The sequence below is a fragment of the Arthrobacter sp. StoSoilA2 genome, assembly GCF_019977195.1.
Lineage (GTDB): Bacteria > Actinomycetota > Actinomycetes > Actinomycetales > Micrococcaceae > Arthrobacter.
Genome location: NZ_AP024643.1, coordinates 511,272 through 1,434,017, shown reverse-complemented (window position 1 = coordinate 1,434,017; position 922,746 = coordinate 511,272). Strand labels below are relative to the sequence as shown.

Annotated in this window: 831 protein-coding genes, 9 tRNA genes, 3 rRNA genes, 1 other RNA gene, 1 pseudogene and 6 riboswitches (2 of these 851 running past the window's edge); of the genes and pseudogenes, 351 read left to right on the top strand and 494 right to left on the bottom strand. The window is 62.1% G+C overall.

Annotation, left to right across the window (positions count from 1 at the left end):
* Positions 1–700, top strand: partial view of a peptidoglycan bridge formation glycyltransferase FemA/FemB family protein gene (locus LDN82_RS06705; RefSeq protein WP_224091625.1) — the 3' portion only. It extends 236 nt beyond the left edge of the window; only the last 700 of its 936 coding nucleotides appear in the window; its start codon lies off the left edge, out of view; its stop codon occupies positions 698–700.
* A gap of 160 nt (positions 701–860) precedes the next feature.
* Here LDN82_RS06705 and glpX read toward each other — a convergent pair whose 3' ends face one another.
* Positions 861–1,883: a class II fructose-bisphosphatase gene (glpX, locus tag LDN82_RS06700; RefSeq protein ID WP_216924934.1), complete on the bottom strand. Its 1,023-nt coding sequence runs from the start codon at positions 1,881–1,883 to the stop codon at positions 861–863.
* A 200-nt stretch (positions 1,884–2,083) separates the two neighbouring features.
* Here glpX and LDN82_RS06695 point away from each other — a divergent pair, with 200 nt between their 5' ends.
* From LDN82_RS06695 to LDN82_RS06685, 3 genes are all read left to right on the top strand, one after another.
* A complete protein-coding gene (locus LDN82_RS06695; protein ID WP_224166828.1) occupies positions 2,084–2,767 on the top strand; it encodes a DUF4245 domain-containing protein in 684 nt (227 codons plus the stop codon).
* Between the two features lie 56 nt (positions 2,768–2,823).
* Positions 2,824–3,438 (top strand): carbonic anhydrase, encoded by a 615-nt coding sequence (locus LDN82_RS06690; protein ID WP_224091623.1) that lies wholly within the window; start codon positions 2,824–2,826, stop codon positions 3,436–3,438.
* Between the two features lie 87 nt (positions 3,439–3,525).
* Positions 3,526–4,953, top strand: a complete 1,428-nt coding sequence (locus LDN82_RS06685; protein WP_224166827.1) for a class II fumarate hydratase — start codon at positions 3,526–3,528, stop codon at positions 4,951–4,953.
* 127 nt (positions 4,954–5,080) lie between these two features.
* Here LDN82_RS06685 and LDN82_RS06680 read toward each other — a convergent pair whose 3' ends face one another.
* The 3 genes from LDN82_RS06680 to LDN82_RS06670 all read right to left on the bottom strand — a co-directional run bounded on the left by LDN82_RS06680 (position 5,081) and on the right by LDN82_RS06670 (position 6,739).
* Complete coding sequence (locus LDN82_RS06680; protein ID WP_224166826.1) at positions 5,081–5,557, bottom strand: NUDIX domain-containing protein; 477 nt, start codon at positions 5,555–5,557, stop codon at positions 5,081–5,083.
* A gap of 4 nt (positions 5,558–5,561) precedes the next feature.
* Positions 5,562–5,999 (bottom strand): META domain-containing protein, encoded by a 438-nt coding sequence (locus tag LDN82_RS06675; RefSeq protein WP_224167483.1) that lies wholly within the window; start codon positions 5,997–5,999, stop codon positions 5,562–5,564.
* Between the two features lie 194 nt (positions 6,000–6,193).
* Positions 6,194–6,739 carry an A24 family peptidase gene (locus LDN82_RS06670; protein ID WP_224166825.1) on the bottom strand — a complete coding sequence of 182 codons (546 nt, stop codon included), beginning with the start codon at positions 6,737–6,739 and terminating at the stop codon, positions 6,194–6,196.
* 143 nt (positions 6,740–6,882) lie between these two features.
* On the opposite strand from LDN82_RS06670, the gene LDN82_RS06665 reads away from it, so the two are divergent.
* The gene (locus LDN82_RS06665; protein ID WP_224167482.1) at positions 6,883–7,608 is read left to right on the top strand and encodes a hypothetical protein; all 726 of its coding nucleotides are present in this window, start codon (positions 6,883–6,885) and stop codon (positions 7,606–7,608) included.
* Positions 7,609–7,744: 136 nt separating this feature from the next.
* Positions 7,745–8,389 carry a GNAT family protein gene (locus tag LDN82_RS06660; protein WP_224166824.1) on the top strand — a complete coding sequence of 215 codons (645 nt, stop codon included), beginning with the start codon at positions 7,745–7,747 and terminating at the stop codon, positions 8,387–8,389.
* Positions 8,390–8,514: 125 nt separating this feature from the next.
* On the opposite strand, the gene LDN82_RS06655 is transcribed toward LDN82_RS06660, so the two are convergent.
* Together LDN82_RS06655 and LDN82_RS06650 are read right to left on the bottom strand one after the other, a co-directional pair.
* The gene (locus LDN82_RS06655) at positions 8,515–9,909 is read right to left on the bottom strand and encodes a PhoH family protein (RefSeq protein ID WP_224166823.1); all 1,395 of its coding nucleotides are present in this window, start codon (positions 9,907–9,909) and stop codon (positions 8,515–8,517) included.
* Between the two features lie 237 nt (positions 9,910–10,146).
* Positions 10,147–10,953, bottom strand: a complete 807-nt coding sequence (locus LDN82_RS06650; protein WP_224091617.1) for an isoprenyl transferase — start codon at positions 10,951–10,953, stop codon at positions 10,147–10,149.
* Between the two features lie 108 nt (positions 10,954–11,061).
* Here LDN82_RS06650 and LDN82_RS06645 point away from each other — a divergent pair, with 108 nt between their 5' ends.
* Positions 11,062–11,703, top strand: coding sequence for a hemolysin III family protein (locus LDN82_RS06645; RefSeq protein ID WP_224166822.1), 642 nt, complete (start codon positions 11,062–11,064; stop codon positions 11,701–11,703).
* Here LDN82_RS06645 and LDN82_RS06640 read toward each other — a convergent pair.
* The 3 genes from LDN82_RS06640 to mca form a co-directional block, all read right to left on the bottom strand.
* On the bottom strand, positions 11,696–13,858 hold the full coding sequence (locus LDN82_RS06640) for a thioredoxin domain-containing protein (protein ID WP_224166821.1): 2,163 nt from the start codon (positions 13,856–13,858) through the stop codon (positions 11,696–11,698). The genes LDN82_RS06645 and LDN82_RS06640 overlap by 8 nt on opposite strands.
* On the bottom strand, positions 13,836–14,135 hold the full coding sequence (locus LDN82_RS06635) for a hypothetical protein (RefSeq protein ID WP_224166820.1): 300 nt from the start codon (positions 14,133–14,135) through the stop codon (positions 13,836–13,838). Before LDN82_RS06635 ends, LDN82_RS06640 begins: the two co-directional genes overlap by 23 nt.
* A gap of 109 nt (positions 14,136–14,244) precedes the next feature.
* Positions 14,245–15,150 carry a mycothiol conjugate amidase Mca gene (mca, locus tag LDN82_RS06630; RefSeq protein ID WP_224166819.1) on the bottom strand — a complete coding sequence of 302 codons (906 nt, stop codon included), beginning with the start codon at positions 15,148–15,150 and terminating at the stop codon, positions 14,245–14,247.
* A 77-nt stretch (positions 15,151–15,227) separates the two neighbouring features.
* On the opposite strand from mca, the gene LDN82_RS06625 reads away from it, so the two are divergent.
* Both LDN82_RS06625 and greA read left to right on the top strand, forming a co-directional pair.
* On the top strand, positions 15,228–15,686 hold the full coding sequence (locus LDN82_RS06625) for a DUF4307 domain-containing protein (RefSeq protein WP_224166818.1): 459 nt from the start codon (positions 15,228–15,230) through the stop codon (positions 15,684–15,686).
* A 151-nt stretch (positions 15,687–15,837) separates the two neighbouring features.
* Positions 15,838–16,332 carry a transcription elongation factor GreA gene (gene greA / locus LDN82_RS06620; protein WP_216924913.1) on the top strand — a complete coding sequence of 165 codons (495 nt, stop codon included), beginning with the start codon at positions 15,838–15,840 and terminating at the stop codon, positions 16,330–16,332.
* 135 nt (positions 16,333–16,467) lie between these two features.
* On the opposite strand, the gene LDN82_RS06615 is transcribed toward greA, so the two are convergent.
* The 4 genes from LDN82_RS06615 to LDN82_RS06600 are packed head-to-tail and all read right to left on the bottom strand — an operon-like array spanning position 16,468 to position 20,660.
* Complete coding sequence (locus tag LDN82_RS06615) at positions 16,468–17,082, bottom strand: rhomboid family intramembrane serine protease (protein WP_224166817.1); 615 nt, start codon at positions 17,080–17,082, stop codon at positions 16,468–16,470.
* A gap of 14 nt (positions 17,083–17,096) precedes the next feature.
* Complete coding sequence (gene ilvA / locus LDN82_RS06610) at positions 17,097–18,335, bottom strand: threonine ammonia-lyase (RefSeq protein WP_224091594.1); 1,239 nt, start codon at positions 18,333–18,335, stop codon at positions 17,097–17,099.
* A gap of 3 nt (positions 18,336–18,338) precedes the next feature.
* A complete protein-coding gene (locus LDN82_RS06605) occupies positions 18,339–19,619 on the bottom strand; it encodes an AI-2E family transporter (RefSeq protein ID WP_224166816.1) in 1,281 nt (426 codons plus the stop codon).
* A 57-nt stretch (positions 19,620–19,676) separates the two neighbouring features.
* A complete protein-coding gene (locus tag LDN82_RS06600) occupies positions 19,677–20,660 on the bottom strand; it encodes an aldose 1-epimerase family protein (RefSeq protein WP_224166815.1) in 984 nt (327 codons plus the stop codon).
* An 81-nt stretch (positions 20,661–20,741) separates the two neighbouring features.
* Here LDN82_RS06600 and galT point away from each other — a divergent pair, with 81 nt between their 5' ends.
* Genes galT through LDN82_RS06585 form a run of 3 tightly spaced genes read left to right on the top strand, consistent with a single transcriptional unit; the run spans position 20,742 to position 24,351 of the window.
* The gene (gene galT, locus LDN82_RS06595; RefSeq protein ID WP_224166814.1) at positions 20,742–21,902 is read left to right on the top strand and encodes a galactose-1-phosphate uridylyltransferase; all 1,161 of its coding nucleotides are present in this window, start codon (positions 20,742–20,744) and stop codon (positions 21,900–21,902) included.
* Complete coding sequence (gene galK / locus LDN82_RS06590; protein WP_224166813.1) at positions 21,899–23,059, top strand: galactokinase; 1,161 nt, start codon at positions 21,899–21,901, stop codon at positions 23,057–23,059. Before galT ends, galK begins: the two co-directional genes overlap by 4 nt.
* A 53-nt stretch (positions 23,060–23,112) precedes the next feature.
* Positions 23,113–24,351, top strand: a complete 1,239-nt coding sequence (locus tag LDN82_RS06585) for an acetyl-CoA C-acetyltransferase (protein ID WP_224166812.1) — start codon at positions 23,113–23,115, stop codon at positions 24,349–24,351.
* Between the two features lie 94 nt (positions 24,352–24,445).
* On the opposite strand, the gene LDN82_RS06580 is transcribed toward LDN82_RS06585, so the two are convergent.
* A complete protein-coding gene (locus LDN82_RS06580; RefSeq protein WP_224091585.1) occupies positions 24,446–25,369 on the bottom strand; it encodes a Bax inhibitor-1/YccA family protein in 924 nt (307 codons plus the stop codon).
* Positions 25,370–25,648: 279 nt separating this feature from the next.
* Between LDN82_RS06580 and LDN82_RS06575 the strand changes: the two genes are divergently transcribed.
* The 4 genes from LDN82_RS06575 to LDN82_RS06560 all read left to right on the top strand — a co-directional run bounded on the left by LDN82_RS06575 (position 25,649) and on the right by LDN82_RS06560 (position 29,852).
* Complete coding sequence (locus LDN82_RS06575; RefSeq protein WP_224166811.1) at positions 25,649–27,046, top strand: branched-chain amino acid ABC transporter permease; 1,398 nt, start codon at positions 25,649–25,651, stop codon at positions 27,044–27,046.
* 9 nt (positions 27,047–27,055) lie between these two features.
* Entirely contained in the window at positions 27,056–28,024 is a 969-nt protein-coding gene (locus LDN82_RS06570) for a branched-chain amino acid ABC transporter permease (protein ID WP_216924904.1), read from the top strand.
* Positions 28,025–28,134: 110 nt separating this feature from the next.
* Positions 28,135–29,085 carry an ABC transporter ATP-binding protein gene (locus tag LDN82_RS06565; protein WP_224093904.1) on the top strand — a complete coding sequence of 317 codons (951 nt, stop codon included), beginning with the start codon at positions 28,135–28,137 and terminating at the stop codon, positions 29,083–29,085.
* Positions 29,082–29,852 carry an ABC transporter ATP-binding protein gene (locus tag LDN82_RS06560; RefSeq protein ID WP_224091581.1) on the top strand — a complete coding sequence of 257 codons (771 nt, stop codon included), beginning with the start codon at positions 29,082–29,084 and terminating at the stop codon, positions 29,850–29,852. Before LDN82_RS06565 ends, LDN82_RS06560 begins: the two co-directional genes overlap by 4 nt.
* Before the next feature lie 154 nt (positions 29,853–30,006).
* Here LDN82_RS06560 and LDN82_RS06555 read toward each other — a convergent pair whose 3' ends face one another.
* The 24 genes from LDN82_RS06555 to LDN82_RS06440 form a co-directional block, all read right to left on the bottom strand.
* Entirely contained in the window at positions 30,007–31,362 is a 1,356-nt protein-coding gene (locus LDN82_RS06555; protein ID WP_224166810.1) for an ABC transporter substrate-binding protein, read from the bottom strand.
* A 237-nt stretch (positions 31,363–31,599) separates the two neighbouring features.
* Positions 31,600–31,673: transfer RNA gene (locus tag LDN82_RS06550), tRNA-Leu, on the bottom strand.
* Positions 31,674–31,694: 21 nt separating this feature from the next.
* The gene (locus tag LDN82_RS06545) at positions 31,695–32,615 is read right to left on the bottom strand and encodes an N-acetyltransferase (protein ID WP_224166809.1); all 921 of its coding nucleotides are present in this window, start codon (positions 32,613–32,615) and stop codon (positions 31,695–31,697) included.
* Between the two features lie 60 nt (positions 32,616–32,675).
* Positions 32,676–34,139, bottom strand: coding sequence for an FAD-dependent oxidoreductase (locus LDN82_RS06540; RefSeq protein ID WP_224166808.1), 1,464 nt, complete (start codon positions 34,137–34,139; stop codon positions 32,676–32,678).
* Positions 34,140–34,177: 38 nt separating this feature from the next.
* Complete coding sequence (locus tag LDN82_RS06535) at positions 34,178–35,551, bottom strand: S8 family serine peptidase (RefSeq protein ID WP_224166807.1); 1,374 nt, start codon at positions 35,549–35,551, stop codon at positions 34,178–34,180.
* The gene (locus LDN82_RS06530; protein ID WP_224166806.1) at positions 35,548–36,504 is read right to left on the bottom strand and encodes a Ppx/GppA phosphatase family protein; all 957 of its coding nucleotides are present in this window, start codon (positions 36,502–36,504) and stop codon (positions 35,548–35,550) included. The genes LDN82_RS06535 and LDN82_RS06530 overlap by 4 nt, the downstream gene beginning before the upstream one ends.
* Entirely contained in the window at positions 36,501–37,184 is a 684-nt protein-coding gene (locus LDN82_RS06525; RefSeq protein ID WP_224166805.1) for a DUF501 domain-containing protein, read from the bottom strand. The genes LDN82_RS06530 and LDN82_RS06525 overlap by 4 nt, the downstream gene beginning before the upstream one ends.
* Positions 37,185–37,253: 69 nt before the next feature.
* Entirely contained in the window at positions 37,254–38,060 is an 807-nt protein-coding gene (locus tag LDN82_RS06520; RefSeq protein WP_224166804.1) for a septum formation initiator family protein, read from the bottom strand.
* Between the two features lie 181 nt (positions 38,061–38,241).
* Positions 38,242–39,522: a phosphopyruvate hydratase gene (gene eno / locus LDN82_RS06515; protein ID WP_216924896.1), complete on the bottom strand. Its 1,281-nt coding sequence runs from the start codon at positions 39,520–39,522 to the stop codon at positions 38,242–38,244.
* A 116-nt stretch (positions 39,523–39,638) separates the two neighbouring features.
* Complete coding sequence (locus LDN82_RS06510) at positions 39,639–40,337, bottom strand: MazG nucleotide pyrophosphohydrolase domain-containing protein (protein ID WP_224166803.1); 699 nt, start codon at positions 40,335–40,337, stop codon at positions 39,639–39,641.
* Positions 40,315–41,457 carry an adenosine deaminase gene (locus LDN82_RS06505; protein WP_224166802.1) on the bottom strand — a complete coding sequence of 381 codons (1,143 nt, stop codon included), beginning with the start codon at positions 41,455–41,457 and terminating at the stop codon, positions 40,315–40,317. Before LDN82_RS06505 ends, LDN82_RS06510 begins: the two co-directional genes overlap by 23 nt.
* A gap of 28 nt (positions 41,458–41,485) precedes the next feature.
* Positions 41,486–42,193 carry a DedA family protein gene (locus LDN82_RS06500; RefSeq protein WP_224167481.1) on the bottom strand — a complete coding sequence of 236 codons (708 nt, stop codon included), beginning with the start codon at positions 42,191–42,193 and terminating at the stop codon, positions 41,486–41,488.
* Positions 42,194–42,386: 193 nt separating this feature from the next.
* Positions 42,387–43,055, bottom strand: coding sequence for a DedA family protein (locus LDN82_RS06495; RefSeq protein ID WP_224166801.1), 669 nt, complete (start codon positions 43,053–43,055; stop codon positions 42,387–42,389).
* A gap of 11 nt (positions 43,056–43,066) precedes the next feature.
* Entirely contained in the window at positions 43,067–44,377 is a 1,311-nt protein-coding gene (locus LDN82_RS06490; RefSeq protein ID WP_224166800.1) for a thymidine phosphorylase, read from the bottom strand.
* Positions 44,374–44,787 carry a cytidine deaminase gene (locus LDN82_RS06485; protein ID WP_224091549.1) on the bottom strand — a complete coding sequence of 138 codons (414 nt, stop codon included), beginning with the start codon at positions 44,785–44,787 and terminating at the stop codon, positions 44,374–44,376. Before LDN82_RS06485 ends, LDN82_RS06490 begins: the two co-directional genes overlap by 4 nt.
* A gap of 2 nt (positions 44,788–44,789) precedes the next feature.
* Positions 44,790–46,055: an ABC transporter permease gene (locus LDN82_RS06480; RefSeq protein ID WP_224167480.1), complete on the bottom strand. Its 1,266-nt coding sequence runs from the start codon at positions 46,053–46,055 to the stop codon at positions 44,790–44,792.
* A 20-nt stretch (positions 46,056–46,075) separates the two neighbouring features.
* Entirely contained in the window at positions 46,076–47,437 is a 1,362-nt protein-coding gene (locus LDN82_RS06475; RefSeq protein ID WP_224166799.1) for an ABC transporter permease, read from the bottom strand.
* Positions 47,427–48,947, bottom strand: a complete 1,521-nt coding sequence (locus LDN82_RS06470; protein WP_224166798.1) for an ABC transporter ATP-binding protein — start codon at positions 48,945–48,947, stop codon at positions 47,427–47,429. The genes LDN82_RS06475 and LDN82_RS06470 overlap by 11 nt, the downstream gene beginning before the upstream one ends.
* A 185-nt stretch (positions 48,948–49,132) precedes the next feature.
* Complete coding sequence (locus tag LDN82_RS06465) at positions 49,133–50,200, bottom strand: BMP family ABC transporter substrate-binding protein (RefSeq protein ID WP_224093895.1); 1,068 nt, start codon at positions 50,198–50,200, stop codon at positions 49,133–49,135.
* Between the two features lie 287 nt (positions 50,201–50,487).
* Positions 50,488–51,513, bottom strand: coding sequence for an NADP-dependent oxidoreductase (locus LDN82_RS06460; protein ID WP_224166797.1), 1,026 nt, complete (start codon positions 51,511–51,513; stop codon positions 50,488–50,490).
* A complete protein-coding gene (locus tag LDN82_RS06455; protein ID WP_216924886.1) occupies positions 51,510–51,941 on the bottom strand; it encodes an organic hydroperoxide resistance protein in 432 nt (143 codons plus the stop codon). Before LDN82_RS06455 ends, LDN82_RS06460 begins: the two co-directional genes overlap by 4 nt.
* Positions 51,942–51,994: 53 nt before the next feature.
* The gene (locus LDN82_RS06450) at positions 51,995–52,429 is read right to left on the bottom strand and encodes a MarR family transcriptional regulator (RefSeq protein WP_224166796.1); all 435 of its coding nucleotides are present in this window, start codon (positions 52,427–52,429) and stop codon (positions 51,995–51,997) included.
* Between the two features lie 123 nt (positions 52,430–52,552).
* Positions 52,553–53,758, bottom strand: coding sequence for an amidohydrolase (locus LDN82_RS06445; RefSeq protein ID WP_224091535.1), 1,206 nt, complete (start codon positions 53,756–53,758; stop codon positions 52,553–52,555).
* Between the two features lie 108 nt (positions 53,759–53,866).
* Entirely contained in the window at positions 53,867–55,000 is a 1,134-nt protein-coding gene (locus tag LDN82_RS06440) for a mannose-1-phosphate guanylyltransferase (RefSeq protein ID WP_224166795.1), read from the bottom strand.
* 309 nt (positions 55,001–55,309) lie between these two features.
* Here LDN82_RS06440 and sdhC point away from each other — a divergent pair, with 309 nt between their 5' ends.
* The 5 genes from sdhC (at position 55,310) to LDN82_RS06415 (ending at position 59,717) form a co-directional block, all read left to right on the top strand.
* On the top strand, positions 55,310–55,645 hold the full coding sequence (gene sdhC / locus LDN82_RS06435) for a succinate dehydrogenase, cytochrome b556 subunit (protein WP_231343329.1): 336 nt from the start codon (positions 55,310–55,312) through the stop codon (positions 55,643–55,645).
* Positions 55,646–55,648: 3 nt separating this feature from the next.
* Positions 55,649–56,125: a succinate dehydrogenase hydrophobic membrane anchor subunit gene (locus tag LDN82_RS06430; protein WP_216924882.1), complete on the top strand. Its 477-nt coding sequence runs from the start codon at positions 55,649–55,651 to the stop codon at positions 56,123–56,125.
* Between the two features lie 106 nt (positions 56,126–56,231).
* The gene (gene sdhA / locus LDN82_RS06425; protein ID WP_224091532.1) at positions 56,232–58,031 is read left to right on the top strand and encodes a succinate dehydrogenase flavoprotein subunit; all 1,800 of its coding nucleotides are present in this window, start codon (positions 56,232–56,234) and stop codon (positions 58,029–58,031) included.
* Entirely contained in the window at positions 58,031–58,813 is a 783-nt protein-coding gene (locus LDN82_RS06420) for a succinate dehydrogenase iron-sulfur subunit (protein ID WP_224091531.1), read from the top strand. Before sdhA ends, LDN82_RS06420 begins: the two co-directional genes overlap by 1 nt.
* Before the next feature lie 127 nt (positions 58,814–58,940).
* Positions 58,941–59,717, top strand: coding sequence for an alpha/beta fold hydrolase (locus LDN82_RS06415; RefSeq protein ID WP_224166794.1), 777 nt, complete (start codon positions 58,941–58,943; stop codon positions 59,715–59,717).
* Between the two features lie 76 nt (positions 59,718–59,793).
* Here LDN82_RS06415 and LDN82_RS06410 read toward each other — a convergent pair whose 3' ends face one another.
* On the bottom strand, positions 59,794–61,095 hold the full coding sequence (locus LDN82_RS06410) for a sugar ABC transporter substrate-binding protein (protein ID WP_224166793.1): 1,302 nt from the start codon (positions 61,093–61,095) through the stop codon (positions 59,794–59,796).
* A 117-nt stretch (positions 61,096–61,212) separates the two neighbouring features.
* On the opposite strand from LDN82_RS06410, the gene LDN82_RS06405 reads away from it, so the two are divergent.
* Positions 61,213–63,429, top strand: coding sequence for a hypothetical protein (locus LDN82_RS06405; RefSeq protein ID WP_224166792.1), 2,217 nt, complete (start codon positions 61,213–61,215; stop codon positions 63,427–63,429).
* Positions 63,430–63,523: 94 nt separating this feature from the next.
* Here the strand turns inward: LDN82_RS06405 and LDN82_RS06400 are convergent, their stop codons facing one another.
* The 14 genes from LDN82_RS06400 to glyA form a co-directional block, all read right to left on the bottom strand.
* Positions 63,524–63,676 carry a hypothetical protein gene (locus LDN82_RS06400; protein ID WP_224091527.1) on the bottom strand — a complete coding sequence of 51 codons (153 nt, stop codon included), beginning with the start codon at positions 63,674–63,676 and terminating at the stop codon, positions 63,524–63,526.
* Between the two features lie 25 nt (positions 63,677–63,701).
* A complete protein-coding gene (locus LDN82_RS06395) occupies positions 63,702–64,787 on the bottom strand; it encodes a YihY/virulence factor BrkB family protein (RefSeq protein ID WP_224166791.1) in 1,086 nt (361 codons plus the stop codon).
* Positions 64,714–65,391 carry a 2'-5' RNA ligase family protein gene (locus LDN82_RS06390; RefSeq protein ID WP_224166790.1) on the bottom strand — a complete coding sequence of 226 codons (678 nt, stop codon included), beginning with the start codon at positions 65,389–65,391 and terminating at the stop codon, positions 64,714–64,716. The genes LDN82_RS06395 and LDN82_RS06390 overlap by 74 nt, the downstream gene beginning before the upstream one ends.
* A 4-nt stretch (positions 65,392–65,395) precedes the next feature.
* Positions 65,396–66,406 carry a tryptophan--tRNA ligase gene (trpS, locus tag LDN82_RS06385; RefSeq protein WP_263422300.1) on the bottom strand — a complete coding sequence of 337 codons (1,011 nt, stop codon included), beginning with the start codon at positions 66,404–66,406 and terminating at the stop codon, positions 65,396–65,398.
* Between the two features lie 135 nt (positions 66,407–66,541).
* Positions 66,542–67,375: an exodeoxyribonuclease III gene (locus LDN82_RS06380; protein WP_224166788.1), complete on the bottom strand. Its 834-nt coding sequence runs from the start codon at positions 67,373–67,375 to the stop codon at positions 66,542–66,544.
* Between the two features lie 10 nt (positions 67,376–67,385).
* Positions 67,386–67,952: a hypothetical protein gene (locus LDN82_RS06375; protein WP_224091521.1), complete on the bottom strand. Its 567-nt coding sequence runs from the start codon at positions 67,950–67,952 to the stop codon at positions 67,386–67,388.
* 65 nt (positions 67,953–68,017) lie between these two features.
* Positions 68,018–68,851, bottom strand: a complete 834-nt coding sequence (locus LDN82_RS06370) for an ABC transporter permease (protein ID WP_224166787.1) — start codon at positions 68,849–68,851, stop codon at positions 68,018–68,020.
* Positions 68,848–69,645 carry an ABC transporter permease gene (locus LDN82_RS06365; RefSeq protein WP_346347117.1) on the bottom strand — a complete coding sequence of 266 codons (798 nt, stop codon included), beginning with the start codon at positions 69,643–69,645 and terminating at the stop codon, positions 68,848–68,850. The genes LDN82_RS06370 and LDN82_RS06365 overlap by 4 nt, the downstream gene beginning before the upstream one ends.
* An 82-nt stretch (positions 69,646–69,727) precedes the next feature.
* Complete coding sequence (locus LDN82_RS06360; protein ID WP_224093888.1) at positions 69,728–70,657, bottom strand: ABC transporter ATP-binding protein; 930 nt, start codon at positions 70,655–70,657, stop codon at positions 69,728–69,730.
* 149 nt (positions 70,658–70,806) lie between these two features.
* Positions 70,807–71,121: an SHOCT domain-containing protein gene (locus LDN82_RS06355; RefSeq protein WP_224091519.1), complete on the bottom strand. Its 315-nt coding sequence runs from the start codon at positions 71,119–71,121 to the stop codon at positions 70,807–70,809.
* Between the two features lie 150 nt (positions 71,122–71,271).
* The gene (locus tag LDN82_RS06350; protein WP_224166786.1) at positions 71,272–71,937 is read right to left on the bottom strand and encodes a response regulator transcription factor; all 666 of its coding nucleotides are present in this window, start codon (positions 71,935–71,937) and stop codon (positions 71,272–71,274) included.
* Positions 71,934–73,082, bottom strand: coding sequence for a histidine kinase (locus tag LDN82_RS06345; RefSeq protein ID WP_224166785.1), 1,149 nt, complete (start codon positions 73,080–73,082; stop codon positions 71,934–71,936). Before LDN82_RS06345 ends, LDN82_RS06350 begins: the two co-directional genes overlap by 4 nt.
* A gap of 104 nt (positions 73,083–73,186) precedes the next feature.
* The gene (locus LDN82_RS06340; RefSeq protein ID WP_224166784.1) at positions 73,187–74,080 is read right to left on the bottom strand and encodes a bifunctional methylenetetrahydrofolate dehydrogenase/methenyltetrahydrofolate cyclohydrolase; all 894 of its coding nucleotides are present in this window, start codon (positions 74,078–74,080) and stop codon (positions 73,187–73,189) included.
* A 160-nt stretch (positions 74,081–74,240) separates the two neighbouring features.
* Positions 74,241–75,536: a serine hydroxymethyltransferase gene (glyA, locus tag LDN82_RS06335; protein ID WP_224166783.1), complete on the bottom strand. Its 1,296-nt coding sequence runs from the start codon at positions 75,534–75,536 to the stop codon at positions 74,241–74,243.
* A gap of 235 nt (positions 75,537–75,771) precedes the next feature.
* Here glyA and purU point away from each other — a divergent pair, with 235 nt between their 5' ends.
* The 3 genes from purU to LDN82_RS06320 all read left to right on the top strand — a co-directional run bounded on the left by purU (position 75,772) and on the right by LDN82_RS06320 (position 77,910).
* Complete coding sequence (gene purU / locus LDN82_RS06330) at positions 75,772–76,632, top strand: formyltetrahydrofolate deformylase (RefSeq protein WP_224166782.1); 861 nt, start codon at positions 75,772–75,774, stop codon at positions 76,630–76,632.
* A 21-nt stretch (positions 76,633–76,653) separates the two neighbouring features.
* Entirely contained in the window at positions 76,654–77,319 is a 666-nt protein-coding gene (locus tag LDN82_RS06325) for a class I SAM-dependent methyltransferase (RefSeq protein WP_224166781.1), read from the top strand.
* Positions 77,320–77,391: 72 nt separating this feature from the next.
* Complete coding sequence (locus LDN82_RS06320) at positions 77,392–77,910, top strand: gamma carbonic anhydrase family protein (protein WP_224166780.1); 519 nt, start codon at positions 77,392–77,394, stop codon at positions 77,908–77,910.
* Between the two features lie 85 nt (positions 77,911–77,995).
* Here the strand turns inward: LDN82_RS06320 and LDN82_RS06315 are convergent, their stop codons facing one another.
* Positions 77,996–79,702: an NAD(P)/FAD-dependent oxidoreductase gene (locus LDN82_RS06315; RefSeq protein ID WP_224166779.1), complete on the bottom strand. Its 1,707-nt coding sequence runs from the start codon at positions 79,700–79,702 to the stop codon at positions 77,996–77,998.
* The gene (locus LDN82_RS06310; protein WP_224167478.1) at positions 79,702–81,183 is read right to left on the bottom strand and encodes an amino acid permease; all 1,482 of its coding nucleotides are present in this window, start codon (positions 81,181–81,183) and stop codon (positions 79,702–79,704) included. Before LDN82_RS06310 ends, LDN82_RS06315 begins: the two co-directional genes overlap by 1 nt.
* 140 nt (positions 81,184–81,323) lie before the next feature.
* On the opposite strand from LDN82_RS06310, the gene alr reads away from it, so the two are divergent.
* Positions 81,324–82,571: an alanine racemase gene (gene alr, locus LDN82_RS06305; protein WP_224166778.1), complete on the top strand. Its 1,248-nt coding sequence runs from the start codon at positions 81,324–81,326 to the stop codon at positions 82,569–82,571.
* Entirely contained in the window at positions 82,561–84,210 is a 1,650-nt protein-coding gene (locus LDN82_RS06300; protein WP_224166777.1) for a PucR family transcriptional regulator, read from the top strand. The genes alr and LDN82_RS06300 overlap by 11 nt, the downstream gene beginning before the upstream one ends.
* On the opposite strand, the gene LDN82_RS06295 is transcribed toward LDN82_RS06300, so the two are convergent.
* Complete coding sequence (locus LDN82_RS06295; protein ID WP_224166776.1) at positions 84,183–84,989, bottom strand: carbon-nitrogen hydrolase family protein; 807 nt, start codon at positions 84,987–84,989, stop codon at positions 84,183–84,185. The two genes, LDN82_RS06300 and LDN82_RS06295, sit on opposite strands and share 28 nt — an antisense overlap.
* A 254-nt stretch (positions 84,990–85,243) precedes the next feature.
* Here LDN82_RS06295 and LDN82_RS06290 point away from each other — a divergent pair, with 254 nt between their 5' ends.
* The 4 genes from LDN82_RS06290 to LDN82_RS06275 all read left to right on the top strand — a co-directional run bounded on the left by LDN82_RS06290 (position 85,244) and on the right by LDN82_RS06275 (position 90,584).
* Positions 85,244–86,434 (top strand): ROK family transcriptional regulator, encoded by a 1,191-nt coding sequence (locus tag LDN82_RS06290; RefSeq protein ID WP_224166775.1) that lies wholly within the window; start codon positions 85,244–85,246, stop codon positions 86,432–86,434.
* Positions 86,435–86,563: 129 nt separating this feature from the next.
* Positions 86,564–88,120 carry a multiple monosaccharide ABC transporter ATP-binding protein gene (mmsA, locus tag LDN82_RS06285; protein WP_224091501.1) on the top strand — a complete coding sequence of 519 codons (1,557 nt, stop codon included), beginning with the start codon at positions 86,564–86,566 and terminating at the stop codon, positions 88,118–88,120.
* A 44-nt stretch (positions 88,121–88,164) separates the two neighbouring features.
* A complete protein-coding gene (gene mmsB / locus LDN82_RS06280) occupies positions 88,165–89,433 on the top strand; it encodes a multiple monosaccharide ABC transporter permease (RefSeq protein WP_224091500.1) in 1,269 nt (422 codons plus the stop codon).
* Between the two features lie 53 nt (positions 89,434–89,486).
* A complete protein-coding gene (locus LDN82_RS06275) occupies positions 89,487–90,584 on the top strand; it encodes a sugar-binding protein (RefSeq protein WP_224091499.1) in 1,098 nt (365 codons plus the stop codon).
* A gap of 96 nt (positions 90,585–90,680) precedes the next feature.
* On the opposite strand, the gene LDN82_RS06270 is transcribed toward LDN82_RS06275, so the two are convergent.
* Positions 90,681–92,207, bottom strand: a complete 1,527-nt coding sequence (locus LDN82_RS06270) for a pectate lyase (protein ID WP_224166774.1) — start codon at positions 92,205–92,207, stop codon at positions 90,681–90,683.
* Positions 92,208–92,507: 300 nt separating this feature from the next.
* On the opposite strand from LDN82_RS06270, the gene LDN82_RS06265 reads away from it, so the two are divergent.
* Together LDN82_RS06265 and LDN82_RS06260 are read left to right on the top strand one after the other, a co-directional pair.
* Positions 92,508–93,935: an FtsX-like permease family protein gene (locus LDN82_RS06265; RefSeq protein WP_224166773.1), complete on the top strand. Its 1,428-nt coding sequence runs from the start codon at positions 92,508–92,510 to the stop codon at positions 93,933–93,935.
* Between the two features lie 2 nt (positions 93,936–93,937).
* On the top strand, positions 93,938–94,630 hold the full coding sequence (locus tag LDN82_RS06260) for an ABC transporter ATP-binding protein (protein ID WP_224166772.1): 693 nt from the start codon (positions 93,938–93,940) through the stop codon (positions 94,628–94,630).
* On the opposite strand, the gene LDN82_RS06255 is transcribed toward LDN82_RS06260, so the two are convergent.
* The 3 genes from LDN82_RS06255 to LDN82_RS06245 are packed head-to-tail and all read right to left on the bottom strand — an operon-like array spanning position 94,608 to position 97,617.
* The gene (locus LDN82_RS06255; RefSeq protein ID WP_224166771.1) at positions 94,608–95,789 is read right to left on the bottom strand and encodes an ABC transporter permease; all 1,182 of its coding nucleotides are present in this window, start codon (positions 95,787–95,789) and stop codon (positions 94,608–94,610) included. The genes LDN82_RS06260 and LDN82_RS06255 overlap by 23 nt on opposite strands.
* Complete coding sequence (locus LDN82_RS06250; protein WP_224166770.1) at positions 95,786–96,508, bottom strand: ABC transporter ATP-binding protein; 723 nt, start codon at positions 96,506–96,508, stop codon at positions 95,786–95,788. Before LDN82_RS06250 ends, LDN82_RS06255 begins: the two co-directional genes overlap by 4 nt.
* An 11-nt stretch (positions 96,509–96,519) precedes the next feature.
* Entirely contained in the window at positions 96,520–97,617 is a 1,098-nt protein-coding gene (locus tag LDN82_RS06245) for an efflux RND transporter periplasmic adaptor subunit (RefSeq protein WP_224166769.1), read from the bottom strand.
* A gap of 139 nt (positions 97,618–97,756) precedes the next feature.
* Here LDN82_RS06245 and LDN82_RS06240 point away from each other — a divergent pair, with 139 nt between their 5' ends.
* Positions 97,757–98,827: a Gfo/Idh/MocA family oxidoreductase gene (locus LDN82_RS06240; RefSeq protein WP_224166768.1), complete on the top strand. Its 1,071-nt coding sequence runs from the start codon at positions 97,757–97,759 to the stop codon at positions 98,825–98,827.
* 78 nt (positions 98,828–98,905) lie between these two features.
* Here the strand turns inward: LDN82_RS06240 and LDN82_RS06235 are convergent, their stop codons facing one another.
* Positions 98,906–99,346, bottom strand: coding sequence for a DoxX family protein (locus tag LDN82_RS06235; protein WP_224091487.1), 441 nt, complete (start codon positions 99,344–99,346; stop codon positions 98,906–98,908).
* A gap of 156 nt (positions 99,347–99,502) precedes the next feature.
* Here LDN82_RS06235 and LDN82_RS06230 point away from each other — a divergent pair, with 156 nt between their 5' ends.
* A complete protein-coding gene (locus LDN82_RS06230; protein WP_224166767.1) occupies positions 99,503–100,603 on the top strand; it encodes an FAD-dependent oxidoreductase in 1,101 nt (366 codons plus the stop codon).
* A 58-nt stretch (positions 100,604–100,661) separates the two neighbouring features.
* Here LDN82_RS06230 and LDN82_RS06225 read toward each other — a convergent pair whose 3' ends face one another.
* Entirely contained in the window at positions 100,662–102,881 is a 2,220-nt protein-coding gene (locus tag LDN82_RS06225) for an NADP-dependent isocitrate dehydrogenase (RefSeq protein WP_224166766.1), read from the bottom strand.
* 320 nt (positions 102,882–103,201) lie between these two features.
* On the opposite strand from LDN82_RS06225, the gene LDN82_RS06220 reads away from it, so the two are divergent.
* A complete protein-coding gene (locus LDN82_RS06220; RefSeq protein WP_224166765.1) occupies positions 103,202–104,203 on the top strand; it encodes a hypothetical protein in 1,002 nt (333 codons plus the stop codon).
* A gap of 103 nt (positions 104,204–104,306) precedes the next feature.
* Here LDN82_RS06220 and purH read toward each other — a convergent pair whose 3' ends face one another.
* On the bottom strand, positions 104,307–105,977 hold the full coding sequence (purH, locus tag LDN82_RS06215; protein WP_224166764.1) for a bifunctional phosphoribosylaminoimidazolecarboxamide formyltransferase/IMP cyclohydrolase: 1,671 nt from the start codon (positions 105,975–105,977) through the stop codon (positions 104,307–104,309).
* 177 nt (positions 105,978–106,154) lie between these two features.
* On the opposite strand from purH, the gene LDN82_RS06210 reads away from it, so the two are divergent.
* From LDN82_RS06210 to LDN82_RS06200, 3 genes are read left to right on the top strand one after another with little or no spacing between them, the layout of a single operon-like run.
* Entirely contained in the window at positions 106,155–107,102 is a 948-nt protein-coding gene (locus LDN82_RS06210) for a BadF/BadG/BcrA/BcrD ATPase family protein (RefSeq protein ID WP_224166763.1), read from the top strand.
* Positions 107,077–108,036, top strand: a complete 960-nt coding sequence (gene murQ / locus LDN82_RS06205) for an N-acetylmuramic acid 6-phosphate etherase (protein WP_224166762.1) — start codon at positions 107,077–107,079, stop codon at positions 108,034–108,036. Before LDN82_RS06210 ends, murQ begins: the two co-directional genes overlap by 26 nt.
* Positions 108,037–108,086: 50 nt before the next feature.
* Positions 108,087–109,439, top strand: coding sequence for an MFS transporter (locus LDN82_RS06200; RefSeq protein WP_224166761.1), 1,353 nt, complete (start codon positions 108,087–108,089; stop codon positions 109,437–109,439).
* 61 nt (positions 109,440–109,500) lie between these two features.
* Here the strand turns inward: LDN82_RS06200 and LDN82_RS06195 are convergent, their stop codons facing one another.
* Positions 109,501–110,436 (bottom strand): hypothetical protein, encoded by a 936-nt coding sequence (locus tag LDN82_RS06195; protein ID WP_224166760.1) that lies wholly within the window; start codon positions 110,434–110,436, stop codon positions 109,501–109,503.
* A 120-nt stretch (positions 110,437–110,556) separates the two neighbouring features.
* Positions 110,557–111,126: a phosphoribosylglycinamide formyltransferase gene (purN, locus tag LDN82_RS06190; protein WP_224166759.1), complete on the bottom strand. Its 570-nt coding sequence runs from the start codon at positions 111,124–111,126 to the stop codon at positions 110,557–110,559.
* Between the two features lie 11 nt (positions 111,127–111,137).
* Here purN and LDN82_RS06185 point away from each other — a divergent pair, with 11 nt between their 5' ends.
* Entirely contained in the window at positions 111,138–111,587 is a 450-nt protein-coding gene (locus LDN82_RS06185) for a hypothetical protein (protein WP_224166758.1), read from the top strand.
* Between the two features lie 32 nt (positions 111,588–111,619).
* Here LDN82_RS06185 and LDN82_RS06180 read toward each other — a convergent pair whose 3' ends face one another.
* Positions 111,620–112,951: a DUF6350 family protein gene (locus LDN82_RS06180; protein WP_224091470.1), complete on the bottom strand. Its 1,332-nt coding sequence runs from the start codon at positions 112,949–112,951 to the stop codon at positions 111,620–111,622.
* 128 nt (positions 112,952–113,079) lie between these two features.
* Between LDN82_RS06180 and LDN82_RS06175 the strand changes: the two genes are divergently transcribed.
* From LDN82_RS06175 to LDN82_RS06165, 3 genes are all read left to right on the top strand, one after another.
* Positions 113,080–113,550, top strand: coding sequence for a DUF4383 domain-containing protein (locus LDN82_RS06175; protein WP_224166757.1), 471 nt, complete (start codon positions 113,080–113,082; stop codon positions 113,548–113,550).
* Positions 113,551–113,862: 312 nt separating this feature from the next.
* Positions 113,863–115,347 carry a flotillin family protein gene (locus tag LDN82_RS06170; RefSeq protein ID WP_224091468.1) on the top strand — a complete coding sequence of 495 codons (1,485 nt, stop codon included), beginning with the start codon at positions 113,863–113,865 and terminating at the stop codon, positions 115,345–115,347.
* Entirely contained in the window at positions 115,340–115,579 is a 240-nt protein-coding gene (locus tag LDN82_RS06165; RefSeq protein WP_224091466.1) for a hypothetical protein, read from the top strand. The genes LDN82_RS06170 and LDN82_RS06165 overlap by 8 nt, the downstream gene beginning before the upstream one ends.
* 31 nt (positions 115,580–115,610) lie before the next feature.
* Here the strand turns inward: LDN82_RS06165 and LDN82_RS06160 are convergent, their stop codons facing one another.
* The 3 genes from LDN82_RS06160 to LDN82_RS06150 all read right to left on the bottom strand — a co-directional run bounded on the left by LDN82_RS06160 (position 115,611) and on the right by LDN82_RS06150 (position 117,077).
* Positions 115,611–115,988 (bottom strand): hypothetical protein, encoded by a 378-nt coding sequence (locus tag LDN82_RS06160; protein WP_224091464.1) that lies wholly within the window; start codon positions 115,986–115,988, stop codon positions 115,611–115,613.
* Entirely contained in the window at positions 115,985–116,428 is a 444-nt protein-coding gene (locus LDN82_RS06155) for a DnaJ domain-containing protein (RefSeq protein WP_224166756.1), read from the bottom strand. The genes LDN82_RS06160 and LDN82_RS06155 overlap by 4 nt, the downstream gene beginning before the upstream one ends.
* A 226-nt stretch (positions 116,429–116,654) precedes the next feature.
* A complete protein-coding gene (locus LDN82_RS06150; protein WP_224091460.1) occupies positions 116,655–117,077 on the bottom strand; it encodes an Hsp20/alpha crystallin family protein in 423 nt (140 codons plus the stop codon).
* A 142-nt stretch (positions 117,078–117,219) separates the two neighbouring features.
* Here LDN82_RS06150 and LDN82_RS06145 point away from each other — a divergent pair, with 142 nt between their 5' ends.
* The 3 genes from LDN82_RS06145 to LDN82_RS06135 all read left to right on the top strand — a co-directional run bounded on the left by LDN82_RS06145 (position 117,220) and on the right by LDN82_RS06135 (position 118,393).
* On the top strand, positions 117,220–117,672 hold the full coding sequence (locus LDN82_RS06145; protein ID WP_346347113.1) for a MerR family transcriptional regulator: 453 nt from the start codon (positions 117,220–117,222) through the stop codon (positions 117,670–117,672).
* A gap of 118 nt (positions 117,673–117,790) precedes the next feature.
* Complete coding sequence (locus LDN82_RS06140) at positions 117,791–118,054, top strand: hypothetical protein (protein WP_224166755.1); 264 nt, start codon at positions 117,791–117,793, stop codon at positions 118,052–118,054.
* Positions 118,055–118,180: 126 nt separating this feature from the next.
* Positions 118,181–118,393 (top strand): hypothetical protein, encoded by a 213-nt coding sequence (locus LDN82_RS06135; RefSeq protein ID WP_224166754.1) that lies wholly within the window; start codon positions 118,181–118,183, stop codon positions 118,391–118,393.
* A 99-nt stretch (positions 118,394–118,492) separates the two neighbouring features.
* Here LDN82_RS06135 and LDN82_RS06130 read toward each other — a convergent pair whose 3' ends face one another.
* The 4 genes from LDN82_RS06130 to LDN82_RS06115 form a co-directional block, all read right to left on the bottom strand.
* Positions 118,493–119,122 carry a hypothetical protein gene (locus LDN82_RS06130; RefSeq protein WP_224166753.1) on the bottom strand — a complete coding sequence of 210 codons (630 nt, stop codon included), beginning with the start codon at positions 119,120–119,122 and terminating at the stop codon, positions 118,493–118,495.
* Between the two features lie 899 nt (positions 119,123–120,021).
* The gene (locus LDN82_RS06125) at positions 120,022–120,735 is read right to left on the bottom strand and encodes a class I SAM-dependent methyltransferase (RefSeq protein ID WP_224166752.1); all 714 of its coding nucleotides are present in this window, start codon (positions 120,733–120,735) and stop codon (positions 120,022–120,024) included.
* A complete protein-coding gene (locus LDN82_RS06120) occupies positions 120,728–121,228 on the bottom strand; it encodes a hypothetical protein (protein WP_224166751.1) in 501 nt (166 codons plus the stop codon). Before LDN82_RS06120 ends, LDN82_RS06125 begins: the two co-directional genes overlap by 8 nt.
* A gap of 260 nt (positions 121,229–121,488) precedes the next feature.
* A complete protein-coding gene (locus LDN82_RS06115; protein WP_224166750.1) occupies positions 121,489–123,180 on the bottom strand; it encodes an FG-GAP-like repeat-containing protein in 1,692 nt (563 codons plus the stop codon).
* A gap of 363 nt (positions 123,181–123,543) precedes the next feature.
* On the opposite strand from LDN82_RS06115, the gene LDN82_RS06110 reads away from it, so the two are divergent.
* From LDN82_RS06110 to LDN82_RS06070, 9 genes are all read left to right on the top strand, one after another.
* Positions 123,544–124,710, top strand: a complete 1,167-nt coding sequence (locus LDN82_RS06110; RefSeq protein ID WP_224166749.1) for a glycosyltransferase family 1 protein — start codon at positions 123,544–123,546, stop codon at positions 124,708–124,710.
* Positions 124,707–126,056: a UDP-glucose/GDP-mannose dehydrogenase family protein gene (locus LDN82_RS06105; RefSeq protein ID WP_224091450.1), complete on the top strand. Its 1,350-nt coding sequence runs from the start codon at positions 124,707–124,709 to the stop codon at positions 126,054–126,056. Before LDN82_RS06110 ends, LDN82_RS06105 begins: the two co-directional genes overlap by 4 nt.
* Before the next feature lie 152 nt (positions 126,057–126,208).
* Positions 126,209–127,030, top strand: a complete 822-nt coding sequence (locus tag LDN82_RS06100; protein WP_224167476.1) for an SGNH/GDSL hydrolase family protein — start codon at positions 126,209–126,211, stop codon at positions 127,028–127,030.
* A gap of 159 nt (positions 127,031–127,189) precedes the next feature.
* Positions 127,190–127,651 carry an Hsp20/alpha crystallin family protein gene (locus LDN82_RS06095; RefSeq protein ID WP_224166748.1) on the top strand — a complete coding sequence of 154 codons (462 nt, stop codon included), beginning with the start codon at positions 127,190–127,192 and terminating at the stop codon, positions 127,649–127,651.
* 66 nt (positions 127,652–127,717) lie between these two features.
* Complete coding sequence (locus LDN82_RS06090) at positions 127,718–127,939, top strand: hypothetical protein (protein ID WP_224091444.1); 222 nt, start codon at positions 127,718–127,720, stop codon at positions 127,937–127,939.
* Positions 127,940–127,988: 49 nt separating this feature from the next.
* Complete coding sequence (locus LDN82_RS06085) at positions 127,989–128,294, top strand: hypothetical protein (RefSeq protein WP_224166747.1); 306 nt, start codon at positions 127,989–127,991, stop codon at positions 128,292–128,294.
* Positions 128,295–128,570: 276 nt separating this feature from the next.
* Positions 128,571–129,164: a hypothetical protein gene (locus LDN82_RS06080; RefSeq protein ID WP_346347112.1), complete on the top strand. Its 594-nt coding sequence runs from the start codon at positions 128,571–128,573 to the stop codon at positions 129,162–129,164.
* Between the two features lie 81 nt (positions 129,165–129,245).
* Positions 129,246–129,662 carry a polyketide cyclase gene (locus tag LDN82_RS06075; RefSeq protein WP_224166746.1) on the top strand — a complete coding sequence of 139 codons (417 nt, stop codon included), beginning with the start codon at positions 129,246–129,248 and terminating at the stop codon, positions 129,660–129,662.
* Positions 129,662–130,090: a MarR family winged helix-turn-helix transcriptional regulator gene (locus tag LDN82_RS06070; protein ID WP_224166745.1), complete on the top strand. Its 429-nt coding sequence runs from the start codon at positions 129,662–129,664 to the stop codon at positions 130,088–130,090. The genes LDN82_RS06075 and LDN82_RS06070 overlap by 1 nt, the downstream gene beginning before the upstream one ends.
* Before the next feature lie 13 nt (positions 130,091–130,103).
* Here LDN82_RS06070 and LDN82_RS06065 read toward each other — a convergent pair whose 3' ends face one another.
* From LDN82_RS06065 to LDN82_RS06045, 5 genes are all read right to left on the bottom strand, one after another.
* Positions 130,104–131,363 carry a plasmid pRiA4b ORF-3 family protein gene (locus tag LDN82_RS06065; protein ID WP_224166744.1) on the bottom strand — a complete coding sequence of 420 codons (1,260 nt, stop codon included), beginning with the start codon at positions 131,361–131,363 and terminating at the stop codon, positions 130,104–130,106.
* A 309-nt stretch (positions 131,364–131,672) separates the two neighbouring features.
* Positions 131,673–132,938: an APC family permease gene (locus LDN82_RS06060; protein ID WP_224166743.1), complete on the bottom strand. Its 1,266-nt coding sequence runs from the start codon at positions 132,936–132,938 to the stop codon at positions 131,673–131,675.
* Between the two features lie 82 nt (positions 132,939–133,020).
* A complete protein-coding gene (locus LDN82_RS06055; RefSeq protein WP_224166742.1) occupies positions 133,021–135,579 on the bottom strand; it encodes a LuxR C-terminal-related transcriptional regulator in 2,559 nt (852 codons plus the stop codon).
* 413 nt (positions 135,580–135,992) lie between these two features.
* Positions 135,993–136,196 carry a cold-shock protein gene (locus tag LDN82_RS06050; protein WP_011773907.1) on the bottom strand — a complete coding sequence of 68 codons (204 nt, stop codon included), beginning with the start codon at positions 136,194–136,196 and terminating at the stop codon, positions 135,993–135,995.
* Between the two features lie 246 nt (positions 136,197–136,442).
* Positions 136,443–137,081: an MBL fold metallo-hydrolase gene (locus LDN82_RS06045; RefSeq protein ID WP_224166741.1), complete on the bottom strand. Its 639-nt coding sequence runs from the start codon at positions 137,079–137,081 to the stop codon at positions 136,443–136,445.
* A gap of 211 nt (positions 137,082–137,292) precedes the next feature.
* Between LDN82_RS06045 and LDN82_RS06040 the strand changes: the two genes are divergently transcribed.
* The 6 genes from LDN82_RS06040 to LDN82_RS06015 all read left to right on the top strand — a co-directional run bounded on the left by LDN82_RS06040 (position 137,293) and on the right by LDN82_RS06015 (position 141,787).
* A complete protein-coding gene (locus tag LDN82_RS06040) occupies positions 137,293–137,658 on the top strand; it encodes a TfoX/Sxy family protein (RefSeq protein ID WP_224166740.1) in 366 nt (121 codons plus the stop codon).
* A gap of 58 nt (positions 137,659–137,716) precedes the next feature.
* Positions 137,717–138,589: an SDR family NAD(P)-dependent oxidoreductase gene (locus LDN82_RS06035; protein WP_224166739.1), complete on the top strand. Its 873-nt coding sequence runs from the start codon at positions 137,717–137,719 to the stop codon at positions 138,587–138,589.
* 56 nt (positions 138,590–138,645) lie between these two features.
* Positions 138,646–139,419, top strand: a complete 774-nt coding sequence (locus LDN82_RS06030) for an alpha/beta hydrolase (RefSeq protein ID WP_224166738.1) — start codon at positions 138,646–138,648, stop codon at positions 139,417–139,419.
* Positions 139,409–140,653, top strand: a complete 1,245-nt coding sequence (locus LDN82_RS06025; RefSeq protein WP_224166737.1) for an NAD(P)/FAD-dependent oxidoreductase — start codon at positions 139,409–139,411, stop codon at positions 140,651–140,653. Before LDN82_RS06030 ends, LDN82_RS06025 begins: the two co-directional genes overlap by 11 nt.
* 388 nt (positions 140,654–141,041) lie before the next feature.
* Positions 141,042–141,290, top strand: coding sequence for a hypothetical protein (locus LDN82_RS06020; protein ID WP_224166736.1), 249 nt, complete (start codon positions 141,042–141,044; stop codon positions 141,288–141,290).
* A gap of 35 nt (positions 141,291–141,325) precedes the next feature.
* Positions 141,326–141,787: a nucleoside phosphorylase gene (locus tag LDN82_RS06015; RefSeq protein ID WP_263422285.1), complete on the top strand. Its 462-nt coding sequence runs from the start codon at positions 141,326–141,328 to the stop codon at positions 141,785–141,787.
* Positions 141,788–141,850: 63 nt separating this feature from the next.
* Here LDN82_RS06015 and LDN82_RS06010 read toward each other — a convergent pair whose 3' ends face one another.
* The 3 genes from LDN82_RS06010 to LDN82_RS06000 form a co-directional block, all read right to left on the bottom strand.
* The gene (locus tag LDN82_RS06010) at positions 141,851–142,195 is read right to left on the bottom strand and encodes a hypothetical protein (protein ID WP_224166735.1); all 345 of its coding nucleotides are present in this window, start codon (positions 142,193–142,195) and stop codon (positions 141,851–141,853) included.
* Between the two features lie 750 nt (positions 142,196–142,945).
* A complete protein-coding gene (locus LDN82_RS06005; protein ID WP_224166734.1) occupies positions 142,946–143,551 on the bottom strand; it encodes a dihydrofolate reductase family protein in 606 nt (201 codons plus the stop codon).
* An 854-nt stretch (positions 143,552–144,405) separates the two neighbouring features.
* Positions 144,406–144,888: an SHOCT domain-containing protein gene (locus LDN82_RS06000; RefSeq protein ID WP_224166733.1), complete on the bottom strand. Its 483-nt coding sequence runs from the start codon at positions 144,886–144,888 to the stop codon at positions 144,406–144,408.
* Positions 144,889–145,163: 275 nt separating this feature from the next.
* Between LDN82_RS06000 and LDN82_RS05995 the strand changes: the two genes are divergently transcribed.
* Positions 145,164–145,592, top strand: a complete 429-nt coding sequence (locus LDN82_RS05995; protein ID WP_224166732.1) for a barstar family protein — start codon at positions 145,164–145,166, stop codon at positions 145,590–145,592.
* 223 nt (positions 145,593–145,815) lie between these two features.
* Here the strand turns inward: LDN82_RS05995 and LDN82_RS05990 are convergent, their stop codons facing one another.
* Entirely contained in the window at positions 145,816–146,703 is an 888-nt protein-coding gene (locus LDN82_RS05990; protein WP_224166731.1) for a DUF695 domain-containing protein, read from the bottom strand.
* A gap of 354 nt (positions 146,704–147,057) precedes the next feature.
* Between LDN82_RS05990 and LDN82_RS05985 the strand changes: the two genes are divergently transcribed.
* From LDN82_RS05985 to LDN82_RS05955, 7 genes are all read left to right on the top strand, one after another.
* Entirely contained in the window at positions 147,058–147,291 is a 234-nt protein-coding gene (locus LDN82_RS05985; protein WP_224166730.1) for a hypothetical protein, read from the top strand.
* A 267-nt stretch (positions 147,292–147,558) separates the two neighbouring features.
* Positions 147,559–147,969: a hypothetical protein gene (locus tag LDN82_RS05980; protein ID WP_224166729.1), complete on the top strand. Its 411-nt coding sequence runs from the start codon at positions 147,559–147,561 to the stop codon at positions 147,967–147,969.
* Positions 147,970–148,306: 337 nt separating this feature from the next.
* Entirely contained in the window at positions 148,307–148,744 is a 438-nt protein-coding gene (locus LDN82_RS05975; RefSeq protein WP_224166728.1) for a hypothetical protein, read from the top strand.
* Between the two features lie 67 nt (positions 148,745–148,811).
* Positions 148,812–149,081, top strand: a complete 270-nt coding sequence (locus tag LDN82_RS05970) for a cytidine deaminase (protein WP_224166727.1) — start codon at positions 148,812–148,814, stop codon at positions 149,079–149,081.
* 143 nt (positions 149,082–149,224) lie between these two features.
* Positions 149,225–149,578: an ASCH domain-containing protein gene (locus tag LDN82_RS05965; RefSeq protein WP_224166726.1), complete on the top strand. Its 354-nt coding sequence runs from the start codon at positions 149,225–149,227 to the stop codon at positions 149,576–149,578.
* Between the two features lie 200 nt (positions 149,579–149,778).
* Positions 149,779–150,513 carry a TIGR02391 family protein gene (locus tag LDN82_RS05960; protein WP_224166725.1) on the top strand — a complete coding sequence of 245 codons (735 nt, stop codon included), beginning with the start codon at positions 149,779–149,781 and terminating at the stop codon, positions 150,511–150,513.
* Between the two features lie 253 nt (positions 150,514–150,766).
* A complete protein-coding gene (locus LDN82_RS05955) occupies positions 150,767–151,606 on the top strand; it encodes a hypothetical protein (protein ID WP_224166724.1) in 840 nt (279 codons plus the stop codon).
* Between the two features lie 311 nt (positions 151,607–151,917).
* On the opposite strand, the gene LDN82_RS05950 is transcribed toward LDN82_RS05955, so the two are convergent.
* The 3 genes from LDN82_RS05950 to LDN82_RS05940 all read right to left on the bottom strand — a co-directional run bounded on the left by LDN82_RS05950 (position 151,918) and on the right by LDN82_RS05940 (position 153,448).
* Positions 151,918–152,280, bottom strand: coding sequence for a hypothetical protein (locus LDN82_RS05950; RefSeq protein WP_224166723.1), 363 nt, complete (start codon positions 152,278–152,280; stop codon positions 151,918–151,920).
* Between the two features lie 182 nt (positions 152,281–152,462).
* Positions 152,463–152,663 carry a hypothetical protein gene (locus LDN82_RS05945; protein WP_224166722.1) on the bottom strand — a complete coding sequence of 67 codons (201 nt, stop codon included), beginning with the start codon at positions 152,661–152,663 and terminating at the stop codon, positions 152,463–152,465.
* 245 nt (positions 152,664–152,908) lie between these two features.
* Positions 152,909–153,448, bottom strand: coding sequence for a hypothetical protein (locus LDN82_RS05940; protein ID WP_224166721.1), 540 nt, complete (start codon positions 153,446–153,448; stop codon positions 152,909–152,911).
* Positions 153,449–153,652: 204 nt separating this feature from the next.
* On the opposite strand from LDN82_RS05940, the gene LDN82_RS05935 reads away from it, so the two are divergent.
* Positions 153,653–154,213 carry a suppressor of fused domain protein gene (locus LDN82_RS05935; RefSeq protein WP_224167473.1) on the top strand — a complete coding sequence of 187 codons (561 nt, stop codon included), beginning with the start codon at positions 153,653–153,655 and terminating at the stop codon, positions 154,211–154,213.
* Between the two features lie 222 nt (positions 154,214–154,435).
* On the opposite strand, the gene LDN82_RS05930 is transcribed toward LDN82_RS05935, so the two are convergent.
* Positions 154,436–155,284, bottom strand: a complete 849-nt coding sequence (locus tag LDN82_RS05930) for an alpha/beta fold hydrolase (protein ID WP_224166720.1) — start codon at positions 155,282–155,284, stop codon at positions 154,436–154,438.
* A gap of 416 nt (positions 155,285–155,700) precedes the next feature.
* On the opposite strand from LDN82_RS05930, the gene LDN82_RS05925 reads away from it, so the two are divergent.
* Together LDN82_RS05925 and LDN82_RS05920 are read left to right on the top strand one after the other, a co-directional pair.
* Positions 155,701–156,915 carry a transposase family protein gene (locus LDN82_RS05925; protein WP_224166719.1) on the top strand — a complete coding sequence of 405 codons (1,215 nt, stop codon included), beginning with the start codon at positions 155,701–155,703 and terminating at the stop codon, positions 156,913–156,915.
* Positions 156,916–159,001: 2,086 nt separating this feature from the next.
* Positions 159,002–160,291: a S1 family peptidase gene (locus tag LDN82_RS05920; RefSeq protein ID WP_224166718.1), complete on the top strand. Its 1,290-nt coding sequence runs from the start codon at positions 159,002–159,004 to the stop codon at positions 160,289–160,291.
* 506 nt (positions 160,292–160,797) lie between these two features.
* On the opposite strand, the gene LDN82_RS05915 is transcribed toward LDN82_RS05920, so the two are convergent.
* Positions 160,798–161,409 (bottom strand): dihydrofolate reductase family protein, encoded by a 612-nt coding sequence (locus tag LDN82_RS05915; protein ID WP_224166717.1) that lies wholly within the window; start codon positions 161,407–161,409, stop codon positions 160,798–160,800.
* A gap of 164 nt (positions 161,410–161,573) precedes the next feature.
* Positions 161,574–162,965, bottom strand: a complete 1,392-nt coding sequence (locus LDN82_RS05910) for an APC family permease (RefSeq protein WP_224166716.1) — start codon at positions 162,963–162,965, stop codon at positions 161,574–161,576.
* Positions 162,966–163,211: 246 nt separating this feature from the next.
* On the opposite strand from LDN82_RS05910, the gene LDN82_RS05905 reads away from it, so the two are divergent.
* From LDN82_RS05905 to LDN82_RS05895, 3 genes are read left to right on the top strand one after another with little or no spacing between them, the layout of a single operon-like run.
* Positions 163,212–163,811: a hypothetical protein gene (locus LDN82_RS05905; protein WP_346347111.1), complete on the top strand. Its 600-nt coding sequence runs from the start codon at positions 163,212–163,214 to the stop codon at positions 163,809–163,811.
* Positions 163,750–164,370: an RNA polymerase sigma factor gene (locus LDN82_RS05900; RefSeq protein ID WP_346347116.1), complete on the top strand. Its 621-nt coding sequence runs from the start codon at positions 163,750–163,752 to the stop codon at positions 164,368–164,370. Before LDN82_RS05905 ends, LDN82_RS05900 begins: the two co-directional genes overlap by 62 nt.
* Entirely contained in the window at positions 164,367–165,467 is a 1,101-nt protein-coding gene (locus LDN82_RS05895) for a hypothetical protein (RefSeq protein WP_224166715.1), read from the top strand. Before LDN82_RS05900 ends, LDN82_RS05895 begins: the two co-directional genes overlap by 4 nt.
* A 38-nt stretch (positions 165,468–165,505) precedes the next feature.
* On the opposite strand, the gene LDN82_RS05890 is transcribed toward LDN82_RS05895, so the two are convergent.
* From LDN82_RS05890 to LDN82_RS05875, 4 genes are all read right to left on the bottom strand, one after another.
* Entirely contained in the window at positions 165,506–166,120 is a 615-nt protein-coding gene (locus tag LDN82_RS05890; RefSeq protein ID WP_224166714.1) for a dihydrofolate reductase family protein, read from the bottom strand.
* Positions 166,121–167,180: 1,060 nt separating this feature from the next.
* Positions 167,181–167,798, bottom strand: coding sequence for a hypothetical protein (locus tag LDN82_RS05885; RefSeq protein WP_224166713.1), 618 nt, complete (start codon positions 167,796–167,798; stop codon positions 167,181–167,183).
* 711 nt (positions 167,799–168,509) lie between these two features.
* Complete coding sequence (locus LDN82_RS05880; RefSeq protein ID WP_224166712.1) at positions 168,510–169,700, bottom strand: McrC family protein; 1,191 nt, start codon at positions 169,698–169,700, stop codon at positions 168,510–168,512.
* Positions 169,701–169,765: 65 nt separating this feature from the next.
* Entirely contained in the window at positions 169,766–172,717 is a 2,952-nt protein-coding gene (locus tag LDN82_RS05875; protein ID WP_224166711.1) for an AAA family ATPase, read from the bottom strand.
* A 594-nt stretch (positions 172,718–173,311) separates the two neighbouring features.
* Here LDN82_RS05875 and LDN82_RS05870 point away from each other — a divergent pair.
* The 3 genes from LDN82_RS05870 to LDN82_RS05860 all read left to right on the top strand — a co-directional run bounded on the left by LDN82_RS05870 (position 173,312) and on the right by LDN82_RS05860 (position 177,021).
* A complete protein-coding gene (locus LDN82_RS05870; RefSeq protein ID WP_224166710.1) occupies positions 173,312–173,458 on the top strand; it encodes a hypothetical protein in 147 nt (48 codons plus the stop codon).
* 246 nt (positions 173,459–173,704) lie between these two features.
* Positions 173,705–175,651 (top strand): ATP-binding protein, encoded by a 1,947-nt coding sequence (locus tag LDN82_RS05865; protein ID WP_224166709.1) that lies wholly within the window; start codon positions 173,705–173,707, stop codon positions 175,649–175,651.
* 434 nt (positions 175,652–176,085) lie between these two features.
* The gene (locus LDN82_RS05860) at positions 176,086–177,021 is read left to right on the top strand and encodes a site-specific DNA-methyltransferase (RefSeq protein WP_224166708.1); all 936 of its coding nucleotides are present in this window, start codon (positions 176,086–176,088) and stop codon (positions 177,019–177,021) included.
* Between the two features lie 792 nt (positions 177,022–177,813).
* Here LDN82_RS05860 and LDN82_RS05855 read toward each other — a convergent pair.
* The gene (locus LDN82_RS05855; protein WP_224166707.1) at positions 177,814–178,824 is read right to left on the bottom strand and encodes a DNA cytosine methyltransferase; all 1,011 of its coding nucleotides are present in this window, start codon (positions 178,822–178,824) and stop codon (positions 177,814–177,816) included.
* A gap of 905 nt (positions 178,825–179,729) precedes the next feature.
* Between LDN82_RS05855 and LDN82_RS05850 the strand changes: the two genes are divergently transcribed.
* The 3 genes from LDN82_RS05850 to LDN82_RS05840 all read left to right on the top strand — a co-directional run bounded on the left by LDN82_RS05850 (position 179,730) and on the right by LDN82_RS05840 (position 183,860).
* A complete protein-coding gene (locus LDN82_RS05850; protein WP_224166706.1) occupies positions 179,730–181,151 on the top strand; it encodes a ParB/RepB/Spo0J family partition protein in 1,422 nt (473 codons plus the stop codon).
* 1 nt (position 181,152) lies between these two features.
* Entirely contained in the window at positions 181,153–182,940 is a 1,788-nt protein-coding gene (locus LDN82_RS05845) for a DEAD/DEAH box helicase (protein WP_224166705.1), read from the top strand.
* 212 nt (positions 182,941–183,152) lie between these two features.
* Positions 183,153–183,860: a DUF3883 domain-containing protein gene (locus LDN82_RS05840; protein ID WP_224166704.1), complete on the top strand. Its 708-nt coding sequence runs from the start codon at positions 183,153–183,155 to the stop codon at positions 183,858–183,860.
* A gap of 16 nt (positions 183,861–183,876) precedes the next feature.
* Here LDN82_RS05840 and LDN82_RS05835 read toward each other — a convergent pair whose 3' ends face one another.
* Positions 183,877–184,017, bottom strand: coding sequence for a hypothetical protein (locus LDN82_RS05835; protein ID WP_224167609.1), 141 nt, complete (start codon positions 184,015–184,017; stop codon positions 183,877–183,879).
* Between LDN82_RS05835 and LDN82_RS05830 the strand changes: the two genes are divergently transcribed.
* Positions 183,955–184,347 (top strand): substrate-binding domain-containing protein, encoded by a 393-nt coding sequence (locus tag LDN82_RS05830; protein ID WP_224167471.1) that lies wholly within the window; start codon positions 183,955–183,957, stop codon positions 184,345–184,347. The two genes, LDN82_RS05835 and LDN82_RS05830, sit on opposite strands and share 63 nt — an antisense overlap.
* 72 nt (positions 184,348–184,419) lie before the next feature.
* On the opposite strand, the gene LDN82_RS05825 is transcribed toward LDN82_RS05830, so the two are convergent.
* Together LDN82_RS05825 and LDN82_RS05820 are read right to left on the bottom strand one after the other, a co-directional pair.
* Entirely contained in the window at positions 184,420–187,320 is a 2,901-nt protein-coding gene (locus LDN82_RS05825; RefSeq protein ID WP_224166703.1) for an NPCBM/NEW2 domain-containing protein, read from the bottom strand.
* A 100-nt stretch (positions 187,321–187,420) separates the two neighbouring features.
* Positions 187,421–188,704, bottom strand: a complete 1,284-nt coding sequence (locus LDN82_RS05820) for a hypothetical protein (protein WP_224166702.1) — start codon at positions 188,702–188,704, stop codon at positions 187,421–187,423.
* 243 nt (positions 188,705–188,947) lie between these two features.
* Between LDN82_RS05820 and LDN82_RS05815 the strand changes: the two genes are divergently transcribed.
* The 6 genes from LDN82_RS05815 to LDN82_RS05790 all read left to right on the top strand — a co-directional run bounded on the left by LDN82_RS05815 (position 188,948) and on the right by LDN82_RS05790 (position 192,770).
* Positions 188,948–189,802: a VCBS repeat-containing protein gene (locus LDN82_RS05815; RefSeq protein ID WP_224166701.1), complete on the top strand. Its 855-nt coding sequence runs from the start codon at positions 188,948–188,950 to the stop codon at positions 189,800–189,802.
* A gap of 70 nt (positions 189,803–189,872) precedes the next feature.
* Positions 189,873–190,187 carry a metalloregulator ArsR/SmtB family transcription factor gene (locus LDN82_RS05810; protein WP_224166700.1) on the top strand — a complete coding sequence of 105 codons (315 nt, stop codon included), beginning with the start codon at positions 189,873–189,875 and terminating at the stop codon, positions 190,185–190,187.
* Positions 190,184–190,591, top strand: coding sequence for an SRPBCC domain-containing protein (locus LDN82_RS05805; protein WP_224166699.1), 408 nt, complete (start codon positions 190,184–190,186; stop codon positions 190,589–190,591). The genes LDN82_RS05810 and LDN82_RS05805 overlap by 4 nt, the downstream gene beginning before the upstream one ends.
* Positions 190,592–190,712: 121 nt before the next feature.
* The gene (locus tag LDN82_RS05800) at positions 190,713–191,633 is read left to right on the top strand and encodes an ATP-binding cassette domain-containing protein (RefSeq protein WP_224166698.1); all 921 of its coding nucleotides are present in this window, start codon (positions 190,713–190,715) and stop codon (positions 191,631–191,633) included.
* Positions 191,630–192,376 (top strand): hypothetical protein, encoded by a 747-nt coding sequence (locus LDN82_RS05795; protein WP_224166697.1) that lies wholly within the window; start codon positions 191,630–191,632, stop codon positions 192,374–192,376. Before LDN82_RS05800 ends, LDN82_RS05795 begins: the two co-directional genes overlap by 4 nt.
* 28 nt (positions 192,377–192,404) lie before the next feature.
* The gene (locus LDN82_RS05790; protein ID WP_224166696.1) at positions 192,405–192,770 is read left to right on the top strand and encodes a hypothetical protein; all 366 of its coding nucleotides are present in this window, start codon (positions 192,405–192,407) and stop codon (positions 192,768–192,770) included.
* Between the two features lie 28 nt (positions 192,771–192,798).
* Here LDN82_RS05790 and LDN82_RS05785 read toward each other — a convergent pair whose 3' ends face one another.
* The 3 genes from LDN82_RS05785 to LDN82_RS05775 form a co-directional block, all read right to left on the bottom strand.
* Positions 192,799–193,071 carry a hypothetical protein gene (locus tag LDN82_RS05785; RefSeq protein WP_224166695.1) on the bottom strand — a complete coding sequence of 91 codons (273 nt, stop codon included), beginning with the start codon at positions 193,069–193,071 and terminating at the stop codon, positions 192,799–192,801.
* Positions 193,072–193,267: 196 nt separating this feature from the next.
* Positions 193,268–193,699, bottom strand: coding sequence for a DUF305 domain-containing protein (locus LDN82_RS05780; RefSeq protein WP_346347115.1), 432 nt, complete (start codon positions 193,697–193,699; stop codon positions 193,268–193,270).
* 407 nt (positions 193,700–194,106) lie between these two features.
* Positions 194,107–194,571, bottom strand: a complete 465-nt coding sequence (locus LDN82_RS05775; RefSeq protein ID WP_224166693.1) for a DUF6153 family protein — start codon at positions 194,569–194,571, stop codon at positions 194,107–194,109.
* 218 nt (positions 194,572–194,789) lie between these two features.
* On the opposite strand from LDN82_RS05775, the gene LDN82_RS05770 reads away from it, so the two are divergent.
* Positions 194,790–195,197: a hypothetical protein gene (locus LDN82_RS05770; protein ID WP_224166692.1), complete on the top strand. Its 408-nt coding sequence runs from the start codon at positions 194,790–194,792 to the stop codon at positions 195,195–195,197.
* A gap of 18 nt (positions 195,198–195,215) precedes the next feature.
* On the opposite strand, the gene LDN82_RS05765 is transcribed toward LDN82_RS05770, so the two are convergent.
* From LDN82_RS05765 to LDN82_RS05755, 3 genes are read right to left on the bottom strand one after another with little or no spacing between them, the layout of a single operon-like run.
* Positions 195,216–195,824 carry a TetR/AcrR family transcriptional regulator gene (locus LDN82_RS05765; protein WP_224166691.1) on the bottom strand — a complete coding sequence of 203 codons (609 nt, stop codon included), beginning with the start codon at positions 195,822–195,824 and terminating at the stop codon, positions 195,216–195,218.
* A 27-nt stretch (positions 195,825–195,851) separates the two neighbouring features.
* The gene (locus LDN82_RS05760) at positions 195,852–196,697 is read right to left on the bottom strand and encodes an alpha/beta hydrolase (protein WP_224166690.1); all 846 of its coding nucleotides are present in this window, start codon (positions 196,695–196,697) and stop codon (positions 195,852–195,854) included.
* Between the two features lie 28 nt (positions 196,698–196,725).
* A complete protein-coding gene (locus tag LDN82_RS05755; RefSeq protein WP_224166689.1) occupies positions 196,726–197,718 on the bottom strand; it encodes an NADP-dependent oxidoreductase in 993 nt (330 codons plus the stop codon).
* Between the two features lie 270 nt (positions 197,719–197,988).
* Between LDN82_RS05755 and helR the strand changes: the two genes are divergently transcribed.
* On the top strand, positions 197,989–200,184 hold the full coding sequence (gene helR, locus LDN82_RS05750) for an RNA polymerase recycling motor ATPase HelR (protein WP_224166688.1): 2,196 nt from the start codon (positions 197,989–197,991) through the stop codon (positions 200,182–200,184).
* A gap of 29 nt (positions 200,185–200,213) precedes the next feature.
* Here the strand turns inward: helR and LDN82_RS05745 are convergent, their stop codons facing one another.
* The 5 genes from LDN82_RS05745 to LDN82_RS05725 form a co-directional block, all read right to left on the bottom strand.
* Entirely contained in the window at positions 200,214–200,552 is a 339-nt protein-coding gene (locus LDN82_RS05745; protein ID WP_224166687.1) for a YciI family protein, read from the bottom strand.
* 43 nt (positions 200,553–200,595) lie between these two features.
* Positions 200,596–201,576 carry a TIGR03086 family metal-binding protein gene (locus LDN82_RS05740; RefSeq protein ID WP_224166686.1) on the bottom strand — a complete coding sequence of 327 codons (981 nt, stop codon included), beginning with the start codon at positions 201,574–201,576 and terminating at the stop codon, positions 200,596–200,598.
* 24 nt (positions 201,577–201,600) lie between these two features.
* On the bottom strand, positions 201,601–201,936 hold the full coding sequence (locus LDN82_RS05735) for a metalloregulator ArsR/SmtB family transcription factor (RefSeq protein WP_224166685.1): 336 nt from the start codon (positions 201,934–201,936) through the stop codon (positions 201,601–201,603).
* Between the two features lie 371 nt (positions 201,937–202,307).
* Positions 202,308–203,681, bottom strand: a complete 1,374-nt coding sequence (locus LDN82_RS05730) for an MFS transporter (RefSeq protein ID WP_224166684.1) — start codon at positions 203,679–203,681, stop codon at positions 202,308–202,310.
* Between the two features lie 69 nt (positions 203,682–203,750).
* Complete coding sequence (locus LDN82_RS05725) at positions 203,751–204,488, bottom strand: GAF and ANTAR domain-containing protein (protein WP_224166683.1); 738 nt, start codon at positions 204,486–204,488, stop codon at positions 203,751–203,753.
* Positions 204,489–204,760: 272 nt separating this feature from the next.
* Between LDN82_RS05725 and LDN82_RS05720 the strand changes: the two genes are divergently transcribed.
* Positions 204,761–205,192: a hypothetical protein gene (locus LDN82_RS05720; RefSeq protein ID WP_224166682.1), complete on the top strand. Its 432-nt coding sequence runs from the start codon at positions 204,761–204,763 to the stop codon at positions 205,190–205,192.
* Positions 205,193–205,264: 72 nt separating this feature from the next.
* Here the strand turns inward: LDN82_RS05720 and LDN82_RS05715 are convergent, their stop codons facing one another.
* The 4 genes from LDN82_RS05715 to LDN82_RS05700 all read right to left on the bottom strand — a co-directional run bounded on the left by LDN82_RS05715 (position 205,265) and on the right by LDN82_RS05700 (position 207,794).
* Positions 205,265–206,503 carry a HipA domain-containing protein gene (locus LDN82_RS05715; RefSeq protein WP_224166681.1) on the bottom strand — a complete coding sequence of 413 codons (1,239 nt, stop codon included), beginning with the start codon at positions 206,501–206,503 and terminating at the stop codon, positions 205,265–205,267.
* Positions 206,500–206,757, bottom strand: a complete 258-nt coding sequence (locus LDN82_RS05710; RefSeq protein ID WP_224091342.1) for a helix-turn-helix domain-containing protein — start codon at positions 206,755–206,757, stop codon at positions 206,500–206,502. Before LDN82_RS05710 ends, LDN82_RS05715 begins: the two co-directional genes overlap by 4 nt.
* 146 nt (positions 206,758–206,903) lie before the next feature.
* Positions 206,904–207,074, bottom strand: a complete 171-nt coding sequence (locus LDN82_RS05705) for a substrate-binding domain-containing protein (protein ID WP_224166680.1) — start codon at positions 207,072–207,074, stop codon at positions 206,904–206,906.
* Between the two features lie 30 nt (positions 207,075–207,104).
* On the bottom strand, positions 207,105–207,794 hold the full coding sequence (locus LDN82_RS05700; RefSeq protein ID WP_224166679.1) for a hypothetical protein: 690 nt from the start codon (positions 207,792–207,794) through the stop codon (positions 207,105–207,107).
* Positions 207,795–207,962: 168 nt separating this feature from the next.
* Here LDN82_RS05700 and LDN82_RS05695 point away from each other — a divergent pair, with 168 nt between their 5' ends.
* From LDN82_RS05695 to LDN82_RS05680, 4 genes are read left to right on the top strand one after another with little or no spacing between them, the layout of a single operon-like run.
* Positions 207,963–208,724, top strand: a complete 762-nt coding sequence (locus tag LDN82_RS05695) for an SDR family oxidoreductase (RefSeq protein ID WP_224167470.1) — start codon at positions 207,963–207,965, stop codon at positions 208,722–208,724.
* 35 nt (positions 208,725–208,759) lie between these two features.
* Positions 208,760–209,191: a VOC family protein gene (locus LDN82_RS05690; RefSeq protein ID WP_224166678.1), complete on the top strand. Its 432-nt coding sequence runs from the start codon at positions 208,760–208,762 to the stop codon at positions 209,189–209,191.
* Positions 209,188–209,739: a DinB family protein gene (locus LDN82_RS05685; protein ID WP_224166677.1), complete on the top strand. Its 552-nt coding sequence runs from the start codon at positions 209,188–209,190 to the stop codon at positions 209,737–209,739. The genes LDN82_RS05690 and LDN82_RS05685 overlap by 4 nt, the downstream gene beginning before the upstream one ends.
* A gap of 21 nt (positions 209,740–209,760) precedes the next feature.
* The gene (locus LDN82_RS05680; RefSeq protein ID WP_224166676.1) at positions 209,761–211,878 is read left to right on the top strand and encodes an HNH endonuclease signature motif containing protein; all 2,118 of its coding nucleotides are present in this window, start codon (positions 209,761–209,763) and stop codon (positions 211,876–211,878) included.
* A 280-nt stretch (positions 211,879–212,158) separates the two neighbouring features.
* Here the strand turns inward: LDN82_RS05680 and LDN82_RS05675 are convergent, their stop codons facing one another.
* Entirely contained in the window at positions 212,159–213,013 is an 855-nt protein-coding gene (locus LDN82_RS05675; protein ID WP_224166675.1) for a PfkB family carbohydrate kinase, read from the bottom strand.
* Between the two features lie 98 nt (positions 213,014–213,111).
* On the opposite strand from LDN82_RS05675, the gene LDN82_RS05670 reads away from it, so the two are divergent.
* Positions 213,112–213,864: a metalloregulator ArsR/SmtB family transcription factor gene (locus tag LDN82_RS05670; protein WP_224167469.1), complete on the top strand. Its 753-nt coding sequence runs from the start codon at positions 213,112–213,114 to the stop codon at positions 213,862–213,864.
* Positions 213,865–213,951: 87 nt separating this feature from the next.
* On the opposite strand, the gene LDN82_RS05665 is transcribed toward LDN82_RS05670, so the two are convergent.
* Positions 213,952–214,950 (bottom strand): nucleoside hydrolase, encoded by a 999-nt coding sequence (locus LDN82_RS05665; protein ID WP_224166674.1) that lies wholly within the window; start codon positions 214,948–214,950, stop codon positions 213,952–213,954.
* 94 nt (positions 214,951–215,044) lie between these two features.
* Positions 215,045–216,475 (bottom strand): MFS transporter, encoded by a 1,431-nt coding sequence (locus LDN82_RS05660; protein WP_224166673.1) that lies wholly within the window; start codon positions 216,473–216,475, stop codon positions 215,045–215,047.
* Positions 216,476–216,608: 133 nt separating this feature from the next.
* Between LDN82_RS05660 and LDN82_RS05655 the strand changes: the two genes are divergently transcribed.
* Genes LDN82_RS05655 through LDN82_RS05640 form a run of 4 tightly spaced genes read left to right on the top strand, consistent with a single transcriptional unit; the run spans position 216,609 to position 219,021 of the window.
* Positions 216,609–217,382: a GntR family transcriptional regulator gene (locus LDN82_RS05655; protein ID WP_224166672.1), complete on the top strand. Its 774-nt coding sequence runs from the start codon at positions 216,609–216,611 to the stop codon at positions 217,380–217,382.
* 22 nt (positions 217,383–217,404) lie between these two features.
* On the top strand, positions 217,405–218,307 hold the full coding sequence (locus LDN82_RS05650) for a ribokinase (RefSeq protein WP_224166671.1): 903 nt from the start codon (positions 217,405–217,407) through the stop codon (positions 218,305–218,307).
* A gap of 58 nt (positions 218,308–218,365) precedes the next feature.
* Complete coding sequence (locus LDN82_RS05645; protein WP_224166670.1) at positions 218,366–218,632, top strand: type II toxin-antitoxin system prevent-host-death family antitoxin; 267 nt, start codon at positions 218,366–218,368, stop codon at positions 218,630–218,632.
* Between the two features lie 59 nt (positions 218,633–218,691).
* Complete coding sequence (locus LDN82_RS05640) at positions 218,692–219,021, top strand: PIN domain-containing protein (RefSeq protein ID WP_263422284.1); 330 nt, start codon at positions 218,692–218,694, stop codon at positions 219,019–219,021.
* Between the two features lie 9 nt (positions 219,022–219,030).
* Here LDN82_RS05640 and LDN82_RS05635 read toward each other — a convergent pair whose 3' ends face one another.
* The 3 genes from LDN82_RS05635 to LDN82_RS05625 all read right to left on the bottom strand — a co-directional run bounded on the left by LDN82_RS05635 (position 219,031) and on the right by LDN82_RS05625 (position 221,489).
* Positions 219,031–219,345, bottom strand: a complete 315-nt coding sequence (locus LDN82_RS05635; RefSeq protein ID WP_224166668.1) for an acylphosphatase — start codon at positions 219,343–219,345, stop codon at positions 219,031–219,033.
* A gap of 108 nt (positions 219,346–219,453) precedes the next feature.
* Positions 219,454–220,302 (bottom strand): glycosidase, encoded by an 849-nt coding sequence (locus tag LDN82_RS05630; RefSeq protein WP_224166667.1) that lies wholly within the window; start codon positions 220,300–220,302, stop codon positions 219,454–219,456.
* 155 nt (positions 220,303–220,457) lie between these two features.
* The gene (locus LDN82_RS05625) at positions 220,458–221,489 is read right to left on the bottom strand and encodes an adenosine deaminase (protein ID WP_224166666.1); all 1,032 of its coding nucleotides are present in this window, start codon (positions 221,487–221,489) and stop codon (positions 220,458–220,460) included.
* Between the two features lie 82 nt (positions 221,490–221,571).
* Here LDN82_RS05625 and LDN82_RS05620 point away from each other — a divergent pair, with 82 nt between their 5' ends.
* The gene (locus tag LDN82_RS05620) at positions 221,572–222,486 is read left to right on the top strand and encodes an MSMEG_6728 family protein (RefSeq protein WP_224166665.1); all 915 of its coding nucleotides are present in this window, start codon (positions 221,572–221,574) and stop codon (positions 222,484–222,486) included.
* A 134-nt stretch (positions 222,487–222,620) separates the two neighbouring features.
* Positions 222,621–223,028: a DUF1622 domain-containing protein gene (locus LDN82_RS05615; RefSeq protein WP_224093875.1), complete on the top strand. Its 408-nt coding sequence runs from the start codon at positions 222,621–222,623 to the stop codon at positions 223,026–223,028.
* 93 nt (positions 223,029–223,121) lie between these two features.
* On the opposite strand, the gene LDN82_RS05610 is transcribed toward LDN82_RS05615, so the two are convergent.
* The gene (locus LDN82_RS05610) at positions 223,122–225,554 is read right to left on the bottom strand and encodes a Tex family protein (protein WP_224166664.1); all 2,433 of its coding nucleotides are present in this window, start codon (positions 225,552–225,554) and stop codon (positions 223,122–223,124) included.
* Positions 225,555–225,640: 86 nt separating this feature from the next.
* Between LDN82_RS05610 and LDN82_RS05605 the strand changes: the two genes are divergently transcribed.
* Positions 225,641–225,937 carry a hypothetical protein gene (locus LDN82_RS05605; RefSeq protein WP_223936138.1) on the top strand — a complete coding sequence of 99 codons (297 nt, stop codon included), beginning with the start codon at positions 225,641–225,643 and terminating at the stop codon, positions 225,935–225,937.
* Positions 225,938–225,991: 54 nt separating this feature from the next.
* Here LDN82_RS05605 and LDN82_RS05600 read toward each other — a convergent pair whose 3' ends face one another.
* On the bottom strand, positions 225,992–226,426 hold the full coding sequence (locus LDN82_RS05600) for a CBS domain-containing protein (protein WP_224091308.1): 435 nt from the start codon (positions 226,424–226,426) through the stop codon (positions 225,992–225,994).
* Positions 226,427–226,764: 338 nt separating this feature from the next.
* Between LDN82_RS05600 and LDN82_RS05595 the strand changes: the two genes are divergently transcribed.
* The gene (locus LDN82_RS05595) at positions 226,765–229,035 is read left to right on the top strand and encodes a hypothetical protein (protein ID WP_224166663.1); all 2,271 of its coding nucleotides are present in this window, start codon (positions 226,765–226,767) and stop codon (positions 229,033–229,035) included.
* A 99-nt stretch (positions 229,036–229,134) separates the two neighbouring features.
* On the opposite strand, the gene LDN82_RS05590 is transcribed toward LDN82_RS05595, so the two are convergent.
* Positions 229,135–229,590 carry a nucleoside deaminase gene (locus LDN82_RS05590; protein ID WP_224166662.1) on the bottom strand — a complete coding sequence of 152 codons (456 nt, stop codon included), beginning with the start codon at positions 229,588–229,590 and terminating at the stop codon, positions 229,135–229,137.
* A gap of 108 nt (positions 229,591–229,698) precedes the next feature.
* On the opposite strand from LDN82_RS05590, the gene LDN82_RS05585 reads away from it, so the two are divergent.
* Entirely contained in the window at positions 229,699–233,277 is a 3,579-nt protein-coding gene (locus LDN82_RS05585) for a TM0106 family RecB-like putative nuclease (RefSeq protein WP_224166661.1), read from the top strand.
* A gap of 48 nt (positions 233,278–233,325) precedes the next feature.
* Here the strand turns inward: LDN82_RS05585 and LDN82_RS05580 are convergent, their stop codons facing one another.
* From LDN82_RS05580 to LDN82_RS05525, 12 genes are all read right to left on the bottom strand, one after another.
* Positions 233,326–234,045: a triose-phosphate isomerase family protein gene (locus tag LDN82_RS05580; RefSeq protein WP_263422299.1), complete on the bottom strand. Its 720-nt coding sequence runs from the start codon at positions 234,043–234,045 to the stop codon at positions 233,326–233,328.
* Positions 234,046–234,116: 71 nt separating this feature from the next.
* Positions 234,117–235,466, bottom strand: a complete 1,350-nt coding sequence (locus LDN82_RS05575) for an MFS transporter (RefSeq protein WP_224166659.1) — start codon at positions 235,464–235,466, stop codon at positions 234,117–234,119.
* A 153-nt stretch (positions 235,467–235,619) separates the two neighbouring features.
* The gene (locus LDN82_RS05570; RefSeq protein ID WP_224166658.1) at positions 235,620–236,384 is read right to left on the bottom strand and encodes an SDR family oxidoreductase; all 765 of its coding nucleotides are present in this window, start codon (positions 236,382–236,384) and stop codon (positions 235,620–235,622) included.
* 19 nt (positions 236,385–236,403) lie between these two features.
* Positions 236,404–237,393 carry a 3-hydroxyacyl-CoA dehydrogenase family protein gene (locus tag LDN82_RS05565; RefSeq protein ID WP_224166657.1) on the bottom strand — a complete coding sequence of 330 codons (990 nt, stop codon included), beginning with the start codon at positions 237,391–237,393 and terminating at the stop codon, positions 236,404–236,406.
* Positions 237,394–237,395: 2 nt separating this feature from the next.
* Complete coding sequence (locus tag LDN82_RS05560) at positions 237,396–237,878, bottom strand: ribose-5-phosphate isomerase (protein WP_224091300.1); 483 nt, start codon at positions 237,876–237,878, stop codon at positions 237,396–237,398.
* Positions 237,879–237,880: 2 nt separating this feature from the next.
* Complete coding sequence (gene dhaL, locus LDN82_RS05555) at positions 237,881–239,629, bottom strand: dihydroxyacetone kinase subunit DhaL (protein WP_224166656.1); 1,749 nt, start codon at positions 239,627–239,629, stop codon at positions 237,881–237,883.
* A gap of 3 nt (positions 239,630–239,632) precedes the next feature.
* Positions 239,633–240,634: a sugar phosphate isomerase/epimerase family protein gene (locus LDN82_RS05550; protein WP_224166655.1), complete on the bottom strand. Its 1,002-nt coding sequence runs from the start codon at positions 240,632–240,634 to the stop codon at positions 239,633–239,635.
* Between the two features lie 181 nt (positions 240,635–240,815).
* Positions 240,816–241,514 (bottom strand): GntR family transcriptional regulator, encoded by a 699-nt coding sequence (locus tag LDN82_RS05545; protein WP_224091297.1) that lies wholly within the window; start codon positions 241,512–241,514, stop codon positions 240,816–240,818.
* A gap of 227 nt (positions 241,515–241,741) precedes the next feature.
* A complete protein-coding gene (locus tag LDN82_RS05540; RefSeq protein ID WP_224166654.1) occupies positions 241,742–242,812 on the bottom strand; it encodes an alkene reductase in 1,071 nt (356 codons plus the stop codon).
* A 90-nt stretch (positions 242,813–242,902) separates the two neighbouring features.
* Positions 242,903–243,535 carry an SIS domain-containing protein gene (locus tag LDN82_RS05535; RefSeq protein ID WP_224166653.1) on the bottom strand — a complete coding sequence of 211 codons (633 nt, stop codon included), beginning with the start codon at positions 243,533–243,535 and terminating at the stop codon, positions 242,903–242,905.
* Positions 243,536–243,562: 27 nt separating this feature from the next.
* Positions 243,563–244,063: a hypothetical protein gene (locus LDN82_RS05530; protein ID WP_224166652.1), complete on the bottom strand. Its 501-nt coding sequence runs from the start codon at positions 244,061–244,063 to the stop codon at positions 243,563–243,565.
* A 237-nt stretch (positions 244,064–244,300) separates the two neighbouring features.
* Positions 244,301–244,522 carry a hypothetical protein gene (locus tag LDN82_RS05525; RefSeq protein WP_224166651.1) on the bottom strand — a complete coding sequence of 74 codons (222 nt, stop codon included), beginning with the start codon at positions 244,520–244,522 and terminating at the stop codon, positions 244,301–244,303.
* Between the two features lie 134 nt (positions 244,523–244,656).
* Here LDN82_RS05525 and LDN82_RS05520 point away from each other — a divergent pair, with 134 nt between their 5' ends.
* Positions 244,657–245,832: a zinc-dependent alcohol dehydrogenase gene (locus LDN82_RS05520; RefSeq protein WP_224166650.1), complete on the top strand. Its 1,176-nt coding sequence runs from the start codon at positions 244,657–244,659 to the stop codon at positions 245,830–245,832.
* A gap of 66 nt (positions 245,833–245,898) precedes the next feature.
* On the opposite strand, the pseudogene LDN82_RS05515 reads toward LDN82_RS05520, so the two are convergent.
* Positions 245,899–246,821 (bottom strand): annotated as a pseudogene (locus LDN82_RS05515) (SDR family oxidoreductase).
* 206 nt (positions 246,822–247,027) lie between these two features.
* Entirely contained in the window at positions 247,028–248,704 is a 1,677-nt protein-coding gene (locus tag LDN82_RS05510; RefSeq protein WP_224166649.1) for a hypothetical protein, read from the bottom strand.
* 208 nt (positions 248,705–248,912) lie between these two features.
* Between LDN82_RS05510 and bioB the strand changes: the two genes are divergently transcribed.
* From bioB to LDN82_RS05415, 19 genes are all read left to right on the top strand, one after another.
* A complete protein-coding gene (gene bioB / locus LDN82_RS05505) occupies positions 248,913–249,947 on the top strand; it encodes a biotin synthase BioB (RefSeq protein WP_224166648.1) in 1,035 nt (344 codons plus the stop codon).
* Between the two features lie 238 nt (positions 249,948–250,185).
* The gene (gene bioA / locus LDN82_RS05500) at positions 250,186–251,547 is read left to right on the top strand and encodes an adenosylmethionine--8-amino-7-oxononanoate transaminase (RefSeq protein ID WP_224166647.1); all 1,362 of its coding nucleotides are present in this window, start codon (positions 250,186–250,188) and stop codon (positions 251,545–251,547) included.
* Between the two features lie 8 nt (positions 251,548–251,555).
* Positions 251,556–252,734 carry an 8-amino-7-oxononanoate synthase gene (locus LDN82_RS05495; RefSeq protein ID WP_224166646.1) on the top strand — a complete coding sequence of 393 codons (1,179 nt, stop codon included), beginning with the start codon at positions 251,556–251,558 and terminating at the stop codon, positions 252,732–252,734.
* Positions 252,731–253,414: a dethiobiotin synthase gene (gene bioD, locus LDN82_RS05490; RefSeq protein WP_224166645.1), complete on the top strand. Its 684-nt coding sequence runs from the start codon at positions 252,731–252,733 to the stop codon at positions 253,412–253,414. Before LDN82_RS05495 ends, bioD begins: the two co-directional genes overlap by 4 nt.
* Positions 253,411–254,565, top strand: a complete 1,155-nt coding sequence (locus LDN82_RS05485) for a cytochrome P450 (RefSeq protein WP_224166644.1) — start codon at positions 253,411–253,413, stop codon at positions 254,563–254,565. Before bioD ends, LDN82_RS05485 begins: the two co-directional genes overlap by 4 nt.
* A 10-nt stretch (positions 254,566–254,575) precedes the next feature.
* Entirely contained in the window at positions 254,576–255,076 is a 501-nt protein-coding gene (locus tag LDN82_RS05480; protein ID WP_224166643.1) for a very short patch repair endonuclease, read from the top strand.
* A gap of 333 nt (positions 255,077–255,409) precedes the next feature.
* A complete protein-coding gene (locus LDN82_RS05475; RefSeq protein ID WP_224091274.1) occupies positions 255,410–255,790 on the top strand; it encodes an Hpt domain-containing protein in 381 nt (126 codons plus the stop codon).
* An 89-nt stretch (positions 255,791–255,879) separates the two neighbouring features.
* Positions 255,880–256,479: an XRE family transcriptional regulator gene (locus LDN82_RS05470; protein WP_223936112.1), complete on the top strand. Its 600-nt coding sequence runs from the start codon at positions 255,880–255,882 to the stop codon at positions 256,477–256,479.
* A gap of 163 nt (positions 256,480–256,642) precedes the next feature.
* Positions 256,643–257,974, top strand: coding sequence for an MFS transporter (locus tag LDN82_RS05465; protein ID WP_224166642.1), 1,332 nt, complete (start codon positions 256,643–256,645; stop codon positions 257,972–257,974).
* Positions 257,975–257,984: 10 nt separating this feature from the next.
* Complete coding sequence (locus LDN82_RS05460) at positions 257,985–259,349, top strand: FAD-dependent oxidoreductase (RefSeq protein ID WP_224166641.1); 1,365 nt, start codon at positions 257,985–257,987, stop codon at positions 259,347–259,349.
* Positions 259,346–260,599, top strand: a complete 1,254-nt coding sequence (locus tag LDN82_RS05455) for a CaiB/BaiF CoA-transferase family protein (RefSeq protein ID WP_224166640.1) — start codon at positions 259,346–259,348, stop codon at positions 260,597–260,599. The genes LDN82_RS05460 and LDN82_RS05455 overlap by 4 nt, the downstream gene beginning before the upstream one ends.
* Positions 260,596–261,402 (top strand): enoyl-CoA hydratase-related protein, encoded by an 807-nt coding sequence (locus LDN82_RS05450; protein ID WP_224166639.1) that lies wholly within the window; start codon positions 260,596–260,598, stop codon positions 261,400–261,402. The genes LDN82_RS05455 and LDN82_RS05450 overlap by 4 nt, the downstream gene beginning before the upstream one ends.
* A gap of 38 nt (positions 261,403–261,440) precedes the next feature.
* Positions 261,441–262,406 carry a dihydrodipicolinate synthase family protein gene (locus LDN82_RS05445; protein WP_224166638.1) on the top strand — a complete coding sequence of 322 codons (966 nt, stop codon included), beginning with the start codon at positions 261,441–261,443 and terminating at the stop codon, positions 262,404–262,406.
* Positions 262,406–263,218, top strand: coding sequence for an SDR family oxidoreductase (locus LDN82_RS05440; RefSeq protein ID WP_224166637.1), 813 nt, complete (start codon positions 262,406–262,408; stop codon positions 263,216–263,218). Before LDN82_RS05445 ends, LDN82_RS05440 begins: the two co-directional genes overlap by 1 nt.
* A 29-nt stretch (positions 263,219–263,247) precedes the next feature.
* Complete coding sequence (locus LDN82_RS05435) at positions 263,248–264,726, top strand: aldehyde dehydrogenase family protein (protein WP_224166636.1); 1,479 nt, start codon at positions 263,248–263,250, stop codon at positions 264,724–264,726.
* Positions 264,727–264,732: 6 nt separating this feature from the next.
* Positions 264,733–265,035: a ferredoxin gene (gene fdxA / locus LDN82_RS05430; protein WP_224166635.1), complete on the top strand. Its 303-nt coding sequence runs from the start codon at positions 264,733–264,735 to the stop codon at positions 265,033–265,035.
* Between the two features lie 85 nt (positions 265,036–265,120).
* On the top strand, positions 265,121–266,038 hold the full coding sequence (locus LDN82_RS05425) for an NADP-dependent oxidoreductase (protein ID WP_224166634.1): 918 nt from the start codon (positions 265,121–265,123) through the stop codon (positions 266,036–266,038).
* Between the two features lie 60 nt (positions 266,039–266,098).
* Positions 266,099–266,527 carry a hypothetical protein gene (locus LDN82_RS05420; RefSeq protein WP_224091255.1) on the top strand — a complete coding sequence of 143 codons (429 nt, stop codon included), beginning with the start codon at positions 266,099–266,101 and terminating at the stop codon, positions 266,525–266,527.
* Positions 266,528–266,733: 206 nt separating this feature from the next.
* Positions 266,734–266,967 (top strand): hypothetical protein, encoded by a 234-nt coding sequence (locus LDN82_RS05415; protein ID WP_224166633.1) that lies wholly within the window; start codon positions 266,734–266,736, stop codon positions 266,965–266,967.
* Positions 266,968–267,000: 33 nt separating this feature from the next.
* Here LDN82_RS05415 and LDN82_RS05410 read toward each other — a convergent pair whose 3' ends face one another.
* The 4 genes from LDN82_RS05410 to LDN82_RS05395 all read right to left on the bottom strand — a co-directional run bounded on the left by LDN82_RS05410 (position 267,001) and on the right by LDN82_RS05395 (position 269,516).
* Complete coding sequence (locus LDN82_RS05410; protein ID WP_224166632.1) at positions 267,001–267,333, bottom strand: DUF6510 family protein; 333 nt, start codon at positions 267,331–267,333, stop codon at positions 267,001–267,003.
* Positions 267,330–268,067: a ferredoxin reductase gene (locus LDN82_RS05405; protein ID WP_224166631.1), complete on the bottom strand. Its 738-nt coding sequence runs from the start codon at positions 268,065–268,067 to the stop codon at positions 267,330–267,332. The genes LDN82_RS05410 and LDN82_RS05405 overlap by 4 nt, the downstream gene beginning before the upstream one ends.
* Positions 268,068–268,077: 10 nt before the next feature.
* Complete coding sequence (locus LDN82_RS05400; RefSeq protein WP_224166630.1) at positions 268,078–268,668, bottom strand: molybdopterin-dependent oxidoreductase; 591 nt, start codon at positions 268,666–268,668, stop codon at positions 268,078–268,080.
* A 104-nt stretch (positions 268,669–268,772) separates the two neighbouring features.
* On the bottom strand, positions 268,773–269,516 hold the full coding sequence (locus tag LDN82_RS05395) for a response regulator transcription factor (RefSeq protein WP_224166629.1): 744 nt from the start codon (positions 269,514–269,516) through the stop codon (positions 268,773–268,775).
* A gap of 100 nt (positions 269,517–269,616) precedes the next feature.
* On the opposite strand from LDN82_RS05395, the gene LDN82_RS05390 reads away from it, so the two are divergent.
* Positions 269,617–271,287, top strand: a complete 1,671-nt coding sequence (locus tag LDN82_RS05390; RefSeq protein ID WP_224166628.1) for a sensor histidine kinase — start codon at positions 269,617–269,619, stop codon at positions 271,285–271,287.
* A 3-nt stretch (positions 271,288–271,290) separates the two neighbouring features.
* Here the strand turns inward: LDN82_RS05390 and LDN82_RS05385 are convergent, their stop codons facing one another.
* The 3 genes from LDN82_RS05385 to LDN82_RS05375 form a co-directional block, all read right to left on the bottom strand.
* Positions 271,291–271,536, bottom strand: coding sequence for a PLDc N-terminal domain-containing protein (locus LDN82_RS05385; RefSeq protein ID WP_224166627.1), 246 nt, complete (start codon positions 271,534–271,536; stop codon positions 271,291–271,293).
* Positions 271,537–271,593: 57 nt separating this feature from the next.
* A complete protein-coding gene (locus tag LDN82_RS05380; protein ID WP_224166626.1) occupies positions 271,594–272,802 on the bottom strand; it encodes an McrC family protein in 1,209 nt (402 codons plus the stop codon).
* Positions 272,803–272,881: 79 nt separating this feature from the next.
* Positions 272,882–275,116 carry an AAA family ATPase gene (locus LDN82_RS05375; RefSeq protein WP_224166625.1) on the bottom strand — a complete coding sequence of 745 codons (2,235 nt, stop codon included), beginning with the start codon at positions 275,114–275,116 and terminating at the stop codon, positions 272,882–272,884.
* Between the two features lie 189 nt (positions 275,117–275,305).
* Between LDN82_RS05375 and LDN82_RS05370 the strand changes: the two genes are divergently transcribed.
* Positions 275,306–277,024, top strand: coding sequence for a M23 family metallopeptidase (locus LDN82_RS05370; protein WP_224166624.1), 1,719 nt, complete (start codon positions 275,306–275,308; stop codon positions 277,022–277,024).
* A gap of 59 nt (positions 277,025–277,083) precedes the next feature.
* Here LDN82_RS05370 and LDN82_RS05365 read toward each other — a convergent pair whose 3' ends face one another.
* The 7 genes from LDN82_RS05365 to LDN82_RS05335 form a co-directional block, all read right to left on the bottom strand.
* Positions 277,084–277,299 (bottom strand): hypothetical protein, encoded by a 216-nt coding sequence (locus LDN82_RS05365; protein WP_224166623.1) that lies wholly within the window; start codon positions 277,297–277,299, stop codon positions 277,084–277,086.
* 48 nt (positions 277,300–277,347) lie between these two features.
* Positions 277,348–278,322 carry a UDP-glucose 4-epimerase GalE gene (gene galE / locus LDN82_RS05360; protein WP_224166622.1) on the bottom strand — a complete coding sequence of 325 codons (975 nt, stop codon included), beginning with the start codon at positions 278,320–278,322 and terminating at the stop codon, positions 277,348–277,350.
* 53 nt (positions 278,323–278,375) lie between these two features.
* The gene (locus tag LDN82_RS05355; protein ID WP_224166621.1) at positions 278,376–280,145 is read right to left on the bottom strand and encodes a beta-galactosidase; all 1,770 of its coding nucleotides are present in this window, start codon (positions 280,143–280,145) and stop codon (positions 278,376–278,378) included.
* Between the two features lie 74 nt (positions 280,146–280,219).
* Positions 280,220–281,575 (bottom strand): sugar ABC transporter substrate-binding protein, encoded by a 1,356-nt coding sequence (locus LDN82_RS05350; protein WP_224166620.1) that lies wholly within the window; start codon positions 281,573–281,575, stop codon positions 280,220–280,222.
* 90 nt (positions 281,576–281,665) lie between these two features.
* Positions 281,666–282,472, bottom strand: coding sequence for a carbohydrate ABC transporter permease (locus LDN82_RS05345; protein ID WP_224167468.1), 807 nt, complete (start codon positions 282,470–282,472; stop codon positions 281,666–281,668).
* A 156-nt stretch (positions 282,473–282,628) separates the two neighbouring features.
* Complete coding sequence (locus LDN82_RS05340) at positions 282,629–283,546, bottom strand: sugar ABC transporter permease (protein ID WP_224166619.1); 918 nt, start codon at positions 283,544–283,546, stop codon at positions 282,629–282,631.
* Positions 283,547–283,644: 98 nt separating this feature from the next.
* Positions 283,645–286,803, bottom strand: coding sequence for a glycoside hydrolase family 2 TIM barrel-domain containing protein (locus LDN82_RS05335; RefSeq protein WP_224167467.1), 3,159 nt, complete (start codon positions 286,801–286,803; stop codon positions 283,645–283,647).
* Positions 286,804–286,936: 133 nt separating this feature from the next.
* On the opposite strand from LDN82_RS05335, the gene LDN82_RS05330 reads away from it, so the two are divergent.
* Entirely contained in the window at positions 286,937–287,545 is a 609-nt protein-coding gene (locus tag LDN82_RS05330; protein ID WP_224166618.1) for a TetR/AcrR family transcriptional regulator, read from the top strand.
* A 17-nt stretch (positions 287,546–287,562) separates the two neighbouring features.
* Positions 287,563–288,726: a LacI family DNA-binding transcriptional regulator gene (locus LDN82_RS05325; RefSeq protein WP_346347110.1), complete on the top strand. Its 1,164-nt coding sequence runs from the start codon at positions 287,563–287,565 to the stop codon at positions 288,724–288,726.
* 29 nt (positions 288,727–288,755) lie between these two features.
* Here LDN82_RS05325 and LDN82_RS05320 read toward each other — a convergent pair whose 3' ends face one another.
* The 11 genes from LDN82_RS05320 to LDN82_RS05270 all read right to left on the bottom strand — a co-directional run bounded on the left by LDN82_RS05320 (position 288,756) and on the right by LDN82_RS05270 (position 306,227).
* A complete protein-coding gene (locus LDN82_RS05320; RefSeq protein WP_224166617.1) occupies positions 288,756–289,685 on the bottom strand; it encodes a carbohydrate ABC transporter permease in 930 nt (309 codons plus the stop codon).
* Positions 289,682–290,689 carry a sugar ABC transporter permease gene (locus LDN82_RS05315; RefSeq protein WP_224166616.1) on the bottom strand — a complete coding sequence of 336 codons (1,008 nt, stop codon included), beginning with the start codon at positions 290,687–290,689 and terminating at the stop codon, positions 289,682–289,684. The genes LDN82_RS05320 and LDN82_RS05315 overlap by 4 nt, the downstream gene beginning before the upstream one ends.
* A gap of 22 nt (positions 290,690–290,711) precedes the next feature.
* Positions 290,712–292,028, bottom strand: a complete 1,317-nt coding sequence (locus tag LDN82_RS05310; RefSeq protein WP_224166615.1) for an extracellular solute-binding protein — start codon at positions 292,026–292,028, stop codon at positions 290,712–290,714.
* Between the two features lie 281 nt (positions 292,029–292,309).
* Positions 292,310–296,695: a glycoside hydrolase gene (locus LDN82_RS05305; RefSeq protein ID WP_224166614.1), complete on the bottom strand. Its 4,386-nt coding sequence runs from the start codon at positions 296,693–296,695 to the stop codon at positions 292,310–292,312.
* A 168-nt stretch (positions 296,696–296,863) separates the two neighbouring features.
* The gene (locus LDN82_RS05300; protein WP_224166613.1) at positions 296,864–298,855 is read right to left on the bottom strand and encodes a DUF5107 domain-containing protein; all 1,992 of its coding nucleotides are present in this window, start codon (positions 298,853–298,855) and stop codon (positions 296,864–296,866) included.
* 100 nt (positions 298,856–298,955) lie between these two features.
* Complete coding sequence (locus LDN82_RS05295; RefSeq protein ID WP_224166612.1) at positions 298,956–300,500, bottom strand: glycoside hydrolase family 32 protein; 1,545 nt, start codon at positions 300,498–300,500, stop codon at positions 298,956–298,958.
* Positions 300,497–301,549, bottom strand: a complete 1,053-nt coding sequence (locus tag LDN82_RS05290) for a LacI family DNA-binding transcriptional regulator (RefSeq protein ID WP_224166611.1) — start codon at positions 301,547–301,549, stop codon at positions 300,497–300,499. The genes LDN82_RS05295 and LDN82_RS05290 overlap by 4 nt, the downstream gene beginning before the upstream one ends.
* A 15-nt stretch (positions 301,550–301,564) precedes the next feature.
* Positions 301,565–302,974, bottom strand: a complete 1,410-nt coding sequence (locus LDN82_RS05285; RefSeq protein ID WP_224166610.1) for a right-handed parallel beta-helix repeat-containing protein — start codon at positions 302,972–302,974, stop codon at positions 301,565–301,567.
* 46 nt (positions 302,975–303,020) lie between these two features.
* Positions 303,021–303,974, bottom strand: a complete 954-nt coding sequence (locus LDN82_RS05280) for a carbohydrate ABC transporter permease (protein WP_224166609.1) — start codon at positions 303,972–303,974, stop codon at positions 303,021–303,023.
* Complete coding sequence (locus tag LDN82_RS05275; protein ID WP_224091233.1) at positions 303,974–304,861, bottom strand: sugar ABC transporter permease; 888 nt, start codon at positions 304,859–304,861, stop codon at positions 303,974–303,976. The genes LDN82_RS05280 and LDN82_RS05275 overlap by 1 nt, the downstream gene beginning before the upstream one ends.
* Before the next feature lie 85 nt (positions 304,862–304,946).
* Positions 304,947–306,227 carry a sugar ABC transporter substrate-binding protein gene (locus LDN82_RS05270; protein WP_224166608.1) on the bottom strand — a complete coding sequence of 427 codons (1,281 nt, stop codon included), beginning with the start codon at positions 306,225–306,227 and terminating at the stop codon, positions 304,947–304,949.
* A 384-nt stretch (positions 306,228–306,611) separates the two neighbouring features.
* On the opposite strand from LDN82_RS05270, the gene LDN82_RS05265 reads away from it, so the two are divergent.
* The 3 genes from LDN82_RS05265 to LDN82_RS05255 all read left to right on the top strand — a co-directional run bounded on the left by LDN82_RS05265 (position 306,612) and on the right by LDN82_RS05255 (position 310,892).
* Entirely contained in the window at positions 306,612–306,794 is a 183-nt protein-coding gene (locus LDN82_RS05265) for a hypothetical protein (RefSeq protein ID WP_224166607.1), read from the top strand.
* A 179-nt stretch (positions 306,795–306,973) separates the two neighbouring features.
* A complete protein-coding gene (locus LDN82_RS05260) occupies positions 306,974–308,179 on the top strand; it encodes a NosD domain-containing protein (RefSeq protein WP_224166606.1) in 1,206 nt (401 codons plus the stop codon).
* A 124-nt stretch (positions 308,180–308,303) separates the two neighbouring features.
* Positions 308,304–310,892 (top strand): GH32 C-terminal domain-containing protein, encoded by a 2,589-nt coding sequence (locus tag LDN82_RS05255; RefSeq protein ID WP_224166605.1) that lies wholly within the window; start codon positions 308,304–308,306, stop codon positions 310,890–310,892.
* A 14-nt stretch (positions 310,893–310,906) separates the two neighbouring features.
* Here LDN82_RS05255 and LDN82_RS05250 read toward each other — a convergent pair whose 3' ends face one another.
* The 8 genes from LDN82_RS05250 to speB form a co-directional block, all read right to left on the bottom strand.
* Positions 310,907–311,674 carry a copper homeostasis protein CutC gene (locus LDN82_RS05250; RefSeq protein ID WP_224166604.1) on the bottom strand — a complete coding sequence of 256 codons (768 nt, stop codon included), beginning with the start codon at positions 311,672–311,674 and terminating at the stop codon, positions 310,907–310,909.
* Between the two features lie 9 nt (positions 311,675–311,683).
* The gene (locus LDN82_RS05245; protein ID WP_224093867.1) at positions 311,684–312,100 is read right to left on the bottom strand and encodes a thioesterase family protein; all 417 of its coding nucleotides are present in this window, start codon (positions 312,098–312,100) and stop codon (positions 311,684–311,686) included.
* 74 nt (positions 312,101–312,174) lie between these two features.
* Positions 312,175–314,250 carry an ABC transporter ATP-binding protein gene (locus tag LDN82_RS05240; protein ID WP_275965231.1) on the bottom strand — a complete coding sequence of 692 codons (2,076 nt, stop codon included), beginning with the start codon at positions 314,248–314,250 and terminating at the stop codon, positions 312,175–312,177.
* Entirely contained in the window at positions 314,247–315,980 is a 1,734-nt protein-coding gene (locus LDN82_RS05235; protein ID WP_224091220.1) for an ABC transporter ATP-binding protein, read from the bottom strand. Before LDN82_RS05235 ends, LDN82_RS05240 begins: the two co-directional genes overlap by 4 nt.
* Before the next feature lie 317 nt (positions 315,981–316,297).
* Positions 316,298–318,352, bottom strand: coding sequence for an MFS transporter (locus tag LDN82_RS05230; RefSeq protein WP_224166603.1), 2,055 nt, complete (start codon positions 318,350–318,352; stop codon positions 316,298–316,300).
* A gap of 9 nt (positions 318,353–318,361) precedes the next feature.
* On the bottom strand, positions 318,362–318,844 hold the full coding sequence (locus LDN82_RS05225) for a MarR family transcriptional regulator (RefSeq protein ID WP_224166602.1): 483 nt from the start codon (positions 318,842–318,844) through the stop codon (positions 318,362–318,364).
* Positions 318,845–318,983: 139 nt separating this feature from the next.
* Positions 318,984–320,687 carry a thiamine pyrophosphate-binding protein gene (locus tag LDN82_RS05220; RefSeq protein ID WP_224166601.1) on the bottom strand — a complete coding sequence of 568 codons (1,704 nt, stop codon included), beginning with the start codon at positions 320,685–320,687 and terminating at the stop codon, positions 318,984–318,986.
* Complete coding sequence (gene speB, locus LDN82_RS05215) at positions 320,684–321,754, bottom strand: agmatinase (RefSeq protein WP_224166600.1); 1,071 nt, start codon at positions 321,752–321,754, stop codon at positions 320,684–320,686. Before speB ends, LDN82_RS05220 begins: the two co-directional genes overlap by 4 nt.
* A gap of 232 nt (positions 321,755–321,986) precedes the next feature.
* Between speB and LDN82_RS05210 the strand changes: the two genes are divergently transcribed.
* Positions 321,987–323,960, top strand: coding sequence for an amino acid transporter (locus LDN82_RS05210; RefSeq protein ID WP_224166599.1), 1,974 nt, complete (start codon positions 321,987–321,989; stop codon positions 323,958–323,960).
* A gap of 34 nt (positions 323,961–323,994) precedes the next feature.
* Here LDN82_RS05210 and LDN82_RS05205 read toward each other — a convergent pair whose 3' ends face one another.
* Positions 323,995–324,570, bottom strand: a complete 576-nt coding sequence (locus tag LDN82_RS05205; RefSeq protein ID WP_224093801.1) for a cupin domain-containing protein — start codon at positions 324,568–324,570, stop codon at positions 323,995–323,997.
* 265 nt (positions 324,571–324,835) lie between these two features.
* Between LDN82_RS05205 and LDN82_RS05200 the strand changes: the two genes are divergently transcribed.
* Positions 324,836–326,377, top strand: coding sequence for a sodium:solute symporter (locus LDN82_RS05200; RefSeq protein WP_224166598.1), 1,542 nt, complete (start codon positions 324,836–324,838; stop codon positions 326,375–326,377).
* Positions 326,378–326,539: 162 nt separating this feature from the next.
* Positions 326,540–326,659, top strand: a riboswitch (SAM riboswitch).
* 15 nt (positions 326,660–326,674) lie between these two features.
* The gene (locus LDN82_RS05195; RefSeq protein ID WP_224166597.1) at positions 326,675–326,974 is read left to right on the top strand and encodes a hypothetical protein; all 300 of its coding nucleotides are present in this window, start codon (positions 326,675–326,677) and stop codon (positions 326,972–326,974) included.
* Between the two features lie 9 nt (positions 326,975–326,983).
* On the opposite strand, the gene LDN82_RS05190 is transcribed toward LDN82_RS05195, so the two are convergent.
* Positions 326,984–327,178 (bottom strand): hypothetical protein, encoded by a 195-nt coding sequence (locus LDN82_RS05190; RefSeq protein WP_224093790.1) that lies wholly within the window; start codon positions 327,176–327,178, stop codon positions 326,984–326,986.
* 278 nt (positions 327,179–327,456) lie between these two features.
* On the opposite strand from LDN82_RS05190, the gene LDN82_RS05185 reads away from it, so the two are divergent.
* The 3 genes from LDN82_RS05185 to LDN82_RS05175 all read left to right on the top strand — a co-directional run bounded on the left by LDN82_RS05185 (position 327,457) and on the right by LDN82_RS05175 (position 330,609).
* Complete coding sequence (locus LDN82_RS05185; RefSeq protein ID WP_224166596.1) at positions 327,457–328,620, top strand: VIT1/CCC1 transporter family protein; 1,164 nt, start codon at positions 327,457–327,459, stop codon at positions 328,618–328,620.
* A gap of 63 nt (positions 328,621–328,683) precedes the next feature.
* Positions 328,684–329,577: a matrixin family metalloprotease gene (locus LDN82_RS05180; RefSeq protein ID WP_224166595.1), complete on the top strand. Its 894-nt coding sequence runs from the start codon at positions 328,684–328,686 to the stop codon at positions 329,575–329,577.
* Positions 329,578–329,694: 117 nt separating this feature from the next.
* Positions 329,695–330,609: a matrixin family metalloprotease gene (locus tag LDN82_RS05175; RefSeq protein ID WP_224166594.1), complete on the top strand. Its 915-nt coding sequence runs from the start codon at positions 329,695–329,697 to the stop codon at positions 330,607–330,609.
* A gap of 34 nt (positions 330,610–330,643) precedes the next feature.
* On the opposite strand, the gene LDN82_RS05170 is transcribed toward LDN82_RS05175, so the two are convergent.
* Positions 330,644–331,780, bottom strand: coding sequence for a Rossmann fold nucleotide-binding protein (locus LDN82_RS05170; RefSeq protein WP_224167464.1), 1,137 nt, complete (start codon positions 331,778–331,780; stop codon positions 330,644–330,646).
* A gap of 74 nt (positions 331,781–331,854) precedes the next feature.
* Here LDN82_RS05170 and LDN82_RS05165 point away from each other — a divergent pair, with 74 nt between their 5' ends.
* Positions 331,855–332,658, top strand: coding sequence for a gamma-glutamyl-gamma-aminobutyrate hydrolase family protein (locus LDN82_RS05165; protein WP_224166593.1), 804 nt, complete (start codon positions 331,855–331,857; stop codon positions 332,656–332,658).
* A gap of 121 nt (positions 332,659–332,779) precedes the next feature.
* Entirely contained in the window at positions 332,780–335,686 is a 2,907-nt protein-coding gene (locus LDN82_RS05160; protein WP_224166592.1) for a chitobiase/beta-hexosaminidase C-terminal domain-containing protein, read from the top strand.
* A 388-nt stretch (positions 335,687–336,074) separates the two neighbouring features.
* On the opposite strand, the gene LDN82_RS05155 is transcribed toward LDN82_RS05160, so the two are convergent.
* The 3 genes from LDN82_RS05155 to LDN82_RS05145 form a co-directional block, all read right to left on the bottom strand.
* A complete protein-coding gene (locus LDN82_RS05155) occupies positions 336,075–337,100 on the bottom strand; it encodes a Gfo/Idh/MocA family oxidoreductase (RefSeq protein WP_224166591.1) in 1,026 nt (341 codons plus the stop codon).
* Positions 337,101–337,181: 81 nt separating this feature from the next.
* On the bottom strand, positions 337,182–338,201 hold the full coding sequence (locus LDN82_RS05150) for a sugar phosphate isomerase/epimerase (protein ID WP_224166590.1): 1,020 nt from the start codon (positions 338,199–338,201) through the stop codon (positions 337,182–337,184).
* Positions 338,198–339,385 carry a Gfo/Idh/MocA family oxidoreductase gene (locus LDN82_RS05145; RefSeq protein WP_224166589.1) on the bottom strand — a complete coding sequence of 396 codons (1,188 nt, stop codon included), beginning with the start codon at positions 339,383–339,385 and terminating at the stop codon, positions 338,198–338,200. The genes LDN82_RS05150 and LDN82_RS05145 overlap by 4 nt, the downstream gene beginning before the upstream one ends.
* Before the next feature lie 153 nt (positions 339,386–339,538).
* Here LDN82_RS05145 and LDN82_RS05140 point away from each other — a divergent pair, with 153 nt between their 5' ends.
* Positions 339,539–340,546 (top strand): LacI family DNA-binding transcriptional regulator, encoded by a 1,008-nt coding sequence (locus tag LDN82_RS05140; protein WP_224167463.1) that lies wholly within the window; start codon positions 339,539–339,541, stop codon positions 340,544–340,546.
* A 64-nt stretch (positions 340,547–340,610) separates the two neighbouring features.
* On the opposite strand, the gene LDN82_RS05135 is transcribed toward LDN82_RS05140, so the two are convergent.
* The 3 genes from LDN82_RS05135 to LDN82_RS05125 all read right to left on the bottom strand — a co-directional run bounded on the left by LDN82_RS05135 (position 340,611) and on the right by LDN82_RS05125 (position 343,669).
* Positions 340,611–341,537 (bottom strand): ATP-binding cassette domain-containing protein, encoded by a 927-nt coding sequence (locus tag LDN82_RS05135; RefSeq protein WP_224166588.1) that lies wholly within the window; start codon positions 341,535–341,537, stop codon positions 340,611–340,613.
* A 13-nt stretch (positions 341,538–341,550) separates the two neighbouring features.
* Positions 341,551–342,609: an ABC transporter permease gene (locus LDN82_RS05130; protein ID WP_224166587.1), complete on the bottom strand. Its 1,059-nt coding sequence runs from the start codon at positions 342,607–342,609 to the stop codon at positions 341,551–341,553.
* 64 nt (positions 342,610–342,673) lie between these two features.
* Positions 342,674–343,669 carry a substrate-binding domain-containing protein gene (locus LDN82_RS05125; protein ID WP_224166586.1) on the bottom strand — a complete coding sequence of 332 codons (996 nt, stop codon included), beginning with the start codon at positions 343,667–343,669 and terminating at the stop codon, positions 342,674–342,676.
* Positions 343,670–343,978: 309 nt separating this feature from the next.
* Here LDN82_RS05125 and LDN82_RS05120 point away from each other — a divergent pair, with 309 nt between their 5' ends.
* Complete coding sequence (locus LDN82_RS05120; RefSeq protein ID WP_224093760.1) at positions 343,979–344,719, top strand: GntR family transcriptional regulator; 741 nt, start codon at positions 343,979–343,981, stop codon at positions 344,717–344,719.
* 17 nt (positions 344,720–344,736) lie between these two features.
* Complete coding sequence (iolB, locus tag LDN82_RS05115) at positions 344,737–345,630, top strand: 5-deoxy-glucuronate isomerase (protein ID WP_224166585.1); 894 nt, start codon at positions 344,737–344,739, stop codon at positions 345,628–345,630.
* Positions 345,631–345,691: 61 nt separating this feature from the next.
* Here the strand turns inward: iolB and LDN82_RS05110 are convergent, their stop codons facing one another.
* From LDN82_RS05110 to LDN82_RS05050, 13 genes are all read right to left on the bottom strand, one after another.
* On the bottom strand, positions 345,692–346,564 hold the full coding sequence (locus LDN82_RS05110; protein WP_224093757.1) for a sugar phosphate isomerase/epimerase: 873 nt from the start codon (positions 346,562–346,564) through the stop codon (positions 345,692–345,694).
* A gap of 10 nt (positions 346,565–346,574) precedes the next feature.
* On the bottom strand, positions 346,575–347,588 hold the full coding sequence (locus LDN82_RS05105; RefSeq protein WP_224093755.1) for a Gfo/Idh/MocA family oxidoreductase: 1,014 nt from the start codon (positions 347,586–347,588) through the stop codon (positions 346,575–346,577).
* 51 nt (positions 347,589–347,639) lie between these two features.
* Positions 347,640–348,557, bottom strand: a complete 918-nt coding sequence (locus LDN82_RS05100) for a sugar phosphate isomerase/epimerase (RefSeq protein ID WP_224093752.1) — start codon at positions 348,555–348,557, stop codon at positions 347,640–347,642.
* Positions 348,558–348,642: 85 nt separating this feature from the next.
* Positions 348,643–350,154 (bottom strand): CoA-acylating methylmalonate-semialdehyde dehydrogenase, encoded by a 1,512-nt coding sequence (locus LDN82_RS05095; protein WP_224166584.1) that lies wholly within the window; start codon positions 350,152–350,154, stop codon positions 348,643–348,645.
* Positions 350,155–350,195: 41 nt separating this feature from the next.
* Positions 350,196–352,121 (bottom strand): 3D-(3,5/4)-trihydroxycyclohexane-1,2-dione acylhydrolase (decyclizing), encoded by a 1,926-nt coding sequence (gene iolD, locus LDN82_RS05090; protein ID WP_224167462.1) that lies wholly within the window; start codon positions 352,119–352,121, stop codon positions 350,196–350,198.
* 40 nt (positions 352,122–352,161) lie between these two features.
* Complete coding sequence (locus tag LDN82_RS05085) at positions 352,162–353,133, bottom strand: deoxyribose-phosphate aldolase (protein ID WP_224166583.1); 972 nt, start codon at positions 353,131–353,133, stop codon at positions 352,162–352,164.
* Entirely contained in the window at positions 353,130–354,149 is a 1,020-nt protein-coding gene (gene iolC, locus LDN82_RS05080) for a 5-dehydro-2-deoxygluconokinase (RefSeq protein WP_224093745.1), read from the bottom strand. The genes LDN82_RS05085 and iolC overlap by 4 nt, the downstream gene beginning before the upstream one ends.
* A gap of 162 nt (positions 354,150–354,311) precedes the next feature.
* Positions 354,312–354,716: a tautomerase family protein gene (locus LDN82_RS05075; protein ID WP_224166582.1), complete on the bottom strand. Its 405-nt coding sequence runs from the start codon at positions 354,714–354,716 to the stop codon at positions 354,312–354,314.
* A 221-nt stretch (positions 354,717–354,937) separates the two neighbouring features.
* On the bottom strand, positions 354,938–355,840 hold the full coding sequence (gene sucD / locus LDN82_RS05070) for a succinate--CoA ligase subunit alpha (RefSeq protein WP_224166581.1): 903 nt from the start codon (positions 355,838–355,840) through the stop codon (positions 354,938–354,940).
* A 12-nt stretch (positions 355,841–355,852) separates the two neighbouring features.
* The gene (sucC, locus tag LDN82_RS05065) at positions 355,853–357,022 is read right to left on the bottom strand and encodes an ADP-forming succinate--CoA ligase subunit beta (RefSeq protein WP_224093741.1); all 1,170 of its coding nucleotides are present in this window, start codon (positions 357,020–357,022) and stop codon (positions 355,853–355,855) included.
* Between the two features lie 264 nt (positions 357,023–357,286).
* Positions 357,287–357,976 (bottom strand): hypothetical protein, encoded by a 690-nt coding sequence (locus LDN82_RS05060; RefSeq protein WP_224166580.1) that lies wholly within the window; start codon positions 357,974–357,976, stop codon positions 357,287–357,289.
* Between the two features lie 23 nt (positions 357,977–357,999).
* Entirely contained in the window at positions 358,000–360,552 is a 2,553-nt protein-coding gene (pcrA, locus tag LDN82_RS05055; protein WP_224166579.1) for a DNA helicase PcrA, read from the bottom strand.
* Positions 360,553–360,628: 76 nt separating this feature from the next.
* A complete protein-coding gene (locus LDN82_RS05050; RefSeq protein ID WP_224166578.1) occupies positions 360,629–361,474 on the bottom strand; it encodes an inositol monophosphatase family protein in 846 nt (281 codons plus the stop codon).
* Positions 361,475–361,507: 33 nt separating this feature from the next.
* Between LDN82_RS05050 and LDN82_RS05045 the strand changes: the two genes are divergently transcribed.
* Positions 361,508–362,134: a hypothetical protein gene (locus LDN82_RS05045; RefSeq protein WP_224166577.1), complete on the top strand. Its 627-nt coding sequence runs from the start codon at positions 361,508–361,510 to the stop codon at positions 362,132–362,134.
* On the opposite strand, the gene LDN82_RS05040 is transcribed toward LDN82_RS05045, so the two are convergent.
* Positions 362,073–362,888 (bottom strand): DUF998 domain-containing protein, encoded by an 816-nt coding sequence (locus LDN82_RS05040; protein ID WP_224166576.1) that lies wholly within the window; start codon positions 362,886–362,888, stop codon positions 362,073–362,075. The genes LDN82_RS05045 and LDN82_RS05040 overlap by 62 nt on opposite strands.
* 311 nt (positions 362,889–363,199) lie before the next feature.
* Positions 363,200–363,991 (bottom strand): hypothetical protein, encoded by a 792-nt coding sequence (locus LDN82_RS05035; RefSeq protein WP_224166575.1) that lies wholly within the window; start codon positions 363,989–363,991, stop codon positions 363,200–363,202.
* A 106-nt stretch (positions 363,992–364,097) separates the two neighbouring features.
* On the opposite strand from LDN82_RS05035, the gene LDN82_RS05030 reads away from it, so the two are divergent.
* The 3 genes from LDN82_RS05030 to LDN82_RS05020 all read left to right on the top strand — a co-directional run bounded on the left by LDN82_RS05030 (position 364,098) and on the right by LDN82_RS05020 (position 365,052).
* Positions 364,098–364,170, top strand: a tRNA-Arg gene (locus tag LDN82_RS05030).
* A gap of 1 nt (position 364,171) precedes the next feature.
* On the top strand, positions 364,172–364,633 hold the full coding sequence (locus tag LDN82_RS05025) for a DUF6314 family protein (RefSeq protein ID WP_224166574.1): 462 nt from the start codon (positions 364,172–364,174) through the stop codon (positions 364,631–364,633).
* Positions 364,630–365,052 carry an NUDIX domain-containing protein gene (locus LDN82_RS05020; protein ID WP_224166573.1) on the top strand — a complete coding sequence of 141 codons (423 nt, stop codon included), beginning with the start codon at positions 364,630–364,632 and terminating at the stop codon, positions 365,050–365,052. Before LDN82_RS05025 ends, LDN82_RS05020 begins: the two co-directional genes overlap by 4 nt.
* 61 nt (positions 365,053–365,113) lie before the next feature.
* Here the strand turns inward: LDN82_RS05020 and LDN82_RS05015 are convergent, their stop codons facing one another.
* Positions 365,114–367,030 carry an ABC transporter ATP-binding protein gene (locus tag LDN82_RS05015; protein ID WP_224166572.1) on the bottom strand — a complete coding sequence of 639 codons (1,917 nt, stop codon included), beginning with the start codon at positions 367,028–367,030 and terminating at the stop codon, positions 365,114–365,116.
* A gap of 2 nt (positions 367,031–367,032) precedes the next feature.
* Positions 367,033–368,694: an ABC-F family ATP-binding cassette domain-containing protein gene (locus LDN82_RS05010; protein WP_224166571.1), complete on the bottom strand. Its 1,662-nt coding sequence runs from the start codon at positions 368,692–368,694 to the stop codon at positions 367,033–367,035.
* 279 nt (positions 368,695–368,973) lie between these two features.
* Between LDN82_RS05010 and LDN82_RS05005 the strand changes: the two genes are divergently transcribed.
* The 5 genes from LDN82_RS05005 (at position 368,974) to LDN82_RS04985 (ending at position 372,938) form a co-directional block, all read left to right on the top strand.
* Positions 368,974–369,696: a hypothetical protein gene (locus LDN82_RS05005; protein WP_224093722.1), complete on the top strand. Its 723-nt coding sequence runs from the start codon at positions 368,974–368,976 to the stop codon at positions 369,694–369,696.
* Entirely contained in the window at positions 369,693–370,400 is a 708-nt protein-coding gene (locus LDN82_RS05000) for a hypothetical protein (RefSeq protein WP_224093719.1), read from the top strand. The genes LDN82_RS05005 and LDN82_RS05000 overlap by 4 nt, the downstream gene beginning before the upstream one ends.
* A 242-nt stretch (positions 370,401–370,642) precedes the next feature.
* Positions 370,643–371,458: an amino acid ABC transporter substrate-binding protein gene (locus LDN82_RS04995; RefSeq protein ID WP_224166570.1), complete on the top strand. Its 816-nt coding sequence runs from the start codon at positions 370,643–370,645 to the stop codon at positions 371,456–371,458.
* The gene (locus LDN82_RS04990; protein WP_224093714.1) at positions 371,459–372,118 is read left to right on the top strand and encodes an amino acid ABC transporter permease; all 660 of its coding nucleotides are present in this window, start codon (positions 371,459–371,461) and stop codon (positions 372,116–372,118) included.
* On the top strand, positions 372,105–372,938 hold the full coding sequence (locus LDN82_RS04985) for an amino acid ABC transporter ATP-binding protein (RefSeq protein ID WP_224166569.1): 834 nt from the start codon (positions 372,105–372,107) through the stop codon (positions 372,936–372,938). The genes LDN82_RS04990 and LDN82_RS04985 overlap by 14 nt, the downstream gene beginning before the upstream one ends.
* 86 nt (positions 372,939–373,024) lie before the next feature.
* Here the strand turns inward: LDN82_RS04985 and LDN82_RS04980 are convergent, their stop codons facing one another.
* From LDN82_RS04980 to LDN82_RS04935, 10 genes are all read right to left on the bottom strand, one after another.
* The gene (locus LDN82_RS04980; RefSeq protein ID WP_224166568.1) at positions 373,025–376,051 is read right to left on the bottom strand and encodes a glycoside hydrolase family 38 C-terminal domain-containing protein; all 3,027 of its coding nucleotides are present in this window, start codon (positions 376,049–376,051) and stop codon (positions 373,025–373,027) included.
* Between the two features lie 171 nt (positions 376,052–376,222).
* A complete protein-coding gene (gene fdhD / locus LDN82_RS04975) occupies positions 376,223–377,089 on the bottom strand; it encodes a formate dehydrogenase accessory sulfurtransferase FdhD (RefSeq protein WP_224166567.1) in 867 nt (288 codons plus the stop codon).
* 1 nt (position 377,090) lies between these two features.
* Positions 377,091–379,400 (bottom strand): FdhF/YdeP family oxidoreductase, encoded by a 2,310-nt coding sequence (locus LDN82_RS04970; RefSeq protein WP_224166566.1) that lies wholly within the window; start codon positions 379,398–379,400, stop codon positions 377,091–377,093.
* Positions 379,401–379,457: 57 nt separating this feature from the next.
* Positions 379,458–380,798, bottom strand: a complete 1,341-nt coding sequence (locus LDN82_RS04965; RefSeq protein ID WP_224166565.1) for a molybdopterin molybdotransferase MoeA — start codon at positions 380,796–380,798, stop codon at positions 379,458–379,460.
* Positions 380,795–381,700: an NTP transferase domain-containing protein gene (locus tag LDN82_RS04960; protein WP_263422283.1), complete on the bottom strand. Its 906-nt coding sequence runs from the start codon at positions 381,698–381,700 to the stop codon at positions 380,795–380,797. The genes LDN82_RS04965 and LDN82_RS04960 overlap by 4 nt, the downstream gene beginning before the upstream one ends.
* A gap of 57 nt (positions 381,701–381,757) precedes the next feature.
* A complete protein-coding gene (locus tag LDN82_RS04955; RefSeq protein ID WP_216926047.1) occupies positions 381,758–382,258 on the bottom strand; it encodes an HNH endonuclease in 501 nt (166 codons plus the stop codon).
* Positions 382,259–382,584: 326 nt separating this feature from the next.
* A complete protein-coding gene (locus tag LDN82_RS04950; RefSeq protein WP_224166563.1) occupies positions 382,585–383,337 on the bottom strand; it encodes an NlpC/P60 family protein in 753 nt (250 codons plus the stop codon).
* 98 nt (positions 383,338–383,435) lie between these two features.
* Complete coding sequence (locus tag LDN82_RS04945; RefSeq protein ID WP_263422282.1) at positions 383,436–384,164, bottom strand: C40 family peptidase; 729 nt, start codon at positions 384,162–384,164, stop codon at positions 383,436–383,438.
* A 4-nt stretch (positions 384,165–384,168) separates the two neighbouring features.
* Positions 384,169–384,353: riboswitch (cyclic di-AMP (ydaO/yuaA leader) on the bottom strand.
* A gap of 124 nt (positions 384,354–384,477) precedes the next feature.
* Positions 384,478–385,308, bottom strand: coding sequence for a M23 family metallopeptidase (locus LDN82_RS04940; protein WP_224093692.1), 831 nt, complete (start codon positions 385,306–385,308; stop codon positions 384,478–384,480).
* Between the two features lie 4 nt (positions 385,309–385,312).
* A riboswitch (cyclic di-AMP (ydaO/yuaA leader) is annotated at positions 385,313–385,554 on the bottom strand.
* A 189-nt stretch (positions 385,555–385,743) separates the two neighbouring features.
* Complete coding sequence (locus tag LDN82_RS04935) at positions 385,744–386,439, bottom strand: metal-dependent transcriptional regulator (RefSeq protein WP_224166562.1); 696 nt, start codon at positions 386,437–386,439, stop codon at positions 385,744–385,746.
* Positions 386,440–386,743: 304 nt separating this feature from the next.
* On the opposite strand from LDN82_RS04935, the gene serC reads away from it, so the two are divergent.
* Positions 386,744–387,874, top strand: coding sequence for a phosphoserine transaminase (gene serC, locus LDN82_RS04930; RefSeq protein ID WP_224166561.1), 1,131 nt, complete (start codon positions 386,744–386,746; stop codon positions 387,872–387,874).
* Positions 387,875–387,958: 84 nt separating this feature from the next.
* Here the strand turns inward: serC and LDN82_RS04925 are convergent, their stop codons facing one another.
* Together LDN82_RS04925 and LDN82_RS04920 are read right to left on the bottom strand one after the other, a co-directional pair.
* The gene (locus tag LDN82_RS04925) at positions 387,959–388,597 is read right to left on the bottom strand and encodes a DUF3027 domain-containing protein (RefSeq protein WP_224166560.1); all 639 of its coding nucleotides are present in this window, start codon (positions 388,595–388,597) and stop codon (positions 387,959–387,961) included.
* 8 nt (positions 388,598–388,605) lie between these two features.
* Complete coding sequence (locus LDN82_RS04920; protein ID WP_216926040.1) at positions 388,606–388,989, bottom strand: cold shock domain-containing protein; 384 nt, start codon at positions 388,987–388,989, stop codon at positions 388,606–388,608.
* Positions 388,990–389,245: 256 nt separating this feature from the next.
* Here LDN82_RS04920 and LDN82_RS04915 point away from each other — a divergent pair, with 256 nt between their 5' ends.
* The 5 genes from LDN82_RS04915 (at position 389,246) to LDN82_RS04895 (ending at position 396,511) form a co-directional block, all read left to right on the top strand.
* The gene (locus tag LDN82_RS04915) at positions 389,246–389,461 is read left to right on the top strand and encodes a hypothetical protein (RefSeq protein ID WP_224093684.1); all 216 of its coding nucleotides are present in this window, start codon (positions 389,246–389,248) and stop codon (positions 389,459–389,461) included.
* Positions 389,462–389,548: 87 nt separating this feature from the next.
* A complete protein-coding gene (locus LDN82_RS04910; protein WP_224166559.1) occupies positions 389,549–392,020 on the top strand; it encodes a helicase-associated domain-containing protein in 2,472 nt (823 codons plus the stop codon).
* Positions 392,021–392,030: 10 nt separating this feature from the next.
* Positions 392,031–393,689 (top strand): DNA repair helicase XPB, encoded by a 1,659-nt coding sequence (locus LDN82_RS04905; RefSeq protein WP_224093677.1) that lies wholly within the window; start codon positions 392,031–392,033, stop codon positions 393,687–393,689.
* 185 nt (positions 393,690–393,874) lie between these two features.
* A complete protein-coding gene (locus tag LDN82_RS04900; protein ID WP_224166558.1) occupies positions 393,875–394,348 on the top strand; it encodes a hypothetical protein in 474 nt (157 codons plus the stop codon).
* A 12-nt stretch (positions 394,349–394,360) separates the two neighbouring features.
* Complete coding sequence (locus LDN82_RS04895) at positions 394,361–396,511, top strand: multicopper oxidase family protein (RefSeq protein ID WP_224166557.1); 2,151 nt, start codon at positions 394,361–394,363, stop codon at positions 396,509–396,511.
* A 23-nt stretch (positions 396,512–396,534) separates the two neighbouring features.
* On the opposite strand, the gene LDN82_RS04890 is transcribed toward LDN82_RS04895, so the two are convergent.
* Both LDN82_RS04890 and LDN82_RS04885 read right to left on the bottom strand, forming a co-directional pair.
* The gene (locus LDN82_RS04890; RefSeq protein ID WP_224166556.1) at positions 396,535–396,759 is read right to left on the bottom strand and encodes a hypothetical protein; all 225 of its coding nucleotides are present in this window, start codon (positions 396,757–396,759) and stop codon (positions 396,535–396,537) included.
* Positions 396,760–396,842: 83 nt separating this feature from the next.
* Positions 396,843–397,748 carry a LysR family transcriptional regulator ArgP gene (locus tag LDN82_RS04885; RefSeq protein ID WP_224166555.1) on the bottom strand — a complete coding sequence of 302 codons (906 nt, stop codon included), beginning with the start codon at positions 397,746–397,748 and terminating at the stop codon, positions 396,843–396,845.
* 68 nt (positions 397,749–397,816) lie between these two features.
* Between LDN82_RS04885 and LDN82_RS04880 the strand changes: the two genes are divergently transcribed.
* The 4 genes from LDN82_RS04880 (at position 397,817) to LDN82_RS04865 (ending at position 401,139) form a co-directional block, all read left to right on the top strand.
* Complete coding sequence (locus LDN82_RS04880) at positions 397,817–398,452, top strand: LysE/ArgO family amino acid transporter (protein WP_224166554.1); 636 nt, start codon at positions 397,817–397,819, stop codon at positions 398,450–398,452.
* A gap of 67 nt (positions 398,453–398,519) precedes the next feature.
* Positions 398,520–399,230 carry a response regulator transcription factor gene (locus tag LDN82_RS04875; RefSeq protein WP_026543233.1) on the top strand — a complete coding sequence of 237 codons (711 nt, stop codon included), beginning with the start codon at positions 398,520–398,522 and terminating at the stop codon, positions 399,228–399,230.
* Between the two features lie 2 nt (positions 399,231–399,232).
* The gene (locus tag LDN82_RS04870; protein ID WP_224166553.1) at positions 399,233–400,678 is read left to right on the top strand and encodes a HAMP domain-containing sensor histidine kinase; all 1,446 of its coding nucleotides are present in this window, start codon (positions 399,233–399,235) and stop codon (positions 400,676–400,678) included.
* A 170-nt stretch (positions 400,679–400,848) separates the two neighbouring features.
* Positions 400,849–401,139 carry a WXG100 family type VII secretion target gene (locus LDN82_RS04865; RefSeq protein ID WP_224093660.1) on the top strand — a complete coding sequence of 97 codons (291 nt, stop codon included), beginning with the start codon at positions 400,849–400,851 and terminating at the stop codon, positions 401,137–401,139.
* A gap of 159 nt (positions 401,140–401,298) precedes the next feature.
* Here the strand turns inward: LDN82_RS04865 and LDN82_RS04860 are convergent, their stop codons facing one another.
* The 5 genes from LDN82_RS04860 to LDN82_RS04840 all read right to left on the bottom strand — a co-directional run bounded on the left by LDN82_RS04860 (position 401,299) and on the right by LDN82_RS04840 (position 405,852).
* Positions 401,299–402,342, bottom strand: a complete 1,044-nt coding sequence (locus LDN82_RS04860; RefSeq protein WP_224166552.1) for a ribonuclease HI family protein — start codon at positions 402,340–402,342, stop codon at positions 401,299–401,301.
* A 197-nt stretch (positions 402,343–402,539) separates the two neighbouring features.
* Positions 402,540–404,165 carry a chaperonin GroEL gene (gene groL, locus LDN82_RS04855; protein ID WP_224093650.1) on the bottom strand — a complete coding sequence of 542 codons (1,626 nt, stop codon included), beginning with the start codon at positions 404,163–404,165 and terminating at the stop codon, positions 402,540–402,542.
* 313 nt (positions 404,166–404,478) lie between these two features.
* A complete protein-coding gene (locus tag LDN82_RS04850) occupies positions 404,479–404,682 on the bottom strand; it encodes a cold-shock protein (RefSeq protein ID WP_216926027.1) in 204 nt (67 codons plus the stop codon).
* A gap of 189 nt (positions 404,683–404,871) precedes the next feature.
* Complete coding sequence (locus LDN82_RS04845; protein ID WP_224093649.1) at positions 404,872–405,492, bottom strand: LytR C-terminal domain-containing protein; 621 nt, start codon at positions 405,490–405,492, stop codon at positions 404,872–404,874.
* A gap of 48 nt (positions 405,493–405,540) precedes the next feature.
* The gene (locus LDN82_RS04840; protein ID WP_224093854.1) at positions 405,541–405,852 is read right to left on the bottom strand and encodes a DUF3263 domain-containing protein; all 312 of its coding nucleotides are present in this window, start codon (positions 405,850–405,852) and stop codon (positions 405,541–405,543) included.
* A gap of 132 nt (positions 405,853–405,984) precedes the next feature.
* Between LDN82_RS04840 and LDN82_RS04835 the strand changes: the two genes are divergently transcribed.
* Both LDN82_RS04835 and LDN82_RS04830 read left to right on the top strand, forming a co-directional pair.
* Positions 405,985–406,752 carry a uracil-DNA glycosylase gene (locus LDN82_RS04835; RefSeq protein WP_224166551.1) on the top strand — a complete coding sequence of 256 codons (768 nt, stop codon included), beginning with the start codon at positions 405,985–405,987 and terminating at the stop codon, positions 406,750–406,752.
* Positions 406,753–406,804: 52 nt separating this feature from the next.
* The gene (locus LDN82_RS04830) at positions 406,805–407,644 is read left to right on the top strand and encodes a siderophore-interacting protein (RefSeq protein ID WP_224093647.1); all 840 of its coding nucleotides are present in this window, start codon (positions 406,805–406,807) and stop codon (positions 407,642–407,644) included.
* On the opposite strand, the gene LDN82_RS04825 is transcribed toward LDN82_RS04830, so the two are convergent.
* From LDN82_RS04825 to LDN82_RS04770, 12 genes are all read right to left on the bottom strand, one after another.
* Positions 407,641–409,128 (bottom strand): threonine/serine exporter family protein, encoded by a 1,488-nt coding sequence (locus tag LDN82_RS04825; RefSeq protein WP_224093640.1) that lies wholly within the window; start codon positions 409,126–409,128, stop codon positions 407,641–407,643. The two genes, LDN82_RS04830 and LDN82_RS04825, sit on opposite strands and share 4 nt — an antisense overlap.
* Before the next feature lie 27 nt (positions 409,129–409,155).
* Complete coding sequence (locus LDN82_RS04820) at positions 409,156–410,469, bottom strand: peptidoglycan bridge formation glycyltransferase FemA/FemB family protein (protein ID WP_224166550.1); 1,314 nt, start codon at positions 410,467–410,469, stop codon at positions 409,156–409,158.
* A gap of 106 nt (positions 410,470–410,575) precedes the next feature.
* Positions 410,576–411,664 carry a peptidoglycan bridge formation glycyltransferase FemA/FemB family protein gene (locus LDN82_RS04815; RefSeq protein WP_224166549.1) on the bottom strand — a complete coding sequence of 363 codons (1,089 nt, stop codon included), beginning with the start codon at positions 411,662–411,664 and terminating at the stop codon, positions 410,576–410,578.
* A 122-nt stretch (positions 411,665–411,786) separates the two neighbouring features.
* Complete coding sequence (locus LDN82_RS04810) at positions 411,787–413,763, bottom strand: ATP-binding cassette domain-containing protein (RefSeq protein WP_224166548.1); 1,977 nt, start codon at positions 413,761–413,763, stop codon at positions 411,787–411,789.
* A 2-nt stretch (positions 413,764–413,765) separates the two neighbouring features.
* Positions 413,766–414,905, bottom strand: coding sequence for a peptidoglycan-binding protein (locus tag LDN82_RS04805; RefSeq protein WP_224166547.1), 1,140 nt, complete (start codon positions 414,903–414,905; stop codon positions 413,766–413,768).
* A complete protein-coding gene (locus LDN82_RS04800) occupies positions 414,905–415,837 on the bottom strand; it encodes a hypothetical protein (protein WP_224166546.1) in 933 nt (310 codons plus the stop codon). Before LDN82_RS04800 ends, LDN82_RS04805 begins: the two co-directional genes overlap by 1 nt.
* Before the next feature lie 149 nt (positions 415,838–415,986).
* Positions 415,987–416,808, bottom strand: coding sequence for a DNA/RNA non-specific endonuclease (locus LDN82_RS04795; RefSeq protein ID WP_224093626.1), 822 nt, complete (start codon positions 416,806–416,808; stop codon positions 415,987–415,989).
* A gap of 38 nt (positions 416,809–416,846) precedes the next feature.
* A complete protein-coding gene (locus tag LDN82_RS04790) occupies positions 416,847–418,265 on the bottom strand; it encodes an L-serine ammonia-lyase (RefSeq protein ID WP_224166545.1) in 1,419 nt (472 codons plus the stop codon).
* Positions 418,266–418,699: 434 nt separating this feature from the next.
* Positions 418,700–419,086 (bottom strand): glycine cleavage system protein GcvH, encoded by a 387-nt coding sequence (gene gcvH / locus LDN82_RS04785; RefSeq protein WP_223935990.1) that lies wholly within the window; start codon positions 419,084–419,086, stop codon positions 418,700–418,702.
* Between the two features lie 275 nt (positions 419,087–419,361).
* Positions 419,362–420,495, bottom strand: a complete 1,134-nt coding sequence (gcvT, locus tag LDN82_RS04780) for a glycine cleavage system aminomethyltransferase GcvT (RefSeq protein ID WP_224166544.1) — start codon at positions 420,493–420,495, stop codon at positions 419,362–419,364.
* A 13-nt stretch (positions 420,496–420,508) separates the two neighbouring features.
* Positions 420,509–423,355: an aminomethyl-transferring glycine dehydrogenase gene (gene gcvP, locus LDN82_RS04775; RefSeq protein WP_224166543.1), complete on the bottom strand. Its 2,847-nt coding sequence runs from the start codon at positions 423,353–423,355 to the stop codon at positions 420,509–420,511.
* 185 nt (positions 423,356–423,540) lie between these two features.
* Positions 423,541–423,638: riboswitch (glycine riboswitch) on the bottom strand.
* Between the two features lie 93 nt (positions 423,639–423,731).
* Positions 423,732–424,271 carry a TetR/AcrR family transcriptional regulator gene (locus LDN82_RS04770; RefSeq protein ID WP_224093623.1) on the bottom strand — a complete coding sequence of 180 codons (540 nt, stop codon included), beginning with the start codon at positions 424,269–424,271 and terminating at the stop codon, positions 423,732–423,734.
* 73 nt (positions 424,272–424,344) lie between these two features.
* Here LDN82_RS04770 and LDN82_RS04765 point away from each other — a divergent pair, with 73 nt between their 5' ends.
* Entirely contained in the window at positions 424,345–425,895 is a 1,551-nt protein-coding gene (locus tag LDN82_RS04765; protein WP_224167461.1) for an MFS transporter, read from the top strand.
* Between the two features lie 64 nt (positions 425,896–425,959).
* On the opposite strand, the gene LDN82_RS04760 is transcribed toward LDN82_RS04765, so the two are convergent.
* Positions 425,960–426,610 (bottom strand): cyclodeaminase/cyclohydrolase family protein, encoded by a 651-nt coding sequence (locus LDN82_RS04760; RefSeq protein ID WP_224166542.1) that lies wholly within the window; start codon positions 426,608–426,610, stop codon positions 425,960–425,962.
* A gap of 108 nt (positions 426,611–426,718) precedes the next feature.
* Between LDN82_RS04760 and LDN82_RS04755 the strand changes: the two genes are divergently transcribed.
* Positions 426,719–427,945, top strand: a complete 1,227-nt coding sequence (locus LDN82_RS04755) for an amidohydrolase (RefSeq protein ID WP_224166541.1) — start codon at positions 426,719–426,721, stop codon at positions 427,943–427,945.
* Positions 427,946–428,030: 85 nt separating this feature from the next.
* Here the strand turns inward: LDN82_RS04755 and LDN82_RS04750 are convergent, their stop codons facing one another.
* The gene (locus LDN82_RS04750) at positions 428,031–428,252 is read right to left on the bottom strand and encodes a hypothetical protein (protein WP_224093621.1); all 222 of its coding nucleotides are present in this window, start codon (positions 428,250–428,252) and stop codon (positions 428,031–428,033) included.
* A gap of 365 nt (positions 428,253–428,617) precedes the next feature.
* Between LDN82_RS04750 and LDN82_RS04745 the strand changes: the two genes are divergently transcribed.
* The 3 genes from LDN82_RS04745 to LDN82_RS04735 are packed head-to-tail and all read left to right on the top strand — an operon-like array spanning position 428,618 to position 432,228.
* Positions 428,618–429,646 (top strand): nitrilase-related carbon-nitrogen hydrolase, encoded by a 1,029-nt coding sequence (locus LDN82_RS04745; protein ID WP_224166540.1) that lies wholly within the window; start codon positions 428,618–428,620, stop codon positions 429,644–429,646.
* The gene (locus LDN82_RS04740) at positions 429,643–430,668 is read left to right on the top strand and encodes an agmatine deiminase family protein (protein WP_224166539.1); all 1,026 of its coding nucleotides are present in this window, start codon (positions 429,643–429,645) and stop codon (positions 430,666–430,668) included. The genes LDN82_RS04745 and LDN82_RS04740 overlap by 4 nt, the downstream gene beginning before the upstream one ends.
* A 12-nt stretch (positions 430,669–430,680) precedes the next feature.
* The gene (locus LDN82_RS04735) at positions 430,681–432,228 is read left to right on the top strand and encodes an APC family permease (protein WP_224093606.1); all 1,548 of its coding nucleotides are present in this window, start codon (positions 430,681–430,683) and stop codon (positions 432,226–432,228) included.
* A 97-nt stretch (positions 432,229–432,325) separates the two neighbouring features.
* On the opposite strand, the gene LDN82_RS04730 is transcribed toward LDN82_RS04735, so the two are convergent.
* From LDN82_RS04730 to LDN82_RS04685, 10 genes are all read right to left on the bottom strand, one after another.
* A complete protein-coding gene (locus LDN82_RS04730; RefSeq protein ID WP_224166538.1) occupies positions 432,326–432,871 on the bottom strand; it encodes a hypothetical protein in 546 nt (181 codons plus the stop codon).
* 294 nt (positions 432,872–433,165) lie between these two features.
* Entirely contained in the window at positions 433,166–433,468 is a 303-nt protein-coding gene (locus LDN82_RS04725; protein WP_224093604.1) for a DUF4193 domain-containing protein, read from the bottom strand.
* 432 nt (positions 433,469–433,900) lie between these two features.
* Entirely contained in the window at positions 433,901–435,118 is a 1,218-nt protein-coding gene (gene lhgO / locus LDN82_RS04720) for an L-2-hydroxyglutarate oxidase (RefSeq protein ID WP_224166537.1), read from the bottom strand.
* Positions 435,119–435,241: 123 nt separating this feature from the next.
* Positions 435,242–435,736 carry a DUF805 domain-containing protein gene (locus LDN82_RS04715; RefSeq protein ID WP_224093600.1) on the bottom strand — a complete coding sequence of 165 codons (495 nt, stop codon included), beginning with the start codon at positions 435,734–435,736 and terminating at the stop codon, positions 435,242–435,244.
* Between the two features lie 257 nt (positions 435,737–435,993).
* Positions 435,994–437,544 carry a long-chain fatty acid--CoA ligase gene (locus LDN82_RS04710; protein WP_224166536.1) on the bottom strand — a complete coding sequence of 517 codons (1,551 nt, stop codon included), beginning with the start codon at positions 437,542–437,544 and terminating at the stop codon, positions 435,994–435,996.
* Positions 437,545–437,557: 13 nt separating this feature from the next.
* Positions 437,558–438,883 (bottom strand): MFS transporter, encoded by a 1,326-nt coding sequence (locus LDN82_RS04705; protein WP_224166535.1) that lies wholly within the window; start codon positions 438,881–438,883, stop codon positions 437,558–437,560.
* A gap of 52 nt (positions 438,884–438,935) precedes the next feature.
* Positions 438,936–439,391 carry a MaoC family dehydratase gene (locus LDN82_RS04700; protein WP_224093597.1) on the bottom strand — a complete coding sequence of 152 codons (456 nt, stop codon included), beginning with the start codon at positions 439,389–439,391 and terminating at the stop codon, positions 438,936–438,938.
* A gap of 61 nt (positions 439,392–439,452) precedes the next feature.
* A complete protein-coding gene (locus LDN82_RS04695; RefSeq protein WP_224166534.1) occupies positions 439,453–440,649 on the bottom strand; it encodes an acyl-CoA dehydrogenase family protein in 1,197 nt (398 codons plus the stop codon).
* Position 440,650: 1 nt separating this feature from the next.
* Positions 440,651–441,541 carry an amidohydrolase family protein gene (locus tag LDN82_RS04690; protein WP_275965532.1) on the bottom strand — a complete coding sequence of 297 codons (891 nt, stop codon included), beginning with the start codon at positions 441,539–441,541 and terminating at the stop codon, positions 440,651–440,653.
* The gene (locus LDN82_RS04685) at positions 441,541–442,479 is read right to left on the bottom strand and encodes an SDR family NAD(P)-dependent oxidoreductase (RefSeq protein ID WP_224166532.1); all 939 of its coding nucleotides are present in this window, start codon (positions 442,477–442,479) and stop codon (positions 441,541–441,543) included. The genes LDN82_RS04690 and LDN82_RS04685 overlap by 1 nt, the downstream gene beginning before the upstream one ends.
* Positions 442,480–442,618: 139 nt before the next feature.
* Between LDN82_RS04685 and LDN82_RS04680 the strand changes: the two genes are divergently transcribed.
* The 3 genes from LDN82_RS04680 (at position 442,619) to LDN82_RS04670 (ending at position 444,383) form a co-directional block, all read left to right on the top strand.
* On the top strand, positions 442,619–443,077 hold the full coding sequence (locus LDN82_RS04680; RefSeq protein WP_224093591.1) for a MarR family winged helix-turn-helix transcriptional regulator: 459 nt from the start codon (positions 442,619–442,621) through the stop codon (positions 443,075–443,077).
* A 233-nt stretch (positions 443,078–443,310) separates the two neighbouring features.
* Positions 443,311–443,553 carry a hypothetical protein gene (locus LDN82_RS04675; RefSeq protein WP_224166531.1) on the top strand — a complete coding sequence of 81 codons (243 nt, stop codon included), beginning with the start codon at positions 443,311–443,313 and terminating at the stop codon, positions 443,551–443,553.
* Between the two features lie 98 nt (positions 443,554–443,651).
* The gene (locus LDN82_RS04670) at positions 443,652–444,383 is read left to right on the top strand and encodes a DUF72 domain-containing protein (protein WP_224166530.1); all 732 of its coding nucleotides are present in this window, start codon (positions 443,652–443,654) and stop codon (positions 444,381–444,383) included.
* A gap of 40 nt (positions 444,384–444,423) precedes the next feature.
* Here LDN82_RS04670 and LDN82_RS04665 read toward each other — a convergent pair whose 3' ends face one another.
* The gene (locus tag LDN82_RS04665) at positions 444,424–444,885 is read right to left on the bottom strand and encodes a GatB/YqeY domain-containing protein (protein WP_224166529.1); all 462 of its coding nucleotides are present in this window, start codon (positions 444,883–444,885) and stop codon (positions 444,424–444,426) included.
* A 187-nt stretch (positions 444,886–445,072) separates the two neighbouring features.
* Between LDN82_RS04665 and LDN82_RS04660 the strand changes: the two genes are divergently transcribed.
* Entirely contained in the window at positions 445,073–445,366 is a 294-nt protein-coding gene (locus LDN82_RS04660) for a DUF3040 domain-containing protein (protein ID WP_346347109.1), read from the top strand.
* 2 nt (positions 445,367–445,368) lie between these two features.
* Here the strand turns inward: LDN82_RS04660 and LDN82_RS04655 are convergent, their stop codons facing one another.
* Positions 445,369–446,685, bottom strand: coding sequence for an FAD-dependent oxidoreductase (locus LDN82_RS04655; protein ID WP_224166527.1), 1,317 nt, complete (start codon positions 446,683–446,685; stop codon positions 445,369–445,371).
* Between the two features lie 183 nt (positions 446,686–446,868).
* Between LDN82_RS04655 and LDN82_RS04650 the strand changes: the two genes are divergently transcribed.
* Positions 446,869–447,672, top strand: coding sequence for a histidine phosphatase family protein (locus LDN82_RS04650; protein WP_224093568.1), 804 nt, complete (start codon positions 446,869–446,871; stop codon positions 447,670–447,672).
* Positions 447,650–448,573, top strand: a complete 924-nt coding sequence (locus tag LDN82_RS04645; protein ID WP_224166526.1) for an NAD(P)H-hydrate dehydratase — start codon at positions 447,650–447,652, stop codon at positions 448,571–448,573. Before LDN82_RS04650 ends, LDN82_RS04645 begins: the two co-directional genes overlap by 23 nt.
* Positions 448,574–448,592: 19 nt before the next feature.
* Here the strand turns inward: LDN82_RS04645 and LDN82_RS04640 are convergent, their stop codons facing one another.
* A complete protein-coding gene (locus LDN82_RS04640; RefSeq protein WP_224166525.1) occupies positions 448,593–450,269 on the bottom strand; it encodes a RecQ family ATP-dependent DNA helicase in 1,677 nt (558 codons plus the stop codon).
* 168 nt (positions 450,270–450,437) lie between these two features.
* Between LDN82_RS04640 and LDN82_RS04635 the strand changes: the two genes are divergently transcribed.
* Positions 450,438–451,706, top strand: a complete 1,269-nt coding sequence (locus LDN82_RS04635) for a cation:proton antiporter (protein WP_224166524.1) — start codon at positions 450,438–450,440, stop codon at positions 451,704–451,706.
* Between the two features lie 354 nt (positions 451,707–452,060).
* Here LDN82_RS04635 and LDN82_RS04630 read toward each other — a convergent pair.
* A tRNA-Thr gene (locus LDN82_RS04630) sits at positions 452,061–452,137 on the bottom strand.
* A 135-nt stretch (positions 452,138–452,272) separates the two neighbouring features.
* Positions 452,273–453,151 (bottom strand): thioredoxin domain-containing protein, encoded by an 879-nt coding sequence (locus LDN82_RS04625; protein WP_224166523.1) that lies wholly within the window; start codon positions 453,149–453,151, stop codon positions 452,273–452,275.
* Positions 453,152–453,328: 177 nt separating this feature from the next.
* On the opposite strand from LDN82_RS04625, the gene LDN82_RS04620 reads away from it, so the two are divergent.
* The 5 genes from LDN82_RS04620 (at position 453,329) to LDN82_RS04600 (ending at position 460,131) form a co-directional block, all read left to right on the top strand.
* A complete protein-coding gene (locus tag LDN82_RS04620; RefSeq protein WP_275965182.1) occupies positions 453,329–454,831 on the top strand; it encodes a trehalose-6-phosphate synthase in 1,503 nt (500 codons plus the stop codon).
* Positions 454,821–455,624, top strand: a complete 804-nt coding sequence (gene otsB / locus LDN82_RS04615) for a trehalose-phosphatase (RefSeq protein WP_224166522.1) — start codon at positions 454,821–454,823, stop codon at positions 455,622–455,624. Before LDN82_RS04620 ends, otsB begins: the two co-directional genes overlap by 11 nt.
* Positions 455,625–455,850: 226 nt before the next feature.
* Complete coding sequence (ugpC, locus tag LDN82_RS04610) at positions 455,851–456,933, top strand: sn-glycerol-3-phosphate ABC transporter ATP-binding protein UgpC (RefSeq protein WP_223935952.1); 1,083 nt, start codon at positions 455,851–455,853, stop codon at positions 456,931–456,933.
* A gap of 148 nt (positions 456,934–457,081) precedes the next feature.
* Positions 457,082–458,719, top strand: a complete 1,638-nt coding sequence (locus LDN82_RS04605) for a beta-N-acetylhexosaminidase (protein WP_224166521.1) — start codon at positions 457,082–457,084, stop codon at positions 458,717–458,719.
* Positions 458,716–460,131, top strand: a complete 1,416-nt coding sequence (locus tag LDN82_RS04600) for a DUF4032 domain-containing protein (RefSeq protein WP_224166520.1) — start codon at positions 458,716–458,718, stop codon at positions 460,129–460,131. The genes LDN82_RS04605 and LDN82_RS04600 overlap by 4 nt, the downstream gene beginning before the upstream one ends.
* A gap of 1 nt (position 460,132) precedes the next feature.
* On the opposite strand, the gene LDN82_RS04595 is transcribed toward LDN82_RS04600, so the two are convergent.
* Complete coding sequence (locus LDN82_RS04595) at positions 460,133–460,834, bottom strand: GntR family transcriptional regulator (protein WP_224166519.1); 702 nt, start codon at positions 460,832–460,834, stop codon at positions 460,133–460,135.
* Positions 460,835–460,868: 34 nt separating this feature from the next.
* Positions 460,869–462,335 carry a chlorohydrolase family protein gene (locus tag LDN82_RS04590; protein WP_224166518.1) on the bottom strand — a complete coding sequence of 489 codons (1,467 nt, stop codon included), beginning with the start codon at positions 462,333–462,335 and terminating at the stop codon, positions 460,869–460,871.
* A 148-nt stretch (positions 462,336–462,483) separates the two neighbouring features.
* On the opposite strand from LDN82_RS04590, the gene LDN82_RS04585 reads away from it, so the two are divergent.
* From LDN82_RS04585 to LDN82_RS04560, 6 genes are all read left to right on the top strand, one after another.
* Positions 462,484–463,518 carry an ABC transporter permease gene (locus tag LDN82_RS04585; RefSeq protein WP_224166517.1) on the top strand — a complete coding sequence of 345 codons (1,035 nt, stop codon included), beginning with the start codon at positions 462,484–462,486 and terminating at the stop codon, positions 463,516–463,518.
* 43 nt (positions 463,519–463,561) lie between these two features.
* A complete protein-coding gene (locus tag LDN82_RS04580; RefSeq protein WP_224166516.1) occupies positions 463,562–465,286 on the top strand; it encodes an ABC transporter substrate-binding protein in 1,725 nt (574 codons plus the stop codon).
* 82 nt (positions 465,287–465,368) lie between these two features.
* Positions 465,369–466,370, top strand: coding sequence for an ABC transporter permease (locus LDN82_RS04575; protein ID WP_224166515.1), 1,002 nt, complete (start codon positions 465,369–465,371; stop codon positions 466,368–466,370).
* Complete coding sequence (locus tag LDN82_RS04570; RefSeq protein ID WP_224093552.1) at positions 466,367–467,425, top strand: ABC transporter ATP-binding protein; 1,059 nt, start codon at positions 466,367–466,369, stop codon at positions 467,423–467,425. The genes LDN82_RS04575 and LDN82_RS04570 overlap by 4 nt, the downstream gene beginning before the upstream one ends.
* 8 nt (positions 467,426–467,433) lie before the next feature.
* Complete coding sequence (locus tag LDN82_RS04565) at positions 467,434–468,456, top strand: oligopeptide/dipeptide ABC transporter ATP-binding protein (RefSeq protein ID WP_224166514.1); 1,023 nt, start codon at positions 467,434–467,436, stop codon at positions 468,454–468,456.
* A 36-nt stretch (positions 468,457–468,492) separates the two neighbouring features.
* Positions 468,493–469,722 carry an amidohydrolase family protein gene (locus LDN82_RS04560; RefSeq protein WP_224166513.1) on the top strand — a complete coding sequence of 410 codons (1,230 nt, stop codon included), beginning with the start codon at positions 468,493–468,495 and terminating at the stop codon, positions 469,720–469,722.
* An 83-nt stretch (positions 469,723–469,805) separates the two neighbouring features.
* Here LDN82_RS04560 and LDN82_RS04555 read toward each other — a convergent pair whose 3' ends face one another.
* The 7 genes from LDN82_RS04555 to LDN82_RS04525 all read right to left on the bottom strand — a co-directional run bounded on the left by LDN82_RS04555 (position 469,806) and on the right by LDN82_RS04525 (position 479,716).
* Complete coding sequence (locus tag LDN82_RS04555; RefSeq protein ID WP_224166512.1) at positions 469,806–470,294, bottom strand: pyridoxamine 5'-phosphate oxidase family protein; 489 nt, start codon at positions 470,292–470,294, stop codon at positions 469,806–469,808.
* Positions 470,295–470,353: 59 nt separating this feature from the next.
* Positions 470,354–471,718, bottom strand: coding sequence for an MFS transporter (locus LDN82_RS04550; protein WP_224166511.1), 1,365 nt, complete (start codon positions 471,716–471,718; stop codon positions 470,354–470,356).
* A gap of 469 nt (positions 471,719–472,187) precedes the next feature.
* Positions 472,188–473,645, bottom strand: a complete 1,458-nt coding sequence (locus tag LDN82_RS04545; RefSeq protein ID WP_224166510.1) for an FAD-binding protein — start codon at positions 473,643–473,645, stop codon at positions 472,188–472,190.
* 92 nt (positions 473,646–473,737) lie between these two features.
* Positions 473,738–475,657 carry a glycoside hydrolase family 13 protein gene (locus LDN82_RS04540; protein WP_224166509.1) on the bottom strand — a complete coding sequence of 640 codons (1,920 nt, stop codon included), beginning with the start codon at positions 475,655–475,657 and terminating at the stop codon, positions 473,738–473,740.
* A gap of 2 nt (positions 475,658–475,659) precedes the next feature.
* Positions 475,660–476,598, bottom strand: a complete 939-nt coding sequence (locus LDN82_RS04535) for a sugar ABC transporter permease (protein ID WP_224166508.1) — start codon at positions 476,596–476,598, stop codon at positions 475,660–475,662.
* Complete coding sequence (locus LDN82_RS04530) at positions 476,598–478,301, bottom strand: ABC transporter permease subunit (protein ID WP_224166507.1); 1,704 nt, start codon at positions 478,299–478,301, stop codon at positions 476,598–476,600. The genes LDN82_RS04535 and LDN82_RS04530 overlap by 1 nt, the downstream gene beginning before the upstream one ends.
* Positions 478,302–478,417: 116 nt before the next feature.
* The gene (locus LDN82_RS04525; protein ID WP_224166506.1) at positions 478,418–479,716 is read right to left on the bottom strand and encodes a maltose ABC transporter substrate-binding protein; all 1,299 of its coding nucleotides are present in this window, start codon (positions 479,714–479,716) and stop codon (positions 478,418–478,420) included.
* Positions 479,717–479,921: 205 nt separating this feature from the next.
* Here LDN82_RS04525 and LDN82_RS04520 point away from each other — a divergent pair, with 205 nt between their 5' ends.
* Positions 479,922–481,679 carry a glycoside hydrolase family 13 protein gene (locus LDN82_RS04520; RefSeq protein WP_224166505.1) on the top strand — a complete coding sequence of 586 codons (1,758 nt, stop codon included), beginning with the start codon at positions 479,922–479,924 and terminating at the stop codon, positions 481,677–481,679.
* Positions 481,680–481,699: 20 nt separating this feature from the next.
* A complete protein-coding gene (locus tag LDN82_RS04515) occupies positions 481,700–482,722 on the top strand; it encodes a LacI family DNA-binding transcriptional regulator (protein WP_224094488.1) in 1,023 nt (340 codons plus the stop codon).
* A 44-nt stretch (positions 482,723–482,766) separates the two neighbouring features.
* On the opposite strand, the gene LDN82_RS04510 is transcribed toward LDN82_RS04515, so the two are convergent.
* Together LDN82_RS04510 and LDN82_RS04505 are read right to left on the bottom strand one after the other, a co-directional pair.
* Positions 482,767–483,210, bottom strand: coding sequence for an N-acetyltransferase (locus LDN82_RS04510; protein ID WP_224094487.1), 444 nt, complete (start codon positions 483,208–483,210; stop codon positions 482,767–482,769).
* 73 nt (positions 483,211–483,283) lie between these two features.
* Positions 483,284–483,778, bottom strand: coding sequence for an SRPBCC domain-containing protein (locus LDN82_RS04505; protein WP_224094486.1), 495 nt, complete (start codon positions 483,776–483,778; stop codon positions 483,284–483,286).
* Positions 483,779–484,030: 252 nt separating this feature from the next.
* On the opposite strand from LDN82_RS04505, the gene LDN82_RS04500 reads away from it, so the two are divergent.
* Entirely contained in the window at positions 484,031–485,101 is a 1,071-nt protein-coding gene (locus LDN82_RS04500; protein WP_224166504.1) for a patatin-like phospholipase family protein, read from the top strand.
* Between the two features lie 158 nt (positions 485,102–485,259).
* Here the strand turns inward: LDN82_RS04500 and rrf are convergent.
* The 6 genes from rrf to LDN82_RS04470 all read right to left on the bottom strand — a co-directional run bounded on the left by rrf (position 485,260) and on the right by LDN82_RS04470 (position 498,760).
* Positions 485,260–485,376, bottom strand: a 5S ribosomal RNA gene (rrf, locus tag LDN82_RS04495).
* A 147-nt stretch (positions 485,377–485,523) separates the two neighbouring features.
* Positions 485,524–488,677 (bottom strand): 23S ribosomal RNA (locus LDN82_RS04490).
* 555 nt (positions 488,678–489,232) lie between these two features.
* A 16S ribosomal RNA gene (locus LDN82_RS04485) occupies positions 489,233–490,755 on the bottom strand.
* Together the 16S, 23S and 5S rRNA genes form the textbook arrangement of a ribosomal RNA operon.
* A gap of 490 nt (positions 490,756–491,245) precedes the next feature.
* Complete coding sequence (locus LDN82_RS04480) at positions 491,246–494,902, bottom strand: 1,4-alpha-glucan branching enzyme (RefSeq protein ID WP_224166503.1); 3,657 nt, start codon at positions 494,900–494,902, stop codon at positions 491,246–491,248.
* 1 nt (position 494,903) lies between these two features.
* The gene (gene treS / locus LDN82_RS04475; RefSeq protein WP_224166502.1) at positions 494,904–496,700 is read right to left on the bottom strand and encodes a maltose alpha-D-glucosyltransferase; all 1,797 of its coding nucleotides are present in this window, start codon (positions 496,698–496,700) and stop codon (positions 494,904–494,906) included.
* Complete coding sequence (locus LDN82_RS04470; RefSeq protein WP_224166501.1) at positions 496,700–498,760, bottom strand: alpha-1,4-glucan--maltose-1-phosphate maltosyltransferase; 2,061 nt, start codon at positions 498,758–498,760, stop codon at positions 496,700–496,702. The genes treS and LDN82_RS04470 overlap by 1 nt, the downstream gene beginning before the upstream one ends.
* Before the next feature lie 152 nt (positions 498,761–498,912).
* Here LDN82_RS04470 and glgP point away from each other — a divergent pair, with 152 nt between their 5' ends.
* Positions 498,913–501,537: an alpha-glucan family phosphorylase gene (gene glgP / locus LDN82_RS04465; RefSeq protein ID WP_224166500.1), complete on the top strand. Its 2,625-nt coding sequence runs from the start codon at positions 498,913–498,915 to the stop codon at positions 501,535–501,537.
* 135 nt (positions 501,538–501,672) lie between these two features.
* Here the strand turns inward: glgP and LDN82_RS04460 are convergent, their stop codons facing one another.
* Genes LDN82_RS04460 through glgX form a run of 3 tightly spaced genes read right to left on the bottom strand, consistent with a single transcriptional unit; the run spans position 501,673 to position 504,628 of the window.
* Entirely contained in the window at positions 501,673–502,032 is a 360-nt protein-coding gene (locus LDN82_RS04460) for a barstar family protein (protein ID WP_224166499.1), read from the bottom strand.
* Positions 502,033–502,038: 6 nt separating this feature from the next.
* Positions 502,039–502,503 carry a ribonuclease domain-containing protein gene (locus LDN82_RS04455; RefSeq protein ID WP_224166498.1) on the bottom strand — a complete coding sequence of 155 codons (465 nt, stop codon included), beginning with the start codon at positions 502,501–502,503 and terminating at the stop codon, positions 502,039–502,041.
* Between the two features lie 10 nt (positions 502,504–502,513).
* Complete coding sequence (gene glgX / locus LDN82_RS04450) at positions 502,514–504,628, bottom strand: glycogen debranching protein GlgX (RefSeq protein WP_224167459.1); 2,115 nt, start codon at positions 504,626–504,628, stop codon at positions 502,514–502,516.
* Between the two features lie 240 nt (positions 504,629–504,868).
* On the opposite strand from glgX, the gene LDN82_RS04445 reads away from it, so the two are divergent.
* Positions 504,869–505,678, top strand: a complete 810-nt coding sequence (locus LDN82_RS04445; RefSeq protein ID WP_224166497.1) for a carbon-nitrogen hydrolase family protein — start codon at positions 504,869–504,871, stop codon at positions 505,676–505,678.
* Between the two features lie 333 nt (positions 505,679–506,011).
* Here the strand turns inward: LDN82_RS04445 and rlmB are convergent, their stop codons facing one another.
* The 6 genes from rlmB to LDN82_RS04415 all read right to left on the bottom strand — a co-directional run bounded on the left by rlmB (position 506,012) and on the right by LDN82_RS04415 (position 510,829).
* The gene (gene rlmB, locus LDN82_RS04440; RefSeq protein ID WP_224166496.1) at positions 506,012–507,001 is read right to left on the bottom strand and encodes a 23S rRNA (guanosine(2251)-2'-O)-methyltransferase RlmB; all 990 of its coding nucleotides are present in this window, start codon (positions 506,999–507,001) and stop codon (positions 506,012–506,014) included.
* A gap of 79 nt (positions 507,002–507,080) precedes the next feature.
* The gene (gene cysS, locus LDN82_RS04435) at positions 507,081–508,550 is read right to left on the bottom strand and encodes a cysteine--tRNA ligase (RefSeq protein ID WP_224166495.1); all 1,470 of its coding nucleotides are present in this window, start codon (positions 508,548–508,550) and stop codon (positions 507,081–507,083) included.
* 35 nt (positions 508,551–508,585) lie between these two features.
* Positions 508,586–508,942, bottom strand: a complete 357-nt coding sequence (locus LDN82_RS04430) for a hypothetical protein (protein WP_224094477.1) — start codon at positions 508,940–508,942, stop codon at positions 508,586–508,588.
* Positions 508,935–509,498: a 2-C-methyl-D-erythritol 2,4-cyclodiphosphate synthase gene (gene ispF, locus LDN82_RS04425; RefSeq protein WP_224166494.1), complete on the bottom strand. Its 564-nt coding sequence runs from the start codon at positions 509,496–509,498 to the stop codon at positions 508,935–508,937. The genes LDN82_RS04430 and ispF overlap by 8 nt, the downstream gene beginning before the upstream one ends.
* Entirely contained in the window at positions 509,498–510,280 is a 783-nt protein-coding gene (ispD, locus tag LDN82_RS04420) for a 2-C-methyl-D-erythritol 4-phosphate cytidylyltransferase (RefSeq protein ID WP_224094475.1), read from the bottom strand. The genes ispF and ispD overlap by 1 nt, the downstream gene beginning before the upstream one ends.
* A gap of 66 nt (positions 510,281–510,346) precedes the next feature.
* Positions 510,347–510,829: a CarD family transcriptional regulator gene (locus LDN82_RS04415; protein ID WP_011690592.1), complete on the bottom strand. Its 483-nt coding sequence runs from the start codon at positions 510,827–510,829 to the stop codon at positions 510,347–510,349.
* Between the two features lie 293 nt (positions 510,830–511,122).
* Between LDN82_RS04415 and LDN82_RS04410 the strand changes: the two genes are divergently transcribed.
* The gene (locus LDN82_RS04410) at positions 511,123–511,674 is read left to right on the top strand and encodes a hypothetical protein (RefSeq protein WP_224095159.1); all 552 of its coding nucleotides are present in this window, start codon (positions 511,123–511,125) and stop codon (positions 511,672–511,674) included.
* 102 nt (positions 511,675–511,776) lie between these two features.
* Here LDN82_RS04410 and LDN82_RS04405 read toward each other — a convergent pair whose 3' ends face one another.
* Complete coding sequence (locus LDN82_RS04405; protein WP_159704610.1) at positions 511,777–512,457, bottom strand: response regulator transcription factor; 681 nt, start codon at positions 512,455–512,457, stop codon at positions 511,777–511,779.
* 95 nt (positions 512,458–512,552) lie between these two features.
* Complete coding sequence (locus tag LDN82_RS04400) at positions 512,553–513,791, bottom strand: ATP-binding protein (protein ID WP_224167458.1); 1,239 nt, start codon at positions 513,789–513,791, stop codon at positions 512,553–512,555.
* A 199-nt stretch (positions 513,792–513,990) separates the two neighbouring features.
* On the opposite strand from LDN82_RS04400, the gene phoU reads away from it, so the two are divergent.
* Positions 513,991–514,644, top strand: coding sequence for a phosphate signaling complex protein PhoU (gene phoU, locus LDN82_RS04395; RefSeq protein ID WP_224094474.1), 654 nt, complete (start codon positions 513,991–513,993; stop codon positions 514,642–514,644).
* 162 nt (positions 514,645–514,806) lie between these two features.
* On the opposite strand, the gene LDN82_RS04390 is transcribed toward phoU, so the two are convergent.
* Entirely contained in the window at positions 514,807–515,553 is a 747-nt protein-coding gene (locus tag LDN82_RS04390; RefSeq protein WP_224094473.1) for a phosphoglyceromutase, read from the bottom strand.
* Between the two features lie 131 nt (positions 515,554–515,684).
* Between LDN82_RS04390 and LDN82_RS04385 the strand changes: the two genes are divergently transcribed.
* Complete coding sequence (locus LDN82_RS04385) at positions 515,685–516,506, top strand: class I SAM-dependent methyltransferase (RefSeq protein ID WP_224166493.1); 822 nt, start codon at positions 515,685–515,687, stop codon at positions 516,504–516,506.
* Between the two features lie 6 nt (positions 516,507–516,512).
* Here LDN82_RS04385 and LDN82_RS04380 read toward each other — a convergent pair whose 3' ends face one another.
* Both LDN82_RS04380 and LDN82_RS04375 read right to left on the bottom strand, forming a co-directional pair.
* Positions 516,513–516,854: a DUF2516 family protein gene (locus tag LDN82_RS04380; protein WP_216921243.1), complete on the bottom strand. Its 342-nt coding sequence runs from the start codon at positions 516,852–516,854 to the stop codon at positions 516,513–516,515.
* Positions 516,855–516,864: 10 nt separating this feature from the next.
* Positions 516,865–518,049: an aminotransferase class I/II-fold pyridoxal phosphate-dependent enzyme gene (locus LDN82_RS04375; protein ID WP_224094471.1), complete on the bottom strand. Its 1,185-nt coding sequence runs from the start codon at positions 518,047–518,049 to the stop codon at positions 516,865–516,867.
* Positions 518,050–518,123: 74 nt separating this feature from the next.
* Between LDN82_RS04375 and tmk the strand changes: the two genes are divergently transcribed.
* The 3 genes from tmk to LDN82_RS04360 are packed head-to-tail and all read left to right on the top strand — an operon-like array spanning position 518,124 to position 521,565.
* The gene (tmk, locus tag LDN82_RS04370; RefSeq protein ID WP_224094469.1) at positions 518,124–518,798 is read left to right on the top strand and encodes a dTMP kinase; all 675 of its coding nucleotides are present in this window, start codon (positions 518,124–518,126) and stop codon (positions 518,796–518,798) included.
* Entirely contained in the window at positions 518,795–519,946 is a 1,152-nt protein-coding gene (locus LDN82_RS04365) for a DNA polymerase III subunit delta' (protein ID WP_224094467.1), read from the top strand. Before tmk ends, LDN82_RS04365 begins: the two co-directional genes overlap by 4 nt.
* 8 nt (positions 519,947–519,954) lie before the next feature.
* Positions 519,955–521,565: an alpha/beta hydrolase gene (locus LDN82_RS04360; protein ID WP_224094465.1), complete on the top strand. Its 1,611-nt coding sequence runs from the start codon at positions 519,955–519,957 to the stop codon at positions 521,563–521,565.
* Between the two features lie 21 nt (positions 521,566–521,586).
* Here LDN82_RS04360 and LDN82_RS04355 read toward each other — a convergent pair whose 3' ends face one another.
* Positions 521,587–522,318, bottom strand: a complete 732-nt coding sequence (locus tag LDN82_RS04355) for an HAD family hydrolase (protein ID WP_224094463.1) — start codon at positions 522,316–522,318, stop codon at positions 521,587–521,589.
* Positions 522,319–522,535: 217 nt separating this feature from the next.
* On the opposite strand from LDN82_RS04355, the gene LDN82_RS04350 reads away from it, so the two are divergent.
* Positions 522,536–522,608: transfer RNA gene (locus LDN82_RS04350), tRNA-Thr, on the top strand.
* Positions 522,609–522,840: 232 nt separating this feature from the next.
* On the opposite strand, the gene LDN82_RS04345 is transcribed toward LDN82_RS04350, so the two are convergent.
* Genes LDN82_RS04345 through LDN82_RS04335 form a run of 3 tightly spaced genes read right to left on the bottom strand, consistent with a single transcriptional unit; the run spans position 522,841 to position 525,829 of the window.
* The gene (locus LDN82_RS04345) at positions 522,841–524,247 is read right to left on the bottom strand and encodes an amidase (RefSeq protein WP_224094461.1); all 1,407 of its coding nucleotides are present in this window, start codon (positions 524,245–524,247) and stop codon (positions 522,841–522,843) included.
* Positions 524,244–524,459 (bottom strand): hypothetical protein, encoded by a 216-nt coding sequence (locus tag LDN82_RS04340; RefSeq protein WP_224094459.1) that lies wholly within the window; start codon positions 524,457–524,459, stop codon positions 524,244–524,246. Before LDN82_RS04340 ends, LDN82_RS04345 begins: the two co-directional genes overlap by 4 nt.
* Positions 524,456–525,829 (bottom strand): amidohydrolase family protein, encoded by a 1,374-nt coding sequence (locus tag LDN82_RS04335; RefSeq protein WP_224094458.1) that lies wholly within the window; start codon positions 525,827–525,829, stop codon positions 524,456–524,458. Before LDN82_RS04335 ends, LDN82_RS04340 begins: the two co-directional genes overlap by 4 nt.
* A gap of 92 nt (positions 525,830–525,921) precedes the next feature.
* On the opposite strand from LDN82_RS04335, the gene LDN82_RS04330 reads away from it, so the two are divergent.
* Entirely contained in the window at positions 525,922–526,833 is a 912-nt protein-coding gene (locus LDN82_RS04330) for a polysaccharide deacetylase family protein (protein ID WP_224094456.1), read from the top strand.
* 95 nt (positions 526,834–526,928) lie between these two features.
* On the opposite strand, the gene LDN82_RS04325 is transcribed toward LDN82_RS04330, so the two are convergent.
* The 15 genes from LDN82_RS04325 to LDN82_RS04255 all read right to left on the bottom strand — a co-directional run bounded on the left by LDN82_RS04325 (position 526,929) and on the right by LDN82_RS04255 (position 539,957).
* A complete protein-coding gene (locus LDN82_RS04325; protein WP_224094455.1) occupies positions 526,929–527,648 on the bottom strand; it encodes a hypothetical protein in 720 nt (239 codons plus the stop codon).
* A 2-nt stretch (positions 527,649–527,650) separates the two neighbouring features.
* Positions 527,651–528,268 (bottom strand): cupin domain-containing protein, encoded by a 618-nt coding sequence (locus LDN82_RS04320; protein WP_224094454.1) that lies wholly within the window; start codon positions 528,266–528,268, stop codon positions 527,651–527,653.
* A 113-nt stretch (positions 528,269–528,381) separates the two neighbouring features.
* Positions 528,382–529,104 carry an aldolase/citrate lyase family protein gene (locus tag LDN82_RS04315; RefSeq protein ID WP_224166492.1) on the bottom strand — a complete coding sequence of 241 codons (723 nt, stop codon included), beginning with the start codon at positions 529,102–529,104 and terminating at the stop codon, positions 528,382–528,384.
* A 61-nt stretch (positions 529,105–529,165) separates the two neighbouring features.
* Entirely contained in the window at positions 529,166–529,591 is a 426-nt protein-coding gene (locus tag LDN82_RS04310; RefSeq protein WP_224167457.1) for a cupin domain-containing protein, read from the bottom strand.
* A complete protein-coding gene (locus tag LDN82_RS04305) occupies positions 529,591–530,523 on the bottom strand; it encodes a polysaccharide deacetylase family protein (protein WP_224094451.1) in 933 nt (310 codons plus the stop codon). Before LDN82_RS04305 ends, LDN82_RS04310 begins: the two co-directional genes overlap by 1 nt.
* 38 nt (positions 530,524–530,561) lie before the next feature.
* The gene (locus LDN82_RS04300) at positions 530,562–531,386 is read right to left on the bottom strand and encodes an MBL fold metallo-hydrolase (RefSeq protein WP_224166491.1); all 825 of its coding nucleotides are present in this window, start codon (positions 531,384–531,386) and stop codon (positions 530,562–530,564) included.
* Positions 531,383–532,156, bottom strand: a complete 774-nt coding sequence (locus LDN82_RS04295) for an MBL fold metallo-hydrolase (RefSeq protein WP_224166490.1) — start codon at positions 532,154–532,156, stop codon at positions 531,383–531,385. The genes LDN82_RS04300 and LDN82_RS04295 overlap by 4 nt, the downstream gene beginning before the upstream one ends.
* Positions 532,157–532,189: 33 nt before the next feature.
* Positions 532,190–532,867 (bottom strand): isochorismatase family cysteine hydrolase, encoded by a 678-nt coding sequence (locus LDN82_RS04290; protein ID WP_224166489.1) that lies wholly within the window; start codon positions 532,865–532,867, stop codon positions 532,190–532,192.
* 78 nt (positions 532,868–532,945) lie between these two features.
* On the bottom strand, positions 532,946–534,541 hold the full coding sequence (locus tag LDN82_RS04285) for an ABC transporter substrate-binding protein (protein WP_224166488.1): 1,596 nt from the start codon (positions 534,539–534,541) through the stop codon (positions 532,946–532,948).
* Positions 534,542–534,569: 28 nt separating this feature from the next.
* Positions 534,570–535,400, bottom strand: coding sequence for an MBL fold metallo-hydrolase (locus tag LDN82_RS04280; protein WP_224166487.1), 831 nt, complete (start codon positions 535,398–535,400; stop codon positions 534,570–534,572).
* Positions 535,401–535,409: 9 nt separating this feature from the next.
* Positions 535,410–536,237 carry a hypothetical protein gene (locus LDN82_RS04275; protein WP_224094443.1) on the bottom strand — a complete coding sequence of 276 codons (828 nt, stop codon included), beginning with the start codon at positions 536,235–536,237 and terminating at the stop codon, positions 535,410–535,412.
* A gap of 51 nt (positions 536,238–536,288) precedes the next feature.
* Positions 536,289–537,374 (bottom strand): ABC transporter permease, encoded by a 1,086-nt coding sequence (locus LDN82_RS04270; RefSeq protein ID WP_224166486.1) that lies wholly within the window; start codon positions 537,372–537,374, stop codon positions 536,289–536,291.
* Entirely contained in the window at positions 537,371–538,174 is an 804-nt protein-coding gene (locus LDN82_RS04265; RefSeq protein WP_224094441.1) for an ATP-binding cassette domain-containing protein, read from the bottom strand. Before LDN82_RS04265 ends, LDN82_RS04270 begins: the two co-directional genes overlap by 4 nt.
* Positions 538,175–538,176: 2 nt before the next feature.
* Positions 538,177–539,073 carry an ABC transporter ATP-binding protein gene (locus LDN82_RS04260; protein ID WP_224166485.1) on the bottom strand — a complete coding sequence of 299 codons (897 nt, stop codon included), beginning with the start codon at positions 539,071–539,073 and terminating at the stop codon, positions 538,177–538,179.
* Positions 539,070–539,957: an ABC transporter permease gene (locus LDN82_RS04255; protein WP_224094439.1), complete on the bottom strand. Its 888-nt coding sequence runs from the start codon at positions 539,955–539,957 to the stop codon at positions 539,070–539,072. Before LDN82_RS04255 ends, LDN82_RS04260 begins: the two co-directional genes overlap by 4 nt.
* Before the next feature lie 441 nt (positions 539,958–540,398).
* Between LDN82_RS04255 and LDN82_RS04250 the strand changes: the two genes are divergently transcribed.
* Genes LDN82_RS04250 through LDN82_RS04240 form a run of 3 tightly spaced genes read left to right on the top strand, consistent with a single transcriptional unit; the run spans position 540,399 to position 543,768 of the window.
* On the top strand, positions 540,399–541,373 hold the full coding sequence (locus LDN82_RS04250; protein ID WP_224166484.1) for a branched-chain amino acid transaminase: 975 nt from the start codon (positions 540,399–540,401) through the stop codon (positions 541,371–541,373).
* A 12-nt stretch (positions 541,374–541,385) separates the two neighbouring features.
* Positions 541,386–542,351, top strand: coding sequence for an acetamidase/formamidase family protein (locus LDN82_RS04245; protein ID WP_224166483.1), 966 nt, complete (start codon positions 541,386–541,388; stop codon positions 542,349–542,351).
* On the top strand, positions 542,344–543,768 hold the full coding sequence (locus tag LDN82_RS04240; RefSeq protein WP_224166482.1) for an amidohydrolase family protein: 1,425 nt from the start codon (positions 542,344–542,346) through the stop codon (positions 543,766–543,768). The genes LDN82_RS04245 and LDN82_RS04240 overlap by 8 nt, the downstream gene beginning before the upstream one ends.
* Positions 543,769–543,831: 63 nt before the next feature.
* Here the strand turns inward: LDN82_RS04240 and LDN82_RS04235 are convergent, their stop codons facing one another.
* From LDN82_RS04235 to LDN82_RS04215, 5 genes are all read right to left on the bottom strand, one after another.
* Entirely contained in the window at positions 543,832–545,409 is a 1,578-nt protein-coding gene (locus tag LDN82_RS04235) for a carboxyl transferase domain-containing protein (RefSeq protein ID WP_224166481.1), read from the bottom strand.
* Positions 545,410–546,675, bottom strand: coding sequence for a CoA transferase (locus LDN82_RS04230; RefSeq protein WP_224094435.1), 1,266 nt, complete (start codon positions 546,673–546,675; stop codon positions 545,410–545,412). It abuts the gene before it with no gap.
* 19 nt (positions 546,676–546,694) lie between these two features.
* Positions 546,695–547,924 carry an amidohydrolase gene (locus LDN82_RS04225; RefSeq protein WP_224094433.1) on the bottom strand — a complete coding sequence of 410 codons (1,230 nt, stop codon included), beginning with the start codon at positions 547,922–547,924 and terminating at the stop codon, positions 546,695–546,697.
* 49 nt (positions 547,925–547,973) lie between these two features.
* The gene (locus LDN82_RS04220; RefSeq protein WP_224166480.1) at positions 547,974–548,705 is read right to left on the bottom strand and encodes a hypothetical protein; all 732 of its coding nucleotides are present in this window, start codon (positions 548,703–548,705) and stop codon (positions 547,974–547,976) included.
* A 73-nt stretch (positions 548,706–548,778) separates the two neighbouring features.
* On the bottom strand, positions 548,779–549,555 hold the full coding sequence (locus LDN82_RS04215) for a DUF5058 family protein (protein ID WP_224094431.1): 777 nt from the start codon (positions 549,553–549,555) through the stop codon (positions 548,779–548,781).
* A gap of 272 nt (positions 549,556–549,827) precedes the next feature.
* On the opposite strand from LDN82_RS04215, the gene LDN82_RS04210 reads away from it, so the two are divergent.
* Positions 549,828–551,294: an amidase gene (locus LDN82_RS04210; RefSeq protein ID WP_224094429.1), complete on the top strand. Its 1,467-nt coding sequence runs from the start codon at positions 549,828–549,830 to the stop codon at positions 551,292–551,294.
* Here the strand turns inward: LDN82_RS04210 and LDN82_RS04205 are convergent.
* From LDN82_RS04205 to LDN82_RS04170, 8 genes are all read right to left on the bottom strand, one after another.
* Entirely contained in the window at positions 551,275–552,231 is a 957-nt protein-coding gene (locus LDN82_RS04205) for an AsnC family transcriptional regulator (RefSeq protein ID WP_224094427.1), read from the bottom strand. The genes LDN82_RS04210 and LDN82_RS04205 overlap by 20 nt on opposite strands.
* Positions 552,232–552,387: 156 nt before the next feature.
* Positions 552,388–553,227: an aldo/keto reductase gene (locus LDN82_RS04200; protein WP_224094425.1), complete on the bottom strand. Its 840-nt coding sequence runs from the start codon at positions 553,225–553,227 to the stop codon at positions 552,388–552,390.
* A 120-nt stretch (positions 553,228–553,347) separates the two neighbouring features.
* Entirely contained in the window at positions 553,348–553,800 is a 453-nt protein-coding gene (locus LDN82_RS04195; protein WP_224094423.1) for a hypothetical protein, read from the bottom strand.
* An 8-nt stretch (positions 553,801–553,808) separates the two neighbouring features.
* Positions 553,809–554,450 carry a bacterial proteasome activator family protein gene (locus tag LDN82_RS04190; protein ID WP_224094421.1) on the bottom strand — a complete coding sequence of 214 codons (642 nt, stop codon included), beginning with the start codon at positions 554,448–554,450 and terminating at the stop codon, positions 553,809–553,811.
* Positions 554,451–554,529: 79 nt separating this feature from the next.
* Entirely contained in the window at positions 554,530–554,721 is a 192-nt protein-coding gene (locus LDN82_RS04185; RefSeq protein WP_224094419.1) for a YbdD/YjiX family protein, read from the bottom strand.
* Positions 554,721–557,045 carry a carbon starvation CstA family protein gene (locus LDN82_RS04180; RefSeq protein WP_224166479.1) on the bottom strand — a complete coding sequence of 775 codons (2,325 nt, stop codon included), beginning with the start codon at positions 557,043–557,045 and terminating at the stop codon, positions 554,721–554,723. Before LDN82_RS04180 ends, LDN82_RS04185 begins: the two co-directional genes overlap by 1 nt.
* Before the next feature lie 153 nt (positions 557,046–557,198).
* Entirely contained in the window at positions 557,199–557,741 is a 543-nt protein-coding gene (locus LDN82_RS04175; protein WP_224094415.1) for a PadR family transcriptional regulator, read from the bottom strand.
* 61 nt (positions 557,742–557,802) lie between these two features.
* The gene (locus tag LDN82_RS04170) at positions 557,803–558,786 is read right to left on the bottom strand and encodes an NAD(P)H-quinone oxidoreductase (RefSeq protein ID WP_224166478.1); all 984 of its coding nucleotides are present in this window, start codon (positions 558,784–558,786) and stop codon (positions 557,803–557,805) included.
* 102 nt (positions 558,787–558,888) lie between these two features.
* Between LDN82_RS04170 and LDN82_RS04165 the strand changes: the two genes are divergently transcribed.
* A tRNA-Ser gene (locus LDN82_RS04165) sits at positions 558,889–558,979 on the top strand.
* Positions 558,980–559,076: 97 nt separating this feature from the next.
* Here LDN82_RS04165 and LDN82_RS04160 read toward each other — a convergent pair.
* A complete protein-coding gene (locus LDN82_RS04160) occupies positions 559,077–560,207 on the bottom strand; it encodes an IS1249 family transposase (RefSeq protein WP_224166477.1) in 1,131 nt (376 codons plus the stop codon).
* A gap of 271 nt (positions 560,208–560,478) precedes the next feature.
* On the opposite strand from LDN82_RS04160, the gene LDN82_RS04155 reads away from it, so the two are divergent.
* A complete protein-coding gene (locus LDN82_RS04155) occupies positions 560,479–561,264 on the top strand; it encodes a VOC family protein (RefSeq protein WP_224166476.1) in 786 nt (261 codons plus the stop codon).
* A gap of 224 nt (positions 561,265–561,488) precedes the next feature.
* Entirely contained in the window at positions 561,489–566,021 is a 4,533-nt protein-coding gene (locus tag LDN82_RS04150; protein WP_224166475.1) for an ExeM/NucH family extracellular endonuclease, read from the top strand.
* Between the two features lie 80 nt (positions 566,022–566,101).
* Here LDN82_RS04150 and cycA read toward each other — a convergent pair whose 3' ends face one another.
* Positions 566,102–567,589 carry a D-serine/D-alanine/glycine transporter gene (gene cycA, locus LDN82_RS04145; protein WP_224166474.1) on the bottom strand — a complete coding sequence of 496 codons (1,488 nt, stop codon included), beginning with the start codon at positions 567,587–567,589 and terminating at the stop codon, positions 566,102–566,104.
* A gap of 145 nt (positions 567,590–567,734) precedes the next feature.
* Positions 567,735–567,833: riboswitch (glycine riboswitch) on the bottom strand.
* Between the two features lie 74 nt (positions 567,834–567,907).
* The gene (locus tag LDN82_RS04140; protein ID WP_224166473.1) at positions 567,908–569,893 is read right to left on the bottom strand and encodes an FAD/NAD(P)-binding protein; all 1,986 of its coding nucleotides are present in this window, start codon (positions 569,891–569,893) and stop codon (positions 567,908–567,910) included.
* Between the two features lie 60 nt (positions 569,894–569,953).
* On the opposite strand from LDN82_RS04140, the gene LDN82_RS04135 reads away from it, so the two are divergent.
* On the top strand, positions 569,954–572,215 hold the full coding sequence (locus tag LDN82_RS04135) for a prolyl oligopeptidase family serine peptidase (RefSeq protein WP_224166472.1): 2,262 nt from the start codon (positions 569,954–569,956) through the stop codon (positions 572,213–572,215).
* 145 nt (positions 572,216–572,360) lie between these two features.
* Positions 572,361–572,448: transfer RNA gene (locus tag LDN82_RS04130), tRNA-Ser, on the top strand.
* Positions 572,449–572,525: 77 nt separating this feature from the next.
* Here LDN82_RS04130 and LDN82_RS04125 read toward each other — a convergent pair.
* Positions 572,526–573,959 (bottom strand): MFS transporter, encoded by a 1,434-nt coding sequence (locus tag LDN82_RS04125; RefSeq protein WP_224166471.1) that lies wholly within the window; start codon positions 573,957–573,959, stop codon positions 572,526–572,528.
* A gap of 175 nt (positions 573,960–574,134) precedes the next feature.
* The gene (locus LDN82_RS04120) at positions 574,135–576,300 is read right to left on the bottom strand and encodes a RecQ family ATP-dependent DNA helicase (protein ID WP_224166470.1); all 2,166 of its coding nucleotides are present in this window, start codon (positions 576,298–576,300) and stop codon (positions 574,135–574,137) included.
* Between the two features lie 140 nt (positions 576,301–576,440).
* On the opposite strand from LDN82_RS04120, the gene LDN82_RS04115 reads away from it, so the two are divergent.
* The 4 genes from LDN82_RS04115 to LDN82_RS04100 all read left to right on the top strand — a co-directional run bounded on the left by LDN82_RS04115 (position 576,441) and on the right by LDN82_RS04100 (position 580,133).
* Positions 576,441–577,859, top strand: coding sequence for a phosphomannomutase/phosphoglucomutase (locus tag LDN82_RS04115; protein ID WP_224166469.1), 1,419 nt, complete (start codon positions 576,441–576,443; stop codon positions 577,857–577,859).
* Between the two features lie 12 nt (positions 577,860–577,871).
* On the top strand, positions 577,872–578,327 hold the full coding sequence (locus LDN82_RS04110) for a hypothetical protein (RefSeq protein WP_224094405.1): 456 nt from the start codon (positions 577,872–577,874) through the stop codon (positions 578,325–578,327).
* Positions 578,328–578,350: 23 nt separating this feature from the next.
* Positions 578,351–578,821: an Rrf2 family transcriptional regulator gene (locus LDN82_RS04105; protein WP_224094402.1), complete on the top strand. Its 471-nt coding sequence runs from the start codon at positions 578,351–578,353 to the stop codon at positions 578,819–578,821.
* A 139-nt stretch (positions 578,822–578,960) separates the two neighbouring features.
* The gene (locus LDN82_RS04100) at positions 578,961–580,133 is read left to right on the top strand and encodes a globin domain-containing protein (protein WP_224166468.1); all 1,173 of its coding nucleotides are present in this window, start codon (positions 578,961–578,963) and stop codon (positions 580,131–580,133) included.
* 112 nt (positions 580,134–580,245) lie between these two features.
* Here the strand turns inward: LDN82_RS04100 and LDN82_RS04095 are convergent, their stop codons facing one another.
* Positions 580,246–582,072 carry a phosphoenolpyruvate carboxykinase (GTP) gene (locus LDN82_RS04095; RefSeq protein ID WP_224094400.1) on the bottom strand — a complete coding sequence of 609 codons (1,827 nt, stop codon included), beginning with the start codon at positions 582,070–582,072 and terminating at the stop codon, positions 580,246–580,248.
* A gap of 284 nt (positions 582,073–582,356) precedes the next feature.
* Between LDN82_RS04095 and LDN82_RS04090 the strand changes: the two genes are divergently transcribed.
* Positions 582,357–582,430: transfer RNA gene (locus LDN82_RS04090), tRNA-Arg, on the top strand.
* A gap of 221 nt (positions 582,431–582,651) precedes the next feature.
* Here the strand turns inward: LDN82_RS04090 and LDN82_RS04085 are convergent.
* Positions 582,652–583,380 carry a FadR/GntR family transcriptional regulator gene (locus LDN82_RS04085; RefSeq protein ID WP_224166467.1) on the bottom strand — a complete coding sequence of 243 codons (729 nt, stop codon included), beginning with the start codon at positions 583,378–583,380 and terminating at the stop codon, positions 582,652–582,654.
* Between the two features lie 353 nt (positions 583,381–583,733).
* On the opposite strand from LDN82_RS04085, the gene LDN82_RS04080 reads away from it, so the two are divergent.
* From LDN82_RS04080 to LDN82_RS04025, 12 genes are all read left to right on the top strand, one after another.
* Positions 583,734–585,356, top strand: coding sequence for an ABC transporter substrate-binding protein (locus LDN82_RS04080; protein WP_224166466.1), 1,623 nt, complete (start codon positions 583,734–583,736; stop codon positions 585,354–585,356).
* Positions 585,357–585,507: 151 nt separating this feature from the next.
* On the top strand, positions 585,508–586,413 hold the full coding sequence (locus LDN82_RS04075; protein WP_263422298.1) for an ABC transporter permease: 906 nt from the start codon (positions 585,508–585,510) through the stop codon (positions 586,411–586,413).
* Positions 586,414–586,416: 3 nt separating this feature from the next.
* Positions 586,417–588,528 carry a dipeptide/oligopeptide/nickel ABC transporter permease/ATP-binding protein gene (locus LDN82_RS04070; RefSeq protein WP_224166465.1) on the top strand — a complete coding sequence of 704 codons (2,112 nt, stop codon included), beginning with the start codon at positions 586,417–586,419 and terminating at the stop codon, positions 588,526–588,528.
* Entirely contained in the window at positions 588,525–589,331 is an 807-nt protein-coding gene (locus LDN82_RS04065) for an ATP-binding cassette domain-containing protein (protein ID WP_224094394.1), read from the top strand. Before LDN82_RS04070 ends, LDN82_RS04065 begins: the two co-directional genes overlap by 4 nt.
* A 37-nt stretch (positions 589,332–589,368) precedes the next feature.
* Positions 589,369–590,286, top strand: a complete 918-nt coding sequence (locus LDN82_RS04060; RefSeq protein WP_224166464.1) for a dihydrodipicolinate synthase family protein — start codon at positions 589,369–589,371, stop codon at positions 590,284–590,286.
* A gap of 18 nt (positions 590,287–590,304) precedes the next feature.
* Positions 590,305–591,282 (top strand): ROK family protein, encoded by a 978-nt coding sequence (locus tag LDN82_RS04055; protein WP_224166463.1) that lies wholly within the window; start codon positions 590,305–590,307, stop codon positions 591,280–591,282.
* 12 nt (positions 591,283–591,294) lie between these two features.
* A complete protein-coding gene (locus LDN82_RS04050) occupies positions 591,295–591,981 on the top strand; it encodes an N-acetylmannosamine-6-phosphate 2-epimerase (protein WP_224166462.1) in 687 nt (228 codons plus the stop codon).
* A 104-nt stretch (positions 591,982–592,085) separates the two neighbouring features.
* A complete protein-coding gene (locus LDN82_RS04045; RefSeq protein ID WP_224166461.1) occupies positions 592,086–593,543 on the top strand; it encodes an NAD(P)/FAD-dependent oxidoreductase in 1,458 nt (485 codons plus the stop codon).
* A gap of 69 nt (positions 593,544–593,612) precedes the next feature.
* A complete protein-coding gene (locus LDN82_RS04040) occupies positions 593,613–594,383 on the top strand; it encodes an ABC transporter ATP-binding protein (RefSeq protein WP_224166460.1) in 771 nt (256 codons plus the stop codon).
* Entirely contained in the window at positions 594,380–596,416 is a 2,037-nt protein-coding gene (locus tag LDN82_RS04035) for a YhgE/Pip domain-containing protein (RefSeq protein ID WP_224166459.1), read from the top strand. The genes LDN82_RS04040 and LDN82_RS04035 overlap by 4 nt, the downstream gene beginning before the upstream one ends.
* Positions 596,413–597,066 carry a TetR/AcrR family transcriptional regulator gene (locus tag LDN82_RS04030; protein ID WP_224166458.1) on the top strand — a complete coding sequence of 218 codons (654 nt, stop codon included), beginning with the start codon at positions 596,413–596,415 and terminating at the stop codon, positions 597,064–597,066. The genes LDN82_RS04035 and LDN82_RS04030 overlap by 4 nt, the downstream gene beginning before the upstream one ends.
* Positions 597,067–597,142: 76 nt before the next feature.
* On the top strand, positions 597,143–597,772 hold the full coding sequence (locus tag LDN82_RS04025; protein WP_224166457.1) for a hypothetical protein: 630 nt from the start codon (positions 597,143–597,145) through the stop codon (positions 597,770–597,772).
* A 42-nt stretch (positions 597,773–597,814) separates the two neighbouring features.
* Here LDN82_RS04025 and LDN82_RS04020 read toward each other — a convergent pair whose 3' ends face one another.
* Complete coding sequence (locus tag LDN82_RS04020; protein WP_224167456.1) at positions 597,815–598,726, bottom strand: EamA family transporter; 912 nt, start codon at positions 598,724–598,726, stop codon at positions 597,815–597,817.
* A 74-nt stretch (positions 598,727–598,800) separates the two neighbouring features.
* Between LDN82_RS04020 and LDN82_RS04015 the strand changes: the two genes are divergently transcribed.
* On the top strand, positions 598,801–599,718 hold the full coding sequence (locus tag LDN82_RS04015) for a LysR family transcriptional regulator (protein WP_224094382.1): 918 nt from the start codon (positions 598,801–598,803) through the stop codon (positions 599,716–599,718).
* Between the two features lie 68 nt (positions 599,719–599,786).
* Here the strand turns inward: LDN82_RS04015 and LDN82_RS04010 are convergent, their stop codons facing one another.
* Genes LDN82_RS04010 through LDN82_RS03990 form a run of 5 tightly spaced genes read right to left on the bottom strand, consistent with a single transcriptional unit; the run spans position 599,787 to position 604,822 of the window.
* Positions 599,787–600,695, bottom strand: a complete 909-nt coding sequence (locus LDN82_RS04010; RefSeq protein WP_224166456.1) for a polysaccharide deacetylase family protein — start codon at positions 600,693–600,695, stop codon at positions 599,787–599,789.
* Positions 600,692–601,390 carry a fumarylacetoacetate hydrolase family protein gene (locus tag LDN82_RS04005; protein WP_224166455.1) on the bottom strand — a complete coding sequence of 233 codons (699 nt, stop codon included), beginning with the start codon at positions 601,388–601,390 and terminating at the stop codon, positions 600,692–600,694. Before LDN82_RS04005 ends, LDN82_RS04010 begins: the two co-directional genes overlap by 4 nt.
* Positions 601,391–601,393: 3 nt before the next feature.
* Positions 601,394–602,695 carry an MFS transporter gene (locus LDN82_RS04000; protein ID WP_224166454.1) on the bottom strand — a complete coding sequence of 434 codons (1,302 nt, stop codon included), beginning with the start codon at positions 602,693–602,695 and terminating at the stop codon, positions 601,394–601,396.
* Complete coding sequence (locus LDN82_RS03995; protein WP_224166453.1) at positions 602,692–604,053, bottom strand: amidohydrolase family protein; 1,362 nt, start codon at positions 604,051–604,053, stop codon at positions 602,692–602,694. The genes LDN82_RS04000 and LDN82_RS03995 overlap by 4 nt, the downstream gene beginning before the upstream one ends.
* Positions 604,034–604,822, bottom strand: coding sequence for a sulfite exporter TauE/SafE family protein (locus tag LDN82_RS03990; RefSeq protein ID WP_224166452.1), 789 nt, complete (start codon positions 604,820–604,822; stop codon positions 604,034–604,036). The genes LDN82_RS03995 and LDN82_RS03990 overlap by 20 nt, the downstream gene beginning before the upstream one ends.
* A gap of 79 nt (positions 604,823–604,901) precedes the next feature.
* Here LDN82_RS03990 and LDN82_RS03985 point away from each other — a divergent pair, with 79 nt between their 5' ends.
* Entirely contained in the window at positions 604,902–605,561 is a 660-nt protein-coding gene (locus tag LDN82_RS03985; RefSeq protein ID WP_224166451.1) for a GntR family transcriptional regulator, read from the top strand.
* A gap of 34 nt (positions 605,562–605,595) precedes the next feature.
* Here LDN82_RS03985 and LDN82_RS03980 read toward each other — a convergent pair whose 3' ends face one another.
* Both LDN82_RS03980 and LDN82_RS03975 read right to left on the bottom strand, forming a co-directional pair.
* Positions 605,596–606,120, bottom strand: a complete 525-nt coding sequence (locus tag LDN82_RS03980) for a histidine phosphatase family protein (RefSeq protein WP_224166450.1) — start codon at positions 606,118–606,120, stop codon at positions 605,596–605,598.
* A gap of 222 nt (positions 606,121–606,342) precedes the next feature.
* The gene (locus tag LDN82_RS03975; RefSeq protein ID WP_224166449.1) at positions 606,343–607,209 is read right to left on the bottom strand and encodes a winged helix-turn-helix domain-containing protein; all 867 of its coding nucleotides are present in this window, start codon (positions 607,207–607,209) and stop codon (positions 606,343–606,345) included.
* 666 nt (positions 607,210–607,875) lie between these two features.
* Between LDN82_RS03975 and LDN82_RS03970 the strand changes: the two genes are divergently transcribed.
* The 4 genes from LDN82_RS03970 (at position 607,876) to LDN82_RS03955 (ending at position 612,179) form a co-directional block, all read left to right on the top strand.
* Positions 607,876–608,616 carry a response regulator transcription factor gene (locus LDN82_RS03970; protein ID WP_224094372.1) on the top strand — a complete coding sequence of 247 codons (741 nt, stop codon included), beginning with the start codon at positions 607,876–607,878 and terminating at the stop codon, positions 608,614–608,616.
* A gap of 3 nt (positions 608,617–608,619) precedes the next feature.
* The gene (locus LDN82_RS03965; protein WP_224166448.1) at positions 608,620–610,113 is read left to right on the top strand and encodes a HAMP domain-containing sensor histidine kinase; all 1,494 of its coding nucleotides are present in this window, start codon (positions 608,620–608,622) and stop codon (positions 610,111–610,113) included.
* A 109-nt stretch (positions 610,114–610,222) separates the two neighbouring features.
* Positions 610,223–610,407, top strand: a riboswitch (cyclic di-AMP (ydaO/yuaA leader).
* Between the two features lie 3 nt (positions 610,408–610,410).
* Positions 610,411–611,223 (top strand): hypothetical protein, encoded by an 813-nt coding sequence (locus tag LDN82_RS03960; RefSeq protein ID WP_224094370.1) that lies wholly within the window; start codon positions 610,411–610,413, stop codon positions 611,221–611,223.
* A gap of 197 nt (positions 611,224–611,420) precedes the next feature.
* A complete protein-coding gene (locus tag LDN82_RS03955) occupies positions 611,421–612,179 on the top strand; it encodes a MerR family transcriptional regulator (RefSeq protein WP_224094368.1) in 759 nt (252 codons plus the stop codon).
* Positions 612,180–612,189: 10 nt separating this feature from the next.
* On the opposite strand, the gene LDN82_RS03950 is transcribed toward LDN82_RS03955, so the two are convergent.
* Genes LDN82_RS03950 through LDN82_RS03940 form a run of 3 tightly spaced genes read right to left on the bottom strand, consistent with a single transcriptional unit; the run spans position 612,190 to position 614,759 of the window.
* Positions 612,190–613,581, bottom strand: coding sequence for a pyridoxal-dependent decarboxylase (locus LDN82_RS03950; RefSeq protein WP_224094367.1), 1,392 nt, complete (start codon positions 613,579–613,581; stop codon positions 612,190–612,192).
* Positions 613,582–613,631: 50 nt separating this feature from the next.
* Positions 613,632–614,336 (bottom strand): HAD-IA family hydrolase, encoded by a 705-nt coding sequence (locus LDN82_RS03945; protein ID WP_224094366.1) that lies wholly within the window; start codon positions 614,334–614,336, stop codon positions 613,632–613,634.
* A 45-nt stretch (positions 614,337–614,381) separates the two neighbouring features.
* Positions 614,382–614,759: a VOC family protein gene (locus tag LDN82_RS03940; protein ID WP_224094365.1), complete on the bottom strand. Its 378-nt coding sequence runs from the start codon at positions 614,757–614,759 to the stop codon at positions 614,382–614,384.
* A 166-nt stretch (positions 614,760–614,925) separates the two neighbouring features.
* Between LDN82_RS03940 and LDN82_RS03935 the strand changes: the two genes are divergently transcribed.
* Positions 614,926–615,645, top strand: a complete 720-nt coding sequence (locus LDN82_RS03935; RefSeq protein ID WP_224094364.1) for a hypothetical protein — start codon at positions 614,926–614,928, stop codon at positions 615,643–615,645.
* Positions 615,646–615,671: 26 nt separating this feature from the next.
* Here LDN82_RS03935 and upp read toward each other — a convergent pair whose 3' ends face one another.
* Positions 615,672–616,307: a uracil phosphoribosyltransferase gene (gene upp, locus LDN82_RS03930; RefSeq protein WP_224094363.1), complete on the bottom strand. Its 636-nt coding sequence runs from the start codon at positions 616,305–616,307 to the stop codon at positions 615,672–615,674.
* Positions 616,308–616,329: 22 nt separating this feature from the next.
* Here upp and LDN82_RS03925 point away from each other — a divergent pair, with 22 nt between their 5' ends.
* Positions 616,330–616,866, top strand: coding sequence for a nucleoside deaminase (locus LDN82_RS03925; protein ID WP_224094362.1), 537 nt, complete (start codon positions 616,330–616,332; stop codon positions 616,864–616,866).
* Between the two features lie 22 nt (positions 616,867–616,888).
* The gene (locus LDN82_RS03920) at positions 616,889–617,269 is read left to right on the top strand and encodes a VOC family protein (protein ID WP_224094360.1); all 381 of its coding nucleotides are present in this window, start codon (positions 616,889–616,891) and stop codon (positions 617,267–617,269) included.
* Positions 617,270–617,291: 22 nt separating this feature from the next.
* On the opposite strand, the gene LDN82_RS03915 is transcribed toward LDN82_RS03920, so the two are convergent.
* The 4 genes from LDN82_RS03915 to LDN82_RS03900 are packed head-to-tail and all read right to left on the bottom strand — an operon-like array spanning position 617,292 to position 620,930.
* Positions 617,292–618,515 (bottom strand): crosslink repair DNA glycosylase YcaQ family protein, encoded by a 1,224-nt coding sequence (locus tag LDN82_RS03915; protein ID WP_224166447.1) that lies wholly within the window; start codon positions 618,513–618,515, stop codon positions 617,292–617,294.
* A 4-nt stretch (positions 618,516–618,519) separates the two neighbouring features.
* Positions 618,520–619,563: a glycosyltransferase family 4 protein gene (locus LDN82_RS03910; protein WP_346347108.1), complete on the bottom strand. Its 1,044-nt coding sequence runs from the start codon at positions 619,561–619,563 to the stop codon at positions 618,520–618,522.
* Positions 619,527–619,925: a 6-carboxytetrahydropterin synthase gene (locus LDN82_RS03905; RefSeq protein ID WP_224166446.1), complete on the bottom strand. Its 399-nt coding sequence runs from the start codon at positions 619,923–619,925 to the stop codon at positions 619,527–619,529. The genes LDN82_RS03910 and LDN82_RS03905 overlap by 37 nt, the downstream gene beginning before the upstream one ends.
* A gap of 3 nt (positions 619,926–619,928) precedes the next feature.
* Positions 619,929–620,930 (bottom strand): zinc-binding alcohol dehydrogenase, encoded by a 1,002-nt coding sequence (locus tag LDN82_RS03900; RefSeq protein ID WP_224094354.1) that lies wholly within the window; start codon positions 620,928–620,930, stop codon positions 619,929–619,931.
* Positions 620,931–621,068: 138 nt separating this feature from the next.
* On the opposite strand from LDN82_RS03900, the gene LDN82_RS03895 reads away from it, so the two are divergent.
* Both LDN82_RS03895 and LDN82_RS03890 read left to right on the top strand, forming a co-directional pair.
* A tRNA-Ser gene (locus LDN82_RS03895) sits at positions 621,069–621,158 on the top strand.
* A gap of 236 nt (positions 621,159–621,394) precedes the next feature.
* On the top strand, positions 621,395–621,553 hold the full coding sequence (locus LDN82_RS03890) for a hypothetical protein (RefSeq protein ID WP_224094353.1): 159 nt from the start codon (positions 621,395–621,397) through the stop codon (positions 621,551–621,553).
* 233 nt (positions 621,554–621,786) lie between these two features.
* Here the strand turns inward: LDN82_RS03890 and LDN82_RS03885 are convergent, their stop codons facing one another.
* Together LDN82_RS03885 and LDN82_RS03880 are read right to left on the bottom strand one after the other, a co-directional pair.
* A complete protein-coding gene (locus LDN82_RS03885) occupies positions 621,787–622,635 on the bottom strand; it encodes a VCBS repeat-containing protein (protein ID WP_224166445.1) in 849 nt (282 codons plus the stop codon).
* A gap of 386 nt (positions 622,636–623,021) precedes the next feature.
* On the bottom strand, positions 623,022–623,603 hold the full coding sequence (locus tag LDN82_RS03880; RefSeq protein WP_263422281.1) for an aminoglycoside phosphotransferase family protein: 582 nt from the start codon (positions 623,601–623,603) through the stop codon (positions 623,022–623,024).
* Positions 623,604–623,615: 12 nt separating this feature from the next.
* Between LDN82_RS03880 and LDN82_RS03875 the strand changes: the two genes are divergently transcribed.
* A complete protein-coding gene (locus LDN82_RS03875) occupies positions 623,616–623,849 on the top strand; it encodes a hypothetical protein (protein WP_224167608.1) in 234 nt (77 codons plus the stop codon).
* A 94-nt stretch (positions 623,850–623,943) separates the two neighbouring features.
* Here LDN82_RS03875 and LDN82_RS03870 read toward each other — a convergent pair whose 3' ends face one another.
* Together LDN82_RS03870 and LDN82_RS03865 are read right to left on the bottom strand one after the other, a co-directional pair.
* Positions 623,944–624,615, bottom strand: coding sequence for a hypothetical protein (locus tag LDN82_RS03870; protein ID WP_224166444.1), 672 nt, complete (start codon positions 624,613–624,615; stop codon positions 623,944–623,946).
* A 237-nt stretch (positions 624,616–624,852) separates the two neighbouring features.
* Positions 624,853–626,133: an MFS transporter gene (locus LDN82_RS03865; RefSeq protein WP_224094346.1), complete on the bottom strand. Its 1,281-nt coding sequence runs from the start codon at positions 626,131–626,133 to the stop codon at positions 624,853–624,855.
* Between the two features lie 468 nt (positions 626,134–626,601).
* Here LDN82_RS03865 and LDN82_RS03860 point away from each other — a divergent pair, with 468 nt between their 5' ends.
* The 6 genes from LDN82_RS03860 (at position 626,602) to LDN82_RS03835 (ending at position 635,269) form a co-directional block, all read left to right on the top strand.
* Positions 626,602–627,144, top strand: coding sequence for an SRPBCC family protein (locus LDN82_RS03860; RefSeq protein ID WP_224095134.1), 543 nt, complete (start codon positions 626,602–626,604; stop codon positions 627,142–627,144).
* A 133-nt stretch (positions 627,145–627,277) separates the two neighbouring features.
* Positions 627,278–627,898: a hypothetical protein gene (locus LDN82_RS03855; protein WP_224166443.1), complete on the top strand. Its 621-nt coding sequence runs from the start codon at positions 627,278–627,280 to the stop codon at positions 627,896–627,898.
* Positions 627,899–627,998: 100 nt separating this feature from the next.
* Positions 627,999–628,736 carry a YcnI family protein gene (locus LDN82_RS03850; protein WP_224166442.1) on the top strand — a complete coding sequence of 246 codons (738 nt, stop codon included), beginning with the start codon at positions 627,999–628,001 and terminating at the stop codon, positions 628,734–628,736.
* Between the two features lie 114 nt (positions 628,737–628,850).
* Positions 628,851–629,480 (top strand): DUF4232 domain-containing protein, encoded by a 630-nt coding sequence (locus LDN82_RS03845; RefSeq protein ID WP_224094339.1) that lies wholly within the window; start codon positions 628,851–628,853, stop codon positions 629,478–629,480.
* Positions 629,481–629,535: 55 nt separating this feature from the next.
* Positions 629,536–634,446, top strand: coding sequence for an ATP-dependent helicase (locus LDN82_RS03840; protein WP_224166441.1), 4,911 nt, complete (start codon positions 629,536–629,538; stop codon positions 634,444–634,446).
* Positions 634,439–635,269, top strand: coding sequence for a DNA-formamidopyrimidine glycosylase family protein (locus LDN82_RS03835; protein ID WP_224166440.1), 831 nt, complete (start codon positions 634,439–634,441; stop codon positions 635,267–635,269). Before LDN82_RS03840 ends, LDN82_RS03835 begins: the two co-directional genes overlap by 8 nt.
* A gap of 8 nt (positions 635,270–635,277) precedes the next feature.
* Here the strand turns inward: LDN82_RS03835 and LDN82_RS03830 are convergent, their stop codons facing one another.
* The gene (locus tag LDN82_RS03830) at positions 635,278–636,330 is read right to left on the bottom strand and encodes a LacI family DNA-binding transcriptional regulator (protein WP_224166439.1); all 1,053 of its coding nucleotides are present in this window, start codon (positions 636,328–636,330) and stop codon (positions 635,278–635,280) included.
* A gap of 329 nt (positions 636,331–636,659) precedes the next feature.
* Here LDN82_RS03830 and LDN82_RS03825 point away from each other — a divergent pair, with 329 nt between their 5' ends.
* The 3 genes from LDN82_RS03825 to LDN82_RS03815 all read left to right on the top strand — a co-directional run bounded on the left by LDN82_RS03825 (position 636,660) and on the right by LDN82_RS03815 (position 639,920).
* Entirely contained in the window at positions 636,660–637,970 is a 1,311-nt protein-coding gene (locus tag LDN82_RS03825; RefSeq protein ID WP_224166438.1) for a sugar ABC transporter substrate-binding protein, read from the top strand.
* An 80-nt stretch (positions 637,971–638,050) separates the two neighbouring features.
* The gene (locus tag LDN82_RS03820; protein ID WP_224094329.1) at positions 638,051–638,992 is read left to right on the top strand and encodes a sugar ABC transporter permease; all 942 of its coding nucleotides are present in this window, start codon (positions 638,051–638,053) and stop codon (positions 638,990–638,992) included.
* The gene (locus LDN82_RS03815) at positions 638,976–639,920 is read left to right on the top strand and encodes a carbohydrate ABC transporter permease (protein ID WP_224166437.1); all 945 of its coding nucleotides are present in this window, start codon (positions 638,976–638,978) and stop codon (positions 639,918–639,920) included. Before LDN82_RS03820 ends, LDN82_RS03815 begins: the two co-directional genes overlap by 17 nt.
* A gap of 33 nt (positions 639,921–639,953) precedes the next feature.
* Here LDN82_RS03815 and LDN82_RS03810 read toward each other — a convergent pair whose 3' ends face one another.
* Entirely contained in the window at positions 639,954–640,646 is a 693-nt protein-coding gene (locus LDN82_RS03810; RefSeq protein ID WP_224166436.1) for a hypothetical protein, read from the bottom strand.
* Between the two features lie 60 nt (positions 640,647–640,706).
* Between LDN82_RS03810 and LDN82_RS03805 the strand changes: the two genes are divergently transcribed.
* The gene (locus LDN82_RS03805; RefSeq protein WP_224166435.1) at positions 640,707–642,161 is read left to right on the top strand and encodes a PLP-dependent aminotransferase family protein; all 1,455 of its coding nucleotides are present in this window, start codon (positions 640,707–640,709) and stop codon (positions 642,159–642,161) included.
* Here the strand turns inward: LDN82_RS03805 and LDN82_RS03800 are convergent.
* Entirely contained in the window at positions 642,158–642,661 is a 504-nt protein-coding gene (locus LDN82_RS03800; RefSeq protein ID WP_224094323.1) for a DUF4188 domain-containing protein, read from the bottom strand. The genes LDN82_RS03805 and LDN82_RS03800 overlap by 4 nt on opposite strands.
* A 79-nt stretch (positions 642,662–642,740) precedes the next feature.
* On the opposite strand from LDN82_RS03800, the gene LDN82_RS03795 reads away from it, so the two are divergent.
* Complete coding sequence (locus LDN82_RS03795; protein ID WP_224166434.1) at positions 642,741–643,316, top strand: TetR/AcrR family transcriptional regulator; 576 nt, start codon at positions 642,741–642,743, stop codon at positions 643,314–643,316.
* A 78-nt stretch (positions 643,317–643,394) separates the two neighbouring features.
* Here LDN82_RS03795 and LDN82_RS03790 read toward each other — a convergent pair whose 3' ends face one another.
* Complete coding sequence (locus tag LDN82_RS03790) at positions 643,395–644,087, bottom strand: SRPBCC domain-containing protein (RefSeq protein ID WP_224166433.1); 693 nt, start codon at positions 644,085–644,087, stop codon at positions 643,395–643,397.
* Complete coding sequence (locus LDN82_RS03785; protein WP_224166432.1) at positions 644,080–644,715, bottom strand: helix-turn-helix domain-containing protein; 636 nt, start codon at positions 644,713–644,715, stop codon at positions 644,080–644,082. The genes LDN82_RS03790 and LDN82_RS03785 overlap by 8 nt, the downstream gene beginning before the upstream one ends.
* A gap of 95 nt (positions 644,716–644,810) precedes the next feature.
* Here LDN82_RS03785 and LDN82_RS03780 point away from each other — a divergent pair, with 95 nt between their 5' ends.
* Complete coding sequence (locus LDN82_RS03780; protein ID WP_224167454.1) at positions 644,811–645,740, top strand: pseudouridine synthase; 930 nt, start codon at positions 644,811–644,813, stop codon at positions 645,738–645,740.
* A 45-nt stretch (positions 645,741–645,785) separates the two neighbouring features.
* Here the strand turns inward: LDN82_RS03780 and LDN82_RS03775 are convergent, their stop codons facing one another.
* Positions 645,786–646,382 carry an XRE family transcriptional regulator gene (locus LDN82_RS03775; RefSeq protein WP_224166431.1) on the bottom strand — a complete coding sequence of 199 codons (597 nt, stop codon included), beginning with the start codon at positions 646,380–646,382 and terminating at the stop codon, positions 645,786–645,788.
* Positions 646,383–646,459: 77 nt separating this feature from the next.
* Between LDN82_RS03775 and LDN82_RS03770 the strand changes: the two genes are divergently transcribed.
* Together LDN82_RS03770 and LDN82_RS03765 are read left to right on the top strand one after the other, a co-directional pair.
* Positions 646,460–647,389 carry an NAD(P)/FAD-dependent oxidoreductase gene (locus LDN82_RS03770; protein ID WP_224166430.1) on the top strand — a complete coding sequence of 310 codons (930 nt, stop codon included), beginning with the start codon at positions 646,460–646,462 and terminating at the stop codon, positions 647,387–647,389.
* Positions 647,390–647,425: 36 nt separating this feature from the next.
* Entirely contained in the window at positions 647,426–647,686 is a 261-nt protein-coding gene (locus LDN82_RS03765; protein WP_224166429.1) for a hypothetical protein, read from the top strand.
* Here the strand turns inward: LDN82_RS03765 and LDN82_RS03760 are convergent.
* Entirely contained in the window at positions 647,683–648,219 is a 537-nt protein-coding gene (locus LDN82_RS03760) for an O-acetyl-ADP-ribose deacetylase (RefSeq protein ID WP_224094318.1), read from the bottom strand. The two genes, LDN82_RS03765 and LDN82_RS03760, sit on opposite strands and share 4 nt — an antisense overlap.
* Before the next feature lie 53 nt (positions 648,220–648,272).
* Here LDN82_RS03760 and LDN82_RS03755 point away from each other — a divergent pair, with 53 nt between their 5' ends.
* A complete protein-coding gene (locus tag LDN82_RS03755) occupies positions 648,273–648,905 on the top strand; it encodes a DedA family protein (RefSeq protein WP_224166428.1) in 633 nt (210 codons plus the stop codon).
* A 7-nt stretch (positions 648,906–648,912) separates the two neighbouring features.
* Here LDN82_RS03755 and LDN82_RS03750 read toward each other — a convergent pair whose 3' ends face one another.
* From LDN82_RS03750 to LDN82_RS03715, 8 genes are all read right to left on the bottom strand, one after another.
* Positions 648,913–649,218, bottom strand: a complete 306-nt coding sequence (locus LDN82_RS03750) for a hypothetical protein (RefSeq protein ID WP_224094314.1) — start codon at positions 649,216–649,218, stop codon at positions 648,913–648,915.
* Positions 649,219–649,366: 148 nt separating this feature from the next.
* Complete coding sequence (ppc, locus tag LDN82_RS03745) at positions 649,367–652,165, bottom strand: phosphoenolpyruvate carboxylase (protein WP_224166427.1); 2,799 nt, start codon at positions 652,163–652,165, stop codon at positions 649,367–649,369.
* A gap of 115 nt (positions 652,166–652,280) precedes the next feature.
* Positions 652,281–652,592, bottom strand: a complete 312-nt coding sequence (locus LDN82_RS03740; RefSeq protein WP_224166426.1) for a hypothetical protein — start codon at positions 652,590–652,592, stop codon at positions 652,281–652,283.
* A gap of 61 nt (positions 652,593–652,653) precedes the next feature.
* Complete coding sequence (locus LDN82_RS03735) at positions 652,654–653,781, bottom strand: hypothetical protein (RefSeq protein WP_224094310.1); 1,128 nt, start codon at positions 653,779–653,781, stop codon at positions 652,654–652,656.
* On the bottom strand, positions 653,778–655,055 hold the full coding sequence (locus LDN82_RS03730; protein WP_224094308.1) for a glycosyltransferase family 2 protein: 1,278 nt from the start codon (positions 655,053–655,055) through the stop codon (positions 653,778–653,780). Before LDN82_RS03730 ends, LDN82_RS03735 begins: the two co-directional genes overlap by 4 nt.
* Positions 655,052–655,975 carry an ATP-grasp domain-containing protein gene (locus LDN82_RS03725; RefSeq protein WP_224166425.1) on the bottom strand — a complete coding sequence of 308 codons (924 nt, stop codon included), beginning with the start codon at positions 655,973–655,975 and terminating at the stop codon, positions 655,052–655,054. The genes LDN82_RS03730 and LDN82_RS03725 overlap by 4 nt, the downstream gene beginning before the upstream one ends.
* Positions 655,975–656,889: a PIG-L deacetylase family protein gene (locus tag LDN82_RS03720; RefSeq protein ID WP_224166424.1), complete on the bottom strand. Its 915-nt coding sequence runs from the start codon at positions 656,887–656,889 to the stop codon at positions 655,975–655,977. Before LDN82_RS03720 ends, LDN82_RS03725 begins: the two co-directional genes overlap by 1 nt.
* Before the next feature lie 111 nt (positions 656,890–657,000).
* Positions 657,001–658,590: a sigma-70 family RNA polymerase sigma factor gene (locus LDN82_RS03715; protein WP_224166423.1), complete on the bottom strand. Its 1,590-nt coding sequence runs from the start codon at positions 658,588–658,590 to the stop codon at positions 657,001–657,003.
* A gap of 209 nt (positions 658,591–658,799) precedes the next feature.
* On the opposite strand from LDN82_RS03715, the gene LDN82_RS03710 reads away from it, so the two are divergent.
* On the top strand, positions 658,800–659,495 hold the full coding sequence (locus tag LDN82_RS03710; RefSeq protein WP_224166422.1) for a hypothetical protein: 696 nt from the start codon (positions 658,800–658,802) through the stop codon (positions 659,493–659,495).
* A gap of 686 nt (positions 659,496–660,181) precedes the next feature.
* Here LDN82_RS03710 and LDN82_RS03700 read toward each other — a convergent pair.
* Positions 660,182–661,120 carry a hypothetical protein gene (locus LDN82_RS03700; RefSeq protein ID WP_224167607.1) on the bottom strand — a complete coding sequence of 313 codons (939 nt, stop codon included), beginning with the start codon at positions 661,118–661,120 and terminating at the stop codon, positions 660,182–660,184.
* Positions 661,121–661,428: 308 nt separating this feature from the next.
* Between LDN82_RS03700 and LDN82_RS03695 the strand changes: the two genes are divergently transcribed.
* Positions 661,429–662,256, top strand: coding sequence for a DUF1684 domain-containing protein (locus tag LDN82_RS03695; RefSeq protein WP_224166421.1), 828 nt, complete (start codon positions 661,429–661,431; stop codon positions 662,254–662,256).
* A 29-nt stretch (positions 662,257–662,285) separates the two neighbouring features.
* On the opposite strand, the gene LDN82_RS03690 is transcribed toward LDN82_RS03695, so the two are convergent.
* Positions 662,286–663,557 (bottom strand): acyl-CoA dehydrogenase family protein, encoded by a 1,272-nt coding sequence (locus LDN82_RS03690; RefSeq protein ID WP_224095130.1) that lies wholly within the window; start codon positions 663,555–663,557, stop codon positions 662,286–662,288.
* Positions 663,557–664,390: an SDR family NAD(P)-dependent oxidoreductase gene (locus tag LDN82_RS03685; RefSeq protein ID WP_224094298.1), complete on the bottom strand. Its 834-nt coding sequence runs from the start codon at positions 664,388–664,390 to the stop codon at positions 663,557–663,559. Before LDN82_RS03685 ends, LDN82_RS03690 begins: the two co-directional genes overlap by 1 nt.
* A gap of 90 nt (positions 664,391–664,480) precedes the next feature.
* Here LDN82_RS03685 and LDN82_RS03680 point away from each other — a divergent pair, with 90 nt between their 5' ends.
* The 4 genes from LDN82_RS03680 to LDN82_RS03665 all read left to right on the top strand — a co-directional run bounded on the left by LDN82_RS03680 (position 664,481) and on the right by LDN82_RS03665 (position 669,658).
* On the top strand, positions 664,481–665,638 hold the full coding sequence (locus LDN82_RS03680; protein ID WP_224166420.1) for a glycoside hydrolase family 76 protein: 1,158 nt from the start codon (positions 664,481–664,483) through the stop codon (positions 665,636–665,638).
* Positions 665,639–665,827: 189 nt separating this feature from the next.
* Positions 665,828–666,889 carry an iron ABC transporter substrate-binding protein gene (locus LDN82_RS03675; RefSeq protein WP_224094295.1) on the top strand — a complete coding sequence of 354 codons (1,062 nt, stop codon included), beginning with the start codon at positions 665,828–665,830 and terminating at the stop codon, positions 666,887–666,889.
* A gap of 4 nt (positions 666,890–666,893) precedes the next feature.
* On the top strand, positions 666,894–668,495 hold the full coding sequence (locus LDN82_RS03670; protein ID WP_224094293.1) for an iron ABC transporter permease: 1,602 nt from the start codon (positions 666,894–666,896) through the stop codon (positions 668,493–668,495).
* Positions 668,492–669,658 (top strand): ABC transporter ATP-binding protein, encoded by a 1,167-nt coding sequence (locus tag LDN82_RS03665; protein ID WP_224166419.1) that lies wholly within the window; start codon positions 668,492–668,494, stop codon positions 669,656–669,658. The genes LDN82_RS03670 and LDN82_RS03665 overlap by 4 nt, the downstream gene beginning before the upstream one ends.
* Here the strand turns inward: LDN82_RS03665 and LDN82_RS03660 are convergent, their stop codons facing one another.
* Positions 669,659–670,264 carry a YdeI/OmpD-associated family protein gene (locus LDN82_RS03660; protein ID WP_224166418.1) on the bottom strand — a complete coding sequence of 202 codons (606 nt, stop codon included), beginning with the start codon at positions 670,262–670,264 and terminating at the stop codon, positions 669,659–669,661. It abuts the gene before it with no gap.
* Positions 670,265–670,363: 99 nt separating this feature from the next.
* Here LDN82_RS03660 and LDN82_RS03655 point away from each other — a divergent pair, with 99 nt between their 5' ends.
* Both LDN82_RS03655 and LDN82_RS03650 read left to right on the top strand, forming a co-directional pair.
* Positions 670,364–671,083: a hypothetical protein gene (locus LDN82_RS03655; protein ID WP_224166417.1), complete on the top strand. Its 720-nt coding sequence runs from the start codon at positions 670,364–670,366 to the stop codon at positions 671,081–671,083.
* Between the two features lie 368 nt (positions 671,084–671,451).
* The gene (locus LDN82_RS03650) at positions 671,452–673,131 is read left to right on the top strand and encodes a prealbumin-like fold domain-containing protein (RefSeq protein ID WP_224166416.1); all 1,680 of its coding nucleotides are present in this window, start codon (positions 671,452–671,454) and stop codon (positions 673,129–673,131) included.
* Between the two features lie 97 nt (positions 673,132–673,228).
* Here LDN82_RS03650 and LDN82_RS03645 read toward each other — a convergent pair whose 3' ends face one another.
* The 5 genes from LDN82_RS03645 to LDN82_RS03625 are packed head-to-tail and all read right to left on the bottom strand — an operon-like array spanning position 673,229 to position 680,579.
* Positions 673,229–674,485 carry a M20 family metallo-hydrolase gene (locus LDN82_RS03645; RefSeq protein WP_224166415.1) on the bottom strand — a complete coding sequence of 419 codons (1,257 nt, stop codon included), beginning with the start codon at positions 674,483–674,485 and terminating at the stop codon, positions 673,229–673,231.
* A gap of 11 nt (positions 674,486–674,496) precedes the next feature.
* Positions 674,497–676,200, bottom strand: coding sequence for an amidohydrolase (locus LDN82_RS03640; protein ID WP_224166414.1), 1,704 nt, complete (start codon positions 676,198–676,200; stop codon positions 674,497–674,499).
* A 7-nt stretch (positions 676,201–676,207) separates the two neighbouring features.
* Complete coding sequence (locus LDN82_RS03635; RefSeq protein ID WP_224166413.1) at positions 676,208–677,614, bottom strand: gamma-aminobutyraldehyde dehydrogenase; 1,407 nt, start codon at positions 677,612–677,614, stop codon at positions 676,208–676,210.
* A 14-nt stretch (positions 677,615–677,628) separates the two neighbouring features.
* The gene (locus LDN82_RS03630) at positions 677,629–679,251 is read right to left on the bottom strand and encodes a thiamine pyrophosphate-dependent enzyme (RefSeq protein WP_224166412.1); all 1,623 of its coding nucleotides are present in this window, start codon (positions 679,249–679,251) and stop codon (positions 677,629–677,631) included.
* Positions 679,248–680,579, bottom strand: a complete 1,332-nt coding sequence (locus LDN82_RS03625) for an MFS transporter (RefSeq protein WP_224166411.1) — start codon at positions 680,577–680,579, stop codon at positions 679,248–679,250. Before LDN82_RS03625 ends, LDN82_RS03630 begins: the two co-directional genes overlap by 4 nt.
* Before the next feature lie 137 nt (positions 680,580–680,716).
* Between LDN82_RS03625 and LDN82_RS03620 the strand changes: the two genes are divergently transcribed.
* The 8 genes from LDN82_RS03620 (at position 680,717) to tgt (ending at position 688,411) form a co-directional block, all read left to right on the top strand.
* Positions 680,717–681,928 carry a helix-turn-helix domain-containing protein gene (locus LDN82_RS03620; RefSeq protein ID WP_224166410.1) on the top strand — a complete coding sequence of 404 codons (1,212 nt, stop codon included), beginning with the start codon at positions 680,717–680,719 and terminating at the stop codon, positions 681,926–681,928.
* A 182-nt stretch (positions 681,929–682,110) separates the two neighbouring features.
* A complete protein-coding gene (locus LDN82_RS03615; RefSeq protein ID WP_224166409.1) occupies positions 682,111–683,478 on the top strand; it encodes an MFS transporter in 1,368 nt (455 codons plus the stop codon).
* Positions 683,475–683,882, top strand: a complete 408-nt coding sequence (locus tag LDN82_RS03610; protein ID WP_224166408.1) for a RidA family protein — start codon at positions 683,475–683,477, stop codon at positions 683,880–683,882. The genes LDN82_RS03615 and LDN82_RS03610 overlap by 4 nt, the downstream gene beginning before the upstream one ends.
* On the top strand, positions 683,879–684,487 hold the full coding sequence (locus tag LDN82_RS03605) for an RraA family protein (RefSeq protein WP_224166407.1): 609 nt from the start codon (positions 683,879–683,881) through the stop codon (positions 684,485–684,487). The genes LDN82_RS03610 and LDN82_RS03605 overlap by 4 nt, the downstream gene beginning before the upstream one ends.
* 77 nt (positions 684,488–684,564) lie before the next feature.
* Positions 684,565–685,104, top strand: a complete 540-nt coding sequence (locus tag LDN82_RS03600; protein WP_224094275.1) for an NUDIX hydrolase family protein — start codon at positions 684,565–684,567, stop codon at positions 685,102–685,104.
* A 121-nt stretch (positions 685,105–685,225) separates the two neighbouring features.
* Entirely contained in the window at positions 685,226–686,236 is a 1,011-nt protein-coding gene (locus LDN82_RS03595; protein ID WP_224166406.1) for a DUF6707 family protein, read from the top strand.
* A gap of 91 nt (positions 686,237–686,327) precedes the next feature.
* Positions 686,328–687,038 carry an SRPBCC domain-containing protein gene (locus tag LDN82_RS03590; protein WP_224094272.1) on the top strand — a complete coding sequence of 237 codons (711 nt, stop codon included), beginning with the start codon at positions 686,328–686,330 and terminating at the stop codon, positions 687,036–687,038.
* Positions 687,039–687,085: 47 nt separating this feature from the next.
* Positions 687,086–688,411 (top strand): tRNA guanosine(34) transglycosylase Tgt, encoded by a 1,326-nt coding sequence (gene tgt, locus LDN82_RS03585; protein ID WP_224166405.1) that lies wholly within the window; start codon positions 687,086–687,088, stop codon positions 688,409–688,411.
* Positions 688,412–688,491: 80 nt separating this feature from the next.
* On the opposite strand, the gene LDN82_RS03580 is transcribed toward tgt, so the two are convergent.
* Positions 688,492–689,202, bottom strand: a complete 711-nt coding sequence (locus LDN82_RS03580) for a queuosine precursor transporter (RefSeq protein ID WP_224166404.1) — start codon at positions 689,200–689,202, stop codon at positions 688,492–688,494.
* 240 nt (positions 689,203–689,442) lie between these two features.
* Complete coding sequence (locus LDN82_RS03575; protein WP_224166403.1) at positions 689,443–689,943, bottom strand: isoprenylcysteine carboxylmethyltransferase family protein; 501 nt, start codon at positions 689,941–689,943, stop codon at positions 689,443–689,445.
* Positions 689,944–690,425: 482 nt separating this feature from the next.
* Between LDN82_RS03575 and LDN82_RS03570 the strand changes: the two genes are divergently transcribed.
* The 5 genes from LDN82_RS03570 to LDN82_RS03550 all read left to right on the top strand — a co-directional run bounded on the left by LDN82_RS03570 (position 690,426) and on the right by LDN82_RS03550 (position 695,878).
* Complete coding sequence (locus tag LDN82_RS03570; protein WP_224166402.1) at positions 690,426–691,829, top strand: MFS transporter; 1,404 nt, start codon at positions 690,426–690,428, stop codon at positions 691,827–691,829.
* 118 nt (positions 691,830–691,947) lie between these two features.
* Positions 691,948–692,610, top strand: a complete 663-nt coding sequence (locus LDN82_RS03565) for a response regulator transcription factor (protein ID WP_224166401.1) — start codon at positions 691,948–691,950, stop codon at positions 692,608–692,610.
* The gene (locus LDN82_RS03560; RefSeq protein WP_224166400.1) at positions 692,607–694,022 is read left to right on the top strand and encodes a HAMP domain-containing sensor histidine kinase; all 1,416 of its coding nucleotides are present in this window, start codon (positions 692,607–692,609) and stop codon (positions 694,020–694,022) included. The genes LDN82_RS03565 and LDN82_RS03560 overlap by 4 nt, the downstream gene beginning before the upstream one ends.
* A gap of 7 nt (positions 694,023–694,029) precedes the next feature.
* Positions 694,030–694,980: a TAXI family TRAP transporter solute-binding subunit gene (locus LDN82_RS03555; protein WP_224166399.1), complete on the top strand. Its 951-nt coding sequence runs from the start codon at positions 694,030–694,032 to the stop codon at positions 694,978–694,980.
* Positions 694,981–695,044: 64 nt separating this feature from the next.
* The gene (locus LDN82_RS03550; RefSeq protein WP_224166398.1) at positions 695,045–695,878 is read left to right on the top strand and encodes a hydroxymethylpyrimidine/phosphomethylpyrimidine kinase; all 834 of its coding nucleotides are present in this window, start codon (positions 695,045–695,047) and stop codon (positions 695,876–695,878) included.
* Here LDN82_RS03550 and LDN82_RS03545 read toward each other — a convergent pair.
* On the bottom strand, positions 695,875–696,804 hold the full coding sequence (locus LDN82_RS03545) for a cytochrome b/b6 domain-containing protein (RefSeq protein ID WP_224166397.1): 930 nt from the start codon (positions 696,802–696,804) through the stop codon (positions 695,875–695,877). The genes LDN82_RS03550 and LDN82_RS03545 overlap by 4 nt on opposite strands.
* 305 nt (positions 696,805–697,109) lie before the next feature.
* Between LDN82_RS03545 and LDN82_RS03540 the strand changes: the two genes are divergently transcribed.
* Positions 697,110–697,724 carry a TetR/AcrR family transcriptional regulator gene (locus LDN82_RS03540; protein WP_224166396.1) on the top strand — a complete coding sequence of 205 codons (615 nt, stop codon included), beginning with the start codon at positions 697,110–697,112 and terminating at the stop codon, positions 697,722–697,724.
* 89 nt (positions 697,725–697,813) lie between these two features.
* Here LDN82_RS03540 and LDN82_RS03535 read toward each other — a convergent pair whose 3' ends face one another.
* Both LDN82_RS03535 and LDN82_RS03530 read right to left on the bottom strand, forming a co-directional pair.
* Complete coding sequence (locus LDN82_RS03535; protein WP_224167453.1) at positions 697,814–699,115, bottom strand: serpin family protein; 1,302 nt, start codon at positions 699,113–699,115, stop codon at positions 697,814–697,816.
* 209 nt (positions 699,116–699,324) lie between these two features.
* Positions 699,325–700,812: an XRE family transcriptional regulator gene (locus LDN82_RS03530; protein WP_224094254.1), complete on the bottom strand. Its 1,488-nt coding sequence runs from the start codon at positions 700,810–700,812 to the stop codon at positions 699,325–699,327.
* A gap of 171 nt (positions 700,813–700,983) precedes the next feature.
* On the opposite strand from LDN82_RS03530, the gene aceA reads away from it, so the two are divergent.
* Positions 700,984–702,321: an isocitrate lyase gene (gene aceA, locus LDN82_RS03525; protein ID WP_224166395.1), complete on the top strand. Its 1,338-nt coding sequence runs from the start codon at positions 700,984–700,986 to the stop codon at positions 702,319–702,321.
* 91 nt (positions 702,322–702,412) lie between these two features.
* Positions 702,413–704,065: a malate synthase A gene (gene aceB, locus LDN82_RS03520; protein WP_224166394.1), complete on the top strand. Its 1,653-nt coding sequence runs from the start codon at positions 702,413–702,415 to the stop codon at positions 704,063–704,065.
* 192 nt (positions 704,066–704,257) lie between these two features.
* Here aceB and LDN82_RS03515 read toward each other — a convergent pair whose 3' ends face one another.
* Both LDN82_RS03515 and LDN82_RS03510 read right to left on the bottom strand, forming a co-directional pair.
* The gene (locus LDN82_RS03515) at positions 704,258–705,451 is read right to left on the bottom strand and encodes an MFS transporter (protein ID WP_224166393.1); all 1,194 of its coding nucleotides are present in this window, start codon (positions 705,449–705,451) and stop codon (positions 704,258–704,260) included.
* 85 nt (positions 705,452–705,536) lie between these two features.
* Positions 705,537–706,757 carry an ROK family transcriptional regulator gene (locus LDN82_RS03510; protein WP_224167452.1) on the bottom strand — a complete coding sequence of 407 codons (1,221 nt, stop codon included), beginning with the start codon at positions 706,755–706,757 and terminating at the stop codon, positions 705,537–705,539.
* 182 nt (positions 706,758–706,939) lie between these two features.
* Here LDN82_RS03510 and LDN82_RS03505 point away from each other — a divergent pair, with 182 nt between their 5' ends.
* From LDN82_RS03505 to LDN82_RS03450, 12 genes are all read left to right on the top strand, one after another.
* Positions 706,940–707,680, top strand: a complete 741-nt coding sequence (locus tag LDN82_RS03505; RefSeq protein WP_224166392.1) for a sugar phosphate isomerase/epimerase — start codon at positions 706,940–706,942, stop codon at positions 707,678–707,680.
* On the top strand, positions 707,677–708,834 hold the full coding sequence (locus LDN82_RS03500) for a Gfo/Idh/MocA family oxidoreductase (RefSeq protein ID WP_224166391.1): 1,158 nt from the start codon (positions 707,677–707,679) through the stop codon (positions 708,832–708,834). Before LDN82_RS03505 ends, LDN82_RS03500 begins: the two co-directional genes overlap by 4 nt.
* 42 nt (positions 708,835–708,876) lie before the next feature.
* Positions 708,877–710,202 (top strand): sugar ABC transporter substrate-binding protein, encoded by a 1,326-nt coding sequence (locus LDN82_RS03495; RefSeq protein ID WP_224094248.1) that lies wholly within the window; start codon positions 708,877–708,879, stop codon positions 710,200–710,202.
* 63 nt (positions 710,203–710,265) lie between these two features.
* A complete protein-coding gene (locus LDN82_RS03490) occupies positions 710,266–711,279 on the top strand; it encodes a sugar ABC transporter permease (protein WP_224166390.1) in 1,014 nt (337 codons plus the stop codon).
* The gene (locus LDN82_RS03485; RefSeq protein WP_224094246.1) at positions 711,272–712,111 is read left to right on the top strand and encodes a carbohydrate ABC transporter permease; all 840 of its coding nucleotides are present in this window, start codon (positions 711,272–711,274) and stop codon (positions 712,109–712,111) included. The genes LDN82_RS03490 and LDN82_RS03485 overlap by 8 nt, the downstream gene beginning before the upstream one ends.
* An 87-nt stretch (positions 712,112–712,198) precedes the next feature.
* The gene (locus LDN82_RS03480; RefSeq protein ID WP_224094244.1) at positions 712,199–712,975 is read left to right on the top strand and encodes a sugar phosphate isomerase/epimerase; all 777 of its coding nucleotides are present in this window, start codon (positions 712,199–712,201) and stop codon (positions 712,973–712,975) included.
* A complete protein-coding gene (locus tag LDN82_RS03475) occupies positions 712,972–714,111 on the top strand; it encodes a Gfo/Idh/MocA family oxidoreductase (protein WP_224094242.1) in 1,140 nt (379 codons plus the stop codon). Before LDN82_RS03480 ends, LDN82_RS03475 begins: the two co-directional genes overlap by 4 nt.
* Positions 714,112–714,129: 18 nt before the next feature.
* Positions 714,130–715,338, top strand: a complete 1,209-nt coding sequence (locus LDN82_RS03470) for a Gfo/Idh/MocA family oxidoreductase (RefSeq protein ID WP_224166389.1) — start codon at positions 714,130–714,132, stop codon at positions 715,336–715,338.
* Between the two features lies 1 nt (position 715,339).
* Positions 715,340–716,341, top strand: a complete 1,002-nt coding sequence (locus tag LDN82_RS03465; protein WP_224166388.1) for a sugar phosphate isomerase/epimerase family protein — start codon at positions 715,340–715,342, stop codon at positions 716,339–716,341.
* A gap of 12 nt (positions 716,342–716,353) precedes the next feature.
* Complete coding sequence (locus tag LDN82_RS03460) at positions 716,354–717,253, top strand: biopolymer transporter Tol (protein WP_224166387.1); 900 nt, start codon at positions 716,354–716,356, stop codon at positions 717,251–717,253.
* 4 nt (positions 717,254–717,257) lie between these two features.
* Positions 717,258–718,292, top strand: coding sequence for a Gfo/Idh/MocA family oxidoreductase (locus LDN82_RS03455; protein WP_224166386.1), 1,035 nt, complete (start codon positions 717,258–717,260; stop codon positions 718,290–718,292).
* On the top strand, positions 718,289–718,765 hold the full coding sequence (locus tag LDN82_RS03450; RefSeq protein WP_224166385.1) for a heme-degrading domain-containing protein: 477 nt from the start codon (positions 718,289–718,291) through the stop codon (positions 718,763–718,765). The genes LDN82_RS03455 and LDN82_RS03450 overlap by 4 nt, the downstream gene beginning before the upstream one ends.
* 60 nt (positions 718,766–718,825) lie before the next feature.
* On the opposite strand, the gene LDN82_RS03445 is transcribed toward LDN82_RS03450, so the two are convergent.
* From LDN82_RS03445 to LDN82_RS03380, 13 genes are all read right to left on the bottom strand, one after another.
* Positions 718,826–720,289, bottom strand: a complete 1,464-nt coding sequence (locus LDN82_RS03445) for an APC family permease (RefSeq protein WP_224094235.1) — start codon at positions 720,287–720,289, stop codon at positions 718,826–718,828.
* An 86-nt stretch (positions 720,290–720,375) separates the two neighbouring features.
* Entirely contained in the window at positions 720,376–721,041 is a 666-nt protein-coding gene (locus tag LDN82_RS03440; RefSeq protein ID WP_224166384.1) for a TetR/AcrR family transcriptional regulator, read from the bottom strand.
* A gap of 582 nt (positions 721,042–721,623) precedes the next feature.
* Positions 721,624–721,821 carry a hypothetical protein gene (locus LDN82_RS03430; protein WP_224166382.1) on the bottom strand — a complete coding sequence of 66 codons (198 nt, stop codon included), beginning with the start codon at positions 721,819–721,821 and terminating at the stop codon, positions 721,624–721,626.
* Positions 721,822–721,918: 97 nt separating this feature from the next.
* Positions 721,919–722,113, bottom strand: coding sequence for a hypothetical protein (locus tag LDN82_RS03425; protein ID WP_224166381.1), 195 nt, complete (start codon positions 722,111–722,113; stop codon positions 721,919–721,921).
* Between the two features lies 1 nt (position 722,114).
* A complete protein-coding gene (locus LDN82_RS03420) occupies positions 722,115–725,051 on the bottom strand; it encodes an FAD-binding and (Fe-S)-binding domain-containing protein (protein WP_224166380.1) in 2,937 nt (978 codons plus the stop codon).
* Between the two features lie 126 nt (positions 725,052–725,177).
* A complete protein-coding gene (locus tag LDN82_RS03415; RefSeq protein WP_224166379.1) occupies positions 725,178–726,146 on the bottom strand; it encodes a sugar ABC transporter substrate-binding protein in 969 nt (322 codons plus the stop codon).
* Positions 726,147–726,212: 66 nt separating this feature from the next.
* Positions 726,213–727,211 carry an ABC transporter permease gene (locus LDN82_RS03410; protein ID WP_224166378.1) on the bottom strand — a complete coding sequence of 333 codons (999 nt, stop codon included), beginning with the start codon at positions 727,209–727,211 and terminating at the stop codon, positions 726,213–726,215.
* Entirely contained in the window at positions 727,208–728,092 is an 885-nt protein-coding gene (locus LDN82_RS03405) for an ATP-binding cassette domain-containing protein (protein ID WP_224166377.1), read from the bottom strand. The genes LDN82_RS03410 and LDN82_RS03405 overlap by 4 nt, the downstream gene beginning before the upstream one ends.
* Positions 728,093–728,405: 313 nt before the next feature.
* A complete protein-coding gene (gene iolG / locus LDN82_RS03400) occupies positions 728,406–729,416 on the bottom strand; it encodes an inositol 2-dehydrogenase (RefSeq protein ID WP_224166376.1) in 1,011 nt (336 codons plus the stop codon).
* A 29-nt stretch (positions 729,417–729,445) separates the two neighbouring features.
* Positions 729,446–730,903 (bottom strand): APC family permease, encoded by a 1,458-nt coding sequence (locus LDN82_RS03395; RefSeq protein WP_224166375.1) that lies wholly within the window; start codon positions 730,901–730,903, stop codon positions 729,446–729,448.
* 33 nt (positions 730,904–730,936) lie between these two features.
* Positions 730,937–731,950 (bottom strand): D-2-hydroxyacid dehydrogenase, encoded by a 1,014-nt coding sequence (locus LDN82_RS03390; RefSeq protein ID WP_224166374.1) that lies wholly within the window; start codon positions 731,948–731,950, stop codon positions 730,937–730,939.
* Positions 731,951–732,021: 71 nt separating this feature from the next.
* Positions 732,022–733,782 (bottom strand): IlvD/Edd family dehydratase, encoded by a 1,761-nt coding sequence (locus tag LDN82_RS03385; RefSeq protein WP_224166373.1) that lies wholly within the window; start codon positions 733,780–733,782, stop codon positions 732,022–732,024.
* A 53-nt stretch (positions 733,783–733,835) separates the two neighbouring features.
* Entirely contained in the window at positions 733,836–734,603 is a 768-nt protein-coding gene (locus tag LDN82_RS03380) for an SDR family NAD(P)-dependent oxidoreductase (protein WP_224166372.1), read from the bottom strand.
* A gap of 186 nt (positions 734,604–734,789) precedes the next feature.
* On the opposite strand from LDN82_RS03380, the gene LDN82_RS03375 reads away from it, so the two are divergent.
* A complete protein-coding gene (locus tag LDN82_RS03375) occupies positions 734,790–735,974 on the top strand; it encodes a Gfo/Idh/MocA family oxidoreductase (protein ID WP_224166371.1) in 1,185 nt (394 codons plus the stop codon).
* Between the two features lie 72 nt (positions 735,975–736,046).
* On the opposite strand, the gene LDN82_RS03370 is transcribed toward LDN82_RS03375, so the two are convergent.
* From LDN82_RS03370 to LDN82_RS03325, 10 genes are all read right to left on the bottom strand, one after another.
* Entirely contained in the window at positions 736,047–737,402 is a 1,356-nt protein-coding gene (locus LDN82_RS03370; RefSeq protein ID WP_224166370.1) for an aldehyde dehydrogenase family protein, read from the bottom strand.
* Between the two features lie 78 nt (positions 737,403–737,480).
* Entirely contained in the window at positions 737,481–739,442 is a 1,962-nt protein-coding gene (iolD, locus tag LDN82_RS03365) for a 3D-(3,5/4)-trihydroxycyclohexane-1,2-dione acylhydrolase (decyclizing) (RefSeq protein WP_224166369.1), read from the bottom strand.
* A 184-nt stretch (positions 739,443–739,626) separates the two neighbouring features.
* Positions 739,627–740,760 (bottom strand): Gfo/Idh/MocA family oxidoreductase, encoded by a 1,134-nt coding sequence (locus LDN82_RS03360; protein ID WP_224094209.1) that lies wholly within the window; start codon positions 740,758–740,760, stop codon positions 739,627–739,629.
* Between the two features lie 102 nt (positions 740,761–740,862).
* The gene (locus tag LDN82_RS03355; RefSeq protein WP_224166368.1) at positions 740,863–742,623 is read right to left on the bottom strand and encodes a hydantoinase B/oxoprolinase family protein; all 1,761 of its coding nucleotides are present in this window, start codon (positions 742,621–742,623) and stop codon (positions 740,863–740,865) included.
* 2 nt (positions 742,624–742,625) lie between these two features.
* Entirely contained in the window at positions 742,626–744,716 is a 2,091-nt protein-coding gene (locus LDN82_RS03350; protein ID WP_224166367.1) for a hydantoinase/oxoprolinase family protein, read from the bottom strand.
* A 34-nt stretch (positions 744,717–744,750) separates the two neighbouring features.
* Positions 744,751–745,650 (bottom strand): fumarylacetoacetate hydrolase family protein, encoded by a 900-nt coding sequence (locus tag LDN82_RS03345; protein ID WP_224166366.1) that lies wholly within the window; start codon positions 745,648–745,650, stop codon positions 744,751–744,753.
* 2 nt (positions 745,651–745,652) lie between these two features.
* Positions 745,653–746,948 carry an aminotransferase class III-fold pyridoxal phosphate-dependent enzyme gene (locus LDN82_RS03340; protein WP_224166365.1) on the bottom strand — a complete coding sequence of 432 codons (1,296 nt, stop codon included), beginning with the start codon at positions 746,946–746,948 and terminating at the stop codon, positions 745,653–745,655.
* 53 nt (positions 746,949–747,001) lie between these two features.
* Complete coding sequence (locus LDN82_RS03335; RefSeq protein WP_224166364.1) at positions 747,002–747,949, bottom strand: C-terminal binding protein; 948 nt, start codon at positions 747,947–747,949, stop codon at positions 747,002–747,004.
* Positions 747,950–748,214: 265 nt separating this feature from the next.
* The gene (locus LDN82_RS03330; RefSeq protein ID WP_224166363.1) at positions 748,215–750,011 is read right to left on the bottom strand and encodes a helix-turn-helix domain-containing protein; all 1,797 of its coding nucleotides are present in this window, start codon (positions 750,009–750,011) and stop codon (positions 748,215–748,217) included.
* A gap of 30 nt (positions 750,012–750,041) precedes the next feature.
* On the bottom strand, positions 750,042–750,266 hold the full coding sequence (locus LDN82_RS03325; protein ID WP_224166362.1) for a hypothetical protein: 225 nt from the start codon (positions 750,264–750,266) through the stop codon (positions 750,042–750,044).
* A 131-nt stretch (positions 750,267–750,397) separates the two neighbouring features.
* Here LDN82_RS03325 and LDN82_RS03320 point away from each other — a divergent pair, with 131 nt between their 5' ends.
* Positions 750,398–751,060 carry a TetR/AcrR family transcriptional regulator gene (locus LDN82_RS03320; RefSeq protein WP_224166361.1) on the top strand — a complete coding sequence of 221 codons (663 nt, stop codon included), beginning with the start codon at positions 750,398–750,400 and terminating at the stop codon, positions 751,058–751,060.
* 317 nt (positions 751,061–751,377) lie between these two features.
* Positions 751,378–752,409 carry an LLM class flavin-dependent oxidoreductase gene (locus LDN82_RS03315; protein ID WP_224166360.1) on the top strand — a complete coding sequence of 344 codons (1,032 nt, stop codon included), beginning with the start codon at positions 751,378–751,380 and terminating at the stop codon, positions 752,407–752,409.
* Positions 752,410–752,498: 89 nt separating this feature from the next.
* On the opposite strand, the gene LDN82_RS03310 is transcribed toward LDN82_RS03315, so the two are convergent.
* The 3 genes from LDN82_RS03310 to LDN82_RS03300 form a co-directional block, all read right to left on the bottom strand.
* Complete coding sequence (locus LDN82_RS03310) at positions 752,499–752,924, bottom strand: ChaB family protein (protein ID WP_224167451.1); 426 nt, start codon at positions 752,922–752,924, stop codon at positions 752,499–752,501.
* Positions 752,925–753,015: 91 nt separating this feature from the next.
* Positions 753,016–753,684: a response regulator gene (locus LDN82_RS03305; RefSeq protein WP_224166359.1), complete on the bottom strand. Its 669-nt coding sequence runs from the start codon at positions 753,682–753,684 to the stop codon at positions 753,016–753,018.
* Positions 753,681–755,273: a sensor histidine kinase gene (locus tag LDN82_RS03300; protein WP_224167450.1), complete on the bottom strand. Its 1,593-nt coding sequence runs from the start codon at positions 755,271–755,273 to the stop codon at positions 753,681–753,683. The genes LDN82_RS03305 and LDN82_RS03300 overlap by 4 nt, the downstream gene beginning before the upstream one ends.
* Positions 755,274–755,556: 283 nt before the next feature.
* Between LDN82_RS03300 and LDN82_RS03295 the strand changes: the two genes are divergently transcribed.
* From LDN82_RS03295 to LDN82_RS03275, 5 genes are all read left to right on the top strand, one after another.
* Positions 755,557–756,567: a tripartite tricarboxylate transporter substrate-binding protein gene (locus LDN82_RS03295; RefSeq protein WP_224094198.1), complete on the top strand. Its 1,011-nt coding sequence runs from the start codon at positions 755,557–755,559 to the stop codon at positions 756,565–756,567.
* Positions 756,564–757,067: a tripartite tricarboxylate transporter TctB family protein gene (locus LDN82_RS03290; protein WP_224166358.1), complete on the top strand. Its 504-nt coding sequence runs from the start codon at positions 756,564–756,566 to the stop codon at positions 757,065–757,067. Before LDN82_RS03295 ends, LDN82_RS03290 begins: the two co-directional genes overlap by 4 nt.
* The gene (locus LDN82_RS03285) at positions 757,067–758,677 is read left to right on the top strand and encodes a tripartite tricarboxylate transporter permease (RefSeq protein ID WP_224166357.1); all 1,611 of its coding nucleotides are present in this window, start codon (positions 757,067–757,069) and stop codon (positions 758,675–758,677) included. Before LDN82_RS03290 ends, LDN82_RS03285 begins: the two co-directional genes overlap by 1 nt.
* Positions 758,674–759,066, top strand: a complete 393-nt coding sequence (locus LDN82_RS03280) for a universal stress protein (RefSeq protein ID WP_224094195.1) — start codon at positions 758,674–758,676, stop codon at positions 759,064–759,066. The genes LDN82_RS03285 and LDN82_RS03280 overlap by 4 nt, the downstream gene beginning before the upstream one ends.
* A gap of 86 nt (positions 759,067–759,152) precedes the next feature.
* Positions 759,153–759,683: a GNAT family N-acetyltransferase gene (locus LDN82_RS03275; protein ID WP_224166356.1), complete on the top strand. Its 531-nt coding sequence runs from the start codon at positions 759,153–759,155 to the stop codon at positions 759,681–759,683.
* 49 nt (positions 759,684–759,732) lie between these two features.
* Here LDN82_RS03275 and LDN82_RS03270 read toward each other — a convergent pair whose 3' ends face one another.
* Entirely contained in the window at positions 759,733–761,868 is a 2,136-nt protein-coding gene (locus LDN82_RS03270) for a glycogen debranching N-terminal domain-containing protein (protein WP_224166355.1), read from the bottom strand.
* Positions 761,869–761,908: 40 nt separating this feature from the next.
* Entirely contained in the window at positions 761,909–762,991 is a 1,083-nt protein-coding gene (locus LDN82_RS03265) for a glycosyltransferase family 4 protein (RefSeq protein ID WP_224166354.1), read from the bottom strand.
* A 219-nt stretch (positions 762,992–763,210) separates the two neighbouring features.
* Between LDN82_RS03265 and LDN82_RS03260 the strand changes: the two genes are divergently transcribed.
* Entirely contained in the window at positions 763,211–763,909 is a 699-nt protein-coding gene (locus tag LDN82_RS03260; RefSeq protein WP_224166353.1) for a DsbA family oxidoreductase, read from the top strand.
* A gap of 76 nt (positions 763,910–763,985) precedes the next feature.
* Here the strand turns inward: LDN82_RS03260 and LDN82_RS03255 are convergent, their stop codons facing one another.
* The 6 genes from LDN82_RS03255 to LDN82_RS03230 all read right to left on the bottom strand — a co-directional run bounded on the left by LDN82_RS03255 (position 763,986) and on the right by LDN82_RS03230 (position 770,732).
* Positions 763,986–765,524 carry an alpha-N-arabinofuranosidase gene (locus LDN82_RS03255; protein ID WP_224166352.1) on the bottom strand — a complete coding sequence of 513 codons (1,539 nt, stop codon included), beginning with the start codon at positions 765,522–765,524 and terminating at the stop codon, positions 763,986–763,988.
* A 49-nt stretch (positions 765,525–765,573) separates the two neighbouring features.
* Complete coding sequence (locus LDN82_RS03250; protein ID WP_224166351.1) at positions 765,574–766,470, bottom strand: carbohydrate ABC transporter permease; 897 nt, start codon at positions 766,468–766,470, stop codon at positions 765,574–765,576.
* Between the two features lie 2 nt (positions 766,471–766,472).
* The gene (locus LDN82_RS03245) at positions 766,473–767,420 is read right to left on the bottom strand and encodes a sugar ABC transporter permease (protein WP_224094187.1); all 948 of its coding nucleotides are present in this window, start codon (positions 767,418–767,420) and stop codon (positions 766,473–766,475) included.
* Between the two features lie 35 nt (positions 767,421–767,455).
* Entirely contained in the window at positions 767,456–768,790 is a 1,335-nt protein-coding gene (locus LDN82_RS03240) for an extracellular solute-binding protein (protein WP_224166350.1), read from the bottom strand.
* Positions 768,791–768,972: 182 nt separating this feature from the next.
* Positions 768,973–769,971: a LacI family DNA-binding transcriptional regulator gene (locus LDN82_RS03235; protein WP_224166349.1), complete on the bottom strand. Its 999-nt coding sequence runs from the start codon at positions 769,969–769,971 to the stop codon at positions 768,973–768,975.
* Positions 769,972–770,180: 209 nt separating this feature from the next.
* Positions 770,181–770,732, bottom strand: coding sequence for a hypothetical protein (locus LDN82_RS03230; protein WP_224166348.1), 552 nt, complete (start codon positions 770,730–770,732; stop codon positions 770,181–770,183).
* A 532-nt stretch (positions 770,733–771,264) separates the two neighbouring features.
* Between LDN82_RS03230 and LDN82_RS03225 the strand changes: the two genes are divergently transcribed.
* Positions 771,265–772,677, top strand: a complete 1,413-nt coding sequence (locus LDN82_RS03225) for an MFS transporter (RefSeq protein WP_224166347.1) — start codon at positions 771,265–771,267, stop codon at positions 772,675–772,677.
* Positions 772,678–772,860: 183 nt separating this feature from the next.
* Positions 772,861–773,532 (top strand): TetR/AcrR family transcriptional regulator, encoded by a 672-nt coding sequence (locus LDN82_RS03220; protein ID WP_224166346.1) that lies wholly within the window; start codon positions 772,861–772,863, stop codon positions 773,530–773,532.
* A gap of 16 nt (positions 773,533–773,548) precedes the next feature.
* Here LDN82_RS03220 and LDN82_RS03215 read toward each other — a convergent pair whose 3' ends face one another.
* Both LDN82_RS03215 and LDN82_RS03210 read right to left on the bottom strand, forming a co-directional pair.
* Positions 773,549–774,193 carry a LytR C-terminal domain-containing protein gene (locus LDN82_RS03215; RefSeq protein ID WP_224166345.1) on the bottom strand — a complete coding sequence of 215 codons (645 nt, stop codon included), beginning with the start codon at positions 774,191–774,193 and terminating at the stop codon, positions 773,549–773,551.
* Positions 774,194–774,215: 22 nt separating this feature from the next.
* Positions 774,216–774,515, bottom strand: coding sequence for a type II toxin-antitoxin system VapB family antitoxin (locus LDN82_RS03210; protein ID WP_062069994.1), 300 nt, complete (start codon positions 774,513–774,515; stop codon positions 774,216–774,218).
* Between the two features lie 136 nt (positions 774,516–774,651).
* Here LDN82_RS03210 and LDN82_RS03205 point away from each other — a divergent pair, with 136 nt between their 5' ends.
* Positions 774,652–775,572 (top strand): hypothetical protein, encoded by a 921-nt coding sequence (locus LDN82_RS03205; RefSeq protein ID WP_224166344.1) that lies wholly within the window; start codon positions 774,652–774,654, stop codon positions 775,570–775,572.
* A 107-nt stretch (positions 775,573–775,679) separates the two neighbouring features.
* On the top strand, positions 775,680–777,209 hold the full coding sequence (locus tag LDN82_RS03200; protein WP_224167449.1) for a stealth family protein: 1,530 nt from the start codon (positions 775,680–775,682) through the stop codon (positions 777,207–777,209).
* Positions 777,210–777,219: 10 nt separating this feature from the next.
* Here LDN82_RS03200 and LDN82_RS03195 read toward each other — a convergent pair whose 3' ends face one another.
* The 4 genes from LDN82_RS03195 to LDN82_RS03180 all read right to left on the bottom strand — a co-directional run bounded on the left by LDN82_RS03195 (position 777,220) and on the right by LDN82_RS03180 (position 781,028).
* A complete protein-coding gene (locus LDN82_RS03195) occupies positions 777,220–778,173 on the bottom strand; it encodes a phosphodiesterase (RefSeq protein WP_224166343.1) in 954 nt (317 codons plus the stop codon).
* 140 nt (positions 778,174–778,313) lie between these two features.
* Positions 778,314–778,796, bottom strand: coding sequence for a glutathione peroxidase (locus tag LDN82_RS03190; RefSeq protein WP_224094177.1), 483 nt, complete (start codon positions 778,794–778,796; stop codon positions 778,314–778,316).
* 100 nt (positions 778,797–778,896) lie between these two features.
* Positions 778,897–780,453, bottom strand: a complete 1,557-nt coding sequence (locus LDN82_RS03185) for a M23 family metallopeptidase (protein ID WP_224166342.1) — start codon at positions 780,451–780,453, stop codon at positions 778,897–778,899.
* Between the two features lie 197 nt (positions 780,454–780,650).
* Positions 780,651–781,028 carry a MarR family transcriptional regulator gene (locus tag LDN82_RS03180; protein ID WP_224094175.1) on the bottom strand — a complete coding sequence of 126 codons (378 nt, stop codon included), beginning with the start codon at positions 781,026–781,028 and terminating at the stop codon, positions 780,651–780,653.
* A 96-nt stretch (positions 781,029–781,124) separates the two neighbouring features.
* Here LDN82_RS03180 and LDN82_RS03175 point away from each other — a divergent pair, with 96 nt between their 5' ends.
* The 6 genes from LDN82_RS03175 to LDN82_RS03150 all read left to right on the top strand — a co-directional run bounded on the left by LDN82_RS03175 (position 781,125) and on the right by LDN82_RS03150 (position 787,786).
* Positions 781,125–782,564 (top strand): MFS transporter, encoded by a 1,440-nt coding sequence (locus LDN82_RS03175; protein WP_224166341.1) that lies wholly within the window; start codon positions 781,125–781,127, stop codon positions 782,562–782,564.
* Positions 782,565–782,655: 91 nt separating this feature from the next.
* The gene (locus LDN82_RS03170; protein WP_224166340.1) at positions 782,656–783,576 is read left to right on the top strand and encodes an oxygenase MpaB family protein; all 921 of its coding nucleotides are present in this window, start codon (positions 782,656–782,658) and stop codon (positions 783,574–783,576) included.
* A gap of 283 nt (positions 783,577–783,859) precedes the next feature.
* Positions 783,860–784,954, top strand: coding sequence for an extracellular solute-binding protein (locus LDN82_RS03165; protein ID WP_224166339.1), 1,095 nt, complete (start codon positions 783,860–783,862; stop codon positions 784,952–784,954).
* 1 nt (position 784,955) lies between these two features.
* A complete protein-coding gene (locus tag LDN82_RS03160; RefSeq protein WP_224166338.1) occupies positions 784,956–785,843 on the top strand; it encodes an ABC transporter permease in 888 nt (295 codons plus the stop codon).
* Positions 785,830–786,657, top strand: a complete 828-nt coding sequence (locus LDN82_RS03155; protein WP_224094166.1) for an ABC transporter permease — start codon at positions 785,830–785,832, stop codon at positions 786,655–786,657. Before LDN82_RS03160 ends, LDN82_RS03155 begins: the two co-directional genes overlap by 14 nt.
* 7 nt (positions 786,658–786,664) lie before the next feature.
* On the top strand, positions 786,665–787,786 hold the full coding sequence (locus LDN82_RS03150; RefSeq protein ID WP_224166337.1) for an ABC transporter ATP-binding protein: 1,122 nt from the start codon (positions 786,665–786,667) through the stop codon (positions 787,784–787,786).
* An 84-nt stretch (positions 787,787–787,870) separates the two neighbouring features.
* On the opposite strand, the gene LDN82_RS03145 is transcribed toward LDN82_RS03150, so the two are convergent.
* Positions 787,871–791,332 carry a bifunctional proline dehydrogenase/L-glutamate gamma-semialdehyde dehydrogenase gene (locus tag LDN82_RS03145; protein WP_224166336.1) on the bottom strand — a complete coding sequence of 1,154 codons (3,462 nt, stop codon included), beginning with the start codon at positions 791,330–791,332 and terminating at the stop codon, positions 787,871–787,873.
* 123 nt (positions 791,333–791,455) lie between these two features.
* Here LDN82_RS03145 and LDN82_RS03140 point away from each other — a divergent pair, with 123 nt between their 5' ends.
* Positions 791,456–792,355 carry a LysR substrate-binding domain-containing protein gene (locus tag LDN82_RS03140; protein WP_224166335.1) on the top strand — a complete coding sequence of 300 codons (900 nt, stop codon included), beginning with the start codon at positions 791,456–791,458 and terminating at the stop codon, positions 792,353–792,355.
* Positions 792,356–792,427: 72 nt separating this feature from the next.
* Here the strand turns inward: LDN82_RS03140 and LDN82_RS03135 are convergent.
* A tRNA-Ser gene (locus LDN82_RS03135) sits at positions 792,428–792,512 on the bottom strand.
* 306 nt (positions 792,513–792,818) lie between these two features.
* Between LDN82_RS03135 and LDN82_RS03130 the strand changes: the two genes are divergently transcribed.
* The 6 genes from LDN82_RS03130 (at position 792,819) to recR (ending at position 798,863) form a co-directional block, all read left to right on the top strand.
* Positions 792,819–793,169 carry a hypothetical protein gene (locus tag LDN82_RS03130; RefSeq protein WP_224166334.1) on the top strand — a complete coding sequence of 117 codons (351 nt, stop codon included), beginning with the start codon at positions 792,819–792,821 and terminating at the stop codon, positions 793,167–793,169.
* A gap of 9 nt (positions 793,170–793,178) precedes the next feature.
* The gene (locus LDN82_RS03125) at positions 793,179–794,093 is read left to right on the top strand and encodes a hypothetical protein (protein ID WP_224094157.1); all 915 of its coding nucleotides are present in this window, start codon (positions 793,179–793,181) and stop codon (positions 794,091–794,093) included.
* A 126-nt stretch (positions 794,094–794,219) separates the two neighbouring features.
* On the top strand, positions 794,220–794,885 hold the full coding sequence (locus LDN82_RS03120; protein ID WP_224166333.1) for a M15 family metallopeptidase: 666 nt from the start codon (positions 794,220–794,222) through the stop codon (positions 794,883–794,885).
* A 97-nt stretch (positions 794,886–794,982) separates the two neighbouring features.
* Positions 794,983–795,079: signal recognition particle sRNA small type (gene ffs, locus LDN82_RS03115), an RNA gene on the top strand.
* Between the two features lie 34 nt (positions 795,080–795,113).
* Positions 795,114–798,230: a DNA polymerase III subunit gamma and tau gene (locus LDN82_RS03110; RefSeq protein ID WP_224166332.1), complete on the top strand. Its 3,117-nt coding sequence runs from the start codon at positions 795,114–795,116 to the stop codon at positions 798,228–798,230.
* Between the two features lie 33 nt (positions 798,231–798,263).
* Positions 798,264–798,863, top strand: a complete 600-nt coding sequence (recR, locus tag LDN82_RS03105) for a recombination mediator RecR (RefSeq protein ID WP_216921891.1) — start codon at positions 798,264–798,266, stop codon at positions 798,861–798,863.
* Here the strand turns inward: recR and LDN82_RS03100 are convergent.
* Complete coding sequence (locus tag LDN82_RS03100; RefSeq protein ID WP_224166331.1) at positions 798,817–799,941, bottom strand: hypothetical protein; 1,125 nt, start codon at positions 799,939–799,941, stop codon at positions 798,817–798,819. The genes recR and LDN82_RS03100 overlap by 47 nt on opposite strands.
* Positions 799,942–800,140: 199 nt before the next feature.
* Here LDN82_RS03100 and LDN82_RS03095 point away from each other — a divergent pair, with 199 nt between their 5' ends.
* Positions 800,141–801,487 (top strand): aspartate kinase, encoded by a 1,347-nt coding sequence (locus LDN82_RS03095; RefSeq protein WP_224166330.1) that lies wholly within the window; start codon positions 800,141–800,143, stop codon positions 801,485–801,487.
* Positions 801,488–801,735: 248 nt separating this feature from the next.
* Here LDN82_RS03095 and LDN82_RS03090 read toward each other — a convergent pair whose 3' ends face one another.
* From LDN82_RS03090 to LDN82_RS03070, 5 genes are all read right to left on the bottom strand, one after another.
* Positions 801,736–802,953, bottom strand: a complete 1,218-nt coding sequence (locus LDN82_RS03090; RefSeq protein ID WP_224166329.1) for an FAD-dependent monooxygenase — start codon at positions 802,951–802,953, stop codon at positions 801,736–801,738.
* Positions 802,954–802,977: 24 nt separating this feature from the next.
* Positions 802,978–804,063, bottom strand: a complete 1,086-nt coding sequence (locus LDN82_RS03085; protein ID WP_224166328.1) for an NAD(P)H-binding protein — start codon at positions 804,061–804,063, stop codon at positions 802,978–802,980.
* Positions 804,064–804,198: 135 nt separating this feature from the next.
* A complete protein-coding gene (locus LDN82_RS03080) occupies positions 804,199–805,239 on the bottom strand; it encodes an NAD(P)/FAD-dependent oxidoreductase (RefSeq protein WP_224094152.1) in 1,041 nt (346 codons plus the stop codon).
* A gap of 7 nt (positions 805,240–805,246) precedes the next feature.
* Positions 805,247–806,149 carry an alpha/beta hydrolase gene (locus LDN82_RS03075; protein WP_224094151.1) on the bottom strand — a complete coding sequence of 301 codons (903 nt, stop codon included), beginning with the start codon at positions 806,147–806,149 and terminating at the stop codon, positions 805,247–805,249.
* A 57-nt stretch (positions 806,150–806,206) separates the two neighbouring features.
* Positions 806,207–807,022, bottom strand: coding sequence for an oxidoreductase (locus LDN82_RS03070; RefSeq protein ID WP_224094150.1), 816 nt, complete (start codon positions 807,020–807,022; stop codon positions 806,207–806,209).
* Positions 807,023–807,160: 138 nt separating this feature from the next.
* Here LDN82_RS03070 and LDN82_RS03065 point away from each other — a divergent pair, with 138 nt between their 5' ends.
* The gene (locus LDN82_RS03065) at positions 807,161–807,781 is read left to right on the top strand and encodes a TetR/AcrR family transcriptional regulator (protein ID WP_224094149.1); all 621 of its coding nucleotides are present in this window, start codon (positions 807,161–807,163) and stop codon (positions 807,779–807,781) included.
* Between the two features lie 237 nt (positions 807,782–808,018).
* Here LDN82_RS03065 and LDN82_RS03060 read toward each other — a convergent pair whose 3' ends face one another.
* A complete protein-coding gene (locus tag LDN82_RS03060) occupies positions 808,019–808,633 on the bottom strand; it encodes a TetR/AcrR family transcriptional regulator (RefSeq protein ID WP_224094147.1) in 615 nt (204 codons plus the stop codon).
* A gap of 147 nt (positions 808,634–808,780) precedes the next feature.
* On the opposite strand from LDN82_RS03060, the gene LDN82_RS03055 reads away from it, so the two are divergent.
* Complete coding sequence (locus LDN82_RS03055) at positions 808,781–811,279, top strand: glycoside hydrolase family 3 C-terminal domain-containing protein (protein ID WP_224166327.1); 2,499 nt, start codon at positions 808,781–808,783, stop codon at positions 811,277–811,279.
* A gap of 156 nt (positions 811,280–811,435) precedes the next feature.
* Positions 811,436–811,735 carry a DUF4193 domain-containing protein gene (locus LDN82_RS03050; RefSeq protein ID WP_224094141.1) on the top strand — a complete coding sequence of 100 codons (300 nt, stop codon included), beginning with the start codon at positions 811,436–811,438 and terminating at the stop codon, positions 811,733–811,735.
* Between the two features lie 101 nt (positions 811,736–811,836).
* Here the strand turns inward: LDN82_RS03050 and LDN82_RS03045 are convergent, their stop codons facing one another.
* The 4 genes from LDN82_RS03045 to LDN82_RS03030 form a co-directional block, all read right to left on the bottom strand.
* Positions 811,837–812,016 (bottom strand): hypothetical protein, encoded by a 180-nt coding sequence (locus LDN82_RS03045; protein WP_224166326.1) that lies wholly within the window; start codon positions 812,014–812,016, stop codon positions 811,837–811,839.
* A complete protein-coding gene (locus LDN82_RS03040) occupies positions 812,013–812,372 on the bottom strand; it encodes a LapA family protein (protein ID WP_224094139.1) in 360 nt (119 codons plus the stop codon). The genes LDN82_RS03045 and LDN82_RS03040 overlap by 4 nt, the downstream gene beginning before the upstream one ends.
* Positions 812,373–812,621: 249 nt before the next feature.
* Positions 812,622–812,852, bottom strand: a complete 231-nt coding sequence (locus LDN82_RS03035) for a hypothetical protein (RefSeq protein ID WP_224094138.1) — start codon at positions 812,850–812,852, stop codon at positions 812,622–812,624.
* Positions 812,853–812,972: 120 nt separating this feature from the next.
* Positions 812,973–813,197, bottom strand: a complete 225-nt coding sequence (locus LDN82_RS03030; RefSeq protein WP_224166325.1) for a hypothetical protein — start codon at positions 813,195–813,197, stop codon at positions 812,973–812,975.
* A gap of 87 nt (positions 813,198–813,284) precedes the next feature.
* Between LDN82_RS03030 and LDN82_RS03025 the strand changes: the two genes are divergently transcribed.
* Positions 813,285–813,773, top strand: a complete 489-nt coding sequence (locus tag LDN82_RS03025; protein WP_224166324.1) for a MarR family transcriptional regulator — start codon at positions 813,285–813,287, stop codon at positions 813,771–813,773.
* A 28-nt stretch (positions 813,774–813,801) separates the two neighbouring features.
* Here the strand turns inward: LDN82_RS03025 and map are convergent, their stop codons facing one another.
* On the bottom strand, positions 813,802–814,572 hold the full coding sequence (map, locus tag LDN82_RS03020; RefSeq protein WP_224166323.1) for a type I methionyl aminopeptidase: 771 nt from the start codon (positions 814,570–814,572) through the stop codon (positions 813,802–813,804).
* 65 nt (positions 814,573–814,637) lie between these two features.
* Between map and LDN82_RS03015 the strand changes: the two genes are divergently transcribed.
* The 4 genes from LDN82_RS03015 to LDN82_RS03000 are packed head-to-tail and all read left to right on the top strand — an operon-like array spanning position 814,638 to position 816,891.
* Positions 814,638–814,904: a helix-turn-helix transcriptional regulator gene (locus tag LDN82_RS03015; protein WP_223947860.1), complete on the top strand. Its 267-nt coding sequence runs from the start codon at positions 814,638–814,640 to the stop codon at positions 814,902–814,904.
* Between the two features lie 24 nt (positions 814,905–814,928).
* The gene (locus tag LDN82_RS03010; RefSeq protein ID WP_224166322.1) at positions 814,929–815,543 is read left to right on the top strand and encodes an SSI family serine proteinase inhibitor; all 615 of its coding nucleotides are present in this window, start codon (positions 814,929–814,931) and stop codon (positions 815,541–815,543) included.
* Between the two features lie 34 nt (positions 815,544–815,577).
* Positions 815,578–816,444 (top strand): 3-methyladenine DNA glycosylase, encoded by an 867-nt coding sequence (locus tag LDN82_RS03005; protein WP_224166321.1) that lies wholly within the window; start codon positions 815,578–815,580, stop codon positions 816,442–816,444.
* Between the two features lie 57 nt (positions 816,445–816,501).
* Positions 816,502–816,891 (top strand): serine protease inhibitor, encoded by a 390-nt coding sequence (locus LDN82_RS03000; protein WP_224166320.1) that lies wholly within the window; start codon positions 816,502–816,504, stop codon positions 816,889–816,891.
* Between the two features lie 68 nt (positions 816,892–816,959).
* On the opposite strand, the gene LDN82_RS02995 is transcribed toward LDN82_RS03000, so the two are convergent.
* Positions 816,960–820,037 (bottom strand): S8 family serine peptidase, encoded by a 3,078-nt coding sequence (locus tag LDN82_RS02995; protein WP_224167448.1) that lies wholly within the window; start codon positions 820,035–820,037, stop codon positions 816,960–816,962.
* A 349-nt stretch (positions 820,038–820,386) separates the two neighbouring features.
* Positions 820,387–823,311, bottom strand: coding sequence for an exo-alpha-sialidase (locus tag LDN82_RS02990; protein ID WP_224166319.1), 2,925 nt, complete (start codon positions 823,309–823,311; stop codon positions 820,387–820,389).
* Between the two features lie 260 nt (positions 823,312–823,571).
* Here LDN82_RS02990 and LDN82_RS02985 point away from each other — a divergent pair, with 260 nt between their 5' ends.
* Entirely contained in the window at positions 823,572–824,510 is a 939-nt protein-coding gene (locus tag LDN82_RS02985; RefSeq protein ID WP_224166318.1) for a phosphoglycerate dehydrogenase, read from the top strand.
* Between the two features lie 128 nt (positions 824,511–824,638).
* On the opposite strand, the gene LDN82_RS02980 is transcribed toward LDN82_RS02985, so the two are convergent.
* Complete coding sequence (locus LDN82_RS02980; protein ID WP_223935708.1) at positions 824,639–824,929, bottom strand: DUF1540 domain-containing protein; 291 nt, start codon at positions 824,927–824,929, stop codon at positions 824,639–824,641.
* Positions 824,930–825,050: 121 nt separating this feature from the next.
* A complete protein-coding gene (locus tag LDN82_RS02975) occupies positions 825,051–825,236 on the bottom strand; it encodes a hypothetical protein (RefSeq protein ID WP_224094129.1) in 186 nt (61 codons plus the stop codon).
* A 256-nt stretch (positions 825,237–825,492) separates the two neighbouring features.
* Between LDN82_RS02975 and purS the strand changes: the two genes are divergently transcribed.
* The 3 genes from purS to purL are packed head-to-tail and all read left to right on the top strand — an operon-like array spanning position 825,493 to position 828,825.
* Positions 825,493–825,744, top strand: a complete 252-nt coding sequence (purS, locus tag LDN82_RS02970) for a phosphoribosylformylglycinamidine synthase subunit PurS (RefSeq protein WP_011773385.1) — start codon at positions 825,493–825,495, stop codon at positions 825,742–825,744.
* Between the two features lies 1 nt (position 825,745).
* On the top strand, positions 825,746–826,519 hold the full coding sequence (gene purQ / locus LDN82_RS02965) for a phosphoribosylformylglycinamidine synthase subunit PurQ (RefSeq protein WP_224166317.1): 774 nt from the start codon (positions 825,746–825,748) through the stop codon (positions 826,517–826,519).
* Complete coding sequence (purL, locus tag LDN82_RS02960) at positions 826,516–828,825, top strand: phosphoribosylformylglycinamidine synthase subunit PurL (RefSeq protein WP_224166316.1); 2,310 nt, start codon at positions 826,516–826,518, stop codon at positions 828,823–828,825. The genes purQ and purL overlap by 4 nt, the downstream gene beginning before the upstream one ends.
* An 82-nt stretch (positions 828,826–828,907) precedes the next feature.
* Here the strand turns inward: purL and LDN82_RS02955 are convergent, their stop codons facing one another.
* The 4 genes from LDN82_RS02955 to LDN82_RS02940 are packed head-to-tail and all read right to left on the bottom strand — an operon-like array spanning position 828,908 to position 832,491.
* Positions 828,908–830,347, bottom strand: a complete 1,440-nt coding sequence (locus LDN82_RS02955; RefSeq protein WP_224166315.1) for a bifunctional diguanylate cyclase/phosphodiesterase — start codon at positions 830,345–830,347, stop codon at positions 828,908–828,910.
* Positions 830,344–830,847 (bottom strand): hypothetical protein, encoded by a 504-nt coding sequence (locus LDN82_RS02950; protein ID WP_224166314.1) that lies wholly within the window; start codon positions 830,845–830,847, stop codon positions 830,344–830,346. The genes LDN82_RS02955 and LDN82_RS02950 overlap by 4 nt, the downstream gene beginning before the upstream one ends.
* The gene (locus tag LDN82_RS02945; RefSeq protein ID WP_224166313.1) at positions 830,844–832,022 is read right to left on the bottom strand and encodes a GGDEF domain-containing protein; all 1,179 of its coding nucleotides are present in this window, start codon (positions 832,020–832,022) and stop codon (positions 830,844–830,846) included. Before LDN82_RS02945 ends, LDN82_RS02950 begins: the two co-directional genes overlap by 4 nt.
* A 34-nt stretch (positions 832,023–832,056) precedes the next feature.
* A complete protein-coding gene (locus LDN82_RS02940) occupies positions 832,057–832,491 on the bottom strand; it encodes a hypothetical protein (RefSeq protein WP_224166312.1) in 435 nt (144 codons plus the stop codon).
* Between the two features lie 129 nt (positions 832,492–832,620).
* On the opposite strand from LDN82_RS02940, the gene LDN82_RS02935 reads away from it, so the two are divergent.
* On the top strand, positions 832,621–832,914 hold the full coding sequence (locus LDN82_RS02935; RefSeq protein ID WP_224094124.1) for a DUF503 domain-containing protein: 294 nt from the start codon (positions 832,621–832,623) through the stop codon (positions 832,912–832,914).
* 19 nt (positions 832,915–832,933) lie between these two features.
* Here the strand turns inward: LDN82_RS02935 and LDN82_RS02930 are convergent, their stop codons facing one another.
* The gene (locus tag LDN82_RS02930) at positions 832,934–833,575 is read right to left on the bottom strand and encodes a GntR family transcriptional regulator (RefSeq protein WP_224094122.1); all 642 of its coding nucleotides are present in this window, start codon (positions 833,573–833,575) and stop codon (positions 832,934–832,936) included.
* A gap of 220 nt (positions 833,576–833,795) precedes the next feature.
* Here LDN82_RS02930 and LDN82_RS02925 point away from each other — a divergent pair, with 220 nt between their 5' ends.
* The 6 genes from LDN82_RS02925 (at position 833,796) to LDN82_RS02900 (ending at position 839,141) form a co-directional block, all read left to right on the top strand.
* Positions 833,796–835,136, top strand: coding sequence for an MFS transporter (locus LDN82_RS02925; RefSeq protein WP_224094120.1), 1,341 nt, complete (start codon positions 833,796–833,798; stop codon positions 835,134–835,136).
* Positions 835,137–835,224: 88 nt separating this feature from the next.
* Positions 835,225–836,019, top strand: coding sequence for a carbon-nitrogen family hydrolase (locus tag LDN82_RS02920; protein ID WP_224166311.1), 795 nt, complete (start codon positions 835,225–835,227; stop codon positions 836,017–836,019).
* A 51-nt stretch (positions 836,020–836,070) separates the two neighbouring features.
* Positions 836,071–836,757 (top strand): DUF2848 family protein, encoded by a 687-nt coding sequence (locus LDN82_RS02915; RefSeq protein WP_224166310.1) that lies wholly within the window; start codon positions 836,071–836,073, stop codon positions 836,755–836,757.
* A complete protein-coding gene (locus LDN82_RS02910; protein ID WP_224166309.1) occupies positions 836,754–838,241 on the top strand; it encodes a 4-hydroxyphenylacetate 3-hydroxylase N-terminal domain-containing protein in 1,488 nt (495 codons plus the stop codon). The genes LDN82_RS02915 and LDN82_RS02910 overlap by 4 nt, the downstream gene beginning before the upstream one ends.
* A gap of 2 nt (positions 838,242–838,243) precedes the next feature.
* A complete protein-coding gene (locus tag LDN82_RS02905; protein ID WP_224166308.1) occupies positions 838,244–838,615 on the top strand; it encodes a cupin domain-containing protein in 372 nt (123 codons plus the stop codon).
* A 1-nt stretch (position 838,616) separates the two neighbouring features.
* Positions 838,617–839,141: a flavin reductase family protein gene (locus tag LDN82_RS02900; protein ID WP_224166307.1), complete on the top strand. Its 525-nt coding sequence runs from the start codon at positions 838,617–838,619 to the stop codon at positions 839,139–839,141.
* Between the two features lie 94 nt (positions 839,142–839,235).
* On the opposite strand, the gene LDN82_RS02895 is transcribed toward LDN82_RS02900, so the two are convergent.
* The 10 genes from LDN82_RS02895 to LDN82_RS02850 all read right to left on the bottom strand — a co-directional run bounded on the left by LDN82_RS02895 (position 839,236) and on the right by LDN82_RS02850 (position 847,830).
* Positions 839,236–840,129 (bottom strand): carbohydrate ABC transporter permease, encoded by an 894-nt coding sequence (locus tag LDN82_RS02895; protein ID WP_216922004.1) that lies wholly within the window; start codon positions 840,127–840,129, stop codon positions 839,236–839,238.
* Positions 840,129–841,154 (bottom strand): sugar ABC transporter permease, encoded by a 1,026-nt coding sequence (locus tag LDN82_RS02890; protein ID WP_224166306.1) that lies wholly within the window; start codon positions 841,152–841,154, stop codon positions 840,129–840,131. Before LDN82_RS02890 ends, LDN82_RS02895 begins: the two co-directional genes overlap by 1 nt.
* Entirely contained in the window at positions 841,151–842,560 is a 1,410-nt protein-coding gene (gene ngcE / locus LDN82_RS02885) for an N-acetylglucosamine/diacetylchitobiose ABC transporter substrate-binding protein (RefSeq protein ID WP_224166305.1), read from the bottom strand. The genes LDN82_RS02890 and ngcE overlap by 4 nt, the downstream gene beginning before the upstream one ends.
* Before the next feature lie 177 nt (positions 842,561–842,737).
* Positions 842,738–843,364 (bottom strand): hypothetical protein, encoded by a 627-nt coding sequence (locus LDN82_RS02880; protein ID WP_224166304.1) that lies wholly within the window; start codon positions 843,362–843,364, stop codon positions 842,738–842,740.
* 116 nt (positions 843,365–843,480) lie between these two features.
* Positions 843,481–843,891 (bottom strand): MmcQ/YjbR family DNA-binding protein, encoded by a 411-nt coding sequence (locus LDN82_RS02875; RefSeq protein WP_224094109.1) that lies wholly within the window; start codon positions 843,889–843,891, stop codon positions 843,481–843,483.
* Positions 843,892–843,911: 20 nt separating this feature from the next.
* Positions 843,912–844,820, bottom strand: a complete 909-nt coding sequence (locus tag LDN82_RS02870) for a polysaccharide deacetylase family protein (RefSeq protein WP_224166303.1) — start codon at positions 844,818–844,820, stop codon at positions 843,912–843,914.
* A 96-nt stretch (positions 844,821–844,916) separates the two neighbouring features.
* Positions 844,917–845,342, bottom strand: coding sequence for a CoA-binding protein (locus LDN82_RS02865; RefSeq protein ID WP_224166302.1), 426 nt, complete (start codon positions 845,340–845,342; stop codon positions 844,917–844,919).
* A 9-nt stretch (positions 845,343–845,351) separates the two neighbouring features.
* Positions 845,352–846,200, bottom strand: coding sequence for a hypothetical protein (locus LDN82_RS02860; RefSeq protein WP_224166301.1), 849 nt, complete (start codon positions 846,198–846,200; stop codon positions 845,352–845,354).
* A complete protein-coding gene (locus tag LDN82_RS02855) occupies positions 846,197–846,751 on the bottom strand; it encodes a sigma-70 family RNA polymerase sigma factor (protein ID WP_224167447.1) in 555 nt (184 codons plus the stop codon). The genes LDN82_RS02860 and LDN82_RS02855 overlap by 4 nt, the downstream gene beginning before the upstream one ends.
* 638 nt (positions 846,752–847,389) lie before the next feature.
* Complete coding sequence (locus LDN82_RS02850; protein ID WP_224094103.1) at positions 847,390–847,830, bottom strand: DUF1801 domain-containing protein; 441 nt, start codon at positions 847,828–847,830, stop codon at positions 847,390–847,392.
* A gap of 250 nt (positions 847,831–848,080) precedes the next feature.
* On the opposite strand from LDN82_RS02850, the gene LDN82_RS02845 reads away from it, so the two are divergent.
* The gene (locus LDN82_RS02845; RefSeq protein WP_224094101.1) at positions 848,081–848,686 is read left to right on the top strand and encodes a TasA family protein; all 606 of its coding nucleotides are present in this window, start codon (positions 848,081–848,083) and stop codon (positions 848,684–848,686) included.
* A gap of 112 nt (positions 848,687–848,798) precedes the next feature.
* On the opposite strand, the gene LDN82_RS02840 is transcribed toward LDN82_RS02845, so the two are convergent.
* From LDN82_RS02840 to LDN82_RS02820, 5 genes are all read right to left on the bottom strand, one after another.
* Positions 848,799–849,911: an FAD-binding oxidoreductase gene (locus LDN82_RS02840; RefSeq protein ID WP_224166300.1), complete on the bottom strand. Its 1,113-nt coding sequence runs from the start codon at positions 849,909–849,911 to the stop codon at positions 848,799–848,801.
* Between the two features lie 48 nt (positions 849,912–849,959).
* The gene (locus LDN82_RS02835) at positions 849,960–851,021 is read right to left on the bottom strand and encodes a Gfo/Idh/MocA family oxidoreductase (protein ID WP_224166299.1); all 1,062 of its coding nucleotides are present in this window, start codon (positions 851,019–851,021) and stop codon (positions 849,960–849,962) included.
* Positions 851,021–851,818, bottom strand: coding sequence for an amino acid ABC transporter ATP-binding protein (locus LDN82_RS02830; protein WP_275965067.1), 798 nt, complete (start codon positions 851,816–851,818; stop codon positions 851,021–851,023). Before LDN82_RS02830 ends, LDN82_RS02835 begins: the two co-directional genes overlap by 1 nt.
* On the bottom strand, positions 851,815–852,603 hold the full coding sequence (locus tag LDN82_RS02825; protein ID WP_224166298.1) for an amino acid ABC transporter permease: 789 nt from the start codon (positions 852,601–852,603) through the stop codon (positions 851,815–851,817). The genes LDN82_RS02830 and LDN82_RS02825 overlap by 4 nt, the downstream gene beginning before the upstream one ends.
* Positions 852,604–852,694: 91 nt before the next feature.
* Entirely contained in the window at positions 852,695–853,561 is an 867-nt protein-coding gene (locus tag LDN82_RS02820) for an ABC transporter substrate-binding protein (RefSeq protein ID WP_224166297.1), read from the bottom strand.
* Positions 853,562–853,742: 181 nt separating this feature from the next.
* On the opposite strand from LDN82_RS02820, the gene LDN82_RS02815 reads away from it, so the two are divergent.
* Both LDN82_RS02815 and LDN82_RS02810 read left to right on the top strand, forming a co-directional pair.
* On the top strand, positions 853,743–854,840 hold the full coding sequence (locus tag LDN82_RS02815) for a LacI family DNA-binding transcriptional regulator (RefSeq protein ID WP_224166296.1): 1,098 nt from the start codon (positions 853,743–853,745) through the stop codon (positions 854,838–854,840).
* Between the two features lie 68 nt (positions 854,841–854,908).
* Positions 854,909–855,367: a hypothetical protein gene (locus LDN82_RS02810; protein WP_224166295.1), complete on the top strand. Its 459-nt coding sequence runs from the start codon at positions 854,909–854,911 to the stop codon at positions 855,365–855,367.
* Positions 855,368–855,486: 119 nt separating this feature from the next.
* On the opposite strand, the gene LDN82_RS02805 is transcribed toward LDN82_RS02810, so the two are convergent.
* The 6 genes from LDN82_RS02805 to LDN82_RS02780 all read right to left on the bottom strand — a co-directional run bounded on the left by LDN82_RS02805 (position 855,487) and on the right by LDN82_RS02780 (position 860,730).
* Positions 855,487–855,864, bottom strand: coding sequence for a hypothetical protein (locus LDN82_RS02805; protein WP_224166294.1), 378 nt, complete (start codon positions 855,862–855,864; stop codon positions 855,487–855,489).
* Between the two features lie 31 nt (positions 855,865–855,895).
* Complete coding sequence (locus tag LDN82_RS02800) at positions 855,896–856,444, bottom strand: SRPBCC family protein (protein ID WP_224166293.1); 549 nt, start codon at positions 856,442–856,444, stop codon at positions 855,896–855,898.
* Between the two features lie 88 nt (positions 856,445–856,532).
* Positions 856,533–858,182 (bottom strand): LuxR family transcriptional regulator, encoded by a 1,650-nt coding sequence (locus tag LDN82_RS02795; protein ID WP_224166292.1) that lies wholly within the window; start codon positions 858,180–858,182, stop codon positions 856,533–856,535.
* A gap of 67 nt (positions 858,183–858,249) precedes the next feature.
* Positions 858,250–859,374: a phosphatase domain-containing protein gene (locus tag LDN82_RS02790; RefSeq protein WP_224166291.1), complete on the bottom strand. Its 1,125-nt coding sequence runs from the start codon at positions 859,372–859,374 to the stop codon at positions 858,250–858,252.
* Positions 859,375–859,404: 30 nt separating this feature from the next.
* Positions 859,405–859,698, bottom strand: a complete 294-nt coding sequence (locus LDN82_RS02785) for a putative quinol monooxygenase (RefSeq protein ID WP_224094090.1) — start codon at positions 859,696–859,698, stop codon at positions 859,405–859,407.
* 33 nt (positions 859,699–859,731) lie between these two features.
* Entirely contained in the window at positions 859,732–860,730 is a 999-nt protein-coding gene (locus tag LDN82_RS02780; RefSeq protein ID WP_224166290.1) for a LacI family DNA-binding transcriptional regulator, read from the bottom strand.
* Between the two features lie 177 nt (positions 860,731–860,907).
* Between LDN82_RS02780 and LDN82_RS02775 the strand changes: the two genes are divergently transcribed.
* The 5 genes from LDN82_RS02775 (at position 860,908) to LDN82_RS02755 (ending at position 866,630) form a co-directional block, all read left to right on the top strand.
* On the top strand, positions 860,908–862,020 hold the full coding sequence (locus LDN82_RS02775) for a substrate-binding domain-containing protein (protein WP_224094087.1): 1,113 nt from the start codon (positions 860,908–860,910) through the stop codon (positions 862,018–862,020).
* A gap of 18 nt (positions 862,021–862,038) precedes the next feature.
* On the top strand, positions 862,039–863,085 hold the full coding sequence (locus LDN82_RS02770) for an ABC transporter permease (RefSeq protein WP_224166289.1): 1,047 nt from the start codon (positions 862,039–862,041) through the stop codon (positions 863,083–863,085).
* On the top strand, positions 863,082–863,876 hold the full coding sequence (locus LDN82_RS02765; protein ID WP_224166288.1) for an ATP-binding cassette domain-containing protein: 795 nt from the start codon (positions 863,082–863,084) through the stop codon (positions 863,874–863,876). Before LDN82_RS02770 ends, LDN82_RS02765 begins: the two co-directional genes overlap by 4 nt.
* A 138-nt stretch (positions 863,877–864,014) precedes the next feature.
* Positions 864,015–864,974, top strand: a complete 960-nt coding sequence (locus LDN82_RS02760; RefSeq protein ID WP_224166287.1) for a carbohydrate kinase — start codon at positions 864,015–864,017, stop codon at positions 864,972–864,974.
* A gap of 306 nt (positions 864,975–865,280) precedes the next feature.
* Positions 865,281–866,630 carry an MFS transporter gene (locus tag LDN82_RS02755; protein WP_224166286.1) on the top strand — a complete coding sequence of 450 codons (1,350 nt, stop codon included), beginning with the start codon at positions 865,281–865,283 and terminating at the stop codon, positions 866,628–866,630.
* Positions 866,631–866,682: 52 nt separating this feature from the next.
* On the opposite strand, the gene LDN82_RS02750 is transcribed toward LDN82_RS02755, so the two are convergent.
* The 10 genes from LDN82_RS02750 to LDN82_RS02705 form a co-directional block, all read right to left on the bottom strand.
* Positions 866,683–868,143: an NAD-dependent succinate-semialdehyde dehydrogenase gene (locus tag LDN82_RS02750; RefSeq protein WP_224166285.1), complete on the bottom strand. Its 1,461-nt coding sequence runs from the start codon at positions 868,141–868,143 to the stop codon at positions 866,683–866,685.
* 73 nt (positions 868,144–868,216) lie between these two features.
* Positions 868,217–868,960 carry an SDR family NAD(P)-dependent oxidoreductase gene (locus LDN82_RS02745; RefSeq protein WP_224166284.1) on the bottom strand — a complete coding sequence of 248 codons (744 nt, stop codon included), beginning with the start codon at positions 868,958–868,960 and terminating at the stop codon, positions 868,217–868,219.
* 59 nt (positions 868,961–869,019) lie between these two features.
* On the bottom strand, positions 869,020–869,361 hold the full coding sequence (locus LDN82_RS02740; protein ID WP_224166283.1) for a hypothetical protein: 342 nt from the start codon (positions 869,359–869,361) through the stop codon (positions 869,020–869,022).
* Between the two features lie 24 nt (positions 869,362–869,385).
* Entirely contained in the window at positions 869,386–869,898 is a 513-nt protein-coding gene (locus tag LDN82_RS02735; protein ID WP_224166282.1) for a RidA family protein, read from the bottom strand.
* Between the two features lie 13 nt (positions 869,899–869,911).
* Positions 869,912–871,090, bottom strand: a complete 1,179-nt coding sequence (locus LDN82_RS02730) for an FAD-dependent oxidoreductase (protein WP_224166281.1) — start codon at positions 871,088–871,090, stop codon at positions 869,912–869,914.
* A 1-nt stretch (position 871,091) separates the two neighbouring features.
* Entirely contained in the window at positions 871,092–871,859 is a 768-nt protein-coding gene (locus LDN82_RS02725; protein WP_224166280.1) for an amino acid ABC transporter ATP-binding protein, read from the bottom strand.
* Positions 871,856–872,788, bottom strand: a complete 933-nt coding sequence (locus LDN82_RS02720) for an amino acid ABC transporter permease (protein ID WP_224166279.1) — start codon at positions 872,786–872,788, stop codon at positions 871,856–871,858. Before LDN82_RS02720 ends, LDN82_RS02725 begins: the two co-directional genes overlap by 4 nt.
* 11 nt (positions 872,789–872,799) lie before the next feature.
* A complete protein-coding gene (locus LDN82_RS02715; RefSeq protein ID WP_224166278.1) occupies positions 872,800–873,723 on the bottom strand; it encodes an ABC transporter substrate-binding protein in 924 nt (307 codons plus the stop codon).
* A gap of 107 nt (positions 873,724–873,830) precedes the next feature.
* Positions 873,831–874,988, bottom strand: a complete 1,158-nt coding sequence (solA, locus tag LDN82_RS02710) for an N-methyl-L-tryptophan oxidase (RefSeq protein ID WP_224166277.1) — start codon at positions 874,986–874,988, stop codon at positions 873,831–873,833.
* 3 nt (positions 874,989–874,991) lie between these two features.
* A complete protein-coding gene (locus LDN82_RS02705; RefSeq protein WP_224166276.1) occupies positions 874,992–875,945 on the bottom strand; it encodes a succinylglutamate desuccinylase/aspartoacylase family protein in 954 nt (317 codons plus the stop codon).
* Positions 875,946–876,174: 229 nt separating this feature from the next.
* On the opposite strand from LDN82_RS02705, the gene LDN82_RS02700 reads away from it, so the two are divergent.
* A complete protein-coding gene (locus LDN82_RS02700) occupies positions 876,175–876,762 on the top strand; it encodes a GntR family transcriptional regulator (protein WP_263422280.1) in 588 nt (195 codons plus the stop codon).
* A gap of 55 nt (positions 876,763–876,817) precedes the next feature.
* Here the strand turns inward: LDN82_RS02700 and LDN82_RS02695 are convergent, their stop codons facing one another.
* The 12 genes from LDN82_RS02695 to LDN82_RS02640 form a co-directional block, all read right to left on the bottom strand.
* Positions 876,818–878,086 (bottom strand): MFS transporter, encoded by a 1,269-nt coding sequence (locus LDN82_RS02695; RefSeq protein WP_224166274.1) that lies wholly within the window; start codon positions 878,084–878,086, stop codon positions 876,818–876,820.
* Positions 878,083–878,457: a MarR family transcriptional regulator gene (locus LDN82_RS02690; RefSeq protein WP_224095110.1), complete on the bottom strand. Its 375-nt coding sequence runs from the start codon at positions 878,455–878,457 to the stop codon at positions 878,083–878,085. Before LDN82_RS02690 ends, LDN82_RS02695 begins: the two co-directional genes overlap by 4 nt.
* A 191-nt stretch (positions 878,458–878,648) precedes the next feature.
* Complete coding sequence (locus LDN82_RS02685; RefSeq protein ID WP_224166273.1) at positions 878,649–880,262, bottom strand: GMC oxidoreductase; 1,614 nt, start codon at positions 880,260–880,262, stop codon at positions 878,649–878,651.
* Positions 880,263–880,282: 20 nt separating this feature from the next.
* Positions 880,283–881,836 (bottom strand): MDR family MFS transporter, encoded by a 1,554-nt coding sequence (locus LDN82_RS02680; protein ID WP_224167446.1) that lies wholly within the window; start codon positions 881,834–881,836, stop codon positions 880,283–880,285.
* 93 nt (positions 881,837–881,929) lie between these two features.
* A complete protein-coding gene (locus LDN82_RS02675; protein WP_224166272.1) occupies positions 881,930–882,895 on the bottom strand; it encodes a fumarylacetoacetate hydrolase family protein in 966 nt (321 codons plus the stop codon).
* Positions 882,892–883,896 (bottom strand): amidohydrolase family protein, encoded by a 1,005-nt coding sequence (locus LDN82_RS02670; protein WP_224166271.1) that lies wholly within the window; start codon positions 883,894–883,896, stop codon positions 882,892–882,894. The genes LDN82_RS02675 and LDN82_RS02670 overlap by 4 nt, the downstream gene beginning before the upstream one ends.
* Entirely contained in the window at positions 883,893–885,029 is a 1,137-nt protein-coding gene (locus tag LDN82_RS02665; protein ID WP_224166270.1) for an FAD-dependent monooxygenase, read from the bottom strand. The genes LDN82_RS02670 and LDN82_RS02665 overlap by 4 nt, the downstream gene beginning before the upstream one ends.
* A gap of 29 nt (positions 885,030–885,058) precedes the next feature.
* The gene (locus tag LDN82_RS02660; protein ID WP_224166269.1) at positions 885,059–886,051 is read right to left on the bottom strand and encodes a cyclase family protein; all 993 of its coding nucleotides are present in this window, start codon (positions 886,049–886,051) and stop codon (positions 885,059–885,061) included.
* Between the two features lie 13 nt (positions 886,052–886,064).
* Complete coding sequence (locus LDN82_RS02655) at positions 886,065–887,054, bottom strand: fumarylacetoacetate hydrolase family protein (protein WP_224166268.1); 990 nt, start codon at positions 887,052–887,054, stop codon at positions 886,065–886,067.
* A gap of 133 nt (positions 887,055–887,187) precedes the next feature.
* Positions 887,188–888,204 (bottom strand): VOC family protein, encoded by a 1,017-nt coding sequence (locus LDN82_RS02650; protein WP_224166267.1) that lies wholly within the window; start codon positions 888,202–888,204, stop codon positions 887,188–887,190.
* A gap of 98 nt (positions 888,205–888,302) precedes the next feature.
* The gene (locus tag LDN82_RS02645) at positions 888,303–889,085 is read right to left on the bottom strand and encodes a hypothetical protein (protein WP_224166266.1); all 783 of its coding nucleotides are present in this window, start codon (positions 889,083–889,085) and stop codon (positions 888,303–888,305) included.
* On the bottom strand, positions 889,082–890,152 hold the full coding sequence (locus LDN82_RS02640) for a Gfo/Idh/MocA family oxidoreductase (RefSeq protein ID WP_224166265.1): 1,071 nt from the start codon (positions 890,150–890,152) through the stop codon (positions 889,082–889,084). The genes LDN82_RS02645 and LDN82_RS02640 overlap by 4 nt, the downstream gene beginning before the upstream one ends.
* Positions 890,153–890,257: 105 nt before the next feature.
* On the opposite strand from LDN82_RS02640, the gene LDN82_RS02635 reads away from it, so the two are divergent.
* Entirely contained in the window at positions 890,258–891,523 is a 1,266-nt protein-coding gene (locus LDN82_RS02635) for an ROK family protein (protein WP_224166264.1), read from the top strand.
* An 88-nt stretch (positions 891,524–891,611) separates the two neighbouring features.
* Positions 891,612–892,484 carry a ThuA domain-containing protein gene (locus tag LDN82_RS02630; RefSeq protein WP_224166263.1) on the top strand — a complete coding sequence of 291 codons (873 nt, stop codon included), beginning with the start codon at positions 891,612–891,614 and terminating at the stop codon, positions 892,482–892,484.
* A 52-nt stretch (positions 892,485–892,536) separates the two neighbouring features.
* Here the strand turns inward: LDN82_RS02630 and LDN82_RS02625 are convergent, their stop codons facing one another.
* Complete coding sequence (locus LDN82_RS02625; protein ID WP_224166262.1) at positions 892,537–892,965, bottom strand: hypothetical protein; 429 nt, start codon at positions 892,963–892,965, stop codon at positions 892,537–892,539.
* Between the two features lie 66 nt (positions 892,966–893,031).
* On the opposite strand from LDN82_RS02625, the gene LDN82_RS02620 reads away from it, so the two are divergent.
* Positions 893,032–894,102: a restriction endonuclease subunit R gene (locus LDN82_RS02620; protein ID WP_224166261.1), complete on the top strand. Its 1,071-nt coding sequence runs from the start codon at positions 893,032–893,034 to the stop codon at positions 894,100–894,102.
* Between the two features lie 246 nt (positions 894,103–894,348).
* On the opposite strand, the gene LDN82_RS02615 is transcribed toward LDN82_RS02620, so the two are convergent.
* Together LDN82_RS02615 and LDN82_RS02610 are read right to left on the bottom strand one after the other, a co-directional pair.
* Positions 894,349–894,987 (bottom strand): PIN domain-containing protein, encoded by a 639-nt coding sequence (locus tag LDN82_RS02615; RefSeq protein WP_224166260.1) that lies wholly within the window; start codon positions 894,985–894,987, stop codon positions 894,349–894,351.
* A gap of 37 nt (positions 894,988–895,024) precedes the next feature.
* Positions 895,025–895,486 carry a helix-turn-helix domain-containing protein gene (locus LDN82_RS02610; protein ID WP_224166259.1) on the bottom strand — a complete coding sequence of 154 codons (462 nt, stop codon included), beginning with the start codon at positions 895,484–895,486 and terminating at the stop codon, positions 895,025–895,027.
* Positions 895,487–895,715: 229 nt separating this feature from the next.
* Between LDN82_RS02610 and LDN82_RS02605 the strand changes: the two genes are divergently transcribed.
* Positions 895,716–897,317, top strand: coding sequence for a HAMP domain-containing sensor histidine kinase (locus tag LDN82_RS02605; protein ID WP_224166258.1), 1,602 nt, complete (start codon positions 895,716–895,718; stop codon positions 897,315–897,317).
* An 86-nt stretch (positions 897,318–897,403) separates the two neighbouring features.
* On the opposite strand, the gene LDN82_RS02600 is transcribed toward LDN82_RS02605, so the two are convergent.
* The 12 genes from LDN82_RS02600 to LDN82_RS02545 are packed head-to-tail and all read right to left on the bottom strand — an operon-like array spanning position 897,404 to position 908,983.
* Positions 897,404–898,408, bottom strand: coding sequence for a sugar phosphate isomerase/epimerase family protein (locus LDN82_RS02600; protein ID WP_224094061.1), 1,005 nt, complete (start codon positions 898,406–898,408; stop codon positions 897,404–897,406).
* Positions 898,409–898,436: 28 nt separating this feature from the next.
* Positions 898,437–899,621, bottom strand: coding sequence for a Gfo/Idh/MocA family oxidoreductase (locus LDN82_RS02595; protein WP_224166257.1), 1,185 nt, complete (start codon positions 899,619–899,621; stop codon positions 898,437–898,439).
* Positions 899,618–900,016 (bottom strand): DUF6379 domain-containing protein, encoded by a 399-nt coding sequence (locus LDN82_RS02590; RefSeq protein ID WP_224166256.1) that lies wholly within the window; start codon positions 900,014–900,016, stop codon positions 899,618–899,620. The genes LDN82_RS02595 and LDN82_RS02590 overlap by 4 nt, the downstream gene beginning before the upstream one ends.
* An 8-nt stretch (positions 900,017–900,024) precedes the next feature.
* Positions 900,025–900,795 (bottom strand): nuclear transport factor 2 family protein, encoded by a 771-nt coding sequence (locus LDN82_RS02585; protein WP_224166255.1) that lies wholly within the window; start codon positions 900,793–900,795, stop codon positions 900,025–900,027.
* 10 nt (positions 900,796–900,805) lie between these two features.
* Positions 900,806–901,831 carry a TIM barrel protein gene (locus LDN82_RS02580; protein ID WP_224166254.1) on the bottom strand — a complete coding sequence of 342 codons (1,026 nt, stop codon included), beginning with the start codon at positions 901,829–901,831 and terminating at the stop codon, positions 900,806–900,808.
* Positions 901,832–901,849: 18 nt separating this feature from the next.
* A complete protein-coding gene (locus LDN82_RS02575) occupies positions 901,850–902,953 on the bottom strand; it encodes a sugar phosphate isomerase/epimerase (protein ID WP_224166253.1) in 1,104 nt (367 codons plus the stop codon).
* Positions 902,950–903,345 (bottom strand): DUF6379 domain-containing protein, encoded by a 396-nt coding sequence (locus LDN82_RS02570; RefSeq protein WP_224166252.1) that lies wholly within the window; start codon positions 903,343–903,345, stop codon positions 902,950–902,952. The genes LDN82_RS02575 and LDN82_RS02570 overlap by 4 nt, the downstream gene beginning before the upstream one ends.
* A 52-nt stretch (positions 903,346–903,397) precedes the next feature.
* Positions 903,398–905,008: a GMC oxidoreductase gene (locus LDN82_RS02565; RefSeq protein ID WP_224166251.1), complete on the bottom strand. Its 1,611-nt coding sequence runs from the start codon at positions 905,006–905,008 to the stop codon at positions 903,398–903,400.
* On the bottom strand, positions 905,005–905,781 hold the full coding sequence (locus LDN82_RS02560) for a TIM barrel protein (RefSeq protein ID WP_224094047.1): 777 nt from the start codon (positions 905,779–905,781) through the stop codon (positions 905,005–905,007). The genes LDN82_RS02565 and LDN82_RS02560 overlap by 4 nt, the downstream gene beginning before the upstream one ends.
* A 58-nt stretch (positions 905,782–905,839) precedes the next feature.
* Entirely contained in the window at positions 905,840–906,676 is an 837-nt protein-coding gene (locus LDN82_RS02555) for a carbohydrate ABC transporter permease (RefSeq protein ID WP_224094046.1), read from the bottom strand.
* Positions 906,677–906,678: 2 nt separating this feature from the next.
* Positions 906,679–907,638 carry a sugar ABC transporter permease gene (locus tag LDN82_RS02550; protein WP_224094044.1) on the bottom strand — a complete coding sequence of 320 codons (960 nt, stop codon included), beginning with the start codon at positions 907,636–907,638 and terminating at the stop codon, positions 906,679–906,681.
* Between the two features lie 58 nt (positions 907,639–907,696).
* Positions 907,697–908,983: an extracellular solute-binding protein gene (locus LDN82_RS02545; protein ID WP_224094043.1), complete on the bottom strand. Its 1,287-nt coding sequence runs from the start codon at positions 908,981–908,983 to the stop codon at positions 907,697–907,699.
* 257 nt (positions 908,984–909,240) lie between these two features.
* On the opposite strand from LDN82_RS02545, the gene LDN82_RS02540 reads away from it, so the two are divergent.
* A complete protein-coding gene (locus LDN82_RS02540; protein ID WP_224094042.1) occupies positions 909,241–910,182 on the top strand; it encodes a LysR family transcriptional regulator in 942 nt (313 codons plus the stop codon).
* A 42-nt stretch (positions 910,183–910,224) separates the two neighbouring features.
* Here LDN82_RS02540 and LDN82_RS02535 read toward each other — a convergent pair whose 3' ends face one another.
* From LDN82_RS02535 to LDN82_RS02520, 4 genes are all read right to left on the bottom strand, one after another.
* The gene (locus LDN82_RS02535) at positions 910,225–911,703 is read right to left on the bottom strand and encodes a DUF6379 domain-containing protein (RefSeq protein ID WP_224166250.1); all 1,479 of its coding nucleotides are present in this window, start codon (positions 911,701–911,703) and stop codon (positions 910,225–910,227) included.
* A gap of 26 nt (positions 911,704–911,729) precedes the next feature.
* On the bottom strand, positions 911,730–913,025 hold the full coding sequence (locus LDN82_RS02530; RefSeq protein WP_224166249.1) for a DUF6379 domain-containing protein: 1,296 nt from the start codon (positions 913,023–913,025) through the stop codon (positions 911,730–911,732).
* Positions 913,026–913,116: 91 nt separating this feature from the next.
* On the bottom strand, positions 913,117–914,040 hold the full coding sequence (locus tag LDN82_RS02525) for an NADP-dependent oxidoreductase (protein WP_224166248.1): 924 nt from the start codon (positions 914,038–914,040) through the stop codon (positions 913,117–913,119).
* Positions 914,041–914,091: 51 nt separating this feature from the next.
* Positions 914,092–914,664 (bottom strand): TetR/AcrR family transcriptional regulator, encoded by a 573-nt coding sequence (locus LDN82_RS02520; protein ID WP_224166247.1) that lies wholly within the window; start codon positions 914,662–914,664, stop codon positions 914,092–914,094.
* Between the two features lie 98 nt (positions 914,665–914,762).
* Here LDN82_RS02520 and LDN82_RS02515 point away from each other — a divergent pair, with 98 nt between their 5' ends.
* A complete protein-coding gene (locus LDN82_RS02515) occupies positions 914,763–916,040 on the top strand; it encodes an MFS transporter (RefSeq protein WP_224166246.1) in 1,278 nt (425 codons plus the stop codon).
* Between the two features lie 196 nt (positions 916,041–916,236).
* The gene (locus LDN82_RS02510) at positions 916,237–916,668 is read left to right on the top strand and encodes a DUF4440 domain-containing protein (protein ID WP_224166245.1); all 432 of its coding nucleotides are present in this window, start codon (positions 916,237–916,239) and stop codon (positions 916,666–916,668) included.
* Here LDN82_RS02510 and LDN82_RS02505 read toward each other — a convergent pair.
* The 7 genes from LDN82_RS02505 to LDN82_RS02475 form a co-directional block, all read right to left on the bottom strand.
* Positions 916,665–918,059 carry an MFS transporter gene (locus LDN82_RS02505; RefSeq protein ID WP_224167445.1) on the bottom strand — a complete coding sequence of 465 codons (1,395 nt, stop codon included), beginning with the start codon at positions 918,057–918,059 and terminating at the stop codon, positions 916,665–916,667. The two genes, LDN82_RS02510 and LDN82_RS02505, sit on opposite strands and share 4 nt — an antisense overlap.
* A gap of 280 nt (positions 918,060–918,339) precedes the next feature.
* Entirely contained in the window at positions 918,340–919,629 is a 1,290-nt protein-coding gene (locus LDN82_RS02500; protein WP_224094034.1) for an adenylosuccinate synthase, read from the bottom strand.
* 226 nt (positions 919,630–919,855) lie between these two features.
* Complete coding sequence (locus LDN82_RS02495; protein WP_224166244.1) at positions 919,856–920,389, bottom strand: hypothetical protein; 534 nt, start codon at positions 920,387–920,389, stop codon at positions 919,856–919,858.
* Positions 920,386–921,072 (bottom strand): hypothetical protein, encoded by a 687-nt coding sequence (locus tag LDN82_RS02490; RefSeq protein WP_224166243.1) that lies wholly within the window; start codon positions 921,070–921,072, stop codon positions 920,386–920,388. The genes LDN82_RS02495 and LDN82_RS02490 overlap by 4 nt, the downstream gene beginning before the upstream one ends.
* Complete coding sequence (locus tag LDN82_RS02485; RefSeq protein WP_224166242.1) at positions 921,059–921,598, bottom strand: signal peptidase I; 540 nt, start codon at positions 921,596–921,598, stop codon at positions 921,059–921,061. Before LDN82_RS02485 ends, LDN82_RS02490 begins: the two co-directional genes overlap by 14 nt.
* Positions 921,595–922,254 (bottom strand): SipW-dependent-type signal peptide-containing protein, encoded by a 660-nt coding sequence (locus LDN82_RS02480; RefSeq protein ID WP_224166241.1) that lies wholly within the window; start codon positions 922,252–922,254, stop codon positions 921,595–921,597. Before LDN82_RS02480 ends, LDN82_RS02485 begins: the two co-directional genes overlap by 4 nt.
* Before the next feature lie 3 nt (positions 922,255–922,257).
* On the bottom strand, positions 922,258–922,746 hold the 3' portion of the coding sequence (locus tag LDN82_RS02475; RefSeq protein WP_224094029.1) for a SipW-dependent-type signal peptide-containing protein. The gene runs 129 nt beyond the window's last position; only the last 489 of its 618 coding nucleotides appear in the window; its start codon lies off the right edge, out of view; its stop codon occupies positions 922,258–922,260.

The following is a 922,746-nucleotide window of genomic DNA, read 5'->3' as shown; positions in this document are numbered from 1 at the left end:
GGAACCTGTGTCAGCAGGTTTCACAGCGTCCGAGGCCGACGCACTCCTCCGTGCCCGTGGCCTCCAGCCGGCGCCCGTGAACCTGCAGCCGGAGTTGAGCTGGATCGTGGACCTTGAGGGCGATTTCAAGGACGTTCTTGGCGGAATGAAGCCGACCAACCGGAACCTCTACCGCAACATCCACAAGAAGGGCGTGACGTTCCGGGCATCCCAGGATCCTGCTGACATCAAGGTTCTCCTGCATTTCCTCCACCTGACGGCAGCACGCAACGGCTTCAAGCCGCAAAGCGATGAGTACCTCACCCAGGTGGCTGAATGCTTGCTACCCTCCGGCGCCGGAACGCTGTTCATAGCTGAGCTGGAGGGCGAGCCGATCGCTGCCGCGTTCACCTACGATTCCTCGGACACGCGCACCTACGCCCATGCCGCGCTGGACGACACGCACCGCAAGCTCAGCGCCGGCATTCCGCTCCTGGTCAACCTCATGGCAGATGCCAAGGAGAAGGGCCTGAAACACGTGGACCTCTGGGGTGTGGCCCCTGAAGACCAGCCGGACCATAAGTGGGCAGGCTTCACGTCCTTCAAGAAGTCCTTCGGAGGCCGCGAAGTAGCCTACCCCGGCACCTGGGACCTCCCAGTGAACAAACTCCGCTACGGCGCCTACCAACTGGCCCGAAAGCTCCGCGACAAACTCCGCTGATCCCACAACAGCGCGAAGCCGGAAGCCGCGGCACTTACGCCTCCGGACAGCGAAAAGCGCCCCATCGCGGGAGCGGCATCAAATCGACGAGGTACGAGGAGATAGCCGCAGAGCGATGGGGCGCTATTTGCGTCCAAAGGCGCGTTACGCCAAGGGAAGGTTACGGCTTGCGCGCGTACGTCTCCCACTTGGATGCGTGGTGCTCAGCATCAACGAAGCGCACCGTGCCGGACTTGGAACGCATCACGATGGACTGCGTCAGGACGCGGTCCTTCTGGTAGCGAACGCCGCGGAGGAGGTCGCCGTCGGTGATACCGGTGGCTGCGAAGTAGCAGTTGTCCGAGGTGACGAGGTCGTTGGTGGAAAGGACGCGGTCGAGGTCGTGTCCGGCGTCAATGGCCTTCTGCTTTTCGTCGTCCGACGTGGGCCACAGGCGGCCTTGGATAACACCGCCGAGGGACTTGATGGCGCATGCGGCAACGATGCCTTCGGGGGTTCCGCCGATGCCCATCAGTGCGTCCACGCCGGTTCCGGACCGGGCTGCGGCGATGGCACCTGCGACGTCGCCGTCCATGATGAACTTGGTGCGTGCACCGGCTTCGCGGATTTCCTCCACGAGCGGGCGGTGCCGGTCGCGGTCCAGGATCATGACGTTGAGCTGGTTGACCTTGACGCCCTTGGCCTTGGCGATCAGGTGCAGGTTCTGCTTCACGGGCAGGCGCAGGTCCACCATGTCGGCAGCTTCGGGGCCTGTGACCAGCTTTTCCATGTAGAAGACCGCGGACGGATCGAACATGGAGCCGCGCTCGGCTACTGCCAGGACGGCCAGGGCGTTGTTGATGCCGAGGGCGGTCAGGCGGGTTCCGTCGATGGGGTCCACCGCGACGTCGCACTCGGGACCGGTGCCGTCACCAACCTGCTCGCCATTGAACAACATGGGGGCTTCGTCTTTTTCGCCTTCACCGATGACCACGACTCCATTGAAGTGGACGGTGTGAAGGAACGAACGCATGGCGTCGACGGCGGCGCCGTCTGCCTTGTTCTTGTCGCCGAAACCTACCCAGTGGCCACCGGCAATTGCCGCGGCCTCGGTGACACGGACGAGTTCCAGCGCCAGGTTGCGGTCGGGTTCGTCGGTGCCGACGGCGAGCGACGGCGAAATCGTGGAATACTGCTGGGTCATTGGTGCAGGAGACACTTGAACCTCTTCTTCGAGTGACGATTCACGGGACCGGACACGGTTGCACGAGGCAACCTGGGGTCCCTCTATGAACGATCATAGTCGCCGCATGCGTTTGGAGTCGCTGGATGACCACGGCGGGCAGTTCCTGTGGTGAGGTTCCCGGTTGTGTGTTCATAGCCGGGATGAGGGACTATGGAGGTGTGAGTGAAACGCAGGACAAGCCCGCCGCCGGCAACCAGCCCCAGGCTGCAGAGGCAAACCCCGGCAGCGTCCCGGACGCTGTGGATGCCCCCTATAAACCCGTCATTCCGGCAAAAGCCGCCAAGCGGGCCAATGCCTCCGTCATTGGCATGATCATTGCGCTGGTGCTGTGTGTCCTCGCATTCCTTCCCATTGTGTTGATGAACCCTGCACCCAAGGGTGAGGGCTTTCGGCCCGCCGTTGACGTTGCTTCCATAGCCCGCAACGCTGCCGATGTGGCGGGATTCACACCTGTCACGCCGGAAACCGGCGACACATTCAAGCCGAACTACGCCCGCTGGGAATCCGGCACCGGAACGGGCGTGCCCACTTGGGAAGTTGGTTACCTGACTCCCAAGGAGTCCTTCATCGGCCTCACCCAGACCAACAAGGCGAATCCCACGTGGGTCCTCCAGCAGACAGGTAACCTGCCCCTGACCGGCACCCGTAACGCCGGTGGCCAGGACTGGGAGCTCCACGATTCCGGCAAGGACAAGCGCAGCATGGTGCTCGACTACCGCGGAACCACCATCATTCTCAGCGGCACGGCGAACCTTGAAGAGTTCGCTTCCCTCGCCGCCGCTGTGGTTAAGTCCGCGGACCAGGCCGCTGCAGCTTCGGCCTCTGCAGCGCCGACCTCATAAGCACACGCAGCGCAACAGTTTTACGAGCCGCCGCCTCCGGGCCGTAAAGTAATCAGGTGCCTACCTATCTGACTCCCGCCCTTGCTTGGCGCCGCCTCCAAGAGGGCAATGAACGTTTTGTTTCCGGTGAATCCCTGCACCCCAACCAGGATGCATCGCGACGCTCCTCCCTGGTGGAGAACCAGAATCCCTTTGCCGTCATCTTCGGTTGCTCGGATTCCAGGCTTGCCGCAGAAATCATCTTCGATCTCGGCTTGGGCGACGCCTTCGTGGTTCGCACGGCGGGGCAGGTGATTGATGACGCCGTCCTTGGTTCGCTTGAATACAGCATTGCCGAACTCCGTGTTCCACTGATCGTCATTCTCGGCCACGACAGCTGTGGAGCCGTGAAGGCCACCAAGGCCGCGGTGGAAACGGGTGAGATGCCAATTGGGTTCATTCGTGACCTGGTGGAACGCATCACGCCGTCGGTATTGACGGCCAAGCGCAATGACCAGGAAGACGTCAACGACATGGTGGTGGAGCACGTCAAGCAAACGGCGGCCCGGCTGGCCGACAGTTCGCGTGTGATTTCCGACGCCATCGACGACGGCCGCGTCGCCGTCGTGGGTCTGTCCTACAAGCTCGATGAGGGCCGCGCGGCCCTCGTTTCCGGGATCGGCAAGCTCTAGCCGGCCGTGCTCCGGTCGTCAGGCCGGAGCACGTAGCACTCCATTCCTGGTTTTCTGTGAACCATTAAGTCGCCCTAAGCTAGCCCCATGACTTCCACCACTGAGTTCCGTATTGAACATGACACGATGGGCGAAGTTCGCGTCCCCGTGAACGCCCTGTACCGCGCCCAGACGCAGCGTGCTGTGGAGAACTTCCCCATCTCCGGCAAGACGCTTGAGCGCACTCACATCGAAGCCCTTGCACGCGTCAAGAAGGCCGCTGCACTGGCGAACGCCGAACTGGGGGTGCTCGATGGTGAGCTCGCCGAGGCCATCGCCGCAGCTGCCGATGAGGTAGCGACCGGCAAGTACGACGGCGACTTCCCGATTGACGTCTTCCAGACCGGCTCGGGCACTTCCTCCAACATGAACACCAACGAGGTCATCGCAGAGCTCGCTTCGCGTGCCCTCGCAGCTGCGGGCAGCGACAAAGTGGTCCACCCCAACGACCACGTGAACGCTTCGCAGTCCTCCAACGATGTGTTCCCGACGTCCGTGCACGTTGCCGCCACCTCGGCCCTGATCAATGACCTGATCCCGGCCCTGGAATACCTGGCCGATTCCCTGGACCGTAAGGCCGTGGAGTTCAAGGACGTCGTCAAGTCCGGCCGCACGCACCTCATGGATGCCACACCGGTGATGCTCGGCCAGGAGTTCGGTGGCTACGCCGCCCAGGTCCGTTACGGCATCGAGCGCATCAACGCAGCACTCCCCCGCGTCGCCGAGGTCCCCCTTGGAGGCACCGCTGTTGGCACCGGCATCAACACTCCTGCCGGTTTCCCGGAGCGCGTCATCGAATTGCTCGCAGCCGACACCGGCCTGCCGCTGACCGAGGCCCGCGACCACTTCGAAGCACAGGCAAACCGCGACGGCCTCATCGAGGGCTCCAGCCAGCTGCGCAACATCGCGATCTCCTTCATGAAGATCAACAACGACCTCCGCTGGATGGGTTCGGGCCCCAACACGGGCCTCGGCGAGATCGCCATCCCGGACCTTCAGCCGGGCTCCTCGATCATGCCGGGCAAGGTCAACCCCGTTATCTGCGAAGCCTCCATCATGGTGTGCGCCCAGGTTATCGGCAACGACACCGCGATCGCATGGTCCGGCACCAACGGCGCCTTCGAACTCAACGTAGGCATCCCCGTCATGGCCGCCAACCTCCTGGAGTCCATCCGCCTGCTGGCCAACACCAGCCGCGTGATGGCCGACAAGATGATCGACGGGATCACCGCCAACGTGGAGCGCGCCCGCTTCCTGGCTGAGGCATCCCCGTCCATCGTGACGCCGCTGAACAAGTTCATTGGCTACGAGAACGCCGCCAAGATTGCCAAGATCGCCGTCAAGGAGGGCCTCACCATCCGCCAGGCAACGGAGAAGCTTGGCTTCGTGGGTGAAGGCGACGGCAAGGTCTCCGAGGCAGAACTCGACAAGGCCCTGGACGTCACCACCATGACGTCCCCGGCGCACAAGGCCTGACGTTTGGCCTAAAACCCAAAGCACGACGGCGGCCGGCACCTTTCTTCGAAAAGGTGCCGGCCGTTGGCGTTCCCGGGCCATGGGCAGGAGCCCGGGCGGGCACCGGCTGACACCGGCGCCACATAGTTTAGTCCTCCACCTGGTACGCCACGGGGCCTTCGGGCTCCGTGGCAAGCCTGATGGCTTGAAGGTTTCCCTCGCTCATGTCAGGCAGTTCATCCAGGCCAAACCATCCGACGGCGATCGATTCATCATCGTTTACCTGGGCTTCGCCGGAAACATATCTGCAGCGGAAAGTGATGTCCAGGAAGTCGCAGATGTCGCCGTTCGGAAAGGTCACCGGACCTACAACCCCGACGGCGATGATCCGCTCAGTTTCGGCCACAACCGCAGTTTCCTCGAAGATTTCCCTGACCAGCCCGGGTGCGGGATGCTCGCCTGGCTCAAGGATGCCGGTGATCACCGTCCAGTGGTGATTGTCCACCCTTTGGCAGAGCAGCACCCGGCCATCGTCGTCGAAAACCACTCCCCTGACCGCCGGCAACCACAGGGGGTCATTCCCGATCTTCTCCCGAAGCTTGAGGATAAATTCCGGTGCGCCCATGGAGTTAGTTTTCCTTCAATTCGATCGTGGCATACGGGTTGCTCAACGTGAGCACGCCGCCATTGAGTTTCCATTGAACAGGTTGCTCGAAGAGCTTGGCGGTCCAGGCCTCGTGGCTGCCCTCAAGCTCCGGGCAGCCCATGGCAGAGGCGGCCATCGAGCGCATGGCCCAGGTATCGTCCTTGACCGAGATTTCCACATTGAGCACGTTGCACGGCGTCTTCACCAGTAGGGTCCATGCCCCGTTGATATGCGTCGCGCTGATCTGCAGCGGCGTGTGCCGAGCCAGGCTACATCTCCGGTGGCATCGCTTCCGTGTACCGACGTAAACGTGGAGCAACCCAGCGGACCGCCCTCGCAGAAAGGCTCCGGCTTCTGGGTTATGAGCGGTTGAATGCTGGGCCCGGGGGTTGCACCGGGAACGTTGCCCGATTGCCCGCATCCGGAGAGCAGCAATGCGCAGGCCACTGTGACACCCGGAACGGGCCAAAATCCACTCCGCTGCACCCTGGCCCCCTTCAGGCGTTCCTGAGCGATCAAACCATCTGGGCTAAGCATGCCGCAGCCCGGTGAACGCTGAGAATACGGGAAGCGTTGCAGTTCGGCCGCAGTTGTCTGCGGTGGCGACTGCAAGAATCAAGCAGGCAAAAGCACCATGCTCACCAAGGCTCCCGCGAGCATGAAGGGCCCGAACGGGATGGCCGAACCCAGCGTTCCGCGCCTGGACATAAGGATCACCAGGCTCCACAACCCGCCGAGCAAGAAAGCAGCGAAGGTGCCGGCGAAGACATGGGCCCACCCCAGGTAGCCGAGGTAGAGCCCAAGCACTCCGGCCAGCTTCACATCCCCAAACCCCATACCGGGGGGATAGACCAGGCGGAGCAGGAAGTAGAACAGCCACAGCACGCCGCCACCGGCCAGCACTCCTAGCCCGGGGATACCGAACATCGAGGCATCCAGCGCAGCATCCGGGCCGCCAAAGAACACCAGGACAGCAGCGCCCAGCAGCAGTACCCCGCCCACCGCATACGAGGGAAAGACAATCCGGTTCGGCAGCAGATGGCTCCGGATATCAATAATGGTCAGGCGAACGGCCATCACCACAAAGTACGCACAGGCAAGAACCACCAGCCAGAAGCCCAGTGGGCTGGCGTCCCAGAGGTCGGCGAGTCGTCGGATCACCCTGCAGATGCTATCCCGGATTGCTCAAAGGGCCGGGTTGAACGCGTAGGTAAACTGTGGATATGGGCCGATACAGTGCAGGTGGATCAGGTTTCGGAACAGGTTTTGGCCCGGCCAACGGCAACAACGGGCAACAGCAGGACTTGTCCTCCACATTCCGCAACCTTTGCCGTTCTTCCCCGTGGAAATGGACGAGTCTGCGTTTCGAATACCTCGAACGGCCCGGGACGGGCGCCAATCTGGTCCGTGCATGGCTCAGGCGGCCCGGCGCGCTGCGGCTGGAGACTCCTGACGGAAAGCTGCTGCACAGCACGACGGGCATCAACGATTCCCGGGACGACTTCTACGTCAGTGCGACGCGACGCTCATGGTTGCTTCCTGCCCACCTGGTGACCCCGGTCTATGATGGCGCTGGCTTGGTCCGGAGGCGCCCGGAGGCGGCATACGGTGAACCGTCCTTCGGCAACGGACGGCTGGCTGCAGCACTGGATCCGGTGGAACTTGCCGGCAATGCGCCCGTCCCGCTGGAGTTCCCGGATTCCAATCCCGTGTCCCTGGAAGAGCCCCGGGAAGTTGACCATGAGGGACGCTTGGCTCTGGAAACGGTGGTTACCCGTGGCCGGACCTACGTGCCCTTGGATCCTTCCCAACCTTTGGCCCATCCGGGGCGGACGCTGATCCGCGTGGATGCCGGGACGGGCGTCTGCGTGGCCAGCCAAAGCCTGGACGGCGATACGGCCGGCAAAGGTCATTGGCTAAAGATTCTGGCCGTTGACGAATACATGCTGGACGATCTTTTCCTTGCCGAATCAATGAACCTGACCGACGTTCGGCGCCATATCTCCTGGGACATCGGCCCAGCAGCCTGACATCCCCAGGATCTGCCAACGTGGTGAACCCGCTATTCCTTGGTTGGCCAACAACGGATTAGCGGGTTCACCACTCATGAGGCTGGCACCGGCCCTGTGACTCGCATGCCCTCGACAGCCGGGCTAAGCTGCACCGATGACCACGCTCACGGAAATCTGGCCGCCCTTCGGACTCACGCTCACGACGCCCCGGCTGACTCTCCGTCCAGTTCTCGACGCCGATATCCCGGCTGCCGTCGCGGCCGCCCGTTCCGGCGTCCACGAGCCCGGCAAGAGCCCGTTCAGCACGCCGTGGGCAGAACTCCCGGACGACGAACTCGCTCCCAACATGGCCCAGTGGTACTGGCGCTGCAGGGCCGGATTCACGCCTGACTCCTGGACCCTCCTCCTTGGCGTTTGGCACAACGACGACTTCCTGGGCGTTCAGGACATCGGCGCCAAGAACTTCAAGACGCTAAAGACCGTGGGCACGGGCTCCTGGCTCAAGCAGTCCGCGCAAGGCCAGGGCCTCGGCAAAGAGATGCGCGCCGCCGTCGTAAGTTATGCCTTCGACTACCTGAAAGCGGAAGTTGCGGAGTCCGAGGCTGCCGTCTGGAACAAGCAATCCCTGGGCGTCTCCCTGAGTCTGGGCTACGAACTCAACGGCCTCGTCCGCGACGGCTGGGGCGACAAAGTCGAAGAAGTCCAAAGAGTCCGCCTCACCCCGGAAACGTTCATCCGCCCAAACTGGACCCTAAAAGTCCACGGCCACGAAGCCTTTTCCCAATACATAGCCATCTAGCAACTTCCGGCGGGCCGCCTGACAAGGCGAAGGCCAGGGATCCGGCAGCGTGCGTCAAAAGCGAGGAACGAGCTAGCACGCAGAGGATGCCTGGCCTTCGCCGCTATGGCACCTGGTCGATGGGGTTAGATTTCGGCCCCTTCTAGGAGTTCCGTCACCAGGGCCGCGATCGGCGACCGCTCGGACCGGGTCAATGTGATGTGGCCAAACAGCGGATGTCCCTTGAGGGTTTCGACGACGGCTGCCACGCCGTCGTGCCGGCCGACACGGAGGTTGTCGCGCTGGGCGACGTCATGGGTGAGGACGATCTTGGAGTTCTGGCCGATGCGGCTCATCACCGTCAGGAGGACGTTCTTCTCCAAGGACTGGGCCTCGTCCACGATCACGAAGGCGTCGTGCAGTGAGCGTCCGCGGATGTGGGTCAGAGGCAGCACTTCGAGCATGCCGCGGTCCATGACTTCTTCCACGACTTCCTGGCTGACCAACGCGCCCAGGGTGTCGAACACGGCCTGCGCCCAAGGGTTCATCTTTTCCGATTCAGACCCGGGCAGGTATCCAAGTTCCTGGCCGCCTACAGCGTAGAGGGGCCGGAAGACGACCACCTTGCGGTGTTCGCGCCGCTCCAGGACGGCTTCGAGGCCCGCACAGAGTGCCAAGGCCGATTTGCCGGTGCCGGCCCGCCCACCGATGGAGACAATGCCCACTGCGGGATCCATGAGGAGGTCGATGGCGAGCCGTTGTTCCGCCGAACGGCCATGCAGGCCGAACACGTCGCGGTCGCCTTTGACGAGGCGGACTTGCTTGTCGGCCCCTACGCGGCCCAGTGCCGAGCCACGGTTGGACAGGAGAACAAGGCCAGTATTCACGGGAAGTTCAGCGGCGGAAGGGATGAAAACGGGTTCGTGGCCGTACAGCGTGGTTATCTCGTCTTCGCTGGCTTCCACTTCGGCTATGCCGGTCCAGCCGGAATCCTTGACCAGTTCGTTGCGGTATTCGTCTGCGTGCAATCCCATGGCCGAGGCTTTGACACGCATGGGGAGGTCCTTGGACACCACAGTCACGTTGTGGCCCTCGTTGGCCAGGTTCTTGGCTACCGCGAGGATGCGGCTGTCATTGTCGCCTCCGCGGAAGCCTGCGGGCAGGACCTCCGTGGAAATGTGGTTCATCTCTACCCGGAGCATGCCGCCGTCGGCACCGATAGGTATTGCGTGGTCCAGTCCGCCATGTTCAATGCGGAGGTCGTCCAGTAGGCGCAAGGCTTTGCGGGCAAAATACCCGAGTTCGGGATCGTGGCGTTTGCCTTCCAGTTCACTGATGACCACGATCGGGACGATGACCTCGTGCTCGGCGAAGCGCAGCAATGCGTGCGGATCCGAGAGCAACACGGATGTATCGATCACATAGCTGCGGCCTGTGGCGGATGGTGCGGTCCGCGCTTTTTGTGAGCCCCTCTTGGCGCGAGAGGTAGCTGCACTTTCCCCGTCGGAAACCATTGCGGGCAGTTGCTCAGAAATAGCCACATCGACTCCAGCCCCGGGCGGTCGCCCGGCCTAATGGTGAAGCGGCTCGGCCGGAAGGCCGGGCGTGGCCTCCCATGTAACTGGTGCGATAGTTCGCTCCATCTACTGGCCTCCCCGATCAGCGGGCGGTTTTGCCTGCTGATGGGATTAACGTAATCCTCGGCACATTCATTTCCGTAATGTGTCATCGGCAAGTCGCATGTCCGGATCGTAAAATTTTGGTGAACCGAAGCGCACCTAGGTTCCGTAGCGGCGTTGGCGCCCGGCATAGTCCCTGAGCGCCCGGAGGAAATCGACCTTGCGGAATGCGGGCCAGAGGGCTTCGCAGAAGTAGAACTCGCTGTAGGCGCTCTGCCACATCAGGAATCCGGAGAGCCGCTGCTCACCGGACGTGCGGATGACCAGGTCCGGGTCCGGCTGGCCGCGCGTGTAAAGGAACCTTGAGATGTCGTCCACCGAAAGTTCATCTGCGACGTCGGACATGGTCCGCCCCTTGGCGACGGCGTCGCGGAGGAGTTCTTTCACGGCATCGACGATTTCACGCCGCCCGCCATAGCCCACTGCCACGTTCACGTGGATTTTTTCGTGGACCGGAGTGCGGGCCGTTAGCTTGTTCAGGCGTTCGGCCAAGTAGTCCGGCAAAAGCTCTGGCGCACCCATGGCGTGCACGGAGACGTCCTCATTCTCGTCCAGCCGGTCCATGGTGTTGGCGATGATGCCCATGAGCAGGTCAAGCTCTTCGCCGGAGCGGTTCATGTTGTCTGTGGACAGCATGTACAGCGTCACTACCTTGACGCCAAGCTCCTGGCACCAGCCAAGAAATTCGTGGATTTTGTCCGCGCCGGCCTGGTGTCCCTGGCTGGTTGGCGCATTGAACTGGCGGGCCCACCTGCGGTTGCCATCCACCATGACACCGATGTGCCTGGGGATGCGGTCCTGCTTCAGGGAGCGAAGGAGCTGGCGCTCGTAGAAGCCATAGAGGAAACCGGGCAGCTCCACCGGACTCTCACCTGACTTCCTTGCTTTTACGACGACGGCGCACATCCAAGGCTACCTTCCCGAACTGCCTCGCAGGTGCAGGGCCGGGTCGCATTCACATCCAGTCAGGGTTACTAGTGAGTAACCTACCGGAGCGAAGGTTACTCTTTAACGATGGCCGAGCTGCTCACTATCAAGCCCGCATGGCGCGGTTGGATCCACGCCGTCGCCGCCCCTTTCGCCCTCGCGGCCGGAATCGTCCTGGTGGCGCTTGCCCCCACAACCGACCGAAAAATCACCTCCACGATCTATGCGGTAACAGGCGTCCTGCTGTTCGGCGTCAGCGCCGTTTACCACCGCGGTAACTGGTCCCCGAAGACCAGGCTGGTGCTCAAGCGCCTGGACCACACGAACATCATGTTGGTGATCGCCGGAAGCTACACGCCGCTGGCTTGGTCGCTTCTGGAGCGCTCCCAGGCCGTCACCTTGCTGTGGATTATCTGGTCCGCTGCCATAGCCGGAGTGCTGTTCAGGGTTCTATGGACCGACGCTCCGCGTTGGTTATACGTCCCGATCTACATTGCGCTGGGTTGCGGGGCGCTCTTTTACCTCCCCCAGTTCTTCACAGCGAACGCCCCCTCTGCCGCCCTCATCTGCATCGGCGGCGCCCTCTATATCGCCGGGGCGGTCTTCTACGCCATCAAGAAGCCAAATTTCAGTGTCCAGCACTTTGGGTTCCACGAACTCTTCCATGCCTTCACTGTCCTGGCGTTCGCGGCCCACTTCGTTGCCATCATGATGGCCGTCCTCAGCTAGCGCCGGAGGCCATCCGCGCCAGCATGGATTGCACCTCGGCGACAGTCCCCACGGGCCTCCCGCACACCATATCCCGGCACAAATACACTTGTGGCGAGCCATCTGGCGCACCCGTGCGATGAATCAGCAACGGAACCTCACCCTCACCAGCCGGGGACCCGGCGTCGTCCATTTGAACGGCAACCACCATGCCCGGGCTGGCGGACTTCAAGAGCGCGCCGTGCAGTTCCTGCCGCAGGGATGAGTCGGAACCAGCGATGGCGGCCTCCACCGGACCCGCCAGCGCCGCCTGCCCCGTAGCAAGGAGCCAACCGGCAACCCGGGGTGCGCGTGTGGCCAGCGGAGGGAGCAGGCCCAGGATGTTCCCGGCCATGAGCCGGTGCGCGTGCGAGCCCGAGTACGCCGAATACGTCAGCAGTACCCCAGCAAACCCGGCTGCCCCGCTGGGCGTGGCATTGTCGAACGGATCCAGGGCAGCACGCTGCCCCTGGGCGTTGAACACCTGCGCTGACTCCCCCGCCGAATCAGCAAGGTGTCCGTCGTCCACAAAACGCGTTTCAGCGGCCCGGATGAGTTGTTCCGCAAGACGGTACCAGTGCTTTGTCCCCGTAACCGAGTACAGGGAAAACAGGCCCTCTGCGCAGAACGCGTAGTCTTCCAGGAGTCCCCCGATGCCACGGGCCTTGGAATCGTGCGAGACCCGGACCAGCAGCCCGTCTTCGGCATTCCAATGCACCCTCTCAAGATAGGCAGCAACCTCCCCGGCGGCAGCCACGAGATCCGGGCGGTCCAGTACGCCTCCCGCCTCGGCAAGGCCCGCTATCGCGAGCCCGTTCCAGCCGGCCACGACCTTCTCGTCCCGCGCAGGCTGGTTCCGGAGATCGCGGGCAGCCAGGAGTGCAGGCCTCACCCGCTGCCAGAGCCTGGACTCTGAGGCGGATAAGGGCCGTCCGGGATGCAGCGGCGAACCCAATTCCGAGACGGTCCCCTGGGCGCCAACATTCATCATGCGGGCCACGTCCTGGCCATCAGCGGGGCCGAGGACCTCATGCAACGACCCCGGCGTCCAGAGGTACGATCCGCCCTCGTGGTGCACACCGTCCACCACCGTATCGGCGTCCAGCGACGAAGCCAGGCCACCCCCAGGCAGCCCCAGGGAGGCCAGCATCCAGTCCGCGCACCCGGACGCTACGTCCGCCGCTTCCTCAGCCGGGAACACCTCATTGCCTCCAAGCCGCACCCAGTGGGCATAGACGCGCAGAAGCTGGGCGTTGTCGTAGAGCATCTTCTCGAAGTGCGGCACGGACCAATCCGCCGTGACCGAGTACCGGGCGAAACCGCCGTCGAGTTGGTCGCACAATGCCGAACGTGCCATTCCGGCCAGCGCACGCCCAGCCATGTCCTGCGCATCCTCCGCAGTCTCCGACAGGGCCGCCGCTGCGTGGCGGATCAGGAACTCAAGAACCGCCGACGGCGGAAACTTGGGAGCGCTGCCGAACCCGCCGGCGTCGGGGTCTTCAGAGCGGGCCAAAACCCTTACTGCATCTGAAAGCAGCTGGGCATCCACCACCTCGGGCGGCCCGTCAAGCCGAACGGCAGAGGACAGCTGGGCGTTGGCCATGTTCGTGGCCAGTCCCCTCGCGTTCTGTTCAACAGCTTCGCGGCGTTCAACCCACGCCTCATGGACCGCTTCAAGCACATTCCGGAAGGACGGCCGGCCAGGCAAGGGTACGGGCGGGAAGTACGTGCCCGCATGGAAGGCCAGGCCCTCCGGCGTCAGGAAAACGGACATTGGCCAGCCGCCCTCACCACTGATGGCCTGCGTGGCCGTCATGTAGACGGAATCGACGTCCGGCCGTTCTTCGCGATCCACTTTGACGGGCACGAAGTGCGCATTGAGGTAGTCCGCAGTTTCCTGGTCCTCAAAGGACTCATGGGCCATGACGTGGCACCAGTGGCAGGCCGCATATCCGATGGAGAGGAAGACGGGGACATCCCGGGCAGCGGCAAGGGCAAACGCTTCGTCGCCGAAAGGACGCCAGAAGACCGGGTTACCTGCGTGTTGGCGCAAATAGGCAGAGGGCTCCGAACCCAGGACATTCGCAGCCCCGGGCCAGTTGTTTCCGCGTGGGTTAGCGGCTTCCGGGAGCGGCATCGCCGTTCTCATCCGTGGTGCCGGCGTCGCCGCCCGCACTATCAAGGGTTCCGCCTTCCGCAGCCAAGCGCGCCTCCTCAACCTGCGCACGGTACCGAACCCGGCGGATACGGCGAACCATGTCCACGATGAGGAACGTCGTGAGGATCACGATGAAGGCCGTGAGGACGAAGCCCCAGGTTCCGGGCGTCACCTGGTCCTCGGACAGGCCAGGCCGCAGCGTCCCGGTGGGGTCCGGCGACGGACTGACGGTCAAGGCGAGGATCAAGTGGTGCACGTTCAAACCTTCTACGGGAGCTGATGCATGTCGGTTGGCTTCAGCGTGGAACTGGGCTGTTCGATGGCCGCCGCCGATTTCTACAAACGATAGAAACTGATGGCAATACCTATCTTATCCCCGCAAACAGATCCTTTTCGGGTAGATCGCTGGACACCCTGGACTTGATCAGCGTGTAGTCCTCCCACGGCCATACCTTCCGCTGCAGGTCAGGTGAGACCGCAAAGAAGAAACCCATCGGATCGATCTGTGTCCGGTGCGCCCGAAGAGCGTCATCGCGGGCCTCGAAGAAGTCGCCACAGTCCACTTGCGTGGTGGTCTGGTGCGCGGGAGCGGGAGGAGTGTGGCCCTCGGCGTCTGCCTCAAGCCATGCCGCCAGCCGCTCAGCATAGGGCGACTGCAGCCCAGCCTCTTCCAGCGCAAAGTGCAGCGCGCGGAAGCGCTCCGGGCTGAAGGCACGGTCGTAGTAGAGCTTGCTGGGCGCCCACGGCTCCCCTGTTCCCGGGTAGCGCGCGGCGTCACCCGCTGCCTCAAACGCCTCGACGGCAACCTTGTGGGCCATGATGTGGTCCGGGTGCGGATAGCCACCGTTTTCGTCATAGCTGATGATGACGTGCGGCTTGAAGTCGCGGACCAGACGGACCAGCGGTGCCGTGGCACGCTCCAATGGCTGCAGGGCAAAGCATCCCGGGGGAAGCGGTGGAAGGGGATCGCCCTCGGGCAGGCCGGAGTCCACAAAGCCAAGCCATCGCTGCCGAATCCCAAGCACGGCGGCCGCACTCGCCATTTCCAAGCGGCGGGCACCTGCCATGTCGCGCTTGGGGTGCGGAGCGTCCACCATGCCAGGGTTCTGGATATCCCCTCTGGATCCATCAGTGCAGGTAGCGACCATGACGTCTACTCCTGCAGCGGCATACATCGCCATGGTGGCTGCACCCTTGCTGGATTCATCGTCCGGATGAGCGTGGACGGCGAGCAGCCGCAGCTGCTGCTCGGAACTGCTGGACGCTGTCACTTGACGGCTCCTCTTTCATGGATGGTGCGAAATCAGGACTGTGCAGGAGGCGCCGGGATCCGCACTAAACTGGATAGGTGACTTCAGAGGACCAATTGGCCAACGAACTACCGGCAAGCAACAGCCTAGCCAATCGCTACGGTGGTCAAAAGCGCGGCTTGACCCGCACATCGAAGCGGAACATCGTCATCGTGGCCCTGGTCCTTGGAATTGTGTTCTCAGCATGGGTGGCAACGTCCTCGGCACAAGCCCCCGTGACCTTCAAGGACATCGGCTACAGCACTGTGGATGGCACACGGGCCGAGGTAGATTACCAGGTCACTAAATACCCGGGAGCCACGGCCAAATGCGCCGTGAAGGCCATGGATTCGAAGTTTGCCGTGGTGGGCTGGAAAGTGGTTGAGATCGGCCCCAATGACCCCAAGGACGGTGCCGATGGCGGCAGCACAACAGCCCAACGCACAGTGTTGAGAACCGAGTCCCCTGCCGTCTCCGGAGTAGTGGATAATTGCTGGATCGTGGACAGCGGGAAATAACAATCGTGTGACCCACAACTCAACCAGTTTGGGTTCGTCCAGAGGATTTACTACAATGGATGAAACCTTCACCCCGTTAAGTTGGTTACTGAGTTTCACGAGTGGCCACCTCGGCGGGGTCTTTGCTTTGTCAGATCAAGAGGAGAAATCCGTGTCTACCACCAACAGCGCCACAGCAGCTTGGCTTACCCAGGAAGCTTTCGACCGCTTGAAGGCTGAGCTGGACCACCTTTCCGGCGCTGGCCGGGCGGAAATCGTCCAGAAGATCGAAGCCGCCCGCCAGGAAGGCGACCTCAAGGAAAACGGCGGATACCACGCAGCCAAGGAAGAGCAGGGCAAGATTGAAGCCCGCATCCGTCAGCTCACCGCGCTCCTGCGCGATGCCCAGGTGGGCGAAGCTCCTGCCGATGACGGAATCGTAGAACCTGGCATGTTGGTTGTTGCCCGCATCGCCGGGGACGAAGAGACGTTCCTGCTCGGCTCCCGCGAGATCGCCGGCGACTCCGACCTCGATGTCTTCAGCGAGAAGTCTCCGCTCGGTGCCGCCATCATCGGCCACAAGGAGGGCGACAAGCTCAGCTACACCGCCCCCAACGGCAAGGAAATTCCGGTGGAGATCGTTTCCGCCAAGCCGTACGTCGCCTAGGCAGCGCGAAAAAGCCCGACGCCGGTCCACCCCTTCACAGGGTGGGCCGGCGTTTTTCGTGCCTGCCTCCCCAACTAGGTCGCAGTTGAGCGCGTTTTGGGCGTTCAAAACGCGCTCTGCTGCGACCTAGTTGGCTCAGGCTGCGAGCTTGGACTTCGGACGCAACAGGAGGGCCGCGATAATCCCTCCAATGGCCCCACCCAAATGGGCCTGCCACGAAATAAAGCCCATGACGGTGGGCAGCACCCCGAAGAGGATGCTGCCGTACGCCATGAAGAGGACCACGGACAGCAGAATCTGCCACCAGTTCCTGTTGAAGAATCCCCTGACCAGCAGGAACGCGAAGAACCCGAAGACCAGCCCTGACGCCCCCACCGTGACTCCTCCTCCACCAATCAGCCATACCATCAGGCCTGAACCCAGCCAGCTGAAGGCCAAGGCTGTGAGGAAGACCCTGATACCGGCCAGGAAAACCAGGAAACCGAAGATGATGAGAGGCAGGGTGTTGGACAGCAAGTGGTTGAGGTTCGCATGCAGCAGCGGGAACGTCAGGATGTCCAGCACTCCGTCCATGCTGCGGGAACGAAGCCCGAAAGTACCGTTAAGGCCATGCCTCATCAGCGTGTTCAGGAACTCGATGACGTACAGCAGGATCACGAAGCTGCCCATGAACAGCAGGCCGCCCTTGGCTCGGCCCGCGAGTGTCTCCTTGGCCTCGGCCTTGGATCCATCAGGCGTTTCGAGCACCATGTCCGCGACTCCCGTCAGTGCACCACGATCGGCTGGAAGCCTTCGGCCCTCAAGGCGCCGAGGACCTGCTCGCCATGTTCGTGGCCCTTCGTTTCCAGGTTGATGGTGATGGAGACATCGCCCATGCTGATGGAACCACCCAGGCGCGTGTGGTCCAGGCCTGTGACGTTGGCGTCGTTTTCGGCAATGATGCGGGCGATCGTCGCCAGTGAGCCCGGGCGGTCGTCCAGCATCATTCGAACCGTCATGAACCGGCCCGCAGCCGACAGACCGCGCTGGATGACCTTGAGCATCAGCATCGGATCGATGTTGCCGCCGGAAAGCACGACGGCGGTGTTCCCCGGGTTTTCGATCTTGCCATCCATCAGGGCGGCTACTCCCACCGCGCCTGCCGGCTCCACGACCATCTTGGCCCGTTCCAGCAGGAAGATCAGGGCCCGGGCAAGGGAATCTTCGCTCACGGTCACAACATCGTCCACGAGCTCGCGGATGATGCTGAAAGGAAGTTGCCCCGGCCGGCCTACTGCGATGCCATCAGCCATGGTCGAAACCTTTTTCAGCGGCACCAGGGCGTCCGCAGCGAGGGACGGAGGATAAGCGGCCGCGTTTTCGGCCTGCACTCCGATGACGCGGATCTCGCGGCCGAGCTCTTTGGCCCGTGCCTTGATGGCCACTGCAACGCCTGCAAGCAGTCCGCCGCCGCCGACCCCCATGAGGATGGTGTCCACGTTGGGGATCTGGTCCAGGATCTCCAGTCCGATGGTGCCCTGGCCGGCGACGACGTCCACGTTGTCAAAGGGGTGCACAAAGACTGCGCCTGTTTCGTTGGCGTAGCGCTGGGCTTCAGCCAAAGCCTCATCCACGTTGTGGCCGTGAAGGATGACTTCGGCGCCATGGCTGCGCGTTGCTGCAAGCTTGGGCAGCGCGACACCGAGCGGCATATAGATGCGCGCGTTGATGCCAAGGCTCTTTGCGGCTACGGCTACGCCCTGGGCGTGGTTGCCTGCAGAGGCAGCCACCACTCCGCGCTTCTTTTCGGCATCAGTCAGGCGTGCCATCCGTACGTAGGCGCCGCGGACCTTGAAGGATCCGGCACGCTGCAGGTTCTCGCATTTGAAGAAGACATTGCCGCCCACGAGGCTGCCCAGCGCACGGGACGACTCCACTGGAGTCTTGGTAATAATGCCCTCGAGCAGCTCCTGCGCCTTGAGGACATCGTCCAGCGTGACGGGCAGGGTATCGAGGGTATTCACTGACTATTCTCCTTTGTTGGTGTCAACTGCAGGCTCCTGGACGGAGGTGTTATCTGCGGCCTTGGTCTTGCCGGCGGCGCTGCTGCCGCTGCGGGATCCGGCTCCAGGAAGGTGGACTTCCTTGAAGTTGGAGTCGCCATCAGTTTCCGACGATGCGTCTCCAGGCTGCAGCTCGGCCGCGCCCAATCCTTCATCATGTTCCCACGTCCGGCCGGCAATGTAGCGAACCGCCGTGTTTACTACGGCGAGCAGCGGAACTGCGAACAATGCTCCGGGAATGCCCGCGAGATAGGATCCGGCAGCTACCGAAAGGATCACTGCCACGGGATGGAGTGCCACAGCCTTACCCATGACCAGCGGCTGCAGGATGTGGCTTTCAAGCTGCTGGACCAGCAGGACGATGGCCAGCATGATCAGCGCATTCACGGGTCCGTTCGCCACAAGGGCCAGCAGGACGGCGATCGCACCGGTGACCAGCGCACCCACTACGGGAATGAACGAACCGATGAACACCAGGACCGCAAGCGGAAGCGCGAGCGGAACCTGGATGATCGCGGCACCGGCTCCGATGCCCACGGCGTCGACGAAAGCAACGAACATCTGGATCCGCACATAGCTGACCATGGAGGTCCAGCCGCGCCGTCCGGCACCATCAGCGGCCCTTCGGGCTGTCTTGGGCAGGAGCCGGACCAGGAAGCCCCAGATACGGCTGCCTTCGAGCAGGAAGAAGATCAGGATGAACAGGGCCAGGACCAATCCGGCGGCAAAGTGTCCGGCCGTGCTGCCAAAGGACAGGGCACCGCTAAGGATGCTGCTGCTGTTGTCCTGCAGGGCCGTGACGCCGTCGGAAATGTACTGGTCAATTTGGTCTGCTGTCAGGTGCAGGGGGCCGGCAGACAGCCAGTCCTGGATCTGCTGGATTCCCGTCAGCGCCTCGGTCCAAAGCTCCCCGAATCCTGAGACAAGTTGCCTGCCGACCAGCGCAAGGGCACCCCCGATAACCCCGATGAAACCCAACACTGTGATGGCCACCGCCGCACCGTTGGGCAGATTCCGCTTCCGTAGCCAGAGCACCACCGGGTAGAGGAGTCCGGCGAGGAGGGCCGCCACCATCACCGGAATGATGAGGAAGCTGACCTTGCCCAGCAGCCAGACCAGAGCGCCGATCATCAGCAGGATCAGGCCCATGCGCCACGACCATGCGGCCGCAATGCGCACCCCGTAGGGAATGTCTTGGGCTATTTGTCGGTCAGAACGTGATTTGGCGTCCGGTGTTGGCGTCATGAACCCATAATTCCGCAGCCCGCCCTGTATGGGAAACCGGCCCGCCGCGCAGGTGGCCTAGATGGAGGCGGTAATCCCCCACGCCATGGTGAAGGTCTCCCCCGGCGCAAGCCAACGCAAGCCATCCCCGCTGTTAAAGGCGTTGGCTGGACCGGTCATGGGCTCAATAGCGACTACTTTTGATCGCCCAGGGAAGGTGTCCGTGACGAACACGTGGACATACTGGCAGTTCTTGTCCTGCTCCAGCGACACGCTGCGTCCATCCGGCGCGGTCAGCGTATGGCGGGCCACACCGCCGTCGAACGTCAGGTCCGTCAAGGCGACGTCAATGTCCAAGCTGCCCAGCGCCCGACCTGCAGAAAGGTCAAAATCGCCCTCCACCTCAGCGGCGCTGCGGGGAATCAATCGCTCGTCCGCTACCAGGCGGGTGGCTGCCTTGACGGTCAGGACCAAATCTTCGGCGGCCACCTCCCCCAGCCGGAGATAGGGGTGGGCGCCCAGGACCACGGGAGCATCGTCCTGGGAATCGTTGACCATCGTCTGTGAGACACGAAGGTCCAGGTTTTCGTCGAGCTCATACCGAACGATGTGCCGGACAAGGAAAGGGTATCCGTGCTGGGGGAAGACAGTTGCTTCCAGTGTCACCGAGAACTCGGACTCGTCCACCAGGGTGTAGCCCGTGTTCCGGAGAAGTCCGTGGCTGGCGTTGTTGCGTGAGACCTCGGTGATATCGAGCTGCTGCTTCTTGCCGTTGAGGTACCAGACGCCATCCTCCACCCGGTTGGCCCACGGGGCGAGCGTGATGCCTGTGGCGCCTGGCGGAATCTCGGCATCACCGTAACTTTCGGTGAGTTGGATGCCTCCGCGGGAGTACAGCCGAAGGCCTGCAGCAAGCTCGGTCACGACGGCGAGCGCATCGTCCCGTCGAAGCTCGAATTGGCGGCCTGTGGCGAAGCGGCGGGGTGCTGATTCGGCCGGGCTTTGGGCGTCTGGCAACGATGCAGGGGGCGGAGAGGCAGGCATGGCAATACCGTACTGCATGCCTGCTCACTTCCCCGGATCAACTTGTTAACTTTTGTTTGAAACTATGCGTTTTTGATTACTTTGTGGGATGATGGACCCATGATCCGTATGACCCACACCCGCCTCGCTGACAGCCGTGAGTTGATCTACTTTGACGACCCCGGAACTCCCGAGCGCACACCGGACTCGCTGGTGGACCACCGCGGGCTTCCGGCACGTGGCGAGCCCGGAGAGGTCAGATACGACGCCCTGTCCGGCGAATGGGTAGCAGTGGCCGCCCATCGCCAAAGCCGCACCCACCTCCCCCCGGCCCACCAATGTCCTATCTGCCCCACCACTGCTGATAACCCATCCGAGATCCCCGCCCCGGATTATGACGTCGTGGTGTTCGAAAACCGATTCCCCTCACTGGGACCGGCACTGGGCGACATCCCGGAGATCCCCCGCAACGGACTCGCCGGCCACGGGGTCACCGGGCCCGCCTTCGGTCGCTGCGAAGTTGTGGCCTTCACGCCGCAGCACACCGGATCCTTCGCCGAATTGGGAGAGACCCGCGCCCGCACCGTCATCGAGGCATGGGCGCAACGTACAGAGGCGTTAAGTGCCCTGCCCGGCATCAAGCAGGTCTTCCCCTTCGAGAACCGCGGCGCCGATATCGGAGTCACGCTGCACCACCCCCACGGCCAGATTTACGCCTACCCCTACGTCACGCCCCGGGCTGCCACTCTGGGCGCGATAGCCCGCAAATACTACGACGACGTCGACGCGAAAGAAACGCTCGGCGCGTCACTGCTCAAAGCAGAACGCGAGGATGGCAGCCGCATGGTCCTCGAAGCCAAGCACTTCAGTGCCTACGTGCCTTTCGCCGCCCGCTGGCCTCTGGAAATTCATCTGGTCCCCCACCGCAGCGTCCCTGACCTCGCTGCCCTGACGGGTGAAGAACGCGACGAGCTCTCCCACGTCTACCTGGACCTGCTGAAGCGGCTTGATGCCCTCTACCCCACGCCCATGCCGTATATCTCCGCCTGGCACCAGGCACCGCTGGACCCGGCCCTGCGCCCCGCCGGCCAGTTGCACCTGCAGCTGACTTCACCGCGCCGCGCTGCCGATAAGCTCAAGTACCTGGCAGGCTCCGAAGCAGCCATGGGCGCGTTCATCAATGACACCACCCCCGAAGCTGTGGCGCAGCGACTCCGCGATGTCGCCGCAGCCGCCGACACCACACAGTTGACCGACACCCTGGAAGGCACCCGAGCATGAGCACCACCACTGACACCAGCGTGCTTTCGGCCCGCTTCCAGGAAACTTTCGGCTCAGTTCCCGACGGCGTGTGGCAGGCACCGGGGCGCGTGAACCTGATCGGTGAACACACGGATTACAACGAGGGCTTCGTCCTGCCGTTCGCCATTGATAAGACGGCCAAGGTGGCTGTTCGGGTTCGTACGGACTCCACGGTGCGGCTGCTGTCCCTGTTCGGTGGCCACGGCTTGGTGGAGGCGGACCTCTCAAACCTGGAGCCGGGATCCGGCAACGGTTGGTCGCGCTACCCGCTCGGCGTTGCCTGGGCTTTGAAAGAGCGTGGCATCGACGTTCCCGGTTTTGACCTGCTGCTCGATTCGGACGTGCCGCTGGGTGCCGGGCTCTCGTCTTCCCACGCAATCGAATGTGCCGTCATTTCCGCCCTCAACGACCTCACAGGGGCAGGTTTAGGCGCAGAGGATCTGGTGCTTGCCACCCAGCGCGCTGAGAACGTGTTCGTCGGCGCACCCACCGGCATCATGGACCAGTCAGCTTCACTGCGCGGAGCCAAGGGTCATGCCGTGTTCCTGGATTGCCGGGACCAGCACGTTGACCTTGTCCCCTTCGACGCCGAGGCATCGGGCCTGGTCCTGCTGGTCATCGATACGAAGGTGTCGCATTCACACGCCGACGGCGGTTACGCCTCCAGGCGCGCCTCCTGCGAGTTGGGTGCCGAAATTCTCGGCGTCAAAGCACTGCGCGACGTCGGCGTGGAATCCTTGGAGGAAGCCGCGGGCTTGCTGGATGAGACAACCCTTCGCAGGGTCCGGCACGTCGTCACCGAAAACGACCGGGTACTTCAGACCGTGGAAACCCTCAACAGCGAAGGCCCGGCCAGCATTGGTGCGTTGCTGGACGCCAGCCACGTGTCCATGCGCGACGACTTCGAGATCTCCTGCCCTGAGCTGGACCTCGCGGTGGAGACATCCAGGGCCAACGGCGCGATCGGCGCCCGCATGACCGGCGGAGGTTTCGGCGGCTCTGCCATCGCCCTGACTCCGGCAGGCCGGGAGCAGCAGGTGCGCGACGCCGTCGTGCGTTCCTTCACTGAGAGCGGCTTTACCGCCCCTGACATCTTCACGGTGACTCCGGCAGCAGGCGCCCTTCGCTTGGCTTGACCGCCCAGGCTTACGCCCGTCTTCATTCCAGATGCCGGGCGTAAGCTGGGGCCATGACTGAGGCTGTCATCGTTTCCACTGCCAGAAGTCCAATCGGGCGGGCCTTCAAAGGCTCCCTCAAGGACGAACGCCCCGACGACCTTGCGACCGCCATGGTGCAGGCCGCACTCGCGAAAGTTCCAGGTTTCGATCCTGCCGCCGAAAATGGAGGCGGCCTTGATGACATCCTGCTGGGATGCGCCGAACCCAGCGGCGAAGCGGGCTCCAACATGGCCCGCGTCGTAGCTGTCCTTGCAGGACTGGACCGCGTACCGGCAGCGACCATCAACCGGTTCTGCGCATCCAGCCTCCAGACTCTTCGCATGGCATTCCACGCGATCAAGACCGGTGAAGCGAACGCGATCGTCTCGGCCGGCGTGGAAAGTGTCTCGAGATACCAGAATTGGGCAGGGGCCGGACAGACCGACGCCGGCAACCACAACCCACTTTTCGAAGCAGCAGCCCAGCGGACAGCTGCCCGGGCGGCGTCGAACATTCCCTGGACGGATCCGCGGCTTGGCGGGAGGCTTCCCGATATCTATATCGCCATGGGCCAGACAGCCGAGAATGTGGCCACCAGCTACGGAATAGGCCGGGCAGAGCAGGACGAGTGGGGCGTGCTGAGCCAGAATCGCGCCGAAGCTGCCATCGCCTCGGGCTTCTACGCCCGCGAAATCACACCATACACGCGCAAGGACGGGACCCTGGTTGAGCAGGATGACTCCCCGAGGGCAGGAGTAACCTTGGAAGCCGTATCCGCCCTTGAGCCCGTTTTCCGGCCCCAAGGTACAGTAACCGCGGGCAATGCGTGCCCCTTGAACGATGGTGCCGCCGCCGTCCTGGTCATGAGTGACTCCCGTGCGCGCGAGCTTGGACTACAACCGCTCGCGCGCGTTGTCTCCACCGCCGTTTCAGCCCTCTCACCCGAACTCATGGGCATGGGGCCAGTTGAGTCAACGCGGCGGGCGTTGGCACTGGCAGGACTGACGATTGACGATATCGACCTCGTGGAACTCAACGAAGCCTTTGCGGTCCAAGTGGTTGCCAGCGCCCGTGAACTGGGCATCGACCCACAGAAGCTCAACGTCCACGGCGGCGCCATTGCCTTGGGCCACCCCTTCGGCATGACTGGAGCACGCATGACCACTACGCTCCTCAATGGCTTGAAAGAACGCGACGGAACCCTTGGCCTGGCCACATTATGCGTGGGAGGCGGCCAGGGAATGGCTGTTGTTTTCGAACGCCTGGGTTGAGGCCTTCTGGGACGGCGCCCATGGTTGAACCCGTTTAGACAAAAAAATGCCCCCGAAATAATTTCGGGGGCATTTTTCCTGAACCCGGGCGGACTTAGTCGTCGCCGCGCAGAATCGCCAGGAGCCGAATGATTTCGACGTAGAGCCAAACCAGGGTGACGGTCAGGCCGAAGGCAGCGATCCAGGAGTAGCGCTCCGGGGCGCCGGCACGGACGCCTTCTTCGATGCTGGTGAAGTCCATGATGAGCGAGAAAGCTGCCAGGCCAATCGCCAGGATGCCGATGAAGACACCCAGCGGGATGCCTGCAATCGTGATACTCGTGCGCAGGCCGAACGGTTCCTGGACCGCGCCGGTCCACATCATGACGAGGTTGATCAGCGCAAAGACCGCGTAGCCGATGGTGGCGATCATGAAGAAGCGCACCATCTTGGGCGTTGCCCGGACCTTACCGCTCTTGAACAGCAGCAGCGTAACGCCGAAGACGGCCAGCGTGCCGATGACCGCTTGGAGGCCCACGCCCGGGAACATTCCGTCAAGAATCCGGGTCAGGCCACCGAGGAAGAGTCCCTCAAGGCCCGCATAGGCCAGGATCAGCGCGGGAGAAGGCTGCTTCTTGAAGGTATTGACCAGTGCCAGGACGAAACCGCCCAGTGCACCGACAATCATGAGCATCGTGGACAGGCCCGGAGCCACAAAGAGCGTGATGCCGGCGCCGACGACCAGGGCCACAAGGCACGCGACGGTCTTCATGATGACGTCGTCGTAGGTCATCCGCCCGGTTTCGGCGGGTCCTGCTGCAGGCTGGTTGTACATCTGCTGCAGTTGTTCGTTGGTCATGTTCTGCTGCGGAGCGGACCAAGCTGACTGGGCGTCGAGGACCTGTCCGGGCGCGCGGCCAGGTGCCTGGTTAAACTGTTGGCCGTACGGGTTGGAGTACGGATTTTGCGGAACAGGCGGTGCCTGTTTGGCTCCACGGAAATTCTTTCCGTTGAAGATAGGGTTTCCGCCAAGTGCCATTGCGGGTGTCCTCCTGAAAAAGGGCTAAGTGATAATTCACGGTACCAATTACCACGCGCCCAAGGCAGGGAAAGTTCCCTTGTTCACCCAGACGAAACTCAACCGTGACACGAATGTGGAAGATTGCTTGTTGCCTATAGCTTCACAGTTGTTATCCGATCGCGATCTTCTGACCTCTATGCTGTGCATTTTTTAGCCGCACCGAGCGGTAACATAGGCCACACATGGGTGACTTAGATCACAATCGAGGCAGCTAGGCAAGAACTGTTCACAAGCCCCATGACCGTTCGCACCGGCTGCAATGGCGCAGCCGGGACCACCCCCACTGTGGAGGTTTCCATTTTGAGAAGCACACTGCGCGACCCGTCCATGAGACGGTCCAAGGGACTGCAGAGAGCCGTGGGGGCGTTCTTCGCAGCCCTCATTGCCACTCTGTTGATCGCCGCCCCCTCGGCGGAGGCTACCACCCCCTCGCCTTCGCCATCCCCAACGAATTTCCAGAACAATATCAGCGGCTTCCTCCGCGACGACGCCCGTGCTCCCATACCGGGCGTGAAGATCAAGGCCTCGGGCAACGGATTCGAAGGCGAAGCAACCTCCGGAGCCAACGGCGCCTGGAGCATTGGCGTCCCGGTGCAGGGCACGTACAGGGTTGAGCTGGATACCTCCACCTTGCCGGAGGGCATCAAGCTGGCCGACGGCCAGGAGAATCCCCGCGATGTCACGTTCAACCAAACGTCCAACCTGTCGGTGATCTTCGCGTTCGGCAAAGGCATCGTCGTCCAGCAGCAGGACTTCGGCCAAAACCTCCTCAATCGCCTCGTCGCAGGACTGAGCTTCGGCCTGCTCCTGGCACTTGCCTCCGTGGGCTTGTCCCTCATCTTCGGTACCACAGGCCTTACCAACTTCGCCCACGGCGAGATGGTAACCATGGGCGCTGTCCTGGTATTCATGTTCAACGGTTTTGGTTTGCCGTTCTGGCTGGCCATCCTGCTCTCGCTGATCGGCGGCGGGCTCTTCGGGTACGTCCAGGATGCCGGGCTCTGGCGGCCTCTGCGACGGCGCGGCTCGGGCCTGGTGCCCATGATGATTGTCAGCATCGGCCTGGCGCTGGCTATCCGCTACGTCATCCAGTTCTTCTTTGGCGGCGCAACCCAACAGCTGCCCGGAGCCCAAAGCGCAGAAGTCCAGATCGGGCCCATCTCCATCTCTCCGAACAACCTGTGGTCCCTGTTGATCAGTGCCGTGGTGATTGCCCTGATCGGCATCGTCCTGTTGAAGACCCGTCTGGGCAAAGCAACCCGGGCGGTGGCAGACAATCCTGCCCTGGCGGCTGCTTCCGGCATCGACGTCGACTCGGTCATCCGGCTCGTGTGGATTGTTGGCGGCGTCCTCGCTTCCCTCGGCGGCATCCTGTGGGCCTACTACCGGCCCGGCGTGACCTTCGACATGGGCTCGCAAATCCTGCTGCTCATCTTCGCCGGCGTGACGCTCGGTGGCCTGGGAACTGTCTTTGGTGCCCTCATCGGCTCCATCGTCGTCGGGATCTTCGTGGAGTTGACGACTGTCTTTGGCCTCCCCGCCGACCTCAAGTACGTTGGCGCCTTGTTCATCATGATTGTTGTCCTTCTGTTCCGACCGCAGGGTATCCTCGGCCGGCGTGAGCGTGTGGGTTAGGAGCGGGCCATGGACTTCGGATTTATTCTTTCCAGCGCCCTTGGCGAATTGTTCAGCCCGACGACGGCGGCCTACGCACTTGCTGCTCTGGGCCTCGCCGTCCACTTCGGCTACTCAGGCCTTTTGAACTTCGGCCAGGCCGGATTCATGGCAGTGGGAGCCTACGGCTTCGCCATCTCCACGTTGACCTTCAAGACGCCGTTCTTCATCGGGCTGCTTATCGCGGTCCTGTGTTCGGTGATCTTCGCCTTTATCCTGGGCATTCCGACCCTGCGCTTGCGGGCGGACTACCTCGCTATCGTCACGATCGCAGCAGCAGAAATTGTGCGCTACGTTGTCACCACCAACCAGCTCACCAGCGTCACGGGTTCGGCAAACGGACTGGCCGCGTTCGAGGGTGGCTTCTACTCCATGAATCCCTTCCCCGAGGGGTCCTACATGGGCATGAACAACCGTGACTTCTTCATCCGCGTTGTCGGTTGGGGCCTGGTCATTATCTGCTGCCTGCTTGTCTGGCTGCTGATGCGCAGCCCATGGGGCCGCGTCCTGAAGGGCATCCGCGAGGACGAGAACGCCGTTCGGTCACTTGGTAAGAACGTCTACTCCTACAAGATGCAGGCCCTTATCATCGGCGGCATCCTGGGTGCCCTTGCAGGCATGATCTTCACCCTCCCCCGCGGCGCCGTCCAACCGTCCAACTACGGCACGGAGCTCACGTTCTTCCTCTGGACCTGTCTCCTGCTCGGCGGCATGGCAACCGTCCTGGGCCCCGTGATCGGAGCCATGATCTTCTGGGTAGTGCTCTCGCTGACGCAGAGCCTGCTTTATGGGCTCATCGAATCCGGAGTCATCACCTGGCTGACCACCGTTCAGGCCGGCCAACTGCGCTACATCCTTGTTGGTGTGGCCCTGATGCTCCTGATGATCTTCCGCCCGCAAGGCGTCTTCGGCAATAAGAAGGAGCTTGCTTTCGCATGAGTGAGACCAACGAACACAACAGCAACAACCCAATGAACCCAGCTACGCCTTCCAGCAGTGGTAGTTCTGCCCACCGCGCTACGCCAAGCGACGAGGCAGGCATCGACTACATGACCGATTCCCGCCCCATTGCGGTCGGGGAAAACACCCCCGGCTGCAAAAAGCGCGATCCTATCGTCGTGGCCGAAAACGTCACCCGTTCCTTCGGCGGCATCAACGCCGTGGACGTGGAATACCTGGAAATTCCGCGCCACAAGATCACTGCATTGATCGGGCCGAACGGTGCCGGCAAGACCACACTGTTCAACCTGCTCACCGGCTTCGACACGCCAAACACGGGCAAGTGGCAGTTCGAAGGAAACAGCATTGCCGGCGTCTCGTCCTACAAAGTGGCACGCATGGGCATGGTGCGGACATTCCAGCTGACCAAAGTCATGGGCAAGCTGACAGTCATGGAAAACATGCGGCTCGGTGCCGCGGACCAGCCAGGCGAGCGTCTTTCCAAAGCCCTGTTCAAGGGCATCTGGGGCGGCCGCGAGAAGGAGATCACAGCACAGGCACACGTGCTCTTGGAGAAGTTCAAGCTGGACACCAAGAAGGATGACTACGCGGCTTCACTCTCCGGCGGCCAGCGTAAGCTCCTGGAAATGGCACGGTCCCTGATGGTCAGGCCCAAGCTCGTCATGCTCGACGAGCCGATGGCCGGCGTGAACCCGGCACTGACCCAGTCCCTCCTGGACCACATCAAGAACCTCAAGGCTGAAGGCATGACGGTCCTGTTCGTGGAGCACGACATGAACATGGTGCGCCACATCGCAGACTGGGTAGTAGTCATGGCAGAAGGAAAGATCGTGGCCGAAGGTCCTCCCGGCGAGGTCATGAAGAACCCTGCCGTGATCGACGCCTACCTCGGCGCACACCACGACGTCGACCTCGGTGACGCAGAAGGCATCAAGGTGCTTGAGGCAGAGCTCGAGGCCGACGAAGAGTCGGTGGTGGGAACGGAAGACGCAGGTATCCTCTCCGACATCGTAGAAACCAAGAAGGAGGACGGGAAATGAGCAGCACCAGCGCAATGCCCGCCTCAGCAGATGCACCCGCCAGCGATTCCGTCGTCAAAGTCACCAACCTGGTGGCTGGCTACATTCCTGGCGTTAACATCCTCAACGGTTGCTCCATCGAGGCCCGCAAGGGTGAGCTGATCGGAATTATCGGCCCCAACGGCGCCGGTAAGTCCACCCTGCTAAAAGCCATGTTCGGCCTGGTCAAGGTCCACTCGGGCACCGTGGTGGTGAGAGGGCAGGATCTCACCGGCCTGAAGGCCAACAAGCTTGTCACGCAGGGCGTCGGCTTTGTACCCCAGACCAACAACGTCTTCGCCACGCTCACCATCGAAGAGAACCTCCAGATGGGCATGTTCCAGCGGCCCAAGGACTTCGCCGAGCGGTTCGACTTCGTTGCCAGCCTCTTCCCCGAACTGGCCAAGCGACGTGCCCAGCGGGCCGGTTCCCTCTCAGGCGGTGAGCGGCAGATGGTAGCCATGGGGCGGGCACTCATGATGGATCCCGCGGTGCTCCTGCTCGACGAGCCATCGGCGGGCCTCTCCCCCGTCAAGCAGGACGAGACGTTCCTGCGGGTCCATGAGATCAACCGCGCCGGCGTCTCAGTCATCATGGTGGAACAGAACGCCCGCCGCTGCCTGCAGATCTGCGACCGCGGCTACGTCCTGGACCAAGGGAAGGACGCCTACACGGGCACGGGTCGCGAACTTATGAAGGACCCCAAGGTCATCCAGTTGTACCTGGGAACCCTGGCCGACGAGGTCTAGGAGCCGCATCACGCACGCACGGAGGGCCTTGGGTATACCCAGGGCCCTCCTTCATGTGCCGCCGTTGCCCCACAACACACCCCCATGAAGCAGAACAGGTCCCCTTCCGAGAGGAAGGGGACCTGTTCCGGTTGCGGTCTGGTCAGGATTTGGCTTAGAGCTTGCCGAACTCTTCGCGGACCGGCTTGTAGGTGTTGTTGTCCTGGTATTCGTAGATACCGATGTATGCCTCGGTGGGGTCACCGGCGTCGGAGAACGTTACCGGACCCGACTGGCCGTCGTAGTCGATGTCCTTGCCCTGGCGAAGCAGGGTTACGCAGGAGGCGAAGTCGGTGCACTTCTCGCCACCTTGGGAAACGTCCTTGAGCTTGGCTGCAATGTCCGTGCCCTTGGTGCTCTTGGCAGCTTCAGAGGCCAGCGAGATCAGGTTCACGGCGTCGTAGGACTCGCCTGCGTAGCTGTAATCCTTCAGTGCAGGATCGATGGCGAGGAGCTTCTGCTTGAAGGCGTCCTTGGCGAACGTACCGGGGATGGTTCCCTGTGCGCCCTTCAAGGTGCCGGCCTGGAAGTCCTTGCTGTAGTCCGATGTGTTGCCGTCAACCATGAACAGCTGCGTGGGCTTGATTCCCTTGCCTGTGATCAGGGGGACGATGCTCTTTGCCTGGTCGAAGGTGATCAGTGCGATGGCGTCGGGCTTGGCGGCGATGACCTTGTCCACCTGGCTGCTGAACTGCGAGTCACCCTCGTTGAAGAGTTCCTCGGCTACAACCTTGCCGCCAGCGGCCTCAAAGGCTTCCTTGACGTTCTTCTGCAGGCCCGTGCCGTAGGCGTCGTTGAGGACGATCATGCCCACGGTCTGCGCACCACAGGTAGCCATGTAGTTGCCCAGGACCTTGCCCTGCAGGACGTCGGAGGGAGCAGTACGCCAGTACAGGCCCTTGTCGTCCCATGTAGTGAAGTCAGGGGACGTGTTCGCCGGCGAGAACTGGATTACCCCAGCGCCCGTGATCTGGTTGATAACAGTCTTGGAAACACCGGACGAAGCTGCACCGATGATTGCGCTCACGCCCTGGCCCAGGAGGGCGGTGGTGGACTGGGTTGCGATGTCGGTCTTGGTGTCGCCGGAGTCACGGTGCACAACGGCAACAGGAGCGCCCAGGACGCCGCCGGCATCATTGACTTCCTTGATACCGAGGTTGACGCCAGCGATTTCGGGTGGGCCGAGGAACGCGAGCGACCCCGTCGTCGGCAGCAGCGATCCAAGCTTGAGAGGAGTGGCGGTAGTGGTGGTCGAGGGAGGTACGGGTCCCGTGTTGGTAGCAGCCTGGCTGTTGCCGGCTCCCGCCCCTGCACTCGGAGCCGGGCAGGAGATGCCTGCAGCGGCGGCGGAACTGGACCCGGTCTGGCTTGGCGTGGAGGACCCACCACAAGCTGTGGCCAGGAGGGCAACCCCAATGCCAAGCGCTGTAAGCTTGGCGGCTCGGGGCGCCGCTTGGGAAAGATCAAACATTCGTTGTCTCCTCGATCGAAAGGTGCGAACTGCCTTTGATGCGATAACTCAGGTGTTCCTGATTAAGACTCAAACTAGTGCAATTGATCCGGGAAGATAAGTGATTCAGGTCACATCCCTATAACACTCGTTGCCTGTGGGGAATCTACGAGCCTGCTGGGAAAAGTGTATGAAGAATGCTGCCAATAAACTGGGGCAAGAAATGGAAGGAGAGGTAACCTCCTCCCCTTCCATTTGTGCCCCAGGTGGGACTCGAACCCACAACACGCGGATTTTAAGTCCGCTGCCTCTGCCAATTGGGCTACTGGGGCGCCCGCACCATGGTATCCCAGCTACACGCGTTCGAATGGCGCCGCGTAGCGAAAGGTCCCCCGAACGCCGTCGGGCCATGCCGGAAGCGGCAGCAGCTGGAAGTGATCGCCCCAGGCAGCCTCGGGCGGTTCCACACCCAGGGAGGTGGCCGGAACGTACCCGAAGCGCGGGTAGTACAGGGGGCTGCCCAACAAAGCTATGGCAGGCTCCCCTGCCGCCGTGGCACGCGCGGCGGTTTCACGCATGAGGGCCGAGCCGACGCCGCGTCGCTGAAACTGGGGAAGCACTCCGATGGGACCCAACCCCACAAGTTCCAGGTCGCCGATCCAGCCACGGGTACTGATGGCGTGGCCAACAATGTCCCCGCCGATCTCAGCTACGATGCTCAACTCTGGAATGTACTCGTCGCACTCGAAGAGCTCGCGCAGCAATCCAACCTCCAAGGGCGTCCCCTGGACCGGTTCGCCGGTCACTGGAGACACCGAAAAGGCCCGGGCGGTCAGTTCCAGGATTTCAGGACGGTCTTCTGGCCGCTCTGTCCGCAGGACCACTCCCCGGGCCAGCAAACGCAACACGTCCAGCGCTCGGTCCGCTTCCGCTACGGGGACCAGCAGGTGGTCATGATGAAAGCCCGCCAGGACGTTGCAGCTGATGCCTGCGTGCGTCAGCGCCGCACTCACGGCCGCCGTCAAACCCACCGCCTCCAAGTCGGAATGGATCTGGAGCGTGATCCAGGCGGCCACGAAATCGTAGGAAAGACCAAGCCTGTCCGCTTCGTCGCGCCGCAGCACCACGGTCAAACCTTCGGCCTCCCGGACGGCGGCCTCGATGTCGCCTTCCAGCGGTTTGCCGTGCGGCCAGAGAGCGTACACATAGTCACCATCCCTGATGACAGGATGCAGGGACTCCAGGAGGGTCTTCAGATCGGTTTCGCCAGGCATGGCAACAGCTTAAACGACGACGGCCACTCCCCTGAGGGAGCAGCCGTCGTCGGACGTGTACTACTTGGCGTCAGCCGATACCGGAGTCTTGTCCTCGGCAGGCTTTTCCGCAACAGCAGGCGCGGGAGCAGGTGCAGGTGCAGCAGCCGGCTTGGGGGCCGGGGTTGCAGCTGCAACGAATGCGCCCCGTGGGTTGTCCAGGTCAATCAGCTGCGTGGTGTCGCGGCCAGCGAAGAAGGCCAGGATCCAGCCGAAGATCACGCGGAACTTGCGCTCAACCGTGGGCATCGCCATTCCGTGGTACCCACGGTGTGCCAGCCATGCGAGGCCGCCCTTGAGGCCGATGCGGCCGAGCAGGTTGATGTTGGCAACGCCCTTCCACTCGCCGAAGCCGGCAACAGCACCAAGGTTCTTGTGCTTGTAGTCGTGCAGCGGCTTGTCCCAGCGGGAAGCCCAGAGGTTCTTGGCGAGCTTCTTTGCCTGGCGGAGCGCGTGCTGGGCATTCGGCACACAGGTACCGTCCGGCAGGCCCTTGCCCGTGAGGTCCGGAACAGCGGCGATGTCGCCGGCTGCCCAAGCGTTCTCGACAATGCCTTCGTCACCGGCAATACGGAGGTCCGGGAGGACGCGGACACGGCCGCGCGGTTCCAGCGGGAAGTCCGTTGAGCGGATCATCGGGTTGGCCTGCACACCGGCAGCCCACACGAGGGTGTCAGCTTCGACTTCACCGGCGGACGTCTTGTCCGGGAGGTTGATCAGCTTGAGGTTGCCCTCTGCGCTGTCCAGGGAGGTGTTGAGGAGGACCTCGATATCGCGGCTACGCAGGTGCTCGACGACCCACTCGGCCTGGGATGCGGTGACCTCGGGCATGATGCGGCCCATGGCTTCGACGAGGATGAAGCGGACTTCCTCCTGGCGGACACGCGGGTTGTTCTTGACCGCTGCGCGGGCGAGGTCTTCCATTTCGGTGAGGCATTCGATGCCTGCAAAACCGCCACCGACAACCACGAAGGTGAGGGCCTTGGCGCGCTCTGCGGGGTCCGTCATGGTGGAAGCGGCTTCGATGCGCTCCAGCACCTTGTTGCGAAGTGCTACGGCTTCCTCAATGGTCTTCAGGCCGATGCCCTTGTCGGCGAGGCCCTTGATGGGGAACGTGCGGGTGATGGCACCGGCTGCGATGACGACGTCGAAGTACGGAACCTCGAACGGAGCTTCACCATTGGCAGGAGCCACAACCGCAGTGCGGTTTGCGTGGTCGATGCTGGTGACGCGGCCCTGGATGAGTTCGGTCTGCTTGAGGTGCTGACGGTGGGAGACGACGGCGTGGCGTGCCTCGATGTTGCCACCAGCGACCTCGGGGAGGAACGGCTGGTACGTCATGTAGGGCAGTGGATCTACGACGGTGACGATGCCACCTGCATTCGCGATCTTCTTCTGCAATTTAAGGGCTACGTACAGGCCGACGTAGCCGCCGCCGACGACGAGAACCCGGGGACGGTCAATGAGCTCTGGGGTGGTTGCCATGAAACCAGAGTACAGCACTTTGTGAAAATCTTCACTAGCTACTTCCGGGTGGGTGGATCCACCGCTTCCAGCGTTCCAGTTTCTGCCTCTTCCCCGGCAGTGGAAGGGTTCTTGGCGACCCTGCGCAACTGAATGGATGCGCCCACGATGATCACTGCGAAAATGCCGCCGAATCCGAGTACGACAGCGGCCGGAAGGGCATCATCCACTTGTGCAGGAGTGGCGGCGACAGGAACCGTCGGATCTGCCAAGGTGGGTGCAGCGCTTGTAGGACTGGCCACAGGGGCCTCGGAGGGCGTGCTGAAGTCACCTCGCCGATGGACGCGGATCCAGTCCGCGATCGATCCGAGTGGATTGGTGCTTGTTGTCTCTACCTGATCCTTCAGCGCTGCCTCTGCGTTGAGCACGCCGTAGCCGTAAAGGGGATCCTTGCCCGGGGCACCGGCATCCTTGGCCGTGCTGACAATCCTGTTGATGACCTGCTTCGCGCTCATGTCAGGCCACTTGGACCGGATGAGCGCAGCCACGCCGGAAACGATGGGCGCGGACCCGGACGTTCCAGCCCATTGCGCGTATCCGCCCCCGGGAAGGCCTCCCAACAGATTTTCTGCCGGTGCTGCAACGCCAATGCTGATCCCTTGGGAGGAGGAGTCGACGCTGGCCCGGCCATCGCCGTCGAGCCCTGCCACTGTGAGCACGCCGGGAATGGTGGCAGGAGCGCCAACCTGCACGTTGCCACCCACCCGGTTGCCCGCGGCGGCGACGATCACCACATCCTTTTGCTCGGCATACAGGAAGGCGGCATCCCAACTTTGAGGCCAAACCGGCGAGGTGCTGCCCAGGGAAATATTGATGACCTTCGCGCCATTGTCCACAGCCCAGCGCACGGCGTCCGGAATCTGTTCCTGATCCGTCTTGCCTCCCGGGTTGGGTGACCCCAGCCAGGTGGACACTGCCAGGATCTCCGCTTCAGGCGCGACGCCGATGATCCCGTCCGGTCCCCCGGCAGGAGGAACCGTCGGCGAGGCTGAGGGCGACGGGGAAGCTGTGGGCGTGGTGTGACCACGCCCGGCAAGCATGGTGGCCACAAGGGTTCCGTGCTCTGTCTTGGCGCCTATGCTTTTCTGTCCGTTGGGCGCGCCGGCTCCGGAAACGTCCGTTCCGCCCACGACGACGCCCTTGAGGTCAGGGTGGTTCCCGTCAACGCCGCTATCGATGATGGCGACCTTGACTCCTGCACCCTTGGAGACCTGCCAGGCATTCGTGATTCCCGATTCCTTGAGCCAGTACTCCTTGTCCCGCCAGGCGTCTGCCATCGCTGCCGGTGCAGTCAACAGCGCACCCGCCAACGCTCCCCCGGCCAGCATCGTGGCCAGGGCAGCAGAAAGCAGGCGGTGGTATCGCAGGGTCATGCGGAGTCCCGGATACTCAGGGCAATCCCGTCCAGGATGTCGTGCTCGCTCGAAATTGCACCGCCGATGGCACCGTTGCCCACGGCAGCAAGCCTTTCCAGGATGCGCCGCCACACCAGGGCTCCAGCTCCAATAACGTCCACGCGGCCCGGGTGCATGTAGGGAAGGACCGCCCGCTCGTCGCGGGTCATCTCCAGCAGGCTGGTGCACGCGTCGCTGATGGTTTCAATGTCCAGGTAGGCGCCGTGGATCCGGTCCGGCTGGTATTCGCTGAGGCCCAGGGCGTGCGCAGTGATGGTGGTGATGGAACCCGCGACGCCAACCACGGCTGTGGCACGGTCCAACGGGACTGTCTGAGCGGCGAGGTCGAGTGCGGCGTCGACGTCGGCCTCTGCCGCTGCAATTTGCGCCGCCGTAGGTGGGTCGCTGCGAAGGTGCCGTTCGGTCAACCGTACACAGCCAATGTCCACCGAACGCGCAGCAATCACGCCATGGGCATCGCCGAGGACGAATTCGGTGCTGCCACCGCCCAGGTCAACCACCAGCACGGCGTCATCCCCCGTTACCGGCAAAACACTGCTTGCCCCTGCGAAGGACAGCGCAGCTTCCTCATCACCCGAGATAACTTCAGGCTCCACACCCAGAAGGTCACGGATCCCGTCAACGAAAACCTGGCGGTTCCTCGCGTCGCGGGTGGCCGAGGTGGCGGCAAAGCGCACGCGCGTGGCACCGTGTTCGCGGATAAGCGCTGCATAGTCCGCTGTGGCGGAGAAGGTGCGTTCCAAGGCCTCGGGAGCAAGTTCTCCGGTGGCATCCACGCCCTGGCCAAGCCGCACCACACGCATTTCACGCACGACGTCGGTCAGCGGCCCAGTTGCCCCGTTCGCCGAGGCATCGGCAATGAGGAGACGGATGGAGTTGGTTCCGCAGTCAATGGCAGCAACGCGGCTCATGCGTCCTCCACCACTTCGCTGACGGACCCGGCCTTGGGTTTACGGACCGGTGCCGGGCGACCCACGATGTCAGGCAAGCCTTGAGGACCATGACGGCTAAGATCCCTCGAGGGCGCCTCGCCTGCAGTGTCCCAGGCGCCATCGCAGTAGCAACGATCCTTGGTCCACCACTCTGAAATTGCTTCCAGGGCCTCATCGCCCAGCGGGTTGACCCCGGGACCGGCAGCCAGCGAGTGGCCAACCAGGACGTGCAAGCACTTGACGCGGGTGGGCATGCCGCCAGCGGAGATCCCGTCGATTTCCGGCACGGCACCGGTCCCGGAACGTCCAGCGATCTCGTTGCGCGCCTGCAGGTAGGCCTCGTGGGCACCATGGTACGCATCCGCAAGTTCCTGGTCCGCGGTCAGCCGATCATTCATCTCATTCATCAGCCCGCCCGCTTCCAGGCGCGACACAGCGGACGTGATGACCGGGTGGGTCAGGTAGAACGTCGTGGGAAATGGTGTCCCGTTGCTGAGCCGGGGCGCCGTGGCCGCCACGAGCGGATTCCCACATACGCAGCGTGCGGGAATCTCCACCACGTCCCGCACCGGCCTGCCCAGCTGGCGGCTGAGGACATCGAGGTCGCGTGCTGATGGCTGGCGGGATTCCTGCGGCGTGGCTGCCGTGTTCTCTTCCACTTGCGCTGCCAACCTTCCTGCCCTTTTGGCCATGTCCCGGAAGGAACACGACGGCGGCGGGCACCGCGTCTAGTCTGTTGCCGATCGTCTGATTGACTCCCAGAGCGCATCCACCCAGGGCAGGTTTGCCGGGTTTGCGGATGAGCCGGAGCCGGTGCGGCCCCCAGGGGTACCGGCGGCTTCTTCCCCGCCAAATACCCAGTAACCCGTTTCACCCGGCATAACCATGTTAATGCGGTCGCGGGCCTGCTGTTTCACGTAGTTGGGATCCTGCCACCGGGAAAGCTGCTTGTTCAGCTCCGCCTGCTCTGCCTGCTTGCTGGCGATCTCGGCCTCCAGCGCGGAGATTTCGGCCCGTTTCTCCAGGAAAATCCGGACCGTGGGCGCCAGCATGATGGTGATGGCAATCATGACGACGGCCAGCGCGAGCATCCTGCCCGAGAACGCCTTGGCCGGTACGGGATCGAGGTCCTGGGCATCACCGGCACTGTTGCCGGAGGCCTTGCTTGAAGCTTTCGTGGACGCGGCGGGGCTCGTCCTGGTGGCTGGGCTCTTGCCGCTGCCCGTGGTTTTGGTGGCGGGGCTTCTGCCGCTGCCCGGGGTTTTGGGAGCCCGGGTTTTTCTGGCGGCCGTTGCCGGCGTCGAGGATTCCGCAGGGGCGCGGGAGGCGCCGAACTCTGCCTCGATGACGTCCCCGTCGGCATGGCCTGCACTGTTTGGCTTGCCTGCCGTAGCGGGCCGTGCCGGGCCGTTGGCCGTGCCTGCGCTGTTTGGCCTGCCTGCGCTGTTCGGCCTTCCTGCGCTGTTCGGCCTTCCTGCGCTGTTTGGCCTTCCGAGGGCGTCGGCCCTGGGAACCTTTGGACGACGGGTGGCCATGACACTCCTGTAATGCCCGGTGCTTGCCTGGCGGGTTGCTGCGCTTGCCCTGCGCGTAACGTACGTGTGCGGAACTTGCGTAGGTCCTGCTGTGCCCGCGGCTCCGCAGGCAAGCGTTAAAACAGAACCGGTGGCTATGGTCTTTCCACCATAGCCACCGGTCAGCTGTTTTCGCGGAATGCTAGCCCTTGAAACGCGGGAATGCGCTGCGGCCGGCGTAGCGTGCGGCGTCGTCGAGTTCTTCTTCGATGCGCAGGAGCTGGTTGTACTTTGCGACGCGCTCGGAGCGGGCCGGGGCACCGGTCTTGATCTGGCCCGCGTTGGTGGCAACGGCGATGTCAGCAATGGTGGTGTCCTCGGTTTCGCCGGAGCGGTGCGAGGTGATGGTGGTGTAACCGGAACGCTGGGCCAGGGAAACGGCGTCCAGGGTCTCGGTCAGGGAACCGATCTGGTTGACCTTGACCAGCAGGGAGTTGGCCGTGGCGGCACTGATTCCCTGCTGCAGGCGGACCGGGTTGGTGACGAAGAGGTCATCGCCAACCAGCTGGACCTTGTCACCGATGGTGTCGGTGAGGGTCTTCCAGCCTTCCCAGTCGTTCTCGTCCAGCGGGTCTTCAATGGAGACCAGCGGGTAGTCGGCAACGAGCTCGGCGTAGTAGGCGCTCATTTCCGAGGCGGTCAGTGCCTTGCCTTCGAACTGGTATGCACCGTCCTTGTAGAACTCGGAGGATGCAACGTCCAGGGCAAGGGCGATGTCCGTGCCCGGGGTGTAGCCGGCGTTCTTGATGGCTTCCTGGATCAGGTCCAGTGCAGCGCGGTTGGACGGCAGGTTGGGGGCAAAGCCACCTTCGTCGCCGAGGCCCGTGGAGAGGCCCTTTTCCTGGAGGACAGCCTTGAGGTTGTGATACACCTCAACGCCCCAGCGCAGGCCTTCGGAGAAGGTCTCGGCACCGATCGGGGCGATCATGAATTCCTGGATGTCAACATCGGAGTCGGCGTGCGAGCCACCGTTGAGGATGTTCATCAGCGGAACCGGCAGGACGTGTGCGTTCGGGCCACCGAGGTACTTGTACAGCGGCAGGTCCGAGGAAGCAGCGGCGGCGTTGGCAACGGCCAGGGATACACCCAGGATGGCGTTGGCGCCGAGCTTGCTCTTGTTCGGGGTGCCGTCGAGGTCGATCATGGCCTGGTCGATGCTGCGCTGGTCCGTTGCGTCGAAACCAATGAGTGCCGGCGAGATCTCGTCGATGACCGCGTCAACGGCCTTCTGGACACCCTTGCCGAGGTAACGGCCCTTGTCGCCGTCACGGAGTTCAACAGCTTCGTGCTCGCCGGTGGAGGCGCCGGAGGGAACTGCTGCGCGGCCGATCTGGCCGTCGGAAAGCAGGACCTCAACTTCTACGGTCGGGTTTCCGCGGGAATCAAGGATTTCGCGGGCGTGGATGGCATCGATAAGCGCCATGGATGTGCTCCTTATGGGCAAATTACAGGAATGTGGAGGGAAATTCTCAACGTCCTCGTCGCTACTAGCGTAGTCGAGAGTGGCTTAGGTTACGGAACGGGTTCAAACTCCTCACGTCATGAAGGCCGGGCCTTCCCGTTCTGAAACGATCGAACTGCTGCGCGGAGGGCACGCTCGGCGTCGAGCCCTTGCTCCCTGGCACCGGCAACGACGGCGAGCAACAGCTCACCGAGCGCCTCTTCCGAGTCTGGAACCGCAGGAAGCCCGACGGCGGTTGCCCGGCTTTGGGCGTCGACCGACAGACCCGCACGGGCAGCACGGTCCAGGGATTTTTGCGCCCCTGCCAAGGCAGGCAAGTGCGGTGGAATTCCCTCGAACGGATCGGCACGGCCGGGCTTCTCGGAACGCTTCACGGCATCCCACTTCAGGATGATTTCCTCGACCGTCGCCGGGAACGTGGCCTGCAGCGAACCGTCCGGCTTGAAGACGTGTGGATTGCGGCGGACCATCTTCGCGTTGATGCCGCGGGCCACAGCATCAAAGTCGAAGCTGCCGCGCTCCTCGGCAAGCCGGGCATGCAGCACCACTTGAAGCAGTACGTCGCCCAGCTCGCCGCGAAGCTCCTCGTCCCTGGCGGGCGAATCCCCGGCCTCAATCGAGTCCACAACCTCGTAGGCTTCCTCGATCAGGTACTCGACCAGGGACTCATGCGTCAGCGCACCCATCCAAGGGCAATGCTCGCGCAATGAGGCTATGGTCCGGATCAGCTCCGAAATGCCGTTGCCGGACTCCTTAGCCGAGGTTGGCGTAGGCATCGTTGATGTACTCGACCAAAGCTTCACGCTCGTCCAAGGGCAGGAAGGCGGCCTCTGCGGCGTTGAGCGTCAGTTCGAGCAAATCATCGAGGTCGTAGTCGAAAGTCTCCACCAGGAGCTCGAACTCGTCCGTCAACGTGACACCGCTCATGAGCCTGTTGTCCGTGTTGATGGTGACGTTGAAACCGAGCTGGAAAAGCATGTCCAACGGGTGGCTCTCGATGCCTTCGCCGAAGCTGGAGATAGCACCGGTCTGGAGGTTCGATGACGGGCAGATTTCCAGGGCGATTCCGCGGTCGCGCACCCAGGCGGCCACGCCGCCGAGTGTCACCATGCCGATGGTGTCCTCGCCGTCGTCGTCGGAGTTGTCCTCAAACTCCACCGCGATGTCCTCGGCAATACGCACCCCGTGCCCAAGCCGCAAAGCCCGTCCGTCCACGAGCGCCGACTGGATGCTGTCCAGGCCTGCGGCCTCACCGGCGTGGACCGTGGCCGGGAAGTTGTTCTCGGCAAGGTAGGTGAAGGCGTCCTTGAACCGTGAGGGCAGGAAGCCGTCCTCGGCCCCCGCGATGTCGAAACCGACAACGCCGTTGGCGCGGTGTCGAACAGCCAGCTCCGCGATTTCCTGGCCGCGGTCAGCGTGGCGCATCGCAGTGATGAGTTGCCCGACCTGGATCTGCTGGCCGCGTTCTTCAGCCGCATCCACGCCGGCTTCGAGGCCATCCTGGACCGCTTCCACCACTTCATCCAGGGTCAGGCCCTTCTGCAGGTGCTGTTCGGGGGCCCACCGCACTTCACCGTAGACGACGCCGTCCTCGGCGAGGTCTTCCACGAATTCCTTGGCGACCCGGAACAAGCCCTCCTTGGTCTGCATCACGGCAATCGTGTGGTCGAACGTTTCCAGGTACCGCACCAGCGAACCGGAGTCCGCGGATTCCCGGAACCATTGGCCCAAGGCAACAGGATCAGTGGAAGGCAGCGTGTGGCCGACGGCGTGCGCCAGTTCAATGATGGTTGCAGGCCGCAGTCCCCCGTCCAAGTGGTCATGGAGGGAAACCTTGGGAAGGCTCTTCAAATCGAAGTCGAGGGCAGGGGCAGCGTCAACAATGGGCTCAGTCACGTACTAACTGTAGGGGGACCGCAGGTGCTTAGCCAGCAGGCTTGGAGAGGTCGACGCCGGCGGCCGCCTTTGGGGTCATCTCCTGCGGGTTCGTCGTGGGCGCCATCGCAGTTGCCGCAGCGGCGGCAGCCCGATCCTTCTTTTCCAGGTCCTTCTTCTCCAGGTACTTGTGCCACCAGCGAAGGACGTGGTCCACGACAATGCCCAGGATCACCGCGAACGCCACTGCAATGCCCACGCCAAGCAGCGGGTTGTTGTGCACCCATTGCCCTGCGAGGAGTCCGATGCCGATGGAGTAGCAAACCCAGGTGACGCAGGCAAAGGCATCCAGGAAGAAGAATGTCCTGTGACGGAATCCCGTCTGTCCGGCAACGTAGTTCACAGCCACACGTCCCCAGGGAATATAGCGGGCCGTGAAGATCAGGACAGCCCCACGTTTGTCGAGCTCATACTGGGCCCAGGCGAACATCTTCCGGACCTTGGGACGCCGCATCCACTTCCAACGGTTCAGGCCAATTTTGCGGCCCAGCATGTAGGCCATGTTGTCGCCTGCCATGGCACCCACTAATGCGGTGCCGCCGAGGATCCACAGGTTGGGCTGTCCATTGTGGAGGGACAGTGCCGAGAGGCCAACGATGGCTGTTTCGCTGGGAAGGATGGTGGCAAATCCGTCAATGAAGAAGAAGACCAGAAGGACCGGATAAATCCAGGGCTGCCCTGCTGCATGCTCGAGCATTTGGTTCAAAAACTCCACGCGGCGGTAGCTCCTAGGCGAATATGACTTGACACTGTGACGGAAGTCGCTCTTAGTGTCCCATGGCCGGGACGTCGTTCGCTACGCCCCAGCCTCGGGATCACTGACTTAACGCTACTCGTGGACCCCGCGTTCCGGCCTCAGCCGCCGGACTGATCTTCCGGCGTCGTCCGTGTCATACCGTGGGTGGAGGCGGCGCTTCTTCCCCAGCGACATTCGTGCCTTCGGCGATGTTCTTGCGGTCCAGCGGAACCGATCCCCGGACCTTGCTGATGATGCGGTCGATGACGATTCCCAGGATCACCGCCACCACAATCGCAATCGCGGCACCCAATAGATGGTTGTGCTCGAACCAGACCCCGAAGAAGTACCCCAGGACCACGGAATAGCTGGCCCACAGGATGGCCGACATTGCGGTGAGCCCAATAAAGCGGCGGTGGTTGAAATGCGTGGCACCGGCCGTCAGGTTGACCGCCACCCGTCCGATCGGAATGAAGCGCGCCACCATGATGAGTGAGGCCGACCGCCGTCGAAGTTCCTTGCCGGCCCAGCGGAAGGCGCCCTGCATGCGCTGGGTACGCATCCAGCGCCAACGCTGGATCCCGATGCGGTGGCCGATCAAGTAGGCAATATTGTCGCCTGAGAAAGCGCCAATTGCTGCCACCACACCGAGCAGCCACACGTTGGGTGAGCCTCCGCCGCCGGAGACCGCACTCAAGCCGACCACCACGGACTCGCTGGGAATCGGTGGGAAGAAACCGTCGATCAGGCAGCAGGCCAACACAAGGAACAACACCCACGGCTGCCCGGCCGCGGCGAGGATGAAATCGTTGATGGCCTGCACAGGATCTAAGCCTAGGCGATCCTGTCGATGATCAGTTGATGGGCCGGTCTCGAGCCCTCAGGCGCAATCACCACGGCGTCCTGCAGCGCTTCCTTGGCCCTGTCAAACTTTTCAGGAGTGTCCGTCAACAGGGTCATCAACGGTTCGCCGGCCCTGAGCAGCGCGCCCGGTTTTGCGTGCAGCCGTACCCCGGCTCCGGCCTGGACTTTGTCCTCCTTGCGGGCCCGGCCGGCTCCGAGCCGCCACGCCGCAACGCCCACGGACAGAGCATCGAGCTCCACCAGGACGCCGTCAGCCGGGGCGTAGACCACCTCGGATTCCTTCGCCACCGGCAACGCAGCGCGCGGATCGCCACCCTGTGCTTCGATCATCCGGTTCCAGACATCCATGGCGCGCCCATCCTTGAGGGCAGCCGCAGGATCGGCGTCGTGAATGCCGGCCCCGGCCAGCATCTCCTCGGCCAGGCGGACAGTCAGTTCGACGACGTCTTCCGGACCGCCACCCGCAAGCACCTCCACGGATTCCTCCACCTCGATAGCGTTGCCTGCTGTCAGGCCCAGCGGCGTGGACATATCGGTCATCAGTGCCACTGTGTGAACACCCGCGTCCTTCCCCAAGGCCACCATGGTCTCCGCCAGCTCACGTGCCCGCGCCTCATCCTTCATGAACGCACCGGATCCCACCTTCACGTCAAGCACGAGCGAGCCCGTGCCTTCCGCGATCTTCTTGCTCATGATCGAAGATGCGATCAGCGGGATTGCCTCGACGGTTCCCGTGACATCGCGCAGGGCGTAGAGCTTCTTGTCGGCCGGCGCCAGACCGGATCCGGCAGCACAAATCACCGCTCCCACGTCCTGGAGCTGGGCCATGATCTCCTCATTGCTCAAGTTCGCGCGCCATCCGGGGATCGCTTCGAGCTTGTCCAGGGTGCCGCCCGTGTGGCCGAGTCCACGGCCGGACAGCTGCGGAACGGCGACGCCGAATACTGCCACCAGCGGAGCCAGCGGCAGGGTGATCTTGTCCCCTACCCCACCGGTGGAGTGCTTATCGCTGGTAGGTTTCCGGCCGCCGTCGGGCGTTGTCAGCGAGGAAAAGTCCATCCGCTCCCCCGAGGCGATCATCGCCGAAGTCCAGCGGCTGATTTCCTCACGGTTCATGCCGTTGAGCAGGATCGCCATGTTCAACGCCGCCATCTGCTCCTCGGCAATCACGCCGCGCGTGTAGGCATCGATGGTCCAGTCAATCTGTTCCGGTGTGAGTGTGCCTTTGTCACGTTTGATGGAAATGATCTGAACGGCGTCGAAGGCCTCGGTGCTTCTCACGTGCTTTCCTCCAGGTTTTCGGGACCAAAGGCATCAGGCAGCACCTGGTCCATGGACTTGATTCCCTGCGTCGTCATGAGCTGCATGCCGGGCGCCCGGAATTCGTAGAGCAACTGCCGGCAACGCCCGCACGGCATGAGGACGTTCCCTTCGCCATCGACGCAGTAGAAAGCCGCTATTCTGCCTCCACCGGTCATGTGGAGCTGGCCCACCAACGCGCACTCAGCGCAGAGCGTCAGTCCATAGCTGGCGTTCTCCACGTTGCAGCCGCTGACAATCCGGCCGTCCTCGGTGAGGGCCGCAGCCCCCACCGGGAACTTGGAATACGGGGCATAGGCCCGCTCCATGGCCTGTACTGCAGCTTCTTCCAGCGCATGCCAATCGACGCGCCTCTCATGAAGAGTCGGCATCGTCAACCCTTCACGTACGGTATGCCGCTTGCAGCCGGTGGCCGCGACCTACCCACCAAACCGGCGACGGCGAAAATGGTCACCAGGTACGGCAGCATGGCCATGAACTGGCTCGGAACCGGGGTACCAATGATGCCCAGAATCGATTGCAGGTTGTACGCAAAACCGAACAGCAGGGAGGCGAGGAAGGCTCCGATCGGATTCCACCGTCCGAAGATCAAGGCTGCCAGGGCGATGAAGCCACGGCCACCGGAGATTTCCTTGGTGAACGAGTCGATGGTCACCAGCGTGAACACGGCACCGCCGATGCCGGCGATCGCACCGCCAAGCGTCACGTTCCAGAAACGGGTGGCGTTGACGTTGATGCCCAGGGTGTCCGCAGCCTGCGGGTGCTCGCCGACAGCGCGGACGCGCAGGCCCCAACGGGTCTTGAACAGGCCGAACCAAACTACGGCCACGGCCACATACATGAGGTAGCCCGCGATGGACTGCTTGAACAGGATGGGCCCAATGATGGGAATGTCCGAAAGGAACGGAATCGGCAGGATATCCAGGCGGCCAGGGGTGTTGAACTGCTCCTTGTTGGGAACCATGACGGTGCCGAACAGGAAGCCCGTGAGGCCGGAGACCAGCACATTCAGGACAACGCCCACAATGATCTGGTTGACGAGGTATTTGATGCTGAAGACGGCGAGGACCATGGACACGATTGCGCCGGCGGCTGCGGCAGCAATCAGGCCGACGTACGGGCTGCCGGTCACCGTTGCCACCAAGGCGGCGGTGAAGGCTCCAAAGAGCAACTGGCCTTCAATAGCAATGTTGACCACGCCAACCCGCTCGCACAAGACGCCGGAGAGGGAGCCAAAGACCAAGGGAACAGCCAACGTCACCGAACCCGCAACCAGGCCGGCAAGTGAGATTGAGGGCTGGCGCGCACCGGCAACAATCCATACCAACAAGGCGAAGACGAAGACCACCGCAAACGCGATGGGCAACCACTTGGGTGATCGCTCTCCCCGCGTCCACAGGAAGATGGAGTAAGCGGCCATGGCCAGGAGCACGATGGCCAGGACGATGCCACCTACCTGGCCTGGAATCGCCAGCGCCGGGACGACAAAGGCATCGCCGGGATCGCTGATCTTCATCTCTGCTGTCTGGTCCGGACCCATGAGGCCGAAGAACACGAGCGCAATGAGTGCCAGGACGCCGAGCGAAACCGGGACCTTCAAGGAGGGGCGAAGTCCGGGCAAGGCTGTTGCTCCCGCCATGGGGGCGGTGGATGTCGCGCTCACTTGGCACCTCCGGCGGCGTTGGCAAGGACAGCTTTCCGAGCCGCCTTCGTTGTCTTGTTCTTCTTCTTGGGCTCAAGCCGGAAGATCGACCTGATCAATGGCGGTGCTGCGATGAACAGGACGATCAGCGATTGAACCACCAACACGATGTCGATCGGCGTGCCCGTTTGGATCTGCATCTGGACTGCACCGGCCCGGAAAGCACCAAACAGGAGGCCCGCAAAGAACGTGCCCCACGGAGTGCTTCGGCCAAGCAGGGCAACCGTGATGGCATCGAAACCGATCTGGGCTGCAATGCCACCGGTCAGGACTTTTTCCGTACCCGCCACCTGGGCAACTCCGCCGAAGGCTGCGAGCGCGCCGGCGAAGGCCATCACCAGGATGGTGGCCCGGGGTACCTTGACGCCGGCCGTCCGTGCGGCAACGGGGTTGGCACCAACAGCGCGGAACTCAAAGCCAATAGTGGAGCGGTTCAGCATCCACCACACGCCATATGTCAGCAGGACGGCCACCAGGAAGCCCAGGTGAAGCCGGGAACCCGGGATGAGCACGGGGTAGGTGGCAGTCTCATCCAATCGGGGTGAAATGGGGCTGTTGTCCCCCGGGCGCCGGAAGGCCGCCGTGTTCAGGAGGAAGTCCAAAAGGAACAGCGCGACGTAGTTGAGCATGATTGTCACGATGACCTCGTGTGCGCCGGTCCTGGCTTTGAGGATTCCAACAATCGCACCCCATGCAGCGCCTCCGAGGACGCCCATGATGATAACCACCAGCAGGTGGAGCCCGAAGGGCAGGTGCCACGTGAAGCCGACATAGGCAGCCAAGGTGGCGCTGATGATGATCTGGCCCTGGGCACCGATGTTGAACAGGCCTGCGCGGAAGGCCAGGGCAACGCCCAGGCCAGCGCAAATCAGGGGCGTGGCCACCGTCATCGTTTCAAGCAGCGGCATGAGTCCTTGGCGGGGGTTGAAGACCGAGCCCTGGAACAGTGCAACATAGCTCTTGGTCATGGCATTCCACAGCGCCAGCAGGAAGTCACTGGGCCGTGCGAAGAAGTAACCCGCGCTCTCGGAAACCTTCTTGTCCGTGCTGGCAATGAGCAATCCGCCCAGGAACAGCGCCACGATAACGGCCAGGACTGACACGAAGCCGTTGCCCATGACGATTCTGCGCATCGTGCTGGCTTGCCGGTGACCGGTGTCCCCGCTCTGCGAGGACACTGGAACGATGGACGGTTCGAGCGTGCCGCCAGCGGTGTCCAGTGCGACATCCGCCGCACGTACTTCCGAGGCAGATTCCTCGGGAGTCTGGTCCTTACCGGGGGTTTGGTCCTTACTGGGGGTCTGGTCGTTACTCGTCATGGGAGCCTCCTTCCGGGCCGACGCCGGCCATCATCAGGCCGAGCGTGTCGCGGGGAGTTCCGGCAGGGACAATGCCCACGAGCTTCCCCTTGTAAAGGACAGCGATCCTGTCCGCGAGTTCGATCACTTCATCGAGTTCCGTGGAAATGATCATCACGGGTGTTCCGACGTCCCGCTCGGCAACTATGCGTTTGTGCAGGAATTCGATGGAGCCAACATCCACGCCACGCGTGGGCTGGCTTGCGATGAACAGCCGCAAGGGCCTAGAGAGCTCACGAGCCATGACCACTTTTTGCTGGTTGCCGCCGGACAAGGTTCCGGCCGCTACTCCCGCCGAAGGCGTCCTGATATCGAACTCCTGGATCTTCGCTTCGGCATTTTCTGCAACCTTGGAGGGCTTCATGCTGATGCCGCTGGCGAACGGTGCTTGGTCGTAAAGGTCCAGCACCAGGTTCTCGGCAACAGAGAAGGGACCCACCAAGCCGTCCACTGTGCGGTCTTCCGGGACGAACCCGACGCCGGAGCGCAGCACGTCCTTGACCGGGAGGCCCAGGAGCTGCTTGCCGTCCAGCGTCACGGATCCCGTAACGTGCGGCTGGATACCGAGAATGGCCTCCGTAAGTTCCGTCTGGCCGTTGCCCTGGACACCCGCGACGGCGAGGATCTCGCCTTGGGCGATGTCGAAGCTGATGCCGTCAACCACGTTGGTTCCATTGGGGGCGCGGACTGTCAGGTCCTTCACCACGAACGTGGTTTCCTTGGGCTGGGCCGTGGCTTTGTCCAAGGTCAGGCTGACCGGGCGGCCCACCATCATGGAAGCAAGTTCCGTGGCCGAGGCCGTAGGTGGGGCATCTCCTACTACCTTGCCGCGACGGATGACCGTGATGACATCAGCGACGGCCTTCACTTCGCGCAGCTTGTGTGAAATGAACACGATGGATGTTCCGCCTGCCTTGAGTTGGCGCATGATGTCCAGGAGTTCATCGGTTTCCTGGGGCGTGAGGACTGCCGTGGGTTCATCCAGGATGAGCACTTTGGCCTCGCGGACCAGGGCCTTGATGATCTCGACGCGCTGCTGGACACCGACAGGCAGGTCCTCCACCAGGGCGTCGGGATCGACGTGGAAGCCGTACTTCTGCGATATGTCCCGGATCTTCTTCCGGGTTTCGTCAATGCTGAGGACCCCGCCGAAGGACGTTGGCTCCGCTCCGAGTGCCACATTTTCGGCCACTGTGAAGACAGGAACCAGCATGAAGTGCTGGTGGACCATGCCAATACCGGCGGCCATGGCGTCGCCTGGGCCCCGGAAGTTGACCGGCTTGTCGTCAATAAGGATTTGTCCGGCCGTCGGTTCATAGAGTCCGTACAGCACGTTCATGAGGGTTGATTTTCCGGCGCCATTTTCGCCGAGGAGGCAATGGATCTGGCCGGGTTCGACCACGAGGTCGATGTCTTGGTTGGCGTAGAAGGTCCCGAACGCTTTCGAGATCCCCTTCAATTCGAGTTTCACAACTCCCACCGTTCTTTGAGTCCGAGGGACGGCCGTACTGCTCAAAGCCATTGGCTTTGAGCAGAAGCCTATTCTTGCGAGGGCCAGCAAGATAGGCGCTGGGGTCCCCAAAATAGGCGCTGGTCAGGGCAAAAAACGAGCCGCCAGTACCGGCACTCGGTACTGGCGGCGCGTCCAGGAATTGTTTACTTCTTAGGGCTTGCCGCCGATTCAACAACCAGCTTGCCGGACACGATGTCCGCCTTCAGCTTGTCGAGCTCGGACTTGGTGTCTGCGGATACTGCGGAATCGAGGTCGTGGAACGGGGCGATGGCGACGCCCTCATTGGCCAGGGTGCCAACGTAGGCTGCGTTGCTGAACTTGCCTTCCTTGTCGTCCTTCACCACGGCTTCCACGGCTTGACCCATCTGCTTGACCACGGAGGTCAGCATGAGGTCCTTGTACTCAGGGGCGGTGAGGTAACCATCGGAGTCAACCCAGATGAGCTTGACGTCCTTGCCGGCTGCCTTGGCTTCCTTCAGCGCCGCGCCGGCACCCTTGCCTACAGGGCCCGCTACGGGCATGACGATGTCCGCACCCTGGTCCAGGAGGTTCTTGGTGATCTGCTTGCCGGTGTCCTGCTTCTCGAAGTCGCCCGTGAACGAGCCATCCTGGCTGGTCTTGTCCCAGCCGACAACCTGGACGGACTTGCCCTTGGCCTTGTTGTATGCCTGGACGCCGTCATAGAAGCCGTCCATGAAAATGGTGACCGTGGGAAGCTTGATGCCGCCGAAGGTACCCACCTTGCCGGTCTTGGTTGCTGAGGCAGCTGCGTAGCCAGCCAGGTATGCGGCCTGTGCGGTGTCGTAGACCACGGGCTTCACGTTCGCGACGGGGGTCGTGTACGAGTAGTCGATGATTGCGAAGTGCTTGTCCGGGTTCTTCTCCGCGGCAGCCTTGGTGGCATCGCCGAGAAGGAAGCCCACAGTGAAGGTCATATTGCAGCCTGCGGAGATCATGCCATTCAGGTTGGTCTCGTAATCACTGTTGGCCTTGGACTCAGCCGACTTCATGGTGATGCCGAGGTCCTTTTCGGACTTCTGCAGGCCTTCGAACGATGACTGGTTGAAGGACTGGTCATCGAATCCGCCGGAGTCGGACACAATGCAGCCGATGTAGTCACTCTTGGTGGCGGCGCCCGAACCGGCGTCGGGAGCTTGTCCGCAACCGCTGAGCAAGAGCGCTGCGGCTCCTGCGGTTGCAATTCCGGCCATTGAACCGCGCTTAAGGGTGGAACGCAGTGGGTTCTTCAATTTTCCTCCAGGAAGAAAGTGAGTCGCGCTACGACGGATGGTCAATGAGTGTCCGTTTCGAATACCCGAGGCAGAAATTCTGTTTTCACTGAAGTTCGCAGCACTGCGCCGAAGCGCCTTGATACCCCCAACACTAGTGGCGCAGACCACACGCAGGTAGCACAATCCGGCCCCCGAGGGCAGATTGTTGACCTTTTGTTACCAAGCAGTAGCCGGGTGTGCAAGTCACACCCGGCCCACCCCGCAGATCACAGCCGGACGAGCATCTTTCCGGTATTTGCGCCGTCCAGCAAATCAATGAATGCCTGTGGTGCGTTCTCCAGGCCGTCCACGATCGTCTCGTCGTAGCGAACCGTTCCGTCCGCCAGCCAACCGGCCATCTTCTCCGCGAATTCCGCCGCGTGCTGACGCTGGCCACCAACGAGGAATCCACGCAGTGTCAGCTGCTTGCCAATCGCCACGGCCAGGTTCCTTGGTGCAACCGGCGGCTCGGTGGAGTTGTATTGGGCAATGGCACCACACATGGCAACGCGCCCGCCCACGGTGAGCGTAGCCAGGGCGGCTTCAAGGTGTTCGCCACCAACATTGTCGAAGTACACATCGATGCCGCGCTCCCCCGCAGCTTCACGCAACTGCTCAAGGACGGGACCATCGTTGTAGTTGAAGGCGGCATCAAAGCCGAGCTCCAGCAGCCTGGCGACCTTCCCGGCAGAACCGGCACTGCCGATCACCTTGCCGGCTCCCGACGCCTTCGCAATCTGGCCCACCATGGATCCCACAGCACCCGCTGCTCCCGACACGAAGACGACATCGCCTTCTTTGAACTCGGCAACTTTGAGCAGGCCCGCATAAGCGGTCAGGCCCGTCATGCCCAAAGCACCAAGGAATGCCGATGTTGGAGCAAGGCCGCTTGGAACGGTGGTTGTCGCGGCCGCGTGCACCACCGCGTGCTCACGCCACCCCAGCTGATGCACGACGACGTCACCCACTTTGTGCGCGTCGGACCTGGACGCGATCACCTCACCTACCGCACCGCCGTCGAGCGCTGCATCCAGGCGGAAAGGTGCCGAGTAGGACTTGACGTCATTCATCCGCCCGCGCATATAGGGGTCCACGGACATGAACTGGTTCCGGACCAGGATCTGCCCGTCCTGAAGGTCCGGCAGCCCGGAGGCGGCCAGGCGGAAGTTCTCCGGCGATGGGCGGCCGACAGGACGCGAGGTGAGCTGGATTTCCCGGGTTTCCACTGGCAGGACAGTTGTTGCAGTGCTCATGCTGCAAACTCCACGAGCTTGAGGTCCACTGCCATGTTGCCGCGGGTGGCGTTGGAATACGGGCAGATCTGGTGGGCCTTGGCCATCAGTTCCTCGGCGGTGTCGCGATCCAAGGCGGGCAGCGCGATCTCCAGCTCGGCGGCCAAGCCGTAACCCTCGCGGTCGGTGAGTGCACCGAAGTGGACCTTGGCGGCAACGGCGGAATCGCTGAGGTCAACGCGTTCCTTGCGGCCCACCAAGCGCAGGGCGGAGTGGAAGCATGCCGCGTAGCCGGCGGCGAACAACTGCTCGGGGTTGGTGCCCTGGCCGTTGCCTCCGAGCTCAACCGGGCTGGCGAGGGCGACGTCGAGCTTGCCGTCGTTGGTGCGGGCGTTGCCGTCGCGGCCTTCGCCGGAGGCCAAAGCCTCGGCAGTGTAGAGAGTCTTCACGAATCTTCCTTTTCTCTTGGATATCAAAGGGCTTGTGGGTGGCTTTGGAAGTGTCAGAGTGACTTCTGCAGTGCCGCCGTGAGTTTGCCGAGCGTCGCATGCAGTTGCTCAATTTCGTCCGGGGACAGGCCCGCGGCATCAGCGAGGCGCTTGGGGACGGCCTGGGCGTGGGTGCTCAACTCCCTGCCGGCGTCGGTCAGGACGACATCCACCCGGCGTTCATCCTCAACGGATCGGTGGCGCTCAAGGAGACCAAGGGCTTCAAGGCGCTTCAGGAGGGGCGATAACGTACCGGAGTCCAGCCCGAGTTCGGCGCCAAGTTCCCGCACGCTGCGCGGTTCCTGCTCCCACAGGACCAGCATCACCAGGTACTGCGGATAGGTCAGGCCCAGCTCGTCCAGCACGGGGCGGTAGACCGCCGTCGCGGCTTTGGACGCTGAATACAGCGCAAAGCAGACCTGGTGGCGGAGGCGGGGTGCATCACTCATGAACAAAACGATAGTGCACAATTCAATTGTGCACAACTCATCTTTCCGTGCTGGTACCCAAGTAAGTCGCAGTTGAGCGCGTTTTGAGAGCTCAAAACGCGCTTAACTGCGACTCAGTTGGGGTCAGTCCTGGAGGTCGCGAATGGTGCGGAGGGCGGCTGCGGTCAGGACGCGGATGGCGTAGCCAAGGGCGCGTTCATCCACGATGAAGTCGCCACGGTGAAGGTCATATTCCTCGCCGCCGGGCGTGTGGGTGCCGAGCCGCATCATGGCTCCCGGGAGGTCGGCCAGGAACCAGGCAAAGTCTTCGCCACCCATGGACTGGGGTGTCAGGACGACGGCGTTCTCGCCGAGTTCGGCTCGCGCCGCCGCTTCAATCAGGGCTGTCTCATGCTCGGAGTTGACCACGGGAGGAACGCCACGGGTGTGCTCCAGGTGCACGTCCACACCGTAAGGAGCGGCAACCTGCTTCACGACGTCGTCCAGCAACTCCCCGGCACTGTGCCAGGCATCGCGGTCAAGGCAGCGCATGGTGCCAGCCATGTAGCCAGTGCCCGGGATGGCGTTGGGTGCCGAACCTGCTGAGATCTGGCCCCACACCACTGACACGCCGCTGCGGACATCCACGCGACGGGAGAGCACGGCGGGTACGTTGACCGCAATCTGCGCCAGGGCAAAGACCAGGTCTTCCGTCAGGTGCGGCCTGGATGTATGGCCACCCCGGCCCGTGAGCTCGATCTTGATGGTGTCCGATGCCGAGGTGATGGCCCCGATCCGGGTGCCGATCTTGCCCACGTTGATCCTGGGATCACAGTGCAACGCAAGGATCCGGGGAACGCCCTCCAGCACACCCTGCTCGATGCACGACAAAGCACCGCCGGGCATCGTCTCCTCGGCCGGCTGGAAGATAATGCGGACAGTCCCGCCCAGCGGGGTGTTCTTATGCATCCGCTGCAGCACCAAGGCAATGCCGAGCATGGTGGTGGTGTGGACGTCATGCCCGCAGGCGTGCGTGACGCCGTGGTTCTTCGAAGCGAACGGCAGACCCGTTTCCTCGATGATGGGCAAGGCGTCGATGTCACCGCGCAGCGCAGTGGCAATAGGGCCTTCGCCCACGTCAACCGTAAGTCCGGTTCCTTCAAGGCGGCGCGGCTGCAATCCTGCAGCTTCGAGCCGCTCCACGAGTTTGTCGGTGGTGCGGAATTCCTTGAAGGAAAGTTCAGGGTGCGCGTGCAGGTCCCGCCTGAAATCGATGAGTCCAGGCAGCAGCTCATCCACCCACGGACTTACAACGGGGGTCGGCTCGGTTTCAGTCGTGTAATTGCGCACGTCACAACTCTAGCCATCCGCGGCCTCCGAAGAACGAAAGCCACCTCTTGGTTACGCTGCGTTCAGGCGCAGGACAACCAAAGAGGTGGCTCACGGTATAAGGGATTGCTACAGGACGTCCGTATCGCCACTGGCTTTCAGGGCGTCGACAGTGCCCTTGACCAACTGGGCATGTTCCTTGGTAGTCACCAGGAGTGCGTCGGGCGTGTCCACGATGACCACGTCCTTGATGCCGATGAGGGCAATCACGCGCTTGGTATCGGACACCACCACGCCGCTCGCATTCTCGGCAAACACCCGGGCACCTTCGCCAAGAACGGTAACTTCATCGACGTCGCCCGCATTGTTCAGGCGGCCGATCGCGGCAAAGTCGCCAACGTCGTCCCAGCGGAAAGTACCAGGCACGACGGCGACATCGCCGGCTGCCGCTGCCGGCTCGGCAACCGCGTAGTCGATCGCAATCTTGGGCAGTGTGGGCCAGACACGCGCGGTAACTTCAGCGCGCTGTGGCGTATCCCAGGCTTCGGCAATTTCCTGGAGGCCCTTGAACAACTCCGGCTGGTTCGCTTCGAGGTGCTGGAGCATGAGCGCTACGGGAGCCACGAACATGCCTGCGTTCCAGACGTAGTCCCCTGCTTCTACATATTTCTTCGCGACTTCCTCGCTGGGCTTCTCAACAAACTCAGCCACGGCAAGCGCGTTCGGAGCGCCTTCCACGTTCAGTGCTTCACCGGAGCGGATGTAGCCGAAGCCGGTAGAGGGGTGCGTGGGCTTGATGCCGATCGTGACGATCTTGCCCGTGGCAGCGGTGTAAATTGCCTCGCGCACGGTCTCCTGGAAGAGGTCGTCAGGGCTGATCACCTGGTCCGCGGCGAACGAACCCATGATGGTCTCCGGGTCACGGCGGTGGAGAATCGCGGCGGCCAATCCGATGGCAGCACCGGAGTCCTTGGGCTCGCTCTCGAGCACCAGCTCGTCATCGCTCACCTCGGGGAGCTGCCGGCATACAGCGGCACGGTGTGCCTCGCCGGTCACAACAAGCACCCGGTCACCGGCCAGCGGCTCAAGGCGGTCATAGGTGGCCCTCAACAACGTGCTGCCGGAGCCGGTCAGGTCGTGGAGGAACTTGGGCGCAGCGGCACGCGAGAGTGGCCACAGCCGGGTCCCCACACCGCCCGCCGGAATAACCGCGTGGAAGCGGTTCAATGGAGATTCCGGGAATGTCGCGTCTTCTGTACTCACCGCAACACTTTATCCGACGCGGCTGCGAAGCCCCGCAGGCCTCCACACATGTGGCCTTCGTCTCACGAAGTACGGGAAATCGCCGAAATATCGCCTAAATACGGGTAGGAAACATGGAATTAACAACCAGAGAAGCGCGTCCTAAATTGAATAAGCTGGTAGCGAAGCCTAGATTTAGGCGTGAGCTACGAGTGCTCTCGCAGCAGGCGTTCCCCCCGCATGGATCCCATGCCAGCGCCGCTGTGTTGCAGGAAGGTTTAATCAGTGCCGACAAAACCAGCTGGCACCTTGTACCGCGGCCGTGAAGGCATGTGGTCCTGGGTTGGACACCGTATTACCGGTGTAGTGATCTTTTTCTTCTTGTTGGTCCATGTGTTGGACACCTCATTGGTGCGCGTGTCCCCCGAGGCCTACACGGCCGTCATTGGTGCTTACAAGAACCCCCTCATGGCCCTGGGTGAAACGGGCCTGGTCGCCGCGATCATCTTCCACGCCTTCAACGGCCTTCGTGTGATCGCCATCGACTTCTGGAAGAAAGGCGCGAAGTACCAGCGCCAGATGCTGTGGATCGTGCTTGCGCTGTGGCTCGTTACGTTCGCCGGCTTCGCTATCCGCCACCTTTCCCTCGCGCTGGGAGGCCACTAAACCATGACGACGATCGAATCCCCCCGCAGCGGAAAAATCGGTTCGGGCAAGATTGCTCCGAAGTACAACCGCACCGGCTCCAGCCGTGGCAACTTCGAGATGATCGCCTGGCTCTTCATGCGCCTCTCCGGCATCGTCCTGGTGGTGCTGATCTTCGGCCACCTCTTCGTGAACCTGCTGGTGGGTGAGGGTATCCACGCCATCGACTTCGGTTTCGTTGCCGGTAAGTGGGCAGATCCCTTCTGGCAGTTCTGGGACCTCGCGATGCTCTGGCTTGCCATGCTGCACGGAACCAACGGCGTCCGCACCATCATCAACGACTACGCGGAAAAGGACTCCACGCGCTTCTGGCTCAAGGTAGTCCTCTATGCAGCCACGGCTGTCATCATCATTCTCGGCACCTTGGTGATCTTCACGTTCAACCCGTGCCCCGTCGTCGACGGCGTTCAGCTGCCTGGCGGCTTCTGCCCGGCCCCGTAGCGGCTTCCTGGCGCAGCCGGCCGGCCCCGCAGGGAACCGGTTGCGCCTGACTTAGCGGAACAGCCTCCGCCGACCATCTGAATTTTTGAAAGAGAGAGCATCTGGTATGCAGGTCCATAAGTACGACGTCGTCATTGTCGGTGCAGGTGGCGCCGGCATGCGCGCCGCGATCGAATCCGGTCAGCGCGCACGCACAGCGGTACTGACCAAGCTCTACCCCACCCGCTCGCACACCGGTGCAGCCCAGGGTGGCATGTGTGCAGCACTGGCCAACGTCGAGGAAGACAACTGGGAGTGGCACACCTTTGACACGATCAAGGGTGGCGACTACCTGGTTGACCAGGACGCAGCCGAGGTCATGGCGAAGGAAGCCATCGACGCCGTGCTGGACCTGGAGAAGATGGGTCTGCCGTTCAACCGCACGCCCGAAGGCCGGATCGACCAGCGCCGCTTTGGTGGCCACACCCGCGACCACGGCAAGGCTCCTGTCCGCCGTGCTTGCTACGCTGCCGACCGCACGGGCCACATGATCCTGCAGACGCTGTACCAAAACTGCGTCAAGCACAACGTTGAGTTCTACAACGAGTACTACGTCCTTGACCTGCTGATCGTCGAAGAAGACGCAGTACGCGAAGACGGTACCCCGTACAAGCAGAAGCGTGTCGCCGGCGTAGTCTCCTACGATCTTGCTTCCGGTGAACTGCACGTTTTCCAGGCCAAGTCCGTAGTGTTCGCCTCCGGCGGTGCAGGCAAGGTCTTCAAGACGACCTCCAACGCCCACACCCTGACAGGCGACGGCATGGGCATCGCCTTCCGCCGTGGCATCCCCTTGGAAGACATGGAATTCTTCCAGTTCCACCCGACCGGCCTCGCAGGGCTGGGAATCCTCCTCACCGAGGGTGCACGTGGTGAAGGTGCCATCCTGCGTAACTCCGAGGGTGAACGCTTCATGGAGCGTTACGCCCCCACCATCAAGGACCTTGCACCCCGTGACATCGTGGCCCGCGCCATGGCGAACGAAGTGCGTGAAGGCCGTGGTTGTGGTCCGAACAAGGACTACGTCCTCCTGGACCTGACCCACCTTGAGCCTGCCCACATCGAGGCCAAGCTTCCGGACATCACCGAGTTCGCCCGCACCTACCTTGGTGTGGAACCGTTCACGGACCCGGTTCCGGTGTTCCCCACCGCGCACTACGCAATGGGCGGCATTCCCACGAACATCACCACCGAAGTCCTCCAGGACAACGACACGATCGTTCCGGGCCTCTACGCAGCCGGTGAAGTTGCTTGCGTATCCGTCCACGGCTCCAACCGTCTGGGCACCAACTCGCTCCTGGACATCAACGTCTTCGGCAAGCGCGCCGGCATCGCGGCCGCCGAGTACTCCAAGACGGCCGACTTCGTCGAGCTGCCCGAGGACCCGGAGGCCATGACGCGGGGCATCCTTGACGGCCTGCTTAACGGCAGCGGCACCGAGCGTGTTGCCCAGATCCGCAAGGAACTGCAGGACACCATGGACGCGAACATGCAGGTGTTCCGCACCAAGGAATCCCTGGAAAAGGTGCTCAGCGACATCGCCTCGTTCGAAGAGCGGTACAAGAACGTCACCGTCCAGGACAAGGGCAAGCGCTTCAACCTGGACCTGCTGGAAGCCGTGGAACTGGGCTTCCTCCTGGACATGGCCAAGGTCATGACCGTCGGTGCACTGCACCGTGAAGAGTCGCGCGGCGGCCACTACCGCGAGGACTTCCCGGACCGCGACGACGAAAAGTTCATGAAGCACTCCATGGCTTACCTGGACTCCTCCGTTACTGTCGACTCGTCGGCCGAATCCGTTGCGGGCATCCGTTTGGAGACCAAGCCCGTTGTCTTCACCCGTTACGAGCCGATGGAGCGTAAGTACTAATGACTACCGAAATGGCAGAGCCCGCTTCCAAGATCGAGCTTCCGGCGAGTGTTGCCGGCGACGGTGAAATCCCCACTTTCCACATCACCCTGCGCGTCCGCCGGTACGATCCCGAAATCTCGGAAGAAGCCCGCTGGGACGACTACAAGCTGACCATGTATGGCACGGACCGCGTTCTGGATGCCCTCCACAAGGTCAAGTGGGAGATCGACGGCAGCGTTTCCTTCCGCCGCTCCTGCGCACACGGTGTTTGTGGTTCGGATGCCATGCGCATCAACGGCCGTAACCGCCTCGCCTGCAAGACGCTGCTGAAGGACCTGGACACCACCAAGCCCATCACGGTCGAGCCGATCAAGGGCCTCCCCGTGGAGAAGGACCTGATCGTGGACATGGAACCCTTCTTCCAGTCGTTCCGCGAAGTCATGCCGTTCCTGATCAACAAGGGCCACGAGCCCACCAAGGAACGCCTGCAGTCCGTTGAAGACCGTGAGCGCTTTGACGACACCACCAAGTGCATCCTCTGTGCTGCCTGCACCTCGTCCTGCCCGGTCTTCTGGACCGACGGCCAGTACTTTGGTCCGGCCGCAATCGTCAACGCACACCGCTTCATCTTCGATTCCCGTGATGACGCCGGCGACATGCGCCTGGAAATCCTGAACGACAAAGAAGGCGTGTGGCGTTGCCGCACCACCTTCAACTGCTCGGAAGCATGCCCCCGCGGCATTCAGGTGACCCAGGCAATCGCCGAGGTCAAGCAGGCCATCCTGGCCCGCAAGATCTAGTTCGCCGGTCCCCCTAGGAACCAAACGACGACGGCGCCGCCCACCCCTGTTGGTGAGTGGCGCCGTCGTCGTTAATCACTTCACCAGTCCGGCTCCGGCCCGATAGTGCAAAAGCAAGGAGTCCAGCGTGTCACGCCCTGAGAAGATCACTTTCACTGGAAGTACGGGTGATGCCCTCGCTGGCATTGTAGACGTGCCTGAGGGCCCTCTCCGCGGCTGGGGCGTGTACTCGCACGGCCTGACCCTGGGCAAGGACAGCCCCGCTGCTTCCCGGATCTGCAAAGGGCTCGCGGAGCAGGGTGTGGGCATGCTCCGGTTCGACAACCTTGGCCTGGGCGGCTCTGCCGGGGAATGGTCCGCAGGCTCGTTCAGCGTCAAAGTGGCTGACACCATCCTCGCTGCCAACTTCATGCGGGAGCAGGGCAGGGGGATCTCCTTGCTGGTGGGCCACTCCTTCGGTGGCGCCGCGGTGCTGGCTGCTGCACGCGACATTCCCGGCCTCAATGCCGTTGTGACCGTGGGCGCACCTTACGAGCCAAAGCACGTCGAGCACATGTTCGACGCCGAAATTGACTCCATCCTGCGCGACGGCAGCGCCGTGGTTGACCTGGGCGGCAGGCCCATGGAAATCCGCCGGCACTTTGTGGAGGACGTGGAACGCGCCGACCTGCGCGACTGCATCCGCACACTCCATAAGCCTTTGCTGGTGATGCACTCCCCCACTGACAACACCGTGGGCATCGACAACGCCAGCGAAATCTTCCGGACAGCGCGGCATCCCCGCAGCTTCATTTCCCTGGAGGGCAGCGAGCACCTCCTGACGGGCAAAGGACAAGCCGCCCGGGTGGCACGGATCATCAGCGCCTGGGCTGATCCCTACTTGGAAGTCCGGGACGCCCACTGATTAAAGCAACGCGGGGTCACTTAGGGCCCATAATCCCCCTCCGGATGGGCCCTAAGTGACCCCGCGTTGGTGTTCCCTATTTGCCGATGGCCGCTTTGCTCTCATTAAGCCACTGCTCGGCGGCTTTCTCCGGCGTCAGCCGCTTGAAGAGGACTTCGGTGTTGATGCGCGCCGTGATCTCGGAGACTGCCGTGGAGCCCGTGGGACCAATAAAGGTGGGCGCGAAATCCATCTTGCCGATCTGGTCGATATAGGCGGCCTCTGCCTTGCCCTGCGGCGTCAGCAGATCCTGGATGGCCGTACGCATGCCGGAGTTGCTGGGTACGCCACGGTCGCTCTGGATGATTTTTGCTGCGGCCTCATTGTTCACGAGGAAATTGACCAGCTTGGCAGCGGCATCCGCGTGCTTGCTGCGGGCTGAGATGGTGTAAAACTGCGAAGACTGCAGCCAGATGCCGGGCGTGGGCGTCTCCCCGGGCAGTTTCAGCAACTTCAGCTCAGCGCCGGAGGCTTTGCTCAGTGCGGTCAGGGAGTTCGTCCAGGTGAGCATCATGCCGGCCTGCCCCATGCCCATAAGTGTCTGCTCAGTGCTGACGTTGAGCTTTTCTACCGTCTCCGAAGCGCTGGGGGCCGCGCCTGACTCGCTGAGCTTGAGCGAGAAATCGAAGTAGTCCTGCACGGTTTCCTTGTCCAGTCCCAACTGGCCGTCTTCTGTGTAAAGAGACTTGCCCCGCTGACGGGCGAAAGCGTCCAGCGAGTCATGCGTGAGGACTGTGGCTGTACCGTACGTTCCCTTGGGGCTGTTGGCCGTGATGTCCTCTGCGGTCTTTGCGAAGTCATCCCATGACCACGTGTTGTCATCCGGCAGGGAAACGCCTGCCGCCTGGAAAACAGCGGGGTTCACCACGATGGCCAAAGCGTTGGCACCGGTTGAGATGCCGTACTGCTTGCCCTTGACCTGGCCGTTTTCAAGGGCTCCCTGATCCATTTTGGAGAGGTCGAGTGAGCCCTCCACCTTGGACAGATCCAGCAGGGCGCCGCGGTTTGCATACTCGGCCGGGTAGGCACCTCCCATGGTGATGACATCGGGGGCGTCGTTGGCTGCCACCTGGGTTGCCAGCTTGTCGAAGTAGCCTCCAATGTCGCCATACTCCGGCTTGACCTTGATGTTGGGGTTGGCGGCCTCGAACTCCTTGATGGCCTGGTTGGTCAGTTCGGCGCGGGTGGCATTGCCCCACCACGAGAACCGTATTTCCACGGGCCCGTCCCCGGACTGGTTGGATGAGGGGCTGGAGCATGCCACGGTGAGCCCCAACAGGCTGACGGCAGCCAAAACTGCTACTGACTTTCGCATGCGACGGACAGATTTACGCGTCATTGGGTAACTTCCTTCAAGTCTGAGAAAACGGTTCCTGAAACGTATCAAGGGGGGTTATGCTCGTCAATAGTTATGACCATTAACTATTTCGATCACAAAACTGGGAGGGCGTGCGGAGTGCACACAATAGCCGGAAAAATCGACCGGAGGGCTCTCGTTCAGCGGCACAACGTCCATCAGAGTCGTCTCGATCCCGGAAGCCCGCTCTCCGTGGGCAATGGCGAGTTCGGCTTCACCGTTGACGTCACCGGACTCCAATCGCTGCCGGCCTCTTACCCTGTGGGCGCCCGCGATGACCTCCCGCCGGGCACGCTTCTGGGAACCCAGTCACAATGGGGTTGGCACTCCGTGCCGCCGCCGCAGCCGTACGACCTTGCCGACTCGATAGTCCTCTACGATTCCCCCCGCGGCCCAGTGCCCTACGTGGACATGGTGGGTGGCATCGTCAATGATCGCGAGACAGACACATCCACGGCTGAAACGTGGCTCCGGGCGAACCAGCACCGGCTGGACGTGGGGCGCGTCGGCTTCCAGTGGCTGGAGAATGGCACGGCGCGCTCCATCATTGAGGCTGAAATCACCGACACCGAACAAACACTCGATTTATGGTCGGGAGTAATCATCAGCCGCTTCACCTTGGCCGGACACCCCGTCAAGGTCACGACGGCGTGCCACCCGGACCGCGACGAACTCGGCTTCCGCGTGGAGTCGCCAGCACTGGGCGCCGGTCTGCTTATTGGCATCAGCTTTCCCTACGGTTCCGAAGCCTGGCACGACGCGGCCGACTGGAACAGTCCGGACGCCCACACCACCTCGGTAGACGGTCCCGTGATGTCCGAAGAGCATGATGGCTGCGCGACATGGACAGTCCACCGGGAACTGGATGAGGCCCGCTATCAGGTGGTGATCACCGGCCACAACCTGACAGTGGAACAGACCGGACAGCACCAACTCCGAGTAGCTCACGCCATGACCGCGCGTCCGGAAACCAACCAGATGCTGGACTTCACCGTCGCCTTCCTGTCCGCCGGAGATGGCGACTGCATCCCTCGAGGCAACAACAGGCCAACAGCCACGACGCCAGCGGTGAGCCCTGACGCCATTGGCCAGACCGGCGTCGGGCTTTCACCTGCCCTTAGCGTGACCGCAGCTTCGGAGGCCTATTGGCCCGGGTTCTGGTCCTCCGGCGGGGCGATCGAACTTGATGCGACCGACGATCCCAGAGCAAAGGAACTTGAGCGCCGGATTGTCCTTTCGCAGTATCTGACGGCGATCAATTGCTCAGGTTCGCTGCCTCCGCAGGAAACCGGACTCGTGTGCAACTCCTGGCGCGGCCGCTTCCACTTGGAAATGCACTGGTGGCATGCTGCACACTTTGCCCACTGGAACCGGGTGGAGCTGCTCCTGCCATCGCTACGGTGGTACTCCACAGTGCTGGAGGTATCGCGTCAAACGGCAAACGCGCAAGGATTCGACGGCGTCCGCTGGCCCAAGCAGATCGGGCCGGACGGCCGGGAAAGCCCAAGTCCGATCGGAACATTCCTGATCTGGCAGCAGCCACACCCCATTCACTTGGCCGAGCTTGCGTACCGGGCAAATCCCAGCCGTGAGGTGTTGGAAGAATTCGCGGAGATTGTGTTCGAGTCAGCTGCCTTCATGGCCAGCTTCGCCCATCCAACGCAGCGTGGATTCGAGCTGGGGCCACCCTTGATTCCGGCACAGGAAAGCTACGGCTCCATCCGGGCCAGGGTCACCAATCCCACGTTTGAGCTGGCCTACTGGCAGTGGGGGCTGCGGACCGCAGCTGCCTGGCGCGAGCGGCTGGGTCTGGAACCCGTGGAAGCGTGGGCTGACGTTGCGGACGCTTTGGTAAAGCCACGCGTGGTGAATGGCGTTTACGCTGCGATCGACGTGGAGCCCTTCACTATCCGCACGGACCACCCTTCGATGCTGTGCGCGCTGGGCGTCCTGCCTCTGACCGACCTGATTGATCCCGACATCATGCGCGCCACCCTGTCAGATGTCCTGGCCGACTGGGATTGGGGCAGTACCTGGGGTTGGGACTACCCAGTGATGGCCATGACAGCCGCCCGTTTGGAGGATCCGGAGGCCGCCGTCGACGCCCTTCTGCTGGACGCCGGTAAGAACAGCGTGCTGACAAACGGGCACAACCGTCAAACGGATTCGCTTCCGCTATATCTGCCCGGGAATGGTGGGCTGCTCGCCGCCGTCGCGTTGATGGCCGCTGGTTGGGACAACGGACCGGACCGCCACGCACCAGGTTTCCCGGCTGACTGGACCGTCAGGTGGGAAGGTCTGGTCCGGGCACCATAGCCGGATTGGAACCAACGCGGGGTCACTTACGGCCCATAATCCCCCTCCGGATGGGCCGTAAGTGACCCCGCGTTGCTATTCGCGGCGGGGTCCTCTATTCGCGGCGGGGTCCTACAGCCGCTCCAACCAAGGCGCCCAGGCCGAGGCCAACGAGGATTCCCACAAATGGAGAGTTGAAGACGAGCTGGCCAACCACCAGCCCTGCAGCGGTTCCCAGGAGGCAAGCGATCCACAACTGGTTGTTCATGAAACCTCCTGGAAGAAAGCAACTCTTACGTCTGGGGCGTTGTGCGGCGTGAACCGAGGACCTTCTTGCGCGGGGTCTCCCCTGCCTGCAGGTCAGCTTCGCGGATGGCGGCCCACGAAGCCGAAACAAGGTACACCTGGCTTACCAGGTTGAACCAGATCAGAAGGCCGATGATGATGGCGAACGAGGCGAGGACAGGGTTCTGTCCTGCCCGGGCGAGGAGTTCGGTACTGAACAGCTGAAGCACGGTGGTCCCGATGCCAGCCAGTGCAACCCCTTCGATGAACGCCTGGCGCCCCAGCTTTAGGCCACCGGCGATATGGAACAACACTGCCGCCGTCGCGCAGTTCAGCAGGAGGGGGACGACGACCTTGACGACGGCCGCCACGGGAGCCGCCACTGCCTCGTCCAACCGGAGGAGGTCGAAGATCCAGGCAGCAGCCGTGCCAAAGATCAGGGATGCGCCGGCGCTGACCACGAGGATCACGCCAAGGAGCAGGAGGGTGCCGGCGTCGATCAGTTTCTGCAGGATGGGGCTGCGCTGGAGCGGATCAGCATCCATCACGCCACGCAGGCCTTCCCTGACACTGGCAATCCACCCAAGGGATGTGAAGATGGTTACCGCAGCCGCGATGACCGCGGTCCATCCAAGCCCTGAGGGATTGAGCAGCGTTTGGGGATCGACCAGTCCCTCGCCGCCATTGACTTGGAGGAGTCCCGGAGCTGCAGAGGCAACGCTGCCAATGACAGCGTCTTCGAGCACCGGGTTGCCGCCCAGGACGATTCCCGCGATGGCGAAACCGGTGGTGAGCAGACCTGTGATGGAGAAGAACATGTTGAAGCCGATGCCCGCACTCAGAAGCGGTCCATGCTGCCGGGTGTAGTTCTGGAAGGAGCGCATGGCCCGGTTGGTGTTCAGCCTGGCAATCAGGAGGGCGAGAAGGGCTCCGGCCCTCTTCGGAAGGCCTTCTCCGGCACGTTTGGCATGGCCCCAGTCCTGCCGCTTGTGAAGAAGTTGAAGTTTGAGCTTTGCCAGCTCAGTTGGCAGCGGAGGACTTCCCGCCGGTGGATGTTGATTCCGCCTGCTGCGTTTCGTCAGTGTCGCCGCCAAAGTCGAGCTCTTCCCGTAGCTGCCAAATTCCATTGGTGTCGTGCTCGTAAAGTCCCATGCTAACCACTGGGAAGGTCGCCCGGTAATCTCTCAGGACCGTTTCGGCCTCGTCCAGATTTTCCTCGGCCACATCATGGGCCACGGTGACATGCGGGTGGTACGGGAAAGGAAGCAAACGCTCAAGCGGACCCGTCTGGAGCTTTTCGTGCAGTTGCACGCACTCTTCAAAGCCTTCTTCCACGTTGACGAAAACCACGGGCGAAACGGGCCGGAACGAACCGGTACCGGAGATGGTGATGGTGAACGGTTCCTGTGAGCGGGCGATCTCGCGCACGTGGTCCCGGGTGGCTGCCCAATCCTGGGTGGGCGTGGTGGTGATGAGGGTGATGTGGGCTGGGATGACTTCGGCCATGGGATCCCCAAAGGAGGCGCGCCAGGCCTGCAGTTCACGCGCGATCTCCGGCGGGAAGCCGAGGATCACCCCAACGCACATGGTGTCACCGGCACCGCAATCGGTGCCGGTGACAGCAGGCTGGCGCGATTCGTCCGGACCGACGCCTTGGGGGGTATCGGTCTTGACGTTAAGCTGGCCAGCTGCGCACATGAACTTAGCGGACTCCTTGCTCGCTGCGGTAGGCATCCCCGCGGTAGGGCAGGAAGCCTACCTTGGAGTAGACATCGGCGAGCGTCGCCGAGGCGATCTCACGCGCCTTGTCCGCACCGTGAGCCAGGAGACGGTCCAGTTCGGCGGGGTCCGCTAGAAGTTCGTTGGCCCGCTCACGGATGGGCGCAAGGCGTCCGGAGACGAGTTCGGCGAGATCTACCTTGAGGTGGCCGTACATCTTGCCCTGGTAGTCGGCCACGATCTTCTCCACCGGGGTACCACTGATGGCCGAGTAGATGGTGAGCAAGTTGGAGACGCCCGGCTTGTTTTCGCGGTCGTAGCGGATCTCGGTCTCAGTGTCAGTGACAGCGGATTTGATGCGCTTGGCCACGGTCTTGGGGTCATCCAACAGGTTGATGAGGCCAGCGGGTGATTCAGCGGACTTGGACATCTTGGCCGTGGGGTTCTGGAGATCGTAGATCTTTGCCGATTCCTTCTGGATGAAGGGCTCGGGCACCTGGAACGTCTCGCCGAAACGGCTGTTGAAGCGGTTCGCGAGGTCCCGGCTGAGCTCCACGTGCTGGCGCTGGTCTTCGCCGACAGGTACGCCGTGCGGCTGGTAGAGCAGAATGTCTGCAGCCTGCAGGATGGGATAGGTGAACAGGCCGACGCTGGCGTGGTCCGAGCCCTGCTTCTGTGCCTTGTCCTTGAACTGCGTCATGCGGCCGGCTTCACCCATACCGGTGATGCAGTTCAGTACCCACGCAAGCTGGGCATGCTCGGGGACCTGCGACTGCACGAACAGCGTGCACTTCTCCACGTCCACGCCGCCGGCTATGTACTGGGCAGCCGTAACCCTGGTGCGGCGGGCGAGCTCGGCAGGATCCTGCGGAACGGTGATGGCGTGCAGATCCGGAATGAAGAAGACGGCGTCGTACTCGTCCTGCATGCGAACCCAGTTGACCAAAGCGCCAAGGTAGTTGCCAAGGTGCAGGGAATCAGCAGAGGGCTGCATACCTGAAAGGACGCGCTGCTTGGCGCCAACGGCAAGCTTGGTGGAGGTCACGGTACTCCCGCTGGGCAGTGTGGCGGCTGGGGTGCCGGTTTCAGTCGTGATGGAGCTAGTCATTGAGCAATACTTTCGTGAAGCTTAAAGCCGGTAGTCCACTACCAGCGGTGCGTGGTCAGAGAAGCGGGTGTCCCACGAAGGCGCCCGATCCACGACAGCCGAGAACGCGGCTGCTGCAAGTCCGGGAGTAGCCAGGTGGTAGTCGATGCGCCAGCCTGTGTCAGTGTCAAAGGCCTTTCCGCGCTGGGACCACCAGGTGTAGGGGCCGGCAACATTTCCTGCCAGGCCCCTGTGGACATCCCTCCATCCGATTTCTTCACCCAGGAAGCGGTCGAAATAAGCGCGCTCCTCCGGCAGGAAACCGGCACGCTTGACGTTGCCCTTCCAGTTCTTGATGTCCAGTTCAGTGTGTCCGACGTTGAGGTCGCCAACTACCAGCGCGTGATCGCTGTGCTTGGCGAGCTCGGGGAGGCGGGTGGTCATGGCGTCCAGGAAGCGGTACTTGTCATCCTGCTTGGGCGTACCTGCCTCACCGGAGTGAACGTAGGCGCTGACCACGGACAACGTGGAGGATTCACCGCCGGTGTTCGTGACGATGAAATCCGCTTCAACCCAGCGGCCGGCGGTGGCGAAGTAGTCATCGCCGATTCCGATCCGGGTGGCTGTGGGTTCCTCGCGGGAAGCAATGGCAACGCCTGCGCGACCCTTTGCCTCAGCCTCGGCGTGGAGGATGTACCACCCTTCGCCGAGCAGGGTGTTGACGATTGCGTCAGGAGCGCGGACTTCCTGCAAGCAGAGGATGTCTACTTCGCGTGGCTCCAGCCATTCCGCCATGCCGTTCTTGTAGGCAGCCCGAAGGCCATTGACGTTGACCGATGCGATGCGAAGGAAGTCCTTCTTCAATGCCGTACTCACCCGGTCTACTCTAGTCGATGATGGTGCCGGCCACGGGCTCGTCCGAGCCACCTGAGGACTTGATCATGTCCCGGGCATTGGTGGCCGTGATCGCGATGGTTTCCAGCGCGCGGTTGATGGTGTCCTGGTTTGCCGCTGCACCCTTGGCGCGCTCCTCGTCCACAACGCGCACCTGCACCTGGACAATCTTGAAGGAGTGGTCCAGCTTGAGATCCCGTACTTCATCGGCCTGGCTGCGTTCAGCGACAACGCGGGTGCCGCCGCTGTCAGCCGAGGACGACGACGGCGCGCGGCCGGTCGCCGAGTTGAAGGCGGCTTGCGCTTCGCTCAATTTTGCTCCGGCGCGCCGCGCGGCCCTTCGAATGCTGAACACCACGAAGGCGGCGAGCGCGAGCCAGCCGAAGGCGACCACCGCAACTACCCAACCCACAAAATCGTTCTGGTTGGCCGCGAAAATAACAGCCACCACGAAAGCGATGATGACTACGGTCATCCCCAGGCCGCCGATGCGGAAGCCCTTGAAAAGGCCTTTACCGGACGAGGACGTGGACGGGTGCGGGTCGCCGAGAGATTGCATGAGTCAATTGTCGCAAACCCCTGAAGGTGCCTGTGCCGCTTCCACGGATGGCGAACACAAACCCATCACTTCAGGAACAGTTGACGCAGCCGTCCGGTGGTGAGCATGATCCCCAAGGCAATCATCACCAGGTAGTAGCCAACGTGGATGGCAGTGGCAGGACTGAATGAGCCCACGCTGATCTGCCGCAGCAACTCGACCCCGTGCCATAGGGGCATGGCCTGGATAAACCATTGGATGACCTGCGGGTAGACGCTGAGCGGGTAGAACGTGGCGCTGAACAGGAACATGGGCAGCAGGAAGAAGTTGATCCAGTCCATTTGCTGGAACGTCTTCATGAAGCTGGTAATACCCATGCCGAAGCTCGCAAAGCCGAAAGCGATCAGTACTGACGCAGGAATAACCAGGATGGCCCACCAGGTAGTGATCAGCCCCATGACTCCCATCACTGCTGTGAATCCCGTGGCGTAGAGGAGACCCCGCAACAGCGCCAGGAAGATCTCGCCCATGGCAACGTCCAGCGGGCCAAGGGATGTGTAGAGCATCCCTTGGTACAGCTTTGCGAAGTTCATCTTGAAGAAGACGTTCCAGGTGGAATCGTAAATGGCGCCGTTCATGGCTGAGACCGCCAGGAGTGCCGGCGCTATGTAGGCCGCGTAGCTGATGTCCGCGCCACCGGGTCCTTGGACTGTGCCCACGATCGAGCCCACCCCTACGCCCATGGCCAGCAGGAAGAGGACCGGCTCGAAGAACCCGGACAGCAACACCAGCCAGGTACTGGACTTGGCGGCCATGAGGCCACGGGCCACCACTGCCTTGGCATTTCGGGAGTAGAGCGGTCCGAACTTGCGTTCCCGGGCGATATCCGTGGCGCTGTGGCCGCCGGTCAGGATACTCATGAGCCCATCCTCTTCACGAACTGGCGCCTGACCAGCAGCCAGCCGGCCGTGGCGGTCGCCAGGAGGTACACCACATGTGTAATGGTCAGCAAGGGGTTCTCGTCCATGCCATAAGTGAAGACCCGCCCCAGCTCGGTTCCGTGCCATACAGGCGATATCCAGCCGATCCAACGGACAGCCCACGGCAGCGTGTCCAGGGGGAAAAACGTCCCGGAGAACAAGAACAGTGGCATGACGATGAATCGCTGCACTAACGCGAACTGCCCCTTGTCCTGGGTGATGCTGGCGGCATAGGCCATGAGTGGCAGGCCGAAGGACAATGCCGCCACGGTGGCAACCAGTGCGGACGCCCATCCCCAGGGACTCGGCGAGGCCCCGAACATGGCCACTACTGCTAAGTAGACCAGCGACTGCAGCAGGAACCTGAGCGTGCTTGCCATGATGTGGCCGCTCGCAATTTGCTGCGGTACCAGGGGCGAGGCATGCGGCCCGTAGAACACGCGCCGCCATTTGAAGCCGTCCATGATGGGGTAGGAGAATTCTCCCGAAGCCGTCATGACTGCCGCTGACACCAGCAGCGCTGGTGCCACGAATTCCAGGTAGCTGACGCCCCCGAAGACGGATTCGCTGTTCGCATCAACCAGGCTTGCCAGCCCGACTCCCATGGCGAACAAGTAGGCCACGGGCTGCCCCACGCTGTAGAGCACCACGGACCAGCCGTAATTGCGCATGACCCGGAGCACTTGTTCCGCGTAGAAGAAGGAACCCCAACGCCGCGCCCTGGCCGCCGACACGGCAGGCGGGTGTGCCCGCAACGGCTGCTCCGCCGTCGTGATTGGTTTGGCAGTACCTTCACCGAAAGGTCCCAACGGATCCTTAATCAACGAGGCTCCTGCCCGTGAGCCGGAGGAACACGTCCTCCAGGGAGGAACGGCGCACCAGGGACGTCATCGGACGCAGCCCCCGCGCCGAAACCTGCTCCAGCGCGGCCTCGCCGTCATGCGCGTAGATGAGCACCCGGTCAGGAAGTGTCTCGAGCCGCTCGCCGATGCCCTGAAGTTCGACGCCGATACGCGAGTTCCGCTCGGATCCGAACCTCAATTCAAGTACTTCGCGGGAGGAGTGCTCGCGGATCAAGCTGGCCGGCGATCCCTCGGCCATGATCTTGCCCTTGTCCACCACGATCAGGCGGTCGCAGAGTTGCTCTGCCTCGTCCATGTAGTGGGTGGTCAGGATCAGTGTGACGCCGTTTTCCTTCAGCCGGAACAGGCGGTCCCAGAGGATGTGCCGGGCTTGCGGGTCAAGGCCCGTGGTGGGCTCGTCCAGGAGGAGGATACGGGGTTCGTTGATGAGCGACCGCGCGATGGTGAGCCGCCGTTTCATGCCACCGGACAGCGCATCCACTTTGGAGTTGGCCTTGTCCGTGAGCTGCGCGAATTCCAGGAGCTCGTCCGCTTTGGGCCGCAGGTAGCTCAGCGGCAGGCCGAAGTAACGGCCGTAGACGATCAGGTTCTCGCGAACCTTCAGTTCTTCGTCAAGGTTGTCCTGCTGCGGAACGACGCCCAGGTGTGCCCTGACTTCGGGGCCATGGGATTCCGGGTCCAGGCCCATGATGTTCAGCGTTCCCGAAGTGCGCTGCGAGACTCCGCCGATCATTTTCATGGTGGTGGATTTGCCCGCGCCGTTGGGGCCGAGCAGCCCGAAGGACTCTCCCGCCGGAACATCGAAGGAGATGTTGTCCACGGCTGTGAGCTCGCCATAGGTTTTGGTGAGGTTCCGCGCGCTGATGACGGTGGGTGGGTTCATGTCGAAGCTGGTTTGCCACGATTCGGAGTGTGTTGCAGAGCCGGTTGCTTCATTGTGCACCCTCAGCAGACTAGTAGCGCCAACGAATATGTGAAAGGGCTCTTGCAGATATTTTTGCAAGAGCCCTCTCATTTTCGCTTTCGTCCAGGTCAGGACGGTGGCTGCGAGCGCAATACCTCCAGCCGCTGCCTGAACTCGGTCTCATCAATTTCGCCCCGTGCATAGCGTTCGCGCAGCACGCCCTCGGCACCCTGGGTAGCTACCCAGTGATGGTTGCGGCGCCAAGCCCTCCGGCCGACGAAAATGAACAGGAAGATCACGAGGATCCAGAACAGCGGGAACAGCAGGAAGAACGGCCAGTACGTACCGTCTCCCCAGGGACCATGCGCGACGACGGTGGCCGGCAACTGTGCCAGCGCTCCCGTGGTGGTCTCCCCGACGATTGAAGCCAATGCGGTGAACATGTCAGTGATCCAAACTCTCTCCGCCGTTTCCCGGCGCGAACCGTCTTTCGGCTCTGATTCGAGTCTGCCCGCGGACGGCCGGCGGGACGTCCGCCGTCGGGAGTCACTTGGAAGCGGCCCGCTACTCCGTGTGGAGTGGCCGGGCGGCGGTCAGCTGCTCCATCCTGGCCGGACCAGGCCCGATTCGTAAGCGAGCACCACCAGTTGCGAGCGGTCCCTCACCATCAGCTTGGTCATGATGCGCGAAACGTGGGTCTTCGCGGTCAGCGGGGTGATGAACAGGCGTTCGGCGATCTCTGCATTGTTCAGGCCCTCCCCCACCAAGGCCAGAACTTCGCGTTCGCGTTCCGTCACCTGCTCAAGGGGAATGACTTTTCCTGCCGCCCGACTCTGCGATGCCATCTGTGCCATGATCCGCCGGGTGACCGAGGGCGAAAGGAGCGCATCGCCGTCGTGGACGACCCGGACGGCTCGGATGAGCTCTGCGGGTTCGGTGTCCTTCACCAGGAAGCCGGCTGCGCCCGCGCGGACGGCCTCGGCGATGTACTCGTCGAGCTCGAAGGTTGTCAGGATGATGATGCGTGTGCCGGACAGGGTTGGGTCCGAGAGAATCCTGCGGGTGGCGGTGAGGCCGTCGTCGTCCGGCATCCGGATGTCCATGAGGATGACGTCCGGTTTGTCGCGCGCCGCCAGTCTCACTGCCTCCCTGCCGGTGCCGGCCTCGGCCACCACTTCCATGTCCGGTTCAGCGTCCAGGAGGGCACGGAAGCCTGCCCGGATAAGGGTTTGGTCGTCGGCGAGGAGGATGCGGATCATGGGCGGTTTCCTTCTGCCTGCTCTGTTATGGGCAACAGCGCCTCTACGCGGAGCCCGGGCCGGAGTTCGTGTAGCGTGAGCGTCCCGCCCAAGCCGACCGCCCTCTCGCGCATCCCCGTGAGGCCGTTGCCGGGGAGCGCCCGGCCCATGCCCGCGCCGTCGTCGTCTATCCGGACAGTCAGCAGCCCCTCACCGCTGGTGAGGCTCACGACGGCGGATTGGGCACCTGAGTGCCTGCCGACGTTGGTCAGGGCTTCCTGGATGATCCGGTACGCCGCTTCCTGCTGCGCCGGGCCGACGAGCTCATGGTTCGAGTGGTCCTCAAAGTGCATCTGCAAGCCACCCAGCTCCGCGTTCTTCACAAGTTCGGGGATCCTGGCAAGCGTAGGGCGGGCCGCAGGGGCAAGCGGCACGTCCTCCCGCAACACGCCCAGGAGTTGCCGGACTTCCGTGAGGGATTCCTTGCTGGCTGCTTTGATGGCTTCCAGTGCAGGCCGAAGCTTCTGGGGATCATCCGAGCCCACGTGCAACGCCACGGATGCCTGCACGTTGATCATGGACAACGAATGAGCCACGACATCATGGATATCGCGGGCGAGGGTGAGCCGGTACTCATCGCGTTCGGCCTTCCGGGCGGCCTCCCGGCGACGTCGGTATTCCGCGAACCGCTCGCGCCGGCGTCGGAATCCCTGTCCTATCAGCACCAGAATGGCGGCCCATGCCACGCCGGCTGAAGCACGGAGGGGCCAGTTGGGATCGCCGCCGAGTGCGGTCGCGAACACGACCGCGGCAGCGGCGATTCCGGCCCCCACCCACGCCTGCCACCGCAAACCCGCCGACGACGTCAGAACTATGGCCAACGCCAGCGAGAGCGGAATCGGACCCCAGGCATAGCCAAGGCCAACATAGGCACCCGTGGCCACCAGGGCGACGGGAAGCATAACCGCAGGCGCCCGCCTCCGGAACGCCAGTCCAGCGGGCCCGGCCAGCAGCAACAGGATCGCTAGCGCGTCCAACGGCCGTGGGGCGTCCTGATGGCTCGCGGAAAAAAGCGTCCCCGCCACCTGGATGAGCGCCACCGTGATGACGATGAAGCTCGTGGGTGGGCCCGCAAAACGGCGGCCACCAGGGAAACGGGGTTGCATACACCGAGCCTAGCTTTGCTCCGGGTGTTCGTCGTCGGATTAACGGAGCAGGGCGCCTACTCCCGGAGGAGTAGGCGCCCTGCATTTTCGACTGCTGGTACGCCTCAGGCGATGCCAGCTGCGCGCTCGGCGCTCTCCACAACGTTGGCGAGCAGCATGGCGCGGGTCATCGGACCCACGCCGCCCGGGTTCGGGGACAACCAGGCGGCGACATCGGCAGCTGCGGGGTCCACGTCTCCGGTGACCACAGCCTTGCCGTTGGCGTCCTCCACGCGGCTGACGCCGACGTCGAGCACTATTGCGCCCGGCTTGAGGTCTTCAGCCTTGATCATGTGCGGCACGCCTGCAGCGGCAATCACGACGTCGGCCTGCTTGAGTTCCGCAGGCAGGTCAACGGTTCCCGTGTGCGCCAGGATGACCGTGGCGTTGACTTCCCTGCGGGTGAGCAGGAGGCCAATGGGGCGGCCGATAGTGACACCGCGGCCCACTACCAGGACGCGCTTGCCGTTGAGATCAATTCCGTGCCGGCGCATCAGTTCCACGCAGCCCTTGGGTGTGCAAGGAAGCGGGGACTTCATTTCGCCACTGACGTTGGCCACCAGGCGGCCAAGGTTCATGGGGTGCAGGCCATCGGCGTCCTTGTTCGGATCCATGGCCTCCAGGATGACGTCCTGGTCAATGTGCTTGGGCAGCGGCAACTGAACGATGTAGCCCGTGCATTCCGGGTTTTCGTTGAGTTCGCGGACAACCTTCAGGAGGTCTTCCTGGGTGATGTCCTCGGGCAGGTCACGGCGGATGGACTGGATGCCCACCTCGGCGCAGTCCTTGTGCTTGCCGCCGACGTACCAGGTGCTGCCCGGGTCCGAACCCACCAGGATGGTGCCCAGGCCCGGGACGATGCCTTTTGCTGCGAGGACGGAAACGCGTTCGGTCAGTTCGGCCTTGATGGCTGCGGCGGTGGCCTTGCCGTCAAGGATCTGTGCTGTGGACTGTGTCATTCCATCTGCTCTTTCTGGTGGGTGACCTATTTTCGAAAGCCTTCGAGCAGGCTCATGCCAACGGGACCCGCCGCCGAGGGTGTGGCCGCGGATCCCGTTGGCTCCGGTTCAGTGCCCGGGTAATGCGTTTTTCAGCGCCTGTTGTCGCGGGAACCGCTGTTTACCACTGCTCGTGCTGCGGGTACAGCGGGAAGTCGGCAGCCAGCTTGTCGACGCGTGCCTGGAGGGCTTCGACGTCCGTTGCGGAGCCGGCCTTCAGTGCCGTGGCGATGATCTCGGCGACCTCGGTGAACTCGGTGGCACCGAATCCGCGGGTAGCCAGTGCAGGCGTACCGATGCGGAGGCCGGAGGTGACCATCGGCGGGCGGGGGTCGAACGGAACAGCGTTGCGGTTCACGGTGATGCCCACGGAGTGCAGGAGGTCTTCGGCCTGCTGGCCGTCCAGCTGCGAGTTACGCAGGTCAACCAGGACCAGGTGGACGTCGGTTCCGCCGGTGAGGACCGAGACGCCGGCTTCGGCGACGTCGGACTGGTTCAGGCGGTCAGCGATGATCCTGGCACCCTCGAGGACACGCTCCTGGCGCTCCTTGAATTCTTCGCTGCCGGCGATCTTGAAGGCAACAGCCTTGGCGGCGATGACGTGCATGAGCGGGCCACCCTGCTGGCCCGGGAAGACGTTGGAGTTCAGCTTCTTGGCCCACTCCTGCTTGGCCAGGATCACACCGGAACGCGGACCTGCGAGCGTCTTGTGCACAGTGGAGGTGACGACGTCGGAGTGCGGGACCGGGCTCGGGTGCAGGCCTGCTGCAACCAGTCCGGCGAAGTGTGCCATGTCCGTCCACAGGAGTGCGCCAACTTCGTCGGCAATGGAGCGGAAGGCGGCGAAGTCGAGGTGGCGCGGGTAAGCGGACCAGCCGGCGATGATGACCTGCGGCTTCTCGGCGATGGCCTGCTCGCGCAGCTTGTCCATGTCGATGCGGAAGCTGTCTTCTTCAACCTGGTAAGCAGCTACGTTGTAGAGCTTGCCGGAGAAGTTCAGCTTCATGCCGTGGGTCAGGTGGCCACCGTGTGCCAGGGACAGGCCCAGGATCTTGTCGCCCGGGGTAATCATGGCGGACAGCGCCGCAGCGTTTGCCTGTGCACCGGAGTGCGGTTGGACGTTGGCGTACTCGGCACCGAACAGTTCCTTGACGCGGTCGATCGCCAGCTGCTCCGCGACGTCGACGTATTCACAGCCGCCGTAGTAGCGGCGGCCCGGGTAACCCTCGGCGTACTTGTTGGTCAGGACGGAGCCCTGCGCTTCCATGACGGCGCGGGGGGCGAAGTTTTCGGAGGCGATCATTTCCAGGGTGCCGCGCTGGCGGCCGAGTTCCTGGTCGAGGACTGCTGCGATCTCGGGATCGAGCTCAGCGAGCGACTGGTTGCTGACAGACGCGGAAGTGGTGGTGGTAGGCACGGAGATCTCCTGGCTAGGCAACGGTGGTGCTACAGGTCAGGCTACCGGCAGCAGCATTCCCGCGTCCCCTTGATTACGGAGGCATCGGTCACGTGCATGCAGCGGTAAGACATGACCCTCGGCCCAGGCGTACGATCCGTGGTCTTCGTGATTGCCGCTCCCTGGTGGTAGTCCACCCAACGCCAGTTGCGACCCGTTAACAGTACAACAAGGCAGCACAGGTAGGCTTATCCGCGTGACTGAATCCGCCTTGCCTGCTGCTTTTGTTGTAACACTCTCCTGCCCCGACCGCCCCGGCATCGTCCACGCGGTAGCTGGAGCCTTGCTTGAGGCGGGTTGCAACATCGCCGATTCCCAGCAGTACGGAAGCCCCAGCACCGGCAACTTCTTCATGCGCGTGGAGGCTACGACGTCGTCCTCCCAGGACGAGCTGGCCGCCGCACTGCGGCCGGTCGCTGAGTCCTTTGGCATGACCTGGCAGATCAACCCGGTAGGCCGGAAGGTCCGCACCATCATCCTGTGTTCCAAGGATGCGCACTGCCTGAACGATCTCCTGTTCCAGCAGCGCACCGGAACGCTGCCTATCGATGTTCCGGCGATTGTTTCAAACCATCGCGACCTTGAAGAGCTGGCCCAGTTCTACGGGATCCCGTTCCACCACATTCCGGTGACGCCTGAGACCAAGCCGCAGGCCGAGGCCGAACTCCTGAAACTGATTGCGGAGCACGATGTCGAACTCACAGTCCTGGCGCGTTACATGCAGGTCCTTTCCAACGAGCTCTGCACGGAATTGAACGGCAAGGCAATCAACATCCACCACTCGTTCCTGCCTTCCTTCAAGGGGGCCAAGCCCTACCACCAGGCCCACGCCCGCGGTGTGAAGATCATCGGCGCGACGGCCCACTACGTGACGGCGGACCTCGATGAGGGGCCGATCATCGAGCAGGAAGTCATCCGTGTGGACCACGCCCGCACTGCCGCCCAGTTCGTCCAGATGGGCCGCGACGTGGAGGGGCGCACCCTGGCCCAGGCAGTCCAGTGGCACGCTGAACACCGCGTGCTTTTGGATGGCACCCGGACCGTGGTGTTCAACTAGCGCCACTCCTAAGCTGGGGGTATGCATGGCGTCCCCGAAGCTGACCACGAAGCTGACCTCGCAGTTTTCTACGACCGCCAGGCACCCGTCCGGAACACCCGCGCCCTCACCCCTCACCGGGTCGAGTGCCGGGAATGGTTCACCCGCCTCCTGAAGGAGGAACACCGGCACTCCGTGTTCGAGCTGGGCTGCGGCACGGGTGTGGAAGGGTTGGAGTTCGTCCGTGCAGGCCTGCACTACACAGGCGTGGACCTCTCACCGGAGAGCGTTCATGTGGCCCGCTCCCACGGGCTCGAAGTTACTGTCGCCAGTGGCCGCCAGTTGCCGTTCCCCGATTCGGTTTTCTCCGCCGTTTGGACCATGAGCACCCTCCTGCATGTCCCCAACAGCAGGATTCACGACGTCGTCAGCGAACTTGTGCGGGTCAGCGCGGCTGGCGCGCCGATCGCCGTCGGGCTTTGGTCCGGTGAGGATGTGGAGGTCCTCAACCCGGAGGACCTCGAAGAACCCCGCCGTTTCTTCAGCCGCCGCAGCGACGACACCGTGCGCCGGATCTTCGGAGAGCACGGCTCGATTGAGCATTTCAGGACTTGGCCGGAGGGCATCGGTGTCGAGTCCGGGCCGGGAGCGGGCAACTGGACGCAGCACTACCAATTCCTGGTCCTGCGCACCCCCTCCCCCAACTAGGTCGCATTTGTGCGCGTTATGAGCGCTCATAACGCGCTCTGCTGCTACCCAGTTGGGAACTAAGCTGGCTCCATGGCTCCCTCTTACACTTTCGCCGGGGACACCCCGGTCATCCATGAATCCGCCTTCGTGGCACCCACCGCATCGATCATCGGCAAGGCCACGCTGGCCGAGGACTCCAGCGCCTTTTATGGTGTGTCCGTGCGCGCAGATACGGCCGCGATCAGCGTCGGTGCCGGATCGAACCTGCAGGACAACGTGGTCCTGCACGCCGATCCCGGTTTCCCCTGCACGGTTGGCGAGCGCGTCTCCGTCGGGCACAGCGCAGTGGTCCACGGCTGCACTGTGGAGGACGACTGCCTCATCGGCATGAGTGCCACCATCCTGAACGGCGCAGTGATTGGCACGGGTTCGCTCATTGCAGCCGGCGCCGTGGTCCTGGAAGGCACAGTCATCCCGCCGCGATCACTCGTGGCCGGGGTTCCCGCCAAGGTACGCCGCGAATTGACCGACGAAGAGTTTGAGGGCGTCAAGCACAACGCCGCCCATTACAAGGATCTCGCTGCGGCGCACCGGGAAATGCACGCTTAGGCGCGAATGCGGGGACCTGCCCTGTGCCCTAACCCGGGGTTTGGGACGCAGGGCAGGCCCCGCAACGCATCTGGTCGAGGGAAATTCAGTCCAGGCTGATGGGACCGAACTCGTCCAGCAGGTCGCCCGGGCCCGGGTTACCGGCAACGGACGATCCGCCCAGATGGTTCACCACACCCCACACGGCGTTGAGGCCGGTGGTCACGGCGCCCTCGGCCCAGCCTGCGGTGAAGGAGACATCGTCACCGGCAAGGAAGATTCCGCGCTGGCTCTCCGGCAGCTGATCCTGCTTGAAGTGGGTGAAGAGCCGCTGCTGGTACCGGTAATGGCCCGGCAGGTTGGCTTTGAAGGCCCCCATGAAGTTGGGGTCCGCTTCCCAGGAGACAGTGATCGGCTGCCCCACGATGTGGCTGGCGATGTCCACGCCGGGGTAGATCTGCTCCAACGAATGCAGCATGAGCTTGACGCGCTCTTCGGCAGTGAGCGCAAGCCATTTCAGCGCGTCATCGTTCCATGTGTAGGACAGGAGGATGACAGCGGGCTTGTCAGGGCCGTCGTCGAGCAAGTATGTAGCCCGGTTGAGGCGGTCGGTGAGTGTCATGGACAGGACTTCGCGTCCGGTTTCGGGATCGATGTCCTTCCAGAAGGGCCTGTCCACCATCACGAATGTCTTTGACGACTGCATGTAGTGCGAGCGCTCGATCGCCGTCCACAGCTCGGCCGGGAACAAAGCCTCCTCGGTGTGGATGCGCGTGGATAGCAACCACGACTGGCAAGTGGTTACCACCGCCTGGTAAGTGGCTTCGCGTCCCCAGTTTTCGCGGACCACCAGGTCACCGTTGTCTGCCCGGCGGATGTTGTCCACCGCTCCACGCGGGGAGCCGGAGTGCAGCGACGACAGTGACGTGCCGGCCGGCCAGTATTTAAGGTCCGACGGCGCGTGGTTCCACAGTGCCTCGGGGAGCCTTTGCGCTCCTCCCGAAATGAGCCGGTGCTGGTCGTCTGCGTCGGTGTAGACAACGCGGAGGATCTCCAGGATGGAGTTGGGGAAATCGGTGTCCCAACCGCCGGTTCCGAAGCCCACCTGGCCGAACGCTTCGCGGTGGGCGAAGCCGGCTTCCTTGAAGGACTTGCTGGCTGCGATGAATCCGTAGAACGTCTGCTCGTCCAGTTCGGGCAGGAGTGCGTTCCAGAGTTCCTTGATCCGCTTGGTATCGCGGGCCTTGATGGCTTCCTGCATTTCAGCGAAGGCAGCGCCATCGTTGACTGCGGCCTTCCAGGCATCGGCCACTTCCTGGAAAAATTCCGGCAGCTCATCTGCTGTGGTGGCGTAGTGCTTTTTGCCCGCAAGTTCGATCACAGTGCTGGACGTCGCCGGGGCCATCGGGTTGGGGAAGTCCTGTGTTTCCAGGCCAAGAAGGTCCACGTAGTGGTAGAAGGCTTTGCCGGAGACCGGGAAACGCATGCCACCAAGATCGGCTACGACGCCGGGCGCAGAGGGGAAGCTTGCCGTGCGAAGACGGCCTCCGATCTGGTCGGCCTCGTAGATCACGGGCTTGAGGCCAAGTTTCATGAGCTCATAGGCGGTGACCAGCCCTGACAGGCCGGCGCCGATGACGGCTACTTCCGTGCCATAGAGCTCCTCGGGAATGCTTCCGAGTCCGTCCGGGTGTGCCAGGTAATGGTCATAGCTGAACGGGAAGTCCGGGTTCAGCATGGTGATGGGGGCTTCGCCTGCCTCCGCCGCGGAAGCGGCAACGTCGGCTGTGGGAAGTTCGGTAGCGATGGTCATCAGTTTGCGGCTTTCACAGGTTCCGGGCTCGCGGCCCTGGTGGTCAGTTCACGGTAGTCCTGTTCGCTGAGCGCGGCTACCTTGGAGTTCCGGCGTCCATAGCCGAAGTAGATGGCGATGCCCACCAGCATCCAAACACCGAACGTGATCCAGGTGTCTGCGCCGAGGTTGAGCATCAGGAAGGCACACATCAGCGTGCCCAGGATTGGGGTGATCGGGTACAGCGGGACCCGGAAGCTCCGGTCAAGGTCCGGGCGGTTGCGCCGGAGATAGATCACGGCGACATTGACCAGTGCGAAGGCGAACAGCGTGCCGATGCTGGTTGCATCGGCCAGGGCACCCAGCGGGACCAAGCCAGCGGTGAGTGCGACGGCGGTTCCCACTATCAGGGTCCCGGCGACTGGTGTTCCGGTGCGGCGGGAGACGCGGCCGAAGACTTTGGGCACCATGCCATCGCGGGACATTGAGAGCAGGATGCGGGTCTGGCCGTAGAGGACTGTCAGCACGATGCTGGCGATGGCAAGCACTGCACCGGCAGAGAAGACCAAAGCGATCCACGGCTGGCCGGTGATCTCGTGCAGGATCTGGACCAGGGCAGCTTCCGTGCCATCGAACCAGCCCCACGGACGGGCACCGATCGCGGCTACGGACACCAGGACGTAGATGCTGGTGACAATCACCATGGAGAGCATGATGGCACGTGGCAGGTCCCGCTTGGGGTTCCTGGCTTCCTCGCCGGCGGTGGAGGCGGCGTCGAATCCGATGTAGGAGAAGAAGACGCTTGATGCTGCGGCAGAGACACCGGCTGCACCCATCGGCATGAGGGGCTCGAAGTTTCCGGCATTGAAAGCGGTGAAAGCGACGGCGCAGAAGAAGATCAGGATGCCTACTTTGATGATGACGATCGCCGTGTTGATCCAGGCACTTTCACGGGCGCCCCGGACCAGCAGGATCATGGCAAGAACCACGATCACCATGGCGGGAACATTCACCACCCCGCCATCGCCCGGCGGCTGGCTCATGGCATCAGGCAGGACCTGCCCAAACGCCGCCAGTGTCTCATTGACGTACTGTCCCGCACCTACCGCAACAGCGGCCACGGACACCGCGTATTCCAGTACCAGGCACCAACCGCAGATCCACGCCATGCCCTCACCCATCGTGGCGTAGGAGTAGGAGTAGCTGGAGCCTGCCACCGGGACGAGCCCTGCCATTTCGGCGTAGGACACTGCGGAGAAGAGCGCAGCCAAACCAGCGATCACGAAGGAGATCCAGATGGCCGGGCCGGCCAGCGGCACGGACTCGCCAAGGATCACCAGGATGCCGGTGCCCAGTGTTGCACCGACGCTGATCATGGTCAGCTGCAGGACCCCGAAGCTGCGCACCAGCGGCGTGCCGCTTTCGCCGGTTCCGGCCTCGTTGACCATCTGCCCGATCGGCTTGCGGCGCAGGAGTTGGCCACCGAGGCTGGGCCTGGCCATGCTCGCCGCCGTTGAGTTTTGAGTGTTCACAGGCACAGTCACCCTTGACGTCCCTTCAAAGTAGTTTCGATTTCCCCTCCACAAGACTGGCATGTAAGCCACCTCACACAATGGTGCAAAATGACCTATAGTGTTCAACCATGAGACGTATTGCACAGTACCAAGAGGGCGGTCCACTGGCCCTCTCCGGTCAGGTCAGAGTGGACCTGTCCGCCATTTCAGACAACATCAAGGCCCTTAAGGACCGCACCAAGGCACCCTTCTTCATGGCCGTAGTGAAGGGCAACGCCTACGGGCATGGGCTCGTGGAAGTAGCCCGTACGGCCGTTGATTCCGGCGCCGACTGGCTGGGAACCGCGCAGCTCACCGAAGCCATCGCACTGCGCAAAGCCGGCATCACAGCACCGATCCTTTCGTGGTTGTATCTGGCATCCCAGACGAGCGACACCATCCTGGAAGCACTCGAAAACAACATCGACGTCTCCCTCGGAAGCGTCCACCAACTCCAGGTGCTGGCAGGCATCGCCGAACGCCTTGGCCGTCCCGCCGTCGTACATCTTGAACTGGACAGCGGGCTGAGCCGCGGTGGTGCGCGAAAGGAGGATTGGGCCGAACTTGTAGCCCATGCCCGGCAAGCGGAAGTGGACGGCACCGTTCTTGTCCGCGGCATTTGGACCCACTTGGCGTGGGCCGATGTGCCCGCCCATCCTGGGAATGCCAGCGCTGTTGCTGAGTTCGAAGACGCCGTACGTGAGGCACGCGCTGCCGGACTGAAACCTGAACTGAGGCACGTTTCCAGCTCAGCCAACATCCTGGACCGGCCGGAATTCCACTTCGACATGGTCCGTGCGGGACTGGCAATTTACGGCCTCGCCCCCGCAGACCACCTCAATCCGACCGACTTCGGATTACGGCCGGCCCTCAGCGTCACGGCCCCGCTGGTGATGGTCAAGAAGGTCCCCGCAGGCACTGGCGTCAGCTACGAGCACCAGGCCATCACCTATGAACCCCGCTACCTTGGGCTCATTCCCCTCGGCTACGCGGACGGCATCCCGAAAGGCATCAGTGGCCGCTCGGTGGTGAACATCGGGGGACGCAGCGTCCCGGTCATCGGCAAGGTCTGCATGGATCAATTCATGGTGGACCTCGGACCCGACGCGACCGGGATCGGCGTAGGCGATACTGCGGTGTTGTTCGGTGACCCGGCCACCGGAGCGGCGAGCGCCGACGATTGGGGCGCCGCGATCGGCAGCCACGGGGATGAGATCATCAACAGGATCGCGCCTCGACTGCCGCGCGTATACGCCTCCTTTACCCAAGAAGATGCAGCCTACGAGTGCCCCGACTACCAGGAGCCGGCAGCCGCCGGGCAGGACCATGTTGCCTGAGCCCGCCACCGCCCGCCTGAGTTTCGTCACGCTGGAACAGTTCCTGGAGCAGCTGCCGCCCGAGTTGAAAATGCTTCACGACGGCGGCAGCGGCGCCTCGCTGCTGCGGTGGGTGGAACCGAGCGAGCTCGAAGACCCCACCCCTTACCTTCCAGAGGGCGAGTTCCTGCTGACCGCCGGCCTGCCTTTCCTTGGGGACGGCGGCTCGGCGGCCAGCGTGGACGCGTATGTTCGGCGACTGGTGGGGGCGAAGGTGGCCGCCCTCGGATTCGGCATCAGGCCCTATTTCGACGCCGTCCCGGACGTCCTCCTCGACGCCTGCCGCAGGCATAACCTCACCCTGTTTGAGGTCCCTGAGTCCGTGCCCTTCGCCGCGATCGGCCTGGAGTTCTCCCAGCTCCTGGAATCGGACAACGCCCGCGTATTCCGGCAATTGGCGGAAACCAACCGCCAACTCATGCGGGCAGTCCTCTCCCCCAGACCAGAGCATGAATTACTGGCAGCCCTCGTCCAGCGCGTTCCCGTGTGGGCCGTGCTGGTCGGGGCGGACGGACGCGTGCGGGCGCGCGGGCACAATGCCGGCGGCAGCACCGGCGTCGAGCATTCATTGTTGGCGCCGCTGCTGGAACGGTTGCTGACCGGCAGCGGACCGCGCGTGGAGATGGATGGTTTCGAGCAGCCTGGGTCTGCCCTGGTGTTCGGTCATCCTCTGCGCAGTACAAAGGACGCGAACCTTGGGGCGCTGATTCTTGGCTCGGACGCTCCCCTGACGCCTGCGCAGAACAATGTGGTGCAGTCGGCGGTGGGTTTGCTGGAGTTGCTGGTCCGTCAACGAACCAGCGGATCACTTGCTCCGAGCCAGCTTGCCACCGCACTGCTCCTCCATCCGGACACCTTGTCCACAGGCGCAACCAAGCACGTCAACGGACTCAAAGACCTGCTGGCGCAGAGCCTTTCCTCGACGCGTTCGGGCCAGATGCGGGTAGTGCAGGGCATCAAGGCCGAATCCCCCGACTGGCCCGCCGGCGACGGCCCGGTCCGTGAGCTGCTGCAGTGGCGCAGGCTGTTCGATACCAAGCTCGTGGAAATAACCGACTACGGCTTCGCGGCCATCACCCGTTTGAAGGTGGATGACGCGCTGCTTGCCGACGTCGAAAAGCTTGGCTGGAGGCTGGCGATCGGCGAGCCCACCGAACTCACCGGGCTTGCGACGGCGTATCAGCGGGTAAGTTCGCTGCGCGGGCGGGTGTTGTCCAGCGGGAAGAGTGTCCGTGTGGACGAAGTGCAGTGGTCTGTAACCGGTCTTCTGGGACGCGAGGCAGGGACCATGCTGGCCGAGCGCCTCCTTGCCCCCGTGTTGTCCCTGGAACCTGACCGCCGTGATTCCCTCCTGTCGGTGCTGCGCGGCTGGCTCAGCGAAAACGGAAGCTGGGACGGTTCGGCCAAAATGCTGGGCCTGCACCGCAACAGCGTCCGCCGGCAAATAGGCGTCCTCGGTGAGCTGCTGGACAAGGACCTCAACCAGGCACAGGTCCGGGCAGAACTATGGATCGCGCTGCAGTACGCGGACGAGCTTGTTGCCGGGTTGACGGGGTCCGAGGGAGGCGCGGTTTATGCGCCCGCCTCCCATTCCCGGTAGAGCTCAGGGCGTCGTTCGCGCAGATACGGGACTTCGTCGCGTGCGGCCTTCACCGTCTCCGTGCCCACTTCCGCGAACAGGAGCGCTGCCGCCTCCCCCGCCGCCGCGAGCAACGAGCCATCGGGGCCGGCAACGACGCTGCCGCCGAGGAAGTTGTAGATGTCCTCGCGCCCGCTGTGGTTGGCGTACGCAACGTTGAGCTGGCTCTCCACCGCGCGGGCACGGATGAGCACCTGCGGCACGTTATCGAACCCCATTGACAACGCCGTGGGGACCAGCAGGAGTTCAGCCCCGCGGGTTGCAGCCGCCCGGACTGCCTCCGGGAACTCGACGTCGTAGCAAATCAGGATCGACGTTCGGATCCCGTTGAAATCCACGACGGCGGGAGGTGCTTGGGCGCCGACGAACGCCTTGCGCTCCTCCGCGCCAAAGAGGTGGACCTTGGCGTAATGGAGGAGTTCCTCGCCACTGCCGTCCACGAGGGTAGCGGTGATGTGCCAGGCGTTGTCCTCGGGAGATGGCGCCGGAAGGCTGTACACAAGTCCGATATTGTGCCGGCGGGCGATGCCAGCGAGGCGTTCGCGGATGCCGGGAAGTGTTGCCGGGTCCAACTCGGCGTGAAGCCGCAGCGGTGCGTAGCCCACGGGGAAGAGCTCCGGCGTCAGGAGCAACCCGGCCCCCGCCTGTGCTGCGCGCCGGGCGGCGTCGTCGATCGTGCGCAGGTTCGCCTCGACGTCCAGGACTGAAGCGTTGGCCTGCAGGACGGATAGCAGCATCATTACCACCTTGGTTGCACCGGGTACCGGACCGGTGAGGGCCGGAAGTCTTCTTTGTTTCCAGAGTAGGCCTGTGGTCTTACACGTGGAGCGGGGCATTTAGACCCGGAGGCGGGCGAAGCGGGACGCATTGCACGCAGATCAGGCCACACAACCAGAGGGATGTGGGACTTCTTGCGTTGGAGTATGTCGGGGAAGCTTGACTGCTTGTGTTCACTTCTTGACTACAAGGTGGCTTTTGGGGCAATCTTCTTGTCATGCCCGCTACGCAGCGCTCAACGAAGAGCCAACCACGAAAACCCGGCTCGCAGTCCGCGCTCCGGCACTTGAACCAGCAACGGATTATCGAGTGCTTGTTGAGCGGGCCGTCTACGCAGGCCGAGCTTTCAAGGCAGACCGGGCTCTCCACTGCCACCGTGTCCAACATTGTGAAAATCATGCAGGACGCAGGCCTCGTTTCCACCGAGCCAACCACTAGCTCCGGACGCCGCGCGACCAACGTGAGGTTGAACAGCAACGGTGCGGTCGCCGTCGGAATCGACTTCGGCCGACGCCACCTGCGGGTGGTTCTGGCCTCCCTCGGATATCACGTCATCGCAGAGGATTTCATCGAACTTCCACTGGGCCACCATGCGGAGGAAGGTATCGCCGCCGCAGTCCGGTTACTGGGGAGATTGCTCGCCGAAAACGGCATCGATCCAAGCGCTGTGGTGGGAGCCGGCGCGGGTATCCCTGGTCCGATCGACCGTAGATCGGGCACGGTGGCGCAAGGTGCCATCCTGCCCGAATGGGTGGGGATCGATATCCTGCATAGGCTTGAGGAAGCCCTGAATTGTCCCGTATTTGTTGATAATGACGCCAATCTTGGCGCCCTCTCGGAGGTGACGTGGGGACCTCATAGCGGCGTCTCCAACCTGATGTTCCTCAAGATCGGATCCGGTATTGGTTCGGGCCTGATTCTGAACGGCGTGCCCTACTACGGGAACGTGGGCATCACGGGAGAAATCGGCCATGCGACCATCCACGAGCACGGGCTGATGTGCCGGTGCGGCAACCGCGGCTGCCTCGAAACCATCGCCTCCACCACCACCATGATCGAGCTGCTGGGCAGGGGCAAAGAGACATCGCTGACGCCCCAGGACATTGTCCGGAATTGCCTCGCAGGTGACTCCGCAACCCAACGCGTGGTGGATGATGCCGGCCTTGCCGTGGGGCGCGCCTTGGGCAACGTGGCCAACCTGATCAACCCTGAAGTGATCGTCGTCGGCGGGCCCCTGGCGGGCCTTGGCGACCTCCTTCTCAACCCCATCCGCAGGGGCCTTGTTCGTCACGCTGTACCCGTGGTGGGCGAAACAACGCACCTCGCAATGTCGTCCTTGGGAGCACGTGCCGAAGCGCTTGGCGCGGCTGCCTTGGTGTTCCAACAAGCTGGAATTACGGGTAGGTAACGAAATCGTTAGCTGGTTCTTGTGTTCAAGTCTTGACGACAAGATAGGTGATCCAGTTTACTTTTTCATCAGACAGCTCCGCCATTCGGGGAGCGACAACGAAGTCATGCATTGGAGGCGTAAGGGCTGATGACAACCCCTGACACGCAAGACGAACCCATCCTCTTGGAGATGCGCTCGATCACGAAGGAATTCCCCGGCGTGAAGGCTTTGTCGAATGTGAGCCTGCGCGTAAAGGCCGGCGAAATCCACGCAATCTGTGGCGAAAACGGCGCCGGAAAATCCACGCTGATGAAGGTTCTTTCCGGGGTCTACCCCTACGGCAGCTACACGGGAGACATCGTGTACATGGCCGAAACGCAGCAATTCAAGGACATCCGCGCAAGCGAAGCCGCGGGCATCGTCATCATCCACCAGGAACTGGCGTTGATCCCGGAGCTTTCGATTACCGAGAACATCTTCCTGGGCAACGAGCCCAGCAAGTGGGGAATCATCGACTGGGCAGAAGCCCGGAAACGTTCCATTGAACTGCTGGCCAGGGTTGGCCTCCGTGAGGATCCGGACACCCCCATCAAGGAACTTGGCGTCGGCAAGCAGCAGCTGGTGGAAATCGCCAAGGCGCTGAACAAGTCCGTCCGCCTGCTGATCCTGGACGAGCCCACAGCGGCCCTGAACGAATCGGACTCCCAGCACCTGCTGGACCTGATCCTGGGCCTGAAGGGCAAGGGCATCACCTCGATCATCATTTCCCACAAGCTCAACGAGATCGAACAGATTGCCGATGAGATCACCATCATCCGTGATGGCAAGTCGATCGAGACACTGAACGTCAAGCGGGATGGCGTTGACGAGGACCGCATCATCAAAGGCATGGTGGGCCGGACGCTTGAGTCCCGGTTCCCGGACCATGAGCCCAAGATCGGTGAGATCTTCTTCGAGGTCAAGGACTGGACCGTCGGCCACCCGCAGATCCAGGACCGCCTGATCTGCAAGGGCTCCAACTTCTACGTACGCCGCGGCGAGATCGTGGGCTTCGCAGGACTCATGGGGGCCGGCCGCACCGAACTTGCCCGTTCCCTGTTCGGGCACTCCTATGGCCGCTACATCAAGGGACAGGTTTACAAGGACGGCAAGCCGGTCAACCTCCGCAGCGTCCGGGCGGCCATCGACGCCGGCTTGGGCTACGTCACGGAAGACCGGAAGTCCCTGGGCCTGAACCTGCTGGATGACATCAAGACCACCACGGTAGCCGCGAACCTCCGGGCGATCAGCAAGTACACAGTGGTGGACGACCGCAAGGAGTTCTCGGTGGCAGAGGAGTACCGAAAATCCCTGCGCACCAAGACCCCGTCCGTGGAGGAAGGCGTCGCCAAGCTCTCCGGCGGAAACCAGCAGAAAGTGGTGCTGGCCAAATGGATGTTCACCGATCCGGATCTCCTGATTCTTGACGAACCCACGCGGGGAATCGACGTCGGCGCCAAGTATGAGATTTACGGCATCATCCAGCGGCTGGCGAACCAAGGCAAGGGAGTGATTGTCATTTCCTCGGAGCTTCCTGAGCTCCTGGGCCTGTCCGATCGCATTTACACCATTTTTGAAGGCGCCATCACCGGTGTCCTGGACAAGAACGAAGCTAGCCAGGAAAGCCTGATGAAACTCATGACCTCCGCCCGCAAGACGGCCTGACCGTTGGCCCAGACTCACCCCTTCCTGACACAAGGACCAAAACAATGAACGCGCTCAAGAAGCTATTTGGTGGCAATACCCGCCAGTTCGGCATGATCTTCGCCCTGGTGGCACTTATCGTCTTCTTCCAGATCTTCACCGAGGGCCGGACGCTGACCCCGGGCAATGTGATCAACCTGTTCAACGGCAACTCCTACATTCTGATCCTGGCCATCGGCATGGTCCTGGTGATTATCGCCGGCCATATTGACCTGTCCGTGGGTTCCGTGGCCGCATTTGTGGGTGTTTCCGTAGCCCTCGCGATCCGGGACTGGGGCATCCCCTGGTACATGGGTGTGCTGTTCGGACTGGTGCTCGGTGCAATCATCGGTGCCTGGCAAGGATTTTGGACAGCATATGTGGGCATCCCCGCCTTCATCGTGACGCTGGCAGGCATGCTCCTGTTCCGTGGTTTCAACCAGTTCGTAGGCAAATCCAACACCATCCCTGTTCCCAGCGACTTCCAGTACCTGGGCTCGGGCTACCTGCCGGAAATTGGGCCAAACACGGGCTTCAACAACCTCACCTTGTTGTTGGGCATCGTGGCCGCGGCGTTTGTTGTCATCATGTCCCTGCGGGCCCGCGCTACCAACAAAGCCCTCGGCGCCGACGTTCCCGAGCTCTGGGTTGAGGTCACCAAGCTGGTGCTGATCTGCGGTGCCATCCTCTACGCCACGTACCTCTTCGCCACCGGCCGCCCCGGAACCTCCTTCCCAATCCCCGGTTTGATCCTGGCCGTGCTGGTCCTGATCTACGGTTTCATCGCTGACAAGACCGTCCTTGGCCGCCACGTCTACGCTGTTGGTGGTAACCGGCACGCAGCAGAACTGTCCGGTGTGCAGTCCAAGAAGGTCAACTTCATGGTCATGCTCAACATGTCCGTCCTTGCAGGCCTCGCCGGCATGATCTTCGTTGGCCGATCCACCGCATCCGGCCCCTTTGACGGCGTCGGTTGGGAACTGGACGCAATCGCAGCCGTGTTCATCGGTGGCGCCGCAGTTACCGGCGGCGTTGGCACCGTGATCGGCTCGATCGTCGGTGGCCTGGTGATGGCCGTGCTGAACAACGGCCTCCAGCTCCTGGGCGTAGGCGCCGACCTCACCCAGATCATCAAGGGCCTGGTGCTCCTGGCCGCCGTAGCCTTCGACGTCTACAACAAGATCCAAGGCAAGCGGTCCATCACCGGCCTGTTGATGAAGAACTTCCAGCGCAACAACGACATCAAGCCGGACGAGACCACGTCCACCAAAGAGGTCATCTCCAAGGAAGCCTGACCGGTTTCCGCCTGACTCGCTCCACCCCACCCACACAGAAAGTGAACCAAGATATGCGAATGTTTGGTAAAGCAGGAAAGGCAGCAGCAGTCGCTGCCATCGCGGCACTGGCGCTGACAGCCTGCGGCCGCTCTGACAGCGGCTCAAGCAGCAGCACTGCTGGCGGGGAAGCGTTCCCCAAGGACTCGATGATCGGCGTCGCCCTTCCGCAGAAGACCAGTGAAAACTGGGTCCTCGCGGAGAAGCTGTTCAACGACGGCCTCAGCGGCGCCGGGTTCAAGCCCGACGTCCAGTTCGCCAACGGCGGCGTGTCCGAGCAGCAGAACCAGATCAGCGCCATGGTCACCAAGGGTGCAAAGGTCATCATCGTTGGCGCAATCGACGGCGCCCAGCTGGGTACGCAGCTCAAGCAGGCCAAGGACTCCGGCGCCACGGTCATTGCTTATGACCGTTTGCTCCTGAACACGGAGAACGTGGACTACTACGTGGCGTATGACAACTTCAAGGTCGGTGTGCTGCAGGGCCAGGCCCTGCTGGATGGACTGAAGGCCAAGAAAGCTTCCGGCCCGTACAACATCGAGCTCTTCGCTGGTTCCCCGGATGATGCCAACGCCAAGGTCTTCTTCGACGGAGCCATGAGCGTCCTGAAGCCGAAGATCGACGACGGAACCCTGAAGGTACTCTCCGGCCAGACCACTTTCGAGCAGGCTGTTACCCAGGGTTGGAAGGGCGAAAACGCGCAGAAGCGTGCGGACACCCTCTTGGCAGGCAGCTACACCTCGGCCCCGCTGGACGGCGTACTGTCCCCGAACGACCTCTTGGCACGCTACATCCTGAACTCGGTCAAGGCCGCAGGAAAGCCGACGCCGGTCATCACCGGCCAGGACTCCGAGGTTGAGTCGGTCAAGTCGATCATGGCTGGCGAGCAGTACTCCACCATCAACAAGGACACCCGCAAGCTGGTTGAGCACGCCATCACCATGGTGAAGGACCTGCAGGCCGGCAAGCAGCTGGAAATCAATGACAAGGATTCTTACAAGAACGGTGTCAAGACTGTTCCGGCTTACCTGCTCCCGCCGCAGATCGTGACGGCAGCGAACGTCAAGACGGCTTACGTCGACGATCCGGTTCTCGGCCCGATCACCAAGTAGCACCGATCACCAAGTAACAGCTAGCTCCAAGTAACAGCAGAGCCCCGGTCCGCCAGCAGGCGGGCCGGGGCTTTCGCTTTGCCTGAACTGTAGGGGCTACTTCCCCTCTTGGACCTTGATCACCCCGGGTCCCGAAAAGTTCAGCACTGCCTTGCGGACTGCGTCCGGCGATTTCAGCGTCCGGTACTCGTAGTTATCCGAAGGTGACCAGCCGACGTCGGACGTAAAGTCACGCTGGGCCCATTCGGGTACGTCGGTGCCTGACTCAGCCGCGGCGGCTACCGCTTCCGCCTTGCGTTCGTCAAAGGAGTCTTGGGCGATGGCTTCCAGGTTGACGGGCTCACCGTTGAACCAGGAACCGGTATCACTGAACATATTGCCGTTGTAGCTGGTGACGGTTATGGATTCATCGGCCTCCGGCCCGGAGTAGTCAAAGGCGTTGTACTCGGAGAAGATCCGGGAATCGTAGCCCGCGCCGATGAAGTAGCTGGTGCCGCCCTGCTCCTGACTAATCATGGGATAGTCCGGGTCCTTGCTACTGCCGACGAAGTAGTTGTTCAGAACGTGCACCTGGCCGAAGCGGACGCGGGGACCACGCTGTTGGGTGTTCTCGAAGAGGTTCGAAATGAAGCTTACGCGCAGCTTTCCGCCGTCCTTGTCCACATGCTCGTCACCGGATCCCAGAAGGCTCGTCTTGTCGTGGTCCTTGAGTTGGCTGTTGGAGATCGTGACGAAGTCTGTTCCGTCCTTCAAATCCAGCAGGCCGTCGTGGCGGATGACGGGCTCGTTCTTGAAGTCCTTGGGCGCCTCGCTGTCAGGATAGCGGCCGTCTGTCACCAGGACATGGTCAATCCAGATGTGGTCCGAGGTTACGGCGGACAAGCAGTCGAAGCGGGCGTTCCAGGCGCCGTCGCCGTCGTCGGGAGACCACGTGGTGAACCAGTCCACGGGGGATTCAATGCTCAAGTTCCGAATCACCACGTTGCTGGCAACGTTCATGATCACGTTGGCTCCCACCAGCCCGGAGTCGTCGTCCAGTCCCAGCAGCGTGGTGTTGCTCGGAAGGTTCACCTCGATCTGCCGCTTCATGGCGTTGCTGCCCTGTTGACGCAATTGCCTCATTTGCTTGCAGTACGGGAACGCTTGGTCGCTCCAGGTCTTGCCATTGTCCAGAAAACAGCTCATGTACTTCTGGATGTTGTAGCCGGGAGCGTAGTCCTGCTCGCCAAGGATCTTTCCGTCAGGGGCTTCGTTACCGTTGATGGTCCCCCGGATGTAGATGATTTTGGGTGCCTTGGGGTCGCCGTTATTCAGCGTGGCTGCCTTGAGTTCTGCCAAGGTGCTCACCACGTGAACGTTCTCCGACGGGGCGTCGGACCCACCGTTGGTCCCCGGGCCGGCCGGGGTGCTGCCAACGGAGGCCCAACCTGTGGGAGCTGAATCGTGTATTGAGACTGTGGGCGAACCGTGCAGATCAACCGGTTCGGCGCTGCTCGGGGGCGCGCTTGCCAGCGTTGCCGCCAGCGCGATGCCTGCTACTGCTGCCACCGTGGCTGGAAGTCGCCGTAACGGGCGGTTCGGGAATCGGGAGTGAAGGTTGTTCGGGGATGTTGTGGACGTCATTGGCCTGTTTTCCGGCACGCCAAAGAGCACATGCCTGGTAGCGGGAATGGGCGATTCGACTAACTGCTTTTCCTTGCCCTCACTGCGAGAAAGCGCTTTCTCAAGGGGCTGTCCTATTATGCCTGTGCAGCTCGTCACGCTGTCAAGAGGTCGTTCGGAATCCGGACCTGCCTGACCTCCGCACATTTCACAGCCCACACATAGCTTCGGCAGGCTTCCCGCACAGCAGCGCTCAGCAGTGTTGGACCTGCAGCCCGCGAGCCAGCGGTCTGCGGAACCCAGCAGGTCCAAAGGAGAAACGTGAGCGTCCTTGCCCGAAGCGTAGGCAATGCCTTCCGCAACAAAATCAGAACGGCCGCGGTAGTCGCTGTGCTGGCCGTAGCGATCGGCCTGGCGTTGGCCATGCTTGTCGCCAACCAGGCCGTGGGTGCCAAGGTCCAGGAGCTCAATGCTTCCGTGGGCACCACCCTGACAGTGAATCCGGCTGGTGGGCAGGGCTTCGAAGGTGGCGGCGAACCGCTCACCGCTGCTCAAGCGCAGACGGCAGCCTCGGTCACCAACGTGACGTCCGTGGTGGGTACCAAGGCGCTGCGTCTGCAAACGGCGACGGCAGAAACAGGCACCACCGAGCAAGCCGTTCAGGGCGGTTTCGGTCCCGGCGGGCAGCAGGCCAGCGTCACCACCAACCTCACGGCAGCCATCGATGCAGGCACCCTCGGCAACCGCAACGGCTCCACCACCAACACCGGAGGTGCGGGCACCGCCCAACGGGTTCGCACCCTTCCTATTACGGCCACGGGCATCGGCGCCGAGGTCGACAGCACCGGCAAGGCCTTGGACATCACCAGCGGCACGGGCTTGGGCGACTACGCCACGGCCCAGGCAAAAGCGCTGGTAGGAACGACGCTGGCCGAGAAGAACAGCCTTACGGTCGGCTCGACGTTCACCATCCAGGACAAGACCTTCACGGTGGCGGGCATCTTCGACGCCGGAACCGCCTTCGGCAACAACGCCGTGTACGTGACATTGCCCGAGGCCCAGACGCTGGCGGGTACCCCTGACGAGCTCTCCACGATGATCGTCACGGTCAACAGCATGGAAAACGTCGACAGCACCAAGACGGCCGTCCAGGCCGCGTTGGGAACCGGCAAAGCAGACGTCACCCAAGGCCAACGCAACCTCGAAACCGCGGTCAGTTCGCTGGACAGCGTCAAGAACATCTCCCTGGTCGCGTTCATTGCTGCACTCGCTACCGCCGGACTCATCATCCTGCTGATCATGGTGATGCTGGTCCGGGAACGCCGCCGCGAAATTGGCGTGCTGAAGGCCATCGGTGCCCGGAACCGCACTATCGGCCTCCAGTTCGTCCTGGAATCGCTGGTACTTGTGGCTTTGGGCAGCGTGGTGGGTGCCGCCATTGCATCGCTCGCCAGCGGCAGTATCGCGTCCGCGCTGATCAGTTCCAACACAAGCACGACGGCGGCCCCAGCCACCCAGCGCGCGGGCGGCTTCGGCGGTGGAGGGTTCGCCGGTGGAGGTTTCGCCGGCGGCCAGGGCGGTCCGTTCGGCGGGGCCTCCCAATTGCTCACTTCCGTCACTGCGAGCGCCTCCCCCGGCGTCATCGCTGCAGGCATCGCCGCGGTCTTCGCGGTGGCCATCATCGGCGCATTGGTCCCGGCCTTGCTGACCGCCCGCATCCGTCCCATCGAAGTACTCCGAGGAGAATAGCCGTGATTGAAGTCAAGGACCTGGTCCGTCAGTTCAAGTCCGGTGACAGGACCATCAAGCCTGTCAATGGTGTGAGTTTCCAGCTGGAGAAGGGATCTCTTGCTTCCATCGTCGGCAAGAGCGGCAGCGGCAAAAGCACGCTGTTGTCGCTCCTGGGTGCGCTGGACAAACCAACCAGCGGAGACGTCGTCGTGGATGGCGTCAGCCTGGCGGGACTGCCGGACAGGAAGCTGACCGAGTACCGCCGTCGTGATATCGGCTTCGTGTTCCAACAATTCAACCTGATCCCGAACCTCAGCGCCGTGGACAACGTCATGCTGCCCATGGAGTTCGCCGGGGTCCGGAAGGCTGCGCGGCTGAAGCGCGCCAAGGAATTGCTGGAGCAGGTGCAGTTGGATCCGGAAAAGCAGTCGCGCCGGATCAACCGCCTTTCCGGTGGCGAGCAGCAACGCGTCGCGATCGCCCGGGCACTGGCCAACGAGCCCAAGCTGATCCTTGCCGATGAGCCCACGGGAAACCTGGATGAGCAGACCGGCGAGCACATCATTGAGCTGCTGAGCTCACTGAGCCGGGACCATAACACCACCATTCTGGTTGTCACCCACGACCGGAGCCTGGCCCAAAAAACGGAACGCTGTTTCCGGCTTCAGCAGGGCCGGCTCACGGAGGAGGTCAAAAGCGGATTGCATCGATGACCTTGACGCGCACCGCCACGAGCGCCGGGATGGCTCCGGCGAGTGCGCCCACAAGGACAGCCGCGCCAAGGCCCAGGAGCGCTGCGTCTACGGGGAAGGACGGATATTCGGTCAGGCCGGGCGCTACCTTTGACTCGATCCAAGGGTTCTTCACCACTGCGACAGCCAGCATGACGCCTGCTATTCCGGCAACCGCCGTGGCTACGACGGATTCCATCATGACGCCGAAGAAGATCCGGCCGGACGTCGCACCGAAACTGCGTCGGATGCCGATTTCCCTTACCCTGTAGCGCACGGTGACCATGGAAATGTTGAGCATTCCCACTGCCCCGAGCAGGAGCACCAGTCCGGCTACGCCGCCCACAATCCACTGTGCCGGTCCCAGCGGATCACCGTAGGCGGCGAAGTCGACGCGTTGGGCTTGAACGTAGTATCCCGGGAACTGTCCCTGCAGGTCCGCCGAGATGGCGGCGGTCAGTGCGGCGGCCTGTTCCTCCCCCACCCAGATCTTGAACTCGGACATATCAGCTTGCATACCGGTCATTGCCGCAGCGTTGGTGAGGATGAACGCGGATGGAGGAGAGTCGGGCCAGGTATCGGGAACGACGCCGATAATCACCGCCGTTGCCGGCTGGTCACCTGGGATGGTGACGGTGGGGTTGGTGGCCAGGTTGGGCCTGCCCGCTTGGTTGTAAAAGCCTTCGGAGACCACGACGGCGGGTGCGAGCCTTTGGTCGTCGTCGGCGGCGAACCACGTCCCTTGCGTGAGGGGCACGCGGTGTATGGTGCCATACCCGATGTCCACGATGGTCATGTTCACGGTGGTCACGCCGCGGGGAAACTGGAAGCCCGCCTGGGTGCGGCCCACATGTGCAGACGTGGTGATGCCGTAACGCTGCTGGATTCCTTCGTAGGCTTTCTCCAGTTTTTCGGCATCGGGAGCGGTCGGGCCGTTGACGCCCAGCGTCAACGTTGCCACGCGGCCTCCATCGCGTTCGGACTGCACTTTGATCCCTTCGCGTACCAGGCTGCCGAGGCCCACCACGGATGTCAGCGCAGCAACAGACAAGGCGACCCCAAGGAGGGCCAAGAGTATCCGCACCTTGTTGATCCGGAGTTCCTGCCAGGCTTCCACCAGCGTGGACATGAAGCCGGTCATGCGCTGACTCCTGCTGTTTCGGCAAGTGCCAGCGGGGTCAGTACGCCCGAGTCCAATCGATAGCAGGCACGGGCCAGTGCCGCCACATTGGTATCGTGCGTGATGATCACCAGTGCGGCCGCTGTTTCCGTGGCCACGGTGTCCAGCAAGGCCATGACAGCCTGACCGGTTTCCACGTCCAATGCGCCTGTTGGTTCATCGGCAAGGATGAGCCGTGGCCTGCGGACCAAGGCGCGTGCGATGGCAACGCGTTGCTGTTCACCGCCGGACAGCATGTTTGGCATGGTGTTGGCTCGGGCGGCCAATCCAACGCGGTCCAACATGTCCATGGCCAGTTCGCGGCGGCGCCAAAACTCCCTGCCCTTGGCGTAAAACAAGGGAGTGATGACGTTGTCCAAAGCATTGCGTCCCGGCAACAGATTGAACTGCTGGAACACGAAGCCAACTGTGGAACCACGCAGGCTGGCGCGGGCGTTGCTGCTCAACCGGTCCGCAGGGCTGCCGAGGAATTCCAGTTCACCGGACGTGGGGACATCCAGTAGCCCCAAGAGGTTGAGCAGTGTCGACTTTCCGCATCCTGACCGGCCGACAATGGCCGTGTGGTCACCGCTCTGGACCTCAAGATCGACGCCTCGGAGGATATGCAGTTGCTGCTCGTCCGGCAGCGTCACGGAACGGGTCACTGAGCGGAGGCTGACGAGGGTTTCGTTGGTGCTCATCGCGTCCATGCTTAACCCGCCGGAATGTAGGTGCCCTGCCCAGGGCCCATCATGGGGTCCGGGGCAGCCGGAGCGCCTGGCACGAACTCGAGGACCTGCTCGCCCTCGGTCAAGCCGGACGTCACTTCAACTACGTTGCCATCATTCAAACCAAGCTGTACGGTGCGCTCCTCCGGAGCAGCCCCGCTCCCTCCTGCGCCCGCAATCCAGACGATGCCGTCCTTCACGCTGCCCTTCACCGAGGTCAGCGGAACCGTCACCACATCGGCGGCGACGCCCGCACTGACGGTCATGGTCGCGCCAAGTCCGGCAAAGACTTCATGCCCAGCCGGGATGGCGCAGCTCAGCGTTCCCGTGGGCGTGCCACCGTCCTGCGACTGGCCGCCGCCCCCACCGGGGATTGCGACTGCCCCGCCGACACCCATGCCAGCACCTCCGCCTGTGGACGACAAACCACCCGAGGTGCCTCCGCCGTCGTCGGACGCGTTGTTCTTGAGCGTCACCTCGGTGCACTGGAACGGTGCCGGCCCGCCAACCAAAGCGATCTCTGCCGGGCCGGGCTTGCCGAGCAGGCGGTACTGCTGGGCGGCCGTGACCGAGCCGGCCACGGTGTACGTTCCGGGGTCGATCTTGCCGACACTTTCCCCGACGCTCACCTGCTGGTCGATCAGCGTGGTCAGGGACTGCAGGGTACCGCTGCTGGGTGCCAGGACGTCGAAGTAGTCATATACAGGCTTGGGCGCCGAGGACATTCCGTCCTTCGATGGCTGCGCGGATGTCACAGCGCGTTCTGCTTTGACCTGGAACAGGGCGTCGCCCCTGGCCACAGTGGCGCCTTGCTCCACGAAGACCTTGATGACCTTGCCAGCCGATGTGCTCCGTATGGCTTCAGCGGCGTCGCTCTGAACGGTGCCCTTGATTTCCACAGTATTAGTGACAGTTGCACGGGTGGCCGGGACCACCGGTATGTCCACTTGCGCCAAGGGCGCGGGCCCGGAATCAGATGGCTTAAGGCCGTCTACGAAAGCGATCTTGACCAAAGCCACCGCAATTATTGCGAAAACCACCAGCCAGGAAACCGGCAAAATGACGCGCCGAAAAATACCCATCCCTGCTCCATTTCGGTAACTCCCCACAGAACCTCTGCGAGGGATGATTCCCTCAGCCTAGGCGAGGAATATAGTTTGGCCTGACATTCGGGCGACTCGACAGAATGCTTACAGTGTCGGAAATGAGAGGATGACAGGCATGACTCTCCCTATCGCCAAGCCGTGGCTGTCCACCCAGACCAACCAGGATCCCCGTGCTGCAACCGGCCAGCGTTTGCGATGGGGAGTCGTGTCCACAGGCAACATCGCCAACAGTGTTTCCCTGGACCTTTCCCTGCTGGAGGACGCGGAACTCTACGCCGTGAGCTCAAGGACCCAGGCTGCCGCGGACGCTTTTGCGCACACACTTGGTTTCGCCAAGGCGTACGGGAACGACGCCGGTGTCCCCGGCTACGAGCGACTGTTCGAGGATCCCGCCGTCGACGTGGTTTACGTGGCCACACCCCACGCACAGCATTTCCAGATCGCCGCGGCGGCCATGCGTGCAGGCAAACATGTGCTCTGCGAGAAAGCACTCACCATCAACGCCCGCGAAGCCACCGAGCTGGTGAGGCTGGCCCGCGAGCACAAGGTGTTCTTCATGGAGGCAGTCTGGAGCCGCTTCCTGCCAAGCATGCAGCGCGCCTTTTCCATTGCGGCGTCAGGGGAAATCGGGCACACCCAGTGGGTCAGCGCGGACCTGGGCTTCCCTGCACCCTACGATCCATCCGCCCGCATCTGGGCACTCAACGACGGAGGCGGGGCACTGCTGGACATCACCGTCTACCCGTTGCTCTGGGCCTTGGGAACGCTGGGCTTCCCACAGTCAGTGACCGCGATCGGCACGCTGAACGAGGACGGCGTGGACACCCAGAATGCGCTGACGCTCGGTTACGCCAGCGGCGCCCAGGCGCAATTAACCTCTTCCCTGACGGCCCACGGTCCACGCACTGCCACGGTGGCGGGCGGGCTCGGGTATCTGCAGACGGTGGGCTCGGTGAACAACCCCCGGGAACTGCTGATCCGTGTTGGTTGGGATGAGCCGCGGCATGAACGATTCGATGTGGTGGGCGTCGGCTACACCTACGAACTCCGCGAAGTGACACGGTGCATTCAACAGGGCCTGCTGGAGAGCCCGGTCATGCCGCTGGAGGACTCCATCAACGTCATGCGCTTGTTCGACGGCGTGCGGTCTCAACTGGGTATCCGGTACCCGAACGACGCGCGGTGAGGTTACCGCGTTCGGCGTGTGCCGCCGTCGGGAGTTAACCCGGCTGTATTAACGTCGCTGGCCTTGACGCCACTGGCCTTAGCGACGTTGGCCGATCGGCTGCCTGGCCAGCTTGCGGTCCAGCGACCAGGCGCCGGGCCCGAGGAACACGAACGCCACTGAAATCGCGACGTAGACGATCAGGAGTTCGGCATTGACACCGGACTTGTCCGTAAGCAGCGGCTTGCCGGCTTCCGTGACGAACCAGATGCCGGCGAACATGATTGCCGCAAGGAAACCGGCCACCCTGGTCAGGGCCCCGAGGACCAGGAGCAGCCCCAGTCCAATCTCCCCTGCGATGACCAGCCAGGCAACGATCTCGGGCTTCTGCACGCCCATGGCAGCAACCGACGCAGCGAAGGCGGCGTGACCGGCAACGAACTTTTGGATGCCATGCACCATGATCAGTGCGCCGAACACCACGCGCAGGATCGTGACGCCGCGGGCAGAGGACTTGGGAGACGGGTGAAGGAATTTCACGGGTCCCAATCTTCCATGCCTTTGCGACGAGCGCCAACCCAAGTAAGTAGCAGCAGATGCCGTTTTGAGCGCTCAAAAGGGCATCTGCTGCGACCTGGTTGCACGGGTGGGGGCAGAATGGAACCTGATAGTGGGCCGAGGGTGGATGGAGCTGGCATGGTGGACGTCGTAGTTGTTGGCGGAGGAGCAATGGGATCGGCCGCCGCGTGGCAGTTGGCCCGGAGCGGTAAGTCCGTGGTCCTGCTGGAGCAGTTCGAGGCCGGTCACCACATCGGTGCCTCCCACGGCGCCACGCGCAACTTCAACACCGCCTACGCCGAGGCCGACTACCTGGACCTCCTCGCCGAGGCCAAGACCCTGTGGGACGAACTCGCTGCGGAAACAGGGGCGCCGCTGCTGGACCTGGTGGGGCTGGCGAACCACGGCAACGTCGAGCGGCTCCGGACCGTCCAAGCGGCCCATCAGGAACGCGGCATCGAAAGCTACTTCATCTCAGCCGATGAGGCCATGGACCGATGGCAAGGCATGAACTTCGCCACCGATGTGCTCTTCGTTCCCGGATCCGGACGGGTCCGTTCAGCCAATGCACTGGTGGCACTTCGAACGGCCGCCGAGTCCCATGGCGCCATCTTCAAATACTCGACGCCGGTCCGCGACATCCGCGTCGACGGTGCCGAAAGCGTGGTGGTCGTGACGGACGAGACCGAGTACACAGCCAACCGGGTGGTGGTCACCGCCGGCGCCTGGACGAACAAGGTCCTCGGCGACCACGCGAAGCTACCGCCACTGGTTGTTACCCAGGAGCAGCCTGCCCACTTCACCCCCGTGGACAACACGCTCGTGTGGCCAAGCTTCAACCACACCCCGGATTTTGACGATCCCGCGTACGAGTACTGGTACAGCCCTGTCTACGGCATGCTCACCCCCGGCGAGGGCGTCAAAGCGGGCTGGCATGGCGTCGGCCCCGTGATGGATCCGGACGAGCGCACGTTCCAGCCCATACCCGAGCAGCTCGACGCCTTGGTGCGTTACGCGCAAGAGTGGCTTCCCGGCGTCGACCCTTCAACGGCGGTTCCCATCAGCTGCACGTACACCACCACGCCCACGGAGGACTTTGTGCTGGACCGTTTTGGCCCACTGGTGGTGGGCGCCGGGTTCTCCGGGCACGGTTTCAAGTTCACGCCGGCTATCGGCCGGGTGCTGAAAGACATCGTCGACGGCGGTGTGGCGCCTCAGCGTTTCCTGGCCGACCGTTAGGAATATGTAGACAGATAATGCCCCCAAGACCGGGTCTCAGGGGCATTATCTGTAATGACTAGCTCAGGGTCGCGACGACCTTGTTGAACGTGGCCGACGGGCGCATGATCTCTGCGGCCTTGGCAGCGTCCGGACGGTAGTAACCGCCCAGATCGACGCCGGGACCCTGGACTGCGTTCAGCTCGCCGACGATGACTTCCTCGTTGGAGGTCAGGGCTTCAGCGATGGCTGCGAAGTCCTTGGCCAGCTCGGCGTCCTCAGTCTGCTTGGCCAGTTCCTGTGCCCAGTACATGGCCAGGTAGAAGTGGCTTCCACGGTTGTCCAGCTCGCCAACGCTGCGGCGCGGGGACTTGTTTTCCAGCAGGAAGGTACCCGTGGCGCGGTCCAGCGTGTCGGCAAGGACCTGGGCGCGGGCATTGCCCGTGGTGGTGGCAAGGTGCTCGAAGCTGACGGCCAGGGCAAGGAATTCACCCAGGCTGTCCCAGCGAAGATGGTTTTCCTTGACCAGCTGCTGGACGTGCTTGGGAGCGGAGCCACCGGCGCCGGTCTCGAACAGGCCGCCACCGTTGATCAGCGGAACGATGGAGAGCATCTTGGCGCTGGTGCCGAGCTCGAGGATCGGGAACAGGTCCGTGAGGTAATCGCGGAGGACGTTACCGGTGACGGAGATGGTGTCCTCGCCCTTGCGGATGCGCTCCAGGGTGAAGGCTGTTGCCTCCTCCGGGGACATGATCTCGATCTGCAGGCCCTCGGTGTCGTGGTCCTTCAGGTACTCGTTGACCTTGGCGATGAGGTTGGCATCGTGCGCACGGCCCTTGTCCAGCCAGAAAACGGCCGGGGTCTGGGAAGCGCGGGCGCGGGTAACGGCCAGCTTGACCCAGTCGCGGATCGGGACATCCTTGGTCTGGCATGCGCGCCAGATGTCGCCCGGGGATACCTGGTGCTCGGTGAGGACGTTACCCTTGCTGTCCACGAGCTGGACGGTTCCGGCTGCCTCGATTTCGAAGGTTTTGTCGTGGCTGCCGTATTCCTCGGCTGCCTGCGCCATGAGGCCCACGTTGGGCACGGTGCCCATGGTGGTTGGATCGAACGCGCCATTGGCACGGCAGTCGTCCAGGACTACCTGGTAGACGCCGGCGTAAGAGCTGTCCGGGATGACGGCGAGCGTGTCCGCTTCCTTGCCGTCCGGGCCCCACATGTGGCCGGAGGAACGAATCATGGCCGGCATGGAAGCGTCAACGATGATGTCGGACGGAACGTGCAGGCTGGTGATGCCCTTGTCCGAGTCCACCATTGCCAACGCAGGTCCGTCTTCGAGGCCCTTGGTGATGGCTGCCTTGACGCCTTCGCGGACGTCTTCCGGCAGGTCTTCCAGACCGCTGAGGATGGCTGCGAGACCGTTGTTCGGGCTGATGCCTGCGGCTGCGAGCTGCTTGCCGTAAGTATCGAAAAGCTCCGAGAAGTAAGCCTTGACCACGTGGCCGAAGATGATGGGGTCCGAGACCTTCATCATGGTGGCCTTCAGGTGTGCGGAGAAGAGGATGCCCTCTTCCTTGGCACGGGCAACCTGTGCCTTCAGGAACTCGTCCAGGGCGTCTGCGCGCAGAACGGTAGCGTCCACAACTTCACCGGCCAGGACGGGGAAGTCCTTCTTGAGGACCTTGGTGCTGCCGTCTTCGCGGACCAGCTGGATGCTGAGGGAATCGTCAGCCTTGAGCACAACGGATTTCTCGTTGGAGCGGAAATCATTCTGGCCCATGGTGGCAACGTTGGTCTTGGAATCGGCAGACCAAGCACCCATGGAGTGCGGGTTCTGACGGGCGTAGTTCTTCACCGACAGCGGTGCGCGGCGGTCAGAGTTGCCTTCACGCAGCACCGGGTTCACAGCGGAGCCCTTGATTTTGTCGTAGCGCGAGCGGATGTCCGTCTCGGTGTCCGAGGAGGGGTTGTCCGGGTAGTCCGGGAGGGCGTAGCCCTGGGCCTGGAGCTCGGCGATGGCAGCCTTGAGCTGCGGCACTGAGGCGCTGATGTTGGGCAGCTTGATGATGTTGGCTTCCGGCTGCTTTGCCAGTTCGCCAAGCTCAGCAAGGGCGTTGCCCGTGCGCTGCTCTTCAGTCAGGAAATCGCCGAAAACGGCGATGATGCGGCCGGCCAGCGAAATATCGCGGGTCTCGACCTCCACACCTGCGGTCGAGGCATACGCTTCCACAATCGGCAGGAATGAGTAGGTAGCCAGCATCGGCGCTTCGTCTGTGTGGGTATAGATAATCTTGGCCATTGGCGGGGTTCTCCCTGAAAGTCTGCAGATTTCAACATCTCTAAACTTACCCGAGTAGACCGGATTGGCGGCTCTTCGTGTCCGGGATCACGTGTTCGTTACCGCGCGGGAAAGCGATTTACCCCCCACGGTGGCCGTGCCGCCTGAGCTGCCGACCGGCGTCGTGCAGTGCTCCCCGCCGTGTGACAAGAAGTGAAAGCAAAATATCACAAACTATGAAATAACTCTTTACAAACTTGTCATACGTTGGGTAGCTTCGATTCCGTCAGTCGGCGGTCGCCATCACTGGCCGCCCCACTCCCTCGATAGGTTGGAAAAACGTGACAAAAACCAAGACCCTGGCCACAAGCCTGCTGAGTCTGTCCGCTGCCGCAATCCTTGCCCTGGTTGGAACCACCAGCGCGAATGCGGCCCCCGCCAAGGACATCGACTCCAGCGGCGTTGCGGTCAGCAGCCATGTAGCGTCAGACAACGGCGCCGCAGACTACTGGACCCCGGAACGCATGAAGAACGCCAAGTCCGGCGACATCCTCGCCAACAAGGCACTTGACCGCGGCCGGCTCCTCAACCTCGGAAAAGCCCCGGTCACCGAAGCCCCGGGCGCCCTTAAAAGCATAGAGGGCCAGCAAGCCTCCACCGACTCCAAGACCATCGACCGGAAGGTGAACCAGAGCGAAACGCCCGTAAAGCACATCGGCAAGATCTTCTTCACCCTCGGCGGCTCCAACTACGTCTGCTCCGGCAACTCCGTGACAGCAGCCAACAAGAGCACCGTGTCCACGGCAGGCCACTGCGTCAACGAGGGACCCGGCGCCTACGCCACCAACTTCGTGTTCGTACCCGCCTACCTCAACGGCTCCGCACCCTATGGCAAGTGGACAGCAAGGGCGCTGTACTCCCCCACCCAATGGGCATCCAACGGCAACATGCAGTACGACACCGCCTTCGCCGTCATGAACACCCTCAACGGCCAGCGGCTCGCCGATGTCGTAGGCTCCTCCGGTGTCCAGTTCAACGCCGCCCGCGGCCTGAGCTACAAGTCCTTCGGCTACCCGGCGGCTGCTCCGTTCAACGGCGAATCGCTCAAGAGCTGCTCCGGCACCGCCACCAACGATCCCTACAACCCGCAGTTCGCCACCCAGGGAATCCCTTGCAACATGACCGGTGGTTCCTCGGGCGGTCCTTGGTTCATCGGCAACAGCTCCGGCGGTTACCAGAACTCGGTGAACAGCTACGGCTACGGCAGCAACTCCAACACGATGTATGGCCCGTACTGGGGCTCCGTCATTCAGTCCACCTACACCACGGCGGCGGCTTCATAACAGCCTTCTTAGCGCGACCTTGTTAACAACGACGGCGGCCGTCCCCTACCCGGGGACGGCCGCCGTTGCGTTTCACTGGCTTTGGGCTGTTGCCCGCCGTTGTTTAGTGGAAGAAGTGGCGTGCACCGGTGAAGTACATCGTGATGCCTGCAGCGTTGGCTGCGGCAATGACTTCCTCATCGCGGACAGAACCGCCAGGCTGGACCACGGCGCGAACGCCGGCGTCGATCAGGATCTGCAGGCCATCAGCGAACGGGAAGAATGCATCCGAGGCTGCAACGGCACCGCGTGCGCGCTCAGGTGCGTTGGTCGCGTCGGCGTTCGAAGCGCCGCCAGCACCTTCGACGTCGGACTCCACCGTGACGCCCAGCGTGTTGGCGCGCTCGACGGCAAGGCGGCAGGAGTCCAGGCGGTTGACCTGGCCCATACCGATGCCCACAGCGGCGCCGTGATCTGCGATCAGGATCGCGTTGGACTTGGCGGCGCGGCAGGCAGTCCAGGCGAACGCGAGGTCCGCGAGGGTTGCTTCATCGGCGGCTTCACCGGCTGCGAGGGTCCAGTTGGCGGGGTTATCGCCGTCGGCGTCCACCTTGTCGCTCATCTGAACCAGCACGCCACCGGAGACCTGGCGCATTTCGGAGGGGTAGCGGCCGTAGCCCTCAGGCAGGGCAAGCAGTCGGATGTTCTTCTTCTTGGAAAGAATCTCCACGGCTTCCGGCTCAAAATCCGGAGCAATGACAACCTCGGTGAAGATGTCGGCAACCGTGCGGGCCATGACAGCCGTGACGGTGCGGTTCGCGGCGATCACGCCACCGAAAGCGGAAACGGGGTCGCAGGCGTGGGCCTTCGCGTGGGCGTCAGCGATCGGATCTGCAGCGTCGGCGGAACCGACAGCGACACCACACGGGTTGGCGTGCTTGATGATCGCAACGGCGGGCTCGGCGAAGTCGAACGCAGCACGGAGGGCGGCGTCGGCGTCGACGAAGTTGTTGTAGCTCATGGCCTTGCCGTGCAGCTGGTCAGCCTGCGCGATGCCGGCCGGAGCAGCCTTGTCCACGTAGAGGGCAGCCTGCTGGTGCGGGTTCTCGCCGTAGCGGAGGACCTCGGAACGCTCCAAGGACAGACCGGCGTAGGCAGGCCAGTCGATGACGCCGTCGCCGTCTTCATCAAGGAACTGGCTGGCGGTCCAGGTTGCCACAGCGTTGTCATAGCTGGCCGTGTGAGCAAAGGCCTTGGCGGCCAGGCGGCGACGCGTGTTCAGGTCGAAACCGCCTTCTTGTGCCGCAGCAACCACTGCGCCGTAGAAGTTCGGGTCCGTGACAATGGCGACGGCGGCGTGGTTCTTCGCGGCCGAACGCACCATCGCGGGGCCTCCGATGTCGATCTGCTCAACCACCTCGTCCTGTGCTGCGCCGGACTTCACGGTCTCGACGAACGGGTACAGGTTCACCACGACGAGATCGAACGTCTCGATCTCCATACCGGCGAGGGTTTCCATGTGGGCCGGGACGCGACGGTCGGCCAGGATGCCGCCGTGCACACGCGGGTGCAGGGTCTTGACGCGGCCGTCCAGCATTTCCGGGGAGCCGGTGACTTCTTCGACTTCCTTGACCGGGATGCCTGCGGCGGCGATCTTCTTGGCGGTGGAGCCGGTGGAAACAATGGCGACGCCGGCTGCGTGCAGGCCCTTCGCGAGCTCCTCCAGTCCCGTCTTGTCGTAAACCGAGATCAGTGCACGGCGGATGGGAACACGGTCAAGCTGCGTCAAGCTCACAAAAGTCTCCGTCTTAGTTCGCGTAAATGTCGCGGGTGGTGGGATACGGAGAGTTTATCGTGTTTCGTTGGCGCGCTCGTTTCGGGTCCTGGTTGGTCTTGCGTTGCGGAGCCCGGTCTGCGGCCCCATGCCCCACGTTTGCCACGCACAACAGGCCCCACAACATAGGGTTGAGCCATGGAAGCCACCGATGTCGTTCTCGCCGCCGATGTAGGGAAGAGCCGTTGCCGCGTGGAGCTGCGCAGCGGCACCGAATTACTTGGCGCGGCGGACCAGCACGGGTTCCCCGGAGTCCACATGGACAACGGCCCCACGATCGCTTTCGACCTCCTGCTTGAGACGGTCTCGATGCTTCCGCCCGGCCTGCCTGTGAGCACGTTGACGGGAATCGGCGCGGCAGTGGCCGGCGTCGAGGCTTCTGCGGAGAAGTCCCGTGAGCTGGCCTCCATGTTGTCGCAGCGCTTCGGCGTCCCGGCCGCTGTCCTTTCGGACGCCACCGCAGCCCAACTTGGAGCCCTCCAAGGCGCGCCCGGCACTACCCTGATCGTGGGTACGGGGGCGGTGGCCTTCCGGTTCGATGAAGCCGGCGTCCTTCATCGCGCCGACGGCTGGGGACCGTACCTGGGCGATCGTGGCAGTGGCCGTTGGATCGGCCAGCGGGGGCTTCAGGCAGTCTTGGAAGCGCACGACGGCGGCGCTGCCACTTCGCTTTCGGCTGCGGCAGGGGCTCTGGTGGACTCCCCGGAAATGCTCCCGGGATGGCTCGCGTCCGTCGAAAACCCGTACCGCGCCATGGCCCGGTTCGCGCCGCTGGTTCTGCACGCAGCGGAGGCGGGTGACGCCGTCGCGAATGTCATCGTGGACGAGGCTTGCCGCATCCTGACCAAGACCGTGCAGCTGGCCGCGGGCGGCGACTCCGGGAGCTCACGCCGTGTTGCCCTGCTGGGCGGAGTGGTCAGCTCCGGGTTCTTCGCGGAGCTCTTGCGGAAGTCCCTTGCTTCGGCTGGGATTGAGGTGGTGGCCCCGCTGGGCGATGGCTTGGACGGTGCTGCCCTCGCTGCGACGCGCCGCGGGCTCATCCAGGAAAGGTACATCCACCGTGACGGAACAAACTGGCCCGACTAGCCCCACTGACGCGGACAGGCTCGCCGGCCTGCGCACGGAACTCGCCGGGCTGGAGACCGAAGCCGCGGCCGAGAACCTGAGCGACCTGGACATCATGGGCACCGAGGAACTCGTCGCGGCCATGCTTGCCCACACTGCAGGAGTACACGCCGCGGTTGAGGCGGCGAGCCCTGCGATTGTGCAAACGGTCGACGCCGTTGCGGAGCGACTCCAGCGTGGAGGTCGCCTTCTCTATGTGGGGGCTGGAACGGCCGGGCGCCTGGGTGTGCTCGACGCGAGCGAGTGCCCACCGACGTTCGGCACCCCGCCGGGACTCGTCGTCGGACTTATCGCAGGTGGCGTCCAGGCGATCCAGAAGCCCGTTGAGTACGCCGAGGATAACGCGACCGCAGGCGCGCGCGACCTGCACGATATCAACGTGACGGAAGCGGACGCCGTCGTGGGTATTACGGCGTCCGGCCGGACACCTTACGTGATCGGCGCGCTGGAAGAGGCCCGGAAAAAGGGTGCGTTCACGGCGTCGCTGGCTTGCAACAAGGGTTCGGCTGTCAGCCATCTTGCGGATGTGGCGATTGAGGTAGTGGTGGGTCCGGAGTTCATTGCGGGCTCGACGCGACTGAACTCGGGCACGGCCCAGAAACTTGTCCTCAACATGATCAGCACGCTGGTGATGGTGAAGCTCGGCAAGACGTATGGGAACCTGATGGTTGACCTGCGGGCCACGAATGAGAAGCTTCTGGCCCGCTCGCAACGGACAGTGCAGCACGCGACCGGAGTGGACGCGCATGAAGCCGTGGCAGCACTGGACTCGGTCAACGGCTCGGTAAAAGCCGCCATCCTGGTGCTGCTCACCGGCATCGCACCAGCTCAGGCCAAGAGAGCTCTCGAAGAAGCCGGTGGTTACCTGCGAAGGGCGATTGAAAACCAGAAGTAACGCGAACATCGGTTTGGCCCGAGCGCATAAAGTTGCATGCAGGAGGGCAGATGAATACATACACAGCCGTGCCCAGCGGCGAACAAGTTGTGCAGGAACTGCCGTGGCGGTGGAAGGTCCAAGGCAGGATCTTCGTGATCGGTGGGCTCGGGTTCATGTTCGACGCCTGGGATGTGACGCTCAACGGCATCCTCATTCCCCTTCTGTCCAAGCATTGGTCCCTGCAGCCCGCTGACGCTGCGTGGATCGGTACGGCCAACCTGATCGGCATGGCTCTGGGCGCGTTTGCGTGGGGAACCATCGCCGACACCATCGGGCGCAAGAAGGCGTTCACGGCGACCCTCCTGATCTTCAGCATCTTCACCGTGCTCGGCGCCTTCGCCCCGGACATCGTGCGGTTCTGCATCTTCCGCTTCATGGCCGGGTTTGGGCTGGGCGGCTGCATCCCGGTGGACTACGCCCTCGTTGGCGAGTTCACGCCGCGCAAGCAGCGGGGCAAAGTCCTCACGGCGATGGATGGCTGGTGGCCCGTGGGCGCGGCTCTCTGTGGCTTCATCTCCGCAGGACTCGTTGCTGCCTTTGGCGACTGGCGGCTCACCATGCTGATTATGGTTCTGCCTGCGCTCCTCGTTTTCTGGGTGCGGCGTAGTGTCCCGGAGTCCCCGTTGTTCCTGATTCGGGCCGGCCGTCGGGCTGAGGCCGCGGCGGTGATTGATGGTTTGGTGGAAGCAACGGGCGCCTCACCCCGGGCGTACAGCCTGCCGGAACCCCAAGCCGCCCCCAGGCTCTCCCCCGGCAGCGCCTGGGAACAGCTGCGCAGGATCTGGACGTTCAATTGGAAAATCACCACTGCAGCCTGGGCCCTGTTCTTCAGCATCCTGTTGGTCTATTACCTGTCCCTGACGTGGATGCCCCGGATCCTCATTGGCGCCGGCTTCGAGGAGTACAAAGCCTTCGTCACCACAGCCGGGATGGCCGCCGTCGGGCTTTTGGGCGTGGTGGTCGCGGCACTGCTGGTGGAGCGGGTGGGCCGCAAGTGGATCCTCGCCATCACCGGTCCGCTTTCCGCGCTGACGTTGGTGATCGTCGCGTTTGTGGTGGACGTGCCGCAGGCCGCCGTGTTCTGGCTGTTGGTGTTCGGCTTCGTGGTCCAGGTGGCAATCCCGGTCCTCTACGCCTATGTGTCCGAGCTGTATCCCACGGAACTCCGGGGCTCAGGCTTCGGCTGGGCCTCGACGTTCTCCCGCATCGGCGCAGGCTTCGGGCCTTTGGTGTTCGCTTCGTTCTTCTGGCCCGAGTTCGGCTTGGCGCAGTCGTTTGCGATGGCCGGCGGGCTGGTGCTGCTCTCTGTGGTGTGGATGGCGTTCTTCGCTCCCGAGACGAAGCAGCGCGTGTTGCGTTAGCTTCCCCAACTAGGTCGCACTTAAGCGCGTTTAGAGACCGCTAAACGCGCACAACTGCGACTTACTTGGGTGACCAACCGCGTTGCTCGAGCGCCCGCCTCACCTTGGCCACCGCGGACCTCGCGCCGGTGGTCATGTGACGCTTGGAGATCCGGACCAGGATCCACCCTGCCCGGCTGAACTCCTCCTCGCGGGCAATATCCCGCACGATCTGCTCGGCGTCCGAATGGCCCTCCCCGTCGTATTCGACCGCCACCCGCCACTCGCGATAAGTTACATCCGATTGACGCACGACGCCGGGACCCAACTCCGTGGGCACGTTGACTTCCGCAGTCGGTAGCCCCGCCCGGTCCAGTGCCAGCCGAAGCCGCGTTTCGGGGGCCGAGTCGGCGCCGACGCACGCCTGTTCCAAAGCAAGACGGGCTTTGCGGATCCCCGGTGTTCCCCAGTGGCGATCCAACATTTCTTCCAGGTCATCCACCGTGCAGTAAGGCGCGCTGCGGCCCTCGAATTCCGGCCTCGGTATGCGCAGCAAGTGATCCGCCACCACAGTGATCTCGTCGATGTCCATTTTCCGCGCGCAGTCCAACCATGTTCGGGCTCTGCTCGTGATGTACAGGCCGTTGAGCGTGGTGATTTCGTCTTCAAAGAACTGGCCCCGGTGGCCAATGACGCCTCGGCGACGAGGAATTGCCATGGTGTGAGGGCGTGCGATGTGGATTCTTGGGTCATTGCTGCCTGGCAAGAACGCCGGAAACCCCCACAACAGGAAGGCAGTCGCGTGGGACGCGGCTGAGAACGGAGTAACAAGGGTCACCGGACGAACGGTTTCAGCAAGGGCGAGCGGAGCATCCGACTGAGGTATCCGAATCGCCCGGCTCGGTGAGACCAGGCTTCGGTGACTCAGCCGCCGTCGGGATACTCCCGCTGCAACGGCTTCCTGCCAGGTGAAAGGCAGCGAAGCGAGTGATTCAGGAAGGGGTCGCGGAGTCTTCATGCCCCATGCTGACAAACTTCCCTATGGGCGTGCGGCGTTATCCACAGGCAGAGGACGTCAACCGGAATCTAAGTAGCAGCACTGCGCGTTTTGAGGGCGCAAAACGCGCTTAAATGCGACCTAGTTGGGAGAAGCGGCGAGGTCGGCCAGCGTCTGGACCAGCAGGCGGCGCTCCACTACCTTGATGCGCTCGTGCAGGGTTTCCTCGGTGTCATTCGGCAGCACGGATACTGCCTCCTGGGCAATGATGGGCCCCGTGTCCACGCCGGCGTCGGCCCAGTGAACCGTGCAACCCGTGACCTTCACGCCGTAAGCCATGGCGTCGCGGACACCGTGGGCACCGGGGAAGGACGGCAGCAGCGCCGGGTGTGTGTTGACGTACTTGCCGTTGAAGGCTTCGATGAAGTCGGCGCTCACGATCCGCATGAATCCTGAAGACACCACCACGTCCGGGTTATAGGAAAGGACCTTGTCGCGGAGGGCGGCGTCCCATTCGGCGCGGGTTTCGAACGAGTTGAAGTTCACCACGAAGGTCTCAATGCCCGCCTCGTCCGAGCGCTCCACGCCGTAAGTATCGGGGCGGTCAGCGCCCACAGCGGCGATCTCAACATCCAGTTCACCCGACTTCACGGCGTCGATGACAGCCTGAAGATTGGAACCAGTACCGGACACGAGGACAACAATGCGCATTGCACTAGCTTATGGGCGGCTCGCGTAGGCTGGAAAACATGAATCCCGACGTCGGTCCCAAGCCGAGCCAGCAACCCCGCACCGCCGCGGAAAAGTCCGCTTTCGGCGTGACACAGATCCTGTTCCGCGCTTTCCTTTTGTCGGCTTTGGGATCGTTTTTCGTGTTCTCCCTGAACGTGAACTACGTGTGGTTGAGCGCCATCCTGACGATCGCCGGTTTGGTGCTCGGGATTGTGGTCCTGGTCCGGACGGTGAAGTACAAGCACCCTCGGCTGGTGTTGTTCGGCACCATCTCGGGACTCGTGGTCTCGGCGATCATGTGCCTGCTGATTCTGACGTCTGTGCTCTTCTTCAAACAAGTCACCACTTATCAGGATTGCGCTCGCTCGGCGCTGACCGAATCCGCCAAGACACAGTGCCTCACGCAGCTTGAGGACTCGATGCCGGGCCCGGTCCGCTAAAGCGAGCCCAACCAAAAGCCCAGCCGGCAACCTCAGGCGTGTTCGTCGTCGAACGCTACTTCGTCCAGGTTCGCCTCGCGCAGCTTCTGGCGGCGTTCCAGCCAAGGCCCCACTGCGTAACCGATCACGACGCCGATGCCCACTTCGGCGGCCAGCCAGACTGCCGTCCACAAGGGGTGGGGTCCGATTTCCGTGAGCCGGCCGATACCTGCTGAACCACGGGCGACCCATGCGAGCGCACCGCTCAGGACACCGGCGACAGCTCCAACGAACGCCCCCAGGAACAGTGTGGACGCCGCCGCGGTGAACCAGCGGGCCTTAATTTTGATGGAGAGCCATTCGTCGAAGTGGTTTTCGCCTTCGCGGAGGAACCACCAGCCGGCCATGATCCCCGCAACGACGGGGAGTGCGAGAGCCATGGCTCCGGCGTCGAGTTGTCCGGCGGGAAGCCCGCCGAAAACGGGGACGGCAGGCAGGGGTCCGACGGCGGTGCCCAGCGGCCCGGCGTGCGAGCCGACACCGAGCGAGAAGCCAGCCCCGGAGGACCAGGCCAAAGCGAAGACTACGAGGTTGGGAAGGAAGCCGAGTTGCGCGATCGTGAGGACGGCCCCGCCCAGAGCGCCGGCTTGGAGGCCTTCGTAAACAGCGATGATGTCCGTCCAGTGCCACACGATGTCCACGGCCAACAGGACCGCGGCCAGGCACACGGCGGCCATGGTCGCAACGAATCCGGCCTTCAGCGCTGAGCCGACGTAGGAGCCCGCCCACCGTGAGTGTTGGCTGGTCTTGGCGATCCAGGCGACGGCGTCCACACCGATGAGCCTGCTCCAGGAGCCTGCCTCACGCCGGGCGCCGACCACCAGGCCCAATGCGAAGGAGATCAGCGGAATGGTCATGGCGAACCACAGGTTGATGACCACCTCGGGGGTGCGGCACACGAATCCTGTCGCTGTCCCGAACGCGGCGTAAACAAGGCAGGCACCGAGGAACGCCTGCCACAGCTGGTCCGTGTAGGACGCGCGGGCAAGTCGTCGTCCCGCCCGCCATGCAAGCAGGAACGGAATGAGCGTCAGGCCCAAGGGAATCAGCGAAAGAAGACCAGTTCCAGGCTGGCCGGCTGTGCCCACGTTGACCTGTGCCAAGGTCAGCGGAACACCATGGATCAGCAGCCAGGCCTGCCCGGCCAGGCGCGCCAGGAAGTCCACGTTCCGGTTCTGGAATCCGTCGGTGGCCCACACTCCCACCAGGGGAAGCACAACAACGATGGCCGAAATGAAGGCTGCCTGTGCCGCTTCCAAACCGCCCTGTAGCCAAAGGGGCATCGGGAGGCCACGGTTTCCGGTCTGATCAGCGCGCAGTTTCATCGTGTCCTATCGTGCCACGGTAGGCAGCGCTCCCCCGGCAGGCGCCCTGTAATACCGCCAATTCCAGCGCTTTTTGCATGAACCGGCCGTAAAATGGGAGATGTTCGCAAAGGTGACTGGAGGACGACATGAGTACGTCTGCTTCACATGCACGCGGTGTCCATTTCGGACGGCAAGACATCCAGGTGGTAGGTCTGGGTGTGGGTGTCATCGTTGGGCTGGTGGGCATCCTGGGCTTCATTCCAGGCATCACCATGCAGTACCCGGAGCTGCAATTCTTCGGCCCGGACTCGCATGCGATGCTCTTTGGCGTGTTCCAGGTATCCGTGCTGCTCAACCTCGTACAGCTGGCCATCGGCGCGACGGGTTGGGCCATGTCCCGCACAGCACACGGCGCGCGGAACTTCCTGATGGGCTTTGGCGCCCTGTACATCGTGCTGAGCATCTATGGGCTGAGCGTCGGAGTCGATTCCGCAGCCAACTTCCTGTCGCTGAATTCTGTGGACAACTGGTCTCATATGGTGCTGGGCATCCTGATGATCGCCGCTGGTTGGATGTTCGCCCAGTACTTCACAGACGATAAAAAGGCCCGGAAATAATAGAAGCCGGGAACTAGGAGCGGCCAATGAACAGGTGTCACAACTAATAAACAGAAAGTCGTACTAGCAGCTGGTGCAGCCACCTACGGATTCTCTCCAAAGGTTGCACCAGCCTTCTTTGTTAAGGCTCGACGGCGGGTTGCCGGGTTGCGGGGCGAGGCTCCGGCCTGGCTGGGCGTCGTGGCACAAATGACGCACAAAAGTGCTGGACTTCCCTGCTGCAGCCCAACGAGACTGTGTACACGAACAGGCACATGGCCTATGGGGGTCAACGGATGAGGCCGGTTCACATCGTCTGAAGGGACAAGGTCAATGAACGACCTCTCGGCATTTTTCCCCTTGATCGCCGGCATTCTTGGCGTGGTTGTTGTCATCGGCTTTGTGTGGCTGGCAACCAAGGCGATGTGGAAGGTGGCGGAACCGAACGAGGCCCTGATCATCTCCGGGTTGACCCGTGGCACGCTCGAAAATACGGACGGCATGGATTTCAAGATCGTCACGGGCAAGGGCGCTTTGGTGGTTCCGGGGCTGCAAACGGTCCGCACCCTCGCGCTGACGCTGAATGAGACGGAACTCAAGGTTTCCTGTGTCACGTCCCAGGGCATCCAGGTGATTGTGGACGGCGTGGTGATCTACAAGATTGGCGACGCTCCCCCGTTCATCGCGAACGCTGCGCGAAGATTCCTGGGGCAGCAGCCGAAGATGGAGAGCCAGGTCTACAACGTGTTTGAAGGGCATCTCCGCTCGATCATCGGCAGCATGACCGTTGAGGAAATCATCCGCGAGCGCGACAAGCTCGCCTCACTCGTCCGCAGTGCCAGTGGCGTGGAGATGGAGAAGCTGGGCCTCGTGGTCGATTCGCTGCAGATCAAGGACCTGCAGGACCCCACGGGATACATCCAGAACCTGGCCAAGCCGCACATTGCCCAGGTCAAGATGGAGGCCCGGATCGCTGAGGCCACACGCAACCGTGAGGCGGCTGAGAAGGAAGCGGAAGCTGCTGCACTGATTGCTGATGCCCAAAGCCTGTCGGCCATCAAGCAATCCGCTGCGCAGGCGAATGCTGAACAGGCCCGGGCCAACGCTGCCCAGGCCGGACCGTTGGCCGATGCTACTGCCCGGCAGCAGGTGGTAGTCCAGGAGACCGAGGTCGCAAAGCTCGAGGCCGACCGCGAAGAGCAGAAGTTGCAGACAACGATCCGCAAGCCTGCCGATGCCAAGGCCTACGCCCAGAGGACCGAGGCTGAAGCGAAGAAGGCCGCTGATATCAGTGCCGCCGAGGCCCTCGCGAAGCGCATCGAACTGGACGCGCAAGCGAACGCCCGGCGCGTTGAACTCGAGGCCCAAGCCAATGCTGGAGCTGCGGCGGCAATGGCAGGTGCAACCCGCGTGACAGGTGAAGCCGAGGCCGCTGCGACGACGGCCCGAGGAAATGCGGCAGCATCCGCAGTCAAGGCCAAGGCGTTGGCTGAGGCAGAAGGCATCAAGGCCCGTGGTGAAGCGTTGGAGACAAACCAGGAAGCTGTCATCAACCAGCAAATCGCCGAGAACATGCCCGCCATCGTTTCCGCCGCGGCAGAGCCTTTCTCGCGCATCGGTCAGCTGACGGTGCTCAACGGCGGCGACGGGCTGAACAGCATGGTGGGTGGAATCCTGTCCCAGGTTGGGAGCTTCCTGCCGTCCCTGGCTTCGGCCTTGAAGGGGAACGGAGCCAACCGACCGACTGCGGCGCCCACCCGGCCCACGGCCGTGAAGTCCCCGCCGGCGAAGGCGTCAGATGCGGCGTCAGATGCATAGAGAGGTCAATCGGAGCCTCACCGGCAAAATTGGAAGGGTGACCGGGACCATCGCGCCGGGCACCATCGGCGAAGTCATGCTCCCCTTCCATGGCGGTACCAGCGCATTTTTTGCCTACCCGTTCGACAAGACGAGCGTCTTTCCTGTGGGCGAGAAGGTGCTGGTGATTTACTTTGAGCCGCCCCAGACCGTCTACGTCGACGAGCTTCCGGATGTACTTCGGGAACCCTGACGTGGGGACTGGGCCGACAACGCAAAAAATACTAGGGCTGCGGTCCGTAGATGAATTCCTTGGCGTGATGGACTGCCTTCTTGAAGGCGTCGTTACGCAACGAGACCTGCTCTTTGCTCCCACCCTTGCCGGGTTCGATGAACGTAGTTGGCCCTGGGCGGAGGATCCAAATATCCCCGGCCGGCGGAAGGTAAAAGACGCCGAAGGACCGATGTTCGGGATCGTCCGTCCAAATGGGAACCACGGCCACAGCCGCACCAGTATCAACATTGATCCATTGAGCGCGCGGCATGGGCTGCTCGTGGACTTCCGGGTCCAGGAACGGCGCCGTGCCCTTTCCCCAACGATTCTCGAATCGCTCGTAGAACGCGGGCATCAGATGGCTGTCGTACGAGCGCCAGGCACTCATAAGTATCTCCTTCGGACTTTGGGCGACGGGTATCCGGGGTTCGTCCCGGGCAGCGGTTCCCAGTGGACGGGGCCGAACACGAGAGGCTGCTGATCCTTTTGACTGGCAGCGGGAGTAGCCGGCGTCTTGTGGACGCGGACCTTTACCGGCTTCCCGGTGGAACCGCTGGACCCTGATGAGCCGGCCGACGAGCTACCCGTTCTCCGGCTGCGGTCGTACGCACTCCGTTTCGCCGGATCCGAGAGCACAACATACGCCTGCATGATGGCGTGCAGTTTCTGGAGGTCGGCCGCCTTGGTGGTGTCGCCGTCGTCGGCCTTTTTGCGGGTATCAGGGTGGTGGGTGCGGAGCAGAGAGCGGTAGGCGTGGGTGATTTCACGGGCTGTCGCGCCGGGAGCCACGTTCAAGATCGCGTAGTAGTCGGGTTGGTTGGTGCTCACTGCTGGTTCCGGATAAGTGCTGCGGATTTGGCGATGGCCCCCGGCATGGGCCGGGGGCCATCAATCGGGAGACAACGTCGGGGACCGCGTTTCATCTGCACGACAAGTGCTGTGGCGTGGCGCGAAGCCTGCGCCCATCTGTTCCGATGCGGTCGGTCTGAAGCTCCCGGCCTGACGCCCCGCTGGTCAGCCACCCCCGGGTGGAGCTCCAGCGGGGCAGCTTTGGTTAGGCGTTGATCTCCTGCCGTTGGCTGTTGGAAGAAATCTCGATACGCCGCGGCTTTGCCTTCTCGGCGACGGGGATGCGGAGTGTCAGCACACCTGCGTCGTAGCTGGCCTGGATGCCTTCGGTGTCCAGGGTGTCACCCAGAATGAGCTGCCGGCTGAAGACGCCTTGCGGGCGTTCGGCGGCAATCATCTCGGTGTTCTCGCCCGCAGGCGACTTACGTTCTGCCTTAACCGTCAGGACGTTGCTTTCGACGTCCAGTTCCACCGAATCAGGCGTGACGCCCGGCAGATCGAAGGCAACAATGAATTGCCCGTCCTCCTGCCAAGCATCCATCGGCATGCCGGCAGGCCTTGCTGTTGTGCCAAAAACCTGTTGGGCGAGCCTGTCGAATTCGCGGAACGGGTCTGTGCGCATCAGCATTTGGTTCTCACTCCTTCAGATCTTGATGCGGTTTTGTTGTTCTGCCAGCCTTCCAGATCTGTGTTGGCTGGTATAGATTTTTTATAGCACCGGTGAGAGAGTGGTGCAAGAGGTTTTTTCAAAGATTTTTTGAGAGGTTTGCATGGCTGGCGATGGTGACACCGAGCGTCTGGATCACGACGGCGGTACGCCCGCGGAGGCGGACGGCGCTGGCGCACGTGACGCTGCGGACCGGGACGGTCGTGGTGTCTACGCCATTTCCGTTGCGGCCGAACTGGTAGGCACCGGGCAACAGAACATCCGGCAGTACGAGCGCAAAGGGCTTCTCACTCCTGAAAGGACCGACGGCGGCACTCGCCGCTACAGCGAACAGGACCTTGAGACCCTCCGAAGGATTGGCGCACTCCTGGACGAAGGCCTGAACCTGGCCGGGGTGAAGCGCGTGCTGGAGCTGGAGGCCGCAAACCGGGGACTAACGGAGGACAACCGGGGCCTGGCCGACGACAATCGCGAGCTCCGGGCGGACAACCGCGGGCTCAAAGAAGACAACCGCGGGCTACGGAAGGATCTGAAACGGGCGCGGGGTGGGGACTGACACTGGGCGAGGCGTGGTTTTTCGATTCGGTGGTGAGTACTCCCAGTCGCGATGCCACCATATGCATCCGATCCACAGCGGTCCGACCTGTTCAATGACCGCCGTCGGGACTCGTACCGTGAGCACCGCACTTGGTCTCCTTCCCTGCCTAAAGGACGGTGCAGAAAATTCATCACCGCATCGCACAAAAATCGAGAACGTCATGAAAAACATGCTCACACTCAGGCTTGCGCCTGTAGCAGTATTGCTCGCCGCGTTGCTCGCACGGGCGGCGCCCGCACCGGCGCCAACTACACCATTTTCCTTCCCGCAGGACAGGTTGTTCATTCAATCTGGAGTTGAAAGCAACGAGTGGAAAACTCCAAACGAAAGAATTCACTGATGCCGACGGCAACGTCGTACGCCTACTTACAGCCGGCAAGGGCGTATTGCTGACATACACCAACTACGGGACGAAACCGAAGAAGGCGATTGCAGGCGAATAGTGTCCATCCGAACAGACGGTCCGGTGTCCAGCACACGAGTCAATGCCGATGGGACACTGACAGTCACCGCGACCGGCCACAATGGGCTGATCATGTCCCCCACCGATGAGACTGCAGGACCCTCGACCATTCACTACATTGGAAACTTGGTCTACATCATTGACCCGGCAACCGGCGTCTTTAAGTTCGTGAGCAGCTCGGGCCATCAGCGGGATATCTGCGCTGAGCTGGCCTGACCTAAGAGGGTGTACGAAACGACCAACTCCAAGAACTAGCGATGGAGGCCGCCTCCGTATCCGGACCGGCCTCCAGACTCTAAAATTGGTCCTGCCGTGCTACAGACCGGATCCGAAACCGATTATTGTGGGGTCGTTTCGGGATGGCGATGTAAAATCGACTTCCGAAAAGGCCAATCCGATGATCGATGACTTCGCCGGAACAAGATAAGCCCAAGTCATGGTCGATTCAAAACCCGGCTGCAGTTGAGCATTGCACTCAGGATTCCCCTTAATTTTGTAGGTGTCCTGAATGGGGCTGTACACCTGCGCCGAACCGTTGAAAACCTTGATGTCAATCGGGTAGCCACAGGTCAAGTCGATCGGTGCCTTGGCATTGTTCACTACGACTGCGTTCACGACGATGAAGCGGCCGCCGCTTTGAGCTGGAACATCTTCATACGTTTCGTATCCACTTCCAGCCCGGTAGTTGGAAGTGTTCATGCTGACCGCGGGAGACGAGACAGCTGAAGTCACCGTAATTTGGATGCCACCGTGGACCGCAGCATCCCCGATCTGAGCTATCTTCTTCGTCGGCGTCGGTGTCGGTGTTGGTGACTTTTTCTCAGTGGCAACGGCCGAAGCTGTGCTTGTCGTCGAGTCCACGGAAACTGGGGCAACCGCCGGAGAAGCGCACCCGGAGAGCACAACCAGGGTGCCAAGCGCCAGAAACAGAACTTTTCTTTTCAATGGATCCCCTTTTGAGTGATGATGCTCCAAGCGAACGGAGCAAACTCAGCATACGGAATACCGGTTTGTTTAAGGGCATATGACATGCGGCAATACCCGTCCCGCAGCATTCAGATGACAAACATGTGAGACGCTTCTTCATCAACTCGTCTCCAAATGAAAATCGCCCCCTTGAGCCTAAGCTCAGAGGGGAGCGATGTCTGATCACTAAAAGCTAACACAGGACGCCGACAAGCAAACTCCAAGGATCAACATGGATTTCGCTTGCCTTGGGCCCGGCCAAAAGTAGCTGGTTGGGTCAAAGGATGCCGTCATGCCTTCCCAGCCCTGGCCGATCTTTGTTGAGGCGTGCCATGCCGGACCGCCGCTGTTGACGAACAACCACAAAGACCCACGACTTGCCCTACGGCTGGAGATCCGGTCAACAACGATCCGAGCAGAGCCCCGATGACTGCCAAGGCGGCTCTTGCCCTTTTTCGTCAGGGCACAACAGAACGGAGCACGCGTGCGCGAGGTAACCAAGAACACGGAGACTCCAAGAAATTGTGAAGCGATTGTCGCATCAATGAGCGGAGCCTACAGCCCTGTCAGGGGACTCGAAGAATCGCCGTCATCCCGTTCCCGCCCCTTGCGCGACGCATTGGTGTGCACGCGTGGTTCGATGGACGTGCGATGGGTCAAAGGTAATCCACCGGTGGCCACCGCGTCGCTGAAAAACTCGTGGGCTCGGCCCGCTCTATGCCAAACACAGATACTATGGGCTGCCTCACAGCCGGCAAGGACATACGGTCCGCCAAGTGCGGTCTGACCGACTCATGTCTGGACTAACCGCTTAGCAGCAGACCGCGGCAGGTGGTGGATAACACATGGTAGTTGAAACCTTAGCCCTCAAACCTACGTCACCCTCTGATCGCTGAAAGAAGCAGGAACCTGGGGTTCCCTCCATGCGGGCCGGAAAGCTCCTTTATCTTTACATCGTGAAAACCAGCGTGGTATAGAGCCTCAAAATATCGACTCAGAGACCTGTGCACGTGAGTTGTCTTTTTCGTTAGAGTTTCCTTCGCAATTCTGAAGTCACCTTCAATGAAGATCTCAGCAGAATAGTCAAACCACGGCTCTTCGAAGTATCCAAGATACTTAGGCCAGAAGTAGGGATGGGTTATCGTAGCGTAGAAGCTCGAGCCGACCGCGAGAAGCGCATGTATAGCCTCCAGTGAAGATTCCAACGACGGCGCATCCATAAGGAACATATTGGCATAAGCAAAATCAAAGCTAGAGGTCGCATTCCGCGAATAATCCTCGATGGACGCATGCACGTAGTCAACATTTTCACTGTTGTTTTCAGAAGTAGCCACTCTGATGCTGTTGCCGCTGAAGTCAACGCCAGTCACATGATCCACACTGGTCGCCACGGCAGCCGTGAGGTCCCCGGTACCACAACCCACGTCAAGAACCCGACTCGGATTCCATTCCAAAACACAGGACATAATAGTCGGTGCAAGAACTGAATGAAAACTCTCATCTAAGCCGGTCGCGATCTGACGATGCCGTTCAGGGGCTACGTCATCCCACTCACCGGCAATCGCCTGCGCATCCTTAGATACCTTATACATTTGATTTTTCGTTTGATGCCCGCTCAAGCGTTTTCCTGAAAACTGTTAGCATGTCCTTGGCTATCAGCAGTGCAGGATCATCAACTTCACTGTGCCGGGTTATTCGGTGAAAGTTTCCCCTAGTACGTCCAACCGCAAGTTCAATGCTTTGACTATCTGTATTAATGAGCGTGAAGCGAGTATTGATTGCGCTATCAAGCGATGAACCATAGTAGTAGATGTTTGCACCTGCAATGACAAGTTCGCGACTTTTTTCGGTTTCCTCCTGCATGAAGATGGACAGCTCATTAGCCTCGGCCTTCACTTTCAAGAGGCCAATTGTCACAGCTCCCGCCCAACTCATGTCCCGGGTAAAGACCGCAACATTTCCTGAGTCTGAGAAGATTTTTTGCATGTGGTCTTCAACGTCTGCACGGAAGAACTTCCCTCTAAATTCGCTGATACCCGCTTTGGCGATCTTGATTTCGAACGCAAGCCCCCAAAGGATAGCCACGACACCTATCAGTCCAATTATTATAGCCACAAGATTTGGCGCCGGGACCGCCAATACCCAAGACAAAATTATTGCGCTAAGAGCCACTATGCTGCGAATTATAATCAAAATCATTATTACCCGGTTTCTCGATCGAGCTTATATAAGACTCGAAGACTTTATCAGTAGTCACCGCACTCTCCTTTCACACTGCGATCGGAGAAGGCCCAGAAAGGTGTCGTGGGTGAATGCCGTAGGTAGCCGTGCCGAACGAAGGAAACTCACAGAATCGCCGTCATCCCGTTCCACCCCGTGCCAACGCGGGAAGCCGACGGCCACCAGGATCCTCCTTGCCCCGAGTACAGCCAAAGTTCCCCGGCGCCGTTTCGGGCCAGGATATCCGCGCGCCCGTCGCCGTCGAAGTCTCCGGGTCCAACCAGGGAGTTCATGACGTTCCACCCTTGACCGATTGTCTGCCGAGACTGCCAGCTGCCGTAACCGTTCGGAGGGTAGAGCCACAGTGCACCGGCGCCGTCGCGGGCAGCGATATCGGACAGGCCGTCACCGTTGAAGTCGCCGACGCCAGTGATCTCGGACATGTCCGACCACCCTGAACCGACCCACATCCTGGGTAACCAGCCGCCGCTGCCATCTCCCCGATAAACCCAAAGGGCACCCCCACGGTCGCGCGCTGCAACGTCTACAAACCCCTCGCCGTGGAAGTCAATCCCCTCGATCGCGCTCATGCCTTCCCAGCCACTGCCGACCTGTACCCGCGGTTTCCAGCCTGCTGAGCCGTTACCCGGATACAGCCAGAGGAGGCCCCCTCCATCACGGGCAAGCACATCAGCGTGGCCATCGCCGTTGAAGTCGCCGGGAGCAACCAGTGCCGTCATGACGTTCCACCCTTGCCCGACCTGGAGGCGAGGCAGCCACCCACCCGCGCCGTTACCGGGGTAGAGCCACAGCACGCCGGAAGCTTCCCGAGCCAAAATGTCAGCAAAGCCATCGCCGTTGAAGTCATTCTTAACAGGCGCCGGCACCGTCCCATCGATCACCGACACGGAGTCGCTGCCATTGTTAGCCACGTACGCCTTTCCCGTAGACGGGTTCGCAGCCGCTGAAACCGGGTTCTGCCCCGTGAAGACCGCCGAGACACTGTTGTCGGCGCCATCGATGATGGTGGTTCCCCGGCCGGACATAGGGACGTAGATCTTGTTGCTTCTTTGATCCACCACTATGTCGCTGACGAGCGAGGGGGTGATGATCTGCACAATTTCAGTCAGGGTGGCCCCGTCAATGACTTTGACGTAGCCGTCCGTGGAGTTGCTGTCTGCAGCCACGTAGATCCGATTGGTGGCCGGGTTGACGGCTAACATTCCCACTTTGCTGGAAGATTCGATCTTTCCCGTGGTTTTATCGGTTGCGCCGTCAATCACGCCCACGCCGGCACCGTACCTACCCAGCGTGGTGTAGTACATCTTGTTGGTTGCCTGATTGACTGCGAGGGCGCGAATGAACCCAGCGCCGATGATGACGTCGCCGGTAACGCTGCCAGCAGCGTTGATGACTCTGATAGTTCCGCTGGAGTTTACGTAGACCTTGTTCGTGACGGGGTTGACCACGATGTCCTGTGCACCTCCCGAGAGAGGAACAGTGGAAATTGCGTTCGTAACACCGTCGATGATGGCAACGCCGGAAGCGATACCGACGTAGATCTTGTTGCTCGTTTCGTTCACCGCCACCGCGCCAGCCCCGGACCCCACGGGCAAAGACGTTACGGCGCGCGTCACGCCGTCAACCATCGCAACGGACCCACCAATCTCGCTGACGTAGATCTTGTTGGTCGCAGTGTTCACGGCAACGTCCACGGGCATGTCTCCCGAATACAAGACGTCTCCGCCAGAAGCTCCATTGATGACGAACACGCCCTCAAACGTGGCAACATACGCCTGGTTCGTCAGAGGGTTCACGGCAATTTTCCCAGGCTGGTCCCCCACAGGAACAACATTCGTCACCGCATCTGCAACAGCCGGCGAGACGGTCGTTGTCAAAGGACCAAGCGTTCCCAGCAACAAAGCCAAGCCCAATCCGACGGCGACTGTCCGCGCCGCCGCCCGGCGCCGATGTCGTACGCTTACTCCCCCAAGCGCGCGCGAATCATCAATAACAGCACCCATTTTGAACCCCCAAAGTCGAGACGCGGCGGCGCGTCATTGAACGGGAGTCTACCGGGCTGCTCCGACAAACAGGACACCCTCCTGTTAACCAACTCTTCCTCCACAGGCCACCCGTTCGAACCCGCAAAGCCAACCGCCCCGGCCACCGTTGGAGGCGTGAGGATCGCAATCGTCGCCGAATCATTCCTGCCACTGATGAACGGGGTAACCCATTCCATCCTGCGGGTGCTGGAGCATCTGCAGGAGCGCGGGGACGAGGTGATGGTGATCGCGCCGTCGACGTCGGACACTGATGTTTCGAGCGTCGTCAAAGGTGCGTATGTGCACAGGCTTCCGTCCGTGCCGCTGGCCGGTTACACGAATGTGCGGGTTGCGTTGGGTGGTGTGAATCGGGTCAAGCGAATCCTTGCCGATTTCGCCCCCGACGTCGTTCATCTCGCCTCGCCTTTCGTGCTGGGCTGGCGGGCTGTGCAGGCTGCGGATCAACTCGGCATCCCGACGGTCGCGATCTACCAGACCGAGGTTCCCAGCTACGCCGCCCGCTACGGCGTGCCGTTCCTGGAGAACTGGGCGTGGAACCGCGTGGACAACATCCATCTCCTGGCCACCCGGACACTTGTGCCGTCCACGTTCGCGCTGAACCAGTTGCGCGGACGCGGCATCCTCAGAGTGGATATGTGGCGCCGCGGCGTGGATACCGCGCGCTTCAACCCTGCGAAACGTTCGACGGCGTGGCGCAGATCGGTAGCGCCGCAGGGTCAGCGGATCATCGGCTACGTCGGCCGCCTCGCCGTGGAAAAGCAGGTGGAAGACCTCGCCGTGCTGGCGGACCTGCCGGATACGAAGCTGGTGATCGTTGGTGATGGCCCGCAACGGGAGGCACTCCAAGCGGCCCTGCCGAGCGCCCACTTTGCTGGTTTCCTCGGTGGGGATTCGTTGGCCCAGGCTGTGGCGGGCTTCGATCTCTTCGTCCATCCCGGCGAGTTCGAGACCTTCTGCCAGACCATTCAGGAAGCCATGGCTTCGGGCGTTCCTGTGGTCGCGACCGGCCGCGGCGGCCCCTTGGACCTCGTGGAAAACTCGCGCACGGGTTGGCTGTACGAGCCGGGGAACCTCGCTCAACTACGCGGCTACGTTCAGGACCTGATGGGCGACGACGCCAAGCGCCGCGCGTTCGCTGCGGCTGCAACCGCTTCGGTCCAGGGCCGGACGTGGCCCGTGCTCAGCGCCGACCTGGTGCGGCATTACAACGAAGTTGTCGCCGGCATTCCCAGCGAAGCCGGCCCCACCGAATTGACCTCAAGCAAAGGACCCTCGGCATGAAAATATCCGTGATCGGCTGCGGCTACCTCGGCGCAGTCCACGCCGCAACACTCGCGTCCATGGGCCACACCGTGGTGGGCATCGACGTCGATTCCCACAAGGTTGAGCAGCTCAACAAGGCGCTGGCTCCCTTCCACGAGCCCGGCCTGGACGAACTTCTCAGCGATGGACGCACCACGGGCCGGCTGAAATTCACCACTGACTTCTCAGCGGCAGCCGACGCCAAAGTTCATTTCCTCTGCGTGGGCACGCCGCAGTCCAAGACCTCTGACACGGCCGATCTCTCCTACCTGATGAGCGCCACGAAGAGCCTCCTGCCCCACTTGGCCAAGAGCGCCGCCGTCGTGGGTAAATCAACGGTGCCGGTAGGCACTGTGGAGACGCTGCGCGCGGTCCTGGCCCGCCGCTCGGACGTCCTGCTCGGCTGGAACCCTGAGTTCCTGCGCCAAGGTACGGCCGTCAAGGATTCGCTGGTTCCTGATCGCCTGGTTTACGGGGTCCCCGGTGGGAAGGGCGCCGCCGCAGGCGCTCCGGTGACCGCCGTTCTGGACGCGGTGTATGAGCCACTGATCAGCGCAGGTATCCCTCGATTGGTCTGCAACTTTGCGACAGCGGAACTGATCAAATCGGCGTCGAACGCGTTCCTGGCTACGAAGGTCAGCTTCATCAACGCGATGGCAGAACTGTGCGATGCCTCGGGTGCTGACGTCAGCGAGCTCAGCGAAGCGATGGGTTTGGACCCGCGTATCGGCAACCGGTACCTGCATGCCGGGCTTGGATTCGGCGGCGGGTGCCTGCCCAAGGACATCCGTTCGTTCCGCGCCCAGTCGCGCGAGCTTTCCGTACCGTCCGTGGACCGATGGATGGCCCTGGTGGACACCATCAACCTGGACCAGCGTAGCCGGGCCGTGGATGTGGCAAGGGAAATGTGCCGCGGTTTCCTGTCCGGCAGAACGGTGACGATCCTCGGCGCAGCGTTCAAACCGGACACCGACGACATCCGCGACTCCCCGGCCCTGGACGTCGCGCAGCAGCTCGCATCTGCCGGCGCACATGTAACCGTCACCGATCCCAAAGCCATCAACAACGCCTGGATCCGCTACCCGCAGATCCGTTTCGAGGCCTCAACCAAGCGAGCCCTTGAGGGTGCTGAGCTGGTGCTTCTGCTCACTGAATGGGATGAATACGTGTCCCTCTCGCCTTCGTTTGCGGGCTCGCTGGTACGACGCCGGATGGTGCTGGACGCCCGGAACGTACTGGACGCCGAGGCTTGGCGAAGTGCGGGGTGGACCGTCCGCGGGTTGGGAACTGGCGCGTCGGTGGTGGCGGAGGAAATGTTCCTCTAGCCGGCCCGAACTCCCGGGAACATCACGACAAGTGCTGCCGTTATCCACATTGTAAGAAACCTTTTTCCTTACAAGGAGGTAGGGCAATGAGGTGGCGTGGCCGGGTAACCCCCGAAGGCCTTGTTGATCTCAAAGCGGGTGCTGGGCAGAGTATCAAAGAGCCCTCGCACCCATGGAGCAGGTATGTGGCGCTTGGTGATTCCTTTACCGAAGGGATTGGGGATCCGGAACCAGGAAGCGTCGGAGGGCTGCGCGGGTGGGCTGACCGTGTTGCCGAAGAATTGGCAGCCGACCATCCGGATTTTGCCTATGCCAACCTGGCCGTGCGGGGTTTGCTGCTGCAGCAGATCCTCGACCAGCAGGTCGGACGGGCGCTAACTCTGAAGCCGGATCTGATCACCTTGTCTGCAGGCGGGAACGACATGGTTTTCCACGGCAGTGATCCGGACAAGCTTGCCAGCAAACTTGAGACCGGCGTGAGCCTCTTGGCTGAGACAGGCGCAACGATTGTTTTGTTCACGGGACCGGACTGGGGGTCCACCCCTGTACTGGGGCGAAACCGGGGGAAAGTGGCCATCTTTAACGAGAACGTCCACGCTATTGCTGCCCGCCACGGCACACTCATCACAGATCTTTGGGGGATGAGGCAACTCCGGGATCCGAGGATGTGGGACCCTGACCGGCTGCATCTCTCCCCACTGGGTCATCACACCGTGGCCATCGCCGTGCTGGAGACGCTCAATGTGCCGCATAGCCTGAAGCCGCTGGAACCCAAAGAGCTGCCCGAACGCAGCTGGCGTCAAGCCAGGGCTGGTGACCTCGCATGGGCAAAGGCGTACTTCGTTCCCTGGGTGTTCAAGCAGCTTCGTCCGCACGGTCCCGGAGAGGAACGCCGGGCGAAACGACCGTCTGCAGGCCCTGTGTTCGAAAGCGAGAACGCGTCGGGAGTGTCCGCGGCCATGGTGGAGGGATAGCCTTTTGCAGCCTCCTCGGAGGCTTGATCCTGCAAGATTCATGAGCCAAGGAGCGTCTTAACAACGTTGCGTGTTCGGCGTATTTTATTTGTGTAGATCCGATTAAGGCCCCGCCCGGGGTCGGTCCGCGGGGCCTGGTAATTAACAGGAGGCACCACGATGAGCAATCTACTTCGTTGGTCGGCCAGCGACATTGCCGATCCTGTCCGTCGGTTCCTTGAAGGAGAGACCGGCTCCTGGCTCCGGGTGGAGGAATACCGGGACGGCGGATCGATGGTGGTCAAAGCCGAGGTTCCTGGCATCAATCCTGAAAAGGACGTCGATATCACTCTGTCCGGTGACGAGCTGCAGATCAATGTGCGCCATGAGGAAAAGTCCGAGCACAAGGATAAGAGGGGGTACCGCTCAGAATTCCGCTACGGCACTTTTTCCCGAACAGTGAAACTTCCGATGGCGGTTTCCGAACAAGACGTCAATGCCTCCTATACAGACGGCGTCCTCGAAGTGCGGATTCCGATGCCGGAGCAATCGGAGAAACAGTCACGGAAGATACCCATCACGCGGGGCGCTTCTTCGGGCGCCGGCACCAGTACCAGCTCGGCTCCCACCGAAACCCGTTAGTCCGTAGCCTTGGTGCGTACACCGGGCAAGATCCTCTATTGGTAATTCAATCTTTGGGAGCTCACGGTGGACACCGGAGTGGTGACGGCTTATATCGCCGGTTATCTCATAACGGCAATCACGGTGTTCATTTTTTGCCTGCCAGCCATAGTGCTGTTTGTGATTCTGTTGCTGGCAGCCGGGGTTCTTCGGGTGTTGGTTTGGCCACTGGAACTGCTGATCCGGAAACTGCGCCGGCACCCGAAGGAAACCCAAACTGACCCATCGTGGTTGCTGGGCTCAGGTTAGGAGCCGTACAGGTCTATTAGCGAGTCCGTTAGCGAGAAGGAGGAAAACGATGAACATCGGACAAGAGCCGGAATCGCCGCGTGAAGTGCCGGAGGCCGATGCCCTTGAGCAACAAACGCCCGTCCTCCCGGAGGGTTCCGAGGAGTTCGAACTAACGAAACCGCTACCCGATGATGCCCCTGAGGCCGATGTTCTGGAGCAGCGGACAGACGTGCTTCCTGGCGGTTCAGCGTTTACGCGGCTCGAAGGCGTCTCTGAAGCAGAGGCTGCGGAAGCAGACTACATCGAGCAGGCTCTAGCGCCCTCCTTCGAAGAGGATGACGACTACCGCGAAGACAACGAGGAGGTTGGCTAGAAGCAGGCCTCCACCCCGTGCGATAAGTCATAGAAGACTTCTCCCGTTGGGGCCCATGTGACCGGTGTTACTGTCGCTCCACGCGCCTTTCGCATGGGCGCACTCCAAGGGGGCAACACATTGCACACACAACTTTCGCGCGCCGGAAAACACTCGCTTTTCGGCGGCAAATCGTCACGGGATTTTCGAAGTAAAGCACTCGGTATCACGGCCATCTGGTCACTGATGATTTTGCTTGCCGGTTGCGGTTCGGGGTCCGTGGGAGCTGCTGGATCGGTGAGCAGCACCAAGGAGTCGACGTCGGCATCTCCTTCGCCTACCCCTAGTCCAACGCCAAGCAATATCTCCGGGAAAGCCTGCACCACAGAGAAGAACACCCAATCCGTGGCCGGCGAAACGTACATCTGCACCATCGATCTATCCGGAAAACTCGCCTGGCTGGACTCCGCAACAGCAACAAAGCTTTCTGATCAACGGGCGGCAGACGCTGCTGCAAAAGCCGCGGCAGAGAAGGCGGCAGCGGACGCAGCCGCGAAAGCTGCAGCGAACAAGGCAGCGGCTGATAAGGCTGCCGCGGACCAGCTCGCCGCCGACCAAGCGGCCGCTGCCAAAGCAGCCGCCGATCAAGCCGCGGCAGATCAGGCTGCTGCCGCTGCTGCTGCCGCTGCGGCTGCGAAGCCTGCCCCAGCCCCTGCCGTTCAAAGTGGTTGCGACCCGAACTACGCCGGCGCCTGCGTGCCTGTCGCGTCCGACGTCGACTGTGCCGGCGGCAAAGGCAACGGACCCGCTTATGTCCGAGGCCCGGTGACAGTGGTTGGTTCTGACATTTATGGCCTGGACAACGACCATGACGGCATCGGCTGTGAGTAGGAGCTTCTGAATTTGCCACTGGACAGGATGATCTACGCATAGATAGTCTGTGCGTAGATCATCTAGCTTTGGGAGGCAATCATGTGGGACTACGAACACAGCGTTGAAACCACCGCGGCACCCCAGGCGCTCTGGCAGCTTTGGGCCGACGTCGAAAGCTGGGGTTCCTGGAACGCCGAAATTGAACGCGTTGAGATCGATGGCCCCTTCGCGGTGGGCTCGCAAATCCTTATGACACCACCCGGGGATGAACCCATCCAATTGCGAATCGCTGAAGTGGTGAACGGCGAGCTGTTCGTCGACGAAGCTCGCTTCGATGAGCTGCTGATCCGAACCGCCCACCGTTTGGACAGGCTCGACTGCGGTCGAGTCCGGGTGGTCTACAGGATGGAGATCACCGGTGCGGGTGCAGATCAGGTTGGCCCCGAGATCGGGCCTGCCATTACTGCCGATTGGCCGGAGACAATGGCTTCACTCGTCGAACTCGCCCAGCGCTGATGCCGCTCAACCCGGGCGAGAGTCCCGGTTTCCTGCTGTGGCACGCAACCTTGCGCTGGCAACGCGAGGTTGCTGCGGCATTGGCTCCGATCGGCCTCACTCACGTTCAGTTCGTTTTGCTCGCCTGCACCTGGTGGCTCAACAAAGAAGGCGAGCATCCCAATCAGCTCGCCGTTGCCCGCCAGGCCGGCACCGACGCGAAAATGGCCTCGCAGGTGCTCCGGACCTTGGAGGTGAAGGGTCTCATTGAGCGGGAAGTCGATCCCTCGGATACCAGGGCAAAACGGCTACGTGTTACTGAAGCGGGCTGCGAGTTGGCTCCACGTGCGATCGCCGCCGTGGAGCTCGCCGATGCCCAATTCTTCGAGCCGGCGCCCGTCGGTGACCTGGTGGCGCTGCTGAAAAAGCTGGCGCACCCGGGCGATTGATCCCTGCCCCTGGCTAGCCGTCGCCCAGGCGGCGCTGGACGTCGAGGAGGAACTTGGTGCCGGCGTCGGACAATTCACGCTCATACTGGCCCCATTTTTCGGAGCCCCAAAGCCTTAGGCAGTGGAATGCGCTGTGGACGTCCTGCTCCAATTCGCGAGCTACTTCGATGGGTATATCGGCGCCGTTCATCAACCGGAGGCCGCGCTCGTTGAGCGCCAACTGAACTACTTGGGCACTCAGGTTCCGTGGTGGGCGATTACCGGATAATTCCCAGTGCAGTTTGAGTTGGGTAACGACATCCAGTCCCGCACCGTCAGGTGATGCCAAACGGTCAGCAATGTAGTGCCACAGCATTGCCGGCTTGTTTACCAGTTTCCTGCCCGCCGGGGTCAAGACGAGCCTGCCCTTGTTCTTGCGCAGGAGTTTCCATTCCTGCAAGTGTTCGCGGACGATGCGCACTGGGGCAACGTGGATCTCAGTGGAACTATTTCCGTGCCAGACCTCGCGCCATCCCAATTCAGTCATTGCCCGCTTGACAACGATCGGCTTCAGGTAGCCAGCCGATGTCAGAGGGAATCCATCACGCTCCGCCTCCTTCAAGAACCAAAGAGCTGGCCCCAGAACAAATTCCATCTCGTCAGGGGTTACCTCACCTGGCCAGAGCCGCTGCGCCAGTCGATTCAGCTGCCCGTTAACAGCATCAAGGTCGAAGGCGTGGGCGTCGAACTTTGATGCCTTCTCCTGGGTTACCAGCTCAAGCCACTCAACAGCTTCCCCATGCTCTGGGTGCCTTGGATCTCCGACCACTCGCACAACGTTGGCGTATCCATGCACTCCCCCGGAATCCTCGATTGGGCCACGCATTGCCCCATCTGTGCACGTGATGGTCGATTCCTGAACCAAAGCGGGTCCTACGACGTCGATTTCATGAGTCCAGTTGTCGCCAAAGTCGTAGTCGTATTCAAAGGACGACTTTCCAGGCTGGCTTGAGTCGAACAACTCGCGCAGTTCTACGCCGCTGGCCTCCTCCGAGCCTTCTAGTGGGTCGTCGTCTTCGGCAATCCTGGTGATGATCCGTTTCTTGCCGGCCCGGTCATGGCCGACCACGGCGTAAAGATGCGCGTTCTTCCAATCGAAGGCGCATTGAATTGCACTGTGCAGATCGGCAACGGTGGCGCTCTCCGGGAGAACGAGCTGCCGCCAAATCAGCGGGTCCGTTTCACTAATGGAAATACGCAGCTCGACGGCGGGGACTTGGGTGGGTGACTCCATGCGCCAATTCTGCCAGCGCTCTTCGAGCGGGGTGCAATCGCGTCACACCACCTAGTCCGTCCCGGCGAACACTCATTTTTGGATTGAGGCACCCTCGATACCCTGAATTTGCTCGTATATGAGCACCTAGAGCGGACGAAAGAGCACCTAGACCGCTATTCCCGGCCATAGTCTCCTCTTGTGCCTTCGGGACGGGAAACCCGGTGTCCGGCGGGAACCCCACTCGTCCCAGGCGAAGGAGGCACAACGGCACGGCTCCACCTAAGAACCCCCAGGTGGAGTCGTGCCCAGCCGGCTTCCGGAGCAGGCCTATCGAAGGCTGGAGGAACTCCGGCGCAACCGGATCACCCGGAAAACGATGCCCACCACGAACATCAGCACACCCAGCCCGACAGACAGTGGCGGCAGTGTCGCAACCAACGCCACGCAGGCAACAGCTCCAGCAACTTGAAGTGCTTTCGGATACCGGCGGTCCTCGGCGGGCTGAGTGAAGGCCGCAATGTTCGCAACCAGGTAATACAGCAGCACACCGAACGACGAGAAACCGATGGCGCCCCTGAGGTCAGCCACGGCAATAATCAGGCAAATTGCTACGGCGAGCGTTGTTTCGGCCCGGTGGGGAACCCTGTACCGCGGATGGACGGCAGCCAGCCAATGCGGAAGGTCGTGTTCGCGGGCCATGGCCAGGCTTGTCCGGCCGAGCCCCGCGATCAGCGCGAGGAGGGCACCCAATGAGGCAACTGCGGCTCCGATCCGAACAATCGGAGCTGCCCAAGACATCGCACCAGCGTGGACAGCGTCGGCGAGGGGTGTCGGGGTCCCGGAAACACCCCCGGGTCCCAGTGCCGCCAACAACGTGACCGCTATCAGGGCATAGATGACGATGGTGATTCCCAGGGCGATCGTGATTGCCCTGGGAATGGTGCGGCGAGGCTCGCGAACTTCCTCACCCATCGTCGCAATCCGTGCGTAGCCGGCGAAGGCAAAGAACAACAGTCCGGCCGACTGCAATATGCCGTACCAGCCGTGTGCCAGCAGGCCCTCCCCCACAAAATTGCTGAAGTCAGGTCCCGACCCACCCCACACGGCGGCCACGGCTATCGCCAAAGCGGTCAGGACCGCGATCACCAAAATTCGGGTAAGTCCCGCCGTCCGAGTCACTCCGTGATAGTTCACAGCGGTCAAGATTACGACGGCGGCAATCGCCACCGGTCGCTCCCAACCTGCCGGTGCGGCATAGGCCGCGAAGGTCATAGCCATGGCCGCGGCGCTGGCCGTCTTGCCGATCACGAATCCCCACCCAGCCAGGAAGCCGTACCAGGGCCCAAGCCGTTCACGTCCGTAGACGTATGTTCCGCCGGAGGTAGGGTACCTGGCAGCGAGTTGCGCGGAGGACGTCGCATTGCAGAAGGCCACGAAGGCCGCAACAACCAGGCCAATAAGCAACCCGGATCCTGCAGCCGCTGCGGCTGGTGTGAAGGCAGCGAAAACCCCGGCACCGATCATAGAGCCTAAGCCAATGAGGGACGCATCGAAGGTGCCGAGGCGGCGGGCCAAGGCCGGGGAATTGCTCACGAGAACCCTCACGCATCAAGGTCTGAGCTCTGCCGGTATCACCGGAGACTCGTACTGGAAGATACGTTCAGCCTAGCTTGTGTCAGCGTGCCGCCATTGAATTGCCCACGAGGATGAAGAGGCCGTTACGCGAGGTTGCGCCGGTTTTTCGCAGCGCGTTGGAGATGTGGTTTTCCACTGTTCTCGCGCTGATCCCCAGATGTTCAGCAATCTCAACGTTCGAGCGATGTCCTGCCAACGCGGCAACCTCGATTTCGCGTTCGGTGAGTGGCGTCGTCCTGAAAGTGTTAAACGAGAGTTGCTCGTTGGTTGACGGAAACCTTGCCGCGAACAAAGAGGAAGCTTCGGCCATGGCCTCGGCCGCTGCTGTGTTTCCCTCCAGGACGTGGCGCTTGAGGGCACCTCGAAGGAGCATGCCGATCTGATAGTTATCGGCATCCAACTCGTAGTGTTTCAGGAGGAGACCGAGCAGCTTGTGATCGCCTTCCACAACGGCTGTGGCAACGGCCATCATCTGGTCGTGAGCCGTTACACCGCTGTCCCGCAGGATCTTGCGCAGGATATCCAAGACCGGTCCCCCGGGACACAGGCATGTGCAAAGGAGCGCCGTCATCGTTGCTTCCAGGATGTAGCCGCTCTTCAGCTGGCGTCTGATGAGCTTGACTGCATGCCGGTCAAAAACCGACGGCTGGGTAGTCTCTGCGGAAACGAGCTCATGTACACCCTTGCCGATACCGGGCAACGGCCCAACATCAGGAACCTCACTCCGCGCCTGCGACGCGATGGACAGCGCTGGCGAGATCGCCGTCGTCGCATGCCGTAGGCCTGCGAGCCGCAGCATGGCGTCATAAAGGACATCGACGACGAAGCCCGGACGGCCCATGGCAAAGACGCTGCTCATGAGGTACTCGGCTTCCTCGAAATAGCCGCGGTACAGCAGACCGTGCGCCGCAACATAGCTACTGGCCACGACGCCGAACTGATCGAGATTTCGGCGCGCCTCGGCGCGCCAATCCAGCGCGAAGACCAAGGAGTCCTCAATCCTGCCTGCTGCAAAAAGCGCGAAACCGTGCAGAAAGGGGCGCAGGTGCGGGAAGGCGTCGTCGTCCTCAGCCTTCTCTGTCACGTCGAGGACCTTACCCGGCTGAAAGCGATACAGCTCAAGCAAGCTCTTGACGAGTCCTTCCAAGCCCAGCGGTTCATGTTCCGAGCCCTCGGCGGAAGGTTCGGCACTTGGCGGAATCCGACCATGCGAGGCGTTGATGAAGAGGATCGCGGCCTCAGCCGTAGAGGCCTGTTCCGGGTTCTGCTCGGCGAATCCATTCAGGATGTCCACTGCCGCACTCACGCCCTGCCCTGAGTAGATTGCAAGGAAAGCCTTGGTGATCGCGAGGAAGAGAACGTCATTGGGGTCGCCGTTGAGCGTTGACGTCTCCTGGCAGACGCGGGTTGCCCGCATAACGTTCACCGGCGCTCCCCAGTAAACCCTGAGCAGAGCGGCAGCATTGGTCGCGGACTTGTTCGCTTGCCATCGTTCATAGCGCGTGCGTTCGCGGCCCGCACTGTGATCGTGAAAATGCCGGGCGGTTACGGCGTCATCGTTTCCCTTTTCGAGCCGCAAGGACCCCAGCACCCGGGAAAGGCAGTCAGCAGTGGTGGAATTGCCCTGCGCAGTTTGAGGCACCCCCTCAAGTGCACCAGCAATCTTGTTTCGCAAGAGGTGCCGGTCCCTGAGCGTCTTTTGGCCCCGGAAATAGTCTGCGATGACTGGCGGGCTTATCGCCGCGATCGGTCCGTTGTGGTGATCGTCCATGACTGACAGGAATCCCCGCCGTTCAAGGCCTTCCAGCACATCAGGCTGTACCACCTTTTGAAGAACGTCTACACGGGCGGTGCCAAGGATTGCCATGGTGTGCAGGGCAGTGACTTCTTCCGGTTCCAGGTCCGCCAGCAGCTCTTCGAGGGTTCCTCTCAGATGCTCGTTCCAGAGGCTGTCACCTGTCATCTGCCACTGCCGGCCACGCATAACCAGCAGCTCGCTTAAGGCCGCGGTCTCCGTAATGCGGACGATGAGCCGAGGGTTGCCGCCGGACTTGGTCAGGATTCTGGCTGTTGTGTCGGCATCTGCAGCAGCCCCCAGCACCTGCGTCACCAAAGTGTGTACCTGCTCAAAATGGAGTGGGTTCAGTTGCAGCAAAGCTTCGCGGCCACTGTTCATGACGGCCAGTTGACCTCTTGAGATCGAGCCGCTGTCCGGAGCCGTGACGACCAGCGGACAATCGGACCTGCGCCGAACGGATTCCAGGACCGCCAGCGATTCGATGTCCAGCAGCTGGATGTCGTCCACTATCAGGACGTGCTTTCCAGGCTTGGATATCTGGCTTGAGAGCGCATCTGCCATATCCATAACGCCGCTGCGGCCGGGCCGAAGCTCTAAACCCAGGCTCTTGATGGCTGCGTACGGAATTGAGCGATGTGTCCGAAGGCCGCTGATTAAGTGGATAGCGATACCGGTTTTTTCCAGGTTGGCCACGACGTTTTGCAACACCGTGGTCCTGCCGCTTCCGGGGGCTCCAATAATCCGCACGCTTATGCCGCGGCCAACGAAATCGAGGATGCGCTGAACCTCAGAATCGAACACTCGATCCAACCTTCTGTTTCTGTGGATGACCGACATGCGGCTCACTTCGCAGGTTAGATTTCGGAAACTGGACTAGGTGGCAAAACAGCCTTGCACAGGCCGTTTAAGGCCCGCCTAGGTGGCGATTCTGACAAAAATGAGTGCTCCCGCGACTCGCCTAGGTGCTGAGCCTGCTTCGAATGAGCTATTGGGAAAGAGTCGTTGGCAGTCTGTTCGTCCATGGAAGGCCCTCGGTTTCGTAGTTGATACCAACCACGCTACGGAGGTTCGAAGGTGAGTTACAGGGGTGTAATTTGCTATGTGGATATATGTTCTAGCAACCCTTAGGCAATGCGTATATATGTTCTAAGCGGGATGACAAGAAAAAACAGGGCCGGTCAATGACCGGCCCTGCTTTTTCGTTTATCCGAAGACTAGATAGCCTGGATGTTTACTGCCTGGGGACCCTTGGGGCCCTGCTCGACGTCGAAGGAAACCTTCTGGTTCTCTTCGAGGGAGCGGTAGCCCGAGGAGTTGATCGCAGAGTAGTGAGCGAAAACGTCCTGGCTGCCATCTTCAGGAGAGATGAAGCCGAAGCCCTTTTCGGAGTTGAACCATTTCACGGTACCTGTAGCCATTTTTTCAGTCCTTACTGAAGGTGGAGATGCTCCCGACTTTCGGGTCTCCGGTGTGGGGTGTTCTCCACCGTTACTTCAGAAGGTCGCGATCCAGATGGATCACGGGGACTGCCTGAACTACCAAATGCCAAACACAACAACACCGTCAAGTTTACATAGTTCTGAGCAGATAGCTAGTGGGACGTCAGATTAATCAATCCGATGGCCGGATTACCCCTTTGAAGAGGGCCGTCTTGAAGAGGGCCGTCAGTGGTCATGGGAGACTGAAGCTGCCGGTTTCCATGGGGTGTCCGCGTGCGAGAGCCAAACCATTGCAGGATTCAAGAAGCGAATGAGCTGCTGACCCTCGGTGCGTGGGTTATCAAGTTCGTCGAAAAAGACCGCTGTGTCACCGGCGATGATGGTAGGCGGTCCGTCCCCGTCAATGACCACAATCTGTGAGCCCTGAGTGTGTCCTGGTGTCCGAACGAGCCGAATCCCGGGAAGAAGTTCGAGTTCGCCATCGACGGCGACGTACTGCATCCCTGGTGGGTCGACCCATTCCGGGATGGTGTAGTCGTCCTGGTTGCGGGCGTCGTCGAGTTCCTGACGCTGAACGTAGACGGGCTTGCCCGCGAAGAGGTGGTTACCGCCGCAATGGTCAAAATGCAGGTGGGTGTTGACGACGATATCCACGCTGCTGATATCGAAGTCCTGCTCGTTCAGCGGATTGATGCGCGGCTCCATGTCGGCCACCGCCGGATGAAGCTGGGTCATGCCGGTGTCCACCAGCACGCGGCCCTCGGGGTGATCGATGACATGCACATACACCGGCATTGCCTCGCCTTCGGCCAGCAGCTCGGCGACACGAATGGCAGTAACGCGGATTGCAGCGGGAGGATTCAATTCTTCACCTCAGCCCCACATCAAGGCCGTGATGTGTCCCGGAGGCAACAGATCCTTCAGCCCAGCGCGCGCAGAGGTCTGTGGCCTTCCTCCAGAGTCCCATCGCTCGGCGCGTCCGTCGAGGAGGCAAGCCCAGATGGTGACTATCGAACCGCCCGGGCCGTAAGCTGCAGACGGATCTCTTCTCACGCCTAACCCAGGAGGACGAGCAATGCAGATGCCCAAGCCGTCGGATGCCGACAAGGAACGTTTCCGTTCAGTGCTTCCCGACCATCCCGACGTCGTCGTCAAACCCATGTTCGGCAACCTCGGCGCTTTCGTGAATGGCAACATGTTCGCGGGTCTCTTCGGCCCTACTATCGGCGTCCGCCTTTCGGAGGCTGACAAGGCCGAGCTCGAGTCGGACCACGAAACTCAACCGTTCGGCCCCGAGGAACGCCCCATGGGCGGTTATGTCGGCCTGCCGGAAGCGTGGAACGAGGACGCCGCGCAGGCCGAGCCTTGGGTGGCCAAGGCCTTTGACAATGTTGCAGCCCTGCCGCCGAAGGCACCCAAGAAAAAGGGCTCCAAGAACTAAGACCTCTTCAGCTCGACGGGCCCTCGCCAAACCTGCCAATAAGTGCTGAGATCGAGCTATGCCTTCGATGAATGGACGAACAGCGCTCGTGACCGGGGCCACGGGCGGCCTGGGTAAGGCCATCGCCACTGAACTTGCACGCGAAGGAGCGTCCGTCGTCGTGGTTGGACGTTCAGCAGCGCGGGCAGAAGATGCCATCCGGGATATCCGGGCCAAAGAACCGAACGCGGTTCTCGAACCGCTCGCTTGCGACCTCTCAAGCCAGGCCTCGATCCGGTCGGCAGTAGACGGGTTCCTGTCGCGCCACGACAAGCTGGACGTGCTGGTCAACGCGGCTGGAGTATTCCGCAAGGAGCGTCACGTGACTCCGGACGGGCTTGAACTGACGTTCGCCACCAACGTGATGGGCTACTTCCTGCTGACGAATCTTCTCTTGGACGCGCTCAAGCGCGGCGGTGGCGCGGACGGGGCGCGGACTTCGCGGATCGTCAACATCGCTTCCAAGTATTCGGGAGGCCCGTCCACCACCAAGATCGACTTCGACGATCTGCAAACCGCCAAGGGCAGTTACAGCTACCTGCGTGCCACGCCGCCAACAATGCTCGGTCGGGTCCTGTTGACGCAGGAATTCGCGGAGCGCCTTCGCGGATCCAACGTGGTGGTGAACGCCGTGCACCCGGGCCTGGTAAAGCACACGGCGCTACTGCAGGATGTTGGCGGACCTTTCCGCTGGATGACGAACACCTTCGGCGCGACTGCTGAGAAAGCTGCCGATACCCCCGTCTGGCTGGCCACCGCTCCAGAAACTGCCGCTGTGTCCGGGAAGCTCTGGGCGAAACGCAAGGAACTGCCGACGCCCGGCATGGGCTCTGATCCGGCGGCGCGGAAGCGGCTGTGGGAAGAGTGCACCCGCCTGGCCAAAATCTTGTGACATTCCGCCCCTGAACAGCCCTCCCGAAGCCGCATCTCCAGGCGTACAGTGCAGCCATGGAACCCATTCGAGTGGTCCTCGTTCCGGGCAGTGTCCTTCCTGCGGGGCCCGCCTACGGTGCGCTGCTCGAGGCCTTGGGCCCGGACGTCGACGCCGTGGCCAAGGACCTGGATCTCTATGAGGGCGACCAACCGCCGTCGGACTGGACACTCGACACCGAAGTCGACGGCGTCCTGCGCGAGGCGGGCGCCAAACAATGGGACAAGTTCCACCTCGTGGGCTACTCGGGCGGCGGGGCCGCGGCCCTCGCCTTCGCCGCCAAGTATCCCGAGCGGCTGCTTAGCCTCACGCTCTTGGAACCGGCCTGGGCGGGCGACTGGGGCTGGAGTCAGGCCCACTCCCGCTTCTGGGAGCAGCTGGGCGCGCTCGAGTCGCTGCCTCCGGAGCAGTTCATGCCGGAGTTCATGAGGCTGTCGGTGAGGCCCGACGTCGTCCTTCCGCCTCCGCCGGCGGGTGACCCGCAGCCGTGGATGGCCAAGCGGCCTGCCGGAATCAGGGCGTTCCTGAAGGATTTCCGGAACTATCACCTGGACCGCGAGCGCCTCGCTTCTTTTGAACGACCCGTGCTTTACGTTCTGGGCGGCCTGAGCAACCCGGACCAGTACGGTGACATCGCCGATCGCCTGTCCACTGTTTTCCGGGACTACCGTGTGGAGGTGTTTGAGGAACGCCACCACTTCGATCCCCCACACCGGATTGAACCCGGGAGGCTCGCGGGCATGTTGCGCGAGCATTGGCAACGAGCCGAGGGCAGCAACAATGCCGACTAAGCCCATAGACACGGTCATCATCGGCGCAGGGCAGGCGGGACTCGCGACGAGCTACTGGCTCACCCGGGCCGGCGTCGAGCATCGGATATTGGAGCGTCGGGATTCCCTGGGTGGCGCATTCCAGGATCGCTGGGACGGGTTCTATATGAACACGCCGAACTTCAGCCTGGACCTGCCCGGCATGCCCTACACCGGCGACGAGCCTGAGGCCTTCATTCCCCGCAACGCTGTGGTCAACCTCTTCAGGCGCTACGCGGAGGTGATCGGCGCTCCCGTCCACACCGGCGTGGACGTAACGCGGCTGGCCACATCCCCCGACGGCGGATTCAGTATTGAGTCGTCGCTCGGGCACATGAAAGCCTGCAAGGTGGTGTTGGCAACCGGCGCGTATCAGGTCCCCAAGGTCCCGGCCATGGCCGCCGGCCTTTCCAAGGAGATCGTCCAGCTCCACACGCACGACTACCGCAATCCGAACCAGCTGCCCGACGGCGCCGTCCTCATCGTCGGAACAGGCCAGTCCGGCGGTCAGATCGCCGAGGAACTGCACGACGCCGGCCGCGAAGTCCACCTCGCCGTCTCCACCTGCCCCGAAGCACCCCGCCGATACCGCGGCCACGACCTCATCTACTGGATGCTTGAAACCGCCAAACACGGCTCCGACTACGGCATCAACGCCCTCACCCGCGAAGCACTCCCCTCCCCCGCAGCCCGCTTCGCCTGCAACCCACTGCTCTCCGGCACCGAAGGTGGCCACGACATCCACCTCCGCGAACTCGGCCGCCGCGGCATGCACCTGCACGGCCGTTTGGAGAACATCGACGACGGCGACATCACCTTCACCGACGACCTCCCCGAACGCCTCACAACAGTCGAATCCAGCTTCCACCAACGGATGCGGAAAGCCATTGACGCCTACATTGCAGCGGCGGGGATTGATGCTCCAGGGCAGGCCCCCTTGCCCTCGGATGACTGGCTGCCCGCTGAGCCAGCGAGGTTGAACCTGGCCCAGGCAAACATCACGTCAGTCCTGTGGGCCACCGGATACAAACTCGATCTGTCCTTCATCGACATCCCCGTCCTTGACGAATGGGGCTACCCAAAGCACACGGCTGGCGTCACCGAACAGCCCGGCCTGTACGCGGTGGGCCTCCCGTGGCTGACACGCCACTACTCGTCGATCCTCGGCGGTGTGGGGCTGGACGCGGAGTACGTGGCGGGCAAGGTTGCTGAGTGAACAAATAGCCAACTACACCGGGCCCGCCGGAAAGAAGTAACCGACCTGCCCGCAGCTCTGTCGTTGCACGTGGGGCATTGGTGTTCAGCGCGCTACCGGCCTGAGTGGGACTGGGCAGCTCACGTTCCGGCCTTCGCAGGACGTCGGGTCAAACGACGCTGTGCAGCGAGATCCTGATCGCTCGTTGAGACGCGCCGATTTTCATTCCAGCCATACATAAGGAACACGGTTGCAGTAATCCCCCCATCATCGCGCATCTCATCGTGCGGTCTTATGTACGTGATCCACCAGCAACAGCATGGAACGTGTCGGCGGCTTCACTAGCACGATGATCGACCGGGCTACGGGCAGGGCGCGCCGCCGTTCGGGGCCTTGTTAGTGTGCTTATGTGACGATTCCACTCGAAGAGTTCGACGACACCGACGACTCCGTGCACCGCCCGAGACCGATTCCCATCGACGGACGCTTTCCGGATACCGCAGTCCTGTGCTTCTTCCGCGAAGCAATCGAAGAAATACGCGAGCAAGGGCGGCTCGTCCAGATCGGGAAGTTCAGTGACGAGATCGGAGGCGCCGGCATCTTCGCGACTCCTGACCGCTGCGTCGCAGTATTCCACTCCGTGTCGGCGGCCCGCTGAGTGCACATTGCCTCGAGCAGGCGATCGCAAGCGGCGTGATAACCGTTCTCGCCATCGGCGGTGCCGGAGCCCTCGTCGAGGAGTTCAGCAGGAACGACGTAATGGTCGTGGAATCAGCGATCCGCGACGAGGGGACGTCAGTCCATTACCTCCCGCCTGGCCGCCGCGTCGACTTCGATCCCGACGAGGTCCAGCGGATTGTCAGCGGGCTCGGCCAGCACGGGATCTCCGCCCGGACGGGCATCACCTGGACCACGGATGCAGACTTCCGTGAGACACATGCCCGGGTCGAACGTCGTCGGGCTGAAGGGTGCGCCGCGGCGGAGATGGAAGCGGCATCGCTGGCAGCTGTGTGCCAGTTCCGCGGCGTCAAGTACGCGCACGTGCTATATAGCGGCGACGCGCTTCACGGGGAGTTCTGGTCTGAGAGGGCATGGACAACGTCCACCAGACGCGGCCAGCTCCTGGAAGCAGCGATCGCATTGCGCATGCAGTAGTCAGGCCGGCCCCGAATCCCCGGCTTCAAGTAGTCCGGTAGGGGATCCTCAACCGGACGCTTGTCACGAAATCTGCCGTGGCTCCGGGGTTTGCCATCGAGCGAAGAACTTGTCGATCTCGTCAGGAGATGATTTATCGACGGACAACCATTCTGCGGCTGCCTTGCGTCCGATCTCCTCGCATGCTTCCTCCGACGCCGGACCGGCTGGATTGTCGTAAAGGTCGCTGATTTCCAACCAGAGGGCATATGCTCCACCATCGTGGGAGGACCCTAGGAACTCGCGAATGAACTGCTCGGCCTCTTCCATGACCAGGTCGTAGACTTGCTCACGTTCGGCCTCTAGTACCTTGTTGGCGACGTAGGTCATTGCTTGTAAAAAGCGAGACTCACGGATGGCATCTTCCATGTAAGTTCCTGTCATTCGGTGGACTAGTTATCAGTCATCCGCCTAATTGGACCAGATGACCCGTTACCTAGCAGGACACGCCACTGACGCATCCGGCCCTTACAGCCACAGCTTTGCCCGTCAACCCGTCGTCCATGCACGCATCTTCTGGCACATTACTTCATGGACGAACCATTCCTCAGATAGGCCGCCAAGAGCGATCCATGACACCGCTTTGCACAGCGCCCGCTCAAGGATCGGCTTGCGGCCGGTCGTTGTCGAGGTGGCAGCACTGGGCAGGAAGTAGACAGGCAGCGCTAGAATCGCAGGTCTTATTCATACACTCTGGCCGCGAGTAGCATCTGGGCGATGAGCCGCCAGGAAGGTACGTCGGGGACTGGCTCCCCCAGGTTTGCGAAGTAACCATCCATGTCACGCGTCCAAGCTGACAACGCCTCCAGGAAGCTTTCGAGGTCGCCATTCTCCCAGCTTCCAGGATCTTGTCTTAGCGAAAGCCTGAATTGATCGATGAAGTCAGCCAAGTCTTGACGACTCAGGTTTGGGTCCAGATTCAATTCGGATGGCATGTCTAATGCAAGCACACGCCGTCCACGTTCTATGAAACAGCTGCACGTACGGATGTGCGGTGGAGGATCCCTCAGCGGACGCTCAGGGATTTTACTGCTGGCCCCGCTGGGGAGACCTAGCGATTCAGAATGGGCAGTAGCCTTTCAAGTAGCTGCCGACCAGTCTGGTTCCTTAGCTGTGTCATCAACTTGCTGAAGCGTATTCGGGGCGACCGCCCACGCTGTAGGTGAGGGCGATGATGCCGGTATCGAACACGCGGGACTCGATTAGGTTGAGTGCGAAGTCGAGGCCGTGCTCGGGGAGGAGGCGTTTTCCTTCGCCAACGATCACGGGAAACTGGACCAAGTTCAGTTCGTCGACCAGCTCGTTTTCGAGCAGCCAACGCGCGAGTGCCGCGCTGCCCACGACCAGTAGTTCGCCGCCGGGCTGCGCCTTGAGCTCGCGGACGCGGGCCGTGACATCGCCGGAGATGACTGTGCTCTGCTCCCATGTCGGGTCAGTCACGGTTCTGGAGACCAGGTATTTCGGTTTCGAGCTGATCGCCTCGCCGAAGCCGCCGTCGTCGCTGCGGGCCCCCCAGTATTTCTCGAACAGACCGTATGTCTTCCGGCCGAGCAGGAAGGCGTCCGGACGTTGCCAGGTGCCGAGGATATATTGGACGGCCGCATCATCGTTGAACGGGAGCGCCCACCCGCCGCGTGTGAAGCCGGGATCCATTTCCTCGTTGTTACCGCCGTTCGCCTGAGCGACACCGTCAAGGGTGACCTGCAGGCTGATGCTGAGTTTCATGATGAGTTCCCTTCCTTCATCAGTGAGGAGCCCGGGACTTTGCCGATCACGACAATGTCCGAGAGCGGGTGAGCTCGTTTGTCTGGCCCCTCTCGGGCGGGCCCACCACCACTCTAAATAGGTCCCTCCGTTGTTCAAATGGCTTCAGACATTCAGTGCAGACGACTTCTGAAGCTGACATCGGAACTGACGGGGAAGTGTCCCGCGTGGGTGCCCCTGTTCTAAATAAAGTGAGACGCCGCGGCGGTCTCATGCAGGGTAATGCCCGTTCGAGAATCCTTTACCGGACACCTTCTGCTGGAACGCATGTACTCCATGCGTTGCGCCATCGGGAGTTCGTGCAGCGAACGGCAATGAAGGTGGCGTGTTTGAGCACTCTTTGTGTGTCAGCTGCCTACCGCCCAGCCACGACATCACGACTTCGGGCTAGGAGGTCATTGCACTCCAGGCCCAATGTCCGCTGACCAGGCCAACGAGCAAACCCACGAGCAGTATCGAGCCGCCAGCAACGAGGAAACAGGTCGCCCCAATTCTTAGGGTCTGCAGTTTCTTGGCGAAGTAAGTCGGCTTCTGCTCTTCACGGAGAAAAACATGCCATTCGGTCGCCCACCGTGACAAAGTACGCGAAAGCGCATAGATGAAGAGTCCGAACATCATGCATGTCGCGCCCAAGAGCATTGGTCCGATCATGCTTTTCCTCTGTTGTTCTTCGTTGACTACTGCCAGAAAGTTGCCGGCGAGCGATCCTTCAGCGGACGTTGAGGAGGGATCCCCGCAGTTCGCAAATGGTGGCAGTCTTCGACCTACGCAGGTAGCCGCCATCGAGCACGGGCCAGCTACGACCGCTCCAGGGGTCACCCGTCGAGCAGCTTGGCCTTTTGTTGCTCGAATTCGCTCTGCGTCACGACCCCCTGATCGCGGAGCCGGGCGAGGTGCGCGAGTTCCGTCGCGACCGACTGCGCCGGTTCGTCTGGGGCGCCATGGGCGGCCGCGGTCATGGCAGAGATCCGGCGGGCGCGGTTCCACAGGACGAACCCGAGGCAAAACACCACGGCGCCCAGAGCGATCACCGCCCACCATAGCGCCGACCACTGCGAGGCGGACGCCTTGCACACCGACTCGAAGTCCGTCTGGCGGTAGTTAATGCTTGGCGATAAATCCTGCATTAATGCTTGGCGATAGTCCTCCGTCAGCGCCGACTTCTGATATGGGGAGAACGCGGCGTCGCAGTGCACACCGACGGGAACGGTGAACCCGCAGAAAATGCCAGCGGCCCCGATGCCTACGCCGAGGATGAAAGGCCAGAAAGGTCCCGGGAGCTTCTTTGGTGTTTCCATGGTGTCCCCCAACTTCTGCAAGTCGCCAGTCTATTTGTGAGCAGCCGTTTCAGTGCGCGAAGCTGCGCGATGTGTGGCTCATCCTATAACTACATCTAAAAAGTTGAACTGGATCTTTCATCAAGGTTTGCTCAGGGTTCGACCTGCCCGTTAGCCGATCCTCAAATGAGATAAGCAACGTTCAATGAGCCAGCGGCTAATGCCGCCTCGTTGGACGATAGGTGTCAGGTTGTCGACGCCCGATTGAAGGAGGGGCAGGGAATAGAGTTCCATCTATGGCAACCTGGGACCTGGCCGACGAGCTGAACCATCCGTTGGATTTTCTTTTGATTCAGAACGGCTTCATCAATTTGTTCTGTCGACAGGCGGTCCTCGATGATGCGATCTCATGGCTACGAAACCACAGCTATAAAGTCGTACAGGTTGACTCTGCTGCGTGGCAATCGCAGGGCGACTTGCACCGGGACATTGCCCGGGTTCTTGAGTTTCCCGATTACTACGGCTCGAACCTCAATGCCCTCAACGATTGTCTAAGCGACGTCGCCGTCCAATCCTATGGATGGTCCCCAGAGGACACCGGGCTAGTTCTGGTGATTGACGGGTATGAGGCTTTCGCGAGCAAGGATGCGACGACTGCCCATCTCCTTCTGGACATTTTTTCGCGAAGCAGGCAACTTACGCCGCTCTGTTCGGACACCGCATGATGTGTCTAGCTAGGACCGCGGATCCAGGGCTGCAGATCCCTCCGGTTGGGGGCGTCGCCGTTCTTGGAATCATCGCGAATTCCTGAGCGCCCGGTAAAGGATCCTTTAGCGTGCATCATCCTGGTGCCCGCTGGGTAAGGCTAACTTGGCGTACTCTCCGAGCCGCTCTGCGGCAAAGAACGTACAGGGCTGGGCCTGTTTGGACGGAGCACCTCCTGGCTCGTTATGAGTATTGGCGCAGATCCTTCCATCCCGGATCGAGTGCTTGTGCAGTGGCAGCGCCCACTGGGCGGGCAGCTGCTTCGATTGCCGCGTGTCCATTCTGGTCGTCGGAATCAGTGTAATAGTGGAGCACTCGGGTTCCGGTCGCTGTTTCGTGGGCCAATAGGATCCCTCGCGGCCCGGGTGCGGCAGTGATGTCGTCCTCGATTTGGCGGAGTCGGTTCAAAGCGGTTTCGGTTGGCAGGCCATCTTCTCGTTGGTCTGTATACGTGAGGCTCACCTCTGTATGGAGGTCAAAGAGCGGGTAATCGATCCACCGCAGCGGCCTACGGGCCATGACAACCATCCGCTCGCCAGCCGATGTCGTACCCTGCAGAAAGGCCCACTGGTCGGGTTGCGTCTGGGTAGTAAGCCTGTTGATGGCTTCGATGAGATCAGTTGCTGTAGCGGTGGCTACATCGGCGCTGGTGGTTGTGTTGATTGCTCCCACCCACCGTTCCACGCCGTCTTCACCCAGAAGCCAGTCAAGGAACAAGAAGGAGACCCGCAGAGGCTCATCCCCTAACATTTGGCCGAACAGAGGGTGGTAAACCTCGAGATCGATACATTCGCGCTGGTCATGCGCGTTTAGGCCGAACCGGATGTCCCGGAGCGGGAACTTAGTGCCGTTGATGTCCAGGACATTCTCGGTGACGCCGGGCACGGGCTGACGGGCCGAGGCGAAGTCCCAAACCTCGTCAGCGGAAGGTGCCGCGCGCAGCCATTGTGCGGCGACTCTGCGTAACGCAGCATCACCCTCAGCACTGACAACCAGAAGATGGTCCGAGCGATGACCGCGACCCGTGTCCCACGCCAGGTCAGGATGCACATTGGCGAGTTGCTGCGTCATGACGCTTGGCAGATCGTCCCAGTCCCCCGTCTGCACGGCGATGCCGAAACGGTCTCTCCCCTCAGCGGTCCACCATTGCCAGAAAGCGCTAATTGGATGTACTGGGGTCGGAGTGCCCTTGCGCCGAAAAATTCCCATATCTACCTCTGCTTGGGCGGCACGATAAGCCGCAAGGCAGAATCTACCGGAAAATCCTGACAGATTTCCCCTTAAGGTCACACTCGTCTCCACAGCCGCCCGTAAGCCGATCCTTTACCGGACGGGTGGAGAGCTGTGCGGTTCGAGGTATAGGAATAGGGCACACTGCTCTGATGGCAACTCAGTACTACCGGAGGCCGTGGAACGAGTCCCGAGGTGACCAGTATTCCTCTTGGGGTCCCGCCACTTATTACTTCGAAGTCGGTGACGACGGCCGCCCGTCGCCAGATCGAGGTTTACGATTCTGGCCCGACTCTTCGTTATGACCGTGGACCTGTAGAGGACGATTTTGGTCTTCTGGCGCAGGAGCCGCTGGCTCCGCTGGACGAGTGGCAGCCATGGGCTATTACCGAGGCAGAGTTTGAACAGGCGTGGCATGACCTGCCCTAGTTCACTGCGTGTGTCCCTAAGGGATCCCTGAACGGGCGCTGATATGCGCCGTGACCCTGACCTGCCTTCACGACTCGACTGACTACGAGGAACCAGTAATCGACCGCGTCCGGAGTCATGCGCTGGACACCGCCGCCCAAGGCCTAGACCATAACCCGGAACGTTGCAATGGTTCGCGACGCGTCTGCCGTCGGGGAATCTACTGCTTCCAACGTCCCCGGCACTAGTCTGACGCTAGGAAATTCACCTGGATCCGGGAGCGAGCTCATGAATGAACGCAAGGCCGCCTTCACCGTCGCATTCCCGGAGGCAAGGAAACCCAGAACTGCCGGCACTCTAGCTTCAGTATTCCTCTTCGTGACCTGGATGCACATTGGTGTGGCAATGTTCGGGCCACCAGGATTTTCGGGCCTTCCTTGGATGACCGTCTCGGCCATCCCCTTTGCACTTTCTCTGGCATGTTCCATTTATGGAAGGCGGAAGCAGAAAGAGCTTGCACCCATCATCAATCACCGATTCGCAAAAGAGTTCGTCGCGCACACCAAGGATGCCTACCCGCAGGACGTGGACATCTTGACGGTGCAGCGATCCATAGCCGTCAAGAGGGATGACGGCTCTGTATTTCTCTGGGGCGTCGACTGGAAGAAAGACGCCTTCAACGTGTTTCCCATGAGCTGAAACCGCGACACAACGTCAACTAGGCAACAAGCCGGCAAGGATTTCCAGCACCCCCGATAGCCGATCGCTGAGCGGGCGCAACCGAAGGTAGTGTGGGCCTCAAAGGAGGCCTCCCGTGTGTGCCCTAAGTCATATAGCGGAAAGTCAACTGGCGGTGCGCCTTGCGCAATCACTCGATCCTACCGGCCAAAGAGTGACATCACTCGTCCCGCCTAGTTACGAGCGATACGTTCGGATTCTCAACCCGATTGAAAGTTACAACGGCTCGGTGAACATGTGGTCGGACATCGTAAGACGCGCAAACCTCAAGACGACTCCGTGGATGCAATGGGGTGAAGTGACGAGCCACCCCGACGCCTTGCCCGCCAATAATGAGCAACCCGAGATGGGCAGTCCCCATCCGACGGTCGCCCAAGCGCTGATACGCGTTCTGGACGTCGGATCGGGCCGCTATAACTTCGCATCATGGGAAGGCTACTCAGGGGAAAACGGCAAGGCCGTGATCCATTTCTCTCCAGTCAATCGAGGCATGGTCTTGTACTCCGGCAAGCTACTCGATGAAAAGGGGACCCCGGTTATTCCGACTACCGATAGCGGCCGCATTCCCATGTATTGGTGGCCAGATGATCTGCACTGGTGCATAGGCCAGGACATATACGCCCGAAGCCTCATGATCGGCTGTGATCAACTGACCGCCAGCAAGATCCTGGCGGACCAGGATCTAGACGCATATCTCGTCCAAGAAACAGACGCCGTGCCGTCAGAGGACCTTTGATTGGGCCCGCCCATGCGTCCGGTGAAGGATCGACTATCGGGCGCCTTGAGGCTCGCTCAGCCGTGGCATGCTGGTACTCATCCAACCCCTGGACATGGAACGGCGCGTCATTGAGGCAGCAGAGGTGCTGGCTCGGTCGCTGGGTAGCGACCCGAACCACACCGTGGCGGCCGCCGCCATGGATACCAACGGTCGGATACATACAGCTGTGAATGTTCATCACTTCACGGGTGGGCCCTGCGCGGAGCTTGTGGCGTTGGGCGTTGCCGCAACCGTTGGAGCTGGTCCATTGGTCGCGATGGCAGCCGCCGGCGATGGAGGACGTGGTCTGATCTAGCCGTGTGGCCGTTGTCGGCAGGTGATGCTCGATCTGCACCCCGATATTCTCGTCGCGGTCCCACCGACGCTGGCCCCCAGATGCGCCCCATCACCAGGCTTCTTTCGGACACATACTTCTTTCCAGATGCTCAGGCCGAGCGAGTGTTCCGCTTTAACCGGCGCTACTTCGACGCGGTTGCAGGCGGCCTGAAAACCTCTTCTGTCCGTTGGGATGAGCGGGTTGCAGTTGGTCCTGCGATTTTCTACTTCGAAGATGATGCGGCGTGTCCGCCGCTGCGCGGGGAGATCCTTGAGATCCAGCGGTATCGGATCAATGACCTGACTCCCGAACGGCTCCGCCTTTGGGACGGTGGAACGGTGGAGGGATACCTCGAAGGTCTTCGACGGCACTACCCGGCTATGCCGGCCGACGCGTTCGTCGACGTCGTCGATTTTCATGTAGCTCCGTCCGACTCCGCTCATCCTGACGAAGCACAGAACACCACCGCCCGGTAAAGGATCCTTCACCGGGCACGTTAGCGTCCGTTGAGCCACCGGCTTACGGACAAGCACCGAGTGCCACGCTTGGAGTGTGGATTCATCGCCGACCAGGTGATTTCAAGACTGGCCCCTACCCCTTGGGCCTGCCGTTCCTTTTCCTCGCTCGATGTCGAGTCCTTGTAAAACATGTCGGCATGACACGGCAGGATGGTTCAATGAGCAAGCTGAACCCTGAGTGGGCGATCAAAGAGATTGACCAGTTCCTTCATGTGACCGACCAGGTCGCGTACGACAATAACGGCGGCGGTGTCTTCATTGTTGGAACGCACATGCGCGGATCGCAGACTGAGGCATCGCAGCGCGCGCACGTAGTGGAGCAAATTCTTGATCGTGCTCTGCCGGGCTGGAGACAGGAACGGCCAGGAAAAGACGGGTCATTTAGGTGGCTCCGAGACCAAGCCTCTAGAGCCAAGGCCGCGTTACAAAGGGCAGCAGATCTCGCTGAAAACCTTGGAGATAACGCCCCGGACATGGACGCAGCCAATCTTCATCCTTGGGCGTGGGAAAACGGCAGGTCTTACTGGAACACGGGGCACTTTCACCAGGCTGTAATGCAGGCTGCGATCCGCATCAATGCTGAGACTCAAGCAAAGCTAGGACGCATGGATGTGTCGGAGACGGCGCTGTTCAACGAAGCATTCTCGCTGGATGCGCCGAAAGGTGGCGCACCGCGGCTCCGACTCACAAAGGACGACGGCGGAAGGACATATCAGAACCTCCATCGAGGTGCTCGATCCTTTGCTGATGGCCTCTACACAGCAATCCGTAACCCTGGCATGCATCAGCCCCAGGAAAGCGATGGAGGCGAAGAGCAACTTGCTCTTGAACGGCTAGCAGCCTTCAGTCTTCTAGCACGTTGGATAGACCAGGCTGACGTCGATAGCCTGTGACAGCATGCAAAGGGTCCCTCGTCTGCCGCCGAAGCACGGCTAGGTGTAGGGATCACTCTCAGGCGTCACCGGAAAGAGCTGAGGCAGACAGTGGTGGACGTCCCATGGCCAACTAACGGCGCTCCCTCGACGACCTCAAAGACTGTCGCGAACGCATACAGGACGGCTAAAGTTCTCTCGCAGCTCGGCTCCGGCAGCTAGTTTGACCACACCATGGAATTCGACTCACTCACCCAGCCGTAAAGAAGGAAAAATGGCTAGAAAGAATTTCGACGTCGAAGTTCCCGACGGACAACATCTCGGGTTCTCCCGAGACACTGACGGAGCATATCGTGCGCATCTCTTTGATAATGAAACGAATGGTCTCGTCGGTCATGCTGAGCTGTTCGAAACCGACGAAGAAAGCGTCCGTGAGCCGTGTGTTGAGTACGTATACGTTTCAGAACAAGCCTCGGGCGAGAGGCGGGAGCTTACAGACGATGAATTAGCTGAGTTACTCGGGGCCCTGGTGGGTCTAGGAATCATCGTGGCGGCGTTTGCAGCGGAGGCGGCCCCGCACCTGAAGAAGTGGTGGCAGGATACGGCCGCGCCAGTCATTAGGTCGGCGAGGAACAAAGCTGTTCGGACCTTATATGCTCCTTGGAAAAACGTGGCCACGAAATGGAAAGCGACCCCGCCTAAAGCTTCCCAAGTAATCCTCCCCGATGCCGAGGCGGCCCCCCAAACGCCGTCAACTGAACTAGAAGTAGCCTTCCAAAAATATCGGGCCTCTATGGGCAGCACCGAGGCAAGGGAGCGTTTCGTCTCTGCGCTCATTGCACGAGCATTCAGCGACGAACAGATGAGAGTACTGCGGAATGCCCGCATCGAAGACGATGCTGGCCCGGCTGATTTGCGAACAGCAGTGGAGACGCTTACAATGCAGCAGGTGGGTGAGACCATCAATTTAATGATTGAGAAGAATCCATCCCTACTCACTCAGGCCTCACTTATCGAGTTGAGGACGATCCTCGGAGGAAACCAGGTCGATGGTCGTTCCACGCCCCTGATTCTGGGCTTGTCGCCTCTGAAAGGTGAACACGAATCGTCTTAGGCCTTGAGACTTGAGAGTCTAATCAGCGTTGGTTTGAGGGCGATCGTCTATTTTCGGCATTCAGCGCCTCGGAGCATGGAGCTGCTTTACCTACTGAGCGAGGCGTCTCTCGGCTCGGGACCGCCACGCTCCGCGCAGAACATCGGCCAGTACCCGGGCACTTACGCCGCTAGCCGCATAGAATTGGCGCCCATAAGGCGGTGGCTCTCCGGACGCTCCAAGCGCGCGTTGAAGGATCCTCTATCGGGTCCCGATTGAAGGGTATTGCAGCGGTCGGTCCTGCCGTGGATTCCATTGACCCATGGTCTTTGTCATGACGAGCGCACGAAAGCCACGGCGAGGGACACAGCTACAAACAGGGTGCCAACGACCATGAAGCCTGCGCCTCCCAGGCGAAGAAAAGCGCGTAGCACCGATCCGGGGCCCACAGCCCCGAGCCTGGCAGCAGCTGAAGCCGAACCACGGTAGTCTGTGGCCAGAATCGCACCTAGGAAGAACGCGGCTAGCCCAACCACCCCGAAAGCAAACGGAACCGCCACCCTCAACACATCCGGGACTGCCCGCGGAGCTGCTGACAGACCTAGGATGGCGACCAGGATGGCACCAAAATTCGTCAGCCTCGCCACACGCAGCGGGATCGGAAGAAGCCCTAAAGTCTTCAGGTATTTCCCCATTGCCGTTCCTCCATCACTTGCCTTGGCCAGCCTCCGCATTCTCCCCCCTAAGAAGGCCGCCCTCGAGCCAACCATGAGTCACCATTGATCACGAAACTATTCGGACGAGAGGCCGCACACTGAAGGTTCGGCCTACAGGAATCGGATGCAGGACCAGATAGAGGCGGCGCATCTGAGTTAGGTCATTGGCTGCTGCTCCTGCGGCGTCTGTGGATCCAAAGGTTTCGGGCAACCTCAATGAGCACGAAGACAATCACGATTGTTCCCACCATCGCCGCAAAATTTGGATGATTCGGACGGAACATGAAGGACATGACCAGTACCGTCACGCCGATGCTAACAATCAGGCCCACGATGGATCCGATGATTTCTCGTTTAGTCATAAAGCCCCTTGGAGCCGGACAGCAGACGGCTTGGTGCGTTCTTGCGAGAAGCATATTCTCATGCCGCCCTACATGAAACGAGAGCGCCCGCAGAAGGTTCCGAAAACGCAACGGAGAAGCATTGAGGGCGGCTATCGACTCGCGGGCGTTTGAGGGCGCCCGGTTGCGGATCGGCTTGCGTGCTCAAGCAGCGGCACAGTTGGAGGCCGAAGAATCCGTGGATTGAGTGCTTTCCGTTCTGCCGGCTATTCATCGTGCTCCTGCGCGCCACCTCCTGCGGAGTGCAGTGACCTCTTGCCCAGGGCTACCAGGATCATCCAGAGAGCCAAGGCAGCAGCGCCGACGAGTGTGAGGGCGGCGCTTACCTCGGGGATGGCAGACGCCGGCTCGTCGAGTCTGCACGCGAACCAGGTGACGCCGATGAAGCCAAGCCAATAAGTCAGGAACGAAAACCCCAAGAGCGGCATGGCTGGTGCGGCTTCGCTCAATCCCTTGAGGTCGTTGTGCCTGAAGAGACTCAGAATCTTCCCGTAATCGGGGTCGGGCCCAGTCAGGGAGTTCACCGCGAAAATGAGGCCGAGGATGATGGAAGCCCCGAGCCCGAAGGCTAGCAGCCCGAGGCGCCCCGATGGTGGAGCCATGGCAAATAGCACCGCGGTGGTGCTGCTGGATAGCGCATCTGTGATGAGCACACCCAGGATGGTCAGGTTGGTCGCGGCGCAGATGCCGACGGCGACCCGCCCGATCACCGGAGTTGCCCCGACGTCTGACTCTGAGTCCCCCATGGCTGAAAGTTTAGGCTCTGCACCGCTATTGGTTGGGTTCTGCCAGTTGAGGGATAGATTGCTGCCGGTGACCATGACGGGACAACGTCCGGTAGCCGGTGGCCCACCGTACGCTACAGCGCGCGATTGGGGATCCACTTACGAACACACAACCTCAGTGCAGACGGCTTCTGACGTACGGTGGCCCCATGAGGTCAACAATTGATGTATGAATCAGTCGGAGCGTATCTGCTCTCCCGCTGGGGTTACCCAGCAGGGCGAATCAGGTTCGACCTCGAAGGACTTTCCATCCAGGTGTGGAAATGGGATGACGCGGCCACAGGAGAGGGAGTCGACGTATACGTGACCATAGGCGCCGCCATGTGTGCTCCTGGCAACAGCCCGGGCGCGGTAGGTCACCGTGCGGAGTTCCTGTTGGGCCTGCGGCCGGGGCAAGACGCAGTGGCCAGTGCATTCGCAGCCCTAGGTCTTTACGGGCGGCGGAGCGGTGCCATATTGGGGGACGGACACACCGTTCCGTCGGACGGTCCGCTCTGGCCTGGAACGGAAATGATGGCGTTCCTGGTCCGTGAGCAGGCAGCGATAATTCCGACTGTCCAATTATCGGATGGGTCGCACGTCCACTTTCTCCAAGCTCTTCCGCTGCACGAATCCGAACTGTTGTACAAGCGCCGACACGGGATGGATGCCCTGATGGCGCACTGGGAAAAACGCCTCGTGCCTTTCTGGGACTCTGAGCGGGGGCCTGACGCTCCGATGTTCTAACTTCGGGAGTGGCGCGTTGAGGGATCGTCTTACGTGCGCCCGGTGCGATACCGAGCGATCACAAAACTCAATAGGTGGGATCAAGTCACAACCTTGGGGAAGTGTCCCCGCTTGGAATGTACTGGTTCGAAGGAATGGGACACCACCAACATCGGTTGTGGGTGCTGCAAACCTTCGGACCTATCGGTGGGAACCGATAGGTCCGAAGCGGGATACTGCCTGCTACATGCACTGCGGGCGATACGTTGGATCTGCGGGGCCGCTCTGGAGGAGCGCGTTGGAGACGAGGGACCACACGTTCGGATCGTTAGGAGATTGATCGTGTTCGAAAGTGTCGAGAGGGCAGTAGTCCTGGAGCCCAAGGTTGGACACTTGCTTCCCCGGCCCAACAAGAGCCTGGCTCGTGTAAGGGGTAACGATCTCGTCGTAACGGGTTGAGATGACGGTGTAGGACGGGCCGGGTACGGTGTCGCCGATCGAGTTGAGCTCGGCCATGAACGCCGACCCGGCATGCTGGTCCGCGCACGCCTGGCACAGGGTGCTCGTTGCGGTCGTGTCGAGAATCATCCCCGCGGGCGACGGCGCGATGAGACCTTGAGTGCCATGGCTCGACGGCGCAATGCCGACGAGGTGGTGCACATACTTGGCGCCGCCGAGGAAGCCGATGTAGTACCGCGGCATCATCCCGCCTTGGCTGTGCCCGACCAGATCGACCTTCTTCGCACCCGTCGCGCCGAGAACTGATTTCACGAACGTCGCAAGCTCAGCTGCGGAGTTCCGAATTGCCCCGCTGGCGGGGACACCGTTGGCCACCCCATAGTTGAGCGCGAAGACGCAGTACCCCTGGCCCTTGAGCACTGGCGAAAGCAGCGCCCAGTTCTTGTACATTGTCTCGAACGTCCCCGGGACGAGGACCACCGGATATGGATGCACGCTCGAAGGCTTGCACGTCCAGTCATTGGCTCCGGGCGGGTCTGGCGAGATCGAGTCGGCCTGAGCCGCGGGAGCGGCGAAGAGTCCAATCATGAGCGCCGCAGCGGCGAGGACGGCGGTGAGTCGGAATCGGCGCATGGCCTGCCTTTCTCTTGGCCGCGAACCCCTATGTCCGCGGCATCCCTAGTTACTTTGCAGTAACTTACCGGCGGGTTGCAATAGGGTGCGAACATCTTGAGAAAACGTGCACACCTCACGCGGACCGGGTCTGCCGCACAAGCGCCCGTATACCGATCTTCACTGGGCGGCGCAGTAATCAGCAGCGCAGCAGGGTCCAGTAGAAGTCATTAACGCCGGCCTCGGCGGACCATGATCAAGGCAGCGAAGGCCATTGCATAGGCTGCCAGAATGAGGGTCCAACGGCAAGCCCACGCGTTGACTCATCAAAGATGCCCGCGTAGCGGTATTCGAGGAATCATTTGAGAATGCCCGCGTAGCGGTGTCCGCCGGGGCTGGTGTCCGCCGCTTCGGCAGTGTGAGCCATGGAGCTTTCGATGAGTGAACGCAGGGCTGTCACCAAGGCGATTGCCACCCGTTATGCCCGCTCGGACCGGGCGGCGAAGAAACAGGTTCTGAACGAGTTGTGCGCGACGACGGGCTGGCACCGGGACCATGCCCGGAAGGCTTTGCGGCAGGCTCTGGTGTTGAAACCGGTCCGGCCGCGGGCGCCGCGGCCTCCGCTCTACGGGGAGCCGGTGATCGAGGCGCTGCGGTTCTGCTGGGCGGTGCAGGGGACCCCGTGCGGGCGGCTGCTCGCAGCGGCCCTGCCTGATCTGGTGCCACGCCTGCGCCGGTTCAACGAGCTGCAGATCGATGACAGCACGGCGGCGCAATTACTGCGTATCGCACCGGCGACCATTGACCGCCGGCTCAAGCCGGACCGGGCAAAACTCGATCCCCGGGGCCGGTCCCACACCAAGCCCGGGACACTGCTGAAAGACTCCATCCCGATGCGGACCTGGGCCGAATGGGACGACGCGGTGCCCGGGTTCGTGGAAATCGATCTGGTGGGCCACGAGGTGGCAACCGGGGCGAGTTCTGTTTCACGCTGGATATCACCGACATTGCAACGGGCTGGACCGAGACCAGATCGGTGCGGGAACAAGGCCCAGAAATGGGTTTTCGCGGCCATCAAAGACGCGACCGCCGCGTTCCCGTTCCCCATCCTTGGCATCGATTCCGATAACGGCACGGAGTTCATCAACTGGGAGCTGCTGGCCTGGTGCGAACAGGAGAGCCTAACGTTCACCCGATCCCGCTCCGGGAACAAGAACGACGGGGCGCACGTGGAACAGAAGAACTGGCACATCGTCCGCCAGACCGTCGGCTACCACCGCTACGACACCGCCGCCGAACTGGAACTCTTGAACCTGATCTGGGCGCTGCAGCGGCTGCTGACGAACCATTTCGGACCGCAACAGAAACTCCTCGCGAAGGTCCGGACCGGGGCGAAGATCACCAAGACCTACGACGCGCCCGCGACGCCCTACCAACGTGTCCTGGCCGATACCGGCACTGTCTCACGGGACGTGAAAACAAGGCTGCGTCGTGAAAACAAGCCCTTGAGTCCGGCCGCCATCCAGCGCCAGATCCAGGCCCTCAGCGCCGACCTCCTGACCCTGACCACCGCCAAACGCGCAGCCAAACCCCAACCAACCCTCCGGGCAAAACCAAATGATTCCACGAATCAACCCAGACGGGCATCTTGACATGATTCTTCGGGGCCCAGCTTTCCTTGTTTACCGCGGTAATCGTGGCATTGCGACAAGTATCCCGACGGGAGAAGGCACAGAACGTTTCCCACAGGGGCGTCCCGTAAGCAGGTGGCTCAGTCGGACGATGCGTCCGATGAGGGCTCCAAACGGTCGTCTTTCTGCAGGAGTAGAGGAACCGGTGGGGAGAGACGGCCTGTCATCCGCTAGTCGAAACGTGGAGCTCGTCATCTCACACCCAGGTGGTGGCTCGCTTCTATAGAGCGGGCAGGGCGGGACGCGACTCCGGCTTGTCCACAAAAAAGTCCGCAACCGCGTAGTTGCCTATCAGTCTTGCCGAACCCAATGGGCTCTGGCCGCTTCGGCTGATATGCAGGGGGTCGGCTCACCGAGAACGCAGAAGAGCGATGAGTTCACCGCTGCCCTTCGAATTGAATACGGCCGTGAAGAGCGGTGCGTTTCCGAACGTTTTTCGATATCAACGGACGCGCCAGCTTCAAGCAAGGCAGCGGCGGCCGCCAGCGAGTACTCCTGGGCGGCGAAATGCAGCGGCGTGAGGCCCTGCTCGTCTTGAACGTCCGGGTGCGAGCCTTGCCTGATGAGATTTCCAATAGCTGAAACATCATCATCTAGAGCTGCGTAATGCGTCAACCAGTGAATACCGCTGCATCACGGCACCTTTGGGCGAGGCGACCACGGGCTCGATAAGTTGTAGGTTCGTCGGCACCACCCCATCGGCTAACACCTTCTTCCCACGACCAAGGAGGATCCGATACACCCGAAGGTCCCAATTTTTTTGACAACAACCGTTTCGCTGCTGGACTTCGTATTGGACCTCCTCACTATTTCGTCGCGGATCAGCTTCGGTGCACTGGTCGCGTTCTCGTTATCAATCTCTAGCGATCAAGCGAGATTAGGCTACGCGCTGCAGCATAGCTTGATGATCAACGGCCCGGTTGTCCGTCCGGGACGCTCCGGGTCCGTCCCAAGCCAGCCGAGAAAATTCTTTCCGTAAATCACGACAGAAACATGCCCCCAAGACCACTCTTCATATGTCAGACCAGCTGCCGAGCAAGTCGGACAGCCAAGAAGGACTACGTTTACGGATGGCATCATGATTTAGAAATGCAGATCAGTAATCGCGATGCCGTTCGTATCCCCACGACTCGATGTTGCGGACCCGAATCCCCGTAGGGCAAGAAATCGGGCATAATTACGAAACATTTCGGGAACACATTTCCGAAGTGATCAAAGCAAGTTAAAGAATTCCGCACGCACGAATGCATTTTAATCAGCAATCTTTGTAAGTTGCATCGATTATGCCGCTGGTATTCTTGCATTATGTTCGAATCAGCAGTAATCTGCGAGGACCAACAGCCCTCACATTAGTGAGGTCTGCAAAGCTCAATACTCATCGAAATCTTGATGGGCACAATGCTTGATCAAACATTCAGCTTGGGGAGGAACCATGGGGAACCGCCGAATGCTCGGAAGCATCCTTCTTCTCGCACTCGCAGCACTGGCAGCATCCTCTTGCGGAACTGGTGGATCACCGGAATCACTTCCGAATCAGTCCTCAGTATCGCAACTCCCTTCGACTGAATGCATGAAATTCCTGCCTGATGCGCCTTGCGGGAAGTTTAGAAGTACCGCTGGAACTGCTGCCGGAGAACCCATTTTCTGGGTGTCCGGAGGGGAAATAACAGCGCAATTGGACCGAGTCGGCGAGGACACCTATCTGACTGCCGTCCTTCCATGTGGACCCGTAAACGCTGCCGTCACGATGAACGGTTCGGATATGGTTCTGTCAGGGAAGATGGTTGTCGGAGCTTCCGGCTGTGTTGACGCCGCAAAGGATGAGCAACGAAGCTGGGCCCTGAACCTTCTCCAGAAGGGTGTTCAGCTCAATTACACGAACGGTGTATTGAGATGGACGAGCGGCTCGGACTCAATAACATTCGGTGCAATCTAGCTTGTTTAAACCCCTCGGCATTCTGCCGCCATCACGCTTCGCTCTACCTTGGAGTGATTCGTTACGCACGTGTCGATGAAACATCGACACAAGAGCATACGAGGGAATTCAGTGATCAAGAAATCATGGCCTATAGCGGCAAGTTCCTTGCTGCTGCTGCTCGGTATTGCCGGCCCAGCCGCGGCAGCGTCAGACTCACCCATTACTCCTCCTGGCGAGAGTGCCATTGAGGAATACGCAAAGAGTGTCGGGGTGGACTTTCTGGACAACCAGAAAAAGCTCTCTGAATTCAAATACTGGATCACGCAGCTTCCTGGAATCTATGATGCCGGCTATGTTGAACAAGTCAATAACGCGAAGATGCTGTCTGTGAAAGCTCTATGGAAGGGTGCTTCCCCGCTCCGCGAGACTGTAGCCACCGAAGGAAGGGTGCGGGGAATCACTGTGACATTCTCCGAGCGTCCGTACTCGATGCTGGAAATCAATTCGGCGACAGAGGCGTTGATGAGGAACGACAAAGCCTTTGAACCGCTGGGATTTAGGATTGCATCTATCGGTGGGATCGGTGACGACGCCGGGCAAATCGCGATACGCGGATACGCGCTGAAGAGTGAAGACAATTTGCTCACTTCGTCTGAGCGGACGGCAGTCGAGAAGGCAGCGCGCGAAATCACCAAGTTGCCCATTGAAGTTATCGATGGTGTCCAATCACGCCCGGCCACGAGAATGAATGACTATAGTCCATTCAACTCTGGCGCGTACTTGATCAACGCCAATGGCATGGCGTGTTCGACAGGGTTCGCTTTGAAGGGTACTACCGGACCAGGGAACTGGACCAGTACCGCACGCCATTGTGATGGCACGAGCTGGTGGTATGCGCGCGACAACTCCGGATCATCGGCCGGGATGCAGTGGCGGGATTCTCCAGACGGCCAGGCTGCACTGCTTTCAGCAGACGGCAGCATGCAGATGTTCGATGGGGCGTGGAACAACACGGCAGGGTACTCGAAGCCGGTCGCTGGATTCCATGATCTGTCCCTTGGTGACTACGTCTGTACGAGTGGCGGGAACTCGGGGGTCCATTGCAATATCGGTATCACGTATCTCAACTTCTCTTGGAACGACGGGTACGGTTACGCCTCTCAAATGGAAGGCTATCAAGCTACAGACGGTCAGTGGGCCGCAATCCAAGGTGACAGCGTCGGGCCAGTACTTGTTCCTTACGGTAACGGCAGCGTCGGAGCCGCAGGAATGATCCAGGCGGTCGCTGGCACCTTGTTCAACAATGGCAAGTGCGGAAGTGTTCGGGATGGAGGCGCGAACCTCTGCAGTCGATACGTTTGGTTCACCTCTACGCGCACGATTGCAAACAGCCTGGGAATGAACCTGGTGACCTGGTAGTTGCGGCACACTTCGCAGTAGCGGGGAATTCTTGAAGGTCTAGTTCCCATCCTGGCCTTCACGTTGCACCCGCGGCCAACCGCAGACAGAAAGCCCCATCTGGAACATCCGGGTGGGGCTTTTGGTTGGTACGGATTGGAATTTGGCCCACCACCACGTTTCGCTCGAGTCAGCGGGGGAGCGTCGTTAGATGGGGTTGGGGCTCAGGGGCACCGGAAAGTGGGAGCCGCTTCGCTCTAGCTGATGGTGGAATGTAAAGGGCCTTCTTGCCCATGCCCGGCTTGGATAGTGGACGCCAAATGCGGGTGAGGATCGGCTCCAACGGCCTGGTAATAATAGCCTGGGCGAAGAATTCTTGGGGACGCATGAATTTGGCGGATGCAGTCGTGGAGACTGCCAATAGCCTGATCGATAGGCAGACTTGGGACGCGGCATTTTCGGGCGCAGGAGGGCCCGTGGAGGTGTTTGAGAAGAGCAACCCCACCGACTGAACCCCTGAAGAAGGTTCATTGCTCGGTCATATCCCCCACCCCCGGCGTCCCCTCAACCAGCGCGTACCGCTGCATCACGGCACCCTTTGGCGAGGCAACCACCGGCTCAATGAGTTGAAGGTTCGTCGGTATGACACCATCGGCGAACACCTTTTTCCCGCGGCCCAGGAGGATTGGATACACCCACAGATTGAGCCGGTCGAAGAGCCGCTCCGCGAACAGGGTCTGCACAAAGTCCAGGCTGCCGATCACGTGAATGTTCTCGTGTTTGCCGCGCAGCTCGTGCAGGGAAGCCGCCACATCGGGACCAAGCTGTGAGGAACCATCCCACTCGAGGTTCAGCGACTGACGCGAGGCCACGTACTTCGGTATGCGGTTGAACAACCGCGCGATTCCATTGTCCTGGTGGGGCCAGTACGAAGCGAAGATGTCGTAGGTCCGGCGCCCGAGCAGCACCGCGTCCATCCCAACCATCCCGGATTCGATCTGTTCGCCCACCACATCATCAATCAGAGGCGCCTGCCAGCCGCCGAACTCGAAACCGCCTTCCGGATCTTCCTCAGGGCCACCGGGCGCCTGCGCGACGCCGTCGAGCGTGGTGAACAGGTCAATATGGATCAGTCCCATTTCAGGTTCCTTCCCTGCTGCCCGTCGTCACCCCGGCGACAGGATCATGTCGAGGCTTCCACACGAACCCCCGCGTGGCAATGGTCACCAGGGAAGAACGACGACGGCGACAGCACCTTGCGCTGTCACCGTCGCCGACGACGGGGCTGAGCTACGGAAGCCCTCTACGCTTCCTTCAAATCAAGCTGAGGTGCTGGCCGCCGGAACCCGCGGGTGAGGATGGCGAGGTAGACGAGGCCCACGCCAGCCCATGCGAGCCCAAACTTGAAGGACAATCCGCTCAGGCTCGTCCACAACCAGATGGTCAACGCGAAGCCGATTCCCGGCAGTATCAGGTTGTAGATCACTCCCCTGGTGCCGCGGTCCTTCCGGTCAAAGTAGTAGTGCTTGATGACCGACAGGTTGACGATGGAGAACGCGACCAGCGCTCCGAAGCTGATGAGCGAGGAGATGGTCAACAGGTCGAGCACGAAGGCCAGCAGTGAGACGCCCGATGTGATCAGAATCGGAAGAACGGGCGTTTGGAATCGAGCATGAAGCCTTCCCAAAGCTGGCGGGAACACGCCGCTGCGGCCCATGGAGTGGATGATGCGTGAGACCGAAGCCTGCGAGGTGAGCGCCGATCCGAGGCTGCCCGCGACATAGGCAGCCGTGAAGAAGGCGACGAGCAGCTCCCCACCTGCCTTGCCGATGACCTCGATGGCAGCGGAGTCCACATCGTTGAAGCTGCTGACCGGAAGAACCAGGTGGCTGATGTAAGCCAGACCGAGGAAGATGACGCCGGCCAGGATGGTGGTCAGCATGATGGCCTTGGGCAGGTTGCGCTTCGGGTCCTTGGTCTCCTCCGCGAAGGTCGAAACGGCGTCGAACCCGAGGTACGAAAGGCAAAGGATGGCAGAGCCGGCGAAGATCGGGGAGAGACCTTCGGCGCCCTCGGCCCCGGTGAAGGGAGCCATCAAGTCCAGGTTCCCTGCACCCGTGATGGAAGAGAGGCCAAGGGCGCCGAATAGAACGATGAAGAGCGCTTGGAGTCCCACCACCACGAAATTCGCCTTCGCGATCGCCGTGATTCCGAGGACGTTCAGTACCGTCACGGCGGCGATGGAGACAATCATGAACACCCAGGCAGGGATAGCCGGGAAGGCAGCCTCCATATAGATGCCGATGAGCAGGTAGTTGATCATCGGCAGCAACAGGTAGTCGAGCAGGAGCGACCAGCCGGCCATGAATCCCAAGCCGGCGCCGAACGACCGCGTCGCATACGTGTAAGCGGAACCACCGAACGGGAACGCCTGCGACATCCGACCATATGAGCGTGCCGTGAACAGCATGACCACGAGCGTCACGGCGTAGGCTGCCGATAGTCGCCCACCCGTGAGTTCCACGACGATGCCGTAGGTGCTGAAGATCGTCAGGGGCACCATGTAAACCAAGCCCAGCAACACCAGCGACGGAACACCGAGAACGCGGCGCCAACCCTGGTTTACGGTCTGAGCCGAAGTTGGCCCCACAGGCTTCTCGCCTGCCGGTGCATCTGTTTCAAATGTGGGGGTCATGGGGATCCTAAGTCGTCATGCTGGATTACTAACGAAGCTTCGGCCTTGCCGAAACTTCCTAGCTGAGACTGGACCTACGGGGTTCCCGCGATCCTGAGGTGCTGGATTGGCTCGAGCTCTACGGTTAAGGGCACGAGTATCACGCTAGAAATGAATAGCGTTCATTTATTGTGGCGGTGAGCCGGCTCACAGTCAATATGTGAAGGAGTGAAGGACCAGTCGGGCTTTGCAACAATCCCTATCGCGGTGCCGGGCACACAAGATCTCGAAGGCCATGGCCGCGGCATGCACCTCCACGGCCGCCTGGAAAACATCGACGACGGCGACGTCACCTTCAGCGACGACCTCCCCGAACGCCTCGCAACAGTCGAATCCAGCTTCAACCAACGCATGCGGAAAGCCATCGACGCCTACATCGCAGCCGCAGGGATCGACGCAGAACAACAGCCTCCAACACCGGAGGACGACTGGCTGCCCTCGGAACCAGCGCGCCTGAACCTGGCCCAAGCAAACATCACGTCCATCCTGTGGGCCACCGGATACAAACTCGATCTGTCCTTCATCGACATCCCAGTGCTGGACGAATGGGGCTACCCAAAGCACACGGCAGGGGTCACCGAACAACCCGGCCTGTACGCCGTGGGGCTTCCGTGGCTGACGCGGCACTACTCGTCGATACTCGGCGGCGTCGGGCTGGCCGCGGAGTACGTGGCGGGCAAAATGGCCCAACTTGGAAGACCTGGCTTTCCGGGAACCATTTCCCGAGCTGCGGACACTACATGGCATGAGGCAAATGGGGGAATCCGATCAAGACCTGTGGCAAGAGTGCGTCGCAGGCAACGCTGACGCATTCGGTGCCCTATTCGACCGGCATGCAGACGCGGTCTTCCGGTACTGCCTGAGCCGCTGCGGTTCATGGCACGATGCAGAAGAACTCGCGTCAATCACCTTTCTGGAGGCATGGCGGCAACGGAACAGGCTAAAGCTGGAACGGGATAGTGTCTTGCCTTGGCTTCTTGGGGTCGCAACAAACGCGAACCGCAACCGCGCCAGGGCAGCCAAACGGCATGCCGCTTTTCTTGCCAGGCTGCCGCACTCGGATTCACGTCATGGAGAACACGAAGCTGACCATGCGGAAGCGATCGCCACAAGACTCGACGCCGAACGCTCCGTTCGTGACTTGCTGGCCACGACGGCGGGACTAAGCGACGGCGAACGCGACGTAGTGATCCTGTGCCTACTGAACGGAATCGGTCAGGACGAAGCCGCAACAACACTAGGCATCCGCGCCGGGACGGTGAAGTCAAGACTTCACCGCGCCCGGGTGAAGCTGACCGCCTTTAGACGGTCAAAAGAGCGCATCGAACAAACCGACATCAAGATCGTTGAAACGAGACTGTCATGAACCTGTCTGAAGTGACTTATCCGAAGGACACCAAAAGCCGCGTCCAGATCCTTCTCGTCGAGGAAGCGAACCGGACATCCCGGTCCGCTCGTAACTGGCTAGAAATCACCGGGATCCGGGCCAGAACACTGCAGCCCCTCGGGGCCGACGCCCAAGATAGAAGTTCCGCCTCACGCGCCGAAAGCAACGGCGAAGCCCAAGCGCAACAGCTCTCGCAGCCGAAGAGGATAATCCGGAGGACAATCCTTGTCTCCGCAGCGGCAGCCGTGCTGGCTGGTGGTCTCGTGGCATCCGACGTGATTCATCTTGGAGGAAACACCATTCCGGCAACGGCTCATGCTGCTGAGCTGTTGAACAGGGCAGCCGACTCCGTCATTGCAACGACGGATCCGGCGGTTGGTCCGGGGCAGTACTTAAGGCTCGATATGGCCGAATCAACAATCGCTTACTCCGAAAGCGGTCTCACGTGGACCGCGCGCTCCGACAACCAACTCTTTGTTCCGTACGACCGGAACGGTGAATGGGTCCTTAATCTTGGTCCTCTTGAGCCAGCTGAGTACTTCGGCGCCGCCACCAAGGAAAAAATAGAAAACTACTATAGGTCCAAAGGGCTCCAAAGCCCTGAGCCCGGTCGACAACTACGCGGTCTGGGAGGCAGCGTCGTTTTCAGCGCGAATTCTGTGACATTTGGGAATCTGAGCCCAACGGAGGAAGCGACCATTCCGAGGGAGCCTGCAGCCTTGGTGGATTGGATCAAGGCCGAGATCAAAGGCACCGACGCCAGCGTTTGGAGCTTCATTGCAGGTCAGTTGGCCACCGGAGTCGTGCCGGCCGAGTGGAGGGCGGCGCTCTACCGGGCCGCAGCCCTCGTTCCCGGCGCCATCGTCACGGAACAGCAGATCACATTGGATGGCCGCTCCGGGACAGCCGTCGGCAGAACCGAGGATGGGGTGCGCACGGACGTCATCCTTGACCCGGCCAGCGGGCTGTTCATCGGCATGCGCGCGGTCAACGAAACAGGAAACTCAAGCGTCCCCGCCGGCACCACCACAGCTTGGACTTCCGTCCGAACATCAGTCGTAGACTCTATCGATTGACTGTTACCCGGTCCTAGGTGGGGCGCATGAGCGGAGCCTTAATCGATTTCGGTCATATCCCCCACCCCAGGCGTCCCCTCAACCAGGGCGTACCGCTGCATCAACGCACCCTTTGGCGAGGCAACCACCGGCTCAATAAGTTGAAGGTTCGTCGGGACAACCCCACCGGCGAACACCTTCTTCCCACGGCCCAGAAGGATCGGATACACCCACAGATTGAGCCGGTCGAACAGCCGCTCAGCGAACAGGGTCTGCACAAAATCCAGGCTGCCGATCACGTGAATGTTCTCGTGCTGGTTGCGGAGCTCGCGCAGAGAAGCCACCACGTCAGGACCGAGCTGGGAGGAACCATCCCACTCAAGCTTCAGGGACTGGCGCGAGGCCACGTACTTCGGAATCCGGTTGAACAACTGCGCGATTCCACTGTCCTGGTGAGGCCAGTACGAAGCGAAGATGTCGTAGGTCCGGCGGCCGAGCAGCAGCGCGTCCATCCCCACCATCCCTGATTCGACCTGCTCGCCAACCGCATCGTCAAACAGAGGCGCCTGCCAGCCACCAAACTCGAAACCGCCCTCGGGATCTTCCTCAGGGCCGCCGGGCGCCTGCGCGACACCGTCGAGCGTGGTGAACAGGTCAATATGGATCAGTCCCATGTCGGATTCCTTCCCTGCTGCCCGTCGTCACCCCGGCGACAGGATCATGACGAGGCTTCCACACGAACCCCCGCGAGGCAATGGTCACCGGGGAACATCGACGACGACCTTACGTCCCGCTGTTGCGGCCGGCATGGGCCTTGAGCAGCAATAAATCCCCCTTCCTTCATATCAAGCTGAGGTGGTGGCTTCGCAACCGGCAAGTGAGGGCGGCGATCCAAAGGGCACCCCATTATCAGTCCCGGCCTGAGGATTAAGCACCGCACCTTGCAGTCGCAGCTTTGGCTTCATAGCACGAATAGATCCCGTACCAACTCAGCGCGTTCAAGCTGAAAGAACCAGCGAGCAAGCAGCCTATCGTCAGCAAATCGGTTACACAGTTGGTTAGAGCTACGAGAAGCCCCGCCACAAACAAAAGGACTACCGTCACCGTTAGCCACTGACGACTGGACCACCCACGAACACGCACGCCGGCCCCGTCATGCCACCAAAGACCTATGCGTCGTGTCATTGGCAGTTTCTGAGCAAAGACAAAATGCTTCATCGGGCTAGCTTTGCACCGACCGCCGACAATTCCTGGCTACGTCGCGTAGTCTGTGATTCCATGCTCTGGAGTCCGTCTTAATCACCCACCCTGTGACTGCGAGGGCCCAGCTCAGCACCGGATAGTCGGTAGACAAAATTCCGCAAAGGGCAAAATAATACCAACGCCCTATGTCTCTTCGCGGATGCCTAACACGGCGACGACCCCGAAGGTTTCCTACCCCCGCACCGCCGTAGAAGATCTGCTCGGGCGATACGCCGAAGTGTTCAGCGCTTCGGTCCATACCGACGTCGATGGCAACCCAACTGTCTGCAACGGCGGACGCCGCCTTCAGACTCGAAACATCACAGGGCAACGTGAAAGCCAAAACGTGGTCCTCACAACCGGTACCCACCACGTGCCCATCATGGCCGCCGAACTTTCCAAGGAAGTTCAGCCAGCTCCACACTCACGCTAATGGGTTTGCTGCAAACCAAGCGTCAAGCTCAAGCAACTACCAGGATCAGCACCCCGGTGTCACTGCTTAGCCCAATTTCCACATCCTTCGGTGTCAAACGTTTGACCAGCAGCAAGGGTAACCATCGGGAAGCCACCCTTGACGTAGAAATCATGGTCTATGTAGTCACTTCCGTTACTTCCTGTGCGCGTAATTACCCAAGAACAGCTGTCCGATACCTCCTGGGTTGTCCTGTAAACGCCAGGAACGATGTCCTTTCCGACGGTCCAGATACCTTCCTTGATCGTGTTTGCCTCAGCGCCACCTTCTGCTGCGGCGACAGCCTCCTCCCGAGCCTTTAGAGCCTCTTCTGCCTTCCGGACATTTTCCTCGCGCTGGGCCACCTTCGCCGACACGTCAGCTTCAAGCTCAATAGCCGTCGTTGGCTGAGCTGCCGCTTCAGCCTTTCTGGATCCGTCGACGCCCGCCGCGATTCCGCCGAGTAGCGCCGCGCTAATCCCAGCTGTTGTCATGCAGATGGCTGCGGTCCGTCCTGGCAAAGCCGCCCAAGACCGTCGTTTGAAAATTAACGAGTAGAGTCCCGTGAGAAAAGCAGCGAGCCCCAAGAAGATCAGAATTGACTCACCGTGGCCCAAACCTGCATCGACGACGGCAATAAGACCTAGAAATGAACCCATTATCCAAAAGGCGGGACCAAAATTTCCCTTAGATTCGTCGGGTCCGCTCCGGTGTCCAGGGTGTTGTGGTGGCGGTGGCCCGCCAAAACCGTGGAATGGGAGTGGTTGCATGTAGTTAGGCTGCGCCTGGGCGTCCTGCTGTCCCTCGAACGGCTGGGCACTGCCCGGTAGACCCGAGCGCGGTGGAAGGTCTGGGTCATGCGTCATCAATTCCCCCATAAAGTTTGCGAAAGCGTGTCGGTGTCGTCGAAAGGTTAGCACCGCGGCTCAGCGGTAAGCCCATTGGTCGTTGCTGGACTCGCTCATTCATCACACATGATTTCAAATAGTGGGCGGGTTCGGACATCATTCCGAAGACCGGTCATCAGTTGCCGAGAGGTTTTGACGGCCTCGAGTAACCAGGTGACCCTGCTTCAAGTTCACCTTGTTAATGGCTCTCGAGTCCGATGCCGATTTGGATGACTGAATACGATTCGAGCGGACAGGATAGTGTTATAGGCATGGCTGAATACCGGATGATCTGGGTGCGGGATTACGTAATGACCGGTCAAGGTGAGATGTTGGTGGACGTCCCTAATGCCACCCACGTTCTAAATGAGTGGTGCAATGCTGGTTATGAGGTGGTAGCCATGGTCCCCGGCACTAACGCCCAGACTCACACAGGCATGTTCATCGCGTTCCGTAAGGGCTAGCGGCAACGTAGTGCTGGAATCAGCGATGACCAGCCGTTCCTAGCCAGGATGCCTCCTCTGGATCACTCGTCCGGAACCAGCTTCCATACGCATTTGCCGCGAGCTCCTCCACCCGCGCTAATAACGCCTCCGGCTCCTGCGACAAATCCAGTGGGAATTCCACCACGGACACCCCCGTGTTCAAGATTCGGCGAACCCGAGCATCACCCCTCCCGGCGTAAACGAGCCAAGCGCGGGGCACTCGGAGAGCAGTACAGTACGCAAGCATCTGATAGTGATCCGCATTGGGATAGGCGCCGCTTGCTGAGGCCGCCTTGTACTTGGCATCGAAGATCATCGCCGGTCGTCCTTGGACGGAATGCACTACGTCCACAAACATCCGCACCCGGTCGCTGCTCCGAAAACCCGGTTCCGATTCGTCCATGAATGCTTCGTATTGCCACTCCGTCAGCCCTGGATAAGGCTCGAGCGCCTCCTTCAAGGCAGTGCCTACAAAGTCCTCAAATACAGTGGCCATATTTACTGCGAAAGAGGCAACCATGCGATGACCCACCCCGGCTTCCGCGGACATGGTCTGAAGGATGATTTCGGACAACCTCAGTGCCGGCACATAGTGGCCATTGATTCTGGATTCGGTCCAGGCTGGCAACACGGCCCCGTGATTCAAAGTAGAAACACCCTCAAGCTTCGAATCCAGGTGAGCAAGACGTCCCAGGAGCGCGTCCGGCAGCCGAGGAACCTGCATCATCATCCGAATCGCGGCCCGGAGAATCTGGTTCTCAGTTACGTCAGCTGTGTAGTCGTCGTATGTAACTTCGAGAGGCAGGAGCAGTCCAGGACGCCTGCTCATCTGGTCACCGACACGTATTCGGCCCTTCACCGTCCGTAGCGCCTCTTCCAGAGACACGTAACCGTTCAGTGGCCCACGTTCAAGCGCTCGTTCGCCGTGCCTCGCAAGCGACTCACCCAGTGCAGCAAAGAGATCGTCATCTTCAGCACCAATTACGTTGTCCGGACGAAAGCCTGGGTCCGCCGCATAACCCAGCAGAAATAGCAGCCGGCTGAGACCCACCTTTTCCTTGGGCTTCACTCGAACCAACAAGTCGTCGATCTGGACGGCCCCAACTTTCCCGGCGGGCAGAATGGTCCAAGCATCCCCATGCGCGGGCACGACGGAAACCAGGCCAGTGTCCCGCAGCGTGGCAGCCACCTCACGGTCCAGCTCGACTGGCTCCGAATAACCCTGCAACTCGTCGAGTACGATTTCTCTCGGCATCAGACGATAGCTTCGTCGCCAAATTCCAGCACAGACGAGTCCGGCGCGCTATCAGTGGGTCCGATGTCCAGGCGCGCTCTACGCCGTATGGTCTCAAGTCCGAACTTCTCACGAATCTTTTCCCGACTCAAACGCCCAAAGTACTGCTCCTCAAGCAAAGGCAACAACTCATATTTCCAGATCTCAGCCAGTCCTTGGTCCGTCTCAGCGTGCGGCTTCATGAAGTACGACGGCCCAATCATCAAGTCGCGGTTCGTGGCCTCGATCTCGCTGTTCAACGCATTCAAGAGTTCAGCCCGTAGGGCCGGCTTGCCTGTGGCCTCCAAGAAGCGCTCGAGCATCCCGGAGATCATGCCCTCCTGAGGATGCAACTCCACAAAGGCGAACCGTCGGCGAATGGCAGCGTCCACTAGGGCAATGGAGCGATCCGAGGTGTTCATCGTGCCGATGATGAAAAGATTTGGAGGCAAGACGAATGTCTGCTGTGGGTTGTACTGCAGATTGATGCCTTGGTCGCGATACTCCAGGAGGAAGTACAGCTCACCGAAGATCTTCGCCAGATTGCCCCGGTTCATCTCGTCGATGATCAGGAAATAGGGCTTGTCCCGGTTTCCGTCCAATGACGCCTCAGCGGCGATTCGCCGTAAAGGGCCAGGTTCGAGACTGAAGCCGACATTCGCGCCGTCGGACTTGGCCGGACGGTAGCCCTCGAAAAAATCCTCATACGCGTACGACGGATGGAACTGCACCGTCTTGACATGGTCTCCATGTTCCTCGCCCGCGAGAAACCGTGCGATTTTCCCCGCCAAGTACGTCTTACCAGTCCCTGGCGGACCGTAGAAAACGATCTGCTGCCGTGTCTGGAGCAGGCGAATAACTTCCTGTACGTCGTCGCGCTGAACATGCAGCTTGGTCGCGAGATCGGTGGTTGCCTCGCGCAGTTGAGGTACGACGGCGGCCTGCGGCAGTGGGGCCGGCACCGGTTCAGTGCCACTCAAGACCGGTTCGGCTTCGAACCACGCGGTAATGATCGAGAGACCATCGGTCAGGTCAACAACAGAACCTTGCTCCTCCAACAGCCGTGGCATCGGTGCCGGAAGGTCATCATTGGCGATGGGTTCCTGTCGCCAGGCCACCTGTCGCCGCAACCCGGATGTCTCGTCGTCGGCGTACTCCGCTTCGCCGGTAATGACGCCAAGGTAGAGGTTGCTTTCGAAGGCTGTGAGGACGAAATCGTCCACAGTCATCTGAGTGAGGAAACGGTAGAACTCCTGGGCCCGCACTTTGCGTTCGGCGTAGTCGATGTGCTGGTAGCCGGCATTTACTGCCGCCTGTATTTGGTCAAAGTTGCTCCCCTGGGCAGGAGAGCCGAGGTGTTGAGCTCTGAGAGAGACGAAGTCTTGGCCAAGCCAAGAGTCCACCATCGCGATGCCGCCTTGGTTCTGGCGAACAAGCCAAGCCCGTCGCCCGGCATCACCGCTCGAAGGCTGCCATTCGCTTAGGTACGGTTCGTCGTACCACTCGATAAATTCTTCAGAGTCTCCCTGCTGGGCCTTCCGGATGTTGAGAAGGTCCTTTGCAATCTCGATCTCCGTATCGCCCGTCGGCCCTCCGATGATTCCTGCGAAAGCATTCCGGATCTTGATCCTGTGGTCTCTGCTCACAACGGGCTGAAGAGTATCCGGCCATGCCAGAAACTCAATGCTGTAACGGATTGTGGGCCAGTCCTTGGGGACGGAATGTGTGAGGGCAATGAATGCCCAAGGGTCTTCCAGAGCCTTATCTATGAGGCTTTCTGGCTGCTCGGTCACATGTTCCACAAACCGGCTGAGCCAGCCCACGTGGTCAGCGACTTGAATGTTGAAGCCCACTCCTCCGTTGAAGGCACCCTTGGCTTGCAGTCCTTCGCGCAAGCCCTCAGGCAACTCAACATTGGCCTCCGGCACCCACGACAGGACCTTCTCGACGCGGGCGATCTTCGTCCCGGCCGTCACGTTTTCCAGGGGAAGGACTTGAAGATAAACCAGTTCCGCCGCCAGAAGGACGGTCTCCCTTGCGGCGCCGTCCAGCTGCCGCTCCAGCTTGGCCATAAAAGAGCCAGGACCGACGTCGGTGTTCGTGCTCCGACGAGCCAAATCCTCCGCCGCTTCCGACGTCCATGTGTAAGTCCGGCCATCCAAGGGCGAAGGTTCCCCACGAAGGCCAGCACTGATGATCCGTCGTGCCGGCGTTTCGAGGGGGAGTGCGCCGCTAAGCCCGTTGTTTACAGTCTCTATTTTGTCGCCCCTCCAAGACCGAAACGCTTGACTGTCAGGGATGCTCCACTCCTCCGTTGGATCTACCTTCAACACGGTCCACATCAGTCCCTGGGCATCCAATCGGTCGCGGACCTTGATTCCATGTTCGGGAGCCAGCCGGACGATTTCGTCGAGCGCTTCCAACAGAAGTTCATAACGGCGAGCGGGGTCTCCGCTGGCGCCTCTGTCGTCCCAGCCAACCAGTTTTAGAAACTTTTTGGCTGCTTGTGCCCTGTAGGGCGGGAAGTTGTAGGGATCCCGCCCCATCAGCAGCAGCGACGCGAAACCTATGATGCCGCCGACCGAAAATTGCTCGGGGTTGTACGGGCGAAGAGCAAGTGTGAAATCATCGATGTCCCGGGTATCCAAGTCGCCCTCCCACAGCAAGGCGATCACCCGCCACAGCTCACCTGGCTTTGTCCTGCCTAGGTCAACCAGCCGCATCATGAAATATTGATTCATCAACCCGGATGAAGAGATGTCCCGCCGAAGCGCTTCGAACCATTCCGGATCCCGTCCGAGGAAGGTCTCCCGGGTCCTTCGGAGCCGCTCGGCAACCGCAATCTTGTGGCTGTACTCGTCAGCATCCAGATCGACAGTCTTAGCGAACAGTGCGCCGAACTCCATGAATTGACGCCACTTGGAATCGCTCATGCCGCGTTCCTCCTATGCAGCAACAGAGATCCGCGTTCGACACAAAGGGACATCAGGTACTCCGTTTTCTGCTCATTCGATGCAACCACAGCCGCACCGTGGGCGTGGTCCTTGAGGAACATCGCTCAGGCGCTCACGGCCATCTACATATCTAGCACCACAAATGCGCGAATCCGCGGAGGACACAGGACCATTGGCAATATGACGGCTCAACCCGCTCCTCACGACGGCTCCGGTCGTGAAGTCCATCTCGTCGTCTCTACCTGCCCGAAGCGCCCCGCCGATACCGGGGCCAGGGCTGGCTTCCCGAAACCGCCAAACACGGCCCCGACTACGGCGTATGCACCCACCCACGACGCGCTTCCCCCCTGCCGCCGGACTCACGTGGAACCGGTTGCTCTCCGGCACCGGCGGCGGTCACCACGACCACCTCCGCGAACTCGGCCGTCGCGGCATGCACCTGCACGGACATTTTAGAAACTATCTACGACGGCGGGTACATTTGGGGCCGCCCGCTTGGACGCGGCAGAAGAGGATCGCTTCCCGGGGACGCCTGACCGCCTTCAGAACAGGTCCAGGTGAATCGCCGATCTCGTGGTGTGGGCAACTGGGGTGGGACTGGACCTTTTCATCATCGACATCCCCGTGCTGGACGAGTGGGGCTACACACGGCCCACAGGCGGTATGACCGAGCAGGTCCTCTTGTATGCCGTTGGACTCCCGTGGCTTGCCCGGCACTAGTCGTCGATCCTTGGTGGCGTGAGGTTGGACGAAAATTGGTTACTGACAATGTTGCGCACCTGACGTGAGGTTCTTGCCCTTCCTTGAGATCCAACTATGGTGCCGGACGGCGGAGTCCACGAGTTTGAATAGGTAAGGGGCTCAGCCCTCGCGCCACCACTCACCCGTGGACAGCCGCGGTAAGATTCATTCGCTTCCGCCCAAGAAGCACACTCACCGGGACTCAGCCTAGGAGATAAAGCGACCGTGGATATATTCGGAGTCGGTTCACTTGATAGAAAATATCAGACAGAGCTAATAAGAAAACACCTACTAAACCTAACAACTTCATACTCTGACGAATCTGACGTATTCACCGAATTGATACAGAATGCAATTGATGCTATCAACCTGCGGTCGGCAAGCCAGGCAACAGACCGTGGCGAACTCACCCTACTCATCGGTCGCCGCAAAGGTCATGATCATTACATCTACGTTCAGGACAACGGTGTAGGCATGGCACCGGATCTAGTGGACAAAGTTTTCATTCCAGGCTTCTCTGCAGGAAAAAGCCAGGGTCGATCGATCGGTTATAAGGGCGTTGGCATGTCCTACGTTGTCGCCGTTTCAAATAATATGTCAATCCGTTCGATACAGAACAAAATCGCCTCAGAGCGCACGATTAAGTACACGCACGACTGGGTAGTTGATAGCGAAAAGTCAGAACCGATTGTCGCCGATACATTTCAAGCACCGCAACGAGTTAGAGACTTAGCTTCCGAAATAGAGTGTGGAACAGGAGTGTACTTTGCTTTTCACGCCGGCTCCACCCCTCGATCACTAGACCATACCGTAGTGGTTACACAAGGAATTCAAAAGGAACTCACATACTGGGCAGGATACTTGTGCGCAAAAACCGCTCTGGGGCTGGCTGAGCCTGCAAGTGAACACGAGACTTCCATTAGGGTCCGAATGATTTTGGACCTCGGAGAGGAGGGAACACACGAAGCTTCATTCGACCGCGAAGGCTTCTCTATTAGCAAAGGCAAGCTTGGCTATCCATTCCCTGAGAGCGTGTTTAGAGTCGGCGTGGATACAGACACTATCGATGCAACGCCCGAGGGGCAGCGGCACGTCCAACATGGCAGACGCCAACAGGCCGTGTATCACCGCTGGGCGGCTCCTGACCTTATCAACGACATGGAGAATCTCGACATTGAAGAGAGAGCCGGACTTTCAACCCACCTGCGCTGGGTCACTGGATATTTATCCTACAGCACCGGTGTAATGCAGGAGATTCGGAAGCAACTGGGAACACGCGCTCAGGTCGTACGCTATGGTGCCCGCCTAGTAGTTGACGGCGCTCCCCAGGGCCGCCCCCTTGAGCTGGCGCTGACGAGCGACCAAGGCCTGGACCGTCAGACTCACATTGTGCTGGGATTCAGCGACTTGGAGCTAGATACAGGCCGGAAGTTTGTATCGGACGAACGAACGCTCAGTGCTATAAATAAGGTTACGCAGCGCGTGGTCACAAGACTAAAGGACTATCGCTGGGCGTTGAAAGTGAAAGACGCGGAGCCAATTGATGCCAACCTGGCAGATTGGGTTAATACCATCATGAGCCGGGCCGGGAATTCTCAAATTCCCGAGTTATTTACTCATTTGAAGTCCATTCCCCCGGCTCGTGTAGATCCCGGTTCGGAGCAAGAGGTGATTGCTCTTTGGACCGCACTCCTTACTACAGGGTCGCTTCCGGGATATGCCATGAAGGCAATATCCGGCTTCAATCGCTATGACGCGCTTATCGACATCACCACGGAGGCCGCTAATGCGGTAGGGATGCTCGGCAGTCTCCGAACCGACTATCGCAGCAAGTCCAATGCCGTACTAGAGTTCAAACTTAGCTTTGACGATCTGATTACCGATTTTGAGAACAATAAGAAGATTCCCCGAGAAATGGATCTAGTAGTCTGTTGGGACTGCCCCGACATAAATATGAGAATAGGTCGCCTCAGACCAACGTATGGGGATTGGTCACACGAACGACCCCTCAGGGCCGTATCATATATCTGGTACGATGATGCCAACTCCGTGAAGCTTCCTGTTATTGCTTTGAAAAATGTCGTGGCAGAAATACTCAACGAAAATGGGAGCAAAACAGGGGCCGCCATTCTTGCGATACTGCAAAATCGCGATTCTGACAAACTTAAATAGTTTCGTCGCCCAAGATCCTTCCCTCAATACGGGACCACAGTTGCTCTGCCCAAGGGGGGCAGAGCAACTCATACGGTCAGGGCACCCACCGCAGCTACTTTTCGGCGGTGGCCGTCACCTCGCCCTGGGGTCGCTTCGCCCTCTTCGATACATCTCTGCGGGACCGCATAACACTGGGGAAGCGCCACACCTGGATAACCAAGACCGCAGAAAAGTCTGAGGTTCTGGAGCGCCGACAGTAGGCAACAACTGACAAAGCTTCTACACGATCCCAGGCCGCACAAGGCTTGCAGGGAAGCAGGAGTGAAAGTGTGCCGAGAGTTTGGCGCGTCCTGGCGTCAGCACGGCGGCCCCCTAGTCCTGATCGACACGCTTTTCACCTTTCTCCGCTGATTCTCGCCCTTTATAAACCGGGACGAAGTAGGGTTGTCGTCATGACCGAAGTGACAGCTGGCAAACAATCAAGAACATTTTCTTGGAGTCATTCTGGCCCAAACCTACTTATAGAAGCTGACAATCTACATGCACTCGGCTTGTTGTCCGATGAAACTTTCCGGCTGATTTACATCGACCCGCCTTTCAACACCGGAAGATCTCAAGTTCGGCACTCCATAAAAACAAACCGATCGCCAACCGGCAGCAGGCAGGGTTTCAGCGGTGAGCGGTACGAAACGATCAAGGGTGCTAAATTGGCGTACAACGATACTTTTGATGACTACTGGTCTTTCCTCCAACCGCGCTTGCTCGAAGCCTGGCGTCTGTTGGCCGATGATGGAACCTTTTACCTACACCTCGATTACCGCGAGGTGCACTATGCAAAGGTCTGCCTGGACTCAATCTTTGGAAGCGGATGTTTCTTGAATGAAATCATTTGGGCTTACGATTACGGAGCCCGCGCCCGTAAGAAGTGGCCAACAAAACACGACAACATATTGGTCTACGTAAAAAATCCCGACACATATCTCTTCAACGCACAGGCCGTCGAATATGACCTGTATAGGGCTCCCGGCATGGGTTCATCGCCGCCCGCTGCTGATGTTCTCCCCAGCGATGTCTGGTGGCACACCATTGTGTCCACGATGGGAAAGGAAAAGACGGGATACCCCACACAGAAACCTGAAGGGATTCTTCGACGCATCGTCCAGGCAAGCAGCGACCCGGGTGACTGGGTACTCGATTTCTTTGCGGGGAGCGGGACAACAGGAGCAGTCGCTCATTCGCTCGGACGGAAATTTGTGATGGTTGACCAGAACCCTGAGTCCCTAGTAACGATCAAGGCGAGACTTACCTCCCAGCTGAGAGGTGCCGACAACGCGGAGGGATCAGTCCAATTCGTGTCGCTTGCCCCAGCAAAACCCGACTGCGCCTAATGGATATAGACGACTACGAGGTTATGACATCCGCCTCTGCGAAGCTTCTCGGCAATATTGCGTTAAACGACGCATGGTCCGGGAGTCCTTTCGAGTGGATCCGCGGAGTCCCCTCCGCTACGAAGGGGCGAGTCGGCAAGGCCCTGATAACTGAGTGGGCTCGGGCGGTTGGACTTTTTATAGAGGGAGCACCAGACGGAAAAGGGGATCGTTGGATTAATGGACATTTAGTTCAAATCAAGATGTCGACCCTTTGGGACGCAGGGTTCTATAAGTTCCAGCAGATCCGAGACCAAGACTATGCGTACTGTCTTTGCCTTGGCATTTCCCCCTTCGAAGTGCACGCATGGCTGCTACCGAAAAACGTAATCAAAGAACACGTGATCGGCCACATGGGGCAGCACACGGGTTCCGGTGCCAGCGAAACATCTTGGCTGGAGGTACGACCCGGAGCGGTCCACGCGTGGATGCGGCCTTACGGAGGTACCCTGGAAAGCGTGCGATCCACCCTTGAACGGATACAAAAGTAGAGGGCTTGTCGGACACGGGACCACAGCTGCCAGGGTAGCCCGCTGTCTTCGGATGAAGCGGGATGGCGCTGAGCTTCGATAGGCAAAGACAGCGCCCCGGGGAGAACCTGGGCCTGCAGACCAGAGGTCATGACGCAAGTGGAATGACCTTGGTGGAAATTCGCTTCGGTGGCGGGCAATAGATGCTAGCGGTCACTGATGATCTTCTACCGCGCGATCGGTAGGAAGTTAACCCCTTCCCGCTAACTCGGCTGAGAAGGCGTCAGCTCACAGCCTGGAGATGACGGTCCACAAACTCGATGCCAATCTTGGCCGGACGGCTCTTCACTCCGAGAGCATGGGCTATGGAATTCCCGATTGCGCACGCGACGGGAGGGGGGAATGCATTACCAATTTGGCGGTAAACCGAGGTTTTACGGCCTGCAAACTGCCACTCCGGGGGGAACCCCTGAACGCGGGCGACCATTTCGTTCGTCAGCCGCGGTACATGATCATGCGGGGTGTCGGGGCCAGGAACCTCATTGGCAATCCCCTTACCATCGACGCCCAGCTGCAACCACGCTGCTTTCGCGCGGGTGGGACCGAGATCAGCGCCACCGTGTTTTTTTGAGCCCCCAACAACTGTAGGGGCGATGTAGTTAGCCCGTGCTGCCCAGGCCTCCGCCCCAGGCCAACCACCGCTCTTCATCAAAGGCAGCAAGATTTTTCCAACACTCGGAGGGGTCCCTTGCGCTGAGGGCCAGGAGAATTTCCTGAAGTGGCGCCGTTTCATGGCCACAAGGATGAATCGTGGGCGCAGTTGTGGGACACCGAACTCGCTGGAGTTGAACAACTGCCAGTCCGCGTCGTAGCCGAGCTTGTCGAGGGCCTCCAAAATTGATTGCCGATAAGGGGTGAATCGAGCAGATGCCAACCCCCTAACGTTTTCAAGCATGACGGCGCTAGGCGAGGCTTCGCGGACGAGGCGAAGGGCCTCAGGGAAAAGGTCGCGCTCGTCGTCAGCGCCCAGCTGTTTGCCAGCAATGCTGAATGGCGGACAGGGGACTCCGCCGGCCAGGAGATCGACCCCTTTGTACCCACTGCCACTGATTTCTCGCACATCCCCCTGATGCACGTCCCATTCGGGGCGGTTTAGGCGAAGAGTAGCCGCCGCATCTGCATCAATTTCTACGGCGAGGGAATGTCCGAATCCGGCCTTCTCCAAACCGACTGATTGACCTCCTGCTCCGGCGCAGATTTCGAGCACGGTGAGCTGTGAGGAGGATGCGATCATGTCGTCCATCCTCTCATTTCATTGGTAGTGGTTCTGCCGTCTGACACGCGGCGCTTTACTAAAGACCGACCGCAGCACGTGGACCGACAACGCTGCGCCTCAATTGGCTAGCTCCTCGAGCCTGGTCAGCAGATTTTCGCGCTCGCCCTTTGAAAGAAGCCTTACAAGGCCCCAAACCCTGTCAATCTGTCGCGGGGTTCTATGTCCAACCCGTATCCAATCCATTAGTAGCCGCATCTCATCAGGGACAAGGGTCTCGGCTGCTTCATAGGCGACATCGCTCGACCCAATTTCCGCGAGGGGATTCCGGCACCGTTTACACGTGGTCACATAACGTCCCCGTGGTGCAGCCGCGTCACACCATGTGACGTTTAGCTGGCCGGCGAGAGCAGGGTCATCGCTGTACGTTTCCCCAGCCCCTATGCCACAGAAAATGCAGGCGAAGTTGTCCCTCGCCAGTGTCTCACGGCGCTCACGGTCACTTGCGCGGGGAGTGTGATTAGATTTGTAGCCCGGTTCCCAGATATGACCGCCGATTTTGACGAGCCGAAGCTCGTCCACGGCCAGTGCCCGTTCCTGGGCATACGTGGACAAGATCCATCCGTCTTGCCTTAGGTCCCGCATACGGCGGTCGATTTGTTCAACTCCCGGAAAAGCCTCCCTCAGCTGTGCCTTCGTGAACACACCTCCTTCGCCAACCTGTGAGGCCAACCATAAAGCTGCTCGGGTGCGCGTCCCTGCAATACTCGTTCTCCAGTCCGGAAGATTCATGTCGCCAATCATCTTTGATTCCCAACCCTATAGACAACGCGAGACATACTTTGCGCTCAAATTTCCTCCTGAAGGGCTGACTACCGTAAGGACGTAGAATGCAATCGGGATCTTTACCTTAAAGGGGGGCAACCATGAGCAACGTGCCAGGGCGTGCGCAGGACAACAAGGCCATCATTGAAGAGCGCCTTGCGGCAAGCCGCTCTGCCGAGGGCGTACAAGAGAGCGTCTCGATTGAATGGCGTGGGAGCTCAGTGCACTTGCCGGTGATCTCCATGCCGGTGGAGATTCTGTATTACAATCCCGCCACACACCGCATACGGGCGCAGCGCAGTATCGACAGCGCGAAGGACCAAGAACTGGACAACGATCCTTACGGTGACCTGGGCCAGGCATACCTTCATCAGCTGCTCAAAGGTGACCCTACGAACCCTGAGTCGGTTGACCCGGCTTTTGAGGCGCTCAAAGAAGACTTGAAGGTACACGGTCAAAGCGATCCGGGAATCATTACTCGTAGCGGGGTTTTGATCAACGGCAACACCCGCCGTGCTGCACTGTCGGAACTAAAACAAGAGCACATCCGCGTCGGGGTACTTCCGCCCGATGCCAGTCTGGACGATCTACGGTCCATCGAACTTGCCCTTCAGCTACGCAAGGACCACAAGCGCGATTACTCATTCATGAACTTCCTACTCGCTATCGAGGAAAGGATCCTTCAGGGACGGCCAACATCGGAGATCACGGCTGACTTCCGAATAAAAGCGGCAACCCTCGAACGTCACCTATGGATCTTGAGCCTCATCCGAGAAGCAATCGACAGAAGCAAGATTGTCGGTTCGGACGGTCAGCAGGTTTCCTTGCGTCTGGTGGATTTCGAAGAGCAACAGGGGAAACTCGAAGAGCTCTACCGAACCTATTCGGCGCTAAAAATAAAGGCACCCGATGAAGCTGAAGCTCTCAGAGAACAGCGACTCTTGGCCATAGCCCTTAATAAATCCAAGACAGACCTGCGGTTGATCGAATCAGACTTTGTGGGTAAATACGCTAAGCCACTTATGCCGAAACCGAGCCCCACCGGGGGGACTGCTGTCCGCATCCCCGGTACGCAACTGTCGGCGCCCGGCCCGAGCGCGATGGTCGAAGCACTGAAGGCGTCGACCACCGCCGTACTGCAGGCTAAAGCCGCCACGCAGGCTCACGTGGATGTACCCAGCACGGAACGCGCAGCGGCCCAACAATTGTTGACAAGTACCCACAGCGCCCTGGATGACGGATTGGATCTGGCTGGCCGCCAAGGCAGAGTCCTAAAGAGGAAATTAGCAGCCACCGACCGATTGTCCGATGCGAACGACGCGCTTGAGCTGGTTCTTGAGGCCGTCTCAAGCGCCAAGGCAACAGGAAACTTCAGCGTGTCCGATCTGGAGGAGGAGATTGGAGTGATGCGTGAGAATCTCCACAAGCTTGCACAGATCGTCAGTCGTGGCCTTAGCGAACCGACGGACGGCGTTCGGTGGCTCCAGGCAATAACTCGCGTAGAAATCGGGGCGGAAAAATAGAGTGCTCGACCTCCGGTTTTCCCTCATGGCAGGGAGGGTTGATCTTTCATGCGACGAGGGCAATTCCCCTCATCTTCGGATGCTTGCAACCCGATTTTCGACGAGTCTGAGCCTGCACAAGACGTCCATCAGCATTGAACTAGATGATTTCCTCGTCAACCTTCGAGAATTAGCCCGATGGCCCGCTGACGACGTCGATGTCCGCTGGGATGGTGCACTCCTTCGACTCGTCGAAGGAAACGTTCAGGACTCCACATTGGTAGATGCTCGGCTCAATGCCGAGGAAGTCAATCAGCTGCCCGTCCCCGTTCTGCCGCCCAACTGGGTTGCTCCGCTCACCGAGCACCAGACCCGTGATCTGTCTAAACTCATGGCTCTAAATCACGGCGCAAACTTCAGTGTTCCTGGTGCTGGAAAGACCAGGGCGAGTATGGCCATCTACGCGGCTCGTCGCGCCGCCGGATCAATCGAACGCATGCTCGTTGTGTGTCCTAAATCTGCATTCGAAAGCTGGGAGTACGAAGCCGGAGTCTGCTTTCAAGGCGAGCCCATGACAACGCACGTATGGACCGGGGGACTTCCCCCGGATGCCGATATTCTTCTCGTCAATTACGAACGTCTGCCAAATTCACTCCCGCCCCTCATTACGTGGATGAAGGCCGCTTCAACTCTTTTGGTCCTAGACGAGGCCCACCGAATGAAACTCGGCAGCGCAGGGGCCTGGGGTAGCGCCTGCCTGACTCTCGGCCCGTACGCGACTAATCGTCTGATTCTGACTGGTACGCCCGCCCCGAACGGCTCTAGAGACCTAGAAAGCCTCTTCTCATTCGTATGGCCAGGACAGGGCAGGGCGGCGGTCCAACGAGCGGTGGCACACGAGGATTTGGCCGTAGCCAGCCGAGCCCTCAAACCGCTTTTCACGCGAACAACGAAGTCCGAGTTGGACTTACCCCCGGTGGACATATCGATCCGGCGAGTGGATCTACCGCCACTGCACCGAGAAATTTATGACGCCCTTCTTGGGCAAGGGAAGCTTGCATTAGCCTCTGAAGCCGGCGACATGGCCGCGCTCGGAAAAATTCTTCTCTACTTGTTGATGGCCGCCACTTCGCCTGCACTTCTTGCCGTTGGCTCGGATAAACACGAAGCGCTGCCCTACCGTGTGCCGCCCTATCTGGTTCCAGAGGGCGCTACTGCCATGGAGCTTCTTCGGGATCTACCACTCTACGAGCTCAACCCCAAGTATCAGGAGGTACGCAGCATTGTAGAAAAGAATGCGGCCAAGGGCAGAAAAACGCTTATCTGGTCGACGTTCGTTCGAAACCTCAAATCACTTGAAAGAATGCTCGCGGAATTCAATCCGGCCTTGATTCACGGGGGGACAATCGACCGGGACGAGGAGCTCAAGCGCTTCCGGCAAGACCCCACATGCGCGGTTCTGCTGTCCAACCCCGCCACGCTCGGCGAAGGAGTCAGCCTCCATCATGCGTGTCACGATGCCGTGTATGTTGACCGCGATTTTTCCGCCGGCCGATTCCTGCAAAGTCTGGATCGGATCCATCGACTGGGCCTGGCTCCTTCCACCATAACCAAGATCACCGTTCTGGCCGCTACAGGCACCATCGACGAGGTGGTCGAGGATCGGCTGGCACGCAAGCTGGAATTCATGGGCGGTATCCTCGACGATCCCAATGTGCGTGTTCTTGGTGACTTGGAAGAAGAAGTCGATGAATCGGTCGGAATGGATATGTCCGACCTGGCGGCACTTACTAGTTACCTCAACCGATGATTCCTGCTGAAGGAGTGATTATCGCTGCGGCTCGGTGGCTTGATTTGCTGGGACGCTCCACCGAGCTCCAAGCTTCCATCCTTATCCGGTCTAACTCCAGATACGCAGACCTGACTCCAACCCAATATTCCACTGCCCTCGAATGGTTACACTCGATGTCCTGGACCGGGTTGCCGAATAGCAGCTTGGACCGGTCGCAAGCATTGGGGCAAATGACATCCCAGAACAAGAGAGAATACCTCCTGGCGAGTTTGTTAAGAGCCGCGGACCCTCCGTGGCTGGAAAATGCTGACGTGCTGGTCCACAGTAGCGATGACCTACCGCAGGACATAGAGAGATGGTCGGAAGTTCTTGGTTTGTCGCCCGATTCAGGGTTACGAGTCGTACGACGGGTAAGTGCAAAGATAGATCTAGCCCGGCGAGCACAGGTGGGAAGCGCAGGAGAAATGGCACTCTGTGCACTGCTGGAGGCCAAGTGGCCCGGTGCGATCAATCACGTAGCCGCAACGGATGACGGGTTCGGATATGACATTTCAGCTTCACTTCCAGAGGCTGAATGGCATCTTGAAGTGAAATCGACTACTCGCAGAGGCCGTCTTTCCTTTTTCCTCAGTCGTCACGAGTTCGAGACGGGGCTATCCGACAGCCACTGGAAGTTGCTTGTCGTCGGCTTAGACGATGCCCTTGAAGCCAGCTGCGTTGCCGAGGTGGACAAGTCAGCATTGAAGCAGTTCGCCCCGACAGATCGAACTACGTCAGCAAGCTGGGAAAGCGCAAAATATGACCTGGAGGGAGCCCACCTCATGCCTGGCTTAGCGTTTCTCCCATGGGGTGAGGCGGACATGGCGGTGCATGGCTTGCTGGCATTGGGGACAAGCAACCACTCCCCATATTTCGCTTGGATGCCTACAAGAAGCTAAACGCATACGCCCACCGCTACCCCTCAATGACAGCGATGGACCCCAGCAGCCATAGCGTGGAGGTAGGTTGAAGGCACAGCAGGAAGATCCCGAAGTGCCGCTCCGAAGAGAGCTTGACCTGCACCCGCCAGACCTCGATATCAACGATGTTACCCACACCGACAGGCGCTGCTCGAGCTGGTGCCGTGGTTCTTCCGTAATCGCAAACAGGCTGCCGTCATGCCGCACGGAGAGGGGTCGGCAAGCTTCATCTACAGGAGCGGCGCACCCGGCCTTGACAGCCTCCCAGGAACAAATTCCCGGTCTCACCGCTATCTTCGCCGTGAGCGAAGAAATGAGCGCAGCGGTGGTCAACGAACTCCAACGCCACGACCGACGCGTCCCGAAGGACGTTTCTGTGCTCAGTTTCGACAGCACCTTCCACATCCCTGCACGTCCATCCGCCGCTCAGCATTGCCGCCCCACCACTTGCAGGCATGGGAAGTAAGGTGCGAACAGGCGCAGGACCCGCCTCTCCGGCGGGTCCCACACCTTTCCTGCTTCAATCAGCCGATGCGAATCACCCCAACCCCACCGGCAAATTCCCCACCGCAATATCCATGACGTTCAGCCCCTCATCCACCAGGGCACTCCCCTGCGGCAGCGTCACGCTAGACACCTCGAACGCCGGCGGAATGTCGATCTTCGTAGCGAACACGCGAGCGGGCTCATCCACACGCACAACGGTCGAAGACCCACCAATGTAAGCCTGCGTGTGCCGCTGGTGATAGGCCGACGAAGCCACCACAACGCTCGTATCCGAAGCGACCCCGGAGAGCCAGTTCGGTAGAGAAAGCGTCACCTGCCGGCTCTGCCCGTTCGTGAAGTGCACGGTCGCGACGCCCGAGGACACGTTCCCCGTGGAGAATCCCGTCACCAGCAAAGTCCGCCCCTTGCCCGAAACAAGCACTTCCTGCCCCGCAGCCTTCAAGGTATCCGGTGTCCCCACCGCCGTAGGATGCCAAACGGACGACACCCCAAATGCCGAATACCGTTCGCCCGAGACAAGCCCACCCGCCGCCAGAGCCTCCTCCGAGAACGTCCGCCGATCAGCCGTCACAGCCCCATTCCGCGGATTGGCCGCATTCGCCACCGACGTCTGGTTCACCAAAGAACCAAAGGGCAAAGCAGCAGGAGCAACCCCAGGCCCCTGGTAAGCACCGATGTTCGGCGCCCCAACAGACTCGGCACCAGAGGTGGGGTTCCCGAAGAAGTCCCTGCCGCCGTCGTCGTTAATCCGAACACCGGCACCAAGCAGCGGCGACCCGGAAAGCAGCCGATACCCCGGAACAGAAAGCGTAGTCTGCCCGCTCCCGCCAGCAACCAACCGAGGATCACCCAGCACCGAACCCGTCTCTCCAGCGGGCGGCAAGATACCGCCGAAGTACGCGTTGTTCGCATACACAGCCGACGCGACTTTCAAACCACCGCCCGGCGCCACGAAGAGGTTATTGCGGACCTCGCGCGGGCCGGTCATGTCGTCCAGGAAGGCGCGCGATGGGCAGTAGAAGGTGTTGTTGTAGAGGTAGTGCTTGCCCGTACCGCTGCTGCTTCCGCCCAACCGGCAGTCGTCCTGGGCGATGTTGTACCGCAGCACCACGTTCGCCGCGGTGGCCCCGCCGCCGCAGTTCGAGACGCAGTTCAGGTAGAAGCCGCCCGCGTTCCCGTACGAGTAGTTGTACTGGAAGAGGCAGGTTCCCACGATCTTCATGTCGCAGTCCCAGGCCGTGGAGTCGTACACAGAGGTGCTGCTGTTGCCCACAACGTTGAACTGGAATACGGGGTTCTTGGAGTTGTACGGCCACATGCCGGCGAAGTTGCCGCCTTCATAGGGGTGGGCGCCTTGGCCGAGGTTGAGTCCGCTGTTGTACTCGATGAGCGGTGCGTCGGAGTTGTGGATCACGATCGCGTCGCCGCCCACGTCGTGGATCTTGTTGCGCGCTACGTAGACCTTGGTGTTGTAGCGCTCGGTGGTGTCCGGGGCGGAGATCTTCACGCCACCGCCGGCGGCATCGTTCACCTCGTTGTCGGTGATGGTGATGCCGTCCACCGAGCCCTTGCCCCAGGAGCGCACCATGATGCCGGCAGACTGGGCAAACCCAGCGCCGTTGGTGGCCTTGTTGCGCCAGCCCGCCACGTCTTCCACGTGGTTTCCCGTGACCACGATTCCGGCGGTCTGCGCCGTTCCGCTGTTCTCAAAGAGGATGCCCACCCTGCGCACGGGAGTGTCCGACGGGTTCACCACATGCAGTCCGCTGACCGTCCAGTGGCTGGCATTGGTGATCTGGATGGCTGCCACCGCGCCGTTGCCGTTGATGGTGGGTTTGTCGCCGTCGCCGTAAGCGGACAGTGTGATCGGGTGGTCCGCGACGCCGGTGCCCGCGGGCGTGAGCGCGCCAGTGCAGTCAGCACCAGCCCGGAAGAGGACCGATTCGCCCGCGTTGAACGCGCCGTGGCCGTTGACCTGGGCGATCGAGTTGAACGGGCTGGCCTGGCTGCCGTCACCGGGACTGGCCGCCGAGCAGTCCACATAGAACTTCGCATCGCTGATCTGCACGATCAACGCGCCGACCCTGCCGGTGGTCGCCACGTCGAAGGGGCCAGTGCCGTTGGCGACGAGTTCCGTCGTCCCGCCTGCGGCTCCAGCAGGCACCACGAAGGTGATGGTTGCAACGCCGGTGGCGTCAGCAACGGCGTCGGCCACGTTTTCGCCCCGGAGGCTGAGACTGACGGGACTCAATGGCTGAAGATCACGCACGACGACGGTCGCAGGGGTCCCCGGGACGAGCGAGTTGAGGTTCGTCCCGGCTGAGCCCTCGATACGCAGCGGCGCGGCAAGGAACGCGTCGGAGCAGTTGATCCTGGCATCAGCCCAGTCGGCGTGATCGTTGCCGTTCCCTTCCGGGCCGGCCTCAACCTTCAGCTGCAGCGTGGTGCCGCCCCTCAGATCCACGTTGACGGGCAGGGCTCCGTCGGTGCCCTTCCGCTCCCCCGCGAAACGCTCCAGTCCATCCACCAGGACCTTGAAGTCCACCCGGCCGCGATCACCCTGGGTATCGTCCACACCCACCTGGGCGAGGAACTGCCGGCACTGCCCGCCGAGGTTATACGTAATGGACGACGCCGCGTGGGTGCCCAGACCCTTCGCATACACGGTGCCGCCGATGGTCAGCGGCGCGCGATTGGCGTCCGCGAGCGCTTGGCCGCCGTTGCTCATGTCCAGTTCGGCCGGACCCCAGCCGTTCGTCATGCTGGACCATGGGACGTCACTGGCATACACGACGCCGGTAGGCGGCGGAGGCAGTTCGGCTGCGGTTGCTGCGGGGCTGGCTGGGACTCCGGCGGCTACCAGCGTGGCAGCGATGAGCGCTGCGGATGCGGTGGTTGCGGCCAGACTTCTGGCCAAGGTTTGTGGGTGCAAGTGAGGCTCCTCATTGAGTGGGTTTCCTCAAGGAGTTTCTTGCGGTTGCACTGCGAAGGGCAACGAAATGCACAGGACTGAACAGGCGGGCGCAGCGCCCCTACAGCCTCACCTTGTAGACGTGATGCGTGGATTCAACGGAGAAGTCATCCGTGAACTTCCCGTCCTTCACGGCGATCGTGCGGTTCTCGTTCACCACCTCAACCGTCTTGGGAGTGACACCCGTTGGCAGGGTGAAGGTCCGCTGCCCGGTCAGCGCGTCCTGCGTCATCGCGAAAATGTAAGCGTCGCCGTTGTAGCTTTTCAGCATGGTGTCCAACCCGTCGCCAAAGTTCCATACATAGCTTTGCGTGTTCAGAACGGGTGCCAAGGCCTTCACTTCTGCGTTGATCTCACCCATGGCCTGCACTTGATCCCGAGCGCACGCCGCATCCGTGAGGCGGACCGTGGCGAGCGCGTCGCCGGTTTGGCATTCGTTAATTTGTGGCTGGTCCGGTGACTGCGTGAACCACATGATGCCCCGGGCTTCGTGGATGAGCGCCGCCCATACTTGGGCTTTGACTTGCGCCGGGGTGATCTGCCGGTAGTCGCCGGCGTCGCCGCCGATGGACACGACCTCTGGAAGCGCCCAGATGGGTGACTGGACACCCCGGTACTTGTTGATCTCTCTCATCAGCTCGGTTGACTTGGCGTACATGGACGCGGTGTGGCAGGTCTCCGTCCTTACGTTGTCGGTCCCGGTCAGTGACCGGAAGCGCGAGGCGCCGAGGCACGGCCATGAATAGTAATACTGGGCGACGGAGTTAACGTTGGATGTGTTCCAGTAGTCTGCGCTGAATTGCATGGACCGGTCGTAGGTGAGGATGCCGTTCGTCCAGTTCACGTACGTGAACATGCCCGTTTTTGCGGGGGCGTACTGCTCTGCGAGGCGCCGCATGTGGGCCAGTCCCTCTTCAGGTCCAAACCTGCCGTCCACCTCATCTTCCATCAGGGCACCGACCTGCGCGGCCCAGTTGTCGGGCGCGTTCTCCGGCTTGTAGAGGGTAAACATGCCCTGAGCTGCTACCGCGGCCGCGTCCGTGCCTGGGTTGCCTTGGGCGTAGAAGTTGATGCCCCTGGCTTTGTCGAACGTCATCTGGTCCGGGTTCACCGACCCGTACCAAACGCCAATCGGGAAAAAGTTCGGGTCGTCCCACTCTGCCGCATCGGCCTTGCTGAACTGCTTATAGAACGCCGGGCCGCCATCCCAAGGAACCCTGGCGAGGTCGGAGAGGGATGCTCTGGGGGTCGACGGGGGGGCGATCGGGTCCGCTGTTTCCGTACATCCGGAGAGTAGCAGGACGGCAACCGCTGCTGCCGCTGTGAAGTAGCCAACCCGCCTCATTGCTCCTCGATTCCGTCCCGACCGGTGAAACCTGAATGTCTCTAGGATGACAGGGCTTTCCGTCAACCCCTAACAAAACTTCGGCGATCCGGATAAGCTCCGGTCCATCGCGTGATGGCTATGTTGCTAATGGGGGTAACAGTGATGTTCCGATCAAGGTCGACTACTACTGCACGGCGCACTACTGCATTGCGAAGGGCTCGAAGCCGGAGGCGCCCACTTTTCCTTGGCGCAGCTGTGGCCATGGTTGCGGTCTTTTTCGTAGGCCTCGCAGTGGTTCCTGCCCAGGCAGACAAGACCGCCACCCGGGCTTTGAGCGTTCCCAACAACAACTGGGACTACGTCACCATCAATACCAGCTACTTTCACGACGTTCTTGCCCGCGACACAGCAGGCGACCTCTGGGTGTATCCCGGTGACGGCCTTGGCGGCTGGAAGAAACCCCGGTTCAAAATGGGCCAGGGGTGGAACGTCATGACCGCAATCGTCGGTCCGGGCAAATTTCAAAGCGAGTTCACGGACGACCTCCTGGCCCGGGACACCAACGGCGACTTATGGCTCTACCCGGGCACAGGCGGCGGAACTCTCAAGCCCCGGATGCACGTGGGCGTTGGATGGAACGTCATGACTGCCCTGGTGGGACCTGGGGACTTCAACGGTGATTACATGGCGGATCTCATGGCCCGTGATGCCGAGGGGCGCCTCTGGCTATATCCGGGAGATCACCGAGGCGGGTGGCTCCCCCGGTTCCAAATCGGCGAAGGCTGGAACGTGATGACTGCCCTGATCGGTCGCGGCGATTTCAATGAAGACCGGAAAATGGACCTCCTGGCCCGGGACACCAGCGGCCGCCTTTGGCTCTACCCCGGAAACGGCACGGGCGGGTGGCTCCCGCGGATGCAAGTCGGCGAAGGCTGGAACACCATGACGGCAATCATCGCCACCGGCAACTTCGACAACAACTACGAGGGGTATTCGCAGATCATTGCCCGGGACACCAATGGCATCCTCTGGCTCTATCCCGGCATTGGAAGCCGCCATCTGGAGCCACGGAAACAGATCGGCGAAGGCTGGAACGTCATGACGGCGCTGGTCTGATCCCCCTATCTTTGGCCGGCAAGAACCACCCAGATTGTCATTTCGGAAATTTCCGACATATCATCATCGAGTGCTACCCGACGTCTTCGGCGCCCTCGCGAACCCTTCGCGGCGCACCATCCTCGATAGCCTCCGTGAGGGTCCCTTGACGGCGGGCGATCTCACGGGCCGCCTGGACCTCAGTCGATCTACGGCGTCAGAGCATTTGGCGGTCCTGCGGGAAGCTGGCCTGATCCGCGAGGAGCGGCAAGGCCGGCACAGGATCTACCACCTTGAGGCCCAGGGCCTGCGGGAAGCCAGCAACTGGCTGAAGAACTACGAGCAATATTGGAACCAGCGGCTCGACGCCCTGGCCGAACTACTGGATGAGGAAAACACCCCATGACCGAGAACGCCATCCGCCTTGAGCGCACCTTCCCGCACCCCAAAGAGGCAGTGTGGGCTGCCCTGACAACCCCGGAACTGCTCGCCCGCTGGTGGGCTGCCGGGGATATCGCTCCAATCGTGGGCCATCGATTCACCATGGACATGGGTGGTTGGGGCCAGCAGCAGTGCGAAGTCACCGCCGTCGAACCCGGCACCTCCATCACGTTCGTCTTCGCCGAGGGTGTCCTGGACACCACCATTACCTGGGCTTTGGAGTCCACCGAAACCGGCACCGTCCTTCACTTCGAGCACGCCGGCTTCAACTTGAACACCCCCATGGGACGGCAGGCCATTGAAGGTATGGGCAACGGCTGGCCTGGTCTCCTGGCCCGCATCGACCAAGTCTTGGTCAGCGTTAGTTAAGGCGCCGGCAGGGAGGCGGGTCCGGCGTCGTACCTGCACAAACAATTCGTACTAAAGCAGCAATGCACTCATAGTGGGTGTATTGAAAGGGGGACTTCATGAATTCACGGGATGCGCTCTTATGACCCTGAGACTGGATAACATCTCGAAGTCTTTCGGAAACATAAAAGCCGTCCACGAGTTGAGTTTTAGCTGCGCCCCAGGGACGATTACCGGGTTCATCGGGCCAAACGGGTCCGGGAAATCCACCACGCTCAGAATGATCGCGGGGTTGACCCGGCCAGACACCGGCTCCATTACGATTGCTGGCTCGCCCTTCCATGAACTGCTGAACCCAGGGCAACAGATAGGCTTCCTGCTTGATCCTTCGGCACACCATCCCGGCAGGTCGGCCCGAGAAACAGTCACTTTGGCCGCCGCAATGATGGGGCTCCCGAGGCAGAGGGTGGATGCCGTTCTAGAGTCGGTGGGCCTGGCCAGTGCAGGTCGTCGAAAAGTACGGTCACTGTCCCTGGGCATGCGCCAACGCCTTAGTTTGGCCATTGCTCTTCTGGGCGATCCCAAGTACCTCGTCCTGGACGAACCAGCCAACGGGTTGGACGTCGAGGGAATGAGTTGGCTTAAGGCATCCATCCGTCGATTTGCCGCCGACGGTGGTGCCGTTCTCATCTCAAGCCATTTGCTGAATGAGCTTGAGTCCTATGTAGATCGCGTAGTCATCATTGACCGCGGCCGCGTGATCTCCAACTCCTCCATCGGAGACCTTGGAGGAACGGAAGTCACTGAAGTCGATGGCCCTCAGCGGTCTGAAATCAGGCGCGTCCTGCATGCCGAGGGAATCGCACTGGCCGACGCCCCTCATTCCGCCAGTGAGCGAATTTCAGTGATGTCGTCACCGGAGCGCGTCGGTGAAATCCTTTGGAGGAATGGCATCCAAGTGAGCCTGTTGCACAGAAAGTCGGTGGAATCGTTGGAAAGTTACTACAGTGAACTCACTTCCCCGGAGTTTGCAGCGGTCTCCAGGACGGAGGAGGGGAAATGAGCGGCATCAGCAGTCCGGTATCGAACCCCATCGGCGTTGCCGTCTACGTCGAAATGCGAAAACTCATCAATACCCGCAGCTCGCGATGGCTTCTCTTTAGCATGACGCTTCTAGGCATCCTGATGATCGTCGCGTTCGTAGCCGTCTCAGCCAGTCGCAACGAGCCGATTGACATGTCCATGATGCTTGCCGCGTTGGCGTTGCCCGCTGGCATCGGTGCTCCAATTATTTCGATTCTCGCGATCACTTCCGACTGGCAGCACCGCGACAATGTGAAGTTCTTCGTACTACAGCCAAGGCGGGGAGTGCTGCTCCTCGCAAAGTACATCGCTGTGGCCATCTTTGGTCTCGCCACAATGCTGGTGATTTGTGCCGTGGCTTTTGCTGTATCGGCGGGCTTCTCCGTTTTCACGAGCTCGGACATCATGTTCGGAAGCCTGAACAGGAGTGTCTGGCTACTGCTTTGCGCCACCCTGGTTGGCGTCATGTCCGGGGCTGCGGTCGCTTCCGCGCTCCTGTCCACGCCACTCGCGATTGTCTTTGTGCTGTTTCAATCTTTTGTTTTCGACTCGCTGATTGGTCTGGTCGCTGGCGATGCAACGCCATTTCTTCAATCCGCCACGTTCACCAACGTTCTGACCGAAGGCGGCAACGCTGCAGCTGCCGCATCTTCAGCTGTCATATGGATCCTTATTCCTTGTGTGATCGGTATCTGGAGAAACCGAACCAAGGATGTTGTCTAACCGCATCACGCGGGAATGGAGTAAGTCGATGAAAACCAGCACACAACAAGATCTTGTGTACGCATTGAGGCGCCGGGGAGTCGCTGAAAACATGATTCCCGGACTCCTCAAAGAAGCCGATGAAAAGAGTCTGAGCCTGGGCGATCAGTTCAGTGTGTCTGACTTCGTGTCGGGCGTCCCCCGCGGCACCGACCTATCCAAGGGCGCGAAGATTGGACGCATCGCCGCAGTTTTCATTCTGGTCGGGATCGCGGCGCAGCTGTTTCTCAGCGGAGTACTAGGGGTACACCTTGGATTTCCAGGCGTCCTCTACTATTACGGTGCGGTACTCGTGGGATTGAGCGTCCTTGTGTTCTCCGCATACCGCGTTGACCGCAAATTGCCGCTGCCCTAGCTCCAGGCAGGTCTGACGCCAAGGGCTCTCATTCCGTGCCGTATTCTTCTTCAAGCTCCGCGAGGACCTCGGCTGCTGTCCGGCTTCCGCCCTCCGCGTGGCGTCGAAGTTCCTCCACATCGCCGCGCTCTGAGGCAAGCTCAATGAGGAGGTCCACGGCGTCGGAACTCCCCCGCGCGGCAAAACGACGCAGCTCCTCAAGGTCGCCTCGCTCAGCGGCCAGTTCCACAAGCTGGTCAACGGCGTCCCGGCTGCCCTGGTCTGCCTGCGCCCGAAGTTCGGTCAAATCGTCATCGGTCATGGTCTGAACATTTCACATTTACCTGCCGTCCGGTAGGCCGTGCTGCGATGTGCGGGCTGGTGACTTGGACATTGGTTATCTAGGCATTTTCACGACGTCCGGACCGTGGTTGCGGTAGCCGTGCTGGTAGATGAACCAGAGGAGCAAGGCTGCAAGGGGCTGCCGGCCCTGTTCGGGCCGACAGCCAGAGCCTTGCTTAGAGGGTGGTCAGCAGTTGCTGCATCTCCTTGATTTCAGCTTCCTGCGCGGCCACGATGTCTTTGGCCAGTTGCACCGCATCGGCATTTTGACCGCTGCTGGTTTCTGTTTGGGCCATCACCACCGCACCCTTGTGATGGGCGATCATCTGGGTCAGGAACAGCTTTGCGGCGTCGACACCTTGGGCTGCTTGGAGTTTCGCCATGTCATCGGCGCCCATCATGCCTTCCATGCTATGGCCGCTGGGCATCTGCGTGGACTGGTTCCAGCCGGACAACCAGGAAGTCATTTTCTCGATCTCCGGTCTCTGAGCGTCCTTAATGCGGGTGGCGAGGGCGCTGACTTCATTGGGGATGCTTTGCTTGGCCAGGATCATGTCGCTCATTTCCACGGCCTGCGCATGGTGGGGAATCATCATCTGGGCAAACATCACGTCCGCTGCGTTGTGGTCTCCCGCAGCTTGCGATGACGTTGACGCAGCGGGGCTTGAGGAGCCCATGGAGCCGTGATCCATCCCCGGCATGGAGGTCCCGGTCGAACCCGGAGTGCCGGTACTGCAACCGGCAAGGGCCAAGGCCGCCGCGAGGGCAACTGCGGACAGGGGCAAGAGTTTTTGAGTGTTCATAAGTGGTCTTTCACAAGGAGGGGTGGGCGTCGATGCACCCACTCGGAAAGGTTGTGGTGATGCCCAGCAGAAGCCGCTGGGCAGTGGCACTGGCTGCGGCAGAAGAAGAGTGCCGCTGCCCAAGTATTCGGGCAGCCCGGTCATCCGGGCGCGCGCTGATCTCGGCGGCGCGCTGATCTCGGCGCGGCCCTGATCTCGGCGCGGGCGACCGATTATGTTCTGCTGATCGACAATTCACCCGGTGAAGGACTTCCGGGCTGGTAAGACCACAGTGTGCCGGAAGGATCGGCCTGGACCTGGAAGGTGGACGGCGCCGTGGTTGTGCTGTCCCGAACCGGCGCAGCCAGACCGCCGGGCCCGACTGAAGGGATGCAGGAACCGCCCGCCACATGCGCAGATGAGCAGTTCCCGGAGCAAGAACAATGCGCCAGCGGCGCCATACCCGTGTCTCCGCTCACAGACTGCGACGCGCCCGCATGACCGGTATGCGTTGCGGCATCGCCAGGGGCTGGGACGGCCGTAGCGGATGTGTCCGCCGCAGTGGTGATGACGGCGGTGTGCAGGGAGTGGGGGCCGACCATGATGTGCATGCCCAACAGTCCGGCGATCAATGCCAGGACCGCAGCCAGAAGGCCTGCTCTGAGGAAGAACCTGGTTATGGTCGGGCGTGGTTCCACAACAGTCCTTCCTTACGCGTGCCGGGTCAACGATGTGCCGGGTCAACGATCGTCGGTTTCAGCCTACCGGCCCCTCGCACCCCAACCTGCGCAAGGTGTGATCGGCGTCGGCTTCTTGGATGGACTCGTTTGCATCTCCCAAACAGGCCACGCGGATGCCCTTGAGCAGGTGATGCATTGAAGGCATCCTTGGAGGAAGGACCCCGTTGGAGGCTGCGATGGACCCATCAGACACAGGCGCACAGCCGGTGACGCCGGCCGGGCTGCTGGCGTCACTGACTCATATCGACAACGTCGGATTCCACGGGATCGCAACCACCCTCACCGGCCCGGCCCCAAAGATCGACCGGAACTGGGCTGCACTTATCCGCAACGCACACATCGCCGTCGCAGCGATCACTTGGCCGCCGGATCTGCAGGCCGCTGCCAGCCGGTTCACCCATGCGGCAGACGAGCTGATCGCTGTCCTTGAAAGGCGCGACACGGCCTCCGTTGGCGAGCCTGCCAAGGAACTCCACATCGCCTACCACGCATTGAGCGACGCCGGCTGGAGCCATCTTGCCGCGGCTGCGGGAATGACGACCGAAGGCGCCCACGACCACCACGGACACGGGCACTCCCACTAGAGACTGCGTCTGCGGCCGCTAGCTCCCTGCGGCCAAAACCACGTTGATCTGATCGCGGATCTCATCTCCGACCTGCTCGTCGGTGAGACCGCTATTGGCGGAGGAGCTCATGCTGACGAACATGATCGCCGAGATGACCCTTGCAATTTTCGCTGGGTCCCGGGCCGTCAATTGCTCATCCCGCCGCAACACCTCTGCGATGGCAGCTTCCGTGCGAATAGTCAGGGCAAGTGCCTCCGCGTGATGCGGTTCGGTGGGGTCGCCAAAGACGATCTCTTTCAGGTACGTCCGGCCGTTCTCGATCTGGACCCGGTTGCATTTGATGATGGGTCGGATGATCGCCATGATCCCGTCAAGGACAGCTTCTTCCTGTTCCGCGGCGGCGACGCCCGAGTTGAGCGCTTCAGCGTATTTGACGTTGTGGACAAGGAGAAGCAGCTCCGCCTTCGTCTTGGCGTACAAGAACAAGGTTCCCGATCCGACGTCGGCCTTTTCAGCCACTTGCTGGGTGGTGACCTCGTCTACGCCGTACTGGGTGAAGAGCTCGCGGGCGGCGGCGGTGATGCGGTCAAGTTTCTCCTGTTTATTCCGCTCGCGTCGGCCAAGGGTCTGGGGCACAGCCTGCATTCAAATACCGTATCAGCGCTTGCTGGATCATCGGCCAAGGAATTCGAGGGCAACGGGCACGAACTCCTGGTGGTACTGGAAGATGCCGCCATGCCCTGAATCCGGGTAGATGACCAGTTCACTGCCCGGAATCCGGAGGTGCATATCGTCGGAGAGTCGGGACGGAACCATGCGGTCGTTGTCGCCGTTGGCGATGAGGGTCGGCTGGGTGATCGCGCCCAGGTTGGCCGGTTCCGTGCGGCCCCACTTCTTGATGGCCTTGAGCTGCGTCTGGAAGGCTTTGGTCTTGATGGGTGCGTCCCGGTTGGCGGTGCGCTCGTTGAGTCGCTGGATAAATGCCCTCGCGGCGGGCTTGCCTGCAGCATTGCGGTTGAAGAACAGGAATTCCTTGGGGTCCTGCCGGGTCAGTGTTGCTCGCAGGACGTCGTAGTAGGTTACGCGGGCCACCTTGTCGATGTCCTTCCCGCCTGCAGGACCAGTGCCGGCAAGAACAAGCTTGCGCACCAGCTCCGGGTATTTGAGCACCAAAGCTTGGGCAATCATGCCCCCGAGCGAGAATCCAAAGAGGTCTACTTTCTGATGCCCGAGCGCCTTGATGAAGGTCGCGGCGTCTTCCGCCATCTCCTCTATGGTGCCCGGAACGTTGCCGGTTGTGGCACCGACACCGCGGTTGCTGAAGGTGATCACGTGGTGCTTCCGGGCGATGGGGTCGATGATGCGCGGATCCCAGTTGTCCATCGTGGCAGCGAGGTGGACCAGGAAGACGACGGGAATTCCACCCTTCGGGCCCAGCTCACGGTAACTGTAGGTGACGCCGCCGGCCGTAATTGTGCTGACCGGTGCGTCCTTGTAGGCGGTGATGACATTGCTCATGGTGTTTGTTCCTGACTAGTGGATTTACTTAGTGGCTGACGACTGTTTTGCCACGGACGCCGCCCTTGTCCAGCTCCGCAAGGACCTCCGGCGTCTGGTCGAACGGAACTATGCGGCCCACCACGGGGCGGATTTCGCCGGCGTCGATGAGCGCGGCAATCTCGCGCAGCTGGCTGCCGTTGGCGCGCATGAAGAGGAACTCATAGGTGACCCCGAGACGACGGGCCTTACGCCGGATGCCGGCACTAATGAGCGCGACAGCGCCCTTCATCACGGCGTTTGCTCCGAGCTCCTGGGCAAAGCCGGGATCCGGCGGGCCTGAGATGCCGATGGCCTTACCGCCCGGTTTGAGGACCTTCAGCGACCGCTCCAGATTCTCACCGCCGAGGCTATCCAGAACGAGATCGTAGCCATGGAGGATTTCCGCGAAGTCCTCCGTCCGGTAATCAATGACGACGTCGGCCCCGAGCTCGCGGACAAAGTCCGCGTTTGCGGCGCTGACCGTTGTAGCAACGGTGGCCCCAAGGTACTTGGCCAGCTGGATCGCGATGGAGCCCACTCCCCCGGCCCCCGCATGGATCAGGACCTTCTGGCCCGGGCCAACTTTGCCGCGTTCAACGAGCGCCTGCCAGGCGGTCAAGGCCACCAAGGGCAGGGATCCAGCCTCGTCCATACTGATCGACGCCGGCTTGATGGCAAGGTCCGCCTCGGCCACGGCGATCCGCTCGGCAAACGTACCGATGCGATCCTTGTCCGGGCGGGCGAACACCTCATCCCCTGGTTTGAAGGACTGTACTTTTGCACCAACACTGACCACCACTCCGGCGAGGTCGTTGCCAAGGATCAGCGGCAGCCTGTACGGGAGGACCTGCTTGAACTCGCCCTGCCGGATCTTCTCGTCCAACTGGTTCAGGCCGGCCGCCTTCACCTGAACCAGCACGTCGTGCTCCCCAACCAACGGCTCGGGAACGTCAACTTCCTGCAGGGGTTCTTTGTACTTTTTGAGGACGAAGGCTCTCATTGGGGGTCTCCTGACGAAATAACTGAGTTGACTCAATTCTGAGCTTACTCAGTTCTTAAGTCAAGAGAAGGCCGAGACCCCCTAAAACAGCCCAGCAAAAAGGCACGAAAAAAGGAGACACGTTGTGTCTCCTCACTTTCAATCTATACGGCACTGGGGGGCTTGCCGCAAGGCCCGGGGGTTGCTGCAAAATTGAGAGCCGACGCCGGGAGTACGCGCTGTTTCAAACGCGCGGTTCCGGCGTCATCAGCCCAGAAAGGAGCTGACAACGTGCCCCTCACAACCAGCGCGTTCAACCTTCCCGAGCACCTCGCACCCAAAGCAGATCCAGCCCTGATCGCTGCCGATGAGCAGCATTTCGCAGCCATCGCTGAAAGCCTTGAGCAGACCATCTCCGAGCTATCCGATCAGCTCGATGCCATCCGCAAAGCCCCAAGCCGCTTCGGCCAGGAGGCCGTGGAGAAGGACGTTGAAACCCGTCGGCTGACCGGTCGGCTTCGTGCACTACGTCGTTTCGGCCTGGACCTTTGCCTTGGCCGGATGGTCCCCGCCGGCAACACTGAACCTCTCTACATTGGGCGACTCGGACTCACGGACAGTGACGGCCGCAGGCTGCTGATCGATTGGCGTTCGCCCGCCGCCGAGCCTTTCTTCGGAGCCACCCACGCCAACCCGATGGGTCTGGCGGCCCGCCGTCGTTATCGCTGGACCCGTGGCCGGGTTACCGACTACTGGGACGAGGCGTTCACGGAAGACCCGGCCTCGGCGGAATTGCCCGGCAGCACCGCTGCGCTTGAGGACCTTTCAGCCTTCATCGCCAGCCTGGGCAGCAGCCGCTCGGCACGGATGCGGGACGTGCTCGGCACTATCCAGGCAGACCAGGACGCCATCATCCGCGCGTCTTCCCGGGGTGCTTTGGTGGTCGACGGCGGTCCCGGTACAGGGAAGACTGTGGTCGCCTTGCACCGCGCGGCCTATCTCCTCTACTCGGACCCCCGGCTCGGTCACCGCAGGGGCGGCGTCCTGTTCGTCGGCCCCCACCGGCCCTTCCTGGCGTACGTTGCCGATGTCCTTCCCAGCCTTGGTGAGGAGGGCGTGCAGACCTGCACCCTGCGCGACCTCGTGCCTGAAGGAGCCGACGCTGCCCTTGAAGCCGACGACGAAGTTGCCCGTCTGAAATCTTCTGCGGACCTGGTGAAGGCGATTGAGCCGGCCGTGAGGTTCTACGAGTCACCGCCGAAGGAGGGTCTGGAAGTCGAGACGCCCTGGGCCGACGTCTGGCTCAGCGCAGACGACTGGGCCGAGGCCTTCGACCTGCCAACACCAGGCACTCCCCACAATGAGGCGCGCGAGGAAGTCTGGGAGGAACTGCTCACCATTTTGGTGGACAAGTTCGATACGGACGAGGTTCCGGAGGACTTGCTTCGGCAGTCATTCGCCCGGAATCCGGATCTGGTGGAAGCGTTCAGCCGGGCGTGGCCGCTGCTTCATTACACGGATCTCGTGGCCGACCTGTGGCGGGTGCCTGCGTACCTGCGTCTGTGCGCCCCTTGGCTCAGTACTGAGGACGCGGGAAGGCTTCAGCGGGCCGATCCGAACGCCTGGACTGTGTCGGACTTGCCCCTCTTGGACGCAGCCCGGCAACGGCTGGGCGATCCTGAAGCATCCAAACGAAGGCGTCGACAGAAGGCCGAGGCCGCCGCCGAACGTGAACTCATGGATCGCGTTGTGGAAGACCTCGTAGCCGCTGACGATTCCGAAATGCTGGTCATGTCCATGCTGCGCGGCGAGGACATGCAGGAGAAGCTCATGGACGAGTCAGTATTGATCGCCGACCCTGACCAGCTCGCCGGCCCGTTCGCCCATGTGGTGGTGGATGAGGCACAGGAACTGACCGATGCCCAGTGGCAGATGCTCCTGCAGCGCTGCCCGTCCCGGAGCTTCACCATCGTCGGTGACCGCGCGCAGGCCAGGCATGGATTCATTGAGTCCTGGCAGGAACGCCTGGAGCGGATAGGACTGGGCAACGTGAACCTGACGCATCTCAGCATCAACTACCGAACGCCCGAGGAAGTGATGGCCGAGGCTGAACCTGTCATCAAGGCCGCCCTCCCCGACGCCAACGTGCCCACGTCCATCCGGAGCAGCGAGCTCCCGGTCGTCCACGGATCCGCTGCGGACCTGGACTCGATCCTCACCACGTGGCTTGACGCGCACGCCGATGGAATCGCTTGCGTCATCAGCAAGAACGACGTCGGACGCGGCTCGCTCCCAGCGTCGCCGCGCCTGCGTTGGCTGGCGCCGGAACTAGTGAAGGGTCTGGAGTTCGACGTCGTCGTCCTGATCGATCCGGAGGAATTCGGCACGGGCATCGAAGGGGCCGTGGACCGCTATGTCGCGATGACCAGGGCCACCCAGCAGCTGATCATTCTCACCACTGCCGGGTCCGCCCTGACCAATCATTGAGGAACGCGCCAATCGCTGAGGAACGCGAGCTACATTCCAGGGATTTCCTGCGCTTCGTGGACTTCGATCTCACAGCCACCGGGCATGTTCAGGTGCGGGTGGACTTTGGCGAGCTCAACGGCGGCGTCGAGGTTGTCGGCTTCGAGGATGCTGTAGCCAGCCACTTCACGCTTGCTGGGCGACGTGCTGCCGTCGGAGGCCACGCGGACTCCGTTGGCCAGCGGCGTGCCGAAGTCCACCAGGCGATCGCCCACCTTGGCACCCCAAGCGTTCCACTCCCCCATGACGGCAGCCATGTCATCCGGTGACGGCGGGGCGGCCTCTGCGGGGGTCATCGGTGCGTGGTAGATGAAAACATACTTGGACATGATGATCCTTCTTTCCTGCTGTTTGTTTTGGGGTTAAGGAGGTTTAGAGGGTGACAGTGCGGCCGGTGAAGGCTACGAGCCGTTCCAGACTGCTGGCTGTCTCCGCCGTCGGCTGCTCTGGCGCGAAGCTGCCGCCGGAGCGGACCTGCTCGGAGATGGTCTGCCGGGCAAGTTCCGTCACGTAATCGCTGACGACGTCGGACACCTCCACTTGCTGTCCCGTCGCCTTGGCGAAGTCCCAGGCGTGGACGAGCAGTTCGAGGTTCAGGATCCCGGCGACCGTGGTTGCCGGCAATTCGGCGAACTTCATGTCCACGGTTCCCTCAAGACCGCGCTTGCTGAAGGCTTCCAGCGCAGGCTGGGCCAATTCAGCGATCCGCACCTCGGGCGACGCGTCCGCGCGGTCCACGGGTGCTGCACCGAGCGCACGGCCGATGCCCTTCAGCGATCCGGCCAAGTGGTCCAGCAACTCGCTGACGTTGAACTCCTCGCAGGGCGTGGCTTTCGCTGTGTCCCCGGGAGTGACGTTGCGAAGCACGCCAAGAAGGATGGCCAAGGACGCATCAGCTGAGCTCAGCTGGTTGATGGGATCAGGTGCCCATGCCCAGTCGTCGCGGCCGGCGCCGTCCTTCGATGAAGCCTCAGACAGCAGCCGATCCAGGTAGTGGTTCCAGCCCATCGCATGGGATGTCTCCTGCTCCTCGGTGAGCCCTTCATGCAGCAACCGGAGGGACGTTCCGTCGGCATCCGGCTCCAAGGTGATGCTGATGGTGGAGGCACCCGGAGGCAGATCGCCCCCGCCTTCCCAGCCCCACGTGAAGACCACTCGCTTGCCCGGTTCGATTTCCTGGAACGTTCCGGCGGCATGGTGGCCGGGGGTAACGGTCCAGCGGAAATCCCCACCGATCCTGAGGTCCACCCGGGCTGCGACCGTTTGCCAGCGCCGCAGTCGCTCGGGCTGGGTGATGAGGGCGAAGGCCTCGTCGGCTGTGACCGGCAGGTGGATGGTTTTGTCGAAACTCATGTGCGTCCTCGCCTTTGGAAGTTATTAGTGGTCTGGGTGTTGTTGATGCTGATCGCCCCGCTGTTGGGCAAGAGCGGCGGCATCGGAAGCCAGCAGGTCCAGTTCGTTGGTCCAGAACTGGGAAACAAGATCACGGAGCCGGCCCATCCCCTGGGGATCGAGCCTGTAGTACCGGTTTCTCCCTTCCTTGCGGGCCATCACCAGGCCCGCTTTCTCCAACAACAACAGGTGCTGTGAAACCGCGGACCGGCTGACCTCGAAATGAGCCGCCAAATCACTGACCGCCTTCTCGCTGCCTGCCAGGAGATGAAGCAGCCGACGCCGATTGGGCTCGGCAGCTATCTCCAGGGCATCCAACACAAATAATACGTTAGTGGCCACTAACGTATTAAGCAAGGCATGTGGCTAGTGCCTCCCCCGGGGCAGCTCCCGCTTGCGGGAGCTGCGATGCCGCGGCCCCCTCGCACGCCGGCCTCGTTGCAACAAGGCAGAGAGTGGCAAGGCCAAACGGGAAACGACCACTGCGGCGAGAGCCACCAGGGTCACAAGAATGGCAACGGTGACCAGCATCAGCCACAATTCGGGCGCTGGCGAGCCACTGGGTATTTCCGGGGTATTTTCGAGTCCAAGCATCTACTTCTCCTGCAATCCGGGGCGTAACTATTGCAGTGGTGAGTACGAGTGAATGCCGGAACGTGTCGCGGAAGGCCCGATTCTTTGGGTCAGTTGTTTTATCGCGTGTCCGCGGTGGGCTTCCGCCACATCACGGCGAGCACCAACACCAGCACGTTCAGGCCCAGCATCACCAGGACCATGAGTCCCCAGTTCGCTTGATTCACGCCCGAGCCATACAGCACACCGATCAGCACGGTTGCAGTGATCGCGCCAAGGTAGCGGCAGGTCTGGAAGATTCCGGCAGCTACTCCTCGTTCTTCCGGGCGGGCAGAAACGTAGAGCCCTTGGTTCGAGGCCGTGCTCACCAACCCATAGGGAATGCCCATCATTGCGGTCAGCACGAACACCAAAGGCGCCCACAGCGACAACGTGAGCGCGCCAAGGCCGGCTGCAGCAACAGTCAGAATCAGCACACCTGTGATCAGGACGGAACGCACGCCGAACCGCTCCATCAGCCGCACCGTCAGTGGCGTCACCACAACCGACAACGCCGCAAGGGGCAGCATGAGCAGGCCTACTACACCGGCGTCGTAATGACCTGCTTCCTGAAGCAATTGCGGCAGTCCGAAGAAGGCAAAGTAGTAGACGCCGCTGAAAACCACGAACAGCAAATACACCAGCAACAGCGGCCGGTTCCTGCCCAGCAGGCGGAGGTCAAGGAACGGCGGGCGGAAGCGCAGCTCGCGCCAGGCGAAAAGCGCGCCGATCACAGTCGCAGCGGCCGAGAGCCACCAACGGTAGGCCGGCATCACGTTCAGTAACGCCATCATCGCGAGCATGAGCGACGTGACGAATGCGAGGATGCCGGGGATGTCGGAGTCGCGGATCAGAGCCGACAGCCTGCCCGTTTCGCGTCCGGAGTCGGCCGGCGCAGCCTTGTGCACCACAATCAGCGCAAGCAGCGCGATTGGCACATTGATCGCGAACAGCGCCTGCCAACCGACCAAACTCACCAACAATCCGCCCACCACCGGACCCACGGCAGCAGCTGATGTGTTTGCCATCTGGATCCTGCCCAGCGGCCGGGTGGACGGTAAGTTAGCCAGCTTGCTCAGTTCGGTGACCATCACGACGGCCGAGGGATACGCCGTCGCGGTCCCCACCGCCATCAGCGCGCGGGCCACACACACCAAAGCGAAGTTGGGAAGGAACGGCGCGATGGCGCAGGTGACGGCGACCAAAGCCATGCCGAAAGTGAACAAGCGGCGGGGGCCGAAGCGGTCAGCGAGCCTGCCCATGAGCGGCTGGCCGGCCGCGGAAGCGAGGTAGAACGACGTGATCACCCAGGTAACGGTGGCGACGTCGAGCGCGAAATCCTGCCGCAGCACTACCAGCGCGACCGCGATCATCGACGAGTTCAGCGGGTTCAGCGCCGTCCCAAGGCTCAGCGCAGCAATGGCGAGGCCGGGCCGGGGTCTATTCGTCGTCACCCACCCAAGTCTGCTCCATAGTTGCTTCGGGTTACGAAACGCGTTCGCGGGGCGGACATTCCTGGGGGGTCACTCCTCGAAGTGCGTCGTAATCTTCCCCGAGGACACGGCGGCGATGATCGACTGGGCCAAATGCCGCAGCTTGATGTTCCGATTGCTGGAGGCAGTCCGGAGGATGGTGAAGGCCTCTTCCTGGCTGCAGTGGTTCTGCGCCATGATCGCACCCACCGCGAGGTCGATCACCGTGCGCGACTGCATCGCAGCGGCAAGATCATTCCGCGCATCGCTGAGTTGCGCGATCTTCAAGGCGAGCCGCAGAGACTTCGAAGCGTGCGAAGCGAATACTTCGGCGCGTTCCACATCATCGTCACTGAATGCATTGGTCCGCTCTGAATAGAGGTTCAGGGCAGCGCGGGTATCCCCCTCGACCAGCAGCGGCACGCTCAAGATGGACCGAAGCCCCTGATGGGAGGCGGCCTGAACATACTCCGGCCAACGGTGTTCGCGAAGAAGATCCGGGACCAAAACTGAGGTCAGCTTGTCCATGGCCGTAAGACAAGGGCCTTCGAAGGTGTTTTGGAGTTCGTCCATGACGCGGGCACGGTCATCACTGCTTGCGGCCGTGGCCGACTTCTTGCGACGAAGGACTGTAATGCCGCAATAAACAGGAGACTTGCGGTGAGAGAGGCTCTCTGCCGAGAAAGAAGCGAGATCGCCGAGAAAAGCCTCGACGTCTTCACTGCCCAGGACCAGATCCAGAAAATATCCGTTCTGGAGAGCTTCCTGCTCGGGGCGGGGGTTGACCATGTGGCACGTTCCTACTGACTGAAAAGCGTCCCCAGCAGACAGCAAAGGAGCGAATATTGCCGCCCTCTGCAAAACGGTCTGAAGACACCATATCGCCCAACGTTCAACGGTACAAAGTGCGGCACGACATGCGCTGACCTGCACATACATGAATCAAACCGGGGCCCACTTTGTCAATCCGGGCGGGGTGTCACATCGAACAGAAAGTAAGTAGGCTTACTTTATTATTCGAGTCCGGCCACCGGACCCAATCGTGAAAAGGAGAACCTCTGATGGGCGTTGAAGACAGCATCCGTAAAGCCGCCGAAAACGCGATGGAAGACCTGGCCGGCACGTCCGATCCCGTTGACAAAGGGCAGGTTCCGGAGCCAAACGAGAAGGACGACGACATCCATGTCCACTCCTCCATCAGCGAAGGATCCAACGCGATGGACTCGGACACGCCTGAAGAGCAGGCGCAGGGAACGTCGGGCCGCTCGTTCGCTGTGGCCGGCGACGGCGAGGCCCACGAGGAACCCTCAGCCCGCACTGCCGGAGTAACAGACAGCGACATGAACCAGGACCGGGAAGGCGACCGCGACGTGCCCGCCGCATCCGGCGACGTCCCCGGACCCGCAGGTCTGCCCGACGGAACCCCGGACGAACTTCGGGCAGACCCCTCCGAGGGTGAACAGGACCCGTCCACGAGCATGGGCCGGGGCTAAGACGAAAGCACCACGCCCGGGACGTCAACGACCAATCGCCGTGTGGGCACCTACTCCCGCCTGGCCGACTTGCTACTCCCGCCTGGCCGACTTGCCCGCCAAAAGGTCGTCGGCACGTCTGGCTATAAGGTCCGGCAAGTGTTGGATTGCCTGCGGTGCAGGAACCCCGGCCTGCGCGAGAGCCTTCACGGTTTCCTCGATAACTCCACGCGCAACGTCCATATCCAGACCCCAGGCTGCAGCTTCCCGCCGCAGGTGATCAAGCGTGATGTAGTTGAGCCGCGCCTGCCCCGCGATGGAGTGACCCGCGTTCGAGCTACGCGCGTACAGCAACAAGGTGGGCGCCGCGTCGTACACGGGCGCTAGAGTAACTTCACCTGATTCGCCAATGAGGATGGAATAGTTCTTTGAGTGCGCGTCGCCGTTGCCAATGAGGACGTTGAAGGTAACCACTTTCAGCAAATCAGTCATGAAAACCTCAGGACTTCTTGAGTGAAATGCCGCCACTTCGACAACCTTGGTCAAGCGCGAAGGCGCAGTGGTCGATTGGTCATACTTCGCCGCCGAGGAGAGGCCTAACAACTGGGTAAAGTCCTCCTGGTGAATTCGGACGCTTTCGGCCGTGCGGTCATACCGCTCAACAATCAATGCATCCCGACTTCCGAAATGCTGGATCCATGTTTTTGCTGATGCCAATCCAGCAGTACTGGCCAGCTCCAGCGCCCAGTGCTCTGCGGCAAGGAGATGTGGAATGGGGGAATCCAGGGGGTCCGGTTTTATGATGTGGGTTGAGGCCGCTCCATTGGCTGGCCAACACCACTTGTCACCTTGCCGAGTCAACAGAACCTTGGACTGAACACCTCCCAGCGATGTTGAGATGGCAAAGTCGTCCGGTAGGTCCCAGGTGGGAAGGGACTCAACGGCGGCTACGACTTCCGCGTCCGACATTTCGAGCAGCTCGCCAACACCCGAGGGATCCACCCCTTCCGGAAGTACTTGGACCGCTCCAGCGCAGTCGGCACCCACCTTCGCCAAGAGCGCCTTAATGTCAGTGGTGGAAGACTTTGCCAAGGACGCAAGATGCGCCCGGACCTGACCTTCGGGCAGCAGTCCGTCGAAGAAGTTGTAGACCTCAGGCCCCACGATCGCTTCCCGCCGGAGTGGAAGGGACAGGGAGAGCAATGCCGCCCCCGCGCCGTACTCGGCCACAACCTCAGGAAGATACTCCAGTTTGGGCCGCATCGATGTGCCCGTCAGCCAGGCGATGTGTCGCCCATGGAGCCAAACCGCCAGGCGCTTCCCTGCGTTCACCTCTTCACGTCCAGTCTGGCGAAGCGTGGAATTAAAGCAACGTCCCGCATTAGCGTTCGCACGGCGGCCATGGCCGTCTCCAAGGAGACATTCTCGCCCTGCTCCAGTCGCACAATCGTGTGCCGACTGGCCTTGATGGCCGTGGCCAGCTCACCTTGGGTCAATCCGCGTTCTTGGCGGGCACCACGGATAGCCGCTCCAAAGGACTTGGCATCAATAGCTCGAAAGAAGGGTGTCTCCTCGGAATGTTGCATATATTCACCATATCAGCCCTTTCAAGAAATGTTGATGATAATGAACATTTACTGATGAGCGGTCTGTTGTTCAATATCTGGGACATAGTCGTGCCCCAGGCCGCTGTCCAGAGGCAGGGCTTTGAAACCGAAAACAGACGTTAGGGCTACTTGCCCGGACGTGGGGCCGCGGTGGAACCCCGCACCACAAGCTCCGTTCCGAGCTCGATCCGCTGCGGCAACTCCTCGTCGCCTTCAAGATGCCGAAGCAGCGCCCGCATAGCCGTCTCAGCCATCTGCACCACGGGCTGACGAACCGTGGTCAGCCCGGGATTCAAAGAAGATCGGGAAGCCGCGGGCTGTCCGCGTCAAGCGATCCGTGCGTCCGTGTCAGGGTCTTGCCGCGCACCGAGCATTCCAGCGATTCTGCCTTCGAGGGCAGCAACGGTCGCCTCCGGAAGGACGATCAGGCCATCGAGTTCCTTGCGCGCACGCTTGTACGCCGTTTGACGTTCTGCCGGGGTAGCTGCGGAGTCTTCTGCAATACGCAGCAGCTTCCGCGCCGTTGCCAGTCTTTGACGTTCCGGGCCAGTGAAGTTGCTGTCCTTGATGCGCCTGGCTTCGCGTTCGGCCACATCGAAAGCGAGTTCGAAGCTGTGGACGGCGGCCCGATACTCAGCCAGCCGGGCCGGCGTCGTTATGTCCTGTGCTGCGGCCGGACCTAGTCCGTCCGCCTCCTTTTTGGCGCGGAGAAATGCGACAGTCAGAGGTTCGCGGACGTCAGTCATCAGCGGATAGTCGATGAGCTTCCCAACGTCCAGCTCGTAGTCCAGCCATTTATGGTTCACGGCATCGTGAGTTGCCATCAACGAGACAACCTCGGCCTGGTTGGCTTGCTCGTGCACCGCAAGCTGGTTCTTCAGCTTGTACAACTCCACCTTACGGCGATGGCGCTCTTCGCTGGCTTTGGACCATGACCTTGCCCACCCGCCGGCCATCCCGCCGATAGGGAAAATGAGCCACCAGTAACTGCCAAGGAAGTCGAAGAGGGGTTCCACAGATTCATCCTCCCACTTCCGAGCCAACCTCGTCCGTGCTCTCAGACAGAGTCACAGCTGCGCGAGCATGAGAGATTCTTATGCTCAGGCCGTTTATTGATAAGTCAGCTTCATCACTCGGTAGGCTCCTTCTGACCACTTTTTCCTTTGGAAGGACACACATTGCCAATCACGAATGACCACAACGACGTGGCATCCGGCACCCCATCCACTCAGCCCCTCAACGTCGTCGTTGCGGGATCCACCAGTGCCGCGGGTCAAGCCGTGGTCGGCTCGCTGGTTGCTGCTGGAGCCCGTGTGGCCGCCGTGGATCTCGACGCTGCCCGTCTTGAAGCACTCGCTGCCTTCCACGACGGCGTGGTGCCGTACACCTGCAACCTTTCGGACCCCGAATCGGTAGAGGCCCTGGCAGGTTCCGTCAGGACCGAGTTCGGATCAGTGGATGGCCTTATCCACCTTGTGGGCGGATGGCGTGGCGGCGAAGGAATCGTTGGCCAGAAGGACGAGGACTGGGACGTCCTGCACACCAGCATCATGACGACCCTCCGCAACACCTCGCGCGCGTTCTACTCCGATCTGGAAGCATCGCCGCGTGGACGCCTGGCCATTGTTTCGGCTGTCGCTGCGGCAAAGCCCACAGCGTCTGGCGCCAGCTATGCCGCAATTAAGGCCGCCTCCGAAGCATGGGTTCTCGGTGTCGCAGACGGCTTCGACGCAGCCCAGTCCGGCCACAAGACTGAACCCAGGGAACAGACGTCGGCCGCAGTGGTCTTCGTGGTCAAGGCGCTGCTTGACGATGCCATGAAGGCAGCCGCTCCGCACCGCAAGTTTCCGGGCTACACCCACGTCAACGAGCTTGGCGACCACGTCTCTGCGCTCTTCGCGGCGCCGGCTTCCCACCTCAACGGCGCCCGTCAGCACCTGAGCTAAGTCCCGCCGTCGTACCCTGTCGCTAGCATGGCCGTATGGACCAGCGACTGCACTTCATCACGTTTGCCACAGCGGATCTCGACCGTGCCCGTTCGTTCTACAAGGATGGGCTCGGTTGGGATCCGCTCATGGACGTGCCCGGAGAGATTATCTACTTCCAGGTTGGGTCGGGGTTGGTGCTCGGGTTATTCGATGCGGAAAAGTTCGACCAGGACCTGGCCGGCAGCGCCCAACACGACGGTGTCAGCGGCGTAACGCTCTCGCACAATGTCGACTCCGCAGCCGAAGTTTCCAGCACCATCGAGCAACTTGTATCTGCCGGCGCAACCGTGCTGAAGCCTGCCCAGTCCAGCGCTTTCGGGGGCATTTTCCACGGCCACGTCAAGGATCCGAACGGCATTATCTGGGAGATCGCGCACAACCCGGGCTGGAGAATCGACGACGACGGCACGGTGGTTTTCGGATGAGCGCCTTCCCGCCGACCTTCGCTGACGACGTCATCAACCACGACGCCCGGGTCCAATTCGATGCGTTCCTTGATGAGCACCGTAGGGCCCTCAACGAAAGCCTCGATGGACTCACGGAAGAACAAGCACGACGACGGCTGGTGCCGTCGCGCACGACTCTTCTGGGCTTGGTGAAGCACGCGACCTTCGTGGAGAAGGTCTGGTTTGACGAGGCCATCACGTGCCGCTCGCGCACCGAAATAGGCATCCCCGCCACACCTGACGAGTCGTTCATTCTCCAGGACACCGACACGATCGCAAGCGTTCAGCGTGCGTATCAGGAGGCCTGCGAAGAATCACGACGGCGGGCTGCGGCCTTGGCGCTCGACGACTTGGTGCGTGGCAACCGGCGCGGTCCACTCCCCCTCCGCTGGGTGTATCTGCACATGCTCCGCGAGCTCGCACAGCACTGCGGCCACGCGGACATTCTGCGGGAGCAAGTCACTAGCAAACAGCCGCTATTTCCCGCGTTTCCTGGTTCCGCATGGAAGGGAGCTAATAATGTCTGAGCCTGGTGAGAGGGTTTATTCATGGGAAGCATTGGGGACATTCTGGCGCGTCGGGTAGCTCTGACTGGCGCCGCATTGCGCCCCCGACGCGTTCCCCTCGGAAGCCACTCCGGTCCTGCCCACGGGCAGGACTGTTGTGAAAGCCCGACGGCGGCAGTCACCGATTCGGAGAAGCTCAGGGCCATGGCGCTGCTTCGCGGCATTGAACCGAAATCCTTCACCACCACCTCTGAGGTCGACCCTGAAATTAGGGTCGATCCTGAAGTCAGCCCGGTTTCCCCAGGACTGGGCGGTTCCTTGGGACTTGGGAGTCCGCTAAGACATCAGGGTGCGCTGGGACTTGGGGATGCGCTCGGACTTGGGGATGCGCTGGCGGACAGCGTTGGGGCCTTGGAAAGTCTGCGTTCCGTCTCCGTGGCCGGTGCCCCGGGGTTCGGGTTTGCCGAAGCCGCGGGGTTCGCCGGGCGGGTGGAGGAGATCGCCCGCACCGTGGAATACCTGCAGGTCATCGCGGCGCACGCCGTGGAACGGACCCGCACCCAAGCCCAGCAGGCACGGCCCTCCTCCGCGGCCGGCACTGGATGGCAGACAGGCTGGACCAACCCCGTACCCACAGACCCTGCGGTCCCGGCCCCGGCAGCAGGACCAAACCCCGCCACCGCCACCGTTTCAGGGTCCGATACTGCTACTGGGTCCGCTACTACCGGGTTCAATACTGCTGCTGGGTCCGGTGCTGCTGCGGTGGCCGATGATGGCTACCGCAACGCCGCGGAATTCCTGCGCGTCCGCCTGAGGATCGGCATCAGCGAAGCCCGGCGCCGGCTCGCCCTCGCAGCCCAGGCACTCCCCCGGACCGGAATCGCCGGGCAACACATCCCGCCCCGCCGCGAAATCCTGGCTGAGGCGCTCGAATCCACACAAATACCCACCCGGTCTGCGAGCATCATCACCGCCGCCCTGGACAAAGTACGGCTCCTCACCGACGAAGAAACCCTCACCGGAATGGAACACGCCCTCACCCGCACCGCCGCCGGGTCCGACCCCGACTTCGTCCTGAAAATGGCCAAACGCTGGAACGACCTGATCGACCAGGACGGCCCGGAACCCAGCGAAGAAATCCTCCGCCAACTCCAAGGCACCTTCATCCGCAAACCCCGCCACGGACTGCACCACCTGGAAATCTTCGCCACCACCGAACAATACGAAACACTCACCACCGCCATGAACACCGCCACCAACCCCCGACTCACCACCGGAAACAGCGACACCACCGGAACCAACGCAGCCGGGCACAGCGAGGCCGCCGGAACCAAGGCAGCCACCATCGAAGGCGACGAGAGCGTTCACTGGAGCGGCGGTGGGAAGGATGACGGCGAAGCATCAGGATCCGCCCAGGGCAGTGACGGCGGGAACAAAGCCAGCGGGAACGAACCAGCCAGCCCGGACCTTGACCGCCGTTCCCGGGCACAGAAACTCCTCGACGGCCTCGTCGTTGCCTGCGGTGTGGCCCTGACCACCGGGAAACTGCCCGCCAACGGCGGACTCCGCCCCCAGGTCATGGTCACCATCAACCACCACGACCTCCTCCAGGAACTCAGGAACACAGCCAACACCCCCAACCGCGCAACCAACACCCCAACCCGTGCAACCAACACCCCGCCCCACCCAACCGGCACCCCCACGAATCAACCCGGCCCGCAACACCCCCGGCTCAGCTCCGGCTCCGCCACCTTCGCCGGCCCGATCCACCCCAACACCATCCGCAAAATCGCCTGCGACGCCGACATCCTCCCCGTCCTGCTCGGAACCGACTCCCGCGTCCTGGACATCGGCCGCACCACTCGGATCTTCCCGCCCCACATCCGCAGAGCCATCACCGCCCGGGACCAAGGCTGCGCGTTCCCCGACTGCACCATGCCCGCCCCCTGGTGCGAAGCCCACCACATCACCTACTGGTCACACGGCGGCCCCACCTCCACCGAGAACGCCACCTTGCTCTGCAGCCACCACCACCACCTCATCCACAAAGAACAATGGACCATCACCACCACCGGCGTGCCTTGGTTCACCCCACCCCCACACATCGACCCCCACCAAACACCACGACGCAACCACCACCACACACCCCTCAGAACATAAGAGAGCCTCAAAGAAGTAGAGGTCGTGTGCTCCTGAACTTTGTTGAGCTCAAGTTCATGACAATCGAATAGGCAGCATTCAATATCTTTACGCAACAACAACAGTCCACTAACTGAAACTGGAGCGTAATTATTAGCTGTTGTTGCAGCCAAGAATTGAGGAAACTCGGACTTTCAAACCTCTACGAGGCCGTGATGGCGCGCACGTAGAAACCGATACCTAGTTTTGTTTCCGATGAAATTCAGAAACTATCGGACTTGAAACCAGCCCTACCCAGTGCTCAACGCCCCAGCACCGGATGCAGATGCTCACTCTCAATCGCGACGCGGGCTTGAACCGCCCCCGCCTCGAGGGCATCAAAAACCGGTGCGCCCCGCAGGGTCGCAGCAAGGAAGCCGGCCATGAACGCATCGCCGGCGCCGTTGGTATCCACCACGTTCGCGGGAACGGCTGGAATCTCATGTTGAGTACCGTCAGCTTCCAAGGCGACAGCACCTTCCGCACCGAGAGTACACACTGCCAACCGGGGCCCGCGCGCAAGGCAGGAATGCATCAGCGCCCAGGGATCATCTGTCCTGTCGTCATTCATGAACACCACACCGGCCGCACTCAGGAACGGCTCATGGAACGTCGAGGTTCCGTCGTAATCATGAAGGTCCACCCATAAAGGCGTCTGGTGAACCTCTTCGCGCTCCAGCAGCAGCACCCCAAATTCACTGAGGTCAATAACGGCAAGATTAGCTGCAGCCACCGCGGCGGCCGCTGTCGCGAGATCCTCCTCGGCGGGGGTGGAAGGCACCGAGACGTAGAGCGATACCCGGCTGCCGTCGTCGGTCATGAGGTTGACGTGGCGCTCAGTCCGCTCGGAGGCAATCTTTTCTACAGTGACCCCGGCGTTGGTGAGTGCGCGGAGGACCCGCCCGCCGTCGTCGTCCGCTCCAAGTGGGGAGCACAACCGTACGCCGATGCCCAGGTCCGCAAGGTGCACCGCTTTCCCCGCCGATGTTCCGCCGACCGTCTCCCAGGCGCGTCGCGCGAACTGCATGTGCGGGACGGGCTCGGGAAGGTGGTCCAGGAGGATGAGCTGGTTCCACGACGCCGGGCCGCAGACGGCAACGCTCGGAGTAGCAGGCATGCGACTATCCAAGCACGGTCCAGGACCCTGTCCGCGGAAACTAGACGGCAAGTCCAAAACCGTTGACACGTGACTAAATGGTCACCTATTCTGAACCCATGGACGCCGTGTTCAAGGCGCTGGCAGACCCCACCCGGCGGGAACTGCTCGACGAACTCTTCCGGGAGGACGGGCAATCCGCCTCCGCACTCGGAGCCCGGTTCGAGATGACCCGCTTCGGCATCGCCAAGCACCTCAAACTGTTGGAGGATGCCGGACTGGTGGTCACGCGCCGCCGAGGACGTGAAAAGCTGCATTTCCTGAACCCCGTCCCCATCAGGCTCATCCACGACCGCTGGGTGAGCAAATACGCAGAACCATGGGCCGCTGCACTCAGCGACCTCAAATCCAGATTGGAAAGTCCCATGGAGAAGATCTTCGAGATTTACATCAAGACCACTCCGGAACGGCTCTGGGAAGCCATCACCAACAGCGAAATCCGCAGCAAGTACCAGTTCGGGAACACGTTCACGGCGGACTGGACTCCCGGCGGCCGGTTCGAAATGCGGAACGTCAAAGCGGAGGAGCCCCTGGGCGAAGGCGAGAACATCGAGGTCGATCCCCCGCGGCGGCTGGTCCAGACGATGCAAGCGTTGTGGGGCGAGGACGTCAAAGCGGAAGGAACGTCGCGGATCACCTGGGAAATCGAACCCGTGGGCGATTCCTGCCACCTCACCGTTACGCACGATCAACTCCGCGAAGGCGCCAACGAGCAGCTTTACGGCGGCTGGCCCATGATCCTCTCCGGGCTCAAGACGTGGCTCGAAACAGGCGAAACACTGACAACGCCCGGCTCGCTCATGTACGCCTAGGCACGTTTAAACCATGGGAACGGCTTAAACCCCGACGACGGCGGGACCTTCCCGCCGTCGTCGTTGCTACTTGTTGCCTCCCGCCAGTTAGGCGACGGGAGCGGTGAGCTCCTCTTCGGAGAGCCAGGCTGCCTGCATGGTGCCCAGCAGGTGCGGGGCGAAGTCTTCGCCAATTTCCAGCACCACGCGGCAACGCGCACCACGCTGGTCGGGGAACCCGAGGTACTGTCCACGGAGGTCGCACACGGTCTGTCCGCGGCTGGGACCGTTTGTTGTGTCGACCTCCACGCGAACGGTCGGCGCCACCGTCAACTCCACTCCCCTGACGGCAATGGCAGCGGCCAGGGGATCGTGCATCGCTGAGCAAGCCCGCCCGAAGATGTCCACATAGAAGCCGAAGTAGTAGCCAAGCATTTCGCCCAGTGCCTTCGAAACGGGGTGCTCGGATGCCAGCAGCTCCTGGCGGTGGGTTTCCTCCAGGACGTTGGTCATGGTGACGTCCAGCGGAACAAGGGTCACGTTCCACTCTGCGGTAAATACTTCCGCCGCGGCCTCGGGGTCGTTGGCGATGTTGGCTTCAGCAACGGGAGTGATGTTTCCCGGGGCCAAGGCCGCGCCGCCCATGATGGTAATTTCAGCGATGAGCTCCGGCAGCTTCGGCTCCAGCCGGAGTGCTTCGGCGATGTTGGTCAGCGGACCGATCGCCACGATACGCAGCTCCCCGGCATGCTTGTGTGCCAGCTGCACCAGCAGTTCAGCAGCCGTCGCCTCAACGGGCTCACGATCCGACGGAGCAAGCTCCACCCCGCCGATGCCGTTATCGCCATGGACATGCGGTGCACCGCCGTGGAAGCTGCCGACCTGCGGATCATGCGCACCGATCGCCACGGGGATGTCCGGATGCCCGGCCAGTTTCAGCAGGTCCAGGGTGTTCCGGGCACCACCGGCGGCGCTGATATTGCCGCTCACAGTGCCGATGCCAACGAGTTCCGCCCGCGGGGTTGCGAGCAGGTAGGCGAGGGCGAGGGCGTCGTCGATTCCCGTATCGCAGTCGAGGTAGAAGGGAGCTGCGGTGGTCTGGATCATGGTCTCTCGTTTCAGGATGATGCGGGCTGTTGTGAAGAGGGGCGTGTGAAGAGGAACGGGGCGAACGCGCGGTGCCGCGTGCCGCCGTCGGGCGTTAGATCTTTTCGCCCTTGGGTGCCGTGATGAACAGGCTGACAAGGAAGGCGAGGACGGTGATGGATACCGAGATCCAGAGCGCCGCCGAGTACCCGGCTGCGGTGCCCTGACCAGCGAACGGGGCAACAACCACGACGCCGAGGCTCGCCCCGATGCCGAAGGAGGCGCCGTTGATTCCCGGCAGTGCTGCCGGTGCCTCCTTGGGCGAGAGCAGGACGGATAGTCCGTTGATCGCAGTGAGGAAGAAGCCGTTGTAGAAGATGCCCAAGGCTGCAATGGCGATGAGGACGGCTACTTGGTTGTCGGCGAAAAGGGCTGCCGCGATGGCGCAGGCCAGGCTGGTGGCTGTACCGACGCGGACCGTCTTGATCCAGCCGCGGCGGTCGGCAATCCAGCCGGCGAGCGGGGCCGCGAACACGCCGATCAGGGCTGCCGGAGTCAGGAACAGCAATGCTGCCACCGAGGCCGACAAACCGAAGCCGTTGTCCTTGTCCTGGCTGAGAAGGACCACGGTGAAGTTGATGATCGCGAAGATGCCAGCGAGCGTCAGCACAGTGGTGGCGATGACCGGCCATACCTGGCGCGAACGGAGGTGGTGGACTGCGACCAGAGGCGTGGAGCGCTTCTTCTCGATGAGCCAGAATGCGGTGAAGGACGCGATGCTACCAGCGAGCAGGCCAAGCGCGGCAGGGGAGGTCCAACCGGCCGAAGAACCTGTAGAGACGAAGTACGTGATGAACACGAGGAACACAGACAGGGAACCTGCACCCCACCAGTCCATCCGCCCCGGAGCCACAGCGGACTTCCCGCCCGGGACTACTTTGATGACGCATACGACGGCGATCGCGGCCAGGGCGAGCACGGCAACGAAGATCGACTGGAAGCCAAGCGTTTCAGCCATCAGTCCACCGAAGTAGCCATCAACACCGCCCACACCGCCGTTGATGGCAGCGATGATGCCGATGGACGTGCCGAAGAGTCGGGCAGGCAGGTATTCATTGAGCACGATGTAGGAGAGCGCGAAGATGGCACTCGAGACACCCTGCATGAAGCGACCTGTGACCAACAGCGGCAGGTTCGGGGCGAAGATGCACAGCACAGTTCCAGCGCCCATGATGGCCAGGACCAAGAGCAGTGCGGTGCGGCGGCCGATGAAATCGCTCCAGCGTCCAATCACGGGTCCGGAGATGGCGCCCGCAAGGAAGAACATGGACTGTACCTGCGCCACCGCCTCGGGCGTTTCACCAAAGAAGGAACCGATGTGCGGGAGTGCCGGGGTGATCATGCTGGCATTGAGCTGGAACGACAATACGGCGAGAACCAGCGTGGTGATCAGCAGGGCTGCAGCACGACCGCCGGGGCGGGTCTCCGACGTCGCTACTGCGGTTTCGGAAGGCTGCGCCTCTACCGCGGTGTTGGGGATATTCACATCAAACTCCTTTGTCCGAGGGCGCTGGCGGCGCCACGAGATGTGAGTTGTTATACAAGCATGTATTACGAGCTTGTGCAACCTATCACATTTTTCCGGTACAGTGTCCGTAACCAAACCAAGTGAGGCACCCTTGACCGACAATGCCGTCCAGTTCCTGTCCCGACCCATTGCGCCGCAACCCGGCCAGCCTTTGCGCGTTGCGGCATACTCACGCATAGCCGAGGCAATCAGGACCAAGCTCCTCCCTCCCGGCTCGCTGCTCCCCACCGAGACCGAGCTGGGCGTCATGATGGACGTCAGCCGCACCGTGATCCGGGAAGCGCTGATGCTGCTGGAGGAAGACGGACTCACCAGGGCACGGCGTGGAGTCGGACGATTCGTGGCTGATTCGCTGCCACGGATCGGCATCGAACACATCCGCCCGTTCGATCAACTCCTTGGCGGCTCTGAACAGGACATCCAGGTCAAGCGCGTTGCGGCGATCAAACAGCCTGCCTCGGAATTCGTGGCGCCCGGAATCGGCGTTCAGCCCGGCGAAGACTGCTGGTTTTGGGAAAGCGTGCTGATCCGCAATGGCGAGCCCGTGGCACACCTGCAGGAAAACGTCGCCCAGGGAATCCCCGAGGCCGAGGCACTCTCAGAAGCGGCGGAAGCTCCCACCCTTTCGGCTTCCACCCTTTTGGAGGTCCTCAGCGGGCTTCCGGGGGCGTCACTTGGACCTGGCGAATGCGAAATCAGCCTGAGCACCGCCGGTCCCAGCCGCGCCAAGTTGCTGGACCTTCGCCCGTCCGAGCCGGTCCTGGTCCTCACTGAGTACGTCCGCCGCAACGGGTCTCCGTTCTACCTGGCCAAATGCCTCGTGGCCGCCAAGGCCGGCCACCTCTCCGTCATCCAGTCCTCCTGAATCCTCCCGAAAAGGTCCATCCATGAGCTCCTCCCCTCAGTCTTCTGCGCCCATTTTGACTCCCGCGAGCACCGCACTCACCGTCGTGGGCAGCATCAACCTCGACATCACCGCTACCGCAGACCGCCTCCCGACGCCGGGCGAAACCGTCGGCGGGGCCGTCCTCCGCCAGCAGCCCGGCGGCAAGGGCGCCAACCAGGCCGTGGCTGCGGCCCGGCTCGCCGGCGTCTCCCGCATGGTGGGGGCAGTAGGCCGGGACGAAGCAGGCCGCAGCCTCCTCGAAGCAATGGCGAGTGCCGGCGTCGACGTCCAGGACATCGCGCAGGTGGATGCTGCGACGGGCACGGCACTGGTCCTGGTGGACGGCGATGGCGAGAACCAGATCGTTGTGTGCCCCGGCGCGAATGGGGAAGTGTCCGTGCATGGAGTCTCCTTCGCCGACGAGGAAGCCGTGCTGTGCCAACTTGAAGTGGACCAGAGCGTGGTGCTTGAAGCCGCCCGGCGAACCAATGGCTACTTTGCCCTCAACGCGGCACCCGCCGCGCCCATCCTCCCGGAACTCCTGGAACGCTGCGACCTGGTGATCGTCAATGAAACCGAGTACGCCCTGATCCCCGCCCTTCGCACGGCACCCCTTGTTGCGGTGACGTATGGCGGCGAGGGCTCGGCGATCTTCGAGCACGGCGAACGGGTAGCCGAAGCTCCTGCAGTTCGGGTCACGGATATCGCGAACACGATCGGAGCCGGCGATGCTTTCTGCGCCGCGCTGGTCCTGGCCCTTCGCTCCGGACTTGAGCACAGCCATGCCCTGGCAGTGGCCAACGCCGTAGGTGCGGACGCTGTGCGGGATGCCTCGTCACAGCCTGCGTTGAAGACGTTGGCGCACTACATCGAGGCGACAGGACATACTGCGCAGACCGCCTGAGCTGTGCAGTCCAGCGGCTTCCTGCGGGGAGGTGCTACGATTGCTACGGAGGTCAACCATGACAACAATTCCGCACCGTGAACTACGCAATCAGAGCAGCAAGATCCTGGAGCGGGTAAAGAACGGCGAAATCATCGATGTCACCAATAATGGTGAAGTTGCCGCAACGCTGATTCCGCCGTCGGCTTCGCCGTTTGAACGCTTGCTGCAAGCTGGCAGCGTGCGGCCAGCCACCACGAGTCCCGTCGACTTCAAGATTCTTCCGCGTGGTGCCAGTGAGATGGATACTGCCGGGATTTTGGCGGATCTGCGGGGGGATCGGTGATCGTTTATGTTGACACTTCAGCCGTACTAAAACTCGTAGTGGAAGAGCGTGAGTCAGCTATGGCAGCCGCTCACCTTTCGGACATAACTGCTGCCGGAGGGCAGCTTGTTGCCTCAATGCTCTTATATACGGAACTCCATTGCGCCGCCCGTCGTAGGGACCTGCCGTTCGAAGTGGTTAATAGCGTCCTCGCAGGTATTAATCTGGTCGACGTGACGCGCTCGGACCTCATGTATGCCGCGGCCTCGCCCAGACGACTTCGGAGCGCTGATGCAATCCACCTTGCTACAGCCATCAGGCTCCAAGTCGACAGTCTGGTCGCCTACGACCAGGAACTGCTGCTGGCAGGAGTGGAGTCTGGACTCACAACGTCGTCTCCCGGGGCCTGACCAAAGGGTTTAGCCCACTATCCGGAACTCGTCGAACTCCCCCGTCGCCGGGGAAACGCCTGATTCCACGTTCTCCACCCTGCCTGGAGCGCGTGGTGAGTTAAGCCAGTCCAGGAAGCGGCCAACATGCGCCGTGGATCCCTCGGCCACGAGTTCCACAGAGCCGTCGTAACGGTTGCGGACCGTACCGGTGAGGAGGAGTTCGTCCGCTTTTCGCGCGGTCCAGTACCGGAATCCGACGCCTTGAACCACGCCGCTCACGCGAGCCGTGAGCCTCACAGCATCGTTGGCAGGACCAGGGTGCGTTTCTGGGGACTCAGCCATGGACCTAATGTAACCCCGCGAATCATCCCGCGTCAGGACGACCCGTTTCTCCAAGTCCCAACTCCAACTTGGAGCAAATTTGGAGTTGGGACTTGGAGGAGCCTGGAACTAGGCCGTCACGATGTCGTGCGTTGCGTGGCTGTACGTGAACGTGACAGGGCCGCCGTCGTGGTTTAGCTCGTGGTTGGCGCCGTCACGGACGCCGAACGCACCATAGTTCTCGTCCCACGAACGGTTCAGCGCGATCTTGTAGGTATAGAAACCGGCCGGCAGGTCGGCGGTCAGGGTCCATACCTGAACCAGCGGGTTGAACTCCATCTGGACTTCGTCGTACTGGGGAGCCCAGTCTTCGGGAGCGCCCAGGATTTTGTTGAAGTCACCGGCGATCGCCACGGCGTCCGGCTGCGGCAGGGTCTCGACGGCGGGAGCCGCCGCTGCCTTCGAAGGAGCCTTACGAGTGGAAGCCTTCTTCGCGGCCGGCGCAGCCTTGGTAGCGGCAGCCTTCGTGGTGGCAGCCTTGCTAGCGGCAGCCTTCGGAGCTGCAGCCTTCTTCGACGTTGCCGCACGCTTCGTCTTGGCCTTGGCGGGAGGGGCCGTAGGCACGGGAACATCGGCTGGTACCGGTGTTCCGGCGTCGAGGGCCTCTGCAAAAGCCGAAACGTCAGGGAAGGCGACTGTCGCCCGCAAGCCGTCTTCCGGGATGGTCCAGCCCGAACGTCCCTTGACCAGCCAGCCGGCCTTGACCAGCTTGGCCGAAGCCGACGTCAGGGTTTTGTGGCCGCGGGGAATGCCCCCACTGAGAAGTTCAGCCTCATGATCGTTGAAAGGAACGCGTCCGATGGCCTCTGCCAGGACTTCCCCTGCGTTCAGCGTGGCTCCAGACCATACGCCCTCAGCGAGGATGTCCAGTACGGCCTTCAGACGAAGGTTGGTGTTCTCGGCGGTGTTCGCGCCCATGCTTCTCCTTCTACGGTGGATAATCCCTTGCAGTTTGCCAATGAATTGTTAATTCGCGCGACTGATATTGGTAAACACCGTGTGTCGTGACCGAGTATGACATTCCAAGGGCCGGAAGTGATCGACGAGTCTCGCCTCCGGCGCCAATTCAGGGTTTATTGGGCAGGCGCAGACGCCTTGACCCACTCCGTCACTTCATCCAGCAATACGGCTTTCCGGGCGTCGCTGGCGAACGAGGATCGGATCGAGTTTGCCGCCAAAGTGGCCTGCTCCGGAACCGAGAACTCAAGGACCTTGGCCAACTGCTCGAAGTTGTCGTCCACATAGCCGCCAAAGTAGGCAGGGTCATCCGAGTTCACGCAAACGTTCAAACCGATGGCAAGCATCTCCGGCAGTGGGTGATCAGCCAGCTTGTCCACCGCACGCAAACGAACGTTGGATAGCGGGCAAACGGTCAGGGGCACCTGCTCCGCGACGAGCCGCTGCACCACCTCCGTGTCTTCCATGCAGCGGATACCGTGATCGATCCGCTCCACGTGCAGCAAGTCCAGCGCCTCGGTGATGTAAGCGGCCGGCCCTTCCTCGCCCGCGTGGGCGATCCTGCGCAAACCGGCGTCACCGGCACGCTGGTACAAGCGCTCAAACTTGGACGGCGGATTGCCCACCTCCGCTGAATCCAGCCCGATGCCGACGATGGGGGCGTGCATCGCGAGCAACTGGTCCAACACCTCAAGTGCGGATGCCTGGGACATGTCCCTGAGGAACGCTGCAATCAGGAGTGTCGAAACGCCGAAGTCTTCCTCCGACGTCGCCAGCGCATTCGCGACACCGTTGACGCACACCTCAAGCGGCACACCCCTGGACACGTGTGCCTGGGGATCCATCATGATTTCCGCGTGGCGCACTCCCCCGGCTGCGGCGCGCTGAAGATAAGCGCGCGTCATGTCAGTGAAGTCCTGCTCGGTCTGCAGAACGGCCATGTTCTCGTAGTACAAGTCAAGGAAGGACTGCAGATCCATAAATTCGTACCTCTCACGCAGTTCTTCGATGTCTTCATATGGCAGTTCAATGCCGTTGCGTTCGGCCAGGGCAAAGATCAGCTCTGGTTGGAGAGTCCCTTCGATGTGCAGGTGCAGTTCGGCAACCGGGGGCGCCGTCGTCGTCGTCTTCTCGCCAAAAGTTTCCACTCGACAACTCTAGGCCCCATCCGTGCACGTGTCCCGGAGCACTCAACTTGGTTCTTCGCCGCGGGACCCCCAAACTGAAAGGATGCAGACTTTCCTCCCTTTCGCCGATTTCCGTGAGAGCGCCGCGGCGCTCGACACCTCAAGGCTCGGCAAACAGCGCGTCGAAGCCCTCCAGGTCCTCCGCGCACTGGTCATCCCGGAGTACGGTTGGCAGCAGCACCCCGCCGTCCGTATGTGGATGGGCCACGTCCCCGCGCTCACCATGTACGGCCTCGCAATGGCCGACGAGTGGATCCAGCGCGGCCACCCGGACAACACCCGCAACAACATCGCGGAGTTCGCACCGCAGGCCGCCCACCCGGACTACGCCTCCAGGATCATCATGCCGCCATGGCTGGGCTACGAGGACCTGCACCTCAGCCACCGTTCCAAGCTCCTTGGGAAAGACCCCAAGTTCTACGGACCGCTCTTCCCGGGCGTCGAAGAGAAACTGGAATACATCTGGCCCGAGCCCAAGCACGAGTTCCACCCCGAAGACCCTGAAGAGGACCGTCTCTGGATCCTGCGCGCCAACGTGGAGGAACTCCGTCCAGAACAGCTCACCACCGTGAGCATGCCGCCGCATGGCAAGGCCAAGGCTGCCGCAGCTCCGGAATCCGACGAGTACCAATTCGTGTACGCGGAAGAGAAGTCCCGCCGCCAACTCAAGGGCCCCAAGAAGCGTCCTGCCAAGGTGCTGGAGAAGAAGCCCACGCGGAAACGCCAAGCCCAGGAAGCTGCGTTCAATACGCTTCCCGGCAAGACCGAGATCGCCGTTCCGTTCGATGACGGCCAGATCTTCGCTGTCGGCCTGATCCATGGACGGCCGATCACGGTTGAGGGCAAGTTCGCCCGCAACTTCGAAGTCACCGACGTGGTCAAGCGCACCGATTTCGATTACCCGGCACTGCTGCAGGATCCCCGGGTCTTCTTCCCGGTCCCCGCACCGGCACAGTAACACCAGCGCGCGACGGCGGCACGTGGGTTTCGTTTTTACACGGAACCCAGGTGCCGCCGTCGTTGTTATGGGTCGATTTCGTGGCGCCGTATGAGACGGTGGAGGCACACGGCGCGCACCACACGGGGAGGACCATGGATTTCCAGCACATCATCGAAGTAGTTGGCCGGTACATGGACTTTGCCGGCGTGGCCGTCATGGTTGTTGGAGCGCTCGTTTCGATTCCGCTTGCCCTCCGCGGTTACCAGCCCAAACGAGCCAGCGGCCTCGCCCCGTTTTCGCCTTATCGCGCTTACCGGCAATTGCTGGGACGGTCCATCCTGTTGGGCCTGGAACTCCTGGTGGCAGCCGACATCATCCGCACCGTCGCAGTAACCCCTACGTTCGAGAGCGTGGGCGTCCTGGCGATCATCGTGCTGATCCGGACATTCCTCAGTTTCTCCCTCGAGCTGGAGATCACCGGCCGTTGGCCGTGGCAGAAGGAAAAAGAGCACGACGGCGATGCCCACCTGCGGGAGCCGACGCCCTCAGCAACCCCCTAGCCCACTTGTCACCCCCTAACGGACTATTCACCAGCGCACGCGGTGGTGAATAGTCCGTTTGGGGGTGCCGTCCATCGGACATTGTTCGCCCGGCTACTTCCCGAGCCCAGCCCTGCGCAGAGCTTCGGCCATGGCTGTGTCGGCGGGGGCCTGGGACTGCTGGGGTTTGCCCTGGCGGCGATCACCCTGGCCCGGCTGCCCACTACCGCGCTGACCACCCGAGCGCTGGCCCGGCTGCCCACTACCGCGCTGGCCTCCAGCAACCCGCGCACCGGGGTTGCCTCCACCCGAGGAACGTCCACCGGAACCGCGGCCGCCCGCAGTGCCGGGTTCGTCGTCGAGCCTCAAGGTCAGGGAGATGCGCTTGCGCTCGGGATCGGCCTCAAGCACCTTGACCCGCACCACCTGACCGGATTTCACGATCTCGCGGGGGTCCGAGACGAATTTGTTGGACAGCGCGGACACGTGGACCAGCCCGTCCTGGTGCACCCCGACATCCACGAAAGCACCGAAAGCGGCAACATTTGTGACGGTGCCTTCCAGGATCATGCCCGGCTTGAGGTCTGAGATCTTTTCAATCCCCTCCGAGAATGACGCGGCCTTGAACGCGGGACGGGGGTCGCGGCCCGGCTTCTCGAGCTCGGACATGATGTCCTTGACGGTAGGCAGTCCGAACGTGCCGTCCACGAATGCCTGCGGATCCAGTGAAGTGGTGGGTCCGCCGCCGGCCGCGACGAGGATCTTGCGCGCAACGGAGTAGGCCTCCGGGTGCACGCTGGAAGCATCCAACGGCTCCGCTCCCCCGGTGATCCGAAGGAAGCCTGCGCACTGTTCGAACGCCTTCGCGCCCAGTCGCGGTACCTTCTTGAGGTCGCTCCGCTTGGCGAACGGGCCATTCTCATTGCGGTACGCCACAATGTTTTCGCTCAGCAAAGGCCCGACGCCGGCCACTCGGCTAAGCAGCGCGGGCGACGCTGTATTCACGTCGACGCCCACGGCGTTCACACAGTCTTCCACCACGGCATCCAGTGAGCGGTCCAGTTTGGCAGCCGTGACATCGTGCTGGTACTGGCCCACGCCGATGGATTTCGGTTCGATCTTCACCAGTTCGGCCAGCGGATCCTGAAGTCGTCGCGCAATGGAGACCGCACCACGGAGTGAAACGTCCATGCCGGGGAGCTCGGAAGCTGCGAGGGCCGATGCCGAGTACACGGAAGCGCCAGCCTCGGAAACAACGAGTTTCTGGACACCCTTGGAACCCGCGGCTTCGAGGGATTTGATGAGCTCGGTGGCCAGCTTGTCCGTTTCCCGCGACGCCGTGCCGTTGCCGATTGCCACGAGTTCCACGTTGTACTGCTTTGCGAGGCGTCCGAGGGTGGCCAAAGCCTCGTCCCATTTCTTTGCCGGCGCGTGGGGATAGATGGTGTCGGTGGCAACCACCTTGCCAGTGCCGTCCACCACTGCCACCTTGACTCCCGTGCGGAGTCCAGGGTCCAGGCCGAGCGTGGAACGGTTGCCTGCAGGCGCAGCGAGCAACACGTCACGCAGGTTTGCGGCGAACACGCGGACAGCCTCATCCTCGGCGTCTGCAAACATGCGTCCGCGAAGATCCGTGGTGAGACGGTCCAGAATGCGGCCGCGCCAGGCGAGCTGGGCAGTCTGGGTGAGCCAGAGATCGGCGGGACGGCCGTGGTTGGCGACCCCAAGGCACTTGGCCACAGCGTTCTCGTAGCGGCCCCGGGCGGCGGCCAGGGCGGCGTCGTCGGCGGGGTCCGCTTCGGCCAGGTCCAACTCAAGGACGCCGTCCTTTTCACCCCGCAACAGGGCGAGCACCCGGTGCGACGGCATGCCTGACGGGACTTGCCTGAACTCGAAGTAATCCTTGAACTTCTGGCCTTCGGCCTCCATGCCTTTCTTGACGCGGGAGACCATGCGCCCCTGCTTCCAGAGCCGCTCGCGCAGGTCCTCGGCCAGGTCAGGATCCTGGGCAACGCGCTCCACAAGAATGGCGCGGGCACCTGCAAGCGCGGCGGATGCGTCCTCAATGGAGTGCTCGGCGTTGAGGTACTTGGCGGCCTCGGTTTCGGGGTCCAGCTGCGGGTTCGCGAGCAGGACGTCGGCCAGCGGTTCCAGCCCGGCTTCGCGGGCTATCTGGGCTTTGGTGCGGCGCTTGGATTTGAAGGGAAGGTATATGTCCTCCAGCCTCGCCTTGGTGTCAGCACCCACGACGGCGGCTTCCAGTTCCGGGGTCAGCTTGCCTTGGGCTGCTATCGCTTCCAGGACGGTCTTGCGCCGCTCTTCCAGCTCCCGCAGGTACCGGAGGCGTTCCTCAAGATCGCGCAGCTGGGTGTCATCGAGCGTCCCGGTGACTTCCTTACGGTATCGGGCGATGAAGGGAACGGTGGATCCGGCGTCGAGCAGTTCCACCGCGGCCTTGACCTGCCAGGCCTTCACGCCGAGTTCGTTGGCGATGAGTTGATGGATGGCAGAATCGGCTGACTGGTGCTGGAGAGATTGAGTCACCATGACAGTTTGCCTCACATGACCGACAGTTTTCAGGTCCGGTTCCGCAAGGCCTATGCCGGGGGCGCTGTTAGTGCTGTAGTTGGACCATGCAGGAACTGCTCATCATCCTTCAGGACGGGTTTGTTTCCGATGACGTGAGCGTGACCGTCAACGGCAAGGAAGCCGTGTCCGAACGGGATGTGTCCACCAAGATGCTGTTGGGAATGGCCGACGAAATCACGGTGGAGCTGCCGGCGAAAGGCGCCACGGTGGGAGTGGAAGTCCGAAGCAGAAAGCTCAGCGCAACGAAAAAGCTCGCTGGCAAACCCAGGAGCCTGATCGTCTCGATAGAAAATGACGAACTCGTGCTGCGCGAAGGAACGGGCCGCGAGGCGTTCCTCTAACGGGAGCGCTTCGCGGCGGCTGGATTACCTGGATTACTGCCGGCTGGCTGGCCGCTAGTGGGACATATGCTCCTTGGCGGAAATGTGCTCCACCATTTCGCCCACGCGCTGTTCTGCGTAGTGGTTGCGGGCAATGTCTCCCTGGCTGATGATGCCTACGAGCTGGTGATCCTTGATGACGGGAAGACGGCGAACCTGATGCTCTTCCATCATGGCGATGGCTTCGTCAACATTGGCATCAGCGTCAATCCAATACGGCTTACCAGTGGCGAGGTCGCGGGCCCGGACTTCGCGGGCGTCCTTTCCCTCGGCCAGACACTTGACCACGATGTCGCGGTCTGTGATGAAGCCGGTGAGCTTGCCGTCATTGCCGCAGATGGGAAGTGAACCGCAGTCCAGATCCCTCATCATGCGGGCGGCGTCCTGGAGAGTTTGGTCCTCCGGGATGCACTGGGCATTTGTGGTCATGAATTCACGTACGACACTCATGGGTCCTCCTTCATCGAATGGGGTTCATCGACGCGGGGTCCTCCGGGATGGTCCTTTCGGCACCGACGCCGATGCTGCCAGCCTACGCTTGGCGGCTGCGGCTGACTAGGCGATCCGGCAGGTTGCCCGGCAGAAAATTAAGACACCTCCCTAGATATAATCCATTCGTTGGAGTATCCTCGTTTTGGGTTACACACGGCTTCTGGGCATGGCCACTTTCACCCCTCTGGGACTCCTCACCTGCATCGCCCCGCCCTGAACCGTCATGCCGTCCATCCGGTACATCCCGTGATGGGCGAACGCATATTGACTGCTTGCAGAGCGAGAAAGATCCTCACATGGACACCCCCAACGTCCCCGGCACCCACTACAACCCTGTCCCCGGCAACCCCTCTGAAATCCCGTTCCCACCCACTCGTGGGGCTGACGCTTTTGGACCCCACACCTATGGCCCCCAGCCCAGCACCTTGGCATGGCCCTCCGAAGAATTTTGGAGGTGCTGGCGCTCCGCTCCCGTGAGCGGTCGTTATGAAGGCAACCAGGCAGGCAACGGTCCTGTCGGCAGCGCGCTGGACCTCCGCTTGGATGTCGATCCCCGCCAGAGCGTGGAATCCCCGGTGCTGAACAAAGTCAGTGGCGATCTATACAGCACCCGCTGGGTCAAAGCAGGTGGGCTCAACCAACTCGTGAAGACGTATGTGGAGTCCTGGATCGTGGACGCCCCGGTGGTCACCATGACCCGTGCGCATGCACACATCACTGGAACGGTCCGTTACTGGAAAGGCACGCACCCCGCCACAACAGTGGAAATCGACGTGTCCTGGTCCCACGGCGCGATCACCGGCGCAGTGGCCACGTTCACGGCGGGCGGCGTTGCCGGGCAGCCATACGCCTGCGCCTACCGTTCGGGCTGCTTCCGCGATATGAACCTTGAACTCGACTACTGCACGTCCGTGGACATCGAACCCAAGGCGCCCGTCTACAACAGCCATTCACATAACAACCGCCCAGCAGACCTGGCTGAGCGCACCATCACCATCGAATCCTCGTACCTGGACGCGGGAATCGCCGTCACCATCGATCCGGTCCACACAGTGATCGATGACAGTGCAGCCGGCTTCGCCTCGTGGAACGTCGGCGAACTTCACGACGCCATGGAAACCTCCTTCGGCAAGTTCAACTCCGGATGGCCTGCCTGGAACCTTTGGGGCGTGCAGGCCGGCCTCTTCGATAGCGCCGGAGTTGGTGGCATCATGTTCGACGCCGCTGCAGGCTTTGGCGGCGCGGGCCGCGGTCCGGACCGCCAGGGTTTTGCAGTCTTCCGCAACCACTCCTGGTTCACCAACCTTGTCTCGAACCCCACCACGCAGGACCAGGCCTGGGCCATGCGCCACTTCCTGTACACGTGGGTCCACGAGGCAGGGCACGCTTTCAACTTCCTGCATGCCTGGGACAAGGCGAGGCCGGATTCGTTGTCCTGGATGAACTACGACTGGAAATACGATCAGCGCAACGGCGCCGATACCTTCTGGGGCAACTTCCGGTTCCGGTTCGACGACGACGAACTGCTCCACATGCGCCATGGCGACCGTGCATCCGTGATTATGGGTGGAGATCCGTGGGCATCCGGTGGGCACCTGGAATCCCCTGCCGGCTCCATGACCGTCTCCGGGCCGGGAAGCGATGTTGAATTGACCCTCTTAGCCAAGAGCCACTTCGACTACATGGAGCCTGTGTCCATCGAATTCCGCCTGCGAAACACCAGCGACGTACCAGTAGTGGTGGACGGCCGGCTGGATCCCAGGTTCGGAAACACCACTGTTTACGTGCAGAAGCCGGACGGAACGGTGGTCCTGCATGAATCAGTAGTCTGCTTCTATGGCCTCCCTGAACCGGTGACCCTGGAACCTGCCGCCGGCGCCACCAGTGATGGCAGCGACCGCTACAGCCAACTGGTCCAGCTGGCATTCGGAGTGCAAGGGTTCGCATTCGATGAGCCCGGCCAGTACCTGGTCCGCGCGATCTATTCAACGGAAGGCATTGTCCAGGCGTCCAACACCTTGCCTTTGCGGGTCGGCTTCCCGGTCACACGGGAGGAGGACCGGTTTGCACCGGAGTTCTTCACGCGGGAAGTAGGACTCACGCTCGCCTTCGAAGGGTCCATGTCACCCCACCTGAGCAAAGGGCTGGACGCCCTGACCGAGGCAGCCGAGCGATTCAGCGGTGAGCCCTTGGGCGTCAAGGCGGCTACCGCCGTCGCGCAATCCGTGGGTGATGACTTCTATCGCCGCAAGGAAGACAAAATGGTGAAGCACCACAGCGCCGATCCTGAGCGGGCGCTGGCGCTGACGGATGCCGGGCTGGCGAGTTACCAGAAGGGCAGCGGCGCAGCGAACAACCTGGCCTACAGGAAGCTCGTGGAACTGCGGACGGAACTGCACGTGAAGGCGGACAACACTGCAGCCGCAAAGTCAGAAGTGGAAACCCTCGCCAAAGACCTGGGCTCCCGCGGCGTAAACCCCACAGTCCTGGCCCAGGTCAAGGAACTGATCCCTTCAACTCCGGCGGCCCGTTCCCGTCGGTCGGCTCCGAGGAAGCCTGCCAAATAGTCGTCGGATGACCGTTTGGCATGTGGCTCCTCCGCAGCCGGCGACGGCGGCACCCTCCATCGCTCGAAAAGATGGGTGCCGCCGTCGCTCCCTTCGTGTCTACTCCGCGATATCCTCCGCCCAGAGTTCCGGGTGTTCATCCTGGAAGGTACGCATCATGTCCACGCACCGGGGGTCATCGAGGACAACTACTTCAACACCACGCGAACGCAGGAGATCGAATTCTCCCGGGAACGTCTCCGCTTCGCCCACCACCACGCGCGGAATCTTGAACTGGATGATGGTTCCGGTGCACATCGCACACGGCGCCAACGTGGTGTAAAGCGTCGTATCCCGGTAAGTCTTTTGCCGGCCGGCAGCGCGCAACGCGGACATTTCGCCATGCGCGATCGGATCGCCATGCTGGACACGTTCGTTGTGCCCGCTCGCGATGATCTTCCCACCGCGGGCCAACGCGGCGCCAATAGGGATCCCGCCCTCGCTGAGACTCTTTTGGGCGGCCTCATAGGCGGCTTCGAAAGCGGGATCGACGGTGGTCGGTGCTGTTTCAGTCATGGGTGCAGTCTAAATTGTCGGAGGCCGCTGATAGCTTGGCTTCATGGTCCACTTCGGAGTGGTTCATCCGGCAGCAGTGGTTCATCCGGCAACAGGGAGTAGGTCACGGTGTTCTTTCTCGATTCGGAGATAGCTGGCGCGCCGCAGGATTTGGTGTTCTCAGCCAGTGATCTGGTCATCGCTGCCACCTGTGAGTACCAGCTGCTCCGGAAACTCGACGAAAAACTGGCCCGCTCCCCCAAAGCTGAGTTCGCGGCAGATGCCATGTTGGATCGCACGGCCAAGCTCGGCGATGTCCATGAGCACAGGGTCCTGGACGAATTCCTAGCCGAGTTCGGGCCCTGGGACCCAGCTACCAGAAGAGGCGTTTACGACGTCGTTCCCGCCTCCGCCATGGACCGCGCCGCCCTTTTGGCCAAGCATGCGGAATCCATCGACGCCTTGCGCTCCGGAGCGGACATCGTGTTCCAGGCCGCGTTCTTCGATGGCCAATTCCACGGCCGTTCCGATTTCCTGGTCAAGCGTCCCGGCGGTCAGTACGCAGTCTTCGACACAAAGCTTGCACGGCATGCCAAGGTCACTGCACTTTTGCAGCTGGCTGCCTATGGCGATCAACTTCTTCAGGCAGGTATTACGCCGGATCCCACAGTCACCTTGGTCCTGGGCAACCGCGTGCACAGCGATCACCCGCTCGCGGAGATTTTGCCAGTCTTCAAGGAACGCCGCGAACGCTTTCTTGGAATGACCACGGCCCATCGGGCTGCTTCAGGACCCATCGAATGGGGCGACTCCCGCTTCTCCGCATGCGGCCGCTGCGACTACTGTGCCGAGCAAGTAAAACTGCACCGGGACCTCCTCATGGTTGCCGGAATGCGGATCAGCCGCCGTAAGAAGCTGATGGAGGCCGGAGTCACCACCATCGACCAACTCGCGGCACTTCCCGACGCCGCAGATCCCATCACGCTTCGGCTGCGCGAGCAAGCACAGTTGCAGACCGGCGTAGGGACTCCGGACGGGACAGTGAAGTACACGGACAAAGCAGGCGAAGCCAAAACGGTCAGCTACAAGATCCTGCCGGAGAACACCCTTGGCAGGCTCCCGGAACCGGATCCCGGCGATATTTTCTTCGACTTCGAGGGCGATCCTTTGTGGCAGGATCCCGTCACGGGCAAGTGGGGCCTTGAGTACCTTTTCGGCGTCATCGAAAACCCTGCGGAGCCCGGCGCCCAACCGGTCTTTCGTCCGTTTTGGGCGCATTCCCGGGAGGAGGAGGGCCAGGCTTTTGTTGATTTCCTGGAGTATGTGGCCAAACGCCGTGCCAGCTACCCAGGCATGCACATTTACCATTACGCCGCTTACGAGAAGACGGCCCTTCGCAACCTTTCCCTGACGCACGTGGTGGGCGAAACCGCCGTCGACGACCTCCTGAAGCAAGGGGTCCTGGTGGACCTTTACGACACCGTCCGCCACAGCATCCGCGTTTCCGAGAACTCGTACAGCATCAAGAAACTTGAACCCCTCTATATGGGCCAGCACCTCCGGTCCGGAGACGTGACCGACGCCGGTGCCTCCGTGGTTGCCTACGCGGACTTCTGCACGGCGAGGGACACCGGGCAGGCTGAGCAGGCCGCAGCCATCCTTGAAAGCATCCGAGACTACAACGAGTACGACTGTCTCTCAACCTTGGAGCTGCGCAATTGGCTTCTTGCCCGCGCCGCCGAGCGATCCATCGTCCCAGGCTCCATAACGCAGGAGGAGCCCACGCCTGAGGAGGACAAGTACCAGGCTGCGCCGGAGGAAAAGGCGCTGTTCGACTACCTTGACGGGCTCCCTGGGGAAGAAAGGGCATCAGCGGATTCCCGGGCGATAGCAATTGTGGCAGCGGGCGTTGGGTACCACCGTCGTGAGGACAAACAGCACTGGTGGGGGCACTTCGACCGCTTGGAAAAGCCAGTGTCCCAGTGGGAGGACGGCCGCGACATCTTTACGGTTGACCATGCGGAAGTGCTGCAGGACTGGGCCAAGCGCCCGCCTCGCCGGAACCGCGTACGGACAGTGAAACTCATTGGCCGTTCCGGTGACGGTGCCGGGTTGGAGCCTGGCAAGACGTACTTCCGGATGTATGGTCCCCCGCTGCCTGACGCCTTGGTCGGTAAGGAATCGTCAGTGCTGGGTAGGGCTGGTTGGAGCAAGACCGAGGTCATTGAGGTGGGCGAAGAAGGCGAGCTTGAGTCCGTGATCATGGAGGAAAGCCTGCGCAACGACTCCACCGAGTTCAAGCAGCTGCCCATTGCTTTGACGCCTGACGAGCCCCTCTACACCACCGGGCAGAGAGCCGCATTGGCAGCACTGGCAACAAAGCTCCGGGCCTCCCTGCCGTTGTGGCCGCGGGATTGTTCGCTGGATCTGGTTCGACGACAACCACCTAAGCTTCGCACGCTCGCGTCGCTGCCCGCCGTGGAACCTGGTCCCGATGGGTACATCGACGCCATCACTGCTGCTGTGAAGGATTTGGACAACTCGTACTTGGCAGTCCAAGGCCCTCCCGGCAGCGGAAAGACCTATGTTGGTGCCCACGTTTTGGCCCGGCTTGTAGCAGATGGTTGGAAAGTTGGCGTCGTCGCGCAATCCCACGCCGTGGTGGAACACATGCTTTGTGCGGCGGTGGAGAAAGCCGGAGTGGATCCGTTGCGGGTGGCCAAGGAAGTCAAGCACAACGAACCTGTGCCGTGGAACGGGTGCGCCAAGGGGGACGTGGAGGACATCCTGTCCAAGCCTGGCGGAGCCCTGATCGGTGGAACGGCCTGGACCATGGTGGGAAGTTCCGTTCCCGCGGGTTCCCTGGACCTGCTGGTCATTGACGAGGCCGGACAGTTTTCCTTGGCCAATACCATGGCCGTCAGCCGGGCCACAAAGAGCCTCCTGCTGCTCGGAGACCCCCAGCAGCTTCCCCAGGTCACCCAAGGAATACACCCTGAACCGGTTGACGAGTCCGCGCTGGGCTGGCTGTCCGATGGTTACAACACCCTTCCACCGGAGCTTGGCTACTTCCTCGCCTTGTCGTGGCGCATGCATCCGGCTCTCTGCTCTGCTGTTTCGGACTTGTCGTACGACGGCCGTCTGGAAGCGGCCCCCGCGGCTTCGAAGCGTCAGCTGGATAGAGCAGAGCCCGGGATTTCCTGCGTCTACGTTGACCACACAGGGAACTCGAGCTCTTCCCCCGAAGAAGCTGCCGAAGTGGTTCGGCAGGTCCGGGCACACCTGGGCCTCCAGTGGCTGGACCCCTCCGAAGAGGAGGAAGGCCCGCGGCCCCTCATGGAGACCGACATCCTCGTGGTCGCCGCCTACAACGCCCAGGTTCAGCTCATCAAGCACCAGCTCCGCGAGGCCGGGCTCACCAAGGTCCGGGTGGGCACGGTGGACAAGTTCCAAGGCCAGGAAGCGCCGGTGGTTATCGTCTCCATGGCCGCATCAGCTGCCGGGGAGGTGCCGCGCGGCATGGAGTTCTTGCTCTTGCGCAGCCGAATCAACGTGGCGGTGTCACGCGGTCAGTGGCGTGCCGTCGTCGTGCGTTCACCCGAACTCACCAACTACCTCCCGACGCATCCAGAGGGCCTGGAAAACCTGGGCGGCTTTGTGGCCCTATGCCAGCGCGGGTCACCTAAGCGCTTCGTCCCGCCCAACTGAGTCGCAGCAGATGCCGTTTTGAGGGCTCAAAAGGGCATCTGCTGCGACTCAGTTGGGCAGGGAGAGGGCCTCATCCAGCACACGGCCGAAGTTGGTGGCGTCGTGCGCGAAGCGGCCCAGGAAGAGCCCGGAAACCCCTTCCAGCTGCGGCAGGAGACCCGGCTTCGCCGAGCCACCGTAGATGATGGGCATCTGCTCCACCCCGTGGGCAGCGAGCAATACCCGCAGCTCAGCCACAACCTGGGAAACGTAGGCAGCCGACGCCGGCTCTGCAGCACCGATCGCCCACACGGGTTCGTAGGCGATCACTAATTGGGATGCGACGGACCAGTCCCCGGACACGGCTGCCTTAACCTGCCTGAACACGGCCTCGGCGGCAGTTCCAGGTTCATCTACCACGCTCTCCCCGACGCACAGCAATGGCGTCAGGCCAGCGTCGACGGCGGCACGAACCTTCAGGGCCACCATGGCATCGTCTTCGGCAAAGTGGCGGCGCCGTTCCGCATGGCCGATCTCCACCAGTCCGACACCAAGCTCGGCAAGCATCGACGGGGAGACTTCGCCAGTCCACGGCCCGTCCGACCAACCACAGTTCTGGGCCCCAAGGACCATTGTCGAACCCTGAAGCATCGCGGACGCTGCGGGCAGCACCGGAAATGAAGGGATCACAAACGGGACCACCCGCCCGGCCGCAAGGGCCGGACGGGCGTCCACTTCTGCCAGCAACTGCTCCAGCCACGCCAAACTCTGCTCGTAGCCCATGTACATCTTGGTACTGACCCCGATGAACAAGGCCCCGACAGGAGCAGCCCGGAAATCAAAAGCAGTCTTGTCCACGGCTACTTGTCCAGCAACTCGTCGGCTTTGTTGGTGAAGGCCCGGGTGCCGAACATCATCAGCGCGGCCAGGAAGGGCAGGACACCCAGGGCGTAAACACCCATGGTGCCCGTGTCCGAGGCCGTGACCTGGTTGACCGTGGTGCGAAGGATCGGTGCGACGAAACCGCCAAGGTTGCCCAGGGAATTGATCAGCCCGATACCGGCAGCCGCAGCAGTTCCGGTGAGGAACGCAGTCGGATAAGACCAGCAAATAGGACCGGTCGACAGGAAGCTGCACACCGCCAGCGTGATGAAGATGATGCCCAACGCCGGAAGGTGGTTGGCGCCGGCCCAGGCGGAACCGAAGATGCAGAGGCCTGTGGAGACGAACAATGCGGTCCCCCAGCGGCGGCGACGTGCCACAGTGTTTGCAGCCTTGCCAACGAAGTAGCAGGCAAAGATGCCGAAGAACCATGGGATAGCGGCAAGGAGTCCGACGGCGAGCCCCACCTTTTGGCCGGTGAGCTGGGACACCTGCTGCGGCAAATAGAACGTGACGCCATAGACAGCTACTTGCAGGCAGAAGTAGATGACGGTGAAGTACCAGACCCGGCCGTTACGCATGGAAGCCAGCACACCGCGCGGACCTGATTCTTCCTTGACGGTGTCTTCCAGTGCCATGACATCAGTCAGGGCTACCTTCTCTTCTTTGCTCAGGAACTTGGCGTCCTGTGGGCTGTTGATGAGGAAGAAGAAGGACGCGATGCCGGCCACGATGGCCAACGAACCTTCAACGAAGAACATGACCTGCCAGCCTGCGACGCCAGGAACCTGGTCACCGATGTTGATGAGCCAGCCGGACAGCGGAGCACCCAGCATCTGGGAGAGAGGCTGAGCCAGATAGAAGATGGCGAACATCTTCACGCGCACTTTGTTGGGGAACCAGGCGGCGAGGAACATGATGACGCCCGGGAAGAGACCTGCCTCGGTGACACCCAGCAGGAAGCGGAGAATGATGAAAGACGTCTCACCTTGGACGAAGGCGAAGCACGCGGACACTACGCCCCAGGTGATGGCGATGCGCGCGAGCCAGACTTTCGCGCCGAACTTGGTGAGCAGCAGGTTGCTGGGGATCTCGAACAATGCGTAGCCGATGAAGAAGATACCGGCACCCAGTGCGTAAGCACCTGCGGTGATACCTTTGTCCACCCCAAGGGCAGCTTCGGCGAAGCCCACGTTGGTGCGGTCAAGGAATGCCACCACGTACAGGATCACGAGCATCGGCATCAGCCGTAGCGAAGCCTTGGATATGGCCGACTTCAGAATCGGTGAATCCAGCAACTCCTTGGTGGAAGTTGAGGCAACGGACATTGAAACTCCTCTTTGAGCAATTCAGTTGGGGTTGCGATGGCTTAGGAAGCGCGCCATCAGCGCGGGAAGAAAATGAGCACCATGCCCACTGCGCAGGCAAGGACGCCCACGGCAAGGTAGATCTTGCGTTCTCTGGTCCAGGTCTTCATGGCCCTAGTGCATGTACAGCCCGCCATCCACATTCAGCGTCTGGCCGGAGATGTATCCGGAGTCCTCGCTGATGAGGAAGGCGATGGCGGCGGCGATGTCCCTGGTGGAGCCCACGCGGTTCACCACGAGGTCCTTGGTCAGTTCGTCCTTGCGTTCCTGGCTCAGCGTGCCGCCCATGATGTCGGTGTCGATGGGACCGGGTGAGATCGCGTTGACGGTGATGTCGTATTCGCCCAGTTCCCGGGCTGTGGCACGGGTCAGGCCGATCACACCGGCTTTGGCAACCGAGTAAGGGGTCTTGGAGAACGTTCCGCCACCGCGCTGGGCGGAGACCGACGAGATGTTCACGATGCGGCCGATCCGGTTCTTCACCATGGATTCAGCCACCCGGCGGGTGGCGTAGTGGACACCGTTGAGGTTGATGTTCAGCACGCGGTCCCACTCGGCAGGTTCGAGTTCCAGGTAGCCGATGGGCGAGCTGACGCCGGCAACGTTGGCCAGTGCCACGATCTGCGGCAGCTCGGCTTCCAGTTCATCGATGGCGGCCCGTACTTCGGCTTCGCTGGCGACGTTCGCCCCGACTCCGTGGGCCCGGATCCCATATTCTGCAGCAACTTCCTTGGCTGCAGCCTTGCAGGCGGCGTCATCCAGATCGATGATGCCGATGTTCCAGCCTTGGGCGGCCAGGTAGTTCACTGTGGCGCGGCCGATGCCGCGCTCGGAAACGGCGCCGGTGACGATGGCGGTGCGTTCAGCGGGGAAAGACATGTGTTTTCTCCTGAAAAAGTTAGTTGATGGGTGCCGGGCCGAGCTCTTCAATGAGCTTTTGCATGGCGACGTAGGCCTTGTTCCGGTATGCGATGAGTTCCGGGGTGCGCTCGGCGGGGACGTTGAGGAAGCCCGCGCCGGTCTTGGTGCCGAGCTTGCCTGCCTCCACGAGGTCCGAGAGGATCTTCGGCGTCGCAAACCGCTCCGGGAAGCCGGTCTGCAGGGACTTGTAGCAGAAGTTGTAAACGTCCAAACCGGCCATGTCCGCGATCGCAAACGGACCAAAGAACGGCAAGCGGAAGCCGAACGTCGTACGCACCAGGGTGTCGACGTCGTCCGCTGTTGCGATGCCCTGCTCCACCAGCTGCGCAGCTTCGTGGAACAGCGCGTACTGCAGGCGGTTGAGCACAAAACCCGTAACGTCCTTCACGACGGCGGTCTGCTTGCCGGCCGCGTGGACCAGCTCGCGGGAAGCGGCTACCGTGGCGGCGTCGGTGCCGGCGTGCGGAATCACCTCGACGCCGGGGATAAACGGCGACGGGTTGGAGAAGTGCACGCCCAGGAACCGCTCGGGGTTGGTCACGGCTTCTGCCAAGGCGGCAATGGAAATCGTGGATGTGTTGGAGCCGATCAGGGCATCCGGGCGGGCAGCTGCGCTGATCCGGGCGAGCGTCTGATGCTTGATTTCCAGGACCTCGGGAACGCATTCCTCGATGAAGTCGGCGTCCGCAACGGCTTCCTCAATGTCCTTCGCGGCCCACAGGTTCTGCTTGAGGATCTCCGTGGAACCTTCAGGGAAAAGGCCATCGGCAATGAACTGGTCAGACTCAACCAGGAGGCGGTCGAAGTTCTTCTGCGCGATCTCGGCAGATACATCAGCCAAAGCCACGCGCGCTCCGCCGAGTGCCAGGACCTGGGCGATGCCGCCACCCATGTAACCGGAGCCGACGACGGCGATCTTCCGGGCTTCGTTTTTCGCGGTGCCTTCGGTTGCTTCAGGAATGGTCATGATCAAACTGCCTTCGTGTAGTTGGGCTCGTAGGAGCAAATGGCGTCCACCTTCGCGGCGGAGGATGAGTTTTGGTCAAAGCGGTGGCCGAGCCACTCCCCTACGAGCTTCTTGGCCAGTTCCAAGCCAATCACCCGCTGCCCGAGCGTGAGGACCTGCGCATTGTTGCTCAAAACTGACCGTTCCACCGAGTAGCTGTCGTGGGCGGTCACCGCACGGATTCCGGGGACCTTGTTGGCCGCAATGGCCACGCCCAGCCCGGTGCCGCAGATCAGAAGGGCCCGATCGAACTCACCGTCAGCTACCTTGCGGGCGGCATCGACTGCAACGTGCGGATAGGCCGTTGAATCGTTGGCACCGACTCCGGCATCGGTCACTGCTGCAACGCGCGGGTCGGATTCCAGCAATGCCAGGAGTGCCTGCTTGTATTCCACTCCGGCTTCGTCGTTGCCGACGACGATGCGCCAGCCTTGTGTGTCGCTCATTCTTAGGCTCCGTTTCCGGCCGGAGACGCTGAAGCAGCGCTGGCCAGTAGTGAATCAATGTGTTGGGAGATCCTTGTGGCGATCAGGCCAAAGGAGACTGCGCCTGGATCCGGATGGCCGAGGCTCTTCTCGGCAAGTGGGCGCGCCCGGCCCTTGAGCGGCCGCAGTTCAGCGGTATGCGCGGCAGCCAATTCAGCAGCCGCAGCGGCTGCTGCCAGTGCCCGATCAACGGGAGCACCGCCGTCGAGCTCTGTCAGGAAGGCGTCCCGGAACGGCAGGAGGGCGTCCACCATGGTCTTGTCTCCGGGCTCGGCCTTGCCGAGTTCGGTGATGGCCAGGACGAAGGCCTTCACCGCGGCGGCGGCGTCGCGGGACGAATACGATTCGCGGTTGCCGAGTGCTTGGCCGGCCGCGATGACCGCCGAACCCCACAGCGCGCCGGATGTTCCGCCTGCCCGTTCGCTCCAGGCCTCGCCGGCCGCTGCAAGGACCCGCGCTACCGATGAGCCCGACTCGGCCTCGCCCGCAGCAGCCGCAGCGTCGACGCCGCGACGCATGCCGATTCCGTGATCACCATCGCCGGCGATAGCATCCAGCTTGCCGAGCTCGTCTTCGTGTTCGACGACGACATCGCGGACCTGGCCGAGAACCGCCACGGCCTGCCGCCCGAGTTCCGCCGCCGCCGGGGTGGGCTGTTCGACGTCGGCGGTTTCGGCGTCGACGATCGCTGCCTCGGCGCGCGCTGCGCGGGGTGCCATGCTGCCCTTGCGGAAAGCGGGAGTATCGGCGGGCGCGGCCCAATACTGTTCGAGTTCCTCGTCCAGCCAGAGCAGCGTCAGGGACAGTCCGGACATGTCCAAACTGGTCACCAGCTCGCCGCATTCCGGTTCAATAACGGTGAGGCCAGCGGCGGTGAGCAGCTTTTCGACCTTGCCGAACAGCAGGAAGAGCTCGTCGTACTTCACAGTGCCCAGGCCGTTGACGATCGCCACCACGCGATCCCCCGCGTCCTCAGGCTTGTCCGCGAGCAGCTTGGAAACCAGAAGCTGTGCAAGCTCGGACGCGGTGGGCATCGGGTGTTCAGAGATGCCCGGCTCACCGTGGATTCCAAGGCCCAGGGACATCTGCCCGGCCGGGACGTGAAACAGCGGATCCTTGGCACCAGGCAGCGTACAACCGTCGAAAGCCACGCCGAGGGACCGCGTCCGGTAGTTGGTCTTGATGGCCAAACGCTCGACGTCGTCAAGGTTCAGTCCCGCTTCGGCGGCGGCACCGGCAATCTTGAAGACTGTCAGGTCGCCCGCGATGCCGCGGCGCTTCCCTAGTTGATCGATGGGTGCACTGGCGATGTCGTCAGTGACGGTGACAGTGCGCGTTTCGATGCCCTCGGCGTTGAGGCGGAGCTGTGCCTGCCCGAAGTGCAGGACGTCGCCAGCGTAATTGCCGTAGCTGAGCAAAACCCCACCTCCGGCATTGGCCGCTTTGGCCACGCGGTATACCTGGCCGGCCGCCGGGGAGGCGAACATGTTGCCGCAGGCCGAGCCGGTTGCGAGACCGGGGCCGACCAATCCGGCGAAGGCCGGGTAGTGCCCGGAACCGCCGCCGACCACCAACGCCACTTGCCCGGCAGGTACTTCGGTGGAGCGGACCACGCCGCCATCCACCCTGGCAACATAGCCGCGGTTGGCAGCCACGAAGCCGTCCAGGGCTTCATCGGCAAAGTCTGCCGGGTTGTCGAAAATCTGTGTCATTCCTTAGACTCCTGCGAATTCTGTCGCGGGCTGTTGCCGGCCTTGCGCGACCTGGCTCGTGCCGAGTTTGTAACCCTCCGTCTTCGGCAGGACGTGGCGGCGCAGGTATTCCTGGTTGCTGGCCGTGACGCTGAGCCCGTCGCCACCGTAATGCTCGGTGCAGAGGATGCCCTGGAAGCCGACCGAGAGAGCGAACTTGAATGCCTCGCGGTAGTTGATAAGACCGCTTTCCATGGGTGCGGGCATGGTGATGTAGCTGTCACGGGCCACATCTTCGTCGCGGATGTAATTCTTCATGTGCCAGTAGTTGGAGTACGGCAGGGTCTTGGCCACCATCTCGCGCCAGTCCTCGATGGGACGGTGCAGGCGGATCAGGTTACCCAGGTCCGGGTTGAGGCCGACGTTGTCCAGATCGATGTCCTGGACCAGCTGTACGGAGGAATCAGCGGTGCCGAGGTAGGTGTCCTCGTACATTTCCAGGGAGATGAGGATGCCGGCTTCTGCTGCATGCTTGCCAAGTTCGCGGAGGCGGCTCACGGCGTTGCCCCACCGTTCCTTGTCCCCTACCGGGTCCTTGTAACCCTCCACCGTCCAGAACCACAACTGCTTCTGCTGCTCCGGCGTGATGGCCTGGTGAAGTCCGAAGGAGACAACCTCGCATCCGAGCTCCGCAGCGGCATCGATGGTGCGGTGGCTGTAGGCGAGGTTGTCGGCCCAGTCCGTCTGGTGGATGACGCTTCGGCGGATTGCCGAGATGACGGGCACTCCGATTCCCACTTCGTCAGCCGTCTGCTTGAACTCGGTCAGCCGATCCGTGCTGAGATCGCCCGGACGGACCCAGCTGTCGGTGAGGTCCGCGTTGGCGAACCCGGCTTCTTTTACTTCCTGGAGGACGCCCGCCCACACGGAGGCATCGGCGTCGTTGATGTGCCGCCCCGCAGCGTCGGTGCCGGGGAACTGCAGGAGGGCCGCGGTGATGGGCCAATTCTCGGCGGTATACGCCATGGTGAACACTCCTTCGTGAAATCCTGTTTCCTATAGGATTTACGAACCAAGCAAAGCTGTCAACCCTTTTCGCGAAACTTCCTAGATCCTATATGTCTTACATATGTCTGTGAAGGCGGTCACGCTGCACATGAAGAAGGCCCGCCGCGTTCGCGGCGAGCCCTTACGGATCGGTGGGTGTTCAGTCTTCAGGGGCGTCAGCCATGGCCCTACCCCGCACCTTTTCCACGTGCTGGATCATTGCCTCCGCCGCTTTCCCCGGATCTCCGCTGGACATCGCGTCGAGCACGGCTTGGTGTTCGGCGATAGCCTGCTCCGCATCCGTGATACCCACTCCCCCAAACAACCGGAAGCGCTGGATCTGACCGCCCAGTGTGTTGTAAGCGGCGAGGAGGAACTGGTTCCTGGCTTGCGCCGCGATCAACTGGTGGAAACGCTCGTCAGCCTCCAGGTAACTGCGGTACTCGGCAAACGTACCGCCCCTGGGTGCCGTCTTGAGATCCTCAACGGCCTGCTTCAATGCGTCCAAGCCTTCCGAAGTCATTCGCTCGCACGCCAGGCGGGCATTCACAGGCTCTATCGAAAGCCGTGCTTCCATGAGTTCCGCGAAGTCCTCCCGCGTGAACACGGGGGCAACGCGATACCCCTTCAACGCCACGCGCCGCACCATGCCCGTATGCTCCAGTCGCGCCAACGCCTCGCGTACCGGAGTGGGGGAAACGTCCAGTTCCCGCGCCATTCCGTCAATGCTGACGGCCGCCCCGGGTTCGAGCCGACCATCCATGAGCCATTCGAGGAGGGCTTCATAAACGTGATCGGCCAGCACCTGGCGGCTAACGGGAAAGCCGGGGCGGGCAAGAGCCGGCGAAGGTTCAGACATGCCACAAATCCTATAGGAACGGGCGCGCACAAGCCCGGGACGTCTCCCGCACCAGCTATCTCACCCCGTCACATTGCGCCCCCACTCCCCCAACTGGGTCGCAGCAGAGCGCGTTTTGAGCCGTCAAAACGCGCGCTGCTGCGACCTAGTTGGGCAGGCACACGTTAAAGCACGACGCCGGCACTCGCGTGAGTGCCGACGTCGCAGTCTTGCTGGGTTCTGCGTGGTTAGTTGGAGTAGAACGGGTAGTCCGTGTAACCCTTTGCGCCCTCGGCATAGAACGTGGACGCATCCGGCTCGTTGAGCGGGAGGCTTTCACGCCAGCGGCGCGCGAGGTCCGGGTTGGCAATGGCGGGGCGGCCAACCACAACACCGTCCGCGAGGCCATCGGCCACCAATGCAAGAGCTTCCTCGCGCGTCGTGATTTGGCTGAAGCCAGTGTTCACCAGGAACGTGCCGTTGAAGCGTTCGCGAAGATCCTGGACCAGGGCGCCCTTGGGGTCGTGGTGCAGGATGCTGAGGTACGCCAGGTTGAGCGGCGCAATGGTCTCCACCAGCACTTCGTAGGTAGCGCGGACATCGGCTGCATCCGTCTCGGCGATTCCCTGCACATTGTGTTCCGGGGAGATACGGATGCCCACGCGGTTTGCACCCAGTGCCTCAACCACCGCATTGACGGTCTCGATCACAAAGCGCGCGCGGTTCTCCGGGGACCCACCATAGCTGTCGGTCCGGATATTGGAGTTGGGCGCAAGGAATTCGTGCAGCAGGTAACCGTTGGCGGAGTGGAGTTCCACGCCGTCAAATCCTGCCTCGATCGCGTTCTTGGAAGCAGTGACGATCTCCTGGATGACTGACGGCAACTCATCGGTGCGGAGTTCGCGGGGCACCGGGTAGGGCTGCTTGCCATTGGGCGTGCGGACATCGCCCTCGATGGCAACAGCACTCGGGCCCACGATTTCGTGGCCGCCCGTGATGTCCGCGTGCGAAACGCGGCCACCGTGCATGATCTGGGCGAAGATACGTCCACCCTCCGAGTGAACGGCGTCAGTGACCGTCTTCCAGCCTGCAATTTGCGCTTCCGTCACCAGGCCAGGCTGGCCCGGGTACGACTGACCCGCCGCCGTCGGGTATGTTCCCTCGCTGACGATCAAACCAAGGGACGCGCGCTGCCGATAGTGTTCGGCGATCAGTGACCCCGGAACTCCCTCAGCACCGGCCCGCAGCCGGGTCAAAGGCGCCATCACGAGTCGGTTGGGAAGTTCAAGCTCACCGAGGGCCAAGGGGGAAAACAGCATGCGCAGTTCCTTTCAGAATGAATCAGGTTCATTCTGGGCAACTGTGCAGCGTCTGCAACTATTCCGCTTGAGAGGCAGATCACAGGCTGCTTAGCCCTGGCCCCGTAGCTTCATGGCGTCGTCGAAGCATTCGCAAAGGGCCAGCACGGCAACAAGGTGCGCTTCTTCAGCGTGCGGCGGATCAGTGTCGATGCAGATCGCCTCGTTGACCGCCTGGGCAAGGTCTTTGGACTCCTTGCCGGTCAAGGCCCAAACGCGCGCTCCGGCGGCTTTGGCAGCGGCAGCGGCCTCCCGGAGATCATCCGTGATTCCCTTCGCAGCGAGCAACACCACGATGTCTCCGCGGCGAACCTGCCCTCGAATCTGGTCGCTGATGCTTGCGCGGTCGCCGTCATTGGCGCTACTGCTGACAGATATGGCCTTGAAGGCAGAGCCAGCGCCGGGCGAACCATGATTGGCATCGTGGGCCGCCAGTTCGGAGGTGAATCTCTGTGCCTCGTGGGCAGAGCCATCGCTGCCGGCAGCAAAAACGCTTCCGCCACGAAGACGGACACGGGCCAGTTCCTCACCCCATTCAGCGAGCCGCGACGATTCACGGCGCAGGGCCGCTACCGCGGGGCCGATCTCGCCCAAATGGCCAAGAACGACGTCAACTGCATGCCGCTTTTGCCTTGAATCCGTCGGGCGCACCACCTGTCCCGGTCGCCTTACCACGATGCTCACTTCCTGCCTCCGTTTCACCGTAGGAACTTACACGTTCCTATCTCCGTCCCGCCTGGAACTGTCCCGCACAGAGTCGTCCCGCAAAGGCTCTTCCCTGACACTTTCCCGTGCCGAGCGATCCCGTGTTAGCCGTTCCTCACGCGAACCCATGTCACGGTCACGTTCACGATCGGTGTCGTTCTCCCGGTCGCGGCCGGTCCTGACATCCGGGTCCACCTTGTCGGCATGGCGCAGGTGCTCCTCAACGCGGCCACTGGCTTCTTCGGCCTTTTCCGCGTGCCGGTCGGCTTCGCGCCGGAGCCGGTTGGCCTCGACTTCTGCCTGAACGGCAGCAGCCTCGGCTTGGGCCGACTGGGCCTTCGCCTGGTGTGCGCCGACGGCTTCCTGGTCTGCCTTCTCGCGCAGTTCCCCTGCCCGACGGCGATTGAGCTCGGTCTTCTTCTTACGCCCAACTACTACCGCAATAATCACAGCTGCGACTACGACGACGGCCAACACGATGATCAATACCAGTTGTCCTGTGTCCATGTGGATTGCCTCCCTCGCGAACGGCTTTGTTTGGGCGCCGCCCCTAGCCCATGCTGTGCTTAGTACCCAAAGTTGTACCCATCCCGTGCTCGTTCCAAACGCTTTCTGATCACGTGGACAGCTATCTCCTCTCAGCTTAACACCAATTATCAGGTTACTTACTAAGTGGCGCGCGCAGGTGACCCGGGACGGTCGCCGCGGACCGCCGTCGTTCTACTGCTGCAAAATCAGGCGCGTTTAGCTGCCCGTCGGCTCTGGATGCTCCCGGGCGCGCTTCTCCTCCGGCGTCTCGCGGCTTTCATCAGGGATGAAGGTAGGGTCCACTTCGGTAGTGAAGTCACCCGTCCCGGCGCTGCTGCCCTCGTGCTCGACGTCGGCAGGTACCGCGGGCTTTGAGGCTTCAGCGGGCGCTGCGCTTTCGGAAGACGTTTGGTCCGGTTCGCTCGATGCTTCGCTCATAGCCTCAATCTAGGCCCGGCATCCGGGGCTGTCGAGGCTACCGAAGACCTTGTGCGCCGCTGCCAACTCTGCTTCGCTGGGAAGGTCTCCTGCAGCGCGGGACACCTCCAGCCCCCAAAGCAGGGAGAGCGATTGTGAAAGCAGTGACGTGGCAAGGAAGACGCTCAGTGAGCGTTATTGATGTCCCCGATCCCACTATCCAGGAACCCACGGATGTCATCGTCCGAATAACATCTTCAGCCATTTGCGGCTCGGACCTGCACCTCTATGAAGTCCTCGGCCCCTACATGCACAAGGGCGACGTCATCGGCCACGAGCCCATGGGAATCGTCGAAGAAGTGGGTCCGGAGGTCCACCGGCTCAAGAAGGGCGACCGGGTAGTCGTGCCTTTCAACATCTCCTGCGGCCGGTGCTACATGTGCAACCAAGGCCTCCAGTCGCAGTGCGAAACCACGCAGGTCAAAGCCAAGGGCACAGGGGCCGCACTCTTTGGATACTCCGAACTCTATGGCTCTGTACCGGGCGGCCAAGCACAGTACCTGCGTGTGCCTTTCGGGGACTATGGGCCCATAAAAGTAGATTCAGACCTCCCCGATGAACGCTATCTGTTCCTCTCGGACATCCTGCCCACTGCGTCGCAGGCCGTGGAATACGCGAACGTCCCCGAGGGCGGCACGTTGGCGGTTATGGGACTCGGCCCCGTGGGCCAGTTCGCCTCCAGAATTGGCGTCCACAAGGGTTTCCGTGTCATTGGCGTAGATCCTGTTCCCGAGCGCCGGGCCATGGCGGAAGAACATGGGGTGGAGACGATGGACTATGGCCCGGACGTTGCAGCCCGGATCCGCGAACAGACCCTCGGCCGGGGCCCCGATGCGGTAGTGGATGCAGTGGGCATGGAAGCCCACGGCTCCCCGGTGGCATCATTCCTGCACCGGGCCGTTTCCCTGCTCCCTGACAAGCCGGCGCAGGTAGCCATGGAGACGATGAGCGTGGACCGCCTTGCTGCCCTCCACACAGCTGTGGATATGGTGCGCCGCGGCGGCACCGTTTCACTCAGCGGCGTTTACGGTGGCCAGGCCGATCCCATGCCGCTGATGACCATGTTCGACAAGCAAGTCCAACTCCGCATGGGGCAATGCAACGTCCGCAACTGGACTGACCAACTGCTCCCCTTGGTAGAGGACGACGCCGATCCGCTGGGAGTCATGCATCTGGTCACCCACACTGGTGGTTTGGACGATGCACCGGACTTGTACGAGAAATTCCAGAAGAAGCAGGACGGCTGCATCAAGGTGGTGCTCAAGCCCTGATTTCGTGAAGGATCCGATTGGTGGAACTGCCTGGCTGGCTATACCGGCTGGATACCGGGAGGCTCCCTATGCGAGGTGCCTTCCGCCGGTAACCCCTATAACCGAGCCGGAAATATAGCTGGACTCCTCTGTCGCAAGGAGCACATACGTCGCGGCAAGTTCAGCAGGCTGACCGGCCCGGCCGAGGGGCGTGTCCTGCCCGAACTTCACGATCTTTTCCTCCGGCTGGGTTGGTGGCTGCAACGGAGTCCAAACGGGTCCGGGAGCTACCGCATTGACCCGGATTCCCTTAGGACCGAGGGACTCTGCCAACGAGAACGTCATGCTGTTGATGGCTGCCTTGGTGGCGGCGTAATCGATGAGAGAGGGACTCGGATGGTAGCCCTGGATCGATGAGGTGTTGATGATCGAGGACCCCGGCTGCAAATGAGGCAAGGCCGCCTTGGTAAGCCAGAAGAGCGCATAGACGTTGCTCTTGAAGGTCCGGTCGAACTGTTCGCTGGTGAGGTCTTCGATCCCCTCGCTGGTCGTCATTTGGAAACCTGCATTGTTGACCAGGACGTTCAGCCCATCAAATTCCTCGATGGTTTGGGCGATGACTTCCTGGCAGAATTCCTCGTCCCGCAGATCCCCGGCAGCGCCAGGGCACGGCTGCCCGCGGCCTCGATCAACTGGACGGTCAATTCGGCGTCCTGTTCCTCTTCCGGCAAATACGTGAACGCCACATCTGCGCCTTCACGGGCGAAGGCAATGGCTACCGCCTTCCCAATCCCGCTGTCGCCGCCTGTAATCAAGGTCCGGAAACCCATCATCCGGTGATGGCCCACGTAACTTTGCTCCCCGTGATCCGGACGCGGGATCATCGCCTCGGTCCAGCCCGGGTAGTCCTGGGTTTGCGGTTCGAACTCCCCCGACGGATACATCGTCCGTGGATCTGACGCCTCTTCAGGATCCTCCGCCGGGTTAAGGACGTGGTTTTCCAACGCCATCACGATGTCCTCGTCGAGGTCGGTTGTTGACTCGACCTGCCCGGATTCCTCGACCTGCCCGGCCTCTTCGTTCCGCTCATCCTGTGCCATGCCTCATTCTAAGCACCCTGACTATTCGCACACAGCGTCAGCCCAACTAGGTCGCATTAGATGCCGTTTTGAGGGCCCAAAACGACATCTAATGCGACCTACTTGGGGCAGCGGGCCTATTTTTGGGCCGGCAGCACCAGTGCGCCTGACTTATCCGTGGACAAGGCAAGGGAAGAGATGAAGCGGGGTTCGCCGTCGGGACCGTCCTGGCCTGAGCGGAGCATGTCCGGGCGTTCGAACTCAAGTCCGGTGACGTGGCAGAGGAGCTTCTCGTCGCTGGGGTTTCCGTCGGCGTCGAACATGGGCAGGTCAATCCCGTCATCGGCACGGCGGAGGTAGTAGCGGCCACGTGTTGCCAAAGCCAGGACCGGGGGAAGTACCAAAGCAAGGACGACGGCGAAAATTGGCGAGTACGGCTGCACTCCGGCACCGAAAGCCCCAAAGAAGACCGCGATGGACACCCCCGCCGACACCAGCATGGAAACGAAACCGACCGGGTTGACGGCGTAAAGCATGCCCCGGCGGAACTCAGGAACCTTGGGCGAGATCTTCAGGAGGTACTTGTTGATGGCGATATCGGAGGCGACTGTGACCACCCAGGCCATGGCGCAGTTGGCGTAGAAGCCAAGGATCGTGTTGAGGAACTCGAACATGTTCGATTCCATCAGGACCAACGCGATCACCAGGTTGACCACCACGAACACCATGCGGCCCGGGTAGGTCTTGGTGATGCGGGTGAACGAATTAGTCCAGGCAAGCGAGCCGGAATAGGCGTTGGTGACGTTGATCTTGATCTGCGAGATGACCACCAACACAACGGCAAGGGACATCGCGAGCCACGCAGGCATCATCTCCTGGTACACGCCCAGGAACTGGTGGACTGGTTCGTTGGCGTGCACGGACGCGGCGGGGTCCAGCCGGGCGATCAGGTAAATGGCGATAAACATGCCCACCACCTGCTTGATGGCACCGAAAATAACCCAACCGGGTCCGGCAAGAATTACGGCACGCCACCAAGCGCCCTTGTTCTCCGCGGTCTTGGGTGGCATGAAGCGCAGGTAATCGATCTGTTCGGCGATCTGGGCCATCAGCGAAAGGCAAACACCGGCAGCCAGCATCACGGAGGCAAGGTTGGTCCCGCCCCCGCCCGAAGCACCGGTGTACGCGAAGAAGGCGTCGATGCTCTCCGGGTGTGACAGCAGCAGATAACCAACGGGAACCACCATGAGCAGCAGCCACAAGGGCGTGGTCCACACTTGCAAAGTGGCAAGGGTCTTCATCCCGTAGATCACCAGCGGAATGATGATGATGGTGGACACGGCATAGCCAAGCCATTGCGGGACGCCAAGCCCCAATTGCAGGCCCTGGGCCATGATGGAACCCTCGAGGGCAAAGAAGATAAAGGTGAAGGTCGCGAAAATGATGTTCGTGACCACTGAACCGTAGTAGCCAAAGCCTGACCCGCGCGTGATGAGGTCGAGGTCGATGTTGTAGCGGGCGGCGTAGTACGCCAGTGGAAAGCCCGTGGCGAAGATGATCACTGCGGCCACGATGATGCCAACGATCGCGTTCACGGTGCCGTAGGCGATGCCGATGTTTGCCCCGATCGAGAAGTCAGCAAGGTAGGCGATCCCGCCCAGCGCACTGGTCGCCACCACACCCGCGCTCCACTTCCGGTAGGAGCGCGGGGCGAACCGGAGCGTGTAGTCTTCCAGGCTCTCCTTCGCCGCGCTCATCGCATCGGCGTTCCCCGCCGTCGTAGCTCTTTGGGTGTCTGTCAGAACGTCGCTCATCCGGGCTCACTTTCAAGATTCGTGGTCGGTGCTTCGCCAACGACGCTAGTCACGCGGCGGGTCAAATCAGTCACAACGATGTTTCACAGCTGTAACTTCTGCACCAGCTCTTTCACCCCTAAGCCATAAGGGCGCTCCAAAAACCGTGAGGCCACTTTGTGCGGACCCCACAAAATCGCGTAACGCGCCCACGGATACCGTCAAGTCCATGACGACCCAAACAACTGATCGAACCCCAGCAGGCGCTGCCTACGCCATCCTGGACATCGCACGCGAGCAGGTCCTTGAGCGTGGTGAAGGCCTCAACGAAGCCCAGCTTGTGGAGATCCTCCAACTTCCTGACGAAGCGATACCCGCGGCCATGCAGCTCGCCCACGAGGTCCGGCTGAAGCACTGCGGCGAGGACGTCGAGGTTGAAGGCATCATCTCCATCAAGACCGGCGGCTGCCCTGAAGACTGCCACTTCTGTAGCCAGTCCGGCCTGTTCGATTCCCCTGTCCGAGGCGTCTGGTTGGATATCCCCGAGCTGGTGAAGGCCGCCAAGGAAACAGCCGCCACCGGCGCCACGGAGTTCTGCATCGTCGCAGCTGTGCGTGGCCCGGACATCAAGCTCATGAACCAGATCAAGTTCGCGATCGACCGCATCAACGAGGAAGTTGATATCAACATTGCGTGCTCCCTGGGGATGTTGACCCAGCGCCAGGTCGACCAGCTGGCCGAGTGGGGCGTCCACCGCTACAACCACAACCTCGAAACCGCCCGCAGTTACTTCCCCGAGGTCGTCACCACACACAGCTACGAGGAACGGCTGGACACCTGCAACATGGTCAAGGCCGCCGGCATGGAACTGTGCTGCGGCGCCCTGATCGGCATGGGTGAAACCCTGGAGCAGCGGGCCGAACTCGCCGCCCAGCTGGCGGCTTTGGAACCGCACGAAGTTCCGCTGAACTTCCTCAATCCGCGCCCTGGAACGCCGCTGGAAAACCAGGGCATCATGGACGGCAAGGACGCCCTCCGCGCCATCGCCGCCTTCCGGCTCGCCATGCCTCGCACAGTGCTCCGCTACGCTGGCGGCCGCGAACTGACCCTCGGGGATCTCGGAACCCGCGATGGCTTGCTCGGCGGCATCAATGCCGTGATCGTGGGCAACTACCTCACCACCTTGGGCCGCCCCGCCACCGCCGACCTGAACCTCCTGGTGGAGCTCAACATGCCCATCAAGGAACTCCAGAAGTCGCTATGACCGCGGTTGACGCAATGACGGCGGGCTACTGCGGGCATTGCGGGGGCGCGCTTGCCGGCACCCAAGGCGAGCGCCCGACGTCGGACCCCCACCCGACGCCGGACCCCCACCAGGGCTGCCACCAACGGTTGGCGATGGAACCGCCCAGGTATTGTGCGCAGTGCCGCCGCCGGATGAAGGTCCAGGTGACGCCGCTGGGATGGTCGGCCGAGTGCTCGCGTCACGGACGGTTGTCCCGATGACGTCGCTGATCGAGCGGGAGTCCCTGATCGAGCGAGGTTCCTTGATCGAGCGCGATCGGGCGAGCCTGTGGCATCCTTACGCTCCGGCGTCCGGGACGCTGCCGCTTTGGGAAGTTGAAGCGGCCGACGGCGTGGCGCTGCGGCTTCGGGACGAGGACGGCCGAACGCATGAGGTGCTGGATGCGATGTCGTCGTGGTGGTCGGTGATCCATGGGTATCGCCATCCTGTGCTGGATGCCGCGGTTCAGCGGCAGTTGGGGTCCTTCAGCCATGTGATGTTCGGTGGGCTGACGCATCAGCCTGCAGTGGATCTTGCGGAGAACCTGCTGGCGCTGGCACCAGGCGAGCCCGGCCGTCGGTTGGAGCGCGTGTTCCTGGCTGATTCCGGTTCCATCTCCGTGGAGGTTGCCCTGAAGCTGGCGGTGCAGTTCCAAACAGCGTCCGGGCGTCCACAACGGCAGCGTTTCCTGACGGTCCGCGGCGGCTATCACGGCGACACGTTCGCGGCGATGGGCGTGTGTGATCCCGTTGACGGTATGCACTCCGCGTTCCCTGGTTTGCTGGCGGATAACGTGTTCGCGCCGCGCCCGCCAGCCGCGGCGGCCACACCAGCAGCTATCAGCGAGTGGCGGACATCAGTCGAGGAGCTGGCCCGTGAGCATTCCAACGAGCTCGCGGCGATCATTGTGGAACCTGTCCTGCAAGGGGCCGGCGGGATGTTCATCTACCCGGCGGAGTGTGTGCGAATCCTCCGTGAGGTGGCTGACGAGTATGGCCTGCTGCTCATCCTGGACGAGATCGCCACTGGTTTCGGACGAACAGGCGAGTTGTTCGCGGCGAATCGTGCCGGCGTTGTCCCGGACATGCTATGCGTCGGCAAGGCGCTCACGGGTGGGTACATGACGCTGGCCGCAACGTTGTGCACGGGCGAGGTTGCCCGGGTGGTCTCCGTCGGTGCTGCCGGAGCGCTCCTCCATGGCCCCACCTTCATGGGCAACCCGCTCGCCTGCGCCGTTGCCAACGCGAGCATCGGACTACTGCGGGACAGGGATTGGCGTGCGGACGTTGACCGCGTAGGCGCAGGCCTCGCGGAGGGCTTGGCCCCGGCGTTGGGGCTCGACGGCGTCAGGGACGTCCGCGCGATCGGGGCGGTGGGCGTCATTGAGTTGGCGGACGCGGTGGATGTCGCTGCCGTGACCCGTGCTGCCGTGGAACACGGCGTGTGGATCCGCCCGTTCCGCAACCTTGTCTATACGATGCCGCCGTACATCAGCTCAACGTCCCAGATCAGGACCATCACCGCAGGCATGGTGGCGGCAGTCTCCGCCGCCGCAGACAGGCTGGGGGCCAGAGCATGAGCGTCTCCATGACCACTTGGTTGGAACAGCAGGCAGGGGTCCGCGAGCGCCGGGGGCTGGTGCGGAAGCCGACAGTGCGCGACCGCGCCCGCGCCAGTGATAGCGCCAGCCACCGCGGGATGATCGACCTCGCCAGCAACGACTATTTAGGCCTGTCCACCGACCCGCGTATGGCGGCAGCTGCCATGGACGCGATCAGGCGCTGGGGCACTGGCGCTGCATCGTCCCGGTTGGTCACCGGCACCACGGAGCTGCATCTTGAGTTGGAGCACCACCTTGCCCTGTTCACCGGAGCGGAAGCTGCGTTGGTGTTCTCCTCCGGCTACCTCGCCAACCTGGGTGTCACCACGGCTTTGGGTGGTCCCGGAACGTTGATTGTGGCGGATGAGTACTGCCATGCCTCGTTGATCGATGGTTTGAGGCTGAGCCGCTCCGAGGTGCGGGAATTCAAGCACAATGACGCTGCGGATGCGGCACGCCTCCTGGCGGAACGGACACAGCTGCGAGCCCTTATTGTTGTGGAGTCCATTTACAGTGTGGGCGGGGATGCCGCTCCCCTACAGGAGTTGTTCAGCCTGGCCCAGGAACAGGATGCCATGCTGCTGATCGACGAGGCACACAGCCTGGGCGTTGCCGGCGTTGGCGCCTTTCAGGGGCAGGGCGCCGTGGCGGGTACCAGCCTCGCGGACCATCCGGGCGTTGTCCGCACGGCCACCCTGTCCAAAGCATTGGGGAGCCAGGGCGGGGTAGTGCTCGGTTCCGGCCTGCTGCGGGAGCACTTGGTGAACCGCTCGCGGAGCTTCATTTTCGACACCGCGTTGGCCCCGCCCGCAGCGGCCGCTGCCATGGCCGCCGTCGGGATCATCCTGCAGGAACCTTGGCGCGCCGCGGCCGTCCATCACAACGCAGCCGCTCTCGCCGCCCGACTGCAACCCGCGTTGGGAGGCCCAGCCGCCGTCGAGCGGTGTGCCGGAGCGGTGCAATCCATCCCCATGCCATCAGCGGAAGCTGCCTTGGCTGCGAGCCAGGCCGCGTACGCTGCCGGCGTCCAGGTGGGCTGTTTCCGGCCACCATCGGTGCCGGACGGAATCTCCCGCCTGCGACTCACGGCCCGTGCCAATCTCACCCCCACCGAACTCGACCACGCCTGCGCAGTGCTGCGCGACATCCTGGAGCGAACCTCATGAAACTTCCCCGCATCATCCTGGTGACCGGTACCGATACCGGCGTCGGGAAGACCATCACGACGGCGGCACTCGCCGCGGCGCTGAAGCAACGCGGCTGTTCGGTAGCGGTCTACAAGCCCTGCCAAAGCGGCAACGTGGACGGTGATTCGGACTGCGCGGAAGTAGTGCGGCTTGCCGGCCCGCTTACGGCCGAGGCCGGCATCGTACTCGAACAGCCGTTGGCTCCCGTCCCCGCGGCTGCCTGTGATGAGGTGGAGCTGCCGCAGCTTGCCTCGCATGCCCGGCGAATCCGTGCACTGGCCAACACGCACGAGCACGTCCTTGTGGAAGGTGCAGGCGGGGTGCTGGTTGAGTTGGACCACGACGGCGGGACGCTGGCTGACCTGGGCACCCTCCTGGGCGATTCGGCTGGCTTCGCCGTTGTGGCACGGCCGTCGCTGGGCACGTTGAACCACACGGCGCTGACGCTCGAAGCCCTCGATCGGCGGGGCCTGCCGGTGGTCGGTGTTGTGCTTGGCAGCTGGCCTGCTGTCCCTGGCGCTGTGGAGCGCAGCAACCGCGCCACCATCTCCGACTGGCCTGTGCCGCTGCTGGGTGCCATCCGGCAGGAAGCCGCCGGAATGGACCCGGGCGTGTTCCGCGAACACGCGGCCTCCTGGCTTGCCGGGGTGCCGGCATGAGCACCGTTACTACATGCCCCTATAAGGTGCTGCGCGATCCGGACACCGTCCGCGAGGTCCTTCACCGGCCCGAAGACTTCAGCCCTGCCAATGCGCTTCTGGCAGTGACACCCCTGAGCGGTCAGGCTCTCCGCGTCCTGCAGAAGGCGCGCTTCGCCCTTCCACCCGTTCTGGCCAGCAACCACTCCCCCTCACATGCAGCTATCCGCAAGGTAGTGGCGGGCTTCTTCACGCCTGCCAAGGTGGCCGCCATGGAACCGCGCATCCGGCAGCTCTCCAGGGAGTCGGCCGCAGCCGCAGCCCAGGTCCTTGGTTCTGCGGGAAATGTTGATTTGGTGCAGGCAGTGGCCGCGTATCCGCCGGCAGTCATCATGTTGGAGATGCTGGGGCTTCCCGCCCGCGACCTCCCCCGGTTGAAAGCGTGGAGCCTGGACTCCCTTGAGTTGTTCTGGGGCTGGCCGGATTCTGAACGGCAGCTCCAGCTGGCCCAGACCGCGGCGGACTTCTACAGCTGGCTGCGGGAGCTGGTCCTGGAATCGGTGGAGGCACCGGTAGTTCCCGGCGCAACAAACCTGTTCAGGGCACTCGCAGACCACGGGCTGAGCACGCCGGAGATCTGTTCTTTGGGCTACTTCCTGCTCATCGCGGGCCAGGAGACCACTACGCAGCTCATCAGCACCACGCTGTTCCGTCTGGCCGAGGGCTCGCGGGGAATCTCCTGGGACGAGGCCTCCTCCAGCGCCAAAGCCCGCGGGATTGTTCGTCATGTGCTGGCCACCGAGTCTTCCGTGCCTACCTGGCGGAGGGTGGCCGCCCGCGATACCGAGCTTAATGGCGAGCACATCCTTGCGGGCGAGGAAATCCTGGTGGAGCTGACCGGGAACCACGGCTTTCCCTGGGCGGCCGGTGAAGGCAGCGGTGAGTCTGCCGGGGAAACCACCGACCATCAGGGACCCACGCCCTACGGCTTGGCCTTCGGCTCCGGAATCCATCGCTGCCTTGGTGCCAAACTCGCCGAGCTGGAGACCGTCGTCGTGGTTCAGGAAACCACCGCGGCGCTGAAGGGGGTCCGGCTCGGGGACCCCAACCCCGAATGGCTCCGTTTGCTATCGTTCCAGGCTCCCCGGACCGTAACAGTAATCCCTGGGTAGGCTGGACTGTATGGGCGAGAGCCGGGACTTGCTGACGCCGGAGCAGCGTAGCCGAAACATGTCCAGGATCAGGGGCAAAAACACCAAGCCCGAGTTACTGGTCCGCAAACTCCTGCATGCCAAGGGGTACCGCTACCGGTTGCATGGGCAAGCCGGCGGGACCAAGCTGCCGGGTCGGCCGGATTTGGTGTTCTCCGGCCGTCGTAAGGTCATTTTCGTCAACGGCTGTTTCTGGCACTTCCATGATTGCAAGGTCGGCCTGCACTCCCCCACTGCCAATGCGGCGTTCTGGGAGACCAAGCGCACGCGGACCCGTGAACGCGATCAGATACAGAGGGAACAGCTGCGCGCTGCCGGCTGGGACGTGCTGACGGTGTGGGAGTGCGAGTTGCGGGACAGCTCAGTCCTTGAAGAACGGCTGACGGGGTTCCTGGAGGGGCCGTTGGAGGGCCATTCGCCCTATGGCGCCTTCGGCCCGGCATTCCCGGCGGACCCAGCGGAGTCCGATTGATTAGTGCTGTTGTGTGAACCTTGCTCCCACAACGCATACGCTGACGTTCCACCAATACCCAGCAGCACCGTCAGGCACAACACGATGATGACCATGAGCCCCGCTGAGGGCCGAACATCACCGTTCATGCTGATTTCCAATCCTTTACCCACGCCTTGATCCCCCCGCTTCGGCGATTACTCCATTTCCTTTACTTACTTTCAGCGACTTCGATCAAGACTCCCTCTGAGTCCGCTCAAGATTGGATCAAGCTTTCGCTTTCGGGCATTTCGATAGTTCCCCGGGACCTACTGTTGAATCGTGCATCTATTGTTCGGAGGCGGGAGGGGTTTGGTGTCTGAGTATGACGAGTGCACAGACTCACTGGTTGATCCCACCGTCCTCACCGAACTCCAGGCAGAGCTTGGAGGAGACCGGTCCATCGTCACCAGGTTCGTCCGTAACTACATCGATCTCCTGCCGTGGCGGGTGGGTCGCCTGCATCACGCACTGAACAACCTGGACATTGAAGACGCCATGGACGCGGTACTGAGCCTGAAGACTTCAAGCCACATGGTAGGGGCCATCTGCATGCGCCGCTTGGCCACGGAGTTGGAAATCAGCATCAGGCTCCTCCCCAACGCCGGGCACCTTCAGGAACTGAGGGAGCAAGTGCAGACGATCGAGGCCTTCGTGTTCGGTACGATTTGCGAACTCCAACCCTCGATCTCGTAAAGATCTTCACGAAAATAAAGAAAACCATTGACTCGCTAAAAATCTTCACTATAGTTGTGTGAGTTAGCTCACCAACGAAGGATGCGGCAATGACTACCGAGACTCCTGCACCGCCAGCCACCAGCGAACTGCTGGCAACTGTGGGGAACAAGGTGCGCACCATGCGCAAGGCAAAGGGCATGACCCTCGCCCAGCTCTCGGACATCACCGGCCTCAGCCAGGCGATCGTCAGCCAAATCGAACGCGGAATGGCCAACCCTTCCTTCACCACCCTCGCCCAATTGGCCCACGGCCTGGACATCCCTGTAGGGAGATTCTTCATTGGCCAGGACCAATCCACCTCACCTGTGGTCCGCAGATCCGAGCGACGCAACCTCAAGAACGTCACCCGTGAATCCGTGGGCGAAGCCGTACATGAATTGCTGACTCCCAACCGCGACGGAAGCATTGAAGCGCAATGGATCAGCACGCCCCCAGGGCACGACACCAGCGCCACCCCTTTTACCCACAGTGGTGAAGAGTTCTGCTACATCATTTCCGGCCGTAAGGACGTCTATCTGGACGGCGTCTGCTACAGCCTGGAAGAGGGCGACTCGATCACCTACTCCTCAGAAATCCCCCACTGGTACAAAAACAGCTACGAAGAGGTATGCGTAGCCATCTGGGTCAACGCACCACACGCGTGGTAACACTGCCGCCCCTTAACGGCGCCAGCGTTTTCCCTTAACTGTCCGGACACGAACCGTGGCCGCAGACAATCCTTGCCACTTTCGCACGAAGCGCCTCCTCCAACAGGCGTTCCTGCGTCATACCCTCCCACGCCCTCCGGGGCGTCAGCGTAAGGACACTTCCATGCTCAACACCCAAACGACGGACAACGCCGTCCCGTCACCAAGCACCAGCCACTCCTCCCCCACAAAGAACCCAAAGTTCACTCCGCAGGTCCGCAAAGGACTGTTGGGGCTGGGCCTCGGCAACGCCCTTGAATGGTACGACTGGATGGTCTTCGGCCTCCTGTCAGCCTTCATCGGCCCGAACTTCTTCCCCAACACAGAGCCACTCTCCGCCACCCTGAATGCATTGGCCGTGTTCGCCGTCGGGTTCGCCTTCCGCCCTCTAGGCGGCATACTGCTGGGGACGCTCGCAGACCGGATCGGCCGGCGTCGGGTCATGCTGTTGTCCATCATGCTCATGGCCGGCACCACGCTGATCATTGCCATCACGCCCAACTACGCCACCATTGGCGCCTGGGCCGGCATCATCCTACTGGTGTGCCGCATCCTGCAGGGTATCTCCACAGGAATCGAAGCCCCACTCTCCACCTCACACGCTGTGGAGCTCGCTCCGGAAGGCCGCGAAGGCTACGTAGCCGGCATCATGTCCTTCTACGTGAACATCGGCATCCTCCTGGCCTCGCTGGTGAGTTTCCTCTGCAGCCTTGTCCTCGGCGGCGCAGCCATGGCCGATTGGGGCTGGCGCGTACCGTTCATCATCGGCGCAGCCTTCGGTTTTGTGGTCCTCTACCTTCGCCGCTCCCTGCCGGAGACGCTCAAGGCCGAGGAAATGGCCACGAACACGCCGCGTGCCGTGTGGTCCGGAGTCCGTAAGCACTGGCTCTCCGTCCTTGCCATCATCTTCGTGGTGGGTGCCGCACAGGCCTACAACTACGCCTGGAACGTTGGCCTTCCCACCGCAGCCCGCAGCGGTTTCAAGGAAGATCCCACCGCGGTCTTCGCCCTCACCACCATCCTGGCCGTCATCCTCGTAGTGGGCAGTTGGGTCATCGGCAAGCTGGCCGACGGCAAAGCAATGTCCCGCTGGTTCCTGGTGACCCGCATCCTCGCCATCCCGTCCGTGTTCCTCATGCTGATGTACGTCCAGCCGGGCATTGGCGGATTCGCAGCGGTCCTCCTGGGTGGCTCGATCGTCCTGGTCCTGAACATGACCCTCTACAACGTGGTCAGCTCATCCCTGATGCCCAAGAACATCCGCGGCACCGGCGTTGCGCTGGGCTACGGCATCGGCGTCGCCCTCTTCGGCGGCACTGCCTCCTACCTTCTGGTCTGGTTCCAATCCCTGAACCTCACCTGGGTCTTCCCGGTCTACGTGGCCGTCCTCTCCATCCTCAGCATCGTTTTCTACCTCGCCGCACGCCGCTCCAACGGCATCTTCGTCGGAAAGTAAGGACTCCATCATGAACTCGCTTGAACTCAGCACTACGACGGCGGACCTCACCGCCCCGGTCATCTCACGGTCCGACGTCCTGGTAGTCGGTGGTGGTCCCGCAGGCGTCGCTGCAGCGGTTACCGCCGCCCGCTCAGGAGCCAAAGTTACGTTGCTGGAACGCTATTCGTCCTTGGGTGGACTCGCTTCCGGCGGCATGGTCCTGGTGCTCGATGACATGATCAACGGCCAGGAAATCACGGTAACCGGCATCGTCTCCGAGTACGTGGAGCGCCTCCAGAAGCTGGGCTTGGCGATCGTTCCGCCAGCGGATGACCGCAAGACCTCCGAGGAACTCTGGAACAAGTGGGGCCGCTACGGCACCTTCGACTTCCACTCCCACACCAACCCGAAGCCCATCTGCTATGCAGCCGCTTTCGATCCCGACGGCTGGAAGCGCGTCTCCAACGACCTCGTCCGCGAGGCCGGCGTGGACCTCCGCCTGCACTCCTGGTTCTCCCGTCCCATCGTGGACAACGGCGTGATCAAGGGCGTCATCTGCGAAACGAAACTGGGCCCGCAGGCCTTCATGGCCGACGTCGTGATCGACACCACCGGCGACATCGACGTCGCCTCCCGCGCCGGCGCCAGCTATGCCAAGGACAACTACCTCACCACGCTGGTCTTCCGTTTGGGCAACGTGGATACCAACGCCGCCGAAGCCTTCGAACAGGCCAACCCCAAGGAAGCCCGCGCCATCAACCGCAAGATCAAGCGACTCCTCGGCGGCGCCTGGGAACTGTGGTGGCTCAAGACACCCATCGACGGCGTGGTCTGGTGCAACGCCCCGCACATGAGCGGATTCGACGGCGTCGATCCCGCCGACATGACTGCCGCGGAGTTCGCAGCCCGGGACCGGATCTCCGAGGCCGTGGAGTACGTCCGTGCGAACCTGCCCGGCTTCGAAAACTGCTACATGCTGGATGTCGCCTCCCAAATGGGTGTCCGCCAGACCCGGCTCCTGCAGGGCGAGTACGTCATGACCAAGGACGACGTCACCCAGCGCCGCCACTTCGCGGACACCGTTGCCCGCGGCCGTGACTACTACTACCCGTACCGCTCGCTGCTGCCCAAGGAAGTGGACCAGCTGCTGGTGGCCGGCCGCCACTACTCCGCCACTCCGGAGGCACAGAAAATGTCGCGCGAAATCCCACCCTGCATGGCAATGGGACAGGCCGTCGGCGTTGCAGCGGCCCTCGCCGTGGAAAACAACGTGTTGGTCCGCGACGTCTCCGCGCTGGATATCCAGCAGGGCATGCGCCGGCATGGTGCTGACCCAGGCGACGTCCCGTCGTCGAACGCTACCGTCGACGCAACAGCAGCGGTGCCGGCATGAGCACCGTAATTCTGGAACAGACAACGGAAAGCACGACGGCGGCACTCGCCGCCGGGGCTCCGGTACCAACGCCACTCCCGCTGGACGGCATCAAAATCGTGGACTTCACACAGGTGTTCATGGGCCCGTCCTGCACCCAACTGCTGGGCGATTACGGTGCGGACATCATCAAGGTGGAACGCCCCGGCGCAGGCGACATTTCGCGCAATTCCTTCCCGGACCAGGACGGCCAGGACAACCCGATCTTCCTGTCCATCAACCGGAACAAGCGCAGCGTCTCTGTGGATACCCGCACTGAGGAAGGGCGCGAGGTGCTGCACCGGCTCATGGCTGATGCGGACGTGGTGGTCAGCAACTTCCGCTCCGGAGTCATGGAACGCATGGGCTTCGGGTACGAGGACCTCAAGGCCACGAACCCCGGCATCATCTGGGCGTCGGGCACAGGCTTCGGTCCCGACGGCCCCTATTCCCACAAGGGTGGTCAGGACGCGATCGCGCAGGCCTACTCCGGTGTGATGTGGCGGAGGGAGTCCGAGGACACCAAACCCGCCATCTACCCCACCACCCTCTGCGACTACATCACGGGCATGCACCTCATGCAGGGCATCCTGCTGGCACTGCGCACCCGGGAAACGTCGGGGATCGGGCAGCGGGTTGAAGTGACCATGTATGACTCCATGCTGCACCTGCAGATGCAGGAAGCGTGCATGCAGCTCAACCGCGGCTACGAGGTCAACTGGGGTGCCATGCCGTTGAGCGGCGTCTTCGAAACCACCGATGGCGCCGTGTGCATGGTAGGCGGATTCACGCCTGACCCACTGGCACGGATCTCCGACGCCCTGGGCTTGGACGAGGACCTCACGCAGCGCCCCGAGTTCGCCAATCTCGAGCAGCAGTTCCAGAACAAGCCCGCGCTGCAGGCGATCTTCCGCGAGCGCATCGCCACCAACACCACCGAGTACTGGACGCACCAGCTTGAGGAGCAGGGGCTGCTGAATGCTCCTGTGCACACTTTGGAGCAGGCCCTTGCGGATGCGCAGACCGAGGCCAACGGCATGATCGTGGAAGCCGAACACCCTTCGGTGGGCACGGTGCGGATGCTGAATGCGCCGATCCGGCTTTCCGCCACCCCGCCCACTATTCGCCGTGCCGCACCACGTTTGGGCGAGCACAACGTAGAGGTCCTGTTGGAGAACGGCTTCGACGAGGAGACCATCGAACGCCTGCAGCAGTTGGGAGTCCTGCGATGACCGCGGTGGTTGAAGCCCCAGTGGATACCGTCACCCTGACCATTGAGAACCACGTGGCAACGGTGGTGATCGACCGCCAGCACGTCCTCAATGCCGTCGACGCCAACACCCACACCCGGCTCAACGAGATCTGGGAACAGCTGGAGAACGATCCTTCAGTACGTGCTGTGGTCATCACGGGCGCAGGATCACGTGCCTTCTCGGTTGGCGCGGACATGTCCGCCTCCGCCGTGGACAAGACGGGCCTGGAATACTGGGCCGGCCTGGATCCCAACGGCTTCGGCGGCCTGAGCCTGCGCACCTCCCTGGATATTCCGGTCATCGCCCGGGTCAACGGCTACGCCCTGGGCGGCGGCATGGAAATGGTGCTCGGTGCCGACATCGTGGTGGCGGCCGATACCGCGAAGTTCGGCTTGACGGAGCCTCGGGTTGGGCGGTTGGCGCTCGACGGCGGCATCCACCAATTGGTGCGACGGATCCCACACACGCAGGCCATGGGCATGCTCCTGACCGGCCGGAAAGCCGAGGCAGCGGAGATGCAGTCCATGGGGCTCGTCAACGAGGTTGTTCCTGCCGAAGAGCTCGACGCCGCAGTGCAGCGCTGGGTGGACCAGATCCTTGCGTGCGCCCCCACCTCAGTCCGGGCCGTGAAGCAAATGGTCACCCAGACTTCCCACCTGACGGCCAAGGAAGCCCGCGGCCTGCGCCTGCCCGCTCTCATGGCGGCGCTGGACAGTGAAGACTCCGCCGAGGGAGTGCGCGCTTTCCAGGAAAAGCGCGCGCCCGCCTGGCCGGGCCGCTAATGCCAATCATCACTTCGAACGAAGATAAGGAGATACCGATGCAGCCATCAGCTGCGCTCGAATCCCGGGAACACCCAATGCAGCACCCTGAATCTTTGTCTCCAGGCGTTTGGGGCGTTGTTGCCACGCCATTCCAGGGCAGCACGCTGGACGTTGACCTGGACAGTTTGTCCGAGCTCGTGGAGCACTACGAGGCCATCGGTGCCACGGGACTCACCGTACTGGGAGTCTTCGGCGAAGCAGCCGCACTGACGGCGGGGGAACGCCGGGAAGTACTGGAGACCGTCGTCGAATGCACCGCGCTGCCGTTGGTGGTGGGCGTGACTGCCCTGGCCACCCGGCCTGCCATTGAGGAAGTCCGGGTTGCCCAGGATGTTGCCGGAAAACGCCTGGCAGCTGTGATGGTACAGGCTAACTCGGCCAAGCCCGAGACAGTGATTGCGCACTTGGATGCCATCCACAGGGCTACTGGCGCCAAGGTTGTCCTTCAGGATTATCCGATGGCAAGTGGCGTCAGCATCCCCACGCCCGCTCTGATCAAGGTGGTGACGTCTTGTGACTTCGTCATAGCCGTCAAGGCCGAAGCACCTCCTACCAGCGTCGCGATCGCGGAGCTGAGTGCCGGCGTCGGGGTTTCAGTCTTTGGTGGCCTCGGCGGGCAGGGACTGCTGGATGAACTGATGGCCGGCGCAGCAGGCGCAATGACTGGTTTCTCCTACCCTGAAGCCCTCATAGCTTGCGTGCGGGCATGGCAGCAGGACGGCTATGAAGCAGCACGGCGCGAACTGCTCCCTTACCTGCCGCTGATCAACTTTGAGCAGCAGGCGAAGGTGGCGCTGGCTATTCGTAAGGAGTGCCTGCGCGAACGGGGACTCATCAAGGACCCGGGCGTTCGCGCCCCTGCAGCGGGCTTCCCCGAAGCCCTGCGCGGGAGTATGGGCACACATCTTCGCGAGGCAGCGTCAGCCCTTGAAAATGACACGACCCTTGCAAGGAGCCTGTGATGGATCTGGGAATCGCGGGCAAGACCGCTTTGGTTGCCGCCTCCACGGGTGGGCTGGGCCTGGCCGTAGCGCGTGCCCTGGCTGCCGAAGGCGTTCGCGTTGCCATAGTGGGCCGCCGTCGGGACCGTGCAAAGGAGATCGTCGCTGAACTGCAGGCCGCGTACGGAACCGGCTCATTTGGAACGAGCGGTTTCGACGCGGTGGCGATCGAAGCGGACCTCACAACGCCCGAGGGCATCGAATCGGCAGTCGAACAGACGATCGCTGATTTGGGACCCATCGACATCCTGGTCCTCAACGGCCCTGGCCCCAAACCCGGTGCCGCTGCCACGCTGAGCTCCGAAGACATTGCGGCGGCGTTTGATCTCCTGGTCAAACCGCAGCACGCTTTGGTTTCCCACGTGCTTCCCGGGATGCGGGAACGGCGGTGGGGCCGGATCCTGGCTATCGGGTCCAGCGGCGTGACAGCCCCGCTTCCCAACCTCGCGGTCTCCAACACCGGACGTGCTGCCCTTGCCGGTTACCTCAAGACCCTCGCTGCCGAAGTTGCCCTGGACGAGGTCACCGTGAACCTGCTCCTGCCGGGCCGCATCGCCACGGAAAGGGTCACACAACTTGACCACGCCGCCGCCAAGCGACGCGGGACCACGTTGGAAGACATCCAACTCGAATCCCGCAAGACCATCCCCGCCCGACGCTATGGAGAACCCGCCGAGTTCGGTGCCCCTGCCGCCTTCCTGTGCAGCGCGCCGGCGTCGTACATCACCGGAGTCGCGCTCAGGTGCGACGGCGGACTGATCCGCAGCCTCTAGCCTCCCCTCCCGAAATCCTAAGGAACCTCATGACTTCCACAGCAGTTGACCCCCAGGCGATCACCGACCCGCAGAGGGTTACCGCCCAGCACCTCATCAATGGCCAGTGGCTCGGAGACGCGGACACGCAGCGAATGAATCCGGCCCGGCCAGGCGAACTCGCAGCGCTGTCACCCAGCGGCACCGTCGAGGACGTGGACGCCGCTATCACCGCGGCCGCCGCAGCCCAGCCGTCATGGGCGGCCCTGCCCGCACCAGCCCGTGGCGCCATCCTCATCGCGGCCGGAAACCTGCTCAACGAGCGCCAACACGCAATCGCCGAGGACCTTGTCCGTGAGGAAGGAAAAACACTCGCGGAGGCAAAGGGGGAGGTCAGGCGTGCCTCGGACGTGCTGCGCTTCTTCGGTTCGCTGGGCTGGGCGGCAACGGGCGAAGTCCTGCCGAGCGGCCTGCCGGACACCACCATCACAACGCGTCGGGAACCGTTGGGCGTGGTGGGACTCATTACCCCGTGGAACTTCCCCATCGCCATTCCGGCATGGAAAACCGCGCCTGCCCTGATCAGCGGCAACGCCGTGGTGATCAAACCGGCCGAGCTCACTCCGTTGTCCACCACCCACCTGGCACGTGCACTGCAGGACGCCGGGCTGCCCGCCGGCGTGTTCAACGTGGTGCACGGCAAGGGCCGCGTGGTGGGTGACGCCCTGGCCCGCGATCCCCGCATTGCCGGCTTGTCCTTCACCGGCTCCACCAACGTGGGTCTTGGGCTGCAGGAGATCCTCAATGCCCGGCGCGCCCGGGTCCAACTCGAAATGGGCGGCAAAAATGGCGTGCTGGTGCTGGATGACGCCGACCCCCGCAAAGCTGCGCAAGTAGTCGCCGCAGGCGCGTTCGGCCTCACCGGCCAGGCGTGCACAGCAACGTCCCGCGTCTACGTAACCCCCGGCATCCGCTCCGCCTTCCTCGATGCCTTGGTTCAGGAGGCCGCCGCCTACACCACCGGTGACGGGCTTGATGGCGAGGTCCGGATGGGTGCCGTAGTGAGCAGGCAGCAATTCGAGCAGGACCAGGCAGCGGTGCGCACCGCCGTCGAACGCGGGGCCACACTCCTGCACGGACAGTACGACGGCGACCCCACCGGCGCGCTGTTCTTCCCGGCGGCGATTCTCACCGGACTGCCGTTCGACGACGCAGCCGTAACCGAAGAGATTTTCGGGCCGGTGGTGGCCGTTCTCGAGGTGGCAGACTATGAAACCGGCCTCGCAGCCATCAACGACTCCCGCTATGGGCTCACCGCCGGCATCTGCACCGACTCCCTGGCCCTCGCCACGGACTTCGCAGCCCGCGCGCAGGCAGGTGTAGTGAAGATCAACCGCCCAACTGCCGGGCTGGACCTGAACGTTCCCTTCGGCGGCGTGAAGGATTCCTCCACCAACACCTTCCGCGAGCAAGGCAGGTCCGCCCTGGACTTCTACACCTGGGGCAAGACCGTCTACACCGGTATTTAGTGCGCCATGAGCTACGTGATCGCACAGCCGTGCGTGGATGTGAAGGACAAGGCGTGCATTGACGAGTGCCCGGTGGATTGTATCTACGAAGGTGAACGCTCGCTCTACATCCACCCGTCCGAGTGCGTTGACTGCGGGGCATGCGATCCTGTGTGCCCCGTAGAAGCGATCTACTATGCGGAGGATGTCCCTGACGAATGGGCGGATTACGTCAGGGCGAACGCGGAGTTCTTCGAGGCCGATTTCCGCGAGGACGTGGGCCGCGATCATCCTGTGGTGATGGCGGAGCCGTTGCGGGTGGGCAGTTAGGCGGCGCCGGTTGTGGTGCCCGGTTGTCCGGGGCTGTTAAATGTGAATCCGCGGTGTTGGCCAGGATCGAGGACAGGAGCTTTTGATGAAAGCAGTTATTGTGTCGGACCAGTCTGCCGGAATGGCCGGGCTGAGAATGGCCGAACGGCCGCAGCCGGCGGCGGCCATAAATGATGTCATTGTTGAGATTCATGCCTCGGGATTCGTCCCAACCGAGGTGGAGTGGCCCTCGACCTGGACTGATAGAGCCGGCCGGGACCGGACACCCTCCATCATTGGGCACGAAGTGGCCGGGGTCGTAACCTCGCTCGGTTATGGGACGACAGGATTGACTGTGGGTCAACGCGTGTTTGGCCTTGCGGACTGGCACCGGGATGGGACCCTGGCGGAGTACGTGGCGATGGAAGCACGTAACCTTGCGCCGCTGCCGGGCGACGTCCCCTTCACAGTTGGCGCGAGCCTGCCCATCTCTGGCCTGACCGCCTGGCAGGGCTTGTTTATCCATGGCCGCATCCAGTCGGGGCAGAGCCTGCTCGTGCACGGCGCCGCTGGGGCAGTCGGAACGATGGTGACACAGCTGGCACGTGAAGCGGGCGCCTACGTCATCGGTACCGGACGAACTGCCGATCGGCAGAAGGCCCTCGACTTTGGAGCGCACGAGTTCATCGATCTCGCCAACGACTCCTTGCAGGATATCAGCGCGGTTGACCTGGTATTCGATGTGATCGGTGGCGATATCCAGAAGCAGTCAGCGGCCCTGATCCGGCCCGGCGGAACGCTGGTGAGCATCACCGGGCCGGTTGAAGCACGCCCTAAAGATGGTCTGGCAGTGGATTTCGTTGTCGAGTCGGATCGTGCCCAACTGGGTGAGATCGTCCAGCGAATCCGAGACGGACGGCTTCGGACAAACATCGGAAACATCGGGGAATTCGACGACGCGATCAATGCCCTTACCCCGGCCGCACGCCGGAATGGGAAGACGATCATCCAGATGCGTCGGTAGGGGACACGATCCAGACGTTAGAGTTGACGTACATCATGTACATGGCTCATCGTTGTATGTATGAGCACTCCTACACACGAGCGGCGGACTTTCGGTTTCGCCGGCGCCCGCAAGTCCTTCAAGACAATTTTGGATACTAGCGATCGCGGCGGCCTGTCCATCATTGAGCGTGGAGAGAGCTCCGCCTCTGTCGTGAACACCAGCTTGTTCAAGGAATTCTTAGTGAATAACCTTCCGGCAAAAGCGCAGGTCGTCAACGAGGACGGGGCATGGGCCATGTTCCTGCCCGGCTTGCCCCTGGCAGCCGAGGGGACGACGTTGGAAGAAGCGACCATTGATCTAATCGACGCTCTTCGTGAATACGCTGAAGACTGGGAGGACCACCTCCGCATGGCATCAAACCATCGAGGCAACTGGGCTTTAGTACAACTGATTGACTCCTCCACTGATGAGGAACTGGCCGCATGGCTGACCGGTAGCAAGAAGTGAGCCAAAAATATCCCCCAGGCACCCGAGATGATCACGAGACTTTCTGCAGGACGGAGGAATGGCAACCTGTGCTCAACGCCAAGGGCCAGAAGGTCCGTCACCACGCCACCTATGAGCTCGCCTTACATGACGGGAGAATTCTTCGGACTCGCATCTCACGGCCAGTGGACCGGACCGCTTATGGTCCTTCCCTCTGGGGTGAAATTTTGAAGAATCAACTGGACGTCACCCCGGACGAGTTCTGGGGTTGCGTGAAGGAAGGTGATCTGCCAGACCGCGGCCTACCCGAAGCGCCGACTACGGCCTTGCCTCTCGAGCTTGTCATACTCCTGACCAAGACAGCCAAGATCCCTGAGGCGACTGTTGCCACCATGAGCAAGGAAGAAGCCGTACAGGCAATGAACGCCTACTGGACCTCAACCGTCACGCCCGGGAAATAGGCCCAAGTCCACGTCTTCGGGATTGGGCAACCCTTATTCTTCGCGGTCGATCTCCAAGTAGCTGAGGCCGCTCAGATCCAGCCAATAACGCGTTGGTGTCTGGACCAATCGCAGCAGGACGCCCTGGCAGTCGCGGCACCGGACCACAATGCCGGGCGCGTCGGTGAAGACCATGGCCTCGCCAAAAGCCCTGATGGAACCGCAATGCCTGCAGCGCCCGAGCGCCGCGATGATGTCGATCCGGAAGACTTCGGACAAGGCGCCGGCAGCGGCGTTGCCGTCCACATACGGAATGGGGTCATGGGATCCTGCTGCAATGTCCGGGTCTTCGGACCCGGGGACGGGGAAGTCATCGGCGCTGGTCACCGGATACCTCCCGTCCCGCCAAACCGCTCGGTCTTGATCGACTCCGGCCGATAACCGGCCATTACAAGCCAGTCCGAAACGGTCTCCACAAAGACTGTCTGGCCGCAAACAAAAACATCCGGTTTCTCCTCTGTTGGGAAGATCTTGCCCAAAAGGCTCTCGGAGGTAAGGCGGCCTGGCGCTGCCGGCCAGCCCTCCGGCGTCGAACGCGTGTAGACATAATCGACCATCAGCTTGGCTGATTCCCGATCCAAACGATGCAGCTCGTCACGGTAGAGCGCAGCTTCCGGAGCCTTGAGGGAATAGAGCAACCGGAAAGGGGCTTCGCTGTCGGATGCCTGATGGGCACGGATCATCGACATCAGCGGCACCACACCCGACCCTCCCCCGATCAGCTGCACCGGGTTCGCATTGCCCTGCCGCCAGACAAACCAGCCACCCACCGGTCCCCGGATTTCCAACCGGTCTCCGACCGCCAGGTCCCGGACAAGGTAAGGCGACACTTCGCCGTCGGGCAGTTCGTCAACGGTGATTTCCAGATGCTCGTCGGCACTTGCCGATGCCACCGAGTAAGACCGGATGGCCGTATACCCGTCCTCGGCGGTGAGGCGGATATCAATGTGTTGGCCGGCCAGATATCCCATCAAACCATCCACGCGCAGCCTAATGGTCCGGGCAGTGGCGTTTTCCGGTTCCCCGCCCACCACTTCAGCGACCCGCCATACAGAACTCACGGCAAAGGCCTCACGAGTACCGCTCCTCGCTCCACGGATTGCCGTGAAGATGGTATCCGTTCGACTCCCAGAAGCCGGGAACGTCTTCCTCTGTCAGTTCCAGACCATGAATCCACTTGGCGCTTTTCCAGAAATACAAGTGCGGCACCAAAAGCCGCGCCGGACCGCCATGCGCCCGTTCAAGTGGTTCGTGATCGAACTCCCAAGCCACCCAGGCCTTACCGCCCAGGAGGTCCCACAGCGGAACATTGGTTGTGTAGCCGCCGAAGGAATGGGCAGTGGCGAAGTCACGGGTGGTTTCGACGTTTTCAAAAAGCGTGTCCACTGAAACTCCACGCCACACTGTTCCCAATTTTGACCAACTGGTGACGCAGTGAATATCTTCGGTGATCTCCTCCTGCGGCAAGGCCATGAACTCATCCCAGGACCACGCCAGCCGCTGGCCATCCTCCGCAGTAATGAAGAACTCCCATTCCTGAACGGGAATGAGCGGGGCGGGTCCAGCGGTCAGAACAGGAAAGTCCTGCGTTTCATGCTGTCCCGGAGGCAACGCAGGGTTCTCGGACCGTCGCCCACGGAAACCGGAAGAAATAATACCCATGATGCACCCTCCGCGATGGAGCTCCACCGGCCAACGACCGTTGATGCCCCAACCATAGGGCAACCTCCGGGCGCGGTCCAGCGGCACAGGGTGGGCAGTGATCCTTAGTTGCCCTGTGCCAGCGGCGCCAGCCGGTATCCAACGCCGCGCACGGTCTCGAGCCAGCGCGGGTTCTGGATGCTGTCGCCAAGTTTTTTGCGCAGGTTGCCCATGTGTACCTCAACGGCGCGCTCGTCGGCGTCGCTGACATAACTGCCGACGTCGTAGGGTTCGTTGCGAAGGCGCCTCGCCAGATCTGCCTTTGTCCGCACAATCCTGCCGGTTTCGAGGAGGGCAAGCAGGAGGTCGAACTCGGTGCGTGTCAGCCTCAGTTCCTTGCCGTGCAGGACTGCCGTCCGGGAGCCGGCCGAAACGGCAAGGCCGTTGTGGGTCATTTCGGGGTCGGTTGCTTCCGCAGCGGCTTTGGTCTCCGACGACGCGCGGGGCCTCCGCATCATGGCCTCGACACGTGCGCGAAGTTCGCGGGGACGGAAGGGCTTGGTGAGGTAATCGTCACCGCCGGCCTCAAGGCCCATGAGGGTGTCCAGTTCCTCCGCACGGGCGGTGAGCATGATGATGTAGGCGTCCGAGGACTTCCGGATCTGGCGTGCCACCTCGAAACCATCGATGTCGGGCAGCCCCAGATCCAGGGTTATGACGTCTGGATTCAGTTCGCGGGCTGACGTGACGCCTGCGGATCCAGTGGATGCAACGTGGACATCAAATCCCGCTTGGGAAAGGACCACACGCACCAATTCGCGAATATCCTGGTCATCTTCAATGACCAGCCCCACACGTACTTCACTCATCGCTGCCCCTCAGCCCCTTCGATAACCCTTCGAAGTATAACCATTATGGTTAGGCTGATCTCATGAACCGACTTTCTTCTCCATTCCAGGTGGTTGCGCCGTGACCCGCCCAACCACCTGGGATCTTGGCGAGAAGAAGAAACTCCTGGTTTTTCGGCGCTCATTCCACGAACACACCCTGCGAATGCGGGTGGTTCTCAGCCAATTGCCGCTATCCGTCTGCGTGTGCATTTCGGCGATTCTGGTGTGGCTGTTTTTCCCGGCCACCCTCGAAAATCCCCTGTTCCTCCTCTTCCTGCTCAGCCAGGCATTCCTGTTGGCGGTGTGCGTCATTGTGCCGTGGCACCGGTTGCCGTTCCCCAGCTTCCTGGTGATACCGATCCTGGACATGGTCTCTATTTCCTTCGGCAGGGAAGGAGGGCAGGAAGCGCTCACAGGGCTCAGTGTCCTGGTGGTCCTGCCTGTCATTTGGCTGTGTGCATCCGGCCTGTACCCAAGACTGGCCATTGCCTTGTCATTCGTCGGTCCGCTCTGCATTGTTTGGGCCCCCTTGTTCGTCAAGGGATCGCTGACCGAGCAGGATCTCACCAAGCCCCTGCTCTTCCCAATCCTCATACTTGGCATCGGCGTGTCCGTGAGTGTGCTGACCCTGAGCATGGTGCGCCAGCAGCGTGCATTGGAGCAAAAGGACGAGGAACTAAAGAAGGCGCTCAATGTCAGCACCAAGCAGGAACGGCTCTTGAACACAGTCATGGAAGCCTTGCCGCTGGGTGTGGTGGCAGTAGACGGCGAAGGTCATGACGTCCTCATGAACCGCCGCCAGCGCCAGACCCACTCGCTGGCAACTCCTCCGGGCAATGACGATCCAAACGAATCCGAACTGCTCGTCTTCGACCAGGACAGGACCACGCCGCTGCCCACTGACCGCCGTCCAGTCCGACGCGCGGTCTTGGGGGAAAGGTTCACGGATCAACTAGTGTGGCTTGGTTCCGGAGCAGACCAGCGTGCCTTCACCACAAGCGCCCGCCCCATGGTTGACGACGACGGGAACTTCGCCGGCTCGGTTGTTGTCTTTAGCGACGTCACTGATCTGGTCAATGCCCTGGCCGCCAAGGACGACTTCGTCGCCAACGTCTCCCATGAATTCCGTACGCCGCTGACGTCCATCCTTGGCTACGTGGAGCTCCTGCTGGATGATCCCCGTTCCCTGGATCCGTCGTCCCGGAGGCAACTCGACATCGTTCGAAGGAACGCCGAACGGCTGCTTACCCTGGTATCGGATTTGTTGGCAGTGCGTTCGGGCCAAATGGTCATTCAGCCGCACACGGTGGACGTGGCTGAGCTGGTCCGGGGAAGCGTGAGCTCAGCCGGTCCCCGGGCAGCCAAAGCGGGCATCCGGTTGTCCATGGATGTCCCTGAGTCCTTGGAGGCCCACGTGGACTCCTCACGAATAGCCCAGGTCCTGGACAACCTGGTATCAAACGCCATCAAGTACTCCCCCAAAGGCGCAGACGTGAAAGTTGCCGCGTGGGAGGACCAGGATTTTGTGTTTTGCCGCGTCTCCGATACCGGCATGGGCATGACGGAAGAAGAGCAGTCCGAGGCCTTTACCAAGTTCTTCCGGGCCGGCGGCGTACGCAACAGCACCATTCCCGGCGTCGGGCTTGGACTGCCCATCAGCAAGGCGATCGTTGAAGCGCACGGCGGAACCATCACGCTGGAAAGCGAACCCGGCCGGGGCACAACCTTCCTCGTGAAGATGCCCGCCTGAGCGTTAGCGCGCTGTGCCTGCTACTGCGGCATCACGACGGCGGCCGAAGAGGAAGTAGCTCACCGGTCCGAAAAAGTTGATGAACGAAACAGCGCGCCACATAGCCTTCTTCCCCCTGATTCTGGAGTCGGGGGTCTTTCCGATGCTCCGTTGCGCTGCACCCAGCAGTGCCATATTTATGGCTCCGCTGACAATGAGCATGATCCGCTGGCCCTTGCTCATATCGCGCCACGATTTCCTGCGAGCCATGATGCCTCCCTCGAAAATTTCCACTGCGCCGGAGTTCATTGAGCCGACGATCTCAGGCTAGTCTGAGGCCGTTCTTCCCGCCACAGCCTGACGCACTACCTCGCCCCACGATTGTTCCGCGAGATCTGCCACGGCGGCCAGGATCTCCGACGGCGGGAGGGACAGGTCCAGCGGATACTCCACGATGTCGATGTCCGTGTTCAGGATCCTTCGCAGCTTCATCTCCCCCGGCCCGGCGTAGACAAGCCATGCCGTCGGGACCCGGAGCGCGGTGCAGTACGCCAGCAATTGGTAATGGTCCGCATTCAGTGAAGCACCGGCATCTCCTGCCGCCGTGTACTTGGAGTCGTAGACCACCACGGGCCTCCCGCCCAGGAAGTGCACGGCGTCGGGGCGGACTGTCAGTCGATCCGTGTCCCGGACAGCCTCATTGAGCAGCGCCCCATACTGGAGGCGCATTTCCCCAGGATAGGCATTCATCGCATGCCGCAAAGCCGTGCCCACGAACTCCTCGAAAACCTGTGCCATATCCACCACAAAGGAAGCGGTCTGCTGCTTCCCTTCTCCGGCCTCGGCCGAGGCATTGCGCAGGATGACCTCCGAGAGCCGCAGAACGGCGTGGTACCTGAGATTCATTCGGTTGGCCCGCCAGGGCGGCAGGGGGGCTCCGGACTGAAGGCGGGTGACGGCGTCGAGCTTTCCCTTCAGTTGGCGCAAGCGGCTCAGGACGTCGGCCCGGACGCCTGGCACCTTCCCCATCCGTTCCAAGGCAGCGCGAAGGATGCGGTTTTCGGCGATGTCCTCGGTGAATTCGTCGTAGGACACTTCCAAGGGCACCATCATTCCGGGCCTGCGGGAGATCTGGTCCGAGATGCGGATGCGGCCTTTCACGGTCCGCAGCGATTCATCGATGGTGAGGTAGCCCTGAAGGACGCCGCGGCTCAGCGCGCGGTCAGCCAGCTGGGCCAGCGATTCGGCCAGGGCACTCCACAGATCAGGGTGCTCAACGGCTTCCACCGAGTGGTCGCGGAAGCCTTGATCGCCGGCGTAGCTGAGGAGGAAAAGCAAGCGGCTGAGGCCCAGCCGGTCCTTGGGGCGAACCTCGAGCTGGACGGTGGAAGTCCTTACCGAGCCGACTTTGCCGACGGGTTCGATCCTGTAGAGGCCCATGCCAATCGGTGACGCTTTCGCCAGCCCACTGGCGTTGATGAACGCAGCGGTTGGGGGGTCGAGCTTGTCAACGACTCCCCGTGAGAGCTCGTCCATGACGATGTGCCGGGTCCCGGCAGCCGTACGCGCCGTACCGGCACTTGCCGGTGGCCGCCGCGGGCGTGGCGGGACGGCCTTAGCGGGCAGCAAGTCGTCCCAGCAATTGGTCCAGGCCGAAGCGTTCCTCCAACTGCGCGCGGTTCAGTTGCCCGTGGTAGTGCTCCTCCAGCAACGGCATGAGCTCGTACTTCCAAATCCGGCGAAGCCCTGTGGGGTTTTGGGCAGCGTTCTTCATGAAGTAGGACGGCCCGATCATCAGGTCCCGGTCCCAGTCATCGATGGCGTCGTTGAGGGCGTCCAGGAGATCCGCGTTGAGCGTGTCCAGGCCGCGGGCTTGAAGGAAGCGCCGCAGCGAGCCCCTGACCGGTTCCACCTTGGGATGCAGCTCGATGAACGCGAAACGACGACGAATGGCGGCGTCCATCATGGCGATGGAACGGTCAGCTGTGTTCATGGTGCCGATGATGTACAGGTTGTCCGGCAGGCTGAAGGGCTCGTTGGGGCTGTACTGGAGGTAAATGCGGTCGTCACGGTACTCAAGGAGGAAGTACAGCTCGCCGAAGACCTTGGCCAGGTTGGCACGGTTCATCTCATCGATGATCAGGAAGTACGGCTTGTGCGCGTTCTCCGGCTTGGCTGCTTCCTCCGCGAGCCGACGCAACGGTCCGGCCACGAGCTTGAAGGAGACCTGGCCGTCGTCGGTCTTGTCCGGCCGGTAACCCTCAAAGAAATCCTCGTACGCGTACGACGGATGGAACTGCACCAGCTTCACGCGTTCATCGGTGCTGTCGCCGGCGAGCTCGGCAGCGAGGTGCTTGGCAAGGTACGTTTTGCCGGTACCTGGAGGTCCGTAAAGAACCAGTTGGCGGTTCTCTTCGAGCAGCTCGGCGATTTCCTTCAGCGGCTCAAGGTCCATGTGAAGGGAAGCTGCGAACTCTTCCGTCAACGGCCGGAAACCCTGCTGGACAACCTCGACGACGGCGGTGGGCGGCGCTTCGTCCTCGCCATCGGTTTCGGCTTCTACCGGAAGGAGTTCCTGCAACGCCTGAATGACCCTTGTGACGTCCACGATGATCCCGGGCGTGGACAATTGCCGCTGTGCATGGCGTGGGAGTTCGGTGATGGCGTAACTGTCCTCGAACCAGCGGACCTTGCGGCGGATGCGGCGGTTGTCCTCGTGGTGTTCGGGCTCGCCAAGGACGACTCCCACCCGGACGCGTCCGGCGTGCTGGTAGAGCGTAAGGTCACCGGGTTTCATCACCGTGAGGAAGGCGAAGACCGCCGTCTTGGTGTCCTCGCGCTCCACATAGCCCAGGTGCTTGTAATCCTCGTCCACGGCATGCTGGACCACACCGGCAGTGACTCCTGCAGTGAGCGAGCGGAGGTGCTCAACGTCCAGGGTGGCTTTCTCTTCAGCAACCCAGGCAGCCAGAAGGTCGGCGTTGTCGTGATGGGTGCGCAGCAACCAAGAGCGGCGGCCGGGGTCTCCCACCTTCCGCCATTGGCTGACCAGCTGGCGCGCGTACCAGTCGATGCGCTGGCCGGCTTGTTCGTCCAGGTGCAGCCGGATCCGATGGATGTCCGCAGTCACGTCCTCTTCGGTATCGCCCCCGGCGCCACCAACGAGTGAGGCGAAAGCGTCACGAATCTCCCGGCGCTCCACGTCAGCCACCACAGGCTCGAAGTAGCTGGGCCATACCAAATACTCAATACTGCGGCGCAGGGCCGGCTGGTCCTCTGGTGTTCCGACCGCAAGTTCATGGAACTTCAAAGGATCAGCGAGCGCCTGGTCGATGGTTTCCGTGCTTTGGCTGTCAACGTGCGCGACAAAGCGGCACAGCCATTTCAGGTGGTCCCAAATGGTCCAGTTGAACTCGGCGGTACGGTCGCGGATCACGCCGTGGTCCGTCATGCCCTCATAAAGCTGTTCCGGCAACTCGATCGGGGGCTCTACCCAGGAGGCAGCCTCCGCCACACGGGCACGCTTCACCCTGAGCGACTTGACCTCATGGGCCAGCGGCAAGGACTGAAGGAAGAGCAACTCCACGGCCAGCAGCTTGGCTTCCCGGGAGGCGCCTTCAAGGTTTTGCCGGAGGTTGGTCATCATGGGCGCTTTGGAATCTTCCACGCCGCGCTCGAGGCGTTCCAGCAGCTCCCCGGCGGCGTCTGCCGTCCAGGTCAGCGTGCGCCCGTCCAGCGCTGAAGGTCTCCCTTGAAGTGCCGGGCCCAGCACATACCAGGCCGCGTCCTCGATCTCCTTGGAGATTCCGGGGGCGCGGTCAATGGCAGGCTTCACGGAGGGGGTCACCATGCCAACTTACCTTGTTTGACTTAGCCAAGCATCTGGATTTGGAGCACCGCAGTATGCGGAAAGCCTTGACGTGGGCCTGTCATTCCCATAGACATGCAGTACCCGTAACATGCAGTGATCGGATCCAGACAATGGTGTGGACCTCCAACACTTTTCGCCGGGCACGGATCCATGTCAGGAGCGGGTTTGGTGAACAACAAGACTCCTGACAAAGGCCCGGCGCGGCTCCGTGGGCACGCCCGCTTTCCGTTAGCGGTTATCGCGGCCGCTGCCATGCTTGGCTGCTTCCAATCCGGAGCGGTCACCCCGGCGCCCCCAGCCGTCCAGCAGATCCGGACAGATTCATCCGGCGATGCGCCCTCAGCAGCGAACTGGTCCACGAACGACACTCCGAGTCAGGCCACCAACCCTTCGGGAACGGTTGAGCCCGCGCCTGCCAACCCCTTGGGTACTACGCTGTGTCAACAGACAGCGTTTGGACCGGCATCCACCACCGGCGCCCCTTCAGACGTCCAGCTCCGCAATGCTTCGGCCATCATGGTGGCCGCGGAAAAGCTGGGCCTGCCATCCGATGCCCAAATCCTGGGGGTACAAGCCGCGCTTGGCGAATCTTCCCTTGAAAGCAAGGATTACGGCGACGCCGCAGGGCCGGACTCCCGCGGGTTGTTCCAGCAGCGCGCCAACGGGGCATGGGGCTCCTATGCCGATCGAATGGATCCGTTCGTCAGCGCAACCAGTTTCTTCCTTGCCCTGAAGGGCATCAAGGACTGGCAGCTTCTGCCTTCCAGCCTGGCCATCCATCAGGTACAGCGGAACCAGGATTCGGACCACTACACCAAGTACCGGCAGCTGGCCCAGGAAATCGTGGGCTTCCTGAGTTCCCAGGGTCCGCTGACACTCCCCTGTTCCGGCCCTGCTTCGTGGCAAACATCGGTTGGGAGCCCCGCGTCCCGTCATGTGCGGCCTGGACCAGGCACGTTGATGTCACCCCTGCTGAACCTGCGTCCCAGTTCACCTTTTGGACGGCGCACCAGTCCCATCACAGGTGCTCCAGGGGAATTCCATACAGGGCAGGACTTCGCAGCGGCCTGTGGCACACCGGTTCATTCTGCCGATGACGGCTACGTGCGAGAGGTGGGCTGGCATGCCTGGGGCGGAGGCAACCGGATAGAGATCGATCACGGCAACGGGCTTATCACTACGTACAACCACCTGCAGGCGAGCGCCGTGCGCAAGGGGCAGGTAGTTGAAGCCGGGGACGTCATCGGCTTGGTCGGCTCCACTGGTTCGTCGACCGGATGCCACCTCCACTTTGAAACGATTGTGAATGGCGTGCTGGTGGATCCATCGTCGTGGAGCCTGATCCCGCTGGATGGAGAGTCGTCCGTGGATCTGCTCAGGCTCACAAGCTTCTCACCTGCAACAGGAACGACGCCGGTTGGCGAGGTTCCGGTGTGGTCGCTCGGGATCGCACTTGGCGAGCCGGAGACGTCGGCTCCCGAGCCGGCTGCGCCGCCTCCAGCACCCGCAGCTACCCCAACGCCGACGCCGACCCCAACTGCGAGCGCCACCCCGACCGCTTCACCAACACCGACCCCAACGGCGAGCGCAACGCCGACCGCATCACCAACGCCAACCCCAACAGCGACCGCGACACCAACCGCTTCACCAACGGCAACCCCAACTCCGAGCGCGACACCAACCGGTTCCCCAACACCGACCCCAACAGCGACCGCAGAACCCACGCCGACAGCAACGGCTGAACCCGCCCCAACGCCTATACCCACAGCTTCACCCACGCCAACAGCTACGGCCGCTCCCACCGCAACCATCACGACGACCCCAACAACCGACCCCACAGCGACCGCCACCATCACGGCTACGCCCACCCCGGCACTAACTCCGTAGCGTGTCCACCTTGCTGCCAGGCAGGTGCAGGAGGAATGAGGGTCCCTTGGAGCCTGCCCTTAGCTGTCCTTTCTCTCGTACGTGTACCCATAGGGGACTTCCGGCGACAGCTCCACCGTGAAATGCGCGTGGGCAACCCGGGTAACCAGGATTCCCCGGCGCCCTTCGTGGCGGGCGCGACGCTCCGCTTCCTGGATTGCGGCGTTGAGGTTGATTTCCATGGTGCTCTTATTCGTGGCTGTGACGGTTGCCAGCAGTTCTGCGGCCTCGATCATGGTGTTCCTTTGAATAGTGCTTTCGTGATGTGTATAGAAGGTGTCCTCCTACGAGGCGGAAATGGCCTGGTTTCCTGCAGCTGACCAGGCGCTGGAGATCATGTCCCGGAGCCGATGCCGCGGTTCCCATGCGATATCGCGGCGGGCAAGTTCGCCGGAGGCAACGATCCTGGCAGGATCGCCCGGACGGGCAGCGCAGATTTGCGGAGTGAATTGAATCCCGGTCACCGAGGCCATCTCTGTCATGATCTCCCGGACAGAAACCCCTGAACCACTGCCCAGGTTGTAGACCGCCTCGAGTTCCACGCCATCTTGAAGCTTCCTGGCAGCTGCCACATGAGCGGCGGCGACGTCGGAGACGTGTACATAGTCCCGCACGCAGCTTCCGTCGGGTGTGGAATAGGCGGTGCCAAAGATTTTCGGCGTCGCACCGTCCTTCAACGCTTGGAAGACCAAGGGGAAAAGGTTGTGCGGGCTCGTGTCGCTGACGTTCGGGCTGCCGGAGCCAACAACATTGAAGTACCGGAGTGAGGTGTGCCGCAGGCCAGTCGCCCTGGCTTGGTCCGCTATGAGCCATTCCCCGATGAGCTTCGATTCACCATAGGGAGACTCGGGGTTGGTAGGCGTCGATTCGGTCACGAGTTCCGCTGCCGTGTTCCCGTAGACGGCAGCGCTGGAGGAAAAGACGAGGGAGGACACGGACGCGGCTTCCATGGCTGCCAGGAGATTGCCAGTGCCGGTGACGTTCTGGAAGTAGGTGTGCAGCGGCCATTCGACCGAGACGCCCGCATACTTGAAACCGGCCAGGTGGATCACGCCGATAATGTCATGTTTCCCGAAAGTCTCCCTCAGGAAGTTGGCGTCCAGAAGCGACCCTTGCTCGAAGGCTGCCCTCTTCGGAACGAATTCGATCCGGCCGCTGGAAAGATCATCAATGACCACCACGTCGTGGCCGTCATCCATGAGTGCCCGGGCTACGTGCGAGCCGATATAGCCGGCTCCTCCTGTTACAAGCCACGCCATACTAGGTGTCTCCTCTTTCCGTTGTTAGTGCAGCTTGGTGGGTCCGCGACACCCTAGAACTCCGTATGTCCGAGGTCGTGAGAGCCAACAAAGGAAACAGCGCGGTGGGTGGATGCTTGCAGTTCAAGAACAGTGATGGTGTTGCCGCTGTTCTGCAGGATCGGTCCTGGAACGTAGAGCGTCGCTTGCGGACCACGGGACCAGTACCGCCCCAGGCAGAAGCCGTTGATCCATACGACACCTTTGGTCCAGCCCTTGGTGGAAAGGAAAGTATCGCCACCGCCAGGAAGGTCAAAAGTCCCGTGGGCGAAGACCGGTCCGGATACCGGGGCCTCAGGGAGCGCTGCTTGCTCCTCCAACAGGGACGAGATCAAGGAGATGTCGTCCAGTTGCAGGGGAAGGACATCCCAGTCCTGGAGCTGGTTCCCATTAAGCCGGGCAGCGCCGATAAGTCCCTTCGGCTCGCCCAATCGGGGCCCGTAGTCCACGCGTCCTTGGTCCTCCACCAGGACCTCCAGGGTGCCGGCTGCGTCATGGGGCAGCGGCAAGGCCTTCTCATGGTGATCCCGGGAAAGCACTCCCAGCGGTATCCGGTTCAGGAATACCTGTGCCCGGTCGCGGACTTCATCGAAGTCCAGGACCCCGGGGCCGGAAACATTGATTTCCCTGCGGTAGAGCGTGAATCCTGCGTAGTGGCCCAAGTCGTCGTGGGTTCGCAGCCCAGCGTGGGAGGTCCACGCACCAAGCTGGTCCAGGCACTCCCAGAGGGGCAGCGAACGCGGCAAGGACACAGTGAGCCCGGCGCCGGGCTGAGGTGCGGCGGGGAGGTCGTCGTCGTCCAGTTCGGTGTATTTGGCGATGACATCCCGGAAAGCCCAGTACTTCGGCGTCGGATTGCCGGCCTCATCCAAGGGAGCGTCGTAGTCGTAGCTGGTAACGATGGGTTGGTAGACACCCTTGTCATTCGCACCGTTGGTGAATCCAAAGTTGGTGCCGCCATGGAACATATAGATGTTGACCGATGCGCCGCGGGCCAGCAGGACATCAAGTTCCCGGGCGGACTGCTCCACGGTGGTGGTGTGGTGGTGTGCGCCCCAATGATCGAACCATCCCACCCAAAATTCGGAGCACATCAACGGTCCTGTGGGCTGGTGGCGCCGGAGTGTCTCCAGCCGTTCCGCGGCGCGGGAGCCGAACGACCCCGTCTTGTGCAATTCCGGAAGACTGCCATTGGCCAGCATGTCGTCCTGGGGTTGGTCAACGGTAGTGAAAGGTACGGTCAGCCCGATTTCGCGGTTGATCTTCACGAGCTTTTCCAAGTAAAAACGATCAGCACCGTAGGCGCCGTACTCGTTCTCGATCTGAATCAGGATGATGGGGCCGCCCGCGTCGATCTGGCGGGGAACCAGGATCGGCGCCAGCTGTTCAAGGTACTCGGTGAGGGCAGCCATATAGACCGGATCATCAGCCCTGATGGAGGCGGCGCCTCGACTAAACAGCCACGCGGGCAACCCGCCGTTGTCCCATTCCGCACAGATATACGGCCCCGGACGCACGATCGCGTGCAGGCCTTCCGCGGCGACCAAATCGAGGAAGTGCCCCAGGTCCAAGCGGCCCGTTGTGTCAAAGACGTCCGGCGACGGAGCATGGGCGTTCCAGGGAACGTACGTTTCTATCGTGTTCAGCCCCATCTGCCTGGCCTTCCGGATCCGGTCTGCCCAAAGATCCGGATGAACGCGGAAATAGTGGAGCGCGCCGGAGATGATGCGGTGGGGCTGACCGTCAAGCATGAAGTCCTGCTCGCCGATGGTGAAGGTTGGCATGGGGAAAATTTCCAATCTGAAATGGTGGATGGAGGTCCAGAGCCGTGATGGCGGCCCTGGACCCGCACCACGTACTACTTGGTGGTAACCGTGAAGCCTTGCTGCTGGCCGTACTTTGCGGTGGCATCCTGCCAGGTTTTCAGCCCGTCGTTCAGGTCGCCCTTGGAACCGTAGGCCTGGCCCACGGTGTCGCTGTAGATGCTGTTGGCGTAGGTCTGGAAGGGGAGGTAGTTCCAGCCCGGAACAACGTCCTTGGATGCCTGGACCAGGACCTCGTTGATCTTCTGGCCGCCGAAGTAGGCGTTCCCGGCGTTGAGGAAGGACTCGCTTTCCAGATCTGCGGTGGTGGAGGGGAAACCACCATTGGCGGCGTGGATCTTTGCACCTTCAGGACCGTTCGCGAACTCAAGGAAGCCGTAGGCGGCCGCCTTGTTCTTGCTCTGCTTCAGCACGGCGTCGCCGCCGCCGCCATTTTCAGCAGCAGCAGCCTTGCCCTTTTCGTAGGTGGGCATGGGAGCTACGCGCCACTTGCCGGCGGCTTCTGCCGCACCGGATTCGAGGTTGGCCGGCATCCAGGCACCGATGACCAACGTGGCAATGCTTCCGTCTGAGAGGCCCTTGTACCATTCGTCGCTCCAGCTGGTGACAGGGGCGACCAGATCATCCTTGAGCAGTTGGTTCCATGTGCCGGTCCACTTCCTGGCACCTTCGTCCTGCAGATCAATGCTGACTTTCGTGGTTCCGTCGAGAGTGTACGGCTTGCCCCCGGCCTGCCAGATCATGCTGGTGGTGAAGCCGGCATCTCCGGTGTCATTGGTGATGTATGCCTTGGGGTCTGCGGCGTGCAGGGTCTTTGCAGCGGCCACGTACTCTTCCCAGGTGGTGGGGACGCTGATGCCGTGTTTCTCGAACACGTCGGCGCGGTAGAACATTGCCATCGGACCGGAATCCTGCGGGAGGGCGTACACGCCGCCGTTGAGGTTCACGGAGCCCCACGTGGATTGGGTGTAGTTGTCCTTAAGCTCCCCTGCTCCGAAGCCCTTCAGATCCACCAAGGCATCGGACAGCGCGAACTGAGGCAAGGCGTTGTATTCGATCTGTGCCACATCCGGGGCACCGGTTCCGGCCTTCACTGCGTTCTGCAGCTTGGTGTAATGCGTGTTGCCGGTTCCTACATTTTCCAGGTTGACGTGGACCTTGGGGTATTTGGCTTCGAAGGCCTCTACGATCGGCTTGAGCTGCGGCGCCCAGCCCCACACAGTGAGGGTGGTCTCGGTCTGCAGCGCCTTCGCAACGTCTTCGGCGCTCGCGCCTTCCGCTGCCGCGTTACCGGTTGTTGCCGAGCCGCCGCAGGCAGCAAGGCTGCCCATCAAGAGGCTTGCTGCCAACGCCGCCGTGGCCACTCGTCGCAGTCGATGGTTGTTCTTCATGGCTTTGGTGCCTTTCAAATCGTTGTCCAAAGGACGGTTGATGCGGTGGGAGAGCGTCCGATGGCGGTGACTCGCCGCCGTCGGGCGTGTTTACTTGACGCTTCCGGCAGACAGTCCTGACTGCCAGTAGCGCTGGAGGAACAGGAAGGCACCCACGATGGGCACTATTGTCAGCAGCGATCCGGTGATGACGAGGTTGTAGATGGCGTCCCCGCCGGCCGTGCTGGCTTGGGCGTTCCAGCTGTTGAGGCCAACCGTGAGCGGGTACCAGGTTGATTGGCTCAGCATGATCAACGGCAGGAAGTAGTTGTTCCAGGTAGCCACCACGGTGAACAACAGGACCGTAATGAAGCCTGGGGCCAGCATGCGCAAGGAGATGGTGAAGAAGGTGCGGAACTCCCCCGCCCCATCCATGCGGGCTGCTTCGAGGACTTCAGTCGGAACCGACTCACGGGCGTAGATCCATACGAGATAGAGCCCGAACGGACTGATCAGGGATGGAATGATGACTGACCACGGGGTATTGGTGAGCCCCATCTGGCTGAACATCAGGAAGGTTGGCACCGCCAAGGCTGTCCCGGGTACGGCCACCGCACCCAGGACCACGGCGAACACGCCGCGTTTGCCGGGGAATTCAAACTTTGCCAGCCCATAGCCTGCCAGGGTAGCGAGGAATGTGGCGCCGCCGGCTCCCACCACGACGTACAACACTGTGTTGGCCAGCCAGCGGAGAAACTCGCCGTCGTTGTACGTCAGGGTGCCTGCCACGTTGTCCCAGAGGGCGAAGTCCCCGGAGAACCAGAGGCCGAAGGAGCTGAACAGGGATGACTGCGTCTTGGTGGAATTGACCAGGAGCCAGAAGAGCGGGAGCAGGGCGTAGACCGCCATCACGCCCATCAGGATGGTGAGCAGGATGGAGGAGCGCTTCCTGGTCACGCCTCGGCGCGTGCTCAGCTTCGGCGCCGCGGGCTTGGGCTTGGGCTGGCTGGTGGCTGCTGTCTGTTCCCGTGCCTCAGCCCGGGACTCCGGAATGCTCAAACGGACGGACATTGGCTAGGCATCCTTTCGTGAGCCGGAAATCTGGACGATGTAGGCAACAACTACCGTGAGGACGCCCATGATGATGGAGATGGCTGCTGCGTAGTTGAACTGCTGGCCTGCAAAGGAAAGATTGAACGCGTACATGTTGGGCGTGAAGTAGGAACTGATGGAGTTCGGTGCCAACGCCTTGAGAATGTTTGGTTCGTTGAACAGCTGGAAGCTGCCGATCACGGAGAAGATGCTGGCGATCCCGATCGCGCCCCGGATGGAGGGCAGCTTGATGCTGCTGATGACACGGAAAGTCCCCGCTCCATCAAGGTTGGCTGCCTCATAGAGCTCGGCAGGAATGACCTTGAGCGCCGAGTAGAAGATCAGCATGTTGTAACCGGTGAACTCCCAGGTGTTGATGTTCCCGATTGCGGCAAGGACCCAATTGGTGGAAAGCGGCTCAGGAAGGTCCATGCCGAAGAAGTCGTTGATGCTGCCGAACAGGCCGAACCTGGGGCCGTAGATGAACCCCCACATGAGCGTGGCCACCACTGCAGGAACGGCATACGGGAGGAAGACGGAAATGCGGAAGAACGACGCCGCGCGCAGGCGCCCGCTGTCCAGGGCCAAAGCGGCAAACAAGGCCAGGAACAGCATGATGGGGACTTGGACTGCGAGGAAGACGACCACCCTGATGACCGAGTCCCAGAACTGCGGATCCGCCAGCGCTTGGAGGTAATTGGCTCCTCCGACGAACTTAACGCCGCCCACCATCTGGTTCTGGAAAAGGCTCAAGTAGAACGCGTAGAGGACGGGCGCTACGAACACCAGCAGGAAGACGATCATGAACGGGCAAACAAATGCCCAGCCCGTCCATCGTCCAGCGCGTTTCCGGGATCCCACCACAGTCAGGGCGTCGGCCACGGGCGACGTCGTTGTCATGATAATTCTTCTCTTCTCGCTATGTTTACGCAAACATTCTCAGCAAGAAGATTAGCATGTTTAGGTGAACATGCAAGAGGTTAGGGCGGGGAATCCTGCTAGCTGGCCGCCGCGATCCTGAAGACAAGCGTGCGCGCCTCAGGTTTGAGGGCGAAGTCCGGCCACACGTCAGGTCCACAGGCGCGGGAGCCCAGGCCATGCTGGGCGGCGTCAAGATAGAGGAAGCAGTTCCGGCTTTGCGGCAATTCATGGGGGTGGGCCGCTGCCGAGACCTGCTGCGCAGTATGCCGGGACAACGTGAAGCCAGGCAGTCGGTCCCTGGAATCCCGAAGGGCATGGAACGTCACCCAGGAATCCCGGCCGTTGCGCAACTCCAGGGAACGGACACCACTGCGGTGCCCGGTCTCCTGCGGCCGGGCGTAATTCACGCCCAGTTCATCGATCGTCGCCGAGTAGCGGCCAACCATCGCGGCCCGCATGCTGTCCGGATACGATTCCCGGGGTCCCGTCCCGAACCAGGACGCGCCGTCCACTGATCCTGGCAGGTCAAACCGCACACCCACGCGGGGCCACACCATGTCCCATCCCGAGCTGGGAGCAATATCCACACGCAGCCACAGCTCTCCCCCGGATACTTGCCACTGCTCGTCCACTACTACCGAGCGTGCGTTGTCCGCGGCGGCATAGCGGGTGGTGACGAACACGCCGTCGTCGCCCTGCACGATCTTCTGGACGCGGGCCGTCAATCTATCCAGACCCGCCTTGAGCCACACATCCTGGTTGGAAGGAGCCGGGACGCCGTTGCCATTGTTGAGCCACGGGTCAGCGGGGTCATAACTGCCAAAATGCGAACCTTGGTCGTTGTCCGTTGGCGCCCGCCACAACTCAAGGCGCGGACCGGACACCGGCAGGCCGGCAAGGGCAACAAGCCTCCCATCTTCGAACTGCGCAGGTCCAAGGGACGCAGATCCAAGAGACGCAGGTCCAAGGGATAGGGCGGCGTCCGTCCCGGTCTCCCGGCGCCCAGCCGACGACAGGGGGCGCGGCGCCTTAGCGGGCCCGGCGGCAGGTGCAGAGAGGTCCAACTGGGCGGTCCAATCCAACTGCGCAGTCGAGATGACATGGCCGGCCGGAGCCCACGCAGTGTCCTCGCGCAGGGCAACCTCAACGGTGAGCCAGCGTTCGCCGGCCCCCACCTTACTGAAAGCCCTTAGTGCTGACTCGGGCAACTCCATGACTGTGGAGTCACCCGGGGCGAGTTGACCACCGGTGGGGGTCACGACGTCGAACGTCCCGGACGCGGTCAGCTCGCCGTCCGTTTCGGTGCGCCAGCGAATGACGACGTCGGACGCGTCTGCCGAGTGCCGCAGGTTGGCGACTGTAAGCAAGGGGCGCGTCACGCCGTCGGAAACGGCTGTTTCGAAGCCCAAACGAAGGGGCGCCACAATCTGTTTGAACTCGAAGAGTCCCGGGGTGGGCGTCGAATCCGAAAGAACCATGCCGTCCATGACGAAATTGCCGTCGTGGACAACCTCTCCGAAGTCGCCCCCGTAGGCGAAGAACTCCGTGCCGTCAGCGGTTGTGGTACGGATGCCGTGATCCCGCCATTCCCACACGAAGCCACCATGCAGCCGGGGGTACCGGTCCACGAGGTCCTCGTATTGGTCGATCGCACCCGGACCGTTGCCCATGGCGTGTACGTACTCGCACAGGATGAACGGCTTGCTGCGTTGCCGGGCCGATTCCGCTGCGGAGCAGCCAAGCAGCAGGGAGCCCGAGTCGTTGCGTCCTATGGCCTCGGTTTCCGGTATTGAGGAGTACATACGCGAGTAGACGTCCGTGTACGCGCCGGTGTAGTCGCCCTCGTAGTGCACGGGACGGCTGGAATCGCGCGCGTGCGTCCACGCGGACATTGCGGCGAGGTTGGCACCGGTTCCTGACTCGTTGCCCAGGGACCACATGACAATGGAGGGGTGGTTCTTGTCCCGTTCAACGGTGCGCTCCATCCGGTCCACGAACACGTCACGCCAGGCGGGATCGTCACTGGGATTTCCAGCCCAGCCCTGCCGCTCAAAGCCGTGCGTTTCCAGATCGCACTCCAGGATCACCCAAAATCCCATTTCGTCCGCAAGATCCAGCAGGCGCGGGTGCGGCGGATAATGGCTGGTGCGGATGGCATTTACGTTGAACTGCTTCATCATGGCCAGATCGGCGCGGGCAAATTCCTCGTCAAAGACGCGGCCGCGGTCCGGGTGCGTCTCGTGCCGGTTCACGCCATGGAACACCACCCGCCGCCCGTTCACCAGGAATTGGTCCCCCTTGATCTCCACAGTGCGAAAGCCAATATTGAGCGAGATGGTCTCGCCTTTGCTCTCCACCGTTGCGGCATACAGCCGCGGGACGTCCGCAGACCAGGGTTCGACGTCGGCTACAGCCACCGGGGCGACGTCCGCCGGAGTTTCCCACGTGAGATCCACATCGAGTTCGGGAACGCGGAGGCGCACAGGATAGGCAGCGGGAGCGGCCGTAATTTCGGCGTCGATGAGGCCTGAACCGGAGCGGGTGGTGCCCTCAAAGGGGGTCCGTAACCAGACGTCGTCGATACCCGCTTGAGGACGGGCCTGAAGCGTGACGTCGCGGAAGATGCCCGGCATCCACCATTGGTCCTGGTCCTCGAGGTAGCTCGAAGCAGACCACTGATGGACGCGGACGGCCAGGACGTTTTCGCCGGGGCGGACCGCCTCGGTGACGTCGAATTCCTGGGCCAGCCGGCTTCCAGCGCCGACGCCGATCACCGTGCCGTTGACCCAGACTTTGTAGCGGGATTCGACTCCGTCAAACCGCAGGACGATCCTCTCCGCAGCGGACCAGTCCGTGGGAATGGAGAAGGTCCGCCTGTAGTCACCCGTTGGATTCCCATCAGGCACGTGGGGTGCATCGGTGGGGAAAGGAAACTGGACGTTCGTGTAAATGGGACGGCCATAGCGGCCTTCCCCCTCCAGCACCCAGTGGGAAGGAACAGGGATCTGATCCCAGCTGGAATCATCCAGGGCCTCGTCGGCGACCCCCTCTACCTGCTCGCCGGCGGGCAGGACTCCCCTTCCGCCTGGTGTCCCGGGCGCGCCGGGCAGCAGACGGAATCTCCACAATCCATTGAGCGGGATCGTGGGAGCATCACTCTGCAGCCAGGAACGTGCCGGGAGCCGATTGCCGGAGCCGGCGCCACGGTGGGTGATGTAGGAAGTACCGGCAATCATGGCTGCAGATGTCGATTCCACGTGGCTCCTTCAAGCGTCCGTGCGGGGTCAAGTGTGACCACGCTAACACAAATTTCGAGTAAGCACTCTGGTTTCACCTCCGGCGTTCCCTCCCGCTGTACACTGACTTGCCATGACCACAAAGGACACGGCACGCGCCAAGCGGGGACCCTATGCGAAGTCGAAGGAAAAGCGGCAACTTATCCTCGACTCCGCGCACGCCGTGTTTGCCGCGAAGGGGTATTTGGGCGGCTCGCTACAGGACGTTGCCAACCAAGCGGGCATGAGCCAGACAAGCCTGCTGCATTATTTCCCTTCCAAAAGCGATCTTCTGATGGGTGTCCTGGAGTGGCGGGACGAACTGACCGGAAGCGCGAATCCGTCTGCTGAGGACGAGGGGTTGGTGGACGCCGTGATTCGCACAGCGCTCTACAACGAGAAGATCCCCGGCGTCATTGAGCTCTACACGGTGCTGTGCGCCGAGTCGATCACAGACTCCCATCCCGGGCGGGACTACTTCACCGGCCGTTTCGAGCGCTTGCGTGGCAGCTACACCCGTAGTTTCTCCACCCTGGCCCAGCAAGGCAGGCTCCGGCCGGGAGTGGATCCAGCGTGGGCAGCGATGTCCCTGGTGGCCCTGTGGGATGGTCTTCAAACCCAATGGCTGCTGGCCCCTCACACCGTAGATGTAGCAAAAGCCCTGCGTGCCTTCTTCGAATTGGTCCTCCTGCCCGAGGCCTGAGGGCATAGCATGTTTAGGTGAACACGCAAGAGGACAGCAGCACGAAGACACCAGGTACCGCCACCCCCAAGGGGAACCGGAAAACTGCGGCAACGAAAACGCGTGCCACCCGCGGTCCCTCCGTTGCGCGCGGTCCCTCCATTGCGGACGTGGCCAAGGCCGCCGGAGTTTCGGCCCAAACTGTCTCCCGGGTCTCCAACGGTCTGACGAATGTTGAAGAAAGCACCAGGAACCGCGTCCTCGAAGCGATGAAGCAGCTCGGCTACCGCCCCAACCGGGCGGCACGGGCACTGAAGAGCGGCCAGTTTAAATCCATCGGCGTCATCATGTTCACACTCTCCAGCTTCGGCAACATGCGCACTCTGGATGCGATCGCCACCGCCGCATCACAAGCCGGGTACTCGGTAACGCTCATCCCCCTTCAGGACCCCACAACCGGAACCGTTTCCGGGGCCTACACCCGGCTGCGGGAGCAGGAGGTGGATGGCGTGGTCATCATTTTCGAAGCCCATCTGCTGGACGATGCGGACATCACCCTCCCCGAGGACCTCCCTGCCGTAGTGATCGACTCAAACCCCGGGTACGGCTATCCCATGGTGGATACGGATCAAGCCCAGGGGGCCAGGTCCGCCACACAACACCTTCTCGACCTTGGCCATGAACAGGTATGGCACATTGGCGGCCCCACCTCCTCCTTCTCCGCTACACACAGGGAAGAATCCTGGAGGCGGACACTGCAGGAGGCCGGCATTGAGGCCCCTCCTGTCCACCATGGCGATTGGTCCACGGAATCGGGATATCGAATCGGGCGGGAGATCGGCAGCAATCCGGACCTGACCGCCATCTTTGCCGCCAACGACCAAATGGCCCTCGGAGCAATGCGCGCCCTGCATGAGCTGGGACGAGCCATTCCAGGGGATGTCAGCATTGTTGGATTCGACGACCTCGAAGAATCCACCTCCTTCTGGCCGCCCCTCACCACTGTCCGTCAGGACTTCCACGCCGTGGGACGCCTCAGCATCGAGAACCTGCTCCAACAGATCGCGGGACACAGTCCTGTCAACGACGCCACCCAGGTGCCCACAAGCCTGGTAGTGCGCAAGAGCACTGGTGCTCCCCCCAAGACACGCCAACGACGTTCCACTACGCGGGGCAAGAGCGAAGCTGCAGCCACCGGATAGTCCGGTGGCTGCCGCTCCTGGCCAGGTGGTTAGCCTTTGCTTGAGCCCAGGGTCAGGCCGGCAACAAATTGCCGTTGCAGGACCAGGTAGATGAGCAAGGTGGGAATCAGCGTGATCATTGCGCCGGCCGCAATCAGGTTGTAATTGCTCAGGAACTGCCCCTGGAGATTGTTGATGGCCGTGGTGATGGGCAGCCTGTCTCCGCTCTGGATGAACAGCAGGGGCCAGAAGAAGTCGTTGTAGATGAAGATGACTTCCAGCGTTCCCAACGCTGCGAGCGCGGGACGGCACAGCGGAAGGATGATGTTCCAGTACTGGCGCCAGATACCCGCCCCGTCCACCAAAGCAGCTTCTGTCAGGTCTGCAGAGAGCGCCTTCATGTAGTTGGAAAGCACAAACGTGCAGAAGCCAATTTGGAACGCGGTGTCCACGATGATCACGGCAATATACGTGTTCAGGAGGTTGCCGGAATCACTGAATGAGTAGGGCAGGGTTACGTGCTTGAACATTTCAAACAGGGGCGCCGCCAGGACCTGCGGGGGCAGGAGGTTACCGGCAGTAAACATGATCAACAGCGTGATGTTGAACTTCCAGTTGACGCGTGAAACCGCGAACGCCATCATCGAGGCGAACAGAAGTGTCAGCAGGACTGTGGGAACCGTGATCAGGACCGAGTTCAGGAAGTACTTCGAAAACCCGCCCTGGTTCCAGGCCTGGACAAAGTTCTCAAACCCGAAACTGCCGCCGAGGCTGAAATAGCCATATTTGTCCGTATCAGCTTTGGGCCTGAGCGCCGTGAAGAGGGACCAAACGAGCGGAATAAGCCAGATGGCAGCCATGACTATCAGGAAGATATGGGTGCCGTAATGGCGTTTGCCGGACTTCCCTGCGCCTGCGGACTTGCTGGGTTTGCCGGCCTTTCCCGTTTCGACGGGCAGCGTGGGCACTACGGCGCTCATGCCTCTTTCTCCTTGCCAAAAGTGCGGATGAGGTAAAAGACAATCGGTACCAAGGAGACCACCAGCAGAACGACCGCGAGGGCCGAACCGACGCCGATCACCTGTCCTTCACCGATCAGGTTTTGGATCACCAGGGCACTGAGGAGTTCAAGGCCGTTGGTGCCGCGGTTGATCACGTAGACGATGTCAAAGGCGCGCAGCGACTCGATGATGGTGATAACCACGATCACGATGTTCACGGGGCGCATTGCCGGGAAGACGACGCGGAAGAATGTCTGCGCAGCGTTGGCCCCGTCGATCGATGCCGCTTCCCTCAGGGATGGATCCACGCCTTTCAGGCCGGCCAGGTACAGGATCATGACATAGCCTGCATGACGCCACGTGGCAGCGATCATGGCTGCCCAGATGTTCACGTTGGAGTCGCCGAACCAGTCCACCGCTTGTGGCGTGCCTGCCGTCCCGAGGAGGTAGTTCAGCAGCCCGCTGTCGCGGTTATAGAACAATTGCCAGATGATCCCGATGAGAGCCAGGGACAGCATGACCGGAGTGAAGAAGATGCTCTGGTAGATCTTGCTTCCCCGGATCCTTTGGTCCAGCAAGACAGCGAGCAGCAACCCCAACGGGGTTGCTATGAGAGCGAGGAAGGCCAGCCAGAGGACATTGTGCTGGATAGCCGGCCAGAACGGTGGGTAGTTCTGGCTGATGAACTCGTAGTTGTCCAAACCGGCTTGCTTGAGGTCTTCAAGATCCAGTCCGTTCCAGCGCGTAAAGCTCAAGCCTATGGAGAAGAGGGTGGGCAGCCAGACAAACAGCAATTGAATCAAGGTGGGAATGCCAACCATCACTCCCAGGACAATCTTGTCCCGGCCGCTCAGGCGACGAACCCGCCGGGACCTGGTGCGCCCTTTACCGGAAACGGCCACTGCTGCGCGTGCTCCACGATGGGTGCCGCCATTGGGGGGTCCCCCGTTTTGCGAGGCCGGTTTTTCGGCTGTGGTACTCATTGGAAATTCCTTTTATTCAACGCTACTGGGCCGCGTAGAGGGACTTGGCCTGTGCTTCCAGGTTCTTCACATCGACACTTCCGTCCTTGATGAAGGACTGAAGGGCCGGGATCATCACGTTGTTCGCCATGGCGGGCAAAGCGTCACGGTCCAGGAACTGGCTGATGTACTTGGCGTTGGCGATGGTGTCGGCACACTTCTTGTTCAGCTCTGAGTACTTGGACGTATCCGCCCCCTTGGCCGTTGCAATGTTCGATGTGTCCACCGCCGCATACGCATCCTGGCCCTCGGCACTGCCCATGAATGCCAGGAAATCGTGTGCGGCCTGGTTCCCGCCACCCTTCTTGGACAACAGCAGACCGTCGATGGGAGCCTCGACGGCGTCCGTTCCTTCCATCGCGATCTCCGGGAATGGGAAGAAATCGATGTCTGCCAGTACCGCAGGATCCGTGAACTGCTGCGTGACGAACGAGCCAAGCAGGTACATGCCGGTCTTCTTGGCTTCAAGTGCCTTGGCCGCATCCTGCCACGTCTGGCCAAGGGCTGCAGGATCCTGGAAGGGCAGGAGTGCCTTCCACGTATCGAAGACGTCGCTGACCTTCTTCTGGTCCCAGCTCTCCTTGTGGGCCGTCAGGTCAATGTGGAACTGGTAACCGTTCAGGCGCATGTTGATGTAGTCAAACGTGCCCATGGCCGGCCACCCGTCCTTGTCGGCGAAGCCAATCGGAATAATCCCATCCGCCTTCATCTTCGCTGCCAGGGTCTTCAACTCGTCAAACGTGGACGGGACCGCATAGCCCCTTTCCGTCCACAAGCTCTTCCGGTAGAAGAAGCCCCAGGGGTAGTTGTAGTTGGGGACCAGATACATCTTGCCGTCCGGGCCGGTGGAGGCCTTCTTCATCGCGTCTGAGAAGTTGCCGCCGATCTTCTCCCAGACGTCATCCACAGGAGCCAGCAGGCCCTTGCCGGCGTAGTACTGCATGCGGTAGCCGGCGAACCACGTGAAAGCATCGTCCGGGCTGCCCTGCAAGTAGGAGTTGATCTTGTTCTGGAAGTCATTGTGGGGCACCACGTTTGTGGCCACCTCGATCCCGGACTTCCTGGTGAAGGCGTCCGTGACCGCCTGGTACGCATTGCGCGGAACTTCATCGGAGGAACCGGAGCCAAAGGTCAGGCTCTTGGATGAGGCGCCGGGTGCTGGACCCGAACCGCCCGTGCAGGCCGACAAGAGCGGAATTCCTGCGGCTGCAACCGCCCCGACTCCAAGCGTCTTGAGGAAGGTACGCCTGCCCGGAGACGATGCGCCGCCCGCCTGCGACGGGGTGGAATTTGTTGCCATGATGACTCCTTCTGGTGGTAAAGCTTTGCGCATCGTTGCGCAGGTGAGTGTCTTTGATCGAAAGTCGTTAGCCTTAGTGTGCCCCTCGAGGAGGCAAAAGTCGTTGCTTTTTTGTAACCCTGATTCCTCCGGTCCATTCTCATGTTTGCGTAAACATGAACGTTATGAGTTTACGTAAACATTTCGTCGCTGACAATAGCGTTTGCAAACCCCTATGAGTTCATTTGCCCGTCAGGCCATGCCAGCGGCCCGCTGAAGCAGCGGGACCGCTGGCATGCGGATCATTTGCAGGAGGTGGCTGTATAAGCAACTTGCTTCGTTGTGGTTACAGACTGCCCGTTGACCGTGCCTTTGGCCTCGACGCCAACCACTCCCCCTTGGATGGAAGCAGCCTGCGTGGAGAAGGAGTACATACCGGTCTTGCCGGCCTGGACAGTGACAAGGGCGCTGCCGAACACGGACGTGAACGTCACCTGCACGGAAGAGCTTTCGTTGTTCTTCGCCTGCACGTCCAGTACAACCTTCTTGCCTACGCATTTGGTGCGTGCCGTCGCGGTTACATTGAGGGTCGGGCTCGGCGTCGGGGTCGGTGAGCTGGTCGGCGTCGGGGTCGGTGAGCTGGTCGGCGTCGGCGTCGGAGAGCTGGTCGGCGTCGGCGTCGGAGAGCTGGTCGGCGTCGGGGTCGGGCTGGCGATCATCAGCCAGCTGAGCTGCACGTCGGGTCCCCGGGTGGGGCTGAGCGTAAAGGTGATCTTTCCATCGGTGCCCACGGTAACGTTCTGGTACGCCGCGGACTGATAGTCCCCGCTGTAGTCGTGGTCAGCTTCAACGACAGCCCCGTTGACGGTCACCTTCGCACCACGGTCATCCCACTGCGCCCAAGGATCGTAGTAGCCGGCGTATACGGTGTAGGTGCCGGGAGCGAGGTTGCTGAAGCGGTACGTCAGGTCACGCCCACCAGCGGCATAGCGCAGCGTGGTGAAGATGTTCCCGTCTGCGGTGCCTTCAACCCCGCTGCCTTCGCTTTCATATCCCCAGGTCTTGCCCGTTGCCGGGTCCAGGCCGTATGGCTGGTCGGGAGTGCTGTTGAGTACCGAGCCCGCAACTCCTGGGGCTGCCATCAAGGCTGTCCAGTCGGCGGTTTGCTTACCCCCGGCGTTGACGGCATACCGGACGCCGTCCGGGACAACGGGGATGGTGCGGGTGAAGGTGCGGTTACCGAAACCGGGAAGCGTGCCGGTCGCGGTAATGACTCCAACAGTGTTGGTGTCGCCGGTTATCTGCCAGGTCACGGGCTGGGTGGAGCTCTGCCCATTCTGTGAAACCGTCACGGATGTGACGTTGAAGGAGGCACCGACAGCCAGGCTTGACGGAACACCCGTGACGTTCCAGCCAGCGTTTGCATCGAGGTCCCCAAGCCGCCATTCGGACGGGGACAGGATCGTAATGGACTTGCCGCCCTCACCCATTTGGATTGGCAGCCAGACCATTGGCGCGGTTGCCAATGCCTGGTCGGATCCGCCGTTCCAACGGTCGCCCATGTAGATGAACTTGCCGTTTGCCGCATCCACCGGAATGACAGACGTGGGCTGCGAATTGTTGGAGTTCCAAGCGACGTCGCCGGTGAATGGGTTGGGCATCTCGGTCCACTCGCCAAGGATGTTGGTAGCGGTGCCATACTGCGCAGGGTTCGCCGCCCAGCCGGTGGTTCCGGAATTGATGATGAAGTAGCGTCCCTGATACTTGAATATGGCGGGCGACTCGCGGGAGTCGTTGACGAACGCGCGCCGGAAGTCGACGCCCTCCACTGCCGTATCGGGTGAGGCCGACAGGTAGGTGTAGTCAGCGTTGAGCTTGGAGATAAACATTGTCTTGTTCTCTTCGCTGGAATAGATGATGTATCCCGTACCGTCATCGTCCACGAAGAGGTTCATATCCCTGGCCATGCCCGGGTTGTTCGGCGCCAAATTCGTCGGGTCGCCGGCAGCTGCCTTATGCAGCCGGTAGCTGTCGATGTAGCGGAACGGGCCGAACGGCGAATCGGAGATGGCTACGCCGGCGTTGGCCTTGGCGTACTGGGCTGTGGAGGTCGCCGAGGGGCCATCGGCGTGGACCCACATGACCCACTTGTGGGTTGCTGCGTTGTAGATGACCTTGGGTCGCTCAAGGATGGGCGGAGTCTGACCATCTACGGGCACGGTGCCAAGGTCGCGGTAAACGGCGTTCTTCTGCTCGGTGGTGTAGCCGGAGTACAGGCTTTGGAAATAGGGATCATTCGTGAACTGGTCCGCGGATGACATTGCCTTCAGGGCAACTCCTTCATCCTTCCAGTTGTAAAGATCGTAGGAGCTGTAGGCGTGCACACCAGGTGAGGAGTGGTACCCATTGGTGCGATCCTCCCCGTAAAGGTAATAGATCGTACGTCCTTGCGGGTCCTTCGACGTCACTACCTGTCCACCGTGCGCCTGCAGGAGGTTTCCGTTGTTGTCCCGCCAATCCTCTCCAGGCCTGAAGCTCGTGTAGCCGACGCCCTCACTGGCGTTGCGCAGGGTAAACGCCTGGTTCGCTCCGCCATTGGAGGGCCAGAGACCAATCCAGGAACCGGAAGCCGTGGACTGGTTTGAGACATCAAGGACCTGTTGGCGCGCGGCGTTCAGCAAGCTGAAGGACGTTCCGTCAGTGGTGCTGAAGAGCCACTGGGCCGAGGGGTCCGCGCCGGCTTCCTGGTCAGTAAGAGTACGAAGGACCGTTCCGTTTGCATCTGCGGCCAATGCACGGCCGTCAGCAAGCCTCAGGACAAAGCGGTCACGGGTTGCGCCGTCTTCATCTGCAATGCGGGTAGCTTTCCAGACCTGCGTGGGTGAAGCCACGTTGTCACCAAGCACCGTAGCCGGTGAGCCGTCCGAAGCCGTGACTGCCCTGCCGCTCTGGACTCCGACGAAGCTGTAGGACTGGCCGTCCTTTACTGCGGGTGCATCGGCGGCCACATCGGATGCCCCGTTGATGACGAAAGTCGTGACGGACTTGGCAGGCACAGTCAGAGTCGCCGAGCGCGTTCCCGCGTCAACTGCCACTGCGTTCCCGCTCACCAGCGCGTTGGCGGTGGGGTTCGTCGACGGCGACCCGGTGGTGACTACGGGAGTAACCGTTGCCCCTGGTGCGATGGCTGCAAACTTTGAGAGGTCCAGCTTAACGGTCTTGGCTTGGTCGGAGTCGTTGGTGTGCACCATGACCAGCCCGGTCCCATTGTTCTTCACCGCAGAGGTGGTCTTGGCGTCGCTGGTGGGAATGATGCGGTCGCCTGGTTCGATGTAGTGGGTGAAGTTGCGGATGGCGTTGTATTTGGAGTTCACTTTGGTCCGGCAGGAAGGGTCCGCAGCACCATCGGCCAAACGTCGCGCGGAGTTTCCGTCGGCGTTGCAATCGAAGTCGATGAAGACTGATCCCCAGTTCTTCTTCTCACCGAGTTCCATGTTGTAGAGGTCTTCAACCGGCTGCCAGAGCACCCAGGATTCGGGGTCCAGCTCACGGAGGTCATCGGTGATGCGGGTGGCCATGCCCAGACCGTTTTCCATGCTGTCAGGGTTCCATGAGTCGCCGCCCCAGTTGCCCTCCACTTCGCTCATGGACAACGGCTTGCCAGTTGACTTGGCAATGTCGCGGACCCTGATCCGATCACCAGTGGAGTAAGTGTGGACGTTGAGCTGGCTCACGGCCTGCTTGGTTTCCGGAGTCCAGCCGTTCCAATCCTCGATGAACCGGCTCGGTGAGGTCTCGTCCGGCCCGGAGACCTTGGCTTGGGTAGTGGTTCCCGGCTCGGCGAGTTCTGCTGCCATGGCAGTCAACACCTGGGACTGCAGGGCCGGGCTGGCGTGGGCGCCTTCCTGGCCACCGCCGTTGGGCAGGCCATTACCGCCTAAAGTTGTCTTCCAATAGTCCGTATTGGGCTCATTGAGCGGATTGATGGTGTCGAACTGAATGCCTTGGGACTGCTCCACCTGCTGGGCCGCGGTCTTAAGGTAATTGGCGAACTTACCGATTGCCGCCGGCTTGATCTGGTCCGAGTTTCCGTTGAACCCACCGCTAACGTAGCCGCTTTCAGTCATGAAATAGGGCGGCGAGTTGCTGAATGCTTCCCACGTAGTGACCTTGTCCTTGATCGCAGCAATCCAGGCGCGCTGCGACGTATCCGCCTGGAGGTTGTAGTCGGAGGCGTTGTCCCCGGTCCACGCTGCCAGCATCCGGTCCCGGTCTGCGTAGCTGGATGTAATAGGACCATTTTGGTCAGAGAGTCCGGCATTGGGGTTCCACCAACCCGGAACGGCGCCGCCCGGCCTGAGGTAATCCGGGATATCGGTGGCGTTGCCACCTCCGATGTTGTAGCGCGCGATGTTGAGGTTGAGTCCATCGTCACCGAAGACCTTGTTGATGAGGTCATTGCGGATGGCTTCCGGGTACTGTCCGGTGGCATTTGCCATCCAGACCAGGCTGGTGCCCCATCCTTTGAAGGACGGCCCGGCCTGGGCAGGGTTGGGAGTCAGGAGCACAGGATCCTCCGCGGCGGCAGCCACGGAAGGTAAGAGGGGAAGTCCAGCCAGGGCGAGCGAGGATGCGGCAACCGCCGCTCCTATGCGATGGCGCCACGATCCATTCGAGGTCGACAACATTGTCTAAATCCAATCCGTTCATGTTTACGTGAACATAGATGAGTTTACGTAAACATATCGTGACGTGGATCACCCGTCAAGGGTTGATTTCTTACTCGCCCCGCCCGGCATTTTCAGGCCGAAGACGGGATAGCGCCTTCCCTTTTGGAATGGCGCGAAAGCAGTCCCCTAGTGCATTCCAAATTGGTAGTCGAAGGGCACTGGCTCACCGGGACAGACTTCTTCCCACAGCGCCGCTATGGCATCCTCGCCCTCGCGGAGGTCCGGTATCTCTACCCCTTCGCGCAGGATGGCTGCAGCATCGCCTGCCTTGCCCACACGGGCTAGTGCCAGGGCCTTGAGGAACCTCAAACGCCCGACGGCGCCGCCCTCCTTGGGCTCGGACTCCAGCTTGGGCTCGGACTCCAGCCTGCGCTCGGACTCCAGCCTGGGCGCGGACTCCAGCAGTTCCAGCGCCTGGGCCGGGTGGTCATGGCGGATGCTGAGTGTCACAGCCTCGGTGAGTAATGCCCTGTTGGAGGGGTCGGCCTGAACCCCGCTCCTGAGTTCATCCAGACCCTCGCCATCGATGCCGTCGGCCAATAACGCCAACCCCAATCCGCGATGGGCGAGCGCCAAAGTCCGCTGCTGAACGCCCTCGGCAGCAAGCACCCCACGGTAGGCCGCCTTGGCTCCCTCCAGATCCTGCCTGGCATGCCTCATGGTGGCCACGTGGAAGCGAGCCTCAGGACTTTCCTGTCCCGCCAGCAGTTCCTCCCAGTCAGCTCCGGCAACAAAGCCGGGCGCGCCGTCGAACGCTTTTCCTTTCAGCAGTTCCAGCCATGGTTCCTGCTCCCCCGTGATGCTTTCATCTACGAACGGGGTGCCGCTCTCGTCAATCCAGCCCTTGTCCGTCGTGCGGCGCCGTGCCCGCTCCACGACTCCCCAGCCACTGCCGTGGAGCACCATGGTGGATGGCGGGACGTCAGCGTCGGTGATGGCGGCGGGCAGCATTGCCTTCAGGTCCTCGTGCGCAAGGAGTTCCTCAAGCCGCTGGCCGGCATGGGCCACGGCCGCATCCCAATCCGATCCGTGGGACGTTTCCGGGTCCAGATGCCCGTTCCCGTACGCTTCCACCCACGACCATTCCGCACCCGCCGGCATGGACAAATGCTCAAACTGGGTTCTCGCCAGGCCAGCCTGGATCTCGGCGTAAGGGCCGGCACCCGGGCTCAACCACTGCTGCCACCGTTTACCGCCCTGGCCTTGTCCCCAGACGAAAAGCTTCTTGCCCCTCAGCCGGCTCGTGGATAGCATCGCCAGCCCGTCGCCGTCGTCGTCCGCAGCCACAACCCAGCGACGTTCGGATGGATCAATATCAAAGAAGAAATCGGCGGCGTGCGGGCTGTTGACCAACCACGTGCCGTCATAGCCGTTGTGGTTTGTCGGCCGGACGCGGGTGATGTCCGTGGCGTAGTCGCTGCCAAATGCTTCGTCGGCCGGCGCGATCACCCGGGTGCGGTCCGTCTCCGGAATGGCTGCGTTGCTCCACCAATACATGGGAACGTCATGGTCATTCGGGTTGCGGATGCGCACCGCCGCGAACAGCACCTCCGATTCGGCAGGCAACCATATGTCCACTTGGAACACCACTTCCCGGAGCCGTTCGAACTCCCACACGCGAAGGATGTGCTTTCCGTCCGCGGTGTGGACGATCGCCGTGTGCAGTGGATCGCAGCTGGTGGGCGAGTGGCCGCGCGTGCCAATGTTCCACTCCAAGCCTCCCGCGAACCACGCCTTTCGCAGCGCGATGTTGGCCAGCTGGGGCGCGTCGTGCGTGTGGAGGAGCTGCTTAGCCGTCGCTTTATCGAACAATTCCCAAATACGGCCGCCCAGGGACGGTATGACGGTCGCCTTGAGTTTGCTGTTCTCAAGCACGACGGCGGGCAGCTCCTTGGGTGCCGCCTCCCGGCTATAGCCATCCTGCATGAGGTACGGGAACACATTGGGCACTACACCGTAGCGGGCGGCCGCCTGAAGTTCTTCCGGCACTCCCTCGCCCACGGTGTACGGCTGATCGAGCTCCGCGGCCACCACGGGCAAGGGGTTCAGTGGGCCAATATCGGCCATCGTCAGAGAAATGGTGGTGACAGTGGGATGGGAAGGTGACGTGGCGGCCATGTCCGTATCCGTTCGTGAGGAATCAACGTCCACACCCACAGTCTCCTCGGACCGGGCAGCCGGCGCCAGACCTCCCTCTACCGTTCGGGGAGCCTCGGGATCAGGACAGTGAGCTGACGGCCAGTTTCCGGACAGTGGCCGTGCCGCCTTCCACGCGCAGATCTGTGCCCAGGCTCCCGGGCAGGGGAAAAACAAGATCACTCAGGACAACGCTGCCGTCTTGGGCGAAGACCTCCACCGACTGGTCCACGATAATACGCAGCCTCAGCACACCGCCGTCGAGCTTCACTGGCGCCGACTCTGCCGACGCAAACTTTTCGTGGAAGGCAGTGTTGCCGGAATTGCGGCGATCCAGGATGAGCTGACTCGTTACGGCATCAAAGCTGAGAACCGTTGCGGCGCTCCCGTCCGGGGCGCACAAAAGCCTGAACGCAATGGTCCGGGCCGAGCCGGGCAGGATCTCAGCCTCGATCAGCTGGGCTGATCCGGTCATGGCGTCGGGCAGTTGCACCGCGGAGTCGTGAAGTTCGGCATCCTGAAGAATGCTGGCCGGCGTCCCGGAATCCAGCGGCAACACCGGCAGAAGCACCGGCTGCTGCACCAGGCGCGGCAAGCCCTCTACAGTCGCGAGTTCAACCTCGCGGGCAAGCGACATGCCCGAGCGCCACGGGGCCGTAGGCAAGGAGTTGGCATAGTCCCAGTTGTTCATCCAACCGATCATGATGCGGCGGTTGTCCGGAGTGTCGCTGAAGGAGACCGCTGCATAGTAGTCACGTCCCCAGTCCAGCCACAGGCATTGCCTGAGATCGATGGTCCCGTCAGCGTCCGGTGAAACGAGCGAATCAGGATCGGCAGTAAACCGCACGCCATCGAAGTGGCCCACGAAGTACTGCCCTCCCGAGCCACCGGCCACGGCACCAGGATTGACGTTAACCACCAGGACCCACTTGACGTTCTCCGGATTGCCATCGACGGGGAGCGGGAACAAGTCCGGGCATTCCCATTCGCCTTCCGACGAGTTCGCGGGGCCGAAAGTACTCAGGTATTCCCAGTCCTTCAGATTGTCCGAGCGGTACATAACAACCTGCTGATGCTGGGCCTCCACGGCCACCATCACCCAGCAGGACCCGGCAGATCCCTCATAGCGGAAAACCTTGGGATCCCGGAAATGGGCCGAGCCCCGGCCAAGCACCGGATTGCCTGCATATTTGCTCCAGGTCATGCCGCCATCCGTGGAGAACGCGAGGGACTGGGCCTGTGTCCCTCGATGCGTCGAGCCTTCCTTGAAGGCGCTCGTGTAGATGGCCACCAACGCCGGATCTTCCTTTGTGCCGAAGCCCGACGTATTGCCGTGGTCCACCACGATGCTGCCGGAAAACACGTCTTCTTCCTCGTCGCAGGCGATGGCAACCGGGTGTTCAGTCCAGTGCAGGAGGTCTGTTGAGGTGGCATGCCCCCAGGACATGTTGCCCCAGACGTTGTCGAACGGGTTGTTTTGGTAGAAGAGGTGGTAGAGGCCCCCGTGCCAAACCAGTCCGTTGGGGTCGTTCAGCCAGGTGTTCCTGGCCGTGTAGTGAAGGATCGGGCGCACCGATGGGGCGGCGTCTTCGCCGGGACCGGCACGGTGGGTTGTTGTTTCAGTCATCGGAGGTCTTTCGGGAGGGATGCGACGGAATCGCGAAGAACCATGGGGCAGGGAAGAACGGTGGGGTGGGTGGCGAACAGCTGCAGGTCGGTTTTCCCTTCGATGGCATCGATCAGGTTTTCCGTTGCCCATGCGCCCATCTCGTAGTGTGGCAGTGCCACCGTTGTCAGCGCAGGGTAAAGGTTTTCGGCAATGAGCTCCTGGTTGTCGAAACCGACGAAGGAGATGTCCTCCGGAATCCTGAGACCGAGTTCCGCAGCGGCCCGGTAGGCGCCCATGGCCATGCGGTCGTTGTAGCAGAACACGGCCGTTGGCCGGCTCTCAGGTTTCAGCAGGCGCAGCGCCGCCTGGTAGCCACCAGGCATCTCCGAATGCTCGGACTGGACCAGTTGTTCGTGGAACGGCAGCCCGGCGTCTGCCAACGTTTCCTTGAAGGCGCGCAACCGGGAGTGGGTTGCAGGCACGTCGTCGGTGTTGTTCAGCATCCCGATCCGGGTGTGGCCGGCGTCGATCAATGTCTGCACGGCCGACCTTGCTCCACCCACCTCGTCGGGGATGACGGAGGAAACAGTGTGGCTGATGTCTTCGGAGTCCACCAGGACTGCAGGCAGTCCTGCCAGATTCCCGGGCACAGTCAGCTTCCGGTGATACATCGTGGCGTACAGGATGCCGTCCACTTGCCGGTCCAGCAGGTCCGCCACCTGGCTTTCCTTGGACTCCTGGGAGCTGGTGCTGGTGGAGTTGATGATCATGATGTTGTAGCCCCGGCGCTTGGCAGTTTCCTCTGAGCCGAGGATGATCCTGCCTGCATGCGGCGTGGTAGCGATTTCCTCGCTGATGAACCCGATCATCCCTGAACGTTGCGTCCGCAGGGCTTGTGCCAGCCGGTTAGGGCCGTACCCCAGACGGTGCGCGGCTTCCTGGACCCGTTCCCTGGTTCTGGCGCCGACCCGGGCGTAGGCAACATCGTTCAGGACGTGGGAGACGGTGGTGACCGAAACCCCGGCCTCTGCCGCCACATCCTTGATACCCACTGATCTATTGGTCATTGGTCCCCCACGTCCTCATGATGTTGGTGCTGATCCTGCGATCGAATCAGCATGTGCCGGCTGGAAACCGACTGTCGGCGTGGCCCTCAAGGCGTTGACAGTCCTATCTGCAATAACCTGCGCGTCAGTCCCGGAATCCAGGACCGTATTCCGGGCGGATCCGGATTCGACCAGGACGGCCGTAACAGCGAGCCCGTCGGAAGCACCTGTGGTCAGCAGGGCGTCCACCTGGGCAGAGAAGCAGGAATCACTGGATGTGGAGTGAACGTCCATCGCCACCACATGGTTGTTGGAGACGAAGTTTCCAGCCCCCTCCAACAAACGGATGATGACCGGCGTCGCACCTGCGGGACGGATGCTCTGTGCGTCGATGACCTCGGAGAAGTGGTTGCCCACCACAGAGTTGTTGCTCCCGCTAACGCAGAGAAGCCCGTAAAGATCGTCCAGACCGTTATCGACTCCCAGGAAGGGTGTCCAGGGCTCATGGTCACGCAGGAAGTGGTTCGTTGCCACCAGGTTCTCGGAACTGTTCGCGGCAAGGACCACCATCCCGGGGTAGAACGAGTGCAGACGGTTGTTGGTGACGCTTGAACGCGTGACGCCGTCCAAATAGACGCTGCTCGCACCCCTGGGGAAGATGTTGTTCGCGGTTATCAGGAGCCCGCCATGGTTCCTGGCGTAGATCGAGTGGCCCTTGAAACCTGCCCCGATCAAATTGTCGGTGATCTTGGACGCCTGTCCCCAACCGCGCAACTCGATGCAGCTTCCACACTCGGCGATGAAGTTATCGTGAATGGACAGCGCGTCGGCGTTATGGATCGTGAGGGCGTTCTCAAGGTAGATGAACCCCATCCCCGTGACGCGGAATGAGTCGTTGGCGCTCGCCACATAGATACCGGTCTTGCCATTCACATAAGTGTTTTCCGCTGGCAGCCCCGAGCCGTCGGGGGTGAAGTGCAAGCCGTCGATGCAGAAGTTGGAAAACTCCACCGAGCTGATCCGGGGGCTCCCGCTTCGCTCAATGTAGAAGGCCGCCCCCTTGGCTCCGTCCGAGCCCTCCCCGTCCCCGCCCTCCCCGTCCGAGGCGGGCGGAAGATCGACAATAATGCGACTTCCTCCGGGCCACAGCTCATGCAGATCAGGCCACTCCTCTTCAGGAACGTTGAACCGGATACTCGAAGACGTAAAGCCGTGTCCCGAGCCCTGGATCCTGAGGAAGCTGATATCGATCACCACCTGCGTACGGAGGTGGTAGTCCCCGGGTGGCAGGTAGATCACCGCTCCCGGCTTTCCTCCGTTGTTCACATCGGTGGCTGCCTGCCGGTCCTTGATATCGGCGATGATGCTGTTGATGACCTCGCCGACGTCCTGCGCCGGGTTGCCAACCGGCCACGTAGTCACGTCGTAGTAGTTGTTGCTTGACATAGCTTCTGCCCTTTTTGTGGTGTGGTTTCCCAGCCCTTGCCGGTTCTCAGCCCTTAACGGCGCCGAGCGTCATGCCTGCGACAATCTTGCGCTGCAAGAGAAGGGTGAGAAGGATGACCGGGATGGAGTAAACGGCGGCCAGCGCCGTCATGGATCCCCAGTCCAGGCCGAACTGGGTCTGGAAGTTCGCGATGACCACTGGGGTCGTCTGGGATCGGATGGCGGTCATCAGGAGTGCGAAGAGGAACTCGTTCCATGATGCGAGGAAGGCGAAGATCGCGGTGACGGCGATGCCTCCGGAAACCACCGGGATCACTACCCGCCAGAGCGCGCCGAGCCTGCTGCAGCCATCCACCGTTGCAGCCTCTTCCAGGTCGCGGGGAACGGCCTCGAAGAAGCTGGACATCAGCCAGATGGACAGCGGCAAGGAAATGGTGGTGTGGGCAATGGACAATGCGATCGGGGTATCCGCCAAACCAGCCGAAGCCATCATGGATGCCAGCGGAATGCCGATTGCTACCGGCGGCACCATGCGGGTGACCAGCGCGGCCATGATGAACACCCGGCCGCTCGGAGTCTTGTAGCGCGTGATGCCATAGGCTGCCGGGACGGCCAGGACCAACGACAGCAGGGTGCTGATGATTGCGGTCTGGATGCTGTTTATGAAGGAAGCCAGCACACCGCTACGGCCAAGGGCGTTCGCGTAATTCTCCAGGGTCCATTCTTTGGGGAGGATGGTAGGTGGAACGGCGATGGTGTCGATCGGGGTCTTGAAAGACGTAAACAGCAGGTACAAGAACGGGAATCCGTACAGCACCATGGCCGCGGCCAGCAGGATCCACAGAATGGTCCTGGTGCTGCGGCGGCCGGCTTCCAGGCCTTCGCGGTTGACGCCGCGGCGCTTGCGCGGGGCAACATGCGTGGCGGTTGAAACGGAACTCCTGGCACTCACGGCAGGCGCCTTCCCGCCGTCGGGCTTTGTTCGTTCGGCGACGCGCATCAGTTGTCCTTTCCTGGCCGCCAGATGGTGGCCACCGCGAAGAATGCGACGGCGAGCATCGCCAGCAGGTAGATAGTGCCCATGGCGCTGGCCAGGCCGGGATCGCCGAAGCGGATCATGGTCCGGTAGATCAACAGGCTCATGGTTTCGGAGGCGGACTGCGGGCCGCCGTTGGTTTGGATGAGGATTGTGTCAAAGGCCCGGGCGGCATCGATTCCGCGGACCACCAGTGCCACGGCGATCACCGGGCGGAGGAGCGGAAGGATGATCTGGAACAGGAGCGCCGGTGCCTTGGCGCCGTCCAGGCGGGCTGCCTCGATGAGGTCGCCGGGGATGTTTTGGAGGCCGGCGAACAGCACCAGGCACATGAAGGACGTCGTGAGCCAGATATCCGGGACGGCTACCGAGAACAGCACGATGTCCGGGTCCGAGAGCCAGCCGATCTGGTTGGGGTTTGAGAGGATGCCCGCTTGGTGCAGGAGCGTCCCGATGAGGCCGAAGTTATCGATCATCAGGAACTTCCAGAGCAGGCCGGCCACGATCGGCGCAATCATCAGCGGGTAAAGGAACACCGTTCGCCAAATCTGGGACTTGCGTCCCAGCGTGGTGAACAGGAGAGCCATCCCAAGGCCGAGCGCGAACTCGAGCGTCACCACCACCACTGTGTAAGCCAAGGTCCGCCAGCCGGCACCCATAAAGGCTTCGGAGGCGAACGCTGCCGCATAGTTTTGGAATCCGACAAAGTCACGCGGGCCGCCCGCGATGGGCGAGATCTTGAAGAAGCTGTCCGCGACGAGGCGGAATAGCGGGTAGGCCACGAACACGGCCAGGAACAGCGCCGCTGGGGTCATCAGGTATAGGGCGAAGCGGCGATCGGAGATACGCACGATTTTCTCTTCTGTTTGTTGGGGCTCTGTTGGTTGGGGCCGCGGCCGGCACCGGCTGAGTCTGCTGGTGCCGGCCGCGGAGCCTTTACTTGAGGAGGTCCTGGATCTGCTTCTTGGCGTCAGCCAGGAGGGTGGCGGAGTCGCCGCCGGCCACAGCCTTCTGCAGGAGCGGCACCAGCACGGTGTCCACAATCTGCTGCCACTTGGCTGTTGCCGGACGCGTTGCGGTTGCCTTGCCGTTGAGCGTTTCAATCAGCGGTTTGAAGCTCTCGTAGCCTGGCTGGTTCTGGTACTTCTCAAATGCTGAGATGCGGGAGGCGAGTCCAAGGCTGGATTCCACACCCATGCTGTTGTGGTCGTACGCGCACTTGATGAACTTCTTGGCGGCATCAGCGTTCTTGGTCGCCTTGGGTACTGACAGGTACCACGGGCCCGGAACACCCGCGACGCCGGCGCTGCCGCCAATCATCGCTGCAGCTCCAACCTTGCCTGCTACGGGAGAGTCCTTGGGGATCTGCCGGTAGGCGTGTGCCCAGAAGCGGGTCATAGCGGTCTTGCCCTGGTTGAACAGGTTCTGTGCCGCCGCCCAGTCAACCTGTGCAGCACCAGGAGGGGCGGACTTGGTGAGGCTGACGTAGAAGTCGAGCGCTTCCTTGTGGGCAGCGTTATCGATGAGCACGTTGTTGTTCGCATCAAGGACCATTGGCGAGCCTGCCTGCAGGACGTGTGCGAGCCATTCCGTTTCCACGGCGCCCTTCACGTCCGTGCCGTACATGCCGTCCTTGGTGAAGAATTCGGAAATGTCCTGGTACTGCTTCCACGTGGTGGGAGCTGCCAGTTCATAGCCGTACTTTGCCTTGAAATCTGCCTTGTTCTTGGCGTCCTCGAAGAGATCCTTGCGGTACAGGATGATCTCTGCGTTGGTCCAGGCAGGCATGCCGATGAAGTGGCCATCAACGTTGGCTTCCTTCACGAGGGCGGGGAAGATGTCCTTCTTCGCTTCATCTGTGAACAGTTCATCGATTGGCTGGACTGCATCCTTGAAGCTGGGGAGCCACACGGAGTCCAACGCCGCGACGTCGAAGGAAACGTTGCCGGAGGAGAACTCGCTGGAGAGCCGGTTGAACATACCGTCATAGGGCAGTTCGACGAAGTTGACGTTGAGGCCGGTGTCTTTCTTGCATTGCTCGGCAACGCCTGTGAGCTCGGCGTGGCCGCCTGCTTCCACCAGGACGTTGACAGTGCTGGACGCGCTTCCGGATGTTGGTGCGGGGCCCCCGGCACCGCAACCCGTAGCTGCTAGTGCGACGGCAGTGCAGAGGCCGCCGAGTGTGACGAGTCTGGAGATGGTCTTTCGAGTGGACATCGCTGTCGACTTTCTCTTTGAACGGGATGTGAAAGATTCCGTGGGGATGAAGAATCGTTTTGCCAAAACGACTTGGCAACACCATAGGCCCGATTTCCGGGGTATGTCAAGCGTCACATTTTGGCTCCCCCAAGCTCTTGACGAGCTTGATGGCCCACCCCTAGAGTCATCGTCGCAGGCAGCTAAACCGTTTTGGCATATTTTGGCTGATGTGGGCAGGTTTTGGCACGGGTTGTGCCTCTTCCGGCTCACGACTGTTCTTTAGGCCGACGCCAGTTCATTAGGCGGATCGTTATCCCGTCCGCCGGTTTCCACCCCTTGGTCCGGCCCCTTCCCACCTCTCGCCAGCGTCCCCGCTTGGGGACCCTATTCACAGGAGAACGCATGAAACCCATCCCGGACATCAGCCGACGAAGTGTACTCCGCGCGCTTACCGCATCGGCGGCAGTTGCCTTCGCCGTGGCAGCCACGGGCAGCGCTGCTGCCGCGGCACCAGGGCAGGTGGTCGCAACGCCCGACGCCGGTACTCAGCCCCAAGGGCACCGCCACCTGATCGGCGTTTTGTAAAGCAACCGTCTCTGTAGAACCACCCGTCTGTAGTACCACCGGGAACCACCGGAGGCGTGCGGCAGCATGCGTCTAAGCGAGGCACGAGCGAGCATGCAGAGCACGGCGCCGGCGGTTCCGGTCGCACTTGAAGAGAAGCAGCACAGTACAGTCCCCCAACGATGTGAGGAGAACCAGCTTTGACCACCGTCTACGACGTCACCGCCTGGAGCGTTCCAGGGAATCCGTCCGCCACCCCGTACAACGACATCGGGCTCATCATCAACAGCATCATCGCTGACATCAAGAGCCAGCAGACCAGCCAGGCGTCCAAGCCAGGTGCTGTCATCTACATCCCGCCGGGAGACTATTCCCTGAAGACCAGGGTGAATGTGGACATCAGCTTCCTGACCATCCGTGGATCGGGCCATGGCTTCACCTCGTTGAGCATCCGCTACAACGCTGGCAACACATCGGCCTGGCACGAGATCAACCCCGGCGCCAGCCGCGTCAGGGTGGAAAACACTGACGGGAACACGGACGCCTTCCGGGTCTACCGCACAGGTGATCCACGAATCAGTGGGGTGGTGTTCGAGAACTTCTGCCTTGACGGAGTCTCCTTCGGCTCCAACGAGAACGACTACACCAACGGGAAAACAGGCATCCGCTTCGACTCTGCCAACGATTCCTGCCGGGTGGAGCGCATGGGAATGGTGTACCTCGAGCACGGGCTTGTGGTGAGGGATACAGATGCCCTGAGCGTGAGCAGCAACTTCTTTGCTGAATGTGGATCATGCGTGGAACTGACAGGATCGGGCCAGGCCTCGAAAGTCACCGACAACCTCATTGGCGCCGGCTTCGTGGGATTCTCGATCTTCGCCGAGGGGCACATGGGCTTGCTGGTCACGGGCAACAACGTTTTCCCCCGGGGTAAGAGCAGCGTGCACTTCAAGAACTGCACGCGCTCCTCCATTACGTCCAACCGCTTTCATGCCTTCTACCCCGGCATGGTGAACTTCGAGGGCAGTTGCACCGAAAACCTCGTTGGGGCAAACCACTTCCTGCGCCAGATGGAACCGTTCGATCCCCTCAAGCCTTACAACAACGGTTTGGATGATCTGTTCGGCCTGGTGCACATAGCGGGCAGCAACAACACCGTCATTGGAAACCACTTCAGCTACGACGTCGCCTCGGGATCGGTCACGCCGTCGGGGCAGACGCCCACCATCATCCTGGTGGCATCCGGTAACAACAACTACATCGCCACCAACAACACCGTCTCGGCCATCGCGGTGCACACAGTGGTCCTGGACGCATCGACTTCAGGGTCCAAAGTGTTGGACAGCGGCGATAGCAACCAGGTGGTTCGCTACGCGTCCAACTACGCGTTCAGGGCAACGCCGTAACTTCACGGCGTCATCGCACGACGTGAATATGAATAGCGAATAGCACGACGGCGGGCGTCGCCCTTCAGGCGTGTCCGCCGTCGTCATCCTGCATCGCAAGCCCCTGACGAAAGGTCTGTCAACGATGACAAGACGCACCAAAGCCCTGATGTCGATTGGGGCGGCCGTGGCACTCACCGCTGCCTCATTCTCCATTGCCACCACCGCCCAGGCCACCGATCCTGATCCGGCCACCCAGCAATACCGCCCGTACCTGCACTACACGCCGGAAGCGAACTGGATGAACGATCCCAACGGACTCGTCTTCCACAACGGGAAATACCACATGTATTACCAGTACAACCCCAACGGAACACGGTGGGGAGACATGAGCTGGGGCCACGCTTCCTCCACCGACCTGATCCACTGGGAGGAACAACCACTCGCCATTCCACGGAGTTTCAACGCATCCGGCCAGGTGATCGAGGAAATCTTCTCCGGATCAGTAGTGGTGGACACCCAGAACACCAGCGGGCTGGGGAGTGTCCAGAATCCGCCATTGGTGGCCATCTACACGAGCAATTACACTGCGGCCCACCCCACCCTCGCCGGTAAACAGGCCCAGTCATTGGCATTCAGCACCGACGACGGACAGACCTGGACCAAGTACGGCAACAACCCGGTCCTGAACAGGAACACGTCAAGCTTCCGCGACCCCAAAGTCTTCTGGTACGACTCCCCCACCGGCCCGGACTACTGGGTCATGGCAGCCGTTGAAGCCGACGAGCACCGCGTCCTCTTCTATAAAAGCAATGACCTGAAGCAATGGAACTACCTGGATGACTTCGGTCCCGCAAATGCCACCGGAGGGCAGTGGGAATGCCCTGATCTGTTCCCACTCGCCGTCGATGGAGACCCGAACAACGTCAAGTGGGTCCTCTCGGTGAACATCAACCCCGGAGCCGTCGCAGGCGGCAGCGGCGGACAATACTTCGTAGGAACCTTCAACGGCACTTCCTTCGCCGCCGAAAATATCGATCCCCCGGGCCAGCTTCCCCCCGGAAACGTCCTTGCCGGCTTCAACAGTGGCAATTACAGCGGCTGGAACATCCAGAACGATCCTTCGAACAGTTCCGGGCCTTGGGGAAGCGCCCCCGCCTCCGGAAGTCTTTCTGGACAGATGGCGGTTACTGGCAACATCGGAGCCGGGCTGGTTAACGGCTTCCACGGTGGAGATGCTCCCGTGGGCACCATGGAATCAGCACCTTTCACGCTGGACAAGGACTACCTCAACTTCCTCGCCGGCGGCGGTAAACACCCGCAGGAAGCCGGCAAGCAGTCAGGAAACCAGGCGCCACCGGGCTATCTGCTCTTCGACGGCTTCGACTACCCCGGAACGCTCACGCAAGCTGGCTGGCAGCTAACGGGTGACTTCCAGGCGGCACTTAACCCCTCGACGTCGGGCGGTGAATTCGCCATTGGAAAACGGATCAACACCTTCGAAGGCGGCCCGAACCAGGACAACAACGTCGGCACCATCACGTCCCCTGAGTTTTACCTGACCAACACCAACATCGGCTTCCTCCTGGGCGGCGGCAACCGCAGCGGCGGCGAACTCCAGGTTGAGCTGCTGGTTGGCGGCGTGCCTGTGCGCACTGCCACCGGTACGAATTCAGGGGACCTGAACTGGCAGAATTGGGACGTTTCCCCCTGGTACGGCCAGATCGCCCGCATCCGAATTGTTGATAACGCAACCGGGCCCTGGGGCCACCTGACTCTGGACAACATGGTGTTAGGCTCGGAGCAGGCGAAGCCCAGGAGCGCTGAAACCACAGTGAACCTTGTGGTCAATGGCCAGACCGTCCGTACCGCCACCGGCAGCGATTCCGAACATCTGGAGTGGAAAGCCTGGGACGTCAGCGCCTACAAGGGCAGCCAGGCCACCATCAAGATCGTGGACAACAACCGCGGCGGCTGGGGACACATCCTGGCCGACGAGTTCGTTTCCTCCGATGCCTCCCACCTGGAACAGCACGATTGGCTGGACTGGGGCAGGGACTACTACGCCACGGTGTCCTTCAACAATGCTCCCAACGGCAAGCGCATCATGCTGGGCTGGATGAACAACTGGGACTACGGTCAGGACACTCCCACCACCACGTGGCGCGGAACCATGGCGTTGCCACGTGAAGTGGTACTAACCCAGACGTCCGCGGGTCCGCGGCTGCGACAGCAGGTGGTGTCCCAGGCCGATGCATTGAAGAACACTGCGGCCGCATACACGGCGTCAGCCCAGGACATCGCGTCAGGAACAACCACACTTCCCATTACAGGTGACGTGGTGCAGATTGACGCCGAGTTCTCTCCGGGGACGGCGTCGGCGTTTGGCGTGAAAGTCCTCGATAACGGAACCGAAGCAACCCGCATCGGCTACGTTCCGGCCACCAAACGCCTCTCCGTCGACAGGACCAACTCGGGCAACGAGGGATTCCATCCAGCCTTCAGCTCAGTAGAGGATCCGCGGGTCGAGTTGATCAATGGCAGGCTCCGCCTGCGCCTGTACGTGGACCGTGCATCAGTGGAGCTCTTCGCCCAGGACGGCCTGACCACCATCACGGACCAGGTCTTTCCAAGCGCCGGGGCCACCAGCATCTCGGTTTTCTCGGAAGGAGGAACCGCACGGCTCGAAAGCCTGGCGGTAACTCCCCTGAACCAGGCAATCTGGGGAGGCTGATCCGGCAGTGGAAACTATGCCGGAGGAGCACCGAGTTCCAGCGCGTTGATCTCGGCCCGCGCCATGCGGACCGTTTCCCGGTCCGTCACGGTATAGGCGGTGGGGTCGGCGCCGTCCTGCGTGCCAAGGGATATGGTTCGCTGGCCCAGCGTAGAGACGGTTCTCTTGGCGGACATATGAACTGCTGAGAGGCCGGCCGCGTGCATCGCCGGAATATCGCCGAGCTGCAAGCCGCCTCCTGCCATGATTTCGAGTGCTCCTCCCGCCCGCTCCACCATCTCGGAAAGGGTGGCAAGGCCTGCACCTGCTGTGGCCTCGTGGCCAGACGTGAGTACCCGCGTGAACCCGAGTTCCAGCAGTTGATCAAGGGCCGCCAACGGGTCCCGTGATTGGTCGATCGCGCGATGGAAGGTCAACTGCGCTTCAGGGCTCGCCAGCCGGGCAGAATCCACCAGCCGTTGGACCGCGTGAACATCGATATCGCCCTCTGCGGTCAGGGCGCCCACTACTACCCCGTGGGCGCCCTGAGCCAGCAGGTGACGTACTTCGTGCACCATGGTGTCCACGTCCGAGGCGGAATAGTGGAAATCGCCGGGGCGGCAACGCACCAGCGGGTGGATCTCAAGGCGTCCGTCAACATGTTCAATGCTGGCCTCCAGTAGTCCCTGGCTTGGCGTGATGCCGCCAAGTTCCAGGCTGCTGCAGAGCTCAATCCGATCGGCACCTTCGGATGCGGCCGTACCGGCACCCGTCGCGCTCACCACCGCGATTTCAAGTTTCATGGTGAAACTCTACGCGCGGTACCGCTCCAGCTTTTCCTTCTGGTCCGGGGTGAGCCTGAGGACCCTGCCGGTAGCCTCTGCCACGAAGGCCAGGTGCGTACTGGCTTTGACGCATTCTTCCTGTGTGACGGGGTCCTTGATGACGTAGTGAAGATCAAAGCTGGCCCCCTTGATGGCGCCAACCCAAATCTCCACCACGGCCGGGATGTTGCGGTATTCCAGAGTCCGCACGTACCGGACCTTGTGCTCCACAACCAACGTCATGGTGCCCTCCTCAACATCATTGAAGAGGGCCGCCGGTGGTTCAACGCCCGGAAGGCCAGCGCCCCGTGGTGGTCCGAAAGCCGCGATTCGGGCTTCTTCCAGCATCCGAACGATCTGCACATTGTTGATGTGCCCGTAGGCATCCATGTCACCCCAGCGCATGGGTACGAGTACCTCGATGCGCTGGGGTTCCACGGAATCCCGGGAGTGCAATCCGGTACTCAGGGAATTCGCGCTCAGCTGTGCACCGCCGTCGAGTCATCCACGGCGGTCTCTTCCTCACCGGCAAACTGGGACATGTACAGGCGGTAGTAGGCACCTTGGAGCGTCAGCAACTGGTTGTGGTTGCCCTGCTCAACGATCCGCCCGTTCTCCATCACCAAGATGGTATCGGCGTCGCGGATGGTGGACAACCGGTGGGCGATGACGAAGCTCGTCCGGTCCGTGCGGAGCGCAGCCATGGCCTTCTGTAGCAGCAGCTCAGTACGTGTATCCACTGAGCTCGTAGCTTCATCAAGGATCAGCAGCGAAGGATCGGAGACGAAAGCACGGGCAATCGTGATGAGCTGCTTCTCACCGGCGCTGACGTTGTTGCCTTCTTCATCGATGATCGTCTGGTAACCGTCCGGCAGAGCCCGGACGAAGCGGTCCACGTAAGTGGCCTTGGCCGCCTCCATGATTTGTTCCTCGGTGGCGTCAAGGTTGCCGTATTTGATGTTGTCGTAGATGGTCCCGCCGAAGAGCCATGCATCCTGCAACACCATGCCCACCTTGGACCGCAGCTCGGAGCGGCTGAGATCCTTGATGTCCACGCCGTCCAAAGTGATACGACCGGCATTGAGCTCGTAGAAGCGCATTACCAGGTTCACCAAGGTGGTCTTTCCAGCGCCCGTAGGCCCGACGATCGCTACCGTGTGCCCAGGCTCCGCACTGAAGGAGAGGTCCTCGATGAGGGGCCTGTCCTCCACATAGCTGAACGAGACATGCTCGAACTCCACATGGCCGTCGGTCTTTGCTGGCAGATGGCGGGTACCGGTCTCTTCAACTTCCTCGTCGGCGTCAAGGAATTCAAAGACGCGCTCGGCCGAGGCCACGCCGGACTGCAGCATGTTGGCCATACCGGCAATCTGGCCCAGAGGCTGGGTGAATTCACGCGAGTACTGGATGAACGCTGTGGCGTCGCCAAGACTCATGGAGCCCGAGGCAACCCGCAGGCCACCCACCACCGCAATGCCGACGTAGGACAGGTAGGACACGAAGTTCATGGCCGGGAAAATTACGCCGGAAACAAACTGGGCACCGAAGGACGCCTTGTACAAGGCCTCATTGCGTTCATCGAAGCGCACCAGCATGTCTGCATCACGGCCGAACACCTTGACGAGATCGTGTCCCGAGAAGGATTCCTCGATCTGGCCGTTCAGCGAGCCGGTGTTCTTCCACTGTGCAGCAAAGAGCTTCTGGCTCTTGGCACCAATGAAGCCAGCCATGACACCGGAAAGCGGCAAGGCGATCAACGCGATCAATGCCAGTTCCCAGGACACGATGAACATCATCACGGTGATTCCCACTACGGTGAGCACCGAGCTAACCAACTGTGCGAACGCCTGCTGAAGGCCCTGCTGGACGTTGTCGACGTCGTTGGTCACGCGGGAAAGGATGTCGCCGCGCTGACGGGTGTCGAAGTAGTTCAACGGCAGCCTGTTGAGCTTTGCCTGGACGTCATTACGGAGCTGCTTGATAACGCGCATGACAATCCTGTTGAGCAGCCAGCCCTGTGCCCACAGGAAGATGTTGGCCACAAAGTACATCAGGAGGACGATCGAAATGAGGAAGGTCAGCTTGGGGAAGTTGATCCCGTTGGTGAGTTCCATCTTGGAGACCATGTCCGCAAAGTTCTCTTGGCCTTGCTGGCGCATGAGCTCTACGAACTGTTCCTGCGAGACGCCCGGCGGGAGCTGCTTGCCCATGACGCCGCCGAAGATCACGTCCATCGCGGTGCCCAAAACCTTGGGGGCAATCACGTTCAGGACCACCGAGACCACCACAAGGCCGATCACGATATAAACGCCAACGCTCTCAGGCTTCAACAGGCCCATGAGGCGCTTGGCCGATGGCCAGAACTCCTTGGCTTTCTTGGCTGGAAGATTGCCGAACATACCGCCATCGGCCTCGGACGGGACGTATTCCTCCTCCACGACGTCATCGTCAAGTGCCTCGGTTGCCACGTCTGCCTCGGCCGTGGCCTTGGCATTCTTCGCGGCCTCTGCCTTGGCAGCCCAGCCACGCTTCTTCTGCTGGTCCTGCTCGCTCATGCGACTTCCTCTACACTCAGCTGGGATTCAACGATTTCCTGGTACGTAGGAGAGGTTTCCAGCAGTTCATCGTGCGTTCCGCGATCCACGATCCGGCCGTTATCCAGGACCAGGATCTCGTCCGCGTCGGCAATGGTCGAGACTCGCTGCGCGACGATGATCACTGTGGCGTCCTGCGTCTTGGCCTTCAAGGCCTTACGGAGCCGGGCGTCGGTAGCGACGTCCAATGCGGAGAATGAATCGTCAAACAGATAGACATTCGGCTTGGTCACCAGGGCCCTTGCAATGGAAAGGCGCTGGCGCTGGCCGCCGGAGACATTGGTGCCGCCCTGGGCGATGCGCCGGTTCAAGCCGGATGACTTTTCCTCTACGAAGCCCTTGGCCTGCGCCGTCTCCAGCGCCTCCCACAGTTCCTCGTCGGTAGCTTCGGGCTTGCCAAAGCGCAGGTTGTGCTCGATGGTGCCGGAGAAAAGGTACGGCTTCTGCGGAACAGCCGAGACGCGGCTGGTGATCTCCGACGCGTCCAGTTCGGTGACGGGGACGCCGTCGAGAAGGACGTCACCTGAAGCGACGTCGTAAAGCCGCGGCAGCAGGGAGACCAGGGTGGTCTTGCCAGCGCCCGTGGAACCGATGATGGCCAGGGTCTTGCCCGGCTCAGCGGTGAAGGAAATGTTGCTCAGCACCGGTGCCTCGGCTCCGGGGTACTTGAAGGTGACATCGCGGAACTCCACGTGGCCCTTCTTTTCCGCCGGAACCACGGGGGAAGCCGGGTTGTGGATGGAAGGCTCCACGTCCAGGACCTCGCCGATGCGGTCTGCACAGACGGAAGCACGGGGAATCATCATGGCCATGAAGGTACCCATCATGACTGCCATCAGGATCTGCAGGAGGTACTGGAGGAAAGCCGTGAGGGAGCCTACCTGCATGTCACCGGAGTCCACACGCTGACCGCCGAACCACAGCACCGCAGCGGTGGACAGGTGCAGGATCATGCCGATCGCCGGGAACATCAGGACAAAGAGATTGCCGATCTTCACGGAGACGGCGGTGAGGTCCTGGTTGGCGTCACCGAAACGTTTGGCTTCATAGGGTTCGCGCACAAAGGCACGGACGACACGGATACCAATGATTTGCTCGCGGAGCACACCGTTGATGGCGTCTATCTTGGCCTGCATTGACCGGAAGAGCGGCATCAACCGGACCACAAGGTAGCCCACCACTGCCACCAGGATGGGCACGGAAACCCAGACCAACCAGGACAGGCTGAGGTCCTCGCGGAGGGCCATGATGATGCCACCCACGCACATGATGGGTGTGGAGACCATGAAGTTCAGGCCCATCAGCACCAGCATCTGGACCTGCTGGACATCATTGGTGCCACGGGTGATCAGTGTGGGAGCACCAAAACGGTTCACGTCCTGTGCGGAAAAGCTGCTCACTTGACGGTAGACGCTGCGCCGGAGGTCCCGGCCGATCGCCATTGCCGTCCGTGCACCGAAGTACACGGCTGCGACAGCGGTGAGCACCTGGCCGAGTGCGACGGCGAGCATCATGGCGCCCGTGCGCCAAATGAAATCGGTATCGCCGCGGGAGACTCCCTCGTCAATGATTTTGGCGTTGAGGCTTGGGAGGTAGAGCGTGGCAATGGTGGACGCCAACTGGAATATGAGGACGGCCACTATCTGCGGCAAATACGGCTTGGAGTAGCGCCGTATAAGGGTGACAAGCATGCCCACGGGTCCTTAGAAAGAGTGCGTGAATGAAGTAAGAGAAGTGTTGCAGCAAGGGCTGACAGTATTAGCCTCCCTACTCTACGAAATCCGTTGCCTTGGCGAAACAACCCAGGGAAAAGATCATCCCAGCGGAGTATGTCCCGTGTCGGATCTGCTCCCGCTGGCGCAGTCATCACAGCCGATGCTGGCCGGATCAGCCGCTGTAGGCAACAAAAACGCCGGCTGGTCACAGCCGGCGCTTTCGGTCCCGCCCTCGTTCGCCACAGCCCGCTTAGTACGCCAGGAGTTTCGAACAAGGGCAGGATCCGTGGTGTCTAGCCCGCGTGCTTGCCGTGGTCCGGCCGCGCCTCCCGCGCTTCGACGCCTTGGAGGAGCAGCAATGCCATTCGCTCCTGCTGCCTGCGTTCGCGCTTGAGTTCCTTACGAATCGCGGCGAGTTCCTCTGCGGTGCTCGCCTGCTGCGCCGCGATGGTTTGCTGCTCCCGCAACCGTGCCTGCAGCTCAACGTTGGCCCGGCTGAGCTGCAATTGCTGTTCCGCCAGGACGTACTGGGTGCGGGACAACTGCTCCTGGACTTCCTTGACGTCAACCGTGGCGTGGGGGCGTTCCTGGGTCAGGATCCGCGCGAATTCGAGGTCAAGATCGGATCCGGAGTCCGTGGACCGAACCTGGCGGCTGGCCCCAGGGACGGAGCGATCGGCACCCAGGCGGGCGCCGCCGTCGTCCGCTTTCCCCGCATCCAAGGTAGCTGTATCCAACGACATGGCAGCATCTCCGGACGCCGTCGCCATGAGTTCGGACTCGGGCGCCGCGTCAACGGTGCGCCGCAGGGGGCGTTCCTTGATGAACAGCACAGCCAGGAGTGCCACCACACTGATGATGGCGGAGATCAGGAAGATCTGGGCAGTGGCGTCGCCGTAAGCCGCGCGCATGATTTCCGCGATGGGCGTCGGCATATCGGCCAGGTCCATGCTGGCACCGGACCCGCCGCCTTGGACCGGAATGCCCGCGGCGGCCATCCCTTCAACAGCCAGGTCCTTCACGTGGTTGGACATGATGGCACCCAGGACGGACACACCGATTGCGCCGCCTACAGAGCGGAAGAACGCAACCGAAGCGCTGGCCGTACCGATGTCCTTCGCTTGAACGGTGTTCTGCACGGCGAGCACCAGGTTCTGCATCAGCATGCCCAAGCCGAGGCCGAACACACCGGTGTAGATAGCTACGATCCAGAGTTCTGTGGTGTGGTCCATCGTGCCGGCGAATGCGAGGCCGCCGATCAGGAGCACGGAGCCGGCGATCAGGAACCGCTTCCATTTGCCAAAGCGGCTGATCAGGATGCCCGATGCCACAGAACCAATAAGGTTGCCGGCGATCATTGGCAGCGTGAGCAGCCCTGCCTCAGTCGGCGTGGCGCCACGGGCAACCTGGAAGTATTGGCCCAGGAAGGTGGACGAACCAAACATGGCGATACCGACCGCGATGGAAGCGATGATGGCAAGTGCCGTGGTGCGCTCGGAGATGATCTTGAGTGGAATGATCGGCTGGGCAACTTTGGTTTCCACCAGTACCAGGAGCGCCAGCAGCGCTACGCCACCGCCCACCATGAGCGCTGACTGCCAGGAGAACCAGTCGTAGTAGTCCGGGTTGCCGGCGAAGGAAACCCAGATCAGGAGCAGGCTCACGCCCGAAGTCAGGAGGATGGAGCCGAGCCAGTCGATCTTGGCGGGGCGCTTGATGTGCTGGATCTTCAGGGTCACCTGAAGCAGGATGAGTGCGACGACGGCCAGCGGCACGCAGACGAAGAACGTCCAGCGCCAGCCGAGCGGGCTGTCCACAATGAAGCCACCCAGCAGCGGGCCGCCGGCAGTGCCCACCGCCATGACGGCACCCATGTAGCCGGAGTATTTGCCGCGGTCGCGCGGCGGAATCATGGAACCGATGATTGCCTGGGCCAGGGCGGTGAGGCCACCCATGGCGATGCCTTGAATGACACGCGCAGTAAGCAGCAGCGGAATCGTCTCGGACAAGCCGGCCATGACGGAGCCTGCCACGAAAATGATGATGCTCAGCTGGACCAGGAGCTTCTTGTCGAAGAGGTCCGCGAGCTTGCCCCAGATGGGCGTGGTGGCCGCGTTCGCCAGCAAAGCGGCGGTGATGACCCAAGCGAAATCGGTTTGCGTGCCCTTGAGTTCGGACATGATGGTTGGCAGCGCGTTGGCGACGATTGTGCTGCTGAGGATCGCTGTGAAGAAGGCCGCGAGGAGACCTGTGAGGGCTTCCATGATTTGCCGGTGCGTCATGGGTGCGGCGGTTTGCCCCGGGGTGGCATTCTGAAGTGGGGTGGCATTCTGAACTGGTGTGGCCATGCGTGGCTCCTAAGCTGTGTGAGTAGTCGTCGTGGAGCCGGCCGCCGTTGCCCGGATTGAGTCCTTGAGGGACGTCGTGAGTTTGTTGATGACCTGGGAGGCCTCGAGAGCGTCCGCCTCGCTCCAGTCCGCCAGGTAATCCCGCAGCCTCACGCTGCGTTGTTCTTCGAAGTCGCGCAGCTTGGCCGCGCCATCCTCCGTCAGGGCAAGGAGCTGGGCCCTGCCGTCCGCCGGATCAGGCCGCCTGGCGACGAAGCCAAGATCCTCGAGTTCGGCGATATGCCTGCTGAGGACCGGCGCACTGACACCCAGGCGCGCAGCCAGTGCCGTTGCCCGGGTCTCCCCCTCGCCGATAAAGCGCATGACGCCTTGGACCGCCATCCCGACGTCGGGAACGCGGGCCATGTGGGCGGTCACCACGCAGCGCAGGGTGCGCTGGAGGTCGAAGATTTGATGCACAAGATCGGTTGCTGTGGCAGAACCGACGGACATGGAAGAACACCCCTTTTTTGTTTGCCTAGAGCAACTATAACCTATATTGATTGCTTTGGGAAACTAAAGAAGAGCCTGGGCTGTTAAATCAATCAAGCCCCCGCACGGAAAACGTGCGGGGGCTTGATGCTTTGGGTTCTTAGTGTTCCAGGTGGGTCGGGCCAAACATCTTTAGCAGCGTCTCAACCACGACGACGTTGGGACCATCCGCCTCGAAGGACGCCTTGAGCGCGTCCCCCACTTCCTCCGGGGAAACCCGGCGCGCCGGAACACCGAACGACTCGGCCAGCTTCACGAAGTCCGGGCGTGCGAGCTCAGTGGCCGTGGCCTTTCCGAAAGCACCCACCATGTATTCGCGGAGGATGCCATAGCCGCCGTCGTCCACGATCAGCCAGGTGACCGGGATATTGTGCTGCTTCGCCGTGGCCAACTCCGAGATGGAGTACATCGAGGAACCGTCACCGGAAACAGCAAGCACCCTGCCGGGCTTGCCGGTGGTTTCCAGGCCCACGGCACCGCCGATGGCTGCCGGGAAGCCGTAGCCGAGGCCGCCGGCACCTTGGGCTGAGTGGAATTGGCCCTCGCGGGCGTCCCAGCAACTCCATCCCCAGTACGCGGAGATGGTCATGTCCCAGAAGGTCTGCATGTCGGCGGGAACCGCTTCACGGATGTCGGCCATGAATTTCAGTTCCTTGGCCAGATCCTGGGATTCAAGGCGTGCCTTGACCTTGGCCAGGGACTCCTTGACCACATCTTCCGGGCTGGTGCCGTGCCAGGACCGAGTCACAGTGTCCGCGGCACCAGCTGCTGCCAGCGCCTCGTCCAAGGCTGCCAGGGCCTGGCCGGCGTCGGCACGGATGCCCAAGCCTGGCCGGTTGGATTCGAGGACGCGCGGTTCGGCGTCGATCTGGATGATGCGGCCGCGGGGTTCGAACGTGAAGTAGTTGGACGTAACCTCACCGAGGGATGAACCGATGACGATCAGCACGTCGGCATCTTCAAGGACATCGGTCATGTACCGGTCCTCGATCCACGACTGCAGCGATAACTCGTGCTTCCACGGGAATGCACCGTTGCCGCCAGGGGTGCAAATGACGGGGGCGCGCAGCTGCTCGGCAATGGACAGCAGCGACTTCTCAGCCCGGCCACGGCGCGTACCGCCGCCAGCGATGATCGCCGGACGTTCCGCCGTCGAAAGCCACTTCACGGCCTCCCGGATCAGCTCGACGCGCGGCGGGTTGTCTGCTGCCTCGGCGAGCGCGTCCTCCACCGGCGGGACCATGATGGGATCCAGCAGGACGTTCTGCGGAATCTCGATCCACACCGGCCCCTGCGGCGAGGAAATGGCCTCCGTCCAGGCGTCCTGGATGGCGGACGGGATGCCCGAGGCATGCTGGATCAGGCGCTGGCTCTTGGTGACGTTCGCGGCCGAAGCCTTCTGGTCGTCCAACTGGTGCAGCATGCCCTTGCGGCGAGCACCCAGGCCCTCAAGCGGAATCTGGCTGGCAACAACCACCATCGGAACACCGGTGGCATACGCCTCCTGCAAACCAGCAAGGGAGGTGAGCGCACCCGGACCGGTGGACAGGAACAGCACCCCCACCTCGCCGGTGGCGCGGGAGTAGCCATCAGCCGCAAACGCCGAATTGTTCTCCACACGCGAAGACACGAAGTGCAGGTTGCCGCGGCCCATGGCGTCAAAGAGGCCCAAAGCGTGCTGTCCGGGGATACCGAAGACCGTCTTGGCACCCAGCGCCTCAAGGGTCTCGACGACGAGGTCCCCACCATTGCGCTGATCGGTACCCCGCGTTGGGGCCGCAGTACCTGGATCGAAATCGATCATCGCGTCTCTCCAGCGGTGCCGGTTGCCTGGGCGAGTTCTGCGATGCGGGCACCGAGGGCCTGCTGGGCGTAGCCGTTCGGTGCACCGAGACGGTCGCCCTCCACGGCGTTGTCCGCCATGAGGGTTACCAGTTCATAAGCAACGTGGCTGCCGGCCACGCCCGTGATTTCCGCGTGGTCATAAGCCGGGGCAACTTCCACAATGTCAGCACCCACGAGGTTCATGCCACGGAATCCACGGATGATTTCGAGGAGTTCCCGGCTGGTGATGCCGCCTGCTTCGGGCGTACCGGTGCCGGGGGCGTGTGCGGGATCCAGGACGTCGATGTCCACGGAGATGTACAGCGGACGGCTTCCGATGCGGTCGCGGATCTTGGCCACCGTCTCCAGGACGCCCTGGTAGTAGACGTCAGCGGAGGTGACGATTCCGAAGCCAAAGCGGTGGTCGTCGTCGAGGTCCTTTTTGCCGTACAGCGGACCGCGGGTACCCACGTGGCTGATGGCCTCCGTGTCCAGGATGCCTTCTTCCACTGCGCGGCGGAACGGCGTACCGTGCGTGTATTCCGCACCGAAGTAGGTGTCCCAGGTGTCCAGGTGTGCGTCGAAGTGGAGCATGGCCACTGGCTCACCGGCTCGCTCCGCTGCTGCCCTCAGGAGCGGAAGGGCGATGGTGTGGTCGCCACCCAGGGTGACCAGCTTGCTGCCGCTGGCCGTAAGGTCCAGCGCGTTCTGCTGAATGGTCTCAATGGCCTCGTTGATGTTGAACGGGTTCACCGCCATGTCGCCGGCATCCGCCACCTGGATGTTCTCGAAGGGGCTGACATCCCAGGCAGGGTTGTACGGGCGCAGCAGGCGGCTGGCCTCACGCACATGGTTCGCGCCGAAGCGGGCGCCGGGGCGGTAGGAAACACCGGAGTCAAAGGGCACGCCGACAACGGTGACGTCAGCCTTGGAGACCTGGTCCAGGCGGGGCAGGCGGGCGTAGGTGGCAGCACCGGCGTAGCGCGGGATGCGGGACGAATCGATGGGACCAAGGTTCCCGTTGGCCTCAATACGGAGCTCTTCCAAAATGCGCCACTCCTTAGTGGATAGGTCGAGATGAATCAGTAACTGTGACACCCATCATACACTCAAAGTTTCCTAATAAGCATCATCTGTTTACAAGTTTCCTTCAAGGTCCCGGCCCTATGAGATGCCGGTCACATCCGGCGTAAAGATTCCATAAAAACCGGGGTCCAGGCGCAGAATGCGGCCATACGCTCCTTTGCGTGAGCAGCACCGTGCTGCCCGGAAGGACAACGTGACCACCCTGACGAGGCCGCCAGCCGACCCTGCCGACCGGCACAAAAAGGCATTCCACCTCAAATCATGGCTGCTTGAAGGAATGCCGGATACCTCGGGCAAGCGGCAGGGTCCCCACGGAAAGCCTGCGGAAGCCCACAAACCGCAAGCTTGGTGGAAGGTCATGTGCCTGACAGGCCTGGACTACTTCTCAACGCTGGGCTATCAGCCTGCCATCGCGGCCCTGGCTGCGGGATTACTGTCGCCATTGGCAACGCTGCTGCTGGTCTTCGTCACCTTGGCTGGCGCACTGCCTGTATACCGTCGAGTCGCCAGGGAAAGTCCTCGCGGCGAGGGTTCCATTGCCATGCTCGAGCGTCTGCTCCCCCGGTGGGGTGGCAAGTTGTTCGTCCTGGCACTCCTCGGCTTTGCGGCCACGGATTTCATGATCACCATCACGCTCTCCGCCGCCGACGCCACCGCCCACCTCATTGAGAACCCGTTCGCTCCACACTTCCTGGAAGGCCAGCAGGTTGTCATCACCCTGGCCCTGATTGCAGGACTGGGCATCGTCTTCCTGCGCGGATTCAAGGAAGCCATCAACGTGGCCGTCGTCCTGGTCGCCGCCTTTCTGGCACTGAACCTTGTGGTCGTCATCGTTTCCATCAGCCATGTCTTCACCGAGTCCCGGGTCATCTCAGACTGGTGGACCGCACTGAACACATCCCACGGTGATCCCATCCTGATGATTGCCCTTGCGCTGCTCGTTTTCCCGCGGCTGGCCCTTGGCCTCTCAGGGTTCGAGACCGGCGTCGCAGTCATGCCGCAGATCAAGGGAGATCCTTCCGACACTGAAGCCAAGCCGGCCGGACGGATCAAGGGCGCCCACAAGCTCCTGACCACCGCCGCCATCATCATGAGTTCGTTCCTCATAACGTCCAGCTTCACCACCGTCATGCTGATCCCGGCCGCTGAATTCGAACCCGGCGGCAAGGCTGATGGGCGTGCCCTGGCTTTCCTCGCCCACAAGTTCCTGGGCGACGGATTTGGCACGGTTTACGACGCCAGTACCATCGCTATTCTGTGGTTTGCCGGAGCCTCGGCCATGGCGGGCCTCCTGAACCTGGTCCCCAGGTACCTGCCGCGCTACGGCATGGCTCCAGCGTGGGTCCGCGCATTGCGCCCACTCGTCCTGGTCTTCACAGTCATCGCCTTCATCGTGACGATTATTTTCCAAGCCGACGTCAACGCCCAGGGTGGCGCCTATGCCACGGGTGTACTCGTCCTGATCACGTCCGCCTCCATCGCAGTGACACTGTCCGCCCGGAGAAAGAAACAACGGGCACAGTTCATCGGGTTCGGAGTGGTTTCCCTGGTCTTCATCTACACAACCGTGGTCAACTCGATCGAGCGCCCGGACGGCCTGAAGATCGCCGCGCTGTTCATTCTGGGCATCATGGTGGTGAGCTTCATCTCCAGGATCCGGCGTGCTTTTGAGCTCCGTGCCACGCATATCAAAATGGACCAGACTGCACTCGAATTCACTGCAAACAACGTCGACGGCCCTGTTCGGATCATCGCGCATGAACCAAAGCACCTCAGCGCCGGACGGTACCGGGAGAAGCTCCAACACGCGCAGCAGGCCAACCACCTGCCGCTGGATTGCGATGCGGTATTCATCGAGATCATTGTTGACGACAGCTCGGACTTCGAGCAGGAGCTGCAGGTTGTGGGCAAGAAACGGCATGGCTTCAAAATCCTGGAAGTCCACAGCAACAACGTGCCCAACACCCTTGCCGCCGTCCTGCTGCACATCCGCGACGTCACGGGTTTCATGCCGCACATCTACTTCCGCTGGACCGAGGGCAACCCCATCTCCAACCTCAGCAGGTTCCTTTTCTTTGGCGAGGGCGAGATCGCGCCGGTGACCCGCGAGGTACTGCGTGAGGCTGAGCCCGACATCACCCGGCGCCCCTGGGTCCACGTGGGCTGACCCCGCCGCAGCACCCTGCAGGATCGGGCAAGTGCTACTTACTCGCTGCGGGCACCAGAATCCAGAGGACCTCGACGGTTTCGTCCGTGGGATTGACCCAGGTGTGGGGTTCCCTGCCCGGGAAGGAGAGGGTGTCCCCTTCTTCGAGGTCGTACTCCTCGTTGGTCAGGATGAGCTTGATGCGTCCCTTCACCACATGAAGGACATCAACGTCGCAGTCCACGGCGTAGAGCTCGTTCTCACCACGGCCCCGTGGCTCGATGGTGGCCTGAAGGATCTGCAGGCGCCGCTCCGAACGGGCCGTTAACAAACGCTCCACAATGCCCTGGCCACCCAGCGAAATCCGGGGACCGTCGTCGCGCCTGGTCAGATGCGTTTCGGGAGCGGCAAACAGGTCTCCTACCGACACGGACAGGACCTGGCAAAGGGTTACGAGTGAAGCGACCGACGGTGACGTCAGATCCCTCTCGACACGGCTGAGGAAGCCCTTGGTCAAACCAGTTGCGTCCGCCACTTGCTCAATGGTGAGGCGCTGCGCCTGGCGGGCTGCGCGGATTCTGGAACCAATGGCAACGGGAACGTTGCTTGGTTCAACGGGGAGAGCCTTCATTCACGAACCTTTCAGGCCTGTCATTCGGCCCTGTCATTGCAGCAATAGTAGCGGGACCAGGGGCCGCTGGAGCCCTCAACAGCCCGAGGATGACCAAAGCCCCTTGACTGTTACTCCCATCACAACATATCCTCATAGGCAACAAGTGTTGTCTGTGAGGCACAACACGATCCCCAATCTCCCATCACCAGCACGGAGACTTCGACGCTTCCCAGGCGTATCGTCGAAAACCCAACCTCCGTGCACCAGCTCCAAGGAGCCACTCATGGACTCATCGTTCATAAACATCGCCATTGTGGTGGTGTACCTGCTTGCCATGCTTGCATTCGGCTGGTGGGGCAAGTCCCGCACCAAGAACAACAGCGACTTCCTGGTGGCCGGCCGCCGCCTTGGACCTTTCCTTTACACCGGCACCATGGCCGCAGTTGTCCTCGGTGGGGCATCCACCGTCGGCGGCGTCGGCCTGGGCTACAAGTTCGGCATCTCAGGTATGTGGCTGGTAGTCGCAATCGGCGCCGGCGTCCTCCTCCTGAGCTTGCTCTTCGCCGGCACCATCCAGCGCCTGAAGATCTACACGGTCTCCCAAATGCTGAGCCTTCGCTACGGCAGCAAGGCCACGCAGACCTCCGGAATCGTCATGCTGGCCTACACCCTCATGCTTTGTGCCACATCCACCGGCGCATACGCCACCATCTTTGTGGTCCTCTTCGACTGGGAACGCTGGATGGCGATCGCCGTCGGCGGTGCAATTGTGCTTGTTTACTCGACCATCGGTGGCATGTGGTCCATCACCTTGGCCGACCAGGTCCAGTTCATCATCAAGACCGTTGGCATCTTCTTCCTGATGCTCCCGTTCGTCATGAACGCGGCCGGAGGACTGGACGGCATCCGTGAGCGTGTCGATGCGAGCTTCTTCCAGATCGACGGAATCGGCGTCCAGACGATCATCACCTACTTCGTCGTGTACACACTCGGACTCCTGATCGGCCAGGACATCTGGCAGCGCGTCTTCACGGCCAAGACTCCCAAGGTTGCACGCTGGGGTGGAGCGACCGCCGGCGTTTACTGCATCCTCTACGGTGTGGCCGGTGCATTGATCGGCCTGGCCGCCCGCGTAGCACTGCCCAATATCGATGTCGCCAACCTCGGCAAGGACGTGGTCTACGCCGAAGTGGCAACCCACATCCTGCCCATCGGCATCGGCGGCCTGGTCATGGCCGCAGCTGTTGCAGCCATGATGTCCACCGCTTCGGGTGCCCTGATTGCCGCCGCCACGGTGGCCCGCGCAGATGTTGTTCCGTTCGTGGCCAGCTGGTTCGGCAAGACCATCAACACGGACGACACCGAAAACCCCGAGCACGACGTCAAAGCCAACCGTTACTGGGTTCTTGGCCTGGGCATCGTCGCGGTGTTGATCTCCATGGCCGCGCAGGACGTGGTTGTTGCCCTCACCATTGCTTACGACATCCTTGTGGGCGGCCTCCTCGTCGCGATTCTTGGCGGCCTGGTGTGGAAGCGCGGCACTGGTATCGCTGCTGCATGGTCCATGGCAGTGGGCTCGGTATTGACGTTGGCCTTGTTGATTCTGTTCGCCACTGGAGTCATTCCAAGCGTCGACGGCGTCTACGCCAACGAGCCCATCTACTACGGCCTCGCGGCCTCGTTCGTGGCCTATGTGGTGATTTCCCTCCTCACGCCGCCCACCGACCCCGAAGTCCGGGCCGCTTGGGACAAGCGCGTGGCCGGAGCGGTATCTGACGAATTGCCCTTGGAAGCCCACCCCGTCAGCAGCCACAACGCGAGCTAACGGCCCAGGGCCGCAAGGCATCAGGTAAGAACTGAACTGAGCAATGGTCGACGGCGGCGCCGCCCCTTCCCGGGGCAGCGTCGCCGTTGCGCTGTGCGGGGGCGAGCGGATCCGAGGGCCACACTTCTCCCGGACAGCACTCCTCCAGTACAGTGGTCCCAGCTTCAAGAGAGGTGGCGCCAAGCTCCGACTGGCCACACACCAACCCCATGTTCACGAGTGGTTCGGATGAGGAAGCGGCCCGCCCCGGACCAGAGACAACCGAGCGGGCAAGAGCACTCCCCAAAGGAGCAGTCCTTGCCGTACCAAGGCGTTACCACCCCAAGCCAAAGCACCCCCACCAAAACCGAAGCGCCCACTGTTCCGGTGATTCCCGGCGTCGACCTTGTCCTTGGGACGGTGACCCTGTTCCTGAACGGTGGGCTGGCCCGGTTCCGGCACCCCGAAGCGCGCCTGTTGGCGCATGCCCTTGCCCAGGCTGTGCGTCCATCGCGGTGGTGTGAATCGTCGAGGACGTTGACGGTGACTGTTGCAGCGCTCGGGCGTCCGGCGGGACTGGAGCGGCATTTCACCTTCGGTGAAGATGGCCCTGCCTAAGAAACGGTCCTAGAATTCCTCGTCTTCTTCCCCGCGGAATTCTTCGGTTTCATCCAGGGGGACAACCCGCTCGTCGTCATCCGGGACGTCGATTTCCTCCACCCAGGGTTCGTCGACTTCCTGGTCATCGCTGTAGTCGTAGGCGGGATCCGACTCGATGGTCTCCCGTTCGGGGTGGTTGGCGTGCGGTTCGGTGGTGTCCATGCTGCAACCTCCGTCTGGTGGGCTGGCAAGCAGCCTGCTGACCGAGTGCGGGGAGGGCCCCCGCCCCTGTCCTTCCATCTGAGCACTGTGCCTGAAGAGGGTCAAGGCAACGGCCCACATGGACCCAGGGAAAGGCTCCAGGCAGAGGATTGCAGCTTCGAAAATTAAGGCATGCCGAACATTCCAACTAAGGAATACCGGCCAAAAATCCGCGCCGATAAGCGGTACAGTGGGCGTGCAATGGGGCCGCAACTACCCCACCCAGCACAGGAGAAAAAGTGCAGAAGCACCAGGAATCCCACGGTTCGTCGAGCCCCGCTCCGGACCCCGCCCCCGGATCCGGAACACCGTCCCAACCAGCCCGGCCCACACCGGCGGACATCAGGCGCTGGCGTCAATACCTGGCCGACGAGCGTGCCGAAGCCGCCGTCTACCGGGAACTCGCCCAGCGTCGTGACGGCGAAGAACGGCAGATCCTGCTCGCCCTGGCCGAGGCCGAGGGAAGGCACGAGGCACACTGGCTCAAGCTCTTGGGAGAACACGCCGGAATGCCGAAGGGAGCTTCCACCCGCAGCCAGCTGCTGGGCTTCCTGGCCCGGCACTTTGGTTCCGTGTTCGTCCTCGCGTTGGCGCAGCGCGCGGAAGGCCGCTCCCCCTACGGAGCCGAACCTGCCGCGACTCCAGCCATGGTTGCCGACGAACAAATCCACGAAGAAGTTGTCAGGGGCCTTGCCACCCGTGGCCGCAACAGGCTCTCCGGTACCTTCCGTGCTGCTGTTTTTGGCGCCAACGATGGCCTGGTGAGCAACCTTTCACTGGTTATGGGTATGGCAGCAACCGGCGTTCCCAGCCCGGTGGTCCTCATGAGTGGCGTGGCCGGTTTGCTGGCCGGCGCCCTGTCCATGGGTGCTGGCGAGTACGTTTCGGTCCGCTCGCAGCGGGAGTTGCTCAGCGCCACGCTGCCCACGCAGGCAACCCTCACAGCCGCCCCTTCTTTGGACATCGAGCACAACGAGCTTGTGCTGGTGTACTTGGCCCGCGGCATGACCCGTGAGGCAGCCGAGCACCGTGCCGCCGAACGCATGGGACTCTTCAGCTGCGACTGCGATCCCAGCCTCTCCTTGCAACCGGAGAAGGAGCAACCCGCTGACAACCACGAAACCGTGGGGTCTGCCTGGGGCGCTGCGATGTCCAGCTTCTGCTTCTTCGCCTCGGGTGCGGTTGTGCCCATCCTCCCGTTTATCTTCGGCATGACGGGTGTGGCGGCACTGGTAGTAGCCGGTGTGCTGGTGGGGATCGCGCTCCTGGCGACCGGCGCCGTCGTCGGGCTGTTGTCCGGGACCTCACCGCTGAGCCGTGGCTTCCGGCAGCTGGCGATCGGCCTGGGCGCCGCGGCCGCCACCTACGGGCTTGGCCTCGCGTTCGGAACGATGATCGTCTAGGCGGTAATGTTGGTTCGTCCTCCGCGCGGCCCCGCGTGACCGGGGCGTAGGGAATGGAGAACCGTGGATTCGGAGCAGCCGCCATTGCGCGCGCCAAAACACCGTCGTGCGGGCACAACCCTCCGGATTCTTCGCGGCGTCCTCATGGCCGGTGTCGCCGCGGTGGTGGCTGTCCTTGTCAGCGGTTTGCTCCACGGCGATCCCCGGATCATCGGGCTGTTTCCGGGCGTGGCCCTGCCCAATTCGCCCAAAAGCGAGCCGATCCAACAGACCCCGGCACGCGCCCTGGACGCGCCGCCTCCAGGAATCGACGAGGCCGACGCCCCGCTCGCATCGCCGCCGCCCCCAGCCAACGCCAGCGATTCATATAAGTTCCTGGCAACCAACGACGACGGCACTCCGGTTGGGTACTCGCCGTGCCGTCCCCTGCACTACGTGGTGAACGACGCCACCGCGCCTGAGGGTACGGATTCACTGCTTGCCACCGCAATCGCCAATATTTCCGCGGCGTCCGGAATCCAGTTCATCAACGATGGCAGCACGGATGAGTTGCCCACCACTAAGCGCGAACCTTACCAACCATCCAAATATGGTGACCGGTGGGCACCCTTGCTCATTTCGTGGACCACGCCTGAGACTGCTCCTGCGCTGGCTGAGAGCGTCATCGGCACGGGCGGCAGCACCATGTACTCACTCAACAACGGTCCCAAGAGCTACATCACGGGCAGCCTGGAGCTCGACACCCCGCAAGTGGCGGAGCTTCTGGCCGAGGAGGGCGGTTCGGACTACGTGCTGGCGGTCATGCAGCACGAACTGGGGCACGTCATGGGTTTGGATCATGTTGATGATCCGGTTCAGCTGATGTACCCGGAGATCGGCGCCCCTGACGGTTTGGCTGCCGGCGACCTGAACGGCCTTCACCTCCTGGCCTCGGCTCCTTGCCGCAAGGACATCTGAAGCAGCGCAGCTTCCCAGGAATCGCCATGGACTGGCGGTCCCATGGGTTCTATCCTGACGGAAGCGGCCGACGGCGGCGCCCCACCGTCCGATTGGGCCGTCCCGTGAGGGGGTTCGATGGAACCTTATGGGTCGCCAGAGTGGCCAGACCCCTATCCCCCGCCGCCTTACCACCCGGATGCCAAGCCGCCGCCCAGGCCTCCCATCAAGCACAGCAGCATCGCGGCCATCCTGTTCCTGTTCGGCATCCTTGGTTTGGTCTGCGCCGGCGCCTACTTCAGCGGCGAACTTCAAAGGTTCTGGTCCGATTCCACGACGCAGAGCCAGGCGCCGCGGCCCGGGCTGGTTCCTTTTGGCCAGCGTCAGGATCCGCTGCCCGGATTTGAGGAAGCCGACGCTCCCCTGGGCACACCGGCGCCGTTGCTAAGGACCAGCAATTCTTACAAATTCCTGGCCGTCAAGGAAGACGGCACTCCCCTTGCCTACTCCCCTTGCAGGCCGATTCACTACGTCGTGAACTCAAACCTGGCCCCCACAAGCTGGTATTCCATGGTGGAGGAAGCAGTTCGGCAGGCCAGCCTCGCCTCCGGGCTGCAGTTCATTTATGACGGTCCGACGTCCGAAATCCCCAGCACCAACAGGGCCGGCTATCAGCCCACAACATACGGGGACCGCTGGGCGCCGGTGCTCATTGCCTGGACCACACCGGAGCAGGTGCCGCGGCTGACCGGACAAACGGTGGGCTTGGGCGGAAGTTCCTCCATCGGCCTGAGCAACGGCTATAAGGCCTACGTGACTGGGTCGGTGTCGTTGGATGCACCGCAGTTTGCCGGGATCATGGACACACCCCAGGGCAAGGAAGTGGGCACGGCCGTGATCATGCACGAACTCGGACACGTTCTTGGTTTGGACCATGTGGATGACCCCCGCCAGCTGATGTACGACCAAGCCTCGTGGGTTCGCGAGTACGCTGCCGGGGACAAGACGGGCCTTGCCCAACTCGGCTCAGGCCCCTGCAGTAAGGATTTCTAGCCGCAGCAAGGACTTCTAGCTGCAGCAAGGACTTTTAGCCCGCGGCCACGACCGCGAGCGCGTCCTCCACCGTGTCCACCAGGAAGATTCTGTTCGCCATGGGCCGCCCGGCCGCGAGGCTTCGCAGCATCGGCCAGGCCGGGTAGGTCCGTTCCCAATGATCGCGGCCCACCAGGACCATGGGAGTGATGGTTTCGGGGGCACCGTAATAGTTTTCGCACGCATCCTGGAAGATCTCCTGCACGGTTCCGGCGGAACCGGGCAGGAACACGATTCCGCCGTTGCAAAGCTCCAGGAGGATCGCTTCGCGGATTGCGTTGGCGAAGTACTTGGCGATGTGCGTGGCGAACAGGTTGGGTGGCTCATGGCCGTAGAACCAGGTGGGTATCCCCAGCGTCGGGGTGCCTTCCGGGTAGCGTTCGACGACGGCGGCTGCTTGCCGCGCCCAAGCCGTCACCGAGGGCCTGAACCCCGGTATGGAAGCGAGCGTTTGCAGCGCTGCGATGGAATCGGCGTCGGGCAGTCCGCTGAGGTAGGCGCCCATGTTGGCTGCTTCCATGGCGCCAGGGCCACCGCCGGTAGCTACTGTGAAGCCCGCTTGCGCGAGCAAGCGCCCCAGCCGCGCGGCGTCGGCGAATTCCTTGGTTCCGCGTTGCGCTGCGTGTCCGCCCATGACGCCCACGAGTCTGGTGCCTGCCAGGTCCCCATCTTGCAGCAGCTCGTCCAGGGCGTCGCCGATCGCGTGGTCGTGCAGGGCCGCGGCGAGCGTTGCGTCAAGGCTTGCCCGCTTTCCCGGAAGGATGCTCCACTGGTAAATCCTCGCATCCAGGGTGGCTTCATACTCTGCAGTGGAGATGTCCTCGTAAAGCTCCCTGGCCGTGTAGAGGGTGCCTCGATATGGGTTGAAGGGCACGCCGCGCATCTTGGGAAAGATGAGCGCGCCGCGGCTTCGAAGGCTCTCCTCGATGCCGTCGTCGAAAGTGCATCCGAGGAAGATCGCGCCCTGCGGGTCCAACATTTTCAATTCCCGCGAGCGTCCGCGAAGGTCCAGCGACTGCGCGTGCCAGCCGTGCATGGATCCCGCCCCGGACGTAACCAGTTTGTCGAAATGAACGATGCTTTCGACGTCGAGCGTCCGTGGACTTGGGTTCAAGGCACCGGAGGGATTCATGGCATCAGCGTAGTAGTGCTCAACGGCTTGAGTCCCGTTTACGCGCAGGGCGATGTTCCGTTGCATGATGAAGCATGAAGACTTCAGATGAGGGCGGCGCTGGCGCCCGGCCGCGTATCGGAGTTCCGATTCGCCTTAGCAGCTCGGACAATCCCGACGCCCGCGTGGGCGAAGCCAACCAACTCTTCACATTTATTGTGGATTTGCTCCGTGAAGCGGGTGCGCAGCCGGTGTTGCTGACCCCCGTGTCGGCCGACAGTGCCGGGCGTCTGGCTTCTGTCATGAAAACGCTCGACGGCGTGCTGCTGCCCGGTGGCGGGGACCTGGAACCGCGTCTTTATGGCCAGGACCCGGAGGATTCGGTGTATGACGTCAACCCGGAACAGGACCACCTGGATATTGACGTCGCACGGGCCACGATCGACGCCGGCCTTCCGCTGCTGGGGATCTGCCGCGGCCACCAGTTGTTGAACGTGCTTTACGGCGGGACGTTGATCCAGGACATGGCACCGTCTGCCGTGAACCACAACGGCTTGGATCCGGACGACCCCACTGCCGGTGAGTGGGCATGGCATGACGTTGTGCTTGCACCAGGATCGAAGACCGCCGCGCTCTATGGCGCTCCGGAGGGGACTTCCATCAAGATTGCTTCGGGGCATCACCAGGCGGTGGCCAGGGTGGGCGAAGGGCTGGTGGTTACCGCGATCGCCGACGACGGCACGGTGGAAGCGCTTGAGGATCCTTCCCGCTGGGTTGCCTCGGTGCAATGGCATCCGGAGGCGTCCCAGCTTCCCGATAACGAGCGGCTGGCACCTTTTAAGGCGTTCGTGGAAGTGTGCCGGAACCCTACCCAGGCCCGGCCTGGAGGAGTACAGTAGCGCTCACTGCATCGCTTTCAGCTCTGCTGAAAGCTCGGCCAGCGCATAACTCCATTCGAATGACGTCCCGTGGGCGTCGTAAGTTTGCCGGCTGGGGGGCCCAACATCTGCTCAAAGGAGCATGGTTGTGGACCGTCCAAAATACGTCCGTCGTCCGAATCGGCAACCCCGTCTCTTCAGCTTCCTGGGCTTGATGCTTGCTCCGGCTTTGGCCTTCGCGGGACTCATCGCATTTTCCATCGCCCCCGCGTCGGCGGCCGTTCCGCCGTGCGCAGGAACCGGCGGGGCCATGCAGATCGTGGCCCACACGGACGATGACCTGCTTTTCCTCAGTCCGGACTTCATGAGGGACATCCAGGCCAAACGCTGCGTCCAAACGGTATTCACCACGGCGGGCGAGGCTGGCGAGGGTGCCGTGTATTGGAAGAGCCTGGAAGCCGGAATCAGGGCCAGCTACTCCAAGATGGCAGGAGTGTCTGATTCGTGGACCACCTCGGATGCAGGGGTTCCCAACCGTCCGCTGACCATGCAAACCCTCAATGGTGCACCCAATATCTCGGTGGTGTTCATGCGCCTTCCCGATGGTTTCCCGAACGGTGACGGCAGTGCGGCGTACAACGACCAAAGCATCCTCAAACTCTGGGACGGGCGGCTTTCCTCCATCAGGCCCGTGGACAACGCCGCCACTTTTACCAAGTCACAGTTCCAGACCGCACTGAACCGACTGGTGGCCAACTTCCAACCGACCACGTTCCGCACACAGGACTGGACCGGCAACTTCAACAGCCCCTACGATCACAGCGACCATTGGGCAACCGCCAAATTCGCCCAACTGGCTACGCGCAGCTACACCGGCCCACACACCTCCCTGGCCTACGACGCTTACGTGATTGACGAGTACCCCCAGAACGTGACCGGTGCCGAACTCACCACGAAAGTGGACACCTTCGTGCGGTTCGCGGATTTCGACATGTACATCTGCAGCAGTCCCGGCGAAGGATGCCCCGATTCCCCCTACGATGAGTGGCTGAAACGGCAATACATCACAGCCATTGAGTGGGTGGGCAACGCTGCGAAATCGGCAGGGACCACCGTCACGGCGTCATCCCAGAAAGCAACAGCCCAGAGCCCGGAGAAAGCCCGGGACGGGTATGCGTGGGGCACCCCCATGGACGCAACGCGTGAATGGGTGACAGCCGCTGAAAAGGCGGGCAGCTGGATTCAATACAACTTCTCCCCCACAAGGACCATCAACTCGGTGACCTTGTTCGACCGGCCGCTCCTCTCCGACCAAGTGACCGGAGGAAACCTGTTGTTCTCGGATGGAAGCACTGTGGCAGTCCCGGCGCTTCCCAACAACGGCTCCGGGCTCACCATCAACTTCCCGTCCAAGACCGTGAGCTCGGTCCGTTTGAACATCACCTCAGTCAGCTCCACCACCACCAACGCCGGTTTGGCCGAGTTCGAGGCCTATCTCGGAACGGACAACGTCGCCCCCGTGGTCACGGCAACACCTCCGGGTGGAACATACGCGGTGGGCCAGTCCATCACCCTCTCCGCCAATGAGACGGCGACGATCTACTACACCACGGACGGCAGCAACCCCACCACGGCGAGCAGCAAGTACGCCAGTCCCATCCCGCTGAACGGCCCGATGACCCTGAAGTACTTCGCCGTTGACGGCGCGAATAATTCGTCTGCCGTGGCCACCCAGACGTATTCGACAGGCCCTGATATCACCAAGCCTGTGGTGACAGCCAGCCCTGTGGGCGGTGCCTACGCAGCGGGTACCACCATCACCTTGGCCGCCAACGAACCGGCGGAAATCCGCTACACCACGGACGGCACCGATCCCCTCACCGCCGGCCTGCTGTATACCGCGCCGATAACGTTCAATGGGCCGGACCCCATGACCCTGAAGTACTTTGCCAAGGATACGGCCGGAAATACCTCCGACATCGCAACGCAGACCTACACGATCCCGCCGGACACGACAGCTCCGGTAGTGACGGCCAGTCCCACCTCGCGGGCCTTGGCCAGCGGCGCCACGATCACGCTGACAGCCAACGAGCCTGGGGCGGCCATCTACTACACCACCGACGGCAGCACCCCCACGGCCACCGAGTCTGCTTCCAACATCAAGTACTCCAGCCCGATCATCATGGGCAGCTCCACGCTGACGTTGAAATACATAGGCGTGGACACGGCAGGCAACACGTCCTCCGTTGGTACCCAGACGTACACCGTTCCCATAGCCGGACCGCCGTCGGCCCATGACTTCAACGGGGACGGCCGCGCTGACGTCCTTGCGGCTGACACCGCCGGCAACCTGTACCTGTACCCGGGCAACGGCGCGGGCGGGCTCTCCCCCAGGCAACTCGCCTTGCCTGCACCGGCCTGGTCAACCAACACGGACACCATCACCCCTGGCGACTTCAACAGCGACGGAAAACCGGACGTCCTGGCACGATCCGGGGACGTACTGTGGTTCTACCCCGGTGACGGTGCCGGCAGCTTTGGCGCACGGAAGCAAGTCAGCACCGGTTGGAGCACCATGACACAGCTCTTCTCACCAGGCGATTTCAGCGGTGACGGAATACCCGATTTCATGGGACGCCGCAGCAACGGCGACCTCCGCTTGTATGAAGGAAATGGTGCTGGAGGACAGCGGGCTCCCTACACAGTCGGCTGGGGTTGGGGCGTCATGAACGCCATCTTCAGCACCGGCGATTTCAACAGTGATGGCAAGGCAGATGTACTGGCGCGGCGCACCGATACAGGCGCATTATGGCTATATCCGGGCAATGGTTCCGGGGGCTGGCTGCAATGGACGCAGATCGGGACGGGCTGGGGAACCCGCACTGCGCTGGCCGGACCACGGGACCTTGACGGCGACGGCAAGAACGACGTCGTAGGCCGCATCGGAGACACTTTGTGGCTCTATCCCGGATCGGGAAGCGGAACGCTCAGCAACGTTCCGCCCGTCAGCCTCGGCTCGGGTTGGCAGGCCATGAAGGTCATCGCCTGATCAGCCCCCATAGACCTGGCGCGGGTCGGAGTTTTCCCCCAGACTCATCCGGCCCGCGTCAGCTACGTCCGATCCTCTCGCACATCGGCCCCCTTTTCGGCCGATCCTCTCGCACATCGGCCCCCCTTCCGGCCGATCCTCTCGCACATCGGCCCCCCTTCCGGCCGATCCTCTCGCACATCGGCCCCCTTTTCGGCCGATCCTCTCGCACATCGGCCCCCTTTTCGGCCGATCCTCTCGCAGCTCCCGCGCGCGGTAGGACCCGACGTCGGCACCAGGGCCAAGTGCCGGCGTCGTGGCTTTCCTGAAGCAAGGGAGAGAGGAAAGCCGGCAATCCCCAAGGATGTGAGAGAACGTTGGGAAAAAGCCCGCAGGATGTGAGAGAAGATCAGGGGGCGACGCGGACCGGGAAGCCGGTTTCGAGGGATTCCTGGGCGGCGTCAGCAACCTTGGAAGCAGCGACGGCGTCCTCGGGCGTGCATGGATTCTTGCGCTCTCCCAGGACCAATTCCACGAACGCAGCCATCTCGGAACGGTACGCCTGGTCGAAGCGCTCAGCAAAGGTCTGATGGGACTTGCCGGAGGGGAACGCAACGCCTGGCTCAGCCGAACGGACAGCCATCTGGTCATCCATGCCAACCACCACCGAGCCATCCGAGCCTTGGAGTTCCAGCCGCACATCATGCCCGGCCCCGTTGTAACGGCTGGCCGAAACCGTACCCACCGTGCCGTCGTCGAACGTTACTACCGCCAGGGCGGTATCGACGTCGCCCACCTCACCGATCGCGGGGTCGCCATTGTTGGAGCCCTTGGCATAGACCTCCACAATTTCCTTGCCCGTGAGCCAGCGAAGGATGTCGAAATCGTGGACGGAGCAGTCCCGGAACAGGCCGCCCGAGGTTGCCAGGAACTGAACGGGCGGCGGGGTCATGTCGCAGGTGAGGGCGCGGACGGAGTGGATCCAGCCCAACTCCCCGGCTTCGTAGGCGCGCTTGGCTTCCAGATAGCCGGCATCGAATCGGCGTTGGTGGCCGATCTGCACGGTTCCACCCTTGTCGCGGATGTACTCAAGGACTGGCAAGGACTCCGCCACATTCACGGCCACGGGCTTCTCGCAGAACACCGGGATTCCAGCATCGACGCCCGCGCGGATGAGATCCGGGTGTGTCGCCGTTCCGGTTGCGATGACCAGCCCGTCCACCCCTGAAGAGATCAGCTCCGCCACTGAAGCCACGAATTCCGCTCCAGAGTCAGCGGCCACAGAACGGGCGTGCTCCTCCGCCACGTCGGTCAGCTTGAGTTGGACCTGGGCACCTTCCGGGTTCAGGACTTGGTTGAGCGAGGTGATGTTCCTGGCATGCATTACACCGATCCGGCCAACACCCACCAGGCCAAGGGTCACTTGCTTGATCATTATCTGTCTCCGTCAGTGCAGCAGAAGTTGAGTCTTAAGAGGGATTCTTGAGGTGACACTAAACCTTGTCAGTTTGTCCTGTCAAATGACATTAGCGGCAGAAGCGTTCAGTGCCGCGTCGGCTTCCTTAAGGACCTTTGCCGCAACTTCAAGTCCTTCGATGCGGCCAAGGGAAACGTCCTCGTGTTCGATGTTGACCAGCATGTTGGGGTCCACCTCGTAAAGGGCACGGAGGAACTCGGTCCAAAACGCTGTGTCGTGCCCGCGGCCCAAGGCAACAAAGTCCCAGGCGGAGTTCCTGGGCCATTCGTTGGCCCACTCGTCGCCGCCCAGATTGGTGCGGGGCTCATCCGGTGAGAGCCGGCGGAAGCTGTTGTCCAACACGCCGTAGAGCGCGGCGTTCTCCGTGTTTACGCGGACGTCCTTCGCCGCGGCCTGCAACACGAGAGGCCCGAGTTCACGGACCACGGCCACCGGGTCCATCTGCTGCCAGAACAGGTGGGAAGCGTCCAGTTCAACGCCCACGTGGGTGGCGCCGGTGAGCTCGATCAGCTTGTAGACATCGGCCGTGTTGAAGACGATGTTCTGCGGGTGCAGTTCCAGCGCCACCTTGACGTCGTGATCGGCAGCGAGGCGGTCGGTTTCCTTCCAGAACTCCGCAGCAAGACTCCACTGGTAGTCGAGCACATCCAGGGCCGCAGAGTTCCAGGCGTTGACCACCCAGTTGACGGTGGTGGCGTCAGGCTCGCCACCGGGCAGGCCGGACATGGTGACCACGCGGTTTTGGCCGAGGCGGTGGGCCAAACGAATGGAGCGGCGGATGTCTTCAGCATGCTTCTCACCGATTTCCCGCTTGGGGTGCAGCGGGTTGCCGTTGCAGTTCAGTCCCGCAATGGAAACGCCGGTGCCCTCGAAGATCGCCAGGTAGTCGTCGCGCGCAGCGTCGCTTTCCAGGATCTGGTCAAAAGTGGGGACGTGCACGGCAGCCAGGAACCCGCCGGTGTTGACCTCGATGCCCGTGAGGCCCAGATCGGCAATGACCTTCAGTGCTTCCGGGAGCGGACGGTCGTGCAGGATCGCGTTGTAGACGCCGAGCTTCATAGCGTGATCTTCTTTCCGTTGTTAAGGGCGGATTCGGTGACGGCTCCGAGGAGTTCCATGTTGCGGACACCTTCGTCAAAGGTGGCGCAGCGGGGCAGGGATGATTCTTCGTTGAGGCCTGCGACCTCTTCGAGGAATGCCCGTGCCTGGTAGCCGAAGGCGTCGTTCTGGCCGAAGCCAACTTCCGGGGCGTCCATGGCGAGGCCGCCGGCGATGTAGGGGTGGCCGGGGCCGAGGCTGACTTGACGGTAGCCGTTTTCATTTCCGGAACCATCGTTGAGGAACAGCTGGATTTCGGACGGCCGGCGCTGGTCGAACTTGGCGGCGCCGTTCTCGCAGAAGACCTCGAACTGGAGGCCGTTGGCGTGACCGGCTGCGACGCGGGAAACTTCGAAGCTTCCAGCACCATTCGCGAACTCTGCATTGAAGGCCGCGTAGTCGTCGTTCTCGACGGCCTCGAACGTGTCGCTGACGGCAACGTGGTCGTGGCCCATGACGGCCGCGAGAGGCAGGGGCCGCTTGTCGATCGCCGTGGCGAGCCGGCCACCGCTGATGGATTTGATGTCGCCGCACAGGAATTCGGAGACATACGTCAGGTGACTTCCGACGTCGGCAAGCGCACCGGAGCCGGGGCCGCCCTTGTAGCGCCAGCTCATGGGAGCCGAAGGGCTAAAGCCGTAGTCGGTCCAGTACCGGCCACTGAAGTGCAGGACATTACCCAGGACGCCACTGCGGATCAGGTCACGGATGTAAGCGATGCCCGGAGTCCGGCGGAACGTGAAGCCGATACGGGCCAGTGTTCCACGGGTTTCAGCAGCGCGGGCAGCGTCAGCCATGGCGCGGGCGTCTTCCAACGTGTCACTGAGGGGCTTTTCGCAGAGAACGTGTTTGCCGGCAGCAAGCAGGCCTTCCACCACTTCGCGGTGCAGCGAGTTGGCGATGACCACGCTGACGACGTCGATGTCGTCGGCTTCTGCGATGGCCTGCCATGACGTGTCGTTGCGTTCGTACCCGAAACGGCGGGCAGCGAGGGAACCGAATTCGGCGTTGACGTCACCGATCGAGACCAGGCGGACCGGGGGCAGCACGGGGCTGTAGAGGGCAGATGCCGTGCGGTATGCAGCAGCGTGGGCTTTGCCCGCCATGCCTGCACCGATGACGGCGACGCCGAGGCTTTCAGCCATTGATTTCTCCTTTGAAATTTCGCCGCCGCGCGGGGCGCTGGACGGCATTTTGTAGCGCTACAATTTTTGCACCGGGTTTGAGCGTAGCCATGTCTATATGTCCTGTCAATCCTTAACCGACTATCCTCAAGGACAGACAAGAAAGGCACACCGATTCCGTTGAACAGCGCACAGACCCGACGCCCCACCCTCTACGACGTCGCCACCCAGGCCGGAGTCTCGCCGTCGTTGGTTTCCTTGTTCCTCAAGGACCCGGGGAAGATCAGCGAAAAGCGTCGGGACGCCGTCCAAAAGGCCATCCACGATCTTGGCTACCGGCCCAGCCGCGCTGCCACAACCCTCGCCAGCAACCGCACCAAGAGCATTGGCCTGGTGATCGACGATTACCGGAATCTCTGGTTTGTAGACCTCCTCCGTGGGATGGAATCGGTTCTTTCAGACCTCGGCTACCAGGTCATGCTCGCGGACTCGCGGCCAGGAGAGAACCGCATCAAGGAAGCGACGGACGGCCTGCTGGCCATGCACGTGGATGCCCTGGTCGTTGCGGCCGAACCCAGCGAGTCCATGCTCACCAGGACGTGGGTCCCCACCGTGGTTGCCGGATGGCGGAAGGGCATCCCGACAGGTGCGGACCTGATAACCAACGACGACGACCGCGGGGGCTCCATGGCAGCGGACCACCTGCTGGGGCTGGGCCACAGCCGCATCGGCCACCTTTCAGGGTCCGACGGCGCGTCCGCACACCGGCGCGCCGGTTACCAACGCGCCCTGAAGGCTGCCGGCGTCGAAGTCGTCATCGGCGAGTCTGCAGGAACGTCGGAAGAAGACGGATACGGCTCCGCCTGTTGGCTTCTGGACCACTACCCGGCCACCACAGCGATCTTCGCCGCCAACGACACCATGGCGCTCGGCGCTTTCGCCGCCATCAAGGCCCGCAGACTTTCAGTCCCCAACGACATTTCGGTGATCGGTTACGACAACTCCCCGTTGGCCAAGTCGCGCTTCCTGGACCTCACGTCCATCGATAACCGAAGCGACCTTGTGGGCGTGGACGCAGCGCGAAGGCTGCTGGCCCGTATCGAAGATCCAACGCTGGAGCCGGAGCGGAAGCTCATTGAGCCAACGCTTGTACTTCGCGGCACGACGTCGGCGGTTCACTAAGGGAACCGGACACGACTCCGCCCGGAGCCATCAGGCGCTCCGGGCAGAAGTCCGCCGAACAAGCCTAGTGCCGCTTCGTGGCACCCTCCGGGGCAGCATCAGCCACACCCGCCACTTCGGCCTTGACCTCTTCAAGCGCATCGGAATGCCCGCCGAGCTGCTCCAGCTCATGGGCCAACTCCGCCAGCTCTGCACCGCCGGCCATTTGGGCCGTCAGCTCATCCAAGGTGATGTCCTTCTTGTCGTAATAGCCGATCGACCTGCCCCGCTTGAGCAGCAGGAAGCGGTCCCCCACAGGGAAGGCGTGGTGCGGGTTGTGGGTAATGAAGATGACGCCGAGGCCGCGGTCGCGGGCCTGCAGGATGTACCGAAGCACCACGCCGGACTGCTTCACGCCAAGGGCGGCTGTGGGCTCATCCAGGATCAGCACCTTCGCGCCGAAGTACACGGCCCGGGCGATGGCGACACACTGGCGTTCGCCGCCCGAGAGCTGGCCGATAGGCTGGTCAACGTCGCGGAGGTCGATTCCCATCTCGGCCAGTTCCTTCAGCGTGATGTCCTTCATCTTCTGGACATCCATGCTCTTGAACGGACCGAATCCGCTGATCAGTTCCGAGCCAAGGAAGAAGTTCCGCCAGATGGGCATCAGTGGAACCACGGCCAGGTCTTGATACACGGTGGCGATACCGGCGTCGAGGGCGTCCCTTGGTGAGTTGAACTTCCGGTCATCGCCCATCACCTGCAAGGTGCCTTCGTCGTGCTGGTGCAGGCCCGCGATGATCTTGATCAGCGTTGACTTTCCGGCGCCATTGTCTCCCAGGACGCAGGTGACCCGGCCGTTGTCCACCGCCATGGTTACATCGCGCAGGGCGATGATGTTGCCGTAGTGCTTGCCTACTCCCTCGAGCGAAAGCAGGTGCACGGGTGTGTGCGTCAACGGGTCCTTCTCGTTTTTCAGCAATGTCTGCTGGTCGATCTGTTGTGTGTTCATTGTTCCGGCCCCTTTACTTGAGCTCTGCCCGGCGCTTGACGATCAGGTTCACGATGGTGGCCAGCAGGAGCATCAAGCCCAGGAAGAACTTGAACCAGTCTGGATTCCATTGTGCGTACACGATGCCCTTGTTGGCCATGCCAAAGATGAAGGCACCGATAGCGCCACCTACGGCCGAGCCGTAGCCGCCTGTCAGGAGGCACCCACCGATGACTGCAGCAATGATGTAGAGGAACTCGTTGCCAACACCTTCACCGGACTGCACAGCATCGAAAGCAAAGAGGTTGTGCATGCCCAGGATCCAGCCGCAGAAACCAACAGCCATAAAGAGGCCGATCTTGGTCTTGGTCACCGGGACACCAACGGCGCGGGCAGCATTGGCGTCGCCGCCCACGGCGAAGATCCAGTTGCCTACGCGGGTGCGCAATAGGATCCACGATGCCACTGCCACCAGGATGATCCAGAAGAACACCGTGATCTTGACTTCCACTCCGCCGATGCTGATGGAGGAGGCGAAGACCGCCCGTGCCGATTCGAACCCGTCCAGCTTGGAGATCGACGGCGAGGAGACGCTTCCGCCGATAAGGCGGGTGAGTGCCAGATTGAGGCCTGTCAGCATGAGGAAGGTCGCCAGGGTGACGATGAAGCTCGGAAGTTTGGTCTTGACGAGAATCCAGCCGTTGATGAATCCAATGCCCAGCGAGACAACCAGTGCCAACGTGACACCAACCCATGCATTCAGTGAGAAGTTCCAGCTGAAGAGCGAGGCGGTGAGGGCGGAGGAGATCACGGCCACACCTGTGGAAAGGTCGAACTCACCGCCGATCATCAACAGGGAAACCCCTACTGCCATGATGCCAATGGTCGATGAACCGTAGAGCACGGTGGCCAGCGCGTTCGGTTGCGTGAACGTCTGGGAAACGGAGGCGAAGAAAATGAAAAGAACTACGGCTCCGACCAGTGCACCGACCTCGGGTCTCGCCAGGAACTTTTGGATCGGACTACGGCGTCCGACCCGTTCGTCGCCAGGGGCCTTGGCCCCCGCCGGCGGCAGAGTTGTTGTATTTGCCATAGGAATGACTCCTTGTTGGTCAGGCTGCGCGACGGTTCCCCGCCGCGCAGCCGGATGCCTGGATCTAGCGGACGCCCTGCTGGGCGAACTTGAGGACATCTGAGGCGTTGGTCTTGTCCACGATGGTTGGCCCGGTCAGAACAGGCTGGCCGCCGCCGATCTTGAAGCCGCCGCGCTTTGCCTGCCACAGGGCATCGACAGACATGTAGCCCTGAAGCCATGGCTGCTGGTCAACGGTGAAGATCACTTGGCCGTCAACGATCTTCTGGGCGAGATCGGCATTGAGGTCGAAGCTGGCCACCTTGGCCGAACTGCCTGCGTCAGTGACGGACTTGAGCAGGGTGAGGGTGATGGGGGCGCCAAGACCGATGATCACATCGGCATCTTTGGACGCCTGGAGTTTCGCTGTAGCCGTCGACTGGACCGCGGTCATGTCCTTGCCATCGACGTAGAGGATTTCCGTTGCCGGCACCTTTGCTTTCACGCCGGCGCAGCGCGCTTCCAGGCCGACGTGGCCCTGCTGCTGGATGACGCAAACGGGGTGCTTGTAGCCTTCTGCAGCGAGGCGGGTGCCCACCGCTTCGCCTGCAAGCTGCTCGTTCGATCCGAAGTGGGTGAAAGCGCCCAGCTGGCTGGAAACGGATTCACCGGCGTTCAGGCTCACAACCGGGATGCCCGCAGCGGTGGCCTTTTTCAGGACATCCTTCAAGGCGTCCGGGGTTGCCAGCGTGACAGCAATGCCGTCCACCTTCTGGTCGATGGCCTGCTGAACAAGCTGGGCCTGGCGTCCGGCTTCGGGATCGCTTGTGTACAGGAGTTCTACGTTGTCCTTGCTCGATGCTTCTTCTGCGCCCTTGCGGACAATATCCCAGAACGTGTCCCCGGCCGCCGCATGCGTAATAAGGGCTACTTTGATGCGCGCCGTGCTGGCCACCTGCCCGGCGGCTGCACCTCCCCCGGAATCTGCCGGTTTTCCGCCCTGGCTCGAACAGGCGCTCAGGGCCACCAATGGAACCACTGCTGCGACGACCGCCGCTTTGCGCCACGAGAATTTTGCCACCGTTATCTCCTTTGATGTCAGCTTCGGGCGTCCGGGGACTCGTGCCCGGATCGCCTGCTACCTCGATCATGGTGACTCGTCTCACACTTTGTCAATACTTTGTCCTGACATTAGGATGTTTTAACGTAAGCTCCTCGAGTAGATGTCACCGCGGCAGGGCCTGAAGCCACTTCCTTGACCAGCACAGCCCGGCTGCTATTATCAGAAAAAGGCAGTATGTCCTATCAAGAGAACATGAGCGGACATACTCATCCATCCGGCCGGGATACTGCTTTTCCCGGCCGGGCTTCCGCAGGCTAGGAGAAACCAGTGGCGAACCAACTCAGCCTCAGCATCGACCGTTCGTCCCCGGTGCCGCTCTATCACCAAGTGGTCCAGGGAATCGAAGCCGCCATCCACAGCGGCGTCCTGGAGCCGGGCAGCCGGTTGGACAACGAGATCGACCTTGCTGCACAGCTCAATCTGTCCCGCCCCACCATGCGAAAGGCCATGGACGAACTGGTCCGCTCGGGCCTCCTGGTCCGTAAGCGCGGCGTGGGAACGCAGGTTGTTTCAAGCCAGGTCCGGCGGCCACTGGAGCTCTCCAGCCTTTTTGATGACCTCAGTAACAACGGCAAGAAGCCCACCACGGACGTGCTTAGCTTCTCCCACGTGGAGGCCGACGCCGCAACGCTCACCGCGCTTCAGCTGCCGCCCGGGTCAAAGGTCTACCACTTCACCCGTCTCCGCAAAGTTGGCGGCAAACCCCTGGCGCTCATGGAGAACTGGGTCCGTGACGACATCACCAGCATGGATGAAGCCCAGCTCTCCAGCGAGGGACTCTATTCCATCCTTCGCCGCGGTGGCGTGAACTTCCGATTGGCATCCCAGCGCATCGGCGCCATGATCGCCAATGACTACCAGGCCCCACTCCTCGAAGCCGAGGTCGGATCAGCCTTGGTCACCATGGAACGCACCGCGGTGGACGATACCGGACGCATGGTTGAAACCGGACACCACGTTTACCGCGCCGATTCCTACAGCTTTGAAATGACACTCGTACAGCGCTAACGCAAGGACACAAACTTATGGCCAACTGGGTCTACCCGCTGGGAACAGCCACTGACGGCAAATGGGACATCTCGCTCGGCGCTTCCGATTCCACTCTCGCGATCGACGGCTGGGCCCATACGGGACTGAAGGTGGCGACGCTCGCGGCGGGTGCCGCCGTCGAGCTTCCTGCCGCCGCGGAAGAGCGCATCGTGGTTCCGTTGAGCGGTTCGTTTACCGTAACGGTCGACGACGGCGAGTACAGCCTCGCGGGCCGGCAGTCGGTTTTCCACGGGCCAAGTGACGTCCTGTACACAGGTATCAATAGGGCCGTCACCATCAGTTCGCACGACGGCGGCCGGGTTGCGGTTGCGACCGCACCGGCCAAGGCTGACTACCCTACTCGCCTGATCACGGCGGCCGAGACCCCCGTGGAGCTGCGGGGCGCCGGCAACTGCTCCCGGCAGGTCCACAACTTCGGCACACCGGCAGCGCTGGAAGCTGATCGCTTTATTGTTTGCGAGGTCATCACACCTGCCGGCAATTGGTCCTCCTACCCTCCGCATAAGCACGATGAGGAGAAGGAAGGCGAGACCAGCCTGGAGGAAATCTACTACTTCGAAACGCGGGTGGCCCCGGACTCCCCAGCCCCCGCGGATTCAGACGCAATCGGCTACGCCCGGGTCTACGCCTCTGACGACCGGCCCATCGACGTCTCCGCGGAAGTCCGGACCGGTGATGTTGTCCTGGTTCCCTACGGCTGGCATGGGCCGGCGATGGCAGCTCCGGGCTACGACCTCTACTACCTCAACGTCATGGCCGGCCCCGGACGGGTCCGTGACTGGCTCATCAGCGACGACCCGCACCACGGCTGGATCCGCAAGACCTGGGAAGGCCAGGACGTGGACGCCAGGCTCCCTTTTACGGCCTGACGCATGGATAACAGAATGCCCCTGTGACTCTTGGTCACAGGGGCATTCTTGGTGTTGAGCACTATTTGGCTTGGGCGATGTAGTCGTTCATCGTCTTGAGCTGGTACCTGGAAACGTCCTCGGCGTTCTCGTCTTCCGCGAAGACGCTGGAGACCATCACGGTGTTCTCCTTGTCCAGGAATCCGATCTCCTTCAAGCCACCGAAGAACTCGTCCCAGTTCACGTCCCCGTCACCGATCTTGAGGTGTTGGTGGACGCGGACAGCGTTGCCCGGCGGGTTGGTGATGTACCTGAGGCCGTGGGAGGCGTGGTGGTTCATCGTGTCGGATACATGCACCAAGCGGAGTTTGTCGCCCGCCGCCCGCATGATCTCCAACGGCTTGTTGCCCATGTGGAACGTGTGGGAGGCAACGTAGACCATGCCAATGTTCGGGGAGTTCACGCCCCGGATCACGCGCAGCGCGGCCAGTCCGTCTTCCACGAAGTCATCCGGATGGGGATCAATGAGCACGTCCATGTCTTCGCGCTCGATGATCGGCAGGAGTTCCTCCATGGAGCGGTAGAAGGCGCGTTCAGACTCCTCGGCCTTCTCCGGACGGCCGCTGAACTCCGTGTTCATGGTCTGGACGCCGAGGTCCACGGCGATCTGGATGGCCCGCTTCCAGTACCGGACCGCAGCTTCCCGGGCGTCCTCATCGGGTCCGGACCACCGCAGGACGGGCAGGACGGAGGCGATTTCGACGCCAGTGTCCTTGCACGCTGCCTTCAACTTGCCCACGAGCTCGTCATCAGCCTTCGGGTGGTTGAAGAACGGGATGAGGTCCGCATGCGGCGTCATCTGCAGGTACTTGTAGCCGAGATCCGCGGCGACGCGCGGGAACTCCAGAAGGCTGTGCGTGTGATGGAACGGTGTGGGATCAAGGGCAATCTTCATGTCCGTGTCCCTACTTGTAGAGATCCGGCTTGGTGTTCAACTGGACCTTGACCTTTTCGCCCGACTTCTGCGCTTCGACGCCGGCCTCGCAGCAAGCGGCCGTGGCGTAGCCGTCCCAAGCGGTGGGGCCGCCGATTTCGCCGCGGAGGGCGGCGTCCACCCAAGCCTGCACCTCGACGTCGTACGCTGCTCCAAAACGCTCCTCGAAGCCCGGGGTGACGCTGCCGCCCCACTTGCCAGAGGTCTGGATGTATGGGCCGCTGTCCCCGCCGATGCTCACGATGCCGTCCTCGAAGGACGCCTGAGTGGCAACCTGGTAGCCGAACTTTGCGTTGACGTAGATCTCGACGTCGGCCAACACTCCCGATTCAGTTTCAAGCAACACATGCTGGGGGTCGTGCTGGCCATTCGGGGCGTTGCGCGTCGGCTTGCCCAGACGGACCTGCACCGACGTGATTTCCTCGCCGGTGAAGTAGCGGATGGCATCGAACTCATGGACCACGGAGTCGTTGATCAGCATCTCATTGGTGAAGCCCTCCGGCGTGGTGGGGTTGCGGTGCTGGTGGTGCAACATCAACAGCTCCCCCAATTCGCTGTTGCGGATGATCGAACCCAGCGCCGAATACTCGGCATCAAAGCGGCGCATGAAACCCACCTGGATGCGCTTGTGGCCCAACGCCAGTTCAGCCTGGACAACCTTCCACGCGCTTTCTGCATCCGGTGTCAGCGGCTTCTCGCAGAGAATTGGGAAGTCCTTCTCCAAGGCCTTGTACAGGATTTCCTCATGCAGGAAGCCCGGCGTGGCGATCAGGACGGCGTTGACGTCACCATTGTTCAGCGCCTCATCGGCACTGGACAGTGCCACGGCGCCGTCGATTCCTTCAACGGCAGCCTGCGCGCGGGCAAGGTCAACATCGACGACGGCGGCTACTTCAGCGCCGTGGATGCGGGTGTTCAGGCGCTTGATGTGGTCGGCACCCATACGGCCTGCGCCGATGACGGCAACGCGGAGAATCTTTGTCACTTTTCTATCCTTCGTGAGGTTCGTTCTTGTTACAGGGCCCGCGTGCGGGAGCTACTGGACCCGCGTGCGCGAGCCGCAGGAAAGCAGGTAGTTGCGTGTTCGCTTGGCGATGGGCATCGGTACATCGAACGCTACCGGGTACATGTCCTGCTCCACGATGCCGAAGATCGGCCGGTTGAGGCCTTCCACAGCTTCAATAACGGCGCGCAAGTCCGGAAGCCCGTTGGGCGGCTCGGTCATGACGCCGGCCAGGTTGGCAGCAGCCCAGGTCATGTTCTTCTCGTTGACCTCTGCCAGGATCTCCGGGTTGATCTGCTTGAGGTGCAGGTAGCCGATCCTGTCCGGGTAATTCTTGATGAGCTCAAGGCTGGAAGCGCCACAGTATTCCGCGTGGCCCGTGTCCAGGCAAAGGTTCAGGTACTGCGGATCTGTTGCTGCCAACAGGGTTTCGATGTCCTGTTGCGCGCCAACGTGCGAGTCAGCGTGGGAGTGGAACTGCTGGTGCAGGCCAAAGTCCTCCAACAGGACCTTGCCCATCCGGTTGTGGCCTGCGAAGAGATCAGCCCATTGCTCGTCGGTCAGTTCGCCATTCTCTACGGCCTCACCCGTGACGTCGTCGCGCCACATAGCCGGGATAACCACAATGTGCTCGCCACCCATTGCCGCAGTCAGTTCGGCCACCTTGCGTGCCGGCTCCCAGGCTTCGTCGTACTGCCTGGCACCACGGTGGAAGGCAGTGAACACCGTTCCTGCAGTGACCTGGAGGTCGCGCTGCTTGAGCTCTTCTGCCAAGCGGGTGGGGTCGTTCGGCAGGTAGCCGTACGGACCCAGTTCGATCCATTTGTATCCGGATTCAGCAACCTCGTCCAGGAACCGTTCCCACGGAGTCTGCTGGGGGTCATCGGCAAACCACACACCCCAGGAATCGGGAGCGGTGCCGATGATGAGCTTGTTCTCGACGTCAGTCATGACAGCGGTGTCTTTCTCTATCAGGGCCCACGCCGCCAGGGTTCCCTGGCCGAGCTTGCGAGGCGAGGGTGGCGGTGGGGATGGGTTAGTTGGAGGGGAAGTTGTAGGAGGCGCCGGAGGCGTGGGTGGGTTCTGGCCAGCGGGAGGTGATGACTTTGCCGCGGGTGTAGAAGGAGACGCCTTCGGGGCCGTAGATGTGTTTGTCGCCGAAGAGGGAGTTCTTCCAGCCGCCGAAGGAGTGGTAGGCCACCGGGACGGGCAGGGGCACGTTGATGCCCACCATGCCCACCGTGACCGAGCGCTGGAACTTGCGGGCGTTCGCACCGGAGGAGGTGAAGATCGCGGTGCCGTTGCCGTACGGGTTGGCGTTGATCAGCGCGATGCCTTCCTCGAGGTCGGCGACGCGGACCACCACGAGCACGGGTCCGAAGATTTCCTCGGTGTAGGCGGTCATTTCAGTGCCCACGTGGTCGATCACGGTGGGGCCGACCCAGAACCCGTCTTCGTGGCCGGGGACTACGAGGTCACGGCCGTCCACCACCATGGCCGCACCGGCGGTTTCGGCTTCGGTGACGATCCTGAGGATGCGTTCCTTGGAAGCGGGGGTGATGACCGGGCCCATTTCGGCGCCGGGTTCGGTACCGTTGCCGACCTTGACGGCAAGGGCACGTTCCTGAACCTTCTTCACCAGCAACTCCGCAGCATCCCCCACAGCGACGGCGACAGAGATCGCCATGCACCGCTCCCCCGCGGAACCAAACGCAGCAGCCGCGAGGTGGTCCGCTGCGTTGTCCAGGTCCGCGTCGGGCATCACAATCGCGTGGTTCTTCGCCCCGCCCAGGGCCTGAACCCTTTTGCCGTGCTTGGTGGCGGTCTCATGGACGTACTGGGCGATCGGGGTGGAACCAACAAAAGAGATCCCGTCCACGTCCGGGTGGGTCAGCAGCCCGTCAACGGTTTCCTTCCCGCCGTGCAGGACCTGGAACACCCCATCCGGCAACCCGGCCTGCTTCCACAGCCTGGCCAGCAGCATCGGCGCGGACGGGTCCCGCTCGGAGGGTTTGAGGATGAACGCGTTACCCGTGGCGATGGCCATCGGCGCCATCCACAACGGCACCATCACCGGGAAGTTGAACGGCGTAATACCCGCAACCACGCCCAGGGGTTCGCGGAAGGAAAACACGTCGATTCCGGTGGAGACCTGGTCCGAGTAGTCACCCTTGAGCAGCTGCGGGATCCCACAGGCGAACTCGATCACTTCCAGGCCACGGCCGATCTCACCCTTCGCGTCGGAGATCACCTTCCCGTGCTCGGCCGTGATCAACTCAGCAAGTTCATCCACGTGCGCGGCGACCAGCTCACGGAACTTGAACAACACCGCCGTGCGCTTCGCCAGGGAAATATCACCCCAAGACTCCGCAGCTTTCTTCGCAGCAGCCACCGCAGAGTTCAGGTCAGCCTCGTTCGCCAGGCGCAACTCCGCCCTGACCTGCCCGGTGGCCGGATTGTACACCGGCTGGGTGCGGTCGCCCTCGCCCGTGGACTCGGCGCCGTTGATGAAATGGTTAATGGTGGTCAGTGTGGTCGTCGTCGACATGCGGACTTCCTTTGGTCTGTGGGACGTTAGCTTGGGGGAGGTTAGCCGAGCAGCTTGCGCTGGCGGTTCTTGTGCTGCGTGTAGGTCTTGTAGGCCTGCTGGGTGGATTCGAGGTCCGAGACCTGGGAGACGGGAACGTCCCACCAGGACTCCGAGCCGGGGGCGTCCAGCAGAGGATCGGACTCGATATGAATGACGATCGGGCCGGTTTCGGGAGCTGCTTTGGCTTCCTTGATGGCAGCGCCGAGGGATTCGATGACGTTCTCGCCCGGTTCGATCCGGATGACTTTCGCGCCCAGGGACTCGGCGTTGGTGGCCAGGTCGATCGGCAGGTGCTCACCGGCGTCGAAACTGTGCTGTTCCTTGTCAAGGACCCGGTACTGCGTCCCGAATCGCTGGGAACCGAGCGACTCGGACAGTGAACCGATGGAGGCGTAGCCGTGGTTCTGGATCAGGACCACGATCAGTTTGATGCGTTCGGCGACGGCGGTGACCAGTTCGGTGTGCATCATCAGGTACGAACCGTCCCCCACCATCACGACGACGTCCCTGTTGGGACCGCCGGCAGCGGCTTCGGCCAGAGCGGCGCGCTTTACGCCCAGCCCGCCCGGGATTTCGTAGCCCATGCAGGAGTAGGCGTATTCCACGTGGTAGCCGAACGGGTCGCGGACGCGCCACATCTTGTGCAGGTCACCAGGCAGCGAGCCCGCAGCGCAAATAACGACGTCCTGGTCATCCATGGCCTTGTTAGTGGCGCCGATGATCTCGTTCTGGGCCGGCAACGGCGTGTACCGGGTGTCGAAGGCCTCGTCCACGATCGCGTTCCAGCGCTTCTTCTCGGCTGCGACCTTCTCTTCCAGATCAGCACCCACGCGGTAGCCGCCCAGCGCCTGGTTCAGCTTCACGAGGGCCTTGCGGGCGTCAGCGACTATCGGGATGGTGGTGCCGTGCTTGTACGCATCGATCGGGGCGACGTTGATGTTCACGAACTTCACGTCCGGGTTCTGGAACGCCGTCCGGGACGCCGTAGTGAAGTCTTCGTAGCGCGTGCCGATGCCGATGATGAGGTCCGCTTCGGCAGCGATGGCGTTGGCCGCCGTCGTGCCCGTTGAACCAATGGCGCCAAGGGAGAACTTGTGGTCCCATGGCAGGACGCCGACGCCCGCCTGCGTGTTCCCCACCGGAATGCCGGTGAGTTCGGCAAAGGCTGCGAGTTCCTCGTTGGCGTAGGCGTAGAGCACGCCGCCGCCGGCGATGATCAACGGGCGCTTGGCTGCACGGATGGCCTCAACAGCGCGTCGGATGTCATCGTCCTCGGCCTCGGGACGGCGGATCCGCCACTCACGCTCGGCCAGGAACTCTTCCGGAACGTCGAGGGCTTCGGCCTGGACGTCCTGCGGCAGGGAGATCGTGACTGCACCGGTTTCGGCCGGGTCAGTCAGGACACGCAGGCCGTGGTGAAAGGCCGAGAACAACTGCTCCGGCCGGGACACACGGTCAAAGAACTTGGACAGCGGGCGGAAGGCATCATTGACTGTGATGTCGTATGCGTACGGCAGCTCCAACTGCTGCAGCACGGGATCCGCGGCACGGGTGGCGAACGTGTCGCTCGGCAGCAGCAGCACCGGCAGGCGGTTGGTGGTGGCCAACGCCGCACCCGTCAGCAGGTTCGATGAACCCGGCCCGATGGACGTGCTGATCGCGAAGGTCTGGCGACGACGCGTGTGCCGTGCGTAGCCAACTGCCTGGTGTGCCTGGGCTTGTTCGTTGCGGCCCTGGTAGTACGGCATGATGGACGGGTCCGTGGCCTGGTACTGCTTCAACGCTTGGCCAACGCCGGCAACGTTGCCGTGCCCGAAGATACCGAACATGCCCGGGATGAGGCGCTCACGGTATTCCTGGCCACCGATGGAATCCACGGTGTACTGCTTGGAAAGGAACTCGACCACGGCCTGGGCCACGGTCATCCGACGGGTTGCTGTTCCTGTTGAGGTCCGCATGGCGGGGCTACTCCGATACTTTCACTGGAATACGGTCTGACGAGGTGTGCTCCCCCGCAACTGGTGCGGGCCCGGTCGAAGGTGCAGTGCTGTGCAACAGCGAGGCGGCTGTCGCCACCGCACCTGCCACATCGCCGTCGTGCGGGTAGAGCAGCGTCCGGCCCACCGTGAGGCCGCGGACGCCCGGGAGCGCGAGGGCGGCCTGCCAACTGGCGAAGACTTCGTCCTGGGAGCCGTCGGGGTCACCACCCAAGAGCACAGTGGGAAGGGTCGTGGAGGCCATGACGCGCTCCATGTCGGCCACCACGGGCAGTTTCATCCACGTATAGGCACTCGTGGAACCCAGGCCCTCGGCGATACCAACGGACTTGATCACGGCGTCCGCGCGGAGGTCGTTGCGGACCTTGCCATGGGCGTCACGCACCGACAGGAACGGCTCCACCATGGCGATGAGCTTACGTTCGGCCAACGAATCGATGGCCTTTGCGGTCGCTTCAAGCGTGGCCACCGTGTCCGGGTCTCCCAGGCAGATACGCGTGAGCATCTTGCCGCCGTCGGCACCGAGTGCCTGCAAGGCGGCAGCTGTGTGGCCGGTGAACCGGTCATCGAACTCGTTGACCAGGCCAGCCAGGCCACCACGGTTCATCGAACCGAAGATCAGTTTGCCATCCAAAGCACCCAGCAGCAGCAGGTCATCCATGATGTCCGGTGAGGCAAGGATTCCATCCACGGCCGGATTGGCGAGGGCGATCTGCAGCCGGTCCAGGAGGTCCCGGCGATCGGCCATTGCCATCGGCTCCGGCCCCACCGACAGTGCGCCACGGGCCGGGTGGTCGGCAGCAACAATGAAGTTCTGGACCCCGTGCTTCAACCCAGGGTGGCGACGCCGGGTGGCAGCCGCGCGTGCGACGGCTTCCGGATCCTCGAGCCGGATACGGCTCAAGTGCTCGTACCGGCGGGGGTCATCGTTCAGGCTCAACGGACTGCTCCTTCTGCGAACGTGGGTGCTGCCGGCGTGGAAGCTCCCGGGATCCGCCGGCCGCGTTCCGCGAGCAGCGAGGTGACCTCATCCGGCGTCGGCATCGCATCCGCGCAGGATACGCGGGAGGCAACGATCGCACCCGCGGCATTTGCGTAATCCAGCACCTCGGACAACGGCCAGCCGGACAGCAGGCCATGGCAGAAAGCGCCGCCGAAGGAATCACCGGCACCCAGGCCGTTGACGGTTTCCACCGGCACAGGGGCCGAGACAACACGCTCGGTGCGGGTCTTGGCCATGACGCCTTCCGGGCCGAGCTTCACCACCGCGATCTCGACGCCGGCTGCCAGCAGGCGGTCTGCCTGCTCATCCGGCGTCCCCTCACCTACGGCTACGGCGCACTCTTTGTCGTTGCCGATCGCGACTGTGACGTGCGGGAGGATCCTGGCAACTTCTGCGCGGGCTTCCTCTTCCGAATCCCAGAACATCGGCCGGTAATCCAGGTCCAGGATGGTGAACTGGCCTTCCTTCAAAGCAGTCCGGGGCCGGGCCTCGTGGGCGGCGATGTGCGCGCTGCGGCTGGGTTCCTGGCAGAGGCCTGTCACCGTGGACCAGAAAATGCCCGCGTCCCTAATGGCATCCAGATCCAACTCTTCGGTTTTGATCTGCAAGTCCGGTGCCGTGGGGAAGCGTCCGTAGAAGTAGAGAGGGAAATCTTCCGGCGGCTTGATCGCGCAGAAAGTCACCGCTGTGGGGTACTCCTTGACCGGGGAGACGAACGAATCGTCAACATTGAACTTGCGCAGTTCCCGGTGCAGGTAGCTTCCGAACGCGTCGTCGCCCGTGCGGGTGATGACACCGGCGCGGCGGCCGTGGCGCGCAGCAGCGACGGCCACATTGGAGGGCGAACCTCCCAAATACTTGCCGAAGGACGTCACATCCTCCAGGTCCACCCCAATATCGTTCGGGTAGATATCAACGCTGATGCGCCCGATCGTAAGCAGTTCGTGGGTCACGATGATCGTTGACCTTTCTCTTGTGAACTCTGAACCTTTGAGCGCTGGGCCCCAATGCCTTGCCACCCCTCAGTGAGCGGGGCCACATGACTACTTTGCCCCAGATTTCATGTCCTGTCAAAGGTTTGTACTGACATATTTACAACATGACACGGACTGTATCTACTTGCGTGGGATGGCCAATTCTCCGGAGACATATTGGCTGCGCCCGAAGCCGAAAGACCAGTCGCCAGGAGAGTTCTCCATGTAGCCGATGAAGACATCCTCACCCTTGACACCAAGCCCACCAAGCCCTTCGGTGATGGCCTCGAAGAGCGAGCTCTTCGCCGTCTGGCTGCGGCCGCCCTGGGTGAAGATCTGGATCATGATCACGCCAAGGCTCCGCCCAAAACCCAACCCGGCATCCTGGGCCACGATTTGCCCCTCCGGATGTTCAGTGAGGATGTGGAAGTAGTCACGCTCAGGGATCTCATACTCAGAGACGATTGCATCGTGGATGGCCCGGCTGATGGCGACCAATTCGTCCGCCGACCTGCCCTGATTGACGTCGATTCTTACCAATGGCATGTTTGCGCGCTCCTTGGAAGTAGTTTGTCCTGACATACTAACAAAGATTCAGGCGGGAAGGTATAGGCCCACAACGCGCGTTAAAGCACGACGGCGGCCCCGCCACCTTCCGTGGGAAAGGTGCGGAGCCGCCGTCGTGCTTTAAAGAGCAACGCGGGGTCACTTTGAGCCCATTCCACAGTCAGGAATGGGCCGTAAGTGACCCCGCGTTGCTTTGGGTACTAGAGGGTTGCGTAAACCTCGCGCAGCAGCTTGGCAGTTTCGGACGGCGTCTTGCCGACCTTCACGCCTGCAGCTTCGAGGGCTTCCTTCTTGGCCTGTGCGGTTCCTGCGGAGCCGGAGACGATGGCGCCTGCGTGGCCCATGGTCTTGCCCTCAGGAGCGGTGAAGCCTGCAACGTAGCCAACAACCGGCTTGGTGACGTTGGCCTTGATGAAGTCAGCAGCGCGCTCTTCAGCGTCACCACCGATTTCGCCGATCATGACGATTGCCTTGGTCTCCGGGTCGGCTTCGAACGCAGCCAGGGCGTCGATGTGCGTGGTGCCGATGATGGGGTCGCCACCAATGCCGATGGCGGTGGAGAACCCGAGGTCGCGGAGCTCGTACATCATCTGGTAGGTCAAGGTACCGGACTTGGACACGAGGCCGATGGGGCCCTTGCCCGTGATGTTTGCCGGGGTGATGCCGACCAGGGCTTCGCCCGGGGTGATGATGCCGGGGCAGTTCGGCCCGATGATGCGGGTGATCTGGTTGCCGTCGGCGTCAACCTTGGACTGGGCGAGTGCCCAGAATTCGGCGGAGTCCTGAACCGGAACGCCTTCAGTGATGACTACAACGAGGCCGATGCCGGCTTCGATGGCTTCAACCACGGCGTCCTTGGTGAATGCCGGCGGAACGAAGACGATGGAGACATCTGCGCCGGTTTCAGCGATGGCTTCCTTGACGGTGCCAAAGACGGTGATTTCCTTTTCGCCGTGCAGGACCGTGCTGCCGGCCTTGCGGGCGTTGACGCCACCAACAATGTTGGTGCCGGCCTTGAGCATCAGTGCGGTGTGCTTGGTGCCTTCGCCGCCGGTGATGCCCTGAACGATGACCTTGGAGTCTTTGTTGAGGTAGATAGACATTGTCGCGTCCCTTTACTTAGCTGCGTTGGCGAGCTCGGCGGCCTTGTCGGCGCCCTCGTCCATGGTGGCGGCCAGGGTAACCAGCGGGTGGTTGGCCTCGGTCAGGATGCGGCGGCCTTCCTCGACGTTGTTGCCATCGAGGCGAACGACCAGCGGCTTGTTCGCAGCGGATCCCAGCTCTGCAAGCGCACCCACGATGCCCTTTGCCACAGCGTCACAAGCGGTGATGCCACCGAAGACGTTGACGAACACGCTCTTGACCTGGGAGTCGCCCAGGATGACGTCCAGGCCATTGGCCATGACTTCGGCGGAAGCTCCACCGCCGATGTCCAGGAAGTTGGCGGGCTTGACGTTGCCGTGGTTTTCACCAGCGTAAGCAACGACGTCCAGCGTGGACATCACAAGACCGGCGCCGTTGCCGATGATGCCTACTTCGCCGTCCAGCTTGACGTAGTTGAGGTCCTGCGCCTTTGCCTTGGCCTCGAGCGGGTCAGCCGATTCCTTGTCCTCGAGCAGTGCGTGGTGCACGTGGCGGAAGTCCGCGTTTTCGTCGAGGGTAACCTTGCCGTCGAGGGCAATGATGTCACCTGCGCCGGTGCGCACCAGTGGGTTGACCTCAACCAGGGTTGCGTCTTCCTTCTTGAAAACGTCCCAGAGCTTCAGAATGACGTCGGCCACTTTGCCGCGCAGTTCTTCAGCGAAACCTGCGGCTGCGACGATCTCGTCAGCCTTGGCCTGGTCAATGCCCACAGCGGGATCGATGGCGATCTTGGCCAGGGCCTCGGGACGCTCAACAGCCAGCTGCTCAATTTCCATGCCGCCTTCAACCGAGCACATGGCCAGGTAGTTGCGGTTGGCGCGGTCCAGCAGGACCGAGAAGTAGAATTCCTCGGCGATGTCCGCACCCTGGGCGATCATCACCTTATTAACGGTGTGGCCCTTGATGTCCATGCCCAGGATGTTGGTGGAGTGCTCAAGCGCCTCTTCGGCAGTCTTGGCAACCTTGACGCCGCCAGCCTTGCCGCGGCCACCAACCTTAACCTGTGCCTTTACGACAGTAACGCCGCCGATCTTCTCGGCAGCTGCCTTTGCTTCTTCAGGAGTGTGCGCCACGATGCCGGCGAGCACGGGTACACCGTGCGCTTCGAACATATCGCGCGCCTGATATTCAAACAGGTCCACGGTTTAGTGTCCTTCTACGTCGAAGTAGTTTTCTGTTCAGCCGGGAACCGCGATGACCGCGATAGCCAGCTGCGGAAAGTACGCGGTAACAACCAGGATTGAAGCCGGTCACATTGCGTAAGGTCCTCTCGGAACTTTAGCCCTTTGAGGAGTCCCGCCAGCTACACACTACCGGTTAAGTGAGTAACCTTACACTTCTATCGCGCGTAGAAAACTCGCAGAATGACGCGGTTTTTTGGCCGTTCATCGTCTGTTCAACGGCGATCACGACGCCTGTTTCAGGTTCCCCGTGACCTCTTTGCCGCCGTCGGAAATCAGTTGGTAGCCCTGCCTGCTGACAAAGAACGCCACGCCACCGGAGACATTCCCGCAGGCAACGCCGTCGTTATAGGCCGAGCACCGAAGGCCGTTGCGTTCGATGTTCTGGCCGTCGGCCAGCTCAGGCAGCTTGGAGATGGGGCCGCTCCGGCTCCCCTTGGGCCCGAACTCAGACTCCATTTGTGTTACGCCGGAACGACATGAGCCATAGACGGCCTTGTCCGGCGTCAGGAGAACCGTGCCACCGAGATAACCCAGCCCTGTGCCACCGCAGTCGTCTGCGACGTCGGTTGGCTCAGGTTTGGCATACTTCGCCAATTCGCAATGGACCACAGGCACCACGGCGAACTTGTTGTTGGCCGCATCGGAATACGTGTTCGCCTCATAGGGGATGTTGAGGTGGCCGCCCCTGGAGGAGGTCATGGCACACACGATGTTGCGGTCCGGCGTCACAAATGCAGTGACGCCCTCTCCGGCGGCCAGAGCGGTCTGCTCGGTAACCGGGACCTCCTTGAGCTGTTCCAGCGGAGGCAACGGCGCCGGCGGAACGTAGTCAGGGTCCTTCGTGGCGAACGAGCAGCCCGTGGCCAACACCAGGAGCAAAGCGGCAAGAATCCCCAATACAGTCCGTCGCATGCCACCAATTATGCCGTGAGGCGTCAGGCATCCAGTTTGGTCAGGGGCGCGTACCTCAGCAGCAGGCGCTTCTCACCGACGTCGAACTTCACCTTGGCGACTGTCTTGTCACCCGAGCCTTCGACCCCCAGCACCACGCCGTTTCCGAAGCTTGTGTGGTTGACCTTGTCCCCCACCACCACCGAAATGACTTCCTTTTGCGGCTGCACCCGGTTGCGTGCGACGGCGGCCGGAACGTCGGCGTCGAAACCGGCAGTTGCGCTGGCGGCCACCCCGCGTGACGTGCCTGCACCCCAGAAAGAGCCGCCGTAGCGGTTGGAGCCGATGGGAGCATTTCCCCAACCGCCACCTGCCGCTTGCCGGCTCATGCCTTCACGTTTCCAGTCCACCAGCTCGGAGGGAATCTCCTCCAGGAACTGGCTGGCGGGGTTGTATTGGCTTTGGCCCCACATGCTGCGCACCTCGGAGCGCGTGACGTAGAGCCGTTTGCGTGCACGGGTAAGGCCCACGTAGGCCAGGCGACGTTCTTCGGCCAGTTCCTTGGGGTCCGTGGCCGAGCGCTGATGCGGGAAGATCCCGTGCTCCATGCCGGTCAGGAAGACCACCGGGAACTCCAGGCCTTTGGCCGTGTGCAACGTCATGAGCGTGACAACGCCCATGCGCTTGGCTTCGGCCACCGCGGCGTCAATGTCCCCGCCGGGAGCATCAGGAATTTGGTCGGCGTCGGCCACCAGGGACACCTGCTCCAGGAATTCGCCCAGCGAACCGTCCGGGTTGTCGCGTTCATACTCGCGGACTACGGCCACCAATTCGGCGAGGTTCTCCACGCGGGACTCGTCCTGGGGATCGTTGCTCGCGCGCAAACCGGCAAGATATCCGGTCTGCTCGAGCACAGCCTCCAGGGCAGCGGCAGCACCGGACCCGGAAGCCACCTCAGCAAGGTCGTCCAGCAGCTTCACAAAGCCAAGGACGGCGTTCACCGAACGCGTTGCCATGCCGGGCGCCTGGTCAGCACGACGGGCGGCAGCCATAAAGGACGTCCGCTCGCGTTCAGCCAAGGCAGCGACGGCACCCTCGGCGCGGTCGCCGATCCCCCGTTTGGGTTCGTTCAGGACACGGCGGAGATTGACGTCGTCGTCAGGGTTCACAAGGACGCGCAGGTAAGCCAGGGCGTCTTTGATTTCCTTGCGTTCGTAGAACCGCGTGCCGCCCACAACTTTGTACGGCAGGCCCACCCGGACCAGCACGTCTTCAATGGACCGTGACTGTGCGTTGGTGCGGTAGAAGATGGCGACATCGCCAGGACGCAGCCCTTCCTCGTCCTGAAGCCGGTCAATTTCCTTGGCGATGAACTGGGCTTCGTCGTGCTCGTTCTCTCCGACGTAGCCCACGATCTTCTCGCCGTCTCCCTCTGCCGTCCACAGCCGCTTTTCCTGGCGGTTGGGGTTCCGGGAAATCACGGAGTTTGCGGCGGTGAGGATGTTCTGCGTGGAGCGGTAGTTTTGCTCCAGCTTGATGGTGCGCGCATTGGGGTAGTCGGCTTCGAACTCCACGATGTTGCGGATGTCCGCACCACGGAATGCGTAGATGGACTGATCGGAGTCTCCCACCACCGTGAGTTCGCTGGGCTCCACGTCAGTATCAGTGCCCAGGCCAACGATTTCCCTGACCAGGGCGTACTGGGCGTGGTTGGTGTCCTGGTACTCATCCACCAGCACGTGCCGGAAGCGACGGCGGTACGACTCGGCTAGCGCGGGGAAGGCCCGGAACATGTATACGGTCTCCGCGATGAGGTCATCGAAGTCCATGGCGTTGGCTTGGCGCAGGCGCTGGGTGTAGCCCTTGAACACGTCAGCCACGGCTTGCTCGAAGGGGTCGTTGTGGTTTGCCGAGGAGACGTAGGAGTCGGCGTCGATGAGCTCGTTCTTAAGAGCGGAGATCTTGTGCTGGATGGCCTTGGGCGGGAACTTCTTGGGATCAAGGTCCAGGTTCTTGGACACAAGTGTGATCAGGCGCAGGGAATCCGCGGAGTCGTAGATGGAGAAGTTCGAGTTCAGGCCCACATTTGCAGCCTCGCGGCGCAGGATGCGAACACAGGAGGAGTGGAACGTGGAGATCCACATGGCCTTGGCCCGCCCACCCACCAGGGCTTCGATACGTTCGCGCATCTCCGCGGCGGCCTTATTGGTAAAGGTGATTGCCAGGATTTCGCCGTGGTGGGCACGCTTGGTGGCGATCAGGTAGGCGATCCGGTTACTCAACACACGGGTTTTGCCTGAGCCCGCACCCGCAACGATCAGCAACGGACTGCCGGCGTGCTTCACGGCTTCTTCCTGCTGTGGGTTCAAGCCCTGGAGGAGGGCGTCGGCGGACGGAAGCCTACCGGCCTCCTGGTTACCCCAACCACCGGAGGCAGGACGTTCATTTGTTCCAGTGCTGGACCCACCGCTGCCCTCACCGAACCGGGCACGGGAAGCGCCGCCGCCCGCGTGCGAAAGCTCCGGGGCAGCCTTGGTAGCGGCTTTGGAGCCTGCGTTGAAGGGGCCGTCTGCGTAGGGGTCGAACAACATATCCATGGTGACTACCAGTCTAGGCGGTGCCTCTGACACTCAAGGGCCACCCCAAAGAGAGCACCGCCCACGCGATCAAAAACTACGCAAACTGCGGTACTGAGGTGAGGGCCCCACTCAGCTCGCGGACCGCCGTAGGGCCTCCTGCGATGAACCAGTTAATCCCGTTGACCTGCACGACGGCGGTGTCGCCGCCTGCAGCGCGGACGATCGCCTTGCCTGGGAGCCAGTCCCATTCGGGGCAGCTGTGCTGGAACCAGCAGCCGAGTTCTCCATCAGCCACACGGCCGAGGTCGCACGAGCCTGAACCGAACATCCGCAGTGATGCGGCGGAGACGGCAGCGGCATGCCAGGGCATGGCAGTGCGGGGGTCCGCCAACCAGGTGGGGTGGATGTAGGTTGCTGCGCAGATTTGGCCAACAGAGAGGTCTCCGGAACCTGAAATGCGTTCTCCGTTCAGGCTGGCCGGATGCTCTTCGCCGCCTAGCCAGAGCTTGTCCAGTTCGGGCTGGTAGATGGCCCCGAGCACTACGGAGGGATCACCAACGGGATTGTCGCCGTGATCTGAATCGTCGCGTTTAAGGGCAATGGCCGAGCACCAGTACGTGGAGCCATGCAGGAAGTTGTAGGTTCCATCCACAGGATCGATCACCCAGGTCCGGCCACTGGTACCGGCAACAGAAGTGCCTTCCTCGCCCAGGATGCCATCCTCCGGGCGGCAGCGTTGCAACTGTTCCAACACGTAAGCCTCGGCCGCATGGTCGGCTGCCGTGACGACGTCGGACACTGACGTCTTGCGCGTGCCCTGTAGTCCGCCCATCCGCATGAGCAGCGCCAGTTGCCCTGCCTCGCGGACCAGCGCGCTGGCCAATTGGTAGTCATCAAGTGATGGATCGAGTTCAGTTGCGGTGTGCCTGCCGGTGGTCATGGTCCCAGCTTATGTGGCGGGATAATGAATGACATGGCCAAGACACCAGCGCAGCGCATCAAGAAGCACGGAGCCAAGGCGGTGGTCCCTGAGCACACCCTCCCACCCGTGATCAATCCCACCACGCGGCGGACCCCCGAGAAGGCGCAGAGCAACTCCAAGCTGATTGTCATCGCAGGAGTTGTGGCCAGCTTGTTCCTGTTCTGGTACCTGCACTTGTTGACGCTGAACCAAATGACGCAGCTTTCAGGCGGGCTCGCCATGCCGGATTCGCTGATCGGCGGGTTCTCCCAGGACTACGTCGCCCAGCTTCGCGCGGCGATGGACGAGGCCGCCAGAGGCCAGTTGAACTACGTCCATAAGACTGCCGGCACGCTCTTTCCGCTGATCTTCGGCTTCAGTTGGCTCCTGCTCATCGGCACCAACGTTGCCCGAAAGTCGTGGCGCTGGGCATTGTGGGCCGCTCCCCTGCTTTTCGCCGTGGCTCACTTGTGGTCCAACGTCGCCATTGATTCGATGCTGGCTACGGAAACGCCCGACGCCGGTCAGGTTGCCCTGGCCTCCGCCGTCACCATTGCGTCGTGGGTACTGTTCCTGATCAGCCTGCTGTGCGGCGTGGCGGCTGTGTTCCTTGGACGGAAGAACGCGAAACAGCCCTGACAGCTTTCCGTTCCCTTGTGACGCGGTGAGCCACTACCAGGCCCACCAAGGACAACCCCAGGATGATCGGATACGCCATGGTGCGCTCGATGGCGCCCGGCTCCTCGACGCGCAACTGCACCGCAAGGACGTAGATGGTTGCTCCCAGGGAAACAACCCCGAACAAGAGCACCATCCCCCACATCTGCGTGTGCCCCCGCCATACCAGGCCCAGTATCACCAAGGACAGCGGTCCGGCGATGAAGTACAGTCCCGCGCCGGTCAGATGCAGCGCCAGGTCAGTGTCTTCCGGGATCAGGCCAACCATTGCCTGGCCGATGCCCGCTACGAGGACCAGCACCCTGACTGCCCCGGCCGCAATCCACGGAAATGCCGCGGCTGGTGATGCCATTCCCGGCCGGATAACCCGGGCACCGGATTCAGCCGCCACAGAGAGGACAGCCGAGCTCAGCAGCACTGCCCCGAGGACCATGGCAACCCCTTGGAGCACGAACGAGGCATTCATCAGCCAATTAAGCGGCGAGCACACCTCGTAACCGTTGAAGGGACCGCAGTGGGCCGCGCCAAGATCACTGATGACGTGGGCGCGCCGGTCATAGCCTGGATTGCCTTGCCACACAGCCATCGCCATGGCTTCCACCACGAAATAGTGGATGAGGGTAATCGCGGCCCAACCCCCAATCAGCTCGCGCCGGCCAGCGAGGTCAGGCAGAAGTCCCCGGTCCCTGCCGAGCGGACCACCCGCCGTCGTCATAGCGTCAGAATAGTCCCGGAGTCCCGCGGACGCACGCTTTCAACGGCACTGACGGCTGACGGCTGACGCCGGATGCGCAAGGCGGAAGAAGCGGGCAAAATAAAAACGATAGTGTTATCCCAGTGGGCCAACCGCCCACCCCTTCGTTAAAACAATTGACCCGCCGGCAAGCGGGTCATTGTTTAGGCGCAGGGCACCTATGTTGTGCGATCAAGGGTCTAGTCCTTGGTGCTCACACATCAAGACTAGGCCCCCGAGCGGATTTTCTCCCGCTCCTGCCGCCCCAGGACAGTTTTACCGCAGGACCTGATTTACCGCAGGGCCTTCGCCGCTTTCCGCACCGTTTGCACGCGCTGGGCGATGACCAGGCCGGCAGCTGCCAAGCCAATGGTGACGGGGTAGCCCATCAGTCTCTCCAGTGTCCCGGGCTGGGGCACCTCCATTCCCGTGATCCCGCCAACGATGAGTGCCCCGATACAGAGGGCGCCGCAGGCGGCGATGAACCAGCTCATCGGGGTCTGCCGGAACCAGAGGATGCCCAGCAGAAGCAGTGCGAAGCCACCGCCAATGAAGAACATCAGGGCGCCGGCAAAATGCCATGGGGAGCCCACATCCTCTGGAACCAGGCCAACGATGACCGTCCCGGCACCTGAAACACCCGTGAGTATTCGGATGGCCACAGCCATGATCCATGGTTTGGCCAGGACCCGGGTCCGGGGCTCTTTGTCGGCTGTGGCGGTGTGGAAGCGCTGGGCATGCACACCAGGACGCGCTGCCACGCACAAAAGTCCTGCCGTCAGGAACACCGCCCCAAGGATCAATGCCAGGCCCTGCACTACAAAAGAGGCGTTCATCAGCCCATGCAAAGGGGAGCAAACTGCCCGGTCTTCGTAGACCCCGCACGATACTGCGCCGAGGTCGCTGATGAACCCGGTAGCTCTGCTGTAGGGTTCAGGACCGGCCCAGGCCTCGATAACAGCAGCCTCGGCAACGAAATACTGGACCACACTCAACTGGGCCCAGCCGCCAATGTTTGCCCGTGTCGCGCGGACATCCGGGAGGAATGTGCCGGTGGTTTCCGGTGGTGTCGCATGCCCTCTCATGACCGCCAGCCTAGCCGTGTTCGGGCACTGGCCCGGCAGCTTGTATGCTTGTAGTCGTGTCCGGCCAAGGAGCTCCGTAACGGTACTCCCGGGGATGGACACGCAGGCCCTCGTAGCTCAGTGGATAGAGCACGGCTCTCCTAAAGCCGGTGTCGTTGGTTCGATTCCAATCGAGGGCACTTGAACCAGCAGCAGCCCATCCAGGACTTGCGTGCCTATTTGGCCGGCACGTGGAATGTGGAGCGGACACTCCTGGACAGGGCCTCCGGCACCCGCGGAACTTTTACCGGCGTCGTGCAGTACACGGAAGAGCCCGACGGCGATGGCCTTCACTACCGCGAAGACGGAACCATGCACTGGCCCACCCACACAGGCCCGGCGTTCCGCGAGTATCTCCTCAAGCCAGGCCCTGGACCGGATTCCATGGACGTCTTCTTCCCCGATGGCCGGCCATTCCATGTGATGAGCTTTGCGGAGCAGGCCAACCAGGACAAACACTGGTGCGATCCCGATGACTATTACGTGAACTACACATGGGAAGGCCCGGATGCGTTCAGTTTCACCTGGGATGTCCGCGGTCCCGCAAAGGATCTGCTGCTGGAATCGCATCTGGTCCGAACGAACGCCGGGAGGCAAGCATGAGCATTACTGATGTGATCGTGGTCAGCGCCGTGTGCGTTTACAACAAGGAGGGCCAGCTCCTGACCGTCCGCAAACGGGGCACGGACAAATTCATGCATCCGGGCGGCAAACCCGAGGCCGGTGAAACAGCGGCGGAAGCTGCTTCGAGAGAATTGTTAGAGGAAGTGGGCATCGAGATCGCCCCGCAGGACCTTGAACCCCTGGGCGCCTGGCTCGCTGTGGCTGCCAACGAGGCCGCAACCAACATTGAGGCCACAGTTTTCACGGCTCCTGGAACCTGGGAAGCACACCCTTCCGCCGAGATCGCCGAGGTCCGTTGGTTGGACCTCACAGCATCTCTGCCCGGGGATCTCGCACCACTGCTGACGGACCACGTCCTTCCTGCCCTCGCCTCGCCTCGCCTCGCCTCGCCTAAGTAGGTCACCCAAGTAAGTCGCATTTGTGCGCGTTTTGAGCCCTCAAAACGCGCACAAATGCGACTCAGTTGGGCTCCGGAACAGCTTCCTCGGCCACCGCCGTGGCTTCCGCGAACTGGGTCCGGTACAACTCGGCATAGCGGCCGTCGGCAACAAGCAACTCCGTGTGCGTGCCGCGTTCCACGATCCTGCCGTCCTCTACCACCAGGATGACGTCCGCGGCACGGATGGTGGACAGCCTGTGGGCAATCACGACGGCGGTACGCCCCTCGAGCGCTTCCCCCAAGGCTGCCTGGACGGCGGCTTCATTGGTGGAGTCCAGCGCTGCGGTTGCCTCATCAAGAATCACGACGCGCGGCTGCTTGATGAGCAAACGTGCGATGGTGAGACGTTGCCTTTCTCCACCGGAGAGCCGGTACCCACGCTCCCCAACGACTGTTTCCAGGCCGTCCGGAAGGGACCGGATCATGGGTTCCAGGCGTGCACGCCTGAGCACCTCCCACATGTCTTCTTCCGTGGCATCCGGCCGGGCCAGGCGCAGGTTGGAGGCAATGGTTTCGTGGAAAAGGTGGCCGTCCTGGGTCACCATTCCCAGGGTGTCCCGCAGGGAGTCAAAGCGGAGATCCCGGACATCCACGCCGGTGCCAGGTCCGCGCCCACCAAGACGCACGGCACCGGAATCGACGTCGTACAAGCGGGACAGCAGTTGGGCCACCGTGGACTTTCCTGCGCCGGACGAGCCCACCAAGGCAACCGTCTGGCCCGGCTCAACGCGGAAGCTGATACCGTGCAGCACTTCCTCGCCGCCGCGCGTGTCCAAGGTTGACACGTCTTCCAAGGAGGCGAGGGACACTTTGTCCGCCGACGGGTAGGAAAAGCGGACGTCGTGGAATTCCACGGCGACAGGTCCGGACGGAAGTGCCACGGCGTCCGGCTTTTCCGTGATGAGGGGTTGCAGGTCCAGGATCTCGAAGACCCGCTCGAAGCTGACAAGTGCGCTCATAATTTCCACGCGCGCGTTGGAGAGCGCGGTGAGCGGAGCGTAGAGACGCGTCAGGAGAAGGGCCAGGACCACAACGTCGCCTGGCGCCAGTTGTCCACCGAGGGCAAGCCAGCCGCCCAGTCCGTAAACGAGGGCCAGAGCCAAGGCCGAGACCAACGTCAACGCGGTGACGAAGGTGAACTGCAGCATGGCGGTGCGGATGCCGATATCGCGCACGCGGCCGGCCCGGGCAGCAAACTCCCGGGATTCCTCGTCCGGCCTGCCGAAAAGTTTGACCAATGTGGCGCCGGGAGCGGAGAACCTTTCGGTCATCTGCGTACCCATGGCAGCGTTGTGTGCCGCTGCCTCGCGTCGGAGGTCCGCCAGCTTGGAACCCATGCGTCGGGCAGGTATGAGGAAGATCGGCAGCAACACCATGGCCAGGACGGTGACCAACCAGGACGTGTTGAGCATGACCACAAGGGTCAAGGCGAGCGCCACGACGTTGCTCACCACACCGGACAAGGTGCCTGCGAACGCTGACTGCGCCCCGATGACGTCGTTGTTCAGGCGGCTGACCAGCGCGCCGGTCCGTGTCCGGGTGAAGAAAGCGATGGGCATACGCTGCACATGGTCGAACACGCGGGTACGGAGGTCCACAATGACGCCCTCGCCGATGGTGGAGGACAACCATCGGGTCACCAGTCCGATTCCAGCCTCGCCAACAGCCACAATCGCAATGAGGACGGCCAGCCAGATCACCGTGCCCACGCCGGCCTTGGCAATGATCGCGTCAACCACTTGCCCGGCAAGCACCGGCGTGGCGACGGCCAGGAAGGCTCCCGCAACCGAGGCGATAACGAAGGCTATGAGCTTGCCCTTGTGGGGCGCGGCAAAGCCCAGCACGCGCTTCAGCGTTTCCTTCGAGAACGGTTGCGAGCCGCTCTGGGCACGCGTGATCTTGTGCAGCGAGCTCCAGGCAACGCCATCCATGCTCATGGTTACTTCTCCTGGCCGGGGATGTGGTGCAGCTCCTGGACACGGCCGTTTTCCAGGTGCCATCGCGAATCGAGCCGAACGTTCTCCAGCAATCGCCGGTCGTGGGTGACCAGCAGGAGGGCGCCTTCGTAGCTTTCCAGCGCTTCTTCAAGTTGCTCGATCGCGGGGAGGTCAAGGTGGTTGGTGGGTTCGTCCAGCACCAACAGGTTCACGCCCCGGGCCTGCAGGAGGGCCAGCGCGGCGCGCGTACGCTCCCCCGGGGACAGAGAGTCAACTGTCCGCGAAGTGTGGTCCGCTTTGAGGCCGAACTTGGCAAGGAGCGTGCGGACGTCGGCACTGTTCCAGTCCACCAGCACGGCTTCGACGGCGTCGCCAAGCTGCCGTCCGCCGTCGAGCAGTCCGCGGGCCTGGTCGATTTCGCCGATGGCGACAGACGCGCCCATGGAGGCCTCGCCGTCGTCCGGTTTCCGGGTGCCCAGCAGCAAGCGCAGGAGAGTGGACTTACCGGCGCCGTTGGGCCCGGTGATGCCGATGCGCTCACCGCCGTTGAGTTGCAGGTTGACCGGTCCCAGCGTGAAATCGCCTTGCCGGACCACTACGTCACGAAGGGTGGCGACGACGGCACTTGAGCGGGGTGCCTGGCCGATGCTGAACTGCAGTTGCCATTCCTTGCGCGGCTCCTCCACCTCGGTGAGGCGGGCGATGCGCGACTCCATCTGGCGGACCTTCTGTGCCTGCTTTTCGGAAGACTCCGTGCTCGCTGCCCTGCGGATTTTGTCGTTGTCAGGGTTCTTCTTCATCGCATTGCGGACGCCCTGGGAGCTCCACTCGCGCTGGGTCCGTGCGCGGGACACAAGATCGGCCTTGGTGTTGGCAAACTCTTCGTAGCGTTCGCGGGCGTGGCGCTTGGCGACGGCGCGCTCTTCGAGGAAGGCTTCGTAGCCGCCGTCGTAGACAGCCACGGAGTTCTGGGCGAGGTCCAGTTCCACTACGGTGGTGACGCAGCGGGCCAGGAACTCACGGTCGTGGGACACCAGAACCACTCCTCCGCGCAGGCCCTGCACGAACGCTTCCAGCCTGGCCAGGCCATCAAGGTCCAGGTCATTGGTGGGTTCATCAAGAAGGACAACATCGAAGCGGCTGAGCAGCAGCGCAGCCAAAGCAACCCGGGCAGCCTGCCCTCCGGAGAGCCCTGTCATGAGGGCATCGGTGCCAAGTTCAAGCCCAAGATCCGCCAATACAGCAGGAATGCGGTCCTCCAGGTCTGCTGCACCGGATGCCATCCAGCGGTCAAAGGCCAAGGAATATGCATCATCTGCTCCGGGAGCACCGGAACCGAGGGCCTCGGCTGTGGCTTCCATTTCTGCGGTGGCCTGTGCACAGCCCGTGCGGCGCGCAATGTATGCTGCGATGGTTTCGCCCGCCGTGCGCTCGTGTTCCTGGGGCAACCAGCCCACAAAGGCGTCCGACGGAGCCAGGCTGACGGTCCCCTCCTGCGGCTGGTCCACGCCTGAGAGGATGCGAAGAAGCGTGGATTTGCCAGCGCCGTTCGCTCCGACGACGCCCACCACATCACCCGGCGCAACGGTGAGGGAAAGCTTCGAAAAGAGCGTGCGGTGGCCGTGGCCACCGGCAAGATCCTTGGCCACCAAGGTTGCAGTCATTCTCTATTCCTCTCGCAGCGCCAACACGGCGCTCGCGTCTACATCACCAGCACGGCAAACAAGCGTGGGTTCATCTATCAAACGCGGCTTCCATGCCCGTGATTCCCAAGGGCATGGAAAAACCCGCTGGTCCGGACTTGGGGGGTGTACGGACCAACGGGTTCAAGCATCAAGCATAATTCAATGTGGCGTCGGCGTAAAATCAATCCGTACCTTCGCTCCGGTTCCTTTTTGGAAGATGCCGGACTTGCCCGTTTGAAATACCCCAGAAAGCCCTCCATGCCCTTACCGTCCAAGGCGTTCCAACGCTGGCTTCACGGCGTTGCACCCAACGCCAGCACAGCGGACGTCTGCAGGATTTCCGGGATAAAACGGACAACGCTGGCCCAACAGCTGGTCCGCGGCAAGGTGGCGGAGTCAACGCTGGTCAGCATCAGCCGGGGTTACCACATCAGTCCCGTCCAAGCCCTGGCCACGTTTGACCTCTACGCAGACCTTCGGGGCGATCCCGTCCCACCCACGCCTGATGAACTGGTGAGCCAGATAGCCACCATGGATTTGCTGCGCGCGGTGGTGGAACGCAGTGAGCCAGGGTCCGTCTCCGTCACGGGACTATCGCCAACACCGCACCCCACCGCGGTGCGCAACTGGGTGGATGCAATCGACGACGGCGAGTTGCGGCACCGGGTCAGCGAAGCCACCGGGATCGCACCGCAGAACTTCTCCGCCCACTTGACAGCCAACAGGCTTCCTCCCGAGCTGGCCATCGCGACGTCGCGGGCTGCCGGCGTCGGACCAGCGGGCGGGCTGGTCGCCGGAGGGTTGATCACTGAAGCCGAAGCCGGCTGGTCGCCCAACGGACGCAAGGAAGCACTCGACCGGATGACGCTGGGCGAGCTGGTGACCTTGGCAGGCGAACGACTCCAGGCGCTGGGCAAAACGCTGCGCCGCCAAGAACAAGACCACGAACGAACTGAACGAATTTGGGAGAATCTCGGATGACGGCTGTCCTGCCTTGGGCAACGCTGATTGTGTGCCTGGCGATCACCATCGCGCGGATTCCGAGCCTGCTCAGGGGTGAGAACCGGGTGGTTTTCTACATTTTCGCGCTGATCACCCTGGATATCCTCCTCAGCATCGAAGGCCCATACCTTGCCATCGATGCCCTGCTCGGCGGCGTTAACGTAACGAACCTGATCCTGCGGTTCCTGCTCTACGGCACGTTCCTGCTGATGGGCATCAAGATTGCCATGGGTTTCGCTTCCAGATCAGCGGAACGGGCTATTCGTGGCCCTTGGGGGCTGACGGTCCTGGGAATCACGGTGGCACTGACCACGTTCTTCTTTGTCATCACAGACACGCGCGGTTCCACGGTGGGCATGACGGGGCTGACCTGGGGACCATCCATGGAGGCTTACGCGGCTCTGGGCCGCTTCTATCCCGGATACGTATCCGCCTGTTTGTTGCCCGCCATCTGGCGGACCGTCGTAGGCCGCTACCCCGCGTTGCTGCGTGCCGCCTCGGCCCTCCTGTTTGTTGGGCTGGCGTTGCTGTTGCTGTCCCAACTCTTCCCACTGATCCCGCTGGTGCACCTGTGGCTGCGTTCCTTGATTAACTACTCTGCCGTGCTGGCCACGGCCATTGGGCTTGCGGGGATCTGGTTTTCCAAGGCATTTGCCAGGCGCAAAGCAAGACGCACAGCGTAAGACTTTCACAAAACCATTAGATCGTGGCACAATCATGAATGTGTGAACGCGGTTGCAGCCTGGCGCCGGAATCAGAGAACGGGTTTCCGGTGAATGTGGCGCCCACGTGATCACAATTGGGGGGATGAGTGGTGGCGGGCTGTTGGGGACCGCCCCCACTCAGCCTTTTTAACCACCCCTTCCACAAGCCTCCAGGCCTTCCCTGCCGGGAATCCGCATTGGCCCGTGACTAAGATGGCTCCATGACCAGCCTTCGCTCCCGCCGTTCTCTTTTCGCCGCTACCCTGGCCGCCGCCGCCCTTGCGCTCTCTGCTTGCGGTGGCGGTTCCACTCCAGCCCAGTCCGGTGGCGATACATCCTTGTCCGATGTGAAATCCAAGGGCGAGCTCGTCATCGCTACGGAAGGAACCTACCGCCCGTTCAGCTTCCATGCCGAGGGCGCTGGTGAACTGACGGGCTACGACGTCGAGATTGCCAAAGCGGTGGCTGAAAAGCTGGGCGTGAAGGCGAGCTTCCAAGAGACGCAATTTGATGGCATTTTTGCGGGCTTGGACGCCAAGCGTTTCGATACAATCGCCAACCAGATCTCCATCAATGCCGAGCGCAAAGCCAAGTACGAGTTCTCCAAGCCCTACACCGTCTCTACCGGCGTTGTGGTGACCAAGAAGGACAATTCCAGCATCAACAGCTTCGCCGACCTCAAGGGCAAGACCACCGCGCAGTCGCTGACCAGCAACTTCTACAAGATGGCCGTAGAGGCCGGCGCCAACGTTCAGGCAGTGGAAGGCTGGGCCCAGTCGGCCACCCTCGTACAGCAGGGACGCGTGGACGCAACGGTGAACGACAAACTCACCTACCTGGACTACGCGAAAACCACACCCGATTCCGGATTGAAAGTGGCCGCCGAAGCGCCGGACAAGACCGAGAGCGCCATGGTGTTCCGGAAGGGTTCCTCAGAGCTGACCAAGGCTGTAGACAAGGCGCTGGATGACCTCCGGGCAGATGGAACCCTGACGAAGATCTCCGAAAAGTACTTCGGTGCGGATGTCACCAAATAAATGAACTGGGACCTCATCTGGAGTTCCTTCGGGCCGATCATCAGCGGTGCCGTAACGGGCACCATCCCCCTTACGCTGGCCTCCTTTGCTGTGGGCCTGGTGTTGGCTTTGGTGGTGGCGCTGCTGAGGCTGAGCTCGAATTGGCTGCTGTCCGGCATAGGTCGCTTCTACGTCTCGGTTATCCGGGGTACTCCCCTGTTGGTGCAACTGTTCGTGATTTTCTTCGGCCTTCCCAGCATTGGCATCCGACTGGATCCCTGGCCGAGCGCCATCATCGCCTTCTCCTTGAACGTGGGCGGCTACGCTGCCGAGATCATCCGGGCTGCGATACTTTCAGTGCCCAAGGGACAATGGGAAGCCGGTCACACCATCGGGATGTCCCGCCCCCAAGCGCTGGTGCGCATCATCCTTCCGCAAGCGGCACGCGTGTCCGTTCCACCGTTGTCCAACACCTTCATTTCCCTGGTTAAGGACACCTCGCTCGCTTCACTCATCCTGGTCACTGAACTCTTCCGCAACGCCCAGCAAATCGCTGCGTTCAGCCAGGAGTTCATGGCCCTGTACCTGCAGGCAGCCCTGGTTTACTGGGTCATCTGCCTGGTCCTTTCCACCGCGCAGTCCGCCGTGGAACGGAGATTGGACCGTTATGTCGCCCACTGATGCACCTCAACAGCGCGAACCACGCGTCACCTCGGTCCTCAAGGCCCGGAACCTCGCGAAAGCCTTCGGCAGCAACGTAGTGCTCCGCGACATCGATATCGACATCCGGCGCGGCCAGGTGGTGGCCCTCATCGGTCCCTCAGGTTCGGGCAAGACCACTGTCTTGCGCTCGCTTAACGGCCTTGAAATTCCCGACGCCGGTACTGTCACCTTTGGCGGCACGGGCCCCGGCTCCGGCCCTGCAAGCGAGACGTCTGATGGCCTCTCGATCGATTTCGGCGCCAGAGTGGGCAAGAGGGAGATCGCTGCGCTGCGGGACCGCAGTGCCATGGTGTTCCAGCACTACAACTTGTTCCCGCACATGACTGTCCTGAAGAACATCATCGAGGGTCCGGTCCAGGTACAGAAGCGCCCGAAGGCAGAGGCCATCGCTGAAGCCGAGCGATTGCTTGAGCGGGTTGGCCTGGCTGACAAGCGGGACGCCTATCCGTTCGAGCTCTCCGGCGGACAACAGCAGCGCGTGGGCATCGTCCGTGCGTTGGCGCTCCAGCCCCAGCTGCTGTTGTTCGATGAGCCCACCTCGGCTTTGGATCCTGAGCTCGTGGGTGAGGTCCTGAGCGTCATCAAGGAACTCGCCGAGGAAGGCTGGACCATGGTGATCGTGACCCATGAGTTGGCCTTCGCCCAACATGTGGCGGATGAGGTCATCTTCATGGATGGAGGCGTTGTGGTGGAGCGGGGCCCTGCTGCCGAAGTGCTGCGCGCACCCCGGCAGGAGCGGACCAAGTTGTTCGTGAAGCGCCTCCAGCACGACGTCTAAAGCTCTTCGCGCGGTCGCCCTGGCCCGCCCAGCCACCAGGCCCGCCCAGCCTTCAGGCGCGCCCGGCCTTCAGGCGCGCCCGGCCTTTATCGGGCGAACCGCAACGTGACCAATTGGAACGGGCGCAGGACCAGCTCGGCTGCGTCCTGCCCCACACTCACTCCAGGGGCCTCTACCGGCCGCTCCAGCAGGTCCGTGGCAACGACGCAATGAGCTTCAAAATTGGCCCTGACAACACCGGCTGAGCGTTGTCCCAAGGATTCGTAAAGACGCACAATGACGTCTCCGGAGCCATCCTCAGCCAGCTTCACTGCCTCCACTACCAAGGCAGGGTTGGACACGGACAGCAGAGGTTCCACTGGCTTGGCACCAGTGACATAGCGGGGCTTCAAGTTGGTGCGGTAGCCCTCCTCCACGGCATCCCCGATCCCGGCTCCAGGCCTAAGGGACAGCTCAAGTGTGTGCTCGCCGCGGTCTGCTTCAGGGTCCGGGAACCTGGCGGAGCGCAGCAGCGAGACACGGACGGTGGTGGTCGTCCCCCCGTCTCCGCGGACAGCCCTGGTGACGTCGTGCCCGTAGCTGGAAGCGTTGCTGACGGCTACGCCATAACCAGGCTCGGCAACGTGGATCCAGCGATGCGCGCAGATCTCGAACTTCGCAGCATCCCATGATGTGTTCGTGTGGGTCGGCCGGAACACATGGCCAAACTGGGTCTCGGAGGCCGAGCGGTCCGCGCGGACATCCAGTGGGAAGGCTATCTTGAGCATCTTTTCGCGTTCTTGCCAGTCCACTGTGGTGGAGATCCCCAGCGACTCCGCACCGGCGTCGAGCGTTATCCGTTGCGTGATGGTGGAGGCACCAACCGTACGTTTGACCACCACGACGGCGCCTGCCTCCGTGCGCTCAAGATCGATGGTATCCGCTTGGGTCAGTTGGGTGACGTTGCGCCGGTAGAACTCCTCGATGTCCCAGGCGTCCCATTCATTGGGAGTGTCCCTGAACAGCTCAAGCAGGTTGCCGGGCTGACCGGGCACCATCGCCTCACGGCCAGTGGCATGGTCCATGAGCGAGGTCAACAAGCCGTCACTGTCCACGATGGCGCGGATGATTCCGTTGTCCAGGACGTAGCCGCCATACTTCTGGCCGGCATCAACACCTGCCTCCGGTTTCACCGCTTCCGCAACGGCGAGTGCCGGCACGCCACCCCTCTTATGCGGGGCCGCATTGAGCAGGAACTGCTTGTCTCCTTGGCCGACAAGCGCCTGGGCGGCCTGGCCGATGATGGCCTCGAGATCGCGGGCGATCGCTTCGTAATTCCGCTCGGCGTCCTGGTGGACCCACGCAATGGAACTGCCCGGCAGGATGTCGTGGAATTGCTGCAGGAGCACCAACCGCCAGAGCCTCTTGAGCTCCGTTTCGGGATAGGCATATGCCTCGCCCAGGCGCACTGCAGCCGTGGAGCACCACAGTTCCGCTTCACGCAATAGGTGTTCGCTGCGCCGATTGCCGCGCTTGGTCTTCGCCTGGCTGGTGTACGTTCCACGGTGCATCTCCAGGTACATCTCGCCCACCCACACCGGGAGGTTGCGGTACTCGGCTTCGGCCGCCGTGAAAAAGTCCTTGGCCGTGCCCATCCGGACCTTGGGCGAACCTTCAAGATCTGCGGTGCGGCGTGCGGCGGCCACCATCTCACGCGTTGGACCGCCACCGCCGTCGCCATAACCGAAGGGAACCAGTGACATGGTTCCGCGGCCGTGCTCACGGTAGTTGCGCTCCGCATGCGCGAGCTCGCGGGCGTGGAGCTCTGCGTTGTACGTGTCTACGGGCGGGAAATGAGTGAACAACCGGGTGCCATCAATGCCTTCCCAGGTGAAGGTGTGGTGCGGCATCCGGTTCACTTTGTTCCAGGAAATCTTCTGCGTAAGGAACCATCGCAAACCTGCCGACTTGACGATCTGTGGCAGTGCTCCCGAGTAACCGAAGGAATCGGGCAGCCATGCTTCCTGGCACTCCACGTCGAATTCCTTTTGGAAGAAGCTCTTGCCTTCCACGAACTGGCGCGCCATGGCCTCGCCACCAGGCATGTTGGTGTCCGATTCAACCCACATCCCACCGACGGGAACGAACTGCCCGGCCCTGACCTTTTCCCGGATGCGGACAAAGAGCTCGGGATAGAATTCCTTGATCCAGGCCATCTGCTGGGCTGAGGAGCACGAGAAGACGAAGTCGGGGTCCTCGTCCATGAGTGCCACCACGTTGGAAAACGTGCGGGCACACTTGCGGATGGTTTCACGGACAGGCCACAACCAGGCGGAATCGATGTGCGCATGGCCAGTAGCCACAAGTTCGTGGGCCGAAGCATAGGCGGGCCGGCTCAGCACTTCTGCCAATGCCTCGCGGCCTGCGGCAGCCGTTCCCGCGACGTCATCCGGATCCATGATGTCCAGCATCCGTTCCAGGGCCCGAAGGATTTCGTGGCGGCGCGGCAGGTCCATGGGGAGCTCGTGCATGAGCCCGCTCAATGTCCAAACGTCCTGGTTGAGTTCCCACACCGTCTCGTTGAGTTCGGCAATGGCAATCCGGCCCAGACGGTACCGGGGCTCATTGCCGGAGGTCGCCTTATCCCCCAAAAGGGTAGGCGCAAATGACCAACCCTGCGCCACATCCGGGTTGGCTGCCGCCTCAACATAGAAGTCAACGGACAATCCGCCGCCGAGCAGCTTCAGCGGAACGTGGTAGTTACGCGGCGAGATCGCTTTGATGATGCTGGCATCGGCACGCCAGGCCGTGCCTTCACATTGGAACCCCGGCACGTCGCTGTTGAAACCGAGGTCCACGATGATTTCCACCGCCGTCCCCTCGGCTGAACCCCAGCCTTCCGGAACTTCACCCTGGAGCCGGAGCCACTTGGTACTCCACGGCTTACCCCAAGGTGCGCCCGGCTCCTGGGGCGTGAAAAGCTGGCGCATTGCCTCCGCTGCGGGCACAGGTTCTCCGGGCGCGTCCCAGCTGCTCAGCTGCAGCGGGACGGACCTACCGTAAATGGCCGGAAGAAGGCGTTCCCGAACGAATCGATCGAGACGCTGTTCAGTGATCCGGCGGTCGTCGTGCAATTAAAACCCCTTAGGCATTGGCTGGTGGCAAAGCGTCATGGCCGGCTGGCGGGCCGGTACGTGATGGACGGCGTTATTAGAGGACACGGCGATTCCAATCGATGGATAAAATCTACGTTGTTCCAGCTCAATAGCCAAGTGATCGAGGACTATCCGCAGCGAATGGGGGCCTCAGCCGGCCTCCACCCCTACGATCCTGTCCCTCCCCGCGTACACGTTCAGGCTGGTACTGCGGCTGAAGCCGACCAACGTAATCCCTGTTTCGTCCGCGAGCTCGGCGGCCAGGCTGGATGGAGCGCTGACCGCCGCAAGGACGGGAATGCCCGCCATGGCAGCTTTCTGGACGAGCTCGAAAGATGCCCGGCCGGATACTTGAAGAACTGTTCCTTTCAGCGGCAGCTTGCCTGCCCGCAAAGCCCAACCCACCACTTTGTCCACGGCGTTGTGGCGGCCAACGTCTTCCCGCAGGCACAGCAGCTCGGAAGTACCGTCGTCGTGAACCCTGAAAAGGCCCGCGGCATGGACGCCGCCTGTTTTGGCGAAGACCGCCTGCGCCTCACGCAACCGGTCCGGGAGGGCAGCCAGCGCTTTCACGGGGATGGTCACGTCGTCGTCCGCAGGACTGTGCCGCGAGGACTTCCGGACGGCGTCGATCGAGTCGGTGCCGCAAATGCCGCAGGAGCTTGAAGTGTAGACGTTACGGCCCGTGTCCGGACGTTCGACGTCGGGTCGCAGCTGTGCGTCCACGACATTGAAGGTCTGTACGCCGTTCTCGTCCTCCCCTGCGCAGAAACGTTCGGAAACGAGTTGCCCCGGCTCCCAGATGATGCCCTCGGAAACAAGGAACCCCGCCACCAGGTCGAAGTCGTCTCCGGGGGTCCGCATGGTCACCGAGAACGACATATCGCCGAGGCGGATCTCCAGGGGCTCCTCCACCGCGAGGACGTCTTCTTTGTACCGGACAGGGCGTTCCAGGGCCTGGGGCGATCCGTCAAGAACGAACTTATGCAGCTTTCGGCGCTGGGTCACACGTCCCATGTCAGGATCCGTTCTCCTCTGGGTGTTTTACGAACCGCACAGTCATGGCCTTGTAGCCGGGCGTGTTCGATTCGCGGGCCACAAGCTCGCGGTGCACCAGGGCGTTGGCTTCCGGGAAGTATGCGGCCGCGCAGCCCTTGGCTGTGGGGTATGCGATCAACCGGAACTTGTTGGCCCGCCGCTCCGTGCCGGCAAACGTGGAAATGACATCCACCAGGTCACGGTCTTTGAAACCCAGGCCAGCGAGGTCTTCCTCATGGACCAGGATCACCCTGCGGGCGTCCGAGACTCCGCGGTAGCGGTCATCAAGGCCATAGAACGTGGTGTTGTATTGGTCGTGGCTGCGCACCGTCTGCAGGATCAAGTGGCCCTCTGGAGCTTGAAGATACTCAAGCGGACTAACCGTGAACCGTGCTTTGCCGATGTCAGTGGCGAAGGTGCGGGTATCCCGTGGCGGGTTCGGGAGGACAAAACCGTTCTTCGTGCGGACCCTGGCGTTGAAGTCCTCGAACCCCGGAATAACGCGTGAGATGTGGTCCCGGATCACGTCATAGTCCTCAGCCATGGCGCGCCAGTCAACGCCGTGGTCATCCCCGAGTGTCGCTTGCGCCATGCGGGCCACGATGACGGGTTCGCTCAGGAGGTGCTCCGAGATCGGAGCCAGCCTGCCCTGCGTCTTGTGGATGACCGACATCGAATCCTCTACGGAGAGGAACTGCTTGCCCTTGGGGTGTTTGTCGTCCGTGTCCGTGCGTCCAAGCGTGGGCAGGATCAGGGATGTCTTTCCGTGCACCACGTGGGCCCGGTTCGGTTTGGTTGAGATGTGGACAGTCAGGCCGGCTGTTTTGAGCCCGGCTTCCAATGCTGATGTGTCAGAACCGGCTGCAGCAAAGTTTCCGCCCATGGAAACGAAGACATCCACCTCCCCCTTTTCCAGGGCGTGCTGGGTCTCCACGGAGTCATATCCATGCTCGCGGGGCATCCGGAATCCAAACTCCTTGTCCAGCGCGGCAAGGAAGGGTTCGCGTGGCTTCTCCCAGATACCCATGGTGCGGTCACCCTGGACGTTCGAGTGGCCACGCACAGGGCACGCGCCGGCTCCACGCTTACCGAAGTTGCCTTGGAGCAGGAGCAGGTTGATGATCTCCTTCAGCGTATCCACGGAGTGCGGCTGCTGGGTCAAGCCAAGCGCCCAGCAAATAATGGTTGCCTTGGACTTGGCCATCAGCCCCGCCACAGTGACGATTTCCTCGCGCGACAAGCCGGTTGCGCGCTCAGTCTCATCCCAGTCCAGCTGGGACCGTGCCTTGGCGTACGCTTCGAAGCCCTCGGTCTGCTTTCCGATAAATGACTTATCGACCACCGTCCCCGGGTTCCGCTTCTCTTCCTCCAGGAGCAAGTGGCCCAGCGCCTGGAACAGAGCGAGGTCGCCACCGACCTTGATCTTGAGGAACTCATCGGCGATAGTAGTGCCGCCCCCGATCACGCCGTTGAGGGACTGGGGGTCCTTGAAGTTCAGCAGTCCCGCTTCCGGAAGCGGGTTCACGGCAACGATCTTTCCGCCGTTGTTCTTGCAGTCACGCAACGCGGACAGCATGCGGGGATGGTTGGTCCCCGGATTCTGGCCCACCACGAACACCAGTTCTGCGTGGTGGATGTCTTCCAGCGAAACAGTTCCCTTGCCGATTCCGATGGTCGGGTTCAGCGCGCTGCCCGAGGACTCATGGCACATGTTGGAGCAGTCCGGCAGGTTGTTGGTGCCCAGGCTGCGGGCAAACAACTGGTACATGAACGCGGTCTCATTGGCCGTCCGGCCGGAGGTGTAGAAAACACAGCGATCGGGCGTGGTGGCATTGATATGCTCCCCGATCAATGCAAAGGCATCAGTCCAACTGATCGGGGAATAGTGGGTATCCCCCGGTTTGAGGACGACGGGCTCGGCGATCCGTCCTTGGCTTCCCAACCAGTATTCGGTCTTGTCTTCAAGATCTGCGATGGAATGTGCCGCCCAGAATTCGGCCCCCACCGTCCGCGTGGTGCTTTCCTCAGCGATTGCCTTGGCGCCGTTCTCGCAGAATTCAGCGGGACTCCGGCGTCCCGTGATGGATTCCGGCCAGGCGCAGCCCGGGCAATCAAAGCCGTCATGCTGGTTAACCCTGAGCATGGAGCGGACCGTGCGGGCTACTCCTGCCTGGGAGTAGCCCCTCTCAAGGGCGACAGTGACAGCCTTGAGGCCTGCCGCAGCTTTCTTGGGCGGGTGGATTTGCAGGTCATCTTCATTGATGTCCTGTTCGGGAGCATGCCTGTTCATGGGTCCATCATTGCAAGCCCGGGCACCCCGTTACCACCTGCGTCCATCCGGGGACCTTCAGGATTCCAGCGCGCTCCAGTCAACGGGACCGGAAGGGGCCTTCTTTTGTTGCCGGGCCGGCGCCTTTCGTTTCCCTTCACCCGCTTTGGGCGTGGGCAGAGGTTTGCCCCAAGGCAAGGGAAAGGCGGGGACCAACTCCCCCATCTGGACACCGTGTGGCGGGACCACCAGGACGCCATCCGCTCCTGCCAGCCCGCGCATCATCCCAGGACCTGCGTGCTGCGCGGGCGATGCCAATCCGTAGACCAGTTTGAAAGGCATCAGGCGCGTCCGTCCAGGATCGGCGTCGATCATTGCACCGCTGGGAACCTCACCAACGTCCTCCAGCTTCCCGTGGCCGAGCGCTGCGAGCAGCGGCCCCCCAACCGTGAAGAGCGCCATCATGGCGGCAAGCGGATTCCCGGGCAGGCCCAGCACGAAGCGCCCGTCCGGAAGCTCCGCCAATACGGCAGGGTGCCCCGGACGCATGGCAATGCCATCGATCAGCAGCCGGCCACCCAGTTCAGCCACGGCTCTCCTGAAATGGTCCGTCCCGGAGCGTCCGGTCCCGCCCGTAGTAATAACGACGTCGGCCGGCGGCTCCGCTGTGGCATATGGTTCTGCGGGTTCAGGCTCGGTGTCCTGCAAAGCCGCAAGCCAGTCGTCGTAATTGTCGCCTACCTTAAGTTGCTCCCCTGGAATGCCACCCAGGAGTTCGACGACGGCACCAAGTTGGGGTCCGAAGGTATCGCGGACCTTGCCCGGTAAGGGAACGCCCTGCGTCACAACTTCCGAGCCCGTCAGGAGGAACCGAACCAAGGGTTTCCCCAGGACCTCCAGCTCATCCAGGCCGGCCAGGGCAGCCAAGGCAATGTGCGCAGGATTGAGGATGGTTCCGGCTTTGAGCAGCACATCCCCCTCTGCAGCTTCTTCGGCAGCCTTGCGTATGTGCTGGCCATTGCGGGGCTCCCCCGGCTTCGCTGCCCCGCCAAGCGCAAGGATCGGAAGGCCGTCGTCGTCGGTGGTAATGACCCCGCTCTCGGTGCGCAAAACAGCCTTGGCGCCTGGCGGAATGAGTCCCCCGGTAACGATGGGACTGGCCTGGTGGGGAGCAAGCCTGTGTCCGGGCTCAACAAGAATCCAAGGACCTGTTCCGTTGACGGCCCAGCCGTCCATGGCGGAGGACGCATAGTGCGGCATGTCCTGTACGGCGACCGCGTCCGAGGCAAGCGTCCTTCCCAAGGCGGCCTTCAGTGGCACCGGGCTTGGCGGGATCGGAGCAGCGACGTCGAAGGCGCGCTGCCGGGCCTCATGCCATGTGTGTGCCGCGTGGTGGCCCTGTCCGGGGGCCTCGGTCATTCCGCCTCAGTCCCGGGCTCCAGGTATTGCTTGGCAACCTGGCGGGCCAGGTCAAGGGCTGCGCTCATGGCGGTGTCGTCCGCCGCCTGGCCGATTCCCCTGGCCATACCAGCAGCGTAACCGGCGATGAACGTAGTCAGGGGCGCGGCAGGCCGCACCACGGAGTGGGCGGCAACTCCTGCCACTGCGAGGACTTCATTGATATCCACGTCAACGCCCTCAAGCTCAAAGGCCTGCAACAGTGTGCGGCACCAGTCCTCGAGCGTCTCTTCCTGGCTCTTCATGTCCGCCTCCTGCTCGTTGTGTATGCCCAGGGCCGCAGCGTCCTCCCATGTGTCCACATCATCAGTAGATCCATCGGGAACAGTAACGGCCAGCAGGTTCAGCCTAGCAAGCAGCCGGAACACTGAAGAGTTCGTTAACCCCGAAGTTGCAGAAGCTGCGGAAACTTCCCGTTCCAAAGCCCGGGTGCTGTAAACCCCCAGGAGGGGCTGTTGCCGGCCATCGGCTGAAACGGCCATGGCGCCCTCCACTTCGGGGTGCGCACGCAATTCTTCCCACAGGGGCGCAATGCCCCTGGCGGCGTGCGGCATGTCGCAAGCCAGGACGAGCGTCCATGGCGCTGGGCTGACTGCCTGCCGAAGAGCGGCCGCCTCATGAAGGGCCGCCAGACCGGCAGCAATCGCAGCGGCAGGGCCAGCAAAGGCCGGCTCCTCCCGGGCACTAAGAACTCCAGCAGGCAGGACATCGCCGATACCAGAGGTGTCCGGACCAACCACAACCACCGCGGAGGCTCCGCGTGCGGCCTGCAGGGCATGCGAAAGGAGGCTGGCGCCGTCGAACGTTAATCCGGGCTTGGGCACGCCACCGAGGCGGGTGGCCCTGCCACCCGCCAGAATCACAGCGTTGAACTCCATCCGCCCAGAGTACCCGGACGGCGGGAGGGCAACAGAAATCGATCAGGCGGCGGATTCCGGCAACAGGAACGGGTCCCAGTCCGGCGCAGGTTTCTCGAGTTCTTTGATCTGCCACATGGTTCCTGTGGGCACGCCGGGTTTGAAACGAAGTTTCCAACCCATCTCGGCGAGCGTGTGGTCACTCTTGGCGTTGTTGCATTTCAAACACGCCGCAACCAGGTTTTCCCAGGAATCCGCGCCGCCCCTGGATTTGGGGTGGACGTGGTCTATGGTGTGGGCTGTTTTCCCGCAGTAGGCGCAGCGATGGCCGTCGCGGCGGAGTACCCCGCGGCGGCTCACGGCGGTGATCCTGTTGTACCGGGGCCGGATGTAGCGGTTGAGAAGGATCACGGATGGTCGTCCGAGAATCTCCTGTGGCCCGACGACAGGCTCGTCGCCTTCGGCCACTACGCTAGCTTTTCCAGTCAGCACAAGGACCAGCGCCCGGCGGAAGGTTACTACCGCCAGCGGTTCATATCCAGCATTCAGAACGAGTGTGCGCATGCACGTACCTCTTCACGGCCGCACCCGTCAGGGGCACGAGGGCCGGCTGCCCTCTGCTTGTACGGGCTGTGGATCGACAACACAAGGGTAAGCACTTGTATGCCGTATCAACGAATTTTTCTGTCGTTTCGGCTGTGGTGTTGGCGAAAATTCATGCGCGGGACACCTTGCAGAGGACGCGCACATTCCCTGAGGCCACGGAATCGGACTTGCGCCCCCCGGATTTGGGTGTCGGCAGCCCGCTTCTCTTGCTGTCACGAAAACTGGTGGTTAAAGCAGAACACCCCGCCGGCCTGAGCCTACGGGGTGTTCCGCAAAGTAAGTGATCAGCCGTTGACGCGGATGAAAACTGGGCCGGAGCCAACGTTCACGCTGAACAGTGCCGTGGTGGATCCGTTCCATCCACCGTGGACTGCCATGCCGTTGCCGACGTAAACCGCGATGTGGGCCATTCCGCCATAGCCGCCGTTGGCGTAGTAAGCGAGATCGCCGGGCTGGGCTTCAGCTGCACTGACCGTGCGGCCGAGGGAGAGATAGCCGGCCGGCCAGTCGTGGAAGTGAATACCGACCGCGGCCAGCGAGTTGGTCACCAGCATGGTGCAGTCCTGTGTGACGCCGAGCTGTGCGTAGGCCGCTGCAGCGATAGCTGCACCGAGGCCGCTGGATGCAGCGGGCGCCTTGGCTGCGGACGCGTCAGCGTTGACCGCCAAAGTTGCGGTGCCACCGGCAGCCGGAGCTTCCTTGGCAGCCGCCTTCTGGACGACGGGAGCCGGGGCTTCCTCAGTCTTGACCACCGGGCGCTCATAGGAGATGGCAACGCTGGAATCAGCAGCAATGGTGGCCTGGGCAACCGACTGCACGTCAAGCGTGGAGGCAGACGTAGATTCCCGCTGAACGTTGGTGTCCGCAGCATTTGCAGCGACTCCGCTGGTCAGGACAAGGCCCGACGCAGCTGCGATCACTGCTGCCTGACGGCCAACGCCACCGGCGTTGTCGCTGACAGCCTTGGCAATGACGGCAAGTGAGCTGGTCTTGGGGGCCTCAGCTCTATGCCGTGCAACCTTGTTTGCACTGGTCATGATTACTCTCTTTTCGTAGCCGCGCACGCTGGGACCGCACGCGGGTTATGGGCTGCCAGCACTTGGGGGGCATGCTGGCTTACCCCGAATGGGATTTCCTAGCGGAGGGTGTAGAACGAGGATGTGCCTGTGGAGGCCACGGAGTGCAGGAGCGTGCCCTGGCTGGGGTTCAAAGCGCTGATCATCATGCCGTTGCCGACGTAGATGCCCACGTGGGCTCCGCCGTTCTGAACGACGAGGTCGCCAGGGGCAGGGGTGCTGGTGGGGGTCATGATCGTCCAGGCATTGACGCGGGGGATGCTGATGCCGGCCTGGGCGTAAACCCACTGGGTAAATCCGGAGCAGTCCCAGCCGTTGGGGGAAGTGCCGCCCCAAACGTAGGGGTGGCCGATGCCGGTGTAGGCAATTGCTGCAAGTCCGGAGGCTGCCGCGCTTGAAGCAGCATCCTTGGCCTTGGAGGACAGGGCACCGAGGGTGCTGTTCGCTTGGTCTTCGGTCGACGTGCGCTGGGAGGCCCGCTGAACCTTGGGAGCTTCCTTGGTGACCACAACGGGGCTTTCGAAGGAAACCGTTGCGGTGGGCTCCGCGGTAACAACTGCGGTGGCGACCAACTGCTGGGTGCTGGAAGATTCCGACTTCGAAACGTCGGTGTCAGCGGCCTGGGCCGGGAGTCCAACACTGAGAACGAGCCCCGAGGCTGCGGCCAGAACGGCGGCTTGGCGGCCTACGGTGCCTGCATTGGTTGAGACAGCCTTGGAAAGGGTGTTCAACGGGTTCGTGCGAACCAATTCGGCGCGATGGCGCGCAGGGGTAGTGCGTGATGACACGAAGGTAGCCTCTCCCAATGCCTGCGAGGTGAGCTGTCGGATTCGGATGGGAGTCATCCGGCCGCGCGGCTTCAAGGAAGCTTTTGCGACTTAACCCCAAGGTCTTCTGACTCGAAGACCAAAATTGGTTCCCCCGCCCCTGCCAGACGATTTTTGCGAACGGACCTCGAGTGGTGGCAGAGCTAGGCAATCCACTCAAGTGCACCGGCCCCCTAAAAAGCCGATGCGCTTTAGACGGTACAACAGATGTTCGTGAATGTCACATTCAGGTCACGGGGCGTGTCATGGATGCGAGAGACAACCATCAAATTGCTCAGAGCCAGCCCATGGGATCTACGACTTCGCCGTTTACCTGGACCTCGAAGTGGAGGTGGCAGCCGGTAGATGCTCCTGTGGTGCCACTCAGCGCGACGGTATCGCCGCGGCTGACAGTCTGCCCCACCTTGACGTTGAAGGACGACAGGTGGTTGTACGTGGTCTCAAGGCCGTTGCCGTGATCAATCACAACGCGATTGCCTCCGCCGTACTCATGCCACCCGGCGAACGTGACCTTGCCTGCAGCGGCGGCGTGGACGGCGGTTCCGCACTGGGCCACGAAGTCCTGGCCACGGTGGAAGTCACCGGTGCCGCCGGTAAGGGGGCTGACGCGGTAGCCAAACGGCGATGCCGTGACCAGCTTGTCCAGAGGACTTCCCAAGGTGCCAAGTGAGGAAGCACGCTGAATGCTCCCCGCTGACTGGGCGCTCAACAGCTGCTTGAGCTTGCCGTCCGGGTCAGCGGCTGTGGCCACTGCGGCACGACTGAAATCGATTTTGGCAGAGGCTGCTGCAGAAACTTCGGGCTGGCTGCCACCGGGCACGGAGAGCGCCGCCTCGGTCTGGCCCGATTCCGACGTGGCCATGACGGGGCTTGTGGCAGGCAGACCTACAGTCAGGGCAAGTCCGGTGGCTGCAAGCGCGACACCGGCCTTCTGCCCTACACCACTGGCTGACGCGAAGTCGGCTACCTGGCGCAACGGGCTCTTACGGCGGCGCACCTGACGCGGGGTGTCGCGTGGCCGGATCTCCATTGCGGCGCGGGCTGGCCGCAGCTCAGCAGTGGGGCCGGACGCACGGCGACGGCCCCTGACGTTCTGCGATGTCAAACTCTGTTCCTCTCTGGAAAGCCTGCGAAGTTAGCTGTCGGATTCGGGTCAGAGAGTTCAAAGACCCGGTCCGCACGAAGCGCAAACGGCACACAGGTATCCCCGGAAGGACTTGCGTTAGTAGGCACTTCTGCTGCGGACTTCACCCCAAGGCTGCTTCTTTAGGCAGCCGCTTGTGGTTCCCCCGCCTCTGCCAGTAGTTGATGACACACCTGATCTGCTGGCAGAGCTCGGCTCCAGATCAGGTAACGCTTTGGTATCGGCGCTAGTAGATAACTATAGGTGATTAAAGCCCGCAGTAATAAATTCGTTATCTTTCCAAAACGACCGTGTTGCGGGTGCTCCATATCATCAGTCGCGGAAAGCCGCAGGTCACACGCGCGCCAACCACCACAAAGTGAGATCCGACACTCCCGTGGTCAGGGCAAGTCAGAGTCAGCTGACGGCGACGAAGACGTGCGCAGCGACCTCGGGAGGCAACTCCAGTGCTCCTTCAATGCCCGGAACGCGGACGGAGATGTACTCCCCCACCCGTTCCAAGGAGACGGTTGCGCCAGGACGAATTCCGCCTTCATCGAGCTGGGTGAGGAGCTCGGGCTCAACCTGGATGGGTTCAGCAAGCCGGCTGACCACTACACGCGAATCGGCAGCGTACCCGTCCATCGCATGCAGCAGGTTCACGTCCACGCGGGAAAGAGGCTTGTTGGCGAGGCCGCCAAGGGCTTCCAAGCCCGGAATAGGATTGCCATATGGTGACTCTGTGGGGTGCTCCAACAACTCATAGAGCCGCCGTTCCACCCGTTCGCTCATGACGTGTTCCCAGCGACATGCTTCGTCATGAACGTATGCCCAGTCCAGACCAATGACGTCCGCCAGGAGCCTCTCGGCAAGGCGGTGCTTCCGCATGACCTCGGTGGCCCGCTTGCGCCCGACTTCGGTCAGCTCCAGGTGGCGGTCGTTGGACACAATCACCAGGCCGTCACGCTCCATGCGTCCAATGGTCTGGGAAACCGTGGGACCCGAGTGCCGCAGACGCTCCGCGATGCGTGCGCGAAGAGCCACGATGTTCTCTTCTTCAAGCTCCAAAATGGTCCGAAGATACATCTCAGTGGTATCGATCAGATCCGTCATCCAGCTCAGCTCTCCTCGAACGCATTTCTTGCGTAATCTCCACCGTACCGCGTCCCAGCCAAGGTGGACGGTGTGCAACCGACACCTCCGGAACGTCAATCCAAGCCTAGCTTATTTGGAATTACTCTGGATAATTTTTCCCTGGGCCGGAATGCCTGTGGTGGTCCGGCATTCCACGTGGCGGACTATGACACCCGCAGATTCCTGACGGTGGGCCCGGTCAGGCAGAATGAGGGAGTCGAAGGGGCAGCCGATGCCACCTGCCCACCTCCCCCTCTCTAACCGATACCCATTGGAGCCACACGTGAGCGACAACAGCATCACTATTCCCGCCGACCTGCTGCCCAAGGACGGACGCTTCGGCGCGGGACCGTCCAAGGTCCGCCCGGAACAGGTCCAGGCCCTGTCTGCCGCATCGACCACCATTCTTGGCACGTCCCACCGTCAGGCGCCGGTCAAGAACCTGGTGGGTTCGGTCCGCGAAGGACTCAGCCAGTTCTTCCGTGCACCCGAGGGCTACGAGGTTGTCCTCGGCGTCGGCGGTTCCACTGCTTTCTGGGATGTAGCAGCTTTTGGGCTCGTTGAGAAAAAGGCCCAGCACCTTTCCTTCGGTGAATTCGGTTCCAAGTTTGCCGCGGCCACCAACAAAGCCCCCTTCCTGGATGCATCCTCCATCATCACGTCCGAGCCCGGCACGCGGCCGGTCTCCCAGGCGGAGGCCGGGGTTGACGTCTATGCCTGGCCCCAGAACGAGACGTCAACCGGTGTTGCAGCCCCTGTAAAGCGCGTCGAAGGCGCCGACGCCGGTTCGCTCGTCCTGGTGGACGCCACGTCAGCCGCCGGCGGGCTGGACGTCGACGTCGCCGAATCGGATGTCTACTACTTCGCCCCGCAGAAGAACTTCGCCTCTGACGGCGGCCTGTGGCTGGGCCTGTTCTCCCCGGCAGCGTTGGAGCGCGCGGCCCGGATCAAGGCCAGCGGCCGCTGGATTCCGGACTTCCTGGACCTGCAGACCGCTATCGACAACTCCAAACTGAACCAGACGTACAACACACCTTCACTGTCCACGCTGGTGACTTTGGATGCGCAGGTGCAGTGGCTCAACAGCAATGGTGGACTGGACTTCGCCAGCAAGCGCACGGCAGACTCTGCCAGCCGCATTTACTCCTGGGCCGAGGCGTCCGAGTACGCAACACCGTTCGTCGCGAAGGCTGAGGACCGCTCCAACGTCATCGCCACCATCGACTTCGATGACTCCATCGACGCAGCGGCTATCGCCAAGATCCTGCGTGCCAACGGCGTCGTGGACACCGAACCGTACCGCAAGCTTGGACGAAACCAGCTTCGCATTGCCACGTTCGTCGCTATTGAACCGGACGACATCTCGGCCCTGCTCGCCAGCATCGACTACGTCGTGGGCGAACTCAAGAAATAAATCTGAAGAAGTAACTGCCGCGGAATTCCGCGCAGGGGCAGGAAACGGCGTCGTCAGGGTTCTTCCCGGACGGCGCCGCTGCCGTTAATCGCCCAGGCGGGCGACGTCGTCGTCATCGTCGTCGTTATCCACCGCGTCAGGATCGGCGGCTTCGGCGGCAGCGTCTTCCTCGGCCTGCACGGCTTCCTCGGACACTTCCTCCACCGTCTCCTCCACCAAGGGTGTCTCGTCTTCCGGGCGGACACGCTTTGCCCACGGGACCCATTCCGGGGCAAGGATGGAATCCTCGGAGGGCAGGAGCCCCAGCTCGCTGACTGTGACGATCTTCGACCGGGAATTGCGCGTGATCACGGCATACCACTGCCACCCGCCGTATCCGGCAAGCTTGGACTCGAACAAGTGCGTGACCACGCGGTCGCCCTCGGACTTTGCGCCTACGTGGGCACCTACCTCGCCCGGGTTCGCGATAGTCTCCACCGCTTCCCGCGCGACGTCGACGGCGGCGGCCAGGAACGCATCCGGCTTGCCAGTGCGCCACACCGGGATGCCTGCCCGCGGCTTCGCTGCGACCGGCTTCCGCGCAGGGGTGTCGCTGTTTTCAGGGGCTTGCCCGTTGACAGGATTCCCCCCGGTGACAGGGACGTCGGCGGCAGAAGTGACGGCCCCAGGGCTGGCCTGTGCGTCCCTTCCGGCCTGTGTGTCCTGTGCGGATTCCGAAGTCATCGCGGTTCCTAGGCTTCCAGCTCGTCGGCAACCTTGCGCAGAGCCATACCGATGGCCTTGGCCTTGTTGCCTTCGGGGTACTTGCCGGAAGACAAAGTACCGGACAGGTTATCCAGCACGGTCACGAGGTCCTGCACCAACGGCGCCAGGTCCTTGGCGTTCATCCGCTTGGCCTTGGCGATGGAGGGCGTCTTGTCCAGGACCCGAAGGCCCAATGCCTGGGCACCGCGACGGCCATCTGCCACGCCAAATTCCACACGCGTACCGGCTTTGAGCTCGGTTACGCCTGCGGGCAGTGACGTCTTGGGCAGGAATACCTCCTGGCCGTCCTCAGCCGCGAGGAATCCGAAGCCTTTTTCCTTGTCATACCACTTGACCTTGCCGGTGGGCACGTAATCAACCTTCTTCGTTCTTGCTGTGGAGACACGTCGTGCCGCCACCGCATCCGCAGGGATTTGCGGGATCGAGGGAGACAGCACGGTCCGTGTTGGTCTGTTACTTCAAGGTTATCCTGCCGGACCACCTATTCATGCTTTGCCGCCGCTTTGCGGCGCCTTTGCTTCACGCGGTGCGGCGCCTTTGCTTCACGCTTGCGGCGCGGTTGCCCATGGGCCTGGTCCGTGTGGCCCTGCTGCTAGCGTTAGGCGCATGACTTCCCCGGGTTACCGCCGCCCCCTCATGATCGTTGCCGCCATGATCGCCGTCCTGTCCTTGGCCGCAGTTGGCGCGGTCATGGCCATCGCCTTTAACAGTGGAGTTGCGCCGGTGTGGATCACGTCCACCGCCCTCTATGGGCTGCCGGTTGCCTTCATGCTTGCAGTGGTCCTGGTGTTGGACGCCATCCGTCAACGGCGCCGGCAGTAGCGAATGAAGCACCGTCAATAGCAAATCAACCGGGGCAGCTTTGCCCTGGCCACGCACGAGCGGCCCGGTGGCGGTAACGTTGGATTGATGTCCCTCATTCGCGCGCTCAGCAAGGAACTGGAAGCGCGCAGCGACAATTCGCTGCGGGCCTTGTTTGCCGCGCGACCCGACCTGATTTCTCCCATGGCCCCGGACTTCGCTGCCTTGGCAGCCAGGGCAAGTGCGCGGGTCAGCGTTCAACGGGCGTTGGAGCGGCTGACGAAGCCCGAAATGCAGGTTCTGGAAACACTCCATCTGTGCACGAATGCCGATACCGGCCACAGTGTTTCCGCTGCCGGGCTCAAGAAGGTCATTGCCGGTTCCACGCTGTCTGCGCTGGAACCGATTCTCGCAAAACTTCAGGAGTTGGCGCTGATCCACCGGGCCGATCCTCCTGCGGCAGCAAACTCACAACCGAGTTCCCGGCAACGGTTCTACCTTCCAGTTGGAAGCCTGAAGGACGTGATCGGCATCTATCCGGCCGGCCTGGGCCGAAGCTACACAGAGCTGGTCAGGTTGCAGCCGGCTTTCGCCCAACGCGTGGTCCAGCTCGTAGCCGAGCTCCATCAGTGCGGCCTGGACATCCACCCCGCCAGCACGCCAATGGACGCGGCCTTGTCCCTGCAACGCTGGACGTCAAGTGCAGAGAATGTGCGCGCAATTCTGGCCACTGCGCCCGAAAGGACCGTCGGCTTACTGGACAAGTTCGGCAGTTGGGCCATGGGCGCGGTCCCCCAAGCTCAACGGCGGGCCTCCGTAACCCACGAAAGCGCCGACGTCGGGCCTGTTGACTGGCTGCTGGCCCGCGGCCTGTTGGTTCCATTGGACGCCGGCCACGTCGAATTGCCGCACAGTGTCGGCATAGCACTGCGCGGTGGTGCGATCATTGACGACTTCACCCTGACCCCTCCGGTTCCGGAACTGGGCCACACGAGTGCTGCCCTCCGACGCAACGCCGCGATGGGCGCCATCGCCGAGACACTACGGCTCACCAGCGAGGTGCTGTTCGCGGTCCGCGAGCAGCCATTGGCAACCCTCCGGAGCGGCGGCGTAGGCGTGCGTGAGCTGCGGCGACTTGCAGAATCCGTCCGGTGCGGCGTCCACGAAACTGCCCTCCTGCTGGAGTTCTGCGCACTGGCCGGCCTTCTGCGGCTGGACGTTGACAGTTCCACGTGGATCCAGCCGCCGTCGTTGGAATGGCTTTCCCTGCCGCGACAGGAACAGTGGCTCTGGCTGGTGAACGCCTGGTTGGCCAGCGAGCGGGCACCTTCGATGGTGGGCCAGCCCCTCCCGGGGTCGACTTCCGGTTCGCCATCCCATCCAGGTTCGGCCGGCAGCACCATCAATGCATTGTCCGCCGAGGCTCAAAGGCCCGACGCTCCAGTGGTCCGGCGCAGGATCCTGGAGATCCTCAATGAACTGACCGCTGAGGCGGCCGCTCCGGATGGCAAAGCACCTGTCCTTGACGCGCGCGCGGTGCTGCAACGCGCGGAATGGACGCAGCCCCGTATGTCCCGCCGGTTCAGCTCCCTGGTGAGGGGGATCCTGGAAGAAGCCACTTTGTTGGGGTTGATGGGCTCCGGGGCCTTCACACAGTTGGGGTCTGCCATCGCGCTCGGCCATCCGGAGGAGGCAATGACCCTCCTCGGTGAACACCTGCCAGCCGCGGTCAACCACATCCTCCTGCAGGCGGACCTCACAGCCGTGGCACCCGGTTATCTCGCGCCCGAACTCAGCGAAATGCTGCTGCTCATGGCCGACGCCGAGGGCCAGGGCCCGGCGTCGATCTACCGTTTTTCCACGGCAACCATCCGCAGGGCCCTCGACGCCGGGCAGGATGCGGAATCGCTGTTGACGTTCCTCCGGGAGCATTCAGCCACGGACGTACCGCAACCGCTCGAGTACCTGGTGCAGGACACAGCATCCCGACACGGACGTTTGCGGATCGGTTCCAGTGCCAGCTTCATCCAAAGCGACGACGAATCCGCCATCACTGACCTGTTGCAGGAGGCCCGCACGTCTGCACTGAGCCTGGTTCGGATCGCCCCCACCGTCCTGACGTCCTCTGCCAGCCCCAAGGAGACTGCACGTGTGCTGCGCGAGCTGGGACTTTCGCCTGCCGTCCAGGACGCGGAACCCGCCGTCGTCCGCTTTAAACGGACAGCGGCAGTGCCGGGCAGCGCGCGTCCGGTCTATACGGCACCGCGGACGGCCCCACCGGACGACGACGTCGAAGCCCAGCTTTCGGTCTTGCGGCAGCACCGTGGCGTCCCGGCTGATGCGACAGGCGAAGCCTCCACACAGCTCGGCCTGGAAACGCTGCAGAAGGCCATCCGCCTCAAACAGGCAGTCACCATGAACGTGGTGGACAGCCTGGGAAATGCGAACATCGAAACCGTGGTCCCTGTCTCCGTCTCCGGTGGCCGCGTCCGGGTCTTCGATCCCGGCAAGGAAACTGAGCGTGTACTGTCCATCCACCGGATCATCGATGTAGAACCAGCAGGAGAGCTGCGCAAGTGAGGATGCAAGAGTGACCGACGGTCCACTGATCGTACAAAGCGATAAAACCATTCTGTTGGAAGTCGACCACGAGCTCGCCACGGAAGCCAGGCACGCCATTGCGGCATTTGCTGAGCTGGAGCGCGCTCCCGAGCACATGCACAGCTACCGGCTGACGCCTCTTGGGCTGTGGAACGCCCGGGCCGCCGGACTCGACGCCGAGCAGGTGTTGGATACGCTGCTGAAGTACTCCCGCTTCCCGGTTCCGCATGCATTGTTGATCGATATCGAAGAGACCATGTCCCGCTATGGCAGGCTTCGCCTCGAAAAGGATCCACAGCATGGTTTGGTGATGCGTACTGACGACTACCCCGTACTGGAGGAAGTCATCCGCGCCAAGAAGATCTCCCCGCTCCTTGGGCCCAGGATCGATGGCGAGACTGTGGTGGTTCATTCCTCGCAGAGGGGCCAGCTCAAGCAGCTGCTCCTCAAGTTGGGATGGCCGGCCGAAGACCTTGCCGGATATGTCAACGGGCAGCCGCACCTGATCATGCTCGATGAAACAGGCTGGCAGTTGCGCCCTTACCAAAAGTTGGCCACGGAGAACTTCTGGGCCGGCGGCAGCGGAGTCGTCGTTCTTCCTTGTGGTGCGGGAAAGACCCTGGTGGGCGCGGCGGCCATGGCAACGTCCTCCACTACAACGCTGATCTTGGTCACCAACACGGTTTCGGCACGCCAGTGGAAGGACGAGCTGCTCAAGCGGACGTCCTTGACCGAAGATGAGATCGGCGAATATTCCGGTGCGGTCAAGGAAGTCAGGCCTGTCACCATCGCAACCTACCAGGTACTCACTACCAAGCGCGGTGGACTTTACCCGCACCTTGAACTCGTGGACGGTCATGACTGGGGCCTGATCATCTATGACGAGGTGCACTTGTTGCCCGCCCCGATCTTCCGGATGACGGCGGACCTGCAGGCCCGGCGAAGGCTCGGACTGACGGCCACACTGGTGCGCGAGGATGGCAGGGAGGGCGAAGTATTCAGCCTGATTGGACCCAAGCGCTACGACGCTCCATGGAAGGACATCGAAGCGCAGGGCTACATCGCACCGGCGGATTGCGTTGAAGTCCGCGTCGATTTACCCCGCGACGAGCGGGTGGCCTACGCCATGGCCGATGACGCCGACAAATACCGGCTGTGCGCAACCTCCGAGACAAAGACCCGACTGGTGGAGCAGCTCGTGGCGGCGCACAAGGGCGAGCAACTGCTGGTCATCGGCCAGTACATAGACCAACTGGACGAGATCGCCGAGCGGCTGGATGCTCCCTTGATCAAGGGGGAAACCAGCGTCAAAGCCCGGCAGAAACTCTTTGATGCCTTCCGTAAAGGCGAGATCCAGACTCTCGTGGTGTCCAAAGTGGCCAACTTCTCCATCGACCTCCCGGAGGCTTCAGTCGCCATCCAGGTTTCGGGTTCCTTCGGGTCCCGGCAGGAGGAGGCGCAACGACTGGGCCGCCTGCTCAGGCCAAAGCAAGACGGTCGTTCGGCCCGTTTCTACTCCCTTGTGGCCCGCGACACCTTGGACCAGGACTTCGCGGCCAAGCGCCAGCGGTTCCTGGCCGAACAGGGGTATGCCTACCGGATCATGGACGCCAAGGATGTGGGTAAAGACGCTCCCGCAGAGGAATAATCGCCGGGCCATTGCTATTTATCTCCAGCAATTTTAGGATTCCAAGTGAAGCTCTCCGCCCTTAGGGTTGCCCTTGGTCCAGGCAGCCTGGCGGCCAGTCGTCGGTAACGGGGGAATCCCGCAGCCAGGGTACCGGCGATTCGAAGGCCTTGAAGAATCTGTGATTTTTTACCAGAGGACTCCTTATGCGTAAAACCCTCCTGGTCCTGTCGGCGATCATCCTGCTATCAGGCCTTGCCCAGCTCTTTTTCGCCGGCTACTTCCATTTCCAAAACACTATTGAAGCCCAGCGCGAAGCGGGCGTTTATCACGTAATGAACGGCCAATATGTGCTGCGTTATTCGGCATTGCTGGCCGTGATCGTCGCGGCTATTGCCAAGGCCGGATCCCGGACCATCTGGCTGGCCGCCGGAATCTTCCTAATGACATGGGTGCAACTGTTTATCTTTATTATCGGCGGCATGCTCACTGGCTCGTCGGAGGATTTCATCACGCCCTCCGGCTCGTGGGTGGCTTCCATCCACCCCATCACGGGGCTACTGATCATCTTCATGTCCTACTGGTTGTTCAGGCGTGCCCGCGCCCTTGCACTTAATCCCCAGCCCCTTCCACCCAAGGCAGCAGCCTCGGATGCTTCCGCCTCTTCCGCTACGGCGTGATGAGCGGCGGCTGTGAATATTTCACAGCTACTGGCCGTCGATTTGGTGCTGGCCATCCTCGCCGCCGGCGCCTGGATGGCCGCCGCCTGGATGGCCATTTCTTCAACAGCTGACAGGAGGCCAGCCAAGCCACGCGGTGTCGACTTGGCGCTTCTTCTGCTGGGCCTGGCCGTCGTTGCCACTGCGGCGCGCTATGCCTTGCTCCCCGCTTTGGTGGCGGGCAGCTGGTGGTTTGCCAGCGAACGCACAACCATCAGCCTGCCCTTGACCGCCATCCCCGCGGCTTGGGCCGCGATGGCCGGTGTTCCGCACTTGCTGAGGAGGCGGAACACCGGCCCACCACGTTCGGGCAAGCTACCCGGACGCGCTGGCGGAACCCAGGATTGGGCTGTCCTCGCCATGGTGTCCGCCGCGGCTTCGGCAATTGCTTCACTTGCGCTGACCTTTGTCCTCGGCCCCTTCCCCGCCCCGTGGACGCTGGTGGTTCTCCTGTTCCTGGTTGCAGGGACCGTGATGCTGGCCAGGTTCGCGCTGGTCCCTCGCTTCCCGCGCCCGCCCGCTCCCGCCGCTCCCGCCGCTCCTGCCGCTCCGCCCGGCGGCACCGTCCCACCCGGCCAGGGCCGCATGGTTCGCAGGCGCACGACGGCGGCTGCTGCAGTCGCCGGGCTCATGGCCTGCACCGCTTTGGGCTCGGGAGTCTTTGCCTGGTTGGGTAGCCGTTCCGCTGATGGCGCGGTGATTGCAGCCGCAATCGGTCATCACCGAGGTGTCACCACTGCACCAGTGGTGGCCCCAACTCCGGTAACCAGCCTGGTGGGCGACCTCCCTGACAATGCCGTGGTCCGGCACTACGAACTCACTGCCCGCACCGAACACATAACCCTGCCCTCCGGGGAGTCTACCGATGCATGGACCTTTGGCAGCCTCCCGGGCCCTGGCATCGAAGCCCAACTGGGCGAGGTCATGGAAGTTGAGCTAAGGAACCAGGACGTGGGCGCTGGCGTAACTCTGCACTGGCACGGCTACGACGTCCCCAACGCCATGGACGGCGTGGCCGGGGCAACACAGGACGCCGTCATGCCCGGGCAGTCCATGACCTACCGGTTCCTTGCGGCGCAGGCCGGCACGTATTGGTACCACACGCACCAAGATTCAGCCGAAGGTGTCCGCAAGGGCCTCTACGGCACATTCGTCGCGCACAACCCCACACTGCCTCGCGCGGATACCGACATTGTGGTGGCAGGACACGACCTCGACGGTCTGGGGTTGCTGGGCTCCTCAGACCGTAGCAGTGTGCATGCGGCCGTCCCCGGCTCGAGCGTTCGCGTGCGCCTCATCAACACTGATTCCCTGCCACAGCGTTACCTTCTGGATGGAACGGCGTTCAAGGTTGCAGCCGTGGACGGAACGGAGGTGAACCAGCCCCAGGAGGTCAAGGGGAAGCTGTTGCGGCTGGGAGCCGGGGGAAGGATGGACGTCACGTTCACGATGCCCGAATCCGCGGTGACGCTCCGCTCTGACTCGGCGGCCAGCGCCGTCGTCGTGGTTGCTCCATCCAGCCCTGATGCCGCAATGAACGAAGCCGACATCCCTGTGAAAGCAGCCGACATCCCGGTGAAGGCGGTTGGCGTCCCTGAGAAGGCGGAGCCGGGCATCTTTGCGACGACCCCCGTCCTGGATCTGCTGGACTACGGTGAACCTGTGGCCGGCACACCGGCACCCGCAGAAAATGTCCGGGAGGAAGTGCTGGTGTTGGATCGCCAGTTCCGCTTTGTTGACGGAATTCCTCGCTACGCGTTTACGGTGAACGGCGCAGCCTATCCCCTGGTGCCATCCATTGAAGTGGCCGAAGGGGACACCGTAAAAGTGACGATCGTCAACCGCACCGCGGAGCCACACCCCATGCATCCCCACGGACACCACGTTCAAGTACTCAGCAGGAACGGCGTGGCCCCAAGTGGATCGCCGCTGATGCTTGACACCGTGGACGTGCTGCCGGGCGACGTATGGGAGCTGCTGCTGCACGCTGACAATCCGGGCATCTGGATGGATCACTGCCACAACCTGGACCATGCTGCAGAGGGAATGATGATGCTGCTGAAGTACGAAGGCGTGTCATCCGACTTCGTACACGGTGGCCATTCCCACAACCGGCCTGAATAGGACGGCTGGTGTAGCGTTCGTCCTCAGGCCACCATGCGGCTGGCGTGCGGGATGGCAACGTGATCCACTACTGCCCAGCAGTCGGCGTCATGGAGCTGTGCGCTGGCGAAGCGCTCGGCCGATGCCAGGTCCGGAAATTCCTCGCGCCGAATGTGGCCCGAGTCTGTATCCAGGTACGTCACGTGGAACTCGACGTCCGCGGCTTCTTCATTGTGATGAATGCTGATGGGGGCTGCTTCTTTTGCCATGCTTCCAGTGTGGAATGGGGCACTGACATTTTTAGGAGCATCCGTGGGCGTGTTCAGATCTTAAGCCTTGGGGATGTCCCGGGCTAGGGCGTTCGAAGGTACTCGGCGGAGACTTCGCGCACTATGGAGCTGACGACGTCGAGCACTTTTGATGCCGTCTTCCAGCGCTGCCAGTAGAGCGGAACATCAAAGGGGCGCGCGGGAGCGAGTTCAATCAAGCGCCCGTCGGCAATGTCCGGCCCGCATTGAACCTCCGGAATCAATCCCCAGCCCAAGCCCAGGCGAATGGCATCGCCAAAGTCCTGTGAAGCCGGCACGTAGTGTCGCGGCCCCTTCTGTTGTGCCTTTGAAGCACCCGGCCACGATTCCACGAAAGCCCACTGATAGGTGTCCTTTCGGTCGAAATCCACGGCCGGTGCTGTATTGAGCCGGCCTCCGTCCACCCCGTCCGCAAACCAGCGGTCCACAAAGACCGCAGCTGCCACTGCCCGGTAACGCATGACTCCGAGGCTCTCCACCCGGCAGCCCTGCACCGGGTCCGGAGTGGCTGTGACCGCAGCCATGACGGTCCCCGAACGCAGCATCGAGGTGGAGTGTTGTTCATCGTCGCGGTGCAGGTCAAAGGTGATGTTGAGATCGCTGGGCACACGGGCAAGTGCTTGCAGGAACCAGACCGCAAGCGAGTCCGCATTCACCACGATCGGCACAGCCAGCTGCGGACCGTCCGCGCCCAAACCCAACTCGACGCCTGCATCTGCCTCCAGCTGGGCTACTTGGCGGGCAAGGCGAAGCACCACTTCGCCCGCTTCCGTGGCCTGCGCGGGATTGCTCCGCTGGAGCAGGACCCTTCCGGACGATTGCTCAAGCGCCTTCAAACGTTGGGACACGGCCGACGGCGTGATGTGCAGCCGGCGCGCTGCCGCATCCAGTGTGCCTTCCGAAAGTACGGTGGCGAACGTCAACAACTGCTCAGAAGGAAACTGTGGCATAAGAAGATCTTATGCGACGTGAAAAACATTAGCTGGTCTAAGTTTCGTTCGCCCCATAGTTTTCAAGGGTGACTTTCTCTGACTTCTTCAACTCGGCAGGCCTCGGCCTTGCGACCGGTCTTGGCCTCATCGTTGCTATCGGTGCCCAAAATGCCTTCGTGCTGCGACAAGGAATCCTTGGCAAACACGTAGGTGCGGTCGTCGCAGTATGCGCTCTCTCAGACGCCCTTCTTATCGCCGCCGGCGTGCTTGGTACAGGCGCACTGATCGCGGCCGTTCCTGCCGCCGTCGTGATCTTGCGCTTTGTCGGCGCGGCATTCCTGGTGGCTTACGGGGTTCTTGCTGCGCGTCGCGCCCTTCGCCCACAGGCGCTCGATTCTTCCGATACGCCGTCCACCGGCGGCGACGCCAAACGTGGCCTCGCCGCTGTACTCACCACCGTACTGGCGCTGACGTGGCTAAACCCGCATGTCTACCTGGACATCGCGCTTATTGGTTCGCTGGCCAGTGCCCAAGGCAGTTCTTTGCAATGGTGGTTCGGAGCCGGGGCGATGCTGGGAAGTGTCCTCTGGTTCTGTTCCCTGGGCTTCGGTGCCAGATTCCTGCGCGGCTTCTTCGCGCGGCCCAAGTCCTGGCGGATCCTGGACGGCGGGATCGCTGTGACCATGGGAGCCCTCGGCGCAGGACTCGCCCTCGGAGTCTAAGCGGCGCGCAGCCTTCTCACATCAAGCATCCAGATAACTCACAGAAACTGGGAGCATCATGGGTGTCATGAAAAAGAACGGCCCCGAAGCCAAGCTCCTTGTCGTCGACGACGAACCCAACATCCGCGAGCTTCTCTCCACGTCCCTGCGGTTTGCAGGTTTCGAGGTCGTTGCCGCATCCAATGGGCGCGAAGCCCTGGCCGCCGCCGACCTCCACGCCCCCGACCTCGCGGTCCTGGACGTCATGCTGCCCGACATGGACGGCTTCACAGTGACGCGTCGGCTCCGTGCCGCAGGCAAACACTTCCCGGTCCTGTTCCTCACGGCGAAGGACGACACCGAGGACAAGGTAACGGGCCTGACTGTGGGCGGGGACGACTACGTCACCAAGCCCTTCAGCCTTGACGAAGTAGTGGCCCGCATCCGCGCCGTACTGCGCCGGACCCAGCCCCTTGAGGATGACGACGCCGTGATCCGCGTGGACGATCTCGAACTCGACGACGACGCCCACGAGGTCCGGCGCGGCGGCACGGTCATTGAGCTGTCCCCCACCGAGTTCAAGCTCCTGCGCTACCTCATGCTGAACCCCAACCGCGTTCTCTCCAAGGCACAGATCCTGGACCACGTTTGGGAATACGACTTCAATGGCGACGCCTCGATCGTTGAGTCGTACATCTCCTACCTGCGCCGCAAGGTGGACATCGACCCCGATGCCGCAGCCCTCATCCAGACCAAGCGCGGAGTGGGCTACGTGCTGCGAACGGCAGAGAAGCGCTGACCTTGCTGCAACGCTGGAAAGCGGCGTCCCTGAGGTCGCAGCTCGTCGCCATCATCATGGGACTGCTACTCCTCGCGCTGGCCGCGACGGGCGCCGGCACGCTGACGCTCGTCAAGAGCTACCTGCAAGGCCAGGTTGATGACAAACTCAAGGCCGCCGTCGCACTGGCCCAGGACCAGCAGTCATTCGACAAGCTGTCCGAGCCGAACCCTGCCGTCCCCACGGACTACTCGCTGACCCTGTATGTTCCGGGGCTTTCGCCGTATCCCTTTGGCGGCATGCAAAGCGACCGTCCGGCGATCGCGAACATCACTCCTGCCGAGGCCAATGCGCGCGGCAATGCCCCGTTCCAAGTGAGTGGCACCGCCGGCAGCAACTGGCGTGTCGTCGCCGTGGGCGTCGTGGCCAACGGGCAGAACGGCGTGGTCATTATCGGCCTGCCGTTGACGCCCGTGGACAAAGTCATGGAACACGCCGTATTGGTGGTGGTTGGTGTTGGCCTGCTGACCCTGGTTCTGGCGTTCTTCATCGCTACATGGACTGTGGCACGATCCTTCAGGCCCCTGGCCCGGGTGGAGAAGACAGCCGCAGCCATCGCCGCAGGCGACCTCTCACGACGCGTGGAAATCGACAACCCCCATACAGAGGTGGGCCGCCTCGGCGCTTCGCTGAACGCAATGTTGGCCCACATTGAGGCCTCCTTTGCGGCGCGCGCCGCTTCTGAAGCCCGGATGCGCCGCTTCGCTGCGGATGCTTCCCATGAGCTCCGGACACCCTTGGTCACCATTCGCGGTTTCTCTGAGCTTTACCGCCACGGCGCGCTGGCGACTCCCGAAGACGTCGCCACCGCCATGGGCAGAATCGAAAGCGAAGCCAAGCGGATGGGTTCCATGGTGGAAGACCTGCTCCTACTGGCCCGGCTGGACGAGCAGCGGCCGTTGCAGCTCAAGCCTGTGGACCTTCAGTTGTTGGCGCACGACGCCGTGGTGGATACCAAGGCCTCATCCGGCAACCGGAACATCACGCTCATCGGTCTCGACGGATCCTCCCCTACCCCGGCCCCGGTCCACGGCGATGAGGCCAAGCTCCGGCAGGTAATCGGCAACCTGGTGGGCAACGCCCTGCGCTACACGCCAGAGGGTACCCCCATAGAACTCGCCGTTGGTGTACGGAGCAGTCCTGAAGGCACGCTTTCGGTCATCGAAATACGGGATCACGGGGCCGGCATTCCGGAGGCTGAGACGAACAAGATCTTTGAACGCTTCTACCGTGCCGATACCTCCCGCACCCGCGAGACCGGCGGCAGTGGCCTTGGACTGGCCATTGTGGCCGCCATCGTTGGCTCGCATGGGGGCAGCGTCCGGGTGAAAGAGACCGACGGCGGCGGCGCAACTTTGGTGGTCAGCCTCCCGTTCCGCGAGGAGCCCGCGGAGCTGATATCGCAGTAACGCGGGTGTCCCCCGCATTGGCATTACCTGTATGACGGCTCATCAACGGAGCGGTTATCCACATAGCGACGAATGATTGTTCCCCGCCCCCAAGCGGCTGCCTAGGCTCGATGTTGTGGCCACGCACACCGCCGCGAGCAGCGGAACATCATCGTCGAAAGGCATCACCCATGAGCGTCATTTCCGTCGACACAGAGCTCCTTCAGCTCAAGTCGTCCAACGTTAAAGCAACCGTTGACCGCATCAGCACGGACGTGCAAGCCATGAAACTAGGACTGGACGAGCTCCAAGCCACGTGGAAAGGCTCCGCGGCAACGAACTTCCAATCGCTTGTCCTTGAATGGTCCCTGACGCAAAACAAAGTCGAGGCTTCACTGGCTTCCATCAACATGGCTTTGGCGTCGGCAGCCGCAAGCTACCTCGAAGTGGAGCAGGGCAACACGCAGCGGTTCGCCTACTAAGGGCTCCACGATCAAGCTACATTCACGGTCCAGCTAGCTATAAGCTCCTGCGGGGCCGGCTGTCTTCCCCCTGTGCAGCCGCCCCGCAGGTCATTAAAGCCCGTTGCTTCCTGCGCGCTGTACTTCCTCTGCTGTGCTTCCTGTTTGCTTCCGGTTGGGTCAGTTTTCGGGGGTTCCCTGGTGGAATCGGAGCCGCCACTGGCCTCGGTCCAGGAGCCAAACGGAACTGCGGAGGGCCGAACCTGAGTGCGCGAAACTGCGGTAGTTCAGCAGGATCGTGTTCTCACTCAAGCGATCGGCGCTAAGAACTTCCAGTTCAATCGGTTCGCCGGGGTCCTCCTCGAGGGCGACCATCATGGCGTCCCGGGTCCAGAAGCGACCGGAGCTGCCAATCTCGGCAAAGTCGGGATGAAGCAATACTCCAATCCTGCCGATGTCAGTCCTCACATCGGGGCGCAGGAGTTCGCGCTCCAGGGCAACCACGACTTCCTCCGCGGGCAATTCCCGCGCGGACGCATCCTCGTCCAGTTCACTGAAAAGATCCGGCTGGCCGAAGATACCCGACTCCCCAAACAGGGCGGGTTCCGAGTGGGATTGGAATCCGCGCCCGGCTCTGGCCGGCGGAACTGGAGTGGTCGTGGGAACGGCCCCTGCTGTGCGTACGGATCCGGCTGTGGGAACGGCCCCGGTGCCGGCGGCCGCTGCGGCAGGAACAGGTTCGGCCAAGACTTGGTGTGAGCCCGTAAACCCCGGTCCGATGGGAGCTGCCGTGCCCTGCTGGAAGGCGGTGGCTACGGCGCGTGCGCGCTCGTCTGCTGCCTCGTTGAGGTCATGTCCGGCGTGACCCTTGACCCATTCAAACGTGTATTTGCGCCCGACGATTGCTTGGTCGATGTCCTTGAGGAGGTCAACGTTCAGCACGGGCTTTCCGTCAGCCTTCCGCCAGCCCTTCCGCTTCCACCCGGGCATCCACTTGGTGATGCAGTTGATGACGTACTGGCTGTCGCAAAGGATCAGCAGTTCTTCCTGCGGTATGTGGGCCGTGGAACGGAACAGGTCCAGGACAGCCATGAGCTCGCCCATGTTGTTGGTGCCGTGTGGCCAACCTCCGGCGCGCCAACAGGAATCGTCAACGTACCAGGCCCAACCGGCCGGCCCGGGATTGCCGAGGGCAGAGCCATCGGCGGCAGCAATAATCGTCATGCCTTCAATCCTGCCAGACCGCACAGACACTGAAAGCGTGCTAGCGCCCAACCCAGTAGCAGCAGATGCCCTTTTGAACGCTGAAAAGGGCATCTGCTGCTACCTACTTGGGCGCGGACGCAAACGACGGCGGCCCCCACCAAATGGTGAGGACCGCCGTCGTTTGCTCTAAAGCGTGACGCTACAGCTTAGGAGGCTTAGAAGCCGCCCATGCCGCCCATGTCGTCGCCACCGGCAGCCGGAGCGTTCTTCTCAGGCTTGTCGGCAACTACAGCCTCGGTGGTCAGGAACAGACCAGCGATGGAAGCAGCGTTCTGGAGAGCCGAGCGGGTGACCTTTACGGGGTCGTTGACGCCAGCAGCCAGCAGGTCTTCGTAAACACCCGTGGCAGCGTTCAGGCCGTGGCCGGAAGGCAGGCCGCGAACCTTGTCTGCAACAACGCCCGGCTCGAGGCCGGCGTTGAAGGCGATCTGCTTCAGCGGAGCATCGATGGCAACCTTGACGATGTTGGCACCGGTTGCTTCGTCACCCTGGAGGGTGAGGTTGGCGAATGCCTTGGCGCCAGCCTGGATGAGGGCAACGCCACCACCGGCAACGATGCCTTCTTCAACAGCAGCCTTGGCGTTGCGGACAGCGTCCTCAATGCGGTGCTTGCGTTCCTTGAGCTCAACCTCGGTTGCGGCACCGGCCTTGATGACTGCAACGCCGCCGGCCAGCTTGGCCAGGCGTTCCTGCAGCTTCTCGCGGTCGTAGTCGGAATCGGAGTTCTCGATCTCGGCGCGGATCTGGGCAACGCGGCCTGCGATCTGGTCGGCGTCGCCGGCACCTTCAACGATGGTGGTCTCGTCCTTGGTAACGACAACCTTGCGGGCGGTACCGAGGAGATCCAGTCCAGCGTTCTCCAGCTTGAGGCCGACCTCTTCCGAGATGACCTGGCCACCGGTGAGGATGGCGATGTCGGCGAGCTGTGCCTTGCGGCGGTCACCGAAGCCCGGAGCCTTGACGGCAACAGACTTGAAGGTGCCACGGATCTTGTTGACGATCAGGGTGGCCAGGGCCTCGCCCTCGATGTCTTCAGCGATGATCAGCAGCGGCTTGTTGGACTGCATGACCTTCTCCAGGACCGTGACAAGTTCCTTCACGTTGGAGATCTTGGAGTTCACGATCAGGATGTACGGGTCTTCGAGGACCGTTTCCTGGCGCTCAGCGTCGGTGACGAAGTAAGCGGAGATGTAACCCTTGTCGAAGCGCATGCCTTCGGTGAGTTCGAGCTCCAGGCCGAAGGTGTTGGACTCTTCGACCGTGATGACGCCTTCCTTGCCCACCTTGTCCAGGGCCTCGGCAATGAGGCTGCCGATTTCCGGGTCGCCGGCGGAGATGGAAGCCGTAGCTGCGATCTCTTCCTTGGTCTCGATCTCCTTGGCGGAGGCGAGCAGCTCGGTGATGACGGCCTCGACGGCCTTCTCGATGCCGCGCTTCAGGGACAGGGGGTCGGCGCCGGCGGCAACGTTGCGCAGGCCTTCCTTGACCAGTGCCTGGGCGAGAACCGTAGCGGTGGTGGTACCGTCGCCAGCGACGTCATCCGTCTTCTTGGCAACTTCCTTGACCAGCTCAGCACCGATCTTCTCGTAAGGATCGTCCAGCTCGATCTCCTTGGCGATGGAAACACCATCGTTGGTGATCGTGGGGGCGCCCCACTTCTTTTCGAGGACGACGTTGCGTCCACGCGGGCCGAGGGTGACCTTGACGGCGTCGGCGAGGATGTTCAGGCCCCGCTCGAGGCCGCGGCGTGCCTCTTCATCAAATGCAATGATCTTGGCCATAACGGCGGTAGTCCTTTCGGGACAGTCGTTAAGAAGGAACCTGTCAGATAGGGTGCCCGCGACGGACGGTCCTTTGCTTGCGGCCTCTGTATGCCCCGCGCTCCGGACCTCACCCCACCAAGGTGTTTCTTGATCCTCCTGACGTTCCGAGAGCCATCTACTGCCGGCGTAAACCGGGCCGCAGTTAGCAGTCGAAGCGTAGGAGTGCTAAATCAATAATTAGCACTCGACCGGGGAGAGTGCAAGCAGAAGCGCCACTTTGCGCTATAAACAAAGGGGTTTCAGCCGTTAGCTGGCGCGACGGCCGAGGGGACTATGCAACGCGGACACTTTCGGCCTGCGGACCCTTCTGACCTTCGCCTAATTCGAACTCCACCCGCTGGCCTTCCTCAAGAGCGCGGAAGCCTTCCATCTGAATCGCGGACCAGTGCACGAAGACGTCGTCGCCGGAGTCATCCACAGTGATGAATCCATACCCTTTTTCGGCATTGAACCATTTGACGGTTCCCAAAGCCATGATGCCCACACTTTCACAGTAGCCAAGACCGGTTGCCGGGATCTCCGGACCGGAATCAATCCACTGTAACCACAGTCACTCGCCGCGCGCTGCTGCGGAGGGGTCCACCATGACTTTTGTTATTGAGGCTTAACCGAGTTGCCACTTTCGAGGCTGGAACCCCGGGAAAATGCTCGAAGATCGGCGGAACTACTGGTAGCCAGGTCCCACAACAACAACCAGCGGCTGCTGGATTTCAGGAGATTCAACAACGGCGGAAATACCCAGGAGCTTGCCCAGCGCTTCTGCGTTCGCCTTCTGGCCGGGAACGTTGTAGAAGACCACGGAAGACTGTTGCGGCAGGCCTCCCCAGTTCCCCACAGTTCCCAGCGTCCAGCCATCGCCTTGGACCAGCCCTGCGACGCGGCTCGCAAGCCCGGCCGTAGCCGTGCCGTTGTAGACGGCAACTGCAACGGTTTTGTCCACCGGTGCAGCAGAAGGAGTTGCCGAGGCTTCGCCGGAAGGTGTGGTGCCCGGGCTCGGCTCACCGGAAGCGATGGGCGCGTTGCTTGATTCGGTAGGTGCAGCCGAAGGGGAAGTTTCACTCTGCTGGGGCGCCGGCGTCGAAACGCTTGCGGACGCACCGGGGGCAACCAGGCCAAGCCGCGGAAGTATAAGGAAAGCGACGAGTCCCAGCACCAGTGCGACGGCTCCGACGGTCAAGACCGGCCACAAATTGGGGCGGGCTGTCTCTTGGGCGTCACGGTGAACACCCTGCCGGGAGCTGTTCTGTGGGACCCGGTCGAATTCATCCTTGGCAAATTTGGTCATGGTGAAGCCTTGTCCTTGCTGGTTGCTGCTGACTATCAGCCGGGCGATTTACGCGTCGGACCCCAGGCGGCGCGCTGTCCGCGCACGTTGGCGCGACGTACGTAGTCTACGCAATCTCTTCACAAGCATGGGATCGTGGGCCAACGCATCTTCGGTATCGATAAGTGCGTTCAGGATCTGGTAGTAGTGGGTGGCGGAGAGATTGAAGAGCTCACGGATCGCCTGTTCCTTGGCGCCGGCGTACTTCCACCATTGCCGCTCCAAGGCCAACATTTGCTGATCACGGTCACTTAAAGGTGAGTCACTGCGGGTCTCTGCCGCCAGGTCTTCAAGTGCCAAACCGGTAGACTGCGGCGCCATTGGTTCCGGTGCTGGTTCTGCCACGGCACACTCCTTGACGCTGGTTGGGGGAAAATGTCCTACCCCCATGTTACGGGCGAATAACAACGCTGTCATTCGCACCGCCGATGCCATGGAGGGGACAATGACAGGGTGACTGGCGAGGATGCACTGTTTGACCTGGAACCTGCCGGCGTTGCCGATCCGGGCTTCGACGAGCTTGTTGACCGACCCCTGGAAGAGCTGATGGCCGCGGATTGGGCGGACGCCTTGCGACCCGTGGAAGGCCAACTCCGTGAAGCTTTGGCCTTTGTTGCGGGTCAGGCTGCCCAAGGGATCCAAGTCCTACCCCCGGCTACCAACCTGCTCCGGGCTTTCTGCCGACCACTGGCCGACGTCAAAGTACTCATCCTTGGCCAGGACCCGTACCCAACCCCGGGACACGCCGTCGGGCTTTCCTTTGCCGTCTCGCGGCATACGCGGCCGATCCCCCGGAGCCTGGCAAATATCTATCGTGAACTCCACGACGACCTTGGGCTCCCGCCGCGCATCCATGGCGACCTCACAGCCTGGACGGACCAAGGCGTCTTGCTGCTGAACCGCGTCCTTAGCGTCGCAGCGGGAAACGCCGGCTCACACCGCGGCAAAGGCTGGGAGGCAATCACGACGGCGGCCGTCAGGGCGGTAGCCCATCGCACCGACGGCGCGGGACGCCGTAGTCCGCTGGTAGCGATTCTGTGGGGGAAGGACGCCGAAGCGGTCATGCCGCTGCTGGATGGCACACCGGCAATCACGTCAGTGCACCCGAGTCCCCTCTCAGCATCCCGTGGTTTCTTTGGTTCCAAGCCCTTCAGCCGCACCAACCAACTGTTGATGGAACAGGGCGCAGAGCCCGTCAATTGGGAACTACCCATCTTGTAACCTTCGACTCATACGCAGGTGGCACCCAACGAATTAGCTTAGGCTTGCCTACATGGCTGCTCTCCCCGTTACCTCGTCCGCCACCCGGAACACGCGTCCGCAGGTTAACCTGACCGTCCTGCGCAAAGAATGGCTCTCACCCCACATGGTGCGGATCGTCGCCGGCGGCCCAGGGTTCAGCGACTACGCGAACAACGAATACGTGGACCGATACGTCAAGATAGTTTTTCCGCAGCCCGGCGTTGATTACCAGCTTCCGCTGGACCTGTGGGGCATCCGCGAGTCAATGCCACGTGAGCAATGGCCGCACACCCGGACGTACACCATCCGCTGGGTGAACCTTGAAGAACGCGAACTGGCGATTGACTTCGTAGTCCATGGCGACGAGGGCCTGGCAGGGCCTTGGGCGGCGGCAGCAGAACCCGGAGACTCCCTGATTTTTACCGGCCCCGGCGGCGGCTACAACCCCGCGCCCGACGCCGATTGGCACCTCTTCGCCGGCGATGACGCCGCGATTCCAGCCATCGCAGCCTGCATAGAGGCCCTCGCCCCGGAAGCCCGCGGATATGCGTTCCTTGAGGTGGACAGCGCCGAGGACATCCTGCCTATCGCCGCTCCTGCCGGCCTGGAACTCCGATGGCTCCAGCGCAACGGAGTGCCCGCCGGATCAAGCGAGGTGTTGCTGGACGCGCTTCGCGAAATCCAGTGGCTGCCCGGCCGCGTAGATGTCTTTGCGCATGGCGAAAGGGGCTACATGAAGGGCCTGCGGCAGATCTTCTTCACCCAGCGCGGCCTGGAGCGTTCGCAGGTTTCACTCTCCGGCTACTGGGCACAGGGCCGGGTAGAGGAAGTGTTCCAGGCAGAGAAGAAGCTCCCCGTAGGACAGATCTAGCGGCGCCGTACCCTGCGGCGCTCGTTGCTGGATAGTCCCTTCGTAAGCGGCCGCGCCAGGTTATCGCCCAGCACGATGCCTGCTGCCACTCCCAGGACAATCGCGCCTGCGTTCAACATGCCCCCCGCGCCCTGCAGAATGTCCGCTTCCTCGATGGTCAATACATACATCGAACGGAATATGGTCAGGCCGGGCAGCAGAATCAGCGCGGCCGGAACAGCCACCACAAGTTGGGGAGCACCAAGTTTCAGCGCCACTACCCGAGCCAGCAGGCCGATAGCCACAGCCGAAACTGCCGGCGACAAGCGGTCGCCAAACCCGGCCGTAGTAGCCCCCCACAAGACGAAAAAGCCAACCAGGCCGACTGCCGCCGTCGGGAGTAACAAACGCATCTGTGTTTGTTCGGTGACCCCAATAGCTACCACCGCGATCGCGATCAGGATGGCTTGGCCCCACAAAGGATACGCGTCCGGGAATGTTTTGGTGACGTCCAGGACTTCGCTGCCCATGAGGGTCCCCACCACAACCGCGACGGCGATGCCGGCGACGATCGCGCCGAAGGTGAGCAACGTGGAGAGGAATCGTCCGGCGGCCGTGACGGGGAAGCCGTTGATGGCGTCCTGAACGGAAGACACCAGCCTGCCTGTGGGAAGCAACAACAGGATCCCGCCCGCAACCACAATGGACGGAGCGATGTCCGCGCCAGCCCAACGCAGCATGAGGGCGATAAATGTAACCAGGAACGAGCACGACAGGGTGATGAAGAAGTCCGGGGTGCGCCACCGGCTCAATTGACGCGCAACCAGGCTGATGAGCAAGTTGGAGCCAAATGCCAGGGCTGAAGCGCCCGGACCGCCGCCCAGTACGCCCACGAACACCGCGGCGAACACAGCGAAGGCAACGGTTACCATCCAGCGAGGGAAGGGCTTGGCGCTCCGGACGATGTCGTTGAGTCGACGGACTGCCTCGTCGCGGCCAACGCCTCCGGCCACGATGTCCGTGACCAGTTGATGCACTTGGGCCAGGCCGGCGTAGTTGTTGGTCCACGAGCGCACCACGCGCAACAACGTGATGGGGGTCTGGTCCTTCGGTGCATAGTTGATGGCCACCGACTGGTTGGTGATGTCCACTTCAACGTTCTTCAAGCCAAGAGCGGCAGTCACGGCAATCATGCTCGTCTCAACTTCAAGGGCACCTGCGCCGTAGCGGAACATGACTTCGGCCAGATGCAGGGCGAAGTCGATGGTCTTGCGCGCTGAAGCGTCGACGCCGACAACCTGGATAGTTGGGTTGGCGTACGGACTTCCCGCGAGCCGGTCCACTATGTTCATGGGGGCTGTGGGCGGACTATCGCCTTGCACCAAGCGCATCAGCATGCGTTTGGCATTGGCGTTCTGCCGGATTTGCGATGGCCGCATCGGCTGGGTCTTGGGCAAGCCGTCAGTGTGAGGCCTGCCGCCGGAGCCCTCAGGGCGTTCAGTCACGCAGTGTTCCTCCCTTGGCTTCGTTGATTAGTTCTTCCCCCGAAATTTCCTCAGCAGGTTTCCGGGCTCCGGCAATTTTGCCAGTACCGTCTTGGCGGCAGCTGCAAGCTTCCTGACCGCCTGGTAAGCAGTGAAGACCGGCAGATTCACCGGTGCAACGAAGTCGCCCACCAGTTGGACCACTTCGCCGCCGAAGCCCTTCTTGAATTCGTAGCCGCCGTGACCGGTTTCATCCTGTCCCTGAATGCCGAACGTGCCATAGAAGTTGTAGCGCGAGTAGCCGTTGTTCAGCGCGTGCAGCATCATGCCCCAGTAGAGCGACGTTGCCCCGTTGAAGTAGATGTAGTCCTGGACAGTGCCGCCGATCACGCACACGATTTCATCGCCGGAGCAAGCGAAGTGGATTGCCGCAACCGTAGCCACGCCAACCGAGTCGGGGAAGCGTTCGATGTCCTTCAGGCTCCGCTCGTAGCTGTCCACGAGATCCTGGACAACCTTGACGCGGTTGGCCTTCTTCTTGCTCCCGGTTTCCTCGACCTCTCGCTTGAGGTCCGCGAGGGTCTTGGCTTCGGCATCCAGGCGCTCGGTGATGGACGCCCGGTATTCGGGGATGTTGATCTTGGCCATCATGAGCTTGGTGAACTCATCCGAGGTATTGCGGAGCAGTCCCTCGTAGTATTCACGCTCGCGGTAGGTGAAGCCCTTTTCGTCGCCGGCCGTGCTCAGCGCGTTGTAGAAGTCGTCCAGCGTTTCCAGCGTGGCCTGCTCCAGGTAAACGCCGTTCTTTTCGGCCTTCCGAATGGCTTTGCGCGTGCGGTAGTTCATGCCCATGATGAGCTCTTCGGAATCGGCGATCCCGTCCAGCTTCTTGACGAACATCCAATTGATGTTAGCGAAATTCATGTCAAAGCCCTGGTGCATGAAGCCCAACCCTGCCAGTTCCTTCAGCAGTGGACGGTTGTCCTCAACCTCCGGGTGCTCCGCCCCGTCCTCGTCGCGGGCGATGTACTTGACGTTTGGCGAGATCCGCAGCTCAGCAGCCTTCTTGGAGGCCGCATGCTTTTTCAACTGCTCGACGACGAACCGCACCGTTTCGGCGTCGTTGTAGTCCAGCAGTGGTCCCTTTGCGCAGTCGCAGACCTTGTAGCCAAAACGGTTGGCTGTGTAGACGAGCTTTCCGGCGGCAATCAGGCTGCCGCCGCGGGTTACGCCAAAGAGCTCCACCTCCTGGCCGCGGGCACGCTGGAACCGCGCCAGGTCTACGGACTGGATGAAGCTGCCTTGCGGGTGTCCCTTTGCGAATGTCTCGAAATCAGCGTCATTGAGAATCACGAATTCCATGCCGGTTCCAGCCTCAATCGGAGTCAAAGAAATTACCTCACCTAGATAGATTTGCACCCGTTGGTGGCCGGGGCGGGCCTGAAGTGTGTTGGGTTGGTGCCGGTTCTTAGTAGAACTGTCCGCCGGTGCGCATGGTTTCCAGCCGGCGGAAGACGCGTTCGGCACCCTTGAGCCAGAGCTTATGCCGGATTCGTCCGAGGACGAGGTCGTAGCAGCCTACGAAGTCCGTAACGGTCTTGGTGAAACTCGTCTTGAACAAGCCCATGCCAAATAGTGGGTGGGTCTTGTCCTTGATCCGGGCGGCAGGTGGCGTGCCGCAGAAATCGTACTCAACGCAGCCCAGATCCTGCATCCGCTGGATAGCTGCCCACTGGACCAAATGCGAATCACCGTATTGCTTGCGGTTCTGCGTGGAGCCGCCATCCTTGTAGGTTGCCTTGGAGCCATAGTTGATAACGAAAGCACCGACGCTGGGTGTACCGTCCTCATAGACAAAGAAGAAGTGCCCCTGCCCGCGGCTGCAGAATTCGTGCCAGAAACGGGAGTAGTACTCATAACTCCGCAACGGCATGGCACCCTTGGCGTTCACGGTATCTTGCATCAGTGCGTAGAGCTTGCGGTAGGTCTCCTCGCCAGGCTCAGCTGGGAGAACTTTGCATCCTTCACGTTCTGCCCTGCGGACGGCGTTGCGTGCCCGCGATGAAATGCTCCGCAACACTTCGTTGGCGGGGGCCGAAATATCCAGCAGCGCTGTTGAGTCGTTGGATTGGATATTTGGCGCTTTAACCAAGCCCCCGGCTTTCAGCTGAGCCGCAACCTCAGGCGAGTCCACGACGTCGGGCTCAATCTTGATGGTGAAGACGTTCATCTTCTGTTCACGGGCCAGCGCAGCGATCGCGGTCAGCATGGGGTTGATGTCATCCACAGAGGCGGCGTCCGGGCCCTTGATCAGGTACCACAGGCGGCCAAGGACAGGGAACTTCTTCTCAAGAAGCAAGTTGTAGCTGGAGTATTCGGAGGTCTCCAGAACCAAGCGGCGGACCAACCAGCCGTTGCCATCCTTGACTGCCGCATAGGCGTCCGACTGCAGCATGTTGCCGCCATTGGGGTTGGCTGTGACGTGCTTGTCCCAGTTATCGATTTCCTCGGCGGTGGCAAAGCGGGCGGTAAATTCTCGCAAGGTGGCCGTGTCCAATCTCAGGGGTTTGGTGCAGTGTTCAAATCGGTGCTCAGAAGCAAGTGCGCATGCGGACATGCAGCCCCAAGTCTATCGGGCGTAGGAAAATAGCTTGACTCTCCGTGAGTTGCCCGTTCGAGCTAGGCGCGAATTGCCTGCGCCGGATCCGCTCTGGACGCCGCAATAGCCGGATACACCGCAGAAAGAACACCGGTGGCTGCGCCGGCAGCGATCCCAGTCCACACTGATTCAGGTCCCAGCACCGGCGTCCACTCCTGGCTCAGGCAAAAGGCCAGGACGCCGAGCACCCCCACCGCTCCCCCCGCCAGGCCCCCACCCAATCCCACCAGCAAGCCCTCAAGGATAAACATCCGGGCAATGCTGGCGCGACTCGTACCGAGGGCTCTACGGAGAGCGATCTCCGATCTTCGTGTTTGCACGGTCAAATACATGGATGTAGCAGCGCTCAGGCAGGCAAGAGCGAGCAACACCCAGGAGATGACACTGATCAATACGCCCAAATCATTGTTCACACCTCTTCGGAGCGAGCGAAGGTCGGCCACGGTGTTTACTGTGAAGTGCTCGGGATGGGCGGCGTCGAGGGCTAAAGGAATCACGTCGGCCAGTGGCGCTGGAAACCCAGGGAGGGTGCGGACCACAAATACCGGGTTATCAGAAGCAGTGGACGGGTAGGCCCCGATCCCCAGGATGATGCTGTCTGCCAGAACAGGGTTCCTTCCGGTCTGGCTGAGTATGCCCACGACGGGAACCGGCTGCCCACCGATCCAAATTTTCTGGCCTGGACCCGCAGAAGGTATCCCCAAACGCGTGGCCGTGTCCTGTCCCACTATTGCCACTGGCTTTCCAAAGGACTCGTCCAGAAGAGACAGCGCAGAGGCCGGTTCAACTACGGCCTCGCTAAGTTCCAGAAACGTGGAATCCACGGCCAAGAGGGATCCCGCGAAGTCGTCCTCTTGGATGCCTGTATTTGGCCGAAAGCGTGTGGGTCGGAATTCGGAAGTCGCCATCTCAACGCGCAAACCAACCGCAACGACTCCATGAAGGGCCGCTATTTTGTTCTGCTGATCCCGCAAACCTGCGAGGTCAGGGTTTCCGGGTTGAACCCCCGAGGGACTCCTCGAGGCTTGCAGTTCATCCAATGCGGCTTCGGCCAAGCGCTCGGAAACCTGCGCGGAGGCGCTTTGGCTAAGTCCAACCGAGGCAACCAGTCCACCGGATCCCAGCATGAACGCCAGAATGAGCAGGATTGCTTTACCTGTCCTGGAGGTAAGGGACGCCAAGGCATCATAGATCTCGTCCGCCAGTAGATTGAGCCGTCGCCCAAGAGGCGCTGCGGCGAGAATTTCAGCTGAATCCGGGCGTCCACCCCTGGCCTCATGATGGGCCGAGCCTTGCGAACTCTGTGCATCGGGCGTTTCCAACCGTCCGTCGTTGATAACGATCTGCCGGTCTGCCGCGGCGGCGACGATCGGATCATGCGTTATGACGACGACGGTCACGCCCGTCTGATTCAAGGCTTTGAGATCCGCGATGACACTCTGCGTATTGCCACTGTCCAGGTTTCCAGTCGGCTCGTCTGCAAACAGGATCCTGGGCCTGGTCGCGAGGGCCCGCGCCAAGGCAAGGCGTTGCCTTTCCCCTCCAGAGAGGTTCTTGCCGGGCACGTCCGTCCTGTGCAGCAACCCAACCCGACGCAGGGCCTCCGTCACCTGCAACTCCCGCTCCACGTGGCGGACACCTTGAACACGGAGGCCGAGCGCCGCATTTCGTGCTGACGATTCATCCAACATCACATGCGAGGCTTGGAAGACAAATCCAAACATCCGCGATCGCAACACGTCGCGCTGTTTCTCCGCCATCAGTGACACATCGGCACCGTTGATGAAGTACGTGCCCTCTGATGCGCGGTCCAACAGCCCAAGAATGTTCAGGAGCGTTGACTTGCCGGAGCCTGAGGGGCCGATGATCGCAACAAACTCACCCTCACCAATCTCAAGATTGACATCTTGAAGGGCAGCGGTGGGTACATCGGCTCCGCCATAGGAGCGCCCGATGCGTTCCAAGCGGAGCAGGGGAATCCCGCCGGGCGTTGGCATGTTCACGATACGTCGACGGCGGTTCCAGGCTCAAGGTCCGATGTCTCGGCCAAAGCAGCCCAGCCATCGCGCTGCCCCGTCACTGTCACGTCAATTCTCTCCACCGATGCGCCCTCACCAGTGTCCTTTTTCGAACTCGGCACCATCACGTACGTCCCGGTGTCGTCCTGTTTGATGGCAGTCAGGGGAACTGCCAAGGTCTCCTGGACCGGCTCCTTCACGTTGATAGAGACAGGCTGACCGGGTTTTGGCTTGTTGGGGTCCTCGGGAACAGAGGCGATGATGTCCATTCCGGGAAGCGTCCCCTTTTCCGCATTGCCTTGGTCGAAAACCCCGATGCTCTGAATGACGCCCTGAGCGTTGTAACCACTGGCTTCAAGCGCGACGGCCTGGCCAGCTTTGAGAGCTTCAGCCTGGGTAATGGACGCCCGTCCCACCACCACGTCGGGGGCAGTTTGCACTGTTGCTACCAAGAGATTGTCCGTCAGCACGGCTCCTGAAGCAGCAATGCTCGTCACCGAGCCCTCATCACCAGGAATTTGAACAAACTCCCTCCACCGGACCATGGTCTTCTTGTCGTCGGATTTTGGTGCTGGCTGATCAACGTCACGGTACAGAGCCGCCACGGATTCTTGGGTGTACTTATCAAATACTCCGGTCATGCTGGGCAGATACCCCATGGATTGAAGCCACTTTTGCAACGCGGAAACGTCTTGACCGTTGTCACCATCTTTGAGGTCGCGATACAGGGGGACGGACGTTGAGATAACAATAAGAGGGCGCCCGGACACAGTCGCAACGATCGTGCCGGGCTTTAGCGTGTCACCAACGGCAACCAGCATGCTCGTGATGACGGCGCGTTCAGTCCCTGAAGGTACTGATGCTGCGATGCCCACCGACGTTCCCGGAGTCATGCTCCCGGGGACGACCAGTGTGCTCGCCAAAGCCCTGCGCTCCACCGTGGCGGTCACCTGGACTGGAATGTTGATGGAGTCGAGGGCTGCAGACTGGGGTGACTTTATGTAACCTCCGGCAAGGAAGGCACCTGTCATTCCTGCCATGACTATGACCAGGAAGCCAATGATCCGCCGGAATCGAGGAACCCGCGGCACCTTGACTACCGCGTCCTGCTGCATCGGCATCAAGCGCCGCCCTTGCCGTGTTGCCGCAAAATCGTCCTGGCTTTTGCCAGAGCCTCGGTTTTATCAACGGCGAGCCTGTTCATGGCGGCTTGGTTGGCGGCGATCAGGGCAGATTGATACTGCGCCCGGATATCCGAGATGCGCTGCATTACCTTGGTTTCCTGCTTGCAGCCCGCGTCTTGTACAGCTGTCCTGATTTCGCCTTGCTTGTCCGAAGGGTATGAAGGAACCCAGGCATCGGGTGAATCCTGCCGCATTGAAATTCCGGCTTCTTTGAGGCAAGCAATCCAGTCATCGCGTGCTTTGCCCCACTCTGGATCCCGCTCAGATAATGCATTCGAGTCGTTGCTAATGTTCGTTAGCAATGAGTCCTGACCCGCGATTCTGCTACGGAAAGGAGGTATCTGACTGGACATAGTGGCGTTATCGCATTCAAAGTACTTCTTCACATTTGCGTCTGCTGATTCCCTCGTTTTGGAATCGTAAATGCCCGCTACGGTACGGATAATCGGCTTGTTATACCCGTACTGTGCCGCAAGTTCAGGAACCCAAACGCCATACGATTGGTCAGCCTTAACCGTCAGATCGCCGTGCTTCTCCGGCATGATGACACCGGCGTTTTTCATGCAATCTTCAATGACGTACATGTTGGCTGCCGTTATGAGCATTGATTCATCGGGCGTCGCTTCATACGCATCCATGGGCAAAGAAATGGTCGCCGTCGCCGGATCAAGTTTTGCATGCACGCCGGAAAATGCTGCCCGGTCCACGGAAGGCAAGGAGGCGGCGTCCTGTCCGGCGGGCTGCGAATTGACGCTGCATCCGGCCAATGCAACTACCAACACGATCAGACCCAGTGGATACCGCGCCATTTTGCCTCCCGGCGTCCCCACAGCTCCGGCTGAAACTGTAATGATGCCAAAAATAGCCACCTTGCGCGGGAACACCAAGCGCGACAATTTATTGGGATTTCAATGGTGAAACATTGGAGAATTCTCAGAAATAGTCATCTTTGGGCGTCACGAAGCTATTGGCCACGACACATGTAATGGGGACCTTCATGCCCTTACAGCTCGTGCCGTTACAGCCGGATCTGCTCAGCGCTCTCCAACTTGATGGCTTTGGGTTCCTTGCCGAGTTCCCGCTGGCCGCTCACAAGGCGGTCCGCGTTGGCCAGCCGGGTGAGGCTCAGACCGGTAAGGTCAGCGATCTGTCCGATGGGAACCTGGAAGGTCCGGAACGGCCCCAGGGGCGGCGGTTCGCCTTCCAGGAGCCGTTGATCGATCGCTTTCTTCAGTTCAACCTTGCCCAGCAATGGCGATTGGTCCAGCACAAACCCGGCGGCGGCCAGCTTGGCGTCGTTCGTCCATACGGCGATTTTCCAGAACTTCCGCGGAACCTGCACGCCCCTGTACGGGAGGTCGTCGTCGAGAAGAACGGGCCCCGTAAACACGGTTATCTTGGCATCGTGCGCGTCCGCATGGCCCAGCACGTGGTCCTCGAGCCCAACCCACAGTTCCTTGCCCTGGTTGAAGTCGTCCACTTGCGGCGCGGCATTGGTAAAGGCAAACGTATCCTGGTTGGCCTTCTTGGCCGTTGCCGGATCGCCCCAGACGGGATCCAGGCGACGAACCAGGTGGCCGCGATCGAACGCATTGTTTTTGTAGACGTCCGGGCCAGCCTGCTGCTCCTTGGGGATCCTGTCATCGAAATGCCAAGTCCCTTCCCGGGCCAGAGGGCTCAGTTCCCCGCCGCTGATGTTGACACCCACGATCGCCGCGAGCTTCCGGGGAGCCCGGAAGCGCACGGAGAAGTGCGTGTAGTCCAAAAGAATCGTCGTTGCCGACGGACTGGGCAGTTCAACGCGTGCCCGCAAAAAATCCTTGTCGTATCCCCCGCTCATGGATACAGCATGGCACTAGGGACAGACAGCGAACAGACTCAGCATTCGACGACGTTGACGGCCAGGCCGCCCATCGCGGTTTCCTTGTACTTGGAGGACATGTCCTTGCCGGTCTCGCGCATGGTCACGATCACCTCATCCAACGACACCCGGTGCGTCCCATCCCCCCACAACGCCATCTTCGCCGCGTTGATCGCCTTCGCCGCCGCGATCGCGTTCCGCTCAATACACGGAATCTGCACCAACCCCCCGATCGGATCACACGTCAACCCCAGGTTGTGTTCCATCGCGATCTCCGCCGCGTTCTCCACCTGACCCGGCGTACCACCCATCACCTCGGCCAACCCCGCAGCAGCCATCGACGACGCCGAACCCACCTCGCCCTGACAGCCCACCTCAGCCCCCGAAATGGACGCCTGCTCCTTGTACAACACCCCCACCGCCCCCGCGGCCAGCAGGAACTTCACCACCACATCGTCCTTATCCTTTTGGGTGGCCTTGTCCATGCCCGGCGCATAATGCAACGCGTAATACAACACCGCCGGGATAATCCCCGCCGCACCATTCGTCGGCGCCGTGACCACCCGCCCGCCGGAAGCGTTCTCCTCATTGACCGCCAACGCGATCAGGTTCACCCACTCCTGCCAATACTTCGGATCGTTACGGTCCTTGTCCTCCTTCAACAACCGCTCCAGCCAGTCAGGAGCACGACGACGGACCCTCAACCCCCCGGGCAACACACCCTCACGCTTCAAGGACGTCTCAACACACGCCTCCATCACATGCCAGATATGCAACAACCCCTCCCGGATCTCCTCCTCGGACCGGGACGCGCGCTCATTGATGAACATGATGTCGCTGATCCCCAACCCCTTCGAGGAGCACCGGCCCAGCAACTCAGCAGCCGTCCGGAACGGCAACGGCAACTCCGCCTTCGTCTCCTCCAACTCCGCCCGCGCCGCGTCCTCCTCGCCCTCACGGACAATGAACCCGCCACCAACCGAGAAAAACGTCGCCTCCCGCAACGTGGCGCCCTCAGCATCAACCACAGCAAACTTCATCCCGTTCGTATGCCGCGGCAACACCGTCAACGGATGCAACACCATATCCTCCACCGCATACCGCAACTGCACCCCCGCACCAGCAACGCCAGCACCAGCAAGATTCAACACACCCGTCTCCGCGATCGCAGCCAACCGCTCCTCCACCTCATCAGGCAGGATCAACTCCGGATGGTAACCCTCCAAACCCAACAGCGTCGCAGTCATCGTCCCGTGGCCACGGCCAGTCGCAGCCAACGACCCATACAAATCAACCCGCAACCCCGCCACCGAGCCCAGGACACCGGCGTCCTTGAGCTCACCAGCGAACACCGCAGCGGCCCGCATCGGCCCCACAGTATGCGAACTCGACGGGCCAATACCCACAGAGAACAGATCGAAAACACCAACAGCCATGGTCGGGATCCCTTAACAAAGCTTGAAAACGGTCCGGCAGATGGTCCTGCCGGAGGGCCGCCCCCCGCTTATGGCGGCAGGCGACCGAAGCACGACGCCGGATGGCCCCCAAAGGCGGCAACCCGGCGTCGCAATTTTATTCAGTTCTACAATCCCACGCTACGCCACAGTGGGCGCTGTATGGGCGCTTCGAGCCAACGTCCTCCGCGGACTCCAGCGGCCATTCGGGGCTCCTCTGCCGAACATGCCGTGCGCACGGCATCTCCGGCAGCAACCCCACGAAACGGACTGGCAATACCTCATCGGCTGCGGGAACGGGCCCATGGGACTGGCGTCCGGAAGCGTGCGTCCAAGGGAGCGTCACGTCCGCCCAGCGGGCGTCTTCGCGACCGAGCACGCGGAGGACGTCGGCCCCGACGGGCCAACCACTGACCCTACGAGAGGTCTCCGCCGTTCTTGGAGGCGTACTCCTCGGCCGAAAGCAGCGGGCCGTCGGACTCAGCCGCAACCTTGAAGAGCCAGCCGGCGCCATAGGGATCGTTGTTGATCAGGGCAGGATCGCCCACTACGGCGTCGTTGATCTCGGTGACCTCACCAGTGACCGGCGAGTAGAGGTCGGAAACACTCTTCGTGGACTCAACCTCGCCACAGGTCTCACCGGCAGTCACAGTGGAACCAACCTCAGGCAGATCGACGTACACGATATCGCCCAGCGCGTCGGTTGCAACCTCGGAGATGCCAACAGACACCAGGTTCCCCTCCCCGCGGGAAACCCACTCGTGCTCGTCGGAGTACTGAAGTTCAGGCGCTACTTTGGGCATTCTGTTTCCTTACTGTGGTTGATCAAAAACTATGGCTGGGTGGGGGTACGGCGCACCGGATCACCCCCGGCAGGTTGCCACTCCCCCAGCATTAAGCGGTTCACGAATCGCCAAAGTGGCCACGCGTCCTGGTGAGGTGCACGCCCCTTGCGGGGCCGGCCTCCGGCAGCATGCGTCCAAGGGAGCGTCGCGTCCGCCCAGCGGGCGCCATCGCGACCGAGCATGCAGAGGAGGTCGGCCCCGCCGGGCTTAAGGCGTGTCGGGACCGACCCGGCCTACTTTTGGCGCTTGTAGAACGGCAATGCAACGACTTCGAACGGCTCGCTCTTACCGCGCAGATCGATGTCCAAGGCAGTGCCAAGCTCGCTATGCTCAACATCCACGTAGGCAAGCGCTACCGGGTAGCCGAGCGTCGGGCTGGGCTGGCCGGAGGTGACTTCGCCTACCACTGCACCATCCTTGAGGACCGGGTAGTGGCTGCGGCCAGCGCGGCGGCCCAGGCCCTTGAGGCCTATGAGCCTGCGCCCGCTGGTGGAGCCGGCGCCGTCGGCCTTGAGCGCAGCGAGTGCCTCCTTGCCGACGAAGTCGCCTTCTTTGGAAAGTGCGACCACGGGACCGAGTCCTGCGGCGAACGGGTTTCCTTCGCGGGACAGTTCGTTGCCGTAGAGCGGCATACCGGCTTCGAGGCGCAGGGAGTCGCGGGAAGCGAGGCCAGCGGGAGTGAGCTCGCCTTCTTCCGCAGCGTCGGCGATGGCCTGCCAGAGGGCAGCAGCGGAGTCGTTGGACACAAAGATCTCGAAACCGTCTTCGCCGGTGTAGCCCGTGCGGGCGAGCAACAGGTCCTGAGTACCGCCGTCGAATGTGAAGGGCACCTCAACAGCGGCGTAGTACTTCAGTTCGGTGACCAGCGCGTGCTGCTCTGCGGGCACAAGGCGCAGGAGGATGGCTTCGGCGCGCGGACCTTGGACAGCAATCAGCGAGGTCTCGGCCGAGGCGTCCTGAACAACCACGTCAAAACCAGTTGCGCGCTCCAACAGCGCCTCAGCCACTACCTTGGCGTTGCCAGCATTCGGCACCACGAGGAACTTGTCCTCGCCGCGACGGTACGTGATGAGGTCGTCGATGATGCCGCCGTCTTCCTGGCAGATCAGCGAATACTTGGCCTTACCCTCGGCCATGGCGGAGATCTTGCCCACCAGGGCGTAGTCCAGGAACGCTGCCGCGTCCGGTCCTGTCACCCAGACTTCGCCCATGTGGGAGAGGTCGAACAAGCCGGCGGACTTGCGGACTGCGTGGTGCTCGGCCAACTCGGAGGAGTACTTGAGCGGCATCTGCCAGCCACCGAAGTCAGTGAAGGACGCGCCGAGTTTCTTGTGCTCTTCGTAGAGAGCTGTGTAGTTCTCAGTCATTGCGGGACCGTCCTTAGTCCTCGAACGCTTCGAGAGGCGGGCAGGAGCACACGAGGTTGCGGTCACCAGCAGCGCCGTCGATGCGTCCGACGGGCGGGAAGTACTTGTCCTGCTTCAGGTGGTGGACTGGGAACGCGGCCTGCTCCCGCGTGTATGCGCGGTCCCAGTCAGAACTTACGACGGCGGCAGCCGTGTGGGGTGCCTTGCGCAGCGGTGAGTTCTCAACAGTGAAATCGCCGGTGGCGACCTGCTCGATTTCGGCACGGATGGTGATCATGGCCTCGATGAAGCGGTCGATCTCCACGAGGTCCTCGGACTCGGTCGGCTCCACCATCAAAGTGCCGGCAACCGGGAACGCGAGTGTGGGTGCGTGGAAACCGAAGTCGATGAGGCGCTTGGCCACGTCCTCAGCGGTGACGCCTGTGCGGGCAGTGAGTTCGCGGAGATCCAGGATGCACTCGTGGGCCACGAGTCCGCCTTCGCCGGTGTAGAGCACCGGGAAGTGCTCGTTGAGGCGGGAAGCAATGTAGTTCGCAGCGAGCAGCGCGGACTTGGTGGCTTCGGTGAGCCCCTGGCCACCCATGAGCTTCACGTAAGCCCAGGAAATCGGGAGCACACCGGCCGAACCGAAACGGGATGCCGAAATCGGAACGTCGTTGCCTTCGGTCCAGGAAGCAGCGTCGCCTGGCATGAATGGTGCCAGGTGTGCCTTTGCAGCGACCGGGCCAACACCGGGTCCGCCGCCGCCGTGCGGGATGCAGAAGGTCTTGTGCAGGTTCAGGTGGGAGACGTCGCCGCCGAACTTGCCCGGCTGGGCGAGCCCAACGAGTGCGTTGAGGTTTGCGCCGTCGATGTAGACCTGGCCGCCGGCTTCGTGGATCGCGTCGCAAACTTCCCGGACATCGGCGTCGTACACACCGTGCGTGGACGGGTAGGTGATCATGATGGCCGAAAGGGCGTCCCGGTTGGCTTCGATCTTGGCTTTGAGATCCACGTGGTCGATGGTGCCATCGGGAGCGGTGGCCACCACTACTACCTTCATGCCAGCGAGCACAGCCGAGGCCGCGTTGGTGCCGTGGGCCGAGGCAGGAATCAGGCACACATTGCGCTGCTCGTCGCCGCGGGAAAGGTGGTAGCCGCGGATCGCAAGGAGGCCGGCGAGCTCACCCTGGGAACCGGCGTTCGGCTGGATGGAAACCTGATCGTACCCGGTGATCTCGGTCAGCTGGGACTCAAGGTCGGCAATGAGTTCACGCCATCCCGCGGTCTGGGAGTCCGGAGCGAACGGGTGGATGGAGGCGAACTCCGGCCAGGAGATTGCTTCCATCTCGGCGGTTGCGTTCAGCTTCATGGTGCAGGAACCTAGCGGAATCATGGTGCGGTCCAAGGCGAGGTCCCGGTCCGAAAGCTTGCGGATGTAGCGCAGCAGTTGGGTTTCGGAGCGGTGCGTGTTGAATACCGGGTGCTGCATGAAGTCGCTCGTACGCTCAACGAACGATTCCAGCGCAAAACCTTCAGCGGATTCGGTGACCGAAGCGCCGAAGACATCCAGGACGCCGCGGACAATCTCTGAGGTAGTGGTCTCGTCAACAGAAATGCCCACCAGATCAGCGTCAATCCCGCGCAGGTTGATTCCCTTGGCCTCGGCAGCGGCTACGATCCCGGCAGCTTTGCCGGGAACGCGGACGGTGATGGTGTCGAAGAAGGATGTGTGAAGGACCTCGACGCCGGCGCCCTTCAGTGAGGCTGCAAGGCTGCGTGCGTGACCGTGGGCGGTTTCGGCGATTGCCTTCAGGCCTTCGGGACCGTGGTAGACGGCGTACATGGAGGCGACGATGGCAAGCAGGGCCTGGGCCGTGCAGATGTTGGACGTGGCCTTCTCGCGCCGGATGTGCTGCTCGCGGGTCTGCAGCGCCAAGCGGTAGGCGGGGACACCGGCGTCGTCCTTGGAAACGCCCACCAGACGTCCCGGCATGGAACGCTCGAGGCCCTTCTGGACGGCCATGTAGGCGGCGTGCGGGCCGCCGAAGAACAGCGGAACGCCCAGGCGCTGGGCGGAGCCGACGGCGATATCGGCGCCCTGCTCGCCCGGAGGCGTGATGAGCGTCAGCGAGAGCAGGTCTGCAGCCACGGTGACGAGCGCGCCACGTTCCTTGGCGTCAGCGATGACGGCGGAGTGATCGAACACGCGGCCGGAAACGCCGGGCTGCTGCAGGACGACGCCGTTGATGGCGCCTTCCGGGAGGCCGAGCGAAAGGTCAGCGACCTCAACCTCGAAGCCGAGTGCCTCGGCACGGCCCTTCACGATGGCAATGGTCTGGGGAAGGCAGTCGGCGTCGAGGACCGTCTTGCCGTCATGGGCGGCCTTGTTCTTGTTGGCGCGGCGCATCATCAGCACGGCTTCGGCCACTGCCGTTGCTTCATCCAGAAGGGAGGCGTTGGCGATCGGCAGGCCCACGAGGTCCTGGACCATGGTCTGGAAGTTCAGCAGAGCTTCGAGGCGGCCCTGGGAGATTTCCGGCTGGTAGGGCGTGTACGCGGTGTACCAGGCCGGGGATTCAAGGATGTTCCTGCGGATAACCGGCGGCGTGACGGTGTCGTAGTAGCCCTGGCCGATCATCTGGACGGCGGTCTTGTTCTTGGACGCAAGCTTGCGCAGCTCGGCCAGCACCTCAACTTCGCTGAGCGCGTTTTCAAGGGTGAGGGCAACGTCCTGGCGGATGTCGTTGGGAACGGCTGTATCAACCAGGGAATCAACGGTGTCGTAGCCGACCGTCTTGAGCATGGTTTCAATGTCGGCCTGGCGGCGGGCGCCAATGTGCCGGTCGACGAAGGTGGTGGAGGCTGAACTAACCGTCACGAAGGAACTCCATTACTTGGGCGGCGTTGGGTACGCCACAGCGGCTCGGGTTCCTCCCCGCTCTGTATTGGACCTGAGAGTTTCCGCGTGTTGCTTGAACAACGATCGCTTGCACCGTCGGTGAGCACAGCACTTCTTCCGCGCCAAGAGGGCGCAGCAAAAGGCCTGCTACTTTCCAGAGTTGCCTCGCCGCGGCGGTGCGTGGGCCTGAGAGATTCCTGGGGAGGGTTTGCTCCTACGGCGCCCGCATCACTTGCTTGCGGGACTCTCCCGCCGCAGATCAAAGGCATATTCAATTTTTTGCGGGCCCCTGTGAAGACGCACCACAAGGCTCAATTGTCCTACGTCGGGGGCGTCGCCGCAAATGGATGGCCCGCTACTTGCGGAGCCGGTCCAGGATGCCAAGGAGGATCTCGACGTCGGCCTCCCGCCCGGCCTTGCCGCCTTCCTGGCCACCCTCGAACATGGCATTGAAATACAGGCCGTCGCCCATGTAACTGACGGCTTTGGCAACCTCCGGACCAACATCCTCGGCCAGGACGTCCAACCACTGCTGCTGGATTCCGGCAAACCTGCGGCGGGTCTCCTCATGCGCAACTTCGGCCAGTCTCGTGGCAGCGACCAAAGCCCGATCCATGGGGGTTCCCGCCCATAGGGAGGAGCGGATGAAGTAAACCGCAGAGCCGTCCGGCGCAGCCTTCATTTGCTCGACGTCTTCCTGGGCCAACCGATCCAGGCGCTCAAGGAGGGCGCTGATCAGCGATTCCTTGCTGGGGAAGTGATAAAGCAGCCCACCCTTGGAGACGCCCGCCCGCTTGGCAACGGCATCGAGGGTGGCGGCCCGCTCCCCCACCTCGATGAGGAGGGCTTCGTAGGCATCCAGGACCGCATCCCTGGCAACTGGTTTTCGTGGCATGTGTACATCATTCCCTACGGGGTCGGCGGCGCTTAATTTGAAACTGTACCGTCTGGACGGTACAGTAGCTGTCATGTTCACGCCGTCCTCGACCCAAGCTCCCCGTTCCGCTCGTCCTGTCATGGGTGGAGGCGCACCTTGGCGCGACTGGACGGCCCTGGCACTCCTGATGTTCCCGGTGCTGCTGGTGGCCGTCGACAACACCGCGCTCACGTTCGCCCTGCCCGAAATTGCCCGCTCCCTGGACGTGGGTGGCGTGCAGCTCCTATGGATCATCGACGCCTACCCGCTCGTGTTGGCGGCATTGCTGGTTTCCATGGGCAACCTGGGCGACAGGATCGGACGACGGCGGCTGCTGCTGATCGGCAGCACCGGCTTCGCTGCGGTTTCGGCTGCTACGGCGTTCGCGCCTTCCGCGGAATGGCTGATTGCCGGCCGCGCAGCCCTTGGCGTGTTCGGCGCGATGCTGATGCCGTCAACGCTGTCCCTGATCCGGAACATCTTTGCTGATCCGAACCGCCGGCGGCTCGCGATCGCCGTATGGGCCGCCGGATTCTCTGGTGGCGCTGCCCTTGGCCCGATCTTCGGTGGCTGGCTGGTTGAGCACTTCTGGTGGGGTGCTGTCTTCCTGGTGGCGACCTTCCTGCTCCTGCCGCTCCTCGCCTTCGGCAGGGTCCTCATTCCCGAATCCAAGGACGCCAACCCCGGCCGCGTGGACGTGCCCAGTATCGGGCTGTCCGTGATCACGATGGCTCCGTTCGTGTACGGCATCAAGGAATTCGCTGTTCACGGATTCGGGGTGTCGGCAGCGGCCTTCATGGTCTTCGGCCTGGTGATGGGCGTTCTGTTTGTCCGTCGCCAGCGGCAACTTGAGAACCCAATGCTGGATGTCCGCCTGTTCAGCAACCGGGTATTCAGCACAGCGATCGTGGCCAACGTCCTGTCCTTGTTTTCCATGACGGGCTTCATCTACTTCTTCGCCCAGCACTTGCAGCTGGTTGAAGGCCAGTCCCCCATGGAAGCGGGCATTGCAATGATTCTGGCGCTCCTGGCAACGGTCATCGCCGGTCTGGTAGTGGTCCCGCTGGTAAAGCGCATCCGGCCAGGATTCGTAGTGGCCGGCGGACTTACCCTCAGCGCTGCAGGCTATTTGGTGGTGGCTGTGGGTGACCACGGCAGCGGACCGGTGTTCCTCTTGTCAGCTTTGACTGTCCTGGCCGTTGGCGTTGGCGCAGCGGAGACCATCTCCAACGACCTCATCCTCGGCTCCGTACCGGCCGACAAGTCCGGAGCGGCGTCCGCAATTTCCGAAACCGGATACGAACTGGGTTCGCTCCTGGGAACGGCCGTGCTGGGCTCTATCCTCACCGCGTCCTACCAGCACAACCTCGTCATCCCGGAGGGCTTGTCCACGCAGGCGGCAGGGAACGCGGGCGAAACGCTGGCCGGCGCCGTGGATGCCGCAGCTGCACTACCCGCTCCTTTGTCCGATGCACTGACAGCCGCCGCCCGGGTAGCCTTCGAGTCCGGCGTCCACATCACTGCGGCGATTGGGCTGGTACTGATGGCCGGAGCGGCAGTGCTTGCCGCCGTCGTGCTCCGCAGGGTGCCCAAGGCGCGGTAAGCGAGCGTGCAGTAAGCGAGCGTGCAGTAGCCGGGTGTGCAGTAGGCCGGCGTTCCGTCGGGAATCAGTGGCCGTCAGTAGGTGCAGCCTTGTCATCTACGGCGGCCACCAGCTCGTCAATCCGGTCCAGGGCATCGCTGAGCCGGCCTACCGTTGCCCACAATCCAGGGTGCTTTTCCTTGATTTCATCAAGCGTCGCGCCCGCGGATCTGAGCGATCCGAGATCAAAGCTCACGTTGGTGCGGGCTCCTGCGATGGCTGCCCTGAGGGCTCCAAACCCCACCACGACGTCGGCAATGAGTGCTGGGTTCCCGTGGGCAGCAAGCCATCCCAGGTCCTCGATGGCGTCGATGGCATGGTCGCCGAGCACAGCGGAGGCCTTGGCTGCATCGACGGATGCGCGGTGGATTGCCTGCTCCCGGTCCGGGCCGGGTTCAAGCCGGAAGGCCGCACCGAAAGCCTTCGACGCCGTTGCATCCTCGTCAGCCAGCTTAAGGGCGGTTTCGCGGAGGGAGCGGGCCCGGACGTGCAGCTCGGCCAACTCCTGCCCGGACGCCTCTGTGTAACCCGCGACCATGGACGCCAGGGACGCTGCAACGGCCAGCATCACGCCCGTTCCCGCGCCTCCACCCGGTGATCCGCTGGACTCTGCCAGGGCCTTGGTCCAATCCTCGACTGTTGAGCCTTGGGTAGTGATCTCTTGTGAAGATTCCATGCAACCAAGTTTGCCCTGAAGCGCAAAGGTGTGGGTCGGCGTCGTTGCCTGATGACGTCGATACACTGGCCAGACCCTGCGGCGTCGACCTGTTAAGGAAAATTCCCCATGAGCATTGACCTGGAAGCCCTCTACCGTGATCTGCACTCGAACCCGGAGCTTTCCTTCCAAGAGGTCAGAACAGCCGGGATCATCAGCGGGCACCTTGAGGACTTGGGGCTGCTGGTCCACCGCAGCGTGGGGAAAACGGGGGTTGTAGGGGTCCTGGACAATGGCCCTGGACCCGTGGTGATGCTTCGTGCGGATATGGACGCGTTACCGGTCAAGGAGGACACCGGGCTGGACTACGCAAGTGCGGCAGTCGGCGTCGACCATGAAGGCCGTGAGGTGCCGATCATGCATGCGTGCGGACACGACGTACATGTCAGCTGCCTCCTCGGAGCAGTGGAAGCGTTGGCCGCACAGCGGCAGGACTGGCAGGGCACGCTGATCGCGGTCTTCCAGCCGGCCGAAGAATGGGGCGGCGGCGCCCAGGCCATGGTGGCGGATGGGCTCTTTGACCTGGTCCCCAAGCCGGACGTGGTCCTCGGCCAGCACGTGGCGCCCTTTCCTGCCGGATGGTTCGGCATCCGTTCCGGCGTGGCCATGGCCTCAGCGGATTCCCTCAACGTGACGTTGCATGGGCGCGGCGGCCACGGCTCCCGGCCTGAAACCACCGTTGATCCAGTCCTCATGGCTGCGGCAGCCACCATGCGCCTGCAGGGAGTGGTGTCCCGGGAACTGGCCGCCAGCGATTCTGCAGTGGTTACCGTTGGGCAAATCCATTCGGGAACAAAGAACAACATCATTCCCGAGACCGCAACCCTGGGCCTCAGCATTCGATCCTTCAGCGAGCCCACGCGGGAGAAAGTCCTGAACTCGATCGAGCGCATCGTTCGAAGTGAAGCTGCTGCCTCAGGCTCCCTGAAGGAACCCGACTTCCACTATGAGGAGCGCTACCCGCTGACGGTCAATGATGAATCGGCCGCCGGAAGGATCGCTTCGGCGTTTCGCGATAAGTTCGGCGCCGCGAGGATCATGGACCCCGGCCCGGTCTCAGGCAGTGAAGACGTCGGGGAACTCGCGACGTCGGCCGGCGCGCCCCTCGTTTTTTGGTTCCTGGGCGGGATCGAGGCCACCCACTTCAAGGAATGGGCGACGACGGGTCGCTTGCCGGAGGACGTTCCGTCGAACCACTCGCCCTACTTTGCCCCGATCATCCAGCCGACCTTGGCCCTTGGCACGGAAGCACTGGTTACTGCGGCCCTCGAATTCCTGGAGATTTCGGGAAGGTAGCAGCAAAAAACCCCGCCTAACGGACAATTCACCGCCGCACCCGGTGGTGAATTGTCCGTTGGACGGGGTCTTGCTCGAAAAACGCCTAGACCTTCTCGCGGATGCGGTCGATCCTCGGTTCTGAAACCTCAAATTCCCTGCGACGACGCGCCAGGAAAGTCCACAACGTTCCTTCTGTCTGCGGGCTCTTCTCGGCAGGGGCCTCAGGTGCCTGATCCTTGCTGGTCTCAGGCTTGTGCATCTCGGGCGTGCGCACGGAGTCCTTCTTCGTACGCCTCTCATAGCCCTCGTAGTACGAGTAGCACATACCCAACCTCCTTAGTGGCTGTTCTTTAATCGTCCTCGCACCTGGACCGTAAGTCGACTGCTAATTAATGCAACTCACCGTGAAACAAGGCCTTCAACGCGGCTGGCCGCCGTCGCCACAAAGGAACCCGTGGAACTCCTTACCCTCTTTGGGCAGCAGGGCGAGCGCATGCATGTCAGGGCGCGACTGAAGCGATAACCCCGCCGAGATGGCATTTGATGCCAATGGTGGCCGGAAACATTGGCATCAAATGCCATCTGGGGCGACCTCGATCCAATACCCCCTTGCATCCAGCCGTGACTACCGCCATACTAAATGAACGCTATTCATTTAGTGACTGTCGTCTCACCGGAGTACATGCCCCCATGATTGAAATTACCCGCCTCGAAGCCCCGACTTCCCTGGCCCGCACCGAGCCGTCCACCCGCACCCCACTGCGGGTCGGCGTCGTTCAGCACCGCTGGCACGCTGATGAAGCAGTCCTGCATGCCGAACTGAACGAGGGAATCGAACGCGCAGCCAAGCTGGGAGCCAGTGTTGTTTTCCTGCCTGAACTGACTCTCTCCCGCTACCCTGCAGACACCCGGCCGGAGAACAACCCGGCCGCTGGTATCCGCCCTTCGGACATCACCGAAGACCTGCTCACGGGCCCAACCTTCACGTTCGCCGCAGCGGCTGCCAGGACGTACGGCGTCTCGGTGCACGCATCGCTCTACCAGCGTGCCGAAAACCCGGACGGCACGGACGATGGCCTGGGACTCAACACAGCCATCCTGGTCTCCCCCGCTGGCGAACTCGTCGCACGCACCCACAAACTCCACATCCCCGTCACGGCCGGCTACTACGAGGACAAGTTCTTCCGCAAAGGCCCGGCCGCCGAGGACGCCTATGCAGTGCACGCTCCGGCAGAACTCGGCGGCGCACGCCTTGGCATGCCCACGTGCTGGGACGAGTGGTTCCCGGAGCTGGCACGCATGTACTCCCTGGGCGGAGCAGAGATCCTGGTCTACCCCACGGCCATCGGTTCCGAGCCGGACCACCCCGACTTCGACACCCAGCCGCTCTGGCAGCAGGTCATCGTGGGCAACGGCATCGCCAACGGACTCTTCATGATTGCCCCCAACCGCCACGGCAGCGAGGGCACACTGAACTTCTACGGTTCATCCTTCATCTCCGATCCCTACGGCCGCATCCTGGTCCAGGCACCCCGCGACGAATCCGCCGTGCTGGTTGCAGATCTTGACCTGGACCAGCGCAAGGATTGGCTCACGCTCTTCCCCTTCCTGGCCACGCGTCGCCCGGAAACGTACGGCCGCCTCACCGAACCGGTCAACCCCAACGCCCCGCTCGGCTCCACAGCCGGGGCCTCGCCGTACCAGGCAGTCTCCGCATGAGCGCCTGGCGCATGCCGTCCGAGACCGCTCCCCAGGACCGCGTCTGGATGGCCTTCCCGACCGGCGGCTACACCTTGGGTGACACCGAGGAAGAGGCCCACGCAGCGCGATCCACGTGGGCCGCCGTCGCGAACGCCATCCTTGAATTCGAGCCGGTCACCATGGTGGTACACCCCGACGACGTCGACACCGCCGCGCGCTACCTGGACCCTCGCGTCGAGGTACTCACCGCAGAGCTCAACGATGCCTGGATGCGGGACATCGGGCCGTCGTTCGTGCTCGATGCCAACAAGCAGCTTGGCGCCGTGGACTGGATCTTCAACGGATGGGGCGGCCAGGATTGGGCCGCATGGGACAAGGACTCGCTCATTGCTGCGGAGGTCAGCGGCCGCGCCGATGCCCACCACATTCCGTCGGGCATCGTGAACGAGGGCGGCGGCATCCAGGTTGATGGCGAAGGCACCGTCCTGGTCACCGAAACCGTACAGCTTGACCAAGGCCGCAACCCGGGCCTTACCAAGGCCGACATCGAAGGGGAACTTGCCCGCACCATCGGCGCCACGCATGTGGTGTGGCTGCCCCGTGGCCTCACACGCGACTCCGAGAAGTTCGGCACGCGCGGGCACGTCGATATTGTGGCAGCAATCCCCAGCCCCGGCACACTGCTGGTCCACTCCCAGCAGAACCCGGAACACCCGGACTACAACGTGTCCCGGGAAATCATCGACTTCCTGCGCACAACCCATGACGCAGCAGGCCGGGACTGGAACATCATCGAAGTTCCCGCCCCGGAAACCCTTACCGACGACGAAGGTTATGTGGACTACAGCTACATCAACCACCTCGTGGTCAACGGAGGGGTCATCGCATGCAGTTTCAATGACCCCATGGACGAGAAAGCACTCCGCATCCTCGCCGACGCCTACCCCGGACGCCGCGTTGTCAGTGTTGACGCGCGCGAACTCTTCGCCCGGGGCGGCGGCATCCACTGCATTACGCAGCAGCAGCCTACGGCCATCTAGAAAGGGCCCTTCATGAGCCAGACAATCCGTAGCACGGCCGCAGGCACCAGCCCGGCCGGCACGTCGCACGACATCAGCGGCAAGGGACTGAAGACGGGGCAGTTGGGGCTCCTCGCCGTCGTCGTTCTTGGCATTTCCACCATCGCCCCGGCGTATACGCTCACCAGCGCGCTTGGCCCAACTGTCAACGAAGCCGGGCTGCAACTGCCCGTGATCTTCCTTATCGGGTTCATTCCGATGATCCTGGTGTCCCTGGCGTACCGGGAACTCAACGCAGATTCCCCGGACAGCGGCACCACCTTCACGTGGGTCACCAAGGCCTTCGGCCCCTGGGTGGGCTGGATGGGCGGCTGGGGCCTGCTCGCGGCGAACATTATCGTCCTGTCCAACTTGGCGGGCGTCGCTGTTGACTTCTTCTACCTCTTCCTGGCCCAGGTTACGGGCTCGGCCGAGCTGGCCGACCTCGCCTCGAACAAGGTACTCAATGTTGCCACCTGCTTCGTCTTTGTAGCGCTGGCTGTTTGGGTGAGCTACCGCGGCCTGCACACCACCAAGATCGTGCAGTACGGCTTGGTCGGTTTCCAGCTGCTGGTGCTCGGCCTGTTCGTTGCCATGGCATTCGCCAACTGGTCCACGTCCGAGACCGCCGTTCCCTTCAGCTGGGACTGGTTCGACGTCACCAAGATTGAGACCTTCGGCCAGGTCGCAGCCGGCATCTCCCTCTCGATCTTCGTTTACTGGGGCTGGGATGTCTGCCTCACAGTCAACGAGGAAACCGCCAACGGAAAGAAGACCGCCGGCCTCGCAGGCACCCTGACCGCCGTCATCGTGCTGGGCATTTACCTCCTGGTCACCATCGCCACCATGATGTTCGCAGGCGTCGGAGACACCGGAATCGGCCTGAACAATGAGGAAAACCACGCCAACGTCTTTACGGCCCTCGCGTCTCCGGTTATGGGTCCGTTCGCGATCCTGATGTCCCTCGCCGTCCTCTCCAGCTCGGCGGCTTCCCTGCAGTCGACGTTCACCTCGCCCTCCCGCAGCCTGCTGGCCATGGCGCACTACGGCGCCTTGCCTGAGCGCTTCAGCCACATGAGCAAGAAGTTCTCGACGCCGGGCTTCGCCACCATTGCGGCGGGCGTCCTGTCCGCGGGCTTCTACGCCGTGATGCACGTGATCAGTGAGAACGTCCTCAACGACACCATCCTTGCCCTTGGCTTGATGATCTGCTTCTACTACGGACTCACGGCCATCGCCTGCGTTTGGTACTTCCGGAACAGCGTATTCTCCAGTGCCCGGAACTTCTTCCTGCGTCTCTTCTGCCCACTTCTGGGCGGGGTCGGCCTGTTTGTTGTCTTCCTGCAGACCGCGGTGGACAGCTGGGCCCCGGAGTTTGGCAGTGGTTCGGAAATCTTCGGAGTGGGACTCGTGTTCGTGCTCGGCATCGGAATCCTTGCCCTGGGTGCCGTGTTCATGCTGATCATGTCCCGCGTCCGTCCCGGCTTCTTCCGCGGTGAGACCATCCGCAAGGACACCCCTGCCCTGGTGGTCCCCGAGTAGGTCCTCAACGCGAAGACGCAGGAAAGCGGTCAGTTCCCCGGAAATCTCCGGACGAACTGGCCGCTTTCCTGCGTCCTCGCGTTGGCCGGCTACCCAATCACCAACGGTGGGCGACGTCCACCACAAGGCGCGAACCGCCGTCGGGCCCGTCCAACGTGAAGACGCGGAACGGAAGCCGGGCACGGACACCCAAACCGATGCTCGTGGTGCCTTCGAAGCTGCCCGCGTAAACCACCTGACGGAACGTCTGGTACCCGGAAACGTTGGACAGTTCAGCCTTGGCAGCCGGAGCGTACGTCAGTTGGCCGTTCTGGTCATAGGATGGAGCCGTCACCATAATCTGCAGGTCAGCATCACCGAGCACGGGGATTGGATAGCCGGTGGCATCCTGGACCACTACCGGGACATACTGCACTGAATAGCCGGCCACCTTGCCGGTCATATCGACCACCAGGCGGTCGTAACAGGTCTGTTGGCCCGTACGGACGTTGGTGACGTTGGCGGCGCTCATATCGGGGTCGGCCTTGGCCAGCGAGCCCCACATGATCCCGCAATATGGTGATGCCGAGGCCGGCCCCGGTGCCACCAGACCGAGTCCGGCAGCTGCAAGGACTGCTGCCAAACCCGCTCCAAATTTCCTCATTTTTTGTGCCCCCTTCAGGCGAAGTTGATACTTCAACAGTAGGAGTCGCTTGGGTTGTTTGGATGGGTTGTGGCCGCTTCGGCGCACAACCGTTAAAACGACTCCGGGGTGGTCACAGGAGAGTCATGGAAGGGGACATTTACGCCGGTTCAGGGACCAGTTAGTGGGTCTTCATGCATAGGTTCGTAATCGAAGATAACGACACCTGGGCGTTACAAAGAGTTGCGGACACGCAAAAGCCCCATCCGACCATCCATTGGCCTGACGGGGCTCGACGCTTTGCGGTGCCTGGGATTAGCCCTCGCAGTCCTTGCAATACTTAAGGCCGTTCTTTTCCAAGGCAACCTGGGACCTGTGGCGGACCAGGAAGCAGGAAGAACACGTGAATTCGTCAGACTGTTCGGGTACCACCACAACGGTCAGTTCTTCACCGGAAAGATCGGCGCCCGGGAGGTCGATACCTTCCGCAGTGTCGTTTTCGTCGATGTCGATGACTGCAATCTGGGCACCGGCTGCGCGGGACGCCTGAAGAGCCTCAAGCGAGTCCGCGGGAGTCTCTTCTTCTGTCTTGCGGGGTGCGTCGTAATCAGTAGCCATTGGGTTCGCTTTCGTTGCTGCATAGTGCCATTTCAGGCACCTCAGTGAAGCAGTTTAGGGCATAGCATCCGCGTTGGACGAAAAGTGTGCCCAAAACAACATTCAGCAGCTTTCAAGCGAACCTTTAGGGGTTACGGCGGACCATTCCCGAGTGGGATTGAATGGCCTGCGCACTGGCGACCGTAACCCCGCTAAGCGCCGGCAACCACGTCCAATCAGCGGGGCGCCCCTGAGCCCCTTGGCCCCCGGGATCGTTTACGGGTTCCACACAATCCAGGACGTATGCGGCCTCAATCCATTCGCCGATCCTGGAGCCAATCTTCGCGATATGTCCGGCCAACCATGATGCTTTCATGCGGCAAAGGTATCCACACGTCATGTGGGGCCGGTTTCTGCAGGGTCACGGGCTTGTTAACTTCCCCTTTTCTGCATTTAGTCCTGCAGAGCCTGCTGCACGACGTACTCCGCAATCGCCATCGACGACGTAGCCCCAGGTGACGGTGCATTCCGCACCAAAACCGTGTCCCGGCGTCGTGAAATCACAAAATCATCCACCAGGGAACCGTCAGCATTCATGGCCTGCGCACGGACGCCGCGCGTGCCGGGAAGAACAGTGGCACCCTCCAACGACGGAACAAAGCGTACGGCCTCCTTAATGAACTTCTTCCGGCTGACCACGGTCTGGAATTCGCGGACCGCCGATGGCACATTCTGCCGGGCAAAATTCCAGAAACCTGGAAACAGGGTGTAATTCAGGACGTCGCGCACATCGATGTCCTTCCACGAATAGGCCTCGCGCCCGAAGGAGATGAAAGCGTTGGGACCCAGCATCATTTCGCCGTCGATCCTTTTGGTGAGATGCACACCAAGGAAGGGATGCTTGGGGTCCGGCACCGGATAAATCAAGCCCCTGACTTTTGCGCGGCTTTCCTTGCCAAGGAGGAAGTACTGCCCAAAGAAGGGAACGATGCGCGGCGTTGCGGGCTCTCCAGTGGCTTTCGCCAACCGGTCGGATTGAAGCCCGGCGCACGCCACCACAAGATCGTAATGCTCGCCCCCATCCTTCGTGTGGACAACGACGCCGCTCCCCTGCTGTTCCAGCGAGGTGACTTCCTGCCCAAGCCGGATCTGTCCGCCTGCGTTGCGGACGTCGTCGGCGAGCGCATTCGTGATGGCCCTGTAGTCCACGATCGCCGTTTCCGGCGAGTGCAAAGCAGAAAGCCCGACGGCGTTCGGCTCCACCTCCCGTATTTGGTCACCGCGCAGCATGCGTGCGCCCGGCACTCCATTGGCCGTTGCCCGCGCGAAGATGTTCTCCAGCCGCTTGGACTCTTCGGGGGTCTGGGCGATCACCAACTTGCCGCAGGCCTCGTACGGCAGATCCGTGGTGGCACAGAATTCGCGAAGCAGTTCCACACCCCTGCGGCACAGCGTTGCCTTCAGCCCGCCGGGTTCGTAGTAGAGCCCGGCATGGACCACCCCGGAGTTGTGGCCGGTCTGGTGCTTGGCGAGCTGGTCTTCCTTTTCGTAAACGGTGACCTGGACGCCGTCGAGTTTGTTGGCCAATTCCCGGGCAACAGCCACACCGATGATCCCGCCACCAATGACCGCGCAGCGTTTGATGTTTTTCGGCGTTATGTTCGCAGACATGGGAACTCCTCGTCGGTGGGGATTGGTCCGCATCACTCCACAGCATTCCATGGAGTGGTTCCCCGGACACGTAAAAAGGGGCGGCACGTCGCGTGCCGCCCCTTTTACTTAGTGCGTGAAGTGCTAGACAGCGCTGGGCTGGTCGAAGCGCTGGCCGGCCGGGTTGGACGGCAGGAGTGCGAGAACCAGAATTGCGAGTCCGCCAAGGAACGGAATGAGGCCGAGCAAGGCGAGCCAGCCGCTGAAGTTGCCGTCGTGCAGACGACGGACCAGCAACGAAATGGACGGAATGAGTACCGCCAGGTAGAACGCAAAGATCAAAATAAGTCCTACAACTGCGCCCGGGCCGGGAACTGCCGTTCCGTTTGCCGAGACTGTAGAACCCGCAGCACCGAGGATGCCGGTAAGGATCTGCAGTACGAGGCCGATGACACCCAAAGCGAGGGCCACCCACCAGTATTCGCTGCGGCTCGCGCGGCCGGTGAAGGCGGTGTACTTCTTGAAGAAACGCTTTACGGCGGCGCCAATGGGTGCGCCATAGTAGGGAGCCCACAGCGGCGGTTCGCCGGTCTGTGCGCCATACGGCTGGGTTTGCTGTGGCTGTTGCTGGTAACTCAAGGTGTTCCCCCGGGGTTAGGTGTGAATAATGCAGTGAGACCTAAACTCTGTGAAGAGTCGTTGCTCATCGTAGTGCTCTCCGCGGTATTTATGCAGGTCGATGGACAAAATTAACCGGGATTTAGTCCGTTGACGGATTATGTCGCCCCAATCCCTCTCTCACATACCAACCCTTTTGCGCCAACCTTCTCTCACATACCAACCCTTAAGAGCCGATGTTCTCTCACATACAACAAGACGTGAGAGAACAACCGGGGTCAGGACGCGAATTGCTTTCGTAGCTCCATTTTGCGGATCTTCCCGCTGGCCGTTCGCGGCATTTCGTCAACGAACACTACGGATTTGGGAATCTTGTAGCGCGCAAGCCGCCCTTCCAGGTGCGAGCGCAGCTGCTCTTCGCTGAGCGAGGCACCCTCCCGCAGGGTGACGATGGCTCGCGGCACCTCGCCCCATTTGGGGTCCTCGATGCCGATCACAGCGACGCTCCCCACGGAATCGAGTTCGGCGATCGCGGCTTCGACTTCCGCAGGGTAGATGTTCTCGCCACCTGAAATGATCATGTCCTTCATGCGGTCCGAAATGAACAGGAAGCCCTCGTCGTCTTGGAAGCCCATGTCGCCGGACCGGAACCAGCGGGCATCAGCGTAGCTTTCCGCCGTGGCGTCAGGGCGGTTCCAGTACTCCTTGATCACGTTGGGCCCGGAGATCTGGATCTCACCGACGTGCCCGGCAGGCGTGGGCCCGCCCAAGGGATCGGTGATGCGGACGTCGGTGAAGAACTGGGGCAAGCCAGCAGATCCAGCTTTGTCCTTGGACCTTGACACAGGCAGCATGGTGGCTCCGGGCGCCGTCTCAGTCATGCCGTAACAACTCGTGAAGCCAATGCCGCGCTCCTCGTAGGCATCCAGGACCCGCCGAGGAACCGCCGAACCACCACAGGTGAGCTTGTCCAGGGAGCCAAGGTCCGCCGTCGGCCATTCAGGATGGTCGCAGAGCATCTGGAACGTGGTGGGGACTCCGTTGAGCGTGGTGACCCCATGTTGCCCGATGAGTCCCAGCACCTTGCCGGCCTCGAACTTGGTTTCCAGCACCACCGTTGCTCCCTTGAGCAGCATGGGCAGCAAACCCATGTCCAAAGAGGCCACGTGGAACAGTGGCGAGATCATCAGGGCGACGTCGTTCCGGTTCAGGTCCATGTCCACTACGGTGTTGATGCAGTTCCAGGTGATGTTCCCGTGCGTCAGCAGGGCGCCCTTGGGCTTGCCGGTGGTTCCTGAGGTGTAAAGGATCATGGCGCCGTCGTCCAGGCTGACGGCCTCGTCCTGCGGCGTCGAGGCTGCCGCTTGAAGCACTTCGTCATAGCGTTCGACGCCGGATGGCAGCTTTGCAGGGGAAACTTCCGTGGCGTCGTCGGCGGCCACCACCAGGCGATGGGTCACCGGGGTTTCTTCGACGGCAGAGGTCGCCAGGGTCTCCAATGCCTCGGCGTTGACCAGGAGCCGTGACCCGGAGTCCTGAAGTTGGAACTGCAATTCGGGGGCGGCGAGCCGGGTGTTCAGCGGGACGAAGATCGCGCCGAGCAGCCCACAGGCGAAGAAGGTCTCCACGAAGGAAGGATGATTCTCGCCGAGGAAAGCGACTCTGTCTCCCTTGGCCACTCCCCTGTCCTTGAGGGCGTTTGCCAGCCGGTCTGTCCGGTCGGCGAGTTCGCCGTAGCTCAGCGTGCGTGCCCCGGATATGAGTGCCGTCTTGGGTCCCGACTTGATCCGGCGACGGTGCAGCCAGGAACCAACTCCGTTGTTGTCCATGTTTGCAGTGCTCCTAACTGACCGAAGTGAGGTCGTTATTCTTAGACTCCCGCGTCAGCAGGATGAACACAATCGACACCAGTGCCATGACTGACAGGAACACCACCACGGGGACGATGCTCTGGCCGGAGTCCTTGTACAGGCCTGCGATGATGCCGGGGGTGAAGCCGGCACCTATCAGCGTGGCCAACTGGTATCCGACGGCGGCACCGGTGTAGCGGGACGTGGTCCCAAACTGCTCCGACACAAACGCTGCCAGTGGCCCGTACAGGGACGAGTGCAGGACGAGCGCCACAGTGAAGGCCAGGAAGATCAGGCCGACATTCCCGGAACCGAGCATCCCGAACATGGGGAACAGGTAGGCGATGAACAACGCCAAGCCCGTCACCATGACCGGCCGCCGCCCGAATCTGTCGGACAGCCTACCGCCTAGAAGAACGAACACGATGGAGATGGCCGAGGCTCCCGCGAACGCATAAAGCACGCCCTGTTGGGGTGCACCCTTGGACACTGCGTAGGTCACGGAGAATGTGGGCAGCACAACTTGAAGGCCGAATCCCGCGGCACCTGCGAACATGATCATGATCAATGCCTTGGGGCGGCGCAGCACTTCAAGCAGCGGGATCTTGCGCTTGGTGGTTTGGGTATCTTCCTTGGCTACTGCCTCGGCGAAAATCGGGCTTTCCGAGACTCGCAGCCGAACGAACATGCCCACAATCAGGAGAACGAAGGACAGCAGGAACGGCACCCGCCATCCCCACGCCAGGAAGGCGTCCTGCGGCAGTGCTGAGAAGATGCCCATCACTACGGTGCCAAGCACGGCTCCGGTAGGCGCACCGGCATTGACGAACGATGCCGCGAAGCCACGTCGCTTGGGATCGGAGTGCTCCAGCGCCATCAGCGCGGCCCCGCCCCATTCGCCACCAACCGCGATGCCCTGGCAGACCCGCAGGACCACCAGGATGACCGCACCCCACGGGCCGATCACGCTGGCGCCGGGAATCAGGCCGATGAGCGTGGAGGCGATGCCCATCATTGCCATGGACACGATGAGCATGCCCTTGCGGCCGATCCGGTCACCGAAGTGGCCGAAGATGATGCCGCCCAAGGGTCTTGCTACGTAACCGGCGGCGAAGGTTGCGTAGGCGGCGACGACGCCCACCCATTCATCCGTGCCGGCGAAGAAGACCTTGGGGAAGGCAACGGCCGCGGCCGTTGCGTACAGCAGGAAGTCGTAGAACTCGATGGTGCTGCCCAGATAGCTGGACAAGATGACCGTGCGCGCTTCTTTGCGCTTGGCGGCCGTGCTCAGAGGTGCGAGCGCAGTGTGTCCTGACATGGCTGTTCCTTGGGGAGGAGGGGTGGGGAGTCTTTCTTGTAAAACGGGGTTCCTACTTGTAGAAGCGGGCGAGGAACTCGGCCACGACGGCGGGGCGTTCCTGGCCTTCGATCTCGATGGTGGCGTTGACCTTGATCTGGGCGCCGCCCTTGACCTCGGTGACTTCGGCGATAGTGGCCTGCATGCGCACCTTGGAGCCCACCTTGACCGGGGAAGTGAAGCGCACTTTGTCCAGGCCGTAGTTCAGTTTGGTGGTGACGCCGTCGACGTCGAACAGCTCGCCCCAGAACGGGATGATCAGGGAAAGCGTCAGGAAACCGTGGGCGATGGGCGCACCGAACGGGCCGTCCTTGGCGCGCTCGGGATCAACGTGGATCCATTGCTGATCGTCCGTGGCATCAGCGAACAGGTTGATCTGCTGCTGCGTGATTTCGCGGTAATCGGTAGTGCCTAGGTCCTTGCCGGTCATGGTGGGCAGGGTGTCGAAATCGACGACGAGATTGGGCATCGTTGCCTCCTGGTAGTTGTTGATAGATAAAAAAGTGGGGTCAGTGGGTGAAGGCGCTGGACTATCTGGTAAAGGCACTGGCGCCCGTGAGGGCGCGGCCGACGATCAGGGCGTTGATTTCGTGGGTGCCCTCGTAGGAATAGACGGCTTCGGCGTCGGCATGGAACCGGGCGACGTCGGAGGCGAGTGTGATGCCGTTGCCGCCCACCACTTCGCGGGCGAGCGCGACGGTTTCACGCATGAACAAACTGGTCTGCATTTTCGCCAGGGCTGAATCCTGGTCCCGGTAGATTCCACTGCTCTGTTGTTCCGTTAGCCGGACCACGAGCGAGATCGAAGCCGTAATGCTTCCGAGCATGCGGGCCAACTTCTCCTGCACCAACTGGAAGGACCCCAATGGGCGTCCGAACTGTTGGCGTTCGTTGACGTATGCCAGCGCTGCTTCGAACGCGCCGGCTTGGATGCCGGTGGCGATCCATGCAACATCCGAGCGCATCGCCCGGAGCATGGCAGCCACATCCTTGAACGAGTTCACGTTGTGAAGGCGCATGGCCTCTGGAACCCGGACGTTTTCCAGGGTGATGTGGGCGTTCTGCATCATCCGCAATGACGTCTTGCCGCCGATCTTCGCCAGGCTGACCCCGGGCGCGGTGCGGTCCACCAAGAACGCTTTGACCTGCCCATCTGCTACATCCCGGGCGAACACGCACAGCACGTCGGCAGTTGAGGCTCCCCCGATCCAACGCTTCGCGCCTTCCAAAACCCAGCTGCCGCCGTCGAGATCTGCATCAAAGCGCACTGTGGTGGACAGCCCTCCGGCGATGTCCGAGCCGTGCTCCGGCTCGGTCAGCGAGAAGACGCCTTTGAGCGAGAAGTCGATAACCTTTGGCATCCATTCCTTTTGTTGGGGCTCGGAAGCACCGACCCGGATGGCTGTACGGAACAGCCCGGCTTGGGCTGTGTACCAAGTGGCCAGGGAAGCATCAGTTCGGGCAAGTTCGAAGATCCGGAAGCCGTGGTAAATTCCCCGGGCGGGCGCCTCGAACGGTTCCATGAGGTTGAGATCGATTAAAGGCTGCGCCAACTGCTCCGGGAACTCGCCCCGCTCCCAATAATCGGCCAGCAACGGCTTGGCCTCCTGCGAAAGGAAATCCCGGAGCCGGGCCAGGACGTGGCGTTCGTCGTCCGTGAGGAGGGATTCGGAGTCATACCAATCAGCAGCGGCGTAAAGCCGTTGTTCCAACGCCGTGGTGGACATCTCAACCATCCAAACCGAGCAGCCGGACAGCGTTCTCCTTGAGAATCTTCGGACGAACCTCGTCCTTCAGGGGAAGATCCTCAAACGCGCCGAGCCATTTCTGCGGAGTGATGAGTGGGAAGTCCGTGCCGAACAGCACCTTGTCCTGGAGCACCGAGTTTGAAAGGCGAACCAGGGACTCCGGGAAGTACTTGGGCGACCACCCGGACAGATCGATAAACACGTTGGACTTGTGCGTGGCGATGGAGTTGGCCTCGTCCTGCCAGGGCACCGATGGGTGGGCCATGATGATCTGCAGGCCCGGGAAATCCGCCGCCACAGCATCCAGCAGCAGCGGGTTGGAGAATGCCAGCTTGATGCCGTACCCGCCGGGAAGCCCCGCGCCCATGCCGTTCTGGCCCGTGTGGAAAATTGTCGGCAGCCCCAGTTCCTGCAGCGTTTCCCACAGTGGGTAGAACTGCTCGTTGGACGGATCAAAGCCCTGCAGCGAGGGGTGGAACTTGAAGCCGCGGGCTCCAAGCTCAATGGCTTGGTGCTTGGCCCCGGCGATTGCGTCCTCCCCCGTGCGCGGGTCAACGCTGCCGAACGGAATGAGCACATCATTGTGGCGCGCGGCGCCGGCGATCAGCTCCGGGATGCTGTTGGGTTCGTGCTTGAGCTGGGTCCGGGCGTCCACGGTAAAGACGACGGCGGCCATGTTCAGTTCGCGGTACATCGCGGCAATCTTGTCCAACGACGGCGTCCGGTCCTCGGCCTTGAAGTACTTCGCGGAGGCCTCAGTAAGCGCGTCCGGAAGCGATCCGTGGCCGCAACTGTCCACCTCAAGGTGGACGTGCATGTCGATCGCATCGAGCTTGGCGGCGTCGATGCCAGGTTCGTACCGGGTCATGATCAGCGGGCCTGTACTGGTTCGGGCTGCAGTTCGGCGGGCAACGGCAGGAATTCCTCGCCGTAGCCCTGCAACGCGTCCGCGCCAAAGAGGGAGCCGGCGTTTTCGCGCAGCGCCTCGTAGCTCCAGCCGCCGTCGCGGTATTCGGTGGTTGCCGCGGTCGGGTGCGTCCAGACCTGAAGCCGGTCACCGCCGGCGCCGATGGCCTGACCGGTGATGCCCGCAGCCTCATCAGAGGCCAGGAACGCAATCAGCCCGGCGACGTCGTCCGCGGTTCCGAATCCGAGGTCGTGACGGAAGAACGACGGCATGGCCTCGCCACGTTCATCCGCCTCCACGGCCTTCTGGAAGTACGGAACGGTCTTGGTCATGGCAGTGGCGGCCACTGGGATCACGGAGTTTACCGTGACGCCGGCCTTCTTCATTTCCAGTGCCCAGGTGCGGACCATGCCCACGATCCCGGCCTTGGCAGCGGCGTAGTTGGTCTGGCCGAAGGTGCCGCGCTGGCCTGTCGGGGAGCCGATGGTGATGATGCGGCCGGGAATGTTGTTTTCCTTGAAGTAAGCGAATGCTTCCCGGACGCACGTGAAAGTTCCGCGAAGGTGGACGTTGATCACCAGGTCAAAGTCTTCATCGGTCATTTTCAGCAGGCTCTTGTCGCGAAGGATGCCGGCATTGGTGACCAGGATGTCCAACCGGCTGAATGCCTCAACGGCACCGGCCACGAGCGCCTTGGCGGCGTCCGTAGTGCCCACCGGAACCACAACAGCGGTGGCCCGGCCGCCGTCGGCCTCAATCTGTGCGACGGCCTTCGCCGCCATCCCGGCATTGACGTCATTAACAACGACGGCGGCACCCTGGCGGGCGAGCTCCCTCGCGTAAGCAAGGCCAAGACCCTGCCCGCTCCCAGTAACAATTGCAACCTTGCCGTTCAAGCTCATGGCGTGCTCCTTCGCATGCAGTCACCGGCCGGAGCCGGTGGGGCCGATCCCACTGCGTCGTGAGATCCTTGTCATGATCAATGAGAATACGGATCATTGTAAAAGTCAATGATTGATTTTGTTTACTATTGGAGTTGTCATGGGCCTGCAAAGCACCGAAGTTGAGACCCCGCGCCTCGCGGCCGCCAAAATCGGCAACGACGTGGGCTTGTTGCTTGCCAAGCTGCACGCAACAGGCTCGGTCCTCAACAACAAGGCGCTGGCGGACTACGGGTTGCGCGAAAGGTCGTTCTCAGTGTTGACGCTGGCCTGCAGCGGCCTGGAACCCACCCAGCGCGAACTCGCCGACTTCCTCAGCCTCGACCCCAGCCAAGTAGTCAGCCTGGTGGACGACCTCGAGCACCGCGGCCTGGTGGAACGCGCTCAGGGCAAGCAGGACAGGCGTGCCAAGATCATCGTTTCCACGGCTGAAGGCCGGCGGATCCACACGAAGGCTCGCTCGGCCCTGGACGCGTGCGAGCAAGTACAGCTGTCTTCGCTGAGCAACGCTGAGGCGACGCAACTCAAGGCGCTGCTCAGGAAGGCCCTCTGGGGCTAGGATGGGGCCCACTCATCCCCCCGGTCACTCGCGGACGCTCTACCTGACCACTGGGGACGGCACATCGCGGCCAAACGGCTGAGACGACGGCGTAGCCCGCCACCAGGTAGTACCCCAGTGTCGGCATGGACATGTGCACAGTGGTTCAGGGTGAAGGTAGGCACCTGTCCATATCGCGCCGTTCGGGCATATGTCAGGATCAAAGTTCACATCCTGATACCCCGGAATGGACCATGAACCTCCCACTTTTCCACGACCCCCTTCAGGGCCGCGTCACCGCCGACGCCCCCGTGCGTGATCCAAGGATTGGACGCGATGGCGCGTTCCGTCGCGATCCCCGCACACGCATTTCTCCCGGCGCCACCCGGCCCTCCACGCACGCGGCCAAGTCGACACGGAACGCACGGCAGCGCGAGGTGGCCAAGGTTGCCGAAGATCTCCAGGCGTTGATTGCCAGGGCTGGGATCAAGTCCTGAGCAGAAGAGCATCCGAGCATTGATCGTGGCCTCCGGACGCCCCACCCGACGCGTGAAATGACGCATTTTTTGCGTTCGCCGGGACTACCATCCACAGCATGAGTATCCGCATCGGTACGTCCGGCTGGAGCTACGACCATTGGGAAAATGTGCTCTACCCGCCGGGTCTGCCCACGGCCAAGCGCCTGGCGCACTACGTGGCACGGTTCGACACTGTTGAGCTCAACGCGAGTTTTTATCGCTGGCCGCGGGACACCGCATTCAAAAGCTGGCATGATCGCCTGCCGGCTGGATTTGCGATGTCGGTCAAGGCACCCCGCGGCCTCACACATGGGAAAAAGCTGTACAGCCCTGAAGTGTGGGTGGAGCGCATTACCCGCTGTTGGCACGAACTCGGTGACAAAAGAGCTGTGCTGCTTGTCCAGCTTCCCCCTGATTTCGCCCGCGATGATGCCCGGCTCGATTACTTCCTGGCAGCCTTGCCGCATTGGATTCGTGTGGCGGTGGAGTTCCGGCACGATACCTGGGACCACCCTGACGTGTACGGCTTGCTTGAACGCCACGAGGCCGCCTACTGCATCATGAGCGGGGCCAATCTGCCGTGCATCCTCCGGGCCACGGCACCCTTCGTTTACGTCCGGCTTCACGGACCGGACCCCCATCACCTGTACGGGGGCTCGTATTCGGAGGAGGACCTTCGCTGGTGGGCGGATCGGATCCGTGAGTGGAACAGCACGGGCAAGGACGTGTACGCCTACTTCAACAACGACGGCGGTGGCAACGCCGTGCGCAATGCCGATACTTTGCGGTGGCTGCTTGGGAACGGCTGACTCGCCGGAGGGCGAGCCAGCCAGCGGATCCTAGTCGGCCCTAGCCCAGGCGGCCCCGCACGATCTCACTGACGGTCTTGCCGTCGAAGCGTCCTGCAACCTTGGCCGTAACCGGCTTCATGACGGCGCCGATGGAACGCATTGACAGTTCCTGCCCGTCGGCTTTCAAAGCTGCGATGGTTTCGTCGACGATGCCCTCTACTTCTTCCCGGCTGAGGGCCTTGGGGAGGTACGCCTCGATGATCTCAGCCTCCGCAACTTCGGCGGCTGCCCTGTCTGCTTCCCCGGCTTCGGTATAGATGCGTGCGGTATCGCGGCGCTTGGCAGCTTCCTTTTGAAGCAGTGACGTAACCTGCGCATCGTCCAACTCGATGGGCGTTTTGCCCGATTTCTCGCGGGTGGTGATCTCGCCCAGGACATTCCGCACGGTGGTGAGCGCTGTCTTGTTGCCCGCCTTCATGTGGCCTACGACGTCTTCTTTGAGGCGATCTTTCAGTGACATTGTGCTCCTTGATCGGGGTACCTACTTGCCATCGTAGCCAGTCCCCCAAGTGGACGCGGCCCGGAATGAAGGTCCGGAAAATTTTCCTTGCGGAGCATTTAGTAAGCATGCTTAGCTTATTGTGCCGCTGGAATTCCTTGAAGGAACCGGTTGGCTCACCGATCGCACCGAGGAGCCTTAGCTCTACATGGGAGGGACAACCATGCACCTAAACGAACGGGAGCGCAGGGTGCTGCAGCAACTCGAACGGGAACTTTTTATCCAGGATCCGGACTTGGCCCGTCAACTGGAATCAGGAATCCCGGCGCGTCGCCCCTATGAACCGCGGGCCCGCCACGTTCTTGCTGTCGCCGTTGGAGTGCTGCTGATGCTGTTGGCCATACCAATCAACCCGTCCCCGTTGGGATCCTGTGGCTTCCTTCTGGTGGCGTGGGGATTAGTGGCACATTTCGTTCAGAGGGCGCGTTCCACCTCCGGGTGAGCCTATTCCTTTTCCAGACCCGTATCGGTCGATGGGGCCGGACGTACTTCGGGAAGTGTCCGCATAGGGAGCTCCTTCTCGGTTGGCCCACTGACCACCACCTGCGCGGGGCTGTGCAGGAGGTATCCATTGAGCCAGGAAAATAGTGCACGGACTTTCTGCTGGACCCCGGACAAGAGGGCCAGATGGACCAGAAGCCAGGACAAGAAAGCGAAAAGGCCCTGCAACTGGATTCGCTTGCGGCCCAGTTCTGCTACTGCGGCACCGCGGCCCACCATGGCCATATAACCCTTATCAACGTAGCGGAAGGGAGTACGGCTTCCGCCAGTCAGGTCTGCAAGGATATTGGCTGCCGCCCACTTTCCCGATTGTTGGGCTACCGAGCCAAGCTGTGGCAACTTTGCGCCAGTGGAATCGGTGATGTTCGCTGCATCACCGATGACGTAGACACCATCCACATCCGGGGCGGTCAGGTCCGGACGAACATCGACGCGCCCACCTTTGCCCTGTGTCAGTCCCGAAGTGCTGATGAGGTCTCCTGCTTTCAGACCGCCTGCCCAAACGACGATCTGCGCGGGGACGAAGCTCCCGTCAGCCAGCGCCACACCATCTGTTCGCACTTCGGTAACGCCCACTCCCATATGCAGCTGGACGCCCACCTTCCCAAGACGTTCGGTGGCGTACCGCTGCGACCTCGTGGAGAACATGTTCAACACGCTGGGCACCATGTCCACCAGGTGCACGCGGCAGCGGGCGGCGAGCTCGGGAGAGAAGTACTTGCGGACCATGTATTTCACGTTTTCTGCCATGGCCCCGGCGGTCTCCACGCCGGTGGGTCCTCCTCCCACTACCACCACGTCTACCATGCCTTCTGAGCTTCTGTCGGCCTCATCCAGCAGCCGCGTAATGGCGGTGCCCAGCCTGGTGGCGTCGGTGACGGAGTACAACGGAAAAGCATGTTCCCCGGCACCTGGTGTGTTGAAGAAGTTGGGAACGGCACCTACCGCAATGACCAGGATGTCCGCCCGCAAAGTCACGCCATCGGCGGTAGTGACTGACCGTTGCGCGGCATCAATGGAGGCAACACCCGCCGTCAGGATTTTGACGGTCTTATAGCGGCGGAAAACGGAGCGCAGCGGCCGCGTGATGGCTGAAACCCCGATCTGGGAAGTAGCCAGTTGATAAAGGAGCGGCTGGAACTGGTGGTAGTTGTTCGAGTCAATCAACAGGACGCGTACGCCCTTGCGTCCGAGTTTTTTGGCTGCCGCGACGCCTGCAAATCCGGCACCCACCACGATGACTTGGTATGAGTCCTCCATGCGAGCAACTTACTTCACCATGGGTTCGGGCAACAGTACCGGACGGTCCCCTAATGTCTTTCAGGCTCGACGGCGGGTGGACGGCCAACGCAGGGACGGTAGCTCGCCGTCGTGCGTTTATTCTCTGGTCCCGTGGGTACGCAGTGAGTAGTGTTCTGCATTCGGCAAGCGCGCGCGAAGGAGTTGGTTTTTTTGAACGACGACGAGCGGACAAAGGCAAGGCAACTGACAGAGGCTGTGCAGGAAGCCGGGGCTGTTGAGTTGCTGCTGGTCCGGCATGGAGAAAGTGAAGGCAACGTAGCCGCGACGGAAGCCCGCCTGGCGCGGGCTGAGGTCATTGACGTCCCCGCCAGGGACCCGGACGTCAACCTATCGGATACCGGCCAGGATCAGGCCAAGGCATTGGGAACTGCGCTGTCCCGGATTGCGGAGGAGTTCCGCCCGGACACGGTGGTCTCCTCCCCCTATGCACGCGCCCTTCAGACAGCGGAAATTGCTGTTCAAACAGCTGGCTGGCCCCTGAAAGTCCACACGGATGAACGCCTCCGCGACCGGGAATTGGGCATTTTGGACAGACTCACCCGCTTAGGCGTGGAAACGCGTTACCCCGATGAGGCCGAGCGGCGCCTCTGGCTGGGCAAGCTGTTCTACAGGCCACCCGGAGGTGAATCCTGGGCTGACGTCGCGCTTCGCCTGCGATCCGTCCTGGACGAGCTCAACAATCTGGGAAGAGGACACCGTGTAATGCTCGTTTGCCATGATGCAGTGATCCTGCTGGTCCGATACGTCCTGGAGGGGATGTCCGAGCGCGAGATCCTGGATCTCGCCGCCAGCACAACGGTGCTGAACGCATCAATTACCCGGTACGTGCGCCCCTCTGGCGCTGGACCATGGATGCTCGAGAGCTTCAACGTGGCCGATCATCTCACCGAACAGGGCGTCACGGTCACCGAGCATGCCGGAGATGCCAGTGTCCACCCACAGTGATTTCCACGGCACTCCCGGCCCCACGCAAGTGACGCCATCGCTTCTGCGTGAGTGGCCGCTGCCCGCTCCTGGCGAAGATAAATATTCACGCGGCGCTGTTCTGATCATCGGCGGTGCACGAACCACTCCGGGCGCCACCGTCCTGGCCGGCATCGCCGCCCTCCGCGCGGGGGCCGGAAAGATTACGTTGGCTGTGGCCGAATCGGTGGCCGTGCAGGTGGGAGTCGCGTTCCCGGAGTGCGGGGCGGTGGGCCTGCCGGAAACTGCCGATGGGTCCGTTACCGGTGAGGGGCTGGACGTCATCTCAAGGAACTTGGAACGGGCAGACGCAGTGTTGGTCGGGCCCGGCCTGGATGATTCGGACTTGGCAGGGGAATTGCTCGCCAGGTTGTTGGAGCGGGAGGAACTCAAAGGCGAAGGGCCGGCCGTTGTCCTGGACGCCTTCGCCCTCGGCGGACTGGTGAAGCTAAAGGGGATGTTGGAACCCTGGCGGGGCCGGTTGATCCTCACTCCCAACCCGACTGAGGCTGGAGTCCTGCTGGGACAGGACGTAAACCACCTCGAAACCGACGTTGCCGCCGTCGCCGAACAGTACGGTGCAGTGGTTAGCTGCCAGGGCGTGATCGCACGCCCACATGGAGAAGACCCCGGGGACCCTGAACTGTGGAAGATCACCACCGGGTACGGAGGTTTGGGTACCTCAGGCAGTGGAGACGTACTGGCCGGTGCCATCACCGGTCTCCGGGCGCGTGGGACCACCGGCGCGCAGGCTGCCTGCTGGGGAACCCACCTGCACGCCGCCGCAGCCGACCGTTTGGCCAGCAAACTGGGCCCACTCGGGTTCCTTGCGCGCGAACTTGCCGACGAGTTGCCCGCCCTGATGCTGGAGCTGAACACCTGAAACACTGAGCCTCGTAGCGCTATGCAGGCTTCAGCAGTTCGTGTTCCACGACTGCCCTGCGGGAGAGAGTCTTGTACCCTTCCTGCTCGAACAAGACGGTGATGACGTCGTCCTCATGCCTCATCACCAGACCCGGCCCCCATTCCTTGTGAATCACAGCGGACTGCAGCGGGAATGGGTCGCTTTCGCCAGCCCGCTGTTCATTTGGGCTTTGACGCTTTGAGTTGCCATCGACAGCCCCGGAAGCAGCGGCGCACACATCACAATTGCCGCACGGCTCCGAAAGTTCCTCACCGAAATAGCCCAACAGAAACTGCCGTCGGCAGCTGTCCGTCTCCGCATAGGCGCGCATCATCGTCAGCCGGGACTGGTCAACCCGCTGCCGGGCCTCGGCCAGTTCGACGGCGCGTGCCACCAGGGCCGGGAGTTTGGCTTTGGATGCCAGGCGAATGCCGCGCTTGCCTGTGGTGACAGCGCCGGCTTCCTCCAACTGGTTGACGAGCCCGGTGAGGCGCCGCGCAGGGAATCCGGTCAGCTCCGCGAGCGCGCTCTTGGGGGCAGGAGCGCCTGCGGCTTTCAGGATCTTCAGGACTGCCAGGAGCGAATCCGGGTCCGGTGAATGCGTGCCGAAGAATTTCCGCAGGCCAAGATCCTCTTCGCGGTAATGCAGTGTGGCAGCGGCTGGTTCACCGTCTCGTCCGGAACGGCCGATTTCCTGATAGTAGGCGTCCAGGGATTCCGGAATGTCGGCATGCACGACGAACCGCACATTGGGTTTGTTGATGCCCATGCCGAAAGCCGTGGTGGCAACCACAACGTCCAGCTGATCGTCCAGGAACTGCTCATGGATGCGCTCCCTGTCAGCATCGGATCGACCGGCGTGGTATGCCTCCGCGCGGAGTCCTTCCTTAGCCAATTTGGTGGCGTACTTTTCCGTGTCCTTACGGGTAGCGGCGTACAGAAGGCCCCGTTCGCCTCCGCTGGCCAGCGTGGAAACCTGCTCCAGGACTGCTTGTCGCTTGCCTTTGTCCTCCTGATGGCGGACCACGTCCAGACTGATGTTGGGCCGGTCAAAGCCACGGACCAGAACCAGCGGATCCTTCATGCCCAGGCGTTCGAGAATTTCATCGCGTACTGGAGGTGAGGCAGTCGCGGTAAGGGCTGCAACCGGAGGGTTTCCCAATCGTTCGCGGACATTTCCCAGATCGAGGTAGTCGGGGCGGAAGTCATGGCCCCAAGAGGAGACGCAGTGGGCCTCGTCCACCACGAACAGGGTGATGTCCAGCTTGGCTATCCGGTCCACAGTCTCCTGTTTGGCCAACTGTTCGGGAGCCAGAAACACGAAAGTGGCTTTGCCGGACTCCGCCGCTTCCCAGGCGTCTTCCACTTCCGAGTCGCTGCGGGAGGAGTTGATGGCGACGGCAACGCCATCACCCAGCTGCCCGTTCAGTCCGTCCAGCTGGTCCTCTTGCAAAGCAATCAAGGGAGAAACCACGACGGCGGGGCGCCCGGTTTGGTTGAAAAGGTACCTGGCTGCCACTTGGTAGGTGGCTGATTTGCCGTACCCAGTGGGCATGACGGCCAGGACGTCGCGGCCGCCGGCGAGCGTAATCATGGCGGCGAGTTGGCCGGGGCGGAGCTTGGGGAGGGAAAAGGAAGACGCCGCAAGGGCGCCCAGGTCTGGATCATCGGACATTGGAAAACGGCTCCGCACAGTGGGTGTTGCGGCCGCTTGCTTCAGCCGAGGTAACCAGACTAACGCGGGCCGGGACCCGGCGTCGTGCGCTTCTTCCTGCTTGTGGATAACTCTGGCCGCCTACCGGGACACCGGCATCATGGCGTCATCGAAGGTGTGGCGGTAGCTTTGGAATACTTTTCCGTCGAAGCGGCCGGGGTAGAAGCGGCCGAGGTACCGGAGGTACCGCTGATGCAGGGCTTGTCTACATCCTTGGTTCTGATCGCACTCTTGGCTGTGGCGGCGCCCCTGGCGGTCCGCTTGCTTGACCGGGTGGTCAAAGTGCCGCTCGTGGTATTCGAGATCGTCCTGGGAATCCTGCTGGGTCCCAGCATGTTGGGATGGATCGAATCCACGCAGTTCACAGACACCCTGGCTGATTTCGGGCTGGCGATGCTCTTCTTCGTGGCCGGCAACGAGATCGATTTTTCCGATATCCGGGGCCGTCCCGCCATCCGCGCCTCTGCCGGTTGGCTGATCTCGTTGGCCGCGGGCGTTGGGGCGGGCTTTCTGTTGGCCCCCACGCCGGAGGCCGCGGTCATCATCGGGGTGGCGCTGTGCTCCACGGCGTTGGGGGCGTTGCTGCCCATTCTTCGTGATGCCGGTGAATCAAGATCCCCGATGGGTATCGCCGTCACGGCATTGGGTGCAGCTGGTGAGTTTGGTCCCCTGATTGCAATCTCGCTGTTTTTCAGCGGCAGGCAGCTGGGACCGGCTACGGCGGTGCTTCTCGGATTCGTTCTCCTGGCCGGCATTGCGATTTTCCTGGCTTCCAAGGCGAGGCACACGCTCTTCCACTCGCAGGTCACCCGGACTCTCCACACCAGCGGCCAGTTCGCTGTCCGCTCCATCATGTTCATCCTCACCGTGCTCGTGGTGCTGAGCATGGTCCTGGGACTGGACATGTTGCTGGGGGCATTCGCCGCAGGCGTCCTCTGGAAAGTGGCCATTGCGCGCGCACCCGAACGGGACCGGAAGGTGATCGAGACCAAACTCGATGCTGTTGCCTTCGGGTTCCTGGTGCCCATCTTCTTCATCGATACCGGCATAGATTTCGATCTCGGCGCGCTCACGTCCAGCCCGTCAGCCCTGGCAATGGTCCCGCTGTTCGTGCTCCTCCTGCTGATCATCCGGGGCCTGCCGTCGATGCTTGCTGCCCCGCCAAGGTCCACTTTTGCCGAGAAACGGGCCATCATGCTTTTCGGGGCAACCGGCCTGCCGATCATCGTTGCCGTCACGGCCATTGGCAGGGATCAGGGCTTCATTTCAAGCGGAATCTCGTCGGCACTGGTTGGAGCCGGCATGCTCTCCGTGCTCCTGTTTCCGCTGCTGGCACTTCGGCAGGGTCAGCGTGAACGCCAACGCAGGATCCCGGTGCCGCAGGAGGAAGTCCCTTAGACCGTGCAAGGCACGAATGAGTGTGCCGTAGATGGGCCCAGTACCGCTTCAGTTCGCCAGTTCGGCGCGTCGAAACCGCAGCTCGCGCAACGAGCCGTTCAACGGCGAGCCCGTGAATGGCAGGGATTCCAGGTCTATGCGTGCTGACAGGCCGCCCGCTGGACTTGAGATAGTCGGGAGTGTATGAAAAAACAACGCCGCCCCGATCCGTCCTGTCCGCAGGTGTCGGAAGAATGACTACAATCTCGGCGCACAAAACCCTCCCGCATGGCAGGGAGAAGGGATCCGGAAGTCTCCGGGAAAGCAAAACCGCGGCGCTACCGGACTTGGTCCCGGTAGCGCCGCGGATTTTTGTGGAGCCCCCTGTCGGATTCGAACCGACGACCCCCGCTTTACAAGAGCGGTGCTCTGGCCAACTGAGCTAAGGAGGCATGCGCCGAAAACGACGCTAGATAAGGTTAGCCCAGACCCTCCCCCTCACGGAAATCACGAAGGCGGCCAGCCACCCCAGGTTGAGCGCAAGGCACAAACCGAGGCGACCAGCCGCCGTCGTAAATTCCTAAGACCTAGCCCTTGGCGTCAACCGCGGTCTGGATTTCAGCGTTCAGGTCGGTGGATCCATCCCACTTCTTGCCGTCGATGAACACGGTGGGGGTGCCCGTGATGCCGATGGCCGCCGCTTCTTGCGTAGCCACCTTTACGTAGGGCCGGTATTGCTTGCTGTCCACGCAGGAGTCGATGTTCGCTGCACCTACCTCCTTGGCCATGGCCTTGAGGTCGTTGTCCGAGATACCGGCGCTGCCTTCGGAAGGCTGGCGTTCGAAGAGGAGGTTGAAGAAGTCGGCGTACTTCTCAGGCGAAGAGTTCACCACGCACGCTGCGGCATTTGCGGCGCGTGAGGAGTAGTTGGTGGTGGATTGCTGGTCCAGGAAGCCAAGGGGACGGTACTCGAGGGAAATCTTGCCTTCGTTGCGTAGTTTGGTGAGCGACTCCCCGTAGGTTGTCTCAAACCGCTTGCAAACCGGGCAGATGAAGTCGATGTAGGCGATCACCTTGACGGGCTTGCCGGCCTCGGGCTCACCACCGGGAACAGTGATCGTGGCGGGCTTGGTTGCCGGAGCCGAAGGGACGTCTGCCACGTTCACGGACGAGGCATCGGACTTTACGACGTCGGAGTTGGCCAGCAATGTTACGCCGCCGTGCACATTGCCATTCGCGGGAGTGGGACCCTGATCGGCGATCGGCGCGCTTTGCTGGATGCTGGTGGTCACTACCAACGCGATGACGGCAAGGATCGCGACAACGGCGACCACAATGCCCCAGCCGATCAGGAGTTTGTTGCGCTTTTCCTTTTTCAGCTGCGCTTCGCGGATTTCGCGCGCTTTCTCCCGTGCCTGGGCGGTGCGTTCAGCCTTGGAGAGGCGGGGTTCGTTTGCGGGGCTCATCAGTTCCTCGGATTACTCGACGTCGGTAGTGCATAGCTAGGGCAACGGGGTCAGTTTACGGGAGCAAACTTGAAGATTCGGCGCGCACGCAATGACCCGGTCGTTGAACGATCAACCGCCCTCTATGATTCCGCCGGTAGGCTGGGAGGTGAGTCACAGCAACCCCAGGGAGCAGTAATGCAGGATTTGGCAAGCGAAAAACTCAAGACGGAAGACGGCGTTAGGGCCTCTCCCACCAGGAAGCCAACGGCGAGCAAGTTCGACTTCATGGTGGTGTCCAACCGCCTGCCCGTCGATCGCTGCAGCAGCGATGGCAACGGCGATGGTGGCGGGGGCTGGCGACGCTCACCCGGCGGCCTGGTTACCGCGCTTGCACCGATGATGACAAAGTCCGACGGCGCGTGGGTGGGCTGGCATGGCGCCCCGGATGAAACCGTGCGCCCTTTCAGCCACGAAGCGATGGATCTTGTCCCGGTCCAGTTGAGCAGCCACGATGTCGAGCTGTACTACGAGGGCTTCTCCAATGCGACCATCTGGCCGCTGTACCACGATGTCATCGCCCCGCCGGAATTCCACCGCACGTGGTGGGATTCGTACCGCCAGGTAAATAAGAAGTTCGCCGACGCCGTCATCCGCCATGCCGCCGACGGCGCAACGGTGTGGGTCCAGGACTACCAGCTCCAGTTGGTTCCCCGCATGCTCCGCGAGGCACGGCCGGACCTGAAAATCGGCTTCTTCAACCACATTCCCTTCCCGCCTCCGGAGATCTTCGCCCAGCTGCCGTGGCGCCGCGAGATCATTGATGGCCTGCTGGGTGCGGACCTGCTGGGCTTCCAGCGTCCCAGCGATGCCGGCAACTTCATGCGCTCTGCCCGCCGCTTCCTGGGCGCCAGCGTCAAGCAGCAGCAAGTGCATGTCAAGGGCCCGGACGGCGAGGTCACCCACATTGCCCGGGCGCAGGCCTTCCCTATTTCCATCGATGTGGACCAGATCCGCGAGTTGGCCGGGAGGCCGGACATCATCGAGAGGGCCAAGCAGATCCGCAAGGACCTGGGCAACCCGAAGACCATCCTTCTTGGCGTGGACCGCCTGGACTACACCAAGGGCATCGGCCACCGCCTGAAGGCCTTCGAGGAACTCCTGCGTGAGGGCAGCATCAAGGTGGAGGACGCCACCCTGATACAGGTAGCGAGCCCCAGCCGGGAACGCGTGGAGCAGTACCGGCTTCTGCGCGAAGAAATCGAGGGCACCGTCGGCCATATCAATGGCACCTACGACACCATCCAGAACACAGCAGTCCGCTACCTGCACCACAGCTACCCCGTTGAGGAAATGGTGGCGCTGTACCTCGCCGCGGACGTCATGCTGGTGACGGCGCTGCGCGACGGCATGAACCTGGTGGCCAAGGAATACGTGACGGCCCGTTCCGAGGACGACGGCGCGCTGGTCCTGAGTGAGTTCGCCGGCGCTGCCGACCAATTGAAGCAGGCGCTGCTGATCAACCCGCACGACATCGATGGCCTTAAATCGGCCATTCTCCGGGCCGTTAACCTCTCCCCCAAGGAAGCCCGCCGCCGCATGAAGCTGATGCGGAAGCAGATCCTGGACCACGACGTCGATCATTGGTCGGCGGAGTTCCTGGCCGCCCTCGAGGAGAAGGTGGTGCGCGATGACAGCTGAGCAGACGCCCCTGTCTTTGTCCCCGGAACTATTGGACGCCATCCGGCGTATCGCTGGCACGGACCAACTCCTGGTGGCCTTGGATTTCGACGGCACCCTCTCCCCAATCGTGGACCATGCTGGTGACGCCCGGCCCCTTCCGCGATCGGCTGCGGCTTTGGAAGCCCTGGCTGAACTGCCGCGCACGACGACGGCACTCATCTCCGGGCGCGCCCTGGACAGTTTGCGCCTGGTCGCCTCGCCTCCTGTGAACACGTTGCTGATTGGCAGCCACGGCGCGGAGGTATGGCTGGGCGAAGGGTCCGTGGGCCTGGAGTTGGATGATGAACAACGTGCACGGCTCGCTTCGGTACGCGACGTCCTGGCCGGCATCGTCGATATCGCGCCAGGGACGTTGCTCGAGGACAAACCCGCCGGAGTCGTCCTTCACACACGGCTTGCCGACGACGACGTTGCGGAAGATGCAGTCGAGGCCGCCATGCGGGTTCTGCGCGAACATCCTGGCGTGTACGTAAAGACGGGCAAACGCGTGCTGGAGACCTCCGTTGTCAAGGCTTCCAAGGGCGAGGCAGTGGAGTTCCTCCGTCAAGCGACCGGCGCCACGGCCATTCTGTTCGCCGGCGACGATGTGACCGATGAGGATGCCTTGGGCCGGCTGATGGGCGACGACGTCGGCATCAAGGTGGGCTTGGATTTCACCCAGGCCGAGTACCGGGTGGAAGCCCCGGTGCAGGTTGCGGAACTGCTGGAAGCACTCCTGCGGGAGCGCCGCCGAGTCACTGCGCAAGCATGAGCCCGTCACTGGAAAGCATGAGCGGGACCAACGTCACATGTGACGTTCGTAACATTTGCGCAGTAAATCCAAAAGTCTGACATACTCTTGAACGTGATGTGACGCACAGTACCGTGCGACGTCACACGATCCTCCCCGGCCAATGGCCGGGGAGTTCAACTGAAGAAAATGAACCATTCACAACGGATCGTCCGGCACGTACCTGCCGGTGAAGGGATTGATAACTGTGGCTACAGTTACTTTTGATAACGCTACGCGTCTGTACCCGGGCACAGACAAGCCCGCCGTCGACAAACTCAACATCGACATCGCAGATGGCGAATTCCTGGTCCTCGTTGGACCCTCCGGTTGCGGTAAGTCCACCTCCCTGCGCATGCTCGCAGGTCTCGAGGATGTGAACGCCGGCCGCATTCTGATCGGTGACCGCGACGTCACGGATGTTCCGCCGAAGGACCGCGACATCGCAATGGTCTTCCAGAACTACGCTCTCTACCCGCACATGACTGTTGCGGACAACATGGGCTTCGCGCTGAAGATTGCAGGCGTCTCCAAGGAAGAGCGCGCCGAGCGTGTTCGCGAAGCCGCCAAGCTTCTTGACCTCGAGCAGTACCTGGACCGCAAGCCGAAGGCACTCTCCGGTGGTCAGCGCCAGCGTGTTGCCATGGGCCGTGCAATCGTCCGTAATCCCCAGGTCTTCCTCATGGACGAGCCCCTTTCCAACCTTGACGCCAAGCTCCGTGTCCAGACCCGTACGCAGATCGCGTCCCTGACCCGCCGCCTCGGCGTCACCACGGTTTACGTGACGCACGACCAAGTCGAGGCAATGACCATGGGTGACCGCGTCGCAGTCCTCAAGGACGGCCTGCTCCAGCAGGTTGACACCCCGCGCAACCTTTACGACCGCCCGCAGAACGTCTTCGTTGCAGGCTTCATCGGCTCCCCCGCCATGAACCTGCTGGAACTGCCGGTCGTCGACGGCGGCGTCCAGTTCGGTGGCACGGTTTACCCGGTCAAGCGCGACGTCCTCGAAGAGGCACACGGACAGACGGTTACTGTTGGTTCACGTCCGGAAGACCTCGAGACGGTCGGCAACGGCGAAGGCCTTCAGGTTGAGGTTGACGTCGTCGAAGAACTCGGCGCCGATGCCTATGTCTACGGCCACACCATCCTGGATGGCAAGAGCCACGACATCGTTGCCCGCGTTGACGGCCGCCGCCCCCCGATGAAGGGCGAGTCCATCTTCGTTCGTCCGCAGTCCGGCCACGTGCACCTGTTCGACACCAAGACAGGCCTGCGCCTGGGCGACTAATCCCCACCGGCACCCTAACCTCGCTCCGCTTCGGCCAGGGAACCCTGCCGGCGTGGGCCCAGCCACCAGAAGTATCCGCACTGTGACAGCGGCCCGACCCCTTCCGGTCGGGCCGCTCTCGCGTTAACCTTTCCGCAGAAAGAACGGCATGAACACCACGGACAACCTGATCCCCCGGCCCGTACACGTCGCGCCATCGGACGGTCAGGGCTTCACGCTTGCCCCTACGGCCCGGATCGCGGCAAGCGAGGCAGCCGTCCCGGTCGCGGAGCAGCTGGCGGTGCTGCTTCGCCGCGGCACAGGTTTCGCTCTTCCCGTCGTCGGGACAGCCGACGCCGGAGACATCGCCCTGGAGTTCGTGGAAACGCTCGACGGCGGTCCGGAAGCTTATCAGCTGACTGTCACCGATGCCGGTGCACGCCTCGCGGCAACAACCCCCGCTGGCCTCTTCAACGCAGTCCAAACGCTCCGCCAGTTGTTCCCGCCTGCTATTGAACACTCCCTCACCGGTGCGGACGATACGAACAACACGGATTCGAACAGCACGGATTCGTACGACGCGACCGGCGGCACCTGGGTGATTCCCGCCGTCGTGATTAAGGACGCGCCCAGGTTCGCCTATCGCGGACTCATGCTCGACGTCGCCCGGAACTTTTTCACCGTTGAAGAGGTGAAGGAGCAGATAGATGTCATGACCCAGTTCAAGCTCAATGCCCTGCATCTGCACCTTACGGATGACCAGGCATGGCGTATTGAGATCCGAACGCCGGAGGAAAATCCATCGGGCCTGGATTATGGCAAGCTCACGGAAATCGGCGGAGCAGGCGCGGTGGAGTTCCCCACAGCCGCACCAGTCCGCGGCCGGGAGGGGTTCTATACCCAGCAGGACCTCCGGGAGATCCAGGAATACGCCGCTGCCAGGAACGTGCTGGTGGTCCCGGAAATCGATCTGCCAGGCCACGTCAATGCGGCCCTTGCAGCCATACCGCAGCTCAACCCGGACGGCCATGCGGCAAGCATGAGTACCTCGGCAGCAGTGGGCTGGTCGACGCTGGATGCAGCCCTTCCTGTGACGTATGAGTTCGTCAGGGAAGTCCTTGAACAAATGGCGGCCATGACGATCGGCCCCTACCTGCACATCGGGGGTGACGAAGCGTTGGTAACGGATCACGAGCATTACGTCAGCATGACGCAGGAGTTCGCCCGCATCGCCGCCGAGACCGGCAAGAAAGTGGTGGGTTGGAACGAGTACGCCGCCGTGGACCTCCGTGAGGGCGACGTCGTGCAGTATTGGTTCGGCGACCTCCCCCCTTTGGTTCAGAAGGCAGAGTCCACGGGGTCCTTGATGATCATGTCCCCTGCGGCAAACACGTACCTGGACCAGAAGTATGAAGCAACGAGTCCCGTCGGCCTTGAGTGGGTGGACGGTGGGCCTTTCACGTGGGCCGAGTACTACGACTGGAATCCCGCCCAAGGGGGCGTGCAAGATGACAGGATCCTGGGCGTCGAAGGCCCGTTGTGGACGGAGACGGTCCGGAACAACCAACAGGCCTACTGGCTCATGTACCCCAGGGCAGTTTCCCTGGCGGAAGTGGCGTGGTCGGCCCAGGACGCGCGGGACCTTGGTGACTTCCGACGTCGGCTTGGCGCCTTGGGTGAGCGCCTCACAAGGCAGGGCGTCACCTTCCAGGCAGCACCGGACGTCCAGTGGTCCGCGATGCCCGAATCTCCCTTTCCCCCAGCAATGAACGCCAACACCGGCGAGTACGGAACAATTGAGGCATGAGCGAGCAAAACGGAGCCCAGTGGCACGACGAACCGACCGACTACGGGCAGATCGGCAAGCTCCCCCGGACTGAGGCGGCCAGCGCGCAGGACACAGCACCACCGGCCAGCGTTATCGGTTCCCTTAACATCACTGCCGCCGCGGCGGATCCGGAGTTGTTGGACCTGCCGTGGCACATTGCCCTTGAGGACTGGCCGGCCGAGAACCTCGCCGCCCTCCCCCGCGGTATTTCCCGGCACATCGTGCGTTTCGCGCACTTGGGTGGATCGGTCATTGCCATCAAGGAAACCTCGGAGCACGTGGCCCGCCATGAGTACCACATGCTCCGCAAGCTGGCCCGGCTGGACGTTCCTTGCGTGGAGCCGGTTGCTGTCATCACTGGCCGGACCACCGCGGACGGCAAGCCGCTGAACCCGGTGCTGGTCACGCGGCATCTGAAGTTCTCCATGCCGTACCGGGCGCTTTTCTCGCAGATGCTCCGGAAGGACACGTTAACGCGTCTCATCGACGCCCAGGCGTTGCTGCTTGTCCGCCTGCACCTCATTGGCTTCTATTGGGGAGATGTCTCGCTTTCCAACACGCTGTTCCGTCGTGACGCGGGCGCGTTCGCTGCGTACCTTGTGGATGCCGAAACCGGCGAGCTTTACCCGGACCTGTCCATGGGCCAGCGCGAGTACGATCTCGAGATTGCCCGCGTCAACATCGCCGGCGAACTGATGGACCTCCTGGATGGCGGGCTCATCGAGGAAAAGGTCGATCCCGTGGCTACCAGTGAACTCATCATGGACAGTTACCGCAGGCTATGGGCTGAGTTGACGGAGAAGGAATCCTTCGAACTCGGCGAGCGCTGGCGCGTGGGCGCCCGCATCCGCCGGCTCAATGAGCTCGGCTTCGACGTCGAGGAATATGCGATCAAGACCACGGCGGACGGTTCAACCATCCAGCTGCAGCCAAAAGTCGTCGACGCCGGCCATCACCAAAGGCGCTTGCTGCGGCTTACCGGGTTGGATGCCCAGGAGAACCAGGCCCGGCGGCTGCTGAACGATATGGACCAGTTCAGGGCAGACAACAACCCTGAACTGGATGAGGAAATCAGCGCCCACGCATGGGTCAGCCAGATCTTCGAGCCGATCGTGCGGTCCATCCCCAGGCACCTTGCCGGCAAGCTGGAACCGGCTGAAGTGGTGCACGAGGTCCTGGAGCACCGCTGGTACATGAGCCAGAAGCAGGACCGCTACATCCCGCTGGCTGAGACTGTGCAGTCCTATCTGGACACTGTGCTGCAGCACCGCAGGGATGAGGCCGCCATCATGTTGAACCCGGACACCGAGATGCTCAAGATCCTTGAGGTTGAGGTGGAGGAGTCAGGCCGGTACGACGAAGTGGACGAATACCCGGACGCGGACGACTAATTTAGGGTTCCAGGGTTTCCGCGAGGCCAGCCAGTACAGGTTCCCTGCCGAGTTCAATGTGCGTGTACGCCAGCGAGTACGCCAGGTCCGGCCGGCCTTTCAGGATGGCGTTGCAGAGCTCTTTGTGTTCGTCCCGTTGGAGCTCATTGCTGCGGTTGTGGGCCAGTCCGAAGATCCAGCGCATGCGGCCAAAGAGCGGCTGCACGGACTCGATGAGCAGCCTGTTGCCGGAGAGACGGACGATCTCGGCGTGGAGCTCGGCACTGATCAACGCGACGTCGTCTGCGCGATCCTCGTCGATGGCGGCGTTGGAGGATTCCATCAGTTCCTCGAGCCGGCCGCTTGAATGGCCTTCGGCAACGCGGGTGGCAGCCATCCTCGCGGCGAACGTTTCCAAGCAAAGGCGAACGTCGAAGAGCTCGTTGACGTCCGTGAGCGTGAGTTGCCGGACCACGGCGCCGCGGCGCGGGAAGGTGGCCACGAAGCCATCCTTCTCCAGGCGTTGAATGGCTTCGCGGACGGGGATCCGGGAGACGCCGTACATCTCGGAGAGTTCCCGTTCACGCAAGCGCCCACCCTGTGCGAAGGTGCCCGTGACGATTCCCTCCAACACAAGTTGGTAGACGTGCTCCGCACGGGCTTCGTCATCGCGGCCATTTCCGGTTTCCGGCATCGCCTCAGCCACTGTCAAACTTCCCTTCATGCCAGCGTCCGCTCCATTCGCCGGCCGGCGCCGGTCAGCGTTCCAACCGAGCATACACGGGTGGAAACAGCTCGTCGGAGGGGCGGTTCAGGGCATCCCTGAGTGTGTAGGCGTTGCGCATCCTGATGAAGAGTTCCTGCGCCTTCGACCGCCAGTAATCCAGGTCCACTCCCTCCATGAGACCATCGGCCATGATGGTCCGGCCGGCCACCACTGAAAGCACTGCCTGGCGGGCTGTTCCGTTGAGCGTGAGTGTCCTTAGCGGGTCTTCGTGAACCCCGTCCCGGATGTCTCCCAGGGAGAAGGCCACCATGTCTGCCTGGGCCCCGGGCTCCAACCGGCCCAGATCGGTTCGTCGCAGTGCCCGGGCTCCTCCGAGGGTGGCGGCGTCGAAGTATCCGGCGAGGTCGCCGGCGTCGTTGTTGCCTGCCAGGATCTTGCCCAGCTGCACGCCCGCGTCGATGCCCCGGACCAGGTCCGGCGGGAAGGAGTCGGTACCCAGGGAGATATTGATGCCTGCTGCCTTGTATGCGTTGAAGGAATCCAAGGTGCTGCCATAGCGCATGGATGTCAGCGGGCAGTGGATAATGCTGGCGCCGCTGTCTGCCAGCCGGGCGAGGTCGCCGCGGTCCTCTCCGAACACGGCTGGGTTGCGGTCAGTGTAGGTGGCATGCGGGATCAGCAAACGTTCGTTGAGCATGCCCACTTGGTCCAGGAGCTCCAGGGGCGTGACTCCATGCCGGTCCAGGATGAGCTTCCTTTCCACGAGTCCCTGGAGGGAGTGCAGGCGAACCAGGACGTCCCGCTCTTCCGAAGCGGCCGCCGTGGCTTTGAGCAGTTCGATGTCCAGGGTCTCGATGCGGCACGGGAGCAGGACGCCGCTGATTAGCGGGTCGTTCAGCTCCGTCGCATGGTCAATGAAGCGCAAGGCGTCCGCGAGCCCCTCACGGCCGCGGTCGACGTCGAACATGACCGAGCGTTGGCCGTTCTCCAACACGACATTCACGCCCGAGCGGTATGCGGGCCCAAGGTAGCCACGCAAGCCCAGCCGTCGGCTGCTCTCCGCCATACCCACGAGTTCCTCGAAAGACTCCGCCCACTCGGAATGGACCTCCGACGCAATGGGCATGTAGGTGGTGATGCCGTGCAGGACCAGTTGGATGAGGGCGTACTCACGGATCTGTTGGCGTTCCTCGGCGGTAAAGACGTCGGCCCGGGCGTTGCGGAAGTAGTCCTCGGACCATTGGTGTCCCTTTGCCTGCTCCGGCCCTGCCCAGCTGTCGAGGATGAGGTGGTCGATGTCGGTCAGGGCATCGAGGTCGATCAGGCCTGGCATCAGCAGTGCGTCACCGAGGTTGAGTTCCTCGTCTACGGGACCTGTGTAGTTGTGCCCGACGTATTCAATGGTGTCGCCGCTGTAGACGACGCAGGCATCCTCGAGCAGCACGTGTTGCCCGTTGTTGTGCCCCAGGACGTAGCGGGCAGTTGCCTTGATGGGCACGTGCACTCCTTTGCTCGAACAAAATAGCTATCTGGTATTCCAAACAGTACATTATTTGTGATTTACATCGCATCACTCCTGATCTAATCTAGTTTGGTATACAAGAATCGCGGAGTCAGCTCCCTGGATCATGAAACGAGCACAACCGTTGACCCAGCTACAGTCCATCGAACCGAATACCGGCAGTCCGCCGCCCACTCCGGCAACCTCGCCAGAGGGCAAAGCAGCCACCGCCGAGGCGCGCTCGCTGCTCGCCACGGCGTGGATGAGGATCCGGCGGAGCAAGATCGCACTCCTGAGCCTGTGCGTCGTGGTGGCCATCATGCTGTTCGCCATCCTTGCCCCCGTACTCAGCGCGATGTCCGGCAATGACCCCTTCACGTCCAACACCAGCCCCGAAGTATTGGACGACTTCCAGACGCCTGGCCTGCCGCTCCCCGGCTACATGTATCCATCGGCCGAGCACTGGTTGGGCGTCGAACCCGGCCTGGGCCGCGACCTGTTCGCCCGGCTTGCCTACGGTGGCCAGGTTTCCCTCACAATCGCACTGCTGTCCACTGCCGTTTCCGTAGTTCTGGGAACAGTGCTCGGTGCAGCCGCTGGCTACTTCGGTGGCAAGACCGATGCCATCATCAGCCGCATCATGGATCTGTTCCTTGCCTTTCCGCACCTTCTACTAGTGCTCTCACTGACGCCCATCCTGCAGTCGCGCCTCCGGGACACGCCGCTGGGTGAAGGCAGCTTCCTGCCCATGGCCTCGCTGGTGATCATCCTCGGATTCTTCGGCTGGGCTTATCTGGCCCGAATCGTCCGAGGCCAGGTGCTGAGCCTCCGCGAGCGCGAATTCGTCGAAGCGGCCCGTTCCTTCGGGGCCTCCCACCTGAGTGTCTTGTTCCGCCAGATCATCCCCAACGTCATGGGAGTCGTCCTGGTGTACGCCACCATGTTGATCCCCACCAACATTTCTGCTGAAGCAGCCCTCTCCTTCCTGGGCGTCGGCGTCAAGGACCCCACACCGTCGTGGGGCCAGATGCTGAACGCCGCGCAATCCGGCAACTGGTACCTCAGCGTTCCATGGTTCCTGGCCGTGCCTGGCGTCATGCTCATCGTCACCGTCCTGGCGTTCAACCTCCTGGGCGACGCCGTCCGGGACGCGCTGGACCCCAAGGCTTCCCGCCACTAACTTCCAACATCTCCCTCCACCCAACCCCTTCAAGAGGAGCATCATGAAAACCCCCACGAGAGCAGTGGCGCTTTCCGTGCTGATTGCCATGGCCGCAACAGGCTGCGCCGCTGGCCAGAACCAGCCCGGCAACACCAAGTCCGCAGAATCGGTCACGGAGTTGGCACCAGTGGTGGTGAAGTCCGGCTTCAACACCAAGGGCGGCAACCTCAACGTCCTGATGTCCTCGGACTTCCAGACCCTGGATCCCGGCAACAGCAACTACGTCCAGACCGCCAATGTGGGCCAGCTGTACTACCGGACCCTCACCATGGCCAAGGAAACCGCGGGCCAACCACCAACAGTGGTCCCCGACCTCGCGACGGACACCGGCAAAGTCTCCGACGATGGCCTCAGCTGGACGTTCACGCTCAAGGAAGGCGTGAAGTTTGAGGACGGCACACCCATCACCTCCGCCGATATCAAGTACGGCGTGGAACGCACCTTCGCACAGGATGTCTTCACCCAGGCGCCGCAGGAGTTGAATTCAGCGCTCGACGCCGGCGGGTACAAGGGGCCGTACAAGGATCCTTCCGCTGTGCTCAAGGCGGTGGAAACGCCGGATGACCGCACCATCATCTTCCACTTGAAGAAGCCTTTCGCGGAGTTCCCGGCCCTGGCATCCCGTTCCAATACAGCCCCGGTCCCGAAGGCCAAGGACACCAAGCTGGACTACACCAACCACCCGGTGTCTTCGGGGCCGTACATGGTGGAGTCGTACAACCGTGGCAAGTCATTGAAGTTGGTCCGCAACCCGCACTGGGATCCCGCTACGGACTCCAACCGCACTGCCCTTCCGGACACGTTCAGCTTCTCCCTCTCTACCTCGCAAGCCACCATCAGCCAGCAGCTGTTGGCTGACTCGGATCCAAATGCCATCACCCTCGATTCCAACGGCGCTCTCCAGACCTCGGATTCCGCCAAGCTGGCCGATGCCAAGGTAAAGGATCGCGTCGCATCCGGCCTTCTGGGCTGCAACGATGTCCTCAGCCTGAACACGGAAAAGATCAAGGACCCGGACGTCCGCAAGGCAATCGCCCTGGCCTTGGACCGCCAATCCATCCTGGTGCAGTACGGTGGACGACGCTTTGGCGAGATCACCCAGAGCCCGCTGAACTCCAAGATGCGTGGTTACGTCGAGACTGAGCTGGAGCTGGATCCTGCCGGCAAGCCCAAGCTGGAGGAAGCCAAGAAGCTCCTTGAAGGCAAGGACTACCCCAAGTCCCTCACATACGGCTACGCCAACAATCGCGATGCCTTCAAGAACACCGGCACCGTAGTCCAGCAAAACCTGAAGGCCCTGGGCATCGATGTTGAGCTGGTGGCCATCCCCGCGCCGAACTACTACTCGGTCCTCGCCAGCGAACAGCTTCCTGACATGGGCCGCTCGGGTTGGTGCGGCGGTGCCGATCCGGCTTCCGTCCGTACCTCAGCGGACCCATTGCTGGGACCGAACAACGAAGGAACCAGCTACGGCTTCTCCAACACCTCCCGCTACTTCGATCCCGTAGTTTCCAAGACGATGTTTGACCTGCGCAACACGGACGGTACTTCTGAAGAGCTGGGCAAGAAGTGGTCCGAGGCGTTCGGTACGGCCCTGAAGACGTATCCCATCGTCCCGCTCATCCGTAGCCACACCAACAGCGTGGTGGGATCCAACGTCCGTAACGCCCAGGTGGGCTACTTCTTCGGCGGCATCGACCTCTCGATCGTCGGCGTCGAGCACTAACCGGGCTTCGACAACACATCGGCATAGTCCAGAAGGAGAAGCGGGGCCGCCTGCTCCAGCAGGCGGCCCCGCAACCACCACAATGATGACTTTCATTCTTCGCAGGACCGGATCGTTGGTCCTGCTGCTCGCCGCAGTCAGTTTCATCACTTTCACGCTCTTCCAGCTTGGCCCCTCGGACCCGGCGGCCGCCGCCTGCGGACAGGAATGCACTCCCGAACGCGTGGCCGAGGCCCGCGTTGCCCTGGGCATGGACCAGCCCTTCTTTATCCAGTACATCGACTACATGCGCGGCCTTTTCTCACCCCGCATGATTGGTGCGCCCGGAGCACAGACGCTCTGTGAATGGCCATGCTTGGGCAAGTCTTTCCAGACCAATGAGAGCGTTGCGGACATCATCGCCCGCTCGCTCCCGTACACGTTCTCCATGGCCATTGGGGCCCTCATCCTGTGGACCATTACCGGCGTCGGCTTGGGCCTGCTCGCTGCGCTGCGCAAGGGCTCGCCCGTGGACAAGTTCATCGTCGGCGCGGCCTCGGTGGGCGTATCGCTGCCCATCCCGGTGACGGGCCTTTTCCTGCTGCTTCTCTTCGTCAACCAGCTGCACCTACTGCCGTTCACGACCAACGAGATCAATAGCCCCTTTGGTCCACACGGGCCGGGCGCGTGGGTGGCGAACTACCTGCTGCCATGGATTGCGTTGGCCGTCCTGTTCAGCGCCTCCTACATCCGCGTCACCCGGACCAACATGATCGAAACATTCGGCGAGGACTTCATCCGCACTGCCCGCGCCAAGGGCCTGGCCCCCCGGACCGTCACGTTCAAGCACGGCGTCCGTGCCGGGATCACACCTGTTGCCACCATGCTTGGCATGGACATCGGCTTGCTCTTGGGAGGCGCCGTCCTTACCGAGCAGATTTTCTCCGTCCCCGGCCTGGGATTCACTGCCGTGCACGCCGCAATCTCGGGTGACCTGCCGGTCACCATGGCCATCACCATGCTGGCCGCGTTCTTCGTCATCGTCGCCAATGTTCTGGTGGACCTCGCCTACGCCGCCATCGATCCCCGAGTGAGGCTCCAATGACCCACACACCACTGACGTCATCCCCTGCCCGCCGCCCAGCGGGCGCCACGGCCACCGCCCCCTTCCTGGACGTCCGAAACCTCTCCGTGAAGTTCCCCACGGATGACGGTCTGGTCTCCGCCGTTAACGGGATGGACTTCACCCTGGAGCGCGGCAAGACCCTTGGCATCGTGGGCGAGTCCGGCTCAGGAAAATCCGTCACCAGCCAAGCCCTCATGGGCCTCCTTAAGGGCACCTCGGCCCACGTCACCGGACAGGCAATGTTCCAGGGCAAGGACCTTGTCACGCTGCCCGAATCCGCCATGCGCCAACTCCGTGGCCGCAACATCGGCATGATCTTCCAGGATCCTCTTTCGGCGCTCCACCCCTTCTATACCGTGGGACACCAGATCGCCGAGGCCTACCTCGTCCATAACAAGGCGAGCAAAAAGCAGGCCCGGAGAGCCGCCGTCGACATGCTGGGAAGGGTGGGTATCCCCAGTCCCGAGCAGCGCTTCGATGAATACCCGCACCATTTCTCCGGCGGCATGCGCCAAAGGGCCATGATCGCCATGGCACTGATCTGTGAACCGGAACTGCTGATCGCTGACGAACCTACCACCGCGTTGGACGTAACAGTGCAGGCCCAGATCCTGGACCTCATGTCAGAGCTGCAGGAGGAAACCAATTCCGCGCTCATCCTCATCACGCACGACCTCGGCGTCGTGGCCGAAATCTGCGACGACGTCCTGGTGATGTATGGCGGCCAGTGTGTCGAATCGGGTCCCGTGGACGAGATCTTCTACGACACCCGGCACCCCTACACTTTGGGCCTGCTCAATTCGATGCCTACCCTGAACGGCTCCGCGAGCCAGCTGAACCCCATACCCGGCCAGCCGCCGTCGCTCCTTGACCTGCCCAAAGGCTGCATCTTCAGCGCCAGGTGCCAGTACGCCGAGCTGGTGGGCGACGGCGTCTGCGCCAAGCAGAGGCCTGAGTTTACGGTGGACGACGGGCATGGCAAGCGCTGCCACCTGAGCGGGCCGCAGATTATTACCATCCGGAATTCGCGTTAGGACCCGCCATGGAACATCAACCAATTCTCCAGGTGGAGAACCTCCAGAAGCACTTTCCGCTCAAGGGCGGCCTCCTGCCAGGGGCTCCCAAGCGATCGGTCAAAGCGGTCGACGGCGTCTCCTTCAGTCTCGCTCGAGGCCAGACTTTGGGACTCGTGGGTGAGTCCGGTTGTGGCAAGTCGACCACGGGACGCATGGTGGCACGGCTTATGGACCCGACGGGCGGGCGGATCATGGTGGATGGCACCGATATCAGCCAGCTGCGCGGCAAGGACCTGTACAACTTCCGGCGCAAGGTCCAGATGATCTTCCAGGACCCCTTCGCCTCCCTGAACCCGAGGCAGACAGTGGGCACAGCGATTGCAGCTCCCATGGTGGCGCAGAAGATCAATCCGCAGGGCGGCCTGAAGAACCGGGTCAAGGAACTCCTTGACCAAGTGGGGCTCAAACCTGAGCACTACAACCGGTTCCCGCACGAGTTCTCCGGTGGGCAGCGGCAACGCGTCGGAATTGCCCGGGCCATCTCCCTCAACCCGTCGGTAATTGTTTGCGACGAGCCCGTCTCCGCGCTGGACGTCTCCGTGCAGGCGCAGGTAGTGAACCTCCTGCAACAGATCCAGCGCGACACCGGCGTTTCCTACATCTTCATTGCCCACGACCTCTCCGTGGTCCGGCACATTTCCCATGACGTTGCCGTGATGTACCTGGGCAAGATCGTGGAACAGGGGCCCCGGGATGAGCTCTTCCAGAACCCGCTGCACCCGTACACCAAGGCCCTGCTCTCTGCAGTGCCCCTGCCGGATCCCCGGGCAGCACGCGAGCAATTGAAAATCCGTCTCCGGGGAGACCTCCCGTCACCGGCCAATCCGCCCAGCGGCTGCGTCTTCCGGACGCGGTGCCCTCTGATCGGCACTCTTCCCGAGGAACAGCGCCAACGCTGCATCGACCAGATTCCCACACCTGCCCAGCCCGCCGCGCCAGCCTGCCACCACACAGGTATGGCCGCGGCAGCCATGGCAGGCGTGCAATAGACGCAGGACATAGATTCACCAGCAAAGGAGCAAACATTGAACACCCTGATCCGCGCCGTCCGTCCTTGGGGGAACGCGCTCAGCGACGTCACCCTTGCGGCGGGCGAAGCAGGCGGCAAGATCACCGCCGTCGAACCCCATGACCCTGAGCGCGTCGTTCCAGATGGCGTGACCGTTGTGGAAGGCCGTGGACGCCTCCTGCTGCCGTCCTTCTCCGACGTCCACGTGCACCTGGACTCTACCCGGATCGGCCTGCCGTTCCGCGAGCACACCGGTGGCCCGGGGGTGTGGACCATGATGATGAACGACCGCCTCAACTGGCGCAACGCCGAAGTCCCCCTGCAGGACCGCGTCAATGACACCCTGGGCCGGATGATCGCCCGTGGCACGACGCGTGTTCGTTCTTATGCGCAGGTGGATGTGGACTGCCGGCTGGAGCGTTTCGACGCCGTTGCTGCTGCCAAGGAGAAGTTCGCCGGTCAGGCTTCCGTGGATATCATCGCGTTCCCGCAGGCTGGATTGTTGCTTGAAGAGGGGACGGTGGGGCTCATGGAGGAGGCGCTGAAGGCGGGTGCCAACGTCATGGGCGGGATTGATCCGTGCACCTTGGACCGGGATCCGGCGAAACACCTGGACATCGTGTTCGGCCTGGCTGAGAAGTACCAGGTGCCAATCGACATCCACCTCCATGAGCCCGGCGAGCTGGGCGTCTTCAGCACCGACCTCGTGTTGGAACGCACGCGGGCGCTGGGTATGCAGGGCAAGGTCACCATGTCCCACGCCTACGAACTGGGCAGCGTAAACGAGGCCACAACGCGCAGGCTCATTGATGCCTTCGCGGAACTTGACGTATCCATGGCTTCGGTTGCCCCCGCTGCCGCAGGCCAACTGCCCATACCGCTCCTGACAGAGGCCGGGGTGCGTTATGGATTGGGCGAGGACGGACAGCGGGACTACTGGTCCCCCTATGGCAACACGGACATGCTGGACCGCACCTGGCAGCTCGCATTCACCCATGGCTTCCGCAAGGACGAGTTAATCGAGCATTGCCTGGCGATCGCCACCATCGGTGGGGCGAGCATCCTTGACCCCAGCGCTACCAGGCTGAAGGACACTGCCCACCGTCCCGGCGTCGACGTCGGAGATTCGGCCGAGCTGCTTCTGGTGGACGGCGAGACTGTGGCTTCCACAGTCATGGACCGTGGCAAGGACCGCACGGTGATCCACGCCGGCAAGGTGGTGGCCGACCAACTGGAACTGCTCTAACTGCTACGGAACCCGCTCGTGTCCGAGCTCCCGACCCTACAACGGTCTGAGTGACGGACAGGAGCGGGTTCCGGCGTTAAGCGCTACTCGCCCCTGGCTGTGGGCGCATCATCCAGCGGCGTCCACCAGGTTGCAGGAGGCGTCACCTTGAAACGACGCCCGGAAACGTCCGATGGAACAATGCGTATGAACTGGTCCTTTTGCCCGGCCTCCCACGGAAACAGCAGCAGGCCGATGGTATCCAGCACGTCCTGCGTCAGCTTCACGGCGGAAGCCTGCCCCTTGACCACGACGCTCCAGGCCACTCCGGTTTGCGCATCGACACCGTCAGCCTCGATCGCAACAGGAGCATCACCAAGGGCTGCATGAAGCTTGGTGCCCTCCCCCGTGCGGAAGACCATGGTCCCGTGGTCCACTTTGTAATTCACCGGAAAGATGTCCGGGTGGTTGTCCACCCACACGGCAAGCCGGCCCACTGAAACTCCACGGAGGAGTTCCCAGCATTCGTTGGTCTCCAGGACTTCAGTGGCGGGAGTGCGGGGGGTGTTGTCGGCAGACGTTGAGTTGGTCATATCGCAGAGGATACGCCGGAGCATAGCCGGCCGACAGTGGTCGAACCCCGCCTGATGGACTATTCACCCCCGCGCGCGAGGGTGAATAGTCCGTTGGGGGATGCATTACGGCTTACCGGCTCAACATTCACTACGGGCCCACGTATGGCCAGGAAGCCTGCAGCGGCCAGAACCACCGCTTGGGCCGCGAGTGCCCAGAACGTCACTTCCCAGCCTCCGGTCCAGGTATGGAGCAGCCCGGCGACGAGTGGACCGAGCGAGGCAAGGGCGAACCCCAGCCCTTGGCTCATGGCCGAGAGCTTTCCCGCTGTCTGCGGACCTGAGGAGCGGATCACTACCAAAGCCATCGCCAGGCCGAACCCGGCGCTCTGGACGACTCCCAGGATCCCCACCATCACGAACTGCAGGGCGGACGGCGCCGCGAGGACTCCTAAAAGTGCCAGGGCAACGGCCAGTCCCAGGCCGGGTGCCATGATCCGCAGGATGGCAGGACGACCGGCCAGCACAGGAGCCAGCAGGCTCGCGGGGAGCCCCGCAAGGCTGAACCATGCCAGCAACGCAGCAGCGTCCGCCGATGACAGCCCCTTGGAGACGAGATAAACCGCCAGCCATGACGTGATCGCGAAGTAGAGCATGGCCTGAAGTCCAAAGAAGGCCGTGACAGCCCAGGCTGTGCGCTGCTTACGCAGCGGTGTGACTTGCAGCGGCGTGACTTCCGACGGGCTGACTGGCGCCGGGCTGACGGGCGCCGGGAATATAGAGAACGACGGCGCGCCCTGCGTCAGCGGCGAAACGGCGCCTGCCGCTGACCCCGCTTTGCGAGTGGAGGTGCCCGCCGGCGTCGACCGTCTTCCAGAGCGTTGGATGAGGCATGCTCCCAACAGTGCCGGGACGGCCCACACCGCCAGCGCCCAGGCGAGGCTCCCGCCGAAAGCCTGGGCAAGGGGCTGGACCAAACCTGCGCCGAGCGCTGCTCCAAGCCCAAAGCCCATGGTGCACAGCCCTGTCCACCAGCCGGAGCCGTGGTTCGCCTTGACGATCTGCGGAACCAGCACACTGGCCGTCATGATTGCCATGCCTGCAAGGAACGTGCCGGGCAGGAGGAGCGGGGGTACAAGGACCCTGACGATCAACGCGGCAGCGAGTACCAACAGTGCAAGCGCCACGGCAGGCCCCGTTCCAAACCGCCGGGCAAGCCACGGCCCAATCGGGCCGGAAACACCGAAGGCCAGGACCGGCAACGTACCCAAAACAGGGAGCATAGCCGGATCCAAGTGAAACGCCCCGGGGACCTGGTTCATCACACCGGCAATGGTGGTGATGGCAGGCCGAAGATTGACGGAAACCAGCACCAAAGCCAACAACACCACAACACGGGACACCCGAGAACGCCGCCCACCCAGCCCCAAACGCTTCTCGCGCACGCAATTCTCCTCATAGCAAATTTGGTATACCAAATAAGACTACGAGGAGCGCGGCTCAAAGTAAACCCACCAATTACCGCCCGATATATGCGACGCGAAAATGAGGGATCACTATTTGGAATACCAGTTCCGAAAGAAGATGGGGTGGCAAAAAGGGCCGCAGCGCCGGAACGCGGGCAGCGCGCGTGGCGAGCGAAACGAAATGGCCGCAGGGCTGGAACGCGGGCAGCGCGCGTGGCGAGCCGAACGACAGGGCCGCAGAGCCGAAACGCGGCAGCGCGCGTGGCGAGCGAAACAAAAGGGCCGCAGGGCCGGAACGCGGCAGCGCGCGTCTAAGGGAGGAACGACCGAGCGCGCAGAGCGTTTCGGCCCTGCGGCCCGCTTCCCCGCCATACGGGCCCGCTACCCCCGCCAAACCGGCCTGACACCCGGCCCGTCGCACGGCCCACCACCGCCGGACGAAAGACCCCTAAATAGCCTTCCCCGGATTAAGAATCCCCGCAGGATCGAACAACTCCTTGATCCGCCGCTGCAGTTCCCGCACCGGCTCAGGTTGCTCCAGTCCGAGCCATCGGAGCTTGTACTGCCCCACACCGTGCTCACCGGTAATCGTGCCACCCATTTCGAGGCCGACCCGGATCGATTCATCAAGGGCAGCGTTGAGGCGTACCAGGGCGTCGGCGTCTGTAGCGGGGTCTACCCGGTCCATCCAGAACGTGGGGTGGAGGTTTCCGTCTCCAGCGTGGGCCACCACTTTGAGGCGGACCTGGAAGCGGTCGGCCATGGCTTCGAGTTCAGCCACGAAGTCCACCAGCCTGGAGCGTGGAACAGCGATGTCCTCGCCTACCCTGAATTCGTCGTCCATTTCTACGCCGCGGCTGTTGCGGCGTAGTTCGACGAGCATTTCGGCTTCTTCGCTGGCTTCGGTGGTGACTTTGGCTCCGCCTTCGGCGAGTACTTGCCGGACGACGTCGGCTTCCGCGGCTGCCCCAAAACCGTCTGTTTGGATCAGCAGCAGGGATTTTCCGCGGGTTTGCAGGTCTGAGCCGTTCATCTCATCGAGCTGGATGAGTGTTCCGTTGTCCAGGAGCTCCATGATGGCTGGCTGGACCCGGGCTTTGCCTACTGCCAGGACGCCTGCGGCGGCGCTGCGGAAGTCCTGGTAGAACGCGGCGATGGTGTGGATTTCGCGTGGCAGGTACTTCAGGCGGACCGTCACGCCCACGACGATTCCGAGTGTCCCTTCGGAGCCGACCAGGAGTGCCGTGAGGTCGTATCCGGCAACGCCCTTGAACGTTTGGTGCCCGGTGTGGAGCAGTGAACCGTCGGCCAGGACAACGTCCAGGGCCAGCACAGAATCCCGTGTCACCCCGTATTTTGCACAGCGCAGTCCACCTGCGTTGGTGGCTACGTTGCCGCCGATGGTGGACATCTTGTAGCTGGCCGGATCCGGCGCATACATGAGCCCGTGTTCGGCGGCTGCGGCATTGAGTTCGGCGTTGATGACGCCAGGTTCGACGACGGCGGTCTCGTCGTCGGGGTTGAGGTCCAGGATGCGGTTCATACGTTCCAGGCTGAGCACGATGCAGCCTTGGGTGGCGTGTGCGCCTCCCGAAACACCCGTTCCGGCACCACGCGCGACGATTGGCACCTGGTAGGCTGCGCAACTGCGGACGATGTTTTGGACGTCTTCCACGGATTCGGCCCAGACGACGGCGAGCGGCAAATGCCGTTCCAGCAAGGGTCCTTGATCTACGGAATAGACCTTTCGGGTGGCTTCGTCTTCGGCGATCTGGCCGGCCCGGAGTCCGCCGGCAAGGCTCTCCAAGAACGCGCGCTGCCTGGCACTGTGGCCGGCGTCCGTTTGCACGGCTTCCGGGCGGCCGACAGTGCGGCCTTTGATGCTTTCCTCTGTTGTTCCGGCCATAGCCGTTTCGTCCGACAAGGTGGTCCCTTCACACATGAGCTCCGCGGACACGCCAAATCGGCAGTCTTCGCAGAGTTTTCAGTGCTCCCAGTCTAATCAGCGCCACCGACCACCGTAGGAACGCAGGTTCCGGGCAGGGACCAGATACCAGCAGAAATGCCGTCCGCGCATAGCAGTACGTCGCCCTCACTCCCCCGGCTCGTCGTGATGTTCCCAAAGCTGTGCAGGGGTGCGTCGGAAAGCGATTCGAGTTGCAGCTTGGAAAAAACCGCCTTATCCAGGCGGACCCGGGCGGAGTCGCGGACGGCCATGACCAGGACTGCAGAATCGGTGGTCTCACGCACGAATACCACGGCGTCCGCCTCCGCATGAATCCAGCGGAGCCCGCCTTCGGTGAGTGCGGGCAGCCCACTCCTGAGCTGCCCCAGAGCCGAGTAGAAGGAGCGCAGATCCTTGACGGGGTGGCGGCCGGATTTTCCTTCCTGCCAGCCCCACGGCATGGGCGTCCTGGAGTCCTCGCCGTTGAAGCCTTCAAGGCCGAACTCGTCTCCCGCGAACAGGACAGGAACGCCCGGCAGGGTGAAGGTGAGCAGCGCGCCAACTTCCTGGCCGCCGTCGAGCATTACTGTCGCTGCGCGTGCGGTGTCGTGTGTGTTGAGCGCATTCATCGTGTTATTTCGCACACCCCAGCTAAATCCCGCAGTGAGGTCCAGATGGGTGGCCAGGAAGGCTTCGGCCTCGATCTTGTTGGGTCCTGCCTGGGGCGACCCGAAGAAGTTTACGTGCGGTGCATCCCCCGCAAGCCAGGACCACAGTGGCCGGGTGAGGTTGGAGTAGGTCATGGCACCGTGCCAGTGCTCACCCGTGAAGTCCGGCGCGGCGTCGGATGTGGACTCGGCCAACAAAGCTGCATCCGGGTTGATCTCACGGACCCGCTCGGCGATGAGCCGGGCAACCTCGTGATTCAGATCCACGGAGCCAAGGCGTCCGGTCATATTGCCGACGTCTATCCTCCAGCCGTCCAGGTTGAAGGGCGGCTTGAGCCACCGGGCAACCACCGAATCCTCGTCCGTCACGAAACGCCGCCGGAGGGCGTCCGAAGACCAGTTAAGTTTCGGCAGCGACGGCACACCCCACCACGACTCGTACGTCGAATGGTCCTCGCTGAAGTAGTAGTAACCCGCTTCCTCCGAGCCGGGATCGGCGAGAGCCTTCACGAACCAGTCGTGTGCATCGCCCGTGTGGTTGGCGGTAAGGTCACCCATCACACGAATGCCCCGGGAATGCGCCGCCTCCACCAACTCCACCAGCGCTTGGTTCCCGCCAAGGAGCGGGTCCACGGAGTTGAAGGTGGAGGCGTCGTAGCGGTGGTTGGAACGGGCCGGGAAGAAGGGCGTCAGGTAGAGAACGTCGATGCCCAGTTCCTGGAGATGGTCCAGTTTCCCCGTGATTCCGGGCAGGTCACCACCGTAGAACTGAATGGGCGTTTCCCGCCCGGTTGCCACCACTGCTTCATCCCAGGAGCTGCCCACAGCCCAGTCCGGGAGGGGGTGCGCATCGGCTTGGGCAGAGCGGGCGAAACGGTCCGGAAACACCTGGTACATGGTGGACTGATGCAGCCACTGCGGTGCGGGGGCAAATGTGGTGAGGCGGAAGTCCGCTGAATCAGCAACGTCTCTGTTGAAAAGCCCTTGGGCGTTGAGGTTCCTATAGTGCCGCCCACTCGCGCTGCTGATCTCGATTTCCAGCAGGAACCGGTATTTCGCCACAGGATTGGCCACCAGCATCGCCGTTTCCCACCAGACCCAGCCATCGATGCTGCCGAGCCGGATTGCGGCGTCGTACCGCGGCTCGCCGTCCTGCACGGAACGGACCCAAACGCGGGACGCGGAACCCCACTCCTGCGGAACCCGCAGGCGAAGCCGAACAACCTCGCCCAATGAAATCCGACCGGGAGTATGGCTCGAAACATAAAGAGCGGATCCGTCGTGATGTGGAACGGCAAGCGACATGGTCATCCTTTCACTGAGCCAGCGGTAAGGCCGCTGACGATGTACTTCTGCAGGAAGAGGAACAGAGCCATGACCGGGATAGCCGCGATGACGGCCCCAGCAGCGAAGACGCCCCAATTCTCCGAACGCTGCTGTGCCACGTAGGAATAGAGCCCGACGGCGAGTGTCTGGCTATCAGGATCGGTCAGGACAACGCTGGCGATCACGAATTCACTGGAGATACCGATGAATGCCAGGAGTCCAACAACCGCCAGGATGGGAGTGACCAGGCGCAGGATGATGCCGAAGAAGATCTGGACGTGGCTGGCGCCATCGATCTTGGCAGCTTCGTCCAGGGACTGCGGGACCGTGTTGAAAAAGCCGTACATGAGGTACGTGTTCACGCCCAGCGCGCCACCGAGGTACACCATGATGAGCCCTAGTTGGCTGCCAAGGCCCAGGGCGGGGATCACCTGCGAGATACCGCTGAGGAGGAGGAAGATCGCGACGACGGCCAGCAGTTGCGGGAACATCTGCAGCAGGAGCAGGGTCAACAGTCCCACACGTCGGCCTTTGAAGCGCATGCGGGAGAACGCGTACGCGGCCATCGCCCCCAGGAAGACCGTGGCGGCGGAAGTCACCAGGCCCACCACCAGGGTATTGAGGAACCAGCGGCCGAAGGGACGGCTTGGATCGCTGAAGAGCGCAGTGAAGTTGCCGGTATCGAATCTGGAGAACAAACCGTTGGAGCCTACCAGGGTGCCGTTGGAGTCCAGTGCCGCCGACAAAACATAGAGCAGCGGGAACACGGCGAAGATGGTGGTGACGATACCGACGGCGTGCCGCCAGCCTTTGTCTTTGAACCAAACCCCAAAGGGACGCCGCTTTGGCACCAGCGATGCGGGACCGCCGTCGTGCGCCTGTTCAATGGTGGGGAGCGTGCGTACCTGTGCCTCGCTCATTAGTTCACGTCCTCGAGTGCTTTGGTCTGCTTGAAGCTAATGGCCGAAATCGTGGCCACGATGATGAAGATGATGATGGCGAGCGCGCTTGCCAGTCCGTAGTCGCGCCCTGTGCCTTGGCCGAACGCCACCTTGTAGACCAGCGTGATCAGGATGTCCGTGGCTCCGATATCGCGATCGGTGTCTGCAAAGCGCGGGCCGCCACCGGTCAACATGTAAATGACATTGAAGTTGTTGAAGTTGAACGCAAAGGAGGAGATCAGCAGCGGTGCCACCGAGACCAGCAGCAGCGGCAGCTTGATGGAGCGGAACACCCGCCATGGGGATGCTCCGTCCATGCGGGCAGCCTCGTCAATTTCTGTTGGCAAGGATTGGAGTGCCCCGGTGCATACCAGGAACATGTACGGGAATCCGAGCCACACATTGACCACCAGCACGCTGATCTTTGCCAGGACAGGGTCCGTGAGCCAGCCAATGTTCGCCCCGCCCAGCAATGTCTGGTTGAGCCACCCGAACTCGGGGTTGAGGATGCCCGACCACACCAACCCGGACAGGAATGCCGGGAATGCGTAGGGCAAAATCATCAGGATCCGGTAAACCTTTTTGCCGCGCAGATCCTCACGGTTGAAGGTGGTGGCCAGGAACAGCCCCATGGCGAACGTCAAGGCAACGGAGGCTACGGAGAAGGTGAAAGTCCAGAGAATGACGCCCAGGAGTGGACCACGGAGGCTCGGATCGGTGAAGGCCCGGGCGAAGTTCTCCATGCCTACGTCGATCTTCCAGCCGGTGGCCAACGTCTCTCCGTCAGCGTCCGCGAAGGCGCCCTTGCCGTTGTCGCGGTAGGCCGTACCGGTCTCGCTGTCAGTGAAGGTATCGGTGGCGGCGTCGTAGCTCAGCGCCGGCTTGAACTGGTAGGCGGTGCTGCCATCGGCCGTGCGCAGGGTTCCATCAGCGGGGTTCTCTGAGACGGGAACGGTAATCTTCAGGATTTCCTGCTGGTTGGCCACGATCTCCTGGAATTTCAGTGTTTCGTAACCGGGAAGGGAGTTGGCCTTGCCGGTGGCATCCTTTCCCGCCCCGGAGACGTCAGTGAGCGGCGCCTCGGTGCTGCCTATCTGAGCTTTGCCGGAGGGGTCCGTAAACAAGAGGTAGAACGTATCGCCCTTGGTCAGCACGGCCGCCTTGTATGTGGGCGAATCCGGGACGCGCTTCTGGGCAGTCAGCTGGATGGCCGCGATGGCGTCTTCCTTGGTGCTGTTATGCCCGTCGCCATAGTTGGTGAAGGCGATATACCCGCTGAAGAACACCACCAGGACCTGGAACACCAGCAGGAACAGCACACCAGGAGCCAGATACTTCGCCGGAAGCCCGCCCCCGCGCAAATAGAACCAGTTAATCGCCAGGACCACCAGCGAGGAGACAGCGAGCGCGGCCCATGATTGGCTCAGGAACAGCATCATCAGCACGTACACGGCAAAGGCATCCACCACGCCCAACAGGACGATCTTTAGGATGGTGCCCTTGATGGAGTCGGGGCCCCCGCGGACGTTCCCTATTTTCCGGCGTGCAGCCTTCTGGTGGGGAGCCTTCTGGTGGGGAGCCATCTGGTGGGGAGCCTTCTGGTGGGGAGCACCGCGAGGCGGCTGCACCGGCGTCGTACTGGCTGGACTGGCTGGCAGTTCGTGGAGATCTGGCTCTGGCATCTTTGATCCTTGGAGTAAAGCAGTTTGCGGCTGGCATGGGCCGGACGGTGGGTCCGGGGTCGGACGGCAGGCACCGTCCGGCCCCGGGCAGACCGGTGGAATCACCGGTTGCGGCGTCAGCCGCCGATCTTGGACTTGATGCTCGCGGCCATCTTGGTCCACGCTTCAGCGGGATCGCCCTGGCCCTTGATGATGGCCAGTTCCGTGGCGCCCCAGTCGGCCCAGACGGCGCTCATTTCGGGGATGGCCGGCATGGGCACGCCGGTGGCGCCGATCTTGCCGAAGGCCTCAACTACGGGATCGCTGGCTGCCTTCTCAAAGGATGCCTTGAGCGCCGGCGGGCGACCGCCGGCCGTGTACATGGAGTCCTGGGCGGACTCTGAGGTGAGGTAGTTGGTGACGAACTCATTGGTGGCCAGGGCGTTGGCACTCTTGGCGCTGATGAAGAAGCCGTTGACGCCGATGAATGGCTGCGCTGCCTCGCCACCGGCCGTGGGCAGCTCATCAACTGCGAACTTGATGCCCTTCTTCTGAACATCCGGCACGTTCCACGGGCCCGTCAGGAAGTAAGGAGATTCTCCGGCAAGGAACTTCTCCTTAGCGATGTCGCCCGTGATGTTGGAGTTGATGATTTTCTCGCCGGCATCGCCCCAAGCGGCCAGCTTCCTGGCGAATTCGACGCCGGCAGCGTCACCAATGAGCAGCTGCTTGGCATCGTAACCGCCGTCGGCGTTCTTACCGAAAACCTGCGAACCCATGGATGACTGCAGCGGGTACAGGTGGTACGGATCGCCCTGTTTGGGATCCATGCCCACCAGGAACGGGAACGTGGCTTTGCCTTCTGCAACGGCCTTCTTGCCGTTGGCCACTACCTCATCCAAGGTGCTCGCCTTGCTGTCCACGATGCTGGAGTTGCGCAGGAGGGCAATATTCTCGATCGCGTACGGTACGCCATAGACGGCGCCGTTGTAGGTCATGGCCTTGATGGACGAATCCTGGAACTGGCTGGCTTTGTCGCCCAGTTCCACCGGTGCGATCACACCATTTTGAACAAACTTTCCAATCCAGTCATGCGGTCCAACGATCAGATCCGGGCCTTGGCCGGTAGGAACCTGAGTGATGAAGTCATCGCGGACGGCAGCGAAATCCTTCACTACGAGCTTGACTTCGATGCCGGTGTCGGACTTGAACTTTTCGGTGATGTCCTTCAACGCCGGCGACCGTTCGGCGTCTACCCACATGGTGATGGTGCCGGCGCCGGCTGCCTTGAGGTCCTGCTTCGTGGCTTCCGAGCTAGGGGCGGTGGAGGCGCTGCCGCCACAGGCGCTCAGGGCCAGGGCTGCGACCACGGAGATCGCGCCGGTAGCGAAAACGCGGCGGGTGGTCTGAGTCGCGAGGGTGTTGTGCACCTTCATTGGTGTCCCTTTCCTTATGTGCTTCGACGACGGGGCTCTCGCCCAGAGGCAACGTCGGTGATGTGGCTCACAACTGCAAGCGCTTCCAAACAGTACATGCCAAAACGGTGATTGGTAAACCCCGGCGGCCCACAGCACTGTCACGTAAGGATAATTTTGACTGAAAGCGTTTCCAATCTGATGCCTGGTCTTCTACGATGTGTTCATGTCTGTTGATTCATTGCTTCCAGTTGAGGCGTCCGCGCCCTCTGCAGCTTTCACTGCATTGACCCCCGTCCACGAGGCCTCCCGGGCCCACGGATGGTGGCGCTCCGCAGTCATTTACCAGATTTATCCGCGATCCTTCCGGGACCTCAATGGCGACGGAATCGGTGACCTCGCCGGTATCACCCGCGAACTCTCCCAGCTCGCCGAACTGGGCGTTGATGCCGTCTGGCTCTCGCCCTTCTACCGCTCACCGCAGCGGGACGCAGGTTATGACGTCAGCGACTATTGCGATGTCGATCCGCTGTTCGGCAGCCTCGCGGACTTCGATGCCCTCATCTACGAAGCCAACCGCCTGCACCTGCGGGTCATTGCAGATCTTGTTCCCAACCACTGCTCCGACCAACACGCCGCCTTCCAAGCCGCACTCGCGGCTCCGGCCAACAGCCGCGAGCGGGACATGTTTATCTTCCGGGACGGCCAAGGACCTGACGGAAACGAACCTCCCAACAACTGGCAGTCCCATTTTGGCGGCCCCGCCTGGACCCGGATCATGGAACCGGATGGCCAGCCCGGACAGTGGTACCTGCACCTCTTTGATTCCTCCCAGCCGGATTTCAACTGGGACAACGATGCCGTGCACGCCGAGTTTGAGCGGGTCCTCCGCTTCTGGCTGGACCGCGGCATTTCCGGTTTCAGGGTTGACGTGGCCCACGCGCTGGTGAAGGCCGCCGGCCTGCCCAACTGGGGCGGACGCGCGGATGGCAACAGCTCCGATGGCTACCCCGGCCACGATGCCCCCATGTTCGGCCAACCCGCCTTGCACGATATCTACCGGCGCTGGCGCTCCATCCTGGAGGAATATGGCCCCGACCGGATCCTCTGCGCCGAAGCCAACGTCGATCCCCTTCCACGGCTGGCACAGTGGGTCCGGCCCGACGAAATGCACCAGGCCTTCAACTTCCCGTACCTGCACGCCGGCCTGGACGTGAACCGCCTGCGCCACATCATCACCGATTCGCTGGTCTCACTGGACGCGGTTGGCGCTCCCAGCACATGGGTACTGTCCAACCACGACGTCGTCCGGCACGCCTCCCGCTTCGGTTACGAGGGCCCCGGTCCCCGCGACGGCGACGGCATCGGTCCCGACGACGTACAGCCCAATGAAGAACTCGGACGACGCCGGGCTGCCGCGGCCACCATGTTCATGCTTGGCCTCCCCGGTGCTGCCTACCTGTACCAAGGGGAAGAGCTTGGGCTGCCTGACTCCACAAGCATTCCCGGAAGCATGCGTCAGGACCCAACCTTCGCCCGGACCGGCGGAGAAAGGATAGGCCGGGACGGCTGCCGCGTACCGTTGCCCTGGCGTTCGTCGGAGTTGCATGCCGGTTTCGGCGATGACCAGGAACCCTGGCTGCCGCAACCAGAGTCCTGGGCCGCATTGGCGAGGGACAAGCAACAGGAGGATCCGGCGTCGCACCTTAGCCTTTACCGGGAAATGCTCGCCCAACGCGCCGAACGTCGGTTGGGCCAGGGTTCCCTGGCATGGGTGGAGGACTACTGCACCGACTCCTCGCTCGCCTACCTCAACGGCGACACCCTGGTGATCATGAACGTGGGTAACCAGCCCCTGCCGCTTCCCGACGGCAAGGTAATACTTCGCAGTTCGGCAGCAGCCGGCGCCCATCCCATGGGCTCCGATCTGCACGGCACCGATCTACTAAGCTCGGGGGAGAGCATCTGGCTCACAACCAGCTAACTTTCCCACCGAGGAGCAGCATGACCGGCATCAAGGACGTAGCCGAGAGATCGGGACTCTCCGTTGCCACGGTTTCACGCGCGCTCAGTGGCAAAGGCAACGTCTCCCCCGCCAGCCGGGAACGGGCACGTGCAGCCGCAGCCGAGCTTGGCTTCGTGCTCTCCTATCACGCCTCGAGCCTGGCTTCCGGCCGCACCCACAACGTTGGCCTGGTGGTGCCCTCGGTCCACCGCTGGTTCTATTCAGCGGTGATCGAGGGTGCCTCCGCGGCGCTCCTGAGTGCCGGATACGACCTCACGCTCTACAACATCGGGGAAGACCCTCAACACCGGCACAGTGTGTTCAACGACTTCCTGCTGCGCAAGCGCGTGGACGCGGTCATTGCAGTCTCCCTGGAGCTCAGCGAGGACGAGATGCAGCAGCTCCTCGCCGTGCACCGGCCGATCGTTGGAATCGGCGGCCCCCTTCCGGGGGCGTCCACCATCCGGATCGATGATTCTGCGATTGCACAGCAAGCCACCAACCACCTGATCGGCCTGGGTCACACCAAGATCGCCCACATGACCGGCGAAGAAGCATACGAGCAGGACTTCCAGCTTCCGGGGACACGGCGCGGAGGTTTCGAGAAAGCAATGAACGACGCCGGCTGCCAGGTTCGGCCCGAATGGATCGTTTCCGCCGACTTCACTATCGAAGGCGCTTACGCCGCTGCCCGACAATTGCTGGGAGGCGCACCAGAGCGACCAACAGCGGTGTTCGCGGCATCAGACGAGATGGCCATCGGCACCATTCTTGCTGCGCGTGACTTCGGCCTGCGGATTCCAGAGGACCTCTCGGTCATCGGCATCGACGGACACGACCTCGGCAAGGTCATGGGCCTCACCACCATCGACCAGGACGCGAAGGGGCAAGGAGCACTGGCCGTACGCACCTTACTGGGCGCCATCAACAATGGCCTGGTCCTTGAACCGTCCGATACTGAACACCCCACCAGGCTCGTGGTTCGTTCGAGCACGGCCGTGCCCAGGAGCGACGCTACCTAGGCTGGCGCTCATCCCGGAAACCGGGCTCCCGCCTCAACCAACGGCTACTGCTCCAGGACCTTTTCCATGACCAGTTCCCGTTTGGACGTGTCCTGCGGATACGGCCGACTGTCCCCTGTCGTGTTGAAACCGTGCCGCCGGTAGAAAGCCAGCGCCCTAGTATTGTCCTCGTGGACGCCCAACTCCAAGACCTTGGCACCCAAATCGACCCGGGCAGCCTCGCACGCCTCGTGAAGGAGTTCATCAGCCAACCCCAAACCTCGATGTTCGGGGGCAACGTAGACACTTATCAGCATGGCCTGAAGGGGCTTCTGCGGGTCTTGAGGATGTTTCACGACAACCCTCATCAGTGCACAGAACGGACTTCCATCCACGCCGCCGTCAGCCACCAACGTCACGCTGGAATCGCCGGCCATGGCGGCAGTCCGCTCCTGCCACTGCGCATCCGTTTGCCGTCGCGCTGCCTCCAGGCTTTCGACATAAGCCATGGGCGTGTCCGTCAGCATTTCCAGCCGGACTTTCTTCAGGAGTGACCAATCCTCAGCACGAAGTCGCCTGACCCTAGGCAACTGTCCCGCCCATGAACCGTACATAGCGTTCCAGGACGCGAGGCCAACCTTCCGCATACGATGCCCGGCTGGCAGCAGGATCCTCTGCACCTTCCCAACCGTCATGAACCAACCGCACCTCCGTGCCACCCTCAACCGCCCTGAACGAGACCCTCAATTCCGTGGACCAGAGGGGCGTGCTCGCCGGATACCAGCTTGCATGGAAGGACAACGGCGGCTGCCAGTCATCGATGGTTCCCCAAACCGAAGTGCGCCCGTCCTCGGCCGTCTCCAGGATCAGGTTCTCCTCGAATTCCACGTGTGATCCCGCGCCGAACACACTCTCCTCCTCAAGCGGCCACCACAGATGGGGATGGTCCGTAAAACCCAAAAAGGCATGTGAAACGCTGGTTGGCACCACCACTGTCACCACCAGGGGTTCGAGGTCGTTGGTGTCCTGTGACGAGGGCTCAGGCTCCGGCTCGGGATGACTGAAAATACTGTCCATGACCACCAACTCTACCGGGGCCGAAACGCGCATTTCCCCCGGCAACCATGTCCACCCCGGCTGCTGGAGCATGGCTTTGTTGCGCAGCTTGTCAGCGCGGTGTTAGAGTCCCGTTGATCGTGATCTATCAACAGGAGGTGAGACCCATGAACGCAGTATCCGAAATGGGTGCTCCCCCGCAGGACACGATCTCGCGACTCAGCTAGTCGCCAACGGGAGCGCCACAGAGGCAATTCGCGAAAGGCGACTCCCATGAACACAACACCTTTTTCAACCCTGCCCGGCACCTCGACCACCACTTCCGGGCAGCCACGGTCTGCCCAGGACCAGCCGCGGGAAACACCCGCCACGATTCCCGGGCAAACAGCCGGACGAGCGCTGGTGCTTGGTGGCGGTGGATCCACGGGCAATGCGTGGCTGATCGGCGTCATCGCAGGAATGTTGGATGCCGGCTTGGATGTGACCACGGCCGACTTGACGGTGGGCACATCGGCTGGCTCCACCGCAGCGGCACAGATAGCTGGCGCGAGCCCGTCAGAACTGTATACAGCTATCCTTGCCGCGCCACCCCAGCCACGGCCGCCGCAGTCCTGGCCAGCACAGTCCGGTCCAGCACAGCCCAGTCCAGCACAGTCCGGTCCAGCACAGTCCGGTCCAGCACAATCCAGTCCAGTCCGGTCCGGTCCAGTGCGGCGTGTGGTGGATCAATTGGAACGAACACAAAAGATCATTGAGGCGTCGAAGGATCCTGCCGATATGCGTCGCAAGATGGGCGCTGCAGCGCTCGAGCTGCCTGCTAGTGCGGACGAATCAAGGCAAAGACAGTGGCGTGCAACAGTTGCCTCCCGACTCCCAAGTTTGCAATGGCCCCAGCGAACAGTGCTCATCACTGCCGTGGACGCCGTAACGGGTCAGCCGGTCCAGTTCGATCGTCACAGCGGAGTGGAACTGGTGGATGCTGTAGCCGCCAGTTGCGCCAGTGGGTTCGCCTACAGCATCGGTGACAGCCGATACATTGACGGCGGTTACCGATCCAACGCCGAGAATGCGGACCTGGCTTCGGTATACGCACGCGTCCTGGTGCTGTCACCATTTGGGGGCAGAACACGGACTCCGCTGGAGTGGGGCCTGCATCTCGCCGCGCAGGTCGACGAATTACGTGCCGGCGGCAGCCGGGTCGAAACAATCTTCCCGGAGGGCAGCTCCGAGCACATGTTCGGAGCCAATGCAATGGACCTGTCGTTACGTCCGGCAGCTGCGCATGCCGGTTACGACCAAGGCCGAACACTGGCGGAGCAACTCGATGGGTTCTGGAACGGCTAAACACGGGGCATAGCTAAACACGGGTTAAATGGGTCAAGCCCCGGCTGTGGTGGTCGGGGCTTGTCTTGAGTTGGTCTGTTTTTTCTCGTTTGAATGCAGTCGCTTTAATGCGGGAGACCCCCAACCCTGTGTGGGTTGGGGGTCTCTACCTAATGTGTGTCCGGCGGTGTCCTACTCTCCCACACCCTCCCGGGTGCAGTACCATCGGCGCTGTGGGTCTTAGCTTCCGGGTTCGGAATGGGACCGGGCGTTTCCCCCACGCTATGACCGCCGTAACCTTGTTACCCGTCCCGCGCACCGGTTTTGGGGTGTGGGGTGGGAAGACTGTGTGGTTACAACTGTGGTGTTGTGTATTCAGTTGTTGGTTCCTGGAACGGTTGTTGTTCGGGAACCACATAGTGGACGCGTGCAGTGTGTTGTGTGTGGTGTAAGTTGTTGGCCTATTAGTACCGGTCAGCTTCACGAGTCTTTGGTCCTCGCTTCCACATCCGGCCTATCAACCCAGTGGTCTGGCTGGGGGCCTCTCACACGTATTGTGTATGGAAATCTCATCTTGAAGCGAGCTTCCCGCTTAGATGCTTTCAGCGGTTATCCCATCCGAACGTAGCTAATCAGCGGTGCACTTGGCAGTACAACTGACACACCAGAGGTTCGTCCGTCCCGGTCCTCTCGTACTAAGGACAGCCCTTCTCAAATTTCCTGCGCGCGCAGCGGATAGGGACCGAACTGTCTCACGACGTTCTAAACCCAGCTCGCGTACCGCTTTAATGGGCGAACAGCCCAACCCTTGGGACCTACTCCAGCCCCAGGATGCGACGAGCCGACATCGAGGTGCCAAACCATGCCGTCGATATGGACTCTTGGGCAAGATCAGCCTGTTATCCCCGAGGTACCTTTTATCCGTTGAGCGACGGCCATTCCACAATGTACCGCCGGATCACTAGTCCCGACTTTCGTCCCTGCTTGAGATGTCTCTCTCACAGTCAAGCTCCCTTGTGCACTTACACTCGACACCTGATTGCCAACCAGGCTGAGGGAACCTTTGGGCGCCTCCGTTACTTTTTAGGAGGCAACCGCCCCAGTTAAACTACCCATCAGGCACTGTCCCTGACCCGGATCACGGGCCGAAGTTAGATGTCCAAAGTGACCAGAGTGGTATTTCAACGATGACTCCACCCGAACTGGCGTCCGGGCTTCAACGTCTCCCACCTATCCTACACAAGCCACTCCGAACACCAATACCAAACTATAGTAAAGGTCTCGGGGTCTTTCCGTCCTGCTGCGCGTAACGAGCATCTTTACTCGTACTGCAATTTCGCCGAGTTTATGGTTGAGACAGCGGGGAAGTCGTTACTCCATTCGTGCAGGTCGGAACTTACCCGACAAGGAATTTCGCTACCTTAGGATGGTTATAGTTACCACCGCCGTTTACTGGGGCTTAAATTCTCAGCTTCGCCCACAAGGGGCTAACCGGTCCTCTTAACCTTCCAGCACCGGGCAGGAGTCAGTCCGTATACATCGTCTTGCGACTTCGCACGGACCTGTGTTTTTAGTAAACAGTCGCTTCCCCCTGGTCTCTGCGGCCCACACCCGCTCACGGAGAGCAAGTCTCCATCACGGGGCAGGCCCCCCTTCTCCCGAAGTTACGGGGGCATTTTGCCGAGTTCCTTAACCATAATTCTCTCGATCGCCTTGGTATTCTCTACCTGATCACCTGTGTCGGTTTGGGGTACGGGCGGCTAAAACCTCGCGTCGATGCTTTTCTAGGCAGCATAGGATCACCGGATCCCCCCGAACGGGAGTCCCATCAGATCTCAGGATCGTGCTCGAAACACACAGGAACGGATTTGCCTATCCCTGACCCTACATCCTTGGACCGGGGCAACCATCGCCCGGCCCGGCTACCTTCCTGCGTCACACCTGTTAATACGCTTACCTCCCGGGATCAGGTCCCGCGCTCGGCCAAAACCCACACACCACAAGGGTGGGCGGGCAGGCTCCGGGCGGTTAGTATCCCCCGCTTGGCATGGGCGGTTTTTCGCCGGTACGGGAATATCAACCCGTTGTCCATCGACTACGCCTGTCGGCCTCGCCTTAGGTCCCGACTTACCCAGGGCAGATTAGCTTGACCCTGGAACCCTTGATCATTCGGCGGACGGGTTTCTCACCCGTCTTTCGCTACTCATGCCTGCATTCTCACTCGTGTAGGCTCCACCGCTGGTTTCCACCGCGACTTCACTGCCCACACGACGCTCCCCTACCACTCCACACCCCTGAACCACGAAGGCTAGGGTACCGTGTGAAATCCACAACTTCGGCGGTGTACTTGAGCCCCGCTACATTGTCGGCGCGGAATCACTTGACCAGTGAGCTATTACGCACTCTTTCAAGGATGGCTGCTTCTAAGCCAACCTCCTGGTTGTCTTCGCAACTCCACATCCTTTCCCACTTAGCACACGCTTAGGGGCCTTAGTTGGTGGTCTGGGCTGTTTCCCTCTCGACTATGAAGCTTATCCCCCACAGTCTCACTGCTGCGCTCTCACTTACCGGCATTCGGAGTTTGGCTGACGTCAGTAACCTTGTAGGGCCCATCGGCCATCCAGTAGCTCTACCTCCGGCAAGAAACACGCAACGCTGCACCTAAATGCATTTCGGGGAGAACCAGCTATCACGGAGTTTGATTGGCCTTTCACCCCTACCCACAGCTCATCCCCTCCATTTTCAACTGAAGTGGGTTCGGTCCTCCACGACGTCTTACCGTCGCTTCAACCTGGCCATGGGTAGATCACTCCGCTTCGGGTCTAGATCACGCCACTACACTCGCCCTGTTCAGACTCGCTTTCGCTACGGCTACCCCACACGGGTTAACCTCGCGACGTAACACTAACTCGCAGGCTCATTCTTCAAAAGGCACGCCGTCACAGTTACTTGTGATTACTCACGACTGCTCCGACGGATTGTAAGCACACGGTTTCAGGTACTGTTTCACTCCCCTCCCGGGGTACTTTTCACCTTTCCCTCACGGTACTGGTCCGCTATCGGTCATTAGGAAGTATTTAGGCTTATCAGGTGGTCCTGACAGATTCGCACGGGATTTCTCGGGCCCCGTGCTACTTGGGATCCTCTCCAGGCGGTACACAACATTACGGTTACGGGGCTCACACCCTCTCTGGCCGGCCTTTCAAGACCGTTCACCTATGCCTGCACCTCACCTCACCGGTCCGGCAGAACCAGTACGGAAAGTCCCACAACCCCGCCCATGCAACGCCCGCCGGCTATCACACATGGAAACGGTTTAGCCTGATCCGCGTTCGCTCGCCACTACTAACGGAATCACTCTTGTTTTCTCTTCCTGCGGGTACTGAGATGTTTCACTTCCCCGCGTTCCCCCCACGCACCCTATGTGTTCAGATGCGGGTCACACAATCACCCAAAAGCGTTGTGCGGGGTTTCCCCATTCGGACATCCTGGGATCAACGCTCGGTTATCAACTCCCCCAGGCTTATCGCAGATTCCTACGTCCTTCTTCGGCTCCTAATGCCAAGGCATCCACCGTGTGCCCTTAAAAACTTGACCACACACAAACCAGCAAACCCACAACAAAGGGGCCCACCGGTTCACGATGCATCATCTATTCGAGAGAACCACGGCCACAAAGGGCCAGGTTCATTCATAAGAAATTGCTGTAAGAACACACACAAACATGTGCGTGTTCTAGATGCTCGCGTCCACTATGTAGTTCTCAAACAACAACCCCGTCAACCAGACCCCCAACACCCACACAGGGTGCCGGTACGAACCGGAAGCAGGAACAAAAGAAACACCAGAACTGTGTCCCCCTGCATTGCTGCAAAAAGGTCCTGTTGCCTCAGGACCCAACAGTGCGCCAAACACAACCCACACAAACCACGCCCCGGCACGTTCCCAACAACACACACCCCCAAGGGGGCACGCACTGCCGTACTAACACCAGGACACAACCGGTCAGGCCATGCCAAACAAACGTTTGATTCGTTGATATTCCACCCATGAGCACCCACCGCAGAACATACGCCTGCGCAATGGGCAACACTGACAACCACCAGCCCCCGCATGCACGGGAACCAGACACGGTTGTTAGCAGCTCCTTAGAAAGGAGGTGATCCAGCCGCACCTTCCGGTACGGCTACCTTGTTACGACTTAGTCCCAATCGCCGGTCCCACCTTCGACGGCTCCCCCCACAAGGGTTAGGCCACCGGCTTCGGGTGTTACCAACTTTCGTGACTTGACGGGCGGTGTGTACAAGGCCCGGGAACGTATTCACCGCAGCGTTGCTGATCTGCGATTACTAGCGACTCCGACTTCATGGGGTCGAGTTGCAGACCCCAATCCGAACTGAGACCGGCTTTTTGGGATTAGCTCCACCTCACAGTATCGCAACCCTTTGTACCGGCCATTGTAGCATGCGTGAAGCCCAAGACATAAGGGGCATGATGATTTGACGTCGTCCCCACCTTCCTCCGAGTTGACCCCGGCAGTCTCCTATGAGTCCCCGCCATAACGCGCTGGCAACATAGAACGAGGGTTGCGCTCGTTGCGGGACTTAACCCAACATCTCACGACACGAGCTGACGACAACCATGCACCACCTGTAAACCGACCGCAAGCGGGGCACCTGTTTCCAGGTCTTTCCGGTTCATGTCAAGCCTTGGTAAGGTTCTTCGCGTTGCATCGAATTAATCCGCATGCTCCGCCGCTTGTGCGGGCCCCCGTCAATTCCTTTGAGTTTTAGCCTTGCGGCCGTACTCCCCAGGCGGGGCACTTAATGCGTTAGCTACGGCGCGGAAAACGTGGAATGTCCCCCACACCTAGTGCCCAACGTTTACGGCATGGACTACCAGGGTATCTAATCCTGTTCGCTCCCCATGCTTTCGCTCCTCAGCGTCAGTTACAGCCCAGAGACCTGCCTTCGCCATCGGTGTTCCTCCTGATATCTGCGCATTTCACCGCTACACCAGGAATTCCAGTCTCCCCTACTGCACTCTAGTCTGCCCGTACCCACTGCAGAACCGGAGTTGAGCCCCGGTCTTTCACAGCAGACGCGACAAACCGCCTACGAGCTCTTTACGCCCAATAATTCCGGATAACGCTTGCGCCCTACGTATTACCGCGGCTGCTGGCACGTAGTTAGCCGGCGCTTCTTCTGCAGGTACCGTCACTTTCGCTTCTTCCCTACTGAAAGAGGTTTACAACCCGAAGGCCGTCATCCCTCACGCGGCGTCGCTGCATCAGGCTTTCGCCCATTGTGCAATATTCCCCACTGCTGCCTCCCGTAGGAGTCTGGGCCGTGTCTCAGTCCCAGTGTGGCCGGTCACCCTCTCAGGCCGGCTACCCGTCGTCGCCTTGGTAGGCCATTACCCCACCAACAAGCTGATAGGCCGCGAGTCCATCCAAAACCACAAAAGCTTTCCACCACCATGACATGCGCCAGATGGTCATATCCGGTATTAGACCCAGTTTCCCAGGCTTATCCCAGAGTCAAGGGCAGGTTACTCACGTGTTACTCACCCGTTCGCCACTAATCCCCCCAGCAAGCCAGGGATCATCGTTCGACTTGCATGTGTTAAGCACGCCGCCAGCGTTCATCCTGAGCCAGGATCAAACTCTCCGTTGAAAACAAAAAATCAAACAGACACAACCACACCCACCGGAAATAACGGCGAACACGGCTGCACAAAATTCGAAACCAGCTGAAAACCAAACCACCACACACGGGGGTGCGCAGCAGCCTGGCCATAATTTCAACCAATCAAAAAAACAATCGGCATCAACAAACTTGGCACACTATTGAGTTCTCAAACAACAGGTCACTATTCCAAAGCAGTACCACCAGCCTTCGCTGGATCGCTCCGGAGCAACTTTTCAAACTTACCGGCTGGACCTCTCGGAGTCAAATCGGCAAGCATGACTTGATTTTTCCTTGCGGTATCTTGTCGGCTTGGCGATCTCCACTCGGGGACCAGCGCGGGTACTAACTATACCCCTACTCCAGCGAGATGGCAAAGCCCACTGGCAGAGGTCTCCTTCATCACCTCTGAAACCCCTGAAACACACGGAAGGAGGGCCCGGAGCGGCAAGCACCAGACCCTCCCTGTTCCACGGAACTAGTCAGCCAACGCGAACCACGAGGCTCCCAGCGGTGGAAGAGTCACGGTCAATGCTGCCGGCTGGCCGTCAGTCCCCGGTGACGCAGCCTTCAATGTTCCGGCATTGATGACACCCGAACCACCGTAGGTCCCGGAGTCCGTATTCAGGACTTCAACCCACTCCCCTGCTTCTGGCACTCCCAGGATGTAATCGTTGTGCGGGCCCCCCGAGAAATTGACTGCGCACACCAAAGGCTTGCCGTCGTGGTCCCAGCGAATGAAAGTCAGCACGTTGTGGTCGGCGTCTCCACCGTTGATCCACTGGAAGCCACCGGGTTCGTTATCGCGTACATGCAGTGCAGGCGTTGACTTGTATAGGTCGTTGAGGTCGCGGACCAGGAGTTGGAGCCCACGATGCGCCGGGATGTCAGCCAGGAACCAGTCAAGTCCGTACTGCTCCGACCACTCGGCTTCCTGGCCGAATTCGGTGCCCATGAAAATGAGCTGCTTACCGGGGTGTGCCCACTGGTAGGCGAAGAAGGCCCGAAGGTTTGCCAGTTGCTGCCAACGGTCACCCGGCATCTTCCGAAGCATTGATCCCTTGCCGTGGACTACTTCGTCATGGCTGATGGGCAGGAGGAAGTTCTCCGAGAAGGCGTAGACCATGGAGAACGTGATGGTGCCGTGGTGCCACCTGCGGTTGATGGGGTCTTCGGAGATGTACTTCAGGGAGTCGTGCATCCAGCCCATGTTCCATTTGAGGCCAAACCCGAGCCCGCCATGATTGGTGGGTGCCGTTACACCTGGGAATGCAGTGGATTCCTCTGCGATGGTGACGGCTCCGGGGTGCGTCTTGTAGACGGTCGCGTTGACCTCCTGCATGAAGGAAATTGCTTCGAGGTTCTCGCGGCCGCCGAACTTGTTGGGTTGCCACTGTCCTTCCTCGCGCGAGTAGTCCAGATAGATCATGGACGCCACGGCGTCAACGCGGAGTCCGTCAATGTGGAATTCTTCGAGCCAGTACAGTGCGTTGGCAACCAGGAAGTTGCGTACCTCGGTGCGTCCGAAGTCGAATATGAGGGTGCCCCAGTCCGGGTGTTCGCCCAGATTGGGATCCGAGTGCTCGTACAGTGCCTCGCCGTCAAAACGGGCCAGCGCCCAGGAATCCTTGGGGAAGTGTGCAGGGACCCAGTCCAGCAGGACACCGATGCCTGCCTGGTGCAGGGAGTCCACAAGGAAACGGAACTCGTCCGGGTGCCCGAACCTGGACGTGGGCGCAAAGTAGGACGTGACCTGGTAGCCCCACGAGCCACCGAACGGGTGTTCTGCTACGGGCATGAATTCCACGTGGGTGAAACCAAGCCACTTCACGTAGTCAACCAGTTCCTTGGCCAGCTCCTTGTAGCCCAGGCCAAGGCGCCAGGATCCCAAATGGACTTCGTAAACGCTCATGGGCGAGTTGTGCGGGTCCTTTTCGGCGCGCGCAGTCATCCACTCCGCGTCCTTGAAGCGGTAGCTGGAGTCCACCACGCGGGATGCCGTCAGCGGTGGAACCTCCGTGCCGAAGGCCAAGGGGTCCGCCTTCTCAACCCAGTGGCCGCCGCGGGTCAGGATCTCGTATTTGTAGCACGCCCCTGCTACAACCCCGGGAATGAAGATTTCCCAGACGCCGGACGAGCCGAGGGAACGCATTGCGTGGCTACGGCCATCCCAGCCGTTGAAATCACCCTTGACCCGAACCGCTTGGGCGTTCGGGGCCCAGACAGCAAAGGAAACACCGTCTACTTCACTCAGCGAAGAGCGGTAATGCTGGACGTGGGCGCCAAGGACATCCCAGAGGCGCTCGTGCCGGCCTTCGCCGATCAGGTGCAGGTCCACCTCGCCCACGGTAGGCAGGTAGTGGTACGGGTCATCAATGGTGACGGGTTCGGCGTCGTAGACCACTTCCAGCCGGTAGTCCGGCACATGGCCGTGTTGCAGCGGATCCAGGACAGCGGCCCAAATGCCGTTGGCCTCGTGCTCCATGGCAGTGCGTCCGGCCTCCGTCACCACCGTTACCGACGTGGCGAGGTGCTTCACGGTCCGGATGGTGACGTGGCCGTGATCGTCCAGGTGGGCGCCGAGCACGGAGTGTGGTGCGTGGTGGGCTCCAGCTGCCACGCGGGCCAAGGTCTCGGAGTCCACATGCAGGGGAACTCGGGGCCGTTCGGTGCGTGCAGAGCCTGTCATTTCATTACCTTCCGCTGTAGCCGCGGCGTGCTTGCCGCGGCTCGTGTTGTCGAGGATTTGCCGTGATGCGTTGACCGGAATGGACAGCCAGTCCGGCCGGTTCCGCAACTCATAGACCACCTCATATAAGGCCTTGTCCAGCCACAATGCCACAAAGAGCGGCGAGCGGCGGTCAATGGTTCCCGGCATGACTTCGCTGTAGCCGGCCAGGAACGCGGTGGAGCAGTCATCCGCCCATGTTGCGGGCACCTTGGCTTCGGCGTTCTCACGGACAGCGGCTCCTGCCGCGTAGTCGAAGGAACGGAGCATTCCCACGACGTCCCGCAAGGGGAGATCGGGAGTGTTGCGCTCGTTAATGGTCCGGAGGGGCTCGCCTTCGAAGTCCAGGATGGCCCACCTGCCCGGCGCCCCCGCCTTTCCGGGAACCTTAAGGATCTGGCCAAGGTGGAGGTCGCCGTGGACGCGTTGCAGCTGGCCCACATCGCTGGGATGAAGCGTGGCCAGCAGCTCTTCGAGGTTGCCCTCATAAGGCCCGACGGCGGAAGCCGCTTCTGCCCATGACTGGCGGACACGCCGGGCCAGGGTCGCAATGATGCCGGCGCCCTGCGTCTGTCCATCCAGTGTGCCGAAAGTTTCCGCGAGCCTGGCGTGGACCGTAGCTGTTGCAGCACCGAGTTCGTGGGCCTCTTTGGTGAAATCAGCGCCGGCTGCAGCGGCCTCGACTGCCAGCCTCCAGGCGTCCAGTCCCCCCAGCAGGAATTCATGGGCCACCGTGAGCTCGCCGGTCGCCGAACCGCCTGGGTCCTGGCCATCCCAGGAACCTGTGATCCAACCCAACGTTGCGGGCACCTCGGTTGTCCCTGCTGCCGTCAGCGCAGCGCCCAACTCCACCTCGGGATTCCTGCCGGCTGCCAACACACGGAAGATCTTCACGATCGCCGTCGAACCGCCGTCGTCAATGATGACGGACGTGTTGGACTGCTCGCCGGACAGCACGCGGACCGAAGTGGGTCCTTCCGGAAGGGCCACACGGCCGCGGGTGAGATGGCCCGCGGCGAGGCCGTCACCCACTGTGGCCTCCCGGCGCATGAGGTCCAGCCACGCCGTGATGAACTCGGTGTCGTACACGGCGTCGTACACGAGCCGGAGCCCCAGTTCGGGGTCCGTGATCTCCCCTAGCAAGGCAGTGGGAGCATCCGGCAACGGCTGGCTCCTGAAGCTCAACGGCACCTGGACGACGTCGGTCCGGGGACCGCCGTCGGCTGTCCGATACGTTACGGCGAGCAGTTCAACCTGCAAACCGGCGCTACCTTCGGGGTATGGGAGGGTGAAGCCGCCCACACGCTCCAGCGCAAAGTCGGGGCTCTTCACCGGGAACCAGCGTTTAGTGGGAAGCCAGCTCCGGAGAAGACTTTCGATCGAGGGGTTAAGTGTTCCCTTTTTCATCTCATCCTTTGGTAGACACCACGGGAATCGCCTGGGTAAATGGCGATGAGGGGTTGGAAAACGCAGAGCGCAGCCGCAGCCAATAGAAGTTGTGGCTACCCAGCATGACTGTTAGTTGGCCGTTGTCCCCAACGGCCGGGAATGGTTGGCCACCGAAAATGTCGCGGAAGCCCCTGCCGGCATATTCCGGCAGATCAAGGGTCGCGGCCACCGGATGCTGCGAAAGGTTGAAGACGCACAGGATAGTCTCCGCGTCCTCGCCTTCAGGATTGCCGGCGGGCAGTTCCCGGACATAGGCCAGGACGGCCTCGTGGTCCGCTTCGATGTGGCGGAAACTTCCCAAACCGAACACAGGGTGGTTCCTGCGCACGCTAAGGATCTGCCGGGTCCATCGCAGCAGGGAGCCTGAGTGCGCGGCCTCTGCCTCAACGTTGGCCATGCTGTAGTTGTAGACGAGGGACTGGATCACCGGCAGGTACAGCTTGCCCGGGTCCGCGCCCGAGAAACCCGCGTTCCTGTCCGGGTTCCACTGCATGGGTGTGCGGACGGCATCGCGGTCATCGAGCCAAATGTTGTCCCCCATGCCGATTTCGTCCCCGTAATAGAGGAAAGGGCTGCCTGGCAGGGAGAGCAACAGAGCGTTAATGAGCTCAATCTCAGCCCGGGAATTGTCCAGCAGCGGAGCCAGCCTCCGCCGGATACCAATATTGGCGCGCATCCTGGGGTCCGGCGCGTACCAGCCAAGCATTGCAGCGCGGTCGTCCGCGCTGACCATCTCCAAGGTGAGTTCATCGTGGTTTCGTAGGAAGGTCCCCCACTGGGCACCCTTGGGAATCTCCGGGGTCTCCCGCAGGGTCTGGATGATCGGAGCCGCCTTCTGGTCCCGGAGGGCATAGTAGAGCCGGGGCATGATCGGGAAGTGGAAGGCCATGTGGCATTCCGGGGCTTCCTCGGTGCCGAAGTACTCCACCACCTCATGGGGCGGCTGGTTGGCCTCGGCGATGATCACGCGTCCGGGGTAGTTGGCATCCACCATCCTGCGCAGGTCCTGGAGGAAGGCATGGGTGGCTGGAAGGTTCTCGCAGTTGGTGCCTTCCTCCTCAAAGAGGTACGGAACGGCGTCGGCGCGGAAACCGTCGATTCCCTGGTCGAGCCAGAACCGGATGACGTCATAGAGTGCCTCGACGACTTTGGGGTTCTCGAAGTTCAGGTCCGGCTGGTGGCTGAAGAAGCGGTGCCAGAAAAACTGGCGCCGGATGGGATCGAACGTCCAGTTGGATTCCTCCGTGTCCACGAAGATGATGCGCGCATCCTGGTACTTCTCATCCGTATCGCTCCACACGTAGAAATCGCCGTAGGGACCCGTGGGGTCCTTCCGGGATTCCTGGAACCACGGGTGCTGGTCCGAGGTGTGGTTCAGGGGGAGGTCGATGATCACCCTGACGCCGCGGGCGTGCGCCTCCGCCACGAGGCGCTTAAAGTCGCTGATCGTGCCAAACTCGTCCAGCACCGAGGTGTAGTCGGCGATGTCATAGCCGCCATCACGCAACGGGGAATGGAAGAACGGCGGCAACCAGAGGCAGTCAACGCCCAGCCATTGAAGGTAGTCCAGTTTTTCGATCAAGCCGTGGAAGTCACCGGAGCCATCCCCGTTGGCATCCGCAAAGGCCCGCACCAGTACTTCGTAGAAGACTGCCTTGCGGTACCAGTGCGGATCATGCTGGAGACCGGGGGCATTCAGCTCGAAGGTGTTCTTCGGAGTGAAGTACTGGCTCGGGTTTTGCGGAGAAAAACTCACTAAGGCTGCCTCCGGATGCTCAGGATGTGTGCGGGCTCCACGTGCGCGTCGAGCCTGACGTAGTTGTGTTCACCCCACCACCAGCTTTGCCCGCTGATCAGGTCATCCACCAGGAACCGGCCGTCCTCGTTGAAGTCCGCGGGATCCAGCTGCAGGGCAGCCAGGTCCAGGGAAACCGTGCTTTCGCGGGCGCTGTGCGGATCCACGTTAACAACGATGATCAACGTGTCCTTGGTGCCGTCCGGCAAGGTCTTGTGCTTGGAGTAGACGATGGTTGCGTCATCGGTGCTGCTGTGCAAAGTCAGGTTCTGCAGGTCGCCCAGGGCAAGGTGGTCCTTGCGGATGGTGTTCAACCTGGTGATGTACGGAGCCAACGTGCGGCCGGACGCGGCAGCGCCTTCCCAGTCCCTGGCCTTGTACTCGTACTTTTCGTTGTCGATGTACTCTTCTGCCCCGGGCCGGGCCACGTGTTCGTACAGCTCGTAACCGGCGTACACGCCCCAGAGCGGGCTTGCCGTCGCGGCAAGGACAGCGCGGATGCGGAAGGCCGCGGGACCACCGTACTGGAGGTACTCCGTGAGGATGTCAGGCGTGTTCACGAAGAAGTTGGGCCGGAAGAAAGCCGCGCTCTCGTGGCTGACCTCATGGAAATACTGCTCCAGCTCGGTCTTGGTATTCCGCCACGTGAAGTAGGTGTACGACTGCTGGAACCCTGCTCTGCCCAATGCATGCATCATGGGTGGACGCGTGAAAGCCTCGGCCAGGAAAACTACCTCGGGATTCTTTTTGTTGATCTTTCCAATCAACCATTCCCAGAACCAGACAGGCTTTGTGTGCGGATTGTCCACGCGGAAAATCTTCACGCCATGGCTGATCCACAACTGCACGATCCTCAGGATTTCCTTGGAAAGGCCCTCCGGATCGTTATCGAAGTTCAGGGGGTAAATATCCTGGTATTTCTTCGGCGGGTTTTCGGCATAAGCAATGGACCCATCCACACGCGTCGTGAACCATTCCGGGTGGGACGTTACCCAAGGGTGGTCAGGGGCCGCCTGCAACGCCAGGTCCAGTGCAACTTCGAGTCCGAGCTCGCGGGCATGGGCAACAAAAGCGTCAAAATCTTCAAAAGTGCCCAAATCCGGGTGGATGGCGTCATGGCCACCGTCTTTGGAACCAATGGCCCACGGCGAGCCCGGATCCTGCGGGCCCGGCGTCAGCGTGTTGTTGCGTCCCTTGCGGTGCTGGAAACCGATCGGGTGGATCGGCGGCAGGTAGATAACGTCAAAGCCCATCTCGGCAACCGCCTCCAGGCGCTTGGCCGCGGTGCGGAAGTTGCCCGACGTCCAGATACCTGTGGCGTGATCCAAAACCGCGCCCTCGGAGCGGGGGAAGAACTCGTACCAGGAACCACGACCCGCGAGGTCACGTTCCACCTGCAGCGGGAACGGCTCCGAAACCGTCACCAGCTCGCGGATCGGAACGCGTCCGACGGCGGCCAGCACCTCGGGGCTGAAACCGGCACCAAGGCGTTCCTCGGCAGATTTGGTGGTGTCGGCAAGGACGACTGAAGCGGCACGCAGGGTGCGCTTCTCCGCAGCGGTGCGACCGGCGTCGTCCTCTGCTGCCTCCGAAAGGAGGGCTGCACCCTCGGCGAGCATTAACTCGACGTCAATGCCGGCGCCCACTTTCACTTCAGCGTTGTGGTGCCACGTTCCATAGCGGTCATGCCAGGCCTCAATGACGAAAGACCACGCACCCGTGCCGGACGGCGAGAGCGAACCCTCCCAGCGGTCCAGGCCTTTCCAGCGCTCATCCTTGGCCGGCGCCATGCGGACCCGCTGGCGCTCCTTGCCCTTGGGATCGAGCAGGACGGCGGAGACGCCGAGTTGATCATGTCCTTCACGAAAGACGGTCGCACCGATGGCGAGATCCTCACCCGGAAGGGCCTTCGCGGGGAACCGGCCACCCTCAACCACCGGCTGGACAGCCGTGATGGGGAACCGGCCGAAGCGAAGTCCGGCGGTGATGTCCGTTTTCGTCTTGGATTTCAAAGCGGTCATGGTTCGCGAGGTATTCGTCACAACCACGACGTTAGCGACAAAAATCCAAGAATGCTAAGCACACGAGCCATCTTCGCGACGCAAGATGACTTTTACCTAAAAGAAACCCAAACCAGTTCCGACTGCCATGTGAGTCCGTTAGTGTGGCGCTCGTGAAGGCAATTCGAAGATTTACAGTCCGTACCGTCCTCCCTGAGCCCATCCGGCCGTTGGCCCGCTTGGCGACCAACTTGCGCTGGTCCTGGCACCGGCCCACCAGGGAACTTTTTGCGAGCCTTAACCCGGCTCTTTGGGAGGCCGCGCAGCATGACCCCATCGCCCTCCTGGGGTCCATCAGCAGGGAGCAGCTGCAGGACCTCGCCAGCAACGGCGAAGTCGTTAACCGGGTACAGGAAGCTGCGGCCGATCTGGACCGCTACCTCAGTGAGCCCCGCTGGTACCAGGGGCTTGGTGAAGAAGCTCCGGCCTGCATCGCCTACTTCTCGCCGGAATTCGGCATCACGGAGGTTCTGCCCCAGTACTCCGGTGGACTGGGCATCCTTGCTGGTGACCACCTCAAAGCCGCCTCGGACCTCGGTGTCCCGTTGATCGGCGTCGGGCTGCTTTACCAGGCCGGCTACTTCAAGCAGTCGCTGTCCCGTGACGCCTGGCAGCAGGAAACGTATCCGGTACTGGACCCGGACGGCCTGCCGCTGACTCTTCTGCGCCAGCCCTCCAAGGACGGCGTCCCCGGCAAGCCGGTGCACATTTCGCTTCCGCTTCCCAACGGCCGCGAGCTTCACGCGCATGTCTGGCGTGCCGACGTCGGACGCGTTCCGCTGCTGCTGCTCGACTCCAACGTCCCCTCCAACGACGAAGCCGCGCGCGGCATCACCGACCGCCTGTACGGCGGTGGCGGCGATCACCGGCTCCAGCAGGAACTGCTGCTGGGCATGGGCGGCGTCAAAGCCCTGCGCGTCTACCAGGAACTGACAGGTACGCCCGCGCCGGAGGTCTTCCACACGAACGAAGGCCATGCAGGATTCCTGGGAATCGAACGCATCCAGGAAGCGATGTCGGACGCCAACGATCCCCTCACCTGGGACGAAGCCCTCACAGCGGGGCGTGCATCCACCGTCTTCACCACGCACACCCCCGTCCCGGCAGGAATCGACCGTTTCGAGACCCTCCAGATCAAGCACTTCTTCGAAGCCGGGCTCGCCCCTGCGGTGCCCGTGGACCGGATCCTGGAACTCGGCCGGGAAAACTACGACGGCGGCAACCCTTCCGTCTTCAACATGGCAGTCATGGGCCTGCGCCTCGCGCAGCGTGCCAACGGCGTAGCCAAGCTGCACGGCGTGGTTTCGCGGGAAATGTTCTCCGGTCTCTGGCCAGGATTCGACCACTCCGAAATCCCCATCACCTCCGTGACCAACGGCGTCCACGTTCCCACCTGGGTGGACCCAAAGATATCCTCCCTTGCACGGCAGCAGTTCGGCGCAGAAGCCGAAGCCCTGGGCCGTTGGGACCTCGCCTACAACGTCAGCGACGAGGACGTTTGGGGGCTCCGCAAGGAACTGCGCACCCAACTCGTCGAAGACGTCCGGCGCAGGCTGCGCGCCTCATGGAAGACACGTGGTGCCGCCGACGCCGAGCTTGGCTGGACGGACAGCGTGCTGGATCCGGACGTCCTGACCATCGGCTTCGCCCGAAGGGTGCCCACATACAAGCGACTTACGCTGATGCTGCGCGACCCCGCGCGTCTGAAAGCCCTCCTGCTGGACCCCAAGCACCCCATCCAGCTGGTCATCGCAGGTAAATCGCACCCCGCTGACGACGCCGGCAAGAAAATGATCCAGGACCTTGTCCGGTTCACCGACGACCCCGAGGTTCGCCACCGGATCGTGTTCCTCCCGAACTACGACATCGCCATGGCCCGCACCCTCTTCCCCGGCTGCGACGTCTGGCTCAACAACCCGCTTCGGCCGCTTGAAGCCTGCGGCACATCCGGGATGAAGGCAGCCATCAACGGCTCGCTCAACCTCTCCGTCCTGGACGGCTGGTGGGACGAAATGTACGACGGCGAAAACGGGTGGGCGATCCCCACGGCCAACAACGGCGCATCCGCAGATGAGCGCGACGACATTGAAGCTTCCGCACTCTATGAGCTGCTGGAAACCCAAGTGGCACCGCGCTTCTACGGGACCACCGTGGCCCAAGGCGCCGGCGCAGCAGGACCCTCCGAATCCAGCCGCGAAACCGTGCCCACCCACTGGGTGTCCATGATCAAGCACACCCTGGCGAACCTGGGCCCGGCAGTCTCAGCCGAACGCATGCTGCACGACTACGTCAACAACCTGTACTGCCCCGCGGCAGTAGCCGGGCGTCGGGCCACCGCTGAATCGTTCAAGGAAGCCAAGGAACTCGCGGCCTGGACCTCCAAGGTCCGCAGCGCCTGGCCCGAGGTCGTCGTGGAACACGTCGACTCGGTGGGAGTGTCCGAAGAACCCCAGGTCGGCGACACCCTGCAGGTCAACGCATACGTGGCGCTCCACGACCTGACCCCCGACGACGTCTCCGTGGAGGTGGCGTTTGGCCGTGCCGAGGAATCCGATGAGCTTGAGGACATCGTCGTAGCGGAACTGGACTCCCTGGAGAACCTCGGCGGTGGACGCCACCTCTTCCACGGCGACCTGGTCATCAACCGCTCAGGGTCCTTCGGCTACACCGTCCGTGTGTTCCCGAAGCATTCGGCGCTGGCTTCCAAAGCTGAACTGGGGTTGATCGCGAACGCCTAGTCCGTAACCAGACGACATCCGCCGGATGTCAGTCATCCTCCGAGTGCTGCTCCTTCGTCGCTTTGACGCACGCTTCCGGATAACTGGCATCCGGCTTTGTTGTTTGATTCGGCGAGGCGTTGCGACTTATGAAATTTAGTTTTCGAAGACCGCAATCACCGCGAGGTCGCGGCCTGCGTAGCGCTCCGCGTCTTGGAGGATCTCGCAGACCACGCCGAAGGAACGGTCCGTTCGGTAGGCCGCCGGGACTTGCCAGATCATCGTGACGGGAGTGCCGTCGTCGTCGGACAGGGCGTCGGCAAAGTCATGCAGGGAGTCGTTGAGGGCGTCCAGGTTCACGCCGTAGTACTCCGGGAAGTCCAGGACCTGGCCAAAGACCTCCAGGACGCCCGATTTTGTTGTCGCCGGCGGGACGAGGATGGTCCTGCGACCGGCGTCTGCCACCTGCTCCTGAAGTTCTTCGATGGTCCAGGTGTCTGCGGAATAGATCTTCATGGGCTCCTACTTGCCTTCGACGATGAACTTGAACGAATCGTAATGGTCAGCGGTGTAGTACTTGGCCGTGTCCTTGCCAACAATGATTCGGCGAGCGCCGCGATCTGGCTCACCGGGTGTTGGGACCGTGTATTCCTTATAGAATCCGCTGGACTTCTTGGGCAGGAGTCCCTCGAAGTTTCCGAAATTCACGCCGTCCCTGTCATAGGGATAGGGCCTGCCTTTCGCAATCAAGGCAAGCGTCTGTTGCGCTTCCCTGGGAAGCTGCGAGGCGTTGATGGTGGGCAGCGCAGAGGGGTTTGCCACCGACGGCGGCGATGACGCGGAGCCAGGCTCCGCCGTCGTGGTTTGCGTGCTTGACGTTTCCTGAGGGGCGGTCAGCGGGCCGCCGCCCACCATTGCGGCCACAAGCGCGACGACGGCAATCACCAGAGCTCCGAAGGCCAGCAGTTTGCTGCTGATCCGTTTCATGCAGGGGCTCCTAGGTGCGATAAACGTTGATGGTGTTGGCCTGCAGGATATCCCGCTCGCCCGACGCCACCAGCGCACCCTTCCGGCGTTCATGCAGCACCGACGTTGTGAACCGGAGTTCGAACATACGCTTGCCGATGCCGGTTTCGCTCAGGATCTCGGGAAGCACCATCTTTACGTCCTGGTTGCTGCCGTTCACCACGATCAGGCCCCGGATTTCGCTGTCCTCATGACCCATCAGGAGCTGAATGGAGCGCGCGTTGGGATCATTCCAACGCGCGGGCGTCATGCGCTTTCCCTTGTCGTCGAACCATTGCAGGCTGGAATCATTCGCGTGGGCGGGGAAGCTCTCAGGCTGGTGGCGCAGGAACCACCGGCGAAGCCTGACAAGCTCCCTGGTGGTCTGGAACATGGCGTTGGCTTCCTGGGTCCGGCTCCAGTCCAGCCATGCCGTGGGATTGTCCTGGCAGTACGCATTGTTGTTACCGTGCTGCGTGCGCCCGATCTCATCACCAGCGGTGATCATGGGGACGCCGATGGACAACAACAAGGTGGCCATCAGGTTCCGGACGGAGAGCGCCCGGGCAGCTACGATTTCTTCGTCCTCGCTACGGCCTTCGAAGCCATGGTTGTAGCTGCGGTTGTCTCCGTGGCCGTCGCGGTTCTGCTCACCGTTGGCCTCGTTGTGCTTTCGGTCGTAGCTCACCAAGTCCTTGAGCGTGAAGCCGTCGTGAGCCGTGATGAAATTGACCGAGGCCAGGCGCGTTCGGCCGGACGGTGCGAACAGGCTCGCCGAACCCGCCATCAGCTCAGCCAGCGACGCGACTGAGCCGCCTTGGCCACCGGCTTCAATGGCAGCGCGGTCCGACAGCCAGAAGCGCCGGACGCCGTCGCGGAAATGATCGTTCCAATCTGACCACCCCGGCGGGAACCGCCCTGTCTGCCAGCCGCCGTAACCTACGTCCCAAGGCTCGGCGATGAGCTTGACCTCTGACAGGACCGGATCCTCGGCAATGGCCTGCAGGAAGGGGTGGTTGGGGTCGAATTGGTTGCCCGCGTCCCGGCACAGGGTCACGGCGAGGTCGAAGCGGAAGCCATCCACGTGGAAGTCATTCACCCAGTACCTCAGTGAATCCAAGGCAAGGTCCACCACCACGGGATCACTGAAGTCCAGGGTGTTGCCGCAACCGGTGGTATCCAGATACCGTCCATGCGCATCGTGCCGGTAGTAGCGCTTCTCCGCGAGGCCGCGGAAGCTCAGCGCAGGCCCGTCCGGTCCGGCTTCCGCGGTGTGGTTGTAGACCACGTCCAGGATGACCTCGATGCCGGCGGCGTGGAGCAACTTGATCATGCCCTTCAGCTCGTCCTGCACAGCGTGGGGACCGGCGTTCCGCGCGGCCTCTGTGGCGTAGTCGGAGTGAGGGGCAAAGTAGGCCGCGGTGTTGTATCCCCAATAGTTCGTCATGCCCAGGTCCTGGAGGTGTGACTCGTCCAGGTGGAAGTGGATGGGCAGGAGTTCCACCGCAGTGATTCCAAGCTCAGTCAGGTGCTGGATCATCACTGGGTGTGCCATTCCGGCATAGGTGCCGCGGAGGTGTTCCGGGATGTCCGGGTGAAGCATCGTCTGGCCACGGACGTGGGCTTCGTAGATTACGGACGTACGCATCGGCGTCCGCGGCGGCGCATCATCGCCCCAGTCGAAATCCGTTGCCATGTGGACGCTCGTAAGGAACTCGCCCCGCTGATCCACGGCGCGACCATAGGGATCCAGCAACAGGGACTGTTCGTCGTCGTCGTCAACATCCAGTGCCGGTACCGACATCGGCAGCCCGCCCTCGGGTGGAGCAGCGCGGAATCCGTACCGCGTGCCCGGCGGCATGCCGCTGACGATGCCAAAGTGCACACCGTCCTCCAGATTGGGAAGGGTGTGAACCCGCCAACCATCACCGGGCGCTTGGTATGCGACCTCAACGCGTTCCAGGTCCGGAGCAAACACTGCGACGTTGACGTTGTCTGTCTGCTGCGTGACGGCATCAAAGAAATCGGGCTGGGGCTCGCTCAGTCCGAGGGGCCTGGGGCGCGATGCATCCAGGGCGGCTGCTGGGTCCAAAATAGGCATAACCATTGCTTGCAAGTTTAGTTCCATACAGGATGAGTGCTGAGTTGGCCGCCCGTGTGACGGCGCCCACCACATCAAATTTCCGGCACGTACCGGCCGCGGGCCTCGTTCCGGGCCGCTCACGTGCTGGAACGCTCTGGACCGGGCAACAGCACACCCGTATCCGCTCCCCCGAATGTGTCGCCGCGGCTGTGTGTTGGCGGCAGCCTTGCCATACTGGGACTGGACAGAACTGGAGGTTCAATCGTGCGCGTTGCACTCGCTCAAGTCATCACCGGCCGGGACCTGGCTGACAATCTGCGGCTTCTGGAGGAGTACGCCCACCGTGCCAAGGACGGCGGCGCGGAGCTTGTCGTTTTTCCCGAGGCAATGATGCGCGCGTTCGGCAACTCCCTGCTGGACATCGCCGAACCTCTCGACGGCCCCTGGGCGGGCCGGGTGCGCGAGCTGGCTGACGAACTTCAGTTGGTGATCGTGGCTGGCATGTTCACGCCTGGCTCAGCTTCAGATTCGGGCGCGCGCCGCGTGCGGAACACCCTCCTGGTCACAGGCCCCGGAGTAGAGACCAGCTACGACAAGATCCACCTCTTCGACGCGTTCGGCTTCGCTGAGTCGGACACGGTTGAGGCGGGAACAGACCCAGTGACGTTCGACGTCGGCGGCGTCACCTTTGGTTTGGCCACCTGCTACGACATCCGTTTCCCCGCATTGTTCACTGCCAACGCGTTGCGCGGAGCCGTTGTAAACATCGTGGCGGCATCGTGGGGAGCCGGACCGGGAAAGGCCGATCAATGGCAGCTCCTGTCCCGCGCCCGGGCGGTGGACACCACGACGTTCGTGCTTGCCTGCGGCCAAGGAGATCCTGCTACGCAGGGTGTTGAGGTCAAGGGTGCCGCGCCCACGGGCGTCGGGTACTCCGCCGTCGTGTCACCCTTTGGGCAGGTCGTGGAAGCGCTCGACGGCGAACCCGGCCTCCTCTTCGCCGACCTCGACCCCGCCGTGGTGGAAGAAGCCCGCCAAAAGCTCCCGGTCCTGGCCAACCGCCGCGACTTCTGATCTTCTCTCACATCCAGCGGGCTTCTGGCCGATCTTCTCTCACATCCAGCGGGCTTCTGGCCGATCTTCTCTCACATCCCCTTGTCAAAGGGGACCGGACCGCCCGGGCCGGATGCCGCCGTCGTCGTCATTCCAGAGGACAGCAAACGCTCCCCCACCAGCATGAAGTGAGAGAGCGTTGGCCGAAAACGGGCAGGAAGTGAGAGAAGATCCGTCAAAAACCCGCGGGAAGTGAGAGAGCATCCAAGGGCGGCGCAAGGGGCATCCGGAAGCGTGCGTCAAAGCGACGGAGGAGCAGCACGCGGAGGATGGCGCTTGCGGCGCCTTGACGGATTAGCTTGCGCGCTGCCTCGAGACCTCGTACAGCGAGATGCCCACGGCCATGGATGCGTTGAGCGATTCCATGGCGGAGTCGATCGGAATCGAGACGATCTGGTCGCAGTTTTCGCGCACGAGGCGGCTGAGGCCCTTGCCTTCGGACCCGACTACGATGCAGACGGGCTCGGTGGCTACGGTGAGGTCGGGCAGCGAGACGTCGCCGTCGCCGTCCAGGCCGAGCACGTAGATGCCCATGTTCTTGAACTGCTTGAGCGCGTTGTTGAGGTTCGACGCGCGGGCCACGGGTACGCGGACTGCGGCACCGGCGCTGGTCTTCCAAGCGGAGGCCGTGACGCCGACGGACCGGCGCTCGGGAACGATGACACCGTGGCCGCTGAACGCGGAGACGGAACGGATGATCGCACCGAGGTTGCGGGGATCGGTGATGCCGTCGAGTGCAACGAAGATCGGGGCGTTGGAGATGTGCCCCTTCTTCCACTTGGCGATGGTGGTCTCTGCGAGGTCGTAGGCGTCCTCGTACTCGTACGGCGGGATCTGCAGGACGAGACCTTGGTGGACTGCGTCCTCGGTCATGCGGTCCAGTTCGGGCTTGCCGGTTTCCAGAAGCGGGATGCCGCGCTCTGCCGCAAGCTTGAGGGACTCTTTGACGCGGTCATCCATTTCGATGCGGATGGCAACATGCAGGGCCTTTGCAGGGATGCCGGCGCGCAGCGCTTCCACAACCGAGTTGCGGCCGGTGACCAGCTCTTCAGTTGCGCGGCCCTTGGGGCCGGAGCGGGCGCCGCTTCCCGGGCGCGCAGGACCGCGCTTGGCGGCTGAACGCTCGGAAAGCTGCTTGTTCTTGTACGCCTTGTGGTAGGTCCGGTCCTCGGCCTTGGGGGTGGGCCCCTTGCCTTCGAGGGCCTTGCGACCGTGGCCTCCGGTACCCGTGGAGGGGCCCTTCTTGCTCTTGCGGATTGCACCCGGGCGACCGTGGTTGGCCATTCTGTCCACCTTGCTTGAAATTAATGAGTCTGCATTCCAGTCTACTGACCCAATGCAATTCGGCGGTGGCGGCGGTTTGTCAGTCGCGTTTCAGGCTCCAGGTAGCGCCTTCCGCACCATCTTCGACGACGACTCCGGCGGCCGCGAGGGTGTCGCGGATGGCGTCGGACGCGGCCCAGTCCTTGTTGGCCCTGGCTGCGGCGCGGGCCTCAAGCTGCGCTTCCACCAAAATTTCCAGTGCCGCGTGTTCGCGGCTCTGCACGGCCTCCGGCCGTTTCACGGCGTCCAGGCCAAGGACATTTGTCATGGCGTGGACGCTGGAGAGAGCGTCTTTTACGGCGCCCAGGTCCCCGGCAGCCAGGGCTGTGTTGCCGGCCCGAACGGTCTCGTGCAGGACGCCGAGCGCCTGCGGGACGTTGAGGTCATCATCCATGGCCGCGATGAAGGCGGCCGGCATCGCGGCCTGCGCATCCTCGGCGTAGCTCTTCGGCTCACTGAGTTGCTGCCCCACCTTCGCGGCGGCTTTGGCGATAAAGCCATCAATGCGTTCGACGGCGGCCGCTGCTTCCTGCAGCGATGTGGGTCGATAGTCCAGTACGGATCGGTAGTGGGCCTGGCCAAGGTAGTACCGGACCACGCGGGGCGAGGCCAGGTCAAGCATCTCGGCAGGACTCACCGTATTGCCGATGGACTTGGACATCTTTTCGCCCTCGTAGGTGACCATGCCGTTGTGCATCCAGAAATTGGCGAATTCATCGCCTGCGGCCTGGGACTGGGCCATCTCGTTTTCGTGGTGCGGGAATCGGAGGTCCAATCCCCCACCATGGATGTCGAAGCGCGTGCCCAGGTATTTGGTGACCATGGCGGAGCATTCGAGGTGCCACCCTGGGCGTCCGGCTCCCCAGGGGGACTCCCATTTGGCAGTGACGGGTTCGCCGTCTTTGTAACCCTTCCACAGCGCGAAGTCGCGCGGATCCCTCTTGCCGCGAGGGTCGGCGTCGGGGGCGCCTTGCATGTCATCAATGTTCTGCCGCGTCAGCGATCCGTATTTGCTCCAGGAGCGCACGTCGAAGTACACGTCTCCGGAGTCGTCCAGGGCGGGGTAGGCATGGCCGCGGTCGATCAGCCGCTGGATCAGCGCATGCATTTCCGGGATGTGCCCGGTGGCTCGTGGCTCGTACGTCGGGCGCTGGACGCCGAGGGATTCGTAGGCGTTCTCGAATTCCTGCTCGTAGCGGTAAGCCAGAGCCCACCACTCCTCGTCCTTCCGCGCTGTCGGCTCGGCGGCCCAGTCGGGACCGAAGGATTGCTCGGACTTGGCCAGGATTTTGTCGTCGATGTCCGTGACGTTGCGCACTACCGTGACGCGGTGCCCACGGAATTCGAGCCAGCGCGTCAGTTGGTCAAACGCGATTGCGGACCTGACGTGCCCTACGTGGGGCATCCCCTGAACGGTAGCCCCGCAGTAGTACACGCTGGCCTTGCCATCTTCGAGGGGAACGAAGTCGCGGACTTCGGCGGAGGCGGTGTCATAGAAGCGCAGGGTCACCGCTCCAGATTAGCCGATGACGCGCCATGACTTGCCTACTTGCAGTACTCGCCGATTTTGTTGAAGTGCACGGTCAGCTGCTGTTGCTGTTCCTGCGTTGCCGCCCCGAGCGACGACGCCGCGGCTTTGTCCATGATGGCGGCCATCTCCTTGATGGGATCGCCAATTTCCGGAGCCAGCTTGTCTGCGATCTCGTGATAGTGGGCAGCGATCTGCTTGGACTGCTGCTGTTGGTTGCCATCGGGCTTGAAGGTGTCGTTGTTGAGGAACTCGCAACTGGCCTTCACATCCATCTTCGGTGTCCCTGCACAGCCCCCGAGCAGGAGCGCAGAAGTCACGGCCGCGGACAACAGCGCGGCGTAACGCACGACGCCGGAACGCACCTTAAGCATTCAGCCCACCTTCAGTGGAACCCGGCTGGATTGCTCCGTTGACGGGGTAAACGAGGGCGGTGGCAACCGCAGAAATTCCCTCGCCGCGGCCAGTAAATCCCAAGCCATCGCTGGTGGTGGCTGTGACGCTGACGGGCGCGTTTGCAGCTTCGCTCAGGACCTTTTGGGATTCTTCCCGGCGGGGGCCGAACTTGGGGCGGTTGGCTACGAACTGCACGGCGACATTGCCGATCTCGAACCCTGCGGCCCTGACTATCCGTGCAGCCTCATCGAGCAGCTTGACCCCGGAGGCGCCGGCGAACTCGGGCCGGTCCGTTCCGAAGTGGGTGCCGAGGTCACCTATTCCACAGGCGGAAAACAGGGCGTCGGCAGCCGCGTGGGCGACGCAATCGCCGTCGGAATGTCCGGAGAGCCCCTGCTCACCTTCCCAAAAGAGGCCACCCAACCAGAGCGGCTGGGGATCGTCCTCCGGCGCGAATGCGTGCACGTCGACGCCGATTCCGGTTCGGGGAAGTATCACGTTGCCGGCAAGGCCCGCAGCTTGCTGGGCGGCCATCAGCCTTCCACCCAGCGCATTCCAAGGGGGCCCTCGAGGAGGCCCTCGGCAATGATGAGATCCAGGGGCGTGGTGATCTTCAGCGACTGGCTGGCCCCGCGGACGGCGTGGACCGGAACGCCCAGAAGCTCAACAAGCATGGCGTCATCGGTGACTGCGGCGGCCTGTTTGTCATCGAAGAGCCCGGCGGCGTCGTGCGCGCGGCGCAACGTAGCGAGGTCGAAACCCTGGGGCGTCTGGACTGCCCTGAGCTGTTCACGGGGCGCTGTTCCAGTGACAACTTCCGGAGCGATGGAGGAGTCCGGGCCGTTGGTCTCAGCGACGGTCTTGATGGTGTCCACCACAGGCATGGCTGGAATGACGGCCTTGGCGCCGGAGGCCAAAGCATCGGCCACGCGCTGGAATACGCGCTCGGGGGTCAATGCGCGGGCTGCGTCATGGACCAGGACGGCTTCTGTCCCCTCTTCCAAAGCAGCCAAAGCGGCGCGGACGGAATCGGCACGGGTGGAGCCGCCGTCGACAACTGTCACCTCAGGGCCACCGTCTACCAGTTCAACCGTGAACGCGGCGATCAGTTGGCGGAGTTCCGCATCCCCCTTGGGCACGGCGACGCAGATCTGGCGTGCGACGTCGGCAGCGACTACGCCACGGAGGGCGTGCATCAGGATGGTTTCGCCACCCAGCGGAACTTTGGCTTTGGGCATGCCATAGCCGAGGCGCTCGCCCGAGCCGGCAGCCACCACGATTACCGCCGTAACAGCGCGCTTGGAAGGAATACTCATGGTGACAAGAGTACTTTGTGGCAAAAAGAAACCCGGCGGCGCTTTCGCACCACCGGGCATCAATTCTTAGGAAGCCAAGACTTCGTCGAGAACGCTTGCTGCCTTCTCTTCGTCTGTCTTCTCAGCCAGGGCCAGTTCTGAAATCAGAATCTGCCGCGCCTTGGCCAGCATGCGCTTCTCACCTGCGGAAAGGCCGCGATCGTGATCACGACGCCAAAGATCGCGAACGACCTCCGCCACCTTGATGACATCGCCCGAAGCAAGCTTCTCCAGGTTTGCCTTGTAACGACGTGACCAGTTGGTAGGCTCTTCAGTGAACTCGGCGCGGAGAACGTCAAATACGTGCTCCAAGCCTTCTTTGCCCACTACGTCCCGGACCCCAACAAGGTCAACGTTCTCTGCTGGAACTTCAATGGTCAGATCACCCTGAGCCACCTTGAGCTTGAGATACATCTTCTCTTCGCCCTTGATGGTGCGCATCTTGATTTCCTCAATTTTTGCTGCACCGTGGTGAGGGTAAACTACTGTCTCGCCGACCTCAAAAACCATGTGGACTTTCCCCTTTCCCGCAGACTAGTCTATCACGATTAAGGCATACGACTGGCACCCGACGGGCTGTCCAGCCGCGCCAATAAAGGGAAATAGGCCCCAAAGGGGCTCGCGATACCCCTTGACGCGAGCCAGGAAAGATGCTTCACGGAAGCAAGGAGCGCGTCGGATCTTCCCGGTCGCGTTCGCCACAATGCCTTCTCGAATCCTTATTTCGGCCGCTTTGCCGATAGGCTATGGCTGAAAAGTGTTCCAATGACTCTTGAGGAGTAGGTGTCGTGCGCATTACTGCGATGAACCCTGTCCAGCGCGGCAAGCTGGCAATTGCGGCGGCTGCAATCGGCGTCGGTCTTCTGTCCGTAACCGGCTGTGGCTTCGTCAACGCCCAGCAGACTTCCCACCAGTACTCAGCATCGGACGGGGTCAAAGCAGATCTCGGCCAGCTTGAGCTGCGCAACATGCTGATCGTCGCTTCAGGCGAGAACCAGCCGGGCCGCGTAATCGGCGCCGTGTTCAACAAGTCCAGCTCGGATGCCACCCTGACCATCAGTGGTGCCAATGGCGCCCAGACGGAAATCCCGGTCAAGGCCAACTCGGAGACGTACCTGAACGACGAAGCCGACGCCGCGGTCCTTAGCACCGCAGGCACCAGGCCCGGCGGACTGAGCCCGGTAACCATTCGCAGCGGTTCGGACTCCGCAACGATCAACGTTCCCGTGGTTGACGGCACGCTGCCGGAGTACAAGGAGTACCTGCCCTCCTCCAGCGCCTCGGCAACTCCGTCTTCCACTTCCACGGCAACGCCGACGCCGACGCACACCGAATCTGCAGCTGCCGGCCACTAGCAGGCCGCGCGCTGCAAGCAACGACAATAAAGGAAGGGTTCCGCTGCGGCGGAACCCTTCCTTTGTCGTTGTCTGCTGGCCGACGGTCAGCTGTTTGAAGCTTTACGGCTCGAACTTGTAGCCCAGTCCACGCACCGTCACCAAGTACCTTGGAGCGGACGGATCCGGCTCAATCTTGCTACGCAGTCGCTTTACGTGGACATCGAGCGTCTTGGTATCACCCACGTAATCTGAACCCCACACGCGGTCAATGAGCTGGCCCCGGGTGAGCACACGTCCGGAATTGCGCAGCAGCATTTCTAGGAGTTCAAATTCCTTCAACGGCAGTGACACCTGCTCGCCGTTCACGCTCACCACGTGGCGTTCGATATCCATCCGGACGGGCCCGGCCTGCACGGTGGAGGTGATCAGCTCTTCAGGCTCACCCTGCCTGCGGAGCACTGCGCGCACGCGCGCCACGAGTTCGCGGGAGGAGTATGGCTTGGTGACGTAATCGTCCGCACCCAACTCCAAGCCCACAACTTTGTCGATCTCCGAGTCCTTGGCGGTCAACATGATGACCGGCACACTGGAACGTTGGCGCAGTTGACGGCACACTTCCGTCCCCGGTGTTCCGGGCAGTTGGAGATCCAGCAGGACGAGGTCGGCACCATTCCGGTCGAATTCCACCAAGGCGTCGGTGCCGTTGTCCACTACCTCGACGTCGAAACCCTCTTTGCCCAAAAGGTAGGACAGGGGGTCGCTGAAGGACTCTTCGTCCTCCACTATCAAAATCCTGCTCAAGCGCTGGCTCCTTGCTCTTGGGCGCCGCTGGCGCCCCCTTGTTGATTAGCGTGACGGGTTGATTCGCGTGATGCGGTTAATGCGCATGACGCGGGTTAATTCGCGTGATGCGGTTGCTGAGTCGTGTGGTGGGGTCCGGCGGCGGCACCCGCCGCCGGAAGTTCAGGAGACGGAGCCGCGGTGGCAGCGGACGCCGGGAGGCCGGCGTCGTCGTCCTGGCCTTCCATCTCGGGCAACCGGATGGTGAACGTTGAACCTTGACCAGGCTGGGACCACACTGTGACCTCGCCACCATGGTTGGACACAACGTGCTTGACGATGCTGAGGCCCAGGCCGGTGCCACCGGTATGCCGGGAGCGGGCAGCGTCCACCCGGTAAAAGCGTTCGAAGACCCGTTCCTGGTCCTCGGGGGTCAGGCCCTCGCCCTGGTCCGTGACTGAAATAGCGACGACGCCCTCCCGCGTCCGGACTCCGACGCCTACGCGGGTGTTCTCCGGCGAGTAGCGGATGGCGTTGTCGATCAGGTTGCGCAGGGCGGTGACCAGCAGGTCCCTGTCACCGAACACCAGGGAGTCTGAATGGCCACCTACAACAATCTGGATGTTCTTACTCTCGGCCGGGAGCTGCGAGCGGTCCACTGCCTCGGTAATCACAGTGTTGATGTCCACCGTGTGGCCTTGCTGGGCAACATTTGCGCCCTGGAGCCGGGAAAGCTCAATGATGTCCTGGACCAGCGCCGCGAGGCGTCCGGATTCCTTATGCATGCGTTTGGCGAAGCGGCGCACGGCTTCTTCGTCGTCAGGCGAGGCTTCCAATGCCTCGGCCAGGAGCGAAATAGCGCCCACCGGCGTCTTGAGTTCGTGGGAAACGTTGGCCACGAAGTCGTTGCGGATCTCCTCGGTGCGGGTGATCTCGGTTCGGTCGTCGGCGAGCAGCAGGATGTACTCCCACCCGAGCATGGCTGCCCGCACCTGGACCACGATGGTGCCCTTGCCGAGGGGCCCCCGGGGAAGTTCGTATTGTTGCTCCAGAATCACGCCATCGCGGCGGACCTTTGCAGTCATGTCCAAGAGCTGCTTATGAACCACCGTGTGGCCGCGAACCAGGCCGTAGGCGTACGCTGCCGGACTCGCGCGGACCACGCCATCTATCGCATCGACCACCACAAACGCGCGCCCGACGACGGCAAGCACTTCCGCTGCACCTTCCGGAAGCAGGGGTTCGGTAACATCGAGGTCCACGATCCTGCGTTGCCGCTCGCTGATCCTGAAAGCGAGCATGCCAAAGACGCCCAGCGACAGGCCAACCAGGCCTGCAACGACACCTATAAGCAACGGATCCACATGTCCAGCTTATGCTCTGGAATCACGCCAAAGTGTTGATCCGGTGCCAAACGGGGGCGGTTCAACTAACGTTCATCTAAAGGTGCGCAACCGTTCACTGGCTCCTGACACAGTTAGTGGTTGGACTGCCAATGGTTTTTGAAATCCGTACCCCACCATGGGACAGGATTTCCAAGGAAAGGACGCCTTAGTGCGCAAGGTTTTTCAGGAGGAGCTCACCCAGGTCGGTGACGACCTCGTCGAGATTTCCAAACTGGTTCACGAAGCAATCACGAAGGCCACCACTGCCTTCGAAGGCGCCGACGTCGATCTTGCCCAGGACGTCATCGCGGCAGACGCGCGCATCGACTTCCTGCAGAACAGCCTCGACGAACGTGCCATCGACATCCTGGCCCTGCAAGGCCCGGTTGCCAGCGACCTGCGCATGATTGTTGGTTCGCTCCGTATGAGTGCGTCGCTGGAGCGCATGGGCGACCTCGCCCGCCACGTGGCGCAACTCGCCCGCCTGCGCTACCCCTCCACTGTCATTCCGACGTCCCTGACCCAGACCTTCAAGGCGATGGCCCAGCACGACATCGACATCACGGCCAAGGTCACCGAACTCCTCGAGACCCGCAACCTTGAGGTGGCCCGTGACATCCTCAAGATCAACATTGCCGTGGACGACCTCCACCTGAGCGTCTTCAAGGCGATTGCTTCCCCTGGTTGGAACGAAACTGCTTCCACCACGGTGGATGTGGCCCTGGCCAGCCGCTACTTCGAGCGCTTCGCGGACCACGGCGTTTCCGTTGCCCGCAAGGTTACATACCTCGTCACGGGCGAATGGCAGCCTGAGGGCTTCTAAGCCCGTCCCTGCATAAACAGCGACTCCCTGCATAACAGCAACGGCGGCCGATCACCTGGGGTGACCGGCCGCCGTCGTTAACACACTACGTAGCTGGTGCCGCGGGCAGGCTGCGTCCAAGGGAGGAACGACCGGGCAGCCGCCGCGGCAGTAGCGTAGAGCCTACTTCTTACCCTGGTTCGCTACAGCCAGGATCGCATCTGCTGCCGCCTCGGGGTCCAGGTACGTGCCGCCCGGGTTAATCGGCTGGAAGTCCTCGTCCAGTTCATACACCAGCGGGATGCCCGTGGGAATGTTCAGTCCTGCGATGGCCTCGTCGCTGATGCCGTCCAGGTGCTTGACCAGCGCGCGCAGGGAGTTGCCGTGCGCAGTAACCAGGACGGTCTTGCCGGCCTTGAGGTCTTCCTTGATGTCCGATTCCCAGTACGGGAGGAGGCGGACCAGGACGTCCTTGAGGCATTCGGTCCGCGGGAGGGCGTCACCGAGGTCCTTGTAGCGGACGTCGTGTGCCTGCGAGAATTCGCTGTCGTCCGACAGGGGCGGCGGCGGGGTGTCGTAGCTGCGGCGCCATTCCATGAACTGCTCTTCGCCGAACTCGGCGAGAGTCTGGGCCTTGTCCTTGCCCTGCAGCGCACCGTAGTGGCGCTCGTTGAGGCGCCAATCGCGCTTGACCGGGATCCAGCCGCGGTCGGCCTTGTCCAGGGCAATGTTGGCGGTGTTGATGGCCCGCTTCAAGAGCGAGGTGTACAGGATGTCCGGGAGGATGTCGTTCTCAACCAGGAGTTCCCCACCGCGCACTGCTTCGGCGCGGCCTTGGTCGTTCAGGTCAACGTCCACCCAACCGGTGAACAGGTTCTTGGCGTTCCAGTCGCTGTGGCCGTGGCGCAGCAGAATCAGCTTGTAAGTCATGGTTTTCATCCTAGCCGAGGGGTCCTGTGCCTTGCCGGGCGTTACGTTTCTCAACGCGGGGTCACTTACGGCCCATAAAGCCGCTCCGCATGGGCCGTAAGGGACCCCGCGTTGCAGGATAAAGTGGGGCCGTGGTGCAAAAAGCGGAACGGGTGAGTACTTCCCGAAGTCGAAGTGGGAAGCCTGTTGGCAACGTCACCCGCGGCACCACGAACCCCAACCGCATGCGCCGTTTGGATCGGTGGCTCGCCGGTCCGCAGGCGTGGCGGCTCCGCGCCGCCGTCGACCCCTTGGTTGTGGACCTGGGCTATGGCGCCTCGCCGGCCACCGCCGTCGAACTGTTTGAACGGCTGCAGGCCGTCCGTTCGGATGTGCGCGTCTGCGGGATCGAAATTGAGCCAGAGAGGGTGCGTACGGCCAAGGCGCTGGAACGCCCCGGGCTCAGCTTCCACGTAGGTGGGTTCGAAGTGCCGGTTCCCGGCGACCCCATACTTGTGCGGGCCTTCAATGTGCTCCGTCAGTATGAGGAGGCGGACGTGGCCGGGATCTGGAGCCTGGTTCAGTCCCGTCTGGCTCCGGGTGGCCTGTTCATCGATGGCACCTGCGACGAGATCGGCCGGTGTGTCACGTGGGTGGCCTTGGACCGTGACCGCCCCTTGAGCCTTGGTTTCTCGGTGCGGTTCGGCAGTTTTGAGCTGCCGTCGGAAATGGCCGAGCGGCTGCCCAAAGCCCTGATCCACCGGAATGTGCCGGGCGAACCCATCCATACGTTCCTGCGGGCCATGGACAAGGCATGGCTGGAGGTCGCGCCACTGGCATCGTTCGGCAACCGGCAGCGCTGGACGGGAATGTGCCGCATACTGCGCGACGCCGGGTGGCCGCTTCAGGATGGCCCGTCGCGGTGGCGTCTGGGTGAAGTTACGGTGGCGTGGGACGCGGTTGCGCCGAAGTAGCGTTGTTTACCAGGGTCCGTAGGGACCGACGTTGCGGTTGCCGCCGCTGCCTGCTTCGCGGACTGCTGGACGGACGTCAGCAAGGTAGACGCAGGATGCGGTTACTGCGGCAATGCCGAACAGGCCGAGACCGCTTCCACCGCTCAAGAGGGTCAACGCGCCGATGGCAAAAGCAACGCCGGTGAGGGCCAACCAGAACGTCTTGGTGCGCTTGGAGGCGGCCACGAACAGCGTCGGCCGGTGGCGCAAACAATCCACAAACGCCCACAGCTCAAGGACAACGGCCACCAAGCCAAGGATGAAGTAGACCGCGTTGGTGACAATCGCGATCAAGAATTTTCCGTCCACGCCCCTTAGCCTAACTGTCCAGCGACTTCAGCGCTTGCTCGAGGTCGGACCAGAGGTCTTCCACGTTCTCGATCCCCACGCTTAAACGGACCAGGTTCTCGGGGACACTGACCGGCTCAGCCGTGTGCCGGCGTCGACGTTCGATCAGCGACTCAACCCCGCCCAAGGATGTCGCCGGGAGCCAGAGCTGGAGCGCGCGGACCAGTTCGTCGGCGGCGTCAGCGCCGCTGCGGGACTCGTCACCGGCGATCTGGATGCACAGGATGGAACCGAATCCCTTCATCTGGTCCTTGGCGCGCTCATGCCCCGGATCCGTGGGGAGGCCCGGATAACGGATGGACTCTACCCTCGGATGGGTGCTGAGGCGCTCGGCGAGCACTGCCGCGGAGGCCTGCGAACGCTCGATCCGCAGCGCGAGGGTGCGCAGTCCGCGCAGCGCCAGCCACGCTTCGAACGGCCCGGCGATGCCGCCGTGGATGATGCGGTGGTGCAGGAGCGTGGCCCGCAGTTCCGGGTTGGAGGTCACCAAGGCGCCCAGTACGACGTCGGAATGGCCGGCCAGGTATTTGGTCACCGAGTGCAGCACGACGTCGGAGCCCAGGCTCAGCGGCTGCTGCACCAAGGGAGTGGAGAAAGTGTTGTCCGTGACCACGATCGCGCCCACAGCGTGGGCGGCGTCGGTGAGCGCCCGGACGTCGGCAATGCCAAGCATGGGGTTGGTGGGGCTTTCCAGCCAGAGCAGGTCCGCGGCTTTGCCCTCTTCCGGGCTGATCAACGCCTTCACGGCGTCCGTGTCCGCAATGTCCACGAGACGGAGCTCCAGGAAGCCCTTCTCCGCGAGTTCAGTCGCCATCACCAAGGAACCTGAGTAGCTGTGCGATGGCATGACTACAACTCCACCGGCTGGTACCAAGGAGAGAGCCGAGCTGACTGCAGCGAGCCCGGATGCGTAGAGCAAGCCGGGCAGCTTTGCGCCTTCCAGCTTGCCCAGGGCGTCCTCGAACGGGTCCCAGGTGGGGTTGGCGTAGCGGCCATAGCCGCGATCGCCGTCGCCAAGAGAACCGGTTCCAAAGTATGTGGAGGACAGGACGATGGGCGGATTCACCGGTTCATCGTGTTTGCGCTCGGGGCGGCCCGCAGCCACCACAACGGTTTCCGGGGACAAATCGGCTGCGCGCTGATCGGAAAGGCTCATGGTTTCAGGGTAGTCGTGGGCGAGCCTGTGGATGAAAGCCGTTACGGTTTGCCCCTGATCGGTAGGCTAGACAGGTGAGTATTCAGAGCCCCGGCCTTTTTATTGCTTTCGAGGGCGGAGATGGAGCGGGCAAGTCCACCCAGGCTGCCCGGCTCTGCGATGCCCTCGAATCGCGGGGCCTGTCCGTGGTGCGCACGCGCGAACCCGGCGGCACGCCCATCGGAGAAAAGCTGCGCTCCCTTGTGCTGGACCATGGCCACGGCACCATCGATGCCCGCACAGAGGCCCTGATGTTCGCGGCGGCCCGGGCAGCGCACGCCAGCCAGGTGATCCGTCCGGCGCTTGCAGCCGGTCGTGTGGTCATCACGGACCGCTACATTGACTCGTCCGTTGCCTATCAAGGTGTTGGCCGCGGGCTCGGGGCAGAGGGTGTTTTGTCCCTCAACGAATGGGCCACGGAAGGCCTGCATCCGGACCTGACTGTACTGCTCGACGTCGAGCCCTCCGACGGCCGCGAACGCCGCACCGCCGGTGCGGCTGCTGAGGACCGTTTGGAATCGGAGCCTGACGCGTTCCATTCCACCATCCGCCACGCCTTCCTTGATCTCGCCGCTGCTGCTCCCTCGGATTACCTGGTCTTGCCTGCCAAATCAGACATTTCGACGCTGGCCGCGCAGATCCTCGAACGGGTGGAATCCTTGCTGGCTGAGCGCGGGCTGGGCGAGCGTGTTTCCGGGAACCACCTGTGAGCGTTTGGGACGACCTCCAAGGCCAGGCGCCGGTCGTTGCCCAGCTCAAGCAGGCAGCGCAGGGCGAAACCGGCCTCACTCATGCCTGGCTCTTCACGGGCCCTCCGGGATCGGGCCGTTCCAATGCTGCCAAGGCCTTCGCTGCCGCGCTGAACTGCGAGCAGGACGACGTCACTTTGCGTGGCTGCGGCGAGTGCGCGGCGTGCCACACGATCCTGGGCGAGACCCATTCGGATGTCACGTTCGTGCGAACCGAAAAAGTCACCATCACCATTGACGAAGCCCGCGAACTTGTCTCAAAGGCCGGTGACCGGCCCGCCACTGGCCGATGGCGGATCATCATCGTTGAGGATGCGGACCGTATGGCGGAACGAACCACCAACGTCCTCTTGAAGGCCATCGAGGAACCAACTCCGCGTACCATCTGGATGCTGTGCGCCCCATCGCCGGCAGACGTACTGGTTACCATCCGCTCGCGGTGCCGTCCCGTCAGCCTGCGACTTCCGCCAGCGTCCGACGTCGCGGCATTGCTGGTAAGGCGCGACGGCATTGATCCTGAACTCGCGGACCGGGCTGCCCGAGCAGCACAAAGCCACATCGGGATTGCCCGCCGCCTCGCCCGGGACGCTGATGCCCGCGAACGCCGTCTGGAAACGGTTCGCATCCCGCTGGGGCTCCGTGGGGTTACGGCAGCGGTGATGATGGCGGAGAAACTCGTCAAGATCGCTACCGATGAAGCCAACAGCTCCAATGATGAACGCGACGCGGCGGAGAAAATTGCGCTTTTGGCAAGCCTCGGCGCACCAGAGTCGGGCACGCTGCCACCCTCAATGCGGAGTCAGGTGAGGCAGCTTGAGGACGACCAAAAACGCCGTGCCAAGCGCTCCATCACGGACTCCCTGGACCGCACGCTGACCGATCTGTTGTCCTTCTACCGGGACGTCCTGATCATCCAATTGGGGAACGCAGTGGAGCTGGTCAACGTTGAGCTCAAGAGCGATCTTGAAGAATACGCCGCCCGCTCAACCCCGGAAGCGACCCTCGCCCGGATGGACGCGATCAACAAGGCCCGTGTCCGCATTACCACCACCAATGTTGCGCCGCTGTTGGCGGTCGAGTCCATGGCGACGAGCCTCATCCAGCAATAGGAGAATGCATGAAGTCCGCACTTCGCCGGCCCGCCGGTGCCCGTTCAAGGGACCGGTCTGTCCAGCCTGCTGCGGGCGGGGGTGCTAGGCTGCGGGGTTTCGCGGCCCTCTGCTTGGCCCTTGCCTCCCTGCTGGTGCTCAGTGCCTGCTCGTTGCCTTTCCTGCCAACACCTACTGCGAAGCCGAGCACCAGCACTGTTGACCCGTCCATTGCGGCCTCGGCGCCTAAGGGACTCGAAAAGTATTATTCGCAGTCCGTGAAATGGAGCTCATGTGAGGATGGGTTCCAGTGCGCTGAAGTGAAGGTTCCCTTGGACTACGGCAATCCGGACTCCGCCGAAATCACGCTGTCCGCCATCAAATTGCCCAGCACGGGCACCAAGAAGGGTTCCATCCTGGTCAATCCGGGAGGTCCGGGCGGCTCCGGTGTCGACTTCGTCAAGGATGCGGGAAACACGCACTTCACCGAGAAGCTCCGGGCCAACTTCGACGTGGTGGGCTTCGACCCCCGCGGCGTCAAGCGGTCCGCTCCGGTCACCTGCATGTCGGATGCCGAACGGGACGCCGCGCGCGAGAAAGTATTCCGGAAGGAAACGGACCAGGGCCTGGCGGCGGCATTGGCCTTCAACAAGTCCTTGGCTGAGAAGTGCGTCGAGAAGACCGGACCCGTGCTCGAACACATTGATACCGTCAGTGCTGCCAAGGACCTGGACGTCCTGCGTGCCGTCGTCAACGATGCCAAGCTCAATTACCTGGGCTATTCCTACGGTACTTTCCTGGGTTCCACCTACGCCTCGCTGTTCCCGGAGAACGTCGGGCACCTCGTCCTTGACGGTGCCGTGGACCCGTCCATCAGCAACGAGGAACTGACTGCGGGGCAGGCAAGAGCCTTTGAAAAGGCCCTCCGCACCTACGTGGACGACTGCCTTCGTCAAAAGGAATGCCCCCTCAGCGGCTCCGTTGATAATGGAATCCAGGAAATCAGGGATCTCATCAACGCAGTGGACCAGAACCCGCAAACAGCCAAGGACGGAAGGCTGGTGACCGGGACCGAGTTTGTCAACGGGCTCTTCCTCCCGCTCTATGACAACCAAAGCTGGCCGGCATTGACCCAGGCCCTGGACAGCGCATTCTCCGGCGACGTGTCCCAGATGATGCGCATCGCCGATCTCGGGGCCGACCGCGAAGCCAATGGTACGTACAGTTCAAACTCGGCATTCGCGTTCCAGGCCATCAACTGCCTCGACTACCCAATGGTCACTGATACCGCTGGCATGAGGGCGGAGGAAACCCGCCTCAAGCAGGAATCTCCGACCTTCGGCGCATTCTTCGCCTACGGCGGGGTCACCTGCAAGGACTGGCCCTACAAGAACACCCGCACGCCTGCTCCCGTGGACTACACCGGCTCCGCCCCCATTGTCGTTATCGGCACCACGGGAGACCCGGCCACCCCCTTGGAGTGGGCGCAGTCGCTGCGCAAACAGCTTGAAAATGCCTCTCTGGTCACGTGGGAAGGCGAAGGGCACACAGCCTACGGCCGCTCGAACTCATGCGTCAGCACCGCCGTCGACGATTACTTTGTTGACGGAAAGCTGCCGCAGGACGGGCTCCAGTGCTAGGCCTGCCGTGACCTAAGGGTGCTAGACGCGCCTGGCCTCCCGTTTCTCCAGCAGGAGCGGCAGCTGCTTGATGGAATCCACGACGACGGTGGCGCCCGCTGCGCGCAGCGTCGCCTCGGAGTGGAAGCCTGTGAGGACTCCGGTAATCAGCGAAGCACCTGAGCGAACCCCCGAGAGCATGTCTGAGCTGGTGTCTCCGATGACGGCCACCTCACGAACATCGTCCAGGTCCAAAGCCAGCAACGCCGTCAGGATCATGTCAGGGAAGGGGCGGCCCCGTCCGGCATCTGCCGGACACAAACTGAGGTCCGCCAAACCCATCCAGCCCAGTGATTCAAGGACCATGTTCTGCGTGTGACGGCCAAAGCCTGTGGCAAGGCAGACCTGCATGCCGGACTCCCGCATCCAGACAATGGCATCCTCCGCACCGGGAATAGCGCGGATACCACCGTCCTCAATCAGCTCGTCATAAGCCCTCTCGAAGGCCTTGTTCGCGCTCTCTGCAACACCAGGGTCACCAAAAAGGTCCCCAAAGACGGCCATTTTCGAGAAGCCCATGGTGTCACGTGCATAACCGAGCATGCTCTCGAAGCGGGTGCTGCCTGGTTCTACGCCATGCTCCGCCAACGCCCGGGACAACGCCCGCTCCGTGCGCCCATTGTCGGTAATGGTGGTTCCCACCATGTCCACCACAGCCAGCCGCAGCCGCGTGTGGGTGTGGCTGGTATCCCTGGTCATTGCGTCCCCGGTCATTGCGCGGCTCCTTCGGCTGGTTTTGCGTGGCTGGATATAACCGCCACCGTTGATTTCCCAGCCTCCGGCGGCCGGGAAAAGGCCGCCTGAACCCGGCCCGACGTGCAAGTGAACATCCCCGCAACGGCCGCCACCGCCCTCGTTTTGACCCGGGCGCGGTGCCTCTATTACAGTTATGTCTTGCGTGATCGCCCGGGAAACCGGTGATGGACGCGGTGCTTCCTTAGCTCAGTCGGTAGAGCGTTTCACTCGTAATGAAAAGGTCATCAGTTCGATTCTGATAGGAAGCTCGGTAGAGAACCCCTGGAAATCAAAGGATTTCCAGGGGTTCTCGTGTTTTCGCTTGTTTCGCGCCCCAGCGGTTTTCGGTTTCGCCGGTTAGCGGTTTGGCTGGCGACACCCATATTCGTGCGCGCCACAACGATGGGTTGACGCCCCGGGAATCCAGGCGTCCTCAGCCCGTTTCAGGGTCCGTGGGGAATTTGGGTGTCATCGGCCAAGCACTCCCTGACGCGCAGATGCCTACCCAACAGTTTGTGGCAGCATATGGACCGGCACGAACCCCTTCCATTGCGTGGCGCGCTCATAGGCTTGGGCGATCGCGAGGACCCTGGCATCGGCGTGTTCCGGTCCCATGATGTGCAGACCAACGGGCTGCCCGTTTGAGAAGCCACAGGGAATACTCACCCCAGGCATGCCGGTCAGATTCGCAGCTGAGAGCATGCGAAGGGCAGCCGAAAGGGAGTCCTCTCCGGGGGAACCAGTCAGTTCAGAGGACATCGTCTGAGCCAAGGGGGCGATCGTCGGCAGCGTAGGTGACACGAGTCCATGTACTCCAGCCTGTGCCATGGCGCGCGGCAAGAACCACCGGAGGTGCGCCCTTACCTGCCACGCCAGGTGAAGGTCCTCCTCGGAAGCCAGCGCACCTGTTTCGATCATGATGCGGGTGGCGGGCAAGTATCGTTCCGCCGCGCTGCCCAGCCGGACGCGATGATGTTGGGCAGCTTCGGAAAGAGAGATTGCGACGCTGGCATGCAGGGCAAGGTCAAGCTCGGGAAGCGGAAGTTCCACGACCTCGAATCCAAGGTCCCTGAATACACGAAGCGCTCCTTCCACGGCCTCCGTGACTTCCGCGGTAACTCCCCATTCCGACCACATTCTGCGATCGACCCCAAGCCTGACCGGAACAAGGGGGGCACGGATTTGGGCTGAGACTGGCCCGCCAAGCAGCGCCATGCCCTGTGGCTCCACCATGCCGTCCAGAAGCGCCGCGCAGTCTTCGACGCTCCGGGCAATAGGTCCCACGTGATCCATGGTGTGGCTTACGTGAAGGATGCCAGTGGAAGAAGCGACGCCGTAGCTTGGCTTGAGCCCCACCAGCCCGTTGATGGCGGCCGGGTTCCGGACGGAGCCACCGGTATCAGTGCCCAGCGCCCCGGGAATTGAGCCCACAGCAACGGCAACGCCCGATCCAACGGATGAGCCTCCTGCGTACCGGTCAGGGCCCCAAGGGTTTCGCGACGGTGGAGTTCCTTGTCCGAAGGCGAACTCGTGTGTTTGAAGCTTCCCGAGGATCACGGCACCGCTTTCACGGAGTCGGCGTACCACTCCGGCGTCGTCCGGCGCGATATTCCCACGGAGGCTTTCGGAGCCGGCCTCCGTCGGCATCCCCTGGACGTCGATGACGTCCTTCATTCCGATGGGGATCCCGTGAAGGCTGCCTGCGAATTGGCCCCCGATGGCCAGGTCATCGGCGATGCGGGCCGCTTCACGTGCGCCGCGTTCGTCGATATGCGCCCAGGCCCGGGCATACTCCTCTGTGGCCCGGGCACGATCCAGAACAGCGTCGAGCAGTTCAACAGCGGACAAGTGGCGACGCCGGATGAGTACAGCTGCTTCCGCGATGCCCAGTTCCCACGCTTCCGTCAAGGATTCACCTCCCGTTTTGCGTCGGTCTCCTTTTCCAAAAGGATTTGCTGTTCAAAGGCAGCCTTCAGGGAATCCATCCCAGTCCGGAAGTCGCGGTAGGCACTCTCCAGCGCGGGAAGGTCCTGCTGGGCAATCGAAGCTCCAACCAGCTCATGGACGATTGCCAGTTGGTGACTGCTCAACGGCAGCGCCTTGTTGGATGCTTGACTCATCGGTGCGCCTCCGGGGTGAGCCGTCCATCGCGAACCACGCAGACGCCGTCTGCCAGAACAAAACGTACATCCCTGAAATCCCCGGCGTTGGCGACCACTACATCCCCGACTCGCCCAGCCTCGAGCCGCCCGCTTCCGGGTGCGATGCCCGGAACCAGATCAGCCACGGCAGAGGTTGCCATGGCGACGGCACCCGCCAGGGATCGGTGTCCGTGCGCCGCAATATCCTGGACGGCAGAGATTAGCTCGTCATGGTCCCCGTCGTGTCCATAGTCGGTCCCGATGACTGAGATCAGGCCGGTTTCCTGAAGCAGCAAGTCCCAGTGCTCGCGCGTAGTCACCGTTCGCCGGCGGTGCAGGAGATCAAACACTGAAGCCTCAGCCGGCCAACCCATTTTTCTGCCCAGGACAGCCAGTTCGTAGGCCTCGGCCGGCGTGTGGGACGGGTGGTTGGCGTGCGCGGCAATCACCGTGGCTCCCGTTCCAGCAAGCTCGGGCATCAGTTCCCTTAGAACGCTGGCGGTTGCTGATGCGCTGTGCACGATGGCCGGCACGCCAAACTTCGACGCCGCACGGACACCCTCCCGAATTCCTTCGATGGCCGGGACAAATGACGGCATCACCGTGTCCTTGACGAGCTTCACCAGCTGGGTTGCTGTGAAGGCGTCCGCCAGGCCAGCGTCCTGGGCCGCCCCCGCAAGGGCTGCCGGATCGAATGCGCGGACGTCGATGAACCTGCCCAGGACTGCTTCCTTGATGCGGCGGGCTTGATCAATAGTGACTCGAATGCTGGAGGCTTTTTGGATAGCCGCAGGGATGTAGACGAGGTCCTGCCCTCCGCCGCCCAGGGTTTGTCCACCGCCCAACTCACCGATGGCGACAGCGCCGTCGTCGAGTATCGCCTCAACGGTGAGTTCGCCCGCCTCGACTGTAAGACCCCGGCCGTCCGCCAGAGCTGCGGCCCGCAAGCAATGGGGTAGATGGGTCGTTGCACCACGGACGTGCACGGCGTGCCTTTTGTCTGCTTCGCGGACATCGTCCATGGAGGCGAAACCACAGAGGCTGAGCACTGTGGTGGTTCCCGCCAAAAGGTGCCTGTCCAGATTCGCCATCCATCGCTCGGCAGGCAGCGCCGGTGCCGCACTCGGGAACAGCGGGCCCGGGGTCACTCCGTGGGTGTGGATATTGATCAGGCCTGGCATGACCACGCACCCGGATGCCTCGATGACTTCGCCGTCAAACGGCTGACCTGCATCCCATCGGTGGAGCACATCCGCGATGCGGCCATCGCGGATGACTACCGCGCCGCCGTCGGTGACTGTGTCGCCGGACGCCGTAATAACGATGCCTCCACGGATGAGCGTAGACATTCAGGCCCCTCTCGGCTAGTTTCATCATATCGAAGTTTGCTTCACTATAGCCGTAACGCTGCGGCGCAGGAACCCCCGAGATGGAGAAGCCAATGGCACAGCCACCCACGCAGCGGGATTTCGTCGGATATGGCGAAACGCCGCCAGAGTTCCGCTGGCCGGGCAATGCCAGGGTGGCAGTTTCCCTCGTGATCAATGTGGAAGAGGGTGCCGAGCGCAGCATCGCCCGCGGCGACAAGGCCGACGACCTGGCGGCACACTGGATTCCCGCCCAGCCAGCAGCAGTACGCAACGTCGCCCTGGAATCAGCCTTCGAATACGGCTCCAGGGCTGGCATCTGGCGCTTGCTGAGGATCCTGCGGAAACACAGAGTCCAAGCGACCGCCTTCTGCTGTGCCGCAGCGTTGCAGCTCAACCCTCTAATTGCTGCAGCGTTGGTCCGCGACGGTCATGAGATCGCAGATCACGGGAACCAGTGGGACACGCACACAGACCTCGACGACGACGCGGAGCACCGCCTGATTGTCGCGTCCAAGGACGCGATTATGGAGAGTACAGGCCACGTCCCCACGAGTTGGTACTCGCGGGATGGCCTCAAACCGGGGACCCGCCAGGCTCTCGCTACCAACGGGTTCGCGTACGAATCGAACAGTTTCAATGACGACCTGCCGCATTGGGGCAGTGGCCAAGGAAATCCGCGCCTTCCAGTCCTGCCGTACGCGGGTGATACCAACGATTCCGGGCTGTTCAAGCAATTCCCCACCGCGACAGCGTTCGGCAACCACCTCACCGCCGCATTGGACATGCTGCTCGAAGATCCCCGCGGCGGCCCCTCCGTGATGAGCGTCGGACTACACCCCCGGCTCATTGGACGGCCGGGGTACGCAGTGGCGCTCGAGCGATTCATCTCCCACGCACGCCAGAAGGATGCCTGGTTCGCGACACGCATGGACATCGTCAATGCCTGGCTGGACGTTACGGCGGGCGGAGCAGACGACTGCTGAACACACGACGGCGGCGGGTCACCGGCGTTGCAGGGCACCTCATAGGGCTTCCGGGAAGCTGAGCTCGGGCCACTTCCATTCAGGGCCAGCCGCTTCTACTCCAAAGCCAGGAGCGCTCCCCATCCCGGGATCGGCCGGGCCACCCCGGCAATGCGGAGCAGATGCCAAAGAGTCGCGATGGCACTGTCGACTACGGGAATGCCGAACTCCTGCTCAAGGCCGGCGACGAAGTATCCCGAGCGAAGGTTGGTTCCGATGCACACCACGGCATCCATGTCCGCAGTGAAGGCGGGCCTCATCAGGCCCACGACTCCGGACTTGTCCAGTCGGGCTATTTCCGGGTTGGTCATCACCACCTCCGGAACCGAAATACCTGTGACGTCAATGCCGTGGGCCGCGTACTCCTCCTGAATCAGGGAAGCAATAGTGCCGGGCCCTGGAAAAACGAGGCCGACGCGCGTCGCCTTCAAGACTGCAAGGGCCTCGACGACGGCCACGGATGCGGTGGTTGCGGGCGCGCCGCACACGGACTCAAGCCCGGCACAAAGTCCGTGATCGCCTGCGATGCCCGTCCAGGAACCGGATGTGCCGTGGAAGGCGATGGCTTGCAGCTCGGCGTCATTCAACAGGGAAGGAGCCTCTCCGAGGACGCCCAGGTCAACTGGATCATCAAGCCGTGGAGGCAGACGGAAGCGGCTGTAGTGCACTCCAAGATCGGGCTGTTCCGCAAGGATCGATGCTGTGAGGGTTTCCGCATTCGAATTGCTCGACGGCACCAGGATGCCAAGCCTGGTCTTCGGGCCGGGAGCGCCCACGTTTAGTGCGCTTTGCCGAGAGAGGGCGGCGTGGAGATCGCGAGCATGACTGCGGCCGAATTCGTTTGGTTGCTCCACCAATGTGGCAAGGAAGCGTCGTACGTCAGGCTGTCGCCGGCTTCCAGCACGAAATCCTGGCCACCGATGGTCGCCACCAGAGTGCCGGCCTGCAGGATGACACATTCCTCGCCCTCGTGGGAGTGCGGAACGTGTGCGCCCTCGAAGTTGGCTGGAATGGTCATGCTGATGACGCCCAGCTTGCGCTCCGAATCCGGAACGATCAGCTCCATGATGATGCCCTGGGAAGGAATTTCGATGCGTCGCCGATCGGCCCGGCGTACCAGCATGTGGTCCTGGCCCTCATTCGGGTCCATGAACATGCTTGCCAGCGGAAGGTCCAGCGAATTGGCCAAGCGAAGCAGCGTCGCGAACGAAGGATTACCGATTCCGCGCTCGATCTGGCTAATGAGTCCCGCGCTGACGCCTGCGCGTTCAGCAAGCTCCTCCACCGTGAAACGGCCGAGGCGCTGCTGTTTGATCATGGCCCCGAGATGGGCAATCCAGAAGTCGCGTTCCAGGGACTCGGTTACTTCGCCTTGTGCTGTGTCTGTACCGTCCACGACGACTCCTTCATTAGTCCTCGGTTTTGCGTCAGTATATCGAAGATGATTTCGCTTGGATGCCTTTTTGAAGGCAACGGTTTCGACGGCGGATGCGTCCTTGGCAAGGTTGCTCACGCCGCCCGCAACCCGGCGTAACCGGTAAGCATGGAAGCAACCTCTTTCTCCCAATAGACGGCACAACGGTCAGCGCCACGGCTGAAAACAGTCGCCGCTGCGGACATCGCGGGCGCAGGAACTCCAATGCTGTAGCCAGCCCCTGCAACAATGTCGACCACATGCTTGATGGCTTCCTGCAAGGCTTCGGGGCGCTCTTCTCCATGTCGACGGAGATCCGTGCCCAGGTCAGTCGGACCCACCCACCCTCCGGCAAATGCGTCACTGTCAACGAACTCCTTGACCCGTTCCACAGCTTCTGCTGTCTCGAACAACACGGTCAACAAGGGAGAGAAGGAATAGTCCAACCCAAAGGACGAAGCGGGCGTGACTTGGTGGGGACGTGAACCCACGGGGGCGTACCTCGTAGCCTCGTAAGCCCGTTCGAGTTGGTCCACCGTGCGCAGCTGCGGAAGGACTATCTCGTCTACCCCGGTGTTCGCGAAGGCCACCAGTGTGTTCGGTTCCAAGTCCGGTACCCGCACTGCCACGTGCACCCCGGAGCCAGCCAGCCGTTGCACTGCATCACGGCATTGCCGGACGGAAATCCCCGTCTGTTCAGCGTCCAGGACAAGGAAGTCCACCCCGGCATGCGCGAGGAGTGCCAGCAAAGTAGGGGTGGGGTCGGCGGTGATGATGCCAACGCTGCGTTTCAGGGCCGGAGGCTGTTCCTGGTTCACGTGTGGTCCTCCTGAAAGTGATGATGACGAATGGATCTGGCCTTGGCGTCCGCTGGAGACTTCACTCATCCGGAACGAATTGCCAGTCAGCAGGCTTGCTCACACCAACCACGAGATCCACATTTTCTGAACCGTCGTTGGTGAGTCCGTGGGTAGTCCCGCGGGGGATATAAATGCCATCGCCCGGTTTTGCCCGGTAAGTGAGGTCGCCAAGATGGACAATCGGGGTCCCGCTGACGACAACATAGAACTCTGATGCGTCCGGGTGATGGTGGCACAGGTGGTGCTGGCCGGGAAGGATCCGGCCCCAGCTGACGCACAAATCATCTGAACCGCTGAGGTCCCGGGAGATGAGTGTGCTGACCAGGCCTTGGTCGCGCTGACCGTTGAGTCCTACCTTGTCCAAGGCAGTAAAGCCTTGCTCATGGACGTTGTGCACCAGCCGATCGATGTTGACTGTGGCTGTTTGCCCGTCTCCGGTTCCCATCACGCCGCCCCCTCGAAAGCAGCCTCGGCCGGTCTGGCGTTTACCTCCACGGGCGGGTGCTCCATCCACCACCGCGCAATCTCCTCACGGGTGGCGAACCAGACTCCCTCTTTGGCAAGGGCGTACTCAAGAAAACGGCGCACTCCGTGGGCAACGCTGGGCCGCCCGCCAATCCTCAAATGCAGCCCGACTGACATCATCTTGGGCACGGTTTCGCCTTCAATCAGCAGGCAGTCCAGAGAGTCCCTCAACACGTTGAAGAAATCCTCCGCGGTGCCCAGGCTCCCGTTGCCCCAGAAGCGGGCATCGTTCGTGTCACCCGAGTATGGCACCACCAAGTGATTGTGCGTGCCGGCCTTCACATAGTAGGGAAGATCGTCTGCGTAGGAATTGGAATCGTAAAGAACGCCTTCCTCGGCCAGGATGGTCCGGGTGTTCTCGGTGATGCCCTCACGGACATACCAACCCACCGGCCGCACTCCGGACACGGCCTCGACGGCGGCCAAGGACTTCCGGATTTCCTGCCGTTCTTCATCCGGCTCCATTCCCACCGTTCCGCGCCACTTGTAGCCGTGGGCGCAGATCTCATGACCATCCCGGACAATAGCAACGGCCGCGTCCGGATTCCGTTCAAGGGCAGCTCCACAGGCCATAACGGTTGCTGGAACGTTGTACTCCCTGAACATGCCCAGGTATCGCCAAATGCCGACGCGGCTGCCGTATTCGAAGAAGGACTCCTTCATAAGGCTGCGCCGCGAGGGGTCAGAGGACCATCCGCCAAAGATGGAAACGTCCTCGTCCCGCTCATCTCCTGCTTCGATGGAACTTTCAGCGCCTTCCTCGTAGTTCAGCACCAAGGAGACGGCAACCTTGGCACCGTGAGGCCAAGTGACAATCGGGGGATTCTCCCCATATCCAATCAGGTCCCGCATTGACTCTCTCCTTGCTGTTCATGGTGACGGGAGTTCATTTAGAGCCGCCGTCCTTCGTAAACCTTGCGGTGGGCCGCCAGCGATGTCTTGAGCATGCCCTGAACGTCATCAATGACGTTTCCGTGGGCGGGCCCTATCAAGGTGGCTGGGTAGTTTTCCAAGGATTCCTCGATGCTTCGGAACGCTCTGCCGACATCAACGAATTTGGTCCAGTACAGCGCACGGCCCGTGCCATACGCCGCCTGCTCCACGGACGGCGGTTCCGGCATCTCAGAGGAGAGCAAGCGGCACTGCCCTGGCAGATGCACGGGTTCGTCGTCCTCATCCGGTCCCGGTATGTCGTGGATATAGGAAAAGCCATCGGAAACAAACATGATCCCCGCACCGGAGTCGTAGCCCCAGAGAGTGTTCTCCAGGTCACGGATGTAAGCCGGAAGGAAATGGAACTCCCTGTCCCCCAGATCAATCGACTCCCCAGCACGTCTGGCCGTCAGACGGTCTGCATACTCGGGGAAATGGAGTGCATAATCACGAACGTCCCCAACTACGACAGCCGAGGGATAACGCTCCAACAGAACGGGAAGATTACCAGCATGCGGGATTTCCGGATGCGTCGGGAAGACGTAGTCCAGCGATCTGCTTCCAAGGGCATTCTCCAGTTCGGCCAGGACCGTATCCCTGTGCGCGGGATCTCCCGTGTCCACCAGGATGGATACTTCGGAGCCCATCACCAGATAAGACGAGACGTGGTAGTGGACTTCCTGTCCCTCGGCGCTGGCGGACAGGCAACCGCCCAGCCAATGCACACCCTCTGCGATGACGCGACCTTTGGTGGACTCCCCGCCTGAAACCTCGACACTCACTGGCTACCTACCTTCCTGATCGCCTCGGCCAGGATGGCGGCCTCGGCGGCAGATTCGCTAGCGCCAACGATGGGTTCGCCGTACCCGGGTCCGATCGCCTCAACCTGCCGCCGAAGGATTACTTCTTCAACGTCCCGCGCAATGTCCCTCGTATCCGCCTGGGCAAACCACTGGAACTTATGCAGTCCCGCCGCCGGGGAGCTCCCCACGGAGCTGCCTGGGGAGCGATGCGTGAATGCGTCCGAGGTCAGGAGCACCTTGGAGACTGGATCGAAGATCCAAAGTGTTGGCAGCAGCCGCATCAACGGCGATACGAACTCCAACGTCAGGCCGTCCATAACCTCCACTTCACGGGAGGTTCCAGGATTGACCATGATGCGCTGCGGTGATGCAGCCATCCTGGGCACCGTAATTCCCCCTGTGTACCAGACCGATTCGACATTGAACCGTGCTTCGAGGGCCGGAAGGTTCAGGCAACATTCCATTTCCGTTCGTGTCAGCACCACAACCAGGGGTTCCCCTTGTTCCAGGAGAGAGTCCAGCTGCCGGATGATGTCTGCCTCATGAAGCCGGATACCCGTATCCACCAGCACCGAGCCGTTGTCTCCCTTAATGAGGTAGCAATTGACAGCTTGGGTGGTTCGGGTACCGGGCGGGCACCAGCTGACGTTTTCATCCAGGACGATATTTGCTCCCAAACGATAAATGCGGTCTCCGATGAGGCTGTGGGGGCCGGTGACCGCCGCCCGTTGGGCTGTACGTGGATTCAACGGCTTCTCCTCTCCGTGGTTCCGTCGGTCGAATCAGGAGCTGGCGCGGGCCGAATCCCACACCTCAATGGCTTGGTCCAGCGTGCAGACATCGTGGCGGGCCCTCATGACAGTCAGCGCAGCGTCGTGGATCACGGTGTCGTAGGCGCCCACGGCGTCCTCGATCAGGACTGCATAGAAGTCGTTATGAACCGCGTCCCGCAGCGTGGCCTCGACGCAACCGCCTGTAGAGACGCCTACCAAAGCGACTGATTCGATGCCCTGGCTCCGTAGCAGGAGCGCCAATTCCGTGCCCACGAATGCGCTGGGGCGGCGCTTGGTGATGACGACTTCGCCTTCTTCAGGCATGCACTCGGCGCAGAATTCCGTGGCCGGATCGCCCTTAAGGCTGAGCCTCCCAAGATCGATCGGCCGCCCGTTGGCAGCCGTGTACAAAGCCCGCAGCCAAGCGGCGGGCGAGCTGGCGCCGTCGGGAAGGTTTTCGACCCGGATGTGGAAGATCGGCACGCCATTCTTCCGCGCAGACTCAATTGCCCTGCCGCAGTTCTTGGCCACGGCAGGCATCATGCTCAGGTCGTGGCCGGAATCGCCGATGGCGCCGCCGGCGTAGACGGCTCCTTCCTGCATATCGATAACCACAAGGGCCGTAGTGGCCGGATCCAGTAACTCCTGCAGGGTGTCGCGGACCTGCTTTCCGCAGATTTCAATCATCGAAGTCTTCCTTCTGTAGGGTGATGCCGGCCGGGTTTCGACGGCGACCGGCCGGCATCACGCGTAGCTACCGGCGGCCTAGCGGCCCAGGGAATTGAAGTAGATTTGGCCGTTGGTCAGTGGAACCGCACCCGTGAGACCGTCCCTGGTAACCAGCACTCCCCTGGTTTCAACGAGCGACAGAATGGCTGCGCCCTCGTCCACCAGCCCGGCCATCTTCTTCAGGAGGCCATCGCGCTTTTCCGTTTCCTGGTCCGGAGTGGCTGCGAGTTCGCTGCGTGCCTTATCGAACTCCGGGTTGGACCACCCGGTGCTGTTGCTGGGAGCGGCCGTGCCGTAGAACGCGTAGCTGTAGAAGGCGGGATCGGCAATGACGATCGGCTCCGAGTACAGCACCGCCTGGTACCGGCCATCGATGAGCGCCGTCGAGAAGTCGGTGGAGCTGGCCACATTCTGCAATTGGACGTCGATGCCGACTTCCTTGAGCATGGACTGGATCAGGACCGCCGACTTGGCGGCTACGGGTCCAGGACGCGTAACGCTGTAGCTAAGGGTCATCGGGAAGCCATTGCCATATCCGGCTTCGGTGAGCAGCTTCCTGGCCTCGTCCTTGTTGAACTTGTAGATCGGGGAGTCCCCGACATTGGGGAAGATCGAACCTGCGGGTTCACCAAAGCCGGCGTACGCACCCTTGATCAGCGCCTCGCGGTCGATGGCCATGGAGACTGCGTGCCGAACCTTGGGGTCGGCAAGCGGACCGGTCTTCGTGTTGATCATCATGGTGTCGCGGGTCTGGCTGGGGCAGTTCAGGACAGTCACGCCGGGAGACTTCTCCAGTGACTTGTACTGGTCGTATTCAAACCCATTGGCTACCTGCACTTCGCCGGTTTCCACCAACTGGCTGCGGGTAGCGGTGCTCTGGACAGCCTTGACGGACACGCGCTTAACCGTTCCGCGAGTGCCCTCCCACTGAGGATCGGCCGTCACCGTCAGGGAAGCTCCGGGAGTAAACTCTTCCAGCTTCCAGCCGCTGTAGTCGGCGAGGTTCTTGGAAAGCCACGCGTTGGCGGTGGGGTCATCCGCCGTGGCATGCTTCTTTGCCTCGGTGCTGTCGTGGATGTAGAAGAGGTTGTTTTGCAATGATTCTTCTGTGTAAGAGGTAAGCCCCGTGGTGTTCAACTGGAAAGTGCGCTCGTCGATCACCTTGACCAGATTGTCAACGTTGAAGCCGCTGCTCTTCAGCGTCCCCTTCATGACCGGCTGACGCTTCATGCCGATGTCGAAGCTCCATCGGACATCCTCGGCCGACAGTGTGTTTCCAAACTGGCTGGTGAGCTTGCGAAGGGTGACTATCACGCCCGTTCCGTCGGGGCTTGGTTTGGCGCTTTCGGCCAGCCTGCCCGATACCTCTGTGGACGGCGCGGGGCAAGACTTTCCGTCGCTTGTTCCAACCTTGTATTCGAGGAGTTGCGAGCCGAGTCCACTCAGCACCACGTGGGAGGCGCTGCCGCCCCACGGTGCGGGCGTCAGGCTGTCAGGCAGGGCGCCCACAGCAACAACAACGTTTTCAATGGATTTGGTAGCTGCAGTTTGCGGGGCTGGACCCCCGCAGGCAACAAGGCTTGTGGTGAGGGCTATTGCAGCGCCTCCGGTGAGCAAACGCAGACTTTTCATGAAGGTGGCTCCGTTTATTGGGGGGAAGCTACGGCTGTGCAGTCTCGTAGCGGTATGCCCGCTTGTGGCCGGCCCGGATGATGGGCTCCACATCGCGGATGTTGCTAATGAAATTGCCGTGGGTTGGGGCCACGGATGTGACGCCGAGTTCATCAATAAGGTGAAGGACGCGGTCATATACTGCGTCTGCGTCATTTGCGAAGCGTGCCCAATAGAGGGCACTTCCGGTGAAGAAGGCCGCATTCTCGACGGCGATGGGAACCTGCAGTTCGCCGGTGGTCAAACCGCATTCGCCCGGGAGGTGTACCGGGTCTTCGTCGTCGAGCTCGGGGCGGTGCATGTAACAGAAACCGTCGGCGGTGAAGAGCACGCCGGCTCCAGGCGCGAATCCCCATTGGGTGTTGGGCAAGTCCCGGATGAGGGCTTCCACCACCACAAACTCCTGCCCACCAAGATCCACCTTGTCCCCGGGCACCTTTGCGTGGAGATTCGGAACGATCTGCGGGTAAAACAAGTGGTAGTCGCGGATGTCACCCACCACCTGAATGTTCGGATACTTCTCCACGAGCCTTGGCAGGTTTCCGGTGTGCGGAAGCTCAGGGTGCGTGGGGAAGACGTAGGACAGCTCCCGTCCATCCAGCAGCTCATCCAGAGTGCTTGAAATGATCGGCCAACTGGACGGGTTACCGGTATCGACCAGGATGGACGAGTGTTCGCCCTGGACCAGGTAGGTGGAGTTATGGCCGTGGATCACGCGGTCGGCCAGGTGGAACGGGAGGCAGGAACTCATCCACGTGACGCCCTTCGCGACGCTGCGTGGGAGGTCGCTACTCATAGTCTCTACGAGTTGTTCTTCCATGATTCTCTCCTAAACCAACTGCGGGGTTAGCGCGTCGAGCATGAAATCGAGGTGCCGGCGAACCACGTCGCGGCCCTTGAGAACGCAGCCGCGGGAGGGTGCGATGATCTCTGGATCCAAGGTGTCGAACTTGTCCTGGAGCCACTCCCTCAGGGGCTCGCACGTGGAGCGCGGGATCCACTCGTACTTCGCATACAGGTGCCCGGCCACCTGTTCCACCGTGGTGGTGTCCTCCACTGTGGAGTCGATAATGCGCTGGCCGTCGGGCCGGTCCATAACGCCGTGCGTGAAGGTATCCGAGGTGAACAGCGTGCCCGTTTCCTGGTCCCAACCCCAGAAGGTGGGAAGGAGGCGCAGGAGGGGCGATTCCACCTGGAGCACGCGGCCGGGTGCTATCTGGATCTCGGCAGCCCTCGCCAGGGAGTCACCTTCTTCGGTTCTGTGCGCGTCGATCTGGTGGCGCCTCCCGCGCAGTGCCATCCTGCTCAGGTCATCGAAGGCATCGAAGGGGTTGATCACCCCGCCAGTGAAGAGCCGCTCGATGTCGAACCGCCCGGCGATGCGTTCGAGGTTGGACACACAGTCCATCTCGCTTCGGGTGAAGAAGATGGATACTCCCCCGCCTTCACCAATGAGCTCCGCCAGGTCGTCAAGGATCTCTTCGCTGTGGACAGCCAAACCTGAATCAACCAAAAGGCTGGAGGTTCCTTCGGCCAGGAGGTAGGCGTTCGACGGCTGGAAGCCTGTTGCACCTTGCGGAACCCAGCTCACGCGGCCGTCGAGCGGGATGTTCCCGCCAAGGACCGTCAACTTGTCTGCATGCAATGAAGTGAACATATCTTCAATCTATTGAATCTGGAGGGTTTGTCAAGGATTTTCTTTGGGCGCCTAACCCTGCTGCACGGCAGGCTCTACGACCGGCTCTGCAGCAGGGGCCGGTTTCGAGGTACGCCTAACGCCACTTTTTACGTTGTTGCGTGTCCTGGGATCCAGCAGCGTAATCAGGGTGTCCAACAGCACATAACCAAGGAGGCTGGTAGCACCCATGATCAGCACAAACCCCTGTATGACGGGTACGTCGCCCTTAAGCACCCCGTCCAATGACCAGCCACCAACACCTGGCCAGGAGAAGACACTTTCCACAATTGCCGCACCGCTCAACGCGGCGGCAAACAACAGCACCATGTAGGTCATCAAGGCTCCCCTCACGTCGCTGAGGGCGTAGCGGAACACCTGCAGCGGCTTCAGTCCGCAGGCCCTCGCAAATTCGATCTGCGGTGAGTTGAGGACTTGGAGGAGACCGGTCCTGACGGTCTTTCCAAAGGGAGCCGCAAAAAACAAGCCCATGGTGATAATCGGCAGCACTGCCCTGCTGAGGATGGATTGCATCGTCCCCCATTGCCCGGCGAGCATCGCATCCAGCGCCAAAGATCCCGTGACTTTAGGCGGCGGGATATCGGAGCTGGAAAGCATGCCCAAGGGTGCGGGGGCCAGATGGAGTTGCTGATAGAAGATAAAGAGAAGAAGGAGCGCCAGGACAAACTCCGGCATGGCCATGAGGACGGAGACCCCTGCAGTGAATGCCTTGTCTGCCACGCGCCCATATCGGTAGGCCGCAAGGGTACCCATTCCCATTCCAATGAGCAGGGCCAGCACCAGCCCAGGCACCAGATAGACAAGCGTGTTGGGCAACCGCGTCCAGATCTCGCTGGAAACCGAGCTTCCGGTGAAGAAGGAATTTCCCAGATCTCCGCTCAACGTCCGGCCAATGTAATCGAAGTAGCGGTCCCAAAAAGGCTTGTCCAAACCGAGCTGGCTATTGATCCGGGCGATATCGGTTTCAGTAGCGTACTCACCCAATAGCGCCACGGCCGGGTTACCGGGGAGCAGGGAAACCAATCCAAAGCTCAGGGTAATGAGTCCCAACAGGAGTAAAAGGGCAATAACAATACGGGAGAGGATGTACCGGATCATGCCATGGCCTCCTTGGCTCCTGGGTTGTAGGGAATGGGAGGCATTGCCGCGGACATCAGGGCCTGCGTGTAGGGCTCCTGGGGATTTGAAAGAACGTCATCCGTGGAACCTGTTTCAACGAACCGTCCGCGGTGCATGACAGCCACGCTGGTACAAAAGTGACGGACCGTATCAATGTCGTGGGAAACGAAGACATAGGTCAGGCCCCTGGCCACCTGGAGCTTGGCCAACATGCGCAGGATGGATGCCCGGATGGTCAGGTCCAGTGAGGACGTCGGTTCATCCAGGACCACCAGCGTCGGGTCAGTGACGAGGCAGCGGGCAATGCCCACCCGTTGCTGTTGCCCACCACTGAGGTTGGCGGGACGCCTGCCGAGGAAATCCTGCGACAACCCCACCTCTTCGAGCGTGTCCGTGACACGGCGCAGACGTTCAGCCCGGGAGCCATATGTCTTCGCAACGATCAGCGGCTCTTCGACGATTTGGCGGATCGTCAAACGCGGGTTCAGGGACGCGAAAGGCTCCTGGAACACAATCTGCCAGCGCCGGCGTCGTTTTCTTAGCTGCGCTTTCGACAAGTCCCGGATGTCCTCGCCCTCCAGGAGGATCGTGCCCGAATCGGCTTCAATGAGCCTGAGAATCAGGCGGCCCAGTGTGGACTTGCCGGAGCCGCTCTCGCCAATGATTCCCAAGGTTTCGCCCCGTTCGACGGCCAATGAGACTCCGTCCACCGCAGTGACGAGTTGCCCTTGGGGGCTTCGGAATGTTTTCCTGACATCCTTCAGTTCGATGATGGGCATGGTTAGGCACTCCTGGATGGAGAGAGAACGGTGGGATTCGTTGTGTCGGAAGTTTTCGGCTGCGTGCCGGCAGGCCTCTCGGCCTCCGGCTCTGCTTTGCCGGGCGCAGCGGCCTTCGGCTGCACCACTGAGTCAAGCAAGGACACGGTGTAGGGATCCTTCGGATGGACAAAAACCTCAGACACGGGACCATGTTCAACAATCCGGCCGCGGTACATCACCAGGACGCGATCGCAGTAATTGGCCACCACTCCAAGGTCATGCGTGACGATCAACATCGACCGTCCACTCCCTTTCGTCAACCGGGTGAGCGTGTCCAGTACCTGGCGCTGCACGGTGAGGTCCAGGGCCGTGGTCGGTTCATCCGCAATAACCAGACGTGGGTTGAGGTACAGCGCCATGGCGATGACGACGCGCTGAGCCATACCGCCGCTGAGTTCGTGCGCATAGCCACGCATTACCCGTTCGGGTTCGTTGACACCGGAGGAGGCCAATAAGTCGAGCGCCCGGCCACGTAATTCGGCGTCTGCCCTCAGCCCGTGGGCTTTGGCGATGTTTGCGAACTGCTTCTCGATGCGGACCACCGGATTCAACGCGCTGAAGGGGTTCTGCGCCACGAAGCCGATCTCTTTGCCACGGATATGGCGAATCTGCCGCTCCGGCAAACGGATCAGATCCTGGCCGTGGAATTCGGCAGTACCTTCCATGACACGTCCGGGAGGCATCAGCAGCTTGATCACCGAGCGCACAACAGTGGACTTCCCTGATCCCGACTCACCCACGATGCCCACGACTTCGTTGGCGCCGACATCGAAGGAGATACCGTGCAGGGCCCGCGTTATTCCGCCGCGGGAGTGGAACTCGGTGACGAGGTCCTGTACGTGAAGTCCTGTCATCATCGCGCCCTTTCCACTCGCTCGATCTTGGTTTCGATTCCCCCGGCGATCACGTTCAGGGAACCAATCGCCAGGAGCATGGCAAGCGTGGGAAAGGCAGCAGCCCACCATTCCCCGCGAATCAGCATGCTGACGCCATCGTTGATCATTGCCCCCCACGTGGGTGTAGGCGGCTTCACGCCTACACCCAGGAAGTTCAATGCAGCAATGGTTCCGAGCGCGTTGGCAGCGGTGAGCGTTGCCTGCACCAGGACCACGCCATATGCGTTGCGGAAGATGTGGTTGAAGGCGATGCGGATCGGAGAACAACCAATCGCTGCGGCAGCCTCCACATATCGCGCGGACCGAAGTGCCAGCGCCGCAGCGCGGGAAAGTCGCACAAACCTGGGCGCAGCCACAATAGCGATCGCAAGGACCACGTCCGTCGCCCCACCACCCATCAGCTTGATGGAGACCACCGCGATCACAATGATCGGAAGGGCTGCAAATGCGTCAATGACGCGCATGATGGCATCGCCGAGCTTGCCGCTCGTTGCGAACAGGCCCAAAGGAACGCCAACTACCAGCGACAGTGCCGTGGCGGCGAGGGCAACTGGAAGGTCCAGCTTCGCAGCCTCGATGGTGCGGGAGAAAATGTCCATCCCATTTCCATCAGTGCCAAACCAATGGGTGCCGTTGGGTGCAATACCGATTGCGTCCGTATCCGGACGCAATGGGTCGTGCGGCAGCGGAGCCACCATGGCCATAAGCGGCAATCCCACAATGATGGTCACCGCGATTGCGACCATGATGGTGCTCGACCGGTTCATCAGGAGGCTCTGGCCGCGGCGGGCCCACCCCGTGACGCGGAGGCCGGGCGATGTACGCGGAAGCCCTTGAATGCTCATGGAGCCTCCTCACGAAGTCCCCGGGAGTTTGAGAGGGAGTTGTTAGGTGTGCTCGCGTTGAGCCCACTCACAATGTATTGAAGATCGTCCTGGTTACGGACCGATGGCTGGTACATGTTCAGCTCCTGTTCGGACCTTGACGGGCGAGGGCCTCATATCAAAGTCTCATCACTTTATTGAATTTGACTGTAGCGCCAAGTGTGACGAATTGCACTCCTTTTTGGGAAAATCGCCGGATTGGCGCACTTAGAGGAGCTGCAGTGCGGATTCTGCCACGCTTGCCCCTCCGTGGCTACTTGCGCCCCTGGAGGCGGCCACAAGACAGTCGGAACCATTGACATCACCGAGAAGGGACTTCAATATAGTGAGCAAGTGCCGCTTGAGATGAAGCTGCTGGCTGTCATGCCCGCCAGCACAGATAGATGAGGAACGGAACCTACCATGGACGACTTTCAAGAAGCAGCAGCCGCAATTGGCACCAGGCAGCCAGCTCCCGGCCAGCCAGTAAAGTACCTCCTCCACGACGGCGAGCTGGTGGACTATGCCGATGCCCGCCTTCATGTGCTGAGCACATCACTGAAGTACGGCGTCGGGGTCTTTGAGGGCTTCCGCGCGTATTGGAGCGAGGACGACCAGCAACTGTACGCGTTCCGGGTGGCCGACCATATGAAGCGACTGATCGATTCCATGAGGGTCGTGGAAATCGACGGCCCACAGGACATCGACCAGCTCGGCGACCAGCTGCTCGGACTCATTCGCGCCAACGACCTGCGGGGCAACCTCCATATGCGGGCGCAGGTATTCGTCGATTCCAAGGATGGAAAGCCGGAAGACACGGGTCCCTCTACTGTCTTCATGGCAGCCATTCCCATGGGCAACTACTTCGGCGCAACCGGCCTGGATGTGCAAATCAGCAGTTGGGCCCGCCTCTCCGATCGGTCCATGCCGCCCAGGGTCAAGTCAATTGCCAATTACCAGAACGGGAGGCTGGCCCTGTTGGAAGCCAAGCGAAACGGCTATGACGCCGCGCTGCTTCTTACCGAAAGCGGACATGTGGCTGAAGGCGCCGGTTACAACGTCTTCATGGTCCGCCAAGGGAGGCTGTGCACTCCCCCCGTCACCGACAGCATTCTTGAAGGAATCACCCGGGACAGTGTCCTGCACCTCGCCCGGACGGAACTGGGGCTCGACGTCGACGTCCGGCCCATCGACCGCACCGAGCTGTACTCAGCTGAGGAAGTGTTTGTCTGCGGCAGTGCCGCAGAAGTAAACCACGTTGCCTCGGTTGACCGCACAACTATCGGCGACGGAACAGCCGGAGACCTCACCCGCAGCCTCCAGGACCTCTACCGTAGGGCCGTGATCGGGCAGGTCGCCCAAGACCAGAACTGGGCAATACCCGTCTACCCGTCCTGAATGGAGGCACGCATGAACGAAACGCAGACGCTGCAGGAAGTGCCGCGCGTCGGATTTGGCAACGCCTCACTATCCTTCGAGTCCGCAGCCAAACCAGAACTTACCGTCGATCAGGGCGAGCATTTCTGGCTGGATGCGCGCAGCCTGCTCACTGGTGGCCTCTTCGAGGAGACCGGGGAGTACGAGAAACTGTCCATCCCTGTCACTGGTCCGGTTGCCGTTCGCCGAGTGAACCCCGGCGATATTTTGCGAATAGACATCCACGAAATCAGGATCCACGATCGCGGTGCGATGGTGACGCTGCCAGGACGCGGCGGGTTCACCGACGGCCTGGGACGGGCAGGCCATGTAGTGGAGATCGCCAATGGCCATGTTGTGTTCGATGAGGACACAACCATTCCTGTGCGTCCCATGGTGGGGAAGATCGGAGTGGCACCTGTGGGTGCCGGCCCGAACTCCAGCACCGTAGGAATCCATGGCGGCAATATGGATTGCAAGGACGTAACTGCAGGTTCCGCCGTCGTGATCCCTGTCCAAGTAGCCGAGGCGATGCTGTACGCCGGCGACCTGCACGCGGCGCAGGGGGATGGCGAGTGCTCGCTGACCGCGGTCGAGGTCGAAGGCAGCGTGCGGCTCTCCTGCACGGTTGTTCCTGGGTCCACAATTCGAGTTGCAGACGGCATCCAGCGGCCAGTGGTCCTCAGCGGCGGTTCGGTCATAACAATCGGCGACGGCGACACCCTGGATGAGGCGGCAAGGCTCGCCTTGGACGACATGCTGGAACTGCTCCAAAGCGACAGGCAATGGTCGCGCGAAAAGACCGCGATGCTGCTGAGCGCGGCCGCGGACGTGTCCGTTTCACAACTGGTCAACGCCCGTGTCTCGGCCAAGGTCACGCTGGCCTCGCGCTATTTCAGTACTGAACCCTTCTCCTTGGAAACTCCCGACACTACGAATGCGCAGGTCCCCCATGTTTGATCTCCTCCTGACCAATGGGTTGGTCGTCACGCCCTCCGGAGCCAGCAAGCTGGATATTGGTATTTCCGATGGCAAGATCGTCTCGCTTCGGGCACCGGGCGCGGGCGCACCCGACGAAGCCCGGGAGACGGTAGACCTTAAGGGTCAGCTCGTGGTGCCCGGCGGCGTGGACCCACACGTCCACACGAATTCCGTCCTTCCAACCGCTGCCGAGAGCGGCATCATGTGCTTCGGACCGGACCGCGTCAGCGAGGGAGCCATTTACGGCGGGACCACCACGCTTGTTGATTTCGCACATTGGAAGCCCGGTGACGAACTGTCCGAATCGTTCGCGCGGAAGTCCGCCGAGTGGGCCGGCTCTACCTACACCGATTACGCGCTGCACGGCACGTTCAAGGAACCCGAAATTCCCTTCGAGGTTTTGGAGCAGATTCCTGACGCCGTGGCAGGCGGCCACGGCAGTTACAAGGTGTGGATGACGAATACGACGCCGACGCGGCCGAAACAGAAAACTGACTTGGGCAACATGTGGGGGCTGATGGAGCAAACGGCTGCCGCCGGCGCGATGCTCGCTGTGCACGCCGAAGACGACGACATCGTCATGTACTCCTACAAGAAGTTGCAGCGGGAGGGCAAGACCGGCATCGAGTACATGCATCACGCACACAACAACCTGTCCGAGAAACTTTCATTTCAGCGGGCGATTACGCTTGCCCAGCACGTAGGTGCACCCATCTACCTGATGCACGTCAGTGCGCGCGAAGGCGTGGACGCCATTCGCGAGGCCCGCGGACGTGGCCAGGCTGTATACGGAGAGATCCTTCCCCACTACGCCTATTTCACAGCGGACGACTACCGGCAGAAGAACGGCGCGATTTATCACACGTACCCGTCTCTGAAGTCCGAGGATGACCGTGACTCGATGTGGGAATCGCTGCTCAATGGCTCGCTCAGCACCCTGGCCACTGATGGAGTGTGCACCGATCTGGACGTCAAAACGCGTGGCAAGACCATATTCGACGCCACCGGAGGCCATGCCGGGGTGGAAATGCGGATGGCCGTGGCCTACACCGAGGGCGTCGCAAAGCGTGGCCTGGACCTGACGCGTTTCGTCGATATAACGTCTGCGAATGCGGCGAAGATCCTTGGCCTCTATCCACAGAAGGGCGTTATCTCGATTGGCAGCGACGCTGACCTCGCAGTCCTTGATACCAGTGCGGAACGCCAAATTACGGCCTCGGATCTTCACGAGGCAGACTACACACCCTGGGAGGGCTACAAAGTTGCGGCGTGGCCGAGCATGACCGTGCTCCGCGGAACAATCATGGTGAAGGACCGGAAGCTACTCAAGGGTCCCGGAGGTTCCCTGCTCAAACAACGCGTGTCCAGCGACGTGCTCAACCGGCCGGCTTGCTGACTGCCCCGCAAGGATAGGCTGAAGCCCTGCCCGCTGGCCAAGGAACGGGCAGGGCTCCGGCCGCTACGACACCAGCGCGCGATATTTTGCCCGTCGCTGCTGGAGCCCGGGGGCACCCCGCCGGGCAAGGCCTTGGAGCTCGACGGCGATCACGTCACCGATGCGGCGGCAGAAATCAACGGGTTCTTCCGCGGCGTCGGGATTCTCCTCCACCACCACGTCTACCACTCCGCTGGCTGCGAGCGCGGCGGCCGTGATGCCTTGGGCCTGCGCGAGTTCCGGAGCACGCGACGTGGTTCTGTGGACGATGGCGCTGGCACCCTCCGGCGGCAGCGGTGCGAGCCAGGCGTTCCGGGCAGCGATGGTCCGGTCGGCGGGCAGCAGTGCCAGTGCCCCTCCTCCGGTACCTTGGCCCACCATGACCGATAACGTTGGCGATCCGAGGCCCAACAGGTCATAGAGGGACCGGGCAATTTCGGTGGCCAGCCCACCCTCTTCGGCTTCCTTCGACAGTGCGGCACCTGCAGTGTCGATGATCGTGACGAGCGGCAGGTTCAGTTCCTGGGCGAGCCGCATGCCACGCCGCGCGTCCCTCAAGGAGGCGGGACCCATCGCTACGGGTCTGTCAACAGCAGCTGCATCGGAGCTGGTGCGGTGATGCCCCACCACCACACAGGAGGTCCCGCCAAAGCTGGCGAGTGCCACGAGCATTCCGTGGTCCTTGGCGCCATCGCCCGCACCGCGCAGCAGCACCACACCGTCCGCGGTCTCCCGGAGAAGCTCACCCGGAGACGGCCTGAGCGGATCCCTTGAGCGCAGCACGGACTCCCACGCGCCTACGTCCGAGGTCACTGCAGCCCCAGCATCCCGGGACGTGGCTGGGGCGTCCGCGCTGAGCAGGGAGGCAGCCATCGGGGTCACGGCAGCGTTAGGACGCAACAGGTCCAGAACACGCCCAAAGTAATCGCGCAGTCCTTCAGCGGGAACCACGGCGTCCACCAGGCCGTGATCGAACAGGTTCTCGGCGGTCTGCACTCCTGAAGGGAACTGCTCGCCATGCAGGGCTTCGTACACGCGCGGGCCGAGAAAGCCCAGGAGCGCACCCGGCTCAGCCGCGGTGACGTGCCCCAACGAACCCCACGACGCCATGACGCCCCCGGTGGTGGGATGCCGCAGATACACCAAATAGGGCAGCCCGGCCGAACGATGCGCCTGGACCGCCGCCACAATCTCCACCATGGCCAGGAACGCACTGGTTCCCTCTTGCATGCGGGTCCCGCCCGACGCCGGCATGGCCACGAGCGGGAGGCCCAGATCCGTTGCACGTTCGACGGCGGCTACGAGCCTTTGCGCCGCGTCTCGCCCGATCGAGCCGGCCAGGAAGGCAAAGTCAGATGCGACAACCACCACGCGGTGGTTGCGTATCCGGCCTTCGCCCGTGAGGACGGACTCATCACTGCCGGACTTCTCGTGCGCCGCTTCCAGGTCGGCAGCGTAGTCAGCGGACACAGCATCAGCCGAACCCGAGGAACCCTGCGCGCCACGAACCGGACGATCCCACGAAACGAAAGTCCCGGCGTCGAGCGTTTCCTCCAGCAGCTCCCGGACCCCAAGCCGACGGCGGGTGGCAGTTGTCGCCATTCAGCCCACCTCCCCGGCGGCGAGCCATTCGCGGATTCCGTCGCCGTGCTGGTTGAGCAGCGGCGGCGCAGTGTGGGCACGGCGCGTGGACTCAGCGCCGTCGGCGTTGTCGAAGAAGCGCAATGGAGGCCCCGGCAAAGTGACGGGCCCCAGAACGGGGTGTTCGACGTCCACCAGCAGTCCTTGCGAGGTAAGCTGCGGCCACTCGTAGACTTCCTTGAGTGTCCGGACTTTCCCGGCCGGAATGCCTGCGTCGCTGAGCTTGGCGAGGAGTGGCTCGGCGTCGTAATCGGCGAAGGCAGCCTCCACAACGTCGATGACACGGGAGCGGTTTCGGACCCGGTCCGCGTTCGTGGCCAGGCCAGGAGCGTAGGGGTCGATTCCAAAGGCGGCAGCAAACGCCGCCCACAGCTTCTCGCTCCCAACGCTGATCTGGACACTGCCACCCCGGCAGCGGAAGAGCCCGTACGGCGCAATGGACGGGTGATGGTTTCCCTGCGCTTCCGGGGCTTCACCGGCAACGGTGACCTTGGTGCCCTGGAAGGCGTGGACACCCAAAAGGGACGCAAGCAGCGACGTCCGCACCACTTGCCCGCGGCCCGTATGCTCCCGTTCCAACAAAGCAGCCACCACGCCATACGCACCGTACATCCCGGACAGGAGATCGGCGATCGGCACACCCACCCGCTGTGGATCATTGGGCCCGGAACCGGTGAGGGACATGAGCCCGGCTTCGCCCTGCAGGATCTGGTCATAACCGCTGCGGTGCGATTCAGGACCGTCATGGCCGAAACCCGTGATGGAGAGGATCACCAAGCGCGGGTTGATGCGGTGCATGGCGTCGGTGCTGAAGCCGAGCCGTTCCAGAACCCCTGGCCGGAAGTTTTCCACCACGACGTCGGCGCGCTCCAACAGTTGACGGAGGACGGTCCGGCCGTCCTCGCTCTTGAGGTCCAGCGTGAGGGATTCCTTGTTGCGGTTGCATGACAGGAAGTACGTGGCTTGCGGATCGTCCTCCGGACCCACGAACGGTGGACCCCACCCGCGCGTATCGTCTCCCGTACCCGGGTTTTCAATCTTGATGACCCGCGCCCCAAGATCGCCCATCATCATGGCGGCGTGCGGACCGGCAAGTGCCCGGCTGAGGTCCACCACGAGCCTGCCGGCGAGCGGGCCCTGGGCTGCTTGCAGGTTTGGGCTTACCGACGGCGGTGCGTCTGTGGCGCTTTGTGGTTGGGTCAAAGAATCTGTCAGAGCTGAAGTCATGGGAATGTCCTTGAAATTCTCAGTTGCCCAGCCGGGACATCAGCACGGCGACGGCGGCCGAGACGCCTCCGGCCAAGGAGCCTTCCAGCTCGGGGGCGAAGAACGGCGAGTGGTTCACGGGGATGGGACCGGGGCCCTCGTGCCCGGCTGCAGGAGTTCCGCCGAACATCCAGAACACGGACGGCACTCCGATCGCCGTTCCCAGGTGCCCGAAGTCTTCGCTGCCCATCATCGGCGGGGTGATTTCCACCGACTCAGTCCCCAGCTGAGCGCGCAGTGCCTCGATCACGGCAGGAACGGCGTCGGGATCGTTGAAGCATTGCGGGAAGCGGTACATCTCCTCGATCTCAGGCTTCGGCGCGCCGGATGCGGCAGCCTCGGCCTCGATGATGCGACGGACAGCGGACAAGACAAGTCCGCGGACGTCCTCGTCGAACGTGCGGATGTTCAAAGTGAACTCCGCCGACGCCGGGATGATGTTCTCCTTGAGCCCGGCATGAAAGGTACCGACCGTTACGACGGCGGACTTCCGCGGGTCCAGCTCGCGGGACACAATCCCCTGGAGCCGGGTGACCATGTGCGCGGCCATAACGATTGGATCGATGGCATCCTGCGGCTGGGAGCCGTGCGACTGCTGGCCGTGAACCGTGACGCGGAGCGAATCGGCCATGGCCGCCACGGGACCGCTTGAAATGGCGACCGTTCGCACAGGGCGCGGCATGACATGCTGCCCGAAGACCACTTCCGGCCGGGGAGCCTTGTCCCACAGCCCGTCGTCGAGCATCGCAAGTGCGCCTGCCGCGGTCTCCTCCCCCGGTTGGAAAATCAAGACCAGGGTCCCGGACCAGGCATCCCGGTTCCCTGCCAGCACCTCGGCGGCACCGAGCAGGCTGGCCACGTGCGTGTCGTGGCCACAGCCGTGCATTACCGGAACCGAGGTGCCGTCCGGCAGCGTTCCGGTGTCCTTGCTGGCGTAATCCAGCCCGGTGGCTTCCTCGATGGGCAGGCCATCGGAGTCCGCACGGAAGGCAACCACGGGACCGTCGCCGTTCCTGAGGATTCCCGCCACCCCTGTGCCACCGCAGCGGAAATGCTCAATGCCCAGTGCGTCCAACTGCTCCTCGATCAGTGTGGCGGTGGCGAACTCCTGCATGGACAGTTCCGGATGCGCGTGAAGGCGCCGGTACAACGAGTGGAGCTTGGTTGTCTGTTCGCTGTCGAGCTGAAGTGCGGTAGCTGTTTGGCTCATGGTCCTGTCTTCCTTGTTTGTCAGTCGGGAGTTGTTTCGGGCGTGGCCGCTACTCGATGTGGATCGGTTTGGCCTCCATGACCTGCTTTCCGCGGAAGAACCACGCCAGCAGAATGGTTCCCAGCACGGCGATGGCGGTGGACACCATGGCCAGCGACGGCAGCAAGGGGAGCACCACGAAGACGACGACCGCCGAGACCAGCAGCGCGAAGACCGTGGTGCGGGGCTGCTTCATGGACACGATGGCCTGCACCAGGACTGCACCAAGAACCGTGGGCAGAACATACAGGCGGGTCACGAGAAGTACAGACGGCGGAATGACGCTGATCAGCCAGCTGCCCAGCAGCCCGACGAAGATCGCGAGGGAGATCAGGTGGACTGCGGCAGCACCGCAGATAGCGACGACGGCGGCAAGCTCCGCACGCTTACTGCCCGGCTTGGCGCCGATGTTGGTTTGGGCGATCAAGGCCGCCGGCAGGAGCTTGTTGGAGATGTTGCCGATCATGAAGGCCTGGTACATGGCGGCTGGCCCGAGGATCGGGAAGTACGTGAGCGGCTCAACGATCCAGATGATGCCGAACGTTGCGGCGACGGCTGCGAAAGCGATCCAGAGTTGGGCAGGGCCGATGTCGAGGCCGCTGGCAAAGACCAGATACAGCGGCCCGGCGATGGAGATCAGCAATCCGCCGATCATGGTGATCTGTCCCCAGCGGGACGTGGTGCGGTTGAAGTCCGCCATGGCGGTATTCGTGGTAGCGGGAGCGGAAGTAATGGAAGACATGAGGGGTGTTCCTTTCGTGCTCAGTGGTCTGGCTGCAGGGCGGGAGTCGGGGTCAGGTGCTGGCGCCGTGCGCTCAGGCACCGACGGCCGGACCGACGGCGAGGTAGGCAGCGCCCAAGCCGATGACGATTGAGAATCCCAGTCCCCATTCGCGCAGCCAGCTCTTGCCGAGCTTCTTGGCCAACAGCAGGCAAATACCCATGACCGCCGCCGAGACAACGAAGGACAGGACGTGGATTCCGGATTTCGGCAGCTCGGTGAGTCCCAGGCAGGAGAACGCGCCGATCAGGGCGGCTGCCGGGACGATCGCCATGGCCGCCGGATTCACGGAACGGATCTTGGCGTCGCCCTTGCGGAGCAGCGGGGTCAGGATCAGGGTGGCAAGCATCCACATGGCGCCGCCGATGCTCATGGCGAAGAACGCGACCGCGAAGACGCTCTGCGTGTAACTGGCGTCGCCGAGTTTTGCTCCCATTGAACCGGCGGCGATGCCGGCTGCGGATACGTCGTAGGCGGCCGATCCGATCAGGCCAATCCTGGACAGGACAGCCGGCGCGCCAAAGAGCCCCAACAGGGCAATGGCCACGAGTGAAACGGCGAGTGAGGGTCCGATGGCCGAAACGGCTCCGGAGCGGAACGACGTCTTGATGTCCTGTGCGCTCATGTTCACGGAGGGAGCTGCGCGGCGGGCTGCCTTCATGAAAATGAGGGACTGGATGATGATGACGCCGAAGACGCCGGCAACGCAGATCCACAGGACGGGGTTGTTCGCGGTGGACAGGATGTCGGTTGAGCCGTTCGCGGCGAACGGTTGGAGTGCGAGGGATTGAAGTGCCAGGGGTTGATACATGGGGAACCTCCGGTTGGTGCCCGGCGCCAGTCCCCGGTCGACGTCCTTGTCCGGTAGGTACTGCGCTAAGGGCAAATCCTTGCCCAACGACCAGATCGGCCAGTGGGTTAGCAACACCTTCCGCTATGAGCCGGATCAGACACAATAGCTGACGGAATCAGCCATTTGATTGGCCGAAACAGTCAAACGAGGCCTCCTTGAAAGCTCCGACTTCCGCACCCTGATGTGACGGGGCACACTTTCAGGCAGAGAACACCCAGCAAAGGAGCACCATGACTGACACCATTGGCGAGCTGTCCGCCGTCGAACTCGCCGCCGCCATCCGGGACAAGAAGGTCTCGGCACGCGAAGCCCTGGCAGCCCATCTGGAGCGGATCGCCCAGGTGAACCCCGTCATCAACGCCGTGGTCACACTCGACCCGGAGGGAGCGGAGAACCTGGCACACCAGGCCGACCAGCTCACCGCCTCCGGTGCCGAACTCCCGCCCCTCCACGGCCTCCCCATGACGCATAAGGACACCAACAACACCGCCGGGATGCGCACCACCCAGGGGTCCCTCGCCTTGCGCGACTTCATTCCCGACGCCGACGACCTGATCGTGGCGCGCTTGAAGGCGGCCGGGGTGGTCAGCACCGGAAAATCCAATGTCCCCGAGTTCGGAGCGGGCTCCCACACCTTCAACGAGCTCTTCGGCACCACCACCAACCCCTACGCGCCCACCCTGAGCGCGGGCGGCAGCAGCGGCGGAGTAGCTGCCGTCGTCGCGTCCCGCGTCCAGAGCATCGGCGACGGCAGCGACATGGGCGGTTCGCTTCGCATCCCGGCTTCCTTCTGCAATGTGGTTGGCTTCAGGCCGTCGACGGCGGTAATCCCCATGCCCTCCGACGTCAACGCGTACGCGTGGCTGGGACGGACCGGGCCGATGGCCCGAAGCGTGGAAGACATTGCACTGTTCATGTCCGTGACCGCCGGCAAGGACCCCCGCGTTCCCCATCCGGCAGGCCTTGATCCGCAGGTATTCCGGTCCGGGCTGGAGACCGACATGCGCGGAGTGCGCATTGGCTGGTCACGGGACTTCGGGATTGGCGTACCCGTGGAGCCGGAAATTCTTGATCATCTTGAGCGGCAGCTGGCAGTTTTCGAGAAGCTCGGAGCGATCGTGGAAGAGGCCACACCGGATTTCAGCGAGGCCGACCTGGTATTCGGCAACACGCGGGCCATGGACTTTGCCGCCGGGCTTGGCCCGATCCTGGAACGAGCCGGGGATGTCATCAAGCCGGAAGTCCATTGGAATGTGAACAAGGGCTTGGCCTTGACTGCCCGGGATCTCATCGAGACCGCCGCGGCCCGGACCCGCCTTGAAAAGAGCGTGCAGGAGTTCTTCGGGCGCTACGATCTCTTCGCCAGTCCCTGCGCCCAGGTCCTGCCTTTTGATGCGACGCTCCGGTATCCCTTGGAGGTAGCCGGCGCGGCCTCCGAAACCTACCTGGACTGGATGCGCTCCGCCTGCCTGTTATCCGCCACAGGCTTGCCCGTCCTCAGCGTGCCCGCCGGGTTCAGCTCCGCCGGCCTGCCCATTGGCCTCCAGCTCGCCAGCAACCACTACACGGATATGCAGCTGCTCCGGTGGGGCCGCGCCTTCGAGCAGCAGACGGGGTACGCCGCCGTCGCTCCTGTCCTTGAGGCCGGGTCGAATGCTTCAACGGGCACTGCAACCCTTACGACGACGGCCGCATGAGCCGTCCGCCGCGCTTACGGGCATCAAGCAGGATGGAGACGTCGACGCCTGAAGCATACTGCGCCCAATCCGAGCCCGTGATGAAGCGGTAGAGGGAGGACATGTCCCCCACGGTCACGTCCGCAACGAGTTGGTAGTCGCCTGCGATCGCGGCTGCGTAGCGAACCACGGGAAGCTCCGCCAGGCCTTTGCCGAGCTGCTCAACGTGTTGCGGCGAAGCCCGGATCCAAAGCAACGCCTCTACTGCCAACCCAAAGGACGCGGGTTCAACCACCGCCCGGAGTTGGACCTGGTTGTTGGCCAGAAGCCACTCGCTGCGGCGCCTGGCAGTAGCCTCGGAGACGCCGACCCGCCGCCCGAGTGCCTCGAAACTCATTCGCCCATCCGCACACAACGCGTCCACCAGTTCAGTGTCCTGGCGGTTCAGTTCCTGCAGGGGCTCCAGGATGCCTGAGTCGGACGTCAAACCCGAGCGAAGCGCTTCCGCCCTGTCCGTGGTCAGGATCTCGGGCCGCCAGCCCCGGATCGTCCGGAAGTAGCGCAATACAGGGTAGCTGGTGGAGTCGCGCAGGCCGATGGTTGAGGGCAACTCATCGGAGAGGACATCGCCCATGCGGTTTGGTTCGGTGAGGATTTCGGCAACGCAATCGCCGGTGCCGGTGGTGGTGTAAACGAACGTGGTGTCGGTGCGCTGCGCGAGTGCTTGGGCTGCCGCCCGTACTGTTCCCGGGGTGCAGCGCATTTCCACGAGGACTGCAGTCGGCCTGGGGCGCACCCCCACCACGGCGACGGCCCCGGATTCCAAGAGCTGCGATCCCCGGCGGGCCACCGTCCGCTCAGCTTCACCGAGCACAGCCGCCATCTTGCGCCAAGGACAGCGCGGATCCAGTTGGAGGGCAGCGACAATCTGCCGTTCCAATGCGTCAAACACCACCATGCGAACTCCGTCCCTTGCGTCGCTCAATTTCACCACGGACTCAAGGTTCACCACGGACTTCGGGGCGCTTCGCCCCGGTGGCGAGTACCGGCGTCGGGCGTTAACGGCGAGTGCCCCACCCCAGGTCGGGGCGGGGCACGTGCTTAGGCTTCGGGTTTAGGCGAAGTCGGAGACTGCCGGGTCGGGGCCGATGCGGCCTTCGGCACCGCGGTCCAAGCCATTGATGGCCTCGACGTCGGCGTCGTCCAGCTTCACGCCCAAGGCGGCGAAGTTCTCCTGGATACGGGATTCCGTAACGGACTTGGGGATCACGACGTTGCCGATGGCCAAGTGCCAGGCGATGACTACCTGGGCCGGGGTGGCGCCATGCTTGGCTGCGATTTCGGCCACCGTGGCATTCTCCAACAGTTCCCCACCTTGTCCCAGCGGTGACCAAGCCTGCGTCAGGATGCCCTTGGAGGCGTTGAAGGCGCGCAGTTCGGCCTGGTTGAAGAACGGGTGCAGTTCCACCTGGTTGATGGCCGGGACAACTCCGGTTTCATCGATGATGCGCTGCAGTCCCTCAACGGTGAAGTTGGAAACACCGATGGACTTGACCCGGCCGCGCTTCTTGAGTTCGATCAGGGCCTTCCAGGTGTCCACGAACTTGTCCTGCTTGGGCTGCTGCCAGTGGATGAGGTAGAGATCCAATGTCTCAATGCCCAGGCGGTCCATGGATTCTTCGAACGCGGCAAGCGTGGACTCGTAGCCTTGATCGGCGTTCCAGAGCTTGGTGGTGATGAAGATTTCTTCGGCGGAAAGGCCAGAGGAAGCAATGGCGCGGCCCACTCCAGACTCGTTCCCGTAAATCTTTGCGGTGTCGATGTGGCGGAAGCCCGCTTCGAACGCCTGGCGCACAACTTTTTCGGCTACGTCGTCTTCAACTTGCCACACCCCGTAGCCGAGCTGGGGAATGGTGTTGCCGTCGTTGAAAGTAAGTGTTGGTGACGAAGTCATGTTTGTCATCCTGCCAGCAATGGGTTGCCTGAGGCACCAAATATTACAGAGATCAGCTATCCGCTTAACTGCTTGCAATCTGTAAATATAGGCGTGCGCCAGTATTTGCACACGCTTGCTTTATTGAACCTCTGGAGCCCGCAGTTGGCGTTCAGCGTCGGCAACCTGCTCGAAGACTGACTCCGCCCGGCGCCTGACAGACAATGCACCCACAGGGACGGGGCCAACGGCCAGCCGAAGCATGGCCGCTGCCTCGGCCGTGGTGGCCAAGGAATTCCCAGCCTTGGAAAGAGCGCGGTGAACACCGGCTAGAGAACCAGGAACGTCCAAGCCATCGCTCGGGGCCCTCTTTTGGGCTTCCACGCAGATGGTTCTCACACGAGGAGACAACTCGGCCAGCTCATTCGCGATCTCCACGAGCTCGTTGTAAAGCTGGTCGTCGTCGACACCCTCAAGGACCTGATGGTACCGGTCCAATCCGCGGTGAAAGCGATCGTGGGCGCGGCGCCAGAGCCCCTTACCCAGCTCAAGATCGTCCTTCCGCCCTTGCCGGACGGCCCCAAAGAAACCCACGGTCAAGCTCAGAGGTACTGGCCCGGGCCGTGGTCCGGATCTTCGGGTCGGCCCTGGGGCGCCGCACCAGGCGCACCCGGTGCAGCGGCGCGCTGCGGTTGACCGTTTTCGCCGATGACAATGCCGGGCGCAATGACAGTCCCTGGCGGAAGCTGACGGAGTTGCATCTGTGCCTTTGCGGCCTGCTGAGCCGCGACCGCAGCCTGAATGCCGTGGAAGAGGCCCTCCAACCAGCCCACAAGCTGGGCTTGGGCGATGCGAAGCTCTGCATCCGATGGCGCCTTCTCATCGGGGAAGGGAAGACTGATGCGTTCCAACTCTTCGATGAGCTCCGGCGCTAATCCGTCCTCGAGTTCCTTGATGGAGCGCTCGTGAATCTCTGCGAGCCGGCCGCGGGCAGCGTCGTCCAGCGGTGCGCTCTTCACCTCTTCAAGGAGTTGGCGGATCATGGTACCGATCCTCATTACCTTGGCCGGCTCGTCAACAAGTTCCTGGAGGTTCGCGCCCCGGGGCTTGGAATCCTTGACGGGTACCGCATTGCCCGAATGCTCTTCTGTGGGCGTGGTGGTGCCCTCGTCCAAGGTGGTTCCTTCCACAGGGGTGTCGTCCGAAGCCTCATCCGTGGGCTGAATGTTGTTCAGATCGCTCATCCGTTCATACTCTCATGCGGTTCACGGGAACCTGGGTCCAGGACCGGATTTTGGACTTCGTTCGTAGCGAAACTACACGTCAACAGCAGCGGCCCTGTGGATTGCTGTCCTGCCGGTCCATCCGGTCCCGCCAGAACTCACGTTCTGTCATGGCGGGACCGGAGTGGCCCGTGGACATGAAGTGGTCCAGGTATTTGCGGTAAGCGTCGGCACCCATGAGCGAACTCATGTAGGCGGCAAAGCCCTGGAATCCCCTGACGACGGCGTGCATTAGTGATGCCCCGCCTTTTGTGTCCGTTGCCCGGCCGGCAAGGCGTTCCAATCGGCGAGCAACTCCTTCTCTGCGGAGGTCGGGAACAGCCCGGCCGGGGCGAAGACCTTGGAGGCCACTGCCGGATCCTCGTGGTCCTTACCGCCCCCGGCACGGAACGCTTTGGCCGTTGCCACCACTGCGGTGATGATCACGATGATGCTCAGCGTCACGAAGATCACGGACAGCACGCCCTGGATCATGGTGTTACGCACTACCGCCTCCATGGCTTCCACCGTTTTGGCGGTGCCGAACGACGTCTTGCCATCTGCCAGGGCCTTCGCGAACGCCTGGTTGTTGGCGAAGTAGCCCACTGCGGGAACCGGCGAGAAGATCTTGTGGAAGCTGGCCGTGACGGTCACGACGGCGGCAAAAGCCAGGGGCACAGCCACGATCCACAGGTAACGGAAAGCCCCTCGCTTGGCCGCAATGGCCATGCACACTGCCAGGGCAATCGCAGCCAGAAGCTGGTTCGCGATGCCAAACAACGGGAAGAACGTATTGATGCCGCCCAGCGGATCCGTAACGCCCAGCAAAAGTACCGCACCCCAGGCTCCCACCATGACGGCGGTGCACAGCCAAGCGCCAGGGCGCCATGCGGGATCCTTGAACTTAGGCACGAAGTTACCGATGGAGTCCTGCAGCATAAAGCGGGCAACCCGGGTGCCGGCGTCCACTGCCGTAAGGATGAAGAGGGCTTCGAACATGATGGCGAAGTGGTACCAGAAGGCCATCATTGCCGGCCCGCCAATGAACTGCTGCATGATGTGGGCCAGGCCGACCGCCAAGGTGGGCGCTCCACCCGAACGCGAGATGATGCTCTCTTCTCCCACGTCCTTGGCAGTCTGGGCCAAAAGGTCAGGAGTGATGTTGACGTTGGCCAGTCCAAGACTGTTCACCCACTGCGCAGCCGACTCCACGGTGCCACCCGTAAGTGCCAGTGGAGCGTTCATGGCGAAGTAGATGCCGCGATCGATCGAGATGGCAGCCACCAGCGCCATGATGGCCACGAACGATTCCATCAACATGCCGCCGTAGCCGATGAAGCGGGTCTGGCGTTCCTTCTCGATCAATTTGGGCGTGGTTCCCGAGGAGATGAGCGCATGGAAACCGGACAACGCACCACAGGCGATGGTGACGAAGAGGAACGGGAAGAGCGCCCCCGAGAAGACCGGGCCGTTCTCACGTCCCGCGAACTCGCTAAAGGCCGGGACGCTGATTTCCGGGCGGACCACGATGATGGCGACGGCGAGCATCACGATCACGCCGATCTTCATGAACGTCGACAAGTAGTCACGCGGTGCAAGGAGCAGCCACACGGGCAGGATGGCCGCGATGAAACCATAGACGATGAGGCCCCAGGCGATAGTGACCTTGTCCAGGTGGAAGAAGGCAGAGCCCCACTCGGTGCCGGCCACGGCACCGCCACCAATGATCGCTGCCATCAGCAGAACGAAGCCGATGATGGAGACTTCCATGACCTTGCCCGGACGAAGATAACGCAGGTAGACGCCCATGAACAGCGCGATGGGAATCGTCATGCCCACCGAGAACACGCCCCACGGGCTCTCACCCAGGGCGTTGACCACCACCAGGGCAAGAATGGCCACGATGATGATCATGATGAGCAGCGTTGCCACGAGCGCCGCCGTACCACCAATGACACCGAGTTCCTCTCGGGCCATCTGACCCAGGGAACGGCCACCGCGGCGCATCGAAAAGAACATGACCAGGTAGTCCTGCACCGCGCCGGCAAGAACGACGCCGATGATGATCCAGATAGTGCCGGGCAGATAGCCCATCTGGGCCGCAATGATCGGGCCCACCAATGGTCCAGCGCCGGCGATGGCCGCGAAGTGGTGTCCAAACAGGACGTTACGGTCAGTGCGGACATAATCCTTGCCGTCGGCCTTGTATTCGGCCGGCGTGGCGCGCCGATCGTTGGGCTTAAGGAGGTATCGCTCAATGACCTTGGAGTAGAAGCGGTAGCCGATCAGGTAGGTACACACGGCTGCGAAAACAAACCAGATGGCGTTGACGGTCTCGCCGCGGACCAATGCCAGCATGAACCAGGCCACGGCCCCCAGCAGGGAAATCGCCACCCAGATTCCGATCCTTGCCGGAGTCCACCTGCGGTCCTCGGCATCCAGAACGGATTCATCCACGGCCGTTGCAGGCAGCGCAGGATCGACGCCCTTCACTTCTCCTGTTCGGTCGAGTTCTGTGCGGTCAAGCTCTGTGCGATCAAGTTCTGTTTGGCCAGGTTCTGTATGGTCAGGGGTCATGCCCGTGTCTCCTCCTTGAGAACTGCTGCGGTTGTGGCCGCGGGTGCGCTGAACAGTCAGGGCACGCTAACAAAGAGGACATACAGAAGTGGGGCGTGACACAGGAACCCCGATGGTCTTGCGGTAAGCGGTAGTACCTCTGCGGCGGGCGTACTAACTCAGCCCTCTGTTGCCCTGCGACTGGACCATGCGGGCCTCGCAAAGATCCAGCCACCGCACTTCCGCCTCGGCTTGAAAGATCAGGGAATCGAGCACCAAAAGCCATGCAGTATCAGAGGACCGCTGGTTGGCCGAGACAGCCTTCCGTGTTTGCGTATGTTCGTGCAGCGCGCGAACCGAAACCTCCCGCTGGGACTGGATCACGGCCGAGGCATCCACCCCGGGCAGCGTCACGGCCAAGGCTAGCTTAATGGCAATCTCATTCCGCGGCGGGTTGTCGCGGTCCACGGCTCCCTCAAACCAGGCCGCAACTTCGGCAACCCCGGCGTCAGTGATGCTGTAAACGACGTGGCCACCGCCGTCGTCGCCGTCTTTGCTGACAAGGCCATCGCGCTCAAGCCGGTCCAGCGTGGTGTACACCTGACCGATGTTCAGCGGCCAGGCAGCACCCGTACGGTCCTCGAATTCCACACGCAGCTCGTAGCCATACCGGGGCTGGTCCTGAAGCAGGGCAAGCAGGCTGTGCCGGATGGACATGAGGCTCCTTGCTACTGGGAATTGGTGGGGACGTCCTGCATTAACGGGGCTGCCATGGTTGTTAGAGGAGCAGGAGGACCTTACCTACGTGCTCTCCGGAATCAAAGTATTCATGTGCCTCGCGGACATGGTCCAGCGGAAATGATTTGGCCACCAGGGGCTTGATGCGGCCGTCGGCGAGCATGGGCCACACGGACTCCCGCACGGCGGACATGATGATGCCCTTTTCGGCCACCGGGCGTGGCCGGAGGGCAGTGCCGATGACGGCAGCACGCTTGCTGAGCAGCTGTCCCAGGTTGATTTCGGCTTTGGTCCCGCCCTGCAGGCCAATGACGATCAGCCGGCCATAGTCGGCGAGCGCTTCGATGTTCTGTTGCAGGTACTTGGCGCCCACGACGTCGAGGATCACGTCTGCGCCTTTGCCTCCGTTTTGTGCCTTGAGGCTTTCAGGGAAGTCTTCTTCGTTGTAGTTGATGGCGATATCGGCACCGAGGAAGGCCTTTGCCGTGCCAACTTTTTCATCAGAGCCGGCGGTGGTGGCAACCTTGGCCCCATAGGCTTTGGCGAGCTGAATGGCCATGGTTCCAATGCCGCCGGTAGCGCCGTGGATGAGCACGGTCTCCCCCGGTTGGAGCTGGGCCGTCATGATGAGGTTCGAGTAGACGGTTGCCGCCACCTCGGGCAGTGCCGCAGCGGTGACCAGGTCTACGCCGTCGGGTAGTCGCAGTACTTGCTCTGCGGGCACGGCGACCTTTTGGGCATAGCCCCCGCCGGACAACAGGGCCACTACTTTGTCCCCCACCGAGAAGGCTTTGGTGACACCTGGCCCGAAGGCGGCAATGCGGCCGGAGACCTCCAGCCCGGGAATCTCTGAAGCCCCTGGGGGCGGTGGGTAGAAGCCGCGGCGCTGCTGGACGTCGGCGCGGTTGAGGCCGGCAGCCACGACGTCGATCAGTACCTCGCCCTCGCCCGGCACCGGAGCCGGTACGTCGCGGACTTCGAGGACTTCGGGTCCGCCTGGTTCAGAAATATAGACGGCTTTCATGACGAACTCCCGGTTTCTTGCTTGTACATCCAGGCCCGGGGCAGGGACTGGAGAACGTGATGTTTTGGAACAGCCAACTCCCTATGAAACACTACTAGGCAGGGAAGGTTGTCCGAGCGGCCTAAGGAGCTGGTCTTGAAAACCAGTGTGCGGTAACCCCGTACCAAGGGTTCAAATCCCTTACCTTCCGCCAGCAGATGCCCCGGGTTCACGAGCCCGGGGCATTTTTGGCTTAAAACCGGGCCGGAAGTCAGGGTTATAGGACAAAACGTGTGTAAATCCCGGGTGTGTCATGTGCGTCCGGCCCAGCCTTTGCGGTCCCAGAGGCCTTCCTCGGCGCTGAGTCCGGTGCTGTAGAGCTCGGGCCCGGATGCCTGCTCGATTGGGGTCCTGGTTTCGGTCTTGGCCGGGTGGTGGTGCTGGGCTTTGATGAGTTTCGCCGGTGGCAGGGGCTGTTCGCTGTGGAGGTAGAGGTACCACTCGATCGCCCGTTTGCGGTGCTCTTCGCTCATGCCCCGGTGGGCCCGCAGCAGTAACCGGAGTTGGGCGTTGGTCCCGCCTTCAATGCGGTTGGTGGTCGAGGCGATCTGGAGGCCGGCGAACTCGGCGCGCAGGTAGGTGAAAAGTGTCCCGGCCTGGCTGAGCCGTTCCAACAGCCGGTAGGCCTTACGGAGCCTGTCGTGGGTGTACCACCAGGTTTGATTCGCCCTGACCCACCCGGGCACAATGGCGCTGCCGTTGCGATAGGTGCGGGCTTTGACCAGGTTCCCGTAGCTCTGGTGCCAGTCATGGAGCCCGCCCAGCCACGCGGCGGCTTCGGCCGCGGTGGTGATCCTCGTCAGGGCGCGCCCGAGCCGCAGCAACGCCTTGCCCGCCTCAGTCCTGGGCCGGCCGGTCAGGTAGGTGCGGAAGTTGCGTTGGACGTGGACCAGGCACCGCTGAACCGCGGTCTCACTCCAGCACTCGGACAGGGCAGCTGCGATGCCGGAGCCACCATCGGTGACCACGACGGTGGGGAAGGGGAACCGTGCGAGCAGGGCAGCCCACGCGGCCTTCTTCTCGGTATCGCACCACTGCCAACCCAGCACGTAATCCCCGGCCACAGCGATCAAACAGCACCACGAGCCCACATAAATCCCGTCGACCTGGACCTGGTCATGGACCTCGCCCGTGGCCGGAATCTTCGGGGCGATGTTCCAGCACCACCCTGTTCGGCGCCGGAAGGAACGGGCGGTGCCGAACGAGGTTGCCGCGGACTGATTTGACGTGCCCAGCAGCCAGCCCAGGAACGCATCCAATTCAGCCCGGCGGCTCACATCGGGACGTTCACCCGAGCGGCTCGCCCCGCACTCCAGGCACCGGTACCGCTGCTTCCCGGCAGCTGTTTTCCCGTTCCGAACCAGCCCGCGACCACAAATCAAACACTCCGGAGATATGCAAGCACCCCAGCCACCCTAAGCTTCAAAAGCTTAGCTAACCCGGATTTCCCCCGCGATCACTGGAATGCAAGCCCCTCCCATACACACGTTTTGTCCTATAACCCGGAAGTCAGGCTCCCATTCGGGATCTGAGAACTGACACCCAGAAAATCATTGAAACTGTCATAGCCCCCGCATAGTGTTCTGCTTGTCCTCACAACCGCCGACAAACAGCCGTAGCTTCGGCCGCGGAACGAACACAGGAGCCTCACATATGCCTACGCCTGACATCACCTCTGGCGCACCGTGCTGGATTGATTTGATGACATCCGATACGGACAAAGCCAAGTCCTTCTACAACGCACTCTTTGGTTGGACTTACGAGACGGGCGACCAGGAGAAGTACGGCGGCTACATCACAGCTTCCAAGGATGGACGCCTGGTTGCGGGCATCATGCAGAAACAGGCAGACATGGGGGCCATGCCAGACGTGTGGTCGACGTACCTGCGCACGGACGACATCAAAGCCACCACGGAGGCAGCTGCCGCCCATGGTGGCCAAGTCCTCCTGGAGCCCATGGATGTTCCTGAACAGGGCATCATGGCCATGTATGGCGACTCTTCAGGAGCTGCAATCGGGGCCTGGCAGTTCGGGGAAATGAAGGGTTATGAGGTCGCTGCCGAATCCGGCGCCCCGGCATGGCACGAACTACTCGCGAAGGACTACGAGTCAGCGGTCAGCTTCTACCAGAGCGTCTTCGGTTGGGAAACTGCCGTCATGAGCGATACGCCGGAGTTCCGTTACACCACGTTGGGCGCTGGTGACGATGCCAAGGCCGGCATCATGGACGCTGCCGGCTTCCTCCCGGAGCAGGTTCCGTCCATGTGGAGCGTGTACTTCGCAGTGGACAATACTGACGCCACGGTGGAACAGGCCACAGCTCTGGGCGCTACCGTCATGGAAGCGGCAGAAGACACCCCCTTTGGACGGTTGGCCACGTTGTCGGACCCTACCGGCGCCGTCTTCAAGGTAATCCAGAACATGGCGTCGGCCAGCTAAACCCCTGAACGTTCGGTTCCTGCGGCTGCCTCCTGACCCGAGGCGGCCGGCAGGATCCGCGCGCCCTCCATCCATCACCGGTCCACTTCCTGTTCATTCCGACGTGTTCTGCTATGCCCGATACCCAGGTTTACCCGGAGTAACTTCCGGCATATCGCCCACTTCACAAGACAGCGGGCGTAGTCCAAAGAGCCCCACAGGGCTCCTAATGAAAGTTAGAGCGGATGCACCAAAAACACTGGAAAACAGCAGCTGGAGCAGCCCTTTCGATTGGTTTGCTCTCGGCTCCGCTGACAGCCGTTCCCGCAATTGCGGCCGACGATCCGTCGGCGCCGCCGGGCACCTCGGCTGTGGTCATCAACGAGGCCTACCTCAGCGGGGGCAGCAGCGGCTCTGCTTTCAAGAACAAGTTCGTAGAGCTCTACAACTCCTCGGACACTCCGGTCAGCCTGGCAGGGTGGTCGCTACAGTACCGCTCGGCAACCGGCACGGGAGCGCCCACGGGCATCACTCCGCTCACGGGCAGCATCCCCGCCAAGGGCTATTACCTGATCCAAGGAGCCACGAACAGCAGCACCTCCACGGCGCCGGCCCTGCCCGGCCCGGATGTGCAGGCAACCGGAACCTTGAATCCCGCTGGAACCGCCGGCACCCTGGTCCTGGCGAAGCAAGCCAACGCGGTTTCTCCCCTGGCCGCTGGCTCAGTGACGGACTATGCCGCCATAGCGGATCTCCTCGGCTACGGCACATCAAACACTTTCGAAACGTCGGCAGCAACCGCCCCCTCGGGCAACACTGACGTCAAAAGCCTCAATCGGAGCAACGGTGTTGACACCAACTCCAATGCCGCCGACTTCAGCTTGAGCGCCACCATCACGCCCACGGCGTCCGGCGGCGGGACGCCGCCCGCGGAACCCGAGCCGGACCCAGGATCCAGGACCATCGCCGAAATCCAAGGCACCGGCGCCACGAGTCCGCTCGTCGGCAGCACGGTAACTACCCGTGGCGAAGTAACTGCCGTTTACGCTTCGGGAGGTTTCAACGGCTACTACGTCCAAACCCCCGGAAGCGGCGGGGAGGCCGCAGGGGCTGCCAGGACGGCGTCGGACGCCTTGTTCATCTACTCCCCCACGACGGCGGGTACGGTACAGCCCGGCGACTACGTGGAACTCACGGGTGTCGTCAGCGAGTTCGCCAACCAGACACAGCTCACGGTTGAGGCTGCCGGCCTGCAGAAACTGAGCGAAGCTGCGCCGGAGGTAAAGCCCACTGCCTTCCAGATGCCCGCCAACGAGGCCGCGCGCGAAGCTCTTGAAGGCATGCTCGTCGCCCCACAAGGCCCGTACACCGTGACGGATAACTATTCGCTGAACCAGTATGGCGAAATCGGCCTCGCGGCCGGGACATCGCCGTTAGTGCAGCCGACGGCGGTCGCTACCTATGGTTCAGCAGAATATGCCGACGTGGTGGCCGAGAACGCCCTCCGTGCCATCAAGCTCGACGACGGCGCGTCCACCAACTTCCTCAAGGACGCCACCACGAAGGCCCAGCAACTGCCATACCTGACCACGTCCGATCCCGTCCGCGTGGGCTCTCCGGTGCAATTCCGGACAGACGTGATCCTGGGCTACGGCAATAATTCGTGGAAGTTCCAGCCCCTCACGGCGCTGACTCCCGTGAATGCGGAGACTGTGCAGCCTGCAAGCTTCACGACAACCCGTCCCGACGGCCCCGCTGACGTTGGCGGAAACCTAAAGCTTGCCTCCTTCAATGTGCTGAACTACTTCACCACTACCGGCGACCAGCTCAGCGGCTGCATTTTCTACACCGACCGGGACGAGAATCCGATCACGGTCAAGGAAGGTTGCAACGCCCGCGGTGCTGCCAATGCTGAGAACCTCCAGCGCCAGCAGGGCAAGATCGTCGCTGCGATTACCAAGGCAGGTGCGGACGTCGTATCCCTTGAGGAAATCGAGAACTCCGCCCAGTTCGGCAAGAACCGTGATGACGCTTTGTCCAAGCTGGTGGACGCCCTCAATGTGAAGACGCCGGGCGTATGGGACTACGTGCGGACACCCGCAAACGCTCCCCCTCCCAGCGATGAGGATATGATCCGCACCGCGTTCATTTACAAGAAGGCCGTAGCCGAGCCGGTCGGGGAGTCAATCATCCACAACGACACCGTGGCTTTTGCAAGCGCCCGCAAACCGCTGGCGCAGGTCTTCAAGCCAGTCGGCGCGGACGAGGACAAGAAGTTCATAGCTATCGTGAACCACTTCAAGTCCAAGGGTTCCGCTGCAACCCCGGATGACACGGACAAGGGCCAGGGCGCCTCGAACATTGCCCGCACAAAGCAGGCTGAATCACTCCTCGCCTTCTCCAGGGACCTCCAAGCCACCAAGGGCACAGACAAGGTCTTCCTGATTGGCGACTTCAACGCCTATGCCAAGGAAGACCCCATCAATGTCCTCACTGGCGCAGGCTACGCGGACCTTGAAGCTGGTACCGGCAAGCACTCTTACCTCTTCGGGGGCATGGTGGGCTCGCTGGACCACATCCTTGCTTCCCCGGCAGCGGCCGGGATAGTCACGGGAACCGACATTTGGAACATCAACTCCGTGGAGTCCGTGGCGCTGGAGTACAGCAGGTATAACAACAATGTGACCAACTACTATGCCGGGGACGAGTTCCGCGCCAGCGATCACGACCCCGTGGTGGTGGGTATGAACCTGGGACCGGCTGTGCCGGCCACTGTTGACCTGCAGTTCCTTGGCATCAACGACTTCCACGGCCGGATCGACTCCAACACTGTCCTCTTCGCCGGCACTGTGGAGAAGCTCCGCGCCGAGGCCGCCCCCGGCGCAACCGCCTTCATTTCTGCTGGAGACAACATCGGCGCTTCGCTCTTCGCGTCCTCGGTTGCCAAGGACCAGCCGACCATCGACGTCCTCAATGCCTTGGAACTCCGGGCTTCGGCAGTGGGCAACCACGAGTTCGACGGCGGGTGGCAGGATCTGCGCGACCGCGTCATCGCCGATGGTACCAACGCCAAGTTTGCCTACTTGGGCGCGAACGTTTACCAGGCGGGCACCAAGACTCCGGTCCTGCCGGAGTACAAGGTCCTGGAGATGAACGGCATCCGGGTGGCTGTCATCGGCACAGTCACGCAGGAAGTGCCGTCACTGGTGACTCCCGCCGGCATCACGGATCTTGAGTTCGGTGATCCGGTGGAAGCCATCAACCGGGTGGCCGCAAAGATCAAGGCAGAAGACCTGGCCGATCTGATCATCGTGGAAAACCACGACGGCGCTGCATCGGGCACACCGGAGGGTGCCACCCTGGAGCAGGAAGTCGCAGCCGGTGGACCGTTCGCCAAGCTCGTCAACGAGACCACCCGAGACGTAGCCGCCATCTTCACCGGGCACACCCACAAGGAATACGCCTGGGACGCACCCTTGCTGGACGCCAACGGCCAGCCCACCGGCAAAACCCGTCCCATTGTGCAGACCGGTAACTACGGCGAAAACGTGGGAAGCGTTACTCTCACCATCGATACCACCACGCATTCGGTCACGAGCTATAAGGCTGCCGTGGTGGATCGGACCACGGACACTTCGGAAAGCCTCGTTGCCGCCTATCCTCGCGTGGCCGCAGTCAAGGCGATCGTGGACAAGGCTCTTGCCGATGCTGCCGTGATCGGGAATCAGCCGGTGGGTGCAGTGACAGCTGATATCACCACCGCCTTCACTCCGGATCCGGCTGGCGGCGCCCCCAAGCGGGACGACCGCGCGAACGAATCCACCCTCGGAAACCTGGTAGCGGACTCCTTGGTGGACACGCTCCAGGCGCCTGAACTGGGTGCGGCGGAGATCGGCGTCGTGAACCCTGGCGGCCTGCGTAACGAGCTCTACTACGCCCCGGACGGCACCATCACCTACGCTGAGGCCAACGCGGTCCTGCCGTTCGTGAACAACCTGTGGACTACCTCCCTCACTGGCGCCCAGTTCAAGACCCTTCTTGAGCAGCAGTGGCAGACCAACGTTGACGGAACACTTCCCAGCCGCCCGTACCAGCAGCTTGGACTTTCCAGGAACGTCAACTACACCTACGACGCCGCCCGCCCGGAAGGCGACCGCATCACCGGCATCTGGGTAGGCGGCGCAGTCATCGACCCCGCCAAGCAGTACAGGATCGGTACGTTCAGCTTCCTGGCTACCGGCGGCGACAACTTCCGCATCTTCAAGGAAGGCAGCAACACGAAAGACACCGGGTTGGTGGACCGCGATGCCTGGATCAAGTACCTCCGTGAGCACAACCCCGTGTCTCCGGACTTCGCGCGCCGGTCAGTTGCCGTGGTAAACACCACCGCCGCAGAGGTCAAAGCGGGTGAGCCCATGGCACTCGCTATCTCCAAGCTGAACCTCACCTCGATCGGCAGCCCGGCCAACAACACTCTCAATGCCGTCTTCGTGGACAGCAAGGGCGCGGCGATAACGCTCGACTCCGTGCCGGTAACGGCAGGCACTGCCACAGTGAACCTCAAGGTTCCCGCGGCGGCAGCTGCAGGCAGTGGCACATTGGTGCTGACCGCCGTCGAGTCCGGAGCCGTGGTAAAGGCCCTGGTGACGGTTGCAGGGAGCGGCACGAATCCCCCGCAATGCACTCCGCCCACCAAACCGTCCAAGTGGTACGACGCCGTGGGCTGGTTGCACTACGCGTGGGCCTGGTTGGAGTACCAGAAGTGTCTGAGGGGCTAGGCGGCCCCTTCGCATAACCCGCCAAAAAGGTAGCCCCTCACGAGGATGACTCGTGAGGGGCTACCTTTTTGGATTTTCGCCTACTTCTTGGCGAGCTCGGGTTCCTCCGTGTGCTTGGCGTCCTTCTCAAGCTGCGCCTGGAACTCCCTAAAGCGAACCAGGTGCGCTGGCCGGCGACGCAGGATGACCCAGGCCACCCCCAGAATCAGGAACCACAGCGGCGTGGCCAGGAGCGCAGCAAAAGTGTCCGGCTGCGTGGTCAGGGTCCAAAGCACGAACGCAAAGAACGCAAAAACCACCCACACCATCACCACGCCGCCTGGCATTTTGAACGCCGAAGCATCATGCAGGTGTGGCCGCCGCTTGCGGAATGCAAGGTAGCTGGCCAGGATGATGGACCATACGAAGACGAAGCAGACAGCAGACACGGTGGTCACCATGTCGAACGCCTTGCCGATGTCCTGGCCGGCATACATGAGGACGACGCCGGACAGCAGCAGGACGCAGGAAAGGAACAGGGCGTTGCGGGGTACTTTGCGGCTTGAGAGCGCGCCAAACACAGCCGGCGCGTCGCCTTCCTGGGCCAGTCCGTAAACCATGCGGGACGTTGAGTAGATACCCGAGTTGGCTGAGGACATCGCAGAGCTGAGAACCACTAGGTTGACGATGGTAGCCGCCGCGCCCAGGCCGGCCAGGGTGAACATCGCAATGAATGGGCTGTGGCCGGCCGCGAACTGGGTCCACGGGGTGACCGACATCAGGATGATGAGGGCACCCACATAGAAGAGCAGCACGCGGATCGGAATCGAGTTGATGGCCTTGGGCAGGTTCTTCTCCGGGTCCTTGGCCTCGGCGGCCGTGGTGCCTACCAGTTCAATGCCGACGAAAGCGAAGACGGCGATCTGGAAACCGGCGACGAAGCCCATGAATTCGTTGGGGAAGAAGCCACCGTGGCTCCACAGGTTGGTGAAGCTGGCCGGTCCGGCGTCGGACTGGAATCCGCTGAAAATCATGAACAAACCGACGATGATCAGTGCCGCGATGGCGACGATCTTGATGAGGGCGAACCAGAATTCGGTCTCCCCGAATGCTTTCACAGTAGCCAGGTTCAGAAGCAGCAGGATTCCGATGGTGATCAATCCGGGCACCCAGAGTGGAAGGGACGGCCAGAGCTCCTTGGAGTACCCGGCGATCGCGATGACGTCGGCGATGCCGGTAATGACCCAGCAGAACCAGTAGGTCCAGCCGGTGAAGAACCCTGCCCAGGGACCCAGCAGGTCCGCTGCAAAGTCGCTGAAGGATTTGTAGTTCAGGTTGCTCAGGAGCAGCTCGCCCATGGCGCGCATGACGAAGAAGAGCATGAAGCCGATGATCATGTACACGAAAATGACGGATGGACCAGCGGCAGAAATGGTCTTTCCCGAGCCCATGAACAGGCCCGTGCCAATTGCACCGCCTATCGCGATCAGCTGGATGTGCCGGTTGCTGAGCTGCCGTTCGAGGTGTGGTTCGAGGTGTGGTGAGCCTGCTGGATGCGGGACCGAGGATGGTGGGCGCTGAATCGTCAAGAGGAACTCCATTGTTCAGGCGGCACTGGGTGCCACGATGATTCGGGTTCCTCCCCACTCTGTAGGTGGACCTGAGAGTTTCCGCAGGGATGGCCTGCTTGCACCTTCGGTGAGCCCGGATGCCCGGACTGCTTTCCAGAGTTGCCTCGCCGCGGCGGTACATGGGCCTGAGAGATTCCTGGGGAGGGTTTGCTCCTACGGCGCCTGACGGGATGTACCGGCAGGACTCTCCCGCCGCAGATCAAAAGCGCGCACCACTTTGCCGGTGATGCAGCTCACACACTAGCGAAGCATTGGACACACCGCAAACAAAGGCAGCTAGCTGGCCAGAATGCTACGGGCGATTTCGTCAGCATCCCGCAGGGTTCGCTGGCCACTGGCATAAGCCTTCCCGGTCGCTGGACGCGCCTCGGCAGCAATGGCCGTTCCCCACTGGGTCGCCGACAATTGCAGGCCCAAAACATACATCCCCCGGGTCACAGAGCCGTTGGACGCCACAGGCCGGTACGGGTGCGGTTCCACATCCAGTCCGGTTGTCTGCACCGGCGTGCCCTCGGCACTCATCATGATTTTGGTTCGCACAAGGCCTTCTGCCATGAGTTGTTCCAGGAGTGGAGAAATATTGATGCCCACCCTGTTGGCCGGCGACATCGCTTCAATCAACGTGGGTGCCTCCGCTGGCCCGTCGTGGACCCATGGAGAGACTGCCCGGAAAACCTTGGCGCTCCTATCCACACTGAACTTCGGGTCGGGTCCAACGAAACCCACGACGCCGGCACGCGCCAGAGCAGCCAACTGCTCCGAACGCAGTGCCGGGGCCCCGCTGGCAAGGCCTTCAACGAACGCTTCGAACCATCCCCTCAGTTCAGCGACCCACGATTCGTCCGTGATACCACCGTCTGCCACGACGGACTTCAGGATCGCCCTGCCGGTGTGCAGTGCGCCGATTGCCATTTTCACGGGATCCGCTTCGCCCAGTGCGGAGCGTCGTGCGTCGTCGTCCAGGTAGGCCGTTATCGCCAGATCCAGTTCCCGGCGGGACGCGAACGTTCGGCCTGCCAAGGGCGCAGCGAGTCCGCGGACATTCAGTCGGCGGGAGGCAAGCACGTGCTTGTCCACCAAGGCGGCGACGTCGCTTTCCCAGTTGGCGGTGGTGTGCGCGTGGGGCTGCAACGCGTCCTCAAGGTCCGCGAGGAACTGCGCTGCATCGCGGATGGCGGCAGGCTGCGACCTTGCCAGGGTGGAGTAATAGGCCCACAAGGCGTCCCGGTGCAGGAGCGGCCAAAGATCGTGGTCGAATCCGGGCTGGATACCGGCTGCCCTGAACCGGTCCACTGCTGCCTCGGTCAGGTAACGCATGGTGATGCTGCTGGGGTAATACCCTGCCAAACCGGCCTTGGCCCGGTACGGGGTTCCGCGCCGGGATGCTGCGATAATCCTGGGTTCCCTGCCCGAGGGCCGGTACTCGAGAACTCCGGCTCCCGGTACGCCGGCTTCGACGAACTTGCCTCCCCTGCCCTCAGTCAGCTGGCCCATGACATCGAAGAAATTCAGTCCCATCCCACGCACCAGGACGGGCTCGTTGTCCGGTACCCGCTGCCAGTCGACGTCGGCTGGCGGTGCAGGCGGGAAATAGAGGAGGCCGTGCTCGTCGGCTGCCCGTTGGAACGATCGCTGCTCCGGATTCAAACGTGACTCGATGTGTCCCAGCGCGAGGACCACCGAGCCGACGGTGAGGGTAGTGCCGTCGGCCAGTTCGACGTCGAACGCTTGCCCACCTGCGATGCCTGGGCTTGCCGGGACCGGGCGCGCCGCTACGGCGGTCGTCTCATGGAAGGTGACCTCCACGCCGTCGGGCATTCGCTGAAGCAGCTCCGCCAAAGTCTGCCGCAGGTAACGTCCGTAGAGCGCCCTGCTGGGAAAATCGTGGGACTCCAGGGTGGCCAACTCCGCCTTTTCGGCGTCGTTCAGCCCCTGTCCATCACGACGTCGGGCGGCGCGCCACTGGTCGAACGAACCGCCTGCGAGGGGCTGCGCAAGTTTGGGGTCTTCCGGGATGAGCGTCGGATAGAACGCCTGTGTGTTCATCAGGTACAGCCTGGACTGCTCCGGCTGCCACACATGGCCGGATGCTGGCGGGAAAGGATCCACAACGTGGATGTGCAGTGTGCGCTGCCCGGTGTCGGTCCGGTTCGCGCGGCTGGTGGCCCCTGCAGCCCAATTCGCGAGCAGCCGCTCTAGGACACTCGTGCCCCGGGGGCCGGCCCCAATAAGGGCAACACGATTGATTTGCGATTTAGCCACGCTCAAGCCTAACTTCTGCGTGACTTGCTTCCAGTTGAAAAGTGTTGCTTGGATGGGGCGATGACCACCACAGAAGCTGATCAGACGCCCCTTCCTGACAATGACACGGATCTGGAGACCAAGTCCGGGCCTCGCCACGCTGCGACCATCGCGCCCGAACCCACGGATGAGAACGTGTGGTTGGAGGACATCCACGGCGAAGAACAGCTGGCCTGGGTCCGGGAACAGAACGCGCGAACCGAGGATTTGCTGGAGGACGCAGACTACGCAGGGGTTGAAGCCGGCATCCTGGAGGTCCTGGATTCGACTGACCGGATCGCCATGGTGAACAAACGCGGCGATTTCTACTACAACTTCTGGAAGGACCAGGAGCACCCCAAGGGCCTTTGGCGCCGCACTACCTGGGAAAGTTACGTCTCCGAGGCTCCCGAATGGGACGTGCTGCTGGACATCGATGCCCTCGCCGCAGCAGAAGGCGTCGAATGGGTGTTCCATGGGGCCGGGTTCCTTCGTCCTTCGGACGGGGACACGTACCGCTTCGCGATGGTTTCGCTGTCCCCCGACGGCGGTGACGCCAACCGTCACCGCGAGTTCGACGTCGAATCCCGCACCTTTGTTGACCCTGCCGCCGGCGGATTCGATCTGCCCACGGCAAAAGGCAACGTGAGTTGGCTCGATGCGGACACACTGCTTGTCTCCAGTACGGCAGAAGGGTTGCCTGCAACCACCTCCTCGTACGCCCGGACCGGCGTGAAGCTGCGTCGCGGCCAATCCCTCGCCCAGGCAGAGCGGATCTTCGACATCCCCGAAGACCACATGCTGGCCATCGTGGCCCATGACTCAACCCCGGGCTTCGAACGGACCTTCGCCGTAGACTACATCGACTTCTACAACCGCAAGACGTGGCTGCTTCGCGACGACTCATGGCTTGAAATCGATGTGCCCACCGACGTGAACATCAGCGCCCACCGAGAATGGCTGATGCTCCGCCCGCAGAAGGACTGGGACGTTTCCGGCGTCACCTACGCGGCCGGTTCCCTGCTGGCCGCTGACCTCGAAGGCTACCTGGCTGGATCGCGCCAATTTGTGGTGCTGTTTACCCCCGATGACCACACGTCGCTGCAGTCGTGGAGTTGGACCAAGGACTATCTGCTGCTCAACCTCCTGCGCGACGTCTCTTCCGAAATCAGGGTGCTGGACCCTTCCCGCGTCGATTCCGACAGCAGCTGGGTTGCCACCGTCCTGGACGCGTGCCCGCCGCTTCACGACGTCAATGCCTACGCGGTGGACGACGAAGATGAATCCGGAGCCGGAAATGACTACTGGTTGGTCGCCACCGGTTTCACTACGCCCACTACCCTCACCCGCGGAACCCTCACTGCAGGGCCGACGGGTTCGTCTGTTGCCGGAGCAGCTGCCGGGGTCACCAGCCAGCACGCCGTGGTGAAGCGATCGCCGTCGTTCTTCAATGACGGCGACTATGAGGTCCAGCAGCATTTCGCTGTCTCGGAGGATGGGACCAAAGTCCCCTACTTCCAGGTGGCATCCAAGGACCTGGTCCTGGACGGACAAAATCCTACTCAGCTCTCAGGCTATGGCGGATTCGAAGTTTCCCGCACCCCCGCCTACAGCGGCACCATTGGCAGGGCTTGGCTGGAGCGTCGCACTTCGGCTGCTGCCTTGGCTGACGGTCCCGGCTCGCACACCCGTGGCGGTGTGTACGTTGTGGCGAACATCCGTGGCGGCGGCGAATACGGGCCCTCGTGGCACCGGGCAGCGCTGCAGGAAAAGCGGCACCGTGCCTACGAAGACTTCGCCGCCGTGGCACAGGACCTCATCTCCCGCGGCGTGACCAGCCGCCGTCGACTCGGCTGTGTGGGCGGCTCAAATGGTGGGCTGCTGGTAGGCAACATGCTGACCCAGTACCCGGAACTGTTTGGTGCAGTGTCCTGCGGCGTGCCATTGCTGGACATGCGCCGCTACACCAAACTCTCTGCCGGATATTCATGGATCGCCGAGTACGGAGACCCGGATTTGCCTGAGCAGTGGCAGTTCATCCGGACCTTCTCCCCCTATCACCTGCTTCACGACGGCGTCGAATACCCCGAAACCTTCATTTGGACTGCGACGTCGGATGATCGGGTAGGCCCCGTCCAAGCCCGAAAGATGGCAGCTCGGATGCAGGCGATGGGTATCCCGAATGTCTGGTTCCATGAGGCACTCGAAGGCGGGCATGCCGGCGCCTCGGACAACAGGCAGGCAGCCGCACTCCAAGCCCGGAGCAACCACTTCCTGTGGCGTGTGCTGGCCGGGAGCAACTGAGGTTCCGTTTCGATGGCCCGCTGCACGTAAGGCCCCTGCGAACGGCCCCGCAGGTAGCCAGCCCTCGAAATGGGCAGCCGATTGAAGGCGGTTTTGCACTGGACGGCACGTTCTGCGTATCCTTGGTGGGCTAGCAATAGCAAATGGAGACGTGCCAGAGCGGCCGAATGGGCTTCACTGCTAATGAAGTGTGGGGCACAACTCCACCGGGGGTTCAAATCCCCCCGTCTCCGCGAATTGGTCCCGGTTTTCGAACCGGGACCTTTTGCGTTAACCCGGCTTTTACCCCAAGCCCTGTGCCCGCGCCGGTCTAGCTGCGCTTCGCCCCGTGGCTGACTTCCGCGCCGGCATGCCGCTGCAGGGTCAGACTGTCCACTGTACTGACCAACATGAGGACAGCCATGGCTATGAAAGCCCCCTTATAGGCTGCTACCTGGTCAACCCCGAGCACATCCGTTGACTCGAACAGCCTCAGGAACAAGGCCCCCACAGCGATCCCTGCCGCAGCTGCCAGCTGTACGAGGGTCGCAGAGATAGCGTTGGCCGAGGGCAGCTGCCCCGGGACGATGTCGGCATACTGCACGGACGCGTAGGCCGAGAAGCCTATGGATCGGAAGGCACCGCTGAGCAGCAACAACGCGAAAATGAGGGGCTCTGGTGTTTGGGCATTCAGAAACGCACACAAGGCAAACGTCACGGCCGACGCGAACGATGCAAAGACGAGCACCGGTTTGAACCCGAAGCGCCTTATCAGGGGTGTGGTGGCCGGCTTGATCCCGATGTTGCCCACGAAGACTGCGGCTACCATGACCCCGGCCTTCAAGGGATCCCACCCAAATCCATCCTGGAACATGAGAGGCAGCAAGAAGGGAACCGAGCTGATGGTCAGCCGGTAAATGAAACCGCCCGTGGATGTCGCCCTGAAAGTCCTGGTGCCAAATACGCTGAGGTTGAACAGCGGAACCCTTGCTTTGCTCATCCACCAGACCGCACCTGCGAGGGAAACCAAGCCGGCAGTCACCACCACAACAGCCAGCAGATTCGATGCGTGTCCGCCCAGCGTTTCCAGCCCCACCACAAGGGAACCCACGCCCAAGGTAGTCAGCAAGAGGCCAAACCAGTCAAGACGGCGGTTGGCATCAAATTGAGTCCGCGGAACCAACCTCAGTGCCGCAATGAAGGCAGCCAGGCCGAGGGGGACGTTGATGATGAAGATCCAGTGCCACGACAGGAAAGTCGTGAGGGCGCCCCCCACCATGGGAGCCAAAACGGGGGCAAGAAGGCCTGGCCATACCAAGTAGGCGGTGGCACGGAGAAGTTCGGATTTGGGCGTACCCCGCAAAACCACCAGGGTGCCCACGGGAACCATCATGGCGCCGCCTGCCCCCTGCGCCACCCGACTCAACGTCAGCATGGTCAAGTCGGTGCTTACTGCGCAGAAAAGGGAAGCAATAGTGAACACCGAAATAGCCAGACAGAATATCCTGCGGGCGCCAAACCGCTCGGCAAGCCAACTGCTCAAGGGGATCCCCATGGCCACTGTCACCAAATAGGCAGTCATCGTGATGTTGATGTCAGCCGGTGCCACCCGGAAATCGGCCGCAATGCTGGGGATGGCCGTGGTGAGGATCGTTCCGTCAAGAAACTCCATGAAGAACGTTGCCGCCACCAGCAGTGCCAAACGCGGCCGCCAACTGGTTTCATTGGCCGCTTCGACGTCGGCGTTGCTCGGTTTTGTGCTCATGGTCCGGTCCAAGTCTTGTCTAATCGCCTGCAGCAGCAGGCGCGCGTGTTTGCTCGATCCTCGTATTTGCTCGATCCTATAGAGGCATCGTGGGAGCGTTCACAACATGACGGTTTTCAGCGCACTTCCTCGCCTTGAAGCACTGCCCCGGGTTGAGCGAATCGCCGCCTGCGCCCTACCCCGCCTGTGCCAGGGCGAGCGGCAGTACCGCACCTACCCCGGACCGTCTGAGCGCCCTCGCCGCAACAGTCAGTGTCCAGCGGCTGTCGATGAGGTCGTCTACCAAGAGGACAGGTTGGTCACCAATGCCTGCCAGTGCCTCTGCCAATTGCGGTCCGACCGCCAGACGGTCCCATACTCCCGCGAGCCTGTAAGCGCTGTTGCCTCCACGGGATCCTGTGGGCCCGCCGTGCTCTGGATGCAGTTGACCCAAGTACGGCATCCGCCCTATGCCCGCGATCCCCTGCGCCAGCGAATCCACAAGTTGTGGTTTGCTCCTTGAGGGAATGCTGACGACCGCCGCCGGGCGCCCCGCCCCGCTCCAGGCGGTTCCGCCGTCGGCCCCTGACCATTCGCGCAGAACCTGAACGCAGGCCTGCAGCATCGCGGAGTCCACTGCCCTATCGGGTGCCCCGGCGGCAAAGAGCTCGCGGAGCGCGCCACCCCAGCCCAAGTCCGTCAGCCTTGCCAGCACACGGCCTTCGGAAATGCTTTCGTCCGGCTTGATCTTGCCTTTGACTCCCACTCCCAGCCTGTCCATTCCGCTGGGCCACTGGAGCCGCGGTTCCACCACGATCCCGGCGCGACGGAGCGTCTGGCCAGCTGCATCAACGGCAGCCGCTGCAATGTCCACTGGGAACCATCGTCCAGCACAGTTGTCACAACGGCCACAAGGGGCGGCAGTCTCGTCGTCGAGCACAGAGGTGATGTACTCCATGCGACAACCTGCAGTGTCCTGGTAAATCACCATGGAGTCCTGTTCATCCACCCGGGCCTCCGCGATGCGGGCATAGCGCTCTGCATCGTAGGTCCATGGCCGTCCAGTAGCCCGCCAACCGCCACCTACGCGTTCAACTGCCCCGTCAACGGCCAAGACCTTAAGGAGGAGTTCCAGAGGCGTGCGCCGAAGGTCCACGCGTGCTTCGAGCGCCACCGTGGACATGGCCGCGTTCGCCTCACCAAGCACCCTCAAGACGGCGTCGGCCTTTTCAGCTGAGGGCATGGACGCGGTGGCAAAATACTGCCATATTTCGCGGTCCTCGGAGCCCGGAAGCAACAGGACGTCGGCGTTGGCTGCACCTCGGCCTGCTCGACCAACCTGCTGGTAATAGGCGACCGGCGAGGACGGCGCCCCGAGGTGAATGACGAAGCCAAGGTCCGGTTTGTCGAATCCCATCCCCAACGCCGAGGTGGCCACAAGCGCCTTGACTTGATTGTCCTTGAGGAGTTGTTCTGCCCGCTCCCGATCGGCAGGATCAGTCCGGCCGGTATAGGACAAGACATTGTGTCCGGCCTCGGAAAGAAGCCGGGCAGTATCCTCTGCGGCTGAGACGGTCAGCGCGTAAATGATTCCGCTACCGGGGAGGTCCGCCAGGTGCGTCAGCAGCCACCCCAGGCGATCGCGGGAGTCGGACAAGTTCAGAACCCCGAGTCGCAGCGACTCGCGGCCCAGCGCACCCCGGATGGTCAGCACTCCGGCGCCGAGTTGTTCCTCGATATCGTGGACAACGCGGGAGTTGGCGGTAGCCGTGGTGGCGAGGACCGGAACCGAATCGGGCAGTTGGGCAATGAGATCCGCGATGCGCCGGTAATCGGGCCGGAAGTCGTGGCCCCAATCCGAAATGCAGTGGGCTTCGTCGATAACAAGCAATCCGGTCCTGCGGATCAGCTCGGGCAACTGGTTCTCCCTGAACGAGGGATTGGTGAGGCGCTCCGGCGACACCAGGAGAACGTCCACCTCGTCAGCTGCCAACTGGGCCAGGACAGTGTCCCACTCAAGCGCGTTGGCTGAGTTGATGGCCACAGCCCGGACTCCCGCCCGTGCGGCGGCCGCTACTTGGTCCCGCATGAGCGCGAGCAGAGGAGACACGATCAGCGTGGGACCCGCACCCCGCTGACGCAGCAACAAAGAGGAGACGAAGTAGACGGCGGATTTTCCCCAACCCGTGCGTTGGACCACCAAGGCACGGCGCCCCGCGTCCACCAATGCCTCAATGGCCTCGAACTGGCCGTCATGGAACTCTGCCTCGGGGTGCCCCACAAGCTCACGAAGACAAGCCAAAGCCCTCTGGCGGGTAGGGGATTCCACGGAAACAGCGGCATTTTGGGAGTTGTTGGCCATGGACCCAGTATTCCAGCAGCCCCTGACAGCCATAACCGGTGGCCCCGGCTATGTGGAAAGCGGTGTGCCAGGACCGGCTTTTCCACATAGCAGCTTCCCCCGTTCATGCTCAATTGCGCTGCCACAGTAGGATTGAGCCCGTGACTAGCGAGCAGAACAAGAACTTCGACCTCTCGGCATCCTTCAAGGCGTATGACGTCCGGGGCATCGTGGGGGAATCCATCACGGCTGAAATCGTCGAGGCAGTCGGTGCTGCCTTCATCGACGTTTTGGGTCTTGAAGGTGAAACCGTCCTTGTTGGCGGAGACATGCGCCCGTCCTCGCCGGAGTTCAGCCAGGCCTTCGCGAACGGTGCTGCCACCCGGGGCGCCAACGTCCAATTGCTGGACTTGATCTCCACTGACGAGCTCTACTACGCCTGCGGTGCCTTGAACGCAGCCGGTGCCACGTTCACTGCCAGCCATAACCCGGCCGAATACAACGGCATCAAAATGGCCAAGGCAGGGGCTCAACCGATTTCCTCCGAGAGTGGCCTGAAGGAGATCCAGGCCCTCGCCGAGCATTACCTGAACGAAGGCACCATCCCCGCGGCAGCGACGCGCGGGCAGATCGGTGTCCGGGACGTGCTGAAGGACTATTCCCAATACCTGCGCCAGCTGGTGGATCTCTCCGCTTCCCGGCCATTGAAGATCGTCGTGGACGCCGGCAATGGCATGGCCGGGCTGACCACCCCTGCTGTGCTTGGCAACAAACTCCTCCCTGCCCTGCCGTTCGAGATCATCCCGCTCTACTTCGAACTGGACGGCTCGTTCCCGAACCACCCGGCCAACCCGCTGGAACCAGAAAACCTCCGTGATCTCCAGGCCGCCGTGATCAAGCACGGCGCCGATATCGGCCTTGCCTTCGACGGCGACGCTGACCGCTGCTTCGTGGTCGACGAAAAGGGCGAGCCCGTCTCCCCATCGGCGATCACGGGCATGGTGGCACGCAGGGAGATCGCGCGAGCCCAGGCATCCGGGGAACAGACCCCGGTGATCATCCACAACCTGCTCACCTCGAAGGCCGTTCCCGAACTCGTTGCCAAGGACGGCGGCCGGGCAGTCCGGACCCGCGTCGGGCATTCCTTCATCAAAGCCGTGATGGCCGAAGAAGGTGCAGTATTCGGCGGGGAGCACTCGGCACACTTCTATTTCCGTGATTTCTGGAATGCGGACACCGGTATGCTCGCCGCGATGCATGTCCTGGCGGCCCTGGGCGAGCAGGACGGTCCGCTGTCCGAACTCGGGCGCCAGTACGAGCCCTACGTCTCCTCCGGGGAAATCAACTCCGAGATCGAAGACAAAGCAGGCGCCATCGAGCGGGTCCGCCTCGATTTCCAGAATGATGACGTCGAAATAGACCACATGGACGGCAGCACCTTCAGCGCCAAGGACGGCAGCTGGTGGTTCAACCTGCGCCCCTCCAACACGGAGCCGTTCCTGCGCCTGAACGCCGAAGCCAAAGACCTGCCCACCATGGAAAAAATCCGCGACCGCGTCCTGGCACTGGTCAGGGCATAAGGACAGGCAAACATGAGCGAGCAGCCAATCGACGAGGCCGATTCCACCGGGACTGTCCAAGAGCGTGAACTCCGGGAGATTCTGGGGACTGCACTGGGGACTGCCCAGGAGCACATTCTGCAGAACGGCGGCTTTCTCCCCTTTGGCATCACGCTTTCACACGAAGGCGAGGTGCGGATTGTCATGGTTTCTCCAGGCGAGCCGGACGAGGACGGCCACATTGACGCGGGAGCGATGTTGACGGACGTCCAGGAATTACTTCGCCAGGGTCGCAACGATTATCGGGCCGTGGCCATCGCAAGTGATGTCGCGCTGCCCGAGCATGGCTCGGATGGCATCCACGGCACCGCCGAGCACCGGGATGGCGGGGTCATGGCAGCAGTCATCCCCTACGTCCACACAGCCGACGGTTTCTCATTCGGCGCCCTTGAGCCGGACACCCACGAGCCCTCGCTCTGGGTGGACTAGACCTGACTACGTAAGCTGATCCCATGAAAATCAACGCGTTCGCAGATGTGAGCCTCCGCGCCGTCATGGTGTTGGCGTCCGCCCCTGAGGGCACGTTGCTGACTACCCAGGCTGTTGCCGATGCCGTGGGCACTCCGTATAACCATGTCAGCAAGGCCATGGTCCGATTGCGCAGCCTTGGATTGATTGATGTGGAACGAGGCCGCTTGGGTGGATCGCGCCTGAACGAAGCGGGACGCCAAGCAACGGTTGGCCAGCTCCTTCGCCACTTGGACAGCCGGCAGGATCCCGCCGAATGCCAGTCCCCCACCCATGATTGCCCCCTCATCACAGAGTGCGGTCTCCGCCACGCAATGAACCGGGCCCGCGAAGCCTTCTATCGTGAGCTCGACACCGTCGTCATCTCGTCCCTGCCTCATGCCCGGCAGATGAATCCGGTCTTCCAAACAATAGGCCTCCGACCCGAATTCAGGTCCCCCGCAACCCTGCCCTGACGGCGTCCGGACCGGATCGCGATCCGATTTGCGCATCTTTTCTACAAGGAGTAGAAATTGAGGTGTAAATACAGGCATTCGAAATGCTTGTATTGTGACGGTTCGAATAACCCACCGGACCCCTACCCGCAGGAGAATCATGCTCTCGGAAAAATCCCGCCCGATTATTGAAGCCACGCTTCCCCTGGTTGGCTCGCGTATTGGTGACATCACCGCCGACTTCTACAAGCGCCTCTTTGCAGCGCACCCTGAGTTGCTCGATGGACTGTTCAGCCGCTCCAACCAGCGCTCGGGTGATCAGCAACAAGCACTCGCCGGGAGCATCGCCGCCTTCGCAACCCACCTGGTGAACAACCCCGGCACGCTCCCGGAAAAGGTCCTGGCCCGGATCGCCCACAAGCACGCCTCACTGGGCATCGCCGAAGAGCAGTACGGAGTCGTCTACGAGCACCTCTTCGCAGCAATCGCTGCCGACTTGTCGGACGTTATTACACCTGAAATCGCCGAGGCCTGGACGGAGGTCTACTGGCTCATGGCAGACGCCCTGATCAAGCTTGAGAAGGACCTCTACGCCTCCCAGTCAAACAATAAGATGTGGATGCCTTGGCGCGTGGTTTCCAAAGTACCGGCTGGCAAAGACGCCATGACATTCACCTTTGAACCTGCCGACGACACTCCGGTAACACCGGCCCTTCCCGGCCAGTATGTGAGCGTCAAGGTCGTACTCCCTGACGGCTTGCGCCAGGTGCGGCAGTATTCACTGTCAGGCGACGCCGGGACCAGCCGGACCTTCACCACCAAGCTAAACGACGGCGGCGAGGTATCCACCGCCCTGCATACCGCCGTCGAACCTAACGATGTGCTCGAAATCTCCAACCCTTATGGCGAGATCACCCTCAACGACGGCGAAGGACCGGTGGTGCTCGCGTCGGCGGGGATCGGGTGCACGCCGACAGCCTCGATCCTGCGCTCCTTGGCCGAGGCCGGCACTGATCGCCAGGTTCTTGTCCTGCACGCCGAACGTTCCATGGACAGTTGGGCATTGAGCGGCCAAATGACTGCAGACGCCGCAAGCATTGACGCCGAACTGCAGCTCTGGCTCGAATCGCCGCAGCCCGGCAATGAAATGCACCGCGTCAACGCAGGCTTCATGTCCCTGAGGGAAATCGACATGCCCGCGGACGCTTCCTTGTACCTCTGCGGGCCGTTGCCTTTCATGAAGAAGATTCGCGACGAAGCGATCGAGGCCGGCATCCCGGCCACCAGTATCCACTACGAAGTTTTCGGCCCCGACGTTTGGCTCGCGAACTAAGGCGGGGCGCCAAACCCCTCTAAGACGCCGAAAGCACGACGGCGGCCCGTCACCTTTGATGAAAAGGTGACGGGCCGCCGTCGTCTTAAGAACGCCGTTGTCCTTAAGAGGTCTAGCCCAGACGGCTCTTGAGGCCGTCCAGCTCGGACTGCAGCGCCGCGGGGAGAGACTCGCCGAAGTTGGCGAACCATTCCTCGATGGATGCAAGTTCCGTTTCCCATTCGCCGGCGTCAACGCGGACGGCCGCCTCGACTTCGGCCGGCGTCATGTTCAGGCCTTCAAGGTCGATGGAGTCGCCGGTCGGAACGAAACCGATCGGCGTTTCCACAGCGTCCGCCTTGCCTTCGAGGCGTTCGATTGCCCACTTGAGTACGCGGGCGTTGTCACCGAAACCAGGCCAGGCGAAGCCACCATCAGCAGTGCGACGGAACCAGTTGACCAGGAAGATCTTGGGCAGGCGCTCCGGGTTGGCCTTGGCGGACAGGTTCACCCAGTGGTTCAGGTAGTCGCCTGCGTCGTAACCGATGAACGGCAGCATTGCCATGGGATCGCGGCGGACAACACCGACGGCGCCAGCTGCAGCGGCCGTGGTTTCCGACGAAAGCGTGGCACCCATGAAGATACCGTTGGACCAGTCGCGGGCCTCGGTGACCAGCGGGATGGTGGTCTTACGGCGTCCGCCGAACAGGATCGCGGACAACTCCACGCCGTCCGGGCTGAAGTACTCTTCGGCGAGCATGTCGATCTGGTCGATCGGCGTGCAGAAACGGGAGTTCGGGTGTGCAGCCGGGGCGTCGGAGTCCGGAGTCCAGGACTCGCCGCGCCAGTCGGTCAGGTGCGCCGGAGTTTCCTCCGTCATACCTTCCCACCAAACGCCGCCGTCATCGGTCAGCGCAACATTGGTGAAGATGCTGTTGCCCTTGGCGATGGCACGCATGGCGTTGGGGTTGGTGCCCCAACCGGTGCCCGGCGCGACGCCGAACAGGCCGGCTTCGGGGTTGACGGCGCGGAGCTCGCCTTCCTTGCCGAAGCGCATCCAGGTGATGTCGTCGCCGAGGGTCTCGACCTTCCAGCCCTTGATGGTGGGGTCAAGCAAAGCGAGGTTGGTCTTGCCGCAAGCCGACGGGAAGGCAGCGGAGACGTAGTAGGTCTTCTGCTCGGGAGAGGTCAGCTTGAGGATGAGCATGTGCTCGGCAAGCCAGCCCTCGTCGCGTGCCATCACCGAGGCGATGCGCAGTGCGTAGCACTTCTTGCCCAGCAGCGCGTTTCCGCCGTAGCCGGAACCGAAGGACCAGATGGAGCGCTCTTCGGGGAAGTGGACGATCCATTTGTCGGTGTTGCACGGCCACGCGACGTCGGCCTGGCCGGGTTCCAGGGGTGCGCCCAGCGAGTGGAGGGCCGGCACAAAGAATGCATCGGTCTGCGTGATGCGGTCCAGGACGTCCGAGCCGATGCGGGCCATGATCCGCATGGAAGCTACAACGTAGGCGGAGTCAGTGATCTCAACGCCGAACTTCGGGTCCTCTGCATCCAGGTGGCCCATGACAAAAGGAATGACGTACATGGTGCGGCCGCGCATGGAGCCGGCGAACAGTCCGCGCAGCTTCTGCTTCATTTCGGCCGGAGCCATCCAGTTGTTCGTGAACCCTGCGTCGCGCTCGTTCTCGGAGCAGATGAAGGTCTGCTCTTCCACACGGGCAACGTCGGCGGGGTCGGAGAACGCCGCGAAGGAATTCGGGAACGTTTCCGGGTTCAGCCTCTTCAGGGTGCCGGCCTCAACCAGTTCGTCGGTCAGCTTCTTGTTTTCTGCTTCGCTGCCGTCAACCCAGTGGATGCGGTCCGGCTGAGTCAGCTCGGCTACTTCCTCAACCCAGGCCAGCAGGCGTGCATGCGTAGTAGGTGCCTTCTCAAGCAGCGGCAGTCGCGCCAGATCGCCCATTGCGGTTCCCTTCCTCGGGTTCAGTGGTGTGTCCTAAACGATAGGGGTCGCGGACCAGACCAATCCGTTGTCAGACGTCAGATGTCCAGTGGAGTCGAAACGAAAAACCCCTAGAATTCAGGGTTTCAGTTTCAGAGGACGGCATTTTAAGTGAGGAAGGTCACATAGACCGGTCTAGTTGCGTAGATTACAGCTTTTCGATTTGGAACTTCACATGAACTTCTGTAAAGTTTATTGAGGTTCGAGGGGGTCAGAGAAACAGACCGCCGAGAATCACGCGAAATGCGCCCATAGCTCAGCTGGATAGAGCGTCTGTCTACGGAACAGAAGGTCAGGGGTTCGAATCCCTTTGGGCGCACAGATAGAGACCCGCACCGGTTCGCCGGTGCGGGTCTTTTGTTTTGCCCGCCGTGGCCCAACTACGTAGCAGTTAAGCGCGTTTAGACCGCTCAAAACGCGCTCTAATGCGACCCAGTTGGGTTACGCGGCAGGGAAGGTGAGCCACGCAGGAAACGCAAAGGGCCGCCGTCGTACTTTCCGAAAAAGTACGACGGCGGCCCTTGCCGTATGTGGGGACGCTTACTCCCCCACTGCCTCGCCGATCCGGCGCCGGATGCCGTCGAAGTGACGGTTGAGCAGCTCGGCCGAGAGCACCTTGTCTCCCGCTGCAACGGCGGCATAGATATTCCGATGGATGGCGGCCGTCTTGGCCAGGTCCTCGTTACCTGCGCCGATCTCTACGTGGATCTTCCGGTATACCTTCCAGAAGACCCCCATCAGGTTGATCAGCAGCTCGTTGTTAAGGGGTTCGAATAGTCGGCGGTGGAATTCGGCGTCGGCCGCCACGAAGTTCTCACCGGCGGCGGCGAGTTCTTCCATTTGCTTCACCGATTCCTCGATGGACGCCAGCTGCTCCTTGGTCATCACATCGATGGAGGAGCCGATCAGCCCGGACTCCAACGCCTGCCGCACGTCCACCAGCTGCAAGGCTTCGAGCCCCTGGTGCCGGAGGGAAAGCCGGCCCCGGAATGTCAGGCCATCAGCCAAGGCATCGAAGTTGCTGGGCGCCACGAACATCCCGAAGCCATGGCGGATCTCGATCACCCCCAAGGCCTGCAGCACTTTCAGGGACTCACGCAACGTATTGCGCCCTACACCGAGGGCGACTGAAAGCTCACTCTCCGTGGGCAACGGGTCACCCGCCTCGAGCTCGCGCTCAAGGATGAGTTCCATAATGTCCGACTGCAATGCACGCAGCCGGGCCTGTGCACTGAACCGCGCTTGCGGAACGACACCGGAAGTTGTCATGGCGCTCTCCTTGCCGATGCACTCTTCCCCTCAGAGGCTTGTGAACCTCGGACGCAGAAGTAGTGCGGTGTTAATATTGAGGCGAGCTTGATGCTCACCGCAGAATGAGTGACTCGCAACATACAATATCGGATGTCCCACCTCCTTGATAGGTATGTCTTCGGAATTCCCTGAGAATTCCGCATTCAGGCGCCCTGGCGGCGAGGAACCGGACGGTTCCCGGCTTCCCGGGCAGCCTCACCGTGATCCATTTCTCACTTGACGTCCCCTTGTGACCACCCTTACAGTTTCAATACGAGCATCGGACGTCCTACATCCGATAACCCACGACAGTCGAATGGTGAGGCACCCTTATGAGCAAGACCATCAACAGCCTGCCGCTGGTCAACGACGCCAGCCGCCGGAACTTCCTGAAGCTAAGCGGCGCAGTTGGTGCAGCAGCCGCCTTCACGGCAACCCTCTCTGCGTGCGGCGGCGCTGCCAGCACCACAACAGGGAACGCGGCGAACACGGCAGCCGTGAACAAGGACCTCATGATCGAGGCAGGCATCTCCTACGCTCTCTCCACAGGCTTTGACCCGCTGAGCTCTTCGGGAGCCACACCGATGGCGGCCAACCTCCACATCTTCGAAGGCCTCATCGAGCTGCACCCGGCAACCCGCCAGCCCTACAACGCACTGGCCGCATCGGATCCGAAGAAGATCAACGACACCACGTACCAGGTGACCATCCGCGATGGTGCCAAGTTCCATGACGGCTCCCCCGTCACCACCGAGGACGTCGCTTTCTCCTTTACACGTGTCATGGATCCGGCGAACAAGTCCCTGTTTTCCCAGTTCATCCCATTCATCCAGGACGTCAAGCCCTTGGATGCCAAGACAGTGGAATTCACCCTCAAGTACGCCTTCCCTGGCTTCGGCCCCCGGATTTCGGTGGTCAAAGTGGTTCCCAAGGCACTCGCCAGCGATCTGAAGGCCTTCGACGCCAAGCCAATCGGCTCCGGTCCTTACAAACTGGTCTCCGCCGTCAAGGACGACAAGATCGTCTTCGAAGCGTTCGCAGATTACAACGGCCCCAAGCCTGCGTTGGCCAAGGGCATGACCTGGCTCCTTCTTTCAGACGCGGCCGCCCGTGTTACCGCAGTCCAATCCGGACGCGTCCAGGCCATCGAGGATGTTCCGTACCTGGACGTCGACGGCTTGAAGTCCAAGGTCAAGGTGGAATCCGTCCAGTCCTTCGGCCTGCTGTTCCTCATGTTCAACTGCGCAAAGGCCCCTTTCGACAACAAACTGGTCCGCCAGGCGCTGCACTATGGCATGGACAAGGAAGCCATCATCAAGAAGGCCCTGTTCGGCAACGCCAAGGCGGCAAGCTCCTACTTCCAGGAGGGCCACCCGGACTATGTCAAGGCCAGGAACGTCTATGGTTTTGACACTAAGAAGGCCGAAGACCTACTCAAGCAGGCGGGCGTTGGCAGCCTCGAATTCGAACTCCTCACCACGGACACCGCGTGGGTGAAGGACGTTGCACCCCTGATCCTGGAGTCCTGGAACAAGATCCCCGGCGTCAAGGTCACCGTGAAGAGCCTGCAGTCCGGTGCCCTTTACAGCGACCGCGTGGGCAAGGGAGACTACACCGTCGTTGCGGCTCCGGGTGATCCGTCCGTGTTCGGCAACGACGCGGACCTGCTGCTGAGCTGGTTCTACTCCGGCGCCACGTGGATGGAGAAGCGCGCCTTCTGGACCACTCCGGAACGCACCAAGTTGCAGGAACTCATGAACAAGGGATCGCAAGCCTCCGGCGACAACGCCAAGAAGATCGTGGCCGAAATCGTGGACATGGTCTCGGACGAAGTCCCCCTCTACCCGGTCCTCCACCGCCAGCTCCCCAGCGCCTGGGACGAGAAAAAACTCAAGGGCTTCCAGCCTCTGCCCACCACCGGATTGTCGTTCATCGACGTCGGACGTACCGCCTAGAAACCTGAGTTGCGAGGCCTGCTTTGCGGCCTAAATCCCCTAAATAGTACGCAGAGCAGGCCCCACAGCCAGCAGCACCCCCAACCAACCGGAGAACAAATTGGTCACGATATTGCGTCTGCTTGGTCGCAGGCTTGCAGCATTGCCATTGATGATCCTGGGCATTACGTTGCTCGTCTTCCTCGTCCTGCAGGCCGCCCCCGGCGACCAAGCCAGTTCCGCCCTTGGTGACGGCGCCAGCGAAGAAGCCAAGCAGCAGTACCGCCAGGAAAATGGCCTGAACGATCCCTTGGTCCTGCAATACTTCCGTTTCCTTGGGAAGCTGCTGCAGTTTGACCTCGGCGTCACAACCCCGCCGGCAAAGTCGGTGGCTTCCATGATCGGCTCTGCGTTCCCTTTGACGCTCCAGCTGACCTTCCTGGGCGTCATTATCGCGATTGTTCTTTCCCTGGCATTCGGCATCCTCGGCGCCCTCTACCGCGACAAGTGGCAGGACCAATTGGTCCGCGTCTTCTCGATCGCCGCGATCGCCACGCCGTCGTTCTGGTTGGGCATCCTGCTCATCCAGTGGTTCGCCCTGGGCAGCAACCCGATGTTCCCCTCAGGCGGAATTGCGACGCCGGAATCCGGCTTTGGCGGCTGGCTCAACTCGATGGCCCTTCCGGCCTTGGCGCTTGGCATTCCCGTGTCAGCGTCGCTGATCCGAGTGGTCCGGACCTCCATGGTTGAAGAGCTTGACCGCGACTACGTCCGCACAGCCATCGGCAACGGCGTCCCCTATCGCGAAGTGGTTTCCAAGAATGTTCTCCGCAATGCCCTCGTCACGCCGGTGACCGTGCTGGGACTCCGCGTGGGCTACCTGCTGGGTGGCGCCGTCGTGATTGAAATGATCTTCGCCCTGCCCGGCATGGGCCAGCTGATCCTCAACGGCATTACCAACCTGGACGTCAACCTGGTCCAGGGCGTGGTGCTCACCATCTCGGTCACTTTTGTTCTGGTGAACATCGTGGTGGACCTTCTCTACCTGCTCATCAACCCCCGAATCAGGACGGTATAGCTCATGCGCAGCAAGCTCGCAGAACGGCTAAGTGCCCCGGGCATCCGCTTCAAGGCCCTGCCCTGGGGCTCCCGCATCGCCCTGCTCTTCCTCGTCATGATTGTGCTCGCGGCCGTCCTCGCGCCGGTCATCGCTCCGCACGATCCCCTTGAGACGTTCATCCCGGCCACCCCGCCCGGCGCCGAACACTTCTTCGGCACCGACCGCCTGGGACGCGACATCTTCTCGCGCCTCCTGTTCGGGGCACAGTCGTCGCTGCTGATCGGCCTTGGCGCGGTTGGCCTGGCGATCCTCGCCGGTGCACTGCTCGGATCCTTCGCCGCGACCTCCAGCAAGTCGGTCAACGAGATCATCATGCGGCTCATGGACATCCTCATGGCGTTCCCGGGCATCGCACTGGCCGCAGTTTTGCTGGCCGCGTTCGGTAACTCGGTCCCGACCATCATCATCGCAATCGCCATCATCTACACGCCCCAACTGGCCCGCGTGGTCCGCGCCAACGTGCTTGCACAATATGGCGAAGACTACGTTCGTGCCGAACGCGTGATCGGTGCAGGCCGGTTCTACATCCTGGTCAAGCACATCGTCCGCAACACCGCCGCTCCCGTCCTGGTGTTCGCCACAGTGATGGTGGCAGACGCCATCATCCTGGAAGCCTCGCTCTCCTTCCTCGGGGCCGGCGTTCAAGACCCCGCGCCATCATGGGGCAACGTGATTTCCTACGGCCGCAATCTGGTCCTGTCCGGTGGCTGGTGGGCCACCACGTTCGCTGGCCTGACAATTCTGCTGACTGTCCTGTCCCTGAACATCCTCGCCGAGGGCCTCACCGACGCCATGGTGAACCCGAAACTGCGCCGCGCGCCGGCAGTGAAGGACGACGACGGCTCGGCCGCGGCTATCGCTGTTGATTCCGAGGTCGCTACATCCGTTGCCCAGCCGTCAGTGGTGGAGGAACACGAGCTCGACGGCGTTCGGCCGGCTTTCGGCGACACCGTCACTTCTGATGGGGGCAGCTCCGCCGTCCTCACCGATGTGAAGCTGGCCGCCGCCAACCCCCACCTCCTCCTGGACCGCGAACTGGAACTGCTGGCAGCCATCGAAGCCAAGCGCACGGACCGCCTCCCGCAGGTCTCCCCCGGAGCCCGCAATGTCCTTGAAGTGAAAAACCTGTCTATCCGCTTCCCGGGCCGTTTCGGCGAGACCGCAATCGTGGACAACGTCTCCTTCACGGTCCGCGAAGGCGAAACCATGGGCCTGGTGGGCGAGTCCGGTTGTGGCAAGTCGATCACGTCACTCGCTGTGATGGGCCTCCTGCCCAAGACAGCACAAGTCACCGGCTCCATCCTGTTTGATGGCAAGGAACTCCTCGAGGCGAAGACGCAGCACGGCAACCCCAAGGCCTATGAGGGCCTGCGCGGCGAGCAGATTGCCATGGTCTACCAGGACGCGTTGAGCTCGCTGAACCCATCCATGAAGATCAAGGACCAGCTGGAGCAGCTCACCAAACGTGGTGGCCGAAAGACACCTTCTGAACTGCTGGAAATGGTGAAACTGGACCCCGCCAGGACGCTTGCCAGCTACCCCCATGAGCTCTCCGGCGGCCAACGCCAGCGCGTGCTGATCGCCATGGCCCTGTCCCGCTCACCGAAGATCGTTGTTGCCGATGAGCCCACCACGGCCTTGGATGTCACCGTGCAAAAGCAGGTGGTGGATCTGCTCAACGAACTCCGTGAGCAACTTGGTTTCGCCATGGTATTCGTCAGTCACGACCTCGCGTTGGTGGCCTCCTTGGCCCACCGTATCACCGTCATGTACGCCGGCCAGGTGGTGGAATCCGCACGGGCTTCCGAGCTCCTGCAGAACCCCAAGCATGAGTACACCCGCGGCTTGCTGGGTGCCGTCCTCTCCATCGAGGCCGACGCCGTCCGGCTGCACCAGATCCCCGGCACAGTCCCTTCACCGCGCGATTTTGCTGCGGGAGACCGCTTCGCGGCCCGCTCACTCAGGGCCGACGCCGACCCCAACCAGAAGCTCGTCCTCACCACCGTTCCAACCGCCAACGGTGACGACGCCGACCACTACTGGGCGAGCCATCTGAAGGAGGACGCAAAATGAGCGATTCAGGCTCCAAGCCGGTCATCGAGCTCAAAGACGTCAAGGTCTACCACCATGCAAGGACCGGCGGACTTTTCCGACCCAACATCGTCAAAGCCGTCGACGGAGTGGACTTCACCATCAGCCGCGGCGAAACCGTGGGCATCGTTGGTGAGTCCGGCTGTGGCAAGTCCACCCTCGCGTCCGTACTTGTGGGACTTCAACCGCCGACGTCGGGCCAGGTCTTGTTCCACGGAAAGCCAGCAATCAAGCGCAACGCCGCCATGCGAAAGCGGTTTGGACGCTCCGTCTCGGTCGTCTTCCAGGACCCGGCTACGGCGCTCAACCCGCGCATGACCATCCAGGACATCCTCACCGACCCCCTGCAGATCCACGGCATCGGAAACGCTGCCAGCCGTGCTGCCAAGGTCAAGGAACTGTTGGCGCTGGTTGGCCTGCCGCACTCGGCAGCCGAGGTGACGCCGTCGCAGGTTTCCGGTGGTCAGCGCCAGCGTGTGGCGATCGCCCGTGCACTGGCGTTGGATCCTGACATCATTGTGGCTGACGAGCCGACGTCGGCCCTGGACGTTTCGGTCCGCGCGCAGGTCCTGAACCTGTTGTCTGACCTGAAGACCCAGCTGAACCTCGGCATGGTGTTCATCTCGCACGACATCCAGACCGTCCGCTACGTCTCGGACCGTATCTGCGTCATGTACTTCGGCAAGATCGTCGAACAAGGCACAGCCACCCAGGTCTTCGACAACCCCAGCAACGACTACACCAAGAAGCTGCTGGGCGCCGCGCCGAGCCTGCTCCACATCTAGTTTTTCCCTTCACAAGCTACAAACAACGGAGAATTCTGTGTCCACTCAGTTCCAGGGCGTCATCCCCCCGGTCATCACCCCCCGCCACGCCGACGGCAGCATCGACACCGCGTCGCTGAAGAACGTCACCAAGCACCTGATCGACGGCGGTGTGTCCGGACTTTTCGTCCTCGGCTCCTCCGGAGAAGTCCCCTACCTCACCAACGCCGAGCGTGAGCTGGTGGTCTCCACCATCGCCGACGCCAACGCCGGAGCGGTCCCGCTGATCGTCGGCGCCAACGAGCAGACCACCAACCGGGTGATCGAGGAAGCGCGGAAGGTGGTGGATCTAGGTGCCGACGCGATCGTTGTCACGTCCATGTACTACGCCATCGGCAATGCGGCGGAAACCGAGACGCATTTCCGCAGCATCCACGCCGCCATCGAGAAGCCGATCTTCGCTTACGACGTCCCGGTCCGCACGCACTTCAAGCTGCCCATGGACCTCTTGGTACGCCTCGGCCGCGACGGCGTCATTGCCGGCGTCAAGGACTCCTCGGGCGACGACGTTTCGTTCCGCCAACTGCTGCTCGCCGCCAAGGACATTCCCAACTTCGCTATCTTCACTGGCCACGAAGTTGTGGTGGACGGCGCCCTCCTGGGCGGTGCGCAGGGCGTGGTTCCGGGTCTCGGCAACGTTGATCCTGCCGGCTACCACCGCCTGTTCGACGCTGCCCAGACGGGCGACTGGGCTCTCGCAGCAAGGGAGCAGGACCGTCTGGCCGACGTCTTCGAGATCGTCTACACCCCCAACGGTCGCGTCTCCGGCGGCGCTGCAGGTCTCGGTGCTTTCAAGACCGCGCTGCAGGTCATGGGAGTTATTGAGTCCAACACCATGAGCGAGCCCATGCTGTCCCTGAACGATGCCGAAACGGCGTTGATTCGCGAAATCCTGGAACGGAACGGGCTGGTCTAAATTTTCATGACCCCTTCCATGACCCACGTGGTCGGTGTTGACCTCGGCGGCACCAAAACTGCCGCCGGGGTTGTTTCCGAGCGTGGTGAAGTGCTCATGTCGGAGACCATTCCGACGTTGAACAGGGACGGTGGCGAAGCGATCCTCGACGCCACCGCGGCGCTGATCGCGGGCTTGGTGGAGCGGGCTGCCGACGCCGGAGTTACAGTTTCCGGCGTCGGCATCGGCTCCGCCGGGGTCATCGATGCTTCTTCCGGGGCCGTGGTGTCAGCCACGGATGCGATTCATGGCTGGGCCGGGACTGAGCTTGTTTCAGGGCTGTCCACCCGGCTTTCCCTGCCTCTTTCGGCGGTCCGGGCCGTCAACGACGTCCACGCCCACGCCCTCGGTGAGGCCTGGCTTGGCGCGGCCGCCGGCTCCTCAAGTTCGCTCATGGTGGCGTTCGGAACCGGCGTCGGCGGGAGCTTTGTGCTGAACGGCGAACCTGTTCTCGGACACCGCTTTGTTGGCGGGCATGTGGGTCACTTCGCGTCGCCGCTGGCTGTATTTGACGGCGTTCCGCTGTCTTGTGTGTGTGGTGGATCAGGACACGTCGAGGCCGTGGCTTCGGGGCCCGCCATCTACGAGTCGTACCTGCGCTTTGGTGGTTCCTCGCATGAGGCAGCGGACACGCGGGGCGTGTTTGCGCTGGCCGCTTCGGGAACTCACGACGGCGGTGCTGCCGCTGTGTCCGCTGACGGGCGCGCCGCCGCGTTGCGGGCCGTTGGTCTCGGCGCGGCCGCCGCAGGCCAAGCGGTGGGCGGACTCATCAACATTCTTGACCCTGAAACCGTGGTGATTTCTGGTGGACTGGCCGACGCCGCCGATCTTTGGTGGAAGCCCATGGAGACGGCTTTGCGCCAGGAATTACTGGCACCGTTGGCCAAGGTCCCCGTGCTGCGGGCAACCCTGGGCAACACCGCGGCCATCGTTGGTGCCGCGAAACTCGTCCTTTAGAAGAGAGACAACATGATCCTGACCCCCGAAGGCATCAAAGCCCTCCGTTCCCAGCTGATCGTCTCCTGCCAGGCGTATCCCGGCGAACCCATGCGCGATCCCCGCACCACGGCCCAGGTGGCGGCCTCGGCTGTCATCGGCGGTGCTGCGGCGATCCGCGTCCAAGGGTTAGCCGACGTACAGTTCGCGCGTGCCGCCGTCGAAGTTCCCGTCATCGGGCTCTGGAAGGACGGGCATGATGGGGTCTTCATCACCCCCACTCTCCGGCACGCGCTTGCCGTGGCTGGTGCCGGTGCACATGTTGTCGCGCTTGATGGCACACGCCGGGCCCGCCCGGACGGTTTGTCGCTGGCTGCGACCGTTGCCGGCATCCATGCCGAGTCCCACGCGCTGGTCATGGCGGACTGCGGTTCCTTCGACGATGCTGTTGCAGCCGTTGAAGCCGGCGCGGACCTGATCGGCACAACGTTGGCTGGTTACACCGGCGAGCGCCCCAAGACCGACGGCCCGGACCTGGAGTTGCTGGAGCAGATCGCCTCTGCCGAACTGGGCAAGCCGCTCATCGCCGAAGGTCGCATCCACACCCCCACCCAGGCATGTCAGGCCCTCAATGCCGGCGCGTTCGCAGTGGTTGTGGGCACCGCGATCACGCATCCGGCCACGATTACGGGCTGGTTCAAGGGCGCGATGCACGCCTAAGGGCTCAGCCCCCGCGTTGCTGGGCCTGCTCTGCGCCCCAAAACCCCCGCGAAGCACGCGGAACGGGCCTCACAACGCGGCGGCAGCGGTTGTAGGCTTCTCCCATGGCTGCCGAAAACTCCCGTGAATTCGACGTAATTGTGATCGGCGCGGGCGCCGTCGGGGAAAATGTCGCGGACCGCGTGGCTCGTGGCGGACTGACGGCAGTGGTTGTGGAAAGCGAACTGGTTGGCGGCGAATGCTCGTATTGGGCGTGCATTCCTTCCAAAGCGCTCCTCCGGCCAGGCAGCGTGCTCCACGCGGCGCAGGGAATTCCCGGAGCGTCGGAAGCGGTCACTGGAGTTATCGACGCAAAGTCGGCCCTGAAGCACCGGGACTGGTTCACGAACAATTGGCAGGACGGGAGCCAGGTCGAATGGCTGGATAGCGCCGGCATCGAGCTGATCCGTGGGCGCGGGCGCATCACAGGACCACGCGAGGTCCAGGTGGACGGGCTCGACGGCAATAGCTACGCGCTCAAGGCGCACCATGCCGTGGTCGTGGCCACAGGTTCCACACCTACCATCCCGGATATCGAGGGCCTCAAGGACGTACCCTTCTGGACCACCCGCGGTGCCACTGCGGCAAAAGTCATCCCACAGCGGTTTGCGGTGCTCGGAGGTGGAGTGGCCGGCGTCGAATTGGCCCAGGCTTTTGCCCGCCTTGGTTCGGTGGTGACACTTATTGCTCGTGGTCGCCTTCTGAGCAGCTATCCAGAAGAGGCAGCTGAACTGGTCCTGGCCGGGCTGCGCGCCGATGGCGTAACAGTCCACCTCCACACGGATGTGGACAAAGTGGAAAAGAACGACGACGGCTCGGTCACCGTCACGTTCAACGGCGGGACCGTTACGGCTGACAAACTCCTGGTCGCGTCCGGCCGGCATCCGGCATTGGCCAATTTGGGCTTGGAAAATGTGGGCGTTGAACCGCAGAACGGAAAACCGCTCCGGCTCACCACGGATGCCAGTGGGCTGGTGGAGGGCCCGGCAAGCGATGGCACCAGTGGACTGTGGCTGTACGCCGCAGGCGATGCCGCGGGCAATGTGTTGCTCACGCACCAGGGCAAGTACGAAGCCCGGGCTACCGGCGATGCCATCGTTGCCCGGGCAAATGGCAAGCTCCAGGGCACGCCCCGCCCCTGGAGCGCGTGGGCACACACGGCCGACGAGCACGCCATTCCAAGCGTCGTCTTCACAGATCCGGAAGTGGCCTCGGTGGGTCCCAGCCTTGAGCAGGCCCTGCTCCAGGGCAAGCACGTCACAGGAGTGGAGTTGCCCATCAATGTCTCCGGATCCCAGCTCTATTCCGCCGATTACAAAGGGTGGGCGCAGATCGTGGTGGACGAGGACCGGAAAGTCATCCTTGGCGCTACGTTCGTCGGGCCGGGGGTAGCTGAACTGCTCCACTCGGCCACCATCGCGATCGTAGGCGAAGTCCCCTTGGACAGGTTGTGGCACGCTGTGCCGTCGTACCCCACCCTCAGCGAGGTGTGGTTGCGGCTTTTGGAGAAGTACGGCCTCTAGCGCTTATTTGAACTGACTGGTCAGTTCAGTTAGACTTTCAGCAGACACCATTTCTGCGAAAGGCTCATTGTGCTGTCCGTACAGCAACTCCAGATCAACGGCCGCCGGGATGACCTCCTTCCGGCAACGTCACTCCAGGCCCGTCGTGGCGAACTCTTGCTCGTGGCCGGCGAAGGCCAGGATCAGCGGACCGCCTTGGCCTTGGCACTCAGTGGCCGCATGAAACCCAGCAACGGCGTACTCAGTTGGGACAACAACAGCAAGACCAAGAAGATCCGGCTGGCGAGCGCCTTGGTGGATTCGCCCGGCGTCAATGAGCCTGAACAGCATCTAAGCGTTCGCGACCTCGTCACAGAGGACCTCTCCCTCATCCCCCGCCGTTACCGTGGCGCGCTGCTCAGCAAACCGTGGCTGAAGATCAACAGCTTCGAAGACATTGCCGGCCTGTGGATCGAACAGCTTCCCGCCGCCCGCCGGCTCGAGCTCCTGACCGCCCTCGCCTTGGCAGATCCAGCTACCGACCTCCTGGTGGTCGATTCACCCGATCGCCACAGCGCCGATCCCGCGGCGTGGTTGCCCCGGCTTGAGGCACTGGCGTCCGACGCCGGGCGGCCCCTTGCCGTCGTCGCCGTCGTCAGCGCCCTCCCGGACAACTGGGCTGGCCCTGCTGCCGTAATTGGCAACTCAGTGGCCCACCCGCAGGAACCGGAAACCGTTGAAGTGTCCGAGCCGGCACAGGCGACGAACGCGCAAGCGACAACGAGCCCAATCCCGGCCCGCGAGATTCAAGGCGAAGCATCCGAACCCGAATTCAAAGACCTTCAAAGGACTGCAAAGTGACTGTTCTGCGGCTCGCCCGCTCCGAACTCAAGCGCATGACCGGCGGGCTCCTGCCCAAGCTGACCATCCTGGCCCTGACCATGGTGCCGCTGCTCTACGGCGCGGTGTATCTCTACGCCAATTGGGATCCGTACGGCAATCTGAACCAGATCGACGCCGCCTTGGTGGTTGAGGACACAGGGGCAACGTCCAAGGATGGCACCGAGCTGCAGGCTGGCAAGAAGGTTGCTGACAGCCTGGTAGACGGCCACGTCTTCAACTGGAAGCAGGTTTCCAGCGCCGAAGCCGCAGAGGCTGGTGTTCGGACCGGCGAATACGCCTTCGCTCTGCGGATCCCCAAGGACTTCTCCGCAAACCTGGTCTCCCCCGGCAGCTTCGACGCCGCCAACCAGGCGATGCTCCATGTCACCACGAACGACGCCAACAATTACCTGCTGAGCACCATCGTGGACAAACTCACCACAGCAGTTCATTCAACGGTCGCCAAGGAGGTCGGCGAGGAAACAGCCAACCAACTCCTCACCGGCTTCGGTACCATCCACTCCTCCATCGTGAAAGCTGCGGACGGAGCGTCCGAACTCGCCACGGGAGTGGGTCAGCTCAGCGATGGCGCTGCAAGGCTGCATGACGGAACCACGCAGTTGGTCACCGGGGCCGATCAGCTGGTCGCCGGGCAGACCGAACTGCGCGACGGCGCTGTGCAACTCAACAGCGGCGCCGGTCAGCTGAGCTCGGGCCTCACTGAGCTGAAGAACAAAACGGCTACCCTCCCGGCGGATTCGCAAAAGCTTGCCGACGGTGCGGCGCAAGTAGCCGCCGGGAACGCCGAGCTGAATGCGAAGGTCCAGGACGTCGTCGGGCAGCTGGATGCCGCGGACAAGGGCCTCCGCAACCGTGTTGTGGAATCCAACACCCGTCTGGTCACCGCCGGCGTACTGACGCAGGAGCAGGCAGACAAGGTCCTGGCGGACTTCGACGCGGCCGCCGCATCTAGCCCCGTCACGGACGCAAAGGCCAAGATCGCGGGCGACGCCGCCAAGATCCAACAGCTCTCCGATGGTTCAGCTGCGGTGAGCGCAGGGGCATCGAAGCTCGCCGCCGCAACGCCTGCTCTCACGGACGCGATTTCGCAGGCAGCGGCCGGAGCCGGGCAGCTGAAAACCGGGGTTTCCGCGCTGGCCGCCGGCCAGCAGAGCGCACTGGACGGTGCCATAAAGCTCGACGACGGCGCCCACCAACTCAACGACGGTGCCGGACAGCTTGCCACTGGCGCAGTGAAGGCTTCCGATGGCTCACATACCCTGGCCACAGAGCTTGCCAAGGGTGCCGGGGAAATCCCGAACCCGAACGATGAACAGAAGAGCAGTGTTTCCAAAGTGATCGCAGATCCGGTCGCGGTGGACAACGTATCGCAGGCCAAGGCAGGTTCTTATGGCGCCGGCCTGGCACCCTTCTTCCTGACGCTGGCGCTCTGGATCGGTGTGTTCATGCTGGTACAGGCCATGCGACCTATCACCCAGCGGGCGCTGGCGTCGAACGCCCCGGCATGGAAAATCGCCGTCGGAGGCTGGCTTCCGTTCTTCGTTGTCTCGGTCCTGCAGGCCACGATCCTGACCCTCGTGGTGAATTTGGGCCTCGGCTTGAACGCCGCCCACCCCGTGGGCATGTGGCTGTTCATGCTCGCCGCCGTAATGGCGTTCAGCGCGATCATCCAAGGCATCGTCGCGCTCATGGGAACCCCGGGCAAGTTCGTGGTGCTGATCCTGCTGGTTCTGCAGCTCGTGTCCTCGGGCGGTACGTTCCCTTGGCAGACCACTCCCATGCCACTTCACGTGGTGCACGAAGTCCTGCCCATGGGCTACGTCGTCACCGGGATGCGGCATCTGATCTACGGCGGCGAACTCAGCATGATCTGGCCGACGGTCCTGGGCCTGCTTGGATACACTTTGCTGGGAGCGGCACTGTCCACGCTCGCTGTCCGCAAACACAAGATGTGGACCCTCAAGACGCTGAAGCCGGAGATCGCAGTATGACCAGCACCCAGCCGGCAGCCCCTTCAGAGCCGGGGCCCGCCGCAGGAACCGCGGAAAAGAAGCTGCGTCCCGGGCGCACCAACGCCACCAAGCAGCGCCTCTTCGAAGCGTCCATGGAGCTGATTGGCGAACGTGGCGCTGCAGGCGTCACCGTGGATGAGATCGCGGCCGCGGCCGGCGTGTCCAAGGGGACGGTCTACTACAACTTCGGCAGCAAATCGGACCTCATCGCGCAGCTGCTGCGGCATGGCGTGGACATCATGCTGGTCCGTCTCCAGGCAATCGAAGGCCAAGCCAGCGATCCCCTCGAAGCCATGAAGAACATGGTCGGCCAGGCCATGGAGTTCATGGACGAGTACCCGTCTTTCGCGCGGCTGTGGGTGAGCGAAAACTGGCGGACGCCAGGCGAGTGGAGTGCCGTGTTTGCGGAGCTACGAGGCGAACTCCTGGCCGTGATCGGTTCGGCGGTGGAACGTGTGGCCGCCGGATACAAGGTGGACGAGTCAATCGTCCGCGGCAGCCTGGAGGCGGCCATTTTCGGGGCCATCTTCGTGGTGGGACTCGACCGACAAACCTACAACCCCGAGCGCACCCGGGAACAGAGTGTCGCCGCGGTCATGACCATCATGCACGGGTACGTCGTGAAGTAGGTCTTCCCCGGGAACGGTATCCAACTGCAATCTACGACGGCGTGGCGTGGCCCGCTGGTCGGCGATGATTAGACTCATGCGTCACATGGGGAACAGCGGAAAGCTTGCGGTGGTAGCCGCTTTTGTGTCCCTCGGGCTCTTGGTGCTCGCAGCCGTGGTCCTCGAGGAACTGGTTCTGTACTTGTTCCTGGGAGCGGTGCTGACCTGCTATTTGGCATCGATAGTGCAGGTCTTCAACCGGCGGCGATACCTCGTGGTTCTCCTTGGCGCTGCCGGGACCAGCCTGTTCATCGGCTTCAGCATTGCATTCCTGCGCATGTGGGGCCTCGCGTTCAACCAGGACGCCAACGCCATGGGGAGTGCCGTAAGCACCGAGGACTCAGACATCTACTTCTACCTGGCCGCAGTGGCTGGGGTGGGGACGCTGGCTGTGCTGTTCCTCGGGGCGGTCTGGCCATCGTTTGGTTTCAGCAGGGCCAAGCAACCCGCCCCAGTGCCTAAGCGGGCCACAACGCCAACCAAACGAGCTGCCAGCTCACGTCCAGCCGCGCCTGCCAAACGGCCAACTACGTCGACGGCACGTCCTTCGAGCGCCGCAAAAGCCTCTCCAGCGAAGCGTCCCGCAACACCCCGTACGCCTTCGACGGCAGCCAAGCGTCCGGCGTCGGGCGTTTCCACACAGCGCAAGCCCGCTTCCAAGCGCTAGCCCCCTGCGTTGCGGGGCCCGCTCTGCGTGCTTCGCGGGCGATTAGACGCGCAGAGCAGGCCTCACAACGGGAGTTTCCGGACGTTTTCGTGAGGCGCCGAGCACGGCGGTCGCGACTCCGACGAGCAGGATCAGCCCTCCCATAATTTCGGGCGCTGTTGGGATTTCGTTCAGGACCAGCCAGGCAGCCGTCATGCCGACCACTGGAACCAGCAGCGTGAACGGCACGACGTCGGAACTCGGGTAGAGCGTCAACAGCCGGTTCCAGATGCCGTACCCGATAAGCGAGGCGAAAACCGCCGTGTAGATGGCGCTCAGGATGGTGGGTATTTGGAGGTCCGTGATGGTCGCCCACACTGTGCTGGGGCCGTCCACTACGAGTGACAATCCCGCCAAAGGGAGCGGCACTACGGCCCCGGACCAGACCACCAACCCAAGGCCCGACGCCGCTTTCGAGTGCCGCGCAACCACGTTTCCGATCGCCCAGGATAACGCCGCCGCCAGCACAATCATGAGAGGCAGGATAGGAGCCACGGCACTGCGCCCCACCGCGACCACGCCCAGACCCGCGAGGCCGAGCACAACGCCCAGCATCTGCCTGCGGCTGGGCCTCTCGCCAAGGAACCGGGCCGCGATCAGCACTGTGAACAGCACCTGCGCCTGCAAGACGAGGGAGGCCAGGCCCGCCGGCATCCCCAGAGCCATGCCCAGGTACAGCAGTCCAAACTGACCAGCGCTCATGAAAAGCCCGACGCCGATGATCGCCTTCCAGCTCACGTCGGGTTTGCGGATAAACAGAATGAACGGAAAAACGACCAGCAGGAATCGGAAGGCGACGAACAGCAACGGCGGGACATCGCGGCCGTTGGCGTGGAGGCCAAGGTCTATCGCGACAAAGTTCACGCCCCAAAGGACAGCGACGAGGACGGCGAGGGCGGAGTGGCGAAGGTTCACAAGAATCACTGTGGCATCTCGAATGGTTTAAGCACCAGCGTTGAATTCTGTATGAAATCAAGTAGGTTTACTTCATGATCGACATTTCAGCTCTGCGCGCCCTGGTAGCTGTGGAACAGCACGGATCTGTCGTGGCCGCCTCGGACGTGATGGGCTACAGTCCTTCGGCGGTTTCCCAGCAGATAAAGAAGCTGGAGAAGCAAACCGGAGTGGCCGTCCTGGAACGCAATGGCCGCGGTGTACTCCTTACGGAACGGGGCCTTGCCCTCGCCGGCTATGGACGGCGAATAATGGGCGAACTCGAGGAACTCCAGGCAACACTCCTCGCCGATCCCGCGAAGCCTTCCGGGCTGCTGCGGCTGGTGGCGTTCTCAACGGCCTGCCGTGGCTTGGTGGGGCCCATGCTCGGACGTATCGGTAGGGATTCGGAACTTGAAGTCAGCGTACTGGCGGAGGACCCGCGTGAAGCCGTGCACCGGGTTGCTTCAGGCGAGGCTGAGCTTGCGGTAGTGCACAACTGGAACTCCGTGCCGCTGGTCATTCCTGAGAACCTGGTGCACGAGGACCTCTGCCTGGACCAGGCCGACGTCCTCGTTAACAGCAGCCACGAACTTGCCGGACGGACCGTCGTCGAGCGTGAAGACCTGCTGGACGAAACCTGGGTCAGTACGCCGGCCGGCGCCATCTGCAACGAAGCCCTCCTCCAGATCTTCGCCGGGCTTGGGCGGGTCCCCGATATCCGTGTCTACGATCCCGATTTCTCCACCCATATTGCGATGGTGGAGCAGGCCGTGGCCGTAGCACTGGTGCCTCGGCTTGGCAGGCCACCCCTGCCACCCGGCGTCGTTGCAGTGCCGGTCGTCAACCCCATCCAGCAGCGAGCCGTGGGAATCGTGTATCGGAAGACCATGACCGCCAGCCCCAATATCCGGCATGCCGTCCGGCTGCTGCGCGAAGTGGCGGCAGAACACGAGCTGCCGTTGCCGGGATAAGACCCCGCCATGGCTTGTCTTCTTAGGCAGAGCGCGGGAGCGGTCGGTGTCTTCCGCTCCCGCGCCGCTCATCGAGCGGAAGATGCCTGAAGGGCATCCGAAACAGGGTAACCGGCCGTTTGCTGGTGCCAATCCAGAATCTGCTCCCCCGTCATGAACACAGACCTGGCATCGGCCCTGATATGCGCCAGCGCCTGCTTGAAGTAGGTCAGGCGGTGCGGCGCGGCCATGATGTAGGGGTGGATGACCAGCGCCATAACCCTGGCCGATTCCGCCGAGTCCTCGGCAAGCTGGTCAAACTGGTCCTTGGCACGCTGGAGATATTCACGGGCGGGATGGTGCTGGATCAGCATCATTGCCACGTCATTGCACTCCTGCGTGTAAGGGATGCTGGTGATGGGCCTTGTCCGCGTACGGAGTTCAACAGGCTGGTCATCCAATACCCAGTCACAGACGTACTCATAGCCCTCCTCCACCAGGATGTCCGGCGTCTCCCAGGTTTCCGTCAGGCCAGGACCCAGCCAGCCACGCGGGGCCTTGCCGGTGGCTTGGCGGATGGCGTCGGTGGTCAGCCGGATATCTTCGCGCTCGTCCGGCACTTTCTGCATGTTTTTCTGGCCATAGCCGTGGCCAATGAACTCCCAGCCGCGTTCCTTTGCAGCCGCAGTTATCGCCGGGTAAGACGTTACGGCCTTGCCGTTGACGGCCAATGCCACCGGGATGCCGAACTCATCGAGCGCCTTCAAGAGCCTCCAGAAACCAACCCTGTTTCCATATTCATGCCAGCACCAGTTGGGCACGTCCGGCGTGGGGACGCCGCCGGCCGGAGGACTCAGGACAGTGCGCGGCATCGCCTCATCGTCATTCCACTCCTCAATGTTGACTATCACCCAGACCGCTACCTTCTTGCCGTCCGGCAGAAGTCGCACTGGACGATCAACAATCGCCTCATAGTCGATCCGTTCGCTCGGTTTCATGATTCCTCCTGCTCGGTCACTGCGATGCTCAGTTGTGGAAGGCCCGTAATCTCCACGGAGACCTGGTCGCCGGGAACAATGGCCGAAACGCCCGCTGGGGTACCCGTGTAAATCAAGTCACCCGGTTCCAGGGTGTACAGGGAGCTAAGCCGGGAAAGGATTTCCGGAACGGACCAGATCATCAGGCCCAGGCTCGTTCGCTGACGCTCCTTTCCATTGACAGTGAGAACCAAGGTTGCGGTTTCCAGGTCCTGCACCGATGCCGCTGGAAGGATCGGGCCGCAAGGAGCCGAGCTGTCAAACGATTTACCTGGCTCCCAAGGACGCGCCTGGGACACTGAATTTCTTTGCAGGTCCCTGCGGGTCAGGTCGATTCCAGCAGCGTAGCCAAACACAGCATCGGAAGTATCTTCTGGCTGGCTGTTGCGAAGCCGCTTGCCCACTGCCACTACCAGTTCACCCTCGAACTGGAAGTCATCGGTTGATTGCGGGTAGGCGATGGCCGCGCCGTCCAGTTCGACGCAATCAGTTGGCTTCTGGAAGAAGAACGGATCGTCGCGTTCGTCGCCTTCACGCATCTCGCGAATGTGGTCCACATAGTTCCTCCCCACGCAGTAGATGCGGCGGACGGGGAAGCCGTGGTCGGAACCGGATACGGGAACAACGGGTTGGGTTGTTTTCCAAAGTGTTTGCATTGGTTACTCCTGAGTGGTGGTTACGGGGTCCGGAATAGTGGCCGAAGGGGCCAGCCGACTGAAGTCGGCCGTTCGCAGGGCCAAAGCCAGCAGACCGGAGGCCACGGACAGGCCTGTGATCTGGACCAGGCCGGCGGTGCTCCAGTCGGTGTTTCCGACAAGAAGGCTGAAGGCCAACCCGGCGAAGCCCGCTGCCGTGTAGATGCACGTTGTGAAGAGGCCTGAAGCGCGGGATGAGTGGGATTCATTCATGCTTTTGACCAGGGAAGCGACGAGCCCAACGTAGAGCCCGGAGCTGGCCACCAGCCCAAAGAGGAACGACCATACGGCCTGCCACGCAACGGTTGCGGGTCCTGCGAACAATGCAGCACCACAGACGGCCTGCGCGACGCTCAACGATGTGATGGCAATTTTGGGAGTCAGGCGATCAACAAGCCAACCCCCCAGGGGAGAGGCGAAAGCCGCAAGTCCGGATAACCCGACGGCAAGAGCTGCATCAGCCTGTTTGAAATGCAGGTGCTCGATCAGGAAACTGGCATACATTCCTATGTAGCCAAAATCTATGAGACCGAACAGCACTGTGATCACCGCCAGGATCAGGGGATTACGGCTGAAAAAGCTGGTTGCCCCACCTACGTAATGGGTTGCCTCCTGGACGGAGCGCCGTTCCGTGAATGACGAGCGGACGAACACCGCAACCAGAAGCGCAGCTACGATCCCGATGGCTCCGAAGGCAATCATCGGAGCACGCCAGGAATCAAACTCCTGGTGGAGGAAGACTCCGAGGTTTGGGCCCACCAGCGCGCCCGTGGCGAAGGCGACGTTTACTGAACCGATCGCGATGCCACGGTGCCTGGGAAAGGCATGTGTTGCCACAGTAAGGATGGCCACCAACTGCAAGGCTTCACCTACACCGCTGAGGACCCGCCACAGCAGCATGTCCCAGAAACCGGCGCTCAACACCGTGAGTACCGTGGCGATGGAGAAGAGGACTGTACCCATGATCAGGACGTGTTTCCGGTTTACGCGGCGCAAGGCCATACCGGCCGGGATACCCGTAAGTCCCATTCCCAAGGCGAAGAGTGTGGATTGAAGCCCGGCCTCGGGAAGCCCAAACCCGTATTCTGTCCTGACCTCTGTCAGCAGGACCGGGAAAACCATGCGGTCCATTGCATTGACTGAGTAGGCCAGGAGGATAAGCAGGAACATGAGCATGGCTCCGGAGCTGCCGAGCCGTTGGACACGCTCCGCTGACGCCGGAGGCCGTTCCTTGGGCACGGCCGTTGAGTTGTTTTGGCTTATCATCGTTGATTGCCTTCCTGATTGTTGCTGATCCATTGGTCCCAGGTTCCGGCTGCCGTTGCGCGCTGGACCAGGGCGTCGCGCCGCTCTGTGGCCGTATCGATGGCTTGGCGGGCCGTCTGTTGTACCAGTTCGCCTTCACGAAGAAGAACGCGTCCATCGCTGATGACGGTGCGGATTGCCGCGGAAGTTCCGTGATAGACGAGGCTTTCGGCAGGATCACCCGTTGGAAGAAGCGAGGTACTTGACCTGTCGAAGATGATCAGATCGGCCCGTTTGCCCTGTCTGATGGATCCTGTGATCCCATCGATGCCAAGATCCTTGGCGGCACGGATGGTAGCCATCTCGAGGGCAATTCGAGGAGTCAGTGTTGCCCGTCTCGTGCGTGCGTGCTCAACGGAGAGCAACGCCCGCAAGCTGGAAAGTACGTCTGCGTTTGCCGGCATGGCGAGTGTGTCCACAGAAAGTGATGTCAGAACGTCCGCTTCAAGGAACTCCGTGACCACCGGAAAGCCCATGGTGCGCATTTCCGAAAGTGGGCTCACCGAAATCCTGGTTCCTGTCCGGGCAATGGCTTCAATGTCCTCCGCGCTGGCGTGCACGGCGTGAACCACCTGGACGTCCGGTCCGAGCAATCCCTCACGGTCCAGTCTGGTCAGGCCACACGACTGGCAACCAGGTTCCCGCATGCAGCGGTCGCAATGCATGGTGATGGGAACGTTGCGTTCCCTGGCACAGCTCCATTCCCGCGCAGCAAGCTCCGTGGATGTGCGATAGGGTCCCCGCAACGCCACCCCGAAATGGATCCGCCCGTCAAGGCGGTCGGAAGTCCATCTGTTGATGGCATCGTCCAGACCGTCGAAATCCATCACTTCGTCGGCACCCGAGGAATCCCTTGGCCCATAGGAGAATCGGCCCCTCAACCCCGAATCCAAATGCGCTTGGATGTTCGCATCTATATCGCCCGCACCGCGGACGTTGTGGTCCCAGTTATGGACGGTGGTGATTCCGTTCTGTACTGCTTCTGCCAGGGCGAACCTGGCGGACCAGTAGAAGTCATCGTCATTAAGGTGGGGGGCGAGGCCACGCTTGACTGAGAAGTAGTCCCGTCCGGGCCCATCCCCCACCGTTCCCCGCAGAAGTGAATTCCACAGATGCCAGTGTGTGTCTACGAAACCAGGCATCACCAGGTTTCCGGTGCCGTCTATCTGTTCCACTCCATTGGGGAGGGCGAGGCCCTGCCCGAGTTTTTCGATAATGCCATCCCTGATCAGGATGTCCGTGATCCCATCGGGGACGTCCGGGTCGAGGGACAAAATAAAGGCATTTTGCAGTAGCAAGCTAGTGCGTTGAGGAAGCATGATCCATCCAAAGAACGACGAAAATGACAAGGCCAAAAATGACTACGCAACGCCGCAGCAGGACATCCGGAATGCGTCGGCCCAGAACGGCACCGATCCATCCTCCGAGCAGTCCAGCGGCGGCCATCACAAATGCCGCGGGCCATGCGACAGTCGCGAAGATACCGAAGAAGACAAGGGAGACAGCGCTCGCGACGGCGGACAGCACACTCTTGAGTGCGTTGAGCCGGGGAAGCCGCTCATCGAGGGTAATGCCCAAAACACCGAGCATCATGATGCCCAGTCCGGCGTTGAAGTAGCCACCATAGGTAGCCACACCCAACTGACCGAGACTGCTGGCATGCAGTCGTTCAGCTCTCACGCTTGAATTCTGAACCCCACCCACGCGTGCCACTGCCCATCTGGTCAAGACGGGCTGCGCTGCCAGCAGCAGGGTCGATGCAAGCACCAGCCACGGAACCACAGCAACAAATGTTGATTCCGGTCCCACCAGCAGGAGCGCTGATCCCACTGTGGCACCAACCACGGTGGTGGTTCCCAGGATCGCGACCCTGCGGGCCTGTCCTTTGAGTTCCCTGCGATAGCCCCAAACGCCACCCACATAACCCGGGAAGGCTGCCACCGTGTTGATGACGTTGGCCGCGACGGGCGGGTAGCCCAGCGCGAGCAGGGTTGGAAAGGTCACCAGCGACCCGCCACCTGCAACCGCGTTTATTGCGCCGGCAGCTGTGCCGGCCAAAGCCATAAGGGCTACAGACCCAATGTCCATGACCACCTCCCACACTCAGCGTACGCATTGCATGCAATGAATGCAATAGCTGTTTTCGCATGCCTTGTATACTTAGGTCATGAGTTCAGACGCGGCAGGAACAGGATCAGCACGCTCAACCTACGACGTCCTGTGGGCCAGATTTCTCGACGGCACCTACACCGCCGGGGACCGCCTTCCGGAGGCATCGATAGCAGAGGAATTGGGAGTCAGCCGCACACCCGTAAGGGAAGCGCTGAGCCGCATGCTTGCCGAAGGCCTGCTCACGCCCGCAGCTCGCGGCGTAGTAGTTGCAGGTTTGGACCACGACGCCAAACGCCGCCTGTTTGATCTGCGACGCAATCTTGAAGGATTCGCAGCCGAACTGACAGCCGCGCGGGCCCGCGATGGACAGATCGCTCCTGCCTGGTTCGCGCGGCTGAACGACGCAGCAACGGGGTTCGCGAAAGCCATTGAAAGCGGTGACGTACGGGAGTCAACGCGAATCAACAGGCAGTTCCACGACCTGATCGTCGAAGCCAGTGGTAACGAATTCCTGGCCGATGCGCATCGCCGGGCCATAGCCAGGCTTGCGGTTTCTACAGCAGCGAATCTCGGCAAGGATGACTGGGCGCACAAGGCCGCCGAACAACACGTAGAAATTGCCCGGGCAATTGCAGACGGAGACGTAGCGTCTGCCCGCTCACTTTCGGAAGCCCACATAAGTGACGCCCAAAAGGTGGCGGATCTGGCGGCCTAAGGACGCCGGGGGATCACACAGCCCGGCGGGAAAGTCAGCGCCGCGGCACCTTGAAGTGCGTCAGACGAGCGTCCTGCCCATCCAGCTCCGCCCATGGCTTCTCAGTCTCCATCACCGTCAAAGCACTGGTTGGGAACCGTGTGGCGGCATCCATGTAGGCATCATGGTCCGAGTCGCGCGAAGCAAGATGCATGGCCAGGTCCTGGACACCGGGCATGTGCGAGATCACCATCAAGGTGGTGACAGTGTCCGGGACATGGTTGATCACGGTCAACATCCGGTTTGCCGAGGCAGCGTACAAGCCGTCCTCGAGCTTGGGCGTCGGGGCTTTGTCCCCCAACTCATCGCACACCCACGTGCAGGTTTGGCGGGTCCTCAGCGCAGACGAGCACAGAATGAAGTCTGGAACTACCCCATGCTTGAGCAACCATCGCCCAGCCAGCGGAGCTTCACGGTGTCCGCGTTCCTCGAGGGGACGTTCATGGTCCGGGACCCCCATGGGCCAATCCGCTTTGGCGTGGCGCATGATCACAAGGCGCCTGATGTGATGGTCACTCATTCCACAACCTTAGCGCCGCGAAGGCACATGCTCACTGGCCCCGAAAGCTCGAAAGCGTCCAACCGAAGAGAGGGCGCTGCAGCGCAGCGGGGGCGCTGCAGCGCAGCGGGGCATCCCGAAAGCGCCGTTGTTGCGTGAGGTACGAGCAGGCGCCGAGGGATCGTCCCGCGAAAGCGAAAGCGCCCGCCCTTTACAGGACAGGCGCTTTCGCGGAAGCAATAGCTAGATCGAGTATTCCGGAGCGGCCCAGACGATGACCTCAGGGTGCTCGTAGAAGCGGTAGCCCTGGCCACGCACGGTGCGTACGGTGTTGGCGAGGCGGCCCAGCTTGGAGCGGAGGCGGCGGATGTGGACGTCGATGGTGCGCTCGTTGGGCACTTCTTCGGCGTTGCGCCACAGGCCCTCAAGCAGTTCGTCGCGGCCAACCGTGCGGGTGCCGTTTTCGACGAGGTAGTTGAGGAGCTCAAATTCCTTGAACGTCAGGTTCAGCGACTCACCGTCGAGGTGGACTTCGCGGCGGGCGAGGTCGATCAACACGCCGGAGGGGCGGGCTTCCTGCTGCGGTGCCGGGCGTGAAGCCTCGGTGCGCTGGCGGGCGGCGACCGTGGGGTCACCGAAGGTGGAACGTACGACGTCGAGCGCGGAGCCGGGTGCCCCGGCGGGTGCGACGGCGACTGCAGCGTAGCTCTCAGCGCCGGTGACCAGGGACTGGGCGTAGGCCCGGATTTCCTGGGCGAGCTTGGCAATGGAGGTGCCAGCCGCTGCTGCAGTTTCTTCGTCAATGCCCATGTAGAGCACGAAGCCGCGGGCCACGTTGTCGTTGGCAACGGGACGGAGGCGGTCAGACTGCGCAATGACGGGAGTAGGCGCCGTCATGGGTGCTGGCTCATTGGTGGGAACTGCCCGCAACTGGCCGTAGGAGTTGGGGTTGTAGCCCTGGGGCACGTAGCCGGGAGCCTGCTGGCCGTTGCCTTGGGTGGCGGGGGCGTAGCCGGGGCGGTTGCCGAAGCCGGGGCGGAGGCCTGCGTTGGAAGCGGCCTTGTTGGCGTTTCGGACGGAGATGTGGACGTAACCGGATGCAACTGACATGGAGTGATTACCTCAAAAGTGAATAGCCGTCATCGCGGCTTCGAATGCTGGTTGTCCCCGCAATGAGTTTGGGGAAGGGCGCCCAACGCTGGGCTAGGGGGCGAATGCCTGAAACTTCTTCGGGGTGGAAAGTTAGGCTTGCATTCGACAACAGCGGGTCTCGTCGCCAGCGGGTGTGCTGGACCAGATTGCTGCGGCTGCAGGTGCTGTTGAGTTCTTGTTCACATTGGAAGTGTGCAACGTAACAATGGCAACACGCAAGTAACAAAGCGTGAAACCGTCCACATTTTGAGACAAGAGGGTCTATTGTGCCGCAGATCACAATTCTTCCCCCACCGAAAATGAACGTCATTTCATTCGGTCTCGATGAGAAATATTCGGCTTATCGTGAATTTTCTTCGGCAGATAGTGCATGATGACCTCCCTGATTCCCATGAGGGGCAAAAGGACGGAATCTCAAGATCTGAAACACTTGCTGTCCAATCGCAACCTGCTCCAAGCTCGAATTTTTCCCTCAAAATCTGCTACAAGCCGTAGAAGGCGAGTATTCACTGCAGCACTCCCGCAACGCCTGCCATTGAACTCCCACGTGGCTAGTGTTGACCTCACAGCATCCTCACAGGACCGGCAAAGCTTCGACAAACCAGCAGAATGGAGAGTTGTCACATGGCATCCCCGCACTCCATGACGAACAACCTTCCCCAGCTTTCCCACCCGGACGGCTCCCCCATCCGAGCCTTGGTGGTGGACGACGAACCGAGTCTCGCTGAGCTCATGAGCATGGGCCTTCGCATGGCAGGCTGGTCCGTAGCGGTGGCAGCCGATGGACCGGAAGCTGTGAAGCTTGCCAAGGACTTCCGCCCCGACGTGCTGGTGCTGGACGTGATGCTTCCAGGATTCGACGGCGTCGAGGTCCTCAACCGGATCCGCGCCTTCGCGCCGGAAGTGCCCGCACTGTTCCTCACGGCCAAGGACGCTGTCCAGGACCGCATCGTTGGCCTGGCCGCCGGCGGGGACGACTACGTCACCAAGCCCTTCAGCATGGAGGAGGTTCTCCTGCGCCTGCACCGTCTCGTACAACGCTCGGGCGTTGCGGCCATGGATACCGCGGAACTGGTAGTGGGTGATCTCACCCTCAACGTGGACACACGGGAGGTTTCGCGCGCCGGCGAGGACATCCAGCTCACGGCAACGCAGTTTGAGCTTCTTCGTTATCTCATGGAGAACCCCAAGCGGGTGGTCAGCAAGTCACAGATCCTTGACCGCGTCTGGGACTATGACTTCGGCGGGCAGGCCAACATCGTGGAACTGTACATTTCCTACCTGCGCAAGAAAATCGAAGCCAACCACCCGCCAATGATCCACACCATCCGTGGCGCTGGCTACGTCATCAAGCCTGCGGACTGAATCTTGTCCACCTCTTCCGGAGTAGCCCGCAAGACCCAGCGGAACTGGCTCAATCCCTCCACCTGGCATCTGCGCACGCGGTTGGTCCTGGTGGCGATGGCATTGCTGGTGGCGATTTGCGGTGCAGTTGGAGTGGTTAGTTACGCCTCCATGGACATGTACTTCAACAAACAGCTCGACAAGCAGTTGGAGCAGGCATCAGGCCGCGCGAATGACTTCGGCAGGCCGCCGTCGAACTTTCCCTCCAGCGGTCGGCCGGATCCGCTGGAGGCCCGTGGCCAAGGCGCCGGGACACTTAACGCGAGGATCGATGGTTCCACGGTCATCAACTCGGGCTTCCTCAACGCAAACGGTCGCCGCGTCGCACTCTCGGCAGAAGACAAGCAGATCCTGCTATCGCTCCCCCGCGACAACCGGCCCGTAGACCGTTCATTGTCCAACGGCGACTATCGGCTGGTGGCAGTTGAGACCAACTACGGCGATGTGATTGCGACAGGCCTGCCGTTGGCTGACAAGCAAAATGCCGAGGCCTCGCTGGTATGGACCATGGTGTTTGTTTCACTTGGCGGCCTGGTGCTGATCGGCCTCGCCGGCACCGTCATCATCCGCCGGACCATGCGGCCACTGGAGCAACTCTCGGAGGTTGCAACGAAAGTATCGCGCCTTCCCCTCGACGCCGGTGAGGTGGCACTCGCGGTGCGCGTACCGCCGTCGGCCGCTCATCCTGGAACTGAAGTTGGCAGCGTGGGCCACGCTTTGAACCAAATGCTCAACAACGTTTCCAGGGCCCTGGAAGCCCGTCAGGAGAGCGAAACCAAGGTCCGGCAGTTCGTTGCCGATGCCTCCCACGAACTTCGGACACCGCTGACCGCCATCCGTGGATACACCGAGCTGCTTCGTATGACGGAGAACTTCACGGAGGACGGCAGGAAGTCGCTGGCGCGGGTCCAGAGCCAGTCGGAACGGATGACCACGCTTGTGGAGGACCTGTTGTTGTTGGCGCGCCTGGATGAAGGCCAGCCGTTGAAGGTCACGGATGTGGACCTGACGCAGCTGGTGATCGAGACAGTCAGCGACGAAAAGGTGATGGCACCGGACCACATCTGGAAGCTACAACTCCCTGACGAGCCCATTACGGTGCGCGGGGACGCAACCCAGCTGCATCAGGTGCTGGCCAATCTGCTGTCCAACGCCCGCAAGCACACCGATCCAGGTACCACGGTGGTCGCAGGCGTCATGCTTTCCGCCGACGGTAGCGCGGTGGTCACCGTCACGGACAACGGGCCTGGTATTCCGACTGCTTTCCAGGGGCGAATCTTCTCGCGTTTTGCCCGGGCTGACGCGGCGAGATCGGGGTCGGAAGGGACCTCCGGATTGGGCTTGTCAATCGTCGAATCCATCGTCCAGGCGCATGGCGGCAGTGTGGAAGTAACGTCCCAGCCGGGACGCACGGAGTTCACTCTCCGACTCCCCGCAGCTTTGAACGAACGCATATAACGAATCAGGCAACATGACTCGCCGTGAACGTGATCTCTGTTACCCAAATGTGACTTAAGCCGAAACCTCCTGTACCTTCGAAAGGGTGGGTCGCCCCTAACTGGCCCACACCCGGGATGCGCCGAGCTCTGCCACTTCCCGGAGTTCCGTTCTCATTCGAGGCAGAGACGGGGGACCCAGAGTCTCCGGGCACAGTACTTTCCTTGCCCTTGGGGTGAAGCCGCAGCTACGCGCGCGGCCGGATGACCTCATCCGAACCCGACAGCTAACTCCGCAGGCGCTGAGAGGTAATCACACATGTCTGAATTCAACGATCAGACGCGCCCTTCCGCGCGTCACCGTGACGATCACAACGCTCCCCTGACGAAGTCGCAAACCGTTCTGAAGAACGCTGCACGCCGCGGCAAGACCGGGCAACGAATGTCCGTTGTTGCAGGAGTCGTTGCCGCAGCATTGGGCGTCGCATCGCTTGGCCAGGCCGCAAACGCCGCATTCAATCTCCCCGAAACGAGCCGGGCGTCCGAGACGCAGGCTACCGCCCAGGCCAGCAACAAAACAGCTGAAATCTCAGCGTCCTTGGATGCTGCTGCCAAGAAGGGCGCTGCAGACAGGGCCGCTGCAGACCAGGCAGCTGCGGCACAAGCCGCCGCCGAAAAGGCTGCGGCCGAGAAAGCCGCCGCCGACCAGGCAGCTGCCGCACAGGCCGCCGCCGAAAAGGCTGCCGCTGATGCAGCCGCCAAGCAGGCTGCCGATGCCGCCGCTGCTGCAGCCGCAGCCGCAGCCGCCACTCCCAAGGCCGTGGACGATCCCGCCGCTGCCAAGGCATACGCCGCCAGCATCCTCGCCAACTACGGCTGGGGTCCGGGTGAAATGACTGCCCTGAACACACTGTGGGAGAAGGAATCCAACTGGCGGACCACCGCGACCAACACCTCCAGTGGTGCCTACGGAATCGTGCAGTCATTGCCCGCTTCGAAGATGGCAACCGCAGGCGATGACTGGCTGACCAACTACCAGACCCAGATCAAGTGGGGCCTGAACTACATCAAGGAACGCTACGGCTCCCCCTCGGCGGCCCTTGCCTTCCACTTGGCCAACAACTGGTACTAAGCCGACTCAATAAGCAGGCTTGAGCCCACCCCAGCGGGCTCAAACCATGCAGGGCCCGATTGCCGCCCCGCTTTCCGCCGTTCGCAGCAGTACTGATGCGCCCGGGCGGGAGGCGGGGCGGTTTTCGCGTTAAATGTGCCTTCCGGGTTTCACACCCACTTGCACCTGACGTTGCGTCAGGACTTAGCGTTGTGCCCATGACGGGAACAACAGGATCCGGGCCGTGGAGCATCGGTGAGCTGGCCACAGCATGTGGTGTCAGCGTGCGGACGCTCCACCACTACGACGAGATCGGGCTGCTGTCCGCAAGCCAAAGGACATCGTCCGGTCATCGCAGGTATTCGGAGGGCGACCTACGCCGGCTATACCGGATCAGATCGCTTCAGATGCTGGGGCTTCCGCTCGCGGCCATCGGCAAGGCGCTGCAAGCGCCCGAGGATGATCTGGAGTCCCTTCGGGGCCTCCTCCAACAGCAGCTGGTCCATGTGCAGGAGCACGCCCGGCAACTCCAAGCGCTCCAAAACCGTTTGGGCGAGCTGTTGTCACGCATGGACGGACACGCCATGCCCACCCCTGAACAATTCATGTCAACGTTGGAGATGATTACCGTGCTCGAAAACAACTTCACAGCCGAACAACGCCAGCAACTCGCGGACAAGCGGGAAGAACTCGGCGCAGAAAAAGTCGAAGCTGCCAAGAAGCAGTGGGCTGCCCTTGTGGAAGAAGGACTGGCGCACGTCCAAGCCGACAGGCCCGTCACGGACCCCTCAGTCCAGGAATGGGTGCGCTCATGGGACGGCATAGGTTCCATGTTCCACTCCAGTGAGGACACCAAAGCCGCAGCACGTGCAACCTGGCAGGAAAACAGCCAGGCCATCAGCGCGGGACTGCCGTGGACCGCTGAGCAGCTGGGCGGGTTGATGGCATACCTGGAGAAGGCGCGCTCGGCCTTGTAACAGGACGCCTCTATGCTTCCGGTTCGGCCTCTGCCGCACCTCGAACGGCTGCGATGGAGGCAGCTACGTCACCTGCGTCCGTGGACCAGTTACTCACCGAAATTCGCAGGATATCGCGTCCGCGCCACGAGGAACCGGACATCCACACAATGCCTTCGGCCATGAGCCGCTGAGTAACGCGGCGTGTGCGGTCATCACTTCCGAAGACGACCGATACTTGCGTGAAAACGACATCGTTGAGAATTTCCACGCCCGGGATACCAGCGAGGCCTTCCGCCAACGCGCGGGCGTTTGCTGCAAGCCTGTCCACCATGGCAATGACTCCGGACCGGCCCAACTGACGGAGGGCAGCCCATACCGGGATGCCCCGGGCCCTACGGGACAGTTCCGGAACTTTGTCGAACGGATCGCCCAGTCCGGTCTCCGTTGCAATGAGGTAGCTCGTGTGGACGCTGAAGGCGCGTCTCAGCGCTTCCGGCCGGGAGACGATGGCCAAGCCACAGTCGTACGGGACGTTCAATGTTTTGTGGGCATCGGTGGCCCACGAATCGGCTGCCTCTACTCCGGCCAGCCGCCCGCGCAGTTGTGGGCTGACCGCAGCCCACAATCCAAATGCGCCATCCACATGCACCCAGGCCTCGCGGTCATGGGCTACAGCAATGGCTTCGGACATCGGATCGAACGCTCCGGAATGCAGATTGCCTGCCTGCAGGCACACGAGGGAAGGGCCGGGTTGTTCATCCATGGCATCCGCGAGTGCCTCCGGCAGGATCCTGCCTTGATCGTCAGTGTCCACGGGAACGCAGGCTCCCAGCCCCAGGTACCGCAGGGCGAGGTCCACGGCGGCGTGCCGTTCGCGGCCTGCAAACGTGGTGATCCGGGGCGCCCCGGTCAGGCCCAGGTCCGCGAGGTCCCACCCTGCCTCGTCCATCAGGTATTGACGCCCGGCAGCCAGCCCGGCGAAGTTGGCGGTGGTAGCGCCAGTGGTGAATCCGACGTCGGACCCTCGCGGAAGATCCAATAACTCCAGGAGCCACGCCGCTGCGGATTCCTCGATCGCGGCGGCGGCCGGGGTCGCAAACCTGAGCCCGGCATTTTGGTCCCATGCCGAGACAAGCCAATCTGCAGCCATGGCAGCGGGCAACGTCCCGCCCATGACCCAGCCGTAGAAGCGTCCGGACTGGATTGCCATCAACCCGGGCTCAGCCAATGCGGCGAGCTCATCTACTACGTCAGCCGCGTCCGTTGCTTCATCGGGAAGTCTCGAAAGAAGGCTCGAAGCGACTTGGTCGGCGTCGGACGTGGGCCGGACAGAACGGCCGGGCACCGATGCAAGCCAATCCGTAGCGTGCGCCATGGCCCGCTCCAGTGCAGCACCGTACGCCTCCGGCAACGCAGACATGCGCACAGCCTACTCCCGCTTCACTGGTTGGAACAGCGGAGGCGAACAGACTAAAGCGTGAAGCTGATGAGGTGACCGCCGTCGTCGTCCTTCACGGCAGTGACGGTGACTGCGGAGTAGTCGGGGATACGCCACATGCCCGGCTCAAGCTCGCCACCGGCGTCGCCGACCACCACGGTTCGCATCCCGGCGGCCCGGGCGGCTGCGATACCTGCCGGGGCGTCCTCAAAAACCACGACGTCGGCTGGTTCCGCGCCCAGCAATGCTGCGGCTTTGAGGTACCCCTCCGGGTGCGGCTTGCCGCGCGTAACGCCTTCGGCGGTGACCGCAGTAGTTGGCATGGAAAGGCCAGCGGCCTTCATCCGGATATCGGCAAGGATGCGGTCCGCGGATGTGACGAGCGCAATGGCGTCGTCCGGCAAGGCAGCGAGCAGCGCTTCGGCGCCAGGGAGGGCAATCACGCCGTCGGTCCGCGTTCGTTCCATCTGGCCGAGCTCGGCAGTCAAGGCTTCAAGATCGGCTCCTGCTGGAGCATACCGGCGCACAGTATCGCCTGCTTGCACGCCGTGGGACGTCCGCAGGATCTCGTTGTAATCCAGGCCGTATCGTTCCGCGAATTCCAGCCACACCTGCTCGACGATCGCTGTGGAGTCAACCAGTGTTCCGTCCATGTCGAACAGGACAGCACGGACGGTCAGGGTTGGCGATCGTTCGGCTTGTGCGGAAGGCGAGGTTGGTTCGGCAGGATGGCTCATGGCTCCATCCTGCCGCACCATGCAGGGGTGGCGTCGAACTGTGACCTAGCCGTTGGGCCGGTGCGGAATGTACTGCACAGCCCACTTATTGCCGTCCGGGTCCGCAAAGTGGACGAAGTGTCCCCAGTCCTGGACATCGATATCGCTGACTTCGACGCCATTGGCCTTGAGGTGCTCGTGCGCTTTGTTGATATCGCTCACCACCATTTGCAGGGATGGCGCTGTTCCCGGAGGGGCATCGCTGAGCCCTTCGCCGATGGCGATGGAACAAGCCGAACCCGGCGGAGTCAACTGCACAAAGCGGATGCCGTCCATGGGACGCTCATCGAAATCGGCGTTGAAACCAACTTTGTTGACGTAGAAGTCCTTCGCGCGATCCACGTCGGACACAGGGACAAACACCAGTTCAAGTTTCCAGTCCATGCGCCACAGGCTAACCGGGCACGCCGGAAAGCGGTAGGGGCCGCGTTGACTCATCAAAGATGCCCGCGTAGCGGTATTCGAGGAATCATTTGAGAATGCCCGCGTAGCGGCGTGTCCGCCGGGGCTGGTGTCCGCCGCTTCGGCAGTGTGAGCCATGGAGCTTTCGATGAGTGAACGCAGGGCTGTCACCAAGGCGATTGCCACCCGTTATGCCCGCTCGGACCGGGCGGCGAAGAAACAGGTTCTGAACGAGTTGTGCGCGACGACGGGCTGGCACCGGGACCATGCCCGGAAGGCTTTGCGGCCCATCAAAGACGCGACCGCCGCGTTCCCGTTCCCCATCCTTGGCATCGATTCCGATAACGGCACGGAGTTCATCAACTGGGAGCTGCTGGCCTGGTGCGAACAGGAGAGCCTAACGTTCACCCGATCCCGCTCCGGGAACAAGAACGACGGGGCGCACGTGGAACAGAAGAACTGGCACATCGTCCGCCAGACCGTCGGCTACCACCGCTACGACACCGCCGCCGAACTGGAACTCTTGAACCTGATCTGGGCGCTGCAGCGGCTGCTGACGAACCATTTCGGACCGCAACAGAAACTCCTCGCGAAGGTCCGGACCGGGGCGAAGATCACCAAAACCTACGACGCGCCCGCGACGCCCTACCAACGTGTCCTGGCCGATACCGGCACTGTCTCACGGGACGTGAAAACAAGGCTGCGTCGTGAAAACAAGCCCTTGAATCCGGCCGCCATCCAGCGCCAGATCCAGGCCCTCAGCGCCGACCTCCTGACCCTGACCACCGCCAAACGCGCAGCCAAACCCCAACCAACCCTCCGGGCAAAACCAAATGATTCCACGAATCAACCCAGACGGGCATCTTGACATGATTCTTCGGGGGGGCGTGCGGATCAGCCAGCCACGCCGTAGAGGCGGTCGCCGGCGTCGCCCAAGCCCGGAACGATGTACGACTTATCGTTGAGCTTCTCGTCGATCGAAGCGAGGACTACCTTCACGTTGGCATCCTTGAGTTCCTCTTCCAGCTTGGCCAAGCCCTCAGGGGCTGCCAACAGGCAGATGCAAGTGACGTCCGAGGCGCCGCGCTTGAAAAGGAACTTAATGGCCTCGCGCAGGGTGCCACCGGTGGCAAGCATGGGGTCCAGCACAAAGATCTGACGTCCGGTGAGGTTCTCGGGGAGGCGCTCAGCGTAGGTGATGATGTCCAGCGTTTCTTCGTCGCGGGCCATACCCAGGAAGCCGACCTCGGCGGTGGGAACCAGCTTGGTCATGCCTTCCAGCATGCCCAGGCCTGCGCGCAGGATGGGAACCACCAGTGGAGTCGGCTTGGTGAACGCCGTGCCAATGGTCTTCGTGACAGGGGTCTCGATTTCGACTGGCTGTGTCTTGACCTCCCGGGTGGCCTCATAGGCCAGAAGGGTGACGAGTTCTTCAGTGAGCTGCCGGAAGACCGGGGAAGGGGTGTTCTTATCCCGCAGAACGGTGAGCTTGTGAGCGACCAGCGGGTGGTCCACGACGAGTGTGCGCATCGTCCAAAACTATCATTGAGATATGAGCGCCAACGAGCCGTATCACGCAGAACACATGGCTTGGATGGGCCTTGCCTTGGACGAAGCCCGGCTGGCGCTGGAGACGGACGACGTGCCGATCGGCGCGGTTGTCTTAGGACCCGACGGCGGTGTGCTGGGTTCCGGACGCAACGAACGGGAAGCGCACGGGGACCCAACCGCCCACGCAGAGATCGTCGCCATCCGTGAAGCCGCGGCTGCCCTGCAACGCCACGCCCTCGAATTGGGCGAAGGGGGCGATGGATGGCGCCTGGAGGACTGCACCTTGGTGGTAACCCTCGAACCGTGTGCAATGTGCGCCGGGGCAATTGTCCTGGCACGGATTCCCCGCGTCGTGTTTGGCGCGTGGGATGAGAAAGCCGGGGCCGCAGGTTCCGTGTTCGATATCCTCCGCGAGCGCCGGCTCAACCATTGGGTGGAGGTCTACGCAGGCGTGCGTGAGGAAGAATGCGCCACGCTCCTTCGGGACTTCTTCGCTACGCACCGCGTACCGGCGGCGGAGCACCGATCGCCCGCTTGAGCTCTATGCTGAGGAGCCAATCATGACAATCGCTTTCAACCACACCATCGTCTACGCCAAGGACAAGCAGGCGTCCGCTGCGTTTCTGGCCCGCATCCTTGGGCTTCCCACCCCACAGCCTATGTGGTCCTTTGTCACTGTTTCCCTGGAGAACGGCGTCACACTGGACTTCCTCGAAGCCCCGGGAACCATCGCGCCGCAGCACTATGCCTTCCTGGTCAGCGAGCAGGAGTTCGATTCGATCTTTCTGCGGATCACCGCCGAACACATTCCCTATTGGGCAGACCCTGCACGGTCCCGTGCGCAACAGATCAACCACAACGACGGCGGCCGCGGGATCTACTTCTGCGACCCGGACGGGCACTTCCTCGAAGCAATCACCCGGCCGTATGGTTCGGGCTGAATGCCTCTTCGGGCTGAGCGCGTTACAGGCCAGCGGCCTCGTTGAGTGCGTCGATCCGCAACTGGCGGGACGCTGGTGAGTCCAGGCTGAACGATCTGAAGTCGCCAAGTTCCTCGCGGATCCATGCTTCAATTTCGGCGATCCGCTTACTGACTACGGCAGTGGGCTTGGCGAAGGTCCAGGCCGCGATGCGTTCCTTGCCGGGATCGTACTGCCACAGGCCGATGATCCTTCCCCGGTCCAGAACCGGGTGATCCGGGAGGTCGGCCTGAAGCGCAAGGGTGGTGTCCAGGACCTTCTTTCCTTTGTCTTCCTCAGCGAACATGTCAGCCGAATTCCGCCTGTGGAGGACCAGTGAATCCGTGCCTGCAAGCAACTGGATCTGTTCGTCTCCGGGCTCTTGGAAGTCGGCCAAGCGTTCGACGTCGTCCGGCAGCATCCACAGCACGTCACCGCTTGCCGTGGGCACTTCTACTGCCCCGACGCCGGCGAGCGCAGCTTTGGTCTGGGCTACGGTGAACGCGGTGAACCACTGGCTCTGTTTGAGGGTCGCTCCGCCAGTCCAGCGCAAGTACCGTTCGAGCAGGAGGCGGCGGGCGGCGTCGTCGTCGAGTTTGCTGGGCGGCAGGCCCCAGCTCGTGTAGGCGTAGCGCTGCTGGTCGAGGCGGCCGTTGATGGGGACCCGGCGAATGCGGCCGTCGGCTTGGAGCAGGCCCAGGGCCGTGGGCAGCGTGGTGGCGGCGCCCTTCTTCTTGCCTTCCTCCCCGAGGCTCCGGACGGAATCGCCCAGTTGGTCCTTCAGCTGTCTGGGATCCAGGGGATCACTGGATTCTTTGAGGGCATGCTCAATCTCGTCTTCCAACAACGTGATCTCGCCGCGTTCGACACCCATCCTGGCCAGCACTTTGAACGGGGCGATGGCGGCGTCCCGGCCTACCTGCAGGCCCCAGGCAAAGTCGGCCTGGCCCAGGACGTAAGTGCAGGCGCGGGCAGTGGGCAGTTCGTGGATCCGCAGTTCTTTGACGGCGCGGTCCACCTGTTCGCGGCTGATTCCGGCCCGCGCAAACAGTGTCAGGTACGGATTGGCGCCGCCCACGGAGCGTGCCCAGCCGGCGTGGTCCAGGACTTCCTCGGATGTCTTTCCTGCGAGTGACCCGTCGAGTCCTTGTTTGTGCCAGGCCCAGGCCCGGAGACGCTCCGGGGTGAGGGTTGTTGCGGCAGGTATGGTCTGGACCTTGGGCGTCATGGCCCTATTCTGCACCCTCGCCGCTGCCGAGGGCTTTCAGAACGGTTGCTGCTGTGGTGTCCCACCCGGGAAGGTCGGACCGCGCCTGGAGTGCTGCCGTGCGCCAGCGCTGTTGGAGCTCTTGGTCGGTGAGCCATCTCCGGAGGGTGCTGGCAAGGTTGTTGGGCTGTGTGAGGTCAAGCACCATCCCCGCTCCCGTGTTCCCGAGAGCTTCCACGGCACCAGTCCCCTGCCGGACAACAACCGGAACGCCATGGGCCAGGGACTCCGTCACTACCAGCCCGAACGCCTCGGACTTCGAGATGAGGATGCTGAGATCGGCTGTGCTCCATTGGTCCTCCAACGGTTTGCCGGTTAACTCCCCAGTCATCATGATGCGGTTTTGGAGTTTGTAACGTTCGACGGCGGTCCTGACCTCTGCCGCGTACGCCGGGTCCGGCTGGTCTGTGCCGATCAGGGCGGCCGTCCATGGGAGGTCCATTAGCGTGGCGAGTGCTTCCACCAGTTCTGTTTGGCTCTTGTTGGGCAGCAACGCGGCGAGGGCGATGATGTGAGGGGGTTTCGAACCCTTTGCTGTTTCAGCCGCTTCAACTCCGGGATGGGCAACCACCACGTTTTTGAGGCCATGCCTTTTTTCCAGTGCGGCAGCAGCATGGGCGCTCGGGCAGATCACTCCCGTGGCCGCGGTCATGGCCCTGGCTTCATGGTCCGGGTGGTCTGCGAGCGCCATGTGGGACAGGATCCACACCTTGGTTCCGGCGCTCACCGCGCCCGCCACTTCATCCGGCGCCCCACTGGCGACCAAGCCATCGGCAATCACTGTGGTGCCGCCGTCGAGCATTCCGGCAAACCGCTGCCGGTCCGCCGCGCTCCCAACCGGCCAATCGCCGTCGACGATGACTGTCTCTATCCCGACGCCCAGGGCTGTCAGTTGCTCGGCGAGCTTGGCGTTGTACTTGTTCCCGCCGGAGCCGTGCCGGACGTTTCCCGGCACCAGGAAGCGGATGTGCATTACTTGGCCGGGAGCTCCAGTGAATATCCTGCCCACGCATCCGGATTCTCGCGAAGGAGGACGTCGATGCCGTTGAGGGCTGGTCCATCCGGGGTGTCCGTGATGCGTGCGGCAACTGCGTCGGCGATGTGCTTGGCCAACGCCTCCGTGGTGGTCAACTTGCCCTTGAACGCGGGGTGTTCGTCGAGGTTCTTGTAGTTCAGGTCGTCAAGAATTTCCTCGAGAATGCCGCCTGCAGCACCGATATCCAGGACGATCGCGTCCTCGTTGAGATCGGGGCGGCGGAAGGTCACCTCGGCGACGAACGTAGCACCGTGGAGGCCCTGCGCTGGGCCGAACGCTTCGCGGGGAAGGCTGTGGGCAATCATGAAGTGGCGTCGGACGGTCAGGCTGAACATGTCTTATTCCTCCGGCTTTGGATAGGCGACCACGTGGCAAAAGCCGCCGGGCTGTTCAAACAACTTAACGAGGGTGATAGGCAGATTCTGAAATTGACACTCGCTGCTGAGGAATGCATCGAACAGCGGATCTTTCAGGGTTGCCGCCGCGAGTTGGAGGCGCTGGGCGTTGGTTCTCCTGTGCCTCCTGGGCAGAGCCACGGCCCCAACCTGGCTGGAGCGGATGGTGAGCCTGCGCGCGTGAAAATCCTCGCCCAACGGCAGGGTGACTTCCTTGTCAGCGAACCACGACAGCTCGATCACGTCGGAATCATCGCCGGCAAGTTGAAGGCTCAGTTTGAGACCCTCGTTGGATGCGGAACAGTGGAAAACGATGTCGCAATCGTTCTCTGCCTCGTCCGGGAGCGCGAAGTCAATGTTGAGTTTTTCGGCGAGATTTCTCTTGTCCGCATCTGCATCCACGAGTTGCAGGCGGCCCAGCGGATACTTCCGGAGGATGGTCGCCAGGACACCGCCCACCAGGCCACCCCCGACGACGGCGACACGGTCTCCCAGCCTCGGCCCGGCTTCCCAAAGGGCATTGATGGCCACTTCCACGATGCCCGTAAGCACGGCACGGCGGGCAGGCACCCCTTCCGGGATGGCTGTGAGCTGGCTCGTGGGGACCACGTAGAAATCCTGGTGCGGGTGCAGGCTGAAGACGGTTTTGCCGGTCCAGTTGTCCGGGCCTTGTTCTACGACGCCGACGGACAGGTAGCCGTACTTGACCGGCCCTGGGAAGTCGCCCTCCTGATGAGGGGCGTGCATCAGATCAGCAACGCGCTCCGGAACGCGCCCTTCATGCACCACGCGCTCCGTGCCGCGGCTGACGCCCGAGTACAGGGTCCTGACGAGGGCTTCTTTGGGACCCGGAGTTGGTATGGCTTCCGGGCGCAACTCACCGTGTCCCGACTCAGTGACCCAGTATGCCTGGGCCTCGTGTTCTTGTTCGCGCGAGATAGTCATGATGCTTATGAATCTATCGCTGGGGCGGTGCGTGCGGAAGTTGAGTTCACTTCCCGGCGTTTCCCGGGCGCGTGTCCCAGGGCTCGCTTCGGGCTCGTTTTGGGGAACGGGCCCCAACTCCGGTACCCTATTTCAGTTGGTGACGTGTCCGAGCGGCCGAAGGTGCAACACTCGAAATGTTGTTTGGTGTAAAAGCCAACGTGGGTTCAAATCCCACCGTCACCGCCACGTAGAAAGGCCCTGCTTCCCTTTGTTTATGAGGGATGCGGGGCCTTTCTGCATCTATGGACACAGCGTGCATTGGTTCTGGCCCTTGCCCCGTTCACATTGCCCGGCACGTCATGGCGATTCGTTGGCACGGCCAGGTTTAGCAGCATCCCCATTTCCTTCCGGTGCGGGTAATCTTGATTTAGTAAGGGCGCTTAGTTTATGACTAGTTTGTTCGACAACGCGAAAGGAAAGAAATGATCATCCTGGGACTTGTTCTGCTGATCGTCGGCTGGCTACTCAATATCGGCATCCTCGTCACCATCGGCTGGATTGTGCTGGCCATCGGCCTCATACTGCTTATTCTCGGCGCGCTCAATCGCCCCATCTTGGCTGGGCGCCGGTATTGGTACTAGCCACGACGCCCCCGACGCTTTTCAGCGCTTCGAGCTAAATTTAGACAGAGGCATGCCGTTTGGATGACCGACCTGGTGCGTCCAAGTGTCCCGATGGTGCCCCGTTACGCCCCTCAGCCGGCAGCATGGCCTCAATGATGGACTCATGGGGCGTGCATGAAGACCGGCGTCTCAGGAGGATAGCTGCTCGTTCGAGTGGGCGAAGAACCCTCGCCACCGGGCTGGCGCGCAGTTCAGCCGAAGAGTGCCGGTGTTGGGATGTTCAGGAGCCGCCGTGTCCACGTAAAGCTGCCTGCCCCGTTGCCAGGATAGAGCCACATGGAACCCGCGATATCGCGGGCGATGACGTCGGCATGTCCGTCATAGTCAAAATCCCCGGGGGCGGCAATCAGATCCATCTTCTGCCAGCCCCACCCAACCTGTACGCGGCTCATCCACCCGCCAGCCCCGTTTCCCGGATACAGCCACATCGCACCACCCGTATCCACAGCGAGAACGTCCGGCTTCCCGTCCGCATTGAAGTCACGTCCACTGAAGATGGAAGCCATGATGTTCCACCCCGACCCGACTTGGGTGCGCCCGGGCAGCCATCCACCAGAGCCGTCGCCCCTATACATCCAGAGCGCACCCGCGTCGTCGCGGGCCAGAACGTCGGAGGCGCCGTCACCGTTCCAATCTCCAGGTGAAACCATTGCTGTCATCACGTCCCAGCCCCAACCGACTTGTTCCGCGTCGGCCCCGCCAATGCCGGTGCGTAAGTACAAGCCGCCGTCGCTGCTGCGGAACATCCAGTCGGCTTGGGCGTTTCCATCCCAGTCCCCCGGCGTAACCAAGGCGTCCGCGTCCAAAACGACAGTGTTTCCGGGGCCCAGACCCTGCCCTTCCCAACCGGGCTTACCCTCATACACGATTACGTGGCCCTCGTCAGTGATGGTGACCAGATCGGAATAAACTACACCCCAGTCCCACCACAGCTGAATGAAGTTGTGCCAGGAGTCATCTGCGCGGGCAGGAGCAGCCACCGCGGGCTGGGTAAGCGTCATGGCAACTACAGCAGAAAGGATCATGACCAGACGGCGCACGGTAGCCCCCCCCCAATTCCTAGCGCACCCCAGCGACACGCTCTTGCCGCGAGGGTACTCGGCCTGCAATAGCCGCCGCAATATTCACTGTTGCGATTCCACGCCGGCGTCGCGCATGGAAAGGAACAAACTCTGACCAGGGCAAAACAGGCGTAGCGGTAACGCAGCAGTAACGGAATCTCTGCGAACGGGTGTTTGAAGATGTGAGCGGATGTACCCGATCACCGCTAAGTCCCCGGGGATTCCGGCCGTGTTCGGCCCGGTGTCGTGGCTGTCCATATGGGTTCAAATCCCACCGTCACCGCCGCGTAGAAAGGCCCTGCTTTCCTTTGTTTATGAGGGAGGAGGGACCTTTTTGGCCGGGTGCAGCGAGGCAGTGAGGACATCTAAAAGTTGGCCAGCGCGTCACTCAGCATCCTGTGGCCCTGTCGCTCAAACCCTTCGTCCCCAACTTGGTATGCCCATGCAGAGGTAGCCACAGCCTCGCGCAGGAGCGCAACATCCCACTGCTCACGATCTCTGGGATCTGATCCGTACCCCTCAAAAAAGGCAGCCTCCAAATGAGGATGAGACCGCCACTGCTGCACAGCCAGACGACAGAAGTCAGTTGCAGCTGGCCTGAATCCGTAGCGGCCAAAGTCGATGATCCTAAGCTCGGTGCCGTCCATCAGCCAGTTGCGTGGTTGCCAGTCACCGTGAGTCGGGACGAGCACCACAGGGTTCGGCTGATATGCGCCGAGAATGGCCTGGACTTTCTCAGCGAAAGCTCTTTCGATGCGGTGGGGCGTCCTCAGCCACGACAACGCTTTGGAAGTGGCTGCCGACTCGTAGTCCGGGTCAGTCCGCGACGCTTGCCCGTGAAACGCACGCAGCAGGCACCCGGCTTGCAGATAGGTTTCAGCCTCATATTCAGCTTCGGTTCCCTCCACGAGGGAACCCTCCAGATATTCGGTCATCAAGATGTTCATGGAACGATCCGATTGAAGCAGCTTAGGCGCGCGGGTCTGCCGGGCCCACACATTCACCGAGGTCTCGTGGGCTTCTATCTCACGTCCTATGTGGTGATTCAAAGACCCAGCAGCTTTGACTATGTACTTATGGTGCCTGTTCGCTACTTCAAGGACTGCGGTATCTACGAGATTCCAGGAGAGATCCTTGAGGAGACGAACACCTGGCAACCAGCTTTCTACAAGTTCGGCCTGGCTCACGCTTAGCCGGTTACAGTGCCAGGATTCCATTCCAGAAGACTAATCCTCGATGCAGTCCCACATCAGCTTGAACGGAACTCTTTCCCGCGCGAGGCAACTGCTACTGCCATGACATCGTGAACCAGATGATCGCGATGACGTAGCCAACCAGTGCCAGCAAAGCGAAGCGTTTGGGCGTGCCCACTGGGTTCTTCTTGGTAAAGCCGAAGAACGAGTTGATATTGAACAAATGAAGCAGCAACCCTCCGCCAAGCAGCCCTACAAACATCGAGGGTGGCGCCACCAAAAGGACGCTCGCGGCAAAGAACACATACTCCAGCACGAACGCCAGTCGGGGCCGGGCCCACAGGCCAAAGCCGACGCGGCGATCATTCCGTCCCCAGCCAAGTACTGGAAGGTCCCGGAGGTGGACCACCGCATCCAGAAGCCAGTGAGACAGGACGCCGACCCAAAAAAGAACACCTACAAGAACACTCTGGTAGATCAGCCCGGCCAGCGCTGCGGGCACAATACTGAGCGCACCACCGAGGACCAGCGAATGCGAGTACGGGTAGGAGGTGAATTTGACGCAGGATTGCAGCGGATTGTTGCGGTCCACTTTGACCGACTCTTTGCCAGCGAAAACCAATCCAGGCCAAACAATGTCTGGCCACGCGACTGCCACGGCGATGGGTAAGGCGGGCGTTTCAGGCGCCACTGCGAGAATGACCGCAGCTGCGGCGAAATGACCTATGTACACAATCGTCAAGCCTAGTGTCGGCAACAACGGCATCGGCATTCTTAACCCGCCACCGCGAGTCGCCCTGATAGTCACCACGAGCGAGATCGGGGCGCTCCCGGAAAGCTAAGGCGGCGAGGCCAACCTCCCGGTAGGATTCAGCACAACGAACCAGCAAAAGCACCGACTACTAATTACGTGGCCGCACTCCCCCAAACATGATGCAGATCCGTGTCATCGGCTCTGTCTGCAGGCGGATAGACGGCGGCTAGCCATAAGGGACAGCGTGCTCTACGTACGGGGCGAAGCCAGGGACGATTTCTCCTGGTGTGCTGGTGTCGGAGTAGAGGCTCTTGATGCGGTGATACGCCCTACAACCAACACCAAGGCAAGAGCAATGATCACAGGCACGCAGACTGAAAGAACAATGAAGCTGGTATCCACGCCGAATCCAATGAGGACCCCGCCGAAGATCGGCCCAACCACGGATCCGAGTCGGCCCAGCGAAGCAGCCCATCCGACGCCGGCCGTCACGGTTGCTTGCGGATACAGTGTGACCGCCAGCGCCGTAGCGCCGATCATTCCGGCCTGGAGTCCCAGGCCGACTCCACCGAAGACCAGCAGCAGCAGAGTTTTGTCGGGGCCGAGAAACGCAGAAACAACAAGGAACGTAATGGCGACGGCCGAGGTTCCAGCCAGCACGGACGTCATGCGGAATCGACGCGATCCGACAATCAGCACGCCAGCACCCACGATGCTTCCGATGCCCAGAGCTGCTGACCCCAAGGGTGCTAGCCCGGCACTGAAGCCGTAACTGGTGAGCAGGGTCGGCAACCACGACGAGAACACGTAGAACACGGCGAATATGAGGAAGGAAAAGGCCCACAGGAGCAGCGTCCTGCTTCGAACAGAGGCATCGAACAGGCGGGCAACCGACGCATGGTGCTTGGCCTCGGGCGCTTCGTGGAGCGGGTCTGACGCTTGGCTGCCTGACAACCCGAACCACAGGAATGGCAGGAGAACGCCAGAGGCGATAGCACCCAAAATGAACACCCATTCCCACCCAAATGCGCCCACAATGCCACTGCCGGTGAGACCCGCAATGAGTGCCCCGAAGGAGATGCCCGTCATCACGACCACTGCAATGGATTGACGCAAGCGTGCGGGATTGACTGCGGTTGCATGCGATACAGCGGCTGGAAGAACGGCACCCAATCCCAGACCCGTTATGAACCGCAGAATCGTGAGTTCCACAATCGAAGTCGACCACGCTGTCAGCAGCGAACCAACAGTGAAGACCACAACTGCAGAAAGGATGACGTTCCGGGTGCCCAGCCTGGCCACGAGGCGTCCCACAGCGAGATATCCCAGAGCCACTCCGGCGCTGGTCAGCGAGAGGGCAGGAGTGAAGAACGAGGGCTGAACCCCCCAGTCCTTGGCAATCGTAGGTATGGACACACCCAGCGCGACCGTGTCATAGCCATCGAGCACTACAGCCGCGCATGTAAGAAACAGAACCCACCATTTCGGCTTTGCCTCTTCCTGTTTCTTGAATTCGCTCGTCGTGTCCATTGGACATCCTTAAGGTAGGGAGGGCTTCGAATCCAGTTTCGAAGCTGGGGCATCACCGGTTATCGGCGGCTGGACAAACCACGGCGAGAGATAGGCCTCCGTCATTGGAGGCTCCCTCATGCGACTTCTCAATTACCAACAACAGATGCAAATTCGCCGTCAAACGTGGCCCAAGTGCGGGGCTGGCGAGGTGCCGAACGTGGTGAAGATTATTGGCACTTCGTCATTTTTATCTTCTTAGTGCTTAAAGGTCAAGACCTAATTTGCTTGATACTAAGTATCTTATTGATGTTGGTGCTTGCCCTGACCTGAACTTCAGTCCAGCTATTTCCTGCCGAGTCCTACCCATACAGGTCCGCCCAGCAGCGACTTTTCGTAGGAACAGCCGCCGTGTCAGCAGTACATTAATCACGGATGCCACAAGACACCCTCGGAGCCACACCCACTGCGGAGGCAGCAATGGCCGGGTTGACCAATAAGACGAGCAAAAGCACCGACTACGAGTTCGTCACCGTGTGGCGTGTGCCCGGAACACGTGAGGAAGTGGTGGATGTCCTCGGCAACGCCGGTACCCTCAAGCAGTGGTGGCCTGCCGTCTATCTCCAAGTCACCCCGGTAAACGAGGGCAACCCGGATGGCACCGGTAAATCCTTCGACCTCCACACCAAGGGCTGGCTTCCTTACACCTTGCGTTGGCGGCTCACAGTTACCGAACCCGTTACCCTGCACGGCTTTGCACTCAAAGCCGAGGGAGACCTCAACGGCACTGGCCGCTGGACTTTCGAAACCGACGGCCCTGAAGTCGTCATCACCTACGACTGGCGGGTCAGCGCCGCCAAGCCACTCCTGCGCAGGCTGAGCTGGCTCCTGAAGCCTGCATTCTCGGCCAACCACCACTGGGCCATGGCGCGTGGCGAGGAAAGCCTGAAACTTGAGCTCCGCCGTCGCCGTCCTGGTGCGGACCTCAGCCGTATCCCGGAGCCACCCCGACCAACCTTTGTCCGCACCTAAGGCGCCGGCATCGCCACAAAGCGTCAAAGTATCCACATAGGCACCCATCCGAGGCCAGTCCAACTCCGAACTCCCGATAGAATCAGGACGCTGACAACAGCAGCATCCAGGCAGGCAATTTAGGGAGGACTCCGTGCGCTTATCGCAGCCCCGGGCACCCTTCCATGCCTTGCGGTCCGGCGCGATCTCGCTCGTTATCGTGTTTCTTGCTGCCGGAGCCCATGTGATCGGCGGCGGCGAACTTCCCGTTGTCCCGGTCCTGTTGGCACTTGTCGCCTTGACGGCATTGGCCGCGACGCTGGCCACGCGCTTCAAACTCAACGTCGCCTCCATGACAGCCTTGCTTGGAACCAGCCAGTTCGTACTCCACGAAGCCTTCACAGCTTTGAGTCCAGTGACGGCAACAGCCCAAGGAAATGCGCACCACGCCGCGGCCGAGTCCCTGAATCCTTTGCTCTACACAGCGGCGCCCCACCTCCATGAGCTGGACTCAACTCTGGGCGCCGTGATGTTGGCTGGCCACATCCTGGCCACGATCGGCTCTGCCGTGATCCTGGCCAAGGGCGAGGACGCACTGTGGCAGCTGGCGGCGTGGCTGCGTCCATTGGTTGCGCTGCCCACGCTGCTGTTCAGGCCCGACGCCGGCGCCTCCCCTATCGCCGTCGGCGCACCTGACGTTTTCCTGCCCCGCCCCTGGCGGAACCTGAGGCAAGACAGCCGCCGCGGCCCGCCCGCCGCCGTCGTTCTTCCCTGATTCCGCCCGGCACCAGCGCAACGCACCAAGCAGACGCCTTTGGTGACGGGCCATAAACCCGTACCCGGCGCCAACTCCGGCGCCCTTGAAAGGCAATCCCATGAAGAAGTCCACCCTCCGCCGTACCCTGTCCGCGACCGCTGCCGCCGGCGAAACCGCTGCCTTGATGATGGCCGGCCTGGCCGGAGCATCCGCACACGTATCGGCGGATCCGAACAAGACTGCCGCAAACTCGTACGCCCTGTTGACGTTCGGTATCCCCCACGGCTGCGACACGTTCGGCACAACAAAAGTCGCTATCTCGTTGCCCGAGGAACTGACCGATGCCCAGCCCACAGTCAACCCAAACTGGACCGTCGAGAAAGTTACGGAGACGTTGGCGGAGCCGAAGAAGCTGGACAATGGCACCACCATCACGAAGCGGACCAGCCAGATCGTGTACACAGCCAAGGCTCCGCTGGACCCGCATCTTCGTGATGCTTTGGTTCTCTCGGTCAAGCTGCCCGACGCCGCTGGCAAGACGCTCTATTTCCCCACTCTGCAGACCTGCGAGCAGGGCCAGACTGACTGGTCGGAGATCCCGAAGGAGGGACAGGACGAGCACGAGCTCAAGGCCCCGGCCCCGGCCGTAACCATCACACCGGCCGAAGCCGAAGGTGACCACCACGCAGCAGGCACGGTGTCAACGGAGCAGGCGTCATCGGTGACCGACGACGGATCACAGGCACGCAGCTGGGCGGGCCTTGTTGCCGGTATCGCTGGTTTGGGCCTGGGCGGCGCCGCGTTCTTCCGCGGCCGGTCAGCGAAGACAGCAGCGGCCAAGGTCGACGCAAAGTAACAGGGCGAACCTTTAGCGGATTGGCGTCCGGAAAGATCACGATCCGGACGCCAATCCTCTTTCCGTGCCGTGGCTCAATTGACTCGCGTCACACCCGGCGCAAGGCTGGTGCGCATGTGGACTCAGCGCATCAAAACCGGACTTGTGACAACGACGGCGGCAGCCTCGCTGCTGCTCCTTGCTGCTTGCGGGCCAAGCCCAAGCCCCGCAGGAAGCAGCAGTGCCCCGCCCACCTCATCTTCGGCATCTCCGACGTCGGCTTCCCCCAGCGCGAGCAACTCGCCTTCACCGTCGGGAACGGTCAGCTCCGAAGCACCCGCCGCCGAAGGTCAATGCAAGGCCGATTCCCTGACTGCCGCCACTGATTCCACTGGCGGCGGCGCTGCCGGAAGCATCTACGAAAAACTGATCCTGACGAACTCCGGAACCACGCCTTGTACCCTTGAGGGTTTCGCAGGCGTTTCTTTGACGGCCGACGCCAACGGTGCCCCTATCGGCGAGCCTGCTACCCGCGAAACCACCACGCCGGTCACCAAGATTGAGCTTGCCCCGGGCAAATCGGCGTGGGCTGAACTGCGCTACACCCAGGCTGGAAACTACGGCGACTGCACCAAGGTGCCTGCTGCCGGTTACCGCATCTACCCGCCAAATGACACCGCGTCACTGTTCGTTGCCGAGCAGCACGATGCCTGCAGCAACACCGGCATCAAACTACTGACCATCACTGCCTTCCAGGCCGTCTAACCATCAACCCACGGCTCGGGCTTATTCTGTCTGAGCCGTGGGGCATGATGGAGGAATGCAGGAGCAGCAGGCGTCCACGGGCGCCATCGGCCGTTTCAGCCAGGCAACCAGGGAATGGTTCCTTGGCGCTTTTTCCGCGCCCACCCCCGCTCAGGATGGCGCCTGGAACGCTATCTCTTCGGGCTCGCATGCCCTGGTGGTGGCCCCCACTGGTTCCGGCAAGACTCTTGCCGCCTTCCTTTGGGCCTTGGACAGGTTGCATTCCACGCCGTCGGACACGTTGCCGGGGTTGGAATCCGTCCCCGACGGGAAGGGGCGCGCCAAACGTCCTAAAACAAAGACCCGCGTCCTTTACATTTCGCCACTCAAAGCACTGGGCGTGGACGTGGAACGGAACCTTCGCTCACCGCTCATCGGGATAACGCAAACCGCCAAACGATTGGGACTGCCGGCACCTCTTGTGACAGTCGGAGTCCGCTCCGGAGATACGACGGCGGCAGATCGGCGCTCCCTGTTATCGAACCCGCCGGACATCCTGATCACTACGCCGGAGTCCCTTTTCTTGATGCTGACGTCCCGTGCCCGGGAAACGTTGAGCGAAGTAGACACCATCATCATCGACGAAGTGCATGCTGTAGCTGGAACCAAGCGGGGCGCCCATCTTGCGGTGTCCTTGGAAAGGCTGGATGCCCTTCTACCGAAGCCTGCCCAGCGGATCGGCCTCTCTGCTACGGTGCAGCCGCGTGAGCTCGTGGCCCAGTTCCTGGCCGGCCAGGCACCTGTGGAAATTGTGGCTCCGCCGTCCAAGAAGAACTGGAACCTCACAGTCACTGTGCCTGTGGAGGACATGTCGGACCTGCAAGGGGCCGCGGGCGCATTTGACTCCGGCCCTGCTTCCGGGCTTCAGCCGCAGGCATCCATCTGGCCCCATGTTGAGGAACAGATTGTCGATCTTGTCCTTTCCAAGCAGTCCACCATCGTCTTCGCCAACTCACGCCGCCTGGCCGAACGGCTGACCGCCAGATTGAACGAGATCCATGCCGAGCGGCAAATGTTGGCCGCGGCCGGCGGTGAGTGGGGTGCTGCCGGCAAGGCTGAGGATTCGGGAAGCTGGGGCACCGGGCCGGCCACCCAGTCCGCGGGGGCCGCTCCCGTGTCCACTGCGACGCCGGCGCATATGATGGCCCAGGCCGGCAGCACCAGCGGAGCAGATCCTGTCTTGGCACGCGCCCACCACGGCTCGGTTTCCAAGGACCAGAGGGCAATGATCGAGGATGACCTGAAGTCGGGCAGGCTGCGCTGCGTCGTTGCCACATCGTCACTGGAACTTGGCATCGATATGGGAGCCGTGGACCTTGTCATCCAGGTCGAGTCACCGCCCTCGGTAGCCAGCGGCCTACAGCGAGTAGGGCGTGCCGGCCACCAAGTGGGCGAGATCTCCGAGGGCGTGTTGTTCCCCAAGCACCGGGCTGACCTCCTTCACACCACCGTCACAGTGGAACGGATGCTGAGTGGCCAAATCGAGCGCCTCAGCATCCCCACCAATCCCTTGGACATCCTGGCCCAGCAAACCGTCGCCGCCACGGCCCTGGGCAGCATCGACGTCGAGGAATGGTTCAGCACCGTGCGCCGATCGGCGCCGTTTGCCAGCCTGCCCCGGTCCGCGTTCGAGGCCACGCTGGATCTCCTGGCCGGACGGTATCCGTCCGACGAATTTGCAGAACTTCGGCCACGCATTATCTGGGACCGGCATGCAGGCACCATTGAGGGCAGGCCGGGGGCACAGCGACTTGCGGTCACCTCGGGCGGCACCATTCCTGACAGAGGCCTTTTCGGCGTGTACATCATCGGCACGGAAGTTGAAGGATCCTCATCCCCGGCCAACGCCGATGGTGAAGGCCCCAGCGCCTCCGCCCGTGCCGCGAAAGGTGGGCGCCGCGTTGGCGAACTCGACGAAGAAATGGTTTACGAGTCGCGGGTAGGCGATATCTTTGCCCTCGGAGCCACCAGCTGGAAAATCGAAGACATCACCCACGACCGCGTATTGGTTTCCCCTGCTTTCGGCCAGCCTGGAAAGCTCCCCTTCTGGAAGGGCGATTCGCTGGGCCGTCCGGTGGATCTCGGCCGCGCTTTGGGAGCCTTCATCCGCGAGCTTTCCGCGGCCGACCCCGCACCAGCCATGGAGCGCTGCCAGGCAAGTGGGCTCGATGCCTTCGCGGCCGGCAATCTGCTGCAGTATCTGGAAGAACAGAAGCAGGCCACAAACATCGTTCCCAGCGATCGAACATTGGTTGTGGAACGTTTCCATGACGAACTCGGGGACTGGCGTGTTGTTCTCCACAGCCCGTTCGGAATGCCTGTTCACGCGCCGTGGGCTTTGGCCGTTGGACAACGCCTTCAGCAGCGGTACGGCTTGGATGGTTCAGCCATGGCCGCCGATGACGGCATCGTTCTTCGCGTGCCCATGATGGAGGACGAGCCACCCGGTGCTGAACTGTTCCTGTTCGATCCCGAGGAACTCGAACAGATCGTCACCGCCGAGGTTGGCGGGAGTGCGTTGTTCGCCTCGCGGTTCCGTGAGTGCGCCGCCCGCGCCCTGCTGCTCCCCCGTCAAAACCCGGCCAAGCGCCAACCCCTTTGGCAGCAGCGTCAACGCTCGGCCCAATTGCTGGACGTCGCCCGAAAGTACCCGTCCTTCCCTATCGTGCTCGAAACCGTCCGCGAATGCTTGCAGGATGTTTACGATCTGCCCGCCCTGAAGGACATCGCGGCATCGGTCGAACGCCGCGAACTGCGCATTGTGGAGACCACCACCCAGCAACCATCACCCTTCGCGAAGTCCCTGCTGTTTGGCTATGTGGCACAGTTCCTTTACGAGGGCGACTCCCCCTTGGCGGAGCGTCGGGCGGCAGCCCTCGCATTGGATTCCACGCTGCTCAATGAGCTGTTGGGCAGGGTGGAACTGCGCGAGCTTCTTGACGCCGCGGTCATTGATGCCACGGAACGCGAGCTGCAGCGGCTGGTGCCGGACCGTCGCGTGCGGGGAATGGAAGGCGTTGCTGACCTCCTCCGGTTGCTTGGTCCGCTCAGTGTTGAGGAAGTGGCGGAGCGCCTTGAGGAAGGGCCGGACGCCGGCTCACACCTTGCCGCACTCCAGAAAGCCAACCGGGCGCTAAAAGTAACGATCGGCGGCGTCGAGCGTTTCGCGGCAGTGGAAGATGCCGCCCGGCTGCGCGACGCCATTGGTGTCCCCCTGCCCATGGGCGTGCCGCTCGCCTTCATTGAGCCCGTCCACGATCCCCTGGGCGACCTCGTCTCACGGTATGCGCGCACGCACGGACCATTCACAGCAGCCGAGGCCGCATCCAGGCTGGGACTTGGCGTCGCCGTCGTCAATACCGCACTGAAGCGGCTCGCTGCCGATGGCCGTGTCGTGGAGGGCGAGTTCCGGCCACATGCCGTGGCGACGGAGAGCACCCCACTAGAGCCTCTGGACTCCGAGCTCATGTCCGCCGAGGCACCGCCGTCCAGCGAATGGTGTGATGCCGAGGTCCTGCGGAAGCTCCGGCGTCGTTCTCTGGCCGCCTTGCGCGCAGAGGTTGAGCCCGTTGACACTGCCGCCTATGGGCGGTTCCTGCCGGCATGGCAGAACGTGACCGCACCTGGGAAGTCCCGAAGCCAGGCATTGCGCGGACTCGATGGCATCATTACGGCAGTTGATCAACTCTCAGGCGTTCCCATTCCCGCTTCCGCATGGGAGCCATTGGTGCTCGCGAGCCGCGTGGCGGACTACAAACCAGCCATGTTGGACGAGCTCATGGCGGCCGGTGAGTTGTTGTGGTCCGGGGCTGGCGCCTTGCCGGGTAACGACGGTTGGATCAGTCTCCATGTGGCTGACTCCGCCGAGCTGACGCTCAATCCCGCCCCGGATTTCGAGCCCGGCGACGCCCAACAGCGGCTCCTTGACTACCTGGGTGCAGGTGGCGGTTACTTCTTCCGCCAACTCACCGAGGTGGCAGGCGGAATGGACTCTGTGCTGAGCGATGATGCCGTGGTCTCGGCGCTCTGGGATCTGGTGTGGGCCGGCCGCGTCACGGGCGACACCTTTGCTCCCGTGCGGGCCATGATCGCCGGTGGGCGCACAGCACACCGGCAGGTGGCCAAGGCACCTCGCGCCCGTGCCCCGAGAATGAGCAGGTTGGGGCGCTCCCACGGTACGGGCCTACTGGGCTCCCCCGGGCTTACGGGTGGGCGCTATGGTTCCGTCTCCGGCACCGCTCCCGCCCCGCCATCGGCCGTAGGACGCTGGTCCGCGCTCCCCTCCCCCGAACTCGACCCGACCATCCACGCTCGCGGTACCGCCGAGCTTCTGCTGGACCGCTATGGCGTCGTCACCCGGGGCTCGGTCATGGCCGAGAACATCATCGGCGGTTTCGGCCTCATGTACAAAGTTCTGGCCCGTCTCGAGGAAGCCGGGCGTTGCCGCCGCGGCTACTTCATCGAGCACCTGGGAGCGGCCCAATTCGCCGTCCCAGCGACGGTGGACAGGCTCCGTTCCTTCACCGAAGATGCGCGCATCACCAAGGCAGAACCCACGGCACTGGCACTTGCAGCCACGGACCCGGCCAACCCTTACGGTGCCGCCTTGCCGTGGCCGGCGCTGTCCGTCGACGCCGGTTCCGGACACCGCCCCGGACGGAAGACCGGCGCGCTGGTGGTGATGGTCGACGGCGCGTTGGTCCTTTATGTTGAGCGCGGCGGTAAGACTCTTCTCACCTTCAGCCACGACGACACCGTCCTTGCGGCGGCTGCCCAAGCTTTGGTGGACGTGGTGCGACGCGGAGCAGTGGACAAGCTTTTCATGGAGAAGGTCAACGGTCACGACCTCCTGGACACTCCGATTGCTGCTGCTCTTGCGGCTGCCGGAGCCTACTCAACCCCGAAGGGGCTGCGGATCCGTGCCTGAGGGAGACTCCATTTGGCGCGCAGCTTCGCGCCTTAACGCGGCCTTGGCCGGGCAGGTCATAACAGCTTCAGACTTCCGGGTACCGCGTTTCGCCACCCTGAACCTAGCGGGTTGGACAATGACCGAGGTGGTCCCCCGGGGCAAACACCTACTCATGCGCCTGGTGGGACCTGCGGACGAGGCGCCCGGAGCGAGCAGGAAACCGCGTGAGCTGACCATCCATTCCCATCTCAAGATGGAAGGCAGTTGGATGGTCTACCCGCCGGGAGGCCGCTGGACGAAGCCAGGCCACACTGCGCGTTGCGTGCTGCGAACGGCTTCCGTTGACGCGGTCGGGTTCTCGTTGGGCATTCTTGAGGTGGTCCCAACCAGCGAGGAAGATCGGATCGTCGGGCATCTGGGGCCTGATCTACTCGGCCCTGACTGGGATGAAGAAGAAGCCCTCCGCCGGCTCCAAGCTGAACCTGACGTCCCCATCGGCTACGCACTGCTCGATCAGCGGAAGCTTGCCGGGATCGGCAACATCTATCGCTGCGAAGCGTGCTTCCTTTCCGGAATCCACCCCGCGTTGCCTGTGGGCTCAGTGCCGGACCTCGCCACGACAGTCAACGATGCGAAGCGGCTCCTGGGCGAGAACCTGGGTCCAGGCCTGCGGACCACCTTGGGGCCCCGGGCGATGAGGCCCGGCTACTGGGTTTATGGCAGGGCCCGGCAGCCATGCAGGCGCTGCGGAACACCTGTTCGTCGCGACGTCCTCGCAGCGCCGGATGGAACCGAAGAGCGGGACATCTACTTCTGTCCCAGATGCCAACCACTTCCGTAGGCGTGTTGCTACCCACCGCCCACGAGGTTGTCGTCGCCCTTAAATCCTGTTGATTCCCGTTTGACGATTTTGAAGTCTGCTTTGACCGTCTTGGGTGGTGATTTCCCGTCCCTTTCCTGAATTCGGTTCACCAAGAGATCCACTGCCGTCTCTGCGATCTCAAGCCTGCCAGGGTCAACGCTGCTGAGCGAGGGCAGGGAGAACCGGCCCTCATCGAGGTTATCGAATCCGATCAGGGCAACATCGTCGGGTACGTGGAGGCCGGCCTGGGCAAGAGCGCGGAGGGCACCGAGCGCAAGGGTGTCGTTGAGGGCGAATATCGCGTCGAATCCGGTGCCGTCGGCAATCAGACGCCGTATGGCGGCCACGCCCGTTTCCCGGACCCAGGTCCCACCTCTCACTACGAGTTGGGGGTCATACTGGATGCCTGCAGATTCCAAAGCTTGACGGTAGCCCCGCTCGCGCAGACTCGCCGAACTCGCGTCATCGGCTATGGCCTCTGGAGCCCCGATGAGCGCGATTCTGGTTCGCCCGATGTCCAATAAGTGTTCCACCGCAGCCCGGGCGGACGACGTATTGTGCATTGTTACGTGGTCGGTCGGCCCTCCGAAAATACGTTCGCCGAGGAGGACGAGTGGATCGCCCGTGGTGAGGACATCCACGTCCTGCTGTCCGATTGCCGCGGGACTAAAAAGCAATCCGTCGGTGAAACGCATCTGTCCGCCGGAGAGGATCGAAATCTCCAGCTCACGATCCCCGTTGGTTTGCTCTATGAGGACACGCAGCCGTCGCTTGGCAGCAGCACGAATGACAGAATCCGCCAACTCGGCGAAATAGGTCTCACGAAGGGAGGGAACCGCGAGGCCGATAACTCCGGTCTTTCCCGAACGCAGACCACGTGCCGAAAGATTGGGCCGATAGCCCATCTCATCCACAATTTGCCGCACCCTAAGTCTGGTGGCCGGGCCGACCTTTGGGTTGTCGTTGAGGACATTCGATACTGTCTTGATCGAAACTCCGGCTGCCCGGGCCACATCATGAATAGTCGGATTCGCGTTCATTCAGTGCCCTTCCTACCCTGCAGCATCTCCTGCGAGGGCAATGCCTAGATCATAGCTTCACGCAATCTTCCGGATTTTCCTTGACGCTCTCGCAGCATCCACCTACCATGAGGTTCAACGTTGTACCTACAGACGCTCACCTCCTCTGCGCGACCCGCAAGACACATGAGCACTGAGCCCTGAACAGCTCCGAGCCTGTGGAACACCACACGAACTACACGTGCCATGGATGCTTTTGCATCTAAGGTACAACGTTGTACCCAACACGTTCACCCCGGCCCATGGCGGAGCTCCCCGGGCAAAAATCATCGATACGAAGGAGTATGTAAATGCCAAAGAAGATTCTTGCGGCAGCGGCGATAATTGCCTCTGTCGTAGCCTTAAGCGGCTGCTCGGACGGAGGAAACGCTTCGGCCAAGAGCGGAGTTCCTACCGACAAACCCATCACCCTCACCGTCTGGAGCTGGGACGGTACTGTCAAGGAAGCCGTGACAGGGTTCGAAAAGCTCCATCCGAACATCACTGTCAATGTGGTCAATGCCGGTTCATCCACCGATGAGTACACAGCATTGGACAACGCTATTCAGGCCGGATCAGGGGTGCCGGACATTGCAATGTTCGAGTACTTTTCGCTCCCCCTCTTCGCTATCCCCGGCAAGCTCACTGATCTATCGCCGTATGGCGCCCAGGACCTCGCTTCTGATTATGTCGATGCCGCCTGGGGCAACGTGACCATCGACGGCAAGCCCTACGCTCTTCCGTCTGACTATGGCCCGGCTGCGATGTTCTACAACCAATCAGTCCTCGCACAAGCAGGCGTCCCTGCACCTCCCACAACCTGGGACGAGTTCTATCAGGCCGCCAAGAAGGTCCGGGCACTCGGCGGGGACCACTACATCACCAATGACTCTGCCGACATCTTCCTGCTGATGTCCCTGATGTGGGAGGGTGGCGGCCACCCATTCAAAGTGAACGGGACGGAGGTGACCATTGACTTCAACGACGCGGGCAGCAGCCGCGCCGTGGCCTTCTGGCAGAAGCTCCTCGATGAAGACCTCGTCAACACAAAGGTAACCAACTGGTCCGATGACTGGAACCGGGGACTGAACGAGGGCGCCCTTGCAACGCAGCTCATCGGCGGCTGGTTCACCTCCACCCTCCCTGAGCGCGCACCCGACGCAGCTGGAAACTTCCGGGTCGCCCCACTCCCCCAGTGGGAGGCCGGCGAAAAATCCGGCGGGGAAAACGGCGGAAGCGCCATGGCCATTCCAGCGGCAGCGCAAAACAAGGAAGCGGCCTACGCATTCCTCGAGTACTTCACCCACGGTGACGGACTCCAGCCGCGCATCGACGCAGGAGCGTTCGTTCCCAACCTCTCAAACCTCAACAGTGAGTCTTTCCTGAGCAAGACAAACCCCTTCTTCGGAGACCAGAAATACAACCAGGTCCTCGCAGACGCATCCAAGAACGTGGCCACCGGCTGGCAGTATCCGCCGTTCTTCGGATGGGCGCGCTCAAGCTACGAGGACGTTGCCGCCCCCTTGTACGACAGCCGTCAAGGCACTCTTGCGGAGGTCCTGGAGACCTGGAAGAAGCGCAGCATCGAGTACGGCAACGAACAAGGATTCTCTGTCCGTTAGCGGCGTGCGGTGCCGCGTGAGCCTTCACGCGGCACCCACCGGCCGTTACTGCAGATGAAACATGAAAGAAGGACTCCTCCATGAGCAGGCAAACGCTCACGAACCGCATAAAGGTTTCAGACAACGTACCCGTTCGCCAATCCCTCAGACAGCCTAAACGCCGCAAAGTGGGCCTGCTCTTCATTGCGCCCTTCAGTGTGCTGTTCCTCTTCGTCTTCATCGTCCCGATCTGTTATTCCGCCTACATCAGCCTGTTCCAGAACAAGCTGATCGGAGGAAGAGTCTTCATTTGGTTCGACAATTACGTAAAGCTTTTTCAGGACAGCCAGTTCTATGACGGCGTAATTCGAGTCGTTCTTTTTACCGCCATCCAAGTCCCCATCATGCTGTTCAGCGCCATCGCCCTGGCGCTTGCCATCGATTCCCTTCGGCTCCACGGTTCCCGGTTCTTCCGCATCGTGGTGTTCCTGCCCTATGCCATCCCCGCCATCGTCTCAACTCTTATGTGGGGCTTTATGCTCGGCATCCGGTATGGACTTATAGGAAGCCTCAACAAGGCTGCAGGCACATCCTTCAATCCATTCGCTCCCGAAACAACGATGGTTTCAATTGGTGTCATGGTGACGTGGGGATTCACCGGCTACAACATGCTGATCTTCTATGCTGCTCTCCGGGCAGTCCCCCGCGAGCTCTACGAGGCCGCGGCAATCGATGGAGCAAACGAGTTCCAGATCATCCGGCACATCAAGCTCCCGGCGCTGCGGAGTTCACTTATCGTGACGATCATTTTCTCGATTATTGGCACCTTCCAGCTGTTCAACGAACCAAATATTCTCGCAACGCTCGTGTCCAACAGCGGCATAACCTCCTACTACACACCGAACATGTACGCGTACAGCCTCGCTTTCACCGGCTCACAGCAGGGATACGCCGCGGCACTTGCCCTGGTCATGGCAATCTTCACCATTGCCATCGCGTACGTGGTTCAAATCAAGGGAATGAAAAATGTCCTCAACAAGTAGCCCCATTGCACCAGTGACAGACCGGGCAACACCTACGCCCCAAGCTCCCCTGCGGCGCCAGAAGACTTTGTACACGCTGGCCAACCCGAGGAAGAGCACGTCCCTGACCCTTGTGACCGGGCTGTTCGCGCTTTACTGTCTCATTCCCATGGCTTGGCTCGTGATAAATGCCACCAAGTCGCAGGGAGATTTCGTTTCCTCATTCGGGCTGGGCTTCGGCGAACGGTTCGCGTTGTGGGACAACATCGTCCAGGTGTTCACCTTCCAGGACGGCATCTTTTCGCGTTGGCTGCTGAATACCATTCTTTACGTTGTAGCCGGCGCACTGGTGTCGACGTTCCTTGCCGCCTTGGGAGGCTATGCGCTCGCGAAGCACGACTTCGTGGGCAGACGCGTATTCCTTCTCATCGTGCTCGGTTCCATTTCTGTTCCCGGCATAGCACTTGCCATTCCGCAATTCCTGCTCTTTGCCCAGCTCGGAATAACCAACACGCCGTGGGCCGTCCTGATCCCTTCCTTCATCAACCCCTTTGGCCTGTACCTTATGTGGGTATTTTCCGATCAGGCCGTGCCCAACGGATTGATCGAGGCAGCGCGGATCGACGGCGCCGGGGAACTGCGCATCTTCCTGCAGATCGCTTTTCCCCTGCTTGCGCCCGCAACAGTCACCGTGCTGCTTTTCTCGTTCGTCTCAATCTGGAACAACTACTTCCTGCCGCTCATCATGCTTAAGGACCCAGCCTGGTACCCGCTAACGATCGGAATTAACCAGTGGAACAAGCTGGGCTCCACGGCAGGGAATGGCGAGCTCATCCAGAATTTGGTCATTACCGGCTCACTACTGATGATCGTTCCACTGATCGCGGCCTTCCTCAGCCTCCAGCGTTATTGGCAATCGGGTCTTTCGCTTGGAGCCATCAAGGACTGACGGATTCCAGACGACCAAGCTGCTGGCCGTTCGTCAGGCAGCTGGCGCGGCCGGCGCGGCCTCCACGGCTTCCGCGTGGGTGGTCGCGTTGGCCGTTTCCGGGACGTTTGCCGTTTCCGGGACCTTGGCCGGTTCCAAGGTCTTAGCTGGCTCCGGCACCATGAACTTCGGCAGGAGCACCTGCACGATCGGGCCGATTGCCAGCGCGTAAACCACCGTACCCACACCAACGGAGCCACCCAGCAGGAAGCCCACGGCGAGGACTACTACTTCAATTCCCGTCCGGACCAGGCGGACGGACCAGCCTGTTCGGCGAACCAGTCCCGTCATGAGGCCATCGCGGGCTCCCGGGCCGAGGCGTGCTCCGATGTAGCAAGCCGAGGCGATTCCGTTGAGGATCACGGCGCCGGCCAGCATGGCAATTTGCCCGCCCAGATGTGAGAACTCCGGGATGAGCCACAGACCCAGATCAGCGAAGACCCCCACCAGCACTGCGTTCGCCAGCGTTCCGATCCCGGGCATTTGCCGCAGCGGGATCCAGAGGAGGAGGACGAGGAAGCTGACCGCGATCACCACAACACCAATGCTGAAGCCAGTCTTTTCCGAAAGGCCCTGGTGGAAGACGTCCCAGGGATCCAGGCCAAGCCCGGCGCGGATAAACATGGCCAGGGAGATGCCGTACATCGCGAGGCCGATCAGGAGTTGTGTGATTCTTCGGGTCATCATGTAACCATGGTCGTGGAAAACTGGCCTTGCATTCCATAGCCAGTTTGGAATACTGGTCCCATGCCCGGCTCACTGAATCCCACCGCACTCGTCCGTCTCCTGGGCTCTTGGAACAACGGCGCCCTGCCCGCCTACCGGGAGCTGGCCGACGTCGTGCGCCTGCTGGTCATGGATGGGCGCATCCCGCTTGACGTCGCGCTCCCCAGCGAGCGGGCGCTGGCGCAGACCCTCGGCCTAAGCCGCACCACTGTCACCGCGGCCTATGCGAGCCTGCGCGAGCAAGGTTTTCTCACCTCGGGCCAGGGCAGCCGTGGCAGGACGAGCATCCCTCACCGCGCCGCACCTGTGAGCATTCCGGGCCTTGCCGCGCCCGAGGGACTCCTGGACCTGGCCTACGCATCACTTCCGGCCGCCGGCGAAGTTGTCCACCGGGCATTCGCTGACGCCCTCACCGAACTGCCTGCGTTGCTCCCCGGCTTCGGGTACGACGCCCTTGGAGTTCAGGCATTGCGTCAGGCGATCGCTGGGAAATACGCCTCGGAAGGTGTGCCCACCACCCCGGATCAGATCCTGGTGACGTCCGGCGCACAGCACGCCCTCAACATCGTTCTCCATACGCTGGTGGGAAAGCAGGACAGGGTTCTGGTGGAACACCCCACGTATCCCAATGCCTTGGACGCCATCCGGGCAGCCGGCTGCAAAGTGCTTCCCGTGCCGTTACCGCCCCACGCCTCACCTGCTTGGGACGTTGATGCGATGGTCTCCACAATGAACCATCAGCGCCCCGCAATGGCCTACCTTGTGCCCGATTTCCACAACCCGACCGGGCGCATCATGTCGGACCTGCAGCGCCGCCGCTTGGCCCGGGCGGCCGCTGCCGCCGGAACGGTTCTGGTGGTGGACGAGACGTTGCGGGGGTTGAACCTCGACGGCGTCCGGACCTCGCCGATGTCCGCCTTCAATCCCAGCGTGGTTTCGATCGGTTCGCTCAGCAAATCCCACTGGGCGGGACTCAGAACGGGCTGGATCCGGGCGGAGGAGGAGATGATCACCCGGTTCGTGGCGACGAGGACCACCATGGACCTGGGCGGACCAGTGGTTGAGCAGTTGGCCGCCGCACGATTGGTCAGGTCCTTCGCGGAACCGCTCGACGCCCGCCTGGACCAGTTGCGGCACAATCGGGAATCGCTGCTGGCCTTGCTTGCAGAACACCTGCCGGAATGGGAAGTGGAACGGCCCCGCGGCGGGCTCACGGTTTGGTGCCGCCTGCCCAGCGCCTGCAGCACCGCCCTCACTGTGCTGGCGCCGGATTTCGGGCTACGGTTGGCGGCCGGACCACGCTTCGGAGTCGGCGGAGCTTTCGAGCATTACCTGCGCGTCCCCTACACCCTGCCGCCCGCGCAACTCGAATTCGCCGTCAGTGGACTGCATGCCGCCCAGCAGAAGCTCGACGCCTCGCCCCAACTCCGCCGGACCCTGAAGACCGAGCGGCCGGCCGCCGTCGCAATCGCCTAGGCGCCCGCCGTTGAGGTCCGGGCAGCTGAGCCCATGCGCTGCTTCGCCGTGTTGCTGCCCGGGCCGACGGGAACATGGGAAGTTGCCTTGGCCAGGCCAAAAAGCGGCATCCCGTTGTACACCACTTCAATGCCCGACGCCGGTACCTGGTACGTCTCGTGCCAGACCCCGATGTCGCCACTGCCGGCAATTTCCTTCATGAACTTCCGCCATGGCCCCAGGTGTGGCGAATCGCGGTCCGCGGCAAAGCGCCTCAGATGCTCAGGACTTTCCCAATAACTGAGCAGGATGGTGGTGCGCCCAAACCACTGCTCGCTGCCGAGCAACCCTGCCTCGGGATTGGCGGCCAGATGTCGCATCATCGTAGGCATGGCTGATGCCACCCGCCCCACCTTGCCCATCTTCCACCACCGGTTGGCGCGCATCCCGATCAGGAAGACGGTCACTGTTTCGCGCCCGATGTCCGCCGTAAAACGGCCGGGAAAGATCTCCTGTGCCATGTCACTCCTTTGGTGGGGAATTCGGGATTCCCGGTTTCATAACGTTGTTATGAAACAATGTTATGAAACACTTGGACGTATGGCAAGACCCATAGTTCACGATCAGCACGTCCAGCAACGGCTCCTTGTAGTGACCGCCGAACTTGTGGACCGTGAAGGCCCCGCGCGTGTCACTCTCCGCGATGTTGCCACAGCCGCAGACACGTCCACCTCTGCGATCTACTCGCTCTTCGGTGGGAAAGCGCAACTCCTGACGGCCGCCGTCGACGACGGTTTTCGCTCCTTTGGGGAGTCCCAGCAGGCTGCGGCAAAAGACGGACTCCGCGGCCTGGGCAGCGCATACCGCGAGTGGGCCTTGCAGCATCCAGCCCTTTACCGGCTGATGTTCGGCGGCGCACTGGCGGCCTATGTTGATTGCAGCCCGACGCCGGAGGTCGCCTCAGCCTCCATGCTTCCCCTGGTGGAGGCGGTCACCAAGGCGCAGCAAGCGGGAGGGCTCCGACAAGACGACCCCGCTACCGTGGCCATGTCGATTTGGGGGCAAGTTCACGGCTTGGTCAGCCTGGAGCTGGCGCAAGTGGACAACCATGGCACGGATTGGGCGGGAATCTACGAGGCAGCATTGGACGGTGTCGCCCGCGCGTGGGCCCCGTAAACGCAAAGTGACTGGCAGTAGTTGTTGTTCCCAGCGCTGGGAACAACAACTACTGCCAGTCAGTTGGGCGGGAAACCCCTACGCGTAAACCTTCTCCAGAAACGCACCCCACGCCTTCGCCGTCAGCTCGGAGTCTCCCGAGCCACCGAATTCATGCACGGTCATTCCTACCGGTGCACCAAAAGCGTTCCTACCGAAGAATCGGAAGAGCGTATCTGCGGTGCGCAAGCCCAGGAAGTTCTCGTTGGAGAAGTCCACCTCGCCACTCAGCCGGCCTACGCCGTCGACGTCCACCTCAAATGGCGTACCGGCTTCCACGCCGTCCACGGCCAAGGCCTTTTTCAGTTGCACAAATCCGTCGGGAGTCTGCGACGAAGCAGGCGCCTGGATATCCGTGAAGACCACGGGCTGCCCATCGAAGTACTGCAGATACTGGCCCAGGGTGTGGAGGTAGAACTCCGTGTGCTTGCTGGCGCCGTCGTACTGTTCGTCCCAGTTGTCGTCAAAGATGCCGCTGTGGACATAGTGGAGCTTTGCCCGGCCACCCTCCACAGGCTCCAGGACATGCTCCAATTGGTTGAACCAACCGTTGGGACCTTCCATCCGCGACACAAGATGGTTGGGATATTCCTCTACAGTCTTCACGTCGGGCCACTGGTCCGTGGGAAACATCCAGGCCGCCGTGTCCTTGGTGACCGCCTGCCACACCCGCTCAGGAGTGCCCGGCAGTTCGGTGTCCGCCACGATCTCGAATTTCCGGTTGTCAGTCATTGCCTTGTTCCTTTTCTGCTGATTTTTCCGTTGACTGCGTCTTGAGTGTGGGATGAAGTACGACGACGAGCCGGTGCTTTCGTGCGCCGCCCGCCACTGCGGTAGCACCGCCGTCGTGATATTTATCCACGAGGCGCGTGACGGCTACGCCGAGTTCCTCAGCGAAAGCGGCGCGGTCCGCCGCTGATCGGAAAGTAATTTCGCCGTCGATCGCGAAGCTCGCGAGCTTCTTCTTGGCCGCGGCCGCACCCGAAATAAGTTTGCCCATTTCCTGAACAGTGCGGGAGGCGAGCGCCAGGAGCCAGAAGGCGGAGAACCTGTCGGCGAAACGCTGCGGATCCGGGGCGACCGACGCCAACGCGACGGGCGAGATCAGGTACGAGGCCGCCGTCGCCTGGAGGACGCGCTCGGTGACGTTGCCTTTCCGGCGCTCTTCCACAAGCTCCACCAAGCCATGCCGCTCCAGGGCTTTGAGGTGATAGTTGACCTTTTGCCGGGGTAGCCCTACCTTGGCGGCCAGTTGAGTGGCCGACCCAGGCTCGGCGAGCTCCTGCAAAATGCGCGTGCGGATCGGATCCAGCGAGGCCTCTGCCGCGGCTGCGTCCTCAATCACTTCGATGTCCAACATGCTTCAAGTATGCCTACCGACAAATTTTATTGTCAAGAACTTTTTTATCGTCGGTCTGCGACTGCGTTGTCGGGCCACAGTAGAATTGTCCGGTGATGCAATCCCCCCTTCCCGTGCGCGACGGCGTAAACGCGACCCGCCTGCGCCTCCCGGATGACGGGCCGTGGGACACCGCGATGGACTACATGATGCATCGCTGGGGACACATTGATCCGCAGGGCATCGAGGACCGGTTCGATGCCGGCGAAATCGTGGGCGAGGGCGGCATACCCCTGGACCGCGGGACAAAACTCGAAGACCACACCTTCATTTGGTACTACCGCACGCTCCCGCCCGAAACGCGGCTGCCCGTGGAAATCAACATCCTCCACCAGGACGAGCACATCCTCGTGGTGGACAAGCCACACTTCCTCCCCACCACTCCAGGCGGGACGTACATCCAGGAATCCGCGCTGGTCCGGCTCCGGAACCTCCTGAATCTCCCGGATCTCATCCCCATGCACCGCCTCGACCGGATGACCGCCGGCATCCTGCTGCTCTCCACCAACCCGGAGACGCGCGGAAAATACCAAGTCCTCTTCGAGAAGCGACAAGTCCAAAAGGAATACGAGTGCGTGTCCGCCGCGACGCCCGCCGCAGGCTATCCCGCCGTCGAGTTCCCCACAGTGGTCCGCAACCGCATGACCAAGTCCCGCAGCTATCTGCTCGCCGAAGTTATCGATGGCCTGCCGAACGCGGAAACGCGCATCGAACAGACAAGAACGTTCGACGCCGGTACTCACCAGCGCGCGCTGTACCGACTGGAGCCGCACACCGGTAAGACGCACCAGCTCCGCGTGCATATGGCCTCGCTCGGTCTCGGCATTGTCAACGACGCCTTCTACCCGGACCTGCTGGACAAAGCCCCGGACGATTACAGCAAGCCACTTCAGTTGTTGGCCCGCGGCATCACCTTCGTGGATCCGATCACCAACAAGCCCGTGGAATACCGTAGCCGGCTGAAGCTCAGCGAAGCACTCGACTGAGTCCCCCCGCCTCTGGGCACTATCCCAATCTGATCTGCGCCTGGGCTAGCGCCCTTGCTCCCGGCTGGACTTGGCACGGACATGCATCCGTTCCCCCTGCTGCCCGAAGAGGCTCAGCACTTCCGCAGACTGATCGCCCGTACTGCCGAACCAGTGCGGCACTCGGGTGTCGAACTCGGCCACCTCACCGGGCCCAAGAGTTAAGTCATGGTCACCCAGAACGAGCCGCATACGGCCGGAGAGAACATAGAGCCACTCATATCCCTCATGGGTCTTGAGTTCAGGTTCGATCTTCGAGTTGGGGATGACGATCTTCCAGGCCTGGACTCCCCCAGGGTGCCTCGTCAGCGGAACTACTGTCCGCCCGTTTGCCTGCCGTGGTTTGAGGCGTATCCGGGGATCTCCAACGTCCGGAGCGCCCACCAGATCATCCAGGGGCACGTGGTAGGCGTGCGCCAGCGGAAGGAGCAGTTCCAAACTGGGGCGTCGCTGCCCCGTCTCCAGCCGGGACAATGTGCTTTTCGAAATACCGGTCGTAGCAGCGAGGCTGGTCAGGGTCACATTGCGCTGGTTACGCAATCGTTTGAGCCTGGGGCCGACCTGATCAAGCGCCGATGCGATCACTGTTGCAGTGTCATCCATGGCCCCATCCAACGCCAGATTCCCGAAAACAGCAACGTTTGTTGTCGAAGTAGGGAAGTCCAAGGAGCCTTGAAGACATGAGCGACTATGACGTAATCATTATCGGCGGGGGATCTGCCGGCCTGTCCGCGGCACTGGTGTTGTCACGGGCACGCCGGAACGTTCTCGTGGTGGACTCCGGGGAGCCGCGCAACGCTCCCGCTGCCCACATGCAAGGGTTCCTGTCCCGTGACGGCATGCCCCCTGGAGAGTTTCTGGCAGCAGGACGGAACGAGGTCAAGGAATATGGGGGCGAGATCCTGAACGCCATGGTGAGCGAGATCGTGCAATGCGGAGAGTCCGCGTTCTCGGTTCTGCTGGCACACGGCCAACGGGTTACCGCCCGACGCCTGCTGATCGCAACGGGCCTCACTGATGAGCTGCCGGACATACCGGGACTTCGGGAGCGATGGGCCCGCGACGTATTGCACTGCCCGTACTGCCACGGCTACGAGGTACGTGACCAACCGTTGGGCGTCCTGGGTGGCTCTCCGGACACAGTCCGCTACGCACAGATCATCCGCCAGTGGAGTGAAGACGTAGTGCTGTTCACGCCCGCTGACACTCTGTCGGTCGATCAGCGCTCCCAACTGGTCGCCAGATCCATCGGCATCGTCGAAGGCAAAGTGGAGCGCGTCTTGGTCGAGAACGGCCAGCTCTCCGGAATCCAAATGGATGACGGCCGCGTTGTCCCCCGCAAGGCACTGTTCGTGCCGCCCAGCTTTGCCCCAAACAACGAGCTTCCCGTTCGCCTCGGCTGCGAAATCGACGAGAACGGCTGGCCTGTCACGGACGTTCACGGACAAACAACCATTCCCGGCGTATGGGTCGCCGGCAATGTTGCAAACCCCCGAGCCCAGGTCATTACCGCTGCCGGTGAAGGCTCCGCCTCGGCCATAGCCATCAACGCCGACCTCGTAGATGAGGACATCCGGAACGCCGTCCGCACCTTCAACCTGGGTCTTTGACCCGGCAAACCCCCTCAACAGAATTAAGGAGCACCAATGACAAAGCCCACCACCCCCACCACACCCGTAAAGGTCCCGCCGCCAAACAAGCACCAACTTGCGCTAATGATCTGGCTCGCTGTGTTCCCGACCCTCGTAGCGATCAATGTGGTGCTCGGCGAATGGCTCGGGACCCTGGCTCCTGTGTTGCGCACCTTCATCCTGGCCACCATCGCTGTCCCGATCGTCATCTACGGCCTCATGCCCCAACTGCACCGCATGCGCGCCCACCTGATTACTCGACGCGCGCCCAACTAGCTGAACACGGACCGGAAGACCGCCGTCGTATCCTCCGAAAACAGGACGAACTCCACCAACTCAAGGCCGCTGGCCGTCCCGGCATCAACTGCAGACGCAGATGAAAACGAACTCACGGCGTCGAACGCTACTTCCGCGACCTCCCGGGCATCCCAACCAAAGATTCCAGCGCTGATCGCGGGAAAAGCGATAGACCGTGCACCCAACTCCACGGCCGCATTCAGGCTTTCCCGGAAGCAAGAGGCGAGCAGAGCAGGATCGGTTTGGCCGGCACGCCGGTTGGGACCTACGGTATGAATCACCCAGCGCGCCGGGAGCCTGAATCCGGGAGTCACGACGGCGGCGCCAACAGCCAGACCGTCCGGCACTTTGGTGCGACGGACCTCGCGGCAGGCCTCCAGCAGTTCCGGCCCGGCGGCCCGATGTATCGCACCGTCCACTCCCCCTCCACCGAGCAGTGAAGAGTTGGCGGCGTTGACGATCGCATCTACATCGCGCGTGGTGATGTCCCCGTGCATGATTTCGATCTGCATTGCGCCAGTCTCCCGCCGAGCGGCCATGGCGGCAAGTGCGGTACCTTGTGCCAATGGACTTCATCGCCCCCGAGACGTGGGGATCCGCAATTTACTTGTGGATCGTTCCCATCGTGCTGGGCGACGCCATCTTCCCACCGATCCCGTCCGAAATGGTGGTCATCACCGGCGGTGCGCTGGCGGCCGACGGCCACGCCAATTTCTGGCTCATCCTCCTACTCGCAGCCTTCGCGTCCTGGCTCGGAGACATGGCAGTCTACGTGCTGTTCAAGCGGCGGGTGAGCCATGTACTTGATCGCTGGGGATGGGGCCGGAAAGTCCACCGTGGAATCCACGAGGCTATCGCCAAGGCAGGCCGATCCTCCACCTACGGCGCCATTATCGGCGCCCGGTTCGTCCCTGGCGGCAGGCTCGCAACCTCGTCCGCAGCTGGAATCGCCAACGTCTCGGCCCGCGGCTTCAGCCTCTGCGCCGGGTTGGGCGCAGTGCTGTGGGCGGTCTGGCAGGTGGGCCTGGGCTACTTCACAGGCTCTGCAACCAAACTGCCGTTCTGGGCCAGCTCACTGATTGGGGTGGGCGTCGGCTTGGTCATCGGTGTGGTGGTCGGGTTGATCGTGACACGGCGGCGCGGGAACCGTTCCCCAGTGGATGAACCCTTCGACGGCGACCTGCCGCAGCCGGAGTGACCCCAGCCTAAATCGGCGCCCAGCGTCCGCGGCTACGACGCAGCACGTAAAGGCTCCCGGTCAGCGCCACGCGTTCGACGGCGTCGCGCATCATGGCAGCCGAGGTTAGGGCTTCGTCGTTCTCACCCGTGTAATCGCGGGCGTCAACCATGAAGCGGAGGCTGAGCTGCGGGACTCCTCCCACGATATCGAGCTGGTTCGATTCGACATGATGGCGGGTTTCCAAAGCTTCGATGGCCGCTGCCATGACTGATTCGGGAGGGTTGCCAGGCTTAAGGCCAGTGATCTTCAACTTGGTCTGGAACGACGGCATCCAACAACCCTAACGCTCAGGCACAGGTGCTTTAAGCCGGAACGCTCCCCCGCCCCATCGACATTTCGAAGGGGGAGAGAGCGATCCGGAAAAACCGGCAGGATGTGAGAGAGCGATCCTGAAAAACCGGCAGGATGTGAGAGAACGTCTAGCCGGTGTTACGCAGGCCGGCTGCCACTCCGTTGACGGTGATCAGCATGGCGCGCTGGAGACGTTCATCAATTTCCGCGCCGGACACCGATTCCTCGCGGACGCGTCGCAGCAGCTCCACTTGGAGGTAACTGATGGGATCCAGATACTGGTCACGGATTTCCAGGGACCGCTTCAGCGTGGGCTGGGCGTCCAGAAGTTCAATCTCTCCAGTGAGGCGTTCGATTTCGGCCACGGTGAGCTCGTACTCGTCCCGGATCATGTGGAACAGGCGGTGCAATTCCTCCGGGACCAACGAGGAAACGTAGTGTCCCGCGATTTCCATGTCGGTCTTGGCCAAGGTCATTTCGACGTTGGAAATCACCGAACGGAAGAAGTGCCAGCGGTCCATCATTTCCATCAGCTGATCAGCGTCACCGGCTTCCCGTGCCGCCTTCAGGCCGGAGCCCACGCCAAACCAGCCGGGAACGATCTGACGGGACTGCGTCCAACCGAACACCCACGGGATCGCACGGAGGCCACCCAGGCCTGCTCCGGAATCGGGCCGCTTGGAAGGGCGTGATCCGATGTTCAAGGAACCCAACTGCTCCACAGGTGTGGAGGCCAGGAAATAGGCCGGAAGATCGGCGTCGTCGATCAATGCCCGGTAGCGTGCAAAGGCAGCATCGGAAATTGTTTCCATGACGTTCGCGTAGCGCACGCGCTCGTCTTCGGAGGTACGCGGAGTCCGGTGCAAGGCAGAACCCTGCATGACTGCTGCCAGGGATAGCTCAAGGTTCTCGCGGGCAAGCTCGGGAAGTGAGTACTTGTCCGAGATGACCTCGCCCTGCTCCGTGAACTTAATTTCGCCCTCGAGGACACCGTTGGGCTGGGCCATGATGGCGTCGTACGTCGGACCACCACCACGGCCTACGGAACCACCACGGCCGTGGAACAAGCGGACCCTCACACCGTGCTTGGCAGCCACATCGCGCAGCTTCCGCTGGGTCTTGTGGATCTCCCACTGGCTGGTCATGACACCGGATTCCTTGTTGGAATCGGAGTATCCGAGCATGATTTCCTGGACGTCGCCGCGGAGCCGGACCAGTTCACGGTAGGACGGATCGGAGAGCAACTGATCCACAATCTCAGCGGACGCGCGGAGCTCCTCGACGGTTTCCAGCAGCGGAGCAAAGCCGATCTTGGCGTGCGGCTTTGCCCCGAAGAGGTCAATCAAACCAGCCTCGCGTGCCAGCACAGCTGCCGCCAGGACGTCATCGGCGCCCCGGGTCATGGAAATAATGTATGTTTCCACGACGTCCGGACCGTACGTGTGCAGGGCCTGGCGGATGCTCCGGAAGACGTCGTAGGTGCCGTCCGCAGTGCCTTCGAGTTTGATCGGGTGGCCGGAGAGCGGACGGCGTGAGGCCAGCTCGGCACCGAGGAATTCGAAACGTTCCTCGCGGGTCAGAGAGGCGTACGGCTTCTCGGTACCAAGACGGTCCACGAGCTGTCCGACTGCATCGTGGTGGTAATCGGCATGTTCGCGGATGTCCAAGGTTGCCAGGTGAAGGCCGAAGGCTGCGATCGCACGGCGAACACGTGCCAAGGCGCCATCGGCAACAAGGCCCGCAGCGTGGTTCCGGAGCGACGCCTCAAGCAGGCCGAACTCGGCCAACAGCTCACTCGTAGTGGCGTAGTCCCGGCCGGGCTCATGATAAGTCGAGGCGGAAACGCGGCGGCCCGTATTGATGAGCTTGGCCTTGATACACGTGAGCTTGAGTCGATAAGGCTCCTGGGCATTGAGCTCCAGGATGCGCTTATCCAGACCGGGGAGGTTCTTGAGGTCCACCTCGATCGAATCCAGCAACTCCTGGTCGGCCCCGAACAGGGCGGTGGAGTTGGACAGCACCGAGATCAGCTCGTCGATCAGCGCAATACTGATCCGGACCGCATTCTGGTTCTGCAACTGCAGGATCTCGCGCGTAACAGCCGCGGTAACGTTGGGGTTTCCATCGCGGTCGCCACCGATCCATGAACCGAAACGCAGCGGCGCGCTTGCGGCGGGCAGGACCACCCCGTGCTCGGCAAGGAGTTCGGAAAGGTCTGTCAGCATCTCCGGCATGGCATCGGTGAGGATGCTGTTCAGGTAGTAGATCGCGTTACGGGCTTCATCCACAGGCGTTGGCCGGACCTGGCGAAGCTCATCGGTCTGCCACATTTGGTCGATGATTTCCGAGAGCTGGCGATCCTGGCGGCGTCGGGCAGTGGTTCCCTCTTCCGTGGGCTGGGCCAGGACGTCGGAGAGTTTGCGGACCTTGTCCAGCACTGAGCGTCGCGAAGCCTCCGTGGGGTGTGCCGTGAAAATGGGCCGCACGTCAAGCTCATTAACAACGTCCTGAAGGACCTGAGGCCCAGCCTGGCCGGCAATTTCCGTAACGGCCTTCGCAAGCCAGCCGTCCTTCTCCTGTCGGGTCCTTAGCCCGCGGACGCGGTGGACCTGCTCTGCCGCATTGCTGAGGTGGAAATAGAACGCGAAGGCGCGAACCAGATCCGTCGCCTGGTCCAGAGGCAAGGACGCGAGCAACTCGCGGACCTGGGCTACGACGTCGTGCGCGCTCCATGGACCGGTCGCGTCCGCCCCGCCCCGCGCGGCCTCTTTGGATTCCTTGGTCAGCAAGCGGACCTGCTCCACGAGCTGCAGCAATTCCGGGCCGTGTTGTCGCACCAGGGACTCACCCAACAGGGTGGAAACCCGGCGTACATCAGCCCGCAGTTCTGCAGCGAGATCGGTGTCTTGATGGGCAGTGTGAACCATAAATACTTACCTTCGGCTGGTTTTGGCTCGTACACTGCGCTGGATACTGTGAGCCGGGTTACTAATGTTTCCTACGGGATCTTACCCGCACCAGACTCGACCTCGGGAATACGTCTCAGATTTTGGCCTCACCGGATTGCTGCCTGCCTATCATGTCGGCCGACGGCGGCAGGACCACCTTCCCGGCGAATAGCCCGACCTCTGCGGTGCCCGGACCGGCTACCAATTTCTCGTGCCTTCGCTGCCGCATTTCCTCGCGGGCTGCCGCGGCCTCCATTTTGGTCGGCGCACCAGTGGCCGGCTCGATCATGGATAGGACACTCCCGAGTGTGCCCGTTGCCCCCTTCGCGGAAACACCCTTCTGCACCAGCCGTGTGCCAGCCCAAACCGACCCGACAATCAGTGCAGGGCTTACTACTGCCGTCATCACGGATTCCATGCCCATGCGCTCAGGGTACGCCCCGGGATGAGCGCCGGACAGCCCGTAATTACCGGACCCAAGCCTTCCGCAAGACCTCCCAATGCGCGTCGGTCATGAGGCTTACGGGTGTCACGGACACCGAGGTGGCCCCGCCCCGGGAAGCCTCACGCAAAGCCGTTTCGAACCTTTCCGGGGAGATCGTGCCGTCATCGGACCAGAGCCCGATAGACAATGACATGCGGGAGCCCGCGCGGCGGGTCAGGGCTTCTGCGAGGTCCTTCGTCCGCGGCGAGCGCTCGGCATTAAGTCCTACGTACTCCCAAACGTGGAGCCGGTCGAGCTGCTTTAGCAAGAGGTCGTAATCGTGGCCGCTGTCGGAGCGGTCCGCCGACGGTGATTCCCGCGGCGAGCGCACGTCCATCTCCAGCCGGACGCCATAGGGTTCGACGGCGGCTGCCACCCTGCGCACGATGTCAGCCATGGCTTCGCTCCGCCAAGTGCTGATCCGGGCATCCGACTGGTCGATCCCGCCTTCATGGTTTCTGGGCCAGTCATCTTCTCCGGTGGTGGCTTTGAAGTCATCGAAGTCATCACTGCCAAAGGTGAAATCATCGAACATCAATTCCGTGAGATTCACCGCTGTGGGCCGGTACTTCTTCGCGACGGCGGCAGACAAGGAAGCCAAGCGGGCGCCGGCCTTGCCGTGCCGCAGGGACGACACACTGGCGAAGGCTTTGGATGGCTCACCAGCGATATTCCGACCGGCCAGGGAGGGGTCCTCACTCAGCGCACGGTCCAACAGGACATCGATCGTGAGGATCACATCCCGTTCCTTCCCACTTTTCGCCAATGCTGAGATCGCCTCCCCCACGAAGTCCCGTCCAGTGCGGGAAACCTCATAAGAGGCCGAGCCGGCTTGGCCGGACCAGGGAAAGGCCGTCCAATCTGTGCGTCCCACGGAGATCGATACGGCGGTGGCGTCCACGGCTTCCAATCGTTCCGCCAGGTCCACAAGGGGTAAACGGTCCTCGTTGACGACGTCCTCAAACCCAAGATTCACCATGCGGTCCATCGGACGAACCTCCGTTTCTGCTCCACACGCGGCGACACCCGTCAATGCAACGCCAAGGAGAACGGAGCCCACCAGGGCAGCACTTAGCCTGGCAAACAGCATCCTGGATCCGAAAGCCTTCATACCCCTGCCTCGTAGCGGGGGCCGGATTCTGTGGCAGTTATGGAAATGACGCCCGTCCGTTGCAACTTGTTCCAGACGGCAGGGCTGCCGCGGATCTCCTTGATGATTGCGCTGGCTAAAGCCAGGCCAACGAATACCGAATACAGGGGCCACAGGGGCAGCGTCCATAGAAAACGAAGGTCCTTCCATGAACGGTTGAGGCCAATGGAGAAGACAATTAGCGCCAGGGACACAAACAGTCCCAACCAGCCAAGAATGGCGAGGACTTCACCGGGTACCGGACCAGAACCAGCGAGGTACAGGAACGGCAGCACAGCCAAGATGGCAAGTTGCAGCACAGGGATCACCACCATGGTGATGGCGTTGAACAAAAGAAACATGCCAAACAGCCCGTAACGCCGCCGGCCCAGCATACCGATATGCATCCGGAGCGTCTGAAGCAAGCCCCGCGACCACCGCACGCGCTGCCGCCACAATCCGCCCATCGTTGACGGCGACTCGGCATAGACCAGGGCTGAGGGCTGGAACCTCACCCGGTAGCCGGCCTTGTAGACACGCCAAGTGAGCTCAAGATCCTCACCGAGCGTGTCCTCGTGAAAACCGCCTACCAGCTGGACTACGTCACGGCGGAAGGCACCTATGTTCCCGGAGACGATCGGCAGGCAATGCAGCAAGGACAAGGCCCTGCGGACCAGGCCTGTCCCGACGTGGCTTAGGACGGCAAGCATCATCGTTTGAACGCGATTCAGGTTAACCGGCCGGTCGTCGCCGCATACCGCTCCTACCTTGGTGTGATCAAAACCCTCGAGCATGCGCATCAGGGTGTCGGGGGCAAAAATCCCGTCGGCGTCGACAAACATCAGGATGTCTCCCTTGGCCTTGGCGATGCCATAGTTGAGCGCAGCCCCCTTCCCTGCGTTCGTTTGGGAGAGAAACCGGACCCGATCATATTGATCTGCAAGCCCTGCCATGATGCTGGCGGTGGAATCAGTGGAACCGTCGTCCACCAGAATCACTTCCAGGCGTAAATAGCGGCTGGCAAGTATCGACTCGACGCAACTGGTGATCACCACGGCCTCGTTATAGCCGGGCACGATCACAGAGACCAAGGGCCGGTCAGTGATGACGGAATAGCGATGCCTGGCGGAGTTGGAACGGTAAAGCCGGTTGAAATACAAGGCCAATGGAACGTAGACGATTTTGACCACACCGAAACTGAGAATCAGCACGCCTCCAACCTGGACAAACGCCAGGGCAGCATCAAGAGGTGTCACGCACGCCTTCCGGTCAATCGACCGGCAACATATCGGCCCAGGACGTTCTCCAGGAGTTCGGGGGCGAACGCACTGTTTGCACCGAACCTCGCGTTGATCTCCAGTACCACCGGGCTTCCGTCCTGCAGGCGGCGCACGTCCACGTCGATGGGCCCTGTCAACCCGAGCGCGGTCACGGCTGAATCAGCCAATTGAGCAACGTCGGCACTCCCGGCTCCCTCGATCCTCCTGACGGACACGGCGTTGCCCACGCGTCCCTCTTTGAGTTCTGTCTTCTCCAGCACCACCACAAGATCGTCCTGACCCGGCTCAGGCCTGTGGTGGAGGACCACGGGCGCGTACTCCGTTCCAGGCGCGAATCGTTGCACAATCCAGGAATCGTCCAAGGAGGACCAGACGTGGGCGGCGTTCCGGCCGCCGTCGGCAGCCTTTTCCAGTACCTGCACCCCGCGTCCGCCGCGCGAAATCCGAGGCTTGACCACCAGGGATCCCCCTAGCCGCGCCATCGCCTGATTGACAGAGGCGAAATCGCCGGGCAGCCCGAAATCCGGGACAGCGACGCCTGCATTTGCAAGGCACCCCATGGTGAGGAATTTGTCATTCGCGGTTCGAACGGGTGCGGGGTCCGCAATAAGGACCTCGACATTAGGAGCGAAGCCTTGCCTGGCTTCGGAAACCAGGACGAGTTCATCGCTGACGGTGGGCACCACAAGATCGATGGCATGGACGCCCGCGAGTCCCCGCAGTTCCCAGAGATAGTCGGGAGAGCTGGAGGCCGATACCAAGGAGACCATGTGAGCCGCGGAACCGTTCACTGCTTGCATATCAACGCCCAGGACCCAATGTCCCAGTTCTCTTAGCTGGCGCGCCAAGGAGGAGCCAGCTGGTCCTCCGACGCCTGTTACGAGTACCCGAACCATCAGAACTCCCCTACGGCAGAGCCAAGCAGCCGAACAGGTTCGAAACCCTCTGCGTATGTCGTCTTTACTTGCGAGCCCCTGAACGCTGCGAGGCTCCGTACTCTTTCTGCACTCATGTAAGGCTTGCCCTTTTGGTTCCGGTGCATGGCAACGGCGTGAATCTTTACGTCCACATACCCCGCGATATCCACGAAGACGCTGGGATCGAACTGACGTGTGGATGAAGGACTCTCGAAGCACAGGATGGAGGAGTGCTGGCGGGCCGCCCGCATAGTCGCACTGTGTACGGCCTGATGGTCCTGGTGGTAATCGTTACGGGAATGGGTAATCACAACGTCGGGGCGAAAATCGCCCATCACGACCTCAATCGCCTGGACCATTTCATCCCCATGTTCGGCGAGGCTGGTGTCCGTAAAGTCGTGGACATGGACTTTGGAGGCGCCCATGAAATCCGAGCCTGACGCGGCTTCGGTCAAACGGATGGCACTGTCTCCACCCTTTCCCCCCGAGCTCATCACCATGGTTCGGACTTCATGGCCGGCATCGGCCAATTTGGCGAGGGTGGCACCGCAAGCCAATTCCAGATCGTCAGGGTGGGCTCCTATGGCCAGCACCCTTCGGGGCTGCGAGGCCACACCATGATGAATCCTGAAGGCGGGCGCGACAAGAAAGCCCACAATCAACCCGGCTCCTGCGAGAAGGACTACGATCTCAAGCCACGGGCGGTGCGCCGGCTCCATTGCGCATCCCACCAGTGACAGCAGCAACAGGGCGCCCAAACTTGCCATGGCCCATCGGAGGCCATGCGGCGAGCTGAACCTGCGGACGAACCAGTTTTGACCGATCGGGGCCAAAGCCCAAACCGCCGCCAACGTGCCCAGCAAGCCTGCAACGGCCAACAACGTTGCTTTCATATTTCCCCTAAATTGCACAGACAAAAGAGCGGCTGCCCTCTCGGGGCATTGCCTCTCAGTTAGTGGCCGGCGGAATAGGTTCGTGACGCTGCATCCGGCAGTGATTTGCTGTCAGTATTTGTGCACAAATTCGCCCGCTGCGAGGCCACTCCCACTCAAGGAATATGTCAGGACACCGGCGCCCTTTTTACGCTTGGATTCGGCGGAAACCTGAAAATGGAGATCGCTCCGCCGTGCCGAAGCTGTGATGCAGGTGACGGCTGTCCGCCCCTCCATGGAGCAGGACCACCCTTCCGGAGCAAGCAGCGAACTCTCCTGGATCCGTGCATCCATTTCTACTGAGAACACGGCTTTGGCCGGCCCCAGGGACTGTGAGCCGCCGATCCCAAAATCCACCTCCATGGCCGTCATGCCGGAACCACGGTCCTTGGGTATCCGCACCGACGCTGTCACCGCCACAAGTGACGCGGGCAGGGCTGTTGCAGCTGGTGAGGCGGGGACGGGCGATGGAACAAACTGTTGAGGCGACGGCTGGGATTCCACGCCAGAAGGTGCCGGGGCAGCGACCAAGGGTTCGGGCGCGGCGGCGGACGGTTCAGACGCGACGTTCGACGGTGACGGCTCACCCGCAACTGGCGAACCGGGCAACGCCGGGCTTGGATTCGACGTGGGCACCGGAGCCGGGGTCCCGATGAAAGATTCCTGACGGGAGGAACTCGTTTCAACGGCCAACTGCTCCATGGGGACATCCGGCGTCAAGCGACCAACGATTCCCACCGCGCCTAGAGCGAGGCCCAATCCTGCCACCGCAACCATGGCCATTACCGCTGGTTGCCCAATAGCCGGCACCACTATCGCCGCCTTGATGGGGACCAGCCCTCCCAAGACACCCAGTCCGGCACCCTTAGCTGCCAAGGTGGCGAGAGGTATGCCGGTCACGAGCGGGATAAGCACAGCCCTCATGGTTCCCTGAACGTCCTTTAGTTCCGAGAGGGCAAGGGTGCATTTCGAGCAACCATTAAGGTGTTGACGCATCTTGCGTTCAGCAATCCTTGACAGTCCTCCTCGAATGAATGTACCGAGTTTCGATGCGAATCCAGCGCAGTCACTGTCGAGTGCTTCCGCCACGTGGGCTTGCAGGTATTGCCGCCTCAGGCCTTCCCGTGCCCGGAGCGCCAGTGCTGACACGGCATTCGCGGACAGACCCAGGAGTGGTGCCACCGCCGCTGGCTTCATTCTTTCCACGTCCAGATACCAAAGCACCGCCTGCCACCGCTCTGGAAGGGCGCGAAATGCCTTTGCAACCGTATGGGATTCGAAGGCTTTGACTACGGCATCGGGTTCCGGCATCGTACGGTCAAGAATGGCGTCGTCGCTACTGGGCAGCGACCGCCCGGCCTTCCGGTTCCGATGATGTGACAGGCGGGTGACAGTGGACAGCAGATAGGCCCTGAAGAAGTTGTCCGGCCCCCGTCCCGCAACGAGGCTCTGCAATACGGCTTGGAAAGCCTCGGCCACAACATCCTCGGCATCACTTGGATTGTCCACGTTTCGCCGGGCCACTGTGGACGCGACAGACACATGGCGTTCATACAGTTCATCGAATGCGGACATGTCACCGCCGCGCACCAACCCGATAAGATGACCATCGCTCTCAACTCCTGCGCTGGAAGCGTTGTCGGTACCTGTCCCGGATGCCATTTAAGGCACCCCCACAACATGAAAAATCGTGCCCATATAGACGGAGTGGGCATCCCTTGCAAGTCATGACGCGAATTTGTACAGAACGTTTATTAAAGAGAACCTCCTGCCCGTTTTCGTCATGAATCCCAACTCGGATGCACTAGTCGGATATGACATCGTTCCGGACAAAATCATTCGCTGAATGTACATTTTCCCGACACCTGTTGATGCGCAGATGGCAGACCACCAGTTATCAGCATGGTTGGCGGTTCCCCGCAGACTGGTTCCTGCCCGAGGTCCGCTCGGTGGTGACGTCGCTGGCTACACGGGCCAGTGTTCCACCTCCTACAGCAAGATCCTTGGGCGCGGCGCGAGCCCGGAACGGCGTTGGTATCAGTGAAACCATGACGGATTTCCGCGCCCTCTTCCTTGCAGCAGACCGGAACATGGACATCGAGGCTCTCCAATCCTTGGCTGAAGGATGGGCAGAGGCCGCCGAATCTGCACCGCCGATTTCGTGCACGGACGTTCAGACGGGGCTGGCCACGCAAGCCCATTTCCAGCGACGTATCCACGAACTCTCCACTTTTGGGGTGGCATGTTCCCACCCTTACGCTCTAGCGGTCCTGTCACTGCCCCAACCTCTTGAGAGCCGCGGCCATTGCTGGACCCTTCTGGCGCGGCTCGGAGAAACTGTTCAACGGCAGCTGCGCGGGACAGGTGCTACGGCGATGTACAAGAACTCTGCTGTCCATGTGCTGTTGCCCCTCTCAGCAGGCAACCTTGGGCAACTCATGGAGTGCAGGACTGCCATGGAAAGCCTGGGTGAAGGAGCCCTCCGACCCGCGCGCATGCAGTTCTTCCCGTTGGCAAATTCCCCTTCAGAACCAGCGCCCCAGGATTACATTCCCGAAGCAATGTGAGTGAAGCCTGTTGGTGCCGTCACGAACAGCGTCGAGCCGCCACTCACATGCGACGAGACACGCTTCCGCATTCGAAGGACTATCCAACACATGAAGAATCAGCTCCATCTAAAGTCCGCATCCCTGGTGGCCGCTCTACTGGCCGTCGTGGTGACAGCCTTCGGGCTCGCCTGGTCGGCAGGGCCAGCCAATGCTGCCGTGATCCCGGGTGCAGTGGTCACCATCAGCACGGATTCAGTAGTTACGAGCCAATGGGACCAAGTAAACCTGACCTGTCAGTGGTCCGTCCCTGACAACTCGCAACCGGGCGATACCTTCAACCTGCAGCTGCCACCAGAACTTCGCTGGTTTGGTGCCGCGTCATTTGATCTTGACAACGCCGACGGCGAAACAGTCGCCAAGGCGGCAGCCAACGATGCCGGACAAGTGGTCTTCACGTTGACCGACTTCGTGGCGGAACATCCCAACAATGTGGGCGGGACGTGTAATTTCAGCACGCAATATGCTGTGCAGCCGGGCACCGGCGAGACGACCGAACTGAACTTCACCGTGGGATCAACAGTGGTACGTGTGCCTGTCCGTGTCGACGGTCCATGCACCAAGGACTGCGATCCCGCTCCCCCTACTTCGGCGGGCAAGTCGATGTGGTGGGCCGACGCTCCGCAAACTGAACTTGAATCCATCTTTTACATGCCTCCAATGCCTTCAGAATCAAACGACGTCGTTGTGACGGACACGCCCGCCGCTGGCATGGAAATCGATTGCGACCACATCACTCCGCGCGTCGGCAGAGTTGTCAGCAGCTCCGGAAACATCACCGAGCCAATGGACAACGAGCGATACCCCGCAACTGTCGAGTGCACTCCCCACGAAGCAACGGTGCGATGGACGGGCCTGCCAAAGGGTGAACGGGTGGAGCTGTTCGTCGTCACCAAAGTGACGGACAGGAAGCTCAACGTGTACACCAACAGCGGAACCGTAACCATTGCTGGTGAAGAAACCCCTGTCGGCGCCGAAACGCGGCGGACCCACGCTGACGGAACAGGCGACGGAACGGCAAGCCCCACGGCAACACCCACGCCGACCCCCAGCACCGGAACGCCCACGCCGACGCCAACGCCGACGCCGACGCCGACCACCAGCACAGCAACACCCACACCCAGCGCCACCGCAACACCCACGCCGACGGCAACCCCGTCACCGAGCCCGACCACCAGCACAGCAACACCCACGCCGACGCCGACCACCAGCACAGCAACACCCACGCCGACGCCGACCACCAGCACAGCAACACCCACACCCAGCGCCACCGCAACACCGACGCCGACGCCGACCACCAGCACAGCAACACCCACACCCAGCGCCACCGCAACACCCACGCCGACGGCAACACCCACACCCAGCGCCACCGCAACACCCACGCCGACGGCAACACCCACGCCAACGCCGACGCCGACCACCAGCACAGCAACACCCACACCCAGCGCCACCGCAACACCGACGCCGAGCCCCAGCACAACAACACCTGCACCCACACCCAGCACAGCAACACCCACACCCAGCGCCACGGCAACACCCAGGCCGAGCACAAGCACCGCGGTGCCTGTAGCGACCGACGAGCCCACTCAACCCGCAGAAGTTACGGCGCCAGAACCCCTTGCTTCGACTGGCGCTCAAAGCCCGGCTCTCATCTTCGCAGCCGCCGTGCTGTTGGCCTTGGGATCGCTGCTCGCTTTCCTGGGCGCCCGGCGTTCGGCAAGTCGACAGCACTGACCAACCGACCGATGGGCCGTGCATTGGGTGCACGGCCCATCGGCGCCCTCCGGGAACGCACCCTTCCGGGAGCGCACCCTTCCGGGAATGCACACCGGCGGCGCATAGTTGAGGAGACTGCAAAGCCGCCAACCGTGGCTCACATCTGCCGAGGAGAACCATGAGCTCGCCCACCACTGCAACAGATGCCCAGCTTGCCCGTTGGGAGCGGTTCCGAGCGTCTCGGAACGCAGCACTGGCCTCCGATCACGGCTGGCTGACGCTGACCTCGTTTCAGTGGCTCGAGTCGGAGCCCTCGGAAGTTGAGTTTGCTCCGGGGCTGTGGTCAACGGACGGCACGACTGCAACCCTCACGGCCACCAGAGGGGATGGCCTGACCCTCGTTGAGAGCGGGGAAAGCGTTGATGGCACAGTGACGGCGACCCTGCAGGATGAAGAGTCCCTCATGTGGGTGCAGTACGGCGGCGAGGACGGGAAGCAGGTGGTGGTGGAGCTTGCGATGCGCGCGGATAAGTATGCCATCCGGACCAGGGACGCGGGCTCGCCCGTTTTTACGGACTTCGCTGGGGTTCCCACCTACGACTACAACCCGGACTGGGTGATTCAGGGTCGGTTCGAACCCTATGACCAGCCGGTGGATGTACCCATTGGAACGGCCAACCCCTTGGTGGACGGCGTCCATCGTTCGGTCGGGGAGGTGGTGTTCCGGGTTCCCGGCGTTGCCCATGAAGTTCGCCTCCACGCCGAGGAAGAGAAACTCGGTGCCTTGAACGTGACGTTCCACGATGAGACCAACGGCGACACCACGGATGAATGGCGGAAGGTTTTCATCCCCCGCCCACGCCCGGATGGATCCGTGGTGATCGATTTCAACCGCGCCATCAACTATCCCAGCGCTTTTACCCCTTACGGCACCTGCCCCATGCCGGTCCGCGGAAATTCCATCGATGTCCGTGTTGAGGCTGGCGAAAAGATCCCTCAGGAGTAGAGCGCGGGGCGCCCGGACAGCGAAAGTGGCTACACGATGGCGGAGACGCCCGTTACGGCACGGCCCACGATCAACGAGTTGATCTCGTATGAGCCCTCATAGGTGAAGATGGCCTCGGCGTCGGCAAAGATCTTCGCGATTTTGTAGTCGGTGACGATGCCGTTTCCGCCCAGGATGGAGCGGCCCAAGGCCACGCTTTCACGCATCCGTGCACTGCAGTATGCCTTTGCCAGGGCCACCTGGGCCATGTCGGCACCGCCGTGCCGGACACCCTGCGCGTCCCGGGAAATGCCCTCCTGTAGTTGGGCGATCCGCACCATCATCCCCATGCTCGCCACGGCGTTGCCGAGCATATCTACCAGGTGCTGCTGGATCAGCTGGAACCTGGCAAGGGGTTTACCGAACTGCAGCCGTTCCACCGCATATTGCCGCGCGACATCGAAGGCTGCCAACTGCTGGCCGACCGCCTGCCAGGCAACCATGATCCGTGAGCCACGCAAGAGGTGGTTCGTATCCGAGAAACTGCTGATTCCGGCGAAACGGTCTGATTCCGCGACGTGGACGTCGTCGAAGAGAATGTCGGCGTTCTGCACAGTTCGGAGCGCGATCTTGTTCTCGATCCGGCTCCGGGTGATGCCTGGCAAGGAGGCGTCCACGATGAATGCCCGAACGGCGCCGTCGCTTTCGTCCTTGGCCCACACCAGCATGTAGTCGCAGAACGTCCCATTGCCGATCCAGCGCTTGGCGCCGTTGATCACCCAGTAATCGCCGCCGTCCGACGCCGCTCTTTCCACACGCCGGGCTGTGGTCTGCATGCCGCCCGCGACGTCGGACCCATGCTCTGGTTCGGTGAGCGCGAAGGCGCCTGTAGTGCGGAGGTTCGAGGCGTCGTCGAGGTATTTGTCCTGTTGGGCGTCGCTGCCAAAGTCGTAGAGCGACTCAACGAAGAGATCGTGGTGGACCATGAAGAACGTCGCGATGGAGGTGTCCACGCGCGTCATCTCGGCTATGACCAGCCCGGCGAACAAATGTGTGTAACCGCGCTGGGCCGGAGCACTGAGGCGAAGGGCCGCGAGCTTGGGCAGGATCTGTTCGGGGAACTCGGCCTTGTCCCACCACTGCCCTGCGTAGGGGGCGATCTCGGAGGCAAGGAAGGAACGGAGCTCGTTGAGTTTCCGCTGTTCCTGGACGCTTAGGAGAGATTCAAAGTCGAAGAAGTCAGCCGTAGGCAGGTCCGCCACAGATGCTGGTACCTGACCCACCAAAGCCGCAGTAGTCGGCCCACCGCTGTAGTCGCCCATCATTTCAGACCCATGCGGATGGCGCCGTCCAGCCGGATCGTCTCGCCGTTCAGCATCGCATTCTCGACGATGTGTGCGGCTAGATTGGCGTATTCGGCCGCGCGGCCAAGCCGTGCAGGGTGAGGTACCTGCTGGCCGAGTGACTCCTGGGCAGCCTGCGGCAATCCGGCCATCATTGGGGTCTCGAAGATGCCGGGGGCAATAGTGGCAACCCGGATCAGCGAGCGGGCGAACTCGCGCGCCAAGGGCAATGTCATCGCCGCAACCGCACCTTTGGACGCGGCATAGGCAGGCTGGCCGATCTGCCCTTCGAAAGCGGCGACGGACGCCGTGTTGATAATGACTCCGCGTTCGGGGCCGCCCAATTCAGTGGAAACCGGCTCGCTTTCCACCATGGCCGCAGCTGCCAAACGGATGACGTTGAAGGTTCCGACGAGGTTGATCTGGATGACTTTGTTAAATGTCTCGAGCGGCAGAACACCCTCGCGGCCCAGGACCTTGCCCGGCGTCGCGATGCCGGCGCAGTTAACGACTATTCGCAGGGTTCCCAGTGAAGCAGCGGCGTCGACGGCGGCCTGGACCTGGGCTTCGTTGGTTACGTCGGCGGGGGCGAAGACGGCCCGCGGACCCGCATCGCCGCTGGCGGAACCTACCGCATTCGGGCCAACCGCCGAGCCAATGGCGTTCAACTCCGCCGCATAATCTTCCCCGGCAGAGTTTGGCAAGTCCACCAGCACCACCGACGCTCCGCCGTCGAACAAGCGTTTGGCGGTTGCCGCGCCCAAGCCTGACGCCCCGCCGGTGACCAGCGCGACCGTGCCCTTGATGTCCATCCATCCTCCTTGATGCAGACTCAAATCCGTTAATGCATGTTAACTGGAATTGTGATCGAGCGCACCCTGGGCCCCGGATAGGCTGTTCCCATGCCCACCGAAAGCAACCCCACCGGCCAGCAACCACCCACAGCGGAGGCAGCAGTGTGGGCGATTCGCGCAGACGAGGCCGCACGGTCCGTGACCCACGCTTTCGGCCGACGGCTGCTCTTCCTTCCGGGTACGCACATCGGCGCCGTCAGCATCCCCCCGCGGCGCTTCCGCAGCGTTTTCAACCCGTGGCATTACTGGTGGCAGGCGCACTACGTGGATTGCCTGGTGGACACCGGACGCCGCGAACTGGCCACCAAAACAAGGTTCGACGGCGACTCCCGCCCGAGCGCGGGACGACTCGCTTCCCGGCTGGTCACCACCATCCGGCTCCGGAACTTCTTCAGGTTCGTCAACAATTACTACGACGACATGGCCTGGCTGGCACTATCCACCCTTCGATTGGAACAACTGGCCGAGGAGACGCGGAAGCCAGGACGCCGCCGAAATGCGTACGTCCGCAGGAAGCTAACGCTGCAATTCGATTCGGCTTCCACGGACGACCTGGGCGGCGGAACGTTCTGGAGTACCAAGCGGGATTTCAAGAACACGCCCGCAACGGCGCCCGTGGCACTCTACTTCGCAAGAACAGATCGCCGCGAGCGGGCTCAAGCCCTGGTGAACTGGCTGAACAGCAAGCTCCTGCACCCGCAACGCGCCCTGTATTTGGATGGACTTCGCATACGGAATGGGGAGATCGTCCTTGAGGACGCGGTCTACACCTACAACCAAGGCCCAATCCTTGGGGCACTTCTGGAACTGGGCGGACAGGAGAACCTGGAGCGTGCCGCCCACTTGGTGGAAGCCGTTGCGAGGGAGCTCATCGTTCCCGGGACGCAGGTAATCCACGGCGATGGAACCGGGGATGGGGGCCTCTTTACCGGCATCCTGATCCGGTACCTGGCTCTCGCGGCCAGGGATCAGCGCCTGCCGGAAGCAACCCGCGAAACAGCCGGGGTCCTCGTTCTCAGCACAGCCGGGGCCTTCTGGGATGGCCGCCGGGAGTCCGGCGGTGATCCCAAAGAACCAATCGTCGTTTTCTCCTCCAGCCCACTGCGTCCGGCCACGGAGACGTATCCGGCGGGGGCCGCCGTCGAGCTCTCCACCCAACTGCAGGCATGGATGGCGCTGGAGGCTGCGGCCACGCTGGAGCTTTAGCGCGGGAATTACGGCACGCAATAGTTCCGTAATTGTTGTGATCCTTATCACATAAGCCCTCCAGGCTTTGGAAGCATAGGTTTACCTAACCTACGCTTTTCTCAGCGGGCTCCCCCAAACCTTCCCGCTCGTACGGACCAAGCCCCAAAACTTGGCACTCCGTGTCTTTGTTCGCAGAAAGAAGCCCTCATGAAGCTCTCGAAAAACGCGCTGGCGGGAATCGCCCTGCTCGCCTCCGCCGCCCTCGGCCTCACGGCCTGCGGTTCCAACGCCGGCACCCCCGCCGCCTCCGGTTCGCCGTCGTCAGATGCTGCTGCTTCCGGCGAAGGCATCACGGTGTACAACGCGCAGCATGAGAGCCTGACGAAGGAATGGGTGGATGCCTTCACCAAGGAAACAGGCATCAAGGTCACCATGCGGCAGGGCTCGGATACCGAACTGTCCAACCAGATCGTCCAGGAGGGTGCTGCTTCTCCGGCAGACGTCTTCCTGACGGAGAACTCCCCCGCAATGGCGCAGGTGGAGAACGCCGGACTCTTTGCCGACGTCGACAAGGCCACGTTGGACCAGGTTCCCGCCGAATTCCGGCCTTCCACGGGCAAGTGGACCGGCATCGCCGCCCGCTCCACCGTCTTGGTCTACGACAAGAACAAGATCAGCGAAGACAAGCTGCCCAAGTCCATGCTGGACTTGGCGAACCCTGAGTGGAAGGGCAAGTGGGCCGCTTCACCGTCGGGTGCTGACTTCCAGGCGATCGTCGCAGCACTGCTTGAGCTCAAGGGTGAAGCCGCCACGGAAGAATGGCTCAAGGGCATGAAGGAAAACTTCAAGGCCTACAAGGGCAACAGCACGGCCATGAAGGCCGTGAACGCCGGTGAAGTGGACGCCGCACTGATCTACCACTATTACTACTATGGCGACCAGGCCAAGACCGGCGAGAACTCCAAGAACGTCACGCCGTACTTCTTCAAGAACCAGGATCCGGGCGCGTTCCTGTCGGTCTCCGGCGGCGGCGTTCTGAAGTCATCCAAGAAGGCAGCGGATGCCCAGGCGTTCCTGAAGTTCATCACGGGCAAGAAGGGCCAGGAAGTCCTCAAGACCGGTACCTCGTTCGAGTACGCCATCGCCTCGCAAGTGGATGCCAATGACAAGCTTGTCCCGATCAAGGACCTGCAGGCGCCCACCGTTGACCCGGCCAAGCTGAACTCCACCAAGGTCACCGATCTGATGACCAAGGCAGGACTCCTGTAGTTCTGTGACCACTGATCTATCGGCTCCCGACATTCCCCAGTCGGCAGGGAGCACGACGACGGCGGGCAAGGGCAAGCGCCCTCGCCCGCCATTCGGCGTTTCCACGGTGTCGTTGCTGGCAGTGTTGATTGCACTGTTTTCCCTGATGCCGCTGGGTTACGTCATCTTCATGACGGCAGCGACAGGCTGGGACACCGCCGTCGAACTCATTGTTCGCCCACGGGTTGGCGAACTGCTGTTGAACACCATCATGTTGACGGTCCTGACCGTGCCGTTGTGCCTCATTCTTGGGGTGGGCGGCGCATGGCTGGTTGAGCGCACCAAGCTACGGGGAAGCCGCTGGTGGGCCGTGGCACTGGCTGCTCCGCTCGCCATTCCCGCCTTCGTGAACAGCTACGCATGGGTATCGGCCGTACCTTCCCTGCAGGGCATCTGGTCCGGCGTACTGATAGCCACCCTGTCCTATTTCCCTTTGGTCTACATTCCCGCAGCCGCGACGCTGGGGCGGTTGGATCCGGCGATCGAACAATCCGCCGCGTCGCTTGGCCTGGGGTCCTGGGCCGTGTTCTTCCGGGTAGTGCTCCCGCAGCTTCGTATCGCAATGACCGGTGGTGGGTTGCTGGTGGCATTGCACCTCCTTGCGGAGTATGGCGCTTTCGCGATGATCCGCTTTGATACCTTCACGACGGCGATCATGGTCCAGTTCCAGTCGACGTTCAACGGTGCCGCCGGAAACATGCTGGCCAGTGTCCTGGTCTTCCTCTGCCTTCTTCTTCTCCTTGCCGAGGTCAAGAGCCGTGGCACAGCCCGCTACGCGCGGATTGGTTCAGGCGCCCAAGCGAAAGCAACGCGGGCTCCCCTGGGCGGATACCAAGCTCCGGCGCAGCTCGCTTTGCTGGCCCTGACAGGGCTGGCGTTTGGGCTTCCTGTCTGGTTCGTCCTGCGCTGGCTTTCTGCCGGAGGCGCCGAGGTTTGGGCCGCCGACGAATTCCTGCCCGCGTTGCTGCAGACCCTCCTGTACGGAGCTGCCGGTGCCGCAGTTACCACGATCGTGGCTTTTCCCATGGCCTACCTGGCAGTTCGTCATCCCAGCTGGTTCAGCAAGATGCTTGAACTGTCCAACTACGTGACCAGCTCCCTGCCCGGAATCGTTGTGGGCCTCGCGTTCGTCACCGTCAGCATCCGCGCAGTTCCCGGCATCTACCAAAGTGCCGGAGTGCTGGTGGCCGCCTATGTCCTGCTCTTCCTTCCCCGGGCGCTGGTCAACATCCGCTCCGGGCTGGCCCAGGCACCCAAAGAGCTCGATGAAGCCGCTCAATCCCTTGGCAAAGCTCCGCTGGTGTCCTTTTTCAGGGTGACCTTGCGGCTGACGGCCCCGGCTGCGGCAGGTGGTGCTGCACTGGTCTTCCTGGCCATCGTCAACGAACTCACGGCCACCCTCCTTCTCTCGCCCAATGGAACCCGCACCCTGGCAACGGAGTTCTGGAGCAAGAGCAGCGAGATCGACTACGCAGGCGCTGCGCCCTATGCGCTGTTGATGATCGTGCTTTCCGCCCCGATGACCTACCTTCTTTTCCAACAGTCCAAGAAAGTTGCCGGACAGTGACCGAACAATCTCCCCCCAGGCTCCCGTCACCGCGCGTGGCGCCATCCATTGTGCCCACCACCAACACGCACTTGGACATCGCTGAGGTCACAAAGAATTTCGGTTCCCAGGCTGTGTTGAAGGGCGTCAACCTTTCCGTTGCCAAGGGCGGAACGACCGCCATCGTTGGCCCTTCCGGCTCCGGCAAAACTACGCTGCTTCGCTTGATCGCAGGTTTCGAGCACCCAGACACCGGCACTATTTCGCTGAACGGCTCAACGGTTGCGGGCGATGGCGTGTGGTTTCCTGCGCACAAACGCCAGGTGGGATACGTCGCCCAGGATGGGGCTCTTTTCCCGCATTTGACCGTGGGACAGAACGTCGCTTTTGGACTGGATTCGGGAAAGCTCGACGGCGGACGGCGGGCTGTAGCGTCCCGCGTCCAGGAGCTGCTCGAAATGGTGTCGCTGGATGCGTCCATGGCAAAGCGGCGGCCGCACCAGTTGTCCGGCGGGCAGCAACAGCGCGTCGCCCTGGCGCGTGCCCTGGCCCGCGAACCCGAGCTCATGTTGTTGGACGAGCCGTTCTCCGCACTCGACGCCGGACTCCGGGTAGCTACCCGGCGGGCAGTGGCCAACGTGCTCAACGCGGCCGGCGTTACAACCATCCTCGTAACGCACGACCAAGCGGAAGCCCTTTCCTTTGCCGACCAGGTAGCCATCATGCGTGGAGGCAAGCTGGCACAAATTGGCAACCCCTTTGTGGTCTACACCCGCCCAGCAGACCGCGCCACGGCCGAATTCCTCGGCGACGCCGTGATCCTGGACGCGTGGATGGAAGGGTCCCTGGCCACGTGTTCCCTGGGCGGGATTCCTGTCCGCCGGCCACCAGCACAGGGCAAAGTGCAGCTCATGCTCCGCCCGGAGCAAATACGCATCGCACCCGACGGCCCGATCCGGGGCGTCGTTGTGGATACGGACTACTTCGGTCCCGAAACGACCGTCCGAATAAGGCTCGCCGCTTACACCGCGGCGGACGGCGTCCTATCCGGAAATGGCCACCGCTACCCCGGCGGCGGCGAGATCATCACCATCCGGCACTGGAACGCGTCCATCACCAAGCCCGGCACGGAGCTCAGCCTTCGCGTCGTGGGCGAAGGCGTGGCGTTCGCGCCCGAAGCCTGACTACCTGGGCTCGGAAGCGGGGCGCTTCTTCTGCGGGTACGGGGCCTCGTGCCGGGCAAGCATCTCCACAAAACCAGCGATTTTCCTCTCCCGCGTGTCTGCCCTTTTGACAAGGTTGGTCCGGTGGATGAGGGCGAAACGGTTCTGGGACGTCAGGACGTCGAACATGGCCTGCGCCTCCGGAACAGCAGCGATGGCAGCTGCGAGATCATCAGGAACCACAGAATCGGCGGGTCCGGCATACGCAGCTTCCCAGCGCCCATCGGCTTTGGCGGCGTCGACGGCGGCCCACCCGGCTGCTGTCATCCTTCCTTCCTGGTCCAAGCGCGTAATGTGCCCGACGTTGCGCGCTGACCAGATGCTCCGGCGGCCCCGGGGTGTCATGCGCTGGAAGTAGCTTTCGGCGTCGCGGCTTTTCGATTGGCCGTCGATCCAGCCGAAACACAGCGCCTCGTCCAACGCGGCGTCGTAGTCCAACTCCGTGACGTTCCCGCCCTTCTTGTGAAGGACCAGCCACACGCCAGGACTGTCGGCAGCATGTTCTTCAAGCCACGCCCGCCATGCGGCCGCGTCCTTGACGATCAATTCTTCGAGCTCAATGGGCATGGATTCATTCTGCGGCAAACCGGACGGCATAGGCTGGAGGCCAGAAGCCGGAGTGCCAGCAGAACCCGGAGTGCCAGTGAAGCCAGCCCAGGAGGACCCATGTTGCGAGCCCGCCCCATTCACTTCACCTCCCGCCCGCATCAGTGGACTGAACTGCTGGAAGCACTGGGCCTGGTCAACACGGTCAAGGATGGCGACTGGTTGGAGTTCGATGCCGGCTCGGGTCGGCTGGCGCTGCACCGCGTGGAACACACGCAGGCGATGAGCGGCATAACGCAGGACGGCGTCACGATCTTTGGCGTCGAGGTTGGAGTGCTGGAAGAGTTCGCCCGGCGAACACAGGAGGACGGGACCATCGCAGAAGTCACCGAGGCCTCGCATGGGCAGACCGTGCAGATAACTGCCCGGGATGGCTTCACGTTCCTGGCGGACCCCGCCCGGCGCGCCGGGGATGGCACCTGGGCGACGTCGGACAAAGCCGACCCGGCCCTTGCCGTGGTAGCTACGTGGGTGAGTCCCGGCGTCGACGACTCCGCGCAGGAGCTCCGCAACATCGGCGCCCGCCCGCGGACGTCGGATGACGAATCGGCGACGTTCACCGCCAAAAACGGCGGGATCCTGCGCGTGATCCACGGTCCGGCGGCGGAGTCCGGCGATCTCTCTTTTGAATACGACGGCGATCTGGAACCGCTGCTGCACAGGCTCAATGGAGCAGGGGTTGAGGCCCGGATCAGCGAGGGTGTCCTGTACGTCGCCAACCCGGATTCGGTGGGCGGCTCGGCACCGGCGTCAATCGTGGTGGAACGACCGCGGGCCTGAAAGCGCGGCACGAAAAGTCGTTGCCTTTGCCCCCCTCCGAGCCTAGTATCAAATGGCTGGGAAGGATGGGGGAATGCAGTACGCGCGCCCCGAAGCTCAGCCGGGACGAAATTTTCGGCGTTTGGGGCCGAGAACGTGAACGCCCGCAAAGGGCGATTCGTCCTGAACCATCACTACCACCCGCATGCATCACGCATCTTCGCAGCCGGCGACGTATGCCCGGCAGCGCCATCGCTCCACGGTCTCGGGGCGGTAACTCATCACAGAAGGCAGCTTAAGCAAACGGGCTGCCCAAAACCCGGGGGAATGTCGCGGCTCCGGATAACCCCGTCCGGGCCGTACGGTTTCACTAGAAATCAGGCACCCTAATGAGAAACAAGAAACTCACCTCGATCGGCGCAGCCGCAGCCTGTCTGGCTTTGGTCCTCTCAGCAACTGCCGCCCAAGCCAACCTCACCGGAAGCCCCTTTGACGCGGCCGACGGAAACCTGGTCCTGAATGACGAAACGCAAGATTGGGCCACTGCCCCCATCAGTTGCGTTGCTCCTATCTCAGGTTGCGGAATCGACCTGGCGACGGGCCAGAACGATAATTCGTTCGGCCAGGGCACCAAGGAGGACACAGAAGTCCCGGCTGTGGTCACCGGCTCCATCCCGAATAACAAGAGCGATCTGCTCCGCTTCTACGCCTATTTGAAGACCGAATCCAACGGCAAGGACTACGCCTACTTGGCATGGGAACGGGTCCAGGAGCCTACGGGCACCACCAACATGGACTTCGAGTTCAACAAGAGCACCGCTGTTTCGGCCAATGGTGTGACTCCGGTCCGGACCGCTGGTGACGTCCTGATCAAGTACGACCTCTCGCAGGGCGGCACAAGCCCGACTCTGGGCTTCCACCGGTGGGTCGCCACCGGATCCAAGTCCCTCTGCGACTCCGCAAACAGCACTCCGTGCTGGGGTCCCGTACAGCCCTTGACCGGCAACTTCGAGGGATCCATCAACGATCCTGCCAACAACCCACCGTCCGGTACGGTAGTTGACCCGATCGCCCCGAATGCACCCCGCAACCTCTCTGCCCGCACCTTCGGCGAGGCCGCCATCAACCTGACCGATGCCGGCATCATCCCGGCCGGTTCATGCGAAACCTTCAGCGGAGCCTACCTGAAGAGCCGGTCCTCCGACTCCTTCACTGCGGCTTTGAAGGACTTCATTGCACCTGTGCCGCTGAACTTCAGCAAGTGCGGTTCCATCAAGATCCATAAGGTCACCGTAGGCGGCGACGGAACGTTCGGCTACACCACCACTGGTGGGCTGACGCCGTCGACCTTCAGCCTGAGCAACGGCGGAACCCGTGACTACGGCACCTCGGTGGCGGCGGGAAACTATAGCGTCACTGAAAGCACCTTGCCCTCGGGCTGGACGCTGACGGACCTGCAATGCACCTCATCCGGAACAGGCACGTCCACAAGCCGCAGCGGAGCAACTGTGAACATCGTCCTGGGCTTCCAGGGCAGTGTTGACTGCACCTACACCAACACGGCAAAGGGAACCATCAACGTCCACAAGAGGGACGACGGAACAGGCAGCGGAGCATCGCTGGCCGGTGCCGTCTTCACACTGTTCAACAACGCTGCCCCGCTTGAAACGCGTGGAGCGGAAGACACCACTACAGGAGTCACCTGCACCACGGATGCCAGCGGAAACTGCTCCTTCACGGACGTGTTGGCTGGTGAGTACTGGGTTGTTGAAACCACCACGCCTGCGGGCTATGACACAGCGGCGGACCAACGGGCAACAGTTGGAGCTGGCGGTACCGTCAGTCTGACCTTTACCGATCCCCGTGACTTCAGGATTATCGTGCTTGTCTGCAAGTCCGCGGACAACTCGCTGTATCCGAGCACAGTAACGGTCGACGGCGTCGACCTCACCTCGCTGGGTACAGCCCCGGCAGGCTTCACCGCCGCACAGGTTTGCGCCCTCGGTGGCGCTGCCTACGACGACAAGAAGGTCGGCGACCACCCGGCCAACGTGAACATCCCTCAGTAACAGGAGCGGATATCCCGGCCGATCCAAGGCCATCATTCACCTAAACCAGGAAGCACCCCCACTGCGGCGGGGGTGCTTCCGTGCGGGGGGCAGGAATTTAGTCCGCCAATGCCCCATCACAGAGCCGGCTGACAACCTCGGTGAGCATGGTGAGCCCGGCCACGATGTCTTCGTCCGTGGTGTATTCGTGCTCGTTGTGGGAGATGCCGTCCACGCTGGGCACGAACAGCATCACGGTGGGGACGAGGTCCTTCATGTTGGTGGAGTCGTGTCCGGCCAGGGTCATGACTTCTTTGTTGGACAGCCCCAGGTCGGCGGCGACTTTGGCGGCCAGCTCCACTCCTTCGGGCTGGTACGGAGTCACGGCCCAGGAGTGCGAGTGGTGCTTCTCCACCGAGACGTTGGCTAGCCGTTCGATTTCCGTGATGCGGGCATGCAGAAGGGCGTCGGCCTCGGCAAGGACGGCTTCGTCGGCGCTGCGCAGGTCCAGGAGCAGGTTCACGCGGGAAGGCACCACTACGGGCGAGTTCGGGTAGACGTTGAGCTGGCCCACGGACGTGTGGAGTACACCGGGAAAACGATCCGCGAGTTCGCGCGCGGCGACCACCAGCATGGAAGCACCCAGGAGGGCATCCTTGCGATCCGCAATCACGGTGGAACCGGTATGCGCCTGCTCGCCATGGACCACGAACTCGTACTTGTTCGCTGCCCAGTTTGAACTGACAAGGCCGATTGTGATGCCTTCGCGCTCCATGCTGCGGCCCTGCTCGATGTGGATCTCGGCGCAGAAAGCAGCCTCCGGCCCTTCAAAGGTTCCGCGGCAACCGATAGCGTCCAGGGCGTCGCGCACCGTAATCCCGGCAGCGTCCTTGGTGTTGAGCGCGTCTTCCAGTTCCAGCTTCCCCGTGTAGACGGACGAGCCCATCATGGAGGGCTTGAAGCGGCTGCCTTCCTCGTTGAACCAGTTGACGACGGCGAGATTGAACCTGGGCGCTGCGGCGCCGGCTTCCCAGCGCGCAGCCAAGCGGAACGCGGCGTGGGCAGCCGCGAGGACGCCGTACGCGCCGTCGTAACGTCCCGCCGTCGGCTGTGAATCCATGTGCGAACCGACCACCACGAAGGGCGCACCGGGTACAGCCTCGTAGAGGCCCCACTGGTTGCCGGCATGGTCGAACTTGACTGTGAAGCCGCGGTCTTCCAGGAGTCCTGCCAGCCAGCGCCGCTGTTCGCCGTCGGGAATGGTCGCGGCTTGGCGGTCCACGCCGCCGTTCTCCGTGGCGCCGAACGCGCTCATAGTCCGGAAGTCCTGCACGAAGGCGGTGTCCTGGGCGGTGAAACGTGTGGTGGTTGTCATGGTCTCCCCTATTAACGGTGGGCCGCGAAGGAACTTTCAGGGGAAAGTTCGGCGTGGAAGTCGGTTGATTCGTACGTAAAGCGGCCTCCGACGGCGGTGGCCAGGACCTGCAGTTCGCTGATGTTGGGTGCGTCCAAGGGCGAGGCGGATAGGACAACGAAGTCGGCAAGTTTGCCCGGCTCAAGGGTCCCTTTTCCGGCAAGCGTCCCAGTGGCTGCCGCGGCGCCGCTGGTGTAGGCGGCCAGTGCCTGCTGCGGGGTGAGGCGTTCCGCGAGGTTTCCAAAAACGGCCCCCGATTCGGTCCGGCGGTCGATGAACGCCTGCATTCCGCGGAGAACGTTTCCGTCGGCGACCGGCCGGTCCGAGCTTCCCGCAAGCGTCACGCCGGCTTCCAGGAAACTGGCCGCACGGTACGCCCACGGCAAGCGGTCCGGTCCGAGGGAAGCGGTCATCCCGTCCCCGCCATCGCGGAAGAAACTTGCCTGCGGCGTCACGGCGATTCCGGCGTCCGCGAGCCTGGCCAACTGCTCAGGACGCGTCATGGAGGCGTGCTCGATCCTGTTGGGCAGGCGACGCGGCCCATACATGGCCTGGCAATCCGTGATGATGTCCACGGCGAGGTCGATCGCCCGGTCACCGATGGCGTGGGCCGCGATGGACCAGCCCGCGGCGTAGGCGGCCTCGATGCGTTCGCGCAGCTGGGCGGGATCGGCCTGGAAGTAGCCAACGTTGCCGGTGTTGTCCCGGTGTCCGTGGCTGCAGAACTCATGGCTCACGGCAGCGGTTTCGCCCAAAAGCGATCCATCCAGGAAGACCTTCGCGGGGCCAAGTGACAGGTACTCGTTCCCGAATCCGCTGGTGATCCCGAGGTCCAGCCCCGCAGGTGCAACTCCAGGGCTGTCCGAGGAATGCCCGTCCAATCCGTGCAGCACATCCAACACCGGCATCACCTGTGCACGGGCGTGCAACCGGCCGTTGGCGGCAGCGCGCTGGTAGGCGGCGAGCTCGGCCGGGCTGTGCCCGATCCAGCCCCCGCCCACCCCGGCTTCGGTGAAACTCGTGATGCCCTCGGAAGCGTAGTACAGGGTGGCCCGTTCAAGAGCGTCCTCGATGTCGTCCAACGAATACGGCAGGATCAGCTGCTGGATCAGTTCCTGTGCCGTCTCCTGGACGAGTCCGGTGGGACGTCCCGCGGCGTCGCGGACTATCGCTCCGCCGTCGGGATCGGGGAACGACGGCGACTCGGCACCTGCCAGCCGCAGCGCGGCAGTGTTGACCACGGCCATGTGCCCGGAGTTGTGCCGCATGAACAGCGGCCGCTCCCCCGTGATGCGGTCCAGCTCGGCGATGTCCGGGAAGGAACCGCCGTGCTGGGTCTGGCTGAAGCCGGTGGCGAAAAGCCAGGACTCATCTTCGGCCCCGTCGCTGGTCACAGCACCGCGGAGAAGCTCATACAGCTCGTCCAAACCACGGGCACCGGACACGTCCAGTTCCGCGAGCCCCAGCCCGAACCACGTCGTGTGGCAATGGGCATCGATGAAGCCGGGAGTGACGGTGGCGCCGCCAAGGTCCAAAACCTCGCGGGCATCCAACCCGTCCAGGTCCTCGTCGAGGCCCACGATGCGTCCCTGCCAGATGCCCAGCGAACTGGCTATAGGACGGGCCGGATCCATCGTGATGATGTCTGCGTTCCGCAGCAGGAGATCAAGTTTCATGATGTGTCTAGCGGTGGGACGTGGTGACGGACTTGATGCGCGTGTAGTCCTCAAGGCCGTACACGGACAGATCCTTGCCGGTGCCCGAGTGCTTGAAGCCACCGTGCGGGGCCTCGGCCGGAATCACCTGATGGCAGTTGATCCACACAGCACCGAAATCAAGCTCGTTGGAAACACGGGTCACCACGCCATGGTTCTCGGACCAGACGCTGGACGCGAGGGCGTACTTGGTGCCGTTGGCGAGTTCGATTGCTTCTTCCTCCGTGGCGAACGGCTGGACCGTCAACACGGGGCCGAAGATCTCGTCGCACACCACTTCGTCAGTCTGGAACACACCGTCGATGACCGTGGGTTCAAAATGGAAGCCGGTTCCGGTGCGCTTGCCGCCGGAAAGGACCCTGGCGTTGGCCGGGAGGCGGGACATGAAGCCCTCCACACGCTCCAGCTGTGCGGCACTGTTGAGCGGGCCGAGATCCGCATCGGAACCGCCCACCTTCAGCGCCGAAGCAGCGTCGGCCAGTGCTGCCGCGAACTCCGTGTGGATGTCCTGGTGGACCAGCACCCGAGTCACGGCGGTGCAGTCCTGCCCGGCATTGAAGAAAGCAGCCAAGGCGATCTCGCCGGCGGTGCGCTGGATATCGACGTCGGCAAACACCACTGCGGGTGCCTTGCCGCCAAGCTCCAGATGGACGTCCTTGAGCGTCTTGGCCGCAGCGGACATGACCTGCGCACCGGCACGGGTGGAACCGGTGATGGAGACCATCTCCGGGATGTCGTGCTCCACCATCGCAGCGCCGGCTTCACGCCCGCCACAGACGACGTTCACAACGCCGGCCGGGTAGACCTGCTGCGCCAGTTCGCCCAGAATCACAGTGGACCAAGGAGTCGTGTCTGCAGGCTTAAGGACCAGGGTGTTGCCCGCGGCAAGAGCCGGACCAATCTTCCAGATGGCCATCATGAACGGGTAATTCCACGGCGTGATCTGCGCGACCACGCCAATGGGCTCGCGGCGGATCGTCGAAGAGAAACCTTCCACGTACTCCGTCTGGGCAGTTCCGGAAACCACCCGGCACGCTCCGGCGAAGAAGCGCAACTGGTCGGCGCCGCGCAGGATTTCGAGCTCCTTGGTAAGGGCGGAAGGTTTGCCGGTGCAGGCAACCTCGGCCTCGAGGAGCCGGTCAACATTCGCCTCGATGAGGTCGGCCAACTGCAACAGCAGCGACTGCCGCGTACCCGGCGTCGTGCGCTTGTAGCTCTTGAAAGCTGCGGCAGCGGCTTGGAAGGCGGCGTCGACGGCGGCAGCGTCGCTGTCCGGCGCGTTGCCGATCTGCTGGCCCGTGGCGGGGTCGAAGAACGGCAGGCTGGCCGCGGCGTCAACAGACTCGCCGTTGATGATGTTCTGAAGCTGGATCACAGTGAGGGCTCCGGTCAGTTTGTTGAAGTCTTGGGGGAACGCGTGGTGGGGTCCTGCGGCAGGTGCAGCAGGGCCGGGAGACCGGAATCGACGGCCCGGCGGAATGCGGCTGCGAAGTCTTCCGTGCGGTCCACGCGCTCGCCGTAACCGCCGTAAGAACGGGCGAGTGCGGCGAAGTCCGGGTTGGTCATGTGCGTGCCCGAAGGGCGGTCCGGGTAGTGCGCTTCCTGGTGCTCGCGGATGGTGGCGAAAATGCCGTTGTCCACCACCAGGACGATGAACTTGGCACCGTAGCCCATGGCCGTGGCGATTTCCTGGCCGTTCATCATGAAGCAGCCATCGCCGGCAACGGAGATGACCTGGCGCCCGGGGTATGCAAGGGATGCTGCCACGGCTGCGGGGATTCCCATTCCCATGGCACCGTTGCGGGGTGCGGCCAGCGAATCGGCCGAGTTGTGGTCCAGGTAGCGTGCGGGCCACAGGGCGTGGTTCCCGGCGCCGAAGGTGAGGACGGCGTCGGCGTCCATTTCCTTCTTGAGGACCTCCATGGCGACGCCCAGATCGACGCCGATCCCGCCGTCGGGCTGCGGCGTGGAGAACGCGAGCTGGTCGGCGCGGGCGCTGGCAAACCAGCCTTCCGCACGTTCGCCGGCGGTGTTCGTGGCGGCCAGCGCGCTGGCGAATGCCGTCACGTCGGCAATGATGTGCTGGTCCACCCGGCCAAAGTGGCCCAGGAGGTTGGCGTCGGCGTTGACCACCACGGTCTCGGCGTCGAGTCCGCGTTTGTAGCCATCGGAGAGGACGTCGCCGCGGACGCAACCCACAAAGACGAGGAGGTCGGCGTCGTCGAGGCGTTCAGCGTTGGCGTCGCTGCGGCCGTACCCCAGGAAGCCGGCGTAGGCGTCGCTCCGGTGCGGGACGGCGTCGTAAGCACGGAAGTCGGCCACCACCGGGACGCTGTTGCGGCTTGCCCACGCGGCCAACTGCTCCCCGGACTCCTGAGTCCAGCCTTCGCCGCCGACGACGACGAGCGGCTTGCGTGCGGTGCTGAGCTTTTGGTTCAGCTCGTCCAGGTCCGCGGCAACCGGCTCGGGACGGGCAACCTTGCGCGGCTCCACCGTGGCGTCCGGGACGACGTGCACCAGCACGTCCTCCGGGAGGCCGATCACTACCGGGCCGGGGCGTCCGCTGAGGGCCGTGAAGATGGCGTCGTCCACCACGCGGGCGGCGGAAGCGGCGTCGTCGAGCGTTACGACTTTCTTGGCGGTGCTGCCGAACCAGGCGTTGATGTCGAACTCCTGGAAGGACTCACGGCCGCGGTCGGCAACCGGGATCAGTCCAACGAACAGGATCAGCGGCGTGGCGTCCTGATGGGCTGTGTGGATGGCGATGAAGGCATTTGCAGCACCCGGTCCACGGGTCACCATCGCTACACCGGGAAGCCCGGTCAGGCGGCCTTCGGCGAGTGCCATGAATCCCGCGCCGCCTTCCTGGCGGGCCACCACGTTCTGGATCGGCGAGCCGTGCAGGCCGTCAAGGACGTCCAGGAAGCTCTCGCCCGGGACGGTGTAGACGCGCTTGACGCCTGCCCGTTCGAGTTGGCCAACAATCAGATGGCCAGCCGTGGTTGTGCTCAATGCTTCATTCCTTCTTCTTCGATGGAAAGGCGTGGGAGGAACAGGCCGGACAGCGCGGTCAATGCCGAGACGACAAGCAGGATGATGGCGCCCGGCCAGAAGGAGTTATTGGCTGCCACAAGCGCGGTGGCGATCAGCGGCACGAAACCGGAGATGACACCCGCCGTGTTGGACGTGATGGCGACGCCGGTGTAGCGGACCTTCGTGGCGAACAGCGCGGTCAGCGCGGTGCCGGAGACTGCGTACGGGATGGAAAGGACGGCGACGCCGATCATCATGCCCAGGACCACCAGAAGGGGGTTGCGGGAGTCGATCGCCAGGAAGACAGGAACTGCAATAAGTGCAGAGGCCACACCGCCCCAAAGGATGACTTTGCTGGCGCCGAACTTTTCACCCAGGCGGCCTGCCCAGATCAGGGCGCCGATTTCGAGGGCTGCGGCCAGCAGGGTTCCCAGGAGCAGGAGTTCGGAGGGCAGCTTGAGGACCTTGGTGCCGTAGAAGACCACGAAGCTGGTGATGAGGTAGAAACCGCCGATGCCGAGCAGTGCCGAGCACATGCCCACCAGGATCTGGCGCCAGCTGTTCTTCAGGACGCCGCGGATGGGAGCATGTTCCGTTTCGCCGGACTCCATGAGGGCTTCAAATTCCGGGGATTCACTGAGGCGGCTGCGGATCCACAACGAGATAGCCAGAAGCGGGATGGCGGCAATGAAGGGGATGCGCCAGCCCCAGGCGTCAAAGTTGGTCTGGCCTACCAGGAACAGCATGCCGAAGAAGCCACCGGAGGACAGGATGGTACCGATCGGGGAACCGATCTGTGGAAGCGCGGCGTAGCGTGCACGCTTTTCCACCGGCGCATTTTCGACGGCGATAATCACCGCCCCGCTCCACTCGCCACCGACGGCGAGGCCCTGGACGATGCGCAAGGCAACCAGCAGGATGGGGGCGGCCAGGCCGATGGTCATGTAGTTCGGCAGCAGGCCGATGAGCCCGGTGACAATGCCAATGCCCACGATCGTGACCATGAGGATCTTCTTGCGGCCCACCTTGTCACCGAGGGCGCCGAAGATGAAGCCGCCGATCGGGCGGGCCACGAAGCCAACGGCGAGTGTGGCGAAGGAGCCCATGGCAGCGACGAAGGGATCCTGGGATACGAAGAACTGTGCGTTGAACACCAAAGCAGCGGCTGTGGTGAAAAGGAAGAAGTCGTACCATTCCAGCGCAGTGCCCACGAGGGCAGCCAGGGCCACCTTCTTGGTGACGCTTTCATCGACGATGCGTACTGCCGTGGGACTGGCGTCCGTGGCTCCGCTGACGGTGCTTGCCATTGTTGCTCCATGAGTGCGAACGGGACCGGACGTTGGGGATGCCCGGGCAATTTTTGTGTGACTCGTTCCATAGTGCCAGTAGTTTTTCCCAAAAAGACTAGCAATCCACCACGGAATCATGCCGCTAGAATGTGTGAATGCACAATTCTGAAACCTCGGGGCATGCCGTTCGTTGGACTGAGCTGGTGGACCAGCTTGAAGGCCGGCTGGACACTCTGGCGCAGGCCTTCACCACCAGGGTCCGTGAGATCCCGGAGTACGGCGAAAGCCAGGTGACGGTCCAGGAAATCCAGGAGACCGCACGCGAGACCTTCCGGCGCCTGATCAGCGGCCTCAGGAACGGGCGTATCGACAGCCAGGATGGCCTGCTCGACTTCGCTTCCGACCTCGGATCCAAGCGGGCCAGGGCCGGGATCCCGCCGGAGTCCCTGACCTCAGCTGTCCGCCTGGACTTCAGCATCCTCTGGGCTGAACTGCTGGAGATCGCGCACACCGAGGACGCCGCACTGCTGGCTACCCGCGTGGATCAGGTGTGGCGCGTCGTAGATGAATTCGCCACCCGCACGCACACGAGCTACCTGACCGAACGCGTCAGGATGGCCCAGGAAGAATCGAGCATTCAACGCGAGTTCATTGCCCGCCTGTTCAACCAGAGCACGCCGTCCCAGGAGACCTCCGCGCAGGTTGCTTCGGCCTTGGGTATCAACCCCGAATCACGCTTTGCACTGGTAGCCGCGAGCGGCGATCCAGGCGCACGGCTGCGCGCAGCGGCATCCCAATTCGGATCAGGCCAGCACACCCGGCAACGCTTGTTCCTCCATGAATCCGGCGGCAACACCTACGTTTTCTGGGCCTTGCCTGCACGGCGGACACGTGGTCCCGAATCCCGAAGCGAGGCGCACGGAACCGAAACCGACGCGCAACAGCTGCCTCCCGGCGTCGTCAATGTCCCGTGCGGCTACGTTCCCGAAGTCCTTGGCCTTCGTTCCCTTCCCGCGGCCGCCCGCACGGCCGAGAGCCTCGCCGCTTTGCTGCGACCCCGGGATTCCGGTCCGTTGTCAGCCGATTCCGCGTGGGCCCGGTTGGCCCAGCAAAACCTGCAGGACGCCGGCCTGGACCTCGCCGCCGAACTTGAAGAGGCCCTGGCGGAGTGCCGGGGCGGCGAGCGCGAGCGCCTGCTGGAAACGGTCCGGAACTACCTGGCCACCGGCAACGTCACGGTAACGTCCGAGCAACTCTTCTGCCACCGGAACACCATCCTCAACCGACTCAACCGCTTTCAGGAGCTGACCGGGATCGACCTCGCCGTTCCCGCGAAGACGGCGCGGCTGGTGGTGGCGTGGGCCTAAGTGAGGAGGTGCCGCCGTCGGGAGTTGATGCCGAGCGTTGGTGCATCGCTCCGCTGTGTGTTTTCACATTCCCAGCCGCGTTTTGATGGAAGTAATGCCATTGATGGTGTGATCGGGCACACACCATAGTTGTAGCTACTTTGCACCGGACATTCGTCCCCGCACCCCATCCGGAGAATCAGATGGCCCCCACGGTAGATACTTCCTCCGCATCCACAGCCAGGTTGGACCTGACCAAGATGCGCAAGATTGCCCTTGCCAGCGTTATTGGCACCACCGTCGAGTGGTACGACCTTTTCGTCTTCGGAACAGCGTCGGCCCTCGTCTTCAACAAGATCTTCTTCCCCAGCTTCGATCCAATCGTCGGCACCATGCTGGCCTTCGGCACCTTCGCTTCCGCCTATATTGCCCGCATGGTGGGCGCCATCATCTTTGGTCACTTCGGCGACCGACTGGGACGCAAATCCATGCTCCTGGTTTCGCTGCTGACCATGGGAGCGGCAACGTTCGCCATCGGGCTGCTGCCTGACTACAACAGCATCGGCATCATGGCCCCGTTGCTGCTTCTTCTGCTCCGCGTCATCCAGGGCCTGGCCCTCGGCGGCGAATGGGGCGGGGCGGTGCTCATGACGGTTGAACATGCACCTCCCACCCGCCGTGGTTTCTACGGTTCCCTGGTGCAGGTTGGCGTGCCCGCCGGTACGTTGATCGCCAATGTCGCATTCCTGATCGTGGCCTCCACGGTCAGCACCGAAGCACTGTATTCATGGGGCTGGCGTATCCCGTTCCTCGCCTCCGTCCTCCTGGTCACAGTGGGCATCTACATCCGCCTGAACATTGAGGAAACCCCGTCCTTCCAGGCAGTCAAGACCGCTGGCGCCAAGGCCAAGATGCCGTTCGCCGCTTTGATGGCCAAGTACTGGAAGCAGGTGGTCCTGGGCGGCATCGCCACCCTTTCCACGGGCAGCACGTTCACCCTGTTGGTTGCCTCCGGCGTCTCCTACGGCAAGAAGGAACTTGGTCACTCCGAGAGCCTCATGCTCTGGGTGGTTCTGGCTTCCTGCATCCTGGGACTCTTCCTCATCCCGTTCTTCGGCAGGCTTTCGGACAAGTACGGCCGCAAACCGATCATCTTCGCCGGTGTCGCTGCCGAGGCCGCCCTGGCCTTCCCGATGTTCTGGCTGATGGACACCAAGTCGGTGGCACTGCTCTTCGTTGCCTACCTCGCCATGATGACCGCGTTCTGCGCCAACTACGGACCGATAGCCACGTTCCTTGCCGAGCTCTTTGGATCCAAGGTCCGCTACTCGGGCCTGTCCGTGGCCTACATGCTGTCCGGCCTGCTGGGCAGTGCCGCCACGCCGTTCGTCACCACGTGGCTCCTGGGCATGACACACCAAAGCTCCTCGATCGCCTGGTACATCATGGCCGCCGCCGGATTGTCCCTGGTTGCCCTCTTCCTGCTGACCGAGACACGGTACGGCAACATCGACGCCGTCGACGAAGCACCTGCTGAAGCCCGCTCCACGGAAGCCGCGGCAACGCGGTGACCGTCACCACCATCGAGCGCCTGGCCGGTATCCCCGGCCAGGCGCCCGCCGTCGGGCCCTTCTCCCCGGCGGTCATTGCCAACGGTTTCGTGTTCACTTCGGGCCAGATCCCCGCGATCACGGGCCTGGACGATCAGCCGGACACCTTCGAAGGGCAGGTCCGGCAGACTATCGAAAACCTCGCCGGAGTGTTGGAAGCCGCGGGATCCAGCCTTGAGCACGTGGTCAAGGTCAACACGTACCTGACCAACCAGGACCAACTCGCGGAATACAACCGCGTTTACGTGGAGTACTTCGGCACCGCCAAGCCTGCACGGACCACCGTGTGCGTGGGCCTGTGGGGCGTGTCGTTGGAAATCGAGTGCGTGGCCGTTGTTCCGCGGAAAGAAGAGGATCCCACGTGAGTTCAACACTCCTTGAAGACCTGACAGCCGTCAGCTACCCCACCATCGGCCACTTCCTCGAAGACGGCTTCGTCTCCCCGACCATCCAGTCCTTGCTGGCAAACGTGAAGATCGCCGGACCCGCCGTCACCGTCCGGATCGCAGACCACGACGCCATCGCCATGAACCGTGCGCTCCTCGCACTGCAGCCCGGGGACGTCCTCGTGGTGGACATGTGCGGGGACCACCAACACGCGCCCGTGGGGGCCGTAACCGCAGCCGCAGCACTCGCCCAAGGTGCGGCCGCCGTCGTGGTTGACGGTGTGGCGACCGATGTCCTGGAACTGCGGCAGACCGGCTTGCCCGTATTCGCCCGCGGGACGTCGTGCCTCACCACTAAACGCCTGTACGGAACCGGCTCCGCCGTCAATGTCCCGGTGCTGGTTGGAGGCGTGGAGGTCAACCCAGGTGACCTGGTCCTGGGCGACGACAACGGTCTGATCGTCCTGGCGCCCGAAGCCGCACGCGACATTCTGGGGAAGGCGCTCGCATCGGACGCGGCGGAGCCTGCCATCCTTGCACGCATAGCATCCGGGGAGCCGCTCCAGTCCATCCTGGCCGGCTAATGCCGCCAAGAGCGTAACCCCGCGGCCACGGCCTCGCTGCCAAGGAACTTCGGCCGGGGATGCGGTAGAACTTAACCATGAGCGTACGTACACCCGACCCGTATCCAGGCTGGCTTTCCGACGAAGACCTCTTCGAAGCCCGCGGCCGCCTTCCCATGGTCTACGTGGAGGCAGTCCCCGTCCGCCTGGATCCGCTCGGGTACGTCAATGAAGTCGGCTCCCTCCTGCAGGGCGACGCCGACGGCAACATGGTTCGCTACCTCGTCTCCGGCCGCGTCCTTTACCGTGAAACCATCCGGGCAGCCCTGCTGCGGCACATGGAAAAGGACCTCGGCCCCCTCGCGTTCCCGCAACTGCCCATCAGCCCCGTTCCCTTCACCGTGGCCGAATACTTCCCCGCGCCTTCGCAGACCGGATTCACCGACGACCGCCAACACGCCGTGTCGCTTGTGTTCATCATCCCGGTCACAGGCGAATGCGAACCGCGCCAGGACGCCTTGGAACTCACCTGGATGACGCCACGGGAAGTCCTGAGTGACGATGTACAGCAGGAGTTCGAGGGCGGCCGCGGCAACCTCGTGCGCCAGGCGCTGGCTTTCTCGGGCATCGTCCTGTAGTTCGCCGCTGTAGTTCGGCGGCTCCTGTAGTTAGGCGGCGTCCTTTAGCGGGTCCCGCCTCTGGCGGCGGCCGGAGTTTGTAGACTGGACGGCGGACCGCAAGAGAACCAAAGGACTTCCGATGACTCACAGCCCAGCCTCACAGCAATACCGCGAAAAGCAGGCTGGGGACCTGCAACCCGGAGACTTTGTGTTCCTTCCCGGAGACGGGCCCGCAGAGGAAATCGCCAGTATCGAGGTCCAGGACGATGATTACGGCGTTGCCGCGCTGTTGGTGGTGACAACGGTCGACGGCGGCATCGCGCGTATCGCTGCCGGCTCCAGCGTGCCCGTGGGTGCCGGAGCTTCGGATGGCTCGGCCGTGCCAGGCTCCGCAGTCGTCCTGCCGCCTGAATCCGAAGCCGACGCGGACTCCAGCACCTCCACTGAAGACGAGGTGCAAGCAGCCGCGGGCTCCGCCGTCGTCGTCCCCCCACGCCCACAAACGCCACCAGCCGTCACCACTCCGGCCCCCGAAGAACTCGCGCTGATCCCCGGGCCGGACGGGACGCCTGAAGCTGTGGTGCGGGCCGCCGTCGCCAATCACAAGGGCAAGAACGGTGTTCAGGTGCTCGCCGAAAGGCTGGCGAAGGGCATCAACACCAAGTCCGGCAGCTGCCTCCGGGACCTCAGCAACCTGGCGTTCGATCTCTGCATCGTGCTGCGCGATCCGGACAACGCCCTTGCGGTCGCGGATCTCCTGAACGTGCTGCCCTTTGACGGCAACCCGGACCGCTGGGCGTCGATCGAACGCGCGCTTGCGCTCTCCAGCTTCATCTGCCGTGAAGGCGGACAAACCGAACGAGCTGCCGTGTACGAGAAATTGCTGCGCGCGCACGAGTCGGAGGAAACAGACCCCTTCAAGGCACGCATCGCCGCCAAGGTCCGCCAGCGCGCGCTTAACGAACCGAATCTGTACGACAAGGAAATTTTCCGCGCGATCGATAACGGCAATCATGAAGCCGAGCGTGAATGGCGGTTCCTGCGCCTCGAGTCGCTGCTGTTCCTGCGGGCCCACGGTGGATCGGAGACCCTGGGAGAAGAGGAACTGGGCCGGCGCATCGGCATCGAACTGGATGCTGTGCGCGCCTGAACCAGCTGTGTCCTGATTCGTCCGCCTAATCCCGGCACTTCTAAACTTCAAGACCTGTTTTAGAGACGGGAACGGCGGTAGATTCGGGGCCATGACGAACAATCTGAGCGTTGTGGTTAATGCCGACGCGCAGCAGGTTTGGACAATGCTGCGCGAACCCTCCCTGGTGGCTCAATGGCACGGATGGGAGGCCGATGACCTCGCCGACGAAATCAAGCAGATCTACTTTCACCCGGATGTGGTGGAAAATCCCGATCACACCAAGTTGACTGTGCATGGCGGGGACGAGTTCGAGCTCCACCCTGTTTCCGGCGGCACGGAAGTGAAGGTCACGCGCGCCGCGCTGGACCACGATTCCGAGTGGGCGGAATGGGACGAGGACATCACCCAGGGCTGGCTCACATTCCTGCACCAACTCCGTTTCGCTCTTGAGAGACACCCACACGGTCAACGGCGAACCCACTTCGTGTCCCTTCCGGGAAGTGGTGGGCCGGCCATTCAAAAGCTGGGACTGGGCGATCTCCCCCCGGTCGGCGATGACTACTCCCTCACACTTGGAACCGGCGAGGAGATCTCCGGCCGGGTGTGGTTCAAGAGCCGTCACCAGGTTGGCCTCACGGTGCACAGCTACGCCGAGCATGGCGATGGTTTGCTGATCGTTGCAGAGCAACTGCCGATCCCCGAGAAAAGGCCCGACGGCGGTTCCATGGTGATTGCCTCCACCTACGATTTGGGGGCCCACACCTTGGCGGACATCAGGTCCTCCTGGGACAAGTGGAAGGCTGAGAACTACAGTTCCTAGGCCGGGTTCCGCAGGTTACCCGCGGTAAAGCTGGCACACTTGGTAGCGTGCCAGCTTCCGCTTTCCTGCCCTCGTCGCCCCCGTCCACACCCGCCCCTGCCTTGCCGGATCTTTCATCCCAACAATCCGGGTTCTCCTTTTCAGTGGGCCAGCGGCTGACTGAAACGTGTTCGCCGTCGGACGCCTTGGTCGAGGCCAACGGCGGAACCTTCCTGGGCCGGACCGGAACCATCACCACGCCGCACGGAACCATACAGACGCCCGCGTTCATCGCCGTCGGGACCAAAGCCACAGTCAAAGCCGTCCTGCCCGAGTCGATTGCCGCACTCGGCGCGCAGGCTGTACTGGCCAACGCCTACCATTTGTACCTGCAGCCAGGCCCCGAAATCCTCGACGCCGCGGGCGGGCTGGGTGCTTTCATGAACTGGTCCGGGCCGACGTTCACGGATTCAGGCGGGTTCCAGGTGATGAGTCTTGGTTCGGGCTTCAAGAAGGTCATCGACATGAAGAACGTGGACACTTCCGGGCCCGACGACGCGGTGGCGCCCGGCAAGGAACGGCTGGCGCATATCGATGACGACGGCGTGTGGTTCAAGTCGCACCTCAACGGCGACCGGCACCGCTTCTCCCCCGAAATTTCCATGCAGGTCCAGCACCAAATCGGCGCGGACATCATGTTCGCGTTCGACGAACTGACAACCCTGCAGAACTCCCGGGCGTACCAGGAGGAGTCGCTGGAGCGGACCCGGCTATGGGCGCTGCGGTGCTTGGAAGAGCATGCCCGTTTGACGGTTTCCCGGGTGGGGAAGCCCTACCAGGCGCTGTTCGGTGTGATCCAGGGTGCCCAGTATGAGGACCTGCGCCGCAAAGCATGCCGGGACCTCGGCGCCATGCCATTTGACGGGTACGGGATCGGCGGTGCGTTGGAAAAGGAGAACCTGGGCACCATCGTGCGGTGGTGCAACGAGGAACTTCCCGAGAACAAGCCCCGGCACCTGCTGGGTATTTCCGAGCCGGACGATATCTTCACGGCTATCGAGAACGGTGCCGACACGTTCGACTGTGTCTCCCCCACGCGTGTGGCCCGAAATTCCGCGTTCTACACGCCGTCCGGGCGCTTCAACTTGTCCGGTGCCCGCTACAAGGCCGATTTCGGGCCGCTGCAGGAGGGGTGTGACTGCTACGCCTGCCAGAACTACTCCCGCGCGTACATCCACCACCTGTACAAGGCCAAGGAAATGCTTTCGGCAACTCTCATTTCGATCCACAACGAGCGCTTCGTGGTGAAGATGGTGGACGACGCCCGGCTGGCCATCGAGTCCGGGGAGTTCTTCGAGTTCAAGGCCGAGACGCTGGGGCGGTACTACTCGTAGCGTCGAGATCGCCGGAAGCCTGCGTGAGCGTGCGGAAACTTCCGGCGAACTCACACGGTTCCGGCGATCTCGGCCCGGGACTAGGCCGCGACTGGCCCGTAGCTCGGCTCGCGCTTCTTGATGTAGCCAACTACCAGGACTGTGATCGGGACAAAGAGGAACTCGACGGCGGTCTTGTAGACGAAGCCCACCAGGACGTAGTTCGCGAACATTCCAAAGTCCGTGATGCCGATGACCGAGGCCGCGATGCTGCAGAAGATCAGAGTGTCCACGAATTCACCCACCACGGAGGAGCCCATGAGCCGGGCCCACAGGGTCTTTTCGCCCGTGCGCTCCTTCATCTTTACCAGGATCCAGGAGTTGATGGTCTGGCCGGCGAGGAAGGCCAGAAGTGAAGCGAGCACGATTTGCGGGACCGGTCCCAGTGCGCCTTCGATAGCGGCCTGCTTGGCGGTTCCATACTCATCCGTGAAACCGGGAAGCACGATGATCACCCAGTAGCAGAGCGAGGCGAAGACGGAGAGGGCGAACGAGGTAATGATGGCCTTGCGGGCCACTTTGAAGCCGTAGACCTCGCTCATGACGTCGCCCAGGATGTAGGCCAGCGGGAACAGGAAGAATCCGCCATCAGTGATGATCGGACCAAGCACGACGCCCTTGGATGCGCCGATATTGGACAGGATCAGCACCACGGCCATGATGGCGAGCATGATGCCAAAGTACGGGGAGCCGATCGAGGCAAAGCGGGGTGCAGGCTTGCTCAAGGTGCTGGAGCCGGAAGGCGAGGGCATGGGTCATCCATTTCGTAGTGGTTCGCGCGGGCGCTGTTGGTTCAGGCACCCGGCTGTATTAGCACTGTGGTTGGTGGGGCCGCCGGCCCAACACCGGTCTTATTGTCCCACCCCACCGATCCCCACTCACATCCTGACCCGCTTCCACCGATCCTCACTCACATCCTGACCCGCTTCCACCGATCCTCACTCAGCTAATCCCCCTTTCCGGGGAACGCTCGGTCACATCACACGATGATGTCAGCGGTTCACAGGGCGGCGACGCTGGAATCCGAGGTAGCGAGGAGTCTTTGTCGCGTATTCGGCGTACTCACGGAAATATTCCGACAGTTCGCCTTCTTCCCGGAGCACGCCCTTGTGTTCCACGAGGATTCCAGCCGGCAAAGTCATGAGCACCCACGATGAACCGGCGAGGATCCCCCCACCCAAGTGGATGAGCCACCACCCCACATACATTGGATGGCGGGTTAGTGCGTATGGCCCGCTGGTCACCAATTCCTGCGGCCGCTCCAACTCGAAGCGACTCGCCGAACGGCGGGCCCGCTCAGCCAAAGCCCAGGCATTCAGCCCTCCACCGATCACCAGCAGGCCAGAACCCGCAATCTTTTGAAGTGCTTCAGATCCTGGCAGTGGCCAGGGGAACCGTCGCTTCAGGACCACGTCGACAATCAAACCGGTCACCTGTCCCGGAGGAAGGGGCAGGTTGCCGAACACGCTCCTTAGTGCGGTCCAAGTACCCATGCCTGAACAGTAATCCCGTGGCCCATTCTTGTCCGCAGCAAGGGACAGGATCTGAGAGAACGACCGCCAAAACCCGCCCGGACGTGAGAGAAGAACCGCCAAAAACCCGCAGGACGTGAGAGAAGAACCGCCAAAAACCCGCAGGATGTGAGAGAAGAACCGCCAAAACCCCGCACGATGTGAGAGAGCAACCGGCTTGTGTAGGTGGGCCGCACACAAGGCTCCTGCGACGGCGGCAAGCCGGGTACCGCCGTCGTGCGTCCAGGCCTTTTGAAAACCTAAGGAAGTGTTAGGAAATCCGTTCCGGCGTTGGTTGTGCCGTGCATCACCAATAGTTTGGAATATGTCCTCTTCACCCATGGAGGACCTTTCTTAGTCGACGAAGAGCCATGCGCAAGGACGCCATGAGCACGAGCTTCATGGACAGAACGAACTCATGCAAGACACGGCTGCTGTCGCAGGCCGTCCAGGAAGGTTCATTGATGAGCACCCAACAAGCTGCGCCCCTCAGCGAGGCCGCACAGACACGCAAGGCCGTGAGCAACATTCTTAAAGGCTCCGCGGGCAACCTCGTGGAGTGGTTTGATCTCTACGTCTACACGGTTTTCGCGGCTTATTTCCAGTCGCACTTCTTCAACTCCTCGGACGATCTGCAGGCCGGTCTTGAGGCGATGGCTGTCTTCTCGACGTCGTTCCTCATGCGTCCGATCGGCAGCTGGTTCTTCGGCCGCTATGCAGACCGGAAGGGCCGCAAGGCTGCGCTGACCCTCAGCGTCACCATGATGTCGGCCGGATCGTTCGCCATCGCAATCCTCCCGACGCAGGACGTGATTGGCCTCTGGGCGCTGATCCTGCTGGTGTTTATCCGTGTTGTGCAGGGTTTCTCGGTGGGCGGCGAATACGGCACCAGCGCCACTTACATGTCCGAGGCCGCGACTGCCAAGCGCCGCGGTTTCTTCTCCAGCTTCCAGTACGTGACGCTCATCGGCGGGCAGATGCTGGCGTTGCTGGTGTTGGTGATCCTGCAGAACACCATGAACAAGGAAGACCTGACCGCGTGGGGCTGGCGGATTCCTTTCGCGATCGGTGGCGTGGCTGCGTTGGTTGTCCTCTGGCTTCGCCGGTCCATGGAAGAAACCCTTTCCGCCGATCAGCTCCGCGCCGCGCACGTCAAGGTTGAAGGCGAGGCACAGCCGGGCACCATGAAGCTCCTGTTCACCAAGCACTGGAAGCCGCTGCTCATCTGCATTGGCATCACGCTCGGTGGCACGGTGGCGTTCTACACGTACACCAACTTCATCCTGAAGTTCATGAACGATACGTCCGGCATCGCAAAGACCGATACCTCCGTCATCAACTTCTGGGCTTTGTTCATCTTCATGCTGCTCCAGCCGGTTTATGGCCTGATTTCCGACAAGATCGGCCGCAAACCGTTGCTGATCTGGTTCGGCGTCACCGGTGTGCTGTTCACTTGGCCGCTGCTCTCCACATTGTCCGGAACCAAGGATCCGTTCGTTGCGTTTCTCCTGATGCTCGGCGGCCTGCTCATGGTTGGCGGCTACACCTCGATCAACGCACTGGTGAAGGCCGAGCTGTTCCCGGCATCGATCCGTGCCCTGGGCGTCGGCCTGGGATATGCGATCGCAAACTCGCTGTTCGGTGGCACGGTTCCGCTGATTGGTGCCGCCCTGCAGAAATCCGGGCAGGTGGACATGTTCTTCACCTACGTAACTGCGGCGATCTTCATCTCGCTGCTGGTGTACATCTTCGCGCTGAAGAACAAGAAGGCCACGCACCTGGATGCCGAGCAGGGAAGCGCGTTTGCCGCGAAGGACCTTGGCTCGCGGGATGCCGACGAGGACAAGAAGGATCTCGCCCGCGCCTGAATCAGCTGGGTTGTGAGGCCCGTTCTGCGCTCTTTGGTCACTCCGAAGGGCGCGGAGCGGGCCTCACAACGTTAAGCTCTAGTAGCGAACCAGCCCACAAGCCCATAAGGATCAGACCGTGCACGTGCTCATCGTCGAGGATGACGACGCCATGGCGTCCGCCTTGAGCGCTGCCGTTGCATCCGCCGGCCACAAAGCCACAAGGGTGTCCCGTGGCGAGGACGCGCTCCTGGGGCATCGGCATCACGAAGTGATCCTGCTCGATCTCGGTTTGCCGGACTTGGACGGTCTGGAAGTGCTACGGAAGCTGCGACAGGTGACGCAGGTCCCCATTCTGATCCTCACTGCGCGCGACGACGAAAGAAGCGTGGTCCTGGGGCTTCGTTCCGGTGCCGATGACTATCTGGTCAAGCCAGTAAAGCTTGTGGAATTGCTGGCAAGGATCGAAGCTGTGACGCGCCGGACCCACCGTGGCGGGCATGCGGCACCCCACAGCATCCAGGTGGGAGACGTCAGGGTGGACCTGGACCGCAGGATCGCATCTGTTGGCGAAAGGGAACTCTCCCTGACCGCAACAGAGTTCGAACTTCTCAGCCTCCTGGCAAGGAATGCAGGATCAGTAGTGACACGGGAACAGATCCTCGATGCCCTCTGGGGCGATGCCTTCGTGGCCAACTCGAGGTCCCTCGACGTCCACCTCACCGGCCTCCGGTCCAAACTCCAGCTGCCCGGTTTCATCATCAACGTCCGCGGCGTGGGATACCGCGTGGAGCAGGGATGAAACTCCGCGTCCTGGCCATCCTGAGCGTGATCGCAGTGCTCATTGTGGTCACCGTGTCCAGCGTGATCCTGACGTCGGCCGGGAGGGAGCTCACACAGGAACTCCAGATCAACCGCGTCACGTCATTGAACCGCTTCGCCCAGCTTGCCAATGATGCGTCTTTGGACAATGACACCACCCAGCTGCAACGCGAAATGGACCGCTATTCCGAGCTCTACGGCGAGGGGATCCTGATCCGCCTGCAGCCGCAGACAGTACGTTCAGGCGGCCTTAGTGAGGACCGGGCCGAAGTCCGTGAGGCATTGAACCGGGCGAGCTTGAACCTCAGCGACACCACGCTCAGCCCGCTCAGGCCCTTCGGATCCGGCACGGAGGTCATCTCTAGGTCCTTCGGCACAGCCAGCCAGGTGCTTGGGGAGGCGGTCCTTGAAGTCAATCCCGAGGCGGCCCGGCAGAAATTGCGGGAGCGGTGGCTCGTCGTCGGGCTTGCCGCAGTGGCGCTCGGGGCGCTCCTGCTTCTGGCAGCGGCCCGCGTCACCGCCTGGGTTCTGCGGCCGGTCCATCGCCTGAGCAACGCCGTCCATGAACTTGAGACAACGGGCAAGACGAGCCACCTTCCCGACGCCGGTCCGCCCGAGCTGCGGGAGCTGAGTCGTTCGTTCACCGCGATGGCCAACACCGTCACGGAGAGCATCGATTCGCAGCGCCAACTGATCGCCGACACATCGCACGAACTACGGAACCCGGTGGGTGCTTTGCGGCTCCGGATCGATCTGCTGCAATTGGCGCTGAAGTCGGAGCCCGAGAAAGCCGCCGCGGCCGGCGTGGTTGCTGAGCTTGAGCGTGTGGAGGCAATTCTCGACGGCGTGCTGAAGCTGGCTACGGCCGAGCACCGCGCTTTCGAGGGATCTGCCCGCGCAGATCGCGCAACCGGGCACAAACACCACACGGTCATCGACCCCTTCCCTGTCCTGCAGGGCGAGGTGGAGCGGGCGATGCCTGCTGCTGAACGCGCGGGTTCGACGATCGCGCTGGCGCAGCCGGAGCAACCGCTCCACCTCGCCTGCAATCCGGACGAATTGGCGCATATGGTGGGTGAGCTTCTGGCCAACGCCATCAAGTACGCCCCTGGCGCCCGGATCACGGTGGCAACGAATCAGACAGCAGGAGGGGTCGCCGTCGAGATTTCCGACGACGGTCCCGGGCTTTCCGCCGAGCAGCGCACCGCCTCCACAACGCGGTTTTGGCGGGCGCCGCAGCACAGCAAGATCGCCGGGAACGGCTTGGGCATGACGATCGTGGACCGTTTGGCGCATGCGAACGACGGTGAGCTTGTGCTTGAGGGAAGAGAACCGCACGGACTGACGGCCCGTCTTGAGTTCCAACACCCGCCGGGTGGCCGGGATGAGTAGCAGGATCATGCCAAGAAGGGCAGTTCTTAGAGCCGGGCTGTCGGCTGGTTTGGCTGGCGTACTGCTGCCGGTATCCACCTCCTGCACCCCTGACGAGAAGCCGCAAAAGCTAACGGTCGCCGGGGGTGAACCAGGTGGCTTTTACCTGGAGTTCGCAACCTTGTTCGCGGAGTTGCTCCAACGCGAGGGTGTAGCCGAAACGGCCGTGCCGCTGACCACTGGCGGAAGCCTGGAGAACATCCGGCGCGTGTTGTCCGGCGAGGCGACGTTCGCCGTCGCGCTTGCCGACGCAGCTGCCCAGGCTGCAGCGACCCCTCAGCCTGGCGGGAATCTTGTGGCGCTCGGAAAGGTGTACCAAAACTATGTTCATTGCATCGTGCGCGAGGACAGCGGCCTCCGCTCCTTCGCCGATCTGGCCGGGAAGACGGCCGGTGTTGGCGAGGTGGGCTCGGGAACGTCACTGACCGTGCCGCGCATCATCTCCGCAGCACCGGCGGGAATGGGTCTCAAGCAGGTGAATCTCGGGCTGAACCAAGGCTTGGCAGCGTTGCGCGATGGCTCCATCGATGCCCTCTTCTGGTCCGGCGGCGTGCCAACCGCCGCCATCGCATCCACGGCCAATGAAATCGGACTCCGCCTGATCGACCTATCCGAGCACATCAAGGCCATGCGCGAACAGTACGGCGTGTTCTACGACCGTGTCCTGATCCCCGCCAAGAGCTACAGGGACGCCTCTGCAACGTGGACCGTGGGTGTGGCCAACCTGCTCCTGTGCCGCAGCGACCTGGCCGACCACCTGGTTTCAGAGTCCGTGAAACTGCTGGTGCAACGGGCTCAGGAACTGGTCCCGAAGACGAGCACCGGAGTGCAATTCCTCAGCCCTGAGACGCTCATAAACACCGCGGGCGTGCCCCTTCACCCGGCGGCCGAAACCGCCTATCGGACACTTCACGGCTAACGCGCGCGCTGCCGCCGTGCCCCAAAAATCGGGGCACCACCGCGCAAATGGCAAGATGTAAGACATGACTTCAGCCGTTGCACCTGCCATTGCACTGACCATCGCCGGCTCCGAAGCGACCGGCGGTGCCGGCGCGCAGGCCGACCTCAAGACCTTCCAGGAACTGGGAGTGTTCGGTATCGCGAACCTCACGTGCATTGTTTCCTTTGATCCCCAAGACAATTGGAACCACCGCTTTGTGCCGGTTGACCAGCAAGTCATCGCGGACCAATTGGAAGCGACGACGGCGGCCTATGGTCCCGCTTCGGGCGCACCTTCGGTTCTGGATACGGTGAAGATCGGCATGCTCGGGAGCCCGGCAACCATCGGCACTGTTGAGCGGGCGTTGGCCGATGGCGTTTTCGCGAACGTGGTCCTTGACCCGGTCCTGATCTGCAAAGGACAGGAGCCTGGCCACGCCTTGGATACCGACCAAGCCTTGAAAGCGCAGATCCTGCCTCTGGCGACGTTCGTGACACCAAACCATTTCGAGGCCGAATCACTGTCCGGACTTCAGATCACCGATGAGGAAAGCCTGAAGGACGCTGCCATTCGCATCCACGAGATCAGCGGCGCAGCAGTCCTCGCCAAAGGTGGGGTGCGGCTGGAAGGCCCGGACGCCGTCGACGTTTACTACGACGGCGAAACGTTGGAAGTCCTGCGCGCTCCGAAGGTTGGCGATGTGGCCGTGTCCGGTGCCGGCTGCTCCCTGGCTGCGGCGGTGACGGCTGAACTGGCCAAGGGTGCCACGCCGTTGGAAGCTGCCCGCACCGCGAAGGCGTTCGTTACCGCTGGTATTGCGAACCGCGTGGCGTCGGGTGCTCCGTTTGATGCCCTGTGGCAGGGCGGATCCCGCTAGCGCGAGACCTTGCCCATGAGCGAGGCTATCGGACGCAGGAACAGCGGGCGGGCCAGGAACCAGGCGGCCGCAGTAAAGACGATTGAGGCCGCGAAAATGCCGAAGCCCCACCAGCTGTAGTCGTTGTTCGAGGCGTACATATGGTTCAGGTTGTTCAGGGCCCCGGTGGCCAGGACCAAGGTGACGTGGACGATCACGAACGCCACAAAGTAGATCATCACCGGGAAGTGGATCTGGCGGGCGAGCTCGATGGGGTAGAACTTGTTGATCGCTGCCTTTTTCGGCCACGCACCGGACATCCGGAGGCCGGTGATGATTGCCAGCGGCGCGGCGACGAAGACGGTGACAAAGTACGTCAGCAGCTGCAGGCTGTTGTAGTTGTTCCAGCCGTTCTCAACCGGCCAATTAAGCGACGCGTACTGCAAGGCGGCAGACAGAGCGTTGGGGAAGACGTCCCAGTCGGTGGGGATGATCCGCAGCCATTGGCCGGTCGCGAACAGCAGGACGATGAAAATGATGCCGTTCAACACCCACAAGGCATCCAGCGTGAGATGGAACCAGAGATCCAGGCTGATCTTTGTGGGCGGATTCTTCGTCTTGATGAAGCCTTTGTTGTTCCGGGTCCAGTTCGCGGCGGGTCGCGTGGTGGTGCGGACCTGCCAGCCGGATCGGATGATCAGGACCAGGAAGAACATGTTGAGGAAGTGCTGCCAGCCGAGCCAGGCAGGGAAACCTGTGGGCGTGCCTTCGGGGATCGCTGAATGTCCAGGGAAGTCCACCAGGAACTGTTGGACGGGTTGCAGCGTCCGCAGCCACTGCGCGATGAGCACCAGGACCAGCGCCACCACCAACGCTATGGCGGTAACGACGACGGGCTTGAACCACCTGTTCGACGTGATCCCGGACGACTTGCTTGAAACGGACATCAGGCCGCGTTCCTCTCTGGCTTGTTTGGCGTGCGACCAGTTGGCGCTCTCTCATAGCGATTCAACCAGTTGCAGCGCGACGGTAAAAACGGCACCCGGGTTTCGAGGCGTTTGACGTCAAAAATCGCAGCATTCGGATACATACCGCAACACATATTTCTAGAACGAGCTTCTAAGATTGTTTCCTTTAGTTGATTGACGGTCAAGGGGTTTGATTGCTTAAAGTTTCAGATTGGTGAAGGTACGATTCCAGAAAGAAGCCCGACGACACTCCGGCAATGTCCTTGTCAGCGAAGGGAGCATCCTTGGTTCGGAAAACATCCAACGCGGCAGTCCATGCTGGCTCGTGGCAATGGACCCGGACAGCCGCCACCCGACGAAACCTCCTGGATGCGGCGAGGGACGTTTTCTGCGAGCACGGCTTCACCGACGCCAGCGTTTCGGACGTCGTGGCCCGTTCCGGGTCAAGCGTCGGCAGCCTGTATCACCACTTCGGGGGCAAGACCGAACTCTTCCTGGCACTCTGGGATGACTATCAGAACGAACATGAAAGGCTCGTCGCCGCGGCTGTAGCAAAGGCCAGGAAGTCAGGCGAGAACGATCCGCTGGCCCTGTTCAACGTGGGCAGCCGCAGCTACTTCGACTACACCTGGAAACACCGGGACCTGGAGCGGGTCTTCATAGAAGGTGATACTCCCCCTGGGTTCGAGGTACTGCGGCGCGAACGTGGACGCGAGTGGGTTCGGCAAAATTCCGTGCTGCTGGGAGCCAGCGATGACACTCTGGGAAAGCTCACGGTCGCGGTCATCACCGACATCGTCACTCTGGCCGGGAACGAGGTCGCCTTGAGTTCGTCCAAACGGGAGGCGGACGACGTCGTTGAGGCTGCGGCAGTGCTGGTGGGACGGCTGGTTCGCTAGCTTAACGCTCTCTCACTTCCCGACGCGTTTCCCCCATCGCTCTCTCACTTCCTGAAGCGTTTCCCCATCGCTCTCTCACTTCCCGTCCCTCAGCGTGGATCAGCAACCCAACCCGTGAACAACGGCATACCGGTCTCCACATGCACAATCTCGTAGTGGAACGGGTGGTCAAGGACGATTTCACGATCCGGAATCATGGCTGCGGAGTCTTTGGCGTTGATCTGGGTCACCGCGGATGCGATGGTTCCCTTTTCGGCAACGGTAATGTTGGCTGCTTGCGCCGCCTGCGTCAGTTTCATGCCCTGTTGGATCACATCGAAATCCGTGTCCGTGGCGAGGGTCTCCTTGAGTCCGAGCGTTTCGAAGACCTTTCGCAGGTCGAACGTGGTTTTGTGGTCCCACTTAGGCAGGCTGATCCGGACCATGTCCTGCGCCGCGCGTCCCAACCGTGCTGCCGCGTCCGAAAGCACCTCCGGCGAAACCGCAGCCGGACTTTCGGAACCCGGAGTACCGCCGTCGGGCAGTACCAGCCGCATGACGAAACCTTCAGCGTAAGGCAAGTCCACGGCTTTCCACCCGGTGCCTTCGGCGTAGGCCATGTTGACGGCAGCGTGCATGGTGGGGACGGAAATCTGTTCTCCGCCGGCTTTGGTGAAGGGCCCCTCCGACGTGTCGTTGGCATCGAAGGGCGTCTGCCAAGCCGCGGCGAAGTAGAGCGCGTTGAGCAGACTGAAGGTGTTATCGGGATCGTACTTTGCGGGTGCTTCCTTGATCCTCCCGCCCGTGTTCATGCTTACCCACTGGTCGATGGCAGGTTTGGTCGCCGCCTCATCCTGGAAGGACACCGGGTACACACCCGTGCCATAGTGCTTTGCGAGCGTGGCCAGAAAGTCCTTTCCGGTGGGGATGCCCTTGTCGACGAACAGTCCGTTGGCTGCGTGCATGACGGGTTTGCGTGGCGGGTCGTCCTCGTCCACGCTTCCGGGGTCGCCGTCATACTTTTCCAGCGCCGCGAGTACGGCGTTCATGGCTTCGTCGCGACCCTCGATGGGCAACGCCAGGACTGAATCCATCTCAGCGGCCGTTTCACCGGATGCTCCGGCTCGCAGCATGCCGAGCGCGAACAACAGGCTGGCGGGCGACGAAACAACGTTCCCGTTCGCGGCATCCCCTCCGTCCGCGAGCAGTATCGCGCCGAGCTTGCGCGCAGAGGCATTCAGCGCCTCGCGTTGGGCAGGGTATTCCGCCGCTTGGACCGAAACCCGCGTAACGCCGTCGGCCTTTAAGAGCCCGACGTCGGCTGGTTGCGGCGCGCAGGCACTGATTGTCGCCGAACCGCTCGCCAACATCGCTGCCGCTACTACCGCGACGACTTTCCGAACTCGATACATGCCGATCCCCCCCATTTGGTGTTCTCCTCACATGCTGCACGCTTTGCCTTCGGAACTCACGCGATCTGAGAGAGGGATTGCCGAATGTGGCCGGAATGTGAGCGAGCATCACGGAAAAACGGTCAGGAAGTGAGCGAGCATCACGGAAAAACGGTCAGGAGGTGAGCGAGCATCACGGAAAAGCAGTTAGGAAGTGAGCGAGCATCGGGTTAGCGCGCCGAGTGCGCCGCCAGGAAGCTGTACACCTCGGTCTCGTCCACGCCAGGGAACGCGCCGGGCGGCATGGCGGCGAGCAAGTGTGAGTGGGCGCGGGCGGAGGGCCACGCATTGCCGGCCCACTCGTTGGCCAGGGACGCCGGGGGCCGCTTGCAGCAGTTCGGATCCGGGCAGGTCGAGGTTGCCCGGGCAGTCGTCTCGCGCCCACGGAACCACTTCACATGCTGGTACGGCACGCCGATGCTCAGCGAGAATTCGCCACTGGCCGAACGCTCTGTGCGGGCCGTGCACCAGTAGGTACCCGAAGGCGTGTCCGTGTATTGGCTGTATGCGCTGAACTTGTCCGGCACGTCGAACACTGCCCGCGACGTCCAGGCCTTGCACGACGGCTGACCTTCGATGGCGCCCGTGTGGTCCTGTGGAAAGGTCACGCCGTCGTTCTCGTAGGCCTTGTAGATGATGCCGCTCTGGTGGGTCTTCTGGAAGTGTGTGGTGATGCCGAGGTGCTTGGTGGCCAGGTTGGTGAAGCGGTGCGCAGCGGTCTCATAGGACACAGCGAAGGCGTCGCGGATGTCTTCCACGGCGATTTCCTTGGCGGCCTTGGCCTTTTGGAGGAACTCAACGGTGGCATGCTCCGGCAGGAGCAGCGCAGCAGCGAAATAGTTGGTGGCCACGCGCTGGGCCAGGAAATCGCCGTAGTTGCGTGGAGTCTCGTGCCCCAGGACGTAGTGGCCAAGCGCCTGCAGGAGCACTGAACGCGGGTCGTGATCCTGCCGCTGGTTCTGCGTTAGATAAATTCTGCGGTTCTTCAAATCCGTCACGGAGCGCGTGGAATGGGGCAAATCACCTACGTGGTGGAGGGTGAATCCGAGGTTCTCGGCGATGTCCGCAATGACGTGCTGGCTCAGCGGCCCGGTGGTGTAGCCGACCCCTTTGAGGACCTTCTGCGCCTCGGCCTCATACTCGGGGAAATAGTTGCCGCGCTCACGCATCATGGCACGCAACTCGCCGTTCGCGCGGCGGGCTTCTTCCGGCGTCGCAACCTGCTCGTTAAGTTTGCGTTCGAGCTCCTGAAGCAGCCCAACCTGCGACTCCAGCACATCCAGCGGAAGCCGCGAGCTGATGCGGATTTTGGGCAGGTTCAGCGACTCATAAAGGGGTCCGCGCTGGTACCGTTCCAGCTCGATCTCCAAGGCCGCTCGACGGCTCGGCGGCTCGGCACCGAGCAGCTGGTCGATGCTCACATTAAGCGAGCTTGCCAGCGACTGCAGCAGCCCGAGTTTGGGCTCGCGCTTGCCGTTTTCGATCAGGCTCAACTGGCTGGGCGCGGTCCCGACGGCGGCACTCAAGTCGTCCAGCGTCAGGCCGGCCTGCTTGCGCAAGTGGCGCACGCGGCGGCCAAGGCTGATGACGTCCAGTTCGGGGGACGTAGGGGACGACGACGGCGACGCGACTTCGCGGTTCCAGCTCACAGGCGACATTTCTTGAGAATACGCGAAGAACTGCGTTTCTTTCCATAGTTTTCCCCTAGAAAGGCTATTGAAAGTGCAGAAAAGTAGGTCTCACGAAAAGAAACACAGACCCCCGGTAAGCCGGCCGACGCCGCAAAGACGCAGCGGAGGCCGGCCCGGGCACCATCAAGGAGACATGCAATGACCGCATCATTTGAACCAGCAGAGTCCGCACAGACTGCAGAGCAGCAGGCAGCAGCGCTGGAGCTTGAGTGGTCCGCCAACCCGCGTTGGGAAGGCGTCACCCGTGATTACTCGGCCACCGACGTCGTCCGCCTCCGCGGTCGCGTCTCTGAAGAGCACACCCTGGCACGCCGCGGATCCGAGAAGCTGTGGAAGCAGCTCACCGAGGAAGCTCCCACCGGCGGCTACACCAACGCCCTGGGTGCCCTGACCGGCAACCAGGCTGTGCAGCAGGTCAAGGCCGGGCTCCGTGCCATCTATCTTTCCGGCTGGCAGGTTGCCGCGGACGCCAACCTCTCGGGCCAGACGTACCCGGACCAGTCCCTCTACCCGGCCAACTCGGTCCCCCAGGTTGTCCGCCGCATCAACAACGCCCTGCTTCGCGCAGACCAGATCGAATATGCCGAGGGCGTCAAGACTGTTGAGGACTGGTTGGTTCCGATCGTCGCCGACGCCGAAGCCGGCTTCGGTGGCCCGCTCAACGCCTACGAACTCATGAAGTCCATGATCACCGCCGGCGCCTCGGGCGTTCACTGGGAAGATCAGCTGGCCTCCGAAAAGAAGTGCGGCCACCTCGGCGGCAAGGTCCTGATCCCCACCCAGCAGCACATCCGGACCCTCAACGCAGCACGCCTCGCAGCCGACGTCGCCGGTACCCCGACCGTCGTCATCGCCCGCACCGACGCCGAAGCCGCAACGTTGATCACCTCCGACGTCGACGAGCGCGACCAGGAATTCATCCTCCGCGAAGGGGGACAGCCGGTTCGTACCGCCGAGGGCTTCTACAAGGTCCGCAACGGCATCGAACCGTGCATCGCCCGCGCCAAGGCCTACGCGCCGTACTCCGACCTCATTTGGATGGAGACCGGCACCCCGGACCTGGAGTTGGCACGCAAGTTCGCCGAGTCGGTCAAGGCCGAGTTCCCGGACCAGATGCTTTCCTACAACTGCTCCCCGTCCTTCAACTGGCGCAAGCACCTGGACGACACCACCATTGCCAAGTTCCAGCGCGAACTCGGTGCCATGGGCTTCACGTTCCAGTTCATCACCCTGGCCGGCTTCCACGCCCTGAACTACTCGATGTTCGACCTCGCCCACGGCTACGCCCGTGAAGGCATGAGCGCCTACGTCGAACTCCAGGAGAAGGAATTCGCCTCCGAGTCCCGCGGCTACACCGCCACCAAGCACCAGCGCGAAGTCGGCACCGGCTACTTCGACGACATCGCCACCGCGCTCAACCCGAACGCATCCACCCTGGCCCTGGTGGGATCCACCGAAGAAGGCCAGTTCCACTAAAACTTGCCCAAGTAAGTAGCAGTAGATGCCGTTATGAACGTCCAAAACGGCATCTACTGCGACTCAGTTGGGTCCCTGAAAGGACACTCCCATGAACAGCTTCACCGACAACTTCACTATCAACGGCATCACCATCACCGCGCAGCCCATTTGCCGGCAGAACGAGGTCCTCACGCCAGACGCCCTTGAGTTCATCGGCAAGTTGCACCGGGCTACGGCTGATCGTCGTCAGGAGCTGATGCAGGCACGGCATGCCCGCCGCAACCAGATTTCCAGTGGCCAGGATCCGCGGTTCCTGCCGCAGACCGAGGCCATCCGGAATGACCCGTCGTGGCGCGTCGCTCCCCCGGCTCCGGGCCTGGAGGACCGCCGCGTGGAGATCACGGGACCGGTGGATAAGAAGATGACCATCAACGCCCTGAACTCGGGTGCGAAGGTGTGGCTGGCCGACATGGAAGATTCCTCCACACCGACGTGGCGCAACGTCATCCAGGGCCAACTGAACCTGACCGACGCGCTGGAACGGCGCATCGACTTCACGTCGCCTGAGGGCAAGGAATACAAGCTCAAGCCTGCAGGGGACCTGCCCACCATCGTGGTCCGTCCCCGCGGCTGGCACCTGCCCGAGAAGCACATGCTCATCGACGGCAAGCCAATCGCCGGCGGCGTAGTGGACTTCGGGCTCTTCTTCTTCCACAACGCCCGCCGGTTGCTCGCCCAGGGCAAGGGCCCGTACTTCTACCTGCCCAAGATCGAGAACCACCTCGAAGCCCGCCTGTGGAACGACATCTTCGTCCTGGCACAGGACCTGCTCGGCATCCCGCAGGGCACCATCCGGGCCACCGTGCTGATCGAAACCATCACGGCCGCGTTCGAGATGGAAGAGATCCTGTACGAACTCCGTGACCACGCGAGCGGTTTGAACGCCGGACGCTGGGACTACATCTTCTCCCTGATTAAGAACTTCCGCACCCGCGGCCCGCGCTTCGTGCTCCCGGACCGCGGCCAGGTAACCATGACCCAACCGTTCATGCGCGCCTACACCGAACAACTCGTCCGGGCCTGCCACCGCCGCGGTGCCATGGCCATCGGCGGCATGGCTGCAGCTGTTCCGAACCGCAAGGACGAAGCCGCCAACCAGGCCTCGTTCGAGAAGGTCCGTGCCGACAAGACCCGTGAAGCCAACGACGGCTTCGACGGCTCCTGGGTTGCCCACCCGGACCTGGTGCCGGTTTGCCGCGAAGTCTTTGACGAGGTTCTCGGGGACAAGCCGAACCAGCTGGACCGCAGCCGCGAGGACGTAACTCCCGATGACCGTGCATTGATCGACATCGCCAGCACCGAGGGCACCATCACCGAGGGCGGGGTTCGCCTGAACATCGAGGTAGGCATCCGCTACATCGAGTCCTGGCTCAGGGGCAACGGAGCCGTGGCCATCCACAACCTCATGGAAGACGCCGCCACCGCCGAGATCTCACGCTCCCAGCTCTGGCAATGGATCCACTCCCACGCCATCACCGAACACGGCGACATCATCAGCCGTGAATGGGTCCAGGACATGCTGGAGGAGGAATACGCCCGACTGGAACGCTTCGACGGAGACCGCTTCGCAGACGCCCGCGCCATCTTCGAAGAAGTCACCCTGGCCGAGGAATTCCCCACCTTCCTGACAATCCCGGCCTACGCCCGTTTCCTCACCGAAGCCCGTGAAGAGGCCACGGAAGAGGAACTCGTCGCCGCCTAGCCCTAGGTCGAGCGACACACCGAGCCCCGACGCTGGGCTGCCTGCACTCTCCGCAACAAGTGACCCCGATGGTCGGGGAGGCAGCCCAGCAGCGGAGTATCCACCCAACTAGGTCGCAGTTAAGCGCGTTTTGATGGCTCAAAACGCGCTTAACTGCGACTCAGTTGGGTAAGGCACGACGGCGGCACTCAACTACCGCTGCCGGGCCACCCAGCGCACGGACAACGTAACGCACACACAGAACGCGAGCACCGAACCAAGGATCAAAAGCAGCGGCACGGTCCAGCCCTCAGACACTCCATGGACGTACCCGATGACGGTTGGCGCCAAGGCTGCAACCAGGTAGCCCACACCTTGGACGACGGCGGACATCCTCCCTGCCGAGGCCTGGTCCTTGGCGAACTTGATGATGGCGATGAACACAACCGTGATGCCGCCACCCTGCGCAATGCCGCCCATGGAAGACCACATCCACCACAAACCAGGCGCCAGGAGCAAGCCCACGGGAACGGTCAGCCACAACGCACTCAAGGTGACCGCGACCGTCGTCGTACTGGCAAAGCGGGCCAGGAGCGGTACACCCAGACCGCCCACAATCGCGAAGATCTGGAACAGCGATGAGCCTGCACCGGCCTCGGCGGCGCCCATGGCGAGTTCGTCGGACAGGAAGCTTGGCAGCCAAGCGGTGACGCCGTAGTAGGAGAACGCTTGGCCGGCGAAGCCAAGCGTCAGGCCAGCGGTTAGCCAGCCCACGCCGGCAACCTTCCCCGGCCCGGAGGGAGAAGCAGCCGGAACCGCGGCTGGCACAAACGCCCGGCGCGCACCAACAGTTGGCACCCAAAACAGGATTGCGGCCAAGGCCAGGAGTGCACTCGCCGCGAGGGAAAGCCGCCAGCCCACCAGTTCAGCAAGCGGCGCAGTGGCCACCGAGGTAAGGAAGGACCCGATGTTCAGCGCCGCCGTGTAGACGCCCATTGCGGTTGCCTGCCGCCGCGGCGCAAAGTCGCGCCGGATGATGAGCGGCACGGCGATATTGCCGATCGTAATAGCCACACCGATGATCACCGTCCCCACCATCACCGGAATACCACCGCCGCTGGAGCGGATCACGACGCCGGCCAGCACGCCGAGCAGCGTGAGCATCACCGCGAATTCAGCACCCAACCTGCGGCCGGCCATCGATGCCAGCGGCGAGGCAAGCGAGAAGCAGAGCACGGGGATACCAGTCAACAGACCCAGTTCAACTGGCGAGAATCCGAGGTCGGCCTGCAGCGAATCCACCACGGGGGCCACGGCTACGAACGGCCCACGCATGTTGAGCGCGATCAGCCCAATGCAGGCAAGGATCAACCATCCCCGGGGAACTTTGGCGAGGAACTGGCTCATGGCGTGCGCTGGAAGGTGGCGGGAAACGTTTTCATCACCTTCATTGCTATCACGCCGCCACCGGCCATCCGGTCACAAACGGCGTCTATCCAGCTGCTTGGAGCGTGGCTTCAATCACTGCCGGTGAGAGCACGTACTGCGTCACCATCTGGCTGGCGCCCAGAATTGCGGCGCGGTCACCGGCCATGGAAATGCCGATGCGCAGGTGCGTGGTGGCCAACGGCAGCGAGCGCCGGTACACAACCTCGCGAATGCCGGCAACCAGGTGTTCGCCAGCCTCTCCCACGCTGCCGCCGATGATGATCATGGACGGATTGAGCAGGTTGACCACTGTGGCCAGCACATCGCCGACGTCCCGTCCCGCCTGCCGCAGCGCCTGGATGGCCTGCAAGTTTCCTTCGGCTACCAGCCGGAGAACGTCCGCACCGGTAGCGGCTTCGAGGCCTTGCGCCTTGAGTTGGCGCGCGACGGCGGGACCTGAGGCGAGCGCTTCGAGGCATCCATAGTTGCCACAACGGCAGAGGACGTCGTCGCCGCGGGGCACCCTCACGTGGCCAAGGTCCCCTGCAGTGCCGTTGGCGCCGCGTTGCAGCTGGCCGCTGCTGATGATCCCTGCGCCGATGCCGGTGGCGACTTTGATGAACAGGAAATTCTCGTGGTCAGGCCAGTAGGCTGTCCGTTCGCCGAGCGCCATGATGTTGACGTCGTTGTCCACCAGCACGGGTACTGGCAGTGAGCGCTGGACGTAAGGGACGACGTCGAATCCGTCCCAACCGGGCATGATGGGCGGCTTGACCGGCCGTCCGGTGGCGTGTTCCACGGGGCCCGGAAGGCCGATACCCATTCCTGCGAGGTCGCCCGGTTCCCGTCCCGCTTCGGCGAGCAATTCGCGGCCCGCGCTGATGACCTTGCCCAGCACAACCTCGGGGCCGTCCGCGACTTCCTGTGACAGGCGCCGTTCGGCAAGGACGCTTCCACTGAGGTCGGTGACGGCGACAATCACGTGGGTCGCTCCGACGTCGACGGCCAGGACTACGCGCGCGGCGGGGTTGAAGGCAAAGCGCGACGGCGGCCTGCCGCCACTGGATGTTGCCTCACCGGCAGGGCCCACGAGACCGGATCCGATCAGGGCGTCGATGCGGGAAGCGACGGTGGAGCGGGCGAGTCCTGTGGTGAGGGCAAGCTCAGCACGGGTCCGGGCTTGGCCGTCCCGGAGGAGCTGGAAGAGGTCCCCGGCACGTGAAAGGTTACCTGCGTCCTGCGCGGGGGCGTCTTTTCCGCCTTGGTGTCCGGGTGCTGAGGTCATGCCATTAGTGAAGCACGATTGCTTATGCGTGTCATGCAGCAGAAGTTTGTCGGCCATATTTCAACTTTTGCTTGACGCTCGGCAAAAGTCCCCCTAGGTTGTGAGGAGCAGCACATCACCCCCTTGGATGCCGGAAATCAACGGCATCGATTTGCCTCCACCCACAACGACGAGGAGAGACAGTGTCATATTCGATCCAGCTCTACACGGTCCGAAAGGCCCTTGAAGAGGATCTGGCGGGAACCATCCAGCGCTTGGCCGACATCGGCTTCACGATGGTTGAGCCCTACCGTTTTGTTGCCAAGGCCGAAGAACTGAAGCGGGCTTTGACGGAGAACAACCTCACCGCCCCGTCCGGCCACGCTCCGTTGCTTAGCGATGACCAGGACGCAATCTTTGCCGCTGCGCAGCAGCTGGGTATCGGAACTGTCATTGACCCGCATGTTCCGATCGAGCGCTGGAACACCATCGAGGACATCAAGGCCACCGCCGAACAGCTCAACGCGGCCGCTGCCAAGGGATCCGAGTACGGCGTGCGCGTCGGTTATCACAACCACTGGTGGGAAGTTGAATCCGTCATCGATGGCAAAACTGCGATCGAACACCTGGCCGACCACCTCGATCCTGAGGTTGTGCTGGAGCTCGACACCTATTGGGCAGCAGTAGGAGGCCAGAACCCCGCTGAACTCCTGGCCCGGCTTGGTGACCGCGTGAAGTTCATTCACGTCAAGGACGGTCCCGTGACCTCGGACCCGTCGAGCCAGCTCGCCGTTGGTGCCGGCCAGATGCCTATCTGGGACGTCTTGAACGCCGCCGGCTCACTTGAAGCAGCAGTCGTGGAACTGGACGACTTCCAGGGCGACATGTTCGATGCCGTAGAAGACAGCTACAACTACCTCAACGCCGGGAAGGTGTCCGCATGAGCCACGCAGCAGGAGCCGCCTTCGGTTCTCTGACATCAAGCCCTGTCGGTTCAGGCCCGGTGGGCGTCGGCATCATCGGCGCAGGTGTCATCAGCAAGCAGTACCTCGACAACCTGACAAGCTTCCCTGATGTCCGCGTTGTGGCGATCGGCGACTTGTTCGAGGAGGCAGCAGCCACCCGGGCCAACGAGTACGGCATTCCCGTGCACGGTGGCATTGATGCTGTCCTCGGCCACCCGGAGGTGGAGATTGTCATCAACCTGACCATCCCCGCTGCCCACGTGGAAGTTGCCACGCAGGCTGTGAACGCAGGCAAGCACGTCTGGAGCGAAAAGCCGTTCTCCCTGGACCGGGAAAGTGGCTTGGGCCTGCTCAAGGCAGCCGACGCAGCCGGCGTCAGGCTGGGTTGCGCCCCGGACACGTTCCTCGGCGCCGGCCTCCAAACTGCCCGCCGGATGATCGAACGCGGCGACATCGGCACTCCACTGACAGCATTGACCTTGATGCAGTCGCCGGGTCCGGAATCCTGGCACCCGAATCCCGCCTTCCTCTTCCAGGACGGTGCGGGCCCTCTGTTCGACATCGGCCCTTACTACCTGACCACGCTTGTGCAGACCTTCGGCAGCATCCGCAAGGTGGGCGCTTTCGGTTCCAAGTCCCGCGAAACACGCGTGATCGGCTCGGGTCCCAAGGCTGGCGAGACGTTCGACGTCACGGTCCCCACCCACGTCAGCTCCATCCTGGAGTTCGAGAACGGTGAATCTGCCCAGAGCATCTTCAGCTTCGATTCCCCGCTCAAGCGCGCAGGGTTCGTGGAGATCACCGGTTCGGAGGCCACCATCGCGTTGCCGGACCCGAACAACTTCGACGGCGACATCAGGATTTGCGCCCTCGGCTCCGACGATTGGACAACCGTCCCTTCGGTCGGCTCAACTGCCAGCCGTGGAGCGGGCGTCCTGGAAATGGCACGCGCCATCCGTGAGGGCCGGCCACACCGCGCCCAGGGTGAACTTGCGTTCCACATCCTGGACACGATGGCCTCCATCGCGGAGTCAATCGACAACCGGGCCTTCGTGGATGTGGAAAGTTCCGCAGCACAGGTCCCCGCGCTGCCCGAGGATTGGGATCCCACGGCAGCAACGCTTTCAGCCTAGTTTCAGCCAGCACCAGCTCGACGACGAGAAAACCGGAGCATCATGAAGAATCCCCTGAAAGTCCTATCGGCGGTTGCCGCGACGGCAGCCTTGGCACTGGGTCTCAGCGCCTGCGGTGGCGGCGGCAGTCCACAAGCAAGCAGCGACACCATCACCTACTGGGCGTCGGACCAGGGCAACAGCCTGGACGACACCGCAGCGAAGCTGAAGCCGACGCTGGATCGTTTTACCGAAAAGACCGGAGTAAAGGTACAGCTGGAAGTCATCAGCTGGACCGACCTCTACAACCGCATTCTTACGGCCGTTACCAGTGGCGACGGTCCGGACGTCCTGAACATCGGCAACACGTGGGCCGTGACCCTTCAGGAGACGGGCGCTTTCGAGCCCGTGGAAGGTGAACTGCTCGAGGCCGTAGGCGGCAAAGACCGCTTCCTGAAGACCAGCTGGTCCACCGGTGGCGCGGAGGGCAAGACCCCCACGTCCGTGCCGCTCTACGGTTTGGCCTACAACATGTATTACAACACCAAGCTGTTCAAGGAAGCCGGGATCGAGAAGGCCCCCACAACCTGGGACGAGTTTGTAGCTGATGCCAAGAAGCTCACCAAGGACACCAACGGTGACGGCAAGCCCGATCAGTGGGGCTTCACCGCCGCCGGAGCATCCGTTTCCGCCAACTCGCACCAAGCCTTCGTTCGTGGCCTGCAAAACGGTGGCACCTTGTTCGATAAGGACGGAAAGCCCACCTTTGACAGCGATCCCCAGGTAGAGGGTGTCAAGCAGTTCGTAGACCTGATGGCCACGGAGAAGGTGATGTCGCCGTCGGACGCTGAACTGAGCCAGGGCAGCCAGAAGGTGGACAACCTCATCAACGGCAAGGCCGCCATGATGTTCGACCAGAGCCCGCTGAAGAACTTCGCTGCGCGCGACTTCAAGGACTGGGGTGTAGCCCCTATCCCCATGATGACGGCCGGAGCTACCGGTGACCGTGGCACCCAGAGCCACGTGGCCGGTATCAACCTCAGTGTCTTCAAGAACAGCGACAACAAGGCAAATGCCATTAAGCTGGCCGCGTTCCTGACCAGTGACGAAGAACAGATTGCCCTCAACAAGGCCTACTCCTCCCTGCCTGTAGTCACCGCAGCGTCGAGCGATGCCGCCTTCCAGACCGAAGAAGTCAAGGCCAAGAATGACGCCCTGGCCAACCACTCCCTGCCCATGCCGCTGATCGCCAAAGAAGGTCAGATGGAGACCCTCACCGGCACGGCAATCAAGAACCTCTTTGCCAAAGCGGCAACGGGAACTGTTTCCGAAGACGACATCCGGGCGGCCCTCAAGGACGCCAACAACCAGATGGCCGCGGCCCAGTAACCAGGCCCAGTGAGTGGGGACGCCACCACAAAGTGGTGTCCCCGCTCCGGCAAAGGAGTTTCCATGTCCCATTCAGCATTGGACAGCGGCCCGGCCGCTGCAGGCAGCACCCCTGCCGTTGATCCCGAGCCCGGCCAAGCACGGGCAGCAAGCACACCGCCTGTACGTAAGAGGCGTCGCTCATTCCTCCCCTATGGCCTGATCCTTCCGGCCGCGATCCTTGAACTCCTGATCCACATCGGCCCGATGCTCCTTGGGATCTGGATCGCGTTCATCTCCCTGACGCAGCTCAACCTCACCAACTGGCTCAACGCGCCGTTCGTGGGGCTCCAGAACTTCATCAACGGGCTAAACCCGGACAGCACCATCGGCCAGGCCTTCTTCAGCACGGTTGGCCGCACGCTGGGCTACACCATCCTGGTGGTCGGCTTCTCCTGGGTCCTCGGCATGGCAGGCGCGGTTTTCCTGTCCTCCAACTTCAGGGGACGTGCTCTTCTTCGCACGTTCTTCCTGGTCCCTTACGCACTCCCGGCCTACGTAGGAACCATCGCCTGGGCCTTCATGTTCAATCAGCGCGATGGTGCCGTGAACCAAATCCTGGTGGACACGCTTCACCTCTTCGGCGACGAACGCCCCTTCTGGCTGCTGGGCGAGAACTCCTTCGGAGCCATGGTGATAGTCAACGTCTGGCAGTTGTGGCCGTTCGCCTTCCTCATGCTGATGGCAGCCCTGCAAAACGTTCCCACCGATGTCTACGAGGCAGCAGCCATTGACGGCGCTACGCTCTGGCAGCAGTTCCGTCGCATCACCTTGCCCATGGTCCGCCCGGCCAACGGCGTGCTGCTCATGGTGATGTCGCTCTGGACGTTCAACCAGTTCAACGTTCCCTTCGTCCTGTTCGGAGCTACGTCTCCCAAGGAAGCCACGCTTATTTCCCCGTTGATCTACCAAAACTCCTTCGGCAGTTGGAACTTCGGCCTCGGCGGCGCAATGAGCGTGCTGCTGCTGATCGCGCTGTTCATTGCCTCCGCTTTCTACATCCGCATGGTGCTGCCAAAGGGAGCCGACAATGATTGAGACACGCAACTTCCGGATCCTCAGGAACGTGGTCCTGACCATCCTGTCGCTCTGGGTGGCGGTTCCACTCTTCGTGGTGGTCTCCACTTCCTTGAAACCCCTTAAGGATGTCTCAGGGCTCTTCCAGTGGATTCCCCGGGAAATCACCGCCTCACCGTACCTGGACATCTGGACCACGGTTCCGCTGGCCAAGTACTTCCAGAACAGCCTCATCATCACCGTCTGCGCAACAGCGTGCTCAGTGACGGTCGCCGTCCTTGCCGCCTACGCCATTGCCCGGTTGCAGTTCAAGGGGAAGCGCGCTTTCAGCCTGACTGTCCTCTCCACCCAGATGTTCCCCGGCATCCTGTTCCTCCTGCCGCTGTACCTGATCTTCACCCAGATCCGCAACATGACCGGCTTGCAGCTGCAGGGCTCCTACCTCGGGCTGATCATCACCTACATGACGTTCACATTGCCTTTCGCCATCTGGATGCTGAGCGGCTACTTTGCCTCGATTCCAAAGGAACTGGAAGAGGCTTCGATGATCGATGGCACCGGCAGGATGGGAGCACTGTTCCGTGTGATCCTGCCTGTGGCCAAGCCAGGCATCATCGCAGTTGCCGTGTATTCATTCATCTCCGCTTGGGGCGAGGTTTTGTTCGCGTCCGTGCTCACCAACGAGGCCACAAAAACACTGTCCCTGGGGCTCAAGGCCTACGCCAGTGAATCGGACGTGTTTTGGAACCAACTCATGGCTGCTTCGGTTGTGGTCAGCCTGCCCGTCTTGATCGGATTCATCCTGGTCCAGAAACATCTGGTGGCAGGGCTCTCGTCAGGAGCAGTTAAGTAGGTTCACTGTTAATTAGAGCCAACAGCCAGTACAAGCAATATCGGGCAACACAGGGCAACACCGGGCGATCATCAAAAAGGAACGCAAATGTCGTATTCACTCCAGCTCTACACGGTTCGCAACGCCATCCAAGAGGACCTGTCTGGAACCATCAAGAGAGTCGCCGAGATCGGCTTCAGGCAGGTTGAACCGTACAACTTCGTGGCCACCGCCAAGGAACTCGGGGCCGCCTTGAAGGAGAACGGCCTTACTGCTCCTTCCGGGCACGCACCGCTTTTGAGCCAGGACCAGGACGAGATCTTCGCCGCCGCCAAGGAACTGGGCATCACGACCGTGATTGATCCCTTCCTCCCGGCGGAGCACTGGCAGGATGCCGGGACTATCCAGGGCACGGCGGCGAAACTCAACGCAGCTGCGAAGAAGGGCGCTGAATACGGCATCCGCGTGGGTTACCACAACCATGCGTGGGAGCTGGAGTCCACCATCGAAGGCCAGACTGCCTTGGAGTACTTCGAGGGTCTGCTGGACCCGGAGGTAGTCCTTGAAGTGGACACCTACTGGGTTGCCGTGGGTGGCCAGGATCCCGTTGAACTCCTAACTCGTCTGGGTGACCGGGTGAAACTCATCCACATCAAGGACGGACCGGCCACCACGGAAACCAAGGCCCAGCAGCCCGCCGGCCAGGGCACCATCCCGGTGCTGGACGTCATCGCCGCAGCCAAATCGCTGGAAGTTGGCGTGGTGGAGTTCGATGACTACTCCGGCGATATTTTTGAGGGCATCACCGAGAGCCTGGCATTCCTGACCGCAGCAGCCAGCGCGCAGGCAGCCGAGGGAACTATTTCCCAGGAGGCTGGGGCATGAGCTTCTCTCCCTCCACCCGGAAAGGGCCCGTCGGTGTCGCGGTCATCGGTGCGGGCAACATCAGCAAGCAATACCTTGACAACCTCACCACCTTCCCGGATTTGAAGGTCCTGGTGATCGCGGATCTCTTCGAAGAGGCTGCCGAAGTACGGGCCAAGGAATACGGGATCGCCGAGTTCGGCGCGCCGGAGCTGGCACTGAACCATCCCGACGTCGAAATCATCGTGAACCTGACCATCCCGGCAGCGCACGTCGAGGTTGCAACGGCCGCGGTCACTGCCGGCAAGCATGTCTGGACCGAGAAGCCGTTCTCGCTGGACCGTGAATCCGGACTTGGCCTGCTCAAAGCCGCCGACGCCGCGGGGATGCGCCTAGGCACGGCCCCGGACACGTTCCTCGGCGCCGGCCTGCAGACCGCCCGCCGCATCATCGAGCGCGGTGATATCGGCACACCGCTAACGGGCATGACCACGTTCCAGACGCCGGGCCCTGAATCCTGGCACCCGAACCCGGCGTTCTTGTTCCAGCACGGCGCGGGCCCGCTGTTCGACATGGGCCCTTATTACCTCACCGCACTGATCCAGACCTTCGGCTCGGTCCGCAGGGTGGCCGCCGTCGGCTCCTCCGCCAAAGCGACCCGGATCATTGGTTCGGGTCCGAAGGCCGGGGAGGAATTCGCCGTCGAGGTTCCCACGCATGTCTCCGCGATGGCGCAGTTCGAAAGCGGCGCGTCCTCGCACAGCGTGTTCTCCTTCGAGTCCCCGCGCCAGCGGATGGGTTTCGTGGAAATCACCGGCTCGGAGGCCACGCTCTCGCTGCCTGACCCGAACTATTTCGACGGCGACCTCAAGCTCTGGCGCCCCGGCGCAGAAGAGCCCGAGATCATTCCCTCCACAGGACCGGCCAACGGCCGCGGCCTGGGCGTGCTGGACATGGCCCGTGCCGTCCGCTCAGGCGCCCCGCACCGCGCCACCGGCGAACTGGCCTACCACGTGTTGGACACCATGGTCTCGATTTCCGAATCCGTGGAATCCGGCTCTTTCGTGGACGTCACCAGCAACGCGCCCGCCTCCGAACCAGTCCCGGAGGACTGGGCGCCGGAAACCGCAACTCTCCAGGCAACCGCAACTCCGTAAGTAACGAGGAACCACACCATGAGCACCCCCGCCCACACTGACCAGAGCCAGGGCAACCCGCAACCTACCCGCACATTGGGGGTGGCCGCCATCGGCTACGCCTTCATGGGAAAGGCCCACTCGAACGCGTGGCGGAACGTGGCCAGCTTCTTCGACGTCCCGGCCATCGAACAAAAAGTCCTCGTCGGCCGGGACGCCGATGCCGTCGCTGAAGCCGCAGCAAAGTACGGCTGGACCGAGTCCGCCACCGACTGGCGGTCGGTCATTGCCCGGGACGACATCCACATCGTCGATATCTGCGCCCCGGGCTGGATGCACGCCGAAATCGCCATCGCTGCCCTCCAAGCCGGCAAGCACGTCCTCGTGGAAAAGCCGCTGGCGAACACGATCGCCGAGGCAGAAGCCATGACCACTGCCGCCGCAGCCGCCCGTGAGAAGGGCGTGCAGTCGATGATCGGTTTCAACTACCGCCGGGTCCCCGCTTTGGCGCTCGCGAAAGAACTGATCGCCGAAGGCCGGCTCGGCACGGTCCGCCACGTCCGCGCCGCCTACCTCCAGGACTGGCTCTCCGACGCCGAATCCCCCATGACCTGGCGGCTCCGCAAGGAAACCGCCGGCTCCGGGGCGCTGGGCGACATCGCCTCGCACGCCATCGACCAAGTCCTGTTCCTCCTGGGTGACGCCGTCACCGAGGTCACGGGCCGCCTGCACACCTTCGTGGACCGCCGCCCCGGGCCAAATGGCCCGGAAGATGTCACGGTCGACGACGCCGCCTGGGCCACGCTGACCCTCGCCTCCGGGGCAATCGCCTCGGTGGAAGTCAGCCGGGTAGCGACCGGCCAGAAGAACTCCCTCAGGCTCGAAATCTACGGCGACAAAGGCACCATCCTGTTCGACCTCGAGAACCTGAACGAGCTCGGCTTCCTTGATGCCACGGTCCCTGTCCGGGAGCAGGGCTTCCGCCGGATCCTGGTCAACGAACCCGAACACCCCTACATGGGCGCATGGTGGCCGCAGGGTCACATCATCGGTTGGGAACACACTTTCACGCACCAGATCCGGGACTTCCTGTTGGCCATTCGGGACGGAAGCCAGCCCTCGCCGTCGTTCGAAGAAGGCCTGAACGTCCAGCACGTCCTCGCGGCGATCGAAGAATCCGCCGCAGCCAAAAGCTCACTGATCCAACTTTCCCCGAAGCCAAACAGCACCACTACTGAAGGAGCCTGACATGCCCCGCCCGTACACCCTGTTCACCGGCCAGTGGGCCGACCTCCCCTTCGAGGAAGTCGCCCGCCTTGCCTCAGGCTGGGGCTACGACGGCCTGGAAATCGCGGTCTCCGGAGACCACCTGGACGCCTGGCGCTGGGACGAACCCGGCTACGTCGAATCCAAACTCGCCATCCTGGAAAAGTACAACCTCAAAGTGTGGGCCATCTCCAACCACCTCAAAGGCCAGGCCGTCTGCGATGACCCCATCGACTTCCGCCACGAAGCAATCGTGGGCTCGCGCGTGTGGGGTGACGGCGAACCCGAAGGCGTCCGCCAACGCGCCGCCGAAGAAATGAAACACACCGCCCGCCTGGCTCGCGCGCTGGGAGTGGACACCGTCGTCGGGTTCACCGGTTCCTCCATCTGGCAGTACGTGGCCATGTTCCCGCCCGTCCCCGAAAAGGTCATCGACGCCGGCTACCAGGACTTCGCCGACCGCTGGAACCCCATCCTGGACGTCTTCGATGAATGCGGTGTCCGCTTCGCCCACGAAGTGCACCCCTCCGAGATCGCCTACGACTACTGGACCACCGTCCGGACCCTCGAAGCGATCGGACACCGGCCCGCGTTCGGCCTGAACTGGGATCCCTCACACTTCATGTGGCAAGGCATTGACCCTGTCTCCTTCATCTGGGACTTCAAGGACCGGATCTACCATGTGGACTGCAAGGACACCAAGCTCCGGCCCACTGGCCGGAACACCGTGATGGGCTCCCATTTGCCGTGGGGCGATCCCCGCCGGGGCTGGGACTTCGTCTCCGCCGGACGCGGCGACGTGCCCTGGGAATCATCCTTCCGGGCCCTCGCCGCGATCGGCTACGACGGACCCATTTCCGTCGAATGGGAAGACGCCGGAATGGACCGCCTGCACGGCGCCCCCGAAGCCCTCGCCGCCCTGAAGAAATACGACTTCCCCGCCTCCCAGACCTCCTTCGACGCCGCCTTCAGCAGCAAGGAATAAGAAAGGACCGACGTGATCCGCACCCTTCAATCCGGCCAGCGCTGCGAGGTGTGGATCGCGTCGGTCAACGGTCAGGCTGAGCTGCTCTACAGCTCGGACGACGTGTTGTTTGAAGCACCCAACTGGACCCTGGACGGAAGCTCACTCATCTTCAACGGGGATGGGAAGCTGTGGCGTCTTGATCTGAACACGGGCTCCTTGGAGCCGATCTTGCTCACCGGCGTCCCGGACCTGAACAACGATCACGTCCTGGCACCTGACGGCCAGGGCATCTTTGTCTCCGCGAACGACGGCCACATCTACCGTGCTTTACTGGCCGGCGGACCGGCGACGCGCATCACCGAGGACGACGGCTTCTTCCATTTCCTCCATGGCGTCAGCCCCGACGGTGCGCAGTTGGCGTACGTGGGCATCAAAGCTGGAGACTTCACACAGCCAGGCAGGCTGATGACCATAGCGTCCGACGGCGGTGCTTCCGCCAGCGTAGATGTCGGCCGCTTTGATGTCGGCTCAGCCCACTGCGACGGCCCTGAATTTTCGCCCGACGGGAAATGGCTTTATCTGAACACAGAATCCTTTACGTCCAGGCAGGGCCACGCGCAGCTCGCCCGGATTCGCGTGGACGGCACTGGCTTCGAGCGGCTCCTCGAATCCGAATCAGTGGACTGGTTTCCCCATCTCTCCCCCGATGGCCGGTACGCCAGTTACATCCGGTTCCCCGGCGGAACCGTAGGACACCCCGCGGACCTGAGGGTCGCCGTCGTGCTCGTTTCGACCGAGGACTGGACCACTGCCCTCCATTCATGGCCACTTTTCGGCGGCCAAGGTACCCTCAACGTCAACAGCTGGTCGCCGGACTCCCGGCGTTTTGCGTATGTGGCCTACCCGCTTTCTGACTCGACGAAGGACTAAGCACGTGACCCTCAGCAATGGCACTTCCGATGGAACGATCCGCTGGGGCATCCTCGGCACAGGATTTATTGCCGGTCTCCAGACGCGCGATCTGAACGAAAACGGCTTTACTGTGCAGGCCGTTGGCTCGCGTTCATTGGAATCGAGCAAAGCCTTCGCTGAGCTGCATGGAGTGATGACCGCCCACGGCAGCTACGAGGACTTGGTGGCGGACCCGATGGTTGACGTGGTCTACATCGCTACGCCGCACCCGTTCCATCACGGCAACGCGCTCTTGGCCCTGAACGCCGGAAAGCATGTACTGGTGGAGAAGGCCTTCACGATGAATGCCCGCGAAGCCCAGGAGATCGTGGACCTGGCCGAATCCAAAGGCCTTGTGGCCTTGGAAGCCATGTGGACCCGCTTCCTTCCGCACATGGTCCGCATCCGCGAACTCCTCCACGAAGGCGCCATCGGCGAGGTCCGGAAGGTAGTGGCCAGCCACAACCAGAGCCTGCCCAAGGACCCTGCGCACCGGTTGAACGATCCCGCCCTTGGCGGTGGGGCGCTGCTGGATCTGGGCATCTACCCGATCTCCTTTGCCTTCGACATCCTGGGTGCTCCGGAAACCATTCGCGCCAGCGCTTCCATGACGGCGACCGGTGTTGACCGGCAGACCGCAGCCATCTTTGAGTACTCTGGTGGCCGGCAGGCCCTGGTTGACTGTGAACTCGACGCCGCCAGCGCCAACCGGGCCATGGTCATCGGGACAGAGGGCTGGATCGACATCGAGCACACCTGGTACAACCCGGTTCCGTTTACTGTCTTTGGGGTTGATGGCACTGTTGCAGAGCGGTACGACCAGCCCGTGAAGAGCCGGGGAATGCAGTTCCAGGCAGCTGAGATGGAACGCCTTATTCGTGCCGGTGAGTCTGCTGGAAGCATCCTGCCGCCGGGTGAGACCATGGCGATCATGGCGGCTATGGACGAGATCCGCCGACAGATCGGGCTCCGCTACGACGCCGACACCGTTGTTTCAGAAGAAGGTGCAAAGAAATGACTGAATCTGCCCGCCTTGTGGAGTTGCGCCAGCAGGAAGAAGAGCTGGTGTTCGCAAGCTTTGACCACCACGACGCCTGGCGGCTCGGCTCACTGATCGCCAACCACGCGATCGCCTCGGAATTCGGAGTGGCTATTGACATCCGCCGGCACAACCTTGTGCTCTTCCGTTGCATCCTGCCCGGAGCCACAGCCGACCAGGAGGAGTGGATCCGCCGGAAGTCCGCCTCCGTGCTGCGGTTCGAGCACAGCACTGCCCTGCTGACTGAACAATTCTCAGCCCGCACCCACAGCCCTCTGGGAGGTGGCTGGCTCGCCCATGACGATTACACGCTCGCCGGCGGCTCGTTCCCCATCCGGGTGCGAGGGGCTGGAGTAATCGGGGCTGTCACGGTGTCCGGGCTGAGCTCAGATGAGGACCACCAACTGGTGGTTGATGGCATCCGGAGTTACCTGAAGACGGTGGCGGTTTAGGGCAAGCTCGGCGAAGCTGCACAATCAGTTCTTGCCGCTGCCGGGCCCGCCCGTTCCGGCTTAGTCGATCCTCTGGCGCCCCAAGCGGGCGTAGATGTCGGGACGCTTTGTCCGCAGGAAGAAGGCGTAGACGATTCCGCCGAAGAAAAGCGCGAAGGTGAAAGTCATGAAGATGACGGTCAGGACCGCCGATCCACCGATGAGTTCCGGGTAGTTGGCGATTGCCAGAAAGGTGATGGCACCAAGGAACAGAACGCTGATGATAGGTGCGATGACCGTCTTCCAGATTGATTCCGGAGCCAAGCCACGGCGGCGGATGAAGTACACCAGAACGGCGAAGCTGGTGATGAACATCAAGAGCAGCACAGCGAAGGTGCCGCTTCCACTAGCTATGGGATACAAGGCTTCCGGTGCAACACCCAAAACAGTGAAGAGCACGGTGGCCGCAGCCCAAATGAGGCCCACAGCCAACGCCGAAACGTACGGCGACTTGTGCTTCGGATGGACCCTGCCCAGGAATCTGGGCAGCGCGTGGTCTGAAGCGAGGGCGAAGCTGTACCTGGCTGCGATGTTCTGGATGGACAGCATGCACGCGAGCACCGATGTGATGAGCAGGATGACGGCGATATCGGCAAAGATCCTGCCCGCGAGGCCGACGAGTGCATCATTGAAGAGATTCACCGTGTTGTTCTCAGCCTCGGCCTGGATCTTATCCGCACCGAAGAAGGCGATGAAGGCCCACGCTGCCACTGCATAGAAGATGCCGATGCCTGCCACGGCCAAATACGTGGCGCGAGAGATGGTCTTGTCCGGGTTCTTGACCTCGTCCCGGTAAATAACGGTGGCTTCGAACCCGAAGAAGTTGCCAACGGCGAAAAGCAGTGCCAGGCCAAGGGTTGCGTCGGTGATGGACGGCAGGGCGAACCCTGCACTCTGCACTGCCCCTAGTCCGTTGGCCGAGAACGAAACGACGTCAAACACCACGATGATTGCCACTTCAAGCAGCATGACGATAGTGAGCAGCTTGGCCGACAAGTCGATGCGGTTGTACGCCAGCACGGTGGTTACGGCCGTAATGGCCAGCGCATACCAGTACCACGGTATGTCCGGCCCGCCGAGGGTATTAACCACAAACCCCTGAAGCGTCACCCCGAAGAATGATGGCGCGAAAAAGCCGATAAAGATGTACCCAAACAGCGCGAGGAAGGCGCCACCAAGACCTGCCGGCTTGCCCAGGCCCGCCGTGACAAAGGAGTAGAAACCGCCAGCACCTTGGACACTCCGGCTCATCTTGACGAATCCCACGGAGAAGATAAGCAGCATGAGCGTAACCAGCAGATAGATGGCAGGCGCTGTCTGCCCGCTGAACATCAGCAGGACCGGAAGGGTGCCGGCCACCGTGGCCAAGGGTGACGAAAAGGCCAGCACGTTCATGACGAGTTCTCCGACTCCCATGTTGCCGCTGAGCCGGTTTTGACTTGTCTGACGCGCCACCTGTGGTGCGTCAAGGGTGGTGTTATTCATGTAATCCTCATCACCGAATATTGAGTTCTGAATCACAGTATCGACAGGGCACAGAAGGGTGGTGTGCCATGTTGGGACAACGCCGGCTACGCGCCGGCGCGGGTCCCGGCGCCGACTTCAAGCAAGGAACGGGACAGGGCCACCCCGTGGTCCACTACGCTTTCAAGCTGAGCCTGGCTGCCATCCCATGCAGACCAACGCGCGGAGCCGTCGAGCAGCGTAAAAATAGCCTGGATGGCTTGCCGCGTGACCGCGAGTCCCATTTCTTCGGCCGCAGCGGCGTACATCTCCTGGTGCAGGATCTGCCAAAAGGCCAGCTCTTCACGGAGGTCATCACCCAGGAACCCCGCCACCCTATCCGAGGCAACCAGTAGGTTCCAGAGATCTGCCTCGGGCCGGCTCAATTGCTGGGTGACGTGGAAACGGACAAGGGCTGCCCAGTAGTCACCCGCGCACGGGGTTTCCTGCACCGCTTTGAGAAGGTCGCGGGCGAATCCGTGGGTGAACCAGAGGAGCGATTCGCCCACGATCTGCTCCCTGCCCTGCGGAAAAGTCGAATAGAGACTTGGCGCCTTCAGCCCAAGTTCGCGGCCCAGCGTCCGCATGCTCACTGAGTTGTAACCGTTGGTGGCGGCCAGCCGGAGGAAAGCCACGAGGATCCGCTTCCTGGCGGGCGTCTGTGCCGACCAGTCGCGTTTGGACAGGAATTCCCGTACAGCAGCGTTCGCCTGCTCACGCGGAGATGGACTCATTTCATCCTCAAGAAGGGTCGTAACGGAATGAGTCTAACTAACAGTCGTTAGGTTGAGAAGACCTTAGCCACACAGAGTCGCCTCTCCCTATAAGGCAGTCAGCAAAACACTCCCGGACCCGGCCCACCACGAGATCATCCGTGTACGCATCGCAGCTGGTGAGAGTCACGCCAACCGCCGAGAGTGTGAGGGAACCTTGGGGCACGGCTTTGATCCGCCGCCCCGCGTAGGCCATTTGGTGCCAGTCCCTCCCCCAGGGAACCTCGATCACGGCAGAGGCCGCAGGCGCTGCGAAGGACCTGACGGTGTGTTTGGTCCGGCAAAGCCTCCTGATCAAAGTTCGCGCCGGCATATCGAGCAGCAGGCAGGCTGTCGCCAGGTCCGGACCTGCAGCACCGCCAAATGCCACGGGCAACTCGTAGCTGGCTGGGGAGTCCTCCCACGTCCCGTACCCGGTTTGGGACGAAGCCGCCATGCCCGCCAATCCAAGACTGGCCAACTCTGCCTCCTGGCGTGAAAGGAAGCGGGCCGTAGCGCTTGGACCAGTGCCAGGAACAAACGCTACGGACCGCGGCTTGGGGGCTAGGCGCCCGGTGTCGGCCACGGCGAGGCATCGCGGATGTCGCGGCCTTCCGCCATGTCCTGGAGGAGTCGGTGAACGAGTTTCCCCGAGCGCTTCAGCTGAAGGTCAGTCCGTTCGCCAAGATCGGTTTCGTTGAAGTGTGCCGATGCCCGCAGCCATTCGACGTGCCGTCCTTGTGCGAGCTTCCTGTTCATCATCGAGATCAACTCTCAAAAAGTAATGGGGCTATTGGGTCCCTTCAAGCATCCGTCCCGGGGGCCTGTGCCAACCGTGTCAGTTTGGGACACGGGCTTATCACTCCAGGTTGATGCCCACAGCGAAGATGAAAATGCCGCTTGCGGCCACCAGGAACGCGGCGGCTCCCAAAGGAACCGCATGCACCCCGCGGAAGCTGGCCGTTGAATGCGCTTCCTGTGAGGCGCCAAGATGCCTCCCCGCCAAGCGCAGCCCTGCCGCCACCAGGATGAGGAAAATACCGACGTATGCCACCCTAATCCTCCGTCCATCGCGCACTCAGCGGATCCAAGGCAATTGCCAGGTGCTTACTGAAGCGTTCCGGATCGATCTGCGAGACCTGCATGGCACAACTGAACCCATCCGTGAGGACCAGCCCCTCACCACAATCCAGCGCCGGGACAATGGAGTGTTCCGCCACCTTCATGGACATATCGAAGTGCTCGGCCTCGAAACCAAAGTTACCGGCCACTCCACAGCACGACGACGATTCGACGAGGTTGGGCACTCCCCACGCCTCCAAGACGCGTTTCTGAGCACCTGAACCGAAGACTGCATGCTCATGGCAGTGTGTTTGCAGGACAGCGGTTTTGGGCGGAACGGCGGACGGCTTCCAGCCACGTTTAATAGCCTCATCGACAGCCACGGAGAACGATCGGACCCGGGCAGCCACGCGCCCGGCCGCAGCACCGCCCACCATCTTGGGACCTTCGTCACGGATAGTGGCCGCGCAGCTGGGTTCCAGGACCACGATGTCCCGCTCCGTGCCGTCATCGAGTTTGTTGATCAGCCTCGCCAGCCGCCGTCGTGCTCCCTCGCGTTGGCCGGTGGAGATCCACGTCAGCCCGCAACAGGCGTCCGGGGTGCAACCCACGGAACTGCCCGAGTCCCGCAGCACCCGAGCTGCTGCCGGGACCACTTCAGGCCGGAAGGCGCGGGTGAAGCTGTCGATGAACAGCAGGACGTCGGCTTTGTCGGTGAAGCCTGCCTCGCCCACCCGCCTCCGGATGAGGCCGGGCGCCGCGAAGGCCGGGAGCCGTCGTCGTGCGCTGACGCCCAACTTTTCGCCCACCCAACGGAACGGACGGAAACGGGTCCCCGCGTTGGCGATGGGCGCAATACGCGTCAACAGTGGCAGCCACCGCGGCAGCCAACCGATCGAATAGTGCGTGAACGGCCGGATTTTGCCGCGGTAGTGCTCATCCACCAGCTGCGACTTGGCTTCAGCGATATCCACGCCCGTGGGACAGTCGGCCGAGCAAGCCTTGCAGGACAGGCACAGGTCAAGGGCTTCCCTGACTTCCGGACTGGACCAACCTCCGTGGCTGGTGCCGTTGGTCCGCGTCAGTTCCTGCAGGACGCGGGCACGGCCGCGGGTCGAGTCTTTCTCGTCTTTGGTGGCTCGGTAGCTGGGGCACATGAAGCCGCCCGCGGTTGCCCGGCAGCGCCCAACACCAATGCATGCATGCGTATTGCCGACGAACGGGCTCACCACCGGCAGCAGGCTGCGGCCAGCTGAAGAAGGTACGACGGCGGCACCAGCCATCGCGGCCGGCTCACCGTGCGCAGGACCCGGCTGGGGCACGCCGTCAAGAGCCAGCGAAGCAGCGAAGGGCTCGGGGTCCACGATGATTCCCGGGTTCAAGATTCCGGCAGGATCCCAGAGGTGTTTAAACGCCCTGAAGATGTCCACCATCGCGGGCGAATACATCACGTCCAACAGTTCGCTGCGTGCCCGGCCGTCGCCGTGTTCCCCGGAAAGCGAGCCGCCGTGGGCCACCACGAGTGCCGCTGCTTCGCGGGTGAAGTTCTCAAACGACTCCCGGCCAGTGTCGCTTCGGAGGTCATAGTCCAGGCGCATGTGCACGCAGCCCGCACCGAAATGCCCGTACATGAAGGCTGTGTAATCGTATTTCTCCACGAGGGGCAGCAACTCCGCGAGGTAGTCGGCCAAACGCTCCGGGGCGACCGCCGAGTCTTCCCAGCCGGGCCAGGTCTGGACACCATCGATCCGCCGGGATGAGAGTCCCGCACCGTCTTCCCGCACCCGCCAGAGTTTGGCGCGCTCCTGGGGCTCCGTGACAAGGGCGTGGTCCACAACCCGGCCGTCTGCTTTGAGTTTCTCCAGCAGCTGTTCGCACTCGGAGGCCGCCTGTTCCATGGTGTCCCCGGGGAACTCAACCATCAGGAAGGCCTTGCCCTGCGGGAGTGAGTCGACGCTGGCGGCACCCCGTCGGTGGCGCATGATGTCCACGATCGATCCATCCAGCCCCTCGATGGCACTCGGCTTGGCAGCGAGGATGGTCATCACACCACGGGCCGAGTCGATGGTATTCGCGTATCCGAGACACAGGAGCGCCGTGGTGCGGGGCTTCGGGACCAGTCCCACCTTTGCCCGCACCACAATGGCGCACGTGCCTTCGCTGCCTGCCAGGGCCCCGGCGATGTCCAGGTTGTTCTCGGGCAGGAGGTGTCCCAAGTGGTAACCGGAAACCTGCCGGGGAATGTTTCCCAGTTCGACCCGCAGTGGGGCGAGGTTGGCCTGGGTCAACGCCTTCAATCCTTCGAGAATTTCCTCCGCCCGGGTGACGGAGTGCTGGTCAACTGCGTCAACGGCCCGCAGGAAGTCCCGTCCGGCATGCAGGTGGGCGCCGTCCGCCGTGACGAGCTCCAATTCCAGCACATGCCGTGTCATTCGTCCGTAGGCCACTGAGTGGTTGCCGCAGGCGTCGTTGCCGATGGAGCCGCCCACCGTGGCCCGCGTCATCGAAGATGGGTCCGGGGCGAAGGTCAGCTCTCCGCCACTCGCTTTCTCGGCGTAGGAGCGCAGCTCGCCAAGGACCACGCCGGCGTCCGCCCAGACCGCCGCCGTACCGCCGTCGACCTCTCCTACGGAGGTCAAGCCTCGCGAAAGGTCGACCACCAACGATTCACCGATCGCGTTGCCCGCCATAGACGTTCCGCCGCCGCGCGGGGTGATGGGAACGCCGGATGCCGAACATTCGCGCAAGATGGCCCTGACGTCGTCGACGCTTGCGGGAAAGACGACGGCGGCAGGCCGGACACGGTAGTTGGACGCATCGTAGGAGTACTCGGAGCGCCGTCGCGGAGAGTCATCCACCTCGATGCCCTGTTCGCGCAACGCGACAAGCAGCTGCTCTACTTTCGTGTCTCCGTCGTCACCATGGGGCATGTTCGCCTTCTCCAATTCGTAGTGGTCCGCTGGAATTCTAGGCAGGCTGGAACCCGGCGGAGTGTGCCAAAACAGTACGGGCACAGCGGAGAGATCCGCTGTGCCCGTACTGTCGTCCGGAAGTGGTTACTTCAGGAACTCAGACAGGTTGTCCTTGGTGATGAGCGTGAACGGCAGTGTGTAGCGGTTGTCCACGTTTCCTCCGTTTAGGAAGTCGGTCACTACCTCAACGGCCTTGACGCCCTGGCCCGCGGAGTCCTGACGGACCGTTGCGGACATGGTGCCGGCCTTGATGTCCTGGAGCGCGGGTTCGGTGCCGTCGACGCCCACTACGGCCTTGAACTCGGCCGTGCGGCCTGCGTCGGCAATTGCGGAAGCCGCGCCGATGGCCATCTCGTCGTTGTTGGCCACAACGGCGTCAATCTGGCCGGACGGGAAGCGCTGGAGGGTGTCCTCCATGTTGCGCTTGGCGTCATCCCGGCTGCCCTTGGCCTGGAATTCAGCCACGATCTTGAAGTTCTTGTTGATGGTCTTGTCGAAGCCGGACTTGCGGCGGTCGGTCCACGATGCGCCATATACGCCTGCTGCGAACACGAGGTTGCCGCCGTTGGGCATCAGCTTGTTGAGGTACTCGGCCTGCATCTGGCCGGCCACGGTGTCGTCGACGCCGATGTAGCTCTTGTACCCAACGTCCGATCCCTCCGCGAATTCGGTGGACAGGATGAACAGCGGGATGTTGGCTGCGATGACCCTCTTGGCCGCGTTCTGGCTGGCATCGCCATCCAGAGGCTGCATGATGACTGCGTCCACTTGACGGGTGAGGAGGTCCTCAACCTGGTTCAGTTCGCTGCCGACATCCTTTTTGGAGTCGGTGATGTTGAGCTTGACGCCCTTCTCATCCGCCGTCTTCTTCATCGCGTCCGTCATGTGGGCCAGGTCCGGGTCCTGCAGGTCAAGGACCACAACGCCGATGTTGTAGGTCTTGGCCGCTCCGCCGCTGCTGGTTGCGTTGCTGCTTCCTGCGCAGCCGGTGAGGGTGAGTGCCCCCGCTGCCATCATGGCGACCGCCGCGGCGATCTTACGTCGCATACTCATGGTTGTTCCTTTCAGTGGTTTGTCTGTGCGCTTGGAGATTGTTGTGATGCGTTGTTTGTTGCTGGGTCAGTCGGACTTCCAGCGGTTCAGCAGGACGGCGAGTACCAGGATCACGCCCTGCACGCCTTGCTGGAAGTAGGAGGAAACGCCCAGCAGGTTCATGCCGTTCATGACCACGCCCAGCAGGAGTACGCCGATGACGGTTCCGCGGATGGTGCCGACACCGCCAAAGAGGCTCGTTCCGCCAATGACGACGGCGGCAATCACCTGGAGTTCGTAGCCGGTACCGGCCACGGGTGCGGCCCCGTCCAGACGGGCTGTGAGGACGAGTCCGCCAAGGGCAGCAGTGACGCCGCCGATGAGGTAAACGGTGAACAGCACGCGGCTGGTTGAGATGCCAACCTTCTTGGCCGATTCCTCGTTGCCACCTACGGCGTAGACGTGGGAGCCGAACTTGGTTCGGCTGAGCACAAATTCGCAGATGATGGCAGCCACCAGGAAGATGATCACGGGAACCGGAATGGGCCCGAGGAAACCTGATCCCAGCCACTCGGCCGGTCCGCTCAGGCCGGAGACAACCTGCCCGTCAGTGATCACCAGTGCCGCCGTACGGGCTATGGCCATGGTGGCCAACGTCGCAAGGAAGGGGAGGATGGCTCCCCAAACCACCATGGCTGCGCTGAGGAAGCCCACCAGGAGTCCGACGCCCAGGCCGGCGATCAGCGGAAGCCAGAAGGCGCCTCCACTGGCAGGGGCAAGCAGGGCGAAGGTCATGCCGGCCAGGCCAACGACGGAGCCCACGGACAGGTCGATACCTGCCGTGATCATGATGAAGGTCATTCCCAGCGCGATCAGTCCGATGATGGATGACTGCCTGACGACGTTCACGATGTTGTTGAGGGTCAGGAAGTTCGGTGCCGCCGCGGCGAGGAAGACGAGGATCACTACGAACAGGATGATGATTCCGTAATCGCCAATGAATCGCTTGACCTTGGTGGCGGTCATGCCTTCCTTGAGGTCGGCTGGCCCCAGCTTGGTTTTGATGTTGTCCATGGTGATGCTCATGAGTCGCTCCCGGTGGTAGTACCGCGCGCGGCCAGTGCATCCACGGTTTCCATTGCTGATGTGCTTCCGATTTTGCGGCGCGCCTCCGGGATGCCGCTGCCGGTGTCGACGTAGTCGTCCAAGGTGCCGTGCGAAATCAGGTGGGCCACTTGGGCTTCGGAGACATCTCCCACGCGGAAACGTCCCACTACCTGCCCCTGGCGCATGACGGCGAAGCGGTCCGCGACAGCGAACGCTTCGTCCAGGCGGTGCGTAATGATGATGACCGCGATGCCCAGGTCCTTGAGCCGCTGGGTTACTTCAATAAGCTTGTCCACCTTGGCCACCGAGAGGTTTGCGGTGGGCTCGTCCATGATGATCAAGCGGGCATCGAAGGCCAATGCCCGGCCGATTGCCACGGCCTGCCGCTGGCCGCCGGAGAGTCGCTTGACCTTGAGGCGCGGGTTGATGGGGATGTCCAGGCGTTCCAGCACGCGCTTGGTTTCCGCCTCCATCTTCTTCCTGTCGATGATCCTCAACAGGGGACCCAGGATGTTCTTCTGGGGCTCGCGGCCCAGGAAGATGTTGGTCCGGACATCGAGATTGTCGGCCAGGGCGAAGTCCTGGTAGACCATCTCGACACCTTGGTCCCGGGATGCAGATGGTGTGGGAAACTCGGTTTTCTTTCCGTCCAGCTCGATCACGCCACGGTCGGGCTGGTAGACGCCCGTCAGCACTTTCATGAGCGTGGATTTGCCGGCGGCGTTGTCTCCAAGAAGAGCGAAGGTTTCGCCGGGCATGACATCGATGCTGACTCCGCGCAATGCGGACACCGCCCCGAATGTCTTGTGTATGTCCTTAAGGGCGACCAGTGGAGCTGTCGCCGGTGGTGCGTCGGTCATCTCATCCTCGTTTGATAGGGCCATGCAAATGAACCGGTGAAACACCTTTAGCGATGGGCCATCAAACAACGTTGTTTGACTTTGCAGAATCCGGGGCAATTCGAAGAAAGTCCCGTAACTGCGTGACCTTCGCCACACTGTTTCACTTACTTGAACTTTGGCGGATTGGAGAATGCGGGAGATGTGCCACTTTGAAACACCAACCTGACGTGAAATGTTGCCGCGGGACACAATTCACTTCCCTTAAAAAACAAAGCCGGCCCGGCACGGATTGTTGCGAAATAATCCGTGCCCGGGCCGGGCAGTCAAAGGGCTACGCTGACAGCTCCACGGCTATCGCAGCACGTGTCCGGGCGGACTTCTCCGCCGCGTCAGCCAGGATCAGGGCAGCACGGCCGTCCTCGAAGCTCGGACTCCGCGAGGGAAGCCCGCGGACAGCGCGCAGGAACTCTGCCACCTCAAGCCGGTACGCCTCCGCGTAGCGCTCCAGGAAGAAGCTCTGGTACGGCCCCATCCCCTCCACCGTCCTGGCACCCCAGTGCCGGACCAGGCTGTCGTTCTTGTTGACCACCTGAAGCAAGCCCGCGGATCCGAAGGCCTCGATGCGCTGGTCATAGCCATACACGGAATGCCGCGAGTTGAAGATGGTCACAAGCTCATCTTTCGAACCCCGCAAGGTCACCGCTGTCGAATCGAAGTCGCCCGCCTGCCGGATGCCGTCACTGAAGACGTTCGCGCCTGTGGCCGACACCTCCACGATGTCCGGAATGAAGTAGCGGGCCATGTCCAGATCGTGAATAGTCATGTCCCGGAAGATCCCGCCGGACTGGGGCAGATAGGCCGCTGGCGGCTCCCCGGGATCGCGGCTGGTGATGATCAGTTGCTCCAAGACTCCGATCTCGCCAGCCCCCACACGCCGCCTGAGTTCCACGAAGTGCCTGTCGAAGCGCTTGTTGAAGCCCAGGGCGATCGGGATATCCGCAGCGGCCGCCTTGGCCCGGAGTGCATCGACCCGCGCAATTTCCAGGTCGATGGGCTTCTCGCACAGAACCGGGATCCCGGCGTCGATCGACTGCTCAATGAGGTCCACGTGAGTGGCCGTGGGAGACGCCACGATAACGGCATCGACCTCCCCGGAGGCAAAAACCTCTTCCGGGTCGTCACTCACACGCCCACCGTATTCGGCGGCTGTTCGCTTGGCGCCCTCTATTAAGGGGTCGCACACCCAGGCCAACGTCGCTTCTTCCAGGGTTGCCAGGCTCATGGCATGCACTTGACCGATCCTGCCGGTCCCGAACAGGCCAACTCTGATCTGTTGCGTCATTGCAGGTCTCCAGATGTTGAAGTGATGTTTTAGTCGATCTTTTGCCGGCCCAATCTGGCATAAACATCCGGACGCTTTGAGCGCAGGAAGTAGGCATAAACAATCCCGCCGAAGAACAGCGCGAACGTGAAGGTCATGAAGATGGCAGTCATAACGGCCGATCCACCGATCAGTTCCGGATAATTCGCGATGGCCAGGTAGGTAATCAAGCCAAGGAAGATCACGCTGACGATGGGCGCCACAATCGTCTTCCACACAGATTCAGGAGCGAAACTGCGGCGGCGGACAAAGTAAACCAGGACGGCGAAGCTCGTGATGAACATCAGGAGCAGGACCGAGAAAGTGCCGCTTCCGCTGGCGATCGGGTAGAGGGCTTCAGGAGGAACCCCCACCACAGTGAACACCACCGTGGCTACGGCCCAGAGCAAGCCAACGCCTACTGCTGAAACGTAGGGAGACTTGTGCCGCGGGTGCACCCGACCCAAAGCCTTGGGGAGTGCCCCATCAGCGGCCAGCGAGAAACTGTAACGGGCCGCGATGTTCTGGATCGAGAGCATTGAGGCCAGGATCGAAGTGATGAGCAGGACTACGCCGATGTCAGCGAAGATCTTGCCCACCAGCACCGTGGCGCCGTCGTTGAACAAGTTCACGGTGTTGGCCTTGGCCGCTTCCTGGACGTTGTCCGCTCCCAGGAATGCGGTGTAAGCCCACGCAGCCACCGCGTAGAACAGGCCGATGCCCACCACGGCCAGGTAGGTTGCCCTGGGGATGGTCCTGTCCGGGTTCTTGACCTCGTCGCGGTAGATGACCGTTGCTTCGAAACCGAAGAAGTTCCCAACGGCAAACAGCAGCGCAAGGCCCAATCCGGCGTCGGTAATCCACGGCATCGAAAAACCGACGCCTTGTGAGACGTCACCTGAGGCGAACGCCGCGACATCGAAGATGATGACGACGGTCGACTCGAGCAGCATGACCACCGTCAGCACCTTCGCGGAGAGATCGATCCGGTTGTACGCCAGCAATGTGGTGACGACAATGATGCCCAGGCCGTACCAGTACCACGGGATATCCGGACCGCCCAGGGTATTGACCACGAAGCTCTGCAGCGTGAGGGCGAACAGTGACGGAGCAAAGAAGCCGATGAACACATACCCAACCAAGGCCAGGAGCGCCCCGCCCAAGCCGGCCGGCTTGCCCAGCCCTGCCGTGACGAAGGAGTAGAAGCCGCCGGGAGCTTCGACGCTCCGGCTCATCTTGACGAACCCCACCGAGAAAATCAGCAGCATCAGAGTGACCAGGAGATAAATCCCCGGAGCAGTGTGGCCACTGAAAAGAAGCATCACGGGCAAGGTGCCCGCAACGGTGGTCAGGGGGGAAGAGAACGCAAGCACGTTCATCACGAGCTCGCCGATCCCCATGTTGCCGCTGAGCTTATGTTCCTGGGTCTGGGTAGGCGTTATCGGCTTCCCTTTTGTTGAGCTAGACATGTAATCCTCGTCGCGAAATTTTAGAGTGCTGAATCACACTACCGACGCGGATTGTGGGAGTACTGTACCAGCCTGAGACACAGGTTTTGGGGCGGTTCCACCCAGCTTCTTCAGGTCAACAATGTCGTTCAGCGGCTGGTCCGCTTTCCACTGCTGAAGGTTCCTCGCGAAGCAGTCCACAACCCGGCCACGCCATCCGATCAGGTCTCCGGATGCGTGGGGCGAGACCAGGATATTGTTGCGGCTCCACAGCGGATTATCGGCCGCCAGCGGCTCGTTCTCGAAGACATCCAAGGCCGCTGCACCCAAGTGGCCTGCATCGATGGCATCAAGGAGGTCCTGCTCCACCACAACCGCTCCACGGCCAACATTGACCAAGCGTGCACCCGGACGCATTTTGTCGAAGCGGGCAGCGTTGAACAGACCGCGGGTCTCCTCGGTGAGTGGCACGGTCAGCACAACGTCCTGGGCTTCTCCGAGGAGCACGTCCAGTTCGTTAAAGGAGGCGATCGCGCCCAGTTGGGAATCCTCACGGGCAGACCTGCCGACGACGGTCACGTCCATGCCCGCTGCCCGCAACAGCAGCACGGTTTCGCGCCCCACCGGGCCCGGACCGACCACCAGTACCTTGCGACCCAAAAGGGGTTCGGTCTCGCGGTGCTGCCAGGTCCGTGCCTGCTGCAACTCGATGGTGCGGCGCAGGTCCTTGGTGAACATCAACAGCACGCCCAGGACCCATTCAGCGATGGGGCGTTCACACACTCCACGGGAGTTGCTGACCACGATGTCGCTGTTGATGATCTCCTCGGTCATGAGACTGTCCACGCCAATGCTGGAGGTGTGGATCCAGCGCAAGTCCCCGGGGCCCACTTCGCGCAGGAGCTTGGTCCGGAAATCGTTGAGGAACAGGATCTCCGTTCCCGGCAGCGCTGCCCGGAACTCATCCGCCGTCCGGACCACCAACACTTCGGCTTCGGTCTCCAGACGTTCCACGGGAGGAACCGGGCGGCCCTCCTGGACAATTGCAATTACTTTGGGTCGTGACACACCTTCTCCTTTCAAGGGGCCGCCCCCAGACGGGAACGGCCCCACCATCCGTGCTTAGTGGTCGCCGCGGCCTACCAGCCGCCCTGCCAACCGCTCATCAGGCCGTAGGGCAGCCGCTGGGGCTCCTCGTCCGGCAGGCCCTTGAGGAAGTCGAAGTCGCAACCTTCATGTGCCTGGTTGACGTGGTCGATAAAAAGCCGTCCGTAGCCACGGCGGTACTTCGGCTCGGGCAGCTTGAGCTCGGCGAGCCGGGCCTCGATCTCTTCCTCAGGAATATCGAGGTCAAGGCGCTGGTTCTCGACGTCCAGCACTATCGGGTCGCCGTCCCGGACAATGGCCAGCGGGCCGCCCACCGCAGCCTCCGGCGAAACATGCAGGACTGTGGTGCCGAAGGCCGTGCCACTCATTCGCGCATCGGAGATCCGGACAATGTCCCGGATGCCCCGGCGCAGCAGCCTCTCCGGAATGGGAAGCATGCCCCACTCGGGCATACCGGGAGCTCCTACGGGCCCACTGTTGCGCAAGACCAGTACGGAGTCTTCCGTGATATCCAGATCTGGATCATCAATCCTGCGGCCGAGGTCGTAAATGTCCTCGAACACCACCGCCGAACCCTTGTGCTGCAGCAGGTCCTTGGAGGCTGCGCTTCTCTTGATCACGGCACCATTGGGTGCCAAGGATCCACGGACGACGGCGATGCCACCTGAAGCGTCGAAGGGTGCTTCGAGCGTGCTGACTACAACGCCGTCCGGCTCCGGTGCCGTCTTGTAGCCCTTTTCGAGGGACTCACCCGTGACGGTAATGGCGTCCTTGTTCAGGAGTGGCGCCAGCTCCTTAAGTACCGTGGAGATGCCACCTACCTGGAACAGCTGCTGCACCAAGTACTCACCCGATGGCCGAACATTGACGATGCGAGGCGTGCGCTGCGAGATTTCGTGGAACCGATCCAACGGCAGCTCGTAACCAACGCGCCTCGCCAGCGCCAGGAGATGCACCACGGCATTGGTGGAACCACCTACAGCCATCAAGAGCGTGATGGCGTTATCAAACGCCTCTTTGGTCAATATTTCGCTGGGTTTCGGCCCCTGCGTCAGGGCCATTTCCACTGCCCGGCGTCCTGTGGCCTCGGCTGCTTGAGCGCGGCGCGCGTCCACTGCAGGGATTGAGGCAGTACCCGGCAGGCACATGCCCAACGCCTCCACGAGGGACGTCATAGTGGAGGCAGTGCCCATCTCACTGCAGTGTCCGGCAGAAGGTTTCGCGGCGGATTCAAGCTCGTCGAAGTCCGCCTCGGTGATCTTGCCGGCACGCAACTCATCTGCGTACTTCCAGGTGTCAGTGCCAACCCCGAGCTGTTTCCCCCGGAAATGGGCGGGTTCCTGGGGTCCGCCCGTAAGCATGATGGTGGGAACATCCGCACTGGCGGCACCCATAAGCTGCGCCGGGACGGTTTTGTCACAGCCGCCCAGAAGCACGATCGCATCCAGCGGGTAGGCGCGGATGGACTCTTCCACGTCCATGGCCATCAGGTTCCGGAACTGCATGGCCGAGGGCTTCATCAGGCTCTCGCCCAAGGAGATCGTAGGGAACTCCAGCGGCAAACCGCCGGCCATGAGAACACCACGCTTCACGGCGTCGGCCAGAAGTTTGAAGTGGATGTTGCAGTTGACCAGTTCCGACCAAGAGTTTGCGATGCCGATAACTGGCTTGTCTTTGAGGGCGAAGCGTGAGAAACCTTCAGCCTGGATGGCGGTGCGGTGCACGAATCCGGTGAGGTCGTGAGGCGCGAACCATCGTGCGCTGCGGAGATCGTTGTAATTCGACTCGGACATATCTTTCAAGACTCCTTGGCTTGTTTGTCTATATGAGGTATTGGGTGTGGCAGCTACGCGGCCGACGTGCCGCCGTCGAATGCCATGCTGGTGCCGGTGGCGAAAGTGCCGTCCACCGCCAGGAAATAGATGGCTGCTGCCACCTCCTCCGGATCAGCGAGCCGGCACAGCGGCACGGTGCTTTGCTTCTGCTGCAGGGCCAGGAAGGGATCCGGCTCGGCGTCCAGGCCCGAGCGCAGCATGGGCGTATCAATCGGGCCAGGGCAAACGGCATTGACGCGGACATGGGGAGCCAACTCCACAGCAAGTGCCTTCGTAAGCCCCACCACACCGGCCTTGGCTGCGCAGTAATGGGCCAGCCCGGCGACTCCCATGGTTGCTAGGTCCGAGGCAACATTGACGATTGCTCCTCCCCCGGCTCTACGCAGGTGGAGTCCCGCTTCCCGGGCGACGTAGAACGTGCCGGAGAGGTTGGTGTCCAGCACCTCGCTCCAGCGGTGCTCGTCCAGGTCCTCCAGGGGCGCGTAACCGGCAACCCCGGCGGCGTTGACGGCCACGTCGAGGCCACCGAGGGAGTGGATCGCTCCCCGGACGCCGTTCCGGACTGATTCGGCGTCAGCGACGTCGGCGACCACCCGGTGCGCAACGCCGTCGATCGCGTCCGCAACCCGTTGCAGCTCGCCGGCGCGACGCCCTATGAGTGCGACCCGCGCGCCCCGCGCTGCGAAGAGTTTTGCGGTCGCTTCTCCGACGCCGGACGTTGCGCCCGTGACGAGCACCCGCAGGGGTTCCGTCCGAATCCGTTTGTTGCGGTCCATCATCGTCGACGGGCTCCTCTTGGTTGGCGTTGCTGGACTATACGTTCTACTCAAACAGCCGTAGGCCCTCGCCGGATGTCTCAGATTGAGACACAGCACAAACACCTTGCCTCCATAGGCTGATGCGCAGATGCCGCCTTTCTGTGCGGCACAGCACCGCCGGAGAGCGGCAAAACTAAGGAGTCCACTTTGAAAGACCAGAACCGCATTGGCGTTGGCCTCATCTCGGTGGGGTGGATGGGGCGCCTGCATTCCCGCGCCTACCTCGCCACCAAGCAGTTCTTCCCTGAACTGCCGCGCCACCCTGAGCTTGTGATCGCCGCAGACCCCGACGACGCCGGCCGTCACCACGCCGAGGACGCGCTCGGTTACAAGGAAACGGCCACGGACTACCGCAAGGTGCTCGAGAACCCGGACGTTGACGTCGTTTCGATCTGTTCCCCGAACTTCCTGCACCACGAAATTGCCTTGGCCACCATCGAGGCCGGCAAGCATTTCTGGATCGAGAAGCCCATGGGCCGGAGCGCCCAGGAATCCCGCGAAATTGCCCAGGGCGCAGAAGCCGCTGGGCTGATCACCTCGGTGGGCTTCAATTACCGGCATGCGCCTGCGGTGGCAGAAGCCAGGCGGCTTATCCGCTCCGGCGCTCTCGGCCGTATCACCAACGTGCAGATCCGCCTGCTCACCGGCTATGCCTCCGACCCCACGCAGGTGTTCACGTGGCGTTACGAGCAGGCTCGGGCCGGTTCGGGAGTCCTCGGCGACGTCCTGAGCCACGGCTTCGACCTGGCGCAGTTCCTGGTGGGCCGGATCACGTCGCTCAACGCCGTCACCGAAACCTTCATCAAGGATCGCCCGTTGCCCGCCGGCAACTCCTCCAACTCCTTCGACATGGGCAAGGCCTCGGACGTGACCCGCGAAGTGGAGAACGAGGACTACACCGCCATGCTGGCCCGTTTTGAAGGCGGCGCGATCGGCATGTTCGAATCCACCCGTGTAGCCATTGGCCCGCACGCCGAGTACATCATCGAGGTGTATGGCACGGAGGGCTCGCTGCGCTGGAACTTCGAACGGATGAACCAGTTGGAACTCGCCACGGACCGCAGTGGATACCGGACCATCATGACCCCGCCGTCCTACGGCGAATTCGGGCGCTTCCAGCCGGGTCCCGGTCCGGGCATTGGCTTCAACGACCTCAAGACCATCGAGGCCGCGCTCTTCCTGCGGTCCGTGGCCGAAGGTAAGCAGCTAGGCCCCTCGGTGGCTGACGGGTGGTCGGCATCCGAACTGGTGGATGCCTCGCTGAAGAGCGCCGGTTCCGGTGACTGGGTGGAGATTCCGGAAGTCTCCGGGAAGACCACGTACGGAGCCTGAGACTGAACAAGGGAGGCCGGATCGCGATGATCCGGCCTCCTTTGTGCTGCGCTGATTTTGCTGCGTTGAAAACTACTTGGCGAAGCGGAACAGCTTCTTGTTGGCGAACTCCAGCATGCCCACCTTGCCCAGTTCCCGGCCGTAGCCGGACTTCTTGATGCCGCCGAACGGCACGTCCGCACCGCTGAGGTCGTAGGCACCTACGAACACCATGCCGACGTCGAGCTGATTGCCGACGCGCTCGGCGCGGTCGATGTCGTCGCAAATCACCACGGAACCAAGGCCATACGGCGAGGAATTCGCGAGCTTGATCGCTTCATCGTCGGTGCTGACCTTGTAGAGCTGTGCAACGGGACCGAACAGTTCCTCGCTGTAGACGTCCATGGACGGGGTGATGTTGGTGATCACCGTCGGGGTAAACACGTTGCCCTTTGGCTCATTGTTGCCCACCAGGATTTCGGCGCCCTGGTCCAGCGCACCCTGCACCTGGGAAGCCAGGAACTTGGTGGCTGAATCGGAGGACATCGGGCCGAAATCGCCGTTCTCGTAGGACTGGCCAGCAATGGCGGCCTTGAACTTCTCCGAGAACTCGTCGAAGTACTTGTCCAGCACCACGATCCTCTTGGAACCGTTGCACGACTGCCCCGTGTTGCCCATGCGGCCCATGACGGCCTTCTTCACCGCGAGGTCCACGTCGTCAGTGTCCAGAACCAGGAACACGTCGGCTCCACCAAGCTCGAGGACGCACTTCTTCAACGCGCGTCCGGCCTGCTCAGCGACGATCGCTCCCACCTGCTCGGAACCGGTGAGCGAGACACCCTGCACACGGTCATCGGCAATGATGTCCGAGATCTGCTGGTGCGTGGCAAAGAGGTTGACGTAGGCGCCCTCCGGGAAGCCTGCATCGCGGAAGAGTTCCTCCAGGGCGAGCGCCGACTCCGGGCACTGGCTGGCGTGGCGGACGATCACCGTGTTGCCCAGGATGATGTTGGGGATCGCGAACCGTGCCACCTGGTAGTAGGGGTAGTTCCACGGCATGATGCCCAGGATCACGCCGAGGCCCTGGTAGCGGAAGAAGGTCCTCAGCCCGTCAGCAACCTCGAGTTCCTCGTCCGCGAGCCATTCCTCTGCATGTTCTGCAAAGGCTGCCGCGATGGAGCCGGAGAACTCCGCTTCGCCTACGGCCTGCTGGAGCGGCTTGCCCATTTCGCGGTTGATGATGGCGGCAAGCTTGTCCTTGCGGGCAACGAACAGGTCCGCGAGGCGCTTGGCCATGGCCGCGCGTTCGGCGACCGTAGTGGTGCGTGACCAGTCCTGGTAGGTCTTCTGGGCTGCGCTGAGTCCGGCCTCGACTTCTGCGTCGGTGGCTGCGGGGTACTCGGCGTGAATGGTTCCGGTGGCCGGATCAGTAACGGCAAATGCGCTCATGATGAATGCTCCTTGGTCAATAAATCCCGTAAAAGACACGGGCGGGACCGCCGGATATAGCGGTCCCGCCCGGTGCGCTTAGCGCGTTTCAGGTGCGGTGGTGGCAGCGTAGAAGCGCTGACGCTCACGGCCCTTGAGGTGCTTGGCGATACCCTCCAGGGTGTCGGGTCTCTCCGAGGTCATCGGAGCTCCAACGTCCCAGAAGGCGCCGTTGCCGGAAAGATAGCGCCACGGCTCCACGCGGGCCACGATCACAGCAGGACCTTCGACTTCCTTCGCCTCGGTGAGGGCGGCCGAGAACTCCTCGATCGTCGTCGTGGACCAGGCAGCACAACCCATGCTGGCCGCGTTGGCCGCGATGTCGAAATCGAGGATGGCCCCGTCCAGTCGGCCGGACTCTTTGCTGCGTTCCCGGTACTGGGTGCCGAATTCGCGGCCCGGACCGCCCTTGGCAACCTGGAGGGGCCAGATGCACTGGTGTCCGCGGTTGTCGATGACGATGGTGATGATCTTCTTGCGTTCCTGGACAGCCGTGACCAGTTCGGTTGGCTGCATGAAGTAGGTACCGTCACCGATCAGGACATATACCTCGCCCGGCGCATCGGGACGGGCCAAACGGTAGCCGAGGCCAGCCGGGATCTCATGGCCCATGCAGGAGTTGGCGTACTCGAAGTGGATTTCCGTGCCGTTGGACGGGTCCCACGCCTTGTGGATGCCTTCAACCACGCCGCCGGAGCCCAAAATCAGGGCGTCCTCGTTGGTGGTGCGCCTGTTGAGCACGTCGATTACCTGTGCCTGGCTCATCAGTTCACCGGCGAAATCCTGGAGATCGTGCTTGCGAACTTCCAGCGTGGCCTTGCGTGCGTCCGCCACGTCGCTGCGGAACTCGTCCGACGTCGAGTACCCGACGGCGGCGAGCCGCTCGCGCAGGGCGGCCAGGTTAAGCCTGGCGTCACCGATGACGGGGAACGAGCCCATCTTGTGGGCGTCGAACGAACCCACGTTGAGGTTCACGAACTTCACGTCCGGGTTCTGGAACAGCGAGTGCGAGGCCGTGATGAAGTCCTGCAGGCGGGAGCCCACGGTGACCACAACATCCGCACCGTCGGCGATCTCGTTGGCGCCCACAGTTCCGGTCACACCCAATGCCCCGAGGTTAAGGTCGGTGATGGGTCCGCTGCCCTTGCCGGCGTAGGTCTCGGACACCGGGATGCCGAACTCGGCGCTGAAGAGTGCCAGTTCTTCCTGTGCCTTGGAGTAGCGGACGCCGCCACCGGCGATCAGCAGCGGACGCTTGGCGTTGCGGATGATTTCTGCGGCGTCGCGGAGCTCATCCTCGACGGCGGGACGCCGGCGGATGTGCCAGACGCGCGGGGTGAAGAAGGACTCCGGGAAGTCGAATTCGGCGCCCTGGATGTCCTGCGGCAGGCAAACCACCACGGCGCCCGTTTCCACAGGATCGGTGAGGACGCGCATGGCCTCGGGGAGGGTGGACAGCAGCTGGGCCGGGTGGGTGATCCGGTCAAAATAGCGGCTGACGGGACGGAAGCAGTCGTTGGCGGACACGTCGCGCTCAACGGGGTGCTCGATCTGCTGCAGCACGGGGTCGCCGAACCGGTTGTTGATGATGTCCGCGGGGAACAGCAGCACAGGGAGTCGGTTGGTGGTGGCCGTCGCGGCACCGGAGACCATGTTGGTGGATCCCGGACCGGCTGAAGCGGTGCAGGCCAGGGTGGCCGCACGGTTGGAAGCCTTGGCAAAGCCGATGGCCGCGTGGACCATGGATTGCTCGTTCTTGCCTTGGTAGTGCGGGAAGTCCACGCCGTATTCATCGATGCCTTGGGCCAGGCCCACGGAGTTGCCATGGCCGAAGATGCCGTACATGCCGGCGATCAGGCGCCGTTTCTCGCCGTCCAGTTCGCTGTACTGGACCTGCAAATACTCGACGATCGCTTGTGCGACAGTGCGGCGGCGGACGGCCTTTTTATCGGCTGCGATATTGACCTCGGTGCCGAGATCAGCAGCGGCTGTGCTAGTCATGCGTTCTCCTAAATTCGTAGGTGCGTCGGCACTTGCAAACCGATTCGCCCGAACATCAGGTTTTCACCGCGGGGAGGCAAAGTTGTGTCCCAGTTTGGGACGCAGCCCCTTTGCCCGGACACGCAAAAACAGCAGCCGACGGCGGTACGTAGGTACCGCCGTCGGCTGCTGTTTAGTTGTTGAGTTAGTCGAAGCGGTAAGGCTCCTGTGGACCCACGGAGGGCAGCGGCCGGGGACGCTCGCAGGTGCTTTCGATTTCGATGTGCTTGCCCTGCTCCGAGGATGCCTCGAAGGCGAGGAGGACCTCCAGCACGTGGTAGGCGAAGTCGCCGCCCGTCCGGGGCTCCACGCCGTTGCGGATGGCGTAGCCGAATTCGGCCAGGCCGATGCCGCGGTAGGCGTCGTCACGGTGGGTGATGGGCGTTTCGCGCCAGTCGCCACCGCCGGGCGGGGTCATGTCCAGCGCGAGGTCGCCCGGCTCGCCGCGGCGCAGCACTGGAGCGCCGGAGAAGTGGTCCGGGTTCGGCGCGGCCAGGGAGCCGCCGGTGCCGTAGATCTCCAGGTGCGGCAGGTTGTGGTTCCAGATGTCCCAGCTGACGATCACGGTGGCAGCAGCGCCGGACTCGAAGTCGAGGGTGCCCGTGACGTGCGTGGGGGTCTGGATCTGGATGACTTCACCCTCTTTGCCCGGGCGGGGACGAGTTTCGGACGAACGGGGCGTGGTCGCGGAAACCCGCTTCACCGGGCCGAAGAAGTTCACAAGGTTGGTGATCAGGTACGGTCCGATGTCCAGCATGGGGCCTGCGCCGGGGCTGTAGAAAGGGTCCACGTTCGGGTGCCAGTGCTCATAGCCGCGGCAGGCGAAGGAGGCGAAGGCTGCTACCGGCTCGCCAATCCAGCCGTCGTCAATGAGCTTGCGGCTGGTCTGCATGCCGGAACCCAGGAACGTGGTGGGCGCGGAACCTACCTTGACGCCGGCTTCCCGTGCTGCGTCCAGAATCTGCTTCGCTTCTTCAAGGGAGGTTGCGAAGGGTTTTTCGGAAAGGACGTGCTTGCCGGCAGCGATCGCCTGTAGCGTGACCGGTGCATGGAGCTTGGGCGGAGTGAGGTTGAGGACCAACTCTACGTCCTGATCTGCCAGTAGCTCGTCGGGGGTGAGAGCCTTGGGAACGTCGTACTCGGCAGCGCGCTTCCTGACTGCCTCGGGGTTCACGTCCGCGAGCGCCACGATCTGGACGTCGGGGTGGACGCCGATCTTGTCCAGGTATTGGTTGAGGACGTTTCCGACGCCGATGATGCCGACTCGAATGGGTTCCATGTGAATCTCCGTTTAATGATTGGTGGAACATCCCGGGGCGAGGAATATACCTCGCCCCGGGATGAGTTGCGATAGGCCGGTGCTAGTTGCGATAGCTCGGTGCTAGCCGGCCAGGCGTTCCTGGCGGGTCTGGGCCGTTGCTGCTTCGTCGACGGCGCCGTCTGTGATGACCACGCCGTAGTGTGCGGCCGCGGCTTCGAGGGTCACGCGTGACTCGCGATAGTCGTCGAGCACTGCCAGGACATCGCGTTCCAGCGGGTCTCCGTAGCCACCACCGCCGGGGGTGATGGAGACGACCTTCTCTCCCGACTGCAGGTCGTAGCGGCCGACCACCGGGATCTCGCGGCGTTCGCCGGTCTTGAGGTCTTCCACCCATGTGGACGGCTCGGCGCCGTCGTGACCGCCACGGACACCCTTGGGCGGGTTGATTTTGCCTTCGATGCCGTAGGTGAGGGTGACGCTCTCGCCACGGGGTTCCATGGTGACGCGCGTGGCGAGCCCACCGCGTTGGCGGCCGGCTCCGCCGGAGTCGGCAACGAGGGTGCGTTCGTGGACCAGGATCGGGTACCGCTGCTCGTCCACTTCCACGCTGTCGTGGTACAGGAGGGCCCCGCACACGGGTCGCTGGTAGGTGGGCCAACCATCAACGTACGGGGTGGCCGGACCACCGACGCCGCCTACCAGGATCTGGTTGACGTAGGGGTTGCCGTTGCGTTCGTCCGTCCCGGAGATGACCGACTTGGCAGGCGCCTGGCCGGCTGCGCCCTCGGCGGTGCCGTAACCGTCGTCGATCTGGGAGAAAGCGGCCTGGACGATGTTGACCACTCGGTCCGCGAGGTTGGTGGTGCCCGACGAGCAGGAGTAGGGGTGCTTGGGAACACCCACGGCGCAGCCGTCACGCAGCAGCACCTCCACGCGGCGGAAGGTTCCGGCGTTGCTCGGCAGGTTCTCCGGGATGCCGGAAAGGATCCCGGCCAGCGCGGCGCCGGTGGCCGTTGCCTTGGTGAGGTTCAGTCCGTTAGGCAGGTTGTCCGGGTTGTCGCGGAGGTCGATCACAACCTTGCCCTGCTTTGGCTTCACCTCGAGGGTTGCCTGCAAATGCACGCCGTCCGGGCCTGTGCCGGGGAAGGGATCGTGGGTGGAGGTGCCGTGGAGGACGTATTCGGGCAGCTTCTCGATCGCGCCGGCCGTCAGGCGCTCGGAGTAGTCGAACCAGGCGTCCACGAAGTCCACCAGGTCATCCACGCCGAACTTTGCAGCGAGTTCGTGGATGCGGCGCTCGGCGATGCGCGAGGCTCCAACGGATGCCAGGTAGTCGCCGTACCACTGGTCGGGAACACGGATGCGGGACCGGCACATGCGGATGATGTCGTCGATGTCCGTGTAGTCGCGCTGGATCCGCACGCAAGGGAAGATCAGTGCGCCTTCCTCGTAGACGTCCCGCGCGGTGGCGAAGAACGTGGTGGGAAGCGAGTTGCCGCAGTCGGCCTGGTGGGCCTTGGTCACGGCGGTGAAGAGGTGGCGGCCCTGGATGAAGATGGGTACCAGGATCACGTGGTCTGCAGCGTGCGAATTACCCATGTAGGGGTCGTTGTGCAGGAACGCATCGCCTTCCTTGATGTCTTTGTGCAGCTCAACCATGTCCTCGCCCAGCGGGCCGGCACCGAAGACGTGCACGGGCACACCTTCGGCGGCAGCGAGCAACTGGTTGTCCGCGGTCAGCACAGCACAGGAGAAGTCGCGGGCCGTGTTGATGACGGATGAGCGGGCGGAGCGGAGCAGGCCGCTGGTCATCTCGCGGACAATGCCGTCGAATGCGTTGGCAAGGACCGAGAGCTTTACGGGATCGAATTCGCGGGTCACGGTTACGCCTCCTTACGGGTGAGGTAGATGTTGGATCGTTCATCGAGCGTGGCGTCCCACTCCGGCGGCACGACGATGGTGGTGGTGGGCTGATCGATGACGGCCGGTCCTACGATCTTGTCGCGTGGGGCGAGCGTCACGCCGCGGTAGCGCTGGGTGCTGAAGGGTTTGCCGCCAAAAACAATGCTGTCCGTGCGGTGGATTTCCGCGGTGCGGCTGAGTTCGCTTTCGGACTTGGCGTGCTCCGACCGGGGGATTTCCACGCGGACACCCCAGGTGATGATCTCCACGCGGCTGTCCGGATCGTGGGTGCCGTTGCGGCGGTCGTGCTCCTCGTGGAAGGCGCGCTCGATGATGCCTGCCGCATCGCCGGAGGTGTCCGGGGCGGCGTCGAGGTAGACGCGGAGGTCCCAGGCCTGCCCGGGGTAACGGGCGTCCACGAAGTAGGTGACCTTGGGTGCTTCGCCCACGCCGTCGAACCGCTTCACGAAGACTTCAGCCTTGGCCGTCAGGTCCTCCACTGCCCGGGAGGCCGAACCGGCGTCGAAACTGCGGGTGTCGTTGTGCAGCGGCGAGAGGAACTCGGTAGCGATCGGTGCGCGGTGGGCGCCGTAGGCGGCCAGGACGCCGGCGGTAGCCGGGATCAGGACGGTGTCGGCTTCCAGGAGCCTGCCGATGATCGCTGCGACCATGGCGCCTGCGCCACCTCCAGCAACAATGAGCGCACCCCGGGGGTCAACGCCCTGTTCGAGAGCAGACTGGCGGATGGCGGTAGCCATGTGGTTGGCGGAGACATCAAGGATGGCTTGGGCGGCCTGAAGGGTGTCCATCTTCAAGGGACCGGCAATGCGGGTATCGATGGCCTTAATGGCGGCCTCGCGGTTCAAGGTGAACCCACCTTCAAAGCCTTCTGTGTCGAGATAGCCAAGGGCCACACAGGCGTCGGTGACAGTGGGCTCTTCGCCGCCGCGGCCGTAGGCTGCCGGGCCGGGGGTGCTGCGCGCACTCTGTGGGCCTACGCGAAGGAGGCCACCGCCGTCGATCCAGGCGATGCTGCCGCCGCCCGCGCCGATGCTGGACACCGCCACGGAGGACAGGCCGGTGAGGTGCCCAACGAACGGCTCACCCAGCCAGGCCTCACGGGTGTGGCGGACTACGCCATTCTCGACCAGGGACACATCGAAGGTGGTGCCGCCCATGTCGCAGACAACCACTGTGTCGTGGTCCGGAGCCGCCGCCGCGCCAACCAGTGGAGCCATGGACGGGCCGGAGTTCAGCAGCAGTACCGGGCGGTCCAGTACATCGGCGACGTCGAGGACGGCACCCTCGGAGGTAACCACCAGCAGGTCGCCGGCGAAGCCGTACTTCTGGAGGTCGGAGCGGAGCTTGCCCAGGTGGTCGGCCATCAATGGCTTCAGGGAAGCATCGATCGAGGCTGCCGAGGAGCGGCGGTATTCACGGATGGTGGGGTTTGCCGCGTTGGAGAGCGTGTACGGAACGCCGGGCAGGATCTCCTGGATCAGCTCGGCAACCCGCTTCTCGTGGGCATCGTTGATGATCGACCAGAGGAAAGAAACGGCCACAGCTTCAATGCCCTGTTCCTTGAAGGAGCCGAGGATTTGCCGGACCTGCTTTTCATCCAGCTCCACCAGGATGTCGCCCTCGGAGGAGATGCGTTCAGTGATCTGGAAGGTCAGGTGGCGGGGAATGTAGGGCGGCGGGTACGCAGCTTTCGAGTCGAAGGCATCACGACGTCCACCTTCGCGGAGCAGAAGCGTATCGGCAAAGCCGTCCGTGGTCAGCAACGCCGTCTTGGCAACTTTGCCTGTCAGGACTGCGTTGGTGGCGTGGGTTGTGCCGTAGACAATAACGTCTGCGTTGCGCAGCACGTCGTCACCGCTCCAGCCAACGGACTCGGCAGCGCGGCGGACCGACGCTTCGAAGCCGGTGAACACGCGGTCGTAGGTGGTCAGCGCCTTGCCGACCGCCATGTCGCCGCTGTTGGAACCGACCACGACGTCGGTAAAGGTACCGCCGGTGTCGACGGCAATGCGGTACCGGGCCTCACCTGGTTGTGTCTGTACTTCACTCATGGGTCTTCATTACTTTCGTAGGGCTTGCAAGGGATTAGAGCTGGGGTTTGCCAACGGTGTTGCGGAGGAGTCCAACCTTGTCGATCTCGATTTCCACCGTGTCTCCCGGTTCCAGCCAGACAGGCGGGTTCCGCTTGGCACCGATGCCCTGCGGGGTTCCCGTGGCAATGACGTCGCCTGGTTCCAGGGTGAGGAAACTTGAAAGATAGGAGACGATGCGGGCGATCGGGAAGATCTGGTAACTCGTGTTGGAGCGCTGCACTTCGATGCCGTTCACGCGGGTGGCGAGGTCCAGGTTCTGGGGATCGCCCACTTCGTCCAAGGTGACCAGTGCAGGGCCCCACGGGGTTGACCCGTCAACGGCCTTGCCTGCCAGCCACTGGGTGCCGCGGTACTGCAGGTCCCGGGCGGTGACATCGTTCAGCGGTGCAAGCCCGGCAACGTAGTTCAATGCTTCTTCTTCGGGGACTTCGCTGGCCTTGCGCCCGATCACCACAGCGAGTTCACCTTCAAAGTCGAGGTTCTCGCTGACCTTCGCACCGCCGATCTCGTCCTCGGGCCCAACCATGGTGGAGGCGAACTTGGCGAAGACGTCCGGGTACTCCGGGAACGCGCGGCCGGTCTCGGCAACGTGGTCTTTGTAGTTCAGGCCGATGCAGAGCACCTTGGAGGGATTGGGCACAGGTGTTGTCAGCCGGATATCGGCCCGGGCACCCACGTGGGCTTCCGGGTCCTGGCCGGCCAATGCGCTGACCTCGGCCGAGACGGCCTGAAGCCGGTCGCCGTAGAGTTCCAGGAATTCCCGGACCGTGGTGGTGGCTCCGTGCACTGCCTGGCTGGAACCCTGCAGCAGCAGTTCCAGGTCATAGACTGTGTCATCGATCAGGACGCCGCCGCGGATACCCGATTCATGTTCGTAGGAAACGATCTTCATGGTTAGTTTGCGCCTTCCGTGATGGGAGCGTCCAAGGCGACCGCCAGTACGGCGTCGGCCAGGCGATCAGCGATGTCGTCGACCACCTTTTCGTCCATAGGCGTGGACAGGGACAGCAGGTTGGCCGGAGAACCCAGCAGTCCGCGCTCGTAGGAGGCCCACCACAGCTTGTGCTGGGTGTGCTCGTCCACCTTCTCCAGTCCGGCCGGAATCGCGCGGAGGAGCGAGCCGCTGCCACGGATCTCCCAGCCGGCGTCGGCGATCCTGGCGTTGACCGTTTCGCGGGCGGTGTCGCCCAACTGGTTCAGGCGCTTGACCTCATCTTCGGTGTAGAGGCGAAGGGCCACGGATCCGGCGGCCATGCTGACCGGGTTGCCGGAGAACGTGCCGCCGTGGGGCAGGCTGCCCGGGCGGGTGGGGTCCACTTCGGCCATGAGCTCGGCCTTTCCGCAGACCGCTCCGACGGGGAATCCGCCGCCGATGAGCTTGCCCGTGGTCAGCAGGTCCGGGGAAACACCGTATTCACCGCTGAAGCCGTTGTAGCCGAGGCGGAGGCTGATGACCTCGTCGATGATCAGCACAATGCCGTAGCGGGTGGCGAGTTCCCTGGCGGTCCGGACGAATTCCTCGTTGATCGTGAGGAGGCCGGCGCGGTTGGGCAGCAGGTCCAGGATGATGGCGGCGTAGGCGTCCGGAGCGGATTCAACCGCTTGGCGCAGGAATTCGACGTCGTTCAGCGGCACCGCTGTGACGTCGTCGATCACGCCGCGGGTCACGCCGCGCTGGTAGGAGGGTCCGCCCGGAACCAGGGCTACCTCTGACGTTCCGTGGTAACCGCCCTTGGTGACGATGACGCGCTCACGGCCGGTGCTGGCGCGGGCGATGCGGATCGCGGACATGACGGCTTCGGTGCCCGAGTTCGCGAAACGGACCTGGTCCAGCTCGGGAAGGCGGCCGAGCAGGAGTTCGGCGAGTTCCCATTCGTAGAGGTTTGGGATGCCCCAGCTGGCACCGGTGGTGAGGGCCTTGGTGGCGGCTTCGGTGATTTCCGGGTGGGCGTTGCCGTGGATCAAGGAGGTGAAGTTGTTGTTCGCGTCGATCAGTTCACGGCCGCGGTCGTCCCACACCCGGTAGCCCTCGCCCTTGATGGCGTAGGGGCTCGGTGCGCCGGTGTAATAGGTTGACCGGCCATAGCCGCCCGGCAGCAGCGGGAAGCCGCGCGGCCCACGGCGCAGGTGCGGATCCTCTGCGGGGTTCTGCAATGCAGCGAGGTCTTCCAAATGGTTGGTGGTAGCCAAGTCGGGTTTCTCCAGTCTGTTGATTCACAAGTCTTTTCAGGTGACGAGTCTTCTCAGTTCACGAGGTCGATGAGCGGCTGGCCGGTCAGCGCGAGGCGTACCCGCTCTACGGCACCGTCCTGCAGCGCACCCGTTGACCGGTTGGAACGCCATGCGATGTGCGGCGTGAGGATGGCGTTGGGTGCCGTGCGCAGGGGGTGATCAGCCCCGAGCGGCTCCTGGGCGAAGGTGTCGATTCCGGCGCCTGCAATGTGACCCGAGGTCAGCGCCGAGGCGAGCGCGGCTTCATCGATGAGGCCGCCGCGGGACACGTTGACGATCACTGTGCCTTTGCGCATTTTCGCGAGCGCGTCGGTGGAGATGAGGTTCGCCGTTTCATCGTTCAGCGGCAGATGGAGGGAAACGACATCGGAATTCTCCAGGATGTCTTGCAGCCCGGTCATCTCCACGAAACTCTCCGTGACAAAGGGGTCATAGGCACGGACGCGGGCTCCTACAGCCGAGTACATGCGGGCCACATGCTGCCCGATGCGGCCCATGCCCAGGACGCCGACCTCAAGCTCGGACAGGACAGGGGTGTCGTAGCCGATGGTTCCGGCCCAGCCAAGGTTGTCAATGGCGTCGTTTCCGGCAGGCAGCCGGCGCGCCAGCGCCAGGCCCATCGCGAAGGCATGGGAGGCGACTTCCTCCGACGCGGTGCCGGGAACGATAGAGACCGGGATGCCCGCTTCAGTTGCCGCGGCGACGTCGATGTTGTCGTAGCCGATTCCGTACCTGATCACTGCCCGGCACTTGCCCATCAGCGGGAAGTCGGCGGCAGTGAGCTTGGCGTAGGGCGTGATCATCACAATGTCGGCTTCGGGAAGCCCTGCACGGAAGGCGTCGGTGTCTGCCGCGGGGTTGAGTGTGTAACCGAACTCCTCCGCGAGCGCGTGCTCACGGGCCAGGTCCGGGAAATGGTGGGGGGCCACAAGAATGGTTCCCTGGGCATCGCGGGTCATAGTCAGTCGTCCTGTTCGTGTTCGTACCCTCGGTCGCTGCCGGACACTCCTTGGGACGGGTGCCGGTGTCGGGTGATTTCCAGTACAACGCGATATCGGGGCGGCCGTCCGTGCCATATCGAGACACCACAGTGGGACACCGTGTTCCACCGACTGGGGAGAGCCGGGCAGCACAAGGGGCCACTCGTCGTCGGGCCTTTCGCCACCTGGGCAGCGCGGAGCAGCCGGCCCCCTTTGGAGGTCGGCTGCTGCTCCCTGCGTGGCGTCAGAGGTCGAAGCCGCGGCTGCGGAAATAATCCATGCGCCGGTAGAGTGTGGAGCGCCCGATCTGCAAGGTCTCCGCTGCCAGGCTGCGGTTACCTTTTGCTTCCTGCAGCGCAGTGCGCAGCTCGCTCAATTCTGCATCCTCAAGGCGGGAGAGCCTGCCCTTTGTCAGGGCGCGGTGGAACCCTTGTGGCAGGTCGTCCACTGTTACCTCGGCGCCTTCCGCACGTTCGACGGCGTTGGAGACGACGGCGCGGAGCTGGTCGATGTTGCGTGGCCAGTCGGCGTGGGTGAGGGTGGTGACGAGCCTCCGGGACAGGCGCCGCTCCCCCAGCTCTTGCGCTATGGCGTTGGCCAGTTGCGGGATGTCTTCCCGCCGGTTGCGCAGGGGTGCCACTGAGATCTCGAGAACATCGAATGCCTCGGACAACAGCAACGTCGCATCCGTGGGACGCGTAACGGTGAAGATGATCCTGGTTGCGGAGTTGCCGCGAAGGTTGCGGGCAATCTCACTGGCTTCGTTCTGGGAGAGCTCATCGGCATGCTCCACGATCAGCGTCGCGGGAAGCTCGGTGGCCACCCTGTGCAGGACATCGTTAAAGGTGGCGTTCCTGAGGTCTCCGTTGCGGGCGTCGACAACCATCTGTCCACCACGCAGCGATGCAATGGCACCGGCCAGACGCAGCTTCCCGCTGCCCAGCTCACCGATCATCACCACGGACCTGTCCTGGTCTACGGCTTTACGCGCCAGGTTGAGTGTGCGTTTGAACTCCGTGCTGGTGCCATCCACGTGCTTCAGCAATCGTTCAGCGGTCCCTTCCGGCGATGATGCCAGGAGGAGCGGGGCGCTGCCGGAAGCGACGGTGCGACTTTTGGCGGGAGCGTGGGGTCGAACAACAACAATGGCTCCGACGTTTGCAGCAGACAGCGTCACCGGTGAAATTTCCAACGTAGAATGTCCCGGGCCCTCGAGCATGACTTCACAATTCATCTCCCGGCCGGAGGACATCACGGCTTTGGCGTAGCCCGAGACGATGGAGAAATCGCCGTCCACCAACGTCGCTGTCGCCGAAGCGTTCTGGAGCGAGTTCTTGCCGTCGACGGCGATAACGGCCCGGTTGCCCCTGCGGCGCGAGATCCTGAGGTACTCGCTGAGGAGAGCCCGCTCCCTGGACGAGGTCCGCACCTCAATGTCGCGCTCGATCCGTGAGGCAACGCCTTCGAGCATGAGCAGCGTGGAGGAAGGTTCCAGGGTGCTGACCCGGTTGGCAGGAAGCGTCAGCCCGATGACCGCCCGAACGCGGTTATGGAACGGATCCCGAACCAAAGATGCGAAACACCAGTTGCCCCGCATGTCCTCACGGAAGTGTTCTTCCGGGGCCAGCCAGACCCCACGCCCTTCTTCCAATGCCAGGCCTTCGCCGTTGCTTCCGCAGCTCTCCTCCAGCAGGGAGTACCCGGCGGGGAACCCGTCATCCCGCAGGAAATTGGCCTTGACCAGCACTCCGTTCGGGGCCGTGATGTTGACGTAACCGCCAAGGTCGGCAGCCACTTCATCCAGTTTCTGCAAATGAGGGCCGGCCGCTGCGATGGTGTACTCGTCCACCCGTCCCTCGTCAAAGAATCCGCGGTCGGCGAATGCATCGACGCCGGCAGCGCGGCTGCGGTACCAGGAGCGGGCGATGATGGGGCGGATACCGCTGAGGTCAGCGTGGGGTTGCATCAGGAAGAGCTCGCGGACGCGGTTGGTTTCACGTGGGGTTTCATTCGGCCACGGTGACAGTACTTCTGCAGACATTGGGGCAGGTTCTCCCTTTGTATATGCGGGTCAGGATGCCAGTGCCGGGCCGGTGCCGCCTGGCTTGATCTTTCGTGGGTGCCGCCGCGGCAGAATTGGACGGAATGCCTGCAGTGCGCTCCAGTTCTCGTTCAGTGACGCGTTGTCCTCCAGCGCCCGTGCGCCGATGTACGCGGCAACCATTCCGGAAAGCCCGCTTCCGAGGATGACGTTGCTATTGCGAGTGGCCCCCAGGCTCGTGTTTTCGGTGACCATTGCTTGCTCTCCGCTCAAACGAATTGGGATGGTGGGTGCATGTGCTCCGCGCCACTTCCAGACTACCTAACTAACAGACGTTAGGGAAGTGCTGAAGGCAATTTACCTAACGAGTGTTAGGATGGCGAATTATGAGCGTGAAGTCCTACGAAGCCGCCTCCCGCGCCTTCGAATCGCAACTGAAGGAATGGAACTGGACGGGACAGAAGGCGGGCCGCCAGAACATCCTTGAGGCCTTCCTGCAGCTCGCCATCGCCAACGGTTTCAACTCCGTCTCGATGCGGACCATCGCCAACGCCGTCAACATCAAGCCGCCCAGCCTCTACTCGCACTTCCCTGACGGCAGGGACGAAATCGTTGCCGAATCGCTCCGCTGGCATTTCCACCGTTTCGGCGTAGCCTTGCTCGAAGCCATAGAGCCGGCCCGCAACGCGGACGAATTTTGGGACGCTATGGTCAAACTCCACTTCACGCGGCAGGTGCGATTGCCGGAAAGTAACCTGTGGGACCTCCTGGTTGCGACAGACAGGATGGCCGGAGTTCTCCCCAAGGAGCTGCGCGCCCAAGTCGATAACTGGGTCACGCTCCATGAACAGATGTATGTGGCCGCGGCACGCGATATAGGCTGCCCCGACGCCGAGGAGCATGTCAGGGTGGTCATGACCCTGCTTGAGGGCGCCACCCGCTGGGCCCCCCGCGACTGCACCGACGCCGAGCTTGAAGAGTTGGCGGACCGTGCCGTCACCTTGTCCCGGGCGATTCTGGCTGTGGACTTCGAGTCCCCAACCGCTTAGCCTCTGGTTGCGGCGATTTAGTTCATATGAGCCGCCAGGGGATACCATGCCCACACCCGGCCCCGCACATTCAATCGCCTGCTACCGCATTTCAAACCCGGCGCCGAGCCGAGCTCCAACCCCTACTCGAACTCGTCCAGAAGCCCGGAACGGCCGATGACTTCCGGCGGGGCTCCGCCTGTGGGTCTAAAGGTCTTCGCAGGCCTGCCGCGCACGCACCCTCAGCGAGCCCATCACAAAAGGTAACGTCCCGCCGTCGTCTCCGGTACCGGGATCTATTCTGGGCAGTAACTGCCGATCGATCGCGAAGGAAGTCCATGCCAAGCCCCGAACTCCCCCTCCGCAAGCTTGGATTTCTCACTATCGGCCTTTTCGACCCCGCCGATCCGGCTGCAGGGCACCGTTCAACGTTGGAGATCATCGAGCTCGGTGAGCAGTTGGGGTTCGACAGTGCGTGGCTGAGGCACCGTCATTTGCAGTTCGGGATCTCCTCCCCTGTCGCGGTGATGGCCGCCGCCAGCCAGCGTACGTCCAGGATCGAGCTCGGTACCGCGGTCACCCCGCTGGGTTGGGAAAATCCTTTGCGCCTCGCGGAGGACCTGGCCACTGTGGATCTGCTCGCCGGGGGACGGATCAATCCAGGGCTTAGCGTCGGCGAACCGATGCACTACGACACCGTGAAGCATGAGCTGTTCCCGGATTCCTCGGAAACAGAGGACTTCTCCTATGGCCGCGTGGAGCGCTTTGCCCGCCTGGTCTCCGGCGAAAAGGTTCGGGAGTTCTCGGGCAAGCAAGGTGTTGTGGAGGAATTCTCCAACCGGGTGGAGCCACACTCTCCCGGGCTGCGAAGCCGCCTTTGGTACGGCGCGGGCAGCATGAAGTCGGCCGTCTGGGCCGGGGCAAACGGCTTCAATCTTCTGTCCAGCAGCGTGATTTTCCCGGATGAGAACCAGGAACCGGACTTTGCGAAGGTCCAGCAGACTCAGATCCGTGCGTACCGGCAGGCAGCCGCAGCGTCCGGAAACACTCCCCGGGTCTCACAGGGCTTGGTGGTGATCCCCACCGATTCTGCTTCGGATGCCCAGCGTGAGAAGTACCAGAGGTACGTTGATGAACGCACTCCCCGTACGCGGGCGCCCCAAGGGCCGAAGGGCATGCTGTTCGCCCCGGATATGTTGGGGACCAGCGCTGAAATCGCCGAGCAGTTGTACGCCCATGCTGGGTTCCGGGAAGTCGACGAGGTAGCTTTCGCACTGCCGTTCAGCTTTGAACATGAGGACTACGTGCAGATCCTCACCGACATCGCAGGAAACCTGGGGCCCGCCTTGGGGTGGAAAGCCGCCGGATGACGAGGTGCCCGGATGACGAGGTGCGATGACCGTTTCCGGGCCGAATTCTGATGGAGGGCTATGGTAAGCCAGCAATTCTGCGGCGAAGACTAGCCGCCCCGCGCTTTCCGGGTCGCGGCGTCGTTGGCTTTCTGCAGAGCTTCGACCAGCTCGTCCTTGCTCATTCTCGAACGGCCCTTGACGTCCAGTTCCCGGGCACGTTGATAGAGATGTTCCTTGGAGGCGTTGGCGTCCACTCCCCCGGCGGTAGGTTTCGTTGATTCAATGCCTTCTGCCGCGCGCTGGTCAGAAGGGCCCCGTTCCTCCTTCGCCTCCCAGTGGTCGCCTACTTTCTCGTAGCTGTGCTTCACCGCCGCAAAGGCGGTGCGGGCCGCACGGCCCTCATCGTTGTCGTAGGTCTCCATGGCGGAGTCGTAGGTCTTGGCGAAAGTATCCCGGGCCTTCTGCTCCGAGCGCTGCAGAGTGGATGGAAGTTCGTCTTTGCGGGCATGATCGTTCTTGCCGGTCTTGGGCATAGTGCTCACGCTCCTCTGTCAGAAACCTGATCGTGGACGTGCATTCAGTTTATCAATTGACACCTGGGCCAGGCTGCCGGGGCCGCGCTCGTCACTTCCCCTTCAGCACATACCTTCTTTCGGGACGCCCGACGCCGTACTTGAGCCTGACTTCCAACGCACCTTCATCGTGGAGGTACTCAAGGTAACGGCGGGCACTCACCCGGGAGGTCCCCAATTGCTCGGCAACTTCGGCAGCGGAGACATCGCCGGGAGCGGAGTTCAGCGCAGCTTCCACCAACTCAAGCGTCTCTACACTGCAGCCCTTGGGCAGGGTGCGCTCAGATACGCTGAGCCCAAACACCCTGTTCACATCCGATTGCTCAGCCACGTCCTTGGAGGCGTCCAACCCTTGGTAGGCATTCAGGTAGTGCTGCAGCCGCTCCTGAAGATCAGCCTGCGAAAAAGGCTTAATAAGGTAATGGACAATGCCGCCGCGCAGTGCCTTGCGCACCGTCTCGGTTTCACGGGCCGCGCTGATCACCAGCACGTCAAGGTCCGGGGCAACGTCCCGGAGCTGATGCATCAGGTCCAGCCCGTTGATGTCCGGGAGATGGATATCCAACAGCACAAGGTCCGGTTGGAGCCGCTGCGTCTCAAGGATGGCCTGCGCGCCAGTGTGCGCTACACCCACGACGCCGAACCCAGGCGTCCGCTGGATGAAACCGGCGTGGACCTTGGCCACCATGAAATCGTCATCGACAATCAGTACTTTGATCACGGCACTGCCCCTTCGAAATCCGAATCGTGCTTGTTGAATCGTGCGGTGAATACTGCCCCGTGGTCGTTGGCTACTGTCAGGTCACCACCGGACCGACGGCAGATCACCCGCGAGAGCGCCAGGCCGAAACCGCGGGCATCGCCAGGTCCTGGCTCCTTCGTGGAAAAGCCCTGCCGGAAAATGTCCTCAGCGGCGTCGGAGGGCACACCTGGACCGTTATCCCGGACGGTGACTGAAACACCGTACGCTGAGTTGACCACCAACACACTCACCGCCGCCCCAACCAGCCCGGTAACGGCGTCGAACGCGTTATCCACCAGGTTGCCCACCACGGTGGTGAGGTCCCGGGACAGTTCCTCGTTGACGCGCGGGAGTCCGGACCGCGGGTCGATCTGCAGTTCCACGCCGCGCTCGGTGGCCAAACTGGCTTTGGCTATCAGGAGGGCTGCGAGCGCAGGGTCCTGGATGCGGCTGGTCACTTCGTCGTTGAGCCGGGTCCGGTCCACGGTGGCGCCGTTGACGAACTGCACCACGGAATCGTATTCGCCAATTTGGATCAGGCCGGAAATGACGTGGAGTTGGTTGGCGAACTCGTGGGCTTGGGCACGCAAAGTGTCCGTCACCGTTCTGGTGGCACCGAGTTCACGTTCCAAGGACGACAACTCGGTGCGGTCCCTGAGCGTTGTCACCGATCCGATGTCACGCCCGCGGGAGCGGAGGGCCACCCTGTTCATGACCACCAACCGGTCCCCCACGAGCACCAACTGGTCCGGGTCTGATTGTTCCCGGGTGAGTACCACTTTCAGCGCACGGTCCACGTGAAGTGAGGCTAGTTTCCGGCCCACACAGTCTGCGGGCAGTCCCAGGAGCTGGCGGGCGCTCTCATTTGCCACGGTAATCCGCTCGTGAGGATCAAGGGCAACCACCCCTTCCTTCAGGCCTTGCAGCATCGCTTCACGGTTTTCCACGAGACCGGTGATCTCGCGGGGCTCCATTCCCAGGGTTTGCCGTTTGACGCGGCGGGAGAGCAGGAGGGAGCCGGCCACGCCCAGGACACTCGCAACGCCCAGGTAGGTGAGGAGGTTTGGCACCACGTCTTCCAGCCGTTCAAGGGCGGACGGATAGTTCCTGCTGATGGAGGCGATGCCGATCATGGTTCCGGAGTCGTCGAGCACTGGTACGTGTGCTGAGAGAACTTTGCCTTCATTGCCGGCAAGGACTCCGGTCCATGCCCGGCCTTCCTTGACCCTGCTGTCACCGAGCAGAAGCTGCTTGCCCAGCTGGCTGGGATCCGAGGAGGTCACCACTGTGCCGTCCAACTTAGCGAGTGCCACGTGGGAGGAACCGGAGACAGTCCGAATCGATTCGGCCACGGCGGGGAGGGAGGAGCCGTTTCGGGGTTCGGCAGTGGGCAACAGGGCGCGCACTGTGGGGTTGTTGCCCAAGGCCTCCGCGGCGGACAAGGCCCGGCGCCCTTCAGTTCGTTCGAATGCAGCGGCAGATTGGGCCAGGGAGATAGCTACGACAGCCACCAGGACCGCCAGGACGATCAACAACTGCAGCACAAGGTACTGCCCGGCCAGGGACATTCCTCTTCTTCGAGTCACTGTTTGGATCCTTTGGTGATTCCACTATGCAAGGGCCGCTAACAGCTTCAAAAGTAGTCCGCCTTGGCGTATCGGAACTATACCCTAAGCACGCTGAGCACCTTCGGGGCCGGGTGCCATAAGACGGCAAAGGCGTGAACGCAATGAACTTAAAGATCACTGCGAACACAAGAGTGATCACCGTCACGCCGGGACCTAGCATCAATTCACGGGGCACAACGCTGAGCGCCCTGCACAGAATTTCCATACTGAGAAGAGGAACACCATGCGCCAGATCCGCGCATTGCGAATCGCCGCCGTTGCCGCCGGCATCGCCCTAATGGCTACCGGTTGCGGCGCCACAGGTAAGAGCTCCACTGCTTCGTCCAGCTCCGGCGCCGCAGCCGGACCCATCACCGGCCTCCAGATCATGGTTCCCAATACTCCCGGTGGCGGTTACGACACCACGGCACGGGCCGCCGCCAAGGTCCTCGACGACGAGAAGATCGCCAACAACACGGAGGTCTTCAACCTCGCAGGTGCAGGCGGCACAGTGGGCCTGGCCCGGGTGGTCAACGAAAAGGGCAACGGGGACCTCGCCATGCTCATGGGCCTGGGCGTTGTGGGTGCCAGTTACACCAACAAGTCCGAGTCGAAGCTGACCGAAACCACCCCGCTGGCACGGCTCATTGAAGAGCCCGGCGCCATCATGGTCAGCAAGGACTCCCCGTACAAGACCATCGATGACCTCGTGAAGGCCTGGAAGGCAGATCCCGGCTCGATCTCCGTGGGTGGCGGTTCCTCGCCTGGTGGTCCTGATCACCTCCTGCCCATGCAGTTGGCGGGCGCAGTTGGAATTGACGCCACGAAGGTCAACTACGTCGCATACGACGGCGGTGGAGATCTTCTTCCGGCCATCCTGGGCAACAAGCTTGGATTCGCGGCTTCCGGTGCAGGCGAGTACCTGCAGCAGATCAAGTCCGGTGAAGTTCGCGTCCTGGCCACCAGTGGCGAGAAGCGTTTGGAAGGTGTTGACGCTCCCACCCTGAAGGAGTCCAACATCGATCTGGTCTTCACCAACTGGCGTGGAATGGTGGCCCCTCCGGGCATCAGCGAGGATGACAAGAAGTCGCTGATTGCCGCCCTGGAGAAGATGCACGAATCCGCTGGCTGGAAAGAGGCCCTGAAGACCCACAGCTGGACCGACGCCTTCATCACCGGTGACGAGTTCCAGAAGTTCCTTACGGACCAGGACAAGCGGGTGGCGGACGTGCTCACCAAGCTTGGCTTGGCGTGAGCACTATAGCAACAGGCCTGAAAGGCCGCGCCGAGCTGGGGGTAGCCCTCCTGCTCGGCGCGGTAGGCGTCCTTGTCTTCCTTGACGCCAACGGCCTGGTAACCCCGTATTCGAAGTCGGACCCCGTAGGGCCCAAGGCGGTTCCCTTCATCGTTGCCGGTCTTCTGGTGGTCTGCGCAATTTTGCTGGCCATCAACGTACTGCGTGGCGGCAAAGGAGAAGTGGAAGGCGGCGAGGACATTGACCTCGCACACCCCGCCGACTGGAAGACCGTGCTCCCCCTTGCAGGAGCCTTCATCCTGAATATCCTGCTCATCGACTGGGCGGGCTGGGTCATCTCCGGCACTGTCCTGTTCTGGGGCAGCGTGCTGGCACTTGGCAGCCGGCACTATGTCCGCGACGGCATCATCTCCGTTGCGCTGGCCCTGGCCACCTTCTACGGCTTCTACCTTGGCCTTGGCATTGCACTGCCGGCCGGACTCCTGGAAGGAATCCTCTGATGGACGTCTGGTCCTCTTTGATGGACGGTTTCGCCACCGCCCTCACCCCCCTGAACCTTCTGTACGCAATGATCGGCGTGCTCCTGGGAACGGCCGTTGGCGTTCTGCCAGGGCTCGGCCCGGCCATGACTGTGGCACTGCTGCTTCCGGTTACGGCCGCCCTTGAGCCCACCAGCGCCTTCATTATGTTCGCCGGCATCTATTACGGCGGCATGTATGGCGGCTCAACAACCTCCATCCTGCTGAACACGCCCGGCGAGTCTTCGTCTGTTGTCACGGCCATCGAAGGCAACAAGATGGCGAAAGCCGGGCGGGCAGCCCAAGCGCTCGCGACTGCGGCCATTGGTTCCTTTATTGCCGGCACCATCGGTACGGCGCTGCTGGCAGGACTTGCACCGTTGGTGGTTCAGTTCGCCGTGAGCCTGGGCGCACCGAGTTACTTCGCCATCATGATCCTCGCCTTGCTGGCCGTCACCGCGGTCCTGGGTTCCTCCCGGCTCAGGGGCTTTGCCTCCTTGGGACTGGGGCTGGCCATCGGTTTGGTGGGCATTGACTCCGTTACCGGCCAGCGCCGCCTGACATTCGGCCAGCCGATGCTGGCCGACGGCCTGGATATCGTGGTGGTGGCAGTGGCCATCTTCGCCGTGGGTGAAGCATTGTGGGTCGCCGCGCACTTGCGGCGTTCACCGCTTCACATCATTCCTGTCGGACGGCCCTGGATGGGCAAGAAGGACTGGGCCCGCTCCTGGAAACCCTGGTTGCGTGGCACGGCCTTCGGCTTCCCGTTTGGTGCACTTCCCGCCGGTGGTGCCGAGATCCCCACGTTCCTCTCCTATGTCACCGAGAAACGGCTGACAAAGCATCCGGAGGAGTTTGGCAAGGGAGCCATCGAAGGCGTCGCGGGCCCGGAAGCAGCCAATAACGCTGCAGCCGCCGGAACCCTGACCCCAATGCTTGCCCTCGGATTGCCCACCAACGCCACAGCTGCCGTCATGCTCGCAGCGTTCACCTCGTACGGCATCCAGCCCGGCCCGCAGCTGTTCTCCAGCCAAGGTCCCTTGGTGTGGGCGCTCATCGCCAGCCTCTTCATCGGCAACCTGCTGCTCCTGCTCATCAACCTGCCACTGGCACCCCTGTGGGCAAAACTGCTGCAGCTTCCCAGGCCCTACCTCTACGCCGGCATTCTCTTCTTCGCAACGTTGGGCGCCTACTCGGTGAACCTGCAGGCGTTCGACCTGGTGATCCTGCTGGTGCTCGGAGCCTTGGGATTCATGATGCGGCGCTTCGGGCTACCTGTATTGCCCCTGATCCTGGGCGTCATCCTCGGTCCGCGCATCGAAGGCCAGCTGCGCAGGACTCTCCAGCTGTTCGCCGGTGACCCCGCCGGGCTGTGGAGCGAGCCGATCGCCGTCGTCGTCTACATCATCGTGGCTATCGTTATCCTCTGGCCGCTGCTCTTCAAGCTGGTCCGCCGCAACCGTCCGGTGCCAGCCAGCGTGGTCCCGGCCCACCCCGGCGAAGTGCTCCTCAAGGAGGACGCCGCCATCCAAGCTGACGAAAACAGTACCCGGATCCACCACAACAGCCACCACAACAAGGAGAAGCCATGACCATCGTGGTGGGCTACGTCCCCACACCCGAGGGCGAAGCCGCATTGACCCAAGCCATTGCCGAAGCGAAGAAAAACAACGACACCCTGTTGGTGATCAACTCTTCCAAAGGGGACGCCCTGGTGGATAACAGGTACGCCCAGGAACCGGAGATCCAGACCATCGAGGAACGCCTTGCCCTCCAAGGCATCGAGCACATCATCAAGCAGCCCGTCCGTGGCCATGATGCCGCTGCTGAGGTACTGGATGCGGCCGACGAGCACAACGCGGAGCTGATTGTGATTGGCCTCCGCCGCCGCAGCCCGGTTGGCAAGCTGATTATGGGCAGTGTCTCGCAGAGGATCCTGCTGGAGGCGGACTGTCCAGTGCTCGCCGTGAAAGCAGACTAAACGTAAACCAGAAGATTGTGCCGGCTAATGCCCTTAAGATTCGTTCTTAGGGGCATTAGCTATACACAAACTCCAAGGGGGACCAGGTGGCCGAGACCATCCGCACAGCAACAACTGACGACGCCGGAAAGCTGGCCGAGCTTGCAGCCGTCACCTTCCCGCTGGCGTGCCCGCCCGGCGCCTCAGCGGCTGACATCCAGGCCCATCTCGAGAAGACGCTAGCCGAGGCGAACTTCCTGGATTACCTCGCCGATCCGCACATCACAGTTTTGGTGCTCGACGACGACGGTCAGCTCAACGGGTACACCATGCTGATTGCCAAGCCTGCTAGCGACCCGGATGTAGCCTCTGTGCTCTCGGCGCTCCCCTCCACGGAACTCAGCAAGTGCTACGTCCACCCGGACCACCACGGCCAAGGAGCCGCATCCCGCCTCATGAAGGCCTCAGTCGCGGACGCCGCGGAAAGGGGTGCGGCAGGAGTCTGGCTTGGCGTGAACAGTGAAAACGCCAAGGCGATCCGCTTCTATGAAAAGAGCGGATTCCAGAGGGTGGGCACCAAGTCCTTCAAACTGGGCGACACCGTGGAACATGACTTCGTCATGGAGCACACGCTCTAGCCAGCACCCGTTCTAGCCAGCGGCCGGGCAATACCCAGCACCCGGGCAGTTAGCCGAACAAGTCACCAGCCAGTGGCGGCCGGGGGTCGGAGCGCAGCTGCAGGCCGGCTGGCAATCCCGTCACCGTGCCGTTTCCCGAGGACGCCTGGATCGTGATCCGCGAGCGCCCCAGCAGCACGTTTTCTGCCTTGAACTCCCCAAACGAGTCCGGGAGGATAGGCGCCAGGTGGAGTACTTTCCTGGTGAAATCGGGGTCGAACCGCAGGAGTATGCGAGCCAGCTGAATAGGGGCCGCAGCCGCCCACGCCTGGGGGGAACACGCCGTCGGGTAGGGCACCGGCTCCGGAAAGTCCGAGCGGTCAAAGCCGCAGAAAAGTTCCGGAAGCTGACCGCCGAAGTGCTCCGCGGCGTCGAACAATCCGCTCGCCACGCGGCTGGCTTCCTTCACGAAGCCATAGCGCATGAGTCCGGTGGCCACGACTGCGGTATCGTGCGGCCAGACCGAGCCGTTGTGGTAGCTGACGGGGTTGTAAGCACCCATGTCGGAACCAAGGGTGCGGATCCCCCAGCCCGTGAACATTTCAGGTGACATCAGCCGCTCGGCCACAAGTGCAGCTTTGTCCTCGTCCACAATGCCCGTCCACAAACAGTGGCCCATGTTGGACGTGCAGGAATCCACGGGTTTCTTGTCCTTATCCAGGGCAAGGGCGAAATAGCCTTTGTCCGGCAGCCAGAAGGACTCGTTGAATGCCTCTTTGAGCGCTTCCGCCCGGTCCGCGCAACGGCGTTCGACGGCGGTATCGCCCGCGGCGCGCGCCAACAGCGAACGCCCAACGTAGGCTCCGTAGGCGTAAGCCTGGACCTCACATAGAGCGATGGGTGTTTCAGCGATCGTGCCGTCGGCGAAGTTGATGCCGTCCCAGGAGTCCTTCCACCCTTGATTGATCAGGCCGTGGGTGTTGGGGCGTTGGTATTCGATGAACCCGTCGCCATCCCGGTCGCCGTATTTCTCCATCCAGGAGATAGCACGGTCTGCGTGGGGAAGGAGGGAATCGATGATGTCCGTCCCCAGACCCCACCGGCTGAGTTCGCCAAGCAGCATGACGAAGAGTGGCGTTGCATCGATCGTTCCGTAGTAGGCGGTTCCCCCCAAGGAGAGTCCGGCCGTGACTCCCAGCCTCACCTCGTGGGGCATGCGGCCGGGCTCTTCCTCGGAGTCCACATCCACTTTGCTGCCTTGAAGCCCGGCCAGTGTTTGCAGCGAACCGGCCGCGAGTCCTGGGTCCACCATGAGTGACATGTAGGACGCCATGATCGAGTCGCGTCCAAAGAGCGCCATGAACCAAGGCGCCCCTGCTGCGACGGCGGCACGCCCAGGGTGCTCGTGGTCGAAGATCCGCAACGAACCAAGATCGCTCTGGCTTCGTTCAAGGACTTCCTCCACATTCCTGTCTGTGACGGCGATCCGGGGAACGTGCTCCGCCCAGGCCATATGCCGGCGGACGCCAATCGTGTGGTGCAGGGCCGTGGTTTCCGTAAACGGCTCGTCCGGCCCCTTTCCATTGATCAGGGGAATGGCAATGACGCTGGTGCTCCATTGGCTGCGGGCCGGGATGGTGACGTGGAATGTCAGTCCTTCCGGGTTCGCTTTGGCTCCCGAAGCCCGGAACGCCACGCCGCGACGTTCCCCGTTCGCGTGCACGGCCTCGATGTGCAGTTCCTTTTTGCGGGCCGTTTTCTCGGTGGCTCCTGCCCTGCTTGCCCGGCCACCTTTGACATCGAAAAGGTCGGCGAGGTCGGCGTCGATGAGCAACTCGATTTCGCACGGCGCCGGCTGGCCCGAGTAGTTCCTGATAGTGAGGTCGTCGCGCAGGCCAGCGCCCACATGCCGGTGGTGCTGGACCACCAAGGGACTGTCGAAACGACCATCGCTGGAGCACGCCCGGCCAACGTATTCGGCTTGGAAGGCGGTGCGGTTGGTGGTGACCAGGGGCTCCCGGAGGGCTCCGTTGATCCTCAGGATCCAGCGGGAGACGATCCGGGTGTCCTGGTAGTAGGTGCCCTGGGAGCCGCCGCCGTGGATGTCACCGGAATGCGAGGAGATGCAAAAGGATGAACCTTCGACGACGGTCACGGCACCCAGCTCGGAAGCGCCTGCCTCCGTATCAGCGTTCCAAGCAGTCATGGCCCACGAAGCCTTCCTCGGGAAATGTCCTGCTTATCGATCACAGGTTGATGGGGGCTTGCCTCTGATTGTCTTGCAACTTGCCGTTGCCGGGAAGGGCTCCGGCCTTGAATTCTTCGATGACCGTGGCATAAAGCTCCAGATGGTCCGCCGCCATCCGTGCTGCGTTGAAATACTCATCCACGGTGCGCCGGCATTCCGCACGGCTAAGCCCTTGCACGTCCTGTACAAACCCTGCGAGTTCATTGGTCTGCGCGAGATATCCTGTGACGCCATGCCGGACTATTTCCGGTGCCGCGCCCATCGGCGTGGACAGTACTGGTGTTCCGGTGGCCAACGACTCGATCATTACCAGCCCGAACGGTTCATGCCATTGGATGGGGTTGATCATGGCCATCGCTCCGCCCATCAGTTCGTACTTCTCCGGGTCTGAGAGTTCGCCCAGGAATTCTTCCTGGGAACCAAGGACCGGCTCCACGACGTCGTGGAAGTAATCCTGCTCATCCTTGGCATGCATCTTGGCAGCGATGCGGAGCGGCACCCCGGCCTCACGGGCAACGGCCACCGCCTCCAGCAAGCCCTTGTCCGGGCACATGCGTCCGACAAAGCATGCATATCCGCCGGCGCCGTCGCCGACGGAAACGGTGGACAGATCCAGGCCATGGTGAATGACCGCCGATATTTGAAGGTCGGAGATGCGGCTGCATTGATCATGCGAAATGCCAATGATCGCGGTGTCCTGGGCCATATCCCGGTAGAGCCCTGCATACCTCGGTGTCAGCGGGCCATGGACGGTGGTCACCACGGGAACACCCGGCGGCCGGTGGGCGTAGAGAGGTCCGGCAAGGGTGTGGTCATGGATAATGTCCACGTCCTTCATGCCGGCATAAGCCTTGATGACGTGGTGTAACTCGCTGAGCGTCAGCCCCAGCTCTTCAGGCTCGCTCGGCCCGAAGCCCCGCAGCAGCGGAACGGGGCAGGTGCTGTCAGACGCCGCCGCCAGGAGTACGTCATGCCCTGCATCGGATAAGGCACGGGCCAAGGCATCCACAACCCGTTCCGTGCCGCCATACCGTTCCGGGGGCACTGTGAACCATGGTCCAACGATGAGTCCAACGCGCATGCTGAAGGCCTCCACAAATATGCGAACCCGCGCACGGGGTTCAACCTCGTGTTCATCGCGGCCCCAGACACACGCGATTCTTCGGGACGAAGAGCGCCCCACCGGCTGACTGCATAACCTGCTTCACACATTAGGCTGGGCACGCCAGCCCCGGCAATGGGTGACGAAAATAACAGACTTTTCCGGAATGCGCGCAAGGCCCTCGAAGTTGACCACAGCATGAAGATTGAGATCTGGTCCGACGTCGCGTGTCCCTGGTGCTACATCGGCAAGCGCCGCTTTGAGACTGCCCTGGCACAGTTCCCCCACCGTGATTCCGTGGACATCGAGTGGAAGAGCTACCAGCTGGATCCCTCAATCCCCGGGCACTATGACGGCACGGAATTGGACTACCTGAGCAAACGCAAGGGCCTGGCTCCGCAACAGGTCAAGCAAATGTTCGCCCACGTCACGGAGACCGCCAAGGGCGAGGGCCTGGACTATCACTTCGACAAGGTAGTAGTTGCCAACAGCTTCACGGCCCACCGCCTCATCCACCTCGCCGCAGCCCATGGCCGCCAGGATGCCGCCAAGGAACAGTTGCTCAGCGATCACTTTGAGCACGGTGAGGACATCGGCAACCAGGAATACCTCACGAAACTTGGCGCCGCTCTGGAACTGCCGCCCAACGAGGTCGCAGTGCTGTTCACCACCGACAAATATTCGGACGCCGTCAACGAGGACATCAATGAAGCCCGCGCCATCGGCGTCACCGGTGTTCCGTTCTTCGTGATCGACCGCAAGTACGGCATCTCCGGAGCCCAGCCGGCGGAGCTCTTCAGCGAGGCCCTGAACCAGGCGTGGCAGGAAGCCAATCCCCTGATCCCCGTGGGCGCATCCGACGCCGAAGCCTGCGGCCCGGACGGCTGCAGCATTTAACGCAACGCGGGGTCACTTAGGGCCCATGTTGGCTGTCAACATGGGCCCTAAGTGACCCCGCGTTGTTTCTAAGCGGCTAGTTTTTCACAACCTCAAGCTCGACGACGGCCCAGGACAATGCGGGCAGCGTCAGCCGGAGTTCCGAACCAGTCGCCTTGACGCCTTCCAGCGGCTTCATGCCGACCCGACCCTGCTGGTCCTGCGTGTTGATGGTGAACCTGTCACCGCCCTCGGGGATCTCCAGGACTTCGGCGCGGAGCACCTGGCGCGCGTCGAAACCTCGAAGGGCTGCCTCGACGTCGGCCGCTTCTTCCAGCCCACGGTTGGCGAAGAACAGCGCAACGCGCCCCGTTTCCTCGTTCCACGTGGCGCTGACATCCACAAGGTCCGTGCCGCCGAACCGCGCATTCTCGTACTTGTCCGAGTCCACGGAAAGCCGCAGGATCTGGCCCGTGGCAAGCTCGGCCATCCGGGCGAACGGGTGGAAGATGGTCTGCTTCCATGCCGGCCCGTTCTCTTCCGAGAGGATCGGCGCGATCACGTTGACAAGCTGCGCCTGGTTGGCGATCTTGACGCGGTCGCCGTGGCGGAGCAGCGAGTTGAGCAGGGTCCCCACCACCACGGCATCCGTCACGTTGTACTTGTCCTCGATGACGCGGGGGTGCTCCCGCCACGGGGCCTTGACGATGTTGCTCAACTGGTCCTCGGTGTCCCGCCCACGCTGGTACCAGACGTTCCATTCGTCGAAGGACAGGCTGATGTGCTTCTTGTGCTTGCCCTTCGCCCGAACGGCGTCCGCGGTGGCGATCACTGACTCGATGAAGTAGTCAGTATCGACGGCGGACGCCAGGAAGCTGCCGACGTCGCCTTCTTCTTCGAAGTAGTAGGCGTGGAGGGAAACGTAATCCACTTCGTCGTAGGTGTGGGTGAGGACCGTCTGCTCCCAGGCACCGAACGTAGGCATCCGGGAGTTGGAACTGCCGCAGGCCACCAATTCAATGTCCGGGTCCACGAACCGCATGGCCTTGGCCGCTTCCTGGGCAAGCCGCCCATACTCCTCGGCGGTCTTGTGGCCGATCTGCCAAGGACCGTCCATTTCGTTGCCCAGGCACCACAGCTTGATATCGAACGGGTCCTTGTGGCCGTTCTTGGCGCGGAGATCGGACCAGTAGCTGCCGCCAGGGTGGTTGGCGTACTCGACGATCTCGCGGGCAGCATCCACTCCCCTGGTGCCCAGGTTGATGGCTTCCATGATTTCCGTGCCGGCCTGCTTGGACCAGTCCACGAACTCGTGCAGGCCGAAAGCATTCGTTTCCACGGTGTGCCAGGCACCGTCCAGGCGGCGGGGCCGGGTTTCGCGCGGGCCGATGCCGTCTTCCCAGTTATAGCCGGAGACGAAGTTGCCGCCTGGGTACCGGATGACAGTTGCACCTAGTTCCTTGACCAGCTTCAGGACGTCCTGCCGGAAGCCGTTCTCGTCGGCCTCAGGGTGGCCGGGTTCGTAGATGCCGCTGTAGACACAGCGGCCCATGTGCTCCACGAAGGAGCCGAAGAGGCGCCTGGGTACCTCGCCGATGGTGAAATCTCGATCGAGGGTGATGCGTGCGCGGGACATTTATCTCCTTGGTTGTGTTCTGAAACAGTTGGTTGGCGAAGGTTCCGGATCAGGTTCCGGCGAGTCCCGTCGTCGCGACGCCCTTGATGATCTGGCGTTGGAAGAACAGGAAGACAACGATGAGCGGCAAAGCTGCCAGCAAGGCAGACGCCATGTTCTGCGCGTACTGGACGCCGTAGGCGCTCTTGATGGTTTGCAGGCCCACCGGGAGGGTCAGCAGGGAGTCGTCGTTGGTGGAGATGAACGGCCACAGGAAGTTGTTCCACGCACCGATGAACACGAAGATCGCGACGGCGGCCAGGATGGGCCGGGACAACGGCAGGATGATCTGCACGAAGATCCGGAGACGGCTGGCACCGTCCATCACTGCCGCTTCTTCAAGTTCATGCGGGATCTGGTCGAAGAACTTCTTGAGTACGAACACCATGGCGGGGTGAATCACCTGCGGCAGGATGATGGCCCACGAGGTATCGATCATTTTGAACGCGAGCATTTGGTAAAAGAGCGGAATCATCAGCACGGGTGGCGGGACAATGATGGCTGCGATGATCACGACCATCAGGACCTTCTTGCCTTTGAACTCGATCCTGGAGAGTGCGTAAGCAATAAGAGCCGAGATCACCAGTGTGATTGCCGTGATGGCCGCGGAAGTGTAGAGCGAGTTCCACGTCCAGAGCGGGATGTTCCCTGCCTGGAACACATTGACGAAAGCGTCAAAGGTAAAGCCCGACGGCGGGAACCAGCTGACCTTGGACGCTGACGCATCCGCTTCGGACTTGAACGCAGTAACCGTGGCCCAGGCGAAAGGAATCAGCCAGAGGACCGCAATGAAGGCGGCCACTGTGACTGCCGCGATCTTGCCCACTGTCAGCTTTTTGCGCGGCTGCCGTATGACTTGGCGGCTACCGCTGGCTGGGGTCGAACGGGTGAGGGTGGTGGTTGCCATGGCTATACGCTCCTGCGGCGGGTGATGACGAACTGCAGCGCGGAAACCAGCACGATCAGTCCGAAGAAGATGTAGGAGATAGCTGCGGAATATCCCAGCCTGTATCCGGTGAACCCGGTTTCGAAGATGTACTGGACCACGGGACGGGTAGATCCGCCCGGACCCCCGCCTGTCATCTGGTAAATCTGGTCAAAGACTTTCAGGGAAGCCAGGATCTGGAGCAACACAATCATCACGGTTGTGGGCGTGAGCTGCGGCATCGTGATGGAGAAGAATTGCCGCCAAGCGCCTGCGCCGTCCAATGACGCTGCTTCATAGTGCTGGACGGGGATGTTCTGCATTGCCGCCAGGTAGAGCAGGAAGTTGAAGCCAACAGTCCACCAGAGTGTCGCGATCACGATTGACCACATGGCCACATTGGGATCGTTGAGCCACCCCACTTTTGCTATGCCGAACTTTGACAGGAAATCGTTGATCAGGCCGAGCTGCGGGTTGTACATCCAGACAAAGAACAGCGACACAACTGTGGATGCCAGCAGGAACGGCGCAAAGTAGGAGAGCCGCCACAGCCACTGGGCTGGAAGGCCGATGTTCAAGAGGGCCGCCATCACCAACGCAATCAGCACCAGGGGAACCGTGCTGATGACTGTGAAGTACAACGTGTTGCCCAGTGAACGCCACATCCCGGCATCGGCAAAGGCTTCGGCGTAGTTGGAAAATCCGATGAGGGTGTCGTTGGCGCCTGTCAGGGATTTGCCCGTGAGACTCATGTAAAAGCCGTACAGAATAGGCCAAATGAGGAATACGAGGAAGAAAATCAGGAAGGGCGCTGCGAATGCCCACCCGTTCAGGGTGTCCCGGCTTCTTCGGAGAGATAGCCCGGCCTTGATGCCTGGGCTGCGTGTTGTCCGTGGTTGGCTGGTCTGCCGGGACAGTGTAGAGGAACTCATGAAGGACTCCTTTGTCGCTCGGTGTGCTGTGCCGGTCAGACCGGATTGGGCCGGGATAGAAGGTCGTTGGTGCGGGCCACGAAGCCGTCCCACCCCTCAGCTGCTTTGGTGCGTCCCAGAAGTACGTTCTGGATGTACTCGGCAAAATAGTTTTGCCAGTCCGAGCCGGATCCGCTGAACCAGGCCTCGGGATCGTAGTTGATGATGTCCGCCGCGTTGGCGTAGTGGATCTGGGGCGTGAGCTCCCCGTAGGCCGGCGATTGAACCACAGGCTGGTATGCCGGGATGTGGCCTGCCTCAGCCCATAACAGCGAACCCTTGAGGATGTCGCTGACGAACTTATATGCGTCTTTACGCTTCTCTTCATCCACCACGAGTTGCCGCGGAAGGACGAAGGAATGCGAGTCGGCGTAGGAAGCCGGTGTCCCGTAAAGGGTGGGGATGGTGGCAGCGTCGACAGGCAGTTTCGCTTTCTTCATGGTGGGTAGTTCCCAGCCGCCGCTGAAGAGCATTCCCGAGTCGCCCCGGACAAACTCTGCGATGCCGGTATTGATGTCATTGCCCTTGGCTGCGATGGTGTCATCAAAGAGGGAGGCCATGAATTCCAGTGACTCTATGGCAGCGTCCCGATCAGCCTGCATGGGTTGGCCGGGAGTCAGCACAATTTCCGCGCCGTGCTGCTTGTACAGGGTGTAGAACAGCCGCCACATCTGCGCGCCGAGGTTCAGGTATCCAAGGGAAAGACCGTGGGCCTTGGTGACTTTTTGCATCTCCAGTGCCATGGCCTTGAATGCGTCCGGTGAATTCACCTCCTGCAAGAGGCCGTTGCTTTCCAGGAGACCCGCTTTGCCGGCTATGTCCGTGTTATAGAACATGATGAACGGGTGCGAGTCCAGCGCCAGGGAGAAGACCTTTCCGTCTTGCTGGCCCTTTTCCCAGATGCGCGGCGCGAAGTTCTCCGGCGTGATGCCATTCTCCGCGAGCAGCCCCAGATCCCAGGGCTCAATGAGGCCGCCCGGGGCATATCCGGGAACTCGGCTGGCGTGCATAATGGCTACCTCTGGAGGCCGGCCCCCGGCAGATGCCATGGCCAGCTTGGTGTAATAGGGCGGGCCCCATGCCAACACGGTGGGGTGCACCTTGAAACCGGGATTGGCTTGGTTGGCATTGGCGATCATCGCTTGCATCTTGGTACCGTCGCCGCCGGACAAGAGATGCCAGAAGCCGATCTCCCTGACTTCGCCGGCTTGGGCCGCGCCTCCACAGCCTGTGAGGCTGGTGGCCAGAAGCCCGCCGCCGAGGAGGGCCGATCCAGTCAATAACTGTCTCCGGGTCAACTGTTTCCCGGTCAATGATTCAAACTGCTTCACCCGTAACTCCTTTGGAAGGGTGGCTGAAAAGGACACAACTGCTGCGCAAAATCCGGCTTCGGTGCATCCCCACTGCCGGGTAAAGGGTGGCCCGGGGGTGACGCGGCTCTCACATTACATCGTTGTAATAGGGGAGGCAAGAGAAAATTGTTAGCGCGAACAGTTTAATGTTGAAGGCCTCTTCAGCGGCTGCTGTCCCGCTCCACAATGCTGTAGTCAACGGTGACAACACGTTGCCCCTGGCCCCTGTCCGCCATTCGCTCGGTGAGGAGGCGCAGGGCTTCGGTGGCGATGGTTCGTTTATCGAAAGACACCGTGGTCAGGGAGGGAACCGCGTAGCGCCCATCCATGACGTCGTCGAAACCAGCCACCGCTATATCGTCAGGAACACGGACGCCCTTTTTCCACAGCGCATTGAGGGCGCCAATGGCCAGCGAATCCGTGAAGCAGAACAACGCCTCAGGCAGCGGGTTGGATTCCAGGTAATGCATCAGGGATTCGGCGGCGGAGCCAGGAGTCCATTGACCGCAGGAGATCAGCAAGGATTCATCCAGCGGAATCCCCAACTCCGCAAGCGCAGCCTCGTAACCCTGTCTCCGTTGGATCGAGGTGGCAGACTGCCTGGTCTTGTTGATACCCAGCACGGCGATGCGCCGGCGTCCGGGCTTGGCCAGGGCAAGCGTCATATCGCGCGCCGCCGCGAAACTGTCCACGTAAACCCGGTCCGCAAGCTCCTGGGTCACTTCGCCCAACAGGACCACAGGAGGCAAAGCCACCCCAACCTTCACGGCACTTTCATCCAGCACCACAGGGTTGAGAATCAGGCCGTCAATGAGGTTGGAGCGCGCTCGGGTCATCAGCTCATGCTCGCGCTGCGGATCCGAACCTGTTTCCTCGATCTGGACGCTCCAGCCCTGCTCATGGGCTACTTCCACAATGTTCTGGGCTATCTCAGCCGAGAACGGGGTGGCCAGATCCGGCAAGGCCAGCGCGATTACACCCGAGCGGCCGTTGCGGAGTCCGCGCGCAGAAAGGTTGGGCACGTAGTCGAGCTCCTGCATTGCTTGCTCAACCCTGAGCCGCGTTGGAGCGCTGACCGGCACGATTCCGTTCATGACGTTCGAGACGGTTTTCGGCGATACTCCCGCGCGGCGCGCCACATCCTTGACCGTTGCCCGCAACAGTCCCCCTCATGAATTTAGTGTCCGGTTCACACGATGTTACGCGAGTCTGCGTATACCTCATGCGCCGGGGACGGGCGGGTTCCAACGACGGTCACAACCGATTTGCTATGAGCACACATCGTAAATGGCCAGCTCGGGGATGACTGGTGCGGGTAAACGCGGCACTCCTTCAGCCGCCCGCTCAGCGTTCAGCCTGCGGGCAGTTCTCATCCGTCAACGACGGACATCGGTAGGCCGCCCCCATGCACGGTAGGGGCGATGCTGTCCAGCTGCCAGCCGTCCCCAGATATCCGGAATGCCGCGATCTGCGGCAGCGAGTAGCCCGATGGGATGCTGGTCGGCCCATTCGCTGTCGAGGATTGGTGTTCCTCGGTCAATTCCTTGAACCGGACGCTTGCCTCCGAACCGGTCACCTCGACCGACTCCACCGTTACCTTCGTCGAAAAGGACGTGTACCAGAAGCCCATTGACTTGAATCCGGCCTTTGACCGAGCCACCACTTCGAGGTCCCGGTCGCGCTTGGACCGGTAGGCCGCCGTCATCTGCCCCTCGGCAAGGCGCGGGGCGGGGGGAGTGTCGAGGACTGTGCCGTTTCGATCCTCGACCGCAGCCTGGATGATGGCCGCGAGCTCGGACGACGACGGGCCTGGCACGGATTCGGACGACCCCACTGCGGGCGGCCCGGCGGCCGGCTGGCACCAGGCGAGGGCGAACCCGAGCACAGCCACCACGGTGACCGTGTACGGCGAGTACTTCACCGTGCTCCCCCTTGCCCTGGATGTCAACACAGCCTGCCGCGCCGAACCCACCCCAGTCAATGGGGCCCAATGACGGCCCTGTCCTCCGCAAAGATTCTCCGCAGGCGGTCCGCTACGCTCCCCCCCAACTCGTATGACGGCGGTCCGGACCCTGCCCCGGATTCATGCAGACCACGGTGAGTTAACGGATACAACGAATTAACCTCTCAGGCTCTTGACCGGGACGGGTCGCGCCCTTAGAGTTTTCTGATATATGAGTCATATGTCACACGTCGCCGACCTCGATTCCAGGTTTTGATCTCGATGGGTCGGCGCGAGGGTGCCGGTAACGACGGCCTTGGCATATGCATCTCGAAGAGCAGTGATACATGACGACGCCGAAATCATCTCGCGTCCTGCGGCCGTACCGGCTGGCATCGAGCCAGCCGGTATCGTCCACCGGGCGCTAAGGGCTGCGGCTGTCCGAGCATCTAAGCAACGGCGCTCTGGTGCCGTCAGCGGTCTGCGCTGAACCAGAAGGGAACAAATCTCAATGATCCATCCGACCAGGACGACGGCCTCCGTCGACACCCCCATACCAAAAGAGACCAGCTCCAAGTTCAAACGCCGCTTCATGGTGCGGCTTGTCGCGGTCTTCATCGGCGGGATGTTCCTCGACGGCTACATTCTCGGAATTATCGGCCCCGTCACCGGACTCATGCGGTCAGATCTCCAGCTCGACGCACTATCGCTGGGCATGATCGCCGCAGGTCCGTTGGTTGGTATCTTCGTCGGCTCCCCGCTGGCCGGCTGGGCTACTGACAAGTTCGGACGCAAACCCATGTTCCTCGTGGACATGGGCCTGTTCCTGTTCGCCTCAGCAGCCCAGTTCTTCATAACCTCCGGGGACGGGGCCGTGATCCAGCTTGCCGCCATCCGGTTCCTCATGGGCGTCGCCATCGGTGGCGAATACTCAATCGGTGGGCCGTTGCTATCAGAGTTCTCCCCTCCGAAGCTCCGCGGGCGATTGCTCGGGCTGACCTTGGTCGCCTGGTACGTCGGTTTCATGATGGCATTCATCATCGGCACGCTCCTGCACGACGCCGGCACCCCCTGGCGCCTGGTACTCGGCACGAGCACGATACTCGCACTCGTCCTGTTCCTCGCCCGCATGGGCCTCCCCGAATCGCCGAGCTGGCTTATTACGAAGGGCCGGCATCAGGAAGCACTCGCGATCGCACGCAGATACGTCGAATCGCCCCAGATGCACGACAGCATCACCGGAGAGATGGATCTGAGGATGATCCAGGAGGCCGAAGCCGCGAAGAGCGGGACCAAAATCAAGAACGCCTCCTTCGGAATGCTGTTCTCGAGGCAGAACTGGCGCGCCACCGTCTTCACTGCAGGTTTTTGGTTCTGCGCGGTCACTCCGTACTTCGCAATCGCGACCTTCGCCGACGAGGTGCTCAACCAATTCGGCTTCGGCGGCGGCTGGGCCGGTGGAGTCGGCCTGTCCGCACTTGCGGTCGCGGGCGTTGTTACCAGCGTTCTTTTGATTGACAAGCTCGGTCGCCGAATCCTCACTGTGCCCGGGCAGTGGCTCTGCGCGGGCATCCTGCTGGTCATCGGAGTCTGGGCGGACGCACCAGCAATCCTCGTGCTCGTCCTGTTTCTCGCCTTCTCCTTCTTCAATGCCGGCTACACCACAATGACCCAGGTCTATCCGGCCGAGGTATTCCCCGGCCACCTGCGTGGCGTCGGCATGGGCTTCGCCGCGTCCTTCAGCCGCATCGGAGCCGCACTCGGCACCTTCGCCCTGCCCTGGGCGATCGCCAACATCGGCATGGGCGCAACCATGGTCGTAGCCGCCGCCGTCGCATTACTCGGCGCAGCCCTCTCGCAATGGCTCGCGCCTGAGACCAAGGGGCGCACCCTCGCGGAGATCTCAGCAGACTTCTCCCACTGACACCTGGACTGCGCGGTGACCTGGAGCAGGAGCTAGGAGCCATCATTCTTTTCCTGGTTGGGTAGGCGTGCCTACAGCACAGCTGTAGGCACGCCTACCGTCCATTCAGACCCAGCCCCCAGGTTCGGGATACACGTACACAAGCTGGCAGGACTTGGTGACACATCACTGTAAAGTGTCTATATGCCCAGGATCACGGCCGCCACGAACGCTGCCCAACGCGCCGAGACCCAACGCCGTATTCTGACCGCCTTCGGTGAACTCCTCTTCACCCACGGGCTGCCCGGCCTCACCATGACCGACGTCGCGCGCCACGCAGGCGTTGGCCGCACCGCCGTTTACAACTACTACGCAGACATGGAGCAGTTGCTCATCGCGTACGCGCTGGATGAAACCGAGCGCTTCATCGTGGACCTTCGGGATTCGCTGGCAGCCCTTGAAAACCCAGTGGACAGGCTGGCCCTCTACGTCCGCGCCCAGGTGGAGGACCTCAGCCGCCGCCACCTACCGCCAGGCCCAGCGATGGCCGCCGTTCTTTCCCCGGCCTCGTTCGCGAAGCTCGCGGACCACGTGGGCGAGCTCAACGTCCTCCTCCAGGACATCCTCACTGACGGCGTCCAGCAGGGCTACCTCCCGGACACTGATGTCGCCCAGTTGGCGCGGCTCATTCACGGCACACTGTCTGCCAGTGCAGCACGACGCAACCGAACGCCCGACGGCGGGACTCCCCCGCCTGCCCCAGCCTCCGACGTCGAGCCCCAGACAGCGCAAACGGTTCGATTCATCCAACTGGGTGCGGGAGCGCAGTTCGACGAAGCGGGCAAGCCCGTCCGCCTGGATGCACTGACGCTATAACTACCAGGCCTGCGACCTACTGCGCGGGGCGGGTGGGGATGATCGGCCACCGGGAGTTGTCCGCGATTCTCAGGTCCTCGCGCGGACAGCTGAGTTTGCCTGGAGTCTGGTCCACGAGTTGCGGTTCAACCAAGCCCTGAAAGCCCCGGGTGAGGACCACGTCCACTGATTCGTCTTCGCGGTTGTCCTGGAAGTAATCCGTTCCGGCCAAATTCCGCTGGACGTTGAATGCGGCTGCCTGGCCCTTGACTCCCGAGACCACCACCCCGATTCCCGAGTACGCGGTGTCGCTGTTGTCCACGGAAAGGACCTTGTACCCCCGTGCTGTGAACTCGTCGGCGACAGTATTGGCCAGCCCTGCCCGCGAGGTGGCATTGAAGACGTTGATGTTCACGGTTTCGTTCGGCACGTAGTCGAATGTAGTGGTGGGGCACAGGCTGGTTGGCGCTTTGCTGGCGATCGCCGTGGGAATCCTGATGACACCATTCATGATGGCCCAGGCACCAACTGCTCCGGCTGCTATGACGCCTACCAGCAGGACAAGGACAATGGCGTGGAAGACGCGGCGCCGGAAGCGGCTGCGTTGGGCACGGGCGTCCTCGGCGAACGTGGCGCGAAGCTCAGGTCCGGTCACCACATGGTGCCCGTGCAACTGCGTCACATCTTTGGGACGCTTGCCCTGCCTAGCCATCGATTACCAATACGCGTGCGTGAATGGCCGTCCTCTGGTGGAGCGCGGTACGGACTGCCCGATGGAGCCCATCTTCGAGGTACAGCACGCCCTGGTACTGGACCACGTGCGGGAACAAATCCCCAAAAAATGTTGAATCTTCTGCGAGCAATGCCTCCAGATCCAGGGTGCGCTTGGTGGTAACAAGTTCATCGAGGCGAACGGGCCGCGGTGGAAGGGCAGCCCAGTCACGCGGCGCGGAATATCCATGGTCAGGGTACGGGCGTCCCTCGCCCACAGCTTTGAAGATCACCCTGCAAGCCTATGGAAGATGCTGCGCTAACGGAACTTGTGACCCCCGGCACACGCAGGTTGTGGCCAAACGGTGACTATCCGACGTCAGGCGTCATAGCTGTGATGCACACCTCGGGGACTGACAGAATAGGGGCATGACTCAATCGCTCCAAGGTACCGACCGGACCGCTGCCCACACGGCCCCAGCCCTCGCGCTGCTGCTGGACGTCGACGGCCCCATCGCCAGCCCTGTAACGCGCGACGTCAAGCCGGATATCATCGCGGACCTCGTGGCGCTGGCTTCGGCCGGCATCCCCGTCATCTTCAACACGGGCCGCTCGGACGCGTTCATCAGCGAACAGGTCATGGGGCCGATGATCGAGGCCGGCATGCCGGCCGGTACCATCATCCACGCCATCTGCGAGAAGGGCGCCGTCTGGTTCAGCTACACAGCTGCCGGCCCCGGACCCATCCACGTGGACCACGAGCTCGCCGTGCCCAAGGCCTACGGGGATGACATCCGCAGGCTCGTCGCCGAGGACTACTCCGCGCACATGTTCTTCGATGAGACCAAGCGCGCCATGGTCTCCGTTGAGCAGCACCTTGACGTGGCCAGCGAAGATTACCTGGCCGAGCAAAAACTCTTCGACGCAGACGCCCTGAACATCATGGGCCGCCACGGCCTCAACGCAGCCATCCTGGACCACCACGCCCCGGAGTCCGATGACACAGTGGACTACCGCCTGGACCCCACCATTATTTCCACGGACATCGAATCCGTCCGTTTGGGCAAGGACCTTGGCGCCAGCCGGGCAGTGGAAATGTTGGCCGCCCAGGGAATCACCCCGCTCTCCTGGCGCACCGTGGGTGATTCCCGTACGGACTACGCCATGGCAGACTGGCTTCACCACAACGACCACGATGTGAAGCACGTGGACGTCCGGCCCGCAGACGGCGTTCCGGTGAAGCCTTACACCATTCTTACCGCCGCCGACCTCGAGCTGGCGGACGACGTCATTCACGACGACGCCGGCGGAGCCTTCCTGCGCAGCTGGCGCGAGGCCCTCGCCATCTAGACTCCCGCATTCCCCAGAAACGACTCACAACAGTACGGAGAAAAGCCATCACGCAAGCACAGGTCGATCCGATTTACCACGGCAGCCCCACCGTAGAGGAAGATGCGATCGCCGAGGCGGTCTCACCTGCCGTCGTTGCCCACCTGAAGCACAGGTCCGACGTCGTCCGTCACCGCGGGCGGTACGCCCTCCTTAACGGTGACCTCACGCCCCAACAGGCAATGGTTGCGGACCTGCTGGCCATCCGCGCCGCTTTGGACGCCGCCGGCGTGGACTTCATCCTGGTGCGTGGCAACGACGAAAGGCCGGTCATCGCCGTCGACTGGGAGTCGCGCAAGGACGTTCGCGAGGCACTGGTTGCTGCCTTCCGCAATGAGCCGTTCTACTCCATGACTGTCGATGCCAAGAAGAAAACCTCGGTCCTGGTTGCAGACGGCGAACTCTCGGCCAACCGGAAGGCACGGATCTTCCGCCTGTACCGGCCCAGGGTGGAACTCGGCGGCGGCCTTTGGTACGGCCCTGCCCTCGGCGTCCAGTTGGAACTGTGGAGGTTCGAAGGCGACCACCTTGAACTCCCCGTGGAGAATTCCCTGACACGGCGCACCATGCTGCGCCAGGACGCCGTTCGCGGTACCGTGCAGCGCCATGGCCTCACTTGGCCGACCATCGAGAACATGTTCGCGGACCATGCCAGCGACATCGACTTCGACATCGACATCGTCTTCTCGTGGGTGGATGGCAGCGACCCCGAATACATCGCCAGGAGACGCGCCCAGCAGGCTGGGGCTGTCCTCGGCGAGGGCGATGACCATGAGGCACGCTTCCGGCAGATCAACGAGCTGAAGTATGCACTGCGCTCGGTCCACATGTTCGCACCGTGGGTGCGCCGGATCTTCATTGCCACCGATTCGCCCACACCGGCATGGCTTGCCGACCACCCCTCGGTCACGATCGTGCGCAGCGAAGAGTTCTTCGCCGATCCGTCAGTACTGCCCACCCACAACTCGCAAGCAGTGGAGTGCCAGCTGCACCATATCGAGGGATTGTCCGAACACTTCCTCTACTCCAACGACGACATGTTCTTCGGCAGGCCCGTTGGCCCGGACATGTTCTTCACGCCCGGCGGAATCACCAAGTTCATCGAGGCTGACACCCGGATTGGGCTCGGCGAGAACGATGCCGAACGCAGTGGCTTCGAAAACGCTGCACGCGTCAACCGCAAGCTGCTGTGGGAACGCTTCGGACGGATCACCACGAGGCACCTGGAACACACGGCCGCTCCCCTGCGCCGGAGCGTGGTGGCCCAGATGGAGCACGAATTCCCGGCTGAGTTCTCCAAGACCGCGGCGAGCCGCTTCCGCGCTGCAGACAACATCTCAGTAACCAACTCGTTCTACCACTACTACGCGCTGCTCACCGGCAAGGCCGTGACCCAGACCAACGCCAAGGTCCGCTACGTCGATACAACGCAGTGGTCCGGACTGCACTACCTTCCAAAGCTGCTGGCCAAACGGCACATGGATCTCTTCTGCCTCAACGATGGCAGCTTCCCGGAGGTTGAAGCGGACGAACGTGCGGAGCTGGTAACCGACTTCCTGGAGAAATACTTCCCCGTCAAAGCCCCCTGGGAGAAATAGAAAGCCTGGGTCAGTCCCGGTTGTTCGACTGGGAGACGAGTTCCTGCGACGCCGGGACTGGTACCCGCCGCGAACGGCTCGGAATCCGGATGCCGGCTTCCGAGAGGCGGCGCTGCACCTCGGCAGCGTCCACCGGCTCGCCAACAGTTACGCCGCCGGACATGGGAACCACGGAATGCACGATCGTGTGTTCGTAGACGTGGACCATGTTGTAGGACTGGGCACCGTCCCGGCCCCGCTGTCCCCCGGCGCGCACGCCAAGGTCCTGCGTGTAGCACGTCGCCGAGGCGACTGATACCGGGATGCCGGCGAAGCCCGCCGTCGTGGAGTAATGCAGGTGACCGGCCAGGATGGTGCGGACATCGGAATTGCGGACGACGGCGGCCAAGGCGGCTTGGCCGCGCAACTCCACCAACACTGCGAGGTCCTGGACGCACGGGACCGGCGGGTGGTGCAGGGCGAGGATAGTGCCGTCCGGGGCGGGGGTGGCCAACTCTGCTGCCAGCCACTGAAGCTGCGATTCGGACAACTCGCCATAGTGGTATCCGGGGACCGTGGTGTCCAGGGTAATGATCCGGAGCCCGTTGACGAAGTAGCTGCGGTCCACAGGGTCCTCCGGCCGGCTCGCTACGGAGGCGTCCAGGAAGGCCGAGCGGAAGTTCGCGCGGTTGTCGTGGTTGCCCATCGCCCAAATGGCCTTCGCTCCGAGCGCATCGCACACCGGCTCAATCATTTCCCGGAGACGTTTGTAGGCTTGGAACTCGCCCTTGTCCGCAAGGTCTCCGGTGAAAATGATGGCCTCTGGCTTGATCCTGGAGGCAATGATCTGATCGCAGATCTCCTGGAGCCTTGCAGCGCTGTCCACAGAACCGTGGAGCGTGCCTGGACCGGCCACCAGGTGAAGATCACTCAAGTGCAAAAGCACATGACCTGGTTTGGGGTACTCGGCCTCGATGAGCTCCATAGCTGCCTTAGCGTTTGGTGGGAGACGGTGTCCCCCGTGTCATTCCAGTACTGCCAATCCAACCAGACAACAAGCCAACAACAGGCTAACTGCCGGCGGAATGTTGGAAAATTACTTTCTCCCTTCGAAGGTATTGATGCTTATGACAAGGCCTTTTCAAGCGCGTCAACCAATTCCTGCGCGTCAGGTTCCACGCTTGAGGGAAACCTTGCAACCAGCTCGCCGTCACGGTTTATGACGAACTTCTCAAAGTTCCACTTGACCTTGACCGGCTGCCCGGACTCGTCCCGGGTCAGCTCGGCGAATAGCGGATGCTGCTCTTTACCAAGCACGTTGGCCTTGCTGGTGAGCGGGAACGAGACGCCAAAGTTGCGTTCGCAGAATTCCGCGATTTCCTCGTCGGCTCCGGGCTCCTGGCCACCGAATTGGTTGCAAGGGACGCCAAGGACTTCAAGGCCCTCCTCGCGGTACTTTCCGTAGAGCTCCTCAAGGCCGGCGTACTGGCGGGTGTAGCCGCATTTGGAAGCTACATTCACCACCAGGACGGCTTTTCCTTCAAAGCGTCCGAAGTCTGCTTCAGAGCCATCGTTGAAGGTGAGGGGAATGCTGTAAAGAGTTCTCATGTGATCGCTTCCTGACGACGTCGTCTGGCGGGATTGCCGCGATCGAGCTTACGGGGAGCTGCCCAAGCCATGAAACGTAGGGGTACCTACACTCGCCGGCTTATGACGTGGGAAGGATGAGCGAAGACAACGGCACGATTACGCCGTCCGGCCGCTGGACCATGTCCGGGCCAACGAGGATATATCCAGGCGGAAGCACCACTGCCGGGGGCGTTGATGGAAGCACAGCCACAGGGCTGGGCGCCGGAACAGGAGCCGCTGGAACGGGAGCCACGGGCTCCACGGTTTGGGTAACCGCCACCGGGGCGGGAGCAACCACTACGGGCTCGGGTGCGACAACCACAGGCGCTGGCTCAACCACTACGGGTGCCGGTGCAACAGCCACGGGTTCCGGCGCAGGGGCTACCGGAGCGGGAGCCGGATCAGCGGGTGCCGCTGAAGCGACGGGCGCCACGGGCTCGACGACGGCGGGTGCGGTGGCCGTGTTGGGGACCGCAGGCGACGTGCTGGGTGCTGTAGCCGTCGTGCCGGGCGTCGTTGTGGTGGACGTCGGCGTTGTGGATGTTGCCGTGGGCGTCGGTGTGGAAGTCGCCGTCGGACTTGGCGTCGCAGTAGCCGTAGGCGTTGCCGTAGCCGTGGGAGTTGGTGTGACAGTCTGCGTAGGCGTCGAGGTAGTCGGTGGCGTCTGCGTTGATGGTGACGTTTGCGTGGCAGGCGGTGTAGTGCCCGAAGTGGCGGGCGGCGTAGTGCTCGACGTGCTCGGCTGTGTGGTCACCGGCGGAGCAACGGCCTCTTCGTCGTCGCCACCGATGACGGCCCGGTTGGTGCTATCCGACACCGGCACGGCCCACTGCGGCGAGGCAGAGACGCCCGTTCCAACTCCAGGCTGGTAGTTCACCATGGTGATGTTCTGCAGCGGATCGATCTGCCGGAGGGGCAGATAGATCCAGCCGTTGGGGTTGGTGTGCAAGCCGTTCACGATCGTCTCAAAGTGCAGGTGGCACCCAGTGGACCATCCGGTGGTCCCTACCTCGGCGATGACTTCTCCGACGCGCACGGACTGGCCCTGCGTCACACCAATCGCTTGAAGGTGGTTGTAGGTTGTGACCAGGCCGTTGCCGTGTTCGATTTCAACACGGTTGCCGCCACCCCAAAGGTGCCAACCCACGGCCCTGACAACCCCGGCGTCGGCGGCGTAGACGCGCGTTCCGCATGCGGCGGCATAATCCTGGCCCCAGTGGAACTCGCCGGGCAGCCCAGTGATGGGGCTGTAGCGGTAGCCGTATGGAGAACTCGGATTCAAGACTTCAAGCGGTGCGTAAAGACTGCCGGCAGGTGGACGCGACAAGCCGGACGAAGCAACGGTCAGGCCGGACGATCCGTCCTTGGCCACGGTCCGGACAAGTGCGCGGTCGAAGTAAACCATGGGCGTGCCGGCCTCTTGGATCGGCGGCTCGGGCATGGTGTCGATCACTGTGGTTTCGGCTTCGGGCGGCACAAGGCTGCCAAGCGAGAAAGGTCCAACGACGCCCTGCGCCACAGAACCATCCACAGAGCCGGTAGAAACGGAATTTAGGGGTTGGAAACCAAAAGCGAAAAAGGCTACGGCTGCCAGGATTCCGGCGATGAGCATTCGACGAAAACCGTCGGTGCGCACCAAGTCTACATATCGGTCAGATTCACTATGCTTGCCCACAAGAACACTCCCCAAAGCCAGCGGCACCAAACCCCAGCCTGGCGTGCAAGCACCATTGTTGCGGGAATCAATATGAAAATAAAGGCTTTCCGGCCCCAGTAAAGCGCAGGGTTTCCTCAGTTTTTGCTCAAGTGATCTTGAGGTTGGGGGATGACTCCCTACCCGAGGTTTTCCTTGAGCAGTGCACGGTGTTCCACCGCAGCAGATTCATGCAGGGCGCGGCCGGCGTCTGTGAGCTCCAGATACAGGGAGCGACGATCATCGGCACACGTTTGGCGGGAGACCAGGCCTGCTTTTTCGAGCCTGTCCACTACCTTGGACACAGCGCTTTGGGTCATCGGCGTGCGCTCCCCCAAGGCCTTCATACGGCAAGCGGCGTCCGTACTTTCGGCGACGAGGTCCAGAATTTCGAATTCATTCAGGCCGATGTCGAACTTGGCTTCCAGGGCGCGGTCAATGGCTCCTGCGGTACGGAAGTAGGAGTCCTGAATGCTGCGCCACTGCTCAACAAGCTGGCGATCACGCGTCGTTGCCATGCCCTGATTCTAGTCCATCCCGCCTTTAGAATCCACGTCATAATATTCCGCGTCATATTCCTTGTCATTCAATGACGCGTCATATAGCTTGGATGCATGACATCACCCACCACCCTTCAAAGATCCGCCGAACCCGTGCTTTCAGCCGTCCGTTGGACGCGCGCCCAGTGGCTCCTGCTGATGGTTGTGTGCACCGTCCTCGCCCTGGACGGGCTGGATGTTTCCATGGTTGGCGTGGCCCTGCCTTCGATCGGACAGGAACTCAACCTCGGAACCGATTCGCTCCAGTGGATCGTGTCCGCCTACGTCCTGGGGTATGGAAGCCTCCTGCTCCTGGGCGGCCGGCTCGCGGACCTGTTGGGCCGTCGTCGTATATTCCTCATCGCATTGGCAGTGTTCGCCGCAGCCTCACTCCTGGGTGGCCTGGTGGACGATCCCGCAATCCTGATCGCTACCCGGTTCGTCAAGGGCCTCGCCGCAGCGTTCACCGCGCCAACAGGTTTCTCCATCATCACTACCAACTTTGCCGAGGGCCGCGAGCGCAACAAGGCCCTGTCCATCTTCACCACGTTCGGCGCCAGCGGCTTCTCGCTGGGCCTTGTAGTTGGAGGCCTGATGACCAGCCTGAGCTGGCGGTGGACGTTCCTGGTGTCCGTGCCGATCGCCGTCGCCGTGGTCCTGCTGGGCATGAAGTTCATTCCGAAAGACAAGCCGTCTGCTGAAAACAGCGGGCATGACATCTGGGGTGCGGTGACGCTCGCGCTGGGCATGCTCGGCCTCGTCTACACGTTGGTTTCGGCACCTGAGCAGGGCTGGGGATCTGTGGCAACTATCGCCGGATTCGCAATCTCTGCAGCCGTGCTTGCAGCCTTCGCTGTGATCGAGAACAAGGTGAAGCACCCGCTGATCCGCTTCGGCATCCTCAAGGAAGGCTGGGTGGCCAGGGCCAACCTCAGCGCAGTGGGGCTTTTCGGTTCTTACTTGAGCTTCCAGTTCATCGTCACCATGTTCCTGCAGTCGGTGCTCGGTTGGACGCCTTTGGGCATGGCTTTGGCCCTGCTGCCCGCCGGGCTGCTGGTGGCCACCAGCGCACCCTTTGCCGACCGGCTGATCGAGAAATTCGGCGCCACGCAGCTGATCCTCACCGGTCTCACGGCCCTTGGATTGGGCTACGTCCTGTTCCTCCGGGTGGGCACCACGCCCAACTACGCCCTGGACATCCTGCCCTCGGTGATCCTGCTGGGCATCGGCTTCGCCCTGGCCTTCCCGTCCATCAACGTCCAGGCCACAACCGGCATCAAGGACTCCGAGCAAGGCCTGGCTGCCGGTTTGATCCAGACCAGCACGCAGGTGGGAGCCGCACTGGTCCTGGCAGTCACCACGGCATTGGTGAGCGGCCACGGTCAGGCGGCTGGAACCGTCAGCGCCCAAGCCATGCTGGAACAGTACCGTCCGGGCCTGATCCTGAGTGCCGCCGTCGCCATCGCGGCCCTCCTGGTGGCAGCAGCACCGTCAAGGCGCCGCGCCCGCGTTTAGTCCGCGCGAACCCTCCGGCCCCCATGGCGTTGCCATGGGGGCCGGACCCGTGCACAAATTGCTCTGTACAGGTTCCGCGAAGAGCGGTCTCATGGGATGCATGAGGAATTACCTCACCGAGTACAGATACGACCTGCAACGCACGTTCACGGGAACATCCGGAACCCCACCTGCGTGGGTGCCGCGCCTTGCAGAAGGGAACGACGCCGGATATCACCTTCCCGGCTCGGCCGTCTGGGCTGTGCATGGCTCCATGGCCACCATCGTGGCCGGAATCCGGGTCTTGCTGATGCAGTCCTTGCACCCCGGCGCGCTTGCGGGTGTTTACGAGCACTCCGGCTTCAAGGAAGATCCGCTGGGGCGGCTGGCCAGTACCGTGCGCTGGATCTTCACCGTCACGTATGGCTCCAAGGAAGCCGCTGAGGCAGCAACCTACCGTGTCCGGAAGATCCACGAACATGTCCGGGGAAGCTACGTGGACGGAACTGGCGCCCACCGCAACTATTCCGCCAATGATCCCGAACTCCTCCGCTGGGTCCACGTCACGTATGCGGATTCCTTCCTCAGGGCCAACCACATCTGGGGCCGCCCGATACCCGGCGGCCCGGATGCCTACGTCCGCGAATGGGCCCAGGCTGGCCGGCTCATGGGAGTGGAAGATCCACCGGTCACCGAAGCCCAGGTGCGCCAGGAACTGGAAGCCTGGTATGCCTCCGGGATCTTGCGCTCGGATGAGCGGCTGGCAGAAACCATCGCCTTCATACGCCGTCCGCCCCTGAGCCCGCTGCTTCAGCCGGGCTACCGGATCCTGTTCGCTGCCGCCGTCGCAAGCCTTGAACCCAAGTACCGGAACATGTTGGATCTGCGACCCGCCCGCTTGGGTCCCATCCCACTGCCTGCCATCACCGCCGCCCGTGTTGTTCTATCCATGGTCCGGCTGGCCCTGGGTTCACACGGTCCCAGCGAACTCGCAGCTCGGCGCCGGCTGCAAAGGCTGGGATATGCGGTGTGAGACCCGCCCTCGCGGGCTTCTTTTTCGGTCAATTGTTTCTTAATGCAATACAACCGTTGACTAGTGAGCAACCTCACAGTTACAGTTACGGCACCCCAAACGGCCGAACGACGGCCGGTGTACCTGACTTTCGAATGCTTTGATGAAGGGCGTGCGCAACCCGCCGCCCCCAAGCTTCGGGAGCCTTCTTCACGATGTAACCCCAGCACACGCCCGTCTCCCCCATGGCCCGTCTCCTTGAAGCGAGCCTGGACGTTGGCGTACATGAGAGGCAATGCGAGCCATGACAGATTTCCGTTCCCACGTTTTTGACCGCAGGCAGATCCTCAAGGCAGCGGCACTGACGCCGTTTGCCGGACTGGCACTATCCGGCTGCAGTTCCAAGCCAGCCGAAAGTGCCGCCGCCAACAAGACCGTCACGGTCACTTCCTACGGTGGTTCCTACAACGACCAGTTCACGCAGACCATCCTGGATCCCTTTTCGAAACAGACAGGTATCCAACCGACTCTCTTGGCCAACACGAGCTTGGCTTCCCTCAAAGCGCAGGTGCAGTCCGGCGATGTGCAGTGGGACCTGGTGGAAATCACAGCACCGGAGTATGAAACGGCCGTTGCCGAAGGACTGCTGGAAAAGTTCGACTACGACATCATCAGCGACAAGGGTCTTCCCGGCTACGCCAAGGCGGAGTACGGCATCAAGTACCTGAGCTTCCTTTTCGTCATGGCATGGGACCAGAACGCCATTCCGGATGCGCAGGCGCCCAAGGATTGGGCGCAATTCTTCGACCAGGACAAGTACAACGGCAAGCGCTCCGTCTACAACCAGCTATCCGACAGCTCCGTGCTGGAAGCCGCGCTGCTGGCTGACGGCGTGCCGTTCGACAAGATGTACCCCCTTGACGTTGACCGGGCTCTGCGGGTCTTGGGCCACCATCCCGGAAAAGATCGTCTTCTTTATCACTCGGCCAACCAGGAACCCATCCAGCAGCTCACGTCAGGAGAAGTCGCACTGTCAACGAGCTTCAACAACCGGGTCAACGCTGCGCGCAAGGACGGGGCCAAACTGAACTTCTCCGCCGAGAACGCCGTATTGGCCGGCGACTATTTTGTGGTCCCCAAGGGCGCAAAGAACAAGGAAGCCGCTTTCAAACTCATGAACTTCATGTCCAACGACGCCGAAGCCGGAGCTGCCTTCGACACGGTTACGAACTTGACCCTGGCGAACACGCCTGCGCTGTCCAAGCTGCCCAAGGAAGTGGCGGACACACTTCCCACCAGCCCACTGCTTGCGGACAAGATCCTCATCCGGGATGACAAATGGTGGTCCCAGAACCTGAAGAAGACCGAGCAGCAGTTCAAGCTGTGGCAGGCCAGCTGACATGAGCGCCATAACTTCTCAAAGAATCCAGGCGAAAGGCCGCGGGACTCCGACGCCGGACGAAGCGAAGCCGCGCCGGAGAAGGAGCGGATGGTGGCTGCTGCTGGCGCCAGTTCTTGCATTCGACGTCGTACTGTTCCTCACGCCGCTCGGGAAGCTGGTTGGCTCAAGCTTTTCCGGCAACGCCTATCAGCGGGTACTTGAGGATCCCCTGGTACTTCGTTCGCTGGCGAACACGCTTACCATCAGCCTGGCATCCACCCTGGTGACCGTTGGACTTGGCTATGTCATTGCCCTTGTCCTCTGGCGTTCCGGGAACATCCTGCGGGTAGTCCTCTTCGCCGTCGTATTGTTGCCCTTCTGGACCGGCATCCTGGTGAAGAACTTCGCGTGGGCGGTGCTCCTGCAGGACAACGGCATCATCAACGCCTTCCTGCAAGGCATTGGCCTGACGGACGCACCCATCGAGTTGCTCCACAACCGATTCGCGGTGATCGTCGGCATGGTTCACTGCCTGCTGCCCTACGCCGTCTTTCCGATCTTTTCTTCACTGATGTCCATCGACGACCGCCTTGGACTCGCGGCACGGTCGCTCGGCGCCAGGGAAGGATCCGTGTTCCGTCACATCACCCTTCCGCTTAGCACTCCGGGCGTCTCGGCAGCAGGCCTCCTGGTCTTCATCATGAGCACAGGCTTCTTCATCACCCCGGTGGTCATGGGTGGGCCAGGCGACATGATGATCGCCAACCAGATCGACTACTACGCCCGGCAGTTGACCGACTTCCCAGGCGCCGCAGCCCTGGCCGTGATCCTTACAGCGCTGGTCAGTATCCTCGTGGCGATATACCAGCGGGTCCTCAAGGCCGGAGGCCACCATGAAGACAACTAATCCACAACACCGTTTGATTCCCCTGCTTTCTTTGCCGGTCTTCCTGTTCCTGGTGATTCCGACCCTCATCGTGGTTCCCGTGGCGCTCAATGACAGCCGCTACATCACGTTCCCACCCGAAGGTTTGTCCTTCGCGGCGGTGGCCGGCTTCTTCGCCGACACCGCATGGACGTCGGCATTGGCCGCCAGTCTCCAGTCAGCGGGTATTGCCGTGGTGATCGGCGTAGCTATTGGTTCTACGGCGGCCATCGCCCTTCATGGCCGCACGTTTCCCGGGAAGTCGGCTGTGATGGGACTGATACTGGCCCCCATGATCGTGCCCACCGTGGTGCTTGCCCTTGCCTTCTACCAGTTCTTCATCTCGGTTGGCATGGTGGGCAGCATCATTCCCATCGGCCTGGCGCACGCCGTCATCGCCACGCCCTACGTGTACCTCACAACGCGTGCCAGCCTTGCCGGGCTCAACCCTGCCCTGGTGCGGTCGGCCCAAAGCCTCGGCGCGGGGACGCTGTCCGTGTTCCGGCATGTATATCTCCCCGTTATCCTCCCGGGCCTGGTCTCCGGAGCGCTATTCGCCTTCTCGGTATCGATCGATGAAACCGTGATGTCGCTGTTCATGCAGTCCCCCAGCGCCACCACCTTGCCGGTGAAGATGTTCACCGACATCCAGTTCAACCTGACTCCCAAGATCGCCGTCTCCTCCGCGCTGTTGGTAACAGTTGCGACCATCGGGCTGCTCCTGCAGGTCATGTTCGTCCTCAAGCGCCGATCGATCTCCCGGATGGTGCCCCTCGCAGTGTCCGCCCAAACGTAAAGGAACAATGATGACCACATCAATGACTTCCACCGCCACCCCTCCAGACGCAGCCACGCAAACGAAGGGACTTCTTGAGCTCAGGCAGGTCCGCAAAAGCTATGGTGGGTTCGTCGCAGTCGACCAGTTGGACCTGACTGTCCAGCCCGGCGAATTTGTCACCCTCCTCGGGCCCAGCGGATCGGGCAAAACCACCACCATGATGATGGTGGCCGGGTTCGAAGAACATACCTCCGGCTCCGTCATGATTGACGGGCAGCCCGTAGACACGCTCCCCCCAAGGGACCGGAACCTGGGCGTCGTTTTCCAGAATTACGCCCTCTTCCCGCACATGACCGCCCTCGAAAACGTGGAATTCGCGCTCCGCATGAGAAAGGTGCCGGCGTCGGAACGGCGCCAGCGGGCCAACGAAGCACTCAAGCGTGTGGGGCTTGGCGCCTTGGGTGACCGCAGGCCGCGGCAGCTGTCCGGAGGCCAGCAGCAGCGCGTTGCGCTCGCCCGGGCCCTGGTGTTCAACCCCGCGGCACTTCTCCTGGACGAGCCCATGGCAGCGCTGGACAAGCGGCTCCGCGAACAGATGCAGGAGGAGATCAAAACCCTTCAGAAGAGCCTGGGCATCTCCGTACTGTTCGTTACCCACGACCAGGAAGAAGCAATGGCAATGTCGGACAGGATCGTGGTGATGAAAGACGGCCGGATTGTCCAATCAGGACCGCCGGACGAGGTCTACAACCACCCCCTTACCGACTGGGTTGCCGGCTTCCTTGGCGACACCAACCTGATTCCGTGCACAGTACTGGAGCGCAACGGCAAGGAGGCCACCGTGGATTTGGGTGGTTTGGGAATCGCACGCGTGAGGGACCAGGGCGCTATGGGTGCGGACTACGCAGTATCGATCCGCCCGGAAAACCTGAAGCTCAGTTCAACGCCGCCTGTGGATGGGGGCTGCGGAGCTGTTATTACATCGTCCACCAACCTTGGCGCCACCGTCCGTCATCGGCTCACTGCTGGAGGCCATGAATTGATGCTGCGGGAGATGAGCCCGGAGTCCGGCACGCGGTCGGCAACGGACAGTCTTTGGGTTGGCTGGGACCCGGACAAGGCACAGTTGTTGGTCCTGGAATCCTGAGGCGTCAACGAAGACAGCCAGGCAGGACGTCGTTATGGACGTCCTGCCTGGCTGTTTGTGCAACTCCGGCCCGTCTTGGTGGGATTAGATCAGGTGGTCCGAGAGGTGGTTCGGGGTGCCGAAGCGGTGCGCGGTGATGGACACGGCCTGCTCGCGCAGGAATGGCAGCATCTCGATGCGGCCGGCCTGGGTCACTGCACCGTGGTAGACGGCCACATCCGGGCGGCCACCCATGGCTGCGCTCAGCGCGGCGAAGTCGCCACCGATCAGGCGGATGCGGCCGGCGTCGAACTTTGCCGCACGGGCCAGCCACGCGGCGTCGTCCTCGACCCGGACGCTGACGCCCAGGTTCGCGAACACATTCACCACAGCGTCGGGAAGTACGACGGCGGAGCTCACCTTGAGGGTCAATCCCGCCACTGCGCCGGCCGCTACCACGCGGAGCAGTTCCGCGAGCCGCTCGCCTTCGGACAGGCGGACCGTGACCGGGATCGGACGGTAGCGGAACACGTTGCGCTCTGCGGAGAGGGCGGAGACATCCTTGCGGGTGCCGAACTCGGATTCCCAGGCGGCGGCGTCGCTGAAGAGTGCCTGCTGAAGGGTGTGGAGTTCCTCGGCAGTGACGTCAGCGGACTTGGCAGCCGTGAGGATCTGGGCGGCTGCCCCCTGGAGCACGGTGCCGCGCTTTGCCGTGGCTTCGGCGGGGAGCCAGCTGCCCAGGCCGATGAGGTAGTTCGGTCCGCCGGCCTTGGTTCCGGCGCCAACGGCCGACTTCTTCCAGCCGCCGAAGGGCTGGCGCTGGACGATCGCACCGGTGATACCACGGTTGACGTAGAGGTTTCCGGCCTGGATGGTGTCCAGCCAGATGCCCATTTCAGCGGAGTCCAGGGAGTGCAGGCCAGCCGTGAGGCCGTACTCGATCTCGTTCTGGATGGCGATGGCTTCCTCAAGGGTCTCGGCGGTCATCACGCCAAGGACCGGTCCGAAGAACTCGGTGAGGTGGAAGTACGAGCCACGCTTGACGCCAGAGCGGATGCCCGGGGACCAGAGGCGGCCGGTTTCGTCCAGGGGCTCAGGCTTGATGGCCCAGGTTTCGCCGTCACCCAGGGTGGTCAGGGCGTTCAGGAGCTTGCCGTTGGCCGGCTCGATGATCGGCCCCATCTGCGAGGTGGCATTTTCCGGGTAGCCGACGGTCAGGGAGCGGGCGGCGTCGATGAGCTGGTTGTGGAACCGCTTGGACTTGGCCACGGAGCCAACCAGGATCACCAGGGACGCGGCGGAGCACTTCTGGCCGGCGTGGCCGAAGGCCGAGTACACGACGTCCTTGGCTGCGAGGTCCAGGTCAGCGCTCGGGGTGACGATGATGGCGTTCTTGCCGGACGTTTCCGCGAGCAGCGGCAGGTCCTGGCGGAAGGAGCGGAACAGCTCAGCGGTTTCATAGCCGCCAGTCAGGATCACGCGGTCCACGCTCGGGTGCGAGACCAGCTGGGTGCCGAGTTCACGCTCTTCAAGCTGGACCAGGGCCAGGACTTCACGCGGCACACCGGCTTCCCAGAGCGCATCCACCATGACTGAACCGGAGCGGCGGGCCTGCTTTGCCGGCTTGATCACGACGGCGGAACCTGAGGCGAGTGCCGCGAGCGTCGAGCCTGCGGGGATCGCCACCGGGAAGTTCCACGGCGGTGTCACTACGGTGAGGTTCGCTGGGACGAACGTGGCGCCGTCGACCTTTTCCAGGTCCTTGGCGCGCTCGGCGTAGTAGTGCGCGAAGTCGATCGCTTCGCTGACCTCGGGGTCGCCTTGGTCAATGGTCTTGCCGGTTTCTGAAGCCATGACCTCCAGCAACTCTGCGCGGCGGGCTTCGAGGACGTCGCCGGCGCGGTGCAGGATCGCTGCCCGCTCGGCAGCGGGCCGGGCACCCCAGGCCTTGCCGGCCTCCACGGCGGTGGCGATGATGCGGTCCAGATCGGCGGCGGCGGAAACCTTGGTGGATTCGACGATCTTGTTGCCCGCGGTGGAGCCGGGGATGCGCTTGAGGATGTCACGGCCCCAGGCGCGGTTTGCCGGCAGCGCCGGGTCCGTGTCCGGAGTGTTGCGGAAGCCCTCCAGCGGGGCAGGCTCGGCTGGCAGGCGCCGGTCCTGCTTGCGGTTGGGACCCGGGACCTCGTCCTTCATGTTGGCCAGGGAGTTCAGGAAGCGCTGCTGCTCGCGCTTGAACAAAGCCTCATTCTCGCTGAGTTCGAAGACCGCGGACATGAAGTTTTCCTGGCTGGCGCCCTCTTCGAGGCGGCGGATCAGGTAGGCGATGGCGACGTCGAACTCGCCCGGGTGGACCACCGGTGTGTACAGCAGGAGGCTGCCGACATCCTTGCGAACGGCCGTGGCCTGGCCCGTTGCCATGCCCAACAGCATTTCGAACTCGATGCCTTCGGTGACACCACGCTGCTTGGCCAGCAGCCACGCAAACGCGACGTCGAAGAGGTTGTGCCCCGCAACGCCGATCCGGACGGCGTCGATGTGCTCCGGAGTGAGGGCGTAGTTGATGACGTTCTTGTAGCTGGTGTCCGAGTCCTGCTTGCTGCCCCAGGTGGCCAGCGGCCAATCATGCAGGGAAGCTTCTACCTGTTCCATGGGCAGGTTGGCACCTTTGACCACGCGAACCTTGATGGGCGCGCCACCCTGTGCGCGGCGTGCAGCGGCCCACTCCTGCAGTTCCTGCATCGCACCGAGGGCGTCAGGGAGGTAGGCCTGGAGGACGATGCCGGCCTCGAGGTTCTTGAACTCCGGCATGTCCAGGATGCGCTTGAACACCGCGATGGTCATGCTGAGGTCCTTGTATTCCTCCATGTCCAGGTTGATGAACTTGGGCTTGGGGAAGGACGCGGCAAGGCGGTAGAGCGGGGTGAGCTTCTCCACCACGTGATCGACGGCTTCGTCGAAGGCCCATGGGGAGTGCGGTGCCACGGTGGAAGATTCCTTGATGGAGACGTAGTCAACGTCGTCGCGGGCCAGGAGCTTCAGCGTGCCTTCCAGGCGGCGCTGCGCTTCGTGCTCACCCAGGACTGCCTCGCCCAACAGGTTCACGTTCAGGTGCACGCCGTCCTGGCGGATCTTCGCGATGGCCGGACCGAGCTTGGCATCCGTGGCATCGACGATCAGGTGGCCCACCATTTCACGGAGCACCCGGCGCGCGATCGGAATGACCACCTGGGGCATGATCGGAGCCATGACGCCGCCAACACGGACCGCGCTGCGCATGTACCAGGGAAGGAACGCAGGAACCTTGGGAGCCAGCTCGGCGAGTTTCCGGGCGGCGACGGACAGGTCCTCGGGGCGGATGACGCCGTCGACGAATCCGACCGTGAAGTCAAGGCCATTCGGATCCTTCAGGACGCCGGCGAGGCGCTGGGCGGACACATCCACGGGAATCTTGCTGGCTTCGGTCAGCCAGTGGCGGACCAACGCGATGGCTTCCTGTGCCAAAGCATCGAACTGCCCGGAATCCTGGGTGCGCGGGGCGGCGGCAACCGGGAGGGTGCTGGTCATTGGGGCTCCTTCTGGGACGGAGAAGTTTGTTTGTTTCCATCAGTATGGATCTACAATCACGTTAGGAAAAGCGATCTTTTCTGACGAATATTCATTACCCATTCCGATCCTTTGGAGGCCGCCTTGCTGGACGTCCGCAGGCTGCGTTTGCTGCACGAATTGAAGATCCGCGGAACGCTCGCCGAGGTGGCCGATGCCATGCAGTACAGTCCCTCTTCCGTGTCCCAGCAACTGACCCTGCTGGAGAAGGAAGCGGGCGTCGAACTGCTCCGCAAGGCCGGCCGCCGGGTGCAGCTGACACCTCAGGCGGAGATCCTGGTTGCCCACACCGCCGCCCTCCTGGAGACACTGGAACGGGCGGAAACCGAGCTCGCGGCCTCCCTGTCCACAGTCACGGGAACCGTCCGGCTGGCCGTGTTCCAGTCGGCTGCACTCGCGTTGCTGCCTGACTTCCTCAGCATCATGCGCCAGGAGTATCCGGAAGTGCGCGTGGAAATGACCCAGCGCGAACCCGAGACGGCCCTCTATGAAACCTGGGCACGCGACTTCGACATCGTGGTCGCGGAGCAATATCCCGGACACGCCGCGCCCCATCATCCTGGGCTGGACCGGGCAACGCTGACCAGCGACGCCATCCGGCTGGCCACTCCCCCGATAGGACTGGGCGGGGAACGTGTAGCCTCACTCGCCGATACCGCGGACATGCCCTGGGTCATGGAACCCCGCGGCGCCGCCTCCCGGCACTGGGCCGAACAGGCCTGCCGGTCCGCTGGCTTCGAACCGGACGTCCGATACGAAACGGCCGACCTCCAAGCGCAGATCCGCCTCATTGAATCGGGAAACGCCGTTGCCCTCATGCCGGACCTCGTCTGGACAGGTCGGACCCGCCCAGTCCAACTACTGGACCTACCCAGCCTGCCACAGCGGACCGTCTTCACGTCCACCAGGACGGCCGGGCGGATCCACCCCGCGATTCTTGCATGCCGCGAAGTACTGGAGCGCGTGGCCGCTGGGCAACTGTAGCGCAGCCCACTCCTTGGAGGGCCGGATTCCGGGAACGCAAAAGGCCCCGGTCCTGGGGACCGGGGCCAAACGCGGAGAATGGGGGATTTGAACCCCCGAGGGCGTTAACCCAACACGCGTTCCAGGCGTGCGCCATAGGCCGCTAGGCGAATTCTCCTTGCTTCCGAATCGAAAGCAGATACTACTGTACCTGAGAATTTCGGCATCGTGTAATCGGACCATTTCGCCCTCGCCGCACGTCCAAAAAGCGTTGTTCGCCTTAACGGAAAAATGGACGCCCCCAACGCGCCCATTCTTGCGGTATCACCGTTGAGCTGCCGGGTCCGGCCCCTCGCCCCCAGGCCCCGCAGCTCACAATCTTGAGATTGCCCCAATCGGTGTACATACCCATGGTCCGCTGTGACCCGCAGATATGCAATGGTGTGGGCCGCTTTGTAGCCGTTGTTACTGACAGGATGTTCCCATGACGCAGCTCCACGCCCTGGTTGTTTACGTTCCCGAGACCCACACTCCCGCCGTCCTGAAGGCAATCGGGGACGCTGGTGCAGGACGGATCGGCGACTACTCACATTGCTCTTTCACCTCGCCGGGCACTGGCCATTTCACTCCCCTGCCGGGCTCGCAGCCATTCATCGGCGACGTCGGAAGCCCCCAGCAGGTGCCCGAAACGCGGGTTGAGTGGGTGGTTGAGGAGGACGTGCTCGACGCCGTTGTGCTGGCTCTGCGAGCGGCCCACCCTTACGAGGAGCCGGCTTTCATGACGTGGCCAGTGAACGGGTGGCGACCTTCCCCGCCGCATCTGCCGGAGAGCTAGGATCGCTCCGTGGACGATAGGCAAATACCTCCCGACTCTGCCGGTTCGCTGGACGGGTCAGACGAAGAAAGCCGGGCCGCGGAAAGAATCTTTGAACGCCTCCAGGCCTTGGAGCCGCTCTGCGATCGAAGAATGGACGTTGGCGGCGTCGAGAACGGTTCGCCCCTTCACCAGTTGGATGACCTTTTCAGTTCCTCCCGCAGCGTCAGCCACCTGCTGACCCAGTCCCTCGTGGCCGCCATGGATAATCTGCAGGCGCTCCGCCGCCTCTTGTTCATCGAGGCGCCCGACGGGAACATCTACTTCCGCACCCAGACCCATGCACCGTATGCATTGGTACGCACCATCATGGAGTGCACTGCAACAGTGCTGTGGGCGCTTCTGCCGGAAAGCTCCGACGAACGTGCCCGGCGGGGCCTGGTACTCGTGTCCCGGGAGGTGTTCAACGCCGCCGCGTTCTGGGACTCCTACCTTCGGGAGTTCCATCCGGAACCGCACGAGGTCGCGGCGGATTACTTTGATGGGCTCCGCCGGGCGTTGAACTCATCGGCAGAAACCTTGCGGCTGCCCCCAATGTTTCGCCGGAAAGGCGATGGAAGCTGGGGGTATGCCACCAAGAACCGCACGGAGACTGCGATCCTCAAAGAGTTGCGTTCGAGCAGCAGCCTGCCTCCCGGGCTGATCTATGCCTGGCAGTTCTGTAGCGGCTACTCCCACGGGCTGGAGTGGACAACCGCCGAAAGAAGCGGTTACGACGTCGCAAGCAGCCTCGCCGAGGACGATGCGTTCCAGGCCGAAGGAATGGAACAACTCCGGCGCATGTGCGACGTCGCGTTCGATCTGATACCCCAGGCGTGGGAAGTCTTCGATGTCCGGCGCCGCAGCGGACCATTCTTAAATCCCGGGGAACCACTTTTGGACTGAAGAAGCGTCCTTGGATTGAAGAGCTGACAGGCCTTGAAAGTCAAGATTGTCGGTACTCCGGACCGGGAGTACAGTCACCCCATCGCTGGACACACTTGACCGGACGCACATGAGTTGGAGGACCACATGAAGCTGCGCCAATTCTGGTTGGGGATCGCTGCGACACTGCTGTCCTTGGGGCTCCTGTCCCCGCAGGCTGCCGTCGCGGTCCCATACGACATCGACTCGGCCAACAGTCTGCAGGTTGTGGTTAACAAACACCGGATGCTGAATCCGCCGAGCTATGTCCCGTCGTCACTTACGCGGGTTTCAACTGAACGGCTGCGCCCGGAGGCTGCAACCGCATACAACTCGTTCGTGAAGGCAGCCAAAGCGTCAGGGGTCAACATCCGGGCCACCAGCGGATACCGCTCCTACTCGCAACAACAGAGTCTCTATGCCGACTACGTCGCGCAATACGGCCAGGAGACCGCAGATACCTTGGCTGCACGCGCCGGTTACAGCGAACACCAGACCGGCCTGGCCATGGACATCGGAAACGCCAGCGGCGTATGTGCTCTGCAAGCTTGCTTCGCCGATACACCGGTGGGTCGTTTCGCGGCCACGGACGGCTGGAAATACGGCTTCATCATCAGGTACCCGGCCGGGGCGCAGGACATCACAGGCTATGAATATGAGCCGTGGCATCTCCGGTTCGTCGGCGTGGGGATCGCAACAGATATGAAATCCAGGGGAATTACCACGCTGGAGCGATATTTCGGGCTGGAGGACGCGCCGGACTACCTGCCTTAACTCCCGCCGGAATCGGGCGGGAGCCACCCGCCGTCGAGCGTTTTCCACAGCCCCCTGCGCCGATTCGAACCAATAACCAAGTTCAGGTAAGCTTGTCGACGGCCCCTCATGTGGCGTCATCCTGTTGAACTCCCCCAGGACCGGAAGGTAGCAAGGGTAGATGGGCTCTGGCGGGTGCATGAGGGGTCTCTTATTTAAAATGTCAGTCCCTATAGGTAGGTTTCACTTGTGACTGTTACAACTGCCCTGTATCGAAGGTATCGCCCGGACTCTTTCGCGGACGTTATCGGGCAGGAACACGTCACCGAGCCCCTGATGACGGCCCTGCGGAAGAACCGCGTGAACCACGCCTACCTCTTCTCCGGCCCCCGCGGCTGCGGCAAGACCACGTCCGCGCGCATCCTTGCACGCTGCCTGAACTGCGCCGAAGGCCCCACCGACACGCCCTGCGGCAAGTGCCCCAGCTGCATCGAACTCGCGCGCGGCGGCTCCGGCTCACTGGACGTCATCGAGATCGACGCCGCCAGCCATGGTGGCGTGGACGACGCCCGCGATCTCCGCGAGCGCGCAACGTTCGCCCCGGTGCGGGACCGCTACAAGATCTTCATCATCGACGAAGCCCACATGGTCACGTCGGCTGGCTTCAATGCGCTCCTGAAGATCGTCGAAGAGCCGCCGGAACACATCAAGTTCATCTTTGCCACCACGGAGCCGGACAAAGTCATCGGCACCATCCGTTCGCGCACGCACCACTACCCCTTCCGGTTGGTGCCGCCCGAGCCTCTCATCAAGTACCTTGAGCTGCTGTGCCACCAGGAGAACGTTCCCGTGGCTCCGGGCGTGCTTTCGCTTGTCATCCGTGCCGGCGGCGGTTCCGTCCGCGATACCTTGTCCGTGCTGGACCAGCTCATGGCAGGCGCCGGACCCAACGGCCTGGACTACGAACTCGCGGTTGCCCTTCTCGGCTACACGCACGCTTCCTTGCTGGACGACGTCGTGGACGCCGTCGCAGCCGCTGATGCTTCAACGGTCTTCCGCGCCGTCGACCGCGTCATCCAGACCGGGCACGATCCCCGGCGATTCGTGGAAGACCTCCTGGAACGCTTCCGGGACCTCATCATCGTCCAGGCAATGCCCGAAAGCGCACAGGCCATCCTCCGGGGCGTGCCCGAGGACCAGATTGCCCGGATGCGCAACCAGGCTACCAACCTGGGTGCCGCGGAGCTCTCCCGCGCGGCGGACGTCACCAACACGGCGCTCACGGAAATGACCGGAGCCACCTCCCCCCGGCTGCACTTGGAACTTCTGTGCGCGCGTATCCTGCTGCCCAGCTCCGAGCAGACAGAACGCGGCATTGCGGCCCGGATCGATCGCGTGGAGCGTCGACTGAATTACGCCGGCGACGCCGGGATCCCGGTTGCCGCTTCTGGCGCGCCTTCCGCCACAGCTTCTTCATCGGCGGCTGCGTCAGTTGCCCAGGCTGCCCCTCCACAGGCGCCCGTTGCCGCACCAGTTCAGGCACCCGCACCAGTTCAGGCGCCCGTTGCAGCACCAGTTCAAGCGCCAGTACCTGCGCAGGAAACGTCGTCAACACCTGTGTCGCGGGAGCCACTCTCCGCTCCGCGCGTCTCAACGAACGACTGGCCGGTGGACGAGCCGACGCCTACACAGCGTCCCGTCCAGAATGCTCCCTCGACGAAGCCAGCCGCTGCCACGGCCCCTCCCGCCGTACAACCGGCTCCGCAAAGTGCACCCGCCCCGCAGACCGCACCCGGTTCCCAACCGGCCCCGACATCACAGCCGGCTCCTGCCGCTGGCGGAGACGTCGAAGCCCTCCGTCGCGCGTGGCCGGAGGTCCTGCAGACGCTGACCAAGATCAAGCGCAGCACGTGGGCCTTGGTGGAACCGAATGCCCAGGTGGCCCAGTTCGATGGCCAGGTGCTGACACTCGCCTTCACCACCGCGGGCCTCGCTGGGGCCTTTGGGCGCGCGGATCACTCCGAGAACCTTCGCCAGGCAATCCACAAGACCATCGGCATCGACTGCCAGATCGTCGCAGTGGCTGGCGGCAACAGCTCAGCGAGCTCTGAGCCAAACCCAAAAGCACCTACTAGCCGGGAGGTTCCGGCGCCGCCTGGCGCCGCATCGCCGTCGGCAGCCCCGGGTCCAGTAGCAGTCCAGGTACCAGTGCCAGCCCAGGAACGGGTGCCAGCGCACGTGCCTAGCGCTGTTTCATCGGTCGACTCCGCCTGGGGCTTGGCACCGGCTGCCCCCGCGGCAGCGGCGCCGGCTCCGGCCAGGCCGGAGGCAGCAGCGCCAATTGCGGATGCCCCGGCTCCCGCAGAACCGACGACACCGGCGTCGCCGGCGGCTCCACCCGAACCCACGGCGCCCGCGGCTCCCGCAGAACCCACGGCGCCGGCTGGGGACTACTCCTACGCGGACGATGATTGGGGGCCTCCCCTCGACGAAGATGCGCCGCCGTTGGACGAAGAACCTCCGATGGATTGGGAACCGTCCCGCGCATTTTCCGGTCCGGACACCCCTCCGGCACCGGCGTCACCGACACCTGCTTCGCAGGCACCAGCTTCCCCTGCACGGGGGATTCCGTCAGCGCCATCGCAGCCAACACCTGCGCAGGAAGCACCTCGATCGGCCGCCAACACAGCTGGTAAATCCACAGAAACGGTGGGTTCCGTCGACCCTTGGTCCAGGGCAGTGGAACAAGCGCCGGGTACATGGGTGGTGGGCACCGAATCCAATGTGGGTGCCAAGCAACAGACTCCCATCGAGGCTGATACGGGCGCGTCGAAGGTCCGCGACTACGAACCGGCGGCGGCGCAGGTCCCGGCGAACGGCGGCACAGCCCTTGAAATACCGGCGGAGGCGGCAGCCTCGGCAGCCCCGAGCTACGGCCACCCGACCAGCGGCGGGCAAAACGGCGCGTCGGGCTGGGACGTCTCTCCGGCGTCGGGTTGGCCCGGCACCATGCCAGTCCAGGCGTCCGCCCCGGCGCCTGCCGCGTGGCCCACCACAGCCACGGAAACCCAGCATGCGGGCGGCTCCGTCGCGACGCTTGAGGAGGGCGCGCCGTCGAGCGGTCCTTCGGCCCGTCAGAGCCTGTACCAGCGCTTGACCAACAGTCCCGAAGCCCAAGCCGGACGGGTGCAGGCGCCCGTGCGGACCCAAGCCAGGCCGGAGTTGGCGCCGGAGGATATCCCCAGCCCGGAGGACGAAACCATCGAGGAATCGAGGGTCTTTGGGCGTGCTGCCGTGGAGCGTATTCTGGGCGGAAAGCTGATCGAAGAGCGCGCCTTGGACGGTTCTCCCCTGCAACCCCGCTGATGACAGCATCGATACCAAACAAACGAGGACATTTTGTACGAAGGTGCAGTTCAAGAGCTGATTGACGAGCTCGGCCGGCTTCCCGGTGTGGGCCCGAAATCGGCACAGCGCCTGGCGTTCCACATCCTTGAGGCCGATCCCGAGGACATGAAGCGGCTCGTTACGGCCATCACCACGGTGAAGGAACGGGTTAAGTTCTGCACGGTGTGTGGCAACGTCACCGAGCAGGAAATGTGCAACATCTGTCGCGATCCGAGGCGGGATCCGTCGGTCATTTGCGTGGTTGAGGAGTCCAAGGACGTTCTTGCTGTGGAGCGCACCCGTTCGTTCCGTGGCCGGTATCACGTGCTGGGCGGAGCTATCAATCCCATCGCGGGCATTGGCCCGGAGCAGTTGCGGATCCGCGAGCTCCTCACACGCCTCAACGACGGCGCCATCCAGGAAATCATCATCGCTACGGATCCCAACCTTGAGGGTGAGGCCACTGCTACCTATTTGGCCCGCATGCTCAAATCGATCGGGATCACCGTCACGCGGTTGGCTTCCGGCCTGCCAGTGGGTGGGGACCTTGAGTACGCCGACGAAGTCACGCTTGGCCGGGCGTTTGAGGGCCGCCGGAACGCGCTGACGTAAGGCGGCGCGTGGACAACCAGCGTCCCGGCAAGAGCACCAAGGCAGCAACCACTGCCTGAATCACGAGGCCAGTGAGGGCGACGGGCACCGAAGGCGCCAGCTGATCACTCGATTCCCCTCCGATACAGGGAAAATCACGGCCCGGTCCATCGGCGGCCCACTGCAAGCCGGACAACACCCATGCCAGTTCATGCTCCTTGGGGAGCGCCTCCGCGGCGACGCTACCGAAGAGCAGGATCGGATTGGACGCTGCCAGCCAAGCCACCCGCTCTGTATGCGCCACTTCCACGGGCCGGAGACGCCCAACACACTCGTATGCTGTGATCCGTCCGGTGTCGTCCCGCTCCACGTTGACGGGCACCGACGCCTGGTCCATCACAGTCGTCCATGGAATCAACGCGATGGTAGCCGCTACATTGCCCAGGCACAGGAACGCCACCAGCGCCGCAGCCAAGGCAACACCTGCCGCCGTTCGGCCCGAGCAGGCGCGGGCACCTGCGCCTATGAGTCCAAACAACACAATCTCAAGGACAACAACCACGACGCCGGCACCCGCCAAGGCGATCGGCCCGCCAACGGCCGTGCCCACCGTGAGAAGCAGGATGCCGGACGGCACCGCGAAGACCGCCCCGCGGAAGACTCCGGCGAACAGCCCGCCAAGGAATGTTCGAGCCTTTTGATGGAAGCCCCATACTGCCCCGAGGACAGCAGAAACAACTGCCATCAATCCGGCCATCAGTATGTACGTGGCGCTTGGGAGGCTGGATTCAAACCATCCGTTGGCTTCGCCGAAAGCCACCACAGCTGCGGCCGTCGCCCAGGCCAGAAGGAGCCCGGACGCGCAGGCCAACCAGAACCACCAGGATTGCAAGGACATGCGGCAGTCATCCCAGGCCTCCCGCACAGCGGCTCCGAGAATGTCGGCGATCCCAGGTTGGTGGTCCAGCCTGTGTTCACTCCCCGCGGTTCCGTCACGCCGCGGAAACCGGTCGTCGATAACGCCGCCGCCGATCACTTCGTATTCCGATTCGCTGCGCGCCGGCCCGGGATCGTCCGGTGGCTCAGGAACCCTGGCCATGGCACCACGCAATGCTCATAAGAGGGATCGTACGCCCGGGGGCCTGCTGCCGAAACTGACTGCGTGGCCGCCATGTGGTCACAATTCCTGCGGGGACACAACACGGCGATAAACTGGCCGAATAAGCTACGCAGGCGTGTCCCAATTTCGAATTTGGCATGCCTCGTTCGAACCCTATTGATGCAGTGAGGGTGCGCGCATGACTATGCCCACTACCGAAGTGAAGATCGAAGAGCTCTCCGACGGAGCTGCCATTACCAAGCAGCTGATCGTTCAGAAGTTCGGCGGTTCCTCGGTTGCCGATGCTGATGGCATCAAGCGGGTCGCTCAGCGTGTTGTGGATGCGCAGAAGGCCGGCAACGAGGTTGTGGTTGTTGTTTCCGCCATGGGAGACACCACAGATGAACTCCTGGACCTCGCGGGCCAGGTCACGGACTCCGCTCCTGCCCGCGAAATGGACATGCTCCTTTCCGCCGGAGAGCGAATTTCCATGGCACTGCTTGCCATGGCCATCAACAAGTTTGGCGCCTCCGCCCAGTCCTTCACGGGCTCCCAGGCAGGCATGATTACCGACGGCATCCACGGCAAGGCCCGGATTATTGATGTGGACCCGCACCGCATCCGCACCGCCCTGGACAAAGGACACATTGCGATCGTGGCGGGCTTCCAGGGCATGAGCCGCAGCACCAACGAGATCACAACGCTGGGTCGTGGCGGCTCGGACACCACGGCTGTTGCCTTGGCTGCAGCGCTCGAAGCCGATGTGTGCGAAATTTACACCGATGTGGACGGTATCTACACGGCCGATCCCCGTGTTGTGTCGTCGGCCCAGAAGATCGACCGCATCTCCAGCGAGGAAATGCTGGAACTTGCTGCTTCCGGCGCCAAGATCCTGCACCTGCGGTGCGTGGAGTACGCCCGCCGTTTCGGAGTGCCGCTGCACGTCCGTTCGTCATTCAGCCAGCACGAAGGCACGTGGGTCATCCCGGGCGCCGATGAAAAGTTCACGATTCAAGAGGGAGTTGCCTTGGAGCAGCCAATCATCTCCGGCGTTGCACACGACCGGTCCGAAGCCAAGGTCACCGTTGTAGGCGTGCCGGACATCCCCGGCAAGGCCGCTGCGATCTTTCAGGTGATCGCGGACGCGCACTCGAACATCGACATGATTGTGCAGAACGTGTCCACCCACGGCACGGGCCGCACTGATATCTCGTTCACGCTTCCAATCGTCGAAGGCGCCGACGCCCTGACCGCCCTTCGTGCAGCTGAAGGCCAAATCGGCTTCGAGAGCATCGAATACAACGAGCACGTTGGCAAGCTGTCCCTGATCGGCGCGGGAATGCGTTCACACCCCGGCGTTTCGGCAACGTTCTTCAAGGCCCTCTCCGATGCCGGCATCAACATCGACATGATCTCCACCTCGGAAATCCGCATCTCCGTAGTCACCAGCGCTGACAAGCTGGACGACGCCGTCCGCGCCATCCACGCCGCCTTCGAGCTCGACGGCGATGCCGAAGCTACCGTTTACGGCGGCACCGGGCGCTAGGGCCGCCACTTTACCGGTCAGCGACCGGCTCTTCTGAGAAGGCTCCGTCCCCACTTGGGACGGAGCCTTCTTTGGGTGGCAGTATGCCCGTGATCAACAGGTGCTGTCGGCGGGCATATGTCTCTCTAGGTGGTCCTGCCTGACGCTCGACGGTATAACCACACGGGATTGCCGAAGCGGCGACCAGACGGCGCGGCAGCAACCACAATTACGACCTCGTTCTCCCGCTCGTATTCGAGGAACTCCACTCACGCTGCAGCGGCGGCGATATCCAGACTTTTCATCCGCACGCCCGCGCTGTTGGTCCTCATCTTGGCGAGCAGGCGGCCGGCGATCGGCAACCGGGCGAGGCGGATCATCGCGGACCGAAGCAGCAACTCGGCGCGGTTGCCTGGGGTGAAGAAACTGCGCATGCTCACACCGCTGCCGAGGTGGTGGTCGACGAACGGGCGCAGGTGGTCCTCCCAGTCCTGAAGGGCCCGTGGCACGTCGTGCGGGTGGCGTTCGAGCATGGTGCCGAGCAGGTCGGCCCCGGCCAGGCCGGTGGATGCCCCCATGCCGGAGTAAACGGTCAGGCACCACGCGGCGTCGCCGACGAGCACGACTCGGCCGCGGTGCCAGTGGTCGAGGTGCACCTGCTCGGCGGAGTCGAACAGGTGATCGGGGGCCTTCTCGAACTGGTCGAGCAGCCAACCGAGCGTGGAGCCGGTGGGCTCGGGGCCGTAAGCGGCGCGCAGCGAGTCGATGGCTGGCCGGGTGAACTCGGCGTCCACGTCGTCGGTGCGGTAGGAGAGCAGCACCGTCGGCGGACGGTCAGCGAACGGGAACACCCACGCTGATCGACCCTGCTCGGCCAGGATCAGTCCGTCTTGTTGACGGTAGCCGGGTACCGCCTCGGGCAGGCTGTACGCGGCGATCATGTAGTTCAGTGGACGGATCGGGCTCTGCTCGGGTTCGAACGCAAGCCGGCGCACCGTCGAGCGCAGTCCGTCTGCCCCCACCACCAGGTCGAACCGTTCGACGATCGTCGTCTCCGTCGTCAGGTTGCGGATCTCTACGTCCACCCCGTCGATGTACTGGTCCAGCGCGATCGGCACGGTCGAGTACCGGATCTCCACTTCGTCGGGCAGGGCGGTGAAGGCCGCGTCTTCGATGTCGCCGCGCAGTACGAGTCGAGATCCGCCGAACACATCGGCGTAGCTTAGACCGCGGCGGCGCCGGTCCGTGCGGTCGACTTCGTAGCTCACGGCTTCCGGAGCGACGCGATTCGGCACGGCATCGGCGATGCCCAGCCGTTCGGCGGCGGCGAGCCCGGTTCCGAACAGGGCGATGAAGTATCCGCCGCGGCGCCGGTCGGGGGCCTTCTCCAGCACCACCACGTCCCAGCCCGCGCGATGAAGTCGCAGCGCGGAGGCGGTCCCGCTGATCCCGAGGCCGACTACCAGGGCCCGCTGTCGTTTTGTCATGTTCTTGTCCATGGGATTGGGCGCTCAGTGGCTCGGGACAGACGCCAGCTGGCGCAGGTTGGTGTTGTTCTGCAGTGCCCATCGCAGGGTCCGCGGTGGGCGCCCGAGCAGGGTTTCCAGCTGGTCGGAGAGGACGTCGTACCGACCGCTGGCGATCAGCCGGGTCTGGATCCCCAGGTGGTCAGCCACGTGCCGGGCCGTAGCCGGATCGCCCAAGGACTCCTGCAGGACGGTCTCGTCGAGGAAGGTCTCATTCCAAGCCTCCAGCTCCTCAGGAATGTAGACGATCTGGCGTCCCAGCGCGGCTGCGTAGTCCTCAGCGAAACCGTGCATGTCCTTCAGCTCCGGGCCGGTGAGTTCGTAGGACTTCGAGATGTGCGGTGCGGGGTCGAGCAGCATCTTCACGGACACCTCTGCCAAGTCGTGAACGGCAATGGGTGCGAGCCGCTGGTTGCCGAAGGGCAGGCGCAGCTCACCCTTGCTCAGCGGGCCCAGCAGCATCCAGGTCAGATGGGGGTTTTCGGCGAACAGGGTCGAGCGCACGTTGATGGTCGGGAGGCCGGACCATTCCAGCACCCGCTCGCAGATCCAGTGCGCCCGCTGCTGCGGTGACCAGTCCGTGACCAGTCCGCCGAGCCAGGAACGCCGCTCCTCTTCCGGTGCGGTCATCTTCTCGAGCGTCATGTATGACTGCTCGTAGTTGGACAAGTGCACGAAGGCCTCGATGTTGCCCTGGGCTCGCGCCGCCGCGGCCATCAAAGTGAGGGCGTCAGCGTAGTTTGGCTGCGGGGTCATGCTGAAGTAAATGCGCTTGACGCCCTTCAGCGCTGCGGCCACATCCGCGGGTTTGAGCAGGTCGCCGACGAAGACGTCGGCCCCGGCCTCGCGCAGCGACTGGGCCCGTTGGTCGTCCCGTCGCACGAACGCGCGCACCGGGTGGCCCTGTTCGAGCAGCATGTCGACCATCAACCTGCTCACGCCGCCGACCTGTCCGCCGGCGCCGGTGATCAGAATGGGATTGCGTTCCGTCATTTGTGTGTTCTCCATCAGGTTGGGTGAGTTGTAGTCAGAGGATGGGTTCAGGTGCGCGCTGGCGTCGATTGCGTCCATCGGCGGAAGACCGGGCTGAGGGCCCTGTCGGGGAAGCGCGATGACACCGCGGGACTGCGCCGGGTCGGGAAGGGGCTGGAGTACGCGCGGATCCAGGTCGGCGTGGCGATCTCCGGTCGGGCGACGTGTTGCAGATCAATGGTGGGTTTCGACGCCGGCGCGTTCAGACATAGGTGTCGGAATCGGTCCAGCCGCGTGCAGGGCCGCGTCGGTATCCGCTATGGCCAGCATTCTGTTGATGTCGGCCCCGGCCAGTGCGCCGGCCGCGGCGGAGGCCCCGACCTGGGCGGTCAGATCGGTGGCGTTGCCGGCCACCCACACACCCGGCACTTCGGTGATGCCGGCCGTGCCGGAGGCGAAACTGCGGCCCTTGTTCGGCAGGTCCTGCACGGGCAGGTGCAGACCTTCCAGGCCCTGGGCGCGGATCTGCAGCTGCGCGAGGACTGCGATGACGCGGCGGGCAATGACCTGGCCGTCGGTGAGGCGCACCCCGGCGAGGGCGCCGTCCTCGTCGTTGACGACTTCGGTGACCGGGGTGTCGATGACGCGGATGCCGCGGGCGGCGAAGCGGGCGCGGTTGTCCTCGTCCAGGTCGGTGCCGTGCGTGAAGTAGGTCAGGTCCGCGGTCAGCTGACGGTACAGATACGCGTGGGCGATGGAGACCGGGCCGGTGGCGAGGATACCGATGGGTTCGTCGCGGACCTCCCAGCCGTGGCAGTACGGGCAGTGCAGCACGCTGTTCCCCCAGTGCTCGGCGAGCCCGGGCACGTCCGGCAGAACGTCGGTGAGGCCGGTGGCCACGAGGATGCGGCGGGCGGTGATGCTGCGGCCGTCGGCGAGGGTGATGGTGAACCGCAAATCCCCGTCAGCTGAGGGGGCGGCAGGCTCGGCCGAGACTACCTCGCCGAGGACGATGCGTCCGCCGTAGTGGCGCACGTGCTCCCGTCCTCGTCGAAGGATCTCGGACGGCGGGGTGCCGTCCAGGGCGAGGAGGCCGTGCACGGCTTCGGCTGGCGCGTTGCGGGGGTAGCCGCTGTCGATCACGACGACCGAGCGGCGGGAGCGGGCGAGGATCAGAGCGCCGTTCAGTCCTGCGGCGCCGCCTCCGATCACCACCGTGTCGATAGTGCCCTCGGCCAGTTCGTCACTCGTGAATGGAGGAGTCGTCTCAGTCATGGTTTGGTCAGCCTTTCGGGTTCTGGACGGCCATTGGGTTGGTTTCGCCGCGAGGGTCGGGTGAGCCACTTGCCACCCATGTCGTGATCCGTTCCGCGATCGCTTCGGGGGCTTCGATGTGCAGGAAGTGGCCGAGGTCGGGGACGATCTCTCGCACGTGCGGAGCGGCGTATCGATGCCGGTCGTCGACGTTCGGGGGGAGGATGCAGTCATCGTCTGCGCCGTGGATGTGCAGCAGGGGCACCGTGATGGGGTGGGAGAGGCGGCGTGCAGCCTTCAGCATGCCCAGGCGGGTCATCTCCCGGTAGTACTTGAGGGGTGCGGGAAAGCTCGCGCCGAGGTGCTCGTGTAGCTCCGCTTGGAGAGCCGGGTCGAGCGTCAGGTTTGGTGACCATTGACGCCAGAGTCGGTCGATGAGGGCGAAGTCGCGGGCTCGGGCGATCATGCCGCTTCCGGGAAGCTGGAAGAAGGCCATGTACCAGCTCCGGCGGAGCTGGGCGGGGCGGGGCCGGCCGATGAATGTCAGGGGGTGGGGGATAGCGAGCGTGACTGCGCGTTTGATGCGCTCCGGCGCGGTGACGGTGGTGTCGTACGTGATCAGAGCACCCCAGTCGTGGCCAATGAGGTCCACCTGGCGCTGGGGAGACCACTGGTCGATCAGTGCGACCACGTCGCTGGTCAAGGATGCGAAATCGAATGGACCCGCGGTCGGGGACGGGGCGTAACCGCGAAGCCAGGGCGCGAGGACGTAGCGACCCTGGCGGCCGAGCTCGGCGAGGAACGCCTTCGCCGTTGGCGGGTGGTCCGGGAATCCGTGCAGGAAGATCGTCGGTTGACCTGTGGGGTCACCGCCCTGCAGAGCGTGAAAAGTGCCGTGCGGCAAGTCGAAAGTGACGTGTTCGAAGTCCATGCGTTGTGAGCCTGCCTCAGAGGGGTCGGACGGGAGATGCTGGTGCTGGCCTCGGCGTCAGCCGGCCATTTGGTTGAGCTTGCGGATCTGTTTGTCAAAGGTGCGCGAGGGCACGAACCGGCGCAGGACGCTGACGCGTCCGGCCATCGAGCCGGCGGTGTACCTGGGTGTGGGCTTGGAGTCCGTGGCGGCAGCGACGATCACTTTTGCGACAACGTCCGGGTCATCGGCGGTACGTAAGGCGGTGGCCAGTACGTCTCGGGAGACCTCCCGCTGTGCGGAGTAGACCGGCAGGGGTGAGTCCGGTGCAAGGCTGCTCGCCTCGAAACCCGTGCTTGTAAAGGCCGGCTCGACCAGCAGCACCCGGACGCCGTGCTCGCGAAGCTCGTGGTCGACGGACTCCGAGTAGCCCTCGACTGCATGCTTGGTGGCGGCATAGATGGCCATGAAGGGGGCTGGGATCAGACCGAGTACCGAGGAGACGTTGACCACACGGCCACTGCCCTTGGCCCGCATGTGGGGCAGCACGGCGTTTGTCATCCGCATCAAGCCGAAGACGTTGATGTCGAAAACCTCCTTGGTCTGGTTGATCGAGCTTTCCTCTCCGGCGCCGACGGCGCCCACGCCTGCGTTGTTGACCAGGACGTCGATCCGACCAAACCGTTCGATCACCTTCTCGACCAGGGAATGGACCGATTCGTCGCTGGCTACATCGAGATCGAGGAACGACACCCCGGCAAGCGGGCGGGCGTTCGCCGCGTTTCGGCTCGTACCGACCACTGAGAAGCCGGCGTCCACGAGGGCGCGCGCTGCTGCCCGCCCGATTCCTGAGGAAGCGCCCGTCACGAGGGCCACCGGGGAAGCTGTCTGCATGTTGGTTCCTTCGACTATAGGCGTGACTTCGCCGCGCCAGATATGGGGAGTCAGACATTTATGTACTGAACAGTCAACAACGCTAGGCGGTTCTGTACTGATTTGTCAATTACGACCTTTCGGCTCTATCTTGTATGTATGGCGAGACCACGAACCTTCGACCGCGACCACGTTCTCCATGCCGCCGAGCGGCAATTTCGCGAGTCGGGCTACAACGGCACGAGCGTGGACGACATCAGCGCAGCCACCGGGCTGGGCCGCGGCAGTCTCTATGCCGCTTTCGACGGTAAACACGGTGTGCTGGTGCAAGCGATGACCGGATACTTCAACCGGTTGGGAAACGTTCCGGCGAAGGTTCTCGCCGGAACGGACGACGGCGCACTGGAACGGCTCCACAGCTACCTACTCCGCGCCGTCCACGGGGTGCCTCTAGCCGACGATGTGCCCCCAGCTTCCGACCGGGCGGCGGCTGCGTGCTTCGCGGGCAAGATGGCTCTGGAGATCGGTGCCTCAGACGCCGAGGTGCAGCGCATTGCTGCCGAATGTTTCTCTATGCTCGTGACGGCGGTGGCCGAGTGTGTGCGCGCGGCGCAGCGCAACGGAGACATCGACCCGGATGCCGATGCTGAAGATCTGGCATTCCTCGTGCTAACCGTGATCCGCGGGACAGATGTCGTCGGTGCGTACGGCCACAGCCCTGCCCGCTTGACCCGGATTGCCGAGAGCGCGTTCGCGTTGCTGCCACGCGTGAGCCGCTGAGGAGGGCGCAGCCGAGCGGCTGAACGCAAGCCGGATCTGCGGATGCTCCGCGGACACGCCGTCACTGCGCGCCAGGCACTACGAAAAGCAGTTGCGATGGCAGGAAATGATGGCCCCGGAGATCATACGGCGACTCGGGGCCAGCCCTGACCTTCCGGAGGAACCGCGGCCAAATGCTCCGGTCGCGGCCGCCCTCGCCTTCGATCCGGTACACTGACGCCCCGGTCCTTCCTTGCGTTAGCCGTTGCCGCGTTCACCTTTGCCGCGCTGCACCGGCGCCAGCAGGACGTCAATCAGCTGCCTTAGCCCATCGGCCATGTCCACGTCTTTGTCATAGAGCCACTGCAACTGCAGGCCATCGAACGCCGCAACAACCAACCTGGAGAGAAGGGCCGCGTCAACGTCGCTCCGGACTTCACCGGTTTGCTGCCGGCGGGCGATGTCTTCAGTAAGGCCTTGCACCAAGTCCTCGTAACGCTCTTTGAAGTAGCCGTGGGAGTCATGTCCGGGATCATTGGCTGTGGCCGACGCGACAGCGTACAGGGTGGTCAGCCCTGGCTCGTGCCGGTTCCGCTCGGCGATCGGCGCCATGAGGCCAAGCCCCGCTTCCTCTTGGCCGACCACTGACATGGACCGCCGGTCACGCTCTGCCAGGACTGCAGTGAGGAGTTCCTGCTTGCCCTTGAAGTAGTGGAAAAGGGTGGCTTCCTTGACCCCCACGAGTTCCGCCACGCGCTTGAGAGCAGTCCCTTCGAAACCTTCGGTCGCAAAGACGTCCGTCGCCGTTTGGATGATCTGTTCGCGGCGTTCCGCACCCTTCGCGTATTGCCCGCGGGCCTTGGAAGTTGACATTGAGTCAGTCTATTTCACGCATCAAAAATCGAGTCATCCTAGATTTATTGTCTAAAAATCTAGTCACACTCGATTTTTATCGCTACAGTCTCTCCATGAGACCTATCGGCGCTCTCCTGGTCATCCGCATCAAAGGAGTCAAATAAAATGAACCCCACATTGTCGGCCGCTGTCACGGCCCCGCAAACCGGATCGCCGGACGCCGAAGAGCGCATCCGGGAACTCGCACAGAGCCTCTCCCTGGAGCAGCAGATCCAACTACTGACGGGAGCGGACGTCTGGTCCACCCACGCCATCCCGGAAATCGGCCTCAGCCGCATCGTCATGTCCGATGGTCCGGCAGGCGTCCGCGGCGAAGACTTCGACGAGCGGCACGACTCAATCTCCCTGCCGTCGTCGTCCGCCCTGTCCGCCACGTGGAGCGTAGAAACCGCTCGCCGTTACGGCCAGGTTCTCGGGCAGGAGGCCCGCCGCAAGGGCGTCCACGCCGTACTCGGCCCAACCATCAACCTTCATCGTTCACCCCTGGGTGGCCGTCATTTCGAGTGCATGAGCGAGGACCCGCGGCTCACGGCAACCATGGCCGCCGGATACGTTGCCGGCGTGCAGTCCATGGGCATAGGGGCGACTCCCAAGCATTACCTGGCCAACGAGGCCGAGACGGAACGCTTCACTTCGGACTCCGTGGTGGACGAACGCCCGTTGCGCGAGCTTTATCTGGCAGCGTTCGAAGACGCCATCACGGAGGCCCGCGCCTGGCTGGTCATGAGCTCCTACAACTCCATCAACGGCACCACGGCGAGCGAAAACAAGCTGTTGGAAACCCCGCTCTCCACAGAATGGGGCTTCGACGGCGTGGTGGTTTCCGACTGGACGGGAGTGCGTTCCGTTGATGCCGCAAACGCGCACCAGGATCTGGAAATGCCCGGACCGGTAGGCCACTGGGGTCCCAAACTTCTGGCCGCCGTCGAGGACGGCCGCGTCAGCCGCGAGGCCATTCTGGAAAAGGTCACCCGCATCCTGCGACTCGCTGCCCGCGTCGGCTCACTCGAAGGCTTCGAACCCGCTGTCACCGGGCTCCCCGCGAAACTGGACGGGGCCGCCGTCGCGCGTGAAGTTGCCGTCCGGGGCGCCGTCCTGGTCCGCAACGAAGGCGGCCTCCTGCCGCTGGACGCCGCGACGCTCAAGAGCGTGGCCGTGATCGGCCATAACGCTGAAGAGGCCCGCACCCAAGGCGGCGGGAGCGCCACGGTGATGCCCAAGTACACCGTCTCGCCCTTGGAGGGGCTGCGCAAAGCACTGCCCGACGGCGTCAAAGTCACCTATGCGCGTGGCGCGAAGGTGGCCGAGGGCCTTCAGGCGTTCCCCCGGACTTCACTGCACAATCCGGTCTCCAATGTCCCTGGGATCCGCGTGACGTTCCTCGCAGAAGACGACACGGAGCTCTCGGGCGAAGACCGCCTGGCGTCACACTTGATCTGGTTCGGCATCGGCATCCCGGAAGGCGCCGCCATCATCCGGATGGAGACCGACTGGACAGCCGATTCCGCAGGTGTCCACCACCTCGGAGTGGGCACAGTAGGGCACATCCGCCTCTCATTGGATGGAGCCGAAGTCTTCAACGACGAAATCCAGGACGACACCGACGTCCTGGGTGCCGCGCTCTTCGACCCGCCCAAGACTGTTCACGCAGTTGAGACCGCAGCCGGCCAGCTGGTGCGTATCGAAGCCGAATACCGCCTGCCCAAGGAACAGATCATCCCGTTCACGGCAATCCTGCTGGGCGAAGAAACCGTGGTGGCGGATCCTCAGGCGGAGATCGACGCCGCGGTGGAAGCCGCCCGGGCTTCAGATGTAGCTGTGGTGGTCGTCGGAACCAATGCGGCCATCGAATCCGAGGGCTTTGACCGAAAGGACCTGGACCTTCCGGGGTTCCAGAACGAACTCGTACAAGCCGTCGCCGCCGTCAACCCACGCACGGTGGTGGTGGTGAATTCGGGTTCACCTGTGGTGATGCCGTGGCTCAAGAACGTCAACGCGGTGCTGCTGGGCTGGTTCGGTGGCCAGGAGTTCGGCAACGCGATTGCAGACATACTGCTGGGCGCCGAGGAACCTGGCGGTCGGCTCCCCACCACGTGGCCGGCAGCCTTGGAGGATGTTCCGGTCCTGAACACCACTCCCGTGGACGGCAAGGTGGTCTACTCCGAGGGAATTCATGTTGGCTACCGTGCGTGGCTCAAGCAGCAAGGCGAAGGGGGCCCCGCTCCGGCGCTGCCTTTCGGCTTCGGGCTCGGGTACACGACCTTCGAGTTCGGCACCGCCCACGCACCACAGTCGGTCACGGCCGGCAACGACGTGGTTGTGCATGTCCCGGTGAAGAACACGGGCACGCGTACGGGACGTGAAGTGGTTCAGGTCTACCTTGAGCGCACCGGTTCCGCTGTGGAACGTCCGGTCCGTTGGTTGGCAGGCTACGCAGGAACCCACCTTGCTCCGGCGGGGACTGACAGCGTTGAAGTCCGCATCCCGGCAAAGGCTTTCGCGCATTACGACGGCGGCTGGCAGTTCGAGCGTGGAAGCTTCCGCCTGCTGGTGGGTCGCCATGTTGCGGACAGCTTCCAGACTCTGGACATCGAGGTGCGGTAATAATAGAGGGCAATTGGCGCGGCGTGGCGGCCTTTTTGGGCCGCCACGCACGTGGTTTTCGCCACAAGCGCCGTATCTGGGGTATGGTATGGAATTTTCATGGCATGCTGTACGTTGCATACCCGGTAACCCCCTAACACGAAGAGGCATCAAAAAGTGGCAGCCGACTACGACGAACTCCGTACCGATGTAAAAGAGAACCAGGAGCAGTCCCTCCAGGCGCTCCAGTCCGCCAGCGCCCCCACGGCCAAGAGCGTGGTTCTTGAACTCGACGAAACCGACGGCCTGGACGCCAACGGTCCCGGCGGCGAAATCGTCGCTGAAGAACTCATCATCCAGGTCATCCCCCAGGCAAGCGACGAGTTCACTTGTAACTCATGCTTCCTGGTCCGCCACCGTTCGCAGATTGCCCGCGAAAAGGATGGCGTCGCCTACTGCACTGACTGCGAAGGCTAAGACGACCACCACCCCGGCGGAACATGAATCGTCAGGGAGTGCCGCCGTCGGGATTAATTGCGGAAGGACCGGAGCACATGCTCCGGTCCTTCCGCACTTAATTACTTGTCGCCCGCTTCCTGCCTGCCCTCCTTATCGGGTTCGGACAGTCGCTCCTCGTCCGTGTATTCAGGTGCGACCACCGGGGAAAGAGCGTCACCAAGGAGACCGGCAGCCTCCCTGCCATCCTCTGGAGCAGGCCGGTCCGGCGACTTCTCGTCCTCCAGCGGAGTGTCCGTCATAGTCCGCCTCCTTGTCCGCCGATCATCTTTTGGCGCCGGTGATTGCTCACCCTGAGCTGAAGAATCCGCGCACCCCCGGCCAGCGCCACCAGCACGCCTCCTCCAACAGCTGCGATGAACAGCGTGGTGCCGAGGGCGAGTGCGCCTTCCAATCCGAAGAAGCGAACAGTGACCATGTCCTGGTTCTGGACGAAGAAGACGATCAACAGGACCAACACCACCAGGCCCACAGCTACTGCCACCCAGATTGCTGCTGTTCGCGTGGGCCGGGAATTGCCCGGCGCGACCCGTCGCTGCGGGTGATCGGCCCGTCCAGAGCCTCCCCGGGCCATTGCGGCATCATCTTGAGCGCTCATTGACAGCCCCCTTTCCCAGAACGTATGCGTGCCCATCACATGTCCATGCACTCATATAATAAGCATGCTTATAAGTGGCTCAACAGGGGTGGGTAGGATCCCGGGAAGCAAGCCCGGCCGGCAGGAAGCCCACCCTACTTAAGGCCTGCCCTACACAAGGAAGGACCGGAGTTCGCGGTCCGGTCCTTCGGTATTTGGGTGCCGTTGTTACTGCCTGTCACAGTTAGGAATGGTCACAGTTACTGGTGGTCATACGCTGTAGTCGGTTGAAGTTGGCCCTGGATCGTTGTTCCGGACGGCGTAGTGATGGCCTTCGGAATCGGTCTCAATGTCGAAGGTCTTCAAGTCTTCCTCGGAAGCCGTTTCGAAGTCGTCGTGTTTATGCACAACAGGGGCATCCGTGTCCCCATGGGTTGCTGGTCCGAATACGGACTGCAGCCGCTCGGTCACGTGCTGAAAGTTTTCCAACTTGCGTCCCATGTTCTTCCACCTCCTTTCAACGGGAGAGAGAAAAGCGGCAGGACGGCGCATGCCGTACCAGTACGCCAATTTTACGCCCGCAGGCCGGAAAAGGCGCGGAATCGCGGCGGGCGAAAAGGCTTAGCGCAGCGACTTGTCGCCTGGATTACGGGGAACCACATACGTACTGCCGTCCGGACGGCGAAGGGTTTCCCATTGCTGCGTCTCCGCCTCGCGTTGGGCCAGGAGCCTGCGGTTGGCCTCGGTCATTTCGTGATCGATGGAGCTGCTGTGTGCCGGGCCAAAGATGACCCTCAGCTTTCCCGTAGCGCGCATGAATTTCTGGGTAAAGGATTCCTTTGCCACGCGGATCGACTCCTCTTTTAGACGGTTCAACAAGTTCATAGTACGCTAACAATTAGTGCACTAACTAATTGAGTGGGGAAGACGGCCATGACCCAGACGGATGAGACGAGCCTGACCAATGAGGCAAGCCTGACCAGCGAGACTGACGACCTCCTTTTGGAACGCCAACTGTGCTTCGCGTTGACGGTTGCCTCGCGGAGTGTTGTGGGCATTTACAAGCCCATCCTCGAACAGCTCGGGCTGACGCATCCGCAGTACCTTGTGATGCTTGCACTCTGGGAACGGAGCCCCAGGACACTAAAGGACATTAGCGACAGCCTCCTCCACGAGCCCGCCACCTTGTCCCCACTCCTGCGACGACTTGAGGAAGCACAGCTGATTACCCGCGAGCGCGTGCCTGGCAACGAGCGCGCGCTTGCCGTCAAGCTGACAGAAAAGGGAGCAGCACTTCGGGATCAGGCAACGGCGGTTCCTGGTGCAATCCGGGAGCTCCTGCAGCTCAGCCGCGAGGAGGTGGCCGAACTCCACCAGGCTATGACCGGCCTGATCGCGGCAACCCAGCGCAGCGGCACCTGAGACCAGCGCAGCAGCACTCGAGACCCACTCAGCGCGCCAAGGTGAGAATCTCAGCCCCGTCGTCGGTGATGGCTATCGTGTGCTCACTGTGGGCTGTGCGGCAACCTGTTGCGCTTCTCAGCGTCCACCCGTCGTCATCGGTAACGAGCTCGGCGGTGTCCGCCATGACCCATGGCTCCAGCGCCAGCAGTAGTCCCGGGCGCAATTTGTAGCCACGGCCCGGCCTCCCGGTATTGGCGATGTGCGGGTCCTGATGCATCGTCGATCCGATGCCGTGACCACCGAACTGGGTATTGATCGGGTATCCGGCTTCGCTGAGGACCGAGCCTATGGCATGGGAGATATCACCGATGCGGGCGCCAGGACCGGCCGCTGCTATCCCTGCACTCAACGCCCGCTCAGTTGCGTCAATCATTGCCAAGCTCTCCAAGGGCTTTGACTCGCCCACCGTGAAGCTGATAGCGGAGTCTGCAGCGACCCCATTCTTGGAAACAGCGATGTCCAGGGACACCAGGTCGCCGTCAGCAAGCGCGTAGTCATGAGGCAGTCCGTGGAGGACGGCGTCGTTGACGGACGTGCAGATGTAGTGCCCAAAAGGACCGCGCCCAAAGGAGGGCGAATAGTCTACGTAGCACGACTGGGCCCCCGCCTCCGCGATCATGGCCTGGGCCCACTGATCGATCTCCAGAAGATTGACGCCCACTGCGCTGCGGCTTTTCATTGCCTGAAGGATCTCGGCAACCAGTGCTCCGGCCTCCTTCGCCCGATGCAGTTCAGTGCGGTTCAGAATCTCGATCATGCGGCGCCCTCCCATTCAACCAATAACTATCCCGGCCATATTATCCCGGTATTAGAATTGGAGCCATGGTCAGATTGCCACTCACAGCTGAAGAGGTCGAGCGCGGACAGCGTCTCGGCGCCATGTTGCGTCGCGCTCGAGGAGGGCGCTCCATGCTGGAAATTGCGCTCGAGGCCCAGGTTTCGCCGGAGACACTCCGGAAGATCGAGTCCGGACGTGTGGCAACCCCGGCATTCCAGACCATCGCAGCGATAGCAGACGTCCTCGGGCTGTCCCTCGATGAGGTGTGGGCAGGGATCAGCCAGCCCGAAAGCATTGCCGCTCCGGCATAAAACGGCAGCAACCAAGGAGATTCAATGCGCCCGCGCCACTTCGTCCGGCACCTACAAGCCGTTCGGCCCCTCATTGCTGTCCTGGCCCTCGCTGGCCTGGCCGGCTGCTCGGGTACCCCCGCCCCGGGTGGGTCGAGCAGCGCTGCCCCCTTGCCGTCGTCGTCCGTCAGTCCAAGCGGCGCATCTCCGAGCGCCACACAAGCCAACCCAACGCCAACCCAGGTGCCCACAACGCTCGGCCCCGAAGACACAACACCGGACCCCAGCTTGCCCGGAACCACGCCCACGCCGGGACAGGGAAACGCTGAACTATCCATCATCGTGCTGGAGGCCGCCGATGCAGCACCGCAGAACTATACGCTCGTCTGCATAAACGGCGCCCCGGCAGCCGAAAGTAAACACCCCACCGCGAACGCGGCCTGCACGGCACTGAAGAACAATCCTTCGCTCCTGGGCCCTGCCCCGATCAAGACCGACCAAGCGTGCACGCAGCAGTACGGCGGACCGCAAACTGCCAAGGTGACTGGCGCCGTTGACGGCGTGGAAGTCCATGTCTCCTACAGCCGTACCGACGGATGCCAGATCGCCTTGTGGGATGCGGCCAGCGCCATTATCGGTTCCAGCGGTGGAGCAGCTTAGGCCGCGGCACCTCCCCCAAGAGCAGTGGCTCGGGATGGAGGCAGCACATCATGCGCGGGTCGCACGCTACGCAGACCCATATTTGGCCCGCCGGTCGGCAGGAAAGAAACACCCCGTGGAGGACTTCCTCTTCACGTATTACACCCAGAAACCCGGTCAATTGCTGCGCTGGCATCCCGGTCACGGCGTAGTGCTGAGCGGCGAGCGCGTCTTTGAGCGCGCCGGCTGGAAGTTCTACCGCGTGCTCGACGACGGCGACCTCGCCGCCGTCGGACTGCAGCCAGGTACGCCCGCCGTCACCTTTGACAGGGACAGTTTCATGGCCCAACGCGCCGAGGCCGTCAGTTTCGCTGGCATCATCCTCAGCGGCACCGCGAAGCGCCCGGGCCAGTTCGGCTGCTTCGGCCTCCATGAGTGGGCCATGGTGTACCGGCAGGAGAAATTCGAGTTGCGGCACGAATACTTGAAACTACGGCTTGGCGCGGAGGGCACTGACACCGTGGTGGAGCAGAACCGTATCCGCTGTTCCCACTTCGATGCCTTCCGCTTCTACACACCGGACGCCGTCCCGCTCAACGAGCTCACTCCCACACGTGGGAACCAGCGCACCATGGAACAACCGGGCTGCCTGCACGCCAACATGGACCTGTACAAATGGGCCTACAAACTGACTCCGGCGCTGTCCAGCGAGCTGGTGATGGACTGCTTCGAACTTTCGTGGCGGATCCGGACCATGGACATGCAGGCTTCCCCTTACGACCTCGAAGAATGGGGCTACCCGCCCATCAGGATCGAGACACCGCAGGGCAAGGCCGAGTACGTTGAGTACCAGCGGGCTTTTGCAGCCGAATCCCAGACGCTGCGGGCCCGCGTGCTTCAGGCAATCGAACCGCTTCTGTAGGGAACGTCTCGCGGGACTCTTGCCGCAAGCACCCGCCGCCACCAGCGAAAGGTAACCATGCTTTCTCCCGACAGCAGCGAGTACGACGTCGACCTCACCGTCACGCTGACAGAGGCACCTGGCGCCGCGCCTACTGAGTTCTATCTGCGGTCCGCGAAGGGCATTCTGTCTCCGGAGCCGGGCTCGATCGACTCGAACCTGCCGGACGCAGCGGCAGCCCTTGCCGCCGTCGAGCAGTTTGGTGAGGAAGTGTTCTTCCCGGTTCCGCGTCCGGACCGGATCTGCACGCAACAGTACGGGGGCCCGCAGGTGGCCCTGGTGACAGGTTGGTTCCGTGGGCGGAAGGTCCACAGCAAGCTCAGCCGGACCGATGGCTGCGAGATCGCACGCTGGCGGGCCATGGCGCCCCTCCTGGGCGGCGCGGGAGCGTCAACCGGCGCCATCTAGGTACACCCCGGACGAAACAGCAGTGGCCGGCGGAATCATCCACCGGCCACTGCTGTGATTTCGACGAGCTAGCTTGCGTTACTGCTTTGCGTTGGCTCGTCTGCGCGGATCTTCGTGTCCTGCTTTCCCTTCGTTGGGTTCTCGTTATCCGGAACAACCGCGGCACCGGCAGGACCCACCACTACCGTGACGAAGCTGGGTTCGCTGGTGCCCTCGAACGTCAGGCGTCCAATGTAGGAGCCCGGCGTAAGGTTGGTCCAGTTCAGCGAGATGGTGCCGGCCTTGCCGTTGGCGACTCGGATCGGGTTGGGCGTCACCGTGGCGTTGCCCTCGTTGGCCCCCAGGACCGCGGCATCAACTGTTGCCTTGGTGGGCTGGTTGTTGGGGCTCGCGTAAAGGTTGGCGAAAACGTAGTAGTCGCCTGGCTCGGGATCGGCCACGGTGACGGATTCGCTGGCCGAGGCGGTCGCGGACGGGAGCTGCTGGCCCGACGGGGTCAGGACGAGCATGTCGAAGTCCGCGGCTTCGTCCGAGGATATGACGGAGAACTTGGCCAAGGCGCTGTTCTCCCCCACCGTCACCTTCTTGACGAAGTTCGAGGCGTTGGTCTCACCGGCAAAGGGTCCCGGAACCAGTTCAATTGCTGAGGAATCCGCCTTGGAAAGCCCATCAACCGTGACTCCCACCGGTGCATTGGTGCCGGAGACGATGTTGATGGCCGCCGAGCCGTTGGGGCCCGTTCCCGTGAACGCCATGGCCTTATCCGCGATGACTGACTGCGGACGGACGGCAATGGGCGAGGTGACGGTCTTGTTTGCGCCCTGCCAGGTGAGTGAACCCATGGCGAACTTGCCCAAGGCTGCATTGTTGTTCTCGAACTGCACCTTGAACGTCTTCTTTTCACCCGCAGCGCCAAAGTTCAGCACGGATGGGGTGACCTTGACATTGACACCGGGAACGTTGACGGAGGCGCGGTAGAGGCCTGGCGTCAGGGCGGTAACTGTACGCGTGACCTCGATCTTGCCGGCGAGGTTGCCCAGCGCAAACGAGGGGACGTTCATGTCCCGCGGCTGCGTTGTGCCCAGTCCCTCAATACCGAGGTCCATGCCCGTGCCCTGAACGAATTTGAGATAGTCCTCGATGGTGGCGTCGTAAACCAAGCCGGGGCTGAGGACCTTGGCGGGATCGACCTGGCCTGCGCCGGTGGCGAAGACATCTTTGTTGATGGCGCCGTTGGCCAGCTTCACCGGACCGGCCGTGGTCATCATGGCCGACTTCACCGTTGCCGGGGACCACTTCGGGTTCTTGGCCAGGATCAGGGCGCCGAAACCGGCCACGTGCGGGGAAGCCATGGACGTTCCCGACAGGAATCCAAAGTTGTCTCCACCGGTTCCGATGGGTGAAACGCCGGCGAGGATAGCGACGCCGGGTGCTGATACGTCGGGCTTCAGAAGGTCTGAATCCGTTGCCAGCAAGGGACCGCGGGACGAGAATCCGGCGATCTGCGGCTGCGCCTCAAGGGGCAGGCCTGTGGTGTCGTGGTCCAGCAGGGACACAGTGATGGCGGGGTTGGCCGTCACCTTGTCCTTGATGGCCTGCGTGGCTGGAGGATTCACATGGACTGTTGGAACAGCATGCTTGTCCGTGTCCAACGATGATTCCACCAGGTTCACCAGGATCATTCCGACGCCACCGGCCCGAAGGATCTCCGCGCTCTTGGCGGTGCGGTCAACCACGCCACGGTCACAGACAACAACCTTGCCGGTCACCTTGGCCGGATCCAGCGAGCCGGGAGCACACAGCGCTGCGTTGCCTTCACCGCTTGCAGCGTTGGTGGAAAGCACGACGCCGGCCCCGCTCACCTCGTGGTTCATGATGCTCGCTCCGCGGAATTTGCTGCCATCGGAGAATTCAACGGTGCCTTGCAGTTCCTGCGAGAAAGAGGTCGCAGCCACAGTGGTCAACCAGGGTGCTCCGTGATTGACGGTGCTGGCCGTTGGTCCGGAGTTCCCGGCAGAGGTTGCCACGAAAATCCCGGCCGACGCAGCAGACAGGAAAGCCAGCGATACGGGATCGGTAGTGGTCGTGGTGGAACCGGAGATGGAGTAGTTCAGCACATCCACGCCGTCCAGGATGGCCTGTTCGATTGCGTCAACAGATGCGGAGCCGTAGCATCCGCCCGTCGTGGGATCTGTGTCTTCCCAGCAGACCTTGTAGATGGAGAGTTTGGCGGCGGGTGCGATGCCGCTGGTGATACCGAAGCTGCGGCCGTCCACCACGGCGTCGACGTTGCCGTTACCTGCCGCTGTGCTTGCGGTGTGGGTGCCGTGGCTGTCCACGTCTACGGGCGAGATGACTTCCTCGGGGGCACGGTTTTCCGGGGGAACACTTCCCAGGAAGCCATCCGCGAAGTAGTGGGTGCTGAGTACTTTGGAGTTGCAGGCACTGCCGTCGTAGCTGGCGCCTGTGTCCGTACCGGGCTGGCATTCGCCGACGAACGTATCGCCATCTGCCTTCAGCATCGCGATCTTGCCGTCAGCGGTCCGGTAAGGGACGCCCACCTGGGGGTCGCCGACCAGCGGACCGACCGGATCGCCTGCGAAAAAGGGATTGGAGGGGGTATATCCGGTGTCGATGACACCAACAACTGTGCCCTTTCCGGCGTTCTCCTGGCCACCGTATTGCGTTGCCCAGGTGCCGTTGGGCCCGCTGAGTTTCAGGAAATCGGTGGTGGAGTAGTCAGGTGCGTATTGAGTGTCCGGTGCGACCATCAGGACCTTGGGGTCCTTGGCGAGGTTGATGGCCTGCTCTGCCGTCAGGTTGGCGCTGAAACCGTTGACGGCGGTGGTGAAGTCACGTTCGATGGTGACGTTTTCCTGCTGCGCAACGTCCTGCTGCGCCTGTTGCAGGTGTTCCTGGTATTCCTTCACCTCGACGCTGCCGGAATCGAGCTTCTTGCCCTCTTCCGGCTTGGTGGGCGCAAAACCCGGCGTACCGCCGTCGTATGTAGCCGCAGGCTTTTCTGCCAGGACAACCATGTAGCGGCCGTCCTTGTAGGCGCTGGGGTCAAGGTTCTTCTTGGCCACGCCTGCCGGATTCCCGGACACGGTCTCCGGGGAGGGAGCTGCCTGGGCCGGCAACGCCATGGAAGAGAGCAGCAATGGCAAGCCCACGGCCAGAGCCGCTGCCTTTCGAAGCCCCCCGCTTCTGACGAAGCTCTTTCCTTGTGATTTCACGAGTGATGGCACCTTTCACTGAGTGAGGCCCGGGCTCCATCGCCTGGGTCTGTCAACATTTGAATCGCTGCGTTCGTGACAGGTCTTGTCAAAAATGCGCAACCAGTCGAGTCACAGAGTACAGACTGAGAGCAAAATATGACATACAGCACATTTCGGGAAATTTGTCTTGTCGCCGCACCAAATTCAGGTCATATGACGGCAAACAGCGGACCGCAGGAAACTTTCTGTGGTCCGCTGTTTTGCCCAGGCTCTGCCTCTAGCCCTTTGGCGTCACCTGCAGGCGATCAAACGAGACCTGCGTACCGTCCTTATCCAGGACCACAACATCGTCGCGGCCGTTATTTACATCCGATGGAAGAATGAATTCCACGGTGTTATCCGTGGTGGGAAAGATCCATCCGAGCCGGTAACTGTGCTTGTTCAGATATACGTAGTACCACTGCCCGTATTCCAAGCCCTTCAAAGTCACTTTCTGGCCATTGCGATACTTCTCCCCCGTGCCCAGATCAAACGACGCCGTTTGGCCATCGAAGTCCTGGATGCTCAGTGCGGGCTCGGTGTCCGGCTTTGCGGGCTGGACGTTGAGGGCCAGCGCGTCGCCTTCGGCAGTGGCGGCCACTTCCTTGGTGCCGTTGTGCGCCGTCACATCGAAAGTTACGGCGGCGAGGCTTCCGGCTGCGACGTCCCCGGCGGTAAGCACATGGACACGCGTGGCCGTCGCCGTGCCGCCAATGGGCAGGGCAGTTTCAGTGATTCCAGACCCTGTTGCCTCAAGGCCCGTCAGCGCCACATTGCCTGCGTTGCCCACGGTGTAGGTGTACGTCACAGGATCGCCTGCGCTGGCGAAGCGGTCACCGTCGGCGTCTTCCCAGACCGCGGAAACCGTTCCTTCAAGCTTCGGTTCCCGGACTTTCAAGTCCACCTCGCCGCCGTCGATCCCGTAGTTCCTTGTGCTCTGGCCCGCCGAGCCGACCTGCCAGCTGGTGGTTGGCACGAAGAAGCCCTGGTCGGCTTCCTCAACGGTCACGGTGTGGCGCGGCGTGGCGCACTGGTAGCTCTGCCCGGCCGGCAGGGTGAGGTAACGGCAATTGCCGGGCCCCTCAGGGACGAAGGGGCTGAAGTTGCCGGCGGTGGGCACCACGTTCTCCACGAGCGGACCCGTGTTTTTCACCGTGAACGCGTAAGGGAAAAGGTCGCCTGCTGCGTAGGGCTGGGTTGCGAGGTCACGCCCGACGTCGGTACGCGCCCCGCTGATGTCCGCTGCCACCAGGCCGTCGCGCAGGGCCACCGCAGCGCCGGTGAACGGAACCGTTTTGGTGAGCGACGGCGTCGAACTGGCTGTAATGGTAAAGCTCGCCTCGGGCACGAAGTAGCCGCGCTCGATGTCCTCGGCAGTCAGCACATGCTTGGCGGTAGTGCAGTTATAGCTGGCTCCGGCCGCCAGGTTGTTGAACCGGCAGTTGGGTGCAGTCGGTGGCAGGAAACCGGAGTCGAAGCTCCCCGAAACAGGTACGGCGTTTGCCGTGACGTTGGACGTGCTCTTCACAGTGAAGGAGTAGCTGAGTGCCTCCCCAGCCTGATACGGGCTGGCCACAACGTCACGCGCAGGCGCAGAGCCTGTGATGGTAAGCCCCACTTGCGGGGCCGCCGGGACCGTCGCCGTGAAACTGAACTGCGAAACCCTGCCGTCCGCCGTCGTAAATGCTGCGTTAAGGTTCTGCGGACCGCTGGCGTTCGCCGGAGCGGTCAGCGCTACGTTGACGGTCACCGAAGCACCAGGCGCGACGTCGGGAACCGGCACCGTGGTGGCCGACCAGCCGCTCGGCGTGTAGACGGTGGCGTTGGCGCCGGAGATCGTGGTGGCCTCCTGGTTGGTCACCGTCACGGCGACTTGCTGGGTTGCACCGGGAGCGGTGGTGATGGCAGGGACGGAAAGCGGTGCGCAGACATAGTTCAGCCAGGCGTCGTCGAACTTTGCGAAGGGCATGTTGTCCGTGTAGTTGCCCTCGTAGAGGACGCCGAACTTGCCGTCCTCTACGAGGGTCACCGTGGAGTAGGCGGAGAAGCCGGAACGAATGGTTCGGACGCCCGGCCAGGTGGCGCCGTCGTCGCACGATACCCGGGCAGAGACGTTCTCGCGGCCGGTCTTGGAATTTGCGTTGGTGAAGATCAGCTTCCTGGCGTCCGCCGAACCCTGCTCCGCATTCGGGAACATCCTGGCGATGGCCCCGTTGTTGGCTGGATCCGGCAGCTCAGTCTCCTGGGTGACCGGACCGTAAGTGGCACCACCATCCGTGGAGATTGCCACCTTGCGGTAGCCCTGGTTGGCGTTGTCGCGGGAGTTCAGCAGGACTCTGCCGTCGGAGAGTTCAACGGTTTTGTTTTCGTCCATGCGGTCACCCACGTTGGCACCCTTGTGCCAGGTCACGCCATGATCGTCCGAGTAGACGCTGTATGCCTGGATCTTGTTGGTGCCGTCGGCCTGGCGGACATCGCCGGCGTACTGCTGGATGAGGCGGCCCTTGTGTGGCCCGTATTTGAGCTGGATGCCCTCGCCCGAAGAGGCGAAGTTGGAACGTACATCGCCAGCCACGGGGTTGCTCTTGCTGGTCCCGGGCTTGGTGACATTGGTGATGAGCCGTGGCTGGCTCCACGTAACGCCGCCATCAGAGGACTCGATAACCGCCGAGGAGATCACGGTCCGGTCTGCGTCGTCGTTGCCGAACTGGCTGCCGCCGAAGCCTTGGTCCTTGGAATAGACGAAGAAGGCGAAGACTTTGCCTGCCTCGGCGTCGTAAATGTATGAGGGATCGCTGTAACCGTACTTGGGGCCGCTGGCGTCGGCGACGTGTCCGGCCGCAATGACCTGCACAGGGCCCCACGTCTGGCCGCCGTCCGTGCTGCGGCGTTGCACGATCGAGTTCGGGTTGGGAGCATCGGCGGCTGAGCCGGGACGGCCATCCCATGCAGCCAGGACCACGTTATTGCCCAAGTAGGTGAGTGCAGGAATCCGGTAGAAGAAGTTCGCGGCCGTGCGATCAGCGGCGAGATTTGCTTCGGCGAAACTGCCAGGGGCGGCTGTGGGGTTGTTCGGGGGAATCGGGGCTGCCGTAGCCGGAAGACCGAGGCTGGCCAGGAGGGCCAGGCTCAGGGCTCCAGTGGCTGCGATGCGTGCGAGCAATTTTGTGTCCTTTCGAAGCTGCGCCGAGATGGCATTTCGCGCCAATGTTTGGCTCAAACATTGGCGCTATCTGCCATCTCGCGGGTGCGGGATCGAATCGATGCGGCGATATACCTCGTATTACGTGCCACGTCGAACGTCCTACAACCATATGGTGTTGGTCGTCACATTGCTAGGGATGAAGCCGGGGAAGCCCCGCGGCCCCATGTCGGGCTAACCTCGTGGACGTACCGGCATTACCTTCTAGCGATGGAGCTGCAGTGAAAATCCTCGTCCCCAATACCGTGACCCTGGACCTGTCCGGCTCCGCCCACCATGTGTTCGTGTACCGCGTCGACCAGCCCATTCCGGACGAGCACCTGGACGCCGAGGTCCTGGTTGTTTGGCAGAACACCTCGGCGAACCTGGCCGACGCAGCCCAGCGTTTGAGCCGGCTCAAACTCGTCCAGACCCTCGCCGCAGGGCCGGATTCCGTGCTGGCAGCAGGATTTGCGGACAATGTGGCCATTACTTCGGGGCGATCACTCCACGACGGCCCCGTGGCCGAGCATGCCCTTGCCCTCATCCTGGCAACTGTGCGTCGGCTCGATCAGCTCCTCGAGGCCCAGAAGTCCGCGACGTGGGACCGCGCCTACAACGCAGCGCAGTCCAGTCCAGACACGGAGCAGCTCTACACGCTCGACGGCGCGAACGTCACCATTTGGGGGTTCGGCTCCATCGCAGGACGACTCGCTCCCATGCTGGCCGCCCTGGGCGCAAACGTCACGGGCGTTGCGGGTTCGCGGGGTGAGCGCTACGGCTTCCCTGTCGCTGCGGCAGGGGAACTTGCGGACGTCCTTCGAACCACCGACGTCCTCGTATCCATCCTCCCGGCCACCCCCGAGACCACCAACGCCCTGAACGACGACCTCCTGCGCGCGCTGCCTGGGTCCGCCATTTTCGTGAACGTGGGCCGCGGGGCCACCGTCGATGAGGATGCCCTCGTAGCCGCGCTGCACGAGGGTCGCCTCCGGGCGGCTGCACTGGACGTCACAAAGGAGGAGCCCCTGCCCGCACACTCCAAGCTCTGGAGCACCCCAAACCTGATCATTACCCCGCACGTGGCAGGCAACCGCCCCAAAGGCTCAGCCAAGCTTGTCCTTGCCAACCTTTCAGCGCTCCAGGAGGGCCGGGCCTTGACCAACCTCGTGGGCCGCTGACCCAACTGAGTCGCATTAGAGCGCGTTTAGAGCCGTCAAAACGCGCTCAGCTGCTACCTAGTTGGGCGGGCGGCCACGAAAAAGTGGGCCCGCCCCCGGGAGGACGGACCCACTTCGCGAGAGTAAGGTCAGGCGTGCTCGTAGGTCAGGCAGTCCGCAGCCTCGCGGCCCGGACCAACTTTGACGTCGTGGGCTTCGCACATGAGGTTGTTGTTGTGAATGCATTCGGACCGCTGGCAAGCACCCACGTGGGCGAGGACCTTGGGAAGGCCACCCATGGCGTTGGTGTCGATGAACGTGGCGCAGGATGCATGGTCCTGGCTTCCACCAATGGTGATTCCAAAAGCAGTGCATCCGTCGTGGTTGAAGCCGCAGCTGCCAACGCTACAGGCGGATACTTCGGCAATGTGTTCGGTCATTGTTCCTCCTGGTTGGATCCGGATCCAACGGGGGCCTGGCCCCACGTGTAGTCCCCAAACTACGCCGTCTTTGCCGGATTTAACCCGCTGGAATAGCGCATTTGTACATGCGCTAATGCCGCTACTTGTTCGGAGCGCGGAGCGCGTCGCTGATCTTCGCGCGTGTTTCCTTATCCAACGGGGCTGTCACGTGGTGTTCCCTCGCCGCCCTGTCCGCCTTGATTTTTTGGATGACCATTCGTCCCAGACCCGCAAAAACAGCTGCGGCTACGACGCCCAGCACCATCGACCTCGGTTTCTCCGCCATGCCACAATCCTAGTGACGGGCGCCACGCCCGGCGAGTGCCGCCGTCGGGCTTTCATTGCCCCCAATTTGGTGGGGATCGGCGGGGGCTCCTCGCGGAATCCGGCTGAATAGGGTATGCGCGCCGGTCCCGGTAAGATGGGTGTGCAAGCTCGCGGAGCGCCCCCACGCTGTAGAAACCCAGTTGAACGGCGTGAGACGGCAACCTCCGCGGCAGCCTTATTTAAGGTTCACCCAACTCACGCACAGGAGTTACCGGATGCCCCGGATCGTCGTTGACGTCATGCCCAAGCCCGAGATTCTGGACCCCCAGGGGAAAGCCATCGTGGGTGCATTGCCCCGCCTCGGCTTCAACAGCTTCAGCGCAGTCCGTCAGGGCAAGCGTTTCGAACTGACAGTCGACGGCGAGGTGACCGACGCTATCCTGGCCCAGGCCCGTGAGGCCGCTGAGACCCTCCTGTCCAACCCGGTGATCGAGGATGTTGTCAACGTCGAGGTCGTCGAGGCCTGATATGACTTCGATCCCCCTGATTGGCGAGGCCGTGGCCGTCGCCGCCGAGCCCCGGCTCGCCGGCGCCAAGATCGGCGTTGTGACCTTCCCCGGCACCCTTGACGACCGCGACGCCGCCCGTGCAGTGCGGCTTGCAGGCGCCACGGCGGTTCCGCTCTGGCATGCAGACACCGAACTCGGAGATGTTGATGCGGTCATCATCCCCGGTGGTTTCTCCTATGGTGACTACCTCCGCGCCGGCGCTATTTCGCGTTTCGCGCCGCTGATGACGAAGATCATCGACGCCGCGAACTCCGACGCAAAGCTCCCCGTGCTGGGTATTTGCAACGGCTTCCAGATCCTGACCGAATCGCACTTGCTGCCCGGTTCCATGATCAAGAACGACCACCTGAAGTTCATCTGCCGGGACCAGGTGCTGCGCGTGGAGAACGCCAATACTGCCTGGACCCTGGACTACCAGAACGGCCAGGAAATCACTGTGCCGCTGAAGAACCAGGACGGCCAGTACATCGCTGACGAGAAGACCCTTGACGCCCTTGAGGCTGAGGGCCGCGTGGTGTTCCGCTACGTTGGCTTCAACCCGAACGGCTCCCGCCGCGACATCGCGGGCATCTCCAACGCCGCCGGCAACGTAGTTGGCCTCATGCCGCACCCCGAGCACGCGGTCGAGGTCGGTTTCGGACCCGAGTCGCTTGACGGAATCGGCGGTTCCGACACTGACGGCCTGGGCTTCTTCACCTCCGTTTTGAACAAGATTGTGGGAGGCGACAAGTGACCACGGAAACCACTAAGAAGTTCAACATCGATACTGTTGAGCACGCTGCCAAGACCCCGGACACGGAACTCCCGTGGGCCGAGCTGGGCCTGAAGAAGAACGAATTCGACGAGATCGTCAAGGTCCTGGGCCGCCGCCCCACCGGCGCCGAACTGGCCATGTACTCCGTCATGTGGAGCGAGCACTGCTCCTACAAGTCCTCCAAGAACCACCTCCGCCAGTTCGGCGAGAAGGTCACCGAGGAAATGAAGAAGGACATGCTGGTGGGCATCGGCGAGAACGCCGGCGTCACCAACCTGGGCGACGGCTGGGCCGTGACGTTCAAGATCGAGTCCCACAACTCGCCGTCGTTCGTTGAGCCTTACCAGGGTGCCGCTACCGGCATCGGCGGCATCGTCCGCGACATCATCTCCATGGGCGCACGCCCCGTCGCCGTAATGGACCCGCTGCGTTTCGGCGCGATCGACCACCCGGACACTGCCCGCGTCATGCACGGTGCCGTGGCAGGCATCGGCGGCTACGGCAACTGCCTCGGCCTGCCGAACATCGGCGGCGAAATGGTCTTCGACTCCGTCTACCAGGGCAACCCGCTGGTGAACGCACTCGCGGTGGGCGTCATGCGCCACGAGGACATCCGCCTCGCCAACGCCTCCGGCAAGGGCAACAAGGTTGTTCTGTTCGGTGCCCGCACGGGTGGCGACGGCATCGGCGGCGCTTCGGTGCTGGCCTCGGAGTCCTTCGATGACACCAAGCCCTCCAAGCGCCCCGCCGTCCAGGTGGGCGACCCCTTCGCGGAGAAGGTCCTCATCGAGTGCTGCCTTGAGCTCTTCAAGGGCTCGCTGGTTGAAGGCATCCAGGACCTCGGCGCCGCAGGTATTTCCTGTGCCACGTCCGAGCTCGCCTCCAACGGCGACGGTGGCATGGAGGTTGAACTGACCTCCGTCCTGTTGCGCGACCCCACGCTGACTCCGGGCGAGATCCTCATGTCCGAGTCGCAGGAACGCATGATGGCCGTGGTCACCCCGGAGAACATCGAAGCGTTCGAAGCTGTGATGGACAAGTGGGCTGTGGAGTACTCCTGGTTGGGTGAGGTCACCGATACCGGTCGCCTCATCATCACTTGGGAAGGCGAAGTAATCGTCGACGTCGATCCCCGCACCGTTGCGCACGACGGCCCGGTCTATGACCGCCCGTTCGCACGCCCGGAATGGCAGGACTCGGTCCAGGCGAACTCCTTCACCGGTTCCGTTGAGGACGCCAACCGTCCTTCCGCTCCGTCGGAACTGGCTGCTGCCGTTACTGAACTGGTCGCTTCGCCGAACATGTGCAGCAAGGACTGGATCACCAACCAGTACGACCGCTACGTGGGCGGCAACACCGCCATGGCTTTCCCTGACGACGCCGGAGTGGTCCGCGTTGACGAGGAAACCGGCCTGGGCGTTGCCCTGGCAACCGACGCCAACGGCCGCTACACCTACCTTGAGCCGTACCAGGGTGCACAGCTGGCTCTGGCTGAGGCCTACCGCAACGTCGCCACCTCCGGCGCTGTTCCGATGGCCGTCAGCGACTGCCTGAACTTCGGCTCCCCCGAGGACCCGGACGTCATGTGGCAGCTCGCCGAGGCCATCCGTGGTTTGTCAGACGCCTGCATGGAGCTCGGCATCCCGGTGACAGGCGGCAACGTCTCGCTGTACAACCAGACCGGCACCACGCCCATCCACCCCTCCCCTGTGGTGGCAGTCCTGGGCAAGCTCGACGACGTCGCCCGCCGCACGCCGTCGGGCTGGCGCGAGGACGGCCAGGCCATCTACCTGCTCGGCACCACCGCAGCAGAGCTGGACGGTTCGGAATGGTCCAACCTCCGCGGACACCTCGGTGGCCTGCCGCCGAAGGTGGACCTCGCAGCTGAGCGTGCGTTGGGCGAGATCCTGATCAACGCTTCCCGCGACGGCATGGTGGATGCAGCACACGACCTCTCCGAGGGTGGCCTCGCTGCCGCACTGGTTGAGTCCTCGCTGCGTTACGGCGTCGGTGCCCGCATCGCTCTGGAAGAACTCATGGAGCGCGACGGCGTGGACCTGTTCACCGCCCTCTTCTCAGAGTCCCAGGCCCGTGCAATCGTCTCGGTGCCACGCTCCGAGGAAGTCCGCTTCAAGGACATGTGCACCGCCCGCGGCTTCGCCCACCTCCGGATCGGCGTGGTTGACGCTGCCGGTGGAAGGCTGGAGATCAACGGCGTGGATGAGCTGTCCTTGGACGCTCTCCGTGAAGCACACGAGGCCACCTTGCCGAAGTACTTCGGCTAAGCCTCCTCGCTCAAGCAACGCGGGGTCACTTACAGCCCATAAATCCCCTCGGGATGGGCCGTAAGTGACCCCGCGTTGCTGTTTAAGCGGGCCAGGTCTGTTGCCGGGAGAGCTGGGCCGTGAATTCCGGCCCGGGCAGGGGACGGCCGAAGTAATAGCCTTGGCCACTCGTGCACCCGATGCTTCGAAGCGCTTCGGCCTCTTCCGCCGTTTCGACTCCCTCCCAGATGCCCTCAAGGCCGCACGAGCGGATAACCTGTTGAATCGCGGCGAGGAAGCCAAGTTGCGTCGAATCCTTACCGAGCCCTTGGACGAACTGCCGGTCCACTTTCACGCGGTCCACCGGAAGTTTTCGGAGATATCCCATGGACGAGTAGCCCGTCCCGAAGTCGTCGATCTCCAGCCCAACACCCAGGCGGTGCAGGCTCGCCAAGGTGTAACGGTCCAGCTCATTGTTCTGGATGACGGCGCTCTCCGTGAGCTCCAGAACCAGTGATTCCGGTGGCAGACCCGTTTTGACCAGTGCGTCCCGCACGTCGTCCACGAACTCCAGGCTTTGCAGGTCCGCAGCGGAGACATTGATTCGCATCGTGAAATGGTGCTGTGCCGTGGCCGGGTTGTCCCGCCACTGACGCAGTTGCTCCACGGCTGCTCGAAGCACCCACCGGCCCAACTCTGCGATCAACCCTGTGGCCTCTGCAACGGGGATGAAGTGGTCCGGCATGATCAGCCCACGCACAGGGTGGTTCCAGCGGACCAAGGCCTCGGTGCCCTCAATCCGGCCAGTGGCCAGCTCAACGATCGGCTGGTAGAAGAGGACCAGCTGGTCCGAGCGGATGGCTTCCCGGAGCTCCCCCACAATCTGGCGCTGGAGTTGCCGGGCATGAAGCGTGGAGGGATCGAACAACTTGAGCTTGTTCCGGCCCTCGCTCTTGGATTCCTCCATCGCCATATCGGCCTCCTGGAGAAGGTCCTCGACGCTATGGTGCGGCTCTGCAATCCGAAGGCCCATGCTGGCACCACAGCGGACACTGCTGTTCCCGAGGTCAATGTTGGGTTCCAGCGCCGCAAGGATACGGTTTCCGACGGCGGCCGCCCGGTTTTGCGGCGTGGCGGGCAACAGCACAGCGAATTCGTCGCCACCCAGGCGGGTAACGACGTCGTTCTCCCGGACCGCCGAGCGGATCCGCATCCCGACCGTGACCAGAATCTGGTCCGCGGAAGCATAGCCAGCGGACTTCTTGAGTCCCTTGAAGCCATCCAGGGTTACGAGGAGGAGAGCGGCTGGGGGCGCACCCCCGGCAGCAGCCTCCTGCGCTTCAACGAAGGCATCCATCAAAGCCACACGGTTGCCAAGCCCCGTGAGGGCGTCCGTGAAGACTTCGCGCCGCTGCTCGTGGCGTGCTTGGTGGAGCTCCTCCATCAGCGCCCTGATGTGCCGCTCCAGTTTCGCGATCCGGGCGTCAATATCAGCCGGGAAGGAGCGGCTGGGTTGGGTTGTGCTGGGCTGGGCTGCGTTCACGACGCTTCCATGCGACGCAGGGTGTCGTCAGCTACGGCTTTCGGTTTGGCAACAGGGTTGCGGCGTTCGTCGAGGAAGAGCCGGTACGAGGCGACATCGAGCCTGCCGTCTCCTTCAATGGGAGTCCCGGCCCGGTACACGTGCGTAATCCAGGAACCTCCCAGGATGGCTTCGATCCACGCATCGCATTCGGCCAGCGGAAGAGGTACACGCGTTCCGGTGTTTCGCCGGTGGCCGGCGATGGAGACCGTAATGCAACTGCCTAGGAGCCCCTTGTCTGCGGTGAACCATGCAAGGCCCTCCACGTCGGCCACGATGGTCAGGTTTGCGCTGTCATCGCCTACAGACTGGACGGGTTGCATCCGCACGGAACGCCGGGCTACGTTCAAGGCTGCGGGTGTTCCAGCCTGGTACGGAGCAGTGGTGATGTCGTGCCGGAAGGCACTCAGTTCCTGGTTGTGCTGGATCTGGATCCGGGTGGTGAGTTCATTGATTGTCATGATCGTGCCTCGTCAGCGATAGTGGCCGCCTGGAGGCGGTCTGCTCCTACAATCCGGTTTCTTCCCTGTGCTTTTGCGCTGTACAGGGCTGCGTCTGCCACCTCGATCATGGAGGTGAGGTCTGGGGCAGCGGGGGTGCTTGCCGTGACTCCGTAGCTGATGGTGGGGAAGGACACGCCCTCCGGAACCTCGGTGGAAGCCATACGGCGGCTGATCTCGACCGCAATGCTTTGGGCCCGCTCCTGCGTGGCTCCGGGAAGGAAGAGAACAAATTCTTCGCCGCCATACCGGCCGATGAGATCCGTTGACCTGACCGAGGACGTGCAGGCTTCGGCGAAAGCCTTCAATGCGACGTCCCCTGCCCGGTGTCCGTGGGCGTCGTTGACCAGCTTGAAGTGGTCCAGGTCAGCCAGGACTATTGCGGCACCGGAATCATTGGCGCGCAGTCGTTTGAGTTCGGTGGATGCGAGATCCAGGAAGGCTCCCCGGTTGAGGAGACCTGTCAGGTGGTCCTTGGTGGCCCTTTCCTTCAGGCCCTTGATCAGTTGGTCGCTGCTTAATGTGGTCATACTGAAGGACACCGTTACCAGCAGCACCAAGGACACCAGACCCGAGGGCGCAGGACCAAAATAGAGACGGAATGTTGCACTGTCGGGGCCTTCCAGTGCGTAGACCAACCAACGGCCCAGGTAGTAGATCGCCAGAAGTCCGGCGGCCAGGGAGAGTGCTTTGTGCACTTGCGAGTGGGTCGCCTTGATGAACCACAAGTCACGGGCCGCCAGTGCGATGCCCAGGGTCATCATGGCCAGGTACACGAAGCCGCCGGACCACACGTTGGAGCCGGGACTTTCCTGCACGGAGGCCACCGCGGTGACGACGGGAGCGACGGCGAGTTGCCACGGTGCCGCTTTAAGGTCCCGCAGCGTACGGGCACCCGCCCAGACGCTGAACGCTCCGGCCACCACCAGGACGTTGCCGGAAGGGTTGGCCCAGTGCTGGGCCGGTGTTCCGTTCAGGAGGAACGCGGTGTTTCCCAGCATGAACTGCAGCAGGGCCAGGCTCCACCAGCCCGCGTAGGGTGACCGGGTGCGCCGGTACGAGGCGAGGAACAGCGCGAAGAGCGTCAAGGTGACCACTCCGAGGGCTATCCTCACCGAAAACGAGTCGAGCACCATTGTTCGCTCCTGCCGCTTGGTCCCACGCCAATTTCTAACATGTCAGGGTTCCTGTCAAAGCGGAGCCTTTCCATGAGTTGGTCGAGCCGGGAACCTTGTAATACCCGCGGATCTCGTAGGTCCAACTGCCCAGGGGCTGAATTCCGGACCTATAGGACTTTCCGGCATTCTTACTAAGGTCGCCGGTGAATTCCAAAGTCCCGGAGGGGCTGTACAGCTTGATCTCGTGATAGTTCGCGCCAGGAACTTCCGCGAAGGAAATCACGTCCACTGCGACCTTGGCACCGTTCGCCGAGCAGGTCATCACCACGTCCGCGCTGGTCGGGGCAAGGAGACGCATGGCCGAGTACTGCGGCGTGGCATTCCTGGTGTCAGAGAATGCGGCAAGGGCTGCGGTGGGACCGGCCATCATGGAAACAGCGACGGCGGTTACGCCCGCGAGTGCGCGCCAGGTATGGTTCTTGCTCATGCCGCCCGCCCCCTTAGCTGCTTCCGGCCCTGCTCTGGTTCCAGTCTGATCGGGCTGGATCAATCCCGGTGCGGCATTTCCTCAAGATTGGCTCAGGATTCCGGGCCGGAGACGTGCCCATAATGAACCATGTGGATCGGATGGATTGAATTCGATGTGCTCCTGGGCGATGTCCATAGCCTCAAGGAGAAGCGCTCGCTCGTGCGGCCCGTCATTGCTGAACTCAAACGCCGCTTCGAAGTGTCCGCAGCCGAGACCGGACTGCAGGACCAATATCGCCGGACCTTGCTGGGTGCGGCGCTCGTGGCGCCTGACCGCGCGCACCTCAAGGAAGTGCTCGACGCCGTTGAACGCTTCGTCGCTGCCCGGCCCGAGCTTGAGCTGCTGAGCGCAAGGCAACGGGAGCTGCACAGCGAAGACTAGGCGTACACAAACCGAGGGGTTAGTAGCCGATGACCGCCAGCCGCGTTGAATCCAGGTGGGCATCGATCGCTTGATGGGCGGCGTCCAGGCTCCGCGTGCGCAGGGCATCCACAATCAGCTGATGCTCGCGGAGCACGTCCCCGGCACGGTCTGTCCCCTGCGTGACAGCGCGGACACCAATCCTGAGTTGGCGCTGCCGAAGGGAAGCATAGAAATCGGCCAGGATTGGATTTCCTCCCGCACGCACCATGAGCGTGTGGAATTCTGTGTCCAACTCAATGAACCGGGCGGGGTTCTCCTTCGCTTCGTGCTGTTGGTCGATGATGCGTTGGAACGCATCGATCTGCCCATCCGGCATGCTGTCCAGGGCTGAGACGGCCCACTTCTCCACCACGGAGCGGGCCTGCAGGATCGCCCGGACATCGGGGTCCGAGATTGGCGGAACGTAGGCGCCTTTGTGTGGGATCCGTTTGACGAACCCCTCGGCTTCGAGGCGCAACAATGCCTCACGGACCGGTGTGCGCGAGGTACCGGTGGATTTTGCGAGGACCGCCTCATTGAGGAAGGTCTCCTCATCCCGCGGCAGGGCAGCGATATAGCTTTTCATCCACTGATAAGCCACTTCGGGCTGTGATTGAGCAGTGGGAGTCATCTGGATCATGGAGAGCCTTTCTCGCGAAGCCCAGTATACGAGTTGCATTCAGGGCCGGCCCGGACGCTCTCGAAAAAACTTCTTCGTCAAATATAGACGGGTTGTATACAACTAGTCTACAGTGATGTTCAGTGACTCCGCTCACCCATTTGGAACCCCTCAATTTCCTGGGACCGGCCTCGCTTCACCGGAAGCCCCGGCCGCTCCCAACCGCAAAAGGATCCCCACAATGACCGATTTGAAGAAAGCAGAACTGAGGCAGCAGAAGCACTCCAGCCTGCCCGTGGTCGCTGCTTCGAGCCTGGCCGGCACGGCCGTCGAATGGTACGACTTCTTTCTCTACGGCACCGCCGCCGCATTGGTTTTCAACAAGCTCTTTTTCCCTACCGGTGACCCCCTCGTGGGAACAATGCTGGCGCTGGGAACATTCGCCGCCGGCTTCCTTGCCCGCCCGCTGGGCGCCGTCGTCCTGGGGCACCTGGGCGATAAGCATGGCCGTCGTGCCACCCTGGTAGCCAGCCTCATGCTCATGGGCGTAGCCACCACATTTATTGCGTTCATCCCTTCTTATGCAGCCATCGGCGTCGCAGCACCGTTGCTGCTCTTGCTGTTGCGCCTGATCCAGGGATTCGCCCTGGGCGGCGAATGGGGCGGGGCCGTTCTCCTCGTTTCCGAGCACAGCAATGACAGCGCACGGCGTGCATTCTGGGCATCCTGGCCCAACATGGGTCCGCCGCTGGGCAACCTCATGGCCGCAGGTGTGCTGGCAATCCTCGCCGCCACCATGCCCGAAAGTGAATTCCTCGCCTGGGGCTGGCGCCTTGCCTTCGGGCTGTCCGCCCTCCTGGTGATCATTGGCTTGGTCCTGCGTCTCTACGTTCAGGAGACTCCGCTGTTCAAGGAAGCACAGCTGAAGCGCGAGGCAGAAGCCATCAAGGAACGGAAATTGCCCCTGGCCGTTCTGTTCCGCCGCAACTGGCGCCAACTGCTCATCGCCACCGGCAGCCGCATGGGTGAAAACGCAGGCTTCTACATCTACTCGCTGTTCATCATCACCTACGTCACCCAAATCATGGGCTTGCAGCGGCAGACAGGCCTCACCGCCGTCATGATCGGCCAGGGCGTCGCCGTCGTCGCCATCCCCATCCTGGCGCTCTATGCGGACAAAGTGGGCCGGAAGCCGATCATGATCGGCGCTTCGATCGCCACAGTCATCTGGGCGTTCGCGTTCTTCGCACTGCTGAACACAGGCCAAGTCTGGGGCATTATTGCCGCCGCCGTCGGCGGTCTGTTGATCTTCGCCGCCTACAGTGCCGTGATCGGTGCGTTCTTCTCCGAGCTGTTCCCCACGGATGTCCGGTACAGCGGCACCTCGGTTGCGTACAACCTCGCCTCGCTGATCGCCGGATCCCTGTCGCCCATCATTGCCCTGGCTCTCTACAGCGCCTTCGGCACTGGCTACGCAATCGGTATCTACCTCGCAGCGATGGGCCTGATCTCCATGGTCTCGGTCATGTTCGCCAAGGAAACCAAGGGCCTGCGGCTCAGCGACCTGGACGAACAGAAATAGTCCCCCGCGAGATGGCACTTCATAACAGTGTTTGCCCAAAACATTGGCGCGAAGTGCCAACTCGAAACACGAAAGTAAGGAAACAACCATGAAAGTCGCACTCGTCCAGGTGGCCAGTCCGGATTCTGAATCCCGTGGGCAGCGGATAGATCGCGTTGAAGCGATTCTTCGCGGCATCGACGGTGCCGAGCTGATCGTCCTGCCCGAACTATGGAGTGCCGGATACTTCCACTTCGATGAGTACGAAGCCCTGGCCGAGACCCTCTCTGGTCCAACGGTGTCCATGTGTTCACGGGTTGCCGCCGATCTTGGCGTGTACCTTCACGTCGGGAGCATCATCGAGGCCGGCGGGGACGGCCGGCTCAGCAACACGTCCATCCTGCTGGGACCGGACGGGAAAATCCTGCACACGTACCGGAAGATCCACGTCTTTGGTTACAAGTCCAAGGAAGCCAGCCTCCTCACCGCCGGATCCTCCCTGCCTGTGGTGGAGTTGCCCTTCGGAGCAACGGCCGGGATCACCTGCTATGACCTCCGGTTCCCAGGCTTGTGGATGGAGCTGAGCACCCGGGGTGCGGAAATCGTCATCGTCCCTGCAGCCTGGCCCGCAGCGCGTCGCGAACACTGGCGGCTGCTCACAACCGCCAGGGCGCTGGAACACCAAATCTTCGTCATTGCCTGCAACGCCGCAGGCACCCAGGAAGGCGTGGAGCTTGGAGGACACAGCCGGGTGGTGGACCCGGCCGGCAACGTACTCGCCGAAGCCGGCGCCGGGGAATCAGTGCTCATGGTGGACATCGATCCCGATCAGGTCAAGGCAATACGCACCGAGTTCCCGGTCATTGGTGATCGGCTCGCGGCCTACGACGCCCTTGCCGTTTGACGTTTGGCCAAGCCGAAACACCACGATTCAGGCAGCATTCAAGGAGACGTAATGGAAACAACACGGCAAGTCCCACTCACCTTCAGGGTGGTGGGCACGGACAAGACAATCACGGTCTCGGACTTCCACGCAGTAGTGGCCGGCTATACCGGCCGGGATCCCAAGGCCGTGCAGCATCACATCGACGAGCTGGCAGCCATTGGCGTGGCTCCACCGCCGGAAGTGCCCATGTTCTACCGGATGGACTCGCACCTGTTCGATACATCAGGCGAACACGACACCAGCAACAACCTGACCTCCGGCGAAATTGAGCCACTCTATATTCGCCACGACGGAAAGTACTACCTCGGCATCGGTTCCGACCACACGGACAGGGACATCGAAGCCCAGGACATTGGCGATTCCAAGAGGGCATGCCCCAAGCCCATCGCTTCCGAGGTCATCGAAGTCCCTTCACTCGAGGACCTGGACCTTGACCAGTGCACCGCCCGCTCCTGGGTGGACGGCGAACTGTACCAAGAGGGTTCGTTGGCGGGCCTGCGCAAGCCGGCGGACGTCGTCGAAAAGCTCCTGGCGCGGACGGACATCGGTGACTCTGACTTCATGTGCCTGGGTGGCACGTTGCCACTGCTGAAGGGGAAGTTCGTTGACGGAACTTCCTGGAAAGTAGAGCTCTCGTTCCCGGATGGGACGAGAATCGAACACAACTACAAAATCAAGAAAGGCTCACTTCGATGAGAACCGGAAAGCAATACCTGAAGTCCCTGAACGATGGCCGGACGGTGATCCTCGATGGCGAGGTAGTCGGCAACGTCCTGGAACACCCGGCGTTCGCGAAGGTCGCCCGGACCATGGCTGAGCTGTTCGACATCGCAGCCGATCCCGGCAACGGCATGCAGTTCCACTCCGAAGAAATCAATGGACCCGCGAACCGCACGTTCGCTGCCCCGCGCACCCAGGAAGAGCTCGTCCTCCGCCGTCACGCCATTGAAAAGTGGGCCAAGCACACCCACGGCTGGGTAGGCCGCAGCCCCGACCACGTGGGTACCTTCTTCGCCGCCTTCGGCTCGCACGCGGACGTGTTCAAGAATGACGAGCGCGACTTCGCCGGCAACGTCGAGCGCTACTACAAGAAGATCCTTTCCGAAAACCTGTACCTTTCCTACGCGATCATTCCGCCGCAGGTCTCCCGCGCAACCACTGCGTCCGGTTGGGAAGGCGAATACCTGCAGGTCGGCGTCGTGCGTGAAACCGAGGAAGGCATCATTGTCCGGGGTTCGCAGATGCTCGCCACTGGCGCGGCGATTGCTGACGAAGTGTTTGTCACCTGCATCAAGCCGCTGGGTCCGGATGACGTGGACTTTGCCGTCAGCTTCGCCGTTCCGGTGGCGACTGACGGGTTGAAGCTGTACTGCCGCCGTCCGTTCGCGCCGGCAGCCACCAGCGACTTCGACTACCCGCTGACCAGCCACTACGACGAGCCAGACGCACTTGTGGTCTTCGATGACGTCCTGATCCCCTGGGACCGCGTCTTCATCAACCGGAACATCGAAACCCTTCGCCGCCAGTTCTTCGACACCGGTGCCCACGCGTTGGGAAACTGGCAGGCCCAGATCCGGTTCTCCACCAAGCTGAAGTTCATTGCTTCTGTTGCACGCAAGGTCACCCAGGTGAACGGCACGGACAAGATCCCCGGCGTGCAGGAGAAGCTTGGCGAGCTCGCCGCGATCGTCCAGTCCGTTGAATCGGCGGTCCTTGCGGCCGAATACACGGCAACGGTTGACGACGCCGGCATGGTGGTTCCCGGGAAGAGCGCACTTTACGGGGCCATGGGTCTTCAGTCCGAGACTTACCCGCGGGTGATTTCGATCCTTCGCGATCTGGTTGGTGGTGGCGTGCTGCAACTGCCGTCCAGCGTCGCGGACATGACCAGCAGTGTGACCCGTCCGGACATGGAACGCTATGTGCAGTCCCCCGGTGTTGCCAGCGAAGAGCGCGTGAAGCTCTTCAAGTTGGCCTGGGACATCATCGGTTCCGAGTTCGCCGGACGCCACCAGCAGTACGAAATGTTCTACGCGGGCGCCCCGTTCGTGGTCCGCGGTGCCTATACCTACCGGAACTACGGCTACGACGCCCTGGTGGCCGAGCTGGACAAGTACCTTGGTTCTTACGGCATCAACGGCCCAGTAGACGGCGGCGTCAACGGCTTGGAAGGAGAATAGCCATGGCAAAGCCCGAATTCGAGTTCACCCCCACCTCCTCGGTGGATTTCGCGCCCTGCAACCCGCACATTGAGGGCTTGTCGGAGGCCATCCTTGCCCGGGATTCGGACAATGACAGCGTCACGCGCATCCTCAAGTTCGAACCCGGGACGGACACCTCACCCAATGGTGTCCTGACGCACGATTTCTGGGAAGAGGTCTTCATCTTCGAGGGCTCGTTCGTGGACCAGCGCCTGGGCAAGACCTTCAAAGCCGGCGATTGGGCCACCCGCCCGCCGGGCATGGAACACGGTCCGTGGGTTTCCGAGACCGGGGCCAAGATGTTCGAGGTCCGGTACTACACGGATTCCGTACCAGCCGAGCGGAGCAACTGACATGAGCCTCGCACCGCTCTTCACTGTTCCCGATGCCATGGGGATGCGCCGCGCAATGGGCCGCTTCCTCACGGGTGTCGCCGTGGTCACCACCAAGCACGAGGATAAGCTGTACGGAATGACCATCAGCTCGTTGACCTCCATCAGCCTGGAACCGCCTATCCTCATGATCTCGCTAAACTTCGGCACGCGGACCGGTGAGGCGTTGATCGAGAGTGGCAAGTTCGCCGTCTCGATCCTTGGGGCCAAGCAGGAGTCGATGGCGCGACGCTTTGCGGTGCGGGGCGGCGACCGTTTCGGCGACGGCGAATTCGACATGACCGAGAATGGACTTCCCGTCATCAAGGGCGCCCTCGCCCAGGCTGATTGCACCGTTGTGCAGCAGTACGACGTCGGAGATCACCAGGTCTTCTTCGGCCAGGTCACCACGTGCCGGGACCGGGACGGCGAGGTTCTCGCGTTCAAGGCGGGCCGCTTCGGCTCGTTCTCCGACTTCGGCCACGCGGAGATCCCCTGGATGTTCTAACCTCCCTCTTAAAGCAACGCGGGGTCACTTACGGCCCATAAATCCCCTTGGGATGGGCTGTAAGTGACCCCGCGTTGCTTTTGGCAGGCGTGTGCTATTTCGAGGTGCCCTGCGAGACCGAACCCTGCAGTTGACGCTGGAAGATGACGTAGACAATGAGCACAGGAACCACTGTGACAGTGACTGCGGCGAAGAGTGCCCCGAAGTCCACGGCGTACCCCATCTGGCCGGCGAAAGCCGCGAGGCCCTGCGAGAGAACACGCGGCCCTGCAGCATTGATGGATACAGGGATGAGGAACTGGTTCCACAGGCCCAGGAAGTTGAAGATGGCAACCGAGGCGAGGCCAGGCTTGGCCATCGGCAGCATGACCTGGAAGAAGGTCCGCCACTCCCCTGCGCCGTCAAGTGCGGCTGCTTCAGTGATTTCGTGCGGCAGGGACTTGAAGAACGAGAACAGGAAGAACACTGTGAACGGCAGGGCGAACCCTACGTACACAATGATCAGGCCCGGCAGGGTGTTCAGCAGTCCGATGTTCTTCAGCACGAAGAACAGCGGGACCATGGCAAGGAAGATCGGGAACGTCAGGCCGGCCAGCATGAGGTAGTAGATCGCCCGACTACCCGGGAACGTGTACCTTGCCAGGACGTAGGCGCACATTGCACCGAGCACCATCACGATCACCAGTGCCGAGCCCACCACAACCACGGAGTTCAGGAAGTAGCTCCCGATCCCGGCTTCACTCCAGGCCTTCACATAGTTGTCGAACCGCCACTGCGAGGGCAAAGCGAACGGAGAGGCGAAGATCTCGCTGGATGTCTTGAAGGAGGACATGAACGTCCACAACAACGGCAGGATCACGATGAGCGACCAAATGGTCAGCGCAGTGTGTGAAACAGCGCCCACCAGTTTGTCCCCGGGAGTAGTGGCGGGTTTGCGCGGCTGGAAATGCAGCGACTTCATTTCAGGGGTTGAGACTTTTGTTGTCATTAGATGCTCACGTCCTTGTCGCCACCAGTGAGCCGGTTAACCACGAACACCAGGCCGGAGAAGATCAGGGTGGCCACGGCCAGGACGACGCCCATGGCACTGGCCAAGCCGAATTGGCCCTTGCTGAAAGCAGTGAAGAACAATTGCTGTGCCATCACGAGCGTCGAGTTGTCCGGACCACCGCCGGAGTTCAATGCCGCCATGTAGACGAACGCATCGAGCGCCAGGATGCCCATGTAGATGTAGGCGGTCTGGATGTTGTCCCTGATCAGGGGGATGGTGATGGACACTGCGGTGCGGAGCCTTCCTGCGCCATCGATCCTGGCGGCCTCGAACAGCTCAGCAGGGATGCCCTTGATGCCGGCCACGAAAAGGACCATGTAGAAGCCAACGAAGCCCCACACAATCACGAACATGGTTGCGGTCATGGCTGTGTTCTTATCGCCCAGCCACGCGAAGTCCTTGAACTGGTCAAGGCCCATGCTGGTCAGGATCCCGTTGAGCAGACCCCCGGAAGGATCATAAATCTGGCCCCACATGATGCCGATCGCGATGGCAGGAATCGTGTATGGGAAGAACGAAACAACGCGGTAGAAGCTGGAATTTCGCAGCCCCTTGATCTGGCCCTTGCTGCTCCCGCCCACGGTGACCATGGTTGCGAGGACCAGGCTCAGGATGATGGTGACGATAGGCAGCACGATGACCAGGAGAATGTTGTTCCCCATCGCCTTCATGAAGATGTCGTCCGAGAAGATCCTGGCGTAGTTCTCAAAGCCGATGAAGTTCTGTGTGGGCGAAAAACCCGACCAGTCCGTCAAGGAATATCCGAAGGCCTGGATGAACGGCCAGATCACGAACAAGAGATAGATCGCCAACGGCAGGCCAAGGAACACCGCGAAGAAGCTGACCTTGTCCCACGTCAGCGGCTTGCGCCGGCGCCTCACCACAACCGGTGGGGCCATGGCCGGAACGACGGCGGCCAGGCCGTCGTCGTTCCGGCTCTGCTTGGTTTTCACTACGGTCACTTCACTTCAATCTTCTTGACCGAGCTGTCGTTGCGGACCTTGTCGGTGATGTTCTGGAGGGCGGAGGTCAGCGTCGCAACGTCCGACTTGCCATCGAGGAAGGTGTTCCAGACGACGAGCTGGTCCTTGTTGGTGCCGTAGAGGTCGATGAAGTTCCAGGTGTAGATGTTCTCGCCTGCATCGCTAAGCAGCTTTGTCTGCGAGACCAACGCCGTGGAACCGAAGCCATCGGCCGGGACGGTGTCCTTGACGATGGTGGGAGCGAGCTTGGTCTTTGCGAAGTTGGTAGCAGCTTCCTTGGAGAGCATGACGCGGAGCAATTCCTTGCCGCCGGCAACGTTCTTGCCTTGGGAGGGAACGACGTAAGGCTCGCCGGCTGCGCTGTGCAGCGAGGCGTACGGCTTTTTGGGGCTCGCGCTCACTGAAGGCACTGGTGCGCCGGTCATCTTGAAGTCCGCCTTGGTCTGGTCCTTCATCTCGTTTTCGATCCACGAACCGGACGGGTAGAAAACCGCTTCCTGGGCATTGCTCCACTGGGCCTGCGCTGCCGTGAACTGCGTTCCGGAACCGCCGGGCTTGAAGTATCCCGCCTTGATGATCTTGTCCAAGGCCGTGAAGACGGACTGGATGGCCGGGTGCGACCAGCAGTCTGCCTTGAGGTTCTCCAGGGCCAAGCGAACTTCGTCGCCGCCTTCCTTGATAGCGGAGGCGATCGCCATTTCCTGGTAATACGTGGCTGCTTCCTTGCCCCAGAGGAACAGGTACTTGCCCTTGGCCTTGGCCTGCTCGCCGAGCGCGTACATTTCGTCCCAGGTCTTGGGAACGGTCCAGCCGTTTGCCTTGAGCAGGGAGTCCGAATACCACATGGCGTAAACAGTGAGCACATAGTTCAGGGCCGCCAACTTGCCCTCGAAGGTCCCTGGAGCGAGCACGCCGGTGTAGAGGGTGTCCTTGATGACCTTGCCTTCGAGGTTCTTGGCCTCCACCACGCTGGTGAGGTCCTCGAGCTGGGCAAGGATGGTGCTGAAACCAATGGCCTTGGCACCGGAGTTGTCGATCAGGTCCGGCGGGTTGCCACCAACGAAGCGCGGCTGGAGCTCCTGCGCGATATCCGTTGACGGGGCAATCTTGGCGGTGGAACCCGAGTGGGCCTTTTCGAAGGCCTTGCCGGCGAATTCCACGTAGTCGATGCCATAGCCGCCCTTGAAGATCACGGCGTCAACGGTGGACTTGTCCGCCATGCCAAAGGGGTTGGTGTCGGAAACAGTGCCCGTGGGGCCGGTAGTGGTACCGCCACCACCTGCTGCGCAGGACGCAATGGATCCCCCCATGGGGACGAGCACCGCAGCTGCGAGTGCCCCGCGGAGGAATCCGCGGCGGCCAAGGGACTGGTGCTGAACGTTCATTTTCGTAACCCTCCAGTGACTCGTAATGTCGACTGTTGCGGCAGGCGGCCGGAAAGTCGGACAGTCTGGGTTGGCCACTCTGCAGCGCCAACCTTCGTGTGACATACTTCACCACGAATGATCGAAAATCAATATTTCTCGGTAGTTTCGATCAACATTTGTCAAAGCGTGATCTTTCTACGGACCCTCCGCAAGGGCTTTCCCACACTCGGTAATCGCTTCCCGCGCGAGCAGCTTTTGCCGCTCAGTTCCCAGTCTTTCCGCCCATTGTTCGGCCAATTGGAACTCCACCAAGGCCTCGGTGAAGCGCCCGTTACCGTGCAGAAACCAACCAAGACTTGTGTGCAAAGCAATCATCCATCGCTTAGTTCGCTCATGACGGGCCGTGGAGGCGTATTCCAGGGCGCTCCGCATCCAGGCTTCCGCGTGGGCGGTGTCCGCAATGGAGAGCATGTGCAGTGCGTCCACAGCCAGGAATTCCTCACCAAGGTGGTCAGCCAACTCTGCCGCCTGCTCCAGCAGCGGCACCGCCATCGCTGCGTGCCCGCCGGCGTTCAAAATCCGGCCCCGCTCCAAAAGTACCCGCACGCCCACAGTGGGTTCGTCGCCGTCGATCCCGTCAAGGAGTGCGTCAGCTTCCTCCCACCGGCCCTGCAGACCGATGGCCCGACCAAGCTGGGTTGCAAGCTCGGCCCGCTCATCGGCGTCGTAGATTTCCTCCAGCATGGCTGCACGAAACCTGGCTTCGGACGCTGCCGGGTCGCCAAAGTTCCATAAGTGATCCAAAGTTCCCTGATCCAGCATCAACCCGCTCCTGACCAGCCCCAGCTGCGCCCGTTGGCTTGCACTATCAATCTAGCCCCATGTCAGCGGCGTGGGGAGAGGGTGCGGGGCCGTGTCAGAGCCGGTGCAGTCCGGCCTCAGAGACCAGTGCCGTTGGCGAGCCGCGCCCAGCCGAGCTGTTCCTGCTGCTTGCGGCTTAGCGTAGCCACCACCAGGTCATAGGAGTCCTCCACCATGTCCCGGATCATGTCATCGGGAAGGGCTCCATCCAGTCGGACGCCGTTCCAATGGGTCTTGTTCATATGCCAGGCACCCGTGATCTCGGGATGCGCTGCGCGGAGTTGCTCTGCCAACGCGGGCTCGCACTTAAGGCTCACGGACCAATTGTCAGGATCCATGGCGGAAAGCGCGAACATCTTGGCCTCGTGCCGCGCTCCACCCGCGACGGCGGCCCGCACCTTGAACACGGAGGTTTCAGGTCCGAAAGGGAAGTCTTCAAAGGCACCGGGAAAACCCAGGCAGATCCGGCGGAGCTGGGAAACGTCCATGGAGGTGAGCTTACCCGGCCCTATGCCACGCCCAGGAAGTCCTCCAGCAGCACCACTTCCAGGCCCGCAGCCAACTGCGCAGCACGGAAGGCAGCGAGGTCCGCGGCGAACTCGGCACGGAAATGCATCAGCACGATGTCGCCGGGACGCAGGGAGTTTCCCACCTGGTAGTCCATTTTTCCGGCGTTCGCCTTGGCCTCCCACGTGATGATCGCCTTCATTCCAGCGGCCGCAACCGCCTGGCGCATGACGTTGGAGTAGGCTCCGCCCGGGGGCCGGAACAGCGTGGGACGCCGGCCATAATGCTGAAGCGCGTAGTCCTGCATGCCCACGATGTCGTTCAGCTGCTGCTGGTACCCCCACTGCCGCACCATGTTGATGTTGTGCGTGACGGTGTGGTTCTCCACCAGGCTGCCTTGCGCCTTGAACGCGTTGAAGAATGCGGGGTTGTCCGCGATGGTGTCCCTGGTCAGGAACAGCGAAGCCGGATAGTCGTAGTCAGCCATGAGCTTGACCGATTCCGGGGTCTTGATATTGCCGTCGTCGATCGTCAGGAACACTACCGGGTGTTTGGTCTCGATCTTGGTGATCACGGGTGCAAGGCCGCCAACAATCGGCGGAAGCTGGTAATCGGGGATGAACGTCCGCCGGATCCGTTTCGTGGCGGCGGGCGTTGGGGTTGGGGCTGCACTGGACGACGGCGGCACCTCACCCCCGACCGACAACCCGCCGTTCGGGCCCGCCACCTCGGGCGACGCCGACGCGGAACCGTGCGGCAGCTCCGGCGTCGTGCTTTGCGGGGCTGTGCTTTGAGGGACTGTGCTTTGCGCGGTTGTGGTTTCGGGTGCTGCGCAGGCACTCAAACCGGCAACGAGCGAAGCACCGAATACCCCCAGAACGGCCCGCCGGGCTGGTTGGGAAACTGGCATGGAAATGGGCACCGCTGAATGGTCGCCACACATGGCCGTCCCCCAAGGCTAAAAGAATGAGTCAGCTGCAGATTAGCAAAGGATTCGACCCGGCGATTACAGGCCGTAATGCCAGCCTTCGCGTGCCGGGCAGGAATTGACCACGACGTCCAGGCCCGCATCCCTGGCGCGCTGCACGGCGTCGTCGTCAAAAACGCCCAGCTGCAGCCACACAGCCTTGGCACCGATGGCAATTGCCTGATCAATAACAGCGCCCACCCGCTGGGAGTTGACGAAGCAGTCAACGACGTCAATGGGGTGTTTCTCCGCGGGAATATCCATAAGGGACTTGTATCCCTTTTCACCATGGACGTCCTCGCCCTTGAGGTTCACGGGGATGATCTCCATGCCCATGCGGTCCCGAACGTACAGGGAGACGTCGTATGCGGAGCGCCACTCATTGTTGCTAAGCCCTACTATTGCCCAGCATCCTTTTGTTCGCATCAATCGTTCCACTACGGCCGGATCGTTGACATGCATCATGAGGCAAGCTTAGTGTCCCGCGCCCCTCAACCACTGCTTCAGCTTCTCCATAAAGGCCTGGAACTCTTCGTGAGACGGCTTCCCACCCAGCGATGGGAGTGTCTGGCTTGGTTTATTACCGTGGGCCGGGGCGGGCTTGGCAGTTGCAGTCGGCGCGGCGGTTGGTTCAACAACGTCGGGGAGCCCGGCCTGCCCAAGCTTTCCCTCGTCAAGGCTTATCTCCCGAGGCTCTGCTTCCGCAGGCTTCGCTTGGCCCGTAGGGGGCAACTCGCCGCCCGCGCCAGAAGCCGGGACGTTCGCGACGTCGGCCGGCCGCGCCCCAGGTTCTGCCTGCGCTCCAGGCGCTGGCCGGACTCCAGTCGCTGGCTGCAAAGAGGCCTGGCCTGACGGCCCGGCAGCGTCGGGAGCCTGCGGCACCGCAGGTGATTCGGTGGCTGGCGGGAGGGCGGCGGGATCCACTGAGGGCGCTGGTTCGGTGCTGACCTTCGGAGCGTCAGGCGCGGGCGCTGCGGCCGAAGGTTTCGGAGCGAAATTGCCCAGCAGCTCATCAACGAAGGTGGGTGTGCGGGTGAAACCGGAACTGGCCGCAGCCACACCACTCACGCCGAGCCCCATAGCCGCAACCACGGCAACGCCCACCACAGCCGTGCGGTGCTTGTTTCGCAAACGGCGCTTGCTGACTTCATCATGGGGTCCGGCTAGCATCGCGGCCAGCGCCGCGTTCGGGGCAGGTGCCGGGAGGGTCGCGAAGGAACGCATGGAGAGCAGGGCCTGGCGAAGGTCGGGCGCGTCAGTGGGCCCGGCGTCGAGCAGGAGCTCGTCGACGATACCTTCGCGTTCCATATCCCTGTATGTCATGAGGACACGTATTCCTTTACTGCCGAATGCTCACGGAGCGTCATCAAAGCCCTGCGCTGCAGTTGCTTCACCGCGCCGGCGGATTTCCCCATGGTGACGGCCACCTGCTCCACGGTCAGGCCTGCCACGATCCGCAGGGCCAGCACGTCGCGTTGGTCGTCCCCGAGGTAATCCAGGAGCTTCATGACCTCGTGAGGGGCCAGGAGGCCCATGGCCTCTGATTCTGCAGAACCCGATTCGCGGGTATCGCGCTCCGGCTCGAACTGGTGGTGTTCCGGGGCCCTGCTTTGCTTCCGATGCTCATCTACCATGCGGGCGTGGGCCACGGAAAAAACAAAGGTCCGTAATCCGCCTGCTCCTCCCCGGATCTCATCCAATCGGGGCAGGACAGCAAGGAACACGTCCTGTGTGATGGCCTCGGGATCCGACACGCCTTTAGCGGTCAGGTAGCCGAGAACCGGTCCGGCGTACGCCTGGTAGACGGCGCTGAACAATTCCGCGTTATTGCCCTTGAGCGCGTGAAGCGCTTCGTCGGTCAATGCGTCGGTCACAGTAAAGGGACTTTCGATCGGCGGCAGGTCCGGGTTTGGAGCAGGGTCGTCCGCCTTGGCTCGACGGCAACCCACCAAGGGTATCTGCTCAACCGGGCCACCCCAAGGATGGCCCATCATGTCCCTCAAAATCTCATCAGGAAAGAGAAGAACCGGGCTGGAACATGATGGGGGACAAATTCCAGCCCGGCCCTTTCAAAGACGTAATCGTCGGGGTACGCCAAAGGGTTACGCGAGGTACGAACTTTTTTGAAAACTTTTTGCGGCCCGTCAACGCCACGAGTGAGCTCTGGACTCTGCACACATAATCACTAGTCTGGGAAGGACCAATTCCGAGTTCCAAAGGAGAGATGATGACGCTTCCTCCGACTCACGAACCTGAGCCGTTCCCGCCGGAACCGGGGCCGGTCCAGCCACCACCGGATCCCACTACCCCGTTCCCGCCCAGCCCTATTCCGGATCCAAATCCGACGCCCGGGCCGCTTCCGGTTCCGGACCCTGGTCCCGTTCCGCCACATCCGGATCCAACACACCAACCGGATCAGCCGCCAAGTTAGGCCCGTTCAGGACCTGAACACGTACGACGGCGGCCGTCACCTTCCAGGGTGACCGCCGCCGTCGTCGCCGGTTCCGCTCCGCTAGCCGACCGCCCTCTTGATGAGCTCGACGATCGTTGTTTCAAGCTCCGGGGTGAGTTCAGTCAGGGCATACGATGTTGGCCACATGTTGCCGTCATCGAGCATCGCACTCTCTTCGAAGCCGAGAGTGGCATACCTGCTCTTGAACTTGTCGGCGCTCTTGAAGAAAACGATGTTCTTCCCGTCCTTGGCATACGCCGGCATTCCGTACCAGGTCTTAGGGGAAAGCTCCGGCGCGTGCTCCCTGATGAGCGCATGGAGTCGCTGCGCAATGGCCTTGTCCGCCGGTGGCATCTCGGCGATTTTTGCCAGGACGTCGCTCTCGCCGTCGGCTTTGGAAGCCTTCCTGGTCTTTTTGAGTTCTTGCGCACGCTCCTTCATGGCGGCGCGTTCGTCCTCGGAGAATCCGTCGTAGGACTTGGTAGTTCCGGTCTCCGTCATGGCAGGCCCCTCTCGCTGCTGGAAATCTTTCGGATATTTCAACGATAGGTCCGTCGCCGTTCGCCGGGCTTCTTCGAAACTGCTCGAATTCAGGACTGCACTTCATTGATCTTTTCCTGAGCAAGTGTTGATGGATTGCAGGAGTGGTTCTTGATCCGGGCCCGGCACAGTGGTTCTTGTCAGCCACTCAGGGCCGGCACAGGAAACGGCCGGCCGGCAGCGGTGGCCTCCCGAAAGGACACTGATTCCCATGGCCATCAGCCTCAAGACCACCTCCGGCAAGGTCCTCGCTTCCGTCGCACTGCTCGGCACCGCAGCCGCCGTCGCCGGCATGGGAACCTACGGCGCGTTCACCTCCTCCACCTCGGCCAGCCAGCAAGTCACCGCCGGCACCGTCACCATCGCCCTGGGCACCGGAGCGAACAACACCCTCAACGTCCCCGTCGCGGGCCTGCTGCCCGGAGACAAAGTCGAAAAGCTCGTCACCCTGGCCAACACCGGCAACTCGGACTTGAACAACGTCACCCTCACCACCTCCGCCGGCGCCACCGCCTCACTGCTCACCACCGACGTCACCAACGGCCTGCAGCTGACCATCGAGAACTGCTCCGTCGCCTGGACCGGCGCCGCAGCCCCCTACACCTGCACCGGCACCAAAACCACCGTCATGGCCGCCGCCCCGGTGATCACCGCGAACAAGGTCCTGAACAACCTGACCGCCCTGGCCCCGGCCAAAACCGACTACCTCAAAGTCACCACCGCGTTCCCCACCACCGCGAACGACACCTTCCAAGGCGCCACCAGCACCATCGCCTTCGCCTTCACCGGCACCCAACGCACCGAAACCACCAAGTAGCACCACCCCAGCAGCACCACCCCCACAAACTCCAACGGCCCCGACACGCTTATGCAGATGGCGTATCGGGGCCGTTGGCCCTTGTTAATGCGGCTTATTGAAGGGGTAACCCCTAGGAGAAACGGCCCGGCCGGAATGTTGCCAGCATGGGGTGCTTCCTGCCTGTCAGGATCTCTCCGGACAGCAGTTCACCTGCAATGAGTCCCAATGTGGCACCCGAGTGCGTGAACGCTACAAAGCAGCCGGGCACTTGGCCCAGTTCACCGAAGACGGGCTCACCGTCGCCGGGGATGGGCTTGTAGCCGATCTTCCAGGACGCAGGCTTAAGTTCCGGGTTGCCTGCAATCAGCTTGGAAGCTTCGTCGGCCAGTTCCTGGACAACCTCGTCCGGGATGCTGAAGGAGCCGTCGGCGTGTTCGGTGATCCGGTCTTCGTACCAGTCGTGGTCCAGGGCGAAAGTGTTACCCGGGTTGGGACGGACGGCGGCACGTGGCGTATTCATCACTGCCTTCACCTGATGCTCCACGGGCTTGGTGACCACCAGCATGGACACCGGGGAACCATTGGGGATTTCCACACCAAGCGGCTTCACGACGGCGGGTGTTGCTGCGCCGCATGCCACGAGGACGGCATCGGCTGGATAGGTCTCGCCGGAAGCAGTCTCGACGCCGTTGGCCCGGCCGCCGTCGAGCGTCACCTGGACTTTGCCCGCGTTGAGGACGAGCTGGCCGCCGAGGCTGTGGAACTCCTCCATCAGGAAGTTGACCAGGTCCGGCAGGCTGACCCAGCCCTCTCCCGGGTTGAAAATGGCGTTCTCGGGAACAGCGCTGGCGTCGATGCCGGGCGTCACCGATGCGATCTCTTCAGGGGCGAGAAGTTTGGAGTCGTAGCCAATCGACTGTTCGTAAGCATGGCGCTCTTCGGTCACGTCACGCTGGCCGGCAGCGTTCCACATGAGGCCTCCGCCGAACTGCAGCCACTCGCGGGTGGGGTCGGCCGCGAACAGTGTCCGGTACCGGTCTACGCCGGCAAGCCGCAGCTGGTGGTAAGGGGTGGACCTTTCGCCGGCTGAATTAAGCCAGGACAGTGAACGGCCGGTGGCCTCGCTGGCCAGGCCCTGCTCGGTCAGGAGCGTCACGGAAGCTCCCCCGCGGAGCAGGTGAACGGCGGTGGAAACGCCCAGGATGCCGCCGCCGATGACGGCGACGTGCTTGGTGGAGGACATAGTTCTCCCTTTCTTTCGTGCTTGTGGATGCTTGGGACGCTCTTGCACTTAGGCGAAGGCGTGGATGCTTTCGATGATTTTGAGGGTTTCCAGCGCCTCGGCCGGAGCTACGGGAAGCCGCCCTTGGCCACGGAGGCAAGCTGCCAGTTCCGCGTAGAACTGCGGGTAGGCGCCCTTTTCTGCAGGTACGGGTGCGGCTGAACCGTCAACTCCCAGAAGCCCCCAAGACTCCTGGGGTTCAACGCCATAGGAAGCCTCCGACGGCGTAACACCGGCTGCGAGCGCGGGTTCCTGGCTGTCGAGACCCCACTTGGTGTACCCGGCTTTTGATCCGAGGACGTGGAACCGCGGGCCAACCTGGGCCGCCATGCCGTTCATCCACAGCCGGGATCGAACGCCTGACTCGTGGAGCAGGGTGACGAAGGCCTCCGTGTCTGCCGCGCCGGGGTGGGGGCCATGGTTTGCGGTTTCGCCGTAGCTTTCCTCCACTGGTCCAAACAACTGGATGGCTTGGTCGATCAAGTGGGCGCCGAGGTCATGGAGGATGCCACCGCCCTCGGCCAGGGTTGATGTATCGCGCCAGTTTCCGAAGCCTTCAGGCCGCCACCATTCAAAACGTGACTCAAAAGTCCGTACTTCACCCAGCGCCCCTTCCTGCAGCAGTTTGCGCAACGTCAGGAAGTCGGCGTCCCACCGGCGGTTCTGGAAGACAGTGAGCTGCACACCGGCGTCGGACGCGCGTGTGGCCAGTTCCTCACCGTGGGCGACGCTGGTGACGAAAGGTTTGTCCACCACAACGTTCAGGCCGCAGGCGATCGCCGTGGCACCAAGCTGGAGGTGGGTGAGCGGCGGCGTTCCCAGCACCACAAGATCGAGCTCGCTGGCAAGCGCGAACATGTGTTCCGGAGTGGGCAGTATCCTCGCTTGTGGGTAGAGGCGGGCGGCCTCGCGGGCGCGCTCCGGGTCCGCCGTCACGATGACGTCCAGTGAATAGTTCGGATCCGCTGCAATCAGCGGGGCATGGAAGACCTTGCCTGAGACGCCAAACCCGACGACGGCGGTCCGGATCGGTGCCGCTGTTCCTTGGGCCATCACAGGATTCCCGCCCATCACAGGACTTCCGAAAGGAAGCGCTGCAGGCGTTCGCTGCGCGGGTTGTCGAAGAGCTCAGCGGGCGTGCCCACTTCCACCACTTCGCCCTCATCCATGAAGACCACTTGATCAGCAACCTTGCGGGCAAAGCCCATCTCGTGAGTCACCACCAGCATGGTCATGCCGCGGCGGCCGAGGCCTGCCATGAGGTTCAGGACACCCTTGACGAGTTCCGGGTCCAGCGCGCTGGTGGCTTCGTCGAAGAGCATGACTTCGGGTTCCATGGCAAGCGCCCGGGCGATGGCGACGCGCTGCTGCTGACCGCCGGAGAGATCGCGGGGCCGGTGGTCGGCGCGTTCGGCGAGGCCCACTTCGGCGAGCCGGCGCCGGGCGCGTTCCCGTGCCTCCTTCTTGGACATTCCCTTGACGCTCCACAGAGCCAACGCCACATTTTCCAGGGCTGTGTGGTCAGGGAAGAGGTTGAAGTGCTGGAACACCATGCCGATGCGGGCGCGGAGGATGTCCGGCTTGACCTTGAGGGCGCTTTCGCCTGCGAGAAGCACGTCCCCGCTCTTGGGTTCGTGCAGGCGGTTGACGCCCCGCAGGAGGGTGGACTTGCCGGAACCGGACGGACCGATGATGCACGTGGTGGTGCCTGGAGCCACATTCAGGCTGACGTTGCGGAGTACTTCGACGTCGCCATAGGCCATGGTCAGGTTCCGCAGTTCCAGGCTGGAGCCGTGGAACTTTTCGATGTCCGGGGTGGTTTTGTTTGTGCTGGCACTGGCTGTGTTGCTGCTGCTTGTGAGGTTCACGTGTTGCTCCCGGTGATGAGCGGCGATGCCGCATCGAGTTCCTTGACTTCCTTCAGCCCGCTGGTTGGGGCTGTGGGACGGCGGCGACCGGTGCGGAACTTGTTATCGAAGTAGTTGACCAGGTGGGTCAGTGGCACGGTGATCACCAAGTAGAAGATGCCTGCCATGACCAGCGGCGAGAGATTGCCTGAGAGTACTGCGGCATCCTGGCCCACACGGAACAGTTCACGTTCGCTGACCAGCAGGCCCAGGAAGTAAACCAATGAGGAGTCTTTGACGATCGCAATGAACTGGTTTACCAGCGCAGGCAGCACCCGGCGGACGCCCTGTGGCACCACTACCAGTGCCATGGACTTGGAGTAGCTCATGCCCAGGGCCCGGCATGCCTCGCCTTGGCCTTTGTCCACGCTCTGGATGCCTGCACGGAAGATTTCTCCGATGTAGGCGCTGGCGATCAGACTTAACGCGATGATTCCCAAGGGATATGGCGAGGGTCCAAACACCGACTGGCTGAAGCGGGCAAAGCCCTGCCCGATCAGGAGGATAGTGAGGATCGCGGGCAGTCCACGGAACAGGTCTGTGTAGACCCGCGCCGGGATACGCAGCCACTTTGACCGCGAGATCCCCATGACCGCCACCACCATGCCCATCACTACGCCGAGGATGGTTGCTGCGATGGAGATGATCAGGGTGTTGAGGAGTCCAACTCCCAGGAGTTGGGGCAGTACTTCGATCATTGAATCGACATCGAAGAACGTGCGGCTGATGGTATTGAGCCAATCCATTGAGTGCTCTCAGACGTTTGTTGGTTTTCGGATTGCCGGGCGGGCTATGGGGTTTGGCCCGCCCGGCAATGTTGGTGGGTTTCCGGTTGCGTTACTTTGCAGCCGTTGGTGACGGGCTGGAGGTCTGCTCGGCCTTGGGCAGGTACTGCTCGGGCATCGGCGAGCCCGGGAACCACTTCTGGTAGAGCTTCTTCCAGGTGCCGTCTTCCATGGCCGCGGCAAGACCCTTGTTCAGGGCTTCCTTGAAGGCGGGCTTGTTCTTGGCAATGGCAAAGCCTGCCGGGGCGTCGAAGGACGGGATGTCAGCTGCACTGACCAGTCCGAACTGCTCCTGGTACGCCTTGGCTGCCTCGTAGTCCAGGAAGTGGGCGTCCACTGCGCCGCTGTTGACGGCGGAGATTGCGGTGTTGTTGTCGGGGAAGCGAACCAGCTGGGCGGAGGTAAAGTTCTTGACCGCGTAGGCTTCCTGGAGCGTGCCCTGGACGACGCCCAGGCGCTTGCCGGACAGGCCGTTGACGTCCTTGATACCTGACGTCTTGGTGGTGATGACCGTCAGGTAGCCGGCCAGGTAGCCGTCGGAGAAGTCAACGGTTTCCTTGCGCTTGTCCGTGATGCCAATGGCCGCGACGCCGACGTCGAACTGGCCATTGGCTACTGCTGCGAGCAGGCCGGAGAAGTCCTGTCCGGTGAAGACAACCTTGTCCACGCCGGCACGGTGGGCCACGTCCTTGAAGAGCTCCACATCGAAGCCGGTGAAGTTGCCTGAGCTGTCCGTGAACGTGTAGGGCTTCGAGTCGCCCAGGCTCGCGACGCGGATGGTGCCGGGTTCGATCAGGCCGTAGGGGTTCTCAGCCGAGCTCGAGGTCCCGGCGGAGGATCCACCACAGCCGGAGAGGGCGAGGATGGCCGCCAAGGCTGCTGCTGCGAGCGCTGCCGGGCGGAAGTTCAGTTTGATCACAGCGTTATCCAATCGTGGGGAGGGCCAGCGGTGCTGTCTGGGCCGCTTTTGGGGTCTAACTCGATGCGAGGTCTTGTTGAGTCCGGTCTCAGCCCTTAGGATTGAGACCGGACTCACATCGATTGATTGAAAATGTAGCGGAAGTCACAAGCCGCGTCAACACCACTTCGGAAAGGTGAACATGAGTACTGACGGATCCCGACGGCGGGACGTGACAGTTGCCGACGTCGCCAAAGCCGCCCAAGTCTCCAAGGCCCAAGCCGCGCGCGCACTGGGCAACTATGGCGCCGTCAGCGAGGACGTTCGGGAACGGGTCCTCGCCGCAGCCGAGGCGCTTGGCTATCGCCCAAATGAGCTTGCGCGCAGCATGAACACGGGCAAATCCAACACCATTGGCGTAGTGGTGGGCGATATCGAAAACCCGCACTTCGGCCTGGCCACCAGAGGCATCACCGACACGGCGAAGAAGAGCGGTTACAACGTCATCCTCATCAACACCGACGAAGAACGGGCCGCCGAGGTGGACGCCGTCCAAGTGCTTCTGGACAAGCGGGTTGATGGGCTCATCGTTGCTCCCGCTTCATCAGTGGAAACCTCACATTTGAAGGAAGTCCGCGACTCTGGCCGGCCCTTGGTCCTGCTGGACCGCGCCGCCGAAGGACTCGACGTCGAGACCTTCGCCGTGGACATGGGCGCCATCTCCTACGAGTCCACCAAATACCTCATCGAAGCAGGCCACCGACGCATCGCGTTCGTCTCAACCGTTCGGACAGACGGGCCCTACGTGGCGGGGATGCCGCTGGATTCCTCGCAGATCTCGGACCGCCTTGAGGGAATCCGCCGCGCCTTCGAGGAGGAAGGCCTCGGCCAGCCGGTAGACCTGGTCCGGCTCAATGCCGGCGACGCGGACTCCATCATGCGAATCACCCGTGACCTGCTCCAGGGGCCGGATGCTGCCACTGCCATCATTGCCTCCGACGGCCTCATCGCCTTGAGCGTTGTGGAGGCCATCCAGGAATCGGGCCTCTCCATCCCCTCGGATGTGTCCCTCATCATGTACGACGATTTCGCTTGGACCCGTCTCACCACTCCCCCGCTCACAGTCATTGCGCAGCCCGTCTACGACATGGGAATGGCTGCCGCCACTGCGTTGATCCGGCAGATTGAGGGCAGAAAATCTTCCTCGCCCGCTGGACCGCCGTTGGAGGCGCGACTCGTGCGCCGCGGCTCAGTCGGTTCGCCGAAGGACGTCGGGGTGCTCAGCCAGACGGGCGGCTAGCCCCTGCCAAACCTCTTGCACGCCCAAGAGAAACGACCACACTGGAAGCATCAGGTGAGGAAGCTGACATGCCAAAAGTGGAAGTGGATCTGGATACCGTCGTCCCGCCGGGGAAGGTACGGGAGGCATTGCTGGACTTTAGCCCGCGTCGGCCGGAGATCTGGCCAGGTATTTACCCTCCCATGTACGAGGTTTACCAGGTGGGTGAGACCTTCGCGGACATCAGAGAAGGCAGCAAAGCCCCCGGTGGCGTGATCTGGGCCAAGGAACACTACGACTGGGCAAACCCCGACGAAGTGAAGTGGACGGTCCAGGAGAGTAATTTCTGCGCGCCGGGAAGCTACGTGAGCGCGCGAATCACACCCAATGACTCTGGCGGTTCACGCATTCACATCACGTGGAACCGCAGGCCCACCAGTTTGATGGGGCGAGTGGCCACCTTCATGATCGTCGTGACCCGGGGTGCGCCAGTGGCAAGCTCCCTGCGAATGGGCCTGAAGAAGTTGGAAGCGAAAGGCGCAACCTAGTCATGATCAAATCCGCAGAGAGCGTTGTCATAGCCCGCACACCGGAGGAGGTCTTCCAATATGTGGCGGACCTTCGCAACGAACCGAGCTGGCACGTTGACATTGCCAGCGTGCCCGGCCTAGCCAACTTCCGATTGCAGGTTCTGCTCGACGACGGCCAAGGTGCGGGCGAGTTCCTCAGTAGGACTGAACTCCACCAGAATGGTCCCTGGATCAAGCTCATCAGTGTGCCCGGGCGGCGTGTAGTACGCTTCGCCGGCTTCGACGATCTCGTCGCCATCAGGCAAGTGCATGGCGAGTCGGCCCTTGACCACGTATCCCCAGTGGTGGCTTTGGCACCGGTCATCCGGCAGCCCCTTGTAGAACGGCGTGAAGTCGCCTCCCTCTTCGAACGTTTCAAAGGCGATGGTGTATCCGTCGGCCTCCCGGTATCGGCCCTCGTAGCCGGTCATGCGCTCAACGCGGGCGCTCTGGTCATCAATCGATAGCTTTGCCATTTCCTTGCTCCTTCTTTGTGATAGCGCGGGTTCAGGCCCGCGCCGTGGTTTCTGCCGCAGCGATGAGCCGGCCCAATCCTTCCCTGCTTGCCCGCGCCCACTCACGCACAGCGAGTGACCTGAGAACAGGAAAACCAAACATGGCCAACAGACCCGGCAGCCCACTGGCCCGCACCAGCCGGCAGGTATAGGTGACGTCGCTCTGTTCCGCAGCCGCTTCAATTTCGTAACGGTGGACCAGGAGCCAAGCAGCCTTTGTCCCATGCTTTTTTGACTCCAGAGCGGACTCAGTGACCCGTTCAAACATCCAGGGCCGAAGCGCTTCCGTGACCACAGACGAATCCCTCATCCGGCAGATTCGGTCCTCAGCCGTGGAAGTAAACTCCGTTCCGGCGGTTGCCTGCCCAGGAGGGGCCTGCATGGACAGAAGCGTGGATGCCTCGGCCCCTCCCCAGATCATGTGATGGGGCAGATCAGCGAGGACGTCGAAAACGATGTCCGGCGGGACAGTGGCATGTTGATGGACTGTCACGGCGATTTCACGATCGAGGACGTTGCCTGCTGTTCGTTGCTGCTTCATTCCGCACCTCCCGTTGGCTTTTTGCGGATAGTCAAAGCATGCGGCGACGGCGGCAGGAAAGGATGGGGAGCATCCCCTATTTAAGGCCCTACTCTTTGGGGGATTGACGCAGGACGAATGCTGCCGCTTCGCCCCGGCTGCGCATTTGGAGCTTGGCGAGGATGCTGCTGACGTGGTGCTCGGCGGTCTTCGCGCTGATGAACAGGCGATCAGCGATCTCGCTGTTGGTCAGGGCCTCGGCAAGTAAGCTGAGCACTTCGCGTTCGCGCCGCGATAACAAACCCAGCGCCTTCGGCCCCGTGCGGGCGGGGCCGCCAAGGGCGCGAAGAAGCGCTGCTGCCTTGTCTGCCATGCCGCCGGCACCCGCGTCGTCGAACGCCGCGAGTGCCGCTCCCGCCTCGTGAACAGCCACTTCAGGGTCCGTCTCACGCAGGGCTCCGGCCAGCGATAGATGGGCGCTCGCGGCCTCAAGGGGCATGTTGAGCTCAGCAAAAATCGAAATTGCTGCGTCCAGCCGTTCACGTGCCGAGGCCACGTCCCCCAGGGCAGCTGCAACGCGACCAGCGGCGAGATGCGATGCCGCAAGTGACCGGGGCCATTGCGTCCGGGCTGCGACTTCATCAAGACGTTCGGCTGTCGCTCGGGCTTGGCCGACGTCACCTTGTGTCAGCTGGACCTCGGTCAGCAACGCCAGTAGCGGCACCGTGAGCAGCCCACCTCCGACGTAGTGGATCCGGCGATGCAGCAGCGCTGCGGCAACTGCAGTGTCGCCCAGCGCAAGCCGGACTGCTGCCGTTGCGCGCAAGGCGTCCGGCCGATCCTCGAAGCCAGCGAGCAATCGGCTTGCCTCCTCCACCCGGCCCTGCAGGAGTCGCAGTTCCGCCAGCTTGGCAGCGGGGTGCACACAACGTGCACGATGACCGCCTTGGTCCAATTCATGCAGCGTCCTGGTGAGCCAGCCCTCGGCGCTCGCAATGTCACCGGCGGCAAGGAATATCTCCGCGCAACACGTACCGCAGAATTCCAGCAAGGCCGGATGGCCTGTACTTTGCATGAAGCGCAGGACGGTCTTATTCCACTGGCTGAGTCGAGATGTATCGCAGGCTTCTTCGCTGGCGCGCGTCACAATGCAGCACACGTCGCCGAAGATCATCTGATCGTGAACTTCCCCGGCGGTTGCCACGACCATGGCCTCATCAACCAGCGTCATGCCTTCCAGCACGTTCCCGGAGGCTATCGTCCCAAGGCCCTGGAGGGCGAGGGCCACGGCCTCAAGGTCCGGGTCATTCCACTTGCGCGCCAACTCAAGCGCAATCCTGGCATCATCACCCGCAGAGGCTGGGTCGGCCCGTAGCAAACCGCGCGTCAGCGCCATCCAGCCCCGTTCGGCGCCTTCCGGCAAGCGGAACGCAAGGCCCTCCGCCCGTGCCAGCCAACCCCGGCTGACCGCCTCGCTACCCAAGGCATCCGCGTATTCGCGGGCTAACCACAGAGCCGTACGAAATGCCGGAGAGTCCTGGCCCAGCCGACGAAAACCGGCGTAAGCAGCTGTGCGCTCCGCAATGGAGCGATCAACGTCGCGAAGCCACCACAGCGCGCGTCCCAAACCATCGTGCGCTGCAGGATCATCCTGGATCGCCAGCACGGACTCGAAAGCCTCTGCCGCTGCATTCCAGTCGGAAGCAGCGAGGAAGTGATCACCCGCAGCCAGGCCTTCAGACACCGAGGCATTGACCATGTGTTCATTCTGCTCTTGGTGGTGGCCGCACCAACAGCCCTGCGGGGTCCCGGCCCGCAGCCGCCGTTCAGTCGCCCTGCTCCGGCTCGTCCGCTGAGCGCACGCTGCTATGGATGATGCCAAGTTCCTCCAGCTGCGCGGACATCCCTGCACCGTCCGGAGCATAGATCCAAGGGATTCCCGGCGTAGGTTGTCCCCCGGACTTCGACCTGCCGCCGGCGAGCACCGCCTCACCTACTGAGAGCTGCCGGATGGCGATTGCCCTGACGTTCTGCGGGTGGTGATGTGCAAACTCGGAATAGATGGCTTCGTCGTGCTGTCCGTCGTCGCCTACAAGCAGCCACTTGATGTGGGGGAACTCCTCTGCGAGGCGTTCCAGGGATGTGCGCTTGTGCTCCCTGCCGCTGCGAAACCAGCGGTCCGGGGTAGGTCCCCAGTCGGTCAAGAGCTTCGGCCCTGCAGGGTAGAGATTGCGGGACAGGAACCGTGACAACGTGGGCGCCACATTCCAGGCCCCGGTGGACAGGTACAGCACCGGGGCCGTCGGCGCCGTCCTGGCGATCCTCTCGTAGAGGACGGCCATTCCCGGCGTTGGTGTCCTCGCATGCTCATTGAGCACGAAAGTATTCCAGGCTGCCAGGAAGGGCCGGGGAAGGGCTGTCACCATCACGGTGTCGTCAATATCGGAGACCACACCGAAGTCTGCGTCATCCGCCACGATTTCCACCGGAGCCTCAACGATTCCGGAACTCCCCGATTGCAGGGTGATCGTGTGCCAGCCAGGATCCAGTGCTGCCTCAATGCGGACATCGACGACGCCTCCACGATCGGCTTCGACGTCGTGGACGGTGCCGGCAATCGTTACCTGTACGGAGGCGTGTGCAACGGGTGCACTGATGAAGTTCCGCCAGCCGCGCATGCTCTCCTGCAAGGGGTTGGCATGGCCGGCGGCGTCCCGGGGGTCACTACGGACAACCCGTGCCAGCACGCGGACCCAGGAAGTTGTGCCGTATCCGGTGTACGGGATGACCGTTTCCACCCGACCCCGCCGGATGGCGAGGCGCGTCTGGAACCTCAGCCACGCGTCGTCGAGCCTGACCGCGAGATGACGGCCCTTGTCGATTCCGGGCGAAAGGGGCTGGGCGTCGTCGCTCGTGGACAAAATGCGCGGTTTCTCAGGACGGCGAAACATGCGTCCAGTCTGGCATGCCCGGGCGGAAGGCTACGATACGGCGTTGAGCCAAGTAAGGACGGAGCCGTCGCCTTCAATATGTTCGGCCAGTTCGGCGTTGAATTTTCGGCCGTATTCTGCGGTGATGTGTTCCTGGAAGGCTTCCTCGTCGCGGTAGACCTCGAACACGAAATATTCCCGCGGATTGGTTTCGCGCGTGTAGGGCAGGAACGTGACGTTGCCCGGTTCTTGCCGGACGTGCCCTGCGAGTTCTGTCATCATTTCAGCGACCCTGTTTTCGCTGCCTTCCTTGACGGTGAATTCCGCGTACAAGGTTTTCGTCATGTCCGGTCCTTTGGTCGATTGAATGGTTGTTGGTTAGTTCGGAGGCAATATTTCGCCCGAACCCCTGGGAATGAGTTCCGTCGGGACGACATACGTCTGCGGCGGGCGGCTGTCGCCGTCGATCCTTGCAAGGATCCGCTCGGCAGCGAGCTTTCCGATCCGTTCAGGGTGCTGGGCAATGACGGTGACTCCGGGCTCCATCATGTCGGCCAGGGTGAAGTCGTCAAATCCGACCAAGGCGACCTGATGCTGCATACCGAGGGTTTTCAGTGCCCGCATGGCACCGAAAGTCACAAGGTTCTGACTGGAGAATATCGCCGTGGGAGGGTTCTCTGAGGTGAGCAGTTCCTGTGCAGCCCGGAGGGCCGTTTCCTCGTCGTGAAGATTCTCGCGGACCGCAACCGTGGAGGTCGCAATGCCGGAGCTGCCGATCTCGTTCAGGAACCCTGTCCGCCGTTTCGCGGCGGTCTGGATATCGGTGCGGTCCCCAAGATAGGCCAACTTGGTGTGGCCATGCTGGATGAGATGTGCAGCAGCCGTCGCCGCGCCCACTTCGTTATCCGTGACTACTGCATCCGCCTCGATACCCACGGGCTCGCGGTCGATGAACACCAACGGCAGGTCCCGGGAGTGTTCGGGGATCATGTACGCCTGGCTCTTGGCGATGGTAGTGAGAACAAGTCCATCCACCCGACGCCCCAGGAAAGCCGAAATCAGCTTCCGTTCGCGATTCGGATCGTCATCCAGGCTGGAGGCGAAGACTGCGATCCCCCGCTCTCCAAGGGCATCTTCCATGGCGCGGTGGATCTCGCCGCTGAAGGGGTTGGACACGCTCGGAAGCAACAATCCGATGGATTGGGTCTTGCGGCCGGATCGCTTCAGGCTGCCGGCGGTGATGTCCAGGTGGTATTGAAGTTGCTCCGTTGCCCGCAGGACCCGCTGGCGGGTTTCCTCCGAAACGCCTGGTTCGTCGTTGACCACCCTTGAGACCGTCTTGATGCCTACCCCGGCAAGGTCAGCGACGTTTTTCATCGTGGGCGGCCTGCGCGCAGGATCGGATTGGTAACGATTAGACACCGTTGTCAAAGAAACACTCCTCAACTTCAATTAACACTTGACTGCATTGTGTGAGCTTGGTTACATGTTAGCTGACAACGTTGTCATGGGGGAATCACTCGCCATGAGCAGCCACAAAAAACAGGAGTTTCAATGTTGAGTTCCAAAGCTTCGAGGTCGGCAAAGACCCGCCTTCTTGCCGCTGGTGCAGTACTGACGCTGGGCGCGCTAAGCCTGACTGCCTGCGGCGGCGGCTCCTCGCCTTCGTCCAGCGCGGGCAGCAATGAAAAGATCGGCGTTTCGCTGATCGTGAAGACCACGTCCAATCCGTTCTTTGTGTCGATGCAGGATGGCGCCAAGAAGGCTGCCGAAGCTGACGGCGTTGATCTGAAGCTTGCTGCAGGCAAGGCCGATGGTGACGAGGACACCCAGATCCAGGCCATCGAAAACGCGATCTCCAAGGGCGATAAGGGAATTCTCATCACCCCCAACGGCCCGTCCGTGGTGGATGCCTTGAAGAAGGCCAAGGACGCAGGCTTGTTCGTCATTGCCTTGGATACCCCGCCGGACCCTGCCGACGCCGCTGACATCACGTTTGCCACGGACAACTTCGCCGCTGGTGAGCTGATCGGCAAGTGGACGGCCCAGCAGCTGGCGGGCAAGAAAGCTGTGATCGCACTTGTGGACCTCTTCGATGACAAGGTTGTGTCCGTTGACTATAACCGTGACCAGGGCTTCCTGACCGGCATGGGCATCGACACCGCCGACAAGAAGAAGAACGGCGACGAAGCCAAAACGGGCAAGTACACCGGCGGCAAGGGCGGCGAGTACGAAATCGTCGGCAGTCAGGCTTCCCAGGGCGCCGAAGACGGCGGACGTACTGCCATGGAAACCCTGCTGGCCAAGAACCCCAACATCAACGTCGTCTACACGATCAACGAGCCTGCAGCTGCCGGTGCCTTCGAAGCACTGAAATCCGCGGGCAAGGAAAAAGACGCCCTGATCGTCTCCGTTGACGGCGGCTGCTCAGGCGTGAACAACGTCAAGTCCGGCGTCATCGGCGCCACGGCACAGCAGTACCCGGTGAAGATGGCCGAGCTTGGCGTCAAGGCCATTGTCGACCTCGCGAAGACCGGCAAGAAGCCCGCCAACTCCGAAGGCCTGGACTTCTTCAACACCGGAGTGGAGCTCGTCACGGACAAGCCCGTGGACGGCGTGAAGAGCATCACCACCACCGACGCTTCCCAGATCTGCTGGGGCAAGTAAGTTCAGGAGCAAGCTAAAGTGACCCAGCAACAGACCGCCGGCCCCCCGAGCGCCGGGCACGCTGACCTGGCCGAGGAATTCCTTGACCGCCAAACGCCGCTCAGCAGAATCCGCAACATCCTCCACCGCTACCCCGCCCTCAGTCCGGCCATTGTCCTGCTGATCGCGGTGGTGGTCTTCGGACTCCTCAACGACCGCTTCCTGCGGGTGGAAAACCTTTCCCTGATCACCCAGCAGGTCGCCGTCGTCGGAACCCTGGCCATCGCCCAGACCCTCATCATCCTGACCGCCGGAATCGACCTTTCCGTCGGCGCGGTCATGATCCTGTCCTCGATGGTGATCGCGCAGATGGCCGTCGGCAGCGGTGTCCCAGGTCCCCTGGCCCTCATCGCCGGGTTGATCGTGGGACTTGGTGCAGGCGCCCTGAACGGTTTCCTCGTGACACGATTCCGGCTCCCGCCGTTCATCGTCACGCTGGGAACCCTGAACATCTTCATCGCCCTGACCCTGCTCTACTCCGGCGGCAGCACCGTCCGCGGATCCGCCATGCCCGGCGTACTCACCTGGCTGGGAAGCACCTTCCCGATCGGGCCAGTCCGCATCTCCACCGGCGTCGTCATGATGCTCCTGCTCTACATCGCCGTCGCCTTCATCCTGGGCAAAACCGCCTGGGGACGGCACGTCTACGCCGTAGGCGATGACAAGGAAGCAGCCCGTCTGGCCGGTATTCCCGTCAACCGCGTCCTCATGAGCGTCTACCTTGCCGCGGGCGCAGTCCTTGCCGTCGGCGCATGGATCCAGATCGGCCGTACCAACGCCGCAAGCCCCAACGCCGGCGTCGACCTGAACCTTGACTCCATCACCGCCGTCGTAATTGGCGGAACCAGCCTCTTCGGTGGCCGCGGCTCCATCTGGGGTTCGCTGCTCGGGGCGCTGATCGTCGGCGTCTTCCGCAACGGACTCTCCCTGGCCGGCCTGGATGTCCTCTACCAGACCCTCGCGGTGGGCATCCTGATCATCATTGCCGTGTCCGTCGATCAGTGGATCCGAAAGGTCAAGTCATGACCATGACTGAATTTGCAGCCTCACAGACCGAAACCCGCGAGCCCATCCTTAAAGCCAGGAACCTCGTGAAGACCTTCGGCCGGGTGGTTGGCCTCGACGGCGTGAACCTTGACCTCTACCCCGGCGAAGTCCTGGCCATCATCGGCGACAACGGTGCCGGCAAGTCCACGCTCATCAAATGCCTCACCGGCGCCGAAGTTCCGGACACAGGAGAAATCTTCGTATCCGGTCAGCAGGTGCACTTCAAACGGCCACAGGACGCCCGGCTCCACGGCATTGAAACCGTCTACCAAAACCTGGCCGTCTCGCCGGCCCTGGATGTCGCCTCGAACCTGTTCCTCGGCCGTGAAGAACGCCTTCCCGGGCCCCTGGGAAGCCTGTTCCGGATCCTCGACACCAAGGGCATGCGCAGGAAGGCCAAGGAAGAACTCACCCGGCTGGGCATTTCCACCCTGCAGGACGTCACCGTGCCGGTGGAGAACCTTTCCGGCGGCCAGCGCCAGGCAGTCGCCGTCGCCCGCGCCGCGGCCTTCGGATCCAAGGTGGTCGTCCTTGACGAACCGACGGCGGCACTGGGGGTTCGTGAATCCAACCAGGTACTGCAGCTGGTCCGCGACCTCCGTGACCGTGGCCTGCCTGTGATCCTGATCAGCCACAACATGCCCCACGTGTTTGATGTCGCCGACCGCATCCACATCCAGCGCCTGGGCAAATGCGCGGCCACCATCACCCCGCAATCCCACACCATGACCGACGCCGTCGCCATCATGACAGGTGCGGCCAAAGCCTGACGGGCACCGCCCACCTTCCGTTCCAGCACCGCACAATCCGCTCCAGCGGAACCCCCTTCTCCGTCCGCGGACCTGCCCACAGGTCCGCGGACGGATCCACACCCGGCCAGCCAGCCGGTACCGACGAAAGAACCCGAGATGCACAAGCCTCCCCCCGGCCCCTCCGCCCAAGACCAGCTGGATGTTGTTGTGATCGGCGAAGCCCTGATCGACATCGTTAATACCCCGGAAGGAACCATCAGCTATCCAGGAGGATCCCCGGCGAATGTCGCCTATGGCCTCGGCCGGCTCGGCGTATCCACGGGGTTGCTCACAGCAATCGGCGAGGACGACCACGGGAACGCCATCACCAACCACCTCCAGAGCGCAGGCGTCCGGCTCCTTCCGGGTTCAACGTCCCTTGAACGCACAGCCACCGCTACTGCCACGTTGGCCGCAGATGGCTCGGCCAGCTACGAGTTCGATATCGCCTGGGAGCTGGCTCCAGTGGCGCCCGCCATGATCCCGAAAGTCCTTCACACGGGATCCATCGCAACGTTCCTGACCCCGGGAGCCTCCGCCGTCCGCTCCCTTCTTGAGCAAGGACACAAGTCGTGCCTTGTCACGTATGACCCCAATATCCGCCCTGCCCTGCTTGGTAGCCATGCTGAAGCGAAGAGAGTCTTCGAGGACCTGCTCCCGCTTACGGACGTCGTAAAGCTCAGCGACGAAGATGCCCACTGGCTCTACCCAACGTCGTCTCCGGACGAGGTCACGTCCCGCCTGCTCGCACATGGTGCGCGCCTTGCCGTCATCACCCTCGGCGCTGACGGCGCCCTCCTCGCCACGGAGAATGCGAAGCTCAGCATCCCTTCCGTGAAAACCGAGGTTGCCGACACCATCGGCGCCGGCGACTCCTATATGTCCGCACTCATCTTCGGCCTTTTGGCAGAGGGCGAAGAGGGATTTGCGCCGGGAGCACTGGAAACCATCGGAAGAACTGCCTCGATGGCCGCAGCAATCACGGTCAGCCGCTCCGGAGCCAACCCACCCACCGTTTCGGAACTGCAGGCACGGCTGGACATGTCATCCAGCGCAAGACTTCCTGTTTCGCGGTAACCACGGTCATTCTCCCGATGGCCTGACTCTTCGATCAAACGGCTGAGTCACGACGGCGGCTGGTCGCCCTTTCGGTTCCGAGGAACCAGCGGTTCCCTGGGAACCGTGGCGACCTGCCGCCGTCGTGCGTTTCCCCTCACAGGGACCTTTGACGTATCGCAGGTCACATCGTATGATTAATGAATCGATTCAAGACTCAAGTCGATCCACATGTAACCTTCACCATGCTGAATGAGCACCGCATTGTTCAGTCCTGGATTGGAAGAGTTTTTGTTCCTTGCCAACGACGACAAAGGAGTTCAGCGAATGACCGTCACGCACCGGAGGGATACCCCTTCCACCCAGGACGAGGCCATCGGCCGGAAGGACCCGAAGAAAGCCGCAATGAGCGGCTGGATCGGAAGCGCGCTGGAGTACTACGACTTCGCGCTCTATTCCCTGGCCGCGACGCTGCTTTTCCCAACGATCTTCTTCCCCACGGAGAACCCCACCGTAGGCATCATCGCTTCCCTGGCCACCTATGCCGTGGGATACGTCTCCCGCCCGCTTGGCGCAGTAGTCCTGGGTGCTTACGGTGACAGGCATGGGCGCAAGAAGGTCCTGGTCTTTGCAATGCTGCTCATGGGGTTCGCTACTTTCGCGGTAGGACTCCTGCCAACCTACGGCCAGGTGGGGCTTCTGGCGCCCGTCCTCCTGGTAATCCTGCGCTTGATCCAGGGCTTCGCCGTTGCTGGCGAACTCGGCGGTGCCAGCGCGATGATCGTAGAGCACTCCCCCGATGCCAGGCGCGGCTTCTTCGCGAGCTTCAGCCTTCAGGGCACGCAGGTGGGATCCATCCTCGCCACGGCTGTCCTCATTCCGCTCGCCGCCCTGTTGCCGGATGACCAGTTCCATTCCTGGGGCTGGCGGCTGCCCTTCCTCCTCAGCGCCGTCGTGATTTTGGCCGGCTACATTATCCGCCGCCGCGTGCAGGAGCCGCCTGCATACCTGGCGCAGTCGGAAGAGCCCGGCACCAAACGCCGGTTCCCCCTCGCAGACCTCCTGCGCACCCACCCGTGGGTCCTGGTCCGCTGCGTTGCAATGACGTTCACGAACGTCATCGGCATGGCCACCCTGATCTTCGGCGTATCGTTCGCCACCCAGAAGAGCTATGGCAACGGCTTCTCAAGCAGCGAATTCCTCTGGGTAACCATGGCAGCAAACGTGGCCGCAGTGCTGACTATCCCTTTGTTCGGGGCACTGTCGGACCGGATTGGCCGGCGGACACTCATGGTTGCAGGCGGCATAGCCGGTGGCTTGCTGACCATGGTGTACCTGTGGGCGATCGAACAGGGTAGCCTGCCGCTGATCTTCGTCTGCGTTGTCATCGTTCAGGGCATCCTGTTCCAGATGTGGAACGCCACCTTCGCCACGTTCTTCCAGGAGCAGTTCCCCATGCGGATGCGGGTGACAGGCTTCGCAGTCTCGCAAAACATCGGCCTCATGATCGCCTCGTTCTTCCCCAGCCTGTTCACTGCCATGGCTCCTCCCGGATCAGCGAACATCCCCATGGTCATCGGCCTGACCACTCTGGGCATCTGCCTCGTCTCGGCGCTGGCCACCCTGTTGTCTTCGGACACCAAGGGAAAGACTCTTGAGGACCTTGAGGCCCGCTAGCCTTGGCTTCGCCGGAAGCAGGGTTTCTCCGCCCAACGCGGCCCGGATCAGGTCAGAGTTGGATGCCGGTGTATTTGGTTTCCTGGTAGGCCTCAAGGCCTTCAATGCCCCCTTCACGGCCGAGGCCTGATTGTTTGGTCCCGCCGAACGGTGCGGCCGGGTTGCTGATGAGCCCACGGTTGATGCCTGTCATGCCGGCATCAATCGTGTCCGCAACGCGCAGTGCCCTGGTCAGGTCCTGGGTGAAGATGTACGAAGCCAGGCCGTAGGGAGTGGCATTCGCTTTCACGACGGCTTCTTCTTCGGTGTCGAAGGTGTAGATCGCTGCGACGGGGCCGAAGATTTCTTCTTCCCTGATGCTGGCGTCGGCGGGAATGTTGGTTAGGACGGTGGGCCGGTAGTAGTAGCCAGGGCCGTCGATGATCTGGCCCCCAGTGAGGCAGGTTGCGCCCTTGGCGAGGGCGTCCACGACGAGATTGTGGACGGCGGCGCGTTGCTTGTGATCGATCAGTGGCCCTAGACCGGTGCCGGGTTCGTGGCCGTTGCCGACCTTGACGGCGGCGAGGCGCTCCGTGAAGCCTTTGGTGAACTTGGGAGCGATGCCGGCCTGGACATAGATCCGGTTGGCTGCGACGCAGGACTGACCACCGTTGCGGAGCTTGGCGAGGTAGGCCCCTTCGATCGCAGTATCGAGGTCCGCGTCGTCGAAAACGATCAGTGGTGCGTTCCCGCCAAGTTCCATGGAGGTGTTCACGACGTTCTGCGCGGCTTGGGCCAGGAGTACCCGGCCGACTTCGGTGGAGCCGGTGAAGGAGATTTTTCGGATCCGTTCGTCATTCATGATGGCGCTGATCAGATCGCGGGAGTTGCTCGTCACGACGACGTTCACCACACCGGCGGGCACACCTGCTTCCTGGAGGACTTGAGCAAGCAGCAGGGAGGTAAGCGGGGTTTGGGCGGCAGGCTTGAGGATGGTGGTGCAGCCAGCGGCCAAGGCCGGGGCGATCTTGCGGGCGCCCATGGCCAGTGGGAAGTTCCACGGGGTGATCAGCAGGGAGGGGCCGACCGGGCGTTTGGACACTGCCATGTGGTAGTTGGAGCCAGGTTCGACGCCGAACTGGCCTTCGGTGTGGATCCGTCCGGCGGATTCTGCGAACCAATGGAAGAACCCTGCGCCGTAGTCTACTTCGGCTTGGGCTTCGGCCCAGGGCTTGCCCATCTCGTCCACGATCAAGCGGGCGAAATCGTCGCGGCGGGCGACTATGCCCTGATACGTGCGGGCGAGGATGTCGGCACGGTCCCTTGCCGGTGTTGCTGCCCAAGCATCCTGGGCAGCGCAGGCGGCATCCAGTGCCAACGCACCGTCTTGGATAGAGCCGTCGGAAACGTGCGCCACCGTTTCGCCGGTGGCGGGGTTGATGACCGGCAGCGTGGCTCCTGTGCCGGATGATATCCATTCCCCGCCGATTAGCAGCCGGGTTTCAATGAGGTTCAGAGTCGTTCCAGTACTCATGGGCATTGCTCCACTTTCAGACGTTGTTGGGAAGGGGCGCAGGGCCCGACTGATGCCGGGCCCTGCGGGGGGCCTAGAAGGCGGTGTATCCGCCGTCTACCGGGAGCGTCGCTCCGGTGATGTAGGACGCTTCCTTGGATGCGAGGAAGAGGATGGCGTCGGCGATCTCCTCGGGGGTGGAGAGGCGTTGGAGCGGAATTTGGCCCTCGCGCTGGCGGCGATAGGCCTCGGGGTCGGGCCTGCGCTGGATTGATGCTTCGATGACCGGAGTAATGGTTAGCCCCGGAGCGACAACGTTGACGCGGATGTTCCGTGGAGCCCACTCGATCGCGGCGCCCTTGGCGAGCATGATCAGGCCGCCCTTGGCCGCGGAGTACAGGACCTGGCCAGGCATTCCGACCATGCCCAGCCGTGAACTGACCAAGACGAAGGAGCCTCCCGCCGCGGGCATCAGTGGTGCGAAGTGCTTCATTACCAGGAAGGCGCTGAGCAGGTTGCTGTGGAGCACATTCTTCGCATCGTCATGGTCCATCTCCGTCAGCGGGCCGGTGACTTGCAAGCCGTGGTTAATGACGACGACGTCGACCGTGCCGAACGCTTCGGCGGCCTGCCGGGCGAGCCTTTCGACAAAGGCTTCGTCGTTAAGGTCCCCCGGGACGTACAGGTCATCGGTGTGCGCGGTATCGAGGTGCTCCCTGCGGCCGGTGAGCAGCAGGCGGGCACCTTCGCGACGGAAGTGCGAACTCACCGCCTCACCGATTCCACTGCTGGCTCCTGTCACCACGGCAGTGGTTTTGTCTAATCTCAAGTCAGTCACTCCATCGTGAGGTTGATTGTTCGATGTGGGTTGGGGCGAAAGTCCCCTCCCCCCAGCGGTTAATTGAGGAATCCGCGGGCGTCCACCGGCCACCGTTCCAGTGGTGCTCCGGTGCTGTCGGTGACGATGTACTCCTCGAAATTGACCACCACCGGGCAGACGTGGTTTGGCACCACGGGTAGCACGCTCCCGACGCGGGGATGGAATCCGTCCCCGGGCAGAGGAAGGAAGCCGTGGTACTCGTTATGGGTTTTGACGTGTGGTCTGACGTCGAGGTTCTGCTGGGTTGCGAACGCCTGCATCCGGTCGATGTTGTCCTGCATCACGTCGGACAGCACGATTGGTGAGGGCGTATCGATCCGATCTACGAGCGTCCCTAGAGCTTGCTGAATGCGGTTCACGCTGTGTTCCTTATTCTTCATGTCCTATGCCTCCGTGCAGACCATCTGGATCTCGACCGGGCTCCTGCGCGGCAGGCCGGCAACACCGATCGCAGTACGGGCGTGCCGTCCCTTTTCACCCAGCACCCCGATGAGCAAGTCACTGGCTGCATTGGCGACCTGCGACTGCAGGCCGAAGTCCGGTGTACTGGCCACAAAGACGAGCATCTGCACGATGCGGACCTTGTCCAGGTCGCCTACTGCTTGGACGGCGGCAGCAAGTGCGTTGAGCGCTGCATGGCGGGCAAGCTCCTGGGCTGTTTCAAGCTCAACCTCGCGGCCGACGATGCCGGTGCCCAGAAGTTCGCCGTCTTTGTACGGCAGTTGGCCTGAGATGTAAATGCTGGAGTCCACCGAGCGGTGTTGAAGGTAGTACGGGTTGTGAGCGAGGCTGGGCAATTTCAAGCCGAAAGCACGCAACCGGTCAGATGGCGAGCCGGACACGCCATTGGCGACCAGCCCGATGCGAGAATCAGCCGGGGTAAAGGGAAGACTCATATCAACGCTTTCACTAGCTGTGGGAAGAGGACTGTCCGGCCGGGGAAACCTGCATACTGTGGACGCTCATGAACCGTTCCGGACGTAGGAAATCCAGGCCGTCGAACGTCTGTAATCCGAGTGCCTCCCGGGCGGCGATCTCGCCATATCCCGTGGCCATTTTGAAGCCCCCGCCGGAGAACCCGGTGGCGCAGTAGACCCGGCTACCGGCGTCCAAACGCCCGAGCAGCGGGTTTCGGTCGGTAGTGAAGAGGTCCGGGAACGCATCCGAGCGGACGATGTTTGGATACAGGCCGGGGAAGAACTCACCCACCGTTTCGGTCGTCTCCGCAACCTCTGCCGGAGTAAGTTCCCTGGGAACCGCATCCGGGTTCCGTGTAGGCGTTGGCCGGAAATTCAGCGTTGCCTTGACGGTGACCCCGTCAACTGCGGGTGCACCATACATGGATCGGTCTCCGGAGAGCCGCACGAAGACGGGGAACCGTTCTGGAGAGAAGAGTGCGGGATTTTTCGCGACGAACCACGTGAGGAAGACCCTGTTGGGTTGGGTGTGTGCCTGGAGCGACTCCGGCATGAGCTTCTGTGACCAGCCGCCGGACGCGACGATGACACTCTCGAACGTCCAGGACTTGTCCCCGGAGGTCACCACAACACCGTCTACGGTTTCCCGGATCCCGTCTACCGGGGTGTTGGTGAGTACTGTGGCACCGTTGGCCTCGGCTGCGGAGATCGCAGCCGTGACGGCCCGGTCCGTCCTTAGAGCGCCACCGTTGGGGTCGAATACAGCGATATCGTCCGAACGCAGGTTGTGCTGCGGGTACCGCTCGGCCATCTCGGCATGGGAGAGAATCTGGTGCGCGACTCCGGTCACCCGCGCCGACTCGAGCAGCTGTGGAATGTACGGGCCATTCGCCGTGCCAATGTAGATTCCACCGCAGCGCAAAAGGATGTCCTGTCCGGTTTCATCCTCAAGCTCGGCCCAGAGCCGTTGGGAGCTGTGCAGGATGGGGTTGAAGCCCGGATTTAGGTTGAGCATTCGGAACAGGCGGGTGTCTCCGCCAACGGCGCTGCGTCCGTGGGCAGGGAGCTGCGCTTCGAAGCCGACCACCGAATCGGACAGCCGGGAGGCCTGCCAGAGGGCCATACTGCCAATGGTGCCGAGACCGATGACGGCCAATTTTCCATCTGTCATTTCAGAGCACTTTCTCGAGGAAGGACTGGGTGCGGGACTCTTGCGGGTTGGCGAGGACTTCCCGGGCGTCGCCGCGTTCGACGACGTAGCCGTCGTCCATGAAGATCAGGGAGTCGGCCACTTCGCGGGCGAAGCCCATCTCGTGGGTGACCACCACCATGGTCATGCCCTTCTTGGCCAGCTCTTTCATGACTGTCAGGACTTCTCCGACCTTTTCGGGGTCCAGTGCAGATGTTGGTTCATCAAAGAGCATGATCTCCGGGTCCATGGCCAGGGACCGGGCGATCGCGACGCGTTGCTGCTGCCCACCGGAGAGCTCGGCCGGGTATCGGTCACCAAACGCGCCGAGTCCGACGCTTGTCAATAGTTCCTGGGCTCGTTTGGCTGATTCCTTCTTGTCCGCGCGCTTGACCAGGACCGGTCCGGACATGACGTTCTCCCGGGCGGTCATGTTCGGAAACAGGTTGAAGGACTGGAAGACCATGCCAACCCTGGTGCGCTGCTGGGCCAGCTTCTTCGCTGGCAGGGCGTGGTAGGCCTTATCGGTTTCGTAGTAGCCGAAGTCCTCGCCATTGACCTTCAGGACACCGGAGTCCACGGTCTCAAGACCGTTGATGCAGCGAAGGATAGTGGACTTTCCCGACCCGCTGGGGCCGATGATGCAGCAGATCTCTCCGCTGGCGATCTCCAGGTCGATGTCCTTCAGGACTGTCTTGGGCCCAAAGGACTTTCGGATTTTCTGGGCAAGGATAGTGCCGTCGGTGTTCATCGGGCGATACCTTCCGGGTCTGTCAGGACAGCGGGTTTCGACTTCCGGGGAAGCCGGGCGGTTGCGCGGGAGTACTTCTGTTCGAGCTTGGACTGCGGGTAGCTCAGCAGCAGGGTCATGACCAGGTACCAGAGGCTGGCCACGATGAGCAGCGGGATGGTCTCAAAAGTGCGGGCGTAGATCAACTGGGTGCTCTGCAAAAGCTCGGCCACGCCGAGGACGCTGACCAGCGACGTTTCCTTGAACATTCCGATGAACTGATTGCCGGTTGCCGGAATGATGGACGGCATGGCCTGAGGGATGATGACCTTGCGCATCCTCATGGATGCGCTCATTCCGAGCGAGTCGGCGGCCTCGAGCTGGCCCTTGCCTACCGCGGAGAAGCCGCCGCGGATGATCTCGGCCATGTAGGCAGCCTGGTTGAGGGTAAGGCCCACGAGTGCTGCGGTGATCGGGCCCATGATCGTGTTGACGTCGATGACAGTGCTGATGTCAGTGAACGGGATCCCGATGCTCAGGTTCGGGTAAAGGGCGGAGATATTGAACCAGAAGATCAGCTGCACCAAGACCGGGGTACCCCGGAACAATGTGATGTAGAGTCCGGCTGTCATGGAGACCGGCTTCACATGCGAAGCCCGCATGATCGCAAGGGCAAGCCCGAGCAAGGTTCCCAGTGCCATGCTCGCAACCGTGAGGAAGATCGTGAGCATGAGCCCGCGCAGGATCGTCTCAGCGAAGAAGTACTTCCCAACGATCTCCCACTTGAAGTTGGAGTTTGTCAGGACGGAGGTGAGAATCCCGACGCCGACGAGGATGCTCAGGATCCACCCTGCATATTCGGAGCGGGTCCGAAGCCGGAGCCGTGGCTTGAGGGCTGCATCAATGCTTCCCATGGCAGCTTTGTTTCCTTTGTCGATTGCCGTTGTCATTCAGGCACCTGCTAGTTCAGCTTGGCGTCGGTGATGGCGCCAAACTCGAGGCCCCAGGTTTTGAGCGCCTCTTTGTACTCCGGGTCCCCGAGGATCGATTGGACTGCTGCCTGGATTGCCGGGGTCAGCGGCGAGCCCTTCTTCAGCGCAACTGCAGTGATACCGGTTCCCCCGACGTTGAGGGGAGGGGTAAGCATCTGGAAGGAGCCCGGCTGCTGCGTCTGTGCCCAGGCGAGTGCCGTGGTGTCGTAGAGGATGCCGTCGATCCGCTTGGAGTGCAGCTGTACCAGGGCTTCCTGGATGTTGGGCAGCGTCACAGCGTTGATCGCGGGCTGTCCCTTGGAGGTGCAGGTCATCTCGTTCAGGGCCGGAAGGCGCAACAGTTGGCCGGTGGAGCCCTGGGTGACGGCGATGTTCTTCCCACATAGGGTCTCGTTCGTGAGTTTCTGCGGGTTTCCGGCGGTCACCCCGATGGAGCTGCCAGCCTTGAAGTAGTCGATCATGTCCACGACCTTGAGCCGGTCCTCGGTCTTGGCCATGGTCGAAACCGTGAAGTCGAAGCGTCCGCCGTCAAGGCCCGGAATGATGGTGTCGAACTTCGTGTCCTCGAACTTCACCTTTACGCCAAGCTTCTTGGCAATAAGCCGGGTGATGTCCGGGTTGAGGCCGATCGGGGTTTTGTTGTCTTCGGCAAGGAAGACGGTCGGCGGGTAGTGCAGGTCCGCGGCCACCGTGAGCTCGCCCTTGTCCTTGTAGGACTTCGGCAGGAGGCTCACAGCCTTCGGATCGGGCTGGACACCCTCCGAGATATCCCTCAGGCCCAGTTCGGTGGGGCTGGCCGAAGGTTCACTACTGGCGGCGTTGCCGCATGCGCTCAAGCCAATAAGGAGGGCCAGTGCGGCCACAGCGGCGTGGACCTTGTTTTGTGTCTTCATCGTGTTTTCCTTGGAATTTCTTTGGGTTGGGATGGTGGGGTTACAGGAAAGGCGTGCAGTGGTGCCCGCTGGACGCGGTAATGAACGGGACGGGGCCTTGCGTCATCTCACGGGTTCGCCGTCGAGGTCTGGACCGCAAGGAACCGGTCAGGGCTTATGAGCGGGATCGTGTTGTCACTGGCGCCTTGAAGGGCGTAGTCCGCGGCGATTTCGCCGAGCACCGGTGCAAGCTTGAACCCATGCCCGGACAGGCCTGTGAGGACGGTAATGCGGTCCTCACTACCAAGCCGCCCAACGATCCCGTGGCCGTCCTGGGTGTAGCCCTCCATGTAGGCGGCGACCCGGACAGGATCTGGATAGAGTGCCGGGAAGGAATCGGCGACGAGTTGCCTGAATGCCGTTATTTCGTCGACGGGGACTGTCCGGTCGAGGGCGTCGGGGTCAGCCACCAGACGGTTGACGGTGCCGGACAGGCCTAGTTTCAGCCCGTTTCCGTCCATCGCCGGCAGTCCATAGAACTCTTCAGGCGTTGTGCGTATGAAGCATGGGAAGTTGGCCGGATCAAATGCCCCGCGTTCCTTCGTGACGAACCACGCTGATACCGCCTTGCGAACCTGCAGGAGTGGCGCGAGTTCCGGAAGCAGCTTCGCCGCCCAGGGGCCGGTAGTGACTACAACGTGGTCGTATCGCTCGTTTCGTCCATGGGCGCTGACCCAGACCCCGCCGTTTTTGACTTCCACCCCTTCGACCGGGGTGTAGGTGCGTAGTTGGGCGCCCAGCGACTTGGCCCGGTAGGCGGCCTTCAGCACCGCAAGCTCAGGGCGAAGATAACCTGCTTCACGGTCAAGGACAACGGCGTCCCCCTCGTGGAACGGATGGTGCGGCCAGCGGGTGCGTGCCTCGTCGAGCGGAATGATGGAGGCGTCGACCCCGAACTTATCGATGGAGTTGCTGACGTTGGCCATCTGCGATGAGGACTCTCCCAGCATGAGATTGCCGGCAAGTGTGAGCAGATTGGTGCCTGTTTCACCCTCGAGTTGTTGCCAGAGTGCCTTGGCAGTTCGAAGCAGTGGCACGTATTCAGGGTCTTCGAAGTAGGCGGTGCGGAAGATACGGGATTCGCCCGCATGGGCGCTACGGTCATGGGCAATTCCGAACTGCTCGTACCCGACTACATCTACGCCCCGTGAAGCCAGGCGCCAGGCAGACATGCTGCCCGCGGTTCCGAGCCCGATGACGGCCACTCTCTTCTTGGTGGTGCTCATTTCTTAAACCTCCTGGGTTAGGACCATCACGAGTCCGTCCGCGGCGATCGCGGGACTCGTGGTGATGATCATGGGTATCCCGGCTTGATTCGCCCTTACTTCGTGGATGACGTCGCCGAAAAGGTCACTGACCTGTCCAAGAAGCCCGCCCTTGGAGACAGGCTTGCCAAGTTCGACGGTCGGTTGCCACCAACCACCCACCGGCGAGTGAATCCAACTCCACCCTTGCTGGTGCTCGGTCTGGCCACGGGTCTGCTTTACGTCATAGGGGAGCATTCCCAGGGTCGCAGCCACATTCCGCAGGCCCATGACATGAATGGCGACAGCCTTGGGGTCGATGATCCCGCTGCCTCCTGCCTCAGCGGTGATCGCCGGAACACCGGCATCTGCGGCAGCAGAACCCGTGGTGCCGGTTGTGACCCTCGCGTCGGAAGGCTGCCTGATCACATGCTGGGTCCCGTACGCCATCGCGATCCGCCGCGCAGCCTCACTCACGGGTGACTCGTCGTAGATAACTACCGGCTCAATAGCTTCCGGCAGATCTCCGGAATGCAGGTCTATGACGTAGTCGGCTCCCCGGATGAAGCGCTCGAACACATGGTGTGCCAGCACGTCCGAAAAGCTGCCCTTCGGGTCGCCGGGAAAGCACCTGTTCAGATTCTTGCCATCCACTGGAACGACGAAGGGCGTTCGGCCCATGTAAGCCGGGACGTTGACCACGGGAACCGCGGTGATGATCCCCCTCAGTTCCGCAGGATTAACCTCCGAAACGAACTCCCGCAGGGCAGCCATGGCCGCGTACTCACAGCCATGGACCCCTGCGAGAACCGTCAGCCGAGGCCCGGTCTCCCGGCCATGGATCTCGATGTACGGCACATCCAAACCGCCGCCAGGGAGAGCAGGGATGTGGAAGTGGCCGCGTATCACGGGCTCTTGGCTTCCGAAGCCACCATGCATTTGGGTGTCCTATCCGACCGAAGTGTCCGACAATCGTGTCCGACATGATTGTTTGATACTATCGTTTGGTGATCTAGTGTCAAGGCCCACTCCAAAGTGCGGGTGGCTGCCATTAGCCGATAGGGGTGTGAGCGCAATGGAGAGTAAACCTTCCTCTGAGCCAGCAAGGACGTCTCTCGCGAGAACGCTTGCGCCTCGGGTTGCGGAGCGAACAACACTCGTGGATCAAGTGGCGCACCGAATCAGGAGGGAAATCATCCTGGGGACCCTCGACCCCGGCCGGCATCTTGTGGAAAAGAGGCTCGCCGAAGATCTGTCTGTAAGCCGCGGGACAGTCCGCGAGGCCCTGACGCGCCTTGCCGCAACCGGGCTGGTCGAATTCTCGCCGGGTTCGGGTAATAGGGTTCGATACTTCAGCGATGGCGACATCGCCGAGATCGGGGAAGTCTTCGCAGCGCTCGAAGGGCGGGCGGCCATGCACGCGGTACTTCCCCCGCCCGTGGAGGTTGAGAAAGAGCTAAGGCGCATCGCCGAGCGCATGCGGGGGCTTCGTCTGCCGGAGGACGTAGACGATCTCATGAGGTTGGACCGTGAGTTCCATGGAACGCTGATGAATCAGCAGCCAAAGACCAAACTGGTGGAGGCATGGCAGAGTCTGGAGTCGCTTCTCGCGGTCATGATGGTGCCGATAATGCGGCGCGGCGTTGGTACCGCCGACAGCCAGGCGGACAGGCATCTCCTGCTGGTCGACGCGGCAATGAGCGGGGAGCCCGAACTGCTCATCAAGGGTCTCGAAGAGCACTACTACCAGATCTGATATCTGGATACAGCCAACGGCCTCTCGTGGTTCACAAGAGGCAGCTTGAGGTCCGCTAGCTGGACGACGCTTGGGTCGCCCGCCTCCGCAGCCATGCACTGCGAACCTGTTCACGGAGCGTCTTCCGGCTGCGACGGCTGACCAGGACCACGCAAGCGACGGCGGTCAAAAGGACTACCACCCCGCCGGATGCCACAGCCCAGCGGGCTCCGAATTCCGTGCCGATCCAGCCCATGAGGGGTGCTCCGATTGCCGTGCCGCCTTGCAGGATGGCCAAGTACAGGGCGAGGACGCGTCCACGGAATTGCGGCTCCACGGACAACTGGATAGTGGTGTTGCAACTGTTCAGGAACGTGATGGACGCCAGCCCTACCGGAACAAGTACTGCCGCATATATCCAGAACGTCGGCGAGATGCTCGCCAGGATGGTGAAGGCGCCAAGGCTCATTGCGCCGCCGAGCATGAAACGGAGCCTCGGGCCGGACCTGCGGGCCGCCAGCAAAGCACCCCCGAGTGTTCCCACGGCCATGATGGAGCCAAGGAGACCAAACTCCTCCGGCCCCATGCCAAACTCCGCCGTGGACATCAAGGAGTTCGTCACCTGGAAGTTCATGCCAAAGGCACCCAACAGCCCCACCATCAGCAAAATGAGGACCAGGTCAGGGCGTTGGCGCACGTACTGCAGGCCTTCGGTTAATTGGTGCTTGCCGCGGGCCACTGGCGTTGCCGGCTCCAGCTCGGCGGCCTTAACCCGGGAGAGGGAAACGATGACGGCCACAAAGCTCGCTGCGTTGAGAAGGAACACCGGACCCGTGCCGATCCACGCAATGAGCACTCCGGCGATGGCAGGGCCGGTCAGCCTGGCGCTGTTGAAGGAGGCAGAGTTCAGCGCCACGGCATTGGAGAGCTTCTCCGGGCCAACAAGTTCCGACACGAACGCCTGACGGGCCGGGCCATCGATTGCGGCAGCCAGTCCCAAGGCAAGGGCGGCGAGGTAGACGTGCCACAACTGGGCCACGCCCGTTACCACCAGAAGGCCAACGATCAGCCCGCAGATTCCCATGGCCGTCTGGGTCCAGAGGAGGATCACGCGCTTTCGGTAGCGGTCGGCCAGGACGCCCGCATACGGCCCAAGAAGGAGCATGGGCAGGAATTGCAGCGCCGTGGTGATGCCCACTGCGGTTCCGGAGTGATTCGTGAGGACCGTCAGGACCAGCCAGTCCTGTGCCACCCGCTGCATCCAGGTGCCGACGTTGGACACCAGCGCACCACCAGCCCAAAGCCGGTAATTGGGACTCTCGAGGGCACGGAACATGGCACTCACTTGGCGCTCATCTCCTGCATGATGCGCGCGGCCCGGCTTAGCGTCAGCCGATCCTCCGCACTGAGTCCTGCTACGCGCTGCGCCAGCCAGGCAGTCCGCTGGCTGCGGGCCTCGGCCAGGACTTCCTGGCCCGCTGGAGTAATGCTGATGTGGACCTGCCGGCCGTCTTCGGGGTTGGCCTGCCGTGACACGAAGCCTTGCCCGGACAGGGCGTTCACGATCCGGGTCATCGACGGCGCCTGGACGTGCTCCAGCTCGGCCAGTTCCCGTAACGTCTGCGAACCGGAGTTGAGGTGGGCGAGCACCGTGTACTGCCCAGGGGTAATCACCTCGCCGGTCGCTTCGATTCGCAGCCTGCGGGATGTTCGCATCACTGCGGTTCGAAGATCAATGGCGAGGACGTCGGCTTGAATCTCCGCCGGTCCGTCGTCGATAGCTGCGCTCACGCGGAGACGCCTCCTGAGGTTTGGCATAATAGTTAGCAGTGCTAATTAGCTCCGCTAACTATTATGCTCCTCCCCCGGCAGGCTGTCCACGGAATGTGATCAGGCCAATGCCACAGTCACGCCCTGCTATGGACCACCTCTTCGTTGACCGACGAGCTTGGGGCGGCCAACTCCTCCACCAGTTTCCGGGCGCCGCGCACTGCGATGGCCACGCTCATCAGCGTCGGGTTCATGGCAGTAGCCGTCGGAATCAGCGCGTTCCCACCGACCACCAGATTTCCGTAGCCCCATACACGTGACCATGGGTCCGCAACGGACGTACCGTCGTCGGATGCGCCCATACGCATGGTCCCCTGGTAGTGGAGGCTGGAGCCGTTTGGCATGAGCCGCGGTTCGGCTACGAAGACCCCCAGCGCCTTGCCCGCCCGGAGCAGCCGTGCGGTGGCATCTTCGATTTCAACGTGCTCCCTCTCGGTGAGGGCGTAGCTGATGGTCATGTTCGGGAAACCGCGATAGTCCAGCTCGTTGTCGTCAAAAGTCACGCCGTCCTCAAAACGCGGGTGCTTGCGCATGCCATAGCCCATGTTGACGTAGCCCCAGCGGTTCCGTGCGTAAGGAGCATCAGGGGCCATGGGGAACGGTGTTGTTTCGGAATACATGACCTGGACGGAGAAGGGATGCTCCGGTTCGGAGAAGGGGATCCGATTGACGGCAGCCACGGGATCGGCTGGGTTCTGGGCGCGCCTGGCAAGTTCGGCCTCCAGATCCGATTCGCTCGCAAACCGTTCCATCTTCTCCGGATCAAGGGCGACTGTTGAGATGACCACCGGATGTTCCGTGAGGTAGTGGCCCAGCGCGGCAGGCCGAACGCCCGAAGCCCACAGCAATTGCGGCGACCGGAAAGCATCGGCGGCCACCACTACTACGTCTGCCGGGACAAAAGTGGTTTCTCCCGTGCGAAGGTTTTCCACAGTGACACCGGTGGCCCGTTTTCCCTCCGTTTCCACCCGGCGTACCAGGGTGAGATCACGGAGTTCGAAGCGCCCGGACAACGGAGACCCGGGATCGATGAGTGGACCGAGGACAACATCGGCACCTGCCCATCGCATGGAACCGTCAGGCTGGGGATCGCCCGCGACGGGCAGGGTACCCACCCCATAACCCTCCGGCAGCTCGCCGGCGAACTCTTCTTCCAGGAGCGACCGGATGGCGGCCCCGACTCCCGAATCGGCGAACGCTGCGCTCTGCACATGGAGGAGGCCCTTCGCCGAGGTGATGAGGTTCTCCCACTCGTCGTCGGCAATGAACGGGATCTTCTCGCTGAAAGCCGGCGACGGCGTTGCGCAGGTCCAGTGCGCCCCCTGCCCACCGACGTTGGTCGCCGCCGCTGCGGCCGGGAAAGTTTCGGCGTGGGCCGACCCCGGTCCGCCGAAGTCAAGGAGGTGGGTACCTTGGCGGGCGGTGAACATGCCTTCAGTCACGGTCCCGGCAGGAATACCCAACGACTCCCGGAATGCGCCGGACTGCGGCCCCTGCGACATCTCCCGTGCCATGGCCTTCTGATCGGGGTCGGCAATGTTGCGGACGCTTTCGCCTGGCCGGCCGGTCAACTGCGGGCCGGCTTCAAACATGATCACGTGGGCGTCGGGGGTGCCTTCAACCAGCAACCGTGCGTACGTTGAGCCGATCGGCCCGCTGCCAACAATGGCAATGGTCGGATTCTTGGACATTGTTTCTCCTTGGTGCAAGGTCAGGCCGAAAGGGTTTCGGAGACTTCTGGGCGGGTGGTTTGTGGTTCGTCCGCCAACCGTCCTTGCGGTAGCAGGACGGCGGCGATGATGCCAATGGCATAGGTAACGGCGAGCGCGATGAAGATCGGAGAGAACACAGCCCCATAGATTCCCGCAACAACGTCCTGGGTTTCAGGCGGAGCCTGGTGAACGGCGTGGGGCGTGAGGTTCGCGGCGTCCATTCCTGCGGGGAGCAGCGCTGCGACGCCTGAACCAATGGTTCCGCCAATAATGGCGGTGGCTACGGTGGAGCCAACCTGCCGCACGAGGTTGACCGTTGCTGTGATGCTTCCGGTCTGGTTGGCCGGTGCGGCGCTTTGAACTACCGCAACAATGAGGCTCATGAACGATCCGGTCCCCATTCCAACGAAGCCCATGACGATCATCGGCACCCACAGGGGAAGTCCGATCGGCAGCCATGCCATGACAAACAGCCCTGCCGCCCCCATGCACGTCCCGATAATGGGAAAGATCCGATAGCGGCCGGTGCGGCTGGCAAGCCATCCGGTGAGGAGGTTGCTGACCAGCATGCCCAGGACCGTGGCTATGGGCACCAGCCCGGATACTGTGACGCTGATCCGGTAGGCCATCTGGAAATAGGTGGGCAGGTACGCGGTGATGGAGAAAAGCCCGACGCCGATAATCGCCGAGAGCGCGGTGCCGGCGGCTATGGTCCTGTTGGCGAAGAACCGCAAAGGGACGATTGGCTCGGGGGCGCGGCGCTCGATGATGAAGAAGGCCATCAAAGCCACCACACTGACGGCCAGGGCGCTGATGGCCTGTACACCAAGGCTTCGTTCGGCGGTCCATGTGACGCCGAGGACCAGGAAGACCAGGCCCAGCGTGAAGGCGCATGCACCGGCCACATCGTAGTGCCTCGGAATCTGGCCCCGCTCAAGTGGGGGAACCGCAACAAAGGCCAAAACCAAGGCAACAACGCCCACCGGGATGTTGATCCAGAAAACCCAGGACCAGCCCCAGTAGTCTGTGATCGCTCCGCCGAGGACGGGCCCTACCAGGATCGCAATCGGAAAGGCCGCCCCGATGGCCGCCAGGTATCGCGGACGCTCACGTGGTGTGGTCACCTTGGCAACAATGGTCTGCGACATGAGCTGCAGCCCGGCTGAACTCATTCCCTGAATCACCCGGGATGCAATCAGCCAGGTGATGTCATCGGCGAATCCGCAGGCCAGGGATGCGAGCAGGAAGATCACCAGGGAAGCGAGAAAGACGCGTCGCGGCCCCAGCACGTCCCCGAGTTTTCCCAGCACGGGCAACAGGACGGTACTGGCGAGCGTGTATCCCACCACAACCCAGCTCATAAGCTCCAGGGCGCCGAGTTCCCCGGCGATGGTGGCAAGTGAAGTTGAGACCACCGTGTGGTCCAGTGCCCCCAGGAAGGACACGCTCAGAAGGGAGGCGACGAGGAACCGAAGTCTCAAAGTAGAAAGTGGCATGGGGTTTCTGCCCGAACGATCGGGCCGTCGACGCGACGGTTTGTGCCTCGGCAGCATCCTCACTGCCGAGAACGGATCCCTGTGGGGATCCCGACGCCACTTTCATTTTAGATCACACTTTGGTCTAAAAGCAACAAAAGATTGTTCTTCTTAGACTCTGGAGCGCGCGCGGTTTCGGTTCCTCGCTCGAGGCACAAGAGGGCCCTCGACGGCGGCACCCACCGTACCTGTCAACTCACCAATGCCTTCCACCACCATGCGCACTTCGTCACCAGCAGTGAGCGGTGCAGGGTTAAGTTCGCCGCGGCGACCCCACAGTTCACCAAGGCATCCGCCATTGCCCACGGTGCCGGAGCCCAGGACATCGCCAAAAACCACCCTCGAGTTCCTAGAGGCGTAGGAGACAAGTTCGGGGAAGGTCCACCCCATATTGGAGACCAGGTCCTCCCCCACCCGTTCAGTATTGACGAAGACCTCTGCCCTCAGTGCCAGGAATCCATCAGCGTCCACGTACGGTGCCAACTCATCTGCCGTGACGATCCACGGCCCAAGGCTGGTGCCAAAGTCCTTTCCCTTGGCAGGGCCCAGCCGGACCTTCATTTCCCTGGACTGGATGTCCCTGGCGGACCAGTCGTTCATGATTGTGTAGCCGAAAATAGCTTCGGCAGCCCCATCGCCCGAAAGGTTGGCGCCTCCGGGACCACCCAGCACGGCAGCGATCTCCAGTTCGAAGTCGAGTCGCTGCGTCACCGGCGGAATGACAGGCTCACCAGGCCCCAACACCGTGTGGGGATTCGTGAAATAGAACGTTGGCGCCTCGTACCACTCAGGCACCACTTCGCTCTTGCCGTCAACGGAAGCACTGACGCCTTCAACATGTTCCTCGAAGGCAACGAAATCCCTGATCGCCGCCGGAACCAACGGCGCAAGGAGCTGGACAGCGCCCAGCGGCCGTCCGCCGTCGTGGTTCACCCGACCGAACAGTTCACGGGCGCCCGCCAGACCGCGGGCCAGGACCTCGGCAACCCGCAGGCCATTGGGAAACGGTACTGCTTTGTCCCCAATGATGAAGCCCTCGCCAACTTCGGCGCCGTCCTGCCAGCGCGCAATCTTCATGCCCGCACCCGCTGCGCCAACAATGCCTCGGCATTGCCGGAAAGGATCCTGTCAATCACATCATCCGGCAGCCCTGCGGCGCAGACCTCGGCGACAGGGTCTTCCGGGCCCATATCGAACGGGAAATCGCTACCCATGAGGACCTGGGAGGGCCCCGCGACTTCCACGAGGTGGCGCAATGCCGATGGATCGTGGACCACCGTATCGAACCAGATCCGTCGCAAATAGCTTGATGGCTCATTACTGCAACCGTGGGCTTCCGGACGTACCCGCCAGGCGTGGTCGGAACGGCCGATGGCCGTTGGCAGATATCCACCGCCGTGGGCAGCGAGGATTTTCAGGCCGGGGTGACGGTCCAGTACTCCCGAGAAGATCACGTGCGAAAGTGCTACAGCGTTTTCGGCTGGCTGGCCCACGGTGTTGGACAAGTAGAACTTATCCAGGCGCTCATCCAGGCTGCAGCCGAAAGGGTGCAGGAAGATCACGACACCCAACTCCTCCACCCGCGACCAGAAGGGTTCCAGCCGTTCATCGGACAACTCGACGTCGCCGGCAAACGAGGAAATTTCGATGCCGGCAAGCGCCCTGCCGAGGATGGCGTCATCCACGCATTCCACAATGCGTTCCGGATGCTGCAGCGGCACCAAACCCAGGCCGGTCAGCCGCTCCGGTGCCTGGGCGACGTGCTCCGCAACCAGGCGGTTGGCCTCTGTGGCGGTCCACACGGCGAGACCTTCTTCGGCCCAGGGATAGAAATGGTTCGGGGACGCACTGACCCACTGATGGTCCACCCCTTGCGCATCCATGGCAGCCAGGCGGGCCTTCACATCTGTCAGCCGTGGGAACCGTTCGCCGATCATGCGTCCGGAAGCAGCGAGACTTTCGGGTCCGTTGCGTCGCGCCTCCAGGTCCGCCGCCGCTTTGAAGGCCTCAGGGGCACGCCGTTCAACCTCAGCCTGAAGAGAGGGCAGGAGCACATGGGCGTGAACATCGATCGTCATGCCGGCACCGCCATTTTCTGCGCAATGCCGAAGAGCAAGCCCGGGGCGTCTGCATCCTTCTTGCCCTCGATCTGCCACTGGCCCAGCTGAACGGATGCATCCACCACGGCCTGGACGCGCGGAACCCGACGCTCGTGGAAGCTGTCCCAGAGCTTGTCATTGAGGGCATCCGAGCCAATCAGCAATTCAGCCAAAACCACAGCGTCTTCGAGCGCCTGTGCTGCACCCTGCGCGATGGTGGGCGGGCAACTGTGGGCGGCATCGCCGATGATCACCACCGGGCCCCGGTTCCAGCGGCCGGGGACCAGGTGCTTGGTAAACCACGTGTAGTTGACTTTCGCAGCCGAACCCAGATCTTCGCGGATGGAAGCCCACGGGCCGCCGTAGGCCATGGATTCCCCGCGCATGATGTTTACGGCTTCCTCATCAGAAACCCCGAAACGGTCTTGCGCCTTCTCGACCAGGAACGCGTACATAGTGTCCTCGCCCGTGGGCGTGTATCCGGCAATGTATACCGGTCCGCCATAGTAGAGCTCACTGTGTTCCACTTCCTTGGGGCGGGAGACGAAGGTACGCCAGATGCCCATACCAGTGGTTTCGGGGGCGGTGTCGATGCCCATGAGTCCCCGAACAGAGGAATTAACTCCGTCCGCACCAATCAGGAGGTCGTAGCTACCCGCAGGGGCCTCGTTGACGAAGACCTCCACCTTCTGGTCATCACGGACATCAAATCCGGTGACCTTGGCTCCGAAGTTGACCTTCGCTCCGGCTTTTTCGGCGTGCTTCAGCAGGATTCCGGCGAGGTCGGGACGGTACATTCCCATGCACGCGGGGTAGTCCCGTCCCCCGGTCTTCACCTCGGGGAGTTGGGCGATGACGGGCGCATCGGGTCCGGGAGCCCGCAAGGTCAGCCCTTCGAAAGCCATACCCTTTTTACGCACGTCTTCCCAGACACCCAGGGAGTCGAAGACGCGCAGTGCATTGCCCTGCAGCGTGATGCCCGAGCCCAGGGCACTCAGTTCCGGCTTTACTTCAAAAACGTCGACGGCGACCCCCGCCTTTGCGAGCTGGATGGCGGCCGCCATGGCAGCAACACCGCTGCCGGCGATCGCTACCTTCTGGACTGCTGTCATGATTACCCCTTGGGTTGTTATCGGGTTGATTAGAGGATCGCGATGGGATTGATGGGCGAACCAACGGCACCTGTAATCGGCAAAGGAGCCGCGACCAGGAGGAACTCGTAGCGGCCGCGTTCACGACACTTCTCCGCGAGGCCGTCCAGGTCCCACAACTCACCTACCGTGAGTCCCGTGTTGGGAATGACCACCTGGTGAAGTGGTTGGAAGGCCGGAACATCAAACTCATTCGGACGGACTTCGAAGCCCCACGTGTCAGTGGCGATGGCCGCGATCTCGGTTCTGTGCAGCCAGCCGGCCGTCGTCAAGGAAAGTCCAGGCGCCGGGCCTCCGGCATAATCGCCCCAGCCATCCCGCTTCGCGCGGGTCAACTGTCCTGTCCTCACCAGCACGATGTCGCCCGTGCCAACAACACTGCTGGCTCCCTGGGCTTCGATGCAGGACTCCAGATCTGCCGTGGAGATGGCGTAGCCGTCCGGCAGCTCGCCCGTTTCCGGATGCAGGTGACGGCCTAGATCCAGCAGGACACCGCGGGAGACAGGAGCTGCCGCCGCGTGCTCGATTCCGGTGACAAGATCGCCGTCGCTCGTGACGACGTCGCCGGCCCTTCGCCCGTTCCAGGCGGCACCGTGGTCAAAGATATGGCCTAGTCCGTCCCATTGGGTGGAGCACTGGAGCGGCATGGAAATGACATCATCCGCGCCGCCCAATCCGTGGGGAAAGCCCTGCGTGCCCCGCTCGGCATCCGTTCCGGTGTCCAGCATGGTGTGCACCGGGTTGGTACGGCGACGCCAGCCTTTTTGTGGCCCATCCATATCGAAGGGCTGCGATAGCGAGGTGACGTCGCCGTCCCGCACCAATGCGGCCGCTTGTTTCCGCTTGGCAGCGTCGATGAAGTTCAGCGTGCCGAGGACATCGTCTTCGCCCCAGCGGCCCCAATTCCGGTAGGCCTTGCCACGGCGGGAGATTTCACCTTCGGGGTCGGTGCGGTCCAGCAGGTCGGGATTATCCAGGTTCATTGCCCCGCCCACCCTAGGCTTGCCCTGCTGCTTGGCCGGCGACTGGCTCGGCGACGCAGCGCACTACCTGCGTTCCAAGGCCCTGGATAATCCCTGTCATGACATCGCCGTCCCGGAGCAGCCTTCCCCAGTGGGCACCGTTGCCCGCCGGGCTTCCCGTCAGCAGGAGGTCCCCCGGCAGGAGCGGCATATTCTGCGAAGCGGCAGAGACCAGTGCCGGGATATCAAAGAGGAGGTCATCGGTAGTTGCGTCCTGCATGACATCACCATTGAGTTCAAGCCGCACCTTCAGCTTGGCAGGATCCACGAACTGCGCCGGTACAAGGAACGGGCCTGTCGGCAGGAACCCAGGCGCGTTCTTGCCGCGGTACCAGTCCGTGCCAATTTCCTTCATGTCGCGTCGGAAAACCAGGTCCCGTGTAGTGATGTCATTGACCACCGTGTACCCGGCAACGTGCTGCATCGCTTCTTCGCGGCCAACCCTGAAGGCCTCTTTTCCAATGACCACAGCCAGCTCCAACTCCCAGTCGTGCTTCTCGCTGTAGCTTGGGAGAACCAGCGGCACGTCGTCACCAACTACACACGCAGGAAGGCCGATGAAGAAATAGGGCTCACCGTTTGCCTGGCGGTCGTCCATCATCTTGCCGGCCCATTCGCGGGCTTCCTCCGGTGTGCGGGGGTCGTTCTTGTCCGACCCCGCGACGACGAGGTCGATCACGTGCGTCCTGTAGTTGGCACCCGTTTGCAGCACTTGCCTGGGTTCCACAGGAGCCGTGAGAACAACGCTTTCCAGCGGAAGCCAGGGACCCTCGCCTTCGGCAAGCTTTTCCAGGCGGTCCCAGTCAGGCGTGGCCAGGAAGGCGTTGAGACCGGGGGCACCCAGCTCCTGCGGACCCAGCGGCCGGATCCGGTCACCGGCAATGAGCCCTGGCCGTACCTCGTCCCCGGCCCGGTAACGCGCGAGTGCGAACGGTGCTTCCAACTGGCCTGACGTCGTCGTCATGAACGTAACTCCCCTCGTGGACCGTCCTCGGTCCACTTTCATTTAATGTCGGAATTCGACATAAGTAAATCAGTTTGTGGTTATAGCGGTTATCACCGGCATGGATGCCCATGCCGGTGATAACCGTCAGGTTCTAGCCCTGGCCCTGGCGGGCGTAGGGGTTGAACAGGGCTTCCTTGATCTCCTCCGGAACGCCCTCTTCGGTGGCGCTGGGGCCGTCTGCCGGAGGGAAGGACTCCGTCATGGACATCGGCATGGCGCCGTTCCGGTACATGTTGTTCGAACCAATGGACGGGGTCCACGTGTTCGGCTCCCAGTCGGGAACGTAGTTGCGGTAGCCGCCCGTATTGAGCTCGATGCGAAGGGTTGACGGCTCCCGGTAGTAGAGGAAGTTCTGCTCGCCGATGCCATGGATGGAGGGGCCATATTCGATCGGAATGCCGTTTTCCATCAGGGTGTCCGCGGCAATCAGGAGTTCTTCGCGGGTATCCACCCAGAAGGCGTAGTGGTTGATGCGTCCAGCACGCGTGGAGCCGTCCAGGACCACGCCGAGGTCGTGGGACTTCTCGTTGGTGGTCAGCACGGAGAACACCGAGATGGGGGCCTCGTCCAGGACTGTCCGGGCCATGATGCGGAAGCCAAGAACATCGTTGTACCACTTGGCGAACCCGTCCACGTCACTGGTTGCGATGGTCACGTGGTCCAGCTGGCGGGGTGCGCCCGCCACCTTGCTGCGGCGCGCCGGGCGGTCCGGGTAGATGGAAAGATCCTGGCCCTCACCCTGGTATCGCGTAACGTCCCAGTGCAGTGTCATGCTGTGGCCCCACGGCCCCACGAAGCGGTAGCCACGGCCAATGCCATGGATGTCAGTCCATTCGCCTTTAGCCCCTGCCGCTTCGATGCGTCGCACCGCTTCGTCCAGTGCTTCGGCGCTGGACGTCCGCCATGCCATGGTTTCCAGTGCCGGCTCTTCGCCCGGAACAACAACCACGCTGTAGCGGTAGTAGTCGCCCCAGCACCGGAGGTAGACGGCGCCGTCAACGCGGTCCACAACCTTGAGCCCCACCTGGTTGACGTAAAAGTCAACGGAGGCCTCGACGTCGGGAGTGGTAATTGCTACGTAGGAGAGGTGGGAGAGAAGCTTGATCATCTTCGATCCTTTCAGTGGTCTGTAAATCTGCCCACATCAAGTCTCTGGCCCCTGCAGCGCATCAGGGAAGAGGATATTACCTATGCCGAAGATCAGTGTTACTTATGCGGTCCGAGGAGATGCGCAGCGAGGTCGTGATCGCTGAGGAGGTGTTCCAGATCGTCGGGCCGCTCGCCCGAACGGCAGGAATCCAAGGCCCTGCGGAGTGCCAGGCGCGCCGGCGTTTCGTACCGCAGTGGAGCCCGGATTGTCCCGTTGAAGGTGGCTGTCTCAAGGCGAACGCCCGCTCCAACCCTTCCAGACTCAATCTCCGAGCGGACCTCCCCCAAGGCCATCACCCGAAGCAGCGGATCACGCGCATCCCCTGTCAACAGCCGCACCCCGGCGGTCACAGGAACCGAGCCGGACACGCCGGCTGCCTCGAGGAGGAAGGTGCCGTCCCCACCGCCGCAGTAACTGAGCGGCCCTCCTGCCAGCACAGCGGCCCACCGCAACCCGTCACGCAAGGTCGCCCCCAGGTCCAGGGCAGGCGCTGCGCATTCCACCGTCACCATCGTCGGAGCATTTCCGGCCCGCGCGCCGAGGGCATCGGCAAGGATGTCCGCCCGCGCGTACGGCCTCTCCACAACCACGGGAAGAGTGACAGCGTCAGCCGACAGCGCAGACCCCGCCTCGGGAGGAACGCGCCCAGGATTGGAGACGACGACGGCCACCGCTCCCGCTGCCTGCGCTTCCAACAGCAATGTCCACCACGGACCTCCGCCCGGAATGACCACCACGGCGCCCGGCACGAGATCACTGTGACGTGCACTCCCGCGAAGCTCCGCAACGGCGGCCCGGTAATTCCGCGCCGTGGCCACAACGGCTCGAGCCCCACTCACTGCACGTCTCCTGTGGTCATCGCGGCGAAGACCGCATCGGCCAGCCCCAGCGGGTACAGGGCATCTGCCAGGATCTGGTCGTAGTCCACAGCAATGGTGCGTTCGAGGAGGTGCACGAAGTGCAGCCACTCCGCCTCATAGCCATCCTGCTTCACTGACGGATACTCCGTCCTGGACCCATCGGCCCGCGCCACACTGACACGGCCGCTGCCTGCATGGACGAAAGGAGGCGGGTACTCAAGATCCAACCGCTGCTCCGGCGAGGAAAACGTCACCCTCCAGAGGACATCCGGGCCCGCGGGCAGCATGGTCAGAGCCAACTGGACGTTGACGCCGTTTGCCTTGTACCCCACCGCGAATCCGATCGGCGGAACGAACCGGGCGTACTGGACGGCCTCTATATCCGGCGCGAAATGCCGGACCGCAGGAAGGTCGTGGACGGCAAGACCGGTCAGCAGCTGCTTCACGATGTGGGCGGCAACGCCAGGATCTGCGGTGTCGGGCCGCTCCCGGGCCGGGGCCTGGGCCTGGGCATGGGCCTGCGTCTGGGCCTGGGCGGAGCCATTCTCCGAGACCAGCTGATGGTAGCGGCCGTTCGGCGGCAGTGCCAGCGTGACTGCAATGGACTCAGGCCCCTCCTGCTCCTCCTCAAGCAGGTGACGTGCCAGCAGCCACCCGGGATCGTAGGCGTGATTGGTTCCGACCATCAAGACGGTGCCGGCGGCGCGGCAGGCAGCCACAACACCTTCCGCCGCCTCCTTGGTGGTGGCCAAAGGCTTTTCGCAGAAGATGGCTTTCTTGCCTGCCCCAACCGCCGCCATGATCTGGCGTTGATGTTCCGCCGGTGGACTGCAGATAGCCACAACCTCGACGTCCGGGTCGGCCAGCAGCTCCCCGTCCCCGGCTGACCAGCTGGCATGCAGGGGTTCAGCCAGTGTTCGTGCACGCCCGCTGCCGGCATCCGCAACGTGAGCCACCCGGAATTTATCGTCCAAACGGCCCAACGTTGGAAGATGAAGGGCCGCGACGCCAGGCCCGGCGCCCAGGAAACCCACTTTCCATGTCATGACGCGTACTCCTTTTGTCAGCATCATTCCTAAGTTCATTCGGTTCTGGCTATAGTGCACCAAATTCCGCACATTAGTGACCTTCTTGTGGGACAATTTTGAGTTATGACCACAGATTCCACACTCCGGTTCGGTGCGCAGACAGACGAAGTCACGAGCTTGCTCCGCATCGTCAACCTTGTGCGCACGGGGGAAGCAACAACCCGTCCCGAAATTGGCCGCGTTACCGGCCTGGGCCGGGGCGTGGTGACGCAACGGGTGGACCAGGCGATCCAGATGGGCTTCCTCGGGGACGGCGAGTTCGGCGCTTCGTCGGGAGGCCGCGCACCCAGGACGCTCCGCTTCCGCTCAGAGCAAGGACGGATCATCGTGTGCGCCCTCGGCGCCCTGCACATCAGGGTGGGCTACGCGGAGCTGGACGGAGACATCATCGACCAGAGGCACCGCGAGTGGGACATTGCACGCGGACCGGCGGAGACCTTGAAGGCCGCCATGGAGCTCCTGGATGACCTCCTTGGAAGCGCCGTGGAACTGCCTGTCTGGTCTGTGGTTGTGGGCGTTCCCGGCCCCGTTGACTTCGAGAGCGGACAGCCGGTGGCGCCGCCGATCATGCCCGGCTGGAACGGTTCGGACATCCGCACCCCCTTCGAGGAACGCTTTGACGCTCCGGTCTGGGTGGACAACGACGTCAACCTGCTCGCCCTGGGTGAACGGGCGCGCAGGCGCGACGCATACGCCGACCTCATCTACTGCAAGATCGGATCGGGCATCGGCGCCGGACTGCTATCGCAGGGACGCATTCACCGGGGCGCCAACGGTGCGGCCGGCGACATCGGGCATGTTCGTGTGCCGGACTCGGACGCACTCTGCCGGTGCGGAAAGGTCGGCTGTCTGGAAGCCGTCGCCGGAGGCTGGGCATTGATCCGTGATGCGGAACTTGCCATCAAGGAAGGCGCCACGGGCCCACTTGCCACATCCGTCGAGAAGGGGCAGCCCCTCTCGCCCGAGGGCATCGCACTGGCGGCCATCAGCGGTGATGCGCTGGCAGTGCGCCTGCTTCAGCGCTCGGCACGGGTTGTGGGTGAATCAATCGCAGCCCTGGTCAACATGTTCAACCCAGGGATCATTGTGATCGGCGGGGCCATGGCATCCGCCGGCGAGGTGTACCTCGCTGAAGTGCGGCAACGCGTTTACGAACTGTCCCTGCCACTGGCCACCAGGGACCTGCGGATCCTTCTGTCCGTGAACGACGAACGCGAACCCCTGCGGGGCGGCGCTGAGCTGGCGCGCGAACAACTCTTTGAGGCCACGTTCCCGCGCTGGTTTGCCCAAGGCAAGCCAGGCCCGATCAAAACCCTGACGTTGAGCTAGGCAACTTACGGCGGAAAACTTCTTCCTGATTCCGACTTAAGCATGTATCTTCGGATCATAAGTCGAGTCACGAAGGAGTGTCCCACGAATGCCCGCAACCATTAAGACGCTGATCATTACCGGCATGACCGATGTCCACCACGACTGGCGTCAGATCACCCCGGCGCTCAAGGCGGCATTGGAAGAAACCGGCCGTTTCGAGGTGCGTGTCACCGAAGAATTCCGCGGAGCAACAGCCGGCACCCTCAAGCCCTACGACCTCGTCGTGCTGAACTACTACGGCCGCCATGATCCTTGGCGCGACGTGCCGGAGGAGCGGTTCGGCCAGGCGGCAGAACAAGCCCTGTTCGATTTCGTGGCTGGCGGCAAAGGCCTCATTGCCTACCATCCGACGCTGGCCGGCGGGGTGGGCTGGGATCCCGAGTATGAACGCCTTCTGGGCGGTGTGATGCGCGAGGATACCTCGCGCCGGGCACCCAACAACGATTTTCTTATCCACACCGCAGAAGCGCACCCCATCACGGAAGGGTGGCCCAGCGAGTTCCCGCATTACAACGACGACCTTTACGTGGGACTTAAATGGCCCGAAGGCGTCAGGAAGACCATCCTGCTCAAGGGCTGGGACAACCCATTGCGCTACACGCAGGTGCCCGCGCAGTGGCGGAGCATGCCGGGCATGGGCGACGAGCATCCGGTGGCGTGGGCCGTGGAATACGGTGCGGGCCGCTCCGTCTCCATAGGTATCGGCCACAATGTACAGGCGATGAGCCACCCCGCCTTCCGAGCACTCTTCCCACGCAGCGCGGAGTGGGCGGCCACAGGCGAAGTCACTGTTCCAACCCCCGAGGACCTGGGACAAGCTGTGGAGGGCGGGGATTGGTGGCCCACAACGTTGGAACCCATGGTCCGCAAGATGTTCACGGAGTGGGTGGAGGCCGGAGAGCCTGCAACGCAGAAGTGACATGAAACGGCGGGGTGTGCCAGCCTGCACACCCCGTCCGTAAATCCGCTTTCTAGGCGACGTCGAGCGAGACTCCCCGCGGGACCACCTGCGAGGCCTGCAACATCGCTTCCAAGTGGAAGGGCAGGACCAGCGGCCCATCTGCCCCACCACGCAGGTACGGAACGATCAATTCGAAGTCCACGGACACTTTCCGCACGTTGCCACTGCGATCACGGAACCGGTTGACCGGGAACAGGATCACCAGGCGGTCCTGAATGAACCACCAACCAGACTCTCCCGCCAAGGCATCCGCGGGGATGGCCCGTTGACCCAACCTGACCCGCAACTCCCCTTCCGCCGGAGACCAGCCATCCACGGAGACGGAAAGGCCCCGGATAGAGGACAGCGGCATTGAACGAATCCATGGAAGGCCCAACCGAAGCTCAAATCCATCCGGACCAAAGCTCAAGGCATCCTCGCGCAGGGCGTTCTTCAACATCACATGCTCCTTTGTCTGAAAGTGACATAAGTTTGTCATTAAGATACTTATATGGAAAGGCTCCCCATGGAAACCCTCTTACCTTCGGGATGGACGATGGCTGCCAGCGCCTTCAACTGGACGCCGGAAATCATCGCATCCGAAAGGACCAGCGCCGAGATCGTCACCGGCATTGCCAAAGCAGGGATCGCCACAGTTGTGGAACTGGAACCCGGGCTGTTGTGGCGGACGTTTCCTGCCCCACAGGACCAGGAAGTCGGCGCCTTCCGCAGCGCCATGGAGGCAGCGGGTGGCAGCGTGAGCATCGTCGGCTGCAGTCTTGATGACTACTTGACGACGACGGCACGCCGCACCACCGCCCAGCGGCTGGAGTTCCTGGTACCGCAACTCAAAGCCGCCCAGCGCGTGGGGGCAACAGGGGTCCGGCTTCCGATCGGACAGGCCGGACCGGAGCTGCTCAAACTGGTCCAACCACTGCTGCACGACCTCGATCTTGTTCTCTTCGAGGAAATCCAAGGCCAACAGCACCCGCGGAATCCCCAGGTGCTGCGTGCCTTGGACCACATCTCGTCCCTGGACGACGATCGGATCCGGGTCCTGGTGGACATCAGCATGTTGATGCCTGCGCTCCCGGTGACCTATCTAGAGGAACTGGCAAAGGCCGGTGTGGCAGCGGACCTACTTGCACGGCTGGAGACCGATTGGAAAGACCCGGCGACCCACGACGCCGTCGTTACGGCACTGCGCTCAGATGTGGTTCCACCCGCGATCCACACTCTCTTCATGAACCTGGTGATCCGTTTTGGACGCAGTGACGCATCGGAACTCAAGGGAATCCTGCCGCTCGTAGGCGCGTTCCACCTGAAATTCTGGGACCTCCAGGATACTGACGGGCGGGTGTCCCGGCCGCTTCAGCAACTCGGCCGGCTCCTGGGTGAGGAAGGCTTTGCGGGCACGCTCACCAGCGAATGGGGAGGTCACGAATGGCTCCAGGACGATCCCACGGTCATGACCAGACGGCATCTGGAGCTTGCCAAGGACGCCTTGGGCACAGGCGCGGCCGCCGCGACCGCGAACGCCGCCCTGACTGCGAACCGCGATCTCATGACCAGCCTCAATACACTGGCCGAATCCTGAACGGACACGGAACTCCAGTCGTTCCGGCGTTGCTGCGAGCTCGAAAAAGGCCACGTAGAACCTACCGCTGAGACGGAAGGGCAGAAGCGCACACAAACCGTCAGCGTCAGCGGGCGTATCGCTGGCCGACACATGTCGTCTATGCTCGGACGCAAGCCAACGGGAGTTCAGCTGCGCAACAGGGTCAATCCCGACCGAAGCCGCGGGGGGACGAACAGGAGGCAGAAACTATATAGAACTGTGCTTCTAGCGACCTTGGGCTTTGACTAAGTCCTCACCAGCATCCGACGCACTCAGAATGCTCATGTCTATACGCTGCAAATGTTTCCGGACGCGGGTGGCAAACTCCGGCGCATCAGCATTTTTGAGCCGATGTGGCAGATCCACACCATCACCAGCAGAAGCTCTTCCATGGAAGTAGACAAGCTGCTGCTCGGTCACTGATCGAACGGCGGTAGGCGCTCCGTCATCTACCAGGACCAAGAAATCGTCGGGATGGTAGATCTCATATGGAAGATCGTCGCTGTCCGGAAAGTCTTTTGCGTTGGCAGTGACAACAATATCGACCGCACCGTGAACGGCGGCTGCGTGAACGTGGGCATCGCAAACATCGGGATAGTGCAAGGTGGCGTCGATCTCATAACCGGCGATCTGCCCACCGGTGAAAGTCTTCTCCAGCCGACGGCGCATGCCGCCAATCTGCTCATCAGCCCATAAAGGATGCTTCTTACGAAGGTTGTAGAGAGTCTCAGCCATGATGTCCTCCGTCCAAGACACGCTGAAGAGGCCGGGTGCTTCAATCTGAAGAAGGGCTATCCAATCACGGAGGGTTCTGGAGTAGAGGATGTTGGCGTCCAGAAGGACGATGGTGACCGCCGGGCTCATAACTGAACCCTACAGTCTCGACGGTCACCCTTCCGGCTTAGTCCTCCAGGTCAAGCTCGTCCTCGAATGCTCGAAGCTCATCAAGGCCTTGCCTGCGCACTTTAGCCCTGGCTTCTACGTATTTCTGAACATCCTCAGCGAGAATGCGCGTATGCGAACCAACCTTGTGGGAGGGCAATTCGTTGTTACGCACAAGCTGCATGAGCGTGGGGCGCGAGACGCCGAGCATCTTTGCGGCTGTAGTAGTCGTCAGTTCCTTGGGCAGGGTCCCGATGGTTACTGTGCCACCGCGTCCGATCACCTCGACAACCTTACGAAGGAGAGCAGCAAGCTCCGGCGGTACCTGTGCGGACTCGCCCGAGGTATCCTCTACGGCAAATCTGACTGACTTCCGGTTTGCGGTAGAACGTAATCTTTCGGTGAGCTGGCGCGCTTGTTCGCTCTCCTGCTTAGTCGTGGTTACGACGGTTTTCTCGGTCCGATCCAATAAGGCGGACATTTCGCCTCCCTCGGCGTACTTTCCCTAATATTCCCTAACACTAAGCCACTTGCACTTATAAGTGCAAGAAAGGGGAACCACCTAGCCATGCAGTTCCATCGGGTTGAAGCAGCGGTTTACACGCTGAATCCTGCACTTCCGCTTCCGCCGCTACATCTCCTGACTATGCTGTGGCTATCGACATCAAGCCTGTACTTGTGGGCGGCTTCTGGGGAGAGGGCTAGCGATTATGCAGGACACGTCCGTTTTTATGCCATTGGATGACTTCTTCGACAGAATCGGCCGACGCAGGGCCGTCGTCCTGTGCCAACTGCCGGTGACGCTGGCCATGGGCCTGATCGTCGTCTTCGCCATTCTTTTCAGTCCCGAAACGATGACTGACACTGCCTTTCAGCTCATGCTGGTGGTTCATCTGCTGATGCTCGTTGCCTGCCTTGCTGTTCCCTGGAACCGGCTTCCACCCGGGACTTTTGTGCTCATACCGTTAGTGGATTTCGTCGTCCTGGCACTCACCCGCGAGGTCGGCGGCCCCGTCCTGAGTGTCGTAACGCTGCTCATAGCGTTCCCGGTCATTTGGCTTTCCCTAAGCGCCAGCCGGACACGCCTTGTCCTGGCTATCGCCGGTCCCTTCTGCGGAATCATCGCCTCCCCGTACGTGCTGGGACACGAAGTGGAGCAAACCGAACTCATCCGGATGATTGTTGTTCCTGTCATCCTGGCCGGGTTCGCCGTGACAGCCCATCTGGTGGCAGGTGTCGTAGTCAAACACAGGAACATGCAAGACCTGAAGGACAGGGAGCTTGTCCGCCTGCACAAGGCCACACAGGATCATCAGCAACTTCTTGATGCCGTCCTGGAAACGGTGAACGTCGGCGTGTGGGCGATCGATGCCGGCGGCAACGACATACTTACGAATCACCGTCTGCGCGCGGACCGGAAAGCTGCCCAACGGATGCCTGGCCACAACCCGTTCACGGCTACGGATGACACAACTCAACTGCCCGATAGCCCAGTAGGGCTTGCCATGTCCGGCCGCAGTTTTACCAACAAGCTGATCCGTGTAGGCCAGGAAGACGAGCAGCTGGTCTTCTCGGTCGCGGCAAGACAATTTCATGACGACGATGGCCAGCTGAAGGGTTCGGTTCTGGCCTTCACCGACGTCACAACGCTGGTATCCGCGCTTGAAGCGAAGGACAAGTTCGTAGCAACCGTCTCCCACGAACTTCGAACCCCTCTGACATCCATGCTCGGCTTCCTTGAGCTCCTGGGAAATGACCCGAACCCGGGGTACCTGCAGGTGATCGAGCGAAACGCCCAACGCCTGCTGACCCTGATAAACGACCTCCTGCTGGTGGCGTCCGAGGACCTTGAGATCCGTCGCCGGCCGGCCAACCTCTCCCGTTTGATGGATGCAGCGGCCCGATCCGCACAGCAGGAAGCATCGGCCAAGGGCATCATCATCCATGACAACATCGACGCCGACCTCGAGGCTGAGGTTGATCCCGGGCAGTTCACCAGGGCCATCGAGCAGCTGCTCTCGAACGCCATCAAATTCTCACCGCACGGCAGTGAAGTCACGGTTTCCCTGAGACGGCAGAACGGCGGATTCATCTGTTCGATCAGCGACCAAGGCATCGGCATGACTGCAGAAGAACAACGGCAGGCATTCACCAAATTCTTCCGATCCGACCAAGCCATGAAGACCGCCATCCCGGGCGCCGGCCTGGGACTATCAATCAGCAAAGCCATCGTTGAAGCACACGGCGGACAAATAAACCTCGAAAGCAGGCCGGGCAAGGGAACCACCGTCACCCTGAACGTCTCCCACTAGCTGAACAAGGTGACGCGCACCGGATCCTTACGGTCACACTCCTGCCTGCGTCTGCGCGACCACACACGCGACCACAGAGGGGTCCCTTACTTGGTGCTGAAAGCGGCGTCGAAAGCCGCAGCGGACGGCTCATAGGAGGAGAGCTTCCTGACGAAGCCCAGCGCCTCGGGGGCACCGACCAGGCGATCCATTCCGGCGTCTTCCCATTCGACGGACAACGGGCCTTTGTAATCAATCGCGTTCAGCATCCGGAAGGCGTCCTCCCAAGGAACATCTCCGTGGCCTGTTGAGATGAAATCCCAACCCCGACGAGGATCGGCCCAGGGCAGGTGCGAGGACAGCCGGCCATTCCGGCCGTTGCCGAGGCGCTTCTTCGTGTCCTTGCAGTGCACGTGGTAGACGCGATCGCGGAAGTCCCAAAGGAATCCGACGGGGTCGATGTCCTGCCAGACCATGTGGCTCGGGTCCCAGTTCAGGCCGAAGGACTCCCGGTGGCCGATCGCCTCCAAGGTCCTCTGCGTGGTCCAGTAGTCGTAGGCGATCTCGGACGGATGCACTTCATGGGCGAAGCGAACACCCACCTCGTCGAAGACGTCCAGGATGGGGTTCCACCTGTCCGCGAAGTCCTGGTATCCGGCGTCGATCATCTTTTCACTGGCCGGCGGGAACATGGCCACGTACTTCCAAATAGACGAGCCCGTAAAACCCGTGACCGTCTTGACGCCAAGCTTGGCGGCCAGCCGGGCCGTGTTCTTCATTTCCTCGGCAGCACGGCGTCGCACGCCTTCAGGATCACCGTCGCCCCACACGACATCCGGGAGGATCTCCCGGTGCCGCTGGTCGATGGGATCGTCGCAGACCGCTTGTCCCTTGAGGTGGTTGGCGATGGTCCATGCCTTAAGGCCATTGCGTTCCAGGACGTCGAGCTTGTCCTGGACGTAGGCGTCGTCGTCCCATCGCCACGGGTCAAGGTGGTCGCCCCAGCACGCGATTTCAAGCCCGTCATAGCCCCACTCTCCAGCGAGCCGGGCGACCTCTTCGAACGGCAAATCCGCCCACTGCCCAGTGAACAGGGTGATTGATCGTGCCATGTCTTTCGTCCTTCCTACGCCTGGAAACCTACGAATGGACCGGAACGTCGGCGGCGACGCGGGTCCATACAGAATCGTTGTTGGAGCTGCGTTCCACTGCATCCAGTACACGCTGGACCCGCAGGCCATCGGCAAATGTGGGGTGCGGGTCCGTGTTCCGGACAATGCCCTCCACCAGGTCCTTGACCTGATGGGAGAAGCCATGCTCGTAGCCCAACATGTGTCCGGCCGGCCACCAGGCTGCCACGTAGGGGTGCACGGGCTCGGTGACCAGAATCTTCCGGAATCCCTGCTGGTCGGCAGGGGCGGTCCGATCGTAGAACTGGATGCTGTTCAGGTCTTCGAGGTCGAAAGCCAAAGCACCCTTGTCCCCGGAAATCTCAATCGCGAGCGCATTCTTTCGCCCGGTCGCAAAGCGCGTGGCCTCGAAGGAGGCAAGCGCCCCGGACGCCAAGCGGCCCGTGAAGATGGCGATGTCATCCACGGTGACTTGCCCATACCCGGCAGCGGCCTTTCCGGAGAGCCCCGATCCGCTGCCAAGCAGCGGCCTCTGTTTGACGATCGTGTCCAGCACACCGGATACCTGTTCCACGTCCATGCCGGTGACGAACTCCACCAAGTCAATGGCGTGGGCTCCGATGTCCCCCAACGCGCCGGAACCCGCGTGCTCTTTCTGGAGCCGCCATGCCAACGGCATGTCCGGATCCACCAGCCAGTCCTGGCGGTACGAGGCACGGACGTGCGCGATCCGGCCCACCACGCCCTCGGCGATAAGCTGACGCAGGAACGTCACGGCCGGAACCCGACGGTACGTGAAACCCACCATGGCCTTCACACCCCGCGCAGCGGCACGGTCAGCAGCCGCAGCCATCGCCTCGGCTTCGGCCACGGTGTTGGCCAGGGGCTTCTCGCACAGGACGTGCTTGCCTGCATCCAACGCGGCAATGGCGATCTCCGCGTGGGAATCGCCGGGCGTCACGATGTCCACGACGTCGATGTCGTCGCGTGCGATGACCTCGCGCCAGTCCGTTGCCGATTCGGCCCAGCCCCATTTACTGGCGGCTTTTGCTACGGCGGCGGCATCACGGCCCACGATCACGGCCATCTCGGCGTCTGCCGGAAGGTCGAAAACCCGGGGAGCCGTTCGCCAGCCTTGTGAGTGGGCTGCTCCCATGAACCCGTACCCGATCATGGCCACCCGCAGGCTTGTCATGCGAGCACAACCTTGCGCTCTACCGCCACGCGGTTGCCCACGTAGTGCATGGGTGCGATCTGCATGTAAAGCAGGCGCAGGGTGAGGGTAACCTCGACGTCGATCTCCTCACCTGAGTCGGGCACGCAGTCCAGTGGGATGATGATGTCCGGCTTGTCAGCGACGAACCAGAGGGTCTCCCACTGGTCCGGGAGTTCCTCGATTGAATACGAGCGTCCCTGCAGCTCGAACCGCAGCGCAGACTTGGGGATTTCCACGCCGTTGACCGTGGCTGCGACGTCGTCGACGGCGGAGAGCCACAGGCTGCGGTACCAAGGCAACTGCACGGAGACAGAGATACCCTCGGGGTGCCGGCGGACGTCAGCGTCCTGGAAAAGGGAGTTGTGGGTTGCCATGATGATCCTTACTCAAAAGTCTCGGTGAAGGTTGGGTGGGGTATGGGCGGCTGCGGCTCCAGTGTCTGCCTGGCCGATGGGTTGTACGGGTGGTACTCGGCTGGCACCGGCTCGTCCGCAGGCGGCATGAAAACGGGTTTGCCGTCGTCGCCGAAGTACATAAGGTCCAGGGCGAAGGCGTGCTGGTTCTTCTCGGCGAAGCTGATCCAGTTTTCTTCGAAGGGCGCCCGAAGGAGTTCGTAGCAGCGGAACTTCCAGATCTTCCATTCACCGTCCTGGCGGAGGAAGTCCACGGCGTACTTGCACCAGACCCAATGGGCCCAGACCTTCTTGCCTTGTACTTCGCCTGGCGAGTACATGTAGTCCGGACTTTCCTTTGCCACCTCGGGATCCGTCAGCCCGGATTCGTTGCCGGTCATGATCCATACGCCCTTGGCGGTTTCGCCGTCGTCCGCGACCTCGATGACCGGGGTTGTGGTGTAGTGCAGGATCAGCTTTCCTACGGGATTCGGGCGGTTCCGGTGGTAGCGGATGACACTTTCGTAGTCCGTGTACTGGCCCGCGTTGGTGTACCTGGCGCGGATTCCGGGAGTTCCCGGCTTTACCCACAGGGGAATGATCTGCTCGTCCTGGAATGCGTTGTGCAGGTACATGTAGCGGTTGAAGAGGTTCTCGATCTCGCCGCGGTCGTTCGCGCGGCGTGCCAAGCGCCGGGCTTCCTGCAGTTCCATCCGGAGCTGCTGGATCTCCGCGCTGAGGTCAGTATCGATTGCTGGCATGGACGCCTCCCTAGGCCGGTACTACGGAGTCTTCAATGGCGCGCCGCATGAGTGCGTGCTGCTTCTTGACGAGGTCGATCGGGTCCGATTCGCCGAGGTCGGCAAAGGCGTGGCCCTCCCATTCGCTGGACAGGAAGCCTGTGTAGCCGCCCTTGACGAACTGGCGGACGATGCGCGGAATGTCCATGGCCGGCTCATTGCCGTTCTCGTCAATGTCGTAGAACTTGGCGTGCACGTGGAACATTTGCGGCATGATGTCCAACCATTCCTCGGGTGCCACCAGGCCATGCATGTTGAACGCCAGGCGGGTGAACGGCCCCAGGTTTGCGGGATCGAAGTTGTTGGAGCGGAGGTAGTCCTCGAATTCCTGGTTGCGTTCCTGCATCGGCAGCGGCTTTCGCCAGATGTCCTGCATGACTGCGAAGTGCTCTTCCGGCAGCCCCATTTGCGTGAGCGTCCGGAACAGCGTGGGCGACAGGCTGTGCATGGTCGAACTGAAGTCAGCCGTGAAACCAAGGCGGTCGCTGCCGAGTTCGTCGTACATCTCCCGGATCTGGAGGATCTTGGGGTCGTTCGGACCCTGGGGTGCGTGGATTTCGTAGCCGAGCTTCTGGTCGTACTTCTCAGCGAGGGGCAGCAGCCGGCGCAGCAGTTCCTTGCCTGCCGAACGGATGACGATCCTGTGGAAGCCGAGCGTGTTCGCGGTCTTCAGCTGACGCGCAAAGAAGTCGAATTCCTCGTCGGGAGTCATGTCCCGGTCCTTGCGGCGGCCCATGTCCAGGTTGGTTCCCACAGCGCTGGGCGTCAGCCCGTACCGGTCCATGCTGTCGCGCCAGAGCTTGACGAAGTCGTCGTCGACATCAGGGTAGGTGCGCAGCATCTGCGCGATGTTGAATTCGACGCCGGGACCGAGCCCTTCGTCGGCCACGGCCTTGATGAGCGTCTCGGGAGTGTAAAGGCCTGCTGCAAATTCAGAGGTCAGTGAGTAGAGGGTGATGCCAAGCTCGATGCCCGAGCCTGCGATGCCTGTAGACATGGTGGTTATCCGTTCTTATCAGCCGAGGACCGGCTGGGTGAGGTGGCTGTTGAGGATGCTGCGGGCTTCGGCAGGATCCGTGATGATCCTCGAACCGGCGTTGGCAGCGGCTGAACGCTGGATGGCCTGTTCGCCACGGATGATCTCGAAGGGGTCCTGCCAGTTGTTCCAGTGCCACCCCTCGTATTCGCTGGAAATCGCGCCGGAGTAGCCGTTCTCGACGAGCAGGCGGACGAGGTCGCGGACGGGAACGGAAGGTTCCTCACCGTTCTCGTCTATGCCGAAGAACTTGCCGTGCACGTGGCGGACGAACGGCATGATTTCCAGCCAGGTATCAATGGGGGCCGGGCCAAAGAGGCCGGTTCCATTGATCGCGAAGTCGATTCCCAGGTCCGGACGGCCGTTGCGGGCGGCCAGGCCAATGAAGGCTCCGAAACGTTCGCCGTGGGCCTTCTCGGTGGTGGGTGGGCCTTCTGCGTAGAAGCCGTTCCACATGGCCACAACCTGCTGGAGCAGCTCTTCGGAGGCGCCCCGGCGCCGGTAGGCCTCAAGGAGCGACGGCGCGAAGCCGCTGACCGTGGCACCCCAGTCGGCCGTGAAGCCAAGGAGCGGGGAGCCCAACTTGTCGAAGCGGTCGCGCAACGCAAGGATCAGTTCGTGGGCACCGTGCTGGTGTGCATGGACTTCAAGCGCCAGGGTGACACCGTACTTTTCGGCCACCGGCAACAGGCTTTCCATGGCATCGGGCGTGAGGGAGATTTGGACGCGGGCGATCGGGAAGCCCAGCCTGGAGGCGACCTCGATTTGCTTGCGCATGTACTCCACAAGCTCGTCGTGGTTCATGAGGCGGTCCCTGCGGATGCCCGTGTCAACGTTGACGGCCAGTGAGGTGGGAAGCAGTTCCACTTCGGAAACGAGATCACGGAAGCGGCCTACGAACGAGTCATCGATCCGGTCCGGGAAGCCCCGCAGGCTTGAGAATCCAATGATTTCAAGACCTGGCCCAAAACCCTCTGCAGCTACCTTGCGGATCAGGCCGTCAAGGTCGTACTGCCGGCTATGGAAAGCGCGGGTGAAGCTGTAAAGGGTAACGCCCTGAATGGGAGTGCCGAGGCCGGTCATCGCCGTCCTACCTTCATGGTCTTGGTGTCGTTCTCTTCGATGTGCAACACGCCGTGGTCAGTGGTGATGTAGGGGATGTAGAGCTTGAGGTCCACCCGTACTTCGTGGTCCGCCTCCGGATCTGTCAGGGGCAGCTCGCCAGACAGAACTGCCGAATCCAGCGGAAACCACCACTCATCCGTCTCCTCCACCAGCTCGCCAAAGCTGAAGGTGCGGTTGTTCATGGTCCAGCGCAACGACTCCTCGGGAGCGGCCACACCGTCGATGGTGAGCGCGGCCCCGGCAATGCAGGAACCCGGCAGGGCCCGGTACCACGGGATACGGACTTCGACGGCGGTTCGGTCGCCTTCAGTGGTGAGCGTTCCCTGCTCGATCATGCGGTCGGCAATCATGGGATCTCCTTGTCTTGCTGCGGGGCTTGAGGCCTCCGCAGCGACTTCTTCCTTATTTAGTAATTCTATTGTCTGATTCTGACATAAGTAAAGAGTTATCCAGCTCTTCTGCGATTTTGCGGGCTCCACGCACGGCAAGGGCCACAGCGGTCAGCGTTGGATTACAGGCCGTCGCAGTAGGAATAACCCCGTTGCCGGCAACGAAAAGCCCCCCGGCTCCCCAGACTTCGCTATCCGGAGAGCAAACACTTTCCCCGTCGTCTGCACGGCCCATGCGCGTCGAGCCCTGATAGTGCAGTGATGCGCCCGGTGGCAGCGCGAAGGGACGTTCGTCCAAGGGACGTCCCACTGCCTTCCCAAGCCGCACAATCTCCGCCTTTGCCCGCTCGATCACCTCATGGTCGCGCTCCGTCAGGCGGTAATGGATGCGCATGGCCGGCATTCCGTAAGCGTCCCGGACGTCATCATCAAAGGCCACGCGATCCTCGCGCTGTAGATCCTTAGCGCAAAACAGCCCCAGGCCAACGATCGAACCGGGCACCACGGGATCGTCGTCAGCCAATGGCACCGGCGAGGCATCCAACTGCATAATCTGGCCGTGGAAAGGGACATCATCGGTGTACGGAACCCAGGCCACGCCGCTTTGCTGCGTGAGGCCGGCGCGGCCTGGCGGCGCTTCCTCCCGCGGCGCTTCCTCCTGCGCAGCTTCCTCCTGCGCAGCTTCCTCCTGCGCTGGGGCCGTGACGCCTTCCAGTCGACTGGCAAATACCACCTGCGGTTGATCATTGAGGTAGCGGCCCAGCGCCTTCGGCCGGATACCCGAAGCCCAGAGCAGCTGGGGGGTCCGCAGCGCATCCGCCGCAACCACCACGAAGCGCGCCGCGACCGTATGGCTCCCGCCAGTCCGGCGGTCCTGGACCTCGACGCCCGCAACCCTGCCGCCGTCGAGCATTACCTTGGTGACCAGCGACTCGTCGAAGAGTTCAAAGCGCGGATTCTGCCGGGTTGCCTCGCCCATGACGACGTCGGCACCTGACCACATGAGTCGGCCGTCGGCTTCGCGGTGGACCGCAAGGGGCATGGGCTGGACGCGCAGGGCGGGCTCACGTCCCTCGTCGACCACAGCCGCCAACCGCCCGCGGACGAGATCCGAGAAGGGAGCGCCGTCAAAGGCGTGGGTGGTGACGCCCAGGAGACGCTCGGCGTCGTCCAGCAATCCGTCCATGTCCTGAATGAAGCTGATGCGCTCCTTGCCGGAAGGGCGGGGGCACGCCGCAGTCCAGTGCGCCCCCATGCCACCGACGTTGCTGGACATTGCGGCAACGGGCATGCCGTCCTCGCCGGGGAAGGCATAGCCCTCACTGAGCAAGTAGGTTCCTGGCCGCGCCCTGCGTTCGCCGCTCTTCACGGCACCTGGCGAGTTCACGGTCGCCGCGCCCGCGCCCGGGCCTTCGGAAGCAAGCTGCGCGGCGGCGCGAACATGCTCATCAGCGATGTTCTTCACATGTGCGCCCGGAGGATTGCTGACGGTTGGGCCCACCTCGAACATTGCGATGGTAGCCTCAGGCGCTTCCTCGCTCAGGATTCGCGCATAGGCGGACGCCGTAGGACCGCTGCCGACGATTACAACGTCAACCGCCGGGGGGTAGGACCGCTGACTCACCGGGCGGCCACCAATTCCTGAATGCGTCGGACGGACTTCGCGGAATCGATGGTTGGGTAGTATTCGAGTCCGATCGGCCCGCTGTAACCGCTGGCCTCCAGGTCTCCCAGCCGCGCGTTCCAATCGATCGAACCGGAACCCGGCTCGCCACGGCCCGGGGCGTCCGCGATTTGAACGTATTTGATGAGGTCGCCCGCATTGGCCAGTTCCGCGGCCACATCCTCGCCTTCAACGGTGGAGTGGTAGAGGTCGTACAGGACTCCGAACCCGGGCGAATTCACGCCGCGCGCAATGTAGACTGCCTCCGACGTCCTGTCCAGGAGGGCCCCGGGATGGTCCACGCGCACGTTGACGGGTTCCAGGACCAAGGTGATGCCGGACCCCTGGATGTGGTTCACGCCCTTGGTGAAGATCTCGATGAGCTCATCGAGTTGGTCCTGTCGCTTGCGGCCGCCAAAGCCTGTTCCGCTTCCAACCACAATGCGTGGGCAGCCAAGCTGGCGCGCAACCTCGACGCCGGCATCGAGCCCCTCGTAGAAGGGTTCGTGGTTTTTGGGAGGGATCATGAACTGCATCCGCGGCTCCGCCAGCTGGGCGGTGAGCTGCACTCCGGTCTCCTCCAATGCGGCCTTCAGCGCGGGGATGTCCTTGCCCGTTGGACCCCACATCTCAACGGCATCGAATCCCGCCGCTGCCGCCGCACGCACACGATCAGCGGCACTTTCGCCTGCTTCAGCGAACAAAAGGTCGATATTCGGCGCAAGTTTAAACATGGTTATCTCCTGGAAGTAAGGGGTGTTTTCTAAAACATGGGGTGGTGGACGGCGTCCGTTAGCCCTTCAGGCCGCCGGAGAAGCCTTGGATGAAGCGCTTCTGGGCGAAGAGGAACAACGCGAGGATGGGAATCATGGAAACGATCACGATCGCGAAGATGGAGTTCCACTGCGAGACCAGGGAGCCGATGAAGTAGTACATCGCCACAGGCAGCGTCTGGTTGCTGGAGCCGCCCAGGAAGATCAGCGAAGTGAAGAAGTCGTTCCACACGATCAGTCCGGCGAAGATGGTCACAGTGCCCGTGGCCGGAGCCATCATCGGGAAAACTACTTTGGAGAACACCTGCGTTTTGCTGGCGCCGTCAATGGTGGCCGCTTCTTCGTAATCCGTACCCAGGCCGCGGAAGAAGTTGGAGTACAGGAAGATGGACAGGGGCAGGAGCATGCCCGTGTACAGGACGATCAGGCCCCAGGCCGAGCCCGTAAGACCCAAGGAACGGGCGCCCATGTACAGGGGAACCGCCCCCAACTGGCCTGGCAGGATGATGGCGATCAGGAACAGGTAGTAGGCGCCCTTGCTCCAACGGCGGGTAGACCGTGAAATGACGTACCCAGTGATGGACCCAAGGGCGATCAAGCCAAGGATGCTGCCAGTGGTGATGATGACACTGTTCACCAGGCCAAGCACCACATTTGAATTGCCCTGGGCAGTCAGGACGGCGGTGAAGTTGCTGAAGTCAGGGCTCGACGGCGGTGCCAGCGGCGAGGTCGTGTAGATCTCACCATCGGACTTCAGTGCAGTGGTCACCAGGAAGTAGAACGGGGAAAGAAAGAGGAGGGCCAATGCCCACAGACCGATTTCGCGGAGAACGGTGAGTTTTGTGTAGCGGAACATTGTTAGTCCTCGGGGTTCGATCGCGTCAGCCGCTGCTGGATTACGGCGAAGAACAGGATGATGACGGCCAGCACCAGGGCCAGGGCGGCGCCGCCGCCGAAGTTGCCGAGCGCAAATGCCTGCTTGTAGACCTGCGTGGCAAGGGTTTCAGTGGCGCCTGCCGGGCCTCCGCCGGTGAGTGCCATGATGGGGTCGAAGACCCGGAGCCCCTGAACAATGCCCAGGGTTGATGCGATGGCCACGGCCGGACGGATAGCTGGAAGGGTGACGTTCCAGAAGCGCTGCCACATGTTGGCGCCGTCGATGGCTGCGGCCTCCTCGATTTCCACGGGAACGCCCGCCAGGCCCGCCATGAAGATCACCATGGCGAAACCGGTGCTGCCCCAGACCAGGACAATCAGTACTGTCCAGATGGCCCATTGCGGGTCCGCCAACCACGGCTTGGCCAGGTCACCAGCGCCGATCGAGGCGAGGAAGACATTGATGGGACCGTCGAAATCGAAGATGTACTTCCAGATGTAGGCCGTTGCCAGCGGGCTGAGGACCACGGGCATGAAGAACAACGTGCGCAGTACATACCGTGTCTTTATTACCCGGTTCAGGCCCAGGGCGATGAAGAGGCCGGCAACGTTGCTGATAAATACGGAGGAAAAGGCCAGGAAGAGGGTATTCAGCAAGGCCCCGAGCTTGGTCGGATCCTTGAAGATTGCCTCGAAGTTTGCCAGGCCAACCACTTTGAAGGAGCCGATACCGGTCCAGTTGGTGAAGGCGAAGTAGCCGCCAATTCCGGTGGCTACGTAGTGGATGGCGATGACGAGGGCGATCCCGGGGAGCGCCCACCACCAGTGGCCGAACTGCAGGGACCCACCCCGGGAACGGACCTTTCGGGCCGCTCCCGGGTTTCGCCTGCCTCGCCGGGAAGCGTCAGCTGCTTCGGTTTTCGATTGCATCGTCGCAGTCATGGTAATCCTTGCTCGTCCCTTTGAGTCGTCGGAACTTCGGTGGGGTTCTTATCCGGTCTTAGCCCCAGGCCGCATCCATGGCCTGCAGCACCTGGTCAACCGACTTCTGGCCTGTCAGGAGACCCTGAACACCCGTTGCGAGGGCATCGTAGACAGAGGAGTTCGGCCACTGGCTGTTGGGAAGCGGACCGTACTTGCCGTCCTTGATGAGGTCCCCGACGTTCTTGTAAGCGCCGGATGCGTAGTCGTAGCTATCCAAACCGCTAACGGGAAGTGCGCCATCAATCTCCGCGAACGCCTTGGTCTGCTCAGGTTCGGCAGCCCAATCAAGGAAGGCCTTGGCAGCATCCTTGTTCTTGGAAGCGGCATTGATGGAGAAGGAGTAGTTCGCGCTGGCGTAAACGAAGCCCTTGTCGGAGCTCTGCTCGGACGGAAGCGCGCGGACTGCAAAGTCGGAATTGGCCGCTGCCGTCTTGAGCTGCTTCCACGAAGGAGCAGGGATGAAGCCGGCAAGGGAAGAGCCACTCGCGAGGCCCTTGGTGATGGCGTCGAAGCCGGCGCCCGCTGCGCCCTTCTGGAAGCAACCTGCTTCGTTGAGCTTGACGACGGCCTGCAGCGCGTCCTTCCAGCCCTGGGAGTCGGCGAAGGTGGTTTCCTTACTCACACGCTTTTCGTTCCACTTGGGATCCTCAGCGTAAACCCGGGAGGCCGCCAGGGACATGGCCATCAGGCCGGTGTTGGGTGCGGCTGAGCCGGCCAGGGCAAAGAATGACTTGCCGGAAGAACTGAGCGAGGAGCACTGCTTTTCCAAGGACGAGAAGTCGCTGGGGAAATCGGAGACGCCGGAGGCCTTGGCTGCGGTCTCATTGGTCACCAGCCCGACGACGGTCATTTCGGCAGCCTGCCCGTAGACCTTGCCATCCTTGCCGAACAAGGCTTCACTGCCCACTGGAACCAACTTCTTGGCCGAATCATCCAGGGGTTCGAGGAAGTTTGCATCGACCAGCGGAAGGATGCTTCGGCCTGTTCCCGATCCGGGCGACGTCACAATGACGTCCGAGGCGTTGCCGGCCTGCAACTGTGTGCGGACGGTCTGGTCGTAGGAATCGTTCGGCTGCGCATTGAACGTGATCTTCACGTCCGGGTGCGCTGCCATGTACTGCTCGCCAAGCTTCTGGAACGGGCTCTCAATGGTGTTGGAGGTAGCGAACGTCAAGGAGAACTCCTTGGAACCTCCCGCGCTGCCGGCGGTGGTAGAGCCTGAGCAGCCTGTCAGTGCAAGTGCAGCAGCGGTTGGGATGACGAGAACGCCGAGCTTCAGTCCTCGAAAGCGGTGCTGTGTCATTTTCAGCCTTTCTGACTTCTTTGTCTTATCGGGAGCGCCGTGACCCCCGTCACTCATCAGTATGCACGGCATTTGCCAGAAAGACACATAAGTATTTCGAATGCCGCACATAAGTACGGCTGTTTCGGGTAAAGGCATGACCCTCGTATCTCTGTGAGGCGCTCCAGGTCCACAGCGGAAACGTCATCAGGGCCGTGGATACACTGGTCCTGCTACGCCTTCTGTTTCCCAAGGCCCCGACTCAAAGGATTGCCGTCGTGACGGACCACGCCCTGCTTTCCAGGCTCGACCTCAACCTGCTGACGTCCCTGGATGCCCTCATTACCGAACGCAGCGTGACCCGTGCGGCCGAGCGCCTGCATTTGAGCCAGCCAGCCTTGAGTGCTTCATTGGCCCGCCTCAGGAACCACTTTGGCGATCCGATCCTTGCCCGCCGGGGGAACACCTACGAGCTAACCCCGTTCGCCCTAAGGCTGGCCGAGCACACCACATTGGCCCTCGACGCCGCCCGCCGCGTCTTCGAGAGCCAAGCCAGCTGGGAACCCAATGAATCGGCGCGGGAGTTTTCCATCTATGGATCGGACTACGGTTTCACCACGGTTGGACGGGTTGTTTCGGAACTCGCAGCAGAGCGTGCCCCGGGAGTCCGCTTCCGGTTCATGCTTCACAATCCCGTGGTGGTCGAGGACGCTGCCAACCGCTTGAGGGCGGCAGACGGCATGGTGATTCCTCACGGGATCCTCACGGGCCTCCCGTTCGTGGATTTGTGGCGCGACGATTGGCTTGCCGTAGTTTCAGAAACCAACCAGGAAGTGGGCGAGGAGGTCTCCATGGACAACATCGCCAACCTGCCGTGGGTCATGACCTATCAGTCGCGCTCAGCATTCACGTCCGCCGAGCGCCAAATTCAGCAGTTGGGCATTGAGCCGCGCGTGGAAGTAGTAGTGGAGAGTTTCCAGGCACTCCCCCACTTCGTCGCAGGAACAAACAGGATCGGGCTCATCCAGGCAGCCCTTGCCCCCATTGCCCGTCGCTTGGGCGGCGTCCGGATCCTGCCGCTGCCGTTTCCGGCAACACCGCTGGTCAACGCCCTGTGGTGGCATCCGGTCCACAACGCCGACTCCGAGCACATTTGGATGCGCGGCCTCTTCGAAGAAGCCGCCGCGATCGTCGCTGCCGAAACCGAGCCCAAAGCGTAGAGCCCGGCCGGAGAACCGGCCGGGCTGCAGGGAGCTCGTGCGTCAGACCTTGGCCACCGCGGCACGCATGCTGCGCCTGATGAGGTCATGCTGCTTCCGAACCAGCAGTAAGGCATCCACCTCACCCAACTCGGCGAAGGCATGCCCTTCCCATTCACTGGACCAATAGCCCCGGTACCCGCCTTCCACAAACACGCGGACGAGTTCCGGGTAATCGATGGCGGGTTCGTTGCCGTCGTCGTCGATGTCGTAGAACTTCGCGTGCACGTGCATGATCTGGGGCATGATGTCCGCCCAATCGCCCGGGCTGACATGTCCGTGCATATTGAAAGCGAGGTGCGCGAAGGAGCCGAGCCGGGCGGGATCAAAGTACCGGCTCCGGAGGTACCCGATGAACTCTTCCTGGCGCTCCCGCATTGAGGCATCCGTGGACCAGATGGCCTGCAGGCGCTCCAGCGCTTCTTCATCCAGTCCGGCCCGCGAAACGGCCCGCAACAAAGTTGGAGACATGCTGTGCATGGTGGAAGAGAAATCGGCCACGAAGCCCAGCAAAGGAGAATCCAATTCGTCGTAAACGTCCCGGACTTTCATGATCTCGGGGGAATTCGGACCCAAGGGAGCATGAATCTCGTACGCCAGCTTGAGCTCCAATTGTTCGGCAAGAGGGAGCAGTCGGCGCAGCAGCTCCGGCTTGGCACTCTGGATCCGGACCAGCGGAAATCCCAGCTTCTTTGCCCCGCGGAAGAGCGTCTCCGTAAATTCGTATTCTTCGTCCGGGGTCATATCGCGGTCCCGACGCCGGCCCATGTCCAGGTTGGCACCGAAGGAGCTGGCGTCAAAGCCGTGTTTGTCGAAGGCTGCATGCCAGGACTTGGCGAAGTCATCGCTCACTGTGGGGTAAGTGGGCAGCACCTGGGAAGCGACAATTTCGATGCCGGGTCCGATTCCGAGCTCCGCCACCCTGTTCAGCAACCCATCGAAGTCGTACCATCCTGCCCGGAACTCCGCACTCGCCGAGTAGAGGGTCAACCCCAAGGAGAACGGATCCTCGTCCGCTTTCGGCGGCGGTGGCGTGACCGGCGTCGTGGTTTCAGGCACGGGTGCGTCGCGGTCCACAACCGTCAGCTCAAGGGCCTGGCTGACGAAGTTGGGCACGTACATACCCGGCCCGCCGTCCTGTCCAGCCGCGATCTGCATGTATGGAAGGCGCAGCTCACCGAAGATTCGGATGGCGTGCTGCTCCCCCAGTTCCACAGGTACCGGCCGACGCGCAATAAGGCGCGGGTGCTCCTGCAGGAACCACAGGGTTTCAGCTTGCGCCGGAAGTTCCGCCAGGGCGTACGTCTTTCCGCCAAGCTCGAAGGAGAGGTCCTGCTGCGGAACCTCCTCACCGTCCACTGTCAGCTTCAGGGTGGAGACGGATGAGAGCCAGAGGCTCCGGTACCAGGGAAGGGTCAGCGACAAAGCGAGGCCTTCGGGGTGGGCTCGCAAGCTGTCTTCTTGAATCAGTCCGTTGGGCATTTGTTTCTTCTCTTACTTTGGGGTGGTCAGGCGAGTTCTGATGCGATCTTGCGGATCAGCGAATGCTGGCGGCGAACCTGCTCAATTGAGCGCCAGGGGGTCCTCTCGCCCTCGTACTCGCTGGACAAGTAGCCGTTGTATCCAGCGTCGTTCAGGGCCTTGAGGACGGGACGCCACGGAATCTGCTGGTCTTCCAGGTGTTCATCGATGTCGTGGAACTTGGCTTGGACAAACACGACGTACTGCGCGACGTCGGCAAAGTCTGCCGGATCCACTCCGATGCCGTCGAGGAAGGCGGGCCTGGTTTCCCTGGTCTCACCCTCCCGCAACGGGATGGGCCGGTCCTGGAAGATTCCAGTGTCGATCAACAGGCCAAAGTTCTTGGTTCCCGTGCGTTCGATGAGGGCAATGTAATCGTCCACCACCGGGTGCTTGATCGGCGTAGGCGAGTGGATTTCGGGGCAGATAACCACCCCCAGTTCATGGGCAAGATCCAGGGAACGCTCCACGGACCCGGTCCAGATGGGGTCCGGGATCAGGTCGCTGGAGACAACTCCGATCTTGGGACGGACGAAACCAAAGCCCAGACGGTTGGCCAGCCTGAGGTCACGCTGCAACGCTGCGGCACCCTCCTGGGCAGTCATGTGCCGGCCGGGGTGTAGCCGCGTATCGATCCACGAGCCGTAATTGGTCGGCTCGAGCGAGTACTTCTCCAGCAAGGCGAACCACTGGTCAATCCAGGCGGCCGTGGGCTCCGGATAGTTGGGCACATGGCCCTCCCCCAAAATCTCGACGCCGGTGGCGCCTGTATCTGCCACCGCCGCCAAGGCGGTTTCAAGGTCCAGGACCGTTCCGTAGTCATGCATGAAGCTGTAGAGGGATACGCCATATTGGAACACGCCGCCTCCGCCGCCTTCCGGCGCCAGTGTGATGTGCCGGGAAGCGCGGTGGACAGTTGGCTGATGCTCGATCGGGATGTAGGACATGCGGAGCTTCAACTCGATGTGCACATCATGGACCCCTTGCGGGAGGCCTCCCTCCAAGGGCACAGTCACCGTTGCGGCTTCTTCCAGCTGCCAGCGCACCCCTTCGCTCGCCCAGAGTTCACCGAGGGTGTATGTCTTCCCGCCCAGGGTCCAGAGCGGAACCTCGGCAGGTACGTCCACATGGTTTCCTACCCTGACGGAGATGCCGTCGATCAGGGAGGCGGCCATGCCGCGATAGGAAGGCATGCGCACCCTGAACTGAAATCCGGTAACGCGGTCACCTTCGTGGACATTGCGGAAGCCAGTGGCTTGAAGGAGGTCTCGTTCAAGAAGCATCTTTGCTCTTTCCTAGGTGGGATAGGAAGAGCATAACCTACTTAGGTATGAATTGAACATAAGTAAGCTTGGATCAAACTGAACTCGCGGACTAAGACCCCACTCTTACTACGAGCTTTCCGCGTGTATGTCCCTCCATGTTGAGCCGGACGGCATCCGCAGCCTTGGCCAAGGGAAGCGTCTCCGCCACCTCTACCCGGATCCCATGTTCATCTACCAGGTCAGCGAGCTGCTGCAGTTCGGCACCGACGGGACTCACCCACATCCAGGTTCCACCATGCGCCTCCACCTCACTGTCTGCAATGGATGCATGCCGGCCTCCTTCGGACAGGACCTTCAGGGTCGCCTCGAGGTTTCCACCCACAAAGTCGGCCACGACATCAATACCATCAGGCTGCAAGGCCCGCACCCTCCCGACAAGCCCTTCACCGTACGCAACAGGTTCCGCGCCAAGCGAGCGGAGAAAGTCGTGGTTCTTTGGGGACGCTGTCGCGATGACCCTCGCGCCGAGCGCCGCGGCGATCTGAACACCGAGGGATCCGACCCCGCCAGAACCGCCATGGATCAAAACCGTCTCGCCTGTTTTGAGCCCGAGACGATTGAGTACCTGGAAAGCTGTGAGCCCGGCCAAAGGAAGTCCGGCCGACTCGTTCCAATCCAGGGAGTCCGGCTTCCTGGCGAGAAGCCGCTCCGGGAGCGCAATGTATTCAGCAAAACTTCCGCCGTGAACGTAGTCCTTGCGGCCATAGGCAATGACCTCATCCCCGGGCTGAAATTGTGGGGCGTCAATTCCCACCGATTCCACAACGCCCGCCACGTCCCAGCCCGGAATGGCCGGGAACTGAAGGTCCATGAAGGAGTCCAGGTAGCCGGCCATGATCTTCCAGTCGACCGGATTTACCGACGCCGCCTTCACCTTCACCAAGACCATGCCTGGACCCACTTTGGGCATCGGCTGATCAGTCAGCTCCAGGACGTCCGGGGTTCCATACTCGCTATAGGTAATTGCCTTCATGGTTAGCGACAACTGCCTGCTCCGCGAGGCTATTCCTATCGGAGCCCAAAGTCAGAGGGCGCGGGGTGCGTTTTCCAGAACCATGGAAGCCAGCTCCTTGGCCAACCGGACAGCCCCCGGCTGGGCGTCCAGGTGCGAATTGGAGACCGCCCCGTCATAGAGCAGGCGGATGCGCGCTGCGACATCTGCCGGATCGGCAAACCGAGCCTCTTCGCAGAGCGAGAGGATTGCGTCGGAAAGCCAACCGCGGAACGTTTTCAGGGCTTCAGCCTCGACGCTTCCCGGAAGGGCTTCTGCGTTGGCATTGGCGAACGGACAACCTTTGTACCCGGGCGAGGTCACCGCTTCGTGAAGGGAGTCAAAGATGGCCAGCAATTTCGCTGTGGGCTCGTCAAGCCCGACCTGATGCCTGGCTATGCGTTCTCGCCGTTGACGGTCGCGGCCCTCCAAGTAGGCGGCAACGAGATCGTCCTTGCCCGAAAAATTGTAGAAGAGCGAGCCCTTGGCTACGCCTGCCTCTTCGATGAGGCGGTCAATGCCAACGGTGTGGACACCCTCGGCATAAAACAACTTGTCTGCGGCATCGAGGAGACGCTGCCGAGCCGGAAGCTTGGTGGAGGCCATACACAAAGCATATCAGACAGATCTGTCTAAAATTTATTGACTTTATTGCACAGACCTGTCTAACTGGCATTAGACCGTTCTGTCTAAGGAGTCTTCACTTGTCCCGTACATTCTCACCATCCCGCCCTACGCGGCCGCCCCGCACTTTTCCAGCCAAAACGGCTTTCCCCGGGCTTGCGTTGGTCTTCGCCGCATTCTTTTTCGCGGCCGGGGCACCCACGCCATTGCTCTCGCTCCGCCAACAGGAGTGGGGCTTTTCGGCCGGCACCCTTAGCCTTGCCTTCGCCATCTACGCAATAGGCCTGTTGGCAGCGCTGCTGGTGGGAGGCTCACTTTCGGATCACCTTGGCAGGCGCCCCGTCATGCTGATTGCGCTCTACACCGAGCTGATTGCCATGATCGCCTTCATGGTTGCATCCACCATTACCTGGGTAATCATCGCCCGGGCCCTCCAAGGAATCGCCACCGGCATTGCGACCGGCGCATTCAACGCAGCCATCGCAGAGCAGGCACCGTCCCACCTTAAGAAGCTCGCTGGCGGCCTTGCGGGCGCGTCGGTGGCTGGTGGTCTTGGCATTGGAGCCCTCGTAACGGGCGCCGCGGTGCAGTTCACAGCGGACGCCAACCTGCTCATTTTCGCCATTCTCACCGGCGTAATGATCCTCGGCATCGTCTTTGTCAGCTTCACCTCCGAAACGGCAGTGAAACGCCCAGGTGCAGTCCGTTCCCTCACCCCGCGCCTGAGCATTCCCGGCAAAATACGCCGAGAGTTCGCCGCAGGCCTCCCCCTTCACATCGCCGGGTGGATGTTTCCAGCCTTCTTCCTTGGCCTCTCGCCAGTGCTGCTCCGGCTCCACTTTGCGCTGGACGGTGGCCTGGTGGCGGGTTTCACCGCTTTCCTTGGCCCGTTCTCAGCGGCGGTGGCAACCTTTGCATTTGGCCGCCATCCCGCCCGACACAGCTCACTGGCCGGGGTCTCCTTCATTCTGCTCGGGATCCTGGCGGTCCTCTTCGGAATCAATGCAACCTGGCTGCCCGCGGTCTGGATCGGGGCAGTACTGGGCGGAATTGGGTTCGGCGGATCGTTCGGTGGACAGATCCGGCTGATCGCACCGCACATTCAGCCGCATCAGCGCGCGGGCGTATTCGCCAGCATTTACGCGGCCGCCTACCTTGCCTTCAGTCTGCCAGTTATCATCGCCGGCCAACTCGCACCCGTGTGGGGCCTCGTGCCAACTTTGCTGGCATACGGAGTGACCCTCTCTGCCTTCGCTGCCGTGGGCATCGTCATCCAAGCGGTGCTGTTGAAGTCCGAGTCCACCCCCAAGCCTGCCCTGGCGCGATCCACTGTGACGGCCAACAGCCGGCCGGATTAATACCTGCCGCCGACTTTGCGGGAGTACGACGGCGGGCGGCCGCTCATCAGCGCAACGCCGCCTGCCGCCGTCGAGCGTTCCAAGCCGGATGCTTCACGTCCGTTGACCGTCCGTTTCCGTTGACTGGCCGTTTCCGTTGACTCGCCGTTGCTGAGGGAGGACGCTGTGAGAAACCCGCCCTTGTGGAGGAGGAACCATGGATCCCCGGGAGGAATTCCTTGCATGGGCTGAACCTGCCCTGCATGCTGCGGAGGCCGCTCTTGTCACTGGGGACCCCTCGCGCCGCATTGAAATGTGGTCCCACCGGGAGCCAGTAAGCCTGTTTGGAGCAGTGGGCGTCTCCACGACAGGGTGGACCCAGCTGGAACCGACATTTCGGCGGGTAGCAGCCCGGCTTGCAGGAGGCCAAGACGTCACGTTGGACGTTATGGCGTTCGACGTCGTGGGAGACATGGCGTACACCGCCGCCATAGTCCGCTTCACCGGCACAATTGACGGAAGCGCTCCCCGCCCGTTCGCTCTTCGCGCCACCAGCGTCTTCCGACGCGAGGAAGGTGAATGGAAAGTCATCCACGAACACACCGACTTCGTCAGCCCGGAAGACACGGTGCCCAGCGGCCGGTCCTAATCCTGCGAGGGCGCAACGACGGTCTTGGCAGCTGCCTGGGCCGTGATGGAACTGTCCGCCTTGGATGGCATCGCGACGACGGCAATGACCGTAAGCACGGCACTCACCAGCACGGCCAGGAAGACAGCGGTGGAAGCGGACACCGTCGTTTGCGGATCGGCGCCGCCGCTGGGGCCGCCTGCATAAATGGCATTGGCGATCGCACCGTAAACGGCCACACCAATCGAACTACCGATGGAACGGGCAAAAAGATTCGTGCCGGTAACTACCCCGCGTTCGTTCCACTCAACGCTCGACTGCGCCGCGATCAGGCTCGGCGTCGCGACCAACCCGAGCCCCAGGCCAACAATGAAGCAGGCCACGGCCACCAACAACACGTTGGGTGATGAGGCGGTGAGGGCAAGCACGGCAGCGCCGACGACCGTCACGGAAATACCGATCAAAGCCGTCCTTCGGAACCCGATCCGGAGGTAGAACCGGCCAGCCTGGGACGCGCTGATTGGCCAGCCGATCGTCAAGGCTGCCAAAGCGAGTCCGGCAAACACCGGGGAAGTCGCCAGCGCTCCTTCAAGGAACGTTGGGACGTATGAGGTGAGACCAAGCATGGCTGCGCCGACGCCAAAGGAGATCAACGCCGTCGTCACCAGTAGCCGGCGGGAAACAACCCACGGTGGGAGGACAGGCTCAGCCGCCTTCCTTTCCACGAAGAGGAAGGCGATGAACACCAAGGCCCCGACGGCAAAAACCGTGATGCTTATGGAGGAGTTCCAAGGCCAGGCTTGGCCGCCCTCAAGCGCTCCCAGGATGAGCAGGCTTAGAGAGACCGTCAGGAGCCCTGCTCCCAGGTAATCGACCCGGTGTTTCGTCCGCTCCACGTTCTCGTGGAATGTGCGGACCAGCATCCATCCGGCCAGAAGACACAGCGGGATGTTGATGAAGAAGATCCAGCGCCAGATGCCAAGCGAGGAAAAAATGCCACCCAGCGTCGGTCCCACCACGGAAGAAACGGCCCAGACGCTCGCGAGGTAGCCTTGGACTTTCGCCCGCTCAGCGAGCGTGTAAATATCCCCGGCGATAGTAATCGACACCGGCTGCACGGCTCCGGCGCCCAGGCCCTGAAGCACACGGAAAGCGATGAGGGCGGGCATGCTCCAAGCCAGCCCGCACAAGATGGAACCCAGGAGGAACAGGCCGATGCCGCTGAGGATGATCGGCTTGCGGCCTAAGACGTCAGACAGTTTGGCGTAGACGGGCACGGAGACGGCCTGCGCCAACAGGTACGCCGAAAAGAGCCAGGGAAAAGACGTGAACCCGCCGATGTCATCCACAATCGACGGCACCGCCGTGGCAACTATCGTCGCATCAATGGCCACCAGCCCGGTCGAGAGCATTAGGGCAATGAGGATGGGTCCCCGGCGCGAACGGAACCCGACTCCGTCGGCAGCAGTTTCTGTAGTCACTTATCCCGTCCCGTCGTCATCCTGGCGTGTTCGCGAACATAGCTTTCGGCCCCGAATGGCGTAACCGCGAGGGCCGCCGAAATAGTCCCGGGGCACGAACCTGAACGCCCTCCGTCGATCAGCGGAGGGCTGGCAATAACGACGGCGGGCCATCCGCTGGCTCCAACGTGGAACCAGGGGTAACCCGCCGTCGTCGTAAATTCAGTAAGAATCAGTCGTTGATCAGATCGTGAACCACGATGGTCTGGTCCCGGTCAGGGCCGACGCCGATGGCCGAGAAGCGCGTGCCGGAGAGTTTTTCCAAGGCCAGCACATAGTTGCGGGCGTTCTCCGGAAGGTCTTCGAGCGTGCGGGCGCCGGTGATGTCCTCGGTCCAGCCGTCGAAGTACTCGAAGATCGGAACTGCGTGGTGGAACTCGGTCTGCGTCATCGGCATTTCATCATGGCGAACACCGTCAACATCGTAGGCAACGCAAACCGGGATCTGCTCGATGCCCGTGAGGACGTCCAGCTTGGTCACGAAGTAGTCCGTGAAGCCGTTGACGCGGGAAGCGTGGCGGGCCAACACGGCGTCGTACCAACCACAGCGACGTGGACGGCCGGTGTTCACACCAAACTCGCCGCCGGTCTTCTGCAGGTACACACCCATCTCGTCGAACAGTTCCGTGGGGAACGGGCCGGCACCAACGCGTGTGGTGTAGGCCTTGATAATGCCGATGGAACGGGAAATCCGCGTGGGACCAATGCCCGAACCAACGGAAGCACCGCCCGCCGTCGGGTTGGATGAGGTGACGAACGGGTACGTGCCGTGGTCAACGTCCAGGAACGTGGCCTGGCCACCTTCCATGAGTACAACCTTGCCCTCGTCCAACGCGTTGTTCAGCTCCAGCGTGCTGTCGATAACCAGCGGGCGCAGGCGCTCAGCGAAGGAGAGGAAGTACTCAACGATCTCATCCACCACGATGTCGCGGCGGTTGTAGACCTTGACCAGGAGTTCGTTCTTCTGTCGCAGCGAACCTTCCACCTTCTGGCGGAGGATGGATTCGTCGAACACGTCCTGGACGCGGATGCCCAGGCGCGCAACCTTGTCCATGTAAGCCGGCCCAATGCCACGGCCCGTGGTGCCGATGGCACGGCTGCCCAGGAAACGCTCCGTGACCTTGTCCAGGACCTGGTGGTACGGCGCAACAAGGTGTGCGTTGGCCGAAACGCGCAGGCGGGACGTGTCCGCGCCACGGGCCTCAAGGCCGTCAATTTCCTGGAAGAGTGCCTCGAGGTTCACCACACAGCCATTGCCAATAATGGGAATGGCATTGGGGCTCAGAATGCCCGCGGGAAGGAGCTTCAGCTCATACTTCTCACCGCCAACCACCACGGTGTGCCCGGCGTTGTTACCGCCGTTGGGCTTGACCACGTAGTCAACACGGCCACCGAGCAGATCGGTAGCTTTGCCTTTGCCTTCGTCGCCCCACTGGGCTCCGACGATCACGATAGCGGGCATGGGATCCTCCCCCATTCTTTCGGGCGAGACCAAGCCGGATGGCCAGGACTCGACGCCGTACATGAGAATGCCCCGACCTACCGGTGCAGCCTGCCGCGGGCGGCGGCGTACGCAAGAGTTTCGGGGCTCTTACCAGCCAAGTTTAGCCGATGGGGCTTCAAACTCTGGCGTCAAGAAGCCTACCGAGGACGTTTTGCCCAAGTTTTGGAGTACCCGGGATGACCATTCAGAGATTGGTGCAGGATCCTCCGATGCCGGCAACCAGGCCTGCATTGGCCCTGACCGACACGGGCGTGGACTTCCACCCGGCCGCTGAGATGTAGATATCCACTTGAAACTGCGTGTTGAATCCAAGAATGCCGCCGAGGAGTGTGGCCGGAATGTCCGTGGTGTAGCCGGCTGAAGAGCCAGTGGTATTCGCAGTTCCCGGATATCCCTGGAGTGTGGTCACGGTGGATCCTGCCGTGATCAGGTGAACATCAATGACGGCGTCCGTCAGGTTTGGGTATGTGGCCGGGGGTTTCCAAAAGACCCTGACGTAAGCGCCGGCGCCAAGGAGCGTCGGGTGATATTCGCAAGGCCCATTCAACGTAGCCGGGGGAATCGTGATGGTCCCAAAGCTGCCCCTGCCGAATTCGCTCCGCTGCCAGGACGCATCGGTCATGGGCGGCGGGCTTGAGGCGGAGATGAGCAGGGACGGGAAGATCAGCAGGGACAAGGCTACTGCCACGGAACCGAGCCGACCGGGCCGCTTCTTCATGCCTGAGCACCCCGCAAGCGGGCAAGAGCGAAGCCTGTGGCTACCGCAAGCAGGCCCAGCATCGCTGCGCCACCCAGCCTGGCACCGGTATCGGCCAAGCCAATGGACGACGGCGGCCCGCCCGGACGTGCGGTGACCGCACCGGGGACGGAATCTCCAGCCGCGTCGCCCGAACCAAGAACGCCCAGCACAATCTGTGTGCGGCCACCTTGGAACTCTGCGGGAACGTCCTCCGCGAGCGCCGCGCTCACAAGGATGTGCGACCCGTTGGACCAGGTGCTGCCATCCTTCATGAGGTCGATCCTCAAGCCCTCGGCGAGATGCACCCCCGTGGCCTCTAGCAAGCTCCGTTCACCGCTCGCGCACATGGCGCCGTTCCATGGCTGTTCACAGGAGCGCAATTGCACGCTGAGGTAGTCCCGGAGTCCACTGGATTCACTATCCGGGCCTGCAGTTTCGGTCGGCTGGATCCACACTTCCAGCAAACCGGCGCCCTCACCCCGCGCATGCACGTCCACCGCCCAATCCGCTGTCCCACCAGGGGTGAGACGGTGCACCTCCCCGGTCGGACCGGCGTCGAGCTCCAACCAACCGGAAGGTCCTTCCTGGGCGTTGGCTGGTACGGCAGCACACAACAAGAGAGCGAGCAGCCCGGTAAGGGCCCCCAACCTAGGCAGCAGCATGTTGCCCTCTTTTGCGGCGCTGGCCGCGCCGGGATCCGTTTCGAGGCCACAGCACCCAACTCACCAGCGCCGCTACGCAGACCGTGGTCGCGCCCAACACCACCGGGTTGGCCGCTGCAGCCAGGGGATACGCCAGACCGGGGACGGACCAGAGCACAATCCGGACCCGCTCCACGACGTAGGGCGCCGGATCAGCCTCGGCGTTGGCGTCGCCTTTCATGGTGATAGTGCGGGCAGCTCCCTCCGCAGGCCCAACGCTCTGGATCCTGTGCGTGATGGGCAGCTTTCCGGGCCGGTCCACCGTAACAACGTCACCTGTTTTGAGCTCGGCAGCCGGAATCTCGCGAACCACGGCCAGCGAACCTGCAGGGATAGTGGGAGACATGGAGCCGGTTTTAAACAGGATCAGGGTGATGTTGAACGCCACCGCGAGAACCACTGCGATAAGGCAGACGGCGCCGCCCGCGGCGGCCAGGTTCAGCAGCGTCTCCCGCAAGCGGCGCTCAAACCGGCCAGGCCGGCTCATGAGCTTGAGGTGGCAGTAAACTGCCAGGTCGCGGTTGCTGTCTGGCCCTGCAGCGCATTGTTTGCCCCCGCCGGAAGCGACACTTCAAAGCAGAAGTGCGTGGCTTCCCCCGGCAGGGTCGCAGGGGCCGCCGCCAGCGGATTAACGACGCCGACTGCCTGGCCCATGGTCAAGGGTTTGACGCCGTCGCTGCCCACCACGAAATCGGGGCTCCCAGTGAACGAGGACGCCTGGCACGTGGTTGACCGCACGACCCGATACCGCAGCGCCGCACCCAGATCCGCAGTTCCAGTCCCGCTGCTGGTCACCACTGGAATCCCGAGCACCACCTCCCCCGCCACGGACTTTGCTTTGGTCCTGATGGCGAACGGCGCATAGAACACCGTGCCGGGGCTCATCGCGGTGGCATTGAACACCAAAGTGGCACCGGGTGAAACGTCGTTGGTGCTCCATGTCCCCAAGGCGTCATAAGGGCTGGTGACATTGGATTCAGTCTGGAAGACGCTTGCGCCGAATGAACTGCTTGCGAAGTCACTGTCCGTCCACGAAGCCAGGGTCATGGAGCTGCCAAGTCCCAATGCCAGGCCTCCCGCAAGCAGTGCCCGGATGCGAAGAAGGACCACACCGCGCTTGGTCTTTGCTCGTCGATAGCCCATGGATCACTGCGATTGGGCGGCGAATTCCCAGGTGGTTGTCCCGGTTTGGGATTGGACAAGGCCCGCATCGGCGGTAATCGTGAAGCATAGATTTACTGGCGCCCCAGGGTCCGTGCCCGCTCCCTGCGCAAGCGCGAAAGTGATGCTGCCCGGCGTCGTACCCAACGTTTGGCCGGCCGTCACCAAAGTTGCCGTGACGGGTTCAGTACAGCCGAAGTCATCTGATTGGGTGAGGGAATATGTCAGGCCAGCCAGGGAACCGGTGGATGCTTTGGTTGAGACAGTGACAGTGGCGTCGTAGCTGGACGCAGCATCCAAGCGGACGGCGAATGGTGCGGTGACCACATCGCCGGGCGAGAGATTGGTGGGGCTGGCCGTAAAGCCAAGAGTTGCCGGGCCCGTCACAGGATTCTCGCCAAACGCCGTTCCATCCGTGCTGCCCTGAAGATTGAAGGCGCCCGCCGTAAACGTGCCTTTGGCAAATTCGGAGTC

Excerpts from the sequence above, each read along its gene's own strand:
- LDN82_RS05930 (WP_224166720.1), bottom strand. The coding sequence starts at position 155,284 with ATGCGCCGATTCCGACTCACCGCCGTCCTCGCCGCTGCGGCGCTCATG.
- LDN82_RS06150 (WP_224091460.1), bottom strand. The coding sequence starts at position 117,077 with ATGCTGATGCGCACAGACCCGTTCCGCGAATTCGACAGGCTCGCCCAA.
- LDN82_RS02600 (WP_224094061.1), bottom strand. The coding sequence starts at position 898,408 with ATGGCACGATCAATCACCCTGTTCACTGGGCAGTGGGCGGATTTGCCG.
- galT (WP_224166814.1), top strand. The coding sequence starts at position 20,742 with ATGATCCGTATGACCCACACCCGCCTCGCTGACAGCCGTGAGTTGATC.
- LDN82_RS03045 (WP_224166326.1), bottom strand. The coding sequence starts at position 812,016 with ATGACGGACACTCCGCTGGAGGACGAGAAGTCGCCGGACCGGCCTGCT.
- LDN82_RS03550 (WP_224166398.1), top strand. The coding sequence starts at position 695,045 with ATGACTTCAGCCGTTGCACCTGCCATTGCACTGACCATCGCCGGCTCC.
- LDN82_RS05220 (WP_224166601.1), bottom strand. The coding sequence starts at position 320,687 with ATGATCGATTTCGATCCAGGTACTGCGGCCCCAACGCGGGGTACCGAT.
- LDN82_RS03800 (WP_224094323.1), bottom strand. The coding sequence starts at position 642,661 with ATGGCACAGGAGATCTTTCCCGGCCGTTTTACGGCGGACATCGGGCGC.
- LDN82_RS06510 (WP_224166803.1), bottom strand. The coding sequence starts at position 40,337 with ATGCCTACGCCAACCTCGGCTAAGGAGTCCGGCAACGGCATTTCGGAG.
- LDN82_RS02675 (WP_224166272.1), bottom strand. The coding sequence starts at position 882,895 with ATGAAGATTGCGCGCTGGCAGGACGGCGCCGAAGTTGGCGAGGGCTTC.
- LDN82_RS03385 (WP_224166373.1), bottom strand. The coding sequence starts at position 733,782 with ATGTCCGAGTCGAATTACAACGATCTCCGCAGCGCACGATGGTTCGCG.
- LDN82_RS03615 (WP_224166409.1), top strand. The coding sequence starts at position 682,111 with ATGGCCCCCACGGTAGATACTTCCTCCGCATCCACAGCCAGGTTGGAC.
- LDN82_RS03850 (WP_224166442.1), top strand. The coding sequence starts at position 627,999 with ATGAAGAAGTCCACCCTCCGCCGTACCCTGTCCGCGACCGCTGCCGCC.
- LDN82_RS06165 (WP_224091466.1), top strand. The coding sequence starts at position 115,340 with ATGCATAGAGAGGTCAATCGGAGCCTCACCGGCAAAATTGGAAGGGTG.
- LDN82_RS06185 (WP_224166758.1), top strand. The coding sequence starts at position 111,138 with ATGGGCGGCTCGCGTAGGCTGGAAAACATGAATCCCGACGTCGGTCCC.
- glgX (WP_224167459.1), bottom strand. The coding sequence starts at position 504,628 with ATGGTTATGCCTATTTTGGACCCAGCAGCCGCCCTGGATGCATCGCGC.
- LDN82_RS05550 (WP_224166655.1), bottom strand. The coding sequence starts at position 240,634 with ATGGCGTATACCGCCGAGAATTGGCCCATCACCGCGGCCCTCCTGCAG.
- LDN82_RS05770 (WP_224166692.1), top strand. The coding sequence starts at position 194,790 with ATGGACCCATCAGACACAGGCGCACAGCCGGTGACGCCGGCCGGGCTG.
- LDN82_RS05820 (WP_224166702.1), bottom strand. The coding sequence starts at position 188,704 with ATGAGGCGGGTTGGCTACTTCACAGCGGCAGCAGCGGTTGCCGTCCTG.
- LDN82_RS05440 (WP_224166637.1), top strand. The coding sequence starts at position 262,406 with ATGGATCTGGGAATCGCGGGCAAGACCGCTTTGGTTGCCGCCTCCACG.
- LDN82_RS03785 (WP_224166432.1), bottom strand. The coding sequence starts at position 644,715 with ATGTTGGACATCGAAGTGATTGAGGACGCAGCCGCGGCAGAGGCCTCG.
- LDN82_RS02755 (WP_224166286.1), top strand. The coding sequence starts at position 865,281 with ATGACCGTCACGCACCGGAGGGATACCCCTTCCACCCAGGACGAGGCC.
- LDN82_RS02560 (WP_224094047.1), bottom strand. The coding sequence starts at position 905,781 with ATGTTTAAACTTGCGCCGAATATCGACCTTTTGTTCGCTGAAGCAGGC.
- LDN82_RS06180 (WP_224091470.1), bottom strand. The coding sequence starts at position 112,951 with ATGAAACTGCGCGCTGATCAGACCGGAAACCGTGGCCTCCCGATGCCC.
- LDN82_RS04025 (WP_224166457.1), top strand. The coding sequence starts at position 597,143 with ATGCGTCACATGGGGAACAGCGGAAAGCTTGCGGTGGTAGCCGCTTTT.
- LDN82_RS05355 (WP_224166621.1), bottom strand. The coding sequence starts at position 280,145 with ATGCCAACCTTCACCATCGGCGAGCAGGACTTCATGCTTGACGGTCAG.
- LDN82_RS05300 (WP_224166613.1), bottom strand. The coding sequence starts at position 298,855 with ATGGCCGCCACGTCACCTTCCCATCCCACTGTCACCACCATTTCTCTG.
- LDN82_RS04545 (WP_224166510.1), bottom strand. The coding sequence starts at position 473,645 with ATGGCCGGAACAACAGAGGAAAGCATCAAAGGCCGCACTGTCGGCCGC.
- LDN82_RS05385 (WP_224166627.1), bottom strand. The coding sequence starts at position 271,536 with ATGGCTCGCAGGAAATCGTGGCGCGATATGAGCAAGGGCCAGCGGATC.
- LDN82_RS06200 (WP_224166761.1), top strand. The coding sequence starts at position 108,087 with ATGAATACATACACAGCCGTGCCCAGCGGCGAACAAGTTGTGCAGGAA.
- LDN82_RS04170 (WP_224166478.1), bottom strand. The coding sequence starts at position 558,786 with ATGAAAGCCGTCTATATTTCTGAACCAGGCGGACCCGAAGTCCTCGAA.
- LDN82_RS04645 (WP_224166526.1), top strand. The coding sequence starts at position 447,650 with ATGCCAGTGTCCACCCACAGTGATTTCCACGGCACTCCCGGCCCCACG.
- LDN82_RS02720 (WP_224166279.1), bottom strand. The coding sequence starts at position 872,788 with ATGACAACGGCAATCGACAAAGGAAACAAAGCTGCCATGGGAAGCATT.
- LDN82_RS03475 (WP_224094242.1), top strand. The coding sequence starts at position 712,972 with ATGAGCTTCTCTCCCTCCACCCGGAAAGGGCCCGTCGGTGTCGCGGTC.
- LDN82_RS03595 (WP_224166406.1), top strand. The coding sequence starts at position 685,226 with ATGACTCACAGCCCAGCCTCACAGCAATACCGCGAAAAGCAGGCTGGG.
- LDN82_RS04555 (WP_224166512.1), bottom strand. The coding sequence starts at position 470,294 with ATGACCAACTCAACGTCTGCCGACAACACCCCCCGCACTCCCGCCACT.
- LDN82_RS05150 (WP_224166590.1), bottom strand. The coding sequence starts at position 338,201 with ATGAAGCTCGGCGTCTACAACGCGATCCTGCACGACCGTCCGCTCCCG.
- LDN82_RS04745 (WP_224166540.1), top strand. The coding sequence starts at position 428,618 with ATGATTGAAATTACCCGCCTCGAAGCCCCGACTTCCCTGGCCCGCACC.
- LDN82_RS06225 (WP_224166766.1), bottom strand. The coding sequence starts at position 102,881 with ATGGCCAAGATTATCTATACCCACACAGACGAAGCGCCGATGCTGGCT.
- iolB (WP_224166585.1), top strand. The coding sequence starts at position 344,737 with ATGGCCAACTGGGTCTACCCGCTGGGAACAGCCACTGACGGCAAATGG.
- LDN82_RS04310 (WP_224167457.1), bottom strand. The coding sequence starts at position 529,591 with ATGGGAACCGGAGACGGGCAAACAGCCACAGTCAACATCGATCGGCTG.
- LDN82_RS03935 (WP_224094364.1), top strand. The coding sequence starts at position 614,926 with ATGAGTGAACGCAGGGCTGTCACCAAGGCGATTGCCACCCGTTATGCC.
- LDN82_RS04935 (WP_224166562.1), bottom strand. The coding sequence starts at position 386,439 with ATGACGGATCTGATCGATACCACTGAGATGTATCTTCGGACCATTTTG.
- LDN82_RS02505 (WP_224167445.1), bottom strand. The coding sequence starts at position 918,059 with ATGCTCTCGACCGGGCTGGTGGCCATTGATGCGACGATAGTTGCCACG.
- purS (WP_011773385.1), top strand. The coding sequence starts at position 825,493 with ATGCCCCGGATCGTCGTTGACGTCATGCCCAAGCCCGAGATTCTGGAC.
- LDN82_RS03970 (WP_224094372.1), top strand. The coding sequence starts at position 607,876 with ATGGCATCCCCGCACTCCATGACGAACAACCTTCCCCAGCTTTCCCAC.
- LDN82_RS05400 (WP_224166630.1), bottom strand. The coding sequence starts at position 268,668 with ATGGGTATTATTTCTTCCGGTTTCCGTGGGCGACGGTCCGAGAACCCT.
- LDN82_RS02800 (WP_224166293.1), bottom strand. The coding sequence starts at position 856,444 with ATGAAGCAGCAACGAACAGCAGGCAACGTCCTCGATCGTGAAATCGCC.
- LDN82_RS03555 (WP_224166399.1), top strand. The coding sequence starts at position 694,030 with ATGCCAAGAAGGGCAGTTCTTAGAGCCGGGCTGTCGGCTGGTTTGGCT.
- LDN82_RS04200 (WP_224094425.1), bottom strand. The coding sequence starts at position 553,227 with ATGACTTCGTCACCAACACTTACTTTCAACGACGGCAACACCATTCCC.
- LDN82_RS05495 (WP_224166646.1), top strand. The coding sequence starts at position 251,556 with ATGACCACTTGGTTGGAACAGCAGGCAGGGGTCCGCGAGCGCCGGGGG.
- LDN82_RS05645 (WP_224166670.1), top strand. The coding sequence starts at position 218,366 with ATGACAACAATTCCGCACCGTGAACTACGCAATCAGAGCAGCAAGATC.
- rlmB (WP_224166496.1), bottom strand. The coding sequence starts at position 507,001 with ATGGCCAACCACGGTCGCCCGGGTGCAATCCGCAAGAGCAAGAAGGGC.
- LDN82_RS04225 (WP_224094433.1), bottom strand. The coding sequence starts at position 547,924 with ATGAGCCAAACAGCTACCGCACTTCAGCTCGACAGCGAACAGACAACC.
- LDN82_RS04740 (WP_224166539.1), top strand. The coding sequence starts at position 429,643 with ATGAGCGCCTGGCGCATGCCGTCCGAGACCGCTCCCCAGGACCGCGTC.
- LDN82_RS03130 (WP_224166334.1), top strand. The coding sequence starts at position 792,819 with ATGACGCAGCTCCACGCCCTGGTTGTTTACGTTCCCGAGACCCACACT.
- LDN82_RS04890 (WP_224166556.1), bottom strand. The coding sequence starts at position 396,759 with ATGGCAAAAGAAGCAGCCCCCATCAGCATTCATCACAATGAAGAAGCC.
- LDN82_RS06465 (WP_224093895.1), bottom strand. The coding sequence starts at position 50,200 with ATGGCCGGAATTGCAACCGCAGGAGCCGCAGCGCTCTTGCTCAGCGGT.
- LDN82_RS06580 (WP_224091585.1), bottom strand. The coding sequence starts at position 25,369 with ATGGCACTTGGCGGAAACCCTATCTTCAACGGAAAGAATTTCCGTGGA.
- ispF (WP_224166494.1), bottom strand. The coding sequence starts at position 509,498 with ATGGCCGCCCAGCAAGCTGCGGGCCTTGCCGGCAACGTGATACTTCCC.
- LDN82_RS04190 (WP_224094421.1), bottom strand. The coding sequence starts at position 554,450 with ATGAGCGATCTGAACAACATTCAGCCCACGGATGAGGCTTCGGACGAC.
- LDN82_RS03325 (WP_224166362.1), bottom strand. The coding sequence starts at position 750,266 with ATGGTCACCGAAAACACGAGCCTGGGGGCCACTCGCAATAGCAACGTC.
- LDN82_RS06600 (WP_224166815.1), bottom strand. The coding sequence starts at position 20,660 with ATGCAGTACGGTATTGCCATGCCTGCCTCTCCGCCCCCTGCATCGTTG.
- LDN82_RS02940 (WP_224166312.1), bottom strand. The coding sequence starts at position 832,491 with ATGAGCAAGAACCATACCTGGCGCGCACTCGCGGGCGTAACCGCCGTC.
- LDN82_RS04955 (WP_216926047.1), bottom strand. The coding sequence starts at position 382,258 with ATGCGCACACTCGTTCTGAATGCTGGATATGAACCGCTGGCGGTAGTA.
- LDN82_RS02920 (WP_224166311.1), top strand. The coding sequence starts at position 835,225 with ATGAAAGTCGCACTCGTCCAGGTGGCCAGTCCGGATTCTGAATCCCGT.
- LDN82_RS02775 (WP_224094087.1), top strand. The coding sequence starts at position 860,908 with ATGTTGAGTTCCAAAGCTTCGAGGTCGGCAAAGACCCGCCTTCTTGCC.
- LDN82_RS05265 (WP_224166607.1), top strand. The coding sequence starts at position 306,612 with ATGAAACCCATCCCGGACATCAGCCGACGAAGTGTACTCCGCGCGCTT.
- LDN82_RS06025 (WP_224166737.1), top strand. The coding sequence starts at position 139,409 with ATGCCGACTAAGCCCATAGACACGGTCATCATCGGCGCAGGGCAGGCG.
- LDN82_RS02480 (WP_224166241.1), bottom strand. The coding sequence starts at position 922,254 with ATGGGCTATCGACGAGCAAAGACCAAGCGCGGTGTGGTCCTTCTTCGC.
- LDN82_RS02870 (WP_224166303.1), bottom strand. The coding sequence starts at position 844,820 with ATGCCAGTTTCCCAACCAGCCCGGCGGGCCGTTCTGGGGGTATTCGGT.
- LDN82_RS04335 (WP_224094458.1), bottom strand. The coding sequence starts at position 525,829 with ATGTCTACGCTCATCCGTGGAGGCATCGTTATTACGGCGTCCGGCGAC.
- LDN82_RS05935 (WP_224167473.1), top strand. The coding sequence starts at position 153,653 with ATGTATGAATCAGTCGGAGCGTATCTGCTCTCCCGCTGGGGTTACCCA.
- LDN82_RS05630 (WP_224166667.1), bottom strand. The coding sequence starts at position 220,302 with ATGGGCGCGAACACCGCCGAGAACACCAACCTTCGTCTGAAGGCCGTA.
- LDN82_RS06315 (WP_224166779.1), bottom strand. The coding sequence starts at position 79,702 with ATGACCATCGCTACCGAACTTCCCACAGCCGACGTTGCCGCTTCCGCG.
- LDN82_RS05680 (WP_224166676.1), top strand. The coding sequence starts at position 209,761 with ATGGGAAGCATTGGGGACATTCTGGCGCGTCGGGTAGCTCTGACTGGC.
- LDN82_RS06320 (WP_224166780.1), top strand. The coding sequence starts at position 77,392 with ATGGCTCCCTCTTACACTTTCGCCGGGGACACCCCGGTCATCCATGAA.
- LDN82_RS05005 (WP_224093722.1), top strand. The coding sequence starts at position 368,974 with ATGCCCTTACCGTCCAAGGCGTTCCAACGCTGGCTTCACGGCGTTGCA.
- LDN82_RS04125 (WP_224166471.1), bottom strand. The coding sequence starts at position 573,959 with ATGAGCACAAAACCGAGCAACGCCGACGTCGAAGCGGCCAATGAAACC.
- LDN82_RS06565 (WP_224093904.1), top strand. The coding sequence starts at position 28,135 with ATGACCGATTCCCGCCCCATTGCGGTCGGGGAAAACACCCCCGGCTGC.
- LDN82_RS05420 (WP_224091255.1), top strand. The coding sequence starts at position 266,099 with ATGAGCACTCCTACACACGAGCGGCGGACTTTCGGTTTCGCCGGCGCC.
- LDN82_RS03160 (WP_224166338.1), top strand. The coding sequence starts at position 784,956 with ATGAGCGCCATAACTTCTCAAAGAATCCAGGCGAAAGGCCGCGGGACT.
- LDN82_RS03350 (WP_224166367.1), bottom strand. The coding sequence starts at position 744,716 with ATGAGTGAAGTACAGACACAACCAGGTGAGGCCCGGTACCGCATTGCC.
- LDN82_RS05665 (WP_224166674.1), bottom strand. The coding sequence starts at position 214,950 with ATGATCCAGACCACCGCAGCTCCCTTCTACCTCGACTGCGATACGGGA.
- LDN82_RS03580 (WP_224166404.1), bottom strand. The coding sequence starts at position 689,202 with ATGCCCTCGCCTTCCGGCTCCAGCACCTTGAGCAAGCCTGCACCCCGC.
- LDN82_RS04280 (WP_224166487.1), bottom strand. The coding sequence starts at position 535,400 with ATGGAAGAACAACTCGTAGAGACTATGAGTAGCGACCTCCCACGCAGC.
- alr (WP_224166778.1), top strand. The coding sequence starts at position 81,324 with ATGAGACGTATTGCACAGTACCAAGAGGGCGGTCCACTGGCCCTCTCC.
- LDN82_RS02570 (WP_224166252.1), bottom strand. The coding sequence starts at position 903,345 with ATGATTGCCGACCGCATGATCGAGCAGGGAACGCTCACCACTGAAGGC.
- LDN82_RS04390 (WP_224094473.1), bottom strand. The coding sequence starts at position 515,553 with ATGACTTACAAGCTGATTCTGCTGCGCCACGGCCACAGCGACTGGAAC.
- LDN82_RS02950 (WP_224166314.1), bottom strand. The coding sequence starts at position 830,847 with ATGACAATCAATGAACTCACCACCCGGATCCAGATCCAGCACAACCAG.
- LDN82_RS03300 (WP_224167450.1), bottom strand. The coding sequence starts at position 755,273 with ATGTCCCTGGCCGGGCAGTACCTTGTGCTGCAGTTGTTGATCGTCCTG.
- LDN82_RS03725 (WP_224166425.1), bottom strand. The coding sequence starts at position 655,975 with ATGGTTCGGGTACTCGTAACAGGCGTCGGAGGACCAGCTGGCTCCTCC.
- LDN82_RS02550 (WP_224094044.1), bottom strand. The coding sequence starts at position 907,638 with ATGACTGCGACGATGCAATCGAAAACCGAAGCAGCTGACGCTTCCCGG.
- LDN82_RS05650 (WP_224166671.1), top strand. The coding sequence starts at position 217,405 with ATGAGCTCCTCCCCTCAGTCTTCTGCGCCCATTTTGACTCCCGCGAGC.
- LDN82_RS05800 (WP_224166698.1), top strand. The coding sequence starts at position 190,713 with ATGACCCTGAGACTGGATAACATCTCGAAGTCTTTCGGAAACATAAAA.
- LDN82_RS05815 (WP_224166701.1), top strand. The coding sequence starts at position 188,948 with ATGGTTGCGGTCTTTTTCGTAGGCCTCGCAGTGGTTCCTGCCCAGGCA.
- LDN82_RS05455 (WP_224166640.1), top strand. The coding sequence starts at position 259,346 with ATGAGCACCGTAATTCTGGAACAGACAACGGAAAGCACGACGGCGGCA.
- LDN82_RS04175 (WP_224094415.1), bottom strand. The coding sequence starts at position 557,741 with ATGTCCATCCGGCACAGCCTGCTTGCCCTGCTTCAGGACCAGCCCCGG.
- LDN82_RS03310 (WP_224167451.1), bottom strand. The coding sequence starts at position 752,924 with ATGCCCAAGACCGGCAAGAACGATCATGCCCGCAAAGACGAACTTCCA.
- LDN82_RS04000 (WP_224166454.1), bottom strand. The coding sequence starts at position 602,695 with ATGATAAGCCAAAACAACTCAACGGCCGTGCCCAAGGAACGGCCTCCG.
- LDN82_RS06615 (WP_224166817.1), bottom strand. The coding sequence starts at position 17,082 with ATGGTGCTCGAAACGCCTGATGGATCCAAGGCCGAGGCCAAGGAGACA.
- LDN82_RS03025 (WP_224166324.1), top strand. The coding sequence starts at position 813,285 with ATGACCCAGACGGATGAGACGAGCCTGACCAATGAGGCAAGCCTGACC.
- LDN82_RS05050 (WP_224166578.1), bottom strand. The coding sequence starts at position 361,474 with ATGACCACCGGCAGGCACACCGCAACTGAACTCGATCCATCACTTGAT.
- LDN82_RS03330 (WP_224166363.1), bottom strand. The coding sequence starts at position 750,011 with ATGTCTGCAGAAGTACTGTCACCGTGGCCGAATGAAACCCCACGTGAA.
- LDN82_RS04460 (WP_224166499.1), bottom strand. The coding sequence starts at position 502,032 with ATGAAGATCTATTCCGCAGACACCTGGACCATCGAAGAACTTCAGGAG.
- LDN82_RS04915 (WP_224093684.1), top strand. The coding sequence starts at position 389,246 with ATGACTTCCCCGGGTTACCGCCGCCCCCTCATGATCGTTGCCGCCATG.
- LDN82_RS02865 (WP_224166302.1), bottom strand. The coding sequence starts at position 845,342 with ATGATGCATGTCAACGATCCGGCCGTAGTGGAACGATTGATGCGAACA.
- LDN82_RS03760 (WP_224094318.1), bottom strand. The coding sequence starts at position 648,219 with ATGCAGATCGAAATCATGCACGGGGACATCACCACGCGCGATGTAGAT.
- LDN82_RS03695 (WP_224166421.1), top strand. The coding sequence starts at position 661,429 with ATGAGCTCGCCCACCACTGCAACAGATGCCCAGCTTGCCCGTTGGGAG.
- LDN82_RS03070 (WP_224094150.1), bottom strand. The coding sequence starts at position 807,022 with ATGCAGACAGCTTCCCCGGTGGCCCTCGTGACGGGCGCTTCCTCAGGA.
- LDN82_RS03440 (WP_224166384.1), bottom strand. The coding sequence starts at position 721,041 with ATGAGTCCATCTCCGCGTGAGCAGGCGAACGCTGCTGTACGGGAATTC.
- LDN82_RS03975 (WP_224166449.1), bottom strand. The coding sequence starts at position 607,209 with ATGTCAGTTGCATCCGGTTACGTCCACATCTCCGTCCGAAACGCCAAC.
- LDN82_RS05915 (WP_224166717.1), bottom strand. The coding sequence starts at position 161,409 with ATGGGACTGATCCATATTGACCTGTTCACCACGCTCGACGGCGTCGCG.
- LDN82_RS05805 (WP_224166699.1), top strand. The coding sequence starts at position 190,184 with ATGACCGAGAACGCCATCCGCCTTGAGCGCACCTTCCCGCACCCCAAA.
- LDN82_RS03270 (WP_224166355.1), bottom strand. The coding sequence starts at position 761,868 with ATGACTGCTTGGAACGCTGATACGGAGGCAGGCGCTTCCGAGCTGGGT.
- LDN82_RS03715 (WP_224166423.1), bottom strand. The coding sequence starts at position 658,590 with ATGGCATCCGGGACAGGTACCGACAACGCTTCCAGCGCAGGAGTTGAG.
- LDN82_RS05575 (WP_224166659.1), bottom strand. The coding sequence starts at position 235,466 with ATGTCCGTTGCCTCAACTTCCACCAAGGAGTTGCTGGATTCACCGATT.
- LDN82_RS02650 (WP_224166267.1), bottom strand. The coding sequence starts at position 888,204 with ATGATCAAGCTTCTCTCCCACCTCTCCTACGTAGCAATTACCACTCCC.
- LDN82_RS05910 (WP_224166716.1), bottom strand. The coding sequence starts at position 162,965 with ATGACCCCCACATTTGAAACAGATGCACCGGCAGGCGAGAAGCCTGTG.
- LDN82_RS02620 (WP_224166261.1), top strand. The coding sequence starts at position 893,032 with ATGGAAACCCTCTTACCTTCGGGATGGACGATGGCTGCCAGCGCCTTC.
- LDN82_RS03410 (WP_224166378.1), bottom strand. The coding sequence starts at position 727,211 with ATGAGCATCACCATGGACAACATCAAAACCAAGCTGGGGCCAGCCGAC.
- LDN82_RS02510 (WP_224166245.1), top strand. The coding sequence starts at position 916,237 with ATGGATCCCCGGGAGGAATTCCTTGCATGGGCTGAACCTGCCCTGCAT.
- LDN82_RS06195 (WP_224166760.1), bottom strand. The coding sequence starts at position 110,436 with ATGAAGACTCCGCGACCCCTTCCTGAATCACTCGCTTCGCTGCCTTTC.
- LDN82_RS02875 (WP_224094109.1), bottom strand. The coding sequence starts at position 843,891 with ATGGACGTTTCCCAGCTCCGCCGGATCTGCCTGGGTTTTCCCGGTGCC.
- LDN82_RS05335 (WP_224167467.1), bottom strand. The coding sequence starts at position 286,803 with ATGATTGCCGGTACTTCCTACATCACCCACCGTGGCGCCGGCTCCGGC.
- LDN82_RS06250 (WP_224166770.1), bottom strand. The coding sequence starts at position 96,508 with ATGAGCACCAACGAAACCCTCGTCAGCCTCCGCTCAGTGACCCGTTCC.
- LDN82_RS05565 (WP_224166657.1), bottom strand. The coding sequence starts at position 237,393 with ATGACCATTCCTGAAGCAACCGAAGGCACCGCGAAAAACGAAGCCCGG.
- LDN82_RS06005 (WP_224166734.1), bottom strand. The coding sequence starts at position 143,551 with ATGAAACTCAGCATCAGCCTGCAGGTCACCCTTGACGGTGTCGCTCAG.
- LDN82_RS03145 (WP_224166336.1), bottom strand. The coding sequence starts at position 791,332 with ATGACCAGCACCCTCCCGGTTGCCGCCGCCCCGCGCACCCAGGATTCC.
- LDN82_RS02750 (WP_224166285.1), bottom strand. The coding sequence starts at position 868,143 with ATGAGTACTGGAACGACTCTGAACCTCATTGAAACCCGGCTGCTAATC.
- LDN82_RS06430 (WP_216924882.1), top strand. The coding sequence starts at position 55,649 with ATGACGACGATCGAATCCCCCCGCAGCGGAAAAATCGGTTCGGGCAAG.
- LDN82_RS03285 (WP_224166357.1), top strand. The coding sequence starts at position 757,067 with ATGGACGTCTGGTCCTCTTTGATGGACGGTTTCGCCACCGCCCTCACC.
- LDN82_RS02825 (WP_224166298.1), bottom strand. The coding sequence starts at position 852,603 with ATGGATTGGCTCAATACCATCAGCCGCACGTTCTTCGATGTCGATTCA.
- LDN82_RS02975 (WP_224094129.1), bottom strand. The coding sequence starts at position 825,236 with ATGGCGGAGAAACCGAGGTCGATGGTGCTGGGCGTCGTAGCCGCAGCT.
- LDN82_RS03780 (WP_224167454.1), top strand. The coding sequence starts at position 644,811 with ATGCAATCCCCCCTTCCCGTGCGCGACGGCGTAAACGCGACCCGCCTG.
- LDN82_RS02845 (WP_224094101.1), top strand. The coding sequence starts at position 848,081 with ATGGCCATCAGCCTCAAGACCACCTCCGGCAAGGTCCTCGCTTCCGTC.
- LDN82_RS03080 (WP_224094152.1), bottom strand. The coding sequence starts at position 805,239 with ATGACTGAGACGACTCCTCCATTCACGAGTGACGAACTGGCCGAGGGC.
- LDN82_RS05615 (WP_224093875.1), top strand. The coding sequence starts at position 222,621 with ATGGATTTCCAGCACATCATCGAAGTAGTTGGCCGGTACATGGACTTT.
- LDN82_RS04865 (WP_224093660.1), top strand. The coding sequence starts at position 400,849 with ATGAGCGTCATTTCCGTCGACACAGAGCTCCTTCAGCTCAAGTCGTCC.
- LDN82_RS04600 (WP_224166520.1), top strand. The coding sequence starts at position 458,716 with ATGAGCGAGCAAAACGGAGCCCAGTGGCACGACGAACCGACCGACTAC.
- LDN82_RS06360 (WP_224093888.1), bottom strand. The coding sequence starts at position 70,657 with ATGAACCCACCCACCGTCATCAGCGCGCGGAACCTCACCAAAACCTAT.
- LDN82_RS05165 (WP_224166593.1), top strand. The coding sequence starts at position 331,855 with ATGAAGACTTCAGATGAGGGCGGCGCTGGCGCCCGGCCGCGTATCGGA.
- LDN82_RS06650 (WP_224091617.1), bottom strand. The coding sequence starts at position 10,953 with ATGTGCGCCGTCGTCGTAAAAGCAAGGAAGTCAGGTGAGAGTCCGGTG.
- LDN82_RS05235 (WP_224091220.1), bottom strand. The coding sequence starts at position 315,980 with ATGCTTGTCACCCTTATACGGCGCTACTCCAAGCCGTATTTGCCGCAG.
- LDN82_RS06075 (WP_224166746.1), top strand. The coding sequence starts at position 129,246 with ATGTGGGACTACGAACACAGCGTTGAAACCACCGCGGCACCCCAGGCG.
- LDN82_RS05530 (WP_224166652.1), bottom strand. The coding sequence starts at position 244,063 with ATGGACACAGGACAACTGGTATTGATCATCGTGTTGGCCGTCGTCGTA.
- LDN82_RS06010 (WP_224166735.1), bottom strand. The coding sequence starts at position 142,195 with ATGGAAGATGCCATCCGTGAGTCTCGCTTTTTACAAGCAATGACCTAC.
- LDN82_RS04110 (WP_224094405.1), top strand. The coding sequence starts at position 577,872 with ATGAGCGAGCAGCCAATCGACGAGGCCGATTCCACCGGGACTGTCCAA.
- LDN82_RS03220 (WP_224166346.1), top strand. The coding sequence starts at position 772,861 with ATGCCCAGGATCACGGCCGCCACGAACGCTGCCCAACGCGCCGAGACC.
- LDN82_RS02850 (WP_224094103.1), bottom strand. The coding sequence starts at position 847,830 with ATGACGGAGACCGGAACTACCAAGTCCTACGACGGATTCTCCGAGGAC.
- LDN82_RS03480 (WP_224094244.1), top strand. The coding sequence starts at position 712,199 with ATGTCGTATTCACTCCAGCTCTACACGGTTCGCAACGCCATCCAAGAG.
- LDN82_RS04535 (WP_224166508.1), bottom strand. The coding sequence starts at position 476,598 with ATGAGCGAGGCACAGGTACGCACGCTCCCCACCATTGAACAGGCGCAC.
- LDN82_RS05780 (WP_346347115.1), bottom strand. The coding sequence starts at position 193,699 with ATGTTTGCCCAGATGATGATTCCCCACCATGCGCAGGCCGTGGAAATG.
- LDN82_RS04230 (WP_224094435.1), bottom strand. The coding sequence starts at position 546,675 with ATGACTTCAGCTCTGACAGATTCTTTGACCCAACCACAAAGCGCCACA.
- LDN82_RS03095 (WP_224166330.1), top strand. The coding sequence starts at position 800,141 with ATGACTATGCCCACTACCGAAGTGAAGATCGAAGAGCTCTCCGACGGA.
- LDN82_RS04950 (WP_224166563.1), bottom strand. The coding sequence starts at position 383,337 with ATGACCAGTGCAAACAAGGTTGCACGGCATAGAGCTGAGGCCCCCAAG.
- LDN82_RS03465 (WP_224166388.1), top strand. The coding sequence starts at position 715,340 with ATGCCCCGCCCGTACACCCTGTTCACCGGCCAGTGGGCCGACCTCCCC.
- LDN82_RS03660 (WP_224166418.1), bottom strand. The coding sequence starts at position 670,264 with ATGCCCATTGAGCTCGAAGAATTGATCGTCAAGGACGCGGCCGCATGG.
- LDN82_RS03790 (WP_224166433.1), bottom strand. The coding sequence starts at position 644,087 with ATGACTGACAACCGGAAATTCGAGATCGTGGCGGACACCGAACTGCCG.
- LDN82_RS04965 (WP_224166565.1), bottom strand. The coding sequence starts at position 380,798 with ATGACCGAGGCCCCCGGACAGGGCCACCACGCGGCACACACATGGCAT.
- LDN82_RS03260 (WP_224166353.1), top strand. The coding sequence starts at position 763,211 with ATGAAGATTGAGATCTGGTCCGACGTCGCGTGTCCCTGGTGCTACATC.
- LDN82_RS04525 (WP_224166506.1), bottom strand. The coding sequence starts at position 479,716 with ATGAAGGTGCACAACACCCTCGCGACTCAGACCACCCGCCGCGTTTTC.
- LDN82_RS05425 (WP_224166634.1), top strand. The coding sequence starts at position 265,121 with ATGAAAGCAGTTATTGTGTCGGACCAGTCTGCCGGAATGGCCGGGCTG.
- LDN82_RS03925 (WP_224094362.1), top strand. The coding sequence starts at position 616,330 with ATGAGCGCCAACGAGCCGTATCACGCAGAACACATGGCTTGGATGGGC.
- LDN82_RS04760 (WP_224166542.1), bottom strand. The coding sequence starts at position 426,610 with ATGGAATCTTCACAAGAGATCACTACCCAAGGCTCAACAGTCGAGGAT.
- LDN82_RS05790 (WP_224166696.1), top strand. The coding sequence starts at position 192,405 with ATGAAAACCAGCACACAACAAGATCTTGTGTACGCATTGAGGCGCCGG.
- LDN82_RS06255 (WP_224166771.1), bottom strand. The coding sequence starts at position 95,789 with ATGACCGGCTTCATGTCCACGCTGGTGGAAGCCTGGCAGGAACTCCGG.
- LDN82_RS05365 (WP_224166623.1), bottom strand. The coding sequence starts at position 277,299 with ATGATCGAGGCCGCAGAACTGCTGGCAACCGTCACAGCCACGAATAAG.
- LDN82_RS04530 (WP_224166507.1), bottom strand. The coding sequence starts at position 478,301 with ATGCCAGAGCCAGATCTCCACGAACTGCCAGCCAGTCCAGCCAGTACG.
- LDN82_RS05875 (WP_224166711.1), bottom strand. The coding sequence starts at position 172,717 with ATGAGCGATTCCAAGTGGCGTCAATTCATGGAGTTCGGCGCACTGTTC.
- LDN82_RS06605 (WP_224166816.1), bottom strand. The coding sequence starts at position 19,619 with ATGACGCCAACACCGGACGCCAAATCACGTTCTGACCGACAAATAGCC.
- LDN82_RS05725 (WP_224166683.1), bottom strand. The coding sequence starts at position 204,488 with ATGGTCAACCCCCGCCCCGAGCAGGAAGCTCTCCAGAACGGATATTTT.
- LDN82_RS05095 (WP_224166584.1), bottom strand. The coding sequence starts at position 350,154 with ATGTCGACGACGACCACACTGACCACCATTAACCATTTCATCAACGGC.
- LDN82_RS05375 (WP_224166625.1), bottom strand. The coding sequence starts at position 275,116 with ATGGTGACCCCCTCCGTGAAGCCTGCCATTGACCGCGCCCCCGGAATC.
- LDN82_RS03250 (WP_224166351.1), bottom strand. The coding sequence starts at position 766,470 with ATGGCAACCACCACCCTCACCCGTTCGACCCCAGCCAGCGGTAGCCGC.
- LDN82_RS04725 (WP_224093604.1), bottom strand. The coding sequence starts at position 433,468 with ATGGCTACTGATTACGACGCACCCCGCAAGACAGAAGAAGAGACTCCC.
- LDN82_RS03805 (WP_224166435.1), top strand. The coding sequence starts at position 640,707 with ATGCCCGGCTCACTGAATCCCACCGCACTCGTCCGTCTCCTGGGCTCT.
- LDN82_RS04360 (WP_224094465.1), top strand. The coding sequence starts at position 519,955 with ATGAAGTCCGCACTTCGCCGGCCCGCCGGTGCCCGTTCAAGGGACCGG.
- LDN82_RS05740 (WP_224166686.1), bottom strand. The coding sequence starts at position 201,576 with ATGAGTTTCGACAAAACCATCCACCTGCCGGTCACAGCCGACGAGGCC.
- LDN82_RS05330 (WP_224166618.1), top strand. The coding sequence starts at position 286,937 with ATGACCACAAAGGACACGGCACGCGCCAAGCGGGGACCCTATGCGAAG.
- LDN82_RS03650 (WP_224166416.1), top strand. The coding sequence starts at position 671,452 with ATGAGAAACAAGAAACTCACCTCGATCGGCGCAGCCGCAGCCTGTCTG.
- LDN82_RS05610 (WP_224166664.1), bottom strand. The coding sequence starts at position 225,554 with ATGGTGACTCAATCTCTCCAGCACCAGTCAGCCGATTCTGCCATCCAT.
- LDN82_RS02860 (WP_224166301.1), bottom strand. The coding sequence starts at position 846,200 with ATGACATACAGGGATATGGAACGCGAAGGTATCGTCGACGAGCTCCTG.
- LDN82_RS04120 (WP_224166470.1), bottom strand. The coding sequence starts at position 576,300 with ATGGCCAACAACTCCCAAAATGCCGCTGTTTCCGTGGAATCCCCTACC.
- LDN82_RS04985 (WP_224166569.1), top strand. The coding sequence starts at position 372,105 with ATGTCGCCCACTGATGCACCTCAACAGCGCGAACCACGCGTCACCTCG.
- LDN82_RS05010 (WP_224166571.1), bottom strand. The coding sequence starts at position 368,694 with ATGACTGCAACCTTGGTGGCCAAGGATCTTGCCGGTGGCCACGGCCAC.
- LDN82_RS04340 (WP_224094459.1), bottom strand. The coding sequence starts at position 524,459 with ATGAGTCAAGCATCCAACAAGGCGCTGCCGTTGAGCAGTCACCAACTG.
- LDN82_RS03000 (WP_224166320.1), top strand. The coding sequence starts at position 816,502 with ATGCTTTCTCCCGACAGCAGCGAGTACGACGTCGACCTCACCGTCACG.
- LDN82_RS05560 (WP_224091300.1), bottom strand. The coding sequence starts at position 237,878 with ATGAGCGACACACAAGGCTGGCGCATCGTCGTCGGCAACGACGAAGCC.
- LDN82_RS04355 (WP_224094463.1), bottom strand. The coding sequence starts at position 522,318 with ATGACCGGGGACGCAATGACCAGGGATACCAGCCACACCCACACGCGG.
- LDN82_RS06645 (WP_224166822.1), top strand. The coding sequence starts at position 11,062 with ATGGCCGAGCTGCTCACTATCAAGCCCGCATGGCGCGGTTGGATCCAC.
- LDN82_RS03510 (WP_224167452.1), bottom strand. The coding sequence starts at position 706,757 with ATGACCTCAGCACCCGGACACCAAGGCGGAAAAGACGCCCCCGCGCAG.
- LDN82_RS04185 (WP_224094419.1), bottom strand. The coding sequence starts at position 554,721 with ATGCACGCCGTCGTCAGGGGATTCCAGGGCTTTGCCGCCTACATGAGT.
- LDN82_RS02655 (WP_224166268.1), bottom strand. The coding sequence starts at position 887,054 with ATGACGACGACGTCAGGCCAGTTGGAAGCACCGTTCGCACTCGCGCGT.
- LDN82_RS04080 (WP_224166466.1), top strand. The coding sequence starts at position 583,734 with ATGAGCAAGACCATCAACAGCCTGCCGCTGGTCAACGACGCCAGCCGC.
- LDN82_RS03710 (WP_224166422.1), top strand. The coding sequence starts at position 658,800 with ATGCGCAGATGGCAGACCACCAGTTATCAGCATGGTTGGCGGTTCCCC.
- LDN82_RS04655 (WP_224166527.1), bottom strand. The coding sequence starts at position 446,685 with ATGGAGGACTCATACCAAGTCATCGTGGTGGGTGCCGGATTTGCAGGC.
- LDN82_RS02805 (WP_224166294.1), bottom strand. The coding sequence starts at position 855,864 with ATGGCAAAGCTATCGATTGATGACCAGAGCGCCCGCGTTGAGCGCATG.
- LDN82_RS04850 (WP_216926027.1), bottom strand. The coding sequence starts at position 404,682 with ATGGCTTTGGGAACCGTCAAATGGTTCAATGCCGAAAAAGGGTATGGA.
- LDN82_RS02525 (WP_224166248.1), bottom strand. The coding sequence starts at position 914,040 with ATGAAGGCAATTACCTATAGCGAGTATGGAACCCCGGACGTCCTGGAG.
- LDN82_RS04500 (WP_224166504.1), top strand. The coding sequence starts at position 484,031 with ATGAACACAACACCTTTTTCAACCCTGCCCGGCACCTCGACCACCACT.
- LDN82_RS04820 (WP_224166550.1), bottom strand. The coding sequence starts at position 410,469 with ATGGAATTCGTGATTCTCAATGACGCTGATTTCGAGACATTCGCAAAG.
- LDN82_RS05200 (WP_224166598.1), top strand. The coding sequence starts at position 324,836 with ATGGACTCATCGTTCATAAACATCGCCATTGTGGTGGTGTACCTGCTT.
- LDN82_RS05015 (WP_224166572.1), bottom strand. The coding sequence starts at position 367,030 with ATGAGCATGGATGGCGTTGCCTGGAGCTCGCTGCACAAGATCACGCGT.
- LDN82_RS03980 (WP_224166450.1), bottom strand. The coding sequence starts at position 606,120 with ATGAGTGACCATCACATCAGGCGCCTTGTGATCATGCGCCACGCCAAA.
- LDN82_RS05460 (WP_224166641.1), top strand. The coding sequence starts at position 257,985 with ATGAACTCGCTTGAACTCAGCACTACGACGGCGGACCTCACCGCCCCG.
- LDN82_RS04210 (WP_224094429.1), top strand. The coding sequence starts at position 549,828 with ATGACTGACACCATTGGCGAGCTGTCCGCCGTCGAACTCGCCGCCGCC.
- LDN82_RS02815 (WP_224166296.1), top strand. The coding sequence starts at position 853,743 with ATGAGTACTGACGGATCCCGACGGCGGGACGTGACAGTTGCCGACGTC.
- LDN82_RS05685 (WP_224166677.1), top strand. The coding sequence starts at position 209,188 with ATGAGCGCCTTCCCGCCGACCTTCGCTGACGACGTCATCAACCACGAC.
- LDN82_RS06485 (WP_224091549.1), bottom strand. The coding sequence starts at position 44,787 with ATGCCGACTCTTCATGAGAGGCGCGTCGATTGGCATGCGCTGGAAGAA.
- LDN82_RS02930 (WP_224094122.1), bottom strand. The coding sequence starts at position 833,575 with ATGATCCAGATGACTCCCACTGCTCAATCACAGCCCGAAGTGGCTTAT.
- LDN82_RS05310 (WP_224166615.1), bottom strand. The coding sequence starts at position 292,028 with ATGGCAACAAATTCCACCCCGTCGCAGGCGGGCGGCGCATCGTCTCCG.
- LDN82_RS05860 (WP_224166708.1), top strand. The coding sequence starts at position 176,086 with ATGACCGAAGTGACAGCTGGCAAACAATCAAGAACATTTTCTTGGAGT.
- LDN82_RS04410 (WP_224095159.1), top strand. The coding sequence starts at position 511,123 with ATGAACCCTGTCCAGCGCGGCAAGCTGGCAATTGCGGCGGCTGCAATC.
- LDN82_RS03820 (WP_224094329.1), top strand. The coding sequence starts at position 638,051 with ATGAGCAGGCAAACGCTCACGAACCGCATAAAGGTTTCAGACAACGTA.
- LDN82_RS05940 (WP_224166721.1), bottom strand. The coding sequence starts at position 153,448 with ATGGGGGACTCAGAGTCAGACGTCGGGGCAACTCCGGTGATCGGGCGG.
- LDN82_RS05205 (WP_224093801.1), bottom strand. The coding sequence starts at position 324,570 with ATGAAGGCTCTCCCCGTTGAACCAAGCAACGTTCCCGTTGCCATTGGT.
- otsB (WP_224166522.1), top strand. The coding sequence starts at position 454,821 with ATGACAGCTGAGCAGACGCCCCTGTCTTTGTCCCCGGAACTATTGGAC.
- LDN82_RS06340 (WP_224166784.1), bottom strand. The coding sequence starts at position 74,080 with ATGACACAGTCCACAGCACAGATCCTTGACGGCAAGGCCACCGCCGCA.
- LDN82_RS03450 (WP_224166385.1), top strand. The coding sequence starts at position 718,289 with ATGACTGAATCTGCCCGCCTTGTGGAGTTGCGCCAGCAGGAAGAAGAG.
- LDN82_RS04375 (WP_224094471.1), bottom strand. The coding sequence starts at position 518,049 with ATGAGCCTTTCCGATCAGCGCGCAGCCGATTTGTCCCCGGAAACCGTT.
- LDN82_RS03470 (WP_224166389.1), top strand. The coding sequence starts at position 714,130 with ATGAGCACCCCCGCCCACACTGACCAGAGCCAGGGCAACCCGCAACCT.
- LDN82_RS03265 (WP_224166354.1), bottom strand. The coding sequence starts at position 762,991 with ATGCGCGTTGGACTCATCGTTGGACCATGGTTCACAGTGCCCCCGGAA.
- LDN82_RS02665 (WP_224166270.1), bottom strand. The coding sequence starts at position 885,029 with ATGACAGCAGTCCAGAAGGTAGCGATCGCCGGCAGCGGTGTTGCTGCC.
- LDN82_RS03170 (WP_224166340.1), top strand. The coding sequence starts at position 782,656 with ATGGGATGCATGAGGAATTACCTCACCGAGTACAGATACGACCTGCAA.
- LDN82_RS03915 (WP_224166447.1), bottom strand. The coding sequence starts at position 618,515 with ATGACGCCCAAGGTCCAGACCATACCTGCCGCAACAACCCTCACCCCG.
- LDN82_RS04685 (WP_224166532.1), bottom strand. The coding sequence starts at position 442,479 with ATGAGCTTGAACGGCAAGGTTGCAATTGTTACTGGGAGCGGGCAGGGT.
- LDN82_RS06570 (WP_216924904.1), top strand. The coding sequence starts at position 27,056 with ATGGACTTCGGATTTATTCTTTCCAGCGCCCTTGGCGAATTGTTCAGC.
- LDN82_RS04155 (WP_224166476.1), top strand. The coding sequence starts at position 560,479 with ATGCCTACGCCTGACATCACCTCTGGCGCACCGTGCTGGATTGATTTG.
- LDN82_RS04595 (WP_224166519.1), bottom strand. The coding sequence starts at position 460,834 with ATGAAGGGAAGTTTGACAGTGGCTGAGGCGATGCCGGAAACCGGAAAT.
- LDN82_RS05890 (WP_224166714.1), bottom strand. The coding sequence starts at position 166,120 with ATGGGACTGATCCATATTGACCTGTTCACCACGCTCGACGGTGTCGCG.
- LDN82_RS03560 (WP_224166400.1), top strand. The coding sequence starts at position 692,607 with ATGAAACTCCGCGTCCTGGCCATCCTGAGCGTGATCGCAGTGCTCATT.
- sdhA (WP_224091532.1), top strand. The coding sequence starts at position 56,232 with ATGCAGGTCCATAAGTACGACGTCGTCATTGTCGGTGCAGGTGGCGCC.
- bioA (WP_224166647.1), top strand. The coding sequence starts at position 250,186 with ATGACGTCGCTGATCGAGCGGGAGTCCCTGATCGAGCGAGGTTCCTTG.
- LDN82_RS02495 (WP_224166244.1), bottom strand. The coding sequence starts at position 920,389 with ATGAAGAAGCGGCCCGGTCGGCTCGGTTCCGTGGCAGTAGCCTTGTCC.
- LDN82_RS03245 (WP_224094187.1), bottom strand. The coding sequence starts at position 767,420 with ATGAGTTCCTCTACACTGTCCCGGCAGACCAGCCAACCACGGACAACA.
- LDN82_RS02915 (WP_224166310.1), top strand. The coding sequence starts at position 836,071 with ATGGAAACAACACGGCAAGTCCCACTCACCTTCAGGGTGGTGGGCACG.
- LDN82_RS06325 (WP_224166781.1), top strand. The coding sequence starts at position 76,654 with ATGCATGGCGTCCCCGAAGCTGACCACGAAGCTGACCTCGCAGTTTTC.
- LDN82_RS04265 (WP_224094441.1), bottom strand. The coding sequence starts at position 538,174 with ATGCCCATCATCGAACTGAAGGATGTCAGGAAAACATTCCGAAGCCCC.
- LDN82_RS03495 (WP_224094248.1), top strand. The coding sequence starts at position 708,877 with ATGAAGAATCCCCTGAAAGTCCTATCGGCGGTTGCCGCGACGGCAGCC.
- LDN82_RS05305 (WP_224166614.1), bottom strand. The coding sequence starts at position 296,695 with ATGTTGTCGACCTCGAATGGATCGTGGCGCCATCGCATAGGAGCGGCG.
- LDN82_RS03530 (WP_224094254.1), bottom strand. The coding sequence starts at position 700,812 with ATGTCGCCTGTGAGCTGGAACCGCGAAGTCGCGTCGCCGTCGTCGTCC.
- LDN82_RS03515 (WP_224166393.1), bottom strand. The coding sequence starts at position 705,451 with ATGAGCCAGTTCCTCGCCAAAGTTCCCCGGGGATGGTTGATCCTTGCC.
- LDN82_RS04415 (WP_011690592.1), bottom strand. The coding sequence starts at position 510,829 with ATGGTTTTTGAGGTCGGCGAGACAGTAGTTTACCCTCACCACGGTGCA.
- LDN82_RS05145 (WP_224166589.1), bottom strand. The coding sequence starts at position 339,385 with ATGGCTGAAAGCCTCGGCGTCGCCGTCATCGGTGCAGGCATGGCGGGC.
- LDN82_RS03590 (WP_224094272.1), top strand. The coding sequence starts at position 686,328 with ATGACGAACAATCTGAGCGTTGTGGTTAATGCCGACGCGCAGCAGGTT.
- LDN82_RS06530 (WP_224166806.1), bottom strand. The coding sequence starts at position 36,504 with ATGAGCCGCGTTGCTGCCATTGACTGCGGAACCAACTCCATCCGTCTC.
- bioB (WP_224166648.1), top strand. The coding sequence starts at position 248,913 with ATGACGACCCAAACAACTGATCGAACCCCAGCAGGCGCTGCCTACGCC.
- LDN82_RS02935 (WP_224094124.1), top strand. The coding sequence starts at position 832,621 with ATGTGGATCGGATGGATTGAATTCGATGTGCTCCTGGGCGATGTCCAT.
- LDN82_RS02500 (WP_224094034.1), bottom strand. The coding sequence starts at position 919,629 with ATGCCCGCTATCGTGATCGTCGGAGCCCAGTGGGGCGACGAAGGCAAA.
- LDN82_RS06585 (WP_224166812.1), top strand. The coding sequence starts at position 23,113 with ATGACTGAGGCTGTCATCGTTTCCACTGCCAGAAGTCCAATCGGGCGG.
- LDN82_RS04260 (WP_224166485.1), bottom strand. The coding sequence starts at position 539,073 with ATGATGACAGGACTTCACGTACAGGACCTCGTCACCGAGTTCCACTCC.
- LDN82_RS03675 (WP_224094295.1), top strand. The coding sequence starts at position 665,828 with ATGAAGCTCTCGAAAAACGCGCTGGCGGGAATCGCCCTGCTCGCCTCC.
- LDN82_RS05765 (WP_224166691.1), bottom strand. The coding sequence starts at position 195,824 with ATGCAGGCTGTGCCCCAGACCCTTGGCCGACGCGAGCGGAATAAACAG.
- LDN82_RS04100 (WP_224166468.1), top strand. The coding sequence starts at position 578,961 with ATGCTCTCGGAAAAATCCCGCCCGATTATTGAAGCCACGCTTCCCCTG.
- LDN82_RS04810 (WP_224166548.1), bottom strand. The coding sequence starts at position 413,763 with ATGCCAACGCCCGGCGGGATTCCCCTGCTCCGCTTGGAACGCATCGGG.
- LDN82_RS06000 (WP_224166733.1), bottom strand. The coding sequence starts at position 144,888 with ATGGAAACACCAAAGAAGCTCCCGGGACCTTTCTGGCCTTTCATCCTC.
- LDN82_RS04705 (WP_224166535.1), bottom strand. The coding sequence starts at position 438,883 with ATGTCAGGACACACTGCGCTCGCACCTCTGAGCACGGCCGCCAAGCGC.
- LDN82_RS05290 (WP_224166611.1), bottom strand. The coding sequence starts at position 301,549 with ATGACCAATAGATCAGTGGGTATCAAGGATGTGGCGGCAGAGGCCGGG.
- LDN82_RS06035 (WP_224166739.1), top strand. The coding sequence starts at position 137,717 with ATGCCTTCGATGAATGGACGAACAGCGCTCGTGACCGGGGCCACGGGC.
- LDN82_RS03685 (WP_224094298.1), bottom strand. The coding sequence starts at position 664,390 with ATGGACATCAAGGGCACGGTCGCGCTGGTCACCGGCGGGGCGTCAGGC.
- LDN82_RS05470 (WP_223936112.1), top strand. The coding sequence starts at position 255,880 with ATGACTACCGAGACTCCTGCACCGCCAGCCACCAGCGAACTGCTGGCA.
- LDN82_RS02780 (WP_224166290.1), bottom strand. The coding sequence starts at position 860,730 with ATGAAAAACGTCGCTGACCTTGCCGGGGTAGGCATCAAGACGGTCTCA.
- LDN82_RS04015 (WP_224094382.1), top strand. The coding sequence starts at position 598,801 with ATGATCGACATTTCAGCTCTGCGCGCCCTGGTAGCTGTGGAACAGCAC.
- LDN82_RS04735 (WP_224093606.1), top strand. The coding sequence starts at position 430,681 with ATGAGCCAGACAATCCGTAGCACGGCCGCAGGCACCAGCCCGGCCGGC.
- LDN82_RS03750 (WP_224094314.1), bottom strand. The coding sequence starts at position 649,218 with ATGCCGTCGTTCCAGACCAAGTTGAAGATCACTGGCCTTAAGCCTGGC.
- LDN82_RS04430 (WP_224094477.1), bottom strand. The coding sequence starts at position 508,942 with ATGCTTAAGGTGCGTTCCGGCGTCGTGCGTTACGCCGCGCTGTTGTCC.
- LDN82_RS05395 (WP_224166629.1), bottom strand. The coding sequence starts at position 269,516 with ATGAGTGAAGTACGTGTGGGGCTGGTCATTGAAGATGACCAGGATATT.
- LDN82_RS05990 (WP_224166731.1), bottom strand. The coding sequence starts at position 146,703 with ATGACGCAGCAACTCGCCAATGTGCATCCTGACCTGGCGTGGGACACG.
- LDN82_RS05635 (WP_224166668.1), bottom strand. The coding sequence starts at position 219,345 with ATGGCTGAGTCCCCAGAAACGCACCCTGGTCCTGCCAACGATGCTGTG.
- LDN82_RS05170 (WP_224167464.1), bottom strand. The coding sequence starts at position 331,780 with ATGAATCCCTCCGGTGCCTTGAACCCAAGTCCACGGACGCTCGACGTC.
- LDN82_RS05745 (WP_224166687.1), bottom strand. The coding sequence starts at position 200,552 with ATGTCCAAGTATGTTTTCATCTACCACGCACCGATGACCCCCGCAGAG.
- aceB (WP_224166394.1), top strand. The coding sequence starts at position 702,413 with ATGAACAGCTTCACCGACAACTTCACTATCAACGGCATCACCATCACC.
- LDN82_RS03005 (WP_224166321.1), top strand. The coding sequence starts at position 815,578 with ATGGAGGCAGCACATCATGCGCGGGTCGCACGCTACGCAGACCCATAT.
- glpX (WP_216924934.1), bottom strand. The coding sequence starts at position 1,883 with ATGACCCAGCAGTATTCCACGATTTCGCCGTCGCTCGCCGTCGGCACC.
- LDN82_RS03575 (WP_224166403.1), bottom strand. The coding sequence starts at position 689,943 with ATGGGTACTTGGACCGCACTAAGGAGCGTGTTCGGCAACCTGCCCCTT.
- LDN82_RS03945 (WP_224094366.1), bottom strand. The coding sequence starts at position 614,336 with ATGAGCCATCCTGCCGAACCAACCTCGCCTTCCGCACAAGCCGAACGA.
- LDN82_RS06555 (WP_224166810.1), bottom strand. The coding sequence starts at position 31,362 with ATGTTTGATCTTTCCCAAGCGGCGCCCCGAGCCGCCAAGCTTACAGCG.
- LDN82_RS03405 (WP_224166377.1), bottom strand. The coding sequence starts at position 728,092 with ATGACCGACGCACCACCGGCGACAGCTCCACTGGTCGCCCTTAAGGAC.
- LDN82_RS04700 (WP_224093597.1), bottom strand. The coding sequence starts at position 439,391 with ATGCCCAATCTCGTCGTCGATTTCGACACCCTGCCCACCATGACCGGC.
- LDN82_RS06370 (WP_224166787.1), bottom strand. The coding sequence starts at position 68,851 with ATGAGTATCCTGACCGGCGGCCACAGCGCCACGGATATCGCCCGGGAA.
- LDN82_RS03055 (WP_224166327.1), top strand. The coding sequence starts at position 808,781 with ATGAACCCCACATTGTCGGCCGCTGTCACGGCCCCGCAAACCGGATCG.
- lhgO (WP_224166537.1), bottom strand. The coding sequence starts at position 435,118 with ATGTCTGCGAACATAACGCCGAAAAACATCAAACGCTGCGCGGTCATT.
- LDN82_RS06345 (WP_224166785.1), bottom strand. The coding sequence starts at position 73,082 with ATGCAACCCCGTTTCCCTGGTGGCCGCCGTTTTGCGGGCCCACCCACG.
- eno (WP_216924896.1), bottom strand. The coding sequence starts at position 39,522 with ATGGCGCTTATCGATGCCATCCACGCCCGCGAAATCCTTGATTCCCGC.
- LDN82_RS05925 (WP_224166719.1), top strand. The coding sequence starts at position 155,701 with ATGAGTGAACGCAGGGCTGTCACCAAGGCGATTGCCACCCGTTATGCC.
- LDN82_RS05280 (WP_224166609.1), bottom strand. The coding sequence starts at position 303,974 with ATGCGCGTCGCCGAACGAACAAAGCCCGACGGCGGGAAGGCGCCTGCC.
- LDN82_RS02590 (WP_224166256.1), bottom strand. The coding sequence starts at position 900,016 with ATGGCAACCCACAACTCCCTTTTCCAGGACGCTGACGTCCGCCGGCAC.
- trpS (WP_263422300.1), bottom strand. The coding sequence starts at position 66,406 with ATGCAGCCCTCTGCTGATTCCCTGCACCTTGGCAACTACCTTGGCGCT.
- LDN82_RS02715 (WP_224166278.1), bottom strand. The coding sequence starts at position 873,723 with ATGAAGACACAAAACAAGGTCCACGCCGCTGTGGCCGCACTGGCCCTC.
- LDN82_RS06480 (WP_224167480.1), bottom strand. The coding sequence starts at position 46,055 with ATGGCGGGAGCAACAGCCTTGCCCGGACTTCGCCCCTCCTTGAAGGTC.
- LDN82_RS04755 (WP_224166541.1), top strand. The coding sequence starts at position 426,719 with ATGAGCATTGACCTGGAAGCCCTCTACCGTGATCTGCACTCGAACCCG.
- LDN82_RS04055 (WP_224166463.1), top strand. The coding sequence starts at position 590,305 with ATGACCCACGTGGTCGGTGTTGACCTCGGCGGCACCAAAACTGCCGCC.
- iolD (WP_224167462.1), bottom strand. The coding sequence starts at position 352,121 with ATGACCGTGGCCCAGGCCGTGGTCGAGTTCCTTTCCAAGCAGTACACC.
- LDN82_RS06030 (WP_224166738.1), top strand. The coding sequence starts at position 138,646 with ATGGAACCCATTCGAGTGGTCCTCGTTCCGGGCAGTGTCCTTCCTGCG.
- LDN82_RS03280 (WP_224094195.1), top strand. The coding sequence starts at position 758,674 with ATGACCATCGTGGTGGGCTACGTCCCCACACCCGAGGGCGAAGCCGCA.
- LDN82_RS05840 (WP_224166704.1), top strand. The coding sequence starts at position 183,153 with ATGACATCCCAGAACAAGAGAGAATACCTCCTGGCGAGTTTGTTAAGA.
- LDN82_RS02995 (WP_224167448.1), bottom strand. The coding sequence starts at position 820,037 with ATGGCGTTGCCGGCCCAGGCAGCTCCCTCCCCGGAGACCGTGTCCGGG.
- LDN82_RS04275 (WP_224094443.1), bottom strand. The coding sequence starts at position 536,237 with ATGTTCACTTCATTGCATGCAGACAAGTTGACGGTCCTTGGCGGGAAC.
- LDN82_RS02790 (WP_224166291.1), bottom strand. The coding sequence starts at position 859,374 with ATGTTTCGCCGTCCTGAGAAACCGCGCATTTTGTCCACGAGCGACGAC.
- LDN82_RS03090 (WP_224166329.1), bottom strand. The coding sequence starts at position 802,953 with ATGACAAAACGACAGCGGGCCCTGGTAGTCGGCCTCGGGATCAGCGGG.
- LDN82_RS06310 (WP_224167478.1), bottom strand. The coding sequence starts at position 81,183 with ATGGCCAGGCCCAGCCTCGGTGGCCAACTCCTGCGCCGCAAGCCGATC.
- LDN82_RS04150 (WP_224166475.1), top strand. The coding sequence starts at position 561,489 with ATGCACCAAAAACACTGGAAAACAGCAGCTGGAGCAGCCCTTTCGATT.
- LDN82_RS06575 (WP_224166811.1), top strand. The coding sequence starts at position 25,649 with ATGACCGTTCGCACCGGCTGCAATGGCGCAGCCGGGACCACCCCCACT.
- LDN82_RS03430 (WP_224166382.1), bottom strand. The coding sequence starts at position 721,821 with ATGATGAACAGGAAGCTCGCACAAGGACGGCACGTCGAATGGCTGCGG.
- LDN82_RS02795 (WP_224166292.1), bottom strand. The coding sequence starts at position 858,182 with ATGGTCAATGCCTCGGTGTCTGAAGGCCTGGCTGCGGGTGATCACTTC.
- LDN82_RS06500 (WP_224167481.1), bottom strand. The coding sequence starts at position 42,193 with ATGCTCGAGCATGCAGCAGGGCAGCCCTGGATTTATCCGGTCCTTCTG.
- LDN82_RS02785 (WP_224094090.1), bottom strand. The coding sequence starts at position 859,698 with ATGACGAAAACCTTGTACGCGGAATTCACCGTCAAGGAAGGCAGCGAA.
- LDN82_RS04875 (WP_026543233.1), top strand. The coding sequence starts at position 398,520 with ATGAAAAAGAACGGCCCCGAAGCCAAGCTCCTTGTCGTCGACGACGAA.
- LDN82_RS03625 (WP_224166411.1), bottom strand. The coding sequence starts at position 680,579 with ATGGCAAGCACCGTCAGCGGAGCCACGGACGCCAGTCCCACGGCAGTA.
- LDN82_RS03345 (WP_224166366.1), bottom strand. The coding sequence starts at position 745,650 with ATGAAGATCGTTTCCTACGAACATGAATCGGGTATCCGCGGCGGCGTC.
- aceA (WP_224166395.1), top strand. The coding sequence starts at position 700,984 with ATGACCGCATCATTTGAACCAGCAGAGTCCGCACAGACTGCAGAGCAG.
- LDN82_RS04860 (WP_224166552.1), bottom strand. The coding sequence starts at position 402,342 with ATGACGATTATTGCTGCCGCCGATGGCTCTGCCCTCGGCAATCCCGGG.
- LDN82_RS04830 (WP_224093647.1), top strand. The coding sequence starts at position 406,805 with ATGGCTGCTCTCCCCGTTACCTCGTCCGCCACCCGGAACACGCGTCCG.
- LDN82_RS02625 (WP_224166262.1), bottom strand. The coding sequence starts at position 892,965 with ATGTTGAAGAACGCCCTGCGCGAGGATGCCTTGAGCTTTGGTCCGGAT.
- LDN82_RS05640 (WP_263422284.1), top strand. The coding sequence starts at position 218,692 with ATGGCAGCCGCTCACCTTTCGGACATAACTGCTGCCGGAGGGCAGCTT.
- LDN82_RS03035 (WP_224094138.1), bottom strand. The coding sequence starts at position 812,852 with ATGGGACGCAAGTTGGAAAACTTTCAGCACGTGACCGAGCGGCTGCAG.
- LDN82_RS06545 (WP_224166809.1), bottom strand. The coding sequence starts at position 32,615 with ATGCCTGGCGAAACCGATCTGAAGACCCTCCTGGAGTCCCTGCATCCT.
- purN (WP_224166759.1), bottom strand. The coding sequence starts at position 111,126 with ATGCGCATTGTTGTCCTCGTGTCCGGTACTGGTTCCAATCTTCAGGCT.
- LDN82_RS02980 (WP_223935708.1), bottom strand. The coding sequence starts at position 824,929 with ATGACCGAACACATTGCCGAAGTATCCGCCTGTAGCGTTGGCAGCTGC.
- LDN82_RS03570 (WP_224166402.1), top strand. The coding sequence starts at position 690,426 with ATGAGCACCCAACAAGCTGCGCCCCTCAGCGAGGCCGCACAGACACGC.
- LDN82_RS05020 (WP_224166573.1), top strand. The coding sequence starts at position 364,630 with ATGAGCATTACTGATGTGATCGTGGTCAGCGCCGTGTGCGTTTACAAC.
- fdxA (WP_224166635.1), top strand. The coding sequence starts at position 264,733 with ATGAGCTACGTGATCGCACAGCCGTGCGTGGATGTGAAGGACAAGGCG.
- LDN82_RS05155 (WP_224166591.1), bottom strand. The coding sequence starts at position 337,100 with ATGATCAAGCAAGTGACCCTTGGCCTGGTGGGTGTTGGCCGGATCGGT.
- LDN82_RS05230 (WP_224166603.1), bottom strand. The coding sequence starts at position 318,352 with ATGGCCACACCAGTTCAGAATGCCACCCCACTTCAGAATGCCACCCCG.
- LDN82_RS02725 (WP_224166280.1), bottom strand. The coding sequence starts at position 871,859 with ATGAACACCGACGGCACTATCCTTGCCCAGAAAATCCGAAAGTCCTTT.
- LDN82_RS06125 (WP_224166752.1), bottom strand. The coding sequence starts at position 120,735 with ATGTATAAGGTATCTAAGGATGCGCAGGCGATTGCCGGTGAGTGGGAT.
- LDN82_RS04240 (WP_224166482.1), top strand. The coding sequence starts at position 542,344 with ATGTTTGATCTCCTCCTGACCAATGGGTTGGTCGTCACGCCCTCCGGA.
- LDN82_RS04480 (WP_224166503.1), bottom strand. The coding sequence starts at position 494,902 with ATGAAAAAGGGAACACTTAACCCCTCGATCGAAAGTCTTCTCCGGAGC.
- LDN82_RS04075 (WP_263422298.1), top strand. The coding sequence starts at position 585,508 with ATGATCCTGGGCATTACGTTGCTCGTCTTCCTCGTCCTGCAGGCCGCC.
- LDN82_RS03840 (WP_224166441.1), top strand. The coding sequence starts at position 629,536 with ATGCAGGAGCAGCAGGCGTCCACGGGCGCCATCGGCCGTTTCAGCCAG.
- LDN82_RS03880 (WP_263422281.1), bottom strand. The coding sequence starts at position 623,603 with ATGAACATCTTGATGACCGAATATCTGGAGGGTTCCCTCGTGGAGGGA.
- LDN82_RS03485 (WP_224094246.1), top strand. The coding sequence starts at position 711,272 with ATGATTGAGACACGCAACTTCCGGATCCTCAGGAACGTGGTCCTGACC.
- LDN82_RS05900 (WP_346347116.1), top strand. The coding sequence starts at position 163,750 with ATGAGGCAAATGGGGGAATCCGATCAAGACCTGTGGCAAGAGTGCGTC.
- ppc (WP_224166427.1), bottom strand. The coding sequence starts at position 652,165 with ATGGTTCACACTGCCCATCAAGACACCGATCTCGCTGCAGAACTGCGG.
- sdhC (WP_231343329.1), top strand. The coding sequence starts at position 55,310 with ATGTGGTCCTGGGTTGGACACCGTATTACCGGTGTAGTGATCTTTTTC.
- LDN82_RS02690 (WP_224095110.1), bottom strand. The coding sequence starts at position 878,457 with ATGCGAACATCCCGCAGGCTGCGAATCGAAGCGACCGGCGAGGTGATT.
- LDN82_RS06095 (WP_224166748.1), top strand. The coding sequence starts at position 127,190 with ATGAGCAATCTACTTCGTTGGTCGGCCAGCGACATTGCCGATCCTGTC.
- LDN82_RS04900 (WP_224166558.1), top strand. The coding sequence starts at position 393,875 with ATGCGTAAAACCCTCCTGGTCCTGTCGGCGATCATCCTGCTATCAGGC.
- LDN82_RS03740 (WP_224166426.1), bottom strand. The coding sequence starts at position 652,592 with ATGACGGCAGTAGTAAGCCCTGCACTGATTGTCGGGTCGGTTTGGGCT.
- LDN82_RS05320 (WP_224166617.1), bottom strand. The coding sequence starts at position 289,685 with ATGAGCGCCGTAGTGCCCACGCTGCCCGTCGAAACGGGAAAGGCCGGC.
- LDN82_RS03155 (WP_224094166.1), top strand. The coding sequence starts at position 785,830 with ATGAAGACAACTAATCCACAACACCGTTTGATTCCCCTGCTTTCTTTG.
- LDN82_RS02945 (WP_224166313.1), bottom strand. The coding sequence starts at position 832,022 with ATGGTGCTCGACTCGTTTTCGGTGAGGATAGCCCTCGGAGTGGTCACC.
- LDN82_RS03195 (WP_224166343.1), bottom strand. The coding sequence starts at position 778,173 with ATGGAGCTCATCGAGGCCGAGTACCCCAAACCAGGTCATGTGCTTTTG.
- LDN82_RS03190 (WP_224094177.1), bottom strand. The coding sequence starts at position 778,796 with ATGAGAACTCTTTACAGCATTCCCCTCACCTTCAACGATGGCTCTGAA.
- LDN82_RS03960 (WP_224094370.1), top strand. The coding sequence starts at position 610,411 with ATGTCTGAATTCAACGATCAGACGCGCCCTTCCGCGCGTCACCGTGAC.
- LDN82_RS03395 (WP_224166375.1), bottom strand. The coding sequence starts at position 730,903 with ATGTCTAGCTCAACAAAAGGGAAGCCGATAACGCCTACCCAGACCCAG.
- LDN82_RS04580 (WP_224166516.1), top strand. The coding sequence starts at position 463,562 with ATGAAAACCCCCACGAGAGCAGTGGCGCTTTCCGTGCTGATTGCCATG.
- LDN82_RS04005 (WP_224166455.1), bottom strand. The coding sequence starts at position 601,390 with ATGCAAACACTTTGGAAAACAACCCAACCCGTTGTTCCCGTATCCGGT.
- LDN82_RS02635 (WP_224166264.1), top strand. The coding sequence starts at position 890,258 with ATGACCACAGATTCCACACTCCGGTTCGGTGCGCAGACAGACGAAGTC.
- LDN82_RS05785 (WP_224166695.1), bottom strand. The coding sequence starts at position 193,071 with ATGACCGATGACGATTTGACCGAACTTCGGGCGCAGGCAGACCAGGGC.
- LDN82_RS05135 (WP_224166588.1), bottom strand. The coding sequence starts at position 341,537 with ATGAACACACAACAGATCGACCAGCAGACATTGCTGAAAAACGAGAAG.
- LDN82_RS03775 (WP_224166431.1), bottom strand. The coding sequence starts at position 646,382 with ATGGATGACACTGCAACAGTGATCGCATCGGCGCTTGATCAGGTCGGC.
- LDN82_RS05980 (WP_224166729.1), top strand. The coding sequence starts at position 147,559 with ATGAATGAACGCAAGGCCGCCTTCACCGTCGCATTCCCGGAGGCAAGG.
- LDN82_RS04470 (WP_224166501.1), bottom strand. The coding sequence starts at position 498,760 with ATGACCGCTTTGAAATCCAAGACGAAAACGGACATCACCGCCGGACTT.
- LDN82_RS06105 (WP_224091450.1), top strand. The coding sequence starts at position 124,707 with ATGAAAATATCCGTGATCGGCTGCGGCTACCTCGGCGCAGTCCACGCC.
- LDN82_RS06050 (WP_011773907.1), bottom strand. The coding sequence starts at position 136,196 with ATGGCTACAGGTACCGTGAAATGGTTCAACTCCGAAAAGGGCTTCGGC.
- galK (WP_224166813.1), top strand. The coding sequence starts at position 21,899 with ATGAGCACCACCACTGACACCAGCGTGCTTTCGGCCCGCTTCCAGGAA.
- LDN82_RS03165 (WP_224166339.1), top strand. The coding sequence starts at position 783,860 with ATGACAGATTTCCGTTCCCACGTTTTTGACCGCAGGCAGATCCTCAAG.
- LDN82_RS05450 (WP_224166639.1), top strand. The coding sequence starts at position 260,596 with ATGACCGCGGTGGTTGAAGCCCCAGTGGATACCGTCACCCTGACCATT.
- LDN82_RS03150 (WP_224166337.1), top strand. The coding sequence starts at position 786,665 with ATGATGACCACATCAATGACTTCCACCGCCACCCCTCCAGACGCAGCC.
- LDN82_RS05465 (WP_224166642.1), top strand. The coding sequence starts at position 256,643 with ATGCTCAACACCCAAACGACGGACAACGCCGTCCCGTCACCAAGCACC.
- LDN82_RS02585 (WP_224166255.1), bottom strand. The coding sequence starts at position 900,795 with ATGCCAGCAATCGATACTGACCTCAGCGCGGAGATCCAGCAGCTCCGG.
- LDN82_RS06295 (WP_224166776.1), bottom strand. The coding sequence starts at position 84,989 with ATGATGCTGCTATCCGTCCTGCAGGCCAACGCTTCAGTCCTGGACGTC.
- LDN82_RS05250 (WP_224166604.1), bottom strand. The coding sequence starts at position 311,674 with ATGAAACTTGAAATCGCGGTGGTGAGCGCGACGGGTGCCGGTACGGCC.
- LDN82_RS02840 (WP_224166300.1), bottom strand. The coding sequence starts at position 849,911 with ATGTCCTCCACCAAGCACGTCGCCGTCATCGGCGGCGGCATCCTGGGC.
- LDN82_RS04205 (WP_224094427.1), bottom strand. The coding sequence starts at position 552,231 with ATGGTGGTGTTTGACGCATTGGAACGGCAGATTGTCGCTGCCCTCCAA.
- LDN82_RS03600 (WP_224094275.1), top strand. The coding sequence starts at position 684,565 with ATGAGCGTACGTACACCCGACCCGTATCCAGGCTGGCTTTCCGACGAA.
- LDN82_RS02730 (WP_224166281.1), bottom strand. The coding sequence starts at position 871,090 with ATGACAGATGGAAAATTGGCCGTCATCGGTCTCGGCACCATTGGCAGT.
- LDN82_RS05620 (WP_224166665.1), top strand. The coding sequence starts at position 221,572 with ATGCAGACTTTCCTCCCTTTCGCCGATTTCCGTGAGAGCGCCGCGGCG.
- LDN82_RS04750 (WP_224093621.1), bottom strand. The coding sequence starts at position 428,252 with ATGTGCTACTCGTACTACGAGGGCTATGAGAGGCGTACGAAGAAGGAC.
- LDN82_RS04680 (WP_224093591.1), top strand. The coding sequence starts at position 442,619 with ATGGGCCTGCAAAGCACCGAAGTTGAGACCCCGCGCCTCGCGGCCGCC.
- fdhD (WP_224166567.1), bottom strand. The coding sequence starts at position 377,089 with ATGGGACGTGTGACCCAGCGCCGAAAGCTGCATAAGTTCGTTCTTGAC.
- LDN82_RS02490 (WP_224166243.1), bottom strand. The coding sequence starts at position 921,072 with ATGCTGCTGCCTAGGTTGGGGGCCCTTACCGGGCTGCTCGCTCTCTTG.
- LDN82_RS06680 (WP_224166826.1), bottom strand. The coding sequence starts at position 5,557 with ATGGGCGCACCGGAATTTATCCTCAAGCTTCGGGAGAAGATCGGGAAT.
- LDN82_RS04290 (WP_224166489.1), bottom strand. The coding sequence starts at position 532,867 with ATGATTGAAATCTGCGGAAAGCAGGTCCGCGACACCCTGCAGGAGTTA.
- LDN82_RS05160 (WP_224166592.1), top strand. The coding sequence starts at position 332,780 with ATGGTTGTGGACCGTCCAAAATACGTCCGTCGTCCGAATCGGCAACCC.
- LDN82_RS02905 (WP_224166308.1), top strand. The coding sequence starts at position 838,244 with ATGGCAAAGCCCGAATTCGAGTTCACCCCCACCTCCTCGGTGGATTTC.
- LDN82_RS02545 (WP_224094043.1), bottom strand. The coding sequence starts at position 908,983 with ATGACACAGCACCGCTTTCGAGGACTGAAGCTCGGCGTTCTCGTCATC.
- LDN82_RS04070 (WP_224166465.1), top strand. The coding sequence starts at position 586,417 with ATGCGCAGCAAGCTCGCAGAACGGCTAAGTGCCCCGGGCATCCGCTTC.
- LDN82_RS02615 (WP_224166260.1), bottom strand. The coding sequence starts at position 894,987 with ATGAGCCCGGCGGTCACCATCGTCCTTCTGGACGCCAACATCCTCTAC.
- gcvT (WP_224166544.1), bottom strand. The coding sequence starts at position 420,495 with ATGACTGAGAACTACACAGCTCTCTACGAAGAGCACAAGAAACTCGGC.
- LDN82_RS05175 (WP_224166594.1), top strand. The coding sequence starts at position 329,695 with ATGGAACCTTATGGGTCGCCAGAGTGGCCAGACCCCTATCCCCCGCCG.
- LDN82_RS04250 (WP_224166484.1), top strand. The coding sequence starts at position 540,399 with ATGGACGACTTTCAAGAAGCAGCAGCCGCAATTGGCACCAGGCAGCCA.
- LDN82_RS02895 (WP_216922004.1), bottom strand. The coding sequence starts at position 840,129 with ATGACAACAAAAGTCTCAACCCCTGAAATGAAGTCGCTGCATTTCCAG.
- LDN82_RS03040 (WP_224094139.1), bottom strand. The coding sequence starts at position 812,372 with ATGAGCGCTCAAGATGATGCCGCAATGGCCCGGGGAGGCTCTGGACGG.
- LDN82_RS04770 (WP_224093623.1), bottom strand. The coding sequence starts at position 424,271 with ATGCCACGAAAACCAGTTGCCAGGGATGCGGTCCTGGATGCCTACGAA.
- LDN82_RS02910 (WP_224166309.1), top strand. The coding sequence starts at position 836,754 with ATGAGAACCGGAAAGCAATACCTGAAGTCCCTGAACGATGGCCGGACG.
- LDN82_RS06540 (WP_224166808.1), bottom strand. The coding sequence starts at position 34,139 with ATGGCAACCACCCCAGAGCTCATTGACCGTCCCCGGGTTCTCGTCGTC.
- LDN82_RS05895 (WP_224166715.1), top strand. The coding sequence starts at position 164,367 with ATGAACCTGTCTGAAGTGACTTATCCGAAGGACACCAAAAGCCGCGTC.
- LDN82_RS03920 (WP_224094360.1), top strand. The coding sequence starts at position 616,889 with ATGACAATCGCTTTCAACCACACCATCGTCTACGCCAAGGACAAGCAG.
- LDN82_RS02595 (WP_224166257.1), bottom strand. The coding sequence starts at position 899,621 with ATGACAAGCCTGCGGGTGGCCATGATCGGGTACGGGTTCATGGGAGCA.
- LDN82_RS06535 (WP_224166807.1), bottom strand. The coding sequence starts at position 35,551 with ATGACCCTGCGATACCACCGCCTGCTTTCTGCTGCCCTGGCCACGATG.
- LDN82_RS04990 (WP_224093714.1), top strand. The coding sequence starts at position 371,459 with ATGAACTGGGACCTCATCTGGAGTTCCTTCGGGCCGATCATCAGCGGT.
- LDN82_RS05885 (WP_224166713.1), bottom strand. The coding sequence starts at position 167,798 with ATGGGTTCATTTCTAGGTCTTATTGCCGTCGTCGATGCAGGTTTGGGC.
- LDN82_RS04505 (WP_224094486.1), bottom strand. The coding sequence starts at position 483,778 with ATGGACAGTATTTTCAGTCATCCCGAGCCGGAGCCTGAGCCCTCGTCA.
- LDN82_RS03545 (WP_224166397.1), bottom strand. The coding sequence starts at position 696,804 with ATGTCCGTTTCAAGCAAGTCGTCCGGGATCACGTCGAACAGGTGGTTC.
- LDN82_RS06375 (WP_224091521.1), bottom strand. The coding sequence starts at position 67,952 with ATGCAATCTCTCGGCGACCCGCACCCGTCCACGTCCTCGTCCGGTAAA.
- LDN82_RS06170 (WP_224091468.1), top strand. The coding sequence starts at position 113,863 with ATGAACGACCTCTCGGCATTTTTCCCCTTGATCGCCGGCATTCTTGGC.
- purQ (WP_224166317.1), top strand. The coding sequence starts at position 825,746 with ATGACTTCGATCCCCCTGATTGGCGAGGCCGTGGCCGTCGCCGCCGAG.
- LDN82_RS06660 (WP_224166824.1), top strand. The coding sequence starts at position 7,745 with ATGACCACGCTCACGGAAATCTGGCCGCCCTTCGGACTCACGCTCACG.
- LDN82_RS05955 (WP_224166724.1), top strand. The coding sequence starts at position 150,767 with ATGGCTAGAAAGAATTTCGACGTCGAAGTTCCCGACGGACAACATCTC.
- LDN82_RS05245 (WP_224093867.1), bottom strand. The coding sequence starts at position 312,100 with ATGCGCTGGGGTGACATGGATGCCTACGGGCACATCAACAATGTGCAG.
- LDN82_RS02735 (WP_224166282.1), bottom strand. The coding sequence starts at position 869,898 with ATGAGTCTTCCCTTTACCCCGGCTGATTCTCGCATCGGGCTGGTCGCC.
- LDN82_RS06350 (WP_224166786.1), bottom strand. The coding sequence starts at position 71,937 with ATGATCCGCATCCTCCTCGCCGACGACCAAACCCTTATCCGGGCAGGC.
- LDN82_RS04640 (WP_224166525.1), bottom strand. The coding sequence starts at position 450,269 with ATGTCCGATGATCCAGACCTGGGCGCCCTTGCGGCGTCTTCCTTTTCC.
- LDN82_RS06560 (WP_224091581.1), top strand. The coding sequence starts at position 29,082 with ATGAGCAGCACCAGCGCAATGCCCGCCTCAGCAGATGCACCCGCCAGC.
- LDN82_RS05000 (WP_224093719.1), top strand. The coding sequence starts at position 369,693 with ATGACGGCTGTCCTGCCTTGGGCAACGCTGATTGTGTGCCTGGCGATC.
- LDN82_RS06450 (WP_224166796.1), bottom strand. The coding sequence starts at position 52,429 with ATGAGTGATGCACCCCGCCTCCGCCACCAGGTCTGCTTTGCGCTGTAT.
- LDN82_RS04330 (WP_224094456.1), top strand. The coding sequence starts at position 525,922 with ATGGCACAGCCACCCACGCAGCGGGATTTCGTCGGATATGGCGAAACG.
- LDN82_RS06475 (WP_224166799.1), bottom strand. The coding sequence starts at position 47,437 with ATGACGAGTAACGACCAGACCCCCAGTAAGGACCAAACCCCCGGTAAG.
- LDN82_RS03870 (WP_224166444.1), bottom strand. The coding sequence starts at position 624,615 with ATGCCGTTGTTGCCGACACTAGGCTTGACGATTGTGTACATAGGTCAT.
- LDN82_RS03075 (WP_224094151.1), bottom strand. The coding sequence starts at position 806,149 with ATGGACTTCGAACACGTCACTTTCGACTTGCCGCACGGCACTTTTCAC.
- LDN82_RS03765 (WP_224166429.1), top strand. The coding sequence starts at position 647,426 with ATGACAAAGCCCACCACCCCCACCACACCCGTAAAGGTCCCGCCGCCA.
- LDN82_RS05445 (WP_224166638.1), top strand. The coding sequence starts at position 261,441 with ATGCAGCCATCAGCTGCGCTCGAATCCCGGGAACACCCAATGCAGCAC.
- LDN82_RS06640 (WP_224166821.1), bottom strand. The coding sequence starts at position 13,858 with ATGCCGCTCCCGGAAGCCGCTAACCCACGCGGAAACAACTGGCCCGGG.
- dhaL (WP_224166656.1), bottom strand. The coding sequence starts at position 239,629 with ATGACACAGATTTTCGACAACCCGGCAGACTTTGCCGATGAAGCCCTG.
- LDN82_RS05690 (WP_224166678.1), top strand. The coding sequence starts at position 208,760 with ATGGACCAGCGACTGCACTTCATCACGTTTGCCACAGCGGATCTCGAC.
- mmsA (WP_224091501.1), top strand. The coding sequence starts at position 86,564 with ATGACAACCCCTGACACGCAAGACGAACCCATCCTCTTGGAGATGCGC.
- LDN82_RS04845 (WP_224093649.1), bottom strand. The coding sequence starts at position 405,492 with ATGACCAAATTTGCCAAGGATGAATTCGACCGGGTCCCACAGAACAGC.
- LDN82_RS04795 (WP_224093626.1), bottom strand. The coding sequence starts at position 416,808 with ATGAGCGGGGGATACGACAAGGATTTTTTGCGGGCACGCGTTGAACTG.
- LDN82_RS04540 (WP_224166509.1), bottom strand. The coding sequence starts at position 475,657 with ATGTCGCTTGCCGTTCCACATCACGACGGATCCGCTCTTTATGTTTCG.
- LDN82_RS02835 (WP_224166299.1), bottom strand. The coding sequence starts at position 851,021 with ATGGGCGGGAATCCTGTGATGGCCCAAGGAACAGCGGCACCGATCCGG.
- LDN82_RS04620 (WP_275965182.1), top strand. The coding sequence starts at position 453,329 with ATGCAGGATTTGGCAAGCGAAAAACTCAAGACGGAAGACGGCGTTAGG.
- LDN82_RS05540 (WP_224166654.1), bottom strand. The coding sequence starts at position 242,812 with ATGCTGTTTTCCCCCTTGGCCCTCGGTGAGCTTGAACTTCCCAACCGA.
- LDN82_RS04790 (WP_224166545.1), bottom strand. The coding sequence starts at position 418,265 with ATGGCTGTTGGTGTTTTCGATCTGTTCTCTGTGGGTATTGGCCCGTCG.
- LDN82_RS06210 (WP_224166763.1), top strand. The coding sequence starts at position 106,155 with ATGGAAGCCACCGATGTCGTTCTCGCCGCCGATGTAGGGAAGAGCCGT.
- LDN82_RS05605 (WP_223936138.1), top strand. The coding sequence starts at position 225,641 with ATGCAGGAACTGCTCATCATCCTTCAGGACGGGTTTGTTTCCGATGAC.
- LDN82_RS04625 (WP_224166523.1), bottom strand. The coding sequence starts at position 453,151 with ATGAGCCCCGCAAACGAACCCCGCCTCTCCAAGGCTGAACGCACCGCC.
- LDN82_RS05100 (WP_224093752.1), bottom strand. The coding sequence starts at position 348,557 with ATGACTGACGTCGAGAACAAGCTCATCATCGGCACCGCTCCCGATTCC.
- gcvH (WP_223935990.1), bottom strand. The coding sequence starts at position 419,086 with ATGCCCAAAGTAGCGCCTGAACTTCAGTACTCCGACGAGCACGAGTGG.
- LDN82_RS05675 (WP_224166675.1), bottom strand. The coding sequence starts at position 213,013 with ATGCCTGCTACTCCGAGCGTTGCCGTCTGCGGCCCGGCGTCGTGGAAC.
- LDN82_RS03640 (WP_224166414.1), bottom strand. The coding sequence starts at position 676,200 with ATGAAACTTGATCTCCTGCTGCGGAACGCAGACATCATCACGATGGAT.
- LDN82_RS05060 (WP_224166580.1), bottom strand. The coding sequence starts at position 357,976 with ATGCGACGGACTGTATTGGGGATTCTTGCCGCTTTGCTCCTGGTGTTG.
- LDN82_RS03890 (WP_224094353.1), top strand. The coding sequence starts at position 621,395 with ATGATCATCCTGGGACTTGTTCTGCTGATCGTCGGCTGGCTACTCAAT.
- LDN82_RS04245 (WP_224166483.1), top strand. The coding sequence starts at position 541,386 with ATGAACGAAACGCAGACGCTGCAGGAAGTGCCGCGCGTCGGATTTGGC.
- LDN82_RS03100 (WP_224166331.1), bottom strand. The coding sequence starts at position 799,941 with ATGGCCAGGGTTCCTGAGCCACCGGACGATCCCGGGCCGGCGCGCAGC.
- LDN82_RS03010 (WP_224166322.1), top strand. The coding sequence starts at position 814,929 with ATGCGCCCGCGCCACTTCGTCCGGCACCTACAAGCCGTTCGGCCCCTC.
- LDN82_RS02705 (WP_224166276.1), bottom strand. The coding sequence starts at position 875,945 with ATGCATGGTGGCTTCGGAAGCCAAGAGCCCGTGATACGCGGCCACTTC.
- LDN82_RS06410 (WP_224166793.1), bottom strand. The coding sequence starts at position 61,095 with ATGACGCGTAAATCTGTCCGTCGCATGCGAAAGTCAGTAGCAGTTTTG.
- LDN82_RS02535 (WP_224166250.1), bottom strand. The coding sequence starts at position 911,703 with ATGCCCAACGGACTGATTCAAGAAGACAGCTTGCGAGCCCACCCCGAA.
- LDN82_RS03420 (WP_224166380.1), bottom strand. The coding sequence starts at position 725,051 with ATGCCCCATGGTGACGACGGAGACACGAAAGTAGAGCAGCTGCTTGTC.
- LDN82_RS04765 (WP_224167461.1), top strand. The coding sequence starts at position 424,345 with ATGTTCACGCCGTCCTCGACCCAAGCTCCCCGTTCCGCTCGTCCTGTC.
- LDN82_RS05225 (WP_224166602.1), bottom strand. The coding sequence starts at position 318,844 with ATGTCCGTCGGTTCTGCCACAGCAACCGATCTTGTGCATCAAATCTTC.
- LDN82_RS06275 (WP_224091499.1), top strand. The coding sequence starts at position 89,487 with ATGCGAATGTTTGGTAAAGCAGGAAAGGCAGCAGCAGTCGCTGCCATC.
- LDN82_RS03645 (WP_224166415.1), bottom strand. The coding sequence starts at position 674,485 with ATGACAACCACCACACGTTTCACCGCCCAGGACACCGCCTTCGTGCAG.
- LDN82_RS04180 (WP_224166479.1), bottom strand. The coding sequence starts at position 557,045 with ATGACCCCTGACCATACAGAACCTGGCCAAACAGAACTTGATCGCACA.
- LDN82_RS03380 (WP_224166372.1), bottom strand. The coding sequence starts at position 734,603 with ATGATGGACCGCAACAAACGGATTCGGACGGAACCCCTGCGGGTGCTC.
- LDN82_RS04695 (WP_224166534.1), bottom strand. The coding sequence starts at position 440,649 with ATGTCCACCACGGCGTTGGAACAACGGCTTTACGCCGCTGCTGATTGG.
- LDN82_RS06270 (WP_224166774.1), bottom strand. The coding sequence starts at position 92,207 with ATGACGTCCACAACATCCCCGAACAACCTTCACTCCCGATTCCCGAAC.
- LDN82_RS04925 (WP_224166560.1), bottom strand. The coding sequence starts at position 388,597 with ATGACTTCGGAATCCGCACAGGACACACAGGCCGGAAGGGACGCACAG.
- LDN82_RS05600 (WP_224091308.1), bottom strand. The coding sequence starts at position 226,426 with ATGAGTGTCGTACGTGAATTCATGACCACAAATGCCCAGTGCATCCCG.
- LDN82_RS03735 (WP_224094310.1), bottom strand. The coding sequence starts at position 653,781 with ATGAAGGCTTTCGGATCCAGGATGCTGTTTGCCAGGCTAAGTGCTGCC.
- LDN82_RS05255 (WP_224166605.1), top strand. The coding sequence starts at position 308,304 with ATGACAAGACGCACCAAAGCCCTGATGTCGATTGGGGCGGCCGTGGCA.
- LDN82_RS02660 (WP_224166269.1), bottom strand. The coding sequence starts at position 886,051 with ATGAACCTGGATAATCCCGACCTGCTGGACCGCACCGACCCCGAAGGT.
- LDN82_RS06160 (WP_224091464.1), bottom strand. The coding sequence starts at position 115,988 with ATGAGTGCCTGGCGCTCGTACGACAGCCATCTGATGCCCGCGTTCTAC.
- LDN82_RS05340 (WP_224166619.1), bottom strand. The coding sequence starts at position 283,546 with ATGACAACGACGTCGCCCGTGGCCGACGCCCTGACTGTGGTGGGATCC.
- LDN82_RS03795 (WP_224166434.1), top strand. The coding sequence starts at position 642,741 with ATGGCAAGACCCATAGTTCACGATCAGCACGTCCAGCAACGGCTCCTT.
- LDN82_RS05595 (WP_224166663.1), top strand. The coding sequence starts at position 226,765 with ATGGACACCCCCAACGTCCCCGGCACCCACTACAACCCTGTCCCCGGC.
- LDN82_RS06420 (WP_224091531.1), top strand. The coding sequence starts at position 58,031 with ATGACTACCGAAATGGCAGAGCCCGCTTCCAAGATCGAGCTTCCGGCG.
- LDN82_RS03490 (WP_224166390.1), top strand. The coding sequence starts at position 710,266 with ATGTCCCATTCAGCATTGGACAGCGGCCCGGCCGCTGCAGGCAGCACC.
- LDN82_RS04220 (WP_224166480.1), bottom strand. The coding sequence starts at position 548,705 with ATGTCTTCCATTACTTCCGCTCCCGCTACCACGAATACCGCCATGGCG.
- LDN82_RS03535 (WP_224167453.1), bottom strand. The coding sequence starts at position 699,115 with ATGTATCGAGTTCGGAAAGTCGTCGCGGTAGTAGCGGCAGCGATGTTG.
- LDN82_RS06065 (WP_224166744.1), bottom strand. The coding sequence starts at position 131,363 with ATGGAGTCACCCACCCAAGTCCCCGCCGTCGAGCTGCGTATTTCCATT.
- solA (WP_224166277.1), bottom strand. The coding sequence starts at position 874,988 with ATGAGCACCACCAAGAAGAGAGTGGCCGTCATCGGGCTCGGAACCGCG.
- LDN82_RS06240 (WP_224166768.1), top strand. The coding sequence starts at position 97,757 with ATGACTCTCCCTATCGCCAAGCCGTGGCTGTCCACCCAGACCAACCAG.
- galE (WP_224166622.1), bottom strand. The coding sequence starts at position 278,322 with ATGGCGTGGCTTGTAACAGGAGGAGCCGGCTATATCGGCTCGCACGTA.
- LDN82_RS03335 (WP_224166364.1), bottom strand. The coding sequence starts at position 747,949 with ATGACCCGCGATGCCCAGGGAACCATTCTTGTGGCCCCCCACCATTTC.
- LDN82_RS06245 (WP_224166769.1), bottom strand. The coding sequence starts at position 97,617 with ATGGGTATTTTTCGGCGCGTCATTTTGCCGGTTTCCTGGCTGGTGGTT.
- LDN82_RS04885 (WP_224166555.1), bottom strand. The coding sequence starts at position 397,748 with ATGCCACAGTTTCCTTCTGAGCAGTTGTTGACGTTCGCCACCGTACTT.
- LDN82_RS04670 (WP_224166530.1), top strand. The coding sequence starts at position 443,652 with ATGAGTATCCGCATCGGTACGTCCGGCTGGAGCTACGACCATTGGGAA.
- LDN82_RS03755 (WP_224166428.1), top strand. The coding sequence starts at position 648,273 with ATGGACTTCATCGCCCCCGAGACGTGGGGATCCGCAATTTACTTGTGG.
- LDN82_RS03175 (WP_224166341.1), top strand. The coding sequence starts at position 781,125 with ATGACATCACCCACCACCCTTCAAAGATCCGCCGAACCCGTGCTTTCA.
- LDN82_RS04215 (WP_224094431.1), bottom strand. The coding sequence starts at position 549,555 with ATGTATCAACCCCTGGCACTTCAATCCCTCGCACTCCAACCGTTCGCC.
- LDN82_RS02520 (WP_224166247.1), bottom strand. The coding sequence starts at position 914,664 with ATGGCCTCCACCAAGCTTCCGGCTCGGCAGCGTCTCCTCGATGCCGCA.
- LDN82_RS04270 (WP_224166486.1), bottom strand. The coding sequence starts at position 537,374 with ATGATCCGGTACATCCTCTCCCGTATTGTTATTGCCCTTTTACTCCTG.
- LDN82_RS03065 (WP_224094149.1), top strand. The coding sequence starts at position 807,161 with ATGGCGAGACCACGAACCTTCGACCGCGACCACGTTCTCCATGCCGCC.
- LDN82_RS03940 (WP_224094365.1), bottom strand. The coding sequence starts at position 614,759 with ATGGACTGGAAACTTGAACTGGTGTTTGTCCCTGTGTCCGACGTGGAT.
- LDN82_RS05045 (WP_224166577.1), top strand. The coding sequence starts at position 361,508 with ATGGCCAAGACACCAGCGCAGCGCATCAAGAAGCACGGAGCCAAGGCG.
- LDN82_RS06070 (WP_224166745.1), top strand. The coding sequence starts at position 129,662 with ATGCCGCTCAACCCGGGCGAGAGTCCCGGTTTCCTGCTGTGGCACGCA.
- LDN82_RS02485 (WP_224166242.1), bottom strand. The coding sequence starts at position 921,598 with ATGAGCCGGCCTGGCCGGTTTGAGCGCCGCTTGCGGGAGACGCTGCTG.
- LDN82_RS04570 (WP_224093552.1), top strand. The coding sequence starts at position 466,367 with ATGACCCACACACCACTGACGTCATCCCCTGCCCGCCGCCCAGCGGGC.
- LDN82_RS05670 (WP_224167469.1), top strand. The coding sequence starts at position 213,112 with ATGGACGCCGTGTTCAAGGCGCTGGCAGACCCCACCCGGCGGGAACTG.
- LDN82_RS05295 (WP_224166612.1), bottom strand. The coding sequence starts at position 300,500 with ATGACTGAAACAACAACCCACCGTGCCGGTCCCGGCGAAGACGCCGCC.
- LDN82_RS03990 (WP_224166452.1), bottom strand. The coding sequence starts at position 604,822 with ATGGACATTGGGTCTGTAGCCCTTATGGCTTTGGCCGGCACAGCTGCC.
- LDN82_RS02925 (WP_224094120.1), top strand. The coding sequence starts at position 833,796 with ATGACCGATTTGAAGAAAGCAGAACTGAGGCAGCAGAAGCACTCCAGC.
- LDN82_RS05075 (WP_224166582.1), bottom strand. The coding sequence starts at position 354,716 with ATGCCATTGGTAAGAATCGACGTCAATCAGGGCAGGTCGGCGGACGAA.
- LDN82_RS02680 (WP_224167446.1), bottom strand. The coding sequence starts at position 881,836 with ATGCTGCCGAGGCACAAACCGTCGCGTCGACGGCCCGATCGTTCGGGC.
- LDN82_RS04010 (WP_224166456.1), bottom strand. The coding sequence starts at position 600,695 with ATGAAACCGAGCGAACGGATCGACTATGAGGCGATTGTTGATCGTCCA.
- LDN82_RS04665 (WP_224166529.1), bottom strand. The coding sequence starts at position 444,885 with ATGTCACTGAAAGATCGCCTCAAAGAAGACGTCGTAGGCCACATGAAG.
- LDN82_RS05130 (WP_224166587.1), bottom strand. The coding sequence starts at position 342,609 with ATGGCAAATACAACAACTCTGCCGCCGGCGGGGGCCAAGGCCCCTGGC.
- LDN82_RS02530 (WP_224166249.1), bottom strand. The coding sequence starts at position 913,025 with ATGCTTCTTGAACGAGACCTCCTTCAAGCCACTGGCTTCCGCAATGTC.
- LDN82_RS05435 (WP_224166636.1), top strand. The coding sequence starts at position 263,248 with ATGACTTCCACAGCAGTTGACCCCCAGGCGATCACCGACCCGCAGAGG.
- LDN82_RS04305 (WP_224094451.1), bottom strand. The coding sequence starts at position 530,523 with ATGCGGGACCTGATTGGATATGGGGAGAATCCCCCGATTGTCACTTGG.
- LDN82_RS05350 (WP_224166620.1), bottom strand. The coding sequence starts at position 281,575 with ATGAAGAACAACCATCGACTGCGACGAGTGGCCACGGCGGCGTTGGCA.
- LDN82_RS05795 (WP_224166697.1), top strand. The coding sequence starts at position 191,630 with ATGAGCGGCATCAGCAGTCCGGTATCGAACCCCATCGGCGTTGCCGTC.
- LDN82_RS04730 (WP_224166538.1), bottom strand. The coding sequence starts at position 432,871 with ATGAGGAAATTTGGAGCGGGTTTGGCAGCAGTCCTTGCAGCTGCCGGA.
- iolD (WP_224166369.1), bottom strand. The coding sequence starts at position 739,442 with ATGACTAGCACAGCCGCTGCTGATCTCGGCACCGAGGTCAATATCGCA.
- LDN82_RS06400 (WP_224091527.1), bottom strand. The coding sequence starts at position 63,676 with ATGAACAACCAGTTGTGGATCGCTTGCCTCCTGGGAACCGCTGCAGGG.
- LDN82_RS03815 (WP_224166437.1), top strand. The coding sequence starts at position 638,976 with ATGTCCTCAACAAGTAGCCCCATTGCACCAGTGACAGACCGGGCAACA.
- LDN82_RS03180 (WP_224094175.1), bottom strand. The coding sequence starts at position 781,028 with ATGGCAACGACGCGTGATCGCCAGCTTGTTGAGCAGTGGCGCAGCATT.
- LDN82_RS04235 (WP_224166481.1), bottom strand. The coding sequence starts at position 545,409 with ATGGCGACAACTGCCACCCGCCGTCGGCTTGGGGTCCGGGAGCTGCTG.
- LDN82_RS03415 (WP_224166379.1), bottom strand. The coding sequence starts at position 726,146 with ATGAGTATGCGACGTAAGATCGCCGCGGCGGTCGCCATGATGGCAGCG.
- LDN82_RS03680 (WP_224166420.1), top strand. The coding sequence starts at position 664,481 with ATGCCCACCGAAAGCAACCCCACCGGCCAGCAACCACCCACAGCGGAG.
- LDN82_RS03120 (WP_224166333.1), top strand. The coding sequence starts at position 794,220 with ATGAAGCTGCGCCAATTCTGGTTGGGGATCGCTGCGACACTGCTGTCC.
- LDN82_RS04575 (WP_224166515.1), top strand. The coding sequence starts at position 465,369 with ATGATGACTTTCATTCTTCGCAGGACCGGATCGTTGGTCCTGCTGCTC.
- LDN82_RS04520 (WP_224166505.1), top strand. The coding sequence starts at position 479,922 with ATGTCTGTTGATTCATTGCTTCCAGTTGAGGCGTCCGCGCCCTCTGCA.
- LDN82_RS03825 (WP_224166438.1), top strand. The coding sequence starts at position 636,660 with ATGCCAAAGAAGATTCTTGCGGCAGCGGCGATAATTGCCTCTGTCGTA.
- LDN82_RS05970 (WP_224166727.1), top strand. The coding sequence starts at position 148,812 with ATGCTGGTACTCATCCAACCCCTGGACATGGAACGGCGCGTCATTGAG.
- LDN82_RS04255 (WP_224094439.1), bottom strand. The coding sequence starts at position 539,957 with ATGAGCATTCAAGGGCTTCCGCGTACATCGCCCGGCCTCCGCGTCACG.
- LDN82_RS06175 (WP_224166757.1), top strand. The coding sequence starts at position 113,080 with ATGAGTACGTCTGCTTCACATGCACGCGGTGTCCATTTCGGACGGCAA.
- LDN82_RS05720 (WP_224166682.1), top strand. The coding sequence starts at position 204,761 with ATGGGCGTTGAAGACAGCATCCGTAAAGCCGCCGAAAACGCGATGGAA.
- LDN82_RS04970 (WP_224166566.1), bottom strand. The coding sequence starts at position 379,400 with ATGAACAGGCATGCTCCCGAACAGGACATCAATGAAGATGACCTGCAA.
- LDN82_RS02575 (WP_224166253.1), bottom strand. The coding sequence starts at position 902,953 with ATGACCGGCCTCGGCACTCCCATTCAGGGCGTTACCCTTTACAGCTTC.
- LDN82_RS05480 (WP_224166643.1), top strand. The coding sequence starts at position 254,576 with ATGGGCGAGAGCCGGGACTTGCTGACGCCGGAGCAGCGTAGCCGAAAC.
- LDN82_RS03360 (WP_224094209.1), bottom strand. The coding sequence starts at position 740,760 with ATGGAACCCATTCGAGTCGGCATCATCGGCGTCGGAAACGTCCTCAAC.
- LDN82_RS03985 (WP_224166451.1), top strand. The coding sequence starts at position 604,902 with ATGAGTTCAGACGCGGCAGGAACAGGATCAGCACGCTCAACCTACGAC.
- LDN82_RS04050 (WP_224166462.1), top strand. The coding sequence starts at position 591,295 with ATGATCCTGACCCCCGAAGGCATCAAAGCCCTCCGTTCCCAGCTGATC.
- LDN82_RS06520 (WP_224166804.1), bottom strand. The coding sequence starts at position 38,060 with ATGGCCACCCGTCGTCCAAAGGTTCCCAGGGCCGACGCCCTCGGAAGG.
- LDN82_RS03905 (WP_224166446.1), bottom strand. The coding sequence starts at position 619,925 with ATGTTCAGCCTGACCGTCCGACGCCACTTCATGATTGCCCACAGCCTT.
- LDN82_RS06145 (WP_346347113.1), top strand. The coding sequence starts at position 117,220 with ATGGCTGGCGATGGTGACACCGAGCGTCTGGATCACGACGGCGGTACG.
- LDN82_RS04510 (WP_224094487.1), bottom strand. The coding sequence starts at position 483,210 with ATGGCTTATGTCGAAAGCCTGGAGGCAGCGCGACGGCAAACGGATGCG.
- LDN82_RS04030 (WP_224166458.1), top strand. The coding sequence starts at position 596,413 with ATGACCAGCACCCAGCCGGCAGCCCCTTCAGAGCCGGGGCCCGCCGCA.
- map (WP_224166323.1), bottom strand. The coding sequence starts at position 814,572 with ATGATCGAGATTCTGAACCGCACTGAACTGCATCGGGCGAAGGAGGCC.
- LDN82_RS05040 (WP_224166576.1), bottom strand. The coding sequence starts at position 362,888 with ATGACGACGGCGGGTGGTCCGCTCGGCAGGGACCGGGGACTTCTGCCT.
- LDN82_RS03955 (WP_224094368.1), top strand. The coding sequence starts at position 611,421 with ATGACGGGAACAACAGGATCCGGGCCGTGGAGCATCGGTGAGCTGGCC.
- LDN82_RS03295 (WP_224094198.1), top strand. The coding sequence starts at position 755,557 with ATGCGCCAGATCCGCGCATTGCGAATCGCCGCCGTTGCCGCCGGCATC.
- LDN82_RS03370 (WP_224166370.1), bottom strand. The coding sequence starts at position 737,402 with ATGAGCGCATTTGCCGTTACTGATCCGGCCACCGGAACCATTCACGCC.
- LDN82_RS03620 (WP_224166410.1), top strand. The coding sequence starts at position 680,717 with ATGCACAATTCTGAAACCTCGGGGCATGCCGTTCGTTGGACTGAGCTG.
- LDN82_RS04660 (WP_346347109.1), top strand. The coding sequence starts at position 445,073 with ATGGGAGGGACAACCATGCACCTAAACGAACGGGAGCGCAGGGTGCTG.
- LDN82_RS06675 (WP_224167483.1), bottom strand. The coding sequence starts at position 5,999 with ATGCGGGCAATCGGGCAACGTTCCCGGTGCAACCCCCGGGCCCAGCAT.
- LDN82_RS03995 (WP_224166453.1), bottom strand. The coding sequence starts at position 604,053 with ATGCTTCCTCAACGCACTAGCTTGCTACTGCAAAATGCCTTTATTTTG.
- mmsB (WP_224091500.1), top strand. The coding sequence starts at position 88,165 with ATGAACGCGCTCAAGAAGCTATTTGGTGGCAATACCCGCCAGTTCGGC.
- LDN82_RS05510 (WP_224166649.1), bottom strand. The coding sequence starts at position 248,704 with ATGAGCGACGTTCTGACAGACACCCAAAGAGCTACGACGGCGGGGAAC.
- LDN82_RS03320 (WP_224166361.1), top strand. The coding sequence starts at position 750,398 with ATGAGCGTGAAGTCCTACGAAGCCGCCTCCCGCGCCTTCGAATCGCAA.
- upp (WP_224094363.1), bottom strand. The coding sequence starts at position 616,307 with ATGCGCACACTCGTCGTGGACCACCCGCTGGTCGCTCACAAGCTCACC.
- LDN82_RS05035 (WP_224166575.1), bottom strand. The coding sequence starts at position 363,991 with ATGAGAGGGCATGCGACACCACCGGAAACCACCGGCACATTCCTCCCG.
- LDN82_RS03950 (WP_224094367.1), bottom strand. The coding sequence starts at position 613,581 with ATGTCTGCGTTGCCGGAGGCGTACGGTGCTGCACTGGAGCGGGCCATG.
- LDN82_RS03500 (WP_224166391.1), top strand. The coding sequence starts at position 707,677 with ATGAGCCACGCAGCAGGAGCCGCCTTCGGTTCTCTGACATCAAGCCCT.
- LDN82_RS05110 (WP_224093757.1), bottom strand. The coding sequence starts at position 346,564 with ATGAAGATTGCCCTTGATCCCACACCGTTCCATCACACGCACAGCCTT.
- LDN82_RS02610 (WP_224166259.1), bottom strand. The coding sequence starts at position 895,486 with ATGTCCGCCTTATTGGATCGGACCGAGAAAACCGTCGTAACCACGACT.
- LDN82_RS05485 (WP_224166644.1), top strand. The coding sequence starts at position 253,411 with ATGAGCACCGTTACTACATGCCCCTATAAGGTGCTGCGCGATCCGGAC.
- LDN82_RS04710 (WP_224166536.1), bottom strand. The coding sequence starts at position 437,544 with ATGGACAACAACGGAGTTGGTTCCTGGCTGCACCGTCGCCGGATCAAG.
- LDN82_RS05570 (WP_224166658.1), bottom strand. The coding sequence starts at position 236,384 with ATGTCTTTCCCCGCTGAACGCACCGCCATCGTCACCGGCGCCGTTTCC.
- LDN82_RS03255 (WP_224166352.1), bottom strand. The coding sequence starts at position 765,524 with ATGTCCCGCGCACGCATCACCCTCGATCGAGATTTCACCATCGGCGAG.
- ispD (WP_224094475.1), bottom strand. The coding sequence starts at position 510,280 with ATGAGTATTCCTTCCAAGCGCGCTGTTACGGCGGTAATCGTGGTGGCT.
- LDN82_RS03315 (WP_224166360.1), top strand. The coding sequence starts at position 751,378 with ATGCCAAGCCCCGAACTCCCCCTCCGCAAGCTTGGATTTCTCACTATC.
- LDN82_RS03085 (WP_224166328.1), bottom strand. The coding sequence starts at position 804,063 with ATGGACGCAATCGACGCCAGCGCGCACCTGAACCCATCCTCTGACTAC.
- LDN82_RS05190 (WP_224093790.1), bottom strand. The coding sequence starts at position 327,178 with ATGGACACCACCGAACCGCACGCCAACCACCCCGAACGGGAGACCATC.
- LDN82_RS02760 (WP_224166287.1), top strand. The coding sequence starts at position 864,015 with ATGCACAAGCCTCCCCCCGGCCCCTCCGCCCAAGACCAGCTGGATGTT.
- LDN82_RS04910 (WP_224166559.1), top strand. The coding sequence starts at position 389,549 with ATGTCCCTCATTCGCGCGCTCAGCAAGGAACTGGAAGCGCGCAGCGAC.
- LDN82_RS04045 (WP_224166461.1), top strand. The coding sequence starts at position 592,086 with ATGGCTGCCGAAAACTCCCGTGAATTCGACGTAATTGTGATCGGCGCG.
- LDN82_RS04675 (WP_224166531.1), top strand. The coding sequence starts at position 443,311 with ATGAACCTCCCACTTTTCCACGACCCCCTTCAGGGCCGCGTCACCGCC.
- LDN82_RS04805 (WP_224166547.1), bottom strand. The coding sequence starts at position 414,905 with ATGCCGATGCAGCAGGACGCGGTAGTCAAGGTGCCGCGGGTTCCTCGA.
- LDN82_RS05755 (WP_224166689.1), bottom strand. The coding sequence starts at position 197,718 with ATGAGAGCCTTCGTCCTCAAAAAGTACAAAGAACCCCTGCAGGAAGTT.
- LDN82_RS03205 (WP_224166344.1), top strand. The coding sequence starts at position 774,652 with ATGACTCAATCGCTCCAAGGTACCGACCGGACCGCTGCCCACACGGCC.
- LDN82_RS05950 (WP_224166723.1), bottom strand. The coding sequence starts at position 152,280 with ATGGGGAAATACCTGAAGACTTTAGGGCTTCTTCCGATCCCGCTGCGT.
- LDN82_RS05545 (WP_224091297.1), bottom strand. The coding sequence starts at position 241,514 with ATGTCTGAACCTTCGCCGGCTCTTGCCCGCCCCGGCTTTCCCGTTAGC.
- LDN82_RS04105 (WP_224094402.1), top strand. The coding sequence starts at position 578,351 with ATGAAAATCAACGCGTTCGCAGATGTGAGCCTCCGCGCCGTCATGGTG.
- LDN82_RS04135 (WP_224166472.1), top strand. The coding sequence starts at position 569,954 with ATGACCACCACAGAAGCTGATCAGACGCCCCTTCCTGACAATGACACG.
- LDN82_RS05525 (WP_224166651.1), bottom strand. The coding sequence starts at position 244,522 with ATGAGCGAAGCATCGAGCGAACCGGACCAAACGTCTTCCGAAAGCGCA.
- LDN82_RS06290 (WP_224166775.1), top strand. The coding sequence starts at position 85,244 with ATGCCCGCTACGCAGCGCTCAACGAAGAGCCAACCACGAAAACCCGGC.
- LDN82_RS05240 (WP_275965231.1), bottom strand. The coding sequence starts at position 314,250 with ATGAGCGAGCAGGACCAGCAGAAGAAGCGTGGCTGGGCTGCCAAGGCA.
- LDN82_RS06230 (WP_224166767.1), top strand. The coding sequence starts at position 99,503 with ATGGTGGACGTCGTAGTTGTTGGCGGAGGAGCAATGGGATCGGCCGCC.
- sucD (WP_224166581.1), bottom strand. The coding sequence starts at position 355,840 with ATGTCTATCTACCTCAACAAAGACTCCAAGGTCATCGTTCAGGGCATC.
- LDN82_RS05855 (WP_224166707.1), bottom strand. The coding sequence starts at position 178,824 with ATGATCGCATCCTCCTCACAGCTCACCGTGCTCGAAATCTGCGCCGGA.
- LDN82_RS06085 (WP_224166747.1), top strand. The coding sequence starts at position 127,989 with ATGAACATCGGACAAGAGCCGGAATCGCCGCGTGAAGTGCCGGAGGCC.
- LDN82_RS03900 (WP_224094354.1), bottom strand. The coding sequence starts at position 620,930 with ATGACTATCTCGCGCGAACAAGAACACGAGGCCCAGGCATACTGGGTC.
- LDN82_RS02670 (WP_224166271.1), bottom strand. The coding sequence starts at position 883,896 with ATGACGATCGATGTTCACGCCCATGTGCTCCTGCCCTCTCTTCAGGCT.
- bioD (WP_224166645.1), top strand. The coding sequence starts at position 252,731 with ATGAAACTTCCCCGCATCATCCTGGTGACCGGTACCGATACCGGCGTC.
- LDN82_RS03830 (WP_224166439.1), bottom strand. The coding sequence starts at position 636,330 with ATGAACGCGAATCCGACTATTCATGATGTGGCCCGGGCAGCCGGAGTT.
- LDN82_RS06300 (WP_224166777.1), top strand. The coding sequence starts at position 82,561 with ATGTTGCCTGAGCCCGCCACCGCCCGCCTGAGTTTCGTCACGCTGGAA.
- LDN82_RS03655 (WP_224166417.1), top strand. The coding sequence starts at position 670,364 with ATGTTGCGAGCCCGCCCCATTCACTTCACCTCCCGCCCGCATCAGTGG.
- LDN82_RS05285 (WP_224166610.1), bottom strand. The coding sequence starts at position 302,974 with ATGTCAAGCAACAACTACTACGACGTGACTACGTGGCCGGTTGGCAAC.
- LDN82_RS02685 (WP_224166273.1), bottom strand. The coding sequence starts at position 880,262 with ATGTCCAAGAATCCGACCATTGCCATTGTTGGCAGCGGGCCGATCGGC.
- LDN82_RS03445 (WP_224094235.1), bottom strand. The coding sequence starts at position 720,289 with ATGAATAACACCACCCTTGACGCACCACAGGTGGCGCGTCAGACAAGT.
- LDN82_RS05315 (WP_224166616.1), bottom strand. The coding sequence starts at position 290,689 with ATGAGTACCACAGCCGAAAAACCGGCCTCGCAAAACGGGGGACCCCCC.
- LDN82_RS02880 (WP_224166304.1), bottom strand. The coding sequence starts at position 843,364 with ATGCTGGATCAGGGAACTTTGGATCACTTATGGAACTTTGGCGACCCG.
- LDN82_RS02605 (WP_224166258.1), top strand. The coding sequence starts at position 895,716 with ATGCAGGACACGTCCGTTTTTATGCCATTGGATGACTTCTTCGACAGA.
- LDN82_RS03865 (WP_224094346.1), bottom strand. The coding sequence starts at position 626,133 with ATGGACACGACGAGCGAATTCAAGAAACAGGAAGAGGCAAAGCCGAAA.
- LDN82_RS03060 (WP_224094147.1), bottom strand. The coding sequence starts at position 808,633 with ATGTCAACTTCCAAGGCCCGCGGGCAATACGCGAAGGGTGCGGAACGC.
- LDN82_RS06685 (WP_224166827.1), top strand. The coding sequence starts at position 3,526 with ATGACTTCCACCACTGAGTTCCGTATTGAACATGACACGATGGGCGAA.
- LDN82_RS05580 (WP_263422299.1), bottom strand. The coding sequence starts at position 234,045 with ATGTACATGGGCTACGAGCAGAGTTTGGCGTGGCTGGAGCAGTTGCTG.
- LDN82_RS04085 (WP_224166467.1), bottom strand. The coding sequence starts at position 583,380 with ATGACAACTTCCGGTGTCGTTCCGCAAGCGCGGTTCAGTGCACAGGCC.
- LDN82_RS04285 (WP_224166488.1), bottom strand. The coding sequence starts at position 534,541 with ATGAAAAGTCTGCGTTTGCTCACCGGAGGCGCTGCAATAGCCCTCACC.
- LDN82_RS06460 (WP_224166797.1), bottom strand. The coding sequence starts at position 51,513 with ATGAGCACTGCAACAACTGTCCTGCCAGTGGAAACCCGGGAAATCCAG.
- LDN82_RS02810 (WP_224166295.1), top strand. The coding sequence starts at position 854,909 with ATGCCAAAAGTGGAAGTGGATCTGGATACCGTCGTCCCGCCGGGGAAG.
- LDN82_RS02555 (WP_224094046.1), bottom strand. The coding sequence starts at position 906,676 with ATGTTCCGCTACACAAAACTCACCGTTCTCCGCGAAATCGGTCTGTGG.
- LDN82_RS03690 (WP_224095130.1), bottom strand. The coding sequence starts at position 663,557 with ATGGGCGACTACAGCGGTGGGCCGACTACTGCGGCTTTGGTGGGTCAG.
- LDN82_RS02640 (WP_224166265.1), bottom strand. The coding sequence starts at position 890,152 with ATGACATGGAAAGTGGGTTTCCTGGGCGCCGGGCCTGGCGTCGCGGCC.
- LDN82_RS03845 (WP_224094339.1), top strand. The coding sequence starts at position 628,851 with ATGTGGACTCAGCGCATCAAAACCGGACTTGTGACAACGACGGCGGCA.
- LDN82_RS04455 (WP_224166498.1), bottom strand. The coding sequence starts at position 502,503 with ATGAAACGGATCAGCAGCAAACTGCTGGCCTTCGGAGCTCTGGTGATT.
- ngcE (WP_224166305.1), bottom strand. The coding sequence starts at position 842,560 with ATGAACGTTCAGCACCAGTCCCTTGGCCGCCGCGGATTCCTCCGCGGG.
- LDN82_RS03810 (WP_224166436.1), bottom strand. The coding sequence starts at position 640,646 with ATGATGACCCGAAGAATCACACAACTCCTGATCGGCCTCGCGATGTAC.
- LDN82_RS05945 (WP_224166722.1), bottom strand. The coding sequence starts at position 152,663 with ATGACTAAACGAGAAATCATCGGATCCATCGTGGGCCTGATTGTTAGC.
- LDN82_RS05380 (WP_224166626.1), bottom strand. The coding sequence starts at position 272,802 with ATGGACGAGCTCTCACGGGGAGTCGTTGACAAGCTCGACCCCCCAACC.
- LDN82_RS05270 (WP_224166608.1), bottom strand. The coding sequence starts at position 306,227 with ATGTCCACTCGAAAGACCATCTCCAGACTCGTCACACTCGGCGGCCTC.
- LDN82_RS04995 (WP_224166570.1), top strand. The coding sequence starts at position 370,643 with ATGACCAGCCTTCGCTCCCGCCGTTCTCTTTTCGCCGCTACCCTGGCC.
- LDN82_RS04065 (WP_224094394.1), top strand. The coding sequence starts at position 588,525 with ATGAGCGATTCAGGCTCCAAGCCGGTCATCGAGCTCAAAGACGTCAAG.
- LDN82_RS05710 (WP_224091342.1), bottom strand. The coding sequence starts at position 206,757 with ATGCAACATTCCGAGGAGACACCCTTCTTTCGAGCTATTGATGCCAAG.
- LDN82_RS02580 (WP_224166254.1), bottom strand. The coding sequence starts at position 901,831 with ATGTCTACAGGCATCGCAGGCTCGGGCATCGAGCTTGGCATCACCCTC.
- groL (WP_224093650.1), bottom strand. The coding sequence starts at position 404,165 with ATGGCCAAGATCATTGCATTTGATGAAGAGGCACGCCGCGGCCTCGAG.
- LDN82_RS04095 (WP_224094400.1), bottom strand. The coding sequence starts at position 582,072 with ATGGGCGATCTGGCGCGACTGCCGCTGCTTGAGAAGGCACCTACTACG.
- LDN82_RS02765 (WP_224166288.1), top strand. The coding sequence starts at position 863,082 with ATGACCATGACTGAATTTGCAGCCTCACAGACCGAAACCCGCGAGCCC.
- LDN82_RS04565 (WP_224166514.1), top strand. The coding sequence starts at position 467,434 with ATGGAACATCAACCAATTCTCCAGGTGGAGAACCTCCAGAAGCACTTT.
- LDN82_RS05960 (WP_224166725.1), top strand. The coding sequence starts at position 149,779 with ATGAGCAAGCTGAACCCTGAGTGGGCGATCAAAGAGATTGACCAGTTC.
- LDN82_RS03015 (WP_223947860.1), top strand. The coding sequence starts at position 814,638 with ATGGTCAGATTGCCACTCACAGCTGAAGAGGTCGAGCGCGGACAGCGT.
- LDN82_RS04840 (WP_224093854.1), bottom strand. The coding sequence starts at position 405,852 with ATGGCGCCGCAGTCTACCGGTTTGGCACTTGAAGACCTGGCGGCAGAG.
- LDN82_RS02630 (WP_224166263.1), top strand. The coding sequence starts at position 891,612 with ATGCCCGCAACCATTAAGACGCTGATCATTACCGGCATGACCGATGTC.
- LDN82_RS04515 (WP_224094488.1), top strand. The coding sequence starts at position 481,700 with ATGACCGGCATCAAGGACGTAGCCGAGAGATCGGGACTCTCCGTTGCC.
- LDN82_RS03770 (WP_224166430.1), top strand. The coding sequence starts at position 646,460 with ATGAGCGACTATGACGTAATCATTATCGGCGGGGGATCTGCCGGCCTG.
- LDN82_RS03225 (WP_224166347.1), top strand. The coding sequence starts at position 771,265 with ATGATCCATCCGACCAGGACGACGGCCTCCGTCGACACCCCCATACCA.
- iolG (WP_224166376.1), bottom strand. The coding sequence starts at position 729,416 with ATGACGCAACAGATCAGAGTTGGCCTGTTCGGGACCGGCAGGATCGGT.
- LDN82_RS05760 (WP_224166690.1), bottom strand. The coding sequence starts at position 196,697 with ATGAGCAATGTCATCACCGCCTACAAGGACGCACCGGTCAGCACAATT.
- LDN82_RS04605 (WP_224166521.1), top strand. The coding sequence starts at position 457,082 with ATGAACACCACGGACAACCTGATCCCCCGGCCCGTACACGTCGCGCCA.
- pcrA (WP_224166579.1), bottom strand. The coding sequence starts at position 360,552 with ATGGATATGTTGTTCGACCCCTACGCAGACGGCCCCTTCAACGCAGGC.
- LDN82_RS06355 (WP_224091519.1), bottom strand. The coding sequence starts at position 71,121 with ATGTTCACCGCATTGGCTTCAATCGTCGGGGAGACCACCACGGGAGCG.
- LDN82_RS05995 (WP_224166732.1), top strand. The coding sequence starts at position 145,164 with ATGGCAACCTGGGACCTGGCCGACGAGCTGAACCATCCGTTGGATTTT.
- LDN82_RS05345 (WP_224167468.1), bottom strand. The coding sequence starts at position 282,472 with ATGGGCGTGATGGCGGTCTACGCCCTGCTCCCGCTCTTCTGGCTCCTG.
- LDN82_RS06390 (WP_224166790.1), bottom strand. The coding sequence starts at position 65,391 with ATGTGCGCAGCTGGCCAGCTTAACGTCAAGACCGATACCCCCCAAGGC.
- LDN82_RS03720 (WP_224166424.1), bottom strand. The coding sequence starts at position 656,889 with ATGAAAGCAACGTTGTTGGCCGTTGCAGGCTTGCTGGGCACGTTGGCG.
- LDN82_RS05850 (WP_224166706.1), top strand. The coding sequence starts at position 179,730 with ATGAGCAACGTGCCAGGGCGTGCGCAGGACAACAAGGCCATCATTGAA.
- LDN82_RS06040 (WP_224166740.1), top strand. The coding sequence starts at position 137,293 with ATGCAGATGCCCAAGCCGTCGGATGCCGACAAGGAACGTTTCCGTTCA.
- LDN82_RS05590 (WP_224166662.1), bottom strand. The coding sequence starts at position 229,590 with ATGACTGAAACAGCACCGACCACCGTCGATCCCGCTTTCGAAGCCGCC.
- LDN82_RS02900 (WP_224166307.1), top strand. The coding sequence starts at position 838,617 with ATGAGCCTCGCACCGCTCTTCACTGTTCCCGATGCCATGGGGATGCGC.